This is a genomic window from Paenibacillus silviterrae (genome assembly GCF_030167925.1).
GTDB classification, from domain to species: Bacteria; Bacillota; Bacilli; order Paenibacillales; family NBRC-103111; genus Paenibacillus_G; species Paenibacillus_G silviterrae.
Genome location: NZ_JASKUT010000002.1, coordinates 115,343 through 1,038,088, shown reverse-complemented (window position 1 = coordinate 1,038,088; position 922,746 = coordinate 115,343). Strand labels below are relative to the sequence as shown.

Annotated in this window: 681 protein-coding genes, 9 pseudogenes and 2 riboswitches (2 of these 692 only partly in view); of the genes and pseudogenes, 200 read left to right on the top strand and 490 right to left on the bottom strand. The window is 50.4% G+C overall.

Translation table 11 applies throughout. From position 1 onward, the window contains the following. Together QMO62_RS27820 and QMO62_RS27815 are read left to right on the top strand one after the other, a co-directional pair. On the top strand, positions 1-835 hold the 3' portion of the coding sequence (locus tag QMO62_RS27820) for an extracellular solute-binding protein (RefSeq protein ID WP_284645753.1). 668 nt of this gene lie to the left of the window's left edge; only the last 835 of its 1,503 coding nucleotides appear in the window; its start codon lies beyond the left edge, outside the window; it ends in the stop codon at positions 833-835. Positions 836-1,036: 201 nt separating this feature from the next. Next, positions 1,037-2,458: an extracellular solute-binding protein gene (locus tag QMO62_RS27815; protein WP_284645752.1), complete on the top strand. Its 1,422-nt coding sequence runs from the start codon at positions 1,037-1,039 to the stop codon at positions 2,456-2,458. A gap of 55 nt (positions 2,459-2,513) precedes the next feature. Here the strand turns inward: QMO62_RS27815 and QMO62_RS27810 are convergent, their stop codons facing one another. Beyond that, positions 2,514-4,838 carry an AraC family transcriptional regulator gene (locus QMO62_RS27810; protein WP_284645751.1) on the bottom strand — a complete coding sequence of 775 codons (2,325 nt, stop codon included), beginning with the start codon at positions 4,836-4,838 and terminating at the stop codon, positions 2,514-2,516. Between the two features lie 203 nt (positions 4,839-5,041). Here QMO62_RS27810 and QMO62_RS27805 point away from each other — a divergent pair, with 203 nt between their 5' ends. The 18 genes from QMO62_RS27805 to QMO62_RS27720 all read left to right on the top strand — a co-directional run bounded on the left by QMO62_RS27805 (position 5,042) and on the right by QMO62_RS27720 (position 41,548). Further along, the gene (locus QMO62_RS27805) at positions 5,042-5,854 is read left to right on the top strand and encodes a MerR family transcriptional regulator (protein ID WP_284645750.1); all 813 of its coding nucleotides are present in this window, start codon (positions 5,042-5,044) and stop codon (positions 5,852-5,854) included. An 84-nt stretch (positions 5,855-5,938) separates the two neighbouring features. After that, the gene (locus QMO62_RS27800; protein ID WP_284645749.1) at positions 5,939-12,055 is read left to right on the top strand and encodes a pectinesterase family protein; all 6,117 of its coding nucleotides are present in this window, start codon (positions 5,939-5,941) and stop codon (positions 12,053-12,055) included. A 317-nt stretch (positions 12,056-12,372) separates the two neighbouring features. Continuing rightward, on the top strand, positions 12,373-12,510 hold the full coding sequence (locus QMO62_RS27795; RefSeq protein ID WP_284645748.1) for a hypothetical protein: 138 nt from the start codon (positions 12,373-12,375) through the stop codon (positions 12,508-12,510). A gap of 97 nt (positions 12,511-12,607) precedes the next feature. Further along, the gene (locus QMO62_RS27790; protein ID WP_284645747.1) at positions 12,608-14,566 is read left to right on the top strand and encodes a right-handed parallel beta-helix repeat-containing protein; all 1,959 of its coding nucleotides are present in this window, start codon (positions 12,608-12,610) and stop codon (positions 14,564-14,566) included. 304 nt (positions 14,567-14,870) lie between these two features. Next, positions 14,871-21,119 (top strand): S-layer homology domain-containing protein, encoded by a 6,249-nt coding sequence (locus QMO62_RS27785; protein WP_284645746.1) that lies wholly within the window; start codon positions 14,871-14,873, stop codon positions 21,117-21,119. Between the two features lie 258 nt (positions 21,120-21,377). Next, a complete protein-coding gene (locus QMO62_RS27780; protein ID WP_284645745.1) occupies positions 21,378-23,849 on the top strand; it encodes a beta-galactosidase in 2,472 nt (823 codons plus the stop codon). A 60-nt stretch (positions 23,850-23,909) separates the two neighbouring features. Continuing rightward, positions 23,910-26,246: a helix-turn-helix domain-containing protein gene (locus QMO62_RS27775; protein ID WP_284645744.1), complete on the top strand. Its 2,337-nt coding sequence runs from the start codon at positions 23,910-23,912 to the stop codon at positions 26,244-26,246. 426 nt (positions 26,247-26,672) lie between these two features. Beyond that, the gene (locus QMO62_RS27770) at positions 26,673-27,635 is read left to right on the top strand and encodes an ABC transporter permease (protein ID WP_284645743.1); all 963 of its coding nucleotides are present in this window, start codon (positions 26,673-26,675) and stop codon (positions 27,633-27,635) included. 15 nt (positions 27,636-27,650) lie between these two features. After that, positions 27,651-28,541 carry a carbohydrate ABC transporter permease gene (locus tag QMO62_RS27765; protein ID WP_284645742.1) on the top strand — a complete coding sequence of 297 codons (891 nt, stop codon included), beginning with the start codon at positions 27,651-27,653 and terminating at the stop codon, positions 28,539-28,541. Positions 28,542-28,718: 177 nt separating this feature from the next. Beyond that, positions 28,719-30,224 (top strand): ABC transporter substrate-binding protein, encoded by a 1,506-nt coding sequence (locus QMO62_RS27760; protein ID WP_284645741.1) that lies wholly within the window; start codon positions 28,719-28,721, stop codon positions 30,222-30,224. A 180-nt stretch (positions 30,225-30,404) separates the two neighbouring features. Next, positions 30,405-31,736 (top strand): ABC transporter substrate-binding protein, encoded by a 1,332-nt coding sequence (locus QMO62_RS27755; protein WP_284645740.1) that lies wholly within the window; start codon positions 30,405-30,407, stop codon positions 31,734-31,736. A gap of 132 nt (positions 31,737-31,868) precedes the next feature. Continuing rightward, positions 31,869-33,650 (top strand): cache domain-containing sensor histidine kinase, encoded by a 1,782-nt coding sequence (locus QMO62_RS27750; protein WP_284645739.1) that lies wholly within the window; start codon positions 31,869-31,871, stop codon positions 33,648-33,650. Positions 33,651-33,657: 7 nt separating this feature from the next. Further along, positions 33,658-35,271, top strand: coding sequence for a response regulator (locus QMO62_RS27745; RefSeq protein WP_284645738.1), 1,614 nt, complete (start codon positions 33,658-33,660; stop codon positions 35,269-35,271). A gap of 152 nt (positions 35,272-35,423) precedes the next feature. Further along, positions 35,424-37,232 (top strand): GH32 C-terminal domain-containing protein, encoded by a 1,809-nt coding sequence (locus QMO62_RS27740; RefSeq protein WP_284645737.1) that lies wholly within the window; start codon positions 35,424-35,426, stop codon positions 37,230-37,232. Between the two features lie 21 nt (positions 37,233-37,253). Beyond that, on the top strand, positions 37,254-38,177 hold the full coding sequence (locus QMO62_RS27735) for a carbohydrate ABC transporter permease (RefSeq protein WP_284645736.1): 924 nt from the start codon (positions 37,254-37,256) through the stop codon (positions 38,175-38,177). 13 nt (positions 38,178-38,190) lie between these two features. Continuing rightward, entirely contained in the window at positions 38,191-39,030 is an 840-nt protein-coding gene (locus QMO62_RS27730; RefSeq protein WP_284645735.1) for a carbohydrate ABC transporter permease, read from the top strand. A 23-nt stretch (positions 39,031-39,053) separates the two neighbouring features. Further along, positions 39,054-40,043 carry a carbohydrate kinase family protein gene (locus QMO62_RS27725; protein WP_284645734.1) on the top strand — a complete coding sequence of 330 codons (990 nt, stop codon included), beginning with the start codon at positions 39,054-39,056 and terminating at the stop codon, positions 40,041-40,043. After that, on the top strand, positions 40,040-41,548 hold the full coding sequence (locus QMO62_RS27720; RefSeq protein WP_284645733.1) for a glycoside hydrolase family 32 protein: 1,509 nt from the start codon (positions 40,040-40,042) through the stop codon (positions 41,546-41,548). The genes QMO62_RS27725 and QMO62_RS27720 overlap by 4 nt, the downstream gene beginning before the upstream one ends. Before the next feature lie 99 nt (positions 41,549-41,647). Here QMO62_RS27720 and QMO62_RS27715 read toward each other — a convergent pair whose 3' ends face one another. Next, positions 41,648-42,598 carry a metallophosphoesterase family protein gene (locus QMO62_RS27715; protein ID WP_284645732.1) on the bottom strand — a complete coding sequence of 317 codons (951 nt, stop codon included), beginning with the start codon at positions 42,596-42,598 and terminating at the stop codon, positions 41,648-41,650. A 230-nt stretch (positions 42,599-42,828) separates the two neighbouring features. On the opposite strand from QMO62_RS27715, the gene QMO62_RS27710 reads away from it, so the two are divergent. Further along, positions 42,829-43,599, top strand: a complete 771-nt coding sequence (locus QMO62_RS27710; protein ID WP_284645731.1) for a DeoR/GlpR family DNA-binding transcription regulator — start codon at positions 42,829-42,831, stop codon at positions 43,597-43,599. Positions 43,600-44,015: 416 nt separating this feature from the next. Beyond that, entirely contained in the window at positions 44,016-45,995 is a 1,980-nt protein-coding gene (locus QMO62_RS27705) for a methyl-accepting chemotaxis protein (protein ID WP_284645730.1), read from the top strand. Between the two features lie 220 nt (positions 45,996-46,215). On the opposite strand, the gene QMO62_RS27700 is transcribed toward QMO62_RS27705, so the two are convergent. Continuing rightward, a complete protein-coding gene (locus tag QMO62_RS27700; RefSeq protein WP_284645729.1) occupies positions 46,216-47,664 on the bottom strand; it encodes an alpha/beta fold hydrolase in 1,449 nt (482 codons plus the stop codon). A 124-nt stretch (positions 47,665-47,788) separates the two neighbouring features. Between QMO62_RS27700 and QMO62_RS27695 the strand changes: the two genes are divergently transcribed. The 10 genes and pseudogenes from QMO62_RS27695 to QMO62_RS27655 all read left to right on the top strand — a co-directional run bounded on the left by QMO62_RS27695 (position 47,789) and on the right by QMO62_RS27655 (position 56,048). Beyond that, positions 47,789-48,403, top strand: coding sequence for a TetR/AcrR family transcriptional regulator (locus QMO62_RS27695; protein ID WP_284645728.1), 615 nt, complete (start codon positions 47,789-47,791; stop codon positions 48,401-48,403). Between the two features lie 128 nt (positions 48,404-48,531). Beyond that, positions 48,532-49,704 (top strand): sensor histidine kinase, encoded by a 1,173-nt coding sequence (locus tag QMO62_RS27690; RefSeq protein WP_284645727.1) that lies wholly within the window; start codon positions 48,532-48,534, stop codon positions 49,702-49,704. Next, positions 49,685-50,368, top strand: a complete 684-nt coding sequence (locus tag QMO62_RS27685) for a response regulator transcription factor (protein ID WP_284645726.1) — start codon at positions 49,685-49,687, stop codon at positions 50,366-50,368. The genes QMO62_RS27690 and QMO62_RS27685 overlap by 20 nt, the downstream gene beginning before the upstream one ends. 85 nt (positions 50,369-50,453) lie before the next feature. Next, positions 50,454-51,284, top strand: coding sequence for a CPBP family intramembrane glutamic endopeptidase (locus QMO62_RS27680; RefSeq protein WP_284645725.1), 831 nt, complete (start codon positions 50,454-50,456; stop codon positions 51,282-51,284). A gap of 46 nt (positions 51,285-51,330) precedes the next feature. Then, the gene (locus QMO62_RS27675; protein WP_284645724.1) at positions 51,331-52,128 is read left to right on the top strand and encodes a type II CAAX endopeptidase family protein; all 798 of its coding nucleotides are present in this window, start codon (positions 51,331-51,333) and stop codon (positions 52,126-52,128) included. 235 nt (positions 52,129-52,363) lie between these two features. Then, positions 52,364-52,675 carry an EAL domain-containing protein gene (locus QMO62_RS27670; RefSeq protein WP_284645723.1) on the top strand — a complete coding sequence of 104 codons (312 nt, stop codon included), beginning with the start codon at positions 52,364-52,366 and terminating at the stop codon, positions 52,673-52,675. Between the two features lie 143 nt (positions 52,676-52,818). After that, on the top strand, positions 52,819-54,855 hold the full coding sequence (locus tag QMO62_RS27665) for a serine hydrolase domain-containing protein (RefSeq protein WP_284645722.1): 2,037 nt from the start codon (positions 52,819-52,821) through the stop codon (positions 54,853-54,855). Between the two features lie 66 nt (positions 54,856-54,921). Further along, positions 54,922-55,044: pseudogene (locus tag QMO62_RS33605) on the top strand (efflux RND transporter permease subunit); the annotation flags it as partial. 106 nt (positions 55,045-55,150) lie between these two features. Then, positions 55,151-55,438, top strand: coding sequence for a hypothetical protein (locus QMO62_RS27660; protein WP_284645721.1), 288 nt, complete (start codon positions 55,151-55,153; stop codon positions 55,436-55,438). 172 nt (positions 55,439-55,610) lie between these two features. Then, the gene (locus tag QMO62_RS27655; RefSeq protein ID WP_284645720.1) at positions 55,611-56,048 is read left to right on the top strand and encodes a hypothetical protein; all 438 of its coding nucleotides are present in this window, start codon (positions 55,611-55,613) and stop codon (positions 56,046-56,048) included. 362 nt (positions 56,049-56,410) lie between these two features. Here QMO62_RS27655 and QMO62_RS27650 read toward each other — a convergent pair whose 3' ends face one another. Next, positions 56,411-57,061 (bottom strand): bifunctional 4-hydroxy-2-oxoglutarate aldolase/2-dehydro-3-deoxy-phosphogluconate aldolase, encoded by a 651-nt coding sequence (locus tag QMO62_RS27650; RefSeq protein WP_284645719.1) that lies wholly within the window; start codon positions 57,059-57,061, stop codon positions 56,411-56,413. A gap of 151 nt (positions 57,062-57,212) precedes the next feature. Between QMO62_RS27650 and QMO62_RS27645 the strand changes: the two genes are divergently transcribed. The 11 genes from QMO62_RS27645 to QMO62_RS27595 all read left to right on the top strand — a co-directional run bounded on the left by QMO62_RS27645 (position 57,213) and on the right by QMO62_RS27595 (position 69,802). Continuing rightward, positions 57,213-58,136 carry an ArsR/SmtB family transcription factor gene (locus QMO62_RS27645; RefSeq protein ID WP_284645718.1) on the top strand — a complete coding sequence of 308 codons (924 nt, stop codon included), beginning with the start codon at positions 57,213-57,215 and terminating at the stop codon, positions 58,134-58,136. 120 nt (positions 58,137-58,256) lie between these two features. Next, positions 58,257-59,543, top strand: a complete 1,287-nt coding sequence (locus tag QMO62_RS27640; RefSeq protein WP_284645717.1) for an extracellular solute-binding protein — start codon at positions 58,257-58,259, stop codon at positions 59,541-59,543. A 68-nt stretch (positions 59,544-59,611) separates the two neighbouring features. Continuing rightward, positions 59,612-60,490: a carbohydrate ABC transporter permease gene (locus QMO62_RS27635; protein ID WP_284645716.1), complete on the top strand. Its 879-nt coding sequence runs from the start codon at positions 59,612-59,614 to the stop codon at positions 60,488-60,490. A 5-nt stretch (positions 60,491-60,495) separates the two neighbouring features. Beyond that, positions 60,496-61,329: a carbohydrate ABC transporter permease gene (locus QMO62_RS27630; RefSeq protein WP_284645715.1), complete on the top strand. Its 834-nt coding sequence runs from the start codon at positions 60,496-60,498 to the stop codon at positions 61,327-61,329. A 20-nt stretch (positions 61,330-61,349) separates the two neighbouring features. Next, positions 61,350-64,133: a glycoside hydrolase family 2 protein gene (locus tag QMO62_RS27625; RefSeq protein WP_284645714.1), complete on the top strand. Its 2,784-nt coding sequence runs from the start codon at positions 61,350-61,352 to the stop codon at positions 64,131-64,133. Further along, positions 64,123-65,271 carry a galactonate dehydratase gene (gene dgoD, locus QMO62_RS27620; protein ID WP_284645713.1) on the top strand — a complete coding sequence of 383 codons (1,149 nt, stop codon included), beginning with the start codon at positions 64,123-64,125 and terminating at the stop codon, positions 65,269-65,271. Before QMO62_RS27625 ends, dgoD (QMO62_RS27620) begins: the two co-directional genes overlap by 11 nt. 667 nt (positions 65,272-65,938) lie before the next feature. Further along, positions 65,939-66,505, top strand: a complete 567-nt coding sequence (locus QMO62_RS27615; protein ID WP_284645712.1) for a TetR/AcrR family transcriptional regulator — start codon at positions 65,939-65,941, stop codon at positions 66,503-66,505. Positions 66,506-66,565: 60 nt separating this feature from the next. Continuing rightward, on the top strand, positions 66,566-66,796 hold the full coding sequence (locus tag QMO62_RS27610; protein ID WP_284645711.1) for a hypothetical protein: 231 nt from the start codon (positions 66,566-66,568) through the stop codon (positions 66,794-66,796). Between the two features lie 226 nt (positions 66,797-67,022). Further along, positions 67,023-67,223, top strand: coding sequence for a hypothetical protein (locus tag QMO62_RS27605; protein WP_284645710.1), 201 nt, complete (start codon positions 67,023-67,025; stop codon positions 67,221-67,223). A 249-nt stretch (positions 67,224-67,472) separates the two neighbouring features. After that, positions 67,473-68,015, top strand: a complete 543-nt coding sequence (locus QMO62_RS27600) for an HD-GYP domain-containing protein (protein WP_284645709.1) — start codon at positions 67,473-67,475, stop codon at positions 68,013-68,015. Between the two features lie 101 nt (positions 68,016-68,116). Further along, on the top strand, positions 68,117-69,802 hold the full coding sequence (locus QMO62_RS27595) for a methyl-accepting chemotaxis protein (RefSeq protein ID WP_284645708.1): 1,686 nt from the start codon (positions 68,117-68,119) through the stop codon (positions 69,800-69,802). A gap of 574 nt (positions 69,803-70,376) precedes the next feature. Here QMO62_RS27595 and QMO62_RS27590 read toward each other — a convergent pair. Continuing rightward, on the bottom strand, positions 70,377-71,021 hold the full coding sequence (locus QMO62_RS27590) for a zinc ribbon domain-containing protein (protein ID WP_284645707.1): 645 nt from the start codon (positions 71,019-71,021) through the stop codon (positions 70,377-70,379). A 739-nt stretch (positions 71,022-71,760) separates the two neighbouring features. On the opposite strand from QMO62_RS27590, the gene QMO62_RS27585 reads away from it, so the two are divergent. Together QMO62_RS27585 and QMO62_RS27580 are read left to right on the top strand one after the other, a co-directional pair. Beyond that, positions 71,761-71,979, top strand: coding sequence for a UTRA domain-containing protein (locus tag QMO62_RS27585; protein ID WP_284645706.1), 219 nt, complete (start codon positions 71,761-71,763; stop codon positions 71,977-71,979). A 338-nt stretch (positions 71,980-72,317) separates the two neighbouring features. Next, positions 72,318-76,301 (top strand): FIMAH domain-containing protein, encoded by a 3,984-nt coding sequence (locus tag QMO62_RS27580; protein ID WP_284645705.1) that lies wholly within the window; start codon positions 72,318-72,320, stop codon positions 76,299-76,301. A gap of 67 nt (positions 76,302-76,368) precedes the next feature. Here QMO62_RS27580 and QMO62_RS27575 read toward each other — a convergent pair whose 3' ends face one another. Beyond that, entirely contained in the window at positions 76,369-77,541 is a 1,173-nt protein-coding gene (locus QMO62_RS27575; RefSeq protein WP_284645704.1) for an ROK family transcriptional regulator, read from the bottom strand. A gap of 307 nt (positions 77,542-77,848) precedes the next feature. Between QMO62_RS27575 and QMO62_RS27570 the strand changes: the two genes are divergently transcribed. The 12 genes and pseudogenes from QMO62_RS27570 (at position 77,849) to QMO62_RS27515 (ending at position 89,233) form a co-directional block, all read left to right on the top strand. Further along, positions 77,849-79,303 (top strand): extracellular solute-binding protein, encoded by a 1,455-nt coding sequence (locus QMO62_RS27570; protein WP_284645703.1) that lies wholly within the window; start codon positions 77,849-77,851, stop codon positions 79,301-79,303. Positions 79,304-79,354: 51 nt separating this feature from the next. Further along, the gene (locus QMO62_RS27565) at positions 79,355-80,320 is read left to right on the top strand and encodes a carbohydrate ABC transporter permease (protein WP_284645702.1); all 966 of its coding nucleotides are present in this window, start codon (positions 79,355-79,357) and stop codon (positions 80,318-80,320) included. A 24-nt stretch (positions 80,321-80,344) separates the two neighbouring features. Continuing rightward, positions 80,345-81,181 (top strand): carbohydrate ABC transporter permease, encoded by an 837-nt coding sequence (locus QMO62_RS27560; protein WP_284645701.1) that lies wholly within the window; start codon positions 80,345-80,347, stop codon positions 81,179-81,181. 43 nt (positions 81,182-81,224) lie between these two features. Further along, positions 81,225-81,968 carry a Cof-type HAD-IIB family hydrolase gene (locus QMO62_RS27555; RefSeq protein ID WP_348651734.1) on the top strand — a complete coding sequence of 248 codons (744 nt, stop codon included), beginning with the start codon at positions 81,225-81,227 and terminating at the stop codon, positions 81,966-81,968. Positions 81,969-81,998: 30 nt separating this feature from the next. After that, positions 81,999-83,027, top strand: a complete 1,029-nt coding sequence (locus QMO62_RS27550; protein ID WP_284645700.1) for a Gfo/Idh/MocA family protein — start codon at positions 81,999-82,001, stop codon at positions 83,025-83,027. Then, the gene (locus QMO62_RS27545) at positions 83,014-84,024 is read left to right on the top strand and encodes a Gfo/Idh/MocA family protein (RefSeq protein WP_284645699.1); all 1,011 of its coding nucleotides are present in this window, start codon (positions 83,014-83,016) and stop codon (positions 84,022-84,024) included. Before QMO62_RS27550 ends, QMO62_RS27545 begins: the two co-directional genes overlap by 14 nt. A gap of 49 nt (positions 84,025-84,073) precedes the next feature. Further along, entirely contained in the window at positions 84,074-85,180 is a 1,107-nt protein-coding gene (locus tag QMO62_RS27540; RefSeq protein ID WP_284645698.1) for an SGNH/GDSL hydrolase family protein, read from the top strand. Between the two features lie 309 nt (positions 85,181-85,489). Continuing rightward, positions 85,490-86,014, top strand: coding sequence for a nucleoside-triphosphatase (locus QMO62_RS27535; RefSeq protein ID WP_284645697.1), 525 nt, complete (start codon positions 85,490-85,492; stop codon positions 86,012-86,014). 92 nt (positions 86,015-86,106) lie between these two features. Continuing rightward, positions 86,107-86,514: pseudogene (locus QMO62_RS27530) on the top strand (GrpB family protein). 201 nt (positions 86,515-86,715) lie between these two features. Continuing rightward, positions 86,716-87,912 (top strand): NAD(P)/FAD-dependent oxidoreductase, encoded by a 1,197-nt coding sequence (locus QMO62_RS27525; RefSeq protein ID WP_284645696.1) that lies wholly within the window; start codon positions 86,716-86,718, stop codon positions 87,910-87,912. 45 nt (positions 87,913-87,957) lie between these two features. After that, entirely contained in the window at positions 87,958-88,866 is a 909-nt protein-coding gene (gene sigJ / locus QMO62_RS27520) for an RNA polymerase sigma factor SigJ (RefSeq protein ID WP_284645695.1), read from the top strand. 220 nt (positions 88,867-89,086) lie between these two features. Continuing rightward, positions 89,087-89,233 carry a hypothetical protein gene (locus tag QMO62_RS27515; protein ID WP_284645694.1) on the top strand — a complete coding sequence of 49 codons (147 nt, stop codon included), beginning with the start codon at positions 89,087-89,089 and terminating at the stop codon, positions 89,231-89,233. Positions 89,234-89,690: 457 nt separating this feature from the next. On the opposite strand, the gene QMO62_RS27510 is transcribed toward QMO62_RS27515, so the two are convergent. From QMO62_RS27510 to QMO62_RS27500, 3 genes are read right to left on the bottom strand one after another with little or no spacing between them, the layout of a single operon-like run. Continuing rightward, on the bottom strand, positions 89,691-90,806 hold the full coding sequence (locus QMO62_RS27510; RefSeq protein WP_284645693.1) for a stalk domain-containing protein: 1,116 nt from the start codon (positions 90,804-90,806) through the stop codon (positions 89,691-89,693). 48 nt (positions 90,807-90,854) lie between these two features. Further along, the gene (locus QMO62_RS27505; RefSeq protein ID WP_284645692.1) at positions 90,855-92,408 is read right to left on the bottom strand and encodes a copper amine oxidase N-terminal domain-containing protein; all 1,554 of its coding nucleotides are present in this window, start codon (positions 92,406-92,408) and stop codon (positions 90,855-90,857) included. A gap of 26 nt (positions 92,409-92,434) precedes the next feature. Next, positions 92,435-93,178, bottom strand: coding sequence for a superoxide dismutase family protein (locus QMO62_RS27500; protein ID WP_284645691.1), 744 nt, complete (start codon positions 93,176-93,178; stop codon positions 92,435-92,437). A 203-nt stretch (positions 93,179-93,381) separates the two neighbouring features. Between QMO62_RS27500 and QMO62_RS27495 the strand changes: the two genes are divergently transcribed. From QMO62_RS27495 to QMO62_RS27480, 4 genes are all read left to right on the top strand, one after another. Beyond that, positions 93,382-94,113 (top strand): response regulator, encoded by a 732-nt coding sequence (locus tag QMO62_RS27495; protein ID WP_284645690.1) that lies wholly within the window; start codon positions 93,382-93,384, stop codon positions 94,111-94,113. Then, positions 94,110-95,123: a sensor histidine kinase gene (locus QMO62_RS27490; protein WP_284645689.1), complete on the top strand. Its 1,014-nt coding sequence runs from the start codon at positions 94,110-94,112 to the stop codon at positions 95,121-95,123. Before QMO62_RS27495 ends, QMO62_RS27490 begins: the two co-directional genes overlap by 4 nt. 111 nt (positions 95,124-95,234) lie before the next feature. Beyond that, on the top strand, positions 95,235-95,945 hold the full coding sequence (locus QMO62_RS27485; RefSeq protein WP_284645688.1) for an ABC transporter ATP-binding protein: 711 nt from the start codon (positions 95,235-95,237) through the stop codon (positions 95,943-95,945). After that, the gene (locus QMO62_RS27480) at positions 95,942-98,644 is read left to right on the top strand and encodes an ABC transporter permease (RefSeq protein ID WP_284645687.1); all 2,703 of its coding nucleotides are present in this window, start codon (positions 95,942-95,944) and stop codon (positions 98,642-98,644) included. Before QMO62_RS27485 ends, QMO62_RS27480 begins: the two co-directional genes overlap by 4 nt. 649 nt (positions 98,645-99,293) lie before the next feature. Here QMO62_RS27480 and QMO62_RS27475 read toward each other — a convergent pair. The 6 genes from QMO62_RS27475 to QMO62_RS27450 all read right to left on the bottom strand — a co-directional run bounded on the left by QMO62_RS27475 (position 99,294) and on the right by QMO62_RS27450 (position 104,806). Then, positions 99,294-99,869, bottom strand: coding sequence for a dihydrofolate reductase family protein (locus QMO62_RS27475; protein ID WP_284645686.1), 576 nt, complete (start codon positions 99,867-99,869; stop codon positions 99,294-99,296). Between the two features lie 264 nt (positions 99,870-100,133). Further along, on the bottom strand, positions 100,134-100,847 hold the full coding sequence (locus tag QMO62_RS27470) for a GntR family transcriptional regulator (protein ID WP_284645685.1): 714 nt from the start codon (positions 100,845-100,847) through the stop codon (positions 100,134-100,136). A gap of 11 nt (positions 100,848-100,858) precedes the next feature. Next, positions 100,859-101,875 carry a sugar kinase gene (locus tag QMO62_RS27465; protein ID WP_284645684.1) on the bottom strand — a complete coding sequence of 339 codons (1,017 nt, stop codon included), beginning with the start codon at positions 101,873-101,875 and terminating at the stop codon, positions 100,859-100,861. Further along, positions 101,868-102,623, bottom strand: coding sequence for a 2-dehydro-3-deoxy-phosphogluconate aldolase (dagF, locus tag QMO62_RS27460; protein WP_284645683.1), 756 nt, complete (start codon positions 102,621-102,623; stop codon positions 101,868-101,870). Before dagF ends, QMO62_RS27465 begins: the two co-directional genes overlap by 8 nt. A gap of 1 nt (position 102,624) precedes the next feature. Next, complete coding sequence (locus QMO62_RS27455; RefSeq protein WP_284645682.1) at positions 102,625-103,728, bottom strand: DgaE family pyridoxal phosphate-dependent ammonia lyase; 1,104 nt, start codon at positions 103,726-103,728, stop codon at positions 102,625-102,627. Next, a complete protein-coding gene (locus QMO62_RS27450) occupies positions 103,682-104,806 on the bottom strand; it encodes an amidohydrolase/deacetylase family metallohydrolase (RefSeq protein WP_284645681.1) in 1,125 nt (374 codons plus the stop codon). Before QMO62_RS27450 ends, QMO62_RS27455 begins: the two co-directional genes overlap by 47 nt. Before the next feature lie 147 nt (positions 104,807-104,953). Between QMO62_RS27450 and QMO62_RS27445 the strand changes: the two genes are divergently transcribed. Then, positions 104,954-106,864, top strand: coding sequence for a beta-N-acetylhexosaminidase (locus QMO62_RS27445; protein ID WP_284645680.1), 1,911 nt, complete (start codon positions 104,954-104,956; stop codon positions 106,862-106,864). A gap of 125 nt (positions 106,865-106,989) precedes the next feature. Here QMO62_RS27445 and QMO62_RS27440 read toward each other — a convergent pair whose 3' ends face one another. The 5 genes from QMO62_RS27440 to QMO62_RS27420 all read right to left on the bottom strand — a co-directional run bounded on the left by QMO62_RS27440 (position 106,990) and on the right by QMO62_RS27420 (position 113,580). After that, positions 106,990-107,775, bottom strand: a complete 786-nt coding sequence (locus QMO62_RS27440; protein ID WP_284646698.1) for a carbohydrate ABC transporter permease — start codon at positions 107,773-107,775, stop codon at positions 106,990-106,992. Between the two features lie 105 nt (positions 107,776-107,880). Next, positions 107,881-108,756 carry a carbohydrate ABC transporter permease gene (locus tag QMO62_RS27435; RefSeq protein WP_284645679.1) on the bottom strand — a complete coding sequence of 292 codons (876 nt, stop codon included), beginning with the start codon at positions 108,754-108,756 and terminating at the stop codon, positions 107,881-107,883. 102 nt (positions 108,757-108,858) lie between these two features. Continuing rightward, the gene (locus QMO62_RS27430; protein WP_284645678.1) at positions 108,859-110,184 is read right to left on the bottom strand and encodes an extracellular solute-binding protein; all 1,326 of its coding nucleotides are present in this window, start codon (positions 110,182-110,184) and stop codon (positions 108,859-108,861) included. Between the two features lie 94 nt (positions 110,185-110,278). Further along, entirely contained in the window at positions 110,279-111,820 is a 1,542-nt protein-coding gene (locus QMO62_RS27425; protein WP_284645677.1) for a response regulator, read from the bottom strand. After that, positions 111,817-113,580 (bottom strand): cache domain-containing sensor histidine kinase, encoded by a 1,764-nt coding sequence (locus tag QMO62_RS27420; RefSeq protein ID WP_284645676.1) that lies wholly within the window; start codon positions 113,578-113,580, stop codon positions 111,817-111,819. Before QMO62_RS27420 ends, QMO62_RS27425 begins: the two co-directional genes overlap by 4 nt. Positions 113,581-113,737: 157 nt before the next feature. Between QMO62_RS27420 and QMO62_RS27415 the strand changes: the two genes are divergently transcribed. Then, positions 113,738-114,892, top strand: a complete 1,155-nt coding sequence (locus tag QMO62_RS27415) for a GNAT family N-acetyltransferase (protein WP_284645675.1) — start codon at positions 113,738-113,740, stop codon at positions 114,890-114,892. An 88-nt stretch (positions 114,893-114,980) separates the two neighbouring features. On the opposite strand, the gene QMO62_RS27410 is transcribed toward QMO62_RS27415, so the two are convergent. From QMO62_RS27410 to QMO62_RS27400, 4 genes are all read right to left on the bottom strand, one after another. Beyond that, positions 114,981-119,420 (bottom strand): collagen binding domain-containing protein, encoded by a 4,440-nt coding sequence (locus tag QMO62_RS27410; RefSeq protein ID WP_284645674.1) that lies wholly within the window; start codon positions 119,418-119,420, stop codon positions 114,981-114,983. Positions 119,421-119,671: 251 nt separating this feature from the next. Then, complete coding sequence (locus QMO62_RS27405; protein WP_284645673.1) at positions 119,672-120,355, bottom strand: class D sortase; 684 nt, start codon at positions 120,353-120,355, stop codon at positions 119,672-119,674. 54 nt (positions 120,356-120,409) lie between these two features. After that, positions 120,410-120,637, bottom strand: a complete 228-nt coding sequence (locus QMO62_RS33465; RefSeq protein ID WP_369699119.1) for a DUF4085 family protein — start codon at positions 120,635-120,637, stop codon at positions 120,410-120,412. Positions 120,638-120,710: 73 nt separating this feature from the next. Then, a complete protein-coding gene (locus QMO62_RS27400) occupies positions 120,711-122,729 on the bottom strand; it encodes a bifunctional diguanylate cyclase/phosphodiesterase (protein ID WP_284645672.1) in 2,019 nt (672 codons plus the stop codon). A 276-nt stretch (positions 122,730-123,005) separates the two neighbouring features. On the opposite strand from QMO62_RS27400, the gene QMO62_RS27395 reads away from it, so the two are divergent. Continuing rightward, a complete protein-coding gene (locus tag QMO62_RS27395) occupies positions 123,006-126,074 on the top strand; it encodes a hybrid sensor histidine kinase/response regulator (protein WP_284645671.1) in 3,069 nt (1,022 codons plus the stop codon). A gap of 18 nt (positions 126,075-126,092) precedes the next feature. Here the strand turns inward: QMO62_RS27395 and QMO62_RS27390 are convergent, their stop codons facing one another. Together QMO62_RS27390 and QMO62_RS27385 are read right to left on the bottom strand one after the other, a co-directional pair. Then, positions 126,093-127,232: a response regulator gene (locus tag QMO62_RS27390; RefSeq protein WP_284645670.1), complete on the bottom strand. Its 1,140-nt coding sequence runs from the start codon at positions 127,230-127,232 to the stop codon at positions 126,093-126,095. A 294-nt stretch (positions 127,233-127,526) separates the two neighbouring features. Next, entirely contained in the window at positions 127,527-127,697 is a 171-nt protein-coding gene (locus tag QMO62_RS27385) for a hypothetical protein (protein WP_284645669.1), read from the bottom strand. 294 nt (positions 127,698-127,991) lie between these two features. Here QMO62_RS27385 and QMO62_RS27380 point away from each other — a divergent pair, with 294 nt between their 5' ends. Next, positions 127,992-128,549, top strand: coding sequence for a DJ-1/PfpI family protein (locus tag QMO62_RS27380; RefSeq protein WP_284645668.1), 558 nt, complete (start codon positions 127,992-127,994; stop codon positions 128,547-128,549). Between the two features lie 60 nt (positions 128,550-128,609). On the opposite strand, the gene QMO62_RS27375 is transcribed toward QMO62_RS27380, so the two are convergent. The 4 genes from QMO62_RS27375 to QMO62_RS27360 form a co-directional block, all read right to left on the bottom strand. Continuing rightward, positions 128,610-133,136 carry an Ig-like domain-containing protein gene (locus QMO62_RS27375; protein ID WP_284645667.1) on the bottom strand — a complete coding sequence of 1,509 codons (4,527 nt, stop codon included), beginning with the start codon at positions 133,134-133,136 and terminating at the stop codon, positions 128,610-128,612. 57 nt (positions 133,137-133,193) lie between these two features. Continuing rightward, positions 133,194-134,063, bottom strand: coding sequence for a carbohydrate ABC transporter permease (locus QMO62_RS27370; protein ID WP_284645666.1), 870 nt, complete (start codon positions 134,061-134,063; stop codon positions 133,194-133,196). A gap of 19 nt (positions 134,064-134,082) precedes the next feature. Beyond that, on the bottom strand, positions 134,083-134,982 hold the full coding sequence (locus tag QMO62_RS27365) for an ABC transporter permease (protein WP_284645665.1): 900 nt from the start codon (positions 134,980-134,982) through the stop codon (positions 134,083-134,085). Between the two features lie 75 nt (positions 134,983-135,057). After that, positions 135,058-136,620, bottom strand: coding sequence for an extracellular solute-binding protein (locus QMO62_RS27360; RefSeq protein WP_284645664.1), 1,563 nt, complete (start codon positions 136,618-136,620; stop codon positions 135,058-135,060). Positions 136,621-136,924: 304 nt separating this feature from the next. Here QMO62_RS27360 and QMO62_RS27355 point away from each other — a divergent pair, with 304 nt between their 5' ends. Next, positions 136,925-139,267, top strand: coding sequence for a helix-turn-helix domain-containing protein (locus QMO62_RS27355; protein ID WP_284645663.1), 2,343 nt, complete (start codon positions 136,925-136,927; stop codon positions 139,265-139,267). Positions 139,268-139,369: 102 nt separating this feature from the next. Here QMO62_RS27355 and QMO62_RS27350 read toward each other — a convergent pair whose 3' ends face one another. From QMO62_RS27350 to QMO62_RS27330, 6 genes and pseudogenes are all read right to left on the bottom strand, one after another. Further along, on the bottom strand, positions 139,370-141,439 hold the full coding sequence (locus QMO62_RS27350) for a pectate lyase family protein (RefSeq protein ID WP_284645662.1): 2,070 nt from the start codon (positions 141,437-141,439) through the stop codon (positions 139,370-139,372). 19 nt (positions 141,440-141,458) lie between these two features. Beyond that, positions 141,459-142,757: a right-handed parallel beta-helix repeat-containing protein gene (locus QMO62_RS27345; protein ID WP_372516757.1), complete on the bottom strand. Its 1,299-nt coding sequence runs from the start codon at positions 142,755-142,757 to the stop codon at positions 141,459-141,461. Then, positions 142,740-143,252 (bottom strand): annotated as a pseudogene (locus tag QMO62_RS33285) (3-keto-alpha-glucoside-1,2-lyase-like domain-containing protein); the annotation flags it as partial. The pseudogene QMO62_RS33285 and the gene QMO62_RS27345, both read right to left, overlap by 18 nt. Positions 143,253-143,424: 172 nt before the next feature. Beyond that, positions 143,425-144,414 (bottom strand): glycosyltransferase family 2 protein, encoded by a 990-nt coding sequence (locus tag QMO62_RS27340; RefSeq protein WP_284645661.1) that lies wholly within the window; start codon positions 144,412-144,414, stop codon positions 143,425-143,427. Between the two features lie 32 nt (positions 144,415-144,446). Further along, the gene (locus tag QMO62_RS27335) at positions 144,447-147,479 is read right to left on the bottom strand and encodes a glycosyltransferase family 39 protein (protein ID WP_284645660.1); all 3,033 of its coding nucleotides are present in this window, start codon (positions 147,477-147,479) and stop codon (positions 144,447-144,449) included. Positions 147,480-147,892: 413 nt separating this feature from the next. Continuing rightward, positions 147,893-148,315: a GtrA family protein gene (locus tag QMO62_RS27330; RefSeq protein WP_284645659.1), complete on the bottom strand. Its 423-nt coding sequence runs from the start codon at positions 148,313-148,315 to the stop codon at positions 147,893-147,895. A 212-nt stretch (positions 148,316-148,527) separates the two neighbouring features. Between QMO62_RS27330 and QMO62_RS27325 the strand changes: the two genes are divergently transcribed. The 4 genes from QMO62_RS27325 to QMO62_RS27310 all read left to right on the top strand — a co-directional run bounded on the left by QMO62_RS27325 (position 148,528) and on the right by QMO62_RS27310 (position 156,755). After that, the gene (locus tag QMO62_RS27325; RefSeq protein ID WP_284645658.1) at positions 148,528-152,427 is read left to right on the top strand and encodes an Ig-like domain-containing protein; all 3,900 of its coding nucleotides are present in this window, start codon (positions 148,528-148,530) and stop codon (positions 152,425-152,427) included. Positions 152,428-152,633: 206 nt separating this feature from the next. Further along, positions 152,634-154,181, top strand: a complete 1,548-nt coding sequence (locus tag QMO62_RS27320; protein ID WP_284645657.1) for an EAL domain-containing protein — start codon at positions 152,634-152,636, stop codon at positions 154,179-154,181. Positions 154,182-154,419: 238 nt separating this feature from the next. Further along, positions 154,420-155,457, top strand: a complete 1,038-nt coding sequence (locus QMO62_RS27315; protein WP_284645655.1) for a hypothetical protein — start codon at positions 154,420-154,422, stop codon at positions 155,455-155,457. A gap of 107 nt (positions 155,458-155,564) precedes the next feature. Further along, a complete protein-coding gene (locus tag QMO62_RS27310) occupies positions 155,565-156,755 on the top strand; it encodes a right-handed parallel beta-helix repeat-containing protein (protein WP_348651733.1) in 1,191 nt (396 codons plus the stop codon). Between the two features lie 103 nt (positions 156,756-156,858). Here QMO62_RS27310 and QMO62_RS27305 read toward each other — a convergent pair whose 3' ends face one another. Continuing rightward, positions 156,859-157,863, bottom strand: coding sequence for a LacI family DNA-binding transcriptional regulator (locus tag QMO62_RS27305; protein WP_284645654.1), 1,005 nt, complete (start codon positions 157,861-157,863; stop codon positions 156,859-156,861). Positions 157,864-158,128: 265 nt separating this feature from the next. On the opposite strand from QMO62_RS27305, the gene QMO62_RS27300 reads away from it, so the two are divergent. Further along, positions 158,129-159,439, top strand: a complete 1,311-nt coding sequence (locus QMO62_RS27300) for an ABC transporter substrate-binding protein (RefSeq protein ID WP_284645653.1) — start codon at positions 158,129-158,131, stop codon at positions 159,437-159,439. A 64-nt stretch (positions 159,440-159,503) separates the two neighbouring features. On the opposite strand, the gene QMO62_RS27295 is transcribed toward QMO62_RS27300, so the two are convergent. The 3 genes from QMO62_RS27295 to QMO62_RS27285 form a co-directional block, all read right to left on the bottom strand. Then, entirely contained in the window at positions 159,504-163,043 is a 3,540-nt protein-coding gene (locus QMO62_RS27295) for an OmpL47-type beta-barrel domain-containing protein (protein WP_372516756.1), read from the bottom strand. 217 nt (positions 163,044-163,260) lie between these two features. Continuing rightward, entirely contained in the window at positions 163,261-165,180 is a 1,920-nt protein-coding gene (locus QMO62_RS27290) for a hypothetical protein (protein ID WP_284645651.1), read from the bottom strand. A gap of 141 nt (positions 165,181-165,321) precedes the next feature. Then, complete coding sequence (locus QMO62_RS27285) at positions 165,322-165,630, bottom strand: hypothetical protein (RefSeq protein ID WP_284645650.1); 309 nt, start codon at positions 165,628-165,630, stop codon at positions 165,322-165,324. A 133-nt stretch (positions 165,631-165,763) separates the two neighbouring features. Here QMO62_RS27285 and QMO62_RS27280 point away from each other — a divergent pair, with 133 nt between their 5' ends. From QMO62_RS27280 to QMO62_RS27270, 3 genes are all read left to right on the top strand, one after another. Then, positions 165,764-166,375 carry an acetylglutamate kinase gene (locus tag QMO62_RS27280; RefSeq protein WP_284645649.1) on the top strand — a complete coding sequence of 204 codons (612 nt, stop codon included), beginning with the start codon at positions 165,764-165,766 and terminating at the stop codon, positions 166,373-166,375. Between the two features lie 112 nt (positions 166,376-166,487). Next, positions 166,488-166,898 (top strand): DUF1259 domain-containing protein, encoded by a 411-nt coding sequence (locus QMO62_RS27275; protein ID WP_284645648.1) that lies wholly within the window; start codon positions 166,488-166,490, stop codon positions 166,896-166,898. A 208-nt stretch (positions 166,899-167,106) separates the two neighbouring features. Then, complete coding sequence (locus QMO62_RS27270) at positions 167,107-169,467, top strand: EAL domain-containing protein (RefSeq protein ID WP_284645647.1); 2,361 nt, start codon at positions 167,107-167,109, stop codon at positions 169,465-169,467. 199 nt (positions 169,468-169,666) lie between these two features. Here QMO62_RS27270 and QMO62_RS27265 read toward each other — a convergent pair whose 3' ends face one another. From QMO62_RS27265 to QMO62_RS27200, 14 genes are all read right to left on the bottom strand, one after another. Next, positions 169,667-170,692 carry a C40 family peptidase gene (locus tag QMO62_RS27265; RefSeq protein WP_284646697.1) on the bottom strand — a complete coding sequence of 342 codons (1,026 nt, stop codon included), beginning with the start codon at positions 170,690-170,692 and terminating at the stop codon, positions 169,667-169,669. Positions 170,693-170,872: 180 nt separating this feature from the next. Next, positions 170,873-171,874 (bottom strand): Gfo/Idh/MocA family protein, encoded by a 1,002-nt coding sequence (locus QMO62_RS27260; RefSeq protein ID WP_284645646.1) that lies wholly within the window; start codon positions 171,872-171,874, stop codon positions 170,873-170,875. Positions 171,875-171,921: 47 nt separating this feature from the next. Then, positions 171,922-173,373: a sulfatase family protein gene (locus QMO62_RS27255; protein WP_284645645.1), complete on the bottom strand. Its 1,452-nt coding sequence runs from the start codon at positions 173,371-173,373 to the stop codon at positions 171,922-171,924. 58 nt (positions 173,374-173,431) lie between these two features. Further along, positions 173,432-174,232, bottom strand: coding sequence for a sugar phosphate isomerase/epimerase family protein (locus QMO62_RS27250; RefSeq protein ID WP_284645644.1), 801 nt, complete (start codon positions 174,230-174,232; stop codon positions 173,432-173,434). Positions 174,233-174,250: 18 nt separating this feature from the next. Next, a complete protein-coding gene (locus QMO62_RS27245; RefSeq protein ID WP_284645643.1) occupies positions 174,251-175,240 on the bottom strand; it encodes a Gfo/Idh/MocA family protein in 990 nt (329 codons plus the stop codon). Between the two features lie 14 nt (positions 175,241-175,254). After that, positions 175,255-176,151: an AraC family transcriptional regulator gene (locus tag QMO62_RS27240; RefSeq protein WP_284645642.1), complete on the bottom strand. Its 897-nt coding sequence runs from the start codon at positions 176,149-176,151 to the stop codon at positions 175,255-175,257. A gap of 185 nt (positions 176,152-176,336) precedes the next feature. After that, entirely contained in the window at positions 176,337-177,131 is a 795-nt protein-coding gene (locus QMO62_RS27235; RefSeq protein ID WP_284646696.1) for a carbohydrate ABC transporter permease, read from the bottom strand. An 89-nt stretch (positions 177,132-177,220) separates the two neighbouring features. Continuing rightward, positions 177,221-178,087: a carbohydrate ABC transporter permease gene (locus QMO62_RS27230; protein WP_284645641.1), complete on the bottom strand. Its 867-nt coding sequence runs from the start codon at positions 178,085-178,087 to the stop codon at positions 177,221-177,223. Between the two features lie 64 nt (positions 178,088-178,151). After that, positions 178,152-179,495 carry an ABC transporter substrate-binding protein gene (locus QMO62_RS27225; RefSeq protein WP_284645640.1) on the bottom strand — a complete coding sequence of 448 codons (1,344 nt, stop codon included), beginning with the start codon at positions 179,493-179,495 and terminating at the stop codon, positions 178,152-178,154. A gap of 129 nt (positions 179,496-179,624) precedes the next feature. Then, a complete protein-coding gene (locus QMO62_RS27220) occupies positions 179,625-181,184 on the bottom strand; it encodes a response regulator (protein WP_284645639.1) in 1,560 nt (519 codons plus the stop codon). Then, a complete protein-coding gene (locus QMO62_RS27215; protein ID WP_284645638.1) occupies positions 181,165-182,988 on the bottom strand; it encodes a cache domain-containing sensor histidine kinase in 1,824 nt (607 codons plus the stop codon). Before QMO62_RS27215 ends, QMO62_RS27220 begins: the two co-directional genes overlap by 20 nt. 84 nt (positions 182,989-183,072) lie before the next feature. Further along, entirely contained in the window at positions 183,073-184,527 is a 1,455-nt protein-coding gene (locus QMO62_RS27210; RefSeq protein WP_284645637.1) for an ABC transporter substrate-binding protein, read from the bottom strand. A gap of 28 nt (positions 184,528-184,555) precedes the next feature. Continuing rightward, positions 184,556-185,377, bottom strand: coding sequence for a carbohydrate ABC transporter permease (locus QMO62_RS27205; RefSeq protein WP_284645636.1), 822 nt, complete (start codon positions 185,375-185,377; stop codon positions 184,556-184,558). An 11-nt stretch (positions 185,378-185,388) separates the two neighbouring features. After that, positions 185,389-186,336 (bottom strand): carbohydrate ABC transporter permease, encoded by a 948-nt coding sequence (locus QMO62_RS27200; protein WP_284645635.1) that lies wholly within the window; start codon positions 186,334-186,336, stop codon positions 185,389-185,391. A 415-nt stretch (positions 186,337-186,751) separates the two neighbouring features. Here QMO62_RS27200 and QMO62_RS33650 point away from each other — a divergent pair. From QMO62_RS33650 to QMO62_RS27190, 3 genes and pseudogenes are all read left to right on the top strand, one after another. Beyond that, positions 186,752-186,955 (top strand): annotated as a pseudogene (locus QMO62_RS33650) (transposase); the annotation flags it as partial. A gap of 366 nt (positions 186,956-187,321) precedes the next feature. Beyond that, entirely contained in the window at positions 187,322-187,639 is a 318-nt protein-coding gene (locus tag QMO62_RS27195) for a transposase (protein ID WP_284641113.1), read from the top strand. Then, on the top strand, positions 187,525-188,505 hold the full coding sequence (locus QMO62_RS27190) for an IS3 family transposase (RefSeq protein WP_348651718.1): 981 nt from the start codon (positions 187,525-187,527) through the stop codon (positions 188,503-188,505). The genes QMO62_RS27195 and QMO62_RS27190 overlap by 115 nt, the downstream gene beginning before the upstream one ends. A gap of 312 nt (positions 188,506-188,817) precedes the next feature. Here QMO62_RS27190 and QMO62_RS27185 read toward each other — a convergent pair whose 3' ends face one another. From QMO62_RS27185 to QMO62_RS27090, 20 genes are all read right to left on the bottom strand, one after another. Then, positions 188,818-189,030 (bottom strand): hypothetical protein, encoded by a 213-nt coding sequence (locus tag QMO62_RS27185; protein WP_284645634.1) that lies wholly within the window; start codon positions 189,028-189,030, stop codon positions 188,818-188,820. A gap of 34 nt (positions 189,031-189,064) precedes the next feature. Continuing rightward, entirely contained in the window at positions 189,065-190,498 is a 1,434-nt protein-coding gene (locus tag QMO62_RS27180) for a four-carbon acid sugar kinase family protein (protein ID WP_284645633.1), read from the bottom strand. Between the two features lie 5 nt (positions 190,499-190,503). Then, entirely contained in the window at positions 190,504-191,763 is a 1,260-nt protein-coding gene (locus tag QMO62_RS27175; protein ID WP_284645632.1) for a ribulose-bisphosphate carboxylase large subunit family protein, read from the bottom strand. Beyond that, a complete protein-coding gene (locus tag QMO62_RS27170) occupies positions 191,763-192,449 on the bottom strand; it encodes an aspartate/glutamate racemase family protein (RefSeq protein WP_284645631.1) in 687 nt (228 codons plus the stop codon). The genes QMO62_RS27175 and QMO62_RS27170 overlap by 1 nt, the downstream gene beginning before the upstream one ends. A 40-nt stretch (positions 192,450-192,489) precedes the next feature. Further along, positions 192,490-194,214, bottom strand: a complete 1,725-nt coding sequence (locus QMO62_RS27165; protein ID WP_284645630.1) for a glycoside hydrolase family protein — start codon at positions 194,212-194,214, stop codon at positions 192,490-192,492. Further along, positions 194,192-195,820 (bottom strand): response regulator, encoded by a 1,629-nt coding sequence (locus QMO62_RS27160; protein ID WP_284645629.1) that lies wholly within the window; start codon positions 195,818-195,820, stop codon positions 194,192-194,194. The genes QMO62_RS27165 and QMO62_RS27160 overlap by 23 nt, the downstream gene beginning before the upstream one ends. Positions 195,821-195,855: 35 nt before the next feature. Beyond that, complete coding sequence (locus tag QMO62_RS27155; protein ID WP_284645628.1) at positions 195,856-196,677, bottom strand: carbohydrate ABC transporter permease; 822 nt, start codon at positions 196,675-196,677, stop codon at positions 195,856-195,858. Beyond that, the gene (locus QMO62_RS27150; protein ID WP_284645627.1) at positions 196,674-197,543 is read right to left on the bottom strand and encodes a carbohydrate ABC transporter permease; all 870 of its coding nucleotides are present in this window, start codon (positions 197,541-197,543) and stop codon (positions 196,674-196,676) included. The genes QMO62_RS27155 and QMO62_RS27150 overlap by 4 nt, the downstream gene beginning before the upstream one ends. Before the next feature lie 71 nt (positions 197,544-197,614). Further along, positions 197,615-198,973: an ABC transporter substrate-binding protein gene (locus QMO62_RS27145; protein ID WP_284645626.1), complete on the bottom strand. Its 1,359-nt coding sequence runs from the start codon at positions 198,971-198,973 to the stop codon at positions 197,615-197,617. A 97-nt stretch (positions 198,974-199,070) separates the two neighbouring features. Continuing rightward, a complete protein-coding gene (locus tag QMO62_RS27140; protein WP_284645625.1) occupies positions 199,071-200,873 on the bottom strand; it encodes a cache domain-containing sensor histidine kinase in 1,803 nt (600 codons plus the stop codon). 106 nt (positions 200,874-200,979) lie between these two features. Next, the gene (locus QMO62_RS27135) at positions 200,980-203,682 is read right to left on the bottom strand and encodes a family 78 glycoside hydrolase catalytic domain (protein ID WP_284645624.1); all 2,703 of its coding nucleotides are present in this window, start codon (positions 203,680-203,682) and stop codon (positions 200,980-200,982) included. A gap of 72 nt (positions 203,683-203,754) precedes the next feature. After that, positions 203,755-206,901, bottom strand: coding sequence for a glycoside hydrolase family 2 TIM barrel-domain containing protein (locus tag QMO62_RS27130; protein ID WP_284645623.1), 3,147 nt, complete (start codon positions 206,899-206,901; stop codon positions 203,755-203,757). Between the two features lie 113 nt (positions 206,902-207,014). After that, a complete protein-coding gene (locus QMO62_RS27125; RefSeq protein WP_284645622.1) occupies positions 207,015-208,682 on the bottom strand; it encodes a hypothetical protein in 1,668 nt (555 codons plus the stop codon). Next, positions 208,679-211,420 carry a hypothetical protein gene (locus QMO62_RS27120; protein ID WP_284645621.1) on the bottom strand — a complete coding sequence of 914 codons (2,742 nt, stop codon included), beginning with the start codon at positions 211,418-211,420 and terminating at the stop codon, positions 208,679-208,681. Before QMO62_RS27120 ends, QMO62_RS27125 begins: the two co-directional genes overlap by 4 nt. A gap of 24 nt (positions 211,421-211,444) precedes the next feature. Continuing rightward, positions 211,445-212,764 carry an alpha-L-fucosidase gene (locus tag QMO62_RS27115; RefSeq protein WP_284645620.1) on the bottom strand — a complete coding sequence of 440 codons (1,320 nt, stop codon included), beginning with the start codon at positions 212,762-212,764 and terminating at the stop codon, positions 211,445-211,447. A 15-nt stretch (positions 212,765-212,779) separates the two neighbouring features. Beyond that, positions 212,780-214,366, bottom strand: coding sequence for an extracellular solute-binding protein (locus QMO62_RS27110; protein WP_284645619.1), 1,587 nt, complete (start codon positions 214,364-214,366; stop codon positions 212,780-212,782). 46 nt (positions 214,367-214,412) lie between these two features. Beyond that, positions 214,413-215,312 (bottom strand): carbohydrate ABC transporter permease, encoded by a 900-nt coding sequence (locus tag QMO62_RS27105; RefSeq protein WP_284645618.1) that lies wholly within the window; start codon positions 215,310-215,312, stop codon positions 214,413-214,415. 39 nt (positions 215,313-215,351) lie between these two features. Then, complete coding sequence (locus tag QMO62_RS27100) at positions 215,352-216,350, bottom strand: ABC transporter permease (protein ID WP_284645617.1); 999 nt, start codon at positions 216,348-216,350, stop codon at positions 215,352-215,354. 541 nt (positions 216,351-216,891) lie between these two features. After that, the gene (locus QMO62_RS27095; protein ID WP_284645616.1) at positions 216,892-219,102 is read right to left on the bottom strand and encodes a helix-turn-helix domain-containing protein; all 2,211 of its coding nucleotides are present in this window, start codon (positions 219,100-219,102) and stop codon (positions 216,892-216,894) included. Between the two features lie 41 nt (positions 219,103-219,143). Then, positions 219,144-221,552, bottom strand: a complete 2,409-nt coding sequence (locus QMO62_RS27090) for a glycoside hydrolase family 31 protein (RefSeq protein WP_284645615.1) — start codon at positions 221,550-221,552, stop codon at positions 219,144-219,146. A 277-nt stretch (positions 221,553-221,829) separates the two neighbouring features. On the opposite strand from QMO62_RS27090, the gene QMO62_RS27085 reads away from it, so the two are divergent. Next, positions 221,830-222,765: a phytanoyl-CoA dioxygenase family protein gene (locus tag QMO62_RS27085; RefSeq protein ID WP_284645614.1), complete on the top strand. Its 936-nt coding sequence runs from the start codon at positions 221,830-221,832 to the stop codon at positions 222,763-222,765. 50 nt (positions 222,766-222,815) lie between these two features. Here QMO62_RS27085 and QMO62_RS27080 read toward each other — a convergent pair whose 3' ends face one another. Genes QMO62_RS27080 through QMO62_RS27065 form a run of 4 tightly spaced genes read right to left on the bottom strand, consistent with a single transcriptional unit; the run spans position 222,816 to position 226,721 of the window. Further along, complete coding sequence (locus QMO62_RS27080) at positions 222,816-223,655, bottom strand: AraC family transcriptional regulator (RefSeq protein ID WP_284645613.1); 840 nt, start codon at positions 223,653-223,655, stop codon at positions 222,816-222,818. A 33-nt stretch (positions 223,656-223,688) separates the two neighbouring features. Continuing rightward, positions 223,689-224,510 carry a carbohydrate ABC transporter permease gene (locus tag QMO62_RS27075; RefSeq protein ID WP_284645612.1) on the bottom strand — a complete coding sequence of 274 codons (822 nt, stop codon included), beginning with the start codon at positions 224,508-224,510 and terminating at the stop codon, positions 223,689-223,691. Continuing rightward, a complete protein-coding gene (locus QMO62_RS27070) occupies positions 224,507-225,382 on the bottom strand; it encodes a carbohydrate ABC transporter permease (protein ID WP_284645611.1) in 876 nt (291 codons plus the stop codon). Before QMO62_RS27070 ends, QMO62_RS27075 begins: the two co-directional genes overlap by 4 nt. Before the next feature lie 4 nt (positions 225,383-225,386). After that, positions 225,387-226,721 carry an ABC transporter substrate-binding protein gene (locus QMO62_RS27065; protein WP_284645610.1) on the bottom strand — a complete coding sequence of 445 codons (1,335 nt, stop codon included), beginning with the start codon at positions 226,719-226,721 and terminating at the stop codon, positions 225,387-225,389. Positions 226,722-226,923: 202 nt separating this feature from the next. Here QMO62_RS27065 and QMO62_RS27060 point away from each other — a divergent pair, with 202 nt between their 5' ends. Together QMO62_RS27060 and QMO62_RS27055 are read left to right on the top strand one after the other, a co-directional pair. Further along, complete coding sequence (locus QMO62_RS27060; RefSeq protein WP_284645609.1) at positions 226,924-228,771, top strand: sensor histidine kinase; 1,848 nt, start codon at positions 226,924-226,926, stop codon at positions 228,769-228,771. A 3-nt stretch (positions 228,772-228,774) separates the two neighbouring features. Beyond that, a complete protein-coding gene (locus tag QMO62_RS27055; protein ID WP_284645608.1) occupies positions 228,775-229,530 on the top strand; it encodes a response regulator transcription factor in 756 nt (251 codons plus the stop codon). A gap of 91 nt (positions 229,531-229,621) precedes the next feature. Here the strand turns inward: QMO62_RS27055 and QMO62_RS27050 are convergent, their stop codons facing one another. Beyond that, positions 229,622-230,899, bottom strand: a complete 1,278-nt coding sequence (locus QMO62_RS27050; RefSeq protein WP_284645607.1) for an MFS transporter — start codon at positions 230,897-230,899, stop codon at positions 229,622-229,624. A 183-nt stretch (positions 230,900-231,082) separates the two neighbouring features. On the opposite strand from QMO62_RS27050, the gene QMO62_RS33600 reads away from it, so the two are divergent. Next, complete coding sequence (locus tag QMO62_RS33600) at positions 231,083-231,745, top strand: HNH endonuclease (RefSeq protein WP_372516744.1); 663 nt, start codon at positions 231,083-231,085, stop codon at positions 231,743-231,745. 221 nt (positions 231,746-231,966) lie between these two features. Here QMO62_RS33600 and QMO62_RS27035 read toward each other — a convergent pair whose 3' ends face one another. The 14 genes from QMO62_RS27035 to QMO62_RS26970 all read right to left on the bottom strand — a co-directional run bounded on the left by QMO62_RS27035 (position 231,967) and on the right by QMO62_RS26970 (position 249,540). Then, positions 231,967-233,220 (bottom strand): Ger(x)C family spore germination protein, encoded by a 1,254-nt coding sequence (locus tag QMO62_RS27035; protein ID WP_284645604.1) that lies wholly within the window; start codon positions 233,218-233,220, stop codon positions 231,967-231,969. After that, positions 233,217-234,308, bottom strand: coding sequence for a GerAB/ArcD/ProY family transporter (locus tag QMO62_RS27030; protein ID WP_284645603.1), 1,092 nt, complete (start codon positions 234,306-234,308; stop codon positions 233,217-233,219). The genes QMO62_RS27035 and QMO62_RS27030 overlap by 4 nt, the downstream gene beginning before the upstream one ends. Further along, positions 234,301-235,809 carry a spore germination protein gene (locus QMO62_RS27025; RefSeq protein WP_284645602.1) on the bottom strand — a complete coding sequence of 503 codons (1,509 nt, stop codon included), beginning with the start codon at positions 235,807-235,809 and terminating at the stop codon, positions 234,301-234,303. The genes QMO62_RS27030 and QMO62_RS27025 overlap by 8 nt, the downstream gene beginning before the upstream one ends. A gap of 158 nt (positions 235,810-235,967) precedes the next feature. Further along, the gene (gene ndk / locus QMO62_RS27020) at positions 235,968-236,375 is read right to left on the bottom strand and encodes a nucleoside-diphosphate kinase (protein ID WP_284645601.1); all 408 of its coding nucleotides are present in this window, start codon (positions 236,373-236,375) and stop codon (positions 235,968-235,970) included. 176 nt (positions 236,376-236,551) lie between these two features. Then, positions 236,552-236,977 (bottom strand): NUDIX hydrolase, encoded by a 426-nt coding sequence (locus QMO62_RS27015; protein ID WP_284645600.1) that lies wholly within the window; start codon positions 236,975-236,977, stop codon positions 236,552-236,554. Continuing rightward, positions 236,974-237,405 (bottom strand): GNAT family N-acetyltransferase, encoded by a 432-nt coding sequence (locus tag QMO62_RS27010; protein WP_284645599.1) that lies wholly within the window; start codon positions 237,403-237,405, stop codon positions 236,974-236,976. The genes QMO62_RS27015 and QMO62_RS27010 overlap by 4 nt, the downstream gene beginning before the upstream one ends. 381 nt (positions 237,406-237,786) lie before the next feature. Next, positions 237,787-238,434, bottom strand: coding sequence for a HoxN/HupN/NixA family nickel/cobalt transporter (locus tag QMO62_RS27005; RefSeq protein WP_284645598.1), 648 nt, complete (start codon positions 238,432-238,434; stop codon positions 237,787-237,789). A gap of 79 nt (positions 238,435-238,513) precedes the next feature. Beyond that, positions 238,514-239,482: a formylglycine-generating enzyme family protein gene (locus QMO62_RS27000; protein ID WP_372516743.1), complete on the bottom strand. Its 969-nt coding sequence runs from the start codon at positions 239,480-239,482 to the stop codon at positions 238,514-238,516. A 20-nt stretch (positions 239,483-239,502) separates the two neighbouring features. Then, entirely contained in the window at positions 239,503-240,042 is a 540-nt protein-coding gene (locus QMO62_RS26995) for a chromate transporter (RefSeq protein WP_284645597.1), read from the bottom strand. A 15-nt stretch (positions 240,043-240,057) separates the two neighbouring features. After that, complete coding sequence (locus QMO62_RS26990; protein WP_284645596.1) at positions 240,058-240,693, bottom strand: chromate transporter; 636 nt, start codon at positions 240,691-240,693, stop codon at positions 240,058-240,060. Positions 240,694-240,941: 248 nt separating this feature from the next. Continuing rightward, positions 240,942-243,677, bottom strand: coding sequence for an ATP-binding protein (locus QMO62_RS26985; protein ID WP_284645595.1), 2,736 nt, complete (start codon positions 243,675-243,677; stop codon positions 240,942-240,944). 160 nt (positions 243,678-243,837) lie between these two features. Next, positions 243,838-245,712, bottom strand: a complete 1,875-nt coding sequence (htpG, locus tag QMO62_RS26980) for a molecular chaperone HtpG (RefSeq protein WP_284645594.1) — start codon at positions 245,710-245,712, stop codon at positions 243,838-243,840. Between the two features lie 116 nt (positions 245,713-245,828). Next, positions 245,829-248,477: a PAS domain S-box protein gene (locus tag QMO62_RS26975; protein ID WP_284645593.1), complete on the bottom strand. Its 2,649-nt coding sequence runs from the start codon at positions 248,475-248,477 to the stop codon at positions 245,829-245,831. A gap of 112 nt (positions 248,478-248,589) precedes the next feature. After that, a complete protein-coding gene (locus tag QMO62_RS26970; protein WP_284645592.1) occupies positions 248,590-249,540 on the bottom strand; it encodes a D-2-hydroxyacid dehydrogenase in 951 nt (316 codons plus the stop codon). 129 nt (positions 249,541-249,669) lie between these two features. Here QMO62_RS26970 and QMO62_RS26965 point away from each other — a divergent pair, with 129 nt between their 5' ends. After that, the gene (locus tag QMO62_RS26965; protein WP_284645591.1) at positions 249,670-250,002 is read left to right on the top strand and encodes a hypothetical protein; all 333 of its coding nucleotides are present in this window, start codon (positions 249,670-249,672) and stop codon (positions 250,000-250,002) included. A gap of 64 nt (positions 250,003-250,066) precedes the next feature. Here the strand turns inward: QMO62_RS26965 and QMO62_RS26960 are convergent, their stop codons facing one another. The 4 genes from QMO62_RS26960 to QMO62_RS26945 are packed head-to-tail and all read right to left on the bottom strand — an operon-like array spanning position 250,067 to position 255,704. After that, positions 250,067-253,432 carry an ATP-binding protein gene (locus tag QMO62_RS26960; protein ID WP_284645590.1) on the bottom strand — a complete coding sequence of 1,122 codons (3,366 nt, stop codon included), beginning with the start codon at positions 253,430-253,432 and terminating at the stop codon, positions 250,067-250,069. Beyond that, entirely contained in the window at positions 253,429-254,052 is a 624-nt protein-coding gene (locus QMO62_RS26955; RefSeq protein ID WP_284645589.1) for a DUF4194 domain-containing protein, read from the bottom strand. Before QMO62_RS26955 ends, QMO62_RS26960 begins: the two co-directional genes overlap by 4 nt. Next, a complete protein-coding gene (locus QMO62_RS26950; RefSeq protein ID WP_284645588.1) occupies positions 254,039-255,454 on the bottom strand; it encodes a Wadjet anti-phage system protein JetA family protein in 1,416 nt (471 codons plus the stop codon). Before QMO62_RS26950 ends, QMO62_RS26955 begins: the two co-directional genes overlap by 14 nt. A 1-nt stretch (position 255,455) precedes the next feature. Further along, entirely contained in the window at positions 255,456-255,704 is a 249-nt protein-coding gene (locus tag QMO62_RS26945) for a hypothetical protein (protein ID WP_284645587.1), read from the bottom strand. Between the two features lie 473 nt (positions 255,705-256,177). On the opposite strand from QMO62_RS26945, the gene QMO62_RS26940 reads away from it, so the two are divergent. Further along, the gene (locus tag QMO62_RS26940) at positions 256,178-256,471 is read left to right on the top strand and encodes a hypothetical protein (RefSeq protein WP_284645586.1); all 294 of its coding nucleotides are present in this window, start codon (positions 256,178-256,180) and stop codon (positions 256,469-256,471) included. Between the two features lie 56 nt (positions 256,472-256,527). Here the strand turns inward: QMO62_RS26940 and QMO62_RS26935 are convergent, their stop codons facing one another. Then, positions 256,528-256,758, bottom strand: coding sequence for a hypothetical protein (locus tag QMO62_RS26935; RefSeq protein WP_284645585.1), 231 nt, complete (start codon positions 256,756-256,758; stop codon positions 256,528-256,530). A gap of 151 nt (positions 256,759-256,909) precedes the next feature. On the opposite strand from QMO62_RS26935, the gene QMO62_RS26930 reads away from it, so the two are divergent. Continuing rightward, positions 256,910-257,239 carry a hypothetical protein gene (locus QMO62_RS26930; RefSeq protein ID WP_284645584.1) on the top strand — a complete coding sequence of 110 codons (330 nt, stop codon included), beginning with the start codon at positions 256,910-256,912 and terminating at the stop codon, positions 257,237-257,239. A gap of 64 nt (positions 257,240-257,303) precedes the next feature. Here the strand turns inward: QMO62_RS26930 and QMO62_RS26925 are convergent, their stop codons facing one another. Next, positions 257,304-257,411, bottom strand: coding sequence for a YjcZ family sporulation protein (locus QMO62_RS26925; protein ID WP_284645583.1), 108 nt, complete (start codon positions 257,409-257,411; stop codon positions 257,304-257,306). A gap of 97 nt (positions 257,412-257,508) precedes the next feature. Between QMO62_RS26925 and QMO62_RS26920 the strand changes: the two genes are divergently transcribed. Further along, the gene (locus QMO62_RS26920; protein WP_284645582.1) at positions 257,509-258,210 is read left to right on the top strand and encodes a YybI family spore inner coat protein; all 702 of its coding nucleotides are present in this window, start codon (positions 257,509-257,511) and stop codon (positions 258,208-258,210) included. Between the two features lie 6 nt (positions 258,211-258,216). Here the strand turns inward: QMO62_RS26920 and QMO62_RS26915 are convergent, their stop codons facing one another. Continuing rightward, positions 258,217-258,411 carry a hypothetical protein gene (locus QMO62_RS26915; protein WP_284645581.1) on the bottom strand — a complete coding sequence of 65 codons (195 nt, stop codon included), beginning with the start codon at positions 258,409-258,411 and terminating at the stop codon, positions 258,217-258,219. 136 nt (positions 258,412-258,547) lie between these two features. On the opposite strand from QMO62_RS26915, the gene sstT reads away from it, so the two are divergent. Further along, positions 258,548-259,777, top strand: a complete 1,230-nt coding sequence (sstT, locus tag QMO62_RS26910) for a serine/threonine transporter SstT (protein WP_284645580.1) — start codon at positions 258,548-258,550, stop codon at positions 259,775-259,777. Positions 259,778-260,229: 452 nt separating this feature from the next. Continuing rightward, complete coding sequence (locus QMO62_RS26905) at positions 260,230-260,700, top strand: hypothetical protein (protein ID WP_284645579.1); 471 nt, start codon at positions 260,230-260,232, stop codon at positions 260,698-260,700. A gap of 47 nt (positions 260,701-260,747) precedes the next feature. Here the strand turns inward: QMO62_RS26905 and QMO62_RS26900 are convergent, their stop codons facing one another. Next, a complete protein-coding gene (locus tag QMO62_RS26900; RefSeq protein WP_284645578.1) occupies positions 260,748-261,071 on the bottom strand; it encodes an L-rhamnose mutarotase in 324 nt (107 codons plus the stop codon). A 212-nt stretch (positions 261,072-261,283) separates the two neighbouring features. Between QMO62_RS26900 and QMO62_RS26895 the strand changes: the two genes are divergently transcribed. Together QMO62_RS26895 and QMO62_RS26890 are read left to right on the top strand one after the other, a co-directional pair. Next, positions 261,284-261,955: an ArsR/SmtB family transcription factor gene (locus tag QMO62_RS26895; RefSeq protein ID WP_284645577.1), complete on the top strand. Its 672-nt coding sequence runs from the start codon at positions 261,284-261,286 to the stop codon at positions 261,953-261,955. A 31-nt stretch (positions 261,956-261,986) separates the two neighbouring features. Further along, positions 261,987-263,258 (top strand): MFS transporter, encoded by a 1,272-nt coding sequence (locus QMO62_RS26890; protein ID WP_284646694.1) that lies wholly within the window; start codon positions 261,987-261,989, stop codon positions 263,256-263,258. A gap of 196 nt (positions 263,259-263,454) precedes the next feature. Here QMO62_RS26890 and QMO62_RS26885 read toward each other — a convergent pair whose 3' ends face one another. The 9 genes from QMO62_RS26885 to QMO62_RS26845 form a co-directional block, all read right to left on the bottom strand. Further along, the gene (locus tag QMO62_RS26885) at positions 263,455-263,931 is read right to left on the bottom strand and encodes a NanQ anomerase/TabA/YiaL family protein (protein WP_284645576.1); all 477 of its coding nucleotides are present in this window, start codon (positions 263,929-263,931) and stop codon (positions 263,455-263,457) included. Between the two features lie 70 nt (positions 263,932-264,001). Continuing rightward, a complete protein-coding gene (locus QMO62_RS26880) occupies positions 264,002-266,671 on the bottom strand; it encodes an exo-alpha-sialidase (RefSeq protein WP_284645575.1) in 2,670 nt (889 codons plus the stop codon). 25 nt (positions 266,672-266,696) lie between these two features. Then, on the bottom strand, positions 266,697-267,734 hold the full coding sequence (locus QMO62_RS26875) for a sialidase family protein (RefSeq protein ID WP_284645574.1): 1,038 nt from the start codon (positions 267,732-267,734) through the stop codon (positions 266,697-266,699). 37 nt (positions 267,735-267,771) lie between these two features. After that, positions 267,772-268,656, bottom strand: a complete 885-nt coding sequence (locus QMO62_RS26870) for a carbohydrate ABC transporter permease (protein WP_284645573.1) — start codon at positions 268,654-268,656, stop codon at positions 267,772-267,774. A 28-nt stretch (positions 268,657-268,684) separates the two neighbouring features. Then, on the bottom strand, positions 268,685-269,653 hold the full coding sequence (locus QMO62_RS26865; protein ID WP_284645572.1) for an ABC transporter permease: 969 nt from the start codon (positions 269,651-269,653) through the stop codon (positions 268,685-268,687). Positions 269,654-269,743: 90 nt separating this feature from the next. Beyond that, positions 269,744-271,276: an extracellular solute-binding protein gene (locus QMO62_RS26860; RefSeq protein ID WP_284645571.1), complete on the bottom strand. Its 1,533-nt coding sequence runs from the start codon at positions 271,274-271,276 to the stop codon at positions 269,744-269,746. A 130-nt stretch (positions 271,277-271,406) separates the two neighbouring features. Further along, positions 271,407-272,201 (bottom strand): MFS transporter, encoded by a 795-nt coding sequence (locus tag QMO62_RS26855; RefSeq protein WP_284645570.1) that lies wholly within the window; start codon positions 272,199-272,201, stop codon positions 271,407-271,409. Then, positions 272,198-274,570 carry a helix-turn-helix domain-containing protein gene (locus tag QMO62_RS26850; RefSeq protein ID WP_284645569.1) on the bottom strand — a complete coding sequence of 791 codons (2,373 nt, stop codon included), beginning with the start codon at positions 274,568-274,570 and terminating at the stop codon, positions 272,198-272,200. The genes QMO62_RS26855 and QMO62_RS26850 overlap by 4 nt, the downstream gene beginning before the upstream one ends. Positions 274,571-274,677: 107 nt before the next feature. Further along, positions 274,678-275,613 carry an N-acetylneuraminate lyase gene (locus QMO62_RS26845; RefSeq protein ID WP_284645568.1) on the bottom strand — a complete coding sequence of 312 codons (936 nt, stop codon included), beginning with the start codon at positions 275,611-275,613 and terminating at the stop codon, positions 274,678-274,680. A gap of 226 nt (positions 275,614-275,839) precedes the next feature. Between QMO62_RS26845 and QMO62_RS26840 the strand changes: the two genes are divergently transcribed. Then, positions 275,840-276,661 carry an AraC family transcriptional regulator gene (locus QMO62_RS26840; protein ID WP_284645567.1) on the top strand — a complete coding sequence of 274 codons (822 nt, stop codon included), beginning with the start codon at positions 275,840-275,842 and terminating at the stop codon, positions 276,659-276,661. Between the two features lie 81 nt (positions 276,662-276,742). Here the strand turns inward: QMO62_RS26840 and QMO62_RS26835 are convergent, their stop codons facing one another. The 9 genes from QMO62_RS26835 to QMO62_RS26795 all read right to left on the bottom strand — a co-directional run bounded on the left by QMO62_RS26835 (position 276,743) and on the right by QMO62_RS26795 (position 289,886). Beyond that, entirely contained in the window at positions 276,743-278,890 is a 2,148-nt protein-coding gene (locus QMO62_RS26835; protein ID WP_284645566.1) for a methyl-accepting chemotaxis protein, read from the bottom strand. A gap of 83 nt (positions 278,891-278,973) precedes the next feature. Next, positions 278,974-279,062, bottom strand: a riboswitch (cyclic di-GMP riboswitch). A gap of 110 nt (positions 279,063-279,172) precedes the next feature. Continuing rightward, positions 279,173-282,001 (bottom strand): endonuclease/exonuclease/phosphatase family protein, encoded by a 2,829-nt coding sequence (locus QMO62_RS26830; RefSeq protein ID WP_284645565.1) that lies wholly within the window; start codon positions 281,999-282,001, stop codon positions 279,173-279,175. 99 nt (positions 282,002-282,100) lie between these two features. Then, positions 282,101-283,738, bottom strand: a complete 1,638-nt coding sequence (locus QMO62_RS26825; RefSeq protein ID WP_284645564.1) for an extracellular solute-binding protein — start codon at positions 283,736-283,738, stop codon at positions 282,101-282,103. Between the two features lie 30 nt (positions 283,739-283,768). After that, positions 283,769-284,650, bottom strand: coding sequence for a carbohydrate ABC transporter permease (locus QMO62_RS26820; protein WP_372516742.1), 882 nt, complete (start codon positions 284,648-284,650; stop codon positions 283,769-283,771). Positions 284,651-284,664: 14 nt separating this feature from the next. Beyond that, complete coding sequence (locus tag QMO62_RS26815; RefSeq protein ID WP_284645563.1) at positions 284,665-285,615, bottom strand: ABC transporter permease; 951 nt, start codon at positions 285,613-285,615, stop codon at positions 284,665-284,667. Positions 285,616-285,684: 69 nt separating this feature from the next. After that, positions 285,685-286,680 carry a Gfo/Idh/MocA family protein gene (locus QMO62_RS26810; protein ID WP_348651731.1) on the bottom strand — a complete coding sequence of 332 codons (996 nt, stop codon included), beginning with the start codon at positions 286,678-286,680 and terminating at the stop codon, positions 285,685-285,687. Then, the gene (locus QMO62_RS26805; RefSeq protein ID WP_284645562.1) at positions 286,677-287,666 is read right to left on the bottom strand and encodes a Gfo/Idh/MocA family protein; all 990 of its coding nucleotides are present in this window, start codon (positions 287,664-287,666) and stop codon (positions 286,677-286,679) included. The genes QMO62_RS26810 and QMO62_RS26805 overlap by 4 nt, the downstream gene beginning before the upstream one ends. Continuing rightward, positions 287,659-288,819, bottom strand: coding sequence for an ROK family transcriptional regulator (locus QMO62_RS26800; protein ID WP_284645561.1), 1,161 nt, complete (start codon positions 288,817-288,819; stop codon positions 287,659-287,661). Before QMO62_RS26800 ends, QMO62_RS26805 begins: the two co-directional genes overlap by 8 nt. Before the next feature lie 314 nt (positions 288,820-289,133). Next, a complete protein-coding gene (locus QMO62_RS26795) occupies positions 289,134-289,886 on the bottom strand; it encodes a WecB/TagA/CpsF family glycosyltransferase (RefSeq protein WP_284645560.1) in 753 nt (250 codons plus the stop codon). Positions 289,887-290,091: 205 nt separating this feature from the next. On the opposite strand from QMO62_RS26795, the gene QMO62_RS26790 reads away from it, so the two are divergent. Next, the gene (locus tag QMO62_RS26790) at positions 290,092-291,468 is read left to right on the top strand and encodes a hypothetical protein (RefSeq protein WP_284645559.1); all 1,377 of its coding nucleotides are present in this window, start codon (positions 290,092-290,094) and stop codon (positions 291,466-291,468) included. Here the strand turns inward: QMO62_RS26790 and QMO62_RS26785 are convergent. From QMO62_RS26785 to QMO62_RS26760, 6 genes are read right to left on the bottom strand one after another with little or no spacing between them, the layout of a single operon-like run. Continuing rightward, positions 291,446-292,294 (bottom strand): sulfurtransferase, encoded by an 849-nt coding sequence (locus QMO62_RS26785; RefSeq protein ID WP_284645558.1) that lies wholly within the window; start codon positions 292,292-292,294, stop codon positions 291,446-291,448. The genes QMO62_RS26790 and QMO62_RS26785 overlap by 23 nt on opposite strands. 21 nt (positions 292,295-292,315) lie before the next feature. Beyond that, positions 292,316-293,089, bottom strand: a complete 774-nt coding sequence (locus QMO62_RS26780) for an ABC transporter ATP-binding protein (protein WP_284645557.1) — start codon at positions 293,087-293,089, stop codon at positions 292,316-292,318. Between the two features lie 19 nt (positions 293,090-293,108). Continuing rightward, entirely contained in the window at positions 293,109-294,128 is a 1,020-nt protein-coding gene (locus tag QMO62_RS26775; RefSeq protein ID WP_284645556.1) for an ABC transporter substrate-binding protein, read from the bottom strand. Between the two features lie 42 nt (positions 294,129-294,170). After that, entirely contained in the window at positions 294,171-294,950 is a 780-nt protein-coding gene (locus QMO62_RS26770; protein ID WP_284645555.1) for an ABC transporter permease, read from the bottom strand. 35 nt (positions 294,951-294,985) lie between these two features. Beyond that, a complete protein-coding gene (locus QMO62_RS26765) occupies positions 294,986-296,371 on the bottom strand; it encodes an LLM class flavin-dependent oxidoreductase (RefSeq protein ID WP_284645554.1) in 1,386 nt (461 codons plus the stop codon). Positions 296,372-296,385: 14 nt separating this feature from the next. Next, positions 296,386-297,372, bottom strand: coding sequence for an aldo/keto reductase (locus QMO62_RS26760; RefSeq protein ID WP_284645553.1), 987 nt, complete (start codon positions 297,370-297,372; stop codon positions 296,386-296,388). A 403-nt stretch (positions 297,373-297,775) separates the two neighbouring features. Here QMO62_RS26760 and QMO62_RS26755 point away from each other — a divergent pair, with 403 nt between their 5' ends. Beyond that, positions 297,776-298,168 (top strand): HIT family protein, encoded by a 393-nt coding sequence (locus QMO62_RS26755; RefSeq protein WP_284645552.1) that lies wholly within the window; start codon positions 297,776-297,778, stop codon positions 298,166-298,168. Between the two features lie 123 nt (positions 298,169-298,291). Here QMO62_RS26755 and QMO62_RS26750 read toward each other — a convergent pair whose 3' ends face one another. The 8 genes from QMO62_RS26750 to QMO62_RS26715 form a co-directional block, all read right to left on the bottom strand. Beyond that, a complete protein-coding gene (locus QMO62_RS26750) occupies positions 298,292-300,988 on the bottom strand; it encodes an MGH1-like glycoside hydrolase domain-containing protein (RefSeq protein ID WP_284645551.1) in 2,697 nt (898 codons plus the stop codon). A gap of 73 nt (positions 300,989-301,061) precedes the next feature. After that, positions 301,062-302,615 carry an extracellular solute-binding protein gene (locus tag QMO62_RS26745; RefSeq protein WP_284645550.1) on the bottom strand — a complete coding sequence of 518 codons (1,554 nt, stop codon included), beginning with the start codon at positions 302,613-302,615 and terminating at the stop codon, positions 301,062-301,064. A gap of 35 nt (positions 302,616-302,650) precedes the next feature. Further along, a complete protein-coding gene (locus QMO62_RS26740) occupies positions 302,651-303,526 on the bottom strand; it encodes a carbohydrate ABC transporter permease (RefSeq protein ID WP_348651730.1) in 876 nt (291 codons plus the stop codon). A gap of 16 nt (positions 303,527-303,542) precedes the next feature. Then, positions 303,543-304,505, bottom strand: coding sequence for an ABC transporter permease (locus QMO62_RS26735; RefSeq protein WP_284645549.1), 963 nt, complete (start codon positions 304,503-304,505; stop codon positions 303,543-303,545). Between the two features lie 150 nt (positions 304,506-304,655). Next, entirely contained in the window at positions 304,656-305,711 is a 1,056-nt protein-coding gene (locus tag QMO62_RS26730) for a response regulator (RefSeq protein ID WP_284645548.1), read from the bottom strand. Positions 305,712-305,726: 15 nt separating this feature from the next. Next, complete coding sequence (locus QMO62_RS26725; protein WP_284645547.1) at positions 305,727-307,508, bottom strand: cache domain-containing sensor histidine kinase; 1,782 nt, start codon at positions 307,506-307,508, stop codon at positions 305,727-305,729. Between the two features lie 355 nt (positions 307,509-307,863). Further along, positions 307,864-309,165 (bottom strand): ABC transporter substrate-binding protein, encoded by a 1,302-nt coding sequence (locus QMO62_RS26720; RefSeq protein ID WP_284645546.1) that lies wholly within the window; start codon positions 309,163-309,165, stop codon positions 307,864-307,866. Between the two features lie 322 nt (positions 309,166-309,487). Further along, positions 309,488-311,254: a glycoside hydrolase family 2 protein gene (locus QMO62_RS26715; RefSeq protein ID WP_284645545.1), complete on the bottom strand. Its 1,767-nt coding sequence runs from the start codon at positions 311,252-311,254 to the stop codon at positions 309,488-309,490. A gap of 144 nt (positions 311,255-311,398) precedes the next feature. On the opposite strand from QMO62_RS26715, the gene QMO62_RS26710 reads away from it, so the two are divergent. Both QMO62_RS26710 and QMO62_RS26705 read left to right on the top strand, forming a co-directional pair. Further along, positions 311,399-312,304, top strand: coding sequence for an ArsR/SmtB family transcription factor (locus tag QMO62_RS26710; RefSeq protein WP_284645544.1), 906 nt, complete (start codon positions 311,399-311,401; stop codon positions 312,302-312,304). A gap of 415 nt (positions 312,305-312,719) precedes the next feature. Then, a complete protein-coding gene (locus tag QMO62_RS26705; protein ID WP_284645543.1) occupies positions 312,720-315,452 on the top strand; it encodes a glycosyl hydrolase family 28-related protein in 2,733 nt (910 codons plus the stop codon). A gap of 78 nt (positions 315,453-315,530) precedes the next feature. On the opposite strand, the gene QMO62_RS26700 is transcribed toward QMO62_RS26705, so the two are convergent. From QMO62_RS26700 to QMO62_RS26685, 4 genes are all read right to left on the bottom strand, one after another. Then, positions 315,531-315,758, bottom strand: a complete 228-nt coding sequence (locus QMO62_RS26700; RefSeq protein WP_284645542.1) for a helix-turn-helix domain-containing protein — start codon at positions 315,756-315,758, stop codon at positions 315,531-315,533. 10 nt (positions 315,759-315,768) lie between these two features. Next, positions 315,769-316,251, bottom strand: a complete 483-nt coding sequence (locus QMO62_RS26695) for a DUF2975 domain-containing protein (protein ID WP_284645541.1) — start codon at positions 316,249-316,251, stop codon at positions 315,769-315,771. Between the two features lie 163 nt (positions 316,252-316,414). Beyond that, the gene (locus QMO62_RS26690) at positions 316,415-317,188 is read right to left on the bottom strand and encodes a DUF817 domain-containing protein (RefSeq protein ID WP_284646690.1); all 774 of its coding nucleotides are present in this window, start codon (positions 317,186-317,188) and stop codon (positions 316,415-316,417) included. A gap of 199 nt (positions 317,189-317,387) precedes the next feature. After that, a complete protein-coding gene (locus tag QMO62_RS26685; protein ID WP_284645540.1) occupies positions 317,388-318,389 on the bottom strand; it encodes an alpha/beta fold hydrolase in 1,002 nt (333 codons plus the stop codon). Between the two features lie 348 nt (positions 318,390-318,737). Between QMO62_RS26685 and sda the strand changes: the two genes are divergently transcribed. After that, the gene (gene sda / locus QMO62_RS33455; RefSeq protein WP_369699116.1) at positions 318,738-318,923 is read left to right on the top strand and encodes a sporulation histidine kinase inhibitor Sda; all 186 of its coding nucleotides are present in this window, start codon (positions 318,738-318,740) and stop codon (positions 318,921-318,923) included. A gap of 116 nt (positions 318,924-319,039) precedes the next feature. On the opposite strand, the gene gap (QMO62_RS26680) is transcribed toward sda, so the two are convergent. From gap (QMO62_RS26680) to QMO62_RS26660, 4 genes are all read right to left on the bottom strand, one after another. Next, positions 319,040-320,056 (bottom strand): type I glyceraldehyde-3-phosphate dehydrogenase, encoded by a 1,017-nt coding sequence (gene gap / locus QMO62_RS26680; RefSeq protein WP_284645539.1) that lies wholly within the window; start codon positions 320,054-320,056, stop codon positions 319,040-319,042. Positions 320,057-320,089: 33 nt separating this feature from the next. Continuing rightward, positions 320,090-321,331: a 2,3-bisphosphoglycerate-independent phosphoglycerate mutase gene (locus tag QMO62_RS26675; RefSeq protein WP_284645538.1), complete on the bottom strand. Its 1,242-nt coding sequence runs from the start codon at positions 321,329-321,331 to the stop codon at positions 320,090-320,092. A gap of 16 nt (positions 321,332-321,347) precedes the next feature. Next, positions 321,348-322,844, bottom strand: coding sequence for an SLC13 family permease (locus QMO62_RS26670; protein WP_284645537.1), 1,497 nt, complete (start codon positions 322,842-322,844; stop codon positions 321,348-321,350). Between the two features lie 237 nt (positions 322,845-323,081). Next, entirely contained in the window at positions 323,082-324,881 is a 1,800-nt protein-coding gene (locus QMO62_RS26660; protein ID WP_284645536.1) for a methyl-accepting chemotaxis protein, read from the bottom strand. Positions 324,882-324,967: 86 nt separating this feature from the next. Here QMO62_RS26660 and QMO62_RS26655 point away from each other — a divergent pair, with 86 nt between their 5' ends. Next, positions 324,968-325,858: a LysR substrate-binding domain-containing protein gene (locus QMO62_RS26655; protein ID WP_284645535.1), complete on the top strand. Its 891-nt coding sequence runs from the start codon at positions 324,968-324,970 to the stop codon at positions 325,856-325,858. 111 nt (positions 325,859-325,969) lie between these two features. Here the strand turns inward: QMO62_RS26655 and QMO62_RS26650 are convergent, their stop codons facing one another. The 7 genes from QMO62_RS26650 to QMO62_RS26620 all read right to left on the bottom strand — a co-directional run bounded on the left by QMO62_RS26650 (position 325,970) and on the right by QMO62_RS26620 (position 331,723). Next, positions 325,970-327,427: a DUF5050 domain-containing protein gene (locus QMO62_RS26650; protein ID WP_284645534.1), complete on the bottom strand. Its 1,458-nt coding sequence runs from the start codon at positions 327,425-327,427 to the stop codon at positions 325,970-325,972. Positions 327,428-327,593: 166 nt separating this feature from the next. Next, positions 327,594-328,799, bottom strand: a complete 1,206-nt coding sequence (locus QMO62_RS26645; protein WP_284646688.1) for an MFS transporter — start codon at positions 328,797-328,799, stop codon at positions 327,594-327,596. Between the two features lie 80 nt (positions 328,800-328,879). Next, positions 328,880-329,455, bottom strand: a complete 576-nt coding sequence (locus tag QMO62_RS26640) for a TetR/AcrR family transcriptional regulator (protein ID WP_284645533.1) — start codon at positions 329,453-329,455, stop codon at positions 328,880-328,882. Positions 329,456-329,577: 122 nt separating this feature from the next. Beyond that, complete coding sequence (locus tag QMO62_RS26635; protein WP_284645532.1) at positions 329,578-330,042, bottom strand: SRPBCC family protein; 465 nt, start codon at positions 330,040-330,042, stop codon at positions 329,578-329,580. Positions 330,043-330,057: 15 nt separating this feature from the next. Next, positions 330,058-330,366, bottom strand: a complete 309-nt coding sequence (locus QMO62_RS26630; protein ID WP_284645531.1) for a 2'-5' RNA ligase family protein — start codon at positions 330,364-330,366, stop codon at positions 330,058-330,060. Between the two features lie 41 nt (positions 330,367-330,407). Then, entirely contained in the window at positions 330,408-330,608 is a 201-nt protein-coding gene (locus QMO62_RS26625) for a heavy-metal-associated domain-containing protein (RefSeq protein ID WP_284645530.1), read from the bottom strand. 71 nt (positions 330,609-330,679) lie between these two features. Beyond that, positions 330,680-331,723: a phosphotransferase gene (locus tag QMO62_RS26620; protein WP_284645529.1), complete on the bottom strand. Its 1,044-nt coding sequence runs from the start codon at positions 331,721-331,723 to the stop codon at positions 330,680-330,682. A gap of 204 nt (positions 331,724-331,927) precedes the next feature. Between QMO62_RS26620 and QMO62_RS26615 the strand changes: the two genes are divergently transcribed. Beyond that, complete coding sequence (locus QMO62_RS26615) at positions 331,928-332,803, top strand: YitT family protein (protein WP_284645528.1); 876 nt, start codon at positions 331,928-331,930, stop codon at positions 332,801-332,803. 4 nt (positions 332,804-332,807) lie between these two features. On the opposite strand, the gene QMO62_RS26610 is transcribed toward QMO62_RS26615, so the two are convergent. From QMO62_RS26610 to QMO62_RS26560, 11 genes are all read right to left on the bottom strand, one after another. Then, on the bottom strand, positions 332,808-333,545 hold the full coding sequence (locus QMO62_RS26610) for a class I SAM-dependent methyltransferase (RefSeq protein WP_372516741.1): 738 nt from the start codon (positions 333,543-333,545) through the stop codon (positions 332,808-332,810). A gap of 214 nt (positions 333,546-333,759) precedes the next feature. Then, complete coding sequence (locus QMO62_RS26605; protein ID WP_284645527.1) at positions 333,760-334,140, bottom strand: YmaF family protein; 381 nt, start codon at positions 334,138-334,140, stop codon at positions 333,760-333,762. An 84-nt stretch (positions 334,141-334,224) separates the two neighbouring features. Beyond that, positions 334,225-335,829, bottom strand: coding sequence for a response regulator (locus QMO62_RS26600; RefSeq protein WP_284645526.1), 1,605 nt, complete (start codon positions 335,827-335,829; stop codon positions 334,225-334,227). Continuing rightward, the gene (locus QMO62_RS26595; RefSeq protein WP_284645525.1) at positions 335,826-337,667 is read right to left on the bottom strand and encodes a sensor histidine kinase; all 1,842 of its coding nucleotides are present in this window, start codon (positions 337,665-337,667) and stop codon (positions 335,826-335,828) included. The genes QMO62_RS26600 and QMO62_RS26595 overlap by 4 nt, the downstream gene beginning before the upstream one ends. 77 nt (positions 337,668-337,744) lie before the next feature. Then, entirely contained in the window at positions 337,745-339,280 is a 1,536-nt protein-coding gene (locus QMO62_RS26590; RefSeq protein WP_284645524.1) for an extracellular solute-binding protein, read from the bottom strand. Positions 339,281-339,355: 75 nt separating this feature from the next. Beyond that, complete coding sequence (locus QMO62_RS26585) at positions 339,356-340,225, bottom strand: carbohydrate ABC transporter permease (protein ID WP_284645523.1); 870 nt, start codon at positions 340,223-340,225, stop codon at positions 339,356-339,358. 1 nt (position 340,226) lies between these two features. Beyond that, the gene (locus QMO62_RS26580) at positions 340,227-341,195 is read right to left on the bottom strand and encodes an ABC transporter permease (protein WP_284645522.1); all 969 of its coding nucleotides are present in this window, start codon (positions 341,193-341,195) and stop codon (positions 340,227-340,229) included. 24 nt (positions 341,196-341,219) lie between these two features. Next, entirely contained in the window at positions 341,220-342,581 is a 1,362-nt protein-coding gene (locus tag QMO62_RS26575; protein WP_284645521.1) for an FAD-dependent oxidoreductase, read from the bottom strand. Positions 342,582-342,783: 202 nt separating this feature from the next. Then, a complete protein-coding gene (locus QMO62_RS26570; protein WP_284645520.1) occupies positions 342,784-347,967 on the bottom strand; it encodes a discoidin domain-containing protein in 5,184 nt (1,727 codons plus the stop codon). A gap of 298 nt (positions 347,968-348,265) precedes the next feature. After that, positions 348,266-348,832, bottom strand: a complete 567-nt coding sequence (locus QMO62_RS26565; RefSeq protein WP_284645519.1) for a hypothetical protein — start codon at positions 348,830-348,832, stop codon at positions 348,266-348,268. A gap of 79 nt (positions 348,833-348,911) precedes the next feature. After that, on the bottom strand, positions 348,912-349,289 hold the full coding sequence (locus QMO62_RS26560; RefSeq protein WP_284645518.1) for a hypothetical protein: 378 nt from the start codon (positions 349,287-349,289) through the stop codon (positions 348,912-348,914). An 88-nt stretch (positions 349,290-349,377) separates the two neighbouring features. Here QMO62_RS26560 and QMO62_RS26555 point away from each other — a divergent pair, with 88 nt between their 5' ends. Next, positions 349,378-350,007 (top strand): hypothetical protein, encoded by a 630-nt coding sequence (locus tag QMO62_RS26555; protein ID WP_284645517.1) that lies wholly within the window; start codon positions 349,378-349,380, stop codon positions 350,005-350,007. Here the strand turns inward: QMO62_RS26555 and pyrE are convergent. Beyond that, entirely contained in the window at positions 350,004-350,522 is a 519-nt protein-coding gene (gene pyrE / locus QMO62_RS26550) for an orotate phosphoribosyltransferase (protein ID WP_284645516.1), read from the bottom strand. The two genes, QMO62_RS26555 and pyrE, sit on opposite strands and share 4 nt — an antisense overlap. Positions 350,523-350,630: 108 nt before the next feature. Next, the gene (locus QMO62_RS26545; protein ID WP_284645515.1) at positions 350,631-352,253 is read right to left on the bottom strand and encodes a PucR family transcriptional regulator; all 1,623 of its coding nucleotides are present in this window, start codon (positions 352,251-352,253) and stop codon (positions 350,631-350,633) included. Between the two features lie 235 nt (positions 352,254-352,488). On the opposite strand from QMO62_RS26545, the gene QMO62_RS26540 reads away from it, so the two are divergent. Next, entirely contained in the window at positions 352,489-353,346 is an 858-nt protein-coding gene (locus tag QMO62_RS26540; protein ID WP_284645514.1) for an AraC family transcriptional regulator, read from the top strand. 63 nt (positions 353,347-353,409) lie between these two features. On the opposite strand, the gene QMO62_RS26535 is transcribed toward QMO62_RS26540, so the two are convergent. The 4 genes from QMO62_RS26535 to QMO62_RS26520 all read right to left on the bottom strand — a co-directional run bounded on the left by QMO62_RS26535 (position 353,410) and on the right by QMO62_RS26520 (position 357,436). Continuing rightward, the gene (locus tag QMO62_RS26535) at positions 353,410-354,267 is read right to left on the bottom strand and encodes a sugar phosphate isomerase/epimerase family protein (RefSeq protein ID WP_284645513.1); all 858 of its coding nucleotides are present in this window, start codon (positions 354,265-354,267) and stop codon (positions 353,410-353,412) included. Next, entirely contained in the window at positions 354,264-355,124 is an 861-nt protein-coding gene (locus QMO62_RS26530) for a sugar phosphate isomerase/epimerase family protein (protein WP_284645512.1), read from the bottom strand. Before QMO62_RS26530 ends, QMO62_RS26535 begins: the two co-directional genes overlap by 4 nt. Then, entirely contained in the window at positions 355,121-356,179 is a 1,059-nt protein-coding gene (locus QMO62_RS26525; RefSeq protein ID WP_284645511.1) for a Gfo/Idh/MocA family protein, read from the bottom strand. Before QMO62_RS26525 ends, QMO62_RS26530 begins: the two co-directional genes overlap by 4 nt. Positions 356,180-356,305: 126 nt before the next feature. After that, the gene (locus QMO62_RS26520; RefSeq protein WP_284645510.1) at positions 356,306-357,436 is read right to left on the bottom strand and encodes a mandelate racemase/muconate lactonizing enzyme family protein; all 1,131 of its coding nucleotides are present in this window, start codon (positions 357,434-357,436) and stop codon (positions 356,306-356,308) included. A 175-nt stretch (positions 357,437-357,611) separates the two neighbouring features. Here QMO62_RS26520 and QMO62_RS26515 point away from each other — a divergent pair, with 175 nt between their 5' ends. Together QMO62_RS26515 and QMO62_RS26510 are read left to right on the top strand one after the other, a co-directional pair. Next, positions 357,612-358,247, top strand: coding sequence for a bifunctional 4-hydroxy-2-oxoglutarate aldolase/2-dehydro-3-deoxy-phosphogluconate aldolase (locus tag QMO62_RS26515; RefSeq protein ID WP_284645509.1), 636 nt, complete (start codon positions 357,612-357,614; stop codon positions 358,245-358,247). A 27-nt stretch (positions 358,248-358,274) separates the two neighbouring features. After that, positions 358,275-358,436 (top strand): hypothetical protein, encoded by a 162-nt coding sequence (locus tag QMO62_RS26510; protein ID WP_284645508.1) that lies wholly within the window; start codon positions 358,275-358,277, stop codon positions 358,434-358,436. Between the two features lie 98 nt (positions 358,437-358,534). On the opposite strand, the gene QMO62_RS26505 is transcribed toward QMO62_RS26510, so the two are convergent. Then, the gene (locus QMO62_RS26505) at positions 358,535-359,623 is read right to left on the bottom strand and encodes a GerAB/ArcD/ProY family transporter (RefSeq protein ID WP_284645507.1); all 1,089 of its coding nucleotides are present in this window, start codon (positions 359,621-359,623) and stop codon (positions 358,535-358,537) included. 212 nt (positions 359,624-359,835) lie between these two features. Between QMO62_RS26505 and QMO62_RS26500 the strand changes: the two genes are divergently transcribed. Genes QMO62_RS26500 through QMO62_RS26490 form a run of 3 tightly spaced genes read left to right on the top strand, consistent with a single transcriptional unit; the run spans position 359,836 to position 362,913 of the window. Then, on the top strand, positions 359,836-361,428 hold the full coding sequence (locus QMO62_RS26500; protein WP_372516740.1) for a spore germination protein: 1,593 nt from the start codon (positions 359,836-359,838) through the stop codon (positions 361,426-361,428). Positions 361,429-361,486: 58 nt separating this feature from the next. Then, positions 361,487-362,692, top strand: a complete 1,206-nt coding sequence (locus tag QMO62_RS26495; RefSeq protein WP_284645506.1) for a Ger(x)C family spore germination protein — start codon at positions 361,487-361,489, stop codon at positions 362,690-362,692. After that, the gene (locus QMO62_RS26490; RefSeq protein WP_284645505.1) at positions 362,692-362,913 is read left to right on the top strand and encodes a hypothetical protein; all 222 of its coding nucleotides are present in this window, start codon (positions 362,692-362,694) and stop codon (positions 362,911-362,913) included. Before QMO62_RS26495 ends, QMO62_RS26490 begins: the two co-directional genes overlap by 1 nt. Positions 362,914-362,944: 31 nt before the next feature. Here QMO62_RS26490 and QMO62_RS26485 read toward each other — a convergent pair whose 3' ends face one another. The 3 genes from QMO62_RS26485 to QMO62_RS26475 all read right to left on the bottom strand — a co-directional run bounded on the left by QMO62_RS26485 (position 362,945) and on the right by QMO62_RS26475 (position 365,292). Further along, positions 362,945-363,403 (bottom strand): hypothetical protein, encoded by a 459-nt coding sequence (locus QMO62_RS26485; protein ID WP_284645504.1) that lies wholly within the window; start codon positions 363,401-363,403, stop codon positions 362,945-362,947. Continuing rightward, complete coding sequence (locus tag QMO62_RS26480; RefSeq protein ID WP_284645503.1) at positions 363,400-364,179, bottom strand: hypothetical protein; 780 nt, start codon at positions 364,177-364,179, stop codon at positions 363,400-363,402. The genes QMO62_RS26485 and QMO62_RS26480 overlap by 4 nt, the downstream gene beginning before the upstream one ends. Before the next feature lie 153 nt (positions 364,180-364,332). Beyond that, positions 364,333-365,292, bottom strand: a complete 960-nt coding sequence (locus tag QMO62_RS26475) for a D-2-hydroxyacid dehydrogenase family protein (RefSeq protein ID WP_284645502.1) — start codon at positions 365,290-365,292, stop codon at positions 364,333-364,335. Positions 365,293-365,415: 123 nt separating this feature from the next. Here QMO62_RS26475 and QMO62_RS26470 point away from each other — a divergent pair, with 123 nt between their 5' ends. Both QMO62_RS26470 and QMO62_RS26465 read left to right on the top strand, forming a co-directional pair. Next, positions 365,416-365,679 (top strand): hypothetical protein, encoded by a 264-nt coding sequence (locus QMO62_RS26470; RefSeq protein WP_284645501.1) that lies wholly within the window; start codon positions 365,416-365,418, stop codon positions 365,677-365,679. After that, a complete protein-coding gene (locus QMO62_RS26465) occupies positions 365,619-366,584 on the top strand; it encodes an ABC transporter substrate-binding protein (RefSeq protein ID WP_284645500.1) in 966 nt (321 codons plus the stop codon). The genes QMO62_RS26470 and QMO62_RS26465 overlap by 61 nt, the downstream gene beginning before the upstream one ends. Here QMO62_RS26465 and speD read toward each other — a convergent pair. Continuing rightward, positions 366,578-367,393 carry an adenosylmethionine decarboxylase gene (speD, locus tag QMO62_RS26460; protein ID WP_284645499.1) on the bottom strand — a complete coding sequence of 272 codons (816 nt, stop codon included), beginning with the start codon at positions 367,391-367,393 and terminating at the stop codon, positions 366,578-366,580. The two genes, QMO62_RS26465 and speD, sit on opposite strands and share 7 nt — an antisense overlap. A gap of 208 nt (positions 367,394-367,601) precedes the next feature. Between speD and QMO62_RS26455 the strand changes: the two genes are divergently transcribed. After that, positions 367,602-367,889, top strand: a complete 288-nt coding sequence (locus QMO62_RS26455) for a hypothetical protein (protein WP_284645498.1) — start codon at positions 367,602-367,604, stop codon at positions 367,887-367,889. A 63-nt stretch (positions 367,890-367,952) separates the two neighbouring features. On the opposite strand, the gene QMO62_RS26450 is transcribed toward QMO62_RS26455, so the two are convergent. Together QMO62_RS26450 and QMO62_RS26445 are read right to left on the bottom strand one after the other, a co-directional pair. After that, on the bottom strand, positions 367,953-368,549 hold the full coding sequence (locus QMO62_RS26450) for an ATP-binding protein (RefSeq protein ID WP_284645497.1): 597 nt from the start codon (positions 368,547-368,549) through the stop codon (positions 367,953-367,955). A 20-nt stretch (positions 368,550-368,569) separates the two neighbouring features. After that, positions 368,570-369,547: a D-2-hydroxyacid dehydrogenase gene (locus QMO62_RS26445; RefSeq protein ID WP_284645496.1), complete on the bottom strand. Its 978-nt coding sequence runs from the start codon at positions 369,545-369,547 to the stop codon at positions 368,570-368,572. Positions 369,548-369,645: 98 nt separating this feature from the next. Here QMO62_RS26445 and QMO62_RS26440 point away from each other — a divergent pair, with 98 nt between their 5' ends. After that, entirely contained in the window at positions 369,646-369,774 is a 129-nt protein-coding gene (locus tag QMO62_RS26440) for a hypothetical protein (RefSeq protein WP_284645495.1), read from the top strand. Between the two features lie 9 nt (positions 369,775-369,783). Here QMO62_RS26440 and QMO62_RS26435 read toward each other — a convergent pair whose 3' ends face one another. Continuing rightward, positions 369,784-370,773 carry a glycerophosphodiester phosphodiesterase family protein gene (locus QMO62_RS26435; protein ID WP_284645494.1) on the bottom strand — a complete coding sequence of 330 codons (990 nt, stop codon included), beginning with the start codon at positions 370,771-370,773 and terminating at the stop codon, positions 369,784-369,786. 170 nt (positions 370,774-370,943) lie between these two features. Here QMO62_RS26435 and QMO62_RS26430 point away from each other — a divergent pair, with 170 nt between their 5' ends. Beyond that, positions 370,944-371,963, top strand: coding sequence for a ParB/RepB/Spo0J family partition protein (locus QMO62_RS26430; protein ID WP_284645493.1), 1,020 nt, complete (start codon positions 370,944-370,946; stop codon positions 371,961-371,963). 61 nt (positions 371,964-372,024) lie between these two features. Here QMO62_RS26430 and QMO62_RS26425 read toward each other — a convergent pair whose 3' ends face one another. From QMO62_RS26425 to QMO62_RS26380, 11 genes and pseudogenes are all read right to left on the bottom strand, one after another. Then, on the bottom strand, positions 372,025-373,044 hold the full coding sequence (locus tag QMO62_RS26425) for an NAD-dependent epimerase/dehydratase family protein (protein ID WP_284645492.1): 1,020 nt from the start codon (positions 373,042-373,044) through the stop codon (positions 372,025-372,027). A gap of 126 nt (positions 373,045-373,170) precedes the next feature. Further along, positions 373,171-373,257, bottom strand: a pseudogene (locus tag QMO62_RS33450) (hypothetical protein); the annotation flags it as partial. A gap of 103 nt (positions 373,258-373,360) precedes the next feature. Then, on the bottom strand, positions 373,361-374,266 hold the full coding sequence (locus QMO62_RS26420) for a dihydrodipicolinate synthase family protein (protein WP_284645491.1): 906 nt from the start codon (positions 374,264-374,266) through the stop codon (positions 373,361-373,363). A 40-nt stretch (positions 374,267-374,306) separates the two neighbouring features. Continuing rightward, complete coding sequence (gene rbsK / locus QMO62_RS26415; RefSeq protein WP_284645490.1) at positions 374,307-375,218, bottom strand: ribokinase; 912 nt, start codon at positions 375,216-375,218, stop codon at positions 374,307-374,309. Positions 375,219-375,225: 7 nt separating this feature from the next. Then, entirely contained in the window at positions 375,226-376,191 is a 966-nt protein-coding gene (locus QMO62_RS26410) for a phosphoglycerate dehydrogenase (RefSeq protein WP_284645489.1), read from the bottom strand. Continuing rightward, the gene (locus QMO62_RS26405) at positions 376,191-377,021 is read right to left on the bottom strand and encodes a carbohydrate ABC transporter permease (RefSeq protein WP_284645488.1); all 831 of its coding nucleotides are present in this window, start codon (positions 377,019-377,021) and stop codon (positions 376,191-376,193) included. Before QMO62_RS26405 ends, QMO62_RS26410 begins: the two co-directional genes overlap by 1 nt. 9 nt (positions 377,022-377,030) lie before the next feature. Continuing rightward, positions 377,031-377,900, bottom strand: coding sequence for a carbohydrate ABC transporter permease (locus QMO62_RS26400; protein WP_284645487.1), 870 nt, complete (start codon positions 377,898-377,900; stop codon positions 377,031-377,033). Positions 377,901-377,968: 68 nt separating this feature from the next. Continuing rightward, positions 377,969-379,303 (bottom strand): ABC transporter substrate-binding protein, encoded by a 1,335-nt coding sequence (locus QMO62_RS26395; protein ID WP_284645486.1) that lies wholly within the window; start codon positions 379,301-379,303, stop codon positions 377,969-377,971. 199 nt (positions 379,304-379,502) lie between these two features. Then, a complete protein-coding gene (locus QMO62_RS26390) occupies positions 379,503-381,143 on the bottom strand; it encodes a response regulator transcription factor (RefSeq protein WP_284645485.1) in 1,641 nt (546 codons plus the stop codon). A 1-nt stretch (position 381,144) separates the two neighbouring features. Then, positions 381,145-382,857 carry a sensor histidine kinase gene (locus QMO62_RS26385; protein WP_284645484.1) on the bottom strand — a complete coding sequence of 571 codons (1,713 nt, stop codon included), beginning with the start codon at positions 382,855-382,857 and terminating at the stop codon, positions 381,145-381,147. 12 nt (positions 382,858-382,869) lie between these two features. After that, the gene (locus QMO62_RS26380) at positions 382,870-384,132 is read right to left on the bottom strand and encodes an ABC transporter substrate-binding protein (protein WP_284646685.1); all 1,263 of its coding nucleotides are present in this window, start codon (positions 384,130-384,132) and stop codon (positions 382,870-382,872) included. Between the two features lie 503 nt (positions 384,133-384,635). On the opposite strand from QMO62_RS26380, the gene serS reads away from it, so the two are divergent. Continuing rightward, the gene (gene serS, locus QMO62_RS26375; RefSeq protein WP_284645483.1) at positions 384,636-385,919 is read left to right on the top strand and encodes a serine--tRNA ligase; all 1,284 of its coding nucleotides are present in this window, start codon (positions 384,636-384,638) and stop codon (positions 385,917-385,919) included. A 16-nt stretch (positions 385,920-385,935) separates the two neighbouring features. Here serS and QMO62_RS26370 read toward each other — a convergent pair whose 3' ends face one another. Then, a complete protein-coding gene (locus tag QMO62_RS26370) occupies positions 385,936-386,826 on the bottom strand; it encodes an AraC family transcriptional regulator (protein ID WP_284645482.1) in 891 nt (296 codons plus the stop codon). Between the two features lie 149 nt (positions 386,827-386,975). On the opposite strand from QMO62_RS26370, the gene QMO62_RS26365 reads away from it, so the two are divergent. After that, entirely contained in the window at positions 386,976-389,156 is a 2,181-nt protein-coding gene (locus QMO62_RS26365; protein ID WP_284645481.1) for an Ig-like domain-containing protein, read from the top strand. Between the two features lie 60 nt (positions 389,157-389,216). On the opposite strand, the gene QMO62_RS26360 is transcribed toward QMO62_RS26365, so the two are convergent. The 15 genes from QMO62_RS26360 to QMO62_RS26290 all read right to left on the bottom strand — a co-directional run bounded on the left by QMO62_RS26360 (position 389,217) and on the right by QMO62_RS26290 (position 414,360). Next, positions 389,217-391,691 (bottom strand): glycosylhydrolase-like jelly roll fold domain-containing protein, encoded by a 2,475-nt coding sequence (locus tag QMO62_RS26360; RefSeq protein WP_284645480.1) that lies wholly within the window; start codon positions 391,689-391,691, stop codon positions 389,217-389,219. Positions 391,692-391,769: 78 nt separating this feature from the next. Further along, entirely contained in the window at positions 391,770-393,098 is a 1,329-nt protein-coding gene (locus tag QMO62_RS26355; protein WP_284645479.1) for an ABC transporter substrate-binding protein, read from the bottom strand. A gap of 81 nt (positions 393,099-393,179) precedes the next feature. Continuing rightward, positions 393,180-395,576: a glycosyl hydrolase family 95 catalytic domain-containing protein gene (locus tag QMO62_RS26350; RefSeq protein ID WP_284645478.1), complete on the bottom strand. Its 2,397-nt coding sequence runs from the start codon at positions 395,574-395,576 to the stop codon at positions 393,180-393,182. After that, complete coding sequence (locus tag QMO62_RS26345) at positions 395,573-396,715, bottom strand: glycoside hydrolase family 88/105 protein (protein ID WP_284645477.1); 1,143 nt, start codon at positions 396,713-396,715, stop codon at positions 395,573-395,575. Before QMO62_RS26345 ends, QMO62_RS26350 begins: the two co-directional genes overlap by 4 nt. A gap of 71 nt (positions 396,716-396,786) precedes the next feature. Beyond that, a complete protein-coding gene (locus QMO62_RS26340) occupies positions 396,787-398,838 on the bottom strand; it encodes a glycoside hydrolase family 65 (RefSeq protein WP_284645476.1) in 2,052 nt (683 codons plus the stop codon). 36 nt (positions 398,839-398,874) lie between these two features. Continuing rightward, positions 398,875-401,172 carry a helix-turn-helix domain-containing protein gene (locus QMO62_RS26335; protein ID WP_284645475.1) on the bottom strand — a complete coding sequence of 766 codons (2,298 nt, stop codon included), beginning with the start codon at positions 401,170-401,172 and terminating at the stop codon, positions 398,875-398,877. A 94-nt stretch (positions 401,173-401,266) separates the two neighbouring features. Then, entirely contained in the window at positions 401,267-403,432 is a 2,166-nt protein-coding gene (locus QMO62_RS26330; RefSeq protein ID WP_284645474.1) for a glycoside hydrolase family 88/105 protein, read from the bottom strand. Positions 403,433-403,438: 6 nt separating this feature from the next. Beyond that, positions 403,439-404,767 (bottom strand): Gfo/Idh/MocA family protein, encoded by a 1,329-nt coding sequence (locus tag QMO62_RS26325; RefSeq protein ID WP_284645473.1) that lies wholly within the window; start codon positions 404,765-404,767, stop codon positions 403,439-403,441. Between the two features lie 20 nt (positions 404,768-404,787). Further along, positions 404,788-406,332 carry an extracellular solute-binding protein gene (locus QMO62_RS26320; RefSeq protein WP_284645472.1) on the bottom strand — a complete coding sequence of 515 codons (1,545 nt, stop codon included), beginning with the start codon at positions 406,330-406,332 and terminating at the stop codon, positions 404,788-404,790. A gap of 19 nt (positions 406,333-406,351) precedes the next feature. Next, entirely contained in the window at positions 406,352-407,221 is an 870-nt protein-coding gene (locus QMO62_RS26315; RefSeq protein WP_284645471.1) for a carbohydrate ABC transporter permease, read from the bottom strand. Next, on the bottom strand, positions 407,221-408,114 hold the full coding sequence (locus QMO62_RS26310; RefSeq protein WP_284646684.1) for an ABC transporter permease: 894 nt from the start codon (positions 408,112-408,114) through the stop codon (positions 407,221-407,223). The genes QMO62_RS26315 and QMO62_RS26310 overlap by 1 nt, the downstream gene beginning before the upstream one ends. 359 nt (positions 408,115-408,473) lie before the next feature. Further along, the gene (locus QMO62_RS26305; RefSeq protein WP_284645470.1) at positions 408,474-410,798 is read right to left on the bottom strand and encodes a helix-turn-helix domain-containing protein; all 2,325 of its coding nucleotides are present in this window, start codon (positions 410,796-410,798) and stop codon (positions 408,474-408,476) included. A gap of 167 nt (positions 410,799-410,965) precedes the next feature. Continuing rightward, complete coding sequence (locus QMO62_RS26300) at positions 410,966-412,468, bottom strand: extracellular solute-binding protein (RefSeq protein WP_284645469.1); 1,503 nt, start codon at positions 412,466-412,468, stop codon at positions 410,966-410,968. 36 nt (positions 412,469-412,504) lie between these two features. Next, on the bottom strand, positions 412,505-413,377 hold the full coding sequence (locus tag QMO62_RS26295; RefSeq protein WP_284645468.1) for a carbohydrate ABC transporter permease: 873 nt from the start codon (positions 413,375-413,377) through the stop codon (positions 412,505-412,507). Between the two features lie 32 nt (positions 413,378-413,409). Beyond that, a complete protein-coding gene (locus tag QMO62_RS26290; protein ID WP_372516739.1) occupies positions 413,410-414,360 on the bottom strand; it encodes an ABC transporter permease in 951 nt (316 codons plus the stop codon). A gap of 301 nt (positions 414,361-414,661) precedes the next feature. Between QMO62_RS26290 and QMO62_RS26285 the strand changes: the two genes are divergently transcribed. Further along, positions 414,662-416,509, top strand: a complete 1,848-nt coding sequence (locus QMO62_RS26285) for a heparinase II/III family protein (RefSeq protein ID WP_284645467.1) — start codon at positions 414,662-414,664, stop codon at positions 416,507-416,509. Positions 416,510-416,547: 38 nt separating this feature from the next. On the opposite strand, the gene QMO62_RS26280 is transcribed toward QMO62_RS26285, so the two are convergent. The 5 genes from QMO62_RS26280 to QMO62_RS26260 all read right to left on the bottom strand — a co-directional run bounded on the left by QMO62_RS26280 (position 416,548) and on the right by QMO62_RS26260 (position 423,836). Beyond that, complete coding sequence (locus QMO62_RS26280) at positions 416,548-418,023, bottom strand: protein adenylyltransferase SelO (RefSeq protein ID WP_284645466.1); 1,476 nt, start codon at positions 418,021-418,023, stop codon at positions 416,548-416,550. Between the two features lie 112 nt (positions 418,024-418,135). Beyond that, positions 418,136-419,143 carry a hypothetical protein gene (locus QMO62_RS26275; protein ID WP_284645465.1) on the bottom strand — a complete coding sequence of 336 codons (1,008 nt, stop codon included), beginning with the start codon at positions 419,141-419,143 and terminating at the stop codon, positions 418,136-418,138. A gap of 20 nt (positions 419,144-419,163) precedes the next feature. Continuing rightward, positions 419,164-419,937 carry an RNA polymerase sigma factor gene (locus tag QMO62_RS26270; protein ID WP_284645464.1) on the bottom strand — a complete coding sequence of 258 codons (774 nt, stop codon included), beginning with the start codon at positions 419,935-419,937 and terminating at the stop codon, positions 419,164-419,166. A 57-nt stretch (positions 419,938-419,994) separates the two neighbouring features. Continuing rightward, positions 419,995-422,871, bottom strand: coding sequence for an excinuclease ABC subunit UvrA (gene uvrA / locus QMO62_RS26265; protein ID WP_284645463.1), 2,877 nt, complete (start codon positions 422,869-422,871; stop codon positions 419,995-419,997). Further along, positions 422,871-423,836, bottom strand: a complete 966-nt coding sequence (locus tag QMO62_RS26260; RefSeq protein WP_284645462.1) for a hypothetical protein — start codon at positions 423,834-423,836, stop codon at positions 422,871-422,873. The genes uvrA and QMO62_RS26260 overlap by 1 nt, the downstream gene beginning before the upstream one ends. An 89-nt stretch (positions 423,837-423,925) precedes the next feature. Between QMO62_RS26260 and QMO62_RS26255 the strand changes: the two are divergent. Then, positions 423,926-424,180: pseudogene (locus tag QMO62_RS26255) on the top strand (GNAT family N-acetyltransferase); the annotation flags it as partial. Here QMO62_RS26255 and aroC read toward each other — a convergent pair. Next, entirely contained in the window at positions 424,177-425,232 is a 1,056-nt protein-coding gene (gene aroC / locus QMO62_RS26250) for a chorismate synthase (protein WP_284645461.1), read from the bottom strand. The pseudogene QMO62_RS26255 and the gene aroC overlap by 4 nt on opposite strands. Before the next feature lie 21 nt (positions 425,233-425,253). Next, entirely contained in the window at positions 425,254-426,600 is a 1,347-nt protein-coding gene (gene aroA / locus QMO62_RS26245; RefSeq protein ID WP_284645460.1) for a 3-phosphoshikimate 1-carboxyvinyltransferase, read from the bottom strand. 109 nt (positions 426,601-426,709) lie between these two features. Between aroA and QMO62_RS26240 the strand changes: the two genes are divergently transcribed. Then, a complete protein-coding gene (locus QMO62_RS26240) occupies positions 426,710-427,600 on the top strand; it encodes a LysR family transcriptional regulator (protein WP_284645459.1) in 891 nt (296 codons plus the stop codon). Between the two features lie 5 nt (positions 427,601-427,605). On the opposite strand, the gene QMO62_RS26235 is transcribed toward QMO62_RS26240, so the two are convergent. Beyond that, positions 427,606-428,493, bottom strand: coding sequence for a helix-turn-helix domain-containing protein (locus QMO62_RS26235; RefSeq protein WP_284645458.1), 888 nt, complete (start codon positions 428,491-428,493; stop codon positions 427,606-427,608). 136 nt (positions 428,494-428,629) lie between these two features. On the opposite strand from QMO62_RS26235, the gene QMO62_RS26230 reads away from it, so the two are divergent. Then, on the top strand, positions 428,630-429,991 hold the full coding sequence (locus QMO62_RS26230) for a sulfatase family protein (RefSeq protein ID WP_284645457.1): 1,362 nt from the start codon (positions 428,630-428,632) through the stop codon (positions 429,989-429,991). 116 nt (positions 429,992-430,107) lie between these two features. On the opposite strand, the gene QMO62_RS26225 is transcribed toward QMO62_RS26230, so the two are convergent. Next, a complete protein-coding gene (locus QMO62_RS26225) occupies positions 430,108-431,523 on the bottom strand; it encodes a sulfatase family protein (protein WP_284645456.1) in 1,416 nt (471 codons plus the stop codon). 110 nt (positions 431,524-431,633) lie between these two features. On the opposite strand from QMO62_RS26225, the gene QMO62_RS26220 reads away from it, so the two are divergent. Beyond that, complete coding sequence (locus QMO62_RS26220; protein WP_284645455.1) at positions 431,634-432,410, top strand: AraC family transcriptional regulator; 777 nt, start codon at positions 431,634-431,636, stop codon at positions 432,408-432,410. Positions 432,411-432,528: 118 nt separating this feature from the next. On the opposite strand, the gene QMO62_RS26215 is transcribed toward QMO62_RS26220, so the two are convergent. Both QMO62_RS26215 and QMO62_RS26210 read right to left on the bottom strand, forming a co-directional pair. Beyond that, a complete protein-coding gene (locus tag QMO62_RS26215) occupies positions 432,529-433,512 on the bottom strand; it encodes an SGNH/GDSL hydrolase family protein (protein ID WP_284645454.1) in 984 nt (327 codons plus the stop codon). 149 nt (positions 433,513-433,661) lie between these two features. Then, the gene (locus QMO62_RS26210) at positions 433,662-434,729 is read right to left on the bottom strand and encodes a Gfo/Idh/MocA family protein (protein ID WP_284645453.1); all 1,068 of its coding nucleotides are present in this window, start codon (positions 434,727-434,729) and stop codon (positions 433,662-433,664) included. A 160-nt stretch (positions 434,730-434,889) separates the two neighbouring features. Between QMO62_RS26210 and QMO62_RS26205 the strand changes: the two genes are divergently transcribed. Further along, positions 434,890-436,032 (top strand): Gfo/Idh/MocA family protein, encoded by a 1,143-nt coding sequence (locus QMO62_RS26205; protein ID WP_284645452.1) that lies wholly within the window; start codon positions 434,890-434,892, stop codon positions 436,030-436,032. 18 nt (positions 436,033-436,050) lie between these two features. Here QMO62_RS26205 and QMO62_RS26200 read toward each other — a convergent pair whose 3' ends face one another. From QMO62_RS26200 to QMO62_RS26165, 8 genes are all read right to left on the bottom strand, one after another. Beyond that, positions 436,051-436,935, bottom strand: a complete 885-nt coding sequence (locus QMO62_RS26200) for an AraC family transcriptional regulator (RefSeq protein ID WP_284645451.1) — start codon at positions 436,933-436,935, stop codon at positions 436,051-436,053. After that, positions 436,932-437,759: a phosphoenolpyruvate hydrolase family protein gene (locus tag QMO62_RS26195; protein WP_284645450.1), complete on the bottom strand. Its 828-nt coding sequence runs from the start codon at positions 437,757-437,759 to the stop codon at positions 436,932-436,934. The genes QMO62_RS26200 and QMO62_RS26195 overlap by 4 nt, the downstream gene beginning before the upstream one ends. A 13-nt stretch (positions 437,760-437,772) precedes the next feature. Then, positions 437,773-438,996 carry a Tm-1-like ATP-binding domain-containing protein gene (locus QMO62_RS26190; RefSeq protein ID WP_284645449.1) on the bottom strand — a complete coding sequence of 408 codons (1,224 nt, stop codon included), beginning with the start codon at positions 438,994-438,996 and terminating at the stop codon, positions 437,773-437,775. Positions 438,997-439,029: 33 nt separating this feature from the next. Then, positions 439,030-439,386: a cupin domain-containing protein gene (locus tag QMO62_RS26185; protein WP_284645448.1), complete on the bottom strand. Its 357-nt coding sequence runs from the start codon at positions 439,384-439,386 to the stop codon at positions 439,030-439,032. A 217-nt stretch (positions 439,387-439,603) separates the two neighbouring features. After that, on the bottom strand, positions 439,604-443,212 hold the full coding sequence (locus QMO62_RS26180; RefSeq protein ID WP_284645447.1) for a fibronectin type III domain-containing protein: 3,609 nt from the start codon (positions 443,210-443,212) through the stop codon (positions 439,604-439,606). Positions 443,213-443,301: 89 nt separating this feature from the next. Further along, entirely contained in the window at positions 443,302-444,339 is a 1,038-nt protein-coding gene (locus tag QMO62_RS26175; RefSeq protein WP_284645446.1) for a Gfo/Idh/MocA family protein, read from the bottom strand. 27 nt (positions 444,340-444,366) lie between these two features. Continuing rightward, positions 444,367-445,227, bottom strand: a complete 861-nt coding sequence (locus tag QMO62_RS26170; RefSeq protein WP_284645445.1) for a xylose isomerase — start codon at positions 445,225-445,227, stop codon at positions 444,367-444,369. 175 nt (positions 445,228-445,402) lie between these two features. Next, positions 445,403-446,704 carry an ABC transporter substrate-binding protein gene (locus tag QMO62_RS26165; RefSeq protein ID WP_284645444.1) on the bottom strand — a complete coding sequence of 434 codons (1,302 nt, stop codon included), beginning with the start codon at positions 446,702-446,704 and terminating at the stop codon, positions 445,403-445,405. A gap of 135 nt (positions 446,705-446,839) precedes the next feature. Between QMO62_RS26165 and QMO62_RS26160 the strand changes: the two genes are divergently transcribed. Further along, entirely contained in the window at positions 446,840-447,658 is an 819-nt protein-coding gene (locus QMO62_RS26160; protein WP_284645443.1) for an AraC family transcriptional regulator, read from the top strand. Positions 447,659-447,763: 105 nt separating this feature from the next. On the opposite strand, the gene QMO62_RS26155 is transcribed toward QMO62_RS26160, so the two are convergent. From QMO62_RS26155 to QMO62_RS33595, 11 genes are all read right to left on the bottom strand, one after another. Continuing rightward, positions 447,764-449,377: a sulfatase family protein gene (locus QMO62_RS26155; RefSeq protein ID WP_284645442.1), complete on the bottom strand. Its 1,614-nt coding sequence runs from the start codon at positions 449,375-449,377 to the stop codon at positions 447,764-447,766. 113 nt (positions 449,378-449,490) lie between these two features. Further along, on the bottom strand, positions 449,491-452,424 hold the full coding sequence (locus QMO62_RS26150; RefSeq protein WP_284645441.1) for a glycoside hydrolase family 2 TIM barrel-domain containing protein: 2,934 nt from the start codon (positions 452,422-452,424) through the stop codon (positions 449,491-449,493). A 21-nt stretch (positions 452,425-452,445) separates the two neighbouring features. Then, complete coding sequence (locus QMO62_RS26145) at positions 452,446-453,771, bottom strand: ABC transporter substrate-binding protein (protein WP_284645440.1); 1,326 nt, start codon at positions 453,769-453,771, stop codon at positions 452,446-452,448. A gap of 103 nt (positions 453,772-453,874) precedes the next feature. Beyond that, entirely contained in the window at positions 453,875-454,885 is a 1,011-nt protein-coding gene (locus QMO62_RS26140; protein WP_284645439.1) for a hypothetical protein, read from the bottom strand. Positions 454,886-454,924: 39 nt separating this feature from the next. Continuing rightward, positions 454,925-455,929 carry a zinc-dependent alcohol dehydrogenase gene (locus tag QMO62_RS26135; protein WP_284645438.1) on the bottom strand — a complete coding sequence of 335 codons (1,005 nt, stop codon included), beginning with the start codon at positions 455,927-455,929 and terminating at the stop codon, positions 454,925-454,927. Positions 455,930-456,030: 101 nt separating this feature from the next. Then, complete coding sequence (locus tag QMO62_RS26130; protein ID WP_284645437.1) at positions 456,031-456,939, bottom strand: sugar phosphate isomerase/epimerase family protein; 909 nt, start codon at positions 456,937-456,939, stop codon at positions 456,031-456,033. Positions 456,940-457,038: 99 nt separating this feature from the next. Beyond that, entirely contained in the window at positions 457,039-458,190 is a 1,152-nt protein-coding gene (locus tag QMO62_RS26125) for an ROK family transcriptional regulator (protein ID WP_284645436.1), read from the bottom strand. A gap of 67 nt (positions 458,191-458,257) precedes the next feature. Continuing rightward, on the bottom strand, positions 458,258-459,421 hold the full coding sequence (locus tag QMO62_RS26120) for a Gfo/Idh/MocA family protein (protein WP_284645435.1): 1,164 nt from the start codon (positions 459,419-459,421) through the stop codon (positions 458,258-458,260). A gap of 375 nt (positions 459,422-459,796) precedes the next feature. Continuing rightward, positions 459,797-461,263 (bottom strand): sulfatase family protein, encoded by a 1,467-nt coding sequence (locus tag QMO62_RS26115; protein ID WP_284645434.1) that lies wholly within the window; start codon positions 461,261-461,263, stop codon positions 459,797-459,799. Between the two features lie 102 nt (positions 461,264-461,365). Next, positions 461,366-461,935, bottom strand: coding sequence for a helix-turn-helix domain-containing protein (locus tag QMO62_RS26110; protein WP_284645433.1), 570 nt, complete (start codon positions 461,933-461,935; stop codon positions 461,366-461,368). 182 nt (positions 461,936-462,117) lie between these two features. Continuing rightward, positions 462,118-462,384 carry a hypothetical protein gene (locus QMO62_RS33595; protein WP_372516761.1) on the bottom strand — a complete coding sequence of 89 codons (267 nt, stop codon included), beginning with the start codon at positions 462,382-462,384 and terminating at the stop codon, positions 462,118-462,120. Between the two features lie 125 nt (positions 462,385-462,509). On the opposite strand from QMO62_RS33595, the gene QMO62_RS26100 reads away from it, so the two are divergent. Then, complete coding sequence (locus QMO62_RS26100; protein ID WP_284645432.1) at positions 462,510-464,042, top strand: stalk domain-containing protein; 1,533 nt, start codon at positions 462,510-462,512, stop codon at positions 464,040-464,042. 155 nt (positions 464,043-464,197) lie between these two features. After that, on the top strand, positions 464,198-464,671 hold the full coding sequence (locus QMO62_RS26095; protein ID WP_284645431.1) for a YuzC family spore coat inner layer protein: 474 nt from the start codon (positions 464,198-464,200) through the stop codon (positions 464,669-464,671). Positions 464,672-464,756: 85 nt separating this feature from the next. Here QMO62_RS26095 and QMO62_RS26090 read toward each other — a convergent pair whose 3' ends face one another. The 3 genes from QMO62_RS26090 to QMO62_RS26080 all read right to left on the bottom strand — a co-directional run bounded on the left by QMO62_RS26090 (position 464,757) and on the right by QMO62_RS26080 (position 469,242). Next, positions 464,757-465,428, bottom strand: coding sequence for a hypothetical protein (locus QMO62_RS26090; RefSeq protein ID WP_284645430.1), 672 nt, complete (start codon positions 465,426-465,428; stop codon positions 464,757-464,759). Between the two features lie 119 nt (positions 465,429-465,547). Beyond that, a complete protein-coding gene (locus QMO62_RS26085) occupies positions 465,548-467,383 on the bottom strand; it encodes an ABC transporter ATP-binding protein (RefSeq protein ID WP_284645429.1) in 1,836 nt (611 codons plus the stop codon). Continuing rightward, positions 467,380-469,242 (bottom strand): ABC transporter ATP-binding protein, encoded by a 1,863-nt coding sequence (locus QMO62_RS26080; RefSeq protein ID WP_284646681.1) that lies wholly within the window; start codon positions 469,240-469,242, stop codon positions 467,380-467,382. The genes QMO62_RS26085 and QMO62_RS26080 overlap by 4 nt, the downstream gene beginning before the upstream one ends. A gap of 250 nt (positions 469,243-469,492) precedes the next feature. Between QMO62_RS26080 and QMO62_RS26075 the strand changes: the two genes are divergently transcribed. Genes QMO62_RS26075 through QMO62_RS26065 form a run of 3 tightly spaced genes read left to right on the top strand, consistent with a single transcriptional unit; the run spans position 469,493 to position 471,961 of the window. After that, entirely contained in the window at positions 469,493-470,068 is a 576-nt protein-coding gene (locus tag QMO62_RS26075; protein WP_284645428.1) for a sigma-70 family RNA polymerase sigma factor, read from the top strand. Then, complete coding sequence (locus QMO62_RS26070; protein WP_284645427.1) at positions 470,058-471,416, top strand: hypothetical protein; 1,359 nt, start codon at positions 470,058-470,060, stop codon at positions 471,414-471,416. The genes QMO62_RS26075 and QMO62_RS26070 overlap by 11 nt, the downstream gene beginning before the upstream one ends. Before the next feature lie 14 nt (positions 471,417-471,430). Further along, positions 471,431-471,961: a DUF84 family protein gene (locus tag QMO62_RS26065; RefSeq protein WP_284645426.1), complete on the top strand. Its 531-nt coding sequence runs from the start codon at positions 471,431-471,433 to the stop codon at positions 471,959-471,961. Positions 471,962-472,220: 259 nt separating this feature from the next. On the opposite strand, the gene QMO62_RS26060 is transcribed toward QMO62_RS26065, so the two are convergent. From QMO62_RS26060 to QMO62_RS26040, 5 genes are read right to left on the bottom strand one after another with little or no spacing between them, the layout of a single operon-like run. Further along, on the bottom strand, positions 472,221-473,363 hold the full coding sequence (locus tag QMO62_RS26060) for a M20 family metallopeptidase (protein WP_284645425.1): 1,143 nt from the start codon (positions 473,361-473,363) through the stop codon (positions 472,221-472,223). Positions 473,364-473,381: 18 nt separating this feature from the next. After that, positions 473,382-474,185, bottom strand: coding sequence for an ABC transporter permease (locus QMO62_RS26055; protein WP_284645424.1), 804 nt, complete (start codon positions 474,183-474,185; stop codon positions 473,382-473,384). Next, on the bottom strand, positions 474,182-475,039 hold the full coding sequence (locus QMO62_RS26050; protein WP_284645423.1) for an ABC transporter permease: 858 nt from the start codon (positions 475,037-475,039) through the stop codon (positions 474,182-474,184). Before QMO62_RS26050 ends, QMO62_RS26055 begins: the two co-directional genes overlap by 4 nt. Beyond that, a complete protein-coding gene (locus QMO62_RS26045) occupies positions 475,036-476,139 on the bottom strand; it encodes an ABC transporter ATP-binding protein (protein ID WP_284645422.1) in 1,104 nt (367 codons plus the stop codon). Before QMO62_RS26045 ends, QMO62_RS26050 begins: the two co-directional genes overlap by 4 nt. A 10-nt stretch (positions 476,140-476,149) precedes the next feature. Further along, positions 476,150-477,265, bottom strand: coding sequence for an ABC transporter substrate-binding protein (locus QMO62_RS26040; RefSeq protein ID WP_284645421.1), 1,116 nt, complete (start codon positions 477,263-477,265; stop codon positions 476,150-476,152). Between the two features lie 244 nt (positions 477,266-477,509). Here QMO62_RS26040 and QMO62_RS26035 point away from each other — a divergent pair, with 244 nt between their 5' ends. Then, a complete protein-coding gene (locus QMO62_RS26035) occupies positions 477,510-478,265 on the top strand; it encodes an IclR family transcriptional regulator (RefSeq protein WP_284645420.1) in 756 nt (251 codons plus the stop codon). A 55-nt stretch (positions 478,266-478,320) separates the two neighbouring features. Here the strand turns inward: QMO62_RS26035 and QMO62_RS26030 are convergent, their stop codons facing one another. The 6 genes from QMO62_RS26030 to QMO62_RS26005 all read right to left on the bottom strand — a co-directional run bounded on the left by QMO62_RS26030 (position 478,321) and on the right by QMO62_RS26005 (position 482,612). Then, entirely contained in the window at positions 478,321-479,004 is a 684-nt protein-coding gene (locus QMO62_RS26030) for a YHYH domain-containing protein (protein ID WP_284645419.1), read from the bottom strand. 150 nt (positions 479,005-479,154) lie between these two features. Continuing rightward, positions 479,155-479,766 carry a flavin reductase family protein gene (locus QMO62_RS26025; protein ID WP_284645418.1) on the bottom strand — a complete coding sequence of 204 codons (612 nt, stop codon included), beginning with the start codon at positions 479,764-479,766 and terminating at the stop codon, positions 479,155-479,157. 75 nt (positions 479,767-479,841) lie between these two features. Beyond that, a complete protein-coding gene (locus tag QMO62_RS26020; protein WP_284645417.1) occupies positions 479,842-480,402 on the bottom strand; it encodes a GNAT family N-acetyltransferase in 561 nt (186 codons plus the stop codon). A 135-nt stretch (positions 480,403-480,537) separates the two neighbouring features. Continuing rightward, positions 480,538-481,704 (bottom strand): MFS transporter, encoded by a 1,167-nt coding sequence (locus QMO62_RS26015; RefSeq protein WP_284645416.1) that lies wholly within the window; start codon positions 481,702-481,704, stop codon positions 480,538-480,540. A 51-nt stretch (positions 481,705-481,755) separates the two neighbouring features. Continuing rightward, positions 481,756-482,139 carry a RidA family protein gene (locus QMO62_RS26010; RefSeq protein WP_284645415.1) on the bottom strand — a complete coding sequence of 128 codons (384 nt, stop codon included), beginning with the start codon at positions 482,137-482,139 and terminating at the stop codon, positions 481,756-481,758. 47 nt (positions 482,140-482,186) lie between these two features. Next, positions 482,187-482,612 carry a ribonuclease FAU-1 family protein gene (locus tag QMO62_RS26005; protein WP_284645414.1) on the bottom strand — a complete coding sequence of 142 codons (426 nt, stop codon included), beginning with the start codon at positions 482,610-482,612 and terminating at the stop codon, positions 482,187-482,189. 204 nt (positions 482,613-482,816) lie between these two features. Between QMO62_RS26005 and QMO62_RS26000 the strand changes: the two genes are divergently transcribed. Further along, entirely contained in the window at positions 482,817-483,020 is a 204-nt protein-coding gene (locus QMO62_RS26000) for a hypothetical protein (protein ID WP_284645413.1), read from the top strand. A gap of 167 nt (positions 483,021-483,187) precedes the next feature. Continuing rightward, entirely contained in the window at positions 483,188-483,805 is a 618-nt protein-coding gene (locus QMO62_RS25995) for a LysE/ArgO family amino acid transporter (RefSeq protein WP_284645412.1), read from the top strand. A 19-nt stretch (positions 483,806-483,824) separates the two neighbouring features. Here the strand turns inward: QMO62_RS25995 and QMO62_RS25990 are convergent, their stop codons facing one another. The 11 genes from QMO62_RS25990 to QMO62_RS25940 form a co-directional block, all read right to left on the bottom strand. Next, entirely contained in the window at positions 483,825-485,432 is a 1,608-nt protein-coding gene (locus QMO62_RS25990; RefSeq protein ID WP_284645411.1) for a glycosyl hydrolase family 28-related protein, read from the bottom strand. A 54-nt stretch (positions 485,433-485,486) separates the two neighbouring features. Further along, a complete protein-coding gene (locus QMO62_RS25985; RefSeq protein WP_284645410.1) occupies positions 485,487-486,812 on the bottom strand; it encodes an ABC transporter substrate-binding protein in 1,326 nt (441 codons plus the stop codon). A 109-nt stretch (positions 486,813-486,921) separates the two neighbouring features. Beyond that, entirely contained in the window at positions 486,922-488,703 is a 1,782-nt protein-coding gene (locus QMO62_RS25980) for a sensor histidine kinase (RefSeq protein ID WP_284645409.1), read from the bottom strand. After that, on the bottom strand, positions 488,700-489,734 hold the full coding sequence (locus QMO62_RS25975) for a helix-turn-helix domain-containing protein (RefSeq protein WP_284645408.1): 1,035 nt from the start codon (positions 489,732-489,734) through the stop codon (positions 488,700-488,702). The genes QMO62_RS25980 and QMO62_RS25975 overlap by 4 nt, the downstream gene beginning before the upstream one ends. Positions 489,735-489,755: 21 nt before the next feature. After that, on the bottom strand, positions 489,756-491,303 hold the full coding sequence (locus QMO62_RS25970; RefSeq protein ID WP_284645407.1) for an extracellular solute-binding protein: 1,548 nt from the start codon (positions 491,301-491,303) through the stop codon (positions 489,756-489,758). Between the two features lie 147 nt (positions 491,304-491,450). Continuing rightward, positions 491,451-492,329, bottom strand: coding sequence for a carbohydrate ABC transporter permease (locus QMO62_RS25965; RefSeq protein ID WP_284645406.1), 879 nt, complete (start codon positions 492,327-492,329; stop codon positions 491,451-491,453). Positions 492,330-492,384: 55 nt separating this feature from the next. Then, positions 492,385-492,522, bottom strand: coding sequence for a hypothetical protein (locus tag QMO62_RS25960; protein ID WP_284645405.1), 138 nt, complete (start codon positions 492,520-492,522; stop codon positions 492,385-492,387). 27 nt (positions 492,523-492,549) lie between these two features. After that, positions 492,550-493,503, bottom strand: a complete 954-nt coding sequence (locus QMO62_RS25955; protein WP_284645404.1) for an ABC transporter permease — start codon at positions 493,501-493,503, stop codon at positions 492,550-492,552. Continuing rightward, complete coding sequence (locus QMO62_RS25950) at positions 493,473-495,440, bottom strand: heparinase II/III domain-containing protein (RefSeq protein WP_284645403.1); 1,968 nt, start codon at positions 495,438-495,440, stop codon at positions 493,473-493,475. Before QMO62_RS25950 ends, QMO62_RS25955 begins: the two co-directional genes overlap by 31 nt. Before the next feature lie 128 nt (positions 495,441-495,568). Beyond that, positions 495,569-500,014 carry a CBM96 family carbohydrate-binding protein gene (locus QMO62_RS25945; RefSeq protein ID WP_284645402.1) on the bottom strand — a complete coding sequence of 1,482 codons (4,446 nt, stop codon included), beginning with the start codon at positions 500,012-500,014 and terminating at the stop codon, positions 495,569-495,571. A gap of 185 nt (positions 500,015-500,199) precedes the next feature. Further along, positions 500,200-501,510 carry an ABC transporter substrate-binding protein gene (locus QMO62_RS25940; RefSeq protein WP_284645401.1) on the bottom strand — a complete coding sequence of 437 codons (1,311 nt, stop codon included), beginning with the start codon at positions 501,508-501,510 and terminating at the stop codon, positions 500,200-500,202. A 299-nt stretch (positions 501,511-501,809) separates the two neighbouring features. Between QMO62_RS25940 and QMO62_RS25935 the strand changes: the two genes are divergently transcribed. Continuing rightward, complete coding sequence (locus QMO62_RS25935) at positions 501,810-502,652, top strand: AraC family transcriptional regulator (RefSeq protein WP_284645400.1); 843 nt, start codon at positions 501,810-501,812, stop codon at positions 502,650-502,652. On the opposite strand, the gene QMO62_RS25930 is transcribed toward QMO62_RS25935, so the two are convergent. The 12 genes from QMO62_RS25930 to QMO62_RS25875 all read right to left on the bottom strand — a co-directional run bounded on the left by QMO62_RS25930 (position 502,572) and on the right by QMO62_RS25875 (position 518,388). After that, positions 502,572-503,144 (bottom strand): MFS transporter, encoded by a 573-nt coding sequence (locus tag QMO62_RS25930; protein ID WP_284645399.1) that lies wholly within the window; start codon positions 503,142-503,144, stop codon positions 502,572-502,574. The two genes, QMO62_RS25935 and QMO62_RS25930, sit on opposite strands and share 81 nt — an antisense overlap. Before the next feature lie 31 nt (positions 503,145-503,175). Continuing rightward, complete coding sequence (locus QMO62_RS25925) at positions 503,176-503,337, bottom strand: hypothetical protein (protein WP_284645398.1); 162 nt, start codon at positions 503,335-503,337, stop codon at positions 503,176-503,178. Between the two features lie 482 nt (positions 503,338-503,819). Beyond that, positions 503,820-505,202: a sensor histidine kinase gene (locus tag QMO62_RS25920; RefSeq protein WP_284645397.1), complete on the bottom strand. Its 1,383-nt coding sequence runs from the start codon at positions 505,200-505,202 to the stop codon at positions 503,820-503,822. A gap of 5 nt (positions 505,203-505,207) precedes the next feature. Then, the gene (locus QMO62_RS25915; RefSeq protein ID WP_284645396.1) at positions 505,208-505,915 is read right to left on the bottom strand and encodes a response regulator transcription factor; all 708 of its coding nucleotides are present in this window, start codon (positions 505,913-505,915) and stop codon (positions 505,208-505,210) included. Positions 505,916-506,050: 135 nt separating this feature from the next. Further along, positions 506,051-507,022 (bottom strand): carbohydrate ABC transporter permease, encoded by a 972-nt coding sequence (locus QMO62_RS25910; RefSeq protein WP_284645395.1) that lies wholly within the window; start codon positions 507,020-507,022, stop codon positions 506,051-506,053. A gap of 15 nt (positions 507,023-507,037) precedes the next feature. Then, complete coding sequence (locus QMO62_RS25905) at positions 507,038-507,907, bottom strand: carbohydrate ABC transporter permease (RefSeq protein WP_284645394.1); 870 nt, start codon at positions 507,905-507,907, stop codon at positions 507,038-507,040. Beyond that, positions 507,904-510,228, bottom strand: a complete 2,325-nt coding sequence (locus tag QMO62_RS25900) for a DUF5696 domain-containing protein (protein ID WP_284645393.1) — start codon at positions 510,226-510,228, stop codon at positions 507,904-507,906. The genes QMO62_RS25905 and QMO62_RS25900 overlap by 4 nt, the downstream gene beginning before the upstream one ends. Further along, positions 510,225-512,369, bottom strand: a complete 2,145-nt coding sequence (locus QMO62_RS25895) for a YIP1 family protein (protein WP_284645392.1) — start codon at positions 512,367-512,369, stop codon at positions 510,225-510,227. Before QMO62_RS25895 ends, QMO62_RS25900 begins: the two co-directional genes overlap by 4 nt. An 18-nt stretch (positions 512,370-512,387) precedes the next feature. Continuing rightward, entirely contained in the window at positions 512,388-513,296 is a 909-nt protein-coding gene (locus QMO62_RS25890; RefSeq protein ID WP_284645391.1) for a carbohydrate ABC transporter permease, read from the bottom strand. After that, the gene (locus QMO62_RS25885; protein WP_284646680.1) at positions 513,296-514,201 is read right to left on the bottom strand and encodes a carbohydrate ABC transporter permease; all 906 of its coding nucleotides are present in this window, start codon (positions 514,199-514,201) and stop codon (positions 513,296-513,298) included. The genes QMO62_RS25890 and QMO62_RS25885 overlap by 1 nt, the downstream gene beginning before the upstream one ends. A gap of 73 nt (positions 514,202-514,274) precedes the next feature. After that, positions 514,275-517,235 carry an extracellular solute-binding protein gene (locus tag QMO62_RS25880; protein WP_372516738.1) on the bottom strand — a complete coding sequence of 987 codons (2,961 nt, stop codon included), beginning with the start codon at positions 517,233-517,235 and terminating at the stop codon, positions 514,275-514,277. Between the two features lie 31 nt (positions 517,236-517,266). Further along, on the bottom strand, positions 517,267-518,388 hold the full coding sequence (locus tag QMO62_RS25875; RefSeq protein ID WP_284645389.1) for an ABC transporter ATP-binding protein: 1,122 nt from the start codon (positions 518,386-518,388) through the stop codon (positions 517,267-517,269). Positions 518,389-518,690: 302 nt separating this feature from the next. On the opposite strand from QMO62_RS25875, the gene QMO62_RS25870 reads away from it, so the two are divergent. After that, positions 518,691-521,657 (top strand): discoidin domain-containing protein, encoded by a 2,967-nt coding sequence (locus tag QMO62_RS25870; RefSeq protein WP_284645388.1) that lies wholly within the window; start codon positions 518,691-518,693, stop codon positions 521,655-521,657. A gap of 77 nt (positions 521,658-521,734) precedes the next feature. On the opposite strand, the gene QMO62_RS25865 is transcribed toward QMO62_RS25870, so the two are convergent. The 4 genes from QMO62_RS25865 to QMO62_RS25850 form a co-directional block, all read right to left on the bottom strand. Continuing rightward, positions 521,735-522,319, bottom strand: coding sequence for a TetR/AcrR family transcriptional regulator (locus tag QMO62_RS25865; protein WP_284645387.1), 585 nt, complete (start codon positions 522,317-522,319; stop codon positions 521,735-521,737). 22 nt (positions 522,320-522,341) lie between these two features. Continuing rightward, complete coding sequence (locus QMO62_RS25860) at positions 522,342-522,782, bottom strand: VOC family protein (RefSeq protein WP_284645386.1); 441 nt, start codon at positions 522,780-522,782, stop codon at positions 522,342-522,344. A 121-nt stretch (positions 522,783-522,903) separates the two neighbouring features. Continuing rightward, the gene (dgoD, locus tag QMO62_RS25855; RefSeq protein ID WP_284645385.1) at positions 522,904-524,052 is read right to left on the bottom strand and encodes a galactonate dehydratase; all 1,149 of its coding nucleotides are present in this window, start codon (positions 524,050-524,052) and stop codon (positions 522,904-522,906) included. A gap of 73 nt (positions 524,053-524,125) precedes the next feature. Next, positions 524,126-524,998: an AraC family transcriptional regulator gene (locus QMO62_RS25850; RefSeq protein WP_284645384.1), complete on the bottom strand. Its 873-nt coding sequence runs from the start codon at positions 524,996-524,998 to the stop codon at positions 524,126-524,128. 196 nt (positions 524,999-525,194) lie between these two features. On the opposite strand from QMO62_RS25850, the gene QMO62_RS25845 reads away from it, so the two are divergent. Beyond that, on the top strand, positions 525,195-526,394 hold the full coding sequence (locus tag QMO62_RS25845) for an ROK family transcriptional regulator (RefSeq protein ID WP_284645383.1): 1,200 nt from the start codon (positions 525,195-525,197) through the stop codon (positions 526,392-526,394). A 66-nt stretch (positions 526,395-526,460) separates the two neighbouring features. On the opposite strand, the gene QMO62_RS25840 is transcribed toward QMO62_RS25845, so the two are convergent. From QMO62_RS25840 to QMO62_RS25830, 3 genes are all read right to left on the bottom strand, one after another. Then, positions 526,461-528,065 carry a copper amine oxidase N-terminal domain-containing protein gene (locus QMO62_RS25840; protein WP_284645382.1) on the bottom strand — a complete coding sequence of 535 codons (1,605 nt, stop codon included), beginning with the start codon at positions 528,063-528,065 and terminating at the stop codon, positions 526,461-526,463. 234 nt (positions 528,066-528,299) lie between these two features. Further along, positions 528,300-528,965, bottom strand: coding sequence for a response regulator transcription factor (locus tag QMO62_RS25835; protein WP_284645381.1), 666 nt, complete (start codon positions 528,963-528,965; stop codon positions 528,300-528,302). Then, positions 528,934-531,015, bottom strand: coding sequence for a sensor histidine kinase (locus tag QMO62_RS25830; RefSeq protein ID WP_284646679.1), 2,082 nt, complete (start codon positions 531,013-531,015; stop codon positions 528,934-528,936). The genes QMO62_RS25835 and QMO62_RS25830 overlap by 32 nt, the downstream gene beginning before the upstream one ends. Before the next feature lie 199 nt (positions 531,016-531,214). Between QMO62_RS25830 and QMO62_RS25825 the strand changes: the two genes are divergently transcribed. The 6 genes from QMO62_RS25825 to QMO62_RS25800 all read left to right on the top strand — a co-directional run bounded on the left by QMO62_RS25825 (position 531,215) and on the right by QMO62_RS25800 (position 540,717). After that, the gene (locus tag QMO62_RS25825; protein ID WP_284645380.1) at positions 531,215-531,895 is read left to right on the top strand and encodes a hypothetical protein; all 681 of its coding nucleotides are present in this window, start codon (positions 531,215-531,217) and stop codon (positions 531,893-531,895) included. Between the two features lie 304 nt (positions 531,896-532,199). Next, positions 532,200-533,099 (top strand): LysR family transcriptional regulator, encoded by a 900-nt coding sequence (locus tag QMO62_RS25820; RefSeq protein WP_284645379.1) that lies wholly within the window; start codon positions 532,200-532,202, stop codon positions 533,097-533,099. Between the two features lie 145 nt (positions 533,100-533,244). After that, positions 533,245-535,533: a 5-methyltetrahydropteroyltriglutamate--homocysteine S-methyltransferase gene (metE, locus tag QMO62_RS25815; protein ID WP_284645378.1), complete on the top strand. Its 2,289-nt coding sequence runs from the start codon at positions 533,245-533,247 to the stop codon at positions 535,531-535,533. Between the two features lie 269 nt (positions 535,534-535,802). Then, positions 535,803-537,692: an ABC transporter ATP-binding protein gene (locus QMO62_RS25810; RefSeq protein ID WP_284645377.1), complete on the top strand. Its 1,890-nt coding sequence runs from the start codon at positions 535,803-535,805 to the stop codon at positions 537,690-537,692. Between the two features lie 302 nt (positions 537,693-537,994). After that, on the top strand, positions 537,995-539,113 hold the full coding sequence (locus tag QMO62_RS25805) for an amidase domain-containing protein (RefSeq protein ID WP_284645376.1): 1,119 nt from the start codon (positions 537,995-537,997) through the stop codon (positions 539,111-539,113). 80 nt (positions 539,114-539,193) lie between these two features. After that, a complete protein-coding gene (locus QMO62_RS25800; protein WP_348651729.1) occupies positions 539,194-540,717 on the top strand; it encodes an oligosaccharide flippase family protein in 1,524 nt (507 codons plus the stop codon). On the opposite strand, the gene QMO62_RS25795 is transcribed toward QMO62_RS25800, so the two are convergent. Together QMO62_RS25795 and QMO62_RS25790 are read right to left on the bottom strand one after the other, a co-directional pair. Beyond that, positions 540,714-541,445 carry a polysaccharide deacetylase family protein gene (locus QMO62_RS25795; protein WP_284645375.1) on the bottom strand — a complete coding sequence of 244 codons (732 nt, stop codon included), beginning with the start codon at positions 541,443-541,445 and terminating at the stop codon, positions 540,714-540,716. The two genes, QMO62_RS25800 and QMO62_RS25795, sit on opposite strands and share 4 nt — an antisense overlap. 92 nt (positions 541,446-541,537) lie before the next feature. Then, complete coding sequence (locus QMO62_RS25790; RefSeq protein WP_284645374.1) at positions 541,538-542,245, bottom strand: DUF421 domain-containing protein; 708 nt, start codon at positions 542,243-542,245, stop codon at positions 541,538-541,540. A 142-nt stretch (positions 542,246-542,387) separates the two neighbouring features. Here QMO62_RS25790 and QMO62_RS25785 point away from each other — a divergent pair, with 142 nt between their 5' ends. After that, complete coding sequence (locus QMO62_RS25785; protein WP_284645373.1) at positions 542,388-542,864, top strand: ferritin family protein; 477 nt, start codon at positions 542,388-542,390, stop codon at positions 542,862-542,864. Positions 542,865-542,922: 58 nt separating this feature from the next. Here the strand turns inward: QMO62_RS25785 and QMO62_RS25780 are convergent, their stop codons facing one another. Together QMO62_RS25780 and QMO62_RS25775 are read right to left on the bottom strand one after the other, a co-directional pair. Continuing rightward, positions 542,923-544,104 carry an NAD(P)/FAD-dependent oxidoreductase gene (locus QMO62_RS25780; protein WP_284645372.1) on the bottom strand — a complete coding sequence of 394 codons (1,182 nt, stop codon included), beginning with the start codon at positions 544,102-544,104 and terminating at the stop codon, positions 542,923-542,925. Positions 544,105-544,141: 37 nt separating this feature from the next. Further along, positions 544,142-544,585 carry a helical membrane plugin domain-containing protein gene (locus tag QMO62_RS25775; protein ID WP_284645371.1) on the bottom strand — a complete coding sequence of 148 codons (444 nt, stop codon included), beginning with the start codon at positions 544,583-544,585 and terminating at the stop codon, positions 544,142-544,144. Positions 544,586-544,815: 230 nt separating this feature from the next. Between QMO62_RS25775 and QMO62_RS25770 the strand changes: the two genes are divergently transcribed. The 6 genes from QMO62_RS25770 to QMO62_RS25745 all read left to right on the top strand — a co-directional run bounded on the left by QMO62_RS25770 (position 544,816) and on the right by QMO62_RS25745 (position 549,427). Then, positions 544,816-545,211, top strand: a complete 396-nt coding sequence (locus QMO62_RS25770; RefSeq protein ID WP_284645370.1) for a zinc ribbon domain-containing protein — start codon at positions 544,816-544,818, stop codon at positions 545,209-545,211. A gap of 133 nt (positions 545,212-545,344) precedes the next feature. Next, complete coding sequence (locus tag QMO62_RS25765; protein WP_284645369.1) at positions 545,345-546,163, top strand: hypothetical protein; 819 nt, start codon at positions 545,345-545,347, stop codon at positions 546,161-546,163. Next, positions 546,163-546,711 carry a hypothetical protein gene (locus QMO62_RS25760; protein WP_284645368.1) on the top strand — a complete coding sequence of 183 codons (549 nt, stop codon included), beginning with the start codon at positions 546,163-546,165 and terminating at the stop codon, positions 546,709-546,711. The genes QMO62_RS25765 and QMO62_RS25760 overlap by 1 nt, the downstream gene beginning before the upstream one ends. A 127-nt stretch (positions 546,712-546,838) precedes the next feature. Then, complete coding sequence (locus QMO62_RS25755; protein WP_284645367.1) at positions 546,839-547,354, top strand: CBO0543 family protein; 516 nt, start codon at positions 546,839-546,841, stop codon at positions 547,352-547,354. Positions 547,355-547,509: 155 nt separating this feature from the next. Beyond that, a complete protein-coding gene (locus tag QMO62_RS25750) occupies positions 547,510-548,514 on the top strand; it encodes an AraC family transcriptional regulator (RefSeq protein ID WP_284645366.1) in 1,005 nt (334 codons plus the stop codon). Positions 548,515-548,632: 118 nt separating this feature from the next. Beyond that, the gene (locus tag QMO62_RS25745) at positions 548,633-549,427 is read left to right on the top strand and encodes an SDR family NAD(P)-dependent oxidoreductase (protein WP_284645365.1); all 795 of its coding nucleotides are present in this window, start codon (positions 548,633-548,635) and stop codon (positions 549,425-549,427) included. A 147-nt stretch (positions 549,428-549,574) separates the two neighbouring features. Here the strand turns inward: QMO62_RS25745 and QMO62_RS25740 are convergent, their stop codons facing one another. Continuing rightward, on the bottom strand, positions 549,575-551,449 hold the full coding sequence (locus QMO62_RS25740; protein WP_284645364.1) for an ADP-ribosylglycohydrolase family protein: 1,875 nt from the start codon (positions 551,447-551,449) through the stop codon (positions 549,575-549,577). Between the two features lie 126 nt (positions 551,450-551,575). Between QMO62_RS25740 and QMO62_RS25735 the strand changes: the two genes are divergently transcribed. Then, positions 551,576-552,508 (top strand): AraC family transcriptional regulator, encoded by a 933-nt coding sequence (locus tag QMO62_RS25735; RefSeq protein WP_284645363.1) that lies wholly within the window; start codon positions 551,576-551,578, stop codon positions 552,506-552,508. A 50-nt stretch (positions 552,509-552,558) separates the two neighbouring features. Here QMO62_RS25735 and QMO62_RS25730 read toward each other — a convergent pair whose 3' ends face one another. The 5 genes from QMO62_RS25730 to QMO62_RS25710 form a co-directional block, all read right to left on the bottom strand. Further along, entirely contained in the window at positions 552,559-553,449 is an 891-nt protein-coding gene (locus tag QMO62_RS25730; protein WP_284645362.1) for an RNA polymerase sigma-70 factor, read from the bottom strand. Further along, a complete protein-coding gene (locus QMO62_RS25725) occupies positions 553,427-554,749 on the bottom strand; it encodes an FAD-dependent oxidoreductase (RefSeq protein ID WP_284645361.1) in 1,323 nt (440 codons plus the stop codon). The genes QMO62_RS25730 and QMO62_RS25725 overlap by 23 nt, the downstream gene beginning before the upstream one ends. A 104-nt stretch (positions 554,750-554,853) precedes the next feature. Beyond that, positions 554,854-556,089, bottom strand: coding sequence for an aminopeptidase (locus QMO62_RS25720; protein ID WP_284645360.1), 1,236 nt, complete (start codon positions 556,087-556,089; stop codon positions 554,854-554,856). A gap of 201 nt (positions 556,090-556,290) precedes the next feature. Continuing rightward, complete coding sequence (locus tag QMO62_RS25715; RefSeq protein WP_284645359.1) at positions 556,291-557,658, bottom strand: aldehyde dehydrogenase; 1,368 nt, start codon at positions 557,656-557,658, stop codon at positions 556,291-556,293. A gap of 882 nt (positions 557,659-558,540) precedes the next feature. After that, complete coding sequence (locus tag QMO62_RS25710; protein WP_284645358.1) at positions 558,541-558,798, bottom strand: aspartyl-phosphate phosphatase Spo0E family protein; 258 nt, start codon at positions 558,796-558,798, stop codon at positions 558,541-558,543. A gap of 199 nt (positions 558,799-558,997) precedes the next feature. Here QMO62_RS25710 and QMO62_RS25705 point away from each other — a divergent pair, with 199 nt between their 5' ends. The 3 genes from QMO62_RS25705 to QMO62_RS25695 all read left to right on the top strand — a co-directional run bounded on the left by QMO62_RS25705 (position 558,998) and on the right by QMO62_RS25695 (position 568,306). Next, positions 558,998-559,639 (top strand): methyltransferase domain-containing protein, encoded by a 642-nt coding sequence (locus tag QMO62_RS25705; RefSeq protein ID WP_284645357.1) that lies wholly within the window; start codon positions 558,998-559,000, stop codon positions 559,637-559,639. Positions 559,640-559,772: 133 nt separating this feature from the next. Beyond that, positions 559,773-566,594, top strand: coding sequence for a CLIPPER-2 domain-containing protein (locus tag QMO62_RS25700; protein ID WP_284645356.1), 6,822 nt, complete (start codon positions 559,773-559,775; stop codon positions 566,592-566,594). Continuing rightward, positions 566,591-568,306 (top strand): CLIPPER-2 domain-containing protein, encoded by a 1,716-nt coding sequence (locus QMO62_RS25695; protein ID WP_284645355.1) that lies wholly within the window; start codon positions 566,591-566,593, stop codon positions 568,304-568,306. Before QMO62_RS25700 ends, QMO62_RS25695 begins: the two co-directional genes overlap by 4 nt. Positions 568,307-568,408: 102 nt before the next feature. Here the strand turns inward: QMO62_RS25695 and QMO62_RS25690 are convergent, their stop codons facing one another. Together QMO62_RS25690 and QMO62_RS25685 are read right to left on the bottom strand one after the other, a co-directional pair. Then, entirely contained in the window at positions 568,409-569,176 is a 768-nt protein-coding gene (locus QMO62_RS25690; protein WP_284645354.1) for a sugar phosphate isomerase/epimerase family protein, read from the bottom strand. A 61-nt stretch (positions 569,177-569,237) separates the two neighbouring features. Beyond that, positions 569,238-569,822 (bottom strand): class I SAM-dependent methyltransferase, encoded by a 585-nt coding sequence (locus tag QMO62_RS25685; RefSeq protein ID WP_284645353.1) that lies wholly within the window; start codon positions 569,820-569,822, stop codon positions 569,238-569,240. Between the two features lie 147 nt (positions 569,823-569,969). Between QMO62_RS25685 and QMO62_RS25680 the strand changes: the two genes are divergently transcribed. Further along, the gene (locus QMO62_RS25680; RefSeq protein ID WP_284645352.1) at positions 569,970-570,731 is read left to right on the top strand and encodes a YheC/YheD family protein; all 762 of its coding nucleotides are present in this window, start codon (positions 569,970-569,972) and stop codon (positions 570,729-570,731) included. 29 nt (positions 570,732-570,760) lie between these two features. Here QMO62_RS25680 and QMO62_RS25675 read toward each other — a convergent pair whose 3' ends face one another. Both QMO62_RS25675 and QMO62_RS25670 read right to left on the bottom strand, forming a co-directional pair. Continuing rightward, positions 570,761-572,551 carry a stalk domain-containing protein gene (locus tag QMO62_RS25675; RefSeq protein WP_284645351.1) on the bottom strand — a complete coding sequence of 597 codons (1,791 nt, stop codon included), beginning with the start codon at positions 572,549-572,551 and terminating at the stop codon, positions 570,761-570,763. Positions 572,552-572,570: 19 nt separating this feature from the next. Continuing rightward, on the bottom strand, positions 572,571-574,283 hold the full coding sequence (locus tag QMO62_RS25670) for a stalk domain-containing protein (protein ID WP_284645350.1): 1,713 nt from the start codon (positions 574,281-574,283) through the stop codon (positions 572,571-572,573). Positions 574,284-574,452: 169 nt separating this feature from the next. Between QMO62_RS25670 and QMO62_RS25665 the strand changes: the two genes are divergently transcribed. Beyond that, a complete protein-coding gene (locus tag QMO62_RS25665) occupies positions 574,453-574,962 on the top strand; it encodes a DUF421 domain-containing protein (protein ID WP_284645349.1) in 510 nt (169 codons plus the stop codon). Here the strand turns inward: QMO62_RS25665 and QMO62_RS25660 are convergent. The 4 genes from QMO62_RS25660 to QMO62_RS25645 all read right to left on the bottom strand — a co-directional run bounded on the left by QMO62_RS25660 (position 574,937) and on the right by QMO62_RS25645 (position 580,615). Next, the gene (locus tag QMO62_RS25660) at positions 574,937-575,446 is read right to left on the bottom strand and encodes a metal-dependent hydrolase (protein ID WP_284645348.1); all 510 of its coding nucleotides are present in this window, start codon (positions 575,444-575,446) and stop codon (positions 574,937-574,939) included. The genes QMO62_RS25665 and QMO62_RS25660 overlap by 26 nt on opposite strands. A gap of 667 nt (positions 575,447-576,113) precedes the next feature. Then, positions 576,114-577,778 (bottom strand): type 2 periplasmic-binding domain-containing protein, encoded by a 1,665-nt coding sequence (locus QMO62_RS25655; protein ID WP_284645347.1) that lies wholly within the window; start codon positions 577,776-577,778, stop codon positions 576,114-576,116. Between the two features lie 23 nt (positions 577,779-577,801). Continuing rightward, on the bottom strand, positions 577,802-578,845 hold the full coding sequence (locus QMO62_RS25650; protein ID WP_284645346.1) for a response regulator: 1,044 nt from the start codon (positions 578,843-578,845) through the stop codon (positions 577,802-577,804). A gap of 45 nt (positions 578,846-578,890) precedes the next feature. Then, positions 578,891-580,615, bottom strand: a complete 1,725-nt coding sequence (locus QMO62_RS25645) for a sensor histidine kinase (protein WP_284645345.1) — start codon at positions 580,613-580,615, stop codon at positions 578,891-578,893. Positions 580,616-580,825: 210 nt separating this feature from the next. On the opposite strand from QMO62_RS25645, the gene QMO62_RS25640 reads away from it, so the two are divergent. Beyond that, the gene (locus tag QMO62_RS25640; protein ID WP_284645344.1) at positions 580,826-582,343 is read left to right on the top strand and encodes an extracellular solute-binding protein; all 1,518 of its coding nucleotides are present in this window, start codon (positions 580,826-580,828) and stop codon (positions 582,341-582,343) included. A 62-nt stretch (positions 582,344-582,405) separates the two neighbouring features. Here the strand turns inward: QMO62_RS25640 and QMO62_RS25635 are convergent, their stop codons facing one another. The 10 genes from QMO62_RS25635 to QMO62_RS25590 form a co-directional block, all read right to left on the bottom strand. Further along, positions 582,406-583,632 (bottom strand): MFS transporter, encoded by a 1,227-nt coding sequence (locus tag QMO62_RS25635; RefSeq protein ID WP_284645343.1) that lies wholly within the window; start codon positions 583,630-583,632, stop codon positions 582,406-582,408. Between the two features lie 55 nt (positions 583,633-583,687). Then, positions 583,688-584,035 carry a GIY-YIG nuclease family protein gene (locus tag QMO62_RS25630; RefSeq protein ID WP_284645342.1) on the bottom strand — a complete coding sequence of 116 codons (348 nt, stop codon included), beginning with the start codon at positions 584,033-584,035 and terminating at the stop codon, positions 583,688-583,690. An 18-nt stretch (positions 584,036-584,053) separates the two neighbouring features. After that, on the bottom strand, positions 584,054-584,812 hold the full coding sequence (locus QMO62_RS25625) for a DUF2087 domain-containing protein (protein WP_284645341.1): 759 nt from the start codon (positions 584,810-584,812) through the stop codon (positions 584,054-584,056). A gap of 788 nt (positions 584,813-585,600) precedes the next feature. Next, positions 585,601-586,593 (bottom strand): Gfo/Idh/MocA family protein, encoded by a 993-nt coding sequence (locus QMO62_RS25620; RefSeq protein ID WP_348651728.1) that lies wholly within the window; start codon positions 586,591-586,593, stop codon positions 585,601-585,603. Further along, the gene (locus tag QMO62_RS25615) at positions 586,593-587,567 is read right to left on the bottom strand and encodes a Gfo/Idh/MocA family protein (protein ID WP_284645340.1); all 975 of its coding nucleotides are present in this window, start codon (positions 587,565-587,567) and stop codon (positions 586,593-586,595) included. The genes QMO62_RS25620 and QMO62_RS25615 overlap by 1 nt, the downstream gene beginning before the upstream one ends. A 17-nt stretch (positions 587,568-587,584) precedes the next feature. Next, positions 587,585-591,652: an FIMAH domain-containing protein gene (locus QMO62_RS25610; RefSeq protein ID WP_284645339.1), complete on the bottom strand. Its 4,068-nt coding sequence runs from the start codon at positions 591,650-591,652 to the stop codon at positions 587,585-587,587. Between the two features lie 30 nt (positions 591,653-591,682). Next, on the bottom strand, positions 591,683-592,705 hold the full coding sequence (locus tag QMO62_RS25605) for a ComEC/Rec2 family competence protein (RefSeq protein ID WP_284645338.1): 1,023 nt from the start codon (positions 592,703-592,705) through the stop codon (positions 591,683-591,685). 78 nt (positions 592,706-592,783) lie between these two features. Further along, the gene (locus QMO62_RS25600) at positions 592,784-594,418 is read right to left on the bottom strand and encodes an extracellular solute-binding protein (RefSeq protein ID WP_284645337.1); all 1,635 of its coding nucleotides are present in this window, start codon (positions 594,416-594,418) and stop codon (positions 592,784-592,786) included. A gap of 40 nt (positions 594,419-594,458) precedes the next feature. Further along, on the bottom strand, positions 594,459-595,346 hold the full coding sequence (locus QMO62_RS25595; protein ID WP_284645336.1) for a carbohydrate ABC transporter permease: 888 nt from the start codon (positions 595,344-595,346) through the stop codon (positions 594,459-594,461). Positions 595,347-595,361: 15 nt separating this feature from the next. Next, positions 595,362-596,294, bottom strand: coding sequence for an ABC transporter permease (locus QMO62_RS25590; RefSeq protein WP_284646676.1), 933 nt, complete (start codon positions 596,292-596,294; stop codon positions 595,362-595,364). A gap of 308 nt (positions 596,295-596,602) precedes the next feature. On the opposite strand from QMO62_RS25590, the gene QMO62_RS25585 reads away from it, so the two are divergent. Then, positions 596,603-598,864 carry a helix-turn-helix domain-containing protein gene (locus QMO62_RS25585; protein WP_284645335.1) on the top strand — a complete coding sequence of 754 codons (2,262 nt, stop codon included), beginning with the start codon at positions 596,603-596,605 and terminating at the stop codon, positions 598,862-598,864. 362 nt (positions 598,865-599,226) lie between these two features. Here QMO62_RS25585 and QMO62_RS25580 read toward each other — a convergent pair whose 3' ends face one another. The 10 genes from QMO62_RS25580 to QMO62_RS25535 all read right to left on the bottom strand — a co-directional run bounded on the left by QMO62_RS25580 (position 599,227) and on the right by QMO62_RS25535 (position 615,245). Next, complete coding sequence (locus QMO62_RS25580; RefSeq protein WP_284645334.1) at positions 599,227-600,339, bottom strand: SGNH/GDSL hydrolase family protein; 1,113 nt, start codon at positions 600,337-600,339, stop codon at positions 599,227-599,229. A 106-nt stretch (positions 600,340-600,445) separates the two neighbouring features. Beyond that, complete coding sequence (locus tag QMO62_RS25575; protein ID WP_284645333.1) at positions 600,446-601,966, bottom strand: alpha-N-arabinofuranosidase; 1,521 nt, start codon at positions 601,964-601,966, stop codon at positions 600,446-600,448. Between the two features lie 20 nt (positions 601,967-601,986). After that, on the bottom strand, positions 601,987-603,603 hold the full coding sequence (locus tag QMO62_RS25570; RefSeq protein ID WP_284646675.1) for a response regulator transcription factor: 1,617 nt from the start codon (positions 603,601-603,603) through the stop codon (positions 601,987-601,989). A 1-nt stretch (position 603,604) separates the two neighbouring features. After that, on the bottom strand, positions 603,605-605,365 hold the full coding sequence (locus QMO62_RS25565) for a sensor histidine kinase (protein WP_284645332.1): 1,761 nt from the start codon (positions 605,363-605,365) through the stop codon (positions 603,605-603,607). Positions 605,366-605,462: 97 nt separating this feature from the next. Then, positions 605,463-606,353, bottom strand: coding sequence for a carbohydrate ABC transporter permease (locus QMO62_RS25560; protein WP_284646674.1), 891 nt, complete (start codon positions 606,351-606,353; stop codon positions 605,463-605,465). A gap of 51 nt (positions 606,354-606,404) precedes the next feature. Further along, complete coding sequence (locus QMO62_RS25555) at positions 606,405-607,307, bottom strand: ABC transporter permease (RefSeq protein WP_284645331.1); 903 nt, start codon at positions 607,305-607,307, stop codon at positions 606,405-606,407. A gap of 70 nt (positions 607,308-607,377) precedes the next feature. Next, positions 607,378-609,090, bottom strand: a complete 1,713-nt coding sequence (locus tag QMO62_RS25550) for an extracellular solute-binding protein (protein WP_284645330.1) — start codon at positions 609,088-609,090, stop codon at positions 607,378-607,380. A gap of 339 nt (positions 609,091-609,429) precedes the next feature. After that, complete coding sequence (locus QMO62_RS25545; RefSeq protein ID WP_284645329.1) at positions 609,430-611,415, bottom strand: rhamnogalacturonan lyase family protein; 1,986 nt, start codon at positions 611,413-611,415, stop codon at positions 609,430-609,432. A gap of 24 nt (positions 611,416-611,439) precedes the next feature. After that, the gene (locus tag QMO62_RS25540) at positions 611,440-612,948 is read right to left on the bottom strand and encodes an extracellular solute-binding protein (RefSeq protein WP_284645328.1); all 1,509 of its coding nucleotides are present in this window, start codon (positions 612,946-612,948) and stop codon (positions 611,440-611,442) included. 149 nt (positions 612,949-613,097) lie between these two features. Then, positions 613,098-615,245 (bottom strand): helix-turn-helix domain-containing protein, encoded by a 2,148-nt coding sequence (locus QMO62_RS25535; protein WP_284645327.1) that lies wholly within the window; start codon positions 615,243-615,245, stop codon positions 613,098-613,100. Between the two features lie 211 nt (positions 615,246-615,456). Here QMO62_RS25535 and QMO62_RS25530 point away from each other — a divergent pair, with 211 nt between their 5' ends. Both QMO62_RS25530 and QMO62_RS25525 read left to right on the top strand, forming a co-directional pair. Further along, positions 615,457-616,413: an ABC transporter permease gene (locus QMO62_RS25530; RefSeq protein WP_284645326.1), complete on the top strand. Its 957-nt coding sequence runs from the start codon at positions 615,457-615,459 to the stop codon at positions 616,411-616,413. Between the two features lie 31 nt (positions 616,414-616,444). Further along, positions 616,445-617,311, top strand: coding sequence for a carbohydrate ABC transporter permease (locus tag QMO62_RS25525; RefSeq protein WP_284645325.1), 867 nt, complete (start codon positions 616,445-616,447; stop codon positions 617,309-617,311). A 116-nt stretch (positions 617,312-617,427) separates the two neighbouring features. Here QMO62_RS25525 and QMO62_RS25520 read toward each other — a convergent pair whose 3' ends face one another. Beyond that, on the bottom strand, positions 617,428-620,577 hold the full coding sequence (locus QMO62_RS25520; protein WP_284645324.1) for an alpha-mannosidase: 3,150 nt from the start codon (positions 620,575-620,577) through the stop codon (positions 617,428-617,430). 184 nt (positions 620,578-620,761) lie between these two features. Between QMO62_RS25520 and QMO62_RS25515 the strand changes: the two genes are divergently transcribed. Beyond that, entirely contained in the window at positions 620,762-621,883 is a 1,122-nt protein-coding gene (locus QMO62_RS25515; RefSeq protein WP_284645323.1) for a GntR family transcriptional regulator, read from the top strand. Between the two features lie 65 nt (positions 621,884-621,948). Here the strand turns inward: QMO62_RS25515 and QMO62_RS25510 are convergent, their stop codons facing one another. The 3 genes from QMO62_RS25510 to QMO62_RS25500 all read right to left on the bottom strand — a co-directional run bounded on the left by QMO62_RS25510 (position 621,949) and on the right by QMO62_RS25500 (position 624,225). Next, positions 621,949-622,686 carry an MBL fold metallo-hydrolase gene (locus tag QMO62_RS25510; RefSeq protein ID WP_284645322.1) on the bottom strand — a complete coding sequence of 246 codons (738 nt, stop codon included), beginning with the start codon at positions 622,684-622,686 and terminating at the stop codon, positions 621,949-621,951. Between the two features lie 204 nt (positions 622,687-622,890). Next, positions 622,891-623,268, bottom strand: coding sequence for a VOC family protein (locus QMO62_RS25505; protein ID WP_284645321.1), 378 nt, complete (start codon positions 623,266-623,268; stop codon positions 622,891-622,893). Positions 623,269-623,406: 138 nt separating this feature from the next. After that, positions 623,407-624,225 (bottom strand): (2Fe-2S)-binding protein, encoded by an 819-nt coding sequence (locus tag QMO62_RS25500; protein ID WP_284645320.1) that lies wholly within the window; start codon positions 624,223-624,225, stop codon positions 623,407-623,409. Positions 624,226-624,453: 228 nt separating this feature from the next. On the opposite strand from QMO62_RS25500, the gene QMO62_RS25495 reads away from it, so the two are divergent. Both QMO62_RS25495 and QMO62_RS25490 read left to right on the top strand, forming a co-directional pair. Continuing rightward, a complete protein-coding gene (locus QMO62_RS25495) occupies positions 624,454-625,467 on the top strand; it encodes an ABC transporter substrate-binding protein (protein WP_284645319.1) in 1,014 nt (337 codons plus the stop codon). Then, positions 625,464-627,536 carry an iron ABC transporter permease gene (locus QMO62_RS25490; protein WP_284645318.1) on the top strand — a complete coding sequence of 691 codons (2,073 nt, stop codon included), beginning with the start codon at positions 625,464-625,466 and terminating at the stop codon, positions 627,534-627,536. The genes QMO62_RS25495 and QMO62_RS25490 overlap by 4 nt, the downstream gene beginning before the upstream one ends. Before the next feature lie 97 nt (positions 627,537-627,633). Here QMO62_RS25490 and QMO62_RS25485 read toward each other — a convergent pair whose 3' ends face one another. From QMO62_RS25485 to QMO62_RS25450, 8 genes are all read right to left on the bottom strand, one after another. Continuing rightward, the gene (locus QMO62_RS25485; RefSeq protein WP_284645317.1) at positions 627,634-627,789 is read right to left on the bottom strand and encodes a DUF1540 domain-containing protein; all 156 of its coding nucleotides are present in this window, start codon (positions 627,787-627,789) and stop codon (positions 627,634-627,636) included. Between the two features lie 46 nt (positions 627,790-627,835). Continuing rightward, on the bottom strand, positions 627,836-628,813 hold the full coding sequence (locus QMO62_RS25480; RefSeq protein WP_284645316.1) for a FecCD family ABC transporter permease: 978 nt from the start codon (positions 628,811-628,813) through the stop codon (positions 627,836-627,838). Next, positions 628,810-629,835, bottom strand: coding sequence for a FecCD family ABC transporter permease (locus QMO62_RS25475; protein ID WP_284645315.1), 1,026 nt, complete (start codon positions 629,833-629,835; stop codon positions 628,810-628,812). The genes QMO62_RS25480 and QMO62_RS25475 overlap by 4 nt, the downstream gene beginning before the upstream one ends. Before the next feature lie 53 nt (positions 629,836-629,888). Next, positions 629,889-630,857, bottom strand: a complete 969-nt coding sequence (locus tag QMO62_RS25470) for an ABC transporter substrate-binding protein (protein ID WP_284645314.1) — start codon at positions 630,855-630,857, stop codon at positions 629,889-629,891. 25 nt (positions 630,858-630,882) lie between these two features. Then, positions 630,883-631,737: an ABC transporter ATP-binding protein gene (locus tag QMO62_RS25465; protein WP_284645313.1), complete on the bottom strand. Its 855-nt coding sequence runs from the start codon at positions 631,735-631,737 to the stop codon at positions 630,883-630,885. 425 nt (positions 631,738-632,162) lie between these two features. Further along, positions 632,163-633,578 carry an NAD-dependent malic enzyme gene (locus QMO62_RS25460; protein ID WP_284645312.1) on the bottom strand — a complete coding sequence of 472 codons (1,416 nt, stop codon included), beginning with the start codon at positions 633,576-633,578 and terminating at the stop codon, positions 632,163-632,165. 50 nt (positions 633,579-633,628) lie between these two features. Then, on the bottom strand, positions 633,629-635,053 hold the full coding sequence (gene aspA / locus QMO62_RS25455; RefSeq protein WP_284645311.1) for an aspartate ammonia-lyase: 1,425 nt from the start codon (positions 635,051-635,053) through the stop codon (positions 633,629-633,631). Between the two features lie 24 nt (positions 635,054-635,077). Continuing rightward, positions 635,078-636,343, bottom strand: a complete 1,266-nt coding sequence (locus QMO62_RS25450) for a cation:dicarboxylate symporter family transporter (protein WP_284645310.1) — start codon at positions 636,341-636,343, stop codon at positions 635,078-635,080. Positions 636,344-636,552: 209 nt separating this feature from the next. Between QMO62_RS25450 and QMO62_RS25445 the strand changes: the two genes are divergently transcribed. Both QMO62_RS25445 and QMO62_RS25440 read left to right on the top strand, forming a co-directional pair. Next, positions 636,553-637,827: a sensor histidine kinase gene (locus QMO62_RS25445; RefSeq protein ID WP_284645309.1), complete on the top strand. Its 1,275-nt coding sequence runs from the start codon at positions 636,553-636,555 to the stop codon at positions 637,825-637,827. 4 nt (positions 637,828-637,831) lie between these two features. Next, positions 637,832-638,755 (top strand): DNA-binding domain-containing protein, encoded by a 924-nt coding sequence (locus QMO62_RS25440; RefSeq protein ID WP_284645308.1) that lies wholly within the window; start codon positions 637,832-637,834, stop codon positions 638,753-638,755. A gap of 32 nt (positions 638,756-638,787) precedes the next feature. Here QMO62_RS25440 and QMO62_RS25435 read toward each other — a convergent pair whose 3' ends face one another. Next, positions 638,788-639,723 carry a Ger(x)C family spore germination protein gene (locus QMO62_RS25435; RefSeq protein WP_284646673.1) on the bottom strand — a complete coding sequence of 312 codons (936 nt, stop codon included), beginning with the start codon at positions 639,721-639,723 and terminating at the stop codon, positions 638,788-638,790. 369 nt (positions 639,724-640,092) lie between these two features. Then, complete coding sequence (locus QMO62_RS25430; RefSeq protein WP_284645307.1) at positions 640,093-640,332, bottom strand: DUF3951 domain-containing protein; 240 nt, start codon at positions 640,330-640,332, stop codon at positions 640,093-640,095. 696 nt (positions 640,333-641,028) lie between these two features. On the opposite strand from QMO62_RS25430, the gene QMO62_RS25425 reads away from it, so the two are divergent. From QMO62_RS25425 to QMO62_RS25395, 6 genes and pseudogenes are all read left to right on the top strand, one after another. After that, the gene (locus QMO62_RS25425; protein WP_284645306.1) at positions 641,029-641,286 is read left to right on the top strand and encodes a hypothetical protein; all 258 of its coding nucleotides are present in this window, start codon (positions 641,029-641,031) and stop codon (positions 641,284-641,286) included. 183 nt (positions 641,287-641,469) lie between these two features. Beyond that, positions 641,470-643,020, top strand: coding sequence for a spore germination protein (locus QMO62_RS25420; protein WP_284645305.1), 1,551 nt, complete (start codon positions 641,470-641,472; stop codon positions 643,018-643,020). Further along, on the top strand, positions 643,017-644,117 hold the full coding sequence (locus QMO62_RS25415; protein ID WP_284645304.1) for a GerAB/ArcD/ProY family transporter: 1,101 nt from the start codon (positions 643,017-643,019) through the stop codon (positions 644,115-644,117). Before QMO62_RS25420 ends, QMO62_RS25415 begins: the two co-directional genes overlap by 4 nt. Continuing rightward, positions 644,114-645,223 carry a Ger(x)C family spore germination protein gene (locus tag QMO62_RS25410; RefSeq protein WP_284645303.1) on the top strand — a complete coding sequence of 370 codons (1,110 nt, stop codon included), beginning with the start codon at positions 644,114-644,116 and terminating at the stop codon, positions 645,221-645,223. Before QMO62_RS25415 ends, QMO62_RS25410 begins: the two co-directional genes overlap by 4 nt. A 739-nt stretch (positions 645,224-645,962) precedes the next feature. Beyond that, entirely contained in the window at positions 645,963-646,343 is a 381-nt protein-coding gene (locus QMO62_RS25400; protein ID WP_284645302.1) for a GntR family transcriptional regulator, read from the top strand. After that, positions 646,340-646,978: pseudogene (locus QMO62_RS25395) on the top strand (ABC transporter ATP-binding protein); the annotation flags it as partial. The gene QMO62_RS25400 and the pseudogene QMO62_RS25395, both read left to right, overlap by 4 nt. Positions 646,979-647,036: 58 nt before the next feature. On the opposite strand, the gene QMO62_RS25390 reads toward QMO62_RS25395, so the two are convergent. The 11 genes from QMO62_RS25390 to QMO62_RS25340 form a co-directional block, all read right to left on the bottom strand. After that, positions 647,037-647,471, bottom strand: coding sequence for an NUDIX domain-containing protein (locus QMO62_RS25390; RefSeq protein ID WP_284645301.1), 435 nt, complete (start codon positions 647,469-647,471; stop codon positions 647,037-647,039). A 106-nt stretch (positions 647,472-647,577) separates the two neighbouring features. Then, the gene (locus QMO62_RS25385; RefSeq protein ID WP_284645299.1) at positions 647,578-648,372 is read right to left on the bottom strand and encodes a Cof-type HAD-IIB family hydrolase; all 795 of its coding nucleotides are present in this window, start codon (positions 648,370-648,372) and stop codon (positions 647,578-647,580) included. Between the two features lie 827 nt (positions 648,373-649,199). Then, positions 649,200-649,604: a nucleoside-diphosphate kinase gene (gene ndk / locus QMO62_RS25380; protein ID WP_284645298.1), complete on the bottom strand. Its 405-nt coding sequence runs from the start codon at positions 649,602-649,604 to the stop codon at positions 649,200-649,202. Positions 649,605-649,622: 18 nt separating this feature from the next. Further along, positions 649,623-651,227: a phosphoenolpyruvate carboxykinase (ATP) gene (gene pckA, locus QMO62_RS25375; protein ID WP_372516737.1), complete on the bottom strand. Its 1,605-nt coding sequence runs from the start codon at positions 651,225-651,227 to the stop codon at positions 649,623-649,625. After that, on the bottom strand, positions 651,221-651,388 hold the full coding sequence (locus QMO62_RS25370; RefSeq protein WP_284645296.1) for a GapA-binding peptide SR1P: 168 nt from the start codon (positions 651,386-651,388) through the stop codon (positions 651,221-651,223). Before QMO62_RS25370 ends, pckA begins: the two co-directional genes overlap by 7 nt. Then, entirely contained in the window at positions 651,364-652,401 is a 1,038-nt protein-coding gene (gene gap / locus QMO62_RS25365) for a type I glyceraldehyde-3-phosphate dehydrogenase (RefSeq protein WP_284645295.1), read from the bottom strand. Before gap (QMO62_RS25365) ends, QMO62_RS25370 begins: the two co-directional genes overlap by 25 nt. Before the next feature lie 375 nt (positions 652,402-652,776). After that, positions 652,777-653,139, bottom strand: a complete 363-nt coding sequence (locus QMO62_RS25360; RefSeq protein ID WP_284646672.1) for a gamma-glutamyltransferase — start codon at positions 653,137-653,139, stop codon at positions 652,777-652,779. Between the two features lie 806 nt (positions 653,140-653,945). Then, entirely contained in the window at positions 653,946-654,215 is a 270-nt protein-coding gene (locus QMO62_RS25355; RefSeq protein ID WP_284645294.1) for a metallophosphoesterase family protein, read from the bottom strand. A 97-nt stretch (positions 654,216-654,312) separates the two neighbouring features. Further along, entirely contained in the window at positions 654,313-660,441 is a 6,129-nt protein-coding gene (locus tag QMO62_RS25350; RefSeq protein WP_284645292.1) for an immunoglobulin domain-containing protein, read from the bottom strand. Positions 660,442-660,645: 204 nt separating this feature from the next. Then, the gene (locus QMO62_RS25345) at positions 660,646-661,749 is read right to left on the bottom strand and encodes a response regulator (protein WP_284645291.1); all 1,104 of its coding nucleotides are present in this window, start codon (positions 661,747-661,749) and stop codon (positions 660,646-660,648) included. A 2-nt stretch (positions 661,750-661,751) separates the two neighbouring features. Further along, the gene (locus QMO62_RS25340; RefSeq protein ID WP_284645290.1) at positions 661,752-664,790 is read right to left on the bottom strand and encodes an ATP-binding protein; all 3,039 of its coding nucleotides are present in this window, start codon (positions 664,788-664,790) and stop codon (positions 661,752-661,754) included. Between QMO62_RS25340 and QMO62_RS33590 the strand changes: the two genes are divergently transcribed. After that, the gene (locus QMO62_RS33590) at positions 664,789-665,211 is read left to right on the top strand and encodes a helix-turn-helix transcriptional regulator (protein ID WP_372516736.1); all 423 of its coding nucleotides are present in this window, start codon (positions 664,789-664,791) and stop codon (positions 665,209-665,211) included. The two genes, QMO62_RS25340 and QMO62_RS33590, sit on opposite strands and share 2 nt — an antisense overlap. Positions 665,212-665,228: 17 nt before the next feature. Here the strand turns inward: QMO62_RS33590 and QMO62_RS25330 are convergent, their stop codons facing one another. The 12 genes and pseudogenes from QMO62_RS25330 to QMO62_RS25275 all read right to left on the bottom strand — a co-directional run. Next, on the bottom strand, positions 665,229-665,408 hold the full coding sequence (locus QMO62_RS25330) for an FIMAH domain-containing protein (RefSeq protein WP_372516755.1): 180 nt from the start codon (positions 665,406-665,408) through the stop codon (positions 665,229-665,231). Positions 665,409-665,732: 324 nt separating this feature from the next. Further along, positions 665,733-666,653 carry an aldo/keto reductase gene (locus QMO62_RS25325; RefSeq protein WP_284645286.1) on the bottom strand — a complete coding sequence of 307 codons (921 nt, stop codon included), beginning with the start codon at positions 666,651-666,653 and terminating at the stop codon, positions 665,733-665,735. Positions 666,654-666,776: 123 nt separating this feature from the next. Then, positions 666,777-668,366: an extracellular solute-binding protein gene (locus QMO62_RS25320; RefSeq protein WP_284645285.1), complete on the bottom strand. Its 1,590-nt coding sequence runs from the start codon at positions 668,364-668,366 to the stop codon at positions 666,777-666,779. A gap of 20 nt (positions 668,367-668,386) precedes the next feature. Continuing rightward, positions 668,387-669,265: a carbohydrate ABC transporter permease gene (locus QMO62_RS25315; RefSeq protein WP_284645284.1), complete on the bottom strand. Its 879-nt coding sequence runs from the start codon at positions 669,263-669,265 to the stop codon at positions 668,387-668,389. 13 nt (positions 669,266-669,278) lie between these two features. Then, positions 669,279-670,184, bottom strand: coding sequence for an ABC transporter permease (locus tag QMO62_RS25310; RefSeq protein ID WP_284645283.1), 906 nt, complete (start codon positions 670,182-670,184; stop codon positions 669,279-669,281). Positions 670,185-670,468: 284 nt separating this feature from the next. Beyond that, the gene (locus tag QMO62_RS25305) at positions 670,469-672,811 is read right to left on the bottom strand and encodes a helix-turn-helix domain-containing protein (protein WP_284645282.1); all 2,343 of its coding nucleotides are present in this window, start codon (positions 672,809-672,811) and stop codon (positions 670,469-670,471) included. Positions 672,812-672,975: 164 nt separating this feature from the next. Then, positions 672,976-676,002, bottom strand: a complete 3,027-nt coding sequence (locus tag QMO62_RS25300; RefSeq protein ID WP_284645281.1) for a family 78 glycoside hydrolase catalytic domain — start codon at positions 676,000-676,002, stop codon at positions 672,976-672,978. A gap of 485 nt (positions 676,003-676,487) precedes the next feature. Continuing rightward, positions 676,488-677,993: a glycerol kinase GlpK gene (gene glpK / locus QMO62_RS25295; RefSeq protein ID WP_284645280.1), complete on the bottom strand. Its 1,506-nt coding sequence runs from the start codon at positions 677,991-677,993 to the stop codon at positions 676,488-676,490. 10 nt (positions 677,994-678,003) lie between these two features. Continuing rightward, positions 678,004-678,939: a transketolase family protein gene (locus tag QMO62_RS25290; protein WP_284645278.1), complete on the bottom strand. Its 936-nt coding sequence runs from the start codon at positions 678,937-678,939 to the stop codon at positions 678,004-678,006. A gap of 2 nt (positions 678,940-678,941) precedes the next feature. Then, positions 678,942-679,787 (bottom strand): transketolase, encoded by an 846-nt coding sequence (locus QMO62_RS25285; protein WP_284645277.1) that lies wholly within the window; start codon positions 679,785-679,787, stop codon positions 678,942-678,944. Positions 679,788-679,802: 15 nt separating this feature from the next. Then, the gene (locus tag QMO62_RS25280) at positions 679,803-681,236 is read right to left on the bottom strand and encodes an L-fucose/L-arabinose isomerase family protein (RefSeq protein WP_284645276.1); all 1,434 of its coding nucleotides are present in this window, start codon (positions 681,234-681,236) and stop codon (positions 679,803-679,805) included. A 315-nt stretch (positions 681,237-681,551) separates the two neighbouring features. Continuing rightward, a pseudogene (locus QMO62_RS25275) lies at positions 681,552-681,856 on the bottom strand (ABC transporter permease subunit); the annotation flags it as partial. Positions 681,857-682,300: 444 nt separating this feature from the next. On the opposite strand from QMO62_RS25275, the gene QMO62_RS25270 reads away from it, so the two are divergent. Beyond that, entirely contained in the window at positions 682,301-683,362 is a 1,062-nt protein-coding gene (locus QMO62_RS25270; RefSeq protein ID WP_284645275.1) for a LacI family DNA-binding transcriptional regulator, read from the top strand. A 172-nt stretch (positions 683,363-683,534) separates the two neighbouring features. Here the strand turns inward: QMO62_RS25270 and QMO62_RS25265 are convergent, their stop codons facing one another. Together QMO62_RS25265 and QMO62_RS25260 are read right to left on the bottom strand one after the other, a co-directional pair. Next, the gene (locus QMO62_RS25265) at positions 683,535-684,905 is read right to left on the bottom strand and encodes a DUF1593 domain-containing protein (RefSeq protein WP_284645274.1); all 1,371 of its coding nucleotides are present in this window, start codon (positions 684,903-684,905) and stop codon (positions 683,535-683,537) included. A gap of 102 nt (positions 684,906-685,007) precedes the next feature. After that, positions 685,008-686,261 carry a nucleoside hydrolase-like domain-containing protein gene (locus QMO62_RS25260; RefSeq protein ID WP_284645273.1) on the bottom strand — a complete coding sequence of 418 codons (1,254 nt, stop codon included), beginning with the start codon at positions 686,259-686,261 and terminating at the stop codon, positions 685,008-685,010. A gap of 309 nt (positions 686,262-686,570) precedes the next feature. Here QMO62_RS25260 and QMO62_RS25255 point away from each other — a divergent pair, with 309 nt between their 5' ends. Further along, entirely contained in the window at positions 686,571-687,605 is a 1,035-nt protein-coding gene (locus QMO62_RS25255) for a LacI family DNA-binding transcriptional regulator (protein WP_284645272.1), read from the top strand. Positions 687,606-687,956: 351 nt separating this feature from the next. Here QMO62_RS25255 and QMO62_RS25250 read toward each other — a convergent pair whose 3' ends face one another. The 9 genes and pseudogenes from QMO62_RS25250 to QMO62_RS25210 all read right to left on the bottom strand — a co-directional run bounded on the left by QMO62_RS25250 (position 687,957) and on the right by QMO62_RS25210 (position 694,034). Beyond that, entirely contained in the window at positions 687,957-688,262 is a 306-nt protein-coding gene (locus QMO62_RS25250; RefSeq protein WP_348651727.1) for an ArsR/SmtB family transcription factor, read from the bottom strand. 26 nt (positions 688,263-688,288) lie between these two features. Then, positions 688,289-688,627 carry an SRPBCC family protein gene (locus QMO62_RS25245; protein ID WP_284646671.1) on the bottom strand — a complete coding sequence of 113 codons (339 nt, stop codon included), beginning with the start codon at positions 688,625-688,627 and terminating at the stop codon, positions 688,289-688,291. Beyond that, positions 688,618-688,803 carry a hypothetical protein gene (locus QMO62_RS25240; protein ID WP_284645270.1) on the bottom strand — a complete coding sequence of 62 codons (186 nt, stop codon included), beginning with the start codon at positions 688,801-688,803 and terminating at the stop codon, positions 688,618-688,620. The genes QMO62_RS25245 and QMO62_RS25240 overlap by 10 nt, the downstream gene beginning before the upstream one ends. Next, a complete protein-coding gene (locus QMO62_RS25235; protein WP_284645269.1) occupies positions 688,800-689,300 on the bottom strand; it encodes an SRPBCC family protein in 501 nt (166 codons plus the stop codon). Before QMO62_RS25235 ends, QMO62_RS25240 begins: the two co-directional genes overlap by 4 nt. A 163-nt stretch (positions 689,301-689,463) precedes the next feature. Then, positions 689,464-689,622, bottom strand: a pseudogene (locus tag QMO62_RS25230) (IS66 family transposase); the annotation flags it as partial. A 293-nt stretch (positions 689,623-689,915) separates the two neighbouring features. Continuing rightward, entirely contained in the window at positions 689,916-690,464 is a 549-nt protein-coding gene (locus QMO62_RS25225; RefSeq protein ID WP_284645268.1) for a DoxX family protein, read from the bottom strand. A gap of 145 nt (positions 690,465-690,609) precedes the next feature. Next, positions 690,610-691,239 (bottom strand): TetR/AcrR family transcriptional regulator, encoded by a 630-nt coding sequence (locus QMO62_RS25220; protein ID WP_284645267.1) that lies wholly within the window; start codon positions 691,237-691,239, stop codon positions 690,610-690,612. Positions 691,240-691,717: 478 nt separating this feature from the next. Beyond that, positions 691,718-693,025: an ABC transporter substrate-binding protein gene (locus QMO62_RS25215; RefSeq protein WP_284645266.1), complete on the bottom strand. Its 1,308-nt coding sequence runs from the start codon at positions 693,023-693,025 to the stop codon at positions 691,718-691,720. A 58-nt stretch (positions 693,026-693,083) separates the two neighbouring features. Further along, positions 693,084-694,034, bottom strand: coding sequence for a DUF1861 family protein (locus QMO62_RS25210; RefSeq protein ID WP_284645265.1), 951 nt, complete (start codon positions 694,032-694,034; stop codon positions 693,084-693,086). Between the two features lie 117 nt (positions 694,035-694,151). On the opposite strand from QMO62_RS25210, the gene QMO62_RS25205 reads away from it, so the two are divergent. Further along, positions 694,152-695,021: an AraC family transcriptional regulator gene (locus QMO62_RS25205; protein WP_284645264.1), complete on the top strand. Its 870-nt coding sequence runs from the start codon at positions 694,152-694,154 to the stop codon at positions 695,019-695,021. A gap of 239 nt (positions 695,022-695,260) precedes the next feature. Here QMO62_RS25205 and QMO62_RS25200 read toward each other — a convergent pair whose 3' ends face one another. The 9 genes from QMO62_RS25200 to QMO62_RS25160 form a co-directional block, all read right to left on the bottom strand. Beyond that, positions 695,261-695,956: a response regulator transcription factor gene (locus QMO62_RS25200; RefSeq protein WP_284645263.1), complete on the bottom strand. Its 696-nt coding sequence runs from the start codon at positions 695,954-695,956 to the stop codon at positions 695,261-695,263. A 19-nt stretch (positions 695,957-695,975) separates the two neighbouring features. Next, the gene (locus QMO62_RS25195) at positions 695,976-697,409 is read right to left on the bottom strand and encodes a sensor histidine kinase (RefSeq protein ID WP_284645262.1); all 1,434 of its coding nucleotides are present in this window, start codon (positions 697,407-697,409) and stop codon (positions 695,976-695,978) included. A 23-nt stretch (positions 697,410-697,432) separates the two neighbouring features. Beyond that, entirely contained in the window at positions 697,433-698,185 is a 753-nt protein-coding gene (locus QMO62_RS25190) for an ABC transporter permease (RefSeq protein ID WP_284645261.1), read from the bottom strand. Next, positions 698,172-698,894, bottom strand: coding sequence for an ABC transporter ATP-binding protein (locus tag QMO62_RS25185; RefSeq protein ID WP_284645260.1), 723 nt, complete (start codon positions 698,892-698,894; stop codon positions 698,172-698,174). Before QMO62_RS25185 ends, QMO62_RS25190 begins: the two co-directional genes overlap by 14 nt. Positions 698,895-698,962: 68 nt before the next feature. Further along, complete coding sequence (locus tag QMO62_RS25180) at positions 698,963-700,207, bottom strand: hypothetical protein (RefSeq protein WP_284645258.1); 1,245 nt, start codon at positions 700,205-700,207, stop codon at positions 698,963-698,965. A 290-nt stretch (positions 700,208-700,497) separates the two neighbouring features. Continuing rightward, positions 700,498-701,040 carry a GNAT family N-acetyltransferase gene (locus QMO62_RS25175; RefSeq protein ID WP_284645257.1) on the bottom strand — a complete coding sequence of 181 codons (543 nt, stop codon included), beginning with the start codon at positions 701,038-701,040 and terminating at the stop codon, positions 700,498-700,500. A gap of 64 nt (positions 701,041-701,104) precedes the next feature. After that, positions 701,105-702,538: a DHA2 family efflux MFS transporter permease subunit gene (locus QMO62_RS25170; RefSeq protein WP_284646670.1), complete on the bottom strand. Its 1,434-nt coding sequence runs from the start codon at positions 702,536-702,538 to the stop codon at positions 701,105-701,107. Positions 702,539-702,838: 300 nt separating this feature from the next. Continuing rightward, the gene (locus QMO62_RS25165; protein ID WP_284645256.1) at positions 702,839-703,372 is read right to left on the bottom strand and encodes an acetyltransferase; all 534 of its coding nucleotides are present in this window, start codon (positions 703,370-703,372) and stop codon (positions 702,839-702,841) included. 371 nt (positions 703,373-703,743) lie between these two features. Beyond that, positions 703,744-706,026, bottom strand: a complete 2,283-nt coding sequence (locus QMO62_RS25160) for a glycoside hydrolase family 31 family protein (RefSeq protein WP_284645255.1) — start codon at positions 706,024-706,026, stop codon at positions 703,744-703,746. Positions 706,027-706,162: 136 nt separating this feature from the next. Here QMO62_RS25160 and QMO62_RS25155 point away from each other — a divergent pair, with 136 nt between their 5' ends. Beyond that, on the top strand, positions 706,163-706,969 hold the full coding sequence (locus QMO62_RS25155) for an AraC family transcriptional regulator (RefSeq protein WP_284645254.1): 807 nt from the start codon (positions 706,163-706,165) through the stop codon (positions 706,967-706,969). Here the strand turns inward: QMO62_RS25155 and QMO62_RS25150 are convergent, their stop codons facing one another. From QMO62_RS25150 to QMO62_RS25090, 13 genes are all read right to left on the bottom strand, one after another. Further along, a complete protein-coding gene (locus tag QMO62_RS25150) occupies positions 706,970-708,265 on the bottom strand; it encodes an ABC transporter substrate-binding protein (RefSeq protein WP_284645253.1) in 1,296 nt (431 codons plus the stop codon). 575 nt (positions 708,266-708,840) lie between these two features. Next, the gene (locus QMO62_RS25145; RefSeq protein WP_284645252.1) at positions 708,841-710,484 is read right to left on the bottom strand and encodes a stalk domain-containing protein; all 1,644 of its coding nucleotides are present in this window, start codon (positions 710,482-710,484) and stop codon (positions 708,841-708,843) included. Between the two features lie 280 nt (positions 710,485-710,764). Then, complete coding sequence (ilvD, locus tag QMO62_RS25140) at positions 710,765-712,456, bottom strand: dihydroxy-acid dehydratase (protein ID WP_284645251.1); 1,692 nt, start codon at positions 712,454-712,456, stop codon at positions 710,765-710,767. Positions 712,457-712,602: 146 nt separating this feature from the next. Next, the gene (locus QMO62_RS25135) at positions 712,603-713,673 is read right to left on the bottom strand and encodes a phage baseplate protein (RefSeq protein ID WP_284645250.1); all 1,071 of its coding nucleotides are present in this window, start codon (positions 713,671-713,673) and stop codon (positions 712,603-712,605) included. Beyond that, a complete protein-coding gene (locus QMO62_RS25130; RefSeq protein ID WP_284645249.1) occupies positions 713,670-714,458 on the bottom strand; it encodes a glycerophosphodiester phosphodiesterase family protein in 789 nt (262 codons plus the stop codon). The genes QMO62_RS25135 and QMO62_RS25130 overlap by 4 nt, the downstream gene beginning before the upstream one ends. A 30-nt stretch (positions 714,459-714,488) precedes the next feature. Beyond that, positions 714,489-715,826 carry an ABC transporter substrate-binding protein gene (locus tag QMO62_RS25125; RefSeq protein WP_284645248.1) on the bottom strand — a complete coding sequence of 446 codons (1,338 nt, stop codon included), beginning with the start codon at positions 715,824-715,826 and terminating at the stop codon, positions 714,489-714,491. 53 nt (positions 715,827-715,879) lie between these two features. Next, positions 715,880-716,689, bottom strand: coding sequence for a carbohydrate ABC transporter permease (locus QMO62_RS25120; protein WP_284646669.1), 810 nt, complete (start codon positions 716,687-716,689; stop codon positions 715,880-715,882). A gap of 57 nt (positions 716,690-716,746) precedes the next feature. After that, positions 716,747-717,625 (bottom strand): carbohydrate ABC transporter permease, encoded by an 879-nt coding sequence (locus tag QMO62_RS25115; protein ID WP_284645247.1) that lies wholly within the window; start codon positions 717,623-717,625, stop codon positions 716,747-716,749. After that, the gene (locus tag QMO62_RS25110) at positions 717,618-718,670 is read right to left on the bottom strand and encodes an ABC transporter ATP-binding protein (protein ID WP_284645245.1); all 1,053 of its coding nucleotides are present in this window, start codon (positions 718,668-718,670) and stop codon (positions 717,618-717,620) included. Before QMO62_RS25110 ends, QMO62_RS25115 begins: the two co-directional genes overlap by 8 nt. A 113-nt stretch (positions 718,671-718,783) precedes the next feature. Then, a complete protein-coding gene (locus tag QMO62_RS25105) occupies positions 718,784-719,878 on the bottom strand; it encodes an alcohol dehydrogenase catalytic domain-containing protein (RefSeq protein WP_284645244.1) in 1,095 nt (364 codons plus the stop codon). Between the two features lie 88 nt (positions 719,879-719,966). After that, positions 719,967-720,728 carry a DeoR/GlpR family DNA-binding transcription regulator gene (locus QMO62_RS25100; protein WP_284645243.1) on the bottom strand — a complete coding sequence of 254 codons (762 nt, stop codon included), beginning with the start codon at positions 720,726-720,728 and terminating at the stop codon, positions 719,967-719,969. A 607-nt stretch (positions 720,729-721,335) separates the two neighbouring features. Beyond that, the gene (locus QMO62_RS25095; RefSeq protein ID WP_284645242.1) at positions 721,336-722,214 is read right to left on the bottom strand and encodes an aldo/keto reductase; all 879 of its coding nucleotides are present in this window, start codon (positions 722,212-722,214) and stop codon (positions 721,336-721,338) included. 41 nt (positions 722,215-722,255) lie between these two features. Further along, on the bottom strand, positions 722,256-722,663 hold the full coding sequence (locus tag QMO62_RS25090) for a VOC family protein (protein WP_284646668.1): 408 nt from the start codon (positions 722,661-722,663) through the stop codon (positions 722,256-722,258). Positions 722,664-722,967: 304 nt separating this feature from the next. Here QMO62_RS25090 and QMO62_RS25085 point away from each other — a divergent pair, with 304 nt between their 5' ends. Genes QMO62_RS25085 through QMO62_RS25065 form a run of 5 tightly spaced genes read left to right on the top strand, consistent with a single transcriptional unit; the run spans position 722,968 to position 728,275 of the window. Then, positions 722,968-724,578, top strand: a complete 1,611-nt coding sequence (locus QMO62_RS25085; protein ID WP_284645241.1) for a spore germination protein — start codon at positions 722,968-722,970, stop codon at positions 724,576-724,578. Positions 724,579-724,597: 19 nt separating this feature from the next. Next, positions 724,598-725,788 carry a Ger(x)C family spore germination protein gene (locus tag QMO62_RS25080; protein WP_348651726.1) on the top strand — a complete coding sequence of 397 codons (1,191 nt, stop codon included), beginning with the start codon at positions 724,598-724,600 and terminating at the stop codon, positions 725,786-725,788. A 16-nt stretch (positions 725,789-725,804) separates the two neighbouring features. Further along, the gene (locus tag QMO62_RS25075; RefSeq protein ID WP_284645239.1) at positions 725,805-726,038 is read left to right on the top strand and encodes a hypothetical protein; all 234 of its coding nucleotides are present in this window, start codon (positions 725,805-725,807) and stop codon (positions 726,036-726,038) included. 27 nt (positions 726,039-726,065) lie between these two features. Then, positions 726,066-727,169, top strand: a complete 1,104-nt coding sequence (locus QMO62_RS25070) for a GerAB/ArcD/ProY family transporter (RefSeq protein ID WP_284645238.1) — start codon at positions 726,066-726,068, stop codon at positions 727,167-727,169. 5 nt (positions 727,170-727,174) lie between these two features. Further along, entirely contained in the window at positions 727,175-728,275 is a 1,101-nt protein-coding gene (locus tag QMO62_RS25065) for a GerAB/ArcD/ProY family transporter (protein WP_284645237.1), read from the top strand. Between the two features lie 113 nt (positions 728,276-728,388). Here the strand turns inward: QMO62_RS25065 and QMO62_RS25060 are convergent, their stop codons facing one another. The 3 genes from QMO62_RS25060 to QMO62_RS25050 form a co-directional block, all read right to left on the bottom strand. Continuing rightward, positions 728,389-732,270, bottom strand: coding sequence for a polysaccharide lyase family 8 super-sandwich domain-containing protein (locus QMO62_RS25060; protein ID WP_284645235.1), 3,882 nt, complete (start codon positions 732,268-732,270; stop codon positions 728,389-728,391). A 223-nt stretch (positions 732,271-732,493) separates the two neighbouring features. Then, positions 732,494-735,595 (bottom strand): glycosyl hydrolase family 95 catalytic domain-containing protein, encoded by a 3,102-nt coding sequence (locus QMO62_RS25055; protein ID WP_284645234.1) that lies wholly within the window; start codon positions 735,593-735,595, stop codon positions 732,494-732,496. 9 nt (positions 735,596-735,604) lie between these two features. Beyond that, positions 735,605-737,347 (bottom strand): DUF4091 domain-containing protein, encoded by a 1,743-nt coding sequence (locus QMO62_RS25050; RefSeq protein WP_284645233.1) that lies wholly within the window; start codon positions 737,345-737,347, stop codon positions 735,605-735,607. Positions 737,348-737,686: 339 nt separating this feature from the next. On the opposite strand from QMO62_RS25050, the gene QMO62_RS25045 reads away from it, so the two are divergent. From QMO62_RS25045 to QMO62_RS25030, 4 genes are all read left to right on the top strand, one after another. Further along, complete coding sequence (locus QMO62_RS25045) at positions 737,687-739,330, top strand: type 2 periplasmic-binding domain-containing protein (protein WP_372516735.1); 1,644 nt, start codon at positions 737,687-737,689, stop codon at positions 739,328-739,330. A gap of 82 nt (positions 739,331-739,412) precedes the next feature. Next, positions 739,413-740,384: an ABC transporter permease gene (locus QMO62_RS25040; protein ID WP_284646664.1), complete on the top strand. Its 972-nt coding sequence runs from the start codon at positions 739,413-739,415 to the stop codon at positions 740,382-740,384. 13 nt (positions 740,385-740,397) lie between these two features. Beyond that, positions 740,398-741,273, top strand: a complete 876-nt coding sequence (locus QMO62_RS25035; RefSeq protein ID WP_284645232.1) for a carbohydrate ABC transporter permease — start codon at positions 740,398-740,400, stop codon at positions 741,271-741,273. A 60-nt stretch (positions 741,274-741,333) separates the two neighbouring features. Next, complete coding sequence (locus tag QMO62_RS25030; RefSeq protein ID WP_284645231.1) at positions 741,334-743,724, top strand: helix-turn-helix domain-containing protein; 2,391 nt, start codon at positions 741,334-741,336, stop codon at positions 743,722-743,724. A 112-nt stretch (positions 743,725-743,836) separates the two neighbouring features. On the opposite strand, the gene QMO62_RS25025 is transcribed toward QMO62_RS25030, so the two are convergent. The 4 genes from QMO62_RS25025 to QMO62_RS25010 form a co-directional block, all read right to left on the bottom strand. Then, positions 743,837-745,120 (bottom strand): Gfo/Idh/MocA family oxidoreductase, encoded by a 1,284-nt coding sequence (locus tag QMO62_RS25025; RefSeq protein WP_284645230.1) that lies wholly within the window; start codon positions 745,118-745,120, stop codon positions 743,837-743,839. 242 nt (positions 745,121-745,362) lie between these two features. Next, positions 745,363-746,415 carry a LacI family DNA-binding transcriptional regulator gene (locus tag QMO62_RS25020; protein WP_284645229.1) on the bottom strand — a complete coding sequence of 351 codons (1,053 nt, stop codon included), beginning with the start codon at positions 746,413-746,415 and terminating at the stop codon, positions 745,363-745,365. Positions 746,416-746,568: 153 nt separating this feature from the next. Next, the gene (locus QMO62_RS25015; protein ID WP_284645228.1) at positions 746,569-747,534 is read right to left on the bottom strand and encodes an NAD-dependent epimerase/dehydratase family protein; all 966 of its coding nucleotides are present in this window, start codon (positions 747,532-747,534) and stop codon (positions 746,569-746,571) included. Positions 747,535-747,547: 13 nt separating this feature from the next. Beyond that, complete coding sequence (locus QMO62_RS25010) at positions 747,548-748,738, bottom strand: glycine C-acetyltransferase (protein ID WP_284645227.1); 1,191 nt, start codon at positions 748,736-748,738, stop codon at positions 747,548-747,550. A gap of 224 nt (positions 748,739-748,962) precedes the next feature. Next, a riboswitch (SAM riboswitch) is annotated at positions 748,963-749,068 on the top strand. 61 nt (positions 749,069-749,129) lie between these two features. Between QMO62_RS25010 and QMO62_RS25005 the strand changes: the two genes are divergently transcribed. Both QMO62_RS25005 and QMO62_RS25000 read left to right on the top strand, forming a co-directional pair. Next, positions 749,130-750,146, top strand: a complete 1,017-nt coding sequence (locus QMO62_RS25005; protein ID WP_284645226.1) for a homoserine dehydrogenase — start codon at positions 749,130-749,132, stop codon at positions 750,144-750,146. A 32-nt stretch (positions 750,147-750,178) separates the two neighbouring features. Beyond that, entirely contained in the window at positions 750,179-750,739 is a 561-nt protein-coding gene (locus QMO62_RS25000) for a helix-turn-helix domain-containing protein (RefSeq protein ID WP_284645225.1), read from the top strand. A 216-nt stretch (positions 750,740-750,955) separates the two neighbouring features. Here the strand turns inward: QMO62_RS25000 and QMO62_RS24995 are convergent, their stop codons facing one another. Then, positions 750,956-752,071, bottom strand: coding sequence for a sensor histidine kinase (locus tag QMO62_RS24995; RefSeq protein ID WP_284645224.1), 1,116 nt, complete (start codon positions 752,069-752,071; stop codon positions 750,956-750,958). Between the two features lie 32 nt (positions 752,072-752,103). After that, positions 752,104-752,790 (bottom strand): response regulator transcription factor, encoded by a 687-nt coding sequence (locus tag QMO62_RS24990; protein ID WP_284645223.1) that lies wholly within the window; start codon positions 752,788-752,790, stop codon positions 752,104-752,106. 398 nt (positions 752,791-753,188) lie between these two features. Here QMO62_RS24990 and QMO62_RS24985 point away from each other — a divergent pair, with 398 nt between their 5' ends. From QMO62_RS24985 to QMO62_RS24975, 3 genes are read left to right on the top strand one after another with little or no spacing between them, the layout of a single operon-like run. After that, entirely contained in the window at positions 753,189-753,563 is a 375-nt protein-coding gene (locus QMO62_RS24985; RefSeq protein WP_284645222.1) for a VOC family protein, read from the top strand. Between the two features lie 57 nt (positions 753,564-753,620). Beyond that, positions 753,621-754,010, top strand: a complete 390-nt coding sequence (locus QMO62_RS24980) for a DUF6223 family protein (RefSeq protein ID WP_284645221.1) — start codon at positions 753,621-753,623, stop codon at positions 754,008-754,010. 43 nt (positions 754,011-754,053) lie between these two features. Then, the gene (locus QMO62_RS24975; RefSeq protein WP_284645220.1) at positions 754,054-754,470 is read left to right on the top strand and encodes a DUF6223 family protein; all 417 of its coding nucleotides are present in this window, start codon (positions 754,054-754,056) and stop codon (positions 754,468-754,470) included. A gap of 149 nt (positions 754,471-754,619) precedes the next feature. On the opposite strand, the gene QMO62_RS24970 is transcribed toward QMO62_RS24975, so the two are convergent. After that, positions 754,620-756,386: a glycoside hydrolase family 2 protein gene (locus tag QMO62_RS24970; protein ID WP_284645219.1), complete on the bottom strand. Its 1,767-nt coding sequence runs from the start codon at positions 756,384-756,386 to the stop codon at positions 754,620-754,622. A gap of 149 nt (positions 756,387-756,535) precedes the next feature. On the opposite strand from QMO62_RS24970, the gene QMO62_RS24965 reads away from it, so the two are divergent. Further along, entirely contained in the window at positions 756,536-757,441 is a 906-nt protein-coding gene (locus QMO62_RS24965) for an ArsR/SmtB family transcription factor (protein WP_284645218.1), read from the top strand. Positions 757,442-757,532: 91 nt separating this feature from the next. Here QMO62_RS24965 and QMO62_RS24960 read toward each other — a convergent pair whose 3' ends face one another. The 21 genes from QMO62_RS24960 to QMO62_RS24860 all read right to left on the bottom strand — a co-directional run bounded on the left by QMO62_RS24960 (position 757,533) and on the right by QMO62_RS24860 (position 783,683). Next, on the bottom strand, positions 757,533-758,900 hold the full coding sequence (locus QMO62_RS24960) for an ABC transporter substrate-binding protein (RefSeq protein WP_284645217.1): 1,368 nt from the start codon (positions 758,898-758,900) through the stop codon (positions 757,533-757,535). A 203-nt stretch (positions 758,901-759,103) separates the two neighbouring features. Then, a complete protein-coding gene (locus tag QMO62_RS24955) occupies positions 759,104-760,447 on the bottom strand; it encodes a sialidase family protein (RefSeq protein WP_284645216.1) in 1,344 nt (447 codons plus the stop codon). Between the two features lie 29 nt (positions 760,448-760,476). Next, positions 760,477-761,088: a GDSL-type esterase/lipase family protein gene (locus QMO62_RS24950; protein WP_284645215.1), complete on the bottom strand. Its 612-nt coding sequence runs from the start codon at positions 761,086-761,088 to the stop codon at positions 760,477-760,479. Positions 761,089-761,131: 43 nt separating this feature from the next. Beyond that, positions 761,132-762,856, bottom strand: a complete 1,725-nt coding sequence (locus QMO62_RS24945; RefSeq protein ID WP_284645214.1) for a type 2 periplasmic-binding domain-containing protein — start codon at positions 762,854-762,856, stop codon at positions 761,132-761,134. 17 nt (positions 762,857-762,873) lie between these two features. Next, complete coding sequence (locus QMO62_RS24940; RefSeq protein WP_284645213.1) at positions 762,874-763,749, bottom strand: carbohydrate ABC transporter permease; 876 nt, start codon at positions 763,747-763,749, stop codon at positions 762,874-762,876. Between the two features lie 15 nt (positions 763,750-763,764). Beyond that, entirely contained in the window at positions 763,765-764,715 is a 951-nt protein-coding gene (locus QMO62_RS24935; RefSeq protein WP_284645212.1) for an ABC transporter permease, read from the bottom strand. Between the two features lie 140 nt (positions 764,716-764,855). Beyond that, positions 764,856-767,531 (bottom strand): sensor histidine kinase, encoded by a 2,676-nt coding sequence (locus QMO62_RS24930; RefSeq protein WP_284645211.1) that lies wholly within the window; start codon positions 767,529-767,531, stop codon positions 764,856-764,858. 21 nt (positions 767,532-767,552) lie between these two features. Next, positions 767,553-769,118 carry a response regulator gene (locus QMO62_RS24925; RefSeq protein ID WP_284645210.1) on the bottom strand — a complete coding sequence of 522 codons (1,566 nt, stop codon included), beginning with the start codon at positions 769,116-769,118 and terminating at the stop codon, positions 767,553-767,555. A gap of 190 nt (positions 769,119-769,308) precedes the next feature. After that, on the bottom strand, positions 769,309-769,953 hold the full coding sequence (locus tag QMO62_RS24920; RefSeq protein WP_284645208.1) for an SGNH/GDSL hydrolase family protein: 645 nt from the start codon (positions 769,951-769,953) through the stop codon (positions 769,309-769,311). Between the two features lie 724 nt (positions 769,954-770,677). Beyond that, positions 770,678-771,643, bottom strand: coding sequence for an ROK family protein (locus tag QMO62_RS24915; RefSeq protein ID WP_284645207.1), 966 nt, complete (start codon positions 771,641-771,643; stop codon positions 770,678-770,680). Between the two features lie 22 nt (positions 771,644-771,665). Beyond that, positions 771,666-772,346, bottom strand: a complete 681-nt coding sequence (locus tag QMO62_RS24910) for an N-acetylmannosamine-6-phosphate 2-epimerase (RefSeq protein ID WP_284645206.1) — start codon at positions 772,344-772,346, stop codon at positions 771,666-771,668. A gap of 28 nt (positions 772,347-772,374) precedes the next feature. Next, positions 772,375-773,292, bottom strand: a complete 918-nt coding sequence (locus tag QMO62_RS24905) for a dihydrodipicolinate synthase family protein (RefSeq protein ID WP_284645205.1) — start codon at positions 773,290-773,292, stop codon at positions 772,375-772,377. A 184-nt stretch (positions 773,293-773,476) separates the two neighbouring features. Beyond that, positions 773,477-773,959, bottom strand: coding sequence for a NanQ anomerase/TabA/YiaL family protein (locus QMO62_RS24900; RefSeq protein ID WP_284645204.1), 483 nt, complete (start codon positions 773,957-773,959; stop codon positions 773,477-773,479). A 14-nt stretch (positions 773,960-773,973) separates the two neighbouring features. Beyond that, positions 773,974-775,293 carry an ABC transporter substrate-binding protein gene (locus QMO62_RS24895; protein ID WP_284645203.1) on the bottom strand — a complete coding sequence of 440 codons (1,320 nt, stop codon included), beginning with the start codon at positions 775,291-775,293 and terminating at the stop codon, positions 773,974-773,976. Positions 775,294-775,380: 87 nt separating this feature from the next. Beyond that, the gene (locus QMO62_RS24890; RefSeq protein WP_284645202.1) at positions 775,381-776,211 is read right to left on the bottom strand and encodes a carbohydrate ABC transporter permease; all 831 of its coding nucleotides are present in this window, start codon (positions 776,209-776,211) and stop codon (positions 775,381-775,383) included. 12 nt (positions 776,212-776,223) lie between these two features. Further along, the gene (locus tag QMO62_RS24885) at positions 776,224-777,111 is read right to left on the bottom strand and encodes a carbohydrate ABC transporter permease (RefSeq protein WP_284645201.1); all 888 of its coding nucleotides are present in this window, start codon (positions 777,109-777,111) and stop codon (positions 776,224-776,226) included. Between the two features lie 182 nt (positions 777,112-777,293). Continuing rightward, positions 777,294-778,442 (bottom strand): response regulator transcription factor, encoded by a 1,149-nt coding sequence (locus QMO62_RS24880; protein WP_284645200.1) that lies wholly within the window; start codon positions 778,440-778,442, stop codon positions 777,294-777,296. Beyond that, a complete protein-coding gene (locus QMO62_RS24875) occupies positions 778,436-780,214 on the bottom strand; it encodes a sensor histidine kinase (protein ID WP_284645199.1) in 1,779 nt (592 codons plus the stop codon). Before QMO62_RS24875 ends, QMO62_RS24880 begins: the two co-directional genes overlap by 7 nt. Before the next feature lie 228 nt (positions 780,215-780,442). Continuing rightward, positions 780,443-781,330 (bottom strand): carbohydrate ABC transporter permease, encoded by an 888-nt coding sequence (locus QMO62_RS24870; RefSeq protein WP_284645198.1) that lies wholly within the window; start codon positions 781,328-781,330, stop codon positions 780,443-780,445. 10 nt (positions 781,331-781,340) lie between these two features. Continuing rightward, on the bottom strand, positions 781,341-782,237 hold the full coding sequence (locus tag QMO62_RS24865) for a carbohydrate ABC transporter permease (RefSeq protein ID WP_284645197.1): 897 nt from the start codon (positions 782,235-782,237) through the stop codon (positions 781,341-781,343). Positions 782,238-782,315: 78 nt separating this feature from the next. After that, positions 782,316-783,683: an ABC transporter substrate-binding protein gene (locus QMO62_RS24860; protein ID WP_284645196.1), complete on the bottom strand. Its 1,368-nt coding sequence runs from the start codon at positions 783,681-783,683 to the stop codon at positions 782,316-782,318. 229 nt (positions 783,684-783,912) lie between these two features. Here QMO62_RS24860 and QMO62_RS24855 point away from each other — a divergent pair, with 229 nt between their 5' ends. After that, positions 783,913-785,520 carry a response regulator transcription factor gene (locus QMO62_RS24855; RefSeq protein WP_284645195.1) on the top strand — a complete coding sequence of 536 codons (1,608 nt, stop codon included), beginning with the start codon at positions 783,913-783,915 and terminating at the stop codon, positions 785,518-785,520. A 4-nt stretch (positions 785,521-785,524) separates the two neighbouring features. After that, positions 785,525-787,336: a cache domain-containing sensor histidine kinase gene (locus QMO62_RS24850; protein WP_284645194.1), complete on the top strand. Its 1,812-nt coding sequence runs from the start codon at positions 785,525-785,527 to the stop codon at positions 787,334-787,336. Positions 787,337-787,397: 61 nt separating this feature from the next. Here QMO62_RS24850 and QMO62_RS24845 read toward each other — a convergent pair whose 3' ends face one another. After that, complete coding sequence (locus QMO62_RS24845) at positions 787,398-788,753, bottom strand: ABC transporter substrate-binding protein (RefSeq protein WP_284645193.1); 1,356 nt, start codon at positions 788,751-788,753, stop codon at positions 787,398-787,400. A 226-nt stretch (positions 788,754-788,979) separates the two neighbouring features. On the opposite strand from QMO62_RS24845, the gene QMO62_RS24840 reads away from it, so the two are divergent. Next, entirely contained in the window at positions 788,980-789,744 is a 765-nt protein-coding gene (locus QMO62_RS24840; protein ID WP_284645192.1) for a helix-turn-helix domain-containing protein, read from the top strand. Here QMO62_RS24840 and QMO62_RS33280 read toward each other — a convergent pair. The 26 genes from QMO62_RS33280 to QMO62_RS24705 form a co-directional block, all read right to left on the bottom strand. Continuing rightward, positions 789,726-791,945, bottom strand: coding sequence for an alpha-L-fucosidase (locus QMO62_RS33280; protein ID WP_348651725.1), 2,220 nt, complete (start codon positions 791,943-791,945; stop codon positions 789,726-789,728). The genes QMO62_RS24840 and QMO62_RS33280 overlap by 19 nt on opposite strands. Positions 791,946-792,023: 78 nt before the next feature. Continuing rightward, complete coding sequence (locus QMO62_RS24825; RefSeq protein ID WP_284645190.1) at positions 792,024-793,256, bottom strand: alpha-L-fucosidase; 1,233 nt, start codon at positions 793,254-793,256, stop codon at positions 792,024-792,026. Positions 793,257-793,283: 27 nt separating this feature from the next. Beyond that, on the bottom strand, positions 793,284-794,555 hold the full coding sequence (locus QMO62_RS24820) for an ABC transporter substrate-binding protein (protein ID WP_284645189.1): 1,272 nt from the start codon (positions 794,553-794,555) through the stop codon (positions 793,284-793,286). A gap of 137 nt (positions 794,556-794,692) precedes the next feature. Further along, positions 794,693-796,690 carry a carbohydrate binding domain-containing protein gene (locus tag QMO62_RS24815; protein WP_284645188.1) on the bottom strand — a complete coding sequence of 666 codons (1,998 nt, stop codon included), beginning with the start codon at positions 796,688-796,690 and terminating at the stop codon, positions 794,693-794,695. A gap of 175 nt (positions 796,691-796,865) precedes the next feature. Then, complete coding sequence (locus QMO62_RS24810; RefSeq protein WP_284645186.1) at positions 796,866-797,759, bottom strand: carbohydrate ABC transporter permease; 894 nt, start codon at positions 797,757-797,759, stop codon at positions 796,866-796,868. A gap of 9 nt (positions 797,760-797,768) precedes the next feature. Beyond that, positions 797,769-798,728: an ABC transporter permease gene (locus QMO62_RS24805; protein WP_284645185.1), complete on the bottom strand. Its 960-nt coding sequence runs from the start codon at positions 798,726-798,728 to the stop codon at positions 797,769-797,771. A gap of 105 nt (positions 798,729-798,833) precedes the next feature. Continuing rightward, positions 798,834-800,453, bottom strand: a complete 1,620-nt coding sequence (locus QMO62_RS24800) for an extracellular solute-binding protein (protein WP_284645184.1) — start codon at positions 800,451-800,453, stop codon at positions 798,834-798,836. 241 nt (positions 800,454-800,694) lie between these two features. Next, on the bottom strand, positions 800,695-802,938 hold the full coding sequence (locus QMO62_RS24795) for a helix-turn-helix domain-containing protein (protein ID WP_284645182.1): 2,244 nt from the start codon (positions 802,936-802,938) through the stop codon (positions 800,695-800,697). 97 nt (positions 802,939-803,035) lie between these two features. Beyond that, entirely contained in the window at positions 803,036-804,427 is a 1,392-nt protein-coding gene (locus QMO62_RS24790; RefSeq protein WP_284645181.1) for a sulfatase family protein, read from the bottom strand. A 53-nt stretch (positions 804,428-804,480) separates the two neighbouring features. Beyond that, the gene (locus QMO62_RS24785) at positions 804,481-805,305 is read right to left on the bottom strand and encodes a carbohydrate ABC transporter permease (protein WP_284645180.1); all 825 of its coding nucleotides are present in this window, start codon (positions 805,303-805,305) and stop codon (positions 804,481-804,483) included. Next, on the bottom strand, positions 805,302-806,204 hold the full coding sequence (locus QMO62_RS24780) for a carbohydrate ABC transporter permease (RefSeq protein ID WP_284645179.1): 903 nt from the start codon (positions 806,202-806,204) through the stop codon (positions 805,302-805,304). Before QMO62_RS24780 ends, QMO62_RS24785 begins: the two co-directional genes overlap by 4 nt. Next, positions 806,204-807,706, bottom strand: coding sequence for an ABC transporter substrate-binding protein (locus tag QMO62_RS24775; RefSeq protein ID WP_284645178.1), 1,503 nt, complete (start codon positions 807,704-807,706; stop codon positions 806,204-806,206). Before QMO62_RS24775 ends, QMO62_RS24780 begins: the two co-directional genes overlap by 1 nt. Positions 807,707-807,827: 121 nt before the next feature. Then, positions 807,828-808,676 carry a helix-turn-helix domain-containing protein gene (locus QMO62_RS24770; protein WP_284645177.1) on the bottom strand — a complete coding sequence of 283 codons (849 nt, stop codon included), beginning with the start codon at positions 808,674-808,676 and terminating at the stop codon, positions 807,828-807,830. 241 nt (positions 808,677-808,917) lie between these two features. Then, on the bottom strand, positions 808,918-810,882 hold the full coding sequence (locus QMO62_RS24765; RefSeq protein ID WP_284645176.1) for a beta-N-acetylhexosaminidase: 1,965 nt from the start codon (positions 810,880-810,882) through the stop codon (positions 808,918-808,920). 57 nt (positions 810,883-810,939) lie between these two features. Beyond that, positions 810,940-811,800: a helix-turn-helix transcriptional regulator gene (locus QMO62_RS24760; RefSeq protein ID WP_284645175.1), complete on the bottom strand. Its 861-nt coding sequence runs from the start codon at positions 811,798-811,800 to the stop codon at positions 810,940-810,942. A 287-nt stretch (positions 811,801-812,087) separates the two neighbouring features. Continuing rightward, positions 812,088-813,080: a substrate-binding domain-containing protein gene (locus tag QMO62_RS24755; protein ID WP_284645174.1), complete on the bottom strand. Its 993-nt coding sequence runs from the start codon at positions 813,078-813,080 to the stop codon at positions 812,088-812,090. Continuing rightward, positions 813,073-814,866, bottom strand: coding sequence for a cache domain-containing sensor histidine kinase (locus QMO62_RS24750; RefSeq protein WP_284645173.1), 1,794 nt, complete (start codon positions 814,864-814,866; stop codon positions 813,073-813,075). The genes QMO62_RS24755 and QMO62_RS24750 overlap by 8 nt, the downstream gene beginning before the upstream one ends. Then, on the bottom strand, positions 814,866-816,491 hold the full coding sequence (locus QMO62_RS24745) for a helix-turn-helix domain-containing protein (RefSeq protein ID WP_284645172.1): 1,626 nt from the start codon (positions 816,489-816,491) through the stop codon (positions 814,866-814,868). The genes QMO62_RS24750 and QMO62_RS24745 overlap by 1 nt, the downstream gene beginning before the upstream one ends. Before the next feature lie 140 nt (positions 816,492-816,631). Next, on the bottom strand, positions 816,632-817,642 hold the full coding sequence (locus tag QMO62_RS24740; RefSeq protein WP_284645171.1) for an ABC transporter substrate-binding protein: 1,011 nt from the start codon (positions 817,640-817,642) through the stop codon (positions 816,632-816,634). 67 nt (positions 817,643-817,709) lie between these two features. Beyond that, positions 817,710-818,699: an ABC transporter permease gene (locus QMO62_RS24735; protein WP_284645170.1), complete on the bottom strand. Its 990-nt coding sequence runs from the start codon at positions 818,697-818,699 to the stop codon at positions 817,710-817,712. 13 nt (positions 818,700-818,712) lie between these two features. Beyond that, entirely contained in the window at positions 818,713-820,203 is a 1,491-nt protein-coding gene (locus tag QMO62_RS24730) for a sugar ABC transporter ATP-binding protein (RefSeq protein ID WP_284645169.1), read from the bottom strand. Positions 820,204-820,480: 277 nt separating this feature from the next. Next, positions 820,481-821,362 carry a carbohydrate ABC transporter permease gene (locus QMO62_RS24725; protein ID WP_284645168.1) on the bottom strand — a complete coding sequence of 294 codons (882 nt, stop codon included), beginning with the start codon at positions 821,360-821,362 and terminating at the stop codon, positions 820,481-820,483. Positions 821,363-821,371: 9 nt separating this feature from the next. After that, positions 821,372-822,262, bottom strand: coding sequence for a carbohydrate ABC transporter permease (locus QMO62_RS24720; RefSeq protein WP_284645167.1), 891 nt, complete (start codon positions 822,260-822,262; stop codon positions 821,372-821,374). Positions 822,263-822,340: 78 nt separating this feature from the next. Beyond that, complete coding sequence (locus tag QMO62_RS24715) at positions 822,341-823,675, bottom strand: ABC transporter substrate-binding protein (protein WP_284645166.1); 1,335 nt, start codon at positions 823,673-823,675, stop codon at positions 822,341-822,343. A gap of 229 nt (positions 823,676-823,904) precedes the next feature. Then, positions 823,905-825,539, bottom strand: a complete 1,635-nt coding sequence (locus QMO62_RS24710) for a response regulator (RefSeq protein ID WP_284645165.1) — start codon at positions 825,537-825,539, stop codon at positions 823,905-823,907. Next, the gene (locus QMO62_RS24705; protein WP_284645164.1) at positions 825,520-827,325 is read right to left on the bottom strand and encodes a sensor histidine kinase; all 1,806 of its coding nucleotides are present in this window, start codon (positions 827,323-827,325) and stop codon (positions 825,520-825,522) included. The genes QMO62_RS24710 and QMO62_RS24705 overlap by 20 nt, the downstream gene beginning before the upstream one ends. Before the next feature lie 335 nt (positions 827,326-827,660). Here QMO62_RS24705 and QMO62_RS24700 point away from each other — a divergent pair, with 335 nt between their 5' ends. After that, positions 827,661-829,862 carry an alpha-L-fucosidase gene (locus tag QMO62_RS24700; RefSeq protein ID WP_284645163.1) on the top strand — a complete coding sequence of 734 codons (2,202 nt, stop codon included), beginning with the start codon at positions 827,661-827,663 and terminating at the stop codon, positions 829,860-829,862. A gap of 142 nt (positions 829,863-830,004) precedes the next feature. Here QMO62_RS24700 and QMO62_RS24695 read toward each other — a convergent pair whose 3' ends face one another. The 5 genes from QMO62_RS24695 to QMO62_RS24675 all read right to left on the bottom strand — a co-directional run bounded on the left by QMO62_RS24695 (position 830,005) and on the right by QMO62_RS24675 (position 840,385). Beyond that, positions 830,005-835,053 carry an ABC transporter substrate-binding protein gene (locus QMO62_RS24695; RefSeq protein WP_284645162.1) on the bottom strand — a complete coding sequence of 1,683 codons (5,049 nt, stop codon included), beginning with the start codon at positions 835,051-835,053 and terminating at the stop codon, positions 830,005-830,007. Between the two features lie 109 nt (positions 835,054-835,162). Beyond that, the gene (locus tag QMO62_RS24690) at positions 835,163-836,833 is read right to left on the bottom strand and encodes a type 2 periplasmic-binding domain-containing protein (protein WP_284645161.1); all 1,671 of its coding nucleotides are present in this window, start codon (positions 836,831-836,833) and stop codon (positions 835,163-835,165) included. A gap of 73 nt (positions 836,834-836,906) precedes the next feature. Continuing rightward, on the bottom strand, positions 836,907-837,797 hold the full coding sequence (locus QMO62_RS24685) for a carbohydrate ABC transporter permease (protein WP_284645160.1): 891 nt from the start codon (positions 837,795-837,797) through the stop codon (positions 836,907-836,909). A 30-nt stretch (positions 837,798-837,827) separates the two neighbouring features. Beyond that, the gene (locus QMO62_RS24680) at positions 837,828-838,784 is read right to left on the bottom strand and encodes an ABC transporter permease (RefSeq protein ID WP_372516734.1); all 957 of its coding nucleotides are present in this window, start codon (positions 838,782-838,784) and stop codon (positions 837,828-837,830) included. A 215-nt stretch (positions 838,785-838,999) separates the two neighbouring features. Further along, a complete protein-coding gene (locus QMO62_RS24675) occupies positions 839,000-840,385 on the bottom strand; it encodes an alpha-L-fucosidase (RefSeq protein WP_284645159.1) in 1,386 nt (461 codons plus the stop codon). A 219-nt stretch (positions 840,386-840,604) separates the two neighbouring features. Between QMO62_RS24675 and QMO62_RS24670 the strand changes: the two genes are divergently transcribed. The 4 genes from QMO62_RS24670 (at position 840,605) to QMO62_RS24655 (ending at position 847,047) form a co-directional block, all read left to right on the top strand. Next, positions 840,605-842,851 (top strand): helix-turn-helix domain-containing protein, encoded by a 2,247-nt coding sequence (locus QMO62_RS24670; RefSeq protein WP_284645158.1) that lies wholly within the window; start codon positions 840,605-840,607, stop codon positions 842,849-842,851. Between the two features lie 160 nt (positions 842,852-843,011). Continuing rightward, the gene (locus tag QMO62_RS24665) at positions 843,012-845,012 is read left to right on the top strand and encodes a beta-galactosidase (RefSeq protein WP_284645157.1); all 2,001 of its coding nucleotides are present in this window, start codon (positions 843,012-843,014) and stop codon (positions 845,010-845,012) included. A 255-nt stretch (positions 845,013-845,267) separates the two neighbouring features. Continuing rightward, complete coding sequence (locus QMO62_RS24660) at positions 845,268-845,738, top strand: GreA/GreB family elongation factor (RefSeq protein WP_284645156.1); 471 nt, start codon at positions 845,268-845,270, stop codon at positions 845,736-845,738. 28 nt (positions 845,739-845,766) lie between these two features. After that, positions 845,767-847,047, top strand: a complete 1,281-nt coding sequence (locus tag QMO62_RS24655; RefSeq protein ID WP_284645155.1) for a uracil/xanthine transporter — start codon at positions 845,767-845,769, stop codon at positions 847,045-847,047. Between the two features lie 330 nt (positions 847,048-847,377). On the opposite strand, the gene QMO62_RS24650 is transcribed toward QMO62_RS24655, so the two are convergent. The 6 genes from QMO62_RS24650 to QMO62_RS24625 all read right to left on the bottom strand — a co-directional run bounded on the left by QMO62_RS24650 (position 847,378) and on the right by QMO62_RS24625 (position 856,385). After that, on the bottom strand, positions 847,378-849,006 hold the full coding sequence (locus QMO62_RS24650) for an extracellular solute-binding protein (protein ID WP_284645154.1): 1,629 nt from the start codon (positions 849,004-849,006) through the stop codon (positions 847,378-847,380). A 34-nt stretch (positions 849,007-849,040) separates the two neighbouring features. After that, the gene (locus tag QMO62_RS24645; protein ID WP_284645152.1) at positions 849,041-849,928 is read right to left on the bottom strand and encodes a carbohydrate ABC transporter permease; all 888 of its coding nucleotides are present in this window, start codon (positions 849,926-849,928) and stop codon (positions 849,041-849,043) included. 13 nt (positions 849,929-849,941) lie between these two features. Further along, complete coding sequence (locus QMO62_RS24640) at positions 849,942-850,904, bottom strand: ABC transporter permease (protein ID WP_372516754.1); 963 nt, start codon at positions 850,902-850,904, stop codon at positions 849,942-849,944. A gap of 110 nt (positions 850,905-851,014) precedes the next feature. Further along, the gene (locus QMO62_RS24635; RefSeq protein WP_284646659.1) at positions 851,015-853,273 is read right to left on the bottom strand and encodes a helix-turn-helix domain-containing protein; all 2,259 of its coding nucleotides are present in this window, start codon (positions 853,271-853,273) and stop codon (positions 851,015-851,017) included. A 159-nt stretch (positions 853,274-853,432) separates the two neighbouring features. Beyond that, complete coding sequence (locus QMO62_RS24630; RefSeq protein WP_284645150.1) at positions 853,433-854,944, bottom strand: sulfatase family protein; 1,512 nt, start codon at positions 854,942-854,944, stop codon at positions 853,433-853,435. A gap of 46 nt (positions 854,945-854,990) precedes the next feature. Next, complete coding sequence (locus QMO62_RS24625) at positions 854,991-856,385, bottom strand: sulfatase family protein (RefSeq protein WP_284645149.1); 1,395 nt, start codon at positions 856,383-856,385, stop codon at positions 854,991-854,993. A gap of 101 nt (positions 856,386-856,486) precedes the next feature. Between QMO62_RS24625 and QMO62_RS24620 the strand changes: the two genes are divergently transcribed. Next, positions 856,487-857,335 carry a helix-turn-helix domain-containing protein gene (locus QMO62_RS24620; protein WP_284645148.1) on the top strand — a complete coding sequence of 283 codons (849 nt, stop codon included), beginning with the start codon at positions 856,487-856,489 and terminating at the stop codon, positions 857,333-857,335. 11 nt (positions 857,336-857,346) lie between these two features. Here the strand turns inward: QMO62_RS24620 and QMO62_RS24615 are convergent, their stop codons facing one another. Next, positions 857,347-860,412, bottom strand: coding sequence for a chondroitinase family polysaccharide lyase (locus QMO62_RS24615; protein ID WP_284645147.1), 3,066 nt, complete (start codon positions 860,410-860,412; stop codon positions 857,347-857,349). Between the two features lie 226 nt (positions 860,413-860,638). Here QMO62_RS24615 and QMO62_RS24610 point away from each other — a divergent pair, with 226 nt between their 5' ends. Then, the gene (locus tag QMO62_RS24610) at positions 860,639-862,117 is read left to right on the top strand and encodes a sensor histidine kinase (RefSeq protein ID WP_284645146.1); all 1,479 of its coding nucleotides are present in this window, start codon (positions 860,639-860,641) and stop codon (positions 862,115-862,117) included. Positions 862,118-862,156: 39 nt separating this feature from the next. Further along, the gene (locus QMO62_RS24605; protein ID WP_284645145.1) at positions 862,157-862,840 is read left to right on the top strand and encodes a response regulator transcription factor; all 684 of its coding nucleotides are present in this window, start codon (positions 862,157-862,159) and stop codon (positions 862,838-862,840) included. Between the two features lie 86 nt (positions 862,841-862,926). Here QMO62_RS24605 and QMO62_RS24600 read toward each other — a convergent pair whose 3' ends face one another. The 15 genes from QMO62_RS24600 to QMO62_RS24530 form a co-directional block, all read right to left on the bottom strand. Then, positions 862,927-863,631: an S-layer homology domain-containing protein gene (locus QMO62_RS24600; RefSeq protein WP_284645144.1), complete on the bottom strand. Its 705-nt coding sequence runs from the start codon at positions 863,629-863,631 to the stop codon at positions 862,927-862,929. Further along, complete coding sequence (locus tag QMO62_RS24595) at positions 863,628-868,217, bottom strand: polysaccharide lyase family 8 super-sandwich domain-containing protein (RefSeq protein ID WP_284645143.1); 4,590 nt, start codon at positions 868,215-868,217, stop codon at positions 863,628-863,630. Before QMO62_RS24595 ends, QMO62_RS24600 begins: the two co-directional genes overlap by 4 nt. A 195-nt stretch (positions 868,218-868,412) precedes the next feature. Then, positions 868,413-869,534: a glycoside hydrolase family 88 protein gene (locus QMO62_RS24590; RefSeq protein ID WP_284645142.1), complete on the bottom strand. Its 1,122-nt coding sequence runs from the start codon at positions 869,532-869,534 to the stop codon at positions 868,413-868,415. Positions 869,535-869,573: 39 nt separating this feature from the next. After that, entirely contained in the window at positions 869,574-870,977 is a 1,404-nt protein-coding gene (locus QMO62_RS24585; RefSeq protein WP_284645141.1) for a sulfatase family protein, read from the bottom strand. A gap of 7 nt (positions 870,978-870,984) precedes the next feature. Beyond that, positions 870,985-871,857 carry a carbohydrate ABC transporter permease gene (locus QMO62_RS24580; protein ID WP_284645140.1) on the bottom strand — a complete coding sequence of 291 codons (873 nt, stop codon included), beginning with the start codon at positions 871,855-871,857 and terminating at the stop codon, positions 870,985-870,987. A gap of 32 nt (positions 871,858-871,889) precedes the next feature. Then, positions 871,890-872,780 (bottom strand): carbohydrate ABC transporter permease, encoded by an 891-nt coding sequence (locus QMO62_RS24575; protein ID WP_284645139.1) that lies wholly within the window; start codon positions 872,778-872,780, stop codon positions 871,890-871,892. Between the two features lie 78 nt (positions 872,781-872,858). After that, the gene (locus tag QMO62_RS24570) at positions 872,859-874,178 is read right to left on the bottom strand and encodes an ABC transporter substrate-binding protein (RefSeq protein ID WP_284645138.1); all 1,320 of its coding nucleotides are present in this window, start codon (positions 874,176-874,178) and stop codon (positions 872,859-872,861) included. 412 nt (positions 874,179-874,590) lie between these two features. Continuing rightward, positions 874,591-876,330, bottom strand: a complete 1,740-nt coding sequence (locus QMO62_RS24565) for a Rieske (2Fe-2S) protein (RefSeq protein ID WP_284645137.1) — start codon at positions 876,328-876,330, stop codon at positions 874,591-874,593. Between the two features lie 245 nt (positions 876,331-876,575). Next, positions 876,576-881,576: an S-layer homology domain-containing protein gene (locus tag QMO62_RS24560; protein WP_284646658.1), complete on the bottom strand. Its 5,001-nt coding sequence runs from the start codon at positions 881,574-881,576 to the stop codon at positions 876,576-876,578. Between the two features lie 344 nt (positions 881,577-881,920). Further along, positions 881,921-885,019, bottom strand: a complete 3,099-nt coding sequence (locus tag QMO62_RS24555; RefSeq protein WP_284645136.1) for an efflux RND transporter permease subunit — start codon at positions 885,017-885,019, stop codon at positions 881,921-881,923. A 411-nt stretch (positions 885,020-885,430) separates the two neighbouring features. Further along, on the bottom strand, positions 885,431-885,640 hold the full coding sequence (locus tag QMO62_RS24550) for a hypothetical protein (protein WP_348651724.1): 210 nt from the start codon (positions 885,638-885,640) through the stop codon (positions 885,431-885,433). 6 nt (positions 885,641-885,646) lie between these two features. Next, positions 885,647-890,101, bottom strand: coding sequence for a golvesin C-terminal-like domain-containing protein (locus QMO62_RS24545; protein WP_284645135.1), 4,455 nt, complete (start codon positions 890,099-890,101; stop codon positions 885,647-885,649). 126 nt (positions 890,102-890,227) lie between these two features. Then, positions 890,228-891,832, bottom strand: a complete 1,605-nt coding sequence (locus QMO62_RS24540) for an extracellular solute-binding protein (RefSeq protein ID WP_284645134.1) — start codon at positions 891,830-891,832, stop codon at positions 890,228-890,230. 83 nt (positions 891,833-891,915) lie between these two features. Then, positions 891,916-892,788 (bottom strand): carbohydrate ABC transporter permease, encoded by an 873-nt coding sequence (locus tag QMO62_RS24535; RefSeq protein WP_284645133.1) that lies wholly within the window; start codon positions 892,786-892,788, stop codon positions 891,916-891,918. Between the two features lie 14 nt (positions 892,789-892,802). Further along, entirely contained in the window at positions 892,803-893,753 is a 951-nt protein-coding gene (locus QMO62_RS24530) for an ABC transporter permease (protein ID WP_284645132.1), read from the bottom strand. A gap of 204 nt (positions 893,754-893,957) precedes the next feature. On the opposite strand from QMO62_RS24530, the gene QMO62_RS24525 reads away from it, so the two are divergent. Further along, positions 893,958-895,700: a cache domain-containing sensor histidine kinase gene (locus QMO62_RS24525; protein ID WP_284645131.1), complete on the top strand. Its 1,743-nt coding sequence runs from the start codon at positions 893,958-893,960 to the stop codon at positions 895,698-895,700. A gap of 86 nt (positions 895,701-895,786) precedes the next feature. Beyond that, entirely contained in the window at positions 895,787-897,391 is a 1,605-nt protein-coding gene (locus QMO62_RS24520) for a response regulator (RefSeq protein WP_284645130.1), read from the top strand. Between the two features lie 44 nt (positions 897,392-897,435). Here QMO62_RS24520 and QMO62_RS24515 read toward each other — a convergent pair whose 3' ends face one another. The 11 genes from QMO62_RS24515 to QMO62_RS24465 all read right to left on the bottom strand — a co-directional run bounded on the left by QMO62_RS24515 (position 897,436) and on the right by QMO62_RS24465 (position 905,851). After that, entirely contained in the window at positions 897,436-897,582 is a 147-nt protein-coding gene (locus tag QMO62_RS24515; RefSeq protein WP_284645129.1) for a helix-turn-helix transcriptional regulator, read from the bottom strand. A 414-nt stretch (positions 897,583-897,996) separates the two neighbouring features. Continuing rightward, positions 897,997-898,644 carry a hypothetical protein gene (locus QMO62_RS24510; protein WP_284645128.1) on the bottom strand — a complete coding sequence of 216 codons (648 nt, stop codon included), beginning with the start codon at positions 898,642-898,644 and terminating at the stop codon, positions 897,997-897,999. Between the two features lie 93 nt (positions 898,645-898,737). After that, positions 898,738-899,517, bottom strand: coding sequence for an ABC transporter ATP-binding protein (locus QMO62_RS24505; protein WP_284645127.1), 780 nt, complete (start codon positions 899,515-899,517; stop codon positions 898,738-898,740). A gap of 16 nt (positions 899,518-899,533) precedes the next feature. Then, entirely contained in the window at positions 899,534-900,154 is a 621-nt protein-coding gene (locus QMO62_RS24500; protein ID WP_284645126.1) for a DUF2812 domain-containing protein, read from the bottom strand. A gap of 3 nt (positions 900,155-900,157) precedes the next feature. Next, a complete protein-coding gene (locus QMO62_RS24495) occupies positions 900,158-900,484 on the bottom strand; it encodes a PadR family transcriptional regulator (protein WP_284645125.1) in 327 nt (108 codons plus the stop codon). 241 nt (positions 900,485-900,725) lie between these two features. Continuing rightward, positions 900,726-901,235 (bottom strand): GNAT family N-acetyltransferase, encoded by a 510-nt coding sequence (locus QMO62_RS24490; RefSeq protein WP_284645124.1) that lies wholly within the window; start codon positions 901,233-901,235, stop codon positions 900,726-900,728. A 172-nt stretch (positions 901,236-901,407) separates the two neighbouring features. Further along, positions 901,408-902,535 carry a cytochrome P450 gene (locus tag QMO62_RS24485; RefSeq protein ID WP_284645123.1) on the bottom strand — a complete coding sequence of 376 codons (1,128 nt, stop codon included), beginning with the start codon at positions 902,533-902,535 and terminating at the stop codon, positions 901,408-901,410. Positions 902,536-902,629: 94 nt separating this feature from the next. Further along, complete coding sequence (locus tag QMO62_RS24480) at positions 902,630-902,785, bottom strand: hypothetical protein (RefSeq protein ID WP_284645122.1); 156 nt, start codon at positions 902,783-902,785, stop codon at positions 902,630-902,632. A 19-nt stretch (positions 902,786-902,804) separates the two neighbouring features. After that, complete coding sequence (locus QMO62_RS24475; RefSeq protein WP_284645121.1) at positions 902,805-904,235, bottom strand: nicotinate phosphoribosyltransferase; 1,431 nt, start codon at positions 904,233-904,235, stop codon at positions 902,805-902,807. A 24-nt stretch (positions 904,236-904,259) separates the two neighbouring features. Further along, entirely contained in the window at positions 904,260-905,027 is a 768-nt protein-coding gene (locus QMO62_RS24470; RefSeq protein WP_284645120.1) for a cysteine hydrolase family protein, read from the bottom strand. Between the two features lie 17 nt (positions 905,028-905,044). Next, the gene (locus QMO62_RS24465; protein WP_348651723.1) at positions 905,045-905,851 is read right to left on the bottom strand and encodes an NUDIX domain-containing protein; all 807 of its coding nucleotides are present in this window, start codon (positions 905,849-905,851) and stop codon (positions 905,045-905,047) included. Between the two features lie 186 nt (positions 905,852-906,037). Between QMO62_RS24465 and QMO62_RS24460 the strand changes: the two genes are divergently transcribed. Continuing rightward, positions 906,038-907,228 (top strand): cytochrome P450, encoded by a 1,191-nt coding sequence (locus tag QMO62_RS24460; RefSeq protein ID WP_284645119.1) that lies wholly within the window; start codon positions 906,038-906,040, stop codon positions 907,226-907,228. 94 nt (positions 907,229-907,322) lie between these two features. Here QMO62_RS24460 and QMO62_RS24455 read toward each other — a convergent pair whose 3' ends face one another. The 8 genes from QMO62_RS24455 to QMO62_RS24420 form a co-directional block, all read right to left on the bottom strand. Continuing rightward, positions 907,323-907,949, bottom strand: a complete 627-nt coding sequence (locus QMO62_RS24455) for a stalk domain-containing protein (protein WP_284645118.1) — start codon at positions 907,947-907,949, stop codon at positions 907,323-907,325. Between the two features lie 13 nt (positions 907,950-907,962). After that, positions 907,963-908,115 carry a hypothetical protein gene (locus QMO62_RS24450; protein ID WP_284645116.1) on the bottom strand — a complete coding sequence of 51 codons (153 nt, stop codon included), beginning with the start codon at positions 908,113-908,115 and terminating at the stop codon, positions 907,963-907,965. Between the two features lie 37 nt (positions 908,116-908,152). Next, positions 908,153-908,827 carry a class I SAM-dependent methyltransferase gene (locus tag QMO62_RS24445; protein ID WP_284645115.1) on the bottom strand — a complete coding sequence of 225 codons (675 nt, stop codon included), beginning with the start codon at positions 908,825-908,827 and terminating at the stop codon, positions 908,153-908,155. 179 nt (positions 908,828-909,006) lie between these two features. Then, positions 909,007-910,056: an ABC transporter substrate-binding protein gene (locus QMO62_RS24440; RefSeq protein WP_284645114.1), complete on the bottom strand. Its 1,050-nt coding sequence runs from the start codon at positions 910,054-910,056 to the stop codon at positions 909,007-909,009. Between the two features lie 155 nt (positions 910,057-910,211). Beyond that, complete coding sequence (yjfF, locus tag QMO62_RS24435) at positions 910,212-911,177, bottom strand: galactofuranose ABC transporter, permease protein YjfF (RefSeq protein ID WP_284645113.1); 966 nt, start codon at positions 911,175-911,177, stop codon at positions 910,212-910,214. Beyond that, entirely contained in the window at positions 911,170-912,198 is a 1,029-nt protein-coding gene (locus tag QMO62_RS24430; RefSeq protein WP_284645112.1) for an ABC transporter permease, read from the bottom strand. Before QMO62_RS24430 ends, yjfF begins: the two co-directional genes overlap by 8 nt. Positions 912,199-912,202: 4 nt before the next feature. After that, positions 912,203-913,711 carry a sugar ABC transporter ATP-binding protein gene (locus QMO62_RS24425; protein WP_284645111.1) on the bottom strand — a complete coding sequence of 503 codons (1,509 nt, stop codon included), beginning with the start codon at positions 913,709-913,711 and terminating at the stop codon, positions 912,203-912,205. 87 nt (positions 913,712-913,798) lie between these two features. Continuing rightward, positions 913,799-914,827, bottom strand: a complete 1,029-nt coding sequence (locus QMO62_RS24420; RefSeq protein WP_284645110.1) for an ABC transporter substrate-binding protein — start codon at positions 914,825-914,827, stop codon at positions 913,799-913,801. Positions 914,828-915,085: 258 nt separating this feature from the next. On the opposite strand from QMO62_RS24420, the gene QMO62_RS24415 reads away from it, so the two are divergent. From QMO62_RS24415 to QMO62_RS24405, 3 genes are read left to right on the top strand one after another with little or no spacing between them, the layout of a single operon-like run. Next, a complete protein-coding gene (locus QMO62_RS24415; protein WP_284645109.1) occupies positions 915,086-916,918 on the top strand; it encodes a cache domain-containing sensor histidine kinase in 1,833 nt (610 codons plus the stop codon). Further along, positions 916,896-918,500, top strand: coding sequence for a response regulator (locus QMO62_RS24410; protein ID WP_284645108.1), 1,605 nt, complete (start codon positions 916,896-916,898; stop codon positions 918,498-918,500). Before QMO62_RS24415 ends, QMO62_RS24410 begins: the two co-directional genes overlap by 23 nt. A gap of 2 nt (positions 918,501-918,502) precedes the next feature. Continuing rightward, positions 918,503-919,486: a sugar ABC transporter substrate-binding protein gene (locus tag QMO62_RS24405; protein ID WP_284645107.1), complete on the top strand. Its 984-nt coding sequence runs from the start codon at positions 918,503-918,505 to the stop codon at positions 919,484-919,486. Between the two features lie 35 nt (positions 919,487-919,521). Here the strand turns inward: QMO62_RS24405 and QMO62_RS24400 are convergent, their stop codons facing one another. From QMO62_RS24400 to QMO62_RS24385, 4 genes are all read right to left on the bottom strand, one after another. After that, on the bottom strand, positions 919,522-919,725 hold the full coding sequence (locus QMO62_RS24400) for a hypothetical protein (RefSeq protein WP_284645106.1): 204 nt from the start codon (positions 919,723-919,725) through the stop codon (positions 919,522-919,524). Between the two features lie 73 nt (positions 919,726-919,798). After that, positions 919,799-920,494: a dockerin type I domain-containing protein gene (locus tag QMO62_RS24395; RefSeq protein WP_284645105.1), complete on the bottom strand. Its 696-nt coding sequence runs from the start codon at positions 920,492-920,494 to the stop codon at positions 919,799-919,801. After that, complete coding sequence (locus tag QMO62_RS24390; protein WP_284645104.1) at positions 920,495-921,013, bottom strand: Ig-like domain-containing protein; 519 nt, start codon at positions 921,011-921,013, stop codon at positions 920,495-920,497. A gap of 108 nt (positions 921,014-921,121) precedes the next feature. Further along, positions 921,122-922,746: the 3' end of a carbohydrate-binding protein gene (locus tag QMO62_RS24385; protein WP_284645103.1), read on the bottom strand. Its footprint extends 1,867 nt past the window's final position; the window shows 1,625 of its 3,492 coding nt (coding positions 1,868-3,492); its start codon lies off the right edge, out of view; the stop codon is at positions 921,122-921,124.

Below are 922,746 nucleotides of genomic sequence, written 5' to 3'. Positions count from 1 at the left end.
GAATAATTGGGGTATCGTTAATGGGCAGCTGGTACCTGAGTTTATGACCAAAGAGTACGTGGATACGATGAACTTTGTGAAACGTCTTCACAAGGAAGGGCTCATTAACCAGGATTTCCCGGTAACGAGTAAAGCGGATCAGCAGGGTATGATGTACAATGGAAAATCGGCAGTCTACATCGGTTCCATGCCGGATGTTCAAACCATGCAAACCAAGACGCAGCAAGCGAATAAAGAAGCTCAGTATGATGTCGTTAACGGCATTGCGGGACCGAACGGCAAGCCTGGGGTTTGGGCTGTACCGGGCTATGGCACCGTCATTCTGTTCCCTAAGTCCTCTGTGAAGAACGAGGCTGAGTTGAAACACATCCTCGCCTTCTGTGATAAGCTGTTTGATCCCGAAATTGCGAACCTGATGTTTTACGGAGTAGAAGGCACGCACTATAACATGAAGGACGGTAAAGTGCAGCCGGTCACGGATGCCAAGCTTCTAGAGAAGGACGTTCAAGGCTATATGGGATTAACTCTGGCCAGGATTACCAATATTAAACCAAAGGTGTACAGCTTGCCGGTTGCGGAGAAGGCGGACCAGCTTACATCGGAGGCTACGAAGTTTGCCATTAACGATCCGACCGCACCTTTGGAGTCAAAGACATTCATCGAGAAGGGCGCGCAGCTGCAGGAGATCATCAAGGATGCAAGCTACAAATATATGTTGGGCAGTATTGATGAGGCAGGCTTCCAAGCGGCGGTAAAGAAATGGCAGGAGCAAGGCGGAGCAAAAATGATGGAGGAATATAATGCTGCGCTAAAGGCGGTCACAACGAAAAAATAAGCTATAGAAGCAGACGGAGGGGAATTCATTCCTTCTGTCTGCTTTCAATTTTGTTATAATATACTGAAACAACCATCAGCGGAGGTGAAGGTGCTTATGCTTACCCGCGGAACGATAAGGCGAAGGGCCCTCCTCACAGCTGCATGCGTCTTACTTGCCGTCACAGGCTGCTCTTCAAACGGCGGCGGAGAATTAAACGCTGTGAAGGAACAACGTCAAATCCCCAACATCACTATGATGGCCATATTGTATGGAAGCAGCCCTCCGGAAGAGCTCGTGGAGAAGCTGCTGGAGGAGAAGACGAATACGGAACTGGATTTTACATGGGTTCCAGGCAATGTTTACTCGGACCGATTGAATGCCGCTATTGTAACGGGGACGCTGCCTAAGATCGTACAGGTCATGGCAACCGATTTGAAATCAACCTCTGTTGTCAACGCGATTCGTTCCGGGGTATTCTGGGAAATCGCTCCCTACTTACGGGATTATCCAAATCTAATGAAATATTTGAAGCCGGAGCTTCTGCAAAACGGCGCTTACTTCGGCAAAGTGTACGGGCTGTATTGGGAGCTGGAGGTATCACGCCAGGGAATACAATACAGGAAGGATTGGCTTGATAAGCTTGGGCTGCAGGAGCCGCGGACCATCGATGAATTGTACCAAGTCATGACAGCCTTTACTAAGAACGACCCTGACGGGAACGGAAAGCAGGATACCTACGGTCTGGTGGATCGAAACGATTTGATCTATGGCGCATTTAAGAACCTCTCCTCCTATTTCGGTACACCGAACGGGTGGGGGGTGTCGGACGGCAAGCTGATACCGGAGTTCATGACCCAAGAGTATTTGGATACCATGAAATTCATGAGACGCCTTTATGTAGATGGATTGATAAACCCGGATTTCTCCGTGACAAGCAAGTCCCAGCAGGAAGAGATGTTTTATCAAGGTCAAGGGGGAATCATGATCGGCAATTTGTTCGCTCCGACGACGCGAGATAAGTTAAAGAAGTACAATCCGAAAGCAGAGGTGGAGGTGCTGAACCGCATTCGCGGGCCTAAAGGTGATCGGATATGGGCATCGACGGGACTTGGGGGGCTTTATCTCTTTCCTAAATCAAGCGTAAAGAGCGAAACCGAGCTTCGCGAGCTGCTTGCGTTCTTCGATCGTTTGTTGACGGAGGAGGTATATAACCTTGTCACCTATGGTGTGGAGGATCGACATTATAAACGGGCAGGCCAGAGAGCTGTAGAGCTGCATGAAGAGACGAGAGCGTTAAGGGAGAAGGAGCTAAATCCTTATATGAATGTGCTAAGGCCTATCAACTTCCGTTATTGGGAGTGGAAGCAGACCGACGCGTTGCAGGCTAAAGTGGACAGGCTTATCTTGGATAACCAGAGCATAGCTGTGTATGACCCTACGGCGGGGCTCATATCCCCTACTCAGGCGGAAAAGGGCACGGAGCTCCAGAAAATCGTCACTGACGCTACTTACCGTTATATTCTCGGGCTGATCGATGAAGAGGGCTTCCGGAAGGAAGTGGAGAAGTGGCGCAAGCTTGGCGGAGACCGCATGACGGAAGAGCTGACCGGTGAGTATGGCAAATCAGTTTTGAAGATGTAGCTGAGCAAATCATTCTAAAGCACCTGCTCCTCCGAAGAGGGCGGTGCTTTAGGGATCATTCGTTACTTTGCTCCGTACCTAGGGACTCTTTATATTTGCCGGGAGTGATCCCCTCCGTCTTGCGGAAGGAGCGGATGAAATTTTGGGAATTATTATAGCGCAGCCGTTCCGAGATTTCCTTGACGGACATCGTCGTTTCGGCCAGCCACACCTTGGCCATCTGATGCCGGTATTGGGCCAAATAAGCCCCAAAGGGCAGACCCATCTCCTTGCGAAATATCGAATTTAAGTAGTTTGCATTGTAATGCAGACGCTCTGCGCAGGTTTCGATCGATAAATCCGTTTCGAACTCTTCTTGTATCATTACTACCATATGTTTCGTGATCAGCTGGTGTCTCGATTCCGTTCGGTCTTGGATCTGCATCATCAACGGATCTATCAATGTTGTACGGAACCAGCCCTCGGCCTCTTCGGCAGATCTCAGCTCAAACAGCCTGTCAAACATCGAATGATGCTCGTCCCCGGTCGGCTCCGAACGAATCCCCAAGCTCTGCATAAGTCCGAGCAGGTCGATCAAAAGCCGGTTCAGCACAAAAGGATAAGGTGCGGAAAGGTTACTGTTCGGAGGGAAGGCATCTTCTATCAGCAATTGAAGGTTTTCTTTTACGGACTCTTGATCCAATCGCTTAATGGCATCGAACAATTCAGCTTCTATTAAGTGCGGGAAGGAATAGTGAAGGGCGTGATCCTCACCCAGGTCGTCAAAATACGTAACATGCCCTTCATTAAGACGGCTTCCGAAGCTTAACGCTTCCATTCCCTCTTGATACACCCGGTGTGCGTCCTTCCATTCAGCCCCGGGACTGCTAATGCCGATACTAACCTCGAGCCTTAAGTATTCAAGAACTGTCTTGGAAATAAGCGCAGCGAAAGCGCTCAGTTCACTCATGAAAGCTTCCTTCTCCGAATGATCGCTGAAGATCAGTGATACCTGGGTATCTGCTAAAACAATAGGGTGCAGTCTTTTCTCTGACGGGATAAGCTCTCCTACAATATTGTTGATGGCAAACAGGAGGAGATCGTGGTCCTTCGCCTCGTAACCCGCCTTCTCCAAGGCGCGGATCCTAACGGCAACAACGGCGAAATAGGACGGAGCCGGTTGTTCCATCCTTAAAGACGTCAGGCTTCTTAAGATTTCCACTTCCTTTAGATGACCTTGCAGCAAGCGAACCATAAACAGTGTTTTGGATTGCTCCATATGCCCGTAAAGCTTGCTTTCCAGCTCCGTTTTGGTGTGCAGCAGCCTCTGCAGCTGATCACCAATGTAGTGAAGCTCCCCCTTAGCTTGCCTGGTTTCATTGGTTTGCTTTGCCAAGAGGTTATACAGGTTCACAATAGGGAGATACAGCTTTTTGGACCATCTCCACGATAAGAAAATAAAGAAGGCTAAGAGCAACAAGCAAAGAGTTACAGTGAACCAGCCAATTTCCCGGGTCTGCTTCAGCAAGTGATTGAGGGGAACGGCTGATACGTAGGTCCAGCCGTTATAGCTGGATTTGCGATACGTGATCGCGTAGTTCACACGGTCTATGGTCACCGTAAGCTGACCTGTAAACGGTTGCCTCGACTGCGATATAATGGCTTGTGCGACTTGAGCTCTGAGCGCGTCGGACAGCTGGCCTTCGCCTGCGAATACCTGATTCGTGTTATCAAGAATCAATACCGATTCGGTGGCGCGGTCAAACGAGAGAGTATCCAGTAGATTGCAGGACGGGACCGTAACAAGGAATAATCCAGTTTGTTCATATGCCGTTAAAGGCAGCTTCTTAACCAAATGAACAGTATTAGCGGCGCATCCAAGCCGGTTGTCGCTTCCACCGGAAATGACCTTCCACTCGGTCGCATTCGATTGCTCGGCTATACGAAGCAGCATAGACGCCCCCGGATACGAGTCCAGCCGATAAAGACCGCTGTTATTAATCACCCAATTGCCCTCACCGCTGTACATTGCTATATCGGTAATTTTGTTGTCCATCGTCTGGAGATGGCTCAACTCTGATTTTATCTCATTATATTTTTCGAATTGGATGGGGGATAAAGGTTCATAGTAGGCTGATTTCAAGGACTGGGAGCTCAAGAAGTGCGTAGCGGAAAGCTCGATTGTCTTCAGCATTTGTTCTATATTGGATTGGATTTGGGCAATGTGCAGCACCTTTTCCCGGCTTACGTTGCTCTCTAGCATTCCTGCCGATTTGAAATATGAAAAGAGACCTAAGGTAATAAGGGGAAGAGAAACTAACGCAAAGCACAGAGCAGCGAGCTTCGCATAATCATTGGAAGAGAACCATAGCTTCATTCGCTGTAATAAGGCAGTACGCATGCCGGCTTGGCCTCCTACTCAAGTTTACTCTGGGTCTATCGATATTATAAATTTCAATGGATTATAAAAGCAACTCATACTTGGCTTATATGATAAACGCGGTGTTCTCCATGGCACATGAGCGGAAGTATTTCATGCTGTAACTAATGAGGATATAATAGGAAGCAACGTAAGATAATTGAAATCGTGATGGGGGGCTGTTTATGAAATACAAGATTAGTGAATTAGCCACTCTGCTTAACGTTACAACAAATACAATTAGAAGATATGAAAAGATGGGCTATATCAGGTCCAAAAGATCTGAAAACAGCAATTATCGATACTACAATGAAGATGACCTATCGACATTTATGAATGTCAGACTATTACGGAAGTATGGTTTTACACATATCGAAATAGGAAATATGAAGAACAGCGATATGGCAGGCTTAATCTCTGAATACGAGAAGCGAATGAAGGAATTTGACGAGCAAATTAGCTATTTAACAAATTTAAGACATAGACTTAAAGATGATTTGGTTCTCATGAAAAAAGCTGATGAAATGAAACAACTATGCTACATAAGGGATTGCAATGCTCTTTCCTATGTACTTTATCAAAGCGGGGATAAAATATTAACGGAACCCCAAAGAATAACAGCCATCCAGGATTATTTATACTCGTCGCCGGAAGTCGTGCAAATGTATCTGATTAGACAAGAAGATGTAGAAAAAGACTGTATCGTTCTAAATGCGGGTTGGGCTATGAAAACGGCCCATTTGGATAGATATCAAATAAAAGAGAATGAATATACGGAAAGATATGAACAACGGAAATCCCTCATTAGTGTCGCTAAATTCCCGGTAAATAAGGAAAGAAACGTAAAAGATGATTTGCTGAAAGAACCTACTAAGTATATGAAGGACCATAACTTGAAAATGAATGGGGACATTATTGGAATTATCATTGCCAATGTGATAGAAGATGGCCAGGAAATGCAGTACGTTTTAATTGGTGTTCCCATAACAGAAGTGTAAACGCTTTATTGACTATGACATCGTGTCAACCTTTATAATAACATTCGCAAGGGACACACAATAAATTGAAGGGAGAACTGACACGTGCTGAAGGAAAAGCCGCAAATTAGCTCTCAAATGAAGTCAAGGAAAGCGATTAGCAAATTACTGACTTTCATCATGCTTTTCACCTTAACCTTTAACAACGTTGGTGTATTTGCCAGTGAAACATCTAACGACCGGAAAATTGACATTTGGGATTTTGGAGGAATCCAAACCTCGGGAGATTTATACAACAATCATATTACAGCGGAAGTTCTTAACAGTAAAACGACGATAAAATCCGGTACGTTTGTAACCACTGCATTTGGAGATGTAATGATAGCCAATCCGGTTACAAGCGATAGGTCATACTATTATGAGTCAGATGGTACTACCGTTGGTGTAAATTCCTACGGGTTCTGGGGAACTCAAAAGCATAGCTATGATGATGGATATAACGCAAACGGAGCTTATTACGCCAATGGTACGGGAGGTACCGGAAGAAGATTTTTGACCGTTGATAATGTTATGGCAGGAGATAAAATTACGGTTTATGGCGGAACAAGCAATGGGGATGAAACCATTCACATGGTTCACGCGGCAATCAGTGTAAGCGGTACAACCGTAACAGTAAAGCCGGATGTTTTACAAGTTCAGGTTAGTACAGCTGCTTTTACTACATCTGCACAAAAGGTTGAATTCACAGCCCAATATTCCGGCTCCTATCAAATTTATGTTACGGCCGGTGCAGGCGGAAAGCCTTATTTCCAAAGAGTCGTTAGAACACCTGGAGTCAAGGTAAGTGGCACGGTGAATGTAAACGGCAGTGATATTTCTCCAGGTTATGCTCTTCATTTTACTAATCAGAAAACAGGCGGTATGACAACCGTAAATGTGAATGCAGACAATACCTTTAACGCTGTACTTGCCGCCGGCTATGATTATATTGCAACGCTTAAAGATATAACCAGTTACAGAATTTCCGATGAAACCAAGGTTGTAAGTACATCCATTTCTGATATATCGGCAGGAAAAAGTGTCAGCTTTGATGTTGTGGCAAACAAGCTGGTCAACATAAGTGGTAATATTAAGGGCTTCGACGGCAGTTATGATGTAAGTAAATTACTAATTAAATTTACTCCTCCAGCAGGAAGCCTCACTTCACCGGTTACAGCTGCAGTAAATACTAATGCTATGACATTTGCAGCTGATGTTCAGGATGGAGTACCGTATACAGCCGTTATTTCAGGTGTCAACGATTATGAAATCGTGGATGGCGGCAGCATTAATGTAAGCGTTGACACCGTTCAAGATATTACCGTTGCTAAAAAGGCAGTACATACTGCGACAGGTTTATTCCAGGGATTATCCTCTACAGCTCAAATTTCAAGTATTACATTTACAAATGTAGATGATGGATACGCTTACGCTGGGACCGTTTCAAACGGAGGATATACGGTAAGTCTCAGAGACGGTGCGTATAGCGTTTCAGCCGTTAGTTCCGAAAATTATAGCACAAGCTCCCACATAGTTATGAATGGGCAGGATACCACAAAGGATATTCTGTTTGTTAACAACACGGCTCCAGAGCCTCTTGCCTGGGTTTCGGATCTGTATGTTGGAGACAGCTCGAAGACGAACAATTTCGGTACTGTAAAAGATGCTCTTGCAGCAGCAGCCCGAATGAACCCGACAGATGAAGCTCATAGAATCACCATTCATATCGCACCGGGTGTATACAGGGCACAGCTTATCATCAAAACTCCCTATATTACACTTGTAAATGCGAATCCAAATCCAACCAGCGATCCGAGCACACAGGTTAAAATTACGTGGTATTACGGAATCGGTTATAAATATTACAGCGCTGGAGCCGATGGTTTCTATAACGCAGAGAATGCATTCGATAAGTATTCCAAAAATATTGTCAGTAAATGGGGAGGAACCGTATATCTCACAAGTACAGCTACCGACTTCAAGGCTCAAAACATAATATTTGAAAATTCCTTCAATAAATACATGACGGATGAGGAAATAGCAGATGGTGTGGAGCTTGCCAATATACCATCCGCAAGTACGATTAATGTAGACAGAAAGGCTTTTACTGATGTTACTTCGAAAACAGCTACAGAAAGAGCCGCAGCAATCATTATCGAGGGAAACCGTGCAGAGTTCGTGAATTGCAGCTTCCTTGGAAGCCAGGACACACTTTACACCGGCGGCAGCGGTACGAATAGCAGTTATTTTAAGAACTCTTTTATAGAAGGTAACACGGACTATATATTTGGCGATGGAAATGTAGTATTTGATAATGTTACATTGAATTTCGCCGGATACAGTGACAAGGCTGTAGGCGGTTATATCACAGCGGCAAGGGATACGGCATCCTATGGATATCTATTTAGGAACAGTGCAGTGACCGCCGGCGGTAAACTTATGCAGGCTTCAGGTTTCTTCGGGAGACCCTGGGGTGCAGGCGCAAGAGTAACCTTTCTAAATACCAAGCTTCAGAGCGGTTCCATCATTGACCCCAGAGGCTGGACGGATATGAGCGGCCCGCCTGAGAATGCTCATTTTGCAGAATACAATACGACTTATAATGATTCTGCAGTAGATACATCCCAAAGAAGAGCACCCGTGTTGACTGATTCACAAGCTGCTGAAATCCATATAACCGATTACTTTGGAGGTTGGACGCCGTCATTTTATACAGCTGACAGTGGTATTGCTCCAACATTTAAGATTGCTCCATTCTTTACAACAGATGATGATATCAATATCCCTTACACCGGAAATACCATTAGCTTAGGTTATGAATTTAGTAATTCTAGTGATAACTTTAACGACAGTTCATTACTTCAATGGTACCGGGTAAGTCCGGATGGTACGGAGACGTTGATCCATGCAACAACAGCGTATATTTCCAAAACCTACAAAATGACAAGCACCGATGTGGGCTATTATATCAAGGCTGTTGTTACACCGGAAACCGTAAACGGTTTAAAGGGCACGCCGATGTCTATTCAGCTTGACAATCTGGTTAGAGCTGGGTCATCGGGCGGCGGGGGAAATGAAATTCCGGATGGCCAGCGTGTAAATATTTATATCGCAGGCGATTCAACGGTTAAGACTTACGGTCCGACATCAGATACCGGAGGCTGGGGGGAATATTTACAGAGCTATTTCAATTCGGATAAAGTGAATATTGTCAACTATGCCAACGGAGGCAGAAGCTCCAGAAGCTTTATCAATGAGGGAAGCCTTAATAAAATTGCTAATACTATTAAAACAGGCGACTATATGCTGATTCAGTTTGGACATAATGATTCGGCAAATCAACAAGGATATCTCTTAGAGAGATTCGTTTCTATGGGAGAACCGGATGCAAATGGCATTTATCCTTCAAATCCGGGCGTGAAACAACCAACTCCGGCAACTCTTGCAGCACAGTACGGCGCAGAATATTATCCATATACAAGCGGTACCTTTAAGTGGTATCTACAGCAGTATATTGATGTAGCAAGAAATGCGGGGGCAACACCTGTTTTAGTTACTCCCGTTGCAAGACAGTATTTTATCGCGGATGGCACAATAAGACCTCATCATGATGCTACGGATGCCACAACAGGAACGATTACAACTTCCAATAATGCTTATGTAAGAGCTGTTGAACAGTTAGGTGAGGAGCAGGGAGTTCAAGTTATTGATATGTTTGAGTTAACCAAAGCTTCCTTTGAGAAGGCATACAAGAATGATCCTGCAGCAAATAATGGAAGCTCCCCTTCAGCAAAGGCCATCATGGTTCCTGCAGATTCAACTCATAATAATAAAATCGGAGGTTTTTATAACGGCGGCTTCATTGCTAAAGAAATAAAAGGCCTTGGATTTAACATCTCTAACTATGTTATCCCACCTGTGAGAGTAGGTGGCGTAGACAGTAAGAATAGCGTACAATTTGAAGTGGATTCACGCAGTAAAGTAAGTGTATTTACCCCTGATGCAGGCGGCGTTTATACAAATCAGCTAAATACGTATTGGACCGGTGAGACGCAGGCCCTTATTGATGGTCTTTCTGCCGCATCGCAGCAGCCCATCATAACTTCAATCGTACAACCTGCAGATAAGACAGTTACACAAGGCGGAACGATTACGCTTCCACAAACGGTAACAGCAGTATACAGTGATGGAACACAAAAGGATGTAGGTGTCACCTGGGATGCGGTTGACACTACAAAGGTGGGAACGATGGACGTTCACGGAACAGTAGATGGCTTTGCCGCAGGAGTTACAATAAAGTTGACCGTTACAGCAAAAGATACTCCTGCTTCAACGATTTGGATAGTCGGGGATTCGACCGTAAGCTCTTTTGCGGATAATTACTATTATCCAAGGTATGGATGGGGTACTCAGATTGGAAATTATCTGGATGGCTCCTTCACCATACAAAATCTTGCCTTGTCAGGAAGAAGCTCCAAGAGCTATACCGTCGATCCGGAGTATCGGACCTTGCTCAGCGGAATGAAAAACGGAGATTATTTACTCATCGGGTTTGGCCATAATGATGAAAAAACAGAAGCGGAAAGGTATACAAATCCGAACGGAACTTATTTGGATCAAGGTTCATTTGCGAATTCATTATATGAAAACTATATCAAACCGGCTCAGGCGGCGGGAACTCAAGTAATACTTACTACTCCTATCGTTAGAAGGACCGACACAGGGGTGTGGAGTCATTCCAATCTTCATATTACAGCAACGACCGGGGATTTTGCAGGCGGAGATTACCCGCAGGCCATTAGGGATTTGGGAACAGCGTTGAATATCCCGGTAGTTGATATGACTGCATTGACCAAAAATTTATATGACCAATTAGGCTCGAGTGAAACTCTATATCTGCATGCATGGACATCATCGAAGCCGTCAAGTGTGGATAATACACACACCAATATCTGGGGCGGTAAATATAATGCATACCTTGTAACAAAGGCAATCAAAGAATTAGGTGTAAGCGGACTTGCAGAGCATGTGATCCATGCCGCAGCGCCAACGAAAGCAGATACGTTAGTTTCAAATCCTAACTACCAAGAACCGCCATATAGCGGTGAATTGCCGCAAAGTACCTTGTGGAGTGATCATGGTATATGGAAAGGGACTGTATTCGGCGATGTTGGCGGTAATCCAAGCACTGCAAATCACACCCTGGAAACAGACAGCAATGGAAACATGCATATTGCAGTGGCAAATAATAAAGGGAAAATAGCCAGCGGTACGGATGGATTTGCCATGTATTATTATAAAGTACCTGCTAACAGTACATTTGCTCTAACAGCAAAAGCTAAAATAAATCGCTTTGATCTCAATGATCAAGTATCCTTTGGTCTGATGGCCAGGGACGAAATGTATATCGATTCTTATATAAACTCGACTATGGGGGATTATGTCGCAGCAGCACCTTTAAAGCTCACAAAGGCAGCAACAGGAGGATACTGGAACGGTTTCGCTAGAAAGAGTGGCGTACTTACCCAAGGTGGAACCGCTGCAAACCCAATTTCTGCAGGAGATACCGTAGATCTTTCTATTACAAGCAATTCAGACGGTTATGCAGTTAAATTTGGAAATGAAGCAGCTATAACCGGAGGGTTTGATTTTAAACTCACAAGCATCGATTCGGATTACGTATACGTAGGTATGTTTGTCGCACGTAACGCGGATATAACCTTTAGCGACATCAAATTGGTTGTTGACGGTGTAGAAGTGACATCCGGAACTACAAATCCGACACCGGATACAACAGCTCCTGTGTGGACCAATGGAACGTTAGTTGCGTCCAATGTAACGAAAACCGGATTGACCTTAACCTGGACAGGTGCATCCGACAATGTCGGAGTGACCGGCTACAAAATTTATACGGTGACAGGCGCTACGTACACGGAAATAGCTTCTCTTGGCAATGTGACCACCTTCAATGTCACCGGTTTGGTTAAGGACACCGAATATACTTATGCGGTGAAAGCTGCGGATGCAGCTGGGAATTGGAGTACCATCGGCCCAACCGTAACGGTAAAAACCGACCACGACAACCGGGATAATAATCCTGGCAGAAATTCTGCCGGCGATGTCCCGGGTAGCAGGAAGGAAGCTCCTAGCCAAAGGCCAACATTACCCGTGAACAAACGGTGATCGTCCTGGCGTTGAAGCTTAACACCATAGAGATTCGAAACCATGCGCAAGTGCCTTAGATAGTAAGGGATCGTTTGGAGCGCAAAATCACAATGTATTTCGTGGAAAATGGCCGGACAGGGTTCATCCTTGTCCGGCTATTTGTCTTTTTTGCTTCGTGATCACCATATGCAAATTATGGGCAAGCGAAAGCCATCCGACCTCATGAATCCTTTCCATAAAGCGCGGTACGGCTTTGGCGAGGGAAAAGTATACAAATACCATAAATTAATAACACAAAGCAAACAAATCGTATAATTTCGTACTGTAAAAAATGAATGCGCTTCCATTACTATGAAGACGGTGGGCTGATTGCTTACGTCCTCGGCATCTGGTGGCAAAGAGGAGATGCCGAAGGCGTGACGGAAGCGGTTTGCCAGTTCTGGCCGGCCATGGGGTTGATTGCCGGTACATAGGATTTTTCCGTGGGAGGTGAATTGTGTACGGTTTATGCGGATATTGTTCCGTGTAAGATTGGAGCCTGAACCAAACCCAAGAAGAGGAGATGAATGAATGAAACGTACAATCGGAATTTGTGTCAAATGGCTGCTTACGGCCATTGTGGCTTTTGCCGGATTTAATGGTCTGAACCCGGCGAAGACGGAAGCCGCGTCCGCCTATTATGTAGCCACTAACGGCAATGATCTCTGGTCTGGCACGCTTGCCGCCCCCAACAGCACCGGCACGGACGGCCCGTTTAAGACCCTTGGTAAAGCGCGCGATGTGATGCGCACCAGCACCATCAAAACCACGTATGTGCGCGGCGGCAGCTACTACATGGCGTCCACGCTCGTTCTGAATGCCAGCGACAATGGCATCAAATTCACGGCATATAACGGGGAGACCCCGGTCTTGAGCGGCGGCCAAGTGGTGACCGGCTTCACTGCAGAGGCAGGGGGTCTATATTCGGCTCCCCTTGCTACGCCCAGCGACTTGGAGCTGACCGTGGACGGCCATCGGCAGCGCGTCGCGGAGAAGAAGCTGTACGATGCGGCCAACCCGTATACGTATGGGCACTATTTTGCGGATGCCAATACGGCCTTGAACAAGGTCGTCTTTAAGGCAGGAGAGGTGACGGCTGGCGATTTTGTTTCCAATCTGCAGGTGGAAACCTACGCTGTGACCCGGATGCAGAACGATCTTCTGCGTGTTGTCTCTATCGACGAAGCGAACCGGACGATGAATCTGGCCAGCAATGCCAAGTACGCCGTCGGGACCAACGGTACGTACCGGCTGTTGAACAACCCGGCTTTCATCGACGAAGCCGGCGAATTCGCCTACCGGGTATCGGACAGCAGGCTCGTCATCAAGCCCGCCAATGCATCGACGCTGTTGTCCAAGGGGGCCGTGGTTCCGAGACGCACAATCCTGTCTTTGGACGGAGCCAATAACGTCACGATCGAGCGGCTGACACTCTCTGACACGCCTTATTCGCTCCCGGCCATTGAGCTGAAGAACGGGGCGAGCTTCAACGGCTTCTACAACAACCGGCTAATCAACGTAGGTATAGGGTTCAAGCTAATCGGATCGAGCGACAATACCATCAACCACAATGAAATCGCCCAAACCGGCAATAGCGGGGTCGAAATCGCCTATGACTCCGACCGTAACGCCATCAATTGGAACTATATCCACCATATCGGCCTTGTCAAGAAGATGGGGGCGGGCATTTGGGGTTATGGCGTCCACAACAACCGGATCAACAACAACCGTATCGAGTATACGGCCCGCTACGGCATCTCAATTAAGCAGTGGGATGCGGCAACCGACAATACCAATAACACGATCGAATATAACAAAGTGCTGCATACGAATCGGGATACGTCGGATACCGGAGCCATTGAGATGCTGGGCAGGGGAGCGGCCAATACCAATTCGAAGATCCAGTACAACTACATTGAGGATACGGGTGGGCTCCGGCCCAATTGGACGACGCCGATCTTCCAGTATCCATATGGCTCGGACGGCATCTATCTGGATGACGAGACGAGCGGCGTGACGGTGCAGGGTAACTTTATCAAGGACCAAAGCCGGGCAGCCGTATTCGTCCATGCGGGGGACAACAATGTAATCCGCAACAATGTGGCCATTATTGGCAATACCATCTGGAAAGGCCTTGGCCACGAGGACGGTAAAGACAAGTTTGTGCGGTTGGAATGGGGAACGAACCAGAGGATTTCTTCCAACAATAGCATTGAGAAAAACATCATTTATTCTAAAACAGCATCATGGCCCAAATATCTGGATTATTTCAACGGCGGCACCTACACGACGGATTATAATAATTTGTACAATGTGCCGAAGGTCAGCGGCAAGGATACGAATTCCGTCATTTCCGATCCGTTATTTGTCAACTACAGCGGAGGGGATTACCGTCTGCAATCCGGCTCTCCTGCTTATCCGCTCGGGTTTGTTGACCTGCCCTGGAGCGCCTGGAACGATACGCAGAACGTTGCGGGCATCCAGCCGTAAACCAAAAGTACGCTATCCACAAACACCGATGATCTTCAGCCGGCAAGGAAACCAGCATAAGAAGCCCCGCATCTGCGGGGCTGTGTAGCTTGCATAGTTGGTACGGTCTGGCTAATCCCTCGGCTCTCTAAGGACAAATGCGGCATATTCATACAGGCCGACCATACAAATCCAACCAGAAGAAACTGTACGGCGTAGTGTACATGAACCATTATATAGGAGAGCGCAGTCCCCGGTGGTGTCCGGTCCAGGAATGCAGGTGGTCCAGCGCGATACCCATATACAGGGAGGTCATAGAGCAAGTATGAAACGAATCAGGATTGGATTGACCGTATTATGGATGATTTGCATTTTGGCAAACGCTTTCACTCCGCTCTCGGCACAAGCGGAAGGGGCGCCTGTCCCGGTTATCGTGGAGGTTGCTCCCAATATGGCGGCTCCTGATGAGACTGTGCAGCTCATCGGACAGGATCTGGTGGGCAGCCAGGTCGGCATCCGGCTATTGCCGGATACAATTTTCGACGGAACCGTCGGTGCGCAGATGTCGGCGAACAAAAGCGAGGCGGACATCACAGGACAGCCGGAAGCGCTGCTGCCACCGCTGCTATCGGATGCCAACTCTGCCGCAGGCGTTATTCCATCGAATTGGATGCACGGGCAATACGTGGTGTGGGCGGTAAATTCCGCCGGTCGGAGCAACCCCATGTTCGTCAACAAAACCGATGTGATGTATGTGTATCCGAACACCTTGAACCTCGCCGTATCCCGGGAGGTTACCGTGATCGGAACCAATCTGACCTATAATAACGGGTCGGGTATCGGCGGTAGCCGCGTCTATTTGCGCAACAAGACAACCTCGCAATTTACCCAGGGAACGCTGAAATCGGCCACGCCTTACGAGATGGTGTTTCAGGTTCCGGATTCGGTTACAGAAGGAAGCTACGATGAGGTTTGGGTGAACAACGGCCACGGCGGGGAATTTGGCTGGAGCAAAACCGACATCACCCTGATCAACGCGCCACCGCCAACGGCTGTGTACAATGTAACGGACCCGCTGTACGGAGCGATTCCCAATGACGAAGTGGATGACGGACCCGCCATCCAGAAGGCGATCGACGCCGCCCATGCTGCCGGGGGCGGAACGGTCTTGCTGCCGGAGGGTATATACCATCTTGACAAGGAAGGAACACTTCCTGCAGCCGGCTTGACGAAGCTGGTGGATCAGAGCACCTTCGGGGCGACTCCCTCCTATGGGACGGACCGCGAATATTTTCGGGCTTTCGACTCCAATTCCACCACATTCTTCGATTTCACCGGTACGGGCCCCGGCTATACGGGTATTGATTTGGGGGAGGGCAACGCTAAACCCGTGACGGTTATCCGGTTCTTCCCGCGTCCGTCTACCAATGCCACCATTGATGCGGATATGATCGGGGGCAAGTTCCAAGGCTCTAATGACAATGTCACTTATACGGATCTGTATACCGTTGAGGCCAAGCCTTCCTTCAGCGGCAATGTGGTGAAGACGACGAACAGCTCAACCCCTTTTCGCTATCTGCGCTACATTCAGCCCGATACAGCGAAGAAAGGCTATATTGCCGAGATGGAATTTTTCACGGGTACTCCTCAGGGAGCCCTAACCGTTGGTGCCAAGCCTGAAGCCCAGCTCCAGAAGCTGACGCTGAAGGCCAATGTGACCTTGAAGGGCCAAGGCGCGGACAAAACCACCCTGAAGTACTTGGACACTGGCTCCATCGGGGGAAGGGATACCGGCGTAGGACCGGAAATGATTACCGTCACCGGCTCCAAAACAGGTATCGAAGGCCTCCGCATCGAGGGCAGCGACAGCATCGACCGGGGCATCGTCATCCATGCCGGCCTGCAGGACATCACCATCCGCAACAATATTCTTAACACCTGGTACCCGGGCCCGGCCAAGAAGGCAATGATGGGCGGCATCTGGGGCGATGGAGGGGCCAGCGGCTTAACCCGCGTGTTGCTGGAGAATAACGAGATTACGTCCGGTGGTACCCTCAACCTGTATAAGCTGTATAATAGCAAGATCTCGAACAATACCTTCCGGGGAAAGGCCTGGACTCCGGTCACCTTCACCAATTCGTACCAGAATGTCATTACCGGAAACAAGATTGACGGAAGGGACGACTCTGGCAAAAGAGGCGGGTCCCGAGGCTTTAACTTCACCCTGCACCCCAGCTCGGGTTCCTACAAGCCAACGGCCATGAACTACATCGCCCGTAACGACACGCAATACATCGGCAACGAATCGTCACCGACGAACGACGGGGAGATTCTGCTGTTCGACGCGTTGGTGGACGTGGATACGGATTTTACCGGCTCGGGCAACAAGATTCTCCATTATGGCAGCGTAAGCGCTTCGGGGTCCGACCAAGCGACGGTCAAGGGCATGAGCTGGAGCTCCAACGTGTTGAAAGACGAATACGTCCTTGTCGTAGAAGGCAAGGGGCTTGGCCAATTCAGGAAAATTACGGGCAACACAAGCGATACCATCACTGTGGAGAAGGGCTGGACGATCGTTCCCGACACGACTTCCCGGGTAGCCATCAGTCGGTTCTTCTACAGAAACATCGTCACTGATAATACCGCATCCAATAACAAGGGTAACGACATGCGGATGTACGGGCAGGTGGTCGGCAATATTTTTGATAATAACAGGTCGGTTCTTGGTAACAGCGGCTCCCCTACTGCAGGCAACGGAGGCACCGCCATCAACAGCTTTGACCGGAATCTGACTACGTACCACCCGTCTTATTACAACGTGATTAAGAATTCCTCCGGTGCTCGGGCGAACATCAGTTTCGGCGGCAACTTGCGGATCGATTCCCCCCGTTCGGTCTCCGCCATGGGCAACACGGTGAAGAACAATCAGGTGGGTTCGCTCTACGTGATCTCGGGAGGATACGATTTCTTCCCTGCGCCTAAGCAGAATCTGCTTTATAACGTTTTCGAACGGAATACGTCGTCCAGCCGGTTCCAGATCGACAGTCCTGTGGCCGGAGCAACCATAGTCCGGAACAATATCCTTCCCGGTGCCACACCTGAGGAACGATATTACAATTTCGGGACAGGAACCGTCATTATAGAAAACAACGCCAGGCTGAATGTGGCCAGGCCGCAGCCTCCGCAGCCTCCAGAGCTGCCCGGCAACGAGCCGATGCCCAATCCAGGCGGCAACAAGCTGGTCCTGCAGCAAGGCATAAGTGCCTATCAGGGTGCTGCCGATGCCTCGCTTATGTCCCACTGGCAGGGGCTGAACAACAACAATGGCGCCTACGGTGAGTTTGAGATGGCCCGCTATAACGGCGGTGGCGTGGATGACAAATACGGACTCATCAAGTTCGATGTATCCATGATTGATCCAACGAGGCCTATTCTGGGCGCTTATCTGGAGCTGTATCATACGCAGACCCGCGCCTCCTCGGAAAATTTCAAAACCGTTGACGTCCACCGAATTACGAGCTCCTGGGAGGAAGGGAACGGCAACGGCAACGGCACCTCTATCGACGGCAATACAGTGGGAACCGTTGTGGATGGTGTCACGATTACAGGTGTTACCATGAACACCAGGCCGAGCTGGGAAACAGGGGCCGATACGACGCTGGACAGTGTCGTTACCTCTTATGTCCCGGGTAATTGGTATCATTTCGATGTGACACAGGCGGCCAAGGAGTGGGTCCTGCACCCCGAATCCAACTTTGGGGTGGTGTTATTGGAGGATCTGCCCAGCAGGGCCAACGGCACTCGGACCTTTGCCTCCTCCCAGAACTCCAACTTGTCCATCCGGCCGAAGCTGACCGTCTTCTACTCGGGTGATCCCATTGTTCCCCCGGTAGACTCCGTTCCTCCGGGTGATGTGACGGAGGCAGTGGCAGTAACCGCTGACGGAATGATAAAGCTAACCTGGAAAGACAGCGAAGATACGGATTTGATGAAGGTCCGGGTGTATGCCGACGGCCGGCTGCTGGCCGAAGTGGACCGGGGTGTCCAAGCAGCAGCGCTGAACGGGCTTGACAACGGACGTCTTTACCAGCTTCGGATTGTCAGCGTGGACGGTTCGGGCAACACATCCCAAGGACGGGCGCTCGAGGCAATGCCAAGAAGCAACCAAGCTCTCTTCTGGAAGGGAATCAACCTGAACGGCCAAGCCGTTATCATTAACGAAAACCCATGGGTATCTTACAATCAGGCTAAGACGGAAGGCCTTACAGTTACGGCGGCAGGGGCGGCTCCCACCTTGGGAACCACAGCTAACTTCCCACTGCCCTTCCAGGACATCTACGATGTGACCCATATGCTCAACACGAACGTAAACGCCTCCAAAAAACCGTTGAAGCTGGAACAAAACGTTCCGAACGGCAGTTACCGCGTGTATCTGTGGTTCATAGAAACCAGTTCGGACCGTTCCCGCAGCTTCAATCTGGATGTGGAAGGACGTCGGGCGGCTACACAGATCGGGAGCGAGATTAGGAACCGGTATGCTCGTTACGGTCCGTACGATACGTCCGTCACCGATGGAGCCCTTACTCTTGACATCGGTAACGTAAAAGGCGATCCGGTGCTGTCCGGACTGGAGATTTATAAGGATTATCGTTCGGCCACCCTGCTTAAAGATTTGCGTGTGGGAGGACAGACCGTAACCGACTTTGTATATGAACCGTCAGATTATACGCTGTTCCTGCCTCCGTTCACAACGGACGTGCCGCACGTTGCGGCGGATGGGATGGATTCATCCTCTATGGTGACGGTCACGCAGGCGGTCTATTTGCCCGGCACCGCGGAGGTCCGAGTTCAATCAGCGGACAGCAGAATGGAGTCAGTGTACCGAGTGCACTTTAATCTGGAGGAGCCGAGCACCAACAATCTGCTGGCGGATCTTACGGTAAACGGCGCAACGCTGTACGGCTTCCTTCCGGAGCGGACGGTATATAGTCTCCAACTTCCGTATGGTACCTCCGTCGTCCCGGCCGTGTACGGATTGGCACAGGACGCTAAGGCAACTGTGAAAATCATGCTCCCACTGGAGCTGCCCGGAAGCGCCACAGTTGAGATCAAGGCGGAGAACGGGGATAAACGGCTCTATACCATCCAGTTCACCCTTGCCTCTCCGCCTGAGAACCCGGGCAGTGGCAACGCCGGGGGTCAAACCTCGGGAAGCGGCAACACAACGGTTACACTTCCTGCAAGTGAGCGGGAAGCGGCATTGAACCGGGCTTTTGCCCTCTTGAAGTCGGAGGTAACGCCGGAGCAGCTGAAGTCGGGACTGAACGAGGTGTTGAAGACGATTGCGAGCGTTCCGTCCTCGATGTTCTCCCTGGGTAATGCTGACGGCGGACCGCATGCAACAGCAAAGAAGGAGTTGGCTGCAATAGTCCGCGAGGCTGGGGCTGTACTGGCGAGGCTGAAGCAGGAATTGACCCGTACCGGACACCAGGACCTGGTTAAGGCGCTGAACAACCAACTGGATATTCCAGTCCCAGGTCAAGGTCGAACCCTTGTTCTCTCCATTCCGGGGGATATCGTTCAAGCACTGAAGGAAACCGGTCTGGAGGTACGGCTGATCATGAAGGACGTCGTATTCGGCATTCCGTCCGAAGCCTGGAGCACGGGAGCAGAAGCAACCGGGGTGGACCTGACCGTCCGCGGAGCAGACCAGGGTGATGCTAAGGAAGCCGCTGACCGGCTTGCCGTGAACCGCGGACGGATGGAGGGCGCCTACGAGAAACGGTCGACCTTATACGAATTCGGCATGATGCAACCGGAAGGCGCTTCCGGGGCCGCCCGCTTCAACCGCGACATTCATGTGGAGCTGCCATATGCGGCCGGCAGCATGGACGTTTCCAAGCTCGGTGTCTACTTGTACAATCCCGAACGTCAGACATGGGACTATGTCGGCGGTAAAGTGAATGAAGCGGCGAAGACCGTTGCATTCACCACTGGGCACTTCAGCAGTTATACCGTGATGGCGTATGATAAGAGCTTCCCGGACATCGTTGCACACTGGGCTAAGAAGGATATAGAAGCTATGGCCTCCCGCCATGTGGCGGATGGCGCAGACAACGGCTTGTTCCTGCCGGACCAGTCCGTATCCCGCGCGGAATTCGCAGCTTGGGTCGTACGAGGGCTGGGACTGGCTGAGGCCACAGGCGGCCTAAAGTTTGGCGATGTAGCGGCCGATGCCTGGTATGCGCCGTACATTGTCGCGGTTTCCTCCCATGGCTTGATGACGGGAGAAGAACAAGGGCAATTCCGTCCGGCTGCTCCCATCACTCGGGAGGAGATGGCAGCCGTACTTGTCCGTGCGTTGGGAACAAAGGCCGGTGCCGCCGCTGCCGGAGGCAGCCAACAACGGTTCGCCGACCAACAGGATGTCAGCAGCTGGGCCTCCGGCTCCGTCCTGACCGCAGCGCGGCTGGGTCTGGTTGAAGGCAACGAAGAGGGTGCCTTCAAGCCTCAAGATCAAGCGACAAGAGCGGAAGCGCTTGTCATTATTGGAAGATGGCTGAAGCTCCAATAAAGGGCTGAAGCGTGAAAGTGCCTTGCCGGAACTATGTACCGGCAGGGCACTTTTTGCTGATCCAGCAGGGAGGTAAGACGCATTTCGTACAATTTCTCAAAATACGCACACTCGAACAAGACAATATCCGAATACGCGTACTGGCTCCGCTCGCTGGGATTTGACATAATGCACAATAATGGTTTGCGGGTACAGGGCCATATCGGGCAGCCAGAAGGCCGGAATATCCGTTTCACATCACATAAAGGAGTGGGCAGGATGGGCAGTATTCAAGTGAAAGGTAAGTCGATTTTAATTGACGGCCGGGAGACGTTTCTCCGGTCGGGAGAAATTCATTATTTCCGCATCTACAAGCGCAATTGGCGGGAGCGGCTCCGGCAGGCGAGAGCCAATCATCTGAACGCCATCGCAAGCTATATACCGTGGGATTTCCATGAGCCGGAGGAAGGGGTCTTCGACTTCGAAGGACGTACCCTGCCCGAGCGGGACATTAGGGGATTCATGGACATGCTGTCGGAGGAGGGGCTTTACTTTATTGCGAAGCCGGGACCTTTCATCAACGCGGAGTACATCGATGGCGGACATCCCCGCTGGATGTATGAGCGGTACCCGGAGACGGTCAGCAGGCGGCCCTCCGGGGAGATGGCCTATTGGATCGGGCAGGGCAACCACATTCCCGCCCAACTCGACGATACGTTCCTGCAGCTGGCGGAGCGCTGGTATGCGCAGGTGATTCCGCTGCTGGCGGAATACAGCATCGAACGGGGCGGACCGGTTATCCTGCATCAGCCGGACAACGAGATGAACCTGCTGTTCACCTGCCTCGACCCGAACGGCTCCCTGTTCGATCCCAAGGTGCTGGGGGAGGAGGGCCATCCCGGAATGTTTCACCGGGATCTGCTGGAGCAATACGGTTCCCTGGAGGCTCTGAACCTCCGGTATGGAACCGGCTTTGCCAGACTTGACGAGATTCGGCCGCAGCAGCCTTCGGGACATTCCGACGGTGACGCACGGCTTTATCTGGACTGGATGCGCTTCCGCATGCGGTATGTGTACCGTTACGCCCATACCCTGGCGGAATGGACCCGGAATTATGGCTTGCAGGTGCCCAATACCTACAACGAGCCGATTAACGGCTTCTTCCGGGGGCCGGGCAACCATGCGGAATTCGTCCGCTACATGAAGGATAGGGGTCAGGACGTAATCACCACGTGCCACTCCTACTTGCGATATGCTTATCATATGGATGCCAATGGTGTGCCGAAGACCACGCTGCGTCTGGAGTCCCTGAAAATGCAGGCGGCGGACAATCCCGCCATTGCCATTGAGGTGGGGGCTGGCTGGATGACCCTAGATTCCGTGGCCAACTACTCCAATTATCCGGTTCATCTGCGGGTGCTTCTGGGGCACGGTATGGACGGCTACAATTACTTTATCTTCGCCTCCGGGGACAAAGGCTTCAGCCGTACCTATGTAACGGATGCCTACGATCTGTTCGCCGATCCTGTGAGCGCCTCCGGCAAGGAGCATGAAGTCTATGCCATGACCGGCGCGTTCAATCAGTTCGTCACCCAGTGGGAGCAGGAGCTGGTGGACACACGAAAACAGTATGACGTGGTGATCGGGCTGACCGGGGATCTGTACCTGATGAGCCAATATGCAGTGGAGGAAACGCAGGTATTCGAGGACAACATGTCCGGGGCCGGAAGCTTGTCCGCCAGCAAGGCCAAGGGGGCAGTGGACAGCGTCGAACAGCTGGCCAAGCTGCTCACCATGAACAATATCCAGTTCGCTGTCATGAACCTGGATTACCCCAACCGGGAGCCGGGCTTCGACGAACTCCTGATTGTTCCTAATGACGGTTCGCTGTCGGCGGAGGCATTCCGCTATCTGGACGAACACGGCGACCGTGGGGGACGGGTGGTATTATACCCCGAGGTTCCAATCAAGGATGCGGACGGCTTCCCGGCTCCCGGCCTGGCGGAAGCGCTGAACTATCGGAAGCGGCGTGAGATCCCGCGCTTTGGCATGCGAGCGGGCGACATCGGCCGCCGCTTCATGTCCATGAAAGAGTTGGACGGCATCCCGGCGGACCAGCTGATCACCATGGAGCTGCCGGCCGGAGCGGAGGAGATCGTCTCCTTCGAAGGCGAGACCAGCGCATACCAGGTGCCGTTCCGCAACGGGGGGGCCATGGTGATGGGCTTCTCGCCTCAGTTCACGGGGCTTGACAATGTGACGGCCCTGAAGCTTGCGCTGGTGCCGTTCCTCAAGCGAAGCCGCCGCTGCCATACGGCGCAGGACCGCTACCATGTCGTATGCCGGTCCGGCGAACGAATGAGCCTGGTCACTGTGGTGAACATGACCGGCTGCGCAGGCGGCGACCGCGTCATGTTGCAGACGGACGGCGGAGCCTTGGAATTCCCGCGGCGGTCCGTACTGGATGTGGCCCCGCTTACCGCCCTCATGCTCCCGGTGGAAACGAAGCTGCCTTACGGCACGCTGAAATACTGCACCAGCGAGCTCGTGCCGCTGGACGATGTCAAGCGGACCTGGCTGGCGACGGGCTCGCCGGGCAGCGAGGGCGAGCTCGCATTTGACCGGCCTGTACTTGTTTTTGCAGACGGCCGGCAAGTGGAGGTTCAGGAGGTCGACGGTCTGTTCATCGCCGTATATGTCCATGGGCTGAAGCCCACTGAACTGGTTGTGGAGCCCTTGCAGAGCATTTAATTCACCTGCGGCGGTATGTTATAATATTTTCTCACAGTTCATAGATCGGGGGGGAGAACGATGAAGTTTGTGAGCGCTTATAGGTCCAGAAAATACCTGCAGAAAATCTCCATATCCATTTCGCTGCTCATTGCATTGACGCTCTCCCTGACTTCGTTGACCCTGTACCATTATTCCGAGAAGATTGTGCAGGAAATCCAATATGACGCCAACAAGAAGGTGCTGTCCCAGGTCAACTACAACATAGGCTTTCTAGGCAAGATGATCGACAGCTTAGCCTACAATCTTTTTATGGATAACGACTTTATTCCGCTCCTCTACGGGGACGGCATGAATACCTTCGATCTCGTCAACAAGTCCGGCAAGCTGGACAAATGGGTCAATAGCAATTCCTACGTCCATTCGGTAATCATGTACAACGGCAGGGCTGACCGGATCTTCGCTGGCGGGAATATCGACATCCAGTACGAGAAGGCGCTGGATGACCAGTACCGCAGCTTCCTCCGCTATACGCCGTCCATTCAGAAGGCTTCCCTTGTTCCCATGACCTTGCCCTTGTCCGGGCAGAGGACCGACGTGTTCTCCTACATTCTCTATGACAAGGTCGGCGCCTACCAACCCGGCGACAGCGCTATGTTCGTCAATGTGAAGCCGGATTGGTTGTTCGACAACATTCGGAGATTGAACGGCTTGGGCACGGAGGTGCCTGGACAGATCGTGGTCCTGGACAGGGACGACCGTCCGTTCAGTTCCGATAGGAGGGAGGCTTCCCTGGACCCCGATCTTAAGGCGAAGCTGAAGGAGAGGGGCGGGAACGGTTCCTCCGAGCCCGGCTTTTTTGAGACTCAGATCGGCGGGGAGCCCTATATGGTCACGTACATGCCCTCGGACGCCTTCGGCTGGACCATTGTCAGCTTGCAGCCTTATGATGCCATCTTCTATAAGATTGATCGGTGGAAGTCTTTTACGTTGCTCTTGTCCGGTTTGTTCTTTCTGGTGTCTATCGCCCTGTCGGTCCTGGTCTCCCATAGGCTGTACCGTCCGATCGAGAATTTGATCAATCAGGTACGGCGGACGGGCCCTTTGGGACCGGAGGAAGAGATTGTCGGCGCCAAGGACGAATTGGCCTTCCTGTCAGAGACGTATCGACGGATTGTTGATAAAAGCGAGGTGGAGCGTAAGAGGTTCCAGGCTGATCCCAACGTGGTCAAGAACTATAATCTGCGCCGTCTTTTGGCGGACAGCGCCGCTATATCCGGCAAGGAGCTTGCCGAGCAGATTGAGCACAACGGTCTGCGCTTGAAACCGGATTCTCCAATGGTCTGCTGTATCCTCTCCATCGACCACTATTGGCAGTTCGAGAGATCGGCGCAGCAGGCGGAGAAGCGGCTGTATGCCTTTGCCGTCATGAACATCGCGGAGGAGGTGCTGTCCCGCCATTATCTGTGCGAAAGCGTGGATATGCGAAGCGGTCACTTCGTGATAATTGTGAGCGGGGCTTCTTCAGCTGCAGGGATGGAAGAGCGGATTGCAGGAGCGCTGAAGGAGATTCTACAGATTGTGAAATCCTATTACCAGCTTAGCCTGTCGGCATCGGTAAGTCCCGTATTCAGTCGGTATGAAGAGCTGCACCGAAGCTACGAGTTGGCCCAGCAAATTCTTCATTATCGGATGGTATTCGGCCATCACAGTGTCATCACCTACGATATGGTACAAGCGAGGCTGGAGAACCGGGACTTCCAGCTCCCCGCGGACCTGGAGAAGAAGCTGGGTGACAGCATGCGCTCCGGCCAGGCGGACGCTTTTGAGGAAACGCTGCACAAGCTGTTTCAGCACATCTCCAAGCTGCACCCCGATATGATCTATCATTCGCTGCTCCTGCTGCTAACCTCGTTGAAGCAGGCGGTGAACGGGTTGAACGCCAACAAGCTGTCCCCCGTCTCCATCGATTGGAGCACGATCCAAAAGCAGCTGTTGGAAAAGGAAACCTTGGACGACATGACGGCCGAGCTTTTGGAGGTGTTCCGGAGCATCGAGGGGCAGCGGGAGGATGCCGATTACTCCAAAAACAAGATTCTGGTGGACACGATCAAGGAATTCATCGAGGACCATTACCAGGACCCGAACCTGTCCCTACAAGGCATCGCCTCCATGCTGAAGATGTCATCTGCCCATGTGGGCAAGCTCTTCAAGCTGAGCGAGCAGTTGTCCGTTGCGGAGTACATTACAGAGATCCGCCTGTCCCATACGGCGCTGCTCCTGGAATCTACTGACCGCAGTGTAAGCGATGTAATGGAGAAGGTCGGGTTCATGAACAGAAGCAACTTCTACAAGCTGTTCAAGAACAAGTACGGCGTAACCCCCAACGAATATCGGTTGAAAAAAACGATTTACTGACGGCGGCCCGGCGGTAACGCCCGCAGCAGTGAACAAGCGGGTCAATGTGGCCCCAAACAAGGGCACGCGAGAAGTAAAACTTATGGTTTTGAATACCAACGGAATGATTTGAAGTCTCCAGGGCGCCGGCAACGGCGTCCTTTTGTGTACTTGGGTAATTGGACAAGTTGGGGATCTCTCGCAGCAATAACGGGCTCTTAAGCTCCGGTTCGAGGAAGCCGTTCTGTGCCGCGGAAGCTTGCAGCTAGGGGGGCAAGGTTTTTTCGCCTTGTATATGGTGTATGCAGGATTCGTTCATACAAAACCGTGGTTTGCATACACGCCAAACACTGTTTTTGAGCACAATCGTTCATTATTCAGACTTTCCGTGGCGTTGTAAGCTGTGCCAATATGGGGGTGTGACAATCACTAGGAAGGGGCGACACCATGGTAACGGCAATTTCCAAATCCAAATCCCAAAAGAAACGCGTCATCTGGCCGCTGCGGGAGTGGAGGCAATTGAATCAGAACAGGGAAATACTAGGCTTGTTCTTCCCCGGTTTTCTCTATATTCTGATCTTTTCTTATCTTCCCATGTTCGGCGTTATCTTGGCATTCAAGCGGTACAGGTACGACCAAGGGATCCTGGGCAGCGAATGGGTCGGGTTCGAGAACTTTACGTTTTTCTTCGTCTCCGAGGATGCTTGGAGAATAACGCGCAATACGGTGTTGTATGAGATCGGCTATATTTTTCTGACAATGGCCTTTGCCCTCTTGTTCGCCATCCTGCTTAACGAGATTGGAAGAAGGACCTCCAAAATTTATCAAACCGCGTTGTTCATCCCTTACTTCTTATCCTGGGTCGTCGTCAGCTATATCAGCTATGCGTTCTTAGACCAGCAAACCGGCTATCTCAACACGATTCTGCATTGGTTCGGCATGGAGCCGCACAATTGGTACTTGGAGAAGGAACCATGGCCCATTATCTTAAACATCGCCAGTCTGTGGAAGAAGGTCGGCTTCTCCGCTCTGGTTTATTACGCAGGCATTATGAGTATTAACCAAGAGTATTATGAAGCCGCCAAAATTGACGGGGCTACGCGTTTCCAAATGGCTATTAAAATTACGATACCCATGCTGGCCCCGCTAATCACTATCATGCTGATTCTTGCGGTGGGCGGCATCTTCCACGGGGATTTCGGTCTCCACTACTTCATCCCGAACAACCAGGGAATGACTTATCCGACGACTGATATTATCGACACGTATGTATACCGGGCACTTCGTACGGTTGGGGATGTTGGCATGTCTTCCGCGGTTGGACTGTACCAATCCGTCGTGGGCATGGTGCTGGTTATCGCGACCAACGCTATCGTCCGCAAGCTGAACCAAGAAAACTCCCTATGGTAGAAAGGAGGGAATTCGATGAAAACCTCATCCGTTCCTTGGGTTTCCAAAACGCTGATCCATCTTATGTTCATACTTGTTTCCATCACTATGCTCGGACCGCTCTTGCTTATCATCTCCATTTCCTTCAGCAGTGAAAACGATCTGATCCAAAACGGGTATTCCTTCTGGCCGCGGGAGTTCAGCCTGGAAGCGTACTCCATGGTACTGAAGGCACCGAAGGTGATCGCCCAGGCGTATGGCGTTACGATTCTCGTTACGGTCATCGGCACCGTTGTCGGTCTTTTCCTGACGGCAACCACCGCATACGCTATTTCGAGGACTAACTTCCGTTACGGCCGGATCGGCACCTTCTATATTTTCTTCACCATGCTGTTCAGCGGTGGACTGGTGCCGTCCTACATTCTGATGACCCAGGTTTTGCACCTGAAGGATACGCTGTGGGCGCTAATTCTGCCGGGGCTGCTCACCCCCTTCAACATCATGATCATGAAGGGCTTCATGGTGAAGGTGCCGGTGGAGATCATCGAATCCGCCAAGGTGGATAGCGCCAAGGAGTGGACCATCTTCTTCCGGATCATTTTGCCGCTGTCAACGCCTGCACTCGCTACACTGGGACTGTTCATTTCCTTCAACTATTGGAACGCCTGGTTTCCGGCGATGCTGTATATCGACAACCCCAATCTGGTGCCGCTCCAGCTCATGATGGTCCGCATCATGGACAGCATTGAATTTTTAAGCCAGAACGAGCAGATGCTCTCCCAGATGGGCGCGGTGCAGGCGGATTTTCCCACGCTATCCGCCAGGATGGCCATGGTGGTGCTGGCGGCTGGACCCATGCTGGTGGTGTTCCCGTTTTTTCAACGATTCTTTGTGCAAGGGCTGACGGTTGGTTCTCTTAAGGGCTAATGAGGACAACCTTTATCCAATAAAGGCAATTAGGCAATAAAGGGGAAAAACGGTGAAGGGGGAGAATACCGGCAAGCACCTGTCATGAACGATGCAAAGTCGTGGTAAGACAAAACAAGGCAAGACGGCATACTTAGGTTTCTAGTATACTCATTATTAGTAGGGGAGGATATTCAAATGAAAGTGGCCAACAAAGTATCCCTGTCCGGCATGTCCATCCTGCTGGCGGCATCCTTGGCATTAACGGCATGCAGCAGCTCTAACAACAACAAGTCTCCGGACGGTTCTTCAGCGCCAAGCGCTAATCCGACTGAGAGCTCTCTTCCTCCTGTGGAGCTGACATGGTATTACCTCGACAGCAGCCAGCAGGCGGATCTGGCCTCCGTGGAAACGGAAGTCAACAAGTACATCAAATCGAAGCTGAACGCGACAGTGAAGCTGAAGCCCATCGCCGGTGCCGATTATGAGCAAAAGATGAACACGTCTATCGCATCCGGAGAGAACTTCGACCTGGTATGGACCTCCGACTGGCGGTTCGACTTTAACTCCAATACCCAGAAAGGCGCCTTCCTGGAGCTGGATGGGCTCCTTGATAAGTATGGACAGAAGCTCAAGGTGAGCCTGCCTGCCGCCGCTTGGGACGACATGAAGGTAAACGGCAAAATTTACGGCATCCCGAACTACCAGATCGCGGCGAAATCCGCCGGCTTTGTGGTGCAGAAGCGTTTTGCCGATAAATATAAGCTGGACCCCAGCAAGATCAAGACCTATCGGGATATGGAGCCGTTCTTCGAGCAGATCAAGCAGAATGAGCCGGGCATTATTCCGTTTGGGATCAACGGTGATTTTTTCGAATCGCGGGTATACGGAATAAATAGCTACAACAAAATGACTCATAAGACAGTGGACGGCAAAGTGACGGTTCTGGATCAAATCACCCTGCCGGAATATCAAAAGCATGTTGCCATGGCCCATGAATGGTATAAGAAAAAGTATATCAACGAAGATGCGGCAACTTTGAAGAATAAAGCGGACGTAGAGAAGAAAGGCATATACGCGGCGACTTTCGACTACACCCAGAAGCCGGGCGGCGAGGCGGCAGCCAAAGCAGGCAACGGCGGCAATGACGTAGTCTTTGTGCCGTTGGTGGAGCCGCAATTTACGGGCGTTACCGCCAGCATCACTGCTGTCAGCCGCACCTCCAAACATCCGGAGCGCGCCGTTATGCTTGCCGAGTTGATTAACACCGACCCGGCGCTCTACAACATGCTTGCCTTCGGCATCGAGAACAAGCATTACACCAAGATCGGAGGCAACACCATCAAGGTGAACACCACAGCTGGTTACAACCCGGGTATGAACTGGGTTATGGGCAACGTCACCATCGGTTACCTGACGGAGGGACAGCCTGACGATACTTGGGAAAGAACGAAGAAGGCCAACGAAATCGGTAAAAAAGATATCCTTTACGGCTTCAAATTTAACGTAGAAGCAGTTAAGGCCGAAGAGGCCAACCTGAAGGCGGTGGAGAGCGAGTTCAAGAAGGTGCTGGATACCGGAACCGTGGACCCGGCCAAATATTTGCCCCAATTCGTGGAGAAGCGCCAAAAGGCCGGACTCGACAAATACATGGCTGAATATCAAAGACAAATTGACGAATTCTTGAAAAACAAAGGCAAATAAGGCCAAATGGTATCCGCCGGGAAAGGTTCCGCCTGTCCCGGCGGATTTCCTTGTTCAAATGGGCGGTGACACTACAATCAAATTGAAAGTAAGGAACAGAGAATAATGAATTTATTCCGCCTTTCCTTTTGCTAAGATTCAGTTAAGAAGTTCACCATCACAGAAAAGAGGGGAAAGGAATTGAAGAAACAATTGAAAATCGTTTGTGCCTCCATTCTGGCGGTTAGCTTGCTAGCAGGCTGCTCGGACCAAGGCGGCAACCAGAGCACTACAGGCGGCAACGTAACCGCGGGCAAGGAAAAGCAGGTAACGCTCACATTCTGGAGAAACTCCGGGAATGACACGGAAAACGCAGCTTATGACAAGCTTGTCGCTTCTTTTATGGAGAAGAATCCCAACATTAAGGTCGAAATGACTCCGATTCCATATTCGGATTACGACACCAAGCTCAGGGTTTCCATCGCTTCAGGCAGCCCGCCGGACATTATGGCGCTCGACGCTCCGACATTAGGCTCCTATGCGCATGCGGGGGCGCTCAAGCCGCTAACGGCTTATTTCAAAGCGGACGGCAACATGGACGATATCCCCAAGTCGACGCTGGCCACCTATACGTACAAAAACGACATCTACATGGCACCTCTGACGGAATCGTCAATTGCGCTGTTCTATAATAAAAAGATGTTCGAAGCCAAGGGCATCCCGCTTCCTTCCAAAAATCCGGATGAGCCTTGGACTTGGGAGCAGGTACTGGAGGCAGCGAAGAAAATTAACGATCCGGCGGCAGGGATATTCGGAATCGATCCGGCGCAGGGCTTTAACAACGCGGGAGCTACGGCGTATTTCAAATATCCGATCTTATGGCAATTCGGCGGGGAGATCATGGATTCGGAAGGCAAAACGTCTAAAGGCTTTCTCGATTCGAAAGAGACGAAGCAAGCACTGCAATTTTATGCAGACATGTACAACAAGCACGGTGTTTCCGCATTGGAATATCCGCCGGATCCGTTCCCGAACGGGAAGCTGGGCATGACCGTGGACGGTTCCTGGTCGCTCGCTTACCTCGCCGATAAGTTCCCGAACTTCAAGCTGGGTCAGGATTACGACATTGCGCCGTTGCCAAAAGGAACGAAGCAAGCGGTAGCCAACGGAAGCTGGGCGCTCGGCATTTCAGCCAAAAGCCAAAACCCGGATGAGGCTTGGAAATTTGTCAATTATGTCACCAGCAAGGAAGGACAAATCGCGTACAGCACCATGACCAAGGACATTCCTTCGCGTTATTCGGCTGCCAAGGAGTTTCCGGAGTTGAACCAATATCCGAAGAACATCTTCGTTGTGCAAAATCAGAAATACGGAAGACCTCGTCCGATCACGCCGATTTTCCCTCAAATGTCGGAGGCCGTGAAAACGCTGTTTGAAGAAGTGGTTATCGGCAAACGAAATATCGATGCATCCACCGCCGAAGCCATTAAGAAGATCGACAAGGCCTACTCGGATTTGGGAATGCAGAAGTAAGCTATTAAGCTCCGGCTGACAAACGATGCAGAAGAGGCGGTTCAACCTGTTGAACGCCTCTTTCTGTTATAATGGACGTAACTCTTCTATATCGACTTAGCTTACTAATGCAATTGCTGGGAGGGCTGTCCGGTGTTTTACTCATTACGCAGTCGTCTGATGACGGCTTTCTCCATTCTCATGATTATTCCCTTCGCTGCGATGGCTTTTTTTCTAAGCGAGCAATCTTCCCGGCTGATTCAAGCCTCCGTAGAATCCTCAGCCTTGCAGACGATTGAACAGTTCGCCTCCCATGTGAATACACTGCTGACGCAGGTCGAGGATATCGGCAATCAAGCGATGAGCAGCAGAGTAACGCAGGAATGGGCGGCCACGCTTCTCCAACAGGGGCAAGCTGTGCAAGAGCAGATTATGTCCAAGCAAAGAATGCGGGAGCACTTATCCTCGTATACCATTAACAACTCGAACGGCATTACACTCTCTGCCTTTGCTAAGGAAGGGGGCGGCATTTGGACGCAAGACCGCACTTATTTGAATAGCGCTTGGTATAAAGATTATACATCCGATGGCAGGAGATGGACTTCGGCACATAAAGAGCCTGACCAAGCGGATGATTTGCTGCGCTCTCGCCACGTGAACAGTCTGATTGTTCCTATGGTGCATCTGCAGAACTTGCGTAACGTAGGCGTTCTCAAAGTGAATTACCCTACTTCCTTGCTTCGCAATGCGATCGATAAAATCCACTTTGGGAAAACAGGCGAGGTGTTTCTGCTCACGAACAATGGGGAAAGAATCCTGAATCAAGATTTGTCCGTTAAACAGGATTTGCTCCGGATCGGCATAGTCGAGGCGAAGCTTCGCTATCCGCGGCAGGCAAGCGGTGTTTTTCCTATCGAGCATCAGGGAATTACTTACTCGATCTTCTTTCGCCAGCTTGCCGGGCAGAATTGGACCCTCATCGGCACCGTACCTCAAGAGGAGCTGTATGCCCAGATTCATCAGACGCGCCAGATGATCGTTCTCGTCAGCGCGCTTTTGCTTTTGCTTGCCTTGGCCGTAGCCTACCGGCTTTCCTACGGTATTACCAGACCTCTCAGCAGAATGGCTCTCGCTATGAAGCATGTGAAACGCGGGGAGTTTGCCACCGCGCTTGGTCTTATGCAGGATTTGCCCGTCAAAGGCAGCGAAGTGGGCTACGTGGCCGGCGTGTTCGACCAAATGACGCAGCGCCTGAAATACTTGATCGAGACGGAATATGAAATGAACCTGCGCAGAAGAAACGCGGAGTATAAAGCGCTGCTGCTGCAGATCAACCCGCACTTTTACAACAATACGCTGGAGATCATCAGCGGTTTGGCCGCAACAAAGCGGGAAGAGCTCGTCATGGATGCAACGGAAGCGTTAGGGAAAATGATGCGGTATTCGCTCAATCTGAACAGCGATTTGGTTCAAGTCGGTGAAGAGATGGACTACATCCGCGATTATTTATTTATCCTCCAGCTGAGGCATGGGGAACGGTTGCGCATGGAGGTACAGGAGGATCAGGAGAGCAGAAGGCTGCTGATCACCAAGTTCATCCTGCAGCCGCTGGTGGAGAATGCTGTGAAATACAGCCTGGAGAAGGACGGGCCTGCCGAGGTGTGCATCCGTTCATCTATAGTAGATGACCATTTGTATTTATCCGTGCGCGATAATGGAATCGGCATGTCCGAGGAACAGATTCGCCTTCTGCAGGAGGAAGGAAGCAAGGATGATTTCATTGCTATCCTTAACAACGAAGGGTACAGCATTGGGCTTCGCAACGTCCTCTCCCGCTGCCGGTTGAACTATGGGCCCGAGTTCGAGTTCATCCTTCATTCTGCAGAGGGACAAGGTACGGAAATCATTCTCCAGCTTCCGTTGATAAGGGGTTGATTTACACATGTACAAGATCATGCTGATTGACGATGAGATAGGGGTACGCAACAGCATCAAAGCGAAGATTGACTGGGCTGCCGCGGGCTACCGGATCGAAAGCGAAGCGTCGAACGGACTGGAGGCGCTGAGGCTTCTTCAGAAGCAGCCGCTGCCGGATGTGATCATTTCCGATGTGCGGATGCCGCAAATGGACGGGATTGCTTTCATCAAGGAATGTAAAAAGCAATATCCCGACATTAAAATCGTGGTCTTGTCGGGCTATTCCGACTTCGAATATATGAAGGCGGCCATTCAATACGGCGTCAAGGATTACCTGCTGAAGCCGGTCGTCCGAAGCGAATTGACCGTACTGCTCAGCAAGCTGGCCGATGAGCTGAAGGAAGACCAAACGAAGAGTCAAACCGAGCGGCTGGACCCAATCCAAAACAGCGAGCATTGGCGAACGCTTCAGGAACAGCTGATCTGGAAGCTTGTCAAGGAGGAGTGGTCCAGCTTATCAGACTTGAAGGAAAGATTGCATCGCTTGCAGCTGGGCGCCCTGGCTGTGGATGAGCTGCACGTCCGGTTCTGTGTGGTCGAAATGAGAATACCGAAAGGGAGACTGGACGATTGGAGCGAACGCAAGGATCTGCTTGGCCTCGCCTTCGGGATGGTATGCAGGGAAACGGTGGAGCCATGGTCGCAGGTCTACCCCCTATACGACTATCATTACCCTTCCATGATGTATTTCCTCATTGTTCGAGAGGAAGGGAAGGATGAAGGGGAGGCGGCTGCCGAGCTGACCCGTGTGCTGCGGCGCAATATCAAGCAGTACCTTCGCGTCGAAACGGTTATCGGCATGGGGGAATCCGTGAATGGGTTAGCTAAGTGGAAGGATGCCTATGCTTCCTGCATGCTGGCATGGAGTCAAGGAACGGTCGTCGAATCTCCCGGGGGGAAGCAGCCGCTCTCCGGATTGGAGCATTCCTTGTCTCCCGATATGGAACGCAAGCTGACCATAGCGATCGAAGGACTGGATACGACGGCGTTACAGAAGCATCTGCAAACGATCTTTCACACCGGCTCGGATACGCCAATGTTTGCCTTCACCTTCCTTACGTTTCGAATGATCCTGCTGTTCAGCACCATTGCCAAAAAATTCGAGATCGGCGACTCTTCCCTTCAACGGCATTTATGGAATTGCCAAATGGCTGTCAGGGACTCGAACTCCAAAGAGCAAGTGTTTCAGCAGCTGGAGGAGCTGGCACAGCTGGTTATGGAAGAGGTCAGGAAAACCCGGTTCTCCCAGGGCCAGCAGCTCGCGGAAGCTGTCCGAAGGTACGTTGACGAGAATTTCTCCTATGAGCTTTCTTTGTCTTCCTTAGCTGAAATGTTCCATATCAATGAGACTTATCTGTCCGGCTTGTTCAAGCAAAATGCCGGGCTCACCTTCAGCGATTACGTATTGAAGCTGCGTATGGAGAAGGCAGTGGAGCTGATGAAGGAAAAGCGGTTGAAGCTTACGGATATTGCCACGATCGCAGGCTATTCCAGCTCCAGCTATTTCAGCACCGCATTCAAAAAGTACTTTGGCATGAGCCCGAAGGAATACCGGGAGGAGCTTCTCGGACAGGAATAGCATCGTCATCAAGTAAGCCTCACTCCTAAATCCTGGAGTGAGGCTTTTTCGTCATGCATAAGCAAGTTAAAACAAAAGTTCTGATCATATTGAAATGAATGCGTGAGAATCTTCGATACAATGAGGGAAACCATTGGCGAAGGAGTCACAAGATGTGGAGTAACAAATTGAAACGTTCATCGGCGGGTACGCTGCTCCTCTTCAGTATATTGGCATCGGGCTGCACGGATGCGGCGGGAAGCAAAGAGCCGAACCATTATACGGAGCCGTTCCGGCCGCAATATCATCTGTCGCCTCCGACAGGCCATATGAGCGATCCGAACGGCATGGTGTTTTTCGAAGGGGAGTATCACCAGTTTTATCAAAACAGCGGGCAATGGGGGCATGCGGTGAGCAAGGATCTCCTGCATTGGGAGCATCTGCCCGTAGCGCTGGCGCGGGACTCGCTCGGTGAAATCTGGTCGGGCAGCGCCGTGGTGGATTGGAAGGATACGAGCGGTTTTTTTCAGGGAAAGCCCGGACTGGTTGCGATATTTACTCACTTCAAGAACGGGGAGCAATCGCAGAGCATCGCATACAGCTCGGATAAGGGACGGACCTGGACGAAATACGCAGGCAATCCTGTCATTCCGAATCCCGGTCTGAAGGATTTCAGGGACCCTAAAGTGATCTGGTATGAGCCCACCCGCTCTTGGGTCATGGTCGTCTCGGTGGATCAGAAGGTCCAGTTCTACGCTTCCGCAAACCTGAAGGAGTGGAAGCTGGAAAGCGAATTCGGCCTAGGTCAGGGCTCACATGCGGCGGTATGGGAATGTCCCGACCTGTTCGAGCTGCCGGTGGAAGGCAAGAAGGAGAAGAAATGGGTACTCGCCGTTTCCATTGGAAATAACACCGTAACGAAGGGCTCCACCGCCCAATATTTCGTCGGCGCCTTCGACGGGAAGACGTTCAAAAACGAGAACCCACCGAATCAAACGTTATGGACCGACTATGGCAAGGACTTCTACGCGGCGGTATCCTTCTCCGATATTCCCGCCAAGGACGGCCGGAGAATCTGGACGGGGTGGATGTCCAATTGGAGATATCCGTTCCAGATGCCGACCGCCGCATGGAAAGGCAATTTATCCATCCCGCGGGAGCTGAAGCTGCGGGATATTCCGGGGACCGGCCTTAGGCTCGTTCAGCTTCCGGTCAAAGAGCTGACGAAGCTGCGCGGCAAAGCTGTTCAGCTGTCCCGGCAGGAGCTGGTTCCCGGTCGCAACCCGCTTGCCGGGATGAAGGGAACCTCTTATGAGCTGGAGGCGGAATTTACTGCGGGCAGCGGCTCGAGGTTCGGATTCAAGCTTAGGACAGGATTAGGGCAAGAGACGCTGGTCGGCTACGATGCCTCCGCCTCGAAGCTTACGGTTGACCGTACGAAATCAGGCCTCTCTACCTTCGAAAGCGGCTTTGCCGAGATCATGCAGGCCCCCGTACAGCCAAACGAAGGAAAGCTTAAGCTTCGCGTCTTCGTGGATGAATCGACATTAGAAGTATTCGCCAATGACGGCGAAGCCGTGGTGTCGTCTATCCTGTTCCCGAATGCCGTTAGCAATGGATTGGAGCTCTTCGTTTCGGAGGGTAAAGTTACCTTGGAGAAGCTCCGCTATTATCCCATGAAGTCCATATGGCGCGATGAGGACCCGAGCGGAACAACTCCGCTCCGCGTTGTGCTGAGCATGCCCGTTCTGGATGTCGAGGTCGGTCAGACTGGGCAGGTGGAGGCTGCGGTGATTCCTCTGTCGGCAGCACAGGAGCTGAAGTGGGAAAGCAGTCATCCTGAGGTTGCCGCTGTGAAGGGAACGGGGATAACGACCGCTGCCGTAACCGGCCTGAAAGCCGGAGAAGCGGAGATCAAGGCTGTTGCGGGAGACGGCTCGGTGGCCAGCGTCTTGAATGTGTTTGTTTTTGAAAAAAAATAATCCTGGGGGAAGGGCTACGTCATGGAAATACCTACTTTACTGTCGGCGACAAATGAAAAGCGAGCAGCCAAGCGATTTCAGCGACACGAGCAAACGACCGCTCTTTGGTTCATTCTGCCTGCGCTGCTTTTGCTGATTGTATTTGTTTTCTACCCGATGCTTCAAGCGTTCATCATCTCCTTTCAGAATTACTCGCTCGTGGCATCCAAGAAGTCCTTCATCGGACTGGACAATTATATTGCCTTATGGCATGACAAAGCATTCCACAACAGCTTGAAGAACTCTTTCTACTTTGCTGCCGTGGTGATTCCGATCCAAACCATCATCTCCTTAGGTCTTGCTTTGCTGATACAGAAGCCTGCGCGGATGACGGGATTATTCCGGACCGCTTATTTTATCCCGGTGGTCATCTCTACCGGCGTGGCGGCTACTGTATTCAAGTTAATCTACAATAAAGAGTTCGGTCTGCTGAACACGATATTGAAAACGGTGGGCTTGCCCATTACGAGCTTTCTATCCAATCCCGAAACGGCGATGAACGGCGTCATTGGTCTTGGGATTTGGAAGGCTGCGGGATTTTTCATGATTATCTTCCTCGCAGGCTTAAATAACATTCCGGGGGATCTGTACGAAGCGGCAAGAGTCGACGGGGCTTCCAAAATCCAGCAGTTTGTCAGCATCACGCTTCCGCTGCTGAAGCGGACGATCGCCTTTGTCGTTATAATTACCACGATCGATGCGATCAAGCTGTCCGGACTGGTATTCGTGCTCACGAACGGAGGGCCGAACGGCTCTACGGAAACGGTCGTATTTTATATTTACAAGCTTGCGTTCCAGCAGATGCAAATGGGTTATGCGACGGCTGCCGCCTTGGTGTTGTTTGCCATCGTATTAACGATTTCCATTATCCAAATGAGGCTCTTTAGAGAGGATACCGAGGAATAGGGGGAAGGAAACCATGAAGAAACCGCTCTTAGTTGTCAAATATGCTGTCATGCTGCTTTGCGCAGCGGTCTCGATTCTCCCCATTGTGTGGATGGTATTCGGATCGCTTCGCCCCTATCAGGAATTGTTCAAATATGCTTCTACGCTGAATGCCCACATGCTGATCCCCATCGATTTTACATGGAAAAACTATGAGAACGTCATGTTCGGCGCCCGCACCTCGTTTCTCCGTTATATCGGCAATACGTTTTGGGTCGCTGCCGTCATCACCGCTGCGGTACTAGTCATTAACTCGATGGCAGCATTCGCCTTCGCCAAGCTTCGATTTCGCCTGAAGCCGGTACTGTTTGCTTTGTTTATGTCAGCGATGATTATTCCCGGGGAAGTGACGCTTGTACCGAACTATTTGCTCCTGCATAAATTGGAGTGGCTGAACTCTTACAAGGCCGTCATTGTTCCTTCCATGCTGTCTGTGTTCGGAATTTTCATGCTGAGGCAATTTTTCGCGGAAATCCCGGATGAAATCCTGGAGGCGGCGCGAATCGACGGAGCATCCTTGCCGCGGACGTTCGTGACCATAATGCTTCCCGCGGCGGTGCCTGCACTGATTACGCTTGGCATTGTGACCTTCTTAGGCAACTGGGACGCCTATCTCTGGCCGTTGATTGTCATTAACGACAACAAAAAACAGTTGATCCAGGTAGCCATCTCCGCCCTTTCCTCTACAGAAGGCACGGATTGGTCCAAGCTGCTGGCTGCCAATACGCTCTCTACGCTGCCGATTCTGCTGCTGTTTCTTTTCCTTCAGCGCTATTATATCCAAGGGATCACTATGTCGGGCATTAAAGGCTAAAGAGAATAATGGAGGCTATCAATATGAAATACGATATTGTAACACTGGGCGAATGCTTGATCGACTTCACACCCCATGGGTTTTCGGAAGCAGGACAGCCGCTTTATGAACGCAATCCGGGCGGAGCGCCCGTGAATGTTGCCGCGGCACTGTCGAAGCTTGGCAGGAAAGCGGCATTCGTCGGGAAGGTGGGCAGCGACCCCTTCGGGGACTATTTAAATGAGGCGCTGCGAAGTTATGGCATATCGGTTCAAGGGCTGGTGACGACAGCCGAAGCGCATACGACCATGGCCTTCGTTCACTTGGATGAGACAGGAGACCGCTCGTTTCATTTCTGCCGCCAGCCGGGGGCCGATCAACTTTTGCAATTTGAGGACGTCGAGCCGTCCCTGCTGGAGAATACCGCCATTTTCCATTTCGGCTCCATCTCCATGACCTCCGAGCCGGCCTGCGGTGCTACCCTGCAATCCGTCCGAAGAGCCAAGAGCCGGGGAGCGATGATCTCGTACGACCCCAATTGGCGTCCATCCTTATGGAAGGATACCGATCAGGCGAGGAAGACGATTCAAGCAGGATTAGCCTTAGCTGATGTGGTGAAGGTTTCGGAGGAGGAGCTGCGCTTTCTGACAGGGGAAGAGGAGCTGGCAACCGGAGCGGCGCAGCTTATCGAGCAATACTCGATCAGCCTGCTGCTGGTTACGGCAGGACCTCGTGGAGCTTATTACCGTACGGAGAAATTATGGGGCGGCGTGGCCTCATTTCCCGTGAAGGTTGTGGATACGACGGGAGCCGGGGACGGCTTCCTGGGGGCTTTTCTGTACCAGCTACTGGAGCAAAAGAAGCCGATCCCCGGGTGGAGCGAAGAGGATCTGTTCAAGTCTGTCGCCTTTGCCAATGCAGCGGGCGCTTTGGCAACGACTCGTAAGGGCGCCATTCCGTCCTTGGCCGGACCAGATGAGATTCACGAGCTTCTATCGGCACATCATGAAATGAAGGAGATGTATAACTCATGACTAACAAAATTAAATTGCCAGGGTCTCATCGAGCACGGGTGGATGCGGCGAATGAAGCGCTCCAAGAGCTGTCGAAGGCGATACCGCAGGACGGCTTCCGCTTGCATTACCACTTGATGCCGCCGGCCGGATGGATGAACGATCCGAACGGACTTATTTATTATCAAGGGGAATATCATGTGTTTTACCAGCATTATCCTTACAAGCCGCAGCATGGGCCAATGTACTGGGGACATGCCAAGAGCAGCGACCTAGTCCACTGGGGGCACCTTCCAGTCGCTATCGCTCCGTCGAGGGATTATGATCTGGGTACGGAGGGTGGCTATGGCTGCTGGTCGGGAAGCGCGGTTGAACAGGATGGCGTTCTGACCTTGGTCTATACGGGACATGTGGATGGCCGGAGCCCCGAGGAAGTACAGTGCATTGCGACAAGCAAGGACGGCGTACACTTCGAGAAGCCGTATGATAATCCGGTGATTTCCGGACCGCCGTCGGAGGGCGGCTTCGGGTTTCGCGACCCGAAGGTATGGAAGCGCGGCGAGGATTGGTATATGGTGCTCGGATATGGGAAGGACGGCCTGGGGAAGGCGCTGCTTTATACATCGAAGGATTTGAGAAGCTGGCACTATATGGGGGTGGCCGCTGAGAGCGACGGCACAATGGGCAACATGTGGGAATGCCCGGATTTGTTTCCGCTCGGAGATGGAGATAGGCATATCCTAGTCATCTCACCTATGAATATGGGAGCAACCAAGACAATGTATTTGTCCGGGACTATGGATTACGCCACGGGCAAGCTGCATTACAGCACATCCGAACGGCTTGACTACGGCTTCGACTTTTATGCACCCCAGACGTTCCTGGATCATGAAGGCAGGCGAATTCTGATCGGCTGGATGAACATTTGGGGAGCTAGGATGCCGGAGCAGGAGGAAGGCTGGATGGGGGCATTCACCCTTCCCCGGGAGCTGAAGCTGTCGGAGGACGGGACGCTGCGGATGGTACCGGTGAAGGAACTGCAGTCACTGCGCGGTGAGCGGTACGAACTCAGCCGGCGAACGTTCGCTTCGGATACCGTAACTCTCGTTGACGGGTTATTCGGGGATGCATTGGAAATAGTGGCCATATTTGATGCAAGTGCATCAGGAGCTGAAGCTGAATTCGGCCTGCAGGTCCGTTCCTCGCCGAATCAGGAGGAGTTCACGGAAATCGTCTATTCCGCAGCCGAACGGAAGCTTAAGATGGACCGTACCCGTGCCGGTAAGGGAGATGGGGGTATCAGTGAGGCTGATCTGCAGCCGATGAACGATGGACGGATCAAGCTGCATATATTCCTGGACCGTTCCTCTATAGAACTGTTTGCAAACGATGGTCAACGAACAATTACGAATCGTATTTATCCGGATCCCAGCTCAATTGGTGTAAAACTCGTTTCACGAAATGGGAACGCCGAGCTGCTGGAACTCACGGCGTGGCGGTTACATTCCATCTGGAACAATGTATAAATTTAGTGACTTCTATAAATTACATCGGGCATCATCTTGTTAAACTAGTTTTACTTAAAGCCAGGGCGAACAGTCCCTGGCTTTTGCTTGATTGCGGAGCTAAACACCCGGAAGATGCTCGGGCTGGTTGCGAATGACAGTGTTATCGTCAAGGCGCAGCCATGTCTCAAAGTCACTTTGTCCTTGGTGCAGCCGAATCATTCTCGCTCCGCGCGGAAAATTCTCTCTTCCGTATGTATTATAACCCGTCGCTCGGCCATAACAGAGCCGAATGCCGTGCAGCTCGCCCCAATAATCGTTAACGTGATCGTGGCCGGTGAAGGTACCCATGACGTCTCCCATCTCAACCATGGAAGCGAACAAACCCGAATTCACGCGCGGGCAGCCTATTTCTTCAAATTTGTTGCCGTAGCAAACTTTCGTATCCCAAACTTCTCTATACTCGGGAAGCGGAATATGGAAAAAAGCAAGCGAAGGTAACGCATTTCCGTGGTTACGCTCGCGTAACTTACGGGAAGCGGCCATGTACCATTGCACCTGATCATTGCGAATCCAGTCATAGCCTTGAATCCGAGGAACCGGGGAAAGGTTACCGGAATCGAAAAAATAAAGGACTGCGGCGGGAGAGTTTTTGTCATCATCAATATGCAGTGTATAGTTTCCTACACCGCTCACCTCTTTCGGCCCCCGCTCAGCAACGGAATATGGCAAGGACTGGACGATCTCCATAAGCGCTTCTCGGGATATGCCTTTTTCAGTATCATGATTGCCGAAGGCGATTGCCCATGGAATGTTACGGATTTCCGCCGCGTGAACGGCCTCTCGTAAGGCTTGTTCCGGGTTATCGCATATAGGCCTCCCCGGAGTGACGTCGCCGGTATAGATCACATCACCGGTGAATACAACAAGATCGGGTCTTTCTTCATCAAGCACAATCTCCATAAGCCGTCGTGAGCGTTGATCCGCTGGGCCTCCGTCTTTCCAATGAATATCGGTAAATTGTGTGATCGTAAACGTGCCGTCTTGGCGGAAAGCAAGTGAATGACGCATTAGCAGCAACCTCCGAGTGTACTGTTCATGAAGTATTTTTATGTTATCGTGTGGCATCATGTTGTTTTCCGACAATTGTATAATGTTTCCTTAAAATGTGTCAATCGAATTTTTAACTGAAAACTTTGAGAAATAAAAGACTATTGACAGATAAATATTCCAAATCTTAAACTATTAAAAAACAACAGGAAACATCATCATTTCTATAAGATTCGTCAATGGGGGTTCTGATGTCGTTAACTTACGAGGATCGCAGGTCGACCATCCTGCAGCGACTAAATACGGAAGGAAAAGTACAGGTGCATCATCTGTCACAGCTGCTTAACGTTTCAACGGAGACGATTCGCCGTGATTTGGACAGGCTTGAGAAGGAAGGAAAGCTTCGCAAGGTCTACGGAGGCGCCGTAAAAATGCGAATGGAGCTGGTTGAGCCTCCCTTTCTCAAACGAACCCAGATGAGAAAAGAGGAGAAGGCCGCCATCGGCAAACTTGCCGCTTCTTTGGTGGAAGACAACGAAACGATTATGCTCGACAACGGTACCACCACGATCGAAATTTTGCCGCATCTAAAGGACCGCCACAATCTTACGGTCATTACGCATTCCGTTCCGATTTTAAATCTTGCTATGGAAGTGTTTAAGGGGAACTTGATTTTCGTAGGTGGAGAAATCAATTTGCAGTACCATGCGGCCACGGGGTCGTTAACGGAACATTTGCTGGATCGATTTAAGGTAACGAAAGCGTTTATTTCCGTAGGCGGAATTTCACTGGCAGACGGTATTACCGATTATCATCTGGCGGAAGCGGTTATATCACGAAAAATGATGGAGCGAGCCGAGCAGGCTATTGTCGTTGCAGACCACAGCAAATTCGGCAAATCCACCTTTGCGAAAATTTCTAAGCTTGAGGACGTCTCCATGCTGATAACCGATCCGGGTTGTCCAGAGGAATGGCTGGAAACGTTCTCGGCTCTTGGGATCGAAGGGAGGATCAGCCGTTAAGGAAGCGTCGACGCTAAAGTACCTAAGTCCATTAAAGGAAGCCCCTCCGGTTCGATCCCATTATAGGTGTAAGGAACAGGAACAGGAACAGGAACAGCTCTCCCTTGCGAATGTGGGCTGTTCTTTTTTGATAACATTAGAATTTATAAGTTTTGAGCGGAGCTCAAGGATTCTAATGTTTCAATAAAAGTTACCTCTTGCTCACGAATGTACATCCCTGAAAGGGCTTCGATAGAAGCTTTTCTTATATTCAATTTCGACATATATTGACTAAAAGTGACAAGTTTAGATATAATGATCATGTTTTATTTTGCTAATTTTTACTAGCGGAACTTTTGCTTTTTCCCTAGTATCATCTAACGATTTCATCTACTGAAAGGGGAAAACATGTGCTTCTAAGAGAGAAACACAAATGGATGCGCTTTCAATTCAAAAGCATTAGCATGCGGATCACTGCTTTTACAGGTTCCTTGTTAGTCATTAGCTTAATCGTCTTATCCGTTTTGAATTATCAGAGTAGCGCGAGGATTGTAAATGAGGCTATTCGGTCAGACGTTCACCTCGAAGTGGAAGCCGTCGCCAATGAGCTCAATGCATTTTTAAACTCGAATTTATCTGTATTGCACTCTATCGCCAAGGGTGGCTCGCAATACTACGGGGACTCAGCTAAGCAGTTAGCGTATGTAAAGGAAGCTCAAGCTCAAAATTCCGAGTTGACGGCTATCATTTTTACTCATGAATTAACAGGTAAGCTCAGTACGAATCATAAGGGAGCCCCTGTAGACATTTCGGCCCGTCCGTTCATGAAAGACTTGGCCCAAGGAAAGTTAACCATCTCAGACCCAGTGATCTCCACTGTTGACGGCTCTTTATCCGTTATCTTAGGCAGTCCCCTAATGAAGGATAAGCAGGTGGTCGGCAGCTTCACTGCCTCTCTACCTATTGCGGAAGTCACCGACACCGTAGCGAGAGCGAAATTTGGGCAAACGGGGTATGCCTTGCTGTTTGATTCAAGCGGCAAGATGATTTATCACCCGGTAAAAGAAAACATTATGAAATCAACCGTACAGGACCTTAATGTTACCGAACTCACAAACGCATTTATGGATGGTACTAAGGGAGGAGAAGGGATCCTAACGTTTAGCTTGGACGGTCAAAATAGACTGGGGTATTATCACAAAGTAGCGAACAATTGGGTTCTTGTACTTAGTGCCCCAGAGGATGAATTACTCAGACCGATCTATGATTTAAGGAACCAAGCCATTCTCATTTCCGTCATGATCGTAATTGTCGGTTTGATCGCTTCCTATATCATCTCATCTCGACTGTCAAAGCCGATTGTTCATTTGAAACATTCAATTGACATCGTCGCAGGGGGAAATCTCTCCCACCAAACTTCCGTTACGGGGATGGATGAAATTGGACAGGCTGGGGTAAGCTTCAATACCATGGTCACATCGCTTAAGTCTATGGTGCTGGAAGTTTATGAAACATCCCATCAGCTTGCTGCTTCTTCACAGCAGCTCTTGGCTGGAGCCGAACAAAGCTCTAAGGTGACGGAACACATCGCAGGATCGGCTCAAACCTTGGCGGAGGCCGCTGAACAACAGTTTACCAACATCCAAAACGGGGCTCAAACGATTGACGGGTTAAGCGGCACACTCCGCGCCATCGCAGGCCGAACCAAAGAAGCCGCAACTTCAGCAGTAGTTACGTCTTCTAAAGCTAAGCAAGGGGAACATACGGTGACGAATGCGGTGGTACAGATGGAAAGTGTCGGACAAACCCTTCATGTGCTGGCCGCAAGTATTCATGCATTGAGCACGAGATCCATCGAAATCGGTAACATTGTGAACATGATTTCAAGTATTGCTCAGCAAACGAATATTTTATCGTTAAACGCAAGCATTGAAGCTGCTCGTGCGGGAGAGGCGGGTCTTGGATTCGCGGTTGTCGCTGCGGAAATTCGGAAATTAGCTGAATTGACAGGACAATCGGCCAAACAAATATCCGAGCTCATATCCGTTATTCAACGTGATGCCGGAAAGGCAAATGAGGAAATGAACGTGGTAGCTGGGGAATTTGAGACCGGTGCGGAGGCGGTCAGCTATGCAGGTCAATTGTTTGGTGAAATCGTTACGGATATTTCCTCCGTCTCCCAGATAGTCCAAGAAATAGAGCAAAATACACAATATATTTCCGACAGCATCAACGGGATGGTCACCAGTATTCATTCGTTGGCTGATATCGCAGCAGCAAATAACTTAGAAACGCAATCGGTATCGGCAGCCACAGAGGAACAACTTGCTTCTATGGAAGAGGTAACTGCTTCAGCCAATGCACTGTCAAAAATGGCCGATGAGCTGAATGGGTCAGTGAGTCGTTTCAAATTGTAAACTCTAAAGTCCCCACTAAGTGGGGACTTATTTATTTGGTTTATTGTTATAAAGTAGTTGTGCGCGTGTGTCCGACAAGCTGCTGTCGAACGCAACTAATTAGGACGGCATTCCTGCTTAGCCGGGCTCGCATAACCGAAAACGACGCTGGTGCGTTTTCAAATCATGCTGTAGGTATTAATTAAATTTCTCATTCTTCCGTGCTTCTGCTGGGGTAATATCAATTAGTTGTAGAAGTCAAAATAAGTTCATTCAAAGCCGGATCCCAGGATGCATGAAGTTGTATCGTTTTCAATAATGCTTCTACCGATAAATAACTGGAATCTTCTAAAAGCAGTACTGCTTTGGAAAAGCCTATTTCCTTTCCGTTTACTTTGGCTACAGCAGCATCCTGTTGAAAGAAGATTATCAACTGATTGTATGTTACCATAATGGTGTTTGTAGATTCCTCCCATGTGATTGTACCACCCAGGGCTTCTAAAGTTTTGCGGAGGGGAAGCATAAGCTGGCCGTTATGAATAGCTGGAGTCCATTCCATTTGATGATCATTTAATACGACTTTTACGGATTTACTAGAATTAGGACTATAGTATGTCTGATGAAAAATATGTTCATTCATAAGATCAGCGAATTGGAGTTCTTCTTCATAATTTGGTGCATGACCGGAATTTTCAAATACGACCACTTCCTTATGAGGAGCAACCAATTGCGAATTAAACTGCTCGACCAGTTGCAGTGGTGTATTGTAATCATGCTTGCCAGCTACAAAGTAGACGGGGACTTTGACCTCATGAATCATATGTAACAAGTTGTATTTGGGTAATTCAGGAACGATCTTTGTAAGTAGTAGCTCTTCACTCAATTCATATTGTCCTTTCTCATCATGCGTATACTCTGTTGCATTCATAATATCTGGTATCATGACCTCTTGTATGTAAGTTGGACTGAAAAATATGCCTCCCATAGGAGCTAACCACTTTCGAAATCGAAGAAAAGTGTTGAATGAATCGTAGGGAGGACGTCCAATCGTCTTCAGTTCATCGATTGCAGCTTGATGTCCAAGTTCCTTGGCTTTGTATAACGTATAATCGTATCCGATTTGGTCTGCCTTTGTTACGTCTACAAATTGCCCCACACCTACATAAGCATAGAACGAATCCGGATGCCTGCTAATCTCGATCATTCCAAGCAAACTTCCCCATGAGTGACCTACCAAATAAATCTTATCCCTTTTAAACCTATTCTTAATGTATTCAACCATTTCATGAGTATCAGATAAATACTGCTCGACGTTCAAGCTTTCCACAGGTAAATGGGGAGAAAATGACTTGCCGGAACCCCGCTGCTCCCAATTCACAACTACATACCGCTTCTCTAGCTCTTTGAATCGGGGATTACTGTTGATTTCACCATGGCCTGGACCACCATGTAAATAAAGGAATATAGGATTATTAAGATCTTGACCACGAATGGTGATCCATTGATCTACGCCTCCGATGGATATCTTTTCTAAAGTTGATATGCTATTTTCTCCTGCAATTGGACTCGTATAAGCCTCTTTTTCGATAGATAATGCCTTTTCTGATGCCAACGTCTTGTTGTAAACCAAGGGGAGAGGAGTAAGGCAAAGACTCATTGTCAATGTAATGCACAAAAAATTTTTTAGCATGTGCTGTTTCTCCTTTTATCGACGATGTCGTCGGTTTTGAAATCAATTATACCGACGGGGTTGTCGGTTTTCAAGAGCAGTGGTAAAATATTTACATTCAAGGAACTTGAACGGAGGATATATGATGTCGCCTAAAGTATCAGATAAGTATAAAGAACAAAAGAAACAAGAAATCATAGAAGCCGCGAAACGAGTATTTCGACAGCAGGGATATGATTTAACCAGCATGGAGGATATTATTGAGAATGTCCAAATGAGCAAAGGCGGGGTGTATCATTACTTCACCGGTAAGGAGGAACTTTTTGAAGCTATTCTGCGAGAACGTGTGGTCACATTCGACTTATTCGCAATGCAGGAGCAAACAACGAACTGGGCCAAAATAGAGTACGCGCTCAAGACGATTGGGGAAGAGGTAAAAAACGCACGAAACAGCTTTATGCCCGTAATATTTGAGTATTTTATGAGGAGCTATCGAGATGCATCGCGGGAGCAAACACTGATTTACCAATACAATGAGGGATTAAAGGTCTGGATATCGGTTTTGGAACAAGGTGTAGCGGCAAAAGAGTTTCATCCTCAAATGCAGATTGAAGCTATTGCTAGATCCATCATTACGTTTATCGATGGCATGACGTGTGATGCGATGCAAATGGATTCACAGCAGTTACAAATTGATCAGCAGATTGAAGTACTCGTTTTCTATTTGCGGCATGTACTTCAAGTGGATGGAAGTCGATGAATAAAAGCTGCATTCGGAGGTTTACTCGGATTGTTACTATTATCAGGAAAAAAGTAATATCTCCCTATGACTTTTATTTGGTAATCTTATTTACAAACAGTGATTCGAGGGGCGGAATAACAAAATAAATGAAAAGAGTATTTTATTTTATGGACTGGGGAATATTCGGCCTTCGGTCTTATTGGTATATTTTACAATTACTCCAAATGATTCGGGACGGAGAAACATTATCCCCGGACGTTATCTTGATGGTGTGGATCACAGCTGCATATATTGTCCCGTGTTTCTTCTGGATACCTCACATAAAAGCCAACAAGGGTCTCTTTTGTATATTGGAGACACTGCTTGCAGGATCTTTATCTGTGTATCACATAATTTTAATGGGTGAAACCTCCAATTTCATCTTAATACCGATTCTGTCCGTTGGATATTTATTTTCCAAAAATCTCATCTTGATTGCACCAATTATACTAGGACATCCTGTTATTCTTGCTGCCTTTCAGTTTATTAACTACAAACAAGCTATTGGTTTTACGGCTGATATGCTGCTTTTCCTATGTATTGGCTTATGGGTAGGTGTAATTGCAAATGCTTACCGAAGAAACAATGAGCTATTGACCGAAATTGCAGATCAGAACAGGCTATTGAAGCAGTACGCCGTTCATATCGAAAAAATGACACTGCTAGAGGAAAGAGAACGAATGTCCAAAGAATTACACGACACCCTCGGACATTCCTATATTTCATTTAGTTTGGCGCTTGATGCAGCTATTCTTTTATTGGATAAAAATCCTCAATTAGCAAAGGAAAAGCTTTTGAGGTTGCGTGATTTAACCGAACTAAACATCCATAAGATGAGAAATCTTGTCCACGAAATGGGTTCAGGTGAGGATATTAATTTAGAGGAGCAAGTTGTTGAGATCATTCATAGCTTTCAAGAATATACTGGTACTCAGATTGACTATCAAGTTAGCGGGACAGAACAGTTATTGAGAGTTTCCATGCGTCAGGCGATCATTCGTATGATTCAAGAGTCCTGTACCAACGCTGTAAAGCATGGCAAAGCATCCCAAATTGAAATTAACATTCATTATCATCCCGCTCGCGTGCAAGTAGTTATTCGAGATAACGGTCTCGGGATAAATGATATTGTTTTCGGCTTTGGATTATCGTCCATGAAGAAGCGCATAGAGAGTCTGGACGGGGCTCTGGTTATATTTTCTGCGATAGGCCGGGGTACAGAAGTTAGGTGCGATATTCCAATAAAAGGAGATCACGGATATGAAGTTGCTCATCGTTGACGACCAAGAATTAATACTTGAAAGCCTGAATATCGTTCTTGAAATGGAGGAGGATATCGAGGTGGTTGGACTTGCTAAGAATGGCCAGGAGGCGGTGGATTATAGTGAGAGATATCGTCCTGACGTGATTTTGATGGATATTAATATGCCTGCAATGGACGGGGTAAAGGCAACAGAAATTATTAAGAAAAAATATCCGGAGATCAAGATCATCATTTTGACATCATACAAAGAGGTGGATTATGTATTTGCTGCGTTAAGCCATGGAGCGGAAGGATACTTGCTTAAGGCAATTCATCCTAAAAATTTGATAGCTGGCATTCGAGTTGTTCATTCCGGAGGTACATTGATATCCCAGGATATGGCGGCAGATTTCATTCAGCGAGTAAAACGACATGATTTATCCGAGCATACAGAAAAAACAGAAGAAAATCATGCCAAGAATCTCCCGTACGGATTAAGCAGGCGTGAAATGGATGTGCTCCAAAAGTTAGCCATGGGATTAAGGAATCAGGATATTGCTCAAACCCTGTTTCTTAGCGAAGGGACCATTAAAAATTATATATCTAATATTTATTCCAAGCTTAATGTTAAGGGGAGGCTAGAAGCGACACAGAAAGCCAGAGATGCCGGTTTGGTTAGTCATAAAAAAGTTTGTGACTAAATGGCACTATGTGAACATGACTGTTACCCAGTAAACTGGACCAGTGGCTCAAGGAGCCGAGAAAAAGGTTCAGGAGGAATATAAATTGAAAAAAGTAATGCGTGTGTCTGGAATAATTTCCCTGGCAATCGGATTCATGGTTGGCTTGAGTATTTTGTTTAACTTCGTTATATCAATTTTCTGGGAAACGCCGGGAGCCATGCCGGAGGCTATGCTTGGACTGAAATCATTATTTGTTATGCTTGGAGCACTTGCAATCATTTTAAACATATTTGAACGTGGAACCAAAACGCCGCTAGGTGTAAGGGAAAGCAAAAAAGTTACATTAACCGCCATGGGAATCCTTTTCGGCTTTATATTCGTATTAGTCACTTTTGCAGCTGTTTATTTTGTCGGCGAAGTGACGATCATAACTATCCGTACCGAAAGTATGCTGTGGGCTACCTTCGGAATGCTCGCATTTTTAGCCTTCTGTGATACCTTATCGGAAGAAATACTGTTCCGTGGCTATTTTCAAGGTTTGATTAAATTAAATTATGGTTCATGGATTTCGGTATTGGTTTCATCCATTCCGTTCACTCTTCTACATTCGTTGGGACACGACATCTTCTCTCATCCTTTGATGATCCTTAATTTATTTTTTGGAGGAGTATTTCTTGCACTTCTTAAAGAATTGTCAGGTTCCTTATGGTTACCGGTTGGCTTTCATTTTGCCTGGAATTCTTTCCAAGATGTATTTGGACCAGACAATTTTGTAACCATTGCACTCGGACCTAATGAATGGATCCACGGGGGAAGCCTTGGATTTGATAATGGATTGGCTTCTAATTTGATCACATTAACAATCATTGTATTGCTCGCCTTCCAATTAAAAAAAGTCCAGTCGAAACATCGTGAGCTGTTGACTACATCATAATCGTTGGGCATGACAACCTTGATTTGTTTTATTGGAGGGAATAGTATTGCTTAAATTAAACGATTTATCAAAAGCTGTATTATATACTGCATTTGTGATGATAATTGCAACTGTAATGGGATCGGTATTCAAAGTTCAAGGCAGCACATATATGTACTCACCGTTACTAGCAGTAATTGTGACTTTATTGGTAACAGGGGATATACGAAAAAAGGAAGAGTGGCAGTCATTAGGATTACATAGAACCGGATATCATCGCTGGGGATTTGCTCTTCTTGTCCCAATGCTGGTATTATCCATTGCCGCGATTATAAAATGGGCGACGCCGTTTGCATCTCTATCGCAACCAGAACAATTAGCTGGTTCAATGTTTTGGGTTTTGTTAATAAAAATACCGTTGGTATTTTTGTTTTATACACTAACAAGTGCAATCGGGGAAGAAATTGGATGGCGGGGGTATTTATTGCCTAAACTCAAAGAATTGGGTTGGAAAAAGGCCATTTGGTTAAGCGGACTTATCCATGCCGTTTTTCATTTTCCCATCATCTTAAGCGGAAATTATCTCAATGAGGGAAACCCGTTAGTCGTAATCCCATTTTTTATAGTAATGACGTTAATCGGGGGATTTCTCTTTGGGTATCTTCGACTCGTTACTGGAAGTGTGTGGGCTCCGGCAATCATGCATAGTTCTCATAATATCAGCTACGCAGTACTGAGTGATTTTACAAAGACCCACTCTGATTTGGCGGAATATGTTGGTGGGGAGGCTGGTATTGTTGTCATAATTTTGTATGCTCTCATTGTTTGGTTCATTATAAAAAAACGAAATGTAACATCGGAATAATAATGAATTATTTCAGGACTAACATGGAGGCGCCACATGCATCGATTTGCCCAAGAAAATGCAACGACAAATGGTAATGCTCATGCAGTTACCAGACTTGAGGTACTCCTTCGATGGGAGCATCCTATATTAGGAACAATTCCACCGACGAGTTTTATAACTACTGCCGAGGAGAACGGATTTATTGTCCCCTGGGTAACTGGGTGCTTAAAACCGCTTGTAGATACGTAAGTTATTGGCACGCGAAAGGTATTACTACAGCTCATATTTCAGTAAATGTTTCTATGGCCAGTTAGAGCAAGAATGCTGGGATGCGGATATAGTCCGTATCTTGAAAGAAACAGGATTGGAGCCTAAATATCTGCGGTTGAAAATAACAGAAAGTAGACCTATGCAAGAAAACAGTTATGTATTACCAAACATCATGAACATTAAACAATTGGGAGTCAGCCTTGCGCCGGATGACTTCGGGACAGGCTTTTCTTCTATGTGTTATTTAAAGAAGTTTGGTGTCAAATACAATAAAAATCGATCGAACATATATTAAAGATATGGAAATAACAGAATCCCATTTCCTATTGTTGAAGCTATGATCCTCATGGCGAAACATCTAGGGATTTCTGTGGTAGCTTTGTTGTTGATAATTGATACTTTGGAACAAATGTTCTAATGAATAAAGGAAGATGAGGCATGTCATTGTTAAAAGTGCGGATACCAGGGATAGCCATGTTTTTTTGTTTGTTTGTCACCTTGTTTAGTTTGTCTGAAACCCTGCATACTTACGCTGCTCCTATAGAAGCGCCAGAAGTAAATGAAGAGAACGTTACTGATTTCATGGAAGATTTTCTTCAAAGCGACGTAGCAGAGCACATTCCCGGTGGTGTCATTGTAATAGTAAAGGGAGATCGTGTGATCTACAAGAAAGGATTTGGTTACGCGAATCAGGAATTAAAAAAGCGGATGAATCCCGATGAGACGTTGCTAAGGATCGCTTCGGTTTCTAAACCGATTACGGCTACTGCATTATTACAATTGGTTGAAAAAGGATTGGTGCGTTTAAACGATCCGGTAGATATGTATGTAGGTAGTAACATGTTAAAAAATGAGACGGATGGTATTCTAACCGTAGAGCATCTTTTAACACATACTACCGGTTTTGATTTCCCCGATGGGAAGGTATCTGATATTGATTTCGATCTTAACCGGCGGGTTTCTCTTGAAGACCATATTTTTCATAATATGCCGACCATCATACGTAAACCAGGAACCTCATTCATGTATGATAACTATGCTGCCCTCTTGCAAGGATATATTGTACAGAAAGTGACAGGAATGCCTTTTCATGATTATGTACAGAAACATGTATTTGAGCCTCTTGGTATGAAGGACAGTTCTTACATTTTGACGGAAGAGTTAAAGGGGAGAATGGCTACTGGCTATAAACGCTCTGGTAAGCCAGTTCCCTTATATACAACGGTTCCCTGGGACTCCCCGGACGGGAGTATGATTACGACTGGCGCAGACATGGCACAATTCATGCTTGCACATCTAAATAAAGGCATACTGGGAAAGGCACGTATATTGGAAGAAAGTACAATCGAATCTATGCACAGACCTCAACTTCGTATCAACGACCAAGTGCCAGCGATGTCTTATGGATTTGAATATACATTTCACTCTAAGAATAATGGCTATCAAGTAATTAGTAAGGCGGGGGACCTTGACGGGACAGCTTCCATTCTGTGGATGATCCCAAACCAGAGGGTAGGAGTCTTCTTTTCTTTTAATCAATCCTCATTCATCATTGGTGAAGATGCACGTGTAAAGCTATTTGACGCATTTATGGATCGCTTTTATCCGAATGCTTCGCAAAAATATCCGGATAACGATTCGAATGGTACCGATACCAAGATTTACGAAGGAACCTATAGAGATTTACGAATGGGTACATGGCTATTTGAGGTTAAAGGGACGGGGAAAGGACAATTGAAAGTAAATGAAACCATGCTTGGTACGCATTTATTAAGAGAAGTCGCACCGGACACATTTATAGATGAGAGTCAACGCTTGCTTGCGTTCCAAAGATTATCAGATGGCCAAATCGCATTCATGCAATATATTAATCCGGTAGGCACAGCTGAAAAGTTAATCTTCTCCAATAAGTATATAGACATTGAGCAGGGTCATAAGGACTTTCGTGCCATTGATTTTCTATCAAAGTTGGGTATCGATTTTTCTAATTCATCCGAAATGTTTGAACCGGAAAAGCACGTCACTAGAAGTGAGTTTGCAGAAGCTCTAATGAAAATATTGAAACTACCTGAAACCGTCGGAACCTCCGTTCTGAGCGATGTTAAAGGTCACCCTCGAGAAAAAGTTATTGAAACACTCTACACCCTGGGCCTACTGAACGGCAGAACCCAGAACGAGTTCATGCCGGATACTCCTATAACTTGGAGTGAAGCATCCGTAATTTTATGGCGTACTTTACAGGAATATCCGTACTTGCTCAATCATCCAATCTTGCCTATTCAATTAGACCCAAAGGAAAGAATAGAAGGACACTGGGCAAACGAAGCAAATCAGTTGATTCTGGAACGTGGTTTTTACAAAAATATAATAAGTATGAATGGAAGTGCGGTTATAGACTGGGATGGGAATCGAAATTTGACCCGTTCAGAAGCTGCACGGGTCCTATATCATTTGGCTCATCCGTTTAAAGACTGATTATCGTATTTGAAGTCAAGGCAACTGGGCTAACCCAGTCCCTACCACACGCCGTCAGAATTCGAACTAATTGATAAGGTTCAGCAGCTTAGAGAAAAAGGATATCACATACAGGATGCTCTTGTTGAGGCCGGGATTACGCGTTTACGACCCATCATCATGACCGCAGGCGCTACGGTCTTTGCATTGCGAACCTATTAAAAACATTAAATTTTGATGAAACGTATTATGGGACCTGCATTTTTAAATACTGCCGGATATATTATTGTTAAAAGCTATTAGGAGGCGATTAGTTATGACTAAACGACATAACCTCAGAATAGTTATTAATAATACGAAAAAGTCTACCGCAAAAAAACGAAAGGAAGGCACATTTGTGGATTGTACATATGTAAGACTTACGGGCAGGTATTTCAGCGGCTTGCTGTCATCTGATGAGAATTACGTATACAATTTAATTAACTTAAAAAGCCCTGTTGATGTGTCTGAAATTTACGAAAAAAGTATCCTTACCTGGGAATATACAGCTAAGGCGATATCTAGATTAATTGAAGCCGAACTTATTGAGTACGTTACCAACTAAAGCTGCGGAGTGTCCAGGTTAATGATTTCGTATTCATCATTTTATACGTAATTTTTACCAAGTGATGCGTTAGATGAAAATTTGTGCTCCTGCCCGTGTTATAATTTTCCTTATGTTTGCGTCATATGTCGCACAGGGGGTACTTTGAATGGCAAATTGACACCTTGAGGATTTGAGCGGCACTTTACATAAAGCAGATATAACAGTAGTGGACGCATCAGACTTACCAAAAATGAACTGGACGCGTGGTTTAAGTTGGTTGAAAGAGAATCGCGCTAAAGGCCGCGATGTTTATAAGATCACTGATGCGGTATTCGGCACTATTCATGGAGCGTTCTCCATCTCAGATGCGGGTGATCATATGTACATAAATTTGCTTGAGGTCGCGCCTTCGAATCGAAATAAGGCTAATCTGCGAAATTATTGCAACGTTTCTAAAATTATCATCGGCGCAGCCGGCGCCATTAGTATACAGAAAGGATATGATGGTTATTTAGCACTTACACCGAAGTCAGATCTTTATGATTATTATGCCAACAAATTCAAGGCTTATGCGCTTCCAGATCGGAAAATGGGCATTGCAGGTGTTGTACCAAAAACACTGGATTAGGGTATACTATAAGTAAGGGATGTGATCTTATGTCGAGAAAATTGATGACTGTCCGAAATTCTACTGGACAAGCAATTCGTGTTACTGTAGGCGCTGCAGGTGTAAAGGAAGTTCTAGCCACAGAACCGACAGGGATTCACACGGTATCGAGCACACACACAGAAAAATCGAAGGCAGCTATGTCCGAGTACATCCAAAAATGCAAAAGTGGCGAGATTGAAATCAGCTATCCGTAATATGAAAAGGCCGGCACCCTTAGGGATGTCGGCCTTTTCCATCGAGAGATTTATGAAACGTATTTTGGTATTATTGGGCGACCTCGCTGCGAAAGATATAGACCGCACCGTCTGGATGATATACCCTTACTTGTCTTGTAAGCCTGCCTGTACCCCGGCGACGAGGCGAGCGGCCTTCTCTCTCATGCTGTTGAAGTTGCCTGCGGCAATCTCCTTCGGGTTCACGAGCGAGCCTCCGATGCCAACGCCATGACAGCCGAGGTGAATGAAATCGGCGATGTTCTCCTCGGTTACCCCACCGACAGCGATCATCGGGATATGACGAAGCGGTCCCATCAGTTCCTTGATGTACCCGATGCCCAAGCTGGCACTTGGGAAAATCTTGATGGCGGTCGCACCCGTCTTCCACGCACGTACGACTTCCGTCGGGGTCATCGCCCCCGGGAAGCAGGGAAGGCCCTGTTTCGCCGCAAAGCGGATCACAGCCTCATCCGTATTCGGCGTAACCAGGTACCCGGCTCCAGCAGCTATGGCACGTTTGGCATCCTCCACACCAAGCACCGTGCCGGCACCAATATACATTCGATCGCCGAACTTTGTCTGTAGCGAGCCGATCATAGCTTCGGCTCCTGCCGTGTTCAACGTCACCTCCATCAACTTCACGCCGCCTTCCAGAAGTGCCTGTGCCACGCCTTCGATATGAGAGCTTTCTACCCCTCGAACAATGGCTATGATTTTCGTTTCTTGAAGCAGCGTCAACCCTTGCTCGCGTTCCACTGATAACCGCCCCCGATGAATTGCATATAGTCCAACGATGATTTGCTGGCAAAACGTTTTCTCCCGCTTGCTTTTTGAACGGAGAATCGGTACAGTACAAGTACAAGTATATTATAACAATAATAGTTGTCATAAAAAAGGGGATATTCTCATGCGTACTTTAGAATTAACTCTACAAGAGGCCTTGGAAGTGTGCAAAGCCCTGTCGCACGAGCATCGAATGGAGATCGTCCGGATTCTGAGCGAGGAGCCGCTGAACGTCAACGAAATCGCCGAGCGGATGAGTCTGCCGTTCTCGACTGCCGCCGTCAACATTAAGAAGCTGGAGGATGCCGGCATCATCTCCACGGAGATCGTTCCCGGCCGCGGTACGCAGAAGGTCAATTCGAAGAAATACGACCGCATCATCATTAATCTGACCGAGCGGGAGCGACAGGAGGAGCATGAGCTACTCATGGAGCTGCCTATCGGTGAATTCGTCAATTGCGAGGTGGAGCCGACGTGCGGCCTGCTGAGCGAGGAGGGGATCCTCCTCACGCAGGATGACCCCCGTTCGTTCTACGAGCTGGACCGAAAGCGGGCGCAGCTGCTCTGGATTCGCTCCGGCTTCATCGAGTATCAGTTTCCGAACCGTCTGCCATACGGCGCCAAGGTTGAGGAGCTGGATCTGTCGCTCGAGCTGTGTTCGGAGGCCCCCTACCATAAGCTGGATTGGCCATCCGACATCACTTGCTGGATCAACGGGGTAGAAATCGGAACATGGACCTCCCCCGGCGATTTTGGTGGAGAGCGCGGCTTTCTGACGCCATCCTGGTGGGGGACGAATAATACGCAGTATGGGATGCTCAAAACATGGAAAACTAATACAGAGGGCAGTTATATCGACGGTCTGCCTAGTTCAACCATAAGCATCCTGGATCTGAGGCTTCATGACAAGCCTTATATTTCCGTGCGTCTCGGTGTGAAGAAGGATGCGACGAATGTCGGGGGGATGAACATCTTCGGCCGGAAATTCGGCAATTACGAGCAGGACCTGCTTATGAAAGTCAAGTACACTCCGGGACGCAACAGGTAAAGCTGAACGGGGTGGAAAAAACAACTGCATCTTTTTATAATAATAATACTTGAAATATAACAACAATATGTGTAATAATAAGTGTGAAAGCGATGACAAACCGAGAGGGGCACGGGCACGATGAAGAAAGTAAGCGGCTTGGTATTGAGCACGGTATTGGTGGCGGGTATGCTGGCAGGCTGTGGTAAGGCGCCTGCGAAAGAGACAAATGAAGGCGGTTCCAATACAGCGGCTCCGGTTCAATTGAAGTACTGGGCACCATTCAGTGGCGGCGACGGTGACTTCATGAAGGAAATGGTAACGAAATTTAATGCCGCAAACCCTGGCATTCAAGTGGAAATCCTCAACCTGAAAGCGGAGGAATACTACACAAAGCTGCAGACGAGCATTGCATCCAACCAGGCACCGGATGTGGCGATCGCGCACGCTTCCAAGCTCGCGGAGCTGACGGCAGGGGGCATGATTCAAGAGATTGGGGCATTGGCTCCAAAAGCAGGTATTGATTGGAACACATATAGCAAGAATATTTTAAATTCGACCATTGTTGGGGGCAAAAACTACGCCGTACCGCTTGATACGCACGCTCTCATCCTCTTCGCGAACGAAGCGCTGGTGAAGGATGCGGGACTGCTTGACGCGAGCGGCAAAGTCAATCTCGGGGCAGGAAAAGACGGCTTCATGAAGAGTCTCCAGACACTCAAGGGCAAGCTGCCGGCCGGAACGTTCCCTGTAGCGGCGACATCCAATGGCGACTCCCCGCTGCGTATTTGGTGGACACTGTATTCCCAGATGAATGGCAAGCTGCTGAGCGATGACGGAAAGACGGCGGCGTTTAACAATGACAAAGGAAAACAGGCGCTGGCGTTCATGAACCAGATGGTCAATGAGGATCTGTGGCCGAAAAATACGAAAAACGGTGGGGAAATCTTCACTGCGGCCAAGGGAGCGATCATGTTCAACGGCGCATGGATGACCGGCTCTCTCGAGCAGAACCAAGCGTTGAAGTTCGTAGCCATGCCGATTCCGCAGCTTTTCGAGCGTAAAGCGACTTGGGGCGATTCCCACACGTTTGTCCTGCCGATGCAGAAGACGAAGGACGAGGCAAAGCAAACCGCCGCGCTGAAATTCGCAGATTGGATCACATCCAACTCGGCAACCTGGGCCAAAGCCGGTCATGTGCCAAGTAAGCCGGCTGTGCTGAAGTCCGACGAGTTCAAGAGCCTTAAGTACCGCAGCGATTATGTTGAAATCGCCGATTACGTAAGCTACATGCCGAATTCGCCGAAAATTTCCGCCGTACTGGACATTTTCAAGAAACACCTCAATGTGATGATGAACGGACAAGCGACTCCGGAGCAGACGCTCGAACGCGCAGAGAAGGAGATCAACGAACTTCTTGCTAAATAAGGAATGGACGAGGGGTGTCTGGGTGGTTTCACCCAGACGTTCTTTTTTCCAGAGGAGGTAAGGTTGCCGTGAGACAACAAGGAAAATCGATTGGGGAGAGCATCGCGGCGTATTTGTTTCTGCTCCCGTTCTTGGCAGTCTATTCGATGTTCATGCTTTATCCGATCGTCAAGGGGTTCATTACTAGCTTCAATAAGGTTTCTATATCTATGGAATCGACCTTCGTGGGAACAGCCAACTACGTATCCATGGCGAAGGATAAATACTTTTGGGAAGCGTTGTGGAACACGTTTTACTTCGTAGTGATTTCGACCCCGACGCTAATTGTGGTGGGGCTGGGGCTTGCATTAATCGTCAACGCCGGTCTTAAGGGGACGACGTTTTTACGCTCAGTGTATTTTATGCCCTTCGTGTTATCCATCTCGGTCATATCGAGTATATGGGTGTTCATCTTGCAGCCGTACACGGGTCTGTTAAATACATTCCTGCATAAGCTGGGCGTCGTCAGCGAGGTGTTCTGGCTGGATCAGCCGCAGCTCGCTTGGATTTCCATCCTTATCGCTACCGTCTGGTGGACGGTCGGCTTCAACATGGTGCTGTTCCTCGCCGGGCTGCAGGAAATTCCCGAGGATCTGTATGAGGCGGCGCGCATTGATGGGGCGGGTACGTGGCGTCAATTCGTGTCGATCACATTACCGTCGATTAAGAGCGTTATGCTGCTGACCGTCGTACTGCAGACGATCTCCTCCTTTAAACTATTCGGTCAGACTTACTTAATGACCAAGGGTGGACCGGGGACCTCGACGCGGACGCTGGTGCAGTATATTTATGAAAAAGGTTTTATTGAACGTGACGTGGGCGTTGCCTCATCGATGTCATATGTTCTGTTCGTCGTAACCATCGTGTTTGCTATCATTCAATTTAAGTTCTTGTCCAATAAGGAGTGACACTCATGACACACAGTCTACGCAAACTGACTCCGGGACTTTTCCTGCTCTATCTCCTCGGAATTGGCCTCGCTGTCATTTGGCTGATTCCGCTAGTATGGATGATCGTCACGGCGATCAAGCCTGCAGGCAGCGCCGTGACGGTGATGAGTGAGCTGTTTAAGCCGCCATTTACGCTAGAAAACTTCAAGTATGTTCTAGGCAGTGCCTCCATCTGGAGCTGGAGCTGGAACAGTACCCTCGTGGCCTTAGTAACCACCGGGCTGACTATCGTATTGAACTCACTGGCCGCTTTTGCATTGTCGCGGCTGCATTTTCCGGGGAAAACCTTGATCTTCTGGTTGGTTCTGATGGGGCTGATGGTGCCGATTGAGGCGAAAATCATCCCGCTGTTTCAAATCATGGTCGAACTGGACCTGATCAACTCCTACCCGGCGCTAATTCTGCCCAGTCTGGCGGCACCGCTCGGCGTATTCATTCTGAAGCAGTTTTATGACGGCATTCCGAAGGATCTGGTAGAGGCTGCGAAGATCGACGGTGCAGGTTTATTCCGCATCTACTGGAGTCTATTCCTGCCGCTGTCGCGTTCATCCATGGCTGCGCTGGGCATTTTCACTTTCGTGACATCCTGGAATAACTATTTGTGGCCGTTCCTGGCGGTTACTGAGGAAAAAATGATGACGCTGCCTGTCGGAATCCCGACATTCCAAAGTGCCTATACGGCTGAACTGATTATTCCGATGGCGGCGAACGTTTTGGCTAGTCTGCCGGCGATACTCGCGTTCATTTTATTCCAGAAGCATATTATCAAAGGCATCACGATGACCGGAATCAAGTAACACGAGGGAGAGATAAAGATATGAGGGAGACATGGAGTCTGAACGGATCGTGGCAATTTGTAACGGATCCGCTTCAGGTAGGAGAAAGAGAGGCTTGGTTTCAACAGGAACGGCTATGGCAGGATGCGCGCGAGGTCACGGTACCGCATATCTGGCAAAGCGAGGGCGGCGAGCTGGTAGGTTACAGCGGCATGGCCTGGTACCGCCGAAATGTGACACATGAGGACATCAATCGGTCCCAAGAGTATTACTTGATCTTCGGCGCCGTGGATTATCGTTGCACCGTATGGTGGAACGGGACAGAGATCGGACACCACGAAGGGGGCTTCACCCCGTTCGAGCTGCGGATTCCGGCCAGCCTGATGGAGCGGAACAACGTGCTGACGGTGAGCGTGTTCGACCCGAGAGACAATGCGGAAATCCCGATCGGTAAGCAGGGCAGCTGGTATACGCGTGTCAGCGGCATCTGGCAATCGGTGAAGCTGGAGGGACGCTCGGCTGCGCATGTGCAGCGCGTGCTGGTTACGCCTGACGTCGACGCGATGCATGTCGATGTTCATGCGGAGCTGAGGCTTGGAACGGCGGCCGGTGTGCTGCGTTACGAGGTGAGACCGCATGCTTTTGGTGAACAAGATGGCTTCGAGGCGGCGAGCTATTCGGGTGAGCTTGTGTTAGGGGATAGCAACGCAGCCGGTGAATTCAATAATGTCGATTGGCGGCTGCCGGTGCCTGATATGCTGCTTTGGTCTCCGGAGACACCCTATCTGTATGAATTGGAAGCGAATCTCGTCGACGGCGAAACGATCGTGGACCGATACGTGACGACCTTTGGCTTGCGTAAAGTGATGCAGAAGGACGGCCGCATCTGGCTCAACCATCGTCCGGTATATATTAGGGGAGCGCTGGATCAGGCCTTTTATCCAAAAACGATCTACACGGCTTCCTCGGAATCGGATATCCGGCGTGAGCTTGATCTTGCCAAGCAAATGGGCTTTAATATGCTGCGCAAGCACATCAAGGTGGAGACGCCGGAGTATCTGTACTGGGCTGACCGGATGGGGATGCTGATCTGGGCGGAGCCGCCGAATTACGTGAAGTGGACGGAGAGCGCCCGCAGCCGGTTTGTGGCCGAGTTGGCCGCGATGCTAAAGCGTGATTACAATCATCCGTCGATCATCATCTGGTCGATCTATAACGAAGAGTGGGGACTGGAGTGGGACCTCGCGTTCGATCCGGACAAACAGCGTCATGTTGCGGAGCTGTTCGATACGGTCAAGGCATGGGACCCGACCCGTCTGATCTGTGACAATAGCGGCTGGACCCACATCAAAACGGACATTAATGATCATCACCGGTACTTTGCATGCCCGGATCAGCTGGATGCTTGGCGCCGGGATCTGGATGAGCTTGTAATAGGCGATCCTAACGCGAATTTCGTGGAGCCCTACGTTTCCCGCGGAGAGCCGATTCTGGTATCCGAATTCGGTGTCTGGGGATTGCCGAGCATGGAGCGGCTCAGGCAATATTATGATGGCAACGAGCCGTGGTGGTTCATCAATCAAGGCGATGAGACTCATCAAGATGATTACAAAAAACCGGTGACGGCACTTGACAATATGCATAAGTACGGGCTGGACAGCACCTTCGGCGATTTCGAGAAGCTTGCGGTTCATTCACAGCGTCGCATGTTCCGGGCAGTGAAATCGCTCGTCGAGGAAATGCGCAAGCGTCCGGCGATCGGCGGTTATATTGTTACGGAGTTTACAGATATCGAATGGGAGACGAACGGCTGGCTCGACTTCCTAAGACAGCCGAAGGAGGGCTTCGAGCGGCTCATAGACTTTAACGGCCCTGCCTGTGTGTTCGCCGAGGTGGAGAGGTCCAATCTCTGGGCGGGCGAGCAGCTCGCTTGGGATCTGTTGCTGACGGATGATCAGCTTGCGGATTATCGCGGTGTAGTAAAATGGAAACTGGCCGGAAGTGGGCTGTCTGGGGAAGTGGTATTGAACGACATGGGACCTTGGGCGTGTCTGAAGGGTGCTTTGACATTCACGGTACCCGAGGTGACGGCTGTGATGTCAGAACGGCTGGAGCTTTCCTGGCATGTCGGCGACAGGGTAGTGGCTCGCAACGAATATGAGCTGACGATGTCGCCAAGGACCGTGCGGGTAGTTAGTGGTCCTGATGTGGTGACGCACCGGATGGAAGCTGCGTTCAGCAATGCTCTGGCCGCTCGTGGCCGGAACGTGGTAGCGGAGGCGACGAACGGCGCGGTGCTGATCACCGACTGTCTGGATGCTGAAGCGGAGCAATTCGCCCGCAGCGGCGGGAGCGTCTTGTTCCTGGCAGAGCGGGGGGATCGATCGGCGGCATCGGGACCGTTCACGTTCCGCGAGCTGCCTCCGGGTGAAAGCTGGCCCCGCGCTTCTTCGATGAATTACGTCAACCCTGCGTACTTCGGCGGTCTGCCCCTGCAGCCTGAGATGGGCTGGGAGCTGGAGGGCTTGCATCCCGACTATGTTTTGCCGTTCACGGACTACAAGAAGGTGGGGGTCAAGCGTACCGTCAACATGTTCGGTAACCCGGGTACAGCGGAAGCAGGCGAAGTGATCGCAGGGTACTTTCAGGGCTGGCTCGGGCAGAACGGCGGCTCCATCGTTCGCCATCCGCTCGGCATCGGTTACGTCACGATTGTGACTTGGAAGCTGATCGAAGCGTACCGCAATCAGCCCATGGCTGTGCATGTGCTGCATCGACTTATTGATATTGCGAATGAAGGGAGTGGGGTTACAGATGAAAATTAAATCGATCGAACTGTTCAAAGTACCTCCGCGGTGGCTGTTTCTCAAGATGACGACGGACGACGGCCTTGTCGGATGGGGCGAGCCTGTCGTAGAGGGCCGGGCGGAAACGGTCCGCACGGCAGTCGAGGAGCTCAGCTCGTATTTGATCGGCCAGAATCCGATGAACATCGAGGACCTCTGGCAGATGATGTATCGGGGGGGCTTCTACCGCGGAGGCCCGGTGCTGACCAGTGCCATCTCCGGTATTGAGCAGGCGTTATGGGACATCAAGGGGAAATACTACAATGCGCCGGTGTACGATCTGATGGGCGGCGCCTGCCGCCACAGTATTCGTGTGTATAACTGGATCGGCGGTGATCGCCCGAACGACGTGAGGGAAGCGGCACAGAAGCAGATTGACGCCGGCTTCACCGCCGTGAAGATGAACGGTACAGAGGAGCTGCACTATATCGATTCCTTCGAGAAGGTGGAAGCGGTGCTCGAGCGTATTGCGGCCGTCCGCGAAGTCGGCGGCAAACAATTCGGCATCGGCATCGACTTCCACGGACGGGTGCATAAGGCTATGGCCAAGATTCTGGCCAAGGAGCTCGAACCGTTCCGTCCGATGTTCATCGAAGAGCCTGTGTTACCGGAGAACAACGAAGCACTCAAGGAGATCGCCAAGTATACGTCGGCGCCGATCGCTACCGGCGAACGGATGTATACACGCTGGGGATTCAAGGAGCTGCTGCAGCAAGGCATCGTCGACATCATCCAGCCGGACGTTTCGCACGCCGGCGGCATCATGGAGACACGCAAAATTGCCGCCATGGCGGAAGCTTATGACGTAGCCCTCGCACCGCACTGTCCGCTTGGACCCATCGCGCTGGCTGCCTGCCTGCACGTCGACGCCTGCTCGCCGAACGCGTTCATCCAGGAGCAGAGCCTGGGCATCCATTACAATCAGGGCAGCGACCTGCTCGATTACCTGGTAGACCCGAAGGTGTTCGGTTACAGCAACGGTTTCGTTAATATTCCGCAAGGCCCTGGCCTCGGCATCGAGGTCAATGAGGAGAAGGTTCGCGAAATGGCCAAGATCGGCCACGATTGGAAGAACCCGCTCTGGCGCAATGCGGACGGCACCGTGGCGGAGTGGTGAGACGCTGCAACCCATAAGTGAATGAAGACGAAAAAGCCTATTCCCAATTAGCTGCAAGGGAATAGGCTTTTTGGCTATAAAGTTCAGATTTAAGACGGCTTTGGTGTAACTTGGTTTCCTGAACGTAAGCAGATCGTATTTGATAGAGAAGCAATAAAATATCTTAGTCCACGGGGAAAATAATAAAACAAATTTTAAACTGTTTTAAACGGGGACAGGGAAGACGATAACGGCGACGAGCCTCAGGGATGTGTTCTCGCGGGGCGGCTATGTGACCATGGAAGGTGAACTGGGCTGCTCATAATCGAGGAGCAAGCGGAGGGAGGAACTGAGGGAGATTAAAGTAACTCGCATTTAAAAATAAGCCCTGAATGATTTAGCGGACTCAATTAGATTCTATTGAGTACCTCAGAAGCCCCTGCCTCGCTCACCCGCAGGTTGATGGTCACCCGATGACAATGTGTCACCTCCTACACAAGTCGTTATGAGATGTTTTTGTGTATACCCTTTTTATATGTTTATTTTTGAAAAGTTTTTTAAAGAAAACAGCGGTACATTTGAACTACATGTTTGTAAGAACAAACAGGCTGTTCTTCGTTGACTATGACAAAATGTCATGATATATTGGTGAGAATTATGTTGACTTTTGTCGATAGGAGTCGTTTTTGTGAGGAGACGTAATCAAATTATTGAAACTGCGGTTCAACTTTTTATTCTAAATGGCTTTGAAAATGTGTCCATCGATGATATCAACAATGCCAGCGGAATCGCAAGAGGAACTTTTTATATTTATTTTAAGAATAAGGAGGAATTGTTGACCGAGATTTTAAATGATACCATCAATACGGTTATACTAGAGATCATTGCAATGCTACCACAAGACATCCCGCAGAATATCATTCAATACCAAAGTGAAATGAATATGATATGCGACTATTGTTTCGATTATTTCAAGGAAAAGGTTGTCATTATTAACTTAGTTGTCATGTCAAGGGCTTTCGGTTCCTCAGATATAGAGTTAGCTTGGAAAAGATGTCATGACTTCTTTTTAAAACGTTATGCTCCTGCTCTTTCTTTTATTGGAATACCCGAAAATGAGATCGAAACTTTTTTGATGATAAGATTAATAACATTACATTCCGCAATCGCTTATGTTTATAACCAGCATCCGGATCAAGTAGATATGTACAAAAAATCGGTATTAGATATGATAAAACTCATTAGATATCCCTAGGATTAACCTCAGAGTATTGATAACGTCGTATATACGATACAAAAAATCCCATTAACTGAAGTGATGAAATTAATTATCCCAAATATTTCAGCAGTAGCTGATACCCCTAATCTGTTTACTATATCAGCTGGATTGCAAACCAAAGATGAATATGCCTACCGTCATAATGTTGGGTTCACCTTTTTATCGAATATGATCGGGAAGTGGCTTTCTAATAGAAAACGATCTGAAGAACTCAGGTTGGTGGCAACTTTTCATGACATCGGCTTAGATAAAGCAATGAGAGAATGATAGACATCGCTGTAGTTAACGAAGTTAAATTATCGGAGGGCAGAACGGCACTATCGTTCATATTTTCCCGAGTTTTTCGAAGGACCGCTAGTTTCTGTGGGAACATCCTTCATCAATTTAGTGTAAATGAAAACAATTCATATAGATGCACTTGATGGCTTTAAAAAATAAAGTGTAACGCCCTATACGTAGACTTACCAAAGAAAGTTAGAGGCGACCTACCTGGATGATGGGCAAAGGAAAACGGGAACCAATGCTAAAGATGTTCTTGTATGAGTCGTATCAGCTCATAGAACAGTTGGAGCAGATCATTCTTGAAATAGAGCGGTTAGGAAAGATGACAGAAGATCAAATTCATCAAATCTTCCGCGTAATGCAATACAATAAAGGGCTCATCGGCGGTGATGATCTACAACGATATTGCTGAGATCGCACATGATACGGAGATCGGAGCGGTCGAAAAACAAACCTCTCTAGCACAAATCGCTGTGGTGGTTCAACAGTGGCTTTTGAAATAGTTAGGATCGCGTTAAGCAACATTAACCATGACAAATTAGTTTTTTTGTACGAATACCAATACGTGTTAGGGAGGTATCATTCCATTTTTTATTACTTGGAGAGGAATCTATGCGCACTGTGGCTTACGGAAGAACTGAATCGCTTGCAGAAAAAAGATATGAATACATACGAACATTCTCTACGAGTGGGCCGGTTGGCCAGACATATGGCATCCGAAATAAAGTTGAGCGAGATACAAACTCGCTTGTTGATATACGGTTGTTACCTGCATGACATCGGAAAAATATTTATTCCCAACGAAATTTTGAACAAAAATTCATCGTTGACCAGAGACGAATGGAATATAATGAAAAGTCATTCTTTATTGGGGGCCGAATGGATGGAGAAACGCGGAGATATTGACAAGGAAATTATCGAGATCATTAAATTTCACCATGAAAGGTGGAATGGGGAAGGTTATCCCTATGGGTTGGGTGGTAATAACATCCCCGATTTCGCTAAAGTTTGCGCGATTATCGATTCGTTTGACTGCATGGTGTCTGACCGCCCCTATCGAAGGGGATTATCGTTACGTGAAGCTAAAAGCGAACTGCTTCTGCATAGCAATGGGCAATTTGATAAGCATTATGTTGACCTGTTTATACGCTTGTCCGACGAAGTACTGGACCCATTTAGTACTACTTTTAGTAGTTACAATTAGTTTACATAAATAACCAACTTACATTTTCTAGTCTTGTCCAAACTAAAATTACGTGTGTAATGCCGAACTGTGTAGAAAAAACAAAAAAGAGGTGTTTTCAGATGAAATTTACTATCGGTAATAAAATGATAACTGGATTTTTAATTATAGCACTTTTTTTAGGGCTTATTAGTGCTCTATCTTATACTTATCTACAAAAAATCGATGATTCTTATACAGATTTGGTTGATAGGCGGGAAAAAATTTTATCACATTCTAAAGATATGAGGGCAGAAGCTCTGCAACAGATGAGCAGTTTACGTGATTATCTGTTAAACCAGAATAAAGATGGGTTGGACAGGTTTTATCAAGCTAATAACAACCTTGCAGAACTCATAAGCTCCACGTTGATCTTAGTACAGCGTGATGAAGACAAAAACGACATAAACAAATTAAATGAAATTAATCAACAATTTAAAAAAGATGCCGACCAAGTTATTAATTTAATGGGAACAAATAAGGAAGTTGCATTAAAAGCTTCGTCTGGGGTGATTTTGATTGGTCGCGATATGGAGGGCCTATCAAAGCGAATTGCCGACGGGCAACAAAAGTTAGTGGATGAGGGTAGTTCAGAAAACTCGGTGATGGTTGAATCCATTAAGAGAATAATTTTGGTTATTAGTGTAATCGCATTTATAACGGCTCTCATTATTGGTTTCTTTATTTCTAGAATAATTTCCAAACCAATTGTTCTGATAGCAAATGCAGCGAAACAAATTGCTTTAGGTGATCTAACACTCAAGGAAATTAAAGTGAAAAATCGGGATGAGGTCGGTGAACTAGCCAAGTCCTTCAATCAAATGGTTAGTAACCTTCGAGAACTAATCGCTCAAACCAATACTAGTGCTGAACATGTAGCAGCTTCCTCGGAAGAGTTGACTGCGAGCGCCCAGCAGACGAACGTTGCCACTGAACAAATTGCTTCTGCCATTCAGGAAGTCGCTGCTGGGTCCGACAAACAAGTTCAAAGCGTAAAAGAAAGTGTACAAGCAGTGAATGAAATGTCAGCAGGTACACAACAAATTGCAGCAAATGCGCAAAGCGTCTCATCGTCTGCCTTAGAAGCCGCAGAAAAGTCATTTGAGGGTAATCAAGCAATTCAACGCGTTATTATTCAAATGAATTCTATACATCGAACTATTGAAGATTTATCGGAAGTAATAAGTGGATTGGAAACACGATCCCAAGATATTGGCGAAACTGTTAGTATAATTTCAGATATAGCGGCACAAACGAATTTGCTGGCATTAAACGCTTCAATTGAAGCAGCACGGGCAGGGGAGCAAGGGAGAGGATTTGAGGTAGTAGCAAGTGAAATTCGAAAGCTCGCCGAACAATCGTCCCAGTCTTCCCAACAGATTACTGACCTTGTATCATCGATTCAACAAGAAACACATGCAGCTATGAAATCTATGGGAGCTGGAATTAAAGAAGTAGACGAAGGAATTCACGTAGTAAATACGGCAGGAACATCGTTTCAGCATATCGAACAATCAGTACAAAAGGTGTTAACTCAAATTCAAGAAGTAGCAGCGGCTGCGGAACAAATGTCTGCTAGTACGGAACAGGTTGCTAATTCCATGAAATTCATTTCAAATATAGTTGAGGAATCCGCATTGGGCATCCAACAGGTATCTGCCTCCACGGAGGAGCAATTGGCCTCTATGGAAGAAGTTTACTCCTTTGCTTCTTCCTTATCCCAAATGGCAGAACAATTACAAAGTCAAATTATTAAATTTAAAGTATAAAGTTTCAAACAACGAAAAAAAGGATTCAAAGGAATCCCCCCTGAATCCTTTTTTTTCTCAACAGTAAAAGAAGCGGCCAAATCAGTTGCACGGGATACAGCAATTTGCAACCGCCTCAAGCTATGCTATTGGAGCCGCTGCAGCTACGCCAGTGGGCACCGCAATAGCCGGAACAGTCACTTCAGCGGGAGCTGTACTCGCAGGAACAATGTACGAGAATAAGTAATGGTAGATGTGATGATGGATACCTCGAAACAGCGATAATTATCGGTTTGAAATTTCATACAACGAGGTAGATAATAAAAATCTTAGTAATGCCATTTGTAAATACGGATTGACTAAAAAAGGTCATATTTCTCCGGTTTTTTCGTGAGCAACTGAGAACATAGCATTCTTTAAGACGTGGTCAGCAATGCAACCTGGCACAAAGCTGCGATTCCGAAAGAAGGGCACTCAATTTAAGAGTGCCCAATACATTATTTTAAAGTAAATTCAAACCTTTTTTGAATTAATATTAAAGATTATGTTCGTGACTTATATTAACGAATGTAAACTTGTTTAAAGACGCATCACATTATACTTCAATAAAATCAAATTTATAATTACAAAATCTACAAATTTTTGCTTTAGCTTTAATCGTCTCGGCACATTGCGGACATTCTTTATTATCGTCAGTAGCTGCAGCAGATTGATTTATTGTATGTACTTCTTGCTCGATTAATTGTTGTTGATTTAGCATATGTTGCTGATATATTGTTTCTTGTACTGTGAGCTCTTCTTGTAGTTTGTCATGATGTTCTTGTATTAATTTTTCAAGCTCTATGACTTCAGCTTTTAATTGTGCTTGTTTATTTTCAGCCTCTGCTGCTCTCGCTTCAGCTTTATTAATTATAGAAACGCCTCGATGGCGAACGCTTAAGCCTATAATTAAAACCACTAAAACACCACCAACGATTAAGAATGCTTCTGAATCACCATTAGGGGGTTCCACAAACAACATAATAATACAGATAATAAATAGTATTCCAAAGATCACGGAGATACCTGTCCCAATGAATCGTACAACGCCGCCGCCAAGACCGGCACCGACTCCGACATTGTTAAGACTCTTGATCTCGGTACGCAATGCTTCAATTTTTGAGTTTAGTGGCTCTATTTTGCGCTCATATTCCAATTGAAGTTGATCCATTTTCATTCTGAATGCTTCTGTTGTATTCACTGTTCTAACGAATTGCTGCAAAGTAATCACCTCATGATATAGTGTTCTAAAGTTACTTATCTGAACCGCATCTTTGCGTTTCTAAGCTTCAATAGATCTTCTTCTACTTTAATATTTTGGGTATATACTACCATTATAACACTTTTATAGTAAATGGAATACGACAGAACATGACATATCCGGGATCTGTCCCGGGCATGTTTTTTACATATCCTACGAAGTCCGATTCGGATTAAACCCCAAGCATTACCTGTTTTTTATTCAATGGTTTACCCAAAACATTGCCCACAGAACAACCTTCTCCGATAGGTGTTATTGAAGGAACGGCGCCAACCCGCGTCGAAGTAATCGATAATTCTAACCGGCTCGCCGGTAGAATCGCTCGTGATCATTGTTTGTTCGAGGCATGTATGAGTAGTCGTTGTAAGTAAATAATCCTTTTCAAAACCCTGTTGTACGTACTTTGAATATTACGCTATGCTAATCTAGCAGGATGTAGTTCCATAGTGGCTAGTACTTGACCTATTCAGGTTTTTAAGTTAACAATTAGCCCGTTTATCTTATTAACAATAATAACCGAAGGTAGGCTGGTTCTGTAATGGAAAAGTATAAAGCATTTACATTCATTTTAACAATACCAAAAGTAAAATGGGCTGGCCAGCTGTATGCTGAGCGACTCCATCATTCAACAAAAACCGCTTTTTCGTGCCAGGTATTACTGCTCTGATATTCGCTGTTGATGCTTGAGGAAAAGGACGTTCCCTTGGCAAAGTTTCGGGATCAATTCACCGTTGCTTTGGCTCCTTCCTATGTGGCGCATACCTTGCTTGTGGAGAGTTCTATACCGTTATTAAAGCGCACATGGTATTCCTATGACGATACAGGGGAGCTTATCGAATTCAGCGAAGGATATTATTATACGGAAATGCAGCAATACATCGTGGATTATGATGTTTAAGAAGTTGAATGGTTACAACGGAAATAAGGAGCTCTTCCCAAGAGGATTTGAGCTCTTTTTTTCATTGCTTCACGCAAGACGGGCCTGACGCCCGAAGGGCTCCATAAATTTTTAATATATGGATTGCAGGAAAATAATTACATGGAACGAATATATAATTTTGTAATAAATAAATCAATTGGATAAATAAAATGAAAGGAGTCATGGAAGAAAGCATTTTATATTTTCGATTACTTTGCCGTAAGCAAATGAATAAGGAGATGAGAAATGCCTTGAGAAAATCAATGTTAACTCGCTGTTTCACCTGTTTGATGGTGTCCGTCTTGGCTGCGGGTACCGTGATACCTTTGAGTACTCAGGTATCAGCCGCTTCGTCAATCGTTACGAGTTCTTTGCCGTCCATGTTAATTACCGAGCTAGTCCCCGACTCCGGTGGAGATGTGAGCGGGGAGGATCCCTTCGAATATGTTGAAGTATACAATAACAGCGATCAGCCGATCGATTTTAAGGATTATTCCATTCTCTACCGCTACCCCGGGGAACCGGGGAACGATCTGTTCTGGCGACCCTATACCAATGAAACCATTATCATCCAACCAGGGCAGGCCATGGTGTTCTGGGCGGTGACGGCGGCTGGGGAGTCGAAGACCGTGGCGGATTTTAACACTCATTTCGGTACCTCCTTGGTTGAGAACAGGGATATTGTCCGTATACCGGGCGGTTTAAACAATTTGCGGGAGCGTACGATCGTAGTAGCCACAAACACGGGACAAGATATCGTCCGGGCCAGCTATAACCAAGGGGTATTGGACACGCAGACGGATATGGGCATTGTGTATGGAGCTCCGGCGCCGGGCAGCCTCGATATGCAGATGGTCAGTGCCAAAAGTATGCCGGCTTCGCCGGGCACCTTATCTCCGGGGCAAGCTCCCGCAGAGCCAGTTCAAACGATGCCTGACTCGAAAGCTCCGACGATTCGGGATATCTCGAATTTGATGGGAATCGATCTGATTCAGCCGATCGAGCTTACTGCGGAGGCAAGTGATGACCGCTTGCTCGCCAGCGTTGCACTGCATTATAAAACAAACAAGACGACAGATTTCAAGAAAGTTCTCATTGCCCGCAGCGCGGACGGACGATTCCGCCACTCGCTCGAGATGATGGAATGGTTCGCGAGTCCGACGCTGGAGTACTATTTTTCAGCCTCGGACGGCACGAATGTGGTATCGACCCCGCCGCGTACAATAGCATTGGCCGGCAACGAACAGAGCCCTTCACTGAATGTAAAGCATGATAATGTACTGACGGGGGAACGTACATTGATCGGCTCGGCAACGGGCTCGACCGAAGGTATGATCTTGGCCATCGACGGTGCGCAGGCATCTCCTCTCGAGAAAGCGCTCGAGAAAACCGCTTATTTTGTATTTGAAGCGGATGATATCGACAAAGGGCAGAACGTGATCACAATGGGCAGTGAAACCTTGCATCTCATCCCGTTCGCAACCTCCGATTATAAAACCATTGTCGTCCCTGTCCGCCCTGAGCTGTTCCGTTATGGACAATCCAATGCCATCGCGATCCGGGCCGGATCGGTCACACGTCCCTATTATGAGAATCAGCCTGAGCCCGGCTTGGATGACTTCAATATCCGTAATGTACGTCTGGTACTCGCAGACGGTACCGTATTACGGGATCCTAAATACGCTAACCCTGCAACTGTGCTGGATATGGGGGATAACGGTCGTTTCCTGCCTATCGTCTACTTTAATTTCGCAATACCCGCTGCTTATTGGAAAGGAACAGCGTATCGTTGGAACACGTTAGCCGTCCCTGATGGCCGTCACACCGTTGAGGCCGTAATGCCGGACGGAGGTCGTGTTGCGGCGAATGTCATTGTGGATAATCAAGGACCGGTCTTTACTACGAACATGGTTAACGGAAGTGCTTATAAAGGTGCATTCGTTATCCAAGCACATGCAACCGATGCCGCTACGGCCGTTGCTTCCTTTGAAGCGACATTGGACGGAATAGCCATCCAGCTTCCCTATGCGACATCCTCCGCGGGCTTGTCGCCCGGAGAACATGTACTCACCTTAAAGGCGGCGGACCTCGCTGGCAAAAGCAGTGAGCAAACGATTCGATTCACAACTTCTGAAGAACATCCATTGCAGCCCGTACTTGTGAAGCCTGTTGACCAAGCGGAGGATGTCGCCACGGAAGCCGTTCTGCAGGTATCGGTTTCCGATCCCACTGGTGATCCTCTTCAGGTAGGATTTTATCAGGGAAAGCGACTGAATGCGGCGGATTCCAGAGTAACCGTCTATTCCCATGCAGCGGATGTAGAACCACCGTTATCGTTGTCCCTTCCGGGGGAAAATCAGCTTACAGGCCAGGATAAATCGGCCATAGGGGCTTCGGATAATCAATATTTCACCTCGGATGCAACGGAACAATTTCCGTACCAACGCTTTGCCGTGGAGGTTGGTAACGGCACGGGTGCCGGCGATCTCATCGAGCTGCGTTGGGAAGGGCATTCTCTAAAAGGCCGCAAGGTCGGGTTGTATGCTTGGAACTTTGCAGCCGGCAGATGGGACTCCCTAAGCTCGGTCGTCGCATCGTCTGAGGAGGATTTTACTTTATCTGCAAGCTTCGATGCGGGGGATTATGCTCGAGACGGTATGGTTCAAGCTTTGGTGCAGGATGAGATTCCTCGCCGCGACCAGTACGACTTTACGATCGGATGGCTGCCGGATACGCAAATTTATGCCGAAATACTTCCGGAGTATTTTGAATCGCAGGTGAATTTCCTTCGTGACGCCAAAGAATCCATGAATATACAGTATGTCGCGCATATCGGTGACATTGTTAATTCCGCCGGTATTGAGGGGCAATGGGAACGTGCCGACCGTTTCATGAAGGTGCTGGAGCAAGCCGACATTCCTTACGGTGTGGTAGCGGGTAACCATGACGTATTCGACGGCGGTGCTACCTCAGAGCCAAACTATTCCGCTTTTTCCAAATGGTTCGGAGCGAGCCGTTTTGAGAATAAGCCCTTTTACGGCGAATCGTACAAAGACAACCGAGGTCATTACGACCTCATCTCAGCCAGCGGCAACGATTTCATTTTCGTGTATATGGGCTGGGGAGTGAACGACGAGGACATGGCCTGGATGAACGGCGTGCTGAAGCAGCATCCGGATCGCAAAGCAGTTGTTGTTGTGCACGAGTATTTACAGAATAATGCCGCCCGTTCGGCCACAGGGAACAAGATTTATCAAGGGGTAGTCGTGCCGAACCCGAACGTCGTGATGGTCTTGAGCGGCCATTTCACCGGCAGCGCACTGCGCACGGATCAGATCGACGATAATAAGGATGGGAAACCCGACCGTAAAGTATATCAGATGCTGAACGATTATCAGGGCATTCCCAATGGCGGAGACGGATATTTGAAGCTGCTCCATTTTGATACGGAATCGGACACCGTGTACGTGAATACCTACTCTCCGATGCTGGAAGATTACAATTACTACGAGCCTAGCAAGGATGAATTTACGCTCTCGCTTGAGCTTGCCCCGCAATTGAAAAGAGTTGCCACAGATTTGTTCGAAGTGAAGGTGTATTCGAACGAACAGATCGGTATGGTCCAAGCGAACAGCGGTATGTATGCGGAAGTGGTTTGGAATGGATTAAAGGGAAGCCAAATGTATGAGTGGTTCGCTCTAGCGAAGGATGGCTTCGGGGGGACAACGTATTCGGATATCTGGTCGTTCCGTACCCGCCTCACGGTTCCGGCACCGGAGCTGCTGAATGTCCGGAAGGTCACTGCCACATCCGCGGAGTTGCTTTGGAATCCGATTCAGGCATCTGACGGTTCGAGTGTTACGTATCTTGTGTATGGAACTCACGGGACAACTGCTTCGGTTACTGACAGTGTGTATAGCGTTACCGGTCTCCAACCGGATACAACGTACACGTTCCATATTACCGCTGTGCATCCTTCCGGTATTTCCTCAAGCCCCAGCGCGCCTGTGACCTTCACAACACTGATTAACCTCGCCGCGCTTCAGGAGGGGGTTCAGCGCTTCGTTTCTGACGGTAAGCTGCAGCACCCGCTGTCCAAGCAACTGGAGCAAATGCTTCTCCAAGCGGAACACCATGAGCAGAAGGGTCAACGGGACCAAGCTGGGAAGAAGCTGGAGGATTTCCTTAAGCACTTGAACAACCATGGGCAAGATAAGCATATTACTCCGGACGCGATGCAGTGGTTAATCCTGAAGTCACAGGCACTAAAGCAAATATGGCAAGGTCAGTACAATCCGTAAGTAAATAGCCAAAAAAACTAAGATCCGCATCCAGCAGCTGGAGCGGATCTTAGCATTGTATAGGTCATTATAAAGATAATTGATCAATAGGAATTTTGAACACATTCTGCAGCACCAGTCCAACGGCGAGAGTAGTACCGTCGGGCGAATCTTCTTTGTGAATGAACGCTAAGCTCCGGCATGTTTCGGGTACATTCGCAAGCACTTGCGTCTCCAGCTCACTAATAAACACCGATCCCAAGGCTTTCAGTACACTGCCTGTAATCAATACACGATCAGGGTTCAACAGTGTAACCGTATTAGCTATCGTATTCGTAATAGCCGCCATCAGGATACCTGCCAGCTGCACGGCCTCCGGTTCCTCCGAACGGAGCCGTTCTGCAAATGTTTCGAGAGTAACCCCGATATTTTTACCTATCCCATGGGCTGAAGCGAGGGTAGTCAAGCAGCCTTTCCCCCCACAATAGCAAGGGTAGTCGAAGGGAGCGGAGAATGTCTTAATATGCCCCACTTCGCCTGCCACGAAGCTGGATCCTGTAACCAGTTGCTTCTCGACAACAATCGCGCCCCCGATGCCGCGGTCAAATTTAAAGGTTACGTTATTCCTAGAAAGGGCCAGAGAACCACCCATGTTTTCATTGAGAGCGAGCAGGTTGGTGTCATTCTCTAGATAAACCGGTACGGTAAACTCCTCCTCAAGCAGCTCCGCAAGGGGAATCCGTTTCCAGCCAAGACCGGGCGAACGTAACAGCACTCCTTGACTCGAGTCGACAAGCCCATGGACACTAATGCCGATGCCCTTCAGCTCGGAGGTATTCGGTATTTTATCCACGAGCTTGCCTAAAACACCACGAACCACCCGCAGCAAATCTTCCTCGGACGAGTAGCCATTCTCCCGAAGCTCGAATGAGGCTAATCTTTCATTTCGAAAATTATAGAGGGCCCCCTTGGCGGAAGATCCGGATAATTCCAAACCGATTGCACAGTATCGGGAACTACTGATTAACAGAGGGACTCGTTTGCGTCCGCTGCCGCTCTCAAGTGCCTGGGGCTCGCCTTCAACGATTACCTTGTCTTGTAACAGCCGATTTACGATATTCGTCACTGTTTGCGTGCTAAGTCCTGTTTTCTGGGCAAGCTCAACACGGGATATAGGATATTCGGAGAATATCAGATGCAGCACCTTCTGCTGATTAATGGATTTTAACAGGGTATGGCTTGTGGACTTTACATTGGACATGGGTTGGCCTCTCTCTCTAACACACGGTACGAATCGGGTCTCATTCCACTTAGTTTACCATTCTCGCAGCCTTCATGAAAAGACATACTTTGTCGAAACATTCTTATTGCTTAGATAGAAAAATAAGGATATTATATAATAAATATAATTGATTTATTATCCTGCAGGCAAATTGTAACCGCATTCATTTACTCGAGGTGTTTTAAACTTTACATTGTGAATACAAAACCATGCAAGAGAGATAACAATTTGCCTGTAGAATAATTAATAAATCAATTGATTTTACTAATTCGAAGGGGGTCTCACAATGTCAAAAAATTATGGTAAGCTCACGAGTTTAAGCTTGGTATTCGCATTGTCCTCATCTGTACTTGCAGGCTGCGCCGGGGGGGCGCAAGAACAACAGCCGGCTGCCCAGCCGGGCACGAACTCGAAGGCAGAAGTCTACGATAACGGTCTGCCCAAGAATGATAAGGTAACCCTGAAGGTCGGATTTTTTATGGGAGGTTATGGCCGGGAATGGTTCGATAATGCCGTTAAGTCCTTTACAGCGAAATATCCCAACGTATCGTTCGATGTGACCGCTTCGGCGGACATGAAGAATATCCTGCAAACCAAAATCTCCGCAGGCAACGATAACGATATGTTTGACTTCTTCAATACTACGCCTCCTGCTGGAGCTTCCGGCATTGTGTCGCTTGCTGAGGCAGGTAAGCTGGAGCCGTGGGACGATTTGTTTGACCGCAAGCTGCCGGATTCACCAACCAAGTCCATGAAAGAGATGTTGCTGCCGGGAATGTTTGAGTCGTTCACCCGTGTCAATGGGAAAATCTATGAATTTGCGACGGCCAGCTCCTTTGGGGGATTATTCTATAATAAAACGCTTTTCGAAAAAAACGGCTGGAATCAGAGCCCAAGAACCTGGGCCGAGTTTAACGAGCTTCTGGCGAAAATAAAAGCAACCGGCGTGAGCCCCATTACCTTCCCTGGCATTCATCCGAATTATTATGATTGGGCGTTCGGGCCGGCTAAGCTTTTCGAATTAGCCGATATGAAGGGCAGCGCAGATAAGGCGATTGAAAACTTTAAAACCTATACCGGTCCTCAGTATACAAGTCCGGAAAGCCTGGAGCATTGGAATCGACTCTATGAGCTCGGCAAGAAAGGGTATTTTCCTGAAGGTCTGCCGGCTTTAACCCATACCCAATCCCAAATGCAGGTGATCCAAGGGCAAGCAGCTATGGTAGCGACTGGAAGTCATGTAGAGAACGAAATGAAGAAGTCGACGCCGGAGGATTTCAAATGGGGCTTCATGGCCGTTCCTTTCGTAGAGAACAAAAATCAAAAGATCTGGGTAAGAAGCGGCATCACGAACTTCCAGTATCTGTGGGCAGGCAAGCCGGAGTTGAACAAGAAATGGTCGAAGGAGTTTATCCTTTGGTTAATGACTTTGGAAAATCAGCAATTTGCTGCGGAGAAGTCCGGCGCACTTCCGATGCGCAAGGATATCATCGACGATGCAAGCAAAGTCGTCAAGCTGTCGAGTTCGGCTCAAGCGATCCTGAAGTACATTAAAGAAACCGATGCCCGTACATATAAGGCACACAGAACCATCAGCATCTCCGATCCGAACCTTGCCAAAGCGACCAAAATGGTAGAAGAAATGACGGTTAAGGTTGTTCTCGGCAAACAGGATCCGAAGCCGATTCTGGAGGAAGCGGAGCAGCTTCTGCAGAAAGCGGTGCAAGCTCAGAAGAAATAATCGGGTGACGGGCGGAGAGGCTCATCTCTCCGCTTTCCCTCATGATAGGAGTTGAATCAATTGGCCGATCAGGTCTCCACTGTACTGAAAGATCAACGTACCTTGCCATCCCGCAAGCTGGGGTTGGATAAAGCAAGCACCCAGAAGTGGCTGTTTCTTATCCTGGCGATCGTCCCTCCCTTTGGCGGGTATCTGCTTTTTACGCTATTCCCGAACATCTTATCCGTGTACTACGCCTTGCTCGATTGGGATGGGCTGACTGAGCCCAAGTTTGTCGGCATTCAGAATTTCATAACAGCGTTACAGGACGAATATGTATGGCGTGCGCTGGGTCATAACGTCATTTTTATGATTACCATACCTGTCCTGGTTGTCCTCATCTCATTGCTGCTTGCCTATTTGGTTACTTACAAATCGTATATCGAGAATGAGTTTTTGAAGGTATTGTTCTTTTTTCCTAATGTATTGTCCATTGTGGTGGTCGCTTTGCTCTGGGCGTTTATTTATGATGGCACGTATGGTTTGCTTAATGGTGCTTTGAAGCTCATGGGTATGGATATGAAGAACTTTTATTGGCTTGGCAGCGAAAATACGGCCATCTGGGCGCTCATTCCGCCATGGGTATGGGGGGGCGTAGGCTTATATGTAATCATTTTCGTCAATGCAATGACGGCCATACCAAAATCACTATATGAATCGGCCATTCTTGAAGGTGCTAGCCATATGACCCGTCTGTTTTCCATTACGCTTCCACTAATCATGCCGGTCGTTCGGGTAAGCGTACTCTTCCTAGTTGTAGGAACACTCAAAACCTTTGAGCTCATTCTGATCATGACGAACGGCGGTCCTTCCGGATCGACGGATGTCATTGGTCTCTATATGTTTAATCTTGCTTTTGGGAAAGAGTATATTAACTACGGTTACGCATCGGCTGTCGGTATGATCCTCTTCGTCATCTTGGTTACGGCGAAGCTGCTGATGGATAAATTTTTGCCGAACCGGGGTGTAGAGTACTAGATCGGAATAGAGGAGGGGAAACGCTTGAAAGAAAAGCGAACGTTCATGGACGTCATCTGGCGTCTGCTATTATACTGCTGGGGAATGACCATCCTGTTTCCGCTCGTATGGGTTTTCTATGAATCTCTCAAAACGAATCCGGAATTTTTCAAGGATTTATGGAGTCTTCCCAAAAAAGCACAATGGTCAAATTACGTCACCGCCTGGACGGAATACGGCTTCGGGCAATCGCTGCTGAATACGCTTTATTATGTGGGCGGAAGCCTGGTGCTCAGTCTTTTCTTCACAACGCTGAACGCCTATGCTCTTACCCGAATGGAGTTCAGGGGGAGGAGCTTGATCTGGGGCTTGATCATGCTTTCCTTATTCCTGCCTGGTATTAATGCACTGGTTCCCCAATACGTTGTCATGAGAGAGCTGGGATTAACGAATAGCCTAACCGGCTTGATCCTGCTGTCTTCGTTAGGGGAGAGTGTATTCTACTTAATGCTTCTTGGGGGATTTATGAAGTCCTTGCCGAAGGATTTGGAGGAAAGCGCGCACATCGACGGAGCTTCGATTTTTCAAGTGTTCTGGAGGGTCATTGTACCCTTGTCCACACCGGGGATTGTCACTGTAGCCATATTCAAGTTTCTGGGGTATTACAACAACTTTATGGGCCCGTTCATTTATTTGAGCGACCCGAAGAAATATACGATTGCCGTGCAAATGTATCAAGCCAACAAGATGATGGAATATACGACGGACTGGGTAACCTTGTTTGCCGGTGTTAGTATCGCTATGGTTCCTTCCGTGATCGTATTTATCCTATTCCAAAAAATGATCATGCAGGGCGCGACATTAGGGGCGGTTAAAGGATAGATTCCTGTATCCGTTTTTGGCCTTAAAGGGGACGAGTGAAACGATGGCAATGGCAAAATATCGGCTTCTTGCTCTTGATTTAGACGGCACTACCTTAACAGATGACAAAAGGATCACAGAACATACCCGTCGCAGAATCTATGAAGCCGTCGACGCAGGGGTGACGGTCATTTTCTCCACAGGACGAGGGCTGCAGACGGCAGGGCTGCTCTGGGATGAGCTCGGGCTAAATGCTCCGATGGTGCTTCTGAATGGGGCGGAGCTCTGGAAAGGCCCCAAACAGGTGTGGGAGCGGAATTATCTTAGTCGTGAGGAGGTTCGCCAGCTGCACGCCATAGCAGCAAGAGTCAACGCTGGCTTCTGGGGCTACAGTGTCGAATGCCTTACTGGGGATAAGGACTGGACGGACGCGATGTTTGATTTGGACTGGATGAAGTTCGGCATTCGTCATGATGACCCGGATGTTCTGAACGAGCTCCGCGATCAGGTTCGAGCCCTGGGTACCCTTGAAATCACGGCTTCAGCATCGATCAATATGGAAATTTCAAAATTAGGGATTACCAAGGAGTACGGAGTACGTAGGGTATGTGAATACCTTGGGATCGAGATGGATGAGGTCATGGCGATAGGCGATCATCAGAATGATTTGAAGCTTATTCGAGCTGCTGGCTTCGGTGTGGCCATGGGCAATGCCGAAGATGTAATCAAGCTTGCTGCGGATGCCGTGACGACATCCAATGAGCAAGACGGAGTAGCGACAGCGATAGAGCGCTACTTACTCGGATAATAAATTTACATTTATGAGGAGTGCTGCAACATGAAGATTGCTGTGGTCGGCTGTGGAACGATGGGCCGTACACACGGGGCCGAGCTAGCCAGAATGCCGGGTGTCCATTTGGTTGGCTTTTGTGACATTCAAGAGGATGCCGCTCTCTTGCTTTCGAAAGCTTATGAAACGAAAGCTTATCATGATTTTGATCAAATGCTGGCAGAAGCAAATTCCGATATCGTAGATATTTGTTTGCCTACGAATTTACATAAAGAGTATGTCCTTCGGGCGGCTCGGCAGGGGAAGCATATCATTTGTGAGAAGCCGATCGCGATGGTCCCGGAGGATGCGGAGGAAATGATCGAGGAATGCCGGAAGCAAGGCGTCCGATTGTTTATAGGGCATGTGGTGCGGTTTTTCCCGAACTACGCGGACATTCGCCGCAAAGCTGAACATGGGGCCGTAGGCCGTCCCGGTGTACTTCATGCAAGACGAATGGGCGGACATCCGGGACAAGCCAAAGACTGGTACAACCATAGTGACATCAGCGGTGGAGTCATCCTGGATTTGATGATTCACGATATTGACTTTGCCCAGAGCATCTTCGGCAAGGTTGATTCGGTTTATGCTATGTATCGTAAGGGCGAGGGTCTGGAATACGCATTGGTTACTTTGAAATTTGAAGGCGGGGAGCTGGCTCACTTAGAAGGGTACTGGGGCTATCCCGGGCCGTTCACGACGAGCGCCGAGCTGGCCGGGAGCGGAGGTGTCATTCGCTTTAACAGTGAGGAGTCCTTATCGATACGCGTATGCAGGAAGAAAGAGGCCGGTACCGAAGGACCGACGGTTGCCGTTCCGAAAAGCCCTACGGTTCATAGCCCATACTATCTTGAATTGGAGCATTTCATTGCATGTCTCCGTTCCGGACTTGAGCCGACGGTAACGACAACGGATGCACTTAGCGCGCTGCAGATCGGTCTTATGGCTATAGAATCAGCGGCAACGGGCCGTCCGGTGAAAACGAATGAATATCGTAGCAAAGGGAAGGGAGAGGAACGCCAGCATGTCAAACATTAAGGTAGGGATGATCAGCTTCGCACACGGACATGGGGGCGGCTTTTTTGCACAGTTGCAGCGATTGTCGGGAGTCGAAGTAACGGCTATTGCTGATGCGAATCGCTCCAGAGTAGAGCGTTACTTGATGGAAGATGAAAACATCCGGTATTATGCAGACTACCGTGAACTGCTTCAAAGTGATTGTGATGCCGTGATCATCTGCTCGGAGAACATTCATCATGCAGAGATGACGATCGCCGCTGCGAAGGCGGGAAAGCATGTGTTATGTGAGAAGCCGCTTGGTCTTTCCATTCGTGAGATGCGTGAAATGCTCGATACCTGCCAAAGTTATGGGGTCCAGCTGATGACGGCGTTTCCTTGCCGGTTTCTGCCGGCCGTGATTCGAGCCAAAGAGGCGATCGAGCGCGGGGATATCGGAGAGATCGTAGCGATCAAGGGGACGAATCGCGGCACGATGCCGGGCGGTTGGTTTGTAGACCCGGCGCTGTCGGGCGGCGGGGCGTTACTTGACCATTCCGTTCACGTTATGGATCTGCTGCACTGGATACTGGACAGCCCGGTAAAGGAAGTTTACGCCGTGTCAGGAACGCTGTTTCATGACATCCCTGTAGAGGACGCAGGTTTTGTTCACGTGAAATTCGCGAGCGGGGCTTTCGCCTCCATTGATACCAGCTGGTCGCGACCGAAAGCGTTTCCTTCTTGGGGAGATGTTACATTGGAGATTGTCGGTACCAAAGGACTGCTCTCTGTCGATGCTTTCGCACAAATCAACGAAGTGTATAGCGACGAAAGCCTCAAGGCTCAGTGGAGCTACTGGGGAGATGATATGAACCGCTGCCTAGTGGAGGCATTCGTTCAAGCGATCCGCATGAACGAAGAAGTTCCCATAACCGGGGTCGACGGTATGCGCTCCACACTCGTAGCGTTAGCGGCATGCGAGTCCGTACGCAGGGGAGAGCCCGTTACATTGAACGAAGCCTACGAATTCAAGGGGTAGTTCGTGCAAAAGAACATAAAGATACCGATGGTAAGGAAGGTGAACGCTCGTGGCTGAGCCAACACAGCAAACTGGGAGCATCTATCATTTGGATGAGAATATGAGGGTTCAAGAACATGCAGGGGATCGCATGCACTGGTATTCCCCTCTCGAAGGGGCCTTTCACGTTGCCGGATTCGCTTGGCTGCATACCGATCGTGTTTATCGCCGGCTTCCATTGAGGCCCGAGGTTATGGTGCGGTCGGCAGTGGATGATCTCGCAAACTGCACCTCCGGCGGACAAATCCGCTTCCAAACCGACTCGAGGAAGGTGTCCGTGCGAATCCGGCTTTCCGGCATTCCGGATATGTATCATATGCCTCCTACAGGAGAGGGAGGTGTGGATGCGTACATTGGCATACCCGGGAGTATGGTCTATACCGGAACGTCCCGTTTCTCATCGGATCAGTTTGCTTATGAGAGTGAGCTTTTCGCAGGCTTGTCGAACGAGGTACGACAATTTACTCTCAATCTGCCCTTGTACAAGGGAGTCGAAGACATTTGGATCGGTCTTGAGCCCGGGGCGATCGTCACAGCGCCTGCTCCATACGAATCTAAGGAGCGTATCATCCTCTATGGCACCTCGATTACTCAAGGAGGCTGCGCCTCGCGCCCGGGCATGTCCTACACTAATATCCTTAGCAGAAGAATCAACCGAGAGTTCATTAATCTGGGATTCTCGGGTAACGGCAAGGGGGAACCGGAGCTTGCTCAGCTTGCTGCGCAAATTGGGGATCCTGCTTGTTTGGTTCTCGATTACGAAGGCAATTGTAACACGGAGCTTTATTGCCGCACGCTGCCTGAGTTTATTAGAATCTATCGGGAGGCTCATTCTTCCGTCCCGATCATGGTAGTTTCCCGTATTGCGTATGGCACAGAGGCGCATAAACCGGAGCTGCTGCAGAGCCGATTGGAACGCAAGCAATTTCAGTCAGATCTAGTGCAGCGGCTTCGAGAAGCGGGAGATACCTTGTTGTTTTTCGTGGATGGATCGGGATGGCTAGGTCCGGAGCCCGCGGAAGCAACTGTGGACGGCGTGCATCCGACGGATCTCGGCTTTATGATGATGGCGAACGGTTTGGAGCCGATCCTTCGCAATGTACTTGCAATCAGGTGATAGCTCAATAACATGAAGAAAAGGGAGCCGGTCATTCCAGCTGCCTTTTTCTTGTTAACTGGAAGTAGTCTTCAAGAAATATATTAGAATTAATGTGAAGAAGCTGCCGGGCAGTAAAATTCAATTTACTATGGTACAATATGGGAATCCTAAAGGATCAATTGTAATTATGAAATATGAAGAAGACACAGAAAACTCCTGAACCAAGACTCATTAACCTAAATGTTCAAGGATATTAGTTAAGTGCTTCATTTTTGTTAATACCGATTATGTAATAACGAAAGGGTGGTAGGATTGAACACATGTTTTTTGCTAACCGGAAAACCTCGAGCGGGGAAATCAACAGCAATTAAACGAGTTATTCACCGAATTGGTTCTGAATATTTTGGTGGATTTTACACAGAAGAAATACGTAACATGACGGACCGAACTGGATTTAATTGCGTATCGCTTAGTGGTGAGAGTGTTCTTATTGCAAGTGTTGATAGTTCAAGCTCGTTAAGAGTAGGGAGGTATGGGGTTGACATAGATGCTTTTGAAAATATCGCCTTAAAGGCAGTAAGGCAATCGTTAAAAACAAAGAAGATTACAGTTATCGATGAAATTGGTTTCATGCAAATGTTATCCGATCCTTTTCAAGAAATGATCCTTGACATTATGTCAAGTTCCCAACATTTTATTTTAGCGACAATTTGTTTAGATAGCCATCCAGTGATTAACAAGATAAAAGAAAAATCCGGGATAAATCTTTATTATCTTAATGAAGAAAATCGTGAATCTATAACAGAAGTATTAGCAAATGATATTGTTAAGTTAACGGGTACTTCAACGTGATATTCACAGGACAGAAAGCCGCGATAACTGCTCCCTGAAATGATGAATCAAGTAATGTTCTCTATAAACAAGATAAGTACCTGGAGGAATCTATGGAAAAACCAGTGGTTATTGAAGAATACAACGAAAAGTGGCTTTTCGAATATCAGCAGGTCGGAGTTAGTGATTTAAAAGAAGTCGAAGAATTTATTGAACCTTTAGCAAAAATAGGCTATGAACATGTGCATCACAAAGAATTCCCTAACAGAAGATTCTTTAGATAAGGTCAATGGAGAGCAGGGACGCATCATCTGCACATATACAATTATGGAAGCGAAGAGTGGGAAAACAATATTTTATTCAGGGATTATTTAAGAACCCATCCCGATGTCCTAAAGCAATACAATCAATTGAAAAAAGAACTCGCGGAAAAATACCGTAATGATAGGGTTGCTTATACTAATGCCAAGAATCCTTTCATTACTGATGTGATTCAAAAGGCCAAATGGAATCAGCAATAAATACTTAATTCGTTACGCCATCGGTGAATGATATCTTACTATATCACAGAGGCAGTCGGTCAGTACGATCGGCTGTCTTTGTTGAATTTTCCAGCAGGATAACGTAATTCCAGGCCTAAATCATTTTTTCGTTCGTTTCCGATGTCACAAATCAGCGCCTTACGTTGTTATATGTGCAAAACGTAAAGGAGCTGAGGAAAAATGAACGACTTAACATGCGTCATCATCGGAGGCGGCCATGTAGGGCTTCATTCACTCAAAGCAATAAAGGAAGAGACTCGGGACATGGCGAACGGGCGGCGGATTCGGTTTGTTCTGATCGACAAGCAGCCTGGTCATATACGCAAAATGCTGTTGTTCCGGCCTGCCGTGGGCCAGGAAGAGATTATGATTCCCTGGACGCATTATTCATTCTCAGAAGGCGTCGAATTCGTGCAAGGTAAGGTTACGTCCGTGGACAGCGGGGGAAAACAGATTCGATATGAGGATGCGCAAGGTAATCATGCCCGCATGCAGTATGACATTTTGGTCGTGGCGGTCGGCAGTATCGTGCGGCAACCGGAATCCAATCGGGGCGGCATCGCCTTGACCGACCCACAAGCAGCGGCTGACATCCGAGAGCGCTGGCACGCCAACCTGCGAAAAGCTGCCGGTGAGATGGACCCTGGGGAACGAAAGCGACTGATGTCGATCGCGGTTGCGGGAGCGGGTATCAGCGGTGTTGAGACATCCGCCGAGCTGGCGCTTGAGATGCGGAAGGAAGCATCGTCATTAGGACTAAACCCGTCCGATATCAAGGTCTATTTGTTGAGCGGACAGAGGCGATTGTTTCTGGAGGGGCCTGAAAAAGTCGGGAAAAAATTGGATCAGGTTCTCTACGAATGTGGTGTAAAAGTACTTTACAACTGTAAAGTGATGCAGGCGGAAGCAGGGGCGGTGAAGCTCAGCAATGGCGATCGTCTGCCGGTTGGCCTATGTATCTGGACAATTGGTCTGGTCCCGAATCCGGCCCTTCGAAGCATGGGATTGCCGCTTACTCCAGATGGTCAAGTGATGGTGGATGAATGTTATCGCGTCGAAGGGGCGACGGGTGTTTACAGCATCGGCGACTGTGCGAGAATCGTCGATCCGGAAAACGGCAAGGCGGATTTGATGAGGGCCGGAGAAGGCGTGCTGCAGGCAGATAGACTGGGGAAAATCGTGATTGCCGATCTGGAGGGCCGCACCGCACCGGTTCACAAATCCGCCAGCTCGATATTGGATTTCTTCTGCATCGGCTTGGGGGAGAACCGTGGATTTGTATGGGGACGCAAGTGGGGACTTAATATGATCATAACGGGAAAGCTGGGGTGGAAAATTAGGAAACTGGCATGGGATAAGGGGAGTATGCTACGATAGTAACTAGATACCAATATCAACCAGCCGGAAAAGGTGAGACGGCAAATGGAGAAACTTTACGGTCAATATAAAACGCTGCTGTTCACTCTGGCATATCAGCTGACAGGCTCCGCTGCAGACGCGGAAGATGCGGTGCAGGACGTGTTTGTTAAGGCGTGCCACGTACAACCCGAACGTTTGGAGGAACCGAAGGCGTATTTATGCAAAATGATAACCAATCACTGCCTCAATCTGCAGAAGTCGGCGCGGAAAAAGAGGGAATTGTACGTCGGCCCGTGGCTGCCAGAACCGGTTCGAATGTCGGAGACGGATCCGCTAGAGACGACGGTCGTCCGCCGCGATCTGCTGTCATACGCCATGCTCGTACTGCTCGAACGGCTGACGCCGGCAGAGCGGACGGTTTTCGTCCTGCGTGAGGCGCTGGGCTTCGACTATTTCGAAATCGCGGAACTGCTTGGCAAGCAAGAGGCCAACTGTCGCAAGCTGTTGAGCCGGGCGAGAAACAAAATGGGCATATCCGAGGACGAGACGGTTACAGCTGAAGCAGTTGAATTGGAATGGGTGAGCCGTTTCCTTACCTCCCTCGAGCAGGGAAACGTCGATCTAGTGATGTCACTGTTGACCGAGGATGTCAAGTTCGTCGCCGACGGTGGCGGGAAAGCTAAAGCGTTCAGGCATCCGGTGCAAACGCGTGAGCACGTGGCCCGAGTACTGCTCGACGGGATGCACAGCTTAAGGTCCTATTTTCAGGGAGACTTTCATTTCGAGTTTGCCCCTTTGAACGGTGAGACCGCTATCGTAATCCGTTCGGGGGACGAAATAGTGGCCGCTTTATTCATACAACTCCGAAGCGGAATGATTTCCAGAATGTATGCCGTTCGAAACCCGGATAAGCTTGTTCGAGTTTATTCCGAAATGCCGGATTATGAAAAACCGCAAAAATTTACACCTTAAGGGATGGGTACCCGGGGTATTATAGCTCAAAAAAACACAAAGGCAGCCGGCCCACTAGATCGGCTGCCTTTGTTCATCTATGGGAGGATAATTTAATTCCCATATGGAATATTAAGGTAAATTTATTGAGGAAGGATTCCATGCTTTTTCACATTTTAGCGAAGACGATAGTATCAAAATATTTGTACCTAAAGAGAAACAAAATCGTCCCTTGAGCTTTTTGACAAGACTGCTGGCTACTATATTTATCGAGGCTAATGGTGAGCTGGGTTACGAGCTAAAAAAACACGCTCAACCTGTAACCATGGGTGAACTTAAAGATCTTTTAGAACGTCGTATGGGATTGGATGAAAAGAATAGTTCCTAAAATGGGTGGGGAAAGTTCCGTTAAAAAGATATTTTTGCCAAGTCTAAATAGAGTCCTATAATATGCATTATGTAAACAAGCGCCTATAATATTGATTATTATGAACCTTTGTCCGCTCAACTTGACAATAATTACGACCCATGGTTTGTCCAATAATGACATGTACGAGTTTACCACCCAAGTCTACAAGATTAGCCCTTGGTGGCTCTGTGGCAACTCATCCGGCTAACCCTGCCTCAAATTAGGTTCGTGTAACCTTGGCCCGTGCATTTGCCTCCGGCTTTCCTTCAGATTCTACCTCACGGTAGACACCCTTGCCCTTGGCTAACGGTAGGCGCTCGCCAGCCCCCGCTGGGCGTACAAAGAGAAAAGGCAACCGGTTCTGACCGGCTGCCTTTTTCGTTTCAACATTTGCAAAATTACGGAATCAATTCCAAGGTGTGTGAAGGTATTTAGTTTAAGGAAATGAAACTTTAATCGCTACCCGCTTCGTTGTACCAACGACTGCACTGAAGTCAGAAGTGACAATAGATTGCACATATTGGTTCGTCTCAAATTTCGAGACTAGCATTGGTACGGGATCCATTCCGGCCGGCACCCATCTGGCGCTTATCTCGTACTTGGCAATCGGCACTGATTGAAGACCTGGTCCATCCGGGGAGAAGGTTGTGACCTCCTTAATCACTTTCCCTTCGGTGCCGTCAATTAAACGGGAAACTGGCGTAAGCGTTAATTCAACCTGATCGAGGGAAAACTCGGACCATTGTTCTTTATCCGGATAGTTATATTGGATAATGACCATCCCATTAATATCATCCCAGACGAAATCCCGAATAGCGCCTTTATTTCCTCCAAAGGGGCGATCTGTAACGGATGTCAAATTAAATTTCTGAACCTTTCCTTCGAATTTACGCTCAAAGTAACTGATCATATTCCATGTCGTATTGATTTCGGGCAAATCGATCTGATAGTACCCGTCTGTATCTGTGAATGCCTCTTGATAGCTATCTCGGGCTAATTGGTTATCTGCAATAATTTCAACACCTTCGAGGGGCTTGCCCTGTCGGTCCGTTACGCGGCCTTTCACAACAAATGGCTCTACGGAAAGTTCGTTGGGCCGCGTATGGGAGTCTGAAGTAGCATCACTGCCAGCTGTATGAACAAGTGCGATACTGCGATTTGCATCATAATCGACTTTAGCACCAAGTGACTCCGATACAAAACGAAGCGGAACATACGTTGTTCCTTCCACAAGCATCGGAGGAACATCAAGCGTATTCGTCTTGTTATTCACGCGAGCTGAGACATCCCCAATGATAAGCTTAACGGTGGTGTCGCCTTTCGTGGCCGTAACGGATTGCTTCTCCTGATCCCATATGACCTCGGACTGCAGTTTTTCAAAAATGGCCCGCATCGGCACCATCGTTCTACCATCTACCAAAAGGCCGACGGCAGTAAGCTTGCTTCCATCGATCTCAATGCCGATTTCTTTGTCATGGCTATTTGCCCATGCCTGCACGCTGATAACTCCGGAAATCAAGGCCACGCTTAGTAAAGCCAGTATCTTTTTCAAGCTCATTTGCCTCCTTTTCTCCAGCTAGTCATCGTTCATCTTGCAGGCTTATTGTTTGTAGATGTCTTGCGCGTTGTTGCGGAACGTATTCCCTGCTAGATAATCGGTCGCCACATTGGAGCTCTTGATGTAGATGCCGTATTCTTTACTATTTTCAATTGTAGAATTCGTCAGGAAGGGCCCTAAATCTTCCGGTAACGTGATCCCGTTTACCGCATCCTTAATGACGACATAATCAAGCTTGAAATCCTTGCCGACATAGGGTCCTGCTCCAATGCCATCCCAGCTTCCAGGACGTTCTAGCTGGGAGGTAAAGGTAATCGGTTGATCCTTGGTGCCTTTAGCGATTAATCCACCTTTATCGTAGCTGCCCACCGTTAAGCCGCTGAGTTTTTCCCAAATGGTTACCGTTCCAGGTGCAATCGTTAAGACAGGACTGGATGGACCATCCACATAGACGGTAATTTTGGCTTGATACGGAATACTAAGTTTATTCCAAGTCGTATTGGTGTTAATCGTTGTCGACGACATGGAAGCTGCAATCAATACAACATCGAGGTCATTTCCCTTGTAATTACCATCAGGCAATTGATGCGTTCCATATGCAGCCGTTATGATGGGTGCTCCGCCACCGTTAGGGGATGTTTTGGTGCCTGTTATCGTAAGATTTTTACTCTGTGAAGATAAACGGGTATTTTCTGTTAACTGAATGCCTGCGTAGGCATTCTGCTTGAATTGCGTATCACGCACGGTTAACTCAACGGGCGAGGTTCCTGCCGTAACGGTAACGGCACCATTCTCTCCACCAGCGTACTCGATCTGGGCAAAGTCGATGGAAGCGCGGCCTTTTACCGTCTGTTCATAGAAGTGAATGCCTTTCCAAAAGCCAGGTTGTGCCCCCGCCGTATCTGCTGTTAAGATGGCTGGATTTTTCTCCGTTCCTTCTATAACCAGTCCTCCAGGAGCGTTAAGACCAACAAAGATACTCGTTCCTTTTTCAAATCGCACGACCGCACCCGCTTCAATAACAAGATTAGGGCTATCCTTACCTTCAACGTAGATATCATCCTTTACAAAGTGGGGACTTCCGCACACTCCCCATGTTTCCCCGCCAGACTTAATTGTGCCGCTGTGTACCTGTCCTCCGGGAAGGTTGCAACTGCTATCTGTTGAAACGATAGCCGTATTGGTTGTTGAATCGAAGTCAACGTCAGCACCAAGAGCCTCCGATACAAATCTTAATGGCACATAAGTGCTCCCATGGACTAATAAAGGAGGCACATCCAAGGTCGACGCACGATCATTAATCTTAGCTTCAACATTATCGATTTGTAAATGAACGACGGTTGAACCTTTTGTTGCGGTTATGGAACGCGTGACGGGCTCCCATTCTAACGTAGCGCTCAGTTGCTCAAAAATAGCTCGAAGGGGCACCATTGTTCTTCCATCAATTAAATGAGCCTCCACATCCAACTTACTGCCGTTGACTTTCACGGCTACAGACTTTTGAATCTCGCTTGATGCTGAAGCTGCACCAGCAGGTAGAACACAAACCGTGATCAAAAACACGGCCAACCATAAACGTAACCTATTCGTTTTCATGTTTATTCCTCTCTTTCTTCCGCTGTTCATTTCGCGACTTCCCCAATACTTGCGCCGGCAATCCGATCCCCCGAGTTTCCGGATGGATCCGTGACCCCATCATCCTCCTTCGCATGGATGATCAAGGATTTCCCCCACACCGAGTTGTCTTTCCCTTTCTCCAACGTAACGCCTTCAAGAAGATAATGAGCATTCACCGTACCATTCGCGGCGACCTCCAAATTTTGCAGATCCCCCAAATGATGACCATCCGGGCTGTGAAGTCCGTGCTTTTTGCTTAATGGATTGAAATGCCCTCCCGCCGTTGCAAAATCATTGCCTGCGATGGGATTCTGATGCAGATGAAACCCATGCTTACCTGGGGCCAGCCCGGATGCTTTGACTTCAATGTTCACTCCATTCTCGCCCTGCGATAGTGCAGCATGGCCGATCACGCTTCCCTCTGCGTCCCTCATGTCAACCGTTACAGCCCCAATCCATACCGTTTTCGTTGTACCATCCCATTGCACAGGCATATTCAGCATCTCAACTACTTTGCGAACAGGCACGTAGGTCGTTCCTTCGTACACGATAGATTCCGGTACCTTCTGACCATTATTGTTGTACATACCGTCCTGCGTGGTGTGGTCTTCTCCCGCGACGACAAATCGCAGTTTATCGAATCCTACAGAGATGTTTTCCGACTGCGCCAATGAAACGCTTGAAAAACATAAGGAACCGAACAAAAATACTCCAGCCCAATGCTTTAAACTTAATCGTTTCATTTCCATATGCTGGCTTCCTCCACCCATTAAAATTGTTCGACAGGAATACATGTTACAGGACGGATCTGAATTTTATATCAAGAGAATATCAACAAAATACGAAGATCCTGTGTGCAGCGAGTTCATCAATAGAAAACTACTCCCCAACCTCAACTTTTGCGGATATAATGGGAATACAAAGTAAGAATCATTGAGAAAGAAGGTATACCATGCAGCAGTTGGGAGGTCCGATCCGCATATTGGTCGTGGATGACGAGGAGCAAATGACAGCCTTCATTGCAACTTACTTAAGGAATGAAGGCTATTCCGTTACGGTAGCCCACAGCGGTTCTGAGGTGCTTCGGATGTTCGAGGAACCCTTCTCGCCAGGATTCGACCTGGTGCTGCTAGATTGGATGATGCCAGGGATGAACGGTTTGGATGTGTGCAAGCATCTGCGCAAATGTTCCGATGTTCCCGTCTTTTTCCTTACCGCAAAAACAGACGAGATCGACAAGGTGCTGGGGCTGGAATTCGGGGCGGACGATTACATTACGAAGCCATTCTCTTTAAGAGAGCTGGAAGTCCGGATCAGAGTCGTGCTCCGCAGAAGGCAGCCGCAGGCGCTGCCGTCGAAGGATGCCGAGGAGGAGCCGAGGATGCTGAAGAGAGGCTCGCTGTCTATCGATATTCCGAAACATGCTGCGTATATCGACCATCAGGCGATTTCTTTGACTCCTACGGAATTCAAGCTGCTTTGTACCCTGGCAAAGCACCCGGGCCGGGTATACAGTCGGATGGACTTGCTGGAAATGGCATTAGGCGATGAATATGCCGGCTACGAACGCTCCATCGACACGCACATTCGCAATCTGCGCAAGAAAATTGAGAACGATTTCTCCAATCCGAAGTTAATCGTAACCGTACATGGGATTGGCTATAAGTTCGGTAACCCCACATGAAAATGCGCTTGAAGCTTTTCTTTACCTTCTGGGCGTTTGGCATAGTTATTTTCCTATTATCGAATCAAAGGATGACCCGGCTTACAGTAGGAAACGACGGCATAGAGACAACGATTACAGTCCTACTGCTTGGTGTAAGTGCGATCGCGGGGGTATCCTATTTGCTCGCCATTACCTTATGCTTAAGACTCGAGATTCTGGCAGGACAAACAAAGAACGCAGTCCGGCAACATCCCGGGTTGCCGAGCGGGCTGGAACGTTCGCAGGATGAAATCGCTATGTTAACCTATACCGTCAACCTGCTCAAAGAGCAGCTGACCGAAGGTGAAAGCATCCGTAATCAACTCGTAGCAGATATTGCTCATGAGTTGCGCACTCCCCTCGCTATATTACGTGGGCATCTGGAGACGATCTTGGAAGGAGCTGAGGAATTTGATCGGGCGCACCTCATTCCCCTGCTTGATGAAACGAAACGGATGTCCCGGCTTATCCAAGACATGCAGGATTTGAACCTGGCTGAGGCAGGCAAGCTGGCACTTGACCGAACTTGGTCCCTTTTTAGATCTACGCTCGAAGAAATTGTATCGATCCTGGAGATTGCAGCGGAGGCGAAATCGATCACACTGCACCTTGATGGAGGAGGTGACGGTGAACTATATATGGATGCATCGCGGATCAAACAAGTATTCATCAACCTGATCGGGAATGCTGTCCGCTATACACCGGAAGGCGGACGGATTGATGTTCATTATAGTTACCAGCATGGACAAGTCATTGTGACTGTATCGGACAATGGGCCAGGCATCCCGCCCGAAAGCTTGCCTTACATCTTCAAGCGCTTCTATCGCGTTGAGAACTCGCGAAACCGGATGTCAGGCGGAACCGGTATTGGACTTGCGATCGCCAAAGAATTTATCGAAGTGCATGGCGGGACGATACATGTCGAAAGTGAGCCGGGTGTAGGGACGTCCTTCACCGTCACACTGCCTGTATTCCCTCCCAATCCATAATCCCAAATCGTAAGAACTACGTATTTTCTCAACATGTTTTCACTAAAAAATTGATATTTCTGGGATACACTAAACCGAAAAGCTGCATGGCCTTAGATTGGAGTGAATGGGATGAACGACTCGCAGCCCCTTCTGCAGGTTAAGGAGTTATGGAAAACCTACCCTTACAGCGACTATAAGGTGGAAGCATTGAAAGGAATCTCCTTTGAAGTTTCAAAAGGAGAAACGATCGCCATTATGGGACCTTCTGGCTGCGGAAAAACGACCCTGCTCAATTGCGTATCGGGATTGGATACTATGAATCAGGGCAGCATTTTGATCGACGGTGTCGATCAGAACGCTATGAACAGCAGAAACCGTGACACTTATAGGGCGAGGCATATGGGTTTTATATTTCAAGCGTACAATCTAATCCCTGTACTGACGGCTGCAGAGAATGTCGAGCTACCTTTATTAAGCATGGGAATGAAGCCCAAGCTAGCCCGTGAAAAATCGCTTGAAGCATTATCCAGGGTAGGACTTCGCGACCGGTCCAGCCACAGTCCGGCTGAGATGTCAGGCGGGCAACAACAGCGGGTAGCCATTGCCCGAGCCATCGTCAACCAACCGTTGATCGTCTGGGCGGATGAACCGACTGGGGCCCTCGATTCGAAAACAACTTTCATGGTCATGGATCTGATTGCACATTTGAATCGAACGGAAGGGATCACGTTCATTATTGTCACGCATAATCCAGACGTGGCCCGTTACGCCCATAGGACCATCTACATGGACAGCGGTCATATTATTCAGAATCGGGCGAACCGCGGGAGGAATTTATGACGAAGGTTGTAACTGTCATACTTGCAATTGGAGCCGGTTTGACCTTATATCTCATTTGGCTTCTTTTGCGTTATCCGCATTTGCGCCGAATGGCCTGGCGAAGCATGCAGAAGCAGAGACGCTCTATGCTGCTGACGGTAATCGGGCTAGCAATCAGCACCTCCTTCATCTCGATGACACTCATTACAAACTCGGTCTTAACCGACGGGACGAAATCCGAATTGATAAGGTTGTACAGCAGCATTGCCTACGATATCCCTTCCCGTAATCAAGCTGTAACCGATGATTCCTATTTCGATCTCGAGACGATTCGAGAAATCCGTCAACATACCACAGACGTCTCCCTCCCTATCATGTCCCTGCCTGCTACCTATATGACGAAGAGCAGCATGGGTGCGATCGATAGGCTTTCCCCTTACGTAAATACTATTGGCGTAGATGAAGCGGAAGCCGTTCGTTTCGAGCCTACCCTAAGCGCTGTGCTTGGCAGCGGGCTGCAGCGGAATGACCTACTTTTATCTTTCCATGCTGCTGAACGCTTGGGGGCAAAGGCGGGAGACACCGTATACGTCATAGACAACTCTAATAGTGAGATCAAGCTGACGGTTACGGCCGTAGTTCCGGAGCAAGGATTAACGGGCTATCCCGGTATATATCATGGCAAGGGTACTGCCCTAGTAAATTTGGATACCGCCCGCGCCTTAGAAGGTGTCCAAGGCACGTTATACACCAATCTCCTGCTCGCTGAACCGCCTCCTGCGAAATGGGAAGCTGTGCCTGTACGCGACAATTTTGTGAAGGACCGCCAAGACGTCATCTTGTTCCTCACCATTTTTATTGGCATCGTAAGCTTAAATGCAATCCTGATCGGAATCGTCCTGATTACGAATATATTCCGGCTGATTGCCGAGGAACGCAGGAATGAATGGGGCATACTCCGCACTGTCGGCTTAAGCAAGTCTGACGTGGGCAGGCTGATGATGATCGAAGGGCTGCTACTCGGCATTTTCTCCGGCGCGCCCGGTGTACTACTGGGCTTGGTGCTGGCCTACTTTTTGTTGGTTCAAATAACTGCTTCTTTCAACGATCTTCTGTTTTTGGGTGTAAACGCCCATCTGCATTTAGATATCAGTGTTGCTTTCTCCGGATTGTCCGTTTGCATGCTTATTGTATTCATTTGCGTTAAACTCATCGCCGGGAAAATAGCTAATCTGTCTGTTGTCGAAGCCATGCGTCCTGTTCAGCTCTTGCAGCAACCGGAACAAAGGCATGGAATCTTGAAAACCTGGGTGTTAATTACATCCTCTCTTTACCTGCTAGGGTGTTCAGCCTTGATCGCCGTACCGGATATCCGGAGTGATTGGATTACCGACAACCGTCTGCCTCTCATTATCGCGATGCTCTTTCTCTCACTCCCGGTTCTAGTGTGGGTCATTGTGCAGTTGCTGCCGATTCTCGGAAAAGGCATCCTCCTTGTATGTCGCAATCAGTCAGGTCTCACGCTTATGATGCGGCTTGCACTGCGCAATATGAATACGGCACCCCTCCGAACCGGCTTGCTCTTGTTCATGTTCGCCGTGGTCTCCTGCTTTCTCAGCTTTTCAATTCTTTATAGTCATTCGATTCAGATATACATGAACGATTCAAATCCAATAAAACTCACCGGCGGGCACGAGTTAGCCGCACGAGTCTGGAGGCCCCTGTATACGGAGTCTGTGCTCCGGCATATGAAGACATCGAAAGTGTACGAACAGATCAAGCCTTTTCAACTATCCGCTGTGCAGCAATTGTTCTGGAAACAAGTTCAGGGTCCGGAAAGCTCGTTTGAAATCAAAGTCAATGGCATCGACGGGAGCTTTGCAGAATCGAACGACATCCCCTTACTGGCAAGGGATAGCCGGTATGCAAGCGACCGAGAGGCCTGGCGCGGGCTGGCCACCAGTGACGAAGCGGTTATTCTCGCGAACAACCTACAGAATTACACCGGTGGAAAGGCATACCGCATTGGCGAATCATTTCCGATTACTGTCGGGGATCGCACGGTCTCCAAAACAATTATCGCTATAGCCGGCGAAAGCGGGTATCAATCGCAATCCTATGGGATCTGGCTCAATACACATGTGCTGATGCAGTTAGCCAAAAGCGAACGGGATATCCACAGCACCGTCTTTATTAAGCTGGGGTCACAGGCGGACAAGGATGCCATTGAGAAGATAAGTCAGCTGCTTGCTCTACAGAATATATCTCCCGTAAAGGATGTTGTCGAGTCTGAGAATAGCTATTACCAAACCATGATATTCATTGGAAACGTGGTGCGCATCTTTACTATCGCTGCTCTCGGCATTGGTATGATCGGTCTCATCGTGGTCTTGTACCGCCTGGTTCACCAGCGAAGTCGTTTTATCGGCATCCTGTATACCATCGGCATCAGACCGGAAACAGTGCTCCTTAGTTTGCTGCTGGAGGGTTTCTTTATTGGAAGTCTTGGTTTAGCCACTGGGTTCTTGGTAGGAACTTCCGTAAGCTATGTAACCTTCAACACGTTGTTCAGCATCGAAGGTATCGCCTATTCGCTGCCTATCTTGCGGATTCTGGCATACTTTAGCACTGCTCTCGCATTTACCCTGGCTCTCTCCTTTCTACCTGCTCGCAAGGCGCTGCTTGTCTCTCCGATGGAAGCGACGCGCACGAGCAGTTGAATCCAGGAAAAACGATCATTCAGTACATGGAAGTGGATCGACATGACCGAGCCTTTTAAATTTCCCATGAACTGATAGAATATCTATTTAGGATAAAATCGGCCATTCCTCTGGAGTGGCCTTTACGGTATATTTTATTACGGAATTTTAAACTATTTTTAAAGTTAAATTAAACAATAATATGAGTTTTAGCATCCTTTTTTCTCCAACTGGGAAAAATAGGATGGATTTTTTGCTTGGAGATAGATAGAAAGAGAACGGCCATGATGTCTTTGTGGATGAAACGCTCGATTTAGCTAACCTCGATGCACTGAATGATAGAGATGTAACCATCGAAATACATGTACATGATAGTGATCCATGGCTGCGCGCTATTTGGCCCACAAAAAATATTGTGGTACACCTATTCTTAAGGAGATTGGCTGAAGAGATCTTGGCTGTAGTAAACAATGGCAACTACAAGACACGAAAAGCGGAATTTCCTATCCAGATCGTATTCTGGATACTGTTCTCGGCCCATGTGAGCAAAGTATTGATCTTCTTCAGGTCTATATTTTCTAATCCGAATGGCTTACTAATCAAACGAGGCCGCCATATTCGTGGCAGCCTTTACTTACCGTCACCCCGTTAGACTTTAGGAGTCATGGTGTCATTTAACCGTCTGGTAAACGAGGCCTATGGCCCCAGAATCAAATGTCTTGTTTTCGATAAGTTTAAGTTTGATCGTCTCCTTGAGACCTTGGAATAACGGCAACCCGCTGCCGATCAGGACGGGAGAAACGGTAATTTTATACTCATCTATTAAATCAAGCTGCATAAGATAGTGTGCAAGCCTAGGACTGCCGAGGATGACCATATCCTTGCCTGGCTGCTGTTTGAGATTCTTGATCTCTTCCTCGACATTTTCTTTCACAAGTCTGGAATTGTTCCATTCGACTTTCTCTAACGTCGTGGAAAAAACGATTTTGGCTATGTTTTCGATCCACTCTGCATGATTTCGTTCATGCTGCGAAGCTGATGGGTTCGAAGGTATAGATGGCCAGTAACTATGCATCATCTGATAAGTCTCACGTCCCCAAATGACAGTGTCGGCAGTACTCAGAATTTCTTTCGCGTGTTTCTCCAAATCAGCATCGTAGGAAACCCAGCCAATGTCCATTGCACCGTTCGGCCCTTCTACAAAACCGTCAAGCGACGCGTGCAGAAATAGAACAAGTTTTCTCATTCTCAGTTTCTCCTTTGTTCGTGAGGGATATCTACATTATACAATAACTACATATTAGCATAATTCAACTTGGATTGTTTCTTATGGATTGCTATCTATGCTGCAGCAGAATGGCTTGCTGTTGTTTCACTCTGTTCATTTTTGTGCAAAGGAACATTTTTCCACATAAAAAAGGATTCGGGTCAAGTGCCCGAACCCCACAAGTTTTTCCACCCCTTAGGGGTCTGCAAGCAACAGTGTGTCCTCATCAACAGATCATCATACTTAAACATCATAATCCACGATGTATTGCTGCATTTCCGTATTATAATATCCTTCGCTGAATTCGATAAGCTCCCCTGTATCATCATAGGAATACCGCGTGCGTTTTAAAAACGGCGTAGAACTATCCACAAGCAAGGCATGCTCCACATAGGAAGGAGCCAAAGCAACGGTGAATTGATCCCGAAACTTTGCTAAGGGAACGTCCTTTTCCTCAAGCAAACCGTATAACGATTGCGATTCCAGATCGGACAGCTCCATATCACCCTTGCGCAAGGTCAAATAATGTGTGTAATGAATATAAGGCGCGCCGTTTAGCAAATATAGCCGCTCGATGCGAAGGCTGCGTTCTCCGAATAATCGGTGCAGCAGCGTCCCCTCTTCATGGCTTACCGCTTCCGTTCGCAGTAATTGTTTTTGAATTTTATGTCCTTCTTCGACCAAAAGTTCCGTGAAACGTTTCCAGGTAGAAAGCTTGGAGGTCGACGTATTTCGGATGACTTTCGTACCTTTGCCGCTGCTCTTCTCCAAGTAGCCTTCTTGTACAAGCTCGCTAACGGCATTGCGAATGGTAATTTTGCTTACGGCAAACTCCTGTTCTAACTGGGGCTCGGAAGGAATGTTGCTCTCAATCGGATACACCCCGTGCAATATCCGGTCTTTAATAATATTTTTGATCTGCAAATACAAAGGTTTGCTTTTTCGAGATAAACTCACTGCTGCATCCGCTACCTTTCTACATCGCCTACGGTTTCTGTGATGGCTCGAAGAATATCACTCTCGGACGACATCGGCGTATCGCCGGCAATGGTATGCGCGAGCATGCCGGCCGCCGCTGCGAAGTTGACGGCTTTCTCCTGAGAATACTGACTGAGCTCCCCATGAATAATTCCGCTCGTATAGGCATCTCCTGCCCCTATTCTATCATAGACAGGAAAGGTGAGCTTGTTTGAAAAGGCAAAGCTTTGACGTTTATACAGAAATCCTTGCAAAGAATGCGTGTTGTCGCCATTAATGGAACGGTGCGTGCCGGCAATGACAGCAATTTGAAATTGCTCCGCGACGGCGGGAATCAAATGAATGAGCTGCTCTCTGCGGGATTCCTTGTTTGTATCCATACCGAGAATCAACATCGCATCTTTCTCGTTCATCATGACGATATCAGCCATATGCAGCATTTCTTCGTAATGAGGCTTCGCCTTCGCATATCCGTTCTCTCCCCAAAGCGAAGGCCGGTAATTGCAGTCGAAGACAACGGTTCCACCGCGGGCTTTGACCGCTTGTGCGAAGCGTTTCATTTGAGCGCGGACCGTATCGTTCATGGCAAGCGTAATTCCGCAAAAATGGACGACATCCAGCTGCCCGGCAATGGAAGTAAAATCGTACGTGTCTTCCGGTGCAGTATTAAAGCTGCTTTCCAACCGGTTCGTATACGTAACTCTGCTTGGTCGAGTACCGAACCCGTTTTCCAAAAAGTACATCCCAATCGATTTGCCGCCCTGGTGCATAAATGTAGTAGCGATTCCTAACTTGCGAAGATATGCCGCTGCGGCGTCACCGAGGGGATTGGCCGGCAAGGTGGACACTAGGTAGCCCGTATGCCCAAAGCGTGCAAGCGCCGAGGCTACGTTCACGCCCGTACCGGAAAAAGAATAGCTTAGCTGGCTCGCTTGCGACAGAAGCTCAAAGCCCGGCACCTGCAGACGCATCATGACCTCTCCGAAGGCTGCGATTTTTTTAGCCATAATGATCAACCAATCTCTTCATCTTATCCAGCAGGTAGCGGACATCCTCCGCCATCGTCTTGCCGGAGGCCTTATCAATAATGGAGGAATAGACATGCGGAATGACCTGCGGTACGTTCGCCTCCAGCGCAATACGCAGGATGGCTTCGAAGTTGTCCTTGTCAATACCGCCCGTCGGCTCAAGTGCAAAGCCCGCCTCCCCGCAAGCCTCGGCGACGGCGCGCAGCTCATCTTCGCGGCTCAAACCATTCATCGGGAAATATTTAAGCGCATTGCCGCCCATATCGCGTACAAGAGCAATGGCTGTTCTCACAGGTATAATTGCATGCTCGTTCAACGCGGCGCTGACCGGGCCGGTCGAAATATTGACATAACCGGGGCGGCCGGTCGGAGACACCAGGCTGTTAATCCAGCTGTCATGCCCACCCAGGTTTGCACGCGTTGCCCCAACGGCAGGAAAGACCTGATTGAAATGGCTGCCCGGGTAATATTTCGCGATTTCTGCGACGACAGCTGCCTGACGATTATCGCCGGCGCCAAGCCCGATCGAAACCGCTTCGTCGATCGCTTGGCCGTATTCCTTCATGGCGGCTACGGCAGCTTCTACTGTCGGGTAATCCTTCGACAGCACGCCGACCAGCACGTAACCCTCCGCAGCCTCGAATACCTCCTTGGCATTGTCTACGCTGTTTGCCAGAACGTTTAAGGCAGCCCTATTTTTGTACAATCGCTTCGCTAAGCTTGCCATCCTACTTCCCTCCTACGATTTCACGAATTCTGGCTGCAATGACCTGCATATCGTCCCCTTGAAGCGGACGCGGATCGATATCGAAATAGCCTTGTCTCACGCCGTAATCACGCGTATAGATCGCGATCTCACCGTCCCGAAGCTCCGTCACAACCTGCTTGGCGGTCGTACCTGCTTTCACCGGGTCAATCTGAATCCGGGCACGAAATATGGCGCGGCCCGCCTCGTCCTGGACAACGGTAACCTGAACTCCATCCAGGTCCGCCAACGGCATTAAGGTGTTCAGCGCTGCCTTCTCTTCCTCGCTGCGGTCTTCTTTGGTCATATATTCGTCCAGGGCTTGAAGAAGTCCGAACGTAGTTTCTTTCCCAACCTTCATGCTTCGCCCGATTCCGTGCAGCTGAACCTTAAGCCAATCGATGTAAATCCGCTTGCCACCGACAATGCCTGAGGTCGGGCCTTCAATGGCCTTCGAGCCGCTGTAGATTGCGAGGTCCGAGCAGGCAACATACTTCTGAAGATCCTCCTCCGCCGCGGCATCAACAATTAGCGGAATGCGGTTACGCTGCGCGATCTCCCAAGCTTCCTCTACGGAAATCATATTTTTCTGTACGGCGTGATGCGATTTGACAAAAAGTATGGCAGCCGTGTTTTCCCCAATCGCCTCTTCAATGTGCTCGGCTTTCCCCTCATTGGCGTATCCCGCCTCGACGAGCTTTCCGCCTCCTAAGTAGACCATGGTTTCCACAGGCGCGCCATATTGCACATTATGCCCTTTCAGGATAATGATCTCATTCTTGGCGATGGGATCCTGATGCAGACGCTCGCTGCGGCGCTTATGGCCTTGGGTCACAATAGCGGCAACGGACAGCGCAATGCCGCTGGACGCCGAGTTCACGACGACCGCTGCCTCCGATCCGAGAATCCGTGCGATATAATCTCCGGATTTTTCGACCAAATCGGCGATCTCCACATAATGTTGTCCGCCTTGCTTCATTGCATTCATCACAGTATCCGTAGGTGCGGATACGCCTAATATGCTCATCCGTCCGCTTGCATTAATGACTCGTTTCAGTCCGTATTTGGCATTCAATGAACTCACCATGAACAACAACTCCTTTGGCCTCTATTCTCCTATCCGATATTCGCTGCTCCCCTTCGGAATCCCGCAGCACCGTTGTCTCATGACAAACTTTAAATAGGGTCAAGTTTGCGGCGCCTCCCTCTTGAATACAGCCCAGCTCGGGCTTCCCTAACCACTCGGCCGCATAGGTTGTGACTGCTGCGATTACCTCCTCGAGCGAATAACCGAGGTAAAGAAATTTGGAGAGAACGTATGCCATACTATACACCGGACCCTTTAACCGATTCCCGCGATAAATGTCGGTGCTGATCGTACCTAGCCGGATCTGATGGCGTTTGGCCGCTTCGGCAACCCTAAAGGAGAAGCTTGCTGTGCCGTGGCCGACATCCAGGTGAACGCCGCGCCCTATCGCATCCAACAGCACTTGCAGCGGCTTACCTTCGTCATCGAAAAGATTGTTCGCTTTTCCATTGAGATAATGGGTAATGATGTCCTTAGTCTCCAGCACAGGAAGGATCTCCTCAATACCGGGCGGTCCGGAGCCGATGTGTACCATTAACGGCAGCGAAGTGATCTTCGACAGCGCCCGCGCCCTGCGTAATGGCTCCAGACCATTGCCGCAGACCACACTTTTACTGATACGCGCCTTTAATCCTACGATGAACTCGCTATGTTCTTGAACTGCTTGCAGCGCCTTGGCTTCATCGATCCATGCAAGATTGGATAATTCGTCAATACGTTCCAGCCCGATGCGTGAAATGTTCAAAAACGCAAGCATGTGGGTACGGGCGCGCGCTCTGCTGGCCGCCAATTCTGCAATTCTGTCCGCTCCGCAGCTTCCTGCATCCACGATCGTAGTAACTCCTTGCTTGATCCCGATTTCGTCGATATCGTCACCGTAAGGCTCGAGCTCCGGGAAGGCGTGAACATGCAGGTCAATCCACCCGCTCGATACGTATTGCCCGGAACAATCGATAACAACTTTTCCCTCTCCGCATCCCGCCTGTGCCAGTTTAGCAATTTTCCCGTCGGAAATGACGATATCTATCTCTTCCCCATTCACGAGCTTCAAATTCCGTAAGACGAACCGATCGTGCATACATTTCACCTCCTTCTGAAACGATAATGAAAATTTTAAAACCTATTGCATTCACTTATGTCTTAGTTTAGCATAGAAACTGAAAAAAACAATATAACGTTATAATGTTTGTTGCGAAATCGAATGATTTTTCAGGAGGATATGTAGATGAAGCTTCGTTGGGATGGGGATTTGGCCGCTCTACGGCCCGGAATTCAAGCATTGTCTCAAGAATTGAGGTTTACCGAAGCGGAGGACGGTCTACCAGTTCGGATAGAGCTTTCAGATGGAGAACTGGAGGTCGCTCTTGAACGAGGATCAGCCTGTATCCGGTATGGGCGAAAGCATCAATTTTTCCGCGGGCTCGGTCTGCTTCTGCAGTACGGCTCCAAGGGTCAACCGTTTCGGATCCGGGAGCAGCAGCAGTTCGATACGATCGGACCGATGTTCGATCTGTCGCGCAACGGCGTGTTGACCGTAGACAGCTTGAAAAAGATGCTGAATAAGATGGCTCTGATGGGGCTAAATACTGTTATGCTGTACATGGAGGACACTTACGAGATCGACGGGGAGCCCTATTTCGGTTATATGCGGGGCCGATATTCGAAGGAAGAGCTGAAAGAAATTGACGATTACGCTGACCAATTCGGCATTGAGGCATTCCCGAGCATCCAGACGTTAGCGCATTTGGAGGAATTCCTAAAGTGGGAGCCGGTTTCGCACTACCGGGATACGAAAGGCGCGCTGCTTGTAGGCGAAAGCTTGACTGACCAGCTTGTCGACCGAATGATCGAAGCAGCCAGCGCACCGTTCCGCAGCCGCAAGATCCATATCGGCATGGACGAAGCGGAAGAGCTGGGCCGGGGCAAATATTTGGACCGGAACGGGTATAAGAACCGATTCGAGATCATGACGGGACATCTGGAACAAGTGCTGGAAAGCGCCCGTCGCCGCGGTTTGAAGCCGATGATGTGGAGTGATATGTTCTTGAAGCTTGCCTCCGGGAACGGCAGTGAATATTACGATGAAGCCACGAACATACCGGAGGACATGGCGCGGAGCATCCCCAAGGATGTAGACATGGTGTATTGGGATTACGTCCATACGGAGCAGGAGGATTACGAGAAGCTGATTGCGAAGCACCGCCCTCTCGGCTGTAATTTGGTGTTTGCCGGCGCGGTCTGGATCTTCAATACGTTTGGCGTCAATTATGGCTTATCGCTGAAGGCCTCGGATACCGCACTGCAGATATGCAAACGGGAAGGCATCCGCGAGGTGTACGCGACCATGTGGGGCGATGACGGAATGGAGGGCAATCCGTTTGCTGCACTCCTTGGCTTGCAGCTTTACGCGGAGCATGCTTACTTGGAGGATCAGCCGGAACCGGGGTATCTTGCCGAACGGGTCAAGTTTTGCACCGGCATCGATGCAGATGCTTACTTACTGCTCAAGTATTTGGACGAAACGCCAGGCTCGGAGCCGGACAACCGGAAGCAAAGCAATCCATCCAAGTTTCTATTATATCAGGACGTGTTGTTAGGGCTCTTCGACAAACAGATCGAGGGCTTGGAGATGTCACGCCACTATGCTAAGCTGGAGCAAGACATCTTAAGCCGTCGTGACAAGGACGCAGAGCTGGATTACGTGTTTGAGGTTCCACAGAAGCTGTGTGGCGTCCTGAAGCGGAAAAGCGAGGTCGGCATCGAATTGAAGCGAGCTTACGATGCACGGGACACCGAAGCATTACGGCGTGCGGCGACGGATGAGCTGCCCGCAATTACGGCCGCCGTCCGGGAACTGCGTGAAGCCCATCGCAGCCAGTGGCTCCGGATGTTCAAGCCGTTCGGTTGGGAGGTGCTCGACATCCGCTATGGCGGGTTAGTGAGCCGGTTGGATACGGCGGCAGTCAGACTGCTCGATTATGTCGAGGGCCGCATCGATAGAATCGAAGAACTGGAGCAGCAACGGTTAGTATACAGCTCCGTCAACCGGTTCAACCACAAGGGTACCGGCTGGTGCAGTTATTATTACCGGATGGCATCGCCGAACGTCTTCTTTCATGTCATGAACCCATTCTAAATATTGGGGGGCTCGTTGAGAAACGGGCTCCCTTTTACTATCAAATCGTAAAGATTCACCAATTGTAAAACGAACAGCCTTTGTCTGATCAGAGGATCAAACAAAGGCTGCATAATATGGAAGACCTACCCCTTAACCGCCCCTGCGATCATACCCTTCATAATGTGTTCCTGAAAGATCAGGTAGACAATGATGGTCGGGATAACAGCAATAGATAAAGCGGCCATGGTCAGCTTGTAATCGGTCATATAACCCGTGGCGAATACGGATAAGCTGAGCGGCAGCGTTTTTAACGCCGGCTTGCTGATGAATACAAGCGCGAACGAGAAGTCGTTCCAGAAGCGCAAGAAGGCTAGGATCGCCACTGTGGACAGCGCCGGAGCGGATAACGGCAGCATAATTCTCGTGAAAATGCCCCAATAGCCGGTCCCGTCTATCATTCCTGCTTCTTCAATATCCTTCGGAAACGTGTTCATGTAAGCCTGTACGATAAATATCGCAATGGGCAGCTCGAACGCCGTATAAGGCAGGATTAACGCCCAATAAGTGTTCAGCAAATGCGCCTTGTTCATCAAGATAAACAAGGGAACAAGCGTGCTGTGAATCGGTATTAGCATGCCAAGCAGAAACAAGCCCATGTAGAAAAGCTTAAAGCGGAATTGAAACCGCGAGAGCACATAGGCGGCAAGTGCCCCAATCACAAGCGTCAGCACAAGTGACGCTAACGTCACGATCACAGAGTTGAGCATGCCTGTGCTCATATCGGATACCTTCCAGGCCCGTGAGAGATTCTCCCACTGCCAGACGGTAGGAAGCTGGAACGGACGGGAGAAAAATTCGTCGTTCGTTTTCAGTGCACTGGCGAACAGCCAAAGCAGCGGATAAAGCGTGACCACGGCGTATATCGCCATCAGAGCATTGGCGGCGCCGACCCTCCACTTGCGGAGGCTTCCTATCCTGTTTAAGGAGGATGCCCTTACGGAATGAATATGTGCTTTCAATATCGGATCCTCCTCTTAACGATAGTCTCGTTTCATCAAATATTGGCTGCCTGCAATCAAGATCAGACTCAGCAATATTATGGTCGTGGACACGGCGCTGCCGTAACCGAACCGATAGATCGAAAACGTGTTGTTGTACATGTAGGAGGCGAGCAGCTCCGTCGAGTGCGCCGGCCCGCCGCCTGTCATAATATAAATCAGATCGAACGCTTTCAAGCTGCCTGAGATGCAGAGCACGACCGCAACCTTGATCGTATCCCAAATCATGGGGAGCGTAATGGAGAACAGCTTGCGCGCATTCTCGGCGCCGTCGATTTTGGCCGCATCTTCAATTTCGCTGGATATATTTTGCAAGGCGGCAATAAACATGATCAGATAGGGACCAATATAGTTCCAAATAATCGGCACCATCAGTGCATACATCGATATTCGCGAATCGGACAGCCATTGCTGCTTCCACGAGCCGAGTCCCAGCCGCTCCAGGAGGAAGTTCAGAATACCGATCTCCGGGTGATAAATGTAACCCCATATGATACCTACGACAACCGAGGATAACACCATCGGCATAAAGACAGCGGAACGGATAAACCGGTGGAACCATGAATTTTTAAGCAGGAATAAAGCCAAAAGAAGTGCGATCGGCACTTGTCCGAAGACCGAGGCGGCCACTACTAGCATGTTGTTTTTGAAGGAAAGCCAAAATATAGGATCCTGAAGAACCTCCAGGTAATTTCCGAAGCCAATGAATTTTGCTGCGCCTATGCCTTTCCAATCAAATAAGCCATAGTACGCCGACCAAAAAACTGGGACAATGACGAATACCAAATATAAGAGCAATGCGGGAAGAAGTCCTAGGGTGATGAAGCCCCTCATGCGGGCGGAAGTCGTCATACAGCTGCTCCTTTCGTTAAAGGTAGAACGGTTTCAGCAAGCCCTCGGGAGAAGGAAAGCTGAAACCGCGACAAGATGGGGCTTGAGCTTAGGATCGCCTGATTATTTGCCGAGCGATTTGGCTTGCGCGTCTTGAATCTTCGTAGCGATATCGGCCGGCTTGCCGCCCATCAGCAGCTCTTGTATGCCGTTATTAACCGCTTCCGCTCCGGCAGAGGTCAATACTCCATCGTAAACGGGTGTCGTCCTTACGCTGTTAACCAGCTTATATACTTCCGCGAAAATCGGAGTGACCTTGCTCGTATCGAGCGTTACCTTATAGCTGACCAGTTGGTTGCTTTCCAGGACCCGCTTCTGCGCATCCGGACCCGCCATCGCATACATCAGCTCGAACGCGGCATCCTTCTTCGCGCCGGTAACGTTCTTGCTAAGTCCAAGACCGGTACCTACGACTCCGGACAGCGTATTGGGATCCCCCTTGCCGCCCGGTATAGAAGGCAGAACCGTTGCGCCCATTTGCGCCATCGCTTCCTTGGAGGCGTTTGAGGCAAAGTTCGTCAGCGCCCAACCGCCGTCAATCATCATCGCAGCCTTTCCTTGGGCGAACATTTGCTCCATTTGCGTATTATCGATCGCATTGAAGCCTTCCTGGAAGGCGCCCGCCTTGCCGAGATCCTGCAAGTATTGGAGCGCTTGCACAAATTGCGGGTCAGTGAAGCTCGCACCGTTCTGCGCAGCCGCTTTCAAGAACCACTCGGTGCCGGTAACGCGGTCGGCTAACGAGCTAAGGATGCTTGATTGTGCGAGCCAAGCCGCTTTGTTGCCCAAAGCGATCGGTGTGATTTTTTTCTCCTTCAGCGTCTTTACGGCATTCATCAGGTCGTCCCAAGTTTTCGGCACCTGTACCCCATTTTGTTCCATAATCGTTTTGTTGTAGTACAAAATCGATGTAGGAGACAATGCCATTGGCGCGCTATAGATGTTATTGTCAATCGTAAAGCCGTCGAACGAGCCCGGCAGGAAGCCGTTTTTCCACTCCTGCTTGCTGTCCAGAAGCGCATTGATCGGTTGTAATAGGTTGCCTGCTTGGAATTCCTTCGTCATCACACCCGGCCACATCACGAACAGATCAGGCATTTCGTTTGCGGCTGCAACGGTTTTCAGACGTGTTCTGTAGCCGTCCGGCGGAATTGCTTGAACGTCAAGCTCAATGTTCGCGTGGTCCTTTTGGAATTGCTCGATGATGGAACGCATTGTCTTTGCTCGCTGATCGTCACCTGTATAGTTGTGCCAGATGGAGAGTTTAACCTTCTCACCCTTGCCTCCCTCGGTAGTTTTTCCTGTATCGGTGTTCTTCGTGCCGCATCCGGCCAAAAGCAGCGAAGTCGTAAGTGTAAGAGCTGCAGCGGTTTTTACTGTTTTTTTCATTAGCGAGACCTCCCTTGTTTGGTTACTTTTTCAGTATAGGGGCTCTGTATTCTTCTGGGCAGGGGATAAACTTCGGACGCAGGGTAGATAATATTCAGGACTTCGTTCGGTATTCCGACGGCGTTTTCCCCGAAACCTTCTTGAACAATTGGCTGAAATATTTGACATCCTCGTATCCGACACGCCGCGCCACCTCGCTAATCTTGATCGGAGAATCGTCCAGCATCTCCATCGCCCGGCGAATGCGCTCTCGCGTAACAAATTCAAGATAAGTCAGACCCGTCTCCCGTTTAAATACTTCGCTAAAATGATTCGGATTCAAATGCACATGCTTCGCGACCTGCTGCAAGGTTACATTTTTGTCCAGATGGTCGCCGATATACGCTATTGCTCGTTTTATATACGAGACCCTCTCCCCCGACAGCAGCTCATGGTATTTATCCATCAGCGACTGCAGATGTTTGAACAGCTTCTCCTCCGGCCTTTCCGACATCTCGTGCGAGTCCGTCATCAGCTGTTCAGGCAGCTTCTCCTCGCCTCCGAGTGCCTCCGTTACCCGCTCCAACCAGCGGTGTCCCGAAATAACGATCGAGTTCGTAAAGGCTTGCAGTGAGGCAGGAGTTACGGCTGGGTCGGCAAGCTGAGCTTCGATCATTTTATTCGCCCAATGCCTCAGCTCGATGGCACTGCCGGATTTAAGAAGGGAAACGAGCTGCTCCTCCTCCTCTTGCGAGCATATGGTTCTTCCGCCTTTGTTCCCTTTCACATCATCGTAGGTGACAAAGTCTTCCTGACCCCGGAAACCTTTGAATGTAAAAGCGAATGATGCCTCGCTATATGATGTTTTCAGGTCCCAGAGCGTATGCACGCTCGAACCGGCGGCGATGAACAGCTTACATTTCAGCTTCCGGCTGATTCTACCAAGCTCCAGCTTAACTTTATTCATGTCAATGGTTGCCTGATCACTGGATAGGACAATGACCACGTAATCCCTGCGAAGCAGCGTTTCGCAATCGAGCAGCTCCGCGGCCATATTGTCCACTGCAAAATGAAGCGCACTCGCATAATTCGTTGCATCGCCCCAACCGGAAGCCGCAATGATCAGCACTTGGAATGCTCTTGCATTCATGCGGAGCTTCGGCAGCAGCTGAGGGAATTGGGCTATCGAAGCCCCGTCCAGTCCGCCCTCCGACAGCAGCTTCTCAAGCAGACTTCCCCGAAAGGCCGTATGCTGAATGTAATCCTGCTTTTGGGCATCCCACCGTTTCAGCAGACGCTGCTTCGCCTCCATTGCAGCCTTGATGATTTCGTTTGGGGAACTCGTTTTCAGCAAATAGTCGCTGACGCCTTCGCGGATCGCTTGCTGCGCATAGGCAAAATCATCATACCCGGTCAAAATAATGATCTCCGTATCCGGCAGCTGCCGCTTTACCTCGGCTGTCAGCTCCAAGCCGTCTTTGCCGGTCATACGGATATCGGTCAGCACGATATGCGGCCGCTCCTCCGGAATGCGCACTAGCGCCTCTTCTGCGGAAGCAGCGGGAGGCAGCAGCTCGAAGCCGAGCTCCTCCCAGTTGATGACGGTGCTGAGACCGGTGCGGATAATGACTTCGTCGTCGACGATTAATATTCTCATGATGCGGATTCCTCCGTTACAGGTATTGTAAACATGACACGCGTGCCGACCCCTTCCGTGCTTTCGATTCGAAGCCCTGCCTCGTGGCCGTAATGCAGCAATAGACGCTGATGCACATTCCGCAGCCCGTAGCTTCCTTGCACGATAACCGTACGGTCATCCGGCGGAGTCAGCCGGTCCCGGATGTCCTGAAGCTTGCCCGGTTCCATGCCGACACCTGTATCCTCGATAACGAACGTCATCAGCATCCCCTGCATAACCGCATGCACATGGATGACGCCTTTCCCCTCCTTTTTCTGGATGCCGTGGATGAGCGCATTCTCAATCAAGGGCTGAAGCAGCAGCTTCAGCATCATGTGGCTGTGAAGACCAGGGTCGATAAAGAAGTGAACCTCGAACTTGTTCGGGAAGCGGATGGATTGGATATTCGCATAGTGGCGGGCATGAGACACCTCCTGCTCTACAGAGCAGAACTGGGCTCCCTTGTTTAAGCTGAAGCGGAGAAAGTCACTCAGGCTGCCGACCATCTCAGCGGTCTTCATATCTTTGTTCATCAGCGCCATCCAGTGAACCGAAGATAACGTATTGTATAAAAAATGCGGGTTGATTTGCGCCTGCAGCGCCTGCATGTCGGCTTCCTTCTTGAGCGATTCGTTGTGCTTTACTTGCCCGGTGAGTCGTTCAATACGTTCGCCCAGCTTGTTATAGCTGCGAACCAGTTGCCCTACCTCGTCCATGGACTCAACGGGATACATTTGCATCGGCTCCTCCGGATCAGTATCCTTCAGAAAATGCGTCAGCATTCGAAGCGGCCGGGTTACCCGCTGTACGAAAAAAACGACAAGCGACGCGATGAGCAGCCCTGCGATGCCGACCGCTACCGCTGTAAGGGTGAGCACGTAGCGGTTCTGCGCTTTATACTCAGCCAGCGGAATGACTCCGACCAGCTTCCAGTTCACCCCCGGAACGGTTAGATAGAGTATCGTTTTCTCATCAGGCGGGTTCCCGTAATTGAAGGACCCCGTTATCTGTGTAAGCGGCATTAGCCCCGTCAACACAGATTCGACCGGACCGCGGAAAGAAGTACGGGACCCGCTGGAGAGGATGCCGCCCTTCGGATCTAGCAGCATCGCGTAGCCTTCGCCGTTAAGGCCGGATTGCTTGAGCATGCGCTCGACGACCGCTTCGTCCAGGCTGATGACGAGTTTGCCGATTTGTTCAAAATTGTTCGTGCTGCGAATGGGCCGCACTAAAGAAATGACCCGTTTTACACCTGCGGCGGTATGGTTCTCATAAACGGTTGTCCACCATTTGGAATGCCTGTCGAAATAGCTCGGATCCTCCTTGGTTATATCGGGTAACCCGGACTCGAATATGGTCGTGTTGGATACCGGGTGGGCGATGTACTTGGGGTAAATAGTGATGTCGGAAATATACTTCTTGGAATAAACGAGATTGGATAAAAATTCGATCATTTGCGTCTGTTTGACGGCATTCTCCTCAGCGCTGCTCAAATACTGCTGCACCTCTTTGTGGCCGATCAGAAACAACGACATGTTCTCGGCATCCTGGACGATAAATTCCAGGTTTGTATCGATTTGTCTTAGAATGCTCATAGCGGATTGCTTCGCATTCTCCTCCGTCACGTTAGAAGCCATCGTAAACGAGAAATAGCCGAGCAGCAGCATGGGAACGAGGATGGAAATAAGCAGAAAAAAGGACAGTTTACGATGAAGAGATCTTCCTAACCAGCGCGTCATATGATTCCCCCATTGTGGACTTTCATTCACTGAACCAGCTCACATATGCCTTAATATATACAAACATTTTTAAATAAAATCAAACTTTTCTTTTGCTTTTTTCGATTCTGGTGTTACTATTTGGACAGATGCAACGTCGAAAAAAGGAGTGGGTTTGATGACAACCGAAATCAGAATCGTTCGTCCGCAAGAAATGGAGGCAGCTGCCAGGCTTGCTGACGCAACCTTTCGCGGCGGGGAACAAAAGTCTATGGCTGAAGCGTTCCCTCTCGTTTTTTCCCGCGAATTGGAGCAGTCGTTCGGCGTGTTCGAAAGCGGCGAGCTTGTTGCTTTCATGGGTGTCGTGCCTGCGATCATCGCGATTGGGGACGCACAGCTTCGCGTTTATTCGCTGGGCTCTGTGTGCACGCACCCGGATCATCGCGGCAAGGGATATGCCGGACAGCTACTGGAAGCGGTCAAGAAGCATATCGATGCGGCAGGTGCTTCGCTGCTGCTCGTCTCCGGAGACCGCTCACTCTACACACGTGCCCGCTGCTACCCGTTCGGGAACGTAACTCACTTTACGCTGAATCCGGAGACCGCGGCAGCAATCAACAGCCGGTACCTGAATGAAGCAGGCCATGTAACCGTACGGGAGCTTGCACAGACCGATTGGTTCAGGATTCATGCGTTAGCCTCTGCGCGCACGGTCCGTTATGAGCAGAGCTTGTCCGAGTTGGCTCGCATGGTGAACGCCGAATCATTTGCGAGCTGTGTCAAGCTGCGCCACCGCGTGTTAGTGGCGGAGGAGCAAGGGAACAACGGCATTGCCGCATTTGCTGTTGTCGCCATACCGGATGGCCTCGAGCCGAAGAGGGGGCCGCTTGCTATCGAATGGGCCGGACCGGCACCAATGGTCGCACACCTTCTGTCCGAAGCGGTAGGAAGATACGAACTATCAGAGCTGGACGTGCCTGTTTCGCGTTTTGATACCGAACTGGCGCAAGCGCTTCAGGATTCGCCAAGCGCCGAGCGGAACAATAGCGTTACGCTGTTCGTTGTCAATGCGGAGCGGCTGTTCCGCCAGCTTGCGCCTTATTGGACTGGAACCGAAGATGTGCTTAGCCAATCGCTTCGGGTCGAGTCGCTCGAAGACGGTGCGGTTCGGTTATCGGCCGGCACACATACATTGGAACTGGATGCCCGTCAATTCGTTTCGCTCGTTTTCGACGCCGAGCCGCAGCTCGAGGCGGATGCGGACGCTCTCAGGCAGCTGGCCAAGCTTTTTCCGGTGCCGTTCCCTTATGCTTCGGGGCTTAACTACGTTTAACGATCAATAAAAAGATGCCCCCTTGAAGCAAACCGCTCCAAGGAGGCATCTTTCATTGTTAAAACTATCGTATTTATACCATTGCTTGTTACGCCAAACGACCGGATTTACGTCTTAGGAAGATAACTAGGCCGATGAAGATCAGCAGCCCGCCGATAACGTTCGGAATGATAGGGCTGCTTTCTCCCGTTTTCGGAAGCATGGCAGTTTTACCGCCTTGGCTTGATGGAAGTACATTGGATTTACCGGACTCTTCACCCGGCTGGTCTGTAGTACTGACAGCCAAATCCTTTACATTGGACTCATTTTCAGCTAAGCCTACATTTTCCCCAACAGGAGTGTCCTCCGCCGGATTGGTGACAGTCTCATTCGATTCCTCTTCCGAAGCCGGCTGATCCGTTGGTTTTGACGATTCCATTGGAGTCTTTGAATCTGTTGGTTCAACCTGTTTGGTTGGATCCGCTGGAATCGTTGGCTTGGCCGAATCGGTTGGAGTCGTCGGTTTTGTCGGACTCACAGAATCCGTTGGAGCCGTCGGCTTTGTTGGGTCTGTTGTATCCGTTGAATCGGTCGGCTCCGCAGGGCTTGTTGGAGTTGTCGGAGTTGTAGGAGTCGTCGGAGTCGTCGGCTCTTTCTTCTCTTCGTTCTCCACAACAATGCCGATATCACTGTTCGTGACCGTCACATGGAACGGCGATGCAGTAAGCACATACCCGACAGGTGCGGCAGTTTCCGTCACACGATATTCGCTTGGAAGCAGATTGTCGAATAACAACTCACCGTTCGTATTTGTTGTTCCTGCAGCAAATTCGGTCCATGTCCCGTTGATCAGTCTTTCCAGCTTAAAGGAGGCTCCGGCAAGCTTGAACGCAGGGTCATCCTTTTTCACTTTCACAACGGTTAACTTGTAGGTCATTGGAGCGACAACGATTTTCTTGTTCCCGACGACGATATCCTTATCACTGTTTGTGATGGTTACGTTGACCGGTGAGGTATGAAGCTCATATCCGGCAGGTGCAGCGGTTTCCGTCACACGGTAATCGCCTGGCTGCAGCTGGTCAAATAGCAATTCACCGCCCGCATTTGTCGTTCCTGCGGCAACTTCCGTCCATGCCCCGCTGGCCAGTCGTTCCAGCTTGAAGGAGGCCCCGCCAAGCTTCAGCGCAGTGTTCTCCTCGTCTACTTTCATCACGGTTACTTTGTAAGTAGTTGGAGCGACAACGATCTTCTTGTTCACGACGACGATGTCCTTATCACTGGTTGTGATAGTAACATTAACCGGTGAAGCATTAAGAACATATCCTGCAGGTGCGGCAGTTTCCGTTACACGGTAATCACCTGGCTGCAGCTGATCGAATAACCATTTGCCGCTCGCATTCGTCGTACCAACGGCAACGTCCGTCCATGTCCCGCCTGCCAGTCGCTCCAGCTTGAAGGAGGCTCCGGCAAGCTTCAATGCGGTATTGTCTTCGTCCACTTTCTCGATGGTAAGTTTACGATCGGCAGGCAGTGGGACTTTCCCGTTTTCGACTATAAGCGTCTTGTCGCCATCGCTCAACAGAACGGTAAAATTGAGCGGTACCGAATTCAGCACATAACCGGCTGGTGAAGCGGTCTCGGTCAGTCTGTACGTGCCGGACAGGAGCTTGTCAAATACGACTTCTCCGCTTGCATTGGTTGTTTTGGTACTGCGGTCTTCCCAAATACTGCCCTTTAGCCGCTCCAGCTTGAAGGTGGCTCCGGGAAGCTTCAGCGCGGCATTGTCAACATCCACTTTGACAACGGTTAGCTTCCGGTTAATCCCGCTTCCTGTTCCTCCGCCGGAGGAGAAGGAAACGACCACCTTATCCTCAACGGATTTCGTAACTTCAACGGCGTTCTCGCCTTTGAAAACAATTTCGTTGGATACGACTTCTCCATGTGCCGCATCAATCAATGATTCGTACTCAAGGATATACGCCGTATCGATGGGTTGATTGAACTTGAGCTCAAACGTTTGGGTTCCTGTTTGGGTATCCGTTTGAATCTTAAGCTCATAGGCCGAAGCCGGCAGCTCCGCTCCCTTGGTTACAGTGCCGTCCGCCGCGATGCTGGTTGCGTACAGCTTGAAGGTATTTTCAAGCAGCAGCTGGTTGGCGCTTGGCTTGTCAACCACCCGGGCCTGCTCCACATAAGAGAGACCTCGGTTAATATGTACGGTCCACTTGATATTGGAACCGTTCTGTGTGCCTGACTTGAATACATACTCGCCCCCGTGAGGCACCGTTACATCGGCAGTCAAGTCTTTCCCTACCTGTACGGCCCCGTTCATCAGCTTGCCGGCGTTATATATCTTCGAATCGTTAATTAACGCCCCGTTGTACGTGGTTTTAAAGGTCAAGAAGTACGGGGTGGTAATCGGTCCCAAGCCGATGTCGACCTTCGTATCAGTGCTGTTATTGGTAAACCCAGCCACTGGATTGCTTTTGTCAGCAGCGTATGTGCCGTCTGATTGAATCGTCATCGGATAGATTTCGATTGAATTGGCCACCAGCTTCTGCCCTTGGAGCAGCTCATCCGTAATGATGGCGTCGGGAATATTCATGCTGTTGTAGTTTACCCCGACTTCCCAAGTAACTTCTTTGTTTTGAACGTTATACTGGCCCTTCTTAAACCCGTTATTCTGCACGTTCGCTACAGGGCTGCAGTTCCGAGTCACGGATTTGTATGTGCTGTTATACGCTTCGTGCCCCGTCCACTCTACTTTGGCCTGGTTGGTGAAGCCGGTGATGCCGCCGGTCAAGTCAACATACTTCGTCTTATAAACCACCGTATACTTATCGGCGATCGGATTCGAGAATGTGATCGTGAATGGTTCATTGAGTCCGGGATCATAAACGACCTGATAAACCGACGGATTAACTATCGTATTGCCCGCGTCGCGAATCTCCAGCGTTCCCGGGAGAAACTCCAGGTTGGCGCCCGGCATATTAGAAAGAATAACCCCTGCCGGCAAATCATTGATACCGCCATGAAGCTTGATTTCCCAGCCGATCGTCTGCGCCGCATAATCGATCGGTCCGCAGGCGTTCTCGATAACCAGCGGCTGAATCAGCCTTGTATCTACAACGCCCGGTCCATGATTAAGCTCGGTGATTTTGTTGGAGATCGTTACGGGTGCTTTCACCGGGTCAATCGAGCGCGTTTGATAAATGATCTTGTAAGCAGACTGGGTCGGAGCATTGGCGAAGGTCAGCTTAAAGCCGTGCAGGTTCTCCTCTGCTTCCGGATCGTGTTCGGCAATGGGATCTACGGTGTAGTGCGTATTAACTGTCAATGGAGCACCGTTCGTCGCATTCCCGCTGCTGCTCAAGGTTACAGGAAACACTTGGAGCGTAGCCGGTAAGAGCTCCTGCGACGTATTGAATAAGTCAATCAGTTCAGGAACGGTAACTTCCGTCTCGTCGTAGTTGTACTCGATTTCCCAGGTGATTCGCTGCGTTTCCCTATCATAGGCACTTGACTTTTTGGCTAAATGACTACCTCTCTGTACTGTAACTGTGGCCGTATTGCTGACGCCGCTTGGGTTACCGTTATGAGAGAAGGTTGCCGTGTTGTTGAAGGTAAGCTTTTGCAGATCAACAATTTCCGTAGAATAGGCGACGCGGTAAGCCTTCGCAATATTCCCCAAGGTTACGGTAAAATCTTTGTTGCCAGCCGTCTTTCCGATCGTGTAGTCGTTCGGGTTGACTTCAGCCCCTTGGATAACGGTACCGTCCAGCTTCACATCCAATTCGAAGACTTTCATCGAATTCGGTACCAGCGTCAGTCCGTCAGGGAGCTCGTCCGTCACGACCGCTCCGTATACAACGTCCGTCACTTTATTGACGTCAACGGTCCAGTCGATCGTTTTTGCGTTGTACGAACCTGGCTTGGCAGAACCTTTTTTCTCAATGGTACTGCCTACATTCGGTTTAAAATGCATGGTAAAGGCAAAGAATGGATGACCTTTGACATCAAATACGATCTGCTGTGTGACATCGTTGTGGAATTTGGTCTTGTCGAATTCCGCTTCAAACCAAAGGGAGCCTTGAATGTTTTCCAGCTCTTCGATTTGGTTGTTAAACGTCATGACCGCTTGATTCGTCACATGATTGACGACAAAGCTGCCTACACTGCCTTCTCCCGTTTCCAGCGGGAAGTTCAAGCTTCCGGAGAACAGCTTAAACTGCTCCGGCAGTTGAAACCTGAAGGTGTCACCGGCTGTATAAGCATGGCCGTTCGGCAGTGCCCAATCGTAGTCCAGTCTAACCTTTGCGTTCTGCTCCCAATCGATGTTCAGCAGCGAGTCCTGCGGATCGTCATACACGGACACGGTTACGGATTGATGCTGGTCCGTAATCGTTACCTTCAAATTTTTGAGTATGTTCTCCGTAATTTCCGCACCGGCGGCGTGAGCCGCGGGCAGCAGGACAGGCCCGAACAACGTTTGCAGCATGAACAGAATGGTGAGCACGAGCGTACCCACGGGATTCCCTTTCCGTTTCAAAAGCTCTTTCCCTCCGTTCGGTCAATCTCCTACCAGAATATTACGTTTTTTTTCTGACTATACTTTGGCGTTCCCCTCCCATTCCACTCGATTACAAACCTTCCTTACGTCATTCTCTAAGATGCCAATGTAGATTGTACCCAACGCAACTCTACAAGATCTCTACAATGAATAAAAAATGTCAAAAAAGGAAATAAAAAAGCCGTTTTTTTTTCAAATAGAAAAAACGGCACGTCGATTAAATCACATATTTAGCTGGCGATCTCAACTCCATACTGCACTTTCTCAATGATTTTTCCTTTAATAATCAAGCGGTGTGTCCCCGTATCCACCGGATGGCACGTTACAAGCGTAATTTCCCTCTCCGTTCCCTTCGGCTCCAGAACCCAAACCTCATGCGGTTCGACGTACAGCTTCTCCGTAACCTGATAGCGGAATGTCTCTTTTCCGTTGTCGACATCGATGGCGTCGCCGGGTGCGAGTTCGTCCAGCCGGTTGAAATTACGGCCAAAGGTACGGTTACGATGGCCGGCAACAGCGAAATTGCCGATTTCACCGATATTGCCGGTATTTTCAATGCTGGCAGCCGTCGTTCTCAAATTTTCCGGGTTCGCCCCCTTTAAGATGGGAAGCTTCAAATCGATCTTGTCGACATGCAGCAAACCGACCATGTTCTCGCTTAACGGAACCCGTTCGCGTTTCGATGCGGGAGCGTCGGAAACGGTAGTACCGGCTGCATCATCCCGGAGCGGTGTAACAGCTTCACTTGGTTCCAGAGAAGAGTCCTCGACATTCTTAATCGTTTCAAAGGCATTCTGCCACTCTTGAATCAGAGCTTGCTGTTGTCGATCATGATATGTTTCCACAATACTTGGAAAAGCAATGATGAATACACCTGCACCGATAAGAAGCGCAGACAATACGTTTCTTTTCATGGGTACCTTCCCGCAATCATTTGATTTGGCGTATGGACTCACGAACTTCTAGCATCAAAATTTGGGCGGGGCCTGGTCTATGATCCCCTTAATGGGAAATTGAAACAATGCTGCAAACCCTCTTGCGCATATTTGCGCCTCTTTGTACAAATTCCATTCTCCGACCACTAATTCGTGGGTCCGCCCGTTAGAGGTAACACCTTCCAAGGTGACAGCAAACCTCCCATGCCGGTTCATTATCGTTATGCTGTTTAGCTTAATAAAATGGGCAATATTCACCATAATCTTATCACAACTTCGCATTAGGTAATGGAATGGAAACTTACTTTTCCACTGTTACAAGCTTAGTACAATGTCATGCATCCATAGAATCATGCTTCGTTTTTTTGTAGCGCTCCAGCCACAGCTCCATATTCTGATGGTCCATTGGTTTGCCGTAGTAATATCCCTGCATCACATAACAGCCGAGCTGTGTCAGGAAATCGATATGCTCCTGATGCTCGACGCCTTCGGCGATCACATCAAGCTTGAGATTTTCGGCCATTAGGATAATCGCATGAATAATAGCCCTTTTGCTTGGTGTATTCAGATCGTTCGTAAACAATCGGTCCAGCTTCAAAGCATCAATCGGGAGGCGATCCAGCAGCCCGATGGAAGAATATCCGGTACCAAAGTCGTCCATGGAAACCCTAACCCCAAGGTTCCGTATGCTCTGAAGCTGGCGTATGATGTCGTTGATATCGAAAAATACCATCGACTCGGTAATTTCCAATTCGAGATACCGCGGCTCAAGGCCTACGGTATTCAATGTGTGCTCGATCATTTCCGCCAAGCTGTCGGAGTGGAATAGACGCACCGAGAGATTCACGGATACCGGCTGCACAATTCCTTGCGACTGCCATTCTTTCATTTGCTGACATGCCACTTCCAGCGTCCACCTGGTCATGGGAACGATAAGTCCCGTCTCCTCCGCAATCGGAATGAACTCTCCCGGCGATATTAGTCCCAATCTCGGATGCTGCCACCGAATTAGCGCTTCGAACCCGTATAATCGGTTCGTTCTCACATCCCACTTCGGCTGATAAACGATATAGAATTGCCTATGTTCCAGCGCTTGCTGCAAATCCTTTTCTAATTCCATCCTGCGGACCTCTTGAAAGCCCATTTCCTCCGTGTATACGCAATACTGGTTTTTTCCAAGTCCTTTGGCTTTATACATCGCCGTGTCAGCGGTCTTGAGCAGATGCAGCTTGTCGGATTCCTGAATCGTACCGATACTGATTCCGATGCTTCCCGTAACATAAAGCTCATTTCCATCGATATAATATACTTGCTTTATGCTTTTCAGGATTTCGTTGGCTACAATCTCCGCCCGCTCCTGGTTGCAGTTCTTTATGATAATCAAGAATTCATCTCCGCCGATTCGGAATGCAACCTGGTCTGTGCGAATAAATTCCTTCAATCGGGAACCAACCTCTTGAACAAGCAAATCCCCGATATTATGCCCTAAGGTATCATTGATAGCTTTGAACCGGTCGAGGTCCAGGAAGAGAATGCCTATCGTTTCGTTCCCATTATGCATAGAAAAAAAACGGTTCATCTCATTACGGTTCGGCAGACCGGTGATGGTGTCCTGATAGGCCATTCGTTCAAGAACATGCCTGTCAAAATAGATGGCTCCCCAAGAAATGAAAAAAATGATAAATACAGTAACCGTTACACCGTATAACAAGAAGATGTCAACGGAAGGGGCTTGCTCGGTCATCCCGTCATGTCCATGAAATTGGGCCGCCTTCATCCCCGTATAATGCATTCCGCAGATTGCAAAACCCATTATTATAGAAGACAGCCACTTAAGCCAACTCGCCGAAGGCTGACTGCGAAAGCGTAGAAACAAAAACAGCGCGGCATAAGAAGCTGCAAAAGCGATGATCGCCGAGGCGGTCCAAAGCTTCTTATCGTAAGACAGGTCGACAGTCATGATCATAGCTTCCATTCCCATGTAGTGCATGGTGACAATTCCGGAGCCCATGACCAAACCGCCTACGGCAATTTTAACCCAATTGATGTTTTTTGGCATGGTGATATAGAAGGCTATGAACGAGGAGATGACGCTGGCCAGCATGGAAAGTAAGGTAAGCCATATATTGTATTCCACCGTTGCGTGAAGATGGAAAGCCAGCATGCCGACGAAGTGCATGGACCATACGCCGTTACCCATAACAAACGCGCCTGCGAGCAGCCAGAAAAATCGGCTTCTTCCGTGGGCATGCGAAATCTTCGCGGTTATGTTCAAAGCGGAATAGGATGCCAGGATCGCAATCACTACCGATAAAGCGACTATATAATAATTGTAACTGCCCTCGATGTACATATTATTCACTCCCGCTGTTGTACGGCATTCACAACAGTTGATCCCCATCTATTCTAGTTCTTGAAGCATGTCCGACGGTTTCGTTTATTATGACATAGTCACCTCTACAATTTCTCGACAATCTTCCGTAGCGAATAATACTGGAAATAATAGAAACCCAGAGTGTACAATAGGGCAAGGGTACGTGGTGAGCCTTCCAGGATACGAATCCCGGGTAATTTCAGTTGAGGCTAACTAAACTTGCACATTTTATATGACTGGGGTAATGATGTTCTTATGAGAAGGAAGATGGTGCTGATCATCGCCGTTTTTATCATCGGAATCACGGCATTGCGTTTATCTGTGGTCAGTCTGCAGCAGCCGGTGAATCATCCGAAAGTGGAGCGAGGAGTCCTCGACCTTCGAGGCTGGACGCTTCCGAAAGACCGAACTATCGTTATAGACGGGGAGTGGGAATTTTACCCCAATCGGATTGTCAGTTCTGTGGAGAATGCTTCACGGGAACAGGTGCACCAAGGGAATAAATCATATATTGCTGTGCCCGGCGCGTGGGATGCCTATTTTGATAAGGCACCTTCAGAGAATACTTCGTTTCGTTACGGCACCTATCGACTTCGTATTCTGCTGGATGAGCATGAAGAAAATTCCTATAGTATCCGAACAAATGGGATTAAAAATGCTTCGGCTGTTTATGTAAACGGAAAGCTGGCGGGTGGTACAGGCCTTCCTGCAGAGGCCCCCGACTCCTACGAGGCCCGTAGAATTCCCTATACCGTAACCTTGCCGAGAGATAGCAGCAGCTTAGACATATGGATTCCCGTTTCCAACCATGCGGGCGAAGGCGGAATTGTGAAATCCATCCGATTCGGAACTCAGGAAGCCGTCGAGCACCGAACCCTACTCTCCGTTACCCTTCAGCTCCTGCTGAGTGTTGTCTTATTCGTACACGCATCGTATGCGCTGATGCTCTATTTTCTTGGTGCCGGAAATCGTGGGTTGAATTACTTCGCACTAACCATCTTTTGTGCTCTGATAAGCGTTATAGCGGCAGACGACAGGCTGCTCTTTCTTTGGTTTCCTCAATCGTTCGAGGTAACCGTTAAGATTACGCTGCTTTCTTATATAGGTGTAATGGCCTTCCTGCCCCCGCTGTTTAAGAATATGTTCCCGGAACACGGAAATATCCCGGCGATCCGTTGGTTTTCTATTTTTTGTGCAGCTTATGCCGGCTTTGTCGCCTTGTTCCCATCCAAGCTCACACTGCCTACAATGAGCAGCTTATTGGTTGCGGTACTGGTTCTATCCGTCGTCGTCTCAAGCAGTATTCTTCGGGCCGCCGTCAGAAAACAAGAAGACGTTATTTATTTGCTGATATGCTGCACCAGTCTTGGAATGAATATTTTCTGGACCCTATTCAGTCCCAGAATTTTTTCTTACGAACTCATGCATTATCCGTTCGACCTTATTTTCACGGTGCTGGCCTTTGCCGCCTTCTGGTTTAAACGCTTCTTCCGCTCTGTTGCTCGTACGAAGGAGCTTGCCGAAGAGCTTAAGCAGGCAAACGAAGTGAAAGACGAATTTTTGGCCAATACGTCACATGAATTGCGTAATCCGCTTCATGGTATTATCAACATTGCCCAAAATCTGCTGGACGATCCGAATCACCCTGTCCATGAAGCGCAGAAAGCTAGATTGGAATTGCAGGTCTCGGTCGCCCGGCGTATGTCCCTGATGGTAGACGATTTGCTGGATATTGTACGTTTGAAGGACAGAGCCCTTCAATTACGCTTGGGGAATGTAAGGGTTCAATCTGTTGTTTCTGGAACGGTTGAGATGATTCGGTTCCTGCTTGAAGGCAAGCCCATTACATTAATAGTGGATATACCGGATCGCTTTCCCTCCGTCAAGGCGGATGAGCACCGGCTCACGCAAATTATTTTTAATCTGCTGCATAATGCCGTTAAATTTACCGATGAAGGAAGAATTACGATCCGCGCCGATCTTGTAAACGGAATGGCACGGATCCAAATCAGCGATACGGGAATCGGCATGGACGAGGATGCGCAGCAGCGTGTGTTTCTTCCTTATGAGCAGGGGAATACAAATACGTCCTCCTATGGCGGTTTCGGGCTTGGTTTAAGCATTTGCAAGCAGCTTGTCGAACTCCAGGGCGGAGAGCTGCATGTGACATCAATGCTTGGTGAAGGCTCGACCTTCACGTTTACCATTCCTTTGTCCGGGGAAGATGAGCAGACAAATCGCTTGGAAAATATCCCGCAATACCTTATGGATGAGTCGGCTGCTGCCGCAGAGGCTTCTCCGGAGCTCGGCGGGATGACGGAAGAGACTCTCATTCGAAATTGGCCTAAGATCATGGTAATTGACGATGATCCTGTGAACTTACAAATCATGTCGGATATGCTTGGCGGACAGCATTATGAGGTCAGTACCGCTCTTAGCGGCACAGAGGCATTGGCCGAGCTGGAGCAGGCTGATTTTGATTTATTGATTATGGATGCGATGATGCCGCACATGTCCGGGTACGAGCTGGCCCGTATCATTCGTGAACGATACTCGGCTTCCGAGCTACCTATTTTGTTGTTAACAGCGCGCAGCCGACCGGAAGATATCCAAGCGGGCTTCCAATCGGGGGCCAACGACTATGTGACCAAACCGGTAAGCTCTCTGGAATTGAAGTCTCGTGTTCGTGCATGGACAGAGCTTAAAATTTCGATAGAAGAGCGGTTACGGATTGAGGCCGCGTGGCTGCAAGCCCAGATTCAGCCCCATTTTCTCTATAACACCATTAACACTATTTCCGCTCTGGGAACAATAGATATCTCCAGGATGCAGGCGTTGTTGGAGCATTTCAGCAACTATTTGAGGACTAGCTTTGACTTTCACAATACCGACAGCGTGGTTTCCGTTAAACGTGAGCTTGAGCTTGTCCAAAGTTACTTGTATATTGAAAAAGAGCGCTTCGGGGAGCGGCTTGAGGTCCAGTGGCTGCTTGAGGATGAGCTGTATTTTCAAGTGCCTCCGCTTTCTATCCAGACGTTAGTGGAAAATGCGGTTAGACATGGATTATTAACCCGTTCTTCCGGAGGGATGGTAACCATCCAAATAGCCCGTCACGATAATGATATAAATATTTCGGTTCGCGACAATGGTGTAGGAATGGATACCGACCAGATGAGAAAAGCGCTCGATTCCCCGACAAGCGATCAGGGCGGGATTGGACTTCGCAATACGAACCGGCGCCTTAAACAGCTGTACGGCAGAGGACTGGAGATAGAGAGCAAGCTGAATCATGGCACGACCGTAACCTTTAGAATACCAAAATAAGGAATGAACCTCAAAGGCTCATTCCTTATTGCTCTTCCACTGCTGATACCAATTTGTGATAGCATGGCTGGGCATTGCGCCAAGATCCTCCCACAATACGTTCAGGAGCTGCTCATATTGGCGATGTACGGATTGGGACTGCCCCATATCGGCATATAACTTCATCAAGGCAAAGTGCGCCTCCTCCGCTTGGGGATGACGCCGGGTTACTTCTACATACTTCTCTATGGCCTGGTCATACATAGCGCAGGAAGCATACCAGGAGGCAAGTTGCAGGACGGTTCGAATCCATAACATCTTCAGCCGGTGCCGTTCCCCTTCAATCCACCAATAATCGCATTCTTCCAGGTAATCTCCCTTATATAAGCTTATAGACTGCTCATGCTCTTGGACGGTTTCCGCAGTAATCGGCACATTGGCACCGATTCGCCCTTCCCATTCCTCCACATCCAATGTGACATCTCGGAGGGACAGCATGTAGCCTTCCGACGTGCTAGCTATTTCCAGATGATGTGCAAACGGCTCTAATGTCTTGCGGATATGATAGATTGCCGTATAGAGCTGGGAATTCGCGCGACTCGGCTCGAAGCCCTGCCAGAGCAGATCGGCAAGGGTTGTCTTACGTATGATCTGACCTCGATGCTGAAGCAAATAAACAAACAGCTCTTGAGCCTTTGTTGTTCGCCACCGTAATGGTGAAAGCTGCCCCGGTTTTTCCTCGATCAGCAGCTGTTGGAGCATGGTTACTCGCAGCCCGGCTTTGTTATGATGTAACGGCGCAGTTGACTCGCGGAGACGCTCTTCTATACGTTGCAGGGTTTTGACTAGTCGCTCCCTTTTAACGGGCTTCAATAAATAATCCAAAGCATTCAACTCAAACGCTGAGATGGCGAATTGGTCATAGGCGGTTACAAATACAATATGTAAATGGGGATTCCATTCTAAGGCTTGCTCAGCCCATTCAAGTCCGCTTATCTCAGGGATATGGATATCCAAAAAGACAACTTGAAGGCTGTCATTCTTCATTGCGAATTGTTTAGCTTCAAAGGGGTTGGTAAATTTACCCATAATTTCAATCGGACCATAGCCGCTGTTCATCAGCTGATATTCCAAGTAGCACAAGGCTAAATTTTCGTCATCCACCAGTATTACTTTCATAGTTACTCCTTGTTACCCAATATTTTATCCTGTATTCCTATTCCAATTATATCAATTCTTGAAGAAAGTGGATATATAGCTGGACTGGTGGTGCCTTCCCTTTTATTTACTTCTCCGATTTTAATGGGAATACTGTAAGCAAGCATTACCTGGTCGGAAAGTTCGGCCAAAATGCAATCTACGGATTCACGTTAGGGGGGTGTTCCCCTCTTTCGGGCGAGTCTACGTGTGGGGATCCACTGCCAAAAAAATACCCGCTGAAAGTGAGTCTCAGCGGGCTGCATTCTTTTTCATTTACCGATGGAAGTAATACCAATTCGCCGTATAAATGCAGTCCATGAAACCGTCACAAGGCGGGAAGATCGCCGACATGGCATCCGCTTTGCTTGGGGCCGTAAGCCCTCCTCCGGCAGCCAGCGCAATGGCCAGCGTCCCCGTGATCAAACGTTTTCTCCAACTTTTCATGTAAAACTTACTCTCCCTTCAAATACAAATAGTGGTTGATACATTGCCAATCTTACCATTTACCAAATTATGCAAACAGTTGCTTCGGACATGTGAGCGGTAACGAGTTTTACTCATCATAGAGTAGAACGTCAATCCCACAAAACGTTATGACGTCATGGAAGCTCTCCCCCCTTCTGCTCACCTTTGTGTGGACTCGGTTAGTTTCGACAATTCCCACCCATTTACAATGCGTCTAGTTTAATAGCATAATAAAAAATGAGTGCCCATAAATTTCCAAGGAGTGAGACGTTGATGTCTAAGAAGATCCTTATTGTAACGGGAGACGCAGCAGAGGTATTAGAGGTGTATTACCCCTATTTCCGGGTATTGGAGGAAGGCTATGAGGCGGTCATTGCAGCTCCGACCAAGAAGGTGCTAAACACTGTCGTTCACGATTTCGTGGAAGGCTGGGAGACGTATACGGAAAAGCCGGCGCACCTGCTGCCTGCTCATATCGCCTTTGCCGATGTGAACCCGGCCGATTACGCAGGACTGATCATTCCCGGAGGAAGGGCACCGGAGTACATCCGCAATCACGCGGAAATTCCGCGAATTCTAGTCCACTTCTTGGAGGAGAACAAGCCGGTCGGGGCAATCTGTCATGCGGCGCAGGTGTTTTCTGCCTTGCAGGACACCCGGTATTTTGAAGGCAAGACGATGACGGCTTACACTGCCTGCCGCCATGACGTTGAGCGGCTCGGCGCGGTATACGGCTCGGAAACCTTGCATGTGGACGGCCGCTTGGTCACCGGTCATGCGTGGCCGGATTTGCCTGGCTTCATGCGGGAGTTTTTCAAGCTGCTCCAATAAAACTGACAATAAAGTATGAACAGAGGGGGCTCCCCAAGTGGAACAGCCTCCTCTTTGCTATTATTCTTCTATCCTCTTCCTCGCAAGGATTGCGTGGATGTCCCGAAGTAGATACAAAGCTGCTTCCGTTCGGATATGCTTTCCGGTCTGCGCTTGAACCTCATGTAGAAAGGCTTCCGTTTGACCGGTATCCAATTTCTGAATGAGACTGTTAGCAATCCCCATATTGTCAATCCAGGACCTTTCAGTGAATTCGTCGATCAATGTCTTTAGTGAACTTACATCGGCATATGTAGAGAACGTTACCGTAGTATCCTGCATATTCCCGGCAGCATCGCTGACGTTTACCCTGAACGTATGGGAGCCTAAGGGCAGCGTGTACAGTGGAACAGCGGATCCCTGCTCCACAGTCACACCGTCCAGGTGCGCGATCGTTTTGTCGGGCGCCACGCCGGACATCGCATCAGCTGTTGCCCAGGATAGTGTCAAGGTTTCCGAGTCCGCATAGGCTTTGGCGGCAGGCTGAGCAACGGATAGCTCTGGGACCCCGTTATCCAGCTTGAAGCTTAGGGATTGAGCGGCTTCTCTGTTCCCCAACAAATCAACAGAACGATATAACATCGTGTATTGGCCTTCCTGGCTGAACGTGATGGGGCCGGTGTAAGTCGCCCATGTCCCGCCGCCATCCGTGCTATACACGCTGTTTGTCACTCTGGAACCCTCATCAGAGGCATGCAGGGCAACCGTCACGGGGGTAGTATACCACCCGTTCGCACCGTCAGGCGTTGCCGGCGTCATCGAAGCCGTGGTCACAGGGGCGGTCCGGTCTATCAGCGTAAATTTGATGTCGTCAAACCAAAATTCGCTGAAGCCGCCCACATAGAAGCCCACCGTTCCTGTCGGATTGTGTTTGGGATCCATTCCCTCCAGCTTCAGTTCGCCATTCACAAACACCCGAATTGAGGCCCCATCGACACTTATTCGAACCTGATATTCTGTATTCGGCTTCAGATCTTCATAAGCTAAGTTTTTTGATTGGAGCACAGCCCATGCCGCATTGTAGAGAATCCACTGTGAAGTGCCGTCCTCATATTTCCGGTATCCGATCTTGCCCGAGCTGCCGGAGGCGGAACGGTCATAGACGTAGAAGGTTCCCAGGTCTGGCATCGCTGCAGGCGTCCTCAGCTTGAAATTTAGATCATAGCTGGTAAAAACCTTCGGATGAAGCGCGGAGGCTCCCTTTACGATTTTGTACATCTTATTGCCGTTCACCGTAACAACGCTGCGATTCGGATCCACCGGCCACCCGTTCGCTCCCGAATCAAAATCAGTATAGTGTAAAATGTCCGATACCAGGATCCGGACGGCAGCTGTTGCTTCCTGATTGGCAGCTGATGTAACGATGACCTCGGTCTCCCCTTGCGCAAGAGCGGTTATCGTACCCTCCGCATCGACAGTGGCAACCTCCGGATGGGTGGAATGCCAGAGGACGGAACGGTTGGAAGCATCTGAAGGATCGAATTGGACCTGGAGCTTCTGCCGTTCGTCTACTACCATGTTGATGCTGCTCCTATCCAGCAGCAAGCCGGCAACCTCTGTATTGGGAACGGAGAACTTGATATCGTCGAACATGAGATAGCTGAAGCCGCCGGCATAGAATCCGACCTTACCGGAAGCATTGAATGTCGGGTCGGAGGCCTTCAGCTTAAGCTTGCCGTTGGCGTAAACACTGATCTCCGCCCCCTTGACGATCATTTTTATGTGGTAGACAGTATCCGGGAGAAGATCCTGGGTGGTAAGCGTGTTCTGCTTAACCGTACCCCAAGCGGCATTATAAAGAATCCAAGAGGAGGTACCGTCCGCGAACTTCCGGTATCCGATTCTGCCGCCGCTGCCGCTCGGATTCAGCCTGTCGAACACGTAGAATGTGGCCAATTCCGGTATTTCAGCCGGAATCTTCAGCTTGAAGGTCAGCTCATAATTACTGAAGTCGTTCTCATTCAGCGCAGTAGCGCCCTTCAGTAGTTTATACATATGGTTGCCTCCGTCAACCTCGACGATGCTACGATTCGGATCACTCGGCCATCCGTTGCGTCCGTTCTCAAAATCCGTATAATCCATGATCCCATCGCCGACCTCGACGGTAACGATCACCTCATCCTGTAAGAGCAGATTGTCGGCCGAGACTGCGGTGACGACCGCACTTCCCAGATTGACCCCTTTCAGCTTGCCGTCCGCATCCACCTTCACGACCGACGGGTTGCTGGAAGTATACTGAAGTTTCGAATTTGTGGCGTTCCAAGGAAGCACGGCCGAGTACAGCGTATACGATTTGCCGATGCCGATAGTAATATTCTCATCATACAGCTTGACATGTTGTACAGGAATCACTTCCGGAGCCAGATAGGGTCCGGCCTTGCCATGGATGCCGATCTCATGGAAAGGGATCGCTTGGAAATCCGGGATCTGCTGGAATACCTCCGCATCCGGTTTCAGATTCAGATCACCGCCTGCTAAATTCACGAAGCCCGGGTCACGGTCCGTTATCCAGTTTTTCGCGTATTGGACCAGATTGAATTTATCATACGCCCCCTGCGCGTTCGTAGTGCTGCTTCTTGTTTTCGTTGGATTGTACACGACATTATTCTGGAACGTGTTGGTGTCCGGATAATACCGGTTTTCTGTGAAGAAGTTTGCCAGCTCGGGGTATTTCACTAAATGCGGCATTCCGGCGAAGTTGTTATATTTTTCAAACAGAGCCTTCCACTGGGGCATGTAATTTTTAGAGATTTGCTGGTCAGGGCCGCTGCCCAAGTAGAGATCCGCGTAATCGTACGGAACCTTCGCGTCGATAAAGAGGTTGTTGCGGGTACGGATATGAGCACCTCCGTTGTTAAGAATGGCGGAATTGCCCATCCGGTAAAAAATATTTTCTTCAATCGTCAATCCCATGGTGAAATTGTCAGGATAGACTCCCTGCACGCCGGCCTTGCCCTCTCCTATGTGATGGAAGTAATTTCTGCGGATCACCGATCCCCGCTCATGCGGCGAAGCGCCCAGATTCATATAAATCGCGCCGAGGTCCGAGAAGGTTTTGCATACATCATAGATGTTGTTGTATTCCACCAGATGGTCGTTGCCGAAGATCAGGATACCGGGATGGGGCGCGTCATGAATTTCGCTGTGGGATACGCGGTTCCCTGCTCCCGTCAGGATTACGCTGGGGTTATACGCTTTATGGTAGTAGGCAAAATCATGGATGTGACTGTTCTCCACCGCGTTGTTGCCCGGCTCCAGGGTAAGCCGATCGCCTCCGTTTAGAATGACTCCCGTTCCACCGATATGGTGAATATGGCTGCTGATGACGGCATGGTTCACCCCTGTCGCTTTGGCGAAGTCGTTGTACAGCCACCTGCTTTGGGTGTTGATCAGCACGCCGCCGTTCGTGAAGTTGCGGATTTCACAATGCAAGAACCTAACATGGCTGCCGCCCATAATGACTGCTGCAGAATCCCTTCCGTTCTCTAGGATCAGGTCTTCGAAGGTCACATATGACGTGTTGACGGCATTAATAAGCGGTGTCTTCAGCATTGAGACGGTAATTTCAGGTGCATCCGTTTGAAAAGCGGCCGTCGGCATGAAATATAAAATGCCACGGCTCCGGTCGATGTAATACTCCCCGGGCATATCGATCTCTTCCAATAAATTCTGAGCAAAATGGAAATCGGGGTACCAGTTTTTGAACAGACCGCTCATTTCCCCATAAGCTAAAGTAATGGTCTTATTGGCCGTATCGATAGCCGCGACCTTGTTGTACGACCATTCCCAGCTGTACCCGAATATGCCATCCAGCCATATATCATTCGCTTGTGTCCAAAGCTCCGGCCGTTCGTAGGAGTAAGCGAAAGTACCTCCTCTTGTCTGCAGATCGGGGTCCTTTCGAGTCGGCCCGGGATCAAGAATATTTCCCATCTGGACGGTACCGTTATTGGGCCAGCGGGCCAACGTCATGCCTTGGCCGTCGATGTACAGCTCCATGGGAGGGACTTGGCTGACGTCATTTGCTTTATAATAACCATGACGGCTGATGACGCCATAATCAGTAATGCCGTGACCCATCATATCGGCCTGAAGCACCTTCGCTCTGGCGTCCGTGCTGATGATTCGGTTAAGGACGGAAGAGTCCGTTACCGGGGTGAACCAGCTCTTCTCCAGCTTTTTGCCTCCGTTCAACCGAACCGATTCTCCGGGATAGGCTCGGTACTTGATCGGCTTATCCGCGGTTCCGGAATCCTGCCCCTCCAGCAGGAAGCTACCGGTACGATTGTAGCTGCCGCCTCTTAAATAGACCGTGACGCCGCCGTCAGGGAGCCCGGAGCTTTGCTTCAGCTGCCGCACGGCATCTCTTGCCTTCTCCAAGGTAAGGAAAGGAGCCTCGAGTGTTCCAGGGTTGGAGTCATTTCCGGTTACCGATACATAATAGGTGGCACCCGAGTCCGAGAATTCCTCCGCTTGAGCCCCGGTGAACGGGAAACAAAACAGTAGCAAGACAATGACCCATAAGACAATAACCTTTCTTCTTCTCATCTTCATCCCTCCAAGTCGAATTGAACTTCCGAAAGGGACCCGTTAGGTCCCCCGGCTCTAGCCCTTCACCGATCCAATCATCGTTCCTTTCTCAAAGTATTGAAGTAAAAACGGATACAACACTATCACCGGTAAAGTGCAGACGATGACTGCAGCCATTTTCAGACTTTCCGGGGCGGGGGGAGTCGTATCGGTGGCTGTCGTGAACGGATCCAGCTTATTTTCAATGAGGATTTGCCGGACCACTTGCTGCAGAACGAATTTGGACTGATCGGTGACGTACAGCAGATTATCCATAAAAGCGTTGATATGGTGAACCAGCGACCAGAGCCCTATGGTTACGAGCGACGGAATTGACAACGGCAGTACAATGAGGAACAGGATCCTTATATCCCTAGCACCATCAATGCGGGCCGCTTCAATCAGCGCGTCCGGTATGGATCGGAAAAACGAGATCATCACAAGCACCTGGAAAGCATTAGCCGCTGTCGGCAGCACGTAGACCCATCGTGAGTTCAACAGGTGCAGCTCCTTCATTAACAAATAGTTCGGCACAATGCCCCCGTCAAAAATCATCGTGAAGAGAAGAAGCAGCACCAGAATACGCTTCATGGGGAAATCGGGACGCGAGAGCGGGTAAGCGGCGCAGACGGTAACCAGCAGCGTCAGGAGCGTGCCTGCAGACATACGGAACAGCGTATTCATGTAGCCCGTCCAGATGAACGGATACTCCAGCAGCTCCTTATAAGCTGCCCACTCGAAATCCCGCGGGATGAAATGAAACCCGCTGCGGAGCGCTTCCCCGCGGCCGCTGAAGGATACCGAAATCACGTGGATAAACGGATACACAACGATCAGTGCCAATAACGATAACATAGCGTAGATGATAGCTGGAGCGATAAGGTCCTGCCATTGTTTTGCCTTCATGACGTACTTCCCCCTGCTTCTACCATAACCCGCTCTCTCCGCGGCTGAGCTTCCTCACCGTGAGATTGGCTCCCAATATGAGCAGTAGTCCCACAAGCGACTTGAACAGGCCGATGGCCGCCGTGTAGCTATATTGGAATTGCTGCAGACCGACCCGATAGACATAAGTATCGATGACATCGCCGGTTTCATAGGTGACCGGGTTGAGCAGATTGATGATTTGTTCGAAATTTGCGCTTAAGAAACCTCCCAGACTTAAAATAAACATGATCGCTACCGTAGGCATGATCGACGGAATATTGATCCTGGTCATTCGCTGCCAGCGATTCGCTCCGTCGATGATAGCCGACTCCTGCAGCTCCGGATTGATTCCCGACAAGGCGGCGAAGTAGATGATCGAGCCCCAGCCCAAATCCTTGAGAATGGCGGAGCTCACAACGATGGTTCGAAAATACTCCTTTTTCCCCATATAGAACACAGGCTTCCCTCCGAACCACCCCACAATTTCAGCAATAACCCCGGAGGTCGGTGAGAGAAAATAAATGATAAGACCCGACATGATGACCCACGATACAAAATGGGGCAAATACATCGTCGTTTGAATGAACCTTTGGAAATACCGGGACCGCACCTCATTCAGCAAGAGCGCCAGAACGATCGGAGCAGGAAAGGCAAACATCAGCATATACAGATTCAGGAGAAGGGTATTTTTTAGAAGACGGTAAAAGTCGCCATTACGAAACAACTCTGCAAAATGCTGGAATCCAACCCACGGACTCCCCCAAATGCCGTCTACTACCCGGAAATCTTTAAATGCAATGATCACGCCGTACAGCGGTCCGTATTTGAAGATGAAGAAAAAAGCAAAAGAAAACAGGAACAGCGCGAGCAGCTCACCGTGCTTGGTAATAGTTCTCATGCTACACTTCCTTGAAACACGGACTGGCAAGACCGCAAGAGCCTAATCCGGCCTTGTGGAACAGCCGAGCCCGGGTTATTTTTTGAATTGCTTCTGGTACATCTCGTTGGCTTCCTTGGTCAGCTGGTCGCCGCCCTTGGCCCTCCACTCCGTTACATATTTATCGAAATCGCTGAGCGGCAGCTCCCCGCTGATGATTTGGGCGAAATATTTTTGCATCAGCGATGTCAGGTCCTTCTTGTACTTCGCGTCGGAAGGCAGTGCCGAAAACAAAAGCGCATCGGTCCACCGCGGGGCGGAGGAAGTGGCTTTGATCGCGTCGTTCAGCTTCGGATTGGAATACTTCTCGCGATACGTCTGGGTCGTGATATTGCCTAGCGAAAAGAGACGAACACCGGTTTGGTCGCGCTGCTCCTGCTTCTCGAAGCCGGCCAAGAACTTCGTGGCACCGGAGGTTGCGCCGTTCTCCGCGAAGTCCCAATGGGTTCCCTTCACCCCAAGGCTGGTCATATTGATGGTTTCCTCATCGCTGCTCTGAGCCCGCAAAATTTCAAACAGCTTCTGAAGCTTCTCCGGCTGGTCCTTCACCTTGTTGCCGATGACGACAAAGTTGCTCTTAACCCCCCAGTCCCACGAGCCGTCGCCGCCGGGACCCTTCGGGTTCTTGGCGAATACCAGCTTGGCGTTCGGATTCAAGGACTTCATTTCCGTCACGGTTGAGGAATCAGGAAGCGCCCCCTTGCTAATCTGCTCCTCGATGACGCCGATCCGGTTGTTGTACAGCTTTTTCCTGTACGAATCCTGTGTATCGGTTATGAATTCAGGGTCAATCACTCCATCGGCATACCACTGCCGGAGCTTGGCCACGGCTTCCTTCGTCCCCGGCATGATAGAACCGTTGACGATTTGTCCGTTCCTCTCGTGCCACATGGTCGGCTCCACGCCGTACGCTCCGAAGATTGAATAGAAACCGGAGGACCAGGTCGATGTTGCCGTTCCGGTCAAGCCATAGGTATCCATCTTCCCGTTGCCGTCCGGGTCCTTCTGCGCAAAGGCATAGACAGCCTTCTCGAATTCTTCCAGCGTCTCGGGAGCTTTCTCGATGCCGACCTTATCCAACCAATCCTTGCGCCAGAGCATGGCCAGATCATACGGCTTCAGGTCGATGAACATGGGAATCGCCCAGAGCTTATTACCGAAGGTAACCGTTTGAAAAAGAGCGTTGTTCTTTTCAATATCCTTATAATACTCAGGCATGTTTTCCTTTAACATGCTCTGATCAAGGCTCATTAGTACGCCTTGGCTTTGGTAGGCCGCTACGTTAGCGGGATCGCCCAGCATGAAAATGTCCGGAATTTCTCCGGAAGCAATACTGGCATCGGTTACTTTCACCGGTTTGATTTTCACGTTGAATTTCTGTTCGAGCCACTTCTGAACCGGTGAGTCGTTCACTACTCCGGCGGCTTGAAAGTGAATGCCCCAAGTGATTTCCACCGGCTTGGCGGAACCGGAGCTTACGCTTGGATTGTTACCGGGCGTGGTCTTTTCATTTCCGTCCGAGCTGCAGCCCACTAACAAGCCGGCTGCCATACTCGCCGACAGAACGGCACAGCTTATCGTTCGAACTCTTTTATTCAAAGGAATCTCCCCCTGTACTGCGTTTGAATGATTCCGCATCCTGATAAAGCACCCGGCCGAGTGATGGGAGCGGTTACAATCTATACGATAGTCTTACGTTTTCAGCTTTACAATCCTTTATTTCGATTCTATTTATGTTTTTGGCCATAACCCCTGTAGGAAACGGTTTATGTTATTCTGTTTTTCGTATGTTTTCCGGGCATCCTCTATTCAGATTTCGTAACTATGGTATAATTTCCCTGTCAGTGTGTCTATATGTCTTTCAATTATGCAAACGCTACCATGGGGATAAGGGGTGATTGCCATGTGGAGATACCGATCAATCAACAATAACACGATGTTCGTTAAACTGCTTCTATCCATGACCGCTATAGCCGTCGTCACCGTCATCCTCATCGCTACGGTCACTTATTCCATCTCGGCGGACAACAGCATCCAAAACTCCATCGGGTACAACGAGTCGATCTTGACACAGCAGCAGGAGCTCATTCATAAGGAGCTGGCCGCCATTAAGAATGCAGCCATCGGCATGATCATGACTCAATCTTATTTGTACCACACGATCGACGGCAGATTAAGCGTCGGTTCCCTGATTGATTTAGCAGGCTTCGTAGAGGAGCAGAAAAAAATCAGTCCTTACATCGACTCCATCTATTTGTATTACGCCCCCTTGGGGCTTGTCGTGACTTCACGTCCTGAAGTAAAGACCTCCCCTATTTCCACCTTTGCGGACAGCTCCTGGCTGGATGTATGGAAGCAGGAATCGGAATCCCGCACGCTTTGGATCACCGGGAGGCCGAACGGCTTCGCCCCGGACCGTCCCGCTGCCGGACTGATCCAGAAAATGCCGTTGATTGGTCAGGTGGAGGGCGCCATTGTGATCAATTTGAAGCTGGATCTGCTGTTTGCCGACTTTTTAAGCCATTACCATAATAAGAAAGGTACGACATTGGTACTGGGGTCGCGCGGGGAGATACTGTTTTCCGAAAGCGCCACGGGGGAGGCCTTGCTCAAGCGCTTGGACTTAGGGCGACTGTCCGCCGGGAACGGCTCCTATATCGACGATTCCAACCGGATCGTTTCCTATACGACCTCGGGGCTGACCGGCTGGAGCTTTGTCGATATTACCGAGCGCTCTGTGCTCCTGCAGGGGATGAACCGGATTAAGTACATCGTATTCGTCGTGGCCGTGATTTATATAACAGCTGCTTTCGCCATCTCCTTTTATTTATCTAGAAGATTGTATGGGCCGCTTCAAAGCGTGATTTCGTATATTAGCGGCTCCGAGTCCTCAGACCGGGATAACGCTATGGGAACCCCGCCTGCGGGTGATGAGGCCGGCTTCATCCGTCATATCTTTGAGCAGCTGACCCGCAACAAGGAGACGCTGATGAGGGAGAAACGGAAGGTCGACTCCCTGCTAACCGATAATCGTACAGCTATTAAGGAGAAATATTTAAACGATCTGATCCAAGGGGGCGGCAAAAGCGGCTCGGACCGCGGTTCGGAGCACGCGGCGGAGCTGTTGGGACTTCGGGTGGATTTCACCAGGTTTGCCGTGCTGACCATGGAGCTTGAGGAGCCTTATCCGCTGAAGGGACCGGACGGTGCATTCCATTACCACTTGTTCCATTACGGGCTTATGGAAGAGATAGAGGCGCGGGTTAATGGTGAGATCTTCGCCAAGGATGATAAACGGACGGTGATTCTCCTCTCTGTTCCATCGGAGGAGGAGGACTACCCGTTAGAGCAGGCTAAAGACCTGAAGGAGCAGTTGCTTGCACGTTACGGTGTGTCTGTAACGATTGCCGTCAGCCGGGTCTATTCGGGAAAGGCATCGGTAAGAGCTGCCTATGAGGACACGCTGGAAGCACTCAATCTGAAAATCTACATCGGCAAAGGCGAAATTCTCCCTTACTCTATACTGGACATTGGGAAGGCGGAGGAAGAAGCTTATTATTACCCGTATGGGCTGGAAACGAAGCTTCTGCAGGCTCTGCTCCAAACGGACATGGAGGTGTGCACCGCCGCTATCCGGCAAGTCACCCGAACCGTGATTGAAAAGAAACTGAGTAAAGCGAACATTCAGCAGTTATATTTTCAATTGAGCGGGGAAATCGTGAAGGCATTGGTTCAAGCCGGGGGCGATATGTCCGCGGCGTTCGGCGAACAGCCGTCCTGTGCGGACGCTCTGGCTCGTGCGGAAACATTGCAGGACATGGAAGAGTGCCTGTTAGACATGTGCAGCCGGATCATCGCTTATCATCGGGAGAAGCGTTCCAAGATGACGGATGTTACTCTGCAGCTGGCGACGGATTATATGAATGAGAATTTCAACAAGAATATATCGGTAGATACGATCGCCGAATACGTGCAGCGCAGCTCGTCCTATTTAAGTCGAATTTTCAAGGATGCTACTGGGATGACCGTGAACGACTATTTGATCCAGCTCCGGATTAAGCGGGCCATGGAGTTATTGAAGCTGCCCCACCTCTCCATGGAGGAGATATGCCGTGAGATCGGTTACGCCAATGTCAGCTACTTCAGCAAGATATTTAAATCCCGCAGCGGGCTAACACCAGGGCAATTTCGTCATCAGCAAGCGGCGGACCAGCTTCTTGCCCAGGGGAAGGAACAACCGGAATGAGTTGTTTTGATTTTATATAAATACGATTATTTGCATAAATATGCAACTGTGAAAAAATATCGCGCCGTTGAGCTCCCGCTCTTCGGCGCGATATTTCATCCGTTAATAGCTGGTTTGCAGCCAGTTTACTTTGGACCAGTTCAGCTTCCCTGCACCGGAGCCGTCAGCTGCCGTCAATCGGCTCTTTAACGTGGAAGGGTCATCCAGTGAATAACTGTACGGCAAAGTACTGAAGCCGTTCCATGAGAAGGCTTTGACCGGAGCCGGAACAGGTGCAAGCGGGCTCCCTGCTGAATCGCTGCTGCCCCTGAAGTTCGTACCGTCTAAGGAATAAATCGTATCTAAAGCACGGATTTTACCGGTATAGCTAGGGTTGGAAGGATCAGCCTGATTGTTTCGTACCGGCGACATCACACCGATAATGTGGGAATTTTCCAGCAGCACAGCCCCGTCCTCAGTGGAAATAGCACCGTTGCTCGTTACGCCAAATTTATAACCCTTCGCAGTGATGGCCGTTTTCATTTCTGTCGTCAGGAGCTTACTGGCTTCATGGGCATCGTAAGCATCCATAACAATGTTGTAAGCATGAGCATTGCCACCCCGTAATCGCGGCATCCGATCCTGGATATCCTTGTAATAGTTATGATGCAGCGTTACCTGCAATGCGGCATTATCGGAAGCAAACTCGGTCGACCCAACCAAATGTCCCTTCTTTTGTCCGGCAGCGATCTTCATAATATCCTCTTTGCTCAGGAGCGTCCGCAAATAATTATACATCGGATACGAAGCGCGATTCGCCTCAAGTGCATTAAATTGCTGTGCTCCGAAGCTGGTCGGACTAAGGTCGTCACCTTTGAAGGTGGACCAGGAAATGGTAACTCCGTTGCTTCCCTTTTTCACATCGACCAGGCCGTCATAGGCCTTGTTGAACGTGCAGTGGTCAATCCATACCTTGCTGGTACTGCCCTCTACCGTGATGTAGTCCCAATCGTTTCGGTCATAATCCCCTTTCGTACTCTCATCCCATTCCCACAATTCGTCAAACTCCAAATTGCGAATGATAATGTTGGAGCTATATTTGATCGTCAAAGCAGCATGATTAATCTTCGCCCCATTGGCCGAGAAAATCGTTAGCCCGTTAAAGGAATCAATGTAAATTTTGCTCACGCCGGTTTGAATCAATTTGGGATGCGTTAATGCGGTGGAATGCTGCGAGAATGGCATTACTTTTGCTTCAGCGGGAATCTCATTCCAGCCGAGGTTAAGGTCGTTCATGATTTCAATGACTTTCACTCCGGAGTTTCTCTTCAAAGCAAGGGCAAGATCGGCGGCATTATACACCTTTCGGTAAAGTGCGGTATTCGTTTCAGAGACATTCCCCCCGCCCGTATTTCCTGCAGAGAAGCCGGTCAAGTTGTATTGCGCTAAAGTACCTGCCGGTGGTGGCGTCGGAGTAGGCGTTGGTGCAGGTGTAGGTGTTGGTGTTGGTGTTGGTGTTGGTGTCGGAGTTGGTGTAGGCGTTGGCGTTGGCGTTGGCGTTGGCGTTGGCGTCGTGCCTGTAAAATCAGCTGCCTGAACGTTATCAAACCGCACGACGGCTTTCCAGCCGATGAGTCCAATCGCACCGCTGCTTAGGGAGCTGTCCGTCGCCGTCAGCTCAAGCACGCCGTTGACGTACATGTTGATGGTAGTTCCGGACATTTCCAGCTTGACTTGATAGGTCGTGTCGGTTGAGATCGTCTTCGACTTGCTGACTAGAACCGTTGTTGTTCCACTTACCTTTTTGCGAAGCTCCAGCCCCGACGCGCTTAATGTTGCGCCGTAGTAATTATTACCGTCCTTGTAGCGTCCTGCGACAATTACCCGGTTCGCATTAAAATTCATCACCTTCACGTCAGCCGTTACACTGTAATTCGTCCATGATTGCGTTCCCGCCGTGGCACGCCCTTCCGATGCGGTATCCGACTGAGTATAAACGTAGTTGCCGTTATCCTGAATAACGGACCATGATCCGTTTGTTGTAGCCCACCCATTTGCATCTCCATCATTAAAATCATCGCTGAACAAGGTTGCCGCTTGAACCGTGTTTGACGGTATTACTGCGGTCAGTAAGGAAGCGGTCAATACAAGCGAGGTAAGGACAGCGGTTCCTTTTTTCCAACTTATATTCATGAATGGTTCCTCCTGATCGTTAATTTCGAATATAGCCGATATCGGAGCCGTTCAAGCCCGCACCCTTCAAATCGCTTCCGTCCGCAAGCTTGAGGAAGCTGCCGAGATTCGGGGAACCGTCCGCATTGCGCGTGATAGCGGGCGTTAGGCTGATAAAGTCTGTATTGCTGGCAACGAGACCTTTGCCGTTCGTACTCACATTGTTCTTCCACCATACATTGGTGCTTTGCACATCGGTGCCGCTTGTTTTGTCGCTCGCCGTTGCTTTATAGGCCAGGTTGTTGGTGAATACATGGGTTCCAATATCGAAGGCGAAGTTGCTGCCCGATTTCAGCCCGTTATTATAGGAAGTATTATTGGTCAATGTAATCGATCCGGGATTGCTGTTATAGGTAAAACCATGCTTCTTGTTCTCGAAGGCTACGGAATTGATGACCTTATGGTTTACTGCAATTTGTTCACCGCCCAGCTTATACCCGTTTCCGTCGCTGTTTGTTGTCGAGCTGCCGTCCGAGGTTTGACCGTTGCGGTAAGCGACACTGTTTCTGATCGTAACCTCACCGATCGCGCCGGTGTCCGTTTTCGTATACAAATCCCAGCCGTCATCCACGTTGTATGCTGCGATACATCCGTCAAATACGTTGCCGGGCCCGATAGTCAGCTTGGCAGCAAAACCATCGGCATCCTCACCGTTGTCCGGGTCGAAGTTATCATGGGAATATACATTGATGATCTCATTATAGCTGGGCCATTCGCTCTTGGCGGCTGTCGATGCATACCGGCTGAGCTGCACGCCCGAATCCCGGTTATGATGCACGTCCAGATTCTCCAACCGGTTATAGTTTCCGCTCACGAAGATGCCGTTATCCGCCGAGCCTTTGATTTCAAGCCCCTTGACTACCCAGTAATGACCGTTCACTTGAAGCCCTCGCTCGTTGAGTCCGACGTTCGAAGCGTTGTAGGACTGCGAAGAGAAATCAAGCACCGGCTTTTCACTGCCGTAAGCTACGATGGATTTTTTCGCGCTGGCGGTGCCGTCATTGCCACGAGCAATCGTGATTTGTGATGAGTAAGAATAAGTGCCCCCCCTCATATAAATCGTGCCGCCCGGAGCGATGCTGGTAATCGCTTTGGTAAGGGTCGTCGGAGAACCGATGCTTCCATCGTTCGAATCGGTTCCGTTCGGAGCGACATAAATAACCGATGAGGGGTTCGGTGTTGGTGTTGGTGTAGGCGTCGGTGTCGGAGTTGGAGTAGGTGTCGGTGTAGGCGTCGTACCTGAAAAATCATCCACCCTGACGTTGTCAAACTGAGCTATGGATTTCCAACCGATTAAACCGATGGCACCGCTCGTGATCGTGCTGTCTGTCGCGGTTAACTCCAGCACTCCGTTGACGTACATGTTGATGGTCGTACCTGACATCTCCAGCTTTACCTGGTAGCTCGTATTCGCCGAGATTGCTTTGGACTTGGCGGCTAGAACGGTCGTCGTTCCGCTTACCTTCTTCCGAAGCTCCAGTCCTGACTCGCTCAAAGCCGCACCATAGTAATTATTGCCGTCCTTGTAACGCCCGGCGACAATCACCCGATTTCCGTTGAAATTGCTAACCTTTACATCAGCAGAAACACTGAAGTTCGTCCAAGCTTGTGAGCCGGAGGTGGCACGCCCTTCCGAGCTGGTACTGGATTGGGAGTAGACATAATTCCCATTGTCCTGAACCACCGACCAGGAACCGTTTGTGGTAGTCCAGCCCGCAGCATTGCCATCATTGAAATCGTCGCTGAACAAAGTGGCGGCGTGAACAGGCAGCATGCTTCCGAACAAGGAAGCACTCAACGTCAATGCCATCAAGAGTGACGTTTGTTTACGAATATGTTTGTTTCTTTTCACTTGAATTCCTCCTTACGAATGGGTTTCCTTTCGTTCTTCCTTGTAGCTCATATATTCATCGAGTAATACAACCACCTCCTCCAAAGGATATACCTTACAGATGAACGACCTTCTCCTTCCACCGGCTCCGATCGGATAGAGCGGCTTCGTCATAGCCCATTTTTTCCTGAATAATGTACAAGGGCCTACCCTTCGATTCGTCATAAATTCGTCCGATATACTCTCCGATAATGCCAAGAATCATAAGCATTACTCCGTTAAAGAACAAATTCAAAGCCACAATGGACGCCCAACCGGTCACCGTGGAATCCGTAAACAGCTTTTGCCAGAGGACAATCATTAGGTACAGGAAGCTGATGCACGATAATAAAAATCCTAAGTAAGACGCCAGCTTTAAAGGCTTATAGGAAAAGGAGGCGATCGCGTCAGAGGCAAAGCGCAGCATTTTCTTAAGAGGGTACTTCGTTTCCCCTGCCCAGCGCTCCTCGCGCACGTAAGGTATTGCGGTTTGACGGAAGCCGATCCAGCTCACCAGGCCCCGAACGTACCGGTTCTTCTCCCTCATGCCTCGAAGCGTATCGCAAACTTTACGGTCCATAAGACGGAAATCTCCGGTATCGACCGGGATATCGAAGCTTGTGAGGGATCGGAGAAACCGATAGAACATGCGAGCCGTCCACTTTTTAAACAGCGTCTCTCCCTTCCTGCGGATTCGCTGACCGTAGACAACATCGTATCCCTGCTTCCATAACGAGATCATCTCGAGCATTACCTCCGGGGGGTCCTGCAGGTCGGCGTCAATAATGAGAATCGCCTGTCCTTGGGCATAATCCACCCCTGCGGTGATAGCAATCTGATGTCCGAAGTTTCGGGAGAACGTTAGGAGGCGCAGGTGCGGATCGGTCCGACACAGCTCACGAGCTATCCGGTTGGTTCCATCCCTGCTGCCATCATCGACAAAGAGGATCTCATAGGACTCCTCGTGTGTTTCCATCACCTGCGTTAAACGGCAATACGTTTCATGGAGTACCTCTTCCTCGTTAAACAAAGGCACGATCACGGAATAACGAATATCAACGGTCATCGTCTTCATCCTCTCCGCTTAAGTATGAAAGTTCAGAAAAAAATCCATTGCTTAGACCACTGTAACAGGTGAACGGCGTACGCTCTAGGGACGGTAAGCCCTGTAAGTACCGGATAAAAAAGAAGAAACACGGCGGCCACAGCGGTCAAATAAGCATAGAAATATTTCTGCACAGCCGGAATCGCTTCAATCAGCCTTTGGCTGACATACGTAATGGCTAAAATGATAAAGGGAACCATGGCCAAATAATGATAAAGAAAGGTAATACGGGCGACAAACATCCAAGGGACATATTGAGACAAGAAAGCAATGAGCAGAAATAGAGGGATCCATTGACGACGGGTCCACGCAGCAGCCGCTACTGTAATCATGGAGAGGAGTCCCACCCACCATACGAGGGGATTTCCAATGGCAACAATACTGGAAATGCGGTTACCGGGCAGCTCGGTCCCCCCATAGTACCAAACCGGTTTGCTCATCAGAGGCCACTGCCACCAAGACGAGCTGAAGGGATGGGTTGCCTGTAGTCCGGCATGATAGCTGAGCATATGCTTCTGATAAGTAAGCAAATCCGATAAGGTGCGACCCGTTCCGGCAGCTTGAAACCAAGGGATATACGATGCAGCATATACGATCGCCGGGACCAGTACGAACCAGCCTGCACACCATAGAATGGTGAAACAGGCATACGCGGGAAACACCTGAACCTTGTGCCGCATCAATTCCATCGGTTCATGCCTTCTCTTCGCGGGCTTGACGTTCCGCCTCTCAAGCTGACGACGAGCCGCACGATATTCCTGGTATCGCAGGAGGAGCGAAAGAAAGAACAGGATTGCAAGCCCGCTGCCGGCATAAAGCGAGATCCATTTGGTAGCGACGCCCAAAGCGAAGAACATGCCCGACCAAGCCAAGGGAATAAATGATTTCAGTAACGAAACTTCATAGAAGCTGGTTGTACAGTAACGATACATGAAATAAAACATCAGCAGAATGAAGAAGCCTGCGAACACATCAATCGTCGCAATTCGCGACTGCACGAAATGAAGACAGTCAAAGCCCAGCAGCAGCGTTGCAGCGAAGGCATACCGCGTCTGTCCGAACATTCGCATGCTAAACAAATACATGACCGGCAGCATAGCGATGCCAAAGACCGCCCCTGCGATCCTCCAGCCGAAGGGATTCATGCCGAAGAGTAACGTGCCCGCAGCAATCAGCAGCTTGCCTAAGGGGGGATGCGTGGATTCATAAGGCTCCATACCAACCGTGTGCTCATAGGCCGTTCTGGCATGATAAATTTCATCAAAATACATACCGTTCATAAATGATGCCTGATATGCTGCTTTTTCTTGCTCATCGAATAGGGTAGTTATTCTCTCATCTACACCAACAACACGTATAGGAGTCTTCTGCCCCGGTTCATAAAAAGCAAGCTCATTGAGCGTGAAGCCCGGTCGATCTACTCTGATCTTGACATATCGGGCATCCTGGCTAGGGGCCATGATCTGCCAAGTGAAAACGTTCGGAACCGTCAGCTCCCGGGACATGCTCCCCGTCCAATTCCGCCCATTCGCAGAGAAGGTCAAGGTAAAGGAGCCTTCCCCTATGCCGGGCAAAAGCGTCAACCGATCGATCGTGAGGCGGCTGCCCAAATCAATTGTAACCTCCTCACCTGCCGATGCAGGCTTCCAGTACGTCTCCGGAAGCTTCGTAGAGCCCAGCTGGACCAGAGAAAGGACGAAATAAGCGCCGACCAAAAGGGCTAGAAGGAACGTATCCTTTCTACTCCATTGCAGCTTGAATTCCTTCGGTACTATGCGGATCGCAAATGGGCTTCCGGGGGAGTTCTTTCCGGAAGGTGAAACACTCGGTTTGTTCCTTCCGGATTCCAATAGCCTGATATCGTCGCGAAGGAGCATGGTCCAAGACACATGACACAGGTATGCGAACAATCCAATGTTGGCTAGCGATATTATGATCAGGAGCGGATCCCATGAAGGGATAAAGTACACCCTCCGATAGCTTTCAAGGAGAACCTGAGCTACATTCATCAGCTGCGTTAGACTGAGTCCGATGAAAATGTACAATAAACGCCGATCCCTGCTATAGATAAAGCTTAACAGACAAGGAAGCAAAGCATAGTACAGATACCGTTCATGCATCTTAGTCATGAATAGGAAGACGCCGGTAAGAATCAGCGTTCCCAGCAAGGGCAGCTTGAAAGAACGGTTCGTTCCCTTCCCATACAGAAATGCAGCATAGCCAATGACAGCACAAGTGAACAGAATTGCCCAGGCTTGGAAGGAAACAAAAAGAAAAGACTGATCGAGAGGAGCGAAATTATTGCCGGTTAACGCCCATATATTGTACGCATTCAAGCTTGCGTAAGGGTAAGAAGACAGCGTGCCCGCATACAGCTGAACAACCCACAGAAGTCCCTGCTGCATTACGAACGGAATGAATATGAGAGTAAACGTCCCGATTCCCTTCAGGAACGCCGCAGCAAGACCTTGGAAGCTTCGTCTTTGTACCAAATACATGAACAGCAAGGGTCCGAGCAGCAATGCTTGCGGTTTGACCGCCAGTACGATTGCATAGGCAACAATTGCTGCAGACAGTCGCTCTTGTACTAAAAATTGAATCAGGATAAGAACCCCTAGCATAAATACGGAGTCTACTTGCCCCCAAGCAGAGGAATTAGCCAGGATCGCCGGATTAAATAAGTACAGCAGAGCAATGCCGGCGGAGGCCGTTTCGCCAAACCGCCTTCTTGCTAACCGAAATAACAGGTAGGACGATACGATATCCGCCATAATAGCCGGAAGCTTCAGCAGCATCACCATGGAGGCTGACTCGAACGGAATATCGAATAATCGGCGGATTGTACCTAGAAAATAGAGTACATAAATGTAACCCGGAGGATAATCGGCAAAGATTCCGTGAGAATAAAAGGCGGATAACCCATGGGTTGAGGCGGTATGAGCCCAGGCGGTAAAGGTTTGTATATCCGCCTCGTAGCCCGCGATCAATCCGGCAATAACAAGGCGTAGAAGGATTCCGATACTCAAATACAGATAGAGTGCTTTCATGGAGTGCTCATCTTTCCCTTGCACTGGGCTATAGGATATTCTGCGAGTCAATACATGATATAAAGCGATGTAGAGCAGGCCGACAAAGCCGATTATGGAAATAATCTCCCTCCTCTGCACTTTTCTATAGTTGGTTAAATATGGAATGTATCCCCTTTCATAACGAATTATAGGTTTGCTTATCGTTACTCACAATACACATTATTTAACTTCCTTGGATTTCATCGGTTTTTGGAAAAGAGGGTGAATGCGTGGGCTTCGTCTGTATGGAGCATAATCATTTGATAAGAAATTTACGCTGCGGCAACGATCGGGTAAGCAGCGAGATTCCTTGCCTAAATGGCCGTGAGGGGAAAATAAACGATGATCAAAAATGTAAGATAATCATTAGATTAGGAATTTATGGAATCTTGGAATACAGGCTTCCGTTCACGAAACACCCAGTATTTATTGCCGATAAATTGAAGGAGCATACCGGCACAGGTAGCCGCAAGCTTGCTTGTCACGTTAGACCAACCTAGGTTATACAAGCATTGGGTTAGCACCAAGGAAGAGATTCCGAACGAAACGGCATTCAATGTAAGAAATCGAAATAAGGCTCCGCCGGCATATTGTGTCCGGTTCGCTTGGGTTCGAAAGGTCCATCGTTTATTCATCGCATAACTATTCAAGGTCCCACCGGCATAGGAAACACATTGTGCAATCATGTAAGCTACACCGAGCTTCGTTAATATCAAATAGAGGGCAATGTCCAGTAACGTATTGAGGCATCCAACGGTATGAAATTTGATCAATTGACGGACTGTCTTTTGCATTTGTTTTGAGACCGGCAACACCATCACCTCATCTTGATCATGTCCTTGAAGCGCCGGGGGGGCATGCAGTTACGACCCATTATACACCAATTTGCTGCATAGTAGCCCTATAAAATAAAATGTTACACCTATAATGAGCACAAGTGATTTGCTGTATAATTTTCAATTTGAGGTAATTTATTCCATAAATTTAATTGCGAAGGAGGCATCATGTGAAGGTAAAGAAGCTTGCTTGTTCATCCATATTATCCGTAGCCTTGCTTGTCGGTGCGGTACCCGTTTTTGCATCCGACGATACAGCCCCCCTCTCCGCTCTGCCCGCTTTCCCCGGTGCGGAAGGAGGCGGTATGTACACAACGGGAGGTCGTGGAGGCGAGGTCTATGAGGTGACCAACCTCAACGATTCCGGACCCGGCTCTTTACGGGAGGCGGTCAGTAAAGGAAACCGGACCGTTGTGTTCCGTGTTTCCGGTAACATCGACCTGGCTTCGCCGCTGAACATTACCGGCTCGAACATTACGATCGCAGGGCAAACGGCCCCGGGAGACGGCATCAGCGTGAACAATCACTCGACGTATATTAAAGCCGACAATGTTATCATTCGTTATATGCGTTTCCGGATGGGGGACCGAACTCCTTCGGCGGGTGATGCGATGACGATCGACAAACGCAAAAATATTATGATCGACCATTGCTCCATCACATGGGCAATCGATGAGGTGCTTTCCCCGCAAGAAAGCGATAATCTAACGGTTCAATGGTCCATCGTCGGCGAGGCGCTCCACATGTCGAAGCATGAGAAAGGAAGGCATGGCTTTGGCGGGCTTTGGGGCGCCGGGAACAACTCCTATCATCACAACATTTTGGTTCACAACAGCAGCCGAAACCCCCGCTTTAAAGGAAGAACGGAAGAAGATAAACGGAATATGGACTACCGAAACAATATCGTTTACAACTGGAATTATAAAACCGCTTACGGCGGGAATGGCGCTTACGTCAACATGGTGAACAACTATAATAAATACGGCCCGGATACCGTGCTGGATGCAAGGGAGCTCGTCCTTGATGATATCGGCGGCGTTGGCCGATGGTACATAGAGGGTAACTATATTGACGGGTCTCCCCGGGTTACGGCGGATAATTGGGCGGGCGTATTTGATTTTGAGCCGGGGAATGTCAAGCTTTCGGAGCCTGTTCCCTTCCATACCGTTACTACCCATACGGCTCAGGAAGCCTATGAGCTTGTTCTAGACCAAGCCGGAGCGATTCTGCCGAAGAGAGATTCCGCGGATGCGCGAATCATTAATGACATTAAGAATCGAACGGGACGTCAGATTAACAGTCCTGTAGAGGTTGGGGGCTGGCCGGAATTACTGAGTGCCCCTGCACCGGCGGATACGGATCACGACGGCATGCCTGATGCCTGGGAGATCTCTCAGGGCTTGAATCCGAATGAAGCGGCAGACCGGAACGCCGATGCGGATGGGGACGGCTATACGAATCTGGAGGAATACTTGAATTCCATCGTTAGCAGCGGCTCGCAAAATCCGGTAGTTCGGATTACCACGCCAACTATAAATACCATATCCGCTCAAGGAAGCACCCTGGTCGTAGAGGCGAATGCGTACGACCCGGACGGCAGCGTCAGCAAAGTGAAATTTTATCGTAATGACGTACTGATGGGCGAAGACGACACCGCGCCGTATCAGTTCACATGGACGGATGTACCGGAAGGAACGTATTATCTCTTGGCCAAGGCCATCGATAACAGCGGAACTGCAACCGACTCGTCAGCCGTTCCGGTCCATATTAACGCTTCCGGCGATATCTCTCCTTGGAGTTCTGTTGATATCGGCTCCCCTGGACTTCCAGGGCACGCGAATCTCCAAGACGGTGTCCTTACCGTTAAAAGTTCAGGCAATATCAGCGGTCCCGTCGAGTCGTTCCACTATGCCTATCAGAAGCTGACGGGTGACGGTGAACTTATTGCTCGTATTGATAAAATTACGCACACGACTCCGCTCGCCAAAGCAGGTGTGATGATCAGGGAATCCCTGTCTCCCGGATCCCGCTTCGGGCTCATGGGGCTTGCCGTAAGGGGCGACGGTCATGTAGCGGAATTTTACAGCAGAGACACCGAAGGCGGAGCGATTACCGAGACGCCGCCGCTGCCTTCCATCAATCCTCCCTTCTATATGAGGATAGTGAAGTTCGGTGATACGGTTACAGGTTACATTTCCCAGCAGGGAACCTCGTGGACTCCTATTTCCTCTATGAAGCTGGAGGCTAATGAGGTCTACATCGGGTTGATGGCGGATGCCGCCAAAGAAAACAACCTGATTGAGAACTATAATAAATCGCTCTTTTCGCAAATTCAGTTCAACAAGTTCCCTCCGCTTCCTTATAAGGTGACAAACGTTTCATTATCCCGAGGGCCGAATGATTTGCTTTTGACCTGGTCCGCTTCGGAAAGAGCAACAGCTTATCAAGTGAAACGAAGCTTAACCCCCGGCGGACCGTACAAGACGGTAGCAACCGTATCGACGACGGAATATGCGGATGCGGAGGTGGAAGCGGGCGTCAACTACTTCTATGTCATCCAAGCACTCAATGCTAACGGACCGAGCCTGGAAAGCTCGGAGGAACGGAACGGAGCGCTGCTTGGGACGCCTGCCGCCGTTTATTTAATTAATAATGACTTTGAGGATACAGCCATCGGAACCATACCGGAAGGATATGACTTCAGACCTACACCGGGTACCGAGCTGAATCATGTTAAGGTGGATGCCGTTCCCGCGGCGCCTGCCGGAAACAACTCCAAGCAGCTGTTGAATTTATACGATAACAGCACGAGCCAAACTCGCGCATCCAAGAGCTTCCCTGCCCAAACCGGGGTGATCATAGCGGAAGCCAGTATTATGCAAACCGAAGGTGCGGATTACCCTCGCGTCCTCAGACTTTTGGATGTGCCGTTCGGCAAGCATTATGTCGAGCTGTTCTCTGGGTACGGAGCAGGCTGTCCTACCTCCTACTGCTTCTATTACAGAAAATCGGACGATAGCAACGGGAAGGCGGCGCCGCTGCCGACGAATAATGAATTCAAGCCGAACTCCTGGTACAAAATCAAAGTTATCGCTAACGTGCAAACCCAGTCAGCCGAAGTATTCATCAATGGCGTATCGTCAGGAATAATTCCGTTCCATAAGAACAAAGGCTGGCCGAATGCCGCCAGTCTGAGTGCGGTAGATTTTCTGTCATCCGCTACACACAAGGTCAATGAATATATTGATGATGTTCGGGTAGGCGTACCGGCCATCGGTGCTCCTTCCGGCGTTACCGCCGCAGTTTACGGCAACGCAGCCCGAATTGAATGGGAGCCGATAGCGGGAGCGACTTCATACCATATTTATCGCAGCGAAGGCGAGAACGGCCGCTTTACACTGTTGGCCTCTGCACACAACGATTTCAGCTACACGGACAATACCTTGGCTTACGATCGAACGTATCGATATGCTGTTGCCGCTGTGAATAACTCCATTGAAGGCACGTATTCAACTCCGGCCGCCGTACAGACAGTAAGCCCGTTAGTAATCACACTGGATTCGCCTAACGCCACCGTAACCCAAGCAACATACTTCACGCTCAACGGGAGTGTGAACCGGATGGCTCAGGTTTCGGTCAATGGAACCGAGGCTGCAGTAGATTCGACGCTCCATTTCACTCACACCGTTCAGCTGAACGAAGGCTTGAATGTGATTGCAGTGGAGGCCGTCGATGCCTTAGGCAATCAGGCTGCACCTGCAAGTCTCACGATAACGCGCGATACTACGGCACCCACCATCTCGATCCGTAATCCCCGCGTGAACAATAATGGGATGGATGATCAAGTGCCGGAAGGAAGCTATACCCTTGTCGGTCAGCTCAGTGAGCCCGGAAGACTCACGGTGGATGGGATTCCGGCCGTCGTTCTTCCTGACTTGACCTATTCATTCGTCGTATCGCTCCATCAAGGGCGCAACAGAATCGTACTGGAGGCCCAGGATCTAGCCGGCAATCACGCCGATCCACTCAGCTGGGAGGTTGTCGCGACAAGGCACGGCCATAACAAATAATCTGCAAAACCGGCTGCACCAAGCATTCCTTGGGCAGCCGGTTTCTTTGCTGTCTGAATACTTTTCTAATATTCCAGTAAAACTTTCCTAACGTGTTCCCTATATTATCTTGCTAACATGATGTTGTTTCCTGTTAATGGGAAATCAATCCGGAGCACAACACCAGTAGCGAAAGGGGATTATTGATTGAATCTAGCCAGAGTGCAGTGAAACGGGAAGAACTTCAATTGTATTACCAGCCTCAATTGGACATTCGCTCGGGTAAGATCATCGGCGCGGAAGCGTTATTGCGTTGGAACCATCCCCTTCTGGGGATGATTTCTCCCGAGCAATTTATTCCGATAGCCGAGCAAAGCGGACTCATCATTCCAATAGGCGAATGGGTACTAAGAAGGGCTTGTACCCAGAGCAAAGTATGGATCGATGCCGGTTTGCCCGATTTTGTCGTTTCCATTAATTTGTCGCCTTTGCAATTCGTTCAGCTTAACTTTATAGAGATGATTCGTACGATTTTGGCCGATACGGGAATGAATCCTGAGAATGTGGACCTCGAGATTACAGAAAGCATGACCCTTGATGTCGACAAGACGATTGAAGTGTTAGGATCGGTAAAACAGCTCGGTGTGCGGATCAGTATGGATGATTTCGGTAAAGGGTACAGCTGCCTTCATTATTTAAAACGATTTCCTTTAGACACTTTGAAAATCGACCGCTCGTTTGTTAGTGAATGCACGATAGATGATAATGACGCGGTTATCGTGAAAACCATTATTTCCATGGCACATCATTTACATCTTCAAGTGATAGCGGAAGGCGTAGAGACCAACGAACAGTTACTTTTTCTCCGGCAAAATTTATGCGACAAGGCACAAGGATATTTATTCAGCAAGCCTATTCCCGCGGAAGAGCTTGAACGATTGTTTCCGGAGATTGGGCGGCTGCTTGGGAGAAACGGTGCAGCTCTCCCCCACACGGAGAAGTTATGGAAAGAAGAACAGCTTCGTCATGCGATGAAAGAGCTGGAGGAAACCTTGCGAAAGCAAGAAGGACTGACCTTTAAAATCAAACAGCTAAACGGCCGGTTTATCCACACCCTGTGTGAAGGTGAATTGTTTTATCGGTTCGGCCATTCGCCCGATCAAATGATCGGGAAAGAAATCCATGAGCTTTTCCCTCCGAGCATCTCCAATTCAGTGCATGAGCATTACGTGAGAGCTTGGAGGGGGGAAAAAGGAATATGCTACGAGATTGACGTGTATGGGGTTTGGATCATCGTCACGTTACGAGCCGTACGACGCGGCGGAAAAATCGTTGAAGTGATCGGTTCATGCATCGATATTTCGGAACGAAAGCGTGCGGAGGATGAGCTTAAGGCGATGACGGAACAGCTTAACTATTTTATAGAAAATAATGCCGACGCCATCTGTATAACCGATTCCCATCATAAGGTCACCAGAGTCAATGCCATGTTCGAAAGTATGTTCGGTTGGGGCGCGATGGAAATTTGCGGAGACGATCTCCCTGCCCTTCCTTACCCTATGAGAGATGAGGAAGAGTTGATACGGAAGAGGATACAAGCGGGCGAAACGATTACGGGAATAGAGACGATCAGACGACATAAGGACGGTCATCTCCTTGACGTCAGCTTAGCGGTTACACCGATACGGGATTCACAAGGAACGATCATCGCGACGGCGTCAGTGTATCGGCAGCTTGCATGCAAGGGAGCGAACCGTCGACGTCCCCTATCCTGATCACGGCCTTGCCGCGCCCATGACCCAGCTCCACCTCGCGGTGAGCGTCTGCGCCCGATCCAGCGGATACATGCGAGCGGAACGCCCCACTCCGGCTCCGCCAATATACAATATTCTTGTAGATTGCCGGCTGGAATCGTTAACGATAAACTGGTGATAATCCAGAAAAAGGGAGGCGATTAGAAGATCTGAACTTGGGTACTCGGCGGATTCACCATAAAATGAAGGAGGAAAATGGATGAGGATGAACAAAACGGGTCTTACCGTGACGGCCGCCCTGCTGCTGGCCTCTGTCGGCATTTTGCCGGAAGAAGCTCCTGCTGCAGCCGCCGTCCAGGCGACCTACTACGCTTCCCCAACCGGAAGCGGCACCGCTTGTTCCGTATCGGCCCCATGTTCCCTGACAGGGGTTAGGGACAAAGTGCGCACGGTTAATCCCAGCATGACCGGGGACATTGTCGTTATGCTTCGCGGCGGATTGTATACGCTTACAGATTCATTGGTCCTCGATTATCGCGATTCAGGCATGAACGGCCACCGGGTCGTCTGGAAAAACTACACCGGCGAAACCCCCGTCATCTCGGGAGGACAATCGCTTACCGGAGGCTGGACCTTGCATGACTCCGTAGCAGGCATCTACAAGAAAACCGGCGTCACCTCCCGATTCCGTCAGCTGTACGTTGGAGAGACGGCCGCCGTTCGCGCCCGTACACCGAACCTGACCGACGCCAACTCGCTTGGCGCCTACTACGACGCGATCAGCGCCGATGTAACAACCAGACAATACAAAATCAACAAGGCCGAAATTTCTTCATGGAATCATCTCAATCAGGTCGAGATGGTGCTTCAGCCCCATTGGTATCATAACCGGCTAAGGGTCGCTTCCTTTACGACGGATGCGAGCTACGCCTATGTCAGCTTTCTCTCGCCGGAGCAAAGCAGCGCTTTTACAAAATCCGCCCCCTTCTATACCTCCAATGCGTATCACTTTGAGAACGCCTACGAAATGCTTGATTCTCCGGGAGAATGGTATCTGGACCGTTCCGCCAATATCCTCTACTACAAGCCGCGGAGCGGTGAAAATATGGCAAGTGCGACGGTAACCGCTCCCGTTGTGGATGTCTTGCTGCAGCTGAACGGAACGGCCGCGAATCCGATCCATCACCTCGAAATCAGCGGACTGACCTTTCGCCACAGCGGTTGGGACGGTCCAAGCAGTAGCGGCCTTGTGGCTACCCAAGCCGTCTCCCCTATCACTTCTTTAACACTTCTTTAACAGTTCCGGGAAGCGTCCAGGCCGCTTACGGCTACCAGCTCCGTTTTACAGGCAATACCTTCCGACAGCTTGGAGCCACAGGGTTGAAGCTCGGCAATGGAATCAAGATGAGCCAAATTGTAAGCAACACCTTCGAAGCTATTGCAGCTAACGGTATCGAACTTCGGTCCCCCAAAACGGCTTCCATCACCGATCTGACATCACAGGTGCTGATCGGCAACAACACCGTCTCGCGCGTCGGTCAGCAGTATACGAACGGCATAGGCATAGTAGGCTATTTTGTTCAAAGCGTCGTTATCGAGCACAACGAGATCTCGTACTCACCTTATATGGGGATACAGCTTGGCGGCCAGGCGGGCTGCAATTGTGAAACCGGAATGCGGACGAACCGAATCCGCGCCAATCGCATCCATCATGTGATGCAGCTTCACGATGACGGGGGAGCCATTTATACGCTGGGCCGGCAGCCCGGAACGATTGTCGATCGAAATTACATCCACGATTTGAGCAAAAGCGCCTATGCAATGGGTTACCCTGTCGCCGGTCTCTATCTTGACAATTATAGCGAGTATATCCGTGTACAAAACAATGTCCAATCATCGATCGATACAGCCTCGGGTGCGGCTCTGACCTACGAGCAGGCCGGTGTCGGAGCCATGAACAATCTGTGGTCCGGCAACGATACGCAGGATCCCGCGGTCAAGGGCGAAGCAGGCGTTAGCTCCGCCTACACGGAATCCCCTATCGTCCTGTTGGAGGAAGACTTCGACGGAGGAACAGCCGGGACAATACCTGCAGGATGGACGGTTACCACCGGCAGCGGCAGTGTACAAACAGCCAATATGCCGAGCACGACGGATAAAAGCGTGCTGCTGAGCAAGTCCGTCTCCGCAACAACGACGAATGCGCAAATAACATGGGCACCTTCCGCCGGAATTGTCTCCCTTCAGCTTCGGGTTCTCCCTGAGCAGACGGGCGGCTGGAAGATGGCTCCCTATATTCTCGACGGCACAGGAGCGCCTGCTATAAGTGTAGCTTTCGATTCCGGTTCCATTAAGGCCTATAACGGCACCACACTGACTACCCTGCAAAGCTTTACGGCGGGTACTTGGTATGAGCTGCTGTTGGTGATGAATACCGATACCGACAAGTTCGATCTGTATGTGGACGGAATCCGCCGTCTTGCGAATGCCGACTTCCGCAGCGCTGCAGCCAATTTGGGCGGCATTCGGCTTGGCATTGGCGATGGACATACAGGGAGCTTTTACTTTGATCAGTTGAAGGTAGAAGCACCTTAATCGCTTTCTATTACTATAGAGGCCGAACCTGATCCGTCATTCCGGTTCAGGTTCGGCCTCTAGGCATTAGTACGGCGGCTTCTGTGGCTTGCCATATTTCCATTCACAAATTTCTGACGGTCGCCCCATTGTAGAACGTGCCTTGCACGCGAATATGCTCGTAAGGCATTTGAGTATTGGCGATCCGCCACAGCAACCGGTCGGCGGCCCGGTACCCCGTCTCTTGCATAAACAGCACGGGACGTGTAATGTCCGGAACGATGCTGGCCTGCAGGTAATCGATAAGGATAATCGACATATCCCCGGGTATCTTACGTCCGGCTTCGCTGCAGGCGTAAAACAACCAGGACAAATTGGTCGATTGGGAAGAACAGATCAGTGCCGTAGGATTGTTGCGCTCAAGATGACTTTGGAACGTCGCAATCCACTTGGGATCAATCGTGGAGAGCCCGATAAAATGGCTGCTCTCTTCGACCTCAATGCCCGCCTGCTTCATCGTCAGCTGAAATGCGTCCCAGCGATGCTTGTACCCCCTGGTTTTGGTCGTATCTCCAACGTACATGATATTGCGATGACCGTTTGCAATTAAATGGTGCACCGATTGAATGGTGGCTTCGTGAATATCCCAAATGATGCTGTCCACCTTGGCACCTAGAGGCGGAAAATTAATCAATACCCGCGGAAGCTTCAGCTCAAGCAGCAAGGCCTCCAGCGGCTCCGGAATCAGCGGGGCAATAAACAATCCGTCCGAGTACATGATGCCCTCTTGCTCCGCCCAATCCTCGAACCCTTCGGATGACAGCGACTGCGGCATGAAGACGATATCAACCTTGTGGCCCAGCTCCAGCATCCTCTCCTTCAAGCCAATGAACAATTGCTGAATGGTATAGGAATAATGTGAGCTGGTAACCAACAGGAAACGCCTTTGCTGAATGGAGAGCCGTGGAATTCCCTCATACAGGAGGCTTCGCTCCTGATCCTTCGTCAAATATCCGAGCTCCTTGGCCAGTTGTATGACTTCTTTTCTTGTCGTCTCGGACATCCCGGGAAGCCCGCGCAGCGCTTTGGATACGGTGTAAACGCTTAACCCCAGCTTTTCGGCTAACATAGGCAAAGTGACAGACTTTCTTCTGGCCATAGGATACACATGCCCTTTCATTTTATATTCAACAAAAACTCAACTATATCATGCTTATATTTTATTGTACCATAACGTTATCCCCCGCTAGAACAGTTTCATCTGCTGAACGAATGAACTGCTGTATTGGGAAATGACAGCGTTTTCGTTTAGAAAAGCGCGCATGACACACACACCCATGAGATTCATTGACAGGGACCTGCTGAACACTAATGAAAAACGGAGGTTGATTGTCATGGTAAAAAAGAGAAAAGCCGTTTGGGTAAGCTGCCTTCTGAGCGTTGCTTTAATGGCCGGCTGCAGCGGAGGCGAAGCGGTCCAATCAACAGGGGAGCCCGCTCCACCGAAGTCGAAGGATCCGGTAACACTGACCTGGTATTTTGCACAAAGTACGCTTGAGGCTACATTAGACCCTACGATTCAGGATGCCATAAAAGCGAAATTTCCCCACATTACCTTGAACTTTATTAATAGGGGGAAAGGCAGCGAGTATGCGGATTTAATCGCACAAGGCACGCTGCCGGACATTATTTATGAATCCGCCGCATTTACCACAAGCAGAGTCATTACGAACGGCTTTCATTATGACCTGCAGGATCTGGTCAAAAAGCATAACTTCAATCTGGATACCATCGAGCCTAACGTGCTGGCCCATACGCTTGCCCAAAGCAGTGAGAAGAAGCTTTACAGCCTGCCTTTAACAATGAATAAGTACGCTTTATTTTACAATAAGGATATTTTCGACCGGTTTGGCGTTGCATACCCGAAGGACGGCATGACATGGGACGATGTGTATGAGCTTTCCCGGTCCTTGACCCGGACGGACGGAGCGGTTACGTATCAAGGGTTTACGACGCAGCCCAACAATATTATGCTGAATAACCAGCTGTCTCTCAGCCCTCTCCATCCGAAGGAAGACAAAGCGACCATTCATAATGACGGCTACAAGCTGCTGTATGACAACTTGAAGCGCTTCTTCGATATCCCGAATGCCGTCATCGCTCCCCTCGGCGATTTCTCTAAGGGAACGATCGCAACCATGGTCAACAGCCACCCCGGCATTATCGGTGCCGTTCGCGCCAACCCTCAGCTCAATTGGGATGTGGTGTCGGTTCCAAGCTTGAAGGAGAAGCCGAATGTCGGGTTCAAGCCCGCTACCTTGTCGCTGTTCGTCGCCCAGACGTCAAAGTACAAGGACGAGGCCTTCGAGGTCATCGCTTATATGCTCTCTGAGGAAATGCAGACGCTTCTATCCAAGAATGGACAGGGAACCACTCTCAAGAGCACGGCCGTGAAAAAGGCGTTCGGCCAAAACGTTCCGGAGTGGCAGGGCAAAAACGTAGGCGCCCTGTTCTATTATCCCGATGCGCCTCCATCGGAGCCGCGGGATTCCCAGCTGACCGATGTCGGCGTCGACTTCGGCACTTCCTTTGCAACCATGGTTAAGGATAAGACGGATTCGAACACGGCACTGAGAAGCTTCGAGGAGCAGATCAACCAAGCTATCGAAACGGCCAAGGCAGCGAAGGCGGCAAAGCCCAAATAACAATGGTTTGGAAAAAGCGTTTGGTCACATGACCAAACGCTTTTTTCGGCATGCCGTGCAAGAACTATTCATTACCTGCGTCGTGAGGAATCGTGACCTTGGCCGTGCCGCTGCTCTGGTGCCCCGCCCGGTCCGTTGCCGTATAGGTGATGGTGTACACTCTCCCCGTTCCCTCGCCTGCTCTTGCCGCCTTCAGCAGGAACTCGGTATCGTTCGTACCATATTCCGCTTCCGCCGCACCTTCAGGGTCCGGTTCGCTGCTTTCAATAGAATCCAGCGTAACGGAGCTTATACCCGAGATACGGTCAGCCTCTGCTACGCTCACCCGGATAGGCACCATCTGCCCGTTGGGCGGCCAAAGCTTCACCTGATCCGGCACAACAACAATCGTCGGAGCCGTTAGATCGATCGGCACCGAAGCGGTGCGAATCTCTTCTGTGTTTCCAGCCCGATCCGAACTCCGGTATTCCAAGACATTCCTTCCCTCGGAAGCGAGGGTAACAGCCCCTTCGTAGGACCTCCACTCCCCTCCGTTCAGCCGGTATTCCGTACGCGACACACCGGTCCCTTCGTCCGTCGCGTCCAGTGTTACCGCTACCTCGGACGTATACCAGCCGCTCTCGCCGACAGGCTCCAGAGTCGCCATCGTAATTGGCGCCGAATCGTCGGTGGACATCGTTATCGTATAGGACAATGAGCCGCTAGCCTGCAGCATAAGCATATGAATCCGTTTGTCATAGATTCGGTAGCCCTTCTGCTCCAGAGTCGCGACGGCACCTTGGTCGAAGGTAATTTGGAGCACGGAATTCCCGCGTACGAGCGTGAAGCTTCCGCTGTTCAACGAGACTTGATCGCCCGTTCCTACCGTGATCGGTACATACTCTACAAACGGCTCCGCATGGGTAACTTGTACCGAAATACCGTCCTCTAGGAAGGTAACGGATTTTGTTCCTGCCGTGCCGAGCTGGTATTGAACCTCCACCTCGCCCTGCGCTACATCGCCATGTCCGACGGCCGGCTGCAGCGTTTGTCCGTTGATTCGATAGACCGGAAGCACATTCCCGTTCTCATAGACCCGGCCGGCCGTGGCCTTCTTCGTGCCCCAGGATAAGCCGCGGTTTGTTGAGGCTGACGAGGATTCAGTCTGGCTGGACAGCATGATGCCGCCTTGCGGATGCCACAGCAGCCCGAGCCCAAAGGCTTGCATGGCTGCCTTGCGCGGACCTGCATTGAAGGCCGCGTAATAATCCGGACGCCGTACGTAAGTGAACTGCAGTCCGCTCCGATCATCATTACGCTGGTGATTGAATCGCTCGCTTGCAAGGTAAGGGAGCTGAGCAACCGCTGCCGCACGCTCGGCTTCCGTAGGGTAGTAGCGGTACAGGATCCGGTTATACAGTCCGTATGGATTGTAGGAGCTGTTTCCGTTCAAGGCCAGAGCCGGCACATTCGGCCAGATGCCGTCCTTCACGATGTCACTTTTGGCTTTGACAATCTCCGCCGCAACTTCCTCCTGCGTTTTGACGAAAGCTCTGGCGAGCGGGAGCTTCTCTGCGAGAGGAATATCTTTTCTTTCGTAATGGCCCGAGTCTGTACGCCCGGATGCCGCCGCATTCGACGTGAAGAACGAACCGTTCGGCTCACGCACCAAATTGTAGGACAGCCAATCGATAAATTTGCTCTCCTTCGTAATCATTTTCTGTTCCAGATCGGTATTTCTGAAATAATAATAGTCCGTCATCATGTTCTGGATGTGAACCCCCATATTGTAGCCCATATCATATCCGCTGTTCTCATAATAAAAGCCGGCAGGACTAATAAAGGCGCCTGAGGATTGATCGAATCGTTCGCGCATCTTCGCTTCGATCGCCGCATCGGGATGATAAGCCAAATAAGCGGCGGTCGCCGACCACATGAGCGTATATTGATTCGTATAGGCGGTGCCATGGGTCCAGAAAGCGTTGTCGTTTAAAACGTGAACGATAGCCTTCCGGCTCGCCTCGATCACCCGATTGTATAACGCATCATCAATGGACGGGAAGTTGGGATCCGCCGCTTTAGCCTCCTCCAACAAGCGGACGGTTTGACCGAGAAATTGGAGAGCAAACGACGTCCCCGGCAAGTTGTAGCCTCCCGGACTATATTCGGAGAACGCCCCTTCCGGACTCTGCAAGGTTAAGAGATGCTCCAGCACAGCCTCCAGACGATACTTCACCTGCGGCATGGCATAATAAATATTCCATGACGAACGGTTCGTGTAGAAGTAAGTGAACCACAGGTGATTTTCCTGAACACGCGCATTGTAAGGGAAATTATCATCCGGGTTGCGGTGGACCACAATATCGATAAATCCGCGATCAGGCTCATCCAGCCGCACTGCATTCGCTACCGTGTGAAAATGCTTATAATAATAGGGAATTCCCCGGCGATCATTCACCCACACCTCCGGTGAAATGTAATCCTCATCGGCAAAATCATCCGGGTCGATTAGACTGAAGTCAGGAGCCGGAATCAGTCCGATGTCGCTGGTAGAGAGCACGGCCGGGCCGAGCGGTTTGGAAGCATGATTCCCTATGCTGGCCACAACGCTAAACTCATACTTGGCTTGGGGCTTTAGTCCTGTAAAGGTATAGGTCGTTCCGGAGACGGAAGCCTTCTCGCTGCCATTCTGGTATACATGGTAAACGACACTTGAAGATGGATTGGCTTCCATGACGGCAGGCCATGCAACCGTAATGTGACTGAGACTTGATGAGGCTGACGTAATAGCGGCCCCTGCAGGCCAGTTCAATGCCATGTTGACGGCATCCTGAAACGTGGTGCGGGCTTGCCTCAATTGGGTAAAGGCTGCTTGCAGGTCGCCCGGTAAAGCATCAGGATTCGCATTCACTGATTGAGCTGCCGCAATCGCCGAAGCAAACGCGGTAATCGCCGCTTGAGGGTACTCCCCGGGGCCCTCCCCGACCACAGCACTGCTTAGCAGCGTTTGCGACGTGTCAATCTCGTCCTGCAGCGCCTGCCGGTTGTATACGGAGAACAAAGTGGATCTACCGATTTGAATCGCCCAGGTGCTCGGGTGCGCTGTCGTATCTCCGAACACAATCTTGACATACCGCGTCCCGGGCGGCAATGCCGTCGCTTCCCAGGTCACCTTGCCCCAGCCTCCGACCAACGGATCCGTGCTGACGGACTTGTTTACATTTTGAATAGGAGTGTACACTGTATGATCAGGCGAAGCTTCGAACGACATATCTCCGGGCATGACACCAGCACCGCTTCGATTGTACCACGTCACAATTTGGAAGCCGCTCCAAATGCGTGTGTCTGCATCCGGAGTCTTGTAAATCACATAAGCCTCCCCGCCCGACGACTTGTAAAATCTGGAGTTATCCCCTCCATACCTCTCCGGGCTGCTCGTGCTTACCGCCACATTGTTTGTTTTATAGAACAGCTTCGAAGGATCGGCGCTTTCGTCCACAACGACAATAGGCTCCTCGCCGGCACTCACCGGCTGGGTAAAGAGAATTGGGGATAGCAGTGCCGCCAAGATCGAAATGCATAACGTAAGCAAGGACATTAAAGTTAGGGACCGTTTCATCCTCATCAACGTGCAAGCCTCCTTTATTTGATTTCCGGTTATCCTTTTCTTTCATTTCATTAAACTAGTAAATCACCTCTTTTCTATAGTCAACAGCACTTTTCGATATTGTAGCACAAGCCATATATGTTAAAGTAAGTGCTTACAAAATAAAAAATACAGTAAGACACAGAATTCAAAATAGTCGTAAGCTATCGATTCTGCGTCTTGATTCGGACCGTTTTTAACGCGATCCCATCTTGATAGTATATTGGAGCGTTTGACTAGCCTTCAGTATAAGCATTTGCATTTGATAGGAATACATGTGAAAGCTCCTAGGTACAAGCTTGGCCTCAGCACCTTCATCGAAGGCAATTCGAATAGCGGTGTCCCCCCGATTCAGCACAATACAACCTTGCTCCAGGTCGATCCGGTCCCCCGGGGCAGCCATAAGCGGAAGGTATTCTTCGAACCGGTCCGAATGTCGGATGTTTACCGAAATGCTCTCTTCTCCGAAGTGAACGGTCTTCTGACCCTCGGTCCCGAGCTCGTATCTCATCTCGATATCACCTGAAGCGATATCGCTGCATCCCCATATAGGCATCACTTCTTGACCGTCAACATAGTACCGCGGACAAACATTTCCGTTCTCGTACACGCGCAGACTGTTATGGTGTTTCGTGCCCCATGAGAGCCCTCTGCATAATTTCATGGATGCAGCTTCGGTCTGGCTGGACAGTATTATTCCGGCCCGGGGGTGCCACAGCAGCCCGATCCCGAATACCTGAGCGTTCACCCTGCACGGTCCCGCATTAAACGCAGCATAATAATCCGGTCGCCGCACGTAGGTGAACTGAAGCCCGCTGCGGTCGTCGCTGCGGTGATGGTTGAAGCTTTCGCTCGCGAGATACGGAAGCTTGGCGATCGCCTCCGCACGTTCTGCTTCCGTGGGATAATAGCGGTACAAGATGCGGTTGTACAGGCCGTACGGATTGAACGCACTGCCGCCTTTCCTCTGCAGCTCCGGAACATTAGGCCAGCTGCCGTCATTCACGATCTCGCTTTTCGCTTGCTGAATCTCCAAAGCCACCTCTTCCTGCGACTTGACAAAGGCTCTAGCCAGCGGCAGCTTCTCTGCCAGCGGAATATCCTTTCTCTCATAGTGAGCGGATTCCGTGCGCCCGGAAACAGCTGCATTGGATGTGAAAAATGATCCGTCCGGCTCCCGTATCAGATTGTAGGACAGCCATTCGATAAACCTGCTCTCCTTCTCGATCATTTCTTGCTCTAACGGAGTATCTTTGAAATAGTAATAGTCCGCCATCATATTCTGAATATGAACACCCATGTTGTAGTTCATATCAAAAGCGTGATTCTCATAATAAAATCCCGCAGGGCTGATGAAGGCGCTCGCAGATTCGGCCATCCTCTCACGCAGCTTCGATTCGATTGCCCCATCCGGACGGAAGGCCAAGTAGGCGGCGGTTGCCGACCACATCAAAGTATATTGATTGGTGAACCCGGTGCCGTGCTTCCAATGCGCACTGTCATGCAAGACGTGTTCAATCGCCTTACGGCTCGCTTCTAACACCTTGGTATAAAGATTCTCGTTAATGAACGGGAAGTCGGGATTCGACTTCTTCGCTTCCTCCAATAGTCGGACGGTTTGACCGAGAAATTGCAGTGCGAATGACGTCCCCGGCAGGTTGTAGCCTCCCGGGCTATACTCGGAGAACGCTCCTTCCGGTCCCTGTAAGGTTAGCAGGTGCTCCAGTATCGCCTCCAGCCGATATCGGACCTGAGGCATGCCGTAGTAAAGATTCCATGACGCCGGGTTCGTGTAGAAGTAAGCAAACCAAAGGTGATTCTCTTGAACTCGTGCATTATAGGGGTAGTTATGCTCCGGACTGCGATGCACCGCAATATCGACGAAACCGCGATGAGGCCCCTCCAACCGCACTGCATTTGCCACCGTGTGAAAGTGCTTGAAGTAATACGGGATTCCCCTGCGGTCGTTCAACCACACTTGTGGGGAAATGTAATCTTCATCGGCGAAATCGTCCGGACGTATCCGGCTGAAATCGGGGGCGGGGACCGGCGCCGCGCCGGCGGCCGACATTTCTGAGGGCTTGCTCGCATTCCCGCTTCCATCAATAATCATCATGGGTTCCTCCGCATCCAATAGATTGCAGCTTAGCACTTCGATCATAATACAGTCTATAAGCCTCTATCCAGTTGCGTTTTAGTTGTATTAACGAACAAAAACCCGGCACCTGCCGGTACCGGGCATTACATTTTCCGTTCACTATTCCACCTTGGCATAAAACTTGGTCCAATGCTTATTTCCTTTATTGACAAGGTCCGCGACCGTCCTCTCAATGACACGATAGGCCGCCTGCCGGAACCAGGCGATTTCTTCGAGAAAGGTTTCCTCCGCTTCCTGCACAGCCTTATAGCCTGCCTCAGCAGAGAGACCACGCCTCTCGTAATGGGTTTGTTCATGCTTCTCCACTTCATCCATCAGATGATCGAAGGCCAAAAGCACATCCTCGTGGCCCTCCAGGCAATTCACACTGATCAGCTCGTTTTTGAATTCCTCCAGCCGTTTGCGCACGTTTCCCCCGCTCCTTGTCATGAATTTTCCTTTAGTAGTCTTTGCCATAAGCGTCAAATCCATGCAAGACAATCGCACACTTGCATTTTTCGCCCATATACTAGAGGAAAGTAAAAAAAGGAGCGTTGCGCCAATGAATTATGGTCCGATCTCATTTATCCATCGTCAGTCATATCCTGTCGCTTGGACACCGTCGAAAGTAGAGTTAAACCAAAAACTGAGGACTTTATGGGAACAGCACGTGTATTGGACGAGACTAACGGTAAATAGCATCGTTGGGCGTCTTCCGGATGAAAATGTGACGACAGCCAGGCTTCTGAGAAACCCTTCCGATTTTGCCGCCGTGCTTGGGCCTCTGTACGGCTCACGTATCGCAGCGCAATTTGCCCAGCTGCTTCGCGAACATCTCACGATTGCTGCCGAACTCGTCAAAGCGCTTCAGGCGGGAAATACGGTTACTGCTCAAGCTGCTCAAAAAAGATGGTTTAGGAACGCCGATGCTATAGCCGAATTTCTAAGCAGTATCAATCCTTTTTGGTCTAGAGCCCAATGGACTGCTATGATGCATGAGCATCTGAATCTTCTCAGTAGTGAAGTGGCCGCTCGAATTGCCGGAAATTATGAAGAAAACGTCGCTACAAATGACCGAGTCGAACCACAAGCTTTACTGATGGCCGACGTGATGACGGGTGGGATCGCTGAGCAGTTTCCGACGGCCTTTTCTGCTTCCAGGGCTTGGTACTAATCATCCCAATAGGGCAAATGCCAAAATATGGTATGCGTAGGCTCATGCACAATCGCTTCCCCCCTTATTCTTATACAATATCTCATCCACAATGGGGAGGTAGATTACCAGCATGGTTAACGTTAGCCCGCGCTTCAGAAGATTGTGCAATCAGTTCTCAAGGATTTTAGGTGGAGAGCATGAAATCGATCCGGGACCCGTATGCTTTGTAAGTCGATCCAGAAGATTAAACGCTACGATTCTTGGCAGACGCACGAATTCTCCTTTAGTCCGTTATCAGCTGTTTTCCTTTGAGTCACTGGACAGCTCCGGCCGCGCTTTATGCTTGGGAGAAACGGCTGTATTTCAAAATCAGGCCAATCGGTTGATTCGCAATCTCCAAAGAAATGGAATCAAAGTGACTGCTCTGCATAATCACTGGTTGAATGATAGTCCTAGGTTAATGTACATTCACTGGGAAGCCATCGACAATCCGATCGCCTTTGCGCGGAAAACGAAGCGTTCCATCGCTTTCCTCGGCTAAGTGAAGCATCAAGTTCATTCAGGGGTCTGCCAAAAGCTGGCCCCTTTCAACTTTCCTTTACGAGCTGTCATTTCTTTCTAAGGAAGCATTTTCAAAAGCAGCTCATACCCCATTGCTTTGTCATAATTTGTCGTTTATAATGAGCTAAAAGTCACGTTAAATTATCAACAATTACAACTATGGAAAGTCATCGGGGGTTGAAATCACTATGCCGCTACGCAGGAAAATCATGCTCTACATACTGGTGACAACACTGATCCTGTTTTCCGTTCTTTATCTCATTTCCGAAAATACGCTGCTGGAAAATTACAAGAAGATGGAAAACAGCACTATGCACGAGAGCATGAAACAAAGCCTGCTTGCCTATTACGACGAATATACGAATCTCGGAGCGATTGCCATCAATTATGCCGGATGGGACGATACGTACAGATTCATTAACCGAACACCCATTCCCACGCCGAACGATCCTTATCTGACAGTAAATTACACGGATTCCTTGTTTACGTCCAGCCGTTTGAATATTGTACTGCTTATGAATAACCGGAGGGAGATTTATTTCGCGAAAGCATATGATTATGCAGGCTTCCGGCCGCTGAATTATCCGTCTGCGTTCATCGATGCGCTGCTAAAGGATCATTCCGCCTTTCTCGAACAACCCGATTCCTTGGCTCGAAAGCAAGGGCTGCTGGTGATCGACGGCCAGCCTATCATTGCCGCATCTTATCCGATTTTGACCAGCGACAACCTAGGTCCCGTTCGGGGAACGCTGCTGTTTGCCCGGTTTCTCGATGCAAATTACATTCAATATATTGCTCAAAAATCGGACATGCCCTTGCAAATCAAGGTGGTGGATCCTTCCTACCGTCCGCCTGCCGAAGCTGTCCCTGTATACTTGCCCGGCAAACGTGATGCGCTGTTCTGGACGGAAACCGATGAAGATGTAAACCGCGGCTTCTGCCTGCTTACCGACTTTGAGAATCGGCCGGCGCTCGTTCTGCAGTTTGAAAAGCCACGAGATTTATATAAGGAAGCTAAAAGGAGCATCAACTTTTATTTAGTTTATTATGCACTATCCGCTGTACTGTTCTTTTTCATTATTATCGTCGTTCTGCAGAAAACGTTGTTTACAAGACTACAGCACACCGTCATTGGAATGAATCGCATTAAAAATCATCAGGATTTCTCGATTCGCCTTCAGGAGACCGGCAATGACGAAATGACCATGCTTGAAAGATCCTTCAATCACATGATGGCTTCTCTTCAGCAAGCGCAAACGGAAATCCATTATCAAGCGTTACATGATCCGCTAACCTGCATTCCCAATCGCAAAGCGTTTTATCAATGCTTGGAGGATTACATACACCGCAATATTCCCTTTGCCGTATTGTTCGTTGATTTGGATCGGTTCAAATTGATTAACGATACGATGGGTCACAGGTCCGGTGACTTGCTGTTAATCAGTACGGCCGAAAGATTGCAGGATTGCATCGATGCAAACGATGTCCTTTGCCGTATGGGAGGAGATGAGTTTTGTATCATTACTTTCCGCAACCGGAGCGCCAATCAGGTAGAGCATTTGGCACAGGTTATCAAGGAGACCATAGGGTCCCCCTTCGAGCTTGAAGGCTGCCGCACTACGATTTCAGCAAGTATTGGGATCAGTCTTTATCCGGAGCATGGCGATACGGCGGAAAGCTTGCTTCACTATTCCGACACGGCCATGCTGGATGTCAAGGAAGCCGGGAAAAACAACTATCGCTTGTATACCGAATCGCTTGATACGGTAAGAATCCGCAGATTGAAGATCGAACAGCATCTTAAGACCGCCATCGATAACCAAGAGCTTTCCTTGCACTATCAACCGAAATGGAACCTTCAACTTGACAGAATGACAGGAGTCGAGGCTCTGCTCCGGTGGACGAATCCGGACCTTGGAACCGTATCGCCCTACGAATTCATCCCGATCATTGAATCCTCAGGCTTGATTCACGATATTGGAGAATGGATTATCCGAGCTGCGTGTCGTCAATACGCTGAATGGCAAAGCCGGAATCCGGATATGTCCCTGCTGGTGGCCATTAATATTTCCGGTATCCAGCTGCTGGAGCCTGGATTTGTTGAAAGACTGCAGCTCATTTTTATGGAGGAGAAGGCAGTCCCGCATCATTTTGAGCTGGAAGTAACGGAAAGCTTCGCCATTGAAAAATTCGATGAGATTATCGATGTTTTCCTGCGGTTGCGCGAACTCGGATTTACGCTTTCTATCGACGACTTTGGGGCAGGGTACTCTTCGATGAAATACGTGTGCCAGCTCCCCATCCATATTATGAAGATTGACAAAACCTTGATTGACCAATTGAAGGATAACCCGCGTAACCAGGTCATCATCTCTACCCTTATCGAGATGGCTCACCAACTGGATATGACCGTTGTAGCCGAGGGTGTGGAGACGGTGGAGCAGCTGGAGCTTCTGAAATCCTACCGCTGCGATCAAATCCAGGGCTACTATATCAGTAAGCCGGTTCCGCCGAATCAAATTCAAGAAACGTTAGCAGGATGTACCTAAGCGTTGGCTTAAGGTACATCTTTTTTTGTTTGAGGGCTGGTTGTTCCGACTGAATCGCCTCAATACAACAAAGTCGAGTTTGACCTACGAAACCCCTTATCCGCCAAAACCAAAGAAAAGAGCCGTTAAGGATTAGAAAAAGAGCCTCGCAGACATGACGTCTGCAGGCCCTTTTGCATGAAATGTTATGTAGTCCCCGTTATTTAATGACGCTGCCTCCAAACATAAATCGGTATTCCCAATGCTTGTTATCAATCGTATCCACACGTACTCCGCCGGAGTCGTTGGACCAAGTGTTCAGCATTTTTCCGTCACCTAAGTAAATCCCGACATGCGTAATTCTTTGTCCTAATTTATTCGACTTCGGGTAGTCGTCTGAGCTCGTCCCGCGGTAGGACATGAAAAACATCAAGTCACCGCGTTTCAGGTTTTTCCAATTGGTTGTAATCGTATCGTGTTCCTTTACCCAGTCGCCTTGCTTACGCGAGTCCGTAGGCAGCGTAATACCGCCTGCTTCCTTGAAAATATGCCGAACAAAATCAGAGCAATCAAAGGTATTGGTATTGTTTCGGTTGGAGCCGAATTCATATGGAGTACCCAAAAAATCGTAGCCGAGCGCTATAACCTTCTCAATCCTGGCCGATGCGCTGCCTTGGTTGCCGGAGGAACCACCGCTTGACGAGCCACCGGAAGAACCGCCGGAAGAACCACCGGATGAGCTGCCCGAAACCTTAATGTATTTCGAGCTTGTTGATATGTAACCGATATCCCCATTCTTGTCGCGCACTTTAAACCAAAAGCTGTTCACCTGATCGAGTATCGTTACTTTCTCGTCTGCTTTCAGCATGCGAATGACACGGGAATCCGTGCTGGAACCGGCGCGCATATTGACACCGCTGACGATTGTACCCGTCTGACCAGACTGTTGCGAGCTTTGCGATACGTTTATGTATTTCGAGTTGGAGGATACATAGCCTACGTCGCCGTTCTTGTCTTTGACCTTATACCAATAATTGTTCACTTTTTCGACGATCGTTACTTTCTCGTCTTCCTTCAGCATACGAATGATTCGAGAATCCGTATTTGGTGCGGTGCGGAAATTCACACCGTCTTCAATGGTTCCAATTTGGGCAGCATAGGCTTGTCCTTGAGGTATCAAGCTTGTCCCAGCCACTATAGCTGTGGATAGGAATGCCGTTAAACGCATGACTTTGAGCTTTGTCATTTTCACTGCAATTTCCTCCATTTGGTCTAGTTGTTTGCCGGCTGGCATATTTACTATAACATATCCAAGTTTGGAAGAAATCCCTTAAATATTGCCAATTCACGCAGCAGAGGCATGGAGGACGGCGAAATGCCGTAGTCCATGCCCTGCATTTTGTTTACATAACTATTAATATGTAAACTACCATCGACCAACATCTATCACTTTGCCGTCACCAAGCTGCGATTGAATAGCCGCTTCAATGATCTCTTGAACGGCTAGCCCGTCTGCGCCGGAAGCCTCGATGCGCTCGGGAGCGACCCCTTCCTCGAGCTGTTGAATGAACGTCGCGATACGGGATCGAAAGGTCGCGTCGAAGCCTGGAAAGCCCCCAAGCACGGGGTTGCGGTAGACTCTAAGCTCCTCTTGCCCGTGGGGATAGTATGTTAATGACTCGTAAACATTATCGAGCACGAAGCGCCCCCGATGCCCCGCTACCTCACAGGCTTCAATCGGATGCCGGTTATCCATGTCATAGCTGCCTGTCAGATGTCCGACAGCTCCGGAGGCGAACTCCAGATTGATGGAGGCGGTGGACCACATGGAGCGGCCCGGCGCCTTCGTCATGAAAGCTTGAACCCGCTTGACATCTCCTGCAAAATACCTCAGCACATCGAAGGAGTGCGGGTGCAGGGCTCGCATGTGCAGCCACGGGCTGGTTTCCTTCGCGTTGCCTATCGACAGCTTCATATTCACGAATAGCAAAGAGCCTAGGTCACCCGCCTCGACCCACTCCTTCGCCTTACGTGCCATAGGGGTAAATCGATGGTTCAGGTTGCACCCGAGCCGGACCCCCTTTTCCCTCGCGAAGCTGACCATTTCCCGAGCTTCTCCGAGATCATTGGAGATCGGCTTCTCTACAAGAACACTCTTGCCTGCGGCGATGGCCGCCATCGCCGGGCCATAGTGGTGGGAACCGTTCTCTATTCCGCCGGTAGCCACGCTGACGAGATCGATCTCCTCCTGCTCTAACATTTGGTTAACATCATAGTACGCCTTCGCTCCGAACAGTGCCGCTGCCCGATCTGCCAACTCCCGATCCAGATCACAAACGGCCTTCAGCTCAGCATCGGGATGCTCTCCGTAAGAACGGCAATGGATCCGCCCGATATTGTTCAGCCCGACAACCGCAACCTTCTGCATTGCGCCCTCTCCTCGATTCGTTATTCCGCCGGTTCGCTCTTAGTGAATCACGCTCTCTCGGACGAGTTCTCACGGGCTGCCGCAACCGTTTCGGCTCCTTGGCCCGCTTCCTTCTCCGCCTCCTTGGCCTGCAGCTTTCTTGCCGAGGAAGCCGACCGAATCTGCATGGAATCATACGCCTGCTGGGAGGATGTGAAAGGCCCGCAGCCCTTCCCGTGCCAGTTCAGATTCGTGTACATCGGATTGGTGCGTCCGGTCGCCCGCTCTCGTGCAGCGATATGCGACTCCATTCGTGCTGTCAGCAGCTGTACGAGCTCCGGTTCTTCTGCAGCTACATTGTTCAGCTCAAGCGGATCCCGGATCAGATTGTACAGTTCCACCTCCGGCTTGAAGTGCAGATCCGGCTCCAGCGCTATGATCAGCTTCCACTCCGATGTGCGCCAGCCATGCTTGCGCATCCAGGTGCACTCGGTGATGTACATTTCGCTCTCCGGGACGCGTTCCTCTCCCCGGATGAGCGGCAGTAAGGACCTGCCGTCGAAGGAGATGTCCGTATCGATGCCCAGAAGCTCCAGTAAGGTCGGCATAATGTCTTTAATCTGCGTGGGGCTGCTTACCCGCTTGCCGGCCGGAAGCTTGCCGGGGTAACGCAGGATCAGGGGGACGACCAAATTCGATTCGTATAACCCGTGATGGTCGTAATAGCACTCATGCTCGTTCAAGGTTTCCCCATGATCGGAGGTCACGACAATCAAAGTTTCCTCCTCCAGACCGAGCTCCTCCAGTTGCCGGAACAATGCTTGAATGGATGCGTCCATGTAAGCGACAGCCCCGTCGTACTGAGCATCAATATACGAACTGTCCGTGCAGCCTTCGGGAAACCAGGAGGTGAAATATTCGACAAACGGCTTAAAATCATATAACGCATCCAAGGAGCGATTATTTGGATTTTTCTCATCCCCGCCGTAAAAAAGACGCTCAAACGGCTTCGGAGGCAAATAAGGAGTGTGCGGGTCCATGTGACGAAGGAATAAGAAGAACGGTTGTTCTCCGGCCGCAAGCCTCTTCATCTCGGGCAGCGTGACCTCGTTCAGGTTCTCCGCTTTGGGACAGCGTCCCGTTTCGTCCGGCAGCCATGCTTCATAGTTCAGATAAGTCTGAAAGCCGCGTGCCGAAGGATTGCCGGTAAATCCGACGCAGGTTGTGTTATAGCCCTGCTCCCCAAGTACCTCCGCGAGCGTCTTCACATGTTCGCCGAGCGGACCGCCGTGCCGCAGCGCAACGACATCCGTACCGAAGCAGTCCATTCCCGTCAGCATCGAGGCATACCCCGGAGTGGTGGGAATGCTTGGAGAGAAATGCTGCTCGAACAGCACCCCCTCCTGACCCAATTGATCCAGATGCGGGGTTGTTAATCGCGAATATCCGTAGCTGCTCATATGATCTCTCCGCAGGCTGTCAATTCCAAGCAATAGCAGGTTGGGCCGTTTTTTCTTCATCGTGCAGGACTCCTTTTTTATCAGGTTATTCCTAAAAATAAATGACAGCTAAGCGAGCTTATCTGGCTCCGAGGGACTTCAATACCGCATGCAGATATCCGCGGCTTTCGGCAGCGACAACGGACAGCTGCGCGAGAGAATGGCCGTTCGCCCCGATTACCTCCAGATTGACCGGTCCGTCATAACCGCTCTCCACCAGCACTTTGCAGTAGTCGATCAGGTTGATATCTCCGCGCCCGCAGGCTTGGGCTTCGATGGGACCCGGACCCGCCTGGCGCCCTTTGCAGTCCCGGATATGGATATGCCGGACCCGGCTGACCACCTGGGCCAGCGCTTCCTCGGGATTCTCTCCGGCACGGTAAATATGGCTCGGATCCATATCGATCCCAAACGCAGACGAGCCGATGCTCTCCATTGCGCGAAGCGTCGTAGGCGTATTGTAGACCGATTGTCCAACGTGCGCTTTGACACACAAGGTCACCCCATATTCACCGGCCAGCTCCGCCATCCGCGCAAGCTTATCGATCGAAGCGGACAAGTCCTCGTCCACGTTCGATTTGCCCCCCGGACCGACGTTTACGATCGGAACACCGAGCTCTCGTGCGGCCTCGAATGCCAGCTGCAGCCGTTGTTCATCCAGCGAGGCTACCTCCATCGAGAGAAGCGCAAGGCCGAGCTCCTCAGTGATTGCCTTGATTTGCGGGGCTTGCTCCCTCCAACGTTCCAGCTCAAGATGCTCGCACATGCCTTTAATCGCCGCCAGCTCGATTCCGTCGTACCCGCAGAGCTGAATATGCTTAGCTGCGGTTGCGAAATCGTATTCCTTGAACAACACCGAGTTTATTCCTAATCGGATCATCGTTCCATCCCCCTATGATTAAAGCTCGACGATATTGGATGTTTCAAAGGAGCGGATCGCAGCCTCAATGATGTATTGAGCCCGGAGTGCATCCTCTCCGGAGCCGTTGATTTGGTCGAAGGGCACCTTGGCGTCCAACTGCTCGATCCAATCGCTGATCCGGCTCTTGAACGTTTCCGGGAAGGCCTTCATCCCGCCAAGGCAGCGGTAGGATTCCGTCTCAATCCCTTGCCGCGGATAAAAGGTAAGCTGCTCGCACGCATCCTCGAGCACGAATCGGCCCTTGGACCCGACTAGCTCGCAGCGCTCCAGCCCATAGCTCGGTCCGGCATCGTAGCTCCCGACCAGGTTGCCGATGGCGCCGTTCTCGAATTCCATGATGATTTGGGCATTGGACCAAATCGTTCTGCCCTCTCCCTTCATCATAAAGGCAGCTACACGCTTCACGTCGCCGCAGAAGTAGCGGATCACATCGAACGAATGCGGATGAAGCGCCCGCAGATGAAACCACGGGGAGGTCTCCACCGGGTTGTTGATCCACATTTTCATGTTGATCATGTGCAGCTTGCCGAGCCGCTCTTCCTCCACCCAACGCTTGGCCCGCTCCGCTGCGGGAGTGAAGCGGTGATTTAAATTAACGCCGTAAGGAAGCTGCTTCTCCCGGGCAAGCGCGACCATTCGTTCTCCTTCCTCGATCCGGTTGGAGATCGGCTTCTCTCCGAGAACCGGAACGCCTGCGCCGAGCAGCTGCATCGTTGGTTCAAAGTGCTCCCCGCCGTTCTCTTCCCCCTTCGTCGCTACACTGCAAGCGTCCAGCCGGATCCCGCTGTCCAGCATCTCCTGCACGCTGTAGAATGCGCGGCAGCCGAATTTCTCGGCCGCCCGGTCGGCCTTCTCCTTCACAATATCGCATACGGCCACAAGCTCCGTTTTCGGATGCTCCTTATACACACCCGCATGAATAGACCCGATGTTCCCGACCCCGACGACCCCAACCTGCAACGTCATATCACTACCTCCGTTTATGAACTGGATTTGGTATACAGCTCCCTGTACTGCCCAGGTGGACAGCCGACCTTGCGCCGAAACAGCTGAGTGAAGAAAGACGGATCCTCATATCCCACTTTATGTGCGATCTCGATCACCTTCTCATGACCGTCCAGCAAATACTGCTTGGCTCGCTCAATACGAATTTGATGAATGCGCTCCGTTACCGTCAGCCCGGTCTCTTGCTTGAAGATGCGGTTCAGCTGCCGGTTGCTGATATTGAAAAAATCGCATAAATCCGGCACCGCCAGCTTCTGGTCAAAGTGCCGCTCCAAAAAACCGTTGATTCTGCGGATCAAAACCGTCCGCTCCTTCTCGAGCGGCTTGTGCTCCTGGCTGCATCCCTCGGCATAAAATCGGGACAGAATGATCAGCAGCTGAAGCAGCTGCAGCCGGATGACAGTCGGGTAACCGGGGCGATGCTGCTCCCACTCGACGATCATGGCCTTAAGCAGAGCGCTGACCTCCCCCGCCTTGGGCCCGGACAGGTTAAGCTTGTGGTGAAAGCGCTCTCGCGCATCGAGAAAGGGATATACGTAGAAGTAGTCCATGGAGCGGGAAACCCCTAATTCGCGCAGAAGCGCTTCATTGATCAGCTCAGGCAAGAACAAGCAATTGATGAGCTCGATGCGCTGACCGGGCATAGTCCGGTACGAGTGCACCTCACCCGGATTGATGATGAAGACATCGCCGGCTCGGATCGGATAGCTTTGTCCCTCGAAGCAATGCTCAGCCTGACCGTCCGCTAAGTACACCAGTTCAACAAAGTCATGCGAATGTTCCGTAATTTCCTTGTCATGAACATAGGAACCGATGCTAAAGGGGCATTCACTTTCATGAAAAAACTGTGCCTTGTGCAGCTGGCGTACCATGGGTCCTCCTTCGTTTCTTCGGAATACGCCATGCTCGTGCTTGTAATTGTGTAAGACCGGCGCTTCCTGCGTAGTAGCCGTCTTCCTCCCTTTCCATTTCCTGCTACATTTATCATAAAGGAATCAAGCAATTTCCGCATTGTGAAATCCGCCAATTTCATAGGCGATTACGCCAACCGTGATCCCTACCCTTTCACGGCACCCGCCGTCATCCCAGCTACGATCCGTTTATTGAAAAATAAAAATAAGATAAGCGGTGGAATGGAAATCAAGACCACATCGGCAAAAAGCAAATTCCAATTCGTCAGATACATGCTCATGAAATTGTATAGCGTAAGCTGTACGGTCGCGTTCTCCGCTCCGGGCAAAAAGTACAGCGGGTTGACAAAGTCATTGAAGATGCTGACCGATTGAATAATGATGATGGTGGAGGAAACCGGCTTTAACAACGGGAAGATGATGTGTGTAAACAGCTTGAAGCCCCCGCAGCCGTCAATGAACGCGCTCTCGTCGATGTCGCGCGGAACGGTAGCCGTAAAAGCCTTATACAGAATGGCACAGAAAGGAAAATGAAGGGCGATTTCTACCAGCGTCAAGCCGGGAAGCGTCTTGAACAGCCCTACGGAATTCAGTACCCAGATCGTCGGCACGACAGCCGGGGGAATCATGAGACCAGCCAGGACGAGAAAGTTAAGGCTGGCCGCTCCCCTGCTCCGCTCCCTGCGCTGTAGCACGAAACCGGCAAGTGAACTCACAAAGACAAGACCGGTCAGAGACAGAACGGTAAGCAGCGTGCTGTTGTAAAATGCTCTGATCAGCATATGATCGGAAGCGGTAAGCACGGCTGTATAGTTTTCAATGATGTGCAGCGTATCCGGCCAGGACATCGTCATATCCGCGGCTTTCACACTCGATTTGAACGAATTGACAATGACAAAATAAAAGGGCAACCAAAAAATGACTGTAGATAACACGAGCATCACCAGCGTCACAATCGATCGGCTTAAGAACGGTAGGACGCCGGCTTTTCGCTTGGCCAAAACGGACTGCGATACTCGAACGGTGCCGCTCACAGCTCCACCTCCCTTCGGTTAAGGAACATGTACAACGGGAAGGCCAGCAGCGAGATGCCGACGAACAAGATCACATTGCCCGCAGTAGCCAATCCGTAAAAGCCCGCCTGATATTGTTTGTAAATAATGGAGGCGATCAAATCCGTGGAAAAGCCCGGGCCGCCTCGTGTCGTCGCCCAGATTAGATCAAAGGTGCGCAGCCCGCCGATAAACGCAAGAATAATAACCGAATTCATTGCAGGCCGGCTAAGCGGCAGCGTAATGTGCCAAAAGCTGCGGAAGGCGCTGCCCCCGTCGATTCGGAGCGCCTCGTAATAGTGCTGGGGGATGGACATAATGCCTGCGATGTAGATTACGGTGGCAATCCCTACCCCCTTCCAGACGTCAATCAACGCAACGGAGTATAAGGCTAGCTTCGTATTGCCGAGCCAGTCCGGGCCTTCAATGCCAATGGAGGCCAAAGCGCTGTTAATGACCCCCTGCGTCGGATGCATCATCGTGCTGAAGGCAATCCCAACGGCAATCGTACTGAGCAGCGTCGGGAAAAACACCATCGAGCGGAAATAATCCTTAAACCAGATCCGTGAGGTTAACAGCGTGGCCAAGAGCAGCGCCAGGACCACCTTCAGCCCGCAGGTGACTACGGCGTAAATCAACGTATTCTTAAACCCGATTCGCAGCGAGGTTTCCTCGAAGAACATGACATAGTTGTCAAAGCCGATATACTGCCACTTCGTTAGAGTCCACCGTGTCATGCTGAAAAAAAGCGACATGATGGTTGGAAGCAGATAAAAGACGAAGTAGATGACTCCTGCCGGAAGCAGGAATAAGTAAGAATACATCTTCTTCTGTGCTAACGTCATCCCGTTCCCTCCTTACAACGCGGTCCCGCCCAGGGCGGAACCGCGGCTACTGGTATTCTGCCGCTTACCAGCCCGGTAAATTGAGCTGCTGTGCTTGCTTCCTGACGTCTTTGTCGTAATCGCTTGCCCCGTCGGAGGGAGATTTCTGGCCGGTGCCGACTTCAATAAGCAGGCTTTCCAGGTTCGGGCCTTTCACCGGCGATACGAATTCCAGAGCAGGTGCGGTTTTGCCCGCGTCAAAATAGCTCTGCATTTCCTTAATCCCCTCATATGCGTCGTCCGGAACGTTAATGCCCTTAATGACATAAGGCCCGTTGGCTTTGCTCTTGGTCATATAGATCTTCATGCCCTCCGGAGAGACCAGGAACTCCAGAAACTTTTTGGCCGCATCCGCATTCTTGCTCTTCTTGTTAATATACAGGCCGTTAGGCAGCCATACGGTAAACCCGTTGATGCTAGGGTTGTCGCTCGGAACCGGAAATACGCCGATATCGTTCACCTTATCCGGGAAGTTCTGGGCCAGCGCATCGACCGCGTGGGTCAGCATCGGATATTGGACACCGGTGCCTTCTGCCAGCATTTTGAGCGCCCCGTCGTAAGTGGTTGCGAGGAAATCCTTATTCATGTAACCCTTGTTGAACGTTTCCGCCGTCATCTCGAAGCCGCGGAGGGCCGCCGGCGTTGTGGCATATTTGGCCTTGTTCTCGGTATAATCCTTTACGAAATTCGGGTTCTGCGCCTGAACGTTGTAATGGTTCGCAAGCACATAGAGCTGGGAGGTCCAGGTTGTCTTATAGGAGCCGATGACCGCCGTTTTGCCGGCCGCCTTAATTTTATCACTGTTAGCGATGAATTCCGCCCATGTTTTGGGTACCGTAAGCCCAAGCTCCTTATAAACCCGTTTGTTATAGAGAATCCCGCCCACATTGGAGGAGCCGCCGGGCACACCGAATACCTTCCCGCCGGAGCTGACCGTCACTTTAAAGGAATCAAGCAGCTTATCCATATAAGGCTCCTTCGTCAGGTCGACGAAATTCTCTTCCGGGTTCAACGCCTGGAACAACGAGCCTGAGTTGTAGTATAAAATATCCGACATTTCTCCGGTGGCCAGCCGCGTCTTCACCAGGTTATCGCCTTCCGTACCGTCGGGCTTCACATCGAATTTGATCTTGAGGTTCAGCTTCTTCTCTGCTTCCGCGGCTACGGCCTGAAGGGCCGGATATGCCGTTCCCGTAGTCCCGGTCAACAACGTAAGCGTTTTCAGTTCAGGTCCCTTGCTATCCGCCGGAGCCGTTTTATTGTCCCCCGGAGCCCCTCCTCCTGCAGTCTGGCCTTGGGAGCATCCCGCAGCGGCTGTGGACAGCAGTGCTGCGCAAGTAATGAAGGCAACGATTTGTTTACGTTTCATACGAATACCCTCCCTATATGTGAAACCTAACCTAGGCGGCCGTGAAGCCCACCCGGCATCCAGGGTGCTGTACCCATGGAATGATAATTTCATTGTAGGAGATAAGCTTACACGGGAATACATACGATTTTACCGATTGAGGGGGACATTTTTTCCTTCGCTACGCCCCGGTTCCATTAATGCGGACATCGCCTGCTTAGCATACAGATGAGGTGTCAGGCCCACCAGCTTCTTGAACTGGGCGCTGAAATATTTGGGATCCTCGTAGCCCACGAGCCTGCTCACCTCCTGCAGCCCACAGGCGCCACCGCACAGCAGTTCCTTGGCTTTACGGACCCGAAGCTCCGTAACATAGTCGGAGAACGTGCATCCGGTTTGCTCTTTGAACATACGGGACAAGTACCCTAAGCTGACATGATGCTGTTGGGCGAACTGCTGCAGGGACAGGTGGTTACGGTACTCCAAATGGATAAGGTGCAGCAGGATGGGGATCAGCTCCTTCGGACTGGCCTCCTTCCTGTCCTCTGCCCCATAGAGCTCTACCAGCTTGTCATGAAGGGGAGACAGCAATTTGTCGTAGTAATAAATATGCTGAAACAATTGCGAATCATCATGAAGATCGGGAACAGGAAGATGGCCGGTTCGGGAACGGTACAGATTGAATTTGAGCGAATAGAACATGTCGTTCATCAACAAATCGAGCTGCCGTTTGGTCAAACGATGACGGCGCAGCTCGTTCAGCAGACGCATGAGGACATCCTTTCCTTTGGAGAGCTCTCCTTTGCGATAGTGCGATTCCAGAATCCGGATGCGATCCCAGACGCCGCTCAGGTTTGCATCCGCAGGCTGCTCGTTCATCGATACGATTGTCGGAAATTCAAACAGCTTGTGCTCCTCCAGATGCTTCTTAAGCCGTTCCAAGACTTCGAACAAAGATTGTCCTGCCGGTTTCCGAACAAAGCCGATATGCAAGGCCTCAGGGCCGTGATGCTGTGGTGCCACCCACTCCGTTAACCGGGTTTTCACAATCTCCTGCCGAAGCGAAGCCGCCGCCCTGCTAAGGAAGACCTTATGCCTGCCGTCCAAATCCACTTTTACGAAATCCTCCTTGGCAGGAACGCACAGCAAAGTCATCAGCCTCTCGGTAGTTTGCATCGAATTCGTAAGCTGGCTTTTGCCCTTATCAGCCTCACCGGATACGAGGATTAGCAGATAGGCTTCATCGTGAAAGCCTAATAACCTGGGATCGGACGGCAGCTCCGGCGTGAGCAGCAACCGTGTCAAGGAGACATGAAACCATTCCTCCGTTTTCTTCCTTTCCTCCAGCAGCTGCCGCAGCGCTTGATCAACAGCCTTGTACAGAGCCTCCTTGGAAACGGGCTTAACCAAAAAATCCGCGACCCCGAATTTCATGCCCATCCGCGCATACTCGAATTGATCATGGACACTGATGATCATTTTCTTAATGGAGGGGTCCAGAAGGTTCAGCTCCTCCACCAGCTCCAGTCCGTCCATACCGGGCATGTTGATATCGGTTAGCACGAGATCCGGACGAATCGCCCCCGCTGCTTCCAGCGCTTCCTCCCCATTGGAGAATGAATATATCCGGTGCTCCGGCTCATAGACCCGGAACAGCTCAACCAGCTCCGCCAATGCCCAATATTCATCCTCAACCAGAAAGATGTTCATAGCTCTCTTCAGCCTCCTCCTCTTGTTCTGCGAACGATAAAGGCATCCTAAGGGTAACGGTCGTTCCCGAGCCGGGGTTGCTCTCGATGCACGCTCCGTATTCCCTGCCGTAGAACAGCTGGATCCGTTGATGAATGTTCAGCAGGCCAACGCCGCTCGACTCCCTTTCTAAACCCTGCAGCGCATGGGTCGTACCGAGTGACCGCTGCAAGACGGTAAGCCGTTCCGGCTCGACGCCGTCCCCGTTGTCCGATACGGTCAGGAGCAGCATGCCCTCCCGCACCTCCGCTTGGATATGAACTCTCCCGCCGGATTTCCTTCGTTTCAGGCCGTGGTTAACAGCGTTCTCAACAAGCGGTTGAAGGGTCAGCTTCAGCAGTCTGGCCTTCAGCAGCGAATCCGGGATACGGTATTCAAGCTCCAGACGGTCACCGAACCGGTGCTGCTGGATTTTGAAATAGTGCTGAAGGTGTGCCAGCTCCTCCAGAAGCATGACGGGCCTGTCGAGCTGCTTCATGCTGTATTGGAACAGACCGGCCAGCGATACGCAAATCTCGGCCACTTCCTCGATGCCCCGCAGACGGCTGATCGATTTCATGATGTTTAACGTGTTAAACAAAAAATGGGGATTGATCTGTGCGTGGAGGGCGGCAAGCTGGGCATTCTTCTCCGCCAGCTTGGACTCATAGACCTCATGAATGAGACGCGAGATGCTGTCCAGCATATGGTTATACATCCGGCTTAGCTTGCCGATCTCGTTCCGTCCGGTATACTCCATCCGTTGGTTGAAATTGCCAAGCTCCACACTGGACATCTTACGCATCATGTTACGAAGCGGAAGTGTAATTTGATACGATAGCGTATAGGAGACCAAGGCGACGAGAAGCATGGTAACCAGTCCGGCGGCAACGATCAGGTTTCGGATGTTCTGCTGCTTGTGAAGCACTATCGTCTTCGGAATAAGCGAAACGGTATGCCAGCCGGTATAATCGGAAGCCTCATAAGTATAAAAGTAAGCTTTGCTCCTCCACACCAGCTCACCTGCGGATTTCCCGGGCTCCAGCGAATCCATGGGGAACATCGGACGCGAGCCTTCCCATCCTGCGCTTCCGTTCTCATAAATGATCTCCCCCTGCTCGTCCAGGAGCAGCATGGTCATTTGGCTTCCCAGCTCATCCGACTGCAAATTCGGGCGCGCCAGCGCCTTAAAGGCATTGACGTTGATATGGATCGTGGCTACTCCGATAGCCTGCTGCGTAGGAATGCGATGAATGCGCCGGTGGAAGGAGACGATCCGTTTGGCCGGTTCCCCTATGCCTTCACCGCTGACGGAGGTTTGCAGAATAAACCTTTTGCTTTCCAGCTCCTCCACGAGCGTCTGAAGCTTTTCCTGAGGATAAGGAGCTGCAGGATGTTTCTCGACCATTTTGACATAGTAGTACAGATAACCGTCCAAGGTGTGAATCGAAATGCCTTGAACATAGGGCTTGGGATAGGAAAAATCAAATAAAAACGGGCTCAGTCTATAGCCTATCAGCTCCTTTTCGAACGAATCGCCGGCTCTCTTATAATCCATTAGAGCGCTTTGGACGGCAGGAGAAATCGATACGGAAAGAGAAAGCTCTTCGATATTTTGCATATACAAATCGACCATTTCTGAAAATTGCCTGGAGATGATGGAGGATAAAGAGGAGGCTTGGTGCATAATGTCGCGGGTATATTTGATGTAGAACATGCCGCAGGTGATCCCGACGATAAACAAGGATACCATGGAAAAGGAAAGGAACATCTTCGTCTTTAGCATAGGCAAGGGCTCCGTCCTTAGTGTGCTGGAAGAACAAAGATGGGGATACCTGTCACCCTTTAGGCAATCCGTATCCCCTGTCTATTACTTTATTCCGTAATGATTCTGCGCATTCCATTTGTTCTCGTCCTTCTTCTGCTGCACTCCGGACTGCATTACCTTCTTTAGGTCTCCTAGATACGTATCCAAAGAAATCGAGCCCTCCAAATAAAGCTGCCCCAGCTTCTGATTGTTCTCGGTAACGTTCTTATCCACCTCGCCGCCGTAAATGTTCAGCTTCATCGGGTCGCCTACGAACGCGAAGCCCTTCAGATGATCCGGCAGCTCCGCCGTCGTAGTCGCCGGAGTACGATACAGCTTCTCCGCATGGTTTCCTTGTATTTTGGCGGAGGTGATATAGGCCATGAAATCAATGGCTGCGTCAAGCTTTTCCGGTTTGATGGATTTGGGAATGGCCAGGTTTCCAGCAGGCACGCCGCCGATTTCCATCAGCTTGCCCAGGGCCTGCGGATGATTCTCTTTAGTCAAGTAAGGAAGCGGGAAAGCCGCCATCTCGAAGCCGCGAGCCTTGGACTCGAAGAGCGATTTGCTTTGTCCGGAGGTTCGCATCACCATGGCGACTTCGCCGCGCAAAAACATATCCGAGGAGCTGGCGAAATCGATGCCGTTATAGCCTTTCGGCCAATATTGGCTCCAGTGCTTAATGATCGGGAACACGTCCTTGTAAGGCGGCTTCGTGATGTCTACGGTCCCTTCGTCTACGGCCTTCACATATTCGTTGATTTCGATAAAGCCGCTTTTGTTCGTATCCAGCTGCTCGTATTGACCAGCAATCAGCTCCTCCGTCAAGATGCGTACCGACCAGCTGTAGCTGTAATCGCCCGGCTTCGTATTCGGAAATCCGAAAGGGGTCACGCCGATCGCCTTAAGCTTCTCCTGCGCGGCGAGGAACTCGTTCCACGTTTGCGGCGGCTTGGTGATACCGGCCTTGTCGAATAAATGTTTATTGTACAGAACACGAACAGAGTCTACGCTTGTAGGCACGCTGGCATAGGTCTGGTTATCACCGATCAGCCGCTGCAGCAGCGTCTTGGGAAAAATGTCCGACCAAGCTTTATCGCCAAGATGGGGCTGCTTCTTCGTATAGTAAGGGGTAAGATCCGTAAGCAGTCCTTTCTTTAAGTCCTCCTGATCCCAAATATATCGGGTCGTAAAAATATCCGGCGCCGTTCCTCCGATCAGTTGAGTCGTGACCCAGGCCCTGTGCTGCTCGACGCCCCCGAAGTTCTGCAGCTGCAGGTGGATCTCCACATCCGGCCGTTTCTCCCTATAAGAACGCACCGTCTCCTCCCATACCTGCTGCTCCGTCTGATCGCCGCCCGCCTCCGACATGACCATGACGTTAAGCTCGATTTTACTGCCGCCAGTTTTGTCCCCGCCGGAGGAATCTGTTAAAGAAGCTTCGCCGCACCCGGAAAGAACCAGGGGCAGGGTAATACAGAGGGAAATGAGACTTTGGATGGAACGTTTGATACTCATGGGCAAGCACCCTTCCGTAGAGAATTGGTTAGCCTTTCACGGCACCGGCGGTAATTCCGCTGATGAACGGCTTCGTCGCAGCAACGAACAATACGAGCAGCGGCAGCGATGCAATGACGTACCCTGCAAACTGGATTCCTTGAACCTGATCCATAGGCCCCTTTATATTGCTTAGTGCCAAGATGATAGGCTTCACCTTATTGCCCGAGGTGACGACAAGCGGCCATATATAGTTGTTCCAGCCGTTCAGCGCGTTAATAATGGCTACGGTTGCGATCACCGGCTTGGATAACGGTACGATGAATTGGGCAAAAATGCGCAGCTCTCCGGCCCCCTCGATTTCAGCCGCTTCGATCAAGCTTCCGGAGATGCCCTCAAAGAAGGTCCGCATCAGCATCGTAGCCAGCGCGGAAGCCCCGGCCATGGGGCCTAGGATTTGCGCCCAATACGTGTTGAGCAGCCCGAGCTGCTTAAATAGGATGAACTGCGGAATCAATAGCAGAAAGCCCGGCACCATCATCAGGAGGAGGATCAGGTAATACAACGGCTCTTTGCCGAAGAACGTGAACCTCGCGAAGGAATAGCCGGCGAGCGTGGAATTGATCAGCACACAGCCGATGATTCCGGCAGAAATCAACAGCGAGTTTCCTATAAACGGAGCCGTTTGCAGGAAAGCCGACACAAAGTTGTCTGCATGCAGAGGGAGCACCGGGTACCAGAAATGATGGACAATTTGATCCTGAAGCTTCAATGAGGTGATCATCAGCATGTAGAACGGAAATAATGTCAGGATCAAAAGCCCGGCAAGGCAGATTTGGTTTACGGCCCTGCCTAGTGACCATGTTCGCATCAGAGCCCCTCCTAATCCAAAGATTCCGTTCGTTTGATGAAGCGGTTCGTCGTAAGCGTAAACAAGAAAAGAATAAGGAAGACCAACACACCGATAGCGGAAGCATAGCCGAGCTCATTATACTCGAAGCCCTTTTTGTACAAATATAGGGCAGGCGTTAATGTGGAGAAGCCCGGTCCGCCGTTGGTCAGCACCAGAACATTCTCGAAGCTCTGAAATTGATGGATAAAAGCCAAAATCACGACCAGCCGAATCTGATTCCTAATCAGCGGGAGTTCGATATGCAAAAACCGCTGCCAGGCATTCATTCCCTCAATGCTCCCTACCTCGAATAATTCCTTGGAAATCGTAATGAGCCCTGCCAGGTAGATGAGGAAGTAGATTCCTCCGATCCACGGAAAATTGACAAACAGAAGGGCGCCGAGGGCCGTGGCGCTTTCCCCGAGCCAGGCATGCACCCAGGCTTCTAAACCGAGCTGTCGCAGCAGTGTATTCAGCACTCCGTTGCCCATATAAATCCAGCGCCACAGTAAGAAAACAATCACGTGGGGCACAACCATCGGGATCAGAAACAGCACCCGGTATATACTTTGCAGCTTCTTAGGCGAGTGGAACACCCCAATGGCGGCATAAAGCGGCAGGGTGAGCTGAATCAGGATGAAAATCACCGTAAGCACGGCTGCATTTTTAAGCGATACGTAAAAAGTGGGGTCTTGAAAAAGCTTCGCATAATTTTGCCATCCGAGGAACGTATTGAGGTTCGCCCCGTTCCACTGATAGAACGATTTCACAATGGCGGTGAACAGCGGATAATATTTGAATAATCCCATGGATACGAAAATGGGAATGAGGAAGGCGTAGGCGGTCACATGCTTTTTGATAAGCCGTTTCTTTTTCAACCGGGAGGCCTCTTCGGTCCGGACCGGATCGGCAGCTTCGGGGATCAGGTATTCATTCAAAGCCGTCCCTCCTCTCCATCGATGACTTCCCTTGCATAGCTTTATCATACCGGGAGGACGGGGTTTCTTCATTGTCTATTGCGCCATTCTTCTTGGCGATTCGGTCATGCCGGCGGATTACGCATACCGATTAAGGAAAGCGCTGTGCAGTTAAAATAGCAAAAATTCCGCAAAAAGGCATATTTTCCCATGAAATGTATCCAAATCAAAGAGATTTCTGCGAAGATACAACATTGCAAGACCATTTGCCTCGGTTCCGGCCATCGTGATCTCTCAAAGATGCGTATTCTCACAAATCTCGTTCTGAACCTCGTTTAGGGTCAAGGATTGTTGCACTTTAAGTCAATTTCATAATTAGAAAGCCCATGTGGAATAAGGTTTTTCGGCAAACAAAAAAGGAGTACCTCCCCACATTAAGTTTGCCGAATTGTTTAAGTTGCGAACGGCTATTGAACGTGTCTTTGCTTATCTGAAATTATACTTTGGCATGGGCACTACACGAAGGCTCAAAAAACGGGCGTTTGTCGATCGCGAACTATGTTACCTAACGTACAACGTGTCTACATATGCGCTGAATCATTTAAGCATGAACATCCGTTTGACCAAACAAGCCGCGTAACTTTTTTGAAAATGTACACATCGAAATTGGTTACCTGCGGCAGAAATTTATTATGAAATTGACTTCTTATATAAATTTGTTATACGGGTCACTTTAGCCTGTTTACCTTCATTAGAAGTAGACCCTTTCGAGAAGGAGAACAGCATTTACGGCATCACTGCCTGCGGCATATAGATGGCGCTACAGAGCGTCTGTCGCTTAACACGGCCCGGTAATGCTCCCTGTAACGTTATGAAATCACCTTACTGTACCTAATATGTGTTCATCTGCCACTGTAAGATGAAAAATGCAGCTAGAATAAAAAGTGGACACATCGTTAAGTGAAGTTAGATAATTAACTTAGCAAAGAACAATGAGGTGTCCACCATGGGAGATCAACGGCAGCGTTACAATGAAGAATTTAAAAAGCAGACAGTCAAATACGTACAAGAACAGACCAAGACGGTGCCGGAAATCGCGGCGGAGCTGAACATTCCGGCAGGAACAATCCACAACTGGATGTCTCAGTACCGTTCATTTGAAAATGAGCCGCTAGCCAACCCGGAAAAGCTTCGTCAAATGAAAGAAGAATTGGCAGCAAAAGAACGCGAAGCCAAGAAAAAAGATCAGGAGATAGCCGATCTCCAGGAGGAGCTGGCCATTTTAAAAAAGGCTCTGCACATCTTCAGCAAAGAAAAGAACTAAGGTTCCAGTTCATTGAAGATCACCGCTCCGAATTTCGAATGGAGAAGATGTGCAAAGTGCTGCAGGTATCCAGGAGCGGGTTTTACAAGTGGCAAACGGCTACAGCAAGTGAGCGAGAGAAACGGAAGACGAAGGTGATGGAGCGGATTTCCTACCATTTTCACGACTCTCATGGAAGATATGGCAGCCCCAAGATCACCCGTTTACTATGGGCTGAACAGTTTAAGATTTCAGAGCGCACAGTCAGTCTCTACATGAAGGAGCTAGGGCTGCGTTCGTGCGTTTCTCGAAAATTTAAGGTACAGACAACCGACTCTAACCATGATCTGCCTATCGCTCCAAACATCCTGAATCAGGAATTTGATGTGAAGAAGCCAGAGAAGGTCTGGGTAGCAGACATTACCTACATCCCTTGCCGAGAGGGCCGATTGTACCTTGCCAGCATCTTAGACTTATGCACGCGTGAGATCGTCGGCTGGCGCCTTTACGATCGAATGACCACAGACTTAGTTGTAGACACGTTACAAGCCGCCTATGAGGCCAAGAAACCTCGGAAAGGGCTCATCCATCATTCAGACCGCGGTTCACAGTATGCCTCAGATGAATACCGTAAGAAGTTGAAGGCTTACTCAATGAAAGCCAGCATGAGCCGAAAAGGGAACTGCTATGACAACGCTTGTATCGAGTCATTTCACAGCATATTAAAGAAGGAGCTTATTTACCGCACCAAGTTTAAAACGAAGCAGCAGGCTTATGAAGCCATTTTTCAATATATTGAGTTCTTCTACAACCGTAAGCGAATCCACAGTGCAATCGGTTATGTATCGCCGGTTAAATTTGCTGCGCGTTTTAAGAAGGCTGCTTAAGGGTTCACTTAACGGAGTGTCTACTTTCTTGACAGAGGTCCAAAAATCGCGTTACAATGCGTCTGGTGCTTATCACGGCCCGGTAACGCTCCTTGTAACGTTATAAATTCACCTTACTGTACCAAATATGTGTTCATCTGCGACCGTAAGATGAAAAAATCGCGTTACAGGGTGCCTGGCGCTTATCACGGCCCGGTAACGCTCCTTATATCATTATGAAATCACCTTCTTTAGCAGCTTTGCACCCCAGACGGGATGAGCACAGCTTCACCGTTTCCCCTGTAATCTTCACACCGCAAGATGCGTTTAAGATCAGCTTATCCGGTCTCCGCGGACCGCTCCCCCACCGCTCTGTTCTGCGTATGCGATTATATCGCGGTCAGTGACCACGGTCCATGTGGAAAAGAGCACGATCGCGCAGCTTTCCGTCTCCCGGCTGCTGTCCATGATCGGGAAGGAAATGACGGTCAGCACCAAATCGTTCATAGACACCCAGCTTGTCGTTCGCAAATCGTGCAAAGCCATATAGCCAGGCCGCTTATGCGACCTGGCTTACCATTTATGCTCCCGATGCACCGACGGGCCTGCTTCCAAGCCGCACATGCTCGAAGAAGCCGTCGCTGCCCACCTGACCGCCTTTGAGCACCATTTCCAGCCCGTCGATCGTCGCGTGATGGGAATATGCCCGGCAAAGCGGCCCGCCCGGCTCAAGCGTCGCTTTGCATTCCAGCGCATAGATGCCCAGCTCCCGGGTAACATAGCCCGACGTATCTCCCCCTGCAATAACGATGCGGGTGAGGCGGGCCTCCGTGACTAGCTCCCTGGCCAACGCTCCAAGCAATGCGCCGAGCATTGCGCTGCTATCCTCCGGACGCAGTCCTCGGCTCGTCAGCAAGTCCCTCAGCTCCCCGATGCTGGCATCCGCAGGCCCGGCCGCCGTGTAAAGGATGACACTCCGCTGTTCTTTGAGGATCTGAAGCGTCTCCTGACGCAGCTTCTCCATAACCACAGGGGTCTTCTCCGGCTTCATTAGCTCCGTCACCGGAACGCGAATCCCCGCATAACCCGCCTCGAAGGCGCGTTTCAATTGCCTTTCCGTAATTGGCGAACAGCTCCCTGAAACAACGAGGAGCCGGTCAACGCTATGTACCGTCGGGGCAGGCCGTTCCTCTGCCGGAATCAGTCCTGCTTCTCTCCAGGCTGAGGCAAGTGCATACTCCACCCCGGAGGAGCCGATAGCAAATACGCCTTCGCCTTGCTCCGCCTGCTCCCAGATCAATCGGCCTGCTGTCGCGAGTCGGCGTTCATCCAGGACATCGAACAGCACCAAATCCGGCTGCTCATTCTGTACGATAGCGTCGAGGCGCCCGCGAACATCAGGATAAGATCCGTCGAGCGCCACGATATCGAGCAGGGACGTTTGCAGCTTGGTTTGTTGTTTCAAATGCTCCCGAAGGTCCGATTCCCTCATAGGGGTTACCGGATGAAACGACATCGTGGGATGCCGGTCCAATCGATAAACCTGTGCTCCAGCTCCCGCAAAATGATGACCGAACAAGGTATAGCGCTTAAGGGACGGTACACCTACCAGAAGAGGAATATACCCGCCCTTCTTTTTTATAAATACGTCTCTGCCGATTTCGGCCGCCTTACCGATGCTTCCGGTGTCCGGCGAGGAATCGAAGGTCGAGCATACCTTGTAGTGAAACACGGCAGCACCCGCACGCTGCAGCATTTCGAACAGAGGGCGAAGCTCCCGCTCCATCGCTTCCGGCGGCAAAGAACGACCGATGCCCGCCACCCCAAAGCAATCGGCGGCCTCGAATCGTCCGCCCAGCATTTCCTCGGACGGAGGCTCTAGAAACAGAACCGTGCGGAGACCGGCGCGGAACAGCGCTTCCAGCACATCGGTAGAGCCGGTAAAATCATCGCCGTAATAACACAGGAGACGTCCGACCTTGGCCTCCCGCCCCTTCGTCAGAGCTTCCTCCATCGGTATCAGCTCCCCCCGTATTTGCGAATCGCGCTCGCCAGCTCCGCATGCCCGGCGGCGTACTCCGTCAAAGGAACGCCCTGCACGGCGGCCTCCCAGCCTTGCTTCATGCTCAGGAAGCCAGCTGCAGGTCCGTCCGGATGGGCCAGCATTCCGCCGCCGGCCAGATGCATCACGTCGACGGAGCCGGTTGCCTCATACGTCGCCGGAGCGGTTCCGGCCCATTGTGCCGATGAGATGACCGGGAGTGTCTGATAGCCTCCCAATAGCGGTGCCGTGCAAGCCTGAATGGAACGAACGACCGAGGTATTGCTCTCATAGAACTTGCTGTTCAGTCCATTGACATGCAGATGATCGGCTCCAGCCAAACGGCAGAGCTTCTGGAATGCTGTGAATTCGATGCCTAGCTGAGGGCAGCGGGTGAGCATTCCCCATTGATTTCGGTGACCGTGAATCGGAACTTCACTATATTTGTTGAGGGCAGCGAGCCCCGCTAAACCGATGCTCAGGATACTGACCATAACGCAGGTGCCGCCCGCCTCTACGACCAGATCGTGATTCCGCCTCATTTCATCGTAGTCGCCGGTAATGTTGAAGGCATACATCAGCTTACGGCCGGTGTGATCCGCCGCCCGGTCAACCGCCTCCATGACGGCCTTCACTTTCACCTCGAAGGGGCAGTAAGGCGGATCGGCATTCAGTTCGTCGTCCTTGATGAAGTCGAGGCCCGCGCCGGCAAGACGGCCAACCAGCCCGGACAGCTCCACTGCGGTGAGGCCGATGCTCGGCTTCACGATTGAGCCCAGAATCGGGCGCTCCCATACACCTGCCAGCCTCCGGGTTCCTTCAATGCCAAACTTCGGCCCTGGATATTTCGCTGTGAACGCGGCGGGCAGCTCCAGGTCCAGCAGCCGGATACCCGACAGCTCCTGCAGCTCATACAGATTACCGGCTACCGCAGACATTAGGTTCGGAATCGATGGACCGAAGTTGTGCAGCGGAAACGACACGGTCACCCGTCCCTGGCGGTATACACCGTCATGGGCGGTTGGCGTCTTTGCGCCGGGAAGGGACGGACGATCCGTCTCCCCCAGGAGCTCGATTCGCTCTACCCGAGCGCCGTGCTTCTCCTTCACCTGATCTGTCTCTCCCGGCACAGCGGTGAAGGTGCCTGTAGATTGCTCCCCGGCAATGACGGCGGCAGCCCGTTCCAGCGAATAAGGCGTCTCCACGAGATAAATGGCCGTGACCCTCTCCTGAGACATCACCCCTCACCCCTTCGGTTGCCGGCACCGCCGTGCGAGAGAACTTCCTTGACCTGCTCTACGCCAAGGCGCGGGGAGGAGAGCACCGGCTTGCCGGTAGCTTCGGCCAGTGCTTTCTCCATCCGGGCCATAGAGCCTTGAGCGAGCACGATCACATCCGACTCCTCTGCGGTGCGTTTGGCCGTCTCCAGCAGAAGACGATCATGCTCGTCCGGGCGGCCGGACACAAGGGCGTCGAAGGCCCCTTCCGCGAGTCCGTTGACCAGCGTCACTTGACGTCCCGCCGCATCCGCCTGCTTGCGGATCAAACGCAGCGTCGGCTCCAGCGTAGACGGGAGCGTCGCCAGCACGGCGATTCGCTCATATTGCGCCGCTGCGAGCGCCGTCATGGCATCGTCGATTTTCACGATGGGGATTCCGATGAGATGGCGGGCGGCATCCGCCACCTCTCCTACGGAGGTGCAGGTATTGAGGATAACGTCGGCACCCAGCTCCTCTGCATGATGGTAATATTGGACCAATCGACGAGCCACCGCCGGAGGAACCTGCCCTGCCCTTACAACGTCGCCGATCAAGCTGTCATCGATAATATTGACAAGCCGGCAGTCCGGAAGCAGCTCTTGGAACACCGCCTTAAGCGGGTCCGCCAAGCCTTGACCGGTATACACGGCAACCACAGTTTTCATAAAGTTCCCCTCCGCTACCATTTCATATTTGGACAAACCATTACCAAACAAACTCCTTCTCCAGCCTCCGGTAGTCCCCCTCCCGCAAAGGAGCGGTATCAAACACTTGGCGTCCGCTGTATAACGGCTTTTTCTTCCCTTGCGGGGTAATGCCTACCACGTCGTCACCGCGCCATTCCGTTTCAAAGGTTTGACCCACTGCATTTTCGTTCGTTTTACGAAAGCTCAGCGGGAATGTCACGGTAATCCTCTCGCCCGCCTGCGCGGCCCCTAACAGCAGAAACTGCTTATTGACCCAGCGGCTCGGCTCCTTCCCCGTGCCCTCGACCACCTCGCCGTTACGCTCGCGGACGAATCGGATTTTCGTGAAGCCCGCCCATTCGGGAATGCGAATCTGCAGCCTCGGCAGATCGGTGTGAACGTCCAGCACAACCTTCCCCTCATGAGGCAAATAGCTGCTTACGTCGAGCCACTTGGAGCCGCGGTTCAGCAGGAAATTCACGCTGACCGCCCCGTCCTTCTCGGTGATCGTGTTGCTCCAGCCCATAAACAGCCCGCGTGTTCCGGAGCCCAGACAGCAAATTTGCAGATCGTTCGTATGACCGCGCCCTTCATTGACATCACATACAAAATCGTTAGGCGCCGAATAGCCGGCGAAGGATCCGCGCGTGCGCTCAGCCACCTTATAGAACGATTTGTTATATTTAATATCGTTCGATTTATCGTCCGTTTGCTCCACCCAGCTTAAATCGAGCAACTGCGATTCCGCGAGATGATTTCGCAAAAATCGCTCTACGATGCCCCAATATTCAACGTAGCCGCTTTTTGCCAAGGTAATCCCTGTCGCGATCAGGTCCACCAGCGAGCACGTTTCATGCTCATAGGCTTGCTCCTGCAAATCACCCGGCGTCCAGCCGAAGGCCGTACATTGGGTCAGCGCCCAGTCGTAGCATTTTTTGACCCAGGCAATCTTGGCGGCGTCACCGGTAAAAGCGCCGAAGCGAGCAATGGCGTCCAGTGTACCGAGCCGCGTGTGGAAATGGCCGCTGCGATAAGCGAGCGAATCGTTGAAGCTGCCGTCCGGCAGGAACACGCCGCTTCGCTCCACAATGAGCGCCGTGAAAAATTCGCAAAGCTCAAACGCATCTTGATTGCCCGACAGCTCGTGGTATTTCAGCAGCGGCATGACAAGCCTTCCGCAGAAGGCCGCGGGATCCGGAGCGAGCCGCAGCTGCACGGCATTGGCGGACGGCCAGCCGCCTTCTTTATATTCCGATGCCGGATAATACCATACATCCCGCTCTTTCACAGCAATCCGTTTCAGCGCAGCGACATGGCGATCGGCGGCTTCCTTCACCTTCGGATCGCCAGTTTCCATAAACCAGGTCGTCAGCGATAGAATCACTGCACGCTGGTCAATCAGATTGGCGTTGGGCTCCCAGCTTCGCGTAGGATTGATCTGCCGGTAGCTCATGCCGTCCTCCTTGAAGAAGGAGAGCAGATTGGCCCGGTACCGCTCCTCCACTTCGCGTCCGAAGGTTTCCCCGGACATGTGGCGCGCAAGAATCAATCCGTCGATCATGCGTCCGTGGCTTGACCCGTAATCCCAATCTCCGTGAGTCATATAGGCGGGCTTATGCATCAGATTCGCGGCAAAGAACGGAATGCACTGGTGATCATGATCGGCCATGCCGACCATCGCATTAATGGCGTGGGCGGCGCGTTCCTCCAGCATCAGCGTATCAGGTATGAAGCGTTTGGTCATAAGGGGGTTCTCCTCCTAAAGGAATGGCTGCGTCGATTCGGCTGCGATATTCGCCGATCGTCATGCCAACCTTTTTCTTAAAGATTTGGCTGAAATAACGGTAGTCCTCATAGCCTACCTTTTGAGCAATCTCATAATTTTTACAGTTGGACATGCGCATCAAATCCTTGGCATTTCGAATACGAACATCCGTCAAATAATCGACGAAGTTCGTGCCGGTCGCCTTCTTGAACAGCCTGCTCAAGTAATCCGGATTCATGTAACGGCTGCTTGCGATTTGGTGAAGCGACAGCGGTTGATCATAATGCGTTTCGATCAGCTTTCGAAGCTCGGCTACGATCGTCTCACTCTGCTTCTCGGAGGACCTTCGATGATGCGACAGCACGGCCGGAAGCAGCTCCTCCTCGAAGAACCTTCGCACCGAAGCGGTATCGTTCCGGTAAAGGATCATCTCCGTCAGGACGGATAGTTTCCTGCCGCATACCTCCTCCAGCAGCGAGCCCTTCGTTTGCAGCTGTTTGTTCATGGCATGGACGAGAACAACCGAGTTGTGCTGCAGCTGCTCTACCGTGTAGGCCGACTTGGCGGAAGCCTCGAACCACCGGTCAAACTCCACGGACGCAGCATCGCCATTCCCTGCCTGCAGCGCAAGCCACAGTGCATTCTCACGCTCTAAGGGATATGTGACACTCAAGGTAGAGGGAGATTCGCCAAAAAACAGGACACAGGCAGAAGCGGAAAGACTTCGGCTACGAAGCGCCTGCCGAGCTTCACGGTACGCTTCCCCTAGAAAGAGAGGATCCCGCTTGATCCGGCTAAACCCAAAGCTATAGCTAGCGTCCCCGGCGCGCCGTGTCGCGGCTTGCATGACCTGGTACAGCTGGTTCAGATCCGGCTGCCCCAGCCGGGAGGCGCAGAAGGCAATGACCGTTTCCCTCGGATCACCGGGAGAAGAGGTGGCAGTACATAAGAAGCTGCCCCCAAGCAGGAAGGGCCGGTGGCGCTCCAGCTGCTCAAGCAGGAGCGGCTTCACGGCGCGCGCCTCTTCCCAAGTATCGAGGAAGACATCAGGACGGCATACCGCAACGGCATAACCCCCAGCTTGCCAGTCCTCCGGAGGCATGCATTCATCGACTTTGCCGCTCGGCTGCACCGAATCCCCGCTATGAAGCAGGCATCGGCTGAGCCATTCCTCTGCACCGGCATGCCCCGTCCGTTGCGCTTGGCTTCGGCGTTCCAGCTCGCGCACCGCTTTGTCCAGCACAGCGGAAAGCTCCTCCCTCTTCACAGGCTTCAGGAGATAATCGTACGCTTTCTGGCGGATCGCTTCCTTGGTATACTCGAAGTCGGAATAGCCGCTGACGACTATCGTTACCGTCTGGGGCAGCGCGTGCTTCAGCAGTCCGAGCAGCTGCTTGCCGTCAAGACCCGGCATCCTCATATCCAGGAAGAGAAGCTCCGGCTTGACGGCAAGCGCCATCTCGTAAGCCTCTTCCCCGTCGCCGGCCTCTCCCGCCAGCTCCAACCCGAACCGCTCCCAATCGATCGACTGGATCAATCCGCGCCGGATCCACTTCTCATCATCCACTATCATGACCTTATGCATCCCGATCTCCTCCCTAGGCGTTCGTCCGGAGCCGACTATCCTTTCAGCGAACCCGCCGTCAAGCCGTCGATGATAAAGCGCTGAAGCAGCAAATATACAAACAGCACGGGGGTAACGACAATGACCATAAAGGCGAATACAACGCCCCAGTTCGTGCTGTACATGGTGACAAAGTTGAAGATCTGCAGGACAATCGTCCATTTGGTGCTGTCGGTCATCAGGTAGAACGGGCCGAAAAAGTCGTTCCACACCGAGACCATAACGACAATGGTTACCGTAACGAGGACGGTGAGCAGCAGCGGAAGCACTACCTGCCAATACAGCCGGAAATGGCTGCAGCCCTCCAGCAGTGCCGCTTCATCCAGCTCCCGCGGAATGGACTTCATGAACCCGACAAGGAGGAATACGGCAAACGGCAGCAGCACGGCCGTATAATACATAACAAGACTGAAGTACGTACCCCGAATGTGCAGATCGCCCATCAGCTTGATGGTCGGGACAATGGAAACCGGTACAATCAGCCCCATAATAAAGGTGTAGTAGGCAGCCCTAAGCAGCTTATCGTCACGCCGTTGAATGACGAAGGCAGCCATGGAGGCAAGCAGATTAACGCAAACGACAACGCTAAGAGAAATCAGAATGCTGTTCTTAAAGCCACGAAAAATATTGGCCTGCGAGAAGGTGTCCGCATAATTGCTGAAATGCCAGGTTGACGGCAGGGTTAATCCGAAAAGCGCCGATTCGCGGATATCCTTGAAGGAATTCACCAGAATCATAAAGAAGGGGATAATAATCACCATCGCGCAAGCCAAGGCAATTAACTCAAGGATTATTAGGCCGATTCGCTCTTTGGTCACATCTCCACCTCCCTCTTCTTCATTGCGTGCAGAACCGGGAGCCCTACCAGCGTGACAAGCAGGAACAGCATCAAATTGACGGCTGTCGCATAGCCGAACTCCCCGGTGCTGAACATGCTTCGGATGTAGGTGAAGAACACCTCCGTGGAATAGCCCGGTCCCCCCTCCGTCAGCACCATCACCATCTCGAATACCTTCATCGAACCGATCATCGAGAGCAGCACGTTCACGGTGAATGCCGGAGCCAGCAGCGGAAACTGGATCGAACGGAATTTGCTCCAATAACCCGCGCCGTCGATCGAAGCGCTTTCCAGTAAATCCTTGGGAATAAATTGAAGTCCCGCCAAATAGACGACCATCGAGAAGCCGGCTACGCGCCAAACGTCGGTAACAATGATGGAATACAGCGCGTAGTTCGGATCATTCAGCCAATCCTGAGCTAATGCCGCCAAACCTGCACCGTGCAGGATTTGGTTGACGATGCCGTGCTCGGGGTGGTAGATGGCGCGAAAAATATATCCAATGACTATCGGAGAAATAACATAGGGCAGAAAAAAAATCATTCTAAGCACATTGCGCAGCTTCAAGGCAGCATTCAGCACCATAGCAAGCGCCAAACCGGAAACGTTCTGAAGGACAGTCACGCATGCGGAGAAGATCAGCGTATTCACGAAGGCTGTCTTCAGCCGCGACTCCTCGAACAAAGCCCGGTAATTGTCAAGTCCGGTGAAGCGGATCGTGTCCGCGTTGATGTTCCAGTCCGTGAAGCTATAGTAGAACCCGATCAATGTCGGGGTGATGAAAAATAACAGAAATACCGCCAGCGCAGGAAACGAGAAATATAGCGGGTATTTGCGCCTCTCCAAGCTTCTCCTCCTCCCTTCCACCTGCGTTCTGCGACCGGGGTTCTCTATCCCCCCGGCCGCTTACGCGCTCTTTATTCAAAGCCCGGGAGACGCTTTGCCTTGCCATCCTTCTCGTAGTTCCCGGAAAACTCCTTAAGCGCCTTATCAACATCGCCGTCGATAAAGAAGGTCTGCAGCGTCTTCTGGAAGTCGGCAAAGGTTGGCGTCAGTCGGTTCTGTACGTTGACCTTCGCCTTGCCGGAATCGATGAACGTTTTGACCGTTTTCTGAACAGGATACAGCTCGCTGGTCGCATTTTGGAAAATTGGGATGCCCGGCTGGTTTTGGTAATACAGATTGACCATTTCCGGAGAGATCATGAATTTAATCAGCTCGGCCGCCTCCGCTGCATGCTTAGCCTTCGTCGGAACCATCAGCTGGTTAGGCGGCGTAATCATCGCGGTCCCTGCATCTGTTGCCGATGGGAAAGGGAAAAAGCCGATTTGATTCGAAACAAAGTCCTTGCCGAACTTCTTCTCCATCTGCGGGATGATGCCGTCCAGCATGAAGGCCATCGCAACCTTCCCCTCGCCCATCCGATTCTGCAGCTCGTCGTATGTTCCGGCAAGCGTATTGTCCTGATAAAGCCCGAGCTCCTTCAGCTGCTTCGATTTGACGAACAAATCCTTGAGCTCCGGAATGTCGGCGAGCTTCAGCTCATTCTTCTCCAGCTTGGCTACACCGGCATCTTTGATAGCAGGATCCACGTTCGAAACCCAGCCGGTCAAATAGAAAATTTGCGCCGGCCAGCCGTCCTTCACGCCTTCGTAGAAGGGGACGACACCGGAGGCCTTAAGCTTCTTGGCGATCTCAATGAGATCGGCATAGTTTTTCGGAGGCTCGACGCCGGCCTTCTTGAATACTTCCTTATTGTAAAAAACGCCATAGGCACCGGTGGCGCCGAATGGAACACCGTATATCTTTCCGGCGGACGTCGTTTGAAACTCCTTCATCGATGGAATGACACGACTCCAAACATCGGCATCCCCGGACCATTCACGCAAGGTCTCTTCCGCTCTCAGCTTCACATTCTGCTTCGTGCCGGGCTGCATCAGGAACAGGTCCGGGAAATCTCCGGTCGAGAACCGCGTTTTGATCATGTTGTCGAAGTCGCCCCCGGGCAGCGCCTGCAGCTCTACCTTATTGCCTGTTTTTTTCTCGTATTCTTGAAATATTTTTTGAAAAGGCGCTGCGTCCACCGTGTTCGCTATCACGAAGCTGAGGGTGACCGGACTTTTCGGTTTGGCCGGCGCCGTTGCCGGTGCTTGGTTGCCGCCCGGCGACGCTGCAGGCGTACCGCCTCCGGATTGTCCGCATGCAGCCAGAGCCGCCGCCATCGAACAGAGTGTAGTGAGCCTGACTGCTTTTTTCACGTGATTCATCGCTTTCATCTCTTCAACCCCTCCATAGTAATCGCTTACAAATCCATTATATGAAAGCGCTTCGATGAACCCCATTCACAATACCGACCAATGATGTTGAATATTCCTACTTTCCCCTTCCGTCCAGCTCCAGGGTAATCGTAATCCGGGTTCCAGCTCCCTTGCGGCTCGAAATATCAAACCGGTATCGCTCCCCGTAGCGGATCGCATAGCGGGTATGAACGTTGCGGATTCCGATGCCTCCCTCTTTTGACGAATACGCATGCTCATCCTGGTACAGCGGCAAACGCAGTCCCGCCCGGATGAGCTCCAGTCGCCTTTCCGACATGCCGAGCCCATCGTCCTCGACCGATAACACGAAGCGGCTTTCCTTCAGCTCCGCACCAATGCGTATCGTCCCTTTCCCGCGCTTGCGCTCTAAACCATGGGAGACGGCATTCTCAACAAGCGGCTGAAGCGTCATTTTGAGCAGCGGGAAGTCATACAGAGCCGGATCGATCTGAAGCTCGAAACCGATCCTGTCGTCAAAACGGATTCTTTGGATATTCATATAGGCACGGATCTGGACAAGCTCCTCCCCCAGCGTAACCACTTCGTCACTGCTTTTCGTATTGTATCTGAACATATCGGCCAGCGAATGCACCATCTCCCCGATCTCGTCGACCTGGTGGTAGTCGGCCATTGCTTTAATGCTGTCCAGCGTATTGTACAGAAAATGGGGATTGATCTGCGAGTACAGCACTGCCAGCTGCGCCTCCTGCAGCCGAATTTGATACACGTATTTGGTCTCGATCAGCTTCTGCAGCTCGTCCAGCATGGCGTTAAAATTCATGGCAATCCGGCCGATTTCGTCGCTTCGGTCAATGTTCGCGCGGATGGAGAAGTCCCCCCGCTTAATGTGATTCACGGTTTTATGCAGCTGAAGGATAGGATTGGTGATAAACCGGCCGAACAAAATAGACATCAGCGATGTAACGAAGAAAACGACAATTCCTGTATAGAAAGCCGCCGTCTTGATGGGATCAAGCGGGCTGAAAATTTCTTGTTTAGGCATGACGAGAACGGTCTTCCAATTCGAATAGGCCGACTTGGTGTAGGACACCAGCTTGAGGTCTGCGTCCCCGGACGTCCAGAATCGGCCGCCTTCGCCGTTCATTTGTGACAGAATATCCTGGTCCGGTCCAGCCGCATTGATGCCGCTCGAAGCGTAGACCCATTGATTCGATTCATCCAAGATCCAGATTTCGCTGGAATCCGTCAAATCGTCGTTTTGTTCAATGCTTTGAAACAGACGCTGGCTGTAATCGGCCCTGACAATAATGTAAGCGACAGGATTCGCGAAGTCGCGAATCAGGATGGAGGTCGAATAGGATGCGCCCTCTTGCGCTGCTTCCGAGTTCGGTCCTGAACGGAATAAGTGCATTTTGCCGTCCTTGGCGATGGTCTGTTGAAACCAGGAGGACTCCCGTACCTTCGAGGGGCTCTCCTCCGGAAGATGGTCGGAGCCGTTGATCAGCTCCCCGCTGCTGTAGTAAATTTGGAACCGGACAAAATCGGGGATGGGGGTGATGGTGAAGCCTTTTAGGAACAAATCGCCGAGCTGCCTTCGAAACAGAAACTTCGTCTGGTCCTCCATCGTAGCGTAAGCATTGATGCTGTCGATATATTCCTGGCTGTAATAAGGGGCAAGAAGGACGTTTCTTTTGTTATGGAACTCGTTATCCAGGTTCTTCTCCATCTGCTTAACCATCTGGGCGCTGGCGGTTTCCACCCGTTCGGCCATCGATTGATAAGAAATATAGAAGGAAAGGGTACCGACTGAGGAGATGCAAAGCACAATGATGACGAAGTAGCTCAGCAGAAGCACGGTTCTTATGCCGGAAAGCTTGGTGCGTAGAGTGTTCCACATGAATTGATATCTCCCCTTTGCTCGAAAACGAAGACAGCCGGAGCCGGGAGGCGGAGCGTGAAGGCTCCTTATCTCCCTGTCCGGACTGTTCTTATTCCATTCGTCCTTAGATCGCCGTTTGTGTTCTCGCCAGGCCGATTGGAGCAGCTTCGAACACGTAGCTGCCCGAACCGATGCGGTACCGCTCGCAGCCTTCCACTGCCTTCAGTGAACGGACTCCTTCCACAGCCGTTCCGGTTTCGAAGCGGCTGCCGTTGACGGAAACCTGCGTTCCCGGAATCCATACGGTCGCCGTTGTATTGGCAGGCACTTCCACGCTCACCTTCAATGCTCCCTGCTCCGAGAGCGCCCACTCAACCTTAATGCTGCCGTACAAAGACTCGTAAGCCGCCTTGACGGCACTCAATCGTCCGCCCGGTCTTGGCCGGATGATCGTATGCCGGAAGCCGGGCTCCGACGGATCGGCTTCGATGCCCGCCATGTAACGGAACATCCATTCGCCTACAGAGCCGAGAGAGTAATGATTGAAGGAGTTCATGGAAGGCGTCTGGAAGCCCTTCTCCTCGGTCCAGCCGTCCCATCGCTCCCATATTGTCGTAGCGCCGTGCTTAATTGAATACATCCACGACGGAAACGCCTCTTGTGTCAGAAGCGTATAGGCTGCATCCAATCGGCCGTGATCCGTTAGCACGGGAAGCAAGTAGCCTACCCCGAGGAAGCCGGTTGACAGCCTGTTACCCCGTTCCCGAATGTTGGCGGCTAAATGCTCTATAGCCTGACGCTGCTGTTCCTCGGTTAGCAGCCCGAACTGCAGGGCAAGCACGTAAACGGTCTGCGTCTCACCGTGGATCCGTCCGTCTCTGCTGACGAATGCCCCCTGAAACGCTTGAGCGATGTCGGCGTGAAGCGATTCGTAATACGCTTGGTCTGCACTTTGCCCCAGCACGCCTGCAATGTTCCCCAGCAGCTGTGTGCTGTAGGCAAAGTAGGCCGTGGCCAGCACATCGTTCGGCGTATCGGCATCAATGGAGAGCCAGTCCCCGTAGTTGGCATAATCGGGACGAATCAGGTCTTCCGTATGGTCCCGCAAGTAGCTGACCCAACGCTTCATGGCCTCATAATTCGCTTCGAGTATGCGGGTATCGCCGTACATCAAATACAGTGTCCACGGGATAACGACCCCTGCGTCTCCCCATCCGGCGTTATCGGGAGCGAACCAATTCAGCCGCGTGTTCCACATTTTATGGCGGATCCAGCCTGCATCCGGAGCAACGTCCGTAAACGCGCCGGACGGCTGCTGGCAATCGATTACGTCCTGCATGTATTTGGTGAAGAAGCGGGATACGTTCATATTATACGTTGCGGTGCGGGCAAAGATTTGCGCGTCTCCGGTCCATCCGAGCCTTTCATCGCGCTGTGGACAGTCGGTCGGCACCGAGAGGAAATTGCCCCGCTGACCCCAAGTAATATTGGAGTACAGCTGATTGATCATAGGATCGGACGTCTCCAGTTGTCCGGTAACCGGTGTATCGGAATGCACAACCTGGCCTACGATGGTATCCAGATCCGGTTCACCCGGGTAGCCGATCAGCTCAACGTACCGGAAGCCATGGAATGTAAAATGCGGCTCATACTCCTCCAAGCCCTGCCCTTTGAGCGTATACTGCTCCTGCTGTACGGCTTTTCGCAAATTTTCGAGATATAAGGTACCGTCCGGATTCTGCATTTCCGAATGGCTGATGATAATGCTTGTTCCGGCTTCCCCCTGCACCCGCAGCTTCGTCCAGCCCACCATATTTTGACCCATATCGTAGATATGGGTGCCTGCTTCCGTAGCTCTTACGGAGACGGGCTTTAAGGAGCGGGTGATCCGGACCGGAGGCTCAAGGGACGACACCAGTTGTCCGTTATAGCCTGCACGAACCTCCGGCGCTTCCCATGAGCCATCCTCATAGCCGCAACGGTCCCAGCCGTCCATTTCAAGCCGCGCGTCATAAGCTTCGCCCTTGATAAAGTCGGAGTACCTGATCGGACCGACAGTAGTTCTCCAGCTGGAGTCCGTCACGATCCGGTCGGTGGTTCCGTCCTCGTACTCGATGTGCGCCTGCAGGAGGAAAAAAGGCCTTTCGCCATACACGGCTCTGCCGAGAAATCCTACCGTTCCGGAATACCAGCCGTCTCCCACAATCACACCGAAGGCGTTATCTCCTTGAGTCACCTGCCCGGTGATGTCATAGGCCTGCACCTGAACACGGGTATTGTAATCCGTCCAGCCGGGAGCAAACCGGTCCCCGATACGCTCTCCATTCAGCCGCAAATCATAGAGTCCAAGCGCCGTTGCATACACGAAAGCACGACGCACCGGCTTCTCCAGCCGGAAGCTTCGGCGAAAATAGGGGGATGGCTGAAGCTCGGAACCGGACTGTGTCCTTCGCCCGATCCATTTGGCCTTCCATTCTCCCCGCTGTAACAGCCCCATCGACCAATAAGCGATCTCGCTCCACTCGGACGCCTCACCGTGCTGATCCCACACCCTCACCTTCCAGTAGTGGGTCGTATCGGATTGAAGCGGCTTTCCGGCATATGAGATGTGGATGGAACGGTCGGAATCTACCTTTCCACTGTCCCACATGTCTGCCTGATCTTGAGCAAGCGCTTCCTTGCTCCTAGCTACAAGCACCTGGTAAGCGGTCTGGGAAGCCGACCGTTCCGCGGATTCGAGACGCCAGAACAATCTCGGCTGCAGCGTATCGATTCCAAGGGGATTCGTCGTATATTCCGTCTGGCAAGCTACGACTTTGATCGTCATCGTAAAACCTCCGTCTCGGTTTATATTATAGAGGCTATTGACTGAGGATTCTGTAGATTCGTGGCGAACACTTCATTGGATTTCAGGAAGCCGCAGGCCCGCAAGCCTCATAGGCGAGTCGTCGTTCATCGTGATCGGTCTCATGCGGAGCTTGAATTCCCTAGTTCGTTCCGCGTCAAGTAGATAGTCATCCAATGTAGGAGCATAGCCGCAGCTATGGTTACCGATCCCGCTCTGCGCCGCATCCAGCTTTACAATCGTCTGATTCACCGGGGTCAGCTGATGAACGTGCTTCACGGAACCTAGCTGCTCCGTCGTATAGTGATGCGCGCTAATATCGAATAGAGGCAGCCCGGCGAAAAGCAAACCCTCTCCCCGTTCATTCGTCATCGTACACCAACGGACCTCCGCTTTGTTACCGTTCTCCTGCGGCTTCAGGTACGGCACGAACTGATCCCGCACGGTTCCCTCGAATACCCCGAGCTTACCGCTTTCCATTCGATCCGCGTAGCATTCATGCGGCCCTCGCCCGAACCAGCTCATCCGGTGAAAGGTGACCGGCATGGAGAGCTCCAGCCCGTACCGTGGCAGAGGAGGAAGCTTCCTCGAGGGATGGGTAATCGGGATCAGCCGCGCATCAACAAGCAATTCCCCGTTACCGTATACCGACCAGCTGATCATGGAGTTGAAGCAGGCGCCTTCCCCCTTGGCTCCAAGCCGATGCTCGGTACGGATCCGAATCAGCTGATTGCTTTGCGGTTCAATAGAAATATGCCGAAGCTCACAGATTAGCCGGTTGTAGCCCGCCTTGACCCATTCCTTGGCTAGATGAACATCGTTATCGATCGGCGCTCGCCACAGATTCACGTTAGGACCCCGGTTTAATAATTCGATGCCGCGATGAACCCATGAATCGATAGCCCCTGTCTCGCGGTTAAAGAGGATCTGGAAATCAAGCCCCTTGATCGTGAAGCCATCCTGCTGAACGCGGTAATCTAGGGCAGGCATGCCCGCTAATGCCAGCTTCGTTGCAACCGCTTCCAATTTCTTGAGAGGCACGTCGCACCAAGCTACCTCATAGCCATTCTCGGCCCACAGTGTTGTGCTTTGCTGCTTGAAGGAAAGATGGATCCAATACTCGCCCGGGGCAAGCATCTGTTGAGTCGGCAGTGGAAGGGCAACCCGCTGCTTCTCCCCCGCACAAGCGGTTAGCTCAGGCAAGGCTCCCTGTGCCGCAACTACGGCGTTACAATACAGCTTCCATTCTCCTTTCAAATGAGACAGGGGCAAAAAATCATACCGGTTATGAAGCAGAAACTCGACCTCTTCGTCCATTCGCAGAGAGAGCAGCTCGACCTTCACCGGCTCTATCACCTTCTTATACTCTAACAGTGAAGACTTGACTTGTCGATCCGGAAAGACCAGTCCGTCCAAACAAAAATGTCCGCTGTGCGGCTCATCGCCGAAGTCGCCGCCATACGCATACCATGCTTCGCCCTGCTCCGTTACTTGCCGGATCCCGAGATCGCACCACTCCCATATCAAGCCGCCAAGCAGTCTCGGATATCGGTAAATCGCATCCCAGTATTCCTGCAAATTGCCCACCGCATTCCCCATAGCATGACCGAACTCCACCATGAGAAATGGCCGCGGATCCTCCTTTTGCCCCTCCTCTATAAGAGTCGTTACGGAAGGATACATACGGCTAACCACGTCTACCACCTTGGCATCGTACGCCCGTTCGTAGAGGACTGGTCTTGTCGGGTCGGCTTGTCGAACCCATGCCGCCATTGCGTCATGATTGGTCCCATAGCCCGACTCGTTGCCGAGCGACCAGAGAATGACCGAAGGATGATTCTTGTCCCTTTCCACCAAGCGAACCATCCGGTCCACATACGCTTCCTTCCAATCCGGATGGGAAGACAGGAAGCCCTCGTCTCCAACGAAGTGGAAGCCGTGCGTCTCCAAGTCTGCTTCGGCAATGACATAGAGACCGTATCGGTCGCACAGGTCCAGCCATCGCGAATCGTTAGGATAGTGAGACAGCCGAACCGCATTGATATTGTGACGCTTCATTAGAACCATATCCTGCGTCATTTGCTCCAGCGTCATGACCCCGCCCAGTGCCGGGTGAAATTCATTACGATTGACGCCCTTCAGAGTAATCGGACAGCCATTGACAAGCAGTTTTCCCTGCGCAATCCGGACATCCCGGAAGCCTACATCGAGCCTTTTAACTTCCGCCACCTGATTCCTCGCATCGTACAAGGTGAAGACCAGCGTGTACATATTCGGTGTTTCCGCTGTCCACAAGCGCGGAGCTTCCACCGGCTCCTTATGTCGAATACTTGCCGTTTCTCCTGGGGAAAGCCGGATGATTTCCCCTGCGGATCGTTCCCACAGCATCACTTGCCCGTCCATGAGGCTCACTTCCAGGCGATATGAATCCACAAGCGCCTTTGACCTGTTGACCACATCGAGCTTAAGCTCCAGCTCCGCTTTTGTGTAATCTCCATTATCGAACCGGGTACGTACGGCCGCATCCTGCAAGCTGACCCGCGTCGTCGACAGAAGGTACACATCACGAAAAATGCCGCTCAGCCTCCACTTGTCCTGACTTTCCAAATAGCTTCCCGTTGACCACTGGAATACCTGCACCGCCAGTACATTATCGCCGCTCTTCACGTAATCGGTAATAAGAAATTCCGAATGGTAATGACTGCCCTCGCCGTAGCCGACGAGCTGCCCGTTAACCCACACGTGAAAGGCGGAATCCACCCCTTCGAACACAAGCTGCACTTCCCGTTCGAGCCAAGTGTCCTCGATACGGAATCCCGTCCGATAACATCCGACGGGATTTCTCGTAGGCACGTGCGGCGGATCGATCGGGAACGGGTATGGACAGCTGCTGTAATGAGGCCGGCCATAACCCAGAAGCTGCCAATGAGAGGGAACCGGAATCGATTCCCAGCCCGAATCGTCATATGTCGTAGCATAGAAGGATTCCGGAGCTTCGGAAGGCGCTTCCGCATAGGAGAACGCCCACTGCCCGTTCAATAGCCGATAATAGGGCGAAGCCCCGCGAGGGGTGCCCGCTTCTCCGGTGACCACGCTTTGCCGATCTGCAAAGGGAATGAACGGGGTACGAGGAGGCAACGTATTTTTCGATAGGATCTCGAGATCCTGCCAGTCTGCTTTCACTTCATTACTTGCAGTCATGATGCGGCTTCACCCACCCGGTTGAGGATGTAATGGTAACTACTCCTCCCCAGCATATCTAATGACGCTAGTTGCGGTACATAGAGGAAACCGACCTTTTATGTTCAACATCCCTACTTGCGGGCGAGCTCGAAGTCAAGGGTAAACCCGTCTGCATCCCCTTTGTACATGCGTACCTCTGCGCTTCCGAAGCACTGTCTCCAGCAGGTCGCATCCCCCAGGTGCGGATTCGCAGCCTCTCTCGCCTCCTCGCTTAAGAAGCTTGACGTGACCGTCCAGGAGCCGCTCCCGAGTTTTCTCGATTCCTTCCATTCCGCTGGAACCAGCGACTTGTCTGCAATGACTGCAGCGCCCTGCTCCGCCTTTCTCCGAAGCAGCTGCAAGGTCTTGGCAGGGACGCGGCTGCCAACCAGCAAGATCAGCTTCGGCTCTCCCAGCGCTTCTTCCGTAACGAATTCATCATAGACAAGTACATTATTGCTCGGATAGAAAAGCGGATGCAGGCCCTCCGGCAACAGCGGTTCAGGCAATCCTTGGGTTAGCGGGAAGGCTTCTCTCGGTACGGCTGCCTTCAGCTTATGTCTTGGAAAATCGTAGCCCGGGATATGCATGCAGCTGCCATGTGCGGGTATGGTGCCGTGGCTAAGCAGATGCCAGGCCTCGAAGAGCTTGGAGGTGGAGAGAGGGGCCTCCTGCTCCCTGCTTCCGAACAGCCTGGCATGCTGACCGTAATTGCTGTCGTCCGAACAGACCAGAGCAATATCGGCCGAAGCCTGCTTGTGGTCATACGACAAAGGATGCTTAGGTACGAAATCAAGGGCAAAGGCTTTCCAGACTTCGCCGAATTCGGTTAATTCGAAACCCTTCGGACCATAGGTCATCAAGGCATCGACGTTCTCGGTAAACAAGTGGGTTGGTCCCATGTAATAGCCCATGCGAAGCGCTGAAGCGAATTCCTCCGGGGAATGCCCCGGAAACCCGGACACCCTCGTGAACCAATGACCGATATCCGGCCCCCACAAATCCGCGCAGATCCACAGGTCCCTCCCGTACTGCTTCGCCGCCCCGAGCGCTGTAGACAGCTGCAGCGGCTGGAACGATTCCTTCATTACCTTGGGACAAAGCGTCATCCCGCCGCGGGCGGCAACATGGAACAAGGTTGGGAAAACCTGCTCCGAGATCAACGCACCCGACTTTGGCGTTGTATCTAGAGGCGACAACAGCTTTTCGACGTGCTCGACGCGCTGAGCGATGACGGAAGCCATCCGCTCGGCCGATGCCTCCAGAGTTAGTCCCGTCATGCTTCCCCAATGCGGAAGCCAACGATCCTTGCGATATTGACCCGCGTTGATCTGCAGATGCTCCGGCTCATCGTAAAGCAGCCCGATCAGCTTACCCGTTCGGGCTACCTCAAGGAGGGGACCGTCGGTCACATCATACCGGTTCGTTCCATCTACCCATGGACCGTTAATATTGCCGTACTCGTTACCGAGGCAAACCTCCATGTCATAACGGACCATGTCCTCGAGAAGCTCGGAATGCCCGGTCAGCCCTTCTCCGTCCGGAAACACATGATGAACATAGAAGTCGGCCCCGAGCCTCTTCATTTGGGATACGAATTCCTCCCTGTCCGGCTTCGGGTCCTGGGATGGATATACCATCCCGGTTCCCGTCCGCATCAATCGATCGGAGGCTTCTCCTGCCCAAGGATCCAGGAAGCCTAACACCGTACCCTGCAGGCCCAGCTTCGTCTGCCGCCCGGGCGGCTGTTTCTCTTTCATGAAATAACCTCCGCTTTGGAATGGTACTTCTGCGGCTCATAGAGCCAGTCAAGCGTTTCCAGACTCACATGATGATTTCCAATGGTTCTCGGCCGGAGCATCTGGTCCGCCGTAATCACGCCAAGCACAACATAAGCGCCTTTACCTAATACAAGGGTATGCCGGCCAGGCTCATATTGTAAAGCATGAATATTCACGGAAGGATAAGCATATACCTGCAATCCGTTCGTAAGGATCGGGCTTAAGCCTCCCCGGTCATCGGCATGGGTGTTCGTTTCCAGATCCGGGACCTTAAGCCACTGGGAGTCCGAGGAATTGAAATATCCGATCAGGATCCGGGAGGGCGCTTGGAACTCAACGTCCAGGCTGATGCCTTCGCCGGCAGCCGCCTTTTGACTGAAACGAACGCCGGTCAGCCCCTCGATTTCCTCCGCATGATTCGTGATAAACAGATCCCCGTCGGTAAACACTGTGGCACGCTTCTCCACCCGATAAGCTTCCGCCCCTTGCGTATGGAGAAGGAACGGCGCAGGCGCATACGGTGTAATTTCCTCGAAATCCTGAAGCGCTTGAGGCAATATCCCCTGCTTCAGCTGACGCACATTCTCCGCTAAATTCCGGTACTCGGCTTCGTAATAAGGAAGACAATCACGCCAATGCCCAAACGTCTCCCCGTTAGGGAACGGAACCTTGCGCTGCGGCGTCTGCATGCTGTTAGCATAGAGGTAAGTGCCGTCCGTCAGCTCGGCGAGCTCCCGATAGCTGGCGAGACTTTCATCCAAGAAGGCAACGGCCTTCTCCAGGTGCTCTACACCGCTCAGAAATTGTCCGTTAACCGTATGCTTATACGTAAGCACTTGGATTGCAGCCCGAATCTTTTTCGTGTAGGCGAACACCATGAGCCGAATCGCTTCGATGTCGGAGGCAAGTCGTTCGACCTCCTCACGTTGGCGGCTCACACGCTCTAACGCCTTTTTGATGGAGTTCGACGCATGGACCGCGTGGCGTTCCACCTCCTCGACAATGTCCATCGGCGTTTCTCCCACATGGGGCTGCCCGCTAAACTCCCTCAGCACATACTCCTCAAGACGCTCCCCTTGAGCGGATTGGCACTCCCACAGCTCCTTCCACGGAAGGTATCGCTCGGGATTCGTCAGCTGGCTCATGGTCATGCCAAGGCTCATAGTCTGCCTGTTGCCTTCCGTAATGCCGAACCGGCGAAGCAGCTTCGGTGCGCATTGTCCGGACGCCTCATAGGCTTCCAGAATCGCCTCGGCCGCTTCCTGATCCTCATAACGCTCGGCAAGCACCCCGGTCCAGTACACGCGCTCCAGCTTCGGATCGCGGTCGGGGTTCCACGCATACCGGAACCAGGCGGCATACCAGAGCCAATCCCGGTCAATTTGGCGGAGCCGCGGCGTGGTCTTATCCGGAGAATACGGCCAGTCCCAGAAGAAGAGCGGATACAGATGAATTCCATTCGATCCTAGCCGATACTTGGCGGCCTGCATGCATTTATGGATAAAGGAAGGCGCTCCGAAGCGAAAAGGCTCCAAATTAGCAAGAATATGAACATTAATAATGTGTATCGAATCAAGCGAGCTCAGGTGCCGATGAATCTGCTGCCAGCGCCCCCGCGGCGTATAAGTAGTGAGCGACTCTCCGTTGTATTTGGCTTCCGTATACAAATTCGAATATAACGGAAGCGACTCCGCCATGACCTGCTCGGCAGGGATGGCGTGGGACCGGAGGATAATCGGAGGCTTTTCCTTCAGGTTCAGCTCCTTCAGCCCTTCGTTTACCCCAGGAAGTATGGTTTGCGTAAACCACTCCACGCCGTACACATGCCCTTGCAGAGCTTCCCCTAAGCAAACCATCAGGCCGACATTCGGAAAGCTGCGGACAAAGGCCGCAATCGATTTCCGATAATAATCGGCGGTCAGCGGCAGCGGCTTCGGCTGATGCAGATCCAGCCCGTGCTGCTGCGCAAAGGGCAGCGGAATATGGATGTTGTAGAAGTTAAGCACGATCCATATGCCCCGTTTGTTCGCTTCCTCCGTCACCCAACGAAACGTCTCCACATTCAGCCTGAATTCCTCTTCCGTCACCTCCAGCGCCTCCGGGTATTCATCCAGCTTGACGAAGGACGAGAACGGATGTCCCGTCCATAAATAGATGACGTTGCAGCGCTGCTCCAGCAGCATATTCAGGAAATCCTCCCAGAGCGAGCGGTCGTAAAACCACGCAAAGCGTTCCGGGGTAACCGGATACTCATAGGTCCTGCGCGGAGGCTCTACCTTGGTCTTTTGGAGTCCGATCGCCGGACCACGCAGAGCGAAGGAAGGTGCGTCCGAATAGGCCAGATCCTGAGGGAGCTGCCCTCCCCTTCGGATAAGGTCCGCCAGCTCTAGACAGCCGTACAGAGTGCCGCTGTCACTGCCGCCGCAAACGACAAGGAGCTGGCCCGGGAGAGAAGCTAGATAATGGCCTTCACCCTCCGGCGCCCGGGTATGGTAGCACAGCACCTCCTGCTCCTCCAGCGTACGGATCAAGTCAGATTCCGTCCGGTTGGCGATGTAAATTTTCCAGCCCTTCCGATCACGGTACGTATCCGCCGTCCAGGGCTCGTCGACCTGGAAAGCCAGTCCCTGCTCCCGAAGCGCTGCCGTCAGCAGCCCGACTCCGTATTCGACTCGCAGCGCTGCGTCTTGCTGTACCGCCAGATGGATCATTCCCATGGTTCAGAGCTCCTTTACGTGTCTTTATTTCAATTTTAAAAACAGCTCGATAACCGGTACCGTGACATTCGGTTTTTTGACGGGTACGGTTAGTGTCAGCAAGTCCGCGCTTCTTCCCTCACGGAAGGCTCCCTCCGCCATTGAGCTTTCCCGCGCTCCGTGCGTCATCCGAATTTCGGAGGCGTCATTCAGCAGCTGAGCATACTCCACCTTGTCGGCCAGCCCCTCCAAATGGATGCTCTTGAAAGGCCAGCTGTAAACGTGCAGGTACAAACGGTTGGTCTTGGGATTGTAGGTATAACGGCAATCCTGGGGACAAACGAACGTTTCCGGTGCCGATGTGCAGCCGTAGATGGACCCGCTGTGCCGCCTCATCCACTCGCCGATGCCCTTCAAGCGGTCAAGCGCTCGTTCGTCCAGCTCTCCGCGTCCCGTGGGTCCTACGTTCAAGAGCAGATTGCCGCCTTTGCTCACATTGTCGATCAGCATCTTGACGAGCACCTCGACGCTCTTCCAGGTTTCTTCGTCCCGGTAATAGCCCCAGGAGCCGCTGAAGGTATGACAGGCTTCCCACACCACGGGTCTCCCGTCGATCTGCAGGGCGGATCGGGGCTGATATTGCTCCGGCGTCGTAATATCTCCAGGGATCTGTAAACGGTCGTTCAGCAAAATATGCGGCTGTAGCGACCGAATCAGCTTCACCAGCTTCTCACTTTGCCAGTCGTCCTTGCCTTTGCCCGCAAAGCCTTCCTCCGCTGGAATGGAGAAATCATAGAACATTAAGTCTATCTTGCCGTACTCCGTCAGCAGCTCTTGAGTTTGGTGGAGCATATAATCCACATACCGCTGAAACTGACGCTGTTTATCCTGCTCCACATAGGCAGCGTTATAACGCATCGGATGCTTCACATCGACGGTATAATGCGGATGATGCCAATCAAGGAGGGAGTAGTACAGCCCCACCTTCATATCCCGGCTGCGGAAAGCATCCACGAGTGGGCGCAGAAGGTCCCGCCCTGCCGGCGTATGGGTAGCCTTGTAGTCCGTATGCTTCGAATCCCAAAGGCAGAAGCCCTCGTGGTGCTTGGTGGTCACAACAAAATATTTCATGCCGGCATCGCTTGCCGTTTGCGCCCAAAGCTCGGGGTCGTACAGATCCGGGTCAAAGCGCTTGAAGTATCGATCATACTGCTCATTTGACATGAACTCCCGGCCCTTCAGCCATTCATGCCTCGCTCCGAGAGCATACAATCCCCAGTGGATAAACAAGCCGAACCGGTCATGGACGAACCAGTCGGAGTTTCCCCTTAGCGGTTCGGTGCTAGCCTCAGTTTCATCGATCATGAACGGAAGCCTCCTTTATTTCCAATATTTTTTATAAATGTCTCCTACCTTCTGCAAGCCGACCTTATCCAAATCCTTCAGATAGTTGTTCCACACCTCATCCTTCGACACATCCAGCATCCCCATAACCGCTTTGGTGGCAAAAGGATACACCACATCGTTGATTGCGCTCATGGTTGCGTTAACCGTACCTGATTCTTCCTCTGTCAGCGGAGCGACCTTAGGGGTAACATAGGGCAGCTTCTCATAGACGGCCCAGGCTTCCTTCGATTTCTGCGCAAGCTTATCGCCCTTCAACGCCTCGGAGCTCTTGCTCAGGAACCAATCGAAGCCATATTCCGTAGCGACCCGCTTGCGGTCGAAGCCCTCCTTGTACCCTATGATTCCCTCCTTCTTCTCGTACGTGACATTCTCGATTCCCATCATGTGAAACAGCTGGCCTTCCTCTGTCGACGACCAATCGATATACTTAAGAAGCTCCTCCAGCTTCTCTGGCTGCTTCGCCAGCTTGCTGCTGAACACCGGCCCGAAGAGAGCCACCGGGATGGCACGGAATTCGAGCCCCGGCTGAGCTCCCGCCTGCAAATGCGATCTGGAGTAATCCCAGACGACCTCAGGCTTGCTCTTCATCTTCTCAGTCAGGTCGGCCACCTGCGAGACCCATTGGAAGTCGATCAAATATTTGCCGTTCAGTCTCTTCTCCGTCCACTGCTGCTCCGACAAAGTAGCAAATTCCTTATCGATCAGCCCTTCCTTATAGAGCTTAGCCAAATAGATGAGCATATCCCGATGCTTCTGGGTAGCAGCCCCGAACACCACCTGATTGCCCGCATCCGGGTCATTCCAGAAGCCCGCCCAGCCGTCTGCGCCGCCTAAGTCCTTAGGCAGACGATATGCGTTCTGGAAGCCGCTCATCAGCGCCTTGATGCCCGTATTTCCCGAGCCGCCGCGAACTCCGATACCGGCAAAATCGGGCTGAGCCGCTTTCAGCCTTTTCAAAGCTTGATACAGCTCCTCGGTAGTCTTCGGGAATTGAGCAATTCCGGCCTTGTCGAAGACATCCTTGCGGTAAATCCAAACCATCGGATCGGATACACCGTTAATAGAGGGCAGCGTATACAGCTTGCCGTTGACACTGGAGAAGTCGACCAACAGCTTCCATTGCTCCTCGGTAAACAGCTTCCGATAATTGGGCAGCTTGTCGATGTAATCCCCAATCGGCAGCAGATACCCCGAGGCGGCCCATTTTTTCACCGTGTTGAAGCTGTTCATGTTGGGAATGAAGTCCGGATAATCCCCTGACGCAAACATGACATTGTATTTTTCCATACCGGCCGATAGAGGAATGGATTCGTATTTCCACTTCATGCCAAAACGTTTCTCCACTTCCTCAATGTAAGCGTTCGGTATTTTGTTAGGTGCGTATTTGTTTTGGCTGGCCACCGTAATTTCAACGGGCTTTTTCTCCGTACCGTTAGGATGGCTTCCCGGAGAGCTGCCATCCTTACCCGTTGGCTCCTGATTTGAATTGCATCCGGCAATCATCGTCGACAGTACCGCAATCAGGCTGATGGCCGCTATCCATGGTTTGTTACGCTGCATAATCCTACCCCTTTACATGAAATTGGTTGATGCGACATGCAATCCCTTAGCCCTTCAACGATCCGATCATGATGCCGCGAACGAAATATTTTTGAATAAACGGATACACCGCAAGCATGGGCACAATCGATACGACTAAGGTTGCGTATTGAACGCTTTGGGGCGTGAGATCAGACTTCAGGTCCTTTGCCAGCTCTACGTTGCCCTGCGCCGCCAAAGTGTCGGCCAGTGTGTTCTGCAGCACGATTTCCCGTAAGATGAGCTGAAGCGGATAATGGTCGTAGCTGCGAAAATAGAGAAGCGCGGAAAAGTAGGAATTCCAATGGGAGACGGCGTAGAACAAGGCAATGGTTGCCACGCCTGCCTTCGATAAGGGCAGTACGATGCTCACAAGACTCTTCCATTCATTGCACCCGTCGATCCGCGCGGCCTCTTCCAGCTCCTTGGGGAAATTTTTGAAAAAGGAAATCATGATGACCAGCCACCAGGAGCTGATCAGCTGGGGAACGATGACGGACCAAATGGTATCCATTATTCCGAGTGACTTGACCAGAAGAAACATCGGGATCGTGCCGCCGCTGAAAAACATCGGTAGTATGGCCAGAGCCATGAAGAACGGTTTGAACAGCAATTCCTTCTTGGCTAGTACATAAGCGGTAACCGTAGTAATTATCACGTTCAGCAGGGTTCCGACCGCCGTAATAAGAACCGAGTTCAGAAAGGATCTCGGCACATGCACATTCTCAAAGAGGATCGTAAAGTATGCTTGCACATTCACGCTGACGGGCCACAGCCCTACCTTGCCTTCACTGATGGCTTTGGGGTCGCTTAACGAAATGGAAAGCACATGGAGTAAAGGGAGCAAGGTAATGAGCAGCACCAGAATCATGATCGTGTGGACAACCAAATCAAGAGCCTTCGAGCTCCACGTCGTATCTCTAACCAAATGTTTCACTCCTTTCCCTTGTGTGTAGGCAGCACCGGGCTACCAGAGACTTTCCTCAGTAAATCGCCTGGCGAGATGGTTCGCTGTTACTAGGAAAAGTACGTTGATTACTGCGTTGAATAAGTCTACGGCGGCCCCGAAGCTGAAGTTCAGCTCCACCAGACCGCGACGGTATACGTACGTGGACAGCACATCTGCGGTATCGTAGGTCAGCGGCGAGTACATCAGGATGATTTTCTCAGCACCGACCTGCAGCACGCCGGACAAATTCAAAATCAGCATAATGATTACGACGGGCTTGATCGCGGGGAGGGTGATATGCCATATTTGCTGGAGCCGGGTCGCTCCGTCGATGACCGCTGATTCGTATTGATCCGAATCCACCTTGGACAAGGCTGCAAGGTAAATCACGGCTCCCATGCCCAGCCCGGTCCAGATTCCGGAACCAATGAACAGCGTACGGAACCATTCCGGCATGGACATAAAATAGACCGGCTCAAAACCCAGCTTTTGCAGCACTACGTTCACAATGCCATCTCCCGGCGAAAGCACCATCTTCATCATTCCGACCACGGCGACAACGGAAAGAAAATAAGGGAGATAACTGATGGTCTGCACGAAGGACTTGTAGTATTTGTGTCTCAGCTCGTTCAGCAGCAGTGCAAATAAGATGGGAGCCGGGAAGCCGAACACAATGGAATAAAGCCCCAGCAGAAACGTATTCGCCATCAGCTTTCCAAAGTGCGGCCCTTGAACGAACTGCTTGAAATGATCCAAACCAAGGTTTCCCGCCCAAGGGGAGCTGATCAGCGCGGATAGGAAGCTCTGCCCCTCCTGCATCTTAAAGTTCTTGAAGGCAATGAGCACGCCGTATAGGGGAATGTAGTTAAAGATAATGAAATAAAGCACACCGGGCAGCAGCAGCAGCAGCAGTAATCTTTGTTTCTTCGCTCTAGTCAGGCAGTCGGCAAGCCAGCGGCTTATCCACCGCGGACGGGCCAGGGCGGAACGGGAACCCGTTTCATGTACCATGCTCATCTCCTGTCTCCTCCAAGCATCAAATGTGAAAGCGCTTAAACCAAACGTAAAGGATGCGAGCGCTTTCGTAAAGGAACAGTTCATTCCCCTGCATACCTTTCTTCCTAACGACTGAAACCGCGGTGCTCGCGGCACCTTCACCTTTGGCTGGGTCCCTGCAATGGCGGGTTAAGGTACCATTCTTTAGCAGCAGCACACCTTTCTTTAACGATACGGATGCAGCATTATCTGGCCTCATCCTCTCGGGTGAACTCCATGCTTGGCGCGGCCGTTGAAAGGGCCTGTTCAGCTTCGAACGGAACAACATTCCATGGCCATTTGCCTCGTTTTCAGCCATTGTGAGTTTTCAAAGCTGCCTATTCTCACAAATCTTTTTCTGAGCTTCACTTGGGTTCGTGGATTTCTGCACTTTTGCACCTTTGCATCCCTTGTTGGACGCGTGACGGAATTCTCATGGACTACCTCCAACCATTCATGTTAAAAAGCCTTGGCATGCGGGGTAATTCCCCACTTTGCTACCAAGGCTTTCTATCTTTGTGAGCTAATGCTCAGCAGCACGAATTGTTTTTCTATAGGAGGTCGGCTGGATGCCAACGACCCTTTTGAACGCCCGGCGAAACGCTTTATCGCTATTGTAGCCGACCTGTACGGCAATCTCTTGGATCGGTAGCGCCGTTTCCATCAGCAGACAACATGCCTTTTCAAGTCGAAGCTGCTCTAAATAATCGGAGAAGGGGATGCCGGACTGGTCCTTGAAGAAGACGGAGGCCGCGCTTTCCGACAGCCGGAACCGGTCGGCCAGAACCGATAGACTCAAACTGGAATCGGTAAAGCCCGAGTTCAACATCCGCTTCATCTCCTCGAACAGCTCTACCCGCTCCATCGATTGCTGCTGGTTCGCCATTCGTTTGCACATAGACCTGGCCAGAGATGCCAGATGGGAGAAGTCAAACTCCCCTTCCTCCTCCATCCGCTCCAGCGCCTCCACTTCCTCCCGGAATGGACAGGTCCCGCCCTCCGGCTGGTCGGAAAGCTTGTATAGCGTGCCTCTGATTTCATAAAACAGCTGCCGTTTCTTGCTGAGAGATAGTTGGCGGTACTCCACGTTCTGTACTTCAATCTGCTCGAGCACAAGATCGAGCCCATTCCTATCGCCTGTTTTCACCAGATTCATAAGCTTCAGCTCAACATCCAGCGGATAATAATAGGACGAGGAGCTGCCAGCCATCGCTTGAAACCATACCACACGATGAAGGTTCTCCAAGAGACGCCCTTCCACCGCCTGCTCCGCCTCCTGGTATGATTTGCACAGCAGCAAAGGATCATCGCAGATGGATCCGACCCCTATAGCCGTCGTCAATTGAAGCTCGTTCCTAAGGTGCTCCTGCCATTTCGACAGCCCGCAACTGATGTCCTTGGCGGCTTCGGTTACTCCAAGCCGTTCCTCCACCGGGATCACAAGGACCAGCTTGCCCCGCCTTATTTCATGGAGATGGCCCTCCTGCTCCGGACAGCAGGTAAGAAGCTTAGCTCTGTCGTATCGAGCGACATCGAAAGCATATGTGTCCACTTCCCCCCGCTCACTCGTGGCATGAATCCTGATGACGGCAGCTGTATATCGCGTTTGCTGGTCTTTCAGCTGCGCTTGGGCCGCGTGCGCCTCCCATTCCTTGAAGGAATGGAACTCTCCCCTCAACCATCTTTCAATGAAGGATCTCCTCAAGAAGGGCAGCTGCAGCTTCATGATGCCGTCGAGCTCCTTCACCGATAACAGAAGCTCTTGTAGAGGCTTGTTGTTTGTATAAGATAAGTACAGTGCGACAAGGCTCCCGATGAGGAGGGCGAGCAGAACGAGAGTCCACGTAATCCTTTTGATATAGCCGGCTTTCTCCATCACCAGCTCAGAGGGAAACGCCGCGACATAGGTCCATCCGTTCTGTGCGGAGGTGGAATAGGTGACCAGCATACTTTGCTCATGGATGGTTTGGAAGGTGTATCCGTTAGCGGACTCTTTCGGCAAGGTAAGCAGCTCCCAAGGTCCGCCTTCCCCATGCAAGGAGGAAATGATTGTCCCCGCGGAGTCTTGAATATAAGCAAAGCCATGATCGCCGATCACGAGTCGTTCCAGCATATTGGTAATATGACGCTGGTTCAAGTAGACGACGATAGCGCCTTCCTTCTTAATTGAGTAGCCTGCCGGCAGGGGATTCACATAAACCAGACCGCTGCGGCTCTGCCCGTTCACCGTCAATTCCTCGATGCTGATATACCGGCTCTCCCGGTTCGACTCGCCCAGCATATCTTGCAGCCATCCCTCATACGGCGAATTATTGAAGCGCAACGGCAACTCTGACACACTGCTGACGGTTTCCGGAGAAACAATATAGCGGCTCCGGTCAAAATAAATGTGCACATCGGTTATCAGCTTATTGAATACCGTCTTTCTCAAGCCGGTTCGCAGCTGAGCCAGCTCGTATATCGATTCCGCGGTTAAAGGCGACTTGGCAGTCTCCATCAGCAGCTGTGTCCGACTGTCGATCGACAATCGCGAGACCAAATCTTGAGTTTCTTCAAACAGCCGGTCCATCGTGTCTTTGCTTTGCTCAAGGACGGAGAGGTTCAGCTGCGCCGCATCGTTTCTGACGACGTCTACCGTCCGGTTATACGCATACACTCCAACGAGAATGGGAATTAGCAGGATCACCAGATAGGACAGCAAAAAGCGGTAAAACATCGTCTGATGCCGACTCACAGCCTTCCTCCCCTCCTTTTCGCGGCCAAGCTCCGTCGAAGCTACAGCTGAATTCGTACCGTCTTTCCTTCATAGATAATCGGTTGGCCGACTGGATCCGCCGTAAGCTTAACAAAGCCCTGCCCTTCCGTTACCTTATGAACGAGAAACGCTCGCTTTGGATTCATTCCTGCATACGAGCCTTCCCGGTCCTCAATCGTCAATATCGAGGCTTCATCATCCCAGCGAATCGTTGTGGCGGCGTACTGACCTTGCTCATACCGATAGCTATCTCCCTCATCTTCATAGATGGTGAAGCTTCCGCTTTCCCCCGAATAAACGAGCAGCTGCCAAGGTGCATCCTGCAGCTCCAAACTGTGTTTAATGTCCGGTCCTACCGGTACAATCGAGCCTGCGCGCACGAACAGAGGCATGGTATCCAGACCTGCGTCGGCGTTAACCCATTGCCCGCCTGCGTGCTGTTCCCCGCTCCAGAAATCATACCACTGTACTCCTCGCGGCAAATAAACGGAACGGCAGAAGCGCTGAGCTTCCCCCACAGGCTCCAGCACCGGATTGACCAGGAGCGCCGGACCGAGCATATATTGATCCGATATATCGTACGTGTTCTCATCCGCGCGGAAATCAAAGGCAAGCGGACGCATCATCGTATCGTGCCGGAGCGTCACCATACCGGCAATGGAGTAAATGTAGGGAAGCAGCCGATAGCGCAGCTTGATAAATGTAACGAGCGTATCATAGATTACGGAACCGGGTTCCCCGAAGCGCCATACCTCCCTCGGCGTATCTGTCCCATGTGAGCGGAACATAGGCAGGAAGGCGCCGTACTGAAACCATCGCAGATAAAGCTCCCGGTAAGCCGGGTCGTCGCAGCCTCGGTCATAATCACCGTCCCAGAACCATTGCTCCTTCTTGGCAACGAAGAATGCGCCGATATCCGAGGTCCAGTAAGGTACGCCGGCGGCACAGAAATTCAGGCCCGCGGGAACCTGCTTGCGCAGCGTCTCCCACTTGGCGCACGTATCGCCGGACCAGGTGATGGCGCTGTAGCGCTGCTGACCCGAGTAAGCGGAGCGGGTCAGATTCACGACGCGTTTCTCCAGCGTGACCTCCCGCTGTCCCTCATAAATCCCCTTGGAGTGCATCAGGGAATAAGCATTGATGTATTCCGGATCCAAATACTTCTTGGACCGGCCGGTATTGATGGCCAGCCGCTGCTCCGGCTCCGGCTTAACCTCGCCCTTCCAATCGGCCTCGAAGGGCTCCGTACAGTCGCACCACCATGCATCGATCCCATGCGAGAACAACCCTTCGTAAGCCTGCTTCCAGTAGAGCTGCCGTGCCTTCTCACTAAAGGCGTCATAGGTCGCTTGGTTACCGAGCAGCGTGTTATGCTCTTTCATCTCCCGGTGGTTCGGACCGTCGTTGTTCATGATCGGCCAGATGGATACCATCAGCTTCGCATCCATCGAATGAAGGATTCTCATCATTCCCGCCGGGTCAGGAAACCGTTCGGGATCAAAGGACTTCTGTCCCCATAGATTACCCGTCCAGGACATCCAGTCCAGAATGATCATGTCTAGAGGAATTTGTCGCTCCCGATATTCCTTAACGACGTTAATCAATTCCTCCTGCGACTTGTAGCGCTCCTTCGACTGCGCGTAGCCGAACGCCCATCTCGGGAGCATGGGAGCACGGCCAGTAAGCGTGCGGAAGCCTGATACTACCTCTCCCATTTCCGGTCCATAGATGAAGTAATAGTCAAGCTCGTCATCCGTATCAGTCCATAAATAAGAGCCGTGAGCATCGTCATGAAAAGTCATCAGGCCATAGCTGTCCATGAGAATACCGTACCCTTTTGTCGAAACCAGCATAGGCACGACGGCTTTCATATTTTGCTGATACAAGTATTGGCTCGTTCCCCTCAAATTCATGATGCCTTCCTCGTGCGAGCCGAGCCCGTACAGCGCCTCTCCCTCCGCCCACTCGAACTCGAGCTTGGTGTGGTAGGCTTTGCGTACGATCGCGTCCTTGGCTTCCGCCTGGACACGTACCCCATCGGCCGACATGCTGCTGGTTACCGACGAGGTATCGTCATAGACGTAACGGACCGCCTCCGTCGCTACGAGGGATTTGCCGCCCCGGTCAGGCTCTTTGGCGAGCAGGCGCCCGTTCCGATCCCGGTACCGAAACGCTCCTGTTGCTTTCAGAATGCTAAGCTGAAGCCTTGAGGTAATCAGCTCGATCGTCCCTTCGGACTCCGTCAGGCTCCACTCAGCACCCTGATACGCCTCAGGCACCACGGCCAAGCTCTCCTTGGTACTGAATTCCTCCTCATGCGTATAGACGATATGCAGAATGGAGGGACTGTAAATCTCAATTTGGATCCGTCCCTTCGTCGTTTCGAGGATCAAGCCTCGTTCACCGCGTTCATAACCAATAATTTTCATAATGAACAGACTCCTTCCCCCTAAGTTGAAATCACACGTTTCGAGGACTGCAGCTTCCTCTGATCTATCGATGTGATAAGTATAACGAATCCATAACCGGCAAACTTGTCTGGACCGGTGTCCGTTTTTGTGATTTTGTTCAAAGCCGTCCGAAACGTCTGAGGCTGAACAAAATTGCAAATGCATCCCTTAAGTTAGAAAGGTATCCCCACGTTCCGTATGCTACGATAACCTTGAGCTTGATAATGAACCTTTTGCGAAGGAGTGGAGTGAAAGAATGCTCACACAAGAACAGATTGAAGATTTCCATAAGAACGGCTATTTGATCATGAGAGGTTTATTCAAAGGCAGGGAGCTGGAGCTGCTGCAAAAAGCGGCGGACGCCGTGCAGGCGGAAGGCGTGGCCCGAACAGGCTCGGATCACCGCTACTATACGAGAGACGGCAGCCAAACCTACTGGCGGTCTGAGAAAATGTGGCAGCGTGACGACATCTTCCTCGCCGTCACGGTGAAGCAGGAGCTGCTCGAAAATATCGGGCAAATTATCGGCCATTCCTTCTATCCCTGGAACGATTCCCTCGTCGTAAAGCTTGCCAATTCCGGCGCACCGGTTCACTGGCATCAGGATCCTCCCTACGGGGCGCGAAGCCGTTCGACGACCTTCGGCATTCCGAACTTTACGACGGATATTTATTTGGACCATTCGGGTCCGGATAACGGCTGCGTCTGGGCGATCCACGGACGGCATTTGGTCGGCCACGTCGATCTGAAGCAGGTATCCGAGGAGGATCTCTACAACCGCTGCGGTGCGGTTCCGCTGGAGATGGAAGCTGGCGATGTACTGTTTCACTGTCTCTCCACCCCGCACGGCTCTGCCTTCAATCCTTCCGACCGGCAGCGGCGCATCTTCTATATTCATTACTTGAATGAAGAAGTCTACCAAGACAGCTATGCGCCTGAGGCGTGGGCGAAGGAGCTTCCGGGCTGGAGCGAGGACCGTTATCGGCTGCTCCGAATGATGCTGGATAAGCGGGTTGAGCTTGGCTTTGATGCAACGAATCTGAACGGCCCTCTCCGTCTGGATGAGAATGGCTTTTCCTTTGCCGGCACCCCCGTCACGCCGCCGAAATATTGGGATCAGCTTCAGACTCAGTATTCCGAGGCGGAAAGAGAGCACTTGAAGGTGGTTCGTACGCTCAACGCCGCCCGATAAACGGCGGGCTGTCCCGTGTCCGCCATACGCAGACTTCGGGACAGCCCTCACTATATTGCCTTCTTCGTCCGGTTGCGGTATTCCCTAGGGGAAAGATTGCGGTACTGTTTGAAATGCTTATTAAAATAATGAATGGAATGATACCCGCATTCGAAGGCAATGTCGGTAATCGATTTGTCCGTCGTTTTGAGCAAATACATGGCGATCTGCATTCGCAGCCGGTGAATAAACTGATTCGGGGTGACGCCTACCGCCTGCTTGAAGCTGGTGTAAAAATTCGTTTTCCCCTTGCCGTAAATCTCGATCAGCTCCCGAATATCAATATCCTCCGTAATGTGCCTCAGAATGTAAGCCACCGTCGCCACCACGCCCGTCTCTATCTCCGCTTGCTCCCTTTCCGACAAGCAGTCTAAGGAATACCGGTAAATTTGGACCAATATATCGATAAAATGCATCATTTGCTTCGATTCCCAGCCGTGAAGCCGCTTCTCTTGCTCCTCGAAGGCCGCGCGCGCCGCCGCTTGAATGCTCTGTGCGTAGAAGGACGCCGCAGGAATGTGCGGCGCCGAGGCGGCGGTGTAGAACGGATACAGCAGTCGGTACCCGTAGGGAATCATCCTCACAATGGAGGGAGAGAACAGCACCATAATCCACTTGATCGGCTTAGCGGCGTCCACGGTCAAATTGTAATGCGGCTCATACGGGCGAAAGATGAATACGTCCCCGGGCTCGCCGGCATACGATTCGTTCAAAAGCCTGAATTCCGCCCGATTCTCAAGGAGCACATTGATTTCGAGCAAATCGTGCATGTGGAGCTCATGCTCCACCTCGCTGTCGATCCTACGCTCGAAGATCAGCTCCTTTTCCATGCGAATATCGTGAAAAAACATATTCAATCCCTCCTTTTCCGCGGAATCCCCAACCTAGCCTTTGACTGCACCCGAGGTCATCCCTGCAATGATGTAGCGCTGTCCCAGAAGATAAATCAGGATAACCGGCAGCGTCGTCAGCACAATATCCGCCGATACGAGATTCCAGTTCACCTGGTACCTGCCGAAGAAATTGTAAACCGCCAGCGTCATTGGCCATTTGTCCGAGCTGTTTAAATAGTAGAGAGAATGCACAAAGTCATTCCATGCCCCCATGAAATTCAAAATGCCTACCGTGACAACCACAGGCTTGAGCAGTGGAAGCACAATGAGGAAGAACAGCTTGAACGGCGGACAGCCGTCCATGATCCCGGCTTCGTCAAGCTCTCTTGGCACTGTGCCGATAAAGCCGTAGATCAGGAATACGGTGAACGGAATCGAATGAACCGCAAGCAAAATAATAATGCCGAGCTGCGTATTGTTTAAGTGCGTGAACTGCATGACCTTGGTAAGCGTCACGAAATTGACCGGCATGGCGATCCCCAAAATTATGAAGAAGTAAAAGAAACGGTGAAGCCTTGTCGCGTTTCGGGCAAAGATGTAGGCGGCCACAGCCGACAGGGCGATGCCGAGTACCGTAGAGGCCCCGGAATACAATAAGCTGTTGAAGAAGGACTGGAGCAGCTTCCCCTGCTCTATGACGACAGCATAATTGCTCCAGTGAAGCCGATCCGGCAAATCCATCCCCATGGAGCTCGCTTGCACCTGATCCTTGAGGGAGTTGATCACGATCAACAGCAGCGGAACGAACATCAACAAGCTCAGCAGCCAGGCGAGACCGTTACGAAGCAAAGCTTGAATAGACTTTCCAATCAATGCTCATGCTCCCCCTCTCTAGCCATCAAGCGGATTACGAAATACCCGATAAGGGTCATGAACAAAAATAACACCGAGGAAAGGGCCGTGCCGACACCGTATCTTCCCATGGAAAATTCCTTGAAAATGACCGTATACAGCACATCCGTTGCATAGCCGGGTCCCCCGTTGGTAAGCACGTACACCGCCTCGAATACCTTCAGGCCGTGGAGCAGGTTCAGCACCGTGGTAACCGTCAAGGCCGGCATCAGCAGCGGAAGCGTAATCGATTTCAGCCGCTGCCACGCATTTGCCCCGTCGATCTCCGCCGCTTCATAATAAGACCTTGAGATCGATTGAATGCCGGCAAGCAGAATGATCATAATATAACCGACGCCCTTCCAGGTATCGACTGCAATAATCGATTTGAACGCCCACTGCACATCCACCAGCCATTTCTGAGTCCATGCCGCCAAGCCGAGGAAACGTAACGTTTCATTCAACAGACCGGTTTCCGGATTCAGGATGGACTTGAAGATCAGGCCCACCACCAGCATCGGCACAATGGAGGGCATAAAGATCATGACGCGGTGAAAGCCCTTCATACGGATGCCTTGATTCAAAGCCAGGGCAAGCAGTAGTCCCAGCACCGTTTTCAATATAACGGTCGATATGGTGAAATTCAGCGTGTTCCAAGCGTAGCTTACATAATTCTCGTCTGTGGAAAACAAAATTTTGAAATTGTCCCATCCGATAAAGTTGATTTCGTCGGAGAAGCTGTTCCAATCCGTGAACGAGTAATAGAAGCCCATCAAGCCGGGCAGGACGAAAAATACGGCATACATTCCCAGCGTCCCCCAAGTAAAGTAGGACGGATACATTTGCTCTCTCATAGGCTTACTTTACCCAGCCCGGGTCCTTGGCCACACCGGCCATGTTCGCTCTGCGTTTATCAATATTTTTCAAAATATCCGCCGGCTGCATCGTATTGCTGAACATAGCTGTCAAATCCTTTCCGATATCCATCCACTGCGGATTCACGTAGTTGACGTAGTCCTGGATGTCCGTTCCTCTCTTCGGATACGCCGCGAACAGCTTTTTCTGCTCGGCCGTATATTTATCCTTCAATCCGGAGAAGTTCAGGTTCGAAATCGTCGGGTCGTTATCGATCATGAATTGGAGATTTTCCGGCTTGGCCAGATACGCCAAATATCGCTTCGCTTCTTCAATATGCTTGGACCCGGAATATATAAATTTGCTTGGGCCACCCGGATTGATGTAATAGAATTGGTTGTCTGCGAGCGGAATGACGAAGAAGCCGAAGTCCTCCTCTTTAAGCTCAGGATTCGCTTTGACGATGTCCTTCACGACGCTCTGCGCCGCAAGAGACATGGCAAACTTGCCGCTCGCGAGCTTCGCTGCCGTATTGGAGCCGGTATCCGAGAGCGCATTATCGCCGAAAAACCCGAGCTGGTACATCTCTTTCAGCTGATTTAGCGCGAGCAGCATCGTCGGATCGTCTGCGAACTTCTTTTTGTTGTCGTTCAGATCGTTATATAGATTCGGAGTCACTTCATCGTATCTCGGACCCGGCTCGGCAAACCACAGCACATGATGCCAGCCGTCCGCTACCGGCTCATAGATCGGTGTCACCCCGGATTCCTTAATCTTCAAGCTCGCTTGCTTAAGCTCCTCGTAAGTTTTCGGAACGGAAAGCCCCAGCTTTTCGAATATTTTTTTGTTATAGGCAATGACGAAGCTGTTTCCCGTATCCCATATGGTCTGTGCATACACCTTTCCGTTCAGTGTCAGTTGATCGACGGAAAGCGGATCTTCGCGCTTCACCCACTCCTGGTCGCTCAGATCGACGGCATTTTTCTCCACGTTGTAATTCAGCTTGATTTCACTCTTCCCGCTTTGCCCTCCGAACAGGTCCGGTCCTTCCTTGGAATTGAGCTTCGTCTTCAATACGTTAAAATACTGATCGGCGGGAACGATCTGATAATCGATCCTAATTCCCGTCTCCTGCTCGAACTTTTTGGCGAGCTGCATTTCCGCGTCCTTGATCCAGCCTTGGCTCGCGATATAGGTCAACGTAACCTGCTTCCTGGCCTGCTCCGCCGTTGTGTTAGGCGCAGTGCCTGCTGCCGGAGTCGACCCTCCGCTGCACGCGGTCACCACTGAGCCGGACAACAGCAAAACCGAAGACATCCAAACCGATCGTTTCATCATGAACGCACCCCTTGGATAAATTTCATTCGTGAATCCGCTTACATAAATAATTATAAATCGGTGTCCATAGCGATGCCATGGAGAAATGAGATTCGTTTTTTGTGTTTTTTTTACCGAATCTGCTTCCGAAAACCTTTGACAAATGATTCGCTTCGTATGAAAATGAAACCAGCTATTCCATATTCCCCCTTGAGGAGGCATTATGCGAGAGCGTTTCGGCACCATTCGTATGATCCTGTTTTCCACTTATTCTTTGATCATTGTGGTTGTTTTTGCCGTGCTGGTCATATGCTTCTCCGTCTGGGCTTCCGAGCTGCTGAAGAAGAATGCATTGGATTCGCTGGAAAGCACGGGACGCTCCATCCAGGAGCAGCTCGATTCGGAAATTCAGAAGATGAACAGTGTATCGCTTAATGTCATGTACTCCAATTTGGTGAAAAATCGGTTTCAGCGCTACTTGGCCTACTCGGAGGGCAAAAAGGACGATGGAGATGGTAGCGTTTACAGTCCTATCGGTGCTTTGGAGAACGCCAAGGAATTGACGGAAATTCTTACCGCCGTAATCGGGCCGACCCGGCCTGTGGAACAAATTTATTTATATGATTTCGAAAGTAAAGTATACGGCAGCGGATTCGATAACAGCGAGCGAACTTATCGTCCGTCGGAACAGCAGTGGTTTCAACGTGTTGTCGATCAGCAGGGCGCGAAATACATCAGCTCTCCCGTGCCGGATGAAGCCATGTCCAAATTCAGCTCCTCTCATGAGAAGCAATACTCCCTCTCCCTTTATCGGTTGTTCTATGACAGCTTTCACGCTCCGATGGGGATCATTGAGGTGAAGCAATATTTCAGCCGAGTTTTCAAGAGCGTCACGGACTTTGCTTTACAGAACCCCTATGAGGCACAGATTCTGATTTATAACGATGAAGGTCAAATGCTTTATCCGCTTCAAGCTGATCCTTCACAATATGAAGCCTATATCCAGCCTGACGGGACGACGTTGAAACAAGCCGCCTTCCTGCATCCGAACACACGTAAAAAAGAGCTGGTTTCTGCTCACTACTCGGAATTTACGGGATGGAGTACGGTCATCATTGTTTCCGAGGAGCAGCTGTTTGCTCCGTTATTTCAATTTACCAAGCAGACCGTGCTGATTGCTTTCTTGATCATGCTGTTTGCTATCATCTTGTCGTACTTTGCCGCCAAACGAATCACTCTGCCCATTCTGAAGATTCACCGCACCATACAAAATATGCGGCTTGAGGATCTGACCGAGGATCACGGTGCTTATCGCGTACTGAACAGCGGACTCAGCGAGCTTGACCAGCTGCATTGGTCATTTGTGAAGATGAGTGCCCGCTTGAAGGAATCAATGGATGAGCTGCTGCTCTCCCAATCGCAGGAGCTGCAATCGAAGCTTATCGCGCTCCAGTCCCAGATGAATCCGCATTTTCTGTACAATACACTGGCTACGATCCATGTCATGGCCGAAGAACAAATGAATGACCAAATCATCGCTATGTCCGAGAATATGTCCGGGTTTCTTCGCTATATTTCGTCAGATGTGTCGCTGGTTGCTATGGAAGAAGAGATACTTTATACCATTAAATTTTTGGACGTAAATCAGCTTCGGTTCGGCTCCAAGCTGCAGTACTCGTTCGCGATAGACCCAAGGCTGCTGCCGCTCCGTATTCCGAAGCTGGTTATTCAGCCGCTCGCCGAGAACGCCCTGAAATATGCTACGACGAAGGAACCCCCGTGGAGGATTGACATTACCGGTACGGCTGCCGACGGGAGATGGATCGTCGAGGTATCCGACAACGGTCCCGGCTTTACTGAAGACCGTATTGGGCAGCTTCATGCCAAAATTCAAGCATATGAAGAAACCGGCGTATTTCCCATTCTCAAGCTGGAGGGTATGGGCCTGCTTAATCTTTACATTCGGCTTAAGCTGACTTACGGAAGGAATATGACCTTCCACATTAGGACTTTGCCGCAAGGCGGCGCTTCGATCCAGATTGGCGGGAGCATAGCTCAGAACGGAGGGTAAGCTGTGGAGAAGTCTTTGCAAATCACAGTCCTTGTAGCGGAGGATGAAGACTTGATTCGTCAAAGCTTGAAGAAGAAAATTGAATCTTTGGATGGCTTCCTGGTGGTCGGTGAGGCACAGAACGGCCGGGAGGCTTACCGGCTGGTGCAGGAGCGTCAGCCTGATTTGATTTTTACCGACATACGGATGCCTGTCATGGATGGCATGGAGCTGGTGAAGGCGCTCCATCTCTATTTCCCGCGGATCCGGAAGGTCATCACAAGCGGCTATGCGGACTTTGAATATGCACGGCAGGCCCTTACCTACCATGTGGATGAGTATTTGCTTAAGCCCATCAATATGGCAGACCTGCAGCGAACGCTCCACCGGCTCTTCACTGTGATTGAGAACGAGAATTCCGCCATGATGGAAAGCAGGAAAGACCTGCTTCCGTCCGTGACGAATCCGAAGGAAATCGTGGAGCTCGTACGTTGCTACTTGAGGGAAAACTTCCATAAGGAGATAAGTCTGGAGCAAATCGCACGCAGCTTTAACTTTAACGCTTCTTATTTAAGTAAAATCTTCATCAAATATACGGAAGAACCGCCCTCCAAATACTTAATGAGATTAAGAATTAATGAGGCTAAATATCTTCTTGTCCATCACCGGGATTTAGCTATCAAGGAGGTCGGAGAACGGGTCGGTTATCCCGACCCTTATTATTTCAGCCGCATTTTTAAACAAATGACGGGCTTCACACCTAAGGAGTTTCAGAAGTAATCTCCCGATCTCCTCCTTTTTCGTCATAACATGCTGGATGAAGTCGCTATTGATCAAATGCAGTCGATAATTGCACTCGCCCGGGAAATATTTATTGTTCCGCTTCTTTTCCCAACTGTGCCTGCGTCAATCTTTTATACTGGACCGCCAGCATGAGGAAGTGCAAGAAGAACACCCCTGCAATGATATAAAATACGACCGGGATTCCAAAATGTCCCGCGATCAGACCGCCGAATAGAGCACCGGAGACGTTGCCCAGCGAATTGGCGCTTGAATTATAAGCATACACACTTCCCCTGATATCGGAAGGTGTAAGTTTGCGCAGGATTGAGCTGATCGATGGAATGAGTCCTCCTACGCATAGTCCCGATAAGAAACGCATACCCATGAGAAGCCAAGGATTCGAGGCCGTAGCCTGAGGAAGGTACAAGAGCGATATCAACAGCAAAGAACTGAGCAGCACCGGTAAGTAGCCGTACCGGTCGCCGAGTCTTCCGAGAATCGGGGCTGCGATCATCGTTCCGAGTGCGCTGGAAGCGAAGATCAGGCCGGCCATCAAGGCCACGTGATCTTCTACATGCAAGCTCTTCACATATAGGGAGATGATCGGGCTGATGCTTTGGAAGCTGGCCGCAATCAAATAGGTGGACAGGAACAGCGTGAATATGACTGGGGTCTCCCGCATCACTTGTCGAAGCTCCAGCTTTGCTTGAGGTGCCTTTCCCTCTTCTTGTGCGCGCATTTCCTTACGCCGATTCGTCATCGATTGAAGCCACGGGCCGATGCGGAAGACAGCATACTCCTTTGTTTCTCTGACTCCGAAGAGCACCAGCACGGCGGCGATAAAGATGAATAAGCCTGTGAAGAAGAAAGAATTCCTCATGCCGAGCCACTCCGCCAGGATGCCCCCCAGCAGCGGCCCCAGCAACTGCCCGCTGACCTGACCTGTCTGCAGCGTGCCGAGCGTCCTCCCTACTTGATCCTTCGGCGCCTCAATGGCCATGAGGGCCACCGCCGAGGTGGAGAAGCCTCCCATCGTTCCGAAGAGTGCGCGAAGCAGGAGCAGCTGAACCGGTGTATGGACAAGTCCCATCGCGGCAATAATGACGGCCAGGCCGAAGCCTGACCGAATCATGGTCACCCTTTGCCCGTACCGGTCCGAGAATCTGCCCCAGAACGGAGAAGTTATTGCGATCATCACATGATTAATCCCGAATATCATCGCAGCCCAAAGGGCCGCCTTCTGAACGTCATGAATGCCTAACTCTTGTACGTAAAGCGGCAGGAAGGGAATGATCATTCCGATCCCCGCAGAGGTAAAAAAGGTCCCAAACCATAAGATGTATAAATTTTTGCGCCATGTCTCCATGAGGGCTACCCTTCTTTGCTGAAATGGATACTACCCATCGTAACACAAGGGCGTACATCCCCTCTACGCTTCTCTTGCTCTATTCCGCGAGACTATGTAATATTTGCGCGCTTCGCCAGGCACATTCCTCCTTCCTGTCCTGTTTATGGTAGAATAACAAGGGAAGGAAGCGAGGTGGACACCATGTACAAAATTTGCGCTCATTGTCATGAGCAGAAACCAATACAGGAATTTTTACGAAGAACTGGCAGACGTTCCGGTAAAGCGTCACGCCGCGGCGCATGTCGTAGCTGCCGAAAGCAGCGTAAAGCGGACCCGGACACAGGGGGAAACGCAGCCTCAGTCGCTGCCGAACAACCGCAGGTAAGGGTAGCCTCGCCTCCGCTGCTTCTTGACGAAGGCTCTCTGCACGCACCCAAGATACGGACACGCCGCCCGCTGCCCCCTCCTCCCCCCCGGCCCGAAGGTCCGGATGCTTCCGTGCTTCAGCCGACCCGCGAGGGCTTCATTCGGATGCGCGGCCGAACGGACAAGGGAAGGCGCTGGTACCAGGAAACCGACTTGGAGACAGCTGTTACACTAGTGAAGGAACATGCCGCTGTCGTCGTTAACCGTTATACGATCCGACGGATCTATACGAATAAATCCTTTCGCCGGTTTATTCTGGCAAGAGACCGGCATCAATGCTTCTTCTGCGGTGAGTATGGGGACACGATCGATCATCTGCTGCCGCGCTCCAAGGGAGGACATACGACTCCAATGAATTGTGTATGCGCCTGCAATATTTGCAATCAAAGCAAAGCCTCTCATAGCTTGGATGAATTTCTCGGGCAGGATGAAGAGTAAACCCGATCGTCTGAAGAAAGCAGCAGCCGGCTTGAAGAGCAGAAACCTTCTGTTCCCCGAGCCGGCTTATCTGATATACAGCCATATGGAAATCGGCAAATAACATACAGACAGGAGGACAATGCCGAATCCTCCCAGCCTATTCCCCTCCTGCCACACCTTCCTGGCATAGCTAAAGGTATAGTAAGTAATATAAAGATAACCGAGGATCAGGATCCAGTTCACTGCTTCTCCTCCTGTTCAACAAGAGCACGACCCGCCAATGGGGGCAAAAGCTGCTTACCGAAGCTTTCGATGCGGCAGTCAAAGTGAATATCTACCGTAGCATCCGTAAACTGCTTTGACCAGTCATAGGCTAAATATTCAGGTAGAGTCTTGAATGTTCCTCTGGCGTTCAGATGCCATAGAAAAGGATCTGCTTTAAACTGCTTCTGAGATTTCTCTACAACTTTCCTTGAAATTTGTTCGAATTGCTTTTCCAAGGAGGCAATCAGCTTTTTCTGATTCTCCGTGTCTGTAACATAATTCGTTAAGCTCGGAATCGATAAAACTTGAAGTACAATAGGAACCGTCACCTTGACCTGAGCCCTATCCCCTTCGGTATTCACCTTAATCTTAGTATCCTCTTCCTTGATCATTCTTACTGAAATTTGAAATTTAGGATTCAACGGATCCTTGTAGGAGGCAATAAAGGAATGAACGAGCGCCTTGCGGCGTAAATACAAAGCGAATCGGGTTTCTTCCCCCGTCAACGTACCGATCATCCGACCGGAATTGAAAACCGCGGATCCCAACATCTCTGCTGGATCTCCTGAGTCATGGGGAATTTCACCTGCTTTGTATTGGTCCTCATTTCTTTTTTTCGTTGTCGGGTGAGGCTTGGCCGAAGCGTAAATCGCAAGATACAGGGCATCCCCTCCCAGCCGTTGAAAATAACGTGTAAGCGTAGAATAAGGAACCAACCCCGTATCTCTCCAGCGATCCTGCATGAACTCATAGTACTTATGGGGCCGGGTCTCCAGCTTCGGTTTGTTGTTGTGTATGAAATCTCTCGCTCTATGATTCGTCACCACCAGATTCGATTCGCTGCGCAGCTCCGGATCCCTTGTCGCGGCAGCCATAACGTGATGAAATAAGCTCGATTTGGCTAACTCCTCCCCCACGATAATGGTTCTAAGATGCGAAAAGCTGATCGTTCTTGTGACAATACTATTGGCTATATCTTTGGCTGATAGAATGTCCGGCGTTGAGAAGGTTACCGTATCGCTTGGAGGTTCATTCTGAGCCGAGCCTTTGTCCGTAGAGCCTACCTGCGGATTAGCAATCTGGAAGGTAACATCCACCATCCCGGGTGCGCCTTTATCCAGTCCCATGACGACGACATAGGCCTGCTCCTCCAGCTCCAGCTGATCCCAGCAGCCCGTCAGAAGCAGTGACAGCGAACCCAATACCATGAGAATTACCGTTTTCCTCAACTCACTCTCCTCCTTCGTATCCGATCCGTAATCCACAGCAGGAAAGGCAGCGAAATAAACAGAAAGGAGCCGCATTGAGTAATCCCGTCCCGCAGCATTAACGTCGTCTGGGTATCGCTGGGGATGAGACCGAGCAGCAAAATCAATGCCGTCAAAGGAAGGATCATCGGTTCAAACTCCTTGAGACGCAGCATTTTGCCGAAAATATAGGTGGTCAAGTAAATGGATATGGCAAAGTGGATCGAGGCGGATATGATCCAAAATCCGAAAAACATCGATTCTACATGCGTGAGTGTTTTACCGATAGACGCCGCTCGGGTGAGATGTTGAAATGGGTAAGCCAATTGGACGACGGAAGGATAGTCAAATACGGCAACATATACGGCCATCAATACGACTAGTTCTATACAGGAGACCCCCAAGGCAAGCCAAGTACTGAAGCGAAAGGAGCGGAAGCTCCTCACGTTCGAAGCAAGCACCATCATGAGTATCAATTCCCCGTACATGGCACTATGGAGGAAACTCTGTTGGGCAACCCGATCATAGCCCGGTCCTGCAATCGGATACAAGTGTAGCCAATCGATCTCTTTCCACACGAAGTAAACCAGCGACCAGAGGATTAACTTGATATATGGGATGACAACCCAAGCAGTACGTCCGATGGCTTCAAGACCGCGGTTCGCCACAAACCAAGCTGCAAATAGCAGCATGATGTACAATGCGGGGACCGGCGTTCTTTGGTACATCATTACGTTGATAATATCGACATAGCTGCGGCTGTTGATGGAGGAGAACAATAAAGTGTAAACGAATAATATGAAGCCCATCGCGAAGCCGATAGATCGGCCGAATGTCAGAGTAAGGAGCTCCATCAGTCCCTTGCCTTCGTGCCTTTTTAGCAAGGATAAGAGCAATACCACAGGAATGATTATGATTACTGCGGATAACAACGGAATCATCCAAGCGGCATTATGCCCCTGCATGAATAGGATGGAGGGTGTCGTATCCGTCAGCTTAATGGCAATGGTAAGAACAAGGAGCGAGGCGAATTCCCTCACTCCCAGCTTGCTATCCGTAGGTCTAATCATTCCTTCGATTCCCTTCCGGCTGTTTCATTCGTTTTTTGACCAATGGCTTGGTATAAAAAGGCATAAGCCATTGCTTCCAGATCGGCGGCCTCAGCACCAAATCCTTGGAGGAACGATAGTGCGGTGCCATCGGCGCAAGAAACGGCACATCGAACGACTTCAGAGAGACCATATAACAAACCAGGCAAGTTAAGAGCAATGCGATTCCATAGAATCCGATGAAGGTAGCTGTTGCCAGTAAAATGAAGCGAAAAATTCGTACGGCAAAATTAAAGCTGATCTCCGGGATGGCGAAGGATGCGAGACCTGTAATCGCTACGACGATCACTAGAATCGGACTGATAATATTAGCTTCTACAGCTGCTTGTCCGAGAATTAACGCTCCTACGATACCTACCGTCGGACCGATGACGCTGGGTACTCGGACACCGGCCTCCCTTACCAGCTCAAAGGCTACCTCCATAATCAGCACTTCCATAAACGCGGGGAACGGAACACGTTCCCTTGTCGCCGCAATCGCCAGCAGCAGATCCGTTTGAAGCATTTCCTCATGAAAGGTGCTTACGGCAATATAGATGGAAGGGGTCAGCAGGGCGACGAAGATGGCGAAAATTCTTACGATTCTGATAAAATTGCCATAAACCCAGCGCAGATTCATATCCTCCGCCGTGTGAAACAAGGACCAGAAGGTAATCGGCGCGATCAAGGCATAGGGTGAGTTATCCATGATGAGCACCACATGCCCTTCCTGCAAAAAAGCACAGGTCCGGTCGGGCCTCTCTGTCGTTAGGGTGCTGGGGATGATGGAATACGGCCGGTCTTCAATATATTGCTCCAGCATGGATAAATTTTGAACGCTGTCGCTTTCGATGACCTTAATTCTTTCCTTAACCTTCTTGACGAGCTCGGGATTGGTGAGGTTTCTTATATACAGCAGTGTAACCGGGCACCTTACCTCTTTGCCTAACGACATCGTTTCGGCGATCAAATTTTGCGTTTTCAGCTGCCTCCGAATCTGGGATAAATTCGTAGCAGCCGATTCAACGAACGATTCCTTTGGTCCTTTTAACGCATGCTCTACTTTGGGCTCACCAATGGTTCTCGCTTCAAAGCCCGGCGTTTCGATAGAGATCGCCTGACCGCAGCCTTGAATCAAGACAATCGTGTTACCCATCAGCAAGTCTTGGATAATTTCTTTATCCGTGCCTAACAGCGTGACTGAGCATCCGGTAATGACCTGCTGCACCATTACTTGAACCTGATCCTCTTGCAGAGGCAGGGTGTGAACATATTTCAGCAGTGGCTCGACGATATGCTGCTGAATCGTCTGCGTATCCGCCGCTCCATCGACGTACAGCACCGTACCTTCCTTGCTGATGAAAGGGATAAACACATCACGTATTCGAAGCGCATGGTTCTTCGGATACGAAAATGCCTCTTTGATCCATGCCACATTGCCTTGCAGTTCCTCCGTCAGCGGCTTCACCTCGGGCTGTTTCATGGTTACCCCCCACCCAACTGGATTTCATCACCTTTATTATGGAATGCTGGACGGAAAACCATACTTCCGATTATCAAAAATGCATGCAAGGTATCTTCTGCCTGTGCCGATCTACACGGAAAAGAAAAAAAGCCCGTTTTCACGGACTTTTATCGTTATTATTTATTTTGGAAAAACAATTCAATTTCTCTGCTGGCATTATCTTGCGAATCGGAGCCATGAATAATATTGAATGCCACGTCCAGTCCATAATCCCCTCGAATGGTACCGGGTGCGGCTTCCGCCGGATTCGTCGCGCCAATCAAAGCACGAGAATTTTGAACCGCGCCCTTCCCCTCTACGATCATGGCGAACACCGGACCGGAAGTAATATAATCTACCAGCTCTCCGAAAAAAGGCTTGGCCTTCAAATGGCCGTAATGGTTCTCGGCAGTCTCCTTGGATATATTCATGAGCTCCGCTCTAACGGGCCGCAACCCTTTTTTCTCAAAGCGTGTCACGATCTCACCGATTAATCCTCGCTCCACACCGTCCGGTTTAATCATAATAAATGCTTTTTCCGCCATATTCATAGCTCCTTTCGCATTTCGACTGCTTGGTTTATTTTGACACGACTTCGTTCATTTGATTCAGCTTAAAAGTACCATGAAAGATTTGAATCGGCTGTGACGCTTCTCACAGTAGCTCCGAACGTGAAGGCATATCGGTCTGTGGGCCGAATTTTCACACGCCCCTCGTCGTATTACAAGTGGTTCTTTCTGATCTCATGTATCACTTTCGCCATGCTCTTAGACATATATTGATCCGCATCTTCGAATGAAACGAAGCGATATCCGTCCACCTCAGGAAGCTCCTTGTTGCTTTTAGGATGGCGAAAATAAGAGCTGCAATAAAGCTCCTGAAGGTTCGGCAACTCCACCGTCCTCCAGAGAAATATATGCAGATCTTTCTTATATTTTATGTATGAAAATATACCTAGATCCTTCAGCTTATGAGGCGGCGCGACCAAACCGGTTTCTTCCCGCAGCTCCCTCAGACACGCCTCAATAGGAGTTTCATCCTCCTCTTGCGTACCTTTAGGAAGATCATAAAAGGCATTTCCCGTAGAATGACAGGCGAGATATTGCTCCCCATTAGTAATCAGACATCCGACCGAGGTGATTTTCATATCCGCTTATCCTCATCTGATGTATTCAGGTATGATTCCATAATCATATATGGCAGCCCTTCCTTAATGAAGGAATCACCTGTGGGAATGAGACCAAATTTAGCATAAAACGCTGCTTTGTTGGCGCGGGCGTTGCACCAAATGCGCTTCATCCCTCTCTCACGAGCATAATCGAACACCCTATTCAGCAAGATGGAGCCATATCCTTTGCCTTGTTCCTTCGCCAGCGTGGCAAATTTACGAAATTGCGCCTCATCTCCGGAAATGAACACGGAAACAACGGATACGAGCTTGTTCTCCACGAACAGCCCATAATGCAGGCCTAGATCATCATCGTCCAGTTTAACAAAATCAAGCTCCTTCTCCGGCCACATCACCTGATGACGCAGCGTCCATGCTTGCTCCTTATCGATTGGTTGAATGTGCAATGCTTACACCTCTTTTCCAGCCCCAGTATAACACAAAAAATCCCTTCTGATTTAGCAGATGGATTCCCTTGTTGCTTTGCTCCAAAGGTGCTCGCACAATAACGGACTTTGAGAACGTTATTTGTGGTTTTTGAATCGGTCAGAGGCAGATAACGGACTTTCGAACCGTTATTTTCTGCTGTAACGCGATTGTGGAGCGGTTTTGCCTTGTTTTCGCCGAAATAGCGGTCTGAAAAACCGTTATTCCAGCTTTCGCTGCTGTTTCATCCAGAATAACGTCCTAGAAGTCCGTTATTCCTTATCTCAGCGAAACAAACTCTCCTCTCTCACATCATCTCCTTACCGACCGCCGCGGCCAACAAATAATGGCTTCAGCGAAGATTACCGCTGAAGCCATAAGGCGAACAAGCCTTCCGTCACACCAAGGTTATACATATAGTAAACGCCAAAAGTCATACTAATGAGTCCCGTCGCCTGAGTGAGCACACGATTGAACCGGGAATGCCCCGCAGTGAACACAAACGGCAGTCCGATAACGGTTGTAAAAAGAAGCATCCCGATAACCGTTCCCGCCCCGAAAACGATAATATACACAAGTCCTTGCCATATACTATGTACGGTGGACATCGTAAGTAAAACCATCGCAGCACTTCCGGCAAGCCCGTGAATAAAACCGACCGCTACCGATTTCCAATGCGAACGATCGATACTATGCATATGTCCGCTAAGCTTTCGATACGTTAGCATCCCCGTAAAACCTAAGTAGACCAGCATCACGCCAACCAAAAATTCTAAGGACATCGCTAACCGCTCAGAGATTTCTTCCTTTAAGAGCAACACAATCAGTCCGATTAAAAACAGCGTAGCCGTATGACCGATACCCCAGAACACCCCGGCAAGAGAGGATCGTGACAGCTTCTTCGTTTGGCTCGCTATGGTTGAAACGGCAATGACATGATCGGGCTCAACGGCATGCTTAATGCCAAGAATAAAGCCCAATCCCAGAATTGATATTATGCTTGCTTCCATCCCAGCTTCCCCCAGTCCCAGCCGTGTTACGTTTTATTCAAAATGTAACACAACATAAGAATGAAAGGGAAGCATTTTTTTATGAACGAACATCAGCCGCACATCGGAATCCGATATTTCCTGTAGAGCTATCGGGTGTATTCGCAGTTCTTGCGGCAACACGGTAGCGGTTGCAATAAGATTTATGACACAAATAAGAGCCGCCGCGCATAACCCGTGCTTGTCCGGCCGAAGGACCTTGAGGATCCGTTGTCGAAGCCTTCAGATGATAGTCGCGGCTGAACCAATCGGAGCACCACTCCCATACGTTGCCTGAGACTTGATAAAGACCAAAGCCGTTCGGTTCGAAGGCACGTACGGGAGCCGTTCCCTGATAACCGTCACTGGCGTTATTTTTGTCCGGAAATTTTCCCTGCCATATATTGCACATATGCTTGCCTTCCGGCTTCAGCATGTCACCCCAAGGGTATTTCTTCTGAACAAGTCCGCCCCGGGCTGCATATTCCCATTCAGCCTCTGTCGGTAACCGCTTTCCGCTCCATTGGCAGTAGGCCATAGCATCATTCCACGATACGTGCACGACAGGATGATCCGGCCTAGCTTCAATACTCGATACAGGACCTTCCGGATGCTTCCAGCTGGCACCTTCCACATTCCACCACCAAGGAGTTTTCTGAACGACTTGCGACACTTTCTTGGCTGTTTCGGGCGGAACCAAGAGATGAAACACGAAGGACCAGCCAAACTGCTCGGCCTCTGTCTTATAACCGGTTGCATCAATAAAAGCTTGAAATTCCGCATTGGTCACCGTGCAAGGATCGATATAGAAAGGCTTCAGCGTAACGCTTCTGACCGGCCCCTCCCCATCCTCCGGAAAGCCCTCTTGATCATCCGTACCCATGAGGAAGGTACCGCCTTCGAGTCGAATCATTCCCACAGTCGGCTCACTCGATTTCAGACCCTTTTTAAAATTATCGAAGTTCTGTGCGACAATTACCTCCGAGCCGGCAGGACGTCCGGCGGAACAGCATGCTGGTTTATTATCCAAGCTCCATCCTCCTCTATAAGCTAACTATAAATAGCAATGCCTGTGAGCCCTGAAATCATAATAACGTATAACGGGTGGATTCGAAAATAGACCAAGGCAATTAAAGAACACGCAAAGAAAGCTAGCGCCCCTATCATTTCAGATCCCCAAGTCCCGATGAGCTGGTTGCTGACTGCAAATCGAATGGCACCATACATAATGAGTCCGGTAACAATAGGGCGAAGTCCGTAGAATGCGGATTGCACCCATTTGTTCTTATGAAATTTGGTAAAAAACAACCCGACAAGAATAACAAGGATCAGCGACGGAAGCACCATGCCCGCCGCGGCAAAAACGGCCCCCGGCAGCGCTGCAGTTTTGTACCCCACGAAGATAGCGCTGTTCGTACCGATAGGACCGGGCGACATGCCCGCCACCGAAAACGCGTTGGTGAACTCTTGCGTAGTCATCCAGCCGTGCGAGGTAACCTGCCGCTCAATAATGGAAAACATGGCATACCCGCCGCCAAAGGATACAAGGCCCACGATAAAAAAGGTGATGAACAGCTCCCAGTAAATCATCGTCTCATCCCCTTCTTAAATCCCGTCTCCAAGATAATAATCCGCATATTTATAACGCATCCCGCTGCTTTGTTCATCATCAAGGGCAACCTTCATGCCCAGCTTGGCCTTGAAGCTGACCAGACCAATCCCGACGAGCGCTCCCCCAATAATGACAAGAACCGGGTTCACGTTCGAGAAGACCAGCACCAGTACCGTCATCAGCATCGTTACGAGTGTCGCCTTATCCAGCACCGCCGTTTTCCCGATCTTGATCCCGGCATAAACGATCAGCGCTACCGTCGTCGCCCGAATCCCACGCATAGCCGCCTCGATTTTGGGATGATCCTGTACCTTCAGCAGTAAAATACATAAAGCAATGATAATAGCAAAGGTAGGAAGCAGAACTCCTACTGTGGCTGCAATGGCACCGGGAATACCTGCGATACGAAACCCTATGAAGGACGCCGAATTAAAGGCAATCGCCCCGGGAATAGAGCCCGAGATGGCAAACATATCCGCAATATCCTTACTTTTCACCCAGTTGCGGCGCTCAACCACCTCCCGTTCGATTAAGGGAATCATCGCGTATCCGCCACCAAAGGTGATAGGACCAATCTTAAAGAAGGTCCAAAAGATCTGAGCAAGCAGCTTCCATGATGGTATCTTCAAGGTTAACACGCCTCCTTTAAAACCATTTTGGAAAATAGTATCCGCATCAGCAGCTGAAATCAACCTAATTAAAGGATATTAAACAGGTAGGATTTATCGAATATAACGGACATTATTTCAAATTGGTATTAACTCTATTCTAACGGAAAGAATGAGTTTTGAGAAGAGGAAACCAGTCCATAGGCGCGCCATTTTTCAAAATAAATGAAAAAAACCGTCTCTGTAAAAGAAACGGGTAGTTCATATTTTTACGATTCCTCTTTGTGAAGCCATACACGCAGCAAAGAAAATAGCTGCTCCAGCTGGACCGGTTTGCTGATATAATCGTTCGCTCCCGCCTCGATGCATTTGCTCCGATCGTTCTTCATGGCCTTGGCCGTGAGAGCAATGATCGGAATATCCCGGAAAGAGGCATTCCCTTCTCTTATCCTCCGGATCGTTTCGTAGCCATCCATCTTAGGCATCATGATATCCATGAGGATGAGATCTATTCCTGTGTTTTGTTCCAGCAAGTCCAGGCAGTCCATCCCATTCTCCGCGAATATAACCTCCATGCCGCAGCTTTCCAGTACTCCGACCATGGAGAAGATATTGCGCATATCGTCATCCACCAGTAATATTTTGGCTCCTTTAAGCGGAGTTGCGGGAGCTGTTGGTGTACTCTCTTTTTCCTCCGGCTGCCTTGCGGCCTCCAATTCTTTCGGGTTCAATACAAAGGCGGGAGCGGCAGCAGAAGCAACCTCGGGAAAGGCCGGAGAAGCCGCCGGCAATTGCGCACCCACTCCCAACGGAATAACCAATGTAAAGGTACTTCCCTTTCCTTCTTCGCTGGTTACCTTAATTTCCCCTCCAAGCAGCGCCGCCAGTTCCTTGCTGATCGAAAGTCCGAGACCCGTTCCGCCATATTTACGGCTCGTCGTTCCATCCGCTTGTTGGAACATTTCAAAGATGATCACTTGTTTGTCCTGCGGGATGCCTATTCCTGTATCCCGTACGGCTACCTCTAAGGAGGGCTCACCCTGGACGCCGAGTGCCGTCTTGAACACCAAGCTGACCGATCCGGCTTCCGTAAATTTCAGGGCATTCGAAAGCAAATTCCGTAATATTTGCTGCAGCTTATAGATGTCCGTGTATAGCTCGGCCTGATCAGCGCCTTCCTCATAGTCAATATGAAAGTCCAGCTGCTTCTGCAGGGCAAGCGGCTGAAACTGCTGCTGCAGCACATTGCCGATTTCACGAACCGACGCCTTTTCTCTCATGATCTCCATCTTTCCAGATTCAATTTTGGATAAATCCAAAATATCATTAATCAGCTGCAGCAGCACCATGCCGGAGTTATGAATTGTCTTGATGTATTCGACCTGCTTAGGATTTAAATTTTCCTCTTTGTTCTGATACAGCAGCTGCGACAGCAGCAATAAGCTGTTAAGCGGCGTGCGCAGCTCATGAGAAATGTTAGCCAGGAACTCCGTCTTATAACGTGTGCTCACCACAATCTGGCGGTTCTTTTCCTCCAGCTCCGATTTAATGCATTCAAGCTCCGCATTGCGCTGCTCTGAGTTCTGATACAGCTCTTCCAGCTCCTCATTAAGCGTCCTCAGCTCTTCCTGCTGGGATTGCAGTTCTTCGGACTGTGTCTGCAGCTCTTCCGCAAAAGCTTGCGATTCCTTTAAGAGCTCCTGTACCTTCAGATAGGCAGCCGCCCCATGAAGAGCCATCCCTAAGCTCCAGCGCGCTTCGTCGATAACGGCAAGCACAGCGTTTGAAGGCACTTGGAATGTTGCAAATTCGAGCACAGCAATCGATTGGCCTTCATAAGGGATGGGGATCAGTGTGATATAGGCAGGCGAAGCGCTGCCCAATCCGGATTGAATCCGGAAATAATCCGTCGGAATCTCCGTCAACTGCAGGGTTCGGTTCTGCGCCGCACATTGGGCTACCAGCCCTTCGGCCTCCTTAGACGCCGCTGCTGAGACCGTTCCGCCGTATAAGGCCACTCTTTTCATTGCTCCGCTTGGGGAACCCGATGCCGTTCGCACATACAAGGCGGCATACCCAGCGCTCATGAGTGGTGCCGCATGATTCAAAAATTGCTGCGACAACGGTTCAAGCTCCTGAACCCCCCGAAGCAGCTCATTAAACTCGGCGAGCACGGCTTGGTGCTGATTCCGCTCTTCGAGCGTCAGCTGGTACTCCTTCTCCGTTGCCGCCTTTTGCTCTAGCGCTTCCGCCATATCATTAAAGGTTTCGGCAATCACCCCGATCTCATCGGCGGTTTGAATGGGGATTCGGGGCATGCTTCCGTCCATCAAGGCTACCTGCTTCATATGGATACCAATACGCTTTAGGTTGCGGGTCACGCTAAGAAATACCCAAACCGCTACGCTGACCGAAATAAGAAGTACAAGTGAAATCAGGACCCCGCCAAGCCGCATTGTGCTGTAATACATATTCATTGATTCCGCGAGCGATTGCTCCATTTCTTTCTCGTACAGATCAGTGAAAGCCTGTAACGTAGCAAAGAGCACTTCCCGTATAGGCTCAGTCTGCGTATGGTAGTACGCAATGGCCGCGCTGCGTTGACCGCTCTGCAGCAGCTTGCCGAGCTCCTCTAGGGTTCGGCCATACTGGGTGTACTCGCTGTTAAGCTTGGCCATCAGCTCCGGATTCTCCAAACGCACGGAATGACTTTGCAGCAGACTCCATTCGGAGGAAACGATGATATTGCTGGCAATGACGGACTTGGCATACTTCTCCACATTCTCGTCATTGGAATCCAGAAGGGCATGACTGATTTCCCTTGAGATGGAGTTGATTTCCTTGCGAAAGATGGTCGCATGTTTGACCCCGGCATACTTATCGTGGACAATCAGGTTCATGTTGGCTTGCAATTGATTCATCCGGATGAATCCGACAACGGCCATGATGAGAATGACGAGCAAGATCGTTCCAAACCCGACATACAGCTTCGATCTGAATCTCATACTATACCTCCGTATGTAATAAAAGCAAAGATGGATGACCCATATTATACACTATAACAAGGAAAAAGTGGTTTATGACTTCGGCGCGAAGACGGGTCGCAAATACAAAGAACCCGACCCAGCTTACGCAGGTGTCGGGTTTATACTCATATATGCTATATTAAACCATAATTTTGCAGATGTCGTTCGTGAACTCGACCGGATCCTGAATCGGCAGCCCTTCGATCAGCAATGCTTGGTTATACAGCAGCTGAGTATACAGATTCAGCTTATCCTTGTCATTCGCATAGGCATCCTTCAAGGAACGGTAAACATCGTGGTTGATGTTGATTTCAAGCACCTTATCCGCCTTTACATCCTGGCCGCTCGGCATCGCCTTCAGGATTTTCTCCATCTCGATGGAAACTTCGCCTTCAGCCGATAAACAAACCGGATGAGATTTCAGCCTCTTGGAAGCTTTCACTGTCTTAACCTTGTCCTTCAGGAGTGTCTGCATGTGCTCGAAAAGCTCCTTGCTCTCATCGGCAGCCTCTTGTTCCTCTTTATCCGTTGCCTCAATCCCGAGATCGCCGCTCGATACGGACTTAAACTCCTTGTCCTTGTACTTCATGAGCATCTTGATGGCAAATTCGTCGATTTCTTCCGTGAAATACAGCATCTCGTAGCCTTTATCCGCAACCAGCTCGGTCTGCGGCAGCTTCTCGATCCGGGCAATGCTTTCCCCGGCAGCATAGTAAATATATTTCTGATCCTCCGGCATTCTGGAAATATACTCATCGAGAGTGACCAGCATTTTCTCTTTCGAGGAGTAGAACATTAGAAGATCCTGCAGATCCTCCTTGTTCATGCCGTAATCGTTATAGACGCCAAACTTCAGCTGTCGTCCGAAAGCCTCGTAGAACTTATCGTACTTCTCCCTCTCATCTTTCAGCATGCCGAGGAGAGCGCTTTTGATTTTGCTCTTGATGTTCTTCGCAATCAATTTCAGCTGGCGGTCATGCTGCAGCAGCTCCCGGGAGATATTCAGAGACAGATCCTCCGAATCGACCATCCCTTTCACGAAGCTGAAATAATCGGGCAGCAGATCCCCGCACTTGTTCATGATCAGAACGCCGTTGGAGTATAGCTCCAAGCCCTTCTCGTATTCTTTGGTATAGTAGTCGAAAGGTGTGCTCTCCGGGATGAACAGAATGGCATTGTATACGACCGCTCCGTCCGCGCTGATATGCACATGCTTGAGCGGCTTGTCAAAGCCGTATCGCTTGTCGTAATAAAAGCTCTCGTAATCTTCCGTTGTCAGCTCATTCTTATTCTTCCGCCAAATCGGAACCATACTGTTGACGGTTTGCTCTTCACGGACGTCCTCGAACTCATTCTCAGCGCCTTCCTTCGGTACACGGCTGGTTACTTCCATCTTGATCGGATAACGAATGAAATCCGAGTATTTCTTTACGATGGCCTTGAGACGGTATTCCTCAAGATATTCATCGTATTGCTCGTCCTCCGTGTTATCCTTGATCTTCAGGATGATGTCCGTACCTACGGATGACTTCTCCGCCGGTTCAATCGTATAGCCGTCGGCTCCTTCGGACTGCCATTGAAAAGCCTCGTCGCTGCCAAGTGCCTTCGTCACCACCGTGACCACATCCGCCACCATGAAAGCCGAATAGAAGCCGACACCGAATTGTCCGATAATGTTGTGACCGTCCTTGGCTTCGTTCTCCTGCTTAAATGCAAGCGAACCGCTCTTCGCGATCACCCCAAGATGATTCTCGAGCTCCTCCCTGGTCATTCCAATGCCGGTATCGGAAATCGTCAGCGTCCGATTTTCTTTGTCTGCGGTGATTTTAATAAAATAATCCTCTTTGTTAAAAACCAGCTTATCGTCCGTAAGCGCTTTGTAATAAATTTTATCGATCGCGTCACTGGCATTGGAAATGAGCTCTCTTAAGAAAATCTCTTTCTGTGTATAGATGGAATTGATCATCATCTCGAGCAATCGCTTGGATTCCGCTCTAAATTCTTTCTTTGCCACGTAAAGTGCTCCCTTCCTTATACTCGCTTTAGCACTCGAATGGTACGAGTGCTATTCTCTTTTTTTATATATCACAATGTTCTTTTTCATGTCAATATATGCCTTAACGCGTTCTATCAGCATCTTCCCTCGTACCTCTTGATAAGCTCCGACACCCTATGCAGCTGGACAGGCTTACTAAGGTAATCGTCCATCCCTGCCTCCAGACACCTTTCCCGATCCCCCGATAAGGCGTTCGCCGTTACGGCTATAATGACAGGGGAGCGCTCCGCGCCGAGTCTCTGCTTCAGCAGCCGGACCGCTGTCAGGCCATCCATCACCGGCATTTGCAGATCCATAAATACGAGATCATAGCGATTTCGAAGGATAGCCGAGACGGCCTCCTCTCCGGTATGAACCATCGTAATCTTGTGGCCGAGTCGTTCCAGCATGACTTTAAGCACCTGCTGGCTGACCTCATTATCTTCAGCCACGAGAATATTCAACCTGGCAGATGCGGAAGCAAATTCACCCGGGCAGTCGGAGTCCTTCGAACACTGCTCTGATACGGCCTGAAGCACGACACGGAAAGCAAAGATGGAGCCGTTCTCATCGTTATCCTCCATCCAGATTCTGCCACCCATGTGGTCCAGCAGCTTCTTGCAAATGGCGAGACCCAATCCGGTACCCTCCGTTCGCCGAGTCATATAATGCTCGATCTGAACAAACGGATCAAAGATGTGTTTCCGATGCTCCAAGGGCACACCGATGCCGCTGTCCTTCACTGCAAACTCCAATTGAATGGAGCTAGGCATAACCGGCGGCCCTTCATCCTTCTTCCGTACCGTTACCTCAACTGTTCCGGAAGGGGTGAATTTGATGGCATTGCCGACCAGGTTCATCAACACTTGCTTCAGCCTGGCCGCATCGCCCTTAACGACGGGCGGGACAGCTGTGTCCACCTCGAAGGACATGCGCAGCCCCTTCTCCTGGGCAGCGACCGACAGGAGGTCCAGTGTTTCCTCAATCAGCTCTTGTACATTCAGATGCTCCTCCCGGAGCGTGATCTTGCCTGATTCGATACGTGAGAAATCCAATATATCATTAATGATTCTCAGCAGTGTACTGCCGCTCTTGCGTATAATTTCTACATACTCTCGCTGCGTGTCGTCCAGATCCGTCGTTTCCATCAGCACATCGGCCATACCGATCACTCCGTTCATAGGAGTGCGAATCTCATGGCTCATCATGGACAAAAACTCGCTTTTAGCCCGGTTCGTTCGCTCTGCGGCTTCCTTCGCAATAAGCAGCTTGCGCTGCTCGGTTACATCTCTCGCAATGATATAGTAGCCGGTCACTTTCTTCTGAATAATAATAGGCACGGCAGTCAACAGAACCTCAGAGAAGCTTCCGCTCACATGCCCGACGGTACTGAGCAGCCCCTTCGTTCCCTCAGGGAGCATGCCACCCTTCAGCAGACTGTCCAGATCGCAGTCGAAGAAGCTGCTGTAAGGACGGCCGGACATTTGCTCATCGGTCAGCCCGGTTAGCTTCTGCGCCGCGGTATTCGTGTGGATGATGTTTCCTTGTAAGTCCAGGGAAATGATACCGTCCAAATTATATTTCTTAAGCGAGGTGTACCGCTCGACGCTTTCTTGAAGCTTCAGCTCGATCTGCTTATGCTGCGTAATATCCTGAACCGTCCCGTTCAATCGTTTGGGCTTGCCGTCCGGTCCTAAGGTAACGTGGCCTCGGATGTGCAAATACTTGATGACTCCATCGGGCTGAACGATCCTGAATTCTTCACTCAGCTCCCCGCCGCCGCGCAGCTCCTCGAACGACTTCTGCAGCCGTTCCTTATCGGAAGGTTCGATGAGATGCAGAATATCCTGCCGGTCCAGCATCCGGTACTTATCCTTATTCATATTATAAATCCGATACATTTCGTCGGAGAACGTAGTACGATCCGTCTCATAATCGTATTCCCAGCTTCCAAGCGAAGTAATCCGCTGTGCTTCCGCCAAATGCTCCTCATTCCGCTTTCGTTCGGTGATGTCACGGGCGATGGCGATAATTTTCTCCAGATTTCCCTGAGAATCCCGTATGAATTGGTATGCCGTTTCGAACCAGATATAATGACCGTTCCTATGCCTGGCCCGGTATTGCAGCGTATCCTGATCCGAAAGCTCCATTGCCTTCAAAGCGGCAAGATCCTCCGGATGATACATTTCCGGTCCTAACGGCTTTCCGATCCATTCCTCCGGTTTGTAACCCAATACTCTTTCGACGGAGGGAGATACATATTGGCATATTCCGCCGGGCGTACTGTAATATAAAATATCCTTCGCATACTCCGAAATCAGCCGGAAGGTTCCCTGTACCTCCTTCAGCTTCTCCTGCGCCGCCTTTTTTTCAGTTACATTAATCACATGGGCAAGGATGAAGAGCGGCTTCCGGGTCACCGAATGACGCAGCAAGGAGACGTGCAGGGAGGTCCAAACAAGCTTGCCGTGCTTTGTCACGTAACGTTTCTCCAGCTCATAATGGTGCAGATCGTCACTTGCGATTCGCGAAATCTGCTGCTTACTAAGCTCCAGATCCTCGGAGTAGGTGATGTCTTTATAAGAAAGACCCTGAAGCTCTTCCTCCCGATACTCGAGAAGGCGGCATATAGCAGGATTCGCCCGAAGGATGATGCCTTCCATGGACACCAGGGCAATTCCCGTAGGAGCAAGGCGATAGATTTGCTCGAATAGAGAATGGTGATCCACCTCAAATTGCTGCATTATGATTCCCCCGTCCCTTGGAGTGCTCTAGTGAGAATTGGCTTCAACTCTTACTATATTAAACATCACTGCCTGTAATTCCTTTTTTAGGGGGGGAGTTCAAACTCTACACTTAGTATCCCCGATCTATTTGGACAAGGTTCGGCAGCTCCGCGACCCGTCCTTGCTCCACAGCCTGCAATGTCCGGATGAATTCCACGACAGCCTCCTGCGGGTCGGTTATAGCTGAAATGTGCGGTGTTAAGATCACCCCCGGATGGGGCCAAAGCGCTGATTCGCCAGGAAGCGGCTCTTGTTCGCACACATCGAGAATCGCTTTATGCAGCCATCCTTGCTTTAAGGCCAGCAGCAACTCTTCTTCCACCACGGAGCGGCCGCGCCCCACATTGATGAAATAACGTTGATCCGCGTAATTGCTCTTCCATCGGCGGAAGAAAGACGCATTGAAGAAACGCTCCGTTTCCAGGGTCAGCGGCATAGCGTTTATGATCCAGTTTACGTGAGGCAGCAAATCATCGAGTTCAGCTAACGGGGCTACCCTTGTAAAGAATGGCTTCAAGCTGCCGCCCCTTGAAACTCCTGTCACTTTAACTCCCAGCGGCGAAAGCGTCTGTGCGATCCCTTGACCGATGGTACCCGTGCCGAAAATGAGTACGTGCTGATCCTTCAGGTGACGAGGAGCCTTAGGCACCCACTGGCGCCCCGCCTGCTGGTCCATGAATAGGCTGTGATGCTGCAGCTCCGAAAGGATATGGCTTAAGCAGTATTCGCCGATCATGCGCCCCATCGAACCGATCGTCCTCGTCAACGGAATGCCGGGCTTCCACTCGGCATGATTCAAGTAAGCATCCACTCCCGCGCCCATCGAATGAACCCACCGAATGTTCCTCATGTGGAATCCGGCTGTCGGCCTGAAGGCCACATAGGCCTCGGCCCAAGTATAATCCTCATCGGTCACCTCGTTCTCGGGGATACACCGGAATTGTTTGTTCGGGAATTCCTGCTGCAACCGTTGGAATTCCGAATAAAGCCTGCCTGTAACAAGGATGTGTTGTATGTTCATTGTCGTTCAATACCTCTTCGTCTAATTAGGTTTTCTAAAAACTGGCGATTTCCCCAAGGGGTTCGTCCAAACGGTTTCTCCTTAACTTGCATCTACTATCGTGTACCACAATATAAGGAGGTAGTTTCAATGAAGAAAAAAGTTGCTAAAGTAGGAAAACGTGCAGCAAGAACAGTAAGACTGGGAGCAAACCGCGTTCGTGCCACTCAAAATCTGGGCAATGGCTTCCGCCGTCATGTGTTAAGCAATGTTACCATCGCTGCCAACCAGATTATACGGATTGAATTACAGGCTCCTTCGGATAGAAGGGTCATCAGCGGCGGCTGGACGATTACTCAGCTGACTAACGCCTATGCTACTGACAGCTACCCGGAAACACCTAGCCTGTGGGTGCTCTACATCAGCAATCCTACCAATACCACAAGAACCATTACACCTTACTTGATCACGAAGCGCCGCTAATAGAGCAAGAGGCTGATCCGCATAGCCATAACGGCTTCCGCGGATTCAGCCTCTTTTTTTGCTGCTACACTGCGTCCTCTTCCAACAGTTCTCGGGGATCGAACGCCTTGACATGGGTGCGATTTCGAATCCTCGTCACACACAGATTCCTGTCTACCAGCGGAGCAATGTCCGCGAGCTTCTCCGTCGGAGCCGAGATAATGATCTGAAGTCCCATATTCCGCACCAGCTTGATACATTCCCTAATCCGCTGATGGTCCATTTTACTAAAGGCCTCGTCGAAAACAATGAGCCGCACCGTTTGGTTCAAGGAAGGATGCTTGACACGATAGGTTTGGAGGAAAGAGGCCAGAACTGCAATATAGAACGGCGTTTGGGTTTCTCCACCGGATTTGGTCGCGATGACCTTCGAAAGACTGGACTCCGCACCCTTCTCATCGATTTCCAGCAAGTCGAAGTCCAGATAGGTCCGGTAATCGGTATATTTGACCAAATTCTCTTCAAGCTCCCGGATCTGCTCCGGACTTCCCGTATCCTCACCGGTGTATACGATTTTATGAAAAAGCTGCTCGACGGCATCGCCGTGCTTCTGCATGAACACATCGGAGAAAATACTGCGGCCCTCCATGAGCATATCGTCCGTGATCATCCGGTAAAAATCACGGTACGTCGCATGCGGCTTAATATCGAACTTGTATGATTTCCTCCCGAAATGAAAAGAAGCAATCGCATGATTCAAGTCGCTGATATGCTCGTAGGCGGCTTCAATATTCTCCTTCAGCTTGCTGACGAAATCCTCCTGGAATTGTACCGATGCCCGCTCACGCGCTTCTACGATCTGATCCTCATAGTCGGGCAACGAGGTATCTCTCATCCGGCGAAGCTCGGCAAACCAGCTGTCGTTGCCTTCCTCCAGATGGTCAAGTGTGGCTTTGTGCGATTTTAAGTACTCGAATCGAAGCTCCACCAGCTTCCGGTGATGAATTCCCTTCTCGTATTCCGTCGCTACGGCCAGGCTGGCCAAGCGGTCCCGCAGTGCTTTCAGCTTTGGTTGTCCGCTGTGTTCCTGCGCATAGTACGGCCATCCATGCTCTCGGATCCAATCCTCAGGGAAGGCATCCCGAATGCTGCTTTCCTTCTGCTGAAGCTCCGCTTCCAGATCAGGCAGCTGATACTGCCTCAGGCTTCGAATATCCGTTTCCAGTTCCCCAATCCGCTTGATATAGCCGCTGTTCTCAGCGAGCAAAGCTCTCTCGGCGGCCTCCGCATGCTTGACCTGCTGCTCCAGCCGCTGCATTCCGCTCAGGTCGAATTGATCCATACGCTCCCGAAGCTCGGTCCATGCTTGGTAACGGACAGGCTGAAGGTTGGCCATCGCTGCCGTTCCCTCCGGAGCTAACAGCTGGTCCAGCTCCCACTCGCTCAGCAGAGGAGCCTTGGACCACGCATGATACAGCTCCAGCTTCGGCTGCCATTCCATCTCCAGCTGCTCCTGAAGCTGATACATCTCGCGCTCGAGCTGCTTGGCTTGAAAGTCAAGCGCCTTGCGTCCAAGATAGGGCGTTTCGTAAACCCGCGGATGAATTTGACGAGAGACGAAGCCCGAATACAGCATACAGGAAGGTGTGATTGCAGTAGAATGGCGACGGAGCTCCTCCACCCGCTGGCACTTGATCACGCGGCCTAAGATGTAATCGATATATGCTCTGGCATACGGGTTGTCCGTAGTCACTTCCTCTGCCAGGCTTCCTGCCTGTACGCTCGGCTTACGCTCCAAAATTTTGCCTACATCGACGAGTCCGATATCGTAGAACTTCCGTTCGAACTTGATGCGATCGTAGATCTGAACGGCTTCCGTATAATGCTCCGGCGGGACGATCAAATAAAAACGCTGGTTGTTCAAATACCCTTCAACCGCTTGACGCCACTGCGGATCCCGTACCTCCAGCAGCTCGCACAAGACGTCAACGGAGACCGGCTTCCCGCTCCGGGCCGAAAGCTCCCGGATGATGGTATCGCGGAGCGGTCCCAGCTCCCGATTCGGGTATTCCTTGTGTCCCTCGCGAAGCTTCGTCCAACGGCTGCGGCAAGCCTGCTGCTCCTTCTGCAGACGGTTCATTTCCACGCGGATGCCCTCCAAGGCTTGGCGAATCCGGCCGACGGTCTCCTCCGTCTGCAGTCTCCAGTCGGAGAAATCGGTCCGTTTGAACTGAAACGGGAAGGCTCCCGCCTGCGTTTGAATGGATTCCGTAAGCTGCCGCAGCTCTTGTGTTACAATCTCAGGCTCATGATTCTCGATTTCATCAAGAAGCTTCATCCAGGAGGTCGTCAGCGGCAGCAGTCTGCGCTCCACCTCCGTTTTCGCATGCTCCGATTGGCTTAGCGCATCTTTTGCCTGCCGCACGGACACCTCCAGCTGCTCCAACTCACCGCGCTCCTTGCTGGAGTAGTACTGCTTGCGCAGTGTCTCCAAGACGGCCGACGCCTCCGTCAGCTGCCCTTCGATCTCGTGTACGCGCCGCTGCACTGCTTGCAGATCGGCTTCCTTCCGTCCCAGCTCATCCATCAAATGCTTGCGATCCGCCTCAGTCTCATCCGCCTCCGCCTTCAACAGGGCGTACCGCTCCATCTGCCATCGATGCGAAAGCTCATCGTAGGCTTGATAAGCCTCCTCGATCGCCTCGAGGGACTTGATGCGGCTTTTGATCGTTTCGGCCTGATGCTCCAGCAGCTTATATTGCCTGATATTTTCCCGCATATGCTCGATATCGACCTTGTTCTGCGTTTCACAAACGAACTCCGTGATGAACTGTTTGATATTCATAATCGGCGTGAAAGGAACGGCCTTGCGGAACAGGTCGAAATAATCGCCTTTGATGCGTCCCATCACACCCTTGAAGCCTTCACGATACGCTTTGTCCGAGTCGAAGAATTGGAACCTGCTGCGGTCGTAATGCTTGGTCAAATATTTGCGCAGCTCGGAAATCCCTAGCGGGATGGCGTCGAAGATGAAGCGATGCTCCGGAATCGGGGCCTCCAGGATGAAAAATTTATGATCCCATCGGCCGTCCCGCCCGCAGTCGAACACAACCCCTATGGTGAAATACTCCTGTTTTGCCTCATGGTAAAATTCAGCCATGACATAGGTGCTGAAATCCTCATCCTTGCGCAAATACACGACGCCTTCCGCTTCATTGTAGCCGGTTTCTCCGTACAAGTAGCCCTTAAGGGAGCGCCGGGACTGCTCATTCGCGGCTTTATTAAAGTAATGGCCCCTTGTATCGCCCAGCATGACAAGCTGAATCGCGTCGATGATGGTCGATTTGCCTGTCGCATTCTTCCCTGTAAGAAAATTGATTCGTTCAAATTCAATCACTTGCTGTTCTATGTAATGCCATTTGACCAAATAAAGCCGATTCAGCCACTTCACGCGCTAACCTCCTCCGAGCTGCCCTGCTCCTCCTGAAGCCTCTTCTCCAGCCGTCCAATATGCTCCGGCCCTACCAGGAACAGAATGGACGGGTAAATAACCAGGCGCGATTCCGGCTCGATACGGCTGCCGTCCAGCTTATCGATCAGCTGATACTGCTTGAGTGTGCTTAGGGCTTCATTCCAGATTACGTCCGGAAGCTTCCGCTCCGCCAGTTGAAACATAAACAGCTTGTCGTGTACGGCTCCGAGCGTTGTGACTACATCCTTCCGCAAGGAAAGCTTCTCCCGCTCCTCTTCGTAAATCAGCCGAAGCACATATAACAAGTAAGTAGCCCATTTGCCCAGAGAGGCCCGATTCATTCCTGACCCGTGGGAAACGGAGCATACGCCGTACGTCACATCCAGATCAAACTGCCAGCCGGACATCGCCAAATATCCACGGAATACATCCTGATAGTATTCGACAAAGCGAAAATCCCGGTTGATCTCCACCGTCCTTTCCCGCAAATCCATCTTCTCCCTGAGCAGGAAGGTTTGTTGCAGCATCGTCGCTGCGATTCGGGAGAACTGGTCCTTTTCTTTATCACTCATCGCCTGATAGCGTTCAAACCATTCCACTGGCCTTCCCCCCTTTTCTCCTTGCAAAAATCATCTCCGGAATCCGGTACCCGTTCACCTCGACATACCCATCCTGCCATTCCACCTGGTACGGAATCCCCGCGTCATCACTCATCAATACGGACATGACCAATTGCAGGAACTGCTCATCCGTCTCCAGAGGCAGCATGCTGCCGGGAAGCCTGTCCTGCCGCTGCATAGCCTGCTCGATATAAGCAATCACTTTATTGCGCGTCAGACCATGACGAATCCGTTCCTTCAATCCCTCATATTCCTGCTCGATCTCTTCCTCTCTCGCCTCGGTTTCCAGGTTCAGCGGCGTCGGCTGATGACGCTCCCTGCGCCTTGGCTCCGTATAAAGCGAATCGGTGGTTACGTGGTTCACGGAATGCAGCGGAAGCGATTCGGCCATCAGGCTCCAGGCCTTGTCCGGATCTTCGTAGCTGCCCGCCTTGTGAAGAATATCGACGAGCCGCCCCTTCATCCCTTCGTTCTCGTTCAACAAGTATTGGAAGCGCTCAACGGATGCTTTAATGTATGTACTGTTCTTTCGATCGATCTCCCTCAGTATAGAATTGATATTCTCATAGGCATTAATCATATCGTCGAGCATCGAGCTCACCTTGCGCTGGGCCTCCACAACGGAGGCTTCATGGCCGCGCTGAAGCATCTGTCCGGCAATCGTTTCGAGGAGCCGGTAATCTCCAAGCCATTTTTTTAAAATATGCAGTATGCTTACCCGAAAGCGCGGAACACAGTCCGTCGTTTTGATCCGGTGGTACACCTTCTCCATGACCAGACTTGTATATTGGTCAAAATGCTGTACCAGCAAATCGCGTACCTCGGTCTGCTGCTGCAGCTCCTGATAGTATTTTCGAATATTGCCGAGCAGCGTTCGGAGGCTGTCGATCAGCTCTTCCGTATTGCGATAAGCGGTAAGCAGCGCCTCATACGTATATTCATCACGCTCCGTATCCGCACTCTTCAGCGCAATATAGGTGCTGTGAACGAAGGAATTGTATTCCTTCGGCCGTTCATTCGCGACTTCCTGCAGCGTCTTGATGATCTTGATCGCAAACTCCGGTACCGTCAAATACTCTTCAAACGTATCCATGCTCTGCTCCGTCTCCAGCCACCCGGTCGCATGAAGCTTGCGGATAATCGCGTAAGCACGTTCCGATAAAGTATTGCCGCTAAGCCCCTCTTCCTCGTCGTGCGTCTGAAGCAGCTGCTCCTCCAGCGCATCGCAAAGCATGGATGCAAGCTCGCTTTTTTTGATGGCAATTTCCTGACGATAACAGGTCAGCAGTACGAATAAGCTGCTGGCATAGAGCTCTCTATATTTCGAGGTGAATATCGAAAATAACGCATCCGGCAGCCGATGCTTGGCAAAAAGCTGCATGTCATCCCTCCTCCTTCAGGAGCCTGGTGTCGGTCGTCCCGCAGCAGGGACAAGCCTTCGGCATATGGTGCTGCTGCAGCCAGAACAAATGGCCGGCGTCGCAGCGATAGCCCTGAATCCCACCGGCCTGGGTTTGCAGGTTCGGCGATTGTAGCAGCCAGTGGCGGATCGCCTCTCGGATCGCTTTGGACTTCTCCATCTGACGCAGCGCAGCCGCGGCAAGCAGCTCATCGTATTCCGATTCATTCAAATACACATTTTGTTTAAAAGCCCGCTTCGCTTCCTCCGCCTTCTTTGGTCTGGCGATGGGAGTCACCCCCTATCACAGTAATTGGGGTTTTAAACGTTGCAAAACACTGCCATTATTGTCCACCATTGCGCGATAGGTGTCAATCCTTTTCGTGTAATCTGATGGCGGCTGATGCCGAGGAATGTCGATTTGTCCGGTTGTATCTAGCCGCGCCTTGAATAGCCGCTGTTTTCTTAGGACATAGTAAAGGCATTCAAAGTTAATCTTGGGAGTGATACTATATGAATCGGATCAATAAGTCGACGGTCTGGGCAACAGGATTGCTTGGCGCTCTGGCCGCATTAGCTTTGCCGTTTTATTTTACGATGCGACCCCATTAAATCCATTGTTTCATACGAAGCTTCTTTGGGTAAATATTGATCATCCGGCGATGGCTGGCAATGATACCATACATATCCAAGGAGTGACGTTCGATGAAAATGATGAAAACCAAAGTATCTGCACTCTTCGTTTGCGCATCTTTGATGGTTGCGAATGCAGCCGCTGCTGCGACCCCTGCCGAGAGCGCAGCAAGTACACAAAGCGTAAGCGTAGAGACTATGAAAACCGAATGGACAGGACCGAAAACGAATGTGAACGGCATCTGGGTTCCCGGATTTTATGTAGGGTTTCAAGATTCGAAGGTCGTCTATATTCCTGACGGCACTGGAATTACTCTGGTTGCCAAAGGAATTCCAGTACCAAAGGGTACAATTTATATAGATTAAACCAGACAAAAGCTCTAGACTCATCCATGGATGGGACTAGAGCTTTTTTCCATTTCTTAGATATGTAGTCCGACGTAGACTGCAACCGCAACAACCAGACCCAGGAGGACAAGCTGAGTGGCCCGCCTTCTTTGCCTGCGGCGCCTTTCTTCCTTCAACGCTTGAGCTACTCTTTCGGCCAGCATGTCGAATTGCTCAATCGCGGATTTCTGCTTCAGATTGGCTCCGCAATGAGTGCAGTGCTTCTGGTAGGGTGTAGCTTTCTTACACTGGGGACACTCTATCATGTTTCCGCTCGCTCCCTTCGAAATCATTGTACTACGTCGAAGGTCAAATGAGAAAACTTTCGGCGGCGAATACCAGATCATGCACCCCTCACCATAATGTAGGCATCTGCATAAGCTGGAAGAGAATCTACTCAAAGCGAGGTCATCCACGATGAGTTATCAAGTCCCCAACGTCCACCAGCCGCAAGTCTTGTTTAGAGCCGACCCCCATGTCGTCTCCAGCCTGAAGTCCGTTCGCGATCACGTCCACCATATTTGCCGTCAGCACAGGAACCAGCTCGTGAGAATTGAAACCATGGACGGTCATGTGTATGAGGGAGTGCTTGTCCATTGCGACAAAGGCATCTTGTACTTAAGCGTTCGGAATCCTGTTCCGACCCCTACCCCATATCGTGCACTTTCTCAGCAATATTATTATAACAATGTGATTCTGCCTCTAGTGCTCTATGAGCTGTTGGTCATTACCCTGCTCTATGTATAATTAAGGAAAGGAACCGAGACCTTAGCTATCTAAGGGCGCCGGTTCCTTATTTACCTTTTTTCTATTACACGAAGAAACCAGCCGACAAAATGATCACCAACAGAATGTAGAGAACCAGTATTGCAGCTGCGGAAGTAAAGCCGCCTCCAACACCACCACCGACACAACCCATTGACTATCCCTCCTTTTTGCCTTTCTGAGATTATGTTATGCTTAGCCCGGCTGTCTTGATTAGACTCCAACCTAATTAAAGGAGGAATTTATCGGAGATGGATCAATTGCTTGATGTGAAACAAGCCGATGTGACCGGTGACGGCATCGCAGACAGTGTGTATTTGTATGGGAAGAAACCGGATCCTTCGTCCCCTTTTGCAGACCAGATCACGCTTGTCATTCAAGACGGAAGGACCCTCCTAAGGACAACGGTCCCGCTTAAAAATAACGCAGGCTATAATGCAAGGCTGTTCCTGGGGGATTTCACCAAAGATTCCACACCCGATATTCTGGTGAGCATCGATACCGGAGGGAGCGGCGGATACGGCATTTTCTACCTATATTCCTACCAACATCATATGCTTTACGAGGTGTTGAATAGCGACAGCTATAACCAACTGTTTACCTTCCTTGTTTATTATCAGGACTATTATAAAGTGAGCGTACAGAGTCCTCAGCTTAATGTGCAATTTATTATTGATATTAGTACCAAAGGGTATGGCTATCTGCTGCAGTATTACGATCCAAACGGCAAGCTAAAGCAGGCAGCCCAAGGGGAGGTTCTTGCCATAGGCGGATTGTTTCCCATTGTAACCGGCGACAAAGCGGGCGGCTATGATTTGCTTGCGATTCAGCGGATAATCGGTACAACGAATGCGGATACCCTAGGTTATGTGGAGAATCTTTTGACGTGGGACGGCAAGCAGCTGGTTTCATCCAGAATTTCCGTTGCCATTGAAGGAACGAAACTTGTTTAGTCTGCACTAGTCCTGCATGTCCGGGGTGATGACTCCAGCGGTCGATTTGCAATGCCTGCCGCTCTGCCGCTCTTCACTTCGGTAAGGACAATTTGGCTTTGCGTTCTTCCTTGCCCGTGTCCGAAACTGCCCAGCGTCCGTCAGGACAAACGGCAGTATGCCTGTGGACAAGCCCGCCCCTTCCTTCTTATCCGACTCCATAAAAACCCTCCCGCATCCTCGCTTTTTAATATACCCAATTAATATTTAACATGGTAAACTATCGTTATGATATAACTGCCTTATGTTATTGCTGCTAGGCTTTGTTATATTTCCACATTCTAGCCGGAGGGAATTCATGCGAACATTCATACGAAAGTGGAATCAAATAAGCTTGGTTAAACGAATATTGGCAGGGATTACAGCGGGGATCATTTTGGCATTAGCCGTTCCAAATGCAACGGGAATCACTATTCTCGGTTCCTTGTTCATAAATGCATTAAAGTCGGTTGCGCCTTTATTGGTCCTCCTCCTTGTGATGGCCGCGATTTCAAAACATAATAAGGGCCATCAAACCAATATGGGATCCATTCTTTTCCTTTATGGGTTAAGTACGTTTCTGGCCGGGGTGATTGCCGTTATTGCCAGTTATGCTTTTCCGGTAACATTATCCCTAGTAAAGGGTACCGAGGATTTGACTCCGCCTCAAGGGATTGTTGAAGTGCTTAAGACCTTACTGTTTCAAATTGTCGACAACCCGGTAAGTGCCCTAATCCATGCCAATTATATCGGTATCCTAACTTGGGCGGTCCTTCTTGGCATAGCCTTGCGAAATGCCAATCATAGTACGAAAGACATGCTGGTTGACTTTGCGGATGCCGTCTCCCGCCTTGTCAAATGGGTCATCCATTGGGCGCCGCTGGGAATCATGGGGCTTGTGTTTGACTCCATAACCAAGAACGGGTTCTCATCTCTGCTGATTTACGGTAAATTACTTCTCGTTCTTATTGGGTGTATGCTTTTTATGGCTCTTGTTGTCAACCCGTTGATTGTATATGTAAACATTCGAAGAAATCCTTATCCGCTTGTGTTAACTTGTCTGAGAGAAAGCGGGATTACCGCATTTTTCACCCGCAGCTCAGCCGCGAACATCCCAATCAACATGAGATTGTGTGAGCAGATGAAGTTGGATTCGAATACCTATTCGGTCTCCATTCCGTTAGGTGCCACAATCAATATGGCCGGTGCTGCGGTAACGATATCCGTCTTGACGCTTGCAACCGTTCATACGCTTGGTATCCAAGTCGATTTTGCCACAGCAGTTCTTCTTAGTATCCTATCGGCTGTGTCCGCTGCAGGGGCCTCAGGCGTTGCAGGCGGGTCGCTTCTGCTTATTCCCTTGGCATGCAGCTTATTCGGCATTCCGAATGATATTGCTATCCAAGTAGTCGGCGTAGGCTTCATCATTGGCGTTTTGCAGGATTCGTTTGAAACGGCGCTAAATTCCTCTTCCGACGTCCTGTTTACCGCGACAGCGGAGTTCTCGAAGATACGTAAAGAAGGCAAACAATATGACGTCCAAGCTTAATTCACGGCGGTCGCTTCCAGGTATTCCACTGGAGTGATCGCCCCTTTTTTTTCCATTTATTCATTGTAAAAAGGACTCCTTGCGGAGTCCCTGACGGTGAAGTGATGAATTTGTTTTGAACCATTCGAACACTCAGGTAACCTCATCAACTTATTGCAGTTAGGATACTACAATAACGTCTCTTTGGCACATCCCCTCGCTTCTATTTGGTTTCAATAACTCCTTCTACGGCTGTATTCGTTGAAGCATTCAACGGAACCACACCTCTCTCTCACCGTCGAAGTTTATTATGGCTGTTTTCCCAAGGATTATTCGTTAAGCTGCAAAAAATTTTTGCGTGGACAGCGCAGTATTTTGCGGCAGACGTTTCATTATTTGCGCGTTGTTTGCACGGCATGAATGATAAGCTGTGTTCATCGACATTAGAAAATTCACTGAAAAGGAGATTGAATATGACGATTCAACTACTACAATGGGGATTGTTTTCATTCATGCTGGGCTTGATCCTGTCGCTTCCGCTGGCGGCTGTGCATTACCAAAACTCTCCCTCCTGGACGAAGCTTTTCACGAATCCGCGTAAGCTGAAATCGGCGCACTTGGATTTTTTCACTCAAGCCTTTGCCGCAGCTTTGGTCTATTTACTGGAATCTGCTTTGCAAACGGCATTTCCTTTGTATGTCATCATTCCTTTGCTGTTCGGGACGATCTGTAACCCTTTGCTCCTTCTGATCGAAGCGACCCCTTTGAACCGATCCGGGATGGGTAAGCGGATGTACCTGTTACTTAGAGCCACCAGCCCGGTTTCATTGCTGCTTGCATGGTTCTTCATTGCTTGGTGCTTCTTGCCGCTATATATGATTTTGCTGCTTGCACTCACAGCTCTCGCCGGATTGATGGTCATCATGAAATATAAAGCCGTATGAAGAAAAAAGAGCGAGGCTGACCTCTTCCCGTCAACCCCGCTCTTACCTTAATCGGTATGAAACACTTCTTCCATTTCCGCCCACCATTCGCCTTCTTTCCGTGTTTCCAGCGGTTCCTGGCATGGGTCGCACAATTCCCACCATCTCCGGGTTTCCGGGTCGGCGGCCATTTTGGCCATATCCGCCTCGTAATCCTCTCCATGATATTCGAAATAGCTGAATAAATACCCATCCTTGTAGTAAATCGAATAATTGCGAATATTGCAGGCATGGATCATATTCAGAACACCTGGCCATACGCTCGCATGCAGCCGTTTGTATTCCTCCAGCTTTTCCTCTCTTACCTTAATGACGCTCCCGTAGCGCTTCATGTGCAGACCTCCTTGAAAACTGTAAGTCAATGATGGCACGTTACCTATACACTGGTAATTATAGTATAAGCTGCCTTGTGTGCATAGCAATGTTTCGCTGTTCCGCCGCAGCAGCCTCGCGAATCGGAACATTTGTAATTGACTTTTCCATCCAGCTGAAACTATACTTTATTATATTCAAGTACTTTATTGAATAGTTGAGGTGATACGGCATGGGCTCGATCGAGAGAATATGGAAGGACCGACTTTATCAAGAATTCGCCCGAATCGGCAAAAGCCTGTCCAGCCCGAAGCGGTTGGAGCTGCTTGACCTGCTTGCGCAAGGTCCTAAAGCGGTAGAGTTGCTGGCGAGCCAAACGGGGATGAGCATGGCAAACGTATCGCAGCATTTGCAAATACTCCACGAAGCGAGACTCGTTCGATTTACGAAAAGAGGCACTTATGTCATTTATGAGCTCGTAGACGAGGCGGTCGCCGATTTTATGTTGTCCCTGCACCGATTGAGTGAGCGGCAGCTGGTGGAGATCAAGCAGATCAAAACGGAGGTGCTCGAGCACCATGCCCCGATGGAGCCTATCTCCATGGAGGAATTAAAGCGGCGAATGGAGAAAGGCGAAGTCTTGCTGCTCGATGTTCGGCCGAGAGATGAATACGAAGCGAATCATATTCCCGGGGCGATTAGCGTACCGTTTGAGGAGCTGGAGCAGCATCTTGCTGCGCTGCCAACCCGTAAGGATATTGTCGCTTACTGCCGCGGGCCGTATTGCCTTCAGTCGGCGCAGGCAGCGGAGCTACTGAAAAGAGAAGGGTATAACGCTTTTCATCTGATGGAGAGCGTACTCGAATGGCGGCAGTTTGCCGAGCAGCATCATTTAATGGGATAGGAGGTGCTTACTAGTGTTACCTTCAGATAAGATGAATTCTTCAGAATGGCGGGAACGACTTTATAAACGAACACTGCTTATCGTCGTCATTTCCCAAATCTTCGGAGGCGCAGGGCTAGCGGCAGGAGTAACCGTCGGAGCATTAATCGTACAGGACCTGCTCGGGAATGACAGCTTCGCGGGCATTCCTGCCGCGCTGGTTACTCTTGGCTCGGCATTATCCGCCTATTTAGTCGGGCGGCTGTCACAGCATTACGGGCGCAGATTAGGACTTGCGGCCGGTTTTATTGCCGGCGGGCTGGGAGCTGCAGGAGTTGTGGCCGCAACGGCTGCTCATCAGATTCCCTTGCTCTTCCTTTCACTTTTAGTCTACGGCGCCGGAACGTCTACGAACCTGCAAGCACGTTATGCAGGCACGGATTTGGCTAAACCGACGCAAAGGGCAACCGCCGTAAGTATTGCTATGGTTTCCACGACTTTAGGGGCAGTGGGAGGACCTAACTTAGTCAATGTCATGGGTCGATTCGCCGAGTCGCTAGGAATCCCCGCCTTGGCCGGTCCTTTCATTCTGGCAGCCGCTGCTTTTATCCTGGCAGGCCTGATTTTGCATTTCTTCCTGCGTCCCGATCCGTTCCTCGTGGCGAAAGATCTTGCCGAGGCGCAGAAATCGAACAAGGAGCAAGACGGCACTACCGATATCCGTTCGAATTCACCCGTTACCGGCACCCGGGGGATCTGGGTCGGCACAACGGTAATGCTTTTAACTCAAGTCGTGATGATTGCCATCATGACAATGACGCCTATTCACATGAAGCATCACGGTCACGGATTAAGCGAGGTAGGCTTAGTCATCAGCCTTCATATTGCCGCGATGTTCCTTCCCTCCCTCGTGACGGGTATGCTTGTTGACAAAATCGGACGCACAGCCATGTCGCTTGCTTCCGGTGCGGTGCTTCTCGCTGCAGGAATAACCTCAGCAGCCGTACCGGCCGATTCCATGCTCGGCTTGATCGTCGCGCTGGTTCTTCTCGGGCTTGGCTGGAACTTTGGCTTGATTAGCGGAACCGCGATCATCATTGATGCCACTCAACCGGCTAATCGTGCCAAAACACAAGGCGCCATAGATGTACTGATTGCCTTGGTCGGAGCATCAAGCGGTGCCCTCTCCGGTATCGTTGTAGCAAACTCCAGTTATGCGGCCCTCTCCCTTGCGGGCGGCATTATGGCACTCCTCCTGGTACCCGTCGTCATCTGGTCCCGAGGCAAACCAAGCAAGGAAAAATCCGGGAGTATGACACTCTGACCCGTCTCTCGCATACAGTTGATAAAATAAGAAAAGCTTCTATCGAAGCCCTCTCAGGGAAGTACATTCGTGATCAAGAGGAAGCTTTTCTTGAAACATTAGAATTCTTGAGCTCCGCTCAAAACTTATAAAAAAGAAGGCTTTCCTCCGGTCCCGTAAGACCCGTAAGGAAAGCCCTCTTCATAAGTATCAATGATTAGGAAAGCAGTGCGGAATTGATCTTAAACACGACCTTCTTCAGCTTCTCGCCGCCTACGGGACTGCAGCCCGGACGGTGCAAATCTGCCGGGAAAAATATAGCAAACATGCCTGGCTTCAAACGGATCTCCATCTCGTTCTCCACCTCATCGAATAAGAGATAATCGTTATCCGCCAGCCGGTCTTCCACCGCTACGTTGTTCTCAGATGCCCGCGCTACATAAATGCGCTCTTCCCCGCCTTGAACCAAATATTGCAGATCGACATACTTGGCATGACATTCCGATTTTCTTTCGCCGGGCTTGACGGCAATGAGCTCCTGCACCAAGGCAAACATGTCATCACCCATAATTTCGTATTTCCCCAGCTCCAGCTGCCCGAGATCACGGGATTGGAGAAAATCAATCGCCTTCTGAAACACTGGAGATAAAGCGCCCTTTTCCTTCTCCCAAAACCTGATGTCACCCAATATCATATTGCTGTGCTCCTTCCAAGCATACCTTTTTCTGCTAGTATAGCACAAAATACGAGATTTGAATGTGGCTCTATTTTGACCTGTCATGCGGGACAAGGATGTCGGCGGTTTTGCGCGTTTCGTGTCCGGCGAGGTCCTTTACCGCATATTCGACGGTATACACGCGCCCAGACCCGGAGCCGTTGCGATCCGCTAGCAGCAGGAAGGTGCGGTCGTCTGTACCCGGCTCCGCATCCCGGACATATTCTAACGCTTCTCCCTCACTGCAGGTAACGGACACCAGCTTCACCGAATGTACACCGGAGCCGCTGTCCGCTGCCGATATGCTCATCTCGACCGGCACCCATTGACGATTCGGCGGCCACAGCTCCGTTCGATTCGGGGTAACCTCGAGCGTCGGAGCTGTCTTGTCTATGCTGAGCTTGAGTAGTTGACTATCCTCCACGTTCCCGGCGAGATCTATACTGCGGTACTCGAGCAGTTGCTGGCCCTCGTTATTCACCGTCAACGGTGCGGAATAGACCGACCAAGCCCCGCCGTTCAACCGGTATTCCGTACGGGCCGGGCCGGAGAATTCATCGTATACGGACATCGTAACCGATACATCCGTGGTATACCACCCTTCGGCGCCGTTTGGCACCGAAGGGCTCAAGGCCGCTAGGGTCACAGGCTTGCTCACATCGTACTGAAGATAAAGCTCTCGTACTTTGGCCGCACTCAGCGAGTGTCTGTAGAAGCGCACATCATCCAAATGCCCTTTCCAATCCCGGTTTGCCACCGTACCTTTGTCAAAGCCGACGCGTGGCGGGGATTGAAGATTCGTTATGCTCATTTGACTGCTGTCATATTGTGCGGACGTTGCTGCCAATTCGCCGTTCACGTAGATTTTATTCACGGAGCCGTCCCGGACGGCCGCCAGATGCGTCCATACGCCCGGTTTCACCATGCCGGCAATGGTGGCTATACCCACCTCCCGCTCCAGTGGGACACCCGTCATATTCATCCGGACCGCACCGTTCTTCTCTACGGAGAACCACCACTGGGGCAAGCCCTTGCCCGCCAGACCGTACCAGTAGATGATATGCCGCTGCTGGAACAGCGCCTCCGGCTTCACCCATACGGCAAAGGAGAAGTCGTCTGTGCCTGTATGCAGGTCCTCCGCACGGGTCATTTCTGCAAAGGCCCTCTGGCCGTTCAAATAAAGTCCAGAACCCGCATGACCCGGCTGTACCAAAGCCCCGCTGCTTAAAACGCCCGTATGTCCTTTCCCCGTCACATCCACAATTTCGCCGTTCGCGCCGAGCTTGTCAAAATCCCAGTGCAGCAGAAGCTCCGGCATCGGTCTTGAGCGCTGAATCCCAATGGTGTAAACCCGAATGCGGTCCTTCAGTTTTGCTTCGATGCGAATCGCATCCAAACCGTTCAGCTGAATCGTTCGGGGCATTCCGGCAGAGACAGGCTCTCCATTTATCGTAATAGCGATTCCCCCGTTGGATGTTACTGGGGTTACGGTCAAGTGCTCCGTTCCCGTATAAAGCTCCAATTCATAGGAGCCGATATCCCCCCGGAAGCCGGGAGTTAGTGCACCCTCGGACAGCAGCAGACCGTCCAGATCCGGCTCTTCTACGTCAAACCATTCCATGTTGAATACAGCGAACATAATCTTGTCATACGGCGTAAACTCACCGCCCTCAAAGAGGAGCGCCCCCTTCCCGTCAGGCAGAACAGATAACGATGAATAGGCCGAGTGTCCCTTATACACCGTCTTGGAGGTCGTCCAGGTTTGGCCGTCATCATAGCTGATGCGCACCGTCATATTCTCCCGGCGGTTCTGGTCGGCGGGATTGGCAAACAGCAGCATGCGGTTCCCTTCCGCGTTATCCGCCGGCTTGTATCTGACGATGCTGGCCTCACAGATCGGGTCGATCAATACCGGGTCGTACGTAATCGGCGACCAGGTCGCCCCTTGGTCCGGACTGGTCGAGATGCCGCGCCGTTTCAGGTGCTGGTTGCTCGACAGACGGTCGTTGCGCATCAACGTCCCGTCCGACAGCTCAACCACCGTCGCTTCATTGAGCCCTCCCGGCAGTCGGCCGCTTTGGTACCACGTTGCGCCGTGGTCATCGCTTTGGATGTTCCGGCCTATTGCCGGAATGACAAGCCGTCCTTGCGCGGGGCCATGCCGAAGCTGGATGCCGATGCCCGGACCGGTAGCGTCCCATCGCGTACTGGCCGGCTGCACTTCCTCGAACCGGTTGACGAGCGGTGACCAGGTCTCCCCGTCGTCATCGCTATACGTGCTCCAGATCGTCCGCACGCCCCGGCCGGTGCCGCTGTTGATTTCCTCAATCGTATCCTCGCCGTAATTGTGGGTCATGAACAGCCAAATCCGGCCCGTGCTTTCATCCTGCACCGGCGTCGGGTTGCCGCATGTATTCGGCCCGTCATCGCAGACCAACTGCAGCGGCTGCCAGGTTCGTCCCTGATCGAAGCTGCGTTTCAACACCAGATCAATGTCCCCCGTATCCGAGGCGCTGTTCTTCCGCCCTTCAGCGAAGGCGAGCAAGGTCCCTGACTTGGTCGTCAGGAGAGAGGGAATCCGGAACGTATGATAACCTTCCGTGCCGGATACGTACAAATCCGTATTGGTGAAATACGGCATGTTCCGGCTATGAGGGTCCGCATCTGTGTTGCCGCTTGCCAAGGAGGTGGGGACACCGGCCAGTAGAGACCAAACCACACAACCAACCAAACCCGGTTACGAATCATTCGGCATGAAACTCCTTCCTTAAGGGAAATCGGGCAAGCGTGATCCGCTCGTAGGGACGCTGCTCCCCGCATTCATACAGACAAAGAACGGTACCGTCTCCGGCAAGGGCCAAATCCGAATAGGCTGCGGGGCCGGGATGCAGCTCCTGCATAATAGCCCAGGTCTTGCCGCCGTCCCGGCTTGATTGCACGGTCAGCCTCTCGCGCGAGGTGCTGGCCGGGTTAGAGAACAAGAGTCCCCCTTGCCCGACCGACAGCACGCTGGCTTGGCAGACCGGCTCGACCAACGCCTCATCGATTGCAATTTCCGACCACGTCAGTCCTCCGTCCCTACTGGTGGCGACTGCACGCCGATTGCGGCCGTGATAGCTTCGCATATTCATGTAAACCGTGCCGTCGGCAAGCTCCGCCAAGGTACACTCGTTTGTATTCTCCCCGATGATGCCGCACAGCTGCCAGCTCTCCCCATGATCGTCGCTGTAAATGACATGTGCAGTATAGGGACCGGAGCGCTCCTCCTCCGGCTGAAGCACGGCATGATTGCACGGAACGATCATACGCCCGCTCTTCAGCTGCACGGCATGGCAAGGGCCGGTGGCATACCACGTCCATTCGGGGCGCTTCACCGAAGATGTAATCTCCTTCGGCTCTGACCACGTTTCTCCGTCGTCATCGCTTCTCATGACAAGCACCTCGCGTGTCGCTCTGCCTGCCAGTATGTCCTTCTCATGGCCGTCCTCCGCATTCCGGCACAGCAGCAGCCAGATCGTTCCGGTATCCCGGTCCTGTACTGCACACGGATTACCGACGGTATCTGGGCCCAGATCGGCAATAATCCGATACGGCTCCCATGTGATGCCGTGGTCAAAGCTTCGCCGAAGCGCCAAATCAATGTCTCCGGCATCGCCTCCACCGTTCTTTCGGGCCTCACAGAAGGCCAGCACCGTACCTCTCTCCGTCACCAGCAACGAAGGGATGCGGTACGTATGATACCCCTCCTGACCCGACACGAACAACGCCATTTGCTCCAACACCTGATCATCTCCTTCATGGTTCTTGTATCTTCAAGCCTTAGCCTTTAATTGAGCCGACCATGACCCCTTTCACGAAATACCGCTGAATAAAAGGGTAAACGAACAAAATCGGCAGCGTGCTGATGATAATGATGGCCGATTTCAACGTTGCGGCAGGCGGAGGATCGTGCACGAACTCCACTTGCGTCTCATTCTGCATCACTCCGGTTAACAAAATATTGCGCATCAGCACCTGGATCGGCAGCTTGCTCTGGTCATTGATATAGATGGAAGCACCGAACCAATCGTTCCAGTGAGACACCGCATAGAACAAGCCGATGGTCGCAATCGCCGGCATGGACAACGGAACGATGATTTTCATCAGGATTACCGGAGGGGAAGCACCGTCGATGATGGCCGATTCCTCCAGCTCCTCCGGCAGGCTCATGAAGAAGTTGCGCATGATGAACAAGTTCCATGCACTGACTAACCCCGGGAGCACTAGTACCCATAGCGTATCCTTCAAGCCGAGATTGTCGATGAGCATATAGGTTGGAATCAAGCCGCCATGGAAGATCATCGTAAGAAAAATGATCAGTACCAGCGCGTTTTTGCCAGGCAAGCTTCTGCGGGACAGACCGTAGGCCAAGGTAGCCGTAAACAACAGGTTTAAAAATGTCCCGACGACTACTTTAAACATAGTGATTTTATAAGCGTTAAACACGAGCGGTCCCCGGTTAAGCAACAGATCATAGGCGGTAAAATCCAGCTTCTCGGGAATGAGCACAAATGCTCCCCGTCTCATCGACTCTTCAGCGCTGATAAAGGAAGTGGACAGCACCGACAGGAAGGGAATGAGAAAGAGCAGCGACAAGCCGATGAGAAACAGAATGTTGACTGCATCAAACAGACGCTCGCCGGTCGAGGGCTTTAGGGAATTCATTGAAAGTCAGGTCCTCCTTTCCACTGCCTTACCAGATCCCGGTCTGGTTCAATTTTTTGGCGATATAATTGGCGCCAAGGATCAGGATCATAGCCAAAATATTTTTGAACAAACCCACTGCTGTGGCGAACGAATACTGCAGCGATGTCAAGCCCTCCCGGTACACATAGGTATCGATAATATCCGCCACCTCATAGACGGACGGCGAATACAGCAGGAGCACCTTCTCAAAGCCCGCGTTAAGCAGTCCGCCGATCGAAAAAATGAGCATGATTACGATAATATGCGTAATGCCCGGCAATGTAATGTGCCACATTTGGCGGAAACGGCTCGCCCCGTCCATTTTGGCCGCTTCGTATAATCCGGGATCTATTCCCGTCATGGCCGCCAAGTAGAGAATGCTTCCCCATCCGATCGACTGCCACACATGGGAGATGACCAGAATGGACCGAAAGTATTCCGGCGCACCCAGGAAGTGAATCGGTTCGCCTCCCAGAGCAGCCACCGCTGCGTTGATCATCCCGGAGTCCGTTGACAGAACCATCATCACCAAGCCAGCCACAACTACAGTGGAGATAAAATGAGGCAAATACGAAATCGTCTGGACGATTCGCTTGAACACGGCGTTTTTCAGCTCGTTAAGCAGCAGCGCCAGAAGGATGGAGGCCGGAAAGCCGAACAGCAGCTTATAACCGCTGATCAGCAGCGTATTGCGCATGACATTCCAGAAATAATAGGAATTCCAAAATTTCACGAAGTGCTTAAACCCCACCCATTCGCCTGTAAGCACGGCTCCGACACCTTCGAAGGGGGAAATATCCTTAAACGCAATGATGACGCCGAACATCGGAATGTAATCAAAGATGACAAAATAGAGCATCCCCGGAATAATCAGCAAGTAATAGAAACGGTTCAACCTTACGGCGTTCCATAGCTTTCGAAGGCCGACGGACTGCCGCTTCGTTCTAGCTTGAATAGACAGCTGCTCTGTACGCACGGACGCCCTCCTCTCCTTCTCCCCGGCTGCAGCAGCGCAAGCTGCGGCGATCTACACCGCCTTCGGCTTGCTCATGTGCGCCGATTTCTCTTACTTCTTCAGCTCATTGTACTGACGAGTGTACTCCTGAATCCATTTATCAAGACCGGCTTTGTACATTTGGTCGATAAACTTATCAAATTCGCTTAGCGGTCTGGCGCCCGTTACGAATTTCACCAGCTCTTCACTGCGAAGACGGTCGATGTCACCCAGGGTAGGGATGTTTTCCTGCAGCATCTTCTTGTCGTACGTGATCATCGCGTCGATCGGCATCTTGGCTACATCGATGTTCGAAATTTCCTTATTTAAATAATCCGCATGCATTTTCTTAATCGGATCACGGAAGGCATACTTCGTTTCGGTTGCAAGACCGAGAGAAACCATGAATTCGCCTGCATACGAGATATCCTTGTTAAGCAGCTCGATTTCGAACTTCTTATCATCTAGGTATTTCCAGTTTGTTCCGAATGCGGCATTCAACGTGTTCGTCGGCAGATCCTGATACTGGTAGTTGACGAACTTCATCACGGCATCCGGATGCTTCGCTTTTTTCGTAATGACCATCGCCGCTGTACTGCCCGGGCTTGCCGTCATCAGTTTGCCCTTCGGTCCTTGAATGTTACGAATGATCTCATAGTTCGCGTCGGGATTTAAACCCGATTGAATTTGCGGGAACAGCAGCGTTATGCGTGAGTACCACATGGAGGAGGTCCCTACACGATTCGTCTTCAGCAGCTCAAGAGGGTCGAATTTGCCGAAGGCCTCTTTGTAGATGTAGCCCTTCTGGTACCAGTCCGCCATCTTGGCGACGAAGTCCTTGAAGCCCGGCGCGAGCTCCATCGGTTTGACCTTTTTATCGGCTGGGTCGATCCAATTGCTGTTCCCGTTGTCGGTAAAGCCGCCAAGGAACGCATTCTTAATGCCGTTCAAATCCGTCATCATCGGAATCGTATCGGCCTTGCCGTTGCCGTCCGGATCCTGCTCTTTAAACGCTTTCAAAACCGCTTCCAGCTCATCCAGCGTCTTAGGCTGCTGTAGATTCAGCTTCTTGAGCCAATCCGTCCGAACCCAGATCGGGTAATGCACCGACGGGACGCCGCGTGGAATACCCCAGATTTTCCCGTTCTTGTCCGTCATGTAATCCCATGCTTCCTTGGGCCATGCCTTCTTGATATCCTGTCCGTATTTATCCAGCAGATCATTGAGCGGAATAATGGCTCCCTTGGAGGCGTATTGGTCCCAATTGCCCTGGAATATATCGATCTCATCCTTGGACCCGAGCAGCAGGTTCAGCTTCTCCTCTGCCGCCCCCTTCGGCGGAACGATGGCAATCGGCTCAATGTTCAGCTTCTCTACATACATCTTCTTCATATCTTCCAGCGCCGCCGGTACGCTGCCTTCCGGCTTCTGGTTTAATGCACCGGAGTTTTGATAAATATAGATTTTCGGAGCTTCCTTAGGGGTACCCGCCTTGGGTGTTTCCCCTGAGGCTCCCTTACCGGGATCGGCGCCCCCTGAGCAAGCGGCCAGCGTAGAAGCGGCTAGCAAGGTAATGACGGATACGCTCGTTATTTTTTTACTCATTCCTGTTCCTCCCTTTTCGGTTCGTCAATCTTTTTCTGCCTTTGAACGCTTGGTTCAAGGTAACCTTAGCACGCGTTGAAAGCGTTTTATATAATAAATATTTGTGTTTTCATACTACAATTTCTACATGTCATGATCGTAGTATGCCTTTATAGGGCTCACTGTCCTTGTTTTCTTCCAGTCGGTATAAAGCTGTGTTCCGAGGAAACCGGCAGCCGCGCATAAGGCCAGTATCGAAGAAACCCTGTAGAGCGGAACATATCCTGAATGGCCGAAAATGTAACCGCCGGCTACACCACCGATAAGTCCAGCCAACCCCGCCCAGTTCCTGCATGTACGAGAGCGCCGTCAAAAGAAAGATGCCGTACGATAACCCGTGCAGCGGCTTACATCGCCCCCCATACCTGCCCAGCAGGAAAAAGACCGGAATCTCACTTGCCGCCGCCAGAAGCCATGACCAGCCGATGAAGGTTTCCGGGGCGCCGAGCTCCTTCAGGTATAACACGATAAACGAGTCGTTCATCCGATGCGCAATCGATACGTCGAGTACAAGAATCAGAAACCATAAGAAACGGACCGAGGTTAGTATTGGGAAAATATGCGTAAACTCGACCTTTCGGGCGCTTGCCTTCCTGTCCTCCAACAGGAAAGCGAACAGCAGCGTCATCACGACGATGGCAATACATACCCTCTTGGCAGCGGGAATGCCGGACTCCTTCAGCAGAAGCCCGAACAGCATGGACGCCGAGGCAAACCCTATGGAGCCCCACACCCGGTAGGAGGCGTAGCTTTTACCGGTTTGCTTCGCAGTGAGCAGCGTCACGGCTTTAAAAACATGAATGCTCCCTCCCCTATCTCCCGTACCCGACCGTAATGTGAAAAGAAAACCTAGCCGGTATTGGTATACCGCTAGGTTCTCATTCAAGAGCCGTACAACCTTTTGTATTCGCCGGGTGTCAGACCCATTAATTCCTTAAACACCTTGATAAAGTAGTAAGCGTTGCTGTACCCTACGTGCTTGCCGATTTCATTGATTTTCATGTCGCTTCGGGTTAACAGCTCCTTGCTCTTCTCAATTCGAATACGCTTCAGGTAATCGACGAACGGCTGTCCGGTGATTTGCTTGAAGAGCCTGCTGATGTAGGCCGGATTCAGATTCAACTGCTCGGCCACCGAGTGCAGCGAAATATCGCTGCCGTACTCCCTCTCCATCATTTCCACTACCCGGGCGATGTGTGAATTTCCTTTAGCGTTCATTTCCCGCTCCAGATAATCGGTAATGTGCCGGATAATCCGGTGGAACCACCTGCAGATATCATCCAAGGATCCTTGCTCGAGAAGCTCCCGGTACGGATCCGTCCCGTTGCCGAAAACCGCCTTGGTGTTAGCCCCCAGCTGGGCATAGCTGTTCATCATCGCTGTCAGCAACTGAACGAAGATAGGCTGAATTTGATTATAATGCAGCTTGTTCTTATGTGCGTTCAGCTCGAATACCAGGTCTTCGAACGCTTGGAGCGCCTCGGACTCACGAGCTGTCTTGATGTAACCGAGCAGCACCTCTTCCTTGTCCTTGGGATAAACAAATTCGCTGCCGCCACCGCCGGTCACCATCAAATCTTCGATGGAAATAACGTAGCCCTTACCGTAAATAATCTGATATTTTAACGCTTCCTGCGCTTCCTCAAACGCTTGCGGCAGCTGCAGTATAGATGAACAGGCTCTTCCGACGCCCATCGTACATTCGCTTCTTGCTTCCAGATTTACGACATCAAGCAGCCTTTGCCCGATACGATATACCTGCTGTTGATTCATGCCGCAGCGGTTTAAGACGATCGCCAGGGTATCCTTCCCAGAATCAACCAGAAAATACGGCGTCTCCAGGATCCCGCTCTCCTTGATCGTGTCGATCACCTTCATTTTGAATAATTCGCCGGCAATCATATCCCGCTCCGGCCGCGGGTCCTCGCGATCACCCAACCAAAGAAGGAGCAGAGCCAGATCGCGGGTTTCGATGTCAAGGTCGAGATAAGCCTTCTTCTCCTCGATCTCCTCCAGCGTTAAGGAATGACGGTGAAGCAGCGTATATTTGAACTGCTCCTTGTAGAACGGCAGGCTCTCCTCCAGCTTTTCCTTGTAATAATCCCTCTCAGTAAGCGTCGATTGTACAAAGCTGCCGATCATATGGATCTCGTCCGAATCCTCCGCCCTGCGCTCCGTCGTCCCGTGGATCAAAGCCTGCAAATAGGAGATCGGCCTATAAAGACTTCTTGAGGATAAATAGGCGAAGGTGAGGGAAAGCAGAAGCAGCAGGATCGCCGAAACGACTATCGTTTGTGTAATCGACGAGGTGCTTTCCGATAACGCTTCCATATCGGATATGTTGATAAACGTCCAACCCAACAACGGGGATGTTGAATAGCTGACCAGCATTTGCCGATCGTCCAGCTTGGTTCGATACGAGCCCGTCTTCCCGACAACCGGTTCGTCTCCGGGCAGAATCGTCCGCAAAGGCTGATGCATTTGGGCAGACAGGCTGTGAAACAATACGTTGCCCGTAGAGGACACGACGAAAATATCGTCCTGCTCATTCAGCTTGCTTAAGATTTTTTTGTAAATCAGCGCCGCATCCAAATTAATAATAAACGCATTGTTTGCTTTGGTTGATTTATAAATAATGGACAACAGACTTTTTTCCCCCGGGTGATACTGCCTGGCAATTCTCGTATCCATATAAACCGCGTTCTCGGTCGATTCCTTCAGCGCCTCGACCCACGCTGTGTCATAGAAGTTATCCAGCGTGAACTGCCGGTTGGAGCCGTCATTTTCCGAGGTGATGACAAGGTTGTTGCTGCTGTCGTAAAAATAAACGGAATCCACAAACTCGTTGGATAGCTTAAACGAGTTGATCAAAGAGATGGCATTCTTTTTATTCTCCAAATACCAATACAAATCGGGTAAATCTTCCTTCTGAATCTCCCCCCTCAGCCCCTCGTAATAGGCGCCGCTAGGGAATTTCTCGAATTCCTGAAACCATTGGTTCATGGCAAGCAGATTCGAGTTTTCCTTAATTCGGTTCAGCACTATTTCCATGGAATTGATCGTTTGATTCAAATACTGCAGCTTGTTTCTTCCCGTTTCCTCTTCGAACGTATGAGAAACCTTGTAGTAAGCGACGACATCGGAAATCAGGTTGGGTATGACCGCAATGAGAGCGATCGTCAGAATCAAACGGATGAAAAATTTGCGGCGTTTGATTTTGCCGAGCAACGCAAACCACTTCACTTTCTTGAACACGGAATGGTCTCCCCCTTTGGGCCGAACTCATAAAGCGCTTCCATTTTCGATTATACCGAATGCCGCCGCATAATTCTATTTCTTCTACTAAATGGGTTGAGGAGCGGCTACTTGGCGGCAACACCGCTGCTTCTAAGAACATTGCTCTGCCTATAGAAGGCTTCGATACGGGAACGCTCCTCCGCCGTAAATTGCTTAAGCGGCTGTCGAACGGTCGGTGCCGAGAGGACCCCTTGAAGATAGAGCATATACTTTTCGTAAGCGATCACGTCGTATTGAATCATATGGGCGATCACGGCATTGGCTTCGGCCTGCAGCTTTTGCAAGGTGTTCATGACCGGTCTTTCCTCCGATGATATGATGTCGTACATGGTTGTGAACAAGCGGGGCATCATGTTGTAAGTGCTCCCGATGGCCCCGTCCGATCCGGTATAAGCGCCCCCGATATATACCTCATCATGTCCGTTATAGATCAGGAAGTCGTCGCCGCAGCGTGAGCGGATCTGCTGCATCTCGAAGAGATTGAGCGAGGTGAATTTAACCCCGATGCATTTCGGATGGCGGCTCATCTGCTCATAGAAATCCAAGGATAGGCTGACTCCCGTTGCCCCGGGGAAGTGATAAACAAGCATCGGCACATCGACCGTATCCATTATAGCCTCATAATGCTCACGAATCTCTTTCATAGTAACTTTATAGTAAAATGGGACCACCGCGGACACGGCGTCCACTCCCTGAAGCTCCGCATGCTTTGCCAGCCGGATCGACTCCCTTGTGCTGATGCAGCCGATATGGGCAATGATCGTCACACGACCCTTGGCCGCCTTAACGACCGCCTCCAACACCTGCTGTCTTTCTTCGCTTGTCAGAATAAAGCCTTCTCCTGTGCTGCCTCCAACGTAGAAGCCTCGAATGCCTTGACTGATCTGGTGCTCGACCAAACGGTCCAGAGAAGCATAGTCGATCTCTCCGTTCTCCTGCATAGGCGTCACCAAAGCGGTAAAGATGCCGCGAAACGCGTCGCGGTTTATTAGCTTTTTCATAAAGTCCATCCTCTCCCTTATTCACTACAGAATTGATGCAGCTGATGTACATAGTTTACCTTTAGGGAGTCCTGAGCATATTTCATTTTTTTATAAAAGCTTTCATTTTTTTATCGAATTCATCCTGTATAATAAAAGCTGATCTTAAGGAGAGAGGTGAGAAGCCGCCATGTATCCGCAATATATGTTCGAATTTCCCAACATTGATACGGACTTTCCTTTTCATATGAAGAAAAAAAAGTACACCTCGGTTGCCCCGCATCGGCATGATTTCATTGAATTCTCCTTTGTTATAGAGGGAAAAGGAACGGAACGCATCAATGGCACCGAGCACGAGCTGCTTCCCGGGACTTTGGTCTTACTGCTGCCGTACCAGATTCATGAATATTGGGCCAACCGGGACCATCCGCTTGTCATGTTCATTTGCAATTTCGATATGAAGCTGCTGACTGCGGGACCGGAAGCCGCATGGGGCGTAAAGGATCTTCTGCTCGGTCAACATGGCAGCCAGCCTGCGCATGCCCAATTGCAGGGCACCGGTTACGAAGAAGGCTTGAACCTATGGAAGAAGCTCTATCAGGAGCACGAATCGACGCTCCCGTGGCGTCCTGTCATGCTCCGAGCCCTACTCCTTGAGGCGCTGTCCTTGTTCGTGCGCAGCAGCGGAATCGTCCCGTCAGCGTCAGCCCGTCAGCCTTCCTCCGTCAATACGAAAGGAATCTGGCCGGTTGTACAGTACGTGTATGAGCACTATTTGGACCCCTTATCCTTGACGTCCTTGTCCGAACGCTTCGGTGTCCATCCGTCCCAGCTCAGCACGCTGTTCGGGGAAGCCTACGGCATCCATTTCGTCGATCTGCTGCATGAGCTGCGCGTACGGCATGCTTGCAGCCTGTTGTTATCCTCCGAGCTGCCGATTTCACAGGTCGCCTATGAATCCGGCTTCTCCTCATTTCCCACCTTCTCCCGCGCGTTCCTGCGCATACGCGGAATGACGCCAAGACAGTACCGGGAGCGGCAGCTGAAAGGCATCGCAGGATTGCATTAAGCCGTCTCACGTTGCAAGGCCATCGTCTACAATGGAAATAACCGCTCCCTATTTCAGAGAGCGGTTATTGTTACGCTTATATCATACGGTGTACTGAGTAATCACGGAACGCAGCTTTTGAGAGATACGCGCCAGTTCGTCGGAGGAAGCGGAAATTTCTTGCATCGAAGCAAGCTGCTGCTGCGAGGAGGATGACACCTGCATGGCATGATCGGCCGCGTTGCGGGAGGTTGTCACCATCTCCGCCATCGAAGCGGTCACCTGCTCCGTACCGGCGGACATCTCCTGCGCGGCTGCGGATACCTCCTGGATCTGATCGGACACCTGCTGTACGGAAGCAACTATCCGTTCAAGCATACTGCCGGCTTGCCCGATGACCTGCTTGCCCAGCTCAACCTCCTCCACACCGGACATAATCCGTGTGACGGCTCCACCGGTTTGCTTCTGTATCTCCCGAATCACCTCGGTAATTTGTCCCGCCGATTGCTTCGTCTGCTCTGCCAGCTTCTTGACCTCGGAAGCTACGACCATGAAGCCGGCGCCATGTTCCCCGGCCCGCGCCGCTTCGATGGAAGCGTTCAAGGCAAGCAAATTCGTCTGAACCGCGATTTCGGAGATGACGCCGATGATCGAATCGATTTCCTCGGAATGTTTACCAAGCTGCTGTACAACGGCAGCGGATTCCCCTACCGTAGCATGAATCTTGTTCATTTGCCCAATCGCCTGCTGCAAAGCTTCGTTACCGCTTATCGCCTGCTCACCGGCTGTCGCTGCGGCTTCCGCTACCGTAGAGGAGGTTTCAGCGATTCGCTGAATCCCCTGCGCCATCTCCTCCATGGCTACGGAGGTTTCCTCAGCCCCCTTCAGCTGCGTGTGGGCTCCGGCGGCTACTTGCTGGGTTGCTTCCGTAATTTGATTGCTTGCCTGGGTAGATGCGTGTGCATTGCGTGTCAGCATCTCCGCCGACTCCGCTACCTGCTCGGACGCCTGCTGACCGGCAAGAATCGTCTCCCTGAACGTATCCGCCATCCGATTGAAGGCATTTGCAACAATGGCAAGCTCGTCCCTTGACTCCAATCGGACACGGAACGTCAGGTTCCCTTCAGCTATTTCCGATGCCGAGGCTTCCAAAGCACCGACCGCTCTTTGAACGGAGGCATAGAACGAAATAAACAAGTAGATGACACCCAGCAGCACCAGCAGAGCTACCGTAACAAGAATTGTCTTATGCATATTCGCTTCATCGATTCTTGTCTGGAGCAAGCTCTTCAAAACTTCCATTTGGGTTTCATATTGCTTATACGTTAGCTCCACTGACCCGCTTAGGCTCGTGTAGGTATCTTTCGGCTTCATGGTGAAAGAAGCATCCAGCAGAGTAACCCGATTGACGAATTCCAGCAGCTTTGACGTTTCCGCGGCATTGTTATTATAAGCTGCCTTCAGTTTCGATCCTGCTTGCTCGTGGATGTCCGCCGTAATAATCAGGTTCGAATTGATGGTCTCCAGCGTTGTTTTGATTTGCTCAGACAAAGTTGTAAGCGTCTGCTGTGTAGCGATGCCGGATGATCTTGCAGCCGTGAAGGCTATCGCCAAAGCTCTGGCGCGGCCGACGCGGTCCGCCAGCAGCGGCATTTGCTTAAGTGCCGAATCCATCAAATAGTAACTTCCTATTTCACCGTCAATGACGAGACCGGAGGAATTCGTGATATGCGTCATCAGAGAACGAATGTCCGTTAGAATGGAGCCGTGCTGATCAAGGCTCTGCTGAGGAGAAAGATCCGTCCCTTTGTTCTTGAGCTCGTTCCACTTTTTCAGAATAGCGCTCCATCGCTCCGTCGTTTTGAAATCCTCGCCCATTTCGCCATTGAGCTGTTCAATGGACGCTATGGCTTGCTGAATGGCATCCTCGGTTTTTGGCACGTTTTCTTGTAAAGAGGTATCGCCAAGAATGATGCCGCTAAAGAGCGCGCGCCGCGTATCCATAGCGATCAGCAGGTCTTTAAGACTATCCGCATAGGTAACGCCTCGCAGCTCCTCTTTGATACGGGATGACGCGGTTGACGCATTGGAGTATTGCAGAAACGTTAGAACCAATAGCGGAACGATAACAAGAAGACCGATGACGATAAATTTGTTAACATACTTCAATCGGTTCATGATCCATTCGCCCGGTGCGAAAAATACCCTTACTTTCTGTGCAATGCCTTGGGATGTTCTGTTGGTTGCCATGCTGTCATTTCCCTCCGTCATGATAAAAATAAAAAAAGGAAACCGCGTGTTTCGGTCTCCTTTAATGCAAGAGGCTTGAAACATTCGGCAGCTGGCTGGCATGAAGGGTTCCCCCTTTGTAGCCCCTATAGCTTTGCGGCCAACGCTTTCGCGAAGTGTGCCTGTATCGTGTCTTTATACCTATGGTCGATTCTTATTATATACTCATGTGATAGGAAATTGGTAGGGGGTCTGTTAAACTTTTTTTAGAATTTCGACATATCCGACCGGTGCGGGTTCACACTACTTTCTTGAGCCGTTAACCACAACGTTCATAGCAGCGGTATACTCCCCGAATGTAGCTGTAACGCTTGAAGTGCCTGCAAGGTGAGCCTTAACCTCTCCGTGGGCGTTAACCGATGCAACCGAACCGTCGCTATGGGCAAATTTCACTTTCTCCGGAACCTCTTTTCGCGAGCCGTCTTTATACTGCAAGTAAGCTGTTACAGTGGTTTCCTCGCCGGGCTCGGCTTTCCAATCAGCAGGACTCAAGACCATGCCAACAATCGAATTCCGTTCGAAATAAACACGGTAAGTCGTATGGTGCACCCCGTCCTCCGCCGTGACGACAATTGTGGCAGCACCGGGAACTCCTTCCGCTTGTGATACTGCAATATTGGCTTTAGCATCTGCAGCATCAGCTGTAATCGGCAGTGCGCTGCTTGTGCCTTCCGGCAAATATACGGTATATTCCAGAAGCTCAGCCGCGAAGCCCGCCAGAGGGGCGCCTTCTAACTGTATACTGGCAAGCCGGGAGTTGTTGCTCATCACATATACTGTGGATGACGCGATAATGCCGTCCAAGGTCGCTTCAATTTCAGCCGCACCGGGGTTCAGCGGAGTGACGATACCCGACGGGCTCACGGTCAGCACTGACGAGTCGGATACCGTGTATTTCACATGGCTCGTGACGTCACTAGTAAATCCGCCGGAATAGCTGCCGGTAACCTTCAGAGGGTACTGCTCCCCGATCACCGCCTTCCCATCCGTCCGGTCCACTGTAAGCTGCTGCAGCTGCCTTTTCAGATACAGGTTGCTGACGATCGGTAAATGGTCGGAGGCTTGCGTCTGAATGACGCGGGCGTTCTCACGTTCACCGAGCATGACGTCGCTGGAGGCCAAGATATAGTCGATTGTGGCCGACGGGTTGACCGAATCAATGGTAAACCCGTTCGGCTGGTCTGCGAACTGGTTCTGAAGCTCTTTGGTGAACTTGCTCATTTCGGGTGCATACGGCCTCGCGTTGAAATCGCCTACGAGGATTTTGGGGCCGCTTCGTTTCGCCATAATAGCTAATATTTCATCCGCCTGGGTATTCCGCTGAATGGCATCCAGTCCCAAGTGGGTGGAATAGAAGCTCAGCTGAACCCCTTGAACGTCAATCGTCGTCTCGAGTACCCCACGCTGCTCCTGACCATAGCTCGTAAGCCAATAATTCTGGTTCTGCATAATAGGGTATTTGCTCAGAACGGCAGTGCCGTATTGGCTTCTCGGCTGTCCCGGCTCTGACGGCGGACGGTCCAGATTGGCCCCATACGCGAACTGCATGCCAAGCAAGTCGGACAATCGTTGGATCGTATCTTCGTTATTGCTGCGGCTCGAATAATAACGGTCCACCTCCTGCAGGCCGACGATCTCCGCACCCGACTGCCTAATGACATCGGCTATTCTTTCCAGATTGTAATTATCGGATGGGTCGGCACCGTGATGAATGTTATAGGACATTACTTTAATAGGAAAATGCACGTCTGTTTTCTCCTCTGCGAAGTGAATTCGATATTCTTTGGTGGTCAATCCATCATCTGCAGTGCCGATCACATAGACGATTCCGGGCACTACGGAAGGCAGCTGTATCTTTGTCGCGCCGTTTGGGTCCTCCGTTACGGCCGTCACTGCCGGCACCTGCCGGTTATCGGCCGGAAGGGTGAAATAATAGTCCGTTTGGCTAGGGGTGAACCCGGGGATAGGCACTCCGTTCACGCTGATCGACGACAGGTTAGGATTTTTTAAGTACACGGAAACCGGCAAATTAGCCGTGCTTTGGCCGTAGGTGGCTGTAATGACCGTAGTTCCGCTTGCTAATGCACGGAGAACGCCCGGCGCCGGAATATCCGCTACGTGGGGCTGTGTGTTTGCGTATTGGGAATGATTCGTCACATCGCGGATCGTTCCATTGGTCATATAGGCTTGAAGCTTGAAGGTGCTTGTCGTTCCCACCGTCTCAATCTTGATTTTATCCGTGAAAGCCAGCGACTTGATGTTAGGGTTCAGGTGAGCGTCCGGATTCAAGGTGAGCTCACTTACAATCGGAAGATGCGTGGATGCAAGCGATGGTACGACCTTGGCCTCGCCAAGCTCCCAATTTCGGTCCGGCATGATGTAGCTGATTCTTTTGGCCGGAAGTTGAGAGGGATTTGTGAAAGCTTCCGGCTGGTCGAAGAAAGCGTCATTGAGCTCAGTAAACAACTGCTTCATTTCTGCAGAAGTGTCCAGTGCGTTAGGATAAGCGGCTACAATCGCCGGGACGCTTTGGCTCCTCACAATGGCGAGGATTTCATCGGCTTGCTTCAGCCTCATGGTTGATGAAGTATCCATATGGGTTGTAAAGTAACGAATCGTCGTGCCGTTAACTTCAATGTCCGCTTCCAGCAGAGCCCTTTTCTCGGTTCCGGAGTTGGACAGCGGATGATTCATGGACGAAACGATAGGGTACTTACTCAATATCATTGTGCCGAATTGGCGCCGCTCGGTTCGTCCCGGCTCCGGAGCCAGATCGACGTTCGGGGCGAACACATAGTACATGCCAAGCTTCTCCGAAATCAGCTTGGGCTGATCCTCGTAGCTGCTTCGGCTGGAATAATTTTTATCCACCGCTTGGAGCGCTATCACTTCGGCGCCGGTGCTGCGAATCGCGTCGGCGATTCGCGTCGTGTCAGGTACGTTATCCGTGCCTCTGGCGTTGTTTATGTTGTAGGTCGCCGCTTTGAGCTTGAGCGGCGGCTGCTGGGGAGCAGCCGTAAGAGCCGGCCCTGTGGAGGCGCCGGCCCAGGCTGGAACCAGCAGCTGAACCATAAGAGTTAGGAATGTGAGGAGGCAACAATAGCTTAAGCGCTTACCCTTCAATTGTGATCATCCCTCTCCATGCTTGGTTAGCTGGAATTCATTGCTTCCTTATTTTTTGTACCGATCGTAAGCCGCTTGATAAATTTTCATGTAATCGTCCTGCCCCATTTTCTTGATCGTATCGACATACTTGTTCCAATCCGACAACGGTGCGGCGCCGGTTATAAACTTGGTTGTCATTTCGTCAATGTACGTCACAATATCGGTGCTCAACGCCTGCATCCGATCGGTTTCTTTGTCAGTGTAGCTGAATGCGGGCCAAACCTCCTTAGGCAAATCAGCCGCAACCTTTTTCGCCGCCTCCAAAGATTCCGGCATGCTTTCCGCCCCTTTGAAGTATTTCTCTCTTACGATGCCCGGATAACCGCCGCCAGGCCATGTCACGTATTTGACAAGCGCCTGCTCAAAGGTCAAGCCCTGCGGGTTCTTGTTGATTTCATCCGTATATTCGACGCTTCCGTCAGGCTTCTCGATGTAGCTTTTGTCCTTAAAGCCCATGAAGAACATTTTGTTGCCCTCTTCACCGAAGAAGTAATCCATCCAACGAACGGTCGCTTCCGGATTTTTGTTTTTGTTCGTAATCACGAATGCGCCAGGATTCGCAACTGCCGGTCTGTATTCGGAATGCAGCTTGTCGCCTCTCGGTCCTGCCAACGAAGGTGCGCCGATATAACCGGTCTGTTTCATCAGAGTGAAAGGGCTGCTTACTCGCACTGCACCAAACACGCCTTCCGCCCCTTTGGCGAAAAATTTATTTTGATCCTTTTCATTAACCAGGATATCCTTATCGATCAAGCCTTCGGACCACAGCTTATTGAAATAGGTTAGTAGCTCCTTGTAACGATCATCCGTCGGGATGAACCTTAGCTGATTGTTCTCTCCCATGTCTACGAGAGGATGACTAGATCCCCGGTTTTGAAGACCGAAGTAACCTTTGAAGTGGAGAATGACATCCTTCAGCTTCGTCGCCCCCAAGGGTACTTCGTCCTGCTTGCCGTTTTTGTTAAGGTCGGTGCTTTTCACGGCTTTCAAGTAGTTGTAAAACTCGTCGAGCGTTGCCGGTTCCTTCAGCCCTAAAGCGTCCAGCCATTCTTTCTTGATCCATAGCTTGGCGCCCATCCGAACCGACGGGAAGTCCGGGGAAAGCATGTTCGGGAAGCTGTAGATGTTGCCGTCAGGCATCGTAATCGCCTTTTTTACTTCAGGATATTGATCCATGATCTTCTTGAAGTTAGGCGCATGCTTATCTATCAGATCGTTCAGCTTGATAAGCGCGCCTTGACCACCGTACTTCATCAAGTCGTCCGTGCTGAATCTTCCGAGGTATATCGCATCAGGGTAATCGCCGCTTGCCATCATCAGATTCCGTTTCTCCGTCAGCGCGTCGAACGGCACTAGCTGGAAGTCTACGTTGATGTTGGTCATCTTGGCGTACTCCTGCCATAGCATCGTTTCGTTCCAGTTATTAGCCGTCGTTGGGGCTTTCCCCGCCATCATCGTCAGCTTGATCGGCTCCTTCACAATGGGAAATCCGGAAGCATTCAGCTTGTCACCCGCCGCAGGTGCCGGTGTGTTCTTGTCGGCCGTCCCCGGACTCGTTCCGGCATCACCGTCGCTGCAGGCTGCTACAAGTCCGGCGGATACGGCCGTGGTGAGGAGCAATGAGATCCATTTTTTCGTTTTCATCGATAAACCTCCCTGTTCTTATCACATGATTTATCCTTTAAGGGCTCCTATCATAACTCCCTTAACGAAATACTTTTGTAAAAATGGATACAAGAGCAGCACCGGCAAATTGGCGATAACGACGACGGCGTACTTGATCACTTCCACTTCCATAAGCTTCTTCGCGAGTGAGTCATCAGCCATATCGATCATGGCCGCCATCTGCCCCTGAATTAATATTTCTCTCAAGATGAGCTGCAGCGGATATTTACCGCGATCCGACAAGTAGATCAAGGCTTGAAAGAACGCATTCCAGTGGCCAACAGCGTAGAACAGCACCATGACCGCGATGATCGGCATAGATAACGGCAGCACAACCCGAAGCAAAATGCGGAAATTGCTGCAGCCGTCAATGGAAGCGGCCTCCTGGATCTCGAACGGAATGCTGCTTTGAAAAAACGTCCTCATGATGATCACGTTATAAACCGCAATTGCATTCGGAATCACCATGGCCCACAAGGTATTGAGGATGCCCAGCTTTTTCACCAGCAAGTACGTCGGAATCAATCCGCCGCTGAAAAACATCGTAAACACAATAAACGCGGTAATCACGTGACGTCCGCGGAAGTCCGCCCTTGATAGAGGATACGCCGCGCATATCGTCAGCACGAGGTTGATCGCCGTACCGACCAGGGTGTACACAATGGTATTCAGGTACCCGCTCAAAATCTCCTTATTCTGAAATACGCGCTCGTAACCGACGAAGTTGATGCCCTTGGGCAGCAGCCAAAGCTGACCTCTGGCTACCACGGAGGGTTCGCTTACGGACGCGCTAAGCACAAACAAAAGAGGATACATAACGATTACGGTGATCAGGATAAGCAATAGGGTATTCACGGCATCAAACACTCGGTCTCCCCGGCTATAATCCATCAGGCGTCCCCTCTTTACCATAAGCTGGTTTGGTTCATTCGTTTGGCTGCAAAATTCACAAGTACCAGAAGAAAAAAGTTAATGATCGAATTAAACAATCCGATGGCTGCGGAAAAGCTGTACTGCGCCTGGATGATCCCGCTTTTGTACACATAAGTGGAGATAACCTCGGAGCTTTCCAGGTTCAGGTCATTCTGCATAAGATACACCTTCTCGAAGCCGACACCCATGATCGATCCCATGTTCAGGATTAGCAAGATAACGATCGTCGGCATAATTCCCGGCAAGTTGACATGCCAAATGCGCTGAAGCCGGGTCGCCCCGTCTACCTTGGCCGCTTCGTGAAGCTGAGGGTCGATGCCCGCCAATGCGGCAAGGTATATGATGGAGCCCCATCCCATTTGCTGCCATACCCCCGACCCGACGAAGATCGTTTTGAACCAGGCCGGCTCCGTCATAAACGAAATGGGCTGTCCTCCCATAAGCACAATCAGCTTGTTGATCACACCGGTTTCCGGAGCGAGGAACATGACAACAATGCCGACAAGAACGACTGTAGAAAGAAAGTGCGGTGCGTACGTTACGGTCTGCACTATTTTTTTGAACCATATCCTTGTCGGTTTGATTTCATTTATCATTAAAGCCAGAATAATCGGCACCGGGAATCCGATTGCCAGCTGATATAGGCTGACTCCCAGCGTATTGGTGATGAGCCGCCAGAAGAAATAGCTGTCGAAGAAACGCTCGAAATGCATCATGCCTACCCACGAGCTGCCCCATATCCCTTTGGTGGCTACAAAATTTTTGAAAGCAATTTGAACACCGTACATGGGGATATATTCGAAAAGGATAAAGTAAGCAAGGACCGGCGAGATCAGCAGATAAAGCTCCCAGTTTCTAAGGTAAGGCTTCCACCTTGTGCGAATTCTCGATTTGGTATTTTGAGGCAGCGAAGTGTCCTGCATAGCCTTCACCTCCTTCTAGCATGGACTTTATGACATCGCACCTTGTCTTTATTATGGAGTGACCTACAGTCAATAATGCTTAACTTGTACCGTCCTGCCCTGCTTGACGGATTCATAAGCGGACCATGCCACTTCGGCGGCACGCAGTCCGTCCATGCCTGTGATGCTGGATTGGCGGCATTCGCGAATGCTTGCGACAAACTCTTCCACCAGAGCGGTATTGGACTTATCGCCCCAGTTGACATATTTATGGGAAGCTGCAGAGCCGTTCTCCCAAAGACTGCCCGCTTGCGCGAACGCATCCAGATGAATGGCGCCTTTCGTACCGATGATCCTCATCGTCACATTGCCCCAAGTGGAGAACGATTCCGGTCTTGACCAGCTTGTATCCAACGTGGCGATTACCCCGTTATCGAAAACCATGGAAAGCAGGCCGCAGTCATCCACAGGAATCTCATGCAGCAGGGTATCCGCTTCAGCGTATACTTCCTTCACTTCACTCCGCAGAAACCATCTCATCAGATCGACCACATGAACCGTATGATCAAGAACCGCCCCGCCGCCGGACAATGCGTAATTCACGAACCATCCGCCCGGCATTTTGCCATGATTTGTAGCTGCAATGGCCACGATATCGCCGATATCGCCGGAGTCGATTTGCCGCTTTACCCTTTTCACCGATTCGTTCATACGTACGGGGAAAGCCGTTTGCAGCACGAGGTTTTTCTCAGCGCATAAGTCAATCAGCTCGCGGGCTTCCGCTCCGTCCGTAGTAATCGGCTTCTCGACCAGGATGTGCTTATTGGCTTCAGCGGCCTCGATAGCCAGAGGATAGTGCTTTCTATTCTCAGAAGAGATGACAACCCCGTCGACCTGCTCCAGCAGCTGCTTGTAATCAGGGTAAAAGGTTGTATTGAAGCGTTCGGCCGCTTTTTGTCCGCGCTGTGGATCATCATCGTAAACTCCGGTAATTTCCGCAGACTCGTTCGTCTGCAATCCCGCTGCATAACTGTTCGCGTGGCCCATGTGGGCGAAGCTGATCATCCCTATCCGCAACTTGTTCATCGTGGGTCCACCCCCGCATCGACAGGTTGGTTGGTTCGTGCCGATTGTACGGCAGCGAGCCCGATCTTGAGCGATTCCAACGCTTCCTCACCCGAGGTAAGAGGAACTTCCTTATTTTTCACGCAGTGGATAAAATGCTCCAGCTCCAGCGCATAGGGACTTTTGGCCAGCGGGCTTTCCGGTACACCGGCTGGGGAGGCCGTTCCTCCGAACTGTACGACTGAATTCGATTTATCCCTATCGTATTGGACCATTCCCTTCGTCCCCGCCACTTCGAGCGAGGTCTGGAAGGGCGCGCCTTGCGGGTAAGCCCAGCTTGCCTCCACATGCGCCATAACACCGCTTTCAAAACGGAGGAGCGTCAGTGAATGATCGAAGTTCTCCCGTTCCCCGTTAAGCGTACGGCTGAACACCCGCCGAACCGGTCCGAAGCACCAGCGCAAATAGTCGAAATCATGAATGGCGAGGTCGATTATGGGCCCCCCGCTTCGGGAGTAATCGCCGAACCAGGTCGACCATTTGGGGAATGCGCCGGATCGGATCGTTCGAACGACGCCCGGCTTTCCCAACTTCCCGGATTGCAATTGTTCTCTAGCCGAACGGTATTCCGGGAAAAACCTCACGACATGACCCACCATCAGCGTTACATCGGCCTTTTTGCAGGCTGCGATCATGGCAGATGCGTCTTCCACCGTAAGTGCGATGGGTTTCTCGCAGAACACATGCTTGCCATAAGCGGCTGCCAGCTCTACCGCCTCACGATGAAGATCGGTTGGCAGACAAATATCGACTGCATCAATGTTTGCACTATTCAGCATAGCCGCCAGACTACCGTACGTCTCGGCGTTCCATTCATCGGCAATCCTCCGCGCCTTTTCTATATCCACATCGCAAACCGCCGCAACGGTTACGCCATCTAGCTGCCGATACGCCCGTTGGTGCGTGTTGCCCATCGTACCGGCTCCAACCAAGCCTATTCTAAACATGATATGCCCTCCCGGTTTTGTCTCCTGTTTCGAAATTAACATTTCGAAAAAAGTGGTTTAAGGCTAACGAGCCCGCCCCAACAATTCCTGCGTTTAAACGGGTCCGGCATTCCTCGATCTGAACATGCTCTGCGAACACCGGCATGCTGCGCAGCTTCACTTGCTGTTTCACTTGACTGAACAAACGAGCGTTATTAAGTGCAAGCTCACCTCCCATAAGAATCAACGAGGGATTAAACAAATGGATGAGAGTGACAATCCCCCTCCCCAACATCTCTCCCGCATAATCCATCAAGCGAATTGCCGTGGAATCACCCTCATTGCTAAGCTTGACCAGTTCTACTAGTGTTGGAGCATCCTTGCTCCCCGTCCAGCTGCACCATTGATCCAACAGTGCCGCGGCCCCGATCAGCTTCCCCAGACAACCGATGTTGCCGCAATGACAAGGAGGGCCGGACGGGTCGACGGTAATATGCCCGAATTCCCCTGCGCCTCCAGCCCCTCCGGTAAATAAATTTCCCGAGAGGAATAGCCCTGCTCCAACAGCTCTTCCTACATGGAGATACAAAAAATTGTGTACGTTTTGACTTCGGCCATAAAGGAATTCACCATAGGCAGCTGCATTGGCATCGTTCTCGAGCCAAATGGGAACCTGAAAGTGCTTCTCCAGCTCCTCCTTCAATGACAAGTGGTTAATATTCAAGCTGGTGGCCGTAATGACTTTGCTTTTCTTCGGGTCGATGATGCCCGGTACGGCAATGCCGATACCAAGCAGACGCGGCCCTTGAATGCTCCCGACCATTTCGCAGATTACATTAAGGAGGATTGTGATCAGTTCTCCTTGCTTAACGGGAGGAATCGGCTTCGTTATCAGGAGATCCGCCTTCATATTCATGAGGGCGGCCCGGCTTTGCTCGAGATCAATGGCGACCACCATTCCGGCGTCCTTAGCCAGTTCCACCAGGATCGGCTTCCTTCCGCCATTCGAATCTCCCTTGCCTACTTCGATTACAAAGCCATTGGCAATGAAATGGTCGACGATCACGGTTACCGTGGTTGGGCTTAACCGCAAATCCTTGGCTAATTGGGAACGCGACAAAGGCCCTTTCTCCCGGATGGCATTAAAGATCAAGGCCTGATTGATTTCTTTCATTAGCTGGAGATTTCCAGTACGAGCCATTTCCTTATTCATAAATAAATCCGGTCCCCATTCCTACTTACTTTTTCCAGTGAGCAAATGAAGTCGTATGTTTTATAGATATTCCATCTATTCCTGAAAATAACTTCACACAATGTTCAAGCTTTTATTTATTTTAGAGATCCGTTCATGGGAAATAAAAAAAGCAGCACTCAGCCACAACATGACCGCGTACCGCTTCATTTTTACTTTAAGAGCTGCGAAGTTATTTTGTTTACATAACATATGTTACGTAAACTATTATCTTTTAAAAACAAGGAAACTGCCGTTCAACCTCTACGGATAATCGCCCTGTACACAAATTTTGGCAACGCCGTTTGTCTGCGCCATCTCGATTTTTGCCCTTTGGCCACCGGTACGGTCAACAATCGATGCAGCCATTCAAGGTTGAGCCGCTTCCATACTTGTGGCGTAATCGCGGTTTTCCCGGCAATCACATCCAAGCTCCCCCCAACGCCGAAAACAACCTTACCGCCTGCAAGAGCCTCCTTATGGGAATGGATCCACTTGTCCGAATACGGTGCCCCCATGGCTACAATAAGCACATCCGGTTGAGTACGCCGAATCTCCTCCACGAGGAAAGGCTCCTCTTCCTTTGTAAAGAAACCATGATGCCTCCCGGCAATCCTTACCTGCGGATACCGCTGCCGAATGCGCTCTACTGCGCCTCGGTTCGTTTCCTCATCGGTCCCAAGGAAATAAAAGCTCCAGGCATATCGATCCCCTTCCTCCAACAGGCGAAGCAGCAGATCGTACCCCGTCACCCTCTCCGTAATCGGGTCCCCTTTCCTTCTGGAGGCGTACACAATCCCGATTCCGTCCGGTGTAATCCAATCCGCTTCTTGAATAATGGCATCGAGCAGCCGATCCGATTGTCGGGCTATGGCAATCTCCGGATTGACCGTGATCAGATGCAGCAGCTTCGTATCCTCCTGTTGAATATGTCGTTGTAAATGCAAGGTCGTCTCATTTAAAGTGAGTTTGGAGAAAGGAATCCCCAAAATCTCTACTGTTTTCTTCATTTCATCACCATCCGTATGTACTCAAACATATACAGATTCTACCATGCTTCCGCACACTTATCGAATGATGAATGCCTCATAGCCTAATGACAAAATTCGCTTTGACCAAGTTCATACATGCCTTGCTCTAGGGTTGTCGTTCTCACAGAACCTTGTTATAATACGATATCGTTCCATACATCCTTGTTAAGTCAGGAGCCTCGCTATGTGGGATCACTGGTCGCAAAAACTCAGACCTTGCTTATTTACTTTATTGGTAATCTCCTTCACGGTTGACGTAGCCTACGGAGGGGCTGCATGGATCAAATATATCGAAGGGGTGTTGGCTCTCCTTTGCTTCGTTATGTCCTTCCATGCGGCAAGACGTATGTTCCGGATCGTAGGCTCTCTTTTCATCACAGCCGGGGCAGCATGTCTTGTCTGGGCGAACATTCCTATCCATAAGCTCCCTCTAATGTTTACGTCTAACGTCATGCTGATTTCCCTTCTTTATATGCTGCCGTTTGTCAACCACGCTATCCGTGTTGGCGGTTATGACCGCCATTTAAGCCGTTGGCTTCAAGTGCAAGGCGGTCGGCTCGATCTACTCTTTGTTCGTTCGATCATCGTCAGCTATTGTCTGAGCCTATTCCTATTCTTTGCTGCCCTTCCCTTAATGAAGCGAGTCCTCGGCAAATATTTGGCCGGAGTGGATGGGGCTGAGGCCAAACGATTCGTGGCTTCCTCGGTTCTGCCCGGCTTCGGCATTGTGGCCGTATGGAGCCCTGTAGAGCCACTTGTCGCTACCGCCGTATTACTAACCGGCGTGTCCTACGCGAAGCTCTTTCCTTGGATGTTCGGTTTGTCGCTCGTACTTCTCACATTGGGTAGTCTCCGTGGATTCGCCTATCGCCAAGCCGGGGTCATGGAGACGGCAGCGGTCTCAAGCAGCCTTGCAGCACACAAGCCTCCGTCATGGAGACATACCTTCCAGTTCCTGTTTGCACTGGCCTTATTAATGGGGACTGCCTTTATGGTGCATTCCGTCTTCCCAATCTCTTTCTTCACGGCGATGACGTTAATTCTGCTGCCCTTCTCGATCCTATGGGCCGTTATGAAACGCCGATTCAGCCGATTTGTGAAGATCAGCCGTAAGAAATGGCGGGAAAGCACAGACGGCCTTTGTCATTTGCTGGTTTTGTTTTTATCCTTCGGATTTTTTAACATGGCGATTGCCCAGACGACTTTATTCACTTGGCTTGCCGGACCCGTTCAAGCGATATCGGCGTGGCCGGTGTTGCTGTTCCTTAGCATAGGTGTTCTCTTCCTGGTGCTACCCGTACTTGGATTACACCCGCTGGTCGTGATGAGCGTGATCGGTTTATTTTTGCCGCCTATACTTGAGGTCATTTCCCCACTCAGTATCGCTGTCGTCATGATTGTCTGCAGTCTCGCCTCCGCCTTTATGGGCACGTTTAATTCAACCGTAACGATTATGAGCGGGCTGCTTCAGGTGAACCCTTACCGGATCACCTTATGGAATTTGGCATTCGGAGTTATCTTCGCCTCGGTCGGAGTGATTACAGGTCTTCTGTTGTTGTAGTAGGATGCTCCGGATAACTGATCCAATCCGACCAGCTTCCCGCATACAACCGGACACGGGAGAACCCGGCTTCCCGAAGGGCAAGCACATTGGGTGTGGCGGAGATGCCGGATCCGCAATAGACAATAATTTCCTCATCCTTCGGTAACCCGGCAAAATGCTCCTGTAACGCTTCAACGGGTTTCCAGGTACCGTCTTTATGCAAGCCGTCCTTCCAGAAAAAATTTAGTGCTCCCGGAATGTGGCCTGCAACCGGGTCAAACGGAGCTTCCAGACCCAAGTATTGGTTAGCATCCCGCGAATCAACGAGGGTTGCTCTTCGTTTTCCTTGCACGACCGATCTTACGTCTTCAACAGCAGCCAAGGCTTCCTCTCGGATACGGGGAGCCAACCGGCGTACAGCAGGCTGAGGCTGCTCCACAGTAATGGGCATTCCTGCTCCCTTCCATGCCTCAAAACCTCCATCAAGAACCCGAACGTCTTCGACGCCGATATATTGGAGCACCCACCACAAACGGGCTGCTGCAGGTCCATTCACATCCTCATACACGACGACGATAGTACTCGTATCGATTCCGAGAGCTCCAAACCGTTCGGCAAGCCGTTCAGGCGTCGGTAATGGGCTTCGTCCGCCATGCTCCAGGGCCGGATCCGTCAGGTCTGCCTTGAAGTCAACGAATACGGCCCCCGGCAAGTGCCCTGCATCATAAGCACGCCTGCCATAGTTCGCTTCCTTCGGTGAAAACCGAACGTCCGCTATAACGAGATTTCCCTCCGAAATGCGCTCACGTAACCACTCCACATTGACAATTACTGAATTGGACATGCCCAATCCCCCCTTGATATATTAGATGACGTATTCCAGATCGTCCTGGGTCTTAACTTGATGAATGGCAGCATAAATATCGTTCTGAATTTTGAGCAATTGGATATCATCGCGTTTGCGCGGTCGTGGATACGGAACCTCAAAGACGGCTTGGATTTGCCCCGGCCTAGGCGAAAGTAATACGACACGGTCTCCCAAAAATACGGCTTCGGATACATCATGCGTGACAAAGCAGACTGTTTTTTTCTCGGTCTCCCATATTTGCAGCAGGTCGTTCTGCAGCTGAAGGCGTGTCAAATGATCGACCGCTCCAAACGGTTCGTCCATTAACAGCACCTCGGGGTTATTCACCAGCGCCCGAGCCAAACCCGCTCTCTGCTTCATGCCGCCTGACAATTGGTGCGGATATTTATTCTCAAATCCTCTCAGGCCGACCATGTCCAAATATTTATGAATTACCGTTTTTCTTTCCGCTTTCGGTATGCGGCCCAGCTCGGGCCCTAGCCCGACATTCTGCGCGATGGTTCGCCAGGGGTATAATGACGGATCCTGGAATACAACACCCCTTTCTACACCCGGCCCTTTCAGTTGTTTGCCGTTGAACAGCACTTCCCCGGATGTGGGCTGCTGCAGCCCTGCCAATATTTCCAAAAGCGTGCTTTTGCCGCATCCGCTTGGGCCGAGCAGGCTAAGAAATTCCCCGTCTTTGACTGTTAGGTTAATATCGGTCAATGTATCGATGGGGCTTGAGCCTTCATATTTTTTGTAAACTGCCTGAAGCGAGAATTCGGCCATAAGTACCTGCTCCTCCCCTTTACTTCTTCGGAATAAACCTTAGATCGAGAATTTTATCGGTATCGTAAATTTTATCCTGCAATCCGAGCTCCAGTTGTACCTGCTGCGTATCCTGCAGAGCCTTTCTATCCACGTCAGGATTGTTCTCCCAAAGCGCTCTTTCCCTCTCGAACGCTTTATCCAATGCCGCCGGGTCGACCTTGATCTTCGTCAGAAAGTATGCCTTATACTCGTCCGGATGGCTTTTCGCGTATTCTTGCGATTTCAAGTAGGCTCGCAGCAGCTTCTCAATTAATTCCGGCTTCTTGGCAATGAAATCGTTGCTGGACGCCAAAATGCCGGTGTGGAAGGTCGGCAAGTAATCCCAGCCCTTTGCCAAAATTTTGCCCTTACCGTTCTGCTCGACAAGCGAAGCAAATGGCTCGTGGATGATCGTCGCATCCACCTGGCCCGAAGTTAAACTGGCATAGGCCGCATCGTTAGCCCCGTTAGCCAGATAGGTCACATCCGTTTTACTTAAGCCGTGTTTCTTCAGGATCACTTGCGTATAAACATCCAGTCCGCTGCCGAAAGCAGCTGCTCCGACTTTTTTCCCTTTCAATTCTTCAACACTGTTGATTCCCGGCGCGGCTACAAGATAGAACGGCCCTTTGGTACGGAACATGGACGCAACAATTTTGATCGGCGCACCTTTCCCGGCTGCAATAATCGCAGTCGTCGTTGCAATATCGGCGATATCGACGTCTTTGCTCGTCAGGCTCTCCACAGGATTTTGCGTTGTGATGAATTCTACATCCAGCCCTTCCTCCTTGAAAAAGCCTTTCTCGGCGCCATAATTGACCGCCAGCCCGCTCACCCCGCTAAATGCCGCATAACGGATTTTTTGCAGCTTCGTCTCGCCGCCGTTCGCTCCCGCTGCAGCAGCGGGGGATCCTGATGCTTTTGTTTGTCCTCCCCCGGCGTTATTGGAGCATGCACCAAGCATAAGTGCCAATGCCATACTTAACAGACCCATCCCTCGCCACGCTTGCTTCTTCATATAAGTCTCTCCCCTGCGAAATAATGTAAAATTTTATATTTTCTAATGCGATTTCCATTTCAATACGACTCTTTTCTCAAATAAATCGATGATCGAAATGATAAGGACAGAAACAATGGTCACGATGGTAATAATGGCAAAAGCTTTGGCCGTATCGTAAGTTGATGTCGCCTGCACCAGCAAATTGCCGAGTCCGTCCTTGGATGCAATCATCTCCCCGAACAGGGCTCCAACAAGTCCTGTCGCAGCAGAAACTCTAAGTGATACGAAGATTGTTGGTGCAGCCGACGGCAAAATCACCTTCGTAATCGTTTGGAACTTCGTCGCTTCAAAGACACGGGCTACCTTCAGATGGTTATCCGCCGTTTGCTTAATGCCTGTAATCGTATTGAAGGCGATCGTAAAGAAGCAGAACAAAAAGACAATCGCTATTTTATGCGATAACCCGATGCCAACCCACAGCATGAGCAAAGGAATAATCGTTACTTTGGGCACAGCAAGCAGCGCGGACAGGAAGGGACGGAAGAACGATTCCGCCCTTGGCACGAGAACCAGAAACAGTCCCGTACCGACACCTGCTAACGCCGACAACACATAGCCTGCCGTAAACTCTCCCAGCGTGACCAGCAGATGATGGAAAATAACGCCTTTGGAGAACAAGCTGACGATTTCCCCTACCACTTGAGTAGGCTTCGACAAATACAACGAGCCGATGATGTCAGCACGAACCAAGTACTCTAGTAAGGCAAGAAAAAGCAATAAAAATGCGAGTTGAGCGGTAACGATCCGCCAGTTTTTCAGGCCGAATTTGCTGTCGTCCATACCCTTACCCTCCTTCCATCCGTTGAGGTCTGGTTTTATCCATTACCCAAAACGGCCTTCTGCTGTGCAAACTTGCTCGCCGGTCGCTGTAAGCCGAAATGCTCACGGAATGTGGTCCCCTCGTATTCCGTACGGAACAACCCGCGGCGCTGGAGCTCAGGAACGACGAGATCCACGAATAAATCGAGCCCCCCCGGCATGTAAGGCGAGCACAGGTTAAAGCCGTCTGCCGCCTCGTTCAAGAACCAGCGTTCCATTTCATCAGCAATTTGCTCCGGACTGCCGACAAGCAGGAGATGACCTCTGACAACCGCGGCAAAATAATGGAACAGCTCGCGAATCGTAATGTCTTCATGCCCGGATGCGTTCTGGGCCAGACGAATGAATTCTCTGGACTCCGCTGGATCCGGAAGCGACGATAATGACAAATCCGGCAGCGGATCGTCGAGCGAGTAGTTAGTCAAATCCAATCCGATTCGCGCCGATAATGGACGAAGGTCATAATTCGTAACGAGCAGCGAGCTCAGCTCGCGGTATTTCGCCCGCGCCTCCTCTTCCGTTCTTCCTACCAGGGGGACCAGCCCGGGCATAATGAACAGTTCCTCTCGGGAACGCCCGTACTTCGCCAGCTTGCTTTTGACACTGGCATAAAATTTGCGGGCTTCCTCAAACAAAATTTGCCCCGTGAAAATGACGTTGGAAAATTGAGCGCCCAGCTCCTGACTGCGCTCCGACGTTCCGGCCGATAACAACGGAATTTGCCCCTGCGGCGGACGGGCTACATTCAGCGGACCGGCCACGGAGAAATGTTCCCCCTTGTGGTGCAGCGCATGAACTTTGCTCTCATCCACATAAACTCCCGTTTCTTTGTTTCTGACAAATGCGTCATCTTCCCAAGTGTCCCATAAATCTTTGACAAGCTGAACGAATTCATCGGCGTAATCGTAACGCTTCGTATTATCCCAGTGCTTATCACGGCTGAAATTAAGTGCAGCCCGCGCATCCGCACCGGTAACCACGTTCCACGCCACCCGTCCTTGACTTAAATAGTCAAGCGATGCCGTCATTCGGGCGATATGATACGGCTCGGCATAGGTTGTGTTTGCCGTAACGATCAGCCCGATTTTTTCCGTAACCGCCGTCAGGTGGGCAATCATCGTAAAGGGCTCGAGCCGAACCATTTGGGAAGGGAATTGATACTGCATATCAGCGCTTGTAGCCAGAGCATCCCCCAGGAAGAAGAAATCGAACTTTCCCTCCTCGAGTTTTTGAGCGACCCGCTGCAAAAACTTCGGATCGAAGGCTCCGTCCGTTACCGCTTCCGGTAAGCGCCAGCCTGCAGGATGGTACCCGGTCGAGAAAAGAAACAAGCCTAAATGTAATTTCCTGTTTTGATTCTGAGAATAGTATGGTTGCGTCATCTGTCGCCAGCTCCTTATCGTAGTATTCCGATGTTACGCGAAATTTCATCTATCTTCGCCAATTCCTCGGCGGTTAACCGCTCCCCGGCAAATTGCAGCGCGTCTTGAATATGCTTAGGCTTCGATGCACCCAGTATGGCGGAGGAAATATACGAATGACTGAGTACCCATGCCAAGGAAAATTGGGCGACGGACCAGCCCCGTGCTTCAGCGAGCGGTCGAATATGGTTAATAAGCTCGTGCGATGGAAGCTTCTCAAGCAGCTGCATCAGTCGTTTCTCCCCTGCGGCCAAACGGGACCCCGTCTCAGGCTTTTCTTCCTGTCGATACTTCCCGGTCAGGATTCCTCTGCCCAACGGGCTATAGACGATGACGCCGACTTGATCCGATAGAGCATACGGGACGAGCTCCTGCTCGATTTCTCGGGAGATGAGGCTGAATTCCGGTTGAACGCTTTCGAACCGATTCAGTAAGTACTGGGCGCTGATCCCGTTGGCTTTGGCGAGCTGCCATGCCGCAAAGTTAGAGCAGCCGATATAGCGGATTTTCCCTTGCTTCACCAGATCATCCAGCGCACCAAGCGTCTCTTCCAGCGGTGTATTCGGGTCGAATCCGTGCACTTGATATAAATCGATATAATCTGTTCTCAATCGACGCAAGCTATTCTCCAGCGCTCTATAAATGTGATACCGGCTGAGGCCCGCATCGTTCACACCCCGACCGACCGGCGCTTTGACTTTGGTGGCCAGAATGATGTCATGGCGTCTGCCTTGCAGAAGATTACCGAGGATTGTCTCCGATTCTCCGGTCAAGGTAGGATCCCCCAAGTCCATCCCTCTTCCGTATACGTCCGCCGTATCGATAAAGTTAATGCCCGACTCTATCGCTTGATCCAGTACGCCAGCGGAAGCTTTTTCATCGATCCATCGACCGAATGCCATCGTACCCAGGCTGATTTCGGAAATCTTTACACCGGTTCTTCCTAGCTTTCTGTATTGCATACATACACTCCTTATCGTAGTGACAATGTCATGAACCCTACCTTCTAACGGATACAAAAAAACAGCCAGAAAGACACATGGAATGCTTCATGTGTCTCTCCGGCTGTCCGGTAGAGATTATATATTCATCCATTTCTGGCCTGATGATGTGTTCATAATTGCCAATAATGGCCGTTTCCCCCTGATTACAAAAATACAATAACACACAATCCCCAAAAATACTACACCTAATCTTATAGTTTTACACGGATTTAAATTTTTTGACAATCCCCTGACGCAAAAAAATACCACATGGTTCATCAAAAGCGCTTGCAGTAATCCCTGACATGCTATAATGAATTTGTTCATACCCAAAAAGAAAGGACTTGATCCCATGGAGCTCAATAGAGATTGCATGTATTGTATGAAGGATGAGAAAAGGGACGACCTTATGATCGAAATATGCGAGTTGGAGGTCTCTACGGTTTTTCTCTTTAAAGAGCAAACGTATGCTGGCAGATGTAATGTCGTTTACAAAGATCACGTCAAAGAACTCTTTCACCTGGATCAGGATCAGTTAACGGCATTCATGAAGGATGTTAAAAAAGTGTGCGAAGCGTTGGATAAAGCGTTTCATCCGGACAAGCTGAATTATGGTGCCTACGGCGATAAAATGCACCACTTGCATATGCACATCGTCCCTAAATATGCAGATCGTCAGGACTGGGGCTCGACCTTCCAAATGAACCCGGGTAACGTTTATTTAACGCAAGAGGAATATGCGGAAAGAATAGCAATCATTAAGCAGCATTTATAAAAGCTACGTTATTGGCCTCTGCAGCGCGCAGAGTCCAGCTGCCCTCCTGAACGGAAGCCGGACGCTGCAGCGGCCTCAAATAAATTGAGACTTGTAAATCGCTCCCCAATATGCTTACTTGAGTTACACTGGCTGGATCTCCAGTTTACCTGCACGATCTCCCTGCAATCGAATTTCTATCACACCGTCTACCCCAGTTGTACCTTCGACTGCTCGACCGTTCCATGTCACCCGATACTCCTTTCCCGCTTTCAGGCACACGAGCAGCGTATGCACGCGCTCGAGAGAGCCGAAATAACGCAGCTCAGCCGAAAGCCCGGTATGATCACTTCGAAACTCCGCCTTATCCAACCAAACGTCATAACCGCACGTGAGAGTGCCTGGGCGGTGGTAAGAAGAAAACCAGTTCAGCACAGGTGCGGACAAGCCGCCAAAATGATGCCAGCCGGCACCCCTGCCTGATTGGATAATGAAGTGCTCATAACAGTTATATGTCTTTTCCACTTCATCCTTCCATAGGTCAAGTGCCGTACGCGCAATTCGATGGGCCGGCTCCGGGTACCCGAGGCCCAGCAGCGTCTTCCAGTAAAACCACTGATGCGGCATCCACACGGAACCGTTCCAGTATCCGTCTTTTTTGTAATAAGCTGCACTTTGATCCACGGCAGATAATCCGATCCGACTCCAAAGCCGGGTATTATCATTGATATAACCGAGTAGGCTCTTCTCCTGCTCCGGTGTGCAAATATCCGCAACAAGCGGGTAAGCGCCGTCAAGTCCCATGTTGTAGTTTTGCCCGGTTTCGTGTCGAAGCAGCCCGCTAGGCTCCCCCTGAGCATTATGCAGGACATAACCGAAGTAGCCTGCTTCCTCGTCCCATGCATGTGCCTGCACTGCTGTACTGAATGCTTCTATATCTTCGTGATATTCGGCAATGTCATTCTCCAATCCGCCGATGGTCGTCGCCGCCATTACTAATATTTTAGCGATCCTTATGCCATGTGACGTATTGGATACCGGAGCTGCAGCGGCGGTCAGCTTACGACGATGAGTCTCCACCTGCGGGGGATAATCATCCCAGCCGCCGGAGTTGTAGAAGTAGTCCCACGTCTTTAGCAACCCGGATTTTAGCGTTCGAGTCGTCGAGCTTCCAAGCTTTCCCGCATAGAACAAATAATATTGCCGCAGCCTCGGATAAAAATAGTCCAGCAGCTCCCTAGACTGCGTCTTATTCCATAGCTCCAGGAACAAATAATGCTGGACCGGCACCATGCTGCCATGATGAATAAAGGCGGCATGAGGATCACCCGGCTCCGTGACGTATGCGTTCAGGCACTCCACAGCCCGTTGAATGTCGAGCTCCGCAAGCCCAAGGCCGATAAATCCCGAATCCCACGTATAAAGGCTGTCCCACCATCGACCCGGCGTATTATGACGGATGTAGGACCGCTTCGTATATACAGGATATACGACATTCGTAAGCGTAGTCGCCTGCATCAGCTGCTGGCTGAACCGGTACGGTTCGCCTGATGGATTCGACGGTACAGCCGCAGTCCCGCGCTTGGCCGTTTCAAACCATTCTTCGCAGCGTTCGGCGGTCTGATCGAATGAGGCAAGCCGCTGCTCGACCTCCTCCCGATCTCCGCAGCATACCATGCCGTAAAGGATCGTGTTGGTCTGAGGCTTCATCGGTATGGGCCGTAAGAAAACGTTTGTAAAATGACCATCCCCATGGCCTTTAAAAACCGACTGAACATGGTGGTGTACATTGTGACGCATAAATCGGTCCAGCTCATCACAGTGGAACTCGCGAATCTCATAATCGTCAAAGCACCACAGTAAGCCGTAATATGGTTCGACTCCTTCATATTTCAGAAGCAAGCTGTTGGCGACCGGACCTGGTAGGATCTGGGGATGGGCTTCTAATGATTCCACCGTAAATTGCACGCGATCCACCGCATCTCTTTCCACTATCGTGAAGCCGTCCAGGATCATCCCAGCTCCTCCCGCGGACTCAAAAGAAATTGTATGCTCTCCCGCGGTGACAGCACCGGCATCTACATATACCGTCTCCACCTGTCCGGTACCGTCCAATCGCACCTCCCCGCCGCATAGTCCTCCCAAATGCAGCATGAGCGAGCTGCCTTCCTCCATTCGATAGCGAACCAGCAACACGGCGCTCTCCAAGCTCTCGGCTAGCTTAATGCGATATTGTACGCGATCGCCCGCATCGATTCCGAAGCCGGCTCCCAAACCCGATCCGCCTACAAAATGCTGCTCCCTCACTTCGCCACGGAAAAAACCGTCGTACACCAGATTGTCGGTGAGACGCGGAGTCGCAAACTCCAGCCTTTCATAATCCAGTGCATCAGTCCACATCGCTCTATCCGGTAGCATCGGCCGAGCAGGCTGCAGTCGCTCGCCATGCCCCCGAACTTGGGGAAAATGCAGCGAGGCCATATAATGCAAAATAAGATTTTGCTCATGCTCCGTATGGTTGACGAGCTCACATCGGACAAGCCGCGACTCTTTTGAAAGTGCAGCGTAGGAAATATCCGCAAACACACGATCCTTCCATTCCAGCTCGTGACGATGCGTAAACCAGCTTACATCCGGCGCCGCCTCCCAAGGATGGTAGCCCGATTCCCACATCACGTTCGGCACATCCACTTTTCTTCGATAAAATCCCGGAAAGACGGAAAGATCGAATCGCAGTCCTTTTTCCACATCCGCCAAATGCGAAATGCCGATATACTTTTTGGTGTACGGCCCCCATTCCGGAAGCTGCTTCAAATCGTGCGTGCCGGCCAAATGCTCCATTCAGCTCTCAACTCCTCCTCTAATGGGAACGAGGCATTGCATAAAGCAACGCCCCTTTCGCTTAACGGTTACCCTATTTTTTATTGCTATTGTACCAGTCGGTCGCTTCTTTAATGACCTGATCGCCGCCGCGCTTCTTCCAGTCCTCAACGAACCTGTCGAACGCATCCGGTGTTTCCTTGCCGGTAACGACCTTCGCCGCAAGCTCCAGCCATAAGCCGTCTCTCCCCAGCTCAGGACGTGCCTGCAGGGTCGGTAAGGCGGGCATACCGAGACCGTCGTTTTTACGACCTTCCTTCGAAGCGACTTCCATCGCCTTTAATACAAGCTCACCGGAAGGACGATTTTTCATAAACTCCGTGTCCGTTAAATGGGTTGGGCCAATTAAACGCAGCCACACCAAATGCATTTCTTCTTTATAAATGTCCTCTTGTTTTTCCGGATATTTGTACTTGATCTTTCCGTTTTCCATCGTATAGTCCTCACCCTCGATGCCATAGGTAAGGAACTTCTGCGCTTCGTCAGAGTAGAACCAGTCAAGGAACTTGATCGCGTTTTCCGGATTTTTCGTCGTTTTCGGGATTACCCAAACGTTACCTCCGACGGAGGATCCGATACTCATCCCCCCTTTGCCGTCAGGTCCGACCGGTGCGGGGATAATGTCAAGCTGAGAGCTGGGTGTTCCTGTTTTCACTTCGGCTGCCCATTTGTCAGCCAAACGGGGACCGTGCGTCCATAAGCCGACGACGCCTTTGCCTTTGATTTTCGCGTCCCAATCCTTAGGCTTCTGGACAAATACCTCGTTATCGAGCAGCTTTTGCTCATAAAGGGTGCGGTATGTTTTCAGCGCTTCCTTCATTTGCGGGCGAATCATGTTTGGAATCAGTTGACCGTTTTCGAATTTCCAATCGCCCGGCATCACGTCATACGCCCCGAAGAACGCCTCGGTAAACGCCAGCTTTTCACGTCCGGAGTAAGGAATCTCGTCCGCTTGGCCGTTGCCGCTCGGATCCTTGTCCTTAAACGCTTTCAACATTTCGATGTATTCTTCCACGGTTTTCGGCGGCTTCATGCCGAGCTTGTCGAGCCAATCCTTACGAACCATCATGACGTTTCCGTTAGGAGTAGCATTGACGTTCGGAATTCCGTAGATTTTGCCTCCTTTGCTGACCGAGGCGAAGTCCCACGCTTCCTTCGGAATGTGCTTTTTCAGATTCGGGCCATATTTGTCGATCAAATCGTTCAATGGGATCAGCACGCCCGTATCGACGGCAGGAGCCACCTCGGGCTTGTTGATTCCATGGGTTTGCAGCAGATCCGGCAGCTCGCCGCCGGCAAACAGCAGCGTCAGCTTCTGATCGAACTCGCGATGCGGGATCAGCTCCAGCGTCACGTCGGTTTTGGAAATTTCCCGCAGCTTTTTCGTATATTTGTCTTCGTTAATATTCGGGGAGCCTTCAATGTACTGCAGCCCCTCCGTACCAATGCCGACCTTCAGCTTAACAGGTTTAGCAGTCGTGTTTCCCGAATCGGAGTTGCTTTGCGTTTCTTGGCCGGCTGAGCATCCGACTAATGAGCCTGCCGCCAACATTCCTGACAGCGCTAATAAGGATATTCTCTTTTTCATGTAACCCTCTCCTTGTTTTATTTGTTTTTGAAGTATTAACCCTTCACCGATCCAAGCATCGCACCTTTTATAAAATGCTTCTGGATCAGCGGGTAAACCAGCAGAATCGGGACGGTAGCGACCATAATGGTGGCCATCTTGATCCCTTCCATCGATTGCAGTGTAACGTTGACGCTTTGCATCAACGCTTCGGTATCACTGTCCACCAAGAGCTGACGCAGCTTCACCTGCAGCGGGAACAGCCCGGGATCACGGATATACATGATGGCGCTGAAATAGCCATTCCAATGGCCAACGGCATAAAATAATCCGATCGTACTCAGAGACGGAAGCGACAAGGGAAGCACGATACTCCACCAAGTCCGGTATTCGCCGCATCCGTCTATGCGTGCAGCCTCCGTGAGCCCCTCCGGGATTTCACGAAAAAACGACACCATGATAATCAGGTTGAATGCGCTGATGGCCCCAGGGATGATTAGCGCCCATAAAGAGTTCAACATGCCAAGCGACTTGACGAGCAAATATCCCGGAATGAGGGGCACCTGAAAAATCATGGTGAACACGACCAGCAACAGAATAAGAGAGCGCCCCTTCAGCTCGTTTTTGGACAAGCCATAGGCCATTAATGAGGTTATTAGCAAATTGAAGGCCGTACCCACGACGGTCAAAAACACAGTCACGCCGAAGGACTTCCAGATAGCTCCATTCTGCAGGACAGCCTCATAGTTAATAAACGTTACATCTACCGGCAAAATGCTGACCTTCCCTTGGGAAATGGCGGTGCCGCTGCTTAAAGAACCTGCGAAGATGTGCAGAAATGGAAGCAGCATAGCCAGACTTGTCAACGTCAGAAAGACGTAATTGCATACGATAAACGCCCGCCTTGAAGGACTTTCTCTAATGACCATCATGTTCTCCTTTCTACGATCAATAAATCGAATTTCCTGTTGTTTTTTTGCTTAGATGGTTCGCGCCGACAACGAGAATTACGCCTACAACCGATTTAAACAACCCGATCGCCGTTGTGTAGCTGTATTGCCCGCCCAGCAAGCCGACACGGTAAATATAAGTATCAATGATTTCCCCCGTTACCGTGACCAATGGGTTCAGCAGCATATAAACCTGCTCGAAGCCGAGATCGAGTACATGCCCTATGCGCAGCAGCAGCAGCACCATGATGGTCGGAAGCAGTGCCGGAAGCGTGATGCTGATCGCTTGGCGAAGCTTACCCGCTCCGTCGACCTCCGCAGCCTCATACAACTCCGGATGAATCCCGGCCAGAGCGGCTAAATAGATGATCGTTCCCCAGCCGACCTCCTTCCAAATTCCCGAGATGACGACGATCGACCTGAAAAAGTCCGGCTCCTGCATAAAAAACACCGGCTCTTTCCCTAGCCAACGCAGAACATCGTTTACCATCCCCGAGCTCGGGGATAAGAAGTTAATGACGAGTCCGCCTACGATAACCCACGATAAGAAGTGAGGCAAATACAGTACGGTTTGGACCGTACGTTTGAACGCCATACGCCGAACTTCGTTCATGAATAGGGCCAACAGGATCGGTGCCGGAAACCCGATTACGATTTGATATATACTGATCAACAATGTGTTCTTAAGGACTCGGAGGAACTCGGGATACGTAAACAAGTTGACAAAATGCTTCAGACCGACGAATGGGCTCCCGGCAATCCCGGTGAATACGTTGTAATCCTGAAAAGCAATCACGATCCCGGCCATCGGAACGTACTTGAACAAAATAAAGTAGATTAAGCCTGGCAGCACCATCGTATAGATCTGCCAATATTTCAGCAGATAAGGCTTTCGCTTCGCTGCTGCGGGTAACACCTGCGCCGACCCGGACGGTACGGTTCTCCTTCCCGTTGACTCCATGTTGTCCATTCTCCCCTCTCTTGATCGTAGCTTTATAGTAAACGTTTACAACAATGAAATACATGTATTAATTTGCAAAAAGTTGTGTATTTTTTACTTGATTGTATGCGCTTGCAAATTACGACAAAAAAAAGACGTGCAGCCACGTCTTCAGCCTCCTGTCAATCTTTTCTTATATTCCTTTGGAGAAAATCCGCAGTATTTCTTAAACGACTTGGCAAAATGGGGATAATCGGAATACCCTACGGCATAAGCGATTTCGTAGGTCTTGCTCCCTGGTTCCTGAAGCAGCTCCTTCGCCTTTTCCATCCGAAGCCGGGTAATATAATCGATGAAGCTTACCCCGAGCTCCTCTTTAAAAAGTCGGCTGAAATAGGAGGATGACATTCCCGCCTCATCTGCCACGGACTGCAGAGATAACTCCTCACCGGCAAAGTTTTTATCAATATACTCCACCGCCCTCTGAATGCTATGCCTTTGACCCCAGTTGCGCATTTGACGGATTTGTTCCATCCACGAGGAGAGGATAGCTCCGGCTTCACGTTTCAAATCATGCGATGTCTCCACCGTGGGGAACAAGGGCTTCTCTGTCTCGCGAATTTTACCCGAACTGCGCTGAAGCAGCTCCCCTTCCGCCAAGCTGAGCATATCTTCGAATACACGGACCGACTCCGCCTGAGAAATCCCCTGCTCAGTAAGATGGCTGTACGCAGCGTCCAGCTGCTGATAAGCCTCAGCTTCATTAAGCAGCCATAGCTGTTCGGCAAGCACGGCCGCGGCCGCTTGACATTCCAGCAGTCTTCTTCCGCGATCCTTCCGGAGCCGAGTCCGCTCTCCAATTTTCTCCGCAGCTTTGGCTAAAATTTCATTGAGCTGCTCCTCCCTTACCGGCTTCAGCACGTAATCCATAATACCGTACCTCACTGCCTGCTGTGCATAGGCAAAATCATCATAGCCCGACAGGATGACGACTTCCGTCTCCCTCTCCCGGCTGCGTATGGACGAAATCAGCTCCAATCCGTCCATAACCGGCATGCTGATATCGGTGATTACTAAATGCGGTGTCAAGCGCTCCCACAAAGCCAATGCCTCGCTGCCGTCCTCCGCTTCTCCAACGACCTGAAAGCCGTAGGGGCTTTGATTAATCAGCTTGGTCAAGCTTCGTTTAATCATAACTTCGTCATCAACGATCAACACATGATACATTCATCATCACCTGCCTCACTCGGTAATTTTGAGCGTCATTTCAATAACCGTGCCGGTCTCGTCCGACTTCAAGATGGTAAGCCCGTAGGGCGGACCAAAGTTTAACCGGATTCGCTGATGAACGTTCCACAAGCCTATCCGGTCGGGGGAGTGACCGTTATGTCCTTCCATGATACCTGTTTGGAACGCGGCGTTATAGACAGCCTTAAGCTCAGCGCTCATTCCTTTCCCGTTATCTTCAACCCTCAGCACGTATCCTTCTTCCATGCGTAAGCCGACGATGCCGATATAGCTCGGTTTTTGCTTGCGCTCCTGATAGCCATGCTTAAATGCATTTTCCACGAGAGGCTGCACCATGAGCCGCACCGCCTTGACACGGGCCAATAGCTCATCCTCCACATCGATGTGTACATGCAGCGAATGAAACCGCTCCTTCTGAATATCCAGATAGGTCCGGATATATCGTATTTCATCGAGCAAAGTCACGGACTGTTTCGGATTGCCGACACTGTACCGGAAAATGTCGGCAAGTGACGTGGCCATTCTGCTGATCGGCTTTACTCCTTCTATAATTGCATAAGAATTGATGATTTCAAGCGTATTGTACAAGAAATGCGGGTTAATCTGCGATTGCATCGCTTGAAGCACCGATTCCCGCCTGCGAATCTCCATCTCCTGTTCTTTGGTTCTTGAAGAGTGAACTTCTTCAATAAGGCGGCGAATTTCGCTGACCATCCGGTTAAAGCTGCGATTCAGGCCGCCAATTTCATCATGGCGCCGCTCCGGAGCTTTCACACTGAGGTCGCCCTCCTCTGCCCTTCTCATTAATCTTTGCAGGTGGGATAACGATTGCGTTAAGTGCCAAGAAAATCCGCCGATCAGCACCAGCACCAATCCGACGAGCAGAAGGCCGGTCCAGATGGTGATGTTTCTTAGACGGATCAAGCCCCCGTTCAGCTCCTTCAATGGCACCTCGGAAACGAGCGTCCAATCCGTCATTTGCGATCGTTCATAAATGATGAGCCGGTTATCGCCGGATCCCTTCTCAATATAATATCCATGCTGTTCACTAAGCCTAAGGGTAATATCGGAGTTTGATACCCCCTTGCCCCACTTCTCCTTCTCAGGATGGTAAACAATTCGTCCATCCCCGTCGTAAATCCACACAAACCCGCTTTGGCCGAGCTTGATTTTTTCACAAATCTTAATGATCTCGTTCAGCCGTACATAGGCAATTAGCATACCTTGCGACTCATAGGAAACCGTATCCAAAAATTGGCGGCCGATGGTCAACACCGGGGTGGATTCCATGTAGCTTAACCCGGTTATTTTATAATTACGCTCGCCGAGCAGTGTATCCTTGTACTTCTCGTAGCTGGCAATTCCTGCGAAAGAGCTATAGCTGGAGGCAGCATGTCCATGTTTCGATACGATCGACAGGCCATAGATGTCCGGACGACCGAACGTGATGTTCGGAAACAGCTCCTCGGATATCTTGTTATTCACGATGAATCTTTGGTATTGGTCATTCGGGTCAAGCTTCATAAAAGCTTGGATATGCGGATGAAGCAGAAGAGGATACGTGATTCGTTCCAAATCGGTAAAGTAGCCGTCGAGCTGGGAATTCACCTGCCTTACGAGCTGTTCACTATAGCCGATCGCATTGTTCTCAATTTCTTCGGAAGATCTTTCATACCATAACGCACCAAAGGCAAGCAGCGGGACACATAGAAAGAAAAGGATTAGCAACAGAAGCTTTGTTTTTATCGTTAGTGCTCTCCCGATTGTGTTCACCATGGTTTCTCCTCCACCCATTCAAACGAAGACCAAACTTTCCTCCCTTTCCCCTCTGTAAGAGCCGGTCCCAATGCTTATAGGGGGAAACCATACCTTATAAGGCGTGGTTTCCCCCTCATTGTAATGGAATTCGGATACGCTTACAACATCAATCCAATCGGTAAAGGAGCCCGAAATGGGCGGTCCCGCCGGGCAGATCCTGCCAAGTCCCTACGTATGTGCACCTGTCGATTCTCGCTCCGTTTACATCGAGTGCTTTGCCTGTCTGCATATTAAACAATTTACAATAGCCGTCACACGTGACGGCAAGTCTCCACTTCTTTTTCAGACACCTCCGGTATATTTAGAATGGTTGTTACTTGATTACTTGTTCCTTGATATACTGATTTAGTTTTTCCTGCGCGTTCCGCAAGGCGGTATTGACATCGGTGCCTTTCAGGATCAGCTCATTGGCCGCTTCTACAATTAAGCTTCTGCCTTTAGAATCATATTTCGTATGCTCATGCATTCCCGGCTGGAGGTTGAAGAAGGCATTTGTATTTTTCCCCTTTAAGAATTCCAAATCCGCACCAAACTCTTTCTTCATTTCTTCGGTTTTCTTCAGAACGGGAATTCTCCCGCTCTTATTGATGATCTTCTGTACCTCTTCCCCGGCAACAAGAGACAGCACCTGGAAAGCTTGGTCTTTATGTTTACTTGTCGTGGTCACAAACATGTTATGTGTTTCCGCCTGCCATGCATAGCCATTGCCCTTCTCAAAAACGGGGAGTGTTACCATGTCCCAATCGAGCTCCTGACCATTCCTATACAATTTATCGATTTCACCGATAATATCTGCACCCCAATAGCCGGCCATAGCAAGTGTTTTTTCTTTCACAAACATAATGTGCGAGTTGTTTACTACTTTACCGTCCTTCACATATCCCGGAATGTCATGCATGGCTTTATGCAAATTCAGCACCTTTGCCCAGCTATCCGTTGTCAATACGGCTTCGTTCGTCTGCTTATTTACATAAGGCAAAGTTAATCCCATCGCAAATCGGTCCGCTCCCCCTGCGTAGAGACCCACATACTGAACGCCTCCGTCACTCCGAGTCAGCTTACGCGCCAAATCAATTGTCTCTTCCCATGTCATGCCTTCCTTTGGATAAGAGATTCCGAATCGATCAAATATAACCTTGTTATAAAAAAGAGCAGGAATGTTCATCCGAAACGGGAGTCCATACATTTCACCTTTATCGCCAAACTTCTTCATCGCTTCAATGGAGACCGGATCGTACTTGGAAACGTCAAAATTAAACTTTTTGATATACGGATTCAAATCCTCAATAATTTGTAAATCCTGTAAAGCAGGAATCCCTGGCAACCCGGCGATTAAAATATCGGGTACATCACCCGAAGTTATCATCTCCTGCAGCTTGCCGCTAACCATTTCCAATGTAATATGCGGAAATTTCTTTTTTACCTGTTCAACAAAATAGGTGTCAAAATCTTCTTTCGCGAAAAAGCCATGGGCAACCAGTAGCTTTAAAGTAACAGGTTCCGTACTGATCTCGGACACATCCGTGCTTTTTTCGCCGGACATCGTTTGACTTTGGCAGCCGATATTCAAAAGCAACGCTAAGACTGTGGTAGTGAGTGCTAACTTCCTTTTCAATTCGGTCCCTCCATAATCTTCGAATTTTTGCAGGATAAGGCTCTGTGCGACACTGTGCTGTTGAACTACTCCTCTTTCAGAAAAGTACCATTGCGGGCATCTACTTACCTCTTATAGACGCCCCTAGTAAATCCATATAAGGTATTCAATGGGTTTCAGTAATCGCTTTCATAATTATCCATACCTGGTTCCCGTCTTAGCATTCTTAAGCAATGTTCTCATTCCAATGAGTAGTACAATCACCCTGGAGGTTTGCTCCGCATCCCCTATTGAGGAGCGGAGCATTGTTAACGGCTATTCAAGTCGTATCCCTAAGGCGTTCTCAGTACTTTACGGGCCCGTTAAAGATTTTCTTAATTTCTTCCAAAGGCGCCTTCGGCACGCGATCATATGTGAGCAACCCGTTGATTTCCTGTTCCACATCGGTTAGCTGGGTATAACAAATTCCTTGAACATGAGGAGATTGCAGGAAAGGTTCGACAACGTCCGCCAGCTTCTTAAGAAAGTCCTCTTCGTTCTCCGCACCGGAGTAACCCCAGCCCTCCCATTCGCTTTTCTTGAAGGCAATCCCGCCAAACTCGGTAACCAGAATCGGCTGTCCCTCATAGGCTGTCCCTCCGACAAGCACTTCACGGCGATGCGGCTTCGGTCCAAGCGTCTTCTCCAGAGTCGAGTAGCGCTCCTCCAAATCATCCCTCTTCCAAGCATAGTCGTGGATGGTGACTAAGTCGGTTTTCATATGCTCCCACCCATCGTTAGAGACGACGAGACGAGTTTCATCCAGCGATTTGGTCATATGGTACATGGCAAGCGTATGCTGCTGCTGCCGCTTGTCAACAAGGATGTTCGGCACGCCCCAGCTTTCATTAATCGGTACCCAAGCTACGATACAAGGATGATTATAGTCCCGCTCAATCGCTTCCTGCCACTCCAGTGTCACCTTGCGGACATACTCTTCCGAGTAGCTGTAGGCGTTAGCCATTTCGCCCCAAACGAGGTATCCCAGCTTATCCGCCCAATACATGAAACGAGGGTCCTCGATTTTCTGATGCTTGCGCGCCCCGTTGAAGCCCATGGCCTTGGACAGCTCGATGTCCTGCTTCAGCGCCTCATCGCTCGGTGCCGTCAGGATGCCGTCGGGGAAGTAGCCTTGGTCGAGAATCAACCTCATGAAATATACCCGGTTGTTCAGCATGACCTTCCCTGCTTCGACCGATACTTTCCGCATGCCGAAATAGCTTTCCAGAGTATCGACCTGCTTGCCGTCCACAAGCAGAGTAACCGTTACATCGTAGAGATTCGGTTTGTGGGGCGTCCACCACCGACCTAACCCATGATCATTGAAGTCGTGCAGGGCGACGGTTCTGCCCTCTTCCGCGTGATTCAGGCTGAACGTGGTGCTTGTCGAATATTCGTCCTTAAAGCGAATATCGATTCGGGCTTCCGCCTTGCTTCCCGATGGTATTTGGTTCAGGAAGGTCCGAATATGGATTTCGTTCCTGTCAATATCCGGCTTAAACTTTAGCTTCGTTATGTACAGCTCGTTCACCGGCTCCAACCAAACGGTCTGCCAAATTCCTGTCGTTCTTGTATAGAAAATCGAAGCAGAATCTTCCTTCCAATATTGTTTCCCGCGGGGCAGCGTCACATCACGGCTGAAATCCTCCGCTCGAACAACCACGACATTGTCACCGGATTGGAGTGCCTGGGTAATGTCGGCATGAAACGGCGTATGCCCCCCTTCATGGAATGCAACATTACGACCATTCACCCACACTGTTGCGGCGTAGTCGACAGCACCGAAGTGAAGCAGGATTCTTTGGCCGGTCCACTCCGCAGGAATTTGGAAAAGGCGTCGATACCAAACGAGATCATGAAAGCCCTTCTCCCCTATGCCGCTTAATTTACTCTGATAGGCAAAGGGGACTTGAATCTGCTTGGACAAGCTCTTATCCCCCAGTCCCCACTGCTGAGCGTCGCCAATACGCTCATCATCGAATGCAAACTCCCATGCTCCATTAAGATTCAACCACTGCTCCCTCATAAGCTGCGGGCGCGGATACTCTGGGCGTAATACTTCAGTTGACATAGGAACGCTCCTTCTTGTTAATTATTTAATTAACATTATTATTCATATGTTAAATACTAAAGCGAGATTCATTAAAAGTCAATCATTTTGTTGATATGTTAACTTAATAGTTATATAATCGTTTACGACAGGAGTGTGATGGTCATGAATCTAGATGTGACAACTAAGAATATGAGTGTTTTGGAATGCTTCTCCTCTGAAACCAGAGTTCGTATCATAGAGCTGTTAAATGGTCGTCCATATAATATCGGCGAGCTTGCAGAGGCGCTCGGCTTCTCGTCGGCTATTATTACCAAGCATATTCAGAAGCTTGAGGAAGCGGGAATTGTGCAAACGGAGAACCTCGTTGGAAAGCGCGGAACCCAAAAGCGGTGCTCCTTAAAGGTAGATCAGCTTACATTAGTTTTGCGAACGGAATCGAAAGATAAGTCTGACGATCGTACCCGATATACGGTGGAATTGCCTATCGGGCAGTATATCCGCTATGATGTGCAGCCGACCTGTGGGCTGGCTGGTACGGAGAAGCGCATTGGAATGATGGATGACCCTCGTTACTTCGATGATCCTGAGCATACGAGAGCGGAGCACTTATGGTTCGCAAGCGGTTATGTGGAGTATCGCATCCCTAATTATTTGGTTGGGCAATCGGAAGCCACCAGCATCACCTTCTCGCTTGAAATATGCTCAGAGGCCCCCACCTATAACGAGAATTGGCCCTCGGATATTACCTTTGCTGTCAATGATATGGAGGTTGCGACGTGGACCTGCCCGGGTGACTTCGGCAGCAAGAGAGGTATATATACCCCGAATTGGTGGAAAGATACGCAGTACGGGCTTCATAAGACGATTTCTGTGACACGGGAGGGCTCATTCATTGACGGAGTGCGCAGCTCTGACGTTCAAATCCGTCAACTCGGCATTAGAGCCGGCTCGGAGATTCTCTTTCGCATACAATGCCCGGAGAATGCCATCAATTGCGGCGGCGTAAGCCTGTTCGGCAAAGGCTTTGGCAACTACCCGCAGGATATTCAGGTTACGATTACCGTTTAAAATCGAATAGATACAGCTTAACGAGGCTGCAGTTCAGTTGAATTGTACCCCGTCAAGTAAACAGCAAAATAAGAATCGGTTAAGCGGCCTTGGTCCTGTATTTCATGGGACTGAGGCCGTTTAAATTTCTACTGGTGAACTCATTAGCACAAATCGACTCTATCAATTTCATGAGAAATAAGTCAATACACTGCGATTTTGTGCATATTGAAAGCGTTTCGTATAGTCTATAATTTGAATTGTAATATATTGGTTGTTCTGTATGAAAGGAGGTTCTAGAGAAAACGCTGCTATCAACTTTTTCGCTTTTGGCGAGACCATGCCTGAACATTAATTTTGCGGGCAATTCGAGAACCCAAGCGAATGAAAAGAGGAGTGAAATTAGAGGATGTCATTAAAAAGGATATCGAAAAGAATGGCGGCTACAACCCTTGCGGCAGTCATGGCGGTCACCATGAACGTTTCCGCTGTCAGCGCAGCAATTCAGCTGCCTAAGACAGTTGATGATGCGTTTACGGTTGACGTCGAACCTGGCGATCCTGAAGGTACTTTAACCCAGAGCAACTATATCAGTCAGATAGGTGTAGACACAACGATTGCCGCACCGTATCCGAAAATGATTCCCGTCGTTTGGGGGCCGGCCGTCACAGGCACCAACACGTGGAAGCAATACACGGAACCAGTGGGAGACGGCGTGGATTTGACTGTCCCCTCGGATGTAGGGAATGCGACTCTGCGTGATTGGGGTATATTGGATGTGACCGCTGCCCCCTTTAACGCGACGGTTAATGATACAACGGACGATACGGCAGCCATTCAAAAAGCGATTGAATACGGCAAGTACTATCAAATGGCCGTTTATCTTCCTGCAGGGACGTATATCGTGTCCGATACGATTCACCTTTCATCCGGCATTTCCATGCGGACGGGGAACCCGATGACAGTCATTGCGCAAAAAAATGAAATGCCTACCGTATTGATCGGCTCCAAGACAGGAACAACCACAATCAAGCTGAAGGCTCAAGCTTCGGGATTCGGAGATCCTACTAACCCGAAAGCGGTTCTGCATTACTACCAGCCTGAAATCGGGCCTCGAGACAAAAATAATAACCCGGATAAGATTACGGTCGAGTGGGGAAAAGAGCATGCCGCCGACCGGGAAGGCAATATTATGATTGACAGCATTACTGTCGATACGAACTCCAACCCGGGATCGGAGACGAACCCCAACGACGGAGCGATCGGTATCGTCATGAGCTCCGCGCAAGGCGGGGTTTTGCAGGATGTTACAGTCGATGCGACCAATAGTCTGGTAGGCATTGTGGGCGGCTCCGGGAATGGCGGAAGCTGGACCAACGTAACCGTAACCGGTGGAAAATTCGGTATCGACAGCAGATCAAAGACGATCACGGTACCTTCTATGCAAAATATTACGCTGCAGGGCCAGACCGAGGTGCCATGGCTTGCAGGAGCCGGGGGTACAACAGTCGTAGCAGGCATGAAAATTATGGCCCCAAGCGGAAAGCCAGCCATTATCCGAACGACTAAGCCGCAGCCCTTCTTCGGGTCTTTAAACTTAATCGATACGTCCATTGAATATCCGTCAGCCTACAATGGACCTGCGATAGTAACTACGGCTACCAACGGTAATTTGATCGATTCGGCGATTGGCACCCCAAGCGACCCGTCTGTTCCTCCTGCGCAACCAAAATATACGGAAGCCATTTACTTGAATAATTTTTATGTCAAAAATGCAGCAAGAGTTTTGACGAATAATGAAGGCACAAACGGAATTCCTCTAAATGCAAATACCGGCGGCTGGTTCCATATCACGGAGTATGCGACAGGCAAGACTGACACATGGAATAGCTTAGACTGGAACAGTAAAGTTTATATAAGTAAAACGGATCAAGGATATACCCATGTAGGAGCTTCAGATAATGCAGCGCCTCTCTCTACTTTGCAGTCGAAACATGGCTGGACGGCTGCAGATTTCCCAAGCTTCCAAATGGCAAATATCGCCGATTACAGTGTAAAAAATCCTATCTACGCCGGCGGCGCCAAAGGGAATGGAAACGCCGACGATACCGCGGCCATTCAGGCTGCAATCAACGCAAGCGATTACGTATTTTTGCCGAAGGGATATTACCGGATCAAAGGTACGCTGCAGCTGAAACCCAATACAAAGATTTTCGGTGTTAGCCCAGCCTTCACTACGATTTACACGAGGCCCGAAGATATCCCGGCTTGGACCGCCGTTCAAGCGGTTGCGCCATTGGTGCGAACGGCAAACGATGCGAATGCCAATACGGTCATTAGCGACATCTCCATCACGCCACCGAGAGAGATAGCGAATACACGTGCAGATAAAACAAATACAGACCCGCTTCCTCATCCGCTGTACTCCCTCAAGTGGCAGGCTGGCGGCAGCTCCAAAATGAGGGCTGTGCAAATAGAACCTATCCGTACTCATGGTTTTCTTGGTGGAACGAAAGCAAATCTTGAAAAGTTCCAGATGGTTCCAGGAAAGTTTATTCATCCTTTGATGCTGATTACGGGCAGCGGTGGCGGCAAAATTTACAATGTCTACGCCCAGCTATTCGGTGAAAAAGCAAACGCAACCAATCCAGCCTTAAGCACATTGGATGAGAGCACGATGAGATTGCTTGCTATCAGGGATAAGGATGCCAGCAACGGGCTGTCTCTGTATGCGACGAACTTTGAATATCTTAAGAGCGATGTACAGGTTGAAGTTTTAAATTCCCATTACGTGACCTTCTATGGAAGCAAGACGGAAGAGAACACAACTTACATGCATATTAAAGACTCCAACCATATCCGAATTTTCGGACATAGCGGAAGCGGCTCTGCACCATATGACGGTCAAAAGACGAAGTTCGCACCTTCGTCACCGATTGAGGAAGCTAAGAAGGGCTACCTGTTTCACGTTGAGAATACGACGAATTTCCTAATTACGAGCTTAGCCGATCAGGTACATGTCGGGGATCCAAAGTGGGTATTTGAAAATCAAGTAGTCAAAAATCCATACAATTATTATTACGCGCTAGTCGTAGATCTGCATAAAGTTCCTAGCCTCAATAGACCGAGCATGTATAAAATTGGAAATCCTGCAGGCAGTCCTCCATAAGGTAACGAAAAAAGGGTGGTACCTCCGAAATGGCGGTACTGCCCTTTTTAATATCCTTTGTATCCCAGAGAGTTCCACTTAACCGATAATGGTGGTGTCTTCGTCACTTTTGTATTCCAAAACATCTCCGGGCTGGCATTCTAAAGCCTTACAAATTGCTTCCAAAGTTGATAATCGAATCGCTTTTGCCTTTCCATTTTTCAATATGGAGAGATTAGCCATTGTGATCCCGACCCGCTCCGAAAGCTCGGTAACGCTCATTTTTCTTTTCGCCAACATTACATCGATATTGATGATAATCGCCATGTTTGTCACCTCAGACCGTCAAATCATTTTCAGATTTAATATCAATAGCCTCTTTTAAAAGCATTTGGAGAACAGCAGCAAAAACGGCAATCACCATGGAGGCGAAAATCATGACCAACCCGATGACGATGATACCCGGGGCATCGTCTTTCTCCGCCATCAGATAAAATAGCGGCATGCCTAACACAAACAAGCTGCTTATTGTGATTGCACAAAACTTAATATTCTTTAAAGCTCGAACTGATAATTCAGAGAAGGCTTTGTTCTTATCAATATAATTTAACAGTTGAAAGGCTTGGTACAGGGCAAAGTAAAAAGGGATCGTCATTGCATACAAATCAATGTAAACGAGTTCGTTCATATAAGCAATATCCGGATACAATTCTGCTGCAAAGCTCCCAATCTCGGGCACCAAAAATATGCACATAGCAAGAACCGGGATACCAATAAGAATAACCGCTGCCTTTAAAAAGAGTGTTGTTCCTTGTTTCATAAAAAGCCCCTCACTTATCAGTAATTTTTAATCTTACTTTATCAGACGATTTATCGTTTTGCAATATATTATTACTGTTTTGTTTTATTTTATTATTGTTTCAATCAATTATTAAAACAAAAAAAGCATTCCTCGTTATAAAGAAATGCCATAGTCAGGTGGATCATGTATCGTTGTTCGACCTAGATTTAACATATTTAAGCTGTGCAACGATAATGACGCTAATGATAACCAGAAGGAACCATGAGCTGATCTTACTGAAGCTAACCAGCTGCCAGGTTTGGTGCTGGTCCGGGTATTTCCAAGCGCCGAAAAATGTGGCAATATTTTCAGCCAGCCAGATGAAAAAACCTACAATGATAAAAGCGAGCGTTAAAGGCATCCGATAGGTTGTCATCCGGACCCGATAGATGATCCATGTTTTCCAAAATACAATAAATACAAGCACCGTGAGCCACCAACGAAAATCAGGAATGAAGTGATGGGTAAAAAAGTTAAAATAGATCGCACCGCCTAGCAGCGCTGCAGGCGTTAGCCCAGGCCAGCCCGTCATGTCCATCCTCAGCCTCCGCCACACCTGGCACATAAAGCTTGCTACACTGGCATACATAAATCCGCTATAAAGCGGAACACCGAGCCATTTTGTGTACCCAAGCTCAGGGTATGACCATGATCCCATCTTTACCTTATATAGCTCAAGCGCCAATCCAATCAAGTGAAATAAACAAATGACCTTGATTTCATCCCTCGTCTCTAACCCGCTGCGGTACATGAGGTATTGCACTACAAGCAATATAAGTAGAATGGCATCATAACGATGAATCAATGGTACCTTTATTACGCTGGAGAGAGCTAAAGTTGCAAAGATTGACACCGGAAAAATGCAGCTCATCGCCTGATGATAACCAAAATGCAGTAATTGAAGTACATGCCTCAATTGATGTAACTCTCCTCCCTCTTCATCATCAGATTGGAATGCTTTTGTAAGCATAATGGTCAAATGGGCTAGGAAAAAGAGAAAAATAAATTGGTTAATTTGCATATTTTCAGATACGCTGCTGCCGGCCTTCTATACTGTATTCACATGAAATTATAGTTATCACCTTCGGAGCACACCTCACAAACTACGCAGAGAATCAATATTTCTCGTTCAAAAATCCCCGGATATCGGCATTCATCATTTCTTTTGCTTCAGGTGATGGGAAATGCCCGGATTCACAATAAATCTTGGTGTCTGCAAGATTCGGGATGATTCGCCTTGCCCTTTGAACCACTTCTTCTCCCGGGAAGAAAATATCCCGACTGCCGGTCAACAGCAGGGTAGGTGCCGTATAGTCCTTCAATGCCGCTTCGCTCACGCTTTCCGGCATATCTTGCTCCAACCGGACATGCGTGAAAATGTCTCCGATAATTTGTTTGTCGATTTCATCCATATGCCCAAATGAAAGTTCGTCCGCTATGCGCTGCAGGGCAGCTGCCGAAGAGGTCGCTTTATAGACAAGCAAAGGTATGAGCACGCGTTTAATCATCGTCCATTTCGAACCCATGCAGATGCCTGCCGGCGCCACCAAAACCGCACATGTTATACGTTCAGGGAGATGTGCAGCTAAATTCAGAATGATCCCTCCCCCGTAGGAAGCACCTATGAACGCGCAGCTCCTGATGCCATAGTGGTTTTGCAGATCGGCGATCCACTGAGCAAAGCTGCCATCCTTGGCGGACATTCTGGTTTCGTCACTAAATCCCGGATGCCCCATCGTATCGGGCGCAATTAACCGGTAAGACGAAAATAAGGGTTTGAACCACGATAAAGTCATCGGATTAATGCAATTCCCGCCTTGCAGAACGATAATCGGTTTGGCATCCCGAGGCCCTATCTCCAGTATGTGAGTTTTCCCAAAACTTGTGTCCACATAGGTGCGTGAAATATCAATATTCAAGCGCTGCAAGTAGTCCTCGTATTGGCCTAATATAGCTTCTTTTCCTTGTTGACTTCTATACATGGTATTTGCCATAATGTCCCTTCGCTTCATTTGGTAAATATAAAAAAGAAAAAAGAAGCCCGCTGTTGGCAGGCTCCTCCATTGTCCTATTCTGTAAATAGGGTTATTGATCAATACAATACCACTTTTTGGCATTTTATGCAATCCAATTTTCCCTTGGCGATGGCACACACATTGGCATACTTTCTAAAAATATTAAATTTTCTTAATTGTCTGTCTATTGTAAACGTTTTAGTTTATACTAGGGCTAGTCCAAGGGATCGGAGACGATATCATGCATTATTACTGCATCAATTGTAATAAAATTCATGAAAAAACAAGTTCTTGGCAGGAACTGGTCTTCACATCAGGTTTCGTATATGTTGGACAGGACAAAATGAATGCCGGCACCTGTAATAAATCAAGTGAAGAAACTAAGTGTCGAACTGCATAAGCTTTTGTCAAAACCAAAAATAACACCAATCAACCTAAAGAAAACACAAGATGTTACATGGGGGTTTTTTGTATTATTTCCTTATCTTATTTCTGAAAGGAAATTTTATGAAAACGCTCAATGATCAGCAATTAATTTCATTGTATCGAAAAGTACTGAAAGTAGAAGAAATCGATCAGGAGTTTGTTCAGCTCATAATAAAGGAGCTTTCAAGTAGAAAAATAGGAATACAATAAATTCCCTCAACCTCATTTTCCCCTCCCTGTTTACTTCCTATTGACTAGCCATTCCCGCATCTTATGTTATGAAGAGAAACGACTAGTAGCTATGTACTAGTCGTAGTCTAGAATATTTAATACTCCAATGTATTAAGCACCATTAACGCTACATCAACCACCCTGCAGCTATACCCCCATTCGTTATCGTACCAAGCAAGCAGCTTTATCTGATCGCCCTCAACCATCATGGAGATTCCATCAATAACAGCAGAAAACTCATTACCTACGAAATCAATAGATACAAGAGGTTCTTCCGTATAGCCTATATAGGAAGCGGAACTAGGTGATGCAAATTCCAAAATGGCTTTTTTAACCTCATCCTTGCTGACATTTTTAGAAACCTTTACTGTCAAATCTATCAGAGAGACATCCTGCGTGGGGACACGAATGGACAACCCGTGTATCTTCTTGGCCAGATGAGGAAGAACATCAATCAAGGCCTTTCCGACCCCCGTAGTAGTCGGGACAATCGACTGCGTGCAGGCTCTGGCTCTTCGAAGATCCATGTGAGGATTATCCAAATGCATCTGATCCGATGTAAATGAGTGAACTGTGGTCATCCAGCCATACTTTACCTGAAAGGCACGGTCTAGTATGTTTAGGACGGGGGCCAGGCAGTTCGTGGTGCACGAAGCAGCAGACACGATCTTATGCTTGGTACTGTCGTAGAGATGGTCGTTTACACCCATGACTACGGTGAAATCCATATCCTCGCCAGGTGAAGTAATAATTACATGAGAGGCTCCCGCATGAAGATGCTTTTGAGCTCCTGCTCTATAATTAAATTTGCCCGTTGCATCAATAACTAAATTGACCCCAAGGTTCGTCCACGGAATATTTTCCGGATCCCGCTCCAAAGCTACTTCGATTGCATGGCCGTCAAGAATCAACTTGTTGTTATCTATGAAAATAGGAATATCCCATATTCCGTGAACGGAGTCGTACTTTAATAGATGTGCTATGGTTTCTATTGGATAGATGCTGTTAATAGCTTTTAGCTGCAAGTTACGACTTCCTTGTTCACTCATGATTAATTTTCTTATGATTAATCTTCCAATTCTGCCCATCCCGCTTACGCCAATTCCGTTCATTTTCTAAACCTCCTCTTCCAGTGTATGGGCAGGCTAATTTCCTTGTTTTTTTACGTATCCCATTAACCCGTGTAACGTATCAATGAACGATTTGCCCGTTAAACGCCCTAATCCGCCATGAGCACAATCCATCTCGTTATATTGAGTAATATGATCTTTTCTGATTCCAGGGCCATAAATAAGTATCGGAACAGGATCGCCTGTATGCTCCCCGATTTCACATGGAGTTGAATGATCTGCCGCCAGCGCCAAGTATGCATTTTCCGGTAAGTCCTGCATAATCATTCCGACCATTTCATCAAACAGTTCGATTGCTCTCGTTTTTTCCAATGGTTCATTATCATGCCCTTTGACGTCCGGAGCTTTGTAATGAACATACACCATATCGCTTTCTGCAATTTCTTCGACAGCTAATTTAGCTTTCAGAACTATGTCCGTATCTATGTTTCCAGTCATTCTAGGATCAGTAAGCGTCTTAAAGCCGGCAAGCTTGGCAACACCCAGTACGGTACTTTCTCCTGCAATACAGCTCCCTTTAAAATGAAGAGCTTCAGTAACGGGCTCCAGCTTCGCCATCTGGCCGGCGCCTCTCGTTAATATAAAGTTCGCAGGTAACTTACCATTCTGAACACGCTCGATATTTACCGGATGATTCAATAAAATGGCATGAGCTTTCATTAAAAATTTATTAATGAGACATGCCGTTCGTTCGGCTTCCTCGGAAGAATCAAGCGGCTCTACTAAAAGATAGGGCTGACCGTCGTTAGGTGCCTTTGGGTCGGAATCGCTTACTTTGTCACTTAATCCCGTGCCTCGCAGAACAAGTACGGCCCGATGCTCCGTAGCCTCCTTGAAGAAAACCTCAACGCCTTCTTCTAGTACTAATCCGTTAATTGCCTTTGCAATTTCATTTGTTTTTTCACGAATCCGTCCTGCCCGGCGGTCAACGACAATTCCCTTCTCATCCACTGTAGCGAAGTTACACCTAATGACAATGTCGGTTGGCTTAATTTCCATACCGATACCCAGTGCTTCTATAGGCCCGCGTCCCGGATAATCATGTGGCTGATATCCGAATAAGATTAGATGCCCCATGTCCGTCCCTACAGGAATGCCGGGACTAATTAGATCCATAATGCCTGTAATTCCGTTTCTTGCAAGGCGATCTATATTTGGCGTATGAGCAAGTTCCAGCGGTGTTTTATTATTTATTGCATAATGCGGACGATCTCCTACTCCATCGGCAATGGCCAAAATTACTTTTCTATACAGCATGGCTTCCTCCTAGTGTTTATAATCCGAGTATTTTAAACCAGGTAAATAAGGACAAACTGATAACGGATGCTCCAATAAAACAAGTAATAATAGCATATTTGATTTGATCCAAGACAGAGAAATACCCCGTTGCAAAGTAGATAGTATTCACTTTTGAGTGAGGTGGAAGCGTAATGGTATAGGTCATAGTCATTGCAGCCGCTAAAGCGAGAATCACGGGATCCATACCTAAAGATTTAGCAAGTGCGATAAAGGCTGGAATTAAAATGGTAACTCTTACCGTTTTGCTTGTAAAAATGAGATGGCTGTACATGCTCAGGAATATCACCACAATGTAAACCAGCGTATGGCTCATTTGTTCTAAGCCTAATGCGCTAACCACATTTTTTATGATCCATTCTGCGCCTTTGGATTTGTCTAATGCATTACCTACAGCATAGGCACCTGCAGCGAAAACCATAAGCTCCCATTTGATGTTTGCTTCCTTCCAATTCAATAAGCCGATTCTAGGAAGAAGACAAAGGAGACCGGCAAGTACAGCTGTTTGTTCCGTACTAATTTCAAACCCAAACCAATTCTTGTGATAATCACCAGTAGCCCATAGAATGACGGTTACAATAAATATGATCGATGCTTTTTTCTCGTCTAACGAAAACTTACCTAACTTCTTAAGCTCTTCTTTTAAAGTCCCCATAGCGTTTTGAAAGTTGGATTCACCTTTAATGGAGAACAGTTTGATTCCGATAAAAAAAGTAATGATCATTGTAATGATTGCAGTGGGCATGGATGCCAGAAGCCAATCCATATAGCCGATATGACCGCCCGCTTGGTCATTGATGAAGCCTACAGCGATAATGTTGCTTGATGTAGCTGTCATAACACCCGAGGTGGCAACGGCATCCGCTTGGACCCCTTGAAGCATCATTGCTCTTCCCAAGTTGCTTTCACCTGGAATGGCCTTATATACTTCCAGCAATATTAGGCAAATAGGAACCATTAATGTTGCTCTAGCCGTCGTGGAGGGTACGAAGAATGCCAGAACAAAGTTAATGATAATTAATACTAGCAATGTCATTTTGGGTGTTCTTCCAAAGGTCGTGACCATCCAAAGGGCGAACCTTCTGCCGAGATTCGATTTGATCATGGCGGATGTCAGTATAAATGCAGAAACCATTAACCAAATAACATCGAAACCCAATGTCGCGAAAGCTACTTCCTGATCTTTGACGGCGCCAATCAATGGCAATAATAATATAGCCATCATAGATGTTAAATAAATCGGTATTGGAGTCGTGATCCAAAGGATCAGCGCCCCGGTAAATATAGCGATGGATTTTTGACCAACGGGTGTTAGTCCTTCGGGTGTTGGCATGTAGAAGAGAAGTAGAAAGACGATGATGGCAATTGGGATCCCCCATCTTTTCATTCCCTCTTCAAATTTGCTTTTTTGTTTCTTGGTTGGTGGCGGCGGTTCTTTGATATCCTTTTCAATAGACATGGAAACATCGGACATTGTGCTTCTCCTCCTCGGTTGCAATAGGTACTTATCACACTAATTGTGCAGTTCCTGTTTATTTAGACATGTATCTCTTTTACAATCGCTATAGTACGTTGTGACCTTTTCTGTATCTACTGTGTCAATCTCACAGCCGCAAAACTTGCATAGGATGACCCCTAATAATGGAGACATTGTCGTATTATTATCTATAATTTGAATCATACTCCCCTTTCCTAAATCTTTAAACTTGTTTCAGCAATACTTCGTTAACATCTGGTCCATATGCTCAGCAATATCGGCTAAAGACCTGGCCGAGCCGGATAATTCCCTAACTAACGATGCCTGTTGATTGATTCGCTTATCGTTGTTCAGGTTGTATTGTGTAGTTTCATCAACAACTCTTTTCACCTCCTCCGTAGCCCTCGATATGTTATCGCTCTCTCTTTTCATGCGCTCCAAGCTCTCATACATGCTAGTAACCTTTTCAGTTACGTTTCCAGCTTTATCCCGGATGGATCCTAGTACCGAAATAATTTGTTCTGATTTTATTTTTCCTACTTGTGCCTTCTCGGTGGCCATCTTCATTGCATTAACAGCAAATTGTGTCTGCAAACGAATATCGAGTATTACGTCAGATACCAACTGGGTAGAGAGAGCGGAATGTTCCGCCAGCTTTTTCACCTCCTCCGCTACAACTGCAAAACCTTTTCCGTGCTCTCCTGCCCTTGCAGCCTCTATCGCAGCGTTTAAGGCCAGCAGCTTGGTTTGGGAAGCGATTTCATTTATGGTTTGAAGAATGCCTTGAATCTTTTCCGATTGATTCCCTAATTGATTAATGATATTTGACGTATCAGTTATTGCATCATCAATTTCTTTCATTTGTTCCATTACACTTTGAGCTGACGCAAAGCCATTGTGCGACGCCAAAAGGGTTTCTTCAGAAGAACAAAATACTACCCCGCTATTGCTTTCAATAACTGCGATCCTATCTGACATATCTTTGATCGCTTCAACAGTTTTAGTAACCATTTCATTTTGTCTTTTACTCCCCTCCGATATAACCGTCGAATCCTCTCGGATCTTTTCCGCTGTTAGATCGCCTTCTACAGCAATGGCAAGAAGCTCCTCCGATGAGCTTGCCAGCAAAGCAGCACTCTCACTTGCGGTTTGAAACAAGTGTTTCAATGAATCCGTCATCGTATTAACTGAACCTGCAAGCAGTCCTAATTCATCGTTATTTCTAATCTCAATTCGCCCGACGTTGATATTGCCTCTTGACACAAGACCCGATACGTTAACAATTTGATGAATCGAATGAACCATATAACGAACCAAACGCCAACCCAAAATAAAAACAATGAGAAATAATAGGACAGCAATGGAGAGAATAGCGTATTGAGCATCACGGATCAGCAAGTATGACCTTTCTACTTCTTCAAGAAGGAGCGCATCCATGAGGTAACGAATTTCTTTGAGTGAATTTCTTGCAGCTTCAAATTGTTCATCATATTGGACAATCTCATTGACGATTTGCTGACGTTCCTTTATGGGGAGCAAGGAAGCTTTCTCAACTAGACCTGTTGTACTTTGCTCCCATTGATCAAATTGTCTAAAAAAATCTGCTATGTTATCAAACACATTTTTATGGGATTTTTCGGTTAGAATATTTTCGTACTTTGCCCGATTCTTTCCGAAAATCTCCTCACCCTCCAGGATCCGGCTGCGGATATTTCCCAAGTTGCTTTTATAGTGCTCCATTTCTTGCAAATATCTCTCATTCGGCAAGTCAGAGAATACGATGGTTCGCTGGTTCAACATCTGTTGATACAAATCCTTGTCGGCTCGAAGAATAAGTGAGCTTGCTTGGTATCCCTCCTCATACAATGTTTGAATGAGTTTTCCGGTTACGTGGTTCATGGCTGCAAGCGCTACACCAACCGATAAAATCAAGGCCAAAAGGGTAATTCCATACAGAACAAGCAATTTGGTACCAAGTTTCCAATCAGCAAGTTTCATATTGTCAGCACCTTTATTATTTAATTGCAAATTCATTATATGTCGGATATTATTATTAAACAATTTGATTATATTTGAGTAACCATTACATTTACTTATAGTTTCTTTGAGGGGGCTTGACCATGAATCTAACGAAACTACAAACGTTTATTACATTATCGGAGTGCTTAAATTTTACTGAAGCTGCAGAACAGCTATACTGCTCTCAACCGACGGTAAGCATGCAAATCCAAAGTCTCGAGCATGATTTGGGCGTTCCATTATTTGACCGAATCGGTAAAAAGCTTTATCTAACCAAATACGGAGAGCACTTTAAGCCATATGCAGAACAAATCGTAAACCTTTTTCAGTCCTCTAAAGAGCATCTTCATCAGCTTGAAAATTTGTCTTACGGCACGTTAGCCTTTGGAGCTAGTAATTTTGTGGGAGTCTACTTGATCCCGAAGATACTTAGCACGTTTTCCAAACAATTTCCTAATATTAAGATAAACATGAACATCACTTCTTCCGCTCAACTATTACAAATGCTAGAGTCCAATAAGCTCGAGTTTCTGGTTCTTTCGGATCAAATACAAATTGACGAAACGCGCTTTCAATACAGCACTTTCTATCAGGATGAGCTTGTTCTTATCGTGAACCCAATGCATAGACTTGCTGAAAAAGAAGAGTGTTCCGTGGATGATCTTTATGAAGAGGTTTTCATAATAAAGCCTGAAAAATCAGCAACTCGAATTTTTTTAGAAGGAATTTTCGGAGAGGTTGGGTTCACACCGTCGGAATATATTGAAATCAGTAATCACGAAGCAATAAAACAAGGGGTCATCCACGGACTTGGGGTATCCATCGTTTCTAAGTTTTCAATCATTCAGGAAATTAACAGCGGATTACTAGTGGGTGTTCCAATTCAAGGAATGAAATTTCAACGAGGCATTCGATACGTTTATAATCGAAGGAAGCATCTTTCCCCTGCAGCCAAACAATTTATTACATTACTTGATAACGCTTGCTTTTAAAATTGCCTTATAAATTTGGATGTAATGCAAAAAATGGACGCCCCGTTTTCAGGTTCGTCCACTTTAGCTCGATTGAGCAAGTTCTTCTAAGCTGGTATCCATTGTCTCACATCAATTTACTCTCATATGCTCCAAACGATTATCACCCATCCATGCCTGCGGGAAATACAGCTGATCACCCGCAAAATAAAGTGCAGTCGCGCGTGCCCCTGCCAATGCCTGTCGTCCCGTTCCGTCGATTCGAATTCTTTCGATCGAAGCCGTTCCGTGAATACCGAACGTGCCAGAAACCAAGTACAACCAGCCTTCTCTAAAGTTTAATGCCGAGATAAAATGGTCGGACGTATACACAGGAATCACTACCGTACCGTCCGGTTTCATCTTCATGATTTGCTTCCCATAATTTTGTAGGTAATATATCCACCCGTCGATGACGGTCATTTTGGTTACGTCTTCCTGAAGCTTGGTTTGCTCGGTGCCGTCCAGATTCATTCCATACAGATGATATTCGCCGGATACCCGCTGCACAATGTAATAGATCCGATCGCCATCGATGAAAAACTGGGTGACATAATCACCGACGGCAAGCGGCTCATCCCCCGTACCATCAAGCTTCATCCGATGAATTCCGTCCGATTTATAAATGCCGCCGCCGGTCACACCTTCCATCGGCTGAAAGGTTTGATGAATATAATAGATCCAGTTATCCTTTACTCGGATATTAGATATAGGGGAGGATGAAATCTGGGTTCTCTCCGTACCATCGGTTTTCATTTTGTATATCCCGTGAAGCTTATGATTGGCGGGGTCCGATATCGTATAATACAAAAAATCCCCTGCGATATTAATCGAACCTGCGTTATCGTTCGATAGCTTGATTTCCTCGCCGCCACTCATTGGGACTTTAACAAGCTTGCTTGGACCGTGGTACTTGACTTCCGGATTCATATAGATCCAATCGTCTTTCACAGCCAGCTGCCCGCCGTTCGCTACGTTGCGTGCGCTCCCCTCTTCCGCTTGCTGAAAAGAGCCTGCTCCGCAAGAGTTGATTCCGAAGCCGCGGCTCGCGTCCCAGCTTGTTTTCCAGCCGAACTCGTTATGCGTAAATCTCCAGGTCATCGGAAAATAAGTGATGTCCTTATAGAAAAGCACGGGGTACTCCTCTTTATCGTTATCAATCAAGGTGCCGTTCACTTTAACAGGAAACGGAACGGACATTGCCGTCCTAACGTGGCTGTTATCGTTGCTTATCGAAGTTAAATCCTGCTCAAGCGGTAAGCATGCGTTTACCTTCTCAAGGCTCAAGCCCTGCGTCGCGTCCCAGGCTACCGATATCCCAAGTGCCGATGAGTTATTCCATGTCATAGGGAAATAGGTAATATCTTTATAAAGAATCAGAGGATACTCGCTGTGCATTACATCCAGCACCGATCCGTTTACCGTAACCGGAAACTCAGGTATTATGACCTGTTGAGGCACGGAAGCCGCAACGGAAACGGAAGCCATTGGGGTGGAAGCTAAGGTGACCCCGATCAGCAGCACGCCTGCTATTGCTTTTGCCCGCATCATTATTTTCACTCCATGCACCTCTGTCACAATAAATTGTTGCTTTCACCCTTCAAACGAATTCGAAAGGTAAAGAGTTGCGTCCGGCGTAAAATAAGTATGCAATTGTTTTATGGAGTCTGCAATGCCCTTGCGTCTCGTCAGAAGGATAAAAAAACATCGCCCGTTTTTAGGCGATGTCTTTTGTGAACTCCGTCGCATAATAAGCCATGGCGACGACCGGCAAGGCGATCCCGATTAACAGCGCCCCTTCCCAGCCCCACGTTGCGTAAGCCCATCCCCCTGCCGCAGAGCCGATAGCGCCGCCTGAGAAGAAGATGGCCATATACAAACCGTTCAGCCGGCTGCGAATTTCCGCCCCTAATGAGAAAATCACCCGTTGCCCTAAAACCAGATTGGCGGACACACCCATGTCGAGTAAGATGGCCGCGACTACAAGGATAGGTACCGCCATTGCAGAACCCGTTGGAACCAGCAAGGGAACCAGCCCGGACAGGATGACGATGGCCAATGCCCAGCCTGTCGCCGGACGAACCCACCCACGGTCCGCCATACGGCCTGCCACCGGTGCAGCAACGGCCCCCATCACCCCGACTAATGCGAAAAGTGCGACCTCTAACTGGCTAAAATGAAATGTTGGACCTGTCAGTACCAGCGGAACCGTTGTCCAGAACAAACTGAACGTTCCGAATACACAAGCGTGATAAATGGCCCTTCGCCGCAAAGCCGGGGTCGTCTTCAGGAGATGCAGCATGGAGAGCAGCAGCGCCGGGTAAGCTGTGGCCGTCGAAGGACGCCTTGAGGGCAATGCCTTTACTAATACAAGAGCCAGTGCGAAAATCAAAGCTCCGGAGAAGAAATATACGGCGCGCCAGCCCAAATACTCCGCGATCAAGCTTGAAACGGGACGAGCGAGCATAATCCCGAGTAGCAGCCCGCTCATGACATTGCCCACATTGCGGCCGCGTAAGGCTTCAGGCGAAAGATGAGCCGCATACGGCACAAGGATCTGCGCTGCGACGGAACCTACTCCAATGACGAGTGAAGCGGTAAGGAAGAGAGCAGCGCTTTTGACCACAGCTGCAATTGTCAGTACGGCAGCTGTGACGAGTAAGGACGAAACGATCAGCTTGCGGTTCTCTAAGATATCACCCAGCGGTACGACAAATAACAAGCCGATCCCATAGCCGACTTGAGTCAGCGTAACGATAAGTGCAGCAGCCCCGGAGGACAGCCCGATGGCCGAACCGATCGGACCTACCAGCGGTTGAGCATAATAAAGATTCGCAGCGATAATGCCACAGGCGGCAGCAAGAAGAAATATCAGCGACGCCGAGACCGATTTCTCCGTGCTTGGTACGTTAGTTGTTTGCATTGTTTGCATAAAAAACACTCCTTTGCTATTCAGAATTACTTTTCGGAACAATCGTTCCAGAATGGGTAAAAAAAAATGCTTTACAGCATTTCCATCACCGTGTCCATCATCTGCCGTATCCTGCTGCGGTCACCCTGCACCTTCGCAACGATATTGATGCTATGATTCAGGTTTAAGAGCAGATAGGATAACGTCTTGATATCTTTATCCGGGGAAATTTCTCCCGTCTCCTGCCCATTGCGCAGCAGCTCATAGAAGGCTTTCTCCAGCTCGTCAAACCGCTCCCTGATCAACGCATTCAATTGCTCATCCGGCGAATCCATACCGACTGCCGCATTGGTAATAAAACAGCCCTTAGGCGATTCGGCGTCCAAAGCGGAATCGATATGCAGCTCGAAGTACTGCCGAATTCCCGATTTGGCGGATGTCGCATGGACTAGGATATCCCGCTTGGCTTGTTTCCACTTCTTGTACTGGTTTATCGCCTCAATATACAGCGTTTGTTTGTCCCCGAACGTTTCGTACAGACTGGATCTGCTTAAATCCATAGCTTTCAGCAAATCGGGAATGCTTGCCGCCTCGTAGCCCTTCTTCCAAAAAACGAGCATTGCTTTATGAAGCACCGCTTCTCTGTCAAACTCTTTGTAACGTCCCATGGCTCTCCCTCCGTCTCTATGGAACATTATACCTATTCGGGAACGATTAGTCCAGTATTTCTTTTGAGGGCGTGCATTGGGACAAGCAGAAAGGCTGCCATTCGGCAGCCTCTCTTCCATATCTATAACACAGTATGCTTCCGCTCCGCGGCCAGCTTTATGTAATGGTTGCGCTCCTCCAAAAATCGGGTCATATACCGGGTGAGGAACAGGCTTTCAGCGAATTTCCCCAGGAACCCCAGAGGAGCCTCATAATCAAACGTATCGACCATCAGCGTGCCTCCATCCTTCGGAGTAAACCGGTGCTCATGCCGGAATTGCTTGAAGGCGCCGCTGACCATCTCATCCACAAACCGATAAGGCGGCTCGAATTCGGTAATTCGCGCGGTCAGCTGCTGCCGGATGCCAAAATGCACAGCCTCCCAGGTGACGCTTTCATGAAGCTCGATCAGACCGCTCGTGCGTCCTCCAATCGCTCTTTCCCTGGTTCGGGCCGTTGACTCCATGTGGATGTCTATGCTTCTTGCACAATCGAAGCAATCCTGAATCGGAGCATGAATCCATATCGATCCTGTAATGATTGGCATAGGATCCTCCTTTCTTCAGATTCTCCAGCTGCTTCCCTGCTTCCCTAAGTCCAACTCCATTTCGATGATGGAATCCTCGTTATCCGCAATGATCTCTACGCTTACCTTCGTAACCGTCGTTTCAAACTCGTCAGCCAGCGATGCAACGGCATTCACGGCTTGCAGATAGGCATCCGTCGTATCGAGTCTTCCTACGGTGAGATGCGGGGTGTACCCCTTTTGCAGAAAAGGAGGCAGATGCGGCTTTAGTATACCGCCGTATAATCGACTATGTATTGCGGTAATCTCGCGGATTCCTTCGACAACGTTAAGCCCCCATTCCACAAGGTCATGCTGGGAAAAAAGGAGCCGAATCGGCTCCCATTTTACACTACTTTGTAGCCTTGCTCTTCGATTGCATCTTGGAGCTTACTTGTCGTCAGCTTCTGCTCATCATATTGGACGGTTACCATTTGTGCAGAAAGATCGACATGCCCTTCCGCCCCGATGTTTCTCAGAGCACCCTTTACCGAATCGGCACATTGATCGCAGGTCATACCGGCAACCTTAAACACAGCTTGGCTCATGCTGCTGCACACTCCTTTGCTCACTATTTTTTCCAACATGGATTATCTTTGCTTATTTATCAGCAACTCATTCATCCCGCCGGAAAGATGCGGCGCTTGAGCAGGTCTAGCAGCTTGGACTCATTCCGATCAAGCCATTGCGTCATAGCATAGGCGCTTTGAATTTGCTGTGCAACAACCTCCGCCTCATCCACCCCGTCCCAATAGCGGCCCAGGAAGTGGATGAACACATCGAGCCGTCTCAACAGTAGAAGAAGCGGCACGGCCTCCACCTCATCGGCTGACAAGAGAAGGCTGTCTCCGTACCCCGTCAGCAGCGCATCGACCTTATCCCATACAAGCTTCGGATCCTGCTGCGGTTCAAACCGGATCAGATCCGACAAGCAAACGGCCAGCTCCATCGCGCGAAGGTCCCTCGTAACAAACTCGAAGTCAAGCACCGCGGCGATGCGATCTTCCGAATCCATTAGCACATTGGACGCATTCAAGTCTCCATGAATGAGCTGATGAGGCAAATGCCTCAGCTGCGAGAGCTTCTGCTGAAGCCTATGGATATGTCGGCCGATGCCCTCTAACAAGGCTGCCTTGGACACAAATGCCTCAGTGGGATTCGAGCAAAAGTCCAGCACGGCAGCCATCGAACATAGCGGATGCGTGTTCTCCAGTTCATAATACGGACGATACACGGACTCCAGAGCCAAATGCACCTTGGATAGACCGATGGTCAGATCTGCTGCAGCCTTTCCCAAGGCATTCAGTTGAACGGCGCTCTGCAATGCCGGATTCTGGCCTTCAATGTAACGAAACAAAGCGGCGAGCTTTCCGTTCTTCGTCCGGAGCACCGTTTGCCCTCCCTGCGTCCTTACCGGCGCCGGGGTACGAAAGGATAAATCCAGCTTCCCAAGCTCCAGAAGTACCGCATGCTCGTAAAGAACCTTGTGTTCATCTTGATGCGTTTCATAAATTCGCAAAACATAATGCTCATTATCCGACTTAATGAATCTAGTCGTATTGTTCATGCCCTTCCCCTGCCAGGCTAACACTTCCCACTGCCCGCACGGAAAGTAATGCTCCAGGATATCGTCCCACTCTGTCAAGCACTCTTTGTCTGCCATATGCCTCATAATCCCTCACCTGTTCTGTTGCTTTCAGCATACGATACATTGACCACGGAGTAAAGCTTGGAAACGAATGTCCCCAGCGACTTGTAAAGTAACGGTTTACCGCAAAAAAGCGTTTCAGCACGTCATTGCAGCTTCTCATCCTATTGATCTATAATCTGGTATTAACAAAGCACGTACCGGAAAGCAGGGATTTGTATGGACCGACCGCTACTTAACAAACTGTATACATACGGCTGTATTACTATAGGCAGTTTACTGATTGCCTTGAGCTTCAACCTGCTGCAAAATCCCAACGGGATCGCTACAGGAGGGGTTCCCGGGTTATCCACACTGGTTGAGCATTATACGGGCTGGGCGCCTGCCTGGATCGGATGGAGCATCAACCTTCTCCTGCTTGGAGTGGGTTGGCTCACGTTAGGAGGATCGTTTGCCGGGAGAACGGTCTTTGGTTCGTTTATCCTGCCGCTTCTCATCCTGGTCACCGACGACTTGCCGACGCTGACGCATAACCCCCTGCTGGCCTCGATCTATGGAGGGATAGGAACGGGACTGGGACTCGGGCTCATCTTTCGGGTTAAGGGCTCCACCGGCGGCCTCACCATTGTCGCTCTGCTGCTGCAGCGCTTCTTCGGGGTTACCTTAGCTAATGGAGTCATTGCAATGGACCTGGCCATTCTCGCTGCCGGCGCCGCGGCCTTCTCGCCCGAGCATGCCCTCTATGCCGCGGCGGGCCTGTTCTTCAGCCGCAAGCTGATTCCCGTAAGTCAAGGGCTTCATAACCGTAACCGGTTCGCCATGATCATTTCCCGCCGCCCGGAGAAGGTGCGTTCCGCAGTCTTGGAGCACCTGGACCGTGGGCTGACCGAGCTCTCTGGCAAGGGCGGCTATACCGGCTTGGAGCAAAATGTCCTGATGGTCGTGCTGCTCCGCTCGGAGGTCAATAAGCTCAAGCGGCTTCTGGCTCAGGCGGATCCTGAGGCTTTCGTCATGATCGGGGATGCCGAGGAGGTCATGGGCGACGGCTTCGATCGATTCCAAGCGGCCACTCCCCGATCGATCGTGAGGGTCTGATCATTTAATCCCTGTGGCCGCAGTGAAACACAAGAAATAACGGGATACGCAAGCGCCGCCGGTACTCCTCCTCATCACGGAAGCGTTCGGGCCGAGGAACGCATTCCCGGATATCCTCGATACGGAAGCCTGCCCTCCGGAGCGCCTGAAAATATCCTTCGATGGTCCGGTGATGCTTTACAACCTGTTCTCCGATCCACGGCTCCGCACGTTCCCCTTCCTTAAAATAATCGTCCACGATCCAATCGAGTCTCTTGCCCGAGGCTTCGGCACTTTTCACAGAAGAAGTCAAGACCGGATGCTGCACGCTAAACACGAATCGCCCGTCAGCCTTCAAGGCTTGGCGAATCTTCCTAAGCACGAGCTGCAGATCCTCAACATAATGCAGTGCCAATCGAGATACGACAAGATCATAATGCCGGGCTGGATAGTCCCAAGCTTCCATTGAAGAATGGTGAATTCGGCTGCAGGCGGGATTGAGCTGCTGTAATGCCGAGCGCACCATATGGCTTGAGCCCTCGACCCCCTCGTAATAGGCACAGCCCCGAATAGCGAGCTCTTTACCGAACCGTGCGTCTCCGCAGCCCAAATCCAGAATATGCATGCCTGCCACGTCCCCAATCAGCTCAAGGATGACAGGCTCTTCCATAACGTAATTGGGACTATCCTCGCGGTTTCTCCTGCGCATGTAATTCTCATAAAAGGACTCATTATCATAAGCCGACGAACCTCTGTATTCCAAGGCCAAGCTCCCCTTTGCGGATAATTGTCTCCACCCTTAATAAAAAAAGAGACCCACAGCAACGGGCTGCAGGTCTGAAGTGTTTATATATTAAAAAAGGGGGTCGAGATTTATTATAAGCCAAGATGATTAAAGGAAGATGAAAATCAGATTACAGTTTGATTACAAAACAGCCTAGAGAATTATCATGAATAGATCCACAACGGCTTGAGCTTTATTTCTTCACGGATTCCCGTACGATGCTCTCAATAATTAATCGATGTCCTACCTGCCCACGGAGTCGAATAAGCCCCGTTGTTCTTCCGCAAATGATATGACGGTGCCCGTCAGCGATATTGGTTTGTATACGGAATCGGTGAAAATGATTGGGACCAACACCGATATTGAGACCCGTTTGCCCTGAATAGGAATGGCGATGACCGTCTGCGGTGGTCGTAATTCCCCGAAACGTATGACGGTGTCTTCCGTCTTCGGGAATGAAGAGATCCGTCAAATTGCCGAATGCATGTCTATGTCCCTCAACGCGCGAGGTTAAGCCTTCCATACGATGTCTGAACTGTACCGATCTTCCGTTTCCTTGTCTTGCTCTGGCCATCCTTACACTATCCTCTCATGATAAGATAATATAAGGTATGTTAGTGAACCTTCATCGGTTTGAGATAGATGTCCTATTAGTCGCTTATCCTTGCTTTACCTCACTAGGCAGCACACCCCAGTATTTTTGAAATACCTTCGAGAAAAAACCGATATTCGTATACCCCACTTGTCCGGCCGCATATTGAACCTGTCCGCCCTCCAGGAGGAGCTGCTTCGCACGAATCATTTTGCGCTTCAGTACATACTGGGAGAAGGATTCCCCCATTTCATGCTTGAAAAGCCGGCTTAAATATGATTTATTGACGAAAAATCTCCCGGCGATAGCATGAAGGCTGATCTCCTGCCCAATTTCTTCTTCAATTATTATGAGCAGCTTTTGAATGAGTTTGTGCCCTCCGCCTGTCTGTGCACGTTTTTGCGCGTAAGCCGCCATTTTTCGTACGATGCGGTGAAGGCAATTTTTGATTTGCTCGCTGGTATGCAGGCTTTGGAGGTTGTGAAAATACATCACATCCTCCTCCATCGACTCCCGCAGCGGCCAATTTTGCGTTCGGATGATGCGAAGCAAAGAATGCATCAAGTAAAGCAGTTGATCCTGAACCTCTTCGACGGACGCCTCGGGGCTGATCGCCTCCTGCAGCAGCCGTTCCAGTGCGGCTTCCGCTTTCGCAGCATCCCCGGTTTCAATCCCGATTTCCAAATCCCGCTCGCCCGACGTAACAGGTGGAACGGATTCATAATCCTCACGCTCCTCCGTATAAGGGATGGCGATATCATGCCCGTAGACGACTCTTTTTTGAAGAGCGCTTCTCGCCTGCTCATATAATGACGGAACCCGTTTCCTTCCTTCACCCACGCCGCTGATGCCGGCACTTGCCGTTACCTTCAGGCATTCTTTGATCGCAGACAACACTTTGGTTATCGTGAAACCGACACGAAGCTGAAGATCCCCGTGCGACTCTCCCTCCGCGCTTTGAAACAATACAACTGTGGAGCCTCTTAGATCCTGAAACACCCCAGCCCCCCGGTCTGTAATTAATTCTCCGGCAATACTGCGCAGGGAGAATTGCAGCAAAGCGGAATCCTGGTCGGTGAAGCGCAGCTCCCCTTCCGTAAGCGGATCGGGCTCCAGCACCGCAACCGTCAATGCGCCTTCCGGCTCCAAGGGAATCAGAAGCTCCCTTCCTCTGGTTTCGATATCCCAATCGGAGTACGCGCCGGAAATCCAGTTGTTGAAGAAGCTTTCCTGCAACCGCGGCAAATTGCTTTTCCATTTCAAAGCCAGCGTCTCCTGATTCAGCCGCTCCTCCAGCTCTTTGCGCAGAAGGCTAGCCGCCTCCAGGACGGCGCTCAAGATTTCCTCATTGCTCGCCGGCTTGATCAGATACTTCAGGACACCGGATTCCATCGCCGAGCGCGCGTAGTCGAAATCCTCATACCCGCTAAGAATAATAATCTTAATCTGTGAGTCGGTCTCGAAAATATATCGCGCCAACGTCAATCCATCCATCTCAGGCATTTGAATATCCAGGATGACGATATCCGGCTTGGTGCGTTCCATCATCTGCAGAGCTTCCAATCCGTTCTCCGCCAGACCTACGACATCGATCCCGTTTTCCTCCCAAGGGATTGTCGCAGCGATGCGGGTACGGATCCCGATCTCATCCTCTACGATCATCAAATTCATGTTATCGATCCCCCCAAGCGTACATTGTCAACCTCTCGAAACTTATGCGGAATCACAAGCCGAACGGTGGTGCCTTCGTTCATCACACTTTCGACCAGCAGGTCAGCCTGATCGCCGTAATGCAGCTTTAGTCTGGCTTTGACGTTGCGCAGCCCGAACAACTCCGAAGAGAGCCGTTCCTCTCCGGCAGCGACTTCCATATGGGCGGACGTGATCCTCCCCAGCTCCTGCCCGATATAAGCGAGCCGTTCTGCAGGAATACCCACCCCGTTGTCCTTCACTTCGACGACCAGCAAGTCATCCGCAGCCGCTGCCGCCGAAATAATGAGCTCCCTCATGCCCCGTTTCTTCTCCAGCCCATGCAGTATCGCGTTTTCCACCAAGGGCTGGAGCAGCAGCTTGAGAAGCTTCACATGCCGAACCTGCTCATCTAAGAGGAACCGGACCTCGAATTCAAACCGCTTCTGCTGAACCTTAATATAGTAATGAAGATGCTCCGCCGTTTCGGCAACGGTATAGGTATCCCGGCCCTTCCCGAGACTGAACCGCAAAAACTTCGACAGATGGAATACCATCTCCCCTACGTTATCGGCATGGCTGAGAATCGCCTCGGAATAAATGGAATCCAGCGTATTATACAAAAAATGGGGATTGATTTGAGATTGCAGCAGCTTGAGCTCCGTCTTCATGAGCAATATCTGCTTTTCATATACGTTCTCGATTAAATGCCGCTGCTCCCGAGCCATATGATTAAAGGTGTCCATCACATATCCGAATTCATCCGCCCGGCTATGAACGATCTGCGTATCCAGCTGCCCGATTCTCATCTGCTTCATAGCTGTTATCATTTGACGGATGGGCTTGGAAATACCGCTATAGACAACCCAGGATATCCAAAGGGAAATGAGCAAGCTCACGGCAATCATCACATAGTTCCAGCCTTGCAGCTGCTTGGCTTCCCGCAAAATGTCTTTCTCCGGCTGAACCACCACCAGCGTCCAGCCCGATGCTTGGGACGTAGCTCTGACCATAAGCATGCGTTCGTCGTAGCCGGGAAGCTCTCGTACGACCAGATCCTTATCCTTGTCCCGCCAAGCCGGGGGCTCGACATCGTTGCCTGCCGTTCCCGCCACCAATTGGCCCTGCTCCGTCAATAAGAAGGCTTGAGCGCCGGAGCTGGGAAGCAGTGCTTTCAGCAATTGGGCAAAATATTCCTTGCTTAGAGGAAGCAATACGATATTTTTGTTTCGCTGCGGATCCTGCAGATCCATCAGCCGCATAACGACCATATTGTTCTTGTTATACACGGGATCGACGACATGATTAGCGTTATAGCGGTTCTCCTGCGGGAAAAATATCGTGATTTTTCCGTTGGCGTCAACCGCTTGCGAGATCCACCCGAGCGAGTCCTTGGCTTCCTCCTTCTGGTAGCCCGTAGTAGAAAGAAGCACACCCGAAGAATAGTGAAATAGTGATACCTGGGGTACCATCCGGTTGACGGAAGCAACCGAGGCGATTTGCTTATTGATCGTTTGAAAATCAAGGATGGCCTCCGGCGTCAGCTCAGTGCCCGCCCGCACAAATTTACGGTTCAGATCGTGATCGTTGGCAAGCACGGTAGTTAATTCATAAGCGCCCTGCATCGTTAGGTCAATATAATTCATGACCGAGAACATCGCACCTTGCGTTCTTTCCCCGATCTGGTCCTTCAAAATCGATTGCGAGCGAATATTCGAAAACATCGAGGTCGCCACAAGCGGCAGGAGGATCAAAATAAAAAAACACGTCAGCCGAAGCTGGACGGATTGCTTAAACCGGCTTGCCAAGCTCCTGATCATTCCCGCATCATCCCTGTCTCTCAATAAATGAAAGTGAAGACGCGTCTAGCTAGCGCCTTCACTTCGATATTGTGCGTTTATTTTTTCGCTTTCTTGTGGTTCTCGTTAACTTCCTTCGTAATCTCGTCACCGCCTTGGCTTTTCCATTGGGTGACGAATTTATCGAAATCGTCGACCGGCAAGTTGCCCATAATGATTTTCGTGAACGTTTCCTGCATAAGCTTGGTAAGCTGAACACCGTTTTTGCCCATGCCCGCTGTGACGGGTCCGTTATATGCGTTCTTGATCAGGGCATTGCTGATCCGGGTTACGTTGTCTTTCAGCTTAAATTCCGGACCGAGTGCATCGAGACGCTCATAATCAAGCTCTTTATCCCAGGGAGCGGCATAATCCAAAATATTGTTGCGGTATACATGCTTGTTGTGCTCCTCGAAATTCATGGTCAGCTTGCCGTCCTTTCTGGACGAAATGTTGTGCTCCGGCAAACCGAACTTAATCGTCTCATGCCCTTTCCCGTTGGCGAAGTTGAACATCTTGATCACTTCGTTCACACGCTTGCTCGTTGCCGGGACAATGCTGTAGCCCGTAACCATGTTTGAGGATACCGTACCGGACTTGCCGGACTTGCCCACAGGGTACTCCAGCGGAATCCACTCCGCCTTCGGATCGTTCTTCGTGTTCGTCAGGATCGGCCCACGCGTATCAAACCAAGTGGCGGAGAAGATGCCGGCCTTGCCGCTCGCTACCTTCTCTTCAATGTTCTTGTTTTTGTTCAGCGCCCATTCCTGATCGATGATCTTATCCTTATACAAGCCCGCCATATATCGAAGCGCTTCCTTCGTTTCCGGAAGAATGGCGGCGTTCACGAGAGTCCCGTTGCGCTCCACCCATTGCGAGACGGCGGAGTTCCCTGCGAGCGGTACGCCGAAGGCGCCGAAGAACGGAGCGGTTCGGATAAGGTTCTCGCCCATCAGCAAGCCGATCGTATCGTTCTTTCCGTTGCCGTCCGGATCCTTTTCCACAAATTGGCGCATGACGTTCACGTATTCATCGAGCGTCTTTGGCGGCTGCAGCCCGAGCTTAGTCAGCCAATCCTTGCGAACGTACATGAGATCGTTGCCGAGAATATAGGTTACGGATGGAATCGCGTAAATTTTTCCGTCCACCGTCACGGCATCCCAAGCTTCCTGCGGAATGGATTTTTTCAAATCCGCGCCGTGCTTCTCTATCGCATCGTTCAAAGGCTGGAGCGCCTTTTGATTGACCATGTTGATGAACCAGGATGCATCCTGCGTATAAACCATATCGTTCTCCTCGCCGGAGGACATCATCACATTCAGCTTGTCCTGGTACCCGTCGGACGGCGGATAAACGACACGGATATCGAGATTGGTGTTGTCGTTAATGTACTTCTGGTACGGATTGTTGTTTTCATTCATGTTCTCCAGAAATTTGCGTCCTACGTTCGGATGCACGATGCTGATTTTTTCCCGCTTATCCGCGCTCCCTGCTGCCGCACTGCCTGCTGCTGGAGCATTCTGGGTCGCCCCGCACGCCGCAAGCAAGCTCCCTACCATCGTTGTACCGACCAGCACCGATACTGTCTTCTTCATGTTCACTGTCCATCCAACCCCTTTATACTAAAATAATATGTATCGAAACCGTAGACAAGAGAGATCGTTCCCAGTTCACCCTTTTACGGATCCAATCATGATGCCTTTGACGAAATATTTTTGCAAAAACGGATATACAATCAGAATCGGCAGCGTACTGGCGATCAGCGCAGCGGCTTTGAGCGATTCAATGGCAAGGAGCTGACGCTCCAGACTATCTGTCGTATTGATATTGGATTGGCCCGACATGACGAGCTCGCGCAAATAAATTTGCAGCGGCTTCAAGCTGGAATCCGTCACATACATGACCGCGTCGAAGAAAGAATTCCACTGGCCGACCGCGTTGAACAGCGCAATAGTGGCAATGGCCGGCATCGACAGAGGGATGACGATTCGGAATAAGATGCCGAGGTTGGAGGCGCCGTCGATTCGCGCCGATTCCTCCAGCTCGCTCGGGATCGATTGAAAGAAATTTTTCATGATAACGGCATGAAACGCATTAATGGCGCCCGGGATGATATATACCCAGAACGTGTTCATCAGCTGCAGCTGCTTGACGACGAGATACGTAGGAATCATGCCCCCGCTGAACAGCATCGTAAACACAATGAAAAACATAATGTAGCTACGCCCTTGGATATACGTCCTGGAGAGCGGATAAGCCAGCAAGCAGGTCAAAAGCACACTCAAGCACGTTCCGAGCACGGTCCGCTGCACGCTGACAAGGAAGGCTTGGAGAAAACCGGGATCTTGAAACACTTTGACATAAGCTTCAGTCGTCCACTCCACGGGCAGGAAGGATACCTCGCCGGACATGATCGCCCGGTAGCTGCTGAACGATTGGGCGAGGATGTGAACGAAAGGTGCTAAAGCGAGAAGTGCGAAAGCACCAAGCGCGAGATGATTAATAACGGAAAACCAACGTTCTCCCCTTGTCATTCTCATCTTAGTAAATCCCCTCCTGACCGGTCTTCTTCACGGCTTTGTTGATGATGACCACAAGAATCAGACTGATCACCGACTTTAGCAAGCCTACGGCCGTCGAATAGCTGAATTGGGATTGTCCGATCCCGATCCGGTATACATACGTTTCGATGACGTCCGCGACATCGTAAACCAGGGAGTTGTAAAGCACAAACACCTGCTCAAAGCCGACGTCCAGAATGTGACCGAGACGGAGCAGGAATAATACGATAATCGTGCTCATAATCGAAGGCAGCGTCACATGAATCAGCTGCTTCCACTTGCCCGCACCGTCCATGACGGCCGCTTCGTACAGCTGCGGATCCACCCCGGCCAGCGCCGCCAAATAAATGATCGCACCCCAGCCGACTTCCTTCCAGATATCGCTGATGACGAGCATAGCCCGGAACCACTGGGGATCGGCCAGGAAGAAGATGGGCTCAAAGCCCAGCCACTCGATCACCCCATTGACCGCTCCCGTTACCGGAGAAAGCACGTTGACCATAATACCCCCTATAATGATCCACGAGAGAAAGTGCGGCAAATAAGCGAGCGTTTGAATCGTGCGCTTGTAGAACATGCTGCGGATTTCATTAAGCAGCAGCGCAAGGATGATAGGACCGGGAAAGCCCCATATGAGCTTATATAAGCTGATGATGATCGTATTGCGGAATACCAGGAAAAACTGGGGATCGTTCAACATTTTTCGAAATTGCTCCAGACCGACCCATTCGCTCATGCTGAAGCCGGCAAAAATGCTGAAATCCTTGAATGCGATGACGATGCCCCACATCGGTAAATATTTAAACAGGATGAAATACAGAAGGCCCGGAACCATGATCAAGTACAAATCCCAATATTGTCTGAAATTCGAGAGACGACGGCCTTTCGTCAACAAGCCGGAAGCCGTGCCGGGAGTCCGGGGAACTGTAAGTCCTTCATGCTGTGCCACGGTTCATTCCTCCTTTCGGTTTTCTTATACGCCCTGGGACGAGGCGATTTCGCCCAGCCAGGCTCCCTGTTGGGTCAGGAGCCTCTGCAGCTCCCGGATATCCACCTCTCGGGAGGTGCCTCCGGTGGAGGTGCAAAGCGCTGCGGCGGTACCCGCCGCCTGTCCCATGGCGAAGCAGTTCGGCATGACCCGCAGCGAGCCTTGAACGACCCGGTCGGCGGATGCCGCCCGACCCGCTACCCACACATTGTCGAGTCCCTGCGGCAGCAGCGAGCGGTAGGGTACACCGTGTGATTCGCCGTCCGGGAGATGGCGGATCTGCATTTGTTCCTTACTTGTCGCCATATGAATATCGATAAAGTAAGCATTCCTCGCAATATCGTCCTCGAAGCTGCGCATGGATGTGAAATCCTCTTGCACCAGCATGTAATCGCCGACGATTCTTCGGGTTTCCCTAATGCCGATTTGCTCGCCGGTGCTAACGACGTGGGCGTTCTCAAAGCCTGGAACATACTTTCGCAAGAAGTTCACTTGGACCTCGACAAGCCTTCTGCCTTCGATAGCCGCTTTCGTCAAATCCTCCGCCTTCGTGCCGTCGATGCCGAACACATGGCCGAAATTGACGCCGACCAAATAATCGGACACCCAAGCGAAGCCGGACACTTCTTTACGCCCCGGGGGCAGATCGCCGTTTTGCTGCGCCAGCATGACGGCCTTGGGAATTTGATCGTTATCGCCGCTTTCCTGCATATACTGCCGGAACCGCCCGCGATCCACATTCGTGAGCAGATAACACATCGTGCCGGGCTGCAGTTCTCCGGCTTCTCCGCCCTTCTGGAAGGGGGCGCCGCCCAGGGCCGCGATATCCGCATCTCCCGTCGCATCCACGATATAACGGGTTTGGATGATCGACCTCCCCGACTTATTCAGAACAACGAGTCCTTCGATACCGCTTCGGTCCGGCTTCATGATGACCTGCCCGATAAAGGTATGGAATAATACCTTCGCGCCGCTTTCCAGTACCGCGTCATCGTATACGCGCTTAAGCACCTCGGCATCGATCGGCACCCAATCGAGCTGCTCAGCGTAGTCATCCCGGAATTCCGGCCGGCAGGATACTTTCATGCGTTCAAGCAGCTCCAGTCCGATTCCCCGGATAACGGGTTTGATGTGATCTGTAAACGGGCAGAAGGCAGGAACGAGCGATACCGTGCCCATGCCGCCAAGAAATCCTCTTTGCTCTACCAGAAGCACCTTCGCGCCGTTTCTTGCAGCGGCGATGGCGGCTGCTATGCCTGTCGGCCCTCCGCCGACAACGGTAACATCCACTTCATGAATGACCGGAAGCTCCTCCTGCGGCAGCATGATTGTTTTCATCGATGTCATGTTCTCTCCTCCGTGACGCTTTCTACTACTTCCTGGGACTGACAATCATCCCGGGTTCTATGTTCATTGTAAAGGGTACTGTTCGGCTTGATTAGCCCACGGCGATGACATCTTCTGTTCGGATCGTGACCTTGTGAAAGGTTGAGTGCAAAAAAGGAGCGACGCGGGATTGGGATTTCCGCGTCACTCCTTTTCACCGAGCTCATCTGTAATTGAGCAGCGAATAAATGATTCTGGCTGCCTGTGCACGGGTGCTGAGGCCCTTCGGATCGAATCGGTCTCCCTCCATGCCGTTGACGATCCCAGCAAGCTGCATTTGCTCGACCGCTTCCCGGGCATAGCCGGAAATTTCCGTTCGATCGGAGAATCCGGCCGCTGCTTGATATCCGGCGTTCAGGGAAAAGCCTGCCTGTTGTGCGGCACGATACGCAAGCACAGACATGTCTTCCCGGTTGATCGGCTTATTCACTCCGAAGGTGCCGTCCTCGTAGCCGCGGACGATTCCTAGCCGGATCGCGCTGGATACGGACCCTGTATACCACTCGCCGTCTTTGACATCGCTCAAACCCGGGACAGCGGAACGGTCGACAAGCTCCAGCGCTTCCAGAAGCATTTGCACGAATTCGGCTCGGGTCACGTGCCGGTTGGGCTCGAACGAATGGACTGAGGTTCCGGAGACCACGTTTCTTGCTGCAAGGAATTCCACTTCGGCTCTCGCCCATTCCGCCTGAGCGAGATCATCGAACGAGACGACCTCCGGCCATGCAGCATAACGGCTGAAATGATCGGTAAAGAAAGTGACCTTTCCCTGCGTATAAGTGCTGTTTTTCACAGGTACCATCCCGCCGCTGTCAGGAAGATAAAATACGGCTACGTGATGCGGCATCTCCTCCGCGAACAGCTTGTAATCCATCGTAACCTCAATCGCCTTGCTTCCGTTAAACCGGCTTACCGGACGGCCGTCCACTAAGACCCCGAACTGAAGCACCGTACGGCTGCCGACTTTTGCAGAAATCTCCGGGGAGAGGCTGAAGGATGGCACCGCCGCTACTGTAAATTCAACCGTTCGCGAGGTCACGCCTACCGCTTCTTTGAGCGCATCCGGCTTAAAAGCTATAGTGGCGAGAGAGGTTTTCAAGGCAAGCCTATCGATGCCCTCCGTTTTAGCCAAGTCAAGCGCTGATGCCGGGAGCTTCACGATATAGCCAATAGGGGCTTCCGCAGCCGGGATGTTGAAAGTCACGGTTTTCGCGGCGTCGGCATTCGAAACTAAAGACTTCGATACGTTACTGATGGCGGCTTTGACTGCGGCCTCCGTTACCTCTGCGATAGCCTGCCCGTCTTGAAGGCTGATGCTCACAGCATCAATCTCCTGTCCTATTGGCGTTGTACTTCCGGGTACTTGAGGCTGAGCATTACCGGTCTCCGTGAGCGGACTCTCCTCACCGGAGCTATCATTGCCCGGGTCACCGTTTCCCGGATGGCCGTTACCGGGATGACCGCCTCCTGGCGAATCCGAAGCCTTCGGGGAACCGGTTACAGTGACTCCAGCCGAGGCATTGCCATGGCTATCCACTGTAATGAGCCGGTAAGAGTACATGGTCCCGTTGCTGAGCCCGGTAAGCACGGCCTGCTGCACGCCTGCGTTAATGTAAACCGCGTCCGTTACCGTTTCCCCTGCTCCTGTGATTTGAACTTGAGCCAAATCCGCATCGCTAGGGTCCGTCCATCGGAACAGCAACTGCCCGTCTCCTTGCAGCACAGCGACGTTTGAAACTTCCCCCGGTGCCGAAACGTCCTCGAAGCCCACTTCGATTTCCATCAGCCGGGCAATCTGATCGTTAGGATTGACCGGAGTACCTTGCCATGAAGGTTTCGTGATAAGCAATCGGACGGACGACGTTTGAACCTGATCGAAGATCAGATCATTATATTGGCCGTAGAATCCATCCTTATCGTTATCCGTCACCGCTGCCAGCGTCCGCCAGCCGGTATCGGTCAATGCCTCAACGCTAAAGTCGCGAATGTGCCATTTCTCGCCGCTGGCCGCCCCGCTCCACAGCTTTAACCGGTTAATCGTTTGCGGAACCGTCCAATCGATTCGCAGCCAATGCTCGCCTCCGGCACCTTGAGATAACCAGCGTGTCGCCAAGTTTCCGTCGACCGCGTTTTCCTTCCCGTTCGTACCTGTCGTGGAATCAACGCTGAGCTGTCCCAGCTGGGCTGCATTACGCACGATTACCGGTCCGAATACCTCGGAAGGCCGGGAAACCCCTCCCGTATTTTTGGCTTTGAGCCGGTAATAGTAGGGAACCCCGCTGTTGGCAGAGGTATCCTTATAAGGTCTATCGCCCTCCTTCAGATTCGCTCCAACCACCGTCCAAGGACCGTTCGCCGTCTCCGCTCTCTCCAAACCGTAGGTTTCTGCCCATTTCAGCGGCTTCCACGAAATCGAAGAAACCGATTGAATCGGCAGCAGCTCCGGCTGATCCGGCACAGGAGGCGCAGAAGAGGCGATCACAGGTCCTACCGTGTTGGAGGGTGCCGATAGGCCGGCTGCATTTTTCGCTTTCACCCGATAGTAATAGGTGCCTCCCTCTTCGGCAGTTGTGTCCTTGAAGGGCACAAACGGCATATCACTGTCCGGCACATCGACGCCTACGGTCGACCAAGGCCCGTTCGGGTCCCCCGCCCTTTCAAAATCATAGGACTCTGCGCCGGCCGAGCCTCTCCAATACATCCCCATAACCGACTCGATGGGCAGAAGCGTCGGCGGGTCCGGTATCATTCTTGTCGGAACAGGAAGCCCGCGAATTTCATATGCCTTGTTGCGAATCAGCTGCATCACCGCCGTTTCGTCGTACGAACTTCCGGAAGGGAAGCCCGGCCAGCGGTAGTCGCCTTCCTTGTTGTAGAAACCTCCGTCCTTGTTATGGAACTTCAACGTCCATAATAGAGCCCCGGATGTGCCGTTGGAAATGACCTTATCCACCAGTGCGGACATATTCGCCGTGCTGGTATGGCCGAATTCACCGACAACCAGCACCTTTTTGCCTAAACTCATGTTACGGTCGGCTACGTTACGCAGCGCATAATTGGTGCCGCCGCTTTCATAGTAATGGTTGGACACAATGTCCACATTGGGATCGTCTACCGCCGCTGCACTCAGGCCGTACCGCCCGTCCATGACCAGATGATTCGGATCGATGCTTTTGAAATAAGCGCTCATTTCGGCGGTCCATGCATCCGTGGTATATAGCTCGTTCCCCGTCTCCCATGCCAAAATGGCTTTATCGTCCTTGTATTTCACCCCGGTGAACGTATTCGTCCGGTTCAGCACATAGCTGACCAAATGCTTGTAATCTTCCTTTAATTCCGGGTCCGTATAAAATTGCTCCGGAGCCTTGCCCCGAAAAGCGGCGAATTGCTTGATGCCTCCGACGTGATCCCATGTGTCGATAAAAGGGAGGATCACCCGGATGCCATATTGATTGGCCAATTTTAGAATGTGATCGAGATCCTTAAAAAAATCTTCGTCATAATCACGAAGTCCGTTAATATGGCTCTTCTCTTGTCCGTTAGCTGTTCCGCCTTTGATCGTAAAGGTGTACAGCCGAACTACAGTTCCGCCCATCTGCTGCAGCGACTTGAAAACATCATCCTGCTCCCATGGATCAGCTCGATGCCAGCTCGGGGCCGGAATATAGGTCAAATTCGAGCCGTTAAGCGAAATAAACCGAAACTCATTCGCGCCCTCCATCAATATATCCCCGCTGCGGGTAATAAAACTCGTGATCCCCGGCGTAGGAACAGGTGCCGCCTCACTTGGCGTGCCGGTCACAAGCTGCCCCGCCGACACATTGCCCTCCATATCCACCGTCTGCAGCCGGAAGGAGTAGTTCGTTCCGTTCACCAACCCGGGCAGGAGCCGGATTTGTACACCTTTACTGACATATACCGCTTCCATTACCGAATTCTCTTGCGTGATTTTGATTTGGCCCAAGTCCATGTCGTTAGGGTCCGTCCATTTCAACGTCAGCTGCCCGTTCCCCACGATGACTTCAGGGCTGCCCACCTCCCCTGGCGGTATCGTGTCCGTACCTTCCTGAGCAATGGCATAAACCTCGATTTCCGCGAGCCGGGCTACTTTATCGTCGGTCGCGTTGAAGCCACCCCAGCTCGGCTTGGTGATGTGCAGCCGCAACCGGGAAGCGGCAATGGGGTCAAACGTCAAATCGTTGTATTCTCCCGCGTTGTTATCCTTGTCATTATCGGTTACTGTCGCAATCGTCACCCAAGCGTTCCCGTTCCAGTAGTCCAGCGTAAAGTCGCGAATATGCCAATTGTGCGAGCCTGTGCCTACATTGCCGCTCCATACCTTAACCTGCTTAATGGTTTGCACATGCTCCCACGTCATTTCGAAGAAATGGTCGTAGGTGGAGCTGCCCGACACCCAGCGTGTCGTTTGGTTGCCGTCCACGGCATTGAACACCGTATTCGAGCCTGTCACCGAATCGGCGTTCAGCATTGCTTGGCCTGCCACATTGACTCCAGGCTGCGATCCATCTGCTGCCTTCGGCGTACCGGTGACGACCAGACCGGCGGACGTATTACCTGCCGTATCGACTGTCTGTATCCGGAACGAATGCGGCCTCCCGTTCGTAAGGCCCGTCCAAGTTGCAGACTGTATCCCTTTATCCATATAGACGGCATCCGATACCGTGTTTTCCCGTGTGATTTTAATTTGGTTTAGATCCGGAGCGGCCGGATCCGTCCAAGTCAATGTGAGCTGGCCATCACCAGCGATAACCGCCGTATCGGTCACTTCGCCCGGCGGGGTCACATCTGCATCGGGGAGCGCATACACTTCGATCTCCGCGAGACGGGCTATTTTATCATCGGACAAATTGAATCCCCCCCAGCTAGGCTTCGTAATATGCAGCCTCAGCTTGGATGCGGTAATCGGACCGAATTGGAAATCGTTATATTGTCCGGCATTATTGTCTTTGTCATTATCAATGACGGATGCAATCTTCACCCAAGTGCTGCCGTCCCAATATTCCAGAGTAAAGTCCCGCAGGTGCCAGTTATTCGCGCCTGTCCCGATATTACCGCTCCATACCTTGACTTGATTGATTCGTTTGGCGCTTGGCCAAGTCATTTCAAACGTATGGACATAGGTCGTGCTTCCGGATACCCAGCGGGTTGTTTTATTTCCATCCACTGCATTGGCAGCGCCGTTCGCTCCCGTAACCGAGTCCACACTCAGCGCCGCTTGTGCGGAAATATTGCTTGTTTCCTCTGCAAAAGCTTTGGTGATATCGAGGGGAACTGCACTCCCGATTAGCATGCATACCATCAAAATTGAAATCCATTTGCGCAGCATCTTTCATCCTCCCTTGCCTTTTTACAACATTTGTAAGCGGTCACAAAATACTTCACGTTTACGGAGCCTTCCTTTCTTTTTTGTATTGATTATAGGGGGCTAATGATGGTTTGGTAAGGTCACGACGGTGACATGTTTTGTTCCGATCATGACATGATTAAGTTTTTAATAAGATTGTTGTGCAATCACAATTTAAGTTTCTCCAATAAAAAAATGGCTTCCTACTGCCGGGTTCTCCACTTTAGCGGATAAGAGCGGTCAACCCGGTAATATCAAAGCCATTGCTTCACATGGTATATCATTTTTTGGAATACTCATACAAGGTAAACCCGGAATACTTCACCCAGAATCCGTCTTTCAGGCGCTGTTGGTATTGCGGCTCGATACCAAAGGAAAAGTCCGCACCCGGCCCAATGCCGGCTTGACCAATGGGGATGACTTGACGGTGTAGATCATACAAAGTGTAATCATCCGGTTGCATGCTGGATAAGACGCTTCCGTCCTCATTTAAAATATAATTATAGAGGAACGAGCCGTGCTGCCTAGGTAATCTGAACTCCGTGCGAAAGCTAAAATACATGTCATTACCGCGATTCCACGTATTGTCCATAGAAATGACCGTATTGCTCACAGATAGCAACTGCTGTCTCGGCTCGATTCGTTCTCCCTCTCTCCATGGAATCCATTCTGGTTTAACGAACACCTCGATGCTTTCCCGCGGCTTCACCGATTGAACGTGATACCCATCCTGTTTGATGATCCTCTGGTTTATCGCCTCGCTGCCGAAGCGGTTAACATAATAGACAAAAATAAAAAGCAATACTACAATCAAAGCCGTCATGACACGCGGGAACCTCTTGACCATAGCACCGTCCCCCTCTCCACATTTACACTAAACAAGACGCTATGTGGAAAGATTATGTTTCAAATGTACCGGCCGGCACTTATAAACGGGCTTTACGAATCGCCTCCATCGCACGCTCCAAGCCTTCTCCGCAATCGACGGATGTCTGAATTTCATCGTAATGCTGCTGCATAAAGTCGTTAAATAAAGATAACAGCACCGCCGCCTCCCTTGGACTAATCCCAAATACTTCCTCTAGGCTTGAGTTCTCATAGCCCTCTTGAAGCCTTCTCATATCATAGACCGGTTCATTCAGCGCATGATAAAGGTGATACCGCAGCCCGTTGTGAACAAATTCGAGCATATACTGCCGCCGGTTCAAGTTCAGCCTGGTTGTATTGGTAATTTGGAGCTTTTCGTTTCTATCTTTCGCTTTCATATAGGCGGACCATTGGCGATTAATTTTGTCTAAGTACATAGGGGGACTCTCCTCACGAGGATTTCTATGACTTTTATGAGTGTTTCCTATATAATGGGGAGATAATCCTAACATGGGATGTGAACTAATGCTTTGGTTTCTAATTGCCCTGTATATTCTGCTTTGGGTAGTGGCTTTATCCATGACGCATATTCTGTTTCGGTACGGTCCCTTCTATAAGCCATGGAGATATTTGATCTGCATTTGCATTCTTGTTCCGTATTCCTTCTGTTTACAAATGCAGCCCTGGCTGGGTCCGTGGGTTGGATTTCTGCAATTCGCTGCAGCCATTCTTCTGCTTCGCTGCGTAATGGGACATCGCTGGATACAAGCCGTTGTGATGTTTGGAACGAGCTTTACCTTCATGAATTTTATGGAAATATTAACGACGCTGGTAATCAATTACACCCATATTGATCACGCCGTTCAGAGGTTAAGGGGGCGAAACTACTTAGAGGGCTTTATCTCTATAGCGGCAGTTGGGATGTTAACCCTCCTTCTACATAAATTTCGAATCGGGTTTACCTTCTTACGTACCACTAGAGAGCGTAAATACCCGATTGCTTTCAATATATGCGCTGCCTTAATTTGCATGGGACAAGCACTCGGGCCGTTCTTGGCCTTCTCATCGCAATGGATCATTGTCCTTGAGGCCTTTTTCTTATTGGTGCTGCTGTTCTTTCTACAATCGTCCTACCGAAAAGAAATGGAGGATTAAACCTCCAGTTCCTCCATAGAGAATAAGCTATTTAAAAAGAGACTCTCTTCCTCCAGTCGGATGCGGCAGGAAGAGTCTCTTTCGATCACACATAGTACGGACTCCGCCCGTGCCCCGGCCGCCCTTAGCTCTTGAGCGCTCAGAACAATTTGTCCCCCCGTGGTGACGACATCCTCGATGATGCACACGTTTTTCCCCTGAATCGGTACGCCTTCAGCCAGCTTCGCCGTGCCATACGCCTTCGCCTTCTTCCTTACAAAAACCACAGGAAGTCCGGTCCGCAGGGACAAGGCCGTAGCCAGTGGAATGCCCCCCATTTCGATGCCGGCGAGAATTTCGGTCGTTTCCGGGATGAGCTTTGCCAGCTGTTCGGCGATTTCGGCCAGTAGTTGAGGGTCAGATTCAAGCAAGTATTTGTCAAAATACTGATGTGACAGCTGCCCCGAACGCAGCCGGAACGTCCCGGTTATGCGTGCGGTTGTGTAAATTGCCTTAGCCAGTTGCTGTTTATTCATACGAAATCACTCCTTTTGTCAGATCACCTGTCTGTATGGTATCAGCAAAGGAATGATGGCGGTATGTGGCTGCAGCCAGAAAGAAGCAGCCGTCTTTTGTCGATTTGGCTAAAGGAGCTTATTTACCTTCAAGAGTCGGTGAATTTTGAGCCCCATGTGCAGAAGCAGCCGCTGCTCGGCATCATGAACACCGCAGTCGGTGAGCTGCTCGATTTTTTGCAGGCGATATTTCACGGTGTTGCCATGAACGTAAAGCCGATCCGCGGTAACTGAAACGGAGCCGTTATTGGCAAAATAGCTTTCCAGCGTAGCAACCAAGCTTGCATCATGAAGCTCATCATACGCTGCAAGCCTGCCTACCGTATCCGCATACAGGCTTTTCAGCTCTGTGTCGTACTTATCTTCGAGCGACCCCAGTATACGATAAACGCCAAGCTCCTCGTAAGGAATGCAGCCGTCCTTCTCTAGCGGCTTTCCGAGCTGCAGCGCCTTCCTTGATTCCATATAGCTGCTGTGAATACCTTCTACACCCCGATGGCGCCTGCCGATACCGACAGTAATCTCGCTGCCGTCAAGCTCGGAGAGAAGCCGTTGTCTTAATGCCGCTCCCAGTTGAGGAAGCTTTCGTTCGTCACCTAACGACTGCGGACAAATCAGCACCAGCTCTCCCTTCAGCATGGTCGCCATTACCTTCAACCCAAAGTCGTCGAAGAAGAAGTTTACACGCTGAAGCAGTCTTCTCTTTACTGAGAGATCTCCATATGTATCGTACTCCCTGCCGTTCACATGGATCGCGGCACTCATCACTTGGTGGTTTCCCGTCACATCCCATCCGTAACGCAGTGCCTGTCCCACTGCAGCAGTGGTATCCGAGGTTCTGCCTAGAAGGATATCGTGTAAAAACGGATCCTTATAGGTCTGTTCCACATCGGCCTTCGTAAGTGCTTTGACGAACTCCAAGGCTAGCAGCACCATGGAACGCTCCAATACCAGTACATCCTCTTCTATGAATTCCCTATGGAGCTGCCAGCAGGTGATATCGCCGAGCAGCTCGTCGTTTAGCACAATCGGTGCAACAAGGCAAGAAGTCAGCGCCTGATTGAGCCTCCGCTCCATTCGAAGAGGACGGTTGGCCGCCTTTAGCTCCCGCTTCTGACCGTGCTGCAGAGCATCCACAGTGTACTCCCTGTTTCGAACCAATTCAGGGAGCTCCGAGTTGACCGTAATAGGATTGTGCGTCATCTGCTCCATGGCATCGACGATGGCGGCGGTCCCTTGCCCACGCATGGCTAGCTCCGTCATCCATTGAAAGAACGAGTCCAACTGCTCCTTTCCGAGCGTCCGCCGGCTCAGAATTCGCTCCATGAGCGGGGTCATGATGTCCAGATAAGCGACCTCGTTATCGATCTCTATCACGGGCAGACCGAGCCGATCCCCTTCGTTAAGTATCATCGGGGGAATCTCCCGTACATACTGTGCCGTCTTAACGGCTAAAGCTGCGCAGCCTGCCTCCTTCAGCTGCTGCACCAACTGACCGATAGCCTGCTCATCGTCCTTAATCGGATATAAGCTGGTTAGCAGCAGCACGCCGCCTTTAAGCCACCGAATGACATCGGGGACTTCCATAACCGTGATGGAGTCAATGCTCCGGTCAAGCCCCTTCTCTCCGGCAGCCAGCCGGCAGCGGGAGAGCCCCCCGATCCGTAATGCTTCTCTAACGGTAATTCCCACGAATGTTCCACCTTTGTTTGAGCTTTCTAGTAACTGGTTCCTACTAAGAATAGTAAACTAGGGAAGCCGTGATCTCAACGTAAAAAAACTCAAAGTCACCGGACCATGTGACTCTTCAGTCCAGGTCTTTACATCCATAGTGTTTTCCATTACGATGGGGATGACTTCAATGATAATGCAACGCTTACCCCATCCGCCGCGGAAGGGAAGCGTTTGCAAAAGGGGACATCTTACCATGACAAGCGCCTTCCTTGAGCCCATGAGCATGCCGGACCCGACGTTCCCCGTCAAGGTAAATTACTGCAAATCTCATGAATACGGCGCCACGTTATTTCCAAACCATTGGCACAAACATATTGAGCTGCTTTATGTCGTTTACGGGCAAGCGATATTCGAGTGCAACGGCGTGCCGATTCCGGTAGGTCCCGGCTCACTCGTCTATGTGAACGGCAACGACCTGCATACCGGCATATGCACGTCTGACGATTTGTTTTATTATGCTCTGATCTTCGATCCGGCCGTACTGCAAAGCTCCTCCGTCGATGCGATCGAAACCAAATATATGCTTCCCCTGCTGCATAACGGGATTGTGTTTCCCAACCAAGTGGATCATGCAGAGCCGCTGACGGCCCGTTTTCTTTCCATTGTCAAAGAATTGAAGGAACGGGAACCGGGGTTTGAAATGGCTGTCAAATCGGACCTGTATCGCATGCTTACGGATATGCTGAGAAGCAGCACAGGACAGATGATAACCGTTAAAAATAGGCAAAATCGCATGCGTCAGCTCGAGCGGCTGACCCCCGTCCTTAGCTATATCGAGGAGCACTACCACGAAGAGCTTTCGGTTGAGCTTCTTGCGGAGCAATCCGGCTTAAGCCGTTTTCACTTCAGCCGTCTCTTTAAACAGCTGACGGACAAGAGCGTGACTGCTTATGTAAACGATATTCGCATTCGCCAGGCCGATTATTTGCTGCGCAACACACAGCAAACGGTCTCCGATATTGCGCTTGCTGTTGGATATCGGGACATTTATTACTTTAGCCGAATGTACAAAAAATGCCGAGGCATGCCTCCCTCCGAGGTGCGGGAGTAGACAAAAGGGCAGTTTCTCCAAACCGGCTGACGGCCGGAGAGAAACTGCCCTTTTTATATCAAGTTACGCTCTGAAGGTCTTCAAAAATTGTACCGCTTTCGAAATATCCGCCTCGGGATTGGTCCCCACCTCGCGCTCGATCGTCAAATATCCGCCGTAGCCGATATCCTTCAGCGCCTGCAAATATCGCGGCCAGTCCACGCTGCCCTCGCCAAGCGGCACCTCACGGAACGCATCGCCATCCGTAGCCATGTCCGCAAGCTTCTCATGATCGACTGCGCCGTAAATGTCACGAGGATCCACCTCGCGCAGACGGATACCGTCTTTCGCATGAGTATGCACAATGTAATCACGCAGCGTGTGTACACCTTGAACCGGGTCGTCACCTGTTACCATGACCATATTCGCGGGGTCGAAGTTAACCGCCATCCCCTTGGAGCTGATTCCGTCAAGGAACTTCTTCAAATGCCGGGCCGTCTCCGGTCCGGTTTCGATGGCGAAATAGGCATTCATGCTTGCCGCGTAATCGCTAAGCTCGGCACAAGCCTTGTGCATTGCCGCATAGACCGGGCTGTTCTCATCGTCAGGAACGATACCGATATGTGTAGTAACCACTTGGGTGCCCAGTTCTACGGCAAGGTCTAGGATTCGCTTCGATTTCTCAATTTTGACCGGATTTGCATTCGCATCCTGAAAGCCGTGTCCGCCAAGGTCGCCTACGAGCGCGGAGATTTCCAACCCAAGAGATGCAATGTACGATTTCCATTCTTGTCTAGCCTCGGTCGATAAGGCTTCCGGAGCGAATTCTCCGGACACTGCATATATTTGCACTCCGTCTGCTCCTACCGCCTTGGCCTTTTGCAGCCCTTCCCTTACGCCGACACGAAAGCTGTCGACGATAACTCCGATCTTATTGTTCATGGAAGCTCCCTCCATACGGTTTGAATGTAGTTCAAGCCAAGGCGTACTCCCAGCTTGCAAGGCTCGATGCCTTCGAATTCGAGCGAAACGTAGCCGTCGTACCCTGAGCCTTTGATCGTTTCCAGCACCTTCCGCATGTTGATGTCTCCCTGCCCCACTATGGCTCCCCGAAGATATCGCCCGTTGACGGAACGGAACCAGCCTTCATTCAGCGTGCTGTCCTCCGGCCGGATGTAAAAGTCCTTCACATGCACCATGGATGCATAGGAAATGTTATTGGCGACGGCAATGACCGGGTCTTCGTCCGCGCAGAGGAAGTTCCCTACATCAAGCGTTGTCTTGAAATTGGTACGACCGGTGGCCAAGATCAGCGCTTGCACACGCTCACTCGCTTGAATGAACCGTCCGTGGTTCTCCACACTGGTCGTAATGCCCTTGTCCGCTGCATAATCCGCGATGCGGCGGCACGCCTCAGCCAGCATTGGAAGCTGCTCAGAGAAATGTCGGAACGAGATGTCTTGGGCGCTTGCCACATCATGGCGCATCAGCTTGACACCGAGCTTAGCCGCAACGTCGACCTCGCGCATGACGCGCTCGATCTCCTGCTCCAGCTCCGTCCCGCTTTTATCCGCGAAATTGGCTCCGATAGCATAATTGGAGATTTCCAATCCTTTGGCGGCCGCTCTTTCCTTGATCGCTTCAATCAAAGAATCGTTGTCTAACAAGGTAAAACCAAGCGGAACGATCTCCACATGCTGACCGCCGATTTCAGCTACATAGTCTATAACGTCCAGCACATCCATTTCGCCGGATCGAAGCGCCTGATATAAGCTGTAGGTGCTGACGCCGAGCTTCATAGACGCACCTCCTGACCTTGCGCTGCCGAATCATAAATGCCTCGAAGGATGCGCATGATCTCCACCCCGTCCGCAACCGGACTTAACGGCTGCTTGTTATTGCGCACGCAATCAACAAAGTGGTCGATCTCGTTCTGGAAGGCCGACTCGAAATGGAAGCCGGGATGGTTGACTTGCGGTGTCATATTCATGATCGTGTTATGCTTCTCGGTAACGATGACGACGGCCGGGTCGATTTCGAAGCCGCCCTGTGTTCCGTAGAGGCGGGACATCATCGAATCCTCTTTGGCATGAAGTGTAAAGCTCACATCTACCTGCAGAGAGGCGCCATTGTCGAAGCGGATCAGCGCATTCGCCATATCCTCAACGGTATTATGGGTCGGATCGTAATCGGCTGCTTTATAGAAGTTAAGATTCCGAATGGACGAACGGTTCCCTAGCTTCCGGTATGTGTTGCCGCTAACCGATACCGGCTTCGGCTTGCCCATCAAATACCAGATCAGATCGATCATGTGGACCCCGATATCGATCAGAGGACCGCCGCCGGAGCGTTCAATATCCGCGAACCAGCCGCCCGGGTTGCCGAGACGCCGCAGCGCCGAAGCCTTCGCGTAGTAGAGCTCGCCGAATTCGCCCTGCTCCGCCAGCTCGCGCAGAAGCTGGGCATTGGCGTCGTAACGGCGAACGAAACCGATCTGCAGCAGCTTGCCCGTACGCTTCACGGCATCCTGCATCCGCAGCGCCTCCTCGACCGTCATGGCAGGCGGCTTCTCTACAAGCACATGCTTACCGGCTTCCAATGCCGCAATGCTGATCTCCGCATGCGTGTTGTTCCAGGTACAGATGCTGACAGCATCCACCTTCGGATCGGCCAGCAGCTCGTGATAGTCGGTATATGCCTTTTCTGCGTTGTATTCCTCTGCCTTGGCGCGTGCCCGCTCCCCGTTCAGGTCGCAAACGGCGTAGAGACGGACATGGGGATTACGTTGATACGACTTCAAATGATGCGTTGAGATGGATCCAACACCGATTACTGCCACGTTCAGTTGACTCATTTAGCTCCAGCTCCTTCACAATTGAGGGTGATCCTGCACTCTACCTGTATTATAAAGTTCCAGGCGGCTCATCCCCATGAAGTGGTATGCTATTCATTTGTACAAATGTGCGATTTTTCCTGGCAATTACATACCCATACTGTACTTGGAGAGCTTACTGGAATCCACGCGGCATCCCAGCCCCTTCATATCCTCTTGCAGTATCACAGCTCCACCGATAATAGGCCAATCGCCCTCAATCGGGTCATCCGCGAGAAAGAAGGGACCGTTCAAGTCGACCGGGTCCGTGATCTCCAGATACTTGAACACATGTGCGGAAGCCGTGAAGCCCAGCTTGGATTCGGTCAATCCCCCTCCGAGTAAACCGAGGCCCGCTTCTCTTGCCAGCTCTCCGCACAGCTTGGCGTTGCGCAATCCGCCCAGCTTGGTCAGCTTGATTACGGCTACATCGCAGGCCTCGTTGCGGATAGCCTCGAGCAGGCCGGCCGGAGACCAAATGCTCTCATCCAGGGCGATAGGGATCGAGGTTTTCCCTCGCAGCTCCCGGTGGGAGGCCAGTTGAGAAGCAGGCATCGGCTGCTCGAAGACGTCTACACCGATTCGTTCCATTTGCTTGGCCAAGGCGACGGCCTGTTTCAAGCTGTAAGCTTGATTCGCATCCACACGAAAAAACAAATCGGATGCCTCTTGTTTCACTGCTTCGAGGATGTCCACATCCCGATGCTTTTGTATCCCGATTTTGACATCGACTCCGCGGTATCCTTGGGCTTTGGCTTCCCGTGCCTTACTCGCCGCTTGCTCCGGGTCGTCTGTAGAAATCAAATAGGATAAGTGCAGCGGACCGGCTGGAACGGATTGCCACAAACCGCTAAGAGGGAGCTGCCATGACTGTGCAAGGAGGTCGTGAAGCGCCGTATCTACGGCCGCTCTGGCGATAGGATGGCCGGGGTGCATGCTTCCGGCAAGCTCTTTGTCCATCAAGCGGTGAAGCCGGAGTAAATCCTCCGCCGGTTGTTCGAGCAGCCTCGGCTTCCAATACGTCTCGATAGCCGCAATGACGGTTTCAGGCGTCTCATAGCTCCAGCGGGGACTTGGCCTTGCCTCACCCCAGCCCGATAGGCCGTTATTTCCGGTAATCCGTACATAAATATGAGGCGCGCCGGAAGCAGCCAAACCGACAGAGCCGCCTGAAATCAGAAAGTTTTGCTTCATGGGAAGCCGAAGGGAAAAGACGTCAATTGCAGAAATTTGCAGCATTCGCGAGCCTCCTAAATGAAAATGCTTTCTCCCAATATTTTACTTGACGGGCAGTGTACCGGTAAAGCTTGTTTTTGAATTGCGCAAGGTTTCAACTAGATCCGGTTGGTTTCTGATGAAAACATAGTATAATAGAGTCTGAATCGATAAGATGACTGGAGCGGAGGTTTGTTGGGTGAATCGTGAACAAGGATTAGCGTTAATCGAGCAGGCACGTATTATTGCCATTCTGCGGGGTGTCGGGCCAGAGCACATTGAAGCGGTTGCGCAGGCATTGCTGGACGGCGGTGTTCCCGTCATGGAGGTTACGCTGAATACTCCTGGAGCCGCAGACATGATAGGACTGCTGCAAGAAAAATTCGGCGATAGAATGTATATCGGAGCCGGTACCGTGTTAGACTTGAAGGATGCAGAGCGTGCGCTGGAGGCTGGAGCAGGCTATCTGGTGACACCGAACACAGATGAAGAGGTTATCCGATTTGCAGCGGAACGCGGCGTTCCGATCTTCCCCGGCGCGATGACGCCTACGGAGGTCGTCAAGGCGTGGAAGGCAGGAGCGACGGCGATCAAAATTTTTCCGGGAGCCAGCCTGGGTATCGGGTACATTAAAGAACTGATGGGACCGCTCAACCATATCCCTATGGTAGCCGTAGGCGGTGTGAACGAGGACAATATCGCAGAGTTTCTGCGTATCGGTTGTTATGGCGTCGGCATCGGCGGTTCGCTGGTAAACCTGAAGGAAATTAACGCAGGCAATTACGGCTGGGTGAAGGACAAGGCCGCTAGATTAGTGTCAGGCAGCCGACAATAAAACTTGCTCATGACAGGAGGAGACGTTATGCAAATGCATAGCTGCAAGCCGCTGGCTGAGGGAAGCGCCATTGTTCTTCGTGAGGATGCTTGGAGGCTCTCCTATCACGATCAGGAATGTGTCATACACTTTTGTCCGTTCTGCGGCAGTAAGCTCCGCGTTTTTCGTGAAATCCGAGATGAGAAGTAAAGCAAAAGAAGAGGCTGTCCGGCTCACACTGTTGAGAACCGGATGGCCTCTTCTTTTCAATCCGCCGGGTCCCCACGTGACTCCTTATCCGCATTTACTTACGTGCGACGAAGCGTGGATTGCCCGTCCCTGGCAGCAACCCTGCGGATCACGGCCGCGGCGAACACGAGCAAAGGTATGGCCAGCTCAATCGAGTAATTAAAAAATATATTCGATGTGCTCATAAAGTGAGAAAATTCCTGCAGGCTTGGGGCAATCCAAATACTATATAAGGCCAGCAGGATACCCATCGGAAAAATAAGCGAGTGATGATCTCTCAGCTTCAGCCATTGAGCGGCTCCCATCGTTAGTCCGTAATAGAAGATCGAAAGCTTCAAGAAAGCGCCGGCAACCCAGAGCGCCATAACGACCGACTCGAGGCGGGTCAAGAATGAGGCGATGCTTATGTACCTTACGGCGGCGAAAGCCGGATACGTTAGTGACGAGGTAAGGCTGCCGAAGATGAGCAGAACCATGAGATTAATAGCGGTCAAAACGAGAGTGACAACGACTACGGCAATCAGACTCCATTTTAGCCCCTTTTGCCGTTCGTTCAGCATCGGAAGAAAAAACGACAGCAGCCAGAAATGATCAAACCAAGTGAGCAAAGGAACGGCTCCCATCAGTGCAGGCTGGATACCTTTCTCCATGACCGGCAGCATTCGAATCAGCTTCATGTCCGGCAGGAGCAATATGATGATAATGATCCAGGAGAGGAAAATCACGGGTACGATCACCTGCGATAACCTGGCTAACACCTCTCCTCCCCCTCTTACGGCAAAGGAACAAACCAGCACCATGCTTGCCGAAATAACAATAACAGGCGTCTCCGGCAGAAATCCGCCCGCAATCAATTCAAAATATTGCCGAAGGACCGTTGTCCCGGAGTATAAACAATACATGATTAGCAAAGCCCCAAGCAGCTTTCCAAACACCGTCCCTAGAATATCCTCCATGTACTGGATCATCGTTTTTCCCGGATACCACTTATGAAGCTGATTCACGATGAAGACGATTATAAATCCGAGAAAGGACGCGATGAAGGGAGAAATCCACAAGTCCCGTCCCGCAAACTTCACAGTCAGCACAGGAGCCGTCAAATCGCCTGTGGCAATGATGACAGGATACATAAGAAAGGCCAATTGCATAGCTGAAATTTTTCCTCTTTCCAACATTGTACCCCGCCCCGTTGATGTCGCAATCGATGTCACCAGTATTTGCAACATCGCCTGCTACTATTCCCCATTACTGGAAGGCTGCCTCAACCAAATTGCTGGCATTTTACATAAGAAGAAAATCCAATGTAAATAATGTAAAAAGCTACTGCCGGTACTTATGATCTAATGATCTTAAAAAATGGATGGTAAGGGGAAGGAAATTGAGACACATCGGAAAATGGTTCAAACGCACATTACCATCGGATGCAAATCAGCAGCCGGCCGGCTCTTCCCATGCTTCCTCATTGCAGGAACCATTGTCATCCTTGCTGGATGATAACTTGAAGGTGCTTCACCAGTTGTATGCAAATTGTGACGACGTCATCTTCCGAAGCTTTACTATCGGAGGGCTAATCAAAGCTGCCGTCATCTACATAGACGGATTAACCGACACGGTGAGTCTGGACCGATTTGTATTCGAACCGCTGATGCAGGCTGACGGAACGGAATGGGCCGACCTCCAAGCGCTTATGCGGCATAAGCTTCCTGTCTCCAAGGTGACGGAACTGGATTCCTATTCCGCTGTGATTGATCAAATATCGAACGGTGCGCCGCTCCTTCTGGTGGACGGAAGTCCCCGAGCGATGGCTTTAGGGATGGCCCGATGGGAAATGAGGAGCATTGAGGAGCCTACCGCAGAATCCGTTATTCGGGGTCCGCGGGAGGGCTTTATCGAGTCCATTGGTGTGAATGTTACCTTACTGCGGCGCAAGCTGAAGAGCCCGCAGCTAAAAATGCACTCGATCAAGATCGGCCGGTACTCCCAAACCCAAGTGATGATTGCCTATGTGGACGGGCTTGCCGACCCTACACTGATCAAGGAAGTTAAAGCACGTTTGCAGCGGATTCAAATCGACGGGGTGCTGGAAAGCGGCTATATCGAAGAGATGATCCAGGATAACCCCTACTCCCCTTTCCCGCAGCTGCTGGCGACAGAACGTCCGGATACGGTAGCTTCCGGCCTGCTGGAGGGACGAGCAGCCATTTTGGTAGATGGAACTCCATTTGTATTAATTGCTCCGATCACCCTCTATTCGATGTTTCAATCGGCGGAGGATTATTACCAGCGATTTATTATCGGAACGGCCATTCGCTGGCTGCGTTACGTGTTTATTCTGGTCTCCTTGCTCATGCCTTCGGCATATATTGCCATCTTAACCTTTCATCAAGAAATGATCCCGACTGCTCTGCTGCTCAGTATTGCGCAATCAAGAGAAGAAATTCCCTTTCCGGCATTAATAGAAGCGCTGATAATGGAAGTCTCTTTCGAAGCGCTGCGGGAAGCCGGGGTAAGACTTCCCAAGCAGGTAGGCGCAGCCGTCAGCATTGTGGGTGCTCTGGTTATCGGACAAGCGGCCACATCTGCGGGACTCGTTTCCGCTCCAATGGTTATGGTGGTAGCCATAACGGGGATTGCTTCCTTCACGATTCCCCGGTATGCCGCCGGTACCGCCCTTAGAATCTTGAGGTTTCCTATCATGTTTCTTGCAGGCACACTTGGCTTACTCGGGATTATGCTGGGGATTATCACAATCCTTGTGCATCTTTGCACGCTTCGTTCCTTTGGAGTCCCATATTTATCGCCAATGGCACCTTTGAAGCTCCGTGACTTGAAGGATGTATTGCTTCGTGCTCCATGGTGGTCTTTGCAGTCACGCCCGCATCTTACCGGAGAATACAATCCCCACCGGCAGTCCTACGGTAATAAGCCTGATCCCGGGAAGGGAACCGAATAAATCCTAGGTCGATGCAAGGCTGAAGTGCAACTAATGCGAGGGAGAGAGAAAGAATTGTATGCGGAGAAACCCGGCTTACATGGCGCGTTTGGTTATTTGCAGCTTGGTTATGCTTTCGCTTGGCGGGTGCTGGGACAGGGTCGAGGTGAATGACCTGGCCCTGGTTACGGCTGCTGCTATTGATAAAAGCGGCGGCGATGAGATCCGGCTTTCCGTCCAAGTATTTATTCCCCGAACGGGAGGTGGCGGGGGGAAAAGCATGAGTGGGGGCAAGCCGGAAGGTGGCGGCGGCGGACAATCTATCGTAAGGACGGGGACCGGTGTCACGATAGCCGATGCAATGTCAAAGGTCCAGGAGGTATTACCCCGCAGACTGTTCTGGGGCCATACCGAAGTATTTATCATCGGTGAGAAGCTTGCTGCCACGGGAATACGAAAGCAAGTCGACTTTATCCTGCGATTCCCGCTAATGCGCGAGCGTTCGAACCTCTTCATCAGCAACGGGGAAGCCAAACAAGTGGTGGAATCCATCCCCCCCTTGGAACGCTTCTCCGCCGAGGTGCTGAAGGAAATGGTGAAATCCAAAATAGGTCTGAATATTACCGTTAACGAGCTCGCTCAGATGTTATCCGGAGACTCGAATGCCGCAGTGCTTCCTTGGGTAGAGATGCTTCACGCTAAAGAAAACGAACATCATCAGCCGATCCCCTATATCAAGGGTTCCGCCGTCTTCAAGGATGACCGGATGGTTGGTAAGCTCGACCAGAAGTCAACGCGCGGGGTTCTTTGGCTTCGCAATGAGATGGACAGAGCCGTCGTAACCGTAGCCCCTGACGGAGAAGACGGCGGCCACGTGTCGTTCTTGCTGCTCAAAAGCAGCACGCAGCTTATCCCTAACATTAGCGGAGATACATGGAGCATGACCGTAAAGATTGAAACGGAAGACGATATCATACAGAACACAACGAGACTGGATATCAAGAAGCCGGAAATTACCCGGCAGCTGGGAAAGCTTCTAGAGAAGGATATTGAAGATCGGGTTCGTTTGGCATTGCGTAAAGCGCAACAGGAGCTTAAGGCCGATATCTTCGGGTTTAATGAAGTGTTTCACAGCCGATACTCAAAGCAATGGGATCAACTGAAGGGGCAGTGGGAGGACAAATTCCCGACGATTGAGGTCAATGTAGAGGCAAAAGCAAAGGTACTCCGACCTGGAATGATCACCTCCGGCGGCAGCTTACCAAAGGAAGAGGTGAAGAAGTAATGAAGTGGTTGAATGTGCTGGGATTGCTAGCGACCGTTGGGATGATGACGCTGTATGAATGGCCCCGCATCAGGGGGAAAAGGGAAAAATGGACTTACGGCATTCTCACGCTACTAGGGCTGCAGCTTTCCATCCTTCTCATGTTTTTTCCCGAAATGCCAGGGCCGACAGAGCTCATCGATGCCCTATATAGCCCCCTTGGAAAGCTGCTTGAGAAATAGGTTTATCGATGTCGGGCCTTCCGGCTGTTCATCAGGAAGGCTCTTCCGCTTGTCCGACGGTGAGCGCCTTGTACTGCCACATGAGATCCGTTACTTGTCCTACAAGGTTTTCCGTACACTGAACAATGACCAGAATAGCAGGTCCATTTGTTCGTTGATAGGGACGAATACCTTTCTTTTTTAAAAAGTAAAATAAGAAAAATCCTGCGCTAAAGCCAAAGATTGTAGCGATAAGTCCCCAAATGATAGGGCCCCAGCTTAAAATAAACCCGAAGCTCGCTCCAATGACGGCACTCCCGGTCGCGCACGCCATCCCTACTTCAAAAGCATTGGATGCCATCGTTTTCTTCCTCGCTTGCAAATGAGCGGGTGAAGGCTCGTTCTCCATAAAAACAACGAGTATTTGCTCCCGGGGGATCCATTGATTCTCCAGCTCCGTTAAGGCGATTTCGACTTCAATACTATGCTCGAAGGTCGCGAAAATGTTCATTCTTTACAATCTCCTGTAAAAGGGACTATTCGGAGCTTGGTGCTTCCATATCGCAGAGAGAGCTGCCGGCGCTGTGAGATGCAGTAAAGCTTGTTATGCTCAACTACAGTAACATAAGCATGATAAATCGCCCCCCCCATGACCGATGGCATGAATAGCAGCCAGTGAGGCTGAAGGATATTGATGGATTCCTGAAGTCTGCCTAATAGTAAGTGCAACAAGGATTCATGCATTCCGGACATGGATATATAGAACCACCACCAAAACATCGCGTAAAACGCCAGCCCGAACCGATGATTATAAAGCTGGCCCAGCCCCGGAAAAAATATGGAGAAAATGACACCGACGAGCGGTTTTTTCAGCTCCAGGTATTGGATTTCCGAGGAGAAGATACCGACCTGTCGAAGGGGAAGACTTTGAATGCTCAGCAGTCGGAATAATTTCTTCTGGTACACGGCAGACCGATAACTGTCCCAAATGGCAATCAGGTAAATAATCAGATACCCGAAAGTCCATTTCGGTTCAAGGATGGATGAGGCAAGCTCGAACTTTCCGCAAAAGGAGTAGATCATCGCTTCATTAATATGAGCTAACGAATTGGTGATCACTTCACTTAAGGTTAACAAGGTTCCTCTTGTATACTGATTAAGCAAGTAGTGCCCAAACCCTGGGAAAACGGCAGACCACCAAGCTACCATAATGGGATTATGCTCCTGCAAATGTGTAATGCCAAAAGGAGTGATGGCAAAAAGATGCTTATGACGTTGATTCTTCATATGATTGCAGCTCCCTTTGGTACAAAGCCGGTAAGCAATACAAACCTTCCGCTTGTTATTATTATTCCATTATTTCCTTTTTAAGGGTTTTTATAAAAATAGTTAAGCTAAAAAAGCCTTCATCATCAAAATGAAGGCTTTCTTTAGCTTAAATTACTCCAGCCGCCGGATCGGCACCCCCTCAAGGAACGCTTGAATATCCTCCACCGCCCCGCGGTAGAAGGTCTCATAATTTCTCCGGGTTACATAGCCCAGATGCGGTGTTGTCAGCACACGCGGCAGCGATCGATATGGATGGTCCTGCGGCAGCGGCTCGATATCGAACACATCCAATCCCGCTCCTGCAATCCAGCCGTTCATCAACGCCTTTGCCAGCGCTGTCTGATCCACGATCGCAGCACGCGAGGTGTTGATCAGGTATGCGGTGGAACGCATCCGCTGCAGCTCGGCCTCCCCCACCAATCCTCTCGTCCGGTCGCTGAGGACTAAGTGAATCGAAACAAAATCGCTGCCCTCCAGCAGCTCCTCCTTGGAGCCGGCCAGCAATACGCCTTGCTCCGCCGCCTTTTCCTCCGTCAGGTTCCGGCTCCAAGCCATGACCTCCATCCCGAACGCTTGTCCGATCCGGGCTACCCGGCTTCCGATCTTCCCAAGCCCCAGCAGACCCAATCGCTTGCCGTATAGGTCAGTGCCGACGGTGGTCTGCCAAGGACCTCCTGCGCGCAAGGCTTGATGCTCATCGGCGACATGCCGGGCCAGCCCAAGCAATAATGCCCATGTAAGCTCGACGGGCGGCTCTGAATGGCCGGGCGTACCGCACACCGTCACGCCTTGGGAAGCCGCGGCAGCTAGATCGATGGACGCATTGCGCAATCCCGTAGTTACAAGCAGCTTAAGCCGCGGCAAGCGTGCCAGCAGAGAAGCCCGGAAAGGCGTACGCTCCCTCATAATGACCAGAATGTCGTACGATGCCAGCCGCAGTGCCAGCTCCTCCTCCGTTTGGATGTACTCATGAATCGATTCCAGCTCAACCTGGTCCTGAAGCACGGACCAATCCGTCGCCTCCAATGCCACCTTCTGATAATCGTCCAGAATCGCACAGCGCAGCTTCATATTACGGCTCTCTCCTTTAGTGTTCGTCTTTTCCTCTATACTACCTTGTCAAAAGGGAAAGAAAAAGTCTATAATCTTTCTCATTAACTTGCCCTTTATGACCTGAGGAACGGAGATGAAAGCGTGACACATCAAGAGGCATATTTGCTTGTAAGAGCCAACTTTCCGGATCGGCTGTCTCAGGAAATCACTGTGACGATAGATGAATTGCGCGGACTGCTGATATGCACCCGCCAGAACGTGAAGCTGCTGCTCCATAAATGGAGCGAACAAGGGGCAGGCACTATTCCCGGATTCGGTTCCACCGTCAGCTCCGGGAGCACCTCATGGAGCTTGCCATCGAGCAAATTCGCAGCGGGAAAATCCAGGCAGCACATGATCTCGTAAGGAAATACGGAGCTCGGGACGGCTTCGAAGCGGCATGGACCGCTTGGATGTCAACCCAATTCGGGTGGCGGCAGGAAGTTACGGATGGCGGGAATGAGGATGTACTCCGGCTCCCGTACTATCGGCCGATCGGAGCACTGGACCCATTAAACTCGCGGCTCCGCACGGATGCGCATTGGGTCAAGCAGGTATTCGATACGCTTGTGGAGTGGGATGCCGAGCGGCATCAACCGGTCCCCCACTTGGCTCTGGAGTGGGACTGTGATGAGAGCGGCAGGCAGTGGATCTTTTATTTAAGGAAAGGCGTCCGTTTTCATCACGGGGCTGAATTAACTTCAGAGGATGTTGTCTATTCTTTGAACCGGCTTAGAACGAGCGGTGATCGTTCGGATTATTGGGCGCTATTGATCCGGAAGATTGCTCCTCTTGGTCCGCTGGCGGTTTCCATTACATTAAAGGAGCCGAATTCGCTATTCCTGCATGTCCTCGCCTCCCCACGGTTCACCATCGCTGCCAAGGACCACAAACCTCTTATAGGTTCAGGCCCTTTTACTATCGAGGAGCAGACCAAGGAGCGCTTCGTGCTGAAGGCGTTTGCCGGGGGTTTATTCCTGCACCAAATGATACGAAGCGATATCGGGCTTTGGAAATCTTATCTGCCTGCCCCTACCAAGGAAGAGCTGGAGAAGCTTCTGGAGCAGGCGCTCATGAATCTGGACGGCTTTATGAGCGTAGAAGCCATTCGGCAAATGGATGTAATTCTTCAGGAGGAGCATGCCGTTCTTTGTCTGTTCCATAACATCGTATCCACTGTAATTCACCGCCGCTTGCGCGGGGTGAAGCTATCCTCCAGCGGCTGGCTGCGATTCAAAGACGTATGGTTTTCCCCACGGGAGACTCAATGATAGAACAACAAATTTTTGCCGTAATAAATTTCGTCCATTTCCGTCTTCAACCGGTCTGTAATGCTCTCCTGCTCTTCCTGCGTCAACGTTTCCTTCGTATAGCCAAAGAGATAATTATCCAGATCGAAATTTTTCAGCTTGCACTTGGTATGAAAAACATTTTCCTGATATACGTTGACATCAATCATATCGTACAGCGCTTTGATCTCCTCGGGAATATAGTTCTGAATTGAGCTGATCTCGTGGTCGATAAACAGCTTATGGCCGCTGATGTCCCGCGTAAAGCCTCGTACCCGATAATCGATCGTCATAATATCGGTATCGAAGGAATGGATCAAATAATTCAGCGCCTTCAGCGGTGAAATTTCTCCGCAGGTCGAAACATCAATGTCCGCGCGGAACGTACTGATCCCTTCGTCAGGGTGGTATTCGGGGTACGTGTGTACCGTAATATGGCTCTTGTCCAAGCTCATCGTGACGGCGGTCGGCAGAGGTCCCGGAGATTCCTCAAACGACTCCGTTGGCACCTCGACGACAGGACCCTCGGATACGAGCATGGTCACACTCGCCCCTTGAGGGACATAGTCCTGCTTGGCTACACTCAGCACATTGGCTTCGATAATATCGGCAACCGTGTTCAGAATGAAAGTAAGCCGGTCTGCATTGTATTGCTCGTCAATATACGCGATATAGGCTTCCCTCTCTTCCGCATCCTTGGTGTAGCAAATATCATACATATTGAAGCTTAGCGATTTCGTCAGATTGTTAAAGCCATGCAGCGTGACGCGCTGCTCCGGAGTCAGTTTCACTATGCGATTTCCCCTTATTTTTCCTATGTTCAGTACCAATGCTCATCTATACTTATTCCCAAAAAAACACAATTTGATGCTAATTTAATAACTAGCAGCCGCTTTTCCGATCATAGGACGCAATCGCGGCGAATACGATGTAGCAACTAGCGATTGAAGCGCAGCATGGTTGTTCCGTGTTAACCCATTGTCAAAGGAGAGATGGCCCGTGAAAAGCATGAAAACGAAAGTATACGCGCTGTTCGTCTGCTCTGCTCTTTTACTCCCCAACGTTGTAAGCGCTGCCACTACAGCAGATCCGAAAGCAACTTCCACCGCTGCGACCAAGCCCGTGGCAACCGTGTCCATTCCCGTCACGGAAGTGAACGGCGTTAAGGTTCCGGGGAAGTACATTTCGGTTAAGGACTGCAAGGTGGCATGGGTTCCAGGTGGTGTTGGGCTAGTGGTGGTAGCCAAGGACGTACCATTACCGAAAGGCGCGATCGTGATTAAGTAAGCTATTGATACAGCCAAGGGCTGTCCTGAAGCGGATGATCTCCACCTCGGGACAGCCCTTCTGTCACCTGAAAAACCGGATTTGTCTGATTTGCGTGAGAAGCCGGTCCCTTGCTTTGGCAGCCTTACCTCGCGGGTCCGGCTGTAGCGGGAGCTGCAGTATCGCGGCAATGGATTCGGCAGCCGCCGCAACCGTCATATGCTCCGTATCCAGATGATGCCGAAAGGTTTCGTCGGTCAACCCTGCCAGGCAGCGGTCGATCTGTTGTGCCGCCCACGATTGCCTCCCTTCGCCTCTGCTGCGAAGCCGCCTCAGCAGCATTTCCTTGGAAGCGCACAGAGCAAAATGGTTCACCGTCACTCCATCCGCTCTTAGTCTTCCGACAATCTCCTGAAAGTACGAGGGATTCACGATCGTCATCGGTACAATGATACAGCCGCTATATTCCATTGATAAGTATTTCAGCATGCTGTAGTTGATCTCTCTCCACATCGGATAATCCTGAAAATCGCTTTTGGCGATATCGCGGGGTATGCTTTTTCGAATGTAATAGCCCGCGTTTTCAGGATCAAAAACCATCGATTGGGGAAGTCTTCTATGCAGCTCATACGATGTCTGGGTTTTCCCCGAGCCGAACGCGCCGTTGATCCAAATGATCAAAGCCTTCACCCTTGTCTCGTTTATTTTACTTCACACACACCGTTGATGACATTCGCCGCTTGCCCCGCAAGATAACAGCGGATATTCTCCACCGCAGCATCCATCAATCGCGAGCGCGCCTCCTTTGTGGCCCAGGCAATATGCGGGGTGATGATACAATTCGGTGCATTCAACAGAGGATTGTCTTCACCCGGGGGCTCCGTCGAGAGTACATCCAGTGCGGCTCCTGCTATAGCTCCGCTATGCAGAGCTTCTGCAAGCGCCGATTCGTCGATTAGCCCTCCTCGCGACGTATTGATCAAGATCGCCGTCGGCTTCATTTGCCGGAGCCATTGCGCGTTAATCATACGTTCCGTTTCCGGGGTGAGCGGACAATGCAGACTGACGACATCGGATGTCCGGAACACGGTCTCCCGATCAACCCACTCGATCCCCTCATAGGCCTCGGGCTGACTTCTTCCGCTGCCTACGGCAATGACCCTCATACGGAAGGCTTGTGCGATTCGGGCGGTTTGCAGGCCGATTCTCCCAAGGCCGATCAGTCCGAGCGTCTTATCGGCCAGCTCCACCAGCGGCGACTTGGTAAAGCTGAAATCCGCACTGTTCGTCCATTCGCCCGAATGGACCGCATCACTGTGCAGCCGCACTCGATGACACAGCTCCAGGAGCAATGCGAAGACGAGCTGAGCGACCGATCGGGTGCTGTAGGCAGGAACATTCGTTACAGGAATGCCTCGTTCTCTTGCAGTATGAATATCGACGATGTTATAGCCGGTAGCAAGCACACCGATATAACGAAGCTTCGGGAGCTTCGCCAAGGTCTCGCCGGATAGCGGCGTTTTATTCGTTAATACGATCTCCGCATGGGCTGCCCGGGAAGGAATGTCTTCCGGTGAGGTCCGATCGTACAGAGTCACCTCTCCCAGCTGCTTCAGCTCATCCCAGCTCAGATCCCCCGGGTTTAAGGTGTAACCGTCCAAGACGACAATCGATGTCATAAGAAGCTCCCTTCATCAAAAGGCATGGATTCTAATCAGCATAAGGACATTCCTCCCCCGAATACATTAGAAATATATGGATAAAAGGGGATGTGCCTATGTTTAAGCAAGCCGTGGATTGGAATCTCGTCTCCTTCGTCTCAATGACACTTATTGCTGATTATCTCCATCATACACCCAAGCTTCATCTGCCGAAAGTATATTATTGGAAGTGGGATCGCGGTTAGCAGCTGCACCTATCGAATGACGCGATCCCACTTGGCAAGCCGATCGATCCGATTCGTCCATATGGCTCCGTCGAAGCCCCTAGGCAATCTCTTGACATCCTCCAGGGAATCGAAGCCGGAGGAGAATTCCGTCCCGTTCCCTCCGGTGACAATAACACGAACATCGGACTCTTCCATCCGCTGCAGGAAGCGGTTAGGCCAGCCCCATAAATACGGAGCGATCTCTTCGGGTATATGCAGCTGCCTCCCCTGACAGCTCCCCGGTATGTATCCGGTCCAGCCCAAGGCGGCATACGGAATGAGGCAAGCCTTCATCGTTTGCTTCGACATGGCCCGCACGGAGGGCAGCTCCTCGCGAAGCGACGCGATCGGCCGGTCTCCGCCATATACCGTTATCAGCTCTCGGCGTTCCTCCGAAAAGATGGACAAATACCGTGCCAGATGTCTGCCCTCTTCGGGATCGTTGCTTTTGACGTGCAGCAGCAGCGAATGCCGCGGAAAATGCTCCATCACCTCATCCAAGGAAGGCATCAGTCCGATTCCCTTCCCGCGAAAAGGATACGTTTGTCCGCCGTCTGCCGTGTAGCCGTAGCCGATATCCAGCTGCTTCAGTTCAGCCAGTGTATAATCCCGGGTTGTGCCCTTCCCGTTCGTCCGACAGTCGAGCGTCCAATCATGGAATACGGCAAACTGGTTGTCTTTGGTGATGTGAATGTCCAGCTCTACGATATCCGCCCCGGCCTTAAAGGCTTCTTCCATGGAAGCAATCGTATTCTCTAAGTATGGATGCTCCGGCGGATAGATGCGCTCAGCCGTACAGGTATCCCCCGTAATGCCTTCCATGGTGAAGGTTTGCGCCATTCCCCGATGAGCCAGCAGCAGTGGCGTGCCCTCACGGTCCGCGGCCAGCAAGGAGCTGTTATTCAAATAAACGAGGAGAAGCAGCAGCAGTACGATCTGAACGCTCCTCTTTTGGAATAAACGATAAATGAAGTTCATCTTCTCCCTCCTTGTTCTATACCTATTGTAGCTGATCTCACAAGGCGGAAGTACTGATAGATCCCTGATGGATCCCTTACGTTGATCGGAGCTTCCCCCTTCGCAGGCTCGTAAGCTATAATAGAGCTGATAGATACGTTAAGAGATTCAAGAGATTAGGAGATCGACGAATGGACATCGCCCAAATACGTATTGACCTTATTGAGGAAGATAAGGATCAGCCGAGATATCAATTTGACGAGGAGTCTCTCGAGGAGCTGGTCAAGAGCATTGAGGAGCTTGGACTGCTTTCTCCGATTAAGGTAAGAACGACGCAGGACGGACGTTATAAAATCATCTACGGCAACCGGAGGTACAAAGCCTGCCTCGCGCTGGGTCTGCCGACGATCCCCTGCATCGTCTCGAACGTTACGGATGAAGTGGAAATTTATTTGGAGCAAATTGCCGAGAACTTAACGAGAAGCGGCTTCACCCCCATCGAGGAGGCGGAGGCGTTCCATAAGCTGCTGAACGATCCGAAATTTACGGCATCGACTAAGTTTTTGGCCAGTAAGCTGGGCAAGCCGGAATCGTACATAAAGAACAAGCTCGATTTACTCAAGTTCGGCACGGCGGTCCGCAAGCTGGTCGTCAGCGGGACGGAGATACGGAAAGACAGGCTGACCGAGGATCAGCTGCTGCCGATTAAAGACCTGCCGCTCGAGCATAGGGATCCTTTGGCCTTGATCATCGCAAGGGATGAGCTGCCCGTAAGCGATGTGAAGAAAATTGCGAAGCTGTTCAAAGATAAGGAAATTTCCGCCGGCACGAAGGACAAGCTTCTGTTGAAATCAGGTCCGGGACTTCTGGAGACCTGGTCGGTATATGAGCATAACAAGGCGGAACGGGCCCGATCCCAGGAGGAGCCGAAGCCCGCGGCGGCGAAGAAGGGAAAATCCGAGCAAAGCGCGAAGGAAACCGAAGCCACGGCTGCCCTTCAAAGCGAAGCACCGGCAGCCACGCCTATCGAAGGCGAGCTGCAGCAGCTGCTTGCCGCCCTCCCGGCTTATAGTCCCCTGCTGGAAGAGGTTGCGCAGTCCTGTGCCCGGGTGCAGCATAGAGACGAGTTTGTGGCCGGAGTCGACCGGCTGATTACAGATTTGGAACAACACCTTGCGGAGTGGAAAAGCATTCGGGAGCGGATGAAATAACTCAATAAAAGAGGCGGGAGCTACCCCTAATAGGTAGCCACCCCGCCTATTTGCATGCCGTCTACTGTGCCCCGAAAGACCCCATGGTCCGGCTCCAGTCCGCGTGGATAGCCGCGAGCCGGTCCTCCAGCCGCATTTTATCAGCATCCACGGTATGTCCTTCGCTCTCATACCAGTTCAGCATCATCCGCAGTCCCTCATTCAGCGAAATCGTGACCTGAAAATTTGGAATATCCCGTTTCGCCTTCGAGTTATCGAACAGACCCGCGTAGCTCTTCTCGTAATTTAGGTGGGCAAACATCCCGGGATCCGCCTTCATCAGCAGCTCCGTCGGCAAATGAACGATGTTCGGCTCGATTCCAAGAATGCGTCCGAACTCCAGATATAAATCGTCCCATACCCGGTTCTCCTCACTCGTGGCATGATAGGCCTGACCGTAGGTCCGCTCGTTCCCCACTGCTCCCACGAAGGCTTTCGCCAAATCCGGGGCAAAGGTAAAGCTCCATGGAAGCTTGCCGTCCCCGAACATCACCAGCGGGAGACCATTGCGAATGCGATGAACAATGTTGTAATTTTGCCTTAGTACGCCCAGGTTCGCCGCTCCGATGCCATACGTTAATGAAGGCCGGATGATGGTTATAGCGGGTCCATCCTTCCGGCTGAGTCCGTTCAAATATAACTCCATTTGAGCCTTCTCATAGGCATAAGGGAAACCAGGATCATCGAACAGCAGCTCGTCGTCTTCGCGAACAGGTGTGGTACGGAAAGGTCGCTTATACGCGGCTCCGGTGGAACAAAAAATCAGCTGAACAGCACTTCCGCGGAAGGTATCCACAGTAAGGCGGGCATCCTGTTCGTTAAAGCTGATCATATCGATCACGACATCGAAGCTTCGTCCCGACATTAACGCGCGGAATGCCTCCGGTTCCGATTTGCTCCCAACCAGCCATTCGTAACGCTCCGGCTGCGGCAGGCTCTTCGAGCCGCGGTTGAAGATCGTCACCTCGTGCCCGGCATCAAGCAGCTGCTGCGAGATTTGACTGCTGATGACACCTGTACCGCCCAAAACCAACACTTTCATTAGCTCGCCACCCATCTTTAGGATTTGGATTGCACACGTGTGCAATCTTCTCCTTCTATTGTACCATGCGAGGTCAGGGATGGGAACCGGAACATCATTCAAGCCGTTGCCTAACTCCTGTACATCCGTCGGAATAGAGCTGTCTCCCATATCCTGAACATCCTTACCGTAGATGCTGAAGGCCGGCAATCTCTTCTGGTTATGAGCATTCAACGGGAGGTCCGTTAGAATGCTTTAGGTTCTCACTTAAAAAAGCGCGCAAGCTCTCGCCATACCACAAATTCGGATGGATTCATCGTGATCCTCCTATCGCTTCTCACAGCAATTCTTTGGCTTCCTGATCCAATTGAGCCAACAGCTCACCAAGCTTCTTAATCTCGTCTCCCGGAATGTCCAGCTGCGGAGCTTTCATGACACCGGCGTCAATTCCTCTTAATTTCAGCGCTTCTTTAAAATATGACATGTTGCTTCCGCTCTTAACCGCTTCACAATATTTGGTTGCGAGCCGCTGCAGCTTTCTCGCCCTGTCGAGATCGTTCTGCTTGAAGGCTTCATAGACCGCTACGAACGGCTCCGGATATACGCAGGATACCCCTGATACAACTCCTTCACAGCCCATTGCTAATGCCGGCAAAAACAAACGGTCGGCGCCAGGCACTACGGAAAATTCGCCGTCGTTTATCGTCAAGTATTCGTTTACTCGTAAGAAGTCGGGGAAGCTGTATTTTAAGCCGATGACGTTAGGGCATTGGTCGGCGATGCGCTGAGCGAGCTCCGGCTTAATATCGTTGGCGGCGCATTGCGGGATGCTGTAAAGATACATCGGGAAATGCTCCGGAATGCTCTGAGCGACGTTCAGGTAGTATGTCTCCAGCTCCCGGTCGCTCGCTCCGAAAAATACAGGAGTCACAACACCGACTCCGTCTGCCCCAATCTCATAAGCGTGCTTGGCTAAAGCGATTGTATCGTCTTCGTTCATAGCCCCCACATGAATATAAACCGTCACACGGCCGTTGGCTTGTTTGACAACCGTTTCCGCAACAGCTTTCCGTTCCTCTACGGACAACCGAAGCATTTCACCGGTTGTGCCTAACGGGTACAGGCAGTGGACGCCCTTCGAAATTAAAAAATCGGTAAGATTCGCCACCAGGTCAAGCCGTACCTTGCCATTTTCGTCAAACGGGGTCACCATCGCTGTTGTAACTCCATGCAAATGCTTCATTGTTCTCCATCTCCCATGTCCATTTTTTTTCATATGCCTGTTACTTCCCAAAGCGTTCAACTTCTTCCAAGGTCGGAAGAGATTCCTGCGCCCCATGCTTCATTACTGTTAAAGCGGATACTTTGATTGCCTGCTTTATGGCAGCATCCACATCCTGCATTTCCAATAAACCGGCAACGAAGCCCCCGATAAAGCTGTCTCCGGCGGCCGTCGTATCTTTAGCCTCCACTTTACAGGCGGGATATTGCTTGATCGAATCCCGCCCCACATAACAGCAGCCCTTATCCCCTAAGGTAACGATGACCGCTTGGACTCCTTTATCTATAAACTGCTTTGCTGCATCCCGAACCCCCGAATGATCCGAAATATCAACCCCTGTCATACTCAGGAGCTCATGCTCATTTGGAATCAAATAATCGACCAGCTGCAATATTTCATCGCTGAGCTTTCGGGCGGGCGCGGGATTCAGAACCGTGGTTTTCCCTAGCTCCTTGGCTAAACGAAGCGTATGCTCAACCGTTTCCAAAGGGACCTCCAATTGAAGCACCACAAGCTCGCCCTGTTCTATGATATGCTTTTGGCTTTCGATATCGCCAGGGGTCAAGTCATTGTTGGCGCCAGGTATAACGACGATCTGGTTATGCCCCGCACGGTCAACTGTGATCAGGGCCAATCCCGTCCGTCCTTCCGAGATCATAATAGGACCGGTATGAACACCTGAGAGCCTTAACGATTCAAGCAGCCCCTCCGCGTAAGCGTCCGAACCGAGCTTGCCGATCATCGCAACCGGCGTTTGCAGCTTGCCGACCGCCGCCGCCTGATTGCCTCCTTTGCCTCCCGGGACCTCGGATACGCGCTGCGCCAGAAGTGTTTCTCCTTCTTTGGGTAAGTTATCGACGCTTACGACCAAATCCATGTTTAAGCTTCCTACTACGATTACTTTCGAACTCATCTCGTTATCACACCCTCAGCCAATTAAGAGGCTCCTTGCCTGCGAACACATCCAGCAGCGCTTGTGCCGTTACCAAGCCTACCTTATGATACGTTTCGAAGGTTTCGGCAGCCGTGTGCGGGGTGGAAACCAAATTACCCAGCTGAAACAGGGGATTGTCGGCGGATACGGGCTCCTTCTCATATACGTCAATCGCCGCTCCAGCAATGATTCGGTTATGAAGAGCATGATGAAGTGCCTTTTCATCGACAAGCGCCCCTCTCGCCGTATTGACGAAATACGCGCTCTTCTTCATCATCGCGAATTGCTTCCCACTCATCATATGGTACGTTTCGGGAAGGCTGGGCAGATGCATGCTGACGATATCGCTTTGCTGCAGCACTTCGTCGCATTCGACCATCTCAATGCCGAGCTCACGCACCTTATCCGCATTGGGATACTTATCGTAAGCGATGATGCGGACGTCAAAGCCCTGCAGCTTTTTCGCCACCATCTGGGCAATGTTACCGAAGCCGAGCAGGCCGACTGTTTTACCGATTAGCTCCGCCCCGACATACCGATCCCAGTAACCGCGTCTTGCCGATTGGTGCAGGGTCGGGATGTTTCGCATAACGGATAAAATTAACCCTACCGTGAGCTCGGCAACCGCATTTGCATTGCCTGCCGGTACATTGGTCACTTTAATCCCGTACTCCTGCGCTTTGGCAAGGTCGATATTATCGACGCCAACCCCGAAGCGGGCGATCGCTTTTAATCGGGGGGCTAACTTGAAAACATCTTCATTCCATGTATCCACGCCTGCAACAACGCCGTCGATATCCTGCACCAGCTCCTTCAGCTCATCAAACGTGTGAGGCCGGCCCACCTTGTTTTCTACAATCTGTACTCCATGGCTTTCGAGCAATTCCTTAGCCTCTGTACAAAGAATCGAATAATTGGTTGCCGTCACGAGCACTTTTTTCATATCGGACATCATTTAACTCCTCCTACTGTCATGCCGCTGACCATAAATTTGGATGTAAACAGATACATAATGATGACCGGGATCGAAGCGAGGATGGAGCCGCCCATAAGAGGTCCCCAAGCGAACACATCGCCGACGATCATATCGGATAAGCCGAGTGTAATCGTCTTATCCACACTTTTGGTCACAACGACTAAAGCATATAAATACTCACTCCAACAGAGCGTGAAGGCGAAAATAAAGGTGGCTGCAATGCCCGGTGCCGATAAAGGAAAAATAATGCTGAGCATCGTGCGAAGCCGCGTACAGCCGTCGATCATGGCGGCCTCCTCAATCTCGGTCGGAATGGATTTGAAATACGAAATTAACATCCATGTGGCATACGGAACCGTAATGGTAGGATAAATCAGCATCAGGCCGTATATGGAATCGTTCAACCCGATCGCAGACACCAGCATGTAAAGCGGGATGAACAGAACCGCCCTTGGCATCAAATAAGCGTACAGGATTCCTTTGGACACGAACGCCCTGCCGCGAAAGCGCAGCTTGGAAATGGCATAGGCCGCAAGCATGCTGATCACAATCGAAACAAGCGAAACAATGAGAGATACCATAACGCTGTTTTTTACGTTAGCCAGGAAATTTTTCTCGCCCACAAGCTTCTCGTACGCGCCCCAGCCAAAATGCTTCGGCCAGAACGTCGGCGTCATGCTGTAAATCTCCGATTGCGATTTAAACGACGTGTTCAGCATCCAGTAAAGCGGAAACAAAGCAAAAATCAGCAGTACGATAAGCGCAGCGTAGACAATGATCTGCTTGCTAATTGAAGTCTTCTCCATTACTATCACCTACTCTTTCGACAGCGAACGCTTCGTAACGATGTTGATAAGCATGATCAACGGAGGCATCGTTAGAATGGCTATCGCAATAGCTTTGCCTAAGTTCATATTTAAAAATCCGATCGTATAGCTAAGCGTTGACAGCACTTGCGTACCGTTCGATGGACCTCCGCGAGTCAGCAGCCAAATGATTTCAAAATCATTCAGTGTCCAGATCGTCGTCATCACCGCGGCAAGTATCGTAACCTCCTTGACCGAAGGCAGGGTCATGTAGAAAAATCGCTTAATCGCACCCGCTCCATCCAGCATAGCCGCCTCGTACATTTCCCTAGAAATGGTTTGCAGTCCTGCCAGTATCGCTATACCCATAAACGGGATGCCCCTCCATACATTCACCAATATGACCGAAAACATCGCCAGGTCAGGGGTCGCGAGCCATCCGACAGGCTGCTTTAACATCCCGGTTTTCATCAACATATAATTGAGCACTCCGCCCACATCCGAATAAATCCATTGCCATGTAAAGACGGAAACAATCGTTGGAATCGTCCATGGAAGGAACAGCAATACCCGGAAAACATTGCGAAATATGATTTTCTCATTAAGCACCAAAGCCATGATCATACCAAATACCGTTTTGCCGGCTACGGCGACGACTGTAAACAAGAGCGTGTTCCATACCGCTTTCCAAAATAAGGATTCCTTCATCAGATCGATATAGTTTTTGAACCCGATAAACGTTGCAGGAACACCCACAACCTTGTTCGTAAAGCTTAAATAGACCGCCCATCCGAAAGGAAGCACCATGACTGCAAGTAGATAAAGAAGCACAGGGCTCATCAGCACATAAGCAAGCTTGTTGTCTTCATTCGATTTCAATCCGCATCCCGCCTTACTTAGTAGACTTCGGTATGACCGAACGCGCCGGCCACACCGAAGAGCGATTATTATTTTTTGTTATAAGTTTCCTCAATTTTTGCATGCAGGTCCTTAACGGCGGCCTCGGGCGTATAGCTTGCTTCTAGAAGAAGCTTTTGGAATGCGTCGTTTACTAAGCGTAGATTGAACACTTCACCGGCCTTGGGATTGTATTCGCCCGGGTACCCAAGGAAGGAAAAGCCTTTAACCGAATCGACGAACGCTTTATTCTTAATGTCCTGCCATACCGGCTCACTTGTCAGCTTGCTGTAGACCGGGCCTGTGAGCGGAGCACCCTTCTCAATCCAGGTTTTGTACCAATCGGCCGCTACCATGTAGGAAACGAACTTTTTAGCCAATTCCTTGTTCTTGGAGTCTTTAAAGATACCGAGATTGTTGCTGATGCCCGGAATAAACGTTCCCTTAGGGCCTGCCGGGTAAGGAGCGATACCTGTGTTCTCATAAAGCTCCGGGTTATCCTTCTTGATCGTTCCAAGCAAGCTGCCCACATTGAAAATCATCGCGGACTGGCCGCTCAAGTAAGATTTGTTGTTTCCGGCATCATCCCAGCCAACCGAGCTTGGTGGCGTACTTTTGTCCGTTAGGAAAATATCCCGGATAAACTTCGTTGCTTGAACGGTCTCCGGTGAATTCGCAATGACCGTTTTACCGTCCTTGGTATCGAACGAGCCGCCGAAGGACCAGATAATTCCGCGGGTTAAGAACTCGGCGTCCGAGTTTCCTTTGCCGTACCCGAGTCCTGCGCCGTATACCCCTTTGCTTGGATCCGTTAACGACTTGGCCATTGTTCTGAACTCATCCCACGTCTTAGGCGGGTTATCGAAGCCGGCTTTCTTGAGCAGGTCTTTGCGGTAATAGAGCACCTGCGTTTCCGTCCAGAATGGAATCGCATATTGCTTGCCCTGGAAGGTAACCGCCTTCTTCATGCTCTCTTGAATTTCCCCATTGGCGCTTTCGACCGTTTTGACTAAATCGCTTACATCTTCGAGAACGTTTTTGGCGTAGAATTGGCCGATCTCTTGATAGCCGAAAAAGGAAACGTCCGGGACCGTGGACGATTCGATCGCCGCCGACCACTTCGGATAGAAATCTTCATAGGCGATAAGCTCGATGTTGACGTTCACGTTATTTTCAACGCCAAACTGCTTGGCACGCTCTTGAATCAGCTTGTTTTGATCATCAAACAGCTGCTTCTTCATCCAGAACGTAAGCGTGCCCGCGGGCTTCGCGTTACCCGGTTTCCCCGCGTTTCCTGCCCCTTCCGTGCTTCCTCCACTGCTGCAGCCTGCTGCAAGTGATGCCAGCAATGTGACGGATACTGCATTCGATACCCATTTCTTCATGATTGTTAACCCCTCCTAGAGCTTGTTTCGTATTACTTACACTTATTATTGTAGAGGGTAGGCGTGCCGCTTTATATGACAAGGTTTTAACTTTACGGATACTATCTTAACCATTAGATATGGTGAATTACGTCCGCCTTATCGAAGAAGTGCAAAAAAAAACAACCTGCCTCAAGCGAGGGGTTGCAGGTCTAAATATTCAGTTGCCCTCCTCCAGCTTCAAACGGTATTCCTGCGGAGTCAGGGAATAATATTTCTTAAACACTTTGTTAAAATAGTTTGGATTTTGATAGCCTAATTGCAGGGCGATTTCGTAATTTTTTAGCGACCGGTTCGCCAGCATCGAGGCGGCCAGCTCCATTTTCAGCCGCAATATATAGTCGCTGAGGTTCTCTCCCGTCTCGAATTTATAAATCCTGGAGATGTGAACGGGATGCATATACATATAATCGGCCACAGCCTGAAGCGATACGTCCTCCGTTAGGTTCCTCTGAATATACTGCTTGATTTTTTCAACTGCATGCTCACGGTCGTTTCTTGTTTCGCTCTCCATACTGGTCCGCATAAGACGTAATGATTCAAACGCCCAGCCTTCCAGCGCCTTGATGGATCGGCAAGCCGCCAAGCCCGCAACGTCGGAAAGTGCCGGTCCGAGCATAGCGGCCAATTCACAGCCATTCTTATGGGCGAACGAGCTGAAAGACGCATAGACCGAGAAAAATACTTCGATCAGATGCTCCGAGGAATCGGCCCATTTGCGGTTCAGCTCTTGAAAAATGCTAGAGAGCTTTTCCTCCGCCGAATCCCAGCTCGCCGACTCCAACAGGTGAACGAGAAGAGGCGGCTCGTAAAGCCGCTGCAGCGATTGAACGGGTTGCCGCTCCAACTCCTCCGACACGTAGATAAATAAACCGCTTTGGCTGCCGATGCGTCTCCTAAGCGAGTAAAGGCTCTCCTGGTAAAGCGTGTTCACATCGATGGGAAATTGTCCCCGCTTGCTGATTAGCACCGATACCGTCCCTTTAAGATAATGGTTGACGCTTAACTGCAGCTGGGAGGCCTGCTGCTGCAGTTGATGCTCGAATGCTTCTTTACCGGTTAGCTCCACCGTTTTCTCTTCCTTAATCGTAACCAAAAACACTAAAAATCCATGGATGTCCTTACACGGCCATAATTGGAAATCATCTTCAAATATTTCCTCAGCCATGTTCACAACGGCATATTCCATCAAGGAAAGACTGTACAAATCAAGCTCCGATAGCTTCCCTTCCATGCGGACCAGCATAAGTGCAAAGCTCTCGTCAGCCCTCATGCGGACCTTGAGCAGCTCCATCTTTTCCTGCAGCCTTTGCGGTGATAGCTTCATCCCCTGGAGCAGATCATTCAACAATTCACCTCGAAGCCTGGGCAGACTTTCCTCGAATGCCTTCACTACTTGCTGATAGGATTGCAGCTCCTCCCTTTCCTTCTTCAATAGTGCGACAAGCCTATCTACCTTATCCAATATGTCCCCGTCACTGATCGGCTTAAGCAAATACTCGTAGGTATCATGCTGAATGGCTTGTCTTGCATATTCAAATTCTGCATGTCCCGTCAGCAGAATGCATTTCAGTTTTTTCCAGCTGCGCCGTGCTCTCTCAAGCAGCTCCAGGCCGCTCATGCCGGGCATGCGGATATCGGTAATTAGGATATCAATCGTATTGGTTTGTAAGATCTCAAGCGCTTCAAAGCCGGAATACGCTTTAAATACGGAGACGATACCGATTTGCTGCCAAGGCAAGGTATCGGCAAGACTGTCCACTACAGCGGCTTCGTCATCTACAATCAATAATTGGAACACGTCAAGTCTCACCTTTCTTCATCGCATTGCCTTGCTCCTCCCATGCCATTACAACACGAAATCCGTTCATGGATGATTGAGCAAAGCTTAATCCGGACCGCCCCTCAAACAGCTGCACAAGCCTTTGGTGAATATTCCAAAGACCGCAGCCTGTATCTTCTTCGAGCGGCATAGCGATCTCCCTCTGAAGCTCTGTGATTCCTTCCTTGGAAATACCCTGTCCGTTATCATCCACGATAATGCGATGCAATCCGTTTCCGGTTTCACCGGTAATTTGAATGATGCCGAACTCCGGACTATTTTCGACTCCATGAATGACCGCATTCTCTACAAGCGGCTGAAGAAGAAGACGCGGAATTTCCAAATCCAGCATCGCTTCAGGGATATCAATCTCGTAGTGAAACCTCTGCATGCGCAGATTTTGAATCGTCAAGTAATTTTCTACGAGCTTTAATTCTTCCCGAAGCGTGGTCATGGTTTTTTCCGTGCGGGTCGTGTATCGGTAATATTCCCCCAAATTTAATGCCATCGCGACGACCGCTTCTTTCTCCCCAAGAGTGGCCATGCTTTTCATATAAAATAAGCAATTATACAAAAAATGCGGATTGATTTGTGATTGCAGCTGCTTTAAGGTCGCTTCCTTGGAGCGCAGCGTTTCTTTATACACCTTTTCAATAAGCTGTTCAATTTGTTCGGCCATTTCGTCGAAGCTGTTAAATAGAAAATCGAACTCGTTGTTCGGCTGCTTCTTCAGCCTTACGGAATACTGGCCGTCTTTAATTCTCTGAACGCCACGGATCAATAGATGGATGGGTCTCTGAACGTTACGGTAAAGCAGCAGAGTGACCAATATGCTCAATAGCAGAAGAAGGCCCACAATCAGATAAAATAAGTTGCGGTTTAAGGTGATCGGAGAATAGATTTTTTCAAGTGGAACAAAGTCGACCAAATACCAGCCCAAGCTTTCGGAACGAATATAATTGACTACATATTTTTGACCGTTCATGGAAATGACTTGGCTTCCCTGCCTTTCAAGCGTATACCCGTCCAGCTGTTCGATGACGCCTTTTACCTTCCCTTGATCGGCTGTACGGTTCGTAATCGGATCCTGTCCCTTCATAAAGAAAAAGGGGTCGGTATCTCCACCTTGCTTTAAAAGGTTGAGCATATTTTCGATGTTATCATCGGCAAACCGCACCTCGACCAGTAGATTGGACTGATCCGATTCTCGGAGACGGGAAAAATAGCTTTGATTCTCCAGCTTACGATGCGACCATCTTTTGAATTCGGAGTTCCGTATATAGTCCTCGTTATACGTAACGGAGTAATCCGTCGAGACAACTTCTTGTGTATCGGTTACATATAGAATAAGCTGATTGTTCCAGCTGCTGGTCGCAATCTGCATATTTAGCATTTCCGAAATACGCTGCTGTCTCTGGACTTGAACTACCGGTGAGCTTTGACCTCGTCCATTCAAATATTCCATAATGCTGTAATCTTTACTGGCAATTACGGAATATCTTGTTAACTGCTCTATCATCGATTCCATTTGGCTCATAAAAAAAGAAAGACGGTTGCGATTTCCGTCCTCAACCGTTTGCTTTACGACATTTACACTTACTTGATGAGAATATCCGTATAATAGGATTATCGGAATAAGCAGGCATATAATCAGCCCAATCACCTTTCCGAAGGTCGTCGTTTTTATGTTCATGGGGCTTGTACCTCATTTTTTGTTGTCTCGATCCATAACAGCTTGAAAGTCTTGATTTGCTTTGTGGGCCGATTCTTTGATATCTTCCCCGAGCAAGCCTTTGATCACGATGTCTCCGACAATATCGCGGGCTTCGCCAACACTAATAACCTGCGGTCTGTCATGGCCGATACCGTCACTAATCGATTTATTAATCACAGAAATATATTCCTTTGGAAATCCGCTAACCCCTTGAGGGTCGCTCCATACTGAATTGCGTGCACCGGGATTCCCTTTAACCTGTGATTTCATAACGAGCTCTTTGCTTGTCGCCCATCGGATAAAGGACCATGCCGCGTCTTTATTGTCAGAGGCGGCGTTAATGGCAATTCCCCATGCCGTAACGTTATAGGGCCTTGCACCTGATTTCCCAGCTGGAAACATGGCGTATCCTACCTCATCAGCAATCGGCGATTTGTCCGGGTTGGCAGCGGCAGAGTAGATAGCGCTAGCATCGGTTAAGAATGCCGCCTTTCCTTGGGCGAATACCCCCACCGCCTGAGGCCAACCCATATTCATGACCCCTGGAGGACCATAATTTTTCAGTAAATTTACGTATCTGGTTATTCCGCTTATTGTCTCAGCCGAGTCCAGCGTCGCCTTCCAGCCTTGTTGAAAATCGCCGCCTTCCGAATAGATAAAGGAGGACAATTGCGTCACTAAAGCGTTTTTCTGTCCTCTTGCGACAAACCCGTATACGCCACCCTGCGGATCATGAAGCTTCTTAGCTGCTTCCTCCAGTTCATCTAACGTTCGCGGAACCGATATGCCCGCATTTCGGAGCAGATCCTTGCGGTAATATAAAATTTGCTGCTCCGTAGAAAGCGGAATCGACAGCAGCTTTCCGTTATCCGTCGTAGAGTCGATTGCCGACTTCGAAAAGTCTCCATAATCATAATCGGCATCCTTATGGACATATTCATCCAAGGGCTGGAGCCAGCCGTTTTTGTTAAAAAGCTTTAATTCCTCCAGCGGCCTAAGCATAATAATATCGGGATTCGAACTGTCTGCGTCAAGCTGAACAGATAGCTTCCTACTCAACTGCTCATTTGAAAATATTTGCAAATCAACCTTAAGGCCTGTTCTTGCTTCGAATTCGGGTAGTAAGGACTTAATCACCTCGGACGCCGGTCCCTTCCCCATATAAGCCGTAATCGTATTATCCGCGAACTTAGCGCCTGTGTTTTTAGAAGCGCTATCATTCGTTGCCGAACAGGCTGACAAAACAATTAGCATAAGAGCAACATATAAAGGAGTTGTGAACCATGGTGCCCCACCCAGCTTCATTATCATCACTTCCCTGCTACGTTGCTTTTACTGATTTCATCCAGTAGTTAATATTGTACACATGCTTGAAGAAGAAAGGAAATGGGATTTTTTTATCTTTTGGGTAATTAATTAGCGTCTACAAGTCCAAATATCATTATAAAGCGTATTAATTACAAATTCCTAAACCGACACTTGAATGTTTCCTCCAGAATAAGGTATACTACTACAAAATCAAACACCGATATCATGCCAGTGAAGAGCATCCAACTCGGAGGCGTTCTCGCCAAGGGCTTCCTTTCCCCTAAGTTAACCGGACCCGCCCGTTACCGCGGAACGAAAGTGGATTGAAGGGTAGCCCCGGCTGGGGCGACACCGTTCAATCAATTTGGGTGGCACCGCGAGACAAGCGCTCCTCGTCCCATAAGGATGAGGGCGCTTTTTGTATTTTTACAAAAAAGGAGCGCGGTGTGATGCTGGAAATCAAGTGGATCAGAGAACATGCGGAAGAGGTGCAAACGGCGGCCGACCGGAAGGGAATTTCGGTCTCCATCGGGGAACTGCTGGATTGTGAGGACAGGAGGCGTAAGCTTCAGCAAGAGGTGGATCAGTTAAGGCAGCAGCGAAATGAGAATACTAATAATATTGGTAATCTTATTAAACTTGGCAATGCGGAACAGAGCAACCAGCTGAAGCACCGTGTAAAGGAGTTGAACCTTCGGCTGCGTGAGCTGGAGCAAGAGCTTGCCGCGGCCGAAAACCGGCTCAATGAGCTGGCTTTGCTGGTGCCGAACATCGTATCGGACGACACCCCGGTCGGTACCTCCGACGAAGATAACGTCGAAGTGAGGCGCGTAGGCGAACCTCCCCTGTTCCCCTTCAACCCGAGAGATCATGTAGCTCTCGGCGAGCTTCATCATATGATTGACGTCCCCCGCGCAGTAAAGACGTCGGGGACACGGCATTACTACCTTCGGGGCCTGGGAGCTCAGCTGCACAGGGCCGTACAGCAGCTTGCGTTGGACCTCCTTCTCGTCAAGGGTTTTACGTTGCTGGAGGTTCCCTTGCTTGTGCGAGAAGAAGCTTTAACCCGTACCGGCTTTTTCCCGCTCGGCGCAGATCAAGTCTATCGTCTGGAAGGACACGACGCCTGGCTGGTCGGCACCTCCGAGGTTCCTCTCGTCTCGTACTATGCCAAGGAAGTGGTGGATGTATCGGCGCCTATCAAGCTGGCTGCCGTCTCCACCTGCTTTCGCAGCGAGGTGGGCTCGGCGGGAAGAGACGTCCACGGACTGTACCGTGTCCATCAATTCGCCAAGGTCGAGCAGGTGATCTTATGCGAGGCGAGCCTCCAAGCGTCTGAAGAGCTGCTGCAAGAAATCACGGCAAACGCAGAAGAGCTGCTTCAGCTGCTGGAGCTGCCGTACCGGGTCATGGCCGTATGCACAGGAGATATGTCGCAGAAAACCTACAAGCAGTTCGATATCGAAACCTGGATGCCCAGCCGCAACGCCTATGGGGAAACGCATTCGTCGTCGAGCCTGCTCGATTTCCAGGCAAGGCGTTCCCATATCAGATACCGGGATGAACAGGGAAAGCTGCGCTACTGCTACACCTTGAACAATACCGCCGTCGCCTCCCCGAGAATCTTAATTCCCTTGCTTGAGAATCATCAGCTGGAGGACGGCTCGATTCGCATCCCTGCGGCCTTACGGCCCTATATGAACGGACTTGCGGTTGTTACTCCTGCGGGATAGCCCGGCAAATCCCTCCCTACTCCCCTCCTACTCCCAGGAGGGGAACTCCATTTTTGCGGTATTCATTCGGCGTCATCCCGGTTTTCTTCCGAAAAAGGCGGTGGAAAAACTTCATATCGCGATACCCGACGGCTTCGGCAATATGCTGAACCGTCATATCCGTTGTTCGGAGAAGCTCACAGCTGCGCTGGATACGCAAGTTCTGCAGGTAATGCGTGAAGGTGCTGCCCGTTGCCTGCTTAATCAGCTTATGCAGATGACTTGTGCTTACATAGTTATGGCCTGCGACTTCCTTGAGAGTGATATCCTCATGATACCTTTTGCGAATGAAGCGGATCGCCTCCTCAATCTTCTGCCGGCCCGGCAGGACGGTCTCCTCTTGCTCGGACATGCGGTGAAGCATCGCAACAATCTGATGAAACAACGACTGGACGATCACATGGTAGCCGGGTGAGGCCTGGCGATATTCGGTCAGCAGGGTGAGAAACAAATCGTACAGGACATGGTCCTTATCATGAAAATGCAGCCAAGGATGAGGCAAGCTGGAAGGTCGGTAGAGTGCCCGCTCAAGCAGCGAGCCCGGCGGCGGAAAGCTCTGGAACATAGGAAGCGCTTCCAATCGAAAGACACAGTTGATCACGGTCAGGCTGTTGTCTTCGGTGGACGTGGAAGGACGGTACACATGGCTGGTGCCGATCGGCAGCAGAAACAAATCGCCGCGTTTCACGGGAACAACCCGATCGTTAATGTATTGATAGCCGCTGCCCTCGCTGACATAGTTCATTTCGAATGCGTCGTGAGAATGCTGTGGGGTACGGAAAGCTTCGAAGGCATAATTCACAAATATATGCATGCCGGGACGGAATCGGGGGCTGAAGCGGAAAACTTCCGATACTTGAATACCCATAATCGCAACACCTCCAGAATCATTTCCTCTTCTACTGCGCAGGAACGAGCATTGACCTATACAAAACCAAACGAAGCCTATATCTATGAAAGTGCCTTCATGTCATAATATCCCTGTTATCCCATTCAATAACAAAGGAGCTGTGAATGATGAAGAAGGTGAAAAAGTGGACCGCCCTGCTGTTATCTCCCCTGCTTGCGGCCACGCTGATCCAACCTGACGCTTTCGCATCGGATCCGGCTGCCGGCCAGCTGCCGGCATTCCCGGGGGCCGAAGGCGGAGGCATGTATACGACCGGCGGACGAGGCGGAGAGGTGTATGAGGTCACGAACTTAAATGACTCCGGACCCGGATCCTTGCGGGACGCGGTCAGCCAAGGCAATCGGACCATCGTGTTCCGGGTTTCGGGGAACATTGATCTGAAATCAAAGCTGATTATACGCGCCTCCAACCTGACGCTCGCCGGTCAGACGGCTCCCGGGGACGGCATCAGCATCAATCATTTTCCTGTTATTGTTGAAGCGGACAACATCATTGTCCGGTATTTGCGGTTCCGTTTAGGCGACATTCCTCTTGGAGAAGAGGATGCGATGTCCATACGCAAGCACAAGCAAATCATCATCGATCATTGCTCCTTCACCTGGGCGATCGATGAGGTGCTCTCCCCTTACGAGAACGAATATACAACCGTACAATGGTCCATCGTCGGGGAAGCACTGCATATGTCCAAGCACAAGAAAGGACGGCACGGCTTCGGCGGCTTGTGGGGCGCGGGAAACTCCACCTACCATCACAACCTGCTGATTCATAACGCCAGCCGGAACGCCCGTTTCAAGGGCACGGTGAAGGAAGACCCGACACTCGATTTCCGCAACAACGTCATTTATAACTGGAATTATCAATCCGCCTATGGAGGAGACGCCTCCGAGCTGAATATGATCAACAACTATTTTAAGTACGGACCGGACACCGTGATTGACAAAAGGGCGCGCCTTCACGAGCAGACAGGCTCGCGGGGCTCCGTATATATTGCCGGGAACTATGTCGACGGCAACCCGGAAGTAACCGCAAACAACATGCTCGGCGTCGTTCTGGACGCCGGTAAGCAGGTGCGAACCGAACCGGTGCCAGCCTATCCGGTCACGACCCATACACCACAGGAGGCTTATGAGCTTGTATTGCAGCAAGCAGGTGCCATTCTGCCGAAGAGAGATTCCGTTGATGCCCGCCTCGTGAACGACGTTCGGGATCGTACTGGCCGGCAGATCAACTCTCAGACAGAGGTCGGTGGCTGGCCTGCTCTTACCAGTTTGCCTGCCCCTGCGGATACGGATCACGACGGTATGCCTGATGAGTGGGAGCTTCGTCATGGGCTGAACCCTGCAGATCCTGCGGACCGCAATGGAACCGCCGCCGACGGATATACGAATTTGGAGAAGTACTTGAACTCTCTCGTCGGCAACGGAACCTTGAACCCGGTCGTTCGCCTGACCAAGCCCGAGCAGCATCAGCAGTTCCAGAGCAAAGGGACCGTTGTGATCGCAGCGGAAGCAACGGATCCGGATGGACGTGTGGATAAGGTAGAGTTTTACGCCAATGGCCAAAAAATCGGTGAAGACACCAAAGCCCCCTTCCAGATGACTTGGAACCATGTAGCGGACGGTACCTACTTCGTCATGGCCAGAGCCTTCGACAACAGCGGGACGCAGGCGGACTCGACGGCGGTGACTGTTCATGTCAATACCAACGGCAGCACGGCACCGTGGGTATCTGCCGATGTAGGCAATCCGGCTATTCCCGGACATACCTCTGTGACGGATGACGTTTACATCCTGAAAGGCTCCGGTAACTGGCGGGAGGACGATTCCTTCCACTTCGCATATCGTAAGCTGACCGGTGACGGAGAGATCGTTGCCCGTGTCGACCACATCACTGATGTGACACCGCACAACCGGGCAGGACTTATGATCCGTGAAAGTCTGGAGCCGGGCGCGCGGGAAGCGATGATGGCTCTGTCCGTACGCGGAGAGGCGTATGTCGCCGTCTTCTACAACCGGGATCATGCCGGAGCGCCGCTTACCGAAACGCCGCCGATCGCGGGCCTGCACACGCCTTATTGGTTAAAGCTGACCAAGGCGGGAGACACGCTCACCGGCTCCATCTCCCAGGACGGCACCACTTGGAGACAAGTATCGTCCACACAGCTGTCGGGGCTCGGAGAGGTTTACATCGGGATGGCGGTGGAAGCCGCGAGAGAGAACAACCTGATCAACAACTACAACACGTCGAAATTCTCAAATGTGACGGTTACGGGCTCGTTGAAAAGGTAGCCGTAGTCTATGGGGGACTTATTTGCGGGAGCGAATAAGTCCCTTTGCTTTGCTATTCCGTTACTCAAATGCCGTCAGCGTCACCGGACCGATCAAGCCCGACGGCAGCTGCAGCCGGTCGATGCGGTTCGCCAAACTATTGGTAACGGTCACCTCAAGTACGTTATCTCCCTTGATCACATAAGGAGTCACGTCAAACCGGTAAGGCGACCACATGACAACACCGGCTTCCTTCCCATTTACTTTGACCTCGGCAATCTCATAAGCCTCACCCAGATCAAGTACCAATCGCTCAGGCAGCACATCCGTAGCCCATTCGAATGCACAGCTGTAACAGACCGTACCGGACGCATGCTCCAACCCTGCCGTATTCGACCACGAGCCGATCGACGGAGGTTCGGCCGGTAACGAGTGCTCCCGGACACTCCAGCCCTCCGATAGAACATAGGCGTTACGTGGACGTAACGGCTTGGATGCCTGATCCGATACGGATGCTCTGGACGGATCAATGCGAAGCACAACGCTTTGGCGGCGCTCCAGGTCCAGCTGAATGCACTGTCCTGCTTCCGACGGCAAGGTATGGATCGGACGGACGGTGCCTGCCCAGGCATCCCAAAGCTCCGTGTACCCTGTGACGACTGTCGCCAAGCTGCCTTGATAGGATACTTCCCCTTCATTGACCGCAACGATAAAATGCTGATTCTCCTTAATCACATGCGTTACTCGTATATCAGCGTGGCCCGGTGTTAAGCGTACGGTCGGAGCTGCATAAGGCTCTATCGCGGACACCAGCCCGTTCACATCGGATACAACGGCAGTCGCAACGACCTGGCCTTTTGCACCGCCTTCAGCAGCGAGACCAATGATCACTCCACCCTGCTCCTTAAATTTCTGCAGGACACGCACCGTTTCCGGTTCCAGCTCGTCTCCTTCCTCAAGCAGCACCATGGTATATTCGTACCCGGCAATGCGAATGCTTCCGTCAAGGACGACGCCGGCCGTCGTCAGGAGCTTCTCCTCCAAATAATTGAACTCCCATTGATTCTCGTAAAGCGGCTTCACCATACGCCAAGGCAGCGAATCCTCTTTACATACAACGGCGATGGAGGCTTGGTTGCGGCTATCCGTCATGAGCCAGCTCATCCGCTTAATATACTGCGCAATCGTCTTGTAATGCGGCCACCAAATGTTGTTCGGCCCTACATCGGGCGGTCTCTCGTTAAATCGGCGCGGGCCGTCGACGGAGTAATAGAAGGCATGCGGACTGATCAGATTACAGCCTCGAACGAACAACCAGTCCAGGTACCATTTCATATCCCCTGCACTCAGGTTCCAGTCGTTATTTTTACCGCATACGCCCAGCACTTCATTTAAATTCCGGCGTCTTCCCCGGTGTCTCGCCGCATCGGAGGCACACTTGGCCGCCGTGCTGTGCCTTCCCTCCAGCCCGAGGTTGTTCTCCGGTGCGACCCACCGCCACACGACATCCTGGCCCGGAATCTGGAACAGCTCCAACAATCCTATATCATCGCTTGCCGCAGGGTGCCCGGTTAACGCAATGCCGTGCTTTTCGCACCATTCGCTCAGCGGCTTATAGTAGGATGCCGTCATCCGCTTCTGAACCGCTTTGCGGTATTTCGCACGCACCGCGGAAGCGGACCCGTTATTACAGTCCAGCCAAAGCAGCGGCAGCTCCTGCTCTTTGTTCCCTTCCGCAATGAAATCGGCTAAGAAATCCTTCGTCCAGGATTTCAGGCCCTTGATATGTCTGCGTCCCATAATCTCAGGTTCATCCGTAAACATGGCAATGACGGTGGTGCCGAATTCATCCTGCAGCCACTCGTAATACCGCTCATGGGTGAGGCGAATAAACTTGGCGGTCGCGGCCGGGTTCAGCAGGTCGGCGGAGGCAGGGACATTCGGTTCTCCGTCATCCTCCCCGAAGTGGATCCCGCGGATCGTTCCTTTGGAGATCGTCTCGATAAATAGGAGAATCGTCCATTCCGGCGCTTCCCCCTCCAGCTGATCCAAGGAAACGGTGTCTTCTACGGGATACAGGAGGACGGAGTCCGCCGGATCGATGCTTCCCTCTGCGGATTTCTTTACCGCTTGCACCGAAACAAGTACGTCACCATCTCCCATGCAATCGGATAAAAGCAAGCGATCCGCTCCGGACTTCTCGACCATTTTCAAGCCTCGGCTGGCGTACTCGGGGTTCCCCTGAACAACAAGCCCCTTAGCCGCTCCGGAAGGATACATCGCTTCGTCGTACAAAATCACCTTCATTCCAAGCGATGCCGCTTCTTTGACCGCGAACCGCACAAGATTCATGTACATGTCGGACAAGTAAGGGATCGATTCGGGAATGCCGATTCTAGGATGAATCACAAAGCCCATGACACCTTTTTCCGCAAAATCGTGAATTTGCCTGCGCAGCTCCTCCTCGGTCAAGTTATCGTTCCAGAACCAGAACGGAATCGGTGTGTACTCTTCCGACGGATGAAGGAATTGCTCTTCCCATGACATTCGACTCATACATCTTCTCCTTTTAGGGGACGAAAGCCCGCCCCGGCACGGATTGGACGGCAGAAGGGCGAGCTTAGCGCTTTTGAGTTATTTGGACGCCTTTTGGGCTTCTTCGATTTTCTTGGTCGTTTCCTCTTCCGCAGCACGGAAGACCGTATTGTAATCAGGGTCGAGCATCAGCTTCGGCACCGTTTTGGCGTATGGGGTCAGCAGCGTCTTATCGAACAGCGTTTGGGTCGCCATCGGAGCAAATTTGTTATAGAACGATGCCTTGAGATTTTTGTCCTTAAACTTGCTTTCCTGTCCGTAAGCCTTCTTGACCTCTTCATTCTTCAAAACAGGCATAACCCCCAGCTTGGACAGCTTCATTTGAACCTCATCTGAAATAAGGTGTTTAATGACCTTCATCGCTTGATCCGGCTGCTTCGACATGGAGGTGACGGCAAAGTACGTCGGATACGGCTGCGAGCCAACGCCCGGCAAGCTCTCAAAGGTTGGAAGCGACACCATATCCCAGTTCATCGCCTGGAAATCCTCCGGGAATACGAATACGATGGAAGAAAGCCAAGCAAACATCGCAAGTTCCCGATCCTTCAAAAACTCGTTCCGGTAAGGCATTGCGTCCTTATGCGCTCTCATATACTCACGGTAGCCCGGAGCTTTGGCCGGCTCGACAAATACAGTTTCGAAGTATTCCTTCCATTTTTCGTTGGAGAAGATCGTCGGTTTATTCGCACTATCGACGAACGGAAGGGAGAACTGGTTCATCGGCAGCATGTGCGTTTGCGAGGACGAAAGCCCCACGTATTGCTTTCCGGCTTCGGAGCGCGTCACTTCCTTCGCCAGCTTATTGGCTTCCGTCCAGGTCATGCCATCCTTAGGATAGGGAACGCCAAACTTATCGAAGATGTCCTTATTATAATACAGCACCATATTGTTATTGAACACCGGGATGCCGTACATCTTCGCACTGTCGATCTGTTTGATGGAATCTGCTACAACCGGCTCCAAGCGCCCCATATCGACATTGTGCTTTTTGGCAAGATCGGTCATATCCAGCTGCATCCCGTTGTTAATGAGACCGTCCATGAAGCCGCCGATGGAATCCCAATAAATATCGATCGTCTGGCCGGCTGTGAGCAGCTCCTTCAACCCGTTATTAGGCTGCTTCTGCAAGTAGGTAATTGTGTAATTGGGAAACTTCTCCTTCAGCGCATTGCCGAAGCGCTCATTCCAGCTCTCCTGCGAGTCGCCGCTATTGGAGTAAATGACAAGCTCCGCCTTCTCGTTCGGATCGTCTGCCGCAGGCTTCACATCCGCAGGCTTGACGGCCTCCCCGCCGCCTCCGCAGGCGGTCAGCGCCGCAGTGATTACACTTGCCAGAGCGGCAGAGCTAATTACCTTTTTCCAATTCATGCTTTCATCCCCCACAATGATTTTATCGATTTATCCCGGAACGGATGCGTTCCGGCGGATCGAGCATAGGATATCGGTCGGTTAAAACAAGCTCAGGCGGTCGCCGCTGTGCAGTCGAAGCTCGTAGTAAGACGGGCCGAGCGTAGATGGCTTCAGCTGTTCTAATGCTTGGTTATGCAATTGCGCCCAATCGGGCAGCTTTACTATGATTTGAGTGTCCCTGTCAGCCTGGAGCTCCGCCCGCAGCGTGCCGTCTTCCCGATTCCACTCCATCGAGACGCGGCCGGTATGGAATCTCCAATCGGTTAGCCTTCCCCGGCTCCAGCGTCCCGGCAGTGCCGGAAGAAGCTTGATCATCCCCGGCGATACCTGCAGCAGAAGCTCCTGAACGGCATTGACCCAGCCCAGGTTCGCGTCGAGCTGAACCGGCGCCGTTGGCATCGACATGGAGATCCCCATGCCTCTCCAGTCGTTATGCAGTGTAAAGAGGTTAGGCAGCAAGCAAGACCGGGTTAGGGTGTTAAGGCAATCCAGAGCACTGTCGCCGTCGCCGAGCCGGGCGTAGATGGCGGCCATATGCACTAGCGACCAGCCGCTCTGGGCCCCGATCTCCCTCTTGCGCACCGCAGTATCGAAGGCCTCATATAAGCCGGGAGCGTTCTCCCGCGTCACTTCATTGCCGGGAAAAACGGGATATAGATGGGACAAGTGCCGGTGATTGTAGCGGTCCTCAAAAGCAGGATGAATCCACTCGCAGACTGCCCCTTCTTCATTTACCCGGTAGGTTGGCAGAAGCTCTTGCATTCGCTCCCATTCCGCCGCAGCAGCCGGTTCGGCGCCTATTGCGTCGTACGCTTCTATCAGATGCTGCAGAAGCTCCTTAAGAATAGCCACATCCATCGTCGCATTGATCGTTGTCGGCATCGGATGCGCCAGCGGCTTGCCATCGGTCGGCATATAGTTCTGCGGCGTATTCTCAGGCGAGACGGAAGGGTATACCTTATAAAGCCCGTTCTCATCCGTAACAAGGAAGTCCTTATAGAACTGCATCGTCTCCAGCATGAACGGCAGCGCTGTCTTCTTGAGAAATTCCACATCACCGGTATACCGAAAATGTTCGTAATAATGCCGCGCCAGCCAGCCGGCCGCTCCCGTCCAATTCAGAATGACCGGGACGATTTGGTTCGGCACCCCTACGCCCGGCGTCGTTCCCGCTGGAATATATATGCCCCGGCAGCCGTAAAGCTTCTGAGCGTTGCTTCGAAAATCGTCCATCAGCCCTTCATAATAGCGGAATAAGGTCGGTACTAGCGATTCAAGACCTCCGACATGCGCGTGCCAATACATCATTTGGATATTCTCGTTGGCCATGTTATGGCACCAGACGAGCTTGTAATCGCCGCCCCAAAGTCCGTACAGCCCGAAGGGCTCTGCATCCGCCGAAGCGGAAGTGCCGCTTATAAACAGGTAACGGCCGTAGGACCACATTTTGCGGACCAGACTGTCCGGAGCTTCTCCCTCGTAAGCATCGAGCAGCAGCCGTTCATTCGAGTGCATACCCTCTTGCCCATTCCCCAGCTCAAGAGAAGCGGAGTGGAACAACGGGCCATGAAGCTCGGTATGCCTCTCCAGTAATTGATCATAAGTGGAGTACGTCCCGGTCAGCTCATCGAGCTCTTGCTGGAGCCGAGGCCAATCCTTCTCGCGCTCGCCGAGCACGAACGTCTTGACAACGATAAGCACGCCTGACGATTGCTCGAAGCGGATGACCTCCGACGCCCCGCTTGAAACGCCTTTATCCGGCAGCACCTTCATCACCGCGCCAAAATCCGTACCGTCATCATTGGTAGCCGCGTACCAGACCATTTGATCGTCTGCATGGACCTCCACGGTCCCGGCCAGCTCCTTGAACTGCTCGGAATCTCCGAAGCGATCGCTCGGCAGCAGCTGCAAGCCGATCTCTCCGGAGACCGTGCCGTCCGCTCCCGACAACCGATACACTACAGCCTGATCCGCCCGGGAGACGAAGAGCTTTCTTTCAAACGACCTCGACCCGTCCTTCCAAGCAACCGTGATTTCTCCGGTTTCCATGTCGAGAGTTCTGCGATATTGACGAAAAGCGTGCTTACACGGCATATTCAGCCGAATCGCCGCTAGGGGAAACCGGGAAGCGAGCCTTGTGGCATATCCCTGCTCCTTCAGCGCATTCGCCAGCTGCCAGCTGGCCTCAAGGAATCGTTCTTCATCCATTAGCCGCCGGGTTTCGGACAAGGTAGCGCTTACATCCGGCAGCTCATCGCGGTGCCCCCAGTGCCACAGCTTGGCATGATTGAGCACTATGGTTTCTTCCTGCACTCCACCGAACACCGAAGCTCCTATGACTCCATTACCCGAAGGGAGCGCCTCCCGCCACATGTTTCGCCACCATGAGGCGGGATACGTCATCACCAGCCGATTGGCCGTGCTTCCCTCATTCATTTTGCAGCGCCCTCCCGCAGCCGCTCAATCTCCGTACTGGCGAGCAGCAGGGGAGCTACCCCCATAAGCACGTCGCTGACAACCGGCTCACTAAGGTAGTAGGCGTAGGAGCCGTCGCGGTACTTGCGTCCGCCGAGACCCGCACCCTGACATATCTGATGCAGATGAACGCCTTGTTCATCCTCCGTCACGAAGCGGCTCAGGATACCCTCATAGGCGCGTTCGACCGACTTGCGGCTTACTTCAGACAAGTAGCCGAGTCGAATCCCCTTGGCCATCGCATAGGTCAGCATACAAGAACCCGACGCTTCAAGATAGTTCCCCTCGCGGCCGTTGCAGTCCATAACCTGGTACCACACGCCGCTTTCCTGATCTTGTACGCGGACGACGGCTTGCGCCATCCGCTCGAAGATGCCGGCAAGCTGACCGCGCTTCGGATGCCGGACCGGGAAATGCTCCAGCGCATCCACTAGCGCCATAGCGTACCAGCCCATTGCCCGGCCCCACACATGGCGGGAGCGGCCTGTGGCGCCGTCGCACCACCGCTGCTCTCTGCTCTCGTCCCAGGCGTGATGAAGCAAGCCCGTTTCCGGATTGCGAGTACGCCGCTCCACGAGCAGCAGCTGATGCGCCGCCTCGTCGAACCAGCCTTCCTCGCCGAAGGTGCGGGCAAATTCCGCCATGAAGGGCGAGGACATATACAAGCCGTCCAGCCACATTTGAAATGGATATATTTTCTTGTGCCAGAACCCGCCTTCGTCGGTACGGGGCTGCCCTGCCAGCTGATCGGTGAGCAAGCGTGCCGCCTTTTCATACTTGGCATCGCCGGTTTCTCTCCAAAGCCGCAGCAAATTTTTCCCTTTGTTAATATGATCAAGGTTGTATTCTTCCACGGAGTAGCCCTGAATGGAGCCGTCCTCATGAACAAAGATGTCCATATGCCGCTTGACGAAGTCATGGTAGCGGGACTCTCCCGTATGGTCGCCAAGCCAGCCGAACGCGGTAAGCGCCATCCCGGCGACATACCCCCATTTGTTAGCTATATTCGGATGAAGCCCTTCCTCGCACCGGGACAGGATGGACTCCGCCACCCGCACCGATAAGCGCTGATCCGTCCTAGCTTGCGCAGCGGTCTGCATCTTGTGAATTCCTCCTGTTCAAACTGTATCGTTCATTGCTTGAGGTACCGATACCAAGTCGGGTTACCTAGCTACATCCAAGGCTTAAGCCCTTCCCACTTTACCGTCCAGCTGCCGTCGCGCGGGAAGCCCGGGTTCGGCTCGCCTTCGTAGCCCTTCCACCCTGCTGCCATCATGGCTATTGCGGTAAGCACTCCGCCGTTCCCCGGCAAATACGCCGTCAGGCCGGGACGCTGGTAGTTATGCCCATTGGTCAGATAGGTGTTCTTTGTTGCATCCATCAGCAGAAAATCGATGGCAAGCTCGGGCTCGCCAAGTCTCGCCGCCGTCATCGCGCACATAGGGAAGTCCCAGCCCCATGCCGAATCCCACATCCATACATCCTTGACCTTGTGGAGTGTCCGACGCATGGCTTCCGGATCGATCAGCGTGCCGGGCAGAACGCCAAGGGCTGCCACCATGGACGGATGGTCTCTGTTCTTCTCCGTAAACGTATCCGAACACAGCTCGTGCGCCAAATACACGCCGTCCTCCTGCGGAGGCGGTGCCATGGATGCCGCTACCTCGGCCCAACGGGGGTTCGCTTCCACACCCAGACGTTCAGCCCACTGAATGGCCAGCTCCAGTCCGTGCTTCCAGTATTCCAGCTCGTAAGGGGGATTCTTGCTGCCGCTTAGCGGATGACACTCCTGAGCCGGAATTAACGGCGGACCCAAGTCGTACACGCGCTTTTCTTCGTCCAAATGGGCATAAGACACCATGAAATCGGCCGATTCAAAAACAACGTCCCGATACTGCTCTAACGTTTCCCGAGTCGGGCTCGCCTCATAGAGCAGACCCGCCATGACCATCGGATGCGGCTGCTGCCAGATTAAGCCGGGCGCGACCGCCGACGGACAAGGCTTGCCGTCGAAGCCGACCATCTTCGGCCAGCGCGCTCCTTCGTAGCCTTGGGAGGTCGCCAAGTCGCGGGCAATCGGCAAAATTTCTCGGTACCAGCCCATGCTCTTCTGCAGGTACTGCTCGCGGCCCCACAACGGAAAGTGAGATGCGTGCCACCAGTGCATTTCGAGATGCGCCTTGCCGAACCAGCTGTTGTACATCAGCCCGGTTTCCTGCGGAGGCAAGGAGCCGCCGCTGTGCATAGCGCAGAGGAACTGCGAGAGCACAACTCGTCGCTCCAGCTCGAAGGCTCGGGGATCGGAGCTGCCGGCGAAGTCGATAGCCGCTCCGTTCATCCAGAAGCTTTCCCAATACCGCTCGCTGGATGCTTCAATATCTCGGAAGGATGGCGTTTCGGGAGACTGTGTTGCAAAACCGACACTAAACTCCAAAGTATCCGACTCACCGCCCGGGACTAAGGTAACCTCGTGAGCACCTGTCTTGAGCAATCGGCCGGAGCTCCATTCCCACGCCACTTCATAGCCGTCCTCATCCATGCTTCGTTTCAGCAGCGCCCGGTGCTCCTGTACCTTCACTAGCTCCGTAGAATGTCTGTCGTCATGCTCCCAATCCGGGAACACGGACTTCGCCCATGCTGTATGAATCATGTCCGGGCCTGGGAAGCGTACGAACACCTGCAGCCTGCCCTTCCCGATCAGCGGCGATTCCACATGGACGCCGACAGTATCCTTCTCGGAATGACACGCTGTGGTGACTCGAACCGGTACTCCCTGCACGGAATATTCACTGGTAATCGTTCCTGTCCAAAGGTTCAGCTTCTGACGAATATTCGTCACGTCGCTCGCCTGTGCCTCCTCCCCGGATTCCCCTAGAAAGCGGAAGGAGATTCTGCCCAGATGCAGGCGGTGCGGATTTTGGCGAAGCCAGTGGTACGCCTCCGCCTTGTCGCCGGGCTTCATCGGATAGCCTACGAGACGGCCATATGTATCAAACATCTGATAGGCGGCATCCTTCTCGGTGAATCGGTTATGGCCTCCCGTGAAATGCCAGCCCCAATGAGACTGTGTGCCAAGCGGCACTTCATACTGCTCGGGAAAGGACTGCAAGCCGGTAATGTCGCAGCTGAAGGCGAACTCTCCGTTACCCACAGTAAACGGGGACAGCGGGTCCCACTTGCTCAGCTCGGGATGATGACGCTCTACAATGTTTCGTCTGTCCATGTCTCCTCCTTAAATGAACCGGACGATTCCCATCCCTTACTCCAAGGGGGAATCGATTCGGGTTTTCATGACATCCCGGTATTTGCCCGGGGTAATATCCTTGAATTTGCGGAAGCTGCGAATAAAGCTGTTCTCATGCTGATAGCCGACCATAGCGGCAATATCCGAAATACGGGCATCCGTCTTCAAAAGGAGCTCCGCCGCCCGTTCCATGCGCAGCTGCGTTAGGTAGTTGTAGATGGTCTCTCCCGTTTCCTGCTTGAACACCTGACTGGCAAGACTGCTGCTGATGCCGATCGATTCGGCGATCTCCGGAATGCCGATTGGCTCGTCAAGCCGCTGCTGCATATAATCGATCATTTGCTGGCACATGATAAAGTCCTTGCTCTGAGCAAGCCGGTAAAACCGATGGACCAGCGCCGTGACCCGTCGCTGAAGCTCCTCTTGAATATCCTCCAGCCGCAGCGTATCGAACTGTTCCACGATCGGCTCAGCATCCGTCTCCTCAGCCGGACGAAGCTGGTCGACGCGCTCAGCCACGGCTTCCAGGAAGGAAACGACGGTAGACGGATAGGCGTCTTGCTTGCGCAGCCGTTCGAACACCTCGTTTAGCGTTCCCTGCGCCGCGCTCTCGTCGCCGGCCTTAATGGCGAGCGTCAGCTCCTCCAGCAGCTGTTCGGACGGAAGGGGCTCTCCCACCTCATGCGCGGATACCTTCTCGAACAGAATGATCTGCCCGTAGCCCTGATATACGCGGTAAGCGAGCGCATTCTCCGCTTCGAGCATAGCCTGCCTCAGCCGGGTCATTTCGGTAAGCGGCGTACTGATCCCGGCAGAAACGCTAAATTTTAACAAATGAAAGACGACTTGAATCGCTTCGGCCAGCTTCCGCTCCAGCCGCTCCTTGGCCTTGGCCATCGGGATGTCCTCGCGGGACTGAAGCAGAATTGCCGTTTGGTCCTTGCCGAAGTCCGCACAAACGATGCGCCACTGCGGTTCGAATAGCTCGGCGACAATATTGGCCAGTGCAAATTTCATCAGAGATCGGTCCGCATCGGTATAGGTCCGCGACCATGCCTCATACCGGTCGATCGAGAGAATAGCTACCTGGATCGGGGCAGAACTCCACTGCGTAAAATAACGACTCCATTTTTCCTGAATGTCGCGTTTTCCCGTCAGGTTCGCGGTATAGATGTCATATAACAGCTTGGAGGCCGCTTCCGACATCGTCTCCCGTACGAGCTGGGACAAATGGGCATGATTGCTGACCAGCTCCCCGGCGAGCTTCTCCAGATTAATTCCCTCCGCGCCGGCTACTCCCTTACGGTCATATACGCTAAAAAGCTGCTTCAAGCGGCGAACGGGACGGAAGGCTGCAGCATTGATATAGAAGATGGTCGCTCCGCCCACCGCAAGCGCCGCGATAGAGACCAACAGCACCGTATCCCGCACCTTCTTGGATTTCGCCAGCAAGCTGTCCTGCTCGACGATGGAAACATATTTCCAGCCGGTTACGGGAGATTCCAGCTGATTGACGAGCAGCTTACGGTTATGATAGGTCAGATCGCCGCTGCCCTCCTCCTTTAGAACCGTAAGCGCTTCCCGGATGGCCTCGCGGTCAAAATCATAATTCGAGGAGGAGTAGAGAACATCGTCCTGCGTATCGATGATGAAGCGGATACGGCTGACATTATTGATCGAAGGAGGACTGAGCTTCGCGAACAATTCCTCATCCTTGAGATTGACCGCCACAATGCCGCGGAACTCGCCTTGAATCATAATTTTGCGGAACAAGGTCACGTCGGAAGCGTTTCGGCCTGCGCCCTCCGGTACATCCCGCTTCTGGATCACCGTCATCTTATCCCCGAATTCCTTCTCGACGCCGATCCATTCCGAATCGATGAAGTTCAGCTTGCTGGAGCTGTAGCCCTGCGGGATCGCAACGAAGCTGCCTTTCTGAATATCGTAAATATAAATGCTCTTGACGTACTTGGAATTGCTGATCAAGGTGGACAGCAGCTGGTACATATCGGTAATGTTGGCAATCGAATTCTGGTCCGCGCTTGTAAAAAATTGATAGACGCTCTTGTTCAAACCGACCTGTATGGCCACCTGGTCGCTTTCCTTGATCGATTCGTCGATTACGCTCATATTGAGCTGCAGCATCTGAAGCTGCGGACCGCTAAGCTCCTCCTGCAGCACCGACTTGGACGTATAATAAGAGGTCATGCTCACGGCCAAAATAATAAGGAATACGGAGAAGGTCAAAATCAATACAAGCCGGGCCTGGGTATGAGCCAAATTGTACTTTATCCATTTCTTGAGGGATTGCATAACGAATTGTTCCCACCTTATGCCGAGTATCTTCTCATTATATCGCGATTTGGTCCCCAAGACACCCCGCCCGGGCAAGTATTCCCGGCCTTCGTCAGCTCTTCCTTCCCAGCTCCCCGATCATACGCTCCGTCTCAATGCCGGCCAGCAGCACAATGCCGATCCCGTGCGTATCGTTCAAGTTCCAGCCCAAATCATGCTTGTAATAGGCGTTGCTGTGGGACCAGCCGGAGCCCTTGCATACGCCGTACAGATTGCCGCGTTTGTCAATAGCCCGCTCGCAAAGGCCTTGCCAGCCCGCAAGCACCGCCTTGACGTAAGGCTCCTGCTCTTCCAGCCAGCCATGCCGCACACCGAGGGCGAAGCCGTAAATGAACATCGAGGTGCAGGAAGCTTCCTCGTAGGACTCGTGGTCGATCAGCACCTGATGCCACAAGCCGTGCTTTCCTTGCAGCCTGCGATACCCTTCGGCCAGCTCCCGGTAAAAGGCAAGCACCGGTTCATACCGCTCATGGGTCTCCGGCAGGACACCGAGCAGCACAGCCAAGGAGAAGAACACCCAGCCGTTGCCTCTCCCCCAGGTTGCTTTGGAGGCCAATCCTTTGCTGACGTCAAAGACATGCGCCATAATGCTGCGTTCCGGAATGAACAAATACTTTTTGTACAACAACAGCTGTCGGGCAGCCTCGTCGATATAACGGGAATCGCCGGTCAGCTCGGCATACCTGCACAGGAACGGCACGCTCATGTACATATCGTCACACCACATGGTATTGTGCATGTTAGGCGAGACGCCGATACGGCGGTAAAGCGCCCCGTCCTCCATCCGGTCCTGCACGTTCATAATGTACTCCGCAATGTCGTCAAATACTTGGCTTGCGCCCTTAAGCGGCCGAACCCGGCTTGCAGTAATCGCCAAAGCGCCGAAGGAGCCGCAATCGTCCAAACTATCGATATGCGACAGCTGATTGTTCAAGCCAGCCGCTCCGAACCGCTCGCGATCCCATAACGAGTAAGCGTATGTCGAGGTAGCGAACTCTACATGCCGGGTTGCGTAATCAATCAGGTCGCTGCGCTGCAGCAGCTTGCCGGTTTCAAGCAATCCGGATAGGGTGACCCCGAGCGGGTAGTTCCATTTTCCGAACAGCTCGTTTTCCAAAAACGGCCGAACATGGGCTCCGGGCTGATCCGTCATCCAGAAGAACGTGCCTTCTCCGGTTGAAGCTACTGTGTCCATGCTCAAATACGCCGCCGCATCCGTTCCCTCTTCTTGCGGAAACGGTCCCAAGTAAAGCAATGAACCGGAATAACCGTGCACCTTGCGGGGGGCGGCGAGCTCAAGACCTCCCTGCAGCGGCTCCAGCTGAAAGCCCCAGCCCTGTTCCCCTGCGGAGCATCGGATCAACAGCTCCGAGCTTCCCGGCGCCGCCTCGAGCATCACGGTAAATTCACCGCCCTCCAGTACAGAGTGAACCGTCCGGCCCTGCCACTGGATCGATAGAGGGCTGTTCGCCCTGCCGCGGATCGCCGCCTGCTTCTGCGACCCGGTCTTGTTCACGACGGTCGTCCATGCATAAGCCGCGGCATCCGAGCGGTTCCCGAACAGCTGATCGAGCCGGCCGTGGTCGATTCGATTCACCACCGGCAGCCACATGGCTTCCGTCGCTTTCTCGGACACCGTAGCCTTCGGTATGTCCGTAAGCTGCCGCTCCATAGGGGCCGTATAGAGCCAGCCCTCCTCCCCCTCCCGCTCCTGGGACGGGACGAGGAAGTGGAACGGCTTGTTCTTGCGGTTGCTCGTGCCAAACTCCGCACCGCATGCTCCCCCGGCCCCTTTGGCCAGCTCCAGCACGAAGTGGTTCCAGCCGCGGGTAAGCGAGAGCTTCAGCTTCAGCGGTGCGGCTTCTGCCCCCTCCTCCGCAGGAGACGAGCCGTAGCGCTTTTGACCGTTATGGAACAAACGCACCGGTCCATGGCATCGGATGAAGAAGATGAAGTCCTGCGCTTGATCGATCCAAAGCTTTGCCCAGGCATAGACGTACTGCCCCTCCTGCATATCCGGAAACATCCGGGCAACCGGAAATTCGTAGACGTGATGTTCAAGCTTGCGAATGCCGCTCTCCCTGGTCACCCGGTACACCGGTCCGTGAGGCGGGTTGTCACCGACGTAGCGCTGGGCCATGACGGAGAGCACATGCGGGATGCTGCCGCTCTCCGTTTGGGATGCCATGCTGTCGGCCGGGTCGAAATATGGGTTCATGCTGGGTTATCCTCCATTCCTTACAAGCGACTTCGCCTCGGCCTGCTTCCCCCCGGAGATGACCTCGGCAATCGTGATAGGTCGATGCTCCTTCACGGAGCGCCATACCGCTTCTCCGGTAGCGACCGAATACGCTCCGGCTTCCGCCCCCGATAACACGCGGTAAGGCCGGCTTTGGTCCTCTCCCATAAACAGATCCTCCAACAGCAGAGGATCGCCGCCGCCGTGTCCTCCTTCTTTATGCACCACGTGAATCGTTTCCTTGGAGCCGAAGAGCGGGAAATAGTCGATTGTCTGTACCGGTGTCGGGAACGGCGTTCTCTTCGGCGCATGATACTCCATCGTTTCCAGGCGTCCCTTCGTGCCGTTAATGGCCAGACGGTAGCCCTCATACGGCAGAGAGAAGTTCACCGAATAGCTGAGCAGCGCGCCGCCGTTGTACCGAATGGAAGCCGTGTACGTATCCTCGATGTCGATTTCGGAGTCGAAAATGCATCGGTCCGGACGATAATCGGAGTAAGGGAAAGCCTGCTTTTCCGCCGCGAGCGATTCGAGGTGATCGTCCGGAACGCGAATATTTTTGCTTCGGGCATTCCACCGGGAATAGTAATCGCATTCGGCGGTATGGTCACAAGTGCCGCAGAATCGGCCGTCCTCCTTCTTCGGATTCGCTTCTCCTTCCGAGCCGTAATAGTTCAAGGCGCCGTAAGCGAATACTTCAACCGGCTGCTGGTCGATCCACCAATTCACCAGGTCGAAATGGTGCGTGCACTTATGTATGGAGAGTCCTCCGGAATGCTCGCGCACCCGGTTCCAGCGCTTGAAGTAACTGGAGCCATGATACGTATCCAAATACCAGTTCAAGTCAATGGAAGTAATGCGGCCAAGCTTTCCTTCGAGGATCAGCTCCTTAATCCGCGTATGAATCGGGGCGTAACGGTAATTGAACGTTACCGTTACAGTCCCTTTACTCGCTCGCTCCGCCTCCAGCACGCGTCGGCAGTCCTCGCCTGTCGTAACCATCGGCTTCTCGGTAATGACATCCAGATCGCGCTCCAGCGCAGCGATTACGTACCGGGCATGCGTATCGTCACGCCCGGCTACGATGATGACATCCGGCCGGGTTTCGTCTACCATCCGGTCAAAGTCCTGCTCCCCGTATGTTTTCACATCGGCGTGCTCAGGGTACCTGGACCGGTACAGATCGAATCGGACCGGGTCCCGGTCGAGCAGCCCCACCAGCTCGCAGCTGGCGGAGAACGTGCTCAGAATCGGCTTGGCGAACATGCCGAGCGCCCTACCGCTTACTCCACAGATTGCATATCGCTTCCTCATGATCAGATCACCGTTCCCTCTTATTTCTTCACCTTGGCGTACCAGTCTTGCACACGCTTCGTAACGGCATCGCCGCCCGCCTGCTTCCAGCGGCTTACGAATTCATCGAACTTCTCCAGCGGCCAATCGCCGATGACGATTTTGGTCAAATACTCTTGGAACAGCTTATGCGACTGAATGTCGGGGTACCCTTCGTATACCGTATTCGGCAGGCCGTCTCCCGCTATTCTGCGGGCATCCGCTGTGCTGATAGCGAAGATGTCCTGCACCATCTTCTGCATGTTCTCCGGGATCGTCTCCTTAATCCGAATATCCATATCCGCCTTCGTCGTCAGGTTGCGCATGCCAAGGGCGATCGGACGGCTGTCCTCCGGCGGCAACAGCACCTTCTTGCCGTTCACCACCTGATGCTGCTGACCCTCCAGACCGAAGCGAATGAATTCATCGTTGTTCTGGTCGTAGAAGAAATCCAGCAGGCGCAGGGACGCTTCCGCATTTTTCTTCGCTGCGGCAGGAATAATCCATTCCGGCTCGCCCATGCTCTTCTGGGTGACGAAGCCCTGGAACCCGTTCGCCTTAGGCACAGGCATACCGACGATGTAAGCGTCCGGCTGTCCCTTCAGCATGGCCGTGTACCGGTCACGAACGTTGGCCGGAAGGTGATACCAGCTGCCGACCAGGTTGTTGTTGATTTTGGCCTGCCACACATCGCCTTTATTCAAGAAGGTTTCGGTATCAAGCAGCTTCTCCGCATACAGCTCGCGAATATAAGCGATCGCGGCCTTCATGTTCGGCGTTACACCTGCGTATTGGATTTTGCCGTCATAAATATCCCACTCGGGGTTCCCTTCCCACATAGCTACGCCATACATGCCGAACAGATGGTCCATCCATTTGCCGAATTCGCGTCCCGAGGTCGGCAGCTCGTCTTTCTTCCCGTTGCCGTTCGGATCCTTATCACGGAACGCCTTGAGCACTTCCTTGTACTCCTCCGTCGTTTTCGGCATCTGCATGCCTACCTTATCGAGCCAGTCCTTCCGGATCATCGGAGCCCGCTCCGGCACGAGGAACACTTTCGGAATGTAGTAAATATGGCCGTCCGGAGAGGCGGAGCGAACGATATCCCAAGCCTCCTTCGGAATGTTCTTCCACACGTTCGGCGCATATTTCGGCAGCAAATCGTCCAGCGGCAATGCGCCTCCCTGTCCGATGAGCGTCTGCTCCACTCCGCCAATAGGACGAAGAATGTCCGGCAGATCGTCCGAAGCAATGAGCAAATTGAGATACTCGGTCGGCTCGGAGCCCGGTGGCGTCGTCATGAGCTTGTATTCTACCCCGGTTTTCTCGGCGACATATTTAACGTGGGGGTTATTACTGTCGGGGATGGTGCCCACGCCCATATGGCTCTTGAACACCTTCACCTGAACTGGCTTCCCGTCTTTAGCAGGAGTACCTGAAGCTTGAGGGGCTTCGCCCCCGTTCGAGCAGCCGCTTAGGGCGGCGGCAGCCATCACGGCGGTGAGTGCGGATAGCTTGGCTGATGTTAGGAATACGGATTTCGTCATGTGTGGATCCTCCCTTTTTCTACTCTTTCAACGACCCCACCATGGAGCCTTTTACAAAATACTTCTGCAAGAACGGATATACCAACACGATGGGAATGGTGGCGAATAAAATCGTCGCCGCCTTCAGCGTGGTCGTATTGAACTCATAATCGCCCAGGATCAAATTCACAGCCGCCAGCTCCTCCGGTGAGGTCAAATAGGCGCGAAGCTTCATTTGCAGCGGCCACAAAGAAGGATCCCGGATAAATAAAACCGCCCGCTGGAACGAATTCCAGTACCCTACTGCATAGAACAGGCTGACCGTGGCCAGAACGGGCTTCGAGAGCGGCAGGTAAATGCGGAACAGCACGCCGGCATCGCTGCATCCGTCGATTCGGGCCGAATCGTAGAGCTCCGATGGCAACCCCATGAAGAAGGTTCGGATGATGATCATATTAAAGGTACCGATTAGGCCGGGAAGAATCAATGCCCATAGCGAATTCATCAGCCCCAGCTCGCGAACCGTCAGGAAGAACGGAATGAGAGGAGCATTGAAGATCATCGTCACAACAATGGCCAGCATGATCGCCTTCTTGGGCAGGAACTCCTTATGCGACAGCGGATAAGCCATGAGCACGGAGAACAGCATGCTGAGGAACGTTCCGAGCACCGTAATGTATACGGTAACGCCGAAGGACATCCACAAGCCCTTGTTCTTCAAAATATGTACCCAGGAGGCCGGCGTAAACTCCACGGGCAGCAGGAACACCTGCTTCGAATCGGCGGCGATCGGCGAGCTGAACGACACGGCCAGCAGCTGTAATAGAGGAAACAGCATCGTAGCGGCGGCGACCGACAGCATGGCGTAGTTTAACGTCTGAAATAGTTTCTCTCCCGCGGATAGTCTCATCACCACAACCCCTGTTCCGTTTTTCGTGCCAGCCGGTTAAATGTCCATAACAAGGCGAAGCCGATTACCGATTGGAATAACCCAATCGCGGTCGTTACGCTGTATTGCCCCTGCAGCACCCCGGCGCGGTACACATACGTCTCGATGATATCCCCGACGGAATACGTCATCGGTGTGAGCAGGTTGAAAATTTGATCAAAGCCGAGCTCCAGGAAATTCCCGATGTTGAGCAAGAACAGCACCAGAATGGTCGGGAACATCACCGGCAGCGTGATATGCAAGGTCTGCTTCCACCGGTTCGCGCCATCCATGACGGCCGCTTCATACAAGTTCGGGTTGATACCTGCGATGGCCGCTAAATAAATGATCGTTCCCCAGCCGACCTCTTTCCAAATTCCGGAGATCACCACAATGGTCCGGAAATAAGCTTGCTCCTGCATAAACAGAACCGGTTCCAAGCCGAACCAGCCGCGAATCGAGTTGACGACCCCCTGGGAAGCCAGCAGCTCGAATACAATCCCCCCTACGACGACCCAGGACAGGAAGTGCGGGAGATAAAAGACGCTTTGGATCACCCGCTTGGCCAGCATCAACCGCAGCTCATTTAATAGAAGGGCCAAAATAATCGGCGCCGGAAAACCAAAGATCAGCTGATACAGCGCAATGACCGCCGTATTGCGGAGCACATGGTAAAAATCCTGGTAAGTAAACAAATAAATGAAGTTGTCCAAACCTACCCAGGAGCTGCCCAGAATGCCCTTAAAAATCTGGTACTTCTGAAATGCAATGATACTGCCCGCCAGCGGCACGTACTTGAAAACGAGATAAAATGCCACACCTGGAAGTGCCATCAGATACAGCATCCAATGTTTTCTCATGTTCGCGAGATACATACTTACTAATGTGGGCTTGCCTGCCTGTGCTTTGCTTTTGGCGGACACTAGCTTCTTCTGTGGGTACACTTCTGCCACCGCCACTACCTCCTCTGCTTCGATACCGCCATCTTACCGCCCCCCGGCTTGCGAATTCAACTGACCATTTCTCCATGGCATGCACAAATACGCGAAACCTTGCCCTGTCGGGGATTTCGCGTAGTCTTAAGCTCATATAACCATGTTTTCTGGCCTATCGGTTGGTTGCGTGGAGAATTGGTGCAATGCCTGCAATAAAGTCTAAGTACCCGGACGCCCCGGCTAACCGTCAGGAATGACGGTTAGCCAGAATGTTTCTGATGGCAGGTGGACGGCTATGACTAGTTCGGCATCTCTTCTCTACTCACTGCACGCGACCGGTACTCCCCCGGTGTGATGCCGCAGCTGCGCTTGAACATCCGAATAAAGTTTTGCGCATTGTTGTAACAAAGCTTCTCGGCGATATCCGAAATTTTCATATCCGTGGTGCGGAGCAGCTCCTTGGCCCGGTCGATGCGATACGCGATAATATAATCGGTTAGGGTCATGCCCATTTCTTCTTTGAACATTGCGCTGAATTGGGAATTCGGGAGGGAAACGAGCTCGGCCAGCATCGGCTGGGACAGCTCTTCATCATAATGCTCGTGAATGTACTGAAGTACTCGGTCCATGGTAGTCCGCTGTCTTCTGTTACGGTGCTCATGTACGTGGGATATGAGGTCCGGATAAATTTCTTTGGTAAGCCAGCACACGATGGAGGCATGGGTTTTGATTTTGGCCAGCCGTTGGTACGGATTGAAATCAAACAGCTTCGGTCCTCCCTCGGGGTCCAGCTCGAATAAGGTTTTGAGCGAGGTTGCAATCAACTGGATATACGATTGATGAATATGGTCATACGAAGCTTGGCGGCCCCTGGCGCTAAGGACGGCGGCAAAATCCGCAACCCCCTGGACCACCTGCTCTACATGGCAAAGCTTAATCCCGTTGATAATCACCTGCTCCTGCTCCGACGGGTAGCTGACGCTATTCGCTTCAGGCAGAACGGAGCCGATATAAATTACCCTGCCGCTTCCCTCCACCAGCTGGAATTGCAGCGCCTCCAGCGCTTCCTTATTCGAGCGGCTGATGAATTCCAGCCCTTCGTAGCTATACCCGATTCCAATGGTTACTGTAACCCTCAGCAGCCGCTCTGCCACGCTTTGCATTTCTTCGGCAATTTGAAATACGAGCTTTTGCCGGTCATGAACGTCCCCGGGACCATGATTCAGGATGACGGCAATATGATCCGACGGACTTTGAAAGGCAACGCCGTTCGTATATCTGCTCATTATTTCCTTCGCGATATTCATTGCCGCATAGAGAAACAGATGGAGATCCTGCTCCGTCTGCCCCCGCAGGTTGTCCAGCTCGATGGATAGCACGGTATAATACGGATGCGGGATATCAATGCCGTAATAAGCGAGCTTATCGACAATTTCCTTCTCCTTCATCGGTTCAGTAAGCAGCCGGTGAAGAAAATTGGTGCGAAGGATCGGCATGGAATCGGCAATTTGCTGCTCCAGGGCATGATTCGAGCGGTGCAGCAAATCGACGTAGTATCGGATCACCCCAATCTCGTTCAGCTTGGAAAGAGATTGCGGAAGCTCCCCCCTCGCCTGCTTAATCGTCTCTACAACGCTGTAGATCAGACGGAAGAAGCTGCCCGACAACACCGCTGCCGCTGCAAGACTGATCCCGATCAGCACAGCCCCGAGTCCCAGCGTGGTCTGCTTGATCCAATTAAACCGGGAGGTTAAATCATGGACCGGCAGCAGTGAGATGTATTTCCACTCGTTATAAGGTGATTTTCTGTAATTCAGCAGAAGCTTTTGTCCGCCGATCGTTTCCGTGTACGTATGCTCCTCTTGGTCGGATTGCAAGAGCTGATCGATCACCGGATTCTGTACACTCAGATCGAGCAGGCTTTTGTTCCAATCGGATATATAATTTCCGCCGGAGGTGACAATCAACATCTCCCCGTTCATGCCAACCTTCGTATGGGCGAAAATATCAAAAAAAGCCCGGTCGTTCAGCTCGACGATCAAATATCCGAGCGGTTTGTCCATGTTCACGGGCAGCTTTCGAACAAAGGTGACAATATTGGAGCCGCCTCTGGTAACGGTGGACGCCGATTTGCGGTCCAGCCAGAAATAGGGCCTCGGGTCCGTTTGGATTTTCTCAAGCACATCCCTCGGAAGCCGATCCGTTGTCGTTATCCCTTGGCTAGGGCTCATCATCAGATTTTGATCCTTCATATATAAATAAACGGCATTCGCATCATCAATAAGCCCTTCCATAGAGGAGAGCACGGTCATCACATCGCGGAATTGCTCCCCATTCTCATAGGGGTTCGTGAGGGTCAAATAGTGCAGGAGCATCGGATTAAACGCATGCTGCAGCACAGCCTTATCCAGGCTGACCAGCTTCTCGTCGATACGCTGCTGCACCTGCTTCACCGTTTCCCGGTTTGCCTTCCCCACCTCATCAAATAGGGAGTACTCGGCAATCATATACGTAACGCTTCCCAGAATAATGACAGGCACGATGGACAGCAGCGAGGCGGCAATGAGGATTTTGAGGCGCATCGAGCCCCTCGACCACATATCTCCGAATATACGCAGCAGCAAACCCAGTCCCCTCCTTACCTGACAAGCTGAAAGCGCTTCATACATAAAGTATACGCTTCACCTCCTCCGATTCCTTCCCGAAAAAAGAAAATGAAGCCACGGTCCTAGGGGTTCGACAAGAAGTGCCGAAGCTCCCCTAGGATAGTGGCTTCCTTTTTGTAACGGACTTACTTTTGCTTTTTGAACCACTCATTGGTTTCTTTGGTGATTTGCGCTCCGCCCTTATCAAGCCATTCCTTCGTAAATTTATCGAAATCCTCCAGCGGCGCCTTGCCCATCACAATCTTCACAAAGGTTTCGTCCTTCAGCTTATTCAAATCGCTTTGCTTCTCCACGGAAGTCGGCGCTACGAAGGACAAGGCAGGATTCTTGATCCCGAGCTTGGCAACAAAATCAAGGTTATCCTTCTGTGCCTTCTGCACCGCCTCCGGAGCGGTCAGCACTACGTAGCTGTAAGGATCGTACGGGTTATGCGGAATCAAGTTGTCCACGCCGTCCGCTTTGTATTTGTCCGCGTTCAGCTTAGGCTTGCCGTTCTCCATCGTATGATGCACTCCTTCGACGCCATAACGCTTCAGCTTGTAGGCTTCATCCCCGGCCTGCCAATCGAGAACTTGCATCAGCCGCTTCGCCTTTTCCTTATCCGTCTTGGCCGGGATCAGCCATTGTCCGAAGAAGCCGGACGTCTCGCCGTAGCCGGATTTGCCGCTTGGCCCTGTCGGTGGAGCAATCATAATAAGATTCGCCTTCGGATCGATTTTGCCGAGATTCTCCACATAACGGGCGTAATCGCTCGTCTGTCCGCCGATCAGGATTCCCGCCTTGCCGCCCTCCAGCTTCTCCCATACCTGCGTGTTCTTCAGCACAGCGAAGTCCTTATCAAGCCCGCCATCGGCATACAGCCTCCGCAGCCATTCGAGAGCTTGCTTCCTGCCCGGTGTAATGACATCGTTCATTAAGGAGCCGTCCTCCATCTTGCGCCAGCCGCTGCCGGTGTCAAACGCCATGAAGAGAGCGTCCAAGTGGCTGAGATTCTCACCCATCGCAATGCCGAAGGTATCGTTTTTCCCGTTCTTGTCGGGGTCATTGTTCGTGAAAGCGAGCGCCGTTTTATAGAGGTCATCTACGGTCTTCGGTACAGGCAGCCCCAGATTATCAAGCCAATCCTTACGAATCATCACCGCGGAGCGGTTCAATGCGCGCGTTCTGGGTACGCTGTACAGCTTCCCTTCGATCTTCACATTATCGAAAATGTCCTGCGGCGTTTTCATAATGTTCGGCGATGCTTTGATCAGGTCATCCAACGGGAGAAAGGCGCCTTGATTTACATACTTGACCAGCTCCGGGTCCGGATAGTTGGTCCACAGGATCAAATCCGGCATATCTCCGGAGGCTAGCGTTACCTTCAGCTTATCGTTATAGCTGTTGTTGGGAACGGCAATGGGCTCGTATTCGATATTGAACTTATCCTCGATCAGCTTCCACGCCTCCGTTTTTTGCGGCGGCTCGGCATAGAGCGGATACATCATGCTGACTTTAATCCGCTTGCTTGAATCCGCTCCGCCGCTGCCTGTTCCGGCACCAGGGGCATCCCCTCCGCTGCAGCCCGCTGCCGCTGCCGCCAGCAGCAATGCCGTCATCGAAACGGCTGCTCCTTTTCTGTTAACCATACCGTCGACCTCCTTATTTATCATCAATTGATGGTGCTACCCTTTGACGGAGCCAAGTAGAACTCCTTTGGCAAAATGCTTTTGCAAAAACGGATACACAAACAGGATAGGGACGGTTGCCACGATAATAGCTGCCATCTTTATGGTTGTAGGGATGATCTTCAGCTCTCCCATCGCCACCTCGAACTCCTGTGTGGAGCCTTCGATGATCATCTGCCGCAGCACCACCTGAATCGGCCACAGGCTGGATTTGGTCACGTACATGATGGCTGCGAAGAACTGGTTCCAATGCCCTACGGCATAAAACAGCGTAAAGGTAGCCAATGCCGGAAGTGACAGCGGAAGCACGATCCGGAACAGCACGCCTAGATTTTTACAGCCGTCGATACGTGCCGCCTCTTCCAGCTCCTCGGGGATGCTCTGAAAAAAATTTTTCAGGATAATCAGGTTAAAGGCGCTAATGGCTCCGGGAATAATCAGCGCCCACAGCGTGTTGATCAAGCCGGTGCCCTTCACGACCATGTACGTGGGAATCATCCCGCCGCTGAAAAGAATCGAGAAGACGACAAGAAACAGAATGACCTCGCGGCCCTTGAGTCTCTTCTTCGCAAGCGGGTAGGCCATGAAGACGGTAAACAGCAGATTGGTCAAGGTGCCGAGCACCGTGATGAACACGGTCGTATAGAGGGAACGCACAAAGTGCGTGTTGCCGAATATCGTTTGGTAAGCATCCCAGGTTACCTTCTCCGGCCACAGGATCACGCCGCCGCGCAGCACCTGCTGCAAGGGAGCGAGCGATGTCGCCATTATATATAAGAAGGGAAACAGCGTGATCAGCGAAAACAAAGCCAAGATCAGCACATTCGCCGTATCGAATAATCGGCTTCCGAAGGATGGTTTATAATGCATGTGAAGCCAGCTCCTTTCCCATCGACCCGGGTTTAGTAAACGCCCTCTTCGCCGAATTTTTTGGTTAGCCAGTTCGCTCCCATGACCAGCACCAGGCCGATCAGAGACTTGAACAAGCCGACAGCCGTCGTATAGCTGAATTTGCCGCCGATCAAGCCTTCGCGGTATACATACGTTTCGAACACATCCCCTACGCTAGTGACCGTTGAATTCAGCATAAGGAAAATATGCTCGAAGCCGACATCGAGAATATTGCCGAGACGCAAGATCAGCAGAATGAAAATCGTGCTTCGGATGGCGGGAAGCGTAATATGCCACAGCTGTCTCCATCGCCCTGCACCGTCCACAATCGCCGCCTCGTAGAGCTGCGTATCCACTCCCGAAAGTGCCGCGAGAAAAATGATGGTGCCCCAGCCGGCTTCCTTCCAAATGCTCTGAGAAACAATCAGTCCTCGGAAATACTCGGGCGTCGTCAGGAAAGCAACCTCTTCTCCGCCCATCGATTTGATCATTTCATTCGCAAGACCGCCTTGGGTCCCGAGGAGCAGATACGTCATCCCGGCCACGACAACCCACGAAATAAAATGCGGCAAATAGATGATTGTTTGCACGGTTCGCTTATAGATCTGATTCTTCAGCTCATTAAGAAGCAATGCCATGATGATCGGTGCCGGAAAGAAGAAGAGCAGATTATAAAAGCTGATCAGCAGCGTATTTCGGAAAATCTGCCAAAATTTATCATAGGTAAACAGTGTGACGAAATGCTTCATTCCCACCCATTCGCTCCCCAGAATACCTCGGAAGGGGGAATAATCCTGAAATGCAATCACGATGCCCCACATGGGAATGTACTTATACACCAGGAAGTATAGAAGACCCGGCAGCAGCAGCAAGTACAAATCCCAATCCATGAATATGCCGCTTCGTCTCTTTCGCTTGGTACGGACAGCCGTTACTTCCAGCTCCGCCGCTTCAAGGCTCATGCTCTGCCACGCTCCTTTATTTGGGAATGCTTGCCTCGTGGAATTGATTATATTTGGTAAAGGTGGAAATGGATATAATCATTTCAACTGAGAATAGAACGCTTATATTTCCACCTGCGGGCTCAGTGCTCATTTCAGATGATCATTCGAAATTCCTTTCAACTATGGGCTTTTGTGCCGTAATCAGTTCAAAAGATTATTCCCGTTCTTGTGGGAAGGACTTACAATGAAGAGGTAATTCATTTCCAATAGAAAAGGCAGGGTGATGTCGGTGCTGCACGAAGATTACCCCCAAGAACGATTGCGCGGAATCCTACGGAGTCAAGAGAGATTTCGCCCGGTCCCCCAAGCGAACGAAAGGGAATACTGGGATGCTCTCCCTGAGGCTGTGAAGTCGGAATGGGTGACCAGAGGGCAGGCGCGCCTCGATTACGATTGGCCCCCGCTGCTCGCCTCTCGCTACATGGATTTTGTGAAGAACGGGAACCGAAGCCGCTTCGAGGAGGTATATTTCGATCGGAGGATGGCGCTTGCCGAGCTTGTGCTCGCCGAATGCGTCGAAGGTCAGGAGCGGTTCATGGAACAAATCGTCAACGGCGTCTGGCTGATTTGCGAAGAATCCAATTGGGTCGTACCTGCGCACATGAGCATTTCTCTGCTAAGCCGTGGGTTCGCTCTGCCGGATGTGGATGATCCGGTCATCGACCTGTTCTCCGCGGAGACCGCATCGTTGTTGTCATGGACGTTATACCTGCTGGCTCCCGCGCTGGACGAGGCTTGTCCTATGCTAAGGCGCCGGATCGGGCGTGAGCTCGAGCGCAGAATGCTGAACCCGTTCCTGGAACGGGACGACTTCTGGTGGATGGGCTTCCAAGACCGCAAAGTGAATAATTGGAATCCGTGGATACTTTCCAATGTCATCGGTTCCTTCTTATTGATGGAATCGGATGAAGTACGCCGGGCGTCGGCTATACATAAAGCTCTTCGCAGCCTTGAAGCTTTCTTGGCCGTATACCATCCCGACGGAGGCTGTGACGAAGGACCCGGCTACTGGGGACATGCGGGAGCTTCCTTGTTCGATTGTCTGGATCTGCTCTACACTGCCACGGACGGTCAAATGAACTTTTTCCGGCTGCCGCTTGTGCAGGCTATCGGAAGATATATTGCCAAGGTCCATATTGACGGGGATTGGTTCGTGAACTTCGCCGACGGGGATGCCCGATTGCGCATATACGGGGATGTGGTGTACCGGTACGGTAAACGCATCGAGGATCCCGGTATGCAGGCACTGGGTGCGTATGCCTTTCAACGACACGGCTGGAAAGAGCAGAAGTTTGCTCCGCTGCTTCGCATTGTGCCAAGCCTTTCCTTGTACACCGAGCTCACGACACACAAGGAAGCCCCAGCCTATACAAGAGACGTGTGGATGGACGGGATCGAGGTGTTCGCCGCACGGGAGCGGGAGGGCTCGGCCCAAGGCCTCTATCTTGCCGCCAAAGGCGGGCACAATGACGAGAGCCACAATCACAACGATGTCGGACACTTTATCGTCTATGCCGACGGCAAGCCCATGCTGATTGATGTCGGGGTAGAGAACTATACGTCCAAAACCTTCAGTCCGCGACGATACGAAATTTGGACGATGCAATCCGCCTACCATGCATTGCCTACCGTTGGGGGCGTACAACAAGCGGCAGGCAAGGCGTATCGGGCGAAGGATGTCCACTATGCCGCTGACGACAGCTTCGCCGAGCTTCGCATGGAGCTTGCCGGGGCTTACCCTGAGGAGGCCGGAATCGAACGGTGGGTAAGAGCCTTCCGTATGAACCGCGGCGAAGGCTCGCCCGCTGAGGTGATAGTGTCGGATCGATTCATGCTGAAGCATCCTGTATCCGAGCTTATGCTAAGCCTTATAAGCCTACATGCTCCGGCGGCGGCCGAAGGGAAGCTCCTTGTTCGTGACCCCTCCTCCGGTACGGGGGTGGAGCTGGATTACGACGAGGATCAACTGTCCGCCGCGGTAGAGGAGATTCCTTTAACCGATAGTCGCGTGCGATCGGTATGGGGAGATCAGCTGTATCGCATAGTACTCAAGTCAAAGTATGCAGTACAGCAAGGAGAGTGGAAGCTGCGGATCCGGCAGCTATAACGGAGAAGGCTGCCCTTTAATAGGCAGCCTTCTCTTGGTCATGTACCGCAGTACGTTCTATAGGGACGCGCCGAAGGCGCAGGCAGTGCAGTGTACTCCTCCTGCTCGGGAGAATAAGCGTACGGACACTGTAGAACCTCGAGCAGGCTCTCCATAACGCTAAGATCTCCATCGTTCTCTGCCGCCTCCAACGCGGCTTCTACCCGGTGATTGCGAGGGATGACGGCAGGATTGCTGCGCTTCATAAGCTGCTGCGAAGCTTCTTTGGACCCCTGCTGTCTGCCCCGTCTTGCCTGCCACTGCTCATGCCAGGAGGCAAATTCGGGGGAATCCCATAAGACCGTATCCTCCTGCTTCTCCATCGTGAGGGCACGGAACGTATTCGTGTAATCGGCACCGTACTTCTGCATCGTACGAAGCAGCTCTTCTACCAGCGCCTCATCCTCAGCCTCCGTATCCAAAAGCCCCAGCTTTGCCCTCATCCCCGTGAGCCAATGGCTGCGGAACTGCTCGGAGAAGGCGGAAAGAGCTTGCTGGGCCAACTCGATGGCCTGCTCCTCGTTCTCATGCAGCAGCGGTAAGAGTGACTCTGCGAATCTCGTGAGATTCCAAGCGGCAATAGGCGGCTGGTTGCCATAGGCATAACGTCTGGAGGTGTCGATCGAACTGAATACCGTTGCCGGATCATAAGCATCCATGAAGGCGCATGGCCCATAATCGATGGTTTCTCCGCTGATAGCCATATTATCGGTGTTCATCACTCCGTGAATAAAGCCGACGAGCTGCCACTTGGAAATAAGTGCGGCCTGGCGACGGATCACCTGCTCGAGCAAGCTAATGTAGCGATTTGCATCTGCAGCCGCTTCCGGATAATGCCTTTGGATCGTGTAATCCGCCAAAGCCCGAAGATCTTCGGTCTCCCCCCAATTCGCGGCGTATTGAAACGTGCCCACCCTCAGATGGCTTGCCGCCACGCGAGTAAGGATGGCACCGGGAAGACCGGTTTCGCGATTCACAATTTGACCGGTCGATACCACCGCCAAACTCCGGGTAGTAGGAATGCCGAGCGCATGCATGGCTTCGCTAATGATATATTCACGCAGCATCGGACCTAGTGCAGCCCTGCCGTCGCCGCCGCGGGAATAGGGCGTTCTTCCCGAGCCCTTGAGCTGAATATCAAACCGTTCCTGCTGTGGCGTGATTTGCTCCCCCAGCAGCAAAGCGCGTCCGTCCCCCAGCATGTTAAAATATCCGAACTGATGCCCCGCATATGCTTGAGCAAGAGGCGAGGCCCCTTCGGGAACCTGATTGCCGGCAAAGACGTTAACCCCATCTTCCCCTTGCAGTGCCTTTACATCTAAGCCTAAAGATACAGCAAGCGGCTCGTTAAGGATAACCAGCTTCGGTGAAGGAACAGGCGTCGGGCTCTGGCTGGAATAAAATAATTCAGGCAGCCGGGCGTAGCTATTGTCGAAGCTCCAGCCCGCTCCTTGTTTGGTGTTTTTCTCTGTCATCGTATCTCCCATTTCATTCGGCTTCTGCCCTATCGGATTCGTTTTATTGTTTACTTCTTCCAATTCATTATACCCGAATCCCTCTTGATGATGCTATCCGAATGGTAATGAGCTACTTAATCCAGGTTTCCGACCAATAGGCTTTCATAAAGGACAGCAGACGCTCCAGCACCTCAATTCCTAATGTCTCGGCTTCCTTGGCCGTCCGAAGCAGCTGGGCAGCGCGATCCGCCGCAGCTGGATCATCCGGCTGTCCTCCCTGCGGAAAGGGGAACATCTGCCTTAGTTCAACCAGCGTCGCGGCTGTTTTGGCATAGTGTACCGCCGCTTCTCCAGCCAATTTCCGTACCTTACGCTCCACGACATTATCCCCGCTCCAGCTTATAGTAAGCTCATGAAGGAACTGTGCTGCAAACTCCCGGGCATCGCTGACCACGGCAATATTATAGGCGTTGCCGAACGGATCGGCGGCCCTCCTCTCCATACAGGCAATCCAGGCATCATAACCTGCAAGTCCGATATGGTACTTCCCTTTAAAAATATGCTGCCATTCCCTTCCCCTTGCATGATCGACGATCATATCAAGCGCCATGCGCAGAATCTCATATTTGGAATGGGGGAGGCTCTCACTGATTGTCGTTACCCAGAGCATGTTGCGCTTCTCGACAAAATCAAAGTACGTGACCGTCCCTTCCTTCGATACATCCTTCGCATGGAACAGCTGCCTGTCGTCATCATAACCGTATATCAGACCAAATTCCGGAATGAAGAGATCGAAGGCAATGGCGGGGATTCCCTTATCGATCGATTCTTGAATCAGTGCCATCACCTGCTCCACCTTCTCTGGCGTATAAGGCTTCGTAGTATCCGACAGATTGCTGATAAAGCCTAAATTACATAGATTTCGGCGAACCAAATACCCCCCTGGAAACATGGTAGGGCCCGCAACATCAATGTGGTCGGGGTCGATATTGATGCGAAATGCATGGCCGGTAATTCCCATCACGTCAATCAAGGAATAATGCTTCTTGTCGGTATAGGCGACGGCTCCGTAAATGGCGGCTGCGGCGCTCGTCCAGGTTTTCGTCCAATCCTTTACGCTGCTTTGGACTTCTGCCATGTACTCAACTCCTTCCTTCATTAGATTGAGGGACAGGACAAAATGTTAACCCGCTTTCGCCCCGTCTCCGCTCGTTTCTGGACATAGCCGCTAATCGTTACGCGAATTCGTTCCCTCTGCACCTTTGCTCTCGACCGCGATAACAGGTTATATACATTTGCCGTAGACGTGTCGAACAGCTGCGCTATGTCGGCGGGAGACAGCTCGCCGAAGAAATGGGCTTCAAAGATTTGCCTCTCCCGCTTACTGAGACAGTGCAGCAGTGCATGAATTTGCTCCATCAGCTCTCTTCGAAGATCACTCTGTGCAGGGTCGCCGTTTCTTGTGACCTCCTCTGCTGCCGATCGGGACATCCGATACAGAATGCGGTCGAGATCCCCCCAATCCGTCTCACCGCCGGCATCTTCTGAACGTCTAGGTCGAGGGGATAAAGAAGTGAACGGCTGTTCTTTGCGAAAAGGACCGCCGCGGCGAAGCTTCATATAGGCTTGATTGCGAATGATCGTATGAAGCCATGGCAGAAACCGCCGGGTATCCGTCAAATTCCCCAAATGTAAAAATGCCCGTATCAGTGCATCCTGAACGATATCCTCCGCCAAAAAGGCGTCCCGTGCGATCGTATTCGCCCAGCCGTAGGCCTTTGCCCGATGAGCCCGCACCAGCTCGCCGAAAGCTTCCTGATCCCCGCTTCGCGCACGTTCAACCAGCTCCCGATCCGCTTCCGAGTTTGCTTTATTTAGGATCGCGGCCCTTCCGCCTAATCCGGTCTTGCCTATTTCTTCTACCGTTAGCAATCGCTGCCCTCCTTCCCCCTTACTTACCAGATGCCATTGGTCAAAGAAATCTATCCATTAGAGAAGCTCTCGCAAAAACTTTCCCGTCAACGAACCTTTCGAACGGGCCACTTCCTCCGGCGTGCCGGAGGCGATGACCCTGCCTCCGTTCTTTCCTCCCTCGGGTCCCATATCGATCACGTAGTCCGCTACCTTGATCATATCCAGATGATGTTCGATCACCACAACCGAATGCCCGGCCTCCACCAGCTTTTGAATACAATCAATCAGCTTCTGAATATCGTGCAAATGCAAGCCTGTCGTAGGCTCGTCAAGGATGTACAGGTTGTGGGAGCCCCGCTTCATTTTACTTAGCTCCGTTGCCAGCTTAATACGCTGGGCTTCTCCGCCCGAAAGCGTCGTCGAGGACTGGCCGAGACGCAAGTATCCGAGACCGAGTTCATTCAATACTCGGAGCTTATGCTGAATATAGGGTTGATGCTCAAAAAATTCGACCGCTTCCTCGATACTCATCTCCAGCACCTGAGCGATGTGACGGTCCTTGATGCGAACCTCCAGCACTTCTTCGTTGAACCTCGCCCCCTTACATGCCGGACAGACGGATTCGATGTCGGGCATGAACTGCAGCTGCGTCGTTACTACGCCCTCGCCTTGGCAGTGCTCGCAGCGTCCGCCGTTCTTTTGATTGAAGCCGAAATCATTCTTCGTCAGCCCCTTGCCCTCTTCGCTGGCGGCGGCGGCAAACAGCTCGCGGATCTTATCGAAGAAGCCGACATACGTCGCCGGATTCGAGCGGGTGCTGCGTCCGATCGGCGACTGGTCTATGGTCACGATCCCGGTCAATTGCTCATGCCCCAGCAGAGCATCGTGCTCCCCAGGAACAATGCGGGCATCGTGAAAATGGGCATACAGCTGCTTGCTCATGACCTCGTTAATGAGCGTGCTTTTGCCGGAGCCGGAAACCCCGGTGATGCAGACAAGGACTCCGAGAGGGATGTCCACGTCCACATTGCGCAAATTATTGGCTCGGGCGCCGCGAATAGATAACACGGAGCCGTTCGAAGACCGGCGAACCGGAGGAATCTCAATACGGCTGCTTCCCTTAAGGAAGGAGCCTGTGACCGATTCGGGATGGGCCCTTAGCTCCTCCGCCGAACCCTCGGCAATGATTCTCCCGCCGCGGGTTCCCGGACCGGGCCCCACTTCGATAATATAATCGGCGCTGCAGATCGTATCGATATCGTGCTCCACCACGATGATCGTGTTCCCGATATCTCGCAGCTTTTTCAGAGTATCGATAATCCGGATGCTGTCCCTTGCGTGGAGCCCGATGCTGGGCTCATCCAATACATATAACATACCCATGAGCCCGGAACTGATCTGCGTCGAAAGCCGGATGCGCTGCGCTTCGCCGCCGGATATCGTATCCGAGCGTCGTCCTAAGCTCAAATAATCGAGCCCGATATCCAGCAGCAGCATAAGCCGGGAAACGATCTCGGCGATAATCTGCCGACCGACATGCGCCTTAGCGGGCATCAGCTCCACACGATTCAGGAACGGGTATAGCTCTTGAAGCGAAAGCTCACAAAGCTCGTGAATATCCGCTCCCCCCACCTTGACTCGAAACCGCTGGGGCTTCAGCTTCTTGCCTTCGCAGTCGGGACACGTATGCTCCACCATCACGCGTTTGTAAAACTCCTCCTCGCTCGGGGATGAAGCCTTGCGCTTCAGATACAGCTTATACCACCGGTTGGTGATGCCCACGAAACCGCCGAAGCTCATCAGCTTTCCGACGTGCCGCGATTGTGTTTTCGATGCCGCCTCCTCCGGAAGGAAGGGGAATTTCTCTCCCTTCGTGCCGTAGAACAGCAGTTGACGCGCCGATTCCGGAAGCTCATGGAACGGCGCATCGAGATCGATGCCGTAATGCTTCGCCATACTTCGTACCAACGACCATATCCAGGTGGAGGGATTGCTCGTATTGATCAGCTTCGGATCAATCGCGCCTTTGTTGATGGACTTGTTCCCGTTCTTTAATAGGAACCGCGCCTCCGCCCGCATGAACGTGCCGATGCCGCCGCAAGTACGGCACGCGCTGTCCGGATCGTTAAAGGAAAAATAGTTCGGCTGCAGCTCCCCCATCGTTAAATGATGCTCCGGACAAGCGAAGCCGTTATAGAATTTCTCGATGGTAGCCTCCGCCCCGTTCGGATGACCGACGATTTCAAAGCGAATGTAGCCTTCTCCAATGAGCTTCAGACTGTTCTCAATCGTCTTAGTGAGAGGCTTGAATACATCGCGGCCCACGATCACCTTATCAACCACAACTTCCATTCGGTAGTCCGCTTCCTCGTCCAGCTCGACAGGATCGCCGAGACTGTGGCGTACTCCGTCGATATTGACCGTTCGAAAGCCTTTCCCCCGTATTTCATCAAATGTCGTTTCATAGGTTTCACCGAATATTTTAAAAATCGGAGCCAGTACCTCCAGCACGGTCCCATCAGGAAGCTGCTGAATTCGATCGATCATTTGGGCAGCCGAACGGATCGGCACAGGATGGTCGCAGAATGGGCAGCTCGCTTCCCCCGCCGAGGCAAACAGGAGCCGAAGGAAATCGTAAATATCCGTCATCGTCCCTACCGTCGAGCGGGGATTGACGATCCCTTTTTTCTGCTCAATTGCAATCACCGGGGACAAACCGAAGACAAAATCGACGTCCGGCTTCTTCAGCTGCGTCATGCGGCTCTTCGAGAAGTTGGAGAGAGATTCGAGAAATTTCCGCTGTCCCTCTCCGTAGATCACCTCAAACGCCAGTGAAGATTTGCCCGAGCCGCTGACCCCGGTAATAACCGTTAGTTTATCTCGAGGAATATTGACATCAATATTTTGCAAATTGTTCTGTCTTGCGCCGCGTACTTCAATGTACTGCTTCATTAGCTGCCCATCAGCTCCCAATCCGTATCTTCTTCGCTTTCGAAGGCATAGGCCGGCTCCGTCAGGGCTACCCGGCTCTTCGGCGTAGCCTTCGTCTCCGCCTCCGCCTTCATCAAGAGGCCGCGTTCCGCCAGCCAATCGCAAGCCGTCGTCACTGAACCTGCATCGATCTCAATGACGACCCGGAACTTGTCCACGATCTCCGTAACCGTACGGAGGTCCATCTCTTCCTTGAGGTACGTTACAATCGGCTCAAACAGCTGCTCCGCCTTGTCATTCAGATAGTCATTGATTTTTTGCAAGGCCGACTCTACCTTCGCTTCGCTTATCTCCCCGCGGATCATCTCTGTATAGATGGCCTGGAAAAATTCAGGATGATAAGCCAGCGCCTGATGAACCGCCTCCCGCATCGGTACATCGGCGTGCAGTAACACCTCGATTTGCGACAAGATATCGACCATCTTTATAATCCAGAACGCGCTGTAAGAGACATCCCGTTTGACATAGAGCCACTTCTCCGCCTTCGCCAGCATACTGAGGGTATGGCTTCCCAATCGAAGCAGCTGCAGCTGCCGGTCCCGGCTCCCTACGTACCGAATTCGCTCAAAGTAGTCTGCAATCGAAGCATCCTTCGTGAACAATAATGTGCTGCGCACCAGCATGGAATGGTGAAATGACCCCGCTATTGCACGCTCTACCCAGCGTTTGAACTCATTGCGCGTCATGATGCCGGTATTCATCGGAACCTCATCTTCAACGAAGCACTTGTAGCCGACACCCAGCTTCTGGTCATGGACGATGAGCTTCAGGTCAATGTCCGATTTCTCCCAAACCTGATCATAAGATAAGCTGCCTAGAAGAATCGCAGCTATCACTTGATCGTCTTGCTCTACCTTCTTAACGAACGCTTGCAGCGCTTGACGAAAGCGTGCTGTCGTATGCTCTTGAGTGAAACCGCTTTCCATAACATCCCTCCATAGGCTTAGATGCCATAAATCGGATGAATCTATCATTGAATGTGGTATATTTATCCATTATTTTTAATGTAACATACATAGAACTCCTTGTGAACATATTGCGGAATTATTGGGGATATGGCATAGGAAAGCAGCTTTTACAGCAATCGATAGCTTGGGCTGAAGAGACAGGGTTGAAAAAAATGACCTTACAGGTTCTGGAAACGAACCGTAAGGCCATCGAACTGTACACGTCTCTAGGCATTGAAGTCGAAGGAGTACTGAAATACGACAAGCTGCTCTCCGACGGCCATTACTACAGCACCATTGTTATGGGGAGGGTCAAGCCTTAACCTAGTATCGCTGCCTGCCGTTTATACTGATCCTCCAGCACAAGACAGGCCATCGCCTCGACAACAGGTACAATGCGCGGGCAAATACACGGATCGTGTCTGCCTATCGTACGAATCTCCTGCTCATCCCCATGAACGTTGATCGTCCTTTGCGGAACGGAGATCGACGAAGTCGGCTTCACAGCGATCCGGAACACGATCTCCTGCCCTGTGCTGATCCCGCCTAGAATGCCTCCAGCGTGATTGCTCATGAAGCCTTCCGCGCACATCCCGTCGTTGTGCTCGCTTCCGAGCATCCTGGCGGCGGAGAAGCCGGCACCGAACTCAATGCCTTTTACCGCGCCTATAGACAACATCGCCTTAGCCAGCTCTGCATCCAGCTTATCGAATACGGGTTCGCCCAGTCCCGGAGCCACACCTCGGATACGGCATTCCACAATGCCTCCGCAGCTGTCGCCCGCCTCAGCCAGCTGCTCCACCCTCTCGATCATCCTTACCGCTGCCTCGGGGTCACAAGCACGGACAGCATTCCGTTCGATCGCCTGCTCATCAAAGGATTGGCATGCAATCCCGCCTAGCTCTTGGGTATATGCCAGCACCTGCACCCCCCTTCGGGCAAGCAGCTTACGGGCAATAGCTCCGCCCGCAACCCGTCCGGCGGTCTCCCTTCCGGAGGCCCTCCCGCTTCCCCGGTGATCGCGAATGCCGTATTTTTGCAGATACGTATAATCCGCATGCCCCGGACGAAAGGCGTGTTGAATCTCGCTGTAAGCTTCCGGTCTCATATCTTGGTTATACAGCATGACCATAAGCGGTGTACCCGTGGTCTTGCCCTCGAACACTCCCGACAGTATGTGAACACGGTCATATTCCTTGCGCGGAGAGGTCACCGAGGATTGTCCCGGCTTTCTCCTATCCATCTGGATCTGTATGTCCGATTCACAGAGATCGACGCCTGGGGTGACTCCGTCCACAATAACTCCAACTGCCTCGCCATGGGATTCCCCGAAGGTCGTGATTTGAAACAGCTCCCCGAACGTATTGCCTGCCATAAGGCTTCCTCCTTTGCATTTTTATTGTATTCCCATCCCCAAAGCGGACAATCGGTCAAAATAATCCGGACAGGTCTTTGAGACACAGCCCGGGTCCATAAGGCGGATTCCCTCGATTCTAGCACCGATGAGCGATAGGGCCATGGCCATCCGGTGATCGTCATGGGTTTCCAGCACCGCCGCAATCGGCTGGCCGGGGTACACCGTCAATCCATCCTGCCGCTCGTCGACCCGAATGCCAAGCTTCCGAAGCTCGGCACAAATAGCGGAAATGCGGTCGCATTCATGGTGCCGGATATGGGCCGCGTCGATCATAGTTATAGGCGCGTCCGCAAATACGGCCATAGCAGCGACGGTAAGCGTCTGGTCGGACCAGGCTTTCATGCTAACGGTGAATCCGCCCTTCAATTGCCTTGTTCCCGCAACCTCTACGAAATCAACGCCTCGCACGACGGAGCAGCCCATCCGCTCCAGCACCTTCAGTATTTCGATATCCGGCTGGCTTGTTGCTGCGGCACATATGCCTTCGATTCGAATACGGCCTTCCGTTACTGCGGCTAATGCCCAGAAGTAGCAGCACGCGGACACATCCGGCTCTAAACGAATGGACTGCGCCTGGTATTTGCCTACCGGGACACTTATAGCTTGACCGTTATCGATTACCTTGGGGTAAATACCGAACAACCGCATCATAGATAATGTCATGTCCACATAATCGCGCTGAACTACCTCGCCATTGATGCGAATCGTCAGCGGGCTTGCCGCATATGGTGCGGCTATCAGCAAACCGCTGATAAACTGACTGGAGGTCGCGCCCGGCAGCGCAGCCTCTCCTCCTCGAAGCCCCCGTGCCTCCAAGGTGAACGGCACACTTCGGTCCGCTTCTCCGCTTCGAATGCTTGCACCCAGATCCGACAGCGCGCTCAGCAGCGGCGCCAGCGGCCTCTCGCCCATCCGTTTGCTGCCTGTGACGGTCCAGCTTCCGTGATCGGAGGCGGCTAACGCCCCAGGCAGGAAGCGCGCTACCGTGCCTGCCGCGCCTACGTAGAGCTCGCCGGAGCGAACCGGCCAAGCGCCGCCGCAGCCTGTTACGTAGGCCGTCTCTCCTTCCATGGATACGTTCACGCCAAGCTTGGTTAAACAATCCAAGCACCAATAGGAATCGTCGCTTCGTAAGATCCCTTCAAGCCGGGAGGTGCCCTCGGCAAGCGCCGCTATAATCAGAGCCCGATTGGTCAGGCTTTTGCTGCCGGATAAAGTTATTGTGCCTGCTACCGCAGCCTTGGGAGGATGGATGGTTATCATCGGTTTCTCATGATTCATGGACCACGGGGACCGCGATTCCAGATCCGGGTTGTGCTGTTCCATTTGCTATCACCTCTCCATTGATCGGTTAACTTAACCCGATTATAATAAGAGCAATGAAATAAGTGAAATCGCAATTTTCGAATAAACCCATAGAGAGGTTCTATAACATATGATGAATCTGGAGTGGTATCGCATTTTTTTACAAACGGCCCGGCATGGAAATTTAACGAAGGCAGCCCAGGAGCTGCACATTACCCAGCCCTCCGTGAGCTATGCGTTAAAGCAGATGGAAGAAGCGCTCGGGGTGAAGCTGTTTCATAGACTATCCAAGGGGGTTGAGCTGACGCAGGAGGGGCGGTCGCTCCTGGTTTACGTAGAGCAATCCTTCTCCCTGCTCGATGCCGCCCAGAAGCATGTGCAGGAGCTTAAGCAGCTGACGGAAGGTGAGCTTCGGATTGGAGCAAGCGAATCCCTGATCAAGCATCTTCTGCTGCCGAAGCTAGATTTATTTCACCGCATGCATCCGGGGGTTCGTATCCGGTTATCTCACGGAAAGTCGCCGGAACTTGCCCAGCGTTTACGGGAAGGTAAGATCGATTGTGCTTTAGTTCATCTGCCTTTGGAGGATTCCTTATTGGAGATACGACCATTAGCACAGCTGGAGGAATGCTTCGTAGTTGGGGAGGCTTATAAGGAACTTGCGGGGCGTCCAATACCATCGGAAGAGCTGGTGGGGCTCCCACTGCTTCTTCTCTCTTCAGGGAGCAGTACGAGGAGCTTCGTTGAGCAATGGTTCGGATCAAGAGGCTTGGCGGTCAAACCGGATTTCGAACTCGGGAGCATCGATTTATTGGTAGAATTCGCAATGCGCGGGTATGGCGCCGCTTTCATCACCCGCTCCTTCGTCGAAGAAGAGCTTCGCAGCAAAGCACTCTTCGTACTTCAGCTGGAGGAAGCCTTTCCACCCCGCTGCATCGGCTTCGCGGTACGCCGTAACGTTCAGCTATCTCTAGCAGCGGAGCGGTTCGCTAGTATGCTGTTCCCCGAGGCTGCAAGCTGAGCAAGCTACCCTTCCCAAGCTCCTAACCTTTTACGATACGCTGCTGGGGTCACACCTTCGCGCTTACGGAACATTTGGACGAAGTGACTAAGATCCTCGAAGCCCGTCAGCTCGGCAATGGAGGCTAAGGAAAGTCCGCTTGCGGCTAGAAGCTCCTTGGCCTTCTCGATGCGGGTCTGAAGGATATATTGATGCGGTGACATGCCCATGACCTGCCGAAACACCGCGCGCATATGTCCTTCACTTAGAGCCGCCTGCCTCGCCAGTTCATCCGCCTGCAGCTTGCGGGCATAATTTCTTCGGATATACGTACAGATGTCGCTGACTCTTCGGTCGATGACGGGGTTCGGCGTGGTCATATAGGGAAGCATGGCTTGCGTCATCAGGGAAAGCCACATTTTGAGCTTGCTCTCCCAGGCCAGTGCAAAGCCGGCGTGTGCAGCGGAGACGAAGGTTTCCGCCCCCTCAGAGAGGATTTGCCGGAACATGGGGGCCTCCTCCTTCAGCTTATGCCAGATGCGGGTTAGCTCCCGTGGCTCATGCCGGGGAAACGCCTGCATGGCAATGGGAATGCCGTATCGCTCCGTCCAATCGAGGCCTCCCGCGATCGCTTGAATCCCCATGGACAAATAATGTATCGGTGCCTTATCCTGTCTTCCATATGTTGTAGAAATGCTCGTGTTCGTCGGCAAGGCTACCAGCATACCGGGCTTCAGCTCGTGCTGCTCGCCGGAAGCTATGAGGAGCCGGCTCCCTTCAAGGATATACCAGAACGTTGTAACGGGTATCCGGTAATCGGTAAAATTCCAGTCTGCCTCTCTGTGCCAATCAAATACAAAATAAAAGGTTACGTCGTACTCGCCGGTTGCCCTGCGATACAGCTGATGGTCCACGGTTGTTCCCCCGAATCGCACAATCTTCGTTTTCTTATATTATACCGTCGTTTATCCTCTAATCAAATTGCCTATGATCATTATAATTTATTATATATCTTCGGATTACGATATGATCCTTAAGGAGTGGTAGCGGATGGCGATCAAAGAGAACGAACGTCCAAATGTGATAGTATTTTTCACCGATCAGCAGCGCTGGGATACGACGGGAGTGCACGGCAACCCGCTGGGGTTGACACCGAATTTTGACCGAATGGCACAGGAAGGAACGCATTTGTACAACTCCTTCACATGTCAGCCGGTGTGCGGACCTGCGCGCTCCTGTCTCCAAACGGGAATGTATGCTACAACAACGGGCTGTTACCGAAACAACATTCCGCTTTCTCATGAGAAGCGTACTTTAGCCCACTATTTTAAAGATGCGGGTTATGAAACGGGCTATATCGGTAAGTGGCATCTTTCGGAGCATGAGCCTGTTCCCGTGGAGGATCGCGGCGGCTACGAGTATTGGCTGGCGGCCAACGTCCTTGAATTCTCCTCCGATGCATACAATACCGTGCTTTACGATAACGACTGCCAAGAGGTGAAGCTGCCGGGCTATCGTGTGGATGCGCAGACGGATGCGGCCATTCGGTATATCGATCGGCACCAGCAGGATCCTTTCTTCCTGTTCTTGTCCTATATTGAACCGCACCACCAGAATCATCGGGACAATTACCCGGCACCCGACGGGTACGAGGGAATGTATACGGACCGGTGGACACCGCCTGATCTGAAGGCGTTAGTCGGTACGGCGCCTCAGCACCTGGGTGGTTATTATGGGATGGTCAAGCGGTTGGACGAAGCGCTGGGACGCCTGATGGATGCACTGAAGAGTCTGGACCTGACGAGAAAAACGATCATCCTCTTCACGTCCGATCATGGCTGCCATTTCAAAACCCGCAACGGCGAGTATAAACGCAGCGCCCATGACAGCTCCATTCGGACCCCTACGGCGATCTACGGTCCAGGCTTTATGCAGGGCGGACAGCTGCGGCAGCTGGTCAGCTTGGTGGACCTCCCTCCGACGCTGCTGGATGCAGCCGGAATTCCCGTTCCTTCCGATATGCAGGGACGTTCCATTATGCCGCTTGTCAGAAGACAATCCGGGGAATGGCCTGAGGAGGTTCTGATACAAATCAGCGAATCTCAGGTGGGTCGAGCGATTCGAACCGATCGCTGGAAGTATAGCGTCACTGCGCCGCAGCTTCATGGCTGGAGCGATTCCGCTTCTGAGCATTATGTCGAGGATTTGTTGTACGATCTCGAGTCGGATCCATATGAGCTCGTCAATCTGATTGGGCTTGAATCGTACCGAAGCGTGGCTGACGATTTGAAGCGAAGATTGATTTCCCGTTTGGTTGAGATCGGTGAACCCGAGCCGGTTATCGCATCGGCAGAATCTAGACCGGGAGGCCAACGCAGGGTATCGATCGAGGAAATTCGCGTAAAATTATAGAAGGGATGGGGCCGGGTCGAATGGGTAAGGAACCCAGCATAGCCCCACACGATGCCATCCTAAACGAAGAAAAAGCCCCGCTTCGGGGCTTTTCCTGCTTTTGCCGACAATTGATTTTATTCGATCTCTTCAACCGGCTCGTCTAAAACTGCCCGCTGAAGTGTATGCATTTCCGCTTTAAGCGCAGGTATTAACTCAGCATAAGCAGGATCTGAATATACATTATTCATTTCGTGCGGATCCTTATTCAAGTCGAATAGTTCCCACTCCGGCGGGCGCTTCTCTTCAATGGACCCTGACGTTCCCAAAGCCTCTGCATAATAATAGATCAGCTTATAACGGTTTGTTCTGATGCCGTAATGGGAATATACATTGTGGTGCTCGTCCAGATGCATCCAATAACGGTAATACATCGAGGTTCGCCAATCATCCGGCTTATTTCCCTCAAAGATCGGACGCAGGCTATGTCCCTGCATTTCCTTCGGAATCGCAACCCCCGCATAATCAAGGAATGTCGACGGGAAGTCGATATTGAGCGTCATTGCCTCCGTTACCGAGCCCGGCTTAATCGCGCGCGGGTAACGAATTACGAAAGGCATACGCAAAGACTCCTCGTACATAAACCGTTTGTCATACCAGCCATGGTCCCCTAAGAAGAAGCCTTGATCCGATGTATAAACAACGATGGTATCCTCCGTCAAGCCTTCCGTGTCCAAATAATCAAGCAGCCGTCCGACATTCTCATCGATCGAAGCGACGCATCGCAAGTAGTCCTTAATATACCGCTGATATCTCCACTTTTTCTCCTCAAGTGGCGTCAGCCCTTCAGGCGGCAATCCTTTGAGGTCCACCTCGTCCACCATATCGCGATCTATTCGCATTTTTGCCTCAACGGCTGCTTGTGAGCGATTGGAATAATCGTCGTAGAACGTCTCCGGTTCCGGAATTTCGATATCCTCATACAGGTTCGCATACTTGGCCGCCGGCTCCCATGGCCGATGCGGCGCTTTATGATGGCACATCAGCATAAACGGACGATCCTTGTCGCGCTGATCCAGCCAATCGATGCAGAAATCCGCTGTCAGATCCGTTACATACCCAGGGTATTGCTTTCGTTCCCCCATTTCAATAAAGACAGGATCATGATATTGGCCCTGTCCCGGTACGACCGTCCAGTAATCGAAGCCCGTCGGGTCGGCATCACCGCCGTGACCGAGATGCCACTTGCCGACAATGGCGGTCTGATATCCCTCCGCCTGCAGCAGCTTCGGATAGGTCATCTGTTTGCCGTCGAAGTCGTCGTTGATCGATTTCACACCATTCAAGTGATTGTACTTTCCGGTGAGAATCGCCGCGCGACTCGGGGAACATATGGAGTTGGTGCAAAAGCAGTTGTCAAAGCGCATTCCTTCATTTGCAATACGATCGATATTCGGCGTTTCGTTAATGCGGCTTCCATAACAGCTCATCGCATGGGAAGCATGATCATCGGACATGATGAACAGTATATTCGGCCTTTTGTTGGCATTCATTGTCTTCACCTCATGTCCAGTATAGACGGAAACGCTTTACAAACTCCATGTATAAAGTTACGATTACATGTATAGAACCACATTCACTTCGACAGGGGGTTCCTGTCCATATGATATATAACCTAAATGTATATTTAGACGATTTCATACCGCATTGGCACAATCGTTTGCAGCATGTACAATATCATGTTCTCGTGCTCGTAACGGACGGGAAGCTGCTCTATCGGCTGAACGATGTAACCAGGCAGGCGTCGAAGGGCGATCTGATTTTCATTCCGTCCGGCACACAGCGGGAAGCTTTCAACGACAAGGAGGTTCTTCATCAAAAGTATGCCGTCACTTTCACTTGCTCACCCGAGCTCAGCCTGCCGTTAATCAAAAAAACGGAGCCGCAATTTATGCGGGTCCGCATGTTCGATTATTATCGAGAGCGTTTCATTTCTCTGCACCGACAGTCCATGGAGCGTAGGGAATATTACAACACAATCCAGACGGGTATTCTTCTTGAAATGCTTGGTAACGCGTGCCGTGAGCTTGAAGCTCCTCCATTGCCGAAGCGCCGTGCAGATCACGTGGACAAGCTGGAGCATCATATTTCCCAGAATTACCGCAAGCCTCTTGTCATGCAAGAGCTGGCAGAGCTTATCGGCCGGTCTCCAAACTATACTTTAACGCTGTTCAAGGAAGCGGTAGGCCAGACGCCGTTAGAATACCAGCACCGATTGCGTATCGCCTCCGCCATGGAGATGCTTCAGAATACAACGTTGACCGTCACTTTCATCGCTCATCACTTAGGTTATTACGATACCTCCTATTTTCACAAAATGTTTCGCAAGTATACAGGCATGTCACCGACCGCTTATGCGGCACGCGACAGAAGGCTGTAGTCCCAGCTGTAAAACAGGGCGGTCCCTCTCTTATGAGGAACAGCCCTATTTGCTAACCGGCCTGTTGAATTACCGTAAAGATAGGAACAAACGACTGCCTACAGGACGGCCCTTAGGACTACAACTTATGAAGTATTTGCTTGTATAAATTCAATGCCATATGAGCGAATCCCTCATCGGTAGGATGAGTTCCGTCGGCGAATAGTCTCCCGCAATGAGCGACAAGGCTTTCCCCGTCGATTACATGGATGGAAGGGTGATCGGCACAAATCTCCTTTATCGTTTGGACGAGCTCATCGAAAGTACCGAGCGGCTTTCTTTCATTTCTGATGCTGCGCCATATAGGTGTCATGACGAATATGCGAGCATAGGAATAGTGCCGGCTGACGGCATCGATGTATGCGGAACATTGGTCACGAAATGAAGCCATCGTTTCATGGCGGACCCAATCATTCGTCCCGTAAGCAACGGTCACAATTTGTGGCTTAAAAGGCAAATTCTCGTCCAAACTGTCCGCGTTGAATATGTACCCTCCAACACCTTGATTGAGCAGCGGCATATCTAGCGCTCGCGCCAGAAGTGCCGGATACGTGCTGGACGGATGTTTGGCGTCCATTCCTTGTGTGATAGAGTCTCCGAGACATAACAAGCCGCCATGCGCTTGACCGATAGGCTCGCACTGGGCGTCCGGCGACAATTGGAACGAATGGAATACAATTTCCGCATTATGCGGCAGATCGATGCAAATTTGCTTCATCCCGCCCCTATTCCCGCTTATCTCATAGCTAAACGAGCCTTCCGGCTGCTCCGGGTTGTCTTCTCCGATTTCCGCCACCCATCTGCCGTCTACCCAAATATCGAAATATAAATATTTCCGGGCACCTCCTTTCCTGACGTAATCGAAGCGAATATATTCGCTATCGGTCCGCATCTCCAGCCGGCATCCTGCCAGACAACGGCTCCGGAGACTCTGCGCTTCTTTCTGTGCATATACGCCTAGCTGCCGTTCCGTAAACCGAACCGGGGCAACACCTTCCTCCGTTTCCGCCACACTCAAGCAGCCGGTAAAAAGTGATTTGAGCCGTTGCAAATCTTCGGTCATTTGCTATTTTCCCCTCCTATTTAATGGTTCCAAATAATGTCATCTACCATTTCGTTCGGAATCCGATTCACTTTGGAAACATCCTCCATATTGTAGCATACTTATTGCAGTAAACAGGCTTGGGTTTCGCCCCAAGCCTGTCTGCCGTTCTATCGGACGGCCGTCCGGTGCAGATGCTCCGCCAGAAATGCCTGAACATCCACAATTTGCTTTGTCAAGCCGCTTTGAATAGCGGCAAATTGCAATCCTGTGCTTTGAATGTTGTCGTCAATGCTGTTAGCCGGCTCCGGTCCGCCCTTGACCCATTCCATAAATTCTTTAATGATAAGCCGGTGGCTCCAGCTATCTCCCTCTAACAGCGGAACGGGCCGGTTGATTTTCTGTGCCGGATCGAGATCGCTGCGCAGTGTAATTTCCCGGTGGTTCAGCTCAAGCGTCGCCAGCTCGCATTCCGCCCGGAAGTAATCGCGAGTCCAGTTGTTCAGAGCGGTGGCATTCGTCTTGGAGCCTTCAAAAAAGGCGCGTACCCCATTCTCCATTTCCATTTGAATCAGCGCTGTCGCATGCTCCTTGAACGGCGCCCAATGGGGGTTCCATGACTGGGTATAGACGGTTTTGGCATTGGCTCCGGAAAGTGTCCGAATAATATCAAAGTGATGAATCACCGAGGAAATTAAAAAGTTTTGATGCGCGTATTCCTTCAGATTGTTCACCGCATTCCGGTTATTCGCGGTAAACCGCCCGATCAAGTAATGCAGCTTGCCGTAATCTCCGGATTTGATTAAAGCCTCCAGCGATTTTTTGTCCTGGTCGTAACGGTGACTCATGCTGATCGCCATCTTCTTCCCGGACTGCTTCACCTTGTGATAAACTCTGCAGCTCGACTCCATATCTTCGGCAATGGGCTTCTCCATCAAGATATGGCAGTTAAATTCGAGTGCCAAGTCGACCGCGTACTCATGAGCAAATGGAGGCACTACAATATTGATGAAATCGCACGGATTCTCCTGCAGCGCCTGCCGTAGGTCCGTATAACACTGCTTGGGATCAAAGTTTAAGGCTTCAATGACATTGGTATGAGCCTCCGGATTGATATCTACAGCAGCAACAAGCTCCGCAGCCTGCAACTCATTTACAGCATAGGGCAGCACGTTCTTGCACCAGTTGGTTCCGAAGCCTCCGGTACCGACATGGATAAATTTCAGCTTTCGCGTCATTACAGACACTCCGATCTCGTTATAGATTGGGTTCCCCGCAAAAGCGGAGCGGTAGTTATCTGAACATCGTACAGCTTTTCTGAGGTTTTCTTCATTCACATACTTCACTTATTCCATGATAATAGAAACGAGAACTTTATTCACGAAGGAGATGAAAAATATGTCCACCCCATTACCTCGAAAATTGCGTGTCGCCGTTGTCGGCTTACGGTTCGGCGGAGCGTTCGCTCCCATCTATCACGCTCATCCGGACGTTGAGTACGTAGCGATCTGCGATTCGGACCGCGAGAAGCTGGATCAATACGGCGAGAAATTCGGATTCGAACGAAGATACACCGATCTTGCGGATATTCTCCGTTCCGACGAGTATGACGCGGTTCACCTCGTCACGCCGATTCATGCACATGCGCAGCAAACACTGGATGTGCTTAACTCCGGCAAGCATTGCGCTTGCACCGTGCCGATGGCTACCACAATTGAGGAACTGAAGCAAATCGTCGAGGCGCAGAAGCGCAATAACCGAAACTATATGATGATGGAGACGGCCGTCTACACGTACCAATTCCTTCTGGCCAAACAGATGCATGCGACCGGGGAGTTCGGACGCATTCAGTTTCTACGCGGTGCCCATTACCAGGACATGGAGAATTGGCCCGAGTATTGGAAAGGTCTCCCGCCGATGCATTACGCCACTCATGCCGTCTCTCCGCTGCTCGCTATTGCGGATGCCCGGGCGACGAAGGTGCACTGCTTCGGATCCGGTGTGATGAAGGACTCGCACGTGCAGCAATATGGAAACCCCTTCCCGGTCGAAACAGCAATCTTTCAGCTTGATCGGGACAGATTGAGCGCTGAGGTCACCCGCACGTTGTTCGAGACGGCAAGAAGCTATATGGAAAGCTTCAATATCTACGGCGAGAAAGCCTCCATGGAATGGCATATGGAGAATGATCCCCAGGTGCTGTTCCGAATGGGCTTGAAGGAGCCCGGTAAACCGAGACCGATCAGCACCGAGCGAATCTCTCCTCCGTCCAGGCCCGACCTGCTGCCTCCGGAGCTTGCCTACTACATCACGCATCAGGCGGAAGTGGACCCGAACAACCCGCATCAATCGGTGCTGCAGGGCAACGGCCACCACGGCTCGCACCCGCATCTGGTGCACGAATTTATTCGCAGCATCGTAGAGGAGCGCAAGCCTTCAATAGACGCCGTTACTGCAGCCAATTGGACGGCCGCCGGCATTTGCGCGCATGAATCCGCCATGAACGGCGGGAAAGAAGTGATAATCCCGTCCTTCGAATGACGGCCACGACTCAACCGACTAATTGCGGTAAATGTTCCGAATGTATTCGGACGGCGCTTCGCCCATTACCTTCTTAAATACTCTGCTAAAATAATAAGGACTCTTGAAACCGACTTGATCGCTGACCTCCGAGATGTTGAGCAAGGTGTTCTTGAGCAGCTCCGCCGCGTGGTGAATCCGTAAACGTTCATGGTACTTGAAGATGCTCGTGCCTACGCGAGTCTTGAACATCGTGCTTATATAACGGTAATTCAGCTGAAACTGGCCGGCGATCCGGTCGGTTTCGAGTTCCTCCGTACAATGCTCCTCCAGATGCTTGATCAGTCGCCGAATGAGGAGGTCCGACTTACTGCCCGTCGGCGTCTCACGCGAAGCGCGAAGCATATCGAGAAAAATATCCATCGCGCCCATACTGATGTGAAGATGATTGTAGTAGCGGGAAGAGCTGTACGCGTCATACAGCTCTTTTATTTTTCGATACATGTAGGGTACGTTCCGGACCTGAATCCGTTTCGGGAGCTCCAGAGTGAAATCGTAATGCTCAGGCATAAATACCGTATAGGAAGGTGACATGAGCCAGTTCTCCAGGTCCCCTGTCCCCGCTTCCATTTGGTCCTCCGAACTCGGATGGGAGTCGTAGAAATGAATCCAGAATGTCGAGGTTCCCGGCAGCGTCCCGGCACCGCCCCAATGATGAATGCCCCGTTTCAGGAACAATGCGTCGCCTTCCCGCAAAATATATTCCGTCCCGTCCTCAACGACCTGCATCTGCCCATGGATGACATAGATGAACACGTGATAATCAAGCAGACGGTCGGGATGTGTCCAACCTTCCTGGGTAAGCGTAAATCCAATGTTCCGCACAAGCGGATACCCTGTTCCCCGAATCCGGATTTCATTCATATTGAAATCGATTTGAAGGACCGCACTTGGCCGCTGATCGCAACCTCTGTCGGCAGCCGCTCGATGCTGGACGCACCGAAGAATCCTGCGACCCCGCGGGTCCGCTGCAGCACATAGGCGGCATCCTCCGGCTCTGAGATCGGTCCGCCATGGCAGAGGACGATGATGTCCGGGTTGACCGCCTTCCCCGCGTCATGGATGCGCTGCACTAGCTCGGCCGCTTCATCCAGCGTCAGTGCCGTATGCGCGCCGATGCTGCCTTTCGTGGTAAGCCCGACATGGGCGACGAGAATGTCCGCGCCGGCCTCAGCCATTTTGCGTGCATCCTCCTCGTTGAACACGTACGGGGAGGTCAGCATATCGAGCTCATGCGCCTTGCGGATCATGTCCACCTCAAGGTCGTAGCCCATGCCGGTTTCCTCCAGATTTTGGCGGAACACGCCATCGCACAATCCCACTGTGGGGAAGTTCTGAACGCCGGAGAAGCCCATTCGCTTCAGCTCCGGCAGGAATACGTCCATCCGCCGGAACGGATCGGTGCCGCATACCCCGGCAAGCACCGGTGTATCCTCCACGATGGTTAGTACCTCGCTGCCCATTTCGACGACGATCTGATTCGCATCGCCGTAGGGCATCAGTCCGGCGAGGGAGCCGCGACCGGCCATCCGGTACCGTCCCGAATTGTAAATAATAATCAGATCGATGCCGCCCGCTTCGGCGCATTTCGCAGACAAGCCGGTTCCGGCTCCCCCGCCGATGATCGGCTTGTTCCGATTGATCTGCTCGCGTAATCGTGCAATCGCTTCCGTTCTGGAAATTGGCATTCTCATCACCCACTTATTTATCGTATAAAGTTAAAAATTGCGAGGCGATCGTATCGGCTACCGCCGGATGGTTTAGATCGTCCTGTGTTTCAATTAACGGAATCGCCGGATCGAGCTCCGACCTTAACCCTTCAAAAAGCGCCTTACGTTCCTCGATCCCGTCGAACGCCTTGCCGCTCATATCGAGCAGAGAAACGCCGCCGTGCGGAAATAAGACGATGGTACGACCGGCATTACGGTTCAGTTTCCGGGCCAATCGTCTCCCCAGCTCCCGGTTCTCCTCTACCGTTGTCCGCATCAGTGTGGTCGTCGGATTGTGCTGGTAGAACGTCCGTCCCTGGAACTGAGCCGGTACCGTTTCCGGCGGCCCGAAGTTAACCATATCAAGCGCTCCGACGGACACAACCTGAGGGATGCCCCTCTCGGCTGCTGCCAGGAGCCGGTCCGGCCCGGCGCTGAAGATGCCCCCGACCAAATCGTCAGCAAGCTCGGTCGTTGTGATGTCGAGTACGCCTTGAATAAAGCCGGCTCGGATCAATTCCTCCATGGCCATACCGCCAGTGCCTGTTGCGTGGAACACGAGAATTTCGAAGCCCTTCGCCTCAAGCGCCTCCCTTACCTTCGTACAGCAGGGGGTGGTGACCCCGAACATCGTCATGCCGAGCATCGGCTTCGCTTTCTGCATGGCCGTCGCCTTTTCCCCTTGAACGCCTCGGATCATCCCGACCAGCGCATAAGCCGCGTTGCTCAGTATCCTCATCGACAAGGTGTTGAGGCCCGCGATGTCGATGACCGAGTACATCATCATGATATCCTTCTCGCCCACGTACGGTCTTGTATTGCCGGAGGCAATCGTCGACACAAGCAGCTTTGGAATACCGACGGGCGCCGCCTGCATTGCGGAAGCGCTTACTGTAGTGCCGGCGGTGCCCCCCATGCCGAACAGTGCTCCGACCTGCTCCTCCGCTACCAACCGTTTGACGATCTGCGCAGCGCCCGCCGTCATTGCCGCAACCGCCTTGCCTCGGTCCTTCGTTTGCCGCAGCTCGTCAAGGGAAGCTCCACCCTCAGCCGCAACCTCAGCGCATGAAATATCAGGGGGAAAGGCCGGTTCTTCCAGAATTCCCGTGTTGATCACCAGCGTCTCTACGCCGGATTGCATAAGGATGTCTTTGACAAATGCGAATTCAGCGCCCTTGGTGTCCAAGGCTCCGATCAATACCGCTTTCTTAGCCATAGGTAATCATCCTTTACATAGAATAAGAGCAGTCTATTCACCGATCGTTTGGCGATCCGGAGCCGAATACATAATCATCATGCGGCAGGGCTCCCAGCTGGTCACCGTGGCGTTGTGCGGTACGCCGCGCGGGATCCGCAGCATCATCCCCGGCTCCAGATGGAACGTTTCGTCTCCCAACGTATGATTGCACTCCCCGGAAAGCACGAAGATGTACTCCTCGCAGTTCGGATGAATATGCCTCGGGTTCGTATCCCCCGCATTGATGTAAACCATACCGAAGGTCATCTCACAGTCGGGATCGATTTCCTGTCCGCACAGCCATTGAATCTTTCCCCACTCCATATCCAATACATGCTGTTGCTTCCGTAAATCGGTTATTGTCGCCATCGTAGATCCTCCTTTTTTCTTTCACACAAATTAATTATAATTCAACATAGTTGAATGTCAATACAATTTATTCTTGTATATTCAACTCCAGATCAGCCTTCCTTCTGATTCCCTCATGATCCCACGACACCCGCTTATAAAGGAAAAGATACAGTCTCCTTATCCTACAGAAAGGAGACTGCACCTGATTTAAGTGGAAATTTTCAGAAGCTTCCGTTTACTTGTTACCGTTACCGTTGTTGCCGTTATTGTACTTTTCCTTTTCCTTGTCCTTATTATTGTCTTTTTCCTTATCCCCGTCTCTGTTGTTGCCGCCGCCAACGGATAAGGTCGTGACCGCGACCGACGGCCCGGAAGTGCTCCAATTCCCCGAAGCATCCCCTGCTTGAACGGTAAAAGTATAACCCGTTCGGACATCCAGTGACGGAACCTTGTAGCTGGTTACATTGTCCAAAGCAGCTATCAGTGTAGTTCCCTGGTAGACTTTGTAGCCGGCAATCCCTGCATTGTCGCTTGCCCCGCTCCAGTTCAGTGTCACGCTAGTCTGATCGACATGGGTTGGGGTCAAGCTTCCATTGGTCCATACCGGCGCGAGGGTATCCATCATTACGATTTTACTCGGACCGCTCGTGCTCCAGTTACCGGCCGCATCTCTAGCTTCAATCCGGAAGGTATATGGAGTATTGGCGGTCAGTCCGGTTACATTGTAAGTACCTCCATAGGTCGTTGCAACTACGGTACCCAGCTCCACACCATTTTGAAGCACCTTGTAGCCTGATACCCCTACATTATCGGAGGCCCCGCTCCAAGCTAGGCTTACGCCGTTGCCCGTTGCATTCGATGCCGTCAAATTTGCATTGGTCCATGCCGGTGCAAGGGTATCGACAAATACCGTGCGACTAGGACCGCTCGTGCTCCAGTTACCGGCCGCATCTCTAGCTTCAATCCGGAAGGTATATGGAGTATTGGCGGTCAGTCCGGTTACATTGTAAGTACCTCCATAGGTCGTTGCAACTACGGTGCCCAGCTCCACACCATTTTGAAGCACCTTGTAGCCTGATACCCCTACATTATCGGAGGCTCCGCTCCAAGTTAAAGTAACCCCGCTGCCGGTGACATTCGATGCTGTCAAATTGCCGTTAGTCCAGCTTGGTGCCGTGGTTTCATCATAGAAGCCGTCGGACGGCATACCCAGCTTATACATGACAGGTCTTGTATCCGATGGTACCGGGTCGGAATCTACCTTAATCGGCCAGAACAGGTCATATCGCGCTTGGACTAAATTTAATCCGTTTTTTGCATTATTTCTGACCGTAACCTGATCGTTTAGGTTCGTAATCAGCAAATTCGTCGAGTTGGTCGCCTTGTAAAATACACCTTTTTTATTCGGATCGATAGGGTTTGGAATTGTTGTGTTGTTAATATTCGCTGTGATATCGTTCGTGTACTGGTAAGCGGCGCCGCCGCTGCCACTGTGTCCGAAGACTCTAACGTTGTTGGAATCGCTAATATCCAGATAAGTGTTGTTATCTTCCGTCTTGTTCCCGTACAAGGTAACATTCTGGCTATTGCTGACTTCTATTGTTGCACTGCTCTTAATATACTCCCAGTTCGCAGCGTAAATAGACAGCGGGTTCGTCGTCCCCCGGACGGCCATAAGTCTCATAGCGGATGGTTCGAGAGCTGCCAGGAAAAGCTGGTTATACACGTTATAAATTTTCCCTCCGCCATTTCCGGTAATCAGCAGCGTAGGATATTCATAAAGAGACGTTTTCATGCCGTAAGACGCAGCATTATCCGAGCCGATGAACCCGTAGGTACGGGTAGGCTCAATCTGGACGGTGCGCATGATCGAGCTGCTGCCGGATTGCCACTTGATGGAATACAGCGGATAACTGCCCTCGAAGGTGCTTGGTACCTCCTTGGTAGGGGTGATTGTGATATCGCTGATCACGGTGTAGGCGTTCTTATCGTCCGCTGTCTCCACCATCGGCTTCGGACCGGTGCCCCAATTCGGAATATCGAATACATCAGTTATGATATATGAATAGGCCGAAGCGAGACCGAACAGCTTGGTATTCGGTTTCAGCTTTAATGTATCGGTAATCCTGTAGTAGCCCTTAGGGAGGAATACGTACTCATTTGCATCAATGGCCGCCTGGAGTGCCGCGGTGTCATCGGTTTTTCCGTCTCCGGTCACACCGTATACCGCTTTTACATCGACAAGACCCGGTGTTTCAAAGCTTGGAATTTGTCCCGGCAGCCATCCGTGCCTCACCTGCAAATCCGAAGGCGGGGCGATATCATGGGCTGTCGAGCCAAGATATGTATTTCCCTGATTGACTTTATCGACGTATATAACGTTCTTCCAATTCACTTTCGGCGCCGTTGCGCCTGCATTCGTCCAAGATTCATCTTTGCCATAGGCAAATTCTTTGATATGAAACCATCCGTTCGGATTGGCATCCACCTGGGCGTTGAAATCGGAAGCGTCAATCACTTTGGAAACATTTTTGAAATATACATTATTCAGATATAAGCCTTTGGGCAAGTAGCTTGAAAGAGCCGGTACTTCGGCGCTGCTGACTACGTTGTTGTTTGGCCAGGCGACATTATCGATCGCTTTGGTATTCTCCGTTGAGCCTGCAATAGCAGGTCCATTGTAGGAGCGGGTATAGGTGATCTCGGCGTCAATGATACTCTGCGAACCGAAAAAGGGCTGCCCCCTGTATCCTTTGATGATCGCCGGCCCTTCATAGTCGGCTATAATTTTCAAGCCCGTAACGGTAGCGGAGCCTCCGTTGCCTGCGAGCCATGCTGCATGAGTCTGGTTCTGCAGCGTCATATTTTGAATGGATTGAAGTAAGATGGTAGTTAGTCTGGAATCATAACCGAACTTCCCGCCGGTTACGGTGATATTGGTCCAGCTGCCCCCGTTCCCCGCTCCGCCCATGATGCCGACCAGACCGCCGGTAGCGTTGATGTTCACATCGCTGATGACACCGCCCTGGGCTGTTGCCGCGTGAATGCCGATGGCTCCCGGGTTATTACCGGTCACGACGTTAATATGGTCGATCGTAATATTGCCTTCTTTATCGGCAGCATGCTTGCCACCCCATTCGATCGTAACTTCCTTGGTGTTCTTGTTCGTCGTGATTTCAGGCTGATAATAATGCAAAACCGCCTTCGCATTCAGCGGATCATCAAAGGTAGCCGCATTGTCCTTCAATTTGATGGTGGTGCCGTTTCCCAGTCGAGAACCGAGCAGCACGGTAGGCATTTCATTTTTGTTAGCTATGGTGTCTATAAAGTTTTTGGTACGTGCTGAAATTCCCGTTTGGAGCAGTAAAGTATCGGACACCAGATAAGTCCCGGAGGGCAAAAATACGGCCAGTTGATGTTTCTTGCCATAGTCGAGTGCGCTCTGCAATAGTTCTGTCACATCTGTGGTCCCGGTGTTATCGACATGGAACTGTCCCGCCGTTACGTCGAGGATCCCGAGCTTAGCCATGTTCTGATTTCCTAGCTCGGGGTGGGGGCTAATATCGATGCCCTCAGTGACAGGTGCATACGGAGTCGGCGGCTGCCCGGGAAGCGAACCCCATGGAATGGGGATAAATTCCTTACCGCTTGTCACATCCACCCCTCTTTCAGACAGCCTTTGGAGATAATTGTCTTTCGTTAAGCCGTCGTAGCTAAAAGTCTGCGCGTCCCGGTGAGTCGGTAGAACCACTTTGGCGCTTACTGGGGTCAGCCCCATCGTCACAGCCATCATTGAAGACAGAATGATAGCTGTCATTTTCTTTGATACACGTCTGATCATCATACCTTGCTTATCCTCCCTTTTTTTGATGAATAAGATATGGTACAAATGGATGGCCGTTTGACACCAACCATGCATTTTTCACCTTGTACTTATTGGATTTCAATGGTCGCTCCGTTTGAAATTAGCGCGGCCTCGTAGACTTTCATTAGTTCGAGTGTAAATTCCAGCGACCCTCTTTCCACTGGTTTATCATCCAACAGGCAACGGCAGAAGTAATGGAGCTCGCCATAAACTCCTTGGGTGAACAACGCTTTATTTTCGAGCGTTGCCATACAGTTTTGCGGCTCCCAAACGATAGCGCCGGATTCCAGACCTGCCGGTACATAGCTGGTAGTCTTGCCGTACTCGAATGGAATGCCCCGCTGAAGCGTTACCTTCAAGCAGTTATCAATGCCAAGGTGCCAATTGCTCCCGTAGAAATGGTAAAATTCTATGGGCTGAGGCCCGGAGGCAAGCTGTAGGGTTCCTGTCACCCCGCTTGCAAAGTCAAGGAGTACGCAGCCATATCCATTTGCCCCGACATGCGTGGTCACGGCCGATACGTTGCCGCCGACGGCCATCATCAGGGACAACGGGTGACAGCCGTTACCTAGCCAGTTTTGGAACCGCCGATGCTCCAGCACCTCCCTCCCGTTCTTCGGCATACACATGGGATACGAAGCTAACATCGAGTTCAGTTTCCCGAACTCCGGCATCCGGCATACTTCCATCGCTTTTTCAGCCGACGGCATAAACACTTTCTTGAAGCCCACCATAGCCCGTGTTTGTTTCCTGTTCTCAAGCATCGCTTCAACCTCGTGGACACGGATGGCCGCCGGTTTTTCCATCCACACGTTCACACCTGCATGAAACGCCTCGATCGCAAGTTCAGGATGCTTGTAAGGGGAAACGACGAGGAAAACGGCGTCCAACTGCTCTTTCCCATACATATACTTCGTTTCGGTGTACCAGGCGCATTGGCCGTATTGCTTTGCCGTTGAGGCTGCCAGTTCGCCATTCACGTCACAAACGGCGACGAGCTCTACTGGAAGATAGGTCAGCGCCGGCAAAATGTTGCGGTAACTGTGTGAGCCTAAACCGACTACCGCTACCTTCAGCTTTTTATCTGCATCGCGTTGATAAGTCAACAGGTGCCCCTCGCTTTCGTCACTATGTCATTTCCCTTGAATCACAGACCGGATATAATCAAGATCACGCTGAAACATCCGGCTGTAGTCGTAGCCCTCCAGTTTACCTCCGTGTGAAGGGTTCAGGCAGATGACCGGACTGACTCCGTCCCGTACAACCTCCAGCGTCATCTCGGCTACCGGCCAAGAGGCGTCCTCAAGCGTTGATTTCCACAGGAGACGACCGTCTTCCCCGGCCCTGCCCCCTTTGAGATGGAAGTAGCCGATCAACGGCTTTAATGTCCGGTATATGTCTAGCGTCGGAAGGGTGCCCATCTGCCATAAATTTTGTACATCATAGGTAAAATAGACGGAATCGGGGCGATTCAGGATTTCAAAGAAATCTATGATTTCCTGCGGATGGGAGAAAATATTGTGCTCACATTCATTCTCAATAGTAACCTCAAATCCCTCATCACTAAGCCGATCGACCGCATCCCGCAGCATCGGGAAAAACCAGGCGAAATCGCTCTTCATGCGCCCGATGCTGTCCGTAAGGGTGCCGTTACGTTCTATCCTAGGAGACAACATACGGATGACCGTTGGGCGAAGAATACGGGCGATCCTGCTCGTTTGTTCGATTTGCGAAAGGTGACTGTCCCGGAAATAGTTCTCCCCGCGCTCCAGATCGTCATGAAACAAGCTCGTTGACATGCAATGGACACTGAGTTCTCTTTCCTTGATGGCCAGGGCTGCTCTTTCTGCTTCTTCTTCGGATAGTTCTAGCAGCGACTTCCCCCATATACGGTCCTTCAAATCAAGAACTTCGATCCCCCAAGCCGCCTGGGTATCCAGCGATTGGATAAAATCGGGACTTGCCATTGCGTTCAGCATGGTTAGTTTCGTCATGGAACCGTCTCCTCATCACATGATATTCAATATTTTTAAATGTAATTCAAATGATTTGAATGCCCTCATCTCCAAAGAAACGATACGCCGATATACGCCTCGTCTCTCTGAAGCATTCTGTCTGTACGGCTTGCGCGGTTTCACCCGCAAACGGCCGCCCTTCATTGCATCTCGGTTATTTCGCCAACTGTTCAACGGCTTTATTGATTTGTTCCTCCGCTTGGCGAAGGGCCGTATTGACATCCAAGTTTTGCTTGATCATGTTCTGAAAAGCGCTGCGAAGCTGTTTGGCCCCTTCCGCCTCATACTTGGAAACGCTCGGCGATTTGGCGGCCTGCAGCATGAACAGCGCTTCCAAGTGTTTGCCTTTAAACCCGGGGAGACCCGTACCGAATTGCTTTCTAGCTTCGGGAGAGTTTAATGCAGGCGCTCTGCCAATAGCCGACAGCTGCTTTTGAACGTCTTCGGACACCCATAATTTGACCAATTGGAATGCCTCTTCCTTCTGCGCGCTTAAGGATGTCACCGAGAATGCGCGTCCACCGAGTGCCAAACTTGTCGTAGGCGCCTCCTTCGTTACGGGATAAGTAACCAAATCCCAATTCAATCCGGGAGCAGAGTCGTACCCGTCCGGACCGAGCCCGGCGTGCATCGCCAAGTCTTTCGTTTTGGAAAATGACTCACGTGCCGCTGCCGCCCACTTCAACTGGTTATTGCCTGGAATATCGTAAATTTGCTTCATCATCGTAAAGAGCCGGCTCCAGCCCTCCGTGTTTACGGAAGCTTTATTCGTTTTGGGATCCACGATGGTAAGGCCCGTTTGTCCCGATACCCGGTCTATCATATCCGGCTCCAATCCGCGGTATTGAACGCCGTCCTCCGTTCTCGTCAAGACTCTCGCAAGCTCATAGACTTGATCCCATGTCATATTATCCTTCGGATAAGGAACGCCGAAGCGGTCGAAAATATCCTTATTGTAGTACAAGGCCGCCGTATCCAGAGCATAAGGGATCGCCGTTATATCCGGAGTTCCGTCCACATGCTGCGCCAGATCCATCCGAACCGGCTCGAGGAGTCCAAGATCGACTTGATTCGCCTTAACCAATTCGGAATGGTCCAATGCAATTCCCGTTTCCCTTAGCGGAATGAGAAAGCTGCTGCCAAGTCCGACAATCATGATATCCGGCTTCATTCCTTTGGCCAGCACCGTTACCTCGTAATCGCCGCCAGGGCCGAGCGCAACCTTCTCCAAAGTCACCTGGGGAAATTTCATTTTCGCCGCCTTGCTTAGGATCGTCTCATATTCATTATCGGCAAAGGGAGGCACGGCAATGGTAATTGTCATCGGTTTGTCCATGTTTACAGCCGAGCTTCCTTGATCAGACGGACTGCCTGGCGCTGCCCCGTCATTTCCGCAAGCGGTTACAAGAGAGAGTGCCAGCATGGAGGATATTCCGGAAGTTATCCATTTTTTCAATTGTGTTGCCCCCTATTCTATCGTTATACTAATGATTATAAGTACGTTCAACCGTTCCCAACATACACAGGATTCCGAGCACTTGACTTATTTCGCAGCTTTTCATTCGGTAAGGAAAATTCGGCCATTGAGGTGATGGACATGATAGGTCATTCGTTGTCGGTAATCGCCGTTGACTACGCTCGGCATACCAAGCCCTTCATTAATGACAAAAGCTCGCTCAATCGCCACTGCTACCTGGTTCGGCTTCAGATCAAAGGCAAATGCCGGGTTTCCATTCGCGGGAAGGAATACGATTTGGGGCCTGGCGATATGGTATTTTCCATTCCGAATCAGGGCTATGTGCTGGACATCGGAGGACTCGATCATCCGATTGACAGCGCGGATTACTATTTGATCTGCGACGGTCCCTGGATAAAGCAATGGTGGGAAGAATCAAACCTACCCGATGTAGCGAATATTGAGCTGGACGAAGGTCTTCTCTTTATATGGAGAAAGCTCATCATGGAGAAGAGGAACGTGCATGAGAACAATTCCGAGATGCTGGAAGCATTACTGAAATTATTCTTTCTGTCTCTAGGTCGTCTGCTGAAGGACAGTAAAGCCATTTCGCCAAGGAGCCGCACTTATATTTCTTATCAAATCAAGACGTATATCGAAAGACATGCGACAAAGCCTCTGACATTACCGCACATTGCAGCACATCACAACGTTAGCGTTTCTACCGCATCCCAGCTGTTCAAGCAATCCTTCGGACAAACGATTATGTCCTACGTGCTGGAGGTGCGTCTGTCCATTGCAACGCAGCGCATTATGATCGGCGGAATGAAGCTGGAGGATATAGCGGAATATGCCGGCTTTCAAAGCTATCCGTACTTTTGCCGGACGTTCCGAACCCGTTACGGAGTATCCCCAAGCCAATTCCGCGGGCACGATCCCTATAATCGATCCTGACCTGCACAGTATGTCGAAAGAAAAACGGCCCGTCATGCTTCGGCAAGGACAGGCCGTTTTCGTTTGGTTCATATTCCGCTTCGAAAGGCTCACATAGAGAAGGAATTACTCCGTAACCGTAAACGTCGCCGCTCTTTCCTCGCTGGGCTTGTAGCCGATACGACAAGCCTTCACCCTGACCGTCGTCGATCCGGCGTTACAACGAATGGGCCCGGTGTAAAGCTTCCACCGGGCATTCTCGCCGCTCTCGGTCGTATAGGCAATGGAAGCGCCTTGTGTTGAGCAATAGAGCTGAATCATGAGCGGTCCACGGAAAGTGCCTCCTTCCGTTGTCGCTTCAATTCCCGGGCTTTCGGCAGTTATCGGCACGAATATAGGTGCTGCAGTATGAGGCTGGAAGCCGCCTGGCCAGAAGCGTTCGACCATTTGCTCCTCAGACATATCCCCATATTCGTCATATTGCTTGCGCCATTCGTCCAAAGCGTGCCGCAGCTCGAGCAGCTGATCCCTATGGCCGGGATCGGTCGCCAGGTTGTTCAGCTCGAACGGGTCGCTCACCGTGTCATACAGTTCCTCCACAGGTCGCTTCCCAAACATGATGTTTTGTACGCCTTCCAGCTTACCTTCCAAATGAAGGCGCCACATCTCCTGCTGGATCGGATGCTGATTATTATAAGAGATCCATATCAAGTAGGGCAGATTGGGATCATAATGCCGGATATACTTGTATCTTGTATTTCGAACGGCGCGAATCATATCATAGGCTTGATCATACCGGTCCCGCGTTGCATAAATGTAGTCTCTTTGCCTAGCATAATCGCCCAGAAACGGTTGACCCTGCATATGGCAAGGCACCTCCAGGCCAGCCAACGATAGCACTGTCGGCCCCAAGTCGATTAGGCTTACCAATTGATCCGAGACGGTTTGCGGGCGGATCCGTCCGGGCCAGCGTACAATAAGCGGAATGCGGATTCCCGCATCGTACGGCCAACGCTTCGCTCGGGGAAGTCCTTCGCCATGATCGCTCCATAAGAAGACGATCGTATTATCGGCTAATCCGTCTTCCTCCAGCTGCCTCAGAAGCCTGCCAACAATCTGATCCGAATCTGCGATATTGTCGTAATGTCGAGCAAGCGCCTCACGGGATTTCCTCGTATTCGGAAGGTACGGCGGCAGCGTCACTTCCTCGGGATCGGTTTCCAGCGCATGTCTTTCCTTCTCCGGCCACATGGCGCTTTCATGGGTCAAGATCGGGTTAAACACGGAGAAAAACGGCTGCCCTTCCTCCCGATTACGCCAATGAGCATCATCGCCAAGCTCATCCCACGCCGTTACCGGCGCTTCAAATTGGTAATCGGTTTTTTTGTTATTGGTGCAATAGTACCCCGCTGCCCGCAAATATTCAGTAAACGTCTTGACGTAATGTGGAACTACCGCATGATAAGGCGTCGGCAGCTCGGGAGCGCAAGTCTCCGTATGGGTCGTTCTCATATGATGGGTGCCGATAGAGGTCTGGTACATTCCCGTGATGATAGCCGAACGGCTGGGAGCGCATACTCCGGCAGTTGCAAAGGCTAAAGGAAATCTCATCCCTTCGGCAGCAAGTCTATCGATATTGGGCGTCCTTGCTAATGGATCCCCGTAACATCCGAGTCGCGGGCTTGTGTCCTCCAATGAAATCCATAATATATTCGGCCGATCTTGCGTATGATTGTTCAATTATGCAGCCTCCAGCAAAAGTATCCGAAATTTTCCGTTCCCCGTTAACTCGGCTTCCTAATATTTACTGCCACTTAGGGCTATCATCCGGATTTCGGATGGCAGCGACCGCATTAGCGAGTAATATCTCCTTTCCATCTCGCCAAGTGAATCGGTTCGTTGTCCTGAGACAGCATCAGCAATCGCCGGCCTTCCCCGGATTCCAAAGCGAGCGGTTGAACCATGCCGTCCGCCCAGCGAATTTCTCCTCGCCCTGCATCCTCCGATCCCTCGCTGAGTTCGTACCACCATGTTCCGGCAAGCTCTGCTTTCGGAGATCCCTGAAAAAGGAATACGTCGCCATTATTCATCAATAGGACGCGCGTCCCGTTACCTAGCCATACGCCGCATACCTTAGGCGATTGCGGACGGTCACGAAACAGCGGGATGTAGTCGCGCCGATTGCCGTGAGACGTATCTACGGCGGCAGCCTGCTCCCCTTTGACAAATGTCGTCTCCAATTCAAACACAACCCTATCTCGATCGACCACGACGGCACGAACCGTGCAGGATTCATCAATACGAAGAGACCCTTCATATACAGCAGATGCCGTGGTCGGCTTGGTGCCGTCCGTAGTGTAGTAGATGTCATAGGATTTAGCGGAAAGCGCGCCCCGAAGCGCAATGCTGTCCACCGATATGGACACCGTCGTCTCGTTCAGGAAAATCCGTTCGCCGACAATGGCCGCTGCCGTAACTTCAATATCCCCGCTCTCCAGGGTAGAGCGATAGAGCCCCATTCCAAGACCGAAAAAGGCTGCACGCGAGGGTGATTTCGCAGGTGTCACATCGATGATGTCTCCGTTCTCGGAGCCTAGGAACTCGACCGGTCCGGTCGACGCCAAATGTACGGTATTGTCACCGTAAGGGACAAATCGTCCCTTGCTATCCACAATTTCAAACGATACCTGTGCCAAATCCCGCCCATCCGTATTCAGATCGGTCGTGTCCGTACTCAGCTTGATTGCAGCCGGACGGTCCGCGGTCTCGAACCGCTTTCGCGCAGCAGCATGCCCGTCACGATAAGCGACCGCTTCGATCGAACCCGGCACGTAGCCGACATCCCACGAAATGTACATATCATCGCCCATCGGTTTCCTTCCGAGGGAACAACCGTTAACGATCAGCTCGGCTTCTTCGCAGTTCGTATAGACCCATACCGGAATCACCTTACCTTCCAGTCCCGGATGGGTCCAATGCGGAAGCAGATGAACCATCGGCTTCGTCGTAAACTGGCTCTGGTAGAAGTAGTAATGATCCTTCGGAAAGTTAGCCAGGTCGATAACCCCCGCGCTGTTGCTCCGCGCCGGATACTGCCGCGTCTCCCCCAAATAATCGAAGCCGGTCCAGCGGAACTCGCCCACCAGATACGGATATTTTTTCACAAAATCCCAAGAATGGCGTGCGGAAGCTCGAACACCGCAGTTGTCATACGATGAGCTGTAGTGTATTGACGCATTAGTGAATATTTCCTCTTCTGTCAAGTTCGGGATCTCGATCCTGGGTTGGTCTTTGTCCCTCCACCACGTTTGGGTACGATAAAACCCGCGTGTATGCAGCGTATGCGGCGCTTCTGTAGCAAGCATGACCCGGTTCGGGTAGTTGAGATGATCCGACTCATATACAAAGCAGGCGCCGCCTCCATCGTTATATCCGGCAATATCCAGAACGCCGCGATTTTCATCCATTGCTTCCCCTACGAAGTTTATGCCGCAGGTGACCGGACGAGTCGGTTCAAGCCGGTGTACGAAATCCTGAAGCATGACCGTAGTCTCTACCTTCTGCTCCCTGATTTCGTTCCCGATGCTCCACATCATAATAGACGGATGGTTGCGGTCCCGTCGAATCATATCGCCAAGATCCTTTTCCCACCACTCATCAAAGTATAACGAGTAGTCATACGGAATTTTGGGAGTATTCCAGCCGTCAAACGCCTCATCGATGACCATCAGTCCGATAGCGTCACACAGGTCGTAAAAGGCCGGCTCAAACGGGTTGTGGGACGTTCTTACGGCGTTGCAGCCCATCTCCTTCAGCATGCGGAGCCGCTTCTCCCACAGCTTCTCCGGCACGGCCGCCCCGACCGGCCCGCCGTCGTCGTGCAAGCAGACTCCTTGAAGCAGCATCGATACTCCGTTTAGCTTGAAGCCGGCTTCCGCAGAAAACTCAAAATAACGTATGCCGAAGGTGGTGATATAATCGTCGATGCGATGATCGTTCTCCCGAATTTCGCTTTGCAGGTAGTACAAATCGGGATGTTCCGGCGACCACAAAGCCGGGTCGGTTACCGTCGCGGACTGTTGTACCGGCAGGACGGCACCCGCTTCGACGGTAAATTCCGAGCTGGCTTCAGCCACACCTAGGCCCTCCGGGTTCAGAAACCGCGACACCAGTGTTAAGGTGCGGGCCCGGTCCGAACGGTTGACAATTTCCGTTCGGACCGATACGGCCGCATATCGTTCGTCGATTTGCGGCGTTGTGATATAGGTGCCCCAATGAGCGACGTGCACATCTTCGGTTACGGTGAGCCAGGTATGACGATAAATTCCCGCTCCGGTATACCAGCGTGAGCTCGGGCTGAGCGAGTTATCGACACGAACCGAGATGACGTTGCGGTCCGGCACAAGGTATGGCGTCAGATCGTACTCGAAGCCCAAATATCCATACGGGCGGCGGCCCAAATGATGGCCGTTTATATAGACGTCGCTATTCATGTACACGCCTTCGAATTCGAGGTACAGCCTTTTGCCCTGAAGCTCCGGAGTCAGCAGGAACGTTTTGCGGTACCAGCCGATGCCCCCCGGCAAATAAGCGCCGAATTTACCGGTCGGATTGTCCGGATGATAGTCGCATTCGATGCTCCAGTCGTGCGGTAGATCCAGCATTCTCCAGCTTGAATCGTCAAACTGAGGGGCCGAGGCTTCGGGGATATCCGTAAGACGGAAAGACCAACCTTCATCGAACGATAAGCGACGGCGAGACCCGGTACGAATAGATGGGGTGTGCATGGTAAACCTCCTAACGATACATTATTGCTTCTTGTTCTGCTTATCCAGCTTGGCGGCTTCGACCGCTTTGGTCACTTCCTCCTGAATCCGGCGCAGCACCGTATTCTGGTCCTCATTTTTGCTGAGGTACGTCTGGAAATTCCGGTTCATAATCGGTCCTCTTGCGAGGCTGTCGTATTGATTATAAGGATGGGTATCCAGCATCTTCACGGCGAAAATCGCTTTCAGGTTTTTCTCCTTCATCATCGGGAACGCTTGCCCGAACACCTGTTGAGTTTGCTCAAGCTTTAAGACCGGCAGCGTCGCCGCCCTTTTGGCAAGGTCCAGCTGCATCTCCGGATCGGTTGACATTGCCTGCGCAGCCTTAAACGCTTGATCCAGCACCTTGCTCGTTTTGTTAATGACAAGGACGTTGCCGTCGGTTTCGGCGCTGAACCCTTTCTTCTCGCTATAACTCGGATAAGAGACGATATCCCAATTTACTCCTGCGTTAAACTGCGGATCGGCCAATCTCGTCATACTGCTTCCGTAGGAAGGTAGCATTGCTATATTTTTATCGGTAATAAAGTTAGGGAAGATGCTGCCGAGGTTAGGCACCGGCTCGTTGCCCGGGATCGTATAGAAGTCTTTCGCAAGCTTAAATACCCTAGCCCAGCTGTCCGTCACCAAATTGACCTTATCGGAATTCGGCTCGAAGTAAGGGAGTGCCAGTCCGCTGCCCATCAGGCTGACTTGGCCCGGCTGCAGTCCCTTATACTGGATGCCCCCGTCGAGACGGGTCAACGTTTTGGCCAGATCGTACATTTCCTCCCAGGTCATATTGTCCTTCGGATACGCAATGCCGAAACGGTCGAAAATGTCTTTGTTGTAGAACGTTACATAATAGTTTAGCCACATAGGAACTGCATACATTTCACCGTTGGAGCCGTACGCCTTAACCATGCTCTGTGCAGTAGACTCATAGACATTCCAATCCAAATTGTGTTTCTTCGACATATCCCGGACATCCAACGGGAAATCGACGGCGAGCAAGTCACTGAGACCCCTTACTCCAGTCAAAAAGATGTCCGGCGCCCTATCGGAAACGATTAGATCCTGAAGCGTTGTGTTTTGCGGCATTACATCGTATTCAAACGTAATGTGCGGGTATTTTTTCTTCATGGGCTCGCTGACATATTTCTCAAATTCACTTTTGTCATACCCGCCTTGGTAGCGCATCATGCGGATGGTAACCGGCTCCTGCGGCGCATCGTTCTTCTGGGCTGCAGGTTCTTCTTTGCTGCATGCGGTTAAAACGGTGGTCAACACCAGGACTGATGCCATTGCCTTCATCGCTGTGCTTTTCATAGAAATCCCCCTAATAATTATGTTGATGTATGTTTTACGAAACCCGGCCGATGGTTGCTGTCTATCCGAGGTCTCGTTTAACATCGATCGTCACTGCAGCCTGTTACTTCAGAAACGTCTTTTCCGGCAGCCTGGCATCCAATCCGCCGGCCGGATCGCCCGCCACATCCGGCTCCGCCAATAGCTTTTTGACGTTCTCGAAGCTGTCGGCCGGCAGCCTTGCCCAGAACATGTAGTTCAGGTGAAGCTTTTCCTGCGCTAGCTTTAGATGATCCCGTACCGGGAACGGAATTTCATCGCCGGGAAGTATCGTGACTTGCTCCCCACGGCGTATGGCATTTTGTTTTTTGAGGATGTCCGCATAGTTTTCCGACTGTACAGCCGCGCCAAGCGGAACTTTCCCGGATAACTGTGAATAAAACCGGTAAACGCCTCTTTCAGGATCGTTTACATCACTTACGCCTATCTTACCCGGGTATACGTCCGGTCCTCCCAGACCTACTCCGATTTCCTCCTGATACTCGATCAGCTCCGGCAAAACGACAGCCGGAAAATTCGTATACTGAATGACCACTGTATTCGGAAACGCTTCGCGCAAGCTTTTCATGAGATACTTCAAGCTCTCGACATATTTAGCATGGGTGTATTCCTCAATCCCTTCCTGCGGGTTGTTAAAATTGTAGTTTGTCGCAGTCTCGGGGAGGTTGATTGCCGCCAGGCACGGGTTGCCGTCAAACTCTTTACCTAGCGCGCGGATGAGCTCGCCGATTCGTTCTCTCACATTTTTATTCCAAACGACAGAATTCAGAGCCCCTACCTTCGAAACCAATGGGCTTCCGCCGTATTCCGCGCCCTTTACATAGGCAGGAATGATGGAGTGTCCTTTGGTGAAGCCCTTATATTGAAGCTGAATGACAAGAAACTTGCCATGCTTGCCGAGAAACTCCAGATCTTTCTTCACTTCAGTGAAATCGTACCGCCCCTTCTCAGGCTCTAGATCCTTCCATTGATACGCCTTCTGTACACCTTTGAAATTATCCAGGATATACTGCTCCGTGATCCTGTCCGCACCAATAAACACATAATGGCCCGGCTGCCAATTTCCTTGGTTCATTCCTTCTCCTCCTTAGAATCAATCGCTGCCACTAGTCAACTACTTCCATAACAGGGAGACGCCAATGTACTCCTCCGTCTGATTTTGCAGGCCGTCGTAAGCCTTCAGCGCTTCCTCAGGCTTCAGCCGGTGAGAGATGAGCGGTTCGATGTGCAATCGTCCGGACTGTACCCAATCGAACGTGGTCCGCTGGATCTCTCTCAGCCGGTCGGGGTCGTTAAAGTTAAGCGCACCGCGCAGAGACAACCAGCGGAAATGGATATCGGCCAGCAGCTCGGTCATATTCCCCTCCAACGGCGTTCGCGGCGTCCCGAGGAGAACGACCTGACCGAAGCTCGCTGCAGCCTTCATCGCTTGTCGGATAACGGCGCTGTGTCCGACGGCATCGACTGTGACGGCGCACATGTCTCCCCCGGTAATGTCCCGGATTCGTTCGGTTACCTCTTCGGGTGTCCCATGTACCGTATATGGAATTCCGCACGCCTCGGCCAATTCACGTCTTCTCGCCGCTGGATCGACGCCGATCACACGGCAGCCCATAATTCGGTAAACTTGTGCTGCGAAGTTACCGACGAGTCCTAGACCGAATACGGCGACCCACCCATTCCGGGGGATGTCGGAGACGTGCAGCGCCGTCGCGGAGATGCTGGCAAGCCGGGTCGCAGCCGCGACCGAAGCATCCATGCCCTCCGGTACCGGCACGAGCAGCTCGCCCGCCTTGGCAATGGTAGCCGAGCCGTGCTTGCCGTGTAGAAATACGCGGGCTCCGGGCTCGAAGCCTCGCACGTTCCGCCCGGTTGCGCGTACGGTTCCGACGCTGGCATAACCGGCCTTCCATGGATAGGCATTCCACGAGCCTTTTTGATATACCTTCGGTGTCTTTGCTGTCAGGATGGCAAGCTCTGTTCCCGCACTGATAAAGGATGCCTCCGTTTCAATCAGAAGCTCTTGCTCTTTCAGTTGATCCTCGGCCCAGGAAGCCTCATGCAGCTCGACTTGATCCTTATCGACGAAAACAATCTGTTTCCCTTTCACTTCTATCATACGCTAACCTCCAAAATATAAGCCGATACGACGGTTGCTGCCGTCTTTCAGCCGTTTCATTATGTGCCAAACATTTAACCGGCTGCACCTTACGCTCCAAGTCATCGGATGATCTCTCCGGTCCCCGCCTTCAAACCGGCGCCGGGAACGCTCTGTAGAAAGCTTGCCGCCAGGCATAATCCTTGCTTGGTTTTCTCCACCGTCCCGCTCCACACCGGATCCTCATGCTCAATGCTAACTGCCGCAGTATAGCCGATCTCATGCAGAGCGGAGAAGAACCGTGTCCAATCGAGCTCTCCCAGCCCGGGCAGCCGGTAGCGCCACCACGTGAAATCGGTAAGAATGCCGGTTCGGCGCAGCCTGTCGCGGTCGATTTCCGTATCCTTCGCATGGACGTGAAAGATGCGTCGACCCAGCTCCCTTATCGGAGCGTATGGGTCCATAAACTGCCATATCAAATGCGACGGGTCGTAAGCAATCCCGAATCGCGGACTGTCCAGACATTCGAACAACAGAGTCCACATTTCCGGGGATATTGCAATATTCCCCATGAGCGGACAGTTCTCCACAGCGATGTTGACACCGTTCTTCTCCGCTGCTTCCAATACACGCCCGAGCCACGATACGACCTCATTCAGGCTGCGCGCCGGCAGCGGCCGTATCGAATCGTACGAATCGTACCTTTCGTTCGTTCGCCTGTTGTTGATGCCCGTAGACGTCACTACTAGAGGAATACCGAGCTTCCCGGCCGTTTCGATTCTTCGAAGCAGCTCGGCGCGATGGGCTTCGGCTTCTTCACGGTCGCTGCTTAGAAAGTTGCGGCAGTAGGTAAGTGCCGCAATTTCCACCTTACCAGCTTCAACCACACGCTTGTATGCGCTTTCATCAAGCGGAAGCTTCGGGCCGACCTCCATCGCCTTGAAGCCGTGGTTCTGCGCCCATGCCGCCATCTCTTCGATATTGTTCATGTTTTCGCTGACAAGAGCGTTAGTTAGAAATGCCAGCTTCATTTGGACCACCCATGTCTGTTAATTTATTGACCATATTGGTAGAGAGAAACACCGGTGCCGATCGCGCTTCCATCCAATCGACACTATCCGGCCACCTCTTCAAGTCGGTTCCCCGAAAAATTCACCGTGCATAGCCAAGGCCGCCGCACTGATCATACCGATCTCCCTGCCGAGCGTTGAAGCCGTAATCTCGATTTGCGAATGACGCATTGTGACTGACCTTTCGCGAACAATCTCGCGGATTTCCTTCAGCAGCGGCAGCTCCTTCGAAGCGAGGCGTCCGCCAATTACGATTCGCTTCACATGGAGTATGTTGAGGAACGAAACGAGTACCTTGCCGATGATACGACCGGTCTCGTGCAGCAGCTCAACCGCTTTGGGGTCTTGCTCGCGGTATTTCAAGAGCATTTCGTCCATTTTCGAAAGCCCGAGCGTCTCCAGAATGGACGATTCGGATGCATAACGCTCCAGACAGCCTCGATTGCCGCACCAGCACGGGATTCCATCGGGTATGTATGTCATATGACCGAAGCCGAATTCTCCCGTTTCCATATAACCGCTGCGGAATATCGTATCATTAATGACCAAGCCGGAGCCGATACCGGTACCGATAAATACGGACATAAAATCGGATACATCTTTGCTGTCGCCGAACATCTTTTCACCAAGCGCCATCGCGCGAACGTTGTTATCGACATAGGCGGGCAGCCCGAAGCGTTCTTCCAGCCATGCCGCCAGCGGGATATGGGTCCAACCGGAGTGAATCCAATTGACTACACCGGTTCGGAAACTGACGAACCCGAAAATACCTGCGCCGATTGCACGGAATATTCTCCCCGGACGATTCGAGATGTAGCGTTCCAGCAGCTCCTGCAGAAGCCGAAGGAACTCTTCCGTGTTCAGCGACGATAGCTCATGAACTTCCGGATCCTCGATCTCCCCCTTAAGGTTGACAGAGCCGATTTCCAGCCGACGCAAGCTAATGTGCACTCCCAGCACCCAGTATGCATCCGCATTCAACTCCATCCCGATTCGTCTTCGGCCGGTTCCGGAGGTGCTTAAGCTGCCGGCCTCTGTAATCAGATTGTCGTTCATCAGCTCGCGGGTAATGTTGGTAATGGTAGCGGGAGTAAGCTTAGTCAGCTCTGCAATTTCCTGCCGGGATATGAGAGAATGACGAAATAACGTCTGCAGCACCAGGCTGCGATTCATTTGTTTCGTACGGGCGGTATTATGTCCTACTCTTTTCACGGGTTCACCTGTTTTCGATAGAATCAGCTTAATATAGTTTGAATCATAATAATTATCCGGCCCGATGTCAAAATGCTTTCCTACCCGCGCCGGCACCGCACGGTAAGGAGGCCCATGAAGAGTTGCCCTTGGCGCTGTTCAGACATGCCTCGATAAAGCGCAAGCCCTGCACTCCATCCTCGAAGCTGGGATAGTCGAAATCGAGCTCTTCTGGAGCCAAGCCCGACCGCCACTTCCCAATCGCCAATGCGTAAGCGCGATACAGATTGGCGAAAGACTCATAGGTGCCCTCCGCATGGCCGCCGGGAAGGCGGTTGAATGCCGCAGCCTCAGGATATAGCGGCTCCCTTCCCCGCGCATACAATCGAACCGGCTCGCCCTTCAAGCATACACGCAGGTCGTTCGGCTGCTCCTGCTCCCATTCGAGAGTCCCCTTGGAACCGTGTACCCGAATGACGAATCGGTTCTTGCTGCCGATTGCGAGCTTGGTGCACCAATACATCCCGTTCGGTCCGCCCTCATACCGGACCAGCAGCTTGGCGTCCGTCTCTAAGCCGTTATCCAGGCCGGCGCCGTTGAACATGGCGCATAAGGAGGAGATGCGCAGCCCCGTCATATAACGGACGGTATGTTCAATGTGGGTACCGATATCGGCTACGGCGAACGATTCCCCCTGAATATTCGGATCGGTACGCCAGTTGGTTCCTTTCCTGGTAGGATTCGCGATCCCCTCCTGAGCATATTCGGCTACCACACTCCTCAGCTCTCCGATGTCTCCGCGGCGTATCATCTCGCGCGCCTGCTTGATCATGGGGTAACCCGAGTAAGCGTAGGTTACCGCGCAGGGAAGTCCGCGCTCCGCGGATAAGGCTGCCAGTTCCTCTCCTTGAGACAACGTTAAGGCGAGCGGTTTATCACACATAACGGGTATTCCCTGAAGCAGAAATGCCTTCACGATCTCATAATGTGAGTCGTTCGGTGTCACGACGACAACAAAGTCGATGCCATCCTCCCGCTTCGCCTCGCTCGCGGCCATCTCTTCGTAGGAAGCATATATACGCGAGTCATGAAGCCCGAGCCTATGTCCGGTAGCCGCATTGTTGTCTTGCCTTCGCGAGAAGCAGCCGGCCGTAAGCTCGCATAGTCCGTCAAACATGGCGCCTTTGCGGTGTACGTCAGCAATAAAAGCGCCCTCTCCCCCGCCGACCATGCCGTAACGAATTTTCCCCATATCCAATATCACGCCCTTGCCGCATTAGGGACCGGTAATATGAACCATCCCTCTTCGCACGTTTATTAATTAAATGAATTAATTATCTACAAATCCATTATATACCTACTTTGCCGAAAAGCTCAACAGTTTTTTTTCAGACGACCAGGCCCATTTTTAATCCTGCAATGAGCTGCGTTCCTCTATGTCGGCTGCTCAATTTTCATAATAAAGGAACACAATCTTTCCCATAACCCCCTTTCTGAAATGATTGAGAAATAAGTCAATACTCCGTAATTCCGTACATGTTACATGTGAATGGTGCTCTAAAGTGTATTAAAAAATAAAACAGCCCAAAGTGCGGGCTGTTTTACTGCGATTCTTAGTATAAAGATTCTAGAAATCCTTGAAGCTTTCCTCACTCCTGCCGGGGGAGACAGGTCTTAATTGTCCGAATCCTTTGACAGGCGCATATACTCCGTCCTTGTCAGGAATCACGTATTTCCCGAACCATTCACCTAAACGAACACGCAATGAATGCAGCATATCCTTGCATTGCGGATCGTCAATCCTATTGATTTCCTCGTTCGGGTCGTTACTCAAATCATACAGCTCATGCGGTCCATAGGGATACCGATGCACATATTTCCACTCCCTGGTACGAATCATCCTTACCGGACCGTACTCGTCGTAAATAACGATGTTCTCATGATCGGAGCCGGATTCCCCTTTCAGCAGACCGGCGAAGCTTATTCCCGGAAGCTCCGTTTGCCGGTTGTGCTCAAGCTTCTCAACTCCCGCATAATCTAATAAAGTAGGGAACAGATCGTATTGGCTTAACAGCTCGGTCCTAACCTGACCTGCGGTTATCTCGCCGGCATGGCGGAAGATAGCCGGAACTTTCACTGAAGTATCGAACATATTGAGCGGGAACGTTCCGTTTCCTTTGCCCCATATTCCATGGTGCCCCATGTTCATTCCGTTATCACCCATAAAAATAACCAGGGTATTGTCGTCCAGCCCCAGCTGCCCTAGCCGCTCCATGATCCGTCCGATTCCCGCATCCATGGCAGTAATAGACGCGTAGTAGCCTTTAAGAAGCTCCTTACGCTTCTCTCCAACCCCATGTGGGCAAGTTCTAGCTTGGTCCGGGTGCAACGGCATTTCGGGAGCCGAATGGAACGGGCAATCGTCATAAAGGGTAACGTATTCCTCCGGGTGCTCCGAACGATCCCAGGGAGAATGCGGTGCCGTATAATGAACGCTCAAATAAAAGGGCTTATCCTCTCCTGCCATTTCACTCAGAAATTGCAAAGCATGCTCCGTAATGAAATCGGTAATATACCCTTCTTCGATGCAAATCTTTCCGTCCTTCACGATATCCGGCTTCATATAAGAACAGCCGCCTCGTGCTATCGAGAACCAGCGATCAAATCCTCTATGCGGCACCGCATTGTTGCCCAAATGCCATTTACCGCTTAAAGCGCAGGAATAATTCGCTTGGGCTAGCAGCTCTGTATACGTCGCTTGCCCTTCCAAATAATCGATAGCAACTCGCTCTTCGCCAAACACTTTGTTCGAACGCACATCCTCTTCCAGCTCGCTCTTGGTCACATTACCTGAGCGAATCCAATCGTGCACGCCATGCTGGGATGGGATACGCCCTGTCATGATCGAAGCGCGCGCCGGCGAACAGACCGGAGATGCGCAGAAGAAATTGTCGAACCGAACGCCTTCCGCCGCCAACCGATCCAGGTTCGGAGTGCGAATCTCATCATTACCCGCACAGCCGAGTGCCCAGGCACCCATGTCGTCTGCTAATATAAACAAGATATTAGGCCTTTTGTTTTTCAATTCCGGCATGTTAGATGACCTCCTGAATTTTCAATTATCTTAATTATAATTCAATATAGTTGAATTTCAATACAAAAAAAACAGAGAGATGTTCAGCTTCAAAACACCCCTCTACTCTTCTCCCTGGTTCGCCGGATGGTTCTCGCCCGTATCGGCAAACACAGCCAAATATTTCACTTCCTCCGTTATGGGAACCAGCGTATGCTCTTCCAGCGAATTAAAGTAAACGCTATCCCCCGGCAGCAGCGTGTATTCCACAGCACCTACCTTATATCTCATTTGCCCTTCCAGCATGTAAACGAACTCGTGGCCGGTGTGAGAAAACACATGCTGTTTAATTTCATCCTTACGAGCATGGAAAAGAAACGGCTGCATCAGCTTGTCCTTCAATTCCGGGGCGAAGGTGTAGAAGGAGTATCCCTTGTTCGTAGAGATCAGGTTCCCCTCAATGGCATCCTTCTTCGTAAGAACGGTACCCACTTGCTCGTTTTCACCCAACAGGTCCGATACCCGTACCCCTAATGCATTGGCTATTTTGACCAATGTAGAAATCGGGGGCGTTGTTTTGCCATTTTCAATTTTGGAAAGCAGACTGTTCGTAAACCCGCATACCTGTGCAATTTCATTCAGTGTCCTTCTTTGCGACTTGCGGAAGTACTTAATCCGTTTGCCCAACTCCATTGTCAGCAACCTCTTTATTAGCATTTTGTTTATAACTATAATTCAACACTGCGGGAAGTTCAACCTTACTTCAAAATTATACCCGTTGGAGAAGCCTATCGGGAGCTTGCGGAACTGCCCCTGCTCTGATAAAAGCTCCGCGGCAATGCCCTTCTCGCACTGGAGGCATTGACGCTTTCGGCTTAGCCTCTTTTTCGCAGCAGCCGATTTCCCGCTACATACAGCCCAAGCCCCGCAGCAGCTACGAGCAAGGCCTCCACTGCTCGTCCATAGGAACTAAGCTGAACTCCGAAGCTCGTCTTCGACTGCAGCGAATCGACAGAAGCATAGCTGTTGATGATATCGGGTACATAATACATCGTGAGGATCATACCTGATACGATACGGACTCCGTAATAAAGCACGATCACTCCGAGTACAAAACACATACCGGGGAATAACCTTTTCATCTGAACACCTCCTTTTCCAATTATAAGCAAACCTCCCCAGAGAACCAACCCATATTTATCCATTCTTTAGAAACTTTATCCAAGTAAAAGAGTCTATAATGGATGAATCGATAGGAGGTATGTTGATGAAAAAGAAACTGGGTGTTCTAATTATCGCCCTCTGCTTACTTGGTTCGCACGCTGTGTATTCCGCTGGCGCCGAGCCCGCTCCAACGGAACAGAATCAACCTTCTCCGGAAGCTATAGCGTTATTGAAGCAGCTTGGCGCTTCCGACGAACAGATTTCCACGCTGGGGACGAAGGTGAACGCCACCGCTTATGCCGCTAAAACGCGCAAATTGGAGGGAGAAGCGCTCCAGCAATTTATTCAGACGTATCTCTCTTTATTTCCTCCAATCCAAGGTGCTCAGAGCGGTATGCTTATCGGGGGATATGTGGAATATCAAAATGGGGTGCTGGCTTCCGTAACTCCCCCGCACGGACCATACGACCACAAACCGCATACCGCGGTAGTGAACGGTGTAAACCTGTTCCCAGAGCAGGCGGAGCTTCCGCTTGGTTTGCTTCCCGCACGAGAAGTATTGGAGTCCATGGGGTTTACTGTAACCGAACATGGCCAGGGTGAGGAGCTTGAGGCTGTCTATGGGTCTAGAACTTTGCTGCTCAAGGCCGGCAGTAGTACGATCGAATGGGAAGGCCAGTCCTACGCGATTGACGAACCAGTACAGCGTACCGGAACGGGGTGGGTCGCGCCGGAGCAGCTGCTCACGGATGTCCTAGGTGTTCGCGTAGAGCGCAATACATATAACAAGACAACCTATGTGAACAGTGAGCCGCTCTTTTTCCGAACGCCCCACACCGGCAACGGATCGAACGGCTATACCGTAAGCGAGGTTATCGGCTGGACGAATCCCGCGCTTACCATTCAGTGGAACGGCGTTACTCAGCCGCTAGCTTCCATCCCTCTTAACGTAGGAGGCATCAATTATCTTCCTGCCGAAGAAGCCGGAGCTTTGGTCGATCACTTGTCGGAGTGGTACGGAGGCATCCACTTCACAAGAAGCTCCCTGTTGAAAGGCAGCTCCGAGCATAAGCCAGCACAAAATGCAAAGCAGCAGCAGATCTCCGCTTATACCGGAGTATTATCCGTATACGTCAACGGGGTAAAACAGGAGCCGCTGCATCCCCCGGTGTTCTACATCAACCGCTGGTTCCTGTCTGTAGAAGATATGGCGCGCTTCACCGGCTTTGAGGTTGCATATGATCATGAAACACGAACGACGAGTCTGCTCAAGCCAACCAGTCAATGGATGATCGAAAAGCTGGTACCCGGTGTATCCCGCAATGGCATTCGTTCCCGTTTCGGTAATCCCTCTGCCACGGTAATCAATGGAGCGAAGGGTAACAACGTTTGGAGATATGACGGGAAGACCGACCCGGACTATCAGCCGGCCCTGGAAGAGCACGACGGTGTCCGATTCGACGGAGTGGATCTTGCCGGTCTGGTGAGCGGCAAGCTCTCCTACCAGGCCTTTATCGAATGTCATCCGAAGGAACTGAGCATGAGCGGAATGACCGTATATTACACGAAGGAAGGGAAGCTGTTCCGATTTACCTTAAGGGAAGACGGCTCCCGGCAGGTGGAGCTTGTGTCCTAACAAGGCAATAACCCGCAGCGGGGTTTCATCTGCGGGTTATTTGTCTATTTTATTTTGTGCCGCCTATTTCCCCATCCCTCGAACCCTTATGACAAAAGCCCATACAATACATAATGAAATTTCTGCATCATTTTATAAAACGGAGGATCAATTCGATGGGCATTCACGGACATTTTGGAAGTGTTGGGCACTTGGGCAATCCGTTTTTGGGGGTTAATTTTGAAACTCCTTACTTTATTCCTTCCCCTCATTATATGCCCTTCCCTTATTATAGTCCTTCCTTTACCCCGCAGCTTTTCCAGGCAAATATCATATCCCTCGGACAAATACGGCCTTATCCCGCGATAGACATCTCAACCTTCGAGCATTCGGTAGCCGCCTTTCAGAGAATGGTTTCCGATGCAGGCGCTATCCTTACCAAGTTTGCCGAACCGCAGTATGCGCGCAATTTAATGGAAGCAGCACAAAGGGGGAATCGCCAGGAAGTGGACCGATTAATTAAATCGATAGGAACAAGCGCACCCGTTACAACGCAATACACTCCAACGGGGGTTTTACTCACCATTCACGCCCAAGCTCAAGCTTCCAAATGCTGCACATTAACGATGTACCTTAGATGGGGTCAATAGGCTCTACCCGGTCGCCGGCATGCGAAGGTTTCCCCACAGGAAACCTCCGTGCTGTGCAAGGTTGGTGAGCTATTTCACTTCGGGGTTACTTGCCGCCGATTAGAATGCTATCCATATGCGCAACCAATGAATGTAAAGGATTTCCGATAGTTGCACCGAACTCCCGCTCCACATTCCTCGCCGTATCTACCATGGATAATTGGGCAACAGAAACACTCTTGTTGTTTTCCGAGACCAGTACGTCTCTTATGTACTTAGATACTTCTTGCTCATACTGCTCTTTTTTACCTTGCATGATGAGCTCGAATGTATTCTCTATCACACGTGCCTCAATATGATGAACCGGTTTATGAGATGCAGCAGCAAATTGATGCAGCCTTCTCATGGTTCCTTCGACCGTTGCCGGGTTGGTGAATAATAAGATTTGCGCTTCGGTTATATCACAGACATAACGGAAAAAGGGCTCATCGATTTTTATTATTGGTATCGTCGTAGGAAGTCGGCTTTCATCAAGGAGAGCAATATAATTGGTACACGTAATAAGAATCGCATCAACATTGGATTGTAATATCCATTCCATTTGTTCGATGACTTTGTTTTTCGCCGCTGTTTCATCAAAATGTTGGTCTGCTATGATTCTATTCATCAAACCGGGATCCACAAAATGTACCATTTCCCACTCATCGGATGCCATAGCAGTTTGAATATACTCAATATTGGAATAATGGGCGTGCAAGCAGCCTATTTTTTTCTTCATCTGGTCATCACCTTTTTACTTGATAGCAAATCATCCGGACCCACCTCTCCATGATAGCACATTCCGCCGGAAAACTGCCCATTTTGTGACCGCTGCTCACTTGTGACATACGTTTTTTGCTAGCTTGTTAATTCCTCTTTATACCACTGGGCCTGAGCCACGTACATGGATGTATAGTGACCGCCCTTGGCAAGCAATTGTTCGTGAGTCCCATCTTCTACGATTTCTCCATCCTCGAAAACCAGAATGCGGTCCACCAAGGCGGTAATACCCATGCGATGCGACACTAATATCGTTGTTTTATTTTCGGTTAGATCGGTAAAGTCCCGATATAATTGTGCTTCGGAAACGGGGTCAAGCGCCGCGGTAGGCTCGTCCAGAATCATAATCTTCGCCTTTTCTTTATATAAAGCTCTAGTAATTGCAATCTTCTGCCATTCCCCGCCCGATAAATTATTTCCTCTCTCACTGAACGCTCCGACCAGTTCATCCATTCCATCCGGCTGCGCTGCAATAAACGAATAGGCATTGGCCCTCTTTGCCAGCCGTTTCAGCTCCTCATCCGTCACGGAGCGATCGGAATCAGATATCGTAATGTTGTTGCGAATCGAGGTTTCGTATCTTCCGAAATGTTGAAAAACGACCGAGATCGCATTGCGCACCGTTGATAGCTGATTACGGACATCGATCCCATTGACTTTGACCTGTCCGGCCGTTGGTTCATGCATTCCGCACAACAAATTGATAAAAGTAGACTTTCCGGACCCATTCTTCCCGACAATTGCAATTTTTTCCCCGTGCTTGATGGTTATATGAATATTTTTAAGTGTCTTTCCCGTTGAGTTCGGATAGGCAAAGTCCACATGGTCAAACACAATGTCCGCACGTTCAAGCAGCGCCGGATTCTCTTCCAGCTTTTCCCTCGGGGTATCCTGTAATTCAAAGAAGTCTCGCATATACTTTATGTCGCTGATAAATTGGGCGGCCCCGGCAAATAGTTTCGTGGTCGTCGTTTGCAGCTGCGCAGACAAAGTAAACACCAGCATAAAGATGCCTAGCCCTAAGGCAGGGTCATTGTAGATCTGCTTCGCAACCATTAGTAAAATACCAATATAAACAACGTTCCGCAAAATATCCGCAATCGAGTTATAGAGGAGATGCTTCTTGGTCACTGCATTCTTTTTACTTAAATAGTCCTTCGAGACCTTGCGCCATTTCTCTTTAATCCATGGATAAATCCCATAAAATCTAACATCATTCAACGATTTGCATTGCTCATTGGCACCGGATGCCATATAAAACAGATGTACGGACATCGCGCCTTCCTTCATACTTTTCGTCTTTTCCTTATACTCCTCATCCTTTAGGATCATGGAAAGTATGACGGCGGGGATGCAGGCTATTAGCAGAATGGCAACAATCCAAGCGCTAACCCCCATCAATACAGTGACAATGCTTAGGAAGGCAGCCAATTGTTGAAGGATAATGATACTTTGCTGCATGCTTGCCGCAACCCGCGCCCCCCCGAACATTTCGGCAAAAGCGAGCTTTTCCCGAAAGTCCCCATCGTTTTCGATGTATTTATATTGTACCCGGCTAGCGCACTCCATAATGGCATTTTTTATATATTTGGTTGTGAGCTGACGATCCACCTCTGAATAATAATCATGTGCGAATGTGTACGCAGTCTGAAGCAAATATAGGCTTATCAGGATAATGAACATGACAAGAGCCTTACTGACCGTCTCTTGGCCTTGAGAGATCATTTGAACATGGTCCGTAAACCGCTGAAGAGAGCCTGCTATCCAAACCGGCATAAATGCCATAATAAAGCCTACCATTTGAATGAACAAGGACATTTTACTCTTCGTACGAAGACTTACCGCTAACGCGCGCCATGATATGTTTACCCATTGAGTCAGCTTTAGCGATTCATTGGTTTCTGTCTGAGTCATGTTCTAGCCCCCTTACCTTGCTCGTGACTGGCTGCAGCAATCTCACTGTTTTCTTGGTCATACCATTGGGCTTGTTCTCTGAATAAATGAGCGTACAATCTATTCTTTCTCATTAATTCCTCATGAGTGCCGTCTTCGACAATGCTGCCGTTATCCATCACCAAGATGCGGTCAGCCAAGCGGGCAAAGCCAATCCGATGCGATACCAGAATCGAGGTTCTTGCCTTTAATTTTTCTTTAATATAATAGAACTGTTCCATCTCAGCGATAGGGTCAAGCATCGAGGCCGGCTCGTCGAAAATCATCACTTCTTTGTCGCTCATGTGGGTACGGGCTACAGCAACACGCTGTCCCTCGCCCCCCGAGAGAACCGCCCCCTCTTTATCTACTTGCTTACCGAGAAGATGATTCAAGCCCTTCCTCAGCTTTAGGATAAGACCGGCTGCGCCGCCCTTTTCCATAGCATTTTTTATTTTTTTATCGTTAGCGATGTCCTTTATATTGCCGATTCCCACGTTCTCTCCAAGCGTTAAATGAAACAAATAAAAATCCTGAAAAAACACACCGATCTTCTCCGTCACAAAATCTTTACGGTAATCCGAATGCGATCTTCCCATAAACTTAACTTCCCCCGATGAAGGCCGATAGAGCCCTAATAAAACCTTAATAAGGGTCGTTTTCCCGCTGCCGTTCCCCCCTACCAAAGCCACCGTTTCCCCTTGCCGGATTTGGAAAGTAATATGTTGGAGAACCGGTTTATCTTCGGTGTAGGCGAAGGACATATCTCTTACCTCGAAGCAAACATGAGGATCAAGCGCAGTGACGGCTTTCGACTGATCCTCCTCTACATCGGTCTTAACATTGCTCACAAAGAACCGCCTCTGTATGTCCAAGCCGTAGAGCCCGTAATCCAGTTGCTGATAGCTTTTGGAAATCGTAGAGACGGAATCGGCAATATTGATACAAAGTGTAAAAATCATCAACAGGACATCGGGACCCATTTTGCCGCCAGCAACCTGGTATAAGGAGTAGACAAGCATGAGAACCATAAACAAATAAAACCCGGCTTTACTAAAAAACGTTAGCTGCGCTATGTCGTATGCTCGACGTTTCCCGCTTAACTCTATCCCCTGATAGGCGTTCGCCCATTCGCGTTTGATTTGTTCCGCAGAGTTAAAAATTCTCGTTTCCTTTGACGTATCGCCATGCTGTACCAGCTTTTCGAAATAGTCCGCCTTACGAAGCATCTCCCTCATTTCCTTCCATGCGACACGTGATTTCCCGGAAAGGGCGGAATTGAGGTAAATAACAACTACAATAAAAAGACAAGTGACGAAAAATATAAATTGGGATACAACAAAGGCAACGGCCAGCAGGGAGACGATGGAAGCCAGCCTTGCAAGAAGCGCACACCCGGAGCTCATGAGATCGGTGAGGGAACCGCAGCGCGTGATTGCTGCAAAATATTCATCCTTTACCTTCTTTTTCATCATTTCCGATAGCCCTACATGTTGTGCGCTATCCATCATATACTCTTCCAGCCCCAAATAGTAGGAGTCATACATCACCATATAAAGAAATCCGTCGTTCATTCGAGCTGAAAGGCCGGATACGGTCAGAATGATTCCCAGCAGGACAATATCCGTTGTCACCGTCGATAAGTCTCCCGTTCCAGAAGAAAGAAATGCTGATAAATTAGCGATGATATTCCGATTATAAAACAGGGCCACTGCAGGCAGTACAGCGATTCCAACGTTAAGGATCGTCCAGAACAGAAACATTTTTTTATCGATCCTCCAAGCAAGCTTACATCCCCACTGTGCCGCCAGCAGTTTGTTTTTGATGCTGTCCGTATTCATCAGTTTCACAAGCATCCCCTTTTCTGTAGAATAAAAAAAGATAACTAAACCTACCTTCTTAAGGTAGTTTAGTTATCTCGGGTTTTCTCCATGTCTCATCCCATATAGATAGACTAAAAGATTTGGTTTTTACCATATTAATACATTTATTATAAATTCACAACTACTATTTCATTTGCTTGAGTGTTTCTCTCCTCCGTCGGCGTAGTAAGATAGGAAGGAATCTTTATAGGAACAACAGGAGGAAATCATGACCATTCGGGAGGACCATGTGCTTCAGGAGCTTCGCCGTCGATCTCCCCAAGCTCTCGAGCTTCTTATGAATGAGTATAGCGGGGTACTGTATTCCTTGGCCTCGAGAATTATGAACGGACTCGGCAGCCCCCAGGATCTCGAAGAATGCATAAGCGATGTATTCGTGGAAGCTTGGAACAAGTCTGAGGAATATGACGAGCACCGCGGAAGCGTTCGTACCTGGCTGCTGATCCTTACCAAGTATAAGGCTTTGGATTATCGGCGCAGACTTAGCAAAAGGACCGGTGTAGAAGCAATGAAGGAAGATCTTCCTTCCCGGGACGAGAGTGTAGAGCAAACGGTGCTCTCCTACGAGGATTCGCAAGCCGTTATTTACGCTGTTAACGAGCTACCGGAGCCGGATCGGCAGATCGTATTTCAACGGTACTTTCTATATGAACCGTTAGAAGCTATTGCAGAACGCTACAGCATGACCAAGAAGGCCGTCGAGAATCGGCTCTATCGCAGCAGAGTCCAGCTTCGCAGCAAGCTGAGTCTATGGTTTAAGGAGGAGACCTCCCATGATGGATAGAAAGGAACGTGAAGTCAGGAACCTGCTGGATCGGCTCGATCCTACGGCAATACGCAGCATGTCAGATATACCGGAAAGCAGCGAAGCTCCGCTCGATGCGGACATTTTGGAAAGAATCAAGCAGAGGACGAAGGGCAAGCTGGAGCTGCAGCACATGGCAGCAGCACCATCGAAGAAGCGTAAGCGTGGCTGGGCTGTCGCCGCCGCCTGCGTCCTTTTCCTCTCCGCCTCAGCCATTGCCAGCACAACCAACGTAGGAGCAGAACTGCGAAAGGTGCTGCAATTTCTGCCGGGGCTTGGGATCGTAACGGAAACGCCTGTTGATCAAACGACTCTTGTACTCGGGAAGCCTTATGTTCATCGCTTCGGGGCTAGCGAAATTTCCGTAGATGCCGTGGCGGTTACCGGCGATCAAGTGCTGGTTCAGCTTTCCGGCAGTAACAGCGCTTCCGCCGAGTACATTCAGCTTAAAATAGAGGACGGTGCCAGCTACTCATTAAAATTTTCAACTCTCAGCCACGCAGGCTCCTGGATCGGTACCTACTATTATCAGGGCAGTTTACCGGTTCATGAAGGCTCGAGGATCACCCTAATGATTGGGGACCAAGAAGTTGGGCCATTAACGCTTATTCCGGCTACGCAGGGCGAGGATATGAGTAAGATCGGGAGCAGCGATACACAGCAGGATATCACTATTACGGCAGTCACAACGCCCCTCGGCGATGGGTGGACCAAAGTGAATCTTCTCTCCCAGCTTCCGGGAAATCGGCGAATTCAGAGCTACGGCGCACAGCCGATCACTTCGGAGGAACGCCTTCGCATTACGGATGCCGACGGAAAGGAAGCGGAGGTGAAGGTTGACCATTATGGCTTTCTGCTGCAAAATGAAGCTGTATATCGTGATCCTTCCGCAGGAAAGCAGCCGCATACTCTCACGCTTCCATCCGTGTTAGCAGTTAACCCTACGGCTGAATGGCAGAAGGTGACCCTGCCGGTTCCTGAAGCAGGGACCATTGCAATTCAAGAGAGTGTAACGCTTGACGGGTTTCCCGTTCGTTTCACAAAAGTAGAACGCAGTCTGGAGGGCGGCGTACTCATCGATGTCGATCTGGGCTTTGATATGAACAAGGCTGCAGCCCTCCAGACGGTCAAGATCGATAGAAGGCAGCCCGAAGATAACGGATACAGCTGGAGCGTTCATGAGGACAGTCTGGCGATGAAGAGTATTCATTTGCCTGCGGAGCTGAAGGCAAAAAGCATCACGTTCTATATTGGGGAACCCCAAATGGTCATCCGGGGACCATGGCGGATTCCGCTGGTCCCTTTTCCCCCTCTAAGTACTGAATAAGGAGTGTTCGAAGCATGCATGGTAACGAGCTGATCTATGCACTCGGTACAACCAATCAAGCGAAACGCTCGGCCGTCGTGATGGCTACGGGTGTCGAGCCAATCTGTAAGAGCGTTCCTTCCGGCGTAACCGATCAGCCCATGACGGAGCAGGAAACCATACAAGGCGCCGTTAACCGGGCGAAACGGGTACTGGAAGCCGTACCCGGTGCGAATATAGGCCTTGGTCTGGAGGGAGGACTCACCTATGACGATGTGCATACACATCAGTGGTACCTCTTCTCGGTGTGTGCCGCTTGGGACGGTAAGCAGCTGTATCTGGGCAAAGGATTGTACTTCCCCATTCCTCATTCGATTGGAGAGAGGCTGAAACGCGACAACCTGGAGCTCCGTCATGTAATTGACGAATTAAGCGGAACGACAGGCAGCAATCATAAGGAAGGAGCATACGGCTTGTTTACCGATGGCCGTATTACTCGTGCGGCTATTTTCAGTGAAGCGGTAATTGCCGCATTAACGCCGTTTCAATCCCCGTATTATCGGTAACCGGCAGCTCGAGAGTAATAACGGGTTTTCGAGGGCCTATTTTCTGCCGTAATAACGATTTTTCGCAAATAAGAGATTTTGAGGGACTTATTCGAGGGGAATACCGGTAGTAACGCGGTTATCGGAGAAAATTTGTAGATATAACTCCCTCAAAAACCGTTAATCACCATACGCCTCTCAAAACAGACCTAATAACGGATCGATAATCCGCTAACGCACAAACAAGGACAGTCCTCACCTTCCGGACTGTCCTTGTTTTTTAACACCGTTCGATTAACCTAGCGAGCAAAGCGCCCCGGACCGGGATCTCGTCCACCCGCACATACTCCAAAGGAGAATGCGCGTGATCTCCCCGTGCTCCCAGTCCATCTAACGTAGGCGTTCCGACTGCAGCTGTGAAATTTCCGTCGCTTACGCCGCCTGTTGACGTTTCCTCCAATATGAAGCCGAGTTCATCCCGGGCAATTTCTTGAGCCAGTGCGAACAACGCTTCCGTTCCGGAGGTACGCTCCATAGGAGGGCGTCTCATGCCGCCTGTGATTTGCACATGGGCATCCGGCAAACTCGCCTTCAGCTCGGTCAGCTCTTTCTCAAGCCGCAGTGCTTCTTCCAGCGTCGAGACCCTTACGTCAATCTCAGCTTCCGCATGATCTGCAACGACGTTGGCGCCGATCCCCCCTCGAACGACTCCGACGTTAATCGTTGTCCCCAGGGTGTGGTCGGTCATCCCATGCAGCAGTTGAACCTTCCTTGCAAGCTCCTCGATCGCCGACACGCCAAGCTGCGGGTTGACTCCGGCGTGCGCCGATCGGCCCGTTACCGTCAGCTGGTAACGACCGCTCCCCTTACGTGCCGTCTTCAGCGCACCGGTCGGCTCCATCGGGGGTTCCAGCACGAACGCCGCTTTCGCTCCCTTTGCCGCCTCTTCAATAAAAGCGCGAGAGTTCGGACTGCCGATCTCTTCGTCGCTGTTCATCAGAAGAACAACCCTTTTATTCACAGGGAAGTGACCCGTATCCTGAAGCGCCTTGATCGCGAAGATCGCTTGCAGTAATCCTGCTTTCATATCATAAACACCGGGACCGAATACCTTCCCGCCTTCGTTCCGAAACGGTCTCCGCTCCGCTTCCCCAAGCGGCCATACCGTATCGTAATGCCCAACCAGAAGGATCCGGTCAGGTCCGCCGCCTACCTCGCACAGCAAGCGATCGCCGGCAACGGGGTGGCGGTCACGCCGGACGCTGCCCCCGGTCAGTCTTACAAACTGCTGGGTGTACCAGTCGGCCATTAGGTCGTTGTGGAGCTTGCTTTGCGAAGGGGAATCCATATTGACGCTTTCCTCAAGCAGCCGAAGCAGCTCCGGTAGATATAGTTTATACTGCTCTATCATAGATGTGAACATGAAGGTAATGCAGCTCCATTAATGGGAATGCGAATTGGAGCCGAACAAGCGGTCCAAGCCATACACGCGTTCCAAGAGAATGATGAAAACCAAGCTAAGCAAAATAACAACCGACGATATCGAAGCTACAAGCGGATCCAACGTTTCCTGCATATAGCTGAAAATAGCCAGTGGCAGCGTTGTTGTCGTCGGAGAAACCAGGAAGAGCGAAACCGTCACATTATCAAAAGATGTCAGAAAAGCGAAGATCGCTCCGGACATAATGGCCGGTTTAATCAACGGCAGCGTAATGTCCCGGAATACATGGAACGGTTTGGCCCCCATGATATAAGCTGCCCGCTCCAATGTGTAATCAAAGGAGCTGAGCCCGGTCAGTACAAGCCGAACCACGTACGGGATTGAGATCAGCACATGGGCCAGCAGCAATCCGATGAAGGTGCCGGCGAGCCCGATCCGGGTAAAAAACAGCAGTGCTGCAATACCGATAATGAGCGCAGGCACAGTTAGCGGCGAGAGAAGCAATCCGTTAATCATACCGCTGCCCCGGAACTTATACTTATGCAAGGCAATCCCGGCCAGCGTACCGAGAATGGTCGAAATGACCGCCGTGAGCGCCGCAAGCTGCAGACTGAACAAGAACGAATCGACAAACTCAGGGCGATCGAAGATTTTGACATACCATTGAAAGGAAAAGCCTACCGGCGGGAACGACAAATATTTCACCGAGGTCAGAGACGTCGGTATGATGACAAGCAAAGGTGAGATAATGAACAGCACGACAAAAAACGTAATGACTCCCAGCGGACTGAATTTCCGGCTCATGAGGAGAACACCTCCTTATAGCGCTTCGTCTCCACAAGGCGGGTAAACAAGGTGACCAGCGCAATCGTGGAAGCGAGCAGAAGGAAAGCGAGCGCCGCTCCCAGCGGCCAATTCAGCTGGGCCATTACCTTCTCATAGGTAATCACCGGCAGTACCTTCACGCTGGTTCCCCCCATTAATGCAGGGGTGACAAAAGCACTCATCGACAAGCTGAATACCAATGTCGTACCCGCCACCATTCCCGGCAGCGTAAGCGGCAGGGTTACCGTGAAGAAGGTGCGCAGCCTCCCGGCCCCCAGTATGCTGGCTGCCTTGTATAAGGAGCCGTCGATCTGATAGAGACTTGTTGCAATCGCCAAGATCATGTAGACGATAAAGGAATCCGTTAATCCGATCACGACGCCCAGCTCGTTGTAGAGCAGCTTGAGCGGCTTGTCGATCAATCCGAGCTTAAGCAAGGTTTCGTTTACCCAGCCTTTGTCGCCGAGAATGACCACCCAGCCGAAGTTCCGGATGACGACGCTCACCAGATGGGGAGAGATTATTAAGAAGGTAATGATTCCCCTCATCTTGCCTGTCGTTTGAGCCATATACATTGCAACCGGGTAGCCCAGCAGGAAGCATGCTCCCACGGTAAGCAGGCTGAGCTTGATCGTGCGCCATAGGATTTGCAGGTAATACGGATCCTTAACCAGCAATACATAATTTTCGAAAGAAAAGGCTTCGTGCTTGTCCTGAAAGCTCAGCAGAAGGATGTACAACATAGGAAGCAGGAATACGCCCAGAATCACCGCGAGCCCGGGAGCAAGCAGCAGGAGAGCCGTTCGTGCCCCGCGGCTTTGTCCTTGATTCATCGCTCGTTCCCCTTCCTTGCGAATACAAATACATCCTCGGACTTCCATTGCAAGAAGACCGTTAAACCTGCAGTGAGTACGGCGTCGTCACTCCCGGTTTCAATCCGAACGGTCAGCACATCGCCACCGACTTCAACCTCGCATTCCGTGTAAGCTCCAAGGAAAGAGGTCAGCTTTACCGTCCCCTTAACCTGATTAGCGCTCTCAGCAGCGGTATCCGCCACCACCAGCCGGATCTTCTCTGGTCTTACATAGATGGATACAGGCTGGCTCCCGGTAAACGTTCGCCCCCTAGCCGGGGCCTGCAGGGTGAAGCCCGCTTCCGTCCTCAGCAGCAGCTGCTCTCCTTCCGATTTCAACACCGCGCCCGGCATTCGATTGGACTTGCCGATGAACGTATGTACGAACTCCGAAGCAGGGCGGTTATAAATGTCCCACGGCGTGCCGATCTGCTCTACCTTGCCATGATCCAGCACCACGATCCGGTTGGATAAGTATAAGGCTTCCTCCTGATCGTGCGTAACGAAAATCGTCGTAACCCCGATCTCCTGCTGCAGCCGTTTCAGCTCATCCCGCAGCTCCTCGCGCAGCTTCGCATCCAAATTGCTTAGCGGTTCGTCGAGCAGCAGCAGGGAAGGCTCCGTCACTAGCGCACGGGCAATAGCGATGCGCTGGCGCTGGCCGCCGGAAAGCTGCTTCGGGTAACGGTCGGCTACATGGGGCAGCTTGACTAGCTCCAGTACCTTGCGTACGCGTTCGGCAATCTCCGCCTTGCCAACCTTACGGAGCTTTAACCCGTAGGCCACATTCTCAAAAATAGTCATATGGGGGAAAAGCGAATACGTCTGGAACACCATGCCGAGCTCGCGCTTGTTGGAAGGTACGCCGTTCATCCGTTTGCCCTTGATGAGAAGGTCGCCTTGGTCCGGCTCCAGGAAGCCTGCGATCATGTTAAGCGTAGTTGTTTTCCCGCACCCGGAAGGACCGAGAAAGGAGATGCATTCCCCTTTCTCAATCTGCAGGTTGAAGCTGTCAACGACCACGTTGTCTCCGAATTTTTTCTGAATATTGACGAGTTCTACATCTATGCTTTTACTCACTCGACTCACCTTATTTTCCGACTTTAGGTGCAATTTCTTTGTTGAAGCGGTCTAGCCATACCGGTGTATTGCCGCCTACAACCTCAAGGTCAAACTTCTTGACCTTGCTGCGGTCGAAGCTCAGCTTCTTAGCCGCGTCGCCAGAGAGCTTAACATCCGTCGCCGGGTTGTAATAGAGCTTCTCCCCGTACATCGTCTGAATTTCGTCGGTCAGCAGGAAGTCAATGAACAGCTTGGAGGCATTAGGGCTCTTAGCGCCTTTAACAATGGTGGCTACGTTAGGAACCAGGTTCGCGCCTTCCTTCGGAATGACGAATTCCAGATCCAGCCCGGCATCCTTCTGTACCAAGCTTCTAGCCATAGTCCACGCCGTGTAGGCCGCCGATTTGTTCTGCAGATTTTGCTGCAGCTGAGCTGCGCTCTTCGCGAAGGTAGGCATATACCCGGCGATCGTTGCGAGCTTCTCAAAGCCCGGATCCATATTCTTCTCGGAGCCGCCGTTTGCGTAAGCCAGCATGATGAGAGCGGAACGGCCGAAGTTGCTGGATACCTCGGAGAGCGTAATATTCCCCTTCATTTCCGGCTTCGCCAGATCGTTCCACGATCCCGGTACCGGGAGGCCCTTCGCCTTCACCATCTCTGCATTATAGGAAATACCCATCGGTGTGAAGTTGACGGCAACACCGCTGTTATCCTTAACCTTCAGGTCCTCGCCTACCTTCTTCATGTTCGGAATATCTTTATCCGAAAGTGTATCCCACAGACCTTCGACGCGTCCGGCTTCCTGCTCCCCGCCTTCAATGATCGTTACGTCGATTTGCGGAGCGGCTTTCTGTGCCTTGACCTTGGCCACGATCTCTGTGGAAACTCCGGAAACATAAGTCAGCTTAACGTCAGGATATTTCTGATTGAATTTTTTGAAAATCTCATCCTTCATCATCTGCTCAACGGTAGCGCCGTTACCGGCGATGACCAGCTGCTTCTCCGGTACCAGCGCAGCAGGCGTTCCCGCAGCAGGAGCCGCTCCCGTATTCTCTGCCGGCTTTGGTGTGCTTGCTGTTCCGCAGCCCGCAAGCAAGGTCCCGAACAATGCTGCAATTGTAACAATTGATCCCCATTTTTTCATTAAAATATCCTCCTCGTGTTGTAAATCGTTCACTATGTGTGAACATTGTTTACTATTTGTGAAATGTATAGTAAGATAATAGCATGCGTTACCGTATTAACGCAATCAATAATTACGAAATTGTTAACGTTTTTTGATCATTTTTTGACTAGTCATCCCCTACCTCTTCTGCTACACTACACGTAAATTGCCGTGTCGATGACGGTCTCTAGGTCTCTACCCCATCTAAGGAGTCTTACACCCCATGGATAATCACTTATCTTCAGTCAAGAACAGCTGCCGATTATTAAAGCTATTTCTTACGTCGGACAAGGAAATGGGCGTAAGCGAGCTTAGCCGTCACCTGGAGCTATCGAAGGGCGCGGTTCATAAGCTTCTCATGACGCTGGAAAGCGAGGGCTTCATTAAGCAGAACCCCGCTAACAAGCAGTATGCGCTCGGCTATACCCTTCTGGAGCTTGGCAATCGCGTGCTCAAGAATCATAATTTGGTCGATTTCACGAAGCCCTTCCTTCAGCGGCTTGCCGAAACGACCCAGGAGCTGGTCTGTCTTTGCGTCAGAGACGGGAACGAAGCTATTTATGTGAACAAAATTGACTCTGTGCATCCGATCCGGTTCAATGTGGAGGCTTATCGCCGCTTTCCGCTCTACGCTACATCCGCATCGCGGGCTATCCTTGCCTTTCGAAGCCCTGATTTTATTAAGGAAGTGCTTACGGGGGAAATGCAGACCTTTACCCCTTATTCCATGAAAAATGCGGACGAGCTCAAGTCACGACTCGAGACCATACGCGAGCAGGGCTTCGAGCTAAGCTCGGACATGCGTAACGTCGGAGTGACGGGTATTGCCGCTCCCATCTATGATGCGGACGGAACGGTCAATGCCTCGATCAGCATGATCGGTCCGAGCGACCGTGTGACACCGGCCATCCCCGTATTTACGAGGCTGGTTACCCAGACGGCGCAGGATATCTCCCTTCAGCTTGGCTACAGGAAGTAAGAAGCCGAATAAGGAAAAAAGTGAAAGCGACGGATAATTCGTCGCTTTCACTTTTTCATTTGGATATGTAAAAATTATTGTTTTCCAGCTTAATAGTCAGTCCAAGCTCATCCACAGCATAGTGCCAGGTCATTGGAAAATAAGTCACATCATTCAGCACAAGAAGCGGATACTCTTCCTTACCATTATCAACCCATGCATCGTTCACGAATACATTGAAATCCGGTTGTTTCGCATAGAGCTTATCCGATGCGCTGCCGTAATCGAACTCCAGCTTGTTTGCCTTATTGTTTGTTTTCCGAATTACAAAGCCGACTTCTTGGTCCCATGCCGATTCGATTGCTAAGGCTTGTGTAAATTTGTACGTCATTGGAAAGTACGTAATATCCTTATACGAAATGACAGGATACTTTAACATGGAATTCGGTACGGCAGTCCCATTCACATAAATGCTATACGATGGAATAGTGACCTTTACGTGGCCGTCAGGGATGACCTCTTTAGGCGCAGAATAACTTGCTGCCGGAGGGGTTACCACGTTGCTTTCCGATGAAGAACCTCCTCCGGAAGACGTGCCGCCATTATGATAGTGATATCCGGAGCATAAACCCTTAGCCTTCGAAGAAGCAGAACAGTTATGTCCCCCGCTTGCATCCGTTCTTCCCGAATGTGCCCAAGCACTTGATGTCAGGGCCAGAGATAATACCATGCCGGTTATGAGCATTTTGGTCAATTTCATCATTGCCATCTCCTGTTATATGTAAAATTCCTTAACCATAGTACCAAAGAACTACGTCGTACGCAACATACTTTAAGTGCTCAATCCGTGGTTGCGAAGTTATTACCCATAAAAAGAGAAAACCCCAGGCTACGCCCAGGGCCTTCCATTTTACGCACGAAACGTCTTTCCAAGCTCTGTCCCCAGTCCGAAGTAATGCCGGAAGTTATAAATTAACGGACTCCAGGAGGATGCATCTACGTGATTCTCGTTTTTGACAATATCCCGGCGTGCATGGACCCGAAGTGCTTCCACTTCGACAATAGCAAAGCTCGGACTGTGCTCGGGAATGCGAATGTTCCTTACGGCACTCTCGATTTGCAGCGGACATTCCCTGATCCGGCTTGGCTGCACCAGCTCCGACGCCTGGCTCGTAAGCCCGGCAGCGCCGAACTTATCTTTTTCATACCGATAGGACATTTGTAATTTATAATCCGGCACAGGATCCTTGCCCGTTAGCGGAGCCAGTGCCTCGACCTGCCTCCAAAGACTCGGATCCGGGACATTGATCACACATTCCGCGTGATTTCTTAGGTTTTCCATAGCCTTCCCGCCTACCCCAATCCCCAGAACGATATAATGCCCCAACGCCCAGGAGGAGGATAACGGGCTAATATTCGTTGTGCCGTCTTCGTTCAGGGTGGTTAACAGGACAACGGGTGTGCCGTAATATAAAATGCTAGGTTGTATGACTTGGTGCTCTTGAACGGACTCCTTGTGCATGGCAGCAGCCTCCAATAAATAAGAACGTATATTCTTATTTTATAGAAAACGAATGCAATGTCAATGGCACAAAGATTATCCCGTATGGGTCCGTTCGTTTTTCAAGAGAGAGAAACAACGTTGATCCGCATACGCTCCATGAAAGAAGGAATACCCCCGTAAGATCCCGTCCTCGTGAAACCCAAGCTTCTGCAACAGCCGGATGGAGGGCATCGCGTCCAGATTCGTGAAGGCTTCGATACGGTACAGCTCCATGGCCTCGAACCCGAATGTGATGACGCCTTGGACAATTTCCGTCATATATCCCTGCCGCCAATGCTTTTTACCTAGGTCATAAGCAATTTCTCCCCGGGAGCCTCTGTCCGTTTCCCAACCATTGAAGCCACAAGTGCCGATTAAGGAAAGGTCGTCTTTTTTTACGATTCCCCACCGGAATGCCTTATTCTCTATAAACAGATGGTTCATAAAATCAATCAGCTCTTCCGCTTGATGGATGCCGGTGAACGGATCGATTCCCATGTCCCTTGTCACATCGCCATCGGAGAAAATTTCGAATATCGCTGGTGCATCGTCGACAGTCATTTGACGCAAGAAGAACCGCTCTGTTTCAACCGTTGGAAACTTCTCGAATTTCATGAATAACTACCTCTCTATCCTGAATTAAAAATAAAAATACAAGCCGCCTTTCAGTTTACCTTTCGTAAGCAAGCGACGCAAAGGAATTCTTCGTTATAATGAACCTTTACTTGGCAACCCCCGGCAGCAGCCCCCTTATGAATCCCCGTGAATCCCTATCGCTGGCTGTTCCTTGTTGATTTTCCCCCACTTATAGAGCACAAGGAGTGCTGCGGCACATATTACCGCGCAAACCATGAAAGCGGACTGAAGGCTGTAAGCCGCCGCATACAGACCGCCGAAGAGAGAGCCCGCGACCCGGCTGGCCCCCATGACGACCGCATTCATCGTTTGTCCGCCGGCTCTCAGCTCCGCAGGTACATGCTTCGCAACAAATTCAGCAAGCGCCAGATAGAGGATAATGTAAGTGCCCCCGTGCAGCGCCCAAATCACGAGATACGTAACCTGATTAACTCCTACCGCGAACAGGATCCAACGCAGCACGGCAATCATCCCGACCAGCAAAAGCACACTGCGAATACCGGCTCCCTGATACATTCGATTGAACAGTAAAATAAACAAAGGCTCCAGAACACATCCGATCATGATGCCTAGCCCGATCCATCCCATGCTGATGCCCTGTTCGAAGCTGTACACCGATTGAAAAGCATAGAAATACCCGAGGGTCGTAGAAATAATAAAGCTGTACGCGTAAATAACCACCAAGTTTCGATTTCGAAGCATAATGAGCGGATTGACCTTCGGCTTGCCGCGCTGATGTCCTTCAACCTTAGGAACAAAAAATGCTAATACCCACGCCCCGATCATAAATACGGAGAAGAGCGGAAACATCAGCTCAATATTTCTCGAGAACAGCCATCCCGCCACCGCTGCCATGATGGCATAACCGACCGATCCCGCCATGCGCACACGGGAGAATTGGAACAAACCTTTGGCCGATTGCTCCAATGCAATGGTATCGCTAAGCGGGTTCACGGCACATTGAAACGCGTAGAAAACCACCACTGCCAGCATCAGCATCCATAGCGATTGTGCAGCAAGAGGAAATAACCACACGGCCAATCCCGCCCCTGCGAGTGCCACAAGCAATATTTGGTTCTTTGTTCGAGCGCGGTCCCCAACGGTGCCCCACACCGGCTGCAGCAGAATAGCCACAACGGAGCCCATCGTAGTTAGCCATGTGATATCCGCTGTCGTAAGCTGCAGATGCACATAATACAGGCTGATATAAGAAGCAAACGCTCCCAATGCCATAAAGATGAAAGCATAATAGCCGGTAACAATCAAGGTCGTTTTTCGCATCGTTTCCTCCAATGGGCCATGTGGCGGCGTATTGCCTCTGCACTCACTGCTTTACTCTACGATCGCTTCCGCTTCGATCTCCACCAGCAGCCGCGGATCGATCAGCGCTTTGACCTCCACCATGGTTGAAGCCGGTTGAATATTTTTGAAAAATTCGCCGTGTGCCCTGCCGATCTCTTCCCACTTCGTAATATCCGTAACAAACATGCGTGTTCTCACGACGTGCCGAGGCTCGGCTCCCAATTCAAGCAGAGCGTTCCCAATCGTTTGCAGAATACATTTCGTTTGCTTGTAAGGGTCTCCGACGCCGACAACATCTCCGTCCTTCATCGCTGTCGTTCCAGCCACTTCAATTCGGTTGCCCACACGGATAGCCCGGCAGTAACCGACAATGGGTTCCCAAGGAGAACCGGAAAAAACCTGTTTTCTATGCAAGCTCATTCGCTCCCTTCACGCAAGTGATCGTAGATCCTTTCCATTTCTTAGTTACATTGTACCTCCTGTTTACCCGCTTGGATAGGTTGAATGATTTGCGGAATCGGTTCATGTTTCTTCAGGAATACAAGCAATGTATGCCTCCAGGGTCCCGTCAACGGAAACCGGTTGCTTTGAACCCGTTGCTGAAGCTGAACTAACTCCGACCTTGCTTTATGTACCAACCACTCTGGATAACCAAATAAAACCGCATGGGTCTCGAATTCATCCTCATCCACTACACGCCATTCCCCGCTTCGGTACACGTAATCCAGATCCAAATCGACGAAGGACGCCTTATCTCCCGATAATTTGGCCGGCTCGTTGATATTACAATAATACTGCTTTACCTGCCCGTCTACGATATCGGCACTCACGGTAAACCAGGAATCGAATGGGAAAAATTCAATCGTCCTCTGAGGTACCGTGAACACCTTCTGCTTAACGCCTGAATGGTGATTTCCACTCCACTGCCCCCTCCGGTTTGCAACAACCGCTTCGCCTCTTTATTTCGCCGGCTTCCTTTCATTTCCCTCTATATCATAATGTCGACACGGTGCGCCTTTTCGCTACGGACACAAATTAACAGGAAGTAACGAATCCCTTTGGGGTAGATTTGCCGGAAGGAGATTTAGGAATTGGGAAATGTCCGCAAAATACAAAAAGGAAGCCAAGTCCGCATCTTGGCCGCTCCCTATCACGGCGAGATTACCGGAAAAATACTTCAGGTTGACATCACCAGCTCGTTCCCCTATACGGTGGAACTGGAAAACGGCTGGACGGTTCCTTATCACTTTAGCGAGGTTGCGCCTATTATCGAATTACGCGAGTTGTCATCATAGAATGATATATATTAATGCATATTGCGCAAATAAGCACTCCATGTCAGCATGGAGTGCTTATTTCGTGTTAGACCGAAAACCAATTGACTTTCCCATACATGTACACTAGTATATTGGCATTATATGAGCATTGCATAACTCATCAAGGAAAGGGAAGTAGTTCATCCATGGCAAGTGCAATTCTTCACGGCATTTTCTTGGCTTTCGGTCTGATTCTGCCCCTAGGTGTGCAGAATGTTTTTGTTTTTAACCAGGGTGCTGTGCAGCCCAGGCTGCTTAGAGCAATGCCTGTCGTCATGACTGCCGCCGTTTGCGATACGGTTCTTATTTCATTAGCTGTACTTGGGGTCTCCGTAATTGTTCTTGGCGTATATTGGATTAAAGCGGCGCTGCTGGCGACGGGCATCGTTTTTTTGCTCTATATGGGCTTCGTTACGTGGAAAAGCAAGCCTAACGCATCTTCCGTCACGGCAAACGCGCTTACCCCAGGCAAGCAAATCGCCTTTGCGGCATCCGTTTCTCTTCTCAACCCGCATGCCATCATGGACACAATCGGCGTCATTGGCACCAATTCCTTATCCTATTCAGGCATGGAGAAGGTGTTATTCACTTGCGCCTGCATCGTAGTGTCCTGGATATGGTTTTTCTCATTGGCCTTTGCCGGTAAACAGGTTGGCAGACTTGATCAATCCGGAAAGCTCATGACGGGATTGAACAAAACGTCCGCTTGCATTATGTGGGGAACCACCCTTTATCTTGTCCTCACCCTCATCCCCCAGGGATAGCCTCTGCTCTTTGACCTGCTTACTCTTTAAACCCGAAGCCTCTGCGCTTCAACTGGTCAATGTATAGGGACTGCGGTTCCAATTGCTCTCCTTGCCCCACGCCTTCCACGAAATCCTCCGGCATGGAAGCATCCGTCCCGGAAGTCTTCGTCAACACTTGACTCGCCGAACCTTTCGTTCCAATGACATAACCATGCCCGAATTGCTTGGACTCGACGATATGGGTTTTGCCGTTCATATACTGAACCCCGTTCGTGTTCCAGAATACGGATTGGCTGGTTGTATGTCCGTGCAGGACGGTGCCGTAAGGCCGGTACTTGGCCTCAAGAAAGTCGCGGTCCAGCGTCATGTTATCCAGCAGATTGGCCATACTCAGATGCATATGGAAGTCGCTGGCCAGTCTCGGCTGTACCGAGGTGCTGCGGAGCACGACATTCCCGCTCGTCCACATGCTTTTGAAATTAAAGCCATGACGGCTTTTTACAGCGTTGCTTCCGACAATGAGACTATCGCTTCCGGCAAGGATAAAGCCGTATCCGTTGCCGCCTTCTCCCTTATATTGCGGATTTTGCATGGTACTGCTTCTTATCGTGATCGAACGGGATTTGTAAATTTCCACCGCATCCGACAAGGTATGAACATCATCTTTATTGCCCTTGGGGCGGTAGGAATCCACCTCGTTCATCCAGCAATTCAACGCATGGCGAAACTGTACCAGCTTGGAGGCGTGGACCTCATACGCCCCCGTGCCGTTTTTCTGGTAGTCCAAGTCTCCCCACCCGTTTTTTTCGTTTTGCCTCATGCCGATGGACAGCTGCTCAATGCCCGCTTCCTCAATCGGCTGACTCACACGGTAAACCGCTGCCCCGTCCCGCGTTTTGAGAGCATAGCGGGTAGGAATATCAATGGTGATCTCCTTGCTCTTGCTATCCACCTGTACGATTTGTCTATAAAATGTCGGCCCTTTGAGGCTGCTGTCCCATTTACCCGTCATGCCATGCTCAGCGATGAAAGCTTCCGTAGCGCCGGAATGAAGGACAACGTAATCCCCTTTTTTCAGCCCTTCGGTCGAGTCAAGCGGAATCGTCGTTGTCGGCTCGAGGACATCCTTGGATAATGGGGTTTTCTTACCCGTCGGTTGATGCCAATCGCCTCCACTCTTTGGCGCAATGAGTACAACCTTCTTCCCGCGCATCACGGTTTCTTCGTTAGTAATGAAGGTGGAGCTTTTGCTTTCCCCGCGAAGCACCACGCCGTTATGGCGAATACACAAGGAGCAATCTTGATTCTTGGGCGGTCGCACCGAGTAGGTGCCGGCCGGCAAATAAACGACACCCCCGCCGTCTGCTCCCGCTTGATCCAGAGCCTTTTGAATGGCTGTGGTGGAGTCGCTGAGCCCTGTCGGATCGGCACCGAATTCCACAGCATTGTACGTTTTACCGGGAGGCTTCGACGGTAGGGGCTTCTCCCCTTTGCGGTAGCCCGCATAAGAGAAATCGTGCAGGAATCGTCCGTCCGCATCCTTAAAGCCCGGCTTCCAGTCCTTCGGGTATAAAGCGCTCCTCCACTTGGAGTCATGCTCCCCTTGACCCGTGCATGAAGCTGCGATCATAGCGAATAAAACCACAAGAGAGAGTCGTATACCTGCTGTTGTCATCACCTTCATCCGTCCGCTGTCCCTTTACTTGTTTTCCGATTCGATCTTTTTGTTTACGTTCTCCTCTGCGGTACGCATTGCCGTGTTCAGATCGGTTTCCCCGGTAATGAGCTTCGTTATTTGACCGCGAATGGCTTCTTCAACGAAGGTATCATACTTCGTTTTCACGGTAGCAGGTGCGAACTGATTGTAGAAAACGGCATTTTTCATATTTTTGTCCTTCATCTGCGTCTCTTGTCCGAACACTTGCTTAATGGCATCGTTTTTCAGCGTTGTGATCCCGCCTGTTTTGGAGAAATTCGTTTGATATTCGTCGGAGATAAACAGCTTGATCACTTCCATAGCAGCGTCCTTATGCTCCGTTGTCAAGGTCGGGAACATATAGGTCGGATAGGATTGGGCCCCTACCTTCGGGCGATCCTTAAACGACGGGAGCGACACCAGATCGTAGTTCATGTCCTTTAGCCACGGGTAATCTGCATAAATGAAAGAGAACATGGCTACGTTTCGTATTTTATTAAACTCATCCATATAAGGGATCTTGTACCACTGCTTGCTAAGCTCTGCGGCAACCGTTTTGTAGCCTTCCGCTTTCATCGGATTTAGAATCGTTTCCTGCATGAGACGCTTCCACTGATCGTTATCGAGCGAGGCCCGTTTGCTTTGTGCATCGACATTCACTAGGGAGAGCGGATTCATCCGCAAGTAATGGTTGATCGAAGTCGAGTACCCTACATAATTAACGCCTCCGTCACTGCGGGTCAGCTTCTGGGAAAGGTCGGACAGCTCCTCCCAGGTCATGCCGTCCTTCGGATACTCCACGCCGAACCTGTCGAAGATGTCTTTATTGTACATGATAACCATCGTACTGTTACTGATAGGGAGACCATATAATCCTCCCATGACTTTAATGGCCTCGATGGTGCTGGGCTCAAACCGGTTCAAATCGACATTGTGCTTTTTCACTAAATCCGAAATGTCTTGCTGGAGGCCAATATCTAACAAGGAGCCTTTTAACCCAATCTGACCGATCGAATCGATAAAAATATCAATTTTGGTCGTTCCGCTGGTGATCATTTCACTGAGCTGCACATTCTTGTCCTTAGGAACGAATTTCACCGTTACATTAGGTAGCTTTTGCTTGATGTAGCTGCCGAATTGGGTTTCAAACTGCTCCGCGGTTATCCCCGCGTTATGGTAGAAGGATAGCTCGACAGGTTCGGTAAACTTGCTTGGAGCCGGAGCCTCCGCATCCTTGGTTGCCGCCGGCTCTTGGGTAGAGCAAGCAGCGGTGGCCAGCATCGTTAGGGACAGTGCCAAAGCGGGTAGCGCTAACTTCTTCTTTTTCATTGAAAATCAAATCCCCTCTCGTGATTCTATAAAATGTTATATCAAAATTAATGTAATCGCTTTCATATGATGGTGATTGATACCCGAGATAGTCCCATGGTTCTAAGAACTATCTCCTGAGCTTATCCACCTGTTTGGGCATGACAAGAGTAATTGTTGTTCCTGCCGCATACGTACTGTCGATCCGCAGCCCGTATTGTTCGCCGAAGACCATTTGGATTCTGCGATGAACATTCATGAGCCCGATCCCCCCGGTATAACCGGTTGCGCCCTGCCCTCCCAAGCGATTCTCTGCAAGGCGGGCTTGAATCTCAGCAAGGCGTTCACTTAAGACGCCGATCCCATTGTCCTCAACGGTCACGAGAAAACAACGTTCCTGTATCTTTGCATCAATACGGATATAATGTCCGCTTGCAATTCCCTCGGGAAAGGCATGCTGTAAGCAATTCTCAACTAACGGCTGCAGAGTAAGCCGGACCATGTGCTCGAGCAGCAGTGACGGAGGAATGAGCACCTCCAACTCAAATTCCTGCTGGTTGCGATGATTCATGATGATCATGAAATTCAGTACATGGTTAAGCTCATTGGCAACCGTAATTTCCTCCAGATTCGTTTGCACCGCATAACGGAACATGAAGGATAAGGCTCGGGACATTTCCGCAATTTCTTCAGCTTCCTGCTCCACGGCGTAACCGTATACAGCCGTTAAGGTATTGTAGAGGAAATGCGGATTGATTTGCAGCTGCAAGGCTTGGAATTCTGCCGTTTGCCGCTCCATCTTCTCTTTATAAACGGTATCTACCATCGCAGCAAGACGTGTCACCATATGATTATAGCTTTGATATAGCTGGGCGATCTCATCCTGTCGTTCAGGCAAGGCGATGGGCTGCCAGCTATCCAACTCCGTTTGTCTCATGGCAGAACGCAGCTTTTGGATCGGCTTCGTTACGGAGGAGGCAAAACGGAAGGCAACAAAGGCGGTCGCCACCAATGCGAACAACCCCACCCATAGGGTACTTTGGCGAATATTGGATACCGGCCGGGTTACGTCCTCCACAGGCAAAGATACGAACAACCGCCATCCCGTATATTCGGATACGGCCGACACGAAGATCCTGTCCATTCCTTTGACCTTCATGACTTGACCTTCACCAGGAGTGTCTGCTAGGAGTCTCTCATCCAACAAAGTGCCGATAAGCGCTTCGTCCGGATGGTAGATGAGCTTCCCTTGCTTATCTGCGATGAAGAAAAACCCCTGTTCGCCGAGATCCACCTCCGCCCAGAGCTGGGAGAGCTCGCTTGCCCGAATTTCCATGGTAACCACACCGGAATCGCGAAGACTCCGAAGCTCCCTCACCTTGCTAGCAATGGTAATCATGGCCCTATCGTCCGCCGAGCTAATGCCATGATGGATGATGGCAGGACGATTCGCACGACCGATCTGATCGATTAAATATCGGTAATGCGAAGCAATCGCGGAGGGTTGCGGAACAAATGTCCCTTCCCGCTGCTCGGCAATATACCTGCCGTCTTCTCCGATGACCGCGATGAAATTGATCTGAGGATAGAAGGTAAGAGTAGGCTGAAGCGCGTAGCGCCGAACCTGGCTGTAATAATGGACGTAATCGTAATCACTCTTATCTATCTCAAAAAAACGGCGCAAATCCGTATTGATAAGCAAGGTGGTAGCGGCATATTCATAGGTTTTGAAATACAAGTCCGTCTGGTGGGCCGCCGTGCGAACCATCTGACGCAAATATTGCCCCGTTTGCTCCTCCAGTTCACCGGAGGAGCGCAGATAGGAGCCTACACCCAAGAGCAAAATGGCAAGCACCGTAACCAAAATCACACCCAGATAAACTCTAGCAGCCAAGCTTTTTCCGATTCTCATGAAATGCCCAGCTTTTCTCTGTATTCGGAGGGAGTCAGGCCGTTATATTTTTTGAAAAGCTTGGAAAAATGAGTCGGGTCCGTATATCCAACCTCCATCGAGACGTCCGTAATGCGGTATTGGGGAAGCTCAAGCAGCAGCTTGGCCCGCTCCAGTCGTTTCCTCATCCTGTACTTGACGAAGGTTTCCCCGGTTCTCTGCTTGAACAGATGACTGAAGTAAGTCGCGCTAATGCCCAGTATTTCCGCTACCTCCTCAAGGTCCGCTTCATCCGCCAGATGGTGATCAATGTAGGTCTTCGCTTCCTCAATCGGATCCTTCGCATTCCCCCTTCGCTTAGTCATAATCCATTCGGATAGGAAAGCGATACGCTGCCTGAGTCTTTCCATAGGATCCTCAACAGCGGATGTATCGACAAACTCCTCTTCCTGAAGTGAATATATCCCGCGTGCATTAATTTTTCGTAGAAGCAATCCGCAGCTTTCTTCGATGAAAACGCCGGTTTGCGCCGGAGTATAACAGAAGGCTCTTCCGTGCTCAATCAGCTCTTGAACAAGGGTATCGATAAGCCGAAGATCTTGCGACCAGATCGCCTCGGCCAACCGTTCCGACCAGGTGTCTATGATCGTAATGGAGGCAGGCGCCGGCCAGGCGTTCTCCAGCTCACCGATCAGCTTGCCCAGCAGACGGTTCAGCTCCTCCTTGGAGGGAGGCTTGAGCAGATATTCCTTTACGCCATGCTGCATGCACTGTTGAGCATAATGGAAGTCGCCATAGCCGGAAATGACCACGGTTAAGGTAGACGGGTATTGCTCCCGAACCCTGCGAGTCAGCTCCAGACCGTCCATTACCGGCATGCGAATGTCGGTAAATAAGATGTGGCAAATCTCCTGTTCCATCAGCTGGAGCGCTTCCGCTCCGTTCTTGGCCGTTCGAATATGTAAGCGCTCGCTATATTGACCTTGAGCCAGCAGCTTAGCCACCGTGCGGGCGATGATCGGTTCGTCATCCGTTACCACTATGTTCCACATTGCACGAGCACCGCCTTTCGATTAAGGGACAATGACACCTTCTTTCTTATTATATCGATCGGTCGCTTCCTTGATCAAGTCGTTGCCGCCCTTCGTCTTCCACTCCTCAATGACCTTCGGCAGATCGGAGAGAGGACGTTTTCCATAGATCATTTGGATAATGCCTTGTAGAATGATCGGCGCAGGCTCATCGAATTTCGGAGCCACATCCGGGGTTCTGTACTTCAGCTCAGGATTAAAGCTGATCCCGTTACGGCCTTCCTTATCCACAATATTGATTTGCTGCTCCTTCGTTCTTTGTCCCTCCGGCGTTAGCGTTTCCACACCATCCTTGAAGGTCGGATCCTTAATGAAGCTGAAAAAGCCGCGCATCCCCTGATCGTCCAGACCGGCTTTGTCCGTCGGATACTTATAATTCATCTTTCCGTTGTCCATGGTATAGTTCTCGCCTTCTATACCGAAGTTAAAGAACTTTACGGCTTCCTCCGAAATCATCCAATCGAAAAATTTCACAATTTCCACGGCATGCTTCGTCTTGGCATTGATAAAATGGCTCCGAAGCACGGAATCATACACCATCTGTCCGCCTTTCCCGTCAGGACCTACCGGCGAAGGGATTAAGGCTACTTCGGCATCGGGTACGGATGCTCTGATTTCTCTAACAAACGTGTCAAGCTCATTGCTGTTGGAATTCCATATTCCGGCTTTTCCTGCGTTGATGCTGTTTTTCCAGATGGTGCCGTTGGTCGTGGCAAATTCTTTACTGATGAGCCCTTCATCAAACATCGTTTTATACGTTTGAATCGCTTGGCCCATGTTCTCGATGTCCATAAATTTCGGAAGTATTTGGTCTCCCTGCTTCTCGTACATTCTGTTGTACGGGTACACGTCATAGGCGCCGAAGAACACGTCGGAATATTTTAAATTCTCCCGGCCGGCGTACGGATGCTCTACTCCGAGCTTCTTAAAGGCACGCAGCACCGTAAGGTACTCATCTACCGTCTTGGGAACGGGTAATCCCGTTTTCTTAAGCAAATCCATTCGAATGTAGGTTCCACGCCGGCTCGTATGATTCAATACATCGGGGATGGCATAAATTTTCCCGTTGTATTTCACGCCTTCCCACGCTTCCTTCGGAATCTTCTTCATCAGGTTCGGCGCATGCTTCTGAAGCAGCTCATCCAGCGGCATGAAAATCCCCGCTTCTACGGACCCTCCCATATCCTTTCCGGTCAAAGTATACCCTTGCACCACATCGGGAATGTCATTGGTGGCGAACATTTGCGCCATCTTCTGATCGAACTCTTTATGCGGCATCGGCTTTAAGGTCAAATCGACGTTAGCCAGCTCCTCCATCTTCTTCAGCCATTTCTCTTCATTAATGTTCTGGCTGAACTCAGGAGGACCGTTCAGGATCCGAATGGACATGGAGATGGAGATGGGCGTACGCCCCTTGTTGCCTTCTTCACCGGTCCCTGTTTGGGTATTATCCTTCGCCGTGGTTGAACATCCTGCCAGCACGGACAACCCCAGAGTAGCTGCAAGAACGGCTGATACGGTTGGTTTCATGCTTTCGTAACCCCTTTTCTTTAATGATGCGCCGATGAATCCAGTATACTGGAATGATCGCAGCCGTCTTAAGGATATTTTGCTGTGAATCCGTTTTTTTTTACAGTATCTGCATCGGCTTCTAATGTTTCGGCGGTTTCGGGAAATTTATGCCTTTACGGATCCAAGCATCATCCCTTTGATGAAATAACGCTGCAGAAAAGGATAAATCGCGATAATCGGAAGTGTGGCTACCACGATCGTGGCCATTTTGATGCCCTCGGGGGAAGCCAGGAGAGCGGCATCGAACAGATGCGCTCCCGAACTGGAGTTCATGTTGTCGGACACGATCATCTCCCGAAGCTTGACCTGCAAGGGCTGCAAGCTTTTGTCATTAATGTAATAGATGGCGGATTGATAGGTGTTCCAATGCGTTACTCCGTAGAAGATGCCCACTGTCGCCATGGCAGGCTTGGATAACGGAACAATGATGTTCCAGAGTATCCGCGTTTCGCCGCAGCCGTCGATTCGGGACGAATCAATGAGCTCAATCGGGATTTGCAAAAAGAAGGATCGCATGACAAAAAAGTTAAAGGCGCTTACCGCCCCGGGCAGCAGAAGAGCCCATAAGGAATCCATTAGACCCAATTGACGGATCAAGAGAAAATTCGGAATGAGCGGTGCCGAGAAGATCATGGTAAAGAGCACCATGAGCAGCACATACTTGCGGCCAACGAATTCTTGCCGGGATAACGGGTAGGCCAGCATCGCGGTCATGATCAGGTTAATCAGCGTGCCGACTGCCGTAATATATACCGTAATCCCGAAGGACCGCCAGATTGCGGTATCCATCAAAACGAACTCATAATTGGTTAACGAAAAATCTACGGGAAACAAGCCCACCCTTCCCGCTTCTATCGTTTTGCTGTCGCTGAAGGATTTGGCCACAATATTGACCATCGGCAGGAACATCACGAGACTTAGTAAGAATAACAGAATGTTGTTCGCTCTCAGAAACAACCGATAGCCTGAACTTCCCCTTCGCATATGCAATCACTCTCCTTCTAATACGCGCTAATACAGGCTTTCACCGGTTGCTTTTTTATGCAGATATTTTGCTGTCGCTGAAGGATTTGGCCACAATATTGACCATCGGCAGGAACATCACGAGACTTAGTAAGAATAACAGAATGTTGTTCGCTCTCAGAAACAACCGATAGCCTGAACTTCCCCTTCGCATATGCAATCACTCTCCTTCTAATACGCGCTAATACAGGCTTTCACCGGTTGCTTTTTTATGCAGATAGTTTGCCAAGAAAACCAGCAGGAGTCCCAGGACCGAGTTGAACAACCCGATCGCTGTGGTATAGCTGTACTGCTGCTCCAGGAGACCCGCTTTATAAATGTAGGTGTCGATAATTTCTCCATTCTGGCTGTTTAACGGGTTGAGGAAAACAAAGACACGTTCAAATCCGAAGTCCATAAAGTGACCGATTTTTAGCATGAATAACACGGCAATCGTGGGAAGCAGCGCGGGAAGCGTGATAGACAGCGTCTGCTGAAGCCGGCCGGCTCCGTCGATCTCGGCCGCTTCATATAGATCAGGATGAATACCGGCCAAGGCAGCCAAATAAATAATCGTCCCCCAGCCGATGTCTCTCCACAAGCCGGAGCCAATAATGATCGAACGAATATAGGCGCTGTCTCCCATGAAATAGACCGGCTCCGCACCAAACCAGCCGAGGACGGTGTTGAACATTCCTGAGGAAGGGGAGAGAAAGCCAACGACAATACCGCTAACGATAACCCAGGACAGAAAATGCGGCATGTAGATGACGGTCTGCACCCACTTCTTATAAAGCGTGCTTCGGATCTCGTTCAGAAGAAGAGCCAGTACAATCGGTGCCGGAAAGGACAGCAGCAGATCATATACATTTATCAGCAGGGTATTGGATAGGATTCGCCGAAATTCGGGATACTCCAGCATCGCGCGAAAATGATCCATCCCGGCCCAGGGACTGTCCAGAATGCCTTTGAAAATATTGTAGTTCTTAAAGGCTATAATGGAACCGAACATGGGAACGTATTTAAAAACAACGAAATACAAAATCGGCGGAAGTGCCAGAAAATATAACGTGCGATATTTCCACATATAACGAATCCGCTGCAGCTTCCAAGGAGAGCTAGTCCCTAGTTTATCGGCAGTCTGTGTTGTAGCCATGTCAGCACCTCCTCCATATCCTGCTGCTCCCTGCTAAAACCCGTAATAAAGCGGCCGTAAGTTACTGCCTGCTGCCGGCGCACGAGGGTTTTCCTATGCCCGATTGATGGCATGGCCGGGGTGTCGTACATGTAGGATTGTACTCCCGGAGCTTCCTCGATTCCCCACATCCGTAGAGGATGCTCCGTACCTGATCCGGAGCGCCAACGGATCAGCCAGCTTCGCTGCCAGTCAGCTAATCTGATGCCGTTCTGCAGATGCGAATATCCGTCGGCTCCGGCCAAGCCTTCGGCAGGTTCCCCGCCCAAGCGTATCAAATCCGCCGATTCCGGTTCGCCTTCCAAATGAAGAAAGCAGTCCATGGTGACAGGAACCTCCGATCTCGCCTCGCATATATCGAGCAGAAATCGGCTCTCCAGGAACAGCGTCCTGCGAAGCTTCACGCCCTGATAGGCCTCACTCGATTCCGCTTGCAGCATATATGCTCCATTCCGATATTCGTTCACCGTTAATTGACCCTCGGTCGGCCGCTGGGACGCTCCGTTAATCACGATCCCGTTATGGGCTATCGTGTGGCGGAACCAGCTGTAATGGAGCGGATGTCCATAGGGAAGCATTCCGGCATCAGTGACCCATTCCTTCCCATCCGAGAAGAACGAATAATGCAGCTTATCGAAGTGGCCGTGCTCCCCTCCATGCTGTCCGTAATCCAGAAGAAGTGCTCTAGGGCGGCTTCCGTTTTCCTTAAGCACGATCATTCCCGTTTTCTTAAGGTGGATTGCAGAAATGCTCTGCTGCTCTTCTACAATCTTTTGGTCATGTGTGTTTGCCGGTGCAGCTCTGTCCAAATCTTTACCGAACAGCAAGCTGTACAAGCTGTCGCGCCTGGATAGGCTTAACAGGTCCGTCCCCAGGCCCCACCACGCATAAGCGCATTCATAGAGTGCGGCGCGTCCCGTCAGATTCACCTTCTCCGAGTCATGCACGGCCGGAAGCGTTCCATCCGGCATCGCCGCGAGCAATGGGATTTCAAACATTTTCTTGAACCGCGGATGATTCTTCAGATCCATATCGAATGTATCTGCTGCCATCACCAGTTGGACATGCGCATACAACGCATACAGGTGATAGCCCCAAGCCCCCTCGTACCAGAAGCCGTCCTCATCGAGTGAATGCTCCATTTGGAACAAAAAGCCGTTGTTTCCATCATATATCGCCTCGTGCATCAGCTCTTCATCATGGATCGCTGCAGCAATAGCCGCTAACGCTGCATTATGATACGACTGCCAATTGGAAATGCCCATCCGATTCTGTCGCAGAAGGGGCGGAACCTTATGAAACAGACCTCTTCTGCAATGCTCCTCTTCCGCTGCCGTCCATTGCCCGTGCTCCTTAAGAATATGATAGCTATGAGCAATGGGAACGATCCATGAGGCCTCGGTTAATGTCTGGCAATGCACCTTGCCCGACGTCTTTCCCGCTCCACTATTCTTATCGTGCAGCGGATACCGTTCATAATGTTCGGCATAAAAAAGCACAATAGATTTCGCCAGCTGACTCCACGCCGATTCCCCTTTTAAGGCGTAACCGATAGCTGCATCTCTGGCTAATTCGGCATAACGCCTATGCTCCAGATCGACACCGCATTCGTCCCAAGGGGAACCCGACCACACCGCCCCGCATTTGGGGCAAAGATGCCTATCACGTGCCTTATAGGTAAGTCGTGTTCCGTCCTTCGGGCAAACGTAACGATGGTACCAGCCGCCTCCCGTTAGAGGAATACTCAACGGCCTTTGAACCTCGGAATCCAATCGGTTAAACAACTGCTTTTTGACATCCTGTGTCCGATGGGAGCGAGCCGCCTTCTCGTTGATCTCTGCAAACCATTCTTTCGTCCATAGCTTCATGACGCCCTCTCCCTCCTTCGATTCCATCATACGTTCTTTCGGGACATTCGGCATGGGATTCCTTTCTGTGTTTGAGTGTTTTTTTGCGGTTGTTAGGCTTCATGAAAAAGAAGGCAATTCTCAGATGAACGGATCATCCAAGAATTGCCCGGGAAAGGTTATTTATGAAACGTCATGTTTCCTGTGAACGGTCGGCCGGTTACCTTCATCACAGGGGTGCTGCGATCCGTTTGCCATACGGACACAGAAACCGTAGGTTTAGGCTTTCCGTTCATCGCGGCGTCATTCAAGAGCTCTAATTGCGCATGGTACTCTTGGCCGTCCATACCGATTCCGGTCCCGACCAGGCTCATCGTTTGTTCTGCAATGACTAGGAACTTGATCTGCTGCAGCTCGAACCGGATTCCACGCGGTTCATCGTGAATTCGCAAGCTCCCTTCCGGCTGACCTAAGCTGTTATATCCGAGGTTTGCCTGTAAGTGAACCTTACTTCCGTAAGTGCTTCCGGTGACCGTTTCCGTATTGACGGCAGTGAACCAGCCCCCCGCGGTTACCGGTCCTGCCGTCGGGTCATAAACAGCAAAGGTTACGGATACGTTCGAAACATTGCCGGCATAATCCGCAGCGGTTGCGGTAAGCTCGTGAACCCCCAATGCCGTTATGTTTGCTCCGGACTCATGAGGCTTTCCGTCAACCGTAATGGACAAACTCTTGACGCCGGTCTCCGCGTCCTCGGCCGTTATGACCGGGGTAACGCTGTTCGCGTAGCTTCCCCCATAAGTGATTCCCGTTACACTAATAGCAGGGACATGACTATCAAGCAGCTTCACCTTCAGATATGGTTTGAATTTACCTGATTCCTTGGAGTAGAAATTGGTGCTTAACCCGGGTTCCGTTTCTTGAAGGACCGCGAGACTTGCCGTGCGATCTCCAGCGGCCTGAGCTTTGACAAAGTCCGTTATGTCAAACTCCCGCCATGCCGGCTGACTATTGACTCTTGTCGTTGCCAATGATGCGCCTGTGGATGGCCGGTTGTTCCAGGTCAGACCGGTTTCCGTCCAGCTATCGTTTTCCACCGCACGAACCGTATTATCGATTTCCGTCCCTGCGCTGTCGGCAACATTGCCGTAGAGGTACAGCACCGCTGAGTCAACGTCGCCGGTCAGATCACCCAAGTCAAACTGAAGGAAAGCCTCACGCTGGAACCCTATACTGCTCCTCTTGACCGTCAAATTGCCGCCGCTTCCATAGTTTATGTCGGCGTAGCTTCCGTCTCGTGCGAACGTGTCCTTGGCTGGAGTGAATACGCGGCTAAGCGGGTCCATCACCGTAAAGTTCAGCCCCGCAAACTTAAGGTAACCGTCCAGTGTCACGGCGGCTACTACCCTTGCGCTGCCTTCGCCGACTGCCGTCACTACCCCGTCACCGCTTACCGATACCACTGCCGGGTTGCTAGAGAAGTACTCCACCTTAGCCCTGGTTAGGTCGGCGGGCTCTCCGGTGTTCATCGCTCCCGAGAGCTGCAGCCGGGTGGACTGCGATACCTTTAGACCGGTAGTATTCGTAGAAAGGGATACGCTCATTAACTCTGGTGTCCTGTTTGGATCACTCACGACGCGATCATAAATACGAACCTCAGTAATACTGTTGAACTGGTTTTGTGAATTACCGTGGCCGATAATACGGACATAGCGTGCTTGATGCTCGCCGATAACGTAATTCACCAGTCCTGTCGTAATGCCGCTGCTTCTTCCGCTGAATACTCGTGTCCACGAAGTGCCATCGCCCGAAACTTCAATATCAAACGAGGAAGTCCGCTCGTTCCCTCTATACCAGGCAACGGATACACTGCGTATGGTGCTCGGGGTACCCAGATCGTAGCGGATCCACTCTCCATCTCCCTCTGCCGACCATCGGGAATCCAAATCATCGTCTATCGTGTTCAGCGCGATATTGCCGTCATCGCTGCTAGCCGTTACATCGGCAACGGGCAAACCAACGTCTCCTACGCTAACCTTGCTCTGGAAATGAATTTGATACGTTCCGGTACCCCCACTGGGAGTCGATACGTTAATCCAAGCCGTTCCCGGAACTCCCGAAGCTTGCCGCACGTGAACCGAAGCATTCGAATTGGCAGCAACTGCTGTCACAATCGGTGCTGTCGTCGATCCATCGGGCAGGTTAACGTCATAGGTGAACGACTCAGCCGTGAAGCTTTCTAGAGGTTTGCCGTTAACGGTAATCGAATGTAACAAAGGTACTTCTACAGTAGGTGTATTCCACTCCGAAAGCGGCATTACCTGAGGCAGCTCCACCGGCGGAGATTCCCCTTCGCGCAGCGGAACCATCAGAACGGCCAATCTAAGATCCTGTACATCCTCCAGATGAATAGCCAGCTTGCGTATTCCCGCATTCGAATTTTGTCCTTCCGGGTTGGGGGACGTTGGCAGCGGTACGGCATCCATCACCACGAACTTGGCTTGAGACGGGGAAAGAATGCGCGCCCACAGCCGTTTTCCGTTACTATTAAGCATAGCCCATTGTCCGTCAGGTGCGATCTGCTCCACTTGGGTAGCGGTATGCATAAACCACCACACATCGGATGGGGATTTCGCCTGCACTTCATCCTGGATCAGCAATTGGCGCCGATGGTCCAGAAGGCGGATGCCGCGTTCCGCTTTCACCACGTTTTTCGCATAGGCTTGTGTCAGGTCAGCAACGGCAAACGACTCCTGAGGCGATGAAGCAAATTTGCTGATGCTGATGGTAGCGGCGGGATCTTGATCCGGACTTTCATCCGGGTTGATCACCAGAACATTTTGGCCTTCGCCTCTCATCCTGTAATACGTCCAACGTTCCCCGCCGAAATATCCCGGCAAGTTGTAGTTGTCGGCCCCTAGCTCCTGCGCCCAGCGCACGCCCAGTGCGTCGAGCACAAACGTACCCGCATCGAGGTTGTTGTGATTCTTTTCCTTGCTCGTTCCCTTGAAGCCCGCAAAAACGGCACGCGGGTCTTCCCACGAGCTTCTCATAGAGACAGCTTCCACATTGCGGAAGTATTTATCCAGCTGCAAATGGGAAGAACGCGGTCCGGGATAGTCGTTCGGAGCATACCAGAGCAAATCAAGCGGTGACGGGCTTAAGTCTGCACGCTGGGCCTGCCACCAGCCGTATTCCGGTTTATTGAATTCGGATCCGAACCAGTGCAGCGAGGGAGAATTAGGCAGACCCGAGCCCGCATCCGCAAAGTTAAAGGTCATGTTAATCGGCCCCGACATATGGATCGGAAAATCTCCGTTTAACGGAAAGCCGGGGCTTTGGGACAAGCCGAAGTCCGTTCCAACGGCTGTCTTCAGCGCCTTCATATAAAGTCCGGCGTACTCGACGGAATATGCCCAGTAGCCGGGTCCCTCATACCAGCCTCCGTCCGGAGCCCATTGTGCCAGTGCCTTCGGCAGCGATTGGAAGCCGCGCCCAAGAAGATCCTCTGCGAGCGCCTTCACCTCCGGCTCATCTCCGAAAGCCAGAGCTCCCATGCCGATGCCCCCATTGACTACAAAATTCCAGTTGTTGCTTGTATTCACCCAAAAGTCAGGTCTTTTGTAGCCGGCCAGCGCCGGGTTGAATCCCTTGTTCACCGTGGCATCGCGGAGAAATAGTTTCCGTTCAGCGGACCAATAATCGTAGAGCCAATCATAGCCGATGGCAAAGGCGTAGGTCATCTCCGCCGTATCGAGAAAGTGACTTGGATTCCAATCCTTAAATTTGCCAGCGGCCTCCAGCTCCTTCCAGGCTCTCTCGGCAAACCGGGCATCCTCCGTCAGACGGTACATCAGGCCCAGTGCTTGAATGCGGTCCTTGACCTTTCGGCTAACCGCCAATAATCTGACCCCGTCCGGAATTTCATAGATGGAAGCCGGCTCCGTCAATATCGTTTCAGCTCTAGCGTATAGTTTGTCATACCAGGATTGAAGTCTGGGATCTGCCGCAATACGATCCTTTAAGGCGGCGAAATCCGAAGCGCTTGCCAGCAGCCGCGGATGCTCGGCTTTGATTCTATCGGTGATCGGTATGACCTTGGATACCTGCGCATCATCAAACCATACGGTTCCGGAAGCGGCCCACAGAAAATACTCGACCAGCATCCTGGAAGCACCGGCAGGAACGGTCGCTTGATGCGTAATTTGGTCCCAATCCGCGGTTCCCTTTCGGGCGCCCACATAGTTATCGGTTCCGATCTTCGTGTTGTTTGCGTCGAAAAACTGATAGCGCATAACAACTCCTCTATCCGTTGAGACGATGTTATCCAGCTTGGCCCAAACACTTAACCTGTAGCTTTGATTTTGTTCTACGCGGATCGACTGATTGATGCTTGCCCTCGCGGGTTCAGCCGATTGTATCCGCAAAGAGCGGCTGCCGCTTTTGATTGCATTCTCATCTAGAGTAAATTGCGGATTGCCGGTATAACCGCTTGCAATCCATTTACTCCACGAAGCGGGTAAGCCGTTCGTTATTTGTTCGAAGCTGCCGTTGAGAAGCAAGTTCGGACCCTCCGTAGGTATCGCTGCCGCCGGCTCCCCCTGCGCAGGAGCTAAGGGAAGCATTCCTACAAGCAACGCAATCAAAATGGTCATTCTTACGAAGAAAGCGGGTGAGCATGCTCCTTTCCTCACTGCTGTTCTTGCATTGTCCCCCAAAGAAATCTCCCCTTTCACAATTCAGAAGAATGGATGACGCTAGTAATTCTCACTTGTATCCGGTTACATTTTGATACGGCACAGTTAAAGGCCTACTTTTTCGCTTTCATGTCCTGCTCTATTTTCTTGTCCGCGGCTTCCTGGGCTTCTCTCAGCAGCGTATTAATATCCTTAGTACCCAGGGCCAAATCCTTCAGCACACCGTTCAGTCCGCCTGCAGCGGTGATTGTATGGATGTTGGGCGGGATCATCTTGGCCGGCTTTACCTTTAGAGCGGCCTGCACATTTTTCCCTTTCAGCACTTCCATGTCAGCGCCAAACTGGCTTCGGATCGTCTCGTCTGCCAGCGCCGTTAAACGTGCCCTGCGGTTGATTCGCGATTGCACTTCGGGAGAAGTCGTCAAGAACTGAATGACCTCGAATGCTTCCTCTTTATGCTGACTTGTATTGGAGACTCCCAACAGCTTGGCTCCAGGGTCGATGGTCAAACCCGGCAATTCGGTAAGCATCGGAGCAGCCGTGATGTCAAAGTTCATAGTTACATTCCCTGCTTGCATCGTGCTGGAGACGTCGGTAAGCCAATTCACGTACATCGCCACCGTTTGATCCTTGATGAAATCCGCCCCCTTAATCGGATACTCATTATTCACAATCATACCTGGAATTTGAAAAAATCTTTGAATTCTCTCCAGGATGACTTTATTCTCAGGCGTGTCGATCAAGCTCTTATTGGTCTTGGCATCAATCAGCGGCGTCGACTTCACGCGGGTGAAAAATTCCGGATTTTGCGGCAGGACCCCGCGGTATTGAACTCCATTTTCTACATATGTCAGCTTTTTCGCCAAGTCATACAGCTCATCCCAAGTGATTCCTTCCTTAGGATAGGGAACGCCTCGCTTATCGAACAAATCCTTGTTATAGAAAAGCGCCATGTGGTTTAAATCAAACGGGATCCCGTAAATTTCGCCCTTGGGACCGAGCTCCCTAACCCAATCAATGTTGGGCTTGGCGAACTTGTTCAGGTCCAGGTTGTGCTTCTTGGCCAACTGGCTCATGTCATAGGGAATATTTAAATCGAAATATAAGCTGAGTCTGGAATTTGCCGTGTAGAATATGTCAGGAAACTGGCCGTTCGCTTGCATCTTGGTCGGATCCGTCCGATCCAGCTTCATCGTGATATGCGGGAATTTTTCCTTAAGCGGCTTGAACATCAAATCCTCGAACTCTTGGTCGCTCATACTGAGCCAGTAAGGGCTAATAATTAACTCCACCGGCTCTTTAGTCTTGCTGGGTTCGACAGCCTGCGGCGCGGGACCTACCGGTGCGCTGCCTCCCGAGCAAGCAGTCGTCATTCCTAAGCTTAAGGCTAGAAGAGAACCTGCCAATGCTTTCCTAGCTTTCATTCGATGACCTCCCATCATTTAGTTAAGCGCTTCCATTTCGTGGCTTACTATCAAGTCATCAACTGGATGTCCAAGAGTTACAGGCTGTTTCGTCAAAATAAATTCCATATCCCCCCTCCATTGGGTCCGACTGGGCTAAGTATAATTCAAAGGCCACTTTACTGGGTATGGTAAATATTGCTATTATAATTGCAAAGCTTGCTATTTCTTCAATTTTATTGCTTGTCTTACCCCCTTCATCTTACCAGGTCACCATGATCACGTTTCGGCTTTGACCGTGCGGGAGAGGAGATTGTCCTATGTCCACAACAATGGTAGCCTTTACGCTGGGGAACGGAGCCTTCACCTACATGCACAGCCTGACACCGAAGCCGGATAACGACCAGCACCGGCTGTATTTGGAATCCCGTTATCAGCTGTATTACCTCATTTCCGGCAGCGTTGATTATCAGATAGAGGGCAAAAGCTATAGTCTCCTTCCGGGAGACCTGCTTATCTTTAACAATAAGGAAATGCACCGCCCTTATTTCAGCACGGATGAAAGCTACGAGCGGATCCTTGTTTTCTTCAAGCCGCAATTTTGCAGCCATTATTGCAGCCCGGGCTATGATCTTCTCCAGTATTTCGAAAGGAAGAAGCCCGCCAGCTTCAATCGGTTGCCGGCAAGCATCGTCGAGGAAGCGCAGCTCCGGCGTTATTTTACCGAAATCGAACAATTGGGTCAGGAGCTGAACCCTCAGAACCGGCTGCTGATCGAACTCACCTTCATTCGGCTGCTCGTCCATATCAATGAATTGATTTCCTCCTACTCCGGGCCTGATGAGCCGACACTTGAGCAGCATGAGAAGCTGGAGAGGATCATCCGTTATATCCATGATCATTTGTCCGTCAACATTACATTGGATGAGATCGAAGGAAGATTTCATATTAATAAGTACTATTTCTCGCATTTATTCAAAAAGACCATGGGTGTTTCCTTTAAACAGTATGTATTGAACAAGCGTTTGTCCAAAGCTACCGCCTTATTAAAGCTCTCCGTGCCTCCGGCGGAAGCCGCGCGCTTATCTGGATTTGAAGACTACTCCAACTTCTATAAGGCGTTTACGAAAGCAACCGGCGTCGCCCCGTCCAAATATACATAATCGAAGTTCATGCATAGAGACCGACCCGTAAGCACGGATCGGTCTCATCGAGTTTTCTAAGCGGATACAGCTTCGATGTATGCCATCATCCAAGGCCATGTAGGAGCCGCGGGCATGCTCGGGAACAATGCACCCCAAATACGCATGCTTAATCGGAACGTATAGCAGCTCTCCGAAGGTCGCGATAACCATGGCGCCGAATAGCACCCACGGACGGTCGCAGTAAGCAATCAGGCCGTAAAACAGAGCATAGTCGAGAAAGCCTCCCATCAAAAGCGGCTCTTCCGCGAAACGCTGCATCAACGCCCGTATCAAGAAAGATAACAGCACGACGAGAATCGTATTCTCTGTGCGCAGTAATCCAAGCAACTGAATGCCGTTAAACTGATAAGACCAAGCTCCCCAGCTGAATACGCTGGCCTCCGCTACCTCTTTTTCCAAGCCGATCCCAATGTAATTGCCTAAATGAAATTCTACCGACATAATCAGCATGCTTGCATTTCTTCCGTCCGATCCGGTCCGCTTAATATCCGCCGACAAAGCCGCTGAAGGCCCCGTCGAGAATAAAGAAGATCGTAGCCATCCCGGCAAAAGTCGTGCCCAGCTTACTTGCAAAATAAATGGCCATGAACGGCGTCGTCAGGCTGGAGAGCCCTTCCCGGCCTCCCCATGCCGCCCTTACCAATCATGCTATATCTGTTTGCCAAAAGAGAGGGACTCCTAGGAGACGCGGCTGTGCTGCGGAAAGATTCAGCATATAAAATGCTTCTAGTGGTTTCAGCATAATTCTGCAAATAAGCAGAAATAATCCGTTTTTCCCCAGTGAAATCGGTGGATTTCTGCGTAAATACAACTTTCAAAACGTACAAAGCCTGTTTGCAGCCTTTGTACGCTTTGAAAAGTGAGTTTTCGCACAAATCTCGTTCTGAACCCGGGTACGGCACATAGATTTCTGCAATTTTGCAGCTTTACGCGGAAATGAGGGTGCCCTACGACACCCTCCTAGTCGTTCGACGACTACTCACTTCGCATTACTCCGAAACATGCCAATTCGCCTAGCCATTTCATTATTGGAGAAGTCGGCTGCCATGCATTGAATTTCCGCCAGCCCTCCCCGTTGATACGGCCATCGGCAAAGAGTCGGAAAGTGTTCTCTCCCTTACACGGCTATGCGTTCATTTCATTGTGCAAGGCTTTCATATTTTTGTACTGATTGGGAATCGTCACCCGGAACAGCGACCCCTTACCGAGCTCGCTTTCCAGCTCAATCACACCGTCATGCGCTTCTACAAGCGCCTTGGCAATGCTAAGTCCCAAGCCTACACCGCCGCTGAAGCGGGAACGGGACTTGTCCGCCCGGTACAACCGATTAAATACGTAGGGCTGATCCTGCGGTCCGATGCCAATCCCCGTATCCCTGCAATACAGAATCGTGTAGTCTCCGTGCCAGTCCACACCGATCGTGATCGCGCCGCCGTCGTTTGTGTATTTGATCGCATTGGACACTAGGTTGGAGACCACCTGGACGATCTTATCGCGATCCACCTCAGCGTAGCACGGTACATTCGGGTTGCTGAACCGCATCCGGATGCCCTTGCTTTTGGCGAGCGGCTGAAAGCTTCGAAATACTTGCTCCGTCAGTTGGATTAAATCCACCTTGGTGATATGGATGGTGAATCGTGCCGCTTCCGCCTCCGAAAGCTTCTCCATGTCGGTTACAAGCCGGGTCAGCCGGATGATTTCATCATAGATTTGCTGCAGCCACTCTACGTCCACCTCGTAAATGCCGTCGATCATAGCCTCCAGCTGCGAGAGCATGGAGGTCAGCGGGGTCCTTAGCTCGTGAGTCAAATCCTCCATCAGGTTGTGACGCCAATCCTCCTGCCGGCGCAGCTCCACGGAAAGCTCGTTCAAGGTCAGCGCCAGCTGCCGGATCTCCTCCGGACCGAGAACAACCGCCTTCGTCTCCCGGTCCCCGGTCCGGATCTTGTCCGCAGTATCCTTTAACCGCTGAAGATGGCGCGAAAGCAGCCTTGAAACCATCACACTGATTACAATCGAAAGCAAAAGGGCAACGCCAAATAAGAGAGCGGATCGTTTCTTCATCATGCCCTGATAGGCTACGAAGCTGGGGTCCAGCTCGTTCATCTGCTTGAGATACGCTACCTGAAGCAAGCCGCGATGTTCCCCTTTGGCCACGACGGGAAATTCCTGTAGGTAGACCGCCTTAGGATCCGTGATGCGTGAAAACATATCGAACCATATTTGCTGCCGATCCTCGCCATAACGAATAAGAATGCCATACAGCGTGGCGCGGCGCGTTAACCAGGCTTGCTGCTCCTCCGTGTACGGACCGACGCTCATCTCTTCATTGCGAAGATCATCCATCATTTTAAAGGCATTGATCTTCACCTGCTCCTGCTGATATTGCTGAAAAACATCGCCCCAGTTGTAGCTGTAGCCATAAGTAATGATGGATAACAGGATAAAGAAGCTGATCTGTAGGGTAAGAAACAGGATGACATTCATTTTACGAAAATAAGCTTTCATCGACATCAATCCTTGCGGTCAGGCTCCGCGGCGAATTTATACCCGGCTCCTACCATCGTCAAAATATACCTAGGCTCCTTAACATCCTCTTCGATCTTTTTCCTCAAATTTTTCACGTGCGTATCGATCGAGCGGCTATCCCCCATAAACCGGTAGCCTAACACGAGCTGCGTCAGCTCCGTTCGACTGAATAGCTTGCCCGGCTTCTCGGCGAGCACGCTCATCAGCTTGAATTCGGTCAACGTCAAGCCGGTCAGCAGGCCCCGTACCAGCAGTGTCTTCTCCTCCAGATTTAACACCAGCTTACCTTTATCAAATGTGAGAACAGACGCCGATTGCACTTCGGGAGCATAGGTCCTTACCCTGCGCAGCAGCGCATGGATCCGGGCGATGACCTCCTTCATCCGGTAAGGCTTGGCAATATAATCATCCGCACCGAGGTTAAGCCCTTCGATCGTATCGCTCTCCTTCGATTTGGAGGTAAGCATAATGATAGGAACGATAGAATGGCGCCGGATCTCCCGGCACACCTCTTCCCCGGAAAGTTCCTCCAGCATCAAATCAAGCAGGACGAGGTCATAGGATCGGCTTTGAAACCATTCCAGCGCTTCCCGGCCGCTTCCCGTATCGTCAACCGCCCACCCTTCGTTCCGAAGATAAGCGATCAGCACTTCCCGTATTTTCGGTTCATCCTCAACAACCAAAATCCGCATGGCGGCCCCCCTGAACTTTCTTCTTCTCTCTATCATATCTGTCACTGCGAATTGGGACAAGCAGGAATGCAAGAAAGAGGCCCTTCCTAAAGCGGATTTTCCGCCGGAAGAAGGCCTCCTCCAAAGCTTACCGTTCTATTCTACCAGCCCTGTACGTTCTACTCCTTCTACGAACCAGCGCTGAGTAAAGGCGTATACCGCCAGCACAGGCATGATAATGAGGAAGGATGCGGCCATTTTGATCGGCTCCGCAAAGACGCTAGGTCCCGATTGCTCCGCTTCCGCCGTAAGCGCAGCGGCCAATCTCGACAAGCTGATGGACAAGGGAACCTCTTTGGCTCCGAACATGTACATTGACGGATAATAGAAGTCGTTCCAGTTCCACACGAAGGAGAACAGGAATACGACGATAATGGCCGAGCTCGAAATCGGCAGCATCACCCGGAAGAACACCCGGAATACGCTCGCTCCGTCAATCTTGGCCGCTTCCTCCAGCTCCTTAGGCAGGGTTGAGAAAAACTGCCGGAAGATGATAACAAATAAAGCACCCTTCAGTCCGTGCCCGAAAATCGCCGGGATAATGAGCGGCAGGTACGTATTCAGCCATCCGAACTCCTTGAAGAGCAGGATGGAGGGAAGAATCGTTACCTGCGGCGGCATCACGAAGGAAAAGATCAGGCACACGAACATGGTTTTCTTAAACGGGAATTCGAGCCGCGCAAACGCATAACCGGCAATAGCGCAGGAAATCACCTGCAGTACGGCTACGGATAACGAGGCCGTTAAGCTGATGGAGAATGCGCTGGGATATTTCAGCAGCCGGAATGCTTCCTGCAGGTGCCCCCAGAAGAGAGACCGCGGCACCCAGATTACCGCAGGGTCGAGCAGGTTGTTGGCATCCTTGATCATGGTGGTGACCATATACAGAATCGGCTTGACATAGATAAATGCCGTATCGACCAGAATCAGGTACATGAACAGCCGGAAGATAAGTCCTTGGTTGGCTTCCTTCCCTAGAAGCGTATTGCGCGTGTTCAGAAGCAGCTTTCTTGTATTCAGCTCCTTCGGGCTGTATCTTGTTCTCACAATCTCCGTGAGTCGTTGCATGTCGTTCCCTCCCTTCTATCGGCTGGCGGTTGCGGTTTTGGTCAATCTGCTAAAGATGAAGATCGCAATGCCAAGGAAAATCATGACGATGATAAAATAAATCCATGCCAGTGCACTCGATAAGCCGTAATTCGCTGTAGTTACCTTCGTAATAATCGGGTTCGACGGGAAGGTAAACAAATCAACGACCGTATAAATGATGTTCAGGAAAATGAACGGAGACATGCCGGGCAGCGTAATTTTCCAAAACGTTTCCCAAGGGTCCGCTCCGTCGATTCTCGCGGCTTCATACACCGAGACCGAGATCGTCTGACGTCCCGCCAAGAAGATCAGAATCTGGACGCCGGAGTACCACAGCACCAGCACGAACGAGCTAATGACTTTAATGATCGGTGCGGACCAGGCGGCAGGAAGATATGTGGTAATGAAGCTGCCGATTTCGAATTCTTGTACAAAGCCAAGCGTCCCTTCCCCTTGGGTAATGAACTCCTGGATGATTTGACCGGAGGAGAAGATCACCGGCAGGAAGAAAATGACCCGAAAGAAACCGCGGCCAAGAAACTTCTGATTCAGTAAAATCGCCACCATCAAGGAAAACACGACGATGATCGGAATCATGAAAAGCGATTGACGGAGAAACGGCAGCAGGTCGTTGTAAAGCAAGCCTCCGTCCGCCAGCAGAATTTCCCGGTAGTACTGAAAGCCGACTGGAGTATATTCAATCCCGCTGGCGGTAATCCGAACCCTTTGAAAGCTCATATACAGCGAGTATGCGAGCGGGAAGGCAAGAAAGGTGAGGAACCCGAAAGCCCACGGTGCAATAAACAATGAGCCTTCCAGCTTCCGAAGGGAGACGGCGCTTAGCTTCCATCTGCGACGGTTCATGGAGTCTTCCCTCCTGTAATCACGATAAAGTCTTGTGCCGGAACCTTGATACTTCCGTTCGTATACGGTTCGGCATTATAGTTGACGATGATCTTCTTCCCGTTCTCGTATTCGGTCTGCTTCACATTCGGCGCGAGCGTCCGGTGGCCGGTAATGAGCTTGTTCTGCACATCGCCAAGCGCCTCGTTAAAGCGTTGGTACTCCTCCAGCGCCTTCACTTCCCAATCCCGGTAATTCAAGCTGTAGTACCAGATCGAATACGCGCCCTTCATTTCCCCCGAATCCGCATGAGTAAAGATGAAGCCCGGGTAAGCCCCATACTCGATCGATCGTAAAAACTCCTCTTGATACTGATCCCTTAGATTAGACCAGTCCGACGTGTAGCTGACCAGCCCGTGCAAAGCAATTTGAAGGAACGGAACCGCCTCATCGACGAAGAGATCATGGGAATGATCCTGCTGAATACGATGAATGTGCTTCAGCTCTCCGATACCGTACATATTGCCTCTTTCGACGCTGACACCGCCGAGCGTTTCCTTGATCTCCTTCATAGCCTGCTCATGCAGCTTCCTGACCTCAGAGCGGGGAGCCCTGTGGCGATCATTGAAGTCGCTGTTCAGGTAACGTCCGATGCCGTCCTCCAGATGCAGTCCGTCGGCGCCCAGCTCTTTAAACAGCTGCAGATCCTTGGAAATCATCTGGGTCGCGTAGCGCGGACTCATCATGGTGATCAGGTCCCGGTTATTAAAGTTAGTAAACTCAATCAGGCGTCCGGCCAAATTGCGCATCCCGTCGTATCTCGGCCTAAAGCCGTTCGTTTCCGTATTGTTTTGGCTGTAGTTGGCCGTCAGGAACACCGGTAGCTTCAGGCTGTGAGCGAATTGAATAAACTGCTTCATCCCTTTATTTCCGCCCAGACGGGAATCCACCTCGGTTAAATCCCCATATTTGCTGTAGCCGCCTTCCTGCCAGCCGGAATAGTTAATCGTCATGTTCTCAATGCCCAGCCCATACAGCCGGTTGATCATCTCCGTCGCTTCCGACGTCGTAGTACCCTTCAAATACTTATCCCAGATGAGCCCCTGTTTCCGGTCTGCGCCTACGATATCCACGAACATCGGAATCTTTTTGCTTACCGTCTGCAGCGGCTTCAGGCCTTTGTCCTTCATCAGATACTGCCGGTATTTGGAGGCCATTCCGGTGTAATCGCTTTGAGCCGGGTCAAGCAAATAATATCGCACGGTACGCTGTACGGAGAATCTCTCCTTGCTATAGGTGAAGAACCCGGCATTGCCCTTCTGACTCGTATTTTGGAAAAATTTCACTCGATACTGCCATTCCGGTGTGATCCAGTTTGAAATCCCGAACGCCCCTGATGGGGATGCGAACAGCTTTGCATATTCCTCTCCACTGGTCATCACAGCCACAAACGCCGTATCTCCGGACTTCAATCCGAAAATCGGAGCCACGACATATTGTCTGGCCGTTTCTTCGTTGAAGAACGCATAGTCGCTTCCATAGATGCTTTCCCGATAAATCGATTTGTCCTGCGTACGGTTCGGCTTGAAGCGGATCAGTGCGCCGGGACCGTCCGGCACGAGCATGTATCCTTCTTGGTCCAGTGAAGGCTCCGCGCCTAGAAGCGGATACAGCTTTAGATTGAGCAGCGACAGCTTGCCTTCGACAATGGCGCTGTCCACGATTTTCGTCTCCACATAATCATCGGCCAGCTTGACCTCTACTGGAATTTTAAACCCGGTACCCGCAAAATGATACGTCAGCTTAAACCCGTCCGAGGTGGTCTGGAACCCTTCCAGAACGCCTTTGTCCTCCGCCCAGCTGATGATCTTCGGCTGAGACTTGAAATTGGCCATATCAATGTATTCGAGCATGATCGGCGAGCGCAGGTTGTTCCTCCACGTACCGGATATCGTTTCCTTCGACCAATGCTCCGGATTCGGATACGAGCGGAGCACCTTGCCGCTTCGTTTGTCCTCCGTCTTGAAATGACCTGTCGTGCTGTCAACCCACAGACGAAGCTGTGCATTCTCAGCGACCATGCGGAACTTGCTCTCGTCGGGGAGCTCCGCTGCTCGGTTCGCCTGGGCAGCAGGCGCTTGAGCTGGTGCTTGAGCTGGAGCCGGTGTGGTCTGAGCGGCAGGCTTCGAATCCGCCGGCTGTGCCGGAGCAGGAGCAGCCGGCGCCGGTGCCGCAGCCATACCGAGCTGCGGCGGCGATTGCGACACGAGCAGACCCGCAGCCGTAACAGCTGCCAAGGCGGCTGCGGATAACATTTTGAATTTCCGATAGTTGCGGGTCATCGGATCGTCACCTCCTGGTACACGGAATAGAAGAAGTCTTTGAGCTCATTGGTTAAACCGAACGTAACGAAGATCAGAACGCCGAGAATCGTCATGGTCGCCATGGACAGGAAGATGTTCATTCCCGTTTCTCCGACGCTGTAATTTTGCATCGCCTGCACCTTCCATACCATGAGCAGGGCAACCCATGCGATCAGCGCCGTCTCCAGGAAGGAGAAAATCGCAGCCTCACTGAGCGTCATCAGCTTGGATAGGAACGTCAGCGGCAGTCCCAGCAGTACAAACGGGAATAACGCATACGAGCTGCCATACACCACATCGCGGAAGCGACCTTCTCCCCGATAGATCGTGCTGATCAAGTAGTTCGAGATCACCCACCCGAACCAGACGATGACGAACTGGGTGAAAATCGTCACTAGGTTGATCTCCTGCGCCGCGGACGGATTGAACATGAAATCGGTGCCTGCCCGCATCACGCAGAAGGAAGCCGCCGAAACGAGGAACAGGATCGTGCTGCTAAGCATGCTGCCTTTTCCTTCATAACGGATCGCAGCAAACCCATCCAGAGGGTGCTTCAGAATATAAAAGGCATGCTTTAACTGATTCACCAGCGGAATGTCCGACGGCTTGCGATGCTTCCATGCCTTTCTCCAGCTCGTGTTACGGGTGAACCGGTTCAGGAGATAAAGAGCCAAGCCGCCGATGAGCACGATATTCATCAGCACGCCGAAATGCTTCTGGAACCATTGTAGACGGATTTGCCAGAAGGCGTCCGAATAGCCTTGCACGAATCCCGCTTCGAAGAACAGCCTCTCCGCTTTCTCGAATTCGCCTTTCTTATAAGCGGCTTTGGCAAGCCCAAGCACCGCAGGAGTATAGTAGGCGTTTAAGCGCAGCACCTCCTGCCAAGGCTTCTCGCTCTCTTCATAGCGTCCATCTTGGGTGAGCTGGTTCGCTTTATGCACCAGAGCGCCGAATTCCGACAGACGGAACATTTGGACCGCGCCGTTCTCTTCATCCAAGATGAACAGCTCATTCTTCGAGTTGTTGGCAATCGCCGAAGGCGTCTTCACCACGCCGAGACGATTAGAGGAGGCCGGTGAGGAGCCGCCCCAGAAGAAGAGGAGATTGCCGTTGCCGTCGTATTGGTTCACATACTTGAGAGTCGAATCAATCGCCGTAATGTTACCGCTGCGATCCACCGTCAAATCACTGAGCTGGGGCTTCTGCAGCTTATCCCTCGGAGGGAATCTGACTTCCCCGAACGATTTGGTCGTGACTGAGTCGGAAAATTCATCCTTGAAGGCGAGCAGATCCTTCCCTGCTATGTTCAGCTTCTTAAGCTGCCCTGAAGCTACTTCCTTGGTCGCCGTGTAGATCAGCCCGTTCTGGTCAATGGTCACACTGGCTACCGAGCCCGGCAGCTTGCTAATTTCGCGAAGGTACATTTCACGGGTATAGACGAGACGTTTGAACGCGTCCATAACCGAAAATTCCGTCTTATTGGCCCCGAAGAAGCTCAGGAAGTTGCCGTCCGGATCGAGCTGCAGCAATCCCTGATATCCGCCTAGTGTGGCAATATAGAGGAACCCGCGCTTGTCAACGACAAGCTTGATCGGATCATACTTGAAGGAGTCCGGCAAAAATTTGGATGTCGGCTGCTTGAATTCCTTCATCAGCTTTCCGTTGTTATCGAGACGAACGACCCGCTTATTGCCGGTATCGGCCACATAAATATCGCCCTTTTGGTCGATAAACAGCCCCTCCGGCTTCTTCAGCGGACTTTCTTTGACATCCAGAATCCGGAGCAGTTGTCCTTTCTCGTCCAGGTGCACGATCCGGCTATTCCCGGTATCGGCAATGTAAATATGATCTTTGCTGTCGATGAACAAATCCTTAGGCTGTACGAGCGGAGAATATACCTGCTTGCTCGGGTCCTTCGGATCCGGCACATAGATGTCGCGGCCAAGTGCCGCAACAGGGTTATAAGCCGATTGTGTCCAGACGAGCTGGCCGAAGCTATCTTTATAATTGGTGTCATATGGGACGTAAGCGAATGCGGAAACCGGCCAGATCGAAACCGTCATAAGGACAACCAATAGTACAAGGAGAAGCGATCTGAATGAATGACGTTTGTTCAACTAACGTTCTCCTCCTTCCTATTTAATCCCGGAGTGAGCCATCGTAGCGATCACTTTCCCCTGGAAGAACAAGAATATGATCAGGTTCGGGATGAACATGATAAGTGCTGCTGACGCTGCCGCTCCCTGTCTCGCCACGCTGTTGGCCAAGTTATTGGTCAATGTGGACAAGAAGAACGGGAAATTCTTCATTTCGTCATCCTGCATAAAGAGCGTGGAGGTCTCGACGTTCCCCCAAGAGCTCTGGAAGGTCAGGATCGCTACGGTCGCTACCGCAGGCATACAAACGGGAATGACGACCCGCAAGAATATGAGAAATTCTCCCGCTCCATCAATTCGCGCCGCTTCAAGCAGCTCGTTAGGCAGCTGATCGATAAACTGCTTTAGAAGAAACACACCGACCGGCATCGCAACCAGCGGGAGAATATGCCCCCAGTACGTGTTCATAATGCCTAGGTTGCTGACGACCAGATAACGCGGAATTTGAACCGCTTCCGGCGCAAACATCAACGTCAGGATAATAGTGGCGAATACCATTTTATGCCCCGGAAATTTATGCTTCGATATCGGATAAGCGCACATCGCGCTAACGATCGTGACACATACTACCGCTCCGCCTGAGATGATCAGACTGTTAAACAGATAACGGCTTACCGGAACCGTAGAGCTGGAGGCTACCAGCAGCAATTCTACAAAGTTCTGAAGTGACGGCTCTCTTACCAGAAAGGTAGGCGGATACACGAACAATTCATGATACGGCTTCAGTGCATGGTTAAATATATAGACGAGCGGCAGCAGCATAAACGCCGACAGTATGATGAGGAACAGGATCAACAGCTTCTGGAAGCCGTCCATGGACTTGAGCTTGGAGCCGCCCCCTCCCCACAGCCGCGGCAGCTGCTTCCACCAGGTTAAGGTGCGCTGCATTATTCATCCTCCTTCGAGCCGAACAAGCCCCAGCAAAATTTATTGGATGCGTACATCAGCAGCAAGAGGAATACCGAGATGGCCGCCGCATAACCCATTTCGAAACGGATAAAGCCATAATCGTCAATATGGTTAATGATCAAGTGACCCGCGTATTGCGGCGTCGGGTTCGTACCTGACAACTCCACCCCGATCGCCCCTGCCTTAAAGGTGGACACGATGGCCATGACCGCACCGAACAGCATTTGGGGCTTCATCGAAGGGATCGTAATGTACCAAATCTCTTGTAAGCGGCTCTTCATTCCATCGATGCGTGCCGCCTCGTACAGCTCGCTGTTTACGTTGAGTATCCCTGCAAGCATCGCCAGGAAACCGACCCCCATGCTGGACCACAGCGTAACGGCAATCATCGAGTTCATGAGATACGCCTTATCCGTCACCCAAAGCCGAGGCTCATCCAGAAAGCCCAGCTCGAGCAGGATGCTGTTCAAGTAACCGATCCGGTCCCCTGTCAGCATCGGAAGCCATACAATCGCCATCGCGATCCCCGCCGTAAGAGACGGGGTGTACATAGCGAGCGCAAACCAGCGGCGCGTGGAGCCCGGCAGCTGCGAGATAAGCCATGCAAGTAGGAAAGCGGCGATATAGCCGCCCGGACCGACAATAATCGCAAATTTGAACGTATTCGGAAGCGCATATTTCAGGAAAAGCAAATCCTGTGATATCAAATACTGAAAGTTGCTCCAGCCGATAAAACGCGGCGGTTCGATCGCATTAAAGTAAGTAAAGCTCAATACGATCGCCGCGCCTACCGGTATGACGATGAATGCTGCAAAGCACAGCATGAACGGTGCAATGAACAAGTAGGAGAGGCGATAAGCCCAGATCTCGGAAAGAAGACCCATGAATTTGGATGCCAGGCTCGGCTTTCCTTGTGCCTTCACACCCTTCACCGCAGGCTGTATAGCGCCGGTTCCATTATTTAACATACGTCCTCACTCCTTCCCACGGCTTATCGACAACCGGTAAATCCAACGTTTTCTTCACATTGCCGTCCACATCGACGAACCCGAATTCCTGCTGCTTACGCTTCAGCTCGCGGTCGATTTCCATCACGGCAAGCTCGAGGGAATTCCGGTAGTTCATCCCGTCGACTACGGTGCGGTTCCAGGCATTCGTGATTTCCCGTGTTAGGAAATACCCTCCGGGCAGGTTCGGCATGTCCTTATACCAGCGCCACTGATCCAAGATGACGTTCGCGTCCTCCCGCTTCCATGGCAGCTTGGTGAATGCCTCGATGTTCGAGGTGTTCCAGCGGAACGAAATGCCGTTGAACGATTCCAAATCGGCGCCGTAGCGCTCCTGCACCTCGGCGGAATTCCACCATTTCATGAATTGCCACGCCTGATCCTTTTTGTTGGATGCCTTGAAAATCACGCCCGTCGTCTGACCGCCGCCGGCCCATCGGGTGATGTTTCCATCCGGCTGCTTGGTACCCGGCAATGGAGCGATACCCCAGCGTCCGCTAATTTCCGGCGCCGCTGCGGAGAGCTGAATGTACATATTGTAATCGGAAATTCCGATCGGCATCGTGCCTTTGCGGAAATGCTGGTAGAAGCTCGGCACCTCGCGCTCCATCGCATAAATATTGAACATGTCCGTCCACTGCCTGAAGGCTTGGAAGCCCTCCGGCGTATCCAGAACGGTCTTCATGCCGTCCTTGCTGAAGAAGTCATTGCGGTTCTGGAAGAAGAACATCATGAATTCCTTAGGATTGACGAAGAAATTCATATCGTTCTGCTGAAGATCCGGAAGCAGCGCATATACGTCCTCCCATGTGTTCGGAAGCTTCATATTAAGACGGTCCAGGATATCTTTCCGGTAGAACAGCACCTGGAACGACTGGGTTTCCGGCATCGCGTAGTAGCCCTTGTTGTAATAAAACGGAAGCCAAGACCCAGGACTGTAGCGCTTATAGATTTCATTGAAGTCCGGGAACTGGGACAAATCGTGAATGCTGTTTCTAATCGCATAGTCAACCGGAAGATCCTGAGACAGGCCGAGGGCGATATCCGGTTGAATGCCCGCTGCATTCGCCATGACGAGCAGCTGCGTATTCGGGAGAAGATTGACTCGTACCTTAATCCCCGTCTCCGGTGTAAACAATTCATCGGCAAGCTCCTGGAGCTGCGTAACGTAGTCTCTCCCGCGATGCACCCAAACGTTCAGCTCCGTGTCCTTCATCTCCGTTAATCTGTCCTTGGTTCGGAAGGTGTAGAAGAAATTAACAACGGCTCCTTTGATTTTGGCCGGCCATGACGCTGTCATTTTGGGAAGCTCTTTGTTCGCCGGAGCCAAATAAATTTCGTCCAGCTGCAAAGGCTGCTGCATCAAGACATCGATAAATTTGGCGACCTTCTCCTCCATCGAGGTGATAGTGCTTAAGTGATACGGAATGTCATCGACCTTCTGCAGCAGCTTCTCAAGATCAAGCGCCGAGGAAGCAAAGCCTTGGCTGATATTGTCCTGCCGGCCGTTCACTTGCTCGGTCAGCCCGGCGAGCTGAGTCAGCTGCTTCGCAGCCTCCTTCATGCGAGGAGTCAAGTCGGGCAGCTCCTTCTCCACTCTCCAGGTTCGGTTCTTGTCATCGGTTCCGCCGGTGAGGGAACGCAAATCCTGATCTACGGTATACAGAAGATCCAGCAGCTTCTCAATACCTAGAATAATCGGCTTATATGGAGCGTGAGTGACGGCCATGGAGAGCGTATGATTTCCCTTCTCCAGGTAGAGCTCATATGGAGTGCCGTCCTCCTGCTGCAAAATCGTCCCTTCCCAGCCTGTGCTGTAAGGGAAACGATACGTCAGGAATTCCTGGAACGGCACCTTTCCGTCAATGCGAATCGTCCGATAAGAGGCCTTCTGGGAAATCGTGTTCTGCAGCGTACGCATGGCCAGCTTATAGTGACCCGATTCCGGTACGTTCAGCGTCCAGGTCAGCTCCTGGTTCTGATTCCACCACCGCTTCCCTCCAATGGTATTAAAGGTGATGTTCCCCGTAGCCAACGGGAAGGTACGCATGTCCGTATCCGAAGCCATCTGGATGGAGGAATCGTTCTTGACAGCAGGCTCTTCCGCTTGGATCGTCAGTACATCGGCAGCTATCGGCTTGGCGCCCGGATACGCGGCCTTCACTTCAGCGTAGGTCTTGAGCTTCTTAGGCGGCGTCAGCTTAATGGACTCCAGCGCAACCGGCTCGTAGCCTTCGATCCGCAGGACGTGCGTCCCTTTTGTAAGAAACCACTGCAGCGGCTCCGCGTAGGCCCCGCCGGAATCTCGCAAGGAGGTCACCGTCCATCCGGAGATGTCCTCCGATCTCGGTCGAATATCATCGCCCCGGTCATCCTTCTTAATCGGCCTGACATCCTTCCACTGCCGGTACAATGTGATGGAAGAAGCTTCGCGGAACGGGCTCTTCCCGTCCAGCGACATATTCCACACGGCGGGACGCCTCAGACTTTTCCCTGTAATGGGACGATAAGAAACCTCCATCTCGTACAATCCATCGGCCGGAACGTCCAGCTTATATTCGACCCAGCCATTCCCCGTTCCGGTCCATTGCAGGGTATTCTGCTTTCCCTCATAGCTTCCCAGGGTGATATGGTCACTCATTGCTTGTATGACAGCTTTATTCGCTGCGGCAAGCTCGATAGTCCCCGTTGCCGGCTTAGCGCCCTTCTCCAGCCAGCCTTTCCATACATCCGCATAGTACGGCTCCGTGTCTTTCATTAATGAAGCACTGGTATTGGCGGCAGCCGGCGTTTCTCCTGCGGCATCGGCCTTAGGAAGAGCTCCCGGAAGCGCGCTGGTAAGAGCGAGCGCTACGATCAACGACGTTGAGAGTAAGCGTTTGCAGGTTTTCCACTTGGTCAACACGGGCATGGGTACTTTTCACTCCTTTCCCCCATAGATCTTAATCAAGCAAGCGCTCGCCGGTTTCATGATGAAAGAACAGCGCCTTAGACATGTCGAGAGCAACCTCGACTTTATCATCCTCATTGAAACGGTACCTCGGGTTCACACGTGCGACTAGCGCCTTATCCTTGCCGATGTCCAGATGCAGAAAGCGGTCGGCACCCATCAGCTCGTCGAGCTTAAAGACTCCCGGCACAATCGCTTTCGGAAACGCCTGGAACACAAGGGATTCCAAGCTGACATTCTCCGGTCGGATCCCCAAGATCACGGTACGGTTCACTTGTTTGTTTTTCGTAAGCGCTTGTGTTTTGCCTTCCGGAACTTCCAGTGCAAAGCGCGGCGTGTGGAATTCCAGCTTCCCGCCGGCCCCTTCTTGAATTCGGCCCTCGATGAAATTCATCGGCGGCGAACCGATAAAGCTGGCCACAAACGTGTTATTCGGCAAGGTATAAATCGTCTCCGGCGTATCCACCTGCTGAATCACGCCATCCTTCATGACGACGATGCGGTCTCCCATGGTCATCGCTTCAATCTGATCGTGCGTAACATAGATCATGGTAACTCCAAGCTTCTTATGCAGGCTGATGATCTCAGTGCGCATCTGCACCCGAAGCTTCGCATCCAGGTTCGAAAGCGGTTCATCCATCAGGAAAACCTGCGGATTTCGTACGATCGCCCGACCGAGCGCCACCCGCTGCCGCTGTCCCCCGGAGAGCTCTCTAGGCTTGCGCTCCAGATATTGCTCAATTTCGAGCACCCTCGAGGCCCGTTTCACCGCGAGATCGATCTCATGCTTCGGCAGCTTGCGTAAACGAAGTCCGAAGGCGATGTTTTCATATACCGACATGTTAGGATACAACGCATAATTCTGGAACACCATCGCAATATCCCGATCCTTCGGAGGCAGGTCGTTAACCAGCGTATCCCCGATATAGATCTCTCCCTCGGAGATATCCTCCAAGCCTGCGATCATGCGAAGCGTCGTCGATTTGCCGCAGCCGGACGGGCCGACGAAAACGAGGAACTCTTTGTCCTGAATTTCCAGATGGAAATCCTTTACGACCGGCGGCTTATCCTTCGCATACCGTTTATATAAGTGATTGATTAGAATCTTGGCCATTGCTATCGCCTCCGCGTACAATTTACACGATCTTACTATTATTGTAGCGTAAGGGATGTGAAGACGGTGTGAAGAAATTCCACATATCTAAAGCTTGAGTGCCAAGGATATTTTTGGAAAATGTTGTTCTATTACGCTGCAGTACCGTCTAAATATGCTTCCGTTTGGTTTGTGTCAACATAGCGTGACATTCTCTTGTAATCAAAAAAAGGATGCCTTATCATAATTTGGGAGTACTCGATTCCGGCCGGCCTAACGAGTCTCTCGTGCTGCACATTCCCTAATGAAAGGTGGAACAACCTGTGTCAAAGGCAAGAAGTGGTTTCCGATCCTGGCTTACTGCTGTACTGTTAGTCTCCTTCCTAATGCCTCCGCTTGGCATTTCCACGCCGACGGCGACCGCATCCGAGGAAACGAGGGTGAACCTTGCGCTAAACAAAAAAGTAGCGCAAAGCTCAGACTGCTCATGCGGTCGAGCCGTCCAAGCCGTTGACGGGGATCCTGCGACCTTCTGGCAGCCGCTCAGCGCGGACCGCAGCGATGGAACCGTATGGCTCACCGTAGATTTGGGCAATATGCTTACCGTTGACCTGGCGGAGCTTGATTTCCGAACCGGTGCCGTAAGCAGTTATTCGATCCACACATCGACTGACCAGCAGACATGGCAGGAAGCCGCAACCAAGAAGGTAACCGGTTCGATCTCAGGTAAAATCGAAACCATTCCTTTCCCAGCTACCACGGCGAGGTACGTAAGAGTTACGGTTGCCTTATCGAATACGAATTTTCAATTGAACGAATTTGCACTATATGATACGAACGGCAAGCCGATTCCAACGGTATTGGAAAGCGTCTATGTAGCTGACGCAGCAGGGGGAGCTATGAACGAGTACGACACCATCCGTCTTGCCAAAGGGGAGTCCTACCCGCTTCAGCTGGGCGGAAAACTGAGCAATGGCCAAGGGACTGACTTAGCGGAAGCGCAAATCACGTGGGAAAGCTCACAGCCCGGCGTTGCGGGAGTGGATCCGTCCGGTCTTGTAAACGCTTCCTCTGAAGGGGTGGCAAAAATTGTAGGCAAAGCCACACTGGATACTGTAACCAAAGAATCCAGCGTGTGGGTGGATGTGTATGATCCGGCCATTCTCATGGTCGATGTGCAGCTGGAGCATACGTTCATGACTCGGGAAATCGGCAAACCGGCTTTATTGCAAAACGGGGATGCCTACCCTTCTGTCAAGCTGCTGCCTTATGTTGACGGCACCGTGACGGCCGCCCTTTGGTCGAGCGCGGATCAAGTTGTTCTCCACCAGCTTGCTCCAACGAGCCTGCAGCAAGGAGCCGAGAAAGCACTTGTATTCCCAGGGCATATACAAACGGAGGGACCGTTCGAAATTCGATTGACCTTCCATTTTAACGGTAAAGCTCCGGTCTATGATACCTTTTACTTTACTGTTCGGAACCCGAATGAAATCGATCCTAATCAAAGCCAGATTGCCTTTATCGGGAAAAAAGGACACATGGAGTACCTTTCCGATTATCGCGGCAATCGCATTATCGATTTCTCCAACGCCGGTTACATGGGTGGAGGCGTCAAGCTTCCGGATGTGCAGGCAAGGGTTGTCATAGAACCGGGGGATGGCGATGATACTGCGCGGATTCAAGCTGCGATCGATCAGGTATCTCAAATGCCTCAATCGGCCGAAGGCTTCCGCGGCGCCGTATTATTGAAGAAAGGCACCTATGAGATCGAAGGCAGCCTTAAGGTCAATGCGAGCGGTGTAGTACTTCGGGGCGAGGGGCAAGAGGAAGACGAAACGGTCCTCTATGCCACAGGTACGACGAAGCGGGATCTGCTCCAAATTCGCGGAGAAGCGCCTAAGCTCCTTATGGATACCAGCGTTAGGGTGACGGACTTATTCGTACCGGCAGGGGCACGCTCCTTCCACGTAGAGGATGCAAGCGGCCTTGCGGTTGGGGATACGGTGAAGGTACGCCGCTACGGCAATGCCCGCTGGATACATGAGATCGACATGGATACGATCGTCGAAAGAGAAGGCACGCAGCAGTGGTCTCCTTTTAACCTGGATTTCGACCGTGTCATTACAGCAATTGAAGGTCATGTCGTAACCATCGACGCGCCTCTTGCGAACTCGATCGAGCAGCGCTGGGGCGGCGGTGCGGTCATTAAATACGAGGATCCCGACCGAATTGAACAGATTGGAATCGAGAAGCTGCGCGTCGTTTCCGCATTCGATCCGAGCGTGACTCTTACGAACGGCGGAAAACCGTATTATGCCGACGAGAATCATGCCGTAAGCTTCGCCGTCTTCTCCAACGTCAAGAACGCTTGGATGCGCGAAGTCACCGGTCTCCACCTGAATCATGCGCTGGCTCATGTCAGCCGGGGCTCCAAGTGGATTACCGTCCAAGACAATCGATCGCTCGATATGGTCAGTCAAATTACAGGCGAACGCCGCTATCCTTACAAAATGAGCGGAGAGCTGACGCTGATGCAGCGCAATTATGCGGAAACCGCAAGACACGCCTTTGTCGTCGACAGCCGCGTACAAGGCCCGAACGTTTTCCTCGACAGCACATCGATCACCGAATACGCGACAAGCGAGCCGCATCATCGCTGGTCCGTCGGCGGATTGTATGATCTTGTGAAATCGGACATCGCCGTTCAAGACAGGGGCAGGCTGGGAAGCGGCCACGGCTGGTCCGGAGCGAATTACGTCACATGGAACACGGAGGGCGATCTGGTGTCCCAGCAGCCTCCGACCGCTCAGAATTACGCTATCGGTCACATCGGTAACAAGCCGAAGCCGTATCTCCCCAGCGGGGAAGATCAAAGACCTCGGGCAGACGCTCATTGGGAGCACTATGGCATGCATGTATCCCCGGCGAGTCTATATCGTCAGCAGTTGACGGACCGTCTAGGCAGTGCAGCAGTGCAAAATATAGAACGGAGCCTGGTTGGCGGCGGAGGCCTCGACACAGCTGAGCTTCCGTCCGACCGGTTGCCTCTGCTCAAGGGGATAAAGGTAAACAACAAAGCATTGCCTGCATTTGCACCCCATGTTTTTGATTACACGATCACCGTCCCTGCCGGGAGCACCCATGTACCCGTAATCCGGCCGCACGATATGCGGGATGATGTAGAAGTAAGGGCTGCGTCTACACTCTTCGGCAAAACGGTTCTCATCGTTCAGGATAAGAAGAATGCTGAGAACTCAGTGCGGTACAACATCCGCTTCATAACACAATAATTTCGTCAAGAATGGGAAAGAGCCGGTTCACTTCGCAAAGTGCCGGCTCTTTTGTTACAGCGGAAACCGAAAGATATTCACTTCCTCATCTGTAAACCACGCAGAAAGTGATCAACGACTGCCATAGCTTCAGCTTGTGCCTTCGGTATGTCCGACTGATGGGCAGTCCACAACGCCGCCTCGTTTAACGCCCCGGAAAGGGAATGAGTCAATGCCTCAATGGACAGGCTTGGGAAGAAATGCTGCATGGAGGCGAGCTGCTCTTGAAGAAGCTTCATCGAATGCAGCTGGTCAAGGGTACGCCATTCCTCCCAGCCAAGCACGGCCGGGCCGTCAATCAACAAGGGTCGCTTGTTATTCGATTGTACCGCTGAAGCGATGAAGGCCCTGCAGCCAAGAAGAAGCTGCGCCCAAGGATCTTCGCTTTGCGAGGCCTCGTTTTCTATGTCGGCGGCGATCTCCTGCTGAATCTGCTGCAGCACGGCGACAAACAGCTTTTTCTTACTTCCGAAATGATGGTACAAAGCCCCCCGTGTCAGCTTGGCCTCCCGGGCGATTTCTTCTAATGACGTATCCGCAAAGCCAAGCCGGGTAAAGTGGGCGCGGCCAATGGCCAGCAATTGCTGAATGGTTTCGTTAGCCTCTTCTTTTGTTCGTTTCATAGCTCTATCTTCTCCGTGATGCTCACTTCGTTTCTTCGCTCCATATTTGCTCCGAATATTGCGTCCGGTAGGATTCGGAAGGAGGCATTATGGTGATGATATCCAGCAGCACACCGTTCGGGTCGCTTGTAATGAAGTGACGTTGTCCGAACTCTTCATCCCTAAGCGGCAAAAGCAGCGGCAGCTGCTCCTGCATGATGAACCGGTCATACCAATCATCGACATCGTTCACTTCAAAGTTAAGAATCAAGCCCTGTGTCAAGCCGCGGGATTGTGCTGGAATCGTCTCATGGAAGCCATCCAGCAAAGCAAGCTCATAAGTGATGTCATGTTCCGTTTTCCTCAAGCTAACATACCATTCCGATTCGAACACTGCTTCAAAACCAAAATAATGCTTGTAGAAATGCGCACTCTCCTCCACTTTGTCCGTCATGATGACGGGGTAAAAACTATTCACTCTCATAAAATGCCTCCTTTAAAATTGGCAACCAGTATTTACCTGTATTTTAACATACATACTGATTGTATGTAAATAAACAAAAAAAACAACCTGCCCTCTACATACAGGCAGGCTGTTCTTGGATTTACCATTCAGCTACGGTACCGTCCGCATTGCGCCACAGCGGATTTTTCCAGTCGTGACCGATACGGGCCATCTCGCGGACCTTCTCCTCGTTCACTTCAATTCCCAGTCCCGGTCCTTGAGGAATTTGAACAAAGCCGTTGTTGTAACCGAACACCTTCGGATCGCTCAAGTAATCAAGAAGGTCACTTCCCTGATTGTAATGAATTCCGAGGCTCTGCTCTTGTATAAACGCATTCGGCGAGCAGGCATCTACGTGCAGGCAGGCTGCCAATGCAATCGGACCGAGCGGACAGTGCGGAGCAAGTGCCACATCGTAAGCTTCCGCCATAGCTGCAATTTTGCGCGTCTCCATGATGCCGCCGGCATGGGATACATCCGGTTGTATAATATCTACAACCCCCTGCTGCAGCAGCTCCTTGAAGCCCCAGCGAGTGTACATCCGCTCGCCTGTAGCAATCGGCGCCGAGGTATACTTGGCGATTTCCTTCAATGCCTCATTGTTCTCCGGCAGCACCGGCTCCTCTATAAACATCGGACGGAACGGCTCCAGCTCCTTAACCAAAATCTTGGCCATCGCCTTGTGAACCCGACCATGGAAGTCAATGCCGATCCCAAAGGAAGGACCGCCTACCTCACGAACTGCAGCAATACGCTGCAGGACGGCATCCACCTTATCGAAGGTGTCGATGTAGTGAAGCTCCTCCGTACCGTTCATCTTCACCGCAGTGAAGCCCGCTTCGATCTGCTTCCGGGCCGCTTCCTTCACGTCGCTGGGACGATCCCCGCCAATCCAGTTATAAACCCGAATGCTGTCGCGGCACGCGCCGCCCATCAGATCATACACCGGAGCATTGTAGTATTTTCCTTTAATATCCCACAGCGCTTGTTCAATGCCGGACATCGCACTGGTTAATACCGGACCCCCCCGGTAAAATCCTCCCCGATACATCACCTGCCACAGGTCTTCAATCCGCATCGGATCTTGTCCGATCAGATAAGAGCTAAGCTCCTCGACGGCCGCGCGGACGGTATCCGCCCTTCCCTCGACAACAGGCTCTCCCCAACCGACAAGACCATCGTCTGTCGTCATTTTTAAGAACAACCATCTAGGCGGCACTTTAAAAAGCTCAATGGATTTAATTTTCATATAAAAATCCCTTCCTTTGCTTATGATGACGTTTTTCATTATACAACATAATTCGTATCTTTACATATCTTTTTTATTTTTTCATCTGCTCATCAACTTGACGCCTGAAATGGGCGGGTGTATGGCCGATCATTTTTTTGAACGTGCTGTGGAAGTGAGGCAAGCTATCGATACCGCATGCAAGGGCGATCTCGCTAATGCTATGCCGGGTGGTCTGCAGCAATTCGACCGCCTTCAATATTCGTTTGGTGTTTACGTATTCCGTGATCGTAAGTCCGGTACACCTCTTAAAGGTTCTGGACAGATGCGCCGGAGATACGCAATGGTTCGCCGCTAGCGCGGACAGGCTCAGATCATAACCCAAATGGTCGTCAATATGAGCCAGCACCTCCTTCATCCACTCGGGACCTAAAGAGAAAGAAGTGTCTTCCCTTTCACTCGAGCTTGCCCTGGTCATCAGCAATAATATTTGGGAAAGGTGGAGAAGAATTGCGTGGCGGTAGCCCGGAGAGCACTGCTGCTGCTCCTTGTTGATCCCATCAAGCTGCGTTTCCAACGTGCGGTTCTCATCGCTTGGCAAATGAAACTTGTAATTTTTATGCCTTTTCGCTTGCTCGAAACACTTCATTAGCGAAAAGGATTCCCCCGAATGCATCTGCGGTACGGTGACTGCGTTAAAAAACAAAGCCGTTGACGTCACTGGACAATCGGCATTGGGCAGTGCCCGATGAATGGTGTTCGCCGGAATCAGAAAACAGTCGCCCGCTTCCATGTCGTAAAAATATTGATCAATAAAAAATACGCCCGAGCCGGAATACACATACACAAGCTCGAACCAATCATGGATATGGTCGGGGAGCTCATTGTGGGGCAGCTTCGTATCCTTAAAAACCATAGCCATTTGAAAGCCTTGATGGGTTGGTATCCGCTGATGAAGAGGATTCATCCTAGCCCTCCTCCTTTATATTATTTTCATTATTGTTAAGATACGAACTTATAGAACCGATTTGCAACCAATATTTACCCGATTACATCAGAACCATCTATGTTATCATCTCAATCTTGACGAAAGTGAAGGATTGTTATATGCTCATAGAAATTTTACATGGATTGTTTGAAGATAGAAAGAGGTAACGATCTGTATGGCAGGCAATGAAATCAGCGATAAAAAAGGAAGCAAGCTAAGCATCCTGCAAACCTTGCGGAAGCACGGCAATGTGTCAAGAATCGATCTGACCAGACTGACCGGCCTTAGCCGAGCGACTGTGTCTGTCTCGATTGCAGAGCTGATCGAGAGCAAGCTGGTCCGGGAAACCACCGACCGTATGACAACCAAAGGCAGACCCGCCACGTATTTGGAGCTGGTGCCCTATGCTGGTACGATCATCGGAGCGGACTATGACAACTCGCGATGGACGCTATGCGCATTCGACTTAAGCGGAAATATCATCAAGACGGCTTCCATTCCCGCCGCTTTACCGTCAGCCGAGGATGTGCTTCACTCCCTTCTCATTCAATTGAAACCGTTTATCGGCAGTCTGGAGCAGCCCCCTATCCCGATTCTTGGTCTTGGTGTACCCGGATTAGTCGATTCCGATTACCAAACCATTCGGAGTGCGCCGGAGCTCGGCTGGTATCATATCGATGTCGGCGGCATCGTCCGGAAGGAGCTCGGCTGGACCTCCGTGACGATAAATCGTCACCGCGCCCGCGGGTTAGCGGAATGCCGTTACGGCTCAGGACAAGACTACCATCATCAAATTTATTTGGGAGTAGGTTCCGGGATTGCAGCCGGGATTTACATTGACCGTCAGCTCATGTCCGGTTCCACCGGAGGTGCCGGCGAGCTTGGTCACACGACGATCTTGCCGGATGGCCCCCTGTGTCACTGCGGCAATCACGGATGCCTGCAAGTGCTGTCCAGCGCGCCGACCATCGAGCAGCAATTCCGCAAACGTATCCGGCAAGGCGAAGCAAGCGTTTTACAAAATAAAGAAGACTTTGACTTGCAGATGATGAGGGCCGAAAATATCGGCACAGCGGCCGATCAAGGAGACGAGCTCTCCGGAGCAATCATCAAGCAAGCAGCTTCATATCTTGGTATCGCCATGGCGAATCTTGTCAACCTTTTCAATCCGGAGGCTATTATTTTGGGCGGCCGTATGCCCCATGCAAGCAAGCTGTTCGTGGACACAGCGGCATCCGTCATGCGCCAGCGTGCCAGCAGCTCGCTTGGAGCCGTTACGGCCGTGAAAGTTAATGCGCTGCATGATATCGGCGGACCGCTCGGAGCGGCCAATTTCGCCTTCGATCAAAAAGCTCATATTTCCTTGTTCCAGTAAAAAAATCGGGCTCCAGCGATTTGTATAGAATCGCGGAGCCCGTTACTATGATGACGGAATAAGTGCTTAATCTCGAGTGATTTTTACCATATTCATGTTTTGATCCCATTCTACCTTCGCATCAAGGTTCTCGGAAACGAAGCGTACGGGAACGAATGTCGAACCTTCCACCAAGATCGCCGCTTTCTCCAAAGTACGGGACGAGCCGTTCACAGTAGCCTCGGTACTGTCAATCGTGAGCACAATCACCTTCCCGGTAAGCGGGTCCGTAATCGTCACTTGCTTGGCCGCGTCATTCCAGCTGACATCAGCGTCCAGCTGTTCGCTGACAAAGCGGAGCGGCACCATCACTGTGCCTTGATCGTTGTAAGGCTTCGTGGAAGCGGCACTGAAAGATGAGTCGTCCATCAGCATGTTGATTTCCTTTTTCGTGATTTTCAGATCGTTTTTCAGCAGCTGGTAAACGGTAGACTTCGGATCGAGGGACGCCAGAAGCTTGCTTGCGTTCACGTCACCCATCGACTGGCTGATATCCACAACGCCGTCCTTCGTATCTATCGTATGAAGTGTCACCGGTTGATTGATATTCCAGCGCTCCTCCGCCATGGTTACCTTGATCTGCTTCACTCCGCTTTTATCTTCCTCCGGCATCGTCAGCAGCAGCTCCGTATTCGATTTACGGATCTGCTGTTTACCGTCCGCGTAGAGATCAACCTTCAGCACCTGTTTATCATTCAGTGCTTCACTCAGCTTCTTGCCGCTTTCGGATTCGCGGAATTGCTCGAACGAAGCATCGAAATCCTTCATTACCTTTTTGAGCTGCTCGCTGATCATTGTGTAGACAAACTCTACTGCAAGCGTTTTGTTTTTCAGAAACGGCAGCATCATTTCAACCTGCGAGCTGCCATCGCCTGTGAGCTCTTCCTCCTCCGCTTGCTTGGCTATTTCCTCGATCATCGGGGCATAGATGTCATAAAAGACGCCGATGATTTCTTTCAGAGCCTTCTCGTCGGACAGCAGATTCGTTACGAAGCCTTTGAACAAATCAATCAGCTCATGACCATAAATTTCAGCGTGAATATTGTTCAGCATCAAGCTTTCTCCCTGAATCGTCTGGGCCGCTTCCTGAACGGAAATCGTCTTCGGATTCGGAGCTGCGCCGAGAAGAGCGGCGACCAATTTCGGTGCGGATTCAACAGCCCTTAGCTGCATCTGCTCCATTTGCTCGATCATCACCTTCTGAAGCTTCTCTCCCGATTCTTTCATGGCGTCCATGTTGTTCTTGATCAAGATCGGCTTCTTGGCGCCTTCAAACCAGAGAAGGAATTCCTGCTGGCTTTTCATCGTCAATTGAAACGGAATGCTGCCCTTCTTATATTCAAAATTTCCCTTCACGGACACTTCCAAAGGTGATTTCGCCTTAACCTCCGTCATATTCAGCTTCATCGTGCCGAATAAATCCATGAACAGCTGCTGATCCGCTGGAATGCTGTCTGAAGGATCCGGCGTTATCTCCAGCGCAATCAACTGCTTGCCCTCCATCGATTTGACCGAAGCATTATTTGCAATGATCTGGGCTACGTCTATTTTGCCTACCGGCTGACAGCCTGCGATCAGTAGCATTCCTGCCAGCGCACCGCCCATCACGGGGGTCCAACGTTTTTTTCTCATGTTCCATTTCCACTCCCTATGTATGATTGAAGCAACAATATGGCTTCTTACGTCCTTGGACGCATTTGGTTTCCAAAGCTTATCTTTATACTTATACGCTGTTCGCTTTGCAAATCCTTTAAAAGGGATAGAAAATAAGCGAAATCGTCAGCAGGCGGGTGCGCGGCAAGGCAGATACGTAGTCAAAAAGGGGCATTCGCGGGCTGTAACAATGAACAAGCAGAGCCACGAACACTACCCTTTAAGCTCCCCGCCCAGCCCGGCCTCTCTCGCCAACAAAATCGCTTGTGCGCGATCGGCGACCTGAAGCTTATTCAGGATGTTCGACACATGATTGCGCACGGTCTTCAGTGTCAAGCTCAGCTTCCTCGCGATCTCCGCATTGTCCGAGCCGCGGGCGAGCCACTCCAGAACCTCGCGCTCCCTCTCTGTCAGCATCGGAAGCAGCGGATGCGCGGCGGCGGTTTTACCCATTATGCTGTCAAAGTAAAACATCATCTTTCGCGCGATGGAGGAGCTGAAGATCGCTTCTCCGCTGCTGACAACCGAGATCGCGCGGACGATCTCCTGCTTCCGGGCGCCTTTAAGCATGTAGCCGCGGGCCCCCGCCCGCATCGCCGAAAAAACCGAAGCATCATCATCGAACATCGTCAGAATCAGGATGCCGATATGCGGGCTGGTGCGAATGATGTCCCGCGTCGCCTCGATGCCGTTCTTCCCCGGCATGCTAATGTCCATAAGCACGATGTCCGGCTGCTGCTCTTCGGCGAGGCGGACCGCCTCTTCCCCGTCGGAAGCTTCGCCCGCAATTTCGAACTCCGCCACCGTGCTAAGCGAGGAGACGAGCCCTTCCCGAAACATCGGATGATCATCCGCCAATAAGATGCGTGTCTTCTCCATAAACAGCCCCTCCCTCCCTTCTCTCCTCCCGCGGGAGGAGTACGACAATTTCCGTTCCTTCCCCGTCCTCCGATCGGATCGTACAGCTTCCCCCCAGCTCCTCCGCCCGTTCCTTCATCGAATGGACACCTACGCCTGCCCGATCCTTCAGCCCACTCCATCCTCGGCCGTTATCGCGAATTTGCAGCCGCAAAGCCTGCGGCTCAGCTGCGATTCGGATCGTACAGACAGTGGCTCCAGCATGTCGAACCACGTTAGTTAACGCCTCCTGCACAATGCGATAGACAGCCACCTCAACTGCGGCTGAGAGCAGGAGCTCACGCTCCGCTCCATCGAGCACGATCCGCAGGCTGCCGCTCTCATACTGCTGCGCCAGCTCCTGCAGTGCAAAAGCGAGGCCGAACTCGTCGAGGGCCGGAGGACGCAGCGCGTACACGAGCCGCCGAATGTCGGCGATCGAAGCCCGCAGCTGCTGTTGGGCCGCCTCGACGGATTGCTTCGCCCGCTCGGGCTGCGTCTCGTGCTGCTGCACCGCCTCCTCGAGCCGCAGCAGTACGCCGGCAAGACCGGAACCGAGCCCGTCGTGCAGATCCCGTCGCAGGCGGCGTCGCTCCTCCTCGCGGGCGGTAACGAGCCGCTCCCGCGACCGGTGCAGCTCCCGCGTCAGGCGAACCGCCTGTACAGCGATGCTCACTTGGCCGACCAGGTCGCCCAGCACACGGCGCTTCCCCGGCGGCAGCGTCTCCTCGAACCGCTCTACGCCAAGCACCAGCTGTCCTGCAGCCTCGCCTTGCAGCTCGAGCGGAATCATCGTGCAGCCGTTTCCTGACGGATGTCCGTACGCGGCGAGCAGAACCGGCCCCTCGCCGGTGTGCAACTCGATCGCTGCATACGGGAGCCTCAACGCCTGTGCTGTCTGGTTCACGACCGTTTGCAGCAAGGAGCTATGCGTGAAGGCTCCCTCTAGCCGCTGTGTCAGATCCGACAAAATGCGGTAAGGGTCGTCTTTCTCCCCATAGACAAGATGATTCACTTCCTTTTGTATCCGCTCCCGCAGGGGATGGAACATCACAGCGACCAATCCGGTAGCCAGCAAAGCTACGATCATATGCACCTTGCCCTGCAGCAATACGCCTAAGGCGCCGACCAGCATAACGTATACCAGCAGACTCAAGCTGCTGAGTACGATATAGACAAGCGTCCGGTTGAAAGCAACGGAGAGAGGTCTAAGACGCGTTTCGAGCACCGTAATCCCGATAGAAAAGGGCAGTACGAGAAGACCTATGTATAGTAAGGTTATCGTAGTCATACTAAGCAGGCCATGGCTGACGAAGATCTCCAGCATACCGAATATGCCGGCTATCGAATAACCTCCGAAGCCGAGGAAGAACCAGACGATTTGACGGCGCTGCTCTGTCGTCGCCCCGTGCCGGTAACGGTAGCCCTGCGCCACAAAAACCAAACCGTGCATAACCAGCATATATGCATTTTTCATCAACGGCCCCCAGCTCACGGTATTCAACAGCGTCAACGAGGGAAACCATAAGGTGATCGCCATCACGATGAGCCAAACCACCGCAGGGACCACCGTCCACCGAGGGAAGAAGCGCCCGTTCGGAAACAAGAACAGAAAGAACAAATACATCGAGCCGAAGCCGTTCAAAAGCAGAAACATGTTCATGAGGACCGGGGCATCTGCAAATAAGGAATCATCCGTGCTGAAGATCGTGCCTGTTACAACGAGCAGCATGGACGCAATCACCGAGTAATAATCCCGCCAGCCGTATCGATAAACGAGAAAACCGACCATCCATGAGGATAGGTTCTGGATGGCCAAAAGAACGACGATGAAACCGCCGTACAGTCCTGCCGGCAAACCGAGAGACGCAAGCTGTTCCAGCTGAATCGCGTTTAACTGAAGAAAGCTGCTGCATACGTTACCTTCACATGGCTCGGAATATACACTTACACCGCGGATATGGCTGTAGAACGAAACCATGATGGACATCCCCGCCGCAATCCACCATAGGATATGAATCAAAATGCGCACTGCCAATTCCTTTTCCCCCCAGGCTCGAGGACTATTTCTACAAGTATAGCATGCTCCCGATCCCGATGGTTCAGGAATGTTGGCGCCTGAAGAAGTTCCCGGCCTGGTCGGGAATCCTGCCCTTGTATCCGGGACGGACGGGAAGCTACAATAACGTCCGTTGAGAATATCGCATATCGTCAAAAGGAGTGTGGAGCCCTTGATCTCAGTACCTAACGCTTATTTTCGTTTTAGCGGCTGGATGCTGCTGCTTTCCGGCTTGATCATTACCGTGGTCCAATTTATTCATCTCGAGGATGTGCCCGCCAGTGTGGCGGAATTGTCGTATTTCGTCCCAACGGCGGTGTGGACCCATGTGGCGCTGTTCATTGCCGTCACCATGCTGTTGATGGGACTGCCCGGACTCTACTTGCGCCAGTCGAAGGGACTGAGATGGTGGGGCTGGCTTAGTTTTGTTATGATATTTATCGTATTTATGTTCGATACAACCCATGCGGTACTGCAAATCTACCAATACCCTGTACTGTTCGACAACATCACGACCGAGGAACAGTTAAAGGCAACCTCCGACCTCGTGATGAAAATCCAAATGAGCGAAGGCTGGCCGGGCTACTACATGATGAAATTGCTGTTCCCCGTCATGCTTATAGCACTCCCGCTTATGGGAATTGCCATGCTTCGGGCCCGCATTCTCTCCAAATGGCCTGCGATCGTTCATTTACTGCTCTTCGCCCTGCTGATTGTACCTACCGAGTCCATGATGAAATTCGTCTTCCCGTTATCTTTTCTGATCTACGCATGGTACGGCTGGATTCTTGCCTTTGAGAGCGGAGCGGCCGCTAAACCGGCGGCCCAAGAAGCCGTCACTACCGCAGTATAAAGCATCCGGAAGAAGCCCTTCTACCTACGAGGCAGTAAGGGCTTCTTTACTCAACCCGGGGCTAGGGCTGCGTCCCCAGCTCATCCGGCCGATGCCAGTCAATCTCTCCTCGAGGTCCTGCGGCATATTCGTCCAATGTCATCATCTGCTGCACGATCAGCTTGCCCATCATAAACCCCTTTACCTTATCAAGATCATTTTATTATAGCTCCATCAACTTCGCCGGATTTCTTCTCGATTGCGTTTTGTTTATAATGATCGATAGTAGATGAGAGATCAGGAAGCCGGAAGGAGAGAAAGCATTTTGACACTTCAGCAATTGCGGTACGTGATCGAGGTGGCCAAGCAAGGCTCGATCAATGAGGCAGCCAAACGGTTATTTATTGCTCAGCCCAGTCTCTCCAATGCGATTCGAGATCTGGAGGAAGAACTTCAAATCGTTATTTTTGAAAGATCGAACAAGGGAATTCGGCTTTCTCAGGAGGGGGTTGAATTCCTGAGCTATGCCCGCCAGGTGATAGAGCAAGCGGAATTGCTTGAAGCACGCTATCTGGGCACTCAGCCTTCCAGGCAGCATTTTTCCGTTTCGACGCAGCACTATGCCTTCGCCGTGAACGCTTTCGTCCGGCTGGTGCAACAGTATGGGCAGGAGGAATATGAGCTTGCCTTACGCGAAACCAAGACCTACGAGATTATCGAGGATGTCAAGAGCATGCGGAGCGAAATCGGCATTCTGTACTTGAATGAGTTTAACCGAAAGGTCATCCACAAGCTGCTAAAAGAAGCCCGGTTACAGTTTACCGGTCTGTTTACAGCCAAGCCCCATATTTTTATCAGCAGCAAAAATCCGCTGGCCAAGCAGCCCATCGTAACGATCGAGCAGCTTCAGCCATACCCTTATTTGTCCTTTGATCAAGGGGAATATAACTCCTTTCACTTCGCCGAAGAAATACTGAGCACCATGACCCGGCCGAAGAGCATTCGTGTAAATGATCGCGCCACCCTCTTCAATCTGTTGATCGGTTTAAACGGATATACGATTTCGACTGGCGTATTAAGCGCAGATTTGAACGGCAACGAAATTGTCCCTGTGCCCTTAGATCTGGAAGAATCCATTAATGTCGGCTGGATTTCGCATCAAGACCTTTCTCTTTCCAAGCTCGGACTAGCCTATGTGCAGGCACTTCAGCATTTTGTGTCTTAACGGGCTTGCCTGTCGCCGTCGTTATAGTCTAAAGCTATAACCAAGTATAGGGAATGGGAGTTACCGCATAACTGGGAAAACGTGTTATCTTTCTTGTAAACAATTTGCGCAACCCAAAAAACTCAGAGCAAAGGGTGTTTACAAGATGGTACAAAGCAGTGTATTAGGTTACCCCCGTATCGGTACGGACCGGGAATGGAAAAAAGCGTTAGAAGCGTTCTGGTCAGGCAAGCTGGGGGAATCTGAGCTTCACCTTCAGCTTCGGAAGCTTCGTTTAGCCCACCTTCAGAAGCAGCAGGACAAAGGAATTACTTATATTCCCGTCAATGATTTCAGCTACTACGACCACGTGCTCGATACAGCGGCTATGTTCGGTTTGGTTCCGAAACGGTTCCCTTATGGGGGCGGCGTTGTTCCTCTTTCCGTTTATTACGGCATGGCTCGCGGGACCAAGGAAGCCACCGCTTGCGAAATGACGAAGTGGTTCAACACCAACTACCACTACATCGTCCCTGAGCTTGGCGGAATGACTCCCGTGCTCACCGAGAATAAGCCGCTGCAAGCGTATCGGGAAGCCAAGGAGCAATTGGGCATAGACGGCAAGCCGGTCATTCTCGGACCGTTAACCTTCCTGAAGCTGTCCAAGGGCTACGTCCCAGCTGAGCTGGACGCTTGGCTCGCCAAGCTGCTTCCGCTCTATGTCCAGGTGCTGCAGGAGCTTTCTCGAGAAGGCGTCAGCTGGGTACAGCTCGACGAGCCGATTCTGGTAACGAACCCCGATGAAGACGACCTCCGGCGGCTCAAGACCGTGTATGAGTCATTTGCCTCCTCTGTTCCGGGCCTGCGCATCATGCTGCAAACTTATTTCGAGGCTGCCGAAGCTTACCGCGAGCTCATCAGCCTGCCTGTTGCCGGGATCGGTCTTGACTTTGTCCACGGCCTCGCGGGCAATGTATCTTCCCTGCGGACATTCGGCTTTCCGGCCGATAAGGTGCTGGGAGCCGGGGTTATTGACGGCAAGGGGATCTGGAAAGCAGAGCTGCAAGAGAAGCTAGCTCTGCTTAACGAAATCGGCGCCTATGTTTCTCCGGAACGGCTCATCATCCAAAGCTCCTGCAGCCTGCTGCATGTACCGGTCACGGTGAAGCAGGAAACCAAGCTGACGCCCGAATTACTGGAAGCTCTCTCCTTTGCAGAGGAGAAGCTGGAGGAAATTGTGCTGCTGGCGAAGGCCGTTTCAAGCGGGACGGAAGCCGTAGCCGCCGAACTCGAGCGGCACGACCGCGGTGTGCAAACGCTGAAGCGGTCTCCCGAACGCAGCCGAACGGAGATGAAGCAAGCGATCTCGGAGATCAGCCTTGGTCCCTTAGACCGTAACCGTCCCTTTGCTGCCAGACATGCCGCTCAGCAGCGTAAGTGGCGGCTTCCGCTGCTTCCGACGACGACGATTGGCAGCTTCCCTCAGTCGGCTGAGGTGCGAAAAGCCCGTCAGCTTTGGCGTAAGGGAGATTGGACCGATAAGCAATATACCGATTATATCCGGGAGCAGATCGCCTACTGGATTGGGCTGCAGGAAGACATTGGGCTTGACGTGCTAGTACACGGTGAATTCGAGCGGACCGATATGGTTGAATTTTTCGGAGAAAAGCTGGCCGGGTTTGCCTTTACTCAGAACGGTTGGGTGCAATCGTACGGCTCGAGGTGTGTAAAGCCTCCGATCATTTATGGGGACGTTGCCTTTACGGAACCCATGACGGTCGCTGAAACCACATTTGCCCAATCATTGACGGCACGCCCCGTAAAGGGGATGCTCACCGGGCCGATCACCGTAATGAACTGGTCCTTCGTTCGTGACGATATCCCTCGGGAGCAAATAGCCTATCAGCTGGCTTATGCCCTTCGGCAAGAGGTGGAGGCGCTGGAGAAAGCGGGTATCGGCATGATTCAAGTGGATGAGCCGGCCCTGCGGGAGGGGCTTCCGCTGAAGCGGGAAGAACAAGCCGCTTATCTGTCTTGGGCTGTCAGAGCCTTTCGTATGACTACCTGTTCGGTACGGGACACTACGCAAATTCACACGCATATGTGCTATTGCGAATTCCATGACATGATTCCGTCCATTGAAGCTATGGATGCCGACGTTATCTCCATTGAAACCTCGCGCAGTCACGGAGAGCTTATTCACAGCTTTGAGAGCGATACGTATAAGCTGGGTATCGGGCTAGGAGTGTATGACATTCACAGCCCTCGTGTCCCCTCGGTCAAGGAAATGACCGGCATGATCGACCGTGCCTTGCGTGTGCTGGATCCTCAGCTGTTCTGGATCAATCCGGACTGCGGGCTTAAGACACGAGGCTTGGAGGAAACGGCGGCCTCCTTGCGAAATATGGTGGAGGCAACTAGACATGCCCGCGCCAGGCATCCGGTCGTCATCTGATTTGACCTCTCTTTTCAATAAAATATGCCTGCCTTGGACCTGGAGGACAATCTCCAGGTCCTTTCAGCTTTTTCAAGAAGCGAATTGAATTATAGCTCCGAAGCACAATTGTCCATGGATTCTGAGGATATATTTCATTTTTTTCCAGACATTACTATGATAATGTCTATAGAGGCAAAACGAATCGCTATCGGAAGCAGGTGTTTACTATGAAAAGCACCCTAGAAATGACTCCAGGACCTATCCAAAAACCAAAGAGCAATACGTCCATGCTTCGCAGATATCTCCAGTTCCTGTGGCCTTACCGGATGCGGATTGTGCTAATACTAGCCCTTGGCGTCGCCCAATTCGCAAATCCCCTTATCGCGCCGTGGATGACGAAAATTCTCATCGACGATGTACTCCCCGGCAAGGAGGGCTTCTGGACGCTGGGCAAGGTGGTGCTGGCATTGGCCGGTTTGTACTTGTGCGGGATCTGGACCGGCTTCTGGCGCAATACCGCAACCTTTCGTCTCGGGAACCGCATGGTATTCGATATTCGTAAGCAGCTCTACGCCCAGATGCAGCTTCTTTCTCAGCGCTTCTATGACAACCGGCAGGTAGGCAGCATCGTCTCGCGGATTACAAGCGATGTCAACGGCGCCCAGCAGATGGTTAACGGCGGCGTAATCAATCTGATCATCGATCTGTTCCTGATCCTGTTCGCCGGGTTCATGTTATTCTCTCTTCATTGGCAGCTCGCCCTGCTGGCGCTCTGGATTCTTCCCTTGTATTATTTGACCTTCACCAACCTGAACGTTCGCATTCGGCTATCCTGGCGCTCCGTCCATCGGCAGATGGAACGGATTAACGGTGTGCTTGTCGAGCGAATCAGCGGAATGAAGGTTGTGCAAGCGTTTGCACAGGAGCGGAAAGAAATGTATCGCTTCGAGAAGCAAGCCGTACACCATATCGGCTTGGCCAACAAGGCGAATTTGCTATCGCAATCGCTTGGCCGAATCAGCAACATTTTCACGCATTCGGGTACCTTAATCACTTGGTTCGTAGGCGGGCTGTTCGTGCTCCAGGGACAGTTAAGCATCGGCGCTTTGGTTGCGTTTCAGGCCTACCTGGGACAAATGTACGGACCGATTCAGCGCTTCGCCGAGGCGAACGCTACGATTCAGAACTCGATGACGCATGTGGAGCGAATCTTCGAAGTGCTCGATATGACGCCGGAAGTGGTATCGAAGGAGAACGCCGTCAAGCTCCCCCACTGCGTCGGGAAGATCGAGTTCCATAACGTTTCCTTCACCTATGTCAGCGAATTTCCCGAGAAGCCTAAAGAGGCGGATCCGAACATGGATCCCGATCTGGTCCAGCCGCTTAAGCCGGAGAAGAGCTTCTACTGGCTTCCGCCCCGGATGAAGCCGCCCCTTCCGCCTATGCGGCAGGAGCTGCGGCCCGCCCTGAAAGACATTCATTTTACCGCGATGCCCGGAGAAGTCATTGCCCTCGTCGGTCCGAGCGGGGCAGGCAAGTCGACGCTGGTCAACTTGATTCCTCGCTTCTACGATCCCGATAAAGGAGCGGTTAAGCTCGACGGTATCGATCTTCGGGAGTACGATCTATATGACCTTCGCAGGCAGATTGCCGTTGTGCTTCAGGAGAACGTCTTATTCTCCGGCACGATCTACGAGAATATTATGTACGGCGATCCAGAAGCGACCCGGGAGCAGGTCCTGGCGGCCGCCGCGGCTGCGAATGCCCACGAGTTCATTACAGATATGGAGCAAGGCTATGACACGATCATCGGGGAACGAGGCGTCCGTCTGTCCGGAGGCCAGAAGCAGCGCATTGCCATTGCCCGTGCCCTGCTCAAGGAGCCTCGCATCCTCATTTTGGATGAAGCGACCTCCGCATTGGACTCGGAATCGGAATCGCTCGTCACTGAGGCGCTGGAGCGGCTGATGAAGGGGCGTACGACTTTCATTATCGCTCACCGCTTATCTACCGTCGTACGCGCTGACCGGATTCTGGTCATTGATCACGGGAAGGTAGTGGAGATGGGCAGCCACCGGGAGCTGCTCAAGCAAGGAGGCCTGTACCGGGAGCTGTATGAGAAGCAGCTGAAGGCCATGAATCCTTGGGAGCTGCAGGCTCCCATGCAGCAGCGATGATCCGTTAACCCGCAAAGTGAAAACAACCGAAGTAGGTATTCAGTTACAAAAGATGATGCCCCCAGTTCGTTGCTGTGGGGCATTATTTTTTGAGGTTACGTATGAGCTTTGGTAGGCTTTGCTCCGTTCCCGGCAAACGGCCCTACGCCACACTTCACTGGCTGTGAAAAAAATAAGGAATAACGAGCATGTAGGCCGGAAAAACCAGTTTCAGATCTCCCGTATGATTCAGGTGCTTTTAGGTGAAATTATGTCTGGCTCCCAACAGCCGACAAGCACAGAATGGGATGGAGTGAAACATATTGAAGATCATTGGGCTTTGGATGGGGCTCACCGCATGCTTGATGTTTCCGGGCTTCGCCCATGCCGATACCCCGCAGCAGGATGCGCTCCAAACGGTGATTGAACAGATATATCAACAGCGGGCCGAGGCGCTTCTGTTAGATGCTCCGGAACGGATTCAATCCCAATACATGAAAAATGAAAAAATAAGCCAGTATGCTTACAAGCATGAGGTCAAACGGAGTGAATATATTCATGCTTGGGCGGAAAAAAGAAATGTCCAGTTTGTAGAAATCAAAAGTGATATCAACATTCAGCGGATGAAGGTCGGCAAAAATTCGGCAAAGGTCTCATTATCGCAATCCATGAAGCTTACCTATGCTTATCCCCAACATTTAGGATCGGAACATAGCTTTGGCATCGGTACGAGACATACGTTAGCTCTCGAGAAAGTCGACGGTCAGTGGCGTATCCGCAAGGAATGGTACCTGGATCCTCTGGAAGAGGACCCTAAGCAAATTCCGTTGTGGGTGAAGCTGAAAGAGCAGCTGACCATCGAAGCCGGAGAATCCGAAACCAAACCATCCGAGAAGAAGCATGTCAGATACGACCGGGCCAAAGCGGTGCAATATGCCGATAAATACGCAGGCTTGGCATGGGGAGCAGGAAACAACCACAAGTATAACGGCAAATACAACGATTATACCGGACAGGGCGGAGATTGCACCAACTTCTCCTCACAGGTATTAGGCGATCCTAAGGAGGGCGGAGGGCTTGGCATGACGGGTTACTGGAGATACCGCCCGGGCTATGGTGGAAGTGAGGCTTGGGTTCGTACCGATTCCCTGAAAAACTTCCTTATCGGCCGAGGTTATGCTCGGGTTGTCGCCCGAGGAACGTACGGACAGGTCTCCAAAACGTCTGCCAAATTCCCTCAAGGAGCTTTTGCCCAGATGAAGCCCGGGGATTTAGTCGCATATGAAATCCATGGAGATATCGATCATTTCTCCGTCCTTACCGGATTTGATCCGCAGGGCTACCCTCTAGTGAACTCACATACCGCAGACCGTTACCGTGTTCCATGGGATCTCGGTTGGGATAAATCAACGGTATTTTGGCTGATCCATGTGAAAGATTAGAATTGTTGGACATACCTCATTCGGTTTCCGCGTATGCTTACGATATATGGTAATTGCGGAAATGATCTCACTTGCTAAATATGAACCTAGGGAGATTACGCCGAATGAGGTTGTCCACTTCAGCTATCCAATTTGCTACAAGATCGCTTATTATGCTGTGCGTCAAAATACTTGGAGGCATCGTCCGCATACCGATTTTTCAGATGCTCGGATCTGAAGGCGTCGGGCTATACCAAATGGTTTATTCTACATACGGGCTTCTCTTTACTATAGCAACGGGCGGATATCCAACAGTCTTGACTCTTCGTACGGCAGGCGATCTTCAAAGAGGCCTTCGATATTTTTGGCTGTCTCTATTATATCTTGTGCCCTTCCTTGTCATACTATGCTTTCTGATTCATCTAGGAGCGGGCCGGCTTGCTTTACTATTTGATGAACCTCAAATGAGCAGAGCATTTCTTTATTTATCCCCAGTTCTAGCAATCGTCCCGTTGGTTAATCTGATTCGCGGTTTATTTCAAGGCTTGGAGATGTACGGAGTTGTCGCGGTTTCCGAATTGATCGAGCAAGCGGTTCGGGTCACTGTTATGTTGCTTTTAGTCATAGCGTGGATAAAGGAGAGCCTCCATCAAGCTGTAGGCGGTGCCTTGGTTGGTGCATGGAGTGGCGCTGTCGCTGCACTTCTTTTTTTATCCATTCTCCTGCTTCGTGAACTAAAAGCCTCTGGTCTCAGCTCCATTGGGGGATGGCATAGCTTTGGCGTGAGGAGCGCTTTCCAATTCGCGAACGAATCCTTAATCATCATGGGGACTCGAATCATCATTCCGTTATCCGAGTTTTTGGATGCGCTTATCATTCCGCACCGTCTTCAAGCTTCCGGATTGTCCGTCTCCCAGGCAACTGCCGTTTACGGACAATTTACGGGCATGGCTGCAAGTGTAGTGTACTTGCCGAGTCTAGTAACCGCCTCCTTATCGCATATTTCCGCATCAAAGCTATCTTGGGCTTGGCTGAACAAGAAGAAAGAAAGGTTCCTTCTTCGGGTAGAACGAATGCTTACCCTGGGTTGGTTTTGGGGGCTGGGGTCAGCCTTCTTTATTTGGTATTACCATCATGAGCTGGCCATGATTTTATTTCATAATGCCTCAGCCGGGATCGCGATTGCCTTCCTGAGCATCATGCCCTTGCTTGTGGGGCTCCGGGAGCTGACGACAACGATCCTCTGGGTGATGGGGAAAAGCGCGCATACCATTTACGGATTGGTTGCAGGGCTATTGTGTGCCGTGACGGCCGGTTATACGCTGATTGCCATTCCCGAGCTACGCTATATTGGTACGGCTTTGGAGCTAATGGTGCTGGAGGCCGTCTCGCTCGGCTGGAACAGCTTCATTCTATGCAAACATCGTGTTGTAGTCTTGCCCTACGCAGCTTTGTTCGCCAAATCGATTCTGCTGCTATTTGTCTTGTTTCTCTGCTTCTATTGGTTGGATTCTTTTATCCCGTTTGCTTCGTTATCGCCTGAGTTAAACAGCTCTGCCAGAATGCTGCTTTCCTTCCTATTGCTTAGCTTGCTGGTCCTTCTGGCAACGGTGAAAAAACACTAGCGGTTATGCAGGGCTTCACTGCTTTTTCGGTGAGATAACAATTCCGAAACGGTAATAAATCGGTAGCCTCTCTTCTGCAGCTCCGGCAAAATTACCTTCAAGGCATCAACGGTTTGTGTAGGTCCCTCGATATAATCGTGAAATAGCACAATACTGCCGTTGTCCGCATTCTTCAGCACGCGATCGACGATTTTATTTACACCCGGGGTGTCCCAATCCTTCGTATCCAGCGGCCATGACCAGAGCACCATTTTGTACCCTTCCTGATTCACCATCGTAACGAGGTTATCGTTGTAAATCCCGCCGGGCGGGCGGAACAAGGTGGATCGTTTGCCTGTGATGGCGACGATCAGCTGTTCCGTGTCGTTGATCTCTTTTCTCATATTGGTTCGTTTACCCATGTATGCATGGCTATACGTGTGGTTCGCGATTTCATGCCCTTCGTCCACTTCACGCCGAAGAAGCTCCGGTGCCGCCTTGACTTTATTCCCCACAACAAAAAAAGTTGCCTTGGCTTCATACTGCTTCAAAAGGTCAAGAATTTGTACCGTATGCTGCGGATGCGGTCCATCGTCAAATGTTAAGGCCACGACCTTCTCTTCGGTGGGTATCTCCCATACGACTTGCCCGGTTTTTTCGTAATAATACCGATCTTTCTTAGGTCCGGCTGCACCGGCAGTCGTAATAAAAATAATAGATAACGACAGAAATAGCACGAAGGTTCTCATCCCATACTCCTTTAGAATCCGAATTTTTCTATGGAATAGGATTACCCAAAACATGAAAAAAACACAGCTTTTGACTGTGCTCCGCGAAATGCTCATTCCTTATCGACAGGCATCGTAATTTTCTCTTTATAAAAATCAAAAAACAGCTGTTTTTTCGTTCCCCTTACGGCGTAGAAAACATCCGATACTTGTTTCCCCTGCTGCTCCAGCTCACGCTCGAGCCATTCCCGTGAAATGCCGCTGCTCTCCATATTTTTCTCGATCAGCTGGCCGTCCATGATTAACTCGACCGGAAAGGCTTGAGCCCCCGTTAAAAGCTGAAGATCCTTCTTGGTCACGAACTGGTGTTCTTCCTTCTTGAGAACAGACAGCTTCCCGTTGTCCTCCAGAATGGCAAACTCTACCTCATCCATATTGAACACATTTTTCTCCCGCAGGCCCTGATTCAGTGAATCCAACGTATATCGGGCTTTCCGCATATTATTCTCCAGGACTTTGCCATCCTGAATCAGCACAGTCGGAGACCCGGAGATCCATCCCCGCAGACCTCGGCTTTTCAAGGCAATCAGTGAAAAAATAAAGGAAGCCAGTGTAAACACCGAAAGGGACAGGAGCAAGTAGGACCAAGGAATCTTGTTATTAAAAGCCAAATTGGCCGATATAGCCCCTAAGGTAATTCCGGCAACGAAGTCATGGAAGGTCATGTTGGAAATGGTTTGCTTCCCAAGAATCCTGGCGATCAGCAGCAAAAGGATCAGGGAAGTTACCGTTCTTAGTAGAATATCGAGGTAGTCATTCATAGCTCGTCTCCGTCATGGTTGGAAGTGTATGCTTCATTCCCATTATGAGTCAGATTTATAGAACTTAATCACCCATGAACCATTCTGGGCTGATGCACATAGAATGCCTTATATTGAATGACAGAAACTGGAGGTTCATCTTATGTATTATGTAAATCCTTATTGGAGCAGAGCTGCCTTCGTTCCAATCTGGTCCATCACCACGCAAGAGGCGCTAGAAATGATAAAGGCCTCCGTGCAGGGAGAGCGAAACGACGAACTGTTCTACGATCAGTTGATCAAGCTTGCACCGAACCGGGAACAAGCCGACACGATAGCTTCCATAAGAAACGATGAGCGGGGCCATAACCAGATGTTCCGGCAAATGTATAGGGAATTAACCGGACGTGAGGTCACCGGCGTAAGCAATGAGGCTCCGGAGCAGGTTGCCAACTACATTGCCGGTTTGCAGAAGGCACAGCGGGGCGAGCTAGAAGCCGTCGAACGGTACCGTAAAATATGGTTCGGGCTTCCCCATGGAGTCTACAAGGACACGGTCTTCGGCATTATTTTAGATGAACTGAAGCATTCGGATAAATATAACAATTTGCTGATACGGAACTTGACTTCTCACAAGTAAAGGCACCACAATAAAGAAACAGGCAGCTGCTCTTGGGTGAGCAGACTGCCTGTTTAGCTTAATGCACCAATGTAAACAAACCGTTAATATGGGATAAATAGCGAATATTGCTGGCTTCTTTCATAGCGGATGCCGGGAAGCCCTTCAGCTTCGTCTTCGAAGCGCCGATGGTGGCGATGCCGTCCTTGCGTCCCAGGCTGGCAAGAGTTCCCGAGTTCACAGGCTCGAACTTTTGCATGGACGCTTGGCGTACGTATGCAAACATATTGTAGCCTACCAGCTCTCCCATCTGCCAGGCCAGCTGAGCGGTCGGCGGATACGGTCTGCCCTCTTCAGCCATCATCACAACCGCACTATCTCCAGCCAAGAAGATGTTGGCATGCGAGGTCGATTGCAGGAACTCATTGACCGTAGCCCTGCCGCGGTTTGTTTCGATACCGGAAGCCGCCACAATCGGGTTACCCTGCACGCCGCCTGACCAAACCAAAGTGCCGGTTTCCAGGGTATTGCCATCCTTGAGGTACACGGTGCTGCCCTTCACTTCCGTTATCGGAACACCCGTAAGGAACGTCACTCCACGCTTCTCCAGGCTTGTTCTTGCGCGGTCAACGAGATCTGCAGGGAAGCCTGCCAGAATGGAAGGACCGGCTTCTACACAGTATAGTGAGATTTCGCTGTAATCGATGCCCAGCTTGCGGCACATCGCCGGCAGCTCGTCAGCAAGCTCGCCTACCATCTCGACACCAGTCAGTCCGCCGCCGCCGATAACGAATGTCGCATCCGATTGGTTATGCGTTTGGGCATAGGACTGCAGCTTTGCCTCGATATGCGCTCGAATCCGGTTCGCGTCACGCACGGATTTAAGAGTAAAGCTGTTTTCCTCCAGGCCCGGAATGCCGAAAAAGGCCGTTTCGCTGCCGAGAGCGACAACCAGCATATCATATTCCAAGGTTCGGCCGTCCTGCAGGAGCACCTTGTTCTGATCCGGTGTGAAGCTCTCCACGTTCTGTACGATAAGGTTCACCGATTTGCCATGAAGCAGCTTCTCCAGAGGCAAAGCAATGGCCTGCTCCGAAATGTTCCCGGCCGCCAATCGATGCAGCTCGGTTACGATCTGGTGGGATGGGATCCGGTTGACAAGGGTGATCGATGCTTCTTCCGGTGCGAAATATTTTCTAGCGGTGATTGCACTAAGCAATCCGCCGTAGCCGCCGCCGAGAATTACGATTTTTTGAGTCATTGAAAAAACCTCCGTCTTATCTCTATTAGTCCGCAGCTTATCGCGCGCTCTCCCGTTCGTTGGCAACCGCTAGATATGCGCGCAGGAACCGAAACAGCTTCTGTGCTTGCGGATCATTCATCATTTTGAGCAGTCCGAACAATCCGATCGAATCCGTTTCCTTTTGTGCCCTATCGCTTGCTTCCATAACGGCCGAGGCAATTCCTTTCGCTTTGTCCGCAACGGGCAGGACGATCTCCTCGAAGCCGCCCTTAATGTCCGTAACGAACACCGGGTCGGCTGCCAGCGTGCTTGCCGTTTCATAGACTTGGGCCAGCTTATCTGCTGCTGCAGTCAATCTTGGAAGATTATCGATGAGGACAAGCAAGGATTGTTGAACGTCCGGCTTGGCCAGTTGAGTCAGCAAATGGGTCAGCCCTTGAGCATCAACCGACTCCGTGCTGCTTGTCGGTGCTTGGTTCTGTGTTTCTACAGCTTGCATAAGAACACACTCCTATTTCCTATTTGAGTAATAAACGATCCGTCTCATGTGATTTAATTCACAATTACTTTATACATAATACGACAGGATACGCCAATCGTCAATAAGAAAGTAGTTCTTTTCACATTTCTTCCTGGGGAAAAACGATTCCACTAGGGAAGGACTTTACGAATCCTGTGTTACATAAACTACTGTAGGAAGAAAAGACGTCAAGATTTGGAGGGGAACCTATGTCTTTCTTTGACAAAATGAAGCAAGGCGCTTCGGAAGCAGCGAAAAAAGCGCAGCAGACCGTGGAAATTACACGGATCAAGGCCTCCATCTTCGCCAAACAAAAGGAGATCGAGCGTCAGTACCAGCTCATTGGGCAGCAGGTCTATCAAGCTTATTCCTCAGGAAGCCTTTCTCTAGCGGAAACGGCTATCGCCTCCGGCGCTGAAGCCATCAAGCTCATTGAGCAGGAAATCAAGCTTCTGGAACACAAGATTGTTGAGGTAAAGAAAGAAAAGGAATGCGTATGCGGCAAAGTCGTGCTGGCCGATACGAAGTATTGTCCCGGCTGCGGCTATAAATTCCCGAATGAGCCGGTCATCATTGATTTGGAGAATCCTTCCCGCGTGCCTTGACTTTCATTGCGACAGGCTATCTCTTGAGGCCGATCTCAAGCTGATAGCCTTATTTATGTGCATTCATGCAACAATAAGGAGCGGAGCTTCGTCAGATTCAGTAGGTAACGAGTTGCGGTAAAGGAGGGTTTCGGTGCGAAAATATAAGCTTTCTCTCCTGCTCGTTCTCCTGCTAGCCGTGTGGTCGGGAAGCATCGGTTATTACGAATCGCAGAAGCTGAAAAAGCCGATATTCCTGGAGCATTACTATGAGCTGGACGCCTCCTTGTTTGCCCACACAAGCATCTATTATATAGCCAATACGGATATGAAGAAAAAGCCGTACCAATACGAGCTGCCTAACGGAGCTTGGCTGCGCGTTCACCATTCGCTGCCACGGTCGGAATACGGGAGGCTTCAGGTAATGGAGCAAATTCTTAGTCCCGCTACCTTCGATATGCAGAAGATAACGGAGCCGTACGCCTTTGACCGGATGCGTGTGTACTACACCGACGGGACGGAAGAAGTCGTTTCCATCGGAAGTATAACGATCTTTCCGAATCGCAGCGTAACGGGAGAAAGCCGCATGGAGCAAGCCCATTCGGGGGGATCGTCGGACGGCTCCGGGAGTTCCGGGTATAGAGTGAAGCAAGCGATAACGCTTCAATCGCTGAAGCTTAGCTTCGAGCGTCAGCTGCGCGGTGTTTTTACTGCGGAGCTTAACGGAAAGGATGCCATGGATCGCAAAAGCTACCCGATGACTCTCCAGCCTGGGGACTATATTGGAATGGAGTATCGTTTCGAGCTTCCCCCAATGGATGAACGTCGGCACTATGCTTATCGATTGCGATTGACGCTGCTGGATGCGGAGGGACGGGAGGCGGCATCGCACGGAATTATCGGACAATGGCCACAGTTCGATAACCGGGAGCTGCTCAGCTACGTTCGCCAGCGAAACGGGGGTCAAGACTAATGCATAGAGCCTTTAACCGATTTGCCTGGGCTATGGTATGGATCCTCATCGATGTCAGAATTTTATTCTTCGATATGCTGCCCGATCTGGTTGGCTATGCACTTCTGTGGAACGCCATCCATCGGGCAAGCCAGGTTCGCAAGGAATATTCCCATGCCCTGCCCTATGCAATTGCCCTAACCTTCCTCTCTACCGCAGACCTGTTGCCCCTGCTGCCAAGCTCGGGAAGAGATGGGATTATCAGCATTCCTTTATTAACCTACGGCAGTTTGGTACAGTTTCTCATGCTGGCCATGGTATGCAGGTTTCTCGATGCCGCAAGGAACCATGCAGCAGAGCACGGCGCAGTTGCTTTGGCTCATGCTCTGCGTAATCGAGCGAGGTTGTATTTTCTGCTTAGTTCCGTATCTATGCTGCTTGCGCCATTTCTCATTCATCTCCCAGGATATGATTCCCAGTATTTATCCATTCTTATCATTACGCTTGGCAGCATCTCGTTTCTCCTGCTCTTCTTCACGGGACGCCGCGCAGCGAAAGAGTTACTTTAGTACCATTTTTACCATTTACTGTGTATTTTTAAATAATCTTCATGTAATATAGGGCATACTATCCTCGGAAACGTGATGATCCCTTGCTTCTGCTTGGGCAATATTTCAGAAAAGAAGCGATTGAGACATGGAGATTATTTTTTTTATCGGCTATTTGGGGTGGATTGCAGCGGCGTGGAAATGGGGAGACTGGAAGAATATTAACGATTACATGTCCAGCACCTACTTTTTCATATCCGGCAGCCTGCTCTACTTTTATTTAACAGGGGCTGATATCCTATGGCGGTTTGAATCGCCCTACTTTCAGTGGAAGCATTCCTTGTTCGAGCTGCTGCTCACCTTTGTAGTATTTCCCTGTGTAACCATATTGTTTCTGTCTCACTATCCCAACGGGCTGCTGAAGCGATTATTATATAATTTAGGATGGGCACTGACCTTTGGTATCCATGAATGGATCGTCTATAGGATGGGGTTGTTTACCTACTTTAACGGCTGGAGCCTCGGCTGGTCTGTCTTTGTCGACATCCTCATTTTCCCCCTCCTGCGATTGAATCAAAAGAAGCCGCTGTATGCATATTTGCTGCTTATCATTATCAATGTGATGTTCTTTCTAAAATTCGGCCATGTGGAGAAAATGCCTTAAGAGGCTGTGTCCTGCTGCATAAACCGTAGGGTGCTTGTTGACGTTAATCCTACTCTTGTGTGATAGCGAAGAGTAGATTAGACTGGGAATACTAAGTACAACCAGTCAGCTGGGGTTACCAGACCCCTAATGCATACTATAGGAGGCCCAAATATATGACCTCTCCTACCGCGGACCGTATTGCATTCCCTCCGGGAATTTGGGCAGGATTCCGTCAAATAGGAATAGCCGGCCATGAAATAGCTCGCAAAGCGCAGCTACCCCTTACCATTATTAACGAACCGGTGGTTACCACAGCCCAATATTTTGCGATTTGGCAGGCGTATTCCGAGCTAATGGGTGATACCGCCAAAGGAATCATCCAGCTAGCCACCCTCTTTGAAACTGCGAAGTATCCCCCAACTGTCTTAGCGACTTACCACGCACGCAACTACCGTGATGCTCTAAAGCGAATGGCACGGTACAAACAACTATGTCCGCCCGAGAGCTTAAGTATTACCGAGGAGGGCGAGCATTGCACGATCGAGCTGGAATGGTTATCTAGCCAACATTCCGGTCCGCCGATGCTGGTTGGGATTACACTGGCATGTTTGATGGAGCTTGGGCGCCGGGGAACCGGTCAATCTTTGAAGGCGAAGTGCGTAGAATTCGCACACACAATGGGCGATATTCAGGCCCTTGAAGCTTACTTCGGCTGCCGTATCCGGACCGGTGCCAAGCATAACCGGTTGACGCTGCATCGAAGAGATTTGGATCTTCCCTTCGTTTCTTACAATGAGGAATTGCTGGAAATGTTGACTCCTGCCCTGGACCGATCGCTCGATGAACAGCGGCGCACCCGCTCCATTCCCGAGACGGTCAAAGGGATTATGAAACGTACCCTCACAGGCAGGCGCCCCGACATTGAGACCGTCGCTAAGGAGCTGAGAATGAGCCCTCGTACCTTGCAGCGCCGACTTACCAACGAGAAGACGAGCTTTAAGCAGTTGTTGACCCAAGCTAGACAAGAGCAGGCACGGGAGTACTTGGCGGACCCGTTGCTTGATATTAAAGAAGTGGCTTACTTGCTCGGATACGAAGACCAGAACTCGTTCTACCGCGCCTTCCGCCTTTGGGAAGGGGATACTCCTTCGAATTGGCGGAGAGCGGCCATTCACTAAGTCTTTTGGCGCGTAAAGCAAGAACTTTGACGCATGACGCTATTTTCTGAACGGTCCAGACAACGTAAAATCATCCATATCCGGAACGTAAAACAATTGTGAATTGGAGACATGGATAATGGATATGGAATTAGCTAATAAAACGGCTTTAGTTACAGGATCAACGAGAGGGATAGGCAAAGCCATTGCGATTGAACTTGCCAAAGAAGGGGCTCATGTACTTATTAACGGACGAAACGAGGAAGAGGTAGAACGAACCGTACATGAATTGAAGTCGGAATTTCCGGCTACCTCTCCTCAGAATGCTGCAGCCGATCTTGTGGATCCTAGTCAAAGAGAAACTTTATTTAAAAAATATCCCAAGGTAGATATTTTAGTTAACAACATGGGAATTTATGAAGTACTGCAATACGAGGACATCGACGATGAGGTTTGGGAAAGGTATATCCGTACCAATGTACTTGCAGCAAATGGTTTAACAAAGCTTTACCTGCCTAGCATGCTGAAAAACGATTATGGGCGCATTGTTTTTATTGCAAGTGAAGAAGCAATGATGCCCTCAGGACTCATGCCGCAGTATAGTATAACGAAATCCATGCTGCTTTCACTTTCTAAAAGTTTATCGAAACTAACCAAAGGCACGGAAGTTACGGTTAATACAATTATGCCGGGGCCAACGCTCTCCGAGAATGTGCATCAGATCATTGAAGGAATGTACCCGAATGAGGATATGACTTTCGAGGAAAAAGAAAAGCAATTTATGTCTGCAAACCTGCCTCAATCGGAAATTCAGCGATTTATTAGGCCTATTGAAATCGGAAGATTAACTACGTTCGTATGCAGTCCTTATGCATCCGCATTTAAAGGCTCTCCTATTCGAATCGATGGGGGAATAGTGCCGACTATTTTCTAACGCGGTGATCCATATGCGTTGATTACCTCGCCTCCCGTAGAACATTACAAAAAGCAGCATAATCCAATTTGGGAGAGTGCTGCTTTTTCTTTGATTTACCTGTGATTACAATTTTACAACAACTTTGTGATTATCCCGCTTGTAACCTCATCGGTTTGTTCCAAACAGCATATCCGTATAGTAATAAAAAGGTCCCGGAGTTTCGGTATCCCGGGTGGACACCGGCAAGATGTAGGTTTCCAGCGGCACTCCCTCCTTACGGACCTCCACCTCTACCTCATATTCACCGGCAGCGAGAGACAGCTCGATCCATTGTTCCTTAGGGGCACGGTGATACGCCGGCATGAATGCCGGGATGCTCTGACAGTTAATGACAATCTCATCGTTTAATCTAAGTATGATGGGCGCGTTAGATGCTGCGATGAGTCTTACCTTCCGATCCGACGGATTAAGCAGTGTCGTCTTAGCCCGATATAAACCTTCCGTATCGGTAGCCACGGCCTTCTCCCAATCCAAACGATTGCCGGAGAACTCCGCTTCGACGCCTTCGCTGCCGTCAGGTCCCCATACCGTCCAGCGGGATGCGCCAACCAACGCAAACGTCACTTTCTCCGCGGCCCACACCGAGCCGTCGTGTATTCTTGACCAGATGAGGTTCAGCTCGTAATACGGAGCTGCTGTCCCTGCGGAAAACACGACGGCATCCCAGACGACCTCCTCGTTTGGCTTCAGAACGACCTCGATCGCTTCCGGCCCCTTCCAGTTTTCCGGCAAATCCATCGAGAGACTTCCCGTCAGGGTGATCTGCGAGCGGTTGATGAGCGTGATTCGCAGCGATTTCTCCTTATTTGCGCCGATTGCCGGTCCTTCCGCGCCGAATTCAAGGATCAGCTCCAGCGCTTCGTTATGAACCGTTCCCTTCGGCAATAAGTAACGAGTAGAGGTTGCCGATCTGCCCCATAGTTCCCTTACCTCTTCCAGCGAAAGCTCACGGCGGCTCAAGCAGGTCGGTTCTTCGGGATGCACCATAATGTCCGAATCCCAGGCAGCCAATACCTGCTTACCCATCCGAATCGTACGACGGGTCAGTTCATCCAGATTGCCCGGGGCCGGGAATCCTTTGATCGGGGGACTCACGACGACGCGATCGCCAACCGGCTTCACCCATTTGTCAGGCAATCCTTCCGGTCCGAGCAGCATGCCCAGAATGGCGCCAAGTGTCGCTGCCGTGCAATCCGTGTCATATCCGCAATTGACGGCCTTCAGAATAGCGTCCTCGAAGTCGGTCCCGTACAGCCAGCCGAGAATGGTAAACGCAATATTTTGCGGAGCGTCGGTGAAGTTGTCGCTTCCATGCAGCGCTAAGATCAATGCACGGGTTTCCGTCCAGCTTTTCCCCTCCCGATGCCAGCCGAGCAGATCTTCCAGTGCCTTGTAGGTGCGGCTTGTGCCGGGAATAAACATCATGCCGATCTCAATCAGCCGGTCGCGGTCCTTCTCGAAGAAGATAGCGCTCTCAATGGCGGCGAAGAACATTTCCCCATAGACCCCTTCTCCGCCCGCATGATCGACGATCGCGTCCTGATACGCGTAATAAGCGGCCTTCTCCGGTAAGCCCGGCGCCGTCATCGCCCATATTTCCGAACGGATCGGAGAGCCCATGCAGTTCGTGAACGGATTATTGAAGGAGCCGGCTACCGGCGGAATGAGTCCTCTCCGCAGATTGGTCAGCGCGTAACCGTATTCATCGTACGGGAAAAAGATATGCTCCAGCCACTCCTGACCAAGCTCACGCGCGGTAAGGTAGGGACCGTACTGCTCCAGCGCATGCAGCCAAACCAGCTGAAGATCGAGATCATCGTTCTCGAGGGGACCTTCCGGCAATCTCGGATAGAAGGTCAGCTCAAGCAGCTTCTTGACACCCTCTACGGGGGCGCCAAGCGTTCCCCCGATATTTTTACCAAGCCATCCGCCGTATACGATCCGATAATAATCCTTTTCATTTATAATATTGCTTTGCATGATCACCGTCTCCTTCGATTTCGGTTATGATAGAAGCATCCTATTTCGATTATAGAAACGTAAGTTGAGCGAAGCCATGAACACAATTTAGTTTCATCTATTAAAAATATCGGAGGCAGCCATTCCATGTACTATTCCATGTCACGTTTGTCCGTACCGGATGTGAAGTGGGCGGATCTGTTCGATGCGAATGCCAACACCACCTTTTTCAATAAACACTACAATCCTTATTACGAATTGATCGTAGCAGCCGAGGGCACGGTGCATCTGGAAGCCGGGGATAACCGTTTCGTCCTGCAGGCCGGGGATTCCCTATTGCTCCGTCCCTGGGAGCAGCATACCGGCTGGAGCCCGAAGGAACGGCAGGGCACCTTCTATTGGGCACAGTTCTCCTGTCATCCCGGCCTGAACGAATTCGCCTTACATCAAGCGCCTGACCTTACGATAGTCCATGCCGAACGGACCGAGCTGCGGACGGTCGACTTCAGCCATGAGGATCTGGTCATCCTCCCAAGATGGCACCGCAGCCGTCATCGCTACAAGCTGCTCAGCCGGTTCGAGGAGCTTCTGGAAACCATGAAGGAGCCCCGCGGCTATTTTCGCTATCAAAGCACGCTTCACCTAGCCGAAATTCTCGGATTCATCGCCAACGACTTCCTGGAGCAGAGCCATCTGGACACCGATTTTCCGATATCGTATATCACCTTCCGCAGGCTGGTTAACTATTTGAACAATGTCTACGAATCGGACCTAAAGAGAGCGAAGCTGGAGCAAGCCCAGGGCTATAAATACGAATACCTATGCCAGGTGTTCAAAAAATATGCCGGCACCACCATGAACCACTATCTTCAGCAGCTTCGGGTTCAACGAGCCAAGCACCTCCTCCGCCATACCGGCAAAAGCGTTCAAGAAATTGCCCAGGAGGTCGGATATGCGGACCCGTTCTACTTTAGCCGATTGTTCAAGAAGATCGAGGGAGTATCCCCGCTCCACTATCGGGAGGACAGGCAGCATTTCAGGAATCAAGCCGATGGAAATAAGAACAAGCACTCCGACTGAGAGTGCTTGTTCTTACTAATATTCATAAGATTATTAACTTAATTATGGCTTTACGAATTCAGTCGCTCCAGCTTATCCGGGTTAGAAACCAGGTAGATCCCGCTGATCCGTTCCCCTTCCAGGGCAAACGAAACCACGTATAACACTCGATCCTCCAGCGTATACACCAAACCGGGAAGACCGTTCACCTGGTCACTCTTGACCTGCATGCCTTCAGGCAGCTTGGATACCGTACCTATAATGAAAGCGACGATCCGCTCCGGCGTCAGGATCGGCTTTAACGCCGCATTCACCTTTCCGCCGCCGTCCGAAACCAGGACCGCATCTTGCGTAAGCATCTGCAGCACTTTAGGAACATTGCCTCGTTCCAGCGCTTGCCCAAACTCCAACAAGATGCTTCTAGCCCGCTCATTATCCTTCATGTCGGGAGGCTTCACATCCTGCTCCTCCCTAGCTGGCATGCCCTGCCGCGCCCTGCGGTAAATTTGACGGCAATTGGCGGTGCTTTTTCCAGTGATCTCTGCAATCTCATCGTAGCTGAAGTCAAACGCCTCACGAAGCACGAATACCGTTCGTTCGGCGGCATTCAGCTGCTGAAGCAGCAGCAGATAGGCCGTATGAATCGTATCCTTGCGGATGCACGCATCCTCCGGGCCTGCGTTCGTTAGCGGCTCCGGCAACCACGGTCCGACGTAGGACTCCCGCTGCCTTCTGAGCTTGCGGATCCGGTCGGCGCAATGATTTGTGAGAATGCGGCACAAATATGCCTTGATATGAGTAACCGGCTCCCCCTGCACTGCCGCTGTTTGCTTAGTGCGCTCACTCCAAGCCAAGAAGGTTTCTTGTACGGTGTCCTCCGCATCCGAAATGCTGCCAAGCAGCCGGTATGCAATGGAAAATAACAACGGCCGATACGTCTCATACAGCTGATCGATTTGCATTCCTGCCCCCTTTCGACTCCTGCCCGAGCAGTGCACCGACCGCTCTCTTGGCGCTTGCGGCCGATGCGTCAGCCAGCAGCTCCCGGTGCCCGGCCCAATCCCCCGCTACATAGAGACCTGGCATTTCGGGAACGGCGGGCCCAGGAAGCAGCTGCCTTCCCGTATGCGGGTGGTCATGGACGACAGTCATGTGCGGCAAATGCTGCACTGCGGCCGTCTCTTCTCTCCAGCCCGGCTGGAGCTGCTCCATGATGTGTTCCATATGCCGTTTGTCCTGTTCGGTATGGGGCTGATCCGCTCCGTGATACTTGAGCAGAGAAACGGCAAGAAGTCCGTTATCGTTAAGTGTAGCGACTCTCGATTGATTCGTAAACAGAAAAGGTGAATCGACTCCCATCACGAACTGAACGCGCGGCTGCGTGAGTCTGCGCATGACCAGATCCAGGCAGGCAGCCGTAACAGGCTCTGCTTGACGGCGCCACACGTCCAAGGAGGTACGTTCCGCCCCTTCAACGATCCGGCAGCATTCCGCCGGGGGAATGGCCAGAATGACAGACTCTGCCTGTACCGCGTCTCCATCCGCGAAGGAAACGGAATAACGGCGCGTTTCCGCAGCTGCCGCCGGACTTACCCGCCGCACCGTCCTTCCAGTTACAGCAGTAACCAGCCCGGTTCCCTTCGCCGTTAGACGAAGCCGTTCTATCATCGTCTGCCATCCGCCGTGAAGATACAGCACGCCTCCTTGCAGGACATGCCGAAGCTGCCGAAGAACGGGGCCGGCCAGCTGGATATCGGGACGATGGGCGTAGGTCGCAGTTCGGCACAGCGTGTAGAACAAATGACGAACCATCGGCTCACGAATGCTATCCTCCGCCCAATCGGCTAAGGAGCCGGCAGGCAGCATGCTGTCATTCATAGCCTTCACATTCATCATTAGCTTTGCCATCTCAAGCTTCCCGGGCCAGGACAGCAGCCTGGAGGAAAGAAGCGACAGCGGCGAGCCCGGGAGCGTATAAAGCTTGCCGTTGCAGTTGGCATACCCCCCTGCTTCAGGAACCCCTCCTTCCAGCTCGATTCCGAGCTCCTTCAGAACGGCCGGAAGCTCTCCATCCCGGTAGACCGCATGGGCGCCCAGGTTTAGCGCCGTCCCTTCCTTAATGACGGTTGCAGCCCTGCCCCCGAATACCGCAGCCTTCTCCACCAGCAAGGTGCGCTTTCCGTTCTTTGCGGCATAAACCGCCGCGATCCAGCCTGCCAAACCTCCGCCGACAACGACAACATCCCATTTGCTTTGATTCAATCGAATCCCCTCCCTTGTTTTCACACATAAGTCGTTTGAGGCCTCTTTTTTGTGACAAAAAAAAGAGGCAATCCGCAAAAAGGATTGCCTCTTTTGAAATTTCACTACAATGTCGCCCAGTTACCGCTGCGGAATACCGGCTCAATCGTTCCGTCCGGCAGCTCTCCGTCGATGTCCAGCTCACTCGAGCCGATCATAAAATCGACATGGGTCATGCTGATATTAGCTCCCCGTTCGAGGAGCTCCTCCTTCGTCAGCTTCGTTCCGCCTTCGATCGTAAACGGATAAGCGCTGCCGATCGCCAGATGGCAGGAGGCATTCTCGTCGATCCCCGTGTTGTAGAACACGCGTTCCGTATTGGAAATAGGGGAGTCGTGCGGCACGAGCGCAACTTCACCTAAGTACAAAGCACCTTCATCGGTCTCAAGCAGAGCTTGAAGGTATTCGCGGCCCACCTCGGCTTGGTATTCCGTAATGCGCCCGTTCTCGAAGGTAAACGAGAAACGATCCACCAGTCGGCCGTTCAGATTGAGCGGCTTCGTACTGGTGACAGTTCCGTTCACGCCGATTCGCGAAGGCATCGTGTACACCTCTTCGGTCGGCATGTTGGCTACAAAATACACGCCGCTGTCATCGGTTGTACCTCCGCCATGCCAAACATGCCCCTCGGGCAGCTCGATCGAGAGGTTGGTGCCGGGCGCGCGGTAATGGAGCTTTTTGTATTTTTTCGTATTAAGCTTCGTTTTCACTTCCGTAAGGGCACGGATATGCTCTTTCCACGCTTCCACCGGGTTCTCCTGATCGACCCGGTTCATACGCAGCAAGGCTTCCCACATCGCACTTACTTGCTCAGACTCCGGCAGGTCGGCGAACACTTTGGCCGCCCAGGCGCGGGTCGGAGCCTTAACCAGACACCAGCTGAACTTCTTGTTCCGAACGTAGCCTTGAAACTTCTGCCGGGCCGTCGAGGCAGCCCTGGTTGCCCGGGTTACCCGATCTGACGGAATGCCCTTATACAGCTCCGGATCGGGAACCTTAATGTTCAGCAGTGCGCCCCCGCTCTCTGCGAGCTGCTCCATCATACCGGCCGTCCATTGCGGATAATAATCGAAGGATTCCTCCAGAGCATGTGTGAAGCGCAGCCGGGTCACCTCTTCGTCATCCCATTGCACCTGCACGTATTTTGCTCCGGCCTCATAAGCTTTTTTTACTACTTTTCTGGTAAAATCTGCAACCTCTAGCGGCGATTCAATCAGCAGCACCTGCCCGGGCTGAATATTCACTCCGATCCGAACGACAAGCTCGGCATATTTTTCAAGACTTCGATTTAATGTGTCCATATACACTACACTCCCTATGTAGTAAAGTAACGATAATTGCCAATCGATTTATTATACCATAGGTTAATTTATAAATTGTAATCAAACTGAAATATAGCTATCATCGATCCTTAACATAAATGGGCTATACTTCTTTATGACCCCCTTTTTCATTATATATATCTTTAGACCCGCAGCCCGTTGCTGTGGGTCTCTTTTTTTCTACCTTAACAACCGCTTCAGGAGGCTCATCGCCCTCTCCGTTCGACCATACCTTATGCTGATATCGAACCGCGTAGTCTGCTTGAGCACCCCTTTGGCATGAGAGAAGGCATCAAAGCTGAATTTTCCGTGATAGGCGCCGGTGCCGCTAGGCCCAACACCACCGAAAGGCAGATAAGGAGATGACAAATGCATAATCGTATCGTTAATGCAGCCGCCTCCGAAAGAGATTCGTTGAATCACCTTCTCCTGCACCTCCGTACTTTCGGTAAAAAGGTATAAAGCAAGAGGCTTCGGTCGTTCAACAACCTGCGCTATGGCCTCATCCAGATCCTCATATTCCAGAATAGGTAAAATCGGGCCGAAGATCTCGTCCTGCATAACCCGTGAGCTCCAATCCACCTCCGCGAGAAGCGTCGGTTCAATTCGTCTTAGCTCAGGAACGGAGCGTCCCCCATAGACCGGTACCCCATCTTTCAAGTACGCAGTCAACCTCGCGAAATGCCGATCGTTCACTATCGCGGGATAGCGGCTGCCGTCCGCCAGTACATCCCCGTACATTTCACGGATTTGCTTAGACAGCTCCTGTACGAGCCTGTCCCTCACACTCCGGTGTACCAGAACATAATCCGGCGCGACACAGGTCTGCCCGGCGTTTAGAAACTTTCCCCAGACAATCCGCTTCGCAGCCAGCTCAAGCTTGGCGTCGTTGTGAACGAGGGTCGGACTTTTGCCGCCCAGCTCCAGTACGACAGGTGTGAGATGCTTGGCGGCCGCTTCCATCACGACCCTGCCAACCCCGGTGCTGCCGGTGAAAAAGATCAGATCGAAGGGCTGTTCCAGTAGCTCTGTGCTGGCCTCCACTCCTCCCTCCACCACTGCAATATATTCCGGATCGAACGTCTCCTTGCAAAGGCGGGCGATCAGCGCCGACGTATGCGGGGTCAGCTCGGAAGGCTTGAGAATAGCGCAGTTGCCCGCTGCTATCGACCCAACCAGCGGAGCGAGCGCCAATTGAAACGGATAGTTCCAAGGGGCAATGATCAGCGAGACGCCTCGCGGCTCCGGGACAATGAAGCCGGAAGAACCGAGCAGGGCCATACTGGATGAGACCCTGCGGGGCTTGGCCCACCGTTGGATATGCTTTATCGCGTGCCGGATTTCAGCCAGCAGGAAGCCGACCTCCGTTACGAACGTTTCGAACGGCGGCTTGGCAAAATCCTTCGCTAGCGCCTCCGTCACCTCCGCTTCTGACCGTTTCACCATGTCATATAATTTTTGCAGCTGCCCGGTCCGGAAGGAGACCTCCCTGGTTGCACCGCTGCGAAAGTACGCCCGTTGTTGGTTGATGAGATCTGATATATTCAAGCTTCTTGAAGCCCCCTGTTGGATGGTTTTTCCTACTATTGTGCATCACGGAATAGCGTTACTATACTTCATCTCCTACCGGTATCAAACTCCAAGTATGAACGCCCTGTCATATGGGTTGGGTTATCTGCCTTCTCCATATCTTCTTTGATTTGTATTGGATATCTATCTCCATTAATTAAGTCAACATAACATATTATTATCGGACTTCAAATTAAGCTCATGAAGCCTCCGTTAAGTTCTTTGATCGGAGCATTTCTGCAAAAATGCAACTATCAATCATGATTTCTACCAAAATGGAACAGATTTCTGCGAATAGTCACAATTGATTGACCACATTCCTCGTGTCCGGCCAAAATGCGCTCTGAAAGTTGCGTTTTAGCACAAATCTTTTCCGAGCCAGGGTTAAGCGACTATATTTCTGCACTTTAGCACTTTTGCGGTTCGAGGTGGGACCACTGGTCTCCCTGACTTCGACCTATACTCTCCGCGTAAACGTCCCTGCCAGCTACTTCTGTTCCAAAAATCTTCTCTTGTCCCGGAGGCGGTACGAATCCTTATCATAATTGAACTTGCCCTTCGCCGTATGCGGATGCTCTTTGCCCCGGCTCAACTGGAAGGGGCTATACAAGCCGGAATCCGCGGGGCGTCCAATAACGTGTATTCCGCGAAGGATCAATAAAACGTTTGAATAGTCGGCCATAGCTGGAGCACCAGAAATCCGAACAACCAAGGCGCGATAAACAAATAACCGACGAACGACGCATTCCATCGGTTCAATATTGCCGAACTCCTGACCACGCCTGTGCCTTCGCTGCAACGACAGCTATTGTAGACTGTGTATCCACGGGTTCATACGCAAAAAAAGCTCGATGCCCCGACTTAAGCCGGATCAACGAGCTTCTTTTCCTTCATCACAACATAGGTTGTTCGCATTACAGCAGGACGTGCAGCCGGTGCGGCGATCCGCTGGCCGGCCCTCTCTTTCATCAATTTTTGCAGCCGAACAATATAGACATCCAAACGCTGGCTCAGCTCGATCACATCATGATCCAGCAGGCTGCCCTTCTTCAACGCCAATTCAACCATTTGAACCCGCAGCTTCTCTATGATGTGGTTCAAGCAAAACTCCGACAACATGTACGCGCGCTCCTTATTCAACAAGTATGGTTAGTATAAGACAGCGAACGAGCAAAGTTTGTCAAAGTCTGTCGCTGCAAACGTGAACATTTTGTTAACATTAATTCGATCGGGAGAATGTGACATGCTCTGCCATACCCTGAACATATACTTACCTGTGCTATACACTAGTCAAAATAAGTAACGGGAGGATGACACTATGAAATTGGATCTTGGATGCGGGACGAACAAGCACTCAAACTTTGTCGGACTGGATCGATTGTCGCTTCCGGGCGTTGATATCGTCAGCGATATGAATGAGCCTCTTCCGTTTCCGGATAACTCGCTTGCCTTCGTGATGGCCTCTCGCTCCTTGTCCTATGTGAACGATTTGCTCGCTGTGCTATCCGAAATCTACAGAGTTTGTCATCACAAAGCCATGGTCTGTATTTTGGCGCCTTACGCCCACCACTTTCGCCATATGTCCAATCCGTATGTAAGGCATGCGTTTGACGAAACGACACCGTACTATTTAACCAACGATTTTTTTCAGCCTGATATCCAGCTTAGCTGCCCGCCGGTGATGGATTATGCCGCGCTGGCCCCATTTGACTTCCGGCTGCTTCGCATGGAGCTGTTCTACGAGCCCAGCTACACGACAGGCTGGTATGATTCCGAGGAATTAGAAGCGCTACGCAGCACCCAGCCGAATGTTGTGCGAGAAATCATGTACCATTTCCTTATTGTAAAGGAGAATATTTCGCATGATGAGTTAGTGCGGTACAGCAGACAGCCGCATTTCGAGCCTTCCTGTGTCGAAACGTTACGACAGGCCCAATATCAGCAGGGACGGGACGTGTGAGCCGCATCGAAACCTTTCGATCCCAAAACTATGTATCTATTGGTAATATTGTATTTATTTTCCTCGTAACAAGCGAATACGATAAAAGGGTCCTCCGAAACAGCAATAAACGGCGATAAAGCTGTTCTACGAAATGTATCTAGCAATTTTATCGTGGACATACATGAATCTCGACCATCACCAATATGCTTTATCGAAATTGCTGTCGAACCCCCGGCATGTTTTCCAAATCAAAAGGGAGGTGCTCCGCATTGCTCTTGTAGTCAGAGCCACCCTGAACGCAACGGGTGCCATTACCTTTACCGGCAACACGCTTGGACTCAGCAGAGCCAATCAGGAAGGAACTCCAGGGACGAACGATTCGATCGGAGCTTTTATCACGGTCAATACCGCATTGCGCCACGGCTCCTATCCACCGGGAACGACAAGCGCCTACTTGAACAACAGCTCCTCCGCTGTCCTGGTGCTTCCCGCCGGAAGCAATGTCTTGTATGCGGAGCTGATTTGGGGAGCAACTCACATCGTAGGCAATACGAACTTGTCGAGCGTCATTAACAATGCGGTCAGCTTCACTACGCCGACGGGCAGCTTTAATGTAAGCCCGGATCCTGCAACGAGCAATGAGTTTGAGCTGGCCGCCGGTGCCTCCGGCTATGTACGGAGCGCCAATGTTACTACCCTAGTTCAACAGGGCGGCGCCGGCACCTATACGACAGGGAGAGTTGCGGGCATTATCGCGGGAAGCAATGATCTGCCCGTGAATGTAGCAGGCTGGACGCTCGGCGTCATCTATCAGAACCCCTCGCTCCCCTTCCGCAATATGTCGCTTCGGGTCGGGGCCGTCCTCGTGCAGGCGAACTCCACTCCTATCACGACCACGCTGTCAGGCTTTGCCACCCCAGTTAGCGGCGTTCTTGGCGGCCGGGCTTTATTCAGCTCATTGGAGGGCGATGCCGCGCGGACCGGCGACCAAGCCTTGTTCGGAGCTACGACAAGCTCGCTGGCAGCACTGTCAGGGCCTAACAATTTGGCAAACAATTTTTTTGCTTCGCAAATTAATAACGACAGTGGAAATCTTGATACGACAGGCACCTTCGGGACCCGGAACCAAACGAACGGCAACCCGGGAACCAACATCTCCGGTGGCCGGCAAGGCTGGGATATTACGAACGTAGACATCTCCTCCAGGCTGGTCAATAATCAAACCTCTGCCGTACTACGGCTAACCACCTCCGGTGACGCCTATGTCGTCAATGCCAATGCCATTCAGGTTGATATTAATGCACCGCGCATTACAGTAACGAAAAGCAGCAGCTCCTCGGGAGCCGTCGTCGGAGATATCCTTACTTATACGGTTACGGTGAGCAATACCGGCACCGCGAATGCCGCCAGCGTCGTCTTGTCCGATGCCTTGCCCGCCGGTACATCGTTTGTGACAGGCAGTGTGATGGTGGGGGGAGCCGCCCGTGTTTCTGCGGACATCCAAGCGGGAATTCCGTTAGGCTCACTTGCCGTCGGTTCGTCCGTAACCGTAACCTTCCGTGTCCAAGTATTGCAAGGTGCGGCTGCACAAAAACTGGTGAATCAGGCGAATGCCGCCTTTACGTTCCAAAGCCTTGCCGGCGGGCCTTCGATTACCGGAGTGATTCCTTCCAACGAAGCATCGGTTCAAGTGTATACACCGATCATCACGCTCCGGAAGACGGCAAGCGCCGACTTAGCGACGGTTGGCGAAACGATTACTTATACCGTTCTTGTCAGCAATACGGGAAGCGTCGGCGCCAGGGTCGTGCTGACAGACAGCATACCGGCAGGCGGCGCTTATGTCGGCGGTTCGCTCCAAATCAACGGAGCCCACGTCTCCGGGGCAGAACCTGGAAACGGGGTCCAAGTCGGCACCGTACCTGCAGGCGGCTTCGCCACGGTCATCTTCCAGGTCCGTATCGAGTCCGTTCCTACCCCTCCGCAGCTGACGAATCAAGCCTCCGCGACCTATACGTACCAGCCTCCGGACGGCCGTACACTCAGCGGCAGCGCCGCTTCGAACGCGGTGGTAACACCGGTCGCGCTGCCGAATATTACAATCCGCAAATCGGTAAATCGGACGATCGCTGCCGTCGGTGAAGAGCTAACCTATTCATCCGTCATAACCAATAACGGTGTTTCCGCCGTAACTGATGTGGTCTTTCTGGACTCGCTGCCGAACGGGATTCGTCTCGTACCCGGCTCCCTTAGCTTGAATGGCGTTAGCTTGCCGTCGGCCAATCCTGATGCCGGTGTATCCATCGGCAACCTTGATGCCGGAAGCTCGGTAACGGTTTCCTTTCAAGTCCTCGTAGAGTCCGTGCCGACGTCTGCAGCCGCAGTCAATGAATCCCGCGTCTCCTATCGAAGCGGAAGCTTCTACGGTCAATCCGTATCCAATTCCGTGGTTACCTCCATATATCAGTCTGTGATTGTGGTTACCAAAAGTACAACCGTCGCTAACGCTGTGGTCGGACTTCCGGTACCGTTCACGATGGTCCTGCGGAACACCGGGAGTCTCCCTGCGATTGTAGTGCTACGGGATCCTCTTCCTTCACAGACATCCTTCGTCACGGGCAGTGTCCTCGTGAATGGCAGCTCGCGGCCGGAGGCCTCACCGGTCGACGGAATCGAGCTTGGTTCGCTTGCTCCGGGCGCCTGGGCTACCGTCACATTCCAATCCGTTCTTAAGGAGCATCCGTCTCCTAGTCGACTTTCCAACCAGGCCGTTGCAGTTTACAGTTATGTGCTTCCTGACGGACGCACGATGTCTGGAGCAAGCAGCTCGAATGTGCTGGAGATCCGTGCCTCTGCCCCTGTTGTCACCATTACGAAAGAGGTCAATTCCACAGAAGCGGCCGTTAACGATGTGCTTCGTTACATACTAAGAGTTACAAATAACGGTTCCGCGACAGTCACGAATGTGATTGTGACCGACACGCTGTCTGCGGAGCTTTCGGCGCAGCGCGCCCGGATTGCCGTGAATGGGATTCCGGTAACCGGCGCGACTCCGGAAACAGGAATTCCGATCGGTAGTGTAACGCCCGGAGCAACAGCCGAAGTGATCTATGAAGCAAGGGTAACCTCGCTGCCCGCCTCCGGCTTGGTTGTTAACGGAGCAGCCGCAAGCTACTCTTCCGGCACCTTCCATGGTGTCTCTTACGCAGCACCGGTGACAACGCAGGTATATACCCCCTTGATTCAGGTATCGAAATCAGTCAATAGCGCTGCGGTCATCCTGGGGGATACGATCGGCTATACGTTTGTCATCAGCAACACCGGCAACATTTCGGCCGATGTCGTGTTTAGCGACATCCTCCCAAGGGAAGCTGTGTTCGAGCCAAATAGCTTTATCATCAACGGGATACCCACACCCGGGGTCCATCCCGAAGCAGGGATCGCCTTGACCGCCATCCCGGCGGCAGGATCATCTATCATCACTATGGTAGCGCGTGTTACATCCCTCCCCCCCGGCGGACTGCTCACGAATGTGGGCAGAGCCACCTACACATACACATTGCCAAGCGGAAGACAGGTTACCGGAACCGCAAGCTCTAATCAAGTCGCGATTCCCGTCTCTTTCCCGACCGTCTCCATTACCTTGAGTACGGATGCCGTCAGCGTTACTGGGGGAGATACGATTACTTACACAGCGGTGATAACCAATACAGGGACTTCCGCTTCGGCCAATGTTTTTTTTACTGACGGCCAGCCACAGGGCACTTTATTTGTACCCGGCAGCTTGACGGTGAATGGCGCTGCACGGCCTTTCGCAGACCCTGCTGCCGGTATTCCGATCGGTACCTTGGCGCCGGGCGCCTCGGCAACGATCCAATATGAGGTGAACATCATCATGCCTACTCCTCCGGATATTCGAAATCAATCGACGGTCAGCTTCACAACAGGCACCGTCTCCGCAAGCTCCAGCTCCAATGTTACGGTTACCCCCGTTACTCAACCGGTTATCGCGCTTCTGAAAAGTGCCGATACGAATAACGCTACCGTAGGGGATACTGTAGTCTACTCGGTTCAAGTGAGCAACAGCGGAAACCTTCCAGCCGAGGTAACCGTCTCGGATACAATCCCGGCAGGCACATCAATGATTGACAATAGTGTGAGCTTGAATGGCAGACCGTTGCCCGGAAGCATCCCGTCCTCGGGCATTCTTGTTGGTACGGTATCCCCAGGGCAGACCGTAACAGTACGTTTTTCCGTTGTTATCGAATCTTTGCCTTCACCACAAAGACTATCGAATGCGGCTGCAGCCGCCTTCACCTTCACGACACCGGACGGACGAACGGAAAGTCGTTCGGCGAGCTCCAATACGGTTACCTTCCCGGTTTCCGCACCTAACGTTTCCGTCAGTAAAGCTACGACAGTAACAGAAGCCGTTGTGGGGGATACCATCCCCTTTACTGTTACGATTACGAATAACGGGGTATCTCCCATCAATAACGTCGTATTCTCCGATCCGGTGCCGGGCAGCACTTCCTTCGTGCCCCGAAGCACGGTGGTTAACGGTACGAACCTGCCGGGGGTTTCGCCGTCGGAAGGCATTCCGATCGGCAGCATTCCCCAGGGCGAATCCGTTACCGTTGCCTTTCAGGTCAGAGTTGATCAAATCCCCCCTGCAGGGGTCATTACCAACCGGTCCTCCGTCAGCTTCACTTCGGGAGCGTTGTCGGCTTCTGTGTTTTCTAACGATGTCACAGTCCCGGTATTTCAAACAAATTTGACAGTTACCAAGACCGCCGATACGGATAACGCTACCCAAGGCGATACGGTCGTATTCAGGATTCTCGTAACCAATTCAGGAAATCGGGCCGCACAGGTGTCGGTTACGGATTCTATCCCCGCGGGCACAAGCTTTGTTACGAACAGCCTCCTTGCAGGCGGCACTCCTCTACCCGGGGTGAGGCCGGACAGCGGCTTTCCCCTAGGTACTGTCGAGCCCGGAGAGACAGCAAGCGCATCGTTCGCGGTAGTCATTAACGAGCTCCCGGCTAACCAGCTGATCGAGAATAGCGCTGCAGCCCGCTTTACCTTTACCACACCCGGGGGCCGAACGGTAGGCGGAACGGCCGTATCGAACACGGTTACGTTCCCCGTGTCCGCCCCGAATGTAAGTGTAGTGAAGAGCACCACCCGAAATGTTGCGGCGGTCGGGGATACGGTTCCTTACACTATCGTCGTAACGAACAACGGGAACACGGAGGTGACCAACCTCATCTTAACGGATCTTCTTCCGCAAGGAACGGCTCTTGAGCCGGGGAGCGTTACGGTCCAGGGGAGCACGGTGGGCCTCGCTCTAGAGAACGGCTTGCCGCTTCCTTCGCTTCCACCCGGCGCCACCGTTACCGTCACCTTTGCGCTGCGAGTTACGGAACTCACCCGTGAGGCCGTGATTCACAATCGGGCAACTGTCAGCTTCAGCTCCGGGGCATTCAACGCGCTGAGTGTTTCCAACACTACCTCTACTGACGTGGTTCAGGCCATTGTCAATGTGAATAAAAGCGCAAACCGTTCCGTCGCTACGGTCGGAGATACGCTTGTATTCCGTTTGTCTGTTGTTAACTCAGGGAATACGGAGGCAATCGTCAATCTGACCGACACGATCCCGGAAGGAACGTCCTTCATACCGAACAGCGTCGTCGTGAACGGCACTCCGCTGCCGGGAGCGAACCCGGAGGGCGGTATTCCAATAGGGACCGTCGATGCCGAAATTACGTCTACGGCTTCCTTTGCTGTCGTGATCAACCGGCTTCCAGACAATCAGCTTATTACGAATCAGGCCACCGCAGCATTCGCCTTCACCTTACCGAACGGGAGAGAGCTGACGGGTACTTCCGTATCGAATGCGCTGAACATTCCTGTATCCGCACCGAATGTAAGTGTGGTGAAGAGCACCCCCGCAATAGATGCGGTAGTTGGCGATTTGATCCGATATACGGTTGTTGTTACGAATAACGGGATAGAACCAGTCAACAGTGTCGTTCTGTCCGATCCGATCCCTTTCGGAACTGAATTTGTTGCCGAAAGCGTAACTGCTAACGGATCGACTGTACCAGCCGCCAATCCCCAAACAGGCATTCCGCTCGGAACCATCCCTTCCGGCGGAAGTGTGTCCGTAGACTTTACCGTTCGTGTTACGGATGAGCAACCGATTCCGAAGGAGCTCGGTAACCAGGCCAGCGTCAGCTTTACCTCCGGCTCCTTCTCAGGCAGGTCGATTTCCAATAGGGTGACCACTCCGGTCTACCAGCCGAACATTTCTGTGGTCAAAAATGCGAATCGAAACAACGTAACGGTGGGCAATAATGTAATTTATTCCTTCCTTGTCCGAAACAGCGGCAATATTCCCGCCGCCGTCATTCTGCGGGATGCCATTCCGGCCAACACAACCTTCGTGGAGAACAGTGTGATCATCGACGGCAGCCCCCGGCCCGGTGACAATCCGGCGGACGGCATTTCGGTCGGCACCATCGCTGGCGGGGATACCGTAGAGGTCACCCTGACGCTGCAGGTTTCCGTCGAAGCCCTTCCGTCGCCTCAACAGGTGATCAATCAGGCAACGGCCGAGTTTACATTCGTTCCACCAAGCGGTCGAAGCATCAGCGGCTCGGTGACGTCGAATCCGGTTGCCGTTCGCGTTTCCGCACCGGATGTCACGGTAATCAAGAGCTCTAGTCGGGACAATGCGATAGTAGGCGATACGATTGTGTACACGATTCGAGTCACTAATAACAGTAACGATAACGTTAACAATGTCGTCCTCACAGACCCCGTGCCGGAGGGAGCCCGTTTGGTTGCAGACAGTGTAGCGGTAAATGGTGAGCCACGTCCGGGAGACCGACCGGATTCAGGTATTCCGCTTGGTACTATCGCACCCGCCCAGTCGGTTGTTGTAACCTTTGAGGTGATTATAGAATGAAGCAGGAGGGTCGACCGAAGAAGACGATATGGAATCAAACAGTGGTCAGTTTCAGCACCGACCGTTACCGCGGGCAGGCCTACTCCAATGTGGTCCAAACGTCCGTTGTCGGCCCTAAGCTTATATTAGAAAAAAGCGCTAGCGAGGCAGCCCCCTCACTCGGCAGTGTGATCACCTATCGATTGAAGCTTGCCAATCTGGGGGATCGGGAAGCGGAGGCAATTCTCTTTGATGCTCCTCCGCAGGGCACCGAGCTGCTGGCGGGCAGCCTTAGGGTGGGAGACCTCCCGAGTCCTAACGGTGATCTTCGGGAGGGGATCTCCTTCCCCTCCCTTCAACCCGGGTCATCGGTTGACATCAGTTTTATGGTCATTGTGAAGCATTTGCCCGACTCCGGCTCCGGCTCCGGCTCCGGCTCCGGTTCCGGTTCTAGCGGAATCACCAATCAAGCAAGAGTCACCTATCGATTCATCGCCCCTGACGGGCGTATCGCAAGCGGAGAGATTTTGTCCAATCGAGTCACGCTACTCCCGCGCCAGCCTGCCGTTCGTGTTCTCAAGAAGGTCTCCAGCATACACAGCTTTCGTGGTGATTTGCTTACCTATACCATTGAGATTATCAATGACGGTAACTACAGCATGAACCGGATCGTGTTGAAGGATAAACTGCCGGACGGTATACAATGGGTGCAGGGCAGTGTCAACATTCAAGGCAGCTTTCATCCGAGAGCGAACCCCGCTAAGGGGATCGAGCTTGGTTCGCTCGACGCGGGAGCAACCCTTACCATAGCCTTCACTGCGACGGTAACCGCCTTAATTGCTGCTTCTTCAGAACCTCAGCGAATTACAAACCAGGCCCGTGTCACTTACCGGCATAAGGATGAGCACCAAGCCGTCTTCTCCAATCCGGTGTCGGTTCACGTATGGAATGGCAAAGTCCGCATTCGCAAAAGGGTCAATGCCGAGGAAGCGGCCGTGGGAAGCCAGCTCCGCTACAGCTTCGAGATCGAGAACCGGGGGAACCTCCCGGCCGTGCCGAAGTTTTTCGACCTTTTGCCTAAAGGTACCTTATATGTTTGGGACAGTCTGGAGACAGACCGCAAGCCAAGCCTTCGGGAACACCCCTCCAAGGGGGTTGTCCTGCAGCCGCTGCAGCCGGGAGACAGGACTATGGTTACCTTCTTGGCTACCGTGACCGATGCGAGTGAGGTCATCAGCAACAGCGCCTCCGTAGAAACGACTTACCGGCTGCCCGACGGCAGGACCATGACGGATTTGGTAAGGTCCAATGTAGTGCATACTCGCGTCATCCGTCCGGTATTGTACTTAAACTTGGCGGTACAGCCTGTTGTTGCGGAGCCATGTATGCCTGTCACGATCAGGGCCACGCTGACGAACCGCGGCAACACCGCGGCGGACGTGATGGTGTACGACCTCATCCCGGCTGACACAGCTTGGATTCCCGGAAGCCTCCGGATCTCCGGCGTACGGCAATCGTATACGGCTCTCGTGGGTGGCGTTTCAGTTGGTAGAGTGGCCCCTGGAGATGACATCGAACTCGTTTATGAGCTTGGTGTCTCCTGTCATCCTGAAAGAAATACGATTGAGATACGGCTATCCGCTGCCTACCTCTATCTTGTCCAGGATGTGACCTATGAGGGCCTGATCTACTCCAACCCATCGCGCATCCTAATCGGATATCATGAAGAGTAGCATTCTCTATCGATACGTAAAGACAAAGAGCACATTCTGCTCCCGCCCATTTCGCTGGCGAGAAAGAATGTGCTCTTTTTTATACACCGATGAATGAAGCTATTAGGCCTCAACGCCCATGCTTCTTAGATTCGTGAAGCTGCGCTGCAGACAATCGAACGGGTCGGCACCGTAGCATTGATCCTGCTCGACGGCCCCCCACTCCACGCCGATCTCCTTGCAGGCTTCCAGAATTCGTGCGAAATTCATGTTTCCTTCGCCAACCTCGGCGAAGCGCTGCTCCCGTGCGTTTACAGCCACCATGTCTTTCAAGTGAACCACCTTCATCCGGTCATCCATTTTGCGAACCCACTCCGCAGGGTCGCCCCCACCCGATTGAATCCAATATACATCAATTTCAAAATCAACACATTCCGGATCCGTTTCCTGGAACAAAATGTCCATCCCTGTCCGACCGTCGAATTTGGCCATTTCAAAATCATGGTTATGGTAAATAAACTTAAGTCCGGCGTTATTCAGCTGCCTTCCGATCTCGGTGGCTTTCTTGGCGAACGCTTCGTAGCCTTCCTTGCTTCCCCGGAACTCTTGAGGCATGCCGCCGAGGCCTACGTACTTACATCCCCATAAGTGATGCTTCTCGATGACTTGATCCATTTGCTCTGTTAGTTCTGCGTACCCGATATGCGTTGCACAAATGCTCAGCCCTTCGCGGTCCGTCAGCTCCTTGAGCGCTTTGGGATCGATAGGTCCCACACCGGACACTTGCACCGCGTTATACCCGATGGCTTTTACCTTCTTTAACGTTACGGCGATATCTTCCGGCGTTTTAAGATACTCCCGAAGCGTATACAACTGTGCTGCCAATCTCACCTATCTTCACTCCTTTGTCAAATGGTAGCAATCTTAGTACAAGTACACACAAATTATACGCTTACATTTCCTTTTCGTCGATATGCGCGTATACATAAATTTTTGTACGGTATATATCCTTGCATGTGATCACTCTTTGTGCTTCCCATCCGGGGATGGCGAAGAAGATACTGATCACGTACGCTCCGGGTGGCAGCTTATCGCGGAGTAAGCCGCTAAGCTTCTTCATTGCCCCCGGAAACAGGTAGCACACTACGGCGGCCGCCTCCCCATAAGGGTAAGCGTACAGGTCTCCGTAATGAAAGCTTATATCCTTGTATACCTCAGGGTGAACACGCTTCAGAACGGCTGACATGAGCCGCGAGACCCCCAGCGGAATCATCGAATTTTCGATGCCGATCATACGTATTCCCCGAAGCCGCCTTTGTAAAGAAAACGCCAGAGTCCCCCAGCCGGAGCCTGCTTCAATGATCGTTCCGCGAATACCGAGCCGACCGACCTCTTGGGCTACCGTCCGGCGGACGAGAGAGGATGAGGGCATGGGGGAAATCCCGTTTTTCCAGCTCCTATATACCAAGGAAACAGTCATAACAAGCATAGCTCCCGGCAGCAAACCCTTTGCGGTCGTATACAGCAGCTCAAGCATGATGTCCGGTCAACTCCCGTGTGATTCGTATTCAACGAATTGTACCATCTGCATTAGGGGGAAGTCCAACCCCCCCTTCTAATGTCCGCATATGAATATATAGATTACGATTCACTATTATAAGAGGTTAAGGAGATGCGCAAAGGCATGATTAGAAAGCGTCAGTGGCATGTCAAGGACAAGTGGAGCAGACATCTGGGACTGGTGGGACATCGCGGGCTTGCACGACATATACCACCAACGCGTCCGCTCAGCCGCAGCAGCTTGAATACGTATCTGAGCAAGTATCGTGTCAATTACGTCAAACCGGTTTTCGGTTCGTTCGGCAACCGCATTATGAAGGTTACCAAATCGGGCTCCCAATATCTGGTGCAGCGGGAGCAGCAGGCTCAGCTCGTCGGGCCGAAGAAGATATCCAAAATCGTGTTCGGGCACACGAGGGGCGGACGCTTCTTAATTCAAAAAGGAGTTTCCTTGGTTAAGGTGAAGGGACATCCTGCGGATTTCCGGCTGCTCATGCTGAAGCCGAAGGATAAATGGCTATGCATGGGGATTATGGGCAAGGTCGCTTCCGGTACTCGGATTGTTACCAATTACAATCATGGGGGTAAGGCCATTCGGTTCCGGGATTCTCTTCGACTAGCCGGACTGTCACCCAAACAAATTCGTCAGGTACAGGCACAAATGATTCGCATAGGATTTATGGCGGCGAAAAAATTCGAGAAGCGTTATAAGCACTGCCGGAGGCTAGGCATCGATTTTGGCATTGACTCTCAGCGCAGTGTGTGGATCATCGAGGTGAATACGAATCCGTTCTATGAGCTTTTTCGTCATCATGAGGATCGTACGCTTTATCGAAAGATAGACCGTTATATGAAAATCATCAAAAGAGAACAGCTCAGCTACTGACTCGTAGCTGAGCTTTTTTTTCATGCTTTTCACTTTTTATCCAGCGGGTATAGAATAATGTCGATCGGGAAAGCCGAGCCCGATGCGGGAGAGAACTCGAGGTCAATGGATTTCTCCGTTCCGTTCGTCCTCGCAATAATCGTATAACCCTGGTAATCCATCATGACCCCGGAAGCCGGAACTTGGATAATGCGTCCGTTCACCTCAAACGGTCCCTTAAATACTCCTCCGCGAGGAAGCACAAGAACGGATACGGCTGGGGGCGCTTCGATGTGAATTTTGTAGACCACGCCATAGTTCCCCAGATTGAGTGACGGTTCTTTATGGAAATAATCAAAACCGGTGACGAATTGATCCGAGGTGCCGTCGCCAATGGCAAAGCTGGACGGCTTCTTCACGGTTGAGGCATCAATGTTCCAGATCACCTCGGAGCCGCTGAACGTTCCCCGCACATTGCCGCGATAAGGCAGCTTCGGGTAATGGGTTAAATCGTTGATATGATCCTCATGCTCCATTGCGACAAAGGAGAACAATACATCCCCATCCGTTTCGACGTCATACATGACGTTCATTCCCTGACCCGGGTAAAAGTCCGGCATCATTTTATAATAAGCCTCTTCCTGCGGACGAAGCACCATGGACTGCGGTTCGCCACGGGCTTGAAGGAAATCGATCGTCGGCTCGTTGCCCATCAGATTGGCATAAATCGTTGGGTATACCTCGCCTTGATTCGTCGTCTTGATCTTGACCTCTCGGTCAGGATTCAGATTACGCACAAGAATCGCGAATTTCATCCTCCGATCCGTACCGTTCACATGCGTGGCGTAGAGACGGGCTTTGCCGTTTACCTTCTCCTGGTATAGGAAGCCCTTGCCCTCGAAGGTTTCCGGACTGTCACTTACGATTAGCGGCCGGTCGGTCGGCTTCTGCTCCTTATGCTCCAGCTGTGGAATACCGCGAAGGTACTTTCGCAGCTCCGCCTCTTCTTTCCTGACGTACGTTCCCACAGGCGCGTGATAAACATCATGCTCGAACTCATTTAAATAGGGCTCGTCCAGTACAAGTATGTTCTGGGAATACGTCTCGCTGTAGTTCCCCAGACTATCCTGCACGGTTAAGGATACCTTATACAGCCCCGGAGTGTAGATCACGTCGGCATTTCCGATCCAGTCGCTGGACTTCAGCGCGGTTCCCTTCGGATCGTAGCTTATATTCGTATAATGGATCGGCTCACCGATCCGGTAAGCTTCCTTGTCGACGGCAAACTTCGCAACGGGCTTTACATTGGGCATGGCATCATTCGTAAAGAGCGTACGATCCGCCGCCGGCTTCACATACTGCAGTTCCACACGGCTTAGCTCTTTATTGAATTTCGAGTGAAAAGCGATCCATTGCTCCAGCCATGTGATATCCAGATACAATCGGTTCTCCTGAAGCAAGGCGTTCTTGCCCCAAGGCTGCTTCTCGCCATTGATAAAGAAAGACTCCTCCGTCAGGGACGCCTCAAGAAATACCTTCGGTGTCGTGATCAGAACCGAACCTGTGGACTCGTTCCATTGGACGGGAGTGCCGAACAAGCCCGGCAGCTCCACAGCAGGAATATAATACCGTCCCTCGCGCTCGACGAGCGGAGCTTGCATTTCCAGCTTGACTCCGTTACTGTACGCGGTTTTCTCCAAAGGGTAGAGAAACATTTGTTGATGCTCCGGAACGGCAGCTGCTGTGGTGCTTGCAGCCGCCGCGTGCTGCTGGCTGACGAACGCCCCCAGCAGCAGAGAAGCGCCAAGGCATAGTATGAAGGATTTATTTTTGCTTATCATAACTTAGTCCTGTCCTTTCCTACCTTTTCTCTTCCAGCGGGTAGTAAATCCATTGTGCGGAAGACGTGCTTCCCGGTGCAGTCATCCATTCGATCGTAATTTCCGCCTCAAGGCCTGTAGAACGATAAATGAGTAGAGCGCCGTCCTGGTCCGTTAGACCGCCTTCGGGCAGCTGCATAACCTTGCCGTTAACCTTCAACGTTCCGTTCACAAGACCGTCGGGGGCTCTCAGTCCGATCGCCGCTTTACTCGGGAAGGTCATTCGCATCTTGTATACCGTACCTATATTCGTAGCATCAGGCGCAGGGGTCGTCCATTGCGATACCGCGGTCAAGTTCTTCACATAGGCTTGGAGCTTTACTTCCGATGCGCCGGTACTCGAAGCAACTACTGCATCAGTAACTGCTGCATAATTAGGAAGGGCTCGGATGGAGTCAAACTCCCCTGTCACAACAAAGCCGGCCTCCAATGGCCCGTCGCTTTCCATATCCTTCATATGTATAATGCCTTGTCCCGGTTGAAGGGTGTACCGCTGTAAGGTTACTGTCTCGCCAGGCTTGACCTCGATCCATTGATCAAGTGCGGGCTCGGTCATAAAGCTTGCCACTGCCGAAGCTGCAGACGCGCCATGAAACAAGGTCGGTCCCCCCATGCCTTGTTTGCTGACAGAGATGTGTCGTGTTTCCGTAGGATTCGGGTTATGCAGAAGGATGGCGAACTGCTTGGATTCCTTCATTCCAAGTACATGATGGGAATACAGCCTTACTTTTCCATTGATAGTCTGCTTCTTAAGCAAACCACTCTGCCCAATGGTATGGTTGACCCCGCTCACGACCTGAAGCCTTTCGTTCCGTTCGGTAATCTCTGAGGATATTGCTGGCGCGTCGGATAAGTTCCGCTTCCATGCCGCATTGCTGAGCTTGGCCAAAGTACCCACCGGCTTCGCATACCAAGGGAATTGCTCCTCTGTCAGGAAGGTATCGTCCGTCACCTTGACGCTTTGCGTAAACGGCTCGCTCCATAGACCGCTCCCATCGCGCACCTGCAGCGTAACCGCGTGCGTACCCGGCTCGAAGAAGGCGTCCTTCTGACCGATCCAACGGTACTCCGGCAAGCCCTCGGCATCGGCATCATAGCTCAAATCGACATAGGCTACCGGCTCTCCCTTGCGATATTCGGCCTTATCGGTAACGAATTTGGCAATTGGCTGAGAGTTCGGCTGGATGTTCTCGGTATACACCGATTCACGGTAAGCCGTCTTGGTGGGTCCGGTATAGGTAAGCTCCACCCTGCTCGGGTTCGGCTGGTACACATAGGTCACTCCCATATAGGGCGCAATCCAGCTCAGCTTTACTAGTAAACTATCATTCTGAATGATCGACGTTTCTTCTAAAGGTACGGAGATCCCGTTAACCGAGGCCGTTGCCCGGTTCAGATCCCATTCGATATAGGCATGTGGTGCCGTCAGTCCGATCCTCCGGCTCTCCGCCTTCCATACCATGGTCATACCCAGCTGCTGGCTAACCCAACGAATGGGCACGTAGAAGCTGCCGTCTACTATGACCGGAGCTGTAGCTAACGTCGTCTGAAGGCCGCTCACTTCTGCCGCGGTCTCGCTATCCTGCAGCTTGAGCTTGATGGTGGTGCCGGACACTTGAGCATCCGCCGCTTGCCCCTGTGCTGCAAGCAAGCCAAGCAGCAGGGCCGTTGAAATCAAGTATTTCTTGTTCAAGCGAAATAACTCCTTTTACTAGTAATAGAATTGCCAGTAAGCCCACTGTACCAGAATTTGAGACAAAAATCATCCCTTCCGGGTTGAAGGGACTTGAGCGATAATATTAGAGGATTTCGGTTATCCTATTTATGGTAATTATTCTTATTTTCAAAGGAGATCCATCCTTATGTCACCCTATTTAGAAGTTACCCTAAGGACTGTATTGGCTTTTTGCTGGTTGTGGGCATACACCAAACTCTTAGGGAGGCGTCTCATTTCACATAGCTCTCATCATTTATTTGTACTTTCCATGACCTTAGGAACTATAGGCGGTAACATGGCTTTTAATATCAATATTAAAATGCAGTATTTCTTACTATCGCTTCTTCTTATCAGTGGTATCGGCTACAGCTTAATGCTGCTGTCTCTCAAAAGCCAAACGGCCCGCAAGCTGATTTCCGGTCAGCCGGTAGTCATTATTAAGGACGGTCTCCTTGTTGAGGAAAACCTCCTTAAATACAAATATTCCATGGAGGCCTTAGAACAAGGATTACGTGGTAAGGATGTTTTCGATGTTAAAGAAGTGGAGTATGCAATCCTAGAAATCAACGGCGCGCTGTCCGTATTGAAGAAAAAAGAATATCGAAGCCTCACCCCCAGGGATTTGAACCCTAGCGACTCCCATACCACTGGATAACTTCCTGACCGAGAAGCAAGACGCCTATGAAGATAAGACCCCAGCGAAATATAACCTCCGCTGCGGATCCCGTTTCGATCGCAAGCCATTTGGGCAGCAGCCGAATTTTGAATGGAGCGGGCCACAGCAGTCTCACCCCTTGCTCGTTGAGTAAATCGATTAGCGGATGAGTGGCATAAGCGAACAGTAACGTCCAGAAATAGAAGGACGGCAGCGGTATAGCCAGCACGGTCAAAGCTAGAATGAAAACAAGCGAATGCGTCAACGTTCTGTGTTTGATTTGGAGAAACCGGAGCAAGGCGGACAAAGGAAAAAAGAGCTTTGCCATGACGGACCCCGGTTTATCTATGTCGGCTAACGGACCGGCAAAGCAACCGATCAATACACCGGCAGCTGTTTCCCATGAAAGGATAGGTACTCCTGATTGTAAAATAATAAGCTCCGCGGCGAGCACTCCGGCAACACCGTGTGTTTTTTGCAGCAAAATAAGAACCTCCGTTCGGTGATCTAAGCTCCATTGTATCATATTACTTCACATCGAATAATAGTGCTAAAGAAGCTTTCTCGCAGTAGCGCTGCCGAACACCGGGCTTATCTGTTCTTTTGCCGTGCGGCCCGTTTATTCGCCTATAGCACTTTTGCAATTGCGGACCCCTTTTTGCGCTTCCCACGTGCCTCTAGTTGCAAATCTGCGATTGGACGCTACTGTTCGTGGCCTGGTGGCCCATTTGTTCGCCCTTTTATCGCACATTTGCAATTGCGGACCCCTTTTTGCGCTTCCCACGTGCCTCTAGTTGCAAATCTGCGATTGGACGCTTTGGTTTGCTGCACGGCGGCCCGTTTGTTCGCCTCCTATTGCACTTTTGCAATTGCAGGCCTCTTTTCGCGCTTCCCACGTGCCTCTAGTTGCAAATCTGCGATTGGACGCTTTTGTTTGCTGACCGGTGGCCCGTTTGTTCGCCTTTGCCTTAAAACAAAAGCCGAAGGCACCCAGGCCTTCGGCTCTAAGACCACCCTACCTGGTGGAATAATTGATTTCCTGGGCAATGAATTGGATTTCCGTGCGGCGAATAAGCTTCACAGGTTCAATAATTCACTAACCCAGAACATTGGCATATCAAGCTGCTCCCCACCATATCCGGCTAGTTGCTTCAGCGTGGTTGATTATCACGGTCCCACTGGTTCACCTCGTTCGTGATCGCCTCTCCGCCGCTGCGATACCACATCTGAATGAACTCATCCAAGGCATGGATTGGTGCCTCTCCGTAGACGATCTTCAAGAAAGCTTCCTTCTCCATCGTTTCCAATAGCGGCCACTTTCGCTTCATCGTCGACGTATAAGGACCGACAAATTCGTTCTTCTGAGAGTATGCAAGCTGTTTGTCTCCGATAATTCTCCCCTCGAGGTAGAGCCGGGAGGAAGTAGCCGCGAGCCTCTTCTCATAGGGCGACTGCACCTGCCCGCGGTACACGCGATTCTCGATGCTTTCTCCGAGCATGATGTTCGGAGGCGTGCTTCCGGGTCCAAACAGCAAATAATTCGTCAGCGTGCTGGTTACACCTGGAAAGTCATACTGGATGTCCCCGTCCTTACGCATATAATCGTAGCCTTCGCCAAAGCCGATAGCGAAATCCGAATCGGGGTCTTCTATGAAGGTACCGTACACTTCATCCCAATACGCGAAAACAGCATCCATTTGCTCGAAGCCCTTGCGGAAAAAATATGCACCGTACGACAGCCGGGAGCCGATGCGGCCGATCCGGCCGTCAGGCCCTGTCGGGTACGGGAGCGGCTTCATCACAGTCTCGTCCGGCTCCTTCCGCATCTCACCAAGCGGCCAGCCTCCCATCCACCCGGGGCCGGAGATCACCCCGGCTTGACCGGACGTGATAAGCTCGACCGCTTTCTGCTCGTCGTGCGTGCCGAAATCCGGGTGGAGATAGCCTTTCGCATACCAATTCCGCAGCTTCATCAATGCCGGTTTCAGCTCCGGCTGCACCGAGCCGTAAGAAAGGGTACCGTCCTTGCCCCGGTTCCACTGGTAAGGTTGATCCGCATACGCTCCGAAAACGAAGCTCGCATCCCCCATCCAGCCGTTCAGCGTGTTCTTCCCGGCAATCGCCAGCCCAAAGGTATCCTGCAGGCCATTGCCGTCCGGATCCCGGTGGGCGAACCCCTCAAGGACCGCTTCCAGCTCTTCTAGCGTCGTCGGCTCCGGCAGCCCCAGCCGGGCCAGCCAATCCTTACGGATCCATAGAATCGGATCGCCCACCTTGCCGTCGGAAATTTGCGGCAGACCCCAGGCTTGGCCCCGAAGGGATACGGTCTTCCAAACATCCGGGTTTTTCGCATAAGCCTCTTTCACCCTATCGGGCGCATAAGCCTCGAAGGCCTCTTCCATCCTTATGAAGCGCCCCGAATCCACGAGCCCCTCCAAGAGCTCCGGAATCTCATGCTGGGTAAGAAACAGCACATCGGGCAGCTCCTCTCCTCCCGAAAGCGCAAGCTTGATCTTGGTACTCAGCGCTTCGTTCTGACCCGTCAAAAGCCACTTATTCGTCTGCACAATTCCAAGCCGTTCCTTGGCCCACCGGGTTATCGGGTTATTCTCCGGAGTGTCGCCCGCCTTCAGTTTATCGTAATCCTTCAGCGCTTTGGCCGTTGAGATCACAACAGGCGGATCGAACCTGGGGGCTTTCTTAATGCGTTCAACGGCTTGCGGAGGAGGTGACGTGACCGGCTCCGGGTTCACAGGCGCCTCCTGACAAGCCACCGCAGACACAGCGGCTAGGGATAGGATGAGTAGAAGTTTCACAAGCTTGATGAGCATCGGATGCTTCACCCCGTTCCCAGGCTAATTTGAATCGTAAGTATCGTTCCCTTCGGTTCTACACTAGCCGCAATATTCATGATGCCGCCTGCTTGACGAACCCGCTCCTCCATCCCCTGCAGGCCGAACCCAACAGCAGTGCCATTGTAAGGTATGCCGTTATTCCACAGCAAGAAGACGAGCTCTCCGCCTGCCGTCACTAAGCGGAAACGAAATTCCGTGGCCGCCCCATGACGCAGCCCATTGGTAATCCCCTCCTGTAACGCATGATACAGCGCTTTTCGAATCAGGGGATCGCTAATCGGCTCAGGCAAATCCAGCTCGTAATCCACCTGAAGATCGGCCGCTTGGACCACATCTCCAAGCAGCTGCCTCAGCTCTTTTTCCAAGTCCCCCGCTCCATCAGGTTCCCGCATCATCCGCACAGCCTCCCGCATGCTCTCTAAGCTCTCCCGCACCATTCTTTGCGAATGCTCCAGACGCTGCAGCCCTGCCAACTCATTCTTGAGAATCAGCAGCTTGGCCGCTTCCATCTGCAGTAATGTCGTTGTCAGCGTATGTCCCACGATATCATGCAGGTCATGAGCCATTCTCTTCCGCTCCGTTTCCAGTATCGTTCTCGCCTCGGCTCTTGCCTCCAGCACATCCGCTTGAAGCTCCATCATGCGCCGTTGTTCCTCCCGTTTACGTTTCCTTTGTTCGACGAGCTCTCGAACCATAGGAATCAATTCTTCGTCTCTCACCGGCTTTAGAAGATAACCGACCGCGTGCAGTTCCAATGCTCTACGGGCATATTGGAAATCGGCAAAGCCCGTCAGCAGAATACAATCTACCATAGGATGTTTGCTTCTTATCCGCTCGATTAATTCCAGGCCGGACATCGCCGGCATACGAATATCGGTTACCACGATATCTACCGGATGCTGCTCCATCGTTACCAGCGCCTCCTGTGCGGAGTACGCCTTTAATACGGTTCCAATGCCGTGTTCCGTCCACGAAATCGTCGTCGCCATGCTCTCGACAAGGTGCTTATGGTCATCTACCAGCAACAACGTATATATAATTATCCCCCCTGATTAAGTTTTGGTTATGACCGGTCAATTGACCTCGGTTCGATTCCATCTCAGCAGCACCCTTACCCCGCCGGTATCAGTGTGCTCTACCGTAACACCCGATCCGTCACCAAACTGATATCGCAGCCGCTGATGTACATTCCAGAGACCGAAGCTTTCTCCCTCCGCTTTCTGACCGGCCACCCTTCGATTCAGATCTAATAGCTCCTCCCCCGTCATTCCTACACCGTCATCCTCTATAATAAGGGTATTCCGGTCCGGTTCGATGAAGCCGGTAATGCGAATCCCGCCCTCACCCAGCTTCGCCTCCAGCCCGTGCACAATGGAGTTCTCCACTACCGGCTGAATTGTCAAACGCGGAATCATCGCGGATTCCAGCGCTTCCGGGATGGATACATCGAAGCGGATTTTATCCAGCTGATCATTCATAATCGCCACATAGGATTGAACGAAGCTCAGCTCTTCTTTAACGGTAGTCACCATCTCAACATTGCGTGTCGTGTATTTATAGTAATCGGCCAAACGGTAAGCCATGGAAATGACCGGCTCGGTCCGCTTCATACGCGCCATACTGATAAGATAGGCCAGACTGTTGTATAGAAAATGTGGATTGATTTGCGACTGCAGCTGCTTCATCAAAGCTTCTCTCGAGCGAATCTCCTCCGCGTATACCTTCTCCACCAGATGCTGAATTTGCGAGGCCATTTCATTAAATTGCTGAATGAGACGGTAAAATTCCTTTTTCGGCCTTTCGTGAATGCGGACGGAAAACTCTCCCTGCTTCAGCTTCGATACACTCTCGGTCAGCAGCCGAATCGGGACCTGCACATTGTAGTAGAGCAGCAGCGCCGCGGCGACCCCCGCAAGCACAAGCAGACTGACGGCGGCGTAGAACAGGTGCTGGCTGCGTGTAACGGGCGCCAGAATATCCTCCAGCGGCACATAATCGACCAACGTCCAATTCAACATAGGCGAGGTAATATGGTAAACCAAATATTGCTTGTTATCCACAACCATGCGCTTATGGCTTCCCGGGTTTCCACTGGCAGCGTTCTCATAACTCTCTGCAATCTGCCTTGCTATCGTTTGATCAGAGGTTGAATTGAATACAAAGTCTCCAGGCGCCTTGTACAGGAACGGATCATTATTGCCTTTGAACTTGAATGAATCCAGCATGCTGACAATATTATCTTCCATCAAATCAACCTCTACAATGACGGAAGCGTTACGCACATCCTCCGAACCGGCCAAAGGCTCGACAAAATGTCGAGTGAACGACCGCTGGATCGAGCCGTTTACGCTGGTACGGCGAAGCGCCCATTGTGTATTGATCACACCTGACCTTAAATACCTCTCGTCATAAGTAATCGGAGACAGTGAAGAGAAGGCCAGCTTCGCCGCAGGGAAATAAAGATTGACCCGGCTCAAGCCCTCCGTGGAGAGACTGATCAGCCCCAGCTTCTTCTCTACCCGATCAATCAGCGCTGCATATTCATAACGGGATGCCGGAACTGCATTTTCAGCCAGCAGCGTGAAATCCGGATCCCTCGAAATCAAATTTGAATACTTCGACGCTTGCTCCAAGGTGTCCTCAATTTCATTGACGAAGTGAGCCAATCGGTTCCGATTGCTGATATTGATCTGCTCCTCGACTACGCGGCTGCCGGTTTGATTGGAATAAAAATACAGTATGATCACCGGAAGCATCAGCATTGCGATCAGCAGCAGCATTTTTGTAAAAAGATTCATAGAAGCCTCACCCTGTGTTTGTATAATACCTAGTTATTGTATCGGTGGTTGGTTGATAAAATGTTACCGCTTAATACAAGAACGGCAGACAAACCCGCGTGGCGCCTGACTTTTATGAACATCAAATCCAATGATTATGTACGTACTGCTCGCCTCGACGGTATGATGATGCCGCTGACCATTTCATCACACATCTTGGGGGAGTAATCTATGAGTAAATCGCTTACATCTTTATTGGCAACCTCGGTAGCGTTTTCATTACTGGTTGGTTGTGCCAACAGTAACACCGGCAGTCAAAGCAACCAGGGAACTACCGAGGCTCCCAAAGGCCCGACACCCATCACCATCATGGCCAACCTGCACACGCCGGAGGTGCCGAATCAAGAAATCGAGAAGCTGCTCGAAGAGAGAACCAATACGAACTTAACCATTCAATGGGTTCCGGACGGCAGCTACGATGAAAAGCTGAACGCAGCCTTCGCCACAGGCGGACTCCCGCAAGCCGTATTTATGCGGAATCAAACATCCCTGCTGCTGTTCCGAGAAGCGTTCCGGAGCAACCAATTTTGGGAAATCGGACCGTACCTTAAGGATTATCCGAATCTGAAGAATCTTGATCCGAAGGTATTGAATAATACATCGGTCGATGGAAAAATCTATGCTTTGTACCAAGAGCGTCCGCTGTCTAAGCAAGGAATTATTTATCGTAAGGATTGGGCCGATGCGCTTGGAATTCCGGCTCCAAAAACGATCGATGATTTATACAACATGGCGAAAGCGTTTACCGAGAAGGATCCGGACAAGAACGGCAAGAATGACACCATCGGATTCACGGATCGTAACGATCTCATCTACGGCGCTTTCAAAACCATTTCCTCCTACTTTGGAACACCGAATAACTGGGCTGTCAAGGACGGGAAAATTATTCCTGAATTCGAGGATCCGGCTTACATGGAAACCTTGAAATGGTTCCAAAAGCTGCATAAGGAAGGTCTGATTAACAAGGATTTCCCGGCTACTAGTAAAAATGATCAGCAAAACCTGTTCAACACCGGCAAAGCTGGTATTTATGTAGGCTCTCTGCAGGATGTCACAACGCTGCAGCAGAAGCTGTCCGGTACCGGCATGAAATTCGAATTGGATGTGCTCAATCGGATCGAAGGTCCTAAAGGACCTGGGGTATGGGCCCTTCCAGGCTTTATATCTGCGGTCATTTTCCCTAAATCCGCTGTGAAGACCGAAGCGGAGCTCAAGTCCATTCTGACTTATTTCGATAAGCTGATGGCGCCGGAAAACACCAACTTGATTTTCTATGGCATGGAGGGCAAGCATTACACACTGAAGGACGGCAAAGCAGAAGTTACCTCCGATGTGAAGCTGTGGGAGCGCGATGTCAAGGCATATCAAGCACTGATGATCGGCGGCGAGAGCACCATCAAAATGCTGGAGCCTACCTATACCCTGCCGGTTCGAGCCAAGGCGGAGCAGCAAGTGAAGGACAACAACAGCTTCCTGATTCATGACCCGACGCCTCCGCTCGATTCCAAAACCTATACGGAGAAGGGCTTGCGTTTGCAGGAAATCATCAAAGACGCTACTTACAAATTTATTCTTGGCGGCATCGATGAAGCAGGCTTTAGGAAAGAAGTCGAGAAGTGGAAGACGGAAGGCGGGCAAAAGATTATGGATGAATACACCGCTTCCTACCAGGCTGTAAATAAAAAATAAATCCTTAAACAAAAGGCTGATTTGTTAGCATATCGCTAACAAATCAGCCTCTCTTCTCTTGGTTACACCGTGCTTGGGTCCGCTTTTTCCGCGGAGGATTTGTGGCTCGCGCCCTGCTTAAACAGTGGACCTAACATGATTGCGCCCGCCGCGAACAAAAGCCCTGCAATACAGGAAACCGCGAACAGGGACATATTCGATTTAAAGACGCCGCTTAGAGACATTCCGATAACCATGAAGCCCATGAACATCGGGTTCATAACCCCGTTCACCCTGCCTATAAAGGATTGTTCGGTATTCTTCAGCATCAACGTATTAATGCCGATGTGAATGCAGGGGAAGAACAAACCGGCAATCGCCTGCGCCGCTAACGTGACTGGCGCGCTTGTAGACCAACCGATGATCATCGTTGTAATGACACTGCTGATCAATCCGGCCGCCAGCAGCTTCTCAGGTGAAACCTTCTTTGCTACGGACATCACGAGGCCCCCGCCGACCAGCATCGCTGCGCCGTTCGCCATCAGCAGCCACTGAAGGAAGTCTTTGCTCTTGCCCAAATTCTCTGTAGTAACGAAGATCATCAGCGGCTGAATCAGACCTACAGCCAAACCGGCTGCGGCAAACATGCCCGCCAATGTTTTGAGCGTAGGATTATTCCATACATACCGAATACCGTCGCGAAGCTCGCGGCTGAAATTTCTATCGGCTTGATTGTCTTCTGTTACCGTATCCGGCGGCAGGAATGCAAGCACCAAGGCGGATGCAAGGAACATCGCCCCCATGACACCGATGGAAATCTCGATTCCGAAGCGTTGATAGACGAACGTACCCAGCATCGGTCCAACGACCATGAAGATCGCCATCATAGATTGAAACATGGCCATCACACCTTGAAGCTTATCCTCCGCTACGTGCTGTTTAAACAGCTTCATTGCGGAAGGCTGGGAGAACTGAGATAAGATCGCCGAGATAAACGTAGCGAAGAATACGGCGTACCAGGAACCATAAACTAGCGTGACCAGCACGACAAACACCGAAAGCGCCGACAACAGGTCACACCATACCATTGTTCGTTTCGGCCTCCAGCGGTCGGCGAAAGTTCCGCCGATAATCGAGAACACGAAGATCGGCGCGAATTCAACGACCGAGATGAGAGACACATAATACGGATCATTATTCGTCAAGTCCGTGACATAAAGCAAAATGGCAAAGTTACGGATCCATATTCCAAGCTGAAGTAATACATGAGACAACAAAATCGATTGCACATAGCGATTTTTTAAAATCATGAGATTGTTTCGACACTCCTTTAATGGAAAAACCAACTAAATTTAACGCGCAATGCTAATTATATCCTTTATCACCAAAAGGTTGTAGACGTTCGAGCCACTGTTCCTCCAGCTTCTTCAGCCGATCCGCAGACTTCCCGAAATCGTCCTGCTTCATTTCTACTTCTTCCAATATTTCAAAAACAAATGACTCTTTTCCATAAGTGTTCCAATCCTGCTGTAGGCTTTTGCTCATATGGGTGCCCATGGTCAGACTGACCATTTTTCCGTTGAGCGTCCTCAGGTTCCGTGTGCTGTCCACAAACAGCTTCCCGTTCGCGGTATTACGGATTTGGTACACACCGCCTATCGTTTTCTGCTCCATAAATTGTGCGGCAAGCTCTTTCTTCCGATTCTTATCCATGGTTCTTCTCCTCTGTCGTTATACTTTAAGCCAATACTTGCTTCCATCCGGCTCCCTGTCCATGAAGCCGTACTCGATTAGGTACCTTCTCAAGGTTACATAATCGTGGTATACCTTCTCCAAAATTTCGTTCACTTCTTTCTCCTTGTAGCTCTGTCCTGCATCGAAACGTGAAGAAGCAATTTCTCTTAGAATGATCAGCTTCGACTTCTCTTGCATCTCGAAGGTTGTAATCGGTCCGTCCGTCCCCTCGGTAAAATACTTTGCCAGAATCGCCCTGCGCTCTTCCTCGGTCACATTATAGCGGTCGTCTACCATCTTCGCTGTCTTATGCACCGGTACAAAGGCGGGCGCATGCTGGTCCTTCTCCTTAAGCAGCTCCATCATGGCAAGAAATACCTTGGATTGGCGCTCCTTCTCCTTCAGCACGAAGCGATGATTGCGAATGGTGGAGCTGCTCCCGATATTGAGCTCCTTCTGCACCTCAGCGTCCGTCTTGCCTTGATAAAACAGCTTCAGCAGGCTGTTCTGGTGCTCCGTCAATCCGGTTAGCTTCTTATCCAGCGAGATCAGGTAGTCGAAAACAGAATGATGTGCTTTATCAATATGAACGCGGGTATACTTCTCCGCTTCGTATAACGTCCCATCCACCTGATAAATAACTCCTTGCTCGAAGGTTCTGCCGCAAAGCAGGCACATGTAATAATCGCGTTCCTGGATATAGCCCTTCTTGAGCTCCTCGACGGATGCTTCCCAGAATCGTTCGGAAACCTTCATGATACAACACTTCCTTGTAGCGTTTGTTAAATAGCAAACAATTTATAATTTCGTTTGCGATTTACATAGACATCTTATTAGAATGTTGGCGTTTTGTCAACAGCTATCAGGTAGGTACTTGTTCAGTCTAATCATGCACTCAGAGGCCACCATGGCATGTTCCCTCATACGCCTCACATCTATAGCTTGCCCGAATGCTCGCAGCAGCTCCAGCCATTACGATTGTGCACACTCTGGCTGCTTCGTGGACCTTGCCCGCCGAGCCGGCCCTCCCCTTTGCTATATTCAATGACGATGAAACCGGCTAGGATGTTCTCTTGGTTCGTAAATTCTTTCTCAATATTAGGAAGTCGCCGAATAAAACGAACGTTTGTTCCTTAATTATGGCATATATTGGTATATAAATCAAATACCAGCAGCCATCGATATGCACCTCCGGGTTTCCATTGAATTGCATCCCCTCTTCCATTAAAGCGCGCTATTCTTGCCCTCCGCCTAGGTAGTCGCATTATTGCAACTGCGGTAGTCGAATCCATGCTCTTGAGCAAATGTAGTCGCACATTTACAATAAACGGATTCCGCTCACCCTATTTTACTATCCTCAAGCCTAAGTAATCGCAAATCTGCAACTACACAGGTGAATCATTCCCCCATGATGCCGGTAATTGCCTATATGCGATTAGAGGGGGCCGCCTTGTTCATCATTTTCATACCATCAGGCAAGTCAGGTGTGGCCCACTCAACCAAAAGAACCCGCCGGTTATCCCGGCGGGCTCTCCAAATCCTTTTTAATATCGCTTCACTTGAACCGCTTGGTTCGTTTTGGCGGATTCGTAGGCGGCCCAAGCGACCTCCGCCGCGCGCAATCCATCCTCACCTGTAATCGACGGGCTTCGGCCTTCGCGAATGCTCGCAACGAACTCGCCGACTAGGGCGCCGTCCGAGCTGTCCCCCCATCCGACATACCGATGCGAAGGGATTGCTCCCTCCTCCCAAAGGGAACCGTTTTGCCCAAAGGCGTCGAGGTGGAGAACGCCCTTCGTTCCGACGATACGCATGGTCACGTCTCCCCAGGTCGAGAAGGTGGACGGCCTGGACCAGCTGGTATCCAGCGTTGCAACCACCCCATTCTCGAAGCGAAGAGACAACAGCCCGCAATCGTCCACAGGCACGTCGTGAAGCAGGGTGTCAACCTCCGCATAGACCTCCGTCACCTCGCTGTGAAGCAGCCAACGCATGACATCCGCTACATGCACCGTATGATCCAGCACCGCTCCGCCACCGGCGAGCTCGGGGTCGATAAACCATCCCGATGGCATACGCCCATGGTTCGTAGCGGCGATAGCCACGATCTCACCGACGGAACCATCGTCGATCTGCTGCTTTACCTTCTGCACGGATGTGTTCAAGCGAACCGGGAATGCCGTCTGCAGGATTACCCCCTTTCGGCTGCAAAGCGCGATCAACTCGCGGGCTTCCTCCCCCACTGTGGTGATCGGCTTCTCCACCATAATGTGCACTCCCGCTTCCGCGGCGGCCATTGCATAGCCGAAATGCTTTCGGTTCTCCGTACAAATAATAACCCCATCCACGTCCTTCAGCAGCAGGCTCACATCTTCATAGTGCTTCGCACCGCTTCGTGCCGCCGCGGCATGCGCCCGCTCCAAGTCCTCGTCGTAAATGCCAACCAGCTCCACATGCGGTAGCTGCTGCATGGACCGAACGTAGCTGTAGGCGTGCATATGAGCAAAGCTGATCATCCCTAAACGAATGGTTTTCATTAGTGCACCGCCCTCATCTCCACCGGTTTCTGCCGTAAGGCGGATGCCGCTGCGGCCAATCCGATTCGCAGCGCCTCCAGCGCCTCTTCACCGGAAGTAAGCGGCACCGCACCGTTCCCGATACATTCCACGAAATGCTCAAGCTCCAGAGCGTACGGGCTCTTAACGGTCGGGCTCTCCGCTGCCACCCCATGAACTCCTCCAAATTGTACAATGGTTGCGGCTGATCCGCGGTCAAATTGGACCAAGCCTTTGGTGCCCGCTATCTCGATGGAAGTTTGGAACGGAGCTCCCTGAGGATAAGCCCAGCTAGCTTCCACATGCGCCATAACGCCGCTTTCGAACCTCAGCAGGGTTAAGGTATGGTCGAACTGCTCCCGAGTTACCTGTCTGCTGAATACACGTCGTACCGGCCCGAAGCACCAATGCAGGAAGTCGAAATCGTGAATGGCCAAATCAATCAGCGGCCCCCCGCTTCTGTCATAGTCTGCAAACCACGGCGACCATGCGGGAAAAGCCCCCGACCGTACCGTTCTCACGACGCCGGGATTGCCCAGCTTACCTGCAAGCAGCTGCTGTCTGGCTGCACGATACTGCGGGTCGAACCGGACAACATGCCCTACCATGAAAATCACCCCGGCTGCCCGGCACGCTTGTATCATGGCTTCTGCATCTTCTTCCGAGGCTGCGATCGGCTTCTCGCAAAATACGTGCTTGCCATGAGCAGCGGCCCGTTCCACCGCCCATCGGTGAAGATCCGTGGGCAAGCACACATCAACCGCATCGATATCGCTTAGCTCCAGCATCGTCTCCAATGATGTAAAGATATCCACGTTCCAAGCCCCTGCCAGCTTCATCGCTTTCTCCACATCGAGATCGCACACGGCTGTCACCGCCGCTCCCCCAATCTGGCGGTATGCCTTGTGATGGGTCTGGCCCATAAACCCCGCCCCGACCAAACCGATTTTGATCATAAACTTAGAAAGCCTCCTTATTCGTTCTTACTCCACTGCGCAAGCAGTGCACTCGCTTTTTGCTCCAGCAAGGCCTTTGCTTCTGCCGTTATCCTGCCCTGCTGAGAAGGATTGCCCAACTGCTTCAGGAAATCCTGCAAATGCTTCGCCGCTTGTGCGATAGAGCCTTTTTCGTAATGATGCGCTACCTGCTCCATCCGATTACTTAGCTGCATCGCCAATGGTCCGGTCACCTCTCCCGACATGATGTACCCTTGCAGCAACCCCTGGACAACAGGTAGATTTACTTGCGTCGTGACGACAAGCGTAGGACTTGGCTTCGAAGCATTGCCCTTCTCATCTTTGGCAATGACATAGAATTCATATCGGGTATCGGGTGAAAGCCCATCCACTCGATATACGGCGTCCCCCACAGTCGAATACACGGAATCGGTTACGGAGGTCAGCAGGCTGCCGTTCCTATAAAGATCATACGAAATTCGCTCCGCATGCTCATCTTGGACTCGATTCCATGCCAATTGAACCGATACATCCATAACTTGAAGTGCCCGTAAATTTGCCGGACTATCGATCACATTGCGGGTCGTAAAGCTCCAAATGTCGGACACCGTCTTACCGCCGAAAGCATCCTCGGCTAGAGCGTACCAGGAGTAGCCCTGCAGCTCTTGAAGCCCGCTCCACTGCACCTCCGCCGTCCCGCCGCTAGGAACCTGCTGCGCTTTGCCGATCTCCTTATCCGTATACACGCGCACTTGCAGATAATCCGTTGCCACGCGCTTCAGGCGGGGAGTCAGCTCCAGGGCCAGTGTCGTCTCATCCTTCCCGGGATACTCGGACGGTTCGTAATAGTTGTAATCGTTCTTATATGGAGAGTACGTATTCACATAAATCGTATTGCTTTCCGTATCAAAATGCAGCAGCTTCATGTACCCCATGCCGCCTTCTTCGAAGCCTTGGTAGTCGTTCAGCATCTGATACACTCTGCGATCGGGTGCTCCGTCGCCATTGTCATCGATCTCATCCGTCAAAAGCGCGCTGCCGGTATAATGGCCGCTGAGGACCGCCGCAACGTTCTTATTTTTCAAAACAACGTCCTGATACACCTTGTTGCCTGTAATCGATCTGGTACCGTTCGGCTGCAAATAATCGTGCAGGCTGACTACGGCAATTCGATCGGGGTGCTCCGATAACACCTGGTTCATCCAGGCCATATCCTCTTCATTCACACCCCAGCCCATGTACAGAAAAATAAAATCGTTGCCGCTCGCGGATATCAAATCGTAATGCCCGCGATTGTTTTTATAGCTCTCCCCGTAGTACGGCTCCTGCTCGAAACGTCCCGCGCCGAAATACTGCTCATAGGTGGTATAATCGGAATCTGTAGTTCCCACGTCATGATTACCCGCGAGCACGCCATAAGGGACATTCGCATCCTCCAGCACTTGCATATACTGGCTCGCGCGTTCCCATTGATACCTCGCCGTAGGCTCGTTGACCAGATCTCCCGTATGGATGACATACCGGATATTCATGGCAGCGGCTTGATCGCGGATCCATTTCACCTGGGATTCGTAGATATGCGGGTGCAGCTCGGAATAGAACTGGGTATCCGACATCCAGGCGATCGTGTAATCATAATCCCCCCGAGCCGGAATCTGGTCTTGGACCATGACTTGGATGACCCGGTCCTTCACATAATGCTCACCGGAGACTAACCCGGTCAGTTCAAAATCCTCTTCCGTGGACGGAACGAAGGAATCGACCGCATCCCACTTTCCGCTGCTGTGGTTCCATGCATACATCGTCACCTTCCGTCCCGGAAGCGACTTGCCCTCCCAGAATACTTCCACTTGATCTCCTGCCGAGATCTCCTCCTTCAGCTGCACCTCGAATCGAAGGTAAGGAAATTGCAGAGTGGAATCTACCGTCACATAACGGCCATCCGAGGAGGCCAAATCCGCTGTTTCCTCCGGGGTAAGCCTTACTTCGCCAATGGGTCTTGCAGCTGAAGGCGGCTCCCAAGCCGTTGCATGCTTGAACAGCTGCAGCTGCGGTGCCGCGGCATCGTATACGTATCCCCGGCGGAACGACACGCTCAGCTCATCGCTCGTCGGATCGCTGACGGAAACCTTCAGCACCGGATCGGCATTCACATCGTGCTGCCCGTTCTCAGGTGAGATCAGAGCGGGCTTATACGGATGCTCCTCCGGCGTCGTAAACGCAATCGTTCTTTCGCTTCGATTCCCTGCGTTGTCCGTTGCCGTCAGCTGCAGGGTATGTACACCCGGCGCTAAGGCAGTGGACGAGGTAGCGTAAGGTACGACGATGTTTTGGCCGTCCAGCTTCACCGTCTTGCTCTTGATGCCTGCAACCGCATCGGAAGCGGCCGCTTCCACCGTGAAGCTTCCCTTGTACAGCTGGCCCTCCGCCATATTGGTCGTGAGGACAGGTCCTGTATTATCGACGTTTACTCGGACCCGAGCTTCACCTTGGTTAGGTGCTACCGCGCTTACGGTATGCGGCCCGTCCTGCATTGCGTTCGTAGGCCATCGATACACCAGCGCATTCAGCTTCTCCGGAGCGATGTCGAACGTAAAGTACACAACAGGCAAGAACCTGCCGTTATCCCCCACATCGATCAGCTGGCTCGGATTGGCATACTCCTTCGATCTCAGCACCGTACCGTCTGCCAATACCAGCCGAACGTTCCGAATATCGTAATCGTCCAGATTCGTTTCGGGGTTGTCTTCAAAATACGGCCTTACAGATGAGCCGGCCCGCAGTGCAATGACGTTCTCTCCTTGCTTCAGCCGCTCGGGTTCGATAGGCGCAATGACCGTATCGAAATTGTTCACGACCTTATCGGCCATAAACAAAATGTCCTTGCCCATCGTAATGGCATTTTTCCCGTTCATGCCTTGCCCTTCAAAAACGAAGAACGCCTTCTTCTCCATAGCCCGTTCTCCGCCGCTGACTGGCTTCCCGTCGATGGCAAGCTGCAGCTGTGACGGATCGGTTCCGTTCACGGCCGCTTTCACCAAGGTTTCTCCGCTAACCATACTCCCCTCCGTAAGGTTCATTCGCGGACTTACGGGATTCGTCAGCTGGATCCGGCTGATCGGGCTTTGAGCTTCATTGTAGCCGTCAGAAGCCGTGAAATAATATTCCAAACCGGGGCTGCCGAGCAGTTCCAGCACTCCGAGCTTATAGTGATAGATGCCGGCTTCCTCACCCTTCTTCAGCTGAGCTGTCCGGAAGGAAGCTTGCCCCTCCATTCGGTAATGCAGCGTCAGCGTCTTCACCATGCTATTGTCAGTTGCCTCGGCGGTAATCTCCAATTCCTCTGTCGGATCGCTAGCTGCAAGTCCGGTTTTATCCCTAATGACAGGAGGCAAGGTGTCCGTTATCGAAATCGGTGTGGACGGCACCTGCTCGGGCTCCACTCTTCCCGGTGTCCCAGGCTGGATTCCTCCGCTGATCAGGGCCATTTTATTCGTTCCGTCCTGCGGATAACGATAAATAATGCCCTTATCCGGCTCCGTGATTTCCTCTCCCTCGTTGTAGAAGGCCGAGACAAGCTCATGTCCCGTATTGGTCATGACGACAACCTCGCGCATCCGGCTGTTCGCCATACCGCCTGAGTAAATCCGGACAATGTCTTTATTTTCTACCAGATTCACCTGAAAATTGGCGTTGAAGTCCGCTACGGTTGCCGCGCCGTTATAGGTGTTAATGATCCATAAAACCAGTGTTTTCCCCGGCTCGATCACGACATCCTCCGGTACGGGAACCCATACGGTCTCGCTTTCCAAATAACGATATAGTATTTTGTAGTCCTTGAAATTCATCGGCTGATCCGTGTTATTGTATACCTCAATGAATTCGTACCCGTCGGCTCCGTTTACATTCGTCGTATCGGGAACAAGCTCCGTGATAAGAACCGGAGGCACCAATGCGGCGGCGGCAGCGGCTTGCGCCTCGAACGCTGCCCCATGGAGCGGCAGAGCCGCGCTTACCGTCATACTTAGGGAGAGCAATAGAGAGCATATCGGCCGTTGAAGCTTACCTTTTCTTTTCTCTTTCATAGCATCCTCCTTGGGAATGATAGAATCACTCTACTTCTGAGCGGCGCCGGACCTCGGCGCCCAATCCTTCTCGGTAATCGTGCGTATGTCTTTCCCGTCCAGAATAAGCAACACATTGCCGTGCAGACCGGTCGAAAATACCTGCGCCCCCTTCTTCTGATACCTCTCCATCAGATTGGGACTCTGAAACAAATTTTGACTCATGACGGCATACTTGGGAGTAACCGCTTGCATGAACAGCTCCGAGGATGACGTCGACTCGCTTCCGTGGTGCGGAACATGCAGCGAATCCGCATCCAGCTTCTCCGCCAAAGGAGAGCCGACCAGCTCCATCTCCCGATGCTTATAGATATCGCCAGTAATTAAGTACGACTGGCCGCGGAACGTCATTCGCAGCACCATGGAATAATCATTCAGCTCCGGGGCGGAGAAGGTTTTGATGGCTCCTGGAAGCTCTCCTTTTGGCGGGCTTAAAACCTCAAAGCTCACCTCCTCTCCCAGCTTGAAGGTGGAGCCCTCTTCAAGAATTTCCTTGGGCACCTGCTTGGCATCCAGTGCGGCGATTGCATTCCTGTAAGACGCCGAGCTGGGATAGGGCAAGTTCTCCATGTAGAAGACGCCGATCTCCTTCTTCTGTGCAACGGTGGCGAAACCTCCGATGTGATCCGTATGCGGATGCGTATTCAAGGCAATATCCAGCTTCGTGACCCCTAGCTTATCCAGATAGCTTACTACCTGTGACCCGACCCCGGGCAATCCCGAATCGATAAGCATGCTTTTTCCATCCGGCGATTGAATCAGGATGCTGTCTCCCGTCATCTCCGGGCCCTCCAGATAGAAATAGCGGATCGTAAGCTGATCCTTATACTTCTCCTTATCGAACACCTGATCCGTCCGCGGCTTCTCCTGCGGAGACGGCTGAGCTACGGAAGGAGCCGACTTGGCCGGCACGCCCTCCAGACTAACCTCCGTACAGGCTGCAAGCACCAGTAGCGATGCAACCGCCCCGGCTCCTGCCAGCCCGACGATCTGCTTTCTCTTAAAAGCCGCCAACCCCTACAACTCCCTTCTCCGGGCATACGCGCTCTAAACTGGGAAGGCGGCTTTGCAAGCAAAGCCGCCCCCCTGTCACTACTTGCTCTTGCTGTATCTGTCGTACGCTTGCTTGTAAATCTTCATATACTGATCCATTCCCATCTTCTTTACGGTATCCACATACTTATTCCATTCGGACATAGGTTCGGCACCGGTAATGAACTTCGCCTCCATCTCCCCGATGTAGGTATGAATATCGGAGCCAACGGAAGACATGAATTCCGTCTCCTCCTCCGTAAAGTTAAATGCATTCCAGATTTCCTTCAGCGCATGCGGCTCCGCCTTCTTACCTGCGGCGACCGATTCCGGCAGCGTCTCCGAGCCCTTAAAGTACTTCTCCTGCACATAGCCGGGGTAACTGCCGCCCAGCCAAGTAATGTACTTCGCCAGCGCCTGGTCCATCGTTAAGCCGCTTGGGTTCTTCGTGATTTCTTCCACAAACTCCAGCTTGCCGTCCGCCGTTTCCTTATAGGTTTGGCCCTTCAAGCCCATGAAGTAGAAGGTAGCCCCTTCATCGCCGTAGAAATAGTCGATCCAACGGATCGTAGCTTCTACATGCTTGTTCTTATCCGTGATGACGAAGGCGCCCGGCCATACCATCGGCACCTTCAGATGCGTATAGAGCTGATCGCCATGCGGCCCTTTCAGTGCCCCGAGACCTACGTACCCTGTCTGATTCATCTGTGTCGTCGGGTTCGGGTTGATCGTCGCTCCGAACACCCCGGTTTGTCCCTTCGCGTAGAGCGCGCTGGTCTTCACCGTGAAGATCTCCTTATCGATCAGCCCTTCGGCATAGAGCTTGCGAACATACTCGATCACTTCCTTGTACTTCGGATCGGTACGGAAGAAGCGGAGCTCCCCTTGCTTGGCAGGATTCATATCGACGAATTTATGGCCGAGTCCGCGATTCCCGAAGCCCCACGCCCCGCGAAGCTGCTCGATCAACGGGTTAATGCCGCCGCCCGCATAAGGCACCTCATCCGCCTGGCCGTTGCCGTTCGGATCCTTTTCTTTGACGGCCTTCAAATATTGATAGAATTCCTCGGTTGTGGTCGGCTCCTTCATGTTCAGCTTGGTCAGGAAATCCTGCTTAATCCAAAGAGGCGTACCGATCAGCATCGGCAGGAAGCCCGGATCATAGAAGGATGGGAAGGAATAGATCCCCCCGTCCGGCATGGTCAAACCTTTGCGTAGGTCGGGATACTTATCAAGCAGCTTTTTGAAATTCGGTGCGTACTTATCGATATAATCATTGAGTTTTACGAAGGTGCCCTGAGCTCCGTATTTCATCAGGTCGGCGGCACTCACCCTTGCGGAGTAGAAAGCATCTGGATAGTCTCCGCTCGCCAAAGCCAGGTTCCGCTTCTCCGTTAAATTCTCGAAAGGAACCAGCTGAAAATTTACCTTGATGTTGCTCTTCTTGGCGTATTCCTTCCAAACGAGCGTTTCCTCGAAGTTATTGCCGTTGGTTGCCGCCTTACCTGTAAAGAAGGTGAGTGTGAGCGGCTCCTTCGCAATCGGAAAGCCGGTGCTGTTCAAGCCCGCAACCTCCTCCTTCTTCGCTCCTTGGCCTTCTGCCGCCGGTGTTTCGGCTCCGCTGCTGCACGCAGCAAGCAAGCCTGTCGACATGGTAACAGCCAGAGTAGCTGCCGCCCATTTACGCTTTTTCATAGACAAACCCTCCTGATCATATTTGCAAAATATCGGAATCTCAGCCTTTAATCGCACCGATCATAACGCCTTTGACAAAGTACTTCTGGAGAAACGGGTAGAGGGTCAATATCGGCAGGTTGGCCACGATCACGATGGCGTATTTCACGGCCTCCGCATCCATCATGGTCTTTAACAGCGTATCGTCACCCACACCAATCATTTCGTTCATCTGCCCCTGTACTAGGATTTCCCGCAGAAACAGCTGCAGCGGGTACTTATCGCGATCGTTTAAATAAATCATCGCGCTGAAATACGAATTCCAGTGGCCAACGCTGTAAAATAGGACCATGACCGCCAAAATCGGCAGCGAAAGCGGAAGCACGATGCGCGTCAGCGTTTTGAAATTGGAGCAGCCGTCCATCGCAGCCGCCTCCTGCATTTCGTAAGGAATCCCCGTTTGGAAAAAAGTCCGCATAATCATGATGTTCCACACGGAGACCGCACTTGGAATGATCAACGCCCAGAAGCTGTTCAGCATGCCTAACTGCTTCACGAGCAGATAGGTCGGGATCATTCCGCCGCTGAAAAACATGGTAAACACAATCAGGGCCGTAATGACATTCCTGCCGTCAAAATCCTTACGCGACAGCGGATAGGCCGCCGCTATGGTCATGACAAGATTCACTGCCGTACCTACTACCGTATAGAGAATCGTGTTCATATAACCTGTCAGGACATCCTTGTTCTCGAACACCTTCTCGTAGCCGACCCAAGTCAGCTGCTTGGGCCACAGCCACACCTCGCCCCGCATGACCGCTTCCGGACTGCTTACCGACGCGACCAGGACGAATAACAGCGGATACAGAACGATGACGGTGATGACCGAGAGAACAGCGAGAATACTACGCTCAAGCCACAGATCTCCCCGGCTTTGCAGCAGTCCCATAAAGCTCCTCCCTCCTTACCATAGACTGGTTTCATTGACCTTACGGGCAATACGGTTAACCGTCACCAGCATGATGAAATTGATTACGGAATTGAACAAACCGACAGCCGCCGAATAGCTGTACTGCGCCCCGATGATACCGCTGCGATATACATTCGTAGAGATAACGTCGGAGGCCGACATATTGAGCGGATTTTGCATCAGGAATACCTTCTCGAAGCCGACGCCTACAATCGATCCGACCTGTAAAATCAATAAGATGATAATGGTCGGCATAATGCCCGGCAAATTCACATGCCAGATTCGCTGCCAACGGCTGGCGCCGTCTACACGCGCCGCTTCATGAAGCTGAGGATCGATTCCGGCAAGCGCCGCCAAATAGATGATCGAGCTCCATCCCATCTGCTGCCAGACGCCTGACAGGACATATACCGTCTTGAACCACGCGGGATCCGTCATGAAGGGAATCGGTTCTCCCCTGAACATCGTCACCACTCGGTTGAGCAATCCGGTCTCCGGTGAGAGAAAGATCATGATTAACCCTACCATAACGACCGTCGATAGAAAATGGGGAGCATACGTCACCGTCTGTACGAAACGGCTGAATTTCTTCGAACGGACTTCATTGAGCATCAGCGCCAGCAATATCGGAATCGGAAACCCTACAACCAATTGGTAGATCCCGATACCCAGCGTGTTTTTCATCAGCCGCCAAAAGTAGTAGCTTTCAAAAAAACGTTCGAAATGCCGGAACCCGACCCAGGGACTCCCCCATATTCCTTTGGTAGCAATGAAATTTTTGAACGCAATTTGCACTCCGTACATCGGTACATATTCAAATACCAAGAAAAACACCAGCACCGGAGAGATAAGCAGATAAAGCTGCCAATTGCGTCTCATGCGCTTCCCGAGGGACACCAGCGCACCTTTCCGCTTCGTCTGTGCCATCACACGACCGGCTGTTTCTATAGATGCCGCTTCAGACGTTTTCAAAACATTCGTTCACCTGCCTTTGCTTCAGTCCTAGTTGGTTTCGGTTGTGATTCGATCATATTCCGCCAGGCGCTCTGCGGCAATTGACTTATTCTTTGTTCCCTAGCGGGAAGTTGGTTATATAAGAAATGGATAAGGATAAAAGAAAATGATAATTCCGTATCGGGAGCCCATCGTGTAATATAGGTAGAAACCCGTTTATCCGTCCGCTTACATACAATACCCCTTATTTAAAGGAGAATCAGGCAATAATGTGGACTCTAATGAAGCGTCAGTCACTATTCGTAAAAATCTTTCTTAGCTTCTTAACCATCATTTTGTTGTTTGTATCCTTTCATATGATTTCGTTTCAGTTTTTTACGGATAGAATCCAAACGGAAATCATTCAGCATAACCAGCTAAGCTTGAGAAATACAGCCGACCGCTACCAGACACATTTCACACGGATCAAGACGCTTCTTTTCAGCCTTTACCATGAGGAGAAGCTCGTAGCCTTCAACCGTCAGCTTGTCTCCAGGCCGGATGCGGAAACGAATTATTGGCTGGCCGGGGAGCCCCTCAAGGAGGTACGTTCCCATGCCTACAACCCGATGTTTTATTTGGATAACCTGATCATCCTTTTTACCCGTCCGGCGTTTGTCATTGAGAAGGAAGGCACGAGCGATTCGGACCTGTTTTTTTCCCGGTTTTATCAAAGTCCGGTCTATACCGCTGATTATTGGAGCAAGCTGTCGCAGCAATCCGGCATCTACTTGCTTCATCCGGCGGAGGTATTCCGTGTAACCGGCCTAAATTCGGATCAGAATACGCAGCTGCTCCCGATCTCCTTCCAGATGCCCGGTAAAAATTACCGGGTCATCGCCCTGCTGGATGCCGCCAAAATGCTTAAGGCCTTTCATAGTCAGGAGAAGGACCCCCGATTTATGATTTTGAATCCGGACGGCAGCCTGCTGTACCGTTCGTCTCAAGAAATATCGACGGAAGGCTTGCCCTTTTTCGATCGGAATGAGGATTATCAGCTGAAGAACGGTTTCTACTATTTTGCCGTGAAGGATAAGGAAGCTCAGCTGACCTTCGTTACGGCTGTACCCTATTCCTACATTTCGTCCCAAGTATCGAAGCTGAATATGACGATGTACATTATTCTGGCCATCTCTGTCGCTATCGGCATTACCGTATCCTGGCTGCTAAGCCGCGGCATCAACCGTCCTTTGAAGCAGATCGTAGCGTCCATTCTGCACCGCAATCCGGGAAGTGTGGACAACGCCATCCACGAATTCGATCTGATCCACCGGGAGATGCACGAGCTGATCCGTGAGAAGGAGGAAATTCATACGGAGATGCTGAGCAAAAATTCGTTATTGACAAGCTACGGCTACATCAACAAGCTGAAGGCAATCAATTCGGATATTAACGATTGGAAGGATGTCCTGGCGACGGACCAGCCCTACGTTATTATTATGTATCAGCTTCAGTTTCGCAGCGCGCCGGCCGGCGGCGAGCCTGCCATCGTTCCGGAGAAGGCGGCCTATTATATTCGTGAATATATCCGGGTGCTGATGTCTGAACGGTTTCCGTCGTCCCATACGTTTCAGATCGAGAATAATCAGATTTTGTCCTTCGTCACGATGGGTGAAAATCCCCATGTACTCGATTCCGCGCTCGCTCAGCTGAAGCAAATCTTGGACCGCGATCGCCAGTACTTGCTTGTAACGATTGCCGTTAGTCCGGTTTATCGCCATTCCTCCGGCTTCAATGAGGCATATCGTATCGTTCTTCAAATGCTAGAGCAAGCAAGACCGGTTGAGGAAACGCAGCTGATTACCACGCTCCATAACGGCTCCGGGCTGTTCCTGTTAACCCCGTCTCAGGAGCAGGAGCTGAATGCAGCGCTGCTTGCGGGCAATGAGCGGGCCTGCATGCTGCTTATCGAACGGGTGCTCGACCAAATGGCCAAGAAGGACGCTTCCTTACAGCAGTACCGCAGGATCGGAGAGGGAATGGTGGAGCGAGTATGCAGGGTCCAAGGATCATTCGGCTACCACGAGGACATGGCGGCATTACAGGAGGAGCTGAACCGGCAATTGAAGGATTGCTATTCGGTTCAGCAATTTAAGGAGTTTTATCGTATGCTCTTCTCGGAATGCGCGGCCATTGTGAACCGCTTCAAGGCCGATAAGGACGATACGCTCGAATTCATCATGAACAGCGTGGAGAACCGCTATGCGGAGGATATCTCGCTCGATTTGCTGGCTGATAAGCTGAATATGTCCGCGGCTTACTTGTCGGTGTATATTAAAGAGAAGACCGGCATGAATTTTAGCGATCATATCAACCAGGTCCGGGTACGCAAAGCCAAACAGCTGCTGGTCGAGACGGATTTGAATATGAACGATATCGGGCTGCAAATCGGATATCGCAACGTGACTTCTTTCAACCGGATGTTCAAGAAGCTGACGGGTATGGCCCCTGGAGAGTACCGGAAGCAGCACACCCTTCTAAGGGAAGGGGAACCGATTCAGTAGGGGGTATAATAAGAGAGCGGCAATCCGGAGAAAGACTAACACCGAGATTGCCGCTGGTTAAATAAGAAAGCTTCTATCGAAGCCCACTTACAGAAGTGCATTCATTTGCCTCGTCTTCAGCCATTGCACTCCCGCGAAGATGCCTATTCTCACAAATCCCGCTCTGAACTTCGTTTCGGTTCGTGGATTTCTGCACTATAGCAGCATTGCATCCCTTGCCTAACTCGTGACGGCCTTCCCACAGGCGACACCAAACCAATCTTGAAAAAGGGTTGGAGAGGCCTAACCATCATCAGAGGGTACCCCATCCCATACTTTTACTTTTTGGAGAAGCCCTTTCACAGAAGTGACAAAAAAGACGGTCATAGACCGCCTTTCGAAAGTACATTTCGCAGCACCGGCTCGAGCCCGTTCGCCATCAGCATAAAGCCCAGATCGGTAGGGTGCACTCCATCCACTGTGGCCTCTGCGGGCTCCTCTCCCAATAAATCGGAGCCGTCAAGGAAGAACAGCTGCGTATCCCCCGCTTCCTGCAGCTTCCGGACAAGCTCCCTTTGGTAATGCAGCCGCTCCAAGCGGTTTTTGCGTAATTCGGGCCTATGTACTTCTCCCCCGTGCACAATCCTGGAAGCAACAATCAGAGGAACCGACGGATGAGCTTCCCTGTAAATGCTTATAAACTCAGGAAGTGTACGGCAGTAGCGCTCCGTATCGCAATTGGCTTCATAATCCAGCACAAGGCAGGCCGGGTCTGCGATGGCAGAAATCAACCGAGCCAGCTCCGGCTCCCCTTTTCCGTTACCGGAAAACCCCAAATTGATACACTCCAGATTGATTCTGCGGCTTAACAAGTTCGTATAGCTCATTCCGGGGCGTGTAGCACACCCTCCCTGTGTAATGGAGGTGCCATAGAAAATGATCCGCTTTGGCGATTCGTATGGGATGGGCACTGTAACCGCTGCCCCGTCCTCCAGCCCGATCCACAGCTCCTTCACCCCTTTATACAAGGGAAGGTTCAAGGTAAATTGACGAAGCTCCTCGTCCGTTCCGGTGTAAACCTCGCTTTCATATGCATCCTGCCCCCAAGGAAAGCGGGCCGTACCGGCATAAACCATGCTACCCGGCAGGCCGATATAGGCGTCGACGCCGCCTTCGCCGGTTGCCGGCATGTGGTACATGCCCGGAGTGCCGCTCAGCCGCATTCTGACAGCCACCCTCCTGGAGTTTGTCCGAAACCGGATCTGCCCTCCCGAGGTACAGTTGGCTAGGCTGTCAACGGCGTCGGATACAGGATATTCGGGCCGAACGGGAAGCCTCCGATACGTCTGATCCGCCGCAAGCCAAGCGAATCCGGCAACCTGAAACGGATCCGCAAGCGCAGCATACCAGCTCAAGCCATCCCCTGCGGCTCCTGGAACGATCATATTGGCGTCCCACTGAAGAGCATTTACATCTTGCTGCTTGTTCCCGGTCATGGGCCATTTCTCCTTTTCGGCTGACGTTATTTAAGTTTACGCACGGTACTTAGGAAAGTTTGGTTATAAATCTATACTCCGGATTCAGTTACTGAATGCATCGGCTTCATTGTTCCTTAACCGTCATAACAACAACAGACATTGGCGGCAGGTTTATCAAGAGCTGCTCATCCGCAAGCTCGAAGTCAAGGAACTCCTGTGGGATTACGTTCTCGGGCTGCTCGAAGGTATTATGCGCGCCCCGATCCGAAGCCGTCAGGATTCTTCCCATAATACCGGCATAACCCGCAATGCCCTCTAATTGGATGTCAAGATGAGCGGAGCTGTGGAAATCCATATTACAGAAGCTCATATGAATGGTACCGAACGCATCCTTGGAGGCCGATGCACTGATCTGCTGGATCGTCTGTCCTTCCCATTCGTAAACGCCCTTATTGTAATCAAGATCGAGACGCTTCGCATCCTGATGAACCTTAAACATCTCGAATACATGATACGTCGGGGTCAGAATCATCCTCGGTCCCTCAGTCAGGACCATCGCCTGCAGGACGTTAACGGTTTGCGCAATATTGGCCATCTGCACCCGGTCACAGAAATCATGAAAGATATGTAGGTGAATTCCGGCCACAAGGGCATCGCGGAGAGCATTTTGCTGATAGAGGAATCCAGGATTCGTCCCCGGCTCGACATCAAACCAAGTACCCCATTCGTCCACGATCAAGCCGATTCGTTTATCGGGATCGTACTTATCCATAATCGCGCCGTGTTCTCGGATGAGCTCCTCCATAAACAGTGCTTTCTTCATCGTGACGAACCATTCGTTTTCGGTAAAATCCGTTGCCGATCCCTTACTCTTCCATGTACCCGGAATCGTATAATAATGCAGGCTGAGACCGTCCATGTAGGATGCCGCATTCTTCATCAGGACCTCTGTCCATTCGTACCTGTCGTTAGGCGCCCCGCATGCAATTTTGTATATTTTGTTATCGCCGTAATTACGTACATAAGTCTGGTACCTGCGATACTCGTCGGCATAATATTCAGCCCGCATATTGCCTCCGCAGCCCCAGCTTTCGTTTCCTATGCCGAAATAGGTCAGGCTCCACGGCTCTTCACGTCCGTTCCGTTTGCGTGCTTCAGCCATAGGGGATTCACCGTTAAAAGTGATGTACTCGACCCATTCGGACATTTCCTGAACCGTACCGCTGCCAACATTCCCGCATATATATGGCTCACAGCCGAGCAGCTCGCAAAGCATCATGAATTCGTGGGTTCCGAAATGGTTGTTCTCGACCACACCGCCCCAATGGGTGTTCAGCATCCGTTTCCGTTCTTCGCGGGGCCCGATCCCGTCCTTCCAGTGATATTCATCCGCGAAGCATCCTCCGGGCCAACGGAGCACAGGGATGGCAAGGTTCCTAAGCGCTTCCAATACATCGTTTCGAATTCCGTTAGTATTCGGGATTACAGAATCTTCCCCTACCCAAATGCCTTCATAAATACAGCGGCCGAGATGCTCAGCGAAGTGCCCGTAAATGTTGCGATTGATCGTTCCTGTTTCCTTGCCCGCCTTAAGAACCGCTTTCAGACTATCTCTGTCTTTCTTGATCACATTGCCCTCGTTCATCCAAATCAACGCTCCTTTTCTTATCTCCGCAGAGATTCCCTATATTCCAAAGGCGCTACTCCGGTCATTTTCTTGAAGAATCGGGTAAAGGAATGAGGAGCCTCGTAACCGATTCGGATGCCGATGTCTGAAATCTTCAACTCGTCTTGCTTGAGGAGCTCCCTGGCTTTACCCACTCTTACTTCCTCAATATACTCGGAGAGATTGACACCGCACTCCTGTTTAAAAAGACGCGATAAATACGAGGGATTGAAATGAATGACATTCGCCAGACGTACGAGCGACAGATCCTCGGCCATATGCTCCTCAATGTAAGAACGGACCTTATCAATGGCTGCTGCCGCCCTGTTCCGTTCCCCGCTTCGCCTGAGGGCAAACAGCGAGTCCGCCGTCCGCCGCAGAAAGGCAAACGCCTCACGCCAGGATGCATGCCCGTCACTCTGCATGAGGCAGACCGAAGCAACCTTTTCATGAAGCTCCCATCGGTTTATATAAGACAACAGGATCAGTGCTATCATGTAATACAGCTCCGTCAGGAAGGACCCTCCCGTTCCCCGACCATCGAGCGCCGGCTCGATCAGTTCATCCAGGAGCTTGAGAAACTCCTCCCTCCTCCCCCCTTCCAGGTATGCCGTCAATGCCTCTGCTTTATCACGCGGTGATCGTTCTCTTGACGGCAAGGACGGCTCGGAAGTCTCCATGTTCACCGTCTGCACCATCTGGGCGCCGTCCCCCGCTCGCAAATGCTGCTGACGCTTCATCTTATCGTAGAAGACTGATAGCAGCTTCCACTCACACGGTTTGCCTCCCAGAGTAACGGCAACTGTAAGATCCAAGGATTCCGTGCAGGCTTGCTGAATAAGCTCGAATTCACCTTCCAGAAACCTTACGGTTCGAGTATAGGCTTCCTCCTTCGGTATCCCGGATTCTGAAGCCGGCTGAATGAGCCAGAAGAGGTCACCGTAACGATCGATCATACCAAGGCTTATCGTTCTTTCCGCGAGGAACGTTTCCGCTAGAAACTTGACTGCTAGTGCCGCCTCTTGTCTGTCGGCGAATGAATTATGGATCCCCTTGTGCGTCAGGTCGCCAAGCGCTACAAGGACGGGCAAGGACGGATCAAGGGGGATATCCAGCCTCCGAAAGTCCTCTTCCAGTTCATCCGCGGCGCGCGCACCATGAAGCAGGTGCTGGAAATAGTTTCCTCGAGCCAGTGTCTCAAGCGTGGTCAGGTTCTCCCTTGACTTCTGAATCAAGTTGTTGATCCTCAGGCTGTTTTCCAATTCCTTGATCGCGTCACGCACCGCATTGATTACCTTATCGTACCCTTCGCTCTTGAGCAGATAACTTACACCCGGCGTTTGAATCGCCCGATAGATGTAGTCAAATTCGTTAAAGCCTGTCAAAAAAATGATCTTGCAATGCGACCAGTTGCGCCGAATGTTCTCCATGAGCTCCAGCCCGTCCATACCGGGCATACGGATATCGGATAACACGATGTCCACCCTCGTCCGGTTCATCAAGTCCAACGCTTCCCGTCCGGAGTAAGCTTTATATAGATCCAGACCGAGATCCAGCTTGTTGAATATCTCAAACAACCCGTCCGTTATAATCTCTTCGTCATCAACGATCAGCATTCTATACACGGGCATCACCTCCTTTGAAGGGAAACGTAGTGGTCACCTTTAATCCGCCAAGGCCGCTTCTAGATGCCTCTATCCCATATCCTTCGCCGAACATGATCTTTATGCGTCTGTGAATATTGACCATACCCGTCGTCTCCGTCCGATCATCTTCGTTTGCCAGAGAAACCTCAATCCTCTGTAGTACCTCATCTGTCAGAAGATCGCCGTTATCTTCGACCACAATGCGGATATCCGTCTCAACACGCTCGAATCGGACGACAACCAATCCGCTATAAGCCATATGCTCCAAACTGTGCTCGAAAGCGTTTTCGATAATAGGCTGTACAATTAGGCGGGGGACCAAAACCGACTCAAATTCCACAGGGAGGGACTCGAACTGTACCCGAATCCGCCGCGAGAAGCGCAGCTCCTGAATTTCGGTGTACATTCTGGCATGATGAATTTCCTGTTTCAACGTGACCTCGTCCGAAGCATTGCGGGTTACAAACTGGAAATACTCACCCAGCTGTCTCGTAAATTGCTCGATGCGTTCTACATCCCCCGTCTTCGCCATCGTACTGAGAATAAAGAAACTGTTATATAGAAAATGAGGGTTTATTTGTGACTGAAGCTGCTTCAGTTCGGCCCGTTGCGTCATGATTTTCAGCTTATAGGCTTGATCGATCAAAAATCGAAGATTGGTGACCATCTGGTTAAATCGGCTATATAAATACCCGAACTCGTCCTTTGCCCCATGTGCGATGACTACATCCAGATCTCCGTTCTCCATACGACGAAAACTCTTAACAAGCGTGAACATCGGTTTGTGAATAAATTTGTAGGTAGATAAAGCATAGACGCCAATAATCCCGAAAGCGGCGGCTGCAAACAGCCATGCCAATATATAAAACTTTTCAAGCGGTTTCCGGATGATTTCTTCGGGAATGAATCGGTAAATGGACATATCGAGATAATCGGAGCTCGCATGAGCGGTATAATATCGGCTTCCCGAGATTTCATAGATTCCGTCATGGCTATCCGGAGTATCATTATCTTGTACTATGAGAGAAATCGTTTCTTTCTGAAAATGTTGGGAGGAACCGCTTGCAAGAATGACGCCGGACTTATCCGAGAATAACAAGGTCCCGCTTCCGGCATACGTGTTGAATTGTTCCAGCGCTTCCTGCAGCTTTTTTGTATCCAGCTCGATTTCGATAATAAACACCGGATCGGTCCCCTTGCTTCCCCCCAGCTTGGCCGCGTTCAAGAAAAGTCCACCCTTCCAATCGATAACCTGTCTGTTTCGGCCGCCTAAAACAGAGCTAATCTCGGAATAACGTGCGGTATCAAGCTCATAAACCCCATCTGCGGACGAAATGGTTTTCAAATTGAGGTGGATGTGAGCATTCACATTCTTGATATACTTACTGCTGTTTTGAATGGTGTAGAGACGTTTCCTTACCATGTTGATTACTTCCGTGCGTTTAATTGTATCCATATGTTCCCACACCAGCGCAAGCTCATTGAGATCTTCATCCTCCAGAAGACCGTACTGCAACAGCTTCATTCGTTCGATCTCATTCCCCAGATCGGTCAAATAGAAGGTGATCTGAGAAACCGCCGTTTTGGAAATGTCTTCACTTGCCGTCTGTACGACCCAATGATACAAATAGACGCCCAGCAGAATAATGGGAAGCATAATAAGCAAAAAGGTGACGATCAGTCGAAGAAATATGGTATTTCGCAAGGAGAATGATAAACGATTGAACAACATGTGCGCCCCCCGCGTTTTTCCTCCATTATAACTTGAATGGCAGAAGCCCTGCTACGGTTAGTAAAGAACTTAACCGCATATCACTTCTTTATGCCTGTTACCCTTTCACGCTGCCAAGTACGATGCCCTTCACGAAGTATTTCTGCAGGAACGGATAAGCCAGAATAATGGGAAGCGAGCCGAGGAAAATCTGCGATGCTTTCAGCGTCCGGTCGGAAATAAGCGCCAGATTTAGCAAATCGTCGCGCGACATATTCGCCATATTTTGCTGAATCACGATCGTCTGGATGTAGCTTTGCAGCGGATAATGGGCCGGGTCTCCCATAAGAAGAAGGCCGTCAAACCAGCTGTTCCAATGATCGACCATGGAGAACAAGGCTAATGTTGCAAGTGCTGGCTTGGAAACCGGAACATAAATTTTCCAAAGTGTCGTCCAGTGGCTTGCGCCATCCATGAGAGCCGCCTCCTCAAGCTCTTTCGGCAGCTCCCGGAAGAAATTAAGCAGCAATACTACGCTAAAGATGGGCACCGCGTGCGGCAGGATAAGAGCCCAGATGGAGTCGAGCAGATTGTACTGCTTAATCGTGGAATACCACGGGATCAATCCACCGTGAAAAAGCATGGGAATAAAGAAAATCCAAGCGTAGACAATCCGAAATCGGAACATGTGGGATTCCTTAGATAAAGGATAAGCTACTAAAATAGTTAACAACAAATTTAATGGCGTTCCTATGGCGATACGCTCCAGAGAAACAAGCATGGATTGCCAGAACGCTCCGCGGCTGGCCGTATACGAATAGGATGCCAGCGTGAAATCAACCGGCCATAGCTTCACGAAGCCAGCTGCAGTTGCAGCGCTTGAGCTGAACGAAACCGCCACGACATGAACGAGCGGAAGCACACATAGTAGCGAAACCAGGATGAGAAAGGAAGTATTTACTACGGAAAACCATTCGAACCGTCTGCGCCTGACCGGCGCCTGGGTCAAGCCTTCCGCCGTTATTCTTGTAGATGACTGTGACAATCGCTTTCCCTCCTCTCAAAAAATTCGATATTTTGCAAACCGATAAGCGATAAAGTATGAGCTTGAAATCAGGATCAGCGATACCACCGATTTGAAAAACCCGACTGCCGTCGCCACGCCGTACTGGGCATCCAGCAAGCCGATCCGGTAAACAAAGGTATCCAGTATATCACCGCTCTCATAAACCTGAGGACTGTACAAATTGAATACTTGATCGAATCCGGCGTTCAGCAGTTGTCCGAGACTAAGAACGGACATCAGCACAATAACCATACGCATACCGGGAATGGTGATATGCCAGATCTTCCGCCAGCGATTCGCGCCGTCGATCGTTGCGGATTCATATAAACCGGGATCGATACCCGTAATGGCCGCCAAATAAACGATCGTACCGTACCCAAAGTTTTTCCATACATCCGAAGCTATAAGCGTGGTTGGAAACCACCCGTTATCGCCAAGAAAGAAGATTTTTTCAAAGCCGAGCGAACTAAGCAAACTATTAACAATACCTTGAGACGGTGAGAGAATATCGATCAATATTCCGCCCAGAACGACCCAGGATAAGAAATAGGGCAAATAAATGGTCGTTTGCACGGAACGCTTAATCGCTTCATTCTTTAATTCATTGAGCAGAACGGCAAACGCAATCGGCACGATCAGCCCCAAAATAAGCTTAAGGCTTGAAATAAAGAGCGTATTCCATAGAACCTGTGTAAAGCTCGGCAAACTCATGACGTATCTGAAATTATCCAAACCGACCCATTTCTGATCACCGAACAGTCCCTTCGCGGGAATAAACTTTTGAAAAGCGATAACGATACCGGCCATGGGAACATAAGAGAATAAAACAATCAAAAGTAGTCCCGGCAAAATCATCAGATGCAATGGAAGCTCTCTCCGCAGTTTCCTGATTCCCATATCCATCCCCCATCAGCTTCGAACTTAAAGAAGCAGAGGAAGGAAGGTGAACTCCATCCTCTGCCCTTTGTTACTTCTTCTTGGATGCATACCAATCGTTTACTTCCTTAGTCATCTTATCGCCGCCGAGCTTATTCCAGTCTTCCACGAATTTGTCGAATTCATTGATGGATTGACCCAGAATAATTTTTACAAAGACCTCGGTCTGCAGCTTATCCAGAGTCGTTTTGCGCTCAACCATGGTAGGAGTAGGCGACCCAACGAATTTCTCCATTAGGAACTGATTGCTTTTGTCGTACTGGTCAACAACTCCCATCGAGCCTTCCTTGCCGTAAATCCGCTCCCAACCCCACAGAGCAAATCCTTCCTTCGATCCTGAAGCGAAGGATTCCAGCTTGCCTTGAATCGTCTTGGCTTCGCCCGTCAGCTTAGAAGTATCCCCGGCTTTGCGGGCCGCATCGATCGCTCTGAATGCCTCCACGTTCTTCTTAGCCGGGTATGGCGTCACCGGAGACAGCTGCCATACGCTTTCCGCTTCCGGCGGAGCGTAGTACTTATCAAATTCTGCCGTTGCGCCCCAGTTTTTCTCAAGGTGCAGATTGAAGAGCTTAATGACCGCTTCAGGGTGCTTGGCTCCCTTCTTCACCGCAAAGAAGCGGGTCGTGCTGAACTTGAGCGGCACTTTGGGCGTATTGCCGGATTCCGAAACAATCGGAAATGCCTGCCATTGTGCATTCGCATTGTTATTTTTGTTTAGCTGAAGCGGATAGATGGAGTTCCACTGTTCGCCGTATTCCATACCGATTTGTCCTGCTGCAATATTCTCGGATACCTTGCCGCCGTCTTTAATGCCGAACTCCTTATCAATTTCTCCGTTCTTCGACATGTTCTGCAATGCTTGAAGCGCTTTCTTCACTTCCGGTTGAATGCCACCGTAAACGAGCTTCCCGGAAGCATCCTCCACCCACATATTCGGATAAGCATTATATCCGGCCATGAACCCTTCGAGCCCCATCGCCCCGCCCCATAAAGTCTTGGTTATGGCAAGACCGTAGGTATCCTTCTTGCCATTGCCGTCCGGATCCTGCTCCGTAAAAGCCTTGGAGATCGCCAGCACGTCAGCCATCGTCTTCGGCGGCTGTAAGCCCAGCTTCTGCAGCCAGTCCGTACGGATCCAGATAAACATCGCCCGTTCGATCGAGGCTTCGAGCTGCGGGATCGCCATCAATTTGCCGTCGAACGTAGCGGCATCGAAAGGACTTGTTCCTTCCTGCGACATGACATCTTTAGTCAACGGGGTAGCATATTTCTTGTATAATTCCGTCATGTCTTCAATTTGGCCGGAATCAGCCAACTGTTTCAGCTGGGTCGCGTTCACCGGAATCACATCCGGAAGGTCACCGGAAGCTAGCGTCACATTGATTTTCTGCAAATATTGATCGGAGCTTACGTCGCCTTTTACAACCCAGTTATATTTAATATTGATACCCAGCTGATCCTTGTATATGCGGGACCAGCGGTTGTCTTCAAGCGTTTCACCCTTCAGGACGCCGAGTACGTTATTTTCTACGACATTACTTAGATTTCGTACGAACGACACCTCGATCGGCGGATCATATTTACCAAGCGGATCTGCATTTACGGTATTCACCGGTTCTTTCTTTCCGCCATCCTCCTGCCCCTTACTTGTTGAACCGCTTTGGTCATTGCAAGCCGACAGCACAGTAGCGAGTGACAGAATTGAAGCTAAGAATAATGTTGATCCGTTCTTTATCCCTTTCATGTCCAACCCCCACATCGTAGATTTTTGAGACCTAACACACTAGCGCTGTGTATGTTTTCATTATAGGTTTGGGAAAACCACCTAACAATGTGCATCTTTTTACTTAGTTACCCGTTGTTGACACAAATGTAAGCGCTATATTTTCCTATTGATCCAGTACCTGTCCCATTAAGCATGATATATTATAACTATACTTCATTTTTCGTTGTTCCAAAATCCGGTAATCATCTGGATTCTTGTTTTCGGTAGCAATAAAAAAAGGCTACTGATCACTCAGCAGCCCATCGTATAAATCCTGTATTTGTTATTAGCGCTAGCCTAAAAAGATTGCACTTGCCGCTAACCTCTCTTGGGATAATTAAATTCCCCGCGGTAGTTTGAGAAGCAGCTGTGCGGATATTTGTCCGGCACCACAACCGGGTCCACCCCAGCCGGCTGATCCTGTGTGTAGATGTACATCCGCTGAGCATCCCAAAGCAGAATTTCATCTCGCCCGTCCCCGGTGATATCGATGACCTCCGCACATAAGTCCGGATGGCCGTCCTGCGGGAACTTCACGACCACTCGCCCCCAGCCGTCCACAAGACCGCCATGCTCCGTATTGCCGTTGATCAGCACCAGATCCCTACCGTCTCCAGTCCAGTTCACGGGAGTGATGACCGTTCCGTTCGTTGTCGGTTCGAACTGCTCTATCAGTCTCCCTTGGCTGTCGAAGAAGTAGACGATCCCTTGCTCACCCCAGAAGGTTGTCACACAAAGCTCCAATCCCGGCAAATCCGGGCGGTAATTGCCTACGCTAACCCGCTGGGCATGCCCGATCATGTGCTTATGTACCAAATTACCGTGCAGGTCGGCGATCATAAAGCCCTCTTCCCCGGAGGCAATCGCGATTAGCGGGTCCGGCCGGCTGACATCCCAGTGGCCGATTAAGATCTCATCCGTATGATCTGTCGGCACCGGCAGCGTCCACAGCAAAGTACCATCATGATCCACCCAGTGATAGCCGATGAACATCTCATCCTTGCCATCACCGTCCATATCAGCGGTATAAGGGAAATGACCGGTTATTCCCTCATGAAACTGCCACAACAGATTCAACTCGTTATCATACACCCATACCCTGCTGTAACGATCTTTAATAAGAATATCTGTTGGTTCCTCCTTCCCCGAGAAATTGCAAATGCGGATGCAGTCTACATTCAATCGGTCGAAGGCATACTCCTGGAACGGTACATTATATAACGTGCCTTTTGGCTCCTTGCAGAGCGGGGTAGGAATTTTGCGTTTGACCTCACCTGTCCGCCCATTCAGTATCATTAGCTCGAAATTGCGCTCCACTACGACCTCATCGAAGCCATCCCCGTCCAGATCGGCAATCTGGAAGGGCAGATCCGCCGATAACAGCGCATGGTCGGCCAGCGTGCTAGGCTCGCCGAGCTGCCATAACACCTCGCCGTCCAGCGATAAAGCAGTCAAACAGCTGATATGGGCATACGCATCCTTATGTCCGCGCTTCTGATGCTGCGCCAGGACGATCTGGACCTCATCGGTACCCAGCAAATGACCGAAGCGGATCTGTCTCGCCGTTCCGAAGTTTTTGAAGTCAATCGTCTTCCACAGCCTAGGCTGCGGGTACTCCGTACGAAGCTTCGCGAGCTCCAGCTCCGTATCGCGGCAGGCCGCGATCCAAGCCGCATGATGCTCCTCGGTCATCGTCACTTGAATGTCCGAATATTGCGCAGGCATGCGGGAGGATAGACCGATCTTGCCCCCGTCGTAGGAGTCGTCCTCGATCTCCAGTACTACCGCATCGTTCACGGAAGCGGTAATGCGATGGCCGATACATTCCACCTTAAACCTATATTCATGATCCACATCGTAGTCAAATGTCTTTGCGTTCAGCGTCACAAGCTGGTCCTGATCGCGCTTCAATAGCTTCAGCTCGCCGCCCTCGAAGCCGAGAAAGTAAAAACGGCGTCCGTGCTGATAGCGGAACACCATGCCCGTATGAGAGCGGGTGGAGAGTGGACGGACGGTTGCCTCCAAGGTGTAGTCCTTCCAGCTGACCTCGCCCTTGACAAGCAACGGCCAATGGGCTGTAATCGCCGCCTGAGGGCGGGTTTGTTCCATGAGCTTTCTGCCTTTATCCTCCGTAACGATCCATGTCGGCCCGAGCCAGCCGTAGTAAACGACCGGATCGTACCAGCCTCCCCTATTTCCTTCCGGCGGGTAATAGTGGTATTCGCCTATCGCGGAGTGCTTCGGATCGTACGGGAACGGCCCGATGGCAAACTGTGAGAAATTATCCTGCATGACTGTAATCATTGACAACTACCTCCAGCTTCAGATTCACTTCAAGTTGGCGCCTTCCTTGTTATACCACTCGGTCCACAGTTTAATTGCCTTGTCTCCCCCGGATGCGCGATACTTCTTTACATAGTCGTTCCAGCTGGCATCGACCTTCTCGTTTCCGAGAATCGTTTTGGCCGTATACTCTTGAGTAATCTTTGGCAGGTTGTACGGCACAAGCTCCGGATAATACGGCAGGGAGGCTGCTATCTTATCCAGCTGGCCGAACTTTTGCGCCAGGGACAGATTTTGGACGACATGGTCCGCATAATCCGCTTGCATCAAGCTCTTCACTTCATCGTTCAGCAACCCGTGCTTCACTAGCGCAAAGGCCCAGTGCAGGCCAGCTCTCTCTTCCTTCGTCTTCTCGAACTTACCGTTGTTGTTCGTGTAATGCTTGCCCTCAATCCCCAAGAAGTTGAAACGCGTACCCTCCGGCGATAACGACCAGTCAATGAATTTAAGCAGCTGGTCGGCCTGCTTCGTATCCTTCGGAATGGCGATATAATGCCGGTTGGTCGTGTTGTAGGTGAACATCGTCGGCTTGCCGTCTGCACGTATCGGCGGCTCGATAGCAATATACCGCTCGGCTGTACCCGGAGCGAGCTGGGCGCCGCTGGCGAAATGCCAGAAGTTATTAAACATGCCGTATTTACCGGTAGCGACCTTCTGACGGAAGATCGTACCTACCGTAGTAGGCCATTCCGGATCCAGGATCTTTTCCTCTATCAGCTTATTCATAAACTTCAAGTATTCTTTATATTCATCCGTCAGCTCCGGCGGCAGCAGCTCGCCGTTTCGGAATTTCCACGTCTCGGCGTCGAAGGCCGCTTGGAACATTTTCCCCCCGTATAACATGTCATTCAGTGCGATCAAACCAAACGTGTCGTTCTTGCCGTTACGGTCCGGATCCTGCTCAGTGAAAGCCTTCATCACCTTGTAGAAATCATCGATGGTGCGGGGAATGTCCAGCTTCAGCGTTTCCAGCCACTCCTTATTGATGTACACAACCTGGTTAAAGCCGTCGTGACGGTTGTACGGAATCCCCCAGATCTTCCCGCCGTCACTAACAGGCAGCCAAGCCTCCTTCGGCATCACATTTTTTAAATTAGGGTATTTATCCAAATACGGAGCGATATCGGTAAGCAGGCCATCCGCCGCGAACTGAAGCAGCTTGTTCTTATCCTTATCGTTCACCATGAAGGCGTCAGGATACTCGCCGGAAGCCATGAGGATGTTCAGCTTATCCAAGTACCCGGCCGACCCCGGAGATTCCAGCTCTACGCGAACACCCGTTTTCTCCTGAAGGTAGTTGATGTATTCATTGTCGGTAAGAGACATCCCCTTCGTATCCACGTTGTAATCGAACATGACCTTGAAGGTAGGCGGCTTTGTTGAAGCGCCTTCATTTCCTTTCGTTTCTTCTGCTTTCGTGCTGCACCCGCTGATGGCGACCGCTGAAGCTGCGCCTACCAAAAGAAGCGTTTTCGTTTTGCGTTTCCAAGACATCGTTTAGACCCTCCCATTGAATACTAGTATCCCTCCCGGCGGCACCGGCGCTGGATATTACTCATTCTAGTTTGTCAGCTCCAAATGGCAATGAATAATACCTTGAGGAATGTATAGATTTTGGGATCCGCGAGTGTACATTTCTTGATTTACATTTTTTTATTACGTCTCTGGGTCCGGTATTCATTAGGCGGGAGCTGGTGCACCTTCTTGAACTGCCGGATAAAGGTATGCACCGTATCGTAACCGCATTGTTCGGCAATCTGTTGTATCGTCAAGCTTTCGTTGTCCATCAGCTTTAATGCCTTTTGCACGCGCAGGGTGCTGATATACTCCACAAACCCGACGCCAAGCTGGTTTTTGATATACACACTTAAGTAGGAGGGACTCAGCGCAAGCTTCTCAGCGAGAATATTTAATGAAATCGGCTTGTCAAAATGTTTGTCGATATATTCGATAATCACCTTCCCCGTTGAGCTTGCCTCCTCCGGCTTGGAGCGCATCTGCTCAATCATAACGGAGCAAAGCTTCAGAATATACGCCTTTTTCTCCTCCAAAAATTCATAGCTGTACAGCGTAATGAACACATCCTCCTTGCAGAGGTGATTGATGTCAATCCGGTTCTCGAACGCATACTTCATGATGGAGGCCATAATGTTAGCAAAAAAAGCGTGAATCCATTCCAGCGTAAATTGCTCATTACGGATCAGCTCATCCAGTATCGAATGCAGGGATTCCTCGATTTTGCTTACGTTGCCTAACTTTAAGTAATCATGAATCTTATGAATCTCCTTGGAAAACTTCATTAACGAGGTCGCCCCGGTCAGCCCCAGCTTGTCATAATAAATAACCGAGTGCTTGCCATAGATCGATTTGTACTCCACGGCCATGACCGCATTCGCATAACAGGAATGCACGTGCTCCAGTTCCCGGACTACATTGCTGACTCCCGTACAGACGGTAAGTCCGCAATTTTCCCTGATATCGTTCTGAATGTACCGTATCGTCCGCTCCAGCTCGTCCCGGATCTCATTATTCAGCTCGTCGTAACAGAGCAGCACCGTTACTCTCTCGAGACCGGAATTCACAGGATGGGCGTTAAAGCGAAGCACGAAGGTCCATTTAATGGCGTTGTATAAAATTTTGTTCATAAAAAAACGTTCACTGTCCGACTTTGACCGCAAAAAATTGTAATAATCGTCAATCTCGAAAACGACTACCTGATAGGCAACGCCCTTCAGGTTCAGGCCATAGGCCTTCGCTTTCTCCTCTTGACTCTCCGGCAGCGGCTTGCCGGTCAGGAGGTCTGTAATAAGCCCCTTTTGAAAATCATCCATGTTTTGTTTCACTCGCACCTCATGGAGCTTCTCCTGCTCCCGGCGCGTATACCGGAAATACAAAAACAGCAGAAGTCCTAAAGCAAAACAGACCAGCAAAATCAAATATTTATACAATGGGTTGCCGGGCTGTCCTTGAACCAGAATATCCTGGGGGATGATGGTAATCAATTTCCACCCGCCGATATCGGAGGAGGAGCTCAGCACAAGATGATCCTTATAAAGGTAAGGAGCCTGTTTCACGGACAGGATGTGCTCCGCGAATTTGAGAAAGAAGTCCTTCGTTTCTTCGTTTTTAGCCAAAAGCACCTGATCGTTCGGGTCCAGCCACAATACATACGCATTGTCTTTCATCAACGTATCGGCGACATAGGCTTGGTTCAAATTAATGGCCAACGCCCCGGTCTTATTTCTTGAAGGAATGCCTGCCGTCATGGAAATGATGGCTGAGCTTCCGGGATTATCCTTCATTTCGTTAGGGAGTACATACCAGCTCCATTGCGTCGCATCGCTATAATCGTACCGTTCGAAGATGGACCGGTTTGGGAATTGGGGCAGCTCCGATAACATGAACGGCGTCGACAGAATCATGTTGTTTTTTTTATTATGCAAATACATCGAAGCGATCCCGGAGTGACTGTTGATGACATCGAAAAAAGAGCTTTGGATTTGGCTCAGCCTGTACATCTCCGGTGCAATCTCGCCTGGAATGGTCAGCCATTCCCGCAAATCGCGGTTTTGCAGCATTTGACGGTAGATGGATTGAATTTTATCCGAAAATAAATACAGGGATGAGTACGCTTTCTCGTGATGCTGCTGAAAATAGTACGTTCTTTCTTTGGCATAGTTCGAACGGATATTGTAATCGTACAGCAGGAAACCCGCGAAAACCGTCAATAAAAACAGAAGAGACAGCATAAACACAGACCTGTCCTTCAGCTGGTTCATCATGCGTAACATACGGTCCTCACCTCCTTGCAGCCTGATCTGTTAGCTATACTGTACCCATCGCTCGCCGTGCCCATCAGTACAATATAAATACTATTCATCCTCCGATGAATTGTCCATGCCCCTCCACAAAAATTATACACACTCCAAAAAAGTAAACATATCCTCGCCATTACCCTCCCTCCTATAATTAGAGCCAGCACAGCTCAAAGGGGGAAATCCTATGAAAGCATCGATTCCATTGAACACCGCGGCCCGCAAACGGACGAAGCCGCTGGGAGTGTTCTGGAGCAACTTAAACAAATATAAGTACCTCTATTTATTGGCTTTACCTGGCTTTATCTGGTATTTCATCTACAAATATTTGCCCATGTACGGATTGATCATTTCCTTCAAGGACTTCAATTTCTCCAAAGGCATCTGGGGCAGCCCTTGGGTAGGTCTGAAGCATTTCGAGTTCCTATTTACTTATCCGGACTTCTACCGTATTGTCAAAAATACAATTCTGATGAACGTTTATGAGCTGCTCTTTTCCTTTCCGGCTCCACTCATTCTCGCTCTGCTGCTGAATGAACTGAGGAGCGTTCTCTTCAAGCGGTCCATTCAGACGGTTGTATATTTTCCGCACTTCCTATCCTGGGTCGTCTTCGGCGGAATTGTCATCCAGCTCCTATCCCCGAACGACGGACTGGTGAATCAGATCAGGGAAGTCTTCGGGCTCGAATCGATTCATTACATGGTCAAATCGGAGTATTTCCGTCCCGTCGTCATACTCTCCTTAATTCTGAAGGAAAGCGGATGGGGATGCATCATCTATTTGGCCGCCTTATCCGCCATTGATCCGGAGCAATACGAAGCGGCGACCATTGACGGGGCGAACCGCATGCAGAAGATGCTCCATATTACCTTACCGGGTATTCGGAACACGGTCATTATTCTTCTCATTTTGAAAATAGGGACAATGCTCGATTACGGCTTTGAACAAATCTATGTCATGTACAATCCATCCGTCTATGATGTCGGCGACGTGCTGAGCACCTATATATACCGGGTCGGCTTACAGGATGCTCGGTTCAGCTTAACGACGGCGATCGGCTTATTCCAATCCGTGATCGGCTTTATTCTCATATGGAGTGCGAACAAGGCAGCCAGAAGATTTAGCGACAACTCGTTATGGTAGGCTTTGACTCGAACAGAAGGAGGAGATTTGAATGAAAAAGAGTGAATTTTCTATTGGAAATACCGTTATCGGTTCGATCCTGCTCGTTTTCGCAGTGATCACTTTTATGCCCTTTTATTATGTGATCCTGACCTCGATCAGCGATCCGCATCTCGTACGTGAAGGCCAGCTGATTCTATGGCCGAAGGGCTTCGATCTGACGGCCTACAGCATCATTCTCGATAATGACCGTTTCATTACTTCATTCGTTAATACCATTAATCGAACAGTTATTGGCGTTGTAAGCAATCTCGCTCTACAGTTAACCTTCGCATATGCGCTGTCCAAGCGGTACTTGCCCGGGCAAAAGTTGCTCATGCTGTATATTATTATTACCATGCTCTTCCATGGCGGCATCATTCCGACCTACCTGATCGTCAAGGCAACCGGGCTGATCAATACGATCTGGGCGCTGGTCATCCCGACGGCCATCAGCACTTGGAATGTCATTTTGCTGAAATCGTTCTTTGAGAATATCCCCGATAGCTTGGAGGAATCCGCCAAAATAGACGGGGCCAACGATTGGACGATTTTCTATAAAATCTATGTTCCCTTGTCCACGGCATCCGTTGCCACGATCGGCTTGTTCATTGCCGTGACGCATTGGAACTCCTATATGGATGCCGTCATCTATATCAACTCCACCAAGCTGCAGGTGCTGCAAATTTTCCTGCGCGATATGGTCGTACAGATGGAAATGGCGACGGTGTTAGGCGATATGGGTGTGCTGAATGATACATCCAGCTTGTCCGTGCGGACGGCGTCGATCTTCTTGGTGGCGCTGCCTATTATCATTGTCTATCCGTTTATTCAGAAGTATTTCGTTAAAGGGGTTATGCTTGGTGCGGTGAAAGGATAGGCTGACCCGCTTAAAAAGCCCAGAAATAGAGTCCTCAGCATAAAAAGCCAACAGCGGCAAGTAAGGACGAGAAACACTGGCGTCCTCTACTGCCGCTGTTGGCTTGAGATTTCCGATCAATCGGTTAACGGTAATTTCAATGTCACGATTTCATACGGATGTATGGAGCGGGCTGTGACGGTCCCGCTCTCCTTCCCCTTCGCATCGGTTGCTCTCTCCATAAGGTCGGTTTCCGCCATCCGTTCCCAGCTTACCTCCGCACTGCTGCCTTCTGCCCCGTCAAGCGAGAATCGTTCCCGCCCGCCGGAGGTTTCGTACAAGCGGAAGACAATACCCTGCCCGTCCTCGGAAACCTTTACGGTATCCAGAACGGTTTGCTTGCCATTCAGCTGCAGAAACGATGCCTCGGACGGAAGGGTTCCGCTTCCCGCCGCGGCCGCTGCAGCAATAACAGGGTGATTCAGCTGCATTCCCTCGCGGACTACACCACCGGCTCGCCAATCCCCTTCGTGTGGAAATAGCGAATACACAAATTCATGATTCCCAACATCTGCGGTTGCATCGGGCCAACGAGGAGAGCGCAGAAGAGTCAGGCGCATCCGGTTTCCGCGGATGTCATATCCATACTTGCAATCGTTCATCAAGCTGATTCCAAAGCCGCCCTCCGAGAGATCGGCCCATCGGTGTCCACACACCTCGAATTGAGCTTGTTCCCAGCTCGTATTCGTATGCGTCGGCCGCTCCACACTGCCAAACGGAATCTCATAGGCAGCTTTATCGGACAGAATCGCGACCGGGAAGGCCGCCTTCAAGAGCTTGTGTTCCTCCCGCCAATCCACGTTGGTCTGGAAATCGATTCTGGACGATTGATGATACAAAACAAGATTCTGCGTAATCAGCGATTGGTTCAAGCGCCACCGGAATTGTAAAATATCTTTAGTATGCCCTTGCAGCACCACTTCCGCTCCTACCAGCTCGGCCTCTCCGGCAGGCTGCTGCTCAAATTGGGGGTCAATATCCCACGCATCCCAAACCGTTGGCGTATCATGAAACAGCTGAAGCTCGTTTATGACCTCGCCCGGCTCCACAAGCTCCCTGTCGGCGCGTTTGTCCAAGAGTCGGACGATTCGGCAGGACTGATCGAACTCGATACGGTAGAAGTCCGTTTCCCAGCACCCATTTGTAAGCTGCCGGGACGGCTTGAGCTCTTCTGCATCCGAAGAGGCGCTGCGCAGCCACACTGTCTTGTAGCCTGTTGCAGGGATCATGCCTGCATGGAACGCAAGGATATAGGTGTCCTCGCCATCCTTCAGCAAGTCCGACTCCAGTCTCCTACCATTGCGGTCGTATATGGCCATTCCGGCAAGCTCTCGTCCTCCGCGAAGCTCCACCGGGTCGTTACGATCCCATGACAGACTGTTGAACAAAAGAACCGGCTGCCCCTCCCCTTCCGTATGAATCGCTTCAACCAGACATTTCAGCGCGGAGTCCAGCGCCTTCTGCCCTAACGATTCAACTTCCTTATAGTGCCTGTTCGATTTCTCGTATACCTCCGGGATCGAAGTGCCGGGAATAATGTCATGGAATTGGTTCAAAAGCAGTATCTTGTATCCTTCCTTCAGCTCCCCTTCCTGCAGCGCTGAAGCCTGCTCAAGTGTTACCAACCCGGAAAGCACGCCCATCGCATTCCACAGCTCCGCTTCCCGGTATAAAACCTCCGACTTTCTGTTCTTTCGCTTGTTCGCAGCGTGAGTCGTATACGTCCCGCGGTGCAGCTCAAGATACATATCGCCCGTCCATTGCGGAAGCTTCGGGGATTTCCGTGCGACCCCGTCGAAAAATTCATGCGCCGTGCTATACCGGCAGCTTGGCAATTCCGGCAGCGCCTCGGAGCGCTCAAGAACCTCCAGCATCTCTCGGGTGACCCCTCCCCCACCGTCACCATATCCGTACAGCAGCATTTGCTCCTGATGAACGCCCTTCTGCTTGAAGCTTTGCCAGTGCTCGGCTACATCCTTCGGCAGCGTGTTTTCATTTAGTCCGTGATTCAGAAAGGAAAGGATCGAAGTACCGTCAATACCCCTCCAGTAAAACAGATCGTACGGGAACCGGTTCGTATCGTTCCAGTTCATCTTGGAGGTCATGAAATAGTCGATTCCCGATTTCTTGAGGATCTGGGGCAAGGAGGCGCAATACCCGAAGGTATCCGGCAGCCACTCGACCCGAGGCTCTATCCCGAATTCTTCATGAAAAAATTGGCGTCCGTACAGCAATTGCCGAACCAGGGATTCCCCCGACGGTATATTCAGATCCGGCTCCACCCACATGCCGCCAACCAGCTCCCAGCGTCCTTCCGCAATCCTCTGCTTGATCCGCTCATACAGCTCCGGATAGCGCTCCTTCACATAGGCATAAAGCTGAGGCTGGCTTTGTGAATAGCGGTACCCGGGATATTCATCCATCAGCGTGCATACGGTCGAGAAGGTTCGACTTGTCTTTCTTACCGTCTCCTTCAACGGCCACAGCCAGGCGACATCGATATGAGATTGTCCAATCATATGCATGGTGCCCCCGGACGAGGAGTTCGAGCGGTTTGCCAGAACGGTACGAAGTTTCTTCTCCGCCTGCCGGACCTGAGCTTGATCTGAGATGGAGCCTCCGGATAGCTCCTGAACAACCTCCATAAGGCTGTCCGTGAGCAGGATGCTGTCCACTCCCCCGGCCGGAAGCTGTTTCATGACTTCAGAGTAGGTCAGTACTGTAAAATATAAGCTCTCAATGGCTTCATTAATTGACACCAATCGAGCTTCGGCAAAATGTACAGGTGGAGCAGAATTCTCGGTTTGCCCGTTCAGTTCATCTTTAGGCAGCGGAGGAGTGTGGTATACCTCTGCCGTCAGATGAAGTTCACCGGCTTCCCACACCTTCTCCGGCAGTGGAATCTGATGCCGGTTACGGTCCAACCCATGATACGGTACACCGTTAATGGATAGCAGCCCCTCGCCCCCGGTTTGGAGAAGGAGCGCAGCTTTCTTCCCCTTCCAGCCCGATGGTACCGTGATTCTGTTCTCCAAGAAGAGCGTCTCCCCCGGAACACTGGATAGTGATCCTGGAGAAACTAGCTCCACTCCCTCCTTCCAAGCATATTCACCTTCTTCGATATAAACAGCGCGTTTACACGTCCATTGCGGGAGCTCAAGCGATTCACTGAATCTTCGCTCAAGCAGCATCTGAATAAATCGTTGTATCCGTTTGGATTGCGGCATGTAAAATTGGCCTCCCTACATGTATAATTGTATATTTATATGTATATTGGTATTTTCACAAATTATATCCGCTAAATATCGCTAAGTAAACAATTATTTTTAATCTCAAGTTCTTTACTTACAGCCATCTAACTTGTATATTGGTATATATACACTTACATCATTTTCTATAGAGGTCATTGTGATGAAATCATCTTCCAAACGTACTCCCATTTACCAGCAGATCCGTGCTTATTTGCTCCAAGGGATCCGTGATGGCAAGTGGAAGCCTGGCGACCGGCTGCCATCCGAAATGGACTTGGCGCGCGAATTCGGAGGCAGCCGGATTACCGTGAAACAAGCCCTATCCTTATTGATCGAGGAAGGAATCGTATACCGCATCCAAGGTCGCGGGACCTACGTTACTGAGAATCCCGTATCCACACACTCTCTCCAGCATGTACCTAAGCTGCCGTCGGCGCCGAAGACCGGGTTGTCCACCGCTTCGCCTCCGACCATCGCTTTCATCATTCAAAGGACGCTGGATTCGATGTGCTCCGAATTGCTGTTGGGCATCGAAGAGACCGTATCGGAAGCCGGCTATCACCTGGTTTTTATGAACGCGAACGATTCCAAGGAACGAGAGCTTGAGCTTCTGTCCGCAGCTTCCGCCGGCGGTGCGTCGGGGATTATCCTTTTCCCGGTGCATGGCGTAAGCTACAACGAAGAGGTGCTTCGCCTGACGATGAACCATTACCCTATTGTTGTTATTGACCGCTATCTCCGGGGAGTGGATACCAACTGCGTCTGTTCAGACAATCGTGAGGGAGCATATCAGGCAACCAGGTATTTGATCCAAAGAGGACACCGCCATATCGGCTGCATCTCTTCTCCCGTACTGGGGACAACCTCCCTCGAGGATCGTCTACACGGTTATGAGGAAGCGTTGGCTGAATATCAAATTCCTGTCGATCATACGGAGAGACTTCTCGAAGCGAGCCCCGCATCAATCGCCCGGTTCTTAGCGGAGAGACGTTCCTTAACCGCTGTGTTGACCTTCGATAGCGTCCACGGCTATCATGTCGTGAAACAGGCTGCTCAGCTTGGAATCCGGATTCCGCATGACCTGTCCGTGATCAACTTTGACGACTATCAGTACCCGGACCTCTTTAAGACGCCGCCCACGGTTGTCGTTCAGCCCTTCCGCCGCATGGGCGGGGAAGCGGCCCGCCTCCTGCTGGAGCTGATTAAGAACCCCTCTATGGAGCGCAGAAGGATCATGCTTCCGGTGAATTTGGTTGAACGGGCTTCCGTTCGGTCCCTTTAAATAGAACAGACCACTTCGAAGCCCCTGTCGTGAGCGTCAAAGTGGTCTTTGTTCTTCATCTATTCCTAGCCTCTGCACAGTTCTGCCAGCTGCTCTTTGCAATTCTCTTCAAGCATTCCGCCGTGATAACAGATGATTCGTTCGATATCGAGCTCCAGAAGCTTCTTTAAGGATCCGAAAGCCTGTTCTATATCCAAGCTCGTCTGGGGCACGGGACCGTGCAGCTTGCCATGAACGATCATTAGCGCATCGGCAGCCACCAAGGTCTTGCTCTGCTCCAGATACAGACAGATGTGGCCGGCGGAGTGCCCCGGGGTATGTATAATACGAACTCCGCCGTACATTGGCAATCGCTCTCCATCCTCCACTGTACGGTCTACCTTTACTTTCGGAGGATTTTCCAACAGACGCAGCGCGCCTTGTCGCACGGATTCGGGAAGTTTTTGCAGCATCGGCTCCATTGCTTTCGGGGTGGTCTTGATCAAGGGAAGCTTCCCCTCGATGTAAGGCACATCCTCTGCATGAGCAAGCACTTGAATTCGACCTCCACTGGCTTCAACTAAGTCCGGTGCACAGCCTATGTGATCCAAATCCTGATGCGTTAGGATCAAACTTTGCACTTGTTTCATGGACATGCCCGTCCTTTCAATTGCCTCCATGAGCCTTTCCACATTTCCAGGCATTCCCGTATCGATTAATACCGCCGTTTCTCTATCTCCGATCAACGTTGGGTATAGTGTTGCGCTTCCGCCAAAGCCTTCCGATTCCAGCGGCAGCATGATAAAACCTTTCGAAAAGTTCATACCCCTCACTCCTTTGCCTGATAAAAGTCTGTGACCTATTATTATTTATCACACAAAAGGGTACGGAACAACAGTAAAATATATTATTATATCACAAAAATAAAATTTAGTCAATAGCAAGTATGTGTACATTCTCGCACAATCGCAAACAAGCGGCAGCCAGGATAGAAGGCTCCCGGCTACCGCTTCACTATGTCTATCCTCTTATGCAAAGAGACTGATCAAATTGCCGTCCGGATCTTGAACGATCGCGTAGCGCTGACCCCAGAAAGCATCCCAAGGCTCGCGGAATCCTGTATAGCCTTGCTCTGTTATTTTGCGGAACAACGCATTTACCGCTTCCCGACTTTCGCACAGAAACGCCAGCTCAACCCGATGACCTACCGGCTCGTCCCACCCGCCATAAATCTCCTTGATCGTCTCCTGCATATCAAAGGCAAGCCGAAAGCCCTCTTGAACAACTTCAACATGCTTCTCATTATCTGCGCTCTCCGGTATATCGAGCCCCAGCACACGATAAAAAGCCAATGCCTGCTTCATGTCCTTTACGACGATGCCCACCATATCCAGCTTCAGTCCCATTTGCTCAGCTCCCATATGAATTAATGACTTACGATGTCATTTCAAATGATAGGTTACTCTATTTTCGGACGGGAGAATAGTAAAAACCGGACATCTACCGCTTTATCGATAAGGCAGAGCATGAATATCCATCCTTCGTTATGTGGCTTTGAGTAACCCATACTGTGCCAGCAGCTCCTGCTTCCTCTGCTCCCTCATCTTGTCATCGATCCGAGGACATGTATAGCAATAGGTACCGCCTTCGGTTTGATAATATAAGCAGCAGCCTGTTTTTTGCCGAAGCTGCTCATCGGGATTTTTCCAGCTGGGAATTGTTTTGAGCTTGATATCAAACGGATTCCTTCTCCGACCGAACACATCGCCTTGAATACCGTGTACTAAAAATGAAAAATCATCCTTGATTTGTTCCGAAAGTGCAGGATGATGGGCAGCCTGCCGCAGTATCTCCTCATATCGGTAGTATACCCCTGTGGGCAGGACCCCCCATAGGGTCGACGCATCCGAGTGCGCCGCTTCAGCGAGCGCCTCTACGATCGGTCTGACGGTTTCCGCGTACAGCTTCGACAGCACCGCCTCCCTCCACATCGTTCTATCTCCTCCTGCCGATGCAGTTTCGAAGGTGCAGTCATGCAGGATAAAAGAGAAAGACGGCTTCTGCTGATCGTTTAAATACAGCTGAATCGTTAGATTGTGCAATCCGTAATCCAGTGCGACATCATGATGAGACAAAAGGAACTGAACTGCAGAGCATAAGCCGGCCAAAAAACCGCTGAAGTAAGTACAAGCGGCTTCGGGAACCTTCGCCTTGATCCGTTCGCCATAGAGGGCAACAAACTTACCGGCCTCTTCCTTCCGGAGCAGCTCCTTCGCGTTGATAGAGTAAAGGGTATCGGTACGGTGTGCTGCCGTTACATAAAAATGACGTTCCAGCAGCTCCCAGTCAAGCACCTTGTTCACGATCTACACTCCTCGCACAATATGTGATAACGATTCTCAATATCAACTTGATGATAATCGTTCTCAACCGAAATGTCAACATTTTCCGTAAGTGCACTCAACCAATGCATATCTACTAGAGCTCTGGAACATATTTCAAAAAAGTTATTGACAACGATTCTCATTCGCAATAGAATTTTCCTTGACTGAGAGTCATTATCATTTACATATTGGGAGGTCCAAGTACAGATGTTACGTTTTCATTTCAAGCCGATTGCCATATTGATTGCAATTGTGTTGCTAATCGCAGGCTGCGGCAATAGCGCTGCTCCCGCAAATTCCGCTTCAAAGCCCGCTGATTCCGCAGCAACTCAGAAGGAATCACAGGCTTCCAAACGCACCATTAAGCACGTTCTAGGGACAACGGATTTGGAGGCTGTACCGAAGAAGATTGTCGCTCTTGAGTGGGTGTATGCGGAGGATTTACTCGCTCTAGGGATTCAGCCCGCCGGTGTAGCGGATATTGCAGGCTACAAAAAGTCCGTTAACGTAAAGCCTGCTCTGGAAGCCAGTGTTGTCGATGTTGGGACACGGCAGGAGCCTAACCTGGAAACCATTGCCGCTATTAAGCCTGATTTGATCATCGGCGTAAGCTTCCGGCATAAAGCCATCTACGATAAGCTGAAAGGAATTGCTCCGACAATTATGTTCGAGCCCTATCCACCCGAGAATGGACCGAATCAGTACCAGGAGATGGAGGAAACCTTCCTGACGATCGCTGATGCCGTAGATAAGAAAACCGCAGCACAGGATGTATTGAAGAAGCTGAACGACAGCTATGCTCAAGCAGGGGAGAAGCTGAAAAAGGCGGGCAAAAGCGGAACGGAATTTGTTCTTGTTCAAGGCTTCAGCTCGAAGGACGTACCTACGATTCGCGCCTTTACCGAAAATTCCATGGCCTCGCAGATTATGGGCAAAATCGGTTTGAAAAACGCGTATAAGTCGTCCAAATTCGAAGCATACGGGTTTGCTACGACGAACGTTGAGGCGCTGCCGGCAGTTCAAAAAGCTAACTTCTTCTATGTTGTTACCGAAGAGGACAATATTTTCACTAAACAGCTCAAGGATAATCCGGTATGGAAAGGTCTCGACTTTGTGAAGGAGAACCGGACCTATTCCCTTGGCGGCGCAACATGGCTGTTTGGCGGACCGATATCCGCACAAGTATTTGTAGATCAAGTAACTACCTTGCTTGCCAAATGAGAAATACAACTCTTCAGGACGGAACTGTCACTACAGTTACCGTCCTTCCGTCCCTTGTGCTGCGGGCCGTTGGCATCGGACTCATGGGAGTCCTTCTGCTCGCCGTCCTGCTAACGGTACATATCACGCAAGGTCAGGCTGAGCTTACGATCGGTACAGTCTTTCAAGCCGTATTTCAACCGGCGGACGAGTCGGCGCACCACATTGTGCGATCATTGCGGATGCCGCGTGCGGTCATCGGTGCTATTGCAGGAGCAGCCTTGGCTGTAGCGGGGGTACTGCTCCAAACGGTTACCCGCAACCCGTTGGCATCTGCCGGAACACTTGGCATCAGCTCCGGAGCTTATTTAACCGTCACGATCATGACTATCTTTTTTCCTGCATGGCTATGGGGCGGTTCGCTGCCTGCCGCCCTGCTGGGCGGCATCGCTGCGGCCGTACTTGTATTTGCCCTTTCCGGGGGGTTACGCAGTTCGCCGATCCGGCTTGCCTTGGCAGGCATGGCCGTCACGATGTCACTAGCCGGTATGACGGCAGCGTTCCAGCTTATTTATGAAAATGAAGCCTCCAAGCTTTTTCTTTGGGGCGCAGGATCCCTCATTCAGAACGGCTGGGACGGGGTTTACTATGCACTGCCTTGGACTGCGCTTGGTATCGCAGCAGCCCTTTTCTTCTCCCGCAGACTTGATGTATTATCGCTGGACGAGGAAGTAGCGGAAGCTCTGGGCATCCGTGTTCGCTATAACCGGCTTGTCATGCTAGCCGTCGCTGTGTTGCTTGCTGCCGTTACCGTCAGCGTTGTAGGACCGATCGGCTTTATCGGCCTGATTGCCCCTCATCTCATGCGGCTGATCGGGCTCCGGAAGCATATCCTGCTGCTGCCGACGGCAGCAATCTGGGGTGCCGCCCTGCTCGTAGGAGCGGATACCCTTTCCAGAATGGTCTATTTCACCCTCTATGAAATGCCTGCGGGCGCTATTACAGCCCTGCTGGGGGGCCCGTGGCTGATTTGGCTGGCGCTGAGAGCCGGTCGGGGAAGCTTGCGTTCTGCAGGTGCCATCTCCATGGGGGAGCGCACCCGTACGACGAAGCTTCCCTATTCCACGCTAGTGCTCGCTATTGTCATCCTGCTGGGATGGCTCATGGCAGCAGGCCTGATGCTGGGAGGGCTTCGCATTCATGCCAATGAGCTCTGGCAGCTGCTCATAGGCAGCGGCTCCGATCTGCATCACAACATCATTCTAAACCTGAGGCTCCCAAGGATGCTGGTAGCGGCTGTCGCCGGTGCCGCGCTGGCCGTCAGCGGTCTTCTACTGCAGGGGGTTGTTCGCAACCCGTTAGCAGACCCATCCCTGATCGGGATCACCTCCGGTGCAGGAATCGGCGGTCTGCTATCGCTGCTATTATGGCCGGACCTTCCGATCTACTGGCTGCCGCTTGCCGCCTTTGCGGGAGCTGTAGCCTGTGCCGCCGTTGTCTTCCTCTTCGCTGCCAGGGGCGGTCTGCAGCCCGCCATGCTAGCGTTGATCGGACTCGCCGTTTCCGCCATGGGATCGGCCGCCATCCAACTGCTTGTGATTAAGGCGGAGCTGAGAGCCGCCGTCGCGCTGGCTTGGATTGCAGGCAGCACCTACGCACGCGGCTGGAGCGATCTGCTTCGGCTGCTGCCATGGCCGCTATTGCTGCTGCCGATCGCTTGGCTGCAAGCGCGCAGGCTTGATATTCTTGCGCTTGGGGACGATTCGGCAGCCGGAGTAGGTCTCCCGATTACCCGAAGCCGGCTATGGCTTGCGCTGATGGGCGTGGCCCTTGCCGCCGCAGCCGTCTCGACGGTGGGAACCGTCGGCTTCGTCGGTCTATTGGCCCCGCATGCGGCGCGTCTGCTGGTCGGTCATCAGCATCGCAAGCTGCTCGTAGTCAGCGCTTTACTGGGAGCCCTACTGCTTGCGTTAGCCGATCTTGTAGGAAGAACCGTGTTCGCACCTAAGGAAATTCCCTCCGGTCTTGTGGTTTCGGTCATCGGAGCCTTCTACTTTTTATGGCTGATGCGACCGATAGCAAAAAAATAATCACATCCAAAGAGCCAATAGTGATAATCATTATCAATTAGGGGTATACTAGGAAGGTAAAAGAAAAGGAGGCAGTCGTCGCTGCCCCCTTCCCTCTTTACAGTTTCGGTTCAAACGTCTTGCAATCCGTTTCCTCTGAATGGGCAGCCTTCTTGCCTCTGTGGCTTACTACATAGATAGAGGAAGCGTTGCACTGATTGCCTGCAGCCCAATACTTGCAGGAATTGACTTCGCATAATACGTCTTTAGCCATACTGATCTCACCTCCCTGAGATCAGTATGGCCTTTTCAGGTTCCTTTTAGCCTTTCGATTCTTTTCTCAGCAGCCACAAGAAGTACGGGGCTCCAAGAACTGCGCATACTATGCCGACAGGGATTTCCTTCGGTACGATAATCCACCGCCCTAATAGGTCGCTTATCAGCACGAGCATAGCGCCTACATAGCCCGCCATGAGGAGAAGTCCAAAGTGTTTGGGCCCCACCAGCCTCCTTGCCATATGCGGGGCTATGAGCCCCACAAACCCGATGGAGCCCGATACGGCCACGCATGCCCCTGTTACCAGTACGGCCAGCAGAAGTACGACCGTCTGAACACGGCCGACCGCAACCCCCAAGGAGCCGGCTGTTTGCTGACCTAGGCTTAGGAGATCCAGTTGTTTAGCATAATAGAGCGCAATGAGCGTAACGATCACGATCCAAGGAAAAAGTAAAAGCACATGCTCCCACCCTCTCCCCCAAAGACTACCGGCCAGCCATAATAAGGCGGTATTCGCATCAACGGCGTGTTTGACAGTTACGTATTGGATCCCTGCCGTAAACAGCGCGCTGATCCCTATCCCGGAAAGCGCCAAACCGGAAGGTCCCATGCGGATGCCCGCCGATAGGATGAACAGGATGGCTCCGGCTATCCCGGCGCCCAAGAAAGCGACGAAGGGCAGTACTCCCGGCGGAGACTTCGGAACAAGCACAATGAAGAGAACCGCCGCCAGGCCCGCACCCTTGGTCAAACCAATCACGTCGGGAGAGGCAAGCGGATTACGGATGATACCCTGCAGAAGGACGCCCGCCACCGCTAAGCCCGATCCGATGAGGACCGATAGAACAATTCTTGGTAAGCGGTATTCCATCAAGATGAATTGATGCTGTTCTTCCCCGCCCCCGAGCAGGACCTGGGCGATCCCGGACATCGGGATGGATACCGCACCCACTCCTGCGCTTATCCAGCAAACAACGAGCATAAGCAGAAGCCCTCCGGCTATGATCAGCGTACGTTTCATTCCGATCGCCTCCCTTTGCGGACCAAGTAAAGAAAGAAGGGGGCACCGACTGCTGCAGTTACAATCCCTACGGGAGCTTCAAACGGGTACGAGATAAAACGGGACCCTATATCGGCGTAGAGCAGCAAAGACGCCCCTAGCAATGCAGATAACGGGATTACAAAGCGGTGCTCTGTTCCAACTAAGGCACGTACAATATGGGGAACGACCAGACCGACAAAGCCGATGGGACCCGCAACTGAAACCGAGGCTCCGGCTAATAAAATAACTAAGATTCCTGCTGCTGAACGTACATAGCGGATATGCAGGCCTAGACCTTGGGCCACGTCATCTCCCATATTCAACACATTCCAAGACCCGGAAAGTAATAGTGCCCCTAATATCCCTATCAGCCACCAAGGAAGCATGAGTAAAACGTCGTTCCAATCGCTGCCGTCGACGGCTCCAGCCATCCAGAATAAAATATTTTGTGTTTTCTGGTCATGTAATACGATAAGGCCCTCCGTCACCGCTGAGAGCAGCATGCTGACGGTCATTCCGGCCAGCGCGAGCTTCACAGGTGTAAATTTCCCGCCGCCGGATGCCATGGTGTACACAAGCCATCCGCCTAACGCAGCCCCCAGAAAGGCGGAAATAACCAGCTGGGAAGGCGTAAGCGAAGGGATAAACACGATGGAAGCAACCACGACCAAGGCGGCACCGGAGTTAACTCCGAAAATCTGCGGAGAAGCCAGCGGATTCCGTGTAACCGCCTGCATAATCACACCCGCAACGGCTAGACTCGATCCAACCATGACGGCTACGAGAGCTCTCGGCAGCCTAAGGGTTCGGACGATCAATTGCTCCTTCGTTTCTTGAGCTCCTATGAGACCATACCAAAGATCCTCCCATCGGATGGGGGAAGAGCCCAGCTTGATGCTGGCTGCAAAGCCTATAGTGCCCAAGATGCAGCTTATGGTTAACCAAATAACAAAATGCTTCAAACCGCTGTGTTCATGCTTATGTATTGTCACAATGCTCATGAATCGCTTTCCCCCAAGACAAGCGAAAAGCGGGAGTCCTCTCCCGCTTCCCCTTATTTCTTCTGTCCGTATAGCAGTTGAATGGCATTGCCGCCAATGGTCTCGGCAGAGATTAAACCTCTGGAAAGAGACCACATTTTCCTGTCCACCTCATAAATCTGTCCATTCTTTACCGCTGGAATCTGAGACCACAACGGATTCTTCTTCCACTCTTCCAGCACCGTCTTCTCTCCTGCATTCACCATCAGGAACAAAACCTCAGGGTTCGCGGAAACAAGCTGCTCCAGCGTAATTTTCGGATAGGCATCGTTGCTTTGGATAGCATCCTTCAGCCCGAGCTGCTCTAATACCGATCCGGCATAAGCCTTCGACGTGTGGGCAAAAAATCCGGCTGCGGTGACTACCGCGGGCAGTACAGTTCGCTTTTCCCCGGCAGGAATTTGCTTCTTCAGCTGTTCCATCGCAGCCTGGTGCTCTTTAAGCCTTTTCTCAGCCTCAGCCTTCATCCCTAAAGCGTCGGCAATCGCATGAAAGGATGCCATATTCTCATTGTAATCGGAGCCTAAACTCTTTAGCTCGATCGTAGGAGCGATTTGCTCCAGCTTGCCGTACACCTCTTTGTGCCGGCTGACATCTGCAATGATAAGATCAGGCTTAACGGAAGCAATCAGCTCGAAATTCACCTCGTATCTTGAGCCTAATGAGGTATATTTTTGGATTTTTTGCTTGATCGGTTCAATAATGTTGTTCGCATCTCCGTCATCCGCCACCCCTACAGGGGATACGCCGAAGGTTGCGAGAGCGTCCACAAAGGAGAACTCCAGAGCGACAATCCGCTTCGGTACTCCCTGCAGCTTCGTTTCTCCCAGCTCGTGCTTGACCGTACGCACTTCTTGATTACCGGCTTTCGCCGGGTCAGCCACTGCCGCGCCTCCTTTAGCGTTAGTGTCCACGGACTTACCACAGCCCGCCAATACGATAAACAGAGATAATAAAAGATAAATCCAAGCTTGCCTCTTCATGTTCAATCCCCTTACAAATGGTTTATTATACTCCTACTAGCGCGGGTTCTTGCTTCGATTCTTGCTGCACGGGAACCGTTGCCGACTTGGTTGAGGAAACGAGCTCGTACGGCAAGCATAACGGGACGCCCGTTCGAGGATCGGCAATGATATCGGCTTTAATTGCGAAAACATCTTGAAGCATTTCCGGGGTCATCACATCAAGAGGACTCCCTTCGCTGATAACCTTGCCGTGTTTAATCGCTACCATATGATGAGCATACCGGGAAGCATGATTCAAGTCATGAACGACCATAATAATCGTTCGCTGAGAAGCGGCGTTCAGCTCCTCCAGCAGCATCAGAACCTCCAATTGGTGAGCCATATCGAGATAGGTGGTGGGCTCATCCAGGAACAAAATATCGGTTCCCTGCGCTAAAGCCATGGCGATCCAAGCTCTCTGCCGCTGTCCTCCGGAGAGCTGATCCACCGGGCGCTCCCGAAACGCCGACATGCCGGTGGCATCGATAGCCCACTCGATCATTCTTTTATCCTCCGCACCTAACTGGCCGAAGCCCTTCTGATGTGGGAACCTGCCGTAAGACACCAGCTCGCTCACGGTAAGCCCTTCCGGAGCGGTAGGATTCTGAGGAAGAATGGCAAGCTGCTTGGCTACCTCCTTCGTGGATTGGCGATGAATGGATTGCCCGTCAAGAATGACGCTGCCGGCCTTTGGCTTCATAATGCGGGCCAGCGTTTTAAGAATGGTCGATTTCCCGGACCCGTTGGCTCCTACTAAAGCCGTAATTTTCCCATCGGGTATCGACAGATTTAATTGCCGGACAATGAGACGCTCCTCATAGGCAATGTCCAATTGTTCCGTATGCAGTCGGAATGTCATTTCCTTACTGCCCCCTTACCGGATTATTTTTCCTGTTAATAATGATAATCGTTATCAATTAGAGCTGTCAACCATTATTTCTCACGACTCCGCCAGGACCTTTTGAGAATTACGGTAGATTGTTGTTGATAGGATAGGGTGTAGTTTTCTTTTTGTTTACAAAAATAAGAGGCTATCCCAGGTCATTTCTATGACTATTGGGAAAGCCTCCATTTTTCGGAGTTTTTATTTTATATTGGGCATCCTATCAATAATTCATCAGAGGTGTAACTGTATGAAAAAAATCATGATTACTATTTCACTAACTGCATTATTGGTCCTATTGTCTCCTAAAATGTCAAATAAATAGAAATAATACCAAATAACGTCCGCTCAGTCCGTTAAGGTAGCACCCTGCCTAACGTGTTAAAAGAAGCAGCGTTCCCTTACTCTTTATTGGATTCTCTCAGCATTTTTCGGGCAACCCCGGTACGGTAAGCCGCTTCAATCACCGCTTCTCGCACCTTTTCCACTACTTTCAGATTGAACACGCTCGGAATGATATACGTTTCGTTTAATTCTTCATCGGTTACGACGGAGGCGATCGCCTGCGCAGCCGCAAGCTTCATCGCTTCGTTGATTTCGCTCGCCCGGCAGTCCAACGCGCCGCGGAAAATGCCCGGGAAGCAAAGCACGTTGTTGATCTGATTGGGCTTGTCGGACCTTCCCGTTGCCATGACTCTAACGTACGGCTTGGCCAGCTCCGGATCGATCTCCGGAATCGGGTTCGCCATCGCAAAGACGATCGGGTCTTTCGCCATGGACCGGACGTCCTCCACCTTCAATATATTCGGAGCCGACACGCCGATAAAAACATCCGCATTCCTGATCACTTCGGACAAGCTGCCGGTTTCCAGATTCGGATTCGTTATCCGGGCAAATTCCGTCCAATGAGGATTGTTGTAATGCGCTTCCCGATGAATGGCGCCATCACGGTCCACGCCGATCAAATTGCGTACGCCGGCGGCCAGCAGCATCTTGGAGCAAGCGATGCCTGCAGCGCCGATCCCGTTCACAACAACCTTAATATCGGACATTTGTTTGCCTGTAATTTTGAGCGCATTCAACAAACCGGCCAGTAGGACGACAGCCGTTCCGTGTTGATCGTCGTGAAACACCGGAATATCGAGCTCCCGCTTCAAGCGCTCCTCGATTTCGAAGCAGCGAGGTGACGAAATGTCTTCCAGATTGATGCCTCCGAAGGCCGGGGCCATGGCCTTTACCATGCGGACGATTTCGTCCGGGTCCTTCGTGTCCAGGCATATCGGAAAAGCATCCACGCCTGCGAATTCCTTGAACAGCATGGCTTTGCCTTCCATTACCGGCATGGCCGCGAGCGGTCCGATGTCGCCAAGTCCGAGCACGGCCGTTCCGTCGGATACAACGGCGATCGTATTCCGCTTGATCGTCAGCGAATAGGCTTTGCTCGGCTGCTCCGCAATCGCCGTACACACTTTGGCGACACCCGGGGTGTAGACCCGTGACAAATCGTCGCGGTTTTTCACCGGAATTTTGGAGGCGATCTCGATTTTCCCGCCCAAGTGCACAAGGAACGTACGGTCGGAGACGTTAATCACTTTCACGCCTTTTAGCTTTTGAAGCGATTCGCCGATCTGCTCGCTGTGCATCTGGTCGGATACATTCACGGTAATATCGCGGACGGTGCTTGAACGGCCTGACGAGATGACGTCGATCCCTACGATGTCCCCGCTTGTCCTTTCGATCGCAGCGGCGATATCGCCGAGCGAGGTTTGTTCTTTATCGATTTGAAGACGATAGATCATATAAGTGCTGGCTGACATGTTTTTACACAACTCCTTTAATTAGGTGAAACGGTTGCTGCATCTGCTCTTTAGTTCTTGTCCAATAGCTCCGCCCCCGCAATTCCGGGGTTCGTCATTTCGTAAGGATCGAGAATGAGCTCAAGCTCCTTTTCCGTTAAAACATTGTAAAGCAGGCACAGCTCGCGTACCGAACGCCCCGTCAAAATCGCTTCGCGCGCAATTCTCGCTACGACCTCATAACCCAGATGCGGGTTGAGCGCAGTGATAACCCCGACGCTTTTCTCCACATACTCTCTGCAGCGCTCAACGTTCGCTTCGATTTCTTCCAGGCAATGGATGCGGAACACTTTAAACACTTGAATCATCATGCTAAGCGATTGCAGCAAATTGAACACGAGCACGGGCTCCATCACGTTAAGCTCTAGCTGCCCGGCTTCGGAAGCGAGACATATCGTATGGTCGTTGCCGATGACCTGGAACGCTACCTGATTGACGACCTCCGCCATGACCGGATTCACCTTGCCCGGCATGATCGACGAACCGGGCTGGCGCGCAGGCAGGTTCAGCTCCCCGAGTCCCGTACGCGGGCCGGAGGCGAGCAGACGCAAGTCGTTCGCGATCTTGGACATGTTGATCATGCAAACCTTCAGCGCCGCGGACACCTCGGTATAAGCGTCCGTATTTTGCGTAGCGTCCACCAGGTGATCCGCATTGATTAGCGGCAGTCCCGTGAGCTCGGCAAGCAGCTCCACGACCCGCTTAATGTAGCGGGGATCGGCATTCAGACCGGTTCCGACGGCCGTTGCGCCCATATTGACTTCGTATAAATGCCCGCGGGTTTGCTTGATCCTCTTGATATCGCGCTCTAGCACGCGGCTGTAAGCTTCGAATTCCTGACCAAGGCGGATCGGTACGCCATCCTGCAGATGCGTCCGTCCCATCTTGATAATCCCGTCGAACTGTACCGCTTTTTTGCGGAACGCGGCAAGCAGCTCCTCCATCGTCACGATCAGCTTTTCAATTAAAGAAAGCGTCGAGATATGAATCGCCGTCGGAAACGCGTCGTTGGTCGATTGAGCCATATTCACATGGGAGTTGGGACTGACTTGAAAATAATCGCCCTTCGTTCCTCCAAGAATCTCGATCGCCCGGTTGGCGATCACCTCGTTGGCATTCATATTGATGGAGGTTCCGGCTCCGCCTTGGATCGGATCGACGATAAACTGATCGTGCCATTTGCCGTCCATGATCTCCTGGGCCGCTTGCACGATGGCATTCCCGATCTGCGGATTCAGCTGTCTGATCTCCATGTTCGCCGTAGCCGCTGCATGTTTGACCGTTGCCATCGCACGAATCAGTTCTTCGTGAATGCGGTATCCGGTTATCGGAAAATTTTCAACGGCGCGCAGCGTTTGAATGCCGTAATAGGCGCCGGCCGGTACTTCCTTGGAGCCGAGAAAATCTTTTTCCACCCTGAGCTGTGCTGTTGTCATCGTCGTTTCCCCCTGTTTTTCGACTTATGCAGCTTGTTTGACGGACTCTAAATATAACTCGCCTTTCTTCCGGTCGTACTGTCCTTCCCATTTCGCCATGACAACTGCAGCTATGGAATTGCCGATGACGTTGACCACGGTCCGGGCCATATCCAGAATTCGGTCAATCCCGGCGATAAAAGCAAGACCTTCCAGCGGAATCCCGACCGATCCGAGCGTAGCGAGCAGTACGACGAACGATGCGCCCGGCACACCGGCAATTCCCTTCGAGGTAAGCATCAAGACCAGCACCAGCATGATTTGGGAGCTGAGCGGCATATGGATGCCGTACATTTGCGCGATAAATAAAGCGGTTATGGCTTGATACAGCGTAGAGCCGTCCAGATTAAACGAGTACCCCGTCGGTACGACGAAGGAGGTAATCGCCTTCGGAACGCCGAAGCGCTCCATCTTCTCCATCATCTTGGGAAGAGCCGTTTCCGAGCTTGCCGTCGAGAAAGCAAGGATGAGCTCGTCTTTTAAAATGCGAACGATTGCCATAAGGCTGGTGCCGCACAGCTTGGCGATCAGGCCGAGGATGATGGCCACGAACAGGAACATGCCCACGTATACGGCTAGCACTAACTTCCCGAGCGGAAGCAGGGAACCGACCCCGAACTTCGATACCGTCATCCCGATCAATCCGAATACGCCGATCGGCGCAAACTTCATGATTTGGTTCGTTACCCAGAACATCGACTCGGAAACGCCTTGGAAAAAAGCCAGCACCGGCTTCCCTTTGTCGCCGATGGCGGCAATGCCCAAGCCGAAAAATACCGAGAAGAAAATGATGGCCAGCATATCGCCTGCCGCGAACGACTCGAAAATGTTTTTCGGGACAATATTGACGAAGGTATCGGTGAAGCTGTGACTGGTCACCTTCTCGGTCGTTTCAACATATTTCGAAATATCCGACTTGGCTAGTCCGGCCATATTGACACCGGCACCGGGTTGGAATACATTGGCTATGAGCAGACCGAAAATAATGGCGACCGTCGTCACAATTTCAAAATAAAGAATCGTTTTGCCGCCGAGCTTGCCAAGCTTTTTAATATCCCCAACACCCGCAATGCCGACGATCAGAGAGGAAACGACAATCGGAACGACGATCATTTTGATCAGACGAATGAAAATATCTCCCACCGGCTTCAAGAAGCTTTCGATAGCCGGGTTTCCATAAAAAACAGCCCCTACCGCCACGCCCAATACAAGGCCAATCAGGATTTGAAAAGCCAAACCAAATTTTTTCACTGCAGACTCCCCTTTTCTCTTCATTGTAAAGCGCTTTCTTTTCATGAAAACTTGCTGCCTTGGATGAGTTTAATTGTATGGGGATTCTATAGAAATCTATATAAATCTACTTTTTGGTCTTTATTTTTTTTAGAATCGGCCAAGGAAGGAATACTACGAACGATGTCGAAAGACTTTACTTCGATTTGGAAAGGAGGCCGGGCGCCGCGTTGAAAGAAAAATGGTTGACTTTCATGCTGATGATCGTTACGGTACCTATTGCGGGCGAATTGAATTTTTACCCGTTTCAAAATGATTTTCGGGTAAGTCTGGGAACCCCCGCCTTCTTTCTGTTCCTGTTATGGCTCCGGTCCGTCTCTCCGCTTGTCTCGGGATTGCTGGTCGGCGCCGCGGTTACGATCTTCCGCATGGGACTAGAGACGACGCTCGGGCCGCTCCGGGACTGGGAAGCGGCTTTTCAGCATCACTATCCGGTATTTTTTTATTACTTGACCTATGCGATCGTCTTCGCGGCGGTTCGAATGAACCGGCATCATCACCGGCCGCTTCTGCTCGGCGTATTGGGCGTGACGATAGAAATCGCCGCGACTTCGGTGGAGCTGCTGCTGCGCAGCCCGGCGGCAGCGCCGCTGACTGCTTTAGCCACTTGGAAGCAAATTGCGCTTATCGCTTTTTTTCGGAGCTTTTTTGTGCTCGGTTTTTTCAATCTGGTAAAGCTGAGACAATCCAAAGCTGCCGAAGAACAGCAGCGCAAAGAAAAAGAGAAGATGCTCGTGCTGATTTCCGAGCTTTATGAGGAAACGATCCAATTGAATAAAACGCTGCACAATGCGGAAAATATCGCCCAGGACAGCTACGGGCTTTATCAATCCTTAAAGGACAACCAGCATCCGCTTCGGGAAGATCTCGCTCAGCAGGCACTCCGGATCGCCGGGCAGGTCCACGAGATTAAAAAGGACAACCAACGGATTTATGCAGGACTATCCGGCTTGATCTCGCATGAAAGCGAATATTTGCCGCTGGAAGAACTGGCGGGAATCGTTCTGCGCTCCAATCGAAAGTATGCCCGTTCGCACGGCAAGAAGATCGGGCTCGACTTGCACATGGATGGTGTCTTTCCCCCGTGTCATGTCTACGCAACCTTGTCAATTCTCAATAACTTGGTCGCCAACGCCGTTGAGGCGATAAAAGAAACAGGCAGTATCCGAATTGTAGTTAAGCGGGATCACAATACCGTCATTTTCAGCGTAGCCGACAATGGGCCGGGCATTGCCTCCAAGCACGTGGAGAAAATATTCTTTCCCGGCTTTACTACGAAATACGATAAATCCGGCAATGCTTCCACAGGTATCGGCTTGGCTTACGTCAAGCAAGAGGTCGAGAGAATGCTCGGCACCGTACAAGCCGGCACCGCCGGCGGAGGGACAGGCGCTGTCTTCACCATAACGCTCCCTCTCGATCAAATAGCAAAGAAGGTGGAATAGCGCGATGCGATTCTATATTGTCGATGACGACCCGGCCGTCCGCTCCATGCTGGAGCAAATTATTGAGGATGAGGATTTGGGAACGATTGCGGGGGAAGCCGAAGACGGTGCGCAAATCGATATCGCTTTACTTGCCATGAAGCAAATCGATATCGTGCTGATCGATTTGCTAATGCCTGTTCGTGACGGCATCGAGACCGTACGCGAGCTGTCCGGAGGCTTCGACGGGAAGATCGTCATGATTTCCCAAGTGGAGTCAAAGGAGCTGATAGGCAAAGCATATTCGCTTGGAGTTGAGTATTACATTACAAAGCCTATCAACCGGTTGGAAGTAATTTCCGTTCTTCGTAAGGTGACGGAACGGCTGCGGCTGCAGCACTCCATTAAAGATATCCAGAAAACGCTGAATGCCATCGGCTTAAGCGGCGCGGCACCGGCTAAAGAGCCTTCCGCAGGCGAAAAGAGCATTGTGTCCTGCGGAAACTACGTGCTATCGGACCTCGGACTGATTGGTGAAGCCGGCGTCAAAGACTTGCTGGAAATACTCGATTATTTATACCGGTACGAGAGCAGCAACCCATTAGAGCAGGGCTTCCCACAGCTGCTGGAAATCTATCAGCAAATCGCCCGGAAAAAGTTAGGTCCCTCGGCTACCGCAGCCGGCATAAAAAAAGAGATCAAAGCGGCCGAACAACGGGTTCGGCGGTCGGTAAACCAATCGCTGACCCATCTGGCGTCCCTTGGCTTGATCGATTATTCGAATCCGAAGTTCGAGCAGTACGCTACCAAGTTTTTCGACCTAAGCGATATACGAATCAAAATGAGGGAACTGGAAAGCGAGCAAGCTTCCTCTCCCGGCTTGATCCGCCATAATATAAAAAAGTTTATTCAGGTGCTATATCTGGAATCGAAAAAGCTCATGGAATAGCTGCGAGGCCGGCATCGTTACCTGCGCTGCAGCTACCCCTTTTTCGCTCCTTTGGTTCCAAATTCCTGGATCTTCACGTTTACTTTGACATCCACCTGCATCTCGCTAAATTTCCGATCCCAATCTTTTTTCATCCTTTTCCACATTTGCGGATATTTTATGCTGAGTTTTTTTCCGAAGCCCGCTACGTCCACCTTGAGATCCTTTTTCATTTTGGAAAGCACCTTTTCGGTCGCATTCCGGATAGCCTCAACCGTTGCTTGTACCGCTCGATGTATGAAGTCTTTTTCAAAAGTGTCGCCCGGGTAAACCCAATCTTCCCTCAATTTACCTTCTGTCGCGATGTCTACCGCAAAGGAGACGGTATCGCCGTTGACTTGGGGGCTGATTCTGCTTTTCAACGTTCGGATTTCGTAAACCATCGCTTGTCCGCTCTCCGGATCTGCGCCTGTGATAATACCCAAGTTTTTCCCTTCCCCCTTCAACAGGTTCAATCCGGCCAGCTCATCTTCGCTCAGCCAGCCGGCAATCTTGGCCGTATCGCCTTTGATCGCTGCAGCTCCGGCTATTTTTGCTTCCTTTCTGGAGGTGTCTACCCGCTGTACAATAAAGCTGGATTTTCCCGTTAAATTTTCCGACATATCCCCCAATTTAATTTCAGGGGCCATCTTTAAGGTGGTTCGATAATTATCCGTTAATTCTCTTATTTCCAAGGACGGATTTTTGACGATCCCCCGCTTTACAAATGCCTCTCTGGCTTTTCCCTGGGAAATCGCCACTCGAATCGACCGTCTCGTTTCCGTGTTTCTAATTAAGAAATTGACGATGTTATTTAAATTTTCACTCCGCGCCACTTTATCGCTGATGACAATAATCCTCAAGTGCTCATAGCTGACGGTTCGCTCGGCCCGCGTAGACAGCTCGCGGATGTTTTCGAACACAGGGAATTTATCGCTAATGAGATTGATATAGTCTTCTTGGTGTCCGTTGAAAATAAAGTTTTAGACTGGAATCGTTGATTTAACACGGTTTTTGAACTAAAGAAACGTCAGCTTTTGAAATATAAGTTTTAGACTGATCCATTAAAAAGAAAAAGCGGCTGACCAAGACTTGAAAAATAATGTCTTAGACTGCCGCTGTTGTCATTCAACTGATATGAACGAGGCCAAGGAGCAGTTGCTGTGCCGATCTGCTCCCTGGGTTATTGCGCTTTCGTTCTCCGATAGTTTAATCCCCTAACCTTTTCTTCAATAACCGTTCATCGTCAACAATATAATTACTAATTTCATACGTTTTGATTGCAGCGTCATTCCTTCTTTCTGTCAGTACCTTCCCAGTTAGTTAAGTCTCTTAGTTTTCTTTCTGTTCTTATATTTATCATCGCCTTTGTCAGTTTCTTCTTCTTTTCCTTCTTTTTCTTGATGAAATTCAATATTGGTTTGTGCTGTTATGTAATCAAATGGAGTGTAGTTGTTATCGGGTAATTTCTTCTTTGTTATAACCTTTATAGCGATAATAGAAACTAATAGAATAATGCACCCAGAAAAGCCAAGAGTAAATACTATGAATATGTCCATTTATTCCTCCGAAACACCAATTTCAATTTGTTATAAATACGTCCAAACTATCTCATGGTTTCTAGCTGCATCGAAGTATCCTACCCGTTGTATTATGGGATCAGCGGCTGCCGTTGTTCTATGCTGGCAACCGCGTCTAGATTGTGTTCCGAATCACGTTATTTCATACGTCACGAGAATTTCCACCGAGGAGAATTTATTCTTTTATTTTCATTAACTTCCAATTCAAGCCCATCAAATTTTGTGTCTGTCTCTGCCGCGGCTATCAAGAAAACATCGGTTAGTTCTACCAAAGCTTTAATACTCAATCTACTTATTGGAGTTGAAATTTATATTATTTGCGCGTAGTTCTCTTTTTGTTCTTGAATGCGTATATCCCAATCATTGAAACTTGCTTTTAATACCTTTGCGTGCTCATATGATTTTGAGTAGAAAATCCCATTGACTATCCCTTTATCCCCAGTTTTTATCCCCTGCTCACGTAGTTTTTGCCAAAGTTCTTTCGTGAGTTCATGTTGCTTCTCGAAGTAGGATCGATTAATTCGATTCCAATGAAACCACTCATGGTGTATATCCCCTCAATTTTATTTCTACACGTTACGGTCTAACTTGAGTCTTTTAAGCTGCTAATGATACTTCCGCGAGTTGAGGAATATCCTGCATCATCTTTTCTTCACTGAAGGATGCCCCTTTTTCATGATTCCAAAGAGAATTCGAATCATTTTGTCTCCCTGGATTTTTTCAGGAATGGTCCTTGATTTGGGGATAGTGTTTCGGGAAGGTTTTGCTTCGTGGAAATGGCTCCGCGGCCATAGCTACGCGGCGGCCACAGGAGATTCAAAAGTCATTGCCTCGCGGCGGTGGGTTCCTTCCGGGCAGTGCTTGGTTTCGGGAACAGGCGCCGAAGGGAACCTTGACGGATCCATGATCAGAGGCAGCAATGGGCGCTGGTGATTTCGGTTAATAACAAGGACTTGATCCTATAATGACAAGAACTTGTTCTCATTCCCGACCTAATATTTCTCAGGACGTGTCTACGAATGTATTTATCTGAACCCGGTTGTCTGAATAAATTTTCATTTTTTATCCATCTTAAGTTACAAAGCAGAATGTACGGTTGGGAAGGTGTGGTTGGTAATGTTCTTGTTCATGCGCTTTTTCAACAAAAAACGGAACGCCCAGTCGTCGGCGGCAAACCGTCCGAAGGAGCTGAATATCGACTCCCGCCCGCTCCATCGCGAAATTACCCAAAACATCGAAGAAATCAAACGTTTATTCCCTGCCTCACCCGACATGGCCGTGTATCGTTTTTTCGCAGGCCCGCAGGAAATTCCGGCGGTTTTGGTCTATTTGGACGGTTTGACCGATAAAAATTCGATCAATAACAACGTTTTGCGCCCGTTGATGAATCAGGCCCCTGAGGGGAACGATCGCATTCCTGTCCCCACGATCAGCGGCGTTCGCCATGTAACCGTTTGGGGAGATGTGGAACAAGCCGTCCTTTCCGGCGAAAGCGTCCTGTTCATCGAGGGAGATCAGGTAGCCCGGGTTTACGACACCCAGGGTTGGCCGCAGCGTGCGATCGAAGATCCACAGCTGGAAAGCTCGCTGAAGGGCGCGCACCAAGGCTTCCTGGAAACCGGAATGCAAAATATTGCACTCATTCGCCGGTACGTTCCAAACCGAGAGCTCCGAATCGCCGAGCATTCCGTAGGACGGCGCGGCAAATCAAAAATCTGGATCATGTATTTGCAAGACGTCGCCCATCCGGAAGTGCTGCAGGAGCTGCAGGATCGAATCCGACAGTTGGACATCGACGCGATCGTCAATACCGGCGAATTGGCTGAGTTAATTGAGGATAACTCCTTCTCCCCATTCCCACAATTTATTTTGACCGAACGGCCGGATACCGCTGTATCTCAGCTGCTGCAAGGAAGATATGTCGTTGTGGTGGATCGCTCGCCAAGCGTCATAGTCGCCCCAGCGGCGTTCATTTCATTTTTTCAAAGCGTGGACGATTACAATTCTCGATGGCTAATCGGCTCATTTCTGCGGCTTCTTCGATTTGTGGCTTTTACGATCGCCGTTTTTTTGCCGGCCGTTTACATCGCGTTCATCTCGTTTAACCATGAAGTCATACCACTGGAGCTTTTCTTGTCGATCGCCGAATCGAGGGAGCGCGTTCCGTTTCCTCCGTTACTGGAAGCGCTGATGATGGAGATCATGCTGGAAATGATACGGGAGGCAGGCATACGGCTGCCCGCCCCCATAGGACAATCCATAGGCATGGTAGGTGGCATCATCGTCGGACAGGCCGCCGTACAGGCCCACATCGTCAGCAACATTATGGTCATTGTGGTCGCGTCCACCGCGATCGCTTCTTTTACCATCCCGAACTACGATATGGGAACAGCCATCCGTCTTTTGCGCTTCCCGATGATGCTGATCGCCTCTCTGTTCGGCATTATCGGCATCGTTGTAGGGTTAATGATACTGATTGCCCATTTGGTGTCGCTTGAATCGTTAGGAACCCCTTACGGGAGCCCGCTGGCCCCGTTCCGTTGGGCGGACATGAAGGATACGTTCGTCCGACTGCCGTTATGGAGCATGTTCAAGCGGCCCAAAAGCGCCAGACCCGTTCAATCCATCCGTAAAGAGCCTGATGATCCGAAAGGAGGCGCTCCGTGAAGAAATACAAATTTAACGAGATCAACTTCATGCAATATATATTGATCTTGTTCGGGGCGCAAGTCGGTACCGGCATTCTTTCGCTTCCGAGAGAATTGGCGGCGAAAAGCGGAACCGATGGTTGGATCTCCATCATTATCGCCTGGGGTGTCAATTCCTTCGCGGGCTTCCTAACCCTGCTAACGTTACAACGATTTCCGGACGATACGCTTCCTGATTTGCTGTGCCGGCTGTTCGGGAAATGGATCGGGAAGCTGGCTCTTCTTCCGGTGATCGCTTATTTTCTCTTTTTTAACTGGACTAGTATGGTTCGGGGAGTGCTTTATATCAAGGCTTGGTTTTTGCCGATGACGCCAGATTATATCGTCATGCTGCTGTTCGTCGTCCCCGTTTTCATGATCGCGCGCAACGGGCTGCGCGTGCAGGGCCGATATAATGAAATCGCGTTCTACCTTACGGTGTGGATGCCGATATTCCTTATATTTCTATTGTGGAAAGGGCACTGGATTCACTTACTGCCTCTGTTCAAGGAAGGAGTCAAGCCAATCATCAATGTTGTGCCTACGACCCTGCTTTCCTTTTTGGGGATTGAAGTGCTTTACTTTATCTATCCGTTCCTGCAAAAAAAACAATACGCCCTGCGCGGATTCATGATTGCCAACGGGCTTACAGGTCTGCTTTATTTGTACGTAACGGTCGTCTGCTTCGTCTATTTCGCCCCGGACGACATAACGCAATATAACCAGCCGGTGCTGAATTTGCTTCAAGTGATCGAGTTCCGGTTTTTGGAACGTTTCGACATGGTGTTTCTGGCGTTATTTTTACTCGTCGTTTCACGGTCATGGGTTCCGTACATTTTTTGTGCGGTATTCAGTACAAGCCATCTGATAGGCAAGAAGGACCATACGCCCCACAGTGCTTGGTACATGTTCGCTTGCATCGTTGCCGTTTTTCTGGTACACCCCACATGGAATATGTCGGATCGGTGGGCGAAGCTTCATGCGTATTTCGGTTCATTCTTCATTTACCTGCTGCCCGTCGTCCTATACATCTACGTCCGCGTATTGGAAGCTTTCAGGGGGAGACGCGTCTCATGAGACGAAGTTTGATATGTTTGTTTGTTACGATGGTTTTCTTAACAGGATGCATCGATAAAAGGAACATTGAGGATGTTTCGCTTGTTCTGCTCGTAGGCATTGATTTGGACGAAAATAACGATTTGCTCATTTCCGCATCCAGCCCTATCTTTAACAAAGAAGCGACGGTTAAGGAAGAGTTTTATCAAGTAAAGGCGATGACGCTCCGCCAATCCCGCGATGAATTCGACAAGGTCTTCTCGGCGCTGCCTTCGGCAGCGAAAGCTCAGGTGATCATGATCGGAAAAAAGGTGCTCGAGCATGAAAATTGGTTCCCACTGCTCGACGTGTTTTACCGGGACGCAAAGAATACCGTTAATGCTACAGTCGTCATGGTAGACGGAACGGTATACGACATCGTAAGCTATTTGCCCAAAAACAAACCACGTCTCCCCATGTATATGACAAAGCTGATTCGAACGGTGTACTACAGCAACTTAACCGTAAAAACATCGCTCCAGGAACTGCGGCGGCAAATGATTGAAAAAGGAATAACGGCGAGCATCACCCAAATGCAAAAAAAAGAGGAACTGGTGATCACCGGAACCGCGCTGCTCGACCAAAAAGGCAAGCATGTGCTTTCCATCGACGGGGAGGAAACCAAGTTGCTGCACATTTTGCAAAATAAAACGCAAGGCGAGTTTAGCTTTACCTTGACCCATCCCGTGAAAGCAGCCAGCGACATGTTCAAGCCCGGCGCCTTTTCCTTCTCAGCGTCCGGCATATCTGCGAAACCTAAGGTAAGCCATAAAGACGGCAAACTCAAATTCGATATCGGGATCAATATGACAGCCGTCTTGACCGATCGTCATTTCAAGATCGATGTACGGCAAGAAGCGCCGAGATTGGAGCGCGAAATGGCGGAAATATTGAAATCGCGTTTCGAGCGGCTGATCGGCAAGGCGCGAGCTGCCAAAATCGACCCGTTTGGATACGGTCTTTACGCTCGGGCCTTTGCATACGATGAATGGAAGAAAGTTCAGGATCGTTGGGGAGATGCTTTTTCAGAGGCGGACGTGAACGTGAACGTCAAAGTTAAAATCGGTGCAATGGGGCCAATCCATTAAAATCTAAACCTTGCCGCGCAATCAGCTCTTGCCCCATGTAAGCAAGAGCAAGCCTGTAATAAACATCCTTCTCAGCCAGAATCAATTGAAGAGGCGCTTCTTTGTTCCCTCTTTGCGCTTGTTTGACCCTTAGGGCGACCCTCATCTCTTCACCTCGCTCCTATATAAGAGTATCCGGGCGACAGAAAGTTCATCCCATAATCCTGATAATTGCTATGGTTCTCCGTACCACCATAAACCTTAAAATAACATTTGTCGATCTATATGGACCAATTGAGTTCACTTTATTTATAAAAGGAAGGCAATGTAACAAAGATAAAGCGGTGGATGGCACCTTCAAAATTTGCGGATATCGAATGCTTGCAAAAACCTGCCATCCAAGCTTACTAAACATCAACAAATCTAGATGAAGGGACTTGATAACATGAATATTATAACCGTTATTCTATAACTGGACTTGATATCGATGATACAACAGCAAACCAACTGTTACAAATCGCTAGACGCCATTGCAAGCTTATCCTCGAACATGGCAAAACAACAACGTCAACATCGCGGTGGCGGGAAATCAGAGGTTAAATTCCCACTTTCCATACTTTATTGTAAAACGGCAGAGATGCCGTTTTTTATATTCATTTGATTGACTAAGTTACAACATAATGAAGTGCATTGACAACGATGTGTTTTCTGTATATTCTGTGTATGTGGTTAATACACAGTTGTGTTTCATGGAGGTTACATGAAGATTATTATTTCCAATGCGTCCGATCCACCGATATATCAACAAATCAAAAATCAAATAAAGGATGCCATAATTCATGGCGAGTTAAAGGAAGGAGAAATGTTACCTTCTATTCGTGCATTGGCGAATGATTTGCATGTTAGTGTGCTTACAACCCGAAGAGTATACGATGAACTTGAATCGGAAGGTTTTATTACAACCAAAGCAGGCAAAGGATCATTCGTTGCTAAAGAAAACTTCGAACTACTTCTAGAGTCTAAACGGCGCATGGTTGAAGTTAAGTTAATTGAGGCTTGGGAATCTGCCCGCTTGCTTGGAATAAGTAAAAGTGAACTATATGCTATGATGGACTTGCTTTTCGAGGAGGGCGAAGAATGAAGCCGATATTGGAAGTAAACGGTTTGAAAAAGCACTTGGGGAGTTTCAAATTGGAGAATGTAAGTTTTTCTTTAACCGAGGGATGTATTAATGGATTCATTGGCGTTAACGGTGCAGGTAAAACTACAACAATTAAACTGATACTTGGATTAATATTAAAAGATGCTGGAGAAATAAAGTTTTTCGGAGAGGATATTCAAAAAAACGAACGGGAATTCAAAAACCTCATTGGCATTGTATTGGATGAAGGTTATTACTACGATGAGCTAACAGTGCTGGAAATGAAGGGCGTTATCGCGGCAGCCTATTCCAATTGGGATAACACCCTGTTTAATCATAATATCGAACGGTTTGGGTTGCAGCTGAATCAAAAAATAGGCACGCTGTCCAAAGGTATGCGTATGAAGTTTGCAATTGCATTGGCTATTTCCCATCATGCAGATTTATTAATCATGGATGAGCCAACAAGTGGGCTTGATCCTCAGGTTAGACTTGAGTTGATGGACATTTTACTTGATTATGTGAAAGATGGGAAAAGCGTTTTTTTATCCTCTCATATTACTTCTGACTTGGATAAGGTCGCTGACACTCTGATATTAATTGATAACGGTCGAATTATATTTAGTGAGGAGAAAGTAGCGTAAACAGAGAGCAGCTCGCGCTCCCTTCTTTGCACTATCGTTTCTCGTTAACTTAATCTCCCAAGGTTTGAAGTACCCGTTTTACTTGTTTGTCATCCTTCTTTTCTGTAAGTGTAAACCATGCAATACCTTTTAAAACTTGATCCTCCGGTAGTAACTCTGGATCATAACCCAATTCAGCTTCTTTCTCGTCCTCGGTGACTTGAACCAAAAAACAATACTCGGGTCCATTCGTATATGCATCTTCAAACAGAAGTCGAACGATTGTTCCATTCAAATTAACTTCCTCTTTTACTTCACGCAGCACCGCTGCTTCAAGAGTTTCGCCCTCTTCAACTCCACCTCCTGGTAGGGTCCAATAGCTTCGATCCCCATGATCATGTAGTACCATTAAGATGTGGTCATCTTTAATAATTACCGCGCAAACCCTTGGTCTATTTGACACCGCCATTCCCCTAGAAGTCTTTATTTCGATTTCATCAAACAATACTGCTGGTTACTTCAACGACACCAGGAAGCAGCTGCCGCGCCGGTTCTGCTCCCTGGTTATTCCACTAACGTTCTTCGATAGGTGAATCATTATCATCAATTGATTACACCACAAATTTCTCAAGAGCAACAGCAACACCATCGTTATCATTTGATTCGGTAATGTGTTTTGCACAATTTTTTAGTTCCGTTATCCCATTACTCATTGCAATTGGAAATCCGCACATATGGAAAAGTCCCAAATCGTTAAAATCGTCTCCAAATACCATCACTTGTTCCGAATTTATCCCGATATCATTTAATACCAACTGCACTGCATCTTCCTTTGACGCTGATTTTTGCATGATTTGAACCAATACACCTCCATCAGTTGCGATTACGTTCACATGATCACCGAATTGCTCGATAACATCCATCCATGTGCTGTAACCATGAACCAATATTTTGGTTGGGGATAGTGAACTAATAAAATCCTTATCAACAACCAGGGGTTTAGGATCATTTGAACGGATACCAAAATGACTAAGTTGCGAGTCAGGAATTGGTGTATACGTATAGCATGAGTCATTGACCTCGTAATTAATTATCGATTGAGGTGCATGTAACTCGATGAAATTGTTGATCTGTTGACTAATCTCCATAGGGATACTAATGTGCCGCTGAGTTTGCTTAGACTTGCATATTGTTTGAGCACCATTGTAATAAACCAAGTAGTCTGCAAAAGGAAAATTCTTTACAAATTGATTGGCCGCTCTAGGCGGTCGCGCCGTGGCGACGATAATATGAATTCCGGAATCATAACACCGTTTAACAGCCTCGTAATTTCTAGGCGATATGTTTTTGTCGCTGCCGAGCAATGTTCCGTCCAAGTCTAATACAATTGCCTGTATGTCCGACATCTGCATCTCTCCTCAAAGTAATTCTTCCAATAATAACCTAATTCCAGGAAAGATGCTAGACCCATTATTGATTTAATCTCCCTCTATGGAGAATCGTTTTCCTCTTAAATACGCTCGTTTTCTTAGATTTTGAACGTTTTTGTTCCGTACGGGACAAGCACTCGGTGGAACAAGGTTGTAGATTATGTAAAATATGGGGGAGAAGGAAGCGCAAAACACATCCACCCAGACCACCTGTTTTTAAAAAGTGGACATTCTGGAGATTTATGGTTGCACCTTTGGATCTCCACATCGCCTCATGGAGGTCAACCCTCCCATGTCTCACAGAGTCTTCGCTCCCACATTCCTTCATTCAACCTGTCCATGAGGTGGTGGTCGGATATGCTGCCCGACAGGATCTTCGTCCGTATGTTAGTTTTGTTCCGACTCATCCGTGCTTCAGTTGTCTGTACTTCGTTATCTGAATTCGTCATCTATTAAAAGATTGTATCTAAGCTGCTAACGACACTTCTGTGAACCGGGGGATATCCTGCAACATCTTATCCTCGCTAAATCGATGCCCCTTTTTCAGGACACTTTTAGGATCAAGTCTTGGTGTATCCCATACCATCTAAAGGAAGAAAATACCTGTTGTTGCCGGATCATTCACTCTCATCCGCTTTTCGTGATACCTTAATGATTCGGCAAAAAAGGTACAGCCTCCTCTAATTTTTTCTTGAAGGACTGTACCTTTTAATATGAATGGACTCTTTCAGTGGCCTCCGTTAAGCTGGCACCTTCTTTTTTATTTTGAGTCGTTTATCATTCTTTCTATTCAATTTTCGTTGTTATACCAGCAGTTCCTCCGAACGAAAGAGGTTAGCTATTTCCCAGACGGCACTTTCTGGCGAGTCGGAGCCATGGACGAGGTTCTTCTCGATATCATTCCCGAAATCTCCGCGTATCGTTCCAGATTTTGCTTCCAGGACGTTGGTATCGCCGATTAGCAAGCGACATAAACGAACAGCCTCCTTGCCCTTCCATACCATTGCAAGTACCGGTGAGGAAGTGATGTAGGCGATCAACCCTTTGTAGAAGCATTTGTCCCGATGCTCCTGGTAATGACGTTCCGCCTGCTCCATCAGCTTCGCAGCGGATAGTTGAAATCCTTTTTGCTCAATGCGCTTCAGAATCTCGCCCGCCAAGCCTCTTCGGATCCCATCCGGCTTTATTATGATCAACGTCGTTTCCATCTCGTAAGTCCCCCGTAGCTAGGATTTATCCTGAAGCGGTCCGGCCATGACAACCGCATCGCCGACGTTGGCGAATTTTTTAAAATTCTGGATAAACCGGTCAGCTAATTTTCTCGCAGAAGCTGTATACGCCGCTTGATCTTCCCACGTATTACGGGGCTGCAATACCTCGCTTGGAACACCTGGTACGGCAGCGGGGCAATGAAGTCCAAAGATCGGATCCATCGTATAATTCATCTGCTCAAGCGAGCCGTTTAATGCTGCGGCAATCATCGCTCTAGTAAACGATAAATCCATTCGGCGTCCAACTCCGTAGGGACCGCCGGTCCAACCGGTATTCACCAAGTACACCCGGGATTGATGCTCGTCGATCCTCTGTCCGAGCAAGTGTGCATAATCCAAAGCCCGCAATGGAAGAAACGGCGCACCGAAGCAGGCGGAAAAGGTGGCTTCCGGCTCGGTGACCCCTCTCTCCGTACCTGCAAGCTTTGAGGTGTAACCAGATAGGAAGTGATACAACGCCTGCTCCTTTGTTAGCTTCGAGATCGGAGGAAGCACACCGAAGGCGTCCGCTGTCAGAAAAACAATGACGCTAGGATGCTTTGCCGTGCTAGGGATCACCGCTTGCGAAACGGACTCCAGTGAATAAGCAGCGCGCGTGTTTTCTGTTATGGACGTATCTCCGAATTCGACCATTCCCGACACAGGGTCTATAATGACATTCTCAAGCACTGCTCCGTAGCGGATCGCCTGCCATATTTGGGGTTCTTTATCTTGAGACAGGCCTGCACACTTCGCGTAACACCCTCCTTCGAAATTGTAAATGCCACGATCCGTCCATCCATGCTCATCATCTCCGATGAGGCGACGAGTCGGATCTGCAGAGAGCGTAGTCTTCCCTGTTCCAGATAGACCAAAGAAGAGGGCCACTTCGCCCTTATCGCCTATATTTGCAGAGCAATGCATTGGCAGCACGCCTTTCAGCGGCAACAGGTAATTCAGCACGCTGAAAATCGACTTTTTGATTTCTCCCGCATACTCCGTCCCCCCGATGAGTACGGTTTTTCTCTCAAAGGATATACAAATAAAGGTTTCCGACCGTGTGCCGTCCACTGTAGGATCCGCTCGCAAGCCCGGCAGGACTATGACTGTAAACTCGGCTTTGTGTTTCAGCAGCTCCTCCTGGGAAGGACGAATAAAAAGCTGCTTAACGAACAGACTATGCCATGCATACTCACTGACGATCCGGATGGGAAGCCTATATTCCGTGTCGGCGCCTGCGAAGCCGTCAAAGACGAACAATTCCTTCTCCACCATGTAATCTTGTACCTTTTGAAACAGCCTGTCGAACTTCCTCTGACTTATCGGCTGATTAACGGCCCCCCAGTCGATGCGATCTCTCACAGAAGACTCATCGACAATGAACTTATCCTTTGGGGACCGGCCGGTATATTTACCGGTAAACACCTGCAGAGCACCATTCCCGGTTAGAACGCCTTCCTTACGTTCCAGTGCTAGCTCGAGTAATTGCGAAACAGGTAAATTATAATGAGTGATGCCTGCCTTTGATTGCTGATTCCCTCCGTCCTTCATGCTAATTATACCCTCCGGAGAATTTAACATTGTGCGTCTGCCTCCCTTCTGAGCCGCACCTCGTAGCAATCTTGCTCTTGGCAGTCCGAATAGTACGTAGTTACTTTTTCCGCATCGAAGGTGCCGATCACGGTGTGACAATACTTGCACAGAATCACTCCAAGCTCTACGCGAGCAGCGTCTTTGTCCATACCTGCTCCATCCTTTCCGCCATGAGCTGAACCAGGTCGGAGACCCGGCTCGCGTACGCCCATTCATTATCGTACCAAGCCAATACCTTAATCTGATCCCCCATGACCATCACTGACGGTCCGTCAATCACAGCCGACTGGGAGCTGCCGATGTAGTCGGCCGATACTAGAGGCTCATCTGTATACCCGACATAACGGGAGCCCCTGCCCTCAGACGCCGCTTTGAGCACAGCTTTGACCTGCTCAATCGTAGTGCTGTGACTCACCTTCACGGTTAGATCAATAAGCGAAACGTCTTGTGTCGGAACACGTAGTGAGATACCCTGGATGCGGGATGCAAGATGCGGAAGTACATCGGCAAGCGCATGGCCGACCCCTGTGGTTGTAGGTACGATCGACTCCGTGCATGCCCTGGCTCGGCGGAGATCCTTGTGCGGATTATCTAAATGCTTCTGATCGGAAGTATAGGAATGCACTGTCGTCATCCAACCGCTCTCAACCCCAAAGGCCTGATCCAAAATATGCAGAACCGGGGAAAGACAATTGGTTGTGCAGGAGGCCGCCGACAGCAGCCGATGCTTATGCGGATCATACAGATGATCATTAACACCCATCACTACCGTAAGATCCATATGCTTGCCTGGTGCGGTAATCAATACATGAGATGCTCCTGATGAAAGATGCATAGCTGCTCTATCTCGATCATTAAATTTCCCTGTTGCATCAACAACCAGCTGGACACCGAGGCTCCCCCATGAAATATTTGCCGGGTCGCGTTCGAAGGTAACATGAATTTTATGTCCGTTGATGACCAGCATGCCATGGTTCACGGAAATGTCAGCATCCCATCTGCCGTGCACCGTGTCATATTTCAAGAGGTGCGCCACGGTTTCAACGGGATAAATGCAATTGATCGCGAGCAGCTTGAACCCCCTACGACTCACGTCACAAAGCTGTCTTACGACAAGTCTCCCGATTCTTCCCATTCCACTCACTGCGATACCTAGGCTCAACAGGATCCCTCCCCTAACCAGAATAATCTTGGTATTCGTTTATATTGTACATAATAAACATTAAATTGTACATACTAAATAAGATATATTGTGTATTAAATATTCTAATATGTCCTAATATATTTGTTATTGAAGTAATATATATTAAGTACTTCCCTTTAATGCGGACTTCTCCACTCTATCATTTGTATGTTGTTCCTTTAAACGGTACGCAGGAAAGGACAAGTACCCAAACTCCAGCAGATCAAGACATTCCTCACAGATCTCCTCATTCAGGGAGATTTTATCCGTTACCCTACAGCATAGCTTGCAAAATGAGCAATGCTCCACTCGATTCCCACCCCTAAGTCTGGTCACCGTCATTTGTCAGCTTATCTACATTCGCTTGATGATGCATTTCCCTTTCCTGCGCGGGTCTGCTACACCATACATCGCACCATGCTCCCCCAGAACCATCCCATGAGTGCCCCCATATCGAATCGGCACGGAATGATGCTGTAAACGATAACCGAGATGAAGAAGCTTGTTCTTTTCCTTTATTTCCAAATCTTCTTCCAGATATATCAGTCTCTCGTCCGAGTAAAAGCGGGGCAGTCTAACCACTTCCTCAAGGCTGAGCTTGTTCTGCAGGAAACGAATCAACAGGCGTGTGAGTATGGTCGGAACCCGGTTCCCCCCCCAATGAGCCCAATGTAAAGAAGGGTTTGCCTTGCTTGAACAGAAGCGTCGGAGAAACATAGCTGTGCGGCCGCTATTGTCGTCCAGCAGAAAAACATTTTCATTACAGAAGAAAGGAGTAAACAACATGAAATGCATCACATGGAATTCTACTTGGGTAAATCCTTTTAAGTCAGGTTGGTCAATACATAGTTCCTCTTAAATAGCTCAACGTTTTTTCCCTCGATCTAAGCTATCCCCGCAAGCCAATTTAAGGTAATTTAGTTAGGTATGAGGCCCCACGGACCACCAATCAATAATTTTATGGATTTCTTAGATGCAATTGCGTTGTTCCCAGGACACTAACATGTGCTTTGTATCTTCTGGCGGTATTGTCATTTGAGTCGTAGTTCATTTTATCCACCATTACTAAATGTTTTATGGTGTATGGTTCAAGAAGTAAGTAATTTATACTGAGCCTTATTAAACTATACTCCCTCTATGGAGAATCGTTTTCTCTATAAAACGCTTGGTCTATATCGGAACAATAAGCTTGCCTGTAGTACTAATAATTGATTGTTAAAAACTATGGGAACAAAAAAATGGCTCGATAATATTGGGCCCTCCCTTTTTTAAAAAGGTAATACCGGCTAAAACCCTGTAATATCAAGATTTTTTTTAGTTGACAAACTTTTGAATCCAACAATGGCAAACATATGCTTCCAAAATGAATAAGCCCTTCAATTTCAAGGACTTGTTCTGAACACCTAATTTTTACTTGCCGTTGCATTTACGTCCCAGTTAACATCGCGGAGTTAACACATCCAACTAAGTCGGAGCAGGAAAAGCAGACTACCCCGACAGATTTGCAGAAGACCATCGTTTCGTTAGCTTAAGAGTGTTTTTAGCAGAATCATAAGGATATCTAACAACCCTGAGTGTCTCCTTAGTTGAACGGCTAAGTCTTTATTATTAAACTCTACATTGGCATAGCTAGCTCGATTATCCCTATCAAAGGGCAAACCAAAACTACCGCAGTTAACAACTAATCTTCCTCGAGCTTGACTGACATAAGCATGGTGTGAATGACCGTGTTGCACTAATTGAGTTTGCTCATTCTTATGTAACTTAATATAACTGATGCGAAAACCCGGCAATCAAAATGGATATTAAAAAACAAGGCTATACTGCGACAGCTTTCTCTACTGTTGTAGTATAGCCCTTTTACTCTAGTTGTAGGCCGTATAACGGAGCTTATATCAATTCCGATTTTTGAAGCAGTCTTTGTACAATTGCTGCTACTTCAGCTCTCGTAATAAGTGCTTTTGGAGTCAATTCATCACCGTTACTTCCCGATACGATGCCCGCTTGAACACTGTCTGCAATGCTGCTTAGCGCCCATGCGGATGCATCCATCGCATCTGTGTACGGTTGTAATATTTGGCCTGCCGGTTGGATAGGAAGCTTTGCTTTCAACCCGGTGATCGTCATCGCTTTGGCGATCATCACCATGGCTTGTTCTCTGGTAATGTTATCGTTCGGACGGAACGTTCCGTCTTCAAACCCATCGATCAAATGGTGTGCATATGCTGTATTAATCGCGCTGCTATGCCAATCTGTTGTCTTGATATCCGAGAACGGTGACGTTCCGTTTTCCAGCTTAAGTCCCAATCCGCGAACGATAATCGCTGCAAGTTCAGCGCGAGTCATGTCTCGGTCAGGATTAAACATGCCGTTTCCAGTACCATCGATGACCATCCGCGATCCCATGTCGTTCACCGCAGCTTTCGCCCAATGATTGGTCATATCCATAAACTCAAGCGGATACCATACAACCGAGTACGTACTGTTGGTTAAGCTGCTGATTTTTGCGTGATACTTACCATCGATAACAACCACCTTGGTCGGTACGTGGCGAAACGTTCCGTCAGGTTCAACAACAACTCCTGTTGTAATCTTGTTTGGATCAACACCATCCGGAATCGCAATGGTTCGTTCCACGTAGACGTTGAACTTCGTTACATTAACCGTTGTGCCTTCGTATGAGGCTTTAACAGTAAAATCAATTGACGGTGCGACCAGTGTGAATGTTCCTTTCGCTACCGCGTTTTCCATAATTTTTAATGTATTCGCTGTCGGTGTCGCGATTTCGATCTGTACCTTGATGTCTTGCAGGACTGCAGATCTGTCGAATTGATTGGCAACGGCATCAATGTTGATCTGATGCGCTGGCAGCGTATACGTTGCCCGGTCGGTTTTGATGTCCAAGACTGCCTGCCTGTTCTCCATGTTTTTAATCATTTGACCGTTCAATTCACCTACGACTACATCAGACTTCATATTGACCGGAATCGCCACAACCGAATGTTGTCCTTCCAGCGCGAGCTTGTCATCCAGCTTTTTTTGGTCAACTGTAATGGTTATTACGGTTTTCTCGTTTTGTTTACTTGTCGTTGCTGTTGCCGCACTCTCCACTTTACCGTTGACAAGTACATCCACTCCGGTGTTCCCGGTTTCCGGTCTAGCAGGAGCTTCAAGTTCGGTTGTAGTGTTGCCGCTTTCATTGTCGCCGCTGGATGGCGCTGCTGGGATAATAGCATTGGACGGGGCAGAAGAGACACTTCTTCCCACACCGTTGACCGCCTTTACCGTAAAGGTGTAGCTCGTTCCGTTGGTTAAGCCTGTTATGGTAATTGGATCTACCGTTCCGGCTATGACCGTATTTCCTGGCAAAATCGTTACCTCATACTCCATAACCGCACTTCCGCCATTATCAGTTGGAGCTGTAAAAGAAATAGTGGCTTGTCCGTTTCCAGCAACTGCCGTCACATTCGTTGGCGCTGCCGGAACGGTTACAGGAGTTGCGCTGACCTGGTTGGATTCCGCACTCAAACCTCCCAAGTTGCCTGCTTTCACTATAAAGTAGTAGGTAGTTCCGTTGGTCAAGCTTTGAACATTGTAGGTGGAATACCCTACTGTCGTAACTGAAGCGTTGCTAAATTGGCCCGAAGTTGTTGACATATACAGGTTATAGTAGGTCGCTCCCGTTACCGTGCTCCAGTTTAGTGTAACCTGACGATCTCCTCCGACAGCCACAAGGTTCTGCGGATTCGCAGGAGCATTCGGCAAGTTTACCACCTGCGTCGCAGTAAAGGTTACAGCCGACATATGGTCCGCCGTTACTGTGACTGTTGCAGTGTAAGTGCCTGCTGGTAAACCGTCCTTTACTTTCACCGTAAACGTCGTCGACGTGATTCCGCTGTCCAGTGTCGTCACTCCCGGTTGCGTCACGACGAAATCATTTGCATGGTTGCCGCTCAAAGCTGCAGCGAGATTCGTCAAATTACCGGTACCGGTATTCGTTACATTGATCGTTTTCGTTTCCTGCGTACCCGAGGCGTAACCTTCAATAAGTGACGACGCTGTTTGATTGGGTATTGCGAATATCGTATACGTGGGTGCACCGTTCACCGTCACCTTGGCTGCGCTGCTCGTATTTGTCGCCGACTTAGTTCCGTTTACGCTGTTGTTCGTATTCGTCACCACAACATAGTAGTACGTCGTTCCCGCCATGGTTGTCGGTACGTTATATGACGCGGTCGTGGCACCGCTGATCAGCGTTCCGCCGCTGTTGCTGTTGATCGTATTGCTGTACCATTGGTAACTCATCGTTCCGCCGTCGCTCACCGTTGCCGTTACGCTCAAAGGCGCGCTGCCACCCACATTCACCGTTCGATCCGCTGGCTGTGTGCCGATGCTAGGCGTTGCCGCATTGGTCAGCGCATTCACCGTCAGAGTTGCCGCGTTGCTTTCCGCATTCCCCGCTGCATTGGTGACCACGACGGTATAACTGCCCGCATCGCCCGATTGCGCGTTAGTGATGCTTAAGGTCGCCGTCGTTGCTCCGCTGATGTTTCCGCCGTCTGTCAGCGCATTGCCGTCTTTCTTCCACTGGTAGCTAAGCGGCGTGTCGCCGTTGGCGGTTACACTAAACGTTGCAGTCTGTCCCGCTGTCACTGTCGCAGCGTTCGGCTGACCGGTGATCGACGGTGCCACTGGCGCCGGATTCACCGTCAAAGTTGCCGCGTTGCTTTCCGTATTCCCCGCTGCATTGGTGACCACGGCAGTATAGCTGCCCGCATCGCTCGATTGCGCGTTAGTGATGCTTAAGGTCGCTGTCGTTGCTCCGCTGATGTTCCCGCCGTCTGTCAGTGCATTTCCATCTTTCTTCCACTGGTAGCTAAGCGGCGTGTCGCCGTTGGCGGTTACACTGAACGTTGCAGTCTGTCCCGCTGTCACTGTCGCAGCGTTCGGCTGACTGGTGATCGACGGTGCCACTGGCGCCGGATTCACCGTCAAAGTTGCCGCGTTGCTTTCCGTATTCCCCGCTGCATTGGTGACCACGGCAGTATAGCTGCCCGCATCGCTCGATTGCGCATTAGTGATGCTTAAGGTCGCCGTCGTTGCTCCGCTGATGTTCCCGCCGTCTGTCAGCGCATTGCCATCTTTCTTCCACTGGTAGCTAAGCGGCGTGTCGCCGTTGGCGGTTACACTGAATGTTGCAGTCTGTCCCGCTGTCACTGTCGCAGCGTTCGGCTGACTGGTGATCGACGGTGCCATAGGCGCCGGATTCACCGTCAAAGTTGCCGCGTTGCTTTCCGTATTCCCCGCTGCATTGGTGACCACGGCAGTATAGCTGCCCGCATCGCTCAATTGCGCATTAGTGATGCTTAAGGTCGCCGTCGTTGCTCCGCTGATGTTCCCGCTGTCTGTCAGCACATTGCTATCTTTCTTCCACTGGTAGCTAAGCGGCGTGTCGCCGTTGGCGGTTACACTGAACGTTGCATTCTGTCCTGCTGTCACTGTCTTGTTGCCCGGCTGACTGGTGATCGACGGTGCCATAGGCGCCGGATTCACCGTCTGTGTAACCGTAAACGTCACATTCGTCATGTTGTCCGCATATACCGTCACCGTTGCGGTGTACGTGCCTGCTGCCAGGCCGTCCTTTGCTTTCACCGTAAACGTCGTCGACGTCGTTCCGCTGTTCAGTGTCGTCGCTCCAGGCTGCGTAATTACAAAGTCGGTCGCATTGGTTCCGCTTAACGCTGTGGCTACGTTCGTCAAATCTCCGGTGCCGGTTTTCGTAATCGTGATCGTTTTCGTGTCCTGAGTGCCCGAACTGTAACCTGCCGTCAGTGCCGTTGCCGTTTGATCCGCTATCTCTGCTATCGTGTACGTTGGTGCATAATCGGTCGTGACGCTCACCGTGTTCGAGTTGCCTGCGTTCGCCCCGCCGGTGACCACTAACCGGAAATCATATGCGGTGGCCGCGCTGAGCCCCGTTACCGTCGCGGCCGTCGAACTGGTTGCAATCGCGCCGGTCGTGGCCGTTGTCCATGTATTTGCTCCGGCTGGGGACTGCTCGATGATGATCCCCGTCGCTCCGCTTGCTGCTGTCCAGTTGAACGTTGCCGTTGTGCTCGTCTTCGCTGTGCTTGCAAAGTCAGTGATCGGGGATGCAGGTATTTCCAGCTTTTGAATGCGATGGTTGAAAGTATCGGTCACATACACGTTCCTACCGCTGTCTACCGCCACTCCATAAGGACTATTTAACTCGCCCAAGCTTGTTCCTGCGCCGCCGCCGATCTTTTTCCACTCGTTCCATGTATTCGTTGATAGGGTCAGCTTCTGAATGCGATGGTTGGAACTATCGGCCACATACACGTTCCCGCTGCTGTCTACCGTCACTCCATTTGGACCATTAAACGCGCCCAAGCCGTTTCCTGCACCGCCGCCGATCTTTTTCCACTCGCTCCATGTATCCGTCGATAGGTTCAGCTTCTGAATGCGATGGTTGGAAGTATCGGCCACATACACATTCCCGCTGCTGTCTACCGCCACTCCAAAAGGATTACTAAACTCGCCCAAGCCGCTTCCTGCGCCGCCGCCGGCCTTTTTCCACTCGTTCCATGTATTCGTCGATATGGTCAGCTTCTGAATACGATGGTTGATAACTTCCGACACATACACGTTCCCGCTGCTGTCTACCGCCACTCCACTTGGATAATTAAACTCGCCCAAGCCGCTTCCTGCACCGCCGCTGCTCCTTTTCCACTCGCTCCATGTATTCGTCGAAATATCCAGCTTCTGAATGCGATTGTTGCCGGAATCGGCCACATACACGTTCCCACTGCTGTCTACCGCCACTCCATAAGGACTACTAAACTCGCCCAAGCCGAGTCCTGTGCCACCGCCGACCTTTTTCCACTCACTCCATGTATTCGTCGATAGGGTCAGCTTCTGAATGCGATGGTTGGAAGTATCGGCCACATACACATTCCCGCCGCTGTCTACCGCTACTCCTCTTGGGAAATTAAACTCGCCCGTACTAAACCCGAATGTAGGCCCAATTACACCCCACTGAATCCATGTATTGCTCACTACAGTCAGCTTCTGAATGCGATGAAACTCATCGGCCACATATACATTCCCGCCGCTGTCTACCGCCACTCCATTAGGACTATTAAACTCGCCCAAGCCGTATCCTGAACCGCCGTCGACCTTTTTCCACTCGCTCCATGTATTCGTCGATAGGGCCAGCTTCTGAATGCGATGGTTGTTAGCATCGGCCACGTACACATTCCCGCTGCTGTCTACCGTCACTCCCCTTGGATTATTAAACTCGCCCACGCTGGTTCCTGTGCCGCCGCCGCTCTTTTTCCACTCGCTCCATGTATTCGTCGATAGGGTCAGCTTCTGAATGCGATGGTTGGAACTATCGGCCACATACACGTTCCCGCTGCTGTCTACCGCCACTCCATAAGGACTATTAAACTCGCCCAAGCCGCTTCCTGCGACTGCGCCGGCGCTGGGCTTTTTCCACTCGCTCCATGTATTCGTCGATAGGGTCAGCTTCTGAATGCGATGGTTGCTACTATCGGCAACGTACACATTCCCGCTGCTGTCTACCGCCACTCCTCTTGGATTGTTAAACTCGCCTAAGCCGAGTCCGTTGCCGCCGCCGACCTTTTTCCACTCGCTCCATGTATTCGTCGAAATATCCAGCTTCTGAATGCGATGGTTGCTACTATCGGCCACGTACACATTCCCGCCGCTGTCTACCGCCACTGCATTAGGATAATTAAACTCGCCCAAGCCGTTTCCTGCGCCGCCGCCGGCCTTTTTCCACTCGCTCCATGTATTCGTCGATATGGTCAGCTTCTGAATGCGATGGTTGGTAGTATCGGCCACATACACATTCCCGCTGCTGTCTACCGCCACTCCTTTTGGAGAGGTAAAACCTCCCGGGTTTGAACTACTGACCGACCCAAGCCGGCCAAATTGGCTCCATGTCTCAGCCGCATATACCGATATTTCTAACATAGATGTACATGCAATAAACAGCGCCAAGCTCAATATGTACAGCTTCCTCAACCATGGTTTGGCTTTTCTTTGATGATTCACAGCTCTCGTCCCCTCTTTCGACAAATATCAGGTTTATTATACAAAAACACAATAAACAGGGAATAAACAAGAAAGAGCCTTGGAATCCCGATCAATTCCAAAGGCTCTTCATTCTGCTTGTTTCTATTGCGTCAAACTCACGACAAAATCCCGGATTCGGGGATCGGGCTTCGTTCCAAGCTCATGCAGCAGCATCTCCTCCAGCACGTGATATTGCCGAAGCGCCTCATTCGTCCTCCCCAGCGCAGCGTACAAACGGATTACCTCATGATTGATATCCTCTCTAATAAAATCCAATTTCAAAATTTCACAAAAGTAATGCAACGATTTTTGCGGCTCGTTTCGCTTCATATGGAATCTTGCGGCGGCCTCCAGCAATTCGATGTAATTTTGTTCAAGCCGATGGGTCTTTTCGCTCGCCCATTCGTATGCCTTTCCTTTCAAAAACGGCCCCGTATACAGCGTTTCCGCTTGTTCAAGCAGATCTGCGCTTTTTTCAGAGGAGACCCTGATTTGTCGCAGCAACTGTTCGAATTCATACAAATCGCAATAAATACCGCTCTCTTCAATCCGGATTTCGTTTTTGCCTGCTATAATAAAATTCCCCATGTTGTTCTCGTTGATCGCTTTTCGAATATAGTAGAGGGTCGAATTCAAATTCTTCCACGCTTTTTCAGGTTCCAAGTCACTCCATAACGTATCGATAATTTCTTCCCGACTGACTGTTCCTTTGCAAACAAGAAAAGTAAACAGCTCTTCCGTTTTAGGGCTTCTCAGCTTTATTGGCTCATTATTCTGATCCCGCCGGTATATCTTCAAGCCATTGAACAGAAGAACCGCTATGGAAGGTCCGGAAGCCGCACCCCGATGTTTTTTTCTGATTTTGTCCAACGTTTTTGACAAACGCTCTGTGGTAACAGGCTTCAGCAGATAATCCAGTGCGCTCATATCGAACGCTTGAACTGCATAATTGTCATAACCGGTTACGAAAACCACGTCTATGGATTCATCGAGCTGAAGCAGTAGACTGGAAAGCTTCATACCGTTAATTTCCGGCATGGAAATATCCAGAAATGCGATATGTATCGGATTCTCCTTTACAAATTCAAAAGCTTCCAACGGGTTCAGAAACGTATGGCATATTTCGATGTCGCCGTTCTCGGATAGTATCTTCTTCAAACGTTTCACCGATAATTCTTCATCATCCACGATAATGGCTCGCAGCATGCTTAACCTCCAATCTGCTTAATCGACTTAGCAGGAATGTCAAAGGATACCTTCGTACCCACTCCTTCCTTGCTTTCTATACGGAGGCTCTTTCCGTAAAGAAGCTTCAGGCGCCGACTTATGTTCCAAAGCCCTACGCCTTCCTTTTGATCATCCGAATTCAGCATTTCCTGCCGCTTTTTTTCTGTCATACCGCATCCATTGTCCTCTACGGCAAAGCTGATTACAGTGTCCGCTTCCTTTTTCACGGATATTTTTACGTTTCCTCCCCTTATCATGGACATCAGGCCGTGTCTAATGGCATTTTCCACCAACGGCTGCAACATCAGCGGAGGAATCAGGATATCCCGATTCACATCCACATCATATTCCACTTTCAACCTTTCGCCAAACCGCGCCTTCTCAATGTTGATATAGGCTTGTACCAGATTCAATTCATTTTCTATGGTCGTAACCGAATCCAGTTGCTTGAAATCAAAGCTGCCTCTTAAATACTGCGAAAGCTGCAGCGTCAGTTCCTCCGCCTTCAGAGGCTCATCCGGGCAAAGTGCGGCAATTGAATTTAGGGCGTTGTACAGGAAATGAGGTTTGATCTGGGAACGCAAAAAGGCAATTTCAGCGTCCTTTGCGTTTTTCACGGAAGCTTTCAGTCGGATGAGACTTCTGAGTCGCGCCATTAACTCCTCCGCTTCAAACGGTTTCCCAACAAAATCGTTTGCTCCATTTTCCATCGACAAGATTATATCGTCAACCCTATTTTTAGCCGTCAGCATCAGTACCGGCAGTTCAGAGGAAGAGAACCTCTCTCGAATCGCTTTCAGCACCTCGTACCCGGACATGTCAGGCATCATGATATCCAGTATAACCAGAAAGAACTCCCGTTTTTTTGAAAGTTCATCCACCGCCATTTGCCCTCGATTCACAACAAGGGTGGAATACCCTTCCAGCTTCAGCAAATTGATCATGGATTGAAGATTGCCGAATTCATCATCCACCACCAAAATAAGTTCGTCTTTTTCACCTTCGACATATATGGGATACTCCGAATAATTCAAGCTCACGTCCTTTTTCAGCGGTTCCTGCTCATCCGTTTGTCCCTTCGTTTTTCTCGAAACCTTGCCCCATATCGGAAGCGTGAAAATAAAAACCGATCCTTGCCCGAGACTGGATTCCAGATGAATTTCTCCGCCGTGGAGCTCCACCAGCTTCTTCGTTATGCTTAATCCAAGACCGGTTCCACCATAATTTTTCGTTTCGGAAGCATCGACCTGTTCAAAGGCCTTAAAAATACGATCCTGCATATGCTCTGCAATCCCGATACCTGTATCTTTTACACGAACCTCAACCAAATCGCGGATAACTTTAGCGCTTACGTCTACCACGCCTTGCTCGGTGAACTTGATCGCATTGCCGATCAGATTGTGCAAAATTTGGATCAGACGGTTGCCATCCGCGCATACCTCAGGAATATCCTCTGAGATCCGGTTGGCAAGCGCTATTTGCTTTTCTCCCAGCAGAAACAGGTGAATCCCGATGACCGAATCGACGGCAGCTTTCAGATCTATGCCGCTCTTATATAACGAAATATCTCCATGTTTCATTTTTGAATAATCGAGCAGCTCGTTTACAAGACTGGTTAATCTTCTTCCGCTTTCCATCACTATGGTAAGATTATGCGCTTGTTTTTCGTTAACCGGCCCTTCAACTCCCCTAATAAGGGTATCGGTAATGTTCACTATGGCATTTAAAGGCGTCTTCAGCTCATGGGAAGTATTAGACAAAAAATCATCCTTAATTTTGTCTAATTGGAGAAGCTGATTTTTCATTTCATTTATCGTGTGATAGGCCTCAAAAAAACGGATGGCAATCATAAAGATCAGAATGATGTTGAACACAACGATATAAAATTGCCCTAGCCATAGATTTTCTTTAAAAGAAAAGGCAAATAGGATAACGTCTATGGAATACAGATTAATGGCGAGAATCGCCATGAACAGCAGGAAAGACTTAAAGCGATCGGCTTCGGCACTCTTGATATGAAGTACGGCAATTTTCAAAAGCAACCAAATAATCATCAACTCATACAAAGCGATGATATAAGGTTGAATGACCATATAAGCACGAATAGGAAGGAACGCTACCATAACCAGATAGCAGCCCAATACAAGGGTTACGGCTCGGATAAACTTTAGTGAAATAATGCTTTTTTGAAGTTGATAGAAAAAGATAGCTAGTATAATCATGCAGGCAAATGAACAGATGTCCTTCATCTTATATAAAACTTCGAATGAAATTCCGGGCAAAAATAATATAAGAGGTCGTTCTCCGAGTAAGCCGTTATAAATTGCGTAAAGCGAACAAATTACAGCAAAAACCAGCAATGTATAGTCTTTTTTGCGATATAACGCTGCCGTTACAAAGCAGATGAAGAATATTAGCGCAAGCGTGCAGAGAATAGCGAAGGTACTGAATTCATGCGCCGCGCTCTTCTGCTGAAGCTCATTCATCGCATCTTGTTCACCAAAATAGATGGATACCGGAATGCCTCCATTTACATAATCATAATTGGCAACCTGAACGATAATTTCAACGTCTCTCTTCTCAGAAGGAAAAAAGCCGATTTGCGGAACATTCCCTGATCGGTAACTCGCTGCTTCCTCCGACGGTTTTCCATCCTCGAAGAGCTTGTGCCCGTTTGCATAAACCGCGCTTGAAAAACGTATATTCGTCTTTTTCAAAGCAAATACTCCGTTAAAGGGCATGTTTTTCAGCACCATTCGGTAAGTGGCGAAACCAAAAGCGGGCAAGGGCTGGCCGTTGACTATTTTGCCATTCCACGGAGAGGGTACCTTTATAAAATCTGTAATAGGGGGCTTATGTTTGCCTACTTGGTTGAAATCGTCGGTAGTTAACAATCGATTCCAATAAAATTCCCATTCACCATCCAGCTTGATTCTCTTATTCTGTTCATAATTCCACTTAGAGAGGTCCATTACTCCATCCCGGACCATTAAATCTTTCTGCTGTTTTTCTTTATCCATGACGATGGATAGCGGAATTAGCGAAAAAGAAATCAAGCTAATAAGACAGACGATCAAGGTCCTTTTGAGCACAAGCGCCGCCCCTTTACAAATGATGAAACAGGTATTCGACATTTTTTTAAAAATCCCTCTAATGCTCAGCGAGCAAATTGGGGAAAAACTTGCAATTGGAAGCTTCGCGCCGACCGCGTTATGGTTCCGCGGATTGTTTTATCTCGGAAAACTATTTAGAATCAACACCGGCATATCGTTTAAGGAATATTTGAACCAGATGCGTATCAATCAAGCCGAGATCTTATTATCTACCGGCGGCTATTCTGTAACCGAGGTCGCAGAGCGTTGTGGATTTCATGACATTTCCTACTTTAGTAATGTGTTTAAATCAATCAAGGGATGCCCGCCCTCCTCTGTGTGTAAGTAATGCTCTATAGGCAGCAATTATTTCAGCAACTGCACAATATCGGTCAATACCTGTGCCTGTTGTTCCGTGAGAGCCTTTCCGCTCTGAGCGTTCACTTGATTCATAAATGCCTTGAGTTGGGCTTGCACGGCATTCGTGTTGCCTTTGTAGGCCGAAGCCTTCGCTTGCTTCAATTTTTCAACCAGAGCATGTCGAATGCCGTTATCTATGCTATCAATGCTCTACTAGGGCGGTCAGGTTGTCGAAGCGATGCCTGACCATGCATCTTTAGCCAAGCAACCAATGATTACGGTTTGATCGATCCCATACTCGGTATCATATACGGAAAATGTCACCGAAGGAGCTTGCACACTTTTAACGGATTTTCATAAAAGAAAGTTGTTCCATCTAACGTGTTGTCCTGCGACATTTTCTTTGCCGCAGCAATTATATTTATGACATCTAATTGAGTCAAATCAGGGAAAGTGCTCGACACACGAAGACCTGAGACTAGGCCTCAGGTCATTTCAAATAAACAAATTCTATTGTTTTAATCGCTCAAGCTCTTGAGCCGTCAACAGTCGATCCCCTGCCTTGGCATTTGCAGCTGCCTGCTCAGGGGATTTTGCGCCTGGTATGGCTACTGCAGCCGCCGGGTGGGAGATCACATAACGGAGCGCGGTTGTCGCCATGTCTTCATCCTGCTCGAGCCTCTGCTTGAGCTGTTTCACCCTTTGGACGCGTTCTTCGAACTGCTTTCGTCCTGCGCCATTCGTATTCCAACCGTTACGCACACTGTCGGTGAAGACAGAGGCTTCCGAATATTTCCCGGATAACAGTCCCATTGCAAGCGGACCCCGAATCAGCACGGCGATTCCATTATCCTCGCAATACGGCAAGAACTCTTCTTCGGGCTGCCTGTGCAAGAGAGAATATTCAACCTCGACCACACGGCAGGTTCCGTTTGCATTAAACCTTTTGAGTACCTCCAGGCTGTTGGTGGAGATTCCATATTCCCTGATTTCTCCGTCCCGCTTCAAGATCTCAAAGCCCTCTAGGAATACCGACGGATCCTGAATATCTCCGATATGGCACAGCAGCACGTCGATCCAATCGGTTCGCAGCCTGTGCAGGGAAGCATGTGCACATAGCCTGATCATGTCCGGTGTGGTCAATGGCACACCTTGGCCCGTCCGTTTGCCGAAATGACCGATTTTCGTAACGATGTATGTGTTATGCCTTAAGCCACTCAAGGCTTTGCCCAGCCGTTGCTCCGATAAGCCGTTTGGAATTCCATAAGACTCGGCGGTATCGAAGAGATTCACGCCCTGGTCTAACGAAGCACGTATCGTTGCGTAAGCGGTCTCATCATCAACCTCTCCCCATTGATTTCCAATATTCCAGGTACCCAAGCCAATCGCAGAAACCTTCCAGCCCGTACTGCCGAACCCTCGGTAAATCATCATCCACACTCCTTGTTTAATAGGCCTTATACCATAACTACCATATTATACCTCATCTGTCATATGTTTTTGCATATCCTAAGGGGGCACTTTGTTCCAAGTGCCCCCCTCAGGATTTCTTGTTCATCTCTTCTGATAACGGTCGTAAGAGGCTTGTTGAATCTTAAGGACTTGATCCAGACCCATTTTCTCGATATTTTTAACAAAATCATCGAATTTGTCCAAGGATTCCGCACCCATAATGAATTTATTCATCATTTCATCTTTGTATGTTGTAATTTCCGTAAGCTTTGAGTTCAGCACATCGCGTTCCGCCTGGGTGAACGATAAGGTAAGCGGGTATCGGTCCTTGATGTACGGAGTGATCGAGTCGCGGATTTTCTCAATCTTCGGTGTAACCATCGCGTTCTCATAACGGATATCCCACTGGTAGGCAAATTCCCGGTGGCCGAGCTCATACATTTTGAGCAGTGGAGACTGCTTTGGATCCTTCATGATCAAGTCCGTATATTTAGGAACATTGTTCTCCATGATATAGGTTTGACCGAGTACCCCGAAGTTATGGGCAAGCTGACCTTCATCGCTGTAGAACCAGTCATGCATTTTGGCAAGCTCCACCTTGTATTTTGACTTGGAGCTGATAGCGAAACCGTTCTTAATCAGTGTCTGCTGGCTCTTGGTGTAGGCCTCCATGCTTGGTCCCTTGAGCGGGATGCTTCCTGTCATATTGACATTTGGATTCGCTTTGACGACTAGCTTCTCCAAATATTCGATCCGAGGGAAGGAATCAAAGGTAGAGCCTGAAACCTGATTCGTAAACCGGGATTCCCAAATCTTCTGATCATTGGTAATATACTCCTTGTCGATCAGGCCTTCCTTGTAAAGCTTGGCCGCAAAGGCCAGTCCGTCCTTCAGCTTCGGGTTGGTGAAGGAGTATTTCACCTGGTTGTTCTCTACATAGAATTCTTCCTCCAATGAGACGCCGAACGGCTCGATAAAGGGCAGCAGTCCCTTCAGCTTGTTCCGTGTAGTAAACGGAATTTCATCATTAGCACCGTTGCCGTTAGGGTCCTTTTCCTTGAACGCCTTGAGAACCTGATACATCTCATCCGTGGTGGTCGGCGCCTTCATGCCAACCTTATCTAGCCAATCCTGGCGAAAAATATTCAGGTTGATTGTCTTGACCGCCGAAATTTGCGGAAAGAAATAAATATTGCCGTCGTCGGATTTAATATCCTTCAAAATTTTGGGGTTTTGTTGAACGAGCTTCTTGAAATTCGGCAAATGCTCATCGATCAGCTTGTTCAGAGGCTCGAAAACACCGCTCTCTCCTCCTTTATTCAGGAGGTCGGGCGTCGCTTCCATCAGGTCGGGGAGATCTCCGCCGGCCAGAGTCAGGTTAAACTTCTGGATATAATCATTGTTGTCGTTCGGCGCTTTCAGCCACTTAAAGTACACATTCGTCTTCTCCACGATCGCTTTCATCCAAGGCAGCTCGTTCGACTCCACCGACTCGGTTCTGGGCCTCATATAAACGCTGACTTCGATTTTCTTGTCTAGTACCTTGCCATTTGCAGACGGCTTGGCTGCGTCACCCGTTGGAGCAGGGGCTTCACTGGCACCTGAGCCGCCATTCCCCGAGCAGCCCGCTACCACTACAGCTAAAGCAGAAACAGCAATGGCCCATTTTCTTTTGACAGTCTTGTTTTTCATTGACTAATCCTCCTTTTTGTTTACCCCTTAATCGATCCCATCATAGAGCCTTGGATTAAATATTTTTGAATGAAAGGATACACCACAAGAATAGGCAGAGTCGCGATGACTAACGTCGAATATTTGATCGATTCGCTCACCAGGTTCTTGTCGTCAAAGACATCGACCAGCATCTGATCCGTCTGATTCTGGATCACGATATCACGCAGCAAAATTTGGACGGGAAACATCTCTTCGTTATTCAGATAAATCATTGCAGGAAAGAAGCTGTTCCATTGGCCGACTGCGTAAAACAACCCAATGGTTACCAATGACGGCACCGACAGCGGAAGGATGATTCGGTACAAACACTGCAGCTGCGAGCAGCCGTCCATCTTTGCGGCGTCCTCCAGCTCCGACGGAATTTGCTCGAAGAAGGTTCGTTGGATAAAAACATAGAAGGAAGCAATCGCGGCCGGAATCACGATAGCCCAGATCGTATTGCGCATACCGAGTGCGCTGACTACAAGGTATGTAGGTATCAAGCCCCCTCCGAACAGCATCGGGAGCAGAATGAACCCGGTCATTAGCTTGCGCCCCGGTAAATCTCTTCGCGAGATGGGATAGGCGGCGCAAACGGTCAATATCATGCTGATGGCCGTGCCTACGACCGTATAGATTACGGTGTTGAGGTATGCTCTTCCCAGCATCGGGAACTCGAGCACACGCCGGTAGGCATCCAAATGAAGTCCCATTGGAATAATGCTGATACGTCCCTGCTGAATATACAGCTGGTCGCTTATGGAGGCGGCGAAAATATAGAGGAACGGGTACAAGGTGACTGTAACGACAGCCCCCAGAAATAATGTGTTTATCGCGATAAACAGTAGCTTCCCCGGTCCCATGCGAAGAACAGGCATCGTTGCTCCCCCTTTACCAAAGGCTTGTTTCCGAGTATTTTCTGGCCAATCTGTTGGCAATGATGATCAGTACCAAGCCCGCAACCGATTGGAACAGGCCTACAGCGGAAGCGAAGCTGAAGTTGGCTTCCAAAATACCGCGACGGTATACATAGGTACCGATTACGTCTGCCGTGATATAGGTGTTCGGATTATAGAGCAGGACGATAAGCTCATACCCGACCTCGAGCATATCACCTATCTTCAGCAGAAGCAGAATGATGATTGTCGGTGCGATGCCGGGCAGCGTGATATGCAGAGTCTGTTTCCACCGATTGGCCCCGTCCACCTTGGCGGCGTCGTAAAGCTCCGTGTTGATCCCGGTTAAAGCCGCGAAATACAGGATGGCGGACCAGCCGAGCGTTTTCCACAAATCCATACCCGTATAGATCGCCCAAAAGTATTCGGGCTGCAGCAGAAAGCTTGTGCGCTCATATCCGAGCTTCTCTAGAAGGTTGTTTATTAGACCAACCGATGGGGAAAGGAACGTCACCGCCATACTCGCTACGATGACAGTAGATATAAAATGCGGCAGGTAGCTGACCGTTTGAACGGCCCTTCTGATGATTGTGTTACGCACTTCATTAAGCATGAGAGCGAAAATAATCGGCGCCGGGAAAACGAACACCACGTTCAACAAGTTGATAACAAGTGTATTTCGCAGCACCCTCCAGAAGTAAACCGAGTTAAAGAAGTCCATAAAGTGTTTGAAGCCGGCCCATGGACTGGCGAGAATTCCTTTATAGATGTTGTAATCCATGAATGAAATGGTCAGCGCCATTACCACAGGTGCGTACCTGAAGATAAGATAATACAACATCGGCGGAAGAAAAAGGAGATAAAATGGCAGGTACCGTTTCATCGTCCTTCTCCAGCTCATTCCAGGTTTTGAAGCAGCTGTCATAGGATTCATCAAAGCCGCCGTGTCATGATTGGCCATAATACCGGTGCCCCTTTCTTTGGTAATGTGTTGACGGGCAGCATCTCAACAGTGATGCAGGTCACAGCTCAAATCTAAACGGTAACGCTCAATATTTCAATCGATCATTTCTTAGAAACGTGTTGATATTTCACGATTTCTAATCGTCGTATTTTTAGGCACATCAATAAGTTTTACGGTGTTTTGCAAAAAGAAAGAGCCCTCCTTGCGAAGGGCTTGGTCAGCTACGAAACGGAGTGTTCGAGCTGCCGGTATTGTCCGGGAGTGATCCCCTCGTGCCGTTTGAACACACGAATAAACGTATTGGAATTGCTGAAGCCTACCTTCTCAGCGATTTCCACAATCGATTCGTCCGATTGGCGGAGTAAGTCCTTGGCCTGTTCGATCCGCCGCGAATTCACATAATCAGCGAAATTCAAGCCGGTAACCTCCTTGAAAATGCTGCTGAGATAAGATGCGGATAACCCTAAATGCTCACTCAGCATCGACTGGGACAAATCCTGCCGGTAACGGGAATCTACGAATAGCTTGATTTGGTTCAGCAGCCTGGCATATTGCCCCTGCTGCTTAGCCGTGATCCAATCGGAGATCATGGACATAGCACGCTCGATGCACGCTTTTTTCTCCGCGATACTCGGTTGTTGGTTCAATTCCCGGTAAAGATCGAAGGCTTCCCCGAAAATTTCTCCGGAATTCGCTCCGAGCTCATAAATGGTACGAATGGCCGTTCCGGCCAAGGCATGAAACAGATTATGGATGATTTCCAGCGTTGGGACCGTCCTCTCCAGATTCTCGGTCCAAATGATGTCGAGCAATTTCGTCAAGCTCTCGGCATTGCCGGTTTTTATCGCATTGATCAGCTGCTTCTCCATATCGAAGGTATAGTGAAAGGAGCTTTCCGGCAGCTTCGTGACCTCGTCAACGAAGATGACGCTGCCTTGGCCCTTAACTACCTTATACTGCAGCGAGGATAAGGCATCCACGTAAGAAAGCGGAATCTCTTCTGCCCGTCCGTACACCTTGCCAACCCCCACGGTAAAGGTGCGGCTATACGTATGCTTAAAATAAACCAGTACTTTACAGATATATTCGCTAGCCGCTTCCGGATTCGGATGTTCGGAATGTAAGTTAAGGATGGAAACCATCTTATCGTTTCTTTTTCGAATCGATCGGATCGCAGTCCCTCCTATTCCCATGGCCAATTCGTCGAATAAGGCGGTCATATCGTGTCCCAATGTGCTTATGGCATCATCCAATGAGAAGTCAACGGTCTCGAACACGATAATCTGAAACATATCGTAATGAAACGGAAGCTGCAGCTCTTCGGCGGTTTCTTTGACATTCGCCGCCGATAAACGGCCCTCCAGTAAATCATAAAGGAAATTCTGCTGAAGCTTCGGTACATTTTTCTCAAAGGTGTCTCTCAAATGATGGACCTCATAATAGGCGTAATTGATGATCCGGTCGATAAACCCGAGCTCATCCTCCGCGGAACGCCTATTTTCCTCCGGTTGCTTACGGCCGAACATATCAATGTAGCTGACAATTTTATTAATCGGACGATACATCCTATTAATCAAGAAATAAGATATGATGAGCCCACCGATCAGGCACAAGCTTGCCGCAAGCCAAGTAAATTCCCGGAATTGATTTGCCTTTGCCTTGATAAACGCAGTAGGTACAACACTGATGTAAGTCCAGTCGTTCACACGGGATGAGGTAAAGACGATTTGATAATCGCTTCCGGACACGTTCTCCTCAAGGTGCCCGTTTTTAGCCGATAAATTCATTACCTTTTGCGTAATCGTTCCGCTCGTCGATAGGAGAATTTGATCCTGCTCATTTTCTACTCCGCTGCTAAACAACAGCCTTCCATCCCGGTCAATCGCATACATAAAAGCAGGGTACGGATCGCTTCCATTTTGCAGTGTTCGCGAGAGATTCTCGGTATCGAGATTTATATAGAGCATACCGGTAGGTGATATATCGCTGAAAGGTACGGTACGCGCGAAAGTGAGCACTTCCGGGCCGTCGCCCGCTGCCGACAATTTCATGGGACCCAAATACGATATGCTGTGATATTTCGGCCTTTCCTGCCATTGCTGGACGGGTTTCGTTACGTAAATCTGATTGTAATAATGTTCTTGATTATATTTCGACTGGTGATTTATCACGACGGGGTAACGGTAATACTGCAGCCATAGATCCGAAATCATCGGGTTGGAGAGCTTAACGCTTTTGAGGTATTGGATAATATTTACGAAGAGCAGCTGATCCAGGTCCCAAGTCTGTTCCGACAAATAGAGCGAGCGCCATATATCGTCCTGGAGGGTGACTTGAAAGGACAACGTATCCAATGAAACCAATGTGTTATCAATGTTGCTGCGGGCCAGCTCTAAATATTGATTGTTGGATTCCACCACTTCCGAAATCAGCAGAGAAGCTGATTTGGTGTACGAGATGTACCCGAAAGCCAGAATCATCATAACGACAAAGATGTTAAAGAGGAGCAGCATTTTAATGAAAACACTTTTATGCTTGAAGACCCGTAATGTTTGAGGAAGCATCCTGTTCTCCTCCCTGAGAAATCAGACTACTTCCATCATGATAACACAAACATGCTGCTGAAATTGTCCGATTTTCTGACTTGTTACCCATAAGTCGTGAATACATTCAAAGCTCCATTGGCGTTTCTTCAACATGAAAGGCAAGAAGTCTTTATAATCGATATTTAGGGTTTAAGAACAGATTCGAACGTATAACTTCCGGCGCCAAGCTCATAGATAGCTTTACCGTTCTTATAAGCGATAAAATGAATTCCTTCCGCCTCTTGAACCGGTTTTCCGCCCTCACTCACATTTTGTTGATGATTTGACGGCAGATAAAGTGTGGCCGTCGTATTTGCTGGGATCGTAACGGCGTAAGACAAATTGTTGCCTTTCACTTCCCATTCACTTCGAATCGTTCCGCGAACAGAGTCATACGATCCTTTTACCCAAGTGATCTGTTCATTTATGTCTATTTCGGGTCTCAATATGATATGTTTGAACCCAGGTTGCGCCGGGTCATTGGCAATCCCCGCCATATACTTATACATCCATTCGGCAATTGCGCCATAAGCATAGTGATTAAAGGAATTCATGCGCACATCGCCGAATCCATCTTCCACCGAATAGGAATTCCAGCGTTCCCAAACCGTTGTTGCCCCATTTTTGACCGAATATAACCAGGATGGCATCGCATCTTGCAGCAGCAGCTTATAGGCCAGCTCCGATTGACCTACATCCGACAAAACCGGGGCGATGACATTGACGCCCAGGAATCCGACAGACAACGTATTTTCGGCATAATTTACTCGTGAGCTTTCCGGATGAGCCGTTTTATAAGCCTCGCTGTTTTTGATATTTTCAGTCAATAAATGAATCATTTGCTGTCGCTGGTCCTCATTCTCATAAAGTCCCAGCTTTAAGCACCATAAGAGCGAAGCTTGGCTGTTATCTTCCATCTTGATGTTCTCAACACCGACTTGATCCGGGTTATCATCATATTCCAAAGCCTTATAACCACCTGAAGACAAGACTGTCAAAGCTCCATCTTCATCTACATGAATGTAATTTTTGATAAACGTTTGTCTAATTTTTTCGTGTAGTGCTTCATATTTCTGCACTTCAGCCGTTTTCCCGATAGCTCCAGCCATGCTCACCATCAACATGGCATCGTAAACATAATAAACATCGCTCATGAGCTGCCGGTCTGTCCCTTGAAAATTCAACCAGTCCCCAATGCTTCCCGTACCTCGGTATGTCTCGCCGGTCTGATCATAGATCCAATCCATGAATCGGTTCATGGCTGCGTAGTTTTTTTCTATAATGAACGTATCGCCTGTCATCTGCCAAACCGTCCATGGCACGACGATGCCTGCATCAGCCCAGCCGCCATTGCCGACAAACCCTCTGAAATTCGCATACCTTCCGCTCGGAGCTGTCGATGTGAACGCACCGTTTCCGTACGTTTCTTGACATTGTACGAACATATCCATCCAATTCTCGAGGAAAAGAGCTGCTTCCATATTATATAAAGCGGTGTTAGCAAAAAGCTGCGTATCACCCGACCAGCCCACACGTTCATTTCGCTGAGGGCAATCCGTGGGAATCCACAAATAATTGCCGCGGTGTCCCCACATAATGTTGCTAAAGAGCTGATTGACATCACGGTGTGAAGTTTCTATACTTCCAGTCTCAGGAATCGCAGATCTGACCACTTTACCCGTTAGGCCGTGAATCGTCACGGACTCACCCGCGGCAACGGTGATCTCTACATATCGAAACCCGTGATAGGTGAAGGCAGGTTGATACGTTTCTCCGTTCGAAGCTCCCTTTAACGTATAATAATCAGTTACATCCGCTTTTCGCAGATTTGCCACATATATCGAGCCTACAGGACCGTCTGCCCCTTTGCTCTCATCATTCAACATCTCCGCATAACGAATCCTTACTTGCGTTCCGTTCGGGCCCTCAACGGTTACACGTGGTACACCGACCATGTTTTGTCCCAAGTCATAAATGACCGTATCATCTGAGAAAATTGCTATCACATGATGCCTAGCGACCTCCGCGTCGGTAAAGGTGCGTGCGGGATCAACTTTAATTTTCCCCCGCCCATTGGCGGTTTCTTCTTCGGCGATAATATCAGTGTAGGTGGTGATCGCCTGTGGGACTTGATCCAGCGCATCTACAATCTGTGCCGTTTCCCCATGGTAAGCGGTTACGCTTGCATGCGGAAAGTCTATTCTGTAACGATGTTCCTTTACCTCCTGCCACTGTGCATCATTAAATCCTGATTCTGCCCAGCCCTCGATTTCCATCGTGGCATCATACGTTTCGCCATCATAAATATCATCTTCTCTTACCGGGCCTGTATCGGCTGCCTTCCAGCCGGAGTCCGTATCCGTCACGATAGCTTGGGTGGACCCATCTTCATAGGTAATCAATAACTTACAAAACAGCGCCAATTCGTTTTTTTCATCGTTGTAATACACGGTTTGTTTCTCAGATCCCGGTGCCTTGGAAATGCGGCCATTCCACCAGCCATTCCCTAGTATGGCCCCGAGCACGGCTACGTCGTCCTTCATATAGGATGTAACATCGTAGGTCATGTATGTATTGTTCTGATCAAAATTCGTCCATCCGGGAGGCATGTGTTCGTAAACGCGGCGGCCATCATCCATGACGATCCCAAGCTTTTGCCCATTAAGATAGGCATCGTATACACCCAGCGCCGATATATAAAGTCTGGCATGTTTGACTTTCCCTCTCAGTTTCGTTTCTTTTCTAAACATCGGAGCCCCAGGACTTTTCGGTGTTTTGCCATTCATCGTGATCCACTTGGCTCCACTCCAACCAGTAATACCGTCTGTGCTTCTCACTCCGGTTTCAAAATAGGCCTGCTCCTCAGCTATGAAGACTTGACCATCCTTATTCCATACCATGACAGTCCAGTAATAACGGGTCGAAGGTTGCAGGGATTCTCCGGTATAAACGATCGCAACCGATTCGTTAGACAAGACTTTTCCGCTGTTCCACACATCTGCCGAATCCCCTGACAATTCAGAGGCTACTAGAATCTGATAAGCCGTCTGCTTTTGCCCGCGTTCATCAGCTTCCATGATCCAACTAAAGCGTGGAGCTTCTGCATCAATGCCGATTGGATTACACCTATTTTCAACCCTTAGTTTTGTAATTCTTACACGGTTATTCAAACTGATTCCTCCTCCGGTTGATTATATATGAATGATAACTGTTACTTTAAGCACTGTACATATATTACGCGAAAAGCGGACAACGATTCGTGAATCGCATCCGCTGTTATAGTAGAAAGCTTATTTTTTCGTATTGCTTTGCGTTAATGAAGCATTATACTCTTCGATAATCTTTGCTCCGCCTTGTTCCTGCCATTTCTTAATTTCAGCCTGGAAACCATTCTCATCCATGCCGCCAAGAATATACTTATAGGTTGCATCTTTGATGATTTCCTGCAGTCGAGGCCTTCTTTCCGTATAGGTTGCCGAATGTAACGGTGCCGTAGGATCGTTAATAGCAAACTTCGTGGAGGGAAACCATCATGCTGATTTTCAAAGGCTGATTCCCGTTTTCTGTGCTTGCTGCAGGAGCCTTCTCACTTTTACTGCAACCGGCTGCTAAAAGAACGGATGCCGCTTTTCATTGAATGACCCTCCGTAAATAATTACTGTGATAATTTTGTGGTTAATACAGAGCTGACCGCCCGCAACCAACCTTCACGAAAGCGATTGCAATCTTCCATCGCCATTTGTGGAACATATCTCTTATACTCTTTACTCAGCGAATGAATTTCATCTGCAGAAGACCAAAACCCTACGGCAAGCCCGCCCAAATAATAAGCTCCCATCGCCGAAAGCTCGCTTACCTCCGATTTGAGAACCGGACAATTCAACATATCTGCCTGAAACTGCATCAAGGTCGTATTGTCGGAGGCTCCGCCATCCGCCCGGAGCTCTTTTAGAATGATCCCGGTTTCCTTCTCTATTAACTGAACCGCATCGCTTACTTGATAGGCAATGCTCTCTAATGCGGCACGAATAATGTGCGCCTTCCCCGTACCCCTGTTCATCCCGATGATAGAAGCTCTCGCATACGCATCCCAGTAGGGCGCTCCGAGCCCGACAAAAGCAGGCACGAGATATACCCCTTCATTCGTTGGAGTTTGCATAAGCAGCTGTTCCATCTCTGCGAATGTACCGAATAAACCCAGATTGTCACGAACCCATTTCAGGCTGTCACCCGAGGAACGAACCACAGCCTCCATCGCATACGTAACTTTGCCGCCGATACCCCAAGCGACAGCGGTAACGAGCCCATTTCCGGGAGCATTAGGCTTTTCCCCAACGTTCATCAGTAGTGAGGTGCCTGTTCCATAGGTGGCTTTCGCCATACCCGGTTGAAAGCATTGATTGCCGTATAAAGCTGCTTGCGAATCACCGATAATGCCTGTGATCGGAACACGTATGTCTCCAAATAGACTTGTGTCTTCCGTATAACCGTATTCATCGTCGGAATATTTCACATTGGGCAAAAGCTCGGATGGAACTCCAAATAGATCACAAAGCACTTCATCCCAACAAAGCGTATGGATATTGAATAATGAGGTACGGCTGGCGTTTGTATAATCCGTAGCATGAACCTTTCCCGAAGTAAGCTTCCATATGAGCCAGCTATCGATTGTACCGGCCATCAGCTTCCCTTCGTCAAGTTTCTCCTTTGCACCTGCCACATTGTTTAGAATCCAGCCCCATTTGGTTGCAGAGAAATACGGATCTAACATCAATCCCGTTTTCGAGCGTACCTCATCCTCTAATTCGGCTATTTTATATGAATTGCATTGATCAGCGGTACGCTGACATTGCCAAACGATCGCAGGATAAACAGGTAGTCCCGTTGTACGATCCCACATGACAGCCGTCTCACGCTGATTTGTTAGGGTCAGTGCTGCAAGCTCTGCAGGTTGAATACCGGCCTGCTGCAGCACCTTAAAAGCCGTTTGCTTTACATTGTTGTAAATTTCCAAAGGGTCATGCTCTACCCAACCGGGCTCGGGATACAACTGTTGATGCTGTGCCGAGCAGCGCGCTACAATGTTTCCGTAGCGATCGAAGATAAGTGCCTTGGTACCCGATGTACTCTGATCAATCGCCAGTATATATTCTTTGTTCATACAAGCGCCCCTACTTACCAAGAAGTTCGAGTGCAACGCGCTTTATGTTCTCCGCGCTGATACCGTAGTGCTTAAAGACCTCTGACGTTTTCCCCGCAATGGCCGGTTCGTCCGGTATGCCGAGGATTCGCACAGGTACAGGTTGATGCTGGACAACTACCTCTGCTACGGCTGCTCCCAGTCCCCCAAGCACGCTGTGCTCTTCCACCGTGATAATATGACCTGTTTCCTTGGCTGCCTTCACGATTGCTTCCTCATCCAATGGTTTGATCGTATGCATATTCAGCACCCTGCAGGACACTCCTGATTCCTTGAGTGCTTCACAGGTATCAAGAGCAACCCGAACCGTTTCCCCGGCTGCTATAATGGTTAGGTCTGTACCCTCTCGCATCGTTACCGCTTTCCCGATAACGAATTCATAGTCATCGGACTCGTATACGTCCTCTACCGGATTACGACCGATGCGCACATAAACGCCGCCTTCGTGCTTGACGAGCGCCTCCGTCATCCTCTTCGTTTCATGCCGATCGGCAGGCAGAATGACGGAAAGTCCCGGGATCGCACGTGCTACGGCGAGATCCTGTACGGAATGATGGGACATCCCTAGAGCTCCATAGCTCACGCCTCCGCTGATACCGATCAGCTTTACGTTGGTTTGCGAATAAGCGACGTCCACTTTGATCTGCTCAATGCTTCGCATGCTAAGGAAGCAAGCCGGCGAGGTGACGAATGGTTTTTTCCCGCTGTGCGCAAGGCCCGCCGAGATCCCGACGATATTTTGTTCGGCGATACCCACCTCAACGAACTGTTCCGGCAGTTCTTTAGCGAATGGGGCCATGGCGGCTGAACCGCGGGAATCACTTGCCAGCACCATAATATCGCGATCCGTTTTGCCGAGGTTCAACAAGGTCTCACAGATGACCTGACGATTCGGAATCGTATTCATGTTTAGCGCACCTCCTCTTCCTGTTGATAAGCTGCTATAAGCGCGTCCAGCTCGCTTAAGGCCTTTTCCAACTCCGCATCATTCGGCACATGGTGATGCCAATGGGCTACATTTTCTGCGAAAGATACCCCTTTGCCTTTCACGGTATTGGCCATAACGAGTGTCGGCTTGCCGGCAACTGTCGGTGTAGCCTCGAAGGTCCGGACCAGCTCATTCATATCGTTTCCGTTAATGGAGATGACGTTCCAGCCGAAAGCGGCCCACTTCTCTTCGAGCGGCTCCAGTCCCATGACTTCTTCGGTCGTTCCGCTAATTTGGAGCCGGTTCCGATCGATAATTCCGATCAAATTATCCAGCTTGTAATGGGCTCCGGCCATCGCCGCTTCCCATACGGAGCCTTCGGCTTGCTCGCCGTCCCCCATCAAACAATAAGCACGATAAGCCTTGCCATCGCATTTGGCGGCTAGCGCCATTCCAACGGCTACGGCCAATCCATGGCCCAAGGCGCCTGTATTCATCTCGATCCCTGGCACCTTATTGTTCGGATGACCAATGAGCTTAGTCCCGAACTGGCTGAAGGTTAGAAGCTCCTCTCTAGGGAAGAAGCCCCGATCCGCCAAAATGGCCCATAACGATTCGACGGAATGACCTTTACTCAATACAAAGCGATCCCGATTAGCGTCCTTCGGATTACTAGGGTTATTATTCATCACACGATAATATAATGCCGTCAATATATCCGTATTGCTGAGCGAGCCGCCGGTATGGCCTGTTTTGGCGCGGTGGATCATCGTAAGCAGGTCCTTACGGATTTGGGCAGCTTTCATCTGAAGCTCTCTGATTTCCATATGTCCTCCTTTTTATTACAGGCCTTTGCCTCGCAACCATGCCTGAATTTCACTTTCGGTCGGATCTACAGGGTCCGGCGTCAGTCCCGGAATGTATTGGCACGCCTCGTATAAAGCAGGAATGACATTGGCGTGAATTCCAACAGAGTGATGAACATAAGGACCTTTCACCAGCTTCTCTTCCCATAACGGCCAATCGTTCACTTCAACCCAAACATAAGAGCCTCGAGTGTAAGGCCCTTCGATGCCTTTAGCGCGTCCAAGGAACAGCTGGTATTCGCCATGATCGCCGTCAAAACGCGCAAGCGTCATCTCGCCGCCTTTAATTTCACCTTCGTGCGTGCCGGGTGAATGGTCATCGAACAGGAAATGCTTACGAAGCTTAGGTTTATTCTCAACCGACAGCGATACCGGGAAATTCCCGCAATGGAACAGAAGCTCCCCGTTCGCGTTCTCGGGATGGCGTACCGTCAGATCGGCGAAAAAGGTCGGCGCTTGATTCATGGAAGCGGCCTGAACCATAACGGAGGTAATCGCACCGTGGATATCCGTCTCGCAAGTTACGGGAATTTGTTCGTCTGTCAAAATCGCATTCGCAAGGCAAGGCATAATTCCCATGGCATCCTGTAACGAAGACCAGCATTGAATGGCGATAGCCGAGCTGCCTGTCTGCTTGGCATATTGCTTCATGGCTACCTTTAATGAGGCAATGCGCTTCACATCGCCCTCCGTCACTTCCGACCAATCGAGCTTCGATTTAATATAGTCAATGACTTCCGTCAGCTCGGAGGAATTTCCTTTTTCAATCCGGTTCGCCGCACGCTGGATATCAACAAGTGTAATCGGATGAACCTCAATCCCGAACCGTTCGAGCAGTTCGCCTTCGTTACAAATCATGGTCCAGAAAGAAGACGGACGCGGACCGATTTGCAGGATACGAAGATTGCGGAATTGGCGAACCACGTTAGCCGCAGAAACGAAATTGGCAAAGCCTCTCTCAAATACCGGATCGTTTACCCGTGTATTTGTTATGTAGGAGAAAGGGACGTTGAATCGACGCAATACCTTGCCGGTTGCAAATAATCCGCACTGTGTATCGCGAAGACGCATGCCATCCTCAAGAGGCGCTTCGTCCCGAGGTCCCCACAGCAGCACCGGTTTCCCCATTGCTTTGCCGACTCGGGCCACGGTATCTTCCGTTCCGAAATTACAATGGGGGAAGAAAACAGCATCAACCTGCTCCTTCTTGAATCTATCAATAATCAGGTCCGCATTAATGTTATCATCATAGAGGAGTCCTTCGTTATTGATCCCCTCCAGGTCTACGATATCGATATCAAGGCCGAAGCTTTCGATCTTTTCTTTTATCATTACCTTGTACTTAAAGGCGTCCTCCGCACTAAACACAAATCTTCGTGTAGGGGCATATCCAAGCTTTAATTTTTTCATCGCTGTACCTCCAATTGATTGTAACTGCCGCATCGCCTAAATTTATAACTCAACATTTGTAACATAAATTTAGAAGAATTATGTTTAATTTCATGTTAACATGGGAATAATTAAGTAGTCAATCCATGTTTTAGTTGTATTTATAATATTATTTATATAAACAATAAGATTATTTATCACTTCATTAGGATAGCTTGTTTATTAACTCATATCAGCCCGTCCCATAGGAAACTAAAATACAAACTAAAATACCCTCAGTCCGTTATATTGGGACTAAGGCTATTTTCATCTGCTCTTTTAAATGTAAAACATACCTTATCCTTTAATACCTGTGGTGGATATGCCTTCAACGATGTATTTCTGGCAGCTAAGGAAAAATGATAAGACTTGGAACGAGCGACAGCACGGACATGGCGAACAAAGAACCCCAAGAGTAGTCACCTGAGGAGTAAAGGCATGATGATCTTCAAATAAATCTGCGCTTGACCGCAACCGTCAATCCGTGCCGATTCATCAAGCTCCTTCGGCAGGCACCGGATAAACTGAACCATCAGAAAGATGAAGAATGCCTCCGTCGCCAGCCACTTCGGAACCGTGAGCGGATAGTACGTGTCAATCCAGCCACGGGAAGACCTAAATTTTAGTTGTCTCTTTGATAATATTTTCCGCTTATCGCTGAATCGCGAGCATGTGGCCGTAAAGGTCCTCATTGGTTATTAACTTTGTTGAATGGTGATGCCGGTCTCCTCTATTGTTAATTGACGCATGCGAGAGGCTCCGTACAGCAGAAGGTTCCCTTATGTCCATGACGACCCTGAACGCACAAAATAGACTCCATCCCCATCATAGAAGCCTTCCCCATTTTTCGATGAATCTGTGCATCATGCGGATATCCCACCTATTCAAAACACATATCTACGATCCTTTGCACTGTTCCAAAAAATGAATATTTAGTTGTTTTAGTGAATTTGTTTATAAAATTTATTTGATTTTTAATATCTTATTATTGTAATATTTAAGTGTACATTATGCTGTCTTGGTCAATAATCGGAGGGAACCATTTCATGAAAATTGAGGATATAGCCAAATTGGCCAATGTTTCAAAATCTGCCGTTTCTTTAGCTATCAATGGGAAACCCGGAGTTAGCGAAGATACACGTAATAAAATTTTGGATATAGTTAGGAATCAAGGTTATGTTCCGCGCTCGACGCGATCGGAAAAGATTTCGACTACCGGAAATTCGATTCGGTTTGTTGCCTGCGTACACGAAGGAATCATATTGGAACACTACAATCAGCAACCATTTTTCATGGAACTCATACATTACCTTGAGGAAAAATGCAGGAAGCGGGGGCTTGTTTTATTATTTAATACGGTACCTGCTGCTGAATTGGAAGGCAAGATAGAAGAACTTGAACAAGAGCATGAGTCCGGGGGAATCATACTACTGGGTACGAATCTATCCCGTGAACAAGTTCAAATGATAGCCGCTCGCCATAAAAACCTTGTCGTTCTGGATACATGCCACAATACACTAAACGCCCATTTCATCGTAATGAACAACATGATGGGTGCATACCAAGCAGCCCAGCATTTGGTCAGCCTTGGTCATAAGAGTATTGGATACGTGCAGTCCAATGTTCGAATGCATAATTTTAACGCTCGTAAGGAAGGGTTTATTAACGCTCTTCATGAGATGGGTTTGGACTTAGCTGAGAAAGACTTGTTTACGATATCACCCACTATTGTCTCATCACAACCAGAGTTCACCTCGGCCATTCGTAGCCGCAATGGGGATTTGCCATCAGCCATTTTTTGTGAATGCGATTATATTGCTATTAGCGTAATCAAATCTTTCATGGAACTAGGCATAAGAGTACCACACGATATATCAGTAGTAGGTTTTGATAACATCCACGAAGCAGTCGTGATCTCTCCAGAATTAACTACAGTACATGTAGAAAAGGAAGCCATAGCGGAAACTGCCGTTTCCAAGCTGCTAGATTTGATGGAGAATGAAGGCTCTTCTATCACCACCAAAATTCATATAGATACAAGGCTTGTTGTTCGTAATTCCACTAGTTCTTTTTCCAACTCCACGGTACAATCTCTTACTAAACAATGAATATAAGGAATGTGCGTACTAAATTAGCAACTGAATACAACAGGATTTACTGGGAAGAGCTGCCGCAGTTCAAGGAGCAAGGTATGTCTACATACTCTCCTGACTCCGGTGCTCTTCACAGTACCCTGGTCGCCCCTTATTTCTCAGCCCTCAATGCAACCTCTAGTTTTTCTTATTCGACGTTCACGATCACTCGTTTGTAACGGGTCAGCGCCGGTGAACCGTCGTCGGTGACGGCAAGAATGATGTGCATGGTGCCATTGCGAAGAACGCGCTGAGTCGGAACGGTAAACCATGCCTGCGGTTGGTCGGCATTCTCAATCGGGACCGGGTCTCCGGTACGTGCCATCGATGTGGTGAAGGTACCTGCCTCCCCATAGTAGAACCAATGATACGAAAGCTTGTCTCCGTCCGGGTCATAGGAGCCTTCGGCACTAAGATCAACTCGATCGCCTGGTTTGGCGGTCAACATGGCAGGGTGAGCAAGCCTTGGAACGGGCGGATGATTGGCCTCAGCATAAGACTTGATGGTCCAGTCCATACGGGCCGCGAAATCATTCTGAAACGCCGAACGCCATCGCCATATCGTCGCCTTATTGCTGGTGTGCCAGTTCCCGTCCATACCAAACACTTCGTCCGCGGCATCACTCCAGAAGGGTCTTGTCTCCGGCTCAAGGAAGCATTTCTGAGTAGGCGGAGTAAATAACTCGTAACGACCTCCCCAGCTCCCCCAATTCGGATGCTCGGGACTGCTGAGTCCATTGTTGATGAGATACAGGAACGTAGGCGTGTCACCCTCCATGAGGAAAGTGGCTTGTGGATATTGAGCGCCAAGTGGTCCCTTGCAGCGAATATGTTCATCAAGCCAAGGATTGTCGACGATGCTGTAATCAGCCCCGACGAAACGACCATGAAAGTGGTCGCCGCTAATTCCGCTCCAGGTGGCAAAATGATACGCTCCGCCGGCGTGAAAGCCAGGACTGGCGATATAGAACAAATGAGGAAATGTCTTCCTCATCCATGGACCGGAATCATCCTGATCAGAGATGGCATACACACGCAGACGGGAGACGAAGGTAGTAAGCTCTTCAGCCGAGCGTGTAGCCTGAACCTTCCATAACGCTTGAGCCAGCACATTAGGACCGCCCCATACAAGCACCCATAGCGGGCGTGGGTCGTCACGGTCGACAGCCTCGATCAGTAGTTCGGAGCCGGAGGAGTCCTTATCCTCGCCGACGGCTTCCATGCCGTAAAGAGGAAGACCTTCTTTAATGATCGACAATAAATACTCTCCATCCGGATAACCAGGCTCATGCTGCTCCAGATTATCACGGACTTGACTGTAGGCTTCTACAATCGCGCGAATACGCCACGCGGCGGTTTTATCTCTCAGATGAATTGAGGTCGTCGCGACAAGACCTTCAACATCCCATTGGTTGGAATAGGTAAGAAAACGAACCAACGACATGGCATCGTCCGGTTCATTCTCAATGTCGGTCAGGACAAGGACGCGAGGCTTCACATTGGCTTCGTATAAGTTCATGGTTACTTCCTCCGATCGAATCGTCATCATTGGAACCGCCTCGGTCCAAACGTTCGGACTAAGGGCTGTACCTATAGCCGTTTTACAGCGATAAGGGCTGCTTTAAGACAGAGTCCGTTCACCTTTAGGAAGACAGCGATCCATTCGAGCTTGGAAATCACGCAGGAACGTTTCTCTCCACATGCTCACAGTCTTTGCTCCTTTATGCGAATCCTCTTGCAATTCGGTATCCAATACATCCGACCACCAATTCGGATAAGCGGCGTCATACCCTAGTCTCGCCGCGGATTCCTCTATACAAGTAAACTCACCGGTTTGTCCGTTTAACTCGGCAATATCGCTTTTGGTCTCATACGACCAGTGTCCGGTCGCTTTGGGCATGAAGCGAACACGGTATTCTCCATTACCAAGATAAAAGCCTTCAAAATTTTGCCCCTCAACAACTAGCGTAAATACGCATACATCGCTTGGGGAATCCAGAACCGGTCCGCGAAACACGAGCTCGAGAATGCCAAACACCTCGATAATATCCTCTTTCGTTGTATTTCGATCAAATACGAATAAAGGGCGATTCTTGACTCTGGTGAAGCTGCCTCCCCAGCTCGGATGCTCCGGATGCTCCGGGTCTCCCTTAAGCAAGTACGTGACAGACGGGGTATCACCCATCTTTATTTTCCCGCTTAATACATTGGCAAAATAATCCCCCATTGCACCATGTTGACTGATGTGTTGTGCAACAAATGACTCATTACCTAGGTCACCATCCTGATTCCCGCCGACAAACCACCCTCTGTAAGTGGAATTGTTCTCAATAATCCATAAGTTTGGAAAATGAGTTCTTATATATTCGTAAGCATTGAGACCCCATTTTTTGTTCGGCCCGCCAATATAATAAACCCGCAGCTTCTCCTCGATACTCGGATCGTCATGAAGGGCTTGAGCCAAGTCCTCCAGCAAACCCCAAATCAAAATATACAGGGGTCTGTCATCCTGCTTTTTGGCACACTGGATAATCCAATCCGATCCCTCAGTCGGTTTATCGTAGCCCTTGTACGGAGCAAAATCTACTGTACCTTGCTTGGTAACGGACCGCAAGTAATCGGGGTCAGGGTAATGTTCGGAATGCGACTTTAAGTTCTCGAAATCCTTCTCATATTGGTCAATGACCTCCAATATGTGCTCCTTACGGCCTTGTGCCCATGGGGACGAAATGAGTCCTTCCGTATCAAATAAATCAGAATACAATAAATAATGTACCATGGATTGAAAATCGTCCGGATCACTCCCGCCGATATCTGTTGAAACAATCACCCGGTACCGATCGCCCAATAAAGCGCCTTTATTCCATTGTGACATCCGATTCTCTCCTTAAGAGTAAAAAAGCTCATATTCTTGTAAAATCAATTGTTTCCGCCTACATAAACACAAAAACACTTTTCGTTTCATAGACAATGTTAACACTTTGTATTTTTGATTGTCAATCACTGTTTTATATAAATTGTAGATATTTGTTTAGTTGTATTATTAAAAGAAACTTGCTGATTTCAGCATATTTTATGCTGTATATCGATAAAATTACTTATTTTAGTTGTTTTTTATATCAATGTACAGTATTGTGATGCTATAAACCATGCTGTTTTATTCATAATCGGAGGTAACGATCTCATGAAAGTTGAGGATATAGCTAAACTGGCCAATGTTTCCAAGTCCGCTGTTTCTTTAGCGATCAATGGAAAACCGGGAGTAAGCGGGGATACACGTGATAGAATTTTAGATATTGTCAGGAACCAAGGTTATACCCCGCGGTCGACTCGCACAGAGAAGATGCCGACTTTCGGGAATACGGTTCGCTTTGTTGCCTGCGTCCACGAAGGAATCGTGTTGGAGCACTACAATCAGCAGCCTTTTTTCATGGAGCTCATTCACTACTTAGAGGAAAAATGCAGGAAACGGGGGCTTGTTTTATTGTTTAATTCGGTACCTGCTGCCGAACTGGAAGGAAAGATTGAAGAACTTGAACATGAGCATGAATCTGGGGGAATTATATTACTTGGTACGAATCTATCCCGTGAGATTGTTGAAATGATAGCTGCTCGACACCAAAACCTTGTCGTCCTTGATACATGCCATAACACACTCGACACCCATTTCATCGTAATGAATAACCAGCTAGGCACATACCAAGCAGTTCGGCATTTAGTAAGCCTTGGTCATAAGAGGATTGGATACGTACAATCCAATGTTCGTATGCATAATTTTAACGCTCGTAAGGAAGGGTTTATTCATGCTCTTGGCGAGTTGGGCTTGGCAGTAGCTGAGAAAGATTTGTTTACTGCATCCCCTACTATTGTCTCACCACAAGAGGAGTTCACCTCAGCTATACGTGATCGTAATGGGGATTTGCCGTCAGCGATTTTCTGTGAATGCGATTATATCGCGATTAGTGTAATTAAATCTTTCATGAGACTGGGTATTCGAGTACCGCAGGATATTTCTGTAATCGGTTTCGATAATATTCACGAAGCAGTCGTCATCTCTCCAGAATTAACGACAATACATGTAGAGACGGAAGTCATTGCGGAAACTGCCGTTTCCAAGCTGATTGAATTAAAAGAGAATGAAGGGCCTTCTATCACCTCAAAAATTCATATTGATACGAAATTAATCGTTCGTAATTCTACCTGCGCTCACTCCAGCTAATTGGTCTAACTTCCATGATCCCAAAATTCATAAACGAATAAAACCCTGCAATCTAATTGAAATGCCCCCTAATAATGGACATTGGAAAACCAATGAAGATAGGTGTATACGCCTGCATGTGGAGGAGAAGCGGATGAGTAATCACAGAGAAGTGAAAACTTGACAGACTCTGCCAAACTGCCCGGGGTAGCTGTAGGACTGCTGAATGCGTCGTGTACCGGAAAAATCCATAAACCAAAATGGAAATGGCAGCCGTTTCAAATCGGCTGCCTCTCCGTTTTAGTTATTGTTCTGACATTCTGAGTAACGTTTATTCAATACTCCGGATGTCCAAAATAAGCAGATATGGCTTTACTTTTGTTCATTGTCAAGAAACGACTCGAGAGCATCAAGCTTATCGGACCAGAAATGGCGGTACGATTCTAACCATGCGTCGATTTCCCTGAGCGGTTTGGGGTGAATCGAATAGATGTTTTTTTGGGCATCGGATCGTACGTTTACTAGTCCGGCTTCCCGTAATATTCGGAGATGCTTGGAAACCCCGGGCTGACTCAATTGACTCTCTTCAACCAGTTCTCCAACGGACCGCTCGCGGATTCGCAAGAGATCCAGCATAAAACGCCTATGAGGCTCTGCCAAGACTTCGAAAATATCCATTTTCTTCACTGCTCCATCTGTTTTCCTTAATGCTTTGCTGTAAAGTTATCCGTACGTTTTAAGTATTCTTCGGTCATTGTTTTTTCAAGATGGTGCCTAGGCACGGCACCGTATGTGATTCCATGGTCCAAATAGTATTTCAGCAAGGTCATTGCTTCCCCCCAGCCGACAGCGCAATCTCCGAAAGCTTTCAGATCCTGCTCGGATCGGGTATATCCCGACTCCAAAACAGTAACCAGTGTTCCCCCGCCTAAGCTCGTTAATGTGAACGAAATAGTCGTCGTGGATTCTCCAGGAGTCCATTGAAATACGAATTTCTCATACGCGACAGCTTCCAATACGGTTCCGCCATCCTCTAACGTAATATGGTCCGGCCCAAAATCTTTAAAACGGAAATGAATATGTCCGCCCGGTTCGCCTCAACCGTTGTCCCCTGAGTAAACCATGCATCCCAGCCTTCTCCCGTAGTAAGTGTTCCATACACGACATTCGGCGAGACGTTAACAAATGTCCGATGCTGAATCATGAGTGATTCGTTCATAGGGCTCCTCCTCCTTTTAACCTTATTTGGGATTCATATTGATTGCGCAGTTCCTTGACGCGCTCCCAAGGAAAGTCGATACGCCGGTCTTGAAGAATTAGATCCAGCACATCCAGGTGCACGTGCCACCCTGCCAGAAATCCGGAGATCATTGCCGCTTCGTAGAACGTATGGGTAAGATGTACCCTGCATCCTTCGTCCTCCTCCCGCAGCTCCCAGCGTACCACGGAGTTGCCCGAAACCTGTTCTTTCCAAGTAAAAGCAAGCTCATATGGAGGATTGATTTGAAGAAACTCCCCACTCACGGTATCTCCATTATCCCAACGAAACATAATTTTGCCACCCTCAATCAGCTCGAACTCGGCATGCGCGGTTAACCAATCCGCGATCCGATCAGGCAGGGTAATAGCCTGCCACACTTTTTCCACGGGATGGTTTAGATAGCGTTCAAAACTTACTATACGTCCTCCGTTTAATTCTTTAAGCATTCCGTCCATATGATCATCCTCCTTTTTTAGTTTCATGAATGTCTTACCTTTATATTACCATTCGGTTATATAACTGTAAAGTAATATATATTTAAAAAGTCAAATAACCTCTATCCATCTAGGAGAGAGGTTGGAGCGACCTACCTTGAAAAGACGCGGCAAGTATTCAAAGAGTGTTGCTGAACAGGAAATTTTTCCGCCCAATGACGACCGGCTTGATGGAGCGTTCGCTATGATTGTTGTCGATCTCCAGCCGGCCATCCTGCAAAAACACGGCCAACTTCCCCCACTGATTCAGCGAGTAGGTGACCGCGGTCCCCAGCTCTAGTTTCCTGTATTTGGAACCCATACCTACACCACGATGCCGCAATAAATGGAGTGCAAAGGTGTCGAGCGACAGAATCACGATCCCGTTTTTTCCCTTGCCCGACGCGAGCTTGTGCTGAATCAATCAATGTGACAACCAGCACCGGTTCTTACGTTGGATTAATTCGCTCAGAATGGAATTCCCCAGACAGGGAAGAAATCTATTAATATAAGATATAACTTAAAGACCGCATTGGCGGTCGCTTTTTATCAGTGGCATCGTTCATTACTGTTGGAAGACGAGTTAATCTTCCCTGCTTAACCAGCCAAAAGAATCGCAGATAGAAAAACGATTTGCAAAACTGTACGCAACAGCAGCCTGGGAACAGGTCGTCCGCCAATCGTCAAACTTTCCTTAGCCGCCTTTATGTTGGCTGGAAACATAGCTATGAGTAGTAAAGCTAATAAGATGGATGACGTTCTTGAGGTTGCGGGGAACAAGATCCCGACTGCCCCGAGGATTTCAAACACCCCTGTAATGGTCACGATCCAATCCTTTCTTGGGAGTGCCCTAGGCACCATGCGGATCAGGTCGGGGCGCATGCTCCCCCAATGTGCGGATGCGGTAACGAGCAGCATTACCGACACTGCTCCCTGAAGCGAAGTATGCCAATCTTCGAAATAAATCAAACCGAGCAATCCCAACATTTGAAAAAACAGAAATGCCCCAATAAGCACATAAAGCGGAATCAACCGAATCTCCCCTTTCTTATGTATTGCAAACGACTTATGATTGCTTTCATCACCATAAGGTAAGGAATAACGAATATAGCCTATAAATGGGAAGCATGTCGATATTCCGGACATCTTCCCTATTTCTATACTTAGGGCGCTGAACCGGGTCAATTTACGCTGCAGCGAAATGAGATTGAACAGCCAAATAATTCCTTAGTCTGCGAGCACGAAGGCCATTAATATAACACCGATCAAAAATTCAAGATTAACCAGAGTTTCACATGACCTCATCCTTCTGTTCCCTGGTCCCATCCGCTGCAGGGCTTAAAATATCAATAATAAACTCCGTTACATCTTGAGCTTTAAAAGCCGCATGTGTATACGGAATACTGGAGCGGACCCGCAAACCGAATGTCATCATTACGAACATTTCAGCTGTTTTTTCCGCCTCAACCGTTTTAGGAATCACTCCATGCAACTGGCCGGTTTCAATCCACACCTTGGATAAATACACCGACCGTTCGTAATACTGCTTCAACGCTTCCGCGACCGCAGGCTCTTCTTCTTTTCCAAGCAAGTACAACAGTACTTTATTCGTAACGTTATGTGGATTTTCGTAAGTGACGATACTTTCTTTGATTTTCTGCATCGGCTCGTCGAAATTTCGGCGCCCTTGCTCAACTTCATTCATGAAGCGTTTGTTTGTATCTTCGAGACCCTCTTGCAGAACCCAAACAAAGATTTCGTTTTTACTCTTCACATAGTGGAAGATTGCCCCTTTTGAAAGGCCGGATCTGCCCATAATATCCTGCATTGTAATGCTATGGCAGCCCTTTTCCTTTATTAATTCTCTTGTCGTGTCGACCAACAGTCTTATGGTTTGTTGCCTACGTTCCTCTTGTTTCAAAACTGGTCCCCCACTTAGCAATAATTGGTTTGCTGATACTCATTATATATACCGACCATCGGTTTGTAAATAAATTTGTTTTAGATCGTCCGCCCACCTCTTAACGGGGCCTGTTAGCGACAATGAGCTACCGTTCCCACGCGACCAAGGAGCTGCTGCCGCGGCGATCTGCTCCTTTGCCCGGACCGGGTCAGAAAAAAGTTGTTAAATATAGAACTCCTATCGTTCGCTTTCGCGTAATTGTTCTAAATGCTTAACCGATGCAAAATCTGCTATTTTGAACTTTTCACTTTCATAATTAAGTGTTGTTATCGAACACTCAGAAACCAATCCAAGTTTAAATTAAACTATCGCCCGCTAACGGGAAAAAAGGCAGCCGGAACTACCAGCGTGCCTTTTCATGATGGTTATTGAGCTAGAGTTCGCCTATAGCTTAACGCAAATCTGGCTCACCTCCTTCTTCCATTTCATTGCCGAGTTATTTTTGCCGGTTCGTTTCAATATTTTTCGAAATTTGTTCTTCCGCTTCTCTCAGTGCCGTGTTAATATCTTTCTCCCCTTTGACGATGGGGATGATGGCATTGGACATATAACCTTCAGCGAACGAATCGTACTTGCTCACTGGAAGCGCTTTTGCGGGAGTGGACATAAAGGCCGCCTTCACATTTTTCCCTTGCAAGTAATCCAAGTTTTTGCCGAATTCCTGCTCAATGTTGCTGGACTTCACTACCGGCAGCCTACCGTTGCGGGCTACATCCGTCTGCACCTCATCGGATAGAATCGTGGAGATGACTTGAAACGCTTGATCCTTGTATTTACTCTGCGCCGTGACGTGAAGAATCCACTCATCTACCTGCATGCCGGTGTTAGGACGTTCTTTGAACGACGGGTACTGGACCAAATCCCAGTTCAAATCCTGAGCATCCTTCAAGTTCGGCAGGTTGTTATTGGTAGCCAGCATAGCGAGAGTCTGTTCTTTCTTAAACTGATCCGTACCTCCGCCAGCCAAACGGGGTGTATTGTTTCCGGGAATGTCGTAGATGCTTTTGAGCAGCTCAAATATTTTTTTCCAATTATCATTATTCACGGTCGGCTTCTCCGTTACCGGATCGACAAAGCCGTATGACAGCACGGAAGCCAGGCGGGTCGATTTATCCGGCTCCAAGCCCCGATACTGCACACCGTTTTCGCTGCGCGTCACTTTTTTGGCCAGCTCTCGGGTCTCCTCCCAGGTCATGCCGTCCTTCGGATACGGAACACCGAATTTGTCGAAGATATCTTTATTATAGTAGAGCGCACTGAAATGCATCGTCCATGGAAGACCGATTAAGTTGTTTTGCAGGCTTGCCGACTTCACTGATTCTACTGCAACCGGGTCTAGCCGAGAAAGGTCGAAATTGAATTTTTTGATCAGCGGTTCGATACTATCTTCCATTCCGGTCCCTACAAACCGGTAAATAATCGGTGAAGCGGTCATCACCAAATCCGGTATGTTGCCTGCGGCCATTAGCTTATCGAAGCCGTTCTCCGGTTTGGACAAATCGATGGGCTCGATCGTAATGTGTGGGTATCGCTTTTTCACCGGCTCCTCTACATACTTCTGGTATTCGCCAGGTCCAAGCCATCCCATGCTCAGTGCGAATTTGATCGTGACAGGCTCTGTCGAAACCTGAGGCGGTGCGTTCTTCTCAGCGGCGGACTGCTCACCGGCCGATCCGTCATTACCGCTGCTGCAAGCGGTTACAAACAATAGTAGTAAAAGTGCAGCCATTCGATTCATTCTCATATCGATTCCCCCATTCAATATTGGTAAGTATCCCAGAGTCATGACTCCGGGAAAACCTCTAGACAATACGCCCATGTCCCTCGAACGGATAGTCAATCGTAATACGTCCCGTCTGGCAATCTCCAATGCCACTGTAAAGATCGGCCTTGCCGTCCGAACGCATCACAATTCCCGAAGCGAAGACACAGTCGACCAAATGTGGCGCCTTGGCAGGTCCCGGCGGATAGCTGTTACGGCTTCCGATCAAATGAAGGTCCATGGACTCGCGAGTGGTTGGATCAAATACGAAGGCCATGTTCAGGTACACCTTCACTTCCCCTCCGTTCGTATCCTCATCCTTGTAGGACATGTGACCGATGATGCCGATTTTGCCGCTGTCGAGCAAATAAGCCTGGTTCACGCCTCCCCATTCGCCTTTCCCGAAGATGCCGTAGATGTAAGGCGCATTCTCGATGACGTCCGCTGTCAGCTCTTCCAGTCTGTCTATGACCGTGAAGCCGATCATGGATTCGCTCCCGTATTTGGCTCTCATCCCCGCTCCGCGCGGACGCGAGAAGACGCCGATCCTGCCATCCGACAACGGAACAAGACGAATATCCTTCATTTTGTTAGGTCCGGTAGTGAAATAGTATAAATTGTTGATGTCGGTGCCCCGATAAAAATATCCAAAAAACGTACTGTATTTTCCAGATTGATATTGTACATGTGTCCCGCCCATGACAAGCTCTTCACCGAGCTCCGTGATGTAAGGGTCTTCCAGCGGATAAATCATGCTGTCTTTCACAACAGTCCATTCATCCCGTCCCGTCTCCTCGAACAGGCGGACCCAGGAGCGAGCCCATTCCTCGCGGCGCTCTACCCGCCCGAACAAATAGCGCTTCCCGTCCCGTGTAAACGGAATCGAAATATTGTAGACATCAAAGCCGTCCACCCCATGGAATACCAATGTCTCACTCTCATAGATTTGTTTAGTCTGTTCAAATTCAACTCGCTGCGTCCTCCGGTTCAACTTGTTCCCCCCTATTCTAAGCACTCACTTACTTTATTTATGGTAAAATAAATGAAGGAAAAAAACCTAACGTGTTTTTCGATAATTATCCCATTATTTCTGAGGGGACCAGCCAATATGTCACATTTCCCAAGATACTTGAAAGGCTATACGACTAAAGATAGCCCATTCCAGTTCGAGCTCCTGATTAATAGACTGAAGAAAGGCTACCCTTCCCACCGGCAGGATTACCTTGAATTTTCATACGTCAAGAGCGGGACAGGCTGGGAAACGATCAATGGGGTAAAGCATCGGATGGAGGCGGGGACGTTTTCTTTTTTGCTGCCGTACCAAATTCATGAATTGTTCACCGATCCGGGATCGGAGCTCATTCTGTACAATTGTCGATTCAGTATGGAATTGCTAACGGGGCAGAATCAAGAAGAGCTGATGAACGGCATGGTGAATGGTACCGAAGGGCTGCCTTCTTTCGTTCAGTTAGATGGGAAGGAGAAAGCGTGGATGGACAGCCAGCTTGAGGAAATGATCGAGGAATACGCCGGCAGCGAACTATGGCGGAACAGCTATTTGCAGGTTAAGCTGAAGGAGCTTCTCATCCGGTTCGACCGCTATCGGAGGAAGAATGGTGCAACACCGAACGGGAAGCCCGCCTCAGGCCAATCAGCAGGAGCCGCCTGGCCGATCATCCACTATATAAACTGCAATTATCAGGAGAATTTGACTCTGGGCGGAATTGCCAAGAATTTCTCTTTGAGCATCTCCAGGGTCAGTGAAATCATTAAAAAAGCTACCGGCCAATCGTACGTCCACTTCCTGCAAGATCTTCGCATCCGCCATGCGTGCAGCCTTCTCGTTTCAACCGAGATGAGCGTTTCTGAAATCGCACTGGAGGTTGGCTACGGATCATATAATACATTCTCGCGGATTTTCCGAGACATTAAAGGTGTATCGCCGTCAAAATACCGCAAAATGAAGACGTTAAAGTAAGCATATAAATCGAGGTAGCGAACGACAACCCGGGAGAAACTTGGAATGAAGCTGCACTTCAGGCCGGGCAAGCCCCCAGGCTCCGGCCAAACGACTTTATCGGCTTTGCGGGTGCAAGCTGGACCCGTGCCTCCTTGAACCCGCCTCTGCTCCCAAGTCCGATCCTCAGCTCGAATGATCGCGCTTTCCCTTGCTCGACCGCCTGCAAGGCACGACAGACGCCGTTCCTTGCCATCCCGTTACACGATAAATCGATACCCCGATCCCCAAACCGTGCCGATATACTGCGGCTTGGACGGGTTCTCCTCAATTTTTTCCCTAATCTTGGAAATGTGAACCGTCACCGTTGAGGTATCGCCAAGCGCATCCATTCCCCAAATTCGCTCAAACAGCTCTTCCTTTCCAAAGACGCGATTCGCATGCTCAAACAGGAACAGGAGCAGGTCGAACTCCTTCTGCGCTAGCATCACTTCGTTGCCGTTCACGAATACTCTTCTGGAATCCTTGTGAATCTCAAGGCCGCGGACTTGAAGCTTCGCACCCGTCGTTTCCTTGCCGAACCGCTCCTTCATCCGCTCATACTTCTTCAGATGGGCGCTCACCCGCGCGACCAGCTCTGCTGAACTGAACGGCTTCGTAATGTAATCGTCTGCACCGAGACCCAAACCATTGATTTTATAAATTTCCTCCGCTCTCGCGGATACCAGGAGCACAGGGATGTCATCCTGCTCCCGGATCGTTCTGAGTACTTCGAACCCGTCCATCCCGGGCAGCATAATGTCCAAGATGACAAGGTCATACTCCTCCTGCTTCAGAGCCTGTAAGCCTTCTTGGCCGCCGCTCACGATGGTAACCGAATAGCCGCTTAGCTCAAGGTAGTCCTTTTGCAGATTGGCGATACTTTGGTCGTCCTCCACGATAAGAATCCGTTTCATTGCATCCTCCCGCCCATACCTATAGCTTCTTGAGAGATATTATCATACTGGTTCCTTCCCCAACTGCGCTTCTGGCCCATAGCTTCCCTTCGTGACCCTCCACGAGCTGCTTGGCTATCGCCAGTCCAAGACCGCTGCCGTCCGCGCTTTTTCTGGAGGAATCGACCCGGTAAAACCGATCGAAAATATGCGGAAGCTCCTCCTGAGGGATGCCTTTGCCGTTGTCCTTAATCTCGATTATTGCTGATGTACGGGTTTCCCGAAGAAAAATGGTCACCCTGCCGTCATCCTTGTCCGAATATTTCGTGGCATTATCCAGTATATTTTGGATCACCCGCTTGAGCCTTTCACGATCCACTAACGCACAAACCGTTCCTTCGAGCTGGTTTACCAGCTCTAAACGGATACCCGCCTTCTCATACTCATAACGATAATCTGCAACGCAATCCTCAAAATAACTGACGAGATCGGTCTTTTCAAAATGATAGGGCAGCTGGTTTAAATCGAGCTTGGAATACAAGAGCAGATCATCAATCATCGTATTGACCAGAATGGCCTTCGAACGGGCCGTCTCCAAGTATGCCGCCATTTTCTCAGGGGTGCCGGCCACGCCGTCCATGATCCCTTCGATATACCCTTTTATCGATGTAACCGGCGTCTTCAAATCATGAGAGATGCTAGACACCAGGAATTTTCTATTGTCATCGTATTTCTGCTGCAAATACACCGATTCCTTCAGCTTGATTCGCATCAGCTCCAGCGTTCTGCTGAGTTCGCGGACCTCGCCCTCGCCTTCCTCCGCGATTCCGCCGCTCAGGTCGCCTTCACTAATTTTCACCGCTGCATCCCGCAATCTCGAGACGGGCCGTATGATGCCGCGGGAGAACCGGTAAGACACCCAGAAATTCAACAGAAGAAAGACGATAAGGAAAAAACAGACGGTAAAGATCCCAAGCAGCATATAGAAATCGGTGTTGAGCTGCACAGGAGCGAGCATCAGCAGGATCCCCTCGTCGCCGGACCTTAGCTGGTACGAAGCCCGGGCAAACAAATACACCTTGCCGTCGAGCTCAAGGGTATCCTGATTCGGTGTGCCGCCTGTCAGCATGAGGCTTCTTTCGATGTCTATGTCACTGAAATTTCTTGTGGACTGCAGCACCTCCCTATTTTTCAATAGAATGGCACTGCCCCCCAATGCTTTTACCCGTTCAAACAATTCATGCTGATAGGATTTGTTCAAGAGCTGGTCGAATTCGAGGCTCATCGCTTCCCGCTTCAGCTCGCTTAAGCCCGTTCTGACCTCGTACACCCTTTTCCATCCGTCGACATACCCCTCGCCGCCAAAAACCTTCGTATACGCGGCAATAAAGATCACTGCAGCCAATGCCGTTAAACCAATGGAAAGCAATACAGTCAGTGCATTCATCGTGAAAAACCGTTTGGTCAACTGCATGTCGTTTCCTCGCTTACTATATCCTACAGATCCTTATTATCAAATACATAAAAGCCCGCTGCAAATAACATCATACCACATCCAGACATAATGATGAGCTGGCGGAAGATTTTGAATACATTCATCGATTCCGAAATCCACAGCGTGTACCAGTCAAACATCGGCGTGATGAAAAAGCTGGAATAGCTCGAAAACACGATCCCTAGAGAGGTAAGACCGACGAAAGCAATGACAGAAAGGAAAAAGACCGCCAGACCGCCGCGCAATATATTCGACAAAAGCACCACCAGCAAGGAAAAGACGAATACCGGAAGGAACGTAGCCAGATAAGAAAGAATGACCCGGACGACTCCCATGACGCCGGAGGAAGACATATTAAACAAGAACCCTGCAAGCAAGGAAAGCACCATCACAAAAAATAGGTTCACCGCAATGAATAGCGCAATATTCAGCACCTTGGCACTAAAAACGCCGAACCGCGTAACCGGTCTTGTGAGCGTAATTTTCATCGTGTTGGACGAAAATTCGCCGTTAAACATATCGATGGCTACGAAGGTGGCGAATAAAGGCAGGATCGTATAGGAAAAAATAGATAGGACCACCAATGGAAATTCCGTGCTTCCGACGACGCGAAGTCCAAGCCCATGCTTAATGGCCGTTACGGCAATTTGCCCGACGATGACAGCGAGGATGGACAGGATGACTGCCGCAATCAGCTTCTTCTTCTTCAGCAGCTTGACGGCTTCGTTCAAGAATGCGGCTTTAAACCCTGCCATTGCGGTCCACCTCACTAACAAAATAATTTTCCAGCGACGAATAATTCGCAAGAATGTTGCTCGTATAGTCTACGTTGACAAGCTTGCCTCCATAAACGACCCCGATTCGGTTACAGGTCAGCTCCACATCGTGAATCAGATGACTGGAAATAAAGAAGGTAGTGCCTTCCAGGGCCAACTGCTTGATCAGCCTCCGCATTTCCAGCATTCCCTCGACATCGAGTCCGTTCAAGGGCTCGTCCATAATCAAAAGACTCGGCTTGGACAAAATGGCAGCCGCTACCCCCAGACGCTGCTTCATCCCAAGCGAGAATTTTCTGGACTTTTCGTTCTTGTACTTGAGCATGCCCGTTATCTCAAGACATTCGTCGATCCTTTGCTGGTCCACATGCGGATAGAACCTGGCAAACAGCTTCAGGTTATCATTGGCCGTCAAGTACGGATAGGACTCCGCCGTTTCAATAATACAGCCAACATGCTTCATCGCATTGACATAGTCGTCCAGGACGCTGGCGCCAAAAATTTTCACATCGCCGCGATCCGGCTTCATGAGTCCCGCCATCATCTTCATGGCTGTCGTCTTCCCCGCGCCGTTAGGTCCGAGAAAGCCGAAAATATCTCCTTGATCTACCGTCAAATTCAGATCACTGATGCCGCGGCCGTTAGGATATACCTTGGTTAACCCGGTGATCTCCATTGCTTTATCCATGAATGCCAACATCTCCCCAAAAAAATGGTCAGGAAGCCGCCTAAGCGGCTTCCCTCAGCTATATCCTACTACTCAAATACCCGGCTGAATTCTCTATCGAAATTGTCAGGACTTTGGGAGCGGAACGAATTGCTGTCAAGGATTTCGATATCCAGCTCAAGGTAGAGCTTACCCGAGCCGCTGGCATGCAGCTGTCCGTTCTTCTGTTCACCCTTCGCGTTCGTGTACTTGAAGAAATTCATGCCGTTACCGTTCTGCTTCAGATTATATTCGAACTGGAAGCTGTCTGCCGCGCCGAATTCGGCTTCAAAGCCCGGCTTCGCGGTTTCATAGTACTTACCGGTCACCTTATCTTCACTGATACTCAAAATTTCCAGCGTTCTTTCGCCGATTTTGACGAATTTGCCGTCTTTCTCTTTGATAACGTTGTTCGAATATTTGCCGACATATTTGCTGCTGAAGCCGCTGTTTTGACTAACGCGCTCTACATTGGCTCCCGTTAAGTCAGGCATAGCCACCTTCGTGCTTCCAATATTGGATAGCTTGAAGATAACGCTAAGCGACAGATCGTGCTGCGCCCCATTCTTGTCCTTACCGGTCAGGATGACGTCGCCCGTCAGGCTCTCCAGCAATCCTGCTTTGTTTTCCAAAGCAGTTCCTGTTACTTTCTTTACATAGATATCACTTTCGATATCCGGCATGTTCGAATTTCTTCCCATTCGGCCCTGCTCGTTAATCATCTGCTTAATACCGAAGGACGCTACCGCATTCACTACAGCGGGCACTTGGGCTTCGGATAAGCTCCCCGAATAGGATTTGCCCCCTTCAGGACGCTCCTCCGCCTGAACGTAATCCTTCAGATTGCCCACAACGGCATCCACAATCTTCTCGACCTCAGGGGCTCCCTTTTCGTTAAAAGGGTTGCTGAAACTGTTGCCTCTCTCAATATTCTCCGGCATTTCGCTCACGTAATATTTGTTATCCGTTTCGTTCTTATAGACGGAATACTTTTTGTCTAAATAAGAAAAATTGGATCTTGCTTCGCCGTTGGAATACTGCGTCGTGGATGTGTTTTCGGTTGCTTGCTTTTCGGTATCAATTTTACTGAAATTCGAAACCTGGAACAAGGATTGTCCGTTATCCTTTAGCGATATCAACGCTTCAACCGTGTAATTGTTAAGTCCCTTCTCCATCTGCGCGGCGGTAAGCTTGGCCGTGCCTTTCAGTTGATCATAGCCGGATCCCAGCATCGCATCGGCGAAGGCGGTCGACAGAAAGACGCAGGCTCCGACCGTGAATGCGACTGCCGTCATGCTTTTTTTACCAAATCTCATAATGGATCTCCTCTTCATCTTGATAGGGAAACGCGTTTCCTTCTATTACAGTATAAAGCAGGTCTCTTGAAATTTTCTAAATAAGATATTAACAATGTATAAAGTCCATTTGCGGGAAGTCGGATGGGATGTGCTGCTTGCTTTGCCGCGGGAGATTGCCTGTGAATGTGAGCGATTCTAGTTTAACATAATTCTGGGAACATGTAGTTAGTTGTAAAGCTCGTCCAAATGAGCAAAATGTTGCGCCGATTCGCGGCAATCGCCAAGCCTTAGCCATTCTTAAAAAACACGCTGGGATATTCCACAACCCCCGAAACCTGAGCAAGCGCAGCTTCATGAAGCTCAATCGCCATGAATATTTCATCGGGCACTTCAAAGGGGGCTTTGATTCCCCATATCGATGCTTTTTGGAAACCGAACCTCGGATAATATGACGAATGGCCTAAGACGACAACAGAATGGTACCCGAGCCTTTTGGCTTCAGCCAGCGCTTCCTGAATTAGCTGTTTGCCTACGCCTTTATTTTGATATGCAGGTAAGACCGAAAGAGGCGCTAGAGCCAGGGATTCGACTGCTTGATTCCCATCGTTAATGCTGATCTTAGATAAAAGGATATGTCCCGCTACCTGCCCGATTTCTTTATGAACCGCCACTAAAGTTAATTCAGGAATGAAAGAGTCCGATTTCCTGAGCCGAGAAACTAGCTTATGTTCATTTCCATCACTGTGTTGGGCAGCTGCAAACGCACTCTCTACAACGATCTCCGTTTGTTCATAGTCGTCCGGCATTTCCTGCCTAATGAAGAAATTCATAAATAACGGCTCCTATTCCCAATGTTCTCGAAAAAAAGGGAGCCTATTCGGCTCCCTCCTAATATTAATGCATCGGATTCATTGCTGCATGCTTGACAACGACACGGCGGATGAAGAACGCCATGGCCAGGCCGATTAGGGTCACGGTCATTGCGAACAGGAACACATTCTGCGAACCGAACGTCATCGCTTTGGACATCTCGGCCAGCTCGTTAGGAGCCGCGGACCCGTGTAAGTACTTCTCCATGCCGCTTGTCAGAATGCTGATGGCTACCGCTGTGCCAATGGCACCGGCTACCTGCTGCAGCGTGTTCATGACAGCCGTACCGTGCGGGTACAGCTCCGGCGGCAGCTGGTTCAAGCCGTTGGTCTGCGCAGGCATCCATACCATGGAGATACCCACCATCAGGCCGATATGCAGCGCGACGATGAACGCCACCGAAGAAGCCGGTGTAATGCCGGAGAAGAACCACAGCATCGCCGCAACGATCGCCAAACCGGGAATTACGAGCCACTTCGGTCCGTACTTATCGAACAGACGTCCCATGCGCGGCGACAAAATGCCGTTCAGAGCGCTGCCCGGCAGCAGCATGAGTCCTGCTGTGAAGGCAGACAAACTCATCCCTTTTTGAAGATACATCGGCAAAATAATCATGCTCGATAGAATGATCATCATACAGGAGAGCACTAATAGCAAACCCACAATAAACATCGGGTATTTGAAGACGCGCAGGTTCATCATCGGCTCACGCATAAACAGCTGGCGCAGCACGAACAGCAGAAGCGCCGCCAGTCCGATGATTATGGTTGCGATGACAACAGGGCTGGTCCAGCCCCCCTCGCCTTCGCCCGCCTTGCTAAAGCCAAAGACGACGCCACCGAAGCCAATGGTGGAAAGAATGACGGACAGCAGGTCGATACGAGGCTTTGTCACCTCTGAGACATTTTCCAAATACTTCAGTCCTACCAACAGACCGATGATTAAGAACGGAAGAGATAACCAGAAAATATAGTGCCATGTTAAATATTCGATCAGGAGACCCGCCACTGTAGGACCGGTTGCCGGTGCGAACATGATCACGAGACCGACGAAGCCCATGGCTGCGCCCCTCTTCTCCGGAGGATAGACAACGAGGATCGTATTAAACATCAACGGGATCAGCAGACCCATACCGGCTGCCTGCAAGACCCGTGCGACCATAAGCATTTCGAAATTGACTGCCAGCGCCGCGATCAACGTGCCCACAATCGAGCTTACAAGCGAGCCGATGAATAGCTGTCTTGTGGTGAACCATTGCAGCAGCAGACCGGTCATCGGCATCAGGATACCGAGCGTTAGCAGGAACCCGGTGGTTAACCATTGTGCCGTAGCCGCGGTGATGCCGAACACAACCATTAAATTGCTGATGGCAATGTTGAGCGCCGTCTCACTGAACATCCCGACAAATCCGCAGATGAGCAGCGAAGCCATAATGGCACGCGTATTGTATTGCTTCATTCTCAATTCCACTTCCTTCTCCTATAAATATCTGTCTGTACGAGACCCTGGATTCGGTCTGCTATCTGTTACAATAGTGTTTACAGTTCCACAAGTCAATACCCTTCACGTAATTTATTTGTAAATCGCTAAGAGAGTACTTGTTCCTGTCATGCGGAAATGCACCGCGGGAGATCGAATGGATGGGCACCCGAATCGGCAGAGTCTTCTTCCGTTATAACTTTAACGTGTCCGCCAAGGATGAGCAAAGGATTTTTTTCTTATAGATAACTTTCCTATCTCACTGCAACGGACTTCGGTTCAGCTGCTATGCATGATGCCTCTCCTGTTGCTTTCAATGCCTTCATTCCCGCACCCCCTTCGACAAGAGCAGACTATCTCACCTGGCCCCCCCCGATATTCAAGATGCAGCAGGGGAAAGGGCCGCCCTGAACCGTCAAGCTCCGAACGTCCGGTTTGTACGAATCCCAGTCTTTTGTAGAAGGAATGTGCCCCCTCATTTTGCTCATTCACATCAACCTGCAGAATGCTCCCTTTGATTTGCTCCGCATATCGGATTAATCGACTGCCGATCCCCTTTCCGTGTTCATTCGGATCCACAAATAGCATCTCTATTTTCGTACCGTCCAGTCCAATAAACCCGGCCGGTTTTTGATTATCGTTCAGACCGACCCAAACTTCCACTTCTCTCAATACACCGCTTTTCACCATCTGATGGTAAAAATCTATATCCTCTGCAGCCAAAAAGGTATGGGTGCGAACAACGGCCCTATACCATATATCGACTAATGTATCATGATGGTTCTCTTGATATGGAACAACCGCGTGTGTCATGGTTCACTCTCCGTCTCTATCAATTCTTTTTTGCATGAAAAATCTTCCCCCCCGTGAAGAGGTGTATTCTCCAAGGTGTCGAAGATAACGTATCCTTGCTTCAAGTAAAAATCAGGCGCCTGAAAATCAATAGTATCATAAGCCCCCCGTTCTCGTCGTAAACTTCGAAGTAGAATGGCTCATAGGCAGCCGATTCAACTTTCTTCCCGAATCCCCCTTTCGCCTTCCTCAGCTATCTATTAGACGGGGATTTCCAATTTTTGTTGCATAAAAAAAGCCGGAAAGAAGTTCCGGCTTCGCGTCATGAAAGCATAGGGAATCAATTGGAGATCGTTAAGTTCTCCATTGCTTCCGCAATTTGCTCTTTCTACTTACTCCTGTTTGTTGCCTTCCATTCCTCCTACCAATCGGTAGTTAGCCCCCTCGCGTAAACGGAAACGACAGGCTCCTGTTGAAGCGTTAAAGCGGAACGATACTTTGTCCCCAGATTCCGTCTCAACAATCTCCAAGGTATCGGGATTCCACCCTGTATTATCATTCGTGATACAAGAAGTATGCTTGCCGTCAGGATAACGGAACCTATACTGCGAGCCCTGCTGCCGAATAGGATACACCTCGGCGTATAACCGGCCGTCCTCTTCATCTCGAACGACGATAACTCCCTTCCCGCCGATAAATACCGGAATTTTATCCGGCGGCAATTCGTAACCTTTCAAGGTCACCGGGCCATAATAGACCGCTCCCGTTTCAAAATCGATCCACTTTCCTTCCGGCAAATACACGTCTCTCGCCGTCACCTGGGCGTAATCGCTGCCGTAAGCCGGAGCAGCCAGAAGGGAAGGGCCGAGCATCCACTCATATTGCTTCGTCTGCTTCGAAGCCAAGCCGTAAGTGTTCGTATCCGTCGGATACGCAATCGGAAGGGGCGTCATCGTATGCGGATATCCTGAATGAAAGCTGTCCAAAGCTGCGCTATAAATGTAAGGCGCCATAGCCGAATGCCAATCACAGGCTTTTTTGACAATGCCCTCGTAGGCTTCATGATTCATTTTCCATGGTCCGAGTCCTACGGACATCGCCGGGAACACGGCAGCAAACATGGCATTGCGCACAAAGTAGATCTTTTGATCCTCCGTCAACGGGGTTTTCAAATATTTACCCGCAATGATATCTACATAGACGTTTGACGCGCCGCTTGCCGCGTAGTTCAGCCCGTTAATGGCCGGGCGGTCCTGATCCATGCCGTACATCGTATCCTCCAGCCGCAAAATCTCCCCCGGCACGGAGTAGGCAGCATTACGAACCATCGAGTAATAGCCGGCCTCCATCAGCTTGGCGTTTGTCGCATTGCATTTGGCATCATTACGAAGCAGCGCGCCGTCCTTCAGCATCGTATCCTCCTTGAAGCCGTCTGCCCCCCAAAGCCTTGCCAGAGACGAATACCAATTCACCGCATCGGGCTTCCGGGCGTCCAACAAGTAAACGGCCCCTTTCGGAAACTGAACCCGGTACGTGATCGGACTCCCCTTCTCATCGGTTACGAAATAGCCCCGTTCCAGTCCTTCCTGAATAAAGTTACCGTCATTCAAAGCGTTGTAATGTCCCCCATGCTCAGGGAGTGCCTTAAAGCTAATCCGCAGCCCAAGAATCAGCTTCATCCCGCGGGAGTGGAAAAAATCTTTCAACCCCTCCTTGTCCGGATACCTGGGATTGGGCAGCCCGTCCGCTCTTCCTTCCTCGTATTCATCATCCCATATTCCGAAGCTGGTGGTAGCCCCCTGATCGTCCGCTTGCCGGTCTCCCTTCCAAAATCCGGAGCCGATGACGGCCCATTTTAAACGATAACCTTTATCAATATAGGCTTGAAGGTCCTCCTGCACGGACTGCTGATATGTATTCCACCCCAATGACCCGAAGGCTTCATAACCAACCTCGAAAAAATCGTACTTCGGCTTCAGGTCGGGGTATCCTTCCCGATGTCGCGCCAGCTTATAATCCATATAAATTTGCTCCGGCGGCCCGATAAAATAGTATAGACTGGAGACCGCTGTGACGCCGGACGCCCCCAGCGCGTTCTCTTCCCCGTTGATTCTCACCCGCTTTACACCGTCTTCAAAAAGCACCTGCGCAAAGCCTGACGCCGGAAACACGGCGAAATTGGACACGAAACGTTTGCCGTCGTTCGCATTCAAAAAGTGATTGTCGGTGATACCGAATACGTCCGTGCTATCTCCATAGCCTCCGTGATCTCCAAGCCCGTATACCGGCTGCAGCGGCGCCGTCCTTGCGTCAATGGTATACCTTCCCTCCGTCCGGGGGAGCACCTGCAGCTTAACAAAGCTGGAGGAGGGCTCGATCCGAACGTCCGCTTGATCCCCTTTACGATTTGTCACACAGATGTGCACTTGACTCTCGTTGAAGGAAACCAGCGCAGCGGATAACGCATCGTGAACCTCCTCTCCGTTTGGAGAGGAAAATCGGATTCCCGAAATCTCATGTGCCGCAGCAATGACTTCACGATCAGGTGAATGAAAGGAAAAGCAGCATCCGGTTGTATCCACCTGCATCAAATACCTCGCCGTACCAATAATCAGCCTACCCGGCTCCTCCTTCAGGGTAAAGCACTCCGCTAAACGGGATCCTTTGCGATCCATGGCTTCCGCCTCCAAACCTGTTTATTAATTTATCTTTAATTTCACTATACAGAATGAATATTTCTTTTAAAATGCACTGTATTTATATATAATCAATACAAAATTTCATATTCAACAAAGCTGGAGGGTTGCGACGATGGCCTTATTACCGTTCTGGTCTTTCCATCCCCAATTGATTCAATGTACTTATTGGGATCAAAAGCAGCAATTCTCGTATAAGGTGGATACCTATAATGAATGGATCATTTTTGCCGTCGAGGACGGCGCTTTTGAGTACGAAATCATGGAGCATTCGGGAACGGCCGTATTCGGCGATATTGTCGTTTGCCCGCCCGGCGCTCCCTTTTATCGGGAAGTCTTGACACCGCTTTCTTTCTTCTTCTTCCGGTTTCAATGGACGAATGGCAGCGACCCTATCGTGCCTTTCCACGAAACGATGCCTGTCGGTAAAATTACGATCAGAGATACCCGCAGGCTCGCCTCGGATTATTATCGCATAAAGCAGCTGCCTGACCTTACAGACCCTTTTCATTTGGCTTGGATTTCCCTTCACCTGAAGGACATTTTGTACTTGTACTGCTTCGAGTCCGGGCAGCCTGAGATCAAAGCGCCTCTACGCCACGATCCGCTCATGGAACACGCCGTTACCTTGATCAAACAGAAGGCCTTCGAGCCCTTCCGTATGAAGTCGCTGTCCGATTCACTCGGTCTGAACCCTGTGCAATTCACTCGAAGATTTCAGGCTGCCCTCGGTTCGACCCCGAGCGAGTATCTAACCCGCATTCGTCTACAGAAGGCCTGCACGTTGTTGATTACCGGGTCGCTTACCATAGAAGAGGTGGCCGAGCAATGCGGTTACGAGAACGGCTATTACTTAAGCAGGCTGTTCTCCAAAAAATTAAAGATGAGCCCTTCGCTCTACCGCAGGACTCATCAACTGTAATTACTTCACCGACTCGGTTTGCACCATCTTATTGATCTCTTCCTCCAGCTGGAAAAGAGCCGTGTTCACGTCGATTTTTCCGCTCAGGTATTCGGTAAATTTGTTTCGGACCATATTCTCCGCTTTTCCTCTAAACTTCGAGGCAATCGGATATTTCACCGGCTTGCTTTTGAAGATGCCCTGCACGTTTTTGCCTTTCAGCACCTCGCGGGCCGCGCCGAACTCGGATTTGAATTTGGGATCCTTCAGAGGAGTGACTCGCCCCTTTCTGGCGCTTTCCAGTTGAACTTCGTCCGAGATCGCTACATTGATGACCTGAAGCGCCTGCTCCTTATGCCGGCTCGTTTGCGTAATCATCAGCATATTGACACTGGCATTTCCATAGACGTTCGGTTTTTCCGGATAGCTCGGGTACTGCACCATATCCCAGTTCAATGCGTTCTTTGACGCTAGCTCCAAATCGTTAATGATGCTCAAATCCGTGTACATCGCGACGGTTTTCTCTTTCAGGAAGGCGTCCTTCCCCGAGCCTTTCGGCTCATTGCCCGGGATGGAGTAAAACGCTTTCACCATTTCGAACACTTGCTTCCACTGATCGTTATTGATAGTGGCTTTATCGGTTTTCGGATCGACCGCGGCGATACCTAACGGCTGGGAAACCCAGATGACGCTGTTGCCGGGATCAAAACCTCGTATTTGCGTGCCGTTGTCCATACCGGTCACCTTCTTGGACAGCTGAAGCACCTGATCCCAAGTCATACCGTCCGTCGGATACGGTACGCCGAATTTATCAAAAATATCTTTGTTGTAATACAAAGCATGGTAATTTAAGCTGATCGGAAGGCCGTAAAGCTCATCCTTGGCCGAGGCGATCTTGGAATCCTCCAAAATATAAGGCTCGAACCGGCTTAAATCGACATTATGCTGCTTCACTAACGGCGTCATATCGTAAAGCAGCTCCATGTCTTGGTAGGAAGCGAGCTTGCCGTTGTAAGTAAGCACGAGATCCGGCGTTTGACCTGCTGTGATTAATTCGGCCAGACTGGTTCCTTTGCCGGGCTTGATCAGCTCCAGGGTGATGTTAGGATGCTTCTTCTTCACTTGCTCTTGAATGTGAGTGATCAAATCTTCATCAATGTTGGTGTCCATGCTCATCGTGATGGTTACCGGGTCTGTACTGATAGCTGCGGGATTGTTCTTCACGTTTTCCGCCGCAGGCAGGCCCCCGGAGCAGCCCGAAAGGAGAATCGAGCCGGCAATACAAGAACCAACGAATGCTTTGCCCATATTTTTCATAAGCCCCCTCCTAAATGTATTAAATAAGATCTTTCTATTTCAATTTACACTATATACCATCCGTTTTTAATGCACGGAGTTATCAGCTGACTTGCACTCTATTTCATTGTTGTATAAAAAAATTAAACTTTCGGATCCACTCCTTGCTTGGCTCTCCATGGACTCCTTTGTAATTCTCGGGATAGGTTCCTATCCTTACCGTCGATTTGATCAAAATACATCCCGGTCGCCGGGCGAACCTAGTAATCTTCAAACTACATATTCCTGCAAAAATACAACTTTTTTCCACAATTTATAGCGTAACCAAATAGATTTCTGCGTATATACAACATTCCAAGACCATTACCCTCTTTTCAGCCTTTGTACTCTCCCAAAGATGCCTATTCTCACAAATTTCGTTCTGAACCTCACTTGGGACCGTGGATTTCTGCACTTTAGCAGCTTTGCCCCCCTTTGGTTGGGAAAGTGCGCTCGGGTTCAAAGGGAACTTCTTGAGCTCCGCTTAAAGCATCAAAAAAACCGATAACGACGTCCGGTAGGACGATTATCGGTTTGAATGCCTTACTCTCTTCAGCTTATTTTTTTTCGGCGAACTCGATTTTGGCGACGGAAGATCCGATTCCCGGGTCGTTAGGGAGATTATCCCCGCGCGGCAGGTCAAAGTTGCTTATATATAGCGTAGTGCCGACAAAATGCAAGCTCGCCGGGAACTCCAGCGGACCTTTGTTTCCGTTTTGAGTTACCTCCCTCACTTGGCCGTCAAGCGAGACGCGAACAATGGCGTTCCGTTCGTTCGCCGCAACATATACATCCCCGTCCGGACCGATCGTCAATCCGTCAGCACCATATAACAGCTCGCTTTGAGCTACCAGCTCAGAAGCACCCAGGGAGCCGTCTTCGTTGATCGCGAACCGGCTCACCTCGCCTGAGCTTGTATTAGCCACGTAAAGCTTGCCGTCCTTTCCGAAGGCTACGCCGTTAACGGTGATCATCTGTACGGAGCGGGCTGCAGTCAATCCGCTTTTGTAGGTGCTTACCTCGCCATCCGGTGTGACCTTATAAATATTTCCGTTCGCCCCTCCGCTCACATAAAGATTCCCTTTGGCATCGAAGGTTAATCCGTTAGCGCCTTGTACGCCGCTTGCGTACGTTTCGACTTTAGAGGTGTCGAATGCATCGCCTATGAGGTCTTGTTTGGTAACTTTGTAAATAACCCCTTCCATACCGCCGCTTGCTATGTACAAATGGCCAGCTGCATCAAAAGCCATGCCCGTAGCCATCCGGGGCAGCTCCGTCAATACTTCCACCTTCCCGCTTTTCCCCATAATGCGGTACAGCTTCTTCGAGTCCATCTCTACAGTAAAGACTCGATGCTGGTCGTCCGCAATGATTCCTTCGATTCGCATTCCGGTCGCTTTCTCCGGATCAAGGTCCGCTGCGATGGAAACATCCACGGAGTTAAACTTGATTACCTGCTTCACTTCGGGCACAACCGGCTTGTGATCGTTGCCGACTAACTGGACCGTCAGCGTATGCTCTCCCGGGCGCAAGTCCTTAAATACAACCGCCTCATTCTTATAAGCTTTCACTGCAGAAGGAGCATCGAGTTTCTCGGAATCGAGCCACAGGTGAACATGGCCTTCACCCGCCTTAGCTTCTTTGACAATATTGAAATCCTTCAAGAGATGGTTAAAAGCGAATACCGATACCTTTAGCTCGTTACCGACTACGTACCCGCCGGGAGTAATGCCGTGCACTTTAATAGACGGCTTCGCGTCCGTGGCTGTGCTCATCTGGACGAGCCTCGTCTTCGATTCATATCCGATTTGATAACCGAAGGCTTCAAACGCCAGGCGTACAGGAACAAAAACAGCCCCGTCTATGACCTGCAGCGGTGTGGAGGTTACTCTCTCCAAACCGTTCACCCGGTAGGCCTTCCCTGCCGTAAGCTCCAAAATATTGCTTTCCTTCTGGAAGGTTAGCATGCTTGTCCGACTATCCCATTTCGCTTCGGCTCCCAACTGCTTAGCCACAGCCTCGTAGGGGGCATAAAGGCTGCTCTCTACCAAGATTGCTTGACTTGCGAACGAAGCGTCTTTCCCGTTTACCTTAACCGGCATATCCGATTTGACTGACCCGGCTGCCCATCCGACCGACGTAGAAAACATCAGGCTGCATGTCAATACAGCGGCGGTCGATAACCATTTTTTTCTGCTCATTACAATAAGCCTCCTTAAATGGGTGTATGTTTAGCAACATCACCACTACGCATTGTAGTGCTGATGAGTAAAGAACAAGGTAAAGGAGCTCGTTTGGGGTCATCTGGCGTTGAATCGATGCGGCAGTTCAGAGGCAGGAAGTTCAGGAAGCGGTTTCATTAAAGGTAACTTCTTTTTCACTACTAATTTTAGTGGATAAAACTGTTAAATGCAATACGTATTTCCGAGCATCATTCAGTCCAAGGCTGCCGGTAGTCGGCGGCCTTGGACACATATTCGTTTATTCAATTAAGTCCGTGACCGCCCCTTTGGACGCGGAAGCGACGAGCCGGGCATATTTGGCCAGTACTCCCGAGGATACCTTCAGCGGAGGCTGCACCCATGCTTTCGCACGTGCCTCCCGCTCCTCCTCCGATACATCAAACGCGATTTGCTGCGTTTCACTGTCGATGGTGACGATATCCCCGTTCATCAACAGGGCGATCGGCCCGCCTACTTGTGCTTCCGGCGAGACGTGACCCACCACAAACCCATGGGAGCCGCCGGAGAATCTGCCGTCCGTGATCAGCGCAACCTCTCCCCCTAGTCCTTTGCCGACGATAAGGGCTGTGACGGACAGCATTTCCGGCATGCCCGGTCCGCCCTTCGGCCCGCAGTAGCGGATGACAAGCACGTCCCCTTTTTGAATCTCATCCTTTACTATCGCCTCCGTTGCTGCTTCCTCACTGTCAAATACCTTGGCCGGACCGACGAAACGCTGTTTCTTCATCCCTGACATTTTCGCAACGGCCCCCTCAGGAGAAAGATTTCCTTTCAGAACAACGAGCGGTCCGCTCGGCTTAAGCGGCTGACCTATCGGACGTATGATCTCTTGGCCATCAGGAAGCGATTCAGCCTCGGACAAATTTTCCGCCAAGGTTTTGCCGGTTACCGTAAGGCATTCCCCATGAAGAAGACCCTCCGCCAGCAGCAGCTTCATCACACCGGGCACACCGCCAATCTCGTTCAAATCCTGCATGGCATAGTGACCGCTCGGCTTCAGGTCGGCAAGGTGGGGAACCCGCAAACGGATTCGCTCAAAATCGTCCAAGCTTACATCCACCCCAACCGAATGCGCAATCGCCAGCAGATGCAAGAAGGCATTCGTCGATCCGCCTAAGGCCATAACTACTGTAATAGCATTTTCGAAGGCTTTCTTGGTCATAATGTCTTTGGGGTAGATCTCCTGCTCAAGCAAAGCCAAGACCTGCCTTCCCGCTTCGGCACATTCCGCTGCTTTCAGGGAGGAAATCGCAGGGGTCGAAGAGGACCCCGGGAGACTCATCCCCATCGCTTCCGCGGCAGCGGCCATGGTGTTCGCCGTATACATCCCGCCGCACGAGCCTGGCCCCGGGCAAGCACTGCATTCAATCTTATGGAGCTGTTCTTCCGTCATTTTCCCGTCATGATATTGGCCGACCGCCTCGAAAGCCGTAACGATATCGATGTTCCTGCCGTCAAGACGGCCAGGCTGAATCGTTCCCCCGTAAACATAGACGGAGGGAAGGTTCATCCGGCCGATTGCCATCAAGCAAGCCGGGGTGTTCTTATCGCAGCCCCCGATAGCAACGAGCCCGTCGAAGCGCTCGGCTCCGGCAACGATCTCAATCGAATCCGCGATAGCTTCACGGCTTGGCAGCGAGAAGAGCATCCCTCCATGACCCATCGAAATGCCGTCGGATACTGTAATCGTATTAAAAATAAGCGGCGCTCCGCCATGTTCTCGAACCCCTTGCTTCGCCTGCACAGCCAGCTCGTTGATGTGCATATTGCACGGGGTCACTTCACTCCATGTACTGGCTACGCCGATCATCGGCTTTTGAAAATCATCATCAGTAAAGCCGACGGCTCGCAGCATGGCCCTGTTCGGTACTCTATTCACCCCCTCGCTGATAACCTTGCTCCGAATCCGTAAATCCTTCTTCTCGGTCATAACCGCTTCACTCCTATACGCAATATGTTATATGCAATATATCGCATATGAATATTTTGTGCAAGTGGTTTTGAAAATAAAAAACAGCTGCCATATGTGAAGCTTAGCAGCTGTCCTTTATGGAAGAGGCTTGTATTCCCTTAGCCTCAATTCCCTCTCTTGCTGTGAATGATCGCTTCCGCCGGCAGAAGCTCATCTAATGTGTAGATACTCGCCCACCGGTTCGGCGTAAAGTTGGTAGCAAATCCGAAGCTCAGCTCCGCCTTGTGGGGATGTCTAAGATCCGGGATACGGATCGCCATTCCTTCCGGTTCTCTGAAGGTGAGCGATTGTCCGGCTGTCATCAGTTCCTTATCGAGCACTTCGCCCGTTTTCCAATCCACCGCTGTAATGTAAGTATTCCCCTCCGGTGCAACGGAGCCGCTGGAGCCGTAAGCATTGCCCTCGAGCAAATACAGATACCCGCCGTAGGACGCAAAGCCCTGGAAGGTACCGACCGTCGGCTGAGGCACATCGGCTATCGCCGTGTAATTCCCCTTCTTCACTTCCTCCAGCGGATACACCCCGAAGCGGAAGGAAACGTCCTTGCGATAGCGCATCGTGAGCTGGCCGGTCGCCGCATCGATATTGACCGTAGTCCGGTCCGCTCCCTCCACCAGACGGTGCTTCTCCAGCTCAGGCGAGCTTGGAGTGAGAATCTTGCCGTTCTCGAACGGGAACCGTGCAATCTGAGTCCCCCAGCCGCTGCTGCCCTCCGTTACGGAGTCCGTTTCCGTCCATAAGTATGCCTTATCGCCTACTGTTTCCACTCCGATCTGGACACCATGGCCGAAGCCCTTCAGGAACATGTACCCGAGCTTATTCCCTTCCATATCCAGCTGTGTTAACGTCAAGTCTCCGTTCTTGTCCCGGTTGGCACCGCTTACCGGTGCGGTCTCGCCCGGAAGCTGCTGTCCGCCCGCCATTAGCTGCACGACATAAATATGCTGGTTCACGTTATCGAAGGCGAACGATTGAAGCACCGTGCCGTTATGAAGCGCCTTGTCACGGAACAGCTCGTTCGCCGTCCCCGACAAAACGAACATCTTGGACTCCAGCGCAGGGCGCTCCGCCAAACTGGTCGATGCCGCAACAGGCAGCAAACTTACCGCTGTCAGCCCTAGCACCATGGAGAGTAGCAAACGCCGTTTTCCTTGCTTCTTCGTATAAAAATTCATACTGCACCTCCGTTATTAACGGCTTCCGCCGCGATTTGCTTGCGAATGCTCATAGCCGGATACGGGTTGTTCACAGTCATCAGGTTGGCGCCGCAGCCGAGCGAGTCATACACCTGCTGATCCTGATCGGGGCAATACGACCAGGCGAGAATCCCCATCTCCTCAAATTGCTTCACGAGCTGCGAATTCAGCAGCTTCATACTGATCCCAACCGCCCACATCTTCGAATACGTACCTTCGGGACCCTCTGCAAAATTGGACATCAGTTCCCCCGGAAAGCCCTGGGTTTTGAGTCCATACCGGTCATGGATGTAGGCGACGATGTCCGCGTCGAAGCTGGTGAACACGCATCGGGGCAAGTAGCGGTGACGCTCAAGCATGGAAATCGCCTGATCGGCCACCGCCCGGGCATCGGGGCTTGGCTTGATCTCCACATTCAGCAGCACATCCGGATAGTCTGCAAGCAGGCCGCAGAACTCCTCGAAGGTAGGGATCTTGAGCCCTTCGAATACGGGATGAAACCAGCCGCCTGCATCCAGCTGCTTCAGCTCGTTCGCCGTATAGTCCCCGACCCGGCCCGAGCCGTTTGTAGTTCGGTCCAGCGTGGCGTCGTGAATGACCATCACGACGCCGTCCTTGGACATCCGCAAATCCAGCTCCAGCATATCTACTCCGAGCTCAAGCGCCTCACGGAAAGCGAGGAGCGTGTTCTCCGGATATTCGCATTTCAGACCTCTATGTGCCGCAATGGTGATGGAGTTCTTATTCTCAAGACGATTGATCATAGTAAACTCAATCCTTTCCCTTTCCGGCTCTTACTGCTTCAGCAAACGCTCCGCTTCCTTCTTGAACGTATCCAGAGTCGACTCGATGTTCTTGTTATCGTACATAATCGCCTGGATTCCTTTGAAAAACTCCTGCATGATGGCAGGCCAAGCTACGTGCTTATTGGTATCGACGGCATATTGAAGCTGATCGTATGCCACCTTTCGGTTCGGCTCCTTCGCCCAAAGATCCTTCATCTGCTGCGACTCAACCATCTTCTTGGTGAAAGGCAAATACCCGGTATCCAGCACGAACTGCTGGCCGCCCTTCGGATCCTGCATCATCCACTTAATAAACTCGAAGGCTGCATCCTTATTCTTGGAGCCTGCCATCAGTGCTACGTTCGCTCCACCCGTAGGGTTGGCGTACACCTGGTCCATCGGCAGGAACGCCGTCACATAGTCAAATTTCACATTGCTGGTAAGGCTGCCGATCACGCCTGTCGACTGGAACATCATGCCGATTTTACCACTTGTAAACATTTGGTTGACGATATTGCCCGAATCCTGCTGCGGCGGATAATACAGTCCTCCGGAGGCTTGCATCTCCTTGAGGAATTTGAAGGCTTTCACGCCTTCGCCATTCGTAAAGCCGATCGACGTTCCGGCATCGTTGAAGAATTTGCCCTTTGCCTGGCTGATCATCGCGATCGGATACCACGTATCGTAAGGCATGCTGTAGCCGTACCGTTTGATTTCATTGCCTTCCTTAATCACAAGCGCATTCGCGACCTTCCTCAAGTCATCCCACGTTTTAGGAATGGCCAGCCCTTTCTCATCCAGCATCGTTTTGTTGACATGAAGGATCGGGGTGGAACGGTTGAGCGGGAGCGAGACCAGCTTTTTGTTAAAGGTCGAATGCCCCATCAGTCCCGGCGTAAACTCATCCACGCTCATGCCGGTCTTCTTGAAGAACGGGTTCATATCCTCCAACACATCCGAGTCGGCGAAAAGCTGAACGTAGGCTCGCTCCAGCATCGCCACGTCCGGTGCCGTCTTGGCCGCAACGGCTTGCTGCAGCTTGGTAACCGTCTCGTCATAGCCCCCCTGGAACGTGCCTACGACCTCAATCTTGCTCTGCGATTCGTTGAAGCGTTTGATCATGGCGTCGGTATATTCCCCGTTCTTTCCTCCAAGGGAATGCCAGAAGTTCACCGTAATCTTGCCGTTACTGCCTGCAGCGGGAGCAGCAGGGGTCGCTGAGGAAGCCGGTGCGGCAGGTGTACTGCCGCTAGGGCCTGTCGGCTGCTGCTGCCCGCCGGAACAGCCGGCGAGCACTGTGGATATCATTGTCGTTGCCATCAAAACCGTCGAAAACTTTTTCTTCATGGATCAAAACCTCCGCTCAATGAGTAGTTTTTATAACTGAAATCCAACATGTTTTACTTAATTCCTGAGTACACAAACGCCCTTACAATCTGCTTGGAGGCAAATAGATATACGATCAGAATCGGCACGACCAGCACAACGTTCCCGGCCATAATAATGTGCCAGTTACTGATGCCTTCCGTCTCCCGGAGCATGGCGATTCCCATCGTAAGCGGCCTGACGGCAGCCGAGTCGGTCATAACGAGCGGCCAGAAATAGTCGTTCCAATGGCTGACGAAGCTGAACAATGCAATGGTCGCCAAGGCGGGCATCGACATCGGGATCATGATTTTCCATATGATTTTGAACTCCGAGCTGTTATCCAGCCTTGCCGATTCGATAATTTCTTGAGGCACCTGCATGAAATACTGGCGCAGCAGGAAGATCCCGAAGGCATTGGACATGAACGGAATGATCTGCGGAAGCAGAGTGTCGATAATCCCCCAATCGGCTAGCATCAGGTAGACCGGAATGAAGGTTACTTGCCCGGGAATCATAAAGGCCAGCAGCACCATAGAGAACAAAATCTCTTTCCCGGCAAAACGGTATTTGGCAAACGCATAAGCCGCCGGGACCATGACGATCAGCTGCAGGAGAATGATCGTGAAGGTGACGATGACCGAATTTTGCGCATAGGTTAAGAAAGGGCCGGCCCTCATCGCTTCTACGAAGTTGATCCATTGCGGCCATGCCGGTATCCAGGTCGGCGGGAAAGCCATTGTCTCCTGGAAGGTCTGAAGCGAGGTGGAGATCATCCATAAGAACGGAAAAACGAATATCATCAGAATGGCAGCCTTCAATACAATGTCCAAGGCCGATCTCATGTATTTCCAATCAAAAGTCAACGGTTACCCCCCTTTGTCGTATTCAAGCTTAGCTCCTTATTGGTAATGCACCTTTTTGGAGAGTAACCGGAAGTAGACGAAGGTCAGCAGTGCGATGATGGCCATCAGCACCACTCCGGTAGCGGAAGCATAACCAATACTGTTGGTTCTGAATTCGTAGATGTAATAAACGAGCGTTGTCGTAGCCGCATTCGGACCGCCTGCGGTCATAATCTTCACCGTATCGAACACCTTAAACGAACCGATGGTCATAATAATCAGGATAAAGAACAGCTGCGGAGAAATGAGCGGCAGCGTAATTTTATAAAATACCTTGAATCTGCTGGCGTTATCGAGTGCAGCCGCCTCGTAGATGGTAGGCGGTATGCTTTGCAGTGCTGCGACGATAATTAATGTGTAGTATCCGATGTTTTGCCACACGGAAACGATAATAATAGAAATCATCGCGGTCTTGGAGCTCTGCAGCCATTGCGACGGCGGCAGACCGATCGCCTTAAACAAGTAATTCAGCATCCCGTAATTCGGCTCCATCAGCCACATCCATACCAATGCAACCGATACGATGGAGATGATGTGCGGGGTAAAAATCCCGGCCTGCACCAACGCATTCAAGCGAGTCTTCTTATTGAGCCACACCGCAATGAGCAGCGATAAGAGCATGGTCAGCGCAACGACCCCCACCGTATAAACCACCGTATTGGTGAGCGCTGCATAGAAGTCCTCACGAGTGAAGATTTGCGTGAAATTGTCCGTGCCGATAAATTTGCTTTTATCCTTGTTGAGCAAATTGTATTTATAAAAGCTTAATTTGATCAAATAAATGACGGGATAGATGACAAAGAGAATGATACCGGTCATAGCGGGCAGGACCATGAGATAAGGACGGATCAGCTCCCAAATTCTTCTCTTATCCATGACACTGTCCTCTAAGCGCTTTCAAATAGTCGTCATGGCGAGCGTCGTTCTTGCGAATTCGCTGCTCATCTGCCCCGAAGAAATAGATTTTGTCGGCGTCCACACCCAAATACACTTCCTGACCGGAGGAATACAGGTCTTCCGTACATTTCACCATGAAGGAATGGCGCTCCGACCTGATTTGGTAGATCGTTTCCGAGCCCAGCATCTCTCTGGTGACAATCTGTCCGCGAATCGAATAATGCTGCTCTCCCTGCTCCGCAGACAAAACTGCGCTTTCCGGGCGAAATCCGAAGCTCGCCCCATCCGTGCCAAGCTCCCCCACGTTCATTGGCGGAACCCCGATGAATTGCGCCGCGAACAGGTTGCTCGGATTGCGGTAGATCACCTCCGGCGCCGCTTCCTGTTGAATTTTCCCTTTGTTCATGAGTACGATCGTATCGGCCATCGACATGGCCTCCACTTGGTCATGCGTCACATAGACAAAGGTGGTGCCGAGCTTCTTATGCATCTCGATCAGCTCGATCCGCATCTGGACCCGGAGCTTGGCGTCCAGGTTGGAAAGCGGCTCATCCATGAGAAACACGGATGGCTTCTTCACCATAGCGCGTGCCAAGGCAACCCGTTGGCGCTGCCCCCCGGACAGGGTAGACGGCTTGCGGTCCAGGTAATCGTACAATCCTACAGTAGAGCTGATGCTATCCACCAGACGGGTTCTCTCTTCCTTCGGCACCTTATTATTTTTCAAGCCGAATTCTATGTTCTCCCTCACCGACATCGTGGGGTAGATCGCATAGTTTTGAAACACCATCGCCACCCCTCTTTGGCCTGGAGCGGTTCGGGTCACATCCTTGCCGTTGATCAGAACGGAACCCGAGGTATGCGGGTCAAGACCGGCGATCATGCGCAGAAGGGTCGTCTTCCCGCACCCGGACGGACCTACCAATACGGTAAATTTGCCGTCTTCAATCTTGAGATTCAAGTCTTGAATGATCACGTTATTGCCAAAAGACTGCGTCACTTTCACGAATTCAATCGATGCCAAGAGCCAGCCTCCTTATCTTTAGTTGTAATTAAGCGCTTACAAGCCGCTCCAAAAACTTCGGATGTTAACTGCCGGGCTTTTGTGATACAATCCTAGGTAAGACTTCCACTGTGTCACCAGTGAAAGTCCAGGATTGTTTTTTTCCAGTCCCTGTGAGATAAGGCAGATTCCAAAGCGCCAGCGAGGTCCTCTGCCTTGCTCACCTCCGTAAATTTCCCCGGAAGCAATCTTCTTAATGTGTCTTGACATTCCTGCTGCATCATCACCTGAAGCACATCCTGGAAGTCCTGTATCGAGCTGCGGCTGCTGCCGTGAATCGTAATCCCTTTCTCCAGCACATCCCGCGTGTTGATCGGTACCAGTTCCTCACTCACTCCCATGGCAATCAAGTGTCCACCGGGCTTCAGAAGGTTTATCCCTTGATTCACTGCGCTTTCGCTAAAGCGGCCCCCTGTACATTCGAAGACAATGTCCGCCTTCTGTCCGGAGAAGAAATCATAGCTTTGAACCATCTCCGTCTTGGCAAAAGAGAACTGATCCAGCTTCTCCCGAATCGCTCCGAATACCATAAGCCTGTCGGAGTCCACACCGAATGCATAATGCACAATCGCTGCCGTCAAATATCCGACAGGTCCGTCTCCGAACACGGCTACCTGCGCCCGATTCAACAGATGGCTCACGCTTCTGGCCGCCCGGTAGGAAACGCTGCACAGCTCTGTAAGCACGGCAATTTCATCCGGGACGGAGGGAGGAATCGGTATGGCGCACGGCTCTGGAAGAACTAACCGGCTTTGGGCGATCCCGTCTGTGCCGCTACCCAAAAATTCCGAGCGGTAGCAGTAATTGTCTTCAATTTCATTCCTGCATGCCGGACAGCATTGCTCCCGCTCCAGCTCGTGGAGCAGATAGCCTGGCACATTCGGCACAATGACTACGCGTTGCCCTACGGCAAGCTTCGTTTCGTTGGTTTCGACCACTCTTCCGATGCCTTCGTGCAGCAATGCCATGGGAAGCTTCTTGGCCAATACCTCCGGCTTCCTCATTCCGCCGAAGTAACGCAGATCGGCGTGGCAGATGCTCGCCATCGTCGGCTCTATGGCCACATACCCTCTGCGAAGCGGTCTTTCGATAAGAAGCTCCTCAATTTCGCTTGGCTTCGTCAGCCGCAAAGTACGCGATTGTACATTGCCTATTCGTGAATGTAACACGAATGGTAACACCTCCATCTTAATTTCATGCTATTTATGTGAACTCCACGGCCCTTAGAGCAGCCGCGAAGGAGTCACCCAAGGAAGGTTAGGCAAGAAGCACATTCACACCGGCTTCCTGAAATTGCCTGCGTTCATACTCCGCCAATTCCTTACCGGTAATTAGCGTGTGAATCGCGCTGTTCGGGGCGACCTTATGCAGCGAAAGCTTGCCGATCTTCGAATCGTCGGCTACGACAATTACTTCCTGGGCCGCTTGGATCATCCCCTGCTTCGCCGTGACGAGCTGCGCCTCCGGATGCATGAGTCCGTGCTTCGGGTGAATCGCCGGCGTCCCGATGAACGCTTTGGATACATGCAGCGACCGGAGCACCTGATCGGTAAACATCCCGTTCAGCATGAAGCTGGACGGATACAGCTCGCCACCGGTAACGGTCACCTTTACGCCCGGAGCATCTCTTAGCTCGGCAGCGACGTTGATATCATTCGTCACCACGGTCAAATTCGAGCGGTGCACCAGGTTCTTGGCGATATGTAATGTGGTGGTGCCGGAGTCGATGATAATGTTCTCCCCATCCTCCACCATGCTTGCCGCCAGCTGCCCGATCCGCATCTTTTGATCCAGCTGCACGTTAGACCTCTCATTAAATGAAGGCTCGTTATGCGTCAGCTGCTCTACAATGACACCGCCGTGCGTTCTTTTCAATAACCCCTCGTGCTCAAGCTCCGCCAAATCCCTGCGGATGGTCGCTTCGTGGACATCGAATTCCACCGCCAGCTTAGCCACGGAAGCGACACGATACTGCCTTACAAAGTCTACGATTCTTAATTTGCGTTCAGCAGGTAACATCGAGAATCCTCCTCCCGAAAAATTGCTCATATATGTTCACTAAATGTTTATAATTGCTCGTTTGAATACCTTAAGGTTACCTTTGAAAGCCCTTTCTGTCAATATGTTTGATAAAAAAAAGTAAAATCAACCGTTTAATTTGCATAAGCACGCATAATCTTACACTTTGAACACGGAATTGTTTATTTTTGTTCGTTGGCTTCAGAGGTTTAAACCCCACGCCATTCCCACTTCGGGCTACTTCTTGCTTGTTTCTGCTTTCCTTTTTCCTAAGACATTCCGGCCAGAGGTGGGAGTCTGTTCATTTGGGAGCATTCTAATTGTGCAAATGCGCAACTTTTTCCCGATGGTTTCCATCGGAATCAAAAGATTTCTGCGTATTAACAACATTCCTGGACCATTTGCCTCGTTCTAACCCGTTGCATTCTCCCAAAGATGCTTATTCTCACAAATCTCGTTCCGAGCCTCTCTTGGGCTCGTCGATTTATGCACATTAGCAGCATTGCAGCCCTAGGTAAAGCCGGTTCACAGAAGTACATTCGTGTCTAAATAAGCTATTGCACGAAAAACCGCCAGGAATACATCCTGACGGTTCAATCCAAAAAGCTTACGCTATGGACGTAGGTGCGCCGAAAATCGAAGTGTATCCGCTGATCGAGCTCAGGACCCGTTCCGCTTCTTCATCCGTCATCGAGCCGAAGCGCTCCGCCGCGTCAACGATTTTGGGGAATAGGTGAATGTCTCCCGCTGTAGCGAAGCCCTTCAATCCAGGGAACGAAAGAATAAAATGTACACAGGCATCGATGACATGCTGCTGATCGAAGGGCTCATACCAGGTTGCATAAGACCGCTGCTGACCTTCCGCCCACGGTCCCTTCGCTATCGCCTTGATTGCGCGAACCGCGGCCTGCTGCTTCTCCGCTTCCTCCATTAAGGCATCGAAGGCCTCACGATACTCAGGCAAGGAATACATGTAGTAATTGAGCGGCAAAAGCACAGTCTCGAAGGGGAAGCGCTTTAATGCCTCCAGATGTGTGGCCGGAGCCTGATGTCCGTGACCCGTTATGCCGATCGCTTTAACGATCCCCTCCTCCTTCGCTTCCACCGCAGCCTCTAAGGATCCGCCTTGGGCCGTACATTTGTCCAGCTCCTCCAATGTGCCTACTGCGTGAAGCTGCAGCAGATCTACCGAGTCAACCCGCATCCGTTCCAAGGAGCGATAGATTTCTTCCTTCGCCTGAGCCTTCGTTCGCATCCCGGTCTTCGTTGCCAGGAAAATGTCATTACGTACCTGGCTGATCATCGGACCCATACGCAGCTCTGCGTCTCCATAGCTGGCGGCCGTATCAAAATGATTCACACCGTGCTCCAGAGCATAACGTATGGACTCGTCCGCTTCGGCCTGTGTTACGTTCCCCAGACTCGCGGCACCGAACATCACCACAGAGCTCTCATGACCGGTTCTTCCTAAGGTCCGCTTGATCATTGACAATGCCTCCCGTTTATTTCGTATGTAATTAGTATGATTTAACTATTCATCTGCGGAGAACCCGGCGACAGCTGCATCAGCTCCACCCGATTCCCGTCCGGATCCCGGACCCAGCACTGATAATTCGTGTCCTTCCCCTGCTTCGGCTCCACATCAAGGGGAATTCCGTTCGATCTCAGATGGGCAGCTGCCTCATGAATATCGTACACCTCCAAGCAAAGATGATCGAACCCAATCTGTCCCCGCTGCGTCTCAGGCTTATGCTGCCCGCCGTAGAACAGCTCGATAAACTGTCCTTCACATACCTTGACATACACAATCCATGGACTGCCGTCGTCCTTATGAAGCTCGAACGCTTTAGTCAATCCAAGGATATCGCAATAAAAATGAAGCGATCGTTCCATATCTTCTACAATCAATGCAAGATGTCCTAACCGTTTGATCAAAGCCAAGGCATTCATCTCCTTATCTTATATCAGATTGCCGGTCGCACTTCCAATATAACACATCCCGAAGCCTTACGGTGAGGCGCTTTCAAGTGTAAATGCCTGATCTTTAAGCAACAAAAATAACCCGGAAGGTTGAACACCGCTCCTTTCGCGTTCACCCCTGCCGGGCTATTTTCTAGTGCTGTTTCAATAGCTATTAGGGGCTAGCTTTTTAACGTTTATAAGAACCTCCCCGCTTGGGCATACCAATAAACGCATAAGTAGTATATTATTGGTAATCCTAACTCTGCATATATCCTAAATGAAGGACAATCCGGCTATGCTCTTTTTCAAGAAAGGCAAACACAATCCCCAAACAAGAAAACAGAAGATTCCTCACTCTGTCAATCAGCTCAAGCAACCCCTGTCCTCCAGTATTGCGGAAAATATTAATGATATTCTCCATGCTGTCGGGACCAGTGATGACATCGTCACTCGATCGTTTCGGGCGGGGCCGGACGGGCAAATCAATGCCTGCATTCTGTTTACCGACGGTTTGACAGATATCATATCGGTTCAGCAATTTGTTATCGATCCTTTGATGAACCGTGTAGGTCAATCTGAGCTGGACAAGCTGCTCACGATGGGCAATCTTCTGGTGGTTGGGCTGAAGGAGCTCGTTTTGTCGGCGGGGTCCATCCGGGATATTGCGGATAGAGGTACCTTGCTGGACTCACTGTTGTCGGGGCATGTCATTTTGCTGGTGGACGGTTACCCGCAAGCCTTGGCGATCGACATGAGCAAGTCGGAGGACCGCGGCGTATCGGAGACAATGTCGCAGACCGTCGTTCGCGGACCGAAAGAGGCCTTCACGGAAAAACTGCGGACCAATACGTCGCTGCTGCGGCGTAAGATTAAAGACTCGAGGCTCTGGCTCGAAAACGTATCCATCGGCCGTATTACCAAAACATCCGTTTCCATAATGTACGTCAAAGGCTTGGCCAACGAAAAAATCGTCGAAGAAGTCCGGAGCCGACTTGGCCGCATCGATTTGGACGGCATTCTCGAGGGCAGCTATATCGAAGAAATGATTGAGGACAGTACTTGGACGCCATTTCCGACTGTGTTCAACTCGGAACGGCCGGATGTTATTGCCGCCGGGCTGCTCGAAGGACGAATCGCCATTCTGGTAGACGGATCCCCTTTCGTGCTGATGGTTCCTGCCCTGTTCACCCAATTCTACCAAGCTGCGGAAGATCATTATCAGCGCGCTGATATCAGTTCATTGATGCGTTTCTTGAGAATTATCGCCTTAATCATCGCTCTCAGTGCGCCATCGCTTTACATTGCAATAACAACGTTCCATCAGGAGATGCTCCCGACCCGGCTGCTGCTGAGCTTGGCGGCACAGCGGGAAGGGGTGCCATTTCCCGCCTTTATCGAGGCGTTGATTATGGAGATTACATTCGAAATCTTGCGGGAGGCCGGAATCCGCATGCCTAGAGCCGTCGGACAGGCCATCTCGATCGTAGGCACGCTTGTTATCGGCCAAGCCGCAGTAGAAGCCGGAATCGTATCCGCTGCGATGGTCATCGTCGTTGCGATTACGGCGATTTCCAGCTTTGTCATTCCCGCTTATAACCTTTCCATCAGCATTCGCATGCTTCGCTTTCTATTGATGGGGCTAGCTGCCTCCTTCGGCTTGTACGGCATCACCATCGTCACGATTATATTGATTCTGCATATGTGCAGCTTGCGCTCCTTCGGCGTTCCTTATATGAGTCCGTTTGCCCCCTTCATAGGCGAGGACCAGAAGGATGCCATCTTCCGGCTGCCGCGCTGGATGCTGCGTACACGGCCGAAACTGGTCAGTGAGCAAGATATGGTTCGGGAGCAGCCGACGCCCGCTCCGAAATCCCGAGGCTCCAATTGACGACAGGGGAGGTATTCATTTGGGCAAGCGAATACATAAGCTGATCTTGCCGCTGGCTTGCATCACTCTCATCTTGTCCGGCTGCTGGAATCGCCGGGAAATGAACGAGCTTGCAATCAACATGGGTCTCGGCATTGACAAAGTCGGCAAGGAATACCGAATCACGGCACAAGTGGTCAATCCTAGAGAAGTGGCAGCAAAAGGAGGAGGAGGGGGCGAGTCTGCAGTGACCGTATATCAAGCATCAGGAGTTACCATCTTTGATGCGATCAGGAGAATCACAGAGGAAAGTCCGCGAAGACTTTACATGTCGCACCTGCGTGTTCTCGTTTTGGGAGAAGGCTTGGCAAAGCAAGGAATCGGTCCTGTATTAGACTACCTCTCCAGGGATCATGAACTGCGTACCGACTTCTACATCGTTGTCGCCAAGGATACGCGTGCGGAAGAAATCCTTAAAGTGCAGACCGCCATCGAGGAGGTCCCCGCGAACAAACTGTTCACCTCGATGTACGAGTCCCAGAAATCATGGGCTCCCACGGTGACGGTGACGCTCGACAAGCTGATTACAGATTTGGTCAGCGAAGGAAAGAACCCTGTGCTAACCTCCGTAAAGCTCATTGGCAAGGCTTCGAACCCACAGGTGAAAACAAACCAGACGCCTAATCCACAACCGCGAATCAAGCTTTCAGGACTGGCCGTGTTCAGAAAGGATAAGCTGATCGGTTGGCTGGACGAGGAGCAAAGTAAAGGGTATTCCTTTCTCATCGATAAAGTGGCGAACACCGTAGGGAGAATCACGTGCCCTGACGGGGGAAAGCTGAACCTGGAAATCGTACGAACCAAAACCGATACGAAAGGCAGAGTCGTTAACGGCAAGCCTGAGATCCGAATCGATATCCACAGTGAAGGAAATATCGGAGAGGTGCAATGCCAAATCGATTTGACAAAGCCGGAAACGATCACCGAGCTGGAGAACATTGCGAATGAGCGATTGAAGCAAATCATACTGCAAACAATCAATACTGTACAGAAAAACTACAAAACCGATATTTTCGGCTTCGGGGAAACGATTCGCCGCTCGGATCCGAAGGGCTGGAAACAAATCAGGGAGGATTGGGACAAGCTATTCCCTGAAATGACGGTACAAGTCAACACGGATAACCAAATCCGAAGGCTCGGGACAGTCACCAATCCCATTTTCAAGCAATGAAAGGAGTGAATCGGTAATGTGGACTGCAATAGGGATCATTGCAGCTTCTCTCGCTATTCTTGCGATTGATGGACCGAGGCTTCGAAAATTGCAGCCAAAACGGGATTTCATCGTATTCTCCGGTTTTCTCCTGCTCGGCACCGGCCTAAGCATCATCGAGTTTGCTACGCATCTGGAACTGCCGAACCCGTCGGATCTGCTCATTGTTGTCTACAAGCCGGTCCATTATGTCATAACAAGCTTACTGTAATCATGTCCTAGGAAGAAGGCGGAAGCGGTGGAAAGAGCGAAAATCAACGCATCGGAGCTCGTTGCGCTGATGCTGCTATTCGAGATAGGAAGCTCCGTGGTTGTAGGGCTGGGCATGCAAGCGAAGCAAGATGCATGGATGGCTATTCTGATCGGTATGGCGGCCGGTTTCATCCTGTTTCTCGTCTATGACTATTTGTACCGGTATCATTCCTGCCTATCCTTGATCGGCTATTTGCAGATCATCCTTGGGAAATGGGTCGGCCGGGCGGTTGCTTTTCTATACATCGTTTACTTTTTATATATCGCTGCGAGAGTGCTGAGGGATTTCGGAGCCTTGCTGTTAAGCTCAACACTCCCCCTCACCCCGATGCTAGTTGTCAATATGATTATGATGCTGGCCGCGGTATACGCTTGTTCGCTTGGAATCGAAGCCATCGGAAGAGCTAGTGAAATCTTCCTGTGGATCATACTCATGCTTGCAGTATTGGCTATCTTCCTCCTCACCGCATCAGGCGTTATCAATTGGGAGAATTTGAAGCCGCCGCTGGAGCATGGATGGAAGCCCGTACTGAAGACGGTGTTCCCGCAAACCATGACGTTTCCTTTCGGAGAAATCGTCGCCTTCAGTATACTTCTTCCGTATTTGAACAATCCGCTTCACGCAAGACGTCTCGGTCTTGTTGCCATCTTAATCAGCGGTCTTATTCTGAGTTTCATCATCGCGGTTAACATCAGTGTGTTAACGGCATACAACGCAGAGAACTCAACCTTTCCGTTACTCCGAACGATCGGCAAAATCCGGTTGGCCGGTTTTATCGAGAGGCTGGAGGCGATTGCCATCGTCACTCTGATTATCGGCGGTTTTTTCAAAATTACGATCTTTTATTATGCAGCGGTAAAAGGCGCTCACGAACTGTTCCAAGTCGGGACGCGGAAAGAGCTTGCCTTGTGGCTCGGTTTGCCGCTATTGGTCTCTTCCGAAATCATCGCCGACGGGTATACGGAACATATCGACATCGGTCTCAAGCTCGTTCCGTTGTATCTTCACCTACCGTTTCAAGCAGGCATTCCTCTTTTGCTGCTCATAATCACTTGGGTACGCAAAGGATACTATCCCACAAGCAGGTGATCGTCTTGCAGAGTCAACAAACCATCAGCGTCCGGCAGTTCATCATCCTTATAACGTTCTGCACGGTGGGCGATTCCATTCTGGTTCTGCCGTCGATCCCCGCCCTGCACGCCAGAGAGGATGCCTGGATATCCGGACTGATAGGCCTTATGATGGGACTGCTTTTCATTTATTTTTTCGCCGTGTTCGGCAAGCTGTACCCCGGGTTGACTATTTTCGAATATAACCGGAAATTGTTCGGGAAGTGGATCGGCCGATCCGCTACCCTTCTTCTTATCTATTATTTCTTCCTGATGGTATCCTCGCAAGTACGGGAGATCGGTGATTTTATGACGACGCAGATCATGCCGGAAACTCCCATCCAATCGATTGTGCTTTTATTTCTGCTTACCTTAGTGGTCGGTGCCCGCCTTGGAATCGAAACCATTGCACGGGCAGGAGAAATTTTCATTCCTCACTTTTTCCTGCTTTTCTTGATTCTCGCCGTTTGCCTGGTGCCGGAAGCCGAGTTTCGGAATATATTTCCGATCCTGGACAACGGCATCGCGCCGGTTCTTAGGGGGGCGCTTACGACCACCACGTTTCCATTCGCAGAGAACGTCATCATGCTGGTGATTCTCCCATCGGTCAAACAGAGCAAGCCGCTTGCCAGAAACATGCTGATCGGAGTATTGATAGGCGGAATCATTCTGGAGCTGGTGATCGTTCTGACTATTGTGGTGCTGGGGGCCCCAATCACAGCCTATCAAATGTATCCCAGCTATGCTCTTGCCAAGAAGATCAGCATCGGCAATTTTTTGGAGCGGATTGAAGCCATGCTGGCGATCATGTGGATCATGTCCACTTTTTTCAAGGCGGTGCTTTATTTTTATGCTCTCATGCTCGGATTGTCTGATTTGACGAAGCTAAAGGAACCGAAGACGCTGGCACTTCCGCTCGGCATGATTCTGCTCGTCTCCTCCATTGCTGCGTTTCCGAACGCTTCATATTTCAACGATCTTATTGACAATTACTGGCCATATTTTGATTTTACATTCTGTCTCGGGCTGCCTCTGCTGCTGCTCGCAGTAAGATTCGTCAGAATAAGGTCCGGAAGTTTGCGATAGCCATAGCGGGAGCCGGATACTTGCTATTGCTCCGACCCGATCACTTGCTCCTCCATTAGTAAGAAGAGACACTAACCGCAACATCGTCAGTGTCTCTCCTTACAGTAGCAGTATTATTTTTTCTTCAAATATGCGATATCATCCAACAGCTTCCGCGCAAACAAGGCATCCATTTGTTTACCGGCTTGCGCCTCGATCTCATTCTGCAAGGCTTTCAGCCCGTTCTGTACTTGCTCGGCATCGGACCGGGCTTTATGAATATGATCGACTTTGGAAAGCAAGCTGTTCGATACGCCTTGATTCCCGATCCAGCCTTGCTCTCCTCCATAACGGATCAACTCGCCCAAATGGTCGATATCCATCATCACCTCAAGCGTAAACTCGCGAGCCGTAACGTTTCCGGCCTGATCGGATGCGGTCGCTTGAATCGTATGCCTTCCGGATGCAAGCGATAACGGCGTTACCATCAAAGGCTCGCTCATTTCCGCACCGTCCAATTTGAAAGAGGTGCTTGCAATTCCACTTAACGAATCGGTGACCGCGAAGCGAATGGCTGCCGAAGCCGTCCGATAGACGGCCAGCGATACCGTCGGCTCGATCGTCGGTCCGGACATATCGAGCATAACCGTTGCCGACTTGATCGTTTCTTGGTTTCCGGCGCGGTCGACGCTATAGTACTCGATGGAGTGAACGCCTTCCGTACCGAGGCTGATCGTATTGCCCTTGGCATAAGCCCCATGGTTAACACGGTATAACGTTTCAGCGATGCCACTGCCTTGATCGGCTGCAGTCAGCTTCACCGTTTGCGGCGAAGCTTGCCAGCCGGCTTTGACATCGTCGGTTGTAGTGGGAGCAACCGAGTCCCTGAACGTAATGACATGCGATTTACCAATGGAACCGGCCGTATTCACGACCAGCTTAATCGTAGGCGACGTTTGCACTACTTCGATCGTGGCGTCGTGACCCACGACGGACAACTCCGCTTTGTTCAACTCAATCGTTACCGCGCTTTGCTTTTGCGTCGGATCGGAAACGGCGAGCGTGACCGATCCGTTCGATTCCTTCATCATAACGGACGCCGGGTTGTAGGCGGTCAGTCCGTCAACAGTACCCGCGTTCCAGAAGTTCGCGGCGGTAATGCCGAGGCCTGCTTCTTTCACGGCATGCACGTCTTGTGTCTGGCTAAGAATCGCGATGTTCGGACTTTCGCTGTACACTTCCGTCGATGCGGCATCCTTCCCAGGCAATAGCACGTAGGCGTAGGAAGCGTCGGTCGGATTCACCCCGTGATCAAATGCCAGGCTTAAATAATTTCTCGTAATCGGGGCTGGGCTTCCCCCGGAGTTAATATCCTTCCATGCGCCGGTTCTGGCTTCGCGAAGTCCCGCTATGGTCGCATCTTTAGGGAAATAGTAGCCGATATCGGAATTGGCTTCGTTGCCCGATAGGTGTGCCCACTTGACGTTATCCATCATTTCGGACCAACCCAGCTCAGCCGGTTTCCTCGCTCCGTTCACCGTGAGCGCATTGTCGCAGTTACCGTTCAGCTTCCGGTTTTCCACAATCGTTTCTGTCTTTCGGTTGTCCGTACCGGTAATGCCGCTTCCGATCGCGACGATTTCATCGTCGAAGGAAAACCACGACTTCTTGCCCTGCAATGTGCTTCCCGTGCTCTGCTCGAGCGAAAAGTGCATCCCGGCGGCGCCGTACAGGCCGTCGATTGACGATCCTCCGACCCAATCCTTCGGGTTCATGTAGGCAGCCCAATCCTTCGGCGTCTTGTAGGATCCGTCCGTCGTCGTTCCCGGCAGCCGGTACGAATCGACGGTCGGCCAGAAGTCCTGACGAAACTGGGTCAAATCGTTATTGTACAGTGAAGTCATGCCTATCCCCGTATACCAGCCTCTTCCATTCTCCCCGTTGCCGTATTCGAAGGCGCTGATCCGGTCGGAGAACATGCTGATGCCCAAGCCGAACCCGGGTCGTAAATGAACGATCCTGTCCATACCGGCAAACACTTGATGCTTGACGAGCTCCCCTCTCGGCTCGATCGCCGAATCGCTCATCAGCTTTTTGACCAGGCTCATTTCGTAGATCGGCAGCCCTTCTACATAATTGGTATAGGTTGTGTCCGACCGGATCCATTCCTTGACCATCCGTTTGATGGAGACCGCTTTATCCGCCGGAGCGCTTTCGGCCAGACGCAGAATCGTCATAATGATGCCTCGGGCACTGCCTGCCGTCTGTCGGGAAATGCCTCTCCCATTCACCATATCCATCAGCTGGCCCTTGTATATGATCGGCTCGAAGGTATCGGCCACCCAATCGTACACGTTGTTTACGTTCGGATCGCTCACCGTCCATGGAGATCCGTTCAGCAACAGCATCATATCGGCGGCACGATTAAGCCATACCGCTCCATACCCGCCCGTATACGCGATGTTGAAATGCTGGACGAGCGAACCGTCCTTGTATACGCCGTCTCCTTTGGTCGCATAGACGAACTCGGGCCCGATCGCATCGCGTCCCTGAACAATTTTGGCGCTCAGCATGCCGATGATTCCCCGAAGGCTCACGACAAAAGCCTTATCGAGCAGGTTGGCGCCCGTTTCCTTAACGCCGTTGATAGCCCGCACCTTCGGGTCGCGTACAAACCGGTCGATCGGCTTCATATAGTTGTTGAGCTGGTCGGCGGATAAATGGTCGTACATAAGCACCATAATGTCGTTGACGATCTGGGGTGTCCCGATTTCCCAATCCCACCAGTTACCGTATTCGGTCTTCTTCTCATTGTACCGGTTCGCATACATCCAATCGAGCGCCCCGACGATATCGTTGCGGAGTGATTCATTATGATATAAAGGCGAGCCTGGGATCGAGTACGCGAGCGACATCGTCCGCAAAGCGCCGTATGCCGTCGATATTTGCGCCGAATCGGTCACGCTGGTCAAATCGCTCCATAAATACGTCCGATCCGCCGATTGGTTCAGCCTATCCCAGCGGCCGGTCCGTTCCGGGTTGGTCACATTCGCCGCAAGCGCAGTGACATAAGCTGCGATGTCAGGGTCGGCGGTATTCGCCCGGCCGCCTCCTACCAGCTTGTCGTACCAAATTCCTCTCAATGTGTCATAGGCTTGAAGCATGTCGGGAGATTCCACGCCGATCACGCATTCGGCCGTAAGCCTTCCGTCCATCGTCGCCACCTTGATAACGGTCGTACCGTAGCTTTTTCCCGTAACGACCCCGTCCGCCACGACGGCAACATCAGGATTCGTAGACGTCCAGATCACGGATTTGTCAGGAGCATCTGCGGGTGTATAGATCGGATTTAGCTTAATCGATTGATCCTTCCCGATCGATATGAAGTCGCGGTCCAAATCAAGACCGGTCAGACCGTCCCATTTCACAAGCGTCACCTCATCAAACCATACATTTCCTGTTCCCGTTTCGAAGAACGGTTCAATTTTCAGCTTTGCTGCGCCTGCCGGTATCGTCATAAACGTTTCCTTCAGAATCCAATCGTTCGTTCCCGACAGCTTGGCTGTTGCGGGACCGTCACCTACTTTTTTACCGCTGCTGTCCAAATATTGCGTCCTTGCGAACACCCCGTTCGCGGCAACGACGTTATCGGTTTTTATCCAAACGCCCAGCTTGTAGCGCTGTCCGGGCGTGACCGTGAACGTACCGCTTATGGCGGTTCGGCTTGCTGAGGCGTGCTCGATTCGAACGGAATTGCTTCCTTCGTGAACAACCGTGCGATCGATAGCCGCTTTGCCGCTTCCGCTGGCATACCATTCCGTCCAACCGACAGGTTCTATGTTACCCACCCATTTGTTCCGCGTCGTTGTCACAGTCGTCTCGAATCCACCATTCGAGATGAGATTCGTTTCTTCAGCTGCAATGGCTTCTACAGCAAAGGAAGGTATTACTAAAAATGACAGCATCGCAATGATAATAGCAACGTGGATGGTTTTAAAGACTTTTTTCTTGAACACTATAGGCACGCTCCTTTATAAACACATCTGGATTGCATCCCTTCCTGTTTCAGAAAAGCGCTTACAAAGACGGGGAAACTGCCCCTCCGTCTTCTCTCATAACCAGACCACCACCTCTTTTAAGTTCTCATTGTCCATTGTAGGCGGTACACACTAATTTGAAGGTGTAATATTATGCCCTTTATGTGCACATTTATGACGTGCTCCTGCTATAAAGAAGCAATTACAAATAGGTGTAGCTTTTGTTGATAACCAGTACATTCACTCTCCATTCCAAATCGGCCATGCTGCGAAAATTGATGTTCAGATAGCCATCTTGCTTTTGCGAAATAGATAAGATATCCGTTTGGAATTCCCCCGCCCTCAACGCCTTCTCCGGCTTCCATGCGCTTTGCCCGGGAATGCCGATCTCCGTGTAAGACGGTGCGGCGCTGTCTCCTGTTACGAAAAGCAAGTCGTATCTTCCCTTCGGTAACTCAATAAAAAAAGTCGCTTCATCAGCCCCTCCGATAAAATCTCTTCGCAGCTCATCAGGGTTCCCGCGGTCAAGCGAGATAAGCTTCTCGGCACGTAACCATCCGATGCCTGAATACGGTGTAAATACGGTTTCGGTTGTGATTTTGCGGAACGTCTGTCCGAGGATCCCCTCATTGTGCATTTGCCTGGGCAGTACGTTCCCGTAATCCTTATCCAGAATAGCCGGATTCACTCCGCAATCGAGCCGGAAGGCCGCCAGCCTCGATTCCCGGCTGTTGCCGGCATAATAATCAAATGTGAAATGATCGAGCATCCGGTAATATTGTGTATCCTTGTTTTTACCGAGAAACACTCTTCTGTACGTATGAGCCTCATGAGTGCGGGGATAGCCGTTTTGCTCTATAGGCTGCGGATTATACGAGCAAAGGGGCTCCGAATCGGCTTGGGGATATATCGCATACTCCCCATACGGATTCGTAAGAAAAGAAATCAGACCATCCTCCAAGCTGTACTCTATCTCGGAACGCTCAGCCCCTTCTATGTGTACTGCAATGATCTTCTCATCCCTTCCAAAAGGATTGCGAATCGTTATCCGTCCGCCTGCCCTGCTTTTCATTCGAACCCATACGGTTCGGCCATCCCTCATTTCGGCACTTACTTCGAAGCCCCCAACGGCCAATAATCCGTGAAATGCGCAATTCTCCCATCTTTCGTAGGAACGAACCTTATGTTCAAGATGATGCTCATACATACCGACCGTCCGTTCCGGTTCACTTTCTCCTGAAGGCACCGCCGGAAATACGTCGATCACTCCGTCATAGCTTTGCAGCAGCATTTCGTTGACAGCGGCGACAATGCCTCCGGAGCCTTCTGTCATATGCGGATGGTATAACGGCTCGTTCGTGATGTTGCAGTAATTCATCCAGCGCTCCGTTTCTTCGGCAAACAACCCGTTGCTTCGAAGCGACAAATCAATGCCGTGCTCGTAAAGCAGCCGAAGGGCTGTGTTTCCTTTTCCCAGCCTGGCGGCGGCACAGGAGAGCCAACCGAACTGGAATACGCCGTATTCGATATGATTTTCCACATAGCGAAGCGTATTTTCCGCTCGTTTCCGCTGCGAGGGCTCACTATTCTTGTTGAATTCTCCCACCGGATATATGGGCATGAGAAGCGACGGGTGACGTAAATGCAGCTCCGCGGGTGCCCACTCCGAGTCCAGCAGTATTTCGCCGTAACCGGGAGATTCGCCTGAAGGGTAATCCGTGAGCAGCTCAGCCATCTCTTTCCATCTCTTGCGGTCGGCTTCCGATTCTCCCAATAGCTCGTTTGCTTCGCAGGCCATATTCAGTAAATACTTGATAGCTGCCAACGAACAGGTCGAATTTCGGGTTATCGGCCCTTGTTCCGGTGATATATCGGGGAAAACGCAGAGCCTGCCCGAATGGTCATCCATCTGCAAATAGCCTTCAAAAAACTGTGCAAGCCCTTTAAATACGCGATACGCTTTCTCTCGCAAAAAGTCCATGTCCATGCTATACCGGTAATAGTCCCATAAAAATTGAGCGCACCACGGCCATATACTCATATATGAAGCATGCGGGTAGTCCGCAGAAATACCCTTCAGACCGTAAAATTGCTGAGCCATTCGCTCGGCAAGACCCGCATACGAAAGCAAACCGTCGGCAAACACCTCCGCTATTTCAAGCCGGTTAGCCGTATAAAGCGGTGCGAAAGCCGCTTGAATATTAACGTCCCAATACCACATACTGCCCCACTTGGTAGGCTGCTTAATATCCCATAAGCCGTTCAAGCCGCAGGCCTGCTCGCGCATGTTACCGCCTTGGCCGCTGCAGCATGCAAGCGCATATAGGTTTAGATGCCATAAATCCTCGATCATTTTGTCCGGCACGGTAATGGAGGAGCGCTGGCAAAAGCTTCGCCAATGCTCTTGGTGATCCGCCATCATTTCCTCCACCCGTTCCACGGCGGTATTTAACCTCCGTACTGCTTCGGCAAGCAGGTCCTTGGTTACTTCCTCCGTTACGACCGTTGTTAGTAATGTGAGGTCTTCCTTTGCATCAAGGGGACGAATCCGGATGGAGCCATCCAATGCCTCAACGGCCCCTTTGGCCCCGACCAGACGCATCATTACAATAAACCTGAACGGCTCAAACCGCTCTCTATCCTCGCCGTCCGGATAGAAGGAGCCTTGATAATAAAATGTCGTATCATCCAGCTGATGATACACGACATCCATCTCCGCATATCTCCTGGAAGGAACCGTCAAGTCAATGGATTCTAACAGAGAAGCATTGGACTGCCTGATTTTCGTGATTACGTAATCTCCATCTTGGGAAACGATGGTTTGCACATCAAGCTTGTTACCCGCTTTTTCCGTACGGAAGTGTACGGTTGCTGTGTCCATATCGAGCCGCAGCGAGTAGTGATCCGGATCGGCCAGCACGGCAGAGGGATATAAATGAATTTCCCCTGTTGGATAATGGGAAGAGCCGCCTGCGGGTTTGCCGTATTTTCTATACATGCTGTTCGGGTTCAAGGCATCACCGTATAAATAAATCGGGCCGCCGCCCGGATCCCGGTATAGATCCGTCGCTAACTTCTTCAATTCTTCAAACGTATATCCGTATTGGCGCGATAAATCGGGGCCTTCTCCGGCTCTATACTTTTTCGAGTACCGGTTAAGCTTCTGATAATAAACCTCATAATGATTCAGAGCGACCGTAAGCCGATGCTCCTCGAAAAATACCATACCGCCGAAATGTCCGTTGCCAAGCGGCAAAGCTTCGTTCCACCCGCACGTGGCGTTGTCGAATGTAATGCTTCTCATACGTCCCTCCTACTCAGCAGGATCAAATGGCTCTCCCTTGAGCGCATACAGCCGGTCATAGTCTTCTTCCTGAAGACTGTACAATTGACCGGCGGTTTTTCCTGAGCCGGGAGCCAGCTCACTCGGCTGGCCGAACAGGAACACAGTCTCCAGCAAACGGTCCACTTGCTCGGCATACCCTTCTTTTTTCAGCATTTGCATATATTCGTAGTCGCGTATCCCCTTCTGCAGCCACTTGTACCGGAGGGAGAGCAAGGGGGCTCCCCGTTTGCCGGGATATACGAAGTTGGTATCCCCCGCCTTCCAGATCAGAGGCCGATACGAAAGCTTATGTAGAGGGTCATCCGGCCAGACGGTATAGTTCCAACGTAAAAATCCGTCCAGCTTCAGTTTCTCCACTAGCCAAGGTATGACACGGCATTCGATGGAAGGCGAGCTGATAAAGGTGTTAGGCTTATCCGGATTACAGCAAACGTAATAGGCCATCGTACCTTTGATTTCTTTTTTTAGCTTCATCAGCTGGTCGAACTCTTCTGCGGCGCATTCGAGATCCGGCACATAATCCACGATGCCTTCGATTTCCTTTTGGATAAAGGAGGTATGATTGACAGCCGCTTTATACCGGAAATGGGGCGCAATGGATTGCAAATAGTTCAAGCTCCGTTCGAACAACGGAATGTCCGCCGGCTCATCGGCTACGACACGTACCCGCTCTATCCAGCCTTTTTCCCTGAAATGCCGCTCCAAAGCCTGAATATACGAGGTCAGATCATCCGGATCTCGGATAAACTTAAAGCACCCGGCAGCTTCATCGAAATACCGGACCCTGATCGCATCCGGGTAGCCTTCCACGATCCCCGTATAGCCTTCGTCATCGTGCCTCCATATGCCGATCAACCCGAAAACCTCGATTTCTTGCGTAATCCCGTGCTTTTCACCCAGCGCCACATAGCGGTCCAAGTGCGAGAAGTCGTACTGGAATCGTCCGTCCTTCGATTTCACAACCGGTACGATGCTGTATTCGTTCAAGTCCGATGGCTCCACGTCGATAAAGGTGCGCTGGCCGCTCCACGGCTCTTCGGATACAATCAGGGACAAAGCTTTCTGCCCGAGATGCCCCAAGCTTTCCAGATAGTGGTCCAGAATTTCGAAATGAGCGTCTGACCAGTAAGAAACTTCGTACTTCCTTGCAATATTGCAGTTATGCTGCCACAGATCCAAGTAAAAGGAATATCCGCTGCTGGGCGGCAGCATCTCATCATGTATCGTGAGGCTAAAGGTCAGCTCATGCTCCAGGGTCTCATCTTCAAACATGGTATGCGTATAAAAGCTTATTTTCCCTGCATATGTCCCGGGCGCGGCGGCTTCGTCCGCATGAAGCTCAACCCAAGCGGGCTGAATTTTACGTTTCGGCACGTACAAATGGGATTCTTCCAGCAGCACATCGGACCGTGGGACGCGATGGTCATCCTCGATCAAGCCGATCCACCGGAGCTCCACCTTGACCGGGGCATCGGTTTCCACTTCGCATCTGATGATCGTTATCGGTCCTCCCTTCCACAGAAGGGCATCTCGGCTTAGTGTGACCAGCATCTCCTCTTCATCCGAGTGAAGCAGCGCTTGAAAGGCGGCACTATCCCGCTTCAGGCAGTGAAGATCCATATGCTTAACAGACGTATCGTTTCGGCCTTGCTTCCACCAATTCGACGACCAGACATACTTGTAAAACATGCTCTGCAGTCCGACATTCATGACTCATGCCTCACTTTTGTGTAAAATGGCGAATCGATCAACGCATACAGTCCGTTGCGTCCGTTGCACCAACTATATCAATAAGGCGTCTTTGGGTACATAGACGGTTTTTAATATGAGATGACTCGTTTTCAACTGCGCCTCTGCAGCGCCTGCACGAGCCGGTACAAGTCTGGAGATTGAAATCGGTCAATGGTGGTGAAATATCGTCAATCCCGGAATCTTACGAAAATACTACGTTTGCGAAAAGGTGAACGTATCCAACGGCTCCCGGACACGCTACAATAAATCTCACAGGTAGCCCCCTCAGGGAGGGCTGACCCAAGGACCTTAACTTGAATGGATAAAAAGGAGGCTCTTGCATTGAAGACAAAGATGAAACAAACGGGCACCATCTTACTTGCTTCTACGCTCGCCATATCGGTTGCCGCTTGTAGCGGAGGAGAAGGCACAGGTACTGTAGCTACTCCACAGCCGGGGAGCGATGCGCAACCGCCGAAGCTGACAAACCTGACGTACTGGGTAGCCAATCACAGTGCGGCGGCAGCGCAAATGAAGACCTATGCCGAAATGGAATCCTACAAAGAATTAGAAAAAATCACGGGAGTCAAAGTTGATTTCCAGCATCCACCGCTTGATGCGCAGCAGGCCAAAGAACAGTTTAACCTGGTCATGGCTTCGAGCCAGCTGCCGGACGTGATCGAAACGATCTGGACGTCGAACTATCCGGGCGGTCCGGAGAAAGCGATTCAGGACGGGAAAATTATTAAGCTGAACGATTATATCGATAAATACGCGCCGAACCTGAAGAAACTGCTGGCGGAACATCCGGATTGGAAAAAACAAATCATGACGGATGAAGGCAGCATCTACTCGTTCCCGTTCTTGCGCGGCGGGGATAAGGTACGAGTATTCTTCGGCCCCGGTATCCGCCAGGATTGGCTCGACAAGCTCGGACTAAAGATGCCGACGACGATCGACGAATGGTACACCGTTTTGAAAGCGTTTAAAGAGAAAGATCCGAACGGAAACGGCAAGGCGGATGAAATCCCGTTTTATATCGACAAAGCGATGATCGGTGTGGATGCTCCATTCCTTGGCGCATGGGGCGTCAACTACAGCTTCTATCAAGATAAGGGCAAAGTGAATTACGGCCCCATTCAGCCGGAGTATAAGGAATTCCTCCTTACCATGAACAAGTGGTATAAGGAAGGACTTCTCGACAAGGACTTTGCGGCTCCGAACGACAAGCTGTATGACAACAAAATGACGACCAACCTGCTCGGCGCTTCGGTCTTCTACAACGGCGGGGGCATCGGCAAATATGCTAACTTGATGAAAGACAAGGATCCGAGCTTCAAGCTGGCAGCGGCTCCTTATCCGGTACTGAAGCCGGGCGACAAGCCGATTTGGGGCCAGAAGGACTTCGCAAGCAACGGCGTCGGAGCCGCGATCACCACAAGCAACAAGAACCCGATCGAAACGGTTAAATGGCTTGATTACGCTTACGGCGAGAAAGGCGAGCTGCTCTTCAACTACGGCAAGGAAGGCGTCAGCTACAAGCTCGAGAACGGCAAGGCGGTATTCCTGCCGGAAGTGCTTAATCCGCCAAGCGGAGTAAGCCTGCAGCAGTCCTTCGCCAAGCATAACCGCTCGACCTGGAGCGGTCCTTACGTACTGAGCGACAACTTCCAAACGCAATACCTTGCTTTGCCTATTCAAAAGGACGCGCTTGCCATCTGGTCCGCACCGACGGCCGAACGCAAAATGCCGCTGGTAACGCCTACGAAGGACGAAAGCAGCAAGTTCGCATCGATTATGACCGACATTGAAACGTACCGTGACGAAATGCTGCTGAAATTCATCATGGGTGCGGAGCCGATCGATAACTACGATAAATATGTAAAACGCATTCAAAGCATGGGCATCGAGGATGCCGTCAAAATTCAACAAGCGGCGCTTGAACGTTATAATAAGCGCTAATACGCAGCGATTGGACTGGGAGATGAAGCGGTTCATCTCCCTGTTGCAATTGTTTCAAGAATATAAAGGAAGGGTGACGGCAATGGCGCAAAGTACCGGGAATCCTCTAACGGCCACCAAACGAATCAAAGCATCCGGCGACCCGAAGGTGTGGCAAACGATTCGTACCGACGTGAAACGCAATTGGGCGATTTATGCCATGGCGCTACCTGTTATCGCATATTACATCATTTTCCACTACGGACCGATGTACGGATTGCAAATAGCCTTTAAAGATTTTGCCCCCGCGAAAGGGATTTTGGGCAGTCCCTGGATAGGGTTCAAGCATTTCGAAAGCTTCTTTAACGGCATTTATTTCTGGCGGCTGCTCAAAAATACACTGCTGATCAACCTTTACGAGCTTCTGTTCGGATTTCCGGCGGCAATAGTGCTCGCGCTGCTGCTGAACGAGATTCGCAATGCGTTGTTTAAACGATTGGTGCAAACGATTTCATATTTGCCCCATTTTATCTCGATCGTCGTCGTTGCCGGCATGATGGTCGATTTCTTAAGCCGCGACGGCCTCGTTAATCAATTGCTGGCTCCCTTCGGGATCGAGGCGATCGACTTTCTGAAGGAACAGGATTGGTTCCGCTTCCTGTTCGTATCGTCCGGCATATGGCAAGGCATCGGCTGGGGTTCGATCATTTACTTGGCGGCCATCGCCACCATCGACCCGACCTTGTACGAGGCGGCCCGCATGGATGGCGCCAACCGATGGAAGCAAACGCTGCACATTACGATTCCCGGCATTATGCCAACGATCGTCATTCTGTTCATCCTGAACATGGGCAGCATGCTTACGGTCGGCAGCGAGAAGGTGCTCCTGCTGTACAACCCGCTGACTTACGAGACGGCTGATGTCATCTCGACTTACGTATATCGTAAAGGCGTTTTGGAGGCAAGCTACAGCTTTACCGCCGCCGTTGGTTTTTTCAACTCTGTCGTCAGCTTCATTCTGATTATCGCCGCCAATAGCATCAGCAAGCGGGTTAGCGAGAACAAACTGTGGTAAGGAGGCGTAACGTATGAAACCAACCGCCGGCGAGAAGACGTTCGGATTATTCAACACCGTTCTCATGATCGGGCTTTGCTTGGTTACTTTGTATCCATTCATCTATGTATTGTTTGCCTCGCTCAGCAATGCGTCTTCGTTTCTTCAGCATCGCGGGCTGCTGCTCGGCCCGGTCGGCTTCGATCTGGAAGCATACAAGGCCGTGTTCAACAACCCGATGATTATGAAGGGCTATCAGAACACCCTGTTCTATGTTGCGTTAGGCACGACAATCAATCTTTTCATGACGGCCATCGGCGCCTATGTTTTATCCAGGCCTAAATTGTATTTTAAAAATACTATGATGTTCTTCATCGTCATTACGATGGTATTTCACGGCGGACTTATCCCGACCTATCTGCTCGTGAACGATCTCGGGATGATGAATACGGTGTGGGCGCTGCTCATTCCGGGCGCAATCAACACGTTCAATATGATCATTATGCGCACCTCCTTCCAAAGTGTTCCTGTCAGCTTGGAGGAGTCCGCCCGAATGGATGGAGCGAGCGAATGGACCATTTTGTTCCGAATCGTGCTTCCGCTCTCCATGCCCGTGATTGCTGTTATGATCCTGTGGTATGCAGTGGGTCATTGGAATTCCTACTTCAGCGCCTTGGTTTATTTGCGCAACCGCGAGATGTACCCGCTTCAGCTCGTTCTGCGTGAAATATTGATCGCCAACAGCACCGATTCGATGATGACGGGCGTTGCGAGCGACGATAAATTTGCGATTGGTGAGACGATCAAATACGCAACGATCATTGTTTCGACGCTGCCGATCATCTGCTTGTATCCGTTTCTGCAAAAATATTTCGTCAAAGGCGTAATGATCGGCGCGATCAAGGAATAGTCTCCGGGGGTCATATCTGTTACAATTGTGTCAAGCTAATTGAAAATGGACGTGACGCTTATGAAAACACTGCTGCGCCTGCTTCCGATCGGCAATCGTAAAAGTGCGCTTATGACAATGTTCGTTTCCCATTTGGTCATTCTGCTGGTTCCGCTTGCCATGGGCTTGTTCCTATATACCAAGGTGGAGAAGAGCTTGGAGCTGGGGGCGAACCGCTCGAACATCGCGATGCTCGAGCAGCTGAGGTTTTCACTCGACAGCAAGCTGACCGAAGTGGACAATTTGATGGTTCAGGTTGCGCTGAATCCGAAGCTGGATTACTTGCTCAAGATTCCATCCGACGCTTCCGCTTCCGACAAATTCCTGTTTATCGAATTCATGCGTGATTCGCTTGGCCGTTATCGCAGCTTGACAAGCAATTTCATATTCGATTACTACGTTTATTTCGCAAGCAGCGATACGATTGTCAAACCGGACCTGGTGACGGATTCCCGAACCTTCTACAGCTTATTTTACAGCTATGAAGATATGACATACGACAAGTGGCACACGGAGCTGACCCGTTTCCATCCGGCGACGTTTATTCCTGCCGCTCCTTTGAAGCAGGGAACGGATGGACAATCGGCCGCAGGCATCGATTCCGGGCCGACGGACGTCGTCACCTACGTCCAGTCGCTCCCGATCCGTTCCACGCAGGATATTCTCGGCAGCTTCGTCGTATTAATCGATCAAAGCCAAATCAAGAAAATGTTCGCACAGCTCGAATATGCGAGCCAAAGCGCCATCTATATTATTGATGATTCGGGAAGAATCGTGATGGGTACGGACAACAAGCCGCTGCCGAAGGAGCTGCTGGCGCGCATGAACGAAAGCGCGGAGCCTTTCGCCTACCCGCTCGCGGGCGTGGATCAGATGGTATCCTTCACCCCGTCGCTGAAGGAGGGCTGGAAATACGTTTCCGTCACCCCTAAGAATGTGTTTATGAAGCAGGTCAACCAAATCCAGACTTGGGCTTTATGGCTCTTCGCCATTTGCGTAGCAGCCGGTCTGCTTGCTGTGTATGCTGCGGCCTACCGTAACTACCTCCCTCTCCAAAAAACGATCCATGCGATCCTGGGAGGCAAACAGCTCAGCGGACATCAGCCTTCCAATGAATACGAGTTAATCCGGCAAACCTTCGAGGGCTCCTTGCACGAAGAAAACAACTTGCGCAGCCTTCTGGCTCAGCAGACGCCGGTCATCCGGGCCAACTATTTATCCCGGCTGATTCGCGGCTATGCGGACATTGACGGCTCCCCGGAAAGCGAGAAGTCGCTCCAATTCATGGATATTTCCTTTGTAAGCGACCGGTTCGCCGTTATGATTGTTCAGATCGAGGACATGTCCCGGTTTACCTCAACGGAGTCCGAGCAGCAGTGGGCGCTGGTCCGCTTCATTATTTCGAATATCGGCGTCGATTTGGTACGGTCTAATCACAGGGGCTTCGCCGTAGAGCTGGAACGGGACCGGATAGCGCTCTTGATCAATCTGCCCGCGGAGCCGTCGGAGCAGGAGGCGGACTTTTTGCGGGACATTGCCGAGTCGCTTCATCAAGTGATTCAGCAGCGCTTCAAAATCGACGTGACCGTTGCCGTCGGAGGCGTTCATCACGGTGAAAAGCAAATCGGCGACAGCTATGCGGAAGCCCTGGCGGCGCTTGATTATAGAATCATTAAAGGAAGGAACGTCGTTATCCATTTCCAGGACATTACCGACGTCAAACAGCATTACTATTATCCCCTTGAGATCGAAGTCCAGCTTGTCAATTTCGTGCGAAGCGGCGATGCGGAAAGCGCCTTGAAGCTGCTCGGCACGATCTATTCCATGAACTTCGATTCCAGCCATATTACGCCGGAGCTCGGCAAATGTTTATTTTTCAACATCACAAGCACCTTCTTGAAAATCGTTAACTCCACCAATATGGTGCAAGAGGAATGGCTGGGGCCCGATTTCGATCCGATCAAGGCGGTGTTCAGCAATCCGACGGCCGAAGGGATGTACCGCAAAACGATCGAGCTGTATGAAACGCTCGCCCGCTCGTTTAAGGCGGATCGGACCGACCATAGTACGCAGCTGCTCCAGGAAATCATACGGCTGGTGGAGAGCAGCCTGGACGATCCGAATCTGGGCCTTGCGATGATTGCCGAACGATTGCAAATGACGCCGCAGTACATTTCGATGTTCTTCAAAAAGAACAACGGTCTCAACTTGCTTGATTTCATCACACGCAAACGGATCGACAAGGCGAAGCGTCTGATGGAGAATAAAAATTTGACGAATGCCAAGATCGCCCAGATGGTCGGGTATACGACCCACGTCGTATTTATCCGAGCCTTCAAAAAGCTGGAAGGCATCCCGCCGGGGAAATACCGCGAGAGTATGCCGGAGGCCATAACCGGCTCCGATAGGTAAGCTCTCCCCCCTAGTCCGACATCCATAACGCAAACAAGCCTGCCTTAGCGCCATCGCTGAGGGCAGGCTTTTTCTTTCTGGCACAATCGTTGATTACAGTTGATTACAGGGACTACTCTTCCTTGCCGGAATGCAGACCCTCGGTCAGCCTCTCGTGAAATAACGTAATATCCACCGGAGCTCCGCCCTTCAAGCGGGATTCCTCCGCAGCGAACGCCATCAAGTGGCTTCGAACGGATACGGACGCGGAGGTTAGGCTTTCTCCCTTGGTTTCTCCGCGCACTTGATTAAGAAAATCACGGATGATCCCTACGTCGCCGCCGTTATGACCTACTTTCGAATCATGCAGCCGGATGACGCTTTGTTCCTTCGTAACAAAATCGTATACCGTGATTTGGTTTTCTTCCATATTGCCGCGAATTTCGCCTTTGGTGCCCATAATCTGAACGATTCTCGTATTGTCATGCGTAAAGCCGCACATGCTGAACATCGCTGTGGCGCCGCCTTCAAATTCCATTGTCACCACTTGATGGTCGACTACGTTATTGTCGCTGCGGTATACGCATCGACCGTACGGCGTGGTACGCAGCGCATGCAGTATCCCTTCCTTGCTCGTATCCCCGGTAATTTTCCGGGCCCAGCCGCTGCCTTCCCCCAGGTAATACCGCGGGGCGTAATAGGAACAGCTCGCTTCCGCAGGACAGCCGTCCAGACAGCGCTCGGGAGCGCCTTCAGGAGCGCATTCCTCCTTGAAGTGCATCAACGAACCGAACGAGCTGACGCGAAGGCATGGCTTGTCGAGGACGTAGGCGAGTATGTCCATGTCATGACAAGATTTGGCCAGTATCATCGGACTTGAGACGTCGGAGTTGTTCCAGTTGCCGCGGACGAAGCTGTGCGCCATATGAAGATGGCCCACGTTCTCGTTCAACTGAACGGAAGCGATGTCGCCGATCTTCCCCTCACGGATGATGCGCTTCACCGTTTGCCAGAAGGGCGTGTACCGCAATACGTGACAGATCGATAGCAGCCTGTTATGCTTCTTTGCCGCAAGCTCCATCTCTACACATTGTCTCGGGTCGGGCGACATCGGCTTCTCCAGCAGGACATGATAGCCTTGCTCAAGGGCCCCCAGCGTCGGCTCGAGATGCATGCGGTCCTGGGTACAGATGATGGCGATATCGGCGACAGAAGGACTTTGCAGCAGCTCTTGCCACGATTCGAATGTCTGTTCTGAGGATAAGCCATGCGCTTCCGCGAAGGCTTGCCTGCGCTGTTCGTTCGGCTCAGCCACCGCAACGAACGCCAGCTCGTGGGGATAATGCAAAGCGTAAGGAGCGTAGGCGTAGGCGCCACGGTCTCCGGCACCGATTAAGACGGCAGTCACTTTTTTCATAAGTTAATTTCTCCTCTCAGTTGGGGTATATCTACGCTTTGGAACCGATAAAGAGATGCCCTTGCTTACTTAACAATATGTAAATCTAAGCGGATACACGAAGCTTGTAATGTGGCTGTTATACTTGCGGCCTCACCTCCTTACAAATATATGTAATTTCTAAGCCTGCTATGTTGCACCCAAATCAGGAAAACGTTATCCTGCTAAGTAAAAAAAGTAGTCAAGACTAAGCTTGACTATCTTTATGTAGATGTAACGGACACGGGGCTTGACGACTCGCGGATTATGAGCCGGTAAGGCAGCAGCACCTTCGATGCTTGGGGCGAATCCGCTTGAATTTGATCCAGCAGCGTCTTTACTGCCGTCATCCCGATTTCGGCTTTAGGCACGTGCACCGAAGAAAGCGGCGGTGTCGTATATTTTGCGATATCGATGTTATCCATTGACATCACAGCCATGTCTACCGGGATTCGCAGGCCGGCCTCGATGACGGCGCGCATGGCGGGAATGGCGAGCTGGTCGCTGGCCGCGAACAACGCCGTCGGCAGGGAACCGCGCTCCCGGTTAATAAGCTCGCTTACGAATTTGAAGCTGTTGTCTATATTCCAGTGGGTGTTAATGATCCAGGAAGTATTCAAGGGGATCCCCGCTTCAAACAGCGCATATTTGTAGCCTTGATAGCGTTCCTCGGTATCCAGCGCTCCGTTATGGCCGCCGCCCCCTACGAAAGCGATGCTGCGGTGACCGGCGTGGAGAAGATGCTCCACGGCCGACTTAGCGGCTGCCGTCCGGTCGTAATCGACAAGGGGAATATCCAAGCCCGACGCACTGATGCCAACCACAGGCAGCGTCGTCGATTTTATATATTCGATGAGGGTATTGTTAATCCAGCCAATCACGATCAAGCCGTCGATTCGGTGCTCGAGAATCATTCTGGTTAGCGCCGTTTCAGCTGTTGCTTCCTCGGGGGTATGGACGAAAGCAAGTGAATAACCCGTTTCGTTCAAGCGATTCATCATACCCGAGATGATGGGAGAAAAGTAAGGATGGCCGTCCCGAATATGAGGACCTGATACCAGGCATCCGATCTGCTTGGAAGGCCGGGACTTCTCTCTGCCGTTCTTCACCAGCGTACGAGCGGATTCGTTCGGTTCATATCCGAGCTCACGGACCGCGTGCCAGACTTTGGCGGCCGTATCGGGATTGATGTGTCTGCTCGTATCGTTGTTAATAACCCGAGATACGGTAGAAATGGAAACGCCTACGAATGTAGCTATGTCTTTCAAGGTGGTCAATCGCAAGCAGCTCCTTCCGGTTCTTCGCAAGAAAACAAGCCCAAACGTTTTCCTGAATTCAGGATAGCAAACCAAAGAAGCTCTGTCAACGAAGAAAAGCATTCAATGGAAGGAGCTTCGAGTCCCTTTTCCTTATCCGCACAGTTGCACGAATCAGCTTATCATTTTGCTGCAGTTCAGCTTGGCTGCGAGCTTGATCATCATATCGTCGGTCATTCGTTCCAAGTCGTACTGCGGCCGGAAGCCCCATTCCTCCCTCGCGGCCGTCGGATCAATCGAATCCGGCCATTCTTCCGCAATCGCTTGGCGAACCGGGTCGATGGAATACTTGAGCTCAAATTGCGGCAGATGCCTTCGGATGCTTGCGGCTATCCGCTCCGGATCGACGCTCATGGCGGTTACATTAAAGGCATTGCGGTGTTTCAGCCGGGAGGCATCCGATTCCATCAATTGAATCACCGCGTCAATGGCGTCGGGCATATACATCATGTCCAGGAAGGTCCCTTGCTTCAAATAGGAGGTATAGCTGCCCGTTCGAACAGCATCCACATACATTTCGACGGCATAATCCGTCGTACCGCCCCCGGGAGGCGCACAGTGAGAAATTAATCCCGGGAAGCGCAGCCCTCGCGTATCTACGCCAAATTTATGAAAGTAGTAGTCGCACAACAGCTCGCCGGACACTTTGTTGACCCCGTACATGGTCAAAGGCCGCTGTACCGTATCCTGCGGCGTGCCCTTTTTGGGGGCACCCGCTCCGAATGCTCCAATAGAGCTAGGCGTAAAAAATTGACACCCGAGCTGTCGCGCCGCTTCGAGCGCATTAACCAATCCGCCCATATTCAAATTCCATGCGTATACAGGATTGATCTCCGCTGTTGCGGAAAGCAGTGCCGCAAGGTGAATGATCGTATCCGCATGGTGCTCCCTGGCCGCCTCCAGGATCAACGGCCCATTGCACACATCAAGGATGCGGAATGGCCCGGATAAGGCGGCCTCGCTCTGACCCTCCCGGATGTCCGTCGCCAGAACGGAATCCTCTCCATAAATATCACGCAGCCGTACCACCAGCTCCGAACCGATCTGGCCCAAGGCTCCGGTCACCATGATTCGCTTCATGGTAAGCACCTCCTTATATCAAGTCCAGCTCATGACCGACCTTCTCATAAACGGCAAGCGCCCGGTCGAGCATCTCTTTCGTATGCGCCGCCGTAGGCATGTTCCTGATACGTCCGGTCCCCTTCGGCACGGTCGGAAAAACAATGGCTTTGGCATAAACGCCCTCTTCGTACAGCCTGGTACTGAATTGCTGCGTCGCTTCCTCATTTCCGAGAATACACGGCGTGATCGGGGTTTGTGTGTGCCCTATAGAGAAGCCGAGCTCTTTAAGACCGCGCTGCAGGTAGGCGGCATTTTCCCATAACCGGTCCTGGAGTTCCTTGCTGCCCTGCAAAATGTCGATCGCTGCGATACAAGCCGCAACGGAACCCGGCGGCATCGCAGTAGAGAACAAAAACGGACGGCTGCGTACCTTCAACCATTCAATCAACTCGCGCGACCCGGCCACATACCCCCCTACGACACCGACTGCCTTCGATAACGTGCCGATCTGAATGTCAATTCGGGCGGATAAGCCGAAATGCTTTACTGTGCCCGCTCCACCGCCAAGCACACCCGAACCGTGGGCGTCATCCACATAAGTAATGAGATCGAAAGCCTCGGCAATATCTACGATTTCGGGCAGCTTGGCGATATCTCCATCCATCGAGAAGACGCCGTCGGTAATCACCATGATGTTTTTGTATTTGCCGGATTCCCTGGCCTCCTTCGCTTTAGCACGTAAATCGTTCATATCCGAGTGTCGGTAACGAATAACGGTTGATTTGGTTAAACGGCAGCCATCGATAATGGACGCATGGTTCAGTTCATCCGATAATATCGCGTCATCCGCACCCATGACAGCAGAAATGGCAGCCATATTGCAGTTAAAACCCGACTGGAAGCTCAACGCCGCTTCGGTTTGCTTAAATGCCGCGAGCTTCTCATCAAGCTTGGCGTGAAGCTGTAAGGTACCGTTGATCGTCCGGACGGCACCGCTGCCTGCGCCAAACGCTTGCGTCGCTTCGATCGCCGCTGCGACCAAACGGGCGTCCGATGCCAGCCCCAAATAATTGTTGGAAGAAAGGTTGATCAAGCTGCGACCGTTCATACGAATGATAGGGCCGTTCGCGCTTTCCAGTGGCTCAATCGTATTGAACAGTCCCTGGGCTTTCAGCTCGGCAAGCTGCTGCCGAAGATATGAGGCAAACGTTTGGCTTGTCATGAACATGACCTCCTTAGGTTGGGAGTTACAGCACAAGATTGTATGTTATAATGTATTTATTGTGCGCTTTAGTGTACTTATACGTTATATTATACACTCGTATGCTATAATGTAAATACATATTTTGCCTAACTCATCCACTACGATCAATAAGAAATTGACAATCCGGAAGAAGTTCAATAAAATAAAAGTCAATAATTTCATATTCAGCTGTATAACAGCTTTTCTTATTGCGAGAGGTGGAGGGACTGGCCCTATGAAACCCGGCAACCGGCCCATCAAAGGGACAAGGTGCTAAATCCATCGGAACGAGGTTCCGAAAGATAAGAAGAGGACGATTGCGTTCTAACCTCTTCTTGGAAGAGGTTTTTTTATTTTAAGGGGGATGGCTATGGAGCAAACGAGAGATTCGATCGGAATCGCCTTACTCGGTTTAGGTACGGTAGGCAGCGGCGTGGTGAAAGCATTGACCAGCAATGCCGAGAGGCAAAAGGAAAGCTTCGGCGGAAAGATTGAGCTCTGCGGCGTCTTGGTTCAAGATCTGTCGAAGCCGAGAAGCGTGGACATTCATCCGGAGCTTTTATTCGATAACTACAAACAACTCTCTTCCCATCGTCGACTTCAAGTTGTCATAGAAGTGATGGGTGGCGTGGAGCCCGCCAAAACGTATATAGAAGAAGCACTCCGTTCCAAGAAACATGTGATTACGGCAAATAAGGAGCTTATGGCCAAACATGGCTCGGAATTGCTACGGTTAGCCAAGGAGATGGGCGTTCATTTGCTGTATGAAGCCAGCGTCGGCGGAGGGATCCCGATTCTCGGCGTGCTCTCCCAATTTCTCCGTTATAATAAAATCGAACGTATCTCAGGGATATTGAACGGCACAACGAATTTCATTTTGACCAAAATGATGCTCGAATCGCTCGATTACGAGACGGTGTTAGCCGAGGCACAAGCATTGGGCTTCGCCGAAGCGGATCCGACGTCGGATGTGGAGGGCTACGACAGCATGTATAAGCTGATCATTCTTGCTCGGCTAGCCTGGGGTGTGGATACAACGCCCGAACAGGTGATTCGCCGGGGTATCACCCACTTGACCTCCAATGACATCGCCTATGCTAAAGAACAACATGCCCGATGGAAATTGATCGCCTCCGCTGAGAAATTTGAAGACGGAACCGTGCAATTAACCGTGGAGCCGAGACTTATCCCGGAGGGACATCCGTTATACGGAGTGATGTACGAGTTCAATGCCGTGCATTTATCCGGCAACCTCGTGGGCGAGCTTACGTTCAGCGGACGAGGTGCCGGTGAAATGCCTACCTCCAGCGCAATCCTAGAGGATTTGGCCTACGCGATGAACCATTCCCCTGAGACGATCATCGCCGATCCGGTTAACATATCGTAAGCTTAAGAATGAATGAGTAAGGAGACTGTAACGTGGAAACAGATCAGATTCATAAGAAAATCGGCCGGAACCTGCTGAACATCCGCAAAGCGAGATCGCTCAGTCTGGATCAGGCAGCTGAATTAACCGGCGTTAGCAAAGCGATGCTAGGGCAAATCGAACGCGGCGATTCGAATCCGACCATTTCCATCCTATGGAAGATCGTTAACGGGCTTCGCATTTCATTTACTTCTCTGATTGAAGAGGAATCACCGGAAGTGAAGCTGATCCGTTACGGGGAGATGGAGCCTTTTCGAGAGGAAGAGGGGCTGTATCGCGCCTATCCGATCATCCCGTTCGATCAACAAAAAAAGTTTGAGGTCTATATTGTTGAGATGGATCCCGACTGCTTGCATAACTCGGAACCCCATAACGAAGGGGTGGAAGAGTATATTGTAATCCTCCAGGGCCAGCTTCACGTTACCATTCAAGAGGAATCGTACCATCTGAATGCGGGTGACGCGCTTCATTTTGTAGCAGATAAGCCCCATGTTTACAGCAATACTTCCCGCCATAAGGCTGTTTATCAAACGATTATTTATTATCCGTCCTGAAGTCCGTGTTCTGAGGGGCGGAAAGAATCTGATTCGAATTCTGCGCAGAAACCGGGTGTGCCTCTTAGCCATTTCATGGCTTTGGGCACACCCTCTCGTTTGTTTTTTCGGCCACCTGCGCTATCACTATAAGTTTAATTTACCAGTTTTTAACAAATAGTTTAGGCGGCCCACGCGAAGGCGCGGGAGGTTTATCCGAGCTGCCGCCCCTGTTGTTCACTCCATATACATATCATGGCCTGTCGGCAGATAAACGGTAAATGTAGTACCTTCATTAGGCTGACTCGCAACGCGGATGAAACCGCCGTGGGCTTTTACAAAATGATGAACGATGGATAATCCGAGCCCCGTACCGCCTGTATGCCGCGAGCGTGCTTCGTCTACACGGTAAAATCGATCGAAAAGATGAGGAAGCTCTTCCTCCTTTATTCCGATGCCTGTATCGATCACCGAGACCTTTGCAAAGAACGCATCCCGATCAATGACCTTGTCCTTCACTTCGACCGTAATCTTCCCCCCGCCAGGCGTGTAACGAATCGCATTCGTCAGCAGATTAATAAAAACCTGCGTGATCCTTCTCGCGTCGACCATAACGGTAACCGACTTCGAAATTAGATGAAGGTGAATGTCCAATCCGTTTTCTTCCGCTTCGTATTTCACATCGTCTACGATTCGTTCCAGGAGTACCGTCAGATCGAGCGGTTTACGATCGAGCGACAACCGGCCTGCTTCGGCGAGCGACAAGACATGCAGATCATCTACCAACAGGCTCATTCGAATCACTTCATCATGAATCCGAAGCAGCATTTCCGGAGGGACATGCTGTCCGGCCTGCTGATAATTTTCCAGTTTAAGCTGCATAACGGACAACGGCGTGCGAAGCTCGTGAGCAACATCGGCCACCAATCTTCTGCGGGCTTCCTCGGCTTCTCGCAGGCGAAACGTCATATCATTGAACGTTCGGGCGACTTTCCCATACTCATCCTTCGTGTCTACAGGTACTTTGACGTTTAGATCACCCGACGCCACGCGCTCTATAGCGGCTATAAGCTTTTTGAGCGGGAGGGTCAGCACCCCTGATATCCAAAAACTGAATAACAAACCGATCGCAACAAAAAAGAACAAGCGAACGCCGTGTGTGACTTGAAGCAGCGCGTTCAGCTGCATGTTTTCCAGGAAAAAAGACTTAAAGATTTCAATTTGCTCCTCGGGCGCTGCGCGTAAATAGTTAGCATCGATTTGTTCCCTTTGAAATTCATCGAACAAACCGACTGCGTAGAATTGCGTTGTAAGGGAAAACGTGATACTTACAATGAACACGAGCAGTCCCATACAGGCAAATATTTTCATGCGGACCGTCATCTTCATGAACGTTCACCGAATCGATAACCGAAACCATATACCGTTTGAATATATCGAGGATCGGCAGGATCGTCCCCCAGTTTGCGGCGAAGATTCCGGATATGGGAATCCATTGTTCTTTCGTATCCCATGAACTCGTCCTCCAAAGCAGCCTTTAACAATTGCAATCGGCTAAAAACAATACCGGGACGACCCGCCAGTGTGAACAGAATTTTAAATTCGGTAGGTGTCAATTGGATTTCCTGACCGTCTTTGAATACCTGACATTTGGCCTCGGAAATGATCAAGTTATCTCTTTCCAAAAAAATCGGCCTGTCTTCAGGTCCGCGTAAACGGCGAAGTAGAGCTCGGATGCGCGAGGTGAGCTCGCGCAGGCTGAACGGCTTCGTCAAATAATCATCTGCGCCGATTTCCAGGCCGACAATTTTATCCGATTCATCCGATCGGGCCGTGACCATAATAATGCCGCATTGCGAGGTTTGCCTTAGTTCGCGGCATACGTCGATTCCGCTTTTCTCGGGGAGCATCCAATCAAGCACAACGAGGTCCGGCCGTTCAGACCGGGCAATGATGAGCGCTTCCTTACCGGTACAAGCGGTCAATACCCGGAACCCTTCCCGTTGCAAATACGTCTGCATCTCCTCCAGCATGCCCTGTTCATCCTCCACAAGCAACAGCTTCGGTTCCATTCCCATCACAACTTTCCCTTTAGTCTGCTTCCATTGACGAGACCTATATCGCTTACCCAAAATTATACCGCGATTTGTTTGGTTCTTAAAGAAATCCATGGAAAGAGAGGAAGATCTGCATAAGTTCTCGATATTTGTTGTGTAAACTTGGCTGTGAAAGGAGAGAAATATTGCGAAGAACAAGAAGGGCAGCATTGCCGGTTAAGAGAGCGAAGTTTGAACTCGGCGCGAAGGGGGTGGCGGATTTATCCTGCATTTCAAAGATGAGCAACTTATCCGGAAACCACAGTGAACCTAAAGTCGGGGATTGCATGCATAATTAGGAACCCGCGGATCAGGGCTTCTTATCGATAGTTGGTATATCTACGCCAGAAAAGAGAATCTAAGGAGGAGAAAGCATGGCCCCTATCAGGGTACGTTACATTGTCGACGATGTAGATGCGACAATCGCATTCTACACACAGCATCTTGACTTTATTGTCAAAGCACATCCTGCATCCGGTTTTGCCGTCTTGCAGCGAGGTGACTTGAATCTTCTTGTGAATGCCAAAAATGGTCAAGGTGGAGCCGCTCGAGCCATGCCGGATGGGCGAAAACCGGAACCCGGAGGCTGGAATCGGATTCAAATCGAGGTCGATGACCTAGGCGGCTTTGTCGAAACCCTGCGCAAAGCAGGCCTACGCTTCCGAAGCGATATTGTCACAGGTTTTGGTGGTAAGCAGATCTTACTGGATGACCCGGCAGGTAACCCCATCGAACTCTTCGAGCCTTAGAAGTGTTTGCTTAGCTGATTTTGATTAAACAAAACAACAAAGAGGAGTAATTAACAAATGAAAATGAAGCTAGTTTCATTCTTACTATTTTGTACACTTCTACTTGTACCAGCTATTGCCTCTGCTGAAGTGACAGACGGTAATATCGGATACGGTTTAACCCCCGGGCGACTCAGAACCATCGCGGCCGCGGTAGTGGGGCTGGTCAGCGTGGTCATCGGCGGGCTGTCTCTGGCCCGCTCCACCGGCAACGGGCGATCCAGAGCCATCGTAGCCGCGGTGGTGGGGCTGATCGCCATAGTCCTCGCCGGGCTGCATCTGGCTACTTCCACCGGCGGTTTCGGCACCGGCAACGGGCGAGCCGGGGCCATCGTGGCCATCGTGGTGGGGCTGACCGGCATGGTCCTTGCTGGACTATCTCTGGTCCGCTCCCGCCGTGCCGGCTGATCCGTTGAGATTGCAAAAACAATAAAGAGGAGTAATTAGAAAAATGAAAATGAAGCTAGTTTCATTCGTAATACTCTGTACAGTACTGCTTGTGCCAACTATTGCCTCTGCCGAAGTGACCAACGGTAATATCGGATACGGTATCGGATACGGGTTAACCCCATGGCGACTTAGGGCCCTTGTGGCCGTGGTGTTGGGTCTTATCGGCGTGGTCGTCGGTGGGCTGTCTCTAGCCCGCTCCGGCGGTCGTTTCGGCAACGGCAACGGGCGAGCTGGGGCCCTCGTAGCCATGGTAGCGGGGCTGGGCGGCATAGTCATCGCTGGGCTGCATCTGGCCAATTCCACCGGTGGCTGGGGCACCGGCAACGGGCGAGCCGGGGCCGTCTTTGCCATAGTGATCGGGCTGACCGGCATGGTCCTCGCTAGGCTAACCCTCGCCCGCTCCCGCCGCGCCGGCTGACCCGACCATGAATCTTTCTTTGTGGTCCCTATCCTTCCCGGGCGTGTTCCGTGAGTGCAGGGGCCGGTTAGGAGTAAGAAAAGCCACCTCACCGAAGCTAGTTCGGGAAAGTGGCTTTCTTGTTACATTCGCTTTACCGCTTAGGCACCTTAGTATTTCACCGGTCCATTAAAGATTTTCTTGATTTCCTCCAAAGGTGCCTTCGGCACGCGATCGTACGTTAGCAGCCCATTGATTTCCTGTTCTACGTCCGTTAACTGTGTATAGCAGATACCTTGAACATACGGGGACTGCAGGAACGGCTCTACTACGTCATGCAGCTTCTTGAGGAAGTCCTCTTCGTTCTCCGCACCGGAATATCCCCAGCCCTCCCAATCGCTCTTCTTGAAGGCAATCCCGCCGAACTCGGTAACCAGAATCGGCTGACCCTCATAGGCAGTCCCTCCGACAAGCACTTCACGGCGATGGGGCTTCGCCCCAAGCGTCTTCTCCAAAGTGGAATAACGCTCCTCCAGATCTTCCCTTTTCCAAGCATAGTCGTGGATGGTGACAAGGTCGGTGCTCATATTTTCCCATCCGTCGTTAGAGACGACAAGACGGGTTTCATCCAGCGACTTGGTCATATGATACATGGCCAACGTGTGCTGCTGCTGACGCTTGTCAACGAGGATATTAGGAACGCCCCAGCTCTCGTTAATCGGTACCCAGACCACAATACACGGATGGTTATAGTCTCTTTCAATCGCTTCCTGCCACTCCTGCGTCACTTTACGAACATAGTCCTCCGAGTAGCTGTAAGCGTTGGCCATCTCGCCCCAGACGAAATATCCCAGCTTATCCGCCCAATACAGGAAGCGAGGATCCTCAATCTTCTGATGCTTACGAGCACCGTTAAAGCCCATAGCCTTAGCCAGCTCGATGTCCTGCTTTAGCGCCTCATCGCTAGGCGCCGTCAGAATGCCGTCGGGGAAGTAGCCCTGGTCGAGGATCAGCCTCATGAAATAAACCCGGTTGTTCAGCATCACCTTTCCGGCTTCGACCGAAATTTTCCGCATGCCGAAATAGCTTTCCAGCATATCAACCGGCTTGCCGTCCACAAGCAGCGTGATCGTTACATCGTAAAGATTCGGCTTATGAGGTGTCCACCAGCGGCCTAACCCGTGATCGTTGAAATCATGCAGACCTATGGTTCTTGTCTCCTCTGCATGAGTGAAGCTAAATGTAGTGCTTGTGGAATATTCGTTCTTAAACCGAATATCGATTCGGGCTTCCACCTTCCTTCCCGCCGAGGCTTGATTCAAGAAGGTCCGGATTTGAATTTCGTTCCTATCGATATCCGGCTTGAATTTGAGTTTGGTTATGTAAAGCTCATTCACAGGCTCCAACCACACCGTTTGCCAAATCCCTGTAGTTCTTGTATAGAAAATGGAAGCGGAATTTTCCTTCCAGTACTGTTTCCCGCGGGGCAGCGTAACATCACGACTGAAGTCTTCCGCCCGAACCACCACTACATTGTCACCTGACCTGAGCGCCGAGGTAATATTGGCATGAAACGGCGTATGCCCGCCTTCATGGAAAGCAACCTTATGACCGTTCACCCACACTGTTGCCGCATAGTCAACTGCACCGAAATGAAGCAGTATTTGTCGGCCGGTCCACTCGGCAGGAACGGTGAAGCTGCGGCGATACCAAACCAGGTCGTGAAAGTCTGTATCTCCAATGCCGCTTAGTTTGCTCTGATAGGCAAAAGGAACCTGAATCTTCTTGGAGAAGCCTTGGGCTCCCAGCCCCCATTGCTCTCCATCACCAATTCGGTCATCATCGAATTCAAACTCCCATGCTCCGTTAAGATTCAACCATTGTTCTCTCACAAGCTGCGGACGCGGATATTCCGGACGCATGACTTCCGTTGTCATAGAAAACTCTCCCCTCGATAAATTAACCTTATTGTTAATATAATGATTACACAGTTAAATATTAGAGTGTGATATCTAAAAAGTCAACCAAAATGTTTATATGTTAACATATAAGTTATATAATCAAAGCTGACGGGAGTGATTATACATTGAAGCTTGACGTAACAACGAAGAATATGAACGTATTGGAGTGCTTTTCCTCCGAAACCCGGGTTCGGATCATCGAGCTGTTAAATGCTCGCCCATATAATATCGGTGAGCTCGCAGAGGCAACAGGCTTCTCGTCCGCCATCATTACCAAGCACATTCAGAAGCTCGAAGAGGCGGGAATTGTGCTCACAGAGAGCCTGGTGGGAAAGCGGGGCACCCAGAAGCGGTGCTCCTTGAAGGTTGACCAGCTAACATTAGTCCTTCGAACCGAATCTATGGAACAGGCCGCCGACCATAACCGATATACGGTGGAGCTGCCTATCGGGCAGTATTCCCGTTATGAGGTGAAGCCTACCTGCGGGCTGGCCTCCTTGGAGAAGCGTTTAGGAATGATGGACGACCCTCGGTACTTCGACGATCCTGAGCACACGAAGGCAGAGCATCTGTGGTTCGCAAGCGGTTATGTGGAATACCGCATTCCTAATTATTTGGTGGGTCGCGAGGAAGCCTCAAGTATTGCCATTTCCCTGGAGATTTGTTCGGAGGCTCCCAGATATAATGAAAATTGGCCCTCGGATATTACGTTTACGTTGAACAACGTGGATGTAGCCACGTGGACCTGCCCGGGCGACTTCGGCAGCAAGAGAGGCCAGTATACCCCGAGTTGGTGGAGAGATACCCAGTATGGGCTTCACAAGACAATATCCGTAACACGGGAGGGCTCATTCATTGACGGAGTACGCAGCTCTGATGCTCGCATAGACCAGCTCGGTATCCGAGTCGGCTCGGAGATCTTATTCCGAATCCAATGTCCCGAAACGGCCGTCAATTGCGGCGGAGTCAGCTTGTTCGGCAAGGGCTTTGGCAACTATCCGCAGGATATTCAGGTTACCATTACAAACTGAGATCAGTCCATAACCGACCGATCTCGAACCATACGGTCTCACTGTGTTAACTAGGAAGAGCAGCGTCCTTGAACGCTGCTCTTCTCTACTATTATTTATCCGCTTGCGTTTTAGCTTTCTTGATGGCTGCATCCGCTTTCGCAGCAAAAGAATCCAGTGCGGCCTTCCCCGTTGCTTCCGATGTTAATGCCCTTTGCAGCTCATGGAACCACAAGGCACGAATCTCACCATATCCGTCTGCGATCGTAGGCGGATCCGTTACGAATTGACGTGCCGTCTCAGCATAGTTGTACTCAGCGTCATTATAAAGTCCTACCACCGAGTTTCTGGCCGATATGCCGCCGGTCTGTATTAAGCTCTTCTTCCCATACTCGGGATCGTTTGCAATGAAATCAATGAATTTCTTCGATGCGGCAATTTTCTCCGGATTATCGTTATCGAACACCGCCATCCCGCCAAGATATGGCTCCAGCTTCGGCTTCGAGCCGTCTGCCGTTGGATAAGGCAAGAGCACGTCTTCGAACGGAGCCTTCTTAAGCGGCGCGTTCTGCGCTCGAAGCACAGCGGAATAATTGATGCTGAAGGCCAACTTGCCCTGAAGGAACAGGTCATTGGCGTCGGTAGCCGCAAGGGAGGCCGCACCGGTTACTACCAGCTTTTCCTTCATTCCCTTGACAATCCAATCCAAGGCATGTCCCGCCTGTTCGGTATTGATTGCAACCTTGCTGTAATCCTCCGTCAAGAATCGGGATAGGCCAAGGTTGGAGATATATGCGCGTGTACCTTGGTCTCCTGCGGTGCTCTTGGCGTAAAAGCCGGAGGGGATCACATCAGGCGCTCTATCTCGAACGGCCATTAGCGCTTTCTCATATTCGGCAAAGGTCCAGGTCCTGTCGGGACGATGCAAAGGGAGCAGGTCCACAGCGCCGATCCTTTCGAATACGGTCTTGTTTACCCCCATCATGAAAGGTGTCGTATTGATGGGATACATATAAAGGGTATCGCCCACCTTCGACTGCTTCCATAATGCCTCCGAAATATCGGCCTTCACTTCATTGCTGATCATATCATTCAGAGGTACCAGGAGCTTCTTTTTCCCCCAGTCGATAATCCGTCCGGGCGAATCATATATAACGTCAGGAGCCATATTGGATGCTATTGCCACATTCAGCTTCTGCGGTCCTCCTTCGAAGGTAAGCATCTCGAAACGGACTTTAATTTCCGGATGTTTCTTGGAAAAGGCGGCAATAAGCTGTTTCTCAAATTTACCGACCTCTCCGTCCAAAGGCTGATAATTCGGAAAGTTCCACCATGTAATCTCTACAGGCTTAACCGTCGTAGTTGCCCCTGCTTCTAAGCGGATATCTGCCTGCTTCTGATTGGATGTACAAGCAGCTAGTGACAAGCTAATCAATCCGATACTTATTAGAGAAGTGAAGGATTTATAAAAAACTGACATACAATTCCCCCTCCGTGACTTCCTTACGATGCAACATCACCTATGTTTAGCATACTATACGGAGGGAGAAATGAACATTAATTTTTCTGTTATTTTCGACAAAATTGCCGTGTTCTTCAACCCGCTTTACTTGAAAAGAGCTTTTGTTTGAGCCCTGAATATTGACCCTTCCTTAAGAAATTATTCGTGAACTGGAACATGTGTCAGCTCGACTTCAGCCAATCCAAAGTGAACTTAGTAAACCTCACGGTTATCGGTTTGTTCTCCGAGAAACTATAGTCACATTCATATACAAGCGCAATATCCCCATTCGCCAAAACCGTCAAACAGCAGTACGAGAAGGGCCCTTCATGGATCTGCTTGGAATATTTCCAGGTGCGGCCACCGTCTTCGCTTAGTCTGACCGTTCCGTTCCGGCGGTGTTCCGGGTCCGCCGGGTTGGCGAAAAGAACCCGCGTTTTCCCATCACCAAGTTCCGGATAAACAATAACGCTTGACTGACATGTCGGATCCACCAAATGCTCGTCATACTCCGTTTGGTTCCAAGTTTCCCCGCCATCTATGCTGGTCGCCACAGCCGTCCGCTTGAATTCCGAATGATTACGCATATATACCCGAATCTCTCCGCTAGGCAGCTCGATCAGTTGCGATTCGGTCAAGTCCGCGCCATCCAACTGGAGTGACATGGCATCCACCGTCACTCCATTGTATAGCCTACCGTCGTTTGGTGATGCGCCTCTGCACCATGTCGCCCCATGATCGTCGCTGTAAATTACAGCACATGACATCTTTCTTTCAAGATTTGAGAAATATATTGGGAAAATAAGTCTGCCTTGGTAAGCGCCATACTTCAATTGTATGCCTCTTCCCGGACAGGCTCCGATAAATTTCATCCAGGAATCTTTAATCCAAAAATTGAGATCAATCGGTTTTGACCAGGTCAATCCATCGTCTTCGCTCTTGATCATTTGGAGGAATGACGTTCTGGCCTCCAGCAGGCTTTCTTCGGGATGTGCCCCCTTCTTCAAATAAATATTGCCTTTGCCGAATCCATTAAGATGTACATTTCCTTCTTCATCAACTGTGTATGGTGTTAGATTCCCCTCCTGATCAGTTACATTGCCATTCGGAAGCAGATAGTAAACGTTACCTGCCCCGTCATGCAGAAGTCTGTTGCCGTGTTTGTCAAAGCCAGTTCCCGGTTCGCTTGACCATAAGCCGATACCTCCAGGAGTATGACAGAACAGCATCCAGATCGTGCCAGTCTCCTCGTCCTGAAGCAGGGCGGTATCGATCGCTGCCGCGCCATCTAATCCTTCTCCCGCATAAGATACTAAGGTCTGCACATCGCTCCACGTATCGCCATGATCCGTACTACGGCGAATTGCCGTATTGATTTTGTTTGGATTATCCCGGATGTTACTAATTCTCGCGTCGATACCGGCGATAACGGTACCTTTTGAAGTCGTCAGCAAGGATGGAATCCGGTAAGTCGCCGAACCGGCCAAGCTAGGGTAAAATAGTGCAATCGTCTCATTGTGGTCCATAGCCAGCTTCCCCTCGTTATTCCTTTTTTTCATTCGTTTACAAACGGCTTAATGACTTCGACCCATGCCAAATACCCTTGCCCGGATAAGTGGCACCCATCCAAGGTATACTTATCGTCCAGTTCATTTTGTTGTAAGAAATAGGAATATAAATCAATAAATCTCGTAGAGTACTTCTTCGCAAGCTCAGTTAGCTTGGCATTTACACACATCACATCTTCGTTATCGACTGGATGCTTAAAAACACTGTTATTCACGGGAAGCAAGCTCTGAATGTACAATATCGCCTCCGGCAAATCTGACTTTATTCTCAGCAGGATGGATTCGTAGTGATTCAGAATATGATCTGCATCCTTTTTGTCGTATACATCGTTAATACCCACCATTAGAAATATCTTACATGGCTTCAGGGCAATGATATGATCCAGCCTTTTCAATACGCCAATAGAACGGTCACTGTCAATTCCTCTATTGATTACCGTTCGATCAGGAAAAAATTCCTGCCATTGGGTACGCTGCGTCAGGCTGTCTCCCACGAAAACGATTGCTCCTTCTGAAGCGGGCAGCACATCGAACAAACTCATTCTGCTGATGTACATCGGAAACGACAAGAAGTCTAAGTTATCTTTCATTGGCGACATTGGTCGATCTCCTTTCCTTTCATTACTGTCCTGAGCCACATCATTATTTTTTACTTAGCAGGTCGGACACCTTCGGCGCCTTCTCAAGCTCGGACAAAATTTCTTTTCCGCCGCTGTTTAAATAGTTTTGCACATACTTATCCCATTCATTATCGATATCGATTTCCCCAACGATTGCCTTCATGCGGAATTCACTTACGATTGTCTCCAATTGACCTTTATATTTATTGTTGAGCTCAGTGTATTTCGTTTGGTTCAGCAAGTCCCATTTATAAGGCCTGATTTCCATCTTTTGCAGCACATCTGATCTGCCGAAGAATTCACTTCTCAACTTTGAAGTGGCTTCGCTCGTCAAATAGGTCGCCCTCTTATCATTGTACGTTCTGAAATTGTATCCCCAGAAGCCCATATTCCCTTCATTCTCCGGATACTCCTTATTCACCCTTAATTCAGATTTTTCGGGAGTCCCCATCCACGTGGAATGGGTACCGATTTCACCGTAGAGCGTCCATAAGGCATCGTCGTCAAAGTTGATGTAGTCGAATATTTGCAGGATACGAGCTAATTGTTCGTCCGTCACTTTCTTGGATATGTAAAAAGCGTCACCCAGGCGGTTGACCGGAGTATATGCCCCCTCCCCTTGTTGCCCGTTCGGGCCGATCTCGGGAGCGGTTACAAGCAATTTGACGGAAGCGTCCTTCTCCACCAGATTTGCCGGAGCGCGGCCCTTTGTCCAAGTATCCATACCCACATAAGCTGGTTGCGCCGAATAATATCCGCTCTTTCCGAGATTGTACTTATCCCAGCTCTTATTCACGTTAATTGTCGTCCACTCCGGATCCAGCAAGCCTTCTTTGCTCCATCTGGCCATCATTTTCAAAAACTGCTTATATTTTTCAGAGATTTCCGCTGCTGTCACCTTCCCGTTCTCCTCCAGATTATAGCCACCTGCCACGCCGTATGCTCCCAAAAGCGTTGCTGCCCAATTTGTGAAGTTGCTATTGAACGGCAGCATGCCATACGTATCGTTTTTGCCATTGCCGTCCGGGTCATTACGAGTAAAGGCCTTCAGGATTTCTTCCGTCTGCTCCAGCGTGTACGCCTTATCGGTGAAGTAGATCCTTTCCAGACCGCCACTTGTCCCAATGGGCTTGATCTCACCTGGCGGCTTGATCCCTAGTTTCTCAAGCCAATCTAACCGGAATGTCGGAGTCCAAACCAATGCTTTCGTATTCCCCAAATTTCCAATGAGAGTTAAATATTCGTCTTTTTTTCCCGGTGCCAAATTCATCTCCCACCCGGGTGAATTCTCATCCAGCATTTTGGAATAATGCGGTGCATATTTCTTTAGCATCTCCTTCGGAATCGTTCTCGTCAGCCCGTTATCATAATATTCCAATGCTGACAAGGTTCCCGCAGTAAAGGAGAACGTATCCGGCATGTCCCCCGAAGCAATTAGCAGCTGTACCTGATCCTTGTTGAACGTATCAACCTTTATGTTGGTGATCTTGATGTTGTATTTTCCCTCAAGCTTCTTCTGCACCCAATTGCCGTCTTCAATCTTCCCTCTGGTGAAGGACCCGGATAGCTTCAAATTCAACGGTTTGGCAAAATCGCCCGGTACCGGCAGACCCGAGTTTTGGTCTCCATTGTTCGTACTTCCGGACGCGGAATCTCCTGTCCTGCTCTCGCCATTGCAACCGACCAGGCCAAGAACCAAGGATCCTGCCAATACGGCCGATAATAAAACATGAAAGCGCCTTTGCATTTTAGTACCTCCTATAATTATCCTTTTAACGAACCAATCATAATCCCTTTAATAAAATACTTTTGCGCGAAAGGGTACACGAGAATTATAGGACCAATGGAAATCATGACGGTTGCTGCACGAACGTTGCTAAGAAGCAAATCGGCGTTAGCCATCCCTCCACCACCGCCGAATTGCGTCTGAGACAAATCGAGGGCGACCATCATTTGCCTGACCACCATTTGCAGCACGGTCTTGGATGGATCCCGAATGTAAATCATGGCGTCGAACCACGCGTTCCAATGCCCTACAGCAGCCCATAACGCAACAGTTGCAATCACGGGCTTCGACAGCGGGATCATGATTTGGGTCAGAATCTTGAAATAACCGGCCCCGTCCATGAACGCCGACTCCTCCAACCCTTTATCAATCGTCATCAGATAGTTGCGCATCACAATAATTGAGAATACATTGACTGCACCGGGCAAAATAAGCGCTAGCTGATTGTCAAGCAGCCCCAAGTTTTTGATCAATAAGTAGTTAGGAATCAACCCCCCCGAGAAGAACATCGTAATCAAGAAAAAAGCGGTGAAGAAATTTCGGAAGGGCAGATCCTTTTTGGATAGAGGGTAAGCCACGAGCAGGGTAGAAGCGACGATTAACAACGTGCCAAATGTAGTTCGAACGATGGTGTTCAGGTAAGCTACTAAGATATTCTGGTATGTAAACACGAATTGATAAGCGTCTGTAACCCACCGACTGGGCCATATATGAAATCCAAGCGCAGAAGCATCGTCGGCATTTGAGAAAGAGAGAACGAACGTTTGCCAGAACGGATAGATAACGGCAATTGAAAATAGACTAATCAAACTAACATTGAAAAGATCGAATAAAGAAAACTGCTTTTTGCGCAAGGTTGTTCCTCCTTTCTACCAAATGCCATGTTCGCTTCGCCTGCGAATGATCGCATTCGCTCCCAAAATAAGAATTACACCTACCACATTTTTGAACAATCCGACAGCAGCTGCATAGTCCATTTGGAACTGTTCAAGACCTTTCCGATAAACGTACGTATCTATAATATCAGCTACTTCGTATACAAGCGGATTATATAGGTTGAGGATTTGGTCAAAGCCTGCATTTAGAATATTGCCCAAGCTTAGAATAAATAAAATGACGATCATCGGAATCAACGACGGGATAGTAATATGAATCATCTTTTTGAATCGTCCGGCTCCATCCACATCTGCCGCTTCGTAAAGATCCGGATTGATTGATGAAATGGCCGCCAAGTAAATAATGGCCCCCCAGCCTATTTCTTTCCATACATCCGTCAGCACTAGAACCGGTATAAAAAAAACTTTGTCCGACAAAAAGTTGATTGGCTGTCCCCCCAGTGAATGGATCATATAGTTGATAATGCCCCTTTGGGGAGAGAGCACCTCGGCCACCATGGAACCGAGAATGACCCAGGACATAAAGTGCGGCAAGTACGAAACCGATTGAGCCACTCTTTTAAACAGAACATGCTTCACTTCATTGAGCAATACTGCCAGCACAATGGGAGCCGGAAAGGACACAATCAGCTTCAAAATACTAATGATGAGCGTGTTCTTCAATGCCCGTAAAAAGAGAGTATCGCGAAATAAACTTTTGAAATGCCCGAAATTGTTCCACTGGCTATCCCAAATTCCGAGTCCCGGCGAAAATTTCTTGAACGCTACCAGGATGCCGTACATCGGTACATAGTGGAAGAGAAAAAGCAGCAGCATCGGCAGCAGCAGCATGAGGTATAGCGCTTTCATTTTTTTCGCGCGAATCCAGTTGCTGTTACGGGTCTTGAGAATTTGCTGTTCTGTTCGCTGTAGACCGATGTTCATTATAAGGTAATCAACTCCTTTCGTTATTTTAGGAAAACGCTTACGAAGTAATTATAAAAAAAATAATAATCATAAAGTTTAACAATCTACAGGTGTTATAGCATTATCTTAATATGATTTGTTCTTCATGCCGTTTGTTGTTATGCCGGAAGCAAAATCGTCACCATCGTTCCTTCACCGTATATGCTGTTAATGTACAAGCCGTAAGCTTCGCCAAAATGGAGCTTGATCCGCGCGTTCACATTGTAAATCCCCGCTTTTGTGGTCTCGGAATCAGAGAGCCGGGCGCGTACTTCCTGTAATTCTGCCTCCATCATTCCGGCCGCATCATCCTTGACGACAAGGCGGATGGAATCCCCTTCCTTGCAGCACCAGATTTCTATGGTTACATGTTTTCTCGCCTTTCGGGCCCCGTGATGAAGAGCATTCTCAATAATTGGCTGCAAAATAAGCTTCAGTGTTTTGCAATCCAGCACTTCATCGTCAATATGCCAGACGCAATGAAAGTTGTGGTATCGTTGAGACATAATGCCTGCATAGGTTTTGGCATACGAGATCTCTTCGCGAATCCGGATCATATGTTCCCTATTTGTGATATAACGAAATAATCGGCTCAACGAGCCTATCATGTCGACAGCTTTGTCCGTTTCATGTATCTCAACAAGATGAAGGAGATTGTCCAATGTGTTGTAAAGAAAGTGTGGATTGATTTGCGATTGTAAGGCGATCATCTGAATTTCCTTCTTCTCATACGCCAGCTTGATCCGTTCTTGACTTGCAACTAGCGTTTCTTGAACGAGGTCGTCGATTCTGCGGATCATTCGGTTAAAATTGCTACCCAGCAAATCCACCTCCTCGATTCCGGACATTCGATCGAAGAGCAACTGTCTGCCCCTCCCGAGCTCGTATTCGCCTAGCATTCTATTTAAGCGACCAAGCGGGGTGAGCATCCTTTGCGACATGTAGTATGAGAGCAATAGCATAAGAAGGAATATGAGAAATAGAATATATGAATCATTGAGAAACAGGTTGACGACTTGCCGCTGCACTTCCGAGTAATTATATCTAGATATAAATTTCCATGGAACCCCAGAAATGTCTTTCACATATACAAAGTATTTCTTGTTATCAGGCGCGTTTGAATCGAATATCGTTCCGACCTGACCGCTAATCGGATGCGATATGATCCGTTGATCCCGATCCACAATAAACCCTTCACTGCCGTTTTGCCTGAACTCGGCATACAAATTGGAACCATAGCCGCTATCCAATTCAACCGTAACGTAGCCTGCGACCTGCGGATACTTATCCAATTGAATCATCGGCATTCCAAGCTCGATGGATACACTGCCATGATCGTCCTTCGTCAAGTGATACCCGATCACTCTTCCAGACGATTTTAATCGCTCGTAAAACTCTGGATCCATTTTTTTTGCTTGCTTATACCGACTAGAGAACATTAGTTTATTAGAGGGATCATAAATACTTATCGTACTCCGGTTATGTCCAAGGAAATAGTTTTCGTTTTGAAGGTTTTTCTGCAGCTTATCCATATTATTCGAGAGAATGTCGTCCTGAATGGTTTTATCCATGGAGATGCGGGCCATAAGTACCTCGATCCGGTTCATATCGTTCTCAAGAAGACTATACGTTTTTTCAAACAGGGATTGATGACCTTTCTGCAAGTCATCGGCGACGATTTGTGACGATTTCCAGTAAAATATTGACATGAATACGATTAGCGGCAGCAGGATCGTTGTAATGAAATAAATAAGGAAGCGATCTCTTAAATGTAAATGCCGAGTTCGAGTCGTTAGCTCCGTGTAATAATTCAGGTTGTCCTTTGAGATATCGTACGATTGAAATAATGTGATTAATTTATATACGGGATAGAGCACCTTGCTCGAGATGACGCGGGATGAAACAAAGGCGACTACAAACGTCAGTAAGCAGGTAACAGCAATCAGCCGGATCATGAGGAAAAGCTGTTCGTGATAAAAGTCCATTCGATCGACATAAAGCAACCGGAAATCTTGAAAAGGAATCGACGTCTCGTGCTCTTCCAGCCCGTTAGCAGCCTGATCGGTCTGGTTTCCTCTATAGATGAAATGGCCATTCGAGTCGAATAGCGTGAAGTTATCGTTATAAGGAAGACTTTCCTTGAAATAGTTCATATTCAGCAGGATCAATAAAATTCCTTCATGGGCCCCGGTGCGGTTCGTCAAGTTTGCTGCAAAAAACATCCGCTGGTCCAACGACTGCATGGCCTGCGCCAATGCCATTGAGGGCTCGTTTCCCTCTGGGGGAACGAGCCTCTCGGACGCCTCCCCAAGCAAAACCAGATTGGATTCTTTATCCGGTTCGCTTTTTAGCATGATACCGTTAAGTTCGAAGTCCAAATACGTGTGATCGGAACTAAACTGACTTTGCGGCGTCACAACCAGAATGGAATCAATGAGTTCGTTTTCTTGCACGAGGCTTTGTAAATATTTTTCAAAATGAATCGACAACATGTATTTCTCCAGCATACTTGTACTGCTACTACCCAAGCCTTGTGTATAGCCGAGAAGTCTCTCATTTGATAGTACATTGTTTAGCATGAAATAAACGTTACTGAAGCTGGAATTAATTTCGAATGAAAGCTGATTCATTCTAGTAGTAACAATAAAATGCTTCTTCTCCTCGATAAAATGCTTGATCTTAAAAAAGAAAACGCTGCTTAATAGCAGCATCAATAGGAGCACGGCCCCAAGTGAAACCAACATGAGAAAGTTTCGGAACGAGATTCTCTGTAACCGGTGGAATACTTGAGCCATGACCAGCCTCCCGCGGTAATATCAAGTAAGATCGGACCTAAACTCAAGAGGATTGGCCCCTGTCACTTTCTTGAAAACCTTAATAAAATAGGAATAATTGTGAAACCCGACTGCGGCACAAATATCCTTTATTTTGCAATCTTTCTTCCGAAGTAGCTCCACCGCTTGCCACACCCTTACTTCATTGACGAAATCGATAAAATTTTGTCCAGTTTCTTTCTTGAAGATAGAACTGAAGTAGGACGGATGAATATATAGCCTTTGAGCCATGATTTCTAAAGTAATCTTTTCGTTGAAGCAGCTAAGCACATGCTGTTTGGCAAGTTGTACGTACCGATTCCCGTCTGTAGGTCCCTGTACTTTAGCATGGTCCAGAAATGTCTCCAAGGTCACTTTTATCCATTTCTTCAAATCGGCGAATGTTTCCGCTCTGTAAATCTGTTGCAATGCTTGCTTCTTATCTAAAGCGCTTACTTGAAGCCGTCTTTCTTTTGCCTTCATCAGTAAAGAGAGGATAAACTCCGAGAAGGTGATCTGGACTTCCTCCAAACGTAGTTTACCCCGCTCCACAGCATCAAAAAAGTCCCGGAGAAGGTGAGCGGTTTCGCCCTTGTTTTGAGATAAAATGGTTTGAATCAATTGATTCATTACGACACCAAGATGCTCGTTTAACTGTTCTTTACTGCTTTCTTCTGAATGAGAGACAGTGATATCCTGATAAAAAATGACGGAAGCAAATTCATCGAAAAACTTTTGGCTGAGCGAATATATCGCTTGATTAAAGGAAGTGCAAATATGCCCTGGATCTTCCACCATACTCCCGATCCCGATGGAAAGCATGCATTGTTTGCCGTATCTCGACATCACCGACTCTTTGACAGTATCAGAGAACCTCTCGAATTTTCCCTTCAGTTCATATTTGCTGATAGGTCGGGTATCATGAATGAATAACACTAAGTGGTTGCCGTAGAACAAGACGCGAGTACTGCTTTCCATCCAGAATTCCGCTGATATTTGCGTGATGAACTGCCGGATACTCAATCCTTGGTCTTTCTCGAATTGTTTATCGAACGAGCAAACTGCAATTCTTTTGTAGTTGTGTAACCATGGAGTATGATGCTGATGTACAGGTTCTCCTTTTATTAGAGCGATAAGCGAAGCCTCTTCGCGCGCACCCGCTTCGGATATCTTATCTTTGGCAATCGACTCGTCCTTTTTCAGTTCGAGCGCGATCCCATGCATAACGTTGGTAAAATCCTCTTTCATGAGAGGTTTCAATAAGTATCCTTTTACTCCATACCGGATCGCATCTTGCGCGTATTTAAAATCGTCGTAAGCGGAAAGAATGAGGATCTTAATTTGAGGATATGAAGCCTGTATTGCTTTTGCTAACTCGATTCCATTCCATTCCGGCATAAGTATATCCGTCATTACTACGTGTGGAACATATTGTTTGACTATATTCATCGCTTCCAAACCATCTCCTGCAGAACCTATCACTTGAAATCCAGTTTCGTTCCAGGGAAATGAGTTCACTAATCGATCTCTAATATTTTTCTCATCGTCTACGACTAGAACTTTATACATACATCCGTCCCCTGACCAAGGTTTGCGAATATCGGACTACGGGATTCAGCGCGAAGAATGATGAAGAGCCCCTTGGAGCCAGAACATGCTGATTATCATGTTATCGTCTGATCGGGGTCTTCAACATATATTATATGGGCAATAACTCTAGGATTTAGGTAGTGGAACCATTTGAATTGCTGCTGGCTTATTATTGCCGCGAGTCTCGCTTCACCTGATGCAGCATGAAATCAGCCATTTTTCGGTGTCCATCCGCATCCAAATGCATATAATCAATTTCATTCATCGCAACCTGATCCCTTGCATCAGCAAAATGAATGCCGCTGCCCTTAAGCAAAACGGCCAAATGGCTCGAAAGTTCTTCTGATTTTTCACTGCAGTTCAATCCCATGGCACTACCAACTCTACTGTCTATGTATTGCGGACCTATTGGGGCCGGGCAAACTACAAGAACCTCTGGTGTCTTCCCATTTCTTCCTGCGGCAATTCCCTTTGCTTTCACAGCAAGTCTGGTGATGCCTTGAGCGATATTGTATGAAGTTACACCGAAGCGTTGCTTCGTATCGTTTGTCCCCAGCATAATGATGACCATGTCTAGAGGCGCATGAGACATCATGCACGGATAAATATAATTGAACCCGGATAAACCCTCAAACAAAGGATCCTCGAATACGCTTGTTCTTCCCGGAAGACCCTCCTCTATAACCCGATAAAAGCTGCCGAGAAGATTGGCCAGAAGACCTGTCCACCTTGTTTCTTCATCGAACCTTGAATCCGTTTCAGCATCATAGCCCCAAGTATTGGAATCTCCAAAGCATAAGATCGTTTTTTTCATAGGTTTGTCCTTCCATCACTTTATTATTAACGCCAGATCTTTCATTTCCCATTGAGATTCATTAACTTTACGCTGCTCACTACTCGGAACGGTGCTTAGACATCCAGAGTACTCTTGCTTGTTATACAACATTCCTTTCTCAATTGGTGGTAAGGAGACAAGTGTTCTGTGCTCAATATCGTGCTCATGCATCCATTACATCCTTTCATAAAAAACACAGACCTTATTTTATCTTACGCCTTGGGGAGACAACCGAACATCCCCATCGTTTTACTTTTTGGATATGGCCTTTTTTTGACTTCTATGCCTTCATCCTTTGAGGAGATAAAGGACTAAATGATCGTGCCATCATTAATACATCCGTACCTGCACATTAAAGCCAAAAAAGAAGGGGTCGCCCCAAAAGTAGAAATATTACTTTGGAGGAACATCCCCTTCTTTATTATGACTGGTTCTTTTCAAACAATAACAGAAGCGGTCGCCTATCCGTGAATAGTTCAAGATGGTCATATTTTTTCACGAACTCAAACCCCTAGGGCTTCAGATTTATTCAGAATATTCCCAGACCTGCAATGCAGCTCCAAACATACCGCTGATCATTTTCTCCCTGCGTTTTCTTTCTATTGTAGCAAAATGTCGACCGGACGCAATGAATAGGAGAATCAAAATAAAATCGCCCCGATGCAGTTTCATTTTGCACGCGGGACGATATTTTCTTCTTTATTTACTCGTTGTATTCCCAAATTTGCAAAGCGGCCCCAATCATACCGCCCCAATTGCCACGGTATGCGGGTCTTATTTCTACCCCTTGCCTCAGAGATGACATCGTTCTCTTGTCCACCTCTTGCCGTAAACCTTCAAATAGGGCTTCTCCTGCCTCGGCTACACCACCGCCAATGACAATCAACTCTGTATTAAAAGTGTGTATTAATGTCGCGATGGCAGAACCTAACGCAGCGAGAGCGTCCTGCATGATTTCAGTAGCTACAGGGTCCCCACCATACCAACGGGCAATGACTTCCCTTGTATCGATACTCTCTTCCGGCGTTCCGCCCGCCGCCAGTCGCTCCCTCATACGGCGCGCAATGCTGGTGCCCGACGCGTAGTGCTCCAGACAACCTATCCCCCCGCAGATACAGGTTTCTCCCTTGAAGTCGACGGACATATGTCCAAGCTCTCCAGCTCCGCCCCACGCCCCATGTACAAGACGGCCATTCACAAGAATCGCGCCGCCAACACCGGTACCTACGGCCAGGCAAATCATGTTTTGTATGTTCTTGCCTGCGCCAAGCTTCTTTTCCGTCAATGCAAGCACGTTCACATCGTTGTCAACCTCTACGGGAAGCTGAAACCGATCCTCCAGCAGCTTCTTTAACGGCGTGCCCATGTAACCGGGAATGAGATCCGAAGAGAAGCGAATACTCCCGTCGTTGCGATCTACCTGGCCTGCCGTCCCTACACCGATCCCCTTGATACGGAGATCCGGCCGATGTTGCAAGGCTTCAGTCAAGAGACCTTGTACCGCCTCCTGTATGCGAAGCGCAGTACTTACCTCTCCAGCTAGTGTGCTTAAACTGAAGGAATGTAACACATCGCCCTTACTGCTGATGACTCCGGCGTTAATCTTGGTACCGCCTACATCGACCCCAATGGCGAATGGAGATAACGGATCCAATAATGAGCGGTTCATCGCCATCCCTCCTTCCCTTGCCTTACATGCTACTCAATGCCTTAACGTATCGGGCCGTCATCAGCTGCGGCCTCGTTATCGCGCTGCCTACAACGACATATCCGGCTCCCGCAGCCATTGCTTTAGCCGCATCTTCCGGTGTCCAGATCCGCCCCTCTGCCACAACGGGGATTCTCACCGATTGACACAGCCTTGCCAGCAGTTCAAAGTCAGGCTCCTCCTGCTGAGGACTATAAGGGGTGTACCCTGAGAGCGTTGTTCCGATCAAGTCTACACCTAGACGCTCTGCAGCAATTCCCTCTTCAAAGGTGGATATGTCCGCCATCACGGAGACCCCATGGAAGTGTGCATATTCAATTAGGGGGACTACTTGCTCCAGACGGTTTTCCCGATCCGTAATATCCAATGCTACGATATCTGCGCCGGCAGAGACGATAGCCTTCACTTCTTCCAGCGTCGGTGTGATAAAGATGTCAGATCCCGGAATATCTCTTTTGATAAGACCGATAACAGGAACATCCACTTCTTGTTTAATTTTTATAATATCGTCAATGCCGTTGGTACGAATGCCGATGGCTCCGGATTGCACAGCCGCTCTAGCCATCTTGGCCATGGTATCGCCGCCATGCAGCGGTTCGTGCTCCAGCGCTTGGCAGGATACGATCAATCCGTTCTTGGGAAGCTTCTTCAACATCTTTTCCATAATAGTACGCACCTTTCTACTGCTGCCATCACAGGCTAGCCTTGGCGGTAAGACCAAGCATTTTGTCATTCAGTGCCTTCAGACGATCCATATTCTCTTCTCCAACCGGAAGCAGCGGCATTCGAACGCCTCCGCATTGCAACCCTCGAAGCTCCATGATTGCCTTACAAGCGCCATACAATGACGGGAAGGAAAGCAGCTCCGTAATCAGCTCGTTTGTAATAAACTGCCACTCCTTCGCTGCCTCCATATTCCCATCCACGTAACACTGTTCGATCTTCAGGAACAATTCCGGCATTACGCCATACGTACCGCCGATACCGCCGTCAGCACCGATGCTGCGGCCCGCCAGGTATTGTTCGTCGGGTCCGTTCAGCACTAGGAAATCCTTCCCTCCGGCCGCTTTAAACTGCTGCAATTCATACGTGCTTTCCGCGGAAATCTTAACCCCGATGACCTTCTCATGAGCTGCCATCTTCGTCAAGAGCGCCTTGGACAATTGAAATCCGGTTGTTTGGGGAATATGGTATATGATGAAAGGAAGCTGCGTGCTGTCGATAATGGAAAGCCAGTGCTGCTCCACGCTTTGCGGGGATAGGCGGTAATAGATGGACGGTACAGCCGATACAGCATGAGCACCGGCTTGCTCTGCATGAATGGCAAGCTCTACGCTATCCCGTGTAGAAGGTGCACCCACGTGAGCAATAATCGTCAGCTCGTTTCCGACTTCAGCGATGACCGCCTCTAGTGTACGCTTCCGCTCTTCTACGGATTGAAGCATCCCTTCTCCCGTGCTTCCGCCCACATAAAGTCCGGAAACGCCCGTATTCGCATAGTACCGGGCCAGCTGCCTTGCAGCTGCTTCGCTGATTTCACCGTTCTCGTCATAGGCGGAGTACATAGCTACAGTAATTCCTTTGAATCTGGTAATATCATATGCTGTCATCATCGTTTCTCCTTTTGGAATTGATCGATCTTGCTTCTATCTTAAAACTTCCTTGGTCCATGTAGAATCCCTTACTTTTTACATGCTGTCTGGTCCGATTCTGACATATCGACCAACCGGAACCGATTCCCCGCGGCATGAAGGAAAAACGCTCGGCTTCATGTCACCAAGCGCTTCCCGTACATTATTGAACAATCTCCTTCTTTACCTTGAAAACCACTTTCCGAACGTGTTGCGAAATGGGCTCAGCTGACGATCCCGTTAATCCCGGTCTATGAATGTCCGAAGGATACAAAATCACATACATCCCCGGCGTCAAAGTAGTAAACTGCTCACCCTGCACATTCTCATACAACACATAGTCATTTTCCAAGCTGCTCTCCACTACTCCGTTCATGCCGTTATCGCATGCATAGCCTATGGTTTCGGTGCCTTCCAGCAGGTAATGAACATCGATATACTGCTCATGCTTCTCCGCCTTGGTTTTCTTCCTGTCCTTTGTCTCGAGAGCCATAATCGTATAGTACACATCATTATCCTGCAAAGAATACTTGCCTTCCTGAAGCTCAGAGAAATTCGTTCTTATCATCATGTCCATAACTTCCCTCAGCTTAGGATGCATGAAGGAACGATCCGACATCCAACGTTCTTTTCTGCCCAGTAGCATGGTTTCAGCTCCGTTTACTTGGAAGAATTAGCAATGATCTCATTCGCCTTTTTTGTCCAATCATCTAAAGCCTGCTGAGCTGTCTTCTTCTTCGTGAACGCTGCCTGCAGCTCAGGGTAGAACGCACTGCGTGTCTCCGGATATCCCGGCACGGAAAGACCGATGTTGCCGGCGTATTTAAACAGCTGTGTCGTCTTGTATTGAAGTGTTCCTTCCGCGTAAGTTTTCGCTAAGGATTTGCGTGCAATCAGAACGGATTCGGCCTTCGCCATTTTCGCCATATTTTCCTGGCTGTTCGCATACTTAATGAATTCTTTTGCCCACTTCATCTTTGTTTCGTCTTTGGTATTCCACATCCAGGTTCCGTAACCAAACAAGACGGTATTCGACGACTTGCCGTCTACGGATGGGAAAGGAACGATATCTACCTCGAATTTCTTCGCAGTCCCTTCAGTGAAAGCCTTGTTTAATGTAGGCAGATTGCCGATGTTTCCGAACGCCATCCCGAGCTTCCCTTGAACGAACATATCGTTCATGAGGGCGCTTGCTTTCAAGCCCGGAGCTCCGGGAGGAACTACGCCTTCATCAATCAAACGGGTTAAGAACTCCACTCCCTTAACGCCTTCCGGAGAATTCAGAATCGCTTTGTTATTCTCATCATTCCATGTCTTGGCACCGAATCCCCAGAGCAGGGAATGGGTCGCTTGGTCGCCGCCGGTATCGCCTGCGTATAGTCCATAGCCATACACTTGCTTTCCTGGATCGGTTACGGCTTTAGCCGCTTTCAAGAACTGATCGAAGGTCCAGGGCTCCATGTTTTTCGGCAGCAGATCAAGAGCATTTTTTTCCTTGAATAAATCTTTGTTAACGAGAAAACCGATCGCAACCGTGCTGTTCGGGTAAATGTATATCTTATTGTCCACCGAGACATTCTTTAAGGTTTTCTCTTCAAAGTCCTGCTTATCCACAATATCGTCAAGCGGAACCAGCAGCCCCTTCTTCGCGTAAGACAGCGGCCAGAAGAACGAGCCCTGCTGAATATCCGGCATTTCATTCGTGTTCGCCGCAATGCTGATCCGCTCATTGATACGGTCATCCGGGGTTTTGACAATATTGATCTTGACGTTCGGATTCGCTTTCTCGAAGCCCTGCTTCATTTCTTCATAGGCCTGCTGCACATCGCCGCGAGTATCGACCCACCAGGTCAATTGAACATGATCATTGGCAGCTGCAGGCGCTTCGGCATCCTGCTTCGGCTCTTCTGTTTTTGCGCAGCCTACCGCTGCTGTTGCCGCCAGCATAATGGATAGAATCGAAAGTGTGGATTTTTTCATATGAACCCCTCCATAGTTGAAAGTCTTTTACCTATTTCGCCCTGCTTAACACCCAGAAGTGTCTCACCCCCCTTCATGGGAGCAGCATCAGCCTTTGACGCCGCCGAGTGTTATGCCCTTCACGAAATAGCTTTGGAACATAAGGAATATGATAAACACCGGGATAAACCCGAGCGTTGCCGCTGCCATCTGCAGACCGTAATTCGCCACATATTCGGATACTAGAGTGGCAATTCCCACATTGACCGTCATTTTCTCCTTCTCGCTAAGCATAATTAACTGCCATAAGTAGTCATTCCACGCATAGGTAAAGGTGAAGATGGCTAATGCGCCGATAGCCGGCTTGACCACTGGGAGGAAAATACGAAAGAAGAGTCCGAGCTCGGAGCACCCGTCAATTCTTCCGGCCTCAAGAAGCTCGGTCGGAATCGATTCGCTAAACTGCTTCATCATGAAAACGGAGAAAGGAATGGTCAGAACCGGCAGGATGACGCTAGCCAAGTTATTCACAAGTCCGAAGTCACGCATCATGGAAAACAAGGGAACTAAAGTAATCTGTCTTGGTATGAACATAGCCATCAGGATGAGGGTGAAAAAGAGCTCCGCTCCTTTAAACTTTCTCTTGGTCAAGGCGTAGCCTGCCATAGAGGCAACAAGGCATACCCCGATCGTAGCTACTATGGAAATGAACACACTGTTATACAGCCAAGAGAAAATCGAACCGTCCTCGAACAGCTCAATAAAGTTTCGTGTCGTCGGGGCTGTCGGGAACCAGTCCGGCGGTACCTTCACCGTCGAGCTCTGATTCTTGAAGGCACCCGTGATCATCCAATAAAGCGGGAAGATAAACATAATTGCGAGAGCATACAATAATACATTGCCGACACCCTTCACCATGAGGAAAGCCGCATTCTTCATCCAGCTCACCTCCTAGTACTGTACATCGGACTTCATTAATTTGAACTGGGCGATGGCTACCACGGAGATTAAAGCGGTAATAATAATGCCCATCGCAGAGGCCAAACCAAGCTGTCCGTATACAAAAGCAGTATCGTATAACAAAAACATGATCGTGGATGTCGCGTAGTTAGGACCGCCGCCTGTGAGCAGCTGTACAACGACAAATGTTTGGAATGCCCAGATCGTTGACATCACCAGAATGTAAAGGGATGTCGGCTTTAACAGCGGCAGCGTAATATGCCAAAATTTTCTGACGGAAGAGGCACCGTCCAAATCCGCGGCTTCATAATAATCGGGAGAAATATTCCCGAGAGCGGCCAGAATCAGAATAATAGGTTGTCCTACGTTAAAGGTAACGACCACCACGATCAGTGCCAGCAGGGCAAATCGTTCATCCGACAGCCACATTATCGGTCCGAGACCCAGCTTGGAGAGCGAGTAGTTGGCGATCCCATTCACAGGATTATAAATCCAGGCCCAGATCAATGACAGGATTACCTGTGACGATATGATGGGTAGATAAAAGGCACCGCGAAAAAAAGAAGCAAGATGCTTGTGCTTGCCAAATATCAGTACCGCCGCGAAAACCGCAAACAGGTAGGTAAGCGGTACAGTGCCTACTACAAAGCCGAACGTGTTCATAATAGATTTCAGAAACACATCATCCGACAGCAGCTTCGTGTAGTTATCCAAGCCGATCCAATTTTTCCTACCCAATCCGTAGTCAAAAAAACTAAGATAAAACGCATTCATAATGGGGTAAACCTCAAACAACAAAAACAAAATGGCGAAAGGAGCAATGAAGAAGAGTCCCCACATTTCCCCTTTGATGGAACGCGATACCGATGTCGCTCGCAAGGTTATGACCACCCTTCCTATCTAAGATGTTGTAGCGCTTACATTCTTAGTATATAACGGCTCAGGAAGGGGATACAGGAACGGATCTTCGCGTTTTATTCACAAAACTCGGATGTTTGGTTGATGCTATTCTTTTTCTACGATTTATATTCACAAATTTACAATCCCAAATATAACCGACTTTACTTTTGATATTTAGACCGAAATTGCTGCGGACTTTCCCCTTTCAATTTCTTGAAAATCCGTCCGAAATAATTAATATTCTCATATCCCACTTGCTCCGCAATGAGGTAGATCGGAAGTTTTGTTTCCAGCAGCAGCTCTTCCGCCTTCCGGATCCTTACTTGATTTAAATACTCCGACAGACCGAACCCGGTCTCCTTCTTAAAGAGATAGCTTACGTAGTTCTCGCTCATTCGAATCATTTCGGCCGCACGCTTTAAGCTGAGCTCCTCCGTGTAATGCTCATGGATAAATGACATCAGCTGTTGGATGTCTTCCCGATAGATCTTATCTTTGCAATCGGACATAGCTTGCAGAAGCGACTCCTCCGCCTGGGCATACGCCGGCTCCAATTGCTCCTCCCCTTGAAAATCCTCGGATATTCCGATTACCACAGGGAGATCGATATATCGCTTGGCTGCCGCGGCTACCTCTTGGCCGAAGGCAAGCGCCTCTTCCTTCGATCGTCCCGGCTCGTCAATTACAGGAAGCAGGATCACGATTTCATCCTGCTTGACGGAATATACAAAGCCACCCGCCTTCCGCTTCAGCTGAATCTCAACCAGATTCAGTAATTTCGGCGAGTCCTTCGTAAGATCAGCTGATTGCCTCGTGTCCGGTCTCACCAAGAGCAAAATAGCGGGCTGGTCCTCAAACGGATACTGCGGCATCCGCTGCAAGGTGCCGGGAGAAGCAGCAACCGCTTGCGAGAAACCGGAGGCAGAACGCTGGTCGGCAATCTTGGCGGAGACCTCCAGCAGCATTTGCAGCAGCTCCTCCGGGGTCAGCGACGCCTTCAGGATATAATCGTCAACACCCAGCTTCATGGCTTTTCTGACATACTCATAATCATTGTGGCTGCTTAGAACAACAATATGTGTTTCCGGATATTCGGATTTTACCCTTTCGATCAATTCAATCCCGTTCATCCTCGGCATGACAATATCCGTAAGAATGATATCCACCGGCTGCTTCTCCAGTAAGTTCAGAGCCTCTATCCCATCCTGCGCATCACCGATAAAGTGGAATTGATGCTGTTCCCAATCAATTAAAGATTTAATCCCTAATCGTACCAAAAATTCATCATCTACCACCATTACCTTCAGCATGTCATCCCACCACCTCTTTCTGTAGATCTTAATGGGAGCTCCAATTCTACCTTCGTCATTTCCCCGTATGTGCTCTCAAAACGCAGTCCGTACCCTTCTCCGTATTGCAAACGAATCCGTTCATGGACATTGCGAACCCCAATGCTCTTGGAATCTGTCACTCCGTTAAGAAGACTTTGCTGCAGCTCTAAGAGCTGCTCGGGTTCTATCCCCAGCCCGTTATCGATCACTCGGATGACGAGCCGTTCGTCCTTCGCCTCCGCTTCCACACGGATAACGCCGTCGCGATCTAGCTGTTCAATCCCGTGAATAATGCTATTCTCAACAATCGGCTGCAGCATAAATTTAATCACTTCATGATGGTACAATGATTCCGGAATCGCGAAGTCCACTGATAATTTTTCGTTATATCGCAGCTTCATTAAAGTAATATAGTGTTTCACATATTCCATTTCCTCTTTCAGCGTAATGAGCTTATCTCCTCTGCCAATGCTGCCTTCCATCATACTTCCCAGGCTGGACAGCATTTCCCCGACCTCACGGTCATTCCGAATATAGGCCATCCACTTAATATTGTTTAACGTATTCAGGATAAAATGAGGATTGATTTGCGCTTGCAATGCGCGAAACCGCATATCCTCCTTCTGCTCGTATTCTTCCTTTAATCTTCCGAGCAGTTCTCTGATCTGTCTGGCCATATGATTGTAGGATTCGATTACCGTGGAAATTTCCTTAGGTCCTGAAAGAGAAAGTGAGCTGTTAAAATCGTTCTTTTCAATTTCTTGCATTCGTTTGTTTAAAAGCTTTAACGGTTTGGAGACACTATAGGCTATGGATACGGCGAGAAGTAAAAATGCCAAGACAATGAATCCGGTTGTAAGAAGACTCGTTCTTCGAATATCGAATATTTCCTTAAATACCTTATCATGTGGAATGACTTGGACCAGCTTCCAGCCCGTTGCGGTGATCGTGTCGTAACTAATAATGGATTTGCTGTTACCCTTCTGTGAGATGAACTGCCCCTTCATGCTCTCCCATATATTGTCCGAATCTTCCGTGCCCGGCATTAAAAAGCCTTCACTTAACGCTCCTGCCACAAATCCGCCTTGTTCGTTCAGTAGCGCCGCTTCTCCCTCGAGCTTCTCAAAGAACGAACTGATATCGCTTTCATTTACACTTAGCAAAACGATGCCAATATTTTCGTTCGTTTGTTGGTTGGTGATCGTTTTGGCTAAAGTCACCATTCGCTTCTTATCCAAGTAAATATAATTCGCCGTATCATTCGTAAGCCAACGGATCCCCATCGGTTCCTTGATTAATTCCTTATACCAATCGGATGAGACAATATGATCATATAATTCTGGAGTGATGACCTTATTGCTGATCCAATTCCCTTTTCTATCCAGCAGCGTAATATGGGTTTCGGCCAAGTAGGTGGTATATAGCTTGTTAATGACGGAATCCGTTAATCTTAGCTTATCGTAGTATGACAATTCATTAGGGTACTGAAGCATGTTAATGACATTGGAATTGGTAGAGATATCCACGGCTGATTTCAACATCTCATGCAGGAATCGTTCGATATGAAAATCGACCTGGTATAATGCCTCTTCCGTTGCTTTTCCGATTTTTTGCTCAATGACCTTCTCAAGTGGCTTAAAGACCCAGAACATACTGAGAAATAGAGGTATAATTAAGAACAATATAATAAAGAATAAAAACTGATTATGAATTGAATTCCACCTGCGAACGGATGCATTCCACCGTTTCATTATCTATGTCCCCCTTTCGAATTCAGGCATCACTTTGTTGATGGAGGTCTTTCTATTTCTATCTTAGAGGGTGACTTGTACGAAGGATATCCCTCAATTTTTACCTAACATCCTTGTAACTTTACCTGTTCTTTTGGTTATACCCACATAAATACAGCAGACACAATATGTGCCTGCTGTTAAGAATTCGTTTAGTTTTTAATCCAATCCAGTACTACTTTCATCAAGCTATCCCTTCACCGCCCCCATTGTAATTCCCTGTGTGAAGGCTTTCTGGAATACCAGGAAGATCGTGATCATAGGGATGGATGCCAATGCCGCTCCTGCCATAAGTACACCGTAATTCGTGGCAATATCGCCCTGAAGGGTCGATATGCCGAGAGGCAGTGTCATCATGTTGCTGGTTCGGGTCATAATCAATTGGCTGAAATAGTCATTCCATCCGCCGATGAAGGTAAAGATCGCGAGCGCACCTACCGCCGGCTTCAGGAGCGGCAAAATGATAGTTACAAATAACCGTCCCTCCGAGCAGCCGTCGATCTTAGCTGCCTCGATCAGCTCACCCGGAATGGTTTGAGCGAACTGTTTCATAAGGAATACGCCGAAGGGCCAGCCGATAGCCGGTAGAATCAAACCGTGATACGTATTCACCCATCCGAAATCCGCCAGCATGGTAAACAAGGGAACAAGGATGACCTGTTTAGGCAAGGCCATAGCTGCAACAAACAAAGTAAAAATGATTTTGCGGCCTGGGAACTGTTTTTTGGCAAGAACATACCCTGCCATGGAGGCAACGGCACAAACCGCGATCATTTCGCCGAAGGCTATGAGGAAACTGTTAAACGTCCATCGCCATGCCGGATTTTTGAATAAATCCACCCAGTTCTGCAGAGTGGGCTCGAGCGGAATCCATTCGGGAGGAATGGCTGTGGCCGTTGTCTGAATTTTGAAAGCCCCTGTTACGATCCAATAGAAAGGAAAGATGAAGACCACGGTCGAAAGCACCAGCAGTATATTGGCTATTCCTTTGGAAATCGTCAGCTTCTGGAAAAGGGAGGATCGACCTTTCGATTTGCCCGGTCTCACGTTTGAATTGATCTGCGCATAGGTTTTCATCGGTTCCCTCCTAGTACTCCACATCGCTGCCGAAGTATTTGAACTGAATGGTAGAAATGATTGCGATTATAATGGCTAACAAAATTCCCATAGCTGAAGCCATGCCGAATTGACCTAAATGAAATGCCTGCTCATATACGCCGTACATGACTGTCGACGTGCTGTATACCGGACCGCCGGAAGTCAGCAATTGGATCAATGCAAAACATTGGAAAGTATTAATCGTTGTAATGACAATGATATATAAATTCGTTGGCATCAGCATCGGCCAGATTATTTTCACAAATATTTGCATAGGTGTAGCCCTGTCGATTTGGGCCGCCTCTATATAGGAGGTGGGAATATTGCCAAGGGAGGCAACATACAAGATAATCGGCTGTCCAACGGAGGTTGTGAGCAGAACGGCGATGACGGACAATAAAGCGGTCTTTGTATCCCCCAGCCAAGCCGTGGGCTGCGCGCCGAAGAGACTTGTACTGTAGTTCAAGATTCCAAAATTCGGGTGGTAGATCCAGCCCCATACAACGGTGATACTAACTACTGAGGATACTGCAGGTAGATAAAACACGCCGCGAAAGAATGATCTAGTAAATTCATTTTTCTTATAGATGGTAACGGCTACAAAGATAGAGAATATAATTACGGCCGGTACGGTAATAATAACCAGCATCAGGGTATTTCTCATCGATTTGAGGAAGGTTTCATTGTGCATCAGTTCTGCATAGTTACCAAAGCCCACAAACTCAAAATCTCTTAGCGTGTATTCAAAGAAGCTAATGTAAATCCCCTTGATCATCGGGTATGCAACAAACAACAGAAAAAATGCAAGCGCCGGCAAGATAAACAAGTAGCTCATCAACCAGTCCCGAATTACGTAGCCTCTCGTTTTGCGTAATGATGCTAGCATTAGCTCTCCCCATCCTATCCGTAATGTAAGAGAGCAGCGAAACTGCCTAACGCCGCTCCCTTACAACTGTTTTGTGTATTATTTCGCTTGAGCCTTAGCCTTGGCAATGGCTTCGTTCGCCTTAGCTGCGAAGGAATCCAACGCTTCTTTACCTGTTGCCTGTCCCGTCAATGCACGCTGCAGCTCAGGGAACCACAAGGGACGAATATCCGCATAGCCATCCGCTACTGTCGGAGGATCTGTGATAAACTGACGGGCCAGCTCGGCGTATTTATACTCGGCATCGTCATAAAGTCCAGTAATCGAGTTGCGTGCGGACAAACCGCCGGTTTGGATCAGGTTCTTCTTGCCCCATTCAGCATCATTAGCAATAAAGTCGATCAGCTTCTTCGCAGCGGCGATCTTATCCTTATCCTTGTTATCGAAGATAGCCATTCCCCCAAGATAAGGCTCAAGCTTCGGCTTCGAGCCGTCCGGTGTCGGGAACGGGAGCAGTACTTCCTCGAACTGCGCCTTCTTAAGCGGCTTGTTCTGCGCCTTCAGCACAGGGGAATAGTTGAGCGTGACAGCCAGCTTGCCTTGCAGGAATAAGTCATTCACATCCGCTGCAGCAAGGGAAGCGGCTCCCGGCACAACCAATTTATCCTTGCTTGCTTGTACGATCCAGTCCAGCGCTTTACCCGCTTGCTCCGTATTGATAGCCACTTTGCTGTAATCCTCGCTCAGGAATCTGGAAACCCCGAGATTGGCAATATAGGCGCGCGTCCCTTGGTCGCCGGCCGTACTCTTCGCGAAGAAACCGGAAGGGATCACATCCGGCGCCTTCTCTTTAACAGCTTGCAGCGCTTTTTCGTATTCCGCAACCGTCCATGTCCGATCCGGCCTGTTCAACGGCAGTAAATCCAATGCACCGATTTTTTCGAAGACGGTCTTGTTAGCAGCCATCAAGAACGGCGCCGTATTGAATGGGTACATATAGATCTGGTCGCCTACCATAGACTGCTTCCAGAAGGCCGGGGAAATATCGGCTTGCACGTCCCTAGGAACCATATCGTTCAGAGGAGCCAGCAGCTTCTTCTTGCCCCAGTCAATGATTCGGCCCGGAGCATCATAAATGACGTCAGGAGCTGTGTTCGAGGCGATCGCTACATTCAGCTTCTGTGGTCCACCCTCGAAAGTAATCATTTCCAGGTTGACTTTGATCTCTGGATATTTCTTATTGAACGCCGCAATAATCTGCTTCTCATACTTGCCCACCTCGCCATCGAGCGGCTGGAAGTTCGGGAAGTTCCACCAAGTGATTTCAACCGGTTTCGATGCTGCCGGCGCCTTTCCGTCTGCCGACGGTTCGGAAGCCTTAGGCGTTTCCGAACTACAGGCTGCGAGTTGTGTTCCGACAAGCGCGATACTCATTGCGGTCATGAGCCCTTTTTTCAAAGCTGCCACAAAAATACCCCCTAGAATGGTTTCTAAATGAAATGTTTAGCGCTTTCATTTATACTTAAATCATAAGGGATACATAAACTTTACAAAATACCTTAGCTTTTACCTCGCAGGGTCTTATTTTGACCTATCACGTCTATTCGATGTTTTTCGCAACAACGGATGTCATTTTAGTAGTATACTGAATACAACTCGGCAGCAGATCAACGCCAGGCTCAAGGAGGCACAGTGAATGTATAAATTATTGATCGTAGAGGACGAGCCACTGATTCGAACGGGCCTCCGTTACTATTTTTCCTGGGAAGAGCTGGGCTTCAACAAAATACTCGAGGCGGAGAACGGGCTGGAGGGTTACCATACCGCCGTACGGGAGAGGCCGGATATGATCATTACGGATATTCGCATGCCGGAGCTTACCGGATTGGAGATGATCGAACGGCTCCGGCCGGAACTTCCGGATACGGTCTTTATCCTGTTATCCGGGTTCAACGAATTCTCCTACGCCCAGAAAGCCATCCGTCTTGGCAATGTACACGCTTACTTATTAAAGCCTTTACAATATGAGGAAAGCCTCGCCGCTATCAAGGAAGCGACTCTTATCATCGAATCGAAGCGGCTGGATTTACGCGAACGTGCGGAACTGGAGCGTGACGTAAGAGAAGGGGTGGAGCTTAAAGGCAGTGAGCTTGTCAAAATGCTTATGGAAGACGAGGAGCCCGTGACGCTGGATATCATCAAGCCGCTTTGTTCGGAATTAGGGGACACGTACCTCTTTCAATCTTTCGTTGTGTCTTATATCCCCTGCAATCCGGAATCATTGCAAACCAAACGCTGGTGGAGATTAGAGGCTGAGAACCTGGTGAGACAAGCGATCGGCTGGATGTATGGGAAGGATACACCCCGTCGGGTGTTCACCTATCTCTATAAATCCAGAATGTACGTAATGACGATTATGCCAGGTGAAACCGCCGAACCTGCAGGAACGGAGCCTACCCTTCCCTACCATGAAACGCTCTTTCTTGCTGTGGGGAAGCCGGTGCGGCAATTACATGAGTTCGGCACCAGCTTGCGGCAAGCGGAGAAGGCATTGTATCAGCGCTTTTCTCGACCCGGATCGCGATTGTTCTTTGGCAATGTTCAGAGTGAACCCTCGGACAGCAGGAAGCAGACATTACCATTGGACGAAAGAGAGAAGAATCAAATCCTGGCTTGTTTGGAGCATGGAAACGCAGCTCAAACCGTGAAGCTGATGAATGAAATCGCCATAAGACTTAGCGATCGGCTGGAGCATACCCCGCCGGAGATTTGGCTTGCGCTGCTTCAGGAAATCATAAGCCTCACCCTTCGCTTCGCCAACCGGAACGGCATTTTCATAGAAGGCATGTATAGCGATAAGCTGCTCACTCTGTCATGTGTCGACGAGTTTCAATCCATAGAGGCACTGTTCGCATGGCTGGCCGGATGGATGAACCATATCAGCTCCGTTTACCGGGCCGCTTCGGAAACAGGCTCGCAAGAAACGCAAATATTTGAACAGATTGAAACGTATATCCGGGAGCATATTGATCAGGAGCTTACCCTGCAGATGGTGGCCGATCGCTTTTTTTACAATCCGTCTTATTTAAGCAGGCTTTTTAAAGCGAAGCTAAACAAAAACTACATGACGTTCATTACGGAGCTCCGTATCCGTTATGCGCAGGAATGCTTGGCGGAACCCCACTACCTGATCACGGACGTATGCAATATGTGCGGTTATAAAAGCTACAAGCATTTTGTAAAAACATTCCGCAGCGTAACGAATATGACGCCTACCGAATATCGAAAGCAGCTGGGGTTGTGAGAAAATGAATAAGCTCAAAGTTTTCACGAATCGGTTCCGGTTAAAGCACGTCAATCATCAGATATTCGTCCTCATGATTGCAACCATCACGATTCCGCTCATGGTGATATCCGCCATACTCTATGTATTTTCTCTTGATGCGGTCAAAAGCGAATATCAAAGCAGCTCGAATCTGATTCTTAACAACCTTTCCTTCAACATTGACCAGTATTTGCAGAGCATTGAGAAAGGAACCTTGAATGCACAAATGGATGGGCAGCTGCTGGAGGCTTTAGAGCAGTGGAATTTCCAGGCCATCGATAATCTGGAGAATCAAAAGCTGCAATACCGTTACTCTATTGAAAATTTCATCAGCTCCATCGAAATGACGATCAAAAATTTGGACAGTGTCCAGATCTACACGGGTAACCGAGTATTCTACTCCGCCAACTTTAACCCGTCGGACTATGTTTTTAAAGATTTTACACAAGAGCCTTGGTATAGAAAAACTCTCGAGCAGCGGGGCGGAGTCGTTCTGATCGGCACGCATCTTCCTTATCATCGGGTCAATGCGCGCGAGCCTGTCATCTCCATTGCAAGAGTCATTAACAAAGTAGGCAGCAGGGATCCCCTCGGTGTCATTTTGCTGGATATTCGTTTGGACTCCTTACGGGAAATCCTGAAGCTGTCGGAAAACAGCAACCGTAATTTTATCATCATGGACGAGCAGGGCGGGATCATCTACAACTCCGCTCCGCAAAGCAGCGAGACAGGGGAAATTCATCTGGAGCCTGCGGTTCTGCAAACGGTACTCGGCAATCACCTGGGCAGCTTCTACGCCCCGATAGACGGTAACAAATCTTATATTAATTTTGTTACTTCTCCTTATTCCGGGTGGAAGGTTGTTCAGTACATTGATGAAGTCGAGATGACAAAGCCTGCCGAGCTGCTTCGCATTATCACACTGGCTCTTGCCTTCGGATCCTTTGGCATGGCACTTCTCTTTATGTTCATCCTATATAAGCGCGTCACGAAACCAATCATCTACTTAAGCAGACAAGTCAAGCTGGTAGGCATGGGAAATTTCGATGTCAATATTCGAAGTGACCGGCAGGATGAGTTCGGTGTATTATACAGCGGGATCCAAAAAATGGTCCAAGATCTGCAAGTTTATATCGAACGCTCCGCCATGGCTAAGGTTCAGCAGAAGGTCGCACAATTCGGCGCCCTGAAGAGTCAAATCAACCCCCACTTTCTGGCCAATTCACTTGAATCCATCCAAATGAAGGCCATCATACAAGGCCAGCGAGATATTGCGGAAATGATCGGGCTGCTCGGCCGGTTATTCCGCTTTCATATCCAAACCGGCAAGGAAACCGTACCTCTCGAAGAAGAGCTTAAGCTGATTCGCCTCTATATTCAGGTGCAGCAAATGCGCTTTGGAGACAGAATTACGTATAGAGAACAGCTGTCATCGGGCACGGAATCCATACATGTGATGCATTTCTCGCTGCAGCCGATTGTTGAGAATGCCATCGTACACGGATTAGAACGGCAAGCCGGCGGCGGAGTGCTGGAAATTACCACCTCCATCGCCGGCGACGATATGCTCATTCAAGTCAAAGACAGCGGGTGCGGCATGAGTGAAGAGCAGCTGCAGCACCTGAGAGATCGTATTTCCCAGCCAAGCAATACGCTGGATGAAGCGCATATCGGGATCAAGAATGTCCATGATCGGATTCAATATTATTTCGGTGAGTGTTACGGGGTCGAGATTAGCAGCAAACGGGGGGAAGGGACGACCATCACACTCCGGGTTCCAGCCAGACAAAATTAAGAGCACAGGCCGTCTCAAAGTTTGAGACGGCTCCCGTACAATTACCTTGATTTACCAAACGTTATTTGCGCTGCTGCTTCATTTCCAGAATCAGCTTGTTAGCTTTCTCGTCGGCGAGCCGCAGTGCTGTATTCACGTCCATGCCGTTCTGTGCCATCTCCTTGTTCGACTCCTGAAGTATGGCATAAATCTTGTTGTCATAGTCCGTGCTGACCGGGGCGGGAGCCGGTGTCACTTTAAATATGCCCGCCAAATTTTTACCTTCATACACCTTCAAATCTTTGGCGAAATCCTTCTTCAGCGCCGGATCCTTCAGCACCGTCATCCTTCCGGCCTTGTTCATGGCCAGCTGAGCTTCATCCTGTAGGAGCAGCTGGATCACCTCATATGCTGCCGATTTATGTTTCGCTGTCGGGGGGACCATGAACAAATGAAAATCAACCTGTCTCCCCAGCTTGGGCCGGTCGTCGTACGTTGGAAAGGAGACGATATCCCAATGGAAGGCTTTGCCCTCCTTCTCCAGCTGCACCAAGCTATCCGTCACGCCTGCAATCCAGTTCGGATGCATGGCAAGCGTCTGCGTTTTGAGAAATTCGTTGATGCCGTAGCTGAATTCCTTATTGGGCCCAAGATAGCCGCTCATATCGTATTGCCCGCGCAGCAAAGTAAATATTTTCTTATAGCCCTCCGAAGCTGCAATGATCGATTTCTCTTGCTTATCATCCACGACTGGAAGCGAATATTGCCGCACCAGAGGCTGCGGAGCTCCCATGGAAACGCCGACGTAATTCGTCCCGTTCTCTGTTCGGGTCACCTGCTTTGCAAGCTCCAGTGTCTGGTTCCAGGTCATCTCATCCTTCGGATAGGGTACCCCAAACTTATCGAAGATTTCCTTGTTGTACAGCATTACGCCATAATTCATCGAGAAAGGCAAAGCGTAGAGCTCACCTTTGCTGCCGAATGCCTTGATTGCATTCATGACCTCCGGTTCGACGCGTTCCAGATTCAAGTTGGCCGATTTGGCCATCGGCTGTAGATCTTCGCCAAGCTCCAGTTCAAGCATTTGCTTTACGAATACATTGCTGGTAACAACCAGATCGGGAACGACGCCTGAGCCTGTCAGCTCCTCAGCCGACTTGGCTTTGAGCAGCTCGAAGGTTATGTTCGGATACTTGGCCTGGATTGGCTTCAGGATGTGCGTCTCCAGCTCGCGCTCGTTGATGCCCGCCTGATAGTCATAAATGCCCAGCTTGACCGGCTCATTGTTATAACCGGTACCTGACGAGCTCTTGCCCGCTGGTTCTGGCTTCATGCCGGATTCGCTTTGCAGCGTGTCCGCACCGCCGCCGCTGCAACCCGCGATAGACACCGCGAGTAAGGCGCTGTACAAGACGGAGAATCTACCTATTTTTCTCATGAAATGATACCCTCCTTTTATAAATGCAAGCGCATTCATAAGGGAATTATACGTAATGTTGACCTTTGCAAGCCATGTATAATTCACCAATTTTAGGGATAATATCATTGGAAATCGAAGCGGTTTACGTGGTACGATAGAGATAGGAAAATATTCCTGCAAAGGAGGTATCCCCCTGATTACGCAGTATATCACGTATTTTGACGATAAAATTCCGAACTGGCGCATGCTGCCGCAAACCGTAAATGAGAATATCCTTATTCTGGTTGTTCAAGGGAAGCTGCAGTATACGATTAACCATGCTACGGTGATTGCCGAGAAAGGCGACCTGGTCTTCATTCCGAAAGGAACCTATCGCGGTGCGGAGAACTACGTGAAGGAGCCCCATCAGAAATTTTCGGCCTTGTTCCATCACCTCATACCTTCGGGTACGGTTCCCTTATTGGACAAGCTTGCGTTCACGAAAACCAAAGTAAGAAACTTTGAATATATCAAGAAACGGTTCGAGGCTTTGCATCGCGAACATTTGGAAGGCAAACCGATGCATCGCTTTATCGGCTCCGGAATTTTGCAGGAATTGATAGGGATAGCTAGCCGTGACGTTGAAACCGGAGAAATATCCCCCATGAAGTGGCAGCAATCCGGCAAAATTCAGCAATACATTACGGCTAATTACCGCCGTACGATACATGCAAGGGAATTGGCGGAGCAGATTGGGCGATCGACGAATTATACGATATCCTTGTTCAAAGAAGTAACTGGACAAACTCCCGTCCAATACCAAAGGCACTTGCGCATCACGGAAGCCCGTAGCCTGCTCTTGAACACGGCGATGACCATTGCCGAAATATCCGAATATCTCGGCTTTTACGATAGCTCCTACTTTTACCGGACCTTCAAGAAGGAAACGTCGCTTTCTCCCTCCGCCTTTATTGCCTTGTGCGAAAAGGATCCGGCGGGGGAGCCAGATCCTCATTCTTCAGCCGTGTGAAATATGGCAAATCTTCGTATCACCGGCATACCGATCGATTGCAGCGTCCGAAACCGAAGCTTCTCGACTGGAACCGGAGCAAATCGATCGATCTTCTTATGGCCGATTGCGCTCCCCTGGAAGATAGGAATCCACTCTCCGGCGAACTCCGCTTCAATCACATACGATGCTACGCGTTCGCCGTAATGAAGGTCTTCCATCAAGATGACATGATCCACCATCTGTGGCCCGGAGAAGTTCACAGTCATCTCGCTGCCTTGTCCGGATAAATCGACCAACGGATTGGCGAATCTTCGCTGCACCTCATCATGAAACTCGGCAACACGCCGGACATCCTCTTCAGGGATCAGCCCCCGAACATCCGGAGCGACATTCAAAAGCAGGTTGCATCCGTGTCCGACGGATAGGTAATACATATCAAGCAGTTCGCTTAGCTCATGAATTTTGCTCTCTTCGTTCGGATGCCAGAACCAGCGCCGTTTGCGCAGCGGAACATTGCATTCCGCCGGAATCCATTCCAAGCGGCCGGGCTGGTGCTTCGATTCCACCGTGTTCCAGCACGGGTATGGTGCGACACCCAGTTCGTTGCCGATCCAACGAACCGTCGGCTTCCCCATGTTCACCCGCATCGCTTCCGGCTGATATCGGATCATCAGCGCCGTGAAACGCTCCCAGTCGAAGGTCCTTCCTTCCGAGCCGGCACCGTCGAACCAGATTTCAACAATCGGCCCGTAGCCCGTCAGCAGCTCCGTAAGCTGCTCGGCATACATGTCATCGTAAGCGGCTTGATCCTGATAGCAAGGAGCGTGCCGGTCCCATGGGGATATATACAGGCCGAACAGAAGCCCCTCCTCCCTGCAGGCCTCCGCCACCTCCCTAACGACGTCGCCCTCCCCGCTCCTCCAGGGACTCGACCTGACGGAATAGTCGGTCGTTCGGGTAGGCCAAAGGCAGAACCCGTCATGGTGCTTGGCTGTCAGCACAAGATAGCGGAACCCGGCCCGTTTCGCTATCCGAGCCCACTGCCTGGCGTCAAACTGTTCCGGATGGAACAAGGAAGGCGGATCGGTTCCGTCCCCCCATTCTCTCCCCGTATACGTATTCAGTCCGAAGTGGCAAAACATCCCCAGCTCCAAATCATGCCAACGTACTTGACTTGATGCAGGCAGGGCAAGCCCCTTGGGGATGGAATCGACGGGCGGAGGCTCCCCCTTACCGGCCTCTTGCAAACGGGACTCCTCCAGAGCCACCCTTGGCGACGATGCTTCGCCTTCCCCATCGGGACGGATCCATGCTTCCCAATAACGGCTTGTCTCCACATCGAGCTCCGCTTGGTCACTCAGCATATGATACCGCTGCTGCAGCTGATGCCGGTTCGATTCCCGGTAATGCTTGGGCGTCGAACCGAAGCTTCGCTTGAACATGCGCTGGAAATAATGAATATCCATGCCGATTTCTTGTGCAATTTGTTTGAGACTTAGGTCCGTCGTCGCCAGAAATCGCTTTGCCCTCTCCATTCGGGCTTTCAGAATGTATTGCACGGGCGTCATGTTCAGCATTTTTTTGAAGAAGCGGTTGAAATAGTTAGGCGTATAATTAACTACCTTGGCTAACTCCTCCACCGTAAGCGGTTCTCCAAGCCGCACGTCGATATAGGACAAAAGCTGGTTCAGAAGAGTCGCATTCGGCGATACCGACAGCTGAATGCTCTGCGGGTTGCAATGCCTGACATAATAAGAGAAGATCTCAAGGAATGCAGCCTTGGCCTGCAGCGGGGAATACGGCTCATGGCCGCGATAAGCGGTTAATAGGCTCCGGAATAGGCGCTCCACATAGACGGTGTCTGGAATTTGTACATAAAAGGGCACGTCCAACAGCTGCAGCAAGTGCAGCTCCCCTACTTTGGCCGTGAAGTGGCACCAATATTTCGTAAACGTATTGTCATTGACGGAAGCGAACGATTGCACCACCCCCGCAGGCAATATAAACAGCTGCCCCGGTCCAGGGTAATATTCTTTTCCGCGTATTTTGATCCAGCCTTCCCCATCCACAATAAAATACATACGGCAGTAATTCGGAATCTGGTTCATGCTGCGCCAATTGGAAGAAACCTTGGTGCAATCCGCCGCAGAAATATCGACCTGCATCTGGTCGAAATAGCTCCGGATGAGAGTCTCTTCTTGTGCATTCTGCCCGATCAATGAATTTCCTCCTTCCGTTCATCATCACGTATAAAAGGCAAAGCCTCCCGCCATCGGAAGGATGGCGGGAGGGCTGGATTACAGCTGCTCCGTTATACAAAAGGCGGATAGTTTGCGAATGACCGGCTCCTCTACGCACTCCGTAATCCGAAGTCGCAACCGGTTCGTACGGATCGCCGGAAAACGGTCGATCTTCTTATGGCCGACGGCGCTGCCGCGAACCAGCTCCGCCCACTGGCCGTCCTGCTGCGCTTCGAGAATATAAGACCTAATTCGTTCTCCATGGGCAATGTCCTCCATCAAGATCGCATGATTGATTTCGGTCTCGTTCGTCCAAGCAAGCTCAACGGTTTCCCCCTGACCGGAGGCTTCCGCAATCGGGGAGGAGAATCTCCTCCGGATCTCATCGCCGAGCTCCAGTACGCGCCGTACATCGGCCTCCGGGAACAATCCGCGCACATCGGGGGCGACGTTAAGCAGCAGTACGGTGCCATGCCCTACGGAGCGGTAGTAAATGTCCACGAGCTCCTCCGTCGAGCGAAGACGATCTTCATCGTCCGGCCGCCAGAACCATCGCCTCTTACGGATCGGTACATCGCACTCAGCAGGCACCCAAGCCGAGGTTTCCGGCAGCCAAGTCAGCATGCTCTTCGTAAACATGCTGGTTCTCGCCGTCTCCGCCGTGTTCCAGCACGGATAGGGGGCAACGCCGTCCTCGTTGCCTACCCAGCGGATCGTCGGCGCTCCCATGTTGAAGATCATGGCCTCCGGCTGATGTGTCTTGACCAGCTTCATGATTCTCCGCCAATCGTACTCCCGTCCTTCGGAGCCCGCGCCGTCGAACCATACCTCCACCAGAGGACCGTATTGCGTGAGCAGCTCCGTCAGCTGCTCCGCGTAGAAGTCGTTGTAGGCCGCTTCGTCAGAGTAGCATGGCTCATGACGGTCCCAAGGGGATACATAAATCCCGAAGCCTATGCCCTCGGCCCGGCAAGCCTCGGCGCATTCCCTTACTACATCGCCTTTCCCCTTTTTCCACGGGCTCGAAGTGACGGAATAATCGGTAGTGCGGGTCGGCCAAAGACAGAAGCCGTCATGATGCTTCGCGGTCAACACGAAATACTTGAACCCGGCCTGCTTCGCCGTGCGCACCCACTGCCCTGCGTCCAGCTCTGTCGGATGGAACAGCGACGGGTCATCCGTACCATCACCCCATTCTTGGCCCGTAAACGTGTTGATGCCGAAGTGGCAAAACATGCCAAGCTCCATATACTGCCATCTCTGCTGTTCGAGAGTAGGTGTTGCTAACATTGCGGATCGCCTCCCTTCCGTGCCGTTCTATTTAACGATCAGCTTCTCCATGTGCTTGACCAGCTTCTCTTCCGCTTCTCTCAGGGCCGTGTTGGTATCTTTGCCCTTCACGATTTCCTGTAACGCTGTAATCATAATCCCTGCGGCACCATAATTCTGGTAGCCCTTCACTCGTTTGATCTTGAACGCGGCACTCGCGTTTTTCTCCTTCAAATACGGTAAGTTTTGACCAAACATACTTTGAATTTTTCCAGTTTGCAGCACGGTGATCCCGGCGTTCTTGGAAAGCTCCTCCTGCACTTCATCCGAAAGAGCAGCCGTTATCACTTGGAAGGCCGCATCCTTGTTCTGACTCATGGAAGTGACGCCGAGCACAATCGCTAGGGCTTCCGTCCCTTTATCGGGAGCTTGCGTGTGAACCGGATAAGTGACGACGTCCCAATTCAAATCAGTGGCGTCCTTAAGCGACGAGAACAGGTTCGATCCGAAGAGCATCGCTACCCGCCGCTCCTTCAAGAATTGATCAATCGCTTTATTGTCAAAGACAATTTCTTCATTTCCCGGAATTCTGTAGATGTTATGCATCGTTTCCAGCACTTGCTTCCAGCCTTCGTTATTCACGGCAGGCTTCTTTTGGTCGTCGAAAAACTTGAGCTCCAACTGGCTTGCGGGGATTTGGGGCCCGTTCACCGGAAGCAGCCCCCGAAATTGCGTACCGTTCTCCATGACGGTAAGCTTTTTGCCGAGCTCAATCATCTCATCCCAAGTCATACCGTCCTTCGGATATTCCACGCCGAATTTGTCGAATATATCTTTGTTGTAATACGTAACGTAAAAGCCGGAGTAGAAAGGAAGTGCCGGAAGATAAGCTTCGCCGCTGGTTGATTTGATGGAATCCAGATATTGCGTATCGAACCTGCTCATATCCATGTTGAATTTCTTAATAAACGGGTCCATATTGTCTAAGATCCCCAGATTTTTCATCTGAGGAAATTTATCCTGCCCGATGATATACAAATCCGGCTTAGCGCCGGAAGCCATCACTTCTTCCCAGTTGTTCGAGGCGATTTTCTCGAAGGTGATATTCGGAAATTTCGCTGCTACGGGCTTTTCAACATACTCCTTGAAATTTCCGTCCGCATAAGGCGGAACAACGATGGTCAGCGTAACCGGCTTGTTGTCGACAACCGGTACAGCATCAGGACCCGATTTCGTTTCCTGTGCGGCGGGGGTGCCGCTGCACCCGGCTAGCGAAACGCCCACTATGGAAATTAGCAATGCTTTCTTAGCTTTGTTCATTGATTTTCCTCCCCTTGTGCTTACTTTCATGCAACCGCAATCATCTTAACACGGGCTTGAAAGCATTCCCATAGTTTGGACTTAAGAGGATGGAATTGAACAATTCCAGGCAAGTTTTGTACAATATTCTCGTTCTCTTACTGCTCGTAAAGCTCTACATCATCCGCTAACCCATAGCCGGAGGAAGAGGGATTGTAAATAAACACCCGCATCGTCGTCGTCGAAGGCCCGGTCGTGAAGGTAATCTCCTTCTGCGTCCAGCTGGTGTCCATTATTTGCGCTGCCGACTGTTGATTGCCGTCATAAAGCTTGGCTCCAATGGATATGGTTTGCCCAGTCCCGGAAACTTTACCGTAGCCTCTTAGCTTGTAAGTAGTATTCGGCTTCACGGTGACCCACTGCTCGAAGGCCGAGCTGGGAACGACCTTGGCCGCCGCTTTGCCCGTGCGGACTTCGCCGGTGTTCGTTGTTAACAACGCACTGCCCCAATGATACCAAGGATTTTCGGTTCCCGCTTCAAAACCCGGGTTGCCGATCAGCTCCGGCGATCCGTTATATGCTCCGCGATGCGGAGGGTTCGCGGCCGATACAGGGTTGCCCCAGTAATCCTTACCGCCATTGTTCGCAATGACTGCCCCGTTCCCTAGCGCAGAAGAGCCGGTCATAAGCTTATAGCCGTCCAGTCCATTGATGCCCGTTCCGGTGCCGGGACTTACGAATCGCGGGTCGGCAGTAATCATGTTCGCATCCGGAATCGTTGAGGTCGTAGGCTTGTTGTTGCCGAAGAAGACATTGCTGTCATAGGTCCAAGACGTTTTTGCGGCATACGAGCCCGTGCCCAGGTTGTAGAAGATATTGTTCTTAAAGCTCGCCTGCCCGTTGCCTGTGGGAGCATTTCCGTTATTATTAATCAGCATATTATTCGCAATACCGCTGCCGACGTAAAACACGTTGTTATAGAACTGCATGTTCGTATAATTGCTGCCGCCGCAAACCGTGATCATCTGGTACTTGTCATTCTGGCTGACGTTGTAGCGGAAGATGCCGTCCGAAACGGAGCCGTTCGTTTCATTCTGGCAAATCAGCACCGTCCCGCCCTCATTGTCATGGCTGTAATTGTATTGGAAGATAAGACCTTTCGTTCCGTTGTCAAAATCGAATGCCATTCCGTCCTTGATCGTCTTTCCGCCTGATACCTCATTGTATTGATAAAGCGTATAGTCCCCGTTGTAGGTCCACATGCCGGCATTATAATCCACCATTGCCTCGTTAAAGCCATGAACCCTGTTGTATTCAACCAGTGCGCCGATTGAAACATGGGGCACTATGCCGTCTCCGCTCACATGCAGCACCTGATTTCCTCGAATGACCACATTCGTTGCCGGTGTCCACGGAATTTGCGGATTAACCGTCCCGCCCTGCTGAGCTCGGCTCCCCCAAGCCGAGTTGACCATGATTCCGGTACGGGTTACGTTTTCGATCTTGTTATTTTCGATCAACACCTGATCGAATTTGGTTACCCGATTGGGCTGTCCGTCTCCTCTGCGTTTTACGACAACATTGATTCCCGCACTGCCGTTCACCGTCTTGATATGCTGTCCGTTAATGTCATGAATGTACAGGTCGTGCAAACGAATATTATGAAGTGTTGCCACATTCGTAATGTCCGTTACCGGTCCGGCCATGTAGTCCTCACCGATCACTTCGACCCCGCTTCGTGCCGTTGTCCCTTGGGTGGCCGTTTTGTTCGTAATTTCGAGGTGACCGACGTCCCAATGCTCCTGATTATAGAGCATGACGACATTCCTGGCCCCTTGCCCTTCGATCAAAGGGTTCGAACCTGTTCCGTAGCGGCTTATTACGATTGGATTGCCCGCCGCCCCCGATCCGAGAGGATGCAGCGTGCCGGTCCAACGTTCCCCCGCTTTCAGCAATATTTGATCCCCCGGCTGGAAGGTGACCGCATTCACCTTGGCCAGCGACTTCCAAGCCTTCGCAGCCGTAAGCCCGTCATTCGTGTCGCTGCCGCCTGTCGCATCCACATAATAGGTCGTATTGTCCGCCTGGGCGGCGGTCCCGAAAGCCAAGCAGCAGATCAGTACAACACCAGTGAAAGCCCAATTTTTCCATTTCATAACTTTGCCTCCTTCGAATTTGTTCTTGTCGCAGCATCGTCAGAACATCTTGTTAACATTTCTTTCATCCTATGGCCTTTTCTGCGGCACCACCCCCTTTCCCGACACAAGACAACGCTTACATTTCCCGATGGGAGGAAGCCGTGAATCCTCTCCACGGCTCTCCTGTGTAACCTTAACCCTTTACTGAACCAATCATAACTCCTTTGACAAAATACTTCTGCAAGAACGGGTACAGTATAAGCATAGGTACGGATGCAACGATAATGACGCCGTATTTGATTTGCTCCGCCGCCTTCTGACGCTGCAGCGCCTCCATGGAGACCTCCAGCATCGAATCCTGGGCTTCGTTCTGAATCAGGATGTCCCGCAGAATCATTTGCAGCGGGAACAGCTTCTGGTCGCGAAGATAGATAAGCGCTTGGAAATAGCCGTTCCACTCCTGCACGGCGCTGAATAGAGCGATAACCGCAATGATTGGCATCGAAAGCGGTAAGACGATGCCGGTAAAAAACTTGATGTTGCTGCAGCCATCGATCGAAGCCGCTTCGAAGAGCTCGTCGGGAATCGTCTGTTGGAAAAAGGTTCTAACGATGATAAGTAAGTAAACACTTACCGCACCCGGAATGATGAGTGCCCACATGGTATTCAGCATACCGAGATCCTTTACTAGTAAATAAGTCGGAATCAAGCCGCCTTGGAAAAACATTGTGAAGATAATGATCATCATGAAGAAGTTTCTGCCAACCAAGTCTTTGCGTGATAAAACATACCCGGCTGTAATGGTCATCGCCGTCTTCACAATCATGGCCGCTAGCGTGTAAATAAGCGAATTCTTATAACCCAACATAATCCTAGGGTCGGTGAATATCCGTTTGTAGCCTTCAAAGGTAATCTCCTGCGGGAGGAAAAACGTTAACCCTGAATTGACGGCATCGGGGTCGCTGAAGGAGGAGATAACCATAAAGTAAAGAGGGTATAGGATCACCAGGGAGACTACGACGAAAAAAAGATTGTTCATCCAATCGAACAGCTTATCGCCTCTGCTTCGGTTCCAAATCTGATTCATTGTATCCCCCTACCACAAGCTCGCTTGCTTCAGCCTTTTAGCTAAAGAATTCATAGCGATCAGAATAATAAAATTCGTAACATTATTAAATAATCCGATAGCCGCGGAATAGCCGAATTGCGCTCCGACAAGCCCGGTTTTGTACACATAGGTTTGAATAATTTCCGAGGCCTGGGCGTTCATTGGATTCTGCATCAAGTAAGCCTTCTCGAAACCAACGGTCATGAAAGAACCCATATTCAGTATGAGCAGAATCATAACGGTGGGCATAATACCGGGAATGTCGATGTGTAAAATCCGCTGAAGCTTGCTCGCTCCGTCCATAATCGCCGCTTCATGCAGCTCCGGATTAATCGAAGTCAATGCAGCCAAGTAGATGATCGTGCCCCATCCCGCATTCTGCCACACATTGGACCAAACAAAGATGGATTTGAACCAAACCGCGTCAGCCATAAAATGGACCGTGTCCAGCCCCAAGGCAACCAGCCCTTGGTTGATCAAGCCGTTGCGCGGATTCAAGAACAAATACAGCATACCGACAAGCACGACCATCGATATAAAATGCGGAGCATACACGATCGTTTGTACGACCCGCTTATATTTCTGACTTAATAGCTGATTCATCAGCAAGGCAAGAAGGACAGGAATGGGAAAAAGCACAAGCTCGTATAACGATATCAACAGCGTATTTTTCAGTGTGATTATAAACTGGGCCGAATCGAAAAATCTTTCAAAATGCTGTAGCCCAACCCAAGGACTATTCCAGATGCCTTTGCTTGGACTAAAGTTTTTAAAGGCAATTTGCAATCCGTACATAGGTCCGTACTGAAAAATGACGAAATACAATAGCGTCGGAAAAAACAAAAGATACAACTGATAGTTTTGAGCGATCTTGACAAAGGTTCGATTCCTAGCCTTCCATCCCGTCCGCACACTGCTTGCCTTGGTATGACCGATTTCAGCGGACATGCTGCTACCTCCTTCATGATACGGCTGTTTACATTACCGGCCGGAAGATACGGGCGGGCACCCCGAACGACGAGATCTCCGGTGTGCCCTGCCCGGTTACTGATATTATTTTAATTTGTCGTAGTAGCTCTGCATCATTTGGGTATATTGATCGATCCCATACTTTTTCAGCTGCTCCGCCATCGCCTTCCATTCCCCCTCCGGGTTATCGCTGGAAATAATTTTAGCAAGGGCTTGATCCAAGTAGCCTTTGGCTTGCGTAACATCTACGGCGAATTGTTTAGCCTTTTCCGCATCTTCCTTGTTAAGCATGACATCGCGCGGGAAAATTTCTTTCGGCTGGAAAGGCTGATACATTTTGATGTAATCCGCCTTCTCCTTGCCTCCTTCGTTCTGCTTCATCTTATCAAAGGTTTCCTTCAGTACGGCTCCCGGCGCTTGAGCACCTGGACTCTCGGAATAGCGGAAATCGAGATCAGACATGCCCTCCGCCTTCAGAATTTCGAACATTCCGTTTTCTTCCTTCAGATTAATGCCGAACGGCCCCCAAGTCGCTTCCATACTTGTCTTCGGATCATAGATCAGATCGAACCATTGTAAAGTAGCCTCCGGATGTTTATTCTCCTTCGTGATCGAGAAGCCATGCGGGGTGTTATTCGGACCCTGCCGGTTCCAGCCCGCTTTGCCGCCCGGTCCCTTGAGCGGCGGCACGGCAACGTAGTCGGTCGTCGCACTGCCGAAGATCGCAGAGTTGGACCATACGAAATGTACGCCGACGATGGACGGATTACTCTTCTGCTTCGCCTGGTACACCTGCGCATTCTGAGTAAACAGCTCCGGATCCAGCAGCTTTTCCTTATAAAGCTTATTCATATATATCAGGAAATCTTTATTTTCCGGCAGGAGCGGAGCGAACGTCAGTTTCCCGTTCTCTACATGGAAGAAGGAGGCGTTCCCGCTCGGGAATGATTTGCCGAAGGCGCCGGCAAGCGATAAAGGACCTTGAATCGGATTTTTCATATCAAGCACGCTGAACGGAATCTCGTCCTTCTTGCCGTTGCCGTTCGGGTCCAGATCCCGGAACGCCTTTAACACCTCATAAAGCTCATCGGTTGTTGTCGGCATTTTCAAATTCAATTTGTCAAGCCATTTCTTGTTAATAAACATCGTGTCCGGCGTCGTATTCTCCAGCGTTTCCGAGATCATCGGGATCGTATAAATATGTCCGTCCGGCGCAGTCACGTATTTCTTGTACTCCGGCCTTTTCTCGAATAAGGCCTTGATGTTGGGCGCATATTTGTCAATCATACCCTCCAGCGGGATGATCTGCCCCTCCGAACCGTATCGGACAATATCATTGGTACCCATCAGATACGGACCGAAGAAGGCGTCAGGAAGATCGTTGCTGGCAAACAAGAGATTCATTTTCTCTACCGTGTCGGATGCCGTCCCGTAAGACCATTCGATCTTCACGTTCGACTTCTGTTCCATGTCTTTGAAAAATTTCATTTCATTGTAGTCTTTTTTTACTACGGGGTTTTTCTGAGCGAACATCCGCAGCTTGATCTGCTCCTTCAGCGGAAAGCTGACTTCCTTGCTGGTTTGGGCTGCGTTCGGCTCTCCGGACTTCCCTTCGCCGCCGTTCCCCTCCGCGCATCCTGCCAGCACGGCAGATACGGCAAGGAACGCAGACAGTGATACGATCCCCCACTTTTTCACCTTCATTGCTGTGACTCTCCCTTTGTCAGTAGATTTTGTTTGCCACCAATGATAGCGCTACCACTCATGGCCGTTTTACTATAACAATCCATCGCCGGATTCAACAATCAGCCAATTCAACATGAATATGCGAAACGGAAAACCCTCCGGAAGGGGCAGTATTTCCGCCCCCTTTTCATCTGTTTGGCTATTGTCTTTGTTGATTTGGCCCATATTTATTTCATTGGCAGATTGACTTATGAAGCCCCTACAATCCCGTTCTCCGGTAATCACGCGGCGTCACCCCGGTATGCTGCTTAAACTTTCGGATAAAGCTGGATACATCCGAATATCCGATCTTTACGACGATTTCCTGCAGCGACATATCTGTTGTCGTTAAAAGCAGCTTCGCTTTATGGATTCGCAGTTCATGCACATGGTCGGAAATCGTGACACCGCTTCGTTCCTTAAATACTCTGCGAATATGGGAAGCGGACCATGAGAACGATTCCGCCATTCCTTGAACGGAGAAATGATATTCCAATGCGTGAGTCTCCAAATATACGAGCATGCTTTGGTACAGCTCTTGCTCCGCCGAACGGGAATGAATACTTTCAAACTCACCCGCCGCAAACGAACAAACGTCCATAACTACCTGCGCATACTCGTCGAAGCTGCCCAGCTGCGTGAGTGCCATGACATCCAGCTTCGGGCCGGATTGATATTTGCCGCCACAGGTTTCCTGCATCGTTCTCCAGACCATATTCGTAATATCCGTACACAGGTAAGTCGCCATAAATAGGGTCGTGCTGTTATCCCGAATTTTATCAACCAAGAGCCCTGCTATGCGCATCACCTCAGCGGACTCCTTCCGTTTCAGAGCTTCCTTGAGTTCCTGCATTTCCGATGCGGGGTACCAGACCTGCTCTACTCTCGCAGCCGAAGCCTCGTGAAACATAATAACCCGGTTCTTGCCTTTGACCGCGGAGTATTGAATGGCCGTGGACGCTTCGATAAACGATTTGTAGAGCTCGCCGATCTCTCTGTAAGCATTGCCTATCCCGATTGTCACGGGTCCGTTCAGCTCTGCCGCCAGCGATTGCCGGATATCGGACCATGCTTCTTCTGACCATAACCCGGCAGGGTCGACCGAGATGATACTTGCTTCTTTCCCGTCTTCCACCATGGTTACGAAATAGATCTCAGCATCATCAGGCATGCGTTCTTGCAATCGGGAGTACAACCGATCTCTGAAGTCGGACCCGTCTTCTATACGAGGATCATAATGAAGGATCACTACTTGGTATGCGGATTGGCCCAGCTTGAGGCCGACCGTCTGCCCGGCTTCATGGAAGGCCTCCTTAGTCTTAAACCGGCCTTTTAACAGTCCGGACAGCAGATGCTGCCGCATTGCCGGCTGCGCATGCTCCTCATGCCGGTTCAAACGGGATTGCATATGCTCGGCATACTCCATAATCGCCTTGATTTTATCGAAGCCGTGGGCATGCTGCATGGCGGACCCCCATCGCGCTTCACCGTGACGGATCAGCTTGAGCAGCGGTTTGTAGTTTAAACGCATCCCAAAGTATATGAAAACGGCGCCAAACAACAGGATCAACACCGCTGAAACAACGGATTTGTTCTTGATCTCATTGACAGGCTGCATCAATTCCTTATCGGGTACGATAGTAACGTAGGTCAAGCCAATCGTTCTCGATTTGGCGTACGAGACGTAATATATATTTCCATCCGTTTTTACCGTTTCGGTACCTTCCATGTCAGAGCGAAGGATCCGCTCAATAAAGACAACGTCCTTAGCCCCGATAGGCTGTAGGGAGGTCAAGATCCTTCCTTGTCCGTCTATCACGAACGTGTTGCCGTCACGGTATTTCATCAACGCTTGGAATAAATCTAAAATGGATTTCTCGTCTACGGTAAAAAGAGCGGTTCCCTTCGGATTCATACTGTTGAGGGGAATCGGCACCATGTACACAAACTGCTTGGTGTAGCTTCCCGAACCTTCATCCCTAGTGGCCAATGTCAAAGTAGGATGCTTCAGGTCGCCGATCGTTCGCTCAAAATCGGTCTCCTGCCACTCCTCAAAGCGGAAAATCTGATGAAAGAACGGCAGCGTATAACTACTGGAATTGGAGAAAATATACGTTCCGCCGTGAGGATAGAACAACAGCTCTCTAATGAAATTATTGCCGATTTCGTAATTCAAACGTTTACGCACCATTGAAATCTCATAAGGGTTTTGCGGTGGCTTCGTGCTGAAATCCGAGGAGTTCGATATTGTACCTGCGATATTCATAAATTCCCGAAATTTAGAATCTACAATATCGCTAACCTGAGTTAACACCTTGCGGTTCGCTTCAAATGCCTGCTCTCTCATTAAGTTGACGATATGCGAATATAAAGTTAACCCGATGACGAGGATTGGAATCCCTAGAACGAGAACATAGGATAATAAGTACCGGTAGAAAAGCGGCATTTTCCATCGCTTACGCATTTTGATTGTGTTACCCCTTTCCCTTGGAACGTTGAGTTCTCATAATAAAAAAGCCGCAATTCCTCTTAGTTGCAGAGAAACCACGACTTTTCACCTCTTACTCCTGCCAAGTTTTATACTCTTTTGCGTGCAAGGGACCGCCTTCTTTCATCACTGTCCACAACGGGTCGTTATCATACGGCATCGTCGACATCATATCGTCATGCCAGTCGTTAAGCAAATACACGGCTCTCATGCAAATATCGCGCCGCTCTTCGGCCAAATTGTGCTGCTCGTAGGGGTCATGCTTCAAATCAAACAGCATTTCCTTGGGGAATCCGTGATGCCCGTCATGAAACGTCCGGATGTAGAGCCAATCCTCGAAACGAACGCTTCGTTGGCAAACATGAGCGCATTGGGAGACGACCAGGTAATCACGACCGGTTGGCGTCCCGGAGGTGAGGCTGTCAGCATAGCTGACCCCATCCCAACTATTCGGTGCAGGTGCATTCAGCAAGCTGGCCAGCGTTGGAGCCAAATCCAGCTGGTAGTGCAGACCGTCATCTACCGCTCCCTTTAATCCACCATTCGGCCAACGAATAATCATCGGGATGCGGCAGGTGCCTTGGTCCGCTGTCCCATGCTCCGAGTAAATGCCGAGCTCGCCCATATTCTCCCCATGGTCGGCGCTGATAAGGATTGCGGTATCCTCCCATAATCCCAGCTCCTCCAGCTTGCGGATCACCTGGCCGATGTGATCGTCCAAATAACGGATCGCGCAGTCGTAATTGTCGATGATCATACGGAGATCGTTATGCTCCACAATGGCCTTGCCATGCCTCGGGTGCTTGTAATAATGGGATTTGGCTAGCTTATTCATGTCTTCAATGCTATGCTGCCCTTTCTTTTGCAGGTGGAGCTGGAAGACCTCCTCCGTAAGCCATGCCGGCATGGGGTCGTTCCCGAACGGATTGCCGAGCTCCTCCGGCGTACGGTAAGGCGTGTGCGGGTCCCAAAAGTTTAAGTGCAGGAACCACTTTTCTTCTCCGGCATTGTCTTCCAGCCACTTGAGGGCGACAGGCAGCACCTGCTCCGCCGTTTCGTGGCCTCGTTGGCCGTTATTGAAAATTTCGTTAAATCCGGCGTTGAACGTCCAAACGGAATGACGTTCGGCAAAGGTGCTGATAGAGGCTGTCTTATAGCCGATGGACTGGAGGACGGCAGGCAAGCTTTCCCTTCCTAGCCGATCGCTGAAGCCCCGGCTTACCCCTTCACGCCTCATATCCGCAGCGGTGCCACCGTGACCGACAACGCCGTTATGAATACCGAATTTGCCGGACATCAATGCTGTTCTCGACGGCATGCAAGGAGCGTCCGAGCAATAATAGTTTGTGAACCGCACGCTTTCCTCCGCAATACGGTCAATATGAGGCGAGGTATTGCGGTGATACCCGTAACAGCCCAGATGGTCCGGCCTCAAGGAGTCCAGATCCAGATAAATGATTCTCATCTTTGTTAAACCTGCCTTATATGTGGGGTTAAGTACCTGCTCAGTCTTGGAATCTAGCCTTTCACGGCTCCGGCGATGCCATCGACAAAATAGCGCTGCAGAAACAAAAATACGATAACGATAGGTAGGATGGCAATAGTCCCCCCGGCGGCGATTCCCGTCCAGTCAACGACGTTCTCGCCTCTGAGTGCATACAATCCGACGGCAAGCGGACGCAAGTCCGGCTCGCTCAGCGTCAAAATGAGCGGAACCATGAAGGAGTTCCACGACCAGATAAACTGCATAATGGTGACGCTTCCGACGATCGGCTTGGAGAGGGGCAGCATAATCGTAACGAAGGTTCTGAAAAAACCGCAGCCGTCCATGATGGAGGCTTCTTCCAGGTCCTTCGGAATTTGACCGAAGAAGGTGGCGAACAGCAGGATGAAAATAATATGTGTCCCACCGGCCTCCGCAAGGATCACTCCCCACAAGCTGTTTAATAGCCCCATACCTTTAATCAAATCATAGATTGGAATGATGGCAAACTCCATCGGCACGAACATGCTGGCAATCAGCAGGGCCATGACGAGCTTCTTGCCCCTGAAAGTATATCGTCCCAAAACGTAACCGCATGTGGCCGTCGCGAGAAGCACGATAAGAATCGTACTGCCGGATAGCGCGACGCTGTTAATAAAATAACGTTCGAAATTCGCTTCATTCCATGCGCGAATCAAATTTTCTACACTGGGGCTTTCAGGAATCAGACTTAAGCCGTTGGCAAAAAATTCGTTTTGCGTTTTGAAAGAAGCCGAAACCATCCATAAGAACGGATAAATCCAAACGAAGCAAAAAGCGGTCATGACGACATGGAATAACGTTTTCTTAGCTAGCTTCATACGGCTTTACCACTGCCTTTTATTCGCTTATTCAAGACGGACTGGATGATCGCGAGCACAATGATCGTTACCGCGAAAAACAAACCCGCCGCCGATGCATATCCTAGCTGGGGAAGCCCCATCTCGCTGGAAAACGCATAACGGTAAATATATGTGGATACGACGTCGGTAGCGAAGAAGGGCCCGCCGTTCGTCATCGTTTTGATCAAATCGAATACCTTCAAGGAATTCACGACATTAAGCAGCAGGATGACGGCCCCGATGGGCACCAGCAGCGGGACGGTAATATGGAAAAACAGCTTATAGCCTCTGGCTCCATCGACCTCCGCCGCCTCATACAGCTCCCTCGGTATGCCTTGCAATCCGGCCATCCAGTAAACCATATTGATCCCGAGGTTCTTCCACACGGAAATAATGACGACGGTGAACATGGCCCATTCGGCATCGCCCAGCCAATTGATCGGCACATCGAGCAGGCCGAGCTTCACGAGCGCATCATTAACCGCACCATCGCTTCCCCAAATAAACACCATGATGATGCCCACGATTGAGGTCGTGGTGACGACCGGGAGGAAGATAAGTGTCCGATAAATGCTTGCCCCGCGCAGCTTCGGCTGATTCAGCAGGACGGCGATAATCAACGGCACGATCAGATGAAGGGGAACGACGCCCAGCATAAACTTGAAGCTGTTTTTATACGCATTCCAGAAATACGGATCCTTGGCAACGTCGATAAAATTTTGCAGCCCTACATAGGTCGAGTCAGAAGTCAGACCCGACCAATCCAGCGTCGCATAGTACAAGCTTGCCACGATGGGCCAGCCTTGAAACAAGACGAATAATGCCATCGTAGGAAACAAAAACGCCCAGCACCAAGCTTGAATCTTCCATTTCGCCATCATTTTAACGCCTTGTAATCTTCCGCTTTGTAGTGTTTATCAGCGCTCCAATTGGAGAAAACAAAATCGCTCTTATCCACCTTGGCACCTTCTGATTTTGCTTTAGCAATTGCCGCATCGAGCGCCTTATCGACCCCGTCCGACAGCTGCTTGAGCGGAGCGGCCGGTTCCTTGACAGCCCCGGAAACGACCCCTTGCAGAATATCGCCGATGCCCGGCTGAATATCTTTATAATTTGCGTAGACGGCAGTAAGCTCCGGGTTACGAATTTGCGGACTTGGTACCAATCTCGCGGTTTTCTGAACAATATCGTAGTATTGCTTGAACTGCGGAATATCCGAGGAGCTTTCGTTAACCCCCTTCAGTATCGAGAACCGGTCTCCTGCCTTAACCAGAACGGATTGGTATTCCTTGCTGAAGTATTCCTTTAAGTACAGCGCCGCTTCCTTCGGATGCTTTGTCGTTTGGGAAATGCCGATCCACGGACTATAGTTGGATTGAGGCAGGAAGCCCTTCTGGCCATCATCCGGCACCGGAGGAGCCATCACGCCGAAGTCCAGATTCGGATTGTCCCGTCTCCATACACCGATGCACCATTCCCCCTGAATGATGAAGCCAGCTTGGCCTTCGCCGAACAGGGCGCGCGCCTCGGGCGCGGAGATGCTCATCGTTTTCGGGTGATAGCTTCCGTCGTCCTTAAGTCCCTTAAACAAGCCGAAGACGTCAAGCATCGCCTTGGAATCGTAGCTTGCCTTGTTGGTAACAAGGCTGATTGGGGAATGCTGGTTCAAGCCGCTGCCGCCAAGCGCGGACCAATCCAACGCAGCGAGCTTCCACCGCCCGATCTGCTTGCCGCCTTCGATGATTCCGTATGCCTTGCCCTTGCCCGCTTCCGTAATCTTTTTTGCCGCTTCGCGGAATTCGCTGTACGTTTTCGGTGGCTTCTCCGGGTCAAGACCGGCATCCCGAAACAGCTGCTTATTGTAATAGACCAGGGTGTTCGGTACGCTGGAGAGTGCAGGGATCGAATAAATCTTGCCGTCCAGCATCGTTGTCCCTTCTACGAAGATACCGTCCACGAACCGGTTCTTGAATTCATCGTCGATGTAAGGATCGATCGGCTGGTACCAGCCTCCCTTGACGGCCATGCTCAAAGACATATTCCCGGGAATCGGGAATAAATCCGGAGCGTCACCCGATTTGATCGCCGTAGTGATCGTATTTTGAAATTGGTCTGAGGTGAGCAGAGTATATTCGATCTTGATGTTGGGATATTTCGCTTCGAAATCTTTAATAAACTTTTCCCGGTATGGCTTCTCGCTATCCGCCCAATCCATGACACGAAGTGTAACTTTATCCGTCTTCGGTGCCTCGGCCGTTTTTCCATTTCCGGCATCGGGTGCCGGAGCCTTCCCTGAATTTGTTCCGGAGCATGCTGTAACGGCTAGTACATTTAGTGCTGCTAGACATGCGATGCCTAGGCTTCTCCATGCTTTGACCAAAGAAATCCCCCCATAGCTTTAGTAGCGTATTGTCTTAAGGATCAACGGATTTGCATAATAACAGTTTGTTGGGAGCGCTCTCAATGACTGCATTAACCGTTGATTTGATTCTAATGTTAAATTATTCGACATCGTCAAACAAGGTAGGCTCGATTCTACTTTTTGTATATTTGATACTTTTGCGAAACTTATTTGGGGACATGTGAAATGCCTTTTGGAATGTCCGGTTAAAATGGGCGGCGTCATAATAGCCGTTTTTCTGTGCGATGTATTCGATGGAAAGCTCAGGGTTCTCAAGCATCCGTTTGGCATGCAGGAGCCGCAATTTATGAAGCATTCTCGATGGTGTGATTCCGTAAATCTTTTTAAAGGCTCTGCTGAAATAAACAGGATTCATATGGTACAAATTAGCCAGCTCTTCTCTAGTAATATTTTGATCCAGCCTTTTTTCCATATAATGAAGCGCTTTATTAAAGCGGTCAATCTCGAAAGCTTCCCTGGCGGAACGCCTCTCTACCTTGGAGCTTTCGATGATTTCATGCAGTAGGAAAAGCGCCAAGAAACCGGATTGCGCGGTTCGCAGCTCGTCGATTTCCTGCAGCCATATGCTGCGCAGCTCGTCGAATTTTTTCTCGTACAGCTGGGGATCTCGAATTTTGATGACTTTGTCCATAGGGCAGATCTGAAAAAAATCCTCATTATCCTTCACCTTCAGATCGACGTTAAACAGGTAGTGAATTCCATCCGTTCGGGAAATCACGTTAAACGGAATATGAGGCCGGTGAATCATGACGTCGCCCGATTTGGCCACATATTCCTTTCCCTCGCAGGTGGTAATGACCTCCCCCTGTTTAATAAAAGAGACGGTATAGCACGATTGAATGTAATCGAAGATCACTCTCGATTGATATTGTACTTTTTTTACATCGAATAACGTAATGTCCATTTGATCGTTTACTATTAGCGACATGCATGATTCCTCCTCATCGAAGGTCCCTGAACCTAATCTCCCTATTATATTTGAATGTACGTCGATTGAAAATCATGCTGTTTTGATCCATTTTGCATCCTCATGATCTAAAAAAAGAGCCCTTGACATTCTAGCGATATCATGCCGCAACCGAAAAAGGAGCAGAGCGATGATATCGCTGTACTCCTTTTTCTCACGATTCCCAGAATTCCCTCTCCGGTAGCATGCTTCTATACAATTGTTACACAGGCTTGAATAAGCTGCCCGCGCTTACGATATTATGGTACGCCGCTCGTCCCAAGGTTCCGTTGTGATACCCGAACTCCGAGTCGAATGGCAGCCTTTCGGCGTCCAGCTCCGGCAGCGAGTCGACATCGCCTGCAACGTATTGCCGGATTCGGTCACATGCCGTATCCAATCGTGCGAGCAGTCCGCCATACCGCATATCCATGACTTCCCATCCGAAAGGCTTAAAGGCAGCAAACCATACATCCCGGTGGAGACGACGAAGCGAATCAATGGAAGCACGCAATAGGACCAGCTCGTCCGCCATTGTATTCAACTGTTGCAGCGTTTCTACAAAGCCCGCAGCTCCCGACTCCGACTTCCGATGTTGGCACTGATCATATGCTGTTTTCAATCGAACGCCGAGGTCGCATTTTACTGCCAAAGCTTCCGCCAACGCCGTATACCAACGAAACATAGGCTTGAAAGCGGGGTTTCTTGTGACAGCAGCGCTTAACCTATTCGCCAACTGCCGGTAATGATCCGCTAAAGGAACGTCTTTAATATTCGCATCGAACAACCCTATTAACACATCCTGCCATAGCAAAAACTTGGAGGGATTGGACGTTTGCGGGTTGCCTTGAGCCACGCCCGGCGTTTCATCAAATTGTCCCAACGTCTGAAAATCATGAAGATCGCCGCCTACACATAAGGCGAACCGCTCCCTAAGCCGCTGCTCATCCACCTGCTCCGCATAGGCATGCTCCGCATAAAGCTGCAATCCCGGCCATGCGCTCATCCAAGGCGTTTCGGCCCCATTATCCCCCCACATCGTTGCCACGACTTCAGGTACACCCAGCGCCTTACAGGCCATGAGGGCCGGCCCCGTGGTTGCCCGCATTTTCCCAGTGTTCGGGGCGATGCCGTTCCAGGTCCAGATGCCCCCGGCAAACACAACGGGGCGTCCCAAATCAAGATGCTTTTGGATGAATGTCTCATAAAAATCTTGTTGGTCATGATAATAATCCCAATACACGAAGGTAACCCCTTGCGGAATTCCTTGAACGGCTTCTTGCGGAATCTCCGCCTCCAGATCGTAATAATGGCCTGTCCGCGACCCTAAACGAAAATACATATCGCTCCAGATCATCGGCTTCAGCCCGCGACGCTCAGCAATGTCGACAACACGGTGCAGATGCTCATTCATGATGTCAAAGCGATTTCTGTACCCATTGCGCTTCAAATAGTTGCCTAGCCCCAGCTGGTGTGCCTCGTCCATCCCGATATGAATGCGCCGGCTCCTGAACGGTGCGGATGCAGCCTCAATCATTCGTTCGATGAAGGCGTACGTTTTCTCCTCGCCGACAAGCAGAATATCGCCGGTATCCTTGATCGGAGCTGCAAATTCCCATTTCAGCGCTTCCTCCAAATGCGCAAGCGTCTGAATACAGGGAACAACCTCGATGCCCAGATCGGCGGCCCAATCATCGATTTGCTTAAGCTCCGTATTCGTATATCTTCCCCTCATATAACCGAAGTAAGGGTAAGACTCAACTTCGTACGTATCCTCGGTATACAGCATGACTTGATTCATCCCCATCAACGCCAATGTGATGAAGGCTTCATGCAGCGCAGGCAAGCTCGGTACCGCGTTTCGAGAAGCATCGAACATTGCACCTACTGTAGTAAATTGCGGCGTTTCTTGTACAAGAAACGGCGCAAACTCCCCATCGTCGGAACGACAGGCACGCATCTTCTCCACCCATAATCCGAAAGCTCGAAATCCGTGATGTCTCTCGTCATAACGAATCCATCCCTGCTTTCCATCCCATGCCGCTTCAAGCTGGCCCTTACGCTGCTCCCAACGCAACGGAAGCCCATCATCCCCAGACTTTGAATCCACTTGTACGCCTAGCCTGCCGGCAATCGGCAGGATACCTGCATGAAGCGTTTGGTAATCTCCACTCTGATGAATATGCATCTGATCAGCTCCACTCTACATTTATTTTATCCTTTGATATAAACCGTTCATCCCCGACTACCTTCTGCGGCCGGCAGATGTCTTCCTGTATTGATCTGGGGTTTGCCCCGTAGCCTTTCGAAACGTCCGGATAAAATAATTCGTTTCCATTCCGACATAGCTGGCGATTTCTTTAACGGTAATGGTGTCCTTCGTGTTCATGAAGCCGATTGCTTTCTCCAGACGAATTCGCTGCACATACTGGAGCATGCTGACACCGTATGTTTTGTGAAACAAACGGTTCAAATACTGATGGGTATAGCCGAGTGAATCCGCCACGTTGGATAACGAAATGTTCTCATTGTAATGCTCATTTAAATAGGCTGCCGCACGTTCAACCACTGCTTTGGCAGCATCTTCGCTCAAATGAGTGTCGGGTTCCCGTCCCCTCCTTGCTTCGATTGAATTCATCCTATGCAAATTCAGTAGGAACTTGTACAGCATACCGGCTGCTTCCCATTCGGCACCGTCCTCATTGCCGTCGGCAAGCTCCCACAGCTCATCAAGAACAGACCATACCTCTTCGGCATCCGTGAGCGCGAGCGGCCTGCAAGCCTCCAGACCGAAATGCTCCAAAAGCGGCTCGACCTTCGTCCCCGAGAACGATATGTATCCAACCTCCCACGGTTCATCGGACACTGGAGAATACTCGTGGGGTAGTCCGGCCGGGACGAACATAGATTGCATCGGCCCGAAAGTGAACTCCTCCATGCCCGGTACGCGAACACGCCCCTGCCCGATGCGGGCAAACAGCAGCTGATGGGTTGAGAAGCCTTCCGGCCGCGCCATGGGGTTTTGTTTATTGTAGCCGACCGTATGGGCGAATAACGGCATCGGTACAGCCGGCGGTCTGAAAAGCCGGATCAAACGTACATCCATCTTGTAACCACTCCACGAAGATTCATTTTGTTATATGTAGTTTCAAATCCTTCGATCCTGTAAACACTCAATTAATGTTAATATTAACTCAGATATTCGAGAACATCAATAGGTCATAATTCAAAATGTTATATGTCGCATGATACTATCCCGAATGTACATAATCCGAACGCTGGCAGGGTGTTACTTCCTCGTCCGGCTTCATCAAGGCATGATTCGACTGATCGGCTCAAGAACCGCAGTACCCGCTTACCTCCGGTGCCCATCTGCCCCGCCTCACATGACACCTACGGCGTTTCATACGTAAAAGGAAACAAAAGCTTCTGATGATCCTTGGAATACATATTGCTCTTAGTAATGACAACCGTCCCGGTATCGATCCAGGGTTCGACCTTCTTCCCCTCCGCGGCGGTCAAAGCCGTTTTAATTGCCAAATACCCCATGTTGAAAGGCTTCTGTACGACAATCGCCTGCAGTACGCCTTCCTCCAGAAAGGTAATTTCCTTCACAGAGCTATCAAAGCCTACCATCGGGATCCGCTTGCCTTCCGATTGCTGCTCCTTAAGCGCTCTGGCAGCACCGACGGTCGAGGGCTCATTCAGACTGATTAACCCCTCCAGCTGTTGTGCAACAGGACTTTGCAGCAATTTCGCAGTCAGCTCGTATGCGAGTTCTTCCTGTGTATTCGTATATAACGTTTCCGTAACAATGAATCCCCCTTCCGCAAGACTGTCTCTCACTCCTCTTTCCCGCTCCATGCCGGTCGTGGACTCCTTTACAAAGCTGATAATAGCTACCCTGGCTCCAGGATGCAGAAGCGCCCGTAGAGAGTCGCCGGCTTTTCTTCCTGCGGCGTAGTTGTCCATAGAGATAAAGCTTGTAGCCATAGTCCCTTCCACTCCCGAATCCACGGTGATGAGCGGAATGCCTGCAGCCTTAATCTTATGGCTCACAGGGACGAGCCGGTTGTAATCGGTCGCGGCCAGAACGATAGCCCGGGGCTTCTCCGAAATCGCTTGCTCCAGAAGCCGGATCTGCTCTTCAATATCCGTCTCGGCCAACGCACCGGTAATTTTCACCTCTACCCCGTACTCCTTGGCTGCTGCATGGACCCCTTGGTTCATGGCTTGCCAGAAGGAAATGCGGGTATCGACCGTTTTAGGTATAAAAAGGATCGGCTTACTCTCGGAGTTCAGCTTATTCATATCCAAGAGGTAATATCCCAAAGCGACGGCCAACAATAAAAAAATCGCAAGCAAGACCCCTCTGGCCTTATTCAACCTCTTGCCCCTCCCTATCCATAAGCACTGGAATTCGAATAGTGACCGTAGTCCCTTCCTCCAGCTCACTTTCAAAATGGAGACCATAATCCGTGCCAAAATAAAGCTCGATCCTGAGGTTTACATTGTGAACACCAACGCCCGACCTGGTGTAGCCGTCCGTTTCCGTCCGTGGTTCGGTTAGTAGGGTCCGGGCCTTCTCCGGAGACATACCCACACCGTCATCCGTTACAGCAAGCTCAATAACCCCGTCCACCCTTCGCCCGGAAATTCGAATATGGCCCGGCTCCGCTTTATGCTTCATTCCGTGATAGATCGCGTTCTCTACGATAGGCTGAAGGACAAGCTTCATCACTTTGGCTTTATGCAGCTCCTCCGGCACATCAATGGAATAAGTAAATTTTCTACGGTACCGAATTTGCTGAATGGTCAAATAGCTGCGAATTTGTTCTAATTCCACCGCAATGGGCACCAGCTCCTCGCCTTTACTGATACTGGACCGGAGGAGCTTGGCCAGGGCGGTAGTCATGTGAATGACCTCGCTCATCTTGCCCGTTTCGGCCATCCAAATAATCGAATCCAAGGTGTTGTATAAGAAGTGCGGCTTAATTTGTGCCTGCAGCGCCTTCAGCTCACTAATCCGCTTTTTCTCCTGCTCTTGCACAATCTGCTGCATGAGCTCCTTTATTTTGCCGATCATGAGATTAAAGCTTCGTGCCAGCTTCCCGATCTCATTCGTACTCTCGATATCTGCACGCTGCTCAAAGTTTCCCTTCTCCACAAGCTTCATATGAGACTCCAGCGTTTTCAGGGGCTTCGTTAGCGTAAAGGAGAAAATGAACGAGATCGTTAAGGCGATGGCCAAGCAGAGGCTGCCCCAGAGAGCTGCGGACCATTGCATCTCGCGCTTGTTCCGAGTCAGGTCCTCCGGGTAAATGACACCGACGATTTTCCACCCGAATCGGGTCGTGGAAACCGTATATATTTTACGCTCGGCACCGGTGCCGAACCTCATGGTTCCATCCTGAGATTGAAGGATTTCGTCGATCCTTTCACTCTTCAGCTGTGTATTCATAATTTGCTGTTGAGGGTGATATACTAGGTCTCCCGAGGGGTCAACAATAAAAACATACCCTCGCTTACCCAGCTGGATCTGCTTACATAGATTGTCAATGACACTATAATTCAAATCAACCAGCAGTACACCGCCGCCAAAGCCTTCGGAGGAAGGCATTTTTCTGCTAATGGATACGACCCACCGATACTCCCCTGTAAACAGATTCTGTACATGCGAGGAAGAAATGGCGGCTTGCCCGTCATACTTCTGTGCGTTCACAAACCAATCCTGTACTCGAATCTCGTTTTCCTTCTTCAGGTTGTCCCAGATTCGTTCCGAGACCATCCCTCCCTGCTGTCCTACAAATAAGATAGAAGCAATATCCTTCCTCGAGGCTACGACAGAACGGAAATATTCACTTACCTGCCGACCAAGCATTTCCCCCTCCAGACCATCTTGTCGCTGAAGGGCTGCATAACGCTTCAAATCGCCATTGCTTAGCGAAAGAGAAGAAATACTCTCCATATTTTGAATGTAATTCTCAATGTTGTTGTGGACTTGTTTCACTAGTTCGGTCGTATATTCCAGCGAGGTGCCCGTTACCGCGTCGGTCGAGAGCCTGTAAGCCGTAAAGCTGAGGATCGTTGTCGTGCACAGGATGAGTACTGAGAAGGCAAGTGCGATTTGACTATGGATGCTTTGGAATTGAAACAGCCTGACTCCTTTCATTACGCCTCTCCCGCTTGAGCGCGGCTGCGGAACTCCTTGGGGGTCAGTCCCGTCTGTCTTTTGAAGATAACGCTAAAATACTGCGGATCGCCGTATCCTACACGAGCAGCAATATCGTATGCCTTCAATCCGGTTGCTGCCAGAAGCTCCTTCGCTTTCTCCACCCTATGACGCGTGAGATATTCCACGAAGGTCAAGCCCGTATGCTGTTTGAATAAAGAGCTGAAGTAACTGGCGCTCATGTAAATGTGTGTACATACTTGCTGCAGCGACAAATCCTCGTTGACGTAATGCTCCTGAATGTACGCTTCAGCCTGCTGCATTTGAGTTTGTGTCTCCGCGCTACGCTTCTCTCCCAAGTGACAAACAATCCGATGGCATAACACCTCCAGCCACTGCTTGATTAAATCGAGTGTGCGGATCGCCTTCATTTCCTTAAACGGGTCCTTGCCAAATACCTCGGATTCATCGCATCCTGTTTCAGCGACCCAGTTCATAAGTGCAGCCAGCAGCTTATTCAGCATCCCGTAACACCTCTCCACAGGTAAACCGATGGCCTTCCATTCCTCCAGCCAAGCGGTCAGAACACTGCTTACTTGGCTTCCCTTCCCCATCTTGAGCGCTGAAAGAATCCTTTTCTCCCATTCCAGGTACCCAATAGTATCTCCACTCGCCCCCCTCTCAAGGTCAGCGATACATATAATACGGTTGCTGCCAAGAAGCAGGCGATAATCAAGGGAAGAGCAAGCCTCCTGATATGACTTGGAGATATGAGGAAGCAGTGTACAGGTTCTACCGATCCCTATGGTGAGAGTAAGCTTAAGGAATCTCTCGACACTGTGAGCCGCATGCGATGCGAGAATCTGAGCGCGCTGGCCCACATCTTCCGGTTTCCCTGAAAGCAGCGCGCCGATCTTATCGTCCCGAGTCCGAAAAACAATTCCGGAGGCATCCTCCTCAACAATCTCCTGAACTATATTAAAAACGGCAAAGCGGAGCAGCTCGATATCCGTGTCCTTATCAATCGCCACTCCCGTCGATTCGGACATGCGCATATCATCAATATCCGCCACAAGGACTACATAGGACGGCCCGGGTATAGACAACCCGAAATACTGAAGCTTACGTTCGATTTCCTCCTTCTTCAGCACTGAAGTCATCATGCGTTCCAAGAAGCGCTCCTTCAGCAGAGGAAGGCTCTGGTTCAACTGCTGCCGAATGGTGCTTACATTCTCCTTAGCCGCACGTTCTTCATCCAGCTCGCCCTTCAGCTTCCCAAGGAAGGCCGTAAATTCATGAGAGTTAATCGGCTTCAGCAGATATTCATTGACCTTCAGTTGAATGGCCCTCTTGGCATATTCGAAATCCTCATACCCGGTAATGATCACAATCTTCATATCCCGGCATTGCTCCATGGCATATCGCGTCAGCTCAAGTCCGTCCATAAATGGCATGCATATATCGGTAATAAGGACATCGGGACGCAGTGACTCTAACGCGTCGGCCGCATCTCTGCCGTTATCGAACGCTCCCAGCAGTTGATAGCCGCAAGCAGCCCAATCCGTTTTCCTGATGATGCCTTCTCTTACTTCATCTTCATCATCTACTAAGATCAATGTATACATGAGCATTACCTCGCCAACAGTACAGGATTGGTAAAGATTCCCTTTGGGTTTGCTTCATTATTTTCACATAGAAAGCTCAAGGAGACAACCCCCCTGCGGGACTGCCTCCGGCTTTTTTCAATGTAATTTTCCCTAACCTGCTAGTTGTAAAGTAACGGTTTGATTTTGTCGGAATCCATGTTCGTTTTATCATACCAATGGAAGCCGGTATCGATCGTTTTCGCCACGCTCTCTCCCTTCACTGCTTGCACCGCAGCCTTCACAGCCCAATATCCGATTCCGATCGGATCCTGCGTGATCGCCCCGGCCATCTTACCGTTTTTGATAGCATCCAACTGAGGTTTACCGGAATCAAAGCCGATGATCACAAGTTTATCCTTCTTCAGCTCGGTCACCGCGTTTACGACGCCAATGGCGGAGCCTTCGTTCGAGCCGAATACGCCTTTCAAGTTCGGATGCGCCTGGATCATGGCCTTGGCCAGATCCGTTGATTTCAGGTGATCGCCGCCACCGTACTGAATATCAACAATTTTGATATTCGGATACTTGGATTTGATTTGATTCGCGAAGCCGTCACGGCGGTCAACGCCTGTACGGCTTGTTTGGTCATGGACGATCAAAGCAATCTCGCCTTCCTTGCCGATAAGCTCCGCCATCTTGTCAGCCGCAAGCGCCGCTGCCGCTTTGTTATCTGTAGCTGCAGTAGTAACCGGAATGTCGCTGTCTACACCGGAGTCAAAGCCGATAACGGGTATGTTGGAGGACTTAGCCTTTTGCAGCATAGGACCCGCCGCCTTGCTGTCCAGCGCTGCCAGAGCGATTGCCTTCGGCTTCTTGCCCAGCGCAGCCTGCAGCATTTCAATCTGCTTATCTACCTGGGACTCGGTCTCTGGGCCTTCAAAGGTGATTTCAACGTTGAATTCCTTCGCCGCTTTCTCGGCTCCTTGCTTAACGGCCTGCCAGAATTGATGCTGGAATCCCTTGGAAATGACGGGAATATACATCTTCTCTGCCGATTGGTTGCCTGCAGGCTTCGAATCGTTCGGTGCAGGCGCGCTGCTCTGCTGTGCCCCGCCGGCGCAAGCGCTTAGAATGGTTGCGACCAAAAGGACCGTACCGGTAATTGCTGCTAACGATTTTTTCTTTGCCATCGTTATAGTCTCCCCTACCATATAGTTTGGTTGTATGAATCTCCGTAAGCGGAGGTTATACCGTTACTTATTTTTTCTTGCGACGAAGAATATCCGCGTACACAGCCAGTATGACCACCAAGCCCACGATGACGGTCTGCCACTCCTGAGGAACGGATAAAATCCGAAGCCCATTCGTTAAGACACTCATGATTAAGGCGCCGATCACCGTGCCGAGAATGGAGCCTTTGCCCCCGCTCAGCGAAGTTCCGCCAATCACAACCGCTGCAATCGCTTCGAGCTCATAACCGACACCTAGTGCAGGCTGTGCCGAATTCAAACGCGATGCCATCAAGATTCCCGCAATCCCGCTGAAAACACCGGTAATGGTATAGATAACCATTTTCCATCTGTCGACGTTCACGCCGGATAATCGGGTTGCCTCCTCATTGCTGCCGATAGCAAAGTTGAACCGTCCGATAATCGTCTTGGAGAGAATCATGCTTGCAATGATGGCTAATCCGAAGAAAATCAGTACGGCATTAGGGATATCCCAGCCTGGAACGATGGAGCCGATAATCGACCCCATCGAAATATCCATAAATTGAGGCGTATCGTTGAAATAGATGGGCTTAGCCCCGGAAATGACAAGTGACAAGCCTTTCGTAATCATCATCATGGCAAGCGTTGCAATGAACGGAGGAATTTTCATTTTGGCTACGGCCAGGCCGCTGATCAGGCCGCATAGCGCCCCCGTTGCAATCCCCCCTGCGATACCCAGCGGCATAGGGAGCTGCCAGGTTGTTATGATGACTCCCGTCATCACGGAAGCAAATGTCATTACCGTTCCGACGGCCAGATCAATTCCGGAGGTAATGATGACAAAGGTGGAGCCAAGTGCCAGAACCCCAATAACTGCCGTTGACAGGATAATCGCCACCAAATTATCGAACCGAAAGAAATTGCTTGATGAAAGCGTGAAGACAATAATTAACAGAATCAAGCTGGCAAAAGCCAAAACCTTCTGCATCGCCAAGCCTTTCAGCGATGTCTGCCGGTCGGATAAGGTTACTTTCATGGTTGACAGCCCCCTACGATTGCATCGTTGCGTATTTCATTATTTTCTCTTGCGTTGCTTCTTCGCTGCTTAGCTCTCCTGTGATCCTGCCTTCGCACATCACCATGATTCTGTGACTTAAACGCAGTACTTCAGGCAGCTCCGAAGAGATCATAATGATCGCTTTCCCTTCGCTCGCCAGCTGCTCCAGCAGCTTGTAAATCTCCGATTTCGCCCCAACGTCGATCCCGCGGGTCGGCTCATCGAAGATGAGAATATTACAATCCCGCGCCAGCCATTTGCTGATAACGACCTTTTGCTGATTACCTCCTGACAAGAACTTGACAAGCTGGTCTGCACTCGGCGTTCTGATCTTAAGTGATTCCACATACTTCTCCGCCGCTCGCGCGATACTCTTGTCATCTACCCAGCCCAGGCGGGTAAAGCGGGAGAAACTGGCGGCTGCAATATTCATCTTTACATCCATCTCTACAAGACATCCATAACGCTTACGATCCTCTGACAGATAACCTAGCCCATGGGCCACGGCATCATGTGGCTGCTTGATTCTGACCGGATTCCCGTGAATGAGAATTTCTCCCTTATCAAACGGGTCCGCACCGAAGATAGCCCGGGCCACTTCCGTTCGCCCCGCTCCCATGAGTCCGGCAAAGCCAAGAATTTCACCCTTGCGTACATAGAAACTGACATTTTGAAGCTCCGAACCGCGGCTTAATCCCCGTACCTCCAGCGCTTTCGCACTCTTATTCGGAGCAGCAGCCGGTTTTGTTACATTCTGGATCTCCCTCCCAACCATCATAGCAATGATCTGATCGATGGTGATGGATGCCGTTCGAACCGTATCTATATAACAACCGTCGCGCATAACCGTAATTCGATCCGTAATCCGCTTCAGTTCCTCCATCCGATGAGATATATAAACGATCCCTACGCCCTGCTGCCGAAGCTGCTCTATCATCCGGAACAGCTCTTCGATCTCCGATTGAGTAAGCGCCGCTGTCGGCTCATCCATAATGAGAACCTCTGATTCGAACGAGAGCGCTTTGGCAATCTCCACCATTTGCTGCTTGGCGACAGTCAGCTCCGACATTATACTTCTCGGGTCCAACGGCAGATTCATAAGCTCAAACAGCGCCTGAGTTTGGGCATTGAGCTGCTTCTCATCCAAGAACCACCCTTTGCGCGGCTCGCGCCCGATAAAGATATTCTGAGCAACTGTCAAATGCGGCATCATATTCAGCTCTTGATGAATGATACTGATGCCCAGCTGTTGCGCCGCTTTGGTATTCTGAATATCAACTTCCTGCCCCTTATAGACGATCCTCCCGGCATCCTTGGTATATACACCGGTCAGTATTTTCATCATCGTTGATTTGCCGGCGCCGTTCTCTCCGACCAGGGCATGTACCTCGCCTGCCAGCAGCTCAAACCGGCACTGGTTCAACGCCTTCACGCCGGGAAATTGCTTCTCTATTCCCTCCATCACTATCAAGGGCCCACTCATGCCTGTCCCTCCACTCTTTTCGTTTGTCTGTGCTTACAGTTGTATTGTATTCGATGCGACGAATGGAAGGAGTTGAGGAATCTATGAGAAAATGTTTGTTTTTGTATGATTCAAGCCTTGGGAACAAGAAATAGACCGCATACGGCGGTCGGAGATTACTTATTAGCATTCAAAGTCAAACGGCCTGTTCCCTGGATCTATGGAACAGGCCGTCATTTTATTGATAGCTTTACTTCTCTTTGCCATACAGCGCTTCGCCAAACGCAGGCTTCGACGGTTATTCCTTCACGCCTCCGGCCGTCAAGCCTTCTACCATATAACGCTGAAGGAACATAAACGCGATGAGCAGCGGTACCGTGGCGACTGCAGCGGCCGCCGTCGCACCGGACCAGTTCGCCGAATACTCGCCGAGGTAAGTTAGCGACAAGCCCGGGCTGAGTGTTCTTTTGCCAATGTCGCTCACCAGGGTTAAGCCGAACAAGAAGTCATCCCAAGCGATCAGGAATGTATAGATGGCAATCGCCATAATTCCAGGCTTGGACAAGGGGACAATAATGGTAAATAAGGTCTTGAACCGGGAGGCTCCGTCAATTTCAGCCGCCTCCTCCAACTCCTTGGAAATGCCATTAAAGAAAGTCCGCATCAGCATGATACTGAAGGGCAGAGATGTCGAAGTCGTAGCCAGGATCAGCACGTACAGCGTATTCAACAGATGAAGCGCCTGATATTGAGAATATAGTCCGATAACCAACGTTACCGTCGGGAACATCTGAGCTGAAAGAAACAACAAGGTTAATAGATTGCTGCCTCTGAATTGGAATCGTGAGAGGGCATAACCGGCAAAGATGGATACAATGATACATAATGCGGTCGCCCCCATGGCAACAAGCACGGTATTTTTATAAAAAGTTAAGAAAACCGGCGAACGCAAAATTTCCACATAGCTGGAGAGGTTGATCTGTACCGGAATCCACTTGGGTGGAAGCTGAAGCAGCTCGCTGTTGGTGTGCAAGGAGGTTACAATAATCCAGTATACCGGGAACATTAAGAAGATCAGAATCAGCCCCAGCAATCCATAGGTCCAACCTTCCCCCGCCCTGGAGCGCTTTTTGGCAAGCACCGCGGTTTTCTTCAGATTAGCAGCTTTGGCCGTATTCATCGTTCCCACCTACCTGTCTTCTCTGTTCATGATGCGTGTGAATACAACGGAGAAGACAAACAGCAGCACAAGCCAGATCACGCCAATGGCTGAAGCTTTCCCCATCTCATATTTGGAAAATGCCGTGATATAGGTGAGAATCGCCAGGGAGGTTGAGGCTCCGGCAGGTCCACCGTTGGTTAAGGTGAAAAATAACGTAAACATTTGAAAATTGTTCACTACCATTATCAATGTGACGCTGCTGATCACTGGCTTGACTAAAGGAAGTGTGATCCGGGTGAACAACCTCCATCCGCTCGCGCCATCGATCCGCGCCGCCTCATAAAGGCTGACCGAGATGTTCTGCAGTCCTGCCAGGATCATTACGGCCACAAGCGGACATTGCCGGAATACCGCAACTACAATAATGGAGGGCAGCGCATAATCAACGCTTTGCAGCCAATTGATATTACTGTCGATAAGACCCGTATGAAGAAGGAAGTAATTCAGCACTCCATAGTCCGCCTGATAGATCCATAGAAAGATCAGAGCCGTGACAATTGTCGGGATCGCCCATGGGATCATGACTATACTTCGAAAGAATGAGCGAAATCGGATATTCCGGTTTAGCAGCAAGGCCAGGGACATACCGATCAGTAAATCCAGAATGACCGTAACGGTAACATAGGAAACCGTTACCCGCAAGGAATGGTAGAAATCCGATGAGCTGAGGATCTTTCTGTAGTTGGCGAAATGATTCCAGCTTGTATCCGGATTAAGCAAAGAGTAATCCGTGAAGCTCATCGTGATTGATTTGAACAAGGGACTTAGTATGGTCAAGGCTAATAATATAATCGAAGGCAGCAGCAAGACGGCAGCAAACAAGAAATTCCTTTGTTGTCGGGCCAGCCTGATATTCAAATTCCTCTCACCCCATCCGCATGGTTATACAAAGGAGCCGGCGGAGAACGGATATCCTTCCTCCGCGCATTCCCTTTATTATTTCTTATATAGCTCCTTCATCTTGGGAAGGACGGTCGTAATCGCCTGATCGGGGCTCAAACCGCCTTCCGTAACCAGCACGATCATATCCGTCGATATTTGCATCGCATTATCGAACTTCGGATTTCTTGCCGGAACCGGGGATGCCGTTTGCATCTGCTTATTAAACACTTTTGCGTATTCGTCCTCGTTCATCTCCGGTAATGCCGCGATAGACTTACGAGAGGACATAACCCCGTTGAGCTTGTGGTAGATGGCCATCGCATCCTTTGATACAAGGTATTTGACGAATTCCGCCGCCTCCGCCTTATGCTTACCCTCATTCGAGACGACCAGCTGGTGCTCCGTGAAGAAGGTTTCGCTTTTACCTGTTTTCCCTACGGGGATCGTAGTTACGCCCCACTCCTTGTCGTAGTCCGCTCCCTTGCCGCTCATGCTTCTGAAATTGGAACGACCGAAGTCGCCTTCCACCAGCATGCCGAGAGCTCCGTTGGCAAACATAGGACGAAGATCCTTCTGCGCCGCTCCCTTCGGGGAAACCTTATCGTTAATCATCTCTTTAAGATATTGCAGCGAATCCTTCAGCGCTGTGCCTTGATCATAGACTAGGTTACCTTGATCGTCTACGAACTTGCCCCCGTACGAATAAGCAATTCTGAGAAGCATGTTGCCTGTATAAGAGTCGGAAGCCCCGTTCTCGCCGATCCCGTAGATCGGATTCCCCTTGTCATCTTTGCCCAGTGCGGCGATCTTCTTCGCGTATACAATCATCTCATCCCAGGTTTGCGGCGGCTTCTCCGGATCCAAGCCCGCCTTCTTAAACAGAGCCTTGTTCCAGAACAGAGCGCTTGGATGCGGTGCCCACGGCATCGCCATGACCTTCCCGTCGAAGGTCACCCCTGTCTTGCTTCCTTCCACAATATCGTCCGTAATCTCCGCTCCGAGCAATTCCTTCAGTGAAGCGGTCAGCTTCGCACCGGCAAAAGCAGGCGTGAAATTCTGGTTCGACATCGCGACATCCGGCGGATTCCCGCCAGCCGAGCTTACCAGCACCTGATCCTTGAATTGAGCAAAAGGGATCCCGATCGATTTCACCTTGATGTTCGGATGCTTCTTCTCAAAGTCAGCGATTAATTGGTTGTAAGCCTCCTTCGTGCCGTCCTCTACGGAAATCCAATTGGCAAAGGTAATTTCAACCGGTTTCGCACTTTTGCTTTCGTCGCTTTTGTTTTCCTGAGCCGCTCCGCTGCCGCTACCCGAAGAGCAAGCTGTAATGACTGTAACCATGCTAAGTGCTGCGGCACCAACCGCCATCTTATTCCATACTTTCATTTGTTTCCCCCGCTTTTTTTTCGATTGTGCGGCTTCAACCACCGCTTGTCATTATTATAAAAAATACCGTCCTTTGTTTTTTGTCATATTTTCGGTAGTTTTGTTCCTTTATTCGTATGAATGGGCTGTCCCCAAAGTAGATTCTTCTACTTATGGAACAGCCCACTAAGGTGGTTGTTTCGTTGATATAACGCCCTGAAAGTCTGCTATGCGCGAACATCGAGTTCATTTACATCTTTTCTTGTTTTCGTTGTTTAAACTCCATGGGCGTCATGCCCGTCACCTTCTTAAATACCTTCGACATGTAACTGCCGTCGGGATAACCGATTTGCTCTGCCAGCAAGCCAATCTTCGTCTCGCCCTTCAGCAGCAGCTCCTTGGCTTTTTCAATGCGGATCTGGGTCAAATAATCATTAAAGCTGATCCCTGTTTCCTTTTTGAAAAGCTCGCTTAAATAGTTTCTGTTCAAGTGAACATAATGGGCGGCCTGCTGTAAGGAAACCTCCTGCGAATATTGTGTCTTCATATATTCGCAAACCTTGCGTATCGCCTCGCTATATGCGGGCTGGCTCTCCTTCACTTCTTTCATATCCCTCTCGAAGCGCGATAATAACCAGCTGCTCACCTGTTCAAACGTGACCAATTGGGCAATCTCCTCGTGCGGCGCCTCCGGCCCCATGAATAAACCGGAAGAGGGATTGTGCTTTCGCAGTGTCCGCTGCATCAAAAATGCACATTCCACACAAAAAGCTTTGACTTCCTTCTCGCTCCATAGCATGGCTTCGCCCACCTGCTTCAGAGCATCGCGAAGGGACTCCAGCGCTTGAACAAATTGTCCGCGTTCAAGCTCCGCGGATAACCTTTCAAGATACAAGTGTCCGCTTCCTGGAGCGGCCGATTGGACGGAAACAGGTTCATCGGAATACCAGGAGATGGTCCTTCTGCCATAGAACAGCTTATGGTGCAGGGCTCTGCTAGCCTCCTGCAGCTGCTGTCCCAGACCGCTAATATCTAAGGAGGGCAGACTGATCCCAATCGATACGGACAAGCCCAAATAACCACTAACGTATCCGGCGATCCGGTGGGCATATTGTAGCGTTATTTCGCGAAGGGTCCTCCCCTTCCAATGCTCATAATTAAAGACGGCAATGTAAAATCCTTGCTCATATACAAAGGAGCATCCGCTTCCCGCTTCGGTTAGCAGCGTCTCATCGATAATATTAATGACAGCGGAGTCCAGCAGGTCCGGGTCGGCAATTTTGACGGAATCGGACGTCCTGCCTTCTGTCCGGTCGTCGCTGCGAATGGCCATCAGCACAATCCTATTTCTGTTAAGCCGGATGCGCAGCGTGCTCATCCTTTCGTCAAACTCCTGGATGGCTGCCATTTTCCCTTTCAGCAGCTCGGCAAAGTAAAACGACCGGATGGCATATTGATTTCCGTTCAAGGTATTTTTCAGACGAGACAACTCAAGTTCACGATTCCGCTCTTTTTCAACGCCCGACCATAGTTTGCTTAGCGCCTCCGCCAAACCGGGGGCCGTAATTTCGGCCTTCAACAGATAATCATTCGCTCCGGCCTTCAAAGCCTCGGTGGCATAATGAAATTCGCTGTAGGAGCTCAAAATGAGAAATGGAATGGATGGGCGCACTTCCTTAACCCGGTGTATCAATTCAATTCCGTCCATCACCGGCATCTTGATGTCCGTTATCACGATATCCACATCGCCCGTTATACAGGCATCCAGCGCCTCTTTGCCATTACTGCACATAGCAACGATATGTACAGGCAGTTCGATCTTCCGCACGAGCAGCTCAATCCAACGCCGGATTTGCGCCTCGTCGTCAACGATGATAATGTTCATGCTGCTTCAGCTCCTCCATACGAATGAAAACCGGCCAACTGAGCAATATTCGCATTCCACCCTCCTTGCCCTGCTGGACCTCAAAGCCGAAGCGATCCCCGAAGTGAGTTTTCATGCGGCTTTGTACATTCTTTAAGCCGACCCCTCCTGAGGAGGCGAGCAGCCTTTCTGTTAGAGAATCGCTTCTCGTTGCTTCAGCCGGCTCTGGAATGCCTACGCCGTTATCGGCTACCGAGAACCAAATCACATCCCCCGCTTGCCATCCCTCAATGGTAATATCTCCGGTACCCGACTTGGGTTCGATTCCGTGAAATATGGCATTCTCCACCAATGGCTGAAGCAGCAGCTTTAAGGTTCGATACGATTTGATCTTCTCATCGACGTGTACATGGACTCTCAGCTTCTCATGCTGGCGCGCAAGCTGAATATGGATGTAATTGCTGAGATTATCCAGTTCCTCTGCGATTGTAATATACTCACTTTCATCAGACAACGTTTTTCTGAGCAGCTTGACTAAAGAAATAATGACATGGTCGATTTTATCCACTGGATCGGTTAACAGCATGGAGCGTATGGAAGCCAGTGTGTTGTATAAGAAATGGGTGTTAATTTGAGATTGTAAATTTTGCAGCTCGGTTTTCCTTTTTAGCTCCTGCTCTTCAATGACCCTGTCACGCAGCTCCTCAATCCGTGTGACCATTCGGTTAAATTTAAGAGCAAGCTCGCCGATTTCATCTTCTCCTCGAACATCCGATCTTACGGTTAGGTCTCCCATTTCCACCTTCTTCATGCTGCTGAACAACCTGCGGATCGGAATCGACAGCCTGCGGGCGATTTCATAGGAAACCACAACGGAAAGCAGCAGTAAAACAGCCAATACGACCAGCGTCAGCCACTCCGTCCGCTGTACATCTTCAAGAAGAGTATCCATTGGGGTGTAAGATACAATCGTCCAACCTGTGCTGGCCGTCTTATGATACGTCACCAGCATCGCTTCTTCTTTGTATTCGGTCCTGAAATGCCCCTCCTTGCCCTGAAACTCAGAATAATAAGGCTGATTCAAAATCGTATCGCCGATCAGACGTTTATCCGCAGCCGAGATAATCCAACCGTCGTCATCATAAATCAATAGCTCTTCATTATCCTGCGCCGCCCCGGCATACTGCTTATAGAGAAAGCTTTCGCCGACATTGATCATCAATAATCCGATCATCCGATTATCTTCAAAGTCTTTCAGCATTCTTACAGCGGACACGTAATGCTCCTCATCCAATGTTTGTTTGGCGCTTGAAGAGGGATTAAACAACCAAACAATGCCTCCGTTTCGCTTTTCGGCCTCCGGATACCACGACTCGCCCATAAGCTTGTTTAAGCCAATCTTGGAGCCGCTATAAAAGGTATGCAATTCAACACCGTTGTAGCCGAATATGGAAGTGTAGTATTCCAGCCAATTGTATGCGTAACGGTAGGTAACGATCAGCTTCGTCAGGAACTGCTGCTGCAGCCTCTCCTGATAGGCTTGGTTGCCGGTAGGGCTAAGCAGCAGCGACCGCAGCTCTTGATTGGAGAAATAAATATTCGAAATCGCTTCCAAGTCCGATGCCATGATATCCAGCTTCTGCGACACAAGCCCTAACGATTTCAGCTTGGCAGCGCCTGCTTGCTTCTCAATCGATTGCCGGGTCATCGTCAGCGAAAAGTAAGCAAATAAGCTCAGCGGAAGCACCACAAGAGCGATAAAAGAAATCAGCATTTTGTGCTGAACACTGCTTTTTTTTATGAACATATGCCCTGCCACCTCCCCTCCTTCTTTCTATCATATCAAAAAAATCGTCGAAATGTATCGTTTTTCCGTGAATTGTCAGGTCCCCAAAAACGCTTCTTCCAACAATGATGAATCCTATTAACCTAAGTGCCACCTGCTACTATACAGCATCATAAAATAGCACACGAAAAAAAGTAAAATATTAGAACCTTTGGTTTCCGCATGTGAACTATAATAGACCTGCTAGAGGAATCTCTAAGAAAAGGAGGGAAAAAACGCCGCATATCAGACCGAGCACCGATATTCGAACCATTGCTGAAGAAAAACCAAAAATTTTACGTGTGGAGGTATATTGTGTGAAGAAAAGGAATTCCTTCGTTTCAGTTGTCTCTCTGGCTTTGCTGCTCTTTCTCTTGAATTTCCATTCCGGGTCCCGCGCTCAGGCGGCTACAACGATTCCACCTGCTCCCCTGAATCCTGTGCCATCATCCAAGCAAGTGAGCTGGCAAAACATGGACATGTATGCCTTTATTCACTTTGGTATGAACACGTTCACAGATAAGGAATGGGGTGATGGGACGGATAGTCCGAGCCTGTTCAATCCTACTCAATTGGACGCCAACCAATGGGTAACCGTTTTAAAAAATGCAGGCTTTAAAATGATCATTCTTACGGCTAAGCATCACGACGGCTTTACCCTTTGGCCAAGTGCTTACACCAATTATGGCGTGAAGAGCAGTCCATGGAAGAACGGGCAGGGGGATGTGGTTAAGGAACTGGCAGAAGCTGCCCGAGCACAGGGAATCAAGTTCGGAATTTACCTTTCCCCATGGGATCGTCATGAGCCTACCTACGGCTCGGGAGAGGCGTACAACCAATTCTATATGAATCAATTAAGGGAGCTGCTGACGAATTACGGGGAAATCAGCGAAGTGTGGTGGGATGGCGCCAAAGGCGATAATACTCCCCAGACATATGATTTCAAGGCATGGTCTGATCTGGTGCATCAGCTACAGCCTAATGCAGTCATCTTTGGAGGTTCCCCCTATAACGATGTCCGGTGGGTCGGCAATGAGAACGGGTTAGCCCCCGACACGATGTGGTCCAAGGTCGATGCCTCCGGAACACCCAGCGCGAACGGCGTGAGATGGCTCCCGTCCGAGGCGGATGTATCCATTCGTCCGGGCTGGTTCTATCACCAAAGCCAGGACAGCTCCGTCAAGTCGCTCAGCACGCTAGTTGATATTTACAACCGTTCCGTCGGTCATAACGCTACTTTGCTAATGAACGTACCACCAGACCGAAGAGGTCTCATCACCGATTATGATAAGAATCGATTGGTGGAATTCCGCAGCTATTTGGATAACGTATATAACACGAATCTTGCAGCCGACGCTGTAGCCACCGCTACGGAAACACGCGGAACCCTCTTTGCCGCGGGCAATATGCTGGATCAGAACGAAAACACTTACTGGTCCACCTCCGACGGCGTCACGAATGCATCGATTACAGTAAATTTAGGCTCAGCCAAAGCCTTCGATATCATTAGACTGCAAGAGTACATTCCGCTCGGACAACGAGTCACTTCCTTTCACGTGGAAGTTTACGAAAACAATGCATGGAAGACGGTTTATACAGGAGTAACCATTGGACATAAGAAGCTGATTACCTTCCCTACCGTCATCGCATCGCAGATTCGTGTGAATATAACCGGAGCTCAGGCAAGCCCAACCCTTCATTCGATTGGGATCCATAAGAGCCTCAATACCGGGAACCCCGCCGATTTGGCTTATAATAAACCGACGGCGGCAAGCAACGTACACTCCTCCGGGTATATTGCCTCGTACGCAACCGACGGGAACAGCAGCACCCGATGGGCAACAAGCGACGGCACGACAAGCGCTTGGCTGCAGGTTGACTTTGGAGCGCCCACCACCTTCAATAAGACCGTAATCACCCAATTAGGACAACGGATTTCGAGCTATCACATCCAATACTATAATGGAACCGGCTGGGTCAATGCATATACCGGCGGCCTGGCAGCCTCTACGCAAAGCGACATGTTCCCTAGGGTGACGGCAAGCTCCGTTCGATTGCAAATAACCAATGGCAGCAACCCATCGCTCTACTCCTTCGAGGTGCTGAATGTGCCGGATCCTAATGAGAATCTGGCGTTAAATAAGCTTGCTTCTGCAAGCAACTTCCATTCTTCCACTTACGGCCCCGAGAAATCGGTGGACGGCAACACGGGCACACGCTGGGCTACTTCGGATAATACGTCGAGCGCATGGCTGCAGATCGAGTTTGGCGGAAAGCTCAATTACAATAAAGTAAAGATCGACCAATTCGGCGGTACCCGAATCAAAGATTTCCAAATTCAATATTTTGATGGGGTCAACTGGGTCAATGCCTATTCAGGCACCAATCCGGCACAGATTCAGACACTTTCTTTCCCTGTGGTAAATTCGGACAAAATCCGCTTGAATATTTCCAGCAGAAATGGATCCTTAGGTCCGACAATTAACGAATTCTCTGTCTATATGGATCCTTCGCAGTGAGAATCATGTGGGACCGTCCGTAAATCCGGACGGTCCTTTTCCGTTCTTGCCTATACATCAGGCTAGAGCACCAATTTTCAGGAGCCGGCATAAAAAATAACCAGCCGCCGAGGACTTCGGCGACCGGTTATGCTTCGAAATCTTATTTCAAATAACTTGCCAGCTGTAGTAATACTTCAGCTTGTTGCACGCTTAAAGCCTTTCCCTTTTGTGCCGCCGCTTCCTTCTCGAATGCCTCAAGCTTCTTTGCGCGCTCCTTGCCCTCCGATTTCCCGGCGCTTTCCAGCTTGGCCGTTAACGATCGGGCTATCCCGTCATTCTCTCCGCCCAAGAACTGATTCACAAGTCTTATGAAACCATCCATAGTAATACGAATTTGAAATCGAACTTCGGCGACACCCGTGTTTCCAGCTAGGTCCCTGGCGGATGACGTCATAGTGTGCGTCCCTGGCACGAATGTATAAGCCGGAGCGGATACATCGCTGCAGGTGGAGGCGGCGATGCCTGAGACTTCGTCGGATGCCTCGCATGCAATCGTCACGATTTGGTCGATATCATACGACATGTCATAAGGAATCGAATACTTGATGACCGGAGGACTTTGGTCTACTCGCAGCTTGACGCTCCTTACGTCCTCCACATTGCCTTCGATATCCTGACTGCGATAAGCAACGGTATATTCCCCGTCTTTATCGAAAACCAGCGGTTCCACATAATCAGTCCAGTGAGAGCCGTTATCCGTGCTGTACTTTATTCCGGCAACACCCGAGCCATCGTCAACGGCAGATAGGGCTACCGTTACGCTGCTGCGATACCAGCCGTTGTCTCCATTCGGCTCGGCAGGCTGAACCATGGCTTTCGTTACCGGGGGCATCGTATCCTTGACCATCTGAATGGAAAGGTACGCGCCCGAAAGCCTGTCGAGTTCCTGAAGCAGTTCGCCGTTTGCTTCGTTGCTCCTCATGGCCGGCAGCAGACGGGGCTTGATGATCTTCTCCCATACGCCTGACGATACGGCATGGTCCGCTACTCCTTCTTTTAACGCGATTCGCTGAAGGGTATTGTTATCCGCGGACCGCTGGCTTAAGAATGTCCTGAGGAAACGGTTATAAGGCACCCCGGTAAATTCCGCCGACAGTTCGTTCCATACATAAGCTGCATCCGAAGGATGCGCTGCCGATGACAGCAGAACGGGGTAGGAAGGGCGGTCAATGATGGACGCATACGATGCAGCACTTGGTCCCATAGGGAACATCAGGTCAACCCAACTGTCTTTATTCATCGTAAAGTCGCCTGCAGCGACCTCAATATCCCAGGCATCCGTAATTACCGGGATTTGGGCCGGCATCCCGAGGAAGGTACCGTCCTGCATCGTTACCTCTGCGTCCTGTATCTTATACGCCGTTCTCAGCCGCTCTACGGTCTGCTCATAGGGCATGACCATGAAGAGCAGATTTCCATGGCGAAATTGCTCCAAATACCAATCGTCCGATGCACCTTGCGGCTTTTCCGCAATGAGACCATCCTCATAGAGTTCGCGGTACAACTCGATCGCTTCTCTCACTTGGACCGTATTCAGCTGATCACCATGGGCCACAGCAGCATCGATGTCGGCCAGTTTGCCCGCATTGGCATAGACTATCTGCCGGAACAACTCGTCGGTATCCGCGAGCAGGTATTTGCCCGATTGCCCCGATGCCTTCAGCTTCGCGCCAATCTCCTTTAGCTTGCTCCAGTTCCATGCGTTATTTTGCTGCAGAGCTGCCAGATCATCCGAAACGCCGGCTGCGGCAAGCGCACTTTTGTTTGCAAACATGCCCGTACTCGATAACGTAGGTCCCGCATACAGACCATACGTCTGATGGTTATAAGTGCTCATATCCAGATAGGCCTTGTTCCATTTCCGGTCGGTGAAATCGAATTCCGCAAACGAGTTCGCCGGCAAAATCATGTCATTCTTGATGAGTCCCGACCAGGTCCATTCATCGGGAACAACCAGAATATCCGGCATCCCTTCGACGGCTTCGCCTGCCTTCACCTTACGCACATTCGCCATCAGCTCCTCCTTCGTCCAGTTCAGGTCCGGAACGAAGCGAAGGTTTACGTTGCTCTCTTGCTTGATCCTCGCTACCCGCCGATTCCAAAGATCGAGCTCAAAGTCGCGGGAGAAATAAGCGCCGATATCTCCTGCCTTCATCGGGTTCAGCTTACCGGATGCATCCTTCGTAAAGGCAAAACCCATATGGTCATACGGTTTCGGAATCGGGCTTGAGGTGCCTTGAATCCATCCTACCGTCACGGTCCGGCCACCCAGATCGCGCGCCGGCTTCTTGGCAAACCGCGGATCGCCGGTCAATCTGACATCCGAAGCGTCTTCAACGCCCGGTTGATAAGCACTCGCCGCATTCATTGAGCCAAGCTCCCAGAAGTACAGATCAGCCATTCCGCCGCCTAATTGTGTCGTCAGCTCATATTTCCCGCCGCCCATATTCGTAAGCGGTACATGAACGATTTGGCCCGTAAGACGACTGACCTTACGCAGCTTGGTCGGATCGACTCCGCTGCTCAGATCGAAGGTAAGCTTCACCTGCTGTCTCGTTTCATAACTCGAGCCCTTCTGCTCCTCGGCAGGCAGGCCGTCGCCGCTCGTTAACCCGTTCAGCAGCATAAAGTACTTTGGAGACGACGAGGTGAAAAATGGAGTCGTATCGATTCCCGGCAGCGGCTCGAAATAACCGATAAACACATCCCCGTTCAATCCGTTATTGGCGATGCCGACATTCTGCACTCGGATCGAGTCGATATAAGCCTGATCGCCCGCTTTCGACCACAATGGGTTGCCTGCCGGACGTTTGTTTGCAACGATCGCACCGTTCTCCTCATGCTGACCTGGTATAACTTTCACATCGGTATTATTGATTCTAACCAAATGCTCGCCTAGATTTTTACTTTGTCTGATCATTTCCTTGTATCGGTCAAACAAATAATATTTGCCGACAACTCCATTCTCATCCATACGGTAGTCGCTGAACAGATATTGCGGATTTTGATCCAGCCAAGCAAACATGCTCTGCCATTTGGCACCGAACGTCCATCCCGCGAAGGCTTCGAGATTGATCTGGGATTCCGTGATCTCGTACCAGCCGTCCCCCCGTTTCTCCGGAGTCGCCGCTCCCGGCCCCGTTCTCCAAGCCTGCATATATTTCCCAAAGGGAATAGGGGACTTTCCAGTTCCGTCATAGCCTTCGGAAGCGACCTTCCGATATCGGTTCAAGTCATCGTAGAAAGGAATAACGGTGCCTCCAACCTCTTGCGCTTGCCGCGATTCCCTCCAATAGTACATATCGTAAGTGATAAAATCCGGCCTCGCGGTTCTCACATACTTGCGCAGCATATCCTCATTAAACGTGGAAATCAGGCTAATGGTCGGCGGAGGCGCGTTGCCCACTTCATTATGATGGACAAGCACGTCCGGGTAATGCTTCTTGGAAAGCTCGAACCAATCCTTCAATATTTGCGTTAAGGTATCGGAGTAATTCTCCTCATCGCCGAAGCCGATATTGACCAGATTCCCCTTATTAGCTATTTGCTCAGCGGACAGGAACCCGTTCTCCAGCTCCGCTTCGGTAGGGGACCCTGTTCTGCCGCCGTCAAACTTCGCTGCAGCGGCCCGGTCGAAATAGGAGGAGGACAAATGTACTGCATACGGTCCTGTCGCCATTCCCCATTTCAAATCCGGCGCCTGCTTATGAAGCTCGGAATTATACTCCGGTGCATCATGATACTGAACGGCCGTAAGCCCCAAATCATTAATATCCACAGCAGACGGATACTTCTGCCATGCCTTTAATGCGTAAGCCTCATCGGTTGAGGTCCAGGATTGAAACTGTAGTCCGTGCTTAATAAACAGCTCGCTGCCTCTGGATAGCTTGGGTGCCGTTAATGGGGCATCCGCCGGTCCGCGATACTCAAGCTGGATATCATCGATATAAGCAGAATGTCCGGCGCCGGCGCTGAACTCCAGATAGGCACGGTTGGCGGAAGCACCTGTTGCGAAGTCGTAGTGAAACGTCGACCAGTCCGTATTTTGCATTTGCGTATGCTCAATGAAATTCATGATATCTTGCCTGTCCGCAGGGTTGTTGTTGCGGTAGCCCGAGATTCGGAAGCTTACTTTGCTGCTTGCATTGGTGACTTTGGCGGAGTAGGTAATTCGATATTGGGTGGAGGGCTGCAGCTTCGTGGTTGTATATCCTACTTTGGTGGGTACGGCCAAACTCTTACCCAGCTTCAACGAACGGGAGCCTGACTGGCGATCAGCTGTTGTCAGTTCTGCGTTGCCGTCCGCGTTAATGAAATGATCGGTTACCTGCGGGTCGGAATATACCATGTCGGAAACGCTTTCAAAATCAGTTCGGAAGATCATATTCGGATTCTCCGTTGGACTGGGATTGGGGTCTGGCGTCGGGTCCTTGGGCGGAGTATCCGATATTTTCTCCAGCTTCAGCTGATCGACGAAAACAACCGGTTTGGCTGCGGCCCCCGCCCAGAAAACGATTTTGGCATGCGCATTGACCGATTGAGTCGGCGTAAACTCCAGGGCCACTTCCTTCCACTCACTTGTAGAGAGTCCCATCGCAGAGGAAAGAAGCATTAGGCTTCCCCCGGTTGTGTAATTCGGCGAGTCGAAGCTTTTGACCCCGAATTGAAAAGCGCCTCCGCCGGATCTCATCATGGCACTGAGCCGATATTTGGCACCTGTCTCCAAACCGTCCACCTTGTAGATGAGATTGACGGGAGCGGTTGTCGCTGAGCCGCTGCCAAACTGCAGATAGCCTGTGCCGTTGTAGGAACGCCCCTCCTCATAGACGGCTTTGGCCACATCAATGACGCCGGATGCATCCGCCGTACCTCCCGTGGTCACGATAAACTTGTTCAGCGGCGCTGTCGTATCATCGGTGCCGAATTGGATCGCCGGGTCCGTTCTTACATAAATGTTATCATGACTGGGGGACAACTCATTAAAATCTGCACCCGGCAGCGGGACCGGGATCCAATACTTTCCTGTAGCCGGGTCATAACGATAATCATCTGCCGCCTCTGCCTTCGGTCCTATGAATACGATACTGCTCATAAGCTGCAGAAACAGGACCAACACCATTAGCAACGATACGTTCCTTCTAAAAGCCATTTTCATTCTTGCCTCCTTGTAAGGAAATGTAGGGTATATTTCGGACTGAAAGAACCGCCGGTATGGCATCATGCGGACTTCCAGTCCGGGGATAACGATTCAGTGCAGCTTACTTCTTCCCGGCATTCCGTTCATAGGCCGTTTGTATGGTCTTCATATACTCCTCTGCCTTCAATTGCTTCAGTTTGGCCAAATAATCGTTCCAGCCTTCGTCGATGCCTCCGTTAAGAAGCCACGCGGTTTGTCTATCCTTGACATAGTTTGTAATATCCATTCCAATGCTGGTAATCAGTTTGACTTCATCGCCGGTGTAGTTCATCTGAGGGAGCGTTTCATTCTTTTTGGCGGACGAGTAATATTTGTTGATGACATCCTGCTTTTCCTTATCAGCTTCGTTTACCGGTACTACCTTGCCGAAGAATTCCTTGGGCAAAAATTTCGGCGCATTGTCGACAGGGGAATACTTTTTGAACATATCCAGGTAGCTGACACCCTGCGGCGCCTCTTTATTGAAATCATATGTTCCGTTCCCTTTATCGATCAGTCCTGTCCCGACCGGCCCCCACTGCGCTTCGATACTGGTAAGCTGCTTGTAGAACTCATCCACCCATCTCATCGTAATTTCCGGATGTTTATTCGTACTGCTGATCGCGAAGCCGGAGCCCATCACATTGATGTGATTGTTCCGCTTTTTTACGACCGGCTCTTTACCGCCCGGCCCCTTCAGCGGTGCAAGCGCAATATAGTCATCTTTCGTTTGCGGCGCGGCAGCCGTAGCAGACCACGCGTAGAAGGAGCCGACTACACCCACAGGATCCTTCATCTTCGCATTGAACTGGTTCTGGTCTTGGGTGAAGCCTTCCTTGTCAAACAAACCATCTTTAAAGAATCGGGAAAGTCCCTTCACCGCTTCTTTATATTCCGGCTTGTCGGCGGTAAACATCACTTTGCCGTTATCGACGATAAAATGGTCGTAGCTGGGATTGGATCCCGATCCGTTATGGACATCGACCATGCCGTAGGCACCGAATAACGAACCGTAACCCGTAATGTGATTCCACTTGGTAAATGTAAACGGGATCTCATCCTTCTTGCCATTGCCGTTCGGATCCCCGTCCTTGAACGCCTTTAAGACATTGTAATATTCATCGATGGTCGTCGGCGGCTGCAGACCGAGCTTATCCAACCACTTCTTGTTAATATACAGGTTATCGGGATAGCTGCGGACCTCCTGTTCGATCACCGTACCCATCGTATACTTTTTGCCGTCAAACGCTGTGCTGAGGCCGTCCATGAGCGGCATTTTCTTTAATGCCTCTTTATAATTCGGCGCATATTTGTCGATCAATGCATCCAGCGGAATGACGGTCCCTTTAGGGCCGAATTTGTTAGCGTCCTCCATGGAAAACGCACTCATTCCGAAGAAGGCGTCCGGCAGCTCATTAGCGGCTAACAACAGATTTTTCCTGTCGCCGTAACCCACCTCCGGGTAGTTCTCCCATTCGATATGCACATTCGTTTTTTCTTCCAGCTGCTTGAAGAACGGCATATCCGCAAAATTAGCGGAGCCCGCGGTCATAATCCCTATCATTTTCAAGGTGACCTTATCTTTTACAATAGGAAGTCCCGTCGTATACATGTTGCCGAGCATTTCCTTACCGTCGGCCGATTTGACCACCGTGGCTTCCCCGCCCGTGCTTTCTCCTTTAGAGCATGCGGCCAGCAGAGATAACACCATAGCCCCCGAAGCCGCTATACTGATCCATTTGCGATGTTTCAAACAAAATCCTCCCCTTATGTATGGAATGGTTATATGTGAATAGGCGAACCTATTGACACCAAGCTCTTCTGTTTTACCCTTTGACAGCGCCGATCATAACGCCTTTCACAAAGTATCGCTGGAGAAACGGATACACGATAAGCAGCGGCAGGGCAGCAACAATAATGACTCCGTATCGGATCAGTCCGGCTATGGCCTGCTGCTTGGATGCCTGCTCTACGTCCAGCATCATATCCGGCGATATCTCATTTACAATGAGAATATTGCGAAGCACCAGCTGCAGCGGATACAAATCCTTGTCCTTGATATAAATTAAAGCATTGAAGTACGCGTTCCAATAGCCTACGGCATAAAACAAAAGAAGAATGGTAATGAGCGCAGCGGACAAGGGCAGGACGATTTGGGCAAAAAAGGTCATGTCATCACAGCCGTCGATCTGGGCAGCTTCCCTTAGCTCATCGGGTATGGTGCTTTGAAAGAAGCTCCTTGCGATGATCAGGTTCCAGGGTCCAACGGCAACCGGAAGAATAAGTGCCCACATGGAATTCAAGATGCCGAGCTTTTTCACGAGCAGAAATGTCGGGATCAGCCCTCCGCTAAAAAACATGGTGAAGGTAACCAGATACATAATCAGATTTCTCCCGTCCATATCCTTTCTGGAGAGCGCATAAGCCGCCGGTAAAGTAAACAGCAGGCTGATGGCTGTGCCGACCACCGTATATACGATCGAATTGCCGTACCCGTTCAGAATCGAATCATCCTGAAATATTCTTGCATAACCGTCGAATGTAATGCCCTTGGGCAGTAGCGTGATTTGACCCGAATTGACGAAGGTCGGATCGCTGATAGAAGCTATGATAACAAAGTAAAGCGGATATAACACTATGATGAACACAAGCGATAAAACACTATAGTTCACCAGATCGAAGAGCCGGTCGGTTCGACTTCTTGATGTCAAATTCATATCTGCATCCCTGCTTTCCCAAAATATCAATCACCATAGTGAGGTATCGGAGACCTTCTTAGCCAGCGTGTTCACAGACAGCAGGATGACCAGACTGACAACCGCCTCAAACAATCCGATGGCCGTAGCATAGCTGAAATCAGCTTGGGTCAACCCGACTTTATACACGTAGGTGGAAATAACCTCCGATGCTTCACGATTCAGGTTGTTCTGCATGAGGAACACCTTCTCGAAGCCCAGCGACAACATTCGCCCGGATTCCAGAATAAGCAGAATGATGGCTGTCGGCATGATGCCGGGAATATCGATATGCCTGATTCGCTGGAGCTTGGATGCCCCGTCAACCACGGCGGATTCATGCAGCTCCGGGCTAATCGACGCCAGGGCGGCAATGTAAATGATCGTTCCCCACCCGGCATTTTGCCATATTTCGGACAATACATAAATGGCCTTAAACAATTCAGGCCTCGCCATGAAGAAAACCGGCTCTATGCCTAGCTTAGAGATCAAGGTGTTCACGACGCCCGAACGCGGGGACAGAAACACCTGCAGCATTCCGACGATGACAACGGTCGATATAAAATGCGGTGCGTAAATGACGGTTTGGACCGTCTTCTTAAATCGAAGATTAATCACTTGGTTTAACATGATTGCCAAAATAATCGGAAGGGGGAACCCCAGAAATAAATTATAGACGTTGATCAGGATCGTATTTTTAAGAATCAGTGCAAATTCGCTTGAATTGAAGAAGCGTTCAAAATGCTCAAAGCCGATCCACTCGCTTCCCCAGATTCCGCTAACGGGATTAAAGTCTTTAAATGCAATTTGGACCCCATACATGGGAAAGTAACGGAAAACAATAAAATAAACAATCATAGGCAAAACAAACAAATACAGCTGATAATTTCGCTTCATGCGATTGAAGCGCTTTCTTGGCAGCGTGACCGCCAGGTTTTCGCTTTGCAGTGACTCTTGCCGAACCGCCAACCCTCACCAACTCCTTCTTAGGTGTACTTAGCTTGTATATTTATCGTATCCAACCCAGGCCATTCGGTAAATGAACAATATTTCGATCGTTATGCAGATATTGATGTACGCTAGAAATGATAGGGCTTTCAAAGCATAATTTGCTCTTTCAGCGTGGATATCACGAACCTTTTGCCGTTTTTGAGCGGATATGCAGGATTTGATTTTTCTCATTTTTAGGCTAAATCTATTTGAATTACCTCGGCATAAGGTGCACGCTCGAACGACCTTGGAGCCAGTTGAATTACCATGCTGCCATCCTTCGCTTCGGTTAGCTGCACCGGGTGATTGCTGCCGAGCAAGCTTACGGCTTGAACCCGGCCGGGAACGGGAAGCTCCAGCCGCTGCACAGGCTCGGCCGCTTCATCCGGATACAAATAGAAGGCATACAGACGATTGCCTTTGCGTGTGAAAGCCAGACGATCCGTCAGGTAAGGTGCGCAAGCCCGTGTTCCATATACCGCCTCACCGTTCACCTTCAGGAACGCGCCCAGCTCTTGCAGTACTTCGACTCCTTTGCATGGAAGCCTTCCGTCCGGCTGCGGTGCGATGTTCAGCGCAAGGTTGCCCCCTTTGGCAATGATTTGGATGAACATATGCACAATTTCTCTCGGCTGTTTGAACTCTTCCTCATAGCTGAAAGAGAATCGTTTGCCCAGGGTGATACAGCTCTCCCAAGGGACAAGCAGCGGCTTATCCGGCATGGTTTGCTCCGGTGTAATGATGTTCTCGTAGGCCCCCCCCACGGTACGATCGGCTACCAGCAGATGTGGTTGAACGGTAGAACGGAGCTTCTCCGCAAGCTCTCCAATGCGTACATCCTGATCTTTATTATCCGGTCTCACCCAGCCGCCGTCCAACCAAAGAACGTCAATTTTGCCGTAGCGGGTCATCAGCTCTGTGATTTGCTCGTGCGTAAACCGGACAAACCGCTCCCATAGCTCCGGGTTCTCCGAGATGCTGTAATTGGCGCTTCGCTGTGTGCGGCCATCCGGGGACGCGAACTCCGGCGACCAGAAATAAGGACTGCTCCAGTCCGGCTTGGAGAAATAGGTATGAATCGAGAGCCCCTTGCTTCGAAAGGCATCAAATAAGCTCCGGCAAATGTCGGCATTCGCTGAAGTACTGTGCGGGCAGCTTTCGTTCGTGATTTTGTATTCGGTTGTATTCGTATCCCACATACAAAAGCCGTCGTGATGCTTGGTTGTGAATAATAAATATTTAAAGCCATTTTGAGAAGCAATATCGGCCCACAGTTCCGGTTGGAAGCGTACGGGGTTAAAGGATTTGTAAAGATTCCGGTACTGCTCCCGAAAAACGTTCATATCGTCGGTCCAGTCCACATCCCTCTTGGACCAATGGGCACTATCGTCGCTCATGCACCAGGACTCGAAAATCCCCAGCTGGCACCCCGGAGCCCAATGCATCATCAGCCCTAGCTTCTGGTCCTGGAAATGCTCCAATTGTTCGATCAGCCCGGGGTCGGTAGGCATCACATAATGATCGGTCGATGTAAATCCATGCACACCATCGTGCGCAGCTTCACGTTTCTTCTCTCCCATGTTTTTTTCTCTCCTTTTCTATTGCTTGTAGACGGCTGTTTGCAATAAACACCTTGCTTCACCATACATAAATCCATTAGCTTTGTATATTGACCACATTTGCGCCGTGTGCGTATTTTTAGAATTCTGTTGTGAATCGGAGAAACAGGGATGTATAATAAACTTGCTCTCATTGACTGCAAGCGTTATCATTTAGAGGAAGGAGGAGAGAAACAATCCATGTTTAAGCCACGTTTATTTACCAAATACATGCTTACTTATACGGCTCTTTTCTTCATTCCGGTGCTTATTCTTGCCTTCCATGCCTTCAATATTTTTAACAATGTATTGAATAAAGAAATCATTTCCAATACCTCCAGCCTGCTTGAGCAAGCGAAAAACTCGATTGACAGTCGTGTCGAAGAATTAAATAATCTGTCGATCCAAATATCCAACAACCCCTATTTATCCTCCTCCTCGATTTCGGGAGATTTCATGAATGTCGTGCAGGCTGTTAAGCTTCTAAACAACTTTAGTATCCCGAATAACTTTTTCGATAACTTTTTTATTTATTATTTTGACCATGATTTGCTTTACTCCCCTAAAGGAACCGTCAATGAGCATTTCTTTTCCAACTCCTTATACCACTATGACAATTGGAGCTTGGAGGAGTTGCAGCGTCAGCTGCTTTCCGACCCAACGGTCTTTGTCAAACAAGTAAGCCGAATCGATGCGGAACAATCCGTGCAAAAAAACATTCTTTATGCCGTACCGCTTCCCTTTATGAGCGAGAAACCGACGGGAGCTCTCTTCTTCTTGATTCGGGAACAAACGATCTACGACATTCTGAAAGAAACGCTGCATGCGAATAAAAGCAGTGTGTTGATCCTTGACGGAAAGAAGCAGCCGATTACTAGTATGGGGGAGCTTTCCTTCGAATCACTGGATGTGAACGCACTGATAAATAGCGGAGAGCTGAATTCCGAACAGCGAACCATGGCCGGTAAAACGTACTTCGTATCCAGCAAAACATCATCGAGAACCGGCTGGACTTATATTAGTTTCTTACCGGCTCAAGCGGTTACAAGTAAAATGTCCGGATTACAAATGTCGACGCTTGCCTTATTCCTTGGGCTATTCATTGTAGGCGTTCTGCTCATTTATATATTCATGAGGGTGAATTATAAGCCGCTGGGGGAGCTTACAAGCCAAGCTGTCAAACTGCTGGGCAAAGAGGCCTCGGGGCGGGGAGGGATCGACTCCGTAAAAACCGCCGTACATCAGATGAGCAGCAAAATCAGCTTACTGGAGGCTAAGTATCACTCCACCTCCCCTATAATGAGGCAGCAGCTTCTCCTCCGGCTCCTTAAGGGCGAATTCACCGATCCTGAGGAGTTCGCCGTTGCTGGTGAGGAATACGGGCTCGCGGTTTCCGGGCAGCAATATGCCGTGGCAAACATACTATTGGATTCCTTCCAAGAATCGTTTACCGCTGCCGATGCCGTCACCGTGCTTCAGGAAGTATTCACTGACAGGTACCGTGTTTTCGTGCTGGACAATGTGCTGGAGAAGCACATTATCTTGATTCTTTCCGATGAAGGAGAACGTTCTTTCCTCTGCGAGGAGCTATGCTCCCATGCGGTAGGACGACTTGCTCATTCCGGGCTCACTTGCACCATCGGATTAGGCAATTGGTTTGCCTCCTTATCCGATATCTCGGAATCATATCTGCAAGCCTGCTCAGCCCTTGATTACAGGCTGATTAAGGGGAAAGGAACCGTTATAGCGTACCAAGAGATTGAAACGAATCAGAATCATGTCGGCTATTCGGTGAAGCGGCAATTGGAGCTGCTGGATAAATATATTGCCGATCATAACCCGGAGCTCTTTACCCAGGTGCTTGACACGATTTTCAAGCAGCTGAAGGAAAAGCAAATTCCCCTCATGTCAGCCAAGCTGTTGTGTTACGATGTGATCCAAACGATCGTACAAGCCATTTACCGCAACAATTATTACTTGAACGCCGACCTGGACAGTAAGGTCGACATCATCTCATTATCCCAGTACGATACCGTAGAGGAGCTCTCGGCCCGGATTAAAAATTTGTGTTCGGATATTTTCTTTACCGTTACGGGCAAAGAGCAGCCGACCAACAAGCAAATGGAGAAAATAAAGGATTACATTTGTGAGCATTGCTGGGACAGCAACTTTTCTTTACAAGGACTTTCCGATCACGTGAATATGTCCGTTTCTTATTTGAGTCACTATTTTAAAGCGCAAGAGAACCGCAATATCTCCGACTATGTGACCGAATTGCGCATGACCAAGGCGCAAGCCTTACTTGCCGACTCTTCCTATAACCTGCAGCAGGTCGCCCAAAGCGTGGGATATGTAAACCAGTCAAGCTTTATTCGTAAATTTAAACAAATTACAGGTGTGACGCCAGGTTCCTATAGAGACGCCATTCAAGATAAAAAGAGCACATGAACATAAGCATGCTTCGACTGGGGATTGTCCCCGCCGAATGCGTGCTTCTTTATTTGTTTCATTTTGTTATATACGTTCAGAAATTTCTATTTCGCAATGCCCCTGTTCCATTATAATATATACCCATATGACGGACTACTTACCGAGGTGATGATTCATAATGTTATATGGTTCCTGTTATTATCCCGAACATAGAGAGCCTGGCGAGTGGGAAGAGGATTTGCGCCTCATGATGAATGCCGGATTTAACGCGGTGCGGATTGGAGAATTTGCATGGAAACAATTCGAGCCTGCCGAGGGAACGTATGACTTCTCTTGGCTGGACCGATTCATTCAGCTGGCAGGCAATCATTCCGTCAAGGTGGTTCTTTGTCCTCCGATGCGGACAATCCCAGCCTGGCTATATGAAACATCCCCAAGCTTGATGATCGAAACGTCCGAAGGGCATCGGTTGGAATTCGCAAGCCGATACACCTTCTGTATTAATCATTCTTTGCTTCGGGCTAAATCAGGCGACCTGGCTTCAGCGCTCGCCGCGAGGTACGGGGACAATCCTCTTGTCATCGGTTGGCATTTGGACAATGAAATTGGCGATGAGCCTGATTGTCACTGCAGCGTGTGCAAGTCCAAATGGAACCAATGGCTGCAGGCGAAGTATGGAACGATCGAAGCACTTAACTCCGCATGGGGAACGATCTTTTGGTCTATGGAATTCAACCATTTTGAACAAATCCCAACGCCCCGCATTACCAAGGCAGATTACAATCCGTCGTTTCTTCAAGCTTGGCGTGAATTTCGCAGCGAATGCAATATTGACGCGGTTCGTTTGCTTGGCGGGGCCATTCGACCCCACATCCGTGCCAACCAATACATCACTACGAATAACCAGATGTTTTGGAATCATCGGACAGACTACTACCGGATGGCAGAATACCTCGATATTACCGGGACGAATTACTATCCTCCGTTTGGGGACAGAAACCAAGCACTTTCCTTCGGGCTGGCTGCCAACCGAAGCTTTAAGAAAGCTCCTTTCCATGTTTACGAGCTTCGTAACGAAGGACATTCCATACTAGGTGCTGAAAACAATACGCCCGCACCAGGAGAGTTGGAACGTTTGACGATGCACACCATTGCCAATGGAGCAGATGCCGTTTTTTATTTCCCTTGGAAACGGTTCCCTTTCGGCAGTGAGCAAAATCATGGTGCCATTACGGATTTTAACGGCAAACCCACTAGAATGTATGAAGAGTGCCGGCATATCGGCGGGCGGCTTCATGACCTGGGGCCTTGCATTACAGGCTCACTAGTACCGAGTGATATTGCAGTACTTTATGATTTCCCAAGCCGCTGGCATCTTGAACACCCTTCCGGCTGGACAGGCGACACCGGAGTGTACTTAAGACAAATCAATCAACTTTACCATACCGTCCGCAAGCTTGGATATAATTGTGACGCTGTCGGCAGGTATGGGGATTTCTCAGCCTACAAGCTGCTTTTGGTTCCCATGCTTCCTATCGTCGACGATGGTCTGGTGGCGAAGCTTCAGCAGTATGTTATGTCCGGTGGCTTCATCGTATTTCACCCGATGTGCGGCATTAAAAATACCGATGCGTGTTATTACCCTGACCGGCTTCACCCCGGAATGCTTCAACTCCTTGGCTCAAGGACCGCTGAGGTGATTACAACAGGACCGCAGAACCACGTCTTGTTTCACTGGAACAAGCGTAGTTACACGTGCGGATTGTTCCATGAGGTAATCGAACCGCTTACAGCTCAACCGGAAGGCTACTTCATAAATCAGTGGTATGAGGGAAATCCCGCCGTTACCCGGCATTCGTTCGGCAAAGGCCAAAGCTGGTTTATCGCAACCTTTGCCGAAGAAATGTTCTATAGGGATCTGGTAACCTACCTGTGTCAAGAAATCGGCATTTCTCCTATACTCGGCATAACACCACCCGAGGGCATCGAGATTACCATGAGGCAAAGCAATCAGGGTACTAGGTATGTATTTGTTATAAACGGGGGGAGCAAAGAAATCGAACTGCCGTTGCCAAACGAAACCCCCATGGTTGACATATGGAATCGGGAAGAAATATCGGGTGTGGTCACACTTAAGCCCTTGCAGGTTAGAGTGCTACTAGACAGAAAGGGAAACTAGTTCTTCCGTGACTAAGGAACGGTTATCACCCACACCCTCCGAGTACCCATGGTCAATAAATCCGGATAAAGCATCATTTGGCATCCATTGACATAAATAAAGCACAATGGTATCGTTATTCCTATACAGAGGCATTCCGTTTTCTCAAACGGGTGTCTCATTGTATTTTTGGGGACATTTTACATTTAATGGGGGTATTCTGCATGGGAAACGTAGGTTTTTTCAAGTACATGATCCGTCTGGGATGTTTGTTCCATGAACCGTAGGCGGGCTTCTCCATTTATCCTTTCACTGCTGGATCAGCTTGAATATTTCGATCGCCATTTGGATTCGTTCCTGGAGGTGCATCTTCCAGCCGGTCAGGCTCCTGAGGAGTTTAGAGCAACCGCTGCTGACTTAATGGCCGATTACATCATCGAACTGAAGCGTATGACCTCCAGGCTGCATCCGGATAGCGGTAAAATGGTATTTATCGGTTCCAAAGTCTCACTGCAATCTTCGGTCTCCGGTAAGAGCAAGGCGGATATCGTGCTTTGTTTTCCGGATAGATCTAATCCTGAATTAGGGTGGATTTCCTTCCTATCCCCCGCTGGCATCCATTTGCTCCTGCGTCCGTACGGAGGTAAGGTTCATAGTCACGTTATCACCGGGGGTCATGAAGCGAGTACGATCACGGGCATCGAATTTCTACTGGATGCCGCCAGCCGCCCTCGAAGCAAGGTTTGATTGTTAAGGTTAGAACAAGGGGGCCAACATGGCTAGAACCGTATCATGGACAACATCATTGGCTTCCGTTCAATGGCTCATATTTATCTTTGCAAATACGATCGTCGTCCCCATATCCGTAGGTGCCGCCTTCGATTTATCGCCGCAAGAAATTACGGGAATATTGCGAAGCTCTCTTGTATTTACCGGAATCTTTTGTGTGCTGCAGGGTCTCATCGGCCACCGGCTTCCGCTTATGGAAGGGCATTCCGGGGTGATGTGGGGGGTTGTTCTACATGTTAGCTTAGCCTCTTCCTCCATGGGCGTCAGTTTGCCAACCGTTGGAGGTAGTATTGCCACCGGTATGCTGCTTGCGGGCGCGGCGATTGTGCTGCTGGCCGTGTGTAACTTACTTAGCTTTATTCATACCATCATTAGCTCTATGGTCATGAACGTTTTCCTGTTTTTATTAACGGTTCAATTAAATCTGATCTTCTTCAAGGGGATGTTGAAGCTAGACGAGAATGGGGCGCTGGATGTCTCCATCAGCATGTATTCCATTGGGATCGTCATCCTGGTATTTTTGCTGAAGGTCAAGGGGAACAAAGCAATTGGCAATTTTTCCATTTTAATTGGTATGATTGCGGGGTGGATTCTTTATCTCATCCTCTTTCCCTCTCCAGCCGCCGTTACTATAGGGGGAAATTCAACAGCCTTTCCCCTGTTTCCCTTCGGTCCCCCGAGCTGGAATACCGGCATCATCATCGTAACCTTTCTTGCCAGTCTAGTGAACTTGAGCAATACACTAGCGTCCATTCAGGCCGCATCCCGTTTGCTCGGTGTGGAAGTAAATCCTGCCCGGGTAAAGCAATCGTATGTTCTAACCGGAGCTTATTCTATAACGGGTGCAGTATTCGGATTGGTTTCGTATGCTCCCTTTGCTTCATCGATAGGTTTCCTGGAAAGCACCCAGATCTTTAACAGAAAACCGTTTCTCATTGCCGGGGGAATGTTATCCGTTCTGGGCTTACTGCCTTTTACCGTAAGGATATTGGCTACTCTGCCCGTTACTGTCGGCTATGCCGTTTTATTCGTTGCCTATTTGCAATTGCTTGGTACATCCTTAAAGAGTGTCAAGAATATCGATTTCAACTCCATTACCATCTATCGGATTGCCATACCCCTAATCATTGGTATATGTATTATGCATACGGATGTTTCCGTGTTCAAAAATGTACCCGTCACGATTCAGCCGTTCTTGTCGAACGGATTGGTTATGGGGGTTTTCCTCTCCATTATTTTGGAAAAATGCATCCGTTGGGAAACTTAACAAGGGAACAACTGAAGCTTGCATATGCCTAAATGAACAGCAGCTCCCGGTCACTTCGATCCGGGAGCCGCCAATGTAAAATCCAATATTTTACAAGCCGTAAAGAGTATGCCCGTTGTAGGAAGAAATCCCGGGACACGATATTGGAGCTTTCGCATTGTCAAAAACGATGTCGATGCCATATGGGCCCGAAACAGCGCTTCCATTCGGCTCAATCGTTACCCAGGACGAAAAGTCCGGCCCGTCCATCGGATCGTCTGCAAACACTTTGGCCAAAGAACTTAAGCATCGGGTTTCCAATAGATCGGCCAAGGGGACACCTTCTCTCCATTATTTCTTCCCGTGATAACGATCATACGCGCTTTGGTAGATCGCGATCATCTTCTCCAGACCCATATCGTTCATTTTTTTGACGTAAGCATCCCATTCCGACTCAATGCCCCCGTCCAGCAGCCATTTGGCGTACATCTTTGAAGCATACGTGTCGATATCGGTAAAGTACTTCACTAGACTGTCAAGCTCAGTTGCATTGAAGTACACACCCGGGAATATATTCTTCTCCTGAAACGGAGCATATAGCTCCTCTAATTTCTGCTTCTCTGTTGCAGACTCGGGAACAACCAGCTTTGCCTGCGTTTCTTTCGTTATCGAGAACAGCGATTTCGACCCCGGCGCTTCTTTATGGCGGAATTCATCAGCGCTCATGCCTTGAGGCGGTTCAAGCGTTTCGATCCTACCATCGGGCAGCTCCTTCATGTTCAAGCCGAACACACCTTTGCTTGCCTGGAGGCTGACCATCGGATCGTACATCATATCCGCCCAGCGAATTGTTGCTTCAGGGTGCTTATTGACCGACGTTATCGCAAATGCGCCCTTACTCAGTATGCCGGACTGATATTTGGCCCATAGCTGGGTGCCCTTCGGCCCTTTCAGCGGCGGTACCGCGACGAACTGATCGTTGCCCGTTCCGAGCGTGGAATTGATCGACCAGCCGACGAAGGCACCGACGTTGTTTTCCTTGCTTTTCAGCTTCGCCAAATACATCTTCTGGTCGTGGGTAAAGCCCTCACGGTCGATGAGTCCTTCTTTAAACAAACGGTGGAAATATTGAATGGCTTCCTTGTACTCAGGCTGTACGGCAGAATAGGTTACTTTGTCGCCCTTCATGACAATATGATTCAGCATTTCAGCTTTGCCGTAACGGTCCGTGAGTCCGAATGATCCGAACATGGAGTACAACCCCTGGATGTTCGAATCCCAGCGGAACGAGAAAGGAATTTCGTCCTTTTTACCGTTGCCGTTCATATCGTTTTCTTTAAACGCCTGAAGCACCTTGTAGAACTCTTCCGTTGTCGTTGGCACCTGTAAGTTTAACTTATCCAACCATTTCTTGTTAATGAACAGCGCATCCTTGGCGGTTGCGTTAGATTCATCAATCGTAGGCAGCGAATAGATGTGTCCGTCGGGGGCGGTCAAGTCTTTCTTGTAGCCCGGATTTGCGTCGAATAGCTTTTTGATGTTCGGTGCATATTTGTCAATCAAGCCTTCAAGCGGAATGAGCACACCCTGGGTGCCGTAATTCAGCACTTCATCATTCTGAAGAATATAGTGACCGTAGAACGCATCCGGCAGTTCGCCCCCGGCAAAAATCAGGTTGATTTTTTCCTTTAGGCTTGCGTCCGGTATTGGTTCCCAATCAATATGAATATTCGACTTCGTTTCCAAATCCTTAAAAAACTTCATGTCTTCAAAGTTCTTCGTTACCGCTGATTTCCCCGCCACCATACGGAGTGTGAGCTTTTCCTTGGCAATGGGCATCCCCGTTGCGTTCAAGTTTGACGGAGCCTGCTTCTCTTGGGCCTCAGGCGCTTTCTCTTGTTTTTCGCTGCAGCCCGCTACGGTAACGGAAATCGCAGTAAATGCCGCTAATGCGCTTATTCCCCATTTGTTACGTCTCATGTTTCGATATCCCCCTCATGATTCATTAGCATGATTAACCTTTGATCGAACCGATCATGACGCCTTTAACGAAATATTTTTGTAAAAACGGATACAGCACGAGCACCGGCAGGCTGGCGACTATAATCACGCCATACCGCATCAAATCCGCGATATGCTGCTGCTCAGTTACATTGGTTGTGTTCAAATCGATACTGTCGGACATCTCATTTGAAACGAGAATAGCCCGTAGAATAATCTGCAGCGGAAACAAATGGTCGTCGCGCAGATAAATAAGCGCCTGAAAGTAGGAATTCCAATGCCCCACCGCACTAAATAAAATCATGACGGCAACAATCGGCATGGATAGCGGCAGCACGATGCGCAGGAAAAATCGGGAATTGGAGCAGCCGTCCATAACGGCCGCCTCCAACAGCTCGTTCGGGATCGTGCTCTGAAAAAATGTGCGCGTAATGATGATGTTATATGCCGATACGGCATTGGGCAGCACCATGGCCCAAACGGTGTTAACGAGGCCTAAATCTTTTACCAGTAAGTAGGTCGGTATCAGTCCTCCGCCGAAAAACATGGTAAACACGATGAGGAACATAAACGCTTTTTGTCCGGCCAAATCACTCCGTGACAATGCGTATCCCGCAGTTAAGGTAAGCGCTACGTTAATTGTCGTTCCAAGTACGGTGTACATGAGTGAGTTTCGGTACCCCATCCAAATACTGCTTTCACTCAGAATGCGGCGATAGCCTTCAAACGTTATATCCTGAGGGAGAAACCATAACTTCCCCGCATTGATCAGGTCAGGGTTGCTGATTGAGGCAATGACAATAAAATACAACGGATAGATCACAATCATGACAATGCAGAGCAATATAAAATGATTCAGGACATCAAACCACTTGTCTGCTTTGCTTCGGCTTGCTACCACAAGCTTTCCCCCTTTACCACAGGCTGGTCTGCTTCATCCGTTTGGCGATCTGATTGACGGTGATAAGCAGAATGAAATTGACGACGGAGTTAAACAAGCCGATTGCTGCTGAATAACTAAACTGAGCATTCAGGAGTCCCGTTTTGTATACGTAAGTTTGAATAACTTCCGAAGCATTCAAATTAAGCGGATTTTGCATCAAATACACTTTTTCGTAGCCTACACTCATAAAATGCCCAATGTTCAGAATAAGCAAAATGATAATGGTAGGCATAATCGACGGCAAATCGATATGTCTCACACGTTGCAGCTTATTTGCGCCGTCCATGACGGCCGCTTCATGTAAGTCGGGATTGACTCCAGCAAGTGCCGCTAAATAAATAATGGTAGCCCAGCCCGCATTTTGCCATACACCGGAAAAAATAAAAAGTGTTTTAAACCAGTCCACGCTTGCCAGGAAAAATATGGACTCACCCCCGAACAAGGCAATGATCTGGTTTACAAGCCCGGTGCTCGGCGACAAGAACAGCTTCAACATACCGACGACCACAACAACGGAAATAAAGTGCGGTGCGTAAGTAACCGTTTGCACAAATTTTTTAAATTTTTCGCTTGCCAGCTGATTCAGCATGAGCGCCAGTACAATAGGTACCGGGAACGACACAAGCAATTCGTAGAGGCTAATACCTAGCGTATTTTTCAACACAATGAGAAATTGATCCGAACGGAAAAAACGCTCAAAGTGCTCGAATCCGACCCACGGGCTTCCACTGATCCCTTTGCTTGCAATAAACTTTTTGAAAGCAATTTGCACGCCATAAATAGGAATGTAGTGAAAAATGATAAAATACAAAAGGGTAGGAAACAAAAGTAAATACAACTCATAATTACGTAACACTTTGAACAAGGATTTCTTGAACCTTATGCCGGCCTGCACCGAATGAATTGGTCTGTGCACCTCTTCCACACCCTTCATGGTTACATTCACCCCCCTGCCTTGAATTAATAATTGTCCCCTCGCTGTTACCATAACAAGCAGCGGTTCATTTGAACATAAGCCAATCGCGTTTGCCATATGCGAATACGTCATTCCGATACGGATGAATACAGCTTACGGTATTCTCCGGGAGTCAAACGGACGATTCGCTTGAATTTGCGGATAAAGCTGGACGAATCGGAGTAACCGACCATTTGTACGATTTCCTTCACGGTATACTCTTTTGTCTGAAGCAGCTCTTTAGCCTGTTCTATCCGCAATTCATCAATGTATTCAAAAATCGTTCGTCCCGTATGCTCTTTAAAATAACGTCCCAGATAGGATAACGAGACGGAGAAATCATCAGCTATTTGTTGAACGGATATTTCATAGTTTTTATAATTTTGCTCGATGTAAGCGAGTATCCCGCCAATCGGCTCCGATGCCGTGGTGGATGCATACGCGCTTATCGCTTGGCAAACATCATGACAAAAATCGGATACCATTTCCGCCATATGCTCCACGGTATCGAACTCCATCAAGTGACGAACATCCTGATACTGCCCGAGGATCAGTTCCTTTCCGTCGGTGAGCTTCTGCATAGCCTTTAGCAGGGTATTGACCATGTCGTAGCTAATGCATCTGGCCATATAAAGTGTTGTCTCGTTATGCTTAATATGCTGCACGATGATGTTTACCATTTCTTTAATGTGTGTGGTATTTCCCTCACGGATCAACACTTCGAGGCGCTCCATCTCCTCGTATGGATAATTGCCAACCGAGGCGTGAACGATTTTCTCTTCAAAGCAGATGGTTTTATTGTTGCCGCGGAACAGTCTGCATTCCAAAGCCGTCGACGCTTCCAAGTACGATTTCCCCGCCTGGTTCCAATCGTCGTAAAACCGGCTTACGCCTGCCGTCAATTGCAGGCCGTTCTCTTCGTTCATAACAATACGCAGCTTCTCGATCCATTCCAGCAAATGCGCAACGTGTTCTTCCATCGTTACGATAACTGTAAATTGAGAGGCTGACATGCCGTCCATGACGAAGCCGTTTATCCCCCACTGTAATAAGTCATTTTCCAGAAATACACGGAGACGGGATGCGTTCGGACACGTGTCGCCATGAAATTGAAGCATAAGGCACCCGATCCGCTCATGAACGAACATGACCCCGATTTCGCTAGTTATTTCGTTCCAATGCTCCTTCGACGCAAACTCCCCCTTCAAAAGCCGGGATAGCCAGTGATCGACAATCGCGCGTTTGTTGCGTTGCAGTTGATCATCAAGGTACACGTTCGTTTCCGCTATCTCAGATAGAACGAATTGAACGCGTTCCAGCTCGTTTGTGCCCCTCGTTCTCCTTCCCCACTTTTCCTCTACATAAGATACCAGTTGCTCTATGGGTCTGTAATTGACTTTCCACAGGCCATATACAGCGAAGCTGCCGATAAACAAAATGATAACAAAATAAAGCTGCCATTCATTTTTCATATCATTGACCGGCTTTAACACGACTCCGTCCGGTAGAACCAAAGCGTAAGTCCACGCCGTCAGTTTCGATTTCATGTAGGAGACAAAATATGGCTTGCCGTTCAGCGTGATCCGCTCCGAGTCTTGCTCCTCAGCTCCGCTGAAGAATTCACGCAGCTCTGGAGTATTTTGAAGCTGCAAGCTCCGATTGGAGACGGCAATCGGTTGCAGGCTTTGATCCAAGATCATCATGCTCCCGGAACGAAGCGCCGGGTCGGATTCAGCTGCCTTGGCCAGTTCGCTCTCGTTAAACAAAAAAATAAGCGTCCCATAGGGGTTGGAACTCGCGAAAGGAATCGGAACCATGTAAGTAATCAAGCGGCCTGTCATTCCGCTCCCAAGCTCAACCGGCTCGGCGGGGCGAAGCACATTCTTTTTGATTGTATTTATGTCTTTGGTGAATGCGCTTTCAGACCAATTCGGATATCGGTATGCGGCATTCATGAATGAGCTCGTCGTGTATGAGCTGTGCGGGGAGTATAGCTGGTTTCCTCCACGTATGTATAGCGCCATTTCGAGAATAAAGTCGTTCGGCGCTTTGTAGTCGAGCAGGGTTTTGGCTTCTACCGCGCTGAACGGGGTTTGCTCCAACGCATATGGTGTAAGGCGTGCATCCGTGCCAATTCGAGCGGCAATCTGGTTCATGCTTACCAGCTTTGCATCAACGTGATCTTTCATATACGCTAGCATGGCATTATTCCCTTTAGCCACTTGGTCGTATAGGTTCGTTGCGATTTGCTTGTAACCGATATAACCGAGACCTAGCAGGGGCAATATAAGAATGGTGACGTAGGACAACCAGTATTTATGGAACAATGGCAAATTTTGAAGCTTCATTTTCACATTCATTCCCCCCAGTTGAACCCATTAATCCAATATGAGACTGCGCAGCCCGCGAATTGGCGGGCTGCGCAGGTTTCATGCATCATGCTACTATCATCATATATAAACAGTCTTTCGAGCAGAAGGGGAAAGTTTTATTCCCCTTGTTTCGAGCTACGCATGCGATATGCGCTGCATCGGCATGGGCTCCTTGCCAAGCTCCGCCCAAATGTACTTCAGCAACAGCTCGCTTTTCAGGCTGGCGTACTGCGGATCATTCCATAAATTGCGCCATTCACCCGGGTCCTCCTGAAGATCGAACAGCTCGCCGTAGGTCTGATTATAGTACACCGTTATTTTGTAACGGTGATCGACGAACGTTTTCATGTGTATGGTTGTCGGCTCATGATGAAATTCGCAAATGATATGATCTCTCGCCGTTGTCTCGGGATTCTCCCACACGACGGTTTGATTGACACCCGTCATGGTCGGCGGAATCTGCGTTCCGGCGAGTGAAAGAAACGTCGGTGCCAAATCGACTAAAGACTGCATGGAGTCAGAAACGGCTCCTTCCCGGACGCGGCCCGGGTACTTGACAATAAACGGAACACGAATGAGGTCTTCGTAATGGAAGCCTCCCTTGGCCTGAAGCCCATGATGTCCGTAAAAATGACCGTGATCGGTTGTGAAAATGACAATCGTCTCCTCCGCAATTCCCAGTGCATCGAGCTGATCAAGGATACGACCGATATATTTATCCATGAAGCTGACCATTCCGTAGTAGACGGCCACCGCTTTTTTGTGTTCTTCCGGTGTCATATTTGTATGGGAATGGTAGCCGTGAATGCCGAAGCCCGTTTCCTTGTACGCTTTGAAATCGGGATTAGCCTGCTGCGTCATGCCGAAATGCGGCGGGTTAGCATCATGCTCTCCAGCTTTGCCATGCGGAATCGTCAGGCTATCCGGGTCATACATTCCGGCCCAAGGTTCAGGCGCGAGGTATGGTGGATGAGGGTCCGGGAAGCTGGCCCACATAAAGAACGGCTCTTCAGCCTCTGCATACTCTCTCATCAAGGCGTTCGTCCGCTCAGCAATCCAAGTATTATAATGATATTCTTCGGGAATGGGCCATACAAACTGCTGCTTCTCATCCATTGTTCCCGTTGGGGACGTAAAGTAATCTCGCCAGTTCGCAAACCCTTTTTCCTCCATCCAAAGCACGTAATGCTGACCTACAAGCCATTCGTTCGTATGGTTTCGCAGCATCTCCGCTCGCTGGAAGCCATAGTAAGGACCGGTGAATGATTTCCAAAATTCGTAGTCGTGCAGCTTGTCCCTGCCTTCTAACGAGGAATACTCCTCAGTGGATCCGATGGGTTGAAAATGCGCCTTGCCAACGAGTGCAGTTCGGTATCCTTGCGCAGAGAGCAAATCCCCTACCGTCTGTTGGTCCTCTGCCAGCTTCGTGCCGAGCGTCCATGCTCCGTGCTGGCTCGGGTACATTCCCGTAACAATCGAAGCGCGCGTTGGCGTACACGTTGGATTGGGGCAATACGCACGAGTAAAAGTGGTCCCTTCGCGTACGAGTCGGTCAAGATGGGGCGTTTGCAATTCGGCGTTAAACGCGCCGATCGTATTCCAATGCTGTTGATCGCTAGTAATAAGCAGAATGTTAGGCTTCTTCATATGATCGTTCCTTTCGGTTTCGGTTGTTGTCTGTTCCCCCGGGCAGCTATAGAAAAGTCCTTCTTCCGCTGCTATCGAGCCCCGCTAGACCGATTTGCCCGCCGCCCTTCACCGGCTCGCGGATCCCGTCCATGCAAGGATCAACGTATCGCACGAACCATGTATCCAGCTCGGCCTTCATAGATGCGATTCGTTCCATGTGTGCAGGGTCTTCCACCAGGTTATGTCGCTCCACGGGGTCCAAGGCTAGATGATAAAGCTCATTCGGCCCATAAGGGTACCGATGCACATACTTCCAATCACGGCTGCGGACCATTCGCACGGGACCGTACTCATCATATACATATACAGAACCGCGATCCTGCCCAGGCGCTCCATGCAGAATCCCGGCAAAGCTCGTCCCAGGAAGGGCTAAAGGCTCTGCCGCCTCTCTAATACCCGCGTAATCCAGCAGGGTCGGCATAACATCGTAGCCGCTTAACAGCGAGGAGCAGACGCTCCCTTGTGGAATGGTACCCGGATGGCTGAATATCGCCGGTACCTTCACCGAAGTGTCGTACATGTTCAGCGGAAACGTTCCGTTGCCCTTTCCCCAGAACCCGTGCTGCCCGCAACTAAAGCCGTTATCCCCCATAAACACCACAAGTGTACTCTCTGTTAGCCCTTTCTCCTCCAGCCGGTCCAACAACCTGCCGATGTGCTTGTCCATGGCTGTGACGGCAGCAAAGTAGCCCTTCAAATTTTCCCGCCCATTCGAACCCCACGGCGCGTTCGGAATGGTCCACGGGTGAGCCGGCTCCTGCGGGCATGTTTCGAAAGGGCAGTCGTCGTAAAGCGCCACGATTTCAGGCGGATGATTCCCCACCCAGGGGCTGTGTGGTGCCGTATAATTCACGCTCATATAAAACGGAGTCCTATCGTCCTGCTTGTCCAAAAATTGGAGCGCATCGTCTGTTATCGCTTCAGTCAAATACCGGGGCTCAACTTCCGGCTGTCCGTTGCGGATCATCGGCGCGTTGTAATAAGGCCCGCCCCCGGACTCGTGTACATACCAGTGAGTAAATCCTTTTTGCGGGATGGCGCTGTCGCCCAAATGCCACTTGCCGCTAATGCCGCACACGTAGCCAGCCGCGCTTAGCAGCTCCGTGTAGGAAGTCTGTCCGTCCAAGTAACGAATCGCGCCGTCCCCTACGTTCCCTTCCTTAATCCAATCATGAACACCGTGCTGCGACGGAATGCGTCCGGTCAACAGAGACGCGCGGGCTGGCGAACACACCGGTGAGGTGCAGAAAAAATTGTCAAACCTTATGCCGCTTGCCGCAAGCCGGTCCAGATTCGGGGTGATGATTTCATGGTTTCCAGCACACCGCATCGCCCACGCTCCCTGATCATCGGACAATATAAACAGGATGTTCGGTCTATTTTCATGACGGCTGGCCATATCTAGCCTCCTTTAAGCGTTGTACATTCCAAGGCTAACTTTACGCTCAATTCGGTCACGGTATGCTATACTTATTTCTAAATAGGAGGGAACCATGCAGAATGAAAGAATATGCGCAGGAATTTGCCCAAAATATTTTTTTTGCACCCGACAAGGTTGCCCAGTCATTACATTTATGGCCGGTGCGACTCGGTAAAAACCTTACGAAGCCGAACTACCTAGCCGGTCCCAAAACAATCGATTATTACAGTCTCCACCTGATCCAGGCGGGTACGATTCATATGCAGTACAAAGAGCAAACGATTGCCCTCGAAAAAGGAGACTTGTTTTGTCTCTGGCCAGGTACGCCGTTCAGCTACCGCCCTGCCGATCCCCGAACGGTTGTGGAAATGACCTGGGTTGCTTTTGCCGGGGCGCAAGCCCCCGTGCTGCTCGAGCTGCTCGGCATCACCGAGAATCTCCCATTTGCTAGAGGGGCGCTTTCTTCTTCGACAGAAATGATTCTTCAACAGCTGTGGCGAGCGGCGGCTCAGGATAAGACTACTCAGCTCAGCGTGCTGAGTCTGATCTATCAGCTATTCGATCAGCTTCATGGCAATTTATTAGCGGCAACGTCCATACATAGCCGCCAAAAGCACTGGGTGCAGCGAAGCATAGAATATATGGATGCCCATTACTCAGAGCCGATTAGTGTCAGCCATGTTGCCAGTCAAGTCGGCATTCACCGCACCTATTTCACCAAAGTGTTTACCGAGCAGGTTGGCCTCTCGCCCGTCCAATATTTGATAAAGCTGAAAATGGAGAAGGCGATGAGGCTGCTGAAAGAAACGACGCTCACTGTAACGGAGATCGCTTTCAGCTTAAGCTATTCCGACTCGGCATCATTCTCCCGCTCGTTTGCCGCCTACTTCGGCCGCCCTCCTACCTATTTCCGCAGGAAGCACGACTAGTAAGAGGCATGTCAGAGGCAACCGTTCGCCGCAGAGTCCAATCGAATTTCCATCGGCAGACCGTCCCTACATTCGAACTGCAGTATCGTACGGTCATCACCGTTAAGTACCTTAACACGCGTAGCAGGCTCCGCTGCAGTCCAAGACCCTCGCAGCGTAATGGTCAATCGATGTGGCTGACTCTCGGCATGCACCCACGCTCGCGAATAAACGCTTACTTCCCGCCGCACGCCATTTTCATCGTATTGATCCGCCTCTACGCCGCTGTAAAGCCTTAAATCCGGGTCGACTGCACTAACAACGAGCCCGGCATTGCCTGAAAGCTCGCGGATCATCGCCATGCACGGGGTATCGGTACAGACCAGCAGCTCGTCCGCTGTTTCACGCTCCGCCTCGAACAACGCATAACCCGTCGTTTGCGTTTCATTGTCTTTGACTATATGCGCATCATAGTTTTTCTGTATCACTTTATAGGCCGCTTTGGCCGGGACGGACATCCTCGCGGCAAACTCAGACATCTGCGTGGGATTCGTTTTAACGACGATCGCGTATTCATATTCGGCTTCCTTAGGAGCGACTCCATGCTGGAGCCATGCTGCAGCAAAATCGCCTTCTGTGACGGACCTGTTTTTTTGATGCCGGGAAATTTGCTTCCCTCGCGACACTCCTACCGTTTGGCCCCCAGCCACGTAATATCCATTGCCTTTATTGTCCATCATCCAAGCTCCCGCCTTCGTTTCCGATACGTTGCTATAAGGAAACTGCCTGATGGCGATGGCCTCCTCAGCCCCGTGTAACGGTTTCAGGCTGTGCCAGATCGGCTCGTCACGGGTAGGCAAATGACATTGGAACAGCGTCGTTTCCGTCAAATGCTCGTTCTCATTTTCAATATCCGAACCCAAGGCAATGATGCGGTTGTCGAAGAAGAAAAACGATTTACGCGCCCGGTGCGTCCCTTCATACTTCGGATGCTCGTGCAGCTTCATGGCAAACATGCCGTTACGTTCCTCCAACGAAAGACCGCCTGCAAACGTTTCGTCTGACAGCAGCATTTCCTCATAGCCGCTCCATGTATCGACATTACGCACATCCGAAAGCAGCTGATCGATCGGCAAACGAACGGTTGTCGTACCGGGCCAGCGGTTCCAATCCCATCCATCAGGCACATAGCCGCTATCGGCATTGGTAACCGGGTCGCCTTGACTCATGATTTGCAAATGGCCATGCGTAATGTATCGGCCGTACAGGTTGCAATCGGAGTACGTCTCGTTTGCCCACAAGTACCTGCTGTGACCGCGGACGCCAGCCAGCCAATTGTCTCTGCGGTGAAGCGTAAGTGCCGCGTAGTTCATGGCCCAGTGGCCTTCAGGATCCTTCTCGGGACGCACGCCGCACTCGAGGAGCCGGCGCCGAAATTCTTCGTCTTGTCCTGGCGTCAAAAGCCGCAAATAAGCTGCTGCCATTTCATAATCCAATCCGCTGTCTTCTTCCGGACGTCCAGCCAGAGCCATATATTTATACGGTGGAAGCGATAGCGCCCATGTTCCCGTGGGATGCCGCGCGGACAAGCTGATAAGCCACTCGTATTTGTTTGAATAGAGCCGCATCGCAAGTAGCGCCTTGTTCAGTGTTCTATGGGCGTCCGATGCAATACGGAACCGCGTCCCGCTCAAAAAATAGACGATCGGAGCTACGCCGTTAAAGCCTCCGACGCCATAAGCCGGATAATGATTTGCATGATGGTATACGCTCCCGTCGATCTTCAGTGCCGCTCTAAGGCCAGGCGCCGGACGCAAGCATTGGCTTAACCAACGGCTGAATTCGCTAAGCGCCACGCCTCGTTCTTTGGGGTCATCCATGAGCAGCAAGCTTGCCAGCATGCCAGTTATCGTTGTATTGAAAATATCTATGTTGCCCTCTATTTCGGCAGTGTCCATATAGATCCGACCTGCTCCGCTGAACCAGTACATCGCTTGCTGTGTTCGTTTAAGCAGACTGCCGTGTCGGTGCGCCAGAATATCCTTCATTATAAACACCGCCGGATACCAGCAAAGCAAATTGTAACCGAGGTGATGAACCGTTCCGAGGCTGCTTCCGTATGCCCAGCCTTGATCGAGCATATGCTCCAGCGCATCCGCGAACATCTGCAGAAGCTTCTCGCGCTCCGTTTCAACCTTAACCTGTCTGTATGCTAACGCTATCTTGAACATAAGCTCGGTATATGTCTTGACGTTTACCGCGTCAGTCAAAGTAAGTAATTCGTGCCGACGTTCGGAGGGATAAATATCGGCCAAATGTACCAAATGCACCGGCCTGCCGGAAATAAGACCGTCCTTTCGGACGATACGGAAGGCGGAGAACTGCCTGGCAAGCTGAATTAGATCGGGTTCACCGCGATCAACTCTTGGAAGGGGTGAACCCTCATCAGTTAGAAGATATTCCTCGTATTTTGAGGAGATGAACTCCGTTTCTTCCCGTGTCGCTTCCGCTACGGACCTGTCCATCGATTCTAGACGGGAATAGCGGTATAAGCTCAGCCAGTGGTTGTTGGCACCTCGGTCGGCGCGTACATTCACGACAGGCACCTGCTCGTCCCGTGTAGGATGCCGCGGATCCACGGGGGTCGACATGACCATCTGATCGAAATAGACAGTCCCTCCCTCCTCGTCAATAGGGGCAACTATCGTCAGCGTATCCATCTCATGATGAGGCGTGCCTTCCATATCTCGCTCGAAAGTAAGCCAGGCGGTTCTCCACCCTTGAAACGCCAGCTTGAATTCGAATTGACAATCGACCCGCTCGCCCCGTCCGAACTGAAACACCAAGCCCCCCTTTGAGGAGCGTTCATTATATACCCACACGGCAAACGTACTTCGGGCTTGATTCACCCGGTTATCAACGAAAGGCGCGAATCCGATACGGCCCTTGATAGACAGCTTCGAGCCTGCACGGTATTCCCAAGCCAAGCTAAGCGAGCCATCCATAAAGTGCCGGTCTGTCACGTAGGTCCGACCTGCTCCGATAACGGAGAACATAGTCGGAACTCCGTCCTCGAACGAATACACTGTGCTATTCATCCATCTCCCTCCAATCGTAGTAATAATAGCGTAAGTATATAGCCACCGGCGCGATGCGACAATGACACAATGTATTCGAAGCTTAACACTTTGTCTTCTTAGTTCAATGAAACCGATCTCATCATTTACATCCGATATTTATATCTGATATGATCAATATGCGCTTACAATTGCATGATCGATCCTGACAGTAGATCCTCTTACTTGCCCTTCCGGAGGTTAGTGCATGATTATAATCATTTTACTGATGCTGCTTTTTTCCATAACCATGACCTTCAAGAAGCTGAATTATTCCTCCACCCAGTTTATGTATGGCATCATTTTTAGTTGGGTGTTATCGTTTATAGCCTATATCTTATATTTGAGTAAATTTAATTATTACTTTAATACCATTAATAAGATATTTGACTTCAGTCCCGGGACCTGGAACTATCTTGTGCTTATTAAGTTCAATCCGAACATGCTGATCCGTTTCTTAAACGGTGGGGTCATATTGTTCCATTGTTTCTTACTATGCTTTGCCGTGTCCTTTACCCGAAATCTTAAGCCCGGCATCAAAACCGCACTTTATACGTGCAGCTGTGTATTGTTCGTCCTTCAAATGATCCTGTATGATCCCTATGTCCAAATCCTGTGGCAGAGCCACGCATCCTATTCCACAGTATTTGATGCTGTCAATCTGTCGTTTAAGGCCATCAAATACATCACCATTCTAGTGTCCTTCGGGCTGCTGCTGGGCTATTATATTTATTATCCCAAAATTAAGTTTTTGAAAAATCTGACCTTATATCACATTCTTGGACTTATACCGATTACAGCCCTTCACCTTCTGCTGTTCACCTGGGCACCAAAAAATCTTGTTAAGCCTACGTATATGGAAGGGTATTACAATTATTTGCAACCACCCTTAGGCGCAAATACTTTCGTGTTGTCCGTACTTCCTTATGCCGTCTATGTGGCATTAATCCTAGCTTTTGTGATCTTGTATAAGTTCAACTCAATCGAGATGTACAGTAAAAACTGGGACGTGCGCATTAATAAAAGTATCGATACGGCAACCATGGGGGCAAGAGCGTTCACGCACGCCACCAAAAATCATCTGATAGCGATTCGCTCCGAGGCCGAGTACTTAAGCGGGCTGCATAAGGCCGATGAAGAAACGGCCTACTCCTTAAACTTGATTTTGAAATCATGCGAAAGCGCTTTAGGCAGTATTAACGACGCTGTAGATAAGCTCAAACACATCCAGCTGAACCTGCAGCCGCTGTCTCTTGAAGTTCCCGTCCGAATGGCGATGGAACTCATAAATAGAAGGGAATATTCAGCCGTCATTCGATATACGTCCGATCCATTACTTTCTCTCTCTTATCTAGATCCCGACCATATGTGCGAAACCCTGTATAATATATTGGAGAATGCCGCCGAATCGCTCTCCATGCGGGACAACGGCCTGATCACCATCGAAACGACGGAGAGGAACGGCTGGGGGATCATTCGTATTTCCGATAACGGACCCGGTATCTCCGAAGAGGTGTTGGATCTCATCTTCGACCCCTTCTTCACCACCAAATCATCGATTAACAACTGGGGGATCGGGTTGTCTTACTGCCACAAAATCGTTACAGCCCATGACGGTAAAATTGAAGTGGAAAGCGAAAGCACTAAAGGTACAACGTTTACAATTTATTTACCTCTAGTAAAATAATGATTCTTTCTATCATGTGAAACAAAGGGGGACTTACACATGAAAGATAAAATTCGAGTTCTGATTGCGGATGACATGGAAGCTCACAGAAGAAGACTAATGCGAGTCATTGCCCAAAGAGAGGATATGGAATGTGTCGGATTCGCGGATTCCGGCGTCATGGCAGTCGAGCAGGCAGAGCAAAGCGACCCGCACGTGGTTCTTATGGATATCGAAATGGAAAACCAATACGCGGGCATTCAGGCTGCCAAAAAAATGAATGAGGATTTTCCAAATATCAAAATCATCATGCTTACCGTACACAAGGATGAGAACTTTATTTTCTCCGCCTTTCAAACCGGAATCGTGGATTACCTGCTAAAAACGGCAACAAACGAAGAGATCACCGATGCCATTTATTCCGCCTATCATAATCGATCTCCGATTCGTCCAATGATAGCAGAGAAAATTAGAGGCGAGTTTGCAAGAATCAAGCGTGCTGAAAGCAGCTTAATGTATGTGATTCAGATCATTTCAGAGCTTACGCCTAGTGAGCTTCAGGTGCTCCGGTTGTTGTGCGAAGGCAGGTCGCGAAAACAAATCGCCGATGAGCGCAGCGTCGAATATGAGACCATCAAGAAGCAAATAAACAGCATCCTCAAGAAGTTTAAGCTATCCAGCATTGCTGATGTCATCGCTTCAGTTAACGAACTGCGGATCTTCGAGGTCTTGAAGAAGCTGTAACACGGCACACATAAGAAAAACACACCATCAAAGAGCATGTAGCTCTTCGATGGTGTGTTTTTTTCACTGTACTGCATTGCGATCATTTATTTTTTTTGAAGAAAACGATACAATGCTTGTGCCGTTTCAGACCGTAATGCCTCGGAGGCTGGATCAAACTGCCCATCCTCCCGTCCGGTGAGCATACCAAGCTCAATGGCCTTGCCCACTTCTTCCTGGGCCCAAGCGGAAACGGATTCTTGGTCCGCATAGGTGGCGAGAACGTTAGTCCCGGAAGAGTATTCGCCATTACGATATTCATGGGCTCTTACTAGTAATACAGCCATCTGTTCGCGGGTTATTTCAGCATTCGGATCAAAGCTGCGCTCCGTTACTCCGGATATCAACCCGGCATGGTAAGCAGCAGCAATTTCTTTGGCATACCAAGCTTCTGCCGGAACATCCTCAAATCTAGTCACGCTGATCTCTTGGTGCTGCAGCTGTAACGAACGAACGAGCATCGCTGTAAACTGGGCTCTGGTGGTCTTGCCGTCAGGCTGAAACGATGTAGCGGTTACACCATCTATGATATGTTTGGCCGTCATAACCTGAAGCGCGCGCAATGCCCAATGAGATTCCGGTACATCTTCATAGCTCTTGTTATATTCCAGCACCGCGAAGATCCCAAGCCGATCCGGATGAAACACTGCCGTTTGTGCGATCGTATCCAGTTCCCCGCCTACATAAACCCAAATCCTGTTTGCTTCGTCATAACGATATACGCCTAGAAGCTCCCGATCCACGCCGTTCATTTCAAACGGCAGCGAGACCCTGTTAGTCCGATTCGGTTCCCTTCGGATTGAAGGGTGACGTCTATCTTTACCGCCTGGCTTGCTCTCTTCGTTTGTGCGGAAGGATCTTTTGCTCCCTCAAGAGCAAAGGAATCGACGATCGGCTGTACTGCAACCTCGACGGTTTCTTTACTTCCATCTTTAGACGATGCCTTCAGGAGCTGCCGGACCGCTTCCGGTGCTATAACAATCCGTGCCATTTTATTGACAACCTGCAATGTGATATTCGCAATCTCCGAAGCCTTTACGGAAACCGACTTCTCACTTGAACCCAGCTCGATGATGGCTTTATCATTCTCCACCTTCATAACTGCCTTCTGCTCTGCCGCTGTCCCAGGTTGGGTTTGTGGCGTCTCTGTTTCCGTACCCGTGTCTCCATCCTGATTCGTACCCGGAACTGTTGGCGTACCCGGGTTGGTTCCTGGATCGACAGGAGCAGCCTGAGTCGTACCGCTTACCTGCAGCGCTGCTGCGCTCCAGTTCCCCGCCTGATCCCCCGCCTTCACCTCGAAGGAGTAATTCGTGTCAGGGGATAAGCCGTCCATCCGTAAGGAATACACATCGCCTGACACCGTAACGGACTGCTGAGCCCCCCATTGGATCCGGTAGGCAGATACCCGCAGATTATCCTCTGCAGGAGTCCATGACAGAGTCGCTGCAGTTGAAGTCACATCCGATAAGGAAGCTGCGCTCCCTTCCCGCCATGTTGGAGCCACATCGTCCGGCACCGGCTCCGCTTGGAAGGCGAAGAGGAGGGACTTGCCCATGGTGTCCTTCACATGTGCCTTGATTTTTACTGTAGGAGCAAGCTGGACAATCTCAATTCGAGCATCCTTGCTGAGCACGCTTGTTGCCGATTTATCCCACTCCAGCTCGATGAAGCCTTGGTTTTCCAATGTGGGATCGGCTACAGCCATTTCATAATGACCCGTATACTTATTTTCCTTCAGCATAACGGATGCCTTGCGGGTTGAAGTCAGCCCTCCAACCGTTACCGCTTCGTCCTTCCAGAAATTGAAGCCCGTCATCCCCAGCTTATTTTCCCGAACCGCATGGACGGCTTCAGTATTCGCTAGGACGGTGTAATCGGGCGAGGAGGCATAAGCCGCCGTTGTATCCTTGCCTGCGTTCGGCAGAACTGCATACTCATAGGAATCGTTCGTAGGATTAGAGCCATGATCCAACCACAGAGTCATAAAATGATTCTTCAAAAGCTCAGTAGGTATGGTGGAGCTAGGCGGATTGCTAAGATTAATATCTGAGCTTCTGCCCGTCTGTTCTTTACGAGAGAGCTTAAGCGATTGATTTCCCGGGAATACATATCCTGTCTCCGCGCCGGTCACATTGCCTTGCAGATGCAACCAGTTCGGGTTCGGTAGCCATTCCTCATTGAACAATCCCGTCTTCAAATCTCCATTAACATAAAGCTCATTCGAATTGTCAGCTTTCAGCTTGCGCTGCTCCACGATCGTCTCAACTGTCTTGTTATCGGTACTTGTAATACCGGAGCCTAAGGCAACGATCTCATTGTCAAAGGCGAACCATGATTTATTTGCTTTCAGCTGCGTGCCGCCCTGGATCAGGTTCATCCCTGAGATACCATATTTGCCCAGCGTGACACCGCCTGCCCATGAGTTCGCAGCCGCAGATTCGCCGTCACCATACTGATAATGGTCCGTATGTCTCGGCCGAACAACGACCGTTGTTCCCGGTAACCGGTACCAATCGATAGTCTCCCAATAGTTCTCGGTGTATTGGGACATATCGTCATTATACAGGTAGGTCATTCCGTCCCCGGTGTACCAGCCCTTCGGATTTTCACCGTTAGTAAGCTCATAGGTTGCTATTCTCTTCGAGCTCTTGCTGACACCGAACAAATAACCGTCACCCCGATGAACGCTTCGGGCCATAGCATTGAACTCATAATGCTCAGGGAGTACCTCTAGAGGAACAATAGTCGGATCTTCAACCCAGGCTTTGATTGTGTCAGCCAAATCTAACGGAAGCTCATAATAAGTCAATCCCCGTTCAAGCTGATACATCATGTGATGCTTGATGAAAGCCTTCAGCTCGGCTGCTTTATCCTCCGGGGCCGATTGAGCAATACGCGCGATGCCGACCAATATGTTTTTAGCAGAGTAATACCCATCCCCTCTTGTTCCTCGTACAATCGCCCGTCCGCGTGTCATGTCGATGATTTGACCTTTATACATGACAGGAGCAAAGCCCTCTTCAATCCAGCGGTACACATTCCGCAATCCGGGAACAACCGGCTCCCATGAGCTTCCGTTTAATAACAGCAGCAGATTGCCCATACCTTGAATCAGAACCTCGCCGTAGCTGCCCGTGTAAGGGACAATGTTGTGCTGGATAAAGGAGCCGTCTTCGTAGAAGCCGTCGCCCGACGTCACATACTCAAAGAGAGGAGTCAATCCGTCTCGCGCCTGAATCAGCCGGTCATAGTTTTTCTCAACGAGACCCAATCTCGTTTGAATGAACATGATATCCGATCGATTCGCTCCGACATGATGAAAGGTAGGTGCGGTAATATCCCCAATGTAATGGTCGATGCTCGCGGTGTTTCTTAAAATTTGCTGCGGCGTCAAATGGTCGTACAGTAAGATGAGAATATCCGCCAGCCGGTTTGGAGAACCTATATCCCAGTTCCACCAATTCCCAAATTCAAGGCCCGTATCGGTATAAATATTGTCGAGCATCCAATCCATGGCCCGCACAATATCCTCCTTAAGCGCCGGATTGTGATACAGATGGGAGCCCTTCGTTTCATGAGCAAGAGCCATAGCCCTAAGTCGCGTGTAGTGGGTATTCACGAAAGCGGAATCGGTAACCGAGGACGGCACATCCGCCCACAGCGTTTTGCTGCCATCGATGAATTGCATACTGCTCCAGTAGGTTTGCGCTACTGAAGCTCTATCGTCAATAATGTTCTTGACGCTTTCTATAGCAGGATCCAGATTCGCTTTGCCCGTTAAGGTTTCCTTCCAGCGAATTCTGAGCTTATCATATTCCAAGGGATCGTTGGGCACAGGCGCAACTACTTCTATTAAAACAGAGGCCTCTATGCCGTTCGTCGATCTCGCAACAATCCGGGCTGTCCCTGCCTTCAGTGCCTTCAGATTGCCAATGGAATCTACACTGACGACATCAGGGCTTTCGGATAGCCAAGTAAGTGATGAATCCGTTGCATTGGCAGGAGTGATAACGGCGGACAGCTTGAAGCTATCATACTTCGTCATTACTGTCGGCGGGTTAGGCAGGCTGATGCTTGTAACCGGAATAAGTGCGGTAACCGTAACATTCGTTGAAGCTGTGATGGTTCCGTTCGACTCGGAGACAGCCATAATGGTTGCACTTCCTGCGGCTACTGCGGTTATGACACCGTTGGAGTCAACTGTAGCTGCATTCGGATTGGAGGAACTCCAGATGAGCTTTTTGTTCACGGCGTTATCAGGCTGAAAAACCGGTTCAAGCGCTTTCACGGTTGTTTCCGCCAAAGTAATCTGGCTTGGGAGCGATATACTCTGAAGCGCCACCGGTTTTATCACGGAGACCGGTATCGTTTTCTGATAATTCCCTTCATAAGTACTGACCGTTACAGTAGTCTGTCCTTCCTTAAGCGCAAGGAGCGTACCGTAAGTAACCGAAGCTACGGAAGGGTCGGCAGCGCTCCACAGCATCCGTCGATCGGAAGCATCCTCCGGTATTGTCGAAGCCGTTAGAATACTGCTTTCCGATTCCTGCAATTGAATCGAATCGGGGAGGACCTCAAGACCTGTCACCGGTACATAATCAGAAAGCTTCAGATCGTCAATAATCCATTCACCTTGAACCCCATTCTTAAAGGATTCATACAAGTATATGTGTCTGATATTTAACCAACCCGTGGGAAGCGTAGCCTCTCCTATATACGCATCGTCCACGAAATAAGTAATTTTCTTCGCATCATTGTCTACGAACAGCTTCAATCGGTACCATGTACCCGCTTGATAGCCCGCCATAATCTGGTTATTTGCTCCCTTAATATTTCCCGATTCATCGAAGGTAAGAACGAACACATTCGTTGTTGCGGTTGACGGAACCGGCGCGTTCAGGCTACGGAATTGAAGCTCTCTTTTGTGCCCGGTGCTATTCATATACATCGAAGCTTCAAACACGAGCTTGCCGCCGATCCCTGTGCTTCCTGAGGTCGATCCGCCCAGATTGTTTCGTCCGGTATTGAGATTCTTGGTATTGGCAACCATCTTCAGACTATAATCGCTTCGTTCAGGCGCATTCTCAATAATGAGGTAGTCCGTATTCGCAGCCGAATTATATATGCCCCAGCCTCCCCCAACGCTTCCGGTATAGGTGTTCCCACTATATAGTTTTGTATTCTTGGCAATACCGCCTTCATCGTAATTCACACTCACGTGAATCGTGCCTGCGGCATTAACCCGGGACTCCTCTCCCATTACCGGAATCAACGTCGAGATGATCATAACCATGGCCATCCAACCGGCCAAAATCCGTTTCATCGATCGATTCATAGCGACCTCCTTAAGTTATTTAGAATTGCTCTTCACTCACAGCATGTAAGCGTTGTCATTTAATCTTCTATCCTCCTAACCGTATTTCATAATCATCCGTTCTTGGTTCATTATACAAAAAAGCAGTAAACGTACAGAAGGTGAAAGTTTTATTCCCCCTGTACGTATCCTGCTCATCCGCCCGTTGCTACACGGTTAGCGCTCATACCAGTAGCCCGGCACAGAGCGCTCCAGGCGCATCAACGCCTCCAAGTAATAATAGTCGCCCCAAATCATGTAGTCATCCAATCCATTGTTGCCTCTCACATGGTACGAGCCGTGCTTCAGCAAGCCTTCCGAAGTTTCCCCAATGGTCGCATAATGCTTAACAAGGGAATCCATCGTCCGTTCAAGTCCCGCAGAGATCCACTCCCGATCCTGATCGCCTGCAGGCAGCAGTTCCAACAATTCCAGCATACCACAAGCGACAATCGCCGCAGCTGAACTGTCTCTGCTTGTGTTCTCATCGACCGGAACGTCAAAATCCCAATACGGCACATGGTCCTCAGGTAAATGCTCGAGATAATAATGAAGCATTCGCTTCGACGTCCTAAGGAATGCCTCGTCTCCCGAATAACGGTATGAAAGGGCGAAGCCATAGATACCCCAAGCTTGTCCACGCGTCCATGTCGATCCGTCCTGATAGCCCTGATGCGTACCTCCGCCAATCGGATGACCGTTTTCCCTATTGAAGTAGAACGTATGATAAGAGCTGTCGTCGCCACGAACCAGATATCTCCTCGAGAGTTCGGCTTGCTTCCAGGCGACCTCCCGATAGACCGGATCACCGGTTGTTTCAGATGCCCAATACAATAAGGGGAGATTCATGAGGCAATCGATGATGATGCGGCCTCCGTTCCGCTCGTCATCTTCAGGACCCCATGCTTGCAGGAAGCCCCCCTTCCCACGCCATCTGCCTAATAGGTGATCGGCCGCCGCAACGGATAGCCTACGTGCTTCCTCATCCCGCTCCACAATCCATTTTGCCAGTACCGATAGCCCATAAAGAAAACCGATATCGTGATGCTCCAAGCAAATCCGCTGCTCTAGCCTTTGACGAAAATTCTCTACCTGATGCCGTGCTTGCTCTTGAAAAAACGTATCGTGGCTGTACTCATAACAAAGCCATACCATTCCTGTGTAAAATCCCTCGATCCAATCCTCATTAGCCGACCACTCGTAACGCTTCTCGTTCGTAATATGCGGAAACCGTGGTCCATTCTGTTCAAGGTTCCTGCGGATTTTGCCGACCGCATCCTCTATTGCCTCTCTCCACATGGAAATCCCTCCTCATAGACTTGTATTGTAGACGGTTTATTACAAAATGAAGGGATCTCTTGTGCGCTCAAGCCAGTTCCTCAGCTCTTGCTCCAGCAAGCGAGCTAAGCCCTCCCCCGGTACCTCCCCAATCACCTGCGGATTCATCTGATAAGGATCTTGCTCGTTATCATACAGAAGACGCTCAGCCTTCGCGCCAGGCAGGTAGCCCTTGTGTACCACATAAGTGTAACGTTTGGTACGGATGCCTCTCCATCCGAATTGACGGTTATCCAAGCCCTGGGCGGTAAACTGCTCCATGGCGTCCTTTCTTCCTGGAAATGCACAGATGAATGCCGAAGCAATATCCATCTGGCGTTCGCCCCGTATTTCGCAGGATACGTCAATCCCCTCTGCAGCAGCGGGAACTGGAATCCCCGCAAGTCCTAGCAGCGTAGGCATAATGTCTACACTATTAAATAGCAAATCCGTACGCCCCGCCTTTATCGTCCCAGGCCAATGCATTAGACAAGGTATCGCAATCGATTCCTCATGCCACGAATGTTTAGCCATGAATCCATGTGACCCCATGAGCTCTCCATGATCTGATGAGAGTACGATCAGCGTATTCTCTTCCAGACCAAGCCTACGTACTTCTTCCCATATTCTGCCGAACTGTTCGTCCAAGCCCGATATCGCAGCGTAGTAATCACGCATATATCGGCGCAGCGCAGCCTCCCCGCTTTCAAACGGCTCCCCCGTATGCGCAGCAAGCTGCTCGGGCTTCACATTGGGGCGCATGGGCAGGTCCCGTCCCTCGTATAGCCTCTTGTACTTATCCGGTACGAGCTCAAACGGGCTATGCGGCGGATTCCAGGAAACAAATAAAGCAAAGGGCTTTTCACCGCAGGCATGGGTTTGGATATAGTCAATAGCTACATCAGTCTCATGCTCGAGAGACCATTGCTTGACATGAATCATTTCCGGGGTGTTCCGCCAATAATGCGGCTCCAGATGATGGTCGTAAGCTCCGTAGGAATACCAGAAATCGAAGCCGTGTCTCTTCGGTCCAGGCGGAGTATACGCATCCCAATCTCTGGCACCGGACAACGGCTCTTCAGAGACATTCTGCTCCGGCAAATCAAGATGCCACTTCCCGATATATCCCGTCCGATATCCCTCTGCCTTCAGCACATCGCCGATACATACCTCTTCCGGGCTCAGCATGATCGGAGCGCCGATTTTACAATTGGTGTATACTCCGTTCGATTGGGGATACTTCCCAGTCATTAGCGCTGCACGATGGGGGGAGCACAACGGCGTACAGGAAAGTGCGTGCTCGAACATCAGGCTTTCCTTAGCAAAACGGTCGATGTGGGGGGTGATTACCGGGTCTTCTCCCATAAAGCCCACGGCATGCTTTCTCCACTGATCGGCGAATAGATAAATGATATTAGGCTTCATCTGTTCGTCATCCTTTCACTGCGCCAGCCGATATCCCCTCAACGAAGTGATCTTGGGCTAGGAAATATACGATAATCGTAGGAATAATGGCGCATACAGCAGCTGCCATCAAGGGTCCATATTCCGTTGCATACTCGGATTGGAAATGCTGCATCCCTAGCTGGAGCGTAAATAAATGGTCCGAATTCAAATAAATCAACGGGCCAAGAAAATCATTCCAAGAATGCATAAACGTAAAAATCGTCAAGCTTGCGATGGCAGGTCTGATTAACGGCAAAATAATTCGCGCGTAAATGCCAAACTCACTCAATCCGTCAATTCGTGCCGCCTCCGAAAGCTCCTCCGGAATCGACATAAAAAACTGCCGGAACAAGAAAACACCGAACGGACTGAAGGCGCCAAGTAAAATAAGCGACCAGTGGGAATCCATTAATCCAAAATTTTTCATCAGGATAAACTGAGGGATCATCATCACCTGATAAGGTACCATCATTGTCGCTATATAAAGGAAAAACAGCTTATCCCTCTCAGGAAACCTGACCTTCGAGAAGGCATAGGCGGCAGTGGAGCAAGTAATGACCTGCAGCAGCGTCGTAACCACAGCAATTTTAATCGTGTTCAGATAATAGGTAAAAAAAGGGATTTCCGTCCAAACCTTCTTGTAGTTGGACCAGAAAAACTCGCTCGGTATCCACTGGATTGGGAAGCTGAAGATTTCCCCCTCCGATTTCAAGGATGCCGACAGCATCCATAGAAAAGGTACAACCATTGAAGCAGAGACGGCAATAATCACAGCATACAAAAGAATTTTACCTATAATCGTCCCCACGGGGGTCCTTCTGCCGACGAGAATGGCTCTGGGCTCTGTAATTGTTCGCAACTTGACTTCCCCTTTCTCTATCGTAACCTCCGCTAGGAGTAGTTCACCCAACGTTTTTGTCCTTGGAATTGAATCACCGTAATAATAAGGATAATGGTGAACAGCACATACGCCATAGCCGAAGCATAGCCATATTCGAAGCGTTGAAACGCCGTATGATAAATATCATATACGAGAACATGCGTAGATCTTCCCGGCCCCCCCTTGGTCAAAACGAAGATGAGGTCGAATACTTTAAAGGAGTTAATGATGCCTATAATGACTGTAAAGAAAATAACAGGAGAGAGCATAGGCAGTGTGATATTCCTAAACTGCGAGACCTTACCGGCCCCATCAATTTCGGCAGCCTCATAAAGATCTTTAGGAATTCCCTGAAGTCCCGCTAAATATAAGATCATATAGTAACCGATCGAATGCCATATACTTACGATAATGACCGAAATAAGAGCCCACTGCGAGGAGGCAAGCCAGGTTGGAGGCTCATCGATTCCCAGGCTTCGGAGCATTCCGTTAATCGGTCCCATCGTCGGATTATAAAGCAGCTGCCAAACGACAGCTACTGCGATTGTCGCTGTAATATGAGGCAAAAAGATTGCTGTTCTAAACAGCTTTACCGCTTTGATCCCTTTATTAAGGGCAACGGCCGCCAGAATGGCAAGCAGCAAAGTGGCCGGTACGGAGACACCCGTCATAATCAAAGAATTGAGCAATGAAATGCGGAAGGTTTCGTCTTCCCACAATCGCATGTAATTGGATAAGCCGATAAACTCAATTTCACCGAAGCCATTCCATTCTGTAAAGCTCATTAAAAAAGATGCTACCACCGGAATACATATGAACATAAGGAAGCCGATAATATTCGGAAGCAAAAATGTGTAACCGATTACCCGATTGCGGCGTGTTTGTCTGCTCGTGTCTCTCATGCGCTCACCCCTAAGGAAGAAGCAGTCGAATTTCGCTGAACCGATATGGCGAAATTCGACTGTCCCCATCATGTCTAATTATTTTTTCACTTTAAAGTCCTTGCTGTATTTCTCGGCCCATTCCTTCTCTACACGCTGTCCAATATTTTGAATCGCTTGATCGACCGTTTGCGCTTTCGTGAACACCATTTCTCCCTCTTGCTTATATATGTTGTTGACCAGAATGTTCTTAACTCCCGGAAGAAGCGGATATTCCGGATATTCCTTCTGCTCTACGAAGTAATGAATGTTCTTCGGCTTTTGCGAGCCGTCGCCAATATACGCTTTGCGGATTTCATCATTGATGAAACCGGTTAGGAAGCCCTTTGCCGCAAAATGCTTCGCACCCTTCGCGCCGGACAAATACTGCAGCAGCTTAAAGGCTTCCTCCTTATGCTTGGAGTTCTTATTCAGCATGAGCGATACCGGAGTGGCCAAGCTGGTATTCGGAGCAACACCCTCCGGATGAGGGATTGGGACCACATCCCAGTCAAAGCTGATTTTCTTCTCAGCTTCCGCCAGTCTAAGCTGTGCTACATGCCAATCGCCGATCAGGTTCATTGCCACATTTCCTTTTTGGAAAGCGGAATTGTAATGAGCGGACGTCGTAATCTGCTCCGACCAGCCCATGATCGACCCGTCCTTCTCCATGTCCAAGCGGAATTGGAGCGCTTTCTTAAACGGCGTTAAATCCTTATCAATAATGGAGGCTCCTGTTTGAACGGCTTGAATATACCAGGTTTGGGCCCACGGATGCAGAAACGCGCCATATACCTTGTTTGCCCCTTCACCCTTTGTCATCTTTTTCGCCAAATCTCTGAATTCATTCCAGGTCATATCCGCTTTGGGATAGGGGACATTAGCCTGATCAAACAACGTTTTATTATAGAAAAGCATCCAGTTGGATTTGCGGTATGGAAGACCGTAAATTTTATCATTTACCTTTAAGGAATCATACAGCGGGCCATAGCCGGACACATCGACATTTCCCTTTTTGATGTATTCATCCAAGGGCTCCAGCACTCCTGTGTCCAGGAACACGTCCATGTTACCCCCGAACAAATCGATCGCTTCCCCCGTTGAAAGCTGCAGGCGAATCTTCTCATAATACTGCTGCTGAGGAATGGATTCAAAGGTCGCTTGTATGGAAGGGTTTTCCTTGCTAAACTCGGCATATGCAGCCTTAAAGGTTTCCAAATCATCGGGTAATACCGTTACCTTTAAGCTGACTGCGGCCGGCTTATCGCCTGATGGAGTGGATCCTGTTTGTCCGGCGGATGGCTGTGAACTTGCACAACCAGCCAGTAAACCTGTAGCAAGAGAAGCTGTTACGGCTAGACTCCAAATCTTTTTACTCAATGGACACACACCCTTTTGTATATAGTGATTTGCTGTTTCTATTTTGAATTATACTCAGGTTCGCCATAGTCAGTAAGATGAATGTTTTATTCCCCCATCCGAGCAGCCTCCCGTTAGCTGGAATGATTGGTTCGATACAGCCCTATGAATCAATTCAGCGGGGTGCGGATATCATCTAGAGGGAACGGGGCAGGTACAATAGGCTAATCCGAGGTATTATGAAAAAACAAAGAAACCCTTCCTTCCAATGGTTGCTCGACACTTCCATTTTACCAAGGATTGGTTTCTTTTTGTTTTTACCAAAATAAGAAGAAGGGTATTCCACAGTCATGATGCTGATAAGTTCCTAGATTGGGGACCTCACCACCGACCGGACGAGGCGTCCGCACATAGCGACCTTGCCTATCCCACCTTATTCTTCTTCGAACAATTTCTCGCCGCGATGGAGTCGCCATGCAATTTTCGCCGTATGAGGCGTTTCGCGGGAAGTAGGCGCATGTGCAGCCAAATAACGGGTAACAGCAAGGATCAGCGTTTCGCGGGCTTTCTCTGCGAAAGGTCCCGACTCGGATGCCCAGCGGTCATACTCCGTCACAGCCGCCTCGTACATCTGGAAGGAGTGAAACTCCGTATCCTCTCGAAGCAGAGCATGACCCAATACGTTGAATAAAGGCTCTGGCTTTCCGCCGCTGTGCAGATAGCGGATGACCCATGCCGCCGCTGGCGCCACCTGCTGCTGCTTGTCGAGAATCTCAAGCAGTTCCGTGGGCTCCTGCGCTACCTCTGCCGCTCCAATCACAGCCGGTCTCGGGGCAGCCGGGATGTTCAAAAACCGGTCGAGGTAAATTGTAGCCGCCGTATGAAAAATTCCGCGAACCAGCCATGGATCGGTGGAACGGATCAAGCCTTCGTGAACGGCGTGGGCATGCGTAAATGTGTGTAGTACCGAATTCCAATCCCCGAAATCGTTCTGCGTATGGAAGCGAACGACCCGTTCCGCCGCAGCCAATGCGGCAATTTGCGAGATGCGCACCGGAGAGGCGCCGCCGAGTAAAGCTTCCTTCAGCACGCGAACCGTCCGAAGCGGATCGTCTCCGAGCAGCACCTGGAGCAGCTTCTCGTCGTCGATACCGGAGCCCTCGATTCCAGATGAAACGCCCTTGCCGGACAGCTCCTCGAAAGCTTCCTTCAACGGCTGAACCAAATTAACCGGGGACTGCCAGCTGTGAAGCTCTTCGCTTCGTGAGGCGGACCCGAACATCGGAACGAGCGAGGCGAGGACATAATGGCGCTGCTCATCTCCAACATACTTCAAGCTCTCGAACGCTTTATTATGGAAATCCAGCGTATGGCCGCCGTTAATATAGAAATGGTCCGTTGCCGCCATGCTCATCATAGAGAATAATCGCATCTCATCCGCCCCCGCCTGCACGGCTGTCAACAGCACCCGTTCCGCGCCGCGCGTATCCCGAACTTCGATGCAATCACGGTACCATTCCGTTAATCGCTCCTCCGAGACGTTCGTATGTGGGAGCGGATCGAGCAAGAAGCGCGTTCCGTTTCCGGATGAGTCGCGAGCGGTGTGCAGCATTCCTTGAAACAACGCAAGAATCCGTCCTTGTTTATCGAGCTTAGGCAGGACGTTGGCCATCGCAGTCAAAGTTGTTAATCCAGAGCCCCATCCTTGCCTGCGCTGTTTGACCCCGAATTCAATCCCAATCTCTACAATTTCCGTCTCAGGCACGCCCGCCTCCATTAAACCAACTATGGCCTTGGCTATGACAAGACCGATATTTTGCTCAAGGCCACTCAGAAGCCGGTCTTTATACAGCTGTACTTGGTTGCTGTTCCGGGAATTCGGGTTGACCCAAATGACTCCGTCTCGAACGGTTGTATCATGTACCGGAACATCGTCCGCCCAAGGGTCAAGCGTTCCGCCGCCGCATACGTCAAACCGCGCATGATGCCAATGACATGTCAAAATTCCTTTGCACAAACTTCCCATGTGGAGCGGAAAACCGAGGTGAGGGCACCGGTTATCAAGCGCATGCACTTCATCCTCGTGATGAAAAACGACAATGCCCCCCTTGACCAGCTTCGGACCTTGTTCTCGAAGCTCTTCTACCGTACCCGCCTGAATCCAACCATTCATGAGAACGCCTCCATTTATCCATAGTGTGCTCCTTGTATATACAATATCATACTTCCAATACTTTACAAATATGTATGTTTATAAAGTGGTAAAGCAACAGGAAATCCTTCGAAGCACCAAGAAGCTGCCAGATCATCCGGCAGCCTCTTGGCTTATTATTACTGAAACCAAATTCAATGCTTAATGCTTCCTGTTGTATTCAAGGACAAAGCACCCCTTTTATCCGGCATACGGTGCTGCCCAGGTTAAGCTTCGTCTGAGCTCAGCGTTCGAATTAATCGGGTGAATACCGCTGCTGCTTCTGCACGACTAGCATTCGTTTGCGGCTCAAAGGATGCGCCAGGCTTGCCGAGAAGGATACCTGCCCCCGCCATGGCGTTCGTCGCCTCTCTAGCCCATGGACTCACGTTATCGCCATCTACAAACTCAACCGAGGTCGTTGTGCTTAGCTTATAGCCCTTGCTTTTGGCATAGTTGTACAGCATCATCGCCATCTGCTCGCGCGTAATCCTGTCATCTGGACTGAATTTGCCATTAGCCGTTCCTTCGACAATGCCGGCTTTGGCAGCCCAATTCACCGCCGCCGAATACCACTGACCATTCGCCACATCGGAGAATACTGACGTTGTAAACCGCTTGGGGTCAACACCCTCCAGGTTAGCCAGTACCTGTGTGAACATGGCCCGCGTCATGGATGCTTCGGGACTGAATACGTTATCTGCCGTGCCCTCAAACAGCCTGCGCGCCGATACAAAGGCAATGTCTTGGGTCGCCCAATGGGCCGCAGGCACGTCATGTAAAGCAAGACTGTTTTCCATAACACCGTAGGTGCCCGTTTTCGTTACATTGAATGTCACGCTATCCTCACGGATAACCGCCAAAGGTAAAATGACGTTTCGGCCAATCTCCCGCTTGACCACAACATAGGCAGAAGCATCGCGTCCCTCCGCCACATCAACAGGCAAAGTGATCTTCAGGGGATGGTTGGGATCATCGTAATCCATCGGGTTACCGGACACGAGCAGTTCGACAATGTAGCTTCCTTTCCGGAGGCGAAGATTCAACGTGTCGCCGTACTTCCTCTCCATATTTTGTAAGGTGGTGTTCGGAATAGTGACTGTCCCGAACTCCAGCTTAATTGTTAAAGCCGCAGTCCCCATCGCTGAAATCGGGAGCTTCAGGCTGAGAGTGTCAATATCTCTCGCATGGATGACCAGCTCATTGCTTTCGCCTAACGCTTTCTTGATCTGCTCCTTGGTGCTAACCAAACTATAGCTGCCATCCTCATTTTTTGTGAGAGCACCCGTAACGCCATTTAAAGAAGCCTGCTGCTTCTCTTCTTCCTTCACCGTACCGCTCATGATTGGTACCGAAGTCGGCGATGTGTCGTCTGGCGCCTCGGGAGCAGCCTTCACTGCCGCCGGAGCTCCGCTGCCTACGCTGTTGACTGCCCTTACAGCGAAGATATACGCGGTTCCATTGGTCAGTCCGCTGAAAGTATGACCGGCATCGGAGTCAGCGTCCATCCACGTCTCGCCGTTATCCTTGGATACCTCATACTTGGTAATGTTCGCACCGCCATTACTAGCCGGCGTACTCCAGCCCAGCGTTACTCGTCCGATGCCCGGCGTTGCGGTAACCTTCTCGGGTATGCCTGGAACGGTTGGCGAATCCTTGACGGTCAGCGTGAATGTCATCGATGCATTCGGCTTGATGCCATTGGAGGCTGTGATGGTGAACGTATATATGCCCGCTGCCGTGGTGTTTGCAATTGTGATTAATCCAGTGTTCCTATGGATGGCTACACCAGCCGGCGCGCCGTCCAGCGAATAGGTGAGCGGAGCCGTTCCCGTAGCAGCTACCTGAAACGTGCCGCCTGCAGTGACCACGCTGCCGGCGGACGATGTGATGCTTGGAGCCGCACTGCCAACCAACGCGATATCTTTCGTGTTGAACATAAAAACAAGTCTCTCGTTTGTCGTGACGTCCGGTATATCTGTAATTTGAGATAATTTTTTGGTTCCCAGCCGAAGGGTTAAGACGGCGGTGCTGCCTGATCCGGATACTTCCTGATAAACAATCCGATTCTCATACTTCGGCGAAGCCAGATAGAAAGGACCGACTCCGGTAGAACGCAGAATAAACTTTTCATTATCGCTGATCCCGGCCGCATCGGCTTTGATTACCTGATGATCCCCTACCTTATCGTCCTTGACTGACAAATAGGTGTTGGTTTTGATCAGCAAAATCGAAACCGTGCCGTCGGCATTAGCGACCAGCTGATAGAAAGGCGCATCCTTTTTCATGACGCTTGTCGTTAATTCGTTATTTTCATTCATGTCAAAATACGAATTCAGGGTCTCCGCGACTTTCTGACCGTTAACGGTGCTCCAATTCCTCTGATACAACGGCTCCCACCGGGTTCGTATCTGAAAATAGGGTCCGTTTGTCGGGTCCAGCGGCTCGCCGTTATAGTTCGTCAGCGTGCCAAAGTTCAAATTATCAAAATGCACCATTCCCTGTGGCCGCATGGCTGCTGCCGCTCTTGTGGTCCATGTCATGTCGATACCGTCCACATTGCGGTATAGGGCAAGACCCTGCTCGAAGACAGGTCTTAATTCCCCCCTGTTCAGCCCGTTGTTTTCAAGGTCAAACCCGGCTCCATAATAGCCCCTGCCAGTATCGGCAAACACATTCGGCATCGCTACGAAAGGAACCTCTTCACCGTACAGCTCCTTCGAATACAGGTTGTACTTCGACGAATATTCAAAGGCTATCGCCAGGCGGTTATTGTATAGGGAGTACAAATCTTCATTCTGATTTTTGGCGATCAAACCGATTTCAGCCATATAGCCTAGCGCTAACATGGCGTGGGCTTGGTCGCGGCCGGTTTCCATCGTTTGGCCTGATTCGTTCACGTAAGCGAAGATCGAACCGTTCGTATGGATGTCCTGATAGAAGTGCATCGCGCGATCAAAAATTTCACTGTTGTCACTCAGGACGCCTATCGCCATCATGCTGACAATGGCCGCTGCGTCCCAGTTGCCGTTGGCGAGCATGGGAACGGCTGCATCCTGGATCACAGGATATACCACATTGATCATCATATCTTTCAACATTTTGAAGTCTGCGTCGCCGTAGCCGCTGTAGCCGCCGTTGTAATACCTGATGATCTCCGCTGCACTGGCAAATTTGTACGCATTGATGCCGGCTCCCAATATTCTGTCCCTGCCGTCGATCACTTTCAGTGTATTCGCCCATTGTCTGAGGAGGTCGACAGCCTTGTCGGCATATTGATTGTCTCCCGTAATCACCCATTGCAAAGCGTTGAAATACGCAGCATTGCCACCTTTCTCAAAGTATCCCATGTTGCCTGAATCCGAAGGGGCTCCTCCGCGACCCACTTTCGAAAACACCGTGGTCTGGTAGTCGGAGCTGGCTACTTGATAGGAAACGCTGTTCACCATTCTCTGGTAGTCGGAGTACCAAGGCTCCACCTTGGCCTGAACATGCTCCTTCATTCTCTGCAGGTCTTCCGTCCTTAGCAAAATACCCGGATGGTTGAAAATGCGGACTTTCACATTCGTATTCGTCTGATACCCGCTTCCGCTATAACCAAAGGCATACGTATGGACGCCCGCGCTCAGATCCGAGAGTGTCAGACGCATGAGGCCGCCGGCATACACCGCTCCCGAAACCGAGCCGTTAACACTGTAATTGGCTGGGTTCGTATCGCCATTTACGGGCTTCCAGAACAAACTGACGTCGTTTCCGGAGCCTTCCTGACTAATTTCCAGCAGATCCCTGCCCGATACCTTATCAAAGTAAAACCGGTATTCGGTGTTCTCGGAAGCTGCTCCGCTGCTCAGCATGGCGCTATCGGTCATTTTCACATGAAACCGATTAAAATTGTTATCGTCTCTCATGGTGGACAGATGCGAATAGATGCGGTAAAATCCCGAATTTGTGTATTGATCTACATAAAACCGCTCGTTCCAACCGGGTATGCTTGCCGATGCTTTGATCTCGAACGTCCTATCCGTGCTGGTGCCGTGCGGGGCGCCGCTTACAATATTAAAATATTGATGCGTATTGCTCAGAAACTGTTCTGCCGTAAAGTAATTCTGGATCGTCAAATATTTGTTGTTATCCAAGGCTTTGATGGAGTAGGCCGTTCTAGTGGCTCCAACCTCGGGCTCCTTAAGGTCCACGGTGGCAAAATAATCAAGGACATAGAGAGCGAAGTTAGATGCCTCCGCGGCATTTGCCGTAAGCGATAGCTTTTCCGTGACAGGGTCAACCTTCACATATTTGCCTTCCCCGTTTTTCATTTTCATGATCATTGCTGCCGTCTTGCTGTTGGTCAAGTAATTCCCCATGTTCGGGCCTGCCATCTTGGTTGGAAGCTCCGCAACCACAAGTTTGTTCATCGCCTCTTGCAGCGACAAAACCGCTTGATTGACTTCGGTTTGCGTGGCACTGTTAAAACGCAATTTTTTTGCAATCGTGAGGGCTGACGAAAACACGGCCCAGCTATCCGGTGTGTATACGGTTCCAATTAACGGATCGGCTCGGTCTATCAGCGCGTTAAGCGCGGTTTTGTCGACCCCGTCGTTTACAATGGGATCACCCAGCGTAACGCTCAAGCTGGGTCCCGGATAGGCTGTATTCCTTGAGGAATACAACTCACTGGCGTTTACCGTGCTATCGTTCACTTTCGCTGTTGTAAGTCGAATACTGATTACTTTTCTTCCGTTACTCAAGGCATTTTGGAAGATGGGGGATAGATTAACGGAAAGGTTTTCTTCTCCGTTAGATGTTACATTATGGGTTACTATCGGTGATCCTGCGATATCATACGGACGGTTGTTGTACGTGACGTTGGTTACTGTCCATTGGGTGCCCGTGTCCCGTAAAGTTGATTCGCTTTCCGTAAATACCAGCTCGTTGGGCGCATGCGATTTTCTAAAGCTGAGTATCACGCTCATCTCGCTGATATCATATCTGTTTGTATCAATGGAGGATAAATCAAATTTGAAATAAGCATGCCGGGATTTCCCATAGATTAATTTTGCAGCATTTAATGTTGTTCCCAAGCTATTTCCTTGCCCGCTGAAATTAGACACAAAGGCGTCTTGCGCCGCCGTGAAGGTCAATGCCGACTCTGCTGCGTTCGCGGCTTTTATAGTTGATCCCGGGAAAAGGAAAGAAAACGACGTACAAAAACATAACAGTAAGGATATCATCTGCTTCAATTGCTGTTTCATGCTCGCGCTCCTTTCAAAAAGCACACAATGGGCTGATTCAATTCAATAGGTTTGAAACAACTGCGAGATAAGTGAACGCTTCCAACTCATTTTGCCCCCCTTGTTTATCCATGTTTGATAAGACCAAGAAACTGATTACTTATTTTAGTATGATGGTTTCGTTAGCTTCGTGGAATGAGGTATTTTAAGATCATGCTGATGTTTTTTAATCATTTCCCGGAAAATTGAGGAATACTATATGCTTCCAAAAAGAAAAAAAGCCCTTGATGTCCAAGGACTTTTCAGAAATAGGTAATTGAGACGTGCAGCGTTCCCAATGCCGATCAAGACATTGGCGACATGGCTTCATTCGTTTTATCTCTATGGAACAGACGTCGTGTGCTTGTCTTCGTATTATCGATCAATTCATAGACGATCGGCACGATAAGTAACGTAAGAATCGTCGATGTCGTCAACCCGCCGATAACAACGACAGCCAGCCCTTTGGAAATGATTGTTCCTTTGGAAAGTCCCAACGCCAAAGGCATGAGAGCGAATATCGTCGCCCCTGCCGTCATAATGATCGGGCGAAGTCGTGTTTGTCCCGCTTCCATCAGCGCCTCACGCACGGAGCGTCCTGCCTCGCGCAGCTGCTGAACACGATCGATAAGCACGATCGCATTAGTCACCACGACACCAATTAGCATAAGGAAACCGATTAGAGACGTCAGATTCAGAGATTCGCCAGTTACGAGCAAGCCTAACAGTCCGCCAATTGCCGCAAGCGGTAGTGAGAACAAAATGGCGAACGGTGCGCTTGCGTTGCCGAAAGCAAGAACCATGACCAAATATACTATAAAAATGGAAGCCGCCATTGCAAAATACATGTTTCTAAACTCTTTGTTGATATCGGCCGCAGCTCCCTGCAGCTCCGTATGAACGCCCGGAGGCAGTTCCATCTGGCTCAATATTTGAGAAGCTTGAGCGCTGACGCCACCTTTATCCTTGGAATCGATTTTGGCGGTAATTCTAACGTATTGCTCCTGATTATCCCGGGGAATTGAGGCCGGTCCTTCGACCTTCCGTATTTTCGTAATATCGCTTAGCTTAATCATTTGGCCTGCTGGGGCCGCGATCCGAATGTTTCCAACCTTGTCCACCGAGTTTTTGAAGCTGTTATCCATCATGATTTTCGTGTTGTAGGTGACATTATCGAACTTCAAATCGCCGATGGATTGCTCTCCTAGCCAAGAATACATCGAATCGATAATCTGTCCGGAGGAGAGGCCGTACATGCGTGCTTTGCTCTGATCGACGGCAATTTCCACTTCCTTATTCGTCACGCTCAAGCTGTCTTCCACATCAAGAAAGCCGGGAATTTCCTTCATTTTCGCTTTGACATCCTTGGCCGCTTGAATAAGCGCATCGACATCGTCACCCCGCAGCATATAGGAGAAATCAACGCCGCTTCCTCCGCCTCCGCCGCCAAGGCTGACGATACTGCCGCGAATCTCGCTCTCCTTCGGTATCATTTCTGCAATTTTGGCCTTCATGTCGTCGACGAGCCCTCTTGCGTTCGTCCCTTCGGTAGCAGACGCATTCAACGAAAAGCGAGAACTGCTCCCTCCGTTCCCACCCTCTCCGATGAGCGACTGCACATATTCGAACGCCGGTTCACCTGCGCCGTTCTTCGAATCCTGCATCATTGCCTCAATGCTTTTGACGATTTGGTCGGTCGTATCCAGGGAGGATTCCTTCGGCAAAGTGACACTGATGCTCATTTTCCTATCGGAATTGCTGCTTGGCATAAATTCGAATGCAAGAAACGGAACCGTGCCCGCTATCGACACAACCAACGCCAAAAACGCAAGTGCCATACTTTTCTTTCTATTGTTAAGCGACCACTCTAGCGCCTTTACATAGCCGGCCTCTGCTTTGCCCACGCGATGCTCATCGTGATGCTGAATGTTCTTCGAACGGAGCACAAGCAGCCTGGCAAGCATCGGAATCACCGTAACGGCGACGATCAAGGAAGATAGCAGGGCCACCGACAGAGTGATCGCAAACGGACGGAACAAATCTCCAAGCTCTCCTCCGACGAAGGCGATCGGAGCAAACACGCCCACTGTAGTCAGTGTTGAGGAAGTGATCGCGGAAGAAACCTGGCCCGTAGCCTTACTAATGACCGATTCTCCCCGTTCATGCGTCTTGACCAACTCGCTGTATATATTCTCGATAACAACGATACTATCGTCAACGACTCTTCCGACGGCGATGGCCATGCCACCTAGAGTCATAATGTTGAGCGTGATGTTGAGAGGCGCCATGATCAACAGCGTTATTAAGATGGACAAAGGAATTGAAACAAGGACAATCAGTGTCATACGAAAGTTTTTGAGAAAAACTAATATCATGATGGAAGCTAGAAGCGCCCCCAGCGCCCCTTCCTTAATCATCCCATTGATCGACTCCTGAACGACCTCGGAGTTTTTGTTGATCGACAGGAATTCAACGTTCGGATATTGTCTTTGCCACCCTGCAATCATCGCATCCGCTTTATTTGCAAATTCAACCGAATTCGTTCCGGTCGTTTTGTATAAAATGACCCCGATGGACGGTTGACCGTTCAAACGGGAGATGAGTTTGGATTGATTAATGGCTTGGATCTTGGCGACTTGCTTAAGCAGCAGCATGTCCCCGGACACTGAATTGAGCTTAACGTTCTCCAAAGCGTAAATGCTGTTAATGTCGCTTTTCACGCGAACCATTTGATCGGTTCCGTCCTCATTCAGAACACCGACAGGGCTTGTGCGAAGAGCTGTTTGAATCGACCGAGTCACATCGGAGGGCATCAGCCCGTAGCTGTTCATCGCGTTACCGTCCAACTTGATCGTCAGTACCGCTTCATTACTGCCGATAGAATCGACGTGATCGAGCCCTTTAATCGTTGTAAATCCGGGCTGAAACACATCTTTATACAGCTTATCCAGCTGCTGCTGATTCGTGTTTTCCTTGACAAACACCGCCATCGTATACTCTGGAATAGCAGCCATCCCGTACGTCTTCACCTTGGGTCGCTCCGCCGACTGCGGCAAGTTTACACCCGCGATCAACGCCTCGACGTCGTTTTTGGCTTTATCCGTATTCTGCCCATGCTCCAGCGTAATCGTAATCTGCGAATAATTGTCGCTGGATATCGACTGCAAATTTTTAATCCCGCTAAGCCCTGCGACCGCCTTCTCCAACGGCTTCGTTATTTGCTCCAGAATATCTTTGGGAGGGGCCTGATACTGTGTCTGAATAAAGACGTACGGGATCGATACCTCGGGAAATAATTCTGCTTTCAGTAAAGTAGCTGCATACGTCCCCCCGCCGAACAACAGCAGGATGATAATTAATACGGCCGCTATGTTTTTCATGGAAAACTGCGTTAGTGAATTCATCTCTCTACTCCTACACTTAAATTTATATATAAGACGGAATATTTGGCGATATCCCTTCAATCTCCGTGAATTAGAAAGTCCCCTACCTTCCAATATAAAGGAGATATATTGAAGTTCTATTAAGTGACAATTAACAAAATATTAACTCTAATTTTTTTCTGTAAAAGGCCTTTTTATTCCATCTGTTAGCGTGTGTCCACTTTAGGTCCATTTTTACGCGTAAAAACAAAAACAGCAAACAAGTGGCTCGCTGTTTTTGTTTTTCTTCAATATGAAGGATCAACGGCCTCGCTCTCCTACCTACCTAAGTTCGGTAATCCCCGCCTCTTCCTGGTGTTACTAAATGGCCGCAAAAAAAGCAGTAAACCCGACCTATGATGCGGGCCGGGTAAGAAATAAAGTTGTTTTAAATCATTGAATTAACGTTCTTCGTAAGCGTAATTTTCTAAAAAGTACGGTCAATAAAGCATCGACACCAAATACTGTATTTGAATGACCCAGTTCTCGCATTTTCCTTAATTCAATGACCTCAAAGTCACGGAATATTAATCTTAATTTTTCTTCTGTAAATCCTAATCCACCCTTTAAGCTACACTCCCTATAAACATCCCAATCAGACATTGCCGGTTACAGCAACCTTGAAAGTGCAATCAAAATATCCGCTTTATCCGGAGCGATTTTGTTTCCTCTAATGACGGACAGTTCATAGGTATAAGCGTTGAACTCTTTATCCTTTTGCTCATCGGCTTGATTCTCGGCATTATCGATTTTTGCGAGAAGCGAGTTTATCACGCCGTTCAAGCCGGTCGCGTCGCTTTCCGTAACGAAACGACGAGTCAGTTCACGCAAATCGTTAAACGAGAGAGTGACAGTATAGGTACCAGTCGAACTTGCTTGGTTCCCGGCAAGATCTGTCGCTTTTACCGTAACCGTATGCGTACCGACTCCTAGCCTATACGCTGGGACCCCATCTACCTGCGTATTCGTACACGGATTGGCTAAAAGACCCGATAAGGCGTCAGTCGCTGTACAGAAAAGATAAACCGCCTCGGTTACCGAGTAGGTGGCTTCGCCGATCCACCGAATGACTGGGGCTGTTTTGTCAATGTTGCTTACCGTATAGCTGGTTATGTTCGACATGATGCCTAAAGAATCAATTCCTCTTGCAAAGACGGTACTATTTTCCGCTACGCGAACAGGTGCGGTGTAAGCAGCCCAGATGCCATTTTCACCTATTTTATATTCTTTTGTGACTGCTTTATCCGAATAATTGATTGTTACAATGACATCGGTGTTGGTCGGCAATGTCATATTTGCAGAAAAGGTGGCATCCGCCGGTGCAGGAAGCTTCACGAATCGTACTGCATTAGCACGTGCGTATCCGTAATTGTTGGCAGGAGGAGAAGTCATGCGCGTCAATTTGACATATCCTTCTGTCCCCTCAGCGAAATAGTGGATTCCCAAATCCACCCATCTCATTTCTCCGACGGTTTGATTCACATATGTCGTAGTCAATCCGTCGGCACTGTATACATCCACTTTTGCGTTCGGATCGCTATTTGTGAAGACCATTGTAAAGAATGAAACCTGGTACCAACCTGAGTATAAATTGGGCCGCCATGTTGCGCTGGCTACTCCCGATACCGAGTATCTCGTCGGAGATATACCGTCAGCTCCGGTAATATTGCTATCCGTCCACTCCCCTGTTTCAGAGTATCCCGGACCTCCGTTCATGAGTACCACATTGTCGGAACGTTCAGGCTCCGCCCCTTCTCCTGTCTCTTCAGGTTTAGCCGTCGGTTCGGGCAAGCCTATGAGCAGATCACGATAGGCAGGCTGCAATCCGGCATTATCCGCAAGATTCGTTGGAAATTCGGCATCATCGGGCTTCAAACCGAAATAGTTATTTGATATAATGTTAGTCACATTATTTACACCATGATAATCTTTTGGAACATTGTAAGTCATATTTTCTTTTACAGTTATATAGGAAGAACCCTCATCCAAGTATATACCGCTATATACATGAATTTGATCGTGGATCAAGTTTCGTTCAATTGTCGTTCCGGGCTGCTTGCCCAATGTGTAAATCCCTCCACCGTCCCTTAATTTATACATGTAATGATGAATGTGGTTTCCTGCGATCTTATTATTCTTCATGGTATTCGATTGGGTTTGCGCAGCCCAGCCCCAACCGACCGAAATAGCCGAATAGGGCAAATCGTATAATTCATTGTTTAAAATATTCAGTTCCTCTACATAGAGTCCAAAAATCCCGGTGCTTCCCCAGTACTCGGCAGCTACATTGTATATGACGTTGTTGCTAATCGTATTCCGGCGCGTTACCTGCCGAACGTCAAGCGGGTAAGCGTCCTGCAAGTCGCCAACAATAACCGCCGCCGCAGATATATCCGTAAAGATGTTACCAGTAATATTTACATCGGAAGTTCCGTACTCAAGGACGATTCCAGCCGCTCCCATATGTTCAACTCGGTTTCTTTCGAAGCTGATATGGTTAGCTGCGTGAATCAAAATATTTCCAGACACTTTCTCTCCTTGATTCTTGCTGCCAAATTGATTAACTCCTCCTGCAATAATATCCCCTTGTATCGTAGAGATGCCTTTCTCGCTTGGGCGCATCCATGTACCGTAACGGAACGTAATTCCATTGAACTTCAAATACTCGACAGGTTGCTCAAGCGTACCTTGGATATCGATTAATTTCTCGATTTGAGGGGCGATGATCTCGGATGAGATAGGTTCTTTCCCAGGCAGAGGCCAATAATAAAGTTCCTGAGCAACAGGATCCAAGTACCATTCTCCCGGCTTATCCAACAGCTCTCTGGCGTTCTCGATTTGAAATCCGTAAAGATTCGGTCCATGAGCCGTATATCCCGATGTCAGCATCCAGTTGAAATAAGGCTGCTTCATAATAATTTCATTTGTCCCCGGCTGAGGACCAGGCAATATTCGATCAACCTCTGCTCTGCTATGCCGCCACCCTTTATACCAAGAAAGTTCGATCTGATTGGCATTTTGCCAATTGCCGATCACCTGATCGCTTACTATGAATCCAGATTTATCGGCATTGAAGCTGATTGCGCTATATAATTCATCGGATTTGGCTCGATCTGCCCGCTTTCCGTTTACATACAGCTGACGAAAAGACATATTACCTACAGAAGCCTTCCACACATCGCTTCCGTTCACTTGCGTCCATCCGGTAATGCGTGTGCCGCCACTGATTACCGGTTGTTCGCCGTCTTTATTCCTGTAAGCGATATTGTAGCCGTTGGTTCCAGAATCTTGTGCTGTAAACCGCAGAGAATCGCTTAGTTGATAAATTCCGCCGCTCAAATAAACGGTTATATCTCCATCCATATTGCTATTTATCGTCCGAATGAAACTCTGTGCCTTGCCAATGGTGGCAAATGGGGCCTCGGCTGTGCCGGGATTATGGTCATTTCCATCGGGTGATACAAAGTACTCTTTGATCGGATTGCTTGCAATCGCTGTAGTAAATGTCCATGAGGTCGTTCCGTCAAGCAACATGCCTTCCGTGTCGACTAAGTCGTGCGATAGCTCTAATGTATAGGAAGCACCAAACTCCAACGAAGCCAGAGGTGAAACCTCCACTGCCCTGCCTGTTTCCAGCACTTTAATCTGAATGGGAACAAGACTTTGATTCGAATGTTTTCGCAGCAAGATCCGTTCCGTTGTAAGCAATTCAGTTGTCATGTTTTTGGAAAATCCGACGGTAAAAGACGTATTTATGTTTACTTCATTGCTTAAGACAGGAGCTCTTATTTGTGCTGTCGGCGAACTGAACACTTGTTCAAACTTCACAGCGTCTGCGCGCGCAAAGGAGCCGCTCTTCGGAGTGATATGAACATTTCCTCCATTCCCTTCAGCAAAGGTAAAAAGCCCCAAATCAACCCAGCCCGGATTACCTGTCGTATAATCTAAAAATGTCGTACTCGTGCCGAATGCATGGTTTACATCTATTCGGGAACCATTATCACTGTTAGCGCTTACAAGCTTATATATAGAAACGCGGTATGTCCCGGCCTCCAGACTGGGAGTCCATTGGGCACTGGCTCCATTACTGATTCCATATCGGGTCGATGTGTTGTTATACCCTTTTACCGTTGTGCTCTCCTGCCAAGAACCGCTTTCCGAATAACCTGGATCACCATCATCAATAATGACAGTCTGCGGCGGTTTCCTTTCCGTAGTGAAATGCCACTCTTTTATTCCATCAATCGGATTCCCTGAAAGATCAGTAACATAAGAACTTATAACAACCGAGTATGATTTGGAATACATTAATGGGGAAACAGGCATGAGCTGAAAGTTGTTATTATGAAACTGATAAACACAATCCACAACTGTTCCGGAATCCGTCTCCTGAAGCTGAATGCTGCTGGCATTCATTGAAGCAGGTTCCATATTTTCGCTGAAAGATAGCTGGATGATGCCGCCTATTTGCGCACTTTCAAGATCTACGGGTTGTATAAGCTGAGCTGTCGGCGGGATCGTATCCATAGGCAGATCGCCAAGCCTTTCAAACTTTACCGCATCCGTACGTGCAAAGTTGCCATCAAGCGCTCCGCTTTGCCAGGTATATAAGACATTCCCCGCGTTTCCATCCTCGAAAGGGAAAGTACCCAATTCCACCCACCCTGATGAACCCGTTCGGTGATTGAGGTATTGTGTATTCGTCCCTCCGGAATAATTGACGTCGATCTTCGCATTCGTTGCGCTGGTCGAATGAACAATTTTGTAAATGGAAACCCGATATAAACCAGCCTGCAAGTGGGGGCTCCAACTTGCCGTGGCAGGTGTATTGGAATATCCATAACGGGTGTATGAATTGTTGTACCCCTTTAACCCTGTTGAAGCAGCCCAATTTCCTTGTTCGGAATACTCGGGATCTTCATTATCGATAACGATCGTCGAAGAGTTTGGATATTGTGCGCCTCTAGCTTGCTGGATAGAGACAGTACCTACTAAATACAGCATCAAGAGAGAAAACAAGATGATTTTTCGTAAGGATAGCCTCGTATTTGCAAGTTCCCTCATAAATTTACTACCACCTTTACCGTAATAAGGATGAATAACTTATGCAGCTGGCCGATTGCCAACGGATAAAATCCAATGGCAACCGGGACCAAGCCAATCTGACGTTAGCGGGAATCATTAGCGCCGTTACTTCAAAATCCCTTGATCCTTCAAATTTTTCTCGATGTACTTCTGATACTGCGGGTATGCGTACTTCGTATCGAGTGTTTTCAAGAAATTATCCCAGTTGTTCAGCGAATCTTTGCCGGCGATAAACTTGAGTAGCGATTCGTTTATGAATTTCTTCCGGTCCTCCCACATCGCATCGGACGGGTCCGGGGTAACGAACGTTTCGACGCCGAGCGGCTTGACGTATTGCTGGTTGAGCTTCTGGAACTCCGCCGTCTTCTCGTTCGTGTAATTGAAATATAGCGCATCGTTCGCCCTGCGGTTATTCGCATAGTTGTTCATCCATCTATACTTGTCTTGAAGCTCCTTATTCGCTTTGTTCTCTTGGTTGATTTTCACCTTGCCGTCCGCCATGTCCCAGTTGACGCCCTTGATGCCATAGGCAAAGTACGGGTATGCTTCCTTGTCGGTAAACCAGTATTGCAGCATCGTCATGATGCGCTTGACCTTCTCAGAGTCCTTCGCCGCTTTGGTAGAAATGGACCACAAGTTGTTTTGTGGATTCGTAGTAGTGGAATACTGGTCGCCGTGCGGTCCTTTCATCGGTGGGATCAGCACCCAATCCGGCACCTCGCCTAGCACGTCTTTCATCTTTTTCTGATTGCTCAGCTCCATCGAGCGCCAGTCCTGCACCATGATTCCGACCTTGCCGGAGTAAAACTTGTTTTCGATGCCAGCGTTATCCGTGATCGTCATCCAATCCGGATCGATGACCTTCGCTTCCTGCATCTTGTTCATGAAACCTATCGCTTCCTTCATACGCGCATCGGTCGTCGCATATACAAGCTTGCCGTCCTTAACGCTGATGCCGCCCGGATGGACGCCATACATGAGCATGAGCGGGTCGATGCCGAGGCCGCCCAGCTCGCCCGATTTTTGCACGCCCATTACATAGCCGTACGTGTCGTTCTTGCCGTTTCCATCCGGGTCATTGTTCGTAAACGCCTTCATGACCTCAAGCAGCTCATCCGGCGTCGTCGGCGTCTTCAAATTGAGTTTTTTGAGCCAGTCGCCCCTGACCCAAATGCCCCGGATGCCTTGAACAAGCTCGTAGCCCGGCGTTCCCAGCACCTTGCCTTTGTATGTCAGCGCATCCCATACGTCGTTTGAATAATTGCTTTTAAGCGCGGGATAATCTTTCAAAACGCCGTCGATATCCGCGATGATGCCTTGGTCATAATATTGGACGGCCATCGCGCGATCCGTCATGTAGATCAGATCGGGCACGTCGCCGGATGCGACCATCGTATTCAGCTTTTGCTTCGCCTGATCGTTCGGCACGAACGTGATCTGCAGGTCGATATTCGCCGATTTGTCCAGCATTTGATGAAGCGGGTCCTCTTCTTTGTTAAGGGGGAGCGGGTTAGCCGGCGAGAACCCGCCGGAGTGGAACATCGTCACCGTGATTTTCTTGTCAAAAGCTTGTGCCGCGCCGCCTTGTCCCGTTGCGGATGGGGACGGCGAATCGCCGCTCTCCGCACCGTTGTCACCGCATGCCGCCAGCACCGTCGCCGCTGTTGTAACTGTTACTATAACGGACAGCCACTTGGATATCCCTTTCATGTCGACCTCTCCTTTTATATCGCCTGGAATGGAAATGTATGTCATCCGCTGAACGTCCGGACGTTCAGCGGGATAAACCGATTTTACCCTTTTACGGCGCCAATGAGTACTCCCTTGGTGAAATGCTTCTGGATGAACGGATAGACAAGCAAAATGGGTACGGTCGAGACGATGACTGCGGCCATTTGGATGGCCAGCGAGCTAACGGAAGCGTCGTTGCTCTGCTCCTGCACCTCCTGCATTTGCGATTGCAACAAAATCGTGCGCAGCACAACCTGAAGCGGCCATAATCTCCGGTCATTCAAATACAGCACCCCGTCGAAATAGCTGTTCCAATGGCCTACCGCATAAAATAGGCTGATCGTCACTATCGAGGGCATGGAAAGCGGAAGCACGATCCTCCAAAGCGTCGTCAGCTCGCCGGCGCCGTCTACGGTCGCGGACTCCATAAGCTCGGAGGGCAGCTGCTCGAAAAAACCTTTTATTATAATGAGATTGAACGCGCTGACCAGACTCGGGACGATGAGCGCCCAGAACGAATTCATGAGACCGAGCGACTTGACGACAAGATACGTCGGAATCGTGCCGCCGCTGAACAGAATCGTGAATACGATCATAAGCAGGAGTCCGCTTCGCCCAGGCAGCATTTTGCGGGAAAGCGCGTATGCGGCCAGTGTGGTGGCGATCATGCTGAGTGACGTGCCGATGACCGTGCGGAGTATGGTAATCGTATACGCCTGCCGGATGCCGAACGTATTCGACAGAACCGTTTTGTAGGCGCCCCATGCGAACTGGTCCGGTATGAGAACGATGCCCTTGCGGACGACCTCCGCCTCGGATGTGACGGATACCATGGATACGTAGAAGAAAGGGAACAAAGTAATAAGCGAAATCGCGATCAGAAGGACATAAATGATCCCTTGCATGCTTCGGTCGAGCGGTGTGAGGTGATTCATGGTTCGTTCTCCTTCTACCAAATTTGCCCGTCGAATCGTTTGGCCAGCTGATTGGACAAGACGACGAGCACCGTGGCGATAACCGATTTGAAGACGCCTACCGCAGCGGCTAGTCCGATCTGCATCCGTTCGATGCCTTGGCGGTATACCCAGGTATCGATAATGTCGGCTTTTTCCTGATTAAACGAGTTGGTGAAAATGAAAATTTGATCGAAGCCCGCATCGAGGATGCTTCCCATTCGCAAAATCAGTAAAATGATGATGACGTTACGAATTCCCGGCAGCGTAATGTGCCACAGCTGGCGCCATTTGCCTGCCCCGTCGATGCGGGACGCTTCGTATAGACTCGGGTCGATGCCAGTGAGTGCGGCCATGTACAGAATGGCCCCCCAGCCGACCTCCTTCCAAATGTCGGAGGCGACGATCATGAACCTCGCCCAGTCGGGATCCGTCAGGAACGAGACCGATTCCATGCCACCCTGCTTCAGCAGCGCGTTGACCAGCCCGCTCCCCGGAGCGAACAAAGCGACCATCAAGCCGTAGGCGATGACCCATGAAATGAAATGGGGCAAATACGTGATCGTTTGCACCGTTCTTTTGAGCCAGTTAATCTGGACTTCATTAAGCATGAGAGCGAGAACGATCGGAGCACTGAAGCCGAACGCCAGCTTATAGAAGGAAATCAGGATCGTATTAAGCAAAATATCCTTGAAATACACGCCGTTAATAAACGTCTTAAAATTATCCAGACCGACCCACGGGCTCTCGAAAAAGCCTAGTGTCAAGTTGTATTGCTTGAATGCCACAATAATGCCGGCCATCGGCACGTATTTGAAGACGATAAAATAAATCAGCTCAGGCACGAGAAGCAAATACAGCACTTTATACTTCCAAATCCGCTTCCACAACGTCCGCCGGATCACCTTCCGGTACGTTTGCTCCATTCCGCTTGCCATTGCTTGCATCTGCGACGCACCTCCTTGTCTTTGTCTCTAGCCCTCATTATAAAGCGGGACGCTTCGCCGCAATTCCAAAATCGTAAGCGTTTTTTCCAAAATCGTAAGAATGCCGAAGTTCGTAAAATTTTGGAATCGGCTGCGTAAAATCCGGGAATCGGCCCGCTTGGCGCATGGTATAATGAGAGCAGCGAACCCGTGGAGGACATGCCTATGCGATATCGATATAACAGCCTGACGTTCAAATTGTTTATCATTTGCCTCGTTTTCGTCTTCGGCACCGTTTTCGTTTTATTCCAGATGTCCCACCGGATGATCGGGCGAGAAATCCGTTCATACAACGATTTCTATATCGAGCAGATGCAATCGAAGGTCGACCAATATATCAGCCTCAGCTCCGCTTCGCTCGATACGATTTTGTACGCGCTCGAATCCGCATACACGAACGAGGTAACGAACCCCGACGATATGCTGCCGGTACTTCGCAAGCTGTATGACTTGAACGCCGGTCTTGTCTCCAACGTGTATATGATAAACGGCGATGCTTCCATGGTCGGAGGAGGGCCGCGCAGCGTTCTGTTCAATGAGCCGTACGAACAGCGGCGCACGGTCCTTGCGGAAGCACTGGCGAACAAAACGTCGGTATACGTCAGTCCCCCGTACCGCTCGAAGCAGCAGGACTGGACTGTGACGATGGCCAAGTATATCGCCGGCTCCAGCCCGCAGAAGGTTGCCGCGCTCGATATCGATCTCGGGGAGATGGAACGGTCTCTCCTCACGATCAACCGCAGCGACCTGCTCGGTATCGCCATCGTCGATCCGGAGGGGACACTTGTGGCCGGCAACCTGACCAATATCGCCGAGCTCGACCCGAATACCCGCACCTTTACGTTCGGGGAGACCGGATCCGGGCAATTGCTCAGCCAGAGCGCCATCAGCGGGGTGCTCCATACCGGGTCGCCCGAGAAAAACTGGTATTACCGTAAATTTCCCGGCTCGCGCTTCAACTGGACGATCATGACGTTCTATACGGACAGTTTGCTACAGCAATCGCTCAAACGAACTGAAACCTACAATCTCGCCATGCTTGGCGTCGGTCTGGTGCTCAGCGCGTTGATCGCGGCTTTCATTACACGCTACATCCGCAAGCCGCTCGCTGTTCTGATCAGCAATATGCGACTGGTCAAACAAGGGTTTCTCGATATTCCCGTGGTGCTCGACCGCAAGGACGAATTCGGCGAGCTTTCACAGGCGTTCGACTCGATGCTGCGGCAAATCGCAGAGTTGCTCGAGCAGGTGAAGCACAGCCACGAACTGCAGCGCGAGCTGGAAATCCAAGTGCTGCAGTCGCAAATCAATCCGCATTTTTTGTACAACACGCTGGGCGCCATCAGCAATGCGGTCAGCCTCGGTTATCTGGACAAGGTCGACCCGATCATCCGCTCGCTCATCCGGATTCTTGAGTACGGCGTTGCGAACGATTCGCGCTTCGTGCCGCTGTCCGAGGAGCTGGCGAACGTCCGTGAATATTTGTTCATCCAGAATGCCCGTTACAAATCGCAGTACGGGCTGATCGAAACGATCGAGCCGGGACTTGAACGCATTACGGTCTTTCGTCTGCTCTTGCAGCCAATCGTGGAAAACAGCTTGTTTCATGGTTACAGCGGCGGAAGGACTCCCGGGGATATCGCCATTCGCGCATATCGAGCCAATGGAACCGTCGTGATCGAGACGGCGGATAGCGGAACCGGCATGACGGAGGAACAGGCGGTTCGGCTACTCCAGCCAGCGGAAGCAGCCGAAGGTGCCGAGGATTCGCGCAAACGAATCGGCCTGCTCAATATCCATCAGCGCATTCAGCTGTACTATGGAGAAGCGTACGGACTTGCGATTGAGAGCCGTGTCGGATTCGGAACGCGCGTTATCGCGCTTTTTCCGGATACGACGTCTTCGTAAGAGGCGCATTTCCGCTATGAAGTTTCACCACAAGAACGGCATGGGAAGATCTCGCTATGATAAGATACCTCTGGAGGTGAAGGGAAATGAAAATCCGCTGCATCGTCGTAGACGACGAAGAAATGATTCTCGAGCGATTGGAGCAATTTTTCTCCAGGCATGAATCGGAATTCGAGCTTGTCGGTAAAGCGTATTCCGGCGCGGAGGGCGCCAAACTTGCAGCGGCAGCCAAGCCGGATATCGTCCTGACGGACATCGTCATGCCGGGCATGAACGGGATCGAAATGATCGAACAGCTTCGTCTTGAGCTGCCGCACACGGATTTCGTCATTCTTAGCGCATATACCGATTTCGCTTACGCCAAGCAAGCGATGCGCATGAACGTGCAGGAATATGTAGTCAAAGTACCGCTTTCGGAAGAGGAGCTGCTCGCGGCGCTGCGCCGGACGGAGGAAAGGCTTAAGCAGCAGAGTTCCCAGCAAAGGGAGTTGCAAAAACTGGTCAGACACCGGCTGGAAAACGTGTACCGCATTCGCAGACAACTGATGGGAGAATTGCTGCGTGGAGACCTGTCCCCGCAGCAGCTCGCGGGGCTTGCCGAGAGCATGAACGTAGATGCGAAGGTTGCCGAACGCTATTGCTGCTTGGTGATGGAATGGGTCGACTACTCTATGTTCATGAGAAACTTTTTAGTGCACGATCAAAGAACGATCCGTTATGCGATGCTGAACGTCGCGGAAGAAACGATTCGCGAGCAATGCATCGGCTTCGCTTGCGAATATTCCAACGAGCGGCTGCTTGCCGTCGTCTCGTGGCCGAACATGAACAGCGCCGCCGAGCTGCTAGCCAGGAGCTTGGAGCTGGGCCAGCGGCTAATCGCGAATATGCGAAGCTACCTGAAGCAAGACATCCATGTCGCGGTCAGCGAGCGGTACGGCGGCTGGGAAACGCTCCGGCTCGCGTTTCACGAAGCGTCCTCTCTTTGCCTGCATGGCTACTATGCTGCTGGCAGCGAGATTTTTACCCGGCAAACCGTCCTGCCCGTCAAAAAAGATGCTGAAGAAACGATGGCAAGCGAGCTTGACCGGCTCTTCGTGAAGCTATTGGAGGAACGGCCCGTCGCGGAGCTGATGACGGCGGCCGAACGGCTGAAGGGAACGGCCCGGCAGCTTCGTTTGCCGTCGATAAAACTTAGAGCGTTGCTTACGGAATTTATCGTCAAAGCCGGGCGTGAAGCGGCTGCGCGCCATAAACAGCTGGGCACTTTGCCCGATATCGGCAAGCCGGAGCAGGACAAATCGGGATTTGACGCTCACTGGCAAATGCTTGCGGACGCGATCCGCATCTATCTGGATAAACCGCCCGAATCGGGTAAGCAGGAAATCGTGAGAGCGAAGCATTATATCGAGACGCATTTGCCGGAGCGTTTGACTTTGGACGACGTCGCTTCCTTCATCGGACTCGCACCGACCTATTTCAGCGCGCTGTTCAAAAAGGAGAACGGCGAATCGTTCGTCGACTACGTCAACCGGCGCAAAGTCGAGAAAGCCGCAGCACTCCTGAAGGAACGGGAATATTCGAACAATCAGCTCTGCATGCTGGTCGGTATCCAGAGCGAAAAATATTTGTGCAAGCTGTTCAAGGACATGTACGGCATACCGCCGCAAAAATTCCGCAAAAGCATCCGGTGAAGCGGCGGCTATCCGCCGTTCACCATATGCAAACAAGCAAGCGACTAGTCCCGTGCGACCTCCCCGACCTGACACGGCGTAAAACGTAGCAGCTGGGCCGCGTGGCGCAGATGGATTTTGTTCAGCGTACCGATGATCGACTCGCCCACCTGCTCCTTGAACATTTGCGCAAGCCGCGACATGTTGCCCATGTCTCTCTATGTATCGCCGAATGAGGCTGGGGGATCCTGGCACCTTGGTGACAGCCTCGCTCGGATTATAATATCATCATCAATAAAATATTATATTTATAATTGTCAGAATATTGTGAATTAAAAGAAAACATGTTATGATAGGTACATCAAAAGAAACGGAGGTAATCACGATGCCACCTTAGCTAAGATCAACCATCAACGTAAACCGAAGGGAGAAGGATTCCAATGGGGCAGCGTAAGGCGAAGCGTGAAGAACGCGGGTACATATCGAAATAACGAGGAAGGAGTTTACAATTGAATACGTCAGAACGATAGGGATCTCACCGGAAGCGGCGGGATCCCTATTTGCGTCAAAAAAAATGAAGACCCGCAGCAGCTTCATACGATGTGCTAGGGGTCTTGTTTATGCTTCTATTCTTCAACCATTTCTCTTTGATACGCGATATATAGAAAGATCAGCAGTAGAAACAGAATGCCGCAAATGACATATAAGACAAGCGCATTGCGCAAAAATAAACTCAAGCTTACCGATAACGAGGCGCAAATGAATAGACCAAGGGCAAGCCTCGTGCTCGCCGTTAATCGCAGTAAGCTTTTGGTAGCCGGCTGCACAAAGGTGAAGCCGATTCTCATTCTTCTCAGTATTAGGAAGAAGGTCAGCTGCAATGCCGTTTTTAATAAGAGAACCGCCAGTATTGAATTTTCCTGCTTCCATACTTGTATCGCTTCATGGAAATGAAAATTGCTTAAGAGCATGGCCGAAACCGGTTCGAACAATCCGCTCACGACATAGCCGAATTGACTGACAAGCAGCGAATGCTGCCAATTGAACCTGAAAATCATCAGCAGGCATAAAAACAATAAAAAAGGCTGCACGATCCCCGTAACGATAAACCATTTGTTGAGTTGAATGACCACCGACACTACGGAAAGCAATATGATGGATATGGTTACTTCCCTTTTGTAGCGAAGCATTGGAATTCGAAAAAGCGCAAAGGCAATGGCCATAATATTAAACCACATGGCAAGTACAAATAAAACAATGATTGATGGAGACATAGGATGCCCTACCCCGAATCTACAGGAATGTGTACCCCTCAAAGGTATTGCACTTTTCGACAATTTCCAACACATATCTTGCTGGATTTTGCATTAAGACAGCGTTAACCACGCTCTCTTATTTTGCCAGTGCACGTCTACCGGCATTTCAAAGAAATCCGATAGCGTTTCCTTCTGCAAGACCTCTTGACTGGGACCATGGGCAAATACCTCGCCTCGACGAATGAGCATGGTTCGATTCAGGACCGGCACAATTTCTTCAATATGATGCGTTACATATAGGATCGTCGGTGCGTCAGACTGATTCGCCAGCTGCTGTACGCTGGATAGAAGTGCCTCCCGGGAAATAAAATCAAGCCCATTGGTCGCTTCATCCAGAATGAGCAGCTTAGGCGAAGCCATCAGCGCTCTCGCTATTAATAGCTTTTGCTTTTCCCCTTGGGAGCAGGACTGATATGTTCGATCCGCCAAGTGGCTGCACCCCAGCTGTGCCATTAACGATAAAGCTTTGTCCATTTCTTCTTCTGAGGTTTTCTCATAGAGACCGATGGAGGCGTGTTTGCCGCTGATCACGATATTTTGCGTTTTGTCATTGGTGTACAGCTTCTCTTGCAAGGACGAGCTGACCCAGCCGATCTGCTTGCGCATCTCTCTCAAATCTACCGTCCCGTACAGCTCCCCGAGCACGGAAACCTGCCCTTGCGTGGGCCATAAATATCCGTTGATCATGTTCAAAATGGTCGTCTTTCCCGAGCCGTTCAACCCGAGTACCGCCCAATGCTCTCCCTTATTTACAGTCCAGTTGATGTTTCCAAGGATCTCCTTCTGCTCCCTCCGGTAGGAAACCTGCTCAAGGCGAATGACTTCTTTCATGTCGCTTATCCTTTCTTTATTGATTTTCTTTGAATTTTTTGTACTGCCTATTGGCCTTCGATGCGAAATAAGCATAGATCCCGATTAAGGCCGGAAAGAACAGCCAGAAGAAGCCGCGAAAGAAGGCAAAAGGAGTTTCAAAGAGAAACGCTCTCCAGAAGTCGGAGCCGTTCATTTCCCAAAGTCCCGGGGTCAAATAAAGTGATTGTGGATCCAGGATTGCTTCCGGATGGATAGTGTCATTGGTAATGAACACCACCATGATGGGAGTAAACGTCCAAGCCAACGCAGCCCACATCTCCGACTGCCTCTTATACCTGCCCGCTTTGGAGTCTACGTCGGAGAAGATCTCTTCACTACCTTGCTTGTCTATCTTCCTAAAGTATTGATAGCCCGAGCTCTTCGTTCCCGAGAGATGTTCCCAGCCACTGTCTTCAAACAAAGCAAGGTAATCCTCGAAGTCTTCTCTTCTTTTGAAGGTACGGTAATCGACTTTGATGGTCGTATTCTCCGGCTCACTAGGTTTGAACTCGTAACCGAACGCCGTCTTACGTGTAAAGCGGCAGCCCTGCCTCGCCATCTCCCTCAGCCAGCGTTCTTCCTCGTCGAAGTTACTAAAGAATTTGTATTTCTTCATTCCTTATTCCTCCTCCGTATGGGTCAGACGTTCTTTCGTCACGTCCATCATGTGCTTCATCCGCTCGAAGTCAAGGCGCAAAATTTCCAATCCCTTGTCGGTAATGGCGTACACCTTGCGGCGGCTATCCTCGCTGGCCACGGGTTGAATGAGCTTCAGCTTCACAAGATTCTCCACTGCGCCGTACAGGGTACCTGCAGCCATGCGGACCTGCCCTCCACTGAGCTCCTCTACCTTCTGCATAATGAGATAACCATGTGCGGGCTCAACCAGAGCGAGCAGAATGTAATACACGGTTTCGGTCAAAGGCAAATGTTTATCTCTTCCCATAGTCTCCTCCAGGCTTATAGCATTTTGAATCACGATATTATAAAGAAGTACTATATAGTTTCACTATATACAGTTAAACTGAATAATGCAACTATCTTTTGGAACGGTTTTGTAACAGCTGCTTATTTTGCAAAAAAAAGCCGCCGGATGTGATCCGGCAGCCTATCTCTTTTCCTACACCTATATTCCGATTTTGAATATTCCATTCAATTCCCACATCCGCTTGCTTAGAGTAAAGTGGCTATAGCTCAGGTACCTCGTCCTTGTTCCCCGTAGAAAAGACTTGGATAGGTCCATCCCACCCTTCCTCTCTCCGTTCCTGAAACCGGTTATGGGTATACTCTCCAATCGTCTTTCTCCAGAATCGCTGTGCCGGCTCGTTCGTTTCCACCTGTGCAACCTTCCAGAGCCCGCTGAAGCGAGTAAACAATTCCATGCTAACGTGCCGGCCTACCCCGGATCTTCTGTATTTCTTCATCACGAAAAACTCGGCCATAGAATAGATTGTCTCCTTCTGCTCAGTGCTGCCCAGCTCCCGCACCAAGGCAAATCCGGCCAGCCTTCCGTTTACCTTGATGAAAAAGGGATGCCTCCCCGCCTCCGTCCAATAATGGTCCAGATACTTGTACTCGTATAAACCGTACTCATTCACGTCATCCGGTTCAAACTCACTAAAGTCATATTTATAGAGCTCCAATAGATTCCTAAGAATCGACTTTTGTTCATACTCTACCTGATGTATCGTAATCATGGGTACCTACCTGCTTTCACTCGCATTAATTTCGCCGTAGATGACAGCTCATTTACTTCCGAGTTTACGTCCGTCCGCCCCATTTGACAATAAGATCGTTTGATTATAATGAAATTTACCCTGGATGCAAAAAGGCAGCCTGACCTAAATAACGTCAGCTGCCTTACCTAATCTACACTTCGGCTTCAAACCGCAGCGGCATGCTTTTATAACCGTGAACGATGAAGCCTTCTGCCGGCGGCAGCGGTTCATCGTTCTCTCGGGCAAGCCGGCGCAGACGGCTCAGCACGGCCGAGAGGGCGATCTTGGCTTCCAGCCTGGCTAGCGGCGCACCGAGACAGAAGTGGACTCCGTGCCCGAAGGCAATATGCGGATTCGGATTACGATGAATATCGAAGCGCTGCGCATCGACGAATTTGTCTTCGTCCCGGTTCGCCGAACCGATGAAGGCAATCACGCGTTTTCCCGCAGGGATCCTCTGCCCCCCAAGCTCCGTCTCCTGTGTTGTCGTACGGAACATGGCCTGAACGGGCGACCGGTACCGAAGCACCTCTTCGATCGCGGAAGGAAGCAGGTCCGGGGCATCCATCAATTCCTGATAGGCTTCAGGATGCTCCAGCAGCGTTAATACGGCATTGCCGATCAGGTTGGTTGTCGTTTCATTTCCCGCCACAAGCAGCAAGATACAGAAGCCCAGGATATCCTGCTCGCTTAAGTGGATATTCTCTTCTTCGGCATGGATCAGTGCACTGATCAAATCTCCGTCCAGCGGCTCCGACTTACGGCGTTGAATAATATTCCGAAAGTAAGCGCTCATCTCCATATATGCCGTGCCGGAGCCTTGCGCTCCTCCTCCGATGACGACATCGGCGGAAGCGACGACCCGATCCGACCATCGCTTGAACTGTTCCCGGTCCTCCGCGGGAATTCCAAGAAGCTCGGCAATCACGATAACCGGAAGCGGGTAGGCAAAATCCTGAATCAGATCCATTCGCCCGGCGGAGGCGACTTGATCCAGCAGTTCGTTTGCGATCCGCTCGATGCGCGGCTCAAGAGCGGCTACTGCCTTTGGAGTGAACGCCTTGCTGACCAGTGAGCGAAGCTGCGTATGCCGCGGCGGGTCCGTTGTGATCAGGCTGAATCCGCCGCCTTGGCCTGAGGAGAAGCGGGCATGATCGGAGAGAACGGTTTTGACCTGATCATAACCGAAGGCCCCCCACAACCCCACAGCTTCCAGAAAGATGACGGATTGGTTGGAGCTTCGGACCATTTGATACAACGGATAAGGGTTTCGTAACACATCTGGTGATAATAGCGGGTTCAAGAGTATCCTCCCAATTACGACATATCCCTTAGTATGTGTGAGGAAGGATTTGGATATGCGGAACGGGACGTTACTTCAGCAGCCCGACTTCTCTGGCTTGTGCTTCCGTCAGGATAAATTCCTCATTCGGCCAAATTTCATCCTCCTCGCGGCGGCCGAACATGCTCATGATTTCCGCCCAGATCCCTTTCTCCATCGCTTCATTGGCCGTAATCATTACTTTCATCTGCTTCACTCCTTAACGATTATTTGAGGCTTGCTTCAATCAACCTCATCTTATTGTCCCAGCACTTTTGACTCAGATCGACCGGGTACTCTTCCGGATTGCTGTTTCTTTTGTATTCATCCCATAACAGCTCCAAATTTCGCTTGGCAAAAGCCTGAATCTCGTCTAGTGCGGGCAGCGTGTACACAAGCTTGCCTTCCACAAAGATATCGTGATGCAGATCGCGGGCCTCAAAGTTCGTAACGAATTTGCTGATGTAGGTATGAACGGGATGGAACATTTTGAGCCGGGCCTCATCTTGCGGATTCTCATCCTGAAGCGCAATATAATCGCCTTCAGCCTTTTGGTTCTCCCTGTTAATGATGCGGTATACCTTCTTCAGTCCGGGAGTTGTTACCTTTTCCGGATTGCCGGAAATTTTGATCGTATCCCGTCCGTCGATCTGCACCATCTTGTAAACTCCGCCAAGGGCAGGCATATCGTAGGCGGTGATCAGCTTAGTGCCTATCCCCCATGCATCGATCGAGGCTCCCTGCATTTTCAAATGGGTGATCGTATTGCTGTCCAGATCGTTGCTTGCATAAATTTTGGCTTGAGGGAAGCAGGCCGCATCAAGAAGCTTCCGGGCCTCCTTGGACAGGTATGCCAGGTCCCCGCTATCCAAACGGATGCCGTCAAACAAGGGGCCGAGCTCCAGCTCCCGTGCTACGCGAATGGCCGCGGGCACACCGGATTTTAACGTATCGAACGTATCCACCAGGAATACGCATTGGCGGCCCACTTCCTTCATCCGCTTCGCGTACATAAGCATCGCTTCATAATCGCTTTGCTTCGACTGCACCATGGCGTGCGCGTGAGTTCCCGCAATACGGGCGCCGAACAGCTTGCCGGCCCGCACGTTGGAGGTAGCGTCAAACCCGCCGATGATGGCCGCCCTCGCTCCCCACAGAGCCGCATCCATTTCGTGAGCGCGACGAGTCCCGAACTCGAGCAGCGGATCCTCCCCGGCGGCCTGCCGAATGCGTGCGGCCTTGGTTGCGATCAGCGTCTGATGATTGATGATGTTCAAAAGCGCGGTCTCGATCAGCTGTGCTTCCGCAAGCGGCGCCTCGACCCGAAGGATAGGCTCGTTGGCAAAAACGAGCTCCCCTTCCTTCATTCCGCGAAGGGTCCCCGTAAAGCGCACGCCGGCTAAGTAGGAAAGGAAAGCAGGATCATAGCCTTGCTCTTCGAGGTAAGCTAAGTCACTCTCGCTGAACCGGAAAGCTTGAATGTATTCGATTGCGCGCTGTAAGCCTGCAAATACGGCAAAGCCGTTCCCGAAGGGAATTTTGCGGAAATATAGCTCAAATACGGCCGGCGTCTCCTGCATTCCTTCGTTCCAGTACACCTCTGCCATATTAATCTGATATAAATCCGTGTGAAGTGCATAACCGTCGTCTTGGTACATTTGCTCCGTCCTCCTTCTTTCCCGTCACACTTCCGTTGACTTCACAAGTTGAATGCGGTATTTCCGTTCCAGCTCGGCAAAGCCGGCGGTCATCTGCTCCTCGAAGCCGGCAATCGGACTCATGCAGTCGGTCAGTACGGTAATCCGTTTCGTCAACTCAAGGTCGGCTAAGCCTTCGCATATTTGTCTTACTGATGTAAGCACACAGTGTGAGGCGGCCTCTCCGGCGATGATCGTCCGGTCATAAAGGGCAATCTCATCCAACAGCTCCCGGTGGGTGAGCCCGTGCGGATTGTGCTCGGGATGGACGATTCCGTACATTTCGCTGACCCGGTCCAACCCCTTGGTCAGTACATACGGGTTCGTTTGCGTGGCCAGGGCATGCTCCGTCACCGCTTGCTGAATGGTTCCTTCCAGCGCCGCGCCGGCGCTCCCCTGAAGGCAGTGGTACGTCCAGATCATGACGGCTCCGAGATGATGAAGGCAAGCCATAGACTGTTCCCTATCGTAAATAGGCATCCACAGGCCTTCCTGCACCTCCTCCTTAGTAATCAAGGTGAAGGGAGCAGGATGCTCCCCGGAGCCATTCCGCCACCAGCAAGGAAAGAAGATCGAGATGGGCTGATGCGTATCCAGCGAATAGCCGATTCTGGTTATCGTATGTCGGTGCTTAGCAATAAATGCGGCCAGCCGAGCCATATCCGCCCTGGCGCCTGTAACCGGAAGCGCCCCGCCTTCCATAAAATCCTCCTGGCAATCGATGAGCAAAGTAAACACTCGGGGATCCGTCATGGTAACCCTCCTTTAGGCTAGAAAATCGTGGCGTTTACTTTCGTTTCCTTGTATCGGAACAGCTCTGCAGGACGATGCGAGGTTCGTTTGGTCGTTTTCGGCCGCAGCACGCCATCCTTTGCTTCCATTACGTTTTCCAAAAACTTGTATTTCTTTCTCGCGTTTGCGGAGAAGGTAGACTCAATCTTAATGGCCGGGTCCTCGGGAGCGACCAGCAGCAACAGATTGCGCAGCTCCGAAAGCGTAAACTCCTCGGGCAGAAACTCCTTGAACATCGTCGTTTGTAGCAGCTCGCGGCGAATAACCTCCACAGCCTCCTGAATGATCATCGCGTGATCGAAGGCGAGCTTGGATTCGTCAAGCTCATGAACGGCGAACAGCTCCACGTCCTCGGCGTCATCTGCTGCCTTGCGTCTCTGCAGTACTTCTTCTCTTACAATCGCATAAAATGCATTGGAAATAATCCATCCCCGAGGATCCCGTCCCGGCTTGTCGTAAACGGCGAAATGCTTCATAAAGATGCCGTTCACGCCTGTTTCCTCCGCAAGCTCCCGGTGCGCCGCTTCCAATGCCGTTTCGTATTCATGGACAAACCCGCCGGGCAGCGCCCATTTGCCTCCTTCAATATTCGGCTTGCCGTTCTGATCGGATTTGGCTCGTCGAATGAGCATCAGCTTTAATGTATACGTTGGAGGCTTATGCTCTCCCTGTTTATCCGATACGATCGTAAATACGGCAATGTCACTCGTATATCCGTCCGGTGTCCTATACTTTCTCATCTTGTCGTTCACCGGACATTTCGTTTCCGATTCTACATGGGTCAAGGCAGCGCCTCCCTTTTTTTGTATTTAGTATTTCACTAATTACTTAGATTATATTCCAGCATATACAACAAGTCAATACTTTCATTATGACATTTAAGAAAACGGGCTTTATTTTCCTAATACTGGTTAGCAAAAGTGGAAATGCTAACCGTGAATTTATTCCATTGTTTGAAGAGGAGCAAGCCGATGAATCCAACTAAATATGCCAATAACTTAAGCATGCCGGAGCTGGATACGCTGGAGAAGCGTCTCAACCCCTTTGAGCTTCTGTCCAAGCTCAGGAAAGAAACGCCCGTACGTTACGATCCCGTAAGAAGCTGCTGGGACGTGTTCACCTACGAAGAGGTTCACCGAATTCTCAAGGATGCTGCTACCTTCTCCTCTGTGAGAAGCAATGCAGGGGGGCAAAATTTGCTGTTCATGGATCCTCCCAAGCATACCCAGATGCGCGATCTGGTCAATAAAGCCTTTACCCCCCGAGTCATAGAGGGCTTGGCCCCAAGAATTCGCTCGGTTACCGAGGAACTTCTGGCTGCGATAACCGGAGAGGAGATGGATGTCGTTGCGGAGCTGGCAACACCATTGCCCGTAATCGTTATCGCCGAGCTGCTGGGTGTGCCGTCGAAGGACAGGCAGCTGTTTAAGCGCTGGTCCGATTCGCTGGTTGAAAGCGCAGAGGGAGTATCCGATGAGGCATTCCAACGGCTGAACGAGAAGCGAATTCAAGTCGTCATGGAGCTTAGCCAATACTTTAAGGGGATATTGGAGCAGCGTAGTCAGCAGCTGCAGGACGATCTAATCTCGGCGCTGCTTCAAGCGGAAATTGAGGGCGAGCGTTTGTCGGAGCGGGAGCTGATACACTTCTGTATTCTGCTTCTGGCTGCGGGCAATGAGACGACCACCAATCTCATTACGAACGGCGTAAGGCTGTTGGCAGAGCGGCCGGAGCTCCAAACCGAGCTGGAGAACAACCTGGAATTGATCCCCGGGTTCGTCGAAGAAGTACTGAGATTCTACCCACCGATCGTAGCCATCGGACGCGTTGCTGCCAAGGATACAATGATTGGAGGACATACGATCAAGGCGGGAGAGCAGGTCATCTCTTGGGTCGGGGCAGCCAACCGGGATGAAGCCAAGTTTACAGCAGCCGAGCAATTCAATCTTCACCGCAAGCCGAATCCGCACATCTCCTTCGGCTTCGGCATTCATTTCTGCTTAGGCGCGCCGCTCGCACGGTTGGAGGGCCGGATTGCCTTTGAGCTTCTGCTTCGGCACATTCGAGACATTCGTCAAATTCCCGGCAAGCCCACTCCCCCGATCCCAAGCTCGTTCGTCTTCGGAATGAAGCAGTATCCGATCTCGTTTCAACGTAGCTAGCCTCAATGTCCGTAAGCATTATGAAGAAGCTCTCGCTCCTTAGGGAGATTTAGAGAGAGCTTCTTCATCCATGTAATTATAGCTTGCATAATCCCTAAGGTTGATTGTATTTGCCAATGGTGATCCAGTCACGCTCATGCACGCTAAGAATATGCGAGAGGGACACCCGCTCCCCTTCCTTCGCCAACACGGCAAATCGTGAATTCATTCCGGTCCAGCCTTCCAAACCATCTTCTACGAAAGTCCCCGCGGCAAACGAGAGAGCATGCTCCTTATCGGACCAGAATTCGATCTGCTTCGTTTGTATCTGCGGATCCAACTGCTCTATAAGCAGCAACAAAAACAGCTTTTGAAAATCGGTATTAGAAGGCACCTCTTGGTATCCCTTGGAGTAAACGATCGTCGTATCCGGTTTACTAGCAATAACCTCATAGGTAAGATTGTATTTGCCATTGAGAAGTGCAGCTACGAACTCGCGATATGAATTCGTAATGTCGACCGTATTGTCGGTCTCGTTCCATTCCACCTTGGCTCCGAGGGCCTCGGCAAGAGCTCTTGCCGATACCATTGTCGTACCGTCTTCCGTTACCTGAAGATCGGTTTTCAGCGGTCCTCCTTGAACCAGCACCTGCCTAACCGATTGTATCGTGTCCGACGCATATGCTGCTGTCGCAGCTAACAAGACAACCGCGCACGCAATCCCGACGATGTGTTTTTTCAACCCGGATCCTCCTTCATGTAGGCCCGGCAGCCTTCTTGCTTTGCTGGATCTGCTGCTCTTCCACATAATTGCGATAGGCTCTGCCATGATAATAATCGATAATGTCTTGATTGATTTCGGGATAGAGCCGGATCCCTTCTAGATCGGAGACAGGGATCCACTTCACTCCGATTTGATTCGGATCCGGCTTCTTCGCCTCCGGTTCATACTTTGTAACCTATCGCCCCAAAGTGCTGGATAACGGAATCGTTAGCTGTCTCATATCCGGGCTCCAGCACCCGCTTCAATGCAAAGCCCGCTCCCATGAAGCCGTTGAGATATTCGGCAACCGGACGGTGGTAAGCGCCCAGCGTTGAGCGAAGCGTGCCGGTCCCATGAGATTTCCAAAACTGCGGAGCATATTGGTATACCTTTCTGGCACCGTCATCCAGAGGATGACTGAAGGGGGACTGGAAGCAAGGATGCATAACCAGCCAGATCATGATCCCTCCATGCTTCAGAATGCGGTGGCTCTGTCGAAACACCGCCTCATGGTCCGGAAGGTCCATCAGCATGATGCTCGAGACGACCACATCGAACGATTCATCCTGCAGCGTCCGAAGGGTCATGGCGTCATCCCGGACCCATAGCACTTCAGCTGTCAGCTTTCTCGCCAGATCGAGCATCGCATGGCTGTAATCAACACCCGTGACCCTGGCGCCAAGACGCTGCAATCGATCTGCGAGCTCGCCTTGACCGCAGCCCAAATCACAGAGCTCTTTGCCGCTCAGATCCATCTCCTTGCTTACCTGTTCCACAATGTACTTATGAACTTTTCTCGGAACGCCTTGTTTGACCATCGCATCGTACTGTTCGGCAAACGAATCGTAATTCAGCATGGAATCCATCCCCCATTATATGGAATATACTTCCTTATAACGCTAGTGTAAAGGATTGGAATCCATATGAAAAATATATCATTTAGAACGAAACGTTCTCTATACGAGATCGATTGATTTGGGCAGACAGGCTATTAAATCCATCAAGGGATACCCGGCCCTTGGCATGCATGCCTTTATCAATACTTTCGAGTTGCAATCTCTTTCTCAGCAGTCGCACCCGTAAAGATGGTCTCCGGCGTTACGATTCGTTTCGGCAAAATACGTCCATCCATAAGCTCCTTGACCGCCTGAACAAGGTTAGGTCCGAGCAGCGGACTGCATTCGACTACACTATTGATTTTTCCTTCCAGAAGTTTCTCAAGCGCCCTTCTTGTACCGTCAACGGAAACGATAATAATATCCTTCCCCGGCCTTAACCCGAATTCCTCAATGGCTTCGATGGCTCCGATGGCCATATCATCATTATGCGAGTAAAGTACTTGTATCTTCTTTCCATGGGATTGCAATAGTGAAGCCATAACCTTCTTTCCCTCTTCAAAGGTAAAGCCTGCATATTCGCTCTGAAGAATATGGATGCCGGTCCGTTGCTCGATTACATCCCTGAAGCCCAAGCCTCTGGCAATCGATGGCGTCGAGCCTTCCGTTCCCTTCAATTCAACCATCCCGACAGTATCCGGGAGCTTGGCAATTTTATCAAGCACATACTTGCCTGCCTTTTTGCCCTCTTCGTAGAAATCGGAACCGATAAAAGACACATACAGCGTTGGGTCTGACACCTCGACCAATCGGTCGATGATGATGACAGGGATTCCCGCCTGCTTCACATCCCTAAGGATCGGCTCCCATCCTTTCTCAACAACCGGGGCAATCGCAATCACGTCTACCTTCTGCTCGACAAAGGACCTTATCGCGTCAAATTGACTTGCTTGCGACTGCTCTGCGTTTGCGAACAATAGATCGATACCCGCTTCTCTGGCAGCCTCTTGAATCGAGGCGGTGTTCGCCTTCCTCCACTCGCTTTCCGAGCCCAGCTGTGAGAAGCCCATGGTTATTTTTCTCTGCACCGGTGCGGATAGCAATTTAGTATCAGGCTCTGTCGTCGATAGTTTGGCCGGGCGCTGCTTCTCATCCGTAACACTGCAGCTTATGCTAAGTAATATAATACAAAGGATAGAGAGGACTTTGAACAGGCTCCCAAGCGCGCCACTCTTCTTCTCACGCTCCATTTTATCTCCCCCTACACAAGCAAACTCACAATATCAGGAAGCGCTTACTATAAGTATTTTAGTATGGAGAAGGAAGGCTTGACAACCGAAACCTATGAAAAAAAAGGAAAAAACAGGAGAGTCCGCTTCCTGTCCGCTCCTGTTTTATGTCTTGTTTATGATTTGCGTTGAAGCCAAGCACGCTCGCTCAGCAATCTCTGCATTAAAATGAAGGAGAAAAGCAGGATTCCGATGACGATCTTCGTCCACCAGGAGCTAAGCGTTCCCTCAAAGCTAATGATGGTTTGGATAACGCCCTGTATCATGACTCCGAAGAAGGTGCCTACGATGTATCCAACACCTCCTGTCAGTAGGGTGCCGCCGATCACCACCGCTGCAATGGCGTCAAGCTCCATGCCCATCGCATGCAATCCGTAACCGGACAGCATATAGAAAGTAAATACAACGCCCGCCAGAGCAGAGCAAAAACCGCTGAAGGTATACACTAACACCTTCGTTCTCGCTACGGGAAGGCCCATCAGTAAGGAGGATTGCTCGCTCCCTCCCAGGGCATAGGTATTACGGCCAAAACGGGTATAATGCGCCGTATAGAAGCCCAAGCACACGACTAACAGAGCAATCATCACGCTGATGGAGATATAATTGCCGCCAGGCAGATTGATTTTGGTCTGCGCCATCGAAGTATAGAACGGGTGGTCAATCGTAATGGTATTGATGCTGATCAGATAACAAAGCCCTCTTGCCAGAAACATGCCTGCCAAGGTCACAATGAACGGCTGGATTTTAAAATAATGAATGATGGCTCCCATGGCGCCGCCGAAGCAGGAACCGATCAGCAGCACTAGCGGTATGACAGCCAAGGGTGACCATCCCGCTTGAACCAGGCTTGCAGATACCATGGTAGTTAAGGCAATCATGGAGCCAACGGACAGATCAATGCCGCCGGTTAAAATAACAAACGTCATGCCTACGCCCGCTATTAACAAAAAGGCGTTATCAATTAGCAGGTTCAGAAGAACCTGTGCGGAGAAAAAACCCGTATATTTAAAGGAACCGATAGCAAACAAAAAAAAGAAGAGGCCTATCGTTACGAGAATAGGAATATGTTGACGTTTAAGCACGATGCTTCACCTCCCGTTCTGCCCCGTAATGACGTGTTTTTGCGCGGAGCGCGAGAGTTTTGCGAAATGGCTCGGACTGGACCAAGCACACAGCCAGTACGACAAATGCTTTCACTACAAGTGTAATTTCCGGGGGAACACCGATCATATAAATGGTCGTGGTCAGTGTCTGAATGACAAGCGCCCCAACCAAGGTTCCGGTCAAATAAAATCGTCCGCCGGTGAGTGACGTACCTCCGATAACGACCGCTAGAATAGCGTCAAGCTCGTACCAAAGGCCGGCATTATTGCCGTCAGCACTAGATACGTTCGAGCTCAGGATAAGTCCCGCAATTCCGGCGCAAAGGCCACAGAACATGTACACGGCGTACAATACGGTTTTGGAGCGTATTCCGGCAAGCCGGCTTGCCGTCGGCTTGCAGCCGACAGCTTCAATAAATAGTCCCAATGCCGTCTTCCTGGTGAGCCATGCGGCAATTGTGAATACCGCGGCCACGATAAAGATAGAAAAAGGGAGGGTTGCCAGCGATCCCGCTCCAATAAATTTGTACGAGGTGCTGGATACGGTAATAATTTGTCCGTTCGTGATCAGCTGGGCGATCCCTCGGCCCGCTACCATTAGGATCAATGTCGCGATGATCGCCTGCATACCGATATTGGCAACAAGGAAGCTATTCCATATTCCTAATGCCAAGGAAAGCAACAAGGCTACGCCGACTGCCGACAGCACCACGCCCACCGTATCCTGTTCTGTACCGCTGCCGATTAAGAAGCAAGCCATCGCTCCGGAGATGGCAACGATCGATCCGACAGACAAGTCGATCCCTCCCGTAGCGATAACCAGGGTCATGCCTATGGCCACAATGATCAGCGGTGCACCGAAATTGAGAATATCTATCAAAGTGCCATATAAATGCCCATCGCGAATCTTAATCGAGAAAAACTCCGGAGAGTAAAACAGATTGAATAGTAATAATGCGCCGAGTACGGTCAGCGGCCAGAATAGATGATGCTTTGCCATAGGTTCAGCCTCCTGCTATTGCTTTCATGACGTTCTTTTGACTCTTGTCTAGCCCGGATATCTCCTGAACCTTGTGCCGATCCCGAAGGACGACGATTTTCTCGCTGACCCGAAGCACTTCCTCCAGCTCAGAGGAGATGAACAGTACGGACATCCCCTTCTGCGCCAAGGACAGTACAAGCTTCTGAATTTCTGCTTTGGCTCCGATATCGATGCCTCTAGTCGGCTCATCAAGGATGAGGAGCTCAGGCTGTGTCAGCAGCCATCTTGCCAGCAGCACCTTCTGCTGGTTGCCGCCGCTTAAATTTTTAATGAGATGCTCCGGATTGGGCGGATTAATGTTTAATGCTTTGATATATTCATCTGCGATTTCATCCTGACGCTTCCTTGAGATCGTTTTAAACCAGCCCTGCGAAGCCTGTAAGGCCAGGATGATATTCTCGCGAACGGTCAAATCGTCAATGATTCCTTCGGCCTTCCGATTCTCGGAGCAGAAGGCGATCGAGTGATCAATGGCTTGACGCGGGGTATGAATGGCCGCAGCCGCCCCGTTAATCTTGATCTCCCCGCTATCCGCGCGGTCGGCCGCGAAGAACAATCTGGCCAGCTCCGTTCTGCCTGAGCCGAGCAGTCCCGCCAGACCCACCACCTCGCCTTTATGAATCTTCAGGTCAACAGGCTCGATGGAGCCTCTCCTGCCAAGCTTGGCAGCCTCCAACCACACATCCTTCGGAGCTCCTGATTCACTCGCCTTTTGCGGCAGCTCTTCAAGAAGATGCAGATCCTTACCTATCATTTTGGATACAAGCTCCAAGCGAGGCAGATCCTTTGCCATATATTCGCCAATGAATTCCCCATTACGGAGAATGGTTATTCGATCTGAAATTTCATACACCTGGTCCAGGAAATGCGTAACGAACAGGATCGCAAGACCTTCACTCTTCAGCCTTGACATGACAGAGAAAAGTTGAATCACTTCACCGCGATCCAGACTGGACGTAGGTTCGTCCAAGATTAGCACTTGTGCGGAAATATTGAGCGCCCTTGCGATGGCAACCAGCTGCTGCACGGCAACGGAATACGTATGCAAAGGCTGAGTAACGTCGATCTCAAGGTTCATTCTTTTCTTCAGCAGCTGCGCTGCATTACGATTCATTTCCTTCCACAGGATCCGTCCGAAACGACGCGGCTCGCGACCGATATAAATGTTCTCGGCAACGGATAAATTCGAGCACAGGTTGACTTCTTGATACACCGTACTGATTCCCGCATTCTGAGCCCCCTGAGGGCTCACGATCCTGACCGGGATTTGCTCAAGCTCAACAGTTCCCTGATCAATAGAGTGAACACCTGTCAAAACTTTAATCAGCGTTGATTTCCCCGCACCGTTCTCTCCCATCAATGCGTGAACTTCCCCCGGAAACAATCGGAAATTCACGTTAGTCAACGCTTTTACGCCTGGAAATTGCTTGTGAATCCCCGACATTTGCAATACCGGTCGAGATGTATTCATAACCCCACTCCGTTCCCTTCAAGGAGTAAAGCCGCTCCATGCGTTGAACGTAAATAGAGCGGCTTTTTATTTGTTATATCGTTCGTTCTAGTATTGACGATTGGGCAGCTCGCGCTTCGCATCCTCGGATGTGAATACGCCTTCCTTCGTAACGATGCGCTTAGCCAGCTGCTTGCCGTCAACCACATCGCGTACCGCCTGCATCAGCTGAGGCCCAAGTAGCGGATTGCATTCAACGATGAAATTAATCTTCCCTTCGCTGGCAGCAACAAAGCCGTCTTTGACGCCGTCAATCGAAATAATGATGATGTCCTTCCCCGGCACCAGACCAGCCGCTTCGATCGCTTGAATAGCTCCAAGAGCCATATCGTCGTTATGTGCGTAGAGCACATCGATTTTCTTGTGAGCCTTCAGGAAGGCTTGCATAACCTCCTTGCCCTTAGCTCGTGTAAAGTCGCCTGTTTGCGAAGCAATGACCTTCAAATTCCCATTCGATTTGATGATTTCTTCAAAGCCGGCTTTTCTATCATTGGCCGGTGCAGAGCCTGTCGTACCTTGCAGCTCCACAATGTTTACGGGCTCCTTAGCATCCTTATACTTGTCAACAAGCCATTTGCCCGCCCGACGGCCTTCTTCTACAAAGTCAGAACCGATGAAAGTCTGATAAAGCGAGGTGTCCTTGGAATCCACTGCGCGGTCTGTAAGAATAACCGGAATCCCGGCATCCTTCGCTTCCTTGAGAACCGTATCCCAGCCGGATTCGACAACCGGGGAGAACGCGATAACATCCACCTTTTGCTGAATGAAAGTACGAATCGCTTTAATTTGATTTTCTTGCTTTTGCTGGGCATCAGAGAATTTGAGGTCGAAGCCCGCTTCTTTAGCGGAGTCTTGAATAGATTTGGTATTCGCCGTTCTCCAGCCGCTTTCTGCGCCTACTTGAGAGAAGCCGAGTACAATTTTCTTATCGGCCGGCGCAGGCGCCTTCGTTGCATTCCCTGGTGTCGGCGTGCTATTGGTGCCGTTCCCTGTCCCTTGCCCGGCATTGCCGCAGGCTGCCGCTAGCAGCACCATGGCGGAAGCCAGTAGTAACCCCATTGTCTTTTTGGTTTTCATTAGTGCTTTCCTCCCTTTTGTTTCACCAGATCGAATTGGTGTATCTAGAGTATAGAATGGTACACAGAGGCCGGTATACGGAGGATTATGTTGCGTTTTTATAATTTTTTTCGTATTTTCATGTTGGCTTCCGATGAACCTTTGTTTTCTTTTTTAATACTTGTAGTTTTTTGTTTGTGATTGCGTTTTGCTGAATCATGCTGCATAATTTATCCATACAAGGTATCCCGTATATATTCCATAAGAGGTTCTAAGCCAATGAGACTACTGAAGACGATAACGTCCAGTCTGCGTGCCAAGCTTCTAACGATGTTTGTTATTCTCACTTGTGTACCGCTCATCTCGGTCGGTCTTATTTCTTATCAGAAATCTTTTACTACCGTATACAATAACAGTAAAACGGCGACCAAGATCCAAGCGCAGCAGCTAGCCAGAGACATTGACAACCTCTTCATGGATACACGTAAGCTTCTTGAGCTTGGGAAAGACCCGAAGGTTCTCCAATTTTTATACTCTCAAGATGACTCCTACGAGAATGCCAAGGACATTCTAAGAACCATGTCCTCCTATAGACAAACCTACCGATATGAAAACGTATTAAATATAACGATGGTAAATCTGTATGGACGAGGGATCAGCGAGCGCCAGGGCGTATTTCAAATCAACCGCAATGCCATCTCCAATCCGCATTTCACCTATTTATTCAGCAATACCGATGCCGTGCTCAGCATCCCTTCCTCCGACCCATCAGCTTTGAAGCCTCTGGACGACTCTCAATACGTGAAGTCGGACGTCATCTCCATCGTTACTACGATTAAGCAGCGAATTACGCACGAGATCATCGGATTCATTATTGTAGATGTGGACGACAATATCGTGAAGCGCTTCTGCGATGAGGTCACGATAGGAACCACCGGCTTTTTCTATGTGGTCAATCAAGCCGGCGAAACGATCTTCAAGCCTTCAAGACTATCGTCGAAAAATAGTAAGGTTCCAACAATGGAACAAGTAACTATGATCATGACAGGTGAAGAAGGAAGCCTCGTAGAAGCTTCGGAGGGGAAGCCGAAATTTATCGTCGCATCTTCCTCTAAAGCGACCGGTTGGAGCATTATCGGTATTGTTCCTTTACAAGAAATCGTAGCGGATGCCAATGCCATCCGTCAGCTCATCATCATCAGTGTGGGATTGAGCATCGTGTTCGCGATTACACTGCATTATTTTATTACCAATCGTCTCACCCTCCCCCTGCACGTCTTGAAAAATAAAATGCAGCTGGCCTCCTCAGGCTTTCTTGAAGCGAAGGTCACAATTAGCGGTACGGACGAGGTTGCCGATCTGGGGAACAGCTTCAATACCATGATTGATAAAATCAGGAGGCTGCTGGATCAAAGCATAGAAGAACAGCAAGAGATGAAGAAGTCGGAGCTTCGAGCGCTGCAGGCGCAAATTAATCCGCACTTTTTGTACAATACGCTCGACTCCATACTGTGGCTGGCCGAGGCCGGAAGAAAGGAACAGGTGGTTGAGCTCGTTCTCGCCGTATCACGGCTCTTCCGCATCAGCCTTAGTAAAGGAAATGACTGGATACCGATCAAGAAGGAGCTAGAGCATATACAAAGCTATTTGACCATTCAGCAAACTCGATATCGCGACATTCTGGATTATGAAATTAACGTAAGTCCGGAGATTCATTCGTCATCCATTCTCAAAACCGTTCTTCAGCCCATTGTCGAGAATGCGCTTTATCACGGGCTTAAGAACAAACGGGGTAAAGGCATGATCCGTGTCACCGGCTACTCAGATGAGAATAACGACATCATTCTTATCGTTGAGGATAACGGCATCGGAATGACGGAGGAAAGGCTTATGCAGCTGCGCAAATATCTGGATGATCCCCGCTCCCCTCAGGAGACCGGCAAAGAAATATCGGGAGGCTTCGGTCTACATAATGTAAACCTGAGGCTTCGTTTATATTATGGGGAAGCCCATGGCGTTCAAGTGACCAGTCAGCCCTTAGTGGGAACAACCGTTACGATCCGAGTACCGACGAGATTGGAGGATCCGCATGAAAAAAGTGCTTCTGGTTGATGATGAAATCTTATTTAGGGAATCGATCCGCCAATGCATCGATTGGACAAAAGAGGGCTTTATGTATTGCGGGGACGCACCGGACGGCGAGGTAGCACTCACCATGATCGAACAGCATCAGCCTGACATTCTGATTACAGACGTATCCATGCCCTTTATGAATGGGCTCGAGCTTTGCAGTATCGTTCGAAAAAGCCATCCCGACATGAAGATCATTATCCTAAGCGGGCACGGCGAATTCGAATATGCCAGAACGGCCATGCGCATGGGGGTTGAAGAATATTGCCTCAAGCCGTTTTCTTCAGCGGAGGTCATAAAGACGCTTCACGATGTAAGCGCTAAAATTGACTTGGAGCGCGAAGAGAAGCTTCGCATTGAAAGCTTGAAGCGCAAGGAATCCGATTCGCTTCAGCTCACGCAAGACAAGCTGCTGAACGACTTATGCAGCGGCTTCGTTACCACGACGGAAGCCATTCACCTGGGCGCTAGCCTGCATATGAATCTGGTTGCCCGCTATTACGTTGTTATTGTCGCGGATTACCGGGATTCCGCCGGCTCCCCGGATCAGGTGACGGACCATCAACCCGTGCTGGAGCAATACAACGGATTATTTCAAATGAAGCATACATTGCTATTCCGGCGAAGCCGGACCGAAATCGTATGGATCATGAAAGCAGATTCCCTGGAGCAGCTGCAGGAGCAGCTGCAGCCGTATAAAGAGCTGCAAGTCTATAGGAATGAGCAGTCCCCTCTCCCCTTGACGATTGGAATAGGGAGCGTTCAAGACAGATTGCAGAACGTTCATATCTCGTTCCTTGAAGCTGCCGAGGACATGTATTGGCGCAGATTGTCAAGACAAAACCGTCATGCCATGTGGGAGGTGACTTCCGGCTCGCTTGACCATTTGTTCTACCTGGATAAGGGAAAGTTCGTCACTTTCCTAAAGATCGGCACGCCAAGTCAGCTTCAACCGTTCATCCATGATTACGCCTATGCGCTCAGAGACATTGAGTGGCATCTGTCTCCGCTTGGCTATTACATCTTGAATGACCTCACCCTGGAGGTATTTCGTTCGGCAAGGGATATGTATCGCCACCTTACGGAAACCGAAGAGCTGCTTAAGCTGCTTCAGCAGCAGATCGGCCAGATCCACACCTGGGACGATGCCTGTCAATACCTTACTAAGCTGACCGAGCAATTCTGGTCATGGCGCTCTCACAATTATGATAAATACGGTGATATGCTAAACAAAGTGAAAGCCTATATTCATGCCAATTATGACAAGGACACCATCTCGCTGCAGGATGCCGCCGATCATGTGAAGGTTAGCCAAAGTCATCTTAGCAAGGTATTCAGTCAAGAAACCGGGCAAACCTTCATCGAATATTTGACTCAGGTCCGTATGCATAAAGCCATGGAGCTGCTGCGTTCGACATCGGCCAAGTCGTATGAAATTGCATTTCAAGTAGGCTATAATGATGCCCATTATTTTTCCAATTTGTTCAAAAGGTATACCGGCAAGACAACGAAAGAGTTTCGGAAGCAAGGGGACGAAGCAGTCGCCGCCTTAGAGGGGGAGTAGTCATGCAAGCCTCCAAGCCTTCATTTCGTCAGCTTCTTATGCTGATACTAACGGTTATTCTTCTGGCGAGCTGCAGCCGTTCCATTTCCTCCGATACCGTGAACAATGGATACGAGAATGAAATTTCCGTCGCCGCATCGAATACCGGGCCTATGCCTGAGCGGACCTTTGGGATCCTGTATCCGATGGCACATCCTTTTTACGAGAACATAACAGAACAGATGGAGGAGGTAGCCAAGCAAATCAACATTCAATTGATAGTAAAAGCACCGGCCGAATGGAATGCAGAGCAGCAAATGCGAATGCTGGAGACCATGATTAAACAGAAGGTAAGTGGTATCGCCATAAGTCCGATCGATCCCGTCGCTCTCGCTCCGCTAATCAATAAAGCCGTTGCCGAAGGTATTCCTGTCATTTGCTTCGAGGAAGATGTGCCCCAGAGTCAGCGTTTATCCTTTATCGGTGCAAATCCATTTCAAGAGGGTAAGCTGATGGGGGAAATCATTGAACGGCGGCTAAAGGGGAATGGAATGATCATGATCCAGGGAGGACTCAAGAATTCGTTGCGCGAAAGGGTCAGGCTGGATGGGATGCTGGACTATTTACATGCTCATTCAGGAATTGATATCTTAGAGGTCAGGTATAATCAAGGTAATAGCGAGAGGGCTCTCACGAATCTGGAGAAAATGATCGATGACCATCCCCACTTTGATGCTTTGGTCTCCCTGGACATGATCTCCAGCTCCACGTCTATTTTAGTTTGGAAGGCGCAAGGTCTCAAACGTACAGCACTTACCTTTGGGTTGACCCCGGAGGTGAAAGAAGCCGTGTATAACGGCCAAATCGAAGCCGTCATTTCCGGCAAAGAACAGGCCATTGGCCTTCATATCATTGAGCAGCTGCTTCAAGCCTCCTTAGGCAAGCCTATTCCTCCCGTTGTGAACCTGGAAATATCAGAATTGAATAGGAACAATTTATTTGACTAGAGGCTCAAAGGGGTAAGGAACGCATGTTCCCTACCCTATTTTTTTTGATCACCGGCGAGCACAAGGATGTTTTCCTTTTGAAACGCATAAGCGGTAAAAGTAACCGTATCTTCCGAGGAGAGCTGGTTTTCACGGATCAATTTCTCCTTCAGCTTGGCCATAAGGCCTTTTGCATTTACATGATCAACTTTTGCCCAGACGGTATATTGATGTTTCTCTCGTATCGTATTCATGTCCATGATTTAGTCTCCTTAATTGATAAGCCCCATCCCGGTGATGGATTGCTAATACTCGGGATAGGGCATGCTTGAATTACTTTTCGAGTATCCTGGAGGCGACATACGCAAGATCCGTAATATCGATCATATCATCGCCGTTCATATCTACCATCTTGGCTGTCTGCCAGTCTGTGCCCGCAGAGTTTTTTCCGTAATGGTAAGCAACCATGGCAAGGTCACCTACATCGATGCTTCCGTCCTTGTTGAGGTCTGCAGACACTTCCTTAATCACGGCTGTCTCGAAGGTCCCAACCGCAATGCCCAGTGTCGTTAAGGCACTATCAACCTGTGCCTGAGTGGAACTTGAGTTGTCTTTTACGGCTTTGGCTGTATTGATGGCAGCACCGAATGCGTCTTTGGCTGCCTGCGGGTATTGGCCCGGCAGTGTGCCGACTATAGCAGCGTCATACAGGCCTTGTGCATTGGTTATCGCTGTGATCAATGCGGTCTTGTCTACAATCGGTTCTATACTACCTACGGCAATGCTCTTACTTCCAAGAGCCGCCTGAATCACGGTTCCCTCAGGAGCCACACCAAGCTTTGCCTGGGTAACTGCAATCGTTCCAATGGTATTCTGAACGCCTGCCTTCACCTTGAAGGTGAGCGTTAGAACCGGAGTGCTTGCACCGGACACCCCTCCGATATTGGCGGCAATGAGCCTAACTTTACCGGCAGCGGCTTTCTCCTCTGTAACGATCTGGATGCTGCTGCCGGCACCTGCTGCACCCACCTAGTCAAATAGGTTAGAATCATAGGCCAAGGTAACATCCTCGGCATACACACTTTGTGTCACATTGTTCAGACTCAGTCCAACTGTAAAGCTGCTGCCTGGCTTCACCATGCCATCTGCCGAAAGGGAAGCTGCAGGTACTTGTGGCTGAGCGGGTGGAAATACCGTAATATTTATTACCGCTGTCTTATTCCCGTCTGCCGTTGTCGCAGTAATCACTGCATTGCCTGCCGTTATTGCGTTTACTGTAATCCTTGTAGTTCCCGTCGCAGGATCATACTGCGCCCCGGTTACTGTTGCAATATCCGGATGACTTGATAAGAAAGTTACTTCCTTGTTAATTGCATTTGCAGGGATTATCGTTGCGACAAGTGTTCCGGTCGAACCTGCTTCCAAGCCTACCGCCAAGATCACTCCTGTTACCGCAGCTGCTTGCACTGAAGGGATCATACTCATAAACAAGCTCACTAGTATAGCTAATAAAATAATGGGAGAGGTCATTTTCTTAGCTTTTCTCATTTTTTTGAGCTCCTTTATTACATTGAGCATTTACTTATCAAAGGGAAATGGTATGCCCTATCCCGATCATAGATGGGTATTACTCGGGATAGGGCATGACTAGATCACTTATTGAAGAATTTTGGATGCTACATAAGCAAGATCCGCAATATCGATTTTATTATCACCGTTCATATCGGCGATCTTGGCTGTTGCCCAGTCTGCGCCTGCGGAATCCTTTCCGTAATGGTAAGCAGCCATCGCAAGGTCACCTACATCGACGTTTCCGTCCTTGTTGAGGTCTGCAGAAACCTCCTTAATCACGGCCGCTTTGAAGGTATCGACGGCGCTGCCCAGTGCTGCTGCCGCACTGTCCACCTGTGGCTGTGTCGCGCTTGGGTTGTCTTTTACAGCTTTGGCTGCGTTGATGGCAACACCGAATGCGTCTTTGGCTGCCTGCGGATATTGTCCCGGCAGTGTGCCGACTACGGCGGCGTCATACAGGCTCTGTGCATTCGCAATCGCTGCAGTCAATGCGGTCTTATCTACGATAGGATCCGCTGTCCCGATGGATATGCTTTTACTGCCAAGAGCCGCCTGAATCACGGTTCCCTCAGGACCCGCACCAAGCTTAGCCTGGGTGGCTGCAATCGTTCCGGTCGTATTCTGAACACCGGCCTTCCCCTTGAAGGTGAGATTCAGAACCGGAGTGCTCAATCCGGATACCCCACCGATGTTGGCGGCAATGAGTCTTACTTTTCCGGCAGTGGCTTTATCCTCTGTGACGATCTGAATGCTGCTGCTGGCACCTGCCGCACTTACATAGTCGAATACGCTGGAATCATAGGAGAGCGTGATATCCTGAGCATACACACTTTGTTCCAAATTGTTCAAGCTAACCGCCACGGTAAAGCTGCTGCCAGGCTTCACACTGCTGTCTGCCGAAAGGGCAGCCATAGGTCCTTGCGGCTGAGCGGGCGGCCAGACAGGATCAGTGGTTGCGTTGCTTGTGGTTAGGTAGATCCGGTCTATGATTAATCCGGATTCCCTGCCCCATAAGTTCAATTCATGTACGCCGGCGGTAATATTCAGAGGAGCGCCCCCAGGCACAACCGATCCTCCATTACTGAGATTCACCCATCTAAACTGGCTGTTACTCACACCTTGAATCCCATTGGATGTAAATTTATACTGGTTATCCAGTCCGACATGAATGGAATCCGTGTTGAAATTGCGACTCTTGGCAAGGATCCAAATATTGTATATGCCTCCGGTTGTAAAATTGATTTTATAATTCAAACTGGAACCGGCAGCAAGGCTGGCCGAGTCTGTCCCTGGCGTAACCGAGGTAGCATCGTCCGGTGTAAATTGCATGGCTTTCGTAGACATTCCGTCAACAAGCGTCCACGTATGACCGTTTGCAACGCCCTTTACGTAGGCATTGTCCGTGTTTTCCGCTGCCGTTTCCGCCTCAATGGCAATTACGGCAGGAGTATTGACGTTTACCGTAATTTGTGCTGTTACTGGCTCGCCTAACACTCCCTTATAGCTGACAACAACCGTGGTTGTTCCGCTGGCTTTAGCGGTGATGCTACCGTTTGAAACCTCTGCAATACCGGGATTAGGATTGCTATAGGTTGCTGTTTTGGTGACATCCTCCGTGCGTCCGTCAACATATTCCGCCGTTACTTTAAATGCTGCGGTTTTGCCTGAATCCAGTGCAACGGAAGGATTGTCAACGGTAATCTTCTTCA

What these genes read in the sequence shown, in the direction of transcription:
- QMO62_RS25505 (WP_284645321.1), bottom strand. Translation starts at nt 623,268, where the DNA reads ATGGGACTGAAGCTGGATATGGTGGGCATCGTCGTAAAGGACATGAAG.
- QMO62_RS27430 (WP_284645678.1), bottom strand. Translation starts at nt 110,184, where the DNA reads ATGAAAAAAACAGTAAAAACCGCTGCAGCTCTTACACTTACGACTTCG.
- QMO62_RS27015 (WP_284645600.1), bottom strand. Translation starts at nt 236,977, where the DNA reads ATGAAAATCACCTCGGTCGGATGTCTGATTACTAATGGGGAGCAATAT.
- QMO62_RS25900 (WP_284645393.1), bottom strand. Translation starts at nt 510,228, where the DNA reads ATGACCCGCAACTATCGGAAATTCAAAATGTTATCCGCAGCCGCCTTG.
- QMO62_RS24665 (WP_284645157.1), top strand. Translation starts at nt 843,012, where the DNA reads ATGTTATATGGTTCCTGTTATTATCCCGAACATAGAGAGCCTGGCGAG.
- QMO62_RS24810 (WP_284645186.1), bottom strand. Translation starts at nt 797,759, where the DNA reads ATGAATCAGATTTGGAACCGAAGCAGAGGCGATAAGCTGTTCGATTGG.
- metE (WP_284645378.1), top strand. Translation starts at nt 533,245, where the DNA reads ATGGTACAAAGCAGTGTATTAGGTTACCCCCGTATCGGTACGGACCGG.
- QMO62_RS25710 (WP_284645358.1), bottom strand. Translation starts at nt 558,798, where the DNA reads ATGTTGTCGGAGTTTTGCTTGAACCACATCATAGAGAAGCTGCGGGTT.
- QMO62_RS25315 (WP_284645284.1), bottom strand. Translation starts at nt 669,265, where the DNA reads ATGCCTGTTCTTCGCATGGGACCGGGGAAGCTACTGTTTATCGCGATA.
- QMO62_RS26180 (WP_284645447.1), bottom strand. Translation starts at nt 443,212, where the DNA reads ATGATGATCAGACGTGTATCAAAGAAAATGACAGCTATCATTCTGTCT.
- QMO62_RS26395 (WP_284645486.1), bottom strand. Translation starts at nt 379,303, where the DNA reads ATGAAGAAATGGGTATCGAATGCAGTATCCGTCACATTGCTGGCATCA.
- QMO62_RS26480 (WP_284645503.1), bottom strand. Translation starts at nt 364,179, where the DNA reads ATGAAGAATCAACGTCATAAGCATCTTTTTGCCATCACTCCTTTTGGC.
- QMO62_RS24970 (WP_284645219.1), bottom strand. Translation starts at nt 756,386, where the DNA reads ATGACAACGGAAGTCATGCGTCCGGAATATCCGCGTCCGCAGCTTGTG.
- QMO62_RS27125 (WP_284645622.1), bottom strand. Translation starts at nt 208,682, where the DNA reads ATGAAAGAGAAACAGCCGCCCGGGCGGCAGACGAAGCTGGGCCTGCAG.
- QMO62_RS26925 (WP_284645583.1), bottom strand. Translation starts at nt 257,411, where the DNA reads ATGGGTTGTGTCGGTGGTGGTGTTGGAGGCGGCTTTACTTCCGCAGCT.
- QMO62_RS24910 (WP_284645206.1), bottom strand. Translation starts at nt 772,346, where the DNA reads ATGGAAAAGATGTTGAAGAAGCTTCCCAAGAACGGATTGATCGTATCC.
- QMO62_RS26645 (WP_284646688.1), bottom strand. Translation starts at nt 328,799, where the DNA reads ATGCAAACAACTAACGTACCAAGCACGGAGAAATCGGTCTCGGCGTCG.
- QMO62_RS24545 (WP_284645135.1), bottom strand. Translation starts at nt 890,101, where the DNA reads ATGAGGGAACTTGCAAATACGAGGCTATCCTTACGAAAAATCATCTTG.
- QMO62_RS26570 (WP_284645520.1), bottom strand. Translation starts at nt 347,967, where the DNA reads ATGCTGCGCAAATGGATTTCAATTTTGATGGTATGCATGCTAATCGGG.
- QMO62_RS24880 (WP_284645200.1), bottom strand. Translation starts at nt 778,442, where the DNA reads ATGCTGAAGGTAATGGTGGTAGATGATGAATTTTTGGTACGATTAGGG.
- QMO62_RS26170 (WP_284645445.1), bottom strand. Translation starts at nt 445,227, where the DNA reads ATGACGAAACTAACCATGCTGAACGCAATGGCAAGTCCCGATTTTATC.
- QMO62_RS26360 (WP_284645480.1), bottom strand. Translation starts at nt 391,691, where the DNA reads ATGAGTCGAATGTCATGGGAAGAGCAATTCCTTCATCCGTCGGAAGAG.
- QMO62_RS25515 (WP_284645323.1), top strand. Translation starts at nt 620,762, where the DNA reads ATGAAATCATCTTCCAAACGTACTCCCATTTACCAGCAGATCCGTGCT.
- QMO62_RS25615 (WP_284645340.1), bottom strand. Translation starts at nt 587,567, where the DNA reads ATGATCAAAATCGGTTTGGTCGGGGCGGGGTTTATGGGCCAGACCCAT.
- QMO62_RS24530 (WP_284645132.1), bottom strand. Translation starts at nt 893,753, where the DNA reads ATGCAAGCAATGGCAAGCGGAATGGAGCAAACGTACCGGAAGGTGATC.
- QMO62_RS25785 (WP_284645373.1), top strand. Translation starts at nt 542,388, where the DNA reads ATGTATTATGTAAATCCTTATTGGAGCAGAGCTGCCTTCGTTCCAATC.
- QMO62_RS24475 (WP_284645121.1), bottom strand. Translation starts at nt 904,235, where the DNA reads ATGTACCAAGACGACGGTTATGCACTTCACACGGATTTATATCAGATT.
- QMO62_RS26835 (WP_284645566.1), bottom strand. Translation starts at nt 278,890, where the DNA reads ATGGCAACCAACAGAACATCCCAAGGCATTGCACAGAAAGTAAGGGTA.
- QMO62_RS27760 (WP_284645741.1), top strand. Translation starts at nt 28,719, where the DNA reads ATGAAAGTGGCCAACAAAGTATCCCTGTCCGGCATGTCCATCCTGCTG.
- QMO62_RS26215 (WP_284645454.1), bottom strand. Translation starts at nt 433,512, where the DNA reads ATGACCGAAGATTTGCAACGGCTCAAATCACTTTTTACCGGCTGCTTG.
- QMO62_RS26430 (WP_284645493.1), top strand. Translation starts at nt 370,944, where the DNA reads ATGGACATCGCCCAAATACGTATTGACCTTATTGAGGAAGATAAGGAT.
- QMO62_RS25120 (WP_284646669.1), bottom strand. Translation starts at nt 716,689, where the DNA reads ATGAGATCGGCCTTGGACATTGTATTGAAGGCTGCCATTCTGATGATA.
- QMO62_RS27485 (WP_284645688.1), top strand. Translation starts at nt 95,235, where the DNA reads ATGAACGACTCGCAGCCCCTTCTGCAGGTTAAGGAGTTATGGAAAACC.
- QMO62_RS27570 (WP_284645703.1), top strand. Translation starts at nt 77,849, where the DNA reads ATGTCAAAAAATTATGGTAAGCTCACGAGTTTAAGCTTGGTATTCGCA.
- QMO62_RS26840 (WP_284645567.1), top strand. Translation starts at nt 275,840, where the DNA reads ATGAAGAAAAAAAAGTACACCTCGGTTGCCCCGCATCGGCATGATTTC.
- QMO62_RS24610 (WP_284645146.1), top strand. Translation starts at nt 860,639, where the DNA reads ATGATTATAATCATTTTACTGATGCTGCTTTTTTCCATAACCATGACC.
- QMO62_RS24930 (WP_284645211.1), bottom strand. Translation starts at nt 767,531, where the DNA reads ATGGCTCAAGTATTCCACCGGTTACAGAGAATCTCGTTCCGAAACTTT.
- QMO62_RS26200 (WP_284645451.1), bottom strand. Translation starts at nt 436,935, where the DNA reads ATGAATGAAATCCGGATTCGGGGAACAGGGTATCCGCTTGTGCGGAAC.
- QMO62_RS25645 (WP_284645345.1), bottom strand. Translation starts at nt 580,615, where the DNA reads ATGAATCTTTTTACAAAAATGCTGCTGCTGATCGCAATGCTGATGCTT.
- QMO62_RS25840 (WP_284645382.1), bottom strand. Translation starts at nt 528,065, where the DNA reads ATGAGAAAAAAACGTTGGACCCCCGTGATGGGCGGTGCGCTGGCAGGA.
- QMO62_RS27765 (WP_284645742.1), top strand. Translation starts at nt 27,651, where the DNA reads ATGAAAACCTCATCCGTTCCTTGGGTTTCCAAAACGCTGATCCATCTT.
- QMO62_RS26145 (WP_284645440.1), bottom strand. Translation starts at nt 453,771, where the DNA reads ATGAAAAGCACAGCGATGAAGGCAATGGCATCAGTCCTGGTGTTGACC.
- QMO62_RS24440 (WP_284645114.1), bottom strand. Translation starts at nt 910,056, where the DNA reads ATGGAGCGTGAGAAGAAGAGTGGCGCGCTTGGGAGCCTGTTCAAAGTC.
- QMO62_RS25945 (WP_284645402.1), bottom strand. Translation starts at nt 500,014, where the DNA reads ATGCTTCCCTTAGCTCCTGCGCAGGGGGAGCCGGCGGCAGCGATACCT.
- QMO62_RS26095 (WP_284645431.1), top strand. Translation starts at nt 464,198, where the DNA reads ATGGGCATTCACGGACATTTTGGAAGTGTTGGGCACTTGGGCAATCCG.
- QMO62_RS24540 (WP_284645134.1), bottom strand. Translation starts at nt 891,832, where the DNA reads ATGAAAGGGATATCCAAGTGGCTGTCCGTTATAGTAACAGTTACAACA.
- QMO62_RS25035 (WP_284645232.1), top strand. Translation starts at nt 740,398, where the DNA reads ATGAAACCAACCGCCGGCGAGAAGACGTTCGGATTATTCAACACCGTT.
- QMO62_RS26965 (WP_284645591.1), top strand. Translation starts at nt 249,670, where the DNA reads ATGAAGAAAAAAGTTGCTAAAGTAGGAAAACGTGCAGCAAGAACAGTA.
- QMO62_RS26225 (WP_284645456.1), bottom strand. Translation starts at nt 431,523, where the DNA reads ATGAATGCCAACAAAAGGCCGAATATACTGTTCATCATGTCCGATGAT.
- QMO62_RS27685 (WP_284645726.1), top strand. Translation starts at nt 49,685, where the DNA reads ATGAAGTTGCTCATCGTTGACGACCAAGAATTAATACTTGAAAGCCTG.
- QMO62_RS26750 (WP_284645551.1), bottom strand. Translation starts at nt 300,988, where the DNA reads ATGGAGCATTTGGCCGGCACGCACGATTTGAAGCAGCTTCCGGAATGG.
- QMO62_RS26260 (WP_284645462.1), bottom strand. Translation starts at nt 423,836, where the DNA reads ATGGAAAGCGGTTTCACTCAAGAGCATACGACAGCACGCTTTCGTCAA.
- QMO62_RS27490 (WP_284645689.1), top strand. Translation starts at nt 94,110, where the DNA reads ATGAAAATGCGCTTGAAGCTTTTCTTTACCTTCTGGGCGTTTGGCATA.
- QMO62_RS24770 (WP_284645177.1), bottom strand. Translation starts at nt 808,676, where the DNA reads ATGTCGCTAATAGTAAACGATCAAATGGACATTACGTTATTCGATGTA.
- QMO62_RS24430 (WP_284645112.1), bottom strand. Translation starts at nt 912,198, where the DNA reads ATGGCAAAGCATCATCTATTCTGGCCGCTGACCGTACTCGGCGCATTA.
- QMO62_RS25165 (WP_284645256.1), bottom strand. Translation starts at nt 703,372, where the DNA reads ATGACACACGCGGTTGTTCCATATCAAGAGAACCATCATGATACATTA.
- QMO62_RS25495 (WP_284645319.1), top strand. Translation starts at nt 624,454, where the DNA reads ATGTTACGTTTTCATTTCAAGCCGATTGCCATATTGATTGCAATTGTG.
- QMO62_RS24620 (WP_284645148.1), top strand. Translation starts at nt 856,487, where the DNA reads ATGAAAGAATATGCGCAGGAATTTGCCCAAAATATTTTTTTTGCACCC.
- QMO62_RS24555 (WP_284645136.1), bottom strand. Translation starts at nt 885,019, where the DNA reads ATGAATTCACTAACGCAGTTTTCCATGAAAAACATAGCGGCCGTATTA.
- QMO62_RS24405 (WP_284645107.1), top strand. Translation starts at nt 918,503, where the DNA reads ATGCAAGCCTCCAAGCCTTCATTTCGTCAGCTTCTTATGCTGATACTA.
- QMO62_RS27425 (WP_284645677.1), bottom strand. Translation starts at nt 111,820, where the DNA reads ATGAGAATATTAATCGTCGACGACGAAGTCATTATCCGCACCGGTCTC.
- QMO62_RS26345 (WP_284645477.1), bottom strand. Translation starts at nt 396,715, where the DNA reads ATGCAGACCGCTGCGCAAGCTAGGACGGATCAGCGCTTATCGGTGCGG.
- QMO62_RS26615 (WP_284645528.1), top strand. Translation starts at nt 331,928, where the DNA reads ATGGACCGACCGCTACTTAACAAACTGTATACATACGGCTGTATTACT.
- uvrA (WP_284645463.1), bottom strand. Translation starts at nt 422,871, where the DNA reads ATGAAGCAGTACATTGAAGTACGCGGCGCAAGACAGAACAATTTGCAA.
- QMO62_RS25100 (WP_284645243.1), bottom strand. Translation starts at nt 720,728, where the DNA reads ATGTTACCTGCTGAACGCAAATTAAGAATCGTAGACTTTGTAAGGCAG.
- QMO62_RS27505 (WP_284645692.1), bottom strand. Translation starts at nt 92,408, where the DNA reads ATGAAAACGAATAGGTTACGTTTATGGTTGGCCGTGTTTTTGATCACG.
- QMO62_RS26870 (WP_284645573.1), bottom strand. Translation starts at nt 268,656, where the DNA reads ATGAATTCCCTAAAGCCCTCGACCGGCGAGCGTCTGTTTGATGCAGTC.
- QMO62_RS25755 (WP_284645367.1), top strand. Translation starts at nt 546,839, where the DNA reads ATGGAGATTATTTTTTTTATCGGCTATTTGGGGTGGATTGCAGCGGCG.
- QMO62_RS27160 (WP_284645629.1), bottom strand. Translation starts at nt 195,820, where the DNA reads ATGCATAAGGTCATGATAGTGGATGATGAGAAGTGGATCCGGCGCGGA.
- QMO62_RS26030 (WP_284645419.1), bottom strand. Translation starts at nt 479,004, where the DNA reads ATGAAATTGACCAAAATGCTCATAACCGGCATGGTATTATCTCTGGCC.
- QMO62_RS25115 (WP_284645247.1), bottom strand. Translation starts at nt 717,625, where the DNA reads ATGGATAAGAGAAGAATTTGGGAGCTGATCCGTCCTTATCTCATGGTC.
- QMO62_RS26320 (WP_284645472.1), bottom strand. Translation starts at nt 406,332, where the DNA reads ATGACGAAATCCGTATTCCTAACATCAGCCAAGCTATCCGCACTCACC.
- QMO62_RS25290 (WP_284645278.1), bottom strand. Translation starts at nt 678,939, where the DNA reads ATGAATACGATTCCGAATCGTCAGGTCATCTGTGAGACCTTGTTGAAC.
- QMO62_RS26300 (WP_284645469.1), bottom strand. Translation starts at nt 412,468, where the DNA reads ATGGTTAACAGAAAAGGAGCAGCCGTTTCGATGACGGCATTGCTGCTG.
- QMO62_RS24655 (WP_284645155.1), top strand. Translation starts at nt 845,767, where the DNA reads ATGGCTAGAACCGTATCATGGACAACATCATTGGCTTCCGTTCAATGG.
- QMO62_RS24790 (WP_284645181.1), bottom strand. Translation starts at nt 804,427, where the DNA reads ATGAGAATCATTTATCTGGATCTGGACTCCTTGAGGCCGGACCATCTG.
- aroA (WP_284645460.1), bottom strand. Translation starts at nt 426,600, where the DNA reads ATGGAACAGCACAACCCGGATCTGGAATCGCGGTCCCCGTGGTCCATG.
- QMO62_RS25175 (WP_284645257.1), bottom strand. Translation starts at nt 701,040, where the DNA reads ATGAATTTCTTCATTAGGCAGGAAATGCCGGACGACTATGAACAAACG.
- QMO62_RS25250 (WP_348651727.1), bottom strand. Translation starts at nt 688,262, where the DNA reads ATGGATATTTTCGAAGTCTTGGCAGAGCCTCATAGGCGTTTTATGCTG.
- QMO62_RS27295 (WP_372516756.1), bottom strand. Translation starts at nt 163,043, where the DNA reads ATGAGGATGAAACGGTCCCTAACTTTAATGTCCTTGCTTACGTTATGC.
- QMO62_RS26565 (WP_284645519.1), bottom strand. Translation starts at nt 348,832, where the DNA reads ATGGTCAAGAGGTTCCCGCGTGTCATGACGGCTTTGATTGTAGTATTG.
- QMO62_RS27475 (WP_284645686.1), bottom strand. Translation starts at nt 99,869, where the DNA reads ATGAGAAAACTTGTTCTATTTCTGCACGCGTCGCTTGACGGTTTTGTA.
- QMO62_RS25240 (WP_284645270.1), bottom strand. Translation starts at nt 688,803, where the DNA reads ATGAACGAATCACTCATGATTCAGCATCGGACATTTGTTAACGTCTCG.
- QMO62_RS25490 (WP_284645318.1), top strand. Translation starts at nt 625,464, where the DNA reads ATGAGAAATACAACTCTTCAGGACGGAACTGTCACTACAGTTACCGTC.
- glpK (WP_284645280.1), bottom strand. Translation starts at nt 677,993, where the DNA reads ATGAACAAAGAATATATACTGGCGATTGATCAGAGTACATCGGGTACC.
- dagF (WP_284645683.1), bottom strand. Translation starts at nt 102,623, where the DNA reads ATGGCAAGCTTAGCGAAGCGATTGTACAAAAATAGGGCTGCCTTAAAC.
- QMO62_RS25570 (WP_284646675.1), bottom strand. Translation starts at nt 603,603, where the DNA reads ATGCTGATCGTTGATGACGAAGAGATTATAACGGACGGGTTGTTTGAG.
- QMO62_RS24750 (WP_284645173.1), bottom strand. Translation starts at nt 814,866, where the DNA reads ATGAAAGGAGTCAGGCTGTTTCAATTCCAAAGCATCCATAGTCAAATC.
- QMO62_RS26020 (WP_284645417.1), bottom strand. Translation starts at nt 480,402, where the DNA reads ATGAAATTCGAGAAGTTTCCAACGGTTGAAACAGAGCGGTTCTTCTTG.
- QMO62_RS26575 (WP_284645521.1), bottom strand. Translation starts at nt 342,581, where the DNA reads ATGACATCGATGAAAACAATCATGCTGCCGCAGGAGGAGCTTCCGGTC.
- QMO62_RS25015 (WP_284645228.1), bottom strand. Translation starts at nt 747,534, where the DNA reads ATGAAGCGAATCATGGTGACCGGAGCCTTGGGCCAGATCGGTTCGGAG.
- QMO62_RS25095 (WP_284645242.1), bottom strand. Translation starts at nt 722,214, where the DNA reads ATGATCAAGCGGACCTTAGGAAGAACCGGTCATGAGAGCTCTGTGGTG.
- QMO62_RS27700 (WP_284645729.1), bottom strand. Translation starts at nt 47,664, where the DNA reads ATGCTAAAAAATTTTTTGTGCATTACATTGACAATGAGTCTTTGCCTT.
- QMO62_RS25985 (WP_284645410.1), bottom strand. Translation starts at nt 486,812, where the DNA reads ATGAAAAAGAAGAAGTTAGCGCTACCCGCTTTGGCACTGTCCCTAACG.
- rbsK (WP_284645490.1), bottom strand. Translation starts at nt 375,218, where the DNA reads ATGAGTTCGAAAGTAATCGTAGTAGGAAGCTTAAACATGGATTTGGTC.
- QMO62_RS27775 (WP_284645744.1), top strand. Translation starts at nt 23,910, where the DNA reads ATGAAGTTTGTGAGCGCTTATAGGTCCAGAAAATACCTGCAGAAAATC.
- QMO62_RS26745 (WP_284645550.1), bottom strand. Translation starts at nt 302,615, where the DNA reads ATGAAAAAGAGAATATCCTTATTAGCGCTGTCAGGAATGTTGGCGGCA.
- QMO62_RS25975 (WP_284645408.1), bottom strand. Translation starts at nt 489,734, where the DNA reads ATGTGGAACATAGTGGTAACGGATGACGAACCGATCATCGCCCGCACG.
- QMO62_RS27215 (WP_284645638.1), bottom strand. Translation starts at nt 182,988, where the DNA reads ATGCTAAAGACGAAGATGTTCCTTTCCTTTTCCATGGTATCCTTGTTT.
- QMO62_RS24795 (WP_284645182.1), bottom strand. Translation starts at nt 802,938, where the DNA reads ATGCGTAAGCGATGGAAAATGCCGCTTTTCTACCGGTACTTATTATCC.
- QMO62_RS25305 (WP_284645282.1), bottom strand. Translation starts at nt 672,811, where the DNA reads ATGCTTCCTCAAACATTACGGGTCTTCAAGCATAAAAGTGTTTTCATT.
- QMO62_RS26555 (WP_284645517.1), top strand. Translation starts at nt 349,378, where the DNA reads ATGCTTTGGTTTCTAATTGCCCTGTATATTCTGCTTTGGGTAGTGGCT.
- QMO62_RS24890 (WP_284645202.1), bottom strand. Translation starts at nt 776,211, where the DNA reads ATGAAGAATGCGGCTTTCCTCATGGTGAAGGGTGTCGGCAATGTATTA.
- QMO62_RS26625 (WP_284645530.1), bottom strand. Translation starts at nt 330,608, where the DNA reads ATGAGCCAAGCTGTGTTTAAGGTTGCCGGTATGACCTGCGATCAATGT.
- QMO62_RS24730 (WP_284645169.1), bottom strand. Translation starts at nt 820,203, where the DNA reads ATGAGTGGGCCCTTGATAGTGATGGAGGGAATAGAGAAGCAATTTCCC.
- QMO62_RS27450 (WP_284645681.1), bottom strand. Translation starts at nt 104,806, where the DNA reads ATGCACGATCGGTTCGTCTTACGGAATTTGAAGCTCGTGAATGGGGAA.
- QMO62_RS25780 (WP_284645372.1), bottom strand. Translation starts at nt 544,104, where the DNA reads ATGACTCAAAAAATCGTAATTCTCGGCGGCGGCTACGGCGGATTGCTT.
- QMO62_RS24915 (WP_284645207.1), bottom strand. Translation starts at nt 771,643, where the DNA reads ATGAACCGCTCATTATTGGATCCGTTATCTCCATTCGCCATTGGGGTC.
- QMO62_RS27770 (WP_284645743.1), top strand. Translation starts at nt 26,673, where the DNA reads ATGGTAACGGCAATTTCCAAATCCAAATCCCAAAAGAAACGCGTCATC.
- QMO62_RS26710 (WP_284645544.1), top strand. Translation starts at nt 311,399, where the DNA reads ATGAATCTAGATGTGACAACTAAGAATATGAGTGTTTTGGAATGCTTC.
- QMO62_RS27660 (WP_284645721.1), top strand. Translation starts at nt 55,151, where the DNA reads ATGACTAAACGACATAACCTCAGAATAGTTATTAATAATACGAAAAAG.
- QMO62_RS25890 (WP_284645391.1), bottom strand. Translation starts at nt 513,296, where the DNA reads ATGCAGCGCACCTTAACCTGGTGGAAGCAGCTGCCGCGGCTGTGGGGA.
- QMO62_RS26055 (WP_284645424.1), bottom strand. Translation starts at nt 474,185, where the DNA reads ATGAGCCGGAAATTCAGTCCGCTGGGAGTCATTACGTTTTTTGTCGTG.
- QMO62_RS25010 (WP_284645227.1), bottom strand. Translation starts at nt 748,738, where the DNA reads ATGACAAGCCAAACGTTTGCCTCATATCTTCGGCAGCAGCTTGCCGAG.
- QMO62_RS27715 (WP_284645732.1), bottom strand. Translation starts at nt 42,598, where the DNA reads ATGCGTCATTCACTTGCTTTCCGCCAAGACGGCACGTTTACGATCACA.
- QMO62_RS26635 (WP_284645532.1), bottom strand. Translation starts at nt 330,042, where the DNA reads ATGCCAATCATTACAGGATCGATATGGATTCATGCTCCGATTCAGGAT.
- QMO62_RS24935 (WP_284645212.1), bottom strand. Translation starts at nt 764,715, where the DNA reads ATGAACATCGGTCTACAGCGAACAGAACAGCAAATTCTCAAGACCCGT.
- QMO62_RS24870 (WP_284645198.1), bottom strand. Translation starts at nt 781,330, where the DNA reads ATGAAAACCTATGCGCAGATCAATTCAAACGTGAGACCGGGCAAATCG.
- QMO62_RS25055 (WP_284645234.1), bottom strand. Translation starts at nt 735,595, where the DNA reads ATGAGAAGCATTACATTCGACAACGCCACGTGCGGGTGGAACGAAGCT.
- QMO62_RS27625 (WP_284645714.1), top strand. Translation starts at nt 61,350, where the DNA reads ATGAGGGAGACATGGAGTCTGAACGGATCGTGGCAATTTGTAACGGAT.
- QMO62_RS27735 (WP_284645736.1), top strand. Translation starts at nt 37,254, where the DNA reads ATGGAAATACCTACTTTACTGTCGGCGACAAATGAAAAGCGAGCAGCC.
- QMO62_RS25850 (WP_284645384.1), bottom strand. Translation starts at nt 524,998, where the DNA reads ATGAATCCTCTTCATCAGCGGATACCAACCCATCAAGGCTTTCAAATG.
- QMO62_RS27165 (WP_284645630.1), bottom strand. Translation starts at nt 194,214, where the DNA reads ATGACCAAACGCTTCATACCTGATACGCTGATGCTGGAGGAACGCGCC.
- QMO62_RS26535 (WP_284645513.1), bottom strand. Translation starts at nt 354,267, where the DNA reads ATGAACAATAAGATCGGAGTTATCGTCGACAGCTTTCGTGTCGGCGTA.
- QMO62_RS27545 (WP_284645699.1), top strand. Translation starts at nt 83,014, where the DNA reads ATGTCAAACATTAAGGTAGGGATGATCAGCTTCGCACACGGACATGGG.
- QMO62_RS26900 (WP_284645578.1), bottom strand. Translation starts at nt 261,071, where the DNA reads ATGAAGCGCTACGGGAGCGTCATTAAGGTAAGAGAGGAAAAGCTGGAG.
- QMO62_RS26755 (WP_284645552.1), top strand. Translation starts at nt 297,776, where the DNA reads ATGAAGGATGAGAAAAGGGACGACCTTATGATCGAAATATGCGAGTTG.
- QMO62_RS24535 (WP_284645133.1), bottom strand. Translation starts at nt 892,788, where the DNA reads ATGAATCACCTCACACCGCTCGACCGAAGCATGCAAGGGATCATTTAT.
- QMO62_RS26585 (WP_284645523.1), bottom strand. Translation starts at nt 340,225, where the DNA reads ATGAGAATGACAAGGGGAGAACGTTGGTTTTCCGTTATTAATCATCTC.
- QMO62_RS24745 (WP_284645172.1), bottom strand. Translation starts at nt 816,491, where the DNA reads ATGTATACATTGATCTTAGTAGATGATGAAGATGAAGTAAGAGAAGGC.
- QMO62_RS26765 (WP_284645554.1), bottom strand. Translation starts at nt 296,371, where the DNA reads ATGACGCAACCATACTATTCTCAGAATCAAAACAGGAAATTACATTTA.
- QMO62_RS25875 (WP_284645389.1), bottom strand. Translation starts at nt 518,388, where the DNA reads ATGGCCAAGATTCTAATCAATCACTTATATAAACGGTATGCGAAGGAT.
- QMO62_RS27780 (WP_284645745.1), top strand. Translation starts at nt 21,378, where the DNA reads ATGGGCAGTATTCAAGTGAAAGGTAAGTCGATTTTAATTGACGGCCGG.
- QMO62_RS27235 (WP_284646696.1), bottom strand. Translation starts at nt 177,131, where the DNA reads ATGCTCGTGTTATCTACAGTCATTTTTTGGTTGCCCTTTTATTTTGTC.
- QMO62_RS26505 (WP_284645507.1), bottom strand. Translation starts at nt 359,623, where the DNA reads ATGCAATTGGCCTTTCTTATGTATCCTGTCATCATTGCCACAGGCGAT.
- QMO62_RS24945 (WP_284645214.1), bottom strand. Translation starts at nt 762,856, where the DNA reads ATGCAAAGGCGCTTTCATGTTTTATTATCGGCCGTATTGGCAGGATCC.
- QMO62_RS25470 (WP_284645314.1), bottom strand. Translation starts at nt 630,857, where the DNA reads ATGAAGAGGCAAGCTTGGATTTATCTTTTATTATCTCTGTTTATCGTA.
- QMO62_RS25930 (WP_284645399.1), bottom strand. Translation starts at nt 503,144, where the DNA reads ATGCTGATTATGTCGGTAGAATTTCATTTAGGCAATTACATTGGGATC.
- QMO62_RS25640 (WP_284645344.1), top strand. Translation starts at nt 580,826, where the DNA reads ATGAGTAAATCGCTTACATCTTTATTGGCAACCTCGGTAGCGTTTTCA.
- QMO62_RS25585 (WP_284645335.1), top strand. Translation starts at nt 596,603, where the DNA reads ATGAAGCGTCAGTCACTATTCGTAAAAATCTTTCTTAGCTTCTTAACC.
- QMO62_RS25480 (WP_284645316.1), bottom strand. Translation starts at nt 628,813, where the DNA reads ATGAAACGTACGCTGATCATAGCCGGAGGGCTTCTGCTTATGCTCGTT.
- QMO62_RS24640 (WP_372516754.1), bottom strand. Translation starts at nt 850,904, where the DNA reads ATGAAGGGTGTGGAAGAGGTGCACAGACCAATTCATTCGGTGCAGGCC.
- QMO62_RS25885 (WP_284646680.1), bottom strand. Translation starts at nt 514,201, where the DNA reads ATGGGTCTTCTTTCCGAGATCTGGGCTTATCGCCTCTCCTACTTGTTC.
- QMO62_RS26540 (WP_284645514.1), top strand. Translation starts at nt 352,489, where the DNA reads ATGACAAGCGCCTTCCTTGAGCCCATGAGCATGCCGGACCCGACGTTC.
- QMO62_RS26445 (WP_284645496.1), bottom strand. Translation starts at nt 369,547, where the DNA reads ATGACATCGATTGTCGTCTTGGACGGTTACACCTTAAACCCGGGGGAT.
- QMO62_RS26140 (WP_284645439.1), bottom strand. Translation starts at nt 454,885, where the DNA reads ATGAACCAAGGAAATTGGCAGCCGGGCCATTATGTGTTTATTGGTGCG.
- QMO62_RS26950 (WP_284645588.1), bottom strand. Translation starts at nt 255,454, where the DNA reads ATGCAGCTTTTTGCCAAGCATCGGCTGCCGGATGCGTTATTTTCGATA.
- QMO62_RS26475 (WP_284645502.1), bottom strand. Translation starts at nt 365,292, where the DNA reads ATGAAGCTGCGCTGTGCGATTCTGGACGATTATCAGAAGGTGGCATTG.
- QMO62_RS24500 (WP_284645126.1), bottom strand. Translation starts at nt 900,154, where the DNA reads ATGAAGAAATACAAATTCTTTAGTAACTTCGACGAGGAAGAACGCTGG.
- QMO62_RS26985 (WP_284645595.1), bottom strand. Translation starts at nt 243,677, where the DNA reads ATGAGATTCAGATCGAAGCTGTATGTCGGGTTTGGAACGATCTTGCTC.
- QMO62_RS26675 (WP_284645538.1), bottom strand. Translation starts at nt 321,331, where the DNA reads ATGCTGTATAGAAAAGTAATTTTGGCCATTGCCGATGGAGTAGGAGAT.
- QMO62_RS26340 (WP_284645476.1), bottom strand. Translation starts at nt 398,838, where the DNA reads ATGGACAGACGAAACATTGTAGAGCGTCATCATCCCGAGCTGAGCAAG.
- QMO62_RS26410 (WP_284645489.1), bottom strand. Translation starts at nt 376,191, where the DNA reads ATGTCCGATATGAAAAAAGTGCTCGTGACGGCAACCAATTATTCGATT.
- QMO62_RS26335 (WP_284645475.1), bottom strand. Translation starts at nt 401,172, where the DNA reads ATGCAATCCCTCAAGAAATGGATAAAGTACAATTTGGCTCATACCCAG.
- QMO62_RS26730 (WP_284645548.1), bottom strand. Translation starts at nt 305,711, where the DNA reads ATGTATCATGTGTTGATCGTTGATGACGAAGTTATGATTAAACGAAGC.
- QMO62_RS24840 (WP_284645192.1), top strand. Translation starts at nt 788,980, where the DNA reads ATGCTGCCGCAAACCGTAAATGAGAATATCCTTATTCTGGTTGTTCAA.
- QMO62_RS25285 (WP_284645277.1), bottom strand. Translation starts at nt 679,787, where the DNA reads ATGGAAATCAGAGAGCTTCAGATGAAAGCTGCCCAAATCCGTAAGGAC.
- QMO62_RS26760 (WP_284645553.1), bottom strand. Translation starts at nt 297,372, where the DNA reads ATGCAATACAGAAAGCTAGGAAGAACCGGTGTAAAGATTTCCGAAATC.
- QMO62_RS24985 (WP_284645222.1), top strand. Translation starts at nt 753,189, where the DNA reads ATGGCCCCTATCAGGGTACGTTACATTGTCGACGATGTAGATGCGACA.
- QMO62_RS25845 (WP_284645383.1), top strand. Translation starts at nt 525,195, where the DNA reads ATGGCAGGCAATGAAATCAGCGATAAAAAAGGAAGCAAGCTAAGCATC.
- QMO62_RS25860 (WP_284645386.1), bottom strand. Translation starts at nt 522,782, where the DNA reads ATGAGAGTGAATAGTTTTTACCCCGTCATCATGACGGACAAAGTGGAG.
- QMO62_RS25180 (WP_284645258.1), bottom strand. Translation starts at nt 700,207, where the DNA reads ATGACGGCAGTCGCATTCACGGTCGGAGCCTGCGTCTTTCTGTCGACC.
- QMO62_RS33465 (WP_369699119.1), bottom strand. Translation starts at nt 120,637, where the DNA reads ATGGTGAATATTGCCCATTTTATTAAGCTAAACAGCATAACGATAATG.
- QMO62_RS25835 (WP_284645381.1), bottom strand. Translation starts at nt 528,965, where the DNA reads ATGGAGAAGACACGCATCTTATTGGCGGATGATCATCCGATGTTTCGG.
- QMO62_RS26365 (WP_284645481.1), top strand. Translation starts at nt 386,976, where the DNA reads ATGAAGAAGGTGAAAAAGTGGACCGCCCTGCTGTTATCTCCCCTGCTT.
- QMO62_RS26420 (WP_284645491.1), bottom strand. Translation starts at nt 374,266, where the DNA reads ATGAAGCATTTGCATGGAGTTACAACAGCGATGGTGACCCCGTTTGAC.
- QMO62_RS25430 (WP_284645307.1), bottom strand. Translation starts at nt 640,332, where the DNA reads ATGGACATATTCATAGTATTTACTCTTGGCTTTTCTGGGTGCATTATT.
- QMO62_RS25540 (WP_284645328.1), bottom strand. Translation starts at nt 612,948, where the DNA reads ATGTCTTGGAAACGCAAAACGAAAACGCTTCTTTTGGTAGGCGCAGCT.
- QMO62_RS25905 (WP_284645394.1), bottom strand. Translation starts at nt 507,907, where the DNA reads ATGAACCGTCGCAGATGGAAGCTAAGCGCCGTCTCCCTTCGGAAGCTG.
- QMO62_RS26725 (WP_284645547.1), bottom strand. Translation starts at nt 307,508, where the DNA reads ATGGTGAACACAATCGGGAGAGCACTAACGATAAAAACAAAGCTTCTG.
- QMO62_RS27140 (WP_284645625.1), bottom strand. Translation starts at nt 200,873, where the DNA reads ATGTGGAACACTCTACGCACCAAGCTTTCCGGCATAAGAACCGTGCTT.
- QMO62_RS24625 (WP_284645149.1), bottom strand. Translation starts at nt 856,385, where the DNA reads ATGGCCAGCCGTCATGAAAATAGACCGAACATCCTGTTTATATTGTCC.
- QMO62_RS26700 (WP_284645542.1), bottom strand. Translation starts at nt 315,758, where the DNA reads ATGGCGATTATCATCAATATCGATGTAATGTTGGCGAAAAGAAAAATG.
- QMO62_RS27645 (WP_284645718.1), top strand. Translation starts at nt 57,213, where the DNA reads ATGCGTACTTTAGAATTAACTCTACAAGAGGCCTTGGAAGTGTGCAAA.
- QMO62_RS25320 (WP_284645285.1), bottom strand. Translation starts at nt 668,366, where the DNA reads ATGAAAAACAAGACTGTCAAAAGAAAATGGGCCATTGCTGTTTCTGCT.
- QMO62_RS24415 (WP_284645109.1), top strand. Translation starts at nt 915,086, where the DNA reads ATGAGACTACTGAAGACGATAACGTCCAGTCTGCGTGCCAAGCTTCTA.
- QMO62_RS25510 (WP_284645322.1), bottom strand. Translation starts at nt 622,686, where the DNA reads ATGAACTTTTCGAAAGGTTTTATCATGCTGCCGCTGGAATCGGAAGGC.
- QMO62_RS26195 (WP_284645450.1), bottom strand. Translation starts at nt 437,759, where the DNA reads ATGCCAATTTCCAGAACGGAAGCGATTGCACGATTACGCGAGCAGATC.
- QMO62_RS25050 (WP_284645233.1), bottom strand. Translation starts at nt 737,347, where the DNA reads ATGAATGTCGGACTGCAGAGCATGTTTTACAAGTATGTCTGGTCGTCG.
- QMO62_RS25705 (WP_284645357.1), top strand. Translation starts at nt 558,998, where the DNA reads ATGAAATTGGATCTTGGATGCGGGACGAACAAGCACTCAAACTTTGTC.
- QMO62_RS26495 (WP_284645506.1), top strand. Translation starts at nt 361,487, where the DNA reads ATGCGGAGAAACCCGGCTTACATGGCGCGTTTGGTTATTTGCAGCTTG.
- QMO62_RS24410 (WP_284645108.1), top strand. Translation starts at nt 916,896, where the DNA reads ATGAAAAAAGTGCTTCTGGTTGATGATGAAATCTTATTTAGGGAATCG.
- QMO62_RS26435 (WP_284645494.1), bottom strand. Translation starts at nt 370,773, where the DNA reads ATGAACTTCATTTATCGTTTATTCCAAAAGAGGAGCGTTCAGATCGTA.
- QMO62_RS27180 (WP_284645633.1), bottom strand. Translation starts at nt 190,498, where the DNA reads ATGGAGGAAGCTCTGACGAAGGGGCGGGAGGCCAAGGTCGGACGTCTC.
- QMO62_RS27170 (WP_284645631.1), bottom strand. Translation starts at nt 192,449, where the DNA reads ATGAAAACTGTGGTTGCCGTGTATACCGGTCAAGGCTTGGCGGACCCG.
- QMO62_RS27305 (WP_284645654.1), bottom strand. Translation starts at nt 157,863, where the DNA reads ATGTTAGCCGAAAAGCTGGGGTTAAGCGTTTACACCGTATCCAAAGCG.
- QMO62_RS25555 (WP_284645331.1), bottom strand. Translation starts at nt 607,307, where the DNA reads ATGGGAATCAGGAAACTGCGGAGAGAGCTTCCATTGCATCTGATGATT.
- QMO62_RS24675 (WP_284645159.1), bottom strand. Translation starts at nt 840,385, where the DNA reads ATGGGAGAGAAGAAACGTGAAGCTGCGCACGATGGTGTGCATGGATTT.
- sda (WP_369699116.1), top strand. Translation starts at nt 318,738, where the DNA reads ATGTTACATGGGGGTTTTTTGTATTATTTCCTTATCTTATTTCTGAAA.
- QMO62_RS26890 (WP_284646694.1), top strand. Translation starts at nt 261,987, where the DNA reads ATGAATTCTTCAGAATGGCGGGAACGACTTTATAAACGAACACTGCTT.
- dgoD (WP_284645385.1), bottom strand. Translation starts at nt 524,052, where the DNA reads ATGAAAATTAAATCCATTGAGCTTTTTAAAGTGCCGCCTAGATGGTTG.
- QMO62_RS27130 (WP_284645623.1), bottom strand. Translation starts at nt 206,901, where the DNA reads ATGACTGCAAGTAATGAAGTGAAAGCAGACTGGCAGGATCTCGAGATC.
- QMO62_RS25345 (WP_284645291.1), bottom strand. Translation starts at nt 661,749, where the DNA reads ATGCTGCGAGCCATTATCGTGGATGATGAAGAATTATCGGTGAAACGT.
- QMO62_RS25535 (WP_284645327.1), bottom strand. Translation starts at nt 615,245, where the DNA reads ATGTTACGCATGATGAACCAGCTGAAGGACAGGTCTGTGTTTATGCTG.
- gap (WP_284645539.1), bottom strand. Translation starts at nt 320,056, where the DNA reads ATGAACGGAATTGGCGTAAGCGGGATGGGCAGAATTGGAAGATTAATC.
- QMO62_RS25955 (WP_284645404.1), bottom strand. Translation starts at nt 493,503, where the DNA reads ATGGCTACAACACAGACTGCCGATAAACTAGGGACTAGCTCTCCTTGG.
- QMO62_RS26780 (WP_284645557.1), bottom strand. Translation starts at nt 293,089, where the DNA reads ATGGCCGAATTCTCGCTTCAGGCAGTTTACAAAAAATATGAAGGCTCA.
- QMO62_RS24670 (WP_284645158.1), top strand. Translation starts at nt 840,605, where the DNA reads ATGTTTAAGCCACGTTTATTTACCAAATACATGCTTACTTATACGGCT.
- QMO62_RS25915 (WP_284645396.1), bottom strand. Translation starts at nt 505,915, where the DNA reads ATGCGGATTTTGGTTGTTGAGGATGAACCGAAAATACGGGAAGTGCTG.
- QMO62_RS25340 (WP_284645290.1), bottom strand. Translation starts at nt 664,790, where the DNA reads ATGGATAAAGAAAAACAGCAGAAAGATTTAATGGTCCGGGATGGAGTA.
- QMO62_RS25950 (WP_284645403.1), bottom strand. Translation starts at nt 495,440, where the DNA reads ATGATGGAATCGAAGGAGGGAGAGGGCGTCATGAAGCTATGGACGAAA.
- QMO62_RS26670 (WP_284645537.1), bottom strand. Translation starts at nt 322,844, where the DNA reads ATGTCCGATGTTTCCATGTCTATTGAAAAGGATATCAAAGAACCGCCG.
- QMO62_RS27455 (WP_284645682.1), bottom strand. Translation starts at nt 103,728, where the DNA reads ATGGTGAGTTCATTGAATGCCAAATACGGACTGAAACGAGTCATTAAT.
- QMO62_RS27120 (WP_284645621.1), bottom strand. Translation starts at nt 211,420, where the DNA reads ATGGGAATGATCCATCTGGCGGTACAGCAAGACGCAGCGCTGCGAGTC.
- QMO62_RS24800 (WP_284645184.1), bottom strand. Translation starts at nt 800,453, where the DNA reads ATGAAGGTGAAAAAGTGGGGGATCGTATCACTGTCTGCGTTCCTTGCC.
- QMO62_RS25590 (WP_284646676.1), bottom strand. Translation starts at nt 596,294, where the DNA reads ATGGCACAGACGAAGCGGAAAGGTGCGCTGGTGTCCCTCGGGAAGCGC.
- QMO62_RS26040 (WP_284645421.1), bottom strand. Translation starts at nt 477,265, where the DNA reads ATGAAAAAATGGGGATCAATTGTTACAATTGCAGCATTGTTCGGGACC.
- QMO62_RS24505 (WP_284645127.1), bottom strand. Translation starts at nt 899,517, where the DNA reads ATGAAAGAAGTCATTCGCCTTGAGCAGGTTTCCTACCGGAGGGAGCAG.
- QMO62_RS25145 (WP_284645252.1), bottom strand. Translation starts at nt 710,484, where the DNA reads ATGAGCAGAAAAAAATGGTTATCGACCGCCGCTGTATTGACATGCAGC.
- QMO62_RS27390 (WP_284645670.1), bottom strand. Translation starts at nt 127,232, where the DNA reads ATGAAAGTAATACTGGTGGATGACGAAAATTTAGCCTTGTGCTACTTG.
- QMO62_RS25610 (WP_284645339.1), bottom strand. Translation starts at nt 591,652, where the DNA reads ATGAAAGAGAAAAGAAAAGGTAAGCTTCAACGGCCGATATGCTCTCTA.
- QMO62_RS27070 (WP_284645611.1), bottom strand. Translation starts at nt 225,382, where the DNA reads ATGAGAGAGCAAATGTATCCGTCCTACTTTACTTGGGGGACGCTGGGA.
- QMO62_RS26895 (WP_284645577.1), top strand. Translation starts at nt 261,284, where the DNA reads ATGGGCTCGATCGAGAGAATATGGAAGGACCGACTTTATCAAGAATTC.
- QMO62_RS25920 (WP_284645397.1), bottom strand. Translation starts at nt 505,202, where the DNA reads ATGAAAGCTTATTTTCGTAAAATGAATGTCATCCTGTTTCTTACCCTA.
- QMO62_RS26510 (WP_284645508.1), top strand. Translation starts at nt 358,275, where the DNA reads ATGCAAATGCATAGCTGCAAGCCGCTGGCTGAGGGAAGCGCCATTGTT.
- QMO62_RS27275 (WP_284645648.1), top strand. Translation starts at nt 166,488, where the DNA reads ATGGTTAACGTTAGCCCGCGCTTCAGAAGATTGTGCAATCAGTTCTCA.
- QMO62_RS24740 (WP_284645171.1), bottom strand. Translation starts at nt 817,642, where the DNA reads ATGGCAAAGAAAAAATCGTTAGCAGCAATTACCGGTACGGTCCTTTTG.
- QMO62_RS24565 (WP_284645137.1), bottom strand. Translation starts at nt 876,330, where the DNA reads ATGAATGGTTGGATTCAGGCGGGTACGGTAGAAGAGCTTCGAGAACAA.
- QMO62_RS25730 (WP_284645362.1), bottom strand. Translation starts at nt 553,449, where the DNA reads ATGCAAATCGATCAGCTGTATGAGACGTATCGGCCGTTGTTATTTTCC.
- QMO62_RS27060 (WP_284645609.1), top strand. Translation starts at nt 226,924, where the DNA reads ATGCGAGAGCGTTTCGGCACCATTCGTATGATCCTGTTTTCCACTTAT.
- QMO62_RS25580 (WP_284645334.1), bottom strand. Translation starts at nt 600,339, where the DNA reads ATGACCGGGAACAAGCAGCAAGATGTAAATGCTCTTCAGTGGGACGCC.
- QMO62_RS26160 (WP_284645443.1), top strand. Translation starts at nt 446,840, where the DNA reads ATGGACATGATAGGTCATTCGTTGTCGGTAATCGCCGTTGACTACGCT.
- QMO62_RS25970 (WP_284645407.1), bottom strand. Translation starts at nt 491,303, where the DNA reads ATGAAACCAACCGTATCAGCCGTTCTTGCAGCTACTCTGGGGTTGTCC.
- QMO62_RS26685 (WP_284645540.1), bottom strand. Translation starts at nt 318,389, where the DNA reads ATGCCAAAAAGTGGTATTGTATTGATCAATAACCCTATTTACAGAATA.
- QMO62_RS25130 (WP_284645249.1), bottom strand. Translation starts at nt 714,458, where the DNA reads ATGATCAATCGTCTTGAGAATAAGAACTCCATCACCATTGCGGCACAT.
- QMO62_RS26130 (WP_284645437.1), bottom strand. Translation starts at nt 456,939, where the DNA reads ATGAAGCTGGCATTTCTAACTAACGCTCTTGTCAGCGAAAACATGAAC.
- QMO62_RS27225 (WP_284645640.1), bottom strand. Translation starts at nt 179,495, where the DNA reads ATGAAACGTAAACAAATCGTTGCCTTCATTACTTGCGCAGCACTGCTG.
- QMO62_RS25195 (WP_284645262.1), bottom strand. Translation starts at nt 697,409, where the DNA reads ATGCAGTTGACCAAACGGTTTTTCACGATGAATGCACTGACTGTATTG.
- QMO62_RS26785 (WP_284645558.1), bottom strand. Translation starts at nt 292,294, where the DNA reads ATGTCCAATTCAGTAATTGTCAATGTGGAGTGGTTACGTGAGCGCATT.
- QMO62_RS27605 (WP_284645710.1), top strand. Translation starts at nt 67,023, where the DNA reads ATGATGGGCAAAGGAAAACGGGAACCAATGCTAAAGATGTTCTTGTAT.
- QMO62_RS27795 (WP_284645748.1), top strand. Translation starts at nt 12,373, where the DNA reads ATGCGCTTCCATTACTATGAAGACGGTGGGCTGATTGCTTACGTCCTC.
- QMO62_RS26120 (WP_284645435.1), bottom strand. Translation starts at nt 459,421, where the DNA reads ATGGGGAAAATTCGTTACGGCATGGTCGGCGGGGGAGAGGGCGCTTTT.
- QMO62_RS27260 (WP_284645646.1), bottom strand. Translation starts at nt 171,874, where the DNA reads ATGCAGAAGGTTGCGGTTGTCGGGCTGAACAATATCGGGCGGATCCAT.
- QMO62_RS27400 (WP_284645672.1), bottom strand. Translation starts at nt 122,729, where the DNA reads ATGTACATCGAGGGCAGTTACAATTATTATATAGTCGCTTTATCGGTA.
- QMO62_RS25030 (WP_284645231.1), top strand. Translation starts at nt 741,334, where the DNA reads ATGAAAACACTGCTGCGCCTGCTTCCGATCGGCAATCGTAAAAGTGCG.
- QMO62_RS26695 (WP_284645541.1), bottom strand. Translation starts at nt 316,251, where the DNA reads ATGAAACAAGGAACAACACTCTTTTTAAAGGCAGCGGTTATTCTTATT.
- QMO62_RS25940 (WP_284645401.1), bottom strand. Translation starts at nt 501,510, where the DNA reads ATGAAAGCTAGGAAAGCATTGGCAGGTTCTCTTCTAGCCTTAAGCTTA.
- QMO62_RS24785 (WP_284645180.1), bottom strand. Translation starts at nt 805,305, where the DNA reads ATGAAGCTAGCTAAGAAAACGTTATTCCATGTCGTCATGACCGCTTTT.
- QMO62_RS24905 (WP_284645205.1), bottom strand. Translation starts at nt 773,292, where the DNA reads ATGACAGCATATGATATTACCAGATTCAAAGGAATTACTGTAGCTATG.
- QMO62_RS25675 (WP_284645351.1), bottom strand. Translation starts at nt 572,551, where the DNA reads ATGATAAGCAAAAATAAATCCTTCATACTATGCCTTGGCGCTTCTCTG.
- QMO62_RS24875 (WP_284645199.1), bottom strand. Translation starts at nt 780,214, where the DNA reads ATGAAACGGTGGAATGCATCCGTTCGCAGGTGGAATTCAATTCATAAT.
- QMO62_RS25190 (WP_284645261.1), bottom strand. Translation starts at nt 698,185, where the DNA reads ATGGCAGGGTTTAAAGCCGCATTCTTGAACGAAGCCGTCAAGCTGCTG.
- QMO62_RS26485 (WP_284645504.1), bottom strand. Translation starts at nt 363,403, where the DNA reads ATGAACATTTTCGCGACCTTCGAGCATAGTATTGAAGTCGAAATCGCC.
- QMO62_RS25125 (WP_284645248.1), bottom strand. Translation starts at nt 715,826, where the DNA reads ATGAAGAAAAAGTTTTCGACGGTTTTGATGGCAACGACAATGATATCC.
- QMO62_RS27415 (WP_284645675.1), top strand. Translation starts at nt 113,738, where the DNA reads ATGACAACCGAAATCAGAATCGTTCGTCCGCAAGAAATGGAGGCAGCT.
- QMO62_RS24635 (WP_284646659.1), bottom strand. Translation starts at nt 853,273, where the DNA reads ATGAAGCTTCAAAATTTGCCATTGTTCCATAAATACTGGTTGTCCTAC.
- QMO62_RS25205 (WP_284645264.1), top strand. Translation starts at nt 694,152, where the DNA reads ATGTCACATTTCCCAAGATACTTGAAAGGCTATACGACTAAAGATAGC.
- ilvD (WP_284645251.1), bottom strand. Translation starts at nt 712,456, where the DNA reads ATGACCGAGAAGAAGGATTTACGGATTCGGAGCAAGGTTATCAGCGAG.
- QMO62_RS26015 (WP_284645416.1), bottom strand. Translation starts at nt 481,704, where the DNA reads ATGCGAAAAACGACCTTGATTGTTACCGGCTATTATGCTTTCATCTTT.
- QMO62_RS25460 (WP_284645312.1), bottom strand. Translation starts at nt 633,578, where the DNA reads ATGTCAGCCAGCACTTATATGATCTATCGTCTTCAAATCGATAAAGAA.
- QMO62_RS27065 (WP_284645610.1), bottom strand. Translation starts at nt 226,721, where the DNA reads ATGATGAAACGATCGGTTTGGATGTCTTCGGTTTTGCTGTTGTCCGGC.
- QMO62_RS26135 (WP_284645438.1), bottom strand. Translation starts at nt 455,929, where the DNA reads ATGATAGAAGTGAAAGGGAAACAGATTGTTTTCGTCGATAAGGATCAA.
- QMO62_RS24600 (WP_284645144.1), bottom strand. Translation starts at nt 863,631, where the DNA reads ATGAACGGCGTGGATCGGGAGCTTCTAGGCGTATATCGTTATGACGAA.
- QMO62_RS26905 (WP_284645579.1), top strand. Translation starts at nt 260,230, where the DNA reads ATGACGATTCAACTACTACAATGGGGATTGTTTTCATTCATGCTGGGC.
- QMO62_RS25795 (WP_284645375.1), bottom strand. Translation starts at nt 541,445, where the DNA reads ATGAGAACCTTCGTGCTATTTCTGTCGTTATCTATTATTTTTATTACG.
- QMO62_RS26770 (WP_284645555.1), bottom strand. Translation starts at nt 294,950, where the DNA reads ATGGACGACAGCAAATTCGGCCTGAAAAACTGGCGGATCGTTACCGCT.
- QMO62_RS26735 (WP_284645549.1), bottom strand. Translation starts at nt 304,505, where the DNA reads ATGGAGTCAACGGGAAGGAGAACCGTACCGTCCGGGTCGGCGCAGGTG.
- QMO62_RS24425 (WP_284645111.1), bottom strand. Translation starts at nt 913,711, where the DNA reads ATGAATACATCTCGACCGGTATTGCAAATGTCGGGGATTCACAAGCAA.
- QMO62_RS24445 (WP_284645115.1), bottom strand. Translation starts at nt 908,827, where the DNA reads ATGCTGAATTACGATTCGTTTGCCGAACAGTACGATGCGATGGTCAAA.
- QMO62_RS27145 (WP_284645626.1), bottom strand. Translation starts at nt 198,973, where the DNA reads ATGAAAGCGATGAATCACGTGAAAAAAGCAGTCAGGCTCACTACACTC.
- QMO62_RS26440 (WP_284645495.1), top strand. Translation starts at nt 369,646, where the DNA reads ATGTTTAAGCAAGCCGTGGATTGGAATCTCGTCTCCTTCGTCTCAATG.
- QMO62_RS26065 (WP_284645426.1), top strand. Translation starts at nt 471,431, where the DNA reads ATGCATGGTAACGAGCTGATCTATGCACTCGGTACAACCAATCAAGCG.
- QMO62_RS24705 (WP_284645164.1), bottom strand. Translation starts at nt 827,325, where the DNA reads ATGTTCATAAAAAAAAGCAGTGTTCAGCACAAAATGCTGATTTCTTTT.
- QMO62_RS24805 (WP_284645185.1), bottom strand. Translation starts at nt 798,728, where the DNA reads ATGTCCGCTGAAATCGGTCATACCAAGGCAAGCAGTGTGCGGACGGGA.
- QMO62_RS26975 (WP_284645593.1), bottom strand. Translation starts at nt 248,477, where the DNA reads ATGCAGCAATTTGAGGTGGATCACCATTCTCTATTCGAGCAAATCTAT.
- QMO62_RS25575 (WP_284645333.1), bottom strand. Translation starts at nt 601,966, where the DNA reads ATGAACGAGGGCAATGTGATCAAGAAAGACAGAGATAGTCTGAAAGCG.
- QMO62_RS26530 (WP_284645512.1), bottom strand. Translation starts at nt 355,124, where the DNA reads ATGAAGCTCGGCGTCAGCACCTACAGCTTATATCAGGCGCTTCGATCC.
- QMO62_RS25525 (WP_284645325.1), top strand. Translation starts at nt 616,445, where the DNA reads ATGAAAAAGAGTGAATTTTCTATTGGAAATACCGTTATCGGTTCGATC.
- QMO62_RS27665 (WP_284645722.1), top strand. Translation starts at nt 52,819, where the DNA reads ATGTCATTGTTAAAAGTGCGGATACCAGGGATAGCCATGTTTTTTTGT.
- QMO62_RS24560 (WP_284646658.1), bottom strand. Translation starts at nt 881,576, where the DNA reads ATGATATCCTTACTGTTATGTTTTTGTACGTCGTTTTCTTTCCTTTTC.
- QMO62_RS27350 (WP_284645662.1), bottom strand. Translation starts at nt 141,439, where the DNA reads ATGAATATAAGTTGGAAAAAAGGAACCGCTGTCCTTACCTCGCTTGTA.
- QMO62_RS27495 (WP_284645690.1), top strand. Translation starts at nt 93,382, where the DNA reads ATGCAGCAGTTGGGAGGTCCGATCCGCATATTGGTCGTGGATGACGAG.
- QMO62_RS24995 (WP_284645224.1), bottom strand. Translation starts at nt 752,071, where the DNA reads ATGGGACTGCTCGTGTTCATTGTAAGTATCACGTTTTCCCTTACAACG.
- QMO62_RS27100 (WP_284645617.1), bottom strand. Translation starts at nt 216,350, where the DNA reads ATGAGCATGGTACATGAAACGGGTTCCCGTTCCGCCCTGGCCCGTCCG.
- QMO62_RS25685 (WP_284645353.1), bottom strand. Translation starts at nt 569,822, where the DNA reads ATGCTTGAGCTGCTGTATACGACCGCAAAGGGTTTGCTGCCGGGAGCT.
- QMO62_RS25005 (WP_284645226.1), top strand. Translation starts at nt 749,130, where the DNA reads ATGGAGCAAACGAGAGATTCGATCGGAATCGCCTTACTCGGTTTAGGT.
- QMO62_RS33600 (WP_372516744.1), top strand. Translation starts at nt 231,083, where the DNA reads ATGTACAAAATTTGCGCTCATTGTCATGAGCAGAAACCAATACAGGAA.
- QMO62_RS26405 (WP_284645488.1), bottom strand. Translation starts at nt 377,021, where the DNA reads ATGGAGAAGACTTCAATTAGCAAGCAGATCATTGTCTACGCTGCGCTT.
- QMO62_RS27710 (WP_284645731.1), top strand. Translation starts at nt 42,829, where the DNA reads ATGTCGTTAACTTACGAGGATCGCAGGTCGACCATCCTGCAGCGACTA.
- QMO62_RS26190 (WP_284645449.1), bottom strand. Translation starts at nt 438,996, where the DNA reads ATGGCTAAGAAAGCGGTATTGATCGGAGCCTTGGACACCAAGGGCGCT.
- QMO62_RS26820 (WP_372516742.1), bottom strand. Translation starts at nt 284,650, where the DNA reads ATGGATTATAGCCGGGGAGACCGAGTGTTTGATGCCGTGAATACCCTA.
- QMO62_RS27230 (WP_284645641.1), bottom strand. Translation starts at nt 178,087, where the DNA reads ATGACGTTAGCACAGAAGAAGATGTATTCTTACTTATTCCTGCTTCCG.
- QMO62_RS27555 (WP_348651734.1), top strand. Translation starts at nt 81,225, where the DNA reads ATGGCAATGGCAAAATATCGGCTTCTTGCTCTTGATTTAGACGGCACT.
- QMO62_RS26290 (WP_372516739.1), bottom strand. Translation starts at nt 414,360, where the DNA reads ATGAGCCTTGAAGCGGCGGAGCTGGAAGTAACGGCTGTCCGTACCAAG.
- QMO62_RS26150 (WP_284645441.1), bottom strand. Translation starts at nt 452,424, where the DNA reads ATGCACACCCCATCTATTCGTACCGGGTCTCGCCGTCGCTTATCGTTC.
- QMO62_RS24760 (WP_284645175.1), bottom strand. Translation starts at nt 811,800, where the DNA reads ATGGATGTACGTTTGATCCGGCTTTTCAGACCGCCGGCTGTACCGATG.
- QMO62_RS25235 (WP_284645269.1), bottom strand. Translation starts at nt 689,300, where the DNA reads ATGGACGGAATGCTTAAAGAATTAAACGGAGGACGTATAGTAAGTTTT.
- QMO62_RS26100 (WP_284645432.1), top strand. Translation starts at nt 462,510, where the DNA reads ATGAAAAAGAAACTGGGTGTTCTAATTATCGCCCTCTGCTTACTTGGT.
- QMO62_RS27695 (WP_284645728.1), top strand. Translation starts at nt 47,789, where the DNA reads ATGTCGCCTAAAGTATCAGATAAGTATAAAGAACAAAAGAAACAAGAA.
- QMO62_RS25350 (WP_284645292.1), bottom strand. Translation starts at nt 660,441, where the DNA reads ATGTTAGAAATATCGGTATATGCGGCTGAGACATGGAGCCAATTTGGC.
- QMO62_RS26655 (WP_284645535.1), top strand. Translation starts at nt 324,968, where the DNA reads ATGAATCTAACGAAACTACAAACGTTTATTACATTATCGGAGTGCTTA.
- QMO62_RS25260 (WP_284645273.1), bottom strand. Translation starts at nt 686,261, where the DNA reads ATGTCACAATGGAATAAAGGCGCTTTATTGGGCGATCGGTACCGGGTG.
- QMO62_RS26210 (WP_284645453.1), bottom strand. Translation starts at nt 434,729, where the DNA reads ATGACGCGAAAGCTGAAATTTATCCATGTCGGTACCGGAGGCTTCGGA.
- QMO62_RS26650 (WP_284645534.1), bottom strand. Translation starts at nt 327,427, where the DNA reads ATGATGCGGGCAAAAGCAATAGCAGGCGTGCTGCTGATCGGGGTCACC.
- QMO62_RS24975 (WP_284645220.1), top strand. Translation starts at nt 754,054, where the DNA reads ATGAAAATGAAGCTAGTTTCATTCGTAATACTCTGTACAGTACTGCTT.
- QMO62_RS24660 (WP_284645156.1), top strand. Translation starts at nt 845,268, where the DNA reads ATGAACCGTAGGCGGGCTTCTCCATTTATCCTTTCACTGCTGGATCAG.
- QMO62_RS25325 (WP_284645286.1), bottom strand. Translation starts at nt 666,653, where the DNA reads ATGATTTACCGAGGGTTCGGCAGTACGGGCTGGAAGGTTTCTGCGATT.
- QMO62_RS24605 (WP_284645145.1), top strand. Translation starts at nt 862,157, where the DNA reads ATGAAAGATAAAATTCGAGTTCTGATTGCGGATGACATGGAAGCTCAC.
- QMO62_RS25025 (WP_284645230.1), bottom strand. Translation starts at nt 745,120, where the DNA reads ATGAAAAAAGTGACTGCCGTCTTAATCGGTGCCGGAGACCGTGGCGCC.
- QMO62_RS26425 (WP_284645492.1), bottom strand. Translation starts at nt 373,044, where the DNA reads ATGAAAGTGTTGGTTTTGGGCGGTACAGGTGTCATCAGCAGTCAAATC.
- QMO62_RS24925 (WP_284645210.1), bottom strand. Translation starts at nt 769,118, where the DNA reads ATGTATAAAGTTCTAGTCGTAGACGATGAGAAAAATATTAGAGATCGA.
- QMO62_RS26885 (WP_284645576.1), bottom strand. Translation starts at nt 263,931, where the DNA reads ATGATATTGGGTGACATCAGGTTTTGGGAGAAGGAAAAGGGCGCTTTA.
- QMO62_RS27725 (WP_284645734.1), top strand. Translation starts at nt 39,054, where the DNA reads ATGAAATACGATATTGTAACACTGGGCGAATGCTTGATCGACTTCACA.
- QMO62_RS24855 (WP_284645195.1), top strand. Translation starts at nt 783,913, where the DNA reads ATGTATAAATTATTGATCGTAGAGGACGAGCCACTGATTCGAACGGGC.
- QMO62_RS25800 (WP_348651729.1), top strand. Translation starts at nt 539,194, where the DNA reads ATGAACCTAGGGAGATTACGCCGAATGAGGTTGTCCACTTCAGCTATC.
- QMO62_RS27375 (WP_284645667.1), bottom strand. Translation starts at nt 133,136, where the DNA reads ATGAGAAGAAGAAAGGTTATTGTCTTATGGGTCATTGTCTTGCTACTG.
- QMO62_RS25135 (WP_284645250.1), bottom strand. Translation starts at nt 713,673, where the DNA reads ATGAATTTTTATACGAAGAAGCAAGGAAAACGGCGTTTGCTACTCTCC.
- QMO62_RS25150 (WP_284645253.1), bottom strand. Translation starts at nt 708,265, where the DNA reads ATGAAAAATATGGGCAAAGCATTCGTTGGTTCTTGTATTGCCGGCTCG.
- QMO62_RS26830 (WP_284645565.1), bottom strand. Translation starts at nt 282,001, where the DNA reads ATGGTTCAGCTGCTGGTTCCAGCCTGGGCCGGCGCCTCCACAGGGCCG.
- pckA (WP_372516737.1), bottom strand. Translation starts at nt 651,227, where the DNA reads ATGTTAAATTCTCCGGAGGGTATAATTAGCATGAAGGACGGAGGGAAT.
- QMO62_RS27205 (WP_284645636.1), bottom strand. Translation starts at nt 185,377, where the DNA reads ATGCGAACATGGTCACTAGGCAGGGCCGTAAACCAAATCTGCCTTGCC.
- QMO62_RS24550 (WP_348651724.1), bottom strand. Translation starts at nt 885,640, where the DNA reads ATGTCTGATTGGGATGTTTATAGGGAGTGTAGCTTAAAGGGTGGATTA.
- QMO62_RS27050 (WP_284645607.1), bottom strand. Translation starts at nt 230,899, where the DNA reads ATGGAGACATGGCGCAAAAATTTATACATCTTATGGTTTGGGACCTTT.
- QMO62_RS25485 (WP_284645317.1), bottom strand. Translation starts at nt 627,789, where the DNA reads ATGGCTAAAGACGTATTATGCGAAGTCAATTCCTGCAAGTATTGGGCT.
- QMO62_RS25530 (WP_284645326.1), top strand. Translation starts at nt 615,457, where the DNA reads ATGAAAGCATCGATTCCATTGAACACCGCGGCCCGCAAACGGACGAAG.
- QMO62_RS26465 (WP_284645500.1), top strand. Translation starts at nt 365,619, where the DNA reads ATGGAGCTTGCCATCGAGCAAATTCGCAGCGGGAAAATCCAGGCAGCA.
- QMO62_RS26295 (WP_284645468.1), bottom strand. Translation starts at nt 413,377, where the DNA reads ATGCATTATAAACCATCCTTCGGAAGCCGATTATTCGATACGGCGAAT.
- QMO62_RS25520 (WP_284645324.1), bottom strand. Translation starts at nt 620,577, where the DNA reads ATGCCGCAATCCAAACGGATACAACGATTTATTCAGATGCTGCTTGAG.
- QMO62_RS26280 (WP_284645466.1), bottom strand. Translation starts at nt 418,023, where the DNA reads ATGACAGAGAAAAACACCAAACAAGGAGCGGGCTGGAGCTTCGACAAT.
- QMO62_RS24495 (WP_284645125.1), bottom strand. Translation starts at nt 900,484, where the DNA reads ATGGGAAGAGATAAACATTTGCCTTTGACCGAAACCGTGTATTACATT.
- QMO62_RS25910 (WP_284645395.1), bottom strand. Translation starts at nt 507,022, where the DNA reads ATGCAACGACTCACGGAGATTGTGAGAACAAGATACAGCCCGAAGGAG.
- QMO62_RS25745 (WP_284645365.1), top strand. Translation starts at nt 548,633, where the DNA reads ATGGATATGGAATTAGCTAATAAAACGGCTTTAGTTACAGGATCAACG.
- QMO62_RS26620 (WP_284645529.1), bottom strand. Translation starts at nt 331,723, where the DNA reads ATGGCAGACAAAGAGTGCTTGACAGAGTGGGACGATATCCTGGAGCAT.
- QMO62_RS25740 (WP_284645364.1), bottom strand. Translation starts at nt 551,449, where the DNA reads ATGCAAAGCAATATTATAAATGAAAAGGATTATTATCGGATCGTATAC.
- QMO62_RS25770 (WP_284645370.1), top strand. Translation starts at nt 544,816, where the DNA reads ATGTCTTTCTTTGACAAAATGAAGCAAGGCGCTTCGGAAGCAGCGAAA.
- QMO62_RS26805 (WP_284645562.1), bottom strand. Translation starts at nt 287,666, where the DNA reads ATGTTTAGAATAGGCTTGGTTGGAGCCGGTACGATGGGCAACACGCAC.
- QMO62_RS26940 (WP_284645586.1), top strand. Translation starts at nt 256,178, where the DNA reads ATGAAAATGATGAAAACCAAAGTATCTGCACTCTTCGTTTGCGCATCT.
- QMO62_RS24845 (WP_284645193.1), bottom strand. Translation starts at nt 788,753, where the DNA reads ATGAGAAAAATAGGTAGATTCTCCGTCTTGTACAGCGCCTTACTCGCG.
- sstT (WP_284645580.1), top strand. Translation starts at nt 258,548, where the DNA reads ATGCGAACATTCATACGAAAGTGGAATCAAATAAGCTTGGTTAAACGA.
- QMO62_RS24990 (WP_284645223.1), bottom strand. Translation starts at nt 752,790, where the DNA reads ATGGAACCGAAGCTGTTGCTTGTGGAGGATGAACAGGGCATGCTGGAG.
- QMO62_RS24400 (WP_284645106.1), bottom strand. Translation starts at nt 919,725, where the DNA reads ATGGACATGAATACGATACGAGAGAAACATCAATATACCGTCTGGGCA.
- QMO62_RS25775 (WP_284645371.1), bottom strand. Translation starts at nt 544,585, where the DNA reads ATGCAAGCTGTAGAAACACAGAACCAAGCACCGACAAGCAGCACGGAG.
- QMO62_RS26810 (WP_348651731.1), bottom strand. Translation starts at nt 286,680, where the DNA reads ATGAACAAGTTGCGGATAGGGATGATCAGCTTCGCCCACATGGGCCAC.
- QMO62_RS26845 (WP_284645568.1), bottom strand. Translation starts at nt 275,613, where the DNA reads ATGAAAAAGCTAATAAACCGCGACGCGTTTCGCGGCATCTTTACCGCT.
- sigJ (WP_284645695.1), top strand. Translation starts at nt 87,958, where the DNA reads ATGGAGAAACTTTACGGTCAATATAAAACGCTGCTGTTCACTCTGGCA.
- QMO62_RS25735 (WP_284645363.1), top strand. Translation starts at nt 551,576, where the DNA reads ATGTACTATTCCATGTCACGTTTGTCCGTACCGGATGTGAAGTGGGCG.
- QMO62_RS25995 (WP_284645412.1), top strand. Translation starts at nt 483,188, where the DNA reads ATGGCAAGTGCAATTCTTCACGGCATTTTCTTGGCTTTCGGTCTGATT.
- QMO62_RS24595 (WP_284645143.1), bottom strand. Translation starts at nt 868,217, where the DNA reads ATGAATCGATCGATGAAACGGATTTTGGCCGGTTGGATGGCCATGGTT.
- QMO62_RS25280 (WP_284645276.1), bottom strand. Translation starts at nt 681,236, where the DNA reads ATGAAAAAATTAAAGCTTGGATATGCCCCTACACGAAGATTTGTGTTT.
- QMO62_RS27240 (WP_284645642.1), bottom strand. Translation starts at nt 176,151, where the DNA reads ATGGTACGCCAGCTGCACAAGGCACAGTTTTTTCATGAAAGTGAATGC.
- QMO62_RS27115 (WP_284645620.1), bottom strand. Translation starts at nt 212,764, where the DNA reads ATGATCGATGAAACTGAGGCTAGCACCGAACCGCTAAGGGGAAACTCC.
- QMO62_RS25170 (WP_284646670.1), bottom strand. Translation starts at nt 702,538, where the DNA reads ATGAAGCAATACAATACGCGTGCCATTATGGCTTCGCTGCTCATCTGC.
- QMO62_RS27245 (WP_284645643.1), bottom strand. Translation starts at nt 175,240, where the DNA reads ATGACGTTGCAGGTTGGGGTCGTCGGGGTCGGGAACATCGGGTCTATT.
- QMO62_RS25750 (WP_284645366.1), top strand. Translation starts at nt 547,510, where the DNA reads ATGACCTCTCCTACCGCGGACCGTATTGCATTCCCTCCGGGAATTTGG.
- QMO62_RS26070 (WP_284645427.1), top strand. Translation starts at nt 470,058, where the DNA reads ATGATGGATAGAAAGGAACGTGAAGTCAGGAACCTGCTGGATCGGCTC.
- QMO62_RS25865 (WP_284645387.1), bottom strand. Translation starts at nt 522,319, where the DNA reads ATGAAACGAACAAAAGAAGAGGCTAACGAAACCATTCAGCAATTGCTG.
- QMO62_RS27330 (WP_284645659.1), bottom strand. Translation starts at nt 148,315, where the DNA reads ATGCAAAAGACAGTCCGTCAATTGATCAAATTTCATACCGTTGGATGC.
- QMO62_RS26110 (WP_284645433.1), bottom strand. Translation starts at nt 461,935, where the DNA reads ATGGAGTTGGGCAAACGGATTAAGTACTTCCGCAAGTCGCAAAGAAGG.
- QMO62_RS24585 (WP_284645141.1), bottom strand. Translation starts at nt 870,977, where the DNA reads ATGAAGCCTAATATCATTTATCTATTCGCCGATCAGTGGAGAAAGCAT.
- QMO62_RS27690 (WP_284645727.1), top strand. Translation starts at nt 48,532, where the DNA reads ATGAAAAGAGTATTTTATTTTATGGACTGGGGAATATTCGGCCTTCGG.
- QMO62_RS25620 (WP_348651728.1), bottom strand. Translation starts at nt 586,593, where the DNA reads ATGAAAACCATTCGTTTAGGGATGATCAGCTTTGCTCATATGCACGCC.
- QMO62_RS26325 (WP_284645473.1), bottom strand. Translation starts at nt 404,767, where the DNA reads ATGAGGAAGCGATATGCAATCTGTGGAGTAAGCGGTAGGGCGCTCGGC.
- QMO62_RS27265 (WP_284646697.1), bottom strand. Translation starts at nt 170,692, where the DNA reads ATGACAAAGCTCAAAGTCATGCGTTTAACGGCATTCCTATCCACAGCT.
- QMO62_RS27280 (WP_284645649.1), top strand. Translation starts at nt 165,764, where the DNA reads ATGAATTATGGTCCGATCTCATTTATCCATCGTCAGTCATATCCTGTC.
- QMO62_RS26090 (WP_284645430.1), bottom strand. Translation starts at nt 465,428, where the DNA reads ATGAAGAAAAAAATAGGCTGCTTGCACGCCCATTATTCCAATATTGAG.
- QMO62_RS27435 (WP_284645679.1), bottom strand. Translation starts at nt 108,756, where the DNA reads ATGACGACTTCCGCCCGCATGAGGGGCTTCATCACCCTAGGACTTCTT.
- QMO62_RS27630 (WP_284645715.1), top strand. Translation starts at nt 60,496, where the DNA reads ATGACACACAGTCTACGCAAACTGACTCCGGGACTTTTCCTGCTCTAT.
- QMO62_RS27370 (WP_284645666.1), bottom strand. Translation starts at nt 134,063, where the DNA reads ATGAAGGCAAAACAATGGCAGGACCTTATCGCTCCAGCTATCATCTAC.
- QMO62_RS25040 (WP_284646664.1), top strand. Translation starts at nt 739,413, where the DNA reads ATGGCGCAAAGTACCGGGAATCCTCTAACGGCCACCAAACGAATCAAA.
- QMO62_RS26800 (WP_284645561.1), bottom strand. Translation starts at nt 288,819, where the DNA reads ATGAAAGAAATCAATCAGGCCTTGATCTTTAATGCCATCCGGGAGAAA.
- QMO62_RS24895 (WP_284645203.1), bottom strand. Translation starts at nt 775,293, where the DNA reads ATGAAAAAATCCACACTTTCGATTCTATCCATTATGCTGGCGGCAACA.
- QMO62_RS27220 (WP_284645639.1), bottom strand. Translation starts at nt 181,184, where the DNA reads ATGAACATCTTTCTGGTTGAGGATGAATATTGGGCATTGGCGGAGCTG.
- QMO62_RS27175 (WP_284645632.1), bottom strand. Translation starts at nt 191,763, where the DNA reads ATGTCTCAGGAGAGGGTCACGGCCATTTATCTCGTGGAGACGCCTTAT.
- QMO62_RS26775 (WP_284645556.1), bottom strand. Translation starts at nt 294,128, where the DNA reads ATGAAGAAGCAAGCGTGGCGAGGGATGGGTCTGTTAAGTATGGCATTG.
- QMO62_RS27270 (WP_284645647.1), top strand. Translation starts at nt 167,107, where the DNA reads ATGCCGCTACGCAGGAAAATCATGCTCTACATACTGGTGACAACACTG.
- QMO62_RS27315 (WP_284645655.1), top strand. Translation starts at nt 154,420, where the DNA reads ATGAGGATGAACAAAACGGGTCTTACCGTGACGGCCGCCCTGCTGCTG.
- aspA (WP_284645311.1), bottom strand. Translation starts at nt 635,053, where the DNA reads ATGACAACAGCACAGCTCAGGGTGGAAAAAGATTTTCTCGGCTCCAAG.
- QMO62_RS24470 (WP_284645120.1), bottom strand. Translation starts at nt 905,027, where the DNA reads ATGACGGATCCCCGAGTGTTTACTTTGCTCATCGATTGCCAGGAGGAT.
- QMO62_RS24615 (WP_284645147.1), bottom strand. Translation starts at nt 860,412, where the DNA reads ATGAATAGCACAGTGTATTCGTTCGAGGACGGAGTTCCGACTATGTTC.
- QMO62_RS27595 (WP_284645708.1), top strand. Translation starts at nt 68,117, where the DNA reads ATGAAATTTACTATCGGTAATAAAATGATAACTGGATTTTTAATTATA.
- QMO62_RS24735 (WP_284645170.1), bottom strand. Translation starts at nt 818,699, where the DNA reads ATGAAAGTAACCTTATCCGACCGGCAGACATCGCTGAAAGGCTTGGCG.
- QMO62_RS24695 (WP_284645162.1), bottom strand. Translation starts at nt 835,053, where the DNA reads ATGGCTTTTAGAAGGAACGTATCGTTGCTAATGGTGTTGGTCCTGTTT.
- QMO62_RS27730 (WP_284645735.1), top strand. Translation starts at nt 38,191, where the DNA reads ATGAAGAAACCGCTCTTAGTTGTCAAATATGCTGTCATGCTGCTTTGC.
- QMO62_RS26205 (WP_284645452.1), top strand. Translation starts at nt 434,890, where the DNA reads ATGTCCACCCCATTACCTCGAAAATTGCGTGTCGCCGTTGTCGGCTTA.
- QMO62_RS25600 (WP_284645337.1), bottom strand. Translation starts at nt 594,418, where the DNA reads ATGAAAAAGCGTAAATGGGCGGCAGCTACTCTGGCTGTTACCATGTCG.
- QMO62_RS26220 (WP_284645455.1), top strand. Translation starts at nt 431,634, where the DNA reads ATGATATATAACCTAAATGTATATTTAGACGATTTCATACCGCATTGG.
- QMO62_RS27585 (WP_284645706.1), top strand. Translation starts at nt 71,761, where the DNA reads ATGCTTGAGGAAAAGGACGTTCCCTTGGCAAAGTTTCGGGATCAATTC.
- QMO62_RS25185 (WP_284645260.1), bottom strand. Translation starts at nt 698,894, where the DNA reads ATGGATAAAGCAATGGAGATCACCGGGTTAACCAAGGTATATCCTAAC.
- QMO62_RS25420 (WP_284645305.1), top strand. Translation starts at nt 641,470, where the DNA reads ATGTTCTTGTTCATGCGCTTTTTCAACAAAAAACGGAACGCCCAGTCG.
- QMO62_RS26525 (WP_284645511.1), bottom strand. Translation starts at nt 356,179, where the DNA reads ATGAGTCAACTGAACGTGGCAGTAATCGGTGTTGGATCCATCTCAACG.
- QMO62_RS24490 (WP_284645124.1), bottom strand. Translation starts at nt 901,235, where the DNA reads ATGATTACGATACATCAGGTAGAGTATGAACAAAAGTCGATTCTTAGG.
- QMO62_RS25720 (WP_284645360.1), bottom strand. Translation starts at nt 556,089, where the DNA reads ATGGACACATTAAATCGAAGTCTTGAAAAATATGCCGAGCTTGTCGTT.
- QMO62_RS26815 (WP_284645563.1), bottom strand. Translation starts at nt 285,615, where the DNA reads ATGCAGGACACTTCGCTGCCTCAAAATACCAAATCGAGAATTCGCACA.
- QMO62_RS26915 (WP_284645581.1), bottom strand. Translation starts at nt 258,411, where the DNA reads ATGGAGTCGGATAAGAAGGAAGGGGCGGGCTTGTCCACAGGCATACTG.
- QMO62_RS25370 (WP_284645296.1), bottom strand. Translation starts at nt 651,388, where the DNA reads ATGGACAAAGACGCTGCTCGCGTAGAGCTTGGAGTGATTCTGTGCAAG.
- QMO62_RS26595 (WP_284645525.1), bottom strand. Translation starts at nt 337,667, where the DNA reads ATGATCAGGAGCTTGGCAAGCCGGTTTAAGCAATCCGTCCAGCTTCGG.
- QMO62_RS24710 (WP_284645165.1), bottom strand. Translation starts at nt 825,539, where the DNA reads ATGAACATTATCATCGTTGACGACGAGGCGCAAATCCGGCGTTGGATT.
- QMO62_RS26050 (WP_284645423.1), bottom strand. Translation starts at nt 475,039, where the DNA reads ATGAATCAAGGACAAAGCCGCGGGGCACGAACGGCTCTCCTGCTGCTT.
- QMO62_RS25565 (WP_284645332.1), bottom strand. Translation starts at nt 605,365, where the DNA reads ATGTTGTTCAATCGTTTATCATTCTCCTTGCGAAATACCATATTTCTT.
- QMO62_RS24650 (WP_284645154.1), bottom strand. Translation starts at nt 849,006, where the DNA reads ATGAGACGTAACAAATGGGGAATAAGCGCATTAGCGGCATTTACTGCG.
- aroC (WP_284645461.1), bottom strand. Translation starts at nt 425,232, where the DNA reads ATGGCAGGCAATACGTTCGGGGAGCTGTTTCAAATCACGACCTTCGGG.
- QMO62_RS27440 (WP_284646698.1), bottom strand. Translation starts at nt 107,775, where the DNA reads ATGGCGATATACGCCGTGGTCACGCTTTATCCGCTGCTTTGGCTGTTC.
- QMO62_RS26355 (WP_284645479.1), bottom strand. Translation starts at nt 393,098, where the DNA reads ATGAATTGGAAAAAGGTAATTAGCTCTGCCGCTCTGGCAAGTGTAATC.
- QMO62_RS27085 (WP_284645614.1), top strand. Translation starts at nt 221,830, where the DNA reads ATGCTCACACAAGAACAGATTGAAGATTTCCATAAGAACGGCTATTTG.
- QMO62_RS27445 (WP_284645680.1), top strand. Translation starts at nt 104,954, where the DNA reads ATGAAGCTTCGTTGGGATGGGGATTTGGCCGCTCTACGGCCCGGAATT.
- QMO62_RS27250 (WP_284645644.1), bottom strand. Translation starts at nt 174,232, where the DNA reads ATGATCCGATTAGGAATAAACTCGGTGTTGTTCAAGGAATACGATTTC.
- QMO62_RS26715 (WP_284645545.1), bottom strand. Translation starts at nt 311,254, where the DNA reads ATGTCAACTGAAGTATTACGCCCAGAGTATCCGCGCCCGCAGCTTATG.
- QMO62_RS27480 (WP_284645687.1), top strand. Translation starts at nt 95,942, where the DNA reads ATGACGAAGGTTGTAACTGTCATACTTGCAATTGGAGCCGGTTTGACC.
- QMO62_RS27090 (WP_284645615.1), bottom strand. Translation starts at nt 221,552, where the DNA reads ATGAAAATTATTGGTTATGAACGCGGTGAACGAGGCTTGATCCTCGAA.
- QMO62_RS25085 (WP_284645241.1), top strand. Translation starts at nt 722,968, where the DNA reads ATGAAGGACAATCCGGCTATGCTCTTTTTCAAGAAAGGCAAACACAAT.
- QMO62_RS24390 (WP_284645104.1), bottom strand. Translation starts at nt 921,013, where the DNA reads ATGAGAAAAGCTAAGAAAATGACCTCTCCCATTATTTTATTAGCTATA.
- QMO62_RS27195 (WP_284641113.1), top strand. Translation starts at nt 187,322, where the DNA reads ATGGGAGATCAACGGCAGCGTTACAATGAAGAATTTAAAAAGCAGACA.
- QMO62_RS24725 (WP_284645168.1), bottom strand. Translation starts at nt 821,362, where the DNA reads ATGAATACGGCCAAAGCTGCTAATCTGAAGAAAACCGCGGTGCTTGCC.
- QMO62_RS26230 (WP_284645457.1), top strand. Translation starts at nt 428,630, where the DNA reads ATGGCGATCAAAGAGAACGAACGTCCAAATGTGATAGTATTTTTCACC.
- QMO62_RS26605 (WP_284645527.1), bottom strand. Translation starts at nt 334,140, where the DNA reads ATGGCCAGAGCAAGACAAGGAAACGGAAGATCGGTACAGTTCAGACAT.
- QMO62_RS26315 (WP_284645471.1), bottom strand. Translation starts at nt 407,221, where the DNA reads ATGAGACTATCCGCGGGAGAGAAACTATTTCAGACGTTAAACTACGCC.
- QMO62_RS26995 (WP_284645597.1), bottom strand. Translation starts at nt 240,042, where the DNA reads ATGATTTACTGGGAGCTGTTCATCACCTTTTTTATCGTGGGCCTTGTA.
- QMO62_RS25625 (WP_284645341.1), bottom strand. Translation starts at nt 584,812, where the DNA reads ATGAAGGTTTCCGAACGATTCTGGGAAGCATCCGTCGAGGAGCTCAAG.
- QMO62_RS24420 (WP_284645110.1), bottom strand. Translation starts at nt 914,827, where the DNA reads ATGAAAACCAAAAAGACAATGGGGTTACTACTGGCTTCCGCCATGGTG.
- QMO62_RS24950 (WP_284645215.1), bottom strand. Translation starts at nt 761,088, where the DNA reads ATGTCGCCAATGAAAGATAACTTAGACTTCTTGTCGTTTCCGATGTAC.
- QMO62_RS27385 (WP_284645669.1), bottom strand. Translation starts at nt 127,697, where the DNA reads ATGAAAAGTTGGAGAAAACGTTTGATCACGGGGACGCTGGCCATTGCG.
- QMO62_RS27600 (WP_284645709.1), top strand. Translation starts at nt 67,473, where the DNA reads ATGAATACATACGAACATTCTCTACGAGTGGGCCGGTTGGCCAGACAT.
- QMO62_RS27790 (WP_284645747.1), top strand. Translation starts at nt 12,608, where the DNA reads ATGAAACGTACAATCGGAATTTGTGTCAAATGGCTGCTTACGGCCATT.
- QMO62_RS27355 (WP_284645663.1), top strand. Translation starts at nt 136,925, where the DNA reads ATGTGGAGATACCGATCAATCAACAATAACACGATGTTCGTTAAACTG.
- QMO62_RS24460 (WP_284645119.1), top strand. Translation starts at nt 906,038, where the DNA reads ATGAATCCAACTAAATATGCCAATAACTTAAGCATGCCGGAGCTGGAT.
- QMO62_RS27300 (WP_284645653.1), top strand. Translation starts at nt 158,129, where the DNA reads ATGGTAAAAAAGAGAAAAGCCGTTTGGGTAAGCTGCCTTCTGAGCGTT.
- QMO62_RS27420 (WP_284645676.1), bottom strand. Translation starts at nt 113,580, where the DNA reads ATGACGCGCTGGTTAGGAAGATCTCTTCATCGTAAACTGTCCTTTTTT.
- QMO62_RS27805 (WP_284645750.1), top strand. Translation starts at nt 5,042, where the DNA reads ATGAAATACAAGATTAGTGAATTAGCCACTCTGCTTAACGTTACAACA.
- QMO62_RS26705 (WP_284645543.1), top strand. Translation starts at nt 312,720, where the DNA reads ATGGCGGCTACAACCCTTGCGGCAGTCATGGCGGTCACCATGAACGTT.
- QMO62_RS26240 (WP_284645459.1), top strand. Translation starts at nt 426,710, where the DNA reads ATGATGAATCTGGAGTGGTATCGCATTTTTTTACAAACGGCCCGGCAT.
- QMO62_RS26970 (WP_284645592.1), bottom strand. Translation starts at nt 249,540, where the DNA reads ATGAACATACAACACATCCTTGTTACAGGCAGGCTTTATTCGGAATTC.
- QMO62_RS26310 (WP_284646684.1), bottom strand. Translation starts at nt 408,114, where the DNA reads ATGTATCTCGCGAACATGAGAAAACATTGGATGCTGTATCTGATGGCA.
- QMO62_RS25695 (WP_284645355.1), top strand. Translation starts at nt 566,591, where the DNA reads ATGAAGCAGGAGGGTCGACCGAAGAAGACGATATGGAATCAAACAGTG.
- QMO62_RS25160 (WP_284645255.1), bottom strand. Translation starts at nt 706,026, where the DNA reads ATGGATCGCAAAGGATCCCGTTTAGCGGAGTGCTTTACCCTGAAGGAG.
- QMO62_RS26380 (WP_284646685.1), bottom strand. Translation starts at nt 384,132, where the DNA reads ATGCTAATTGTTTTGTCAGCCTGTTCGGCAACGAATGATAGCGCTTCT.
- QMO62_RS26930 (WP_284645584.1), top strand. Translation starts at nt 256,910, where the DNA reads ATGAGTTATCAAGTCCCCAACGTCCACCAGCCGCAAGTCTTGTTTAGA.
- QMO62_RS24520 (WP_284645130.1), top strand. Translation starts at nt 895,787, where the DNA reads ATGAAAATCCGCTGCATCGTCGTAGACGACGAAGAAATGATTCTCGAG.
- QMO62_RS24510 (WP_284645128.1), bottom strand. Translation starts at nt 898,644, where the DNA reads ATGTCTCCATCAATCATTGTTTTATTTGTACTTGCCATGTGGTTTAAT.
- QMO62_RS26370 (WP_284645482.1), bottom strand. Translation starts at nt 386,826, where the DNA reads ATGGGTATTCAAGTATCGGAAGTTTTCCGCTTCAGCCCCCGATTCCGT.
- QMO62_RS27705 (WP_284645730.1), top strand. Translation starts at nt 44,016, where the DNA reads ATGCGCTTTCAATTCAAAAGCATTAGCATGCGGATCACTGCTTTTACA.
- QMO62_RS25965 (WP_284645406.1), bottom strand. Translation starts at nt 492,329, where the DNA reads ATGCGAAGGGGAAGTTCAGGCTATCGGTTGTTTCTGAGAGCGAACAAC.
- QMO62_RS25545 (WP_284645329.1), bottom strand. Translation starts at nt 611,415, where the DNA reads ATGATTACAGTCATGCAGGATAATTTCTCACAGTTTGCCATCGGGCCG.
- pyrE (WP_284645516.1), bottom strand. Translation starts at nt 350,522, where the DNA reads ATGAATAAACAGCAACTGGCTAAGGCAATTTACACAACCGCACGCATA.
- QMO62_RS27380 (WP_284645668.1), top strand. Translation starts at nt 127,992, where the DNA reads ATGTCTAAGAAGATCCTTATTGTAACGGGAGACGCAGCAGAGGTATTA.
- QMO62_RS27365 (WP_284645665.1), bottom strand. Translation starts at nt 134,982, where the DNA reads ATGAGAACTATTACCAAGCACGGTGAGCTGCTCGCGCTGTTCCTGTTT.
- QMO62_RS27720 (WP_284645733.1), top strand. Translation starts at nt 40,040, where the DNA reads ATGACTAACAAAATTAAATTGCCAGGGTCTCATCGAGCACGGGTGGAT.
- QMO62_RS24480 (WP_284645122.1), bottom strand. Translation starts at nt 902,785, where the DNA reads ATGAAAGTAATGATTACGGCCAATGAAGCGATGGAGAAAGGGATCTGG.
- QMO62_RS26350 (WP_284645478.1), bottom strand. Translation starts at nt 395,576, where the DNA reads ATGAATGAGGGAAGCACGGCCAATCGGCTGGTGATGACGTATCCCGCC.
- QMO62_RS25225 (WP_284645268.1), bottom strand. Translation starts at nt 690,464, where the DNA reads ATGTCCGGAATATCGACATGCTTCCCATTTATAGGCTATATTCGTTAT.
- QMO62_RS26920 (WP_284645582.1), top strand. Translation starts at nt 257,509, where the DNA reads ATGGATCAATTGCTTGATGTGAAACAAGCCGATGTGACCGGTGACGGC.
- QMO62_RS24780 (WP_284645179.1), bottom strand. Translation starts at nt 806,204, where the DNA reads ATGGCGAAATGGAAGATTCAAGCTTGGTGCTGGGCGTTTTTGTTTCCT.
- QMO62_RS26825 (WP_284645564.1), bottom strand. Translation starts at nt 283,738, where the DNA reads ATGAAAACGAAAAAATGGATCTCATTGCTCCTCACCACGGCCGTATCC.
- QMO62_RS27405 (WP_284645673.1), bottom strand. Translation starts at nt 120,355, where the DNA reads ATGAAAAGAAACGTATTGTCTGCGCTTCTTATCGGTGCAGGTGTATTC.
- QMO62_RS26740 (WP_348651730.1), bottom strand. Translation starts at nt 303,526, where the DNA reads ATGATGGTCATTAGAGAAAGTCCTTCAAGGCGGGCGTTTATCGTATGC.
- QMO62_RS27395 (WP_284645671.1), top strand. Translation starts at nt 123,006, where the DNA reads ATGAGAAGGAAGATGGTGCTGATCATCGCCGTTTTTATCATCGGAATC.
- QMO62_RS27640 (WP_284645717.1), top strand. Translation starts at nt 58,257, where the DNA reads ATGAAGAAAGTAAGCGGCTTGGTATTGAGCACGGTATTGGTGGCGGGT.
- QMO62_RS26115 (WP_284645434.1), bottom strand. Translation starts at nt 461,263, where the DNA reads ATGCCGGAATTGAAAAACAAAAGGCCTAATATCTTGTTTATATTAGCA.
- QMO62_RS27080 (WP_284645613.1), bottom strand. Translation starts at nt 223,655, where the DNA reads ATGTTTTTTCACGATATTCGCATGGAAAAGGAGCTGATCTTCGAGCGT.
- QMO62_RS25960 (WP_284645405.1), bottom strand. Translation starts at nt 492,522, where the DNA reads ATGCGAAGGGGAAGTTCAGGCTATCGGTTGTTTCTGAGAGCGAACAAC.
- QMO62_RS26795 (WP_284645560.1), bottom strand. Translation starts at nt 289,886, where the DNA reads ATGAAGAAAACAGTAGAGATTTTGGGGATTCCTTTCTCCAAACTCACT.
- QMO62_RS24820 (WP_284645189.1), bottom strand. Translation starts at nt 794,555, where the DNA reads ATGAACAAAGCTAAGAAAGCATTGCTAATTTCCATAGTGGGCGTTTCG.
- QMO62_RS27810 (WP_284645751.1), bottom strand. Translation starts at nt 4,838, where the DNA reads ATGCGTACTGCCTTATTACAGCGAATGAAGCTATGGTTCTCTTCCAAT.
- QMO62_RS27310 (WP_348651733.1), top strand. Translation starts at nt 155,565, where the DNA reads ATGAGCCAAATTGTAAGCAACACCTTCGAAGCTATTGCAGCTAACGGT.
- QMO62_RS25075 (WP_284645239.1), top strand. Translation starts at nt 725,805, where the DNA reads ATGTGGACTGCAATAGGGATCATTGCAGCTTCTCTCGCTATTCTTGCG.
- QMO62_RS25270 (WP_284645275.1), top strand. Translation starts at nt 682,301, where the DNA reads ATGAAAATTGAGGATATAGCCAAATTGGCCAATGTTTCAAAATCTGCC.
- QMO62_RS26075 (WP_284645428.1), top strand. Translation starts at nt 469,493, where the DNA reads ATGACCATTCGGGAGGACCATGTGCTTCAGGAGCTTCGCCGTCGATCT.
- QMO62_RS27740 (WP_284645737.1), top strand. Translation starts at nt 35,424, where the DNA reads ATGTGGAGTAACAAATTGAAACGTTCATCGGCGGGTACGCTGCTCCTC.
- QMO62_RS25410 (WP_284645303.1), top strand. Translation starts at nt 644,114, where the DNA reads ATGAGACGAAGTTTGATATGTTTGTTTGTTACGATGGTTTTCTTAACA.
- QMO62_RS25400 (WP_284645302.1), top strand. Translation starts at nt 645,963, where the DNA reads ATGAAGATTATTATTTCCAATGCGTCCGATCCACCGATATATCAACAA.
- QMO62_RS26600 (WP_284645526.1), bottom strand. Translation starts at nt 335,829, where the DNA reads ATGAATTTGATGATCGTAGAGGATGAGATCGGGATCCGTACCCGCATC.
- QMO62_RS25760 (WP_284645368.1), top strand. Translation starts at nt 546,163, where the DNA reads ATGCATAGAGCCTTTAACCGATTTGCCTGGGCTATGGTATGGATCCTC.
- QMO62_RS25790 (WP_284645374.1), bottom strand. Translation starts at nt 542,245, where the DNA reads ATGAATGACTACCTCGATATTCTACTAAGAACGGTAACTTCCCTGATC.
- QMO62_RS26490 (WP_284645505.1), top strand. Translation starts at nt 362,692, where the DNA reads ATGAAGTGGTTGAATGTGCTGGGATTGCTAGCGACCGTTGGGATGATG.
- QMO62_RS24920 (WP_284645208.1), bottom strand. Translation starts at nt 769,953, where the DNA reads ATGAAAAAAACGATCTTATGCTTTGGAGATTCCAATACTTGGGGCTAT.
- QMO62_RS27785 (WP_284645746.1), top strand. Translation starts at nt 14,871, where the DNA reads ATGAAACGAATCAGGATTGGATTGACCGTATTATGGATGATTTGCATT.
- QMO62_RS26860 (WP_284645571.1), bottom strand. Translation starts at nt 271,276, where the DNA reads ATGAGTAAAAAAATAACGAGCGTATCCGTCATTACCTTGCTAGCCGCT.
- QMO62_RS27340 (WP_284645661.1), bottom strand. Translation starts at nt 144,414, where the DNA reads ATGACCGTTGATATTCGTTATTCCGTGATCGTGCCTTTGTTTAACGAG.
- QMO62_RS25665 (WP_284645349.1), top strand. Translation starts at nt 574,453, where the DNA reads ATGTCACCCTATTTAGAAGTTACCCTAAGGACTGTATTGGCTTTTTGC.
- QMO62_RS33590 (WP_372516736.1), top strand. Translation starts at nt 664,789, where the DNA reads ATGACGATGGATAGCGGAATTAGCGAAAAAGAAATCAAGCTAATAAGA.
- QMO62_RS27500 (WP_284645691.1), bottom strand. Translation starts at nt 93,178, where the DNA reads ATGGAAATGAAACGATTAAGTTTAAAGCATTGGGCTGGAGTATTTTTG.
- QMO62_RS27210 (WP_284645637.1), bottom strand. Translation starts at nt 184,527, where the DNA reads ATGAGTATCAAACGTTCCATCCAAAGTCTCATTTCCCTCTGTATTACC.
- QMO62_RS26385 (WP_284645484.1), bottom strand. Translation starts at nt 382,857, where the DNA reads ATGAACATAAAAACGACGACCTTCGGAAAGGTGATTGGGCTGATTATA.
- QMO62_RS24515 (WP_284645129.1), bottom strand. Translation starts at nt 897,582, where the DNA reads ATGGGCAACATGTCGCGGCTTGCGCAAATGTTCAAGGAGCAGGTGGGC.
- QMO62_RS24960 (WP_284645217.1), bottom strand. Translation starts at nt 758,900, where the DNA reads ATGTCAGTTTTTTATAAATCCTTCACTTCTCTAATAAGTATCGGATTG.
- QMO62_RS24955 (WP_284645216.1), bottom strand. Translation starts at nt 760,447, where the DNA reads ATGGACCACAATGAGACGATTGCACTATTTTACCCTAGCTTGGCCGGT.
- QMO62_RS26080 (WP_284646681.1), bottom strand. Translation starts at nt 469,242, where the DNA reads ATGAATACGGACAGCATCAAAAACAAACTGCTGGCGGCACAGTGGGGA.
- QMO62_RS27465 (WP_284645684.1), bottom strand. Translation starts at nt 101,875, where the DNA reads ATGGCTAAAAAAATCGCAGCCTTCGGAGAGGTCATGATGCGTCTGCAG.
- QMO62_RS26500 (WP_372516740.1), top strand. Translation starts at nt 359,836, where the DNA reads ATGGTAAGGGGAAGGAAATTGAGACACATCGGAAAATGGTTCAAACGC.
- QMO62_RS26085 (WP_284645429.1), bottom strand. Translation starts at nt 467,383, where the DNA reads ATGACTCAGACAGAAACCAATGAATCGCTAAAGCTGACTCAATGGGTA.
- QMO62_RS24630 (WP_284645150.1), bottom strand. Translation starts at nt 854,944, where the DNA reads ATGAAGAAGCCTAACATTCTGCTTATTACTAGCGATCAACAGCATTGG.
- QMO62_RS25440 (WP_284645308.1), top strand. Translation starts at nt 637,832, where the DNA reads ATGCGATTCTATATTGTCGATGACGACCCGGCCGTCCGCTCCATGCTG.
- QMO62_RS24900 (WP_284645204.1), bottom strand. Translation starts at nt 773,959, where the DNA reads ATGCTACTGGGCAGAAAAGAACGTTGGATGTCGGATCGTTCCTTCATG.
- QMO62_RS24825 (WP_284645190.1), bottom strand. Translation starts at nt 793,256, where the DNA reads ATGTTAGCAACACCTACTCTCGAACAGCAGAGATGGCAGTATATGGAG.
- QMO62_RS24685 (WP_284645160.1), bottom strand. Translation starts at nt 837,797, where the DNA reads ATGAATTTGACATCAAGAAGTCGAACCGACCGGCTCTTCGATCTGGTG.
- QMO62_RS26275 (WP_284645465.1), bottom strand. Translation starts at nt 419,143, where the DNA reads ATGGCAGAAGTCCAAAGCAGCGTAAAGGATTGGACGAAAACCTGGACG.
- QMO62_RS26790 (WP_284645559.1), top strand. Translation starts at nt 290,092, where the DNA reads ATGTGGGATCACTGGTCGCAAAAACTCAGACCTTGCTTATTTACTTTA.
- QMO62_RS25200 (WP_284645263.1), bottom strand. Translation starts at nt 695,956, where the DNA reads ATGAAACGGATTCTTATCGTGGAGGACGACCAAAGTATCGCCAATCTG.
- QMO62_RS25155 (WP_284645254.1), top strand. Translation starts at nt 706,163, where the DNA reads ATGGCCTTATTACCGTTCTGGTCTTTCCATCCCCAATTGATTCAATGT.
- QMO62_RS27135 (WP_284645624.1), bottom strand. Translation starts at nt 203,682, where the DNA reads ATGACGATCAAAGTCGTAGCTTGCCAGACGGAATATACGACGAATCCC.
- QMO62_RS25635 (WP_284645343.1), bottom strand. Translation starts at nt 583,632, where the DNA reads ATGATTTTAAAAAATCGCTATGTGCAATCGATTTTGTTGTCTCATGTA.
- QMO62_RS25425 (WP_284645306.1), top strand. Translation starts at nt 641,029, where the DNA reads ATGATTCCAAAGAGAATTCGAATCATTTTGTCTCCCTGGATTTTTTCA.
- QMO62_RS27025 (WP_284645602.1), bottom strand. Translation starts at nt 235,809, where the DNA reads ATGAAACAGCCCGAGGTGAAGCCGCTGACGGAGGAACTGCAAGGCAAT.
- QMO62_RS27575 (WP_284645704.1), bottom strand. Translation starts at nt 77,541, where the DNA reads ATGTCCAATGTAAAGTCCACAAGCCATACCCTGTTAAAATCCATTAAT.
- QMO62_RS26660 (WP_284645536.1), bottom strand. Translation starts at nt 324,881, where the DNA reads ATGAATTTGCAATTAAATAATAAAGGTGCTGACAATATGAAACTTGCT.
- QMO62_RS24980 (WP_284645221.1), top strand. Translation starts at nt 753,621, where the DNA reads ATGAAAATGAAGCTAGTTTCATTCTTACTATTTTGTACACTTCTACTT.
- QMO62_RS26520 (WP_284645510.1), bottom strand. Translation starts at nt 357,436, where the DNA reads ATGCTGCAAATTTCTGCAATTGACGTCTTTTCCCTTCGGCTTCCCATG.
- QMO62_RS27290 (WP_284645651.1), bottom strand. Translation starts at nt 165,180, where the DNA reads ATGATGATTATTGATGGAAGCGGGAATGCGAGCAAGCCCTCAGAAATG.
- QMO62_RS27005 (WP_284645598.1), bottom strand. Translation starts at nt 238,434, where the DNA reads ATGGAAGCAAGCATAATATCAATTCTGGGATTGGGCTTTATTCTTGGC.
- QMO62_RS25935 (WP_284645400.1), top strand. Translation starts at nt 501,810, where the DNA reads ATGTCCACAACAATGGTAGCCTTTACGCTGGGGAACGGAGCCTTCACC.
- ndk (WP_284645298.1), bottom strand. Translation starts at nt 649,604, where the DNA reads ATGGAAACGACGTTGATCATAATAAAGCCGGATGGGATCCGAAGAGGC.
- dgoD (WP_284645713.1), top strand. Translation starts at nt 64,123, where the DNA reads ATGAAAATTAAATCGATCGAACTGTTCAAAGTACCTCCGCGGTGGCTG.
- QMO62_RS26330 (WP_284645474.1), bottom strand. Translation starts at nt 403,432, where the DNA reads ATGAACCCATATTTCGACCCGGCCGACAGCATGGCATCCCAAACGGAG.
- QMO62_RS26185 (WP_284645448.1), bottom strand. Translation starts at nt 439,386, where the DNA reads ATGGCGACAATAACCGATTTACGGAAGCAACAGCATGTATTGGATATG.
- QMO62_RS25700 (WP_284645356.1), top strand. Translation starts at nt 559,773, where the DNA reads ATGTATCTAGCAATTTTATCGTGGACATACATGAATCTCGACCATCAC.
- QMO62_RS25360 (WP_284646672.1), bottom strand. Translation starts at nt 653,139, where the DNA reads ATGTTTCTCCGACGCTTCTGTTCAAGCAAGGCAAACCCTTCTTTACAT.
- QMO62_RS24525 (WP_284645131.1), top strand. Translation starts at nt 893,958, where the DNA reads ATGCGATATCGATATAACAGCCTGACGTTCAAATTGTTTATCATTTGC.
- QMO62_RS26560 (WP_284645518.1), bottom strand. Translation starts at nt 349,289, where the DNA reads ATGTACTTAGACAAAATTAATCGCCAATGGTCCGCCTATATGAAAGCG.
- QMO62_RS27110 (WP_284645619.1), bottom strand. Translation starts at nt 214,366, where the DNA reads ATGCAGCGTAACAAACCATGGATAGCGGCCATCAGCCTGATTGCGGTA.
- QMO62_RS27185 (WP_284645634.1), bottom strand. Translation starts at nt 189,030, where the DNA reads ATGGCTTTGCACGATTTGCGAACGACAAGCTGGGTGTCTATGAACGAT.
- QMO62_RS27030 (WP_284645603.1), bottom strand. Translation starts at nt 234,308, where the DNA reads ATGATTAGACCTACGGATAGCAAGCTGGGAGTGAGGGAATTCGCCTCG.
- QMO62_RS26060 (WP_284645425.1), bottom strand. Translation starts at nt 473,363, where the DNA reads ATGTTCACATCTATGATAGAGCAGTATAAACTATATCTACCGGAGCTG.
- QMO62_RS25595 (WP_284645336.1), bottom strand. Translation starts at nt 595,346, where the DNA reads ATGGGACTGCTGCAAAGCCGGGGAGATCTGTGGCTTGAGCGTAGTATT.
- QMO62_RS25680 (WP_284645352.1), top strand. Translation starts at nt 569,970, where the DNA reads ATGATTAGAAAGCGTCAGTGGCATGTCAAGGACAAGTGGAGCAGACAT.
- QMO62_RS25880 (WP_372516738.1), bottom strand. Translation starts at nt 517,235, where the DNA reads ATGCCCGTGTTGACCAAGTGGAAAACCTGCAAACGCTTACTCTCAACG.
- QMO62_RS25265 (WP_284645274.1), bottom strand. Translation starts at nt 684,905, where the DNA reads ATGAACTTATACGAAGCCAATGTGAAGCCTCGCGTCCTTGTCCTGACC.
- QMO62_RS26640 (WP_284645533.1), bottom strand. Translation starts at nt 329,455, where the DNA reads ATGGGACGTTACAAAGAGTTTGACAGAGAAGCGGTGCTTCATAAAGCA.
- ndk (WP_284645601.1), bottom strand. Translation starts at nt 236,375, where the DNA reads ATGGCGGAAAAAGCATTTATTATGATTAAACCGGACGGTGTGGAGCGA.
- QMO62_RS27550 (WP_284645700.1), top strand. Translation starts at nt 81,999, where the DNA reads ATGAAGATTGCTGTGGTCGGCTGTGGAACGATGGGCCGTACACACGGG.
- QMO62_RS25810 (WP_284645377.1), top strand. Translation starts at nt 535,803, where the DNA reads ATGCTTCGCAGATATCTCCAGTTCCTGTGGCCTTACCGGATGCGGATT.
- QMO62_RS25045 (WP_372516735.1), top strand. Translation starts at nt 737,687, where the DNA reads ATGGATAAAAAGGAGGCTCTTGCATTGAAGACAAAGATGAAACAAACG.
- QMO62_RS27745 (WP_284645738.1), top strand. Translation starts at nt 33,658, where the DNA reads ATGTACAAGATCATGCTGATTGACGATGAGATAGGGGTACGCAACAGC.
- QMO62_RS26035 (WP_284645420.1), top strand. Translation starts at nt 477,510, where the DNA reads ATGGATAATCACTTATCTTCAGTCAAGAACAGCTGCCGATTATTAAAG.
- QMO62_RS26590 (WP_284645524.1), bottom strand. Translation starts at nt 339,280, where the DNA reads ATGAAGAAGACAGTATCGGTGCTGGTCGGTACAACGATGGTAGGGAGC.
- QMO62_RS24865 (WP_284645197.1), bottom strand. Translation starts at nt 782,237, where the DNA reads ATGCTAGCATCATTACGCAAAACGAGAGGCTACGTAATTCGGGACTGG.
- QMO62_RS25215 (WP_284645266.1), bottom strand. Translation starts at nt 693,025, where the DNA reads ATGAGAATGAATCGAATGGCTGCACTTTTACTACTATTGTTTGTAACC.
- QMO62_RS24815 (WP_284645188.1), bottom strand. Translation starts at nt 796,690, where the DNA reads ATGAAATGGAAAAATTGGGCTTTCACTGGTGTTGTACTGATCTGCTGC.
- QMO62_RS24575 (WP_284645139.1), bottom strand. Translation starts at nt 872,780, where the DNA reads ATGAGAGACACGAGCAGACAAACACGCCGCAATCGGGTAATCGGTTAC.
- QMO62_RS24765 (WP_284645176.1), bottom strand. Translation starts at nt 810,882, where the DNA reads ATGCATATTCATCAGAGTGGAGATTACCAAACGCTTCATGCAGGTATC.
- QMO62_RS25550 (WP_284645330.1), bottom strand. Translation starts at nt 609,090, where the DNA reads ATGAAAGGGATAAAGAACGGATCAACATTATTCTTAGCTTCAATTCTG.
- QMO62_RS25310 (WP_284645283.1), bottom strand. Translation starts at nt 670,184, where the DNA reads ATGAGCTGGAGAAGGACGATGAAACGGTACCTGCCATTTTATCTCCTT.
- QMO62_RS26935 (WP_284645585.1), bottom strand. Translation starts at nt 256,758, where the DNA reads ATGATAGAGTGTCCCCAGTGTAAGAAAGCTACACCCTACCAGAAGCAC.
- QMO62_RS27255 (WP_284645645.1), bottom strand. Translation starts at nt 173,373, where the DNA reads ATGAAGAAAAAACGGCCCAACCTGCTATTGCTTGGAATTGACAGCCTG.
- QMO62_RS25385 (WP_284645299.1), bottom strand. Translation starts at nt 648,372, where the DNA reads ATGTCGGACATACAGGCAATTGTATTAGACTTGGACGGAACATTGCTC.
- QMO62_RS24715 (WP_284645166.1), bottom strand. Translation starts at nt 823,675, where the DNA reads ATGAAAGTATGGAATAAGATGGCGGTTGGTGCCGCAGCACTTAGCATG.
- QMO62_RS24850 (WP_284645194.1), top strand. Translation starts at nt 785,525, where the DNA reads ATGAATAAGCTCAAAGTTTTCACGAATCGGTTCCGGTTAAAGCACGTC.
- QMO62_RS27525 (WP_284645696.1), top strand. Translation starts at nt 86,716, where the DNA reads ATGAACGACTTAACATGCGTCATCATCGGAGGCGGCCATGTAGGGCTT.
- QMO62_RS26025 (WP_284645418.1), bottom strand. Translation starts at nt 479,766, where the DNA reads ATGCACAAGGAGTCCGTTCAAGAGCACCAAGTCATACAACCTAGCATT.
- QMO62_RS25630 (WP_284645342.1), bottom strand. Translation starts at nt 584,035, where the DNA reads ATGGATAAGAATCGGAAGAAAGAGCTTGCCGCACAATTTATGGAGCAG.
- QMO62_RS25475 (WP_284645315.1), bottom strand. Translation starts at nt 629,835, where the DNA reads ATGAGCATTGTGACAATACATAAGCATGAACACAGCGGTTTGAAGCAT.
- QMO62_RS25255 (WP_284645272.1), top strand. Translation starts at nt 686,571, where the DNA reads ATGAAAGTTGAGGATATAGCTAAACTGGCCAATGTTTCCAAGTCCGCT.
- QMO62_RS25980 (WP_284645409.1), bottom strand. Translation starts at nt 488,703, where the DNA reads ATGAGAATCGGAAAAAGCTTGGCTGCTAGAGTTTATCTGGGTGTGATT.
- serS (WP_284645483.1), top strand. Translation starts at nt 384,636, where the DNA reads ATGCTGGAAATCAAGTGGATCAGAGAACATGCGGAAGAGGTGCAAACG.
- QMO62_RS33595 (WP_372516761.1), bottom strand. Translation starts at nt 462,384, where the DNA reads ATGAAAAGGTTATTCCCCGGTATGTGTTTTGTACTCGGAGTGATCGTG.
- QMO62_RS24590 (WP_284645142.1), bottom strand. Translation starts at nt 869,534, where the DNA reads ATGTGGAGAGAGGCAATAGAGGATGCGGTCGGCAAAATCCGCAGGAAC.
- QMO62_RS25465 (WP_284645313.1), bottom strand. Translation starts at nt 631,737, where the DNA reads ATGACATTCCGACTGCATACGGAACAATTGGACATTGCCTATGAGGAG.